The sequence below is a fragment of the Synechococcus sp. PCC 7502 genome, assembly GCF_000317085.1.
Taxonomy (GTDB): Bacteria; Cyanobacteriota; Cyanobacteriia; order Pseudanabaenales; family Pseudanabaenaceae; genus PCC-7502.
Genome location: NC_019702.1, coordinates 2,182,008 through 3,101,404 on the forward strand (window position 1 = coordinate 2,182,008; position 919,397 = coordinate 3,101,404).

957 protein-coding genes, 13 tRNA genes, 1 other RNA gene, 36 pseudogenes and 1 CRISPR repeat array (1 of these 1008 only partly in view) are annotated in these 919,397 nt (G+C 40.4%); of the genes and pseudogenes, 475 read left to right on the plus strand and 532 right to left on the minus strand.

Annotated features, from left to right (window positions below; translation table 11 throughout):
- Positions 1–538, minus strand: the 5' portion of a protein-coding gene (locus tag SYN7502_RS10740; protein WP_015168847.1) for a cob(I)yrinic acid a,c-diamide adenosyltransferase. Its footprint begins 71 nt before the window's first position; only the first 538 of its 609 coding nucleotides appear in the window; its start codon is at positions 536–538; its stop codon lies off the left edge, out of view.
- Between the two features lie 5 nt (positions 539–543).
- Positions 544–1,602: a CobW family GTP-binding protein gene (locus SYN7502_RS10745; RefSeq protein WP_015168848.1), complete on the minus strand. Its 1,059-nt coding sequence runs from the start codon at positions 1,600–1,602 to the stop codon at positions 544–546.
- Between the two features lie 123 nt (positions 1,603–1,725).
- Between SYN7502_RS10745 and SYN7502_RS10750 the strand changes: the two genes are divergently transcribed.
- Together SYN7502_RS10750 and SYN7502_RS10755 are read left to right on the plus strand one after the other, a co-directional pair.
- Complete coding sequence (locus SYN7502_RS10750; protein WP_015168849.1) at positions 1,726–2,676, plus strand: AAA family ATPase; 951 nt, start codon at positions 1,726–1,728, stop codon at positions 2,674–2,676.
- A gap of 16 nt (positions 2,677–2,692) precedes the next feature.
- Positions 2,693–3,577, plus strand: a complete 885-nt coding sequence (locus SYN7502_RS10755; protein ID WP_015168850.1) for a DUF6671 family protein — start codon at positions 2,693–2,695, stop codon at positions 3,575–3,577.
- A gap of 99 nt (positions 3,578–3,676) precedes the next feature.
- On the opposite strand, the gene SYN7502_RS10760 is transcribed toward SYN7502_RS10755, so the two are convergent.
- Positions 3,677–3,979: a hypothetical protein gene (locus SYN7502_RS10760; protein ID WP_144050202.1), complete on the minus strand. Its 303-nt coding sequence runs from the start codon at positions 3,977–3,979 to the stop codon at positions 3,677–3,679.
- A gap of 170 nt (positions 3,980–4,149) precedes the next feature.
- On the opposite strand from SYN7502_RS10760, the gene SYN7502_RS10765 reads away from it, so the two are divergent.
- Both SYN7502_RS10765 and SYN7502_RS10770 read left to right on the plus strand, forming a co-directional pair.
- Positions 4,150–5,721, plus strand: a complete 1,572-nt coding sequence (locus SYN7502_RS10765) for a response regulator (RefSeq protein ID WP_015168852.1) — start codon at positions 4,150–4,152, stop codon at positions 5,719–5,721.
- A gap of 137 nt (positions 5,722–5,858) precedes the next feature.
- The gene (locus SYN7502_RS10770) at positions 5,859–8,030 is read left to right on the plus strand and encodes a glutamine synthetase III family protein (RefSeq protein WP_015168853.1); all 2,172 of its coding nucleotides are present in this window, start codon (positions 5,859–5,861) and stop codon (positions 8,028–8,030) included.
- A gap of 197 nt (positions 8,031–8,227) precedes the next feature.
- Here the strand turns inward: SYN7502_RS10770 and psaC are convergent, their stop codons facing one another.
- Positions 8,228–8,473, minus strand: coding sequence for a photosystem I iron-sulfur center protein PsaC (gene psaC, locus SYN7502_RS10775; protein WP_015168854.1), 246 nt, complete (start codon positions 8,471–8,473; stop codon positions 8,228–8,230).
- 443 nt (positions 8,474–8,916) lie between these two features.
- Between psaC and SYN7502_RS10780 the strand changes: the two genes are divergently transcribed.
- The gene (locus SYN7502_RS10780) at positions 8,917–10,653 is read left to right on the plus strand and encodes an ABC transporter permease (RefSeq protein WP_015168855.1); all 1,737 of its coding nucleotides are present in this window, start codon (positions 8,917–8,919) and stop codon (positions 10,651–10,653) included.
- A 93-nt stretch (positions 10,654–10,746) separates the two neighbouring features.
- Here SYN7502_RS10780 and SYN7502_RS10785 read toward each other — a convergent pair whose 3' ends face one another.
- Positions 10,747–11,598 (minus strand): GNAT family N-acetyltransferase, encoded by an 852-nt coding sequence (locus SYN7502_RS10785; protein WP_015168856.1) that lies wholly within the window; start codon positions 11,596–11,598, stop codon positions 10,747–10,749.
- Between the two features lie 343 nt (positions 11,599–11,941).
- On the opposite strand from SYN7502_RS10785, the gene SYN7502_RS10790 reads away from it, so the two are divergent.
- From SYN7502_RS10790 to petE, 3 genes are read left to right on the plus strand one after another with little or no spacing between them, the layout of a single operon-like run.
- On the plus strand, positions 11,942–12,118 hold the full coding sequence (locus SYN7502_RS10790; RefSeq protein ID WP_015168857.1) for a hypothetical protein: 177 nt from the start codon (positions 11,942–11,944) through the stop codon (positions 12,116–12,118).
- Between the two features lie 46 nt (positions 12,119–12,164).
- Positions 12,165–12,659, plus strand: coding sequence for a photosystem II cytochrome c-550 (psbV, locus tag SYN7502_RS10795; protein WP_015168858.1), 495 nt, complete (start codon positions 12,165–12,167; stop codon positions 12,657–12,659).
- Positions 12,660–12,696: 37 nt separating this feature from the next.
- Positions 12,697–13,068: a plastocyanin gene (petE, locus tag SYN7502_RS10800; protein ID WP_015168859.1), complete on the plus strand. Its 372-nt coding sequence runs from the start codon at positions 12,697–12,699 to the stop codon at positions 13,066–13,068.
- 416 nt (positions 13,069–13,484) lie between these two features.
- Here petE and SYN7502_RS10805 read toward each other — a convergent pair whose 3' ends face one another.
- From SYN7502_RS10805 to SYN7502_RS10820, 4 genes are all read right to left on the minus strand, one after another.
- Complete coding sequence (locus SYN7502_RS10805; protein ID WP_015168860.1) at positions 13,485–14,219, minus strand: amino acid ABC transporter ATP-binding protein; 735 nt, start codon at positions 14,217–14,219, stop codon at positions 13,485–13,487.
- Between the two features lie 31 nt (positions 14,220–14,250).
- The gene (locus SYN7502_RS10810) at positions 14,251–14,910 is read right to left on the minus strand and encodes an amino acid ABC transporter permease (protein WP_015168861.1); all 660 of its coding nucleotides are present in this window, start codon (positions 14,908–14,910) and stop codon (positions 14,251–14,253) included.
- Positions 14,907–15,710 carry a transporter substrate-binding domain-containing protein gene (locus tag SYN7502_RS10815; protein ID WP_015168862.1) on the minus strand — a complete coding sequence of 268 codons (804 nt, stop codon included), beginning with the start codon at positions 15,708–15,710 and terminating at the stop codon, positions 14,907–14,909. Before SYN7502_RS10815 ends, SYN7502_RS10810 begins: the two co-directional genes overlap by 4 nt.
- Before the next feature lie 112 nt (positions 15,711–15,822).
- Entirely contained in the window at positions 15,823–17,376 is a 1,554-nt protein-coding gene (locus SYN7502_RS10820) for an iron uptake porin (RefSeq protein ID WP_015168863.1), read from the minus strand.
- A 266-nt stretch (positions 17,377–17,642) separates the two neighbouring features.
- Between SYN7502_RS10820 and SYN7502_RS10825 the strand changes: the two genes are divergently transcribed.
- The 4 genes from SYN7502_RS10825 (at position 17,643) to lipA (ending at position 19,970) form a co-directional block, all read left to right on the plus strand.
- The gene (locus SYN7502_RS10825; RefSeq protein WP_015168864.1) at positions 17,643–18,275 is read left to right on the plus strand and encodes a Uma2 family endonuclease; all 633 of its coding nucleotides are present in this window, start codon (positions 17,643–17,645) and stop codon (positions 18,273–18,275) included.
- A 52-nt stretch (positions 18,276–18,327) separates the two neighbouring features.
- Complete coding sequence (locus tag SYN7502_RS10830; RefSeq protein WP_015168865.1) at positions 18,328–18,879, plus strand: LeuD/DmdB family oxidoreductase small subunit; 552 nt, start codon at positions 18,328–18,330, stop codon at positions 18,877–18,879.
- Positions 18,876–19,028: a DUF2256 domain-containing protein gene (locus SYN7502_RS18925; RefSeq protein ID WP_015168866.1), complete on the plus strand. Its 153-nt coding sequence runs from the start codon at positions 18,876–18,878 to the stop codon at positions 19,026–19,028. Before SYN7502_RS10830 ends, SYN7502_RS18925 begins: the two co-directional genes overlap by 4 nt.
- Positions 19,029–19,094: 66 nt before the next feature.
- Complete coding sequence (lipA, locus tag SYN7502_RS10835; protein WP_015168867.1) at positions 19,095–19,970, plus strand: lipoyl synthase; 876 nt, start codon at positions 19,095–19,097, stop codon at positions 19,968–19,970.
- Between the two features lie 48 nt (positions 19,971–20,018).
- Here the strand turns inward: lipA and SYN7502_RS10840 are convergent, their stop codons facing one another.
- From SYN7502_RS10840 to SYN7502_RS10855, 4 genes are all read right to left on the minus strand, one after another.
- Entirely contained in the window at positions 20,019–20,627 is a 609-nt protein-coding gene (locus tag SYN7502_RS10840) for a hypothetical protein (RefSeq protein ID WP_015168868.1), read from the minus strand.
- 119 nt (positions 20,628–20,746) lie between these two features.
- Complete coding sequence (gene gmk / locus SYN7502_RS10845) at positions 20,747–21,316, minus strand: guanylate kinase (protein WP_015168869.1); 570 nt, start codon at positions 21,314–21,316, stop codon at positions 20,747–20,749.
- Positions 21,300–21,569, minus strand: coding sequence for an extracellular matrix/biofilm regulator RemA (remA, locus tag SYN7502_RS10850; RefSeq protein ID WP_015168870.1), 270 nt, complete (start codon positions 21,567–21,569; stop codon positions 21,300–21,302). The genes gmk and remA overlap by 17 nt, the downstream gene beginning before the upstream one ends.
- Positions 21,570–21,847: 278 nt before the next feature.
- Entirely contained in the window at positions 21,848–22,747 is a 900-nt protein-coding gene (locus SYN7502_RS10855) for a DUF4253 domain-containing protein (RefSeq protein WP_015168871.1), read from the minus strand.
- 108 nt (positions 22,748–22,855) lie between these two features.
- Here SYN7502_RS10855 and SYN7502_RS10860 point away from each other — a divergent pair.
- A tRNA-Ser gene (locus SYN7502_RS10860) sits at positions 22,856–22,947 on the plus strand.
- Positions 22,948–22,984: 37 nt separating this feature from the next.
- A complete protein-coding gene (isiD, locus tag SYN7502_RS10865; RefSeq protein WP_015168872.1) occupies positions 22,985–23,206 on the plus strand; it encodes a protein IsiD in 222 nt (73 codons plus the stop codon).
- A gap of 9 nt (positions 23,207–23,215) precedes the next feature.
- On the opposite strand, the gene SYN7502_RS10870 is transcribed toward isiD, so the two are convergent.
- Together SYN7502_RS10870 and SYN7502_RS10875 are read right to left on the minus strand one after the other, a co-directional pair.
- Positions 23,216–23,983: an RDD family protein gene (locus SYN7502_RS10870; RefSeq protein ID WP_015168873.1), complete on the minus strand. Its 768-nt coding sequence runs from the start codon at positions 23,981–23,983 to the stop codon at positions 23,216–23,218.
- Positions 23,984–24,016: 33 nt separating this feature from the next.
- Positions 24,017–24,829 (minus strand): hypothetical protein, encoded by an 813-nt coding sequence (locus SYN7502_RS10875; RefSeq protein ID WP_015168874.1) that lies wholly within the window; start codon positions 24,827–24,829, stop codon positions 24,017–24,019.
- A 77-nt stretch (positions 24,830–24,906) separates the two neighbouring features.
- Here SYN7502_RS10875 and SYN7502_RS10880 point away from each other — a divergent pair, with 77 nt between their 5' ends.
- The 3 genes from SYN7502_RS10880 to SYN7502_RS10890 all read left to right on the plus strand — a co-directional run bounded on the left by SYN7502_RS10880 (position 24,907) and on the right by SYN7502_RS10890 (position 27,493).
- The gene (locus SYN7502_RS10880) at positions 24,907–25,866 is read left to right on the plus strand and encodes a stage II sporulation protein M (RefSeq protein ID WP_015168875.1); all 960 of its coding nucleotides are present in this window, start codon (positions 24,907–24,909) and stop codon (positions 25,864–25,866) included.
- Between the two features lie 61 nt (positions 25,867–25,927).
- Complete coding sequence (locus tag SYN7502_RS10885; protein WP_015168876.1) at positions 25,928–26,908, plus strand: acetyl-CoA carboxylase carboxyltransferase subunit alpha; 981 nt, start codon at positions 25,928–25,930, stop codon at positions 26,906–26,908.
- Between the two features lie 24 nt (positions 26,909–26,932).
- On the plus strand, positions 26,933–27,493 hold the full coding sequence (locus tag SYN7502_RS10890; protein WP_015168877.1) for a YkgJ family cysteine cluster protein: 561 nt from the start codon (positions 26,933–26,935) through the stop codon (positions 27,491–27,493).
- Between the two features lie 120 nt (positions 27,494–27,613).
- Here the strand turns inward: SYN7502_RS10890 and SYN7502_RS10895 are convergent, their stop codons facing one another.
- From SYN7502_RS10895 to SYN7502_RS10905, 3 genes are all read right to left on the minus strand, one after another.
- On the minus strand, positions 27,614–29,089 hold the full coding sequence (locus SYN7502_RS10895; RefSeq protein WP_015168878.1) for a cyclic nucleotide-binding domain-containing protein: 1,476 nt from the start codon (positions 29,087–29,089) through the stop codon (positions 27,614–27,616).
- Between the two features lie 10 nt (positions 29,090–29,099).
- Positions 29,100–30,242, minus strand: a complete 1,143-nt coding sequence (locus tag SYN7502_RS10900; protein WP_015168879.1) for an oxygenase MpaB family protein — start codon at positions 30,240–30,242, stop codon at positions 29,100–29,102.
- Positions 30,243–30,431: 189 nt separating this feature from the next.
- Positions 30,432–31,871, minus strand: coding sequence for a phosphoglucomutase/phosphomannomutase family protein (locus tag SYN7502_RS10905; protein WP_015168881.1), 1,440 nt, complete (start codon positions 31,869–31,871; stop codon positions 30,432–30,434).
- A 109-nt stretch (positions 31,872–31,980) separates the two neighbouring features.
- Here SYN7502_RS10905 and pruA point away from each other — a divergent pair, with 109 nt between their 5' ends.
- The 5 genes from pruA (at position 31,981) to guaA (ending at position 40,498) form a co-directional block, all read left to right on the plus strand.
- Positions 31,981–34,980 (plus strand): L-glutamate gamma-semialdehyde dehydrogenase, encoded by a 3,000-nt coding sequence (pruA, locus tag SYN7502_RS10910; RefSeq protein WP_015168882.1) that lies wholly within the window; start codon positions 31,981–31,983, stop codon positions 34,978–34,980.
- A gap of 29 nt (positions 34,981–35,009) precedes the next feature.
- Positions 35,010–35,399 (plus strand): hypothetical protein, encoded by a 390-nt coding sequence (locus SYN7502_RS10915; RefSeq protein WP_015168883.1) that lies wholly within the window; start codon positions 35,010–35,012, stop codon positions 35,397–35,399.
- Positions 35,400–35,437: 38 nt separating this feature from the next.
- Positions 35,438–38,188 (plus strand): DUF4132 domain-containing protein, encoded by a 2,751-nt coding sequence (locus SYN7502_RS10920; protein WP_015168884.1) that lies wholly within the window; start codon positions 35,438–35,440, stop codon positions 38,186–38,188.
- A gap of 196 nt (positions 38,189–38,384) precedes the next feature.
- Positions 38,385–38,834: a GUN4 domain-containing protein gene (locus tag SYN7502_RS10925; protein WP_015168885.1), complete on the plus strand. Its 450-nt coding sequence runs from the start codon at positions 38,385–38,387 to the stop codon at positions 38,832–38,834.
- Between the two features lie 113 nt (positions 38,835–38,947).
- Entirely contained in the window at positions 38,948–40,498 is a 1,551-nt protein-coding gene (guaA, locus tag SYN7502_RS10930) for a glutamine-hydrolyzing GMP synthase (RefSeq protein WP_051023684.1), read from the plus strand.
- Here guaA and SYN7502_RS10935 read toward each other — a convergent pair.
- Entirely contained in the window at positions 40,482–41,462 is a 981-nt protein-coding gene (locus SYN7502_RS10935; protein WP_246828906.1) for a metal ABC transporter solute-binding protein, Zn/Mn family, read from the minus strand. The genes guaA and SYN7502_RS10935 overlap by 17 nt on opposite strands.
- Before the next feature lie 39 nt (positions 41,463–41,501).
- Between SYN7502_RS10935 and SYN7502_RS10940 the strand changes: the two genes are divergently transcribed.
- Entirely contained in the window at positions 41,502–42,290 is a 789-nt protein-coding gene (locus SYN7502_RS10940) for a metal ABC transporter ATP-binding protein (protein WP_015168888.1), read from the plus strand.
- 280 nt (positions 42,291–42,570) lie between these two features.
- Here the strand turns inward: SYN7502_RS10940 and SYN7502_RS10950 are convergent, their stop codons facing one another.
- Positions 42,571–43,248 (minus strand): pentapeptide repeat-containing protein, encoded by a 678-nt coding sequence (locus SYN7502_RS10950; RefSeq protein ID WP_015168890.1) that lies wholly within the window; start codon positions 43,246–43,248, stop codon positions 42,571–42,573.
- Positions 43,249–43,500: 252 nt separating this feature from the next.
- Between SYN7502_RS10950 and rpsF the strand changes: the two genes are divergently transcribed.
- From rpsF to SYN7502_RS10965, 3 genes are all read left to right on the plus strand, one after another.
- Positions 43,501–43,875: a 30S ribosomal protein S6 gene (rpsF, locus tag SYN7502_RS10955; RefSeq protein ID WP_015168892.1), complete on the plus strand. Its 375-nt coding sequence runs from the start codon at positions 43,501–43,503 to the stop codon at positions 43,873–43,875.
- Positions 43,876–44,052: 177 nt separating this feature from the next.
- Entirely contained in the window at positions 44,053–45,978 is a 1,926-nt protein-coding gene (dxs, locus tag SYN7502_RS10960; RefSeq protein ID WP_015168893.1) for a 1-deoxy-D-xylulose-5-phosphate synthase, read from the plus strand.
- Positions 45,979–45,995: 17 nt separating this feature from the next.
- A complete protein-coding gene (locus SYN7502_RS10965; RefSeq protein ID WP_015168894.1) occupies positions 45,996–47,243 on the plus strand; it encodes a bifunctional cobalt-precorrin-7 (C(5))-methyltransferase/cobalt-precorrin-6B (C(15))-methyltransferase in 1,248 nt (415 codons plus the stop codon).
- On the opposite strand, the gene SYN7502_RS10970 is transcribed toward SYN7502_RS10965, so the two are convergent.
- Complete coding sequence (locus SYN7502_RS10970) at positions 47,226–47,981, minus strand: cobalt-precorrin-6A reductase (RefSeq protein ID WP_015168895.1); 756 nt, start codon at positions 47,979–47,981, stop codon at positions 47,226–47,228. The two genes, SYN7502_RS10965 and SYN7502_RS10970, sit on opposite strands and share 18 nt — an antisense overlap.
- A gap of 119 nt (positions 47,982–48,100) precedes the next feature.
- On the opposite strand from SYN7502_RS10970, the gene SYN7502_RS10975 reads away from it, so the two are divergent.
- Together SYN7502_RS10975 and SYN7502_RS10980 are read left to right on the plus strand one after the other, a co-directional pair.
- On the plus strand, positions 48,101–48,694 hold the full coding sequence (locus SYN7502_RS10975) for an EF-hand domain-containing protein (RefSeq protein WP_015168896.1): 594 nt from the start codon (positions 48,101–48,103) through the stop codon (positions 48,692–48,694).
- A 306-nt stretch (positions 48,695–49,000) separates the two neighbouring features.
- Positions 49,001–49,273: a DUF433 domain-containing protein gene (locus tag SYN7502_RS10980; protein WP_246828907.1), complete on the plus strand. Its 273-nt coding sequence runs from the start codon at positions 49,001–49,003 to the stop codon at positions 49,271–49,273.
- A 47-nt stretch (positions 49,274–49,320) separates the two neighbouring features.
- On the opposite strand, the gene SYN7502_RS10985 is transcribed toward SYN7502_RS10980, so the two are convergent.
- Positions 49,321–50,754: an ApeA N-terminal domain 1-containing protein gene (locus SYN7502_RS10985; RefSeq protein ID WP_015168898.1), complete on the minus strand. Its 1,434-nt coding sequence runs from the start codon at positions 50,752–50,754 to the stop codon at positions 49,321–49,323.
- Between the two features lie 173 nt (positions 50,755–50,927).
- Between SYN7502_RS10985 and argH the strand changes: the two genes are divergently transcribed.
- Positions 50,928–52,313 (plus strand): argininosuccinate lyase, encoded by a 1,386-nt coding sequence (gene argH / locus SYN7502_RS10990; RefSeq protein WP_015168899.1) that lies wholly within the window; start codon positions 50,928–50,930, stop codon positions 52,311–52,313.
- Between the two features lie 3 nt (positions 52,314–52,316).
- On the opposite strand, the gene SYN7502_RS10995 is transcribed toward argH, so the two are convergent.
- From SYN7502_RS10995 to rpmI, 4 genes are all read right to left on the minus strand, one after another.
- The gene (locus SYN7502_RS10995; protein WP_015168900.1) at positions 52,317–53,414 is read right to left on the minus strand and encodes a glycosyltransferase family 4 protein; all 1,098 of its coding nucleotides are present in this window, start codon (positions 53,412–53,414) and stop codon (positions 52,317–52,319) included.
- The gene (locus tag SYN7502_RS11000; protein ID WP_015168901.1) at positions 53,415–54,185 is read right to left on the minus strand and encodes a transporter substrate-binding domain-containing protein; all 771 of its coding nucleotides are present in this window, start codon (positions 54,183–54,185) and stop codon (positions 53,415–53,417) included.
- Positions 54,186–54,227: 42 nt separating this feature from the next.
- The gene (rplT, locus tag SYN7502_RS11005; RefSeq protein ID WP_015168902.1) at positions 54,228–54,581 is read right to left on the minus strand and encodes a 50S ribosomal protein L20; all 354 of its coding nucleotides are present in this window, start codon (positions 54,579–54,581) and stop codon (positions 54,228–54,230) included.
- Positions 54,582–54,649: 68 nt separating this feature from the next.
- Entirely contained in the window at positions 54,650–54,847 is a 198-nt protein-coding gene (gene rpmI / locus SYN7502_RS11010; RefSeq protein ID WP_015168903.1) for a 50S ribosomal protein L35, read from the minus strand.
- 252 nt (positions 54,848–55,099) lie between these two features.
- On the opposite strand from rpmI, the gene SYN7502_RS11015 reads away from it, so the two are divergent.
- Together SYN7502_RS11015 and SYN7502_RS11020 are read left to right on the plus strand one after the other, a co-directional pair.
- On the plus strand, positions 55,100–56,509 hold the full coding sequence (locus tag SYN7502_RS11015; RefSeq protein WP_015168905.1) for a sugar transferase: 1,410 nt from the start codon (positions 55,100–55,102) through the stop codon (positions 56,507–56,509).
- A 136-nt stretch (positions 56,510–56,645) separates the two neighbouring features.
- Positions 56,646–58,094, plus strand: coding sequence for a carotenoid oxygenase family protein (locus SYN7502_RS11020; RefSeq protein WP_015168906.1), 1,449 nt, complete (start codon positions 56,646–56,648; stop codon positions 58,092–58,094).
- A gap of 15 nt (positions 58,095–58,109) precedes the next feature.
- Here the strand turns inward: SYN7502_RS11020 and SYN7502_RS11025 are convergent, their stop codons facing one another.
- The 4 genes from SYN7502_RS11025 to SYN7502_RS11040 all read right to left on the minus strand — a co-directional run bounded on the left by SYN7502_RS11025 (position 58,110) and on the right by SYN7502_RS11040 (position 60,633).
- On the minus strand, positions 58,110–58,640 hold the full coding sequence (locus tag SYN7502_RS11025; RefSeq protein ID WP_015168907.1) for a hypothetical protein: 531 nt from the start codon (positions 58,638–58,640) through the stop codon (positions 58,110–58,112).
- Positions 58,641–58,652: 12 nt separating this feature from the next.
- Positions 58,653–59,243: a hypothetical protein gene (locus tag SYN7502_RS11030; protein WP_015168908.1), complete on the minus strand. Its 591-nt coding sequence runs from the start codon at positions 59,241–59,243 to the stop codon at positions 58,653–58,655.
- A 198-nt stretch (positions 59,244–59,441) separates the two neighbouring features.
- Positions 59,442–60,101: a peptide-methionine (S)-S-oxide reductase MsrA gene (gene msrA, locus SYN7502_RS11035; RefSeq protein ID WP_015168909.1), complete on the minus strand. Its 660-nt coding sequence runs from the start codon at positions 60,099–60,101 to the stop codon at positions 59,442–59,444.
- Between the two features lie 88 nt (positions 60,102–60,189).
- Positions 60,190–60,633, minus strand: a complete 444-nt coding sequence (locus SYN7502_RS11040; protein WP_015168910.1) for a helix-turn-helix domain-containing protein — start codon at positions 60,631–60,633, stop codon at positions 60,190–60,192.
- 471 nt (positions 60,634–61,104) lie between these two features.
- On the opposite strand from SYN7502_RS11040, the gene SYN7502_RS11045 reads away from it, so the two are divergent.
- Positions 61,105–61,353, plus strand: coding sequence for a hypothetical protein (locus tag SYN7502_RS11045; RefSeq protein WP_015168911.1), 249 nt, complete (start codon positions 61,105–61,107; stop codon positions 61,351–61,353).
- Positions 61,354–61,555: 202 nt separating this feature from the next.
- Here SYN7502_RS11045 and SYN7502_RS11050 read toward each other — a convergent pair whose 3' ends face one another.
- Both SYN7502_RS11050 and pds read right to left on the minus strand, forming a co-directional pair.
- Positions 61,556–62,482, minus strand: a complete 927-nt coding sequence (locus tag SYN7502_RS11050) for a phytoene synthase (protein WP_371257763.1) — start codon at positions 62,480–62,482, stop codon at positions 61,556–61,558.
- Complete coding sequence (pds, locus tag SYN7502_RS11055) at positions 62,448–63,872, minus strand: 15-cis-phytoene desaturase (RefSeq protein WP_015168913.1); 1,425 nt, start codon at positions 63,870–63,872, stop codon at positions 62,448–62,450. Before pds ends, SYN7502_RS11050 begins: the two co-directional genes overlap by 35 nt.
- A gap of 294 nt (positions 63,873–64,166) precedes the next feature.
- Between pds and SYN7502_RS11060 the strand changes: the two genes are divergently transcribed.
- The 3 genes from SYN7502_RS11060 (at position 64,167) to purB (ending at position 67,286) form a co-directional block, all read left to right on the plus strand.
- Positions 64,167–65,522 carry a DUF3084 domain-containing protein gene (locus SYN7502_RS11060; RefSeq protein WP_015168914.1) on the plus strand — a complete coding sequence of 452 codons (1,356 nt, stop codon included), beginning with the start codon at positions 64,167–64,169 and terminating at the stop codon, positions 65,520–65,522.
- Positions 65,523–65,571: 49 nt separating this feature from the next.
- Complete coding sequence (locus SYN7502_RS18930; protein WP_015168915.1) at positions 65,572–65,874, plus strand: hypothetical protein; 303 nt, start codon at positions 65,572–65,574, stop codon at positions 65,872–65,874.
- Positions 65,875–65,990: 116 nt separating this feature from the next.
- Entirely contained in the window at positions 65,991–67,286 is a 1,296-nt protein-coding gene (gene purB, locus SYN7502_RS11065; RefSeq protein ID WP_041429403.1) for an adenylosuccinate lyase, read from the plus strand.
- 175 nt (positions 67,287–67,461) lie between these two features.
- Here the strand turns inward: purB and SYN7502_RS20210 are convergent, their stop codons facing one another.
- Positions 67,462–67,599, minus strand: a complete 138-nt coding sequence (locus SYN7502_RS20210) for a hypothetical protein (RefSeq protein WP_168130356.1) — start codon at positions 67,597–67,599, stop codon at positions 67,462–67,464.
- A gap of 180 nt (positions 67,600–67,779) precedes the next feature.
- Here SYN7502_RS20210 and SYN7502_RS11070 point away from each other — a divergent pair, with 180 nt between their 5' ends.
- Complete coding sequence (locus SYN7502_RS11070; protein WP_015168917.1) at positions 67,780–68,250, plus strand: hypothetical protein; 471 nt, start codon at positions 67,780–67,782, stop codon at positions 68,248–68,250.
- 13 nt (positions 68,251–68,263) lie between these two features.
- On the opposite strand, the gene SYN7502_RS11075 is transcribed toward SYN7502_RS11070, so the two are convergent.
- Complete coding sequence (locus SYN7502_RS11075) at positions 68,264–69,661, minus strand: serine/threonine protein kinase (protein ID WP_015168918.1); 1,398 nt, start codon at positions 69,659–69,661, stop codon at positions 68,264–68,266.
- A gap of 28 nt (positions 69,662–69,689) precedes the next feature.
- Positions 69,690–71,063: a dihydroorotase gene (locus SYN7502_RS11080; protein WP_015168919.1), complete on the minus strand. Its 1,374-nt coding sequence runs from the start codon at positions 71,061–71,063 to the stop codon at positions 69,690–69,692.
- Positions 71,064–71,296: 233 nt separating this feature from the next.
- On the opposite strand from SYN7502_RS11080, the gene SYN7502_RS11085 reads away from it, so the two are divergent.
- From SYN7502_RS11085 to SYN7502_RS20215, 4 genes are all read left to right on the plus strand, one after another.
- Positions 71,297–71,383 (plus strand) — tRNA-Ser (locus SYN7502_RS11085).
- A 352-nt stretch (positions 71,384–71,735) separates the two neighbouring features.
- Complete coding sequence (gene psaA, locus SYN7502_RS11090) at positions 71,736–73,988, plus strand: photosystem I core protein PsaA (RefSeq protein ID WP_015168920.1); 2,253 nt, start codon at positions 71,736–71,738, stop codon at positions 73,986–73,988.
- 21 nt (positions 73,989–74,009) lie between these two features.
- Positions 74,010–76,238: a photosystem I core protein PsaB gene (psaB, locus tag SYN7502_RS11095; protein WP_015168921.1), complete on the plus strand. Its 2,229-nt coding sequence runs from the start codon at positions 74,010–74,012 to the stop codon at positions 76,236–76,238.
- 391 nt (positions 76,239–76,629) lie between these two features.
- Positions 76,630–76,791 carry a hypothetical protein gene (locus tag SYN7502_RS20215; protein ID WP_168130358.1) on the plus strand — a complete coding sequence of 54 codons (162 nt, stop codon included), beginning with the start codon at positions 76,630–76,632 and terminating at the stop codon, positions 76,789–76,791.
- A 100-nt stretch (positions 76,792–76,891) separates the two neighbouring features.
- Here the strand turns inward: SYN7502_RS20215 and SYN7502_RS19365 are convergent.
- Together SYN7502_RS19365 and gatA are read right to left on the minus strand one after the other, a co-directional pair.
- Positions 76,892–77,526: pseudogene (locus SYN7502_RS19365) on the minus strand (IS1 family transposase).
- A 134-nt stretch (positions 77,527–77,660) separates the two neighbouring features.
- Entirely contained in the window at positions 77,661–79,124 is a 1,464-nt protein-coding gene (gatA, locus tag SYN7502_RS11105; protein ID WP_015168922.1) for an Asp-tRNA(Asn)/Glu-tRNA(Gln) amidotransferase subunit GatA, read from the minus strand.
- 192 nt (positions 79,125–79,316) lie between these two features.
- On the opposite strand from gatA, the gene SYN7502_RS11110 reads away from it, so the two are divergent.
- The 3 genes from SYN7502_RS11110 to rpsN all read left to right on the plus strand — a co-directional run bounded on the left by SYN7502_RS11110 (position 79,317) and on the right by rpsN (position 81,340).
- Positions 79,317–79,886: a response regulator gene (locus tag SYN7502_RS11110; RefSeq protein ID WP_015168923.1), complete on the plus strand. Its 570-nt coding sequence runs from the start codon at positions 79,317–79,319 to the stop codon at positions 79,884–79,886.
- A 64-nt stretch (positions 79,887–79,950) separates the two neighbouring features.
- Positions 79,951–80,871 carry a glycosyltransferase family 2 protein gene (locus SYN7502_RS11115; protein ID WP_015168924.1) on the plus strand — a complete coding sequence of 307 codons (921 nt, stop codon included), beginning with the start codon at positions 79,951–79,953 and terminating at the stop codon, positions 80,869–80,871.
- Between the two features lie 163 nt (positions 80,872–81,034).
- On the plus strand, positions 81,035–81,340 hold the full coding sequence (rpsN, locus tag SYN7502_RS11120; RefSeq protein ID WP_015168925.1) for a 30S ribosomal protein S14: 306 nt from the start codon (positions 81,035–81,037) through the stop codon (positions 81,338–81,340).
- A gap of 4 nt (positions 81,341–81,344) precedes the next feature.
- Here the strand turns inward: rpsN and SYN7502_RS11125 are convergent, their stop codons facing one another.
- The 3 genes from SYN7502_RS11125 to SYN7502_RS11135 all read right to left on the minus strand — a co-directional run bounded on the left by SYN7502_RS11125 (position 81,345) and on the right by SYN7502_RS11135 (position 86,034).
- Entirely contained in the window at positions 81,345–82,556 is a 1,212-nt protein-coding gene (locus SYN7502_RS11125) for an HD domain-containing protein (RefSeq protein WP_015168926.1), read from the minus strand.
- 4 nt (positions 82,557–82,560) lie between these two features.
- Complete coding sequence (gene hmpF / locus SYN7502_RS11130) at positions 82,561–84,213, minus strand: pilus motility taxis protein HmpF (protein ID WP_015168927.1); 1,653 nt, start codon at positions 84,211–84,213, stop codon at positions 82,561–82,563.
- A gap of 129 nt (positions 84,214–84,342) precedes the next feature.
- The gene (locus tag SYN7502_RS11135) at positions 84,343–86,034 is read right to left on the minus strand and encodes a DUF3352 domain-containing protein (protein ID WP_144050204.1); all 1,692 of its coding nucleotides are present in this window, start codon (positions 86,032–86,034) and stop codon (positions 84,343–84,345) included.
- A 221-nt stretch (positions 86,035–86,255) separates the two neighbouring features.
- Here SYN7502_RS11135 and fbp point away from each other — a divergent pair, with 221 nt between their 5' ends.
- Positions 86,256–87,293 (plus strand): class 1 fructose-bisphosphatase, encoded by a 1,038-nt coding sequence (fbp, locus tag SYN7502_RS11140; RefSeq protein WP_015168929.1) that lies wholly within the window; start codon positions 86,256–86,258, stop codon positions 87,291–87,293.
- Between the two features lie 27 nt (positions 87,294–87,320).
- On the opposite strand, the gene SYN7502_RS11145 is transcribed toward fbp, so the two are convergent.
- From SYN7502_RS11145 to SYN7502_RS11155, 3 genes are all read right to left on the minus strand, one after another.
- On the minus strand, positions 87,321–87,614 hold the full coding sequence (locus SYN7502_RS11145; RefSeq protein WP_144050205.1) for a hypothetical protein: 294 nt from the start codon (positions 87,612–87,614) through the stop codon (positions 87,321–87,323).
- A gap of 187 nt (positions 87,615–87,801) precedes the next feature.
- Complete coding sequence (locus SYN7502_RS11150; RefSeq protein WP_015168931.1) at positions 87,802–88,272, minus strand: beta-lactamase inhibitor (BLIP); 471 nt, start codon at positions 88,270–88,272, stop codon at positions 87,802–87,804.
- A 2-nt stretch (positions 88,273–88,274) separates the two neighbouring features.
- A complete protein-coding gene (locus tag SYN7502_RS11155) occupies positions 88,275–89,420 on the minus strand; it encodes a geranylgeranyl reductase family protein (RefSeq protein ID WP_015168932.1) in 1,146 nt (381 codons plus the stop codon).
- A gap of 259 nt (positions 89,421–89,679) precedes the next feature.
- Here SYN7502_RS11155 and SYN7502_RS11160 point away from each other — a divergent pair.
- Positions 89,680–90,492, plus strand: a pseudogene (locus SYN7502_RS11160) (transposase); the annotation flags it as partial.
- 5 nt (positions 90,493–90,497) lie between these two features.
- On the opposite strand, the gene SYN7502_RS20620 reads toward SYN7502_RS11160, so the two are convergent.
- From SYN7502_RS20620 to SYN7502_RS11185, 5 genes are all read right to left on the minus strand, one after another.
- Entirely contained in the window at positions 90,498–91,064 is a 567-nt protein-coding gene (locus SYN7502_RS20620) for an IS630 family transposase (RefSeq protein WP_015167904.1), read from the minus strand.
- A gap of 2 nt (positions 91,065–91,066) precedes the next feature.
- Positions 91,067–91,567 carry a helix-turn-helix domain-containing protein gene (locus tag SYN7502_RS20625; protein WP_015168934.1) on the minus strand — a complete coding sequence of 167 codons (501 nt, stop codon included), beginning with the start codon at positions 91,565–91,567 and terminating at the stop codon, positions 91,067–91,069.
- 485 nt (positions 91,568–92,052) lie between these two features.
- Entirely contained in the window at positions 92,053–92,256 is a 204-nt protein-coding gene (locus SYN7502_RS11175; RefSeq protein ID WP_015168935.1) for a hypothetical protein, read from the minus strand.
- A gap of 106 nt (positions 92,257–92,362) precedes the next feature.
- Positions 92,363–92,800 (minus strand): DUF2335 domain-containing protein, encoded by a 438-nt coding sequence (locus tag SYN7502_RS11180; RefSeq protein ID WP_015168936.1) that lies wholly within the window; start codon positions 92,798–92,800, stop codon positions 92,363–92,365.
- Positions 92,801–92,806: 6 nt separating this feature from the next.
- Positions 92,807–93,142 carry a hypothetical protein gene (locus SYN7502_RS11185; protein WP_015168937.1) on the minus strand — a complete coding sequence of 112 codons (336 nt, stop codon included), beginning with the start codon at positions 93,140–93,142 and terminating at the stop codon, positions 92,807–92,809.
- A 20-nt stretch (positions 93,143–93,162) separates the two neighbouring features.
- On the opposite strand from SYN7502_RS11185, the gene SYN7502_RS11190 reads away from it, so the two are divergent.
- Positions 93,163–93,342, plus strand: coding sequence for a hypothetical protein (locus SYN7502_RS11190; protein WP_015168938.1), 180 nt, complete (start codon positions 93,163–93,165; stop codon positions 93,340–93,342).
- A 332-nt stretch (positions 93,343–93,674) separates the two neighbouring features.
- Here the strand turns inward: SYN7502_RS11190 and SYN7502_RS11195 are convergent, their stop codons facing one another.
- The 5 genes from SYN7502_RS11195 to SYN7502_RS11210 all read right to left on the minus strand — a co-directional run bounded on the left by SYN7502_RS11195 (position 93,675) and on the right by SYN7502_RS11210 (position 95,275).
- On the minus strand, positions 93,675–93,869 hold the full coding sequence (locus SYN7502_RS11195; RefSeq protein ID WP_015168939.1) for a hypothetical protein: 195 nt from the start codon (positions 93,867–93,869) through the stop codon (positions 93,675–93,677).
- A 6-nt stretch (positions 93,870–93,875) separates the two neighbouring features.
- Entirely contained in the window at positions 93,876–94,367 is a 492-nt protein-coding gene (locus SYN7502_RS11200) for a hypothetical protein (protein ID WP_015168940.1), read from the minus strand.
- A gap of 97 nt (positions 94,368–94,464) precedes the next feature.
- The gene (locus SYN7502_RS21180; protein ID WP_256377860.1) at positions 94,465–94,593 is read right to left on the minus strand and encodes a hypothetical protein; all 129 of its coding nucleotides are present in this window, start codon (positions 94,591–94,593) and stop codon (positions 94,465–94,467) included.
- Positions 94,590–94,775, minus strand: a complete 186-nt coding sequence (locus SYN7502_RS11205) for a hypothetical protein (RefSeq protein ID WP_015168205.1) — start codon at positions 94,773–94,775, stop codon at positions 94,590–94,592. Before SYN7502_RS11205 ends, SYN7502_RS21180 begins: the two co-directional genes overlap by 4 nt.
- A 146-nt stretch (positions 94,776–94,921) precedes the next feature.
- Positions 94,922–95,275: a hypothetical protein gene (locus SYN7502_RS11210; RefSeq protein WP_015168941.1), complete on the minus strand. Its 354-nt coding sequence runs from the start codon at positions 95,273–95,275 to the stop codon at positions 94,922–94,924.
- A 189-nt stretch (positions 95,276–95,464) separates the two neighbouring features.
- Between SYN7502_RS11210 and SYN7502_RS11215 the strand changes: the two genes are divergently transcribed.
- Both SYN7502_RS11215 and SYN7502_RS19370 read left to right on the plus strand, forming a co-directional pair.
- Positions 95,465–96,085: a hypothetical protein gene (locus SYN7502_RS11215; RefSeq protein WP_144050206.1), complete on the plus strand. Its 621-nt coding sequence runs from the start codon at positions 95,465–95,467 to the stop codon at positions 96,083–96,085.
- A gap of 16 nt (positions 96,086–96,101) precedes the next feature.
- Positions 96,102–96,623: a hypothetical protein gene (locus SYN7502_RS19370; protein ID WP_015168943.1), complete on the plus strand. Its 522-nt coding sequence runs from the start codon at positions 96,102–96,104 to the stop codon at positions 96,621–96,623.
- Positions 96,624–96,883: 260 nt separating this feature from the next.
- Here SYN7502_RS19370 and SYN7502_RS11225 read toward each other — a convergent pair whose 3' ends face one another.
- The 11 genes from SYN7502_RS11225 to SYN7502_RS11275 all read right to left on the minus strand — a co-directional run bounded on the left by SYN7502_RS11225 (position 96,884) and on the right by SYN7502_RS11275 (position 106,070).
- On the minus strand, positions 96,884–97,405 hold the full coding sequence (locus SYN7502_RS11225; protein WP_015168944.1) for a hypothetical protein: 522 nt from the start codon (positions 97,403–97,405) through the stop codon (positions 96,884–96,886).
- Between the two features lie 2 nt (positions 97,406–97,407).
- The gene (locus SYN7502_RS11230) at positions 97,408–98,571 is read right to left on the minus strand and encodes a ParA family protein (protein ID WP_015168945.1); all 1,164 of its coding nucleotides are present in this window, start codon (positions 98,569–98,571) and stop codon (positions 97,408–97,410) included.
- A gap of 298 nt (positions 98,572–98,869) precedes the next feature.
- A complete protein-coding gene (locus SYN7502_RS11235) occupies positions 98,870–99,298 on the minus strand; it encodes a hypothetical protein (RefSeq protein ID WP_015168946.1) in 429 nt (142 codons plus the stop codon).
- 5 nt (positions 99,299–99,303) lie between these two features.
- Positions 99,304–99,627, minus strand: coding sequence for a hypothetical protein (locus SYN7502_RS11240; RefSeq protein ID WP_144050207.1), 324 nt, complete (start codon positions 99,625–99,627; stop codon positions 99,304–99,306).
- Positions 99,590–101,947 carry a DUF3987 domain-containing protein gene (locus SYN7502_RS21000; protein ID WP_015168948.1) on the minus strand — a complete coding sequence of 786 codons (2,358 nt, stop codon included), beginning with the start codon at positions 101,945–101,947 and terminating at the stop codon, positions 99,590–99,592. Before SYN7502_RS21000 ends, SYN7502_RS11240 begins: the two co-directional genes overlap by 38 nt.
- Positions 101,947–102,279 carry a hypothetical protein gene (locus tag SYN7502_RS11250; RefSeq protein WP_015168949.1) on the minus strand — a complete coding sequence of 111 codons (333 nt, stop codon included), beginning with the start codon at positions 102,277–102,279 and terminating at the stop codon, positions 101,947–101,949. The genes SYN7502_RS21000 and SYN7502_RS11250 overlap by 1 nt, the downstream gene beginning before the upstream one ends.
- Entirely contained in the window at positions 102,280–102,552 is a 273-nt protein-coding gene (locus tag SYN7502_RS11255; protein WP_015168950.1) for a hypothetical protein, read from the minus strand.
- A gap of 212 nt (positions 102,553–102,764) precedes the next feature.
- Positions 102,765–103,631 carry a hypothetical protein gene (locus SYN7502_RS11260; protein ID WP_015168951.1) on the minus strand — a complete coding sequence of 289 codons (867 nt, stop codon included), beginning with the start codon at positions 103,629–103,631 and terminating at the stop codon, positions 102,765–102,767.
- Positions 103,632–103,828: 197 nt separating this feature from the next.
- Positions 103,829–104,740, minus strand: a complete 912-nt coding sequence (locus SYN7502_RS11265) for an Arm DNA-binding domain-containing protein (RefSeq protein WP_246828908.1) — start codon at positions 104,738–104,740, stop codon at positions 103,829–103,831.
- A gap of 138 nt (positions 104,741–104,878) precedes the next feature.
- A tRNA-Ala gene (locus SYN7502_RS11270) sits at positions 104,879–104,951 on the minus strand.
- Between the two features lie 105 nt (positions 104,952–105,056).
- On the minus strand, positions 105,057–106,070 hold the full coding sequence (locus SYN7502_RS11275) for a type I glyceraldehyde-3-phosphate dehydrogenase (protein ID WP_015168952.1): 1,014 nt from the start codon (positions 106,068–106,070) through the stop codon (positions 105,057–105,059).
- Between the two features lie 189 nt (positions 106,071–106,259).
- Here SYN7502_RS11275 and SYN7502_RS11280 point away from each other — a divergent pair, with 189 nt between their 5' ends.
- Both SYN7502_RS11280 and SYN7502_RS11285 read left to right on the plus strand, forming a co-directional pair.
- Positions 106,260–107,345, plus strand: a complete 1,086-nt coding sequence (locus SYN7502_RS11280) for a hypothetical protein (RefSeq protein ID WP_015168953.1) — start codon at positions 106,260–106,262, stop codon at positions 107,343–107,345.
- 68 nt (positions 107,346–107,413) lie between these two features.
- Positions 107,414–108,385 carry an aldo/keto reductase gene (locus SYN7502_RS11285; protein ID WP_015168954.1) on the plus strand — a complete coding sequence of 324 codons (972 nt, stop codon included), beginning with the start codon at positions 107,414–107,416 and terminating at the stop codon, positions 108,383–108,385.
- A 4-nt stretch (positions 108,386–108,389) separates the two neighbouring features.
- Here SYN7502_RS11285 and SYN7502_RS11290 read toward each other — a convergent pair whose 3' ends face one another.
- Together SYN7502_RS11290 and SYN7502_RS11295 are read right to left on the minus strand one after the other, a co-directional pair.
- Positions 108,390–108,764, minus strand: a complete 375-nt coding sequence (locus SYN7502_RS11290; protein ID WP_015168955.1) for a response regulator transcription factor — start codon at positions 108,762–108,764, stop codon at positions 108,390–108,392.
- A gap of 404 nt (positions 108,765–109,168) precedes the next feature.
- A complete protein-coding gene (locus SYN7502_RS11295) occupies positions 109,169–109,888 on the minus strand; it encodes an SDR family oxidoreductase (RefSeq protein WP_015168956.1) in 720 nt (239 codons plus the stop codon).
- A 51-nt stretch (positions 109,889–109,939) separates the two neighbouring features.
- On the opposite strand from SYN7502_RS11295, the gene SYN7502_RS11300 reads away from it, so the two are divergent.
- Positions 109,940–110,341 carry a hypothetical protein gene (locus SYN7502_RS11300; protein ID WP_041429414.1) on the plus strand — a complete coding sequence of 134 codons (402 nt, stop codon included), beginning with the start codon at positions 109,940–109,942 and terminating at the stop codon, positions 110,339–110,341.
- Positions 110,342–110,437: 96 nt separating this feature from the next.
- Here SYN7502_RS11300 and SYN7502_RS11305 read toward each other — a convergent pair whose 3' ends face one another.
- On the minus strand, positions 110,438–111,127 hold the full coding sequence (locus tag SYN7502_RS11305) for an NUDIX hydrolase (RefSeq protein ID WP_015168957.1): 690 nt from the start codon (positions 111,125–111,127) through the stop codon (positions 110,438–110,440).
- 90 nt (positions 111,128–111,217) lie between these two features.
- Here SYN7502_RS11305 and SYN7502_RS11310 point away from each other — a divergent pair, with 90 nt between their 5' ends.
- The 8 genes from SYN7502_RS11310 to SYN7502_RS11350 all read left to right on the plus strand — a co-directional run bounded on the left by SYN7502_RS11310 (position 111,218) and on the right by SYN7502_RS11350 (position 122,290).
- On the plus strand, positions 111,218–112,033 hold the full coding sequence (locus tag SYN7502_RS11310; protein WP_015168958.1) for a protein phosphatase 2C domain-containing protein: 816 nt from the start codon (positions 111,218–111,220) through the stop codon (positions 112,031–112,033).
- Positions 112,034–112,108: 75 nt separating this feature from the next.
- Positions 112,109–113,950, plus strand: a complete 1,842-nt coding sequence (locus tag SYN7502_RS11315) for a hypothetical protein (protein WP_246828909.1) — start codon at positions 112,109–112,111, stop codon at positions 113,948–113,950.
- Between the two features lie 19 nt (positions 113,951–113,969).
- Positions 113,970–115,697 carry an SIR2 family protein gene (locus SYN7502_RS18360; protein WP_015168960.1) on the plus strand — a complete coding sequence of 576 codons (1,728 nt, stop codon included), beginning with the start codon at positions 113,970–113,972 and terminating at the stop codon, positions 115,695–115,697.
- A gap of 76 nt (positions 115,698–115,773) precedes the next feature.
- Positions 115,774–116,817 (plus strand): cysteine hydrolase family protein, encoded by a 1,044-nt coding sequence (locus SYN7502_RS11325; RefSeq protein WP_015168961.1) that lies wholly within the window; start codon positions 115,774–115,776, stop codon positions 116,815–116,817.
- Between the two features lie 58 nt (positions 116,818–116,875).
- The gene (locus SYN7502_RS11330) at positions 116,876–117,646 is read left to right on the plus strand and encodes an ADP-ribosylglycohydrolase family protein (RefSeq protein WP_015168962.1); all 771 of its coding nucleotides are present in this window, start codon (positions 116,876–116,878) and stop codon (positions 117,644–117,646) included.
- A 50-nt stretch (positions 117,647–117,696) separates the two neighbouring features.
- Complete coding sequence (locus SYN7502_RS11335; protein ID WP_015168963.1) at positions 117,697–118,470, plus strand: vWA domain-containing protein; 774 nt, start codon at positions 117,697–117,699, stop codon at positions 118,468–118,470.
- 460 nt (positions 118,471–118,930) lie between these two features.
- The gene (locus tag SYN7502_RS11345; protein WP_015168964.1) at positions 118,931–121,990 is read left to right on the plus strand and encodes a TrlF family AAA-like ATPase; all 3,060 of its coding nucleotides are present in this window, start codon (positions 118,931–118,933) and stop codon (positions 121,988–121,990) included.
- A gap of 36 nt (positions 121,991–122,026) precedes the next feature.
- Positions 122,027–122,290, plus strand: coding sequence for a hypothetical protein (locus SYN7502_RS11350; protein ID WP_015168965.1), 264 nt, complete (start codon positions 122,027–122,029; stop codon positions 122,288–122,290).
- 33 nt (positions 122,291–122,323) lie between these two features.
- On the opposite strand, the pseudogene SYN7502_RS21405 reads toward SYN7502_RS11350, so the two are convergent.
- The 6 genes and pseudogenes from SYN7502_RS21405 to SYN7502_RS20220 all read right to left on the minus strand — a co-directional run.
- Positions 122,324–122,638 (minus strand): annotated as a pseudogene (locus SYN7502_RS21405) (IS1 family transposase); the annotation flags it as partial.
- Between the two features lie 99 nt (positions 122,639–122,737).
- The gene (locus SYN7502_RS11355; protein WP_015168966.1) at positions 122,738–123,028 is read right to left on the minus strand and encodes a hypothetical protein; all 291 of its coding nucleotides are present in this window, start codon (positions 123,026–123,028) and stop codon (positions 122,738–122,740) included.
- Positions 123,018–123,386 carry a transposase gene (locus SYN7502_RS11360; protein WP_246828904.1) on the minus strand — a complete coding sequence of 123 codons (369 nt, stop codon included), beginning with the start codon at positions 123,384–123,386 and terminating at the stop codon, positions 123,018–123,020. Before SYN7502_RS11360 ends, SYN7502_RS11355 begins: the two co-directional genes overlap by 11 nt.
- Positions 123,387–123,424: 38 nt before the next feature.
- Positions 123,425–123,586 (minus strand): hypothetical protein, encoded by a 162-nt coding sequence (locus SYN7502_RS21005; protein ID WP_246828903.1) that lies wholly within the window; start codon positions 123,584–123,586, stop codon positions 123,425–123,427.
- Positions 123,540–123,851, minus strand: a complete 312-nt coding sequence (locus SYN7502_RS11365) for a transposase (protein WP_015168135.1) — start codon at positions 123,849–123,851, stop codon at positions 123,540–123,542. The genes SYN7502_RS21005 and SYN7502_RS11365 overlap by 47 nt, the downstream gene beginning before the upstream one ends.
- Positions 123,852–123,874: 23 nt before the next feature.
- Positions 123,875–124,036, minus strand: a complete 162-nt coding sequence (locus SYN7502_RS20220) for an IS1/IS1595 family N-terminal zinc-binding domain-containing protein (protein WP_168130285.1) — start codon at positions 124,034–124,036, stop codon at positions 123,875–123,877.
- A gap of 56 nt (positions 124,037–124,092) precedes the next feature.
- On the opposite strand from SYN7502_RS20220, the gene SYN7502_RS11370 reads away from it, so the two are divergent.
- Positions 124,093–124,497 (plus strand): type II toxin-antitoxin system VapC family toxin, encoded by a 405-nt coding sequence (locus SYN7502_RS11370; protein ID WP_371257831.1) that lies wholly within the window; start codon positions 124,093–124,095, stop codon positions 124,495–124,497.
- Positions 124,498–124,504: 7 nt separating this feature from the next.
- Positions 124,505–124,750, plus strand: a complete 246-nt coding sequence (locus SYN7502_RS11375) for a hypothetical protein (RefSeq protein WP_041429419.1) — start codon at positions 124,505–124,507, stop codon at positions 124,748–124,750.
- A 116-nt stretch (positions 124,751–124,866) separates the two neighbouring features.
- Here the strand turns inward: SYN7502_RS11375 and bchI are convergent, their stop codons facing one another.
- The 4 genes from bchI to pgsA all read right to left on the minus strand — a co-directional run bounded on the left by bchI (position 124,867) and on the right by pgsA (position 129,529).
- Entirely contained in the window at positions 124,867–125,862 is a 996-nt protein-coding gene (gene bchI, locus SYN7502_RS11380; RefSeq protein WP_144050290.1) for a magnesium chelatase ATPase subunit I, read from the minus strand.
- A gap of 390 nt (positions 125,863–126,252) precedes the next feature.
- Positions 126,253–127,554, minus strand: coding sequence for a voltage-gated chloride channel family protein (locus SYN7502_RS11385; protein WP_015168969.1), 1,302 nt, complete (start codon positions 127,552–127,554; stop codon positions 126,253–126,255).
- Between the two features lie 69 nt (positions 127,555–127,623).
- Positions 127,624–128,874: a glycosyltransferase gene (locus SYN7502_RS11390; protein ID WP_015168970.1), complete on the minus strand. Its 1,251-nt coding sequence runs from the start codon at positions 128,872–128,874 to the stop codon at positions 127,624–127,626.
- A 118-nt stretch (positions 128,875–128,992) separates the two neighbouring features.
- Positions 128,993–129,529: a CDP-diacylglycerol--glycerol-3-phosphate 3-phosphatidyltransferase gene (gene pgsA / locus SYN7502_RS11395; protein WP_015168971.1), complete on the minus strand. Its 537-nt coding sequence runs from the start codon at positions 129,527–129,529 to the stop codon at positions 128,993–128,995.
- A gap of 66 nt (positions 129,530–129,595) precedes the next feature.
- Here pgsA and rpsU point away from each other — a divergent pair, with 66 nt between their 5' ends.
- Positions 129,596–129,781, plus strand: coding sequence for a 30S ribosomal protein S21 (gene rpsU, locus SYN7502_RS11400; protein ID WP_015168972.1), 186 nt, complete (start codon positions 129,596–129,598; stop codon positions 129,779–129,781).
- Here the strand turns inward: rpsU and SYN7502_RS11405 are convergent.
- On the minus strand, positions 129,778–130,917 hold the full coding sequence (locus SYN7502_RS11405; protein WP_015168973.1) for a glycosyltransferase family 4 protein: 1,140 nt from the start codon (positions 130,915–130,917) through the stop codon (positions 129,778–129,780). The two genes, rpsU and SYN7502_RS11405, sit on opposite strands and share 4 nt — an antisense overlap.
- A 210-nt stretch (positions 130,918–131,127) precedes the next feature.
- Between SYN7502_RS11405 and SYN7502_RS11410 the strand changes: the two genes are divergently transcribed.
- From SYN7502_RS11410 to SYN7502_RS11485, 16 genes are all read left to right on the plus strand, one after another.
- Positions 131,128–131,649, plus strand: coding sequence for a KGK domain-containing protein (locus tag SYN7502_RS11410; protein WP_015168974.1), 522 nt, complete (start codon positions 131,128–131,130; stop codon positions 131,647–131,649).
- A 242-nt stretch (positions 131,650–131,891) separates the two neighbouring features.
- Positions 131,892–133,658 carry a R3H domain-containing nucleic acid-binding protein gene (locus SYN7502_RS11415; protein WP_015168975.1) on the plus strand — a complete coding sequence of 589 codons (1,767 nt, stop codon included), beginning with the start codon at positions 131,892–131,894 and terminating at the stop codon, positions 133,656–133,658.
- 153 nt (positions 133,659–133,811) lie between these two features.
- On the plus strand, positions 133,812–136,001 hold the full coding sequence (locus SYN7502_RS11420) for a transglycosylase domain-containing protein (protein WP_015168976.1): 2,190 nt from the start codon (positions 133,812–133,814) through the stop codon (positions 135,999–136,001).
- A 51-nt stretch (positions 136,002–136,052) separates the two neighbouring features.
- The gene (locus SYN7502_RS11425) at positions 136,053–136,172 is read left to right on the plus strand and encodes a photosystem II reaction center X protein (RefSeq protein ID WP_015168977.1); all 120 of its coding nucleotides are present in this window, start codon (positions 136,053–136,055) and stop codon (positions 136,170–136,172) included.
- 239 nt (positions 136,173–136,411) lie between these two features.
- The gene (locus tag SYN7502_RS11430; protein ID WP_015168978.1) at positions 136,412–137,116 is read left to right on the plus strand and encodes a Ycf66 family protein; all 705 of its coding nucleotides are present in this window, start codon (positions 136,412–136,414) and stop codon (positions 137,114–137,116) included.
- A 160-nt stretch (positions 137,117–137,276) separates the two neighbouring features.
- Positions 137,277–138,968 (plus strand): serine/threonine-protein kinase, encoded by a 1,692-nt coding sequence (locus tag SYN7502_RS11435; protein WP_015168979.1) that lies wholly within the window; start codon positions 137,277–137,279, stop codon positions 138,966–138,968.
- Complete coding sequence (locus SYN7502_RS11440) at positions 138,968–139,348, plus strand: YkgJ family cysteine cluster protein (RefSeq protein WP_015168980.1); 381 nt, start codon at positions 138,968–138,970, stop codon at positions 139,346–139,348. The genes SYN7502_RS11435 and SYN7502_RS11440 overlap by 1 nt, the downstream gene beginning before the upstream one ends.
- A 112-nt stretch (positions 139,349–139,460) precedes the next feature.
- Complete coding sequence (gene rimP, locus SYN7502_RS11445) at positions 139,461–139,901, plus strand: ribosome maturation factor RimP (RefSeq protein ID WP_015168981.1); 441 nt, start codon at positions 139,461–139,463, stop codon at positions 139,899–139,901.
- A 52-nt stretch (positions 139,902–139,953) separates the two neighbouring features.
- The gene (gene nusA / locus SYN7502_RS11450; protein WP_015168982.1) at positions 139,954–141,192 is read left to right on the plus strand and encodes a transcription termination factor NusA; all 1,239 of its coding nucleotides are present in this window, start codon (positions 139,954–139,956) and stop codon (positions 141,190–141,192) included.
- Positions 141,182–141,427 (plus strand): YlxR family protein, encoded by a 246-nt coding sequence (locus SYN7502_RS11455; protein WP_015168983.1) that lies wholly within the window; start codon positions 141,182–141,184, stop codon positions 141,425–141,427. The genes nusA and SYN7502_RS11455 overlap by 11 nt, the downstream gene beginning before the upstream one ends.
- A complete protein-coding gene (locus SYN7502_RS11460; protein WP_015168984.1) occupies positions 141,420–143,078 on the plus strand; it encodes a CocE/NonD family hydrolase in 1,659 nt (552 codons plus the stop codon). The genes SYN7502_RS11455 and SYN7502_RS11460 overlap by 8 nt, the downstream gene beginning before the upstream one ends.
- Before the next feature lie 153 nt (positions 143,079–143,231).
- Positions 143,232–146,873, plus strand: a complete 3,642-nt coding sequence (locus tag SYN7502_RS11465) for a type IIG restriction enzyme/methyltransferase (protein WP_015168985.1) — start codon at positions 143,232–143,234, stop codon at positions 146,871–146,873.
- Between the two features lie 62 nt (positions 146,874–146,935).
- Positions 146,936–147,178: a DUF433 domain-containing protein gene (locus SYN7502_RS11470; RefSeq protein ID WP_015168986.1), complete on the plus strand. Its 243-nt coding sequence runs from the start codon at positions 146,936–146,938 to the stop codon at positions 147,176–147,178.
- Positions 147,175–147,540 (plus strand): DUF5615 family PIN-like protein, encoded by a 366-nt coding sequence (locus SYN7502_RS11475; RefSeq protein ID WP_015168987.1) that lies wholly within the window; start codon positions 147,175–147,177, stop codon positions 147,538–147,540. Before SYN7502_RS11470 ends, SYN7502_RS11475 begins: the two co-directional genes overlap by 4 nt.
- Before the next feature lie 123 nt (positions 147,541–147,663).
- Positions 147,664–149,250, plus strand: coding sequence for a peptide chain release factor 3 (prfC, locus tag SYN7502_RS11480; RefSeq protein ID WP_015168988.1), 1,587 nt, complete (start codon positions 147,664–147,666; stop codon positions 149,248–149,250).
- A gap of 43 nt (positions 149,251–149,293) precedes the next feature.
- The gene (locus tag SYN7502_RS11485; RefSeq protein ID WP_015168989.1) at positions 149,294–149,866 is read left to right on the plus strand and encodes a hypothetical protein; all 573 of its coding nucleotides are present in this window, start codon (positions 149,294–149,296) and stop codon (positions 149,864–149,866) included.
- 284 nt (positions 149,867–150,150) lie between these two features.
- Here the strand turns inward: SYN7502_RS11485 and SYN7502_RS19775 are convergent, their stop codons facing one another.
- Positions 150,151–150,303 (minus strand): lmo0937 family membrane protein, encoded by a 153-nt coding sequence (locus SYN7502_RS19775; protein WP_015168990.1) that lies wholly within the window; start codon positions 150,301–150,303, stop codon positions 150,151–150,153.
- 134 nt (positions 150,304–150,437) lie between these two features.
- Here SYN7502_RS19775 and SYN7502_RS19385 point away from each other — a divergent pair.
- A pseudogene (locus tag SYN7502_RS19385) lies at positions 150,438–151,171 on the plus strand (IS1 family transposase).
- Here the strand turns inward: SYN7502_RS19385 and SYN7502_RS19390 are convergent.
- From SYN7502_RS19390 to SYN7502_RS11520, 5 genes are all read right to left on the minus strand, one after another.
- The gene (locus SYN7502_RS19390; RefSeq protein WP_246828911.1) at positions 151,141–151,329 is read right to left on the minus strand and encodes a 4a-hydroxytetrahydrobiopterin dehydratase; all 189 of its coding nucleotides are present in this window, start codon (positions 151,327–151,329) and stop codon (positions 151,141–151,143) included. The pseudogene SYN7502_RS19385 and the gene SYN7502_RS19390 overlap by 31 nt on opposite strands.
- A 219-nt stretch (positions 151,330–151,548) precedes the next feature.
- Complete coding sequence (locus SYN7502_RS11505) at positions 151,549–151,731, minus strand: CsbD family protein (protein WP_015168991.1); 183 nt, start codon at positions 151,729–151,731, stop codon at positions 151,549–151,551.
- Between the two features lie 163 nt (positions 151,732–151,894).
- A complete protein-coding gene (locus tag SYN7502_RS11510; RefSeq protein ID WP_015168992.1) occupies positions 151,895–152,653 on the minus strand; it encodes a sterol desaturase family protein in 759 nt (252 codons plus the stop codon).
- Positions 152,654–152,685: 32 nt separating this feature from the next.
- A complete protein-coding gene (locus tag SYN7502_RS11515; RefSeq protein WP_015168993.1) occupies positions 152,686–153,153 on the minus strand; it encodes a DUF29 domain-containing protein in 468 nt (155 codons plus the stop codon).
- Between the two features lie 140 nt (positions 153,154–153,293).
- On the minus strand, positions 153,294–153,491 hold the full coding sequence (locus tag SYN7502_RS11520; RefSeq protein WP_144050209.1) for a type II toxin-antitoxin system RelE family toxin: 198 nt from the start codon (positions 153,489–153,491) through the stop codon (positions 153,294–153,296).
- Positions 153,492–154,159: 668 nt separating this feature from the next.
- Between SYN7502_RS11520 and dnaK (SYN7502_RS11525) the strand changes: the two genes are divergently transcribed.
- The 3 genes from dnaK (SYN7502_RS11525) (at position 154,160) to rsmH (ending at position 157,528) form a co-directional block, all read left to right on the plus strand.
- Positions 154,160–156,187 (plus strand): molecular chaperone DnaK, encoded by a 2,028-nt coding sequence (dnaK, locus tag SYN7502_RS11525; RefSeq protein ID WP_015168995.1) that lies wholly within the window; start codon positions 154,160–154,162, stop codon positions 156,185–156,187.
- Positions 156,188–156,561: 374 nt separating this feature from the next.
- Positions 156,562–156,633, plus strand: a tRNA-Lys gene (locus SYN7502_RS11530).
- A gap of 31 nt (positions 156,634–156,664) precedes the next feature.
- Entirely contained in the window at positions 156,665–157,528 is an 864-nt protein-coding gene (rsmH, locus tag SYN7502_RS11535; RefSeq protein WP_144050210.1) for a 16S rRNA (cytosine(1402)-N(4))-methyltransferase RsmH, read from the plus strand.
- Here the strand turns inward: rsmH and hslO are convergent.
- From hslO to SYN7502_RS11555, 4 genes are all read right to left on the minus strand, one after another.
- Positions 157,516–158,388 (minus strand): Hsp33 family molecular chaperone HslO, encoded by an 873-nt coding sequence (gene hslO / locus SYN7502_RS11540; protein WP_041430135.1) that lies wholly within the window; start codon positions 158,386–158,388, stop codon positions 157,516–157,518. The genes rsmH and hslO overlap by 13 nt on opposite strands.
- Before the next feature lie 134 nt (positions 158,389–158,522).
- Positions 158,523–159,395: a vitamin K epoxide reductase family protein gene (locus SYN7502_RS11545; RefSeq protein ID WP_015168998.1), complete on the minus strand. Its 873-nt coding sequence runs from the start codon at positions 159,393–159,395 to the stop codon at positions 158,523–158,525.
- Between the two features lie 374 nt (positions 159,396–159,769).
- A complete protein-coding gene (locus tag SYN7502_RS11550; protein ID WP_015168999.1) occupies positions 159,770–161,200 on the minus strand; it encodes a DUF7017 domain-containing protein in 1,431 nt (476 codons plus the stop codon).
- Positions 161,197–161,838: a hypothetical protein gene (locus SYN7502_RS11555; protein ID WP_015169000.1), complete on the minus strand. Its 642-nt coding sequence runs from the start codon at positions 161,836–161,838 to the stop codon at positions 161,197–161,199. Before SYN7502_RS11555 ends, SYN7502_RS11550 begins: the two co-directional genes overlap by 4 nt.
- Positions 161,839–161,907: 69 nt before the next feature.
- Between SYN7502_RS11555 and SYN7502_RS11560 the strand changes: the two genes are divergently transcribed.
- Both SYN7502_RS11560 and SYN7502_RS11565 read left to right on the plus strand, forming a co-directional pair.
- Positions 161,908–162,219 carry a transposase gene (locus SYN7502_RS11560; protein WP_015168729.1) on the plus strand — a complete coding sequence of 104 codons (312 nt, stop codon included), beginning with the start codon at positions 161,908–161,910 and terminating at the stop codon, positions 162,217–162,219.
- On the plus strand, positions 162,173–162,757 hold the full coding sequence (locus SYN7502_RS11565; RefSeq protein ID WP_371257757.1) for a transposase: 585 nt from the start codon (positions 162,173–162,175) through the stop codon (positions 162,755–162,757). The genes SYN7502_RS11560 and SYN7502_RS11565 overlap by 47 nt, the downstream gene beginning before the upstream one ends.
- Here the strand turns inward: SYN7502_RS11565 and SYN7502_RS11570 are convergent.
- Positions 162,728–163,189 carry an ATP-binding domain-containing protein gene (locus SYN7502_RS11570; protein WP_041429423.1) on the minus strand — a complete coding sequence of 154 codons (462 nt, stop codon included), beginning with the start codon at positions 163,187–163,189 and terminating at the stop codon, positions 162,728–162,730. The genes SYN7502_RS11565 and SYN7502_RS11570 overlap by 30 nt on opposite strands.
- Positions 163,190–163,296: 107 nt before the next feature.
- Here SYN7502_RS11570 and SYN7502_RS11575 point away from each other — a divergent pair, with 107 nt between their 5' ends.
- Together SYN7502_RS11575 and SYN7502_RS11580 are read left to right on the plus strand one after the other, a co-directional pair.
- Positions 163,297–163,608, plus strand: a complete 312-nt coding sequence (locus tag SYN7502_RS11575) for a transposase (protein ID WP_041429425.1) — start codon at positions 163,297–163,299, stop codon at positions 163,606–163,608.
- Positions 163,562–164,146, plus strand: coding sequence for a transposase (locus SYN7502_RS11580; RefSeq protein WP_371257757.1), 585 nt, complete (start codon positions 163,562–163,564; stop codon positions 164,144–164,146). Before SYN7502_RS11575 ends, SYN7502_RS11580 begins: the two co-directional genes overlap by 47 nt.
- Here SYN7502_RS11580 and SYN7502_RS11585 read toward each other — a convergent pair.
- Positions 164,130–165,695, minus strand: a complete 1,566-nt coding sequence (locus tag SYN7502_RS11585; RefSeq protein ID WP_015169001.1) for a nuclease-related domain-containing protein — start codon at positions 165,693–165,695, stop codon at positions 164,130–164,132. The two genes, SYN7502_RS11580 and SYN7502_RS11585, sit on opposite strands and share 17 nt — an antisense overlap.
- Before the next feature lie 181 nt (positions 165,696–165,876).
- On the minus strand, positions 165,877–166,140 hold the full coding sequence (locus SYN7502_RS11590; RefSeq protein WP_041429426.1) for a hypothetical protein: 264 nt from the start codon (positions 166,138–166,140) through the stop codon (positions 165,877–165,879).
- 118 nt (positions 166,141–166,258) lie between these two features.
- On the opposite strand from SYN7502_RS11590, the gene SYN7502_RS11595 reads away from it, so the two are divergent.
- From SYN7502_RS11595 to SYN7502_RS21410, 4 genes are all read left to right on the plus strand, one after another.
- Positions 166,259–166,600, plus strand: a complete 342-nt coding sequence (locus SYN7502_RS11595; RefSeq protein WP_015169002.1) for a hypothetical protein — start codon at positions 166,259–166,261, stop codon at positions 166,598–166,600.
- Positions 166,600–166,791: a hypothetical protein gene (locus tag SYN7502_RS11600; RefSeq protein ID WP_015169003.1), complete on the plus strand. Its 192-nt coding sequence runs from the start codon at positions 166,600–166,602 to the stop codon at positions 166,789–166,791. The genes SYN7502_RS11595 and SYN7502_RS11600 overlap by 1 nt, the downstream gene beginning before the upstream one ends.
- A 196-nt stretch (positions 166,792–166,987) precedes the next feature.
- Entirely contained in the window at positions 166,988–168,655 is a 1,668-nt protein-coding gene (locus SYN7502_RS11605; RefSeq protein ID WP_015169004.1) for a nuclease-related domain-containing protein, read from the plus strand.
- Between the two features lie 337 nt (positions 168,656–168,992).
- Positions 168,993–169,166: an SEC-C metal-binding domain-containing protein gene (locus SYN7502_RS21410; protein WP_371257832.1), complete on the plus strand. Its 174-nt coding sequence runs from the start codon at positions 168,993–168,995 to the stop codon at positions 169,164–169,166.
- A 166-nt stretch (positions 169,167–169,332) separates the two neighbouring features.
- On the opposite strand, the gene dnaG is transcribed toward SYN7502_RS21410, so the two are convergent.
- Complete coding sequence (gene dnaG, locus SYN7502_RS11610; protein ID WP_015169005.1) at positions 169,333–171,357, minus strand: DNA primase; 2,025 nt, start codon at positions 171,355–171,357, stop codon at positions 169,333–169,335.
- 96 nt (positions 171,358–171,453) lie between these two features.
- Here dnaG and SYN7502_RS21415 point away from each other — a divergent pair.
- The 3 genes and pseudogenes from SYN7502_RS21415 to SYN7502_RS11620 form a co-directional block, all read left to right on the plus strand.
- Positions 171,454–171,594 (plus strand): annotated as a pseudogene (locus SYN7502_RS21415) (Rpn family recombination-promoting nuclease/putative transposase); the annotation flags it as partial.
- A 142-nt stretch (positions 171,595–171,736) separates the two neighbouring features.
- A complete protein-coding gene (locus SYN7502_RS11615; RefSeq protein WP_015168729.1) occupies positions 171,737–172,048 on the plus strand; it encodes a transposase in 312 nt (103 codons plus the stop codon).
- Positions 172,002–172,586 (plus strand): transposase, encoded by a 585-nt coding sequence (locus tag SYN7502_RS11620; RefSeq protein ID WP_371257764.1) that lies wholly within the window; start codon positions 172,002–172,004, stop codon positions 172,584–172,586. The genes SYN7502_RS11615 and SYN7502_RS11620 overlap by 47 nt, the downstream gene beginning before the upstream one ends.
- A gap of 287 nt (positions 172,587–172,873) precedes the next feature.
- On the opposite strand, the gene trpC is transcribed toward SYN7502_RS11620, so the two are convergent.
- From trpC to SYN7502_RS19785, 4 genes are read right to left on the minus strand one after another with little or no spacing between them, the layout of a single operon-like run.
- Positions 172,874–173,764: an indole-3-glycerol phosphate synthase TrpC gene (gene trpC, locus SYN7502_RS11625; protein ID WP_015169006.1), complete on the minus strand. Its 891-nt coding sequence runs from the start codon at positions 173,762–173,764 to the stop codon at positions 172,874–172,876.
- A 20-nt stretch (positions 173,765–173,784) separates the two neighbouring features.
- Positions 173,785–174,075, minus strand: coding sequence for a YggT family protein (locus SYN7502_RS11630; RefSeq protein WP_015169007.1), 291 nt, complete (start codon positions 174,073–174,075; stop codon positions 173,785–173,787).
- Positions 174,076–174,131: 56 nt separating this feature from the next.
- On the minus strand, positions 174,132–175,655 hold the full coding sequence (gene lnt, locus SYN7502_RS19780) for an apolipoprotein N-acyltransferase (RefSeq protein ID WP_015169008.1): 1,524 nt from the start codon (positions 175,653–175,655) through the stop codon (positions 174,132–174,134).
- A gap of 6 nt (positions 175,656–175,661) precedes the next feature.
- Positions 175,662–176,681 carry a DUF1517 domain-containing protein gene (locus SYN7502_RS19785; RefSeq protein ID WP_015169009.1) on the minus strand — a complete coding sequence of 340 codons (1,020 nt, stop codon included), beginning with the start codon at positions 176,679–176,681 and terminating at the stop codon, positions 175,662–175,664.
- A 60-nt stretch (positions 176,682–176,741) separates the two neighbouring features.
- Here SYN7502_RS19785 and petG point away from each other — a divergent pair, with 60 nt between their 5' ends.
- Together petG and SYN7502_RS11645 are read left to right on the plus strand one after the other, a co-directional pair.
- Positions 176,742–176,846 (plus strand): cytochrome b6-f complex subunit V, encoded by a 105-nt coding sequence (gene petG / locus SYN7502_RS18960; protein WP_015169010.1) that lies wholly within the window; start codon positions 176,742–176,744, stop codon positions 176,844–176,846.
- Between the two features lie 73 nt (positions 176,847–176,919).
- A tRNA-Ser gene (locus tag SYN7502_RS11645) sits at positions 176,920–177,004 on the plus strand.
- A 187-nt stretch (positions 177,005–177,191) separates the two neighbouring features.
- On the opposite strand, the gene SYN7502_RS11650 is transcribed toward SYN7502_RS11645, so the two are convergent.
- The gene (locus SYN7502_RS11650; protein ID WP_015169011.1) at positions 177,192–177,551 is read right to left on the minus strand and encodes a ferredoxin-thioredoxin reductase catalytic domain-containing protein; all 360 of its coding nucleotides are present in this window, start codon (positions 177,549–177,551) and stop codon (positions 177,192–177,194) included.
- Between the two features lie 221 nt (positions 177,552–177,772).
- On the opposite strand from SYN7502_RS11650, the gene recO reads away from it, so the two are divergent.
- From recO to SYN7502_RS11670, 4 genes are all read left to right on the plus strand, one after another.
- Positions 177,773–178,591, plus strand: coding sequence for a DNA repair protein RecO (gene recO / locus SYN7502_RS11655; RefSeq protein WP_015169012.1), 819 nt, complete (start codon positions 177,773–177,775; stop codon positions 178,589–178,591).
- A complete protein-coding gene (locus SYN7502_RS11660) occupies positions 178,588–179,895 on the plus strand; it encodes an MFS transporter (protein ID WP_015169013.1) in 1,308 nt (435 codons plus the stop codon). The genes recO and SYN7502_RS11660 overlap by 4 nt, the downstream gene beginning before the upstream one ends.
- Positions 179,896–180,174: 279 nt before the next feature.
- A complete protein-coding gene (locus tag SYN7502_RS11665) occupies positions 180,175–181,245 on the plus strand; it encodes a glycosyltransferase family 4 protein (protein ID WP_015169014.1) in 1,071 nt (356 codons plus the stop codon).
- Positions 181,246–181,333: 88 nt separating this feature from the next.
- Positions 181,334–182,629: a glycosyltransferase family 4 protein gene (locus SYN7502_RS11670; RefSeq protein ID WP_015169015.1), complete on the plus strand. Its 1,296-nt coding sequence runs from the start codon at positions 181,334–181,336 to the stop codon at positions 182,627–182,629.
- 283 nt (positions 182,630–182,912) lie between these two features.
- Here SYN7502_RS11670 and SYN7502_RS20225 read toward each other — a convergent pair whose 3' ends face one another.
- Both SYN7502_RS20225 and SYN7502_RS19405 read right to left on the minus strand, forming a co-directional pair.
- Positions 182,913–183,050: a hypothetical protein gene (locus SYN7502_RS20225; protein WP_168130360.1), complete on the minus strand. Its 138-nt coding sequence runs from the start codon at positions 183,048–183,050 to the stop codon at positions 182,913–182,915.
- Between the two features lie 5 nt (positions 183,051–183,055).
- The gene (locus tag SYN7502_RS19405; protein WP_210391280.1) at positions 183,056–183,376 is read right to left on the minus strand and encodes a hypothetical protein; all 321 of its coding nucleotides are present in this window, start codon (positions 183,374–183,376) and stop codon (positions 183,056–183,058) included.
- Positions 183,377–184,053: 677 nt separating this feature from the next.
- Here SYN7502_RS19405 and clpP (SYN7502_RS11685) point away from each other — a divergent pair.
- Genes clpP (SYN7502_RS11685) through SYN7502_RS11695 form a run of 3 tightly spaced genes read left to right on the plus strand, consistent with a single transcriptional unit; the run spans position 184,054 to position 187,116 of the window.
- Positions 184,054–184,650: an ATP-dependent Clp endopeptidase proteolytic subunit ClpP gene (gene clpP, locus SYN7502_RS11685; protein ID WP_015169017.1), complete on the plus strand. Its 597-nt coding sequence runs from the start codon at positions 184,054–184,056 to the stop codon at positions 184,648–184,650.
- Between the two features lie 24 nt (positions 184,651–184,674).
- Entirely contained in the window at positions 184,675–185,874 is a 1,200-nt protein-coding gene (locus tag SYN7502_RS11690; RefSeq protein ID WP_015169018.1) for a M20 metallopeptidase family protein, read from the plus strand.
- A gap of 3 nt (positions 185,875–185,877) precedes the next feature.
- On the plus strand, positions 185,878–187,116 hold the full coding sequence (locus SYN7502_RS11695; protein ID WP_015169019.1) for a CCA tRNA nucleotidyltransferase: 1,239 nt from the start codon (positions 185,878–185,880) through the stop codon (positions 187,114–187,116).
- A 7-nt stretch (positions 187,117–187,123) separates the two neighbouring features.
- On the opposite strand, the gene lpxB is transcribed toward SYN7502_RS11695, so the two are convergent.
- Positions 187,124–188,284, minus strand: coding sequence for a lipid-A-disaccharide synthase (lpxB, locus tag SYN7502_RS11700; protein WP_015169020.1), 1,161 nt, complete (start codon positions 188,282–188,284; stop codon positions 187,124–187,126).
- Positions 188,285–188,583: 299 nt separating this feature from the next.
- Here lpxB and bchL point away from each other — a divergent pair, with 299 nt between their 5' ends.
- The 5 genes from bchL (at position 188,584) to ribH (ending at position 192,333) form a co-directional block, all read left to right on the plus strand.
- Positions 188,584–189,426 carry a ferredoxin:protochlorophyllide reductase (ATP-dependent) iron-sulfur ATP-binding protein gene (gene bchL, locus SYN7502_RS11705; protein ID WP_015169021.1) on the plus strand — a complete coding sequence of 281 codons (843 nt, stop codon included), beginning with the start codon at positions 188,584–188,586 and terminating at the stop codon, positions 189,424–189,426.
- A 95-nt stretch (positions 189,427–189,521) separates the two neighbouring features.
- Positions 189,522–190,931, plus strand: coding sequence for a ferredoxin:protochlorophyllide reductase (ATP-dependent) subunit N (locus SYN7502_RS11710; RefSeq protein ID WP_015169022.1), 1,410 nt, complete (start codon positions 189,522–189,524; stop codon positions 190,929–190,931).
- Between the two features lie 4 nt (positions 190,932–190,935).
- Positions 190,936–191,352 carry an EVE domain-containing protein gene (locus SYN7502_RS11715; protein ID WP_015169023.1) on the plus strand — a complete coding sequence of 139 codons (417 nt, stop codon included), beginning with the start codon at positions 190,936–190,938 and terminating at the stop codon, positions 191,350–191,352.
- A 224-nt stretch (positions 191,353–191,576) separates the two neighbouring features.
- On the plus strand, positions 191,577–191,765 hold the full coding sequence (psbZ, locus tag SYN7502_RS11720; protein ID WP_015169025.1) for a photosystem II reaction center protein PsbZ: 189 nt from the start codon (positions 191,577–191,579) through the stop codon (positions 191,763–191,765).
- 7 nt (positions 191,766–191,772) lie between these two features.
- Complete coding sequence (gene ribH, locus SYN7502_RS11725; RefSeq protein WP_015169026.1) at positions 191,773–192,333, plus strand: 6,7-dimethyl-8-ribityllumazine synthase; 561 nt, start codon at positions 191,773–191,775, stop codon at positions 192,331–192,333.
- 15 nt (positions 192,334–192,348) lie between these two features.
- Here the strand turns inward: ribH and SYN7502_RS18370 are convergent, their stop codons facing one another.
- Positions 192,349–193,062, minus strand: coding sequence for a Spy/CpxP family protein refolding chaperone (locus SYN7502_RS18370; protein ID WP_015169027.1), 714 nt, complete (start codon positions 193,060–193,062; stop codon positions 192,349–192,351).
- A gap of 242 nt (positions 193,063–193,304) precedes the next feature.
- On the opposite strand from SYN7502_RS18370, the gene ppk1 reads away from it, so the two are divergent.
- From ppk1 to SYN7502_RS18375, 4 genes are all read left to right on the plus strand, one after another.
- Positions 193,305–195,377 carry a polyphosphate kinase 1 gene (ppk1, locus tag SYN7502_RS11735; RefSeq protein ID WP_015169028.1) on the plus strand — a complete coding sequence of 691 codons (2,073 nt, stop codon included), beginning with the start codon at positions 193,305–193,307 and terminating at the stop codon, positions 195,375–195,377.
- Positions 195,378–195,574: 197 nt separating this feature from the next.
- Positions 195,575–196,204: a ferritin-like domain-containing protein gene (locus SYN7502_RS11740; protein WP_015169029.1), complete on the plus strand. Its 630-nt coding sequence runs from the start codon at positions 195,575–195,577 to the stop codon at positions 196,202–196,204.
- Between the two features lie 87 nt (positions 196,205–196,291).
- The gene (gene tatC / locus SYN7502_RS11745) at positions 196,292–197,035 is read left to right on the plus strand and encodes a twin-arginine translocase subunit TatC (RefSeq protein ID WP_015169030.1); all 744 of its coding nucleotides are present in this window, start codon (positions 196,292–196,294) and stop codon (positions 197,033–197,035) included.
- Between the two features lie 90 nt (positions 197,036–197,125).
- Positions 197,126–201,088, plus strand: coding sequence for a hybrid sensor histidine kinase/response regulator (locus tag SYN7502_RS18375; RefSeq protein ID WP_015169031.1), 3,963 nt, complete (start codon positions 197,126–197,128; stop codon positions 201,086–201,088).
- On the opposite strand, the gene SYN7502_RS11755 is transcribed toward SYN7502_RS18375, so the two are convergent.
- Positions 201,089–201,325, minus strand: a complete 237-nt coding sequence (locus tag SYN7502_RS11755; protein ID WP_015169032.1) for a hypothetical protein — start codon at positions 201,323–201,325, stop codon at positions 201,089–201,091.
- Positions 201,326–201,377: 52 nt separating this feature from the next.
- On the opposite strand from SYN7502_RS11755, the gene SYN7502_RS11760 reads away from it, so the two are divergent.
- Positions 201,378–201,785, plus strand: coding sequence for a PH domain-containing protein (locus SYN7502_RS11760; protein ID WP_015169033.1), 408 nt, complete (start codon positions 201,378–201,380; stop codon positions 201,783–201,785).
- A gap of 76 nt (positions 201,786–201,861) precedes the next feature.
- Here the strand turns inward: SYN7502_RS11760 and SYN7502_RS11765 are convergent, their stop codons facing one another.
- The 7 genes from SYN7502_RS11765 to rpmH form a co-directional block, all read right to left on the minus strand.
- A complete protein-coding gene (locus SYN7502_RS11765) occupies positions 201,862–203,052 on the minus strand; it encodes a WD40 repeat domain-containing protein (RefSeq protein WP_015169034.1) in 1,191 nt (396 codons plus the stop codon).
- 42 nt (positions 203,053–203,094) lie between these two features.
- Positions 203,095–203,595 carry a YceD family protein gene (locus SYN7502_RS11770; protein WP_015169035.1) on the minus strand — a complete coding sequence of 167 codons (501 nt, stop codon included), beginning with the start codon at positions 203,593–203,595 and terminating at the stop codon, positions 203,095–203,097.
- Between the two features lie 133 nt (positions 203,596–203,728).
- Positions 203,729–204,250: a Jag family protein gene (locus SYN7502_RS11775; RefSeq protein WP_015169036.1), complete on the minus strand. Its 522-nt coding sequence runs from the start codon at positions 204,248–204,250 to the stop codon at positions 203,729–203,731.
- Positions 204,251–204,278: 28 nt separating this feature from the next.
- Positions 204,279–205,505, minus strand: a complete 1,227-nt coding sequence (gene yidC, locus SYN7502_RS11780; RefSeq protein WP_015169037.1) for a membrane protein insertase YidC — start codon at positions 205,503–205,505, stop codon at positions 204,279–204,281.
- A 23-nt stretch (positions 205,506–205,528) separates the two neighbouring features.
- The gene (locus SYN7502_RS11785; protein WP_015169038.1) at positions 205,529–205,924 is read right to left on the minus strand and encodes a PH domain-containing protein; all 396 of its coding nucleotides are present in this window, start codon (positions 205,922–205,924) and stop codon (positions 205,529–205,531) included.
- Positions 205,925–205,966: 42 nt separating this feature from the next.
- A complete protein-coding gene (gene rnpA / locus SYN7502_RS11790) occupies positions 205,967–206,323 on the minus strand; it encodes a ribonuclease P protein component (RefSeq protein WP_015169039.1) in 357 nt (118 codons plus the stop codon).
- 34 nt (positions 206,324–206,357) lie between these two features.
- Positions 206,358–206,498 carry a 50S ribosomal protein L34 gene (rpmH, locus tag SYN7502_RS18965; RefSeq protein ID WP_015169040.1) on the minus strand — a complete coding sequence of 47 codons (141 nt, stop codon included), beginning with the start codon at positions 206,496–206,498 and terminating at the stop codon, positions 206,358–206,360.
- A gap of 184 nt (positions 206,499–206,682) precedes the next feature.
- Between rpmH and SYN7502_RS11795 the strand changes: the two genes are divergently transcribed.
- Genes SYN7502_RS11795 through SYN7502_RS11810 form a run of 4 tightly spaced genes read left to right on the plus strand, consistent with a single transcriptional unit; the run spans position 206,683 to position 210,376 of the window.
- Positions 206,683–209,319, plus strand: a complete 2,637-nt coding sequence (locus SYN7502_RS11795; RefSeq protein WP_015169041.1) for an efflux RND transporter permease subunit — start codon at positions 206,683–206,685, stop codon at positions 209,317–209,319.
- Between the two features lie 18 nt (positions 209,320–209,337).
- Positions 209,338–209,730, plus strand: coding sequence for a heterocyst frequency control protein PatD (gene patD, locus SYN7502_RS18380; RefSeq protein WP_015169042.1), 393 nt, complete (start codon positions 209,338–209,340; stop codon positions 209,728–209,730).
- A 59-nt stretch (positions 209,731–209,789) separates the two neighbouring features.
- The gene (locus SYN7502_RS11805) at positions 209,790–210,044 is read left to right on the plus strand and encodes an AbrB/MazE/SpoVT family DNA-binding domain-containing protein (RefSeq protein ID WP_015169043.1); all 255 of its coding nucleotides are present in this window, start codon (positions 209,790–209,792) and stop codon (positions 210,042–210,044) included.
- Positions 210,041–210,376 carry a type II toxin-antitoxin system PemK/MazF family toxin gene (locus SYN7502_RS11810; protein WP_015169044.1) on the plus strand — a complete coding sequence of 112 codons (336 nt, stop codon included), beginning with the start codon at positions 210,041–210,043 and terminating at the stop codon, positions 210,374–210,376. The genes SYN7502_RS11805 and SYN7502_RS11810 overlap by 4 nt, the downstream gene beginning before the upstream one ends.
- Here the strand turns inward: SYN7502_RS11810 and hisF are convergent, their stop codons facing one another.
- Positions 210,377–211,144, minus strand: a complete 768-nt coding sequence (hisF, locus tag SYN7502_RS11815; RefSeq protein ID WP_015169045.1) for an imidazole glycerol phosphate synthase subunit HisF — start codon at positions 211,142–211,144, stop codon at positions 210,377–210,379. It lies immediately after the preceding gene.
- Here hisF and SYN7502_RS11820 point away from each other — a divergent pair.
- Positions 211,128–211,808, plus strand: a complete 681-nt coding sequence (locus SYN7502_RS11820; protein WP_015169046.1) for a hypothetical protein — start codon at positions 211,128–211,130, stop codon at positions 211,806–211,808. The genes hisF and SYN7502_RS11820 overlap by 17 nt on opposite strands.
- Before the next feature lie 20 nt (positions 211,809–211,828).
- Here SYN7502_RS11820 and SYN7502_RS11825 read toward each other — a convergent pair whose 3' ends face one another.
- The gene (locus SYN7502_RS11825) at positions 211,829–212,470 is read right to left on the minus strand and encodes a Uma2 family endonuclease (RefSeq protein WP_015169047.1); all 642 of its coding nucleotides are present in this window, start codon (positions 212,468–212,470) and stop codon (positions 211,829–211,831) included.
- A 73-nt stretch (positions 212,471–212,543) separates the two neighbouring features.
- Here SYN7502_RS11825 and SYN7502_RS11830 point away from each other — a divergent pair, with 73 nt between their 5' ends.
- Positions 212,544–213,986, plus strand: a complete 1,443-nt coding sequence (locus SYN7502_RS11830) for a cyclic nucleotide-binding domain-containing protein (RefSeq protein ID WP_015169048.1) — start codon at positions 212,544–212,546, stop codon at positions 213,984–213,986.
- A 225-nt stretch (positions 213,987–214,211) separates the two neighbouring features.
- On the opposite strand, the gene moaC is transcribed toward SYN7502_RS11830, so the two are convergent.
- Positions 214,212–214,715 (minus strand): cyclic pyranopterin monophosphate synthase MoaC, encoded by a 504-nt coding sequence (gene moaC / locus SYN7502_RS11835; RefSeq protein WP_015169049.1) that lies wholly within the window; start codon positions 214,713–214,715, stop codon positions 214,212–214,214.
- A 209-nt stretch (positions 214,716–214,924) separates the two neighbouring features.
- Between moaC and SYN7502_RS11840 the strand changes: the two genes are divergently transcribed.
- From SYN7502_RS11840 to SYN7502_RS11850, 3 genes are read left to right on the plus strand one after another with little or no spacing between them, the layout of a single operon-like run.
- Positions 214,925–216,139, plus strand: a complete 1,215-nt coding sequence (locus SYN7502_RS11840; RefSeq protein ID WP_144050214.1) for an efflux RND transporter periplasmic adaptor subunit — start codon at positions 214,925–214,927, stop codon at positions 216,137–216,139.
- Between the two features lie 15 nt (positions 216,140–216,154).
- On the plus strand, positions 216,155–218,632 hold the full coding sequence (locus SYN7502_RS11845) for a chloride channel protein (RefSeq protein WP_015169051.1): 2,478 nt from the start codon (positions 216,155–216,157) through the stop codon (positions 218,630–218,632).
- 39 nt (positions 218,633–218,671) lie between these two features.
- Positions 218,672–219,289, plus strand: a complete 618-nt coding sequence (locus tag SYN7502_RS11850; protein ID WP_015169052.1) for a DUF305 domain-containing protein — start codon at positions 218,672–218,674, stop codon at positions 219,287–219,289.
- Positions 219,290–219,313: 24 nt separating this feature from the next.
- Here the strand turns inward: SYN7502_RS11850 and ispE are convergent, their stop codons facing one another.
- Genes ispE through msrP form a run of 5 tightly spaced genes read right to left on the minus strand, consistent with a single transcriptional unit; the run spans position 219,314 to position 223,293 of the window.
- The gene (ispE, locus tag SYN7502_RS11855; RefSeq protein WP_041430144.1) at positions 219,314–220,234 is read right to left on the minus strand and encodes a 4-(cytidine 5'-diphospho)-2-C-methyl-D-erythritol kinase; all 921 of its coding nucleotides are present in this window, start codon (positions 220,232–220,234) and stop codon (positions 219,314–219,316) included.
- A 52-nt stretch (positions 220,235–220,286) separates the two neighbouring features.
- Entirely contained in the window at positions 220,287–220,631 is a 345-nt protein-coding gene (locus tag SYN7502_RS11860) for a hypothetical protein (RefSeq protein ID WP_015169054.1), read from the minus strand.
- Position 220,632: 1 nt separating this feature from the next.
- The gene (locus tag SYN7502_RS11865) at positions 220,633–221,919 is read right to left on the minus strand and encodes a cytosine deaminase (RefSeq protein ID WP_015169055.1); all 1,287 of its coding nucleotides are present in this window, start codon (positions 221,917–221,919) and stop codon (positions 220,633–220,635) included.
- Positions 221,910–222,284, minus strand: a complete 375-nt coding sequence (locus SYN7502_RS11870; protein ID WP_015169056.1) for a DUF1257 domain-containing protein — start codon at positions 222,282–222,284, stop codon at positions 221,910–221,912. The genes SYN7502_RS11865 and SYN7502_RS11870 overlap by 10 nt, the downstream gene beginning before the upstream one ends.
- A gap of 40 nt (positions 222,285–222,324) precedes the next feature.
- A complete protein-coding gene (msrP, locus tag SYN7502_RS11875) occupies positions 222,325–223,293 on the minus strand; it encodes a protein-methionine-sulfoxide reductase catalytic subunit MsrP (RefSeq protein WP_015169057.1) in 969 nt (322 codons plus the stop codon).
- A gap of 17 nt (positions 223,294–223,310) precedes the next feature.
- On the opposite strand from msrP, the gene SYN7502_RS11880 reads away from it, so the two are divergent.
- From SYN7502_RS11880 to SYN7502_RS11895, 4 genes are all read left to right on the plus strand, one after another.
- A complete protein-coding gene (locus SYN7502_RS11880; protein ID WP_015169058.1) occupies positions 223,311–223,979 on the plus strand; it encodes a GNAT family N-acetyltransferase in 669 nt (222 codons plus the stop codon).
- Positions 223,969–224,772 carry a creatininase family protein gene (locus SYN7502_RS11885; protein ID WP_015169059.1) on the plus strand — a complete coding sequence of 268 codons (804 nt, stop codon included), beginning with the start codon at positions 223,969–223,971 and terminating at the stop codon, positions 224,770–224,772. The genes SYN7502_RS11880 and SYN7502_RS11885 overlap by 11 nt, the downstream gene beginning before the upstream one ends.
- Before the next feature lie 56 nt (positions 224,773–224,828).
- Entirely contained in the window at positions 224,829–226,079 is a 1,251-nt protein-coding gene (locus SYN7502_RS11890; protein ID WP_015169060.1) for a tetratricopeptide repeat-containing S1 family peptidase, read from the plus strand.
- Between the two features lie 68 nt (positions 226,080–226,147).
- Positions 226,148–226,621 (plus strand): glutathione peroxidase, encoded by a 474-nt coding sequence (locus SYN7502_RS11895; RefSeq protein WP_015169061.1) that lies wholly within the window; start codon positions 226,148–226,150, stop codon positions 226,619–226,621.
- On the opposite strand, the gene SYN7502_RS11900 is transcribed toward SYN7502_RS11895, so the two are convergent.
- The 7 genes from SYN7502_RS11900 to SYN7502_RS11930 form a co-directional block, all read right to left on the minus strand.
- Positions 226,618–227,235 (minus strand): DNA-3-methyladenine glycosylase, encoded by a 618-nt coding sequence (locus tag SYN7502_RS11900; RefSeq protein WP_015169062.1) that lies wholly within the window; start codon positions 227,233–227,235, stop codon positions 226,618–226,620. The genes SYN7502_RS11895 and SYN7502_RS11900 overlap by 4 nt on opposite strands.
- Before the next feature lie 49 nt (positions 227,236–227,284).
- Positions 227,285–229,591: an amylo-alpha-1,6-glucosidase gene (locus tag SYN7502_RS11905; protein WP_015169063.1), complete on the minus strand. Its 2,307-nt coding sequence runs from the start codon at positions 229,589–229,591 to the stop codon at positions 227,285–227,287.
- 51 nt (positions 229,592–229,642) lie between these two features.
- Positions 229,643–230,527 carry a DUF6920 family protein gene (locus tag SYN7502_RS11910; RefSeq protein WP_015169064.1) on the minus strand — a complete coding sequence of 295 codons (885 nt, stop codon included), beginning with the start codon at positions 230,525–230,527 and terminating at the stop codon, positions 229,643–229,645.
- A 216-nt stretch (positions 230,528–230,743) separates the two neighbouring features.
- Entirely contained in the window at positions 230,744–231,175 is a 432-nt protein-coding gene (locus SYN7502_RS11915) for a hypothetical protein (RefSeq protein ID WP_246828912.1), read from the minus strand.
- 96 nt (positions 231,176–231,271) lie between these two features.
- On the minus strand, positions 231,272–232,081 hold the full coding sequence (locus SYN7502_RS11920) for a CPBP family intramembrane glutamic endopeptidase (RefSeq protein WP_015169066.1): 810 nt from the start codon (positions 232,079–232,081) through the stop codon (positions 231,272–231,274).
- The gene (locus SYN7502_RS11925) at positions 232,078–232,758 is read right to left on the minus strand and encodes a GIN domain-containing protein (protein WP_015169067.1); all 681 of its coding nucleotides are present in this window, start codon (positions 232,756–232,758) and stop codon (positions 232,078–232,080) included. The genes SYN7502_RS11920 and SYN7502_RS11925 overlap by 4 nt, the downstream gene beginning before the upstream one ends.
- 58 nt (positions 232,759–232,816) lie before the next feature.
- The gene (locus SYN7502_RS11930) at positions 232,817–233,155 is read right to left on the minus strand and encodes a hypothetical protein (protein WP_015169068.1); all 339 of its coding nucleotides are present in this window, start codon (positions 233,153–233,155) and stop codon (positions 232,817–232,819) included.
- Positions 233,156–233,321: 166 nt separating this feature from the next.
- On the opposite strand from SYN7502_RS11930, the gene SYN7502_RS11935 reads away from it, so the two are divergent.
- Complete coding sequence (locus SYN7502_RS11935) at positions 233,322–234,707, plus strand: MFS transporter (protein WP_015169069.1); 1,386 nt, start codon at positions 233,322–233,324, stop codon at positions 234,705–234,707.
- Between the two features lie 38 nt (positions 234,708–234,745).
- On the opposite strand, the gene SYN7502_RS11940 is transcribed toward SYN7502_RS11935, so the two are convergent.
- The 3 genes from SYN7502_RS11940 to SYN7502_RS11950 all read right to left on the minus strand — a co-directional run bounded on the left by SYN7502_RS11940 (position 234,746) and on the right by SYN7502_RS11950 (position 237,621).
- Entirely contained in the window at positions 234,746–235,378 is a 633-nt protein-coding gene (locus SYN7502_RS11940) for a carbonic anhydrase (protein WP_015169070.1), read from the minus strand.
- Between the two features lie 137 nt (positions 235,379–235,515).
- The gene (locus SYN7502_RS11945; RefSeq protein WP_041429435.1) at positions 235,516–236,463 is read right to left on the minus strand and encodes an NAD-dependent epimerase/dehydratase family protein; all 948 of its coding nucleotides are present in this window, start codon (positions 236,461–236,463) and stop codon (positions 235,516–235,518) included.
- Positions 236,464–236,613: 150 nt separating this feature from the next.
- Positions 236,614–237,621, minus strand: coding sequence for a 2-hydroxyacid dehydrogenase (locus SYN7502_RS11950; protein ID WP_015169072.1), 1,008 nt, complete (start codon positions 237,619–237,621; stop codon positions 236,614–236,616).
- A 277-nt stretch (positions 237,622–237,898) separates the two neighbouring features.
- Between SYN7502_RS11950 and SYN7502_RS11955 the strand changes: the two genes are divergently transcribed.
- On the plus strand, positions 237,899–238,210 hold the full coding sequence (locus SYN7502_RS11955; RefSeq protein ID WP_041429164.1) for a transposase: 312 nt from the start codon (positions 237,899–237,901) through the stop codon (positions 238,208–238,210).
- Positions 238,164–238,748: a transposase gene (locus tag SYN7502_RS11960; RefSeq protein ID WP_371257757.1), complete on the plus strand. Its 585-nt coding sequence runs from the start codon at positions 238,164–238,166 to the stop codon at positions 238,746–238,748. The genes SYN7502_RS11955 and SYN7502_RS11960 overlap by 47 nt, the downstream gene beginning before the upstream one ends.
- A gap of 304 nt (positions 238,749–239,052) precedes the next feature.
- Here SYN7502_RS11960 and SYN7502_RS11965 read toward each other — a convergent pair whose 3' ends face one another.
- Positions 239,053–240,315, minus strand: a complete 1,263-nt coding sequence (locus SYN7502_RS11965; RefSeq protein ID WP_015169073.1) for a hypothetical protein — start codon at positions 240,313–240,315, stop codon at positions 239,053–239,055.
- Positions 240,316–240,754: 439 nt separating this feature from the next.
- Here SYN7502_RS11965 and SYN7502_RS11970 point away from each other — a divergent pair, with 439 nt between their 5' ends.
- The 9 genes from SYN7502_RS11970 (at position 240,755) to SYN7502_RS12010 (ending at position 249,265) form a co-directional block, all read left to right on the plus strand.
- Positions 240,755–241,492, plus strand: a complete 738-nt coding sequence (locus SYN7502_RS11970; RefSeq protein ID WP_015169074.1) for a DUF554 domain-containing protein — start codon at positions 240,755–240,757, stop codon at positions 241,490–241,492.
- Positions 241,493–241,522: 30 nt separating this feature from the next.
- Positions 241,523–241,596: transfer RNA gene (locus SYN7502_RS11975), tRNA-Arg, on the plus strand.
- Positions 241,597–241,854: 258 nt separating this feature from the next.
- Positions 241,855–242,676, plus strand: coding sequence for a sigma-70 family RNA polymerase sigma factor (locus SYN7502_RS11980; RefSeq protein ID WP_015169075.1), 822 nt, complete (start codon positions 241,855–241,857; stop codon positions 242,674–242,676).
- Between the two features lie 72 nt (positions 242,677–242,748).
- A complete protein-coding gene (gene larC, locus SYN7502_RS21420) occupies positions 242,749–243,525 on the plus strand; it encodes a nickel pincer cofactor biosynthesis protein LarC (protein ID WP_041430150.1) in 777 nt (258 codons plus the stop codon).
- Between the two features lie 41 nt (positions 243,526–243,566).
- Positions 243,567–243,959, plus strand: coding sequence for a nickel pincer cofactor biosynthesis protein LarC2 (gene larC2 / locus SYN7502_RS21425; RefSeq protein WP_371257765.1), 393 nt, complete (start codon positions 243,567–243,569; stop codon positions 243,957–243,959).
- A 159-nt stretch (positions 243,960–244,118) separates the two neighbouring features.
- Complete coding sequence (locus tag SYN7502_RS11995; protein WP_015169076.1) at positions 244,119–244,532, plus strand: phosphomannose isomerase type II C-terminal cupin domain; 414 nt, start codon at positions 244,119–244,121, stop codon at positions 244,530–244,532.
- Between the two features lie 262 nt (positions 244,533–244,794).
- The gene (locus SYN7502_RS12000; protein ID WP_015169077.1) at positions 244,795–246,618 is read left to right on the plus strand and encodes an NAD(P)H-quinone oxidoreductase subunit F; all 1,824 of its coding nucleotides are present in this window, start codon (positions 244,795–244,797) and stop codon (positions 246,616–246,618) included.
- Between the two features lie 68 nt (positions 246,619–246,686).
- On the plus strand, positions 246,687–248,198 hold the full coding sequence (locus SYN7502_RS12005) for an NADH-quinone oxidoreductase subunit M (RefSeq protein ID WP_015169078.1): 1,512 nt from the start codon (positions 246,687–246,689) through the stop codon (positions 248,196–248,198).
- A gap of 32 nt (positions 248,199–248,230) precedes the next feature.
- Positions 248,231–249,265, plus strand: a complete 1,035-nt coding sequence (locus SYN7502_RS12010) for a 5'-nucleotidase (RefSeq protein ID WP_015169079.1) — start codon at positions 248,231–248,233, stop codon at positions 249,263–249,265.
- Between the two features lie 49 nt (positions 249,266–249,314).
- Here SYN7502_RS12010 and SYN7502_RS12015 read toward each other — a convergent pair whose 3' ends face one another.
- Both SYN7502_RS12015 and SYN7502_RS12020 read right to left on the minus strand, forming a co-directional pair.
- Entirely contained in the window at positions 249,315–249,659 is a 345-nt protein-coding gene (locus SYN7502_RS12015; RefSeq protein ID WP_015169080.1) for a hypothetical protein, read from the minus strand.
- A gap of 76 nt (positions 249,660–249,735) precedes the next feature.
- A complete protein-coding gene (locus tag SYN7502_RS12020) occupies positions 249,736–250,005 on the minus strand; it encodes a hypothetical protein (protein ID WP_051023623.1) in 270 nt (89 codons plus the stop codon).
- A 322-nt stretch (positions 250,006–250,327) separates the two neighbouring features.
- On the opposite strand from SYN7502_RS12020, the gene SYN7502_RS12025 reads away from it, so the two are divergent.
- Both SYN7502_RS12025 and SYN7502_RS12030 read left to right on the plus strand, forming a co-directional pair.
- Positions 250,328–251,632: a CO2 hydration protein gene (locus tag SYN7502_RS12025; RefSeq protein WP_015169081.1), complete on the plus strand. Its 1,305-nt coding sequence runs from the start codon at positions 250,328–250,330 to the stop codon at positions 251,630–251,632.
- Positions 251,633–251,660: 28 nt separating this feature from the next.
- Positions 251,661–252,128 (plus strand): GNAT family N-acetyltransferase, encoded by a 468-nt coding sequence (locus SYN7502_RS12030; protein WP_015169082.1) that lies wholly within the window; start codon positions 251,661–251,663, stop codon positions 252,126–252,128.
- A gap of 92 nt (positions 252,129–252,220) precedes the next feature.
- On the opposite strand, the gene SYN7502_RS12035 is transcribed toward SYN7502_RS12030, so the two are convergent.
- The 3 genes from SYN7502_RS12035 to pyrF all read right to left on the minus strand — a co-directional run bounded on the left by SYN7502_RS12035 (position 252,221) and on the right by pyrF (position 254,933).
- Positions 252,221–253,108 carry a carbohydrate ABC transporter permease gene (locus SYN7502_RS12035; protein WP_015169083.1) on the minus strand — a complete coding sequence of 296 codons (888 nt, stop codon included), beginning with the start codon at positions 253,106–253,108 and terminating at the stop codon, positions 252,221–252,223.
- Positions 253,109–253,128: 20 nt separating this feature from the next.
- Positions 253,129–254,172 carry a late competence development ComFB family protein gene (locus SYN7502_RS12040; protein ID WP_015169084.1) on the minus strand — a complete coding sequence of 348 codons (1,044 nt, stop codon included), beginning with the start codon at positions 254,170–254,172 and terminating at the stop codon, positions 253,129–253,131.
- 71 nt (positions 254,173–254,243) lie between these two features.
- Complete coding sequence (pyrF, locus tag SYN7502_RS12045; RefSeq protein WP_015169085.1) at positions 254,244–254,933, minus strand: orotidine-5'-phosphate decarboxylase; 690 nt, start codon at positions 254,931–254,933, stop codon at positions 254,244–254,246.
- A gap of 84 nt (positions 254,934–255,017) precedes the next feature.
- Between pyrF and SYN7502_RS12050 the strand changes: the two genes are divergently transcribed.
- Positions 255,018–255,974, plus strand: coding sequence for a GntR family transcriptional regulator (locus SYN7502_RS12050; protein ID WP_015169086.1), 957 nt, complete (start codon positions 255,018–255,020; stop codon positions 255,972–255,974).
- A gap of 201 nt (positions 255,975–256,175) precedes the next feature.
- On the plus strand, positions 256,176–256,442 hold the full coding sequence (locus tag SYN7502_RS12055) for a hypothetical protein (RefSeq protein WP_015169087.1): 267 nt from the start codon (positions 256,176–256,178) through the stop codon (positions 256,440–256,442).
- A 58-nt stretch (positions 256,443–256,500) separates the two neighbouring features.
- Here SYN7502_RS12055 and SYN7502_RS12060 read toward each other — a convergent pair whose 3' ends face one another.
- From SYN7502_RS12060 to SYN7502_RS12080, 5 genes are all read right to left on the minus strand, one after another.
- Entirely contained in the window at positions 256,501–257,823 is a 1,323-nt protein-coding gene (locus SYN7502_RS12060; RefSeq protein WP_015169088.1) for an FAD-dependent oxidoreductase, read from the minus strand.
- Positions 257,824–257,846: 23 nt separating this feature from the next.
- The gene (locus tag SYN7502_RS12065) at positions 257,847–258,983 is read right to left on the minus strand and encodes a hypothetical protein (RefSeq protein WP_015169089.1); all 1,137 of its coding nucleotides are present in this window, start codon (positions 258,981–258,983) and stop codon (positions 257,847–257,849) included.
- 81 nt (positions 258,984–259,064) lie between these two features.
- The gene (locus SYN7502_RS12070) at positions 259,065–260,057 is read right to left on the minus strand and encodes a tocopherol cyclase family protein (protein ID WP_015169090.1); all 993 of its coding nucleotides are present in this window, start codon (positions 260,055–260,057) and stop codon (positions 259,065–259,067) included.
- Entirely contained in the window at positions 260,054–260,338 is a 285-nt protein-coding gene (locus SYN7502_RS12075; protein WP_015169091.1) for a hypothetical protein, read from the minus strand. The genes SYN7502_RS12070 and SYN7502_RS12075 overlap by 4 nt, the downstream gene beginning before the upstream one ends.
- A 9-nt stretch (positions 260,339–260,347) precedes the next feature.
- Positions 260,348–260,992, minus strand: a complete 645-nt coding sequence (locus SYN7502_RS12080) for a class I SAM-dependent methyltransferase (protein WP_015169092.1) — start codon at positions 260,990–260,992, stop codon at positions 260,348–260,350.
- A 68-nt stretch (positions 260,993–261,060) separates the two neighbouring features.
- On the opposite strand from SYN7502_RS12080, the gene SYN7502_RS12085 reads away from it, so the two are divergent.
- The 8 genes from SYN7502_RS12085 to SYN7502_RS12120 all read left to right on the plus strand — a co-directional run bounded on the left by SYN7502_RS12085 (position 261,061) and on the right by SYN7502_RS12120 (position 268,645).
- Positions 261,061–261,681, plus strand: coding sequence for an HAS barrel domain-containing protein (locus SYN7502_RS12085; protein ID WP_015169093.1), 621 nt, complete (start codon positions 261,061–261,063; stop codon positions 261,679–261,681).
- A 117-nt stretch (positions 261,682–261,798) separates the two neighbouring features.
- Complete coding sequence (rpsL, locus tag SYN7502_RS12090; protein WP_015169094.1) at positions 261,799–262,212, plus strand: 30S ribosomal protein S12; 414 nt, start codon at positions 261,799–261,801, stop codon at positions 262,210–262,212.
- Positions 262,213–262,296: 84 nt separating this feature from the next.
- Positions 262,297–262,767, plus strand: coding sequence for a 30S ribosomal protein S7 (gene rpsG, locus SYN7502_RS12095; protein WP_015169095.1), 471 nt, complete (start codon positions 262,297–262,299; stop codon positions 262,765–262,767).
- A 99-nt stretch (positions 262,768–262,866) separates the two neighbouring features.
- Positions 262,867–264,942: an elongation factor G gene (gene fusA / locus SYN7502_RS12100; protein ID WP_015169096.1), complete on the plus strand. Its 2,076-nt coding sequence runs from the start codon at positions 262,867–262,869 to the stop codon at positions 264,940–264,942.
- A 31-nt stretch (positions 264,943–264,973) separates the two neighbouring features.
- Positions 264,974–266,206, plus strand: a complete 1,233-nt coding sequence (gene tuf / locus SYN7502_RS12105) for an elongation factor Tu (RefSeq protein ID WP_015169097.1) — start codon at positions 264,974–264,976, stop codon at positions 266,204–266,206.
- Positions 266,207–266,329: 123 nt separating this feature from the next.
- Positions 266,330–266,812, plus strand: a complete 483-nt coding sequence (gene tsaE / locus SYN7502_RS12110; protein ID WP_015169098.1) for a tRNA (adenosine(37)-N6)-threonylcarbamoyltransferase complex ATPase subunit type 1 TsaE — start codon at positions 266,330–266,332, stop codon at positions 266,810–266,812.
- 7 nt (positions 266,813–266,819) lie between these two features.
- Positions 266,820–267,665: a ribosome biogenesis GTPase YlqF gene (ylqF, locus tag SYN7502_RS12115; protein ID WP_041430155.1), complete on the plus strand. Its 846-nt coding sequence runs from the start codon at positions 266,820–266,822 to the stop codon at positions 267,663–267,665.
- A 203-nt stretch (positions 267,666–267,868) separates the two neighbouring features.
- Positions 267,869–268,645 (plus strand): response regulator transcription factor, encoded by a 777-nt coding sequence (locus tag SYN7502_RS12120; RefSeq protein ID WP_015169100.1) that lies wholly within the window; start codon positions 267,869–267,871, stop codon positions 268,643–268,645.
- Here the strand turns inward: SYN7502_RS12120 and SYN7502_RS12125 are convergent.
- The 3 genes from SYN7502_RS12125 to SYN7502_RS12135 form a co-directional block, all read right to left on the minus strand.
- Positions 268,581–269,687, minus strand: coding sequence for a hybrid sensor histidine kinase/response regulator (locus tag SYN7502_RS12125; protein ID WP_015169101.1), 1,107 nt, complete (start codon positions 269,685–269,687; stop codon positions 268,581–268,583). The genes SYN7502_RS12120 and SYN7502_RS12125 overlap by 65 nt on opposite strands.
- A 98-nt stretch (positions 269,688–269,785) precedes the next feature.
- A complete protein-coding gene (aroQ, locus tag SYN7502_RS12130; protein ID WP_015169102.1) occupies positions 269,786–270,220 on the minus strand; it encodes a type II 3-dehydroquinate dehydratase in 435 nt (144 codons plus the stop codon).
- Between the two features lie 71 nt (positions 270,221–270,291).
- A complete protein-coding gene (locus SYN7502_RS12135; RefSeq protein ID WP_015169103.1) occupies positions 270,292–270,990 on the minus strand; it encodes a tetratricopeptide repeat protein in 699 nt (232 codons plus the stop codon).
- 138 nt (positions 270,991–271,128) lie between these two features.
- Between SYN7502_RS12135 and SYN7502_RS12140 the strand changes: the two genes are divergently transcribed.
- A complete protein-coding gene (locus SYN7502_RS12140) occupies positions 271,129–271,467 on the plus strand; it encodes a DUF6883 domain-containing protein (RefSeq protein ID WP_015169104.1) in 339 nt (112 codons plus the stop codon).
- On the plus strand, positions 271,467–271,727 hold the full coding sequence (locus tag SYN7502_RS12145; protein ID WP_015169105.1) for a DUF4926 domain-containing protein: 261 nt from the start codon (positions 271,467–271,469) through the stop codon (positions 271,725–271,727). The genes SYN7502_RS12140 and SYN7502_RS12145 overlap by 1 nt, the downstream gene beginning before the upstream one ends.
- Positions 271,728–271,784: 57 nt before the next feature.
- Here SYN7502_RS12145 and SYN7502_RS12150 read toward each other — a convergent pair whose 3' ends face one another.
- A complete protein-coding gene (locus SYN7502_RS12150; RefSeq protein ID WP_015169106.1) occupies positions 271,785–272,186 on the minus strand; it encodes a hypothetical protein in 402 nt (133 codons plus the stop codon).
- Positions 272,179–272,379 carry a hypothetical protein gene (locus SYN7502_RS12155; protein ID WP_041429442.1) on the minus strand — a complete coding sequence of 67 codons (201 nt, stop codon included), beginning with the start codon at positions 272,377–272,379 and terminating at the stop codon, positions 272,179–272,181. The genes SYN7502_RS12150 and SYN7502_RS12155 overlap by 8 nt, the downstream gene beginning before the upstream one ends.
- 42 nt (positions 272,380–272,421) lie before the next feature.
- On the opposite strand from SYN7502_RS12155, the pseudogene SYN7502_RS19410 reads away from it, so the two are divergent.
- A pseudogene (locus SYN7502_RS19410) lies at positions 272,422–273,240 on the plus strand (IS1 family transposase).
- Between the two features lie 4 nt (positions 273,241–273,244).
- Here SYN7502_RS19410 and SYN7502_RS12165 read toward each other — a convergent pair.
- Entirely contained in the window at positions 273,245–273,634 is a 390-nt protein-coding gene (locus tag SYN7502_RS12165; protein WP_015169107.1) for a ParA family protein, read from the minus strand.
- 244 nt (positions 273,635–273,878) lie between these two features.
- Positions 273,879–274,874: a hypothetical protein gene (locus tag SYN7502_RS12170; RefSeq protein ID WP_015169108.1), complete on the minus strand. Its 996-nt coding sequence runs from the start codon at positions 274,872–274,874 to the stop codon at positions 273,879–273,881.
- 113 nt (positions 274,875–274,987) lie between these two features.
- Here SYN7502_RS12170 and SYN7502_RS12175 point away from each other — a divergent pair, with 113 nt between their 5' ends.
- The 6 genes and pseudogenes from SYN7502_RS12175 (at position 274,988) to SYN7502_RS12195 (ending at position 280,224) form a co-directional block, all read left to right on the plus strand.
- Complete coding sequence (locus tag SYN7502_RS12175) at positions 274,988–276,466, plus strand: AAA family ATPase (RefSeq protein WP_015169109.1); 1,479 nt, start codon at positions 274,988–274,990, stop codon at positions 276,464–276,466.
- Between the two features lie 142 nt (positions 276,467–276,608).
- Positions 276,609–277,415: a hypothetical protein gene (locus SYN7502_RS12180; RefSeq protein ID WP_015169110.1), complete on the plus strand. Its 807-nt coding sequence runs from the start codon at positions 276,609–276,611 to the stop codon at positions 277,413–277,415.
- Between the two features lie 326 nt (positions 277,416–277,741).
- On the plus strand, positions 277,742–278,578 hold the full coding sequence (gene dapB, locus SYN7502_RS12185) for a 4-hydroxy-tetrahydrodipicolinate reductase (protein ID WP_015169111.1): 837 nt from the start codon (positions 277,742–277,744) through the stop codon (positions 278,576–278,578).
- An 80-nt stretch (positions 278,579–278,658) separates the two neighbouring features.
- Positions 278,659–278,829 carry a hypothetical protein gene (locus SYN7502_RS20230; protein WP_015169112.1) on the plus strand — a complete coding sequence of 57 codons (171 nt, stop codon included), beginning with the start codon at positions 278,659–278,661 and terminating at the stop codon, positions 278,827–278,829.
- A gap of 34 nt (positions 278,830–278,863) precedes the next feature.
- A pseudogene (locus SYN7502_RS19415) lies at positions 278,864–279,682 on the plus strand (IS1 family transposase).
- Positions 279,683–279,861: 179 nt separating this feature from the next.
- Positions 279,862–280,224 carry a PFE-CTERM domain-containing protein gene (locus SYN7502_RS12195; protein ID WP_144050215.1) on the plus strand — a complete coding sequence of 121 codons (363 nt, stop codon included), beginning with the start codon at positions 279,862–279,864 and terminating at the stop codon, positions 280,222–280,224.
- Positions 280,225–280,262: 38 nt separating this feature from the next.
- On the opposite strand, the gene holA is transcribed toward SYN7502_RS12195, so the two are convergent.
- Positions 280,263–281,258, minus strand: coding sequence for a DNA polymerase III subunit delta (gene holA / locus SYN7502_RS12200; RefSeq protein ID WP_015169114.1), 996 nt, complete (start codon positions 281,256–281,258; stop codon positions 280,263–280,265).
- 40 nt (positions 281,259–281,298) lie between these two features.
- Between holA and SYN7502_RS12205 the strand changes: the two genes are divergently transcribed.
- Entirely contained in the window at positions 281,299–281,970 is a 672-nt protein-coding gene (locus SYN7502_RS12205; RefSeq protein WP_015169115.1) for an undecaprenyl-phosphate galactose phosphotransferase family protein, read from the plus strand.
- 9 nt (positions 281,971–281,979) lie between these two features.
- Here the strand turns inward: SYN7502_RS12205 and SYN7502_RS12210 are convergent, their stop codons facing one another.
- The 6 genes from SYN7502_RS12210 to SYN7502_RS12235 all read right to left on the minus strand — a co-directional run bounded on the left by SYN7502_RS12210 (position 281,980) and on the right by SYN7502_RS12235 (position 288,515).
- Positions 281,980–283,164 (minus strand): glycosyltransferase family 4 protein, encoded by a 1,185-nt coding sequence (locus SYN7502_RS12210; protein WP_015169116.1) that lies wholly within the window; start codon positions 283,162–283,164, stop codon positions 281,980–281,982.
- Positions 283,165–283,243: 79 nt separating this feature from the next.
- Complete coding sequence (locus SYN7502_RS12215; RefSeq protein ID WP_246828913.1) at positions 283,244–284,056, minus strand: glycosyltransferase family 4 protein; 813 nt, start codon at positions 284,054–284,056, stop codon at positions 283,244–283,246.
- 310 nt (positions 284,057–284,366) lie between these two features.
- The gene (locus SYN7502_RS12220) at positions 284,367–285,611 is read right to left on the minus strand and encodes a glycosyltransferase family 4 protein (RefSeq protein ID WP_015169118.1); all 1,245 of its coding nucleotides are present in this window, start codon (positions 285,609–285,611) and stop codon (positions 284,367–284,369) included.
- Positions 285,608–286,471, minus strand: a complete 864-nt coding sequence (locus tag SYN7502_RS12225; RefSeq protein WP_015169119.1) for a glycosyltransferase family 2 protein — start codon at positions 286,469–286,471, stop codon at positions 285,608–285,610. Before SYN7502_RS12225 ends, SYN7502_RS12220 begins: the two co-directional genes overlap by 4 nt.
- A 249-nt stretch (positions 286,472–286,720) precedes the next feature.
- Entirely contained in the window at positions 286,721–287,665 is a 945-nt protein-coding gene (locus SYN7502_RS12230) for a glycosyltransferase family 2 protein (RefSeq protein ID WP_015169120.1), read from the minus strand.
- Entirely contained in the window at positions 287,658–288,515 is an 858-nt protein-coding gene (locus SYN7502_RS12235; RefSeq protein WP_015169121.1) for a polysaccharide pyruvyl transferase family protein, read from the minus strand. The genes SYN7502_RS12230 and SYN7502_RS12235 overlap by 8 nt, the downstream gene beginning before the upstream one ends.
- A gap of 209 nt (positions 288,516–288,724) precedes the next feature.
- Here SYN7502_RS12235 and SYN7502_RS12240 point away from each other — a divergent pair, with 209 nt between their 5' ends.
- Both SYN7502_RS12240 and SYN7502_RS12245 read left to right on the plus strand, forming a co-directional pair.
- Positions 288,725–289,036, plus strand: a complete 312-nt coding sequence (locus tag SYN7502_RS12240) for a transposase (protein WP_015168135.1) — start codon at positions 288,725–288,727, stop codon at positions 289,034–289,036.
- Positions 288,990–289,460 (plus strand): transposase, encoded by a 471-nt coding sequence (locus SYN7502_RS12245; protein ID WP_371257766.1) that lies wholly within the window; start codon positions 288,990–288,992, stop codon positions 289,458–289,460. The genes SYN7502_RS12240 and SYN7502_RS12245 overlap by 47 nt, the downstream gene beginning before the upstream one ends.
- A gap of 182 nt (positions 289,461–289,642) precedes the next feature.
- Here SYN7502_RS12245 and SYN7502_RS12250 read toward each other — a convergent pair whose 3' ends face one another.
- From SYN7502_RS12250 to SYN7502_RS12270, 5 genes are all read right to left on the minus strand, one after another.
- Complete coding sequence (locus tag SYN7502_RS12250; RefSeq protein ID WP_015169123.1) at positions 289,643–290,470, minus strand: glycosyltransferase family 2 protein; 828 nt, start codon at positions 290,468–290,470, stop codon at positions 289,643–289,645.
- A gap of 112 nt (positions 290,471–290,582) precedes the next feature.
- On the minus strand, positions 290,583–291,545 hold the full coding sequence (locus tag SYN7502_RS12255) for a glycosyltransferase (RefSeq protein WP_015169124.1): 963 nt from the start codon (positions 291,543–291,545) through the stop codon (positions 290,583–290,585).
- Between the two features lie 164 nt (positions 291,546–291,709).
- A complete protein-coding gene (locus SYN7502_RS12260; RefSeq protein WP_015169125.1) occupies positions 291,710–292,354 on the minus strand; it encodes a riboflavin synthase in 645 nt (214 codons plus the stop codon).
- A gap of 52 nt (positions 292,355–292,406) precedes the next feature.
- A complete protein-coding gene (gene sbcD / locus SYN7502_RS12265) occupies positions 292,407–293,744 on the minus strand; it encodes an exonuclease subunit SbcD (RefSeq protein ID WP_015169126.1) in 1,338 nt (445 codons plus the stop codon).
- A gap of 2 nt (positions 293,745–293,746) precedes the next feature.
- Positions 293,747–294,310, minus strand: a complete 564-nt coding sequence (locus SYN7502_RS12270) for a hypothetical protein (RefSeq protein WP_015169127.1) — start codon at positions 294,308–294,310, stop codon at positions 293,747–293,749.
- Positions 294,311–294,914: 604 nt separating this feature from the next.
- Between SYN7502_RS12270 and SYN7502_RS12275 the strand changes: the two genes are divergently transcribed.
- The 3 genes from SYN7502_RS12275 to SYN7502_RS12285 are packed head-to-tail and all read left to right on the plus strand — an operon-like array spanning position 294,915 to position 296,129.
- On the plus strand, positions 294,915–295,370 hold the full coding sequence (locus SYN7502_RS12275; RefSeq protein WP_015169128.1) for an AAA family ATPase: 456 nt from the start codon (positions 294,915–294,917) through the stop codon (positions 295,368–295,370).
- Positions 295,371–295,393: 23 nt separating this feature from the next.
- The gene (locus SYN7502_RS12280; protein WP_015168135.1) at positions 295,394–295,705 is read left to right on the plus strand and encodes a transposase; all 312 of its coding nucleotides are present in this window, start codon (positions 295,394–295,396) and stop codon (positions 295,703–295,705) included.
- Positions 295,659–296,129, plus strand: coding sequence for a transposase (locus SYN7502_RS12285; protein ID WP_371257767.1), 471 nt, complete (start codon positions 295,659–295,661; stop codon positions 296,127–296,129). The genes SYN7502_RS12280 and SYN7502_RS12285 overlap by 47 nt, the downstream gene beginning before the upstream one ends.
- A 119-nt stretch (positions 296,130–296,248) precedes the next feature.
- On the opposite strand, the gene SYN7502_RS21550 is transcribed toward SYN7502_RS12285, so the two are convergent.
- Positions 296,249–296,332 carry an IS1/IS1595 family N-terminal zinc-binding domain-containing protein gene (locus SYN7502_RS21550; protein ID WP_465245764.1) on the minus strand — a complete coding sequence of 28 codons (84 nt, stop codon included), beginning with the start codon at positions 296,330–296,332 and terminating at the stop codon, positions 296,249–296,251.
- A 61-nt stretch (positions 296,333–296,393) separates the two neighbouring features.
- On the opposite strand from SYN7502_RS21550, the gene SYN7502_RS12290 reads away from it, so the two are divergent.
- The 4 genes from SYN7502_RS12290 (at position 296,394) to SYN7502_RS12305 (ending at position 300,202) form a co-directional block, all read left to right on the plus strand.
- The gene (locus tag SYN7502_RS12290) at positions 296,394–297,401 is read left to right on the plus strand and encodes an IS701 family transposase (protein ID WP_015169129.1); all 1,008 of its coding nucleotides are present in this window, start codon (positions 296,394–296,396) and stop codon (positions 297,399–297,401) included.
- A gap of 181 nt (positions 297,402–297,582) precedes the next feature.
- Positions 297,583–297,804 carry a DUF4327 family protein gene (locus SYN7502_RS12295; RefSeq protein ID WP_015169130.1) on the plus strand — a complete coding sequence of 74 codons (222 nt, stop codon included), beginning with the start codon at positions 297,583–297,585 and terminating at the stop codon, positions 297,802–297,804.
- A 322-nt stretch (positions 297,805–298,126) separates the two neighbouring features.
- Entirely contained in the window at positions 298,127–298,942 is an 816-nt protein-coding gene (locus SYN7502_RS12300) for a cyanophycinase (protein WP_371257833.1), read from the plus strand.
- A 33-nt stretch (positions 298,943–298,975) separates the two neighbouring features.
- On the plus strand, positions 298,976–300,202 hold the full coding sequence (locus SYN7502_RS12305; RefSeq protein ID WP_015169132.1) for an ABC transporter permease: 1,227 nt from the start codon (positions 298,976–298,978) through the stop codon (positions 300,200–300,202).
- Positions 300,203–300,214: 12 nt separating this feature from the next.
- Here SYN7502_RS12305 and SYN7502_RS12310 read toward each other — a convergent pair.
- Positions 300,215–301,159, minus strand: a pseudogene (locus tag SYN7502_RS12310) (DNA-methyltransferase).
- Positions 301,160–301,414: 255 nt separating this feature from the next.
- Between SYN7502_RS12310 and modA (SYN7502_RS12315) the strand changes: the two are divergent.
- Positions 301,415–302,191, plus strand: coding sequence for a molybdate ABC transporter substrate-binding protein (gene modA / locus SYN7502_RS12315; RefSeq protein ID WP_015169133.1), 777 nt, complete (start codon positions 301,415–301,417; stop codon positions 302,189–302,191).
- 152 nt (positions 302,192–302,343) lie between these two features.
- Here the strand turns inward: modA (SYN7502_RS12315) and SYN7502_RS12320 are convergent, their stop codons facing one another.
- From SYN7502_RS12320 to bcp, 3 genes are all read right to left on the minus strand, one after another.
- Entirely contained in the window at positions 302,344–302,598 is a 255-nt protein-coding gene (locus tag SYN7502_RS12320) for a SemiSWEET transporter (RefSeq protein WP_015169134.1), read from the minus strand.
- 307 nt (positions 302,599–302,905) lie between these two features.
- Positions 302,906–303,820, minus strand: a complete 915-nt coding sequence (locus SYN7502_RS12325) for an alpha/beta hydrolase (protein WP_015169135.1) — start codon at positions 303,818–303,820, stop codon at positions 302,906–302,908.
- 77 nt (positions 303,821–303,897) lie between these two features.
- The gene (bcp, locus tag SYN7502_RS12330; RefSeq protein ID WP_015169136.1) at positions 303,898–304,362 is read right to left on the minus strand and encodes a thioredoxin-dependent thiol peroxidase; all 465 of its coding nucleotides are present in this window, start codon (positions 304,360–304,362) and stop codon (positions 303,898–303,900) included.
- A gap of 369 nt (positions 304,363–304,731) precedes the next feature.
- Here bcp and SYN7502_RS12335 point away from each other — a divergent pair, with 369 nt between their 5' ends.
- Positions 304,732–305,130 carry a hypothetical protein gene (locus tag SYN7502_RS12335; protein ID WP_015169137.1) on the plus strand — a complete coding sequence of 133 codons (399 nt, stop codon included), beginning with the start codon at positions 304,732–304,734 and terminating at the stop codon, positions 305,128–305,130.
- Between the two features lie 149 nt (positions 305,131–305,279).
- Here SYN7502_RS12335 and SYN7502_RS12340 read toward each other — a convergent pair whose 3' ends face one another.
- Positions 305,280–305,735, minus strand: a complete 456-nt coding sequence (locus SYN7502_RS12340) for a DUF29 domain-containing protein (protein WP_015169138.1) — start codon at positions 305,733–305,735, stop codon at positions 305,280–305,282.
- 257 nt (positions 305,736–305,992) lie between these two features.
- Between SYN7502_RS12340 and SYN7502_RS12345 the strand changes: the two genes are divergently transcribed.
- The 3 genes from SYN7502_RS12345 to SYN7502_RS12355 are packed head-to-tail and all read left to right on the plus strand — an operon-like array spanning position 305,993 to position 308,538.
- Positions 305,993–306,931 carry a metal ABC transporter substrate-binding protein gene (locus SYN7502_RS12345; RefSeq protein ID WP_015169139.1) on the plus strand — a complete coding sequence of 313 codons (939 nt, stop codon included), beginning with the start codon at positions 305,993–305,995 and terminating at the stop codon, positions 306,929–306,931.
- A 21-nt stretch (positions 306,932–306,952) separates the two neighbouring features.
- Entirely contained in the window at positions 306,953–307,699 is a 747-nt protein-coding gene (locus tag SYN7502_RS12350) for a metal ABC transporter ATP-binding protein (protein WP_015169140.1), read from the plus strand.
- A gap of 2 nt (positions 307,700–307,701) precedes the next feature.
- Positions 307,702–308,538 (plus strand): metal ABC transporter permease, encoded by an 837-nt coding sequence (locus tag SYN7502_RS12355; protein WP_015169141.1) that lies wholly within the window; start codon positions 307,702–307,704, stop codon positions 308,536–308,538.
- A gap of 157 nt (positions 308,539–308,695) precedes the next feature.
- On the opposite strand, the gene SYN7502_RS12360 is transcribed toward SYN7502_RS12355, so the two are convergent.
- The 6 genes from SYN7502_RS12360 to SYN7502_RS12385 form a co-directional block, all read right to left on the minus strand.
- Positions 308,696–309,553: a M23 family metallopeptidase gene (locus tag SYN7502_RS12360; protein WP_015169142.1), complete on the minus strand. Its 858-nt coding sequence runs from the start codon at positions 309,551–309,553 to the stop codon at positions 308,696–308,698.
- Positions 309,554–309,700: 147 nt separating this feature from the next.
- Positions 309,701–310,939 (minus strand): molybdopterin molybdotransferase MoeA, encoded by a 1,239-nt coding sequence (locus SYN7502_RS12365; protein ID WP_015169143.1) that lies wholly within the window; start codon positions 310,937–310,939, stop codon positions 309,701–309,703.
- 27 nt (positions 310,940–310,966) lie between these two features.
- Positions 310,967–311,980 carry an oxygen-dependent coproporphyrinogen oxidase gene (gene hemF, locus SYN7502_RS12370; protein ID WP_015169144.1) on the minus strand — a complete coding sequence of 338 codons (1,014 nt, stop codon included), beginning with the start codon at positions 311,978–311,980 and terminating at the stop codon, positions 310,967–310,969.
- A 200-nt stretch (positions 311,981–312,180) separates the two neighbouring features.
- The gene (locus tag SYN7502_RS12375; RefSeq protein ID WP_015169145.1) at positions 312,181–312,774 is read right to left on the minus strand and encodes a chromophore lyase CpcT/CpeT; all 594 of its coding nucleotides are present in this window, start codon (positions 312,772–312,774) and stop codon (positions 312,181–312,183) included.
- Positions 312,775–312,850: 76 nt separating this feature from the next.
- Entirely contained in the window at positions 312,851–313,441 is a 591-nt protein-coding gene (locus SYN7502_RS12380; protein WP_015169146.1) for a DUF3177 family protein, read from the minus strand.
- 55 nt (positions 313,442–313,496) lie between these two features.
- Positions 313,497–313,569 (minus strand) — tRNA-His (locus SYN7502_RS12385).
- A 77-nt stretch (positions 313,570–313,646) separates the two neighbouring features.
- On the opposite strand from SYN7502_RS12385, the gene SYN7502_RS18385 reads away from it, so the two are divergent.
- From SYN7502_RS18385 to SYN7502_RS18390, 4 genes are all read left to right on the plus strand, one after another.
- Positions 313,647–314,192 carry a tol-pal system YbgF family protein gene (locus tag SYN7502_RS18385; RefSeq protein ID WP_015169147.1) on the plus strand — a complete coding sequence of 182 codons (546 nt, stop codon included), beginning with the start codon at positions 313,647–313,649 and terminating at the stop codon, positions 314,190–314,192.
- Between the two features lie 13 nt (positions 314,193–314,205).
- A complete protein-coding gene (locus SYN7502_RS12395) occupies positions 314,206–314,811 on the plus strand; it encodes a hypothetical protein (RefSeq protein WP_246828914.1) in 606 nt (201 codons plus the stop codon).
- Positions 314,812–314,937: 126 nt separating this feature from the next.
- Positions 314,938–315,447 carry a DUF1993 domain-containing protein gene (locus SYN7502_RS12400; protein WP_041429452.1) on the plus strand — a complete coding sequence of 170 codons (510 nt, stop codon included), beginning with the start codon at positions 314,938–314,940 and terminating at the stop codon, positions 315,445–315,447.
- Positions 315,448–315,703: 256 nt separating this feature from the next.
- On the plus strand, positions 315,704–316,147 hold the full coding sequence (locus SYN7502_RS18390; protein ID WP_015169150.1) for a hypothetical protein: 444 nt from the start codon (positions 315,704–315,706) through the stop codon (positions 316,145–316,147).
- A 20-nt stretch (positions 316,148–316,167) separates the two neighbouring features.
- On the opposite strand, the gene recJ is transcribed toward SYN7502_RS18390, so the two are convergent.
- The 3 genes from recJ to SYN7502_RS12420 all read right to left on the minus strand — a co-directional run bounded on the left by recJ (position 316,168) and on the right by SYN7502_RS12420 (position 319,437).
- Complete coding sequence (gene recJ, locus SYN7502_RS12410) at positions 316,168–318,285, minus strand: single-stranded-DNA-specific exonuclease RecJ (RefSeq protein WP_015169151.1); 2,118 nt, start codon at positions 318,283–318,285, stop codon at positions 316,168–316,170.
- A 144-nt stretch (positions 318,286–318,429) separates the two neighbouring features.
- A complete protein-coding gene (idi, locus tag SYN7502_RS12415) occupies positions 318,430–319,005 on the minus strand; it encodes an isopentenyl-diphosphate Delta-isomerase (protein WP_015169152.1) in 576 nt (191 codons plus the stop codon).
- Between the two features lie 36 nt (positions 319,006–319,041).
- Entirely contained in the window at positions 319,042–319,437 is a 396-nt protein-coding gene (locus SYN7502_RS12420; RefSeq protein ID WP_015169153.1) for a hypothetical protein, read from the minus strand.
- A 206-nt stretch (positions 319,438–319,643) separates the two neighbouring features.
- Here SYN7502_RS12420 and SYN7502_RS12425 point away from each other — a divergent pair, with 206 nt between their 5' ends.
- Positions 319,644–319,946, plus strand: a complete 303-nt coding sequence (locus SYN7502_RS12425) for a hypothetical protein (RefSeq protein WP_015169154.1) — start codon at positions 319,644–319,646, stop codon at positions 319,944–319,946.
- 100 nt (positions 319,947–320,046) lie between these two features.
- Here SYN7502_RS12425 and SYN7502_RS20235 read toward each other — a convergent pair whose 3' ends face one another.
- The gene (locus SYN7502_RS20235) at positions 320,047–320,199 is read right to left on the minus strand and encodes a hypothetical protein (protein ID WP_168130364.1); all 153 of its coding nucleotides are present in this window, start codon (positions 320,197–320,199) and stop codon (positions 320,047–320,049) included.
- A gap of 75 nt (positions 320,200–320,274) precedes the next feature.
- Positions 320,275–320,835 carry a protoporphyrinogen oxidase HemJ gene (gene hemJ, locus SYN7502_RS12430; protein ID WP_015169155.1) on the minus strand — a complete coding sequence of 187 codons (561 nt, stop codon included), beginning with the start codon at positions 320,833–320,835 and terminating at the stop codon, positions 320,275–320,277.
- A 133-nt stretch (positions 320,836–320,968) separates the two neighbouring features.
- Here hemJ and SYN7502_RS12435 point away from each other — a divergent pair, with 133 nt between their 5' ends.
- Entirely contained in the window at positions 320,969–321,658 is a 690-nt protein-coding gene (locus tag SYN7502_RS12435; RefSeq protein ID WP_015169156.1) for a HEAT repeat domain-containing protein, read from the plus strand.
- 51 nt (positions 321,659–321,709) lie between these two features.
- On the opposite strand, the gene SYN7502_RS12440 is transcribed toward SYN7502_RS12435, so the two are convergent.
- The 3 genes from SYN7502_RS12440 to ureC all read right to left on the minus strand — a co-directional run bounded on the left by SYN7502_RS12440 (position 321,710) and on the right by ureC (position 325,217).
- Entirely contained in the window at positions 321,710–323,068 is a 1,359-nt protein-coding gene (locus SYN7502_RS12440) for an FtsX-like permease family protein (RefSeq protein WP_015169157.1), read from the minus strand.
- 248 nt (positions 323,069–323,316) lie between these two features.
- Positions 323,317–323,469, minus strand: a complete 153-nt coding sequence (locus SYN7502_RS18985; RefSeq protein ID WP_246828915.1) for a TRIC cation channel family protein — start codon at positions 323,467–323,469, stop codon at positions 323,317–323,319.
- A gap of 38 nt (positions 323,470–323,507) precedes the next feature.
- Positions 323,508–325,217, minus strand: coding sequence for an urease subunit alpha (gene ureC, locus SYN7502_RS12450; protein WP_015169158.1), 1,710 nt, complete (start codon positions 325,215–325,217; stop codon positions 323,508–323,510).
- A gap of 164 nt (positions 325,218–325,381) precedes the next feature.
- Here ureC and SYN7502_RS12455 point away from each other — a divergent pair, with 164 nt between their 5' ends.
- On the plus strand, positions 325,382–325,618 hold the full coding sequence (locus tag SYN7502_RS12455; RefSeq protein ID WP_015169159.1) for an Hfq-related RNA-binding protein: 237 nt from the start codon (positions 325,382–325,384) through the stop codon (positions 325,616–325,618).
- On the opposite strand, the gene cimA is transcribed toward SYN7502_RS12455, so the two are convergent.
- The 3 genes from cimA to SYN7502_RS12470 form a co-directional block, all read right to left on the minus strand.
- Positions 325,608–327,233, minus strand: a complete 1,626-nt coding sequence (gene cimA, locus SYN7502_RS12460; RefSeq protein WP_015169160.1) for a citramalate synthase — start codon at positions 327,231–327,233, stop codon at positions 325,608–325,610. The two genes, SYN7502_RS12455 and cimA, sit on opposite strands and share 11 nt — an antisense overlap.
- Positions 327,234–327,367: 134 nt before the next feature.
- A complete protein-coding gene (locus SYN7502_RS12465) occupies positions 327,368–329,104 on the minus strand; it encodes a potassium channel family protein (RefSeq protein WP_015169161.1) in 1,737 nt (578 codons plus the stop codon).
- 109 nt (positions 329,105–329,213) lie between these two features.
- Positions 329,214–330,236: a pentapeptide repeat-containing protein gene (locus SYN7502_RS12470; RefSeq protein WP_015169162.1), complete on the minus strand. Its 1,023-nt coding sequence runs from the start codon at positions 330,234–330,236 to the stop codon at positions 329,214–329,216.
- Between the two features lie 442 nt (positions 330,237–330,678).
- Between SYN7502_RS12470 and SYN7502_RS12475 the strand changes: the two genes are divergently transcribed.
- A complete protein-coding gene (locus tag SYN7502_RS12475) occupies positions 330,679–331,548 on the plus strand; it encodes a ferritin-like domain-containing protein (protein ID WP_015169163.1) in 870 nt (289 codons plus the stop codon).
- A gap of 177 nt (positions 331,549–331,725) precedes the next feature.
- On the opposite strand, the gene SYN7502_RS12480 is transcribed toward SYN7502_RS12475, so the two are convergent.
- The gene (locus tag SYN7502_RS12480; protein WP_015169164.1) at positions 331,726–333,294 is read right to left on the minus strand and encodes an MDR family MFS transporter; all 1,569 of its coding nucleotides are present in this window, start codon (positions 333,292–333,294) and stop codon (positions 331,726–331,728) included.
- A gap of 4 nt (positions 333,295–333,298) precedes the next feature.
- A complete protein-coding gene (locus SYN7502_RS12485) occupies positions 333,299–334,618 on the minus strand; it encodes an HlyD family secretion protein (RefSeq protein ID WP_015169165.1) in 1,320 nt (439 codons plus the stop codon).
- A 109-nt stretch (positions 334,619–334,727) separates the two neighbouring features.
- On the opposite strand from SYN7502_RS12485, the gene SYN7502_RS12490 reads away from it, so the two are divergent.
- Entirely contained in the window at positions 334,728–335,225 is a 498-nt protein-coding gene (locus SYN7502_RS12490; RefSeq protein WP_015169166.1) for a MarR family winged helix-turn-helix transcriptional regulator, read from the plus strand.
- 49 nt (positions 335,226–335,274) lie between these two features.
- On the opposite strand, the gene SYN7502_RS12495 is transcribed toward SYN7502_RS12490, so the two are convergent.
- Positions 335,275–335,853 carry a chromophore lyase CpcT/CpeT gene (locus SYN7502_RS12495; protein ID WP_015169167.1) on the minus strand — a complete coding sequence of 193 codons (579 nt, stop codon included), beginning with the start codon at positions 335,851–335,853 and terminating at the stop codon, positions 335,275–335,277.
- Between the two features lie 196 nt (positions 335,854–336,049).
- Between SYN7502_RS12495 and SYN7502_RS12500 the strand changes: the two genes are divergently transcribed.
- From SYN7502_RS12500 to SYN7502_RS12525, 6 genes are all read left to right on the plus strand, one after another.
- Entirely contained in the window at positions 336,050–336,607 is a 558-nt protein-coding gene (locus SYN7502_RS12500) for a YtxH domain-containing protein (RefSeq protein ID WP_015169168.1), read from the plus strand.
- A gap of 57 nt (positions 336,608–336,664) precedes the next feature.
- Positions 336,665–336,913 (plus strand): GlsB/YeaQ/YmgE family stress response membrane protein, encoded by a 249-nt coding sequence (locus tag SYN7502_RS12505; protein ID WP_015169169.1) that lies wholly within the window; start codon positions 336,665–336,667, stop codon positions 336,911–336,913.
- Positions 336,914–337,211: 298 nt separating this feature from the next.
- Positions 337,212–337,712, plus strand: a complete 501-nt coding sequence (locus SYN7502_RS12510; protein ID WP_015169170.1) for a hypothetical protein — start codon at positions 337,212–337,214, stop codon at positions 337,710–337,712.
- A gap of 351 nt (positions 337,713–338,063) precedes the next feature.
- Complete coding sequence (locus SYN7502_RS12515; RefSeq protein WP_015169171.1) at positions 338,064–338,645, plus strand: general stress protein; 582 nt, start codon at positions 338,064–338,066, stop codon at positions 338,643–338,645.
- A gap of 208 nt (positions 338,646–338,853) precedes the next feature.
- Positions 338,854–339,252, plus strand: coding sequence for a hypothetical protein (locus tag SYN7502_RS12520; protein WP_015169172.1), 399 nt, complete (start codon positions 338,854–338,856; stop codon positions 339,250–339,252).
- Positions 339,253–339,346: 94 nt separating this feature from the next.
- Positions 339,347–340,675, plus strand: a complete 1,329-nt coding sequence (locus tag SYN7502_RS12525) for a DUF58 domain-containing protein (RefSeq protein WP_015169173.1) — start codon at positions 339,347–339,349, stop codon at positions 340,673–340,675.
- A gap of 127 nt (positions 340,676–340,802) precedes the next feature.
- On the opposite strand, the gene ald is transcribed toward SYN7502_RS12525, so the two are convergent.
- Positions 340,803–341,888 (minus strand): alanine dehydrogenase, encoded by a 1,086-nt coding sequence (gene ald / locus SYN7502_RS12530; RefSeq protein WP_015169174.1) that lies wholly within the window; start codon positions 341,886–341,888, stop codon positions 340,803–340,805.
- 220 nt (positions 341,889–342,108) lie between these two features.
- Between ald and SYN7502_RS12535 the strand changes: the two genes are divergently transcribed.
- Positions 342,109–342,801: a PFE-CTERM domain-containing protein gene (locus tag SYN7502_RS12535; protein ID WP_015169175.1), complete on the plus strand. Its 693-nt coding sequence runs from the start codon at positions 342,109–342,111 to the stop codon at positions 342,799–342,801.
- A 20-nt stretch (positions 342,802–342,821) separates the two neighbouring features.
- On the opposite strand, the gene era is transcribed toward SYN7502_RS12535, so the two are convergent.
- From era to lgt, 3 genes are read right to left on the minus strand one after another with little or no spacing between them, the layout of a single operon-like run.
- Positions 342,822–343,730 (minus strand): GTPase Era, encoded by a 909-nt coding sequence (era, locus tag SYN7502_RS12540; protein WP_015169176.1) that lies wholly within the window; start codon positions 343,728–343,730, stop codon positions 342,822–342,824.
- Positions 343,731–343,771: 41 nt separating this feature from the next.
- Positions 343,772–344,395, minus strand: a complete 624-nt coding sequence (locus SYN7502_RS12545) for a DUF2232 domain-containing protein (protein ID WP_015169177.1) — start codon at positions 344,393–344,395, stop codon at positions 343,772–343,774.
- A gap of 4 nt (positions 344,396–344,399) precedes the next feature.
- Positions 344,400–345,254, minus strand: coding sequence for a prolipoprotein diacylglyceryl transferase (gene lgt / locus SYN7502_RS12550; RefSeq protein ID WP_015169178.1), 855 nt, complete (start codon positions 345,252–345,254; stop codon positions 344,400–344,402).
- A 72-nt stretch (positions 345,255–345,326) separates the two neighbouring features.
- Between lgt and SYN7502_RS20640 the strand changes: the two genes are divergently transcribed.
- Complete coding sequence (locus SYN7502_RS20640) at positions 345,327–345,650, plus strand: hypothetical protein (RefSeq protein WP_041429455.1); 324 nt, start codon at positions 345,327–345,329, stop codon at positions 345,648–345,650.
- A gap of 37 nt (positions 345,651–345,687) precedes the next feature.
- Here the strand turns inward: SYN7502_RS20640 and SYN7502_RS12560 are convergent, their stop codons facing one another.
- The gene (locus SYN7502_RS12560; RefSeq protein WP_144050216.1) at positions 345,688–346,116 is read right to left on the minus strand and encodes a hypothetical protein; all 429 of its coding nucleotides are present in this window, start codon (positions 346,114–346,116) and stop codon (positions 345,688–345,690) included.
- Positions 346,117–346,221: 105 nt separating this feature from the next.
- On the opposite strand from SYN7502_RS12560, the gene SYN7502_RS19420 reads away from it, so the two are divergent.
- Positions 346,222–346,955, plus strand: a protein-coding gene (locus SYN7502_RS19420; protein WP_246828916.1) for an IS1 family transposase whose coding sequence is annotated in 2 segments (ribosomal slippage) — positions 346,222–346,516 and positions 346,516–346,955 — 735 coding nt in all. Because the reading frame shifts where the segments join, the coding sequence is not laid out codon by codon here.
- A 113-nt stretch (positions 346,956–347,068) separates the two neighbouring features.
- Here SYN7502_RS19420 and SYN7502_RS12575 read toward each other — a convergent pair.
- Positions 347,069–347,800, minus strand: a complete 732-nt coding sequence (locus SYN7502_RS12575; protein WP_210391283.1) for an AAA family ATPase — start codon at positions 347,798–347,800, stop codon at positions 347,069–347,071.
- Between the two features lie 138 nt (positions 347,801–347,938).
- On the opposite strand from SYN7502_RS12575, the gene SYN7502_RS12580 reads away from it, so the two are divergent.
- Together SYN7502_RS12580 and SYN7502_RS12585 are read left to right on the plus strand one after the other, a co-directional pair.
- Complete coding sequence (locus SYN7502_RS12580) at positions 347,939–348,250, plus strand: transposase (protein ID WP_015168729.1); 312 nt, start codon at positions 347,939–347,941, stop codon at positions 348,248–348,250.
- Complete coding sequence (locus SYN7502_RS12585; RefSeq protein ID WP_371257768.1) at positions 348,204–348,788, plus strand: transposase; 585 nt, start codon at positions 348,204–348,206, stop codon at positions 348,786–348,788. Before SYN7502_RS12580 ends, SYN7502_RS12585 begins: the two co-directional genes overlap by 47 nt.
- On the opposite strand, the pseudogene SYN7502_RS21010 reads toward SYN7502_RS12585, so the two are convergent.
- Both SYN7502_RS21010 and SYN7502_RS12595 read right to left on the minus strand, forming a co-directional pair.
- Positions 348,781–349,306, minus strand: a pseudogene (locus SYN7502_RS21010) (IS1 family transposase); the annotation flags it as partial. The gene SYN7502_RS12585 and the pseudogene SYN7502_RS21010 overlap by 8 nt on opposite strands.
- 289 nt (positions 349,307–349,595) lie before the next feature.
- Positions 349,596–349,943 carry a hypothetical protein gene (locus SYN7502_RS12595; RefSeq protein ID WP_051023629.1) on the minus strand — a complete coding sequence of 116 codons (348 nt, stop codon included), beginning with the start codon at positions 349,941–349,943 and terminating at the stop codon, positions 349,596–349,598.
- 361 nt (positions 349,944–350,304) lie between these two features.
- On the opposite strand from SYN7502_RS12595, the gene SYN7502_RS12600 reads away from it, so the two are divergent.
- Positions 350,305–350,694 (plus strand): rhodanese-like domain-containing protein, encoded by a 390-nt coding sequence (locus tag SYN7502_RS12600; protein WP_015169180.1) that lies wholly within the window; start codon positions 350,305–350,307, stop codon positions 350,692–350,694.
- Positions 350,684–351,871: an acyl-CoA dehydrogenase family protein gene (locus SYN7502_RS12605; protein ID WP_015169181.1), complete on the plus strand. Its 1,188-nt coding sequence runs from the start codon at positions 350,684–350,686 to the stop codon at positions 351,869–351,871. The genes SYN7502_RS12600 and SYN7502_RS12605 overlap by 11 nt, the downstream gene beginning before the upstream one ends.
- A gap of 221 nt (positions 351,872–352,092) precedes the next feature.
- Here SYN7502_RS12605 and SYN7502_RS12610 read toward each other — a convergent pair whose 3' ends face one another.
- A complete protein-coding gene (locus SYN7502_RS12610; RefSeq protein WP_015169182.1) occupies positions 352,093–353,310 on the minus strand; it encodes a PP2C family protein-serine/threonine phosphatase in 1,218 nt (405 codons plus the stop codon).
- A gap of 168 nt (positions 353,311–353,478) precedes the next feature.
- Here SYN7502_RS12610 and petJ point away from each other — a divergent pair, with 168 nt between their 5' ends.
- Both petJ and SYN7502_RS12620 read left to right on the plus strand, forming a co-directional pair.
- Positions 353,479–353,814 carry a cytochrome c6 PetJ gene (gene petJ / locus SYN7502_RS12615; protein WP_041429460.1) on the plus strand — a complete coding sequence of 112 codons (336 nt, stop codon included), beginning with the start codon at positions 353,479–353,481 and terminating at the stop codon, positions 353,812–353,814.
- Between the two features lie 15 nt (positions 353,815–353,829).
- Positions 353,830–354,735: a tetratricopeptide repeat protein gene (locus tag SYN7502_RS12620; RefSeq protein WP_015169184.1), complete on the plus strand. Its 906-nt coding sequence runs from the start codon at positions 353,830–353,832 to the stop codon at positions 354,733–354,735.
- Between the two features lie 7 nt (positions 354,736–354,742).
- Here SYN7502_RS12620 and SYN7502_RS12625 read toward each other — a convergent pair whose 3' ends face one another.
- The 3 genes from SYN7502_RS12625 to SYN7502_RS12635 all read right to left on the minus strand — a co-directional run bounded on the left by SYN7502_RS12625 (position 354,743) and on the right by SYN7502_RS12635 (position 358,056).
- Positions 354,743–355,471 (minus strand): hypothetical protein, encoded by a 729-nt coding sequence (locus tag SYN7502_RS12625; protein WP_015169185.1) that lies wholly within the window; start codon positions 355,469–355,471, stop codon positions 354,743–354,745.
- 90 nt (positions 355,472–355,561) lie between these two features.
- Positions 355,562–357,340: a CHASE2 domain-containing protein gene (locus SYN7502_RS12630; RefSeq protein WP_015169186.1), complete on the minus strand. Its 1,779-nt coding sequence runs from the start codon at positions 357,338–357,340 to the stop codon at positions 355,562–355,564.
- A gap of 11 nt (positions 357,341–357,351) precedes the next feature.
- Positions 357,352–358,056 carry a DUF928 domain-containing protein gene (locus SYN7502_RS12635; RefSeq protein WP_210391284.1) on the minus strand — a complete coding sequence of 235 codons (705 nt, stop codon included), beginning with the start codon at positions 358,054–358,056 and terminating at the stop codon, positions 357,352–357,354.
- A 180-nt stretch (positions 358,057–358,236) separates the two neighbouring features.
- On the opposite strand from SYN7502_RS12635, the gene SYN7502_RS12640 reads away from it, so the two are divergent.
- Positions 358,237–358,309 (plus strand) — tRNA-Val (locus SYN7502_RS12640).
- A gap of 35 nt (positions 358,310–358,344) precedes the next feature.
- Here SYN7502_RS12640 and kdpC read toward each other — a convergent pair.
- The 4 genes from kdpC to kdpA form a co-directional block, all read right to left on the minus strand.
- On the minus strand, positions 358,345–358,986 hold the full coding sequence (kdpC, locus tag SYN7502_RS12645) for a K(+)-transporting ATPase subunit C (RefSeq protein WP_015169188.1): 642 nt from the start codon (positions 358,984–358,986) through the stop codon (positions 358,345–358,347).
- A gap of 15 nt (positions 358,987–359,001) precedes the next feature.
- The gene (locus SYN7502_RS12650) at positions 359,002–359,292 is read right to left on the minus strand and encodes a potassium-transporting ATPase subunit F (protein WP_015169189.1); all 291 of its coding nucleotides are present in this window, start codon (positions 359,290–359,292) and stop codon (positions 359,002–359,004) included.
- Between the two features lie 14 nt (positions 359,293–359,306).
- The gene (kdpB, locus tag SYN7502_RS12655; RefSeq protein ID WP_015169190.1) at positions 359,307–361,403 is read right to left on the minus strand and encodes a potassium-transporting ATPase subunit KdpB; all 2,097 of its coding nucleotides are present in this window, start codon (positions 361,401–361,403) and stop codon (positions 359,307–359,309) included.
- Positions 361,404–361,579: 176 nt separating this feature from the next.
- Positions 361,580–363,283: a potassium-transporting ATPase subunit KdpA gene (kdpA, locus tag SYN7502_RS12660; protein WP_015169191.1), complete on the minus strand. Its 1,704-nt coding sequence runs from the start codon at positions 363,281–363,283 to the stop codon at positions 361,580–361,582.
- A 336-nt stretch (positions 363,284–363,619) separates the two neighbouring features.
- On the opposite strand from kdpA, the gene SYN7502_RS21185 reads away from it, so the two are divergent.
- A complete protein-coding gene (locus SYN7502_RS21185; RefSeq protein WP_015169192.1) occupies positions 363,620–363,742 on the plus strand; it encodes a hypothetical protein in 123 nt (40 codons plus the stop codon).
- A 17-nt stretch (positions 363,743–363,759) separates the two neighbouring features.
- Here the strand turns inward: SYN7502_RS21185 and SYN7502_RS12665 are convergent, their stop codons facing one another.
- Positions 363,760–365,526, minus strand: coding sequence for a putative bifunctional diguanylate cyclase/phosphodiesterase (locus SYN7502_RS12665; protein ID WP_015169193.1), 1,767 nt, complete (start codon positions 365,524–365,526; stop codon positions 363,760–363,762).
- A 137-nt stretch (positions 365,527–365,663) separates the two neighbouring features.
- Here SYN7502_RS12665 and SYN7502_RS12670 point away from each other — a divergent pair.
- A tRNA-Leu gene (locus tag SYN7502_RS12670) sits at positions 365,664–365,743 on the plus strand.
- Between the two features lies 1 nt (position 365,744).
- On the opposite strand, the gene mltG is transcribed toward SYN7502_RS12670, so the two are convergent.
- Together mltG and SYN7502_RS12680 are read right to left on the minus strand one after the other, a co-directional pair.
- Complete coding sequence (gene mltG / locus SYN7502_RS12675) at positions 365,745–366,803, minus strand: endolytic transglycosylase MltG (protein WP_015169194.1); 1,059 nt, start codon at positions 366,801–366,803, stop codon at positions 365,745–365,747.
- The gene (locus tag SYN7502_RS12680) at positions 366,787–367,314 is read right to left on the minus strand and encodes a DUF3727 domain-containing protein (protein ID WP_015169195.1); all 528 of its coding nucleotides are present in this window, start codon (positions 367,312–367,314) and stop codon (positions 366,787–366,789) included. Before SYN7502_RS12680 ends, mltG begins: the two co-directional genes overlap by 17 nt.
- Positions 367,315–367,517: 203 nt before the next feature.
- Between SYN7502_RS12680 and SYN7502_RS12685 the strand changes: the two genes are divergently transcribed.
- Entirely contained in the window at positions 367,518–368,354 is an 837-nt protein-coding gene (locus SYN7502_RS12685; RefSeq protein ID WP_015169196.1) for a Cof-type HAD-IIB family hydrolase, read from the plus strand.
- 28 nt (positions 368,355–368,382) lie between these two features.
- Here SYN7502_RS12685 and prmC read toward each other — a convergent pair whose 3' ends face one another.
- The 3 genes from prmC to thrC are packed head-to-tail and all read right to left on the minus strand — an operon-like array spanning position 368,383 to position 371,221.
- Positions 368,383–369,231 (minus strand): peptide chain release factor N(5)-glutamine methyltransferase, encoded by an 849-nt coding sequence (gene prmC / locus SYN7502_RS12690; protein WP_015169197.1) that lies wholly within the window; start codon positions 369,229–369,231, stop codon positions 368,383–368,385.
- Complete coding sequence (locus SYN7502_RS12695; protein ID WP_015169198.1) at positions 369,231–369,887, minus strand: Uma2 family endonuclease; 657 nt, start codon at positions 369,885–369,887, stop codon at positions 369,231–369,233. Before SYN7502_RS12695 ends, prmC begins: the two co-directional genes overlap by 1 nt.
- A 32-nt stretch (positions 369,888–369,919) precedes the next feature.
- Positions 369,920–371,221, minus strand: coding sequence for a threonine synthase (thrC, locus tag SYN7502_RS12700; RefSeq protein ID WP_015169199.1), 1,302 nt, complete (start codon positions 371,219–371,221; stop codon positions 369,920–369,922).
- Between the two features lie 186 nt (positions 371,222–371,407).
- Between thrC and SYN7502_RS12705 the strand changes: the two genes are divergently transcribed.
- The 3 genes from SYN7502_RS12705 (at position 371,408) to pdhA (ending at position 373,211) form a co-directional block, all read left to right on the plus strand.
- Positions 371,408–371,599, plus strand: a complete 192-nt coding sequence (locus SYN7502_RS12705) for a hypothetical protein (protein WP_015169200.1) — start codon at positions 371,408–371,410, stop codon at positions 371,597–371,599.
- A gap of 52 nt (positions 371,600–371,651) precedes the next feature.
- Positions 371,652–372,080: a tRNA (adenosine(37)-N6)-threonylcarbamoyltransferase complex dimerization subunit type 1 TsaB gene (gene tsaB / locus SYN7502_RS12710; protein ID WP_015169201.1), complete on the plus strand. Its 429-nt coding sequence runs from the start codon at positions 371,652–371,654 to the stop codon at positions 372,078–372,080.
- A 117-nt stretch (positions 372,081–372,197) separates the two neighbouring features.
- Positions 372,198–373,211 (plus strand): pyruvate dehydrogenase (acetyl-transferring) E1 component subunit alpha, encoded by a 1,014-nt coding sequence (gene pdhA / locus SYN7502_RS12715; protein WP_015169202.1) that lies wholly within the window; start codon positions 372,198–372,200, stop codon positions 373,209–373,211.
- A 33-nt stretch (positions 373,212–373,244) separates the two neighbouring features.
- On the opposite strand, the gene SYN7502_RS12720 is transcribed toward pdhA, so the two are convergent.
- From SYN7502_RS12720 to SYN7502_RS12730, 3 genes are all read right to left on the minus strand, one after another.
- The gene (locus SYN7502_RS12720) at positions 373,245–375,098 is read right to left on the minus strand and encodes an ABC transporter ATP-binding protein (protein WP_015169203.1); all 1,854 of its coding nucleotides are present in this window, start codon (positions 375,096–375,098) and stop codon (positions 373,245–373,247) included.
- Between the two features lie 33 nt (positions 375,099–375,131).
- A complete protein-coding gene (locus tag SYN7502_RS12725; RefSeq protein ID WP_015169204.1) occupies positions 375,132–376,055 on the minus strand; it encodes a TIGR01777 family oxidoreductase in 924 nt (307 codons plus the stop codon).
- A 131-nt stretch (positions 376,056–376,186) separates the two neighbouring features.
- Positions 376,187–376,648 carry a globin family protein gene (locus SYN7502_RS12730; protein ID WP_015169205.1) on the minus strand — a complete coding sequence of 154 codons (462 nt, stop codon included), beginning with the start codon at positions 376,646–376,648 and terminating at the stop codon, positions 376,187–376,189.
- A gap of 140 nt (positions 376,649–376,788) precedes the next feature.
- On the opposite strand from SYN7502_RS12730, the gene SYN7502_RS12735 reads away from it, so the two are divergent.
- Both SYN7502_RS12735 and SYN7502_RS12740 read left to right on the plus strand, forming a co-directional pair.
- Complete coding sequence (locus SYN7502_RS12735) at positions 376,789–377,658, plus strand: TIGR04168 family protein (RefSeq protein ID WP_015169206.1); 870 nt, start codon at positions 376,789–376,791, stop codon at positions 377,656–377,658.
- A gap of 54 nt (positions 377,659–377,712) precedes the next feature.
- Complete coding sequence (locus SYN7502_RS12740) at positions 377,713–378,153, plus strand: molybdenum cofactor biosynthesis protein MoaE (protein WP_015169207.1); 441 nt, start codon at positions 377,713–377,715, stop codon at positions 378,151–378,153.
- A 15-nt stretch (positions 378,154–378,168) separates the two neighbouring features.
- Here the strand turns inward: SYN7502_RS12740 and SYN7502_RS12745 are convergent, their stop codons facing one another.
- The 5 genes from SYN7502_RS12745 to SYN7502_RS12765 form a co-directional block, all read right to left on the minus strand.
- Positions 378,169–378,915: a metallophosphoesterase family protein gene (locus tag SYN7502_RS12745; RefSeq protein ID WP_015169208.1), complete on the minus strand. Its 747-nt coding sequence runs from the start codon at positions 378,913–378,915 to the stop codon at positions 378,169–378,171.
- A 90-nt stretch (positions 378,916–379,005) separates the two neighbouring features.
- Positions 379,006–379,926, minus strand: a complete 921-nt coding sequence (locus SYN7502_RS12750; RefSeq protein ID WP_015169209.1) for a branched-chain amino acid transaminase — start codon at positions 379,924–379,926, stop codon at positions 379,006–379,008.
- Between the two features lie 167 nt (positions 379,927–380,093).
- Positions 380,094–381,167 carry a Gfo/Idh/MocA family protein gene (locus SYN7502_RS12755; RefSeq protein WP_015169210.1) on the minus strand — a complete coding sequence of 358 codons (1,074 nt, stop codon included), beginning with the start codon at positions 381,165–381,167 and terminating at the stop codon, positions 380,094–380,096.
- Entirely contained in the window at positions 381,164–382,000 is an 837-nt protein-coding gene (locus SYN7502_RS12760) for a helix-turn-helix domain-containing protein (protein WP_015169211.1), read from the minus strand. Before SYN7502_RS12760 ends, SYN7502_RS12755 begins: the two co-directional genes overlap by 4 nt.
- An 87-nt stretch (positions 382,001–382,087) precedes the next feature.
- Entirely contained in the window at positions 382,088–382,798 is a 711-nt protein-coding gene (locus SYN7502_RS12765; RefSeq protein ID WP_015169212.1) for a pseudouridine synthase, read from the minus strand.
- Positions 382,799–382,874: 76 nt separating this feature from the next.
- On the opposite strand from SYN7502_RS12765, the gene SYN7502_RS18395 reads away from it, so the two are divergent.
- Complete coding sequence (locus tag SYN7502_RS18395) at positions 382,875–385,811, plus strand: EAL domain-containing protein (RefSeq protein ID WP_015169213.1); 2,937 nt, start codon at positions 382,875–382,877, stop codon at positions 385,809–385,811.
- Between the two features lie 4 nt (positions 385,812–385,815).
- Here the strand turns inward: SYN7502_RS18395 and SYN7502_RS12775 are convergent, their stop codons facing one another.
- From SYN7502_RS12775 to recN, 5 genes are all read right to left on the minus strand, one after another.
- A complete protein-coding gene (locus SYN7502_RS12775) occupies positions 385,816–386,280 on the minus strand; it encodes a YlqD family protein (RefSeq protein ID WP_015169214.1) in 465 nt (154 codons plus the stop codon).
- An 18-nt stretch (positions 386,281–386,298) separates the two neighbouring features.
- On the minus strand, positions 386,299–388,173 hold the full coding sequence (locus SYN7502_RS12780) for an AMP-dependent synthetase/ligase (protein WP_015169215.1): 1,875 nt from the start codon (positions 388,171–388,173) through the stop codon (positions 386,299–386,301).
- Positions 388,174–388,448: 275 nt separating this feature from the next.
- Positions 388,449–388,658, minus strand: coding sequence for a DUF5615 family PIN-like protein (locus tag SYN7502_RS20645; protein ID WP_210391285.1), 210 nt, complete (start codon positions 388,656–388,658; stop codon positions 388,449–388,451).
- Positions 388,659–388,892 carry a DUF433 domain-containing protein gene (locus tag SYN7502_RS12790; RefSeq protein ID WP_015169216.1) on the minus strand — a complete coding sequence of 78 codons (234 nt, stop codon included), beginning with the start codon at positions 388,890–388,892 and terminating at the stop codon, positions 388,659–388,661. It abuts the gene before it with no gap.
- Positions 388,893–388,960: 68 nt separating this feature from the next.
- Positions 388,961–390,736, minus strand: a complete 1,776-nt coding sequence (gene recN / locus SYN7502_RS12795; RefSeq protein ID WP_015169217.1) for a DNA repair protein RecN — start codon at positions 390,734–390,736, stop codon at positions 388,961–388,963.
- Positions 390,737–391,027: 291 nt separating this feature from the next.
- Here recN and SYN7502_RS12800 point away from each other — a divergent pair, with 291 nt between their 5' ends.
- Positions 391,028–391,438, plus strand: a complete 411-nt coding sequence (locus SYN7502_RS12800) for a hypothetical protein (protein ID WP_015169218.1) — start codon at positions 391,028–391,030, stop codon at positions 391,436–391,438.
- A gap of 154 nt (positions 391,439–391,592) precedes the next feature.
- On the opposite strand, the gene puuE is transcribed toward SYN7502_RS12800, so the two are convergent.
- The 3 genes from puuE to uraH are packed head-to-tail and all read right to left on the minus strand — an operon-like array spanning position 391,593 to position 393,381.
- Positions 391,593–392,516: an allantoinase PuuE gene (gene puuE / locus SYN7502_RS12805; RefSeq protein WP_015169219.1), complete on the minus strand. Its 924-nt coding sequence runs from the start codon at positions 392,514–392,516 to the stop codon at positions 391,593–391,595.
- Between the two features lie 4 nt (positions 392,517–392,520).
- Complete coding sequence (uraD, locus tag SYN7502_RS12810) at positions 392,521–393,018, minus strand: 2-oxo-4-hydroxy-4-carboxy-5-ureidoimidazoline decarboxylase (RefSeq protein ID WP_015169220.1); 498 nt, start codon at positions 393,016–393,018, stop codon at positions 392,521–392,523.
- Between the two features lie 9 nt (positions 393,019–393,027).
- Entirely contained in the window at positions 393,028–393,381 is a 354-nt protein-coding gene (uraH, locus tag SYN7502_RS12815) for a hydroxyisourate hydrolase (protein ID WP_015169221.1), read from the minus strand.
- A 122-nt stretch (positions 393,382–393,503) separates the two neighbouring features.
- Between uraH and hpxO the strand changes: the two genes are divergently transcribed.
- Both hpxO and SYN7502_RS12825 read left to right on the plus strand, forming a co-directional pair.
- On the plus strand, positions 393,504–394,667 hold the full coding sequence (hpxO, locus tag SYN7502_RS12820) for an FAD-dependent urate hydroxylase HpxO (protein WP_015169222.1): 1,164 nt from the start codon (positions 393,504–393,506) through the stop codon (positions 394,665–394,667).
- 24 nt (positions 394,668–394,691) lie between these two features.
- Positions 394,692–395,729, plus strand: a complete 1,038-nt coding sequence (locus SYN7502_RS12825) for an aromatic ring-hydroxylating dioxygenase subunit alpha (protein ID WP_015169223.1) — start codon at positions 394,692–394,694, stop codon at positions 395,727–395,729.
- A gap of 114 nt (positions 395,730–395,843) precedes the next feature.
- On the opposite strand, the gene SYN7502_RS12830 is transcribed toward SYN7502_RS12825, so the two are convergent.
- The 5 genes from SYN7502_RS12830 to ahr form a co-directional block, all read right to left on the minus strand.
- Entirely contained in the window at positions 395,844–399,773 is a 3,930-nt protein-coding gene (locus SYN7502_RS12830) for a DNA-directed RNA polymerase subunit beta' (RefSeq protein WP_015169224.1), read from the minus strand.
- A 61-nt stretch (positions 399,774–399,834) separates the two neighbouring features.
- Complete coding sequence (locus tag SYN7502_RS12835; RefSeq protein WP_015169225.1) at positions 399,835–401,709, minus strand: DNA-directed RNA polymerase subunit gamma; 1,875 nt, start codon at positions 401,707–401,709, stop codon at positions 399,835–399,837.
- A 114-nt stretch (positions 401,710–401,823) separates the two neighbouring features.
- On the minus strand, positions 401,824–405,111 hold the full coding sequence (rpoB, locus tag SYN7502_RS12840) for a DNA-directed RNA polymerase subunit beta (RefSeq protein ID WP_015169226.1): 3,288 nt from the start codon (positions 405,109–405,111) through the stop codon (positions 401,824–401,826).
- 148 nt (positions 405,112–405,259) lie between these two features.
- Positions 405,260–406,396, minus strand: coding sequence for a cob(I)yrinic acid a,c-diamide adenosyltransferase (locus SYN7502_RS12845; protein WP_015169227.1), 1,137 nt, complete (start codon positions 406,394–406,396; stop codon positions 405,260–405,262).
- A 38-nt stretch (positions 406,397–406,434) separates the two neighbouring features.
- Positions 406,435–407,436 (minus strand): NADPH-dependent aldehyde reductase Ahr, encoded by a 1,002-nt coding sequence (ahr, locus tag SYN7502_RS12850; protein ID WP_015169228.1) that lies wholly within the window; start codon positions 407,434–407,436, stop codon positions 406,435–406,437.
- A gap of 204 nt (positions 407,437–407,640) precedes the next feature.
- Here ahr and SYN7502_RS12855 point away from each other — a divergent pair, with 204 nt between their 5' ends.
- Both SYN7502_RS12855 and SYN7502_RS12860 read left to right on the plus strand, forming a co-directional pair.
- The gene (locus tag SYN7502_RS12855) at positions 407,641–408,819 is read left to right on the plus strand and encodes a DNA double-strand break repair nuclease NurA (protein ID WP_015169229.1); all 1,179 of its coding nucleotides are present in this window, start codon (positions 407,641–407,643) and stop codon (positions 408,817–408,819) included.
- A gap of 311 nt (positions 408,820–409,130) precedes the next feature.
- Positions 409,131–409,520, plus strand: coding sequence for a DoxX family protein (locus SYN7502_RS12860; protein ID WP_015169230.1), 390 nt, complete (start codon positions 409,131–409,133; stop codon positions 409,518–409,520).
- A gap of 55 nt (positions 409,521–409,575) precedes the next feature.
- On the opposite strand, the gene rppA is transcribed toward SYN7502_RS12860, so the two are convergent.
- Positions 409,576–410,271 (minus strand): two-component system response regulator RppA, encoded by a 696-nt coding sequence (gene rppA / locus SYN7502_RS12865; protein ID WP_015169231.1) that lies wholly within the window; start codon positions 410,269–410,271, stop codon positions 409,576–409,578.
- A gap of 71 nt (positions 410,272–410,342) precedes the next feature.
- Entirely contained in the window at positions 410,343–411,083 is a 741-nt protein-coding gene (sfsA, locus tag SYN7502_RS12870) for a DNA/RNA nuclease SfsA (protein WP_015169232.1), read from the minus strand.
- Between the two features lie 218 nt (positions 411,084–411,301).
- Here sfsA and SYN7502_RS12875 point away from each other — a divergent pair, with 218 nt between their 5' ends.
- The gene (locus SYN7502_RS12875; RefSeq protein WP_015169233.1) at positions 411,302–414,121 is read left to right on the plus strand and encodes a CHAT domain-containing protein; all 2,820 of its coding nucleotides are present in this window, start codon (positions 411,302–411,304) and stop codon (positions 414,119–414,121) included.
- A 280-nt stretch (positions 414,122–414,401) separates the two neighbouring features.
- On the opposite strand, the gene SYN7502_RS18400 is transcribed toward SYN7502_RS12875, so the two are convergent.
- Both SYN7502_RS18400 and SYN7502_RS12885 read right to left on the minus strand, forming a co-directional pair.
- Positions 414,402–417,431 carry a GAF domain-containing hybrid sensor histidine kinase/response regulator gene (locus SYN7502_RS18400; RefSeq protein ID WP_051023631.1) on the minus strand — a complete coding sequence of 1,010 codons (3,030 nt, stop codon included), beginning with the start codon at positions 417,429–417,431 and terminating at the stop codon, positions 414,402–414,404.
- Positions 417,428–418,735, minus strand: coding sequence for an aminopeptidase P N-terminal domain-containing protein (locus SYN7502_RS12885; protein ID WP_015169234.1), 1,308 nt, complete (start codon positions 418,733–418,735; stop codon positions 417,428–417,430). The genes SYN7502_RS18400 and SYN7502_RS12885 overlap by 4 nt, the downstream gene beginning before the upstream one ends.
- A gap of 221 nt (positions 418,736–418,956) precedes the next feature.
- On the opposite strand from SYN7502_RS12885, the gene SYN7502_RS12890 reads away from it, so the two are divergent.
- The 3 genes from SYN7502_RS12890 to SYN7502_RS12900 all read left to right on the plus strand — a co-directional run bounded on the left by SYN7502_RS12890 (position 418,957) and on the right by SYN7502_RS12900 (position 421,685).
- A complete protein-coding gene (locus SYN7502_RS12890) occupies positions 418,957–419,964 on the plus strand; it encodes a DNA-methyltransferase (protein ID WP_015169235.1) in 1,008 nt (335 codons plus the stop codon).
- A 17-nt stretch (positions 419,965–419,981) separates the two neighbouring features.
- Positions 419,982–420,644, plus strand: coding sequence for a hypothetical protein (locus SYN7502_RS12895; RefSeq protein ID WP_015169236.1), 663 nt, complete (start codon positions 419,982–419,984; stop codon positions 420,642–420,644).
- Positions 420,645–420,719: 75 nt separating this feature from the next.
- Positions 420,720–421,685: a DNA polymerase III subunit delta' gene (locus tag SYN7502_RS12900; protein WP_015169237.1), complete on the plus strand. Its 966-nt coding sequence runs from the start codon at positions 420,720–420,722 to the stop codon at positions 421,683–421,685.
- A gap of 19 nt (positions 421,686–421,704) precedes the next feature.
- Here SYN7502_RS12900 and SYN7502_RS21555 read toward each other — a convergent pair.
- Positions 421,705–421,776: pseudogene (locus SYN7502_RS21555) on the minus strand (hypothetical protein); the annotation flags it as partial.
- A gap of 129 nt (positions 421,777–421,905) precedes the next feature.
- Here SYN7502_RS21555 and SYN7502_RS12910 point away from each other — a divergent pair.
- Positions 421,906–422,238 (plus strand): STAS domain-containing protein, encoded by a 333-nt coding sequence (locus SYN7502_RS12910; RefSeq protein WP_015169239.1) that lies wholly within the window; start codon positions 421,906–421,908, stop codon positions 422,236–422,238.
- Positions 422,239–422,242: 4 nt separating this feature from the next.
- On the opposite strand, the gene SYN7502_RS12915 is transcribed toward SYN7502_RS12910, so the two are convergent.
- Positions 422,243–423,412: a SpoIIE family protein phosphatase gene (locus tag SYN7502_RS12915; RefSeq protein WP_015169240.1), complete on the minus strand. Its 1,170-nt coding sequence runs from the start codon at positions 423,410–423,412 to the stop codon at positions 422,243–422,245.
- Positions 423,413–423,449: 37 nt separating this feature from the next.
- Entirely contained in the window at positions 423,450–423,992 is a 543-nt protein-coding gene (psbP, locus tag SYN7502_RS12920) for a photosystem II reaction center PsbP (RefSeq protein ID WP_015169241.1), read from the minus strand.
- Positions 423,993–424,257: 265 nt separating this feature from the next.
- On the opposite strand from psbP, the gene SYN7502_RS12925 reads away from it, so the two are divergent.
- The 4 genes from SYN7502_RS12925 (at position 424,258) to ftsE (ending at position 426,948) form a co-directional block, all read left to right on the plus strand.
- Positions 424,258–424,476, plus strand: coding sequence for a hypothetical protein (locus tag SYN7502_RS12925; protein WP_246828917.1), 219 nt, complete (start codon positions 424,258–424,260; stop codon positions 424,474–424,476).
- 126 nt (positions 424,477–424,602) lie between these two features.
- The gene (locus SYN7502_RS12930) at positions 424,603–425,403 is read left to right on the plus strand and encodes an ABC transporter permease (protein ID WP_041429466.1); all 801 of its coding nucleotides are present in this window, start codon (positions 424,603–424,605) and stop codon (positions 425,401–425,403) included.
- Between the two features lie 38 nt (positions 425,404–425,441).
- Positions 425,442–426,206, plus strand: coding sequence for a WecB/TagA/CpsF family glycosyltransferase (locus SYN7502_RS12935; protein ID WP_015169244.1), 765 nt, complete (start codon positions 425,442–425,444; stop codon positions 426,204–426,206).
- On the plus strand, positions 426,187–426,948 hold the full coding sequence (gene ftsE, locus SYN7502_RS12940) for a cell division ATP-binding protein FtsE (RefSeq protein ID WP_015169245.1): 762 nt from the start codon (positions 426,187–426,189) through the stop codon (positions 426,946–426,948). Before SYN7502_RS12935 ends, ftsE begins: the two co-directional genes overlap by 20 nt.
- 16 nt (positions 426,949–426,964) lie before the next feature.
- Here ftsE and SYN7502_RS12945 read toward each other — a convergent pair whose 3' ends face one another.
- From SYN7502_RS12945 to SYN7502_RS12960, 4 genes are all read right to left on the minus strand, one after another.
- Entirely contained in the window at positions 426,965–427,303 is a 339-nt protein-coding gene (locus tag SYN7502_RS12945) for an Hpt domain-containing protein (RefSeq protein ID WP_015169246.1), read from the minus strand.
- Between the two features lie 86 nt (positions 427,304–427,389).
- Entirely contained in the window at positions 427,390–428,475 is a 1,086-nt protein-coding gene (leuB, locus tag SYN7502_RS12950) for a 3-isopropylmalate dehydrogenase (protein ID WP_015169247.1), read from the minus strand.
- A 36-nt stretch (positions 428,476–428,511) separates the two neighbouring features.
- The gene (purS, locus tag SYN7502_RS12955; protein WP_015169248.1) at positions 428,512–428,769 is read right to left on the minus strand and encodes a phosphoribosylformylglycinamidine synthase subunit PurS; all 258 of its coding nucleotides are present in this window, start codon (positions 428,767–428,769) and stop codon (positions 428,512–428,514) included.
- Between the two features lie 53 nt (positions 428,770–428,822).
- Positions 428,823–429,119, minus strand: a complete 297-nt coding sequence (locus SYN7502_RS12960) for a hypothetical protein (RefSeq protein ID WP_015169249.1) — start codon at positions 429,117–429,119, stop codon at positions 428,823–428,825.
- Between the two features lie 165 nt (positions 429,120–429,284).
- Between SYN7502_RS12960 and SYN7502_RS12965 the strand changes: the two genes are divergently transcribed.
- From SYN7502_RS12965 to rsgA, 4 genes are all read left to right on the plus strand, one after another.
- Positions 429,285–429,355: transfer RNA gene (locus SYN7502_RS12965), tRNA-Gly, on the plus strand.
- 224 nt (positions 429,356–429,579) lie between these two features.
- Complete coding sequence (gene dnaJ, locus SYN7502_RS12970) at positions 429,580–430,695, plus strand: molecular chaperone DnaJ (protein ID WP_015169250.1); 1,116 nt, start codon at positions 429,580–429,582, stop codon at positions 430,693–430,695.
- Complete coding sequence (locus tag SYN7502_RS12975; RefSeq protein WP_015169251.1) at positions 430,692–430,928, plus strand: sulfurtransferase TusA family protein; 237 nt, start codon at positions 430,692–430,694, stop codon at positions 430,926–430,928. Before dnaJ ends, SYN7502_RS12975 begins: the two co-directional genes overlap by 4 nt.
- Complete coding sequence (gene rsgA / locus SYN7502_RS12980; RefSeq protein ID WP_015169252.1) at positions 430,925–431,962, plus strand: ribosome small subunit-dependent GTPase A; 1,038 nt, start codon at positions 430,925–430,927, stop codon at positions 431,960–431,962. The genes SYN7502_RS12975 and rsgA overlap by 4 nt, the downstream gene beginning before the upstream one ends.
- Positions 431,963–432,033: 71 nt before the next feature.
- Here the strand turns inward: rsgA and SYN7502_RS19810 are convergent.
- From SYN7502_RS19810 to trpD, 3 genes and pseudogenes are all read right to left on the minus strand, one after another.
- A pseudogene (locus tag SYN7502_RS19810) lies at positions 432,034–432,162 on the minus strand (IS1 family transposase); the annotation flags it as partial.
- A gap of 98 nt (positions 432,163–432,260) precedes the next feature.
- Positions 432,261–432,815, minus strand: a complete 555-nt coding sequence (locus tag SYN7502_RS12985; protein ID WP_015169253.1) for a DoxX family protein — start codon at positions 432,813–432,815, stop codon at positions 432,261–432,263.
- 181 nt (positions 432,816–432,996) lie between these two features.
- Positions 432,997–434,037 carry an anthranilate phosphoribosyltransferase gene (trpD, locus tag SYN7502_RS12990; protein ID WP_015169254.1) on the minus strand — a complete coding sequence of 347 codons (1,041 nt, stop codon included), beginning with the start codon at positions 434,035–434,037 and terminating at the stop codon, positions 432,997–432,999.
- Positions 434,038–434,230: 193 nt separating this feature from the next.
- On the opposite strand from trpD, the gene SYN7502_RS12995 reads away from it, so the two are divergent.
- On the plus strand, positions 434,231–435,070 hold the full coding sequence (locus tag SYN7502_RS12995; RefSeq protein ID WP_015169255.1) for a class I SAM-dependent methyltransferase: 840 nt from the start codon (positions 434,231–434,233) through the stop codon (positions 435,068–435,070).
- On the opposite strand, the gene SYN7502_RS13000 is transcribed toward SYN7502_RS12995, so the two are convergent.
- Positions 435,040–436,095 (minus strand): D-alanine--D-alanine ligase family protein, encoded by a 1,056-nt coding sequence (locus SYN7502_RS13000; protein WP_015169256.1) that lies wholly within the window; start codon positions 436,093–436,095, stop codon positions 435,040–435,042. The two genes, SYN7502_RS12995 and SYN7502_RS13000, sit on opposite strands and share 31 nt — an antisense overlap.
- Before the next feature lie 269 nt (positions 436,096–436,364).
- Here SYN7502_RS13000 and SYN7502_RS13005 point away from each other — a divergent pair, with 269 nt between their 5' ends.
- Positions 436,365–437,324 (plus strand): LysM peptidoglycan-binding domain-containing M23 family metallopeptidase, encoded by a 960-nt coding sequence (locus tag SYN7502_RS13005; RefSeq protein ID WP_015169257.1) that lies wholly within the window; start codon positions 436,365–436,367, stop codon positions 437,322–437,324.
- 105 nt (positions 437,325–437,429) lie between these two features.
- A complete protein-coding gene (locus SYN7502_RS13010) occupies positions 437,430–437,666 on the plus strand; it encodes a hypothetical protein (protein WP_015169258.1) in 237 nt (78 codons plus the stop codon).
- A gap of 115 nt (positions 437,667–437,781) precedes the next feature.
- On the opposite strand, the gene SYN7502_RS13015 is transcribed toward SYN7502_RS13010, so the two are convergent.
- Positions 437,782–438,831 (minus strand): Gfo/Idh/MocA family protein, encoded by a 1,050-nt coding sequence (locus SYN7502_RS13015; protein WP_041429470.1) that lies wholly within the window; start codon positions 438,829–438,831, stop codon positions 437,782–437,784.
- Between the two features lie 202 nt (positions 438,832–439,033).
- On the opposite strand from SYN7502_RS13015, the gene glmU reads away from it, so the two are divergent.
- The 3 genes from glmU (at position 439,034) to SYN7502_RS13030 (ending at position 442,317) form a co-directional block, all read left to right on the plus strand.
- Positions 439,034–440,404: a bifunctional UDP-N-acetylglucosamine diphosphorylase/glucosamine-1-phosphate N-acetyltransferase GlmU gene (gene glmU / locus SYN7502_RS13020; protein ID WP_015169260.1), complete on the plus strand. Its 1,371-nt coding sequence runs from the start codon at positions 439,034–439,036 to the stop codon at positions 440,402–440,404.
- A gap of 144 nt (positions 440,405–440,548) precedes the next feature.
- Positions 440,549–441,031, plus strand: coding sequence for a hypothetical protein (locus tag SYN7502_RS13025; RefSeq protein WP_015169261.1), 483 nt, complete (start codon positions 440,549–440,551; stop codon positions 441,029–441,031).
- 29 nt (positions 441,032–441,060) lie between these two features.
- Positions 441,061–442,317 carry an ABC transporter substrate-binding protein gene (locus tag SYN7502_RS13030; RefSeq protein ID WP_015169262.1) on the plus strand — a complete coding sequence of 419 codons (1,257 nt, stop codon included), beginning with the start codon at positions 441,061–441,063 and terminating at the stop codon, positions 442,315–442,317.
- Positions 442,318–442,340: 23 nt separating this feature from the next.
- On the opposite strand, the gene SYN7502_RS13035 is transcribed toward SYN7502_RS13030, so the two are convergent.
- The 4 genes from SYN7502_RS13035 to SYN7502_RS13050 form a co-directional block, all read right to left on the minus strand.
- Positions 442,341–442,577: a NifU family protein gene (locus tag SYN7502_RS13035; RefSeq protein ID WP_015169263.1), complete on the minus strand. Its 237-nt coding sequence runs from the start codon at positions 442,575–442,577 to the stop codon at positions 442,341–442,343.
- A gap of 134 nt (positions 442,578–442,711) precedes the next feature.
- Positions 442,712–443,488, minus strand: coding sequence for a PspA/IM30 family protein (locus tag SYN7502_RS13040; protein WP_015169264.1), 777 nt, complete (start codon positions 443,486–443,488; stop codon positions 442,712–442,714).
- 129 nt (positions 443,489–443,617) lie between these two features.
- Positions 443,618–444,679 carry a glucokinase gene (locus SYN7502_RS13045; RefSeq protein ID WP_015169265.1) on the minus strand — a complete coding sequence of 354 codons (1,062 nt, stop codon included), beginning with the start codon at positions 444,677–444,679 and terminating at the stop codon, positions 443,618–443,620.
- A 62-nt stretch (positions 444,680–444,741) separates the two neighbouring features.
- The gene (locus tag SYN7502_RS13050) at positions 444,742–445,149 is read right to left on the minus strand and encodes a DUF29 domain-containing protein (RefSeq protein WP_015169266.1); all 408 of its coding nucleotides are present in this window, start codon (positions 445,147–445,149) and stop codon (positions 444,742–444,744) included.
- Positions 445,150–445,460: 311 nt separating this feature from the next.
- Here SYN7502_RS13050 and glpX point away from each other — a divergent pair, with 311 nt between their 5' ends.
- The 4 genes from glpX to gloA all read left to right on the plus strand — a co-directional run bounded on the left by glpX (position 445,461) and on the right by gloA (position 448,736).
- A complete protein-coding gene (glpX, locus tag SYN7502_RS13055; RefSeq protein ID WP_015169267.1) occupies positions 445,461–446,498 on the plus strand; it encodes a class II fructose-bisphosphatase in 1,038 nt (345 codons plus the stop codon).
- 179 nt (positions 446,499–446,677) lie between these two features.
- Positions 446,678–447,082: a DUF2396 family protein gene (locus tag SYN7502_RS13060; protein ID WP_015169268.1), complete on the plus strand. Its 405-nt coding sequence runs from the start codon at positions 446,678–446,680 to the stop codon at positions 447,080–447,082.
- Between the two features lie 8 nt (positions 447,083–447,090).
- Positions 447,091–448,350 (plus strand): aldehyde dehydrogenase family protein, encoded by a 1,260-nt coding sequence (locus SYN7502_RS13065; RefSeq protein WP_015169269.1) that lies wholly within the window; start codon positions 447,091–447,093, stop codon positions 448,348–448,350.
- Positions 448,347–448,736 carry a lactoylglutathione lyase gene (gloA, locus tag SYN7502_RS13070; RefSeq protein WP_015169270.1) on the plus strand — a complete coding sequence of 130 codons (390 nt, stop codon included), beginning with the start codon at positions 448,347–448,349 and terminating at the stop codon, positions 448,734–448,736. The genes SYN7502_RS13065 and gloA overlap by 4 nt, the downstream gene beginning before the upstream one ends.
- On the opposite strand, the gene SYN7502_RS13075 is transcribed toward gloA, so the two are convergent.
- From SYN7502_RS13075 to folD, 4 genes are read right to left on the minus strand one after another with little or no spacing between them, the layout of a single operon-like run.
- Entirely contained in the window at positions 448,718–449,620 is a 903-nt protein-coding gene (locus tag SYN7502_RS13075) for a bestrophin family protein (protein ID WP_015169271.1), read from the minus strand. The two genes, gloA and SYN7502_RS13075, sit on opposite strands and share 19 nt — an antisense overlap.
- Entirely contained in the window at positions 449,605–450,051 is a 447-nt protein-coding gene (locus SYN7502_RS13080; protein WP_015169272.1) for a divergent PAP2 family protein, read from the minus strand. The genes SYN7502_RS13075 and SYN7502_RS13080 overlap by 16 nt, the downstream gene beginning before the upstream one ends.
- A gap of 16 nt (positions 450,052–450,067) precedes the next feature.
- Entirely contained in the window at positions 450,068–451,009 is a 942-nt protein-coding gene (crtE, locus tag SYN7502_RS13085) for a geranylgeranyl diphosphate synthase CrtE (RefSeq protein ID WP_015169273.1), read from the minus strand.
- Positions 450,990–451,865: a bifunctional methylenetetrahydrofolate dehydrogenase/methenyltetrahydrofolate cyclohydrolase FolD gene (gene folD / locus SYN7502_RS13090; protein ID WP_015169274.1), complete on the minus strand. Its 876-nt coding sequence runs from the start codon at positions 451,863–451,865 to the stop codon at positions 450,990–450,992. Before folD ends, crtE begins: the two co-directional genes overlap by 20 nt.
- Before the next feature lie 311 nt (positions 451,866–452,176).
- Between folD and SYN7502_RS13095 the strand changes: the two genes are divergently transcribed.
- The 3 genes and pseudogenes from SYN7502_RS13095 to SYN7502_RS21430 all read left to right on the plus strand — a co-directional run.
- Positions 452,177–452,587: a hypothetical protein gene (locus tag SYN7502_RS13095; protein ID WP_168130366.1), complete on the plus strand. Its 411-nt coding sequence runs from the start codon at positions 452,177–452,179 to the stop codon at positions 452,585–452,587.
- Between the two features lie 60 nt (positions 452,588–452,647).
- Positions 452,648–454,282, plus strand: a complete 1,635-nt coding sequence (locus SYN7502_RS21020) for a cation-translocating P-type ATPase (RefSeq protein WP_246828918.1) — start codon at positions 452,648–452,650, stop codon at positions 454,280–454,282.
- Positions 454,283–454,294: 12 nt separating this feature from the next.
- Positions 454,295–455,359: pseudogene (locus SYN7502_RS21430) on the plus strand (cation-translocating P-type ATPase); the annotation flags it as partial.
- Positions 455,360–455,711: 352 nt separating this feature from the next.
- Here SYN7502_RS21430 and SYN7502_RS13105 read toward each other — a convergent pair.
- Together SYN7502_RS13105 and sds are read right to left on the minus strand one after the other, a co-directional pair.
- The gene (locus SYN7502_RS13105; RefSeq protein WP_015169276.1) at positions 455,712–456,905 is read right to left on the minus strand and encodes a glycosyltransferase family 2 protein; all 1,194 of its coding nucleotides are present in this window, start codon (positions 456,903–456,905) and stop codon (positions 455,712–455,714) included.
- 56 nt (positions 456,906–456,961) lie between these two features.
- Positions 456,962–457,933, minus strand: coding sequence for a solanesyl diphosphate synthase (gene sds, locus SYN7502_RS13110; protein ID WP_015169277.1), 972 nt, complete (start codon positions 457,931–457,933; stop codon positions 456,962–456,964).
- A 299-nt stretch (positions 457,934–458,232) separates the two neighbouring features.
- Between sds and SYN7502_RS13115 the strand changes: the two genes are divergently transcribed.
- From SYN7502_RS13115 to ilvB, 3 genes are all read left to right on the plus strand, one after another.
- Positions 458,233–458,751 carry a phycobiliprotein lyase gene (locus SYN7502_RS13115; protein ID WP_015169278.1) on the plus strand — a complete coding sequence of 173 codons (519 nt, stop codon included), beginning with the start codon at positions 458,233–458,235 and terminating at the stop codon, positions 458,749–458,751.
- 376 nt (positions 458,752–459,127) lie between these two features.
- On the plus strand, positions 459,128–461,401 hold the full coding sequence (gene glgB, locus SYN7502_RS13120) for a 1,4-alpha-glucan branching protein GlgB (protein WP_015169279.1): 2,274 nt from the start codon (positions 459,128–459,130) through the stop codon (positions 461,399–461,401).
- A gap of 323 nt (positions 461,402–461,724) precedes the next feature.
- On the plus strand, positions 461,725–463,476 hold the full coding sequence (gene ilvB, locus SYN7502_RS13125; RefSeq protein ID WP_015169280.1) for a biosynthetic-type acetolactate synthase large subunit: 1,752 nt from the start codon (positions 461,725–461,727) through the stop codon (positions 463,474–463,476).
- Between the two features lie 12 nt (positions 463,477–463,488).
- On the opposite strand, the gene SYN7502_RS13130 is transcribed toward ilvB, so the two are convergent.
- The 3 genes from SYN7502_RS13130 to SYN7502_RS13140 form a co-directional block, all read right to left on the minus strand.
- Positions 463,489–464,481: a daunorubicin resistance protein DrrA family ABC transporter ATP-binding protein gene (locus tag SYN7502_RS13130; protein WP_015169281.1), complete on the minus strand. Its 993-nt coding sequence runs from the start codon at positions 464,479–464,481 to the stop codon at positions 463,489–463,491.
- Between the two features lie 158 nt (positions 464,482–464,639).
- A complete protein-coding gene (locus SYN7502_RS13135) occupies positions 464,640–464,987 on the minus strand; it encodes a hypothetical protein (RefSeq protein WP_015169282.1) in 348 nt (115 codons plus the stop codon).
- Positions 464,988–465,260: 273 nt separating this feature from the next.
- A complete protein-coding gene (locus SYN7502_RS13140; RefSeq protein WP_041430177.1) occupies positions 465,261–465,632 on the minus strand; it encodes a lysozyme in 372 nt (123 codons plus the stop codon).
- Between SYN7502_RS13140 and SYN7502_RS20240 the strand changes: the two genes are divergently transcribed.
- Complete coding sequence (locus SYN7502_RS20240) at positions 465,624–465,770, plus strand: hypothetical protein (protein WP_168130368.1); 147 nt, start codon at positions 465,624–465,626, stop codon at positions 465,768–465,770. The genes SYN7502_RS13140 and SYN7502_RS20240 overlap by 9 nt on opposite strands.
- Positions 465,771–465,837: 67 nt before the next feature.
- Positions 465,838–466,053, plus strand: a pseudogene (gene tnpA, locus SYN7502_RS13145) (IS200/IS605 family transposase); the annotation flags it as partial.
- 108 nt (positions 466,054–466,161) lie between these two features.
- Here the strand turns inward: tnpA (SYN7502_RS13145) and SYN7502_RS13150 are convergent.
- Both SYN7502_RS13150 and SYN7502_RS13155 read right to left on the minus strand, forming a co-directional pair.
- Entirely contained in the window at positions 466,162–466,632 is a 471-nt protein-coding gene (locus tag SYN7502_RS13150) for a transposase (RefSeq protein WP_371257770.1), read from the minus strand.
- A complete protein-coding gene (locus SYN7502_RS13155) occupies positions 466,586–466,897 on the minus strand; it encodes a transposase (protein ID WP_015168135.1) in 312 nt (103 codons plus the stop codon). Before SYN7502_RS13155 ends, SYN7502_RS13150 begins: the two co-directional genes overlap by 47 nt.
- Before the next feature lie 47 nt (positions 466,898–466,944).
- Here SYN7502_RS13155 and SYN7502_RS13160 point away from each other — a divergent pair.
- Positions 466,945–467,175 (plus strand): annotated as a pseudogene (locus SYN7502_RS13160) (transposase); the annotation flags it as partial.
- Positions 467,176–467,211: 36 nt separating this feature from the next.
- Here SYN7502_RS13160 and SYN7502_RS13165 read toward each other — a convergent pair.
- The 7 genes from SYN7502_RS13165 to SYN7502_RS13185 form a co-directional block, all read right to left on the minus strand.
- Positions 467,212–467,712, minus strand: coding sequence for a hypothetical protein (locus SYN7502_RS13165; RefSeq protein WP_041429476.1), 501 nt, complete (start codon positions 467,710–467,712; stop codon positions 467,212–467,214).
- Positions 467,713–467,715: 3 nt separating this feature from the next.
- Positions 467,716–467,928 carry a hypothetical protein gene (locus tag SYN7502_RS20650; protein WP_210391287.1) on the minus strand — a complete coding sequence of 71 codons (213 nt, stop codon included), beginning with the start codon at positions 467,926–467,928 and terminating at the stop codon, positions 467,716–467,718.
- Entirely contained in the window at positions 467,900–468,283 is a 384-nt protein-coding gene (locus SYN7502_RS20655) for a hypothetical protein (protein WP_210391288.1), read from the minus strand. Before SYN7502_RS20655 ends, SYN7502_RS20650 begins: the two co-directional genes overlap by 29 nt.
- 2 nt (positions 468,284–468,285) lie before the next feature.
- Positions 468,286–468,501, minus strand: coding sequence for a winged helix-turn-helix domain-containing protein (locus SYN7502_RS20660; RefSeq protein ID WP_210391275.1), 216 nt, complete (start codon positions 468,499–468,501; stop codon positions 468,286–468,288).
- Positions 468,498–468,776: a helix-turn-helix domain-containing protein gene (locus SYN7502_RS20665; RefSeq protein ID WP_210391289.1), complete on the minus strand. Its 279-nt coding sequence runs from the start codon at positions 468,774–468,776 to the stop codon at positions 468,498–468,500. Before SYN7502_RS20665 ends, SYN7502_RS20660 begins: the two co-directional genes overlap by 4 nt.
- Positions 468,777–468,858: 82 nt before the next feature.
- A complete protein-coding gene (locus SYN7502_RS13180) occupies positions 468,859–469,836 on the minus strand; it encodes a Gfo/Idh/MocA family protein (RefSeq protein ID WP_015169284.1) in 978 nt (325 codons plus the stop codon).
- A gap of 58 nt (positions 469,837–469,894) precedes the next feature.
- Positions 469,895–471,001 carry a quinone-dependent dihydroorotate dehydrogenase gene (locus tag SYN7502_RS13185; protein WP_015169285.1) on the minus strand — a complete coding sequence of 369 codons (1,107 nt, stop codon included), beginning with the start codon at positions 470,999–471,001 and terminating at the stop codon, positions 469,895–469,897.
- Positions 471,002–471,134: 133 nt separating this feature from the next.
- On the opposite strand from SYN7502_RS13185, the gene SYN7502_RS13190 reads away from it, so the two are divergent.
- Positions 471,135–471,599: a DUF29 domain-containing protein gene (locus SYN7502_RS13190; protein WP_015169286.1), complete on the plus strand. Its 465-nt coding sequence runs from the start codon at positions 471,135–471,137 to the stop codon at positions 471,597–471,599.
- Position 471,600: 1 nt separating this feature from the next.
- Here SYN7502_RS13190 and SYN7502_RS13195 read toward each other — a convergent pair whose 3' ends face one another.
- The gene (locus SYN7502_RS13195) at positions 471,601–472,371 is read right to left on the minus strand and encodes a DUF3598 family protein (RefSeq protein ID WP_015169287.1); all 771 of its coding nucleotides are present in this window, start codon (positions 472,369–472,371) and stop codon (positions 471,601–471,603) included.
- A 3-nt stretch (positions 472,372–472,374) separates the two neighbouring features.
- Positions 472,375–473,160, minus strand: a complete 786-nt coding sequence (locus SYN7502_RS13200; RefSeq protein ID WP_015169288.1) for a WecB/TagA/CpsF family glycosyltransferase — start codon at positions 473,158–473,160, stop codon at positions 472,375–472,377.
- An 81-nt stretch (positions 473,161–473,241) separates the two neighbouring features.
- Between SYN7502_RS13200 and SYN7502_RS13205 the strand changes: the two genes are divergently transcribed.
- The 7 genes from SYN7502_RS13205 to SYN7502_RS13235 all read left to right on the plus strand — a co-directional run bounded on the left by SYN7502_RS13205 (position 473,242) and on the right by SYN7502_RS13235 (position 479,879).
- The gene (locus SYN7502_RS13205; protein WP_015169289.1) at positions 473,242–473,724 is read left to right on the plus strand and encodes a 2Fe-2S iron-sulfur cluster-binding protein; all 483 of its coding nucleotides are present in this window, start codon (positions 473,242–473,244) and stop codon (positions 473,722–473,724) included.
- Between the two features lie 199 nt (positions 473,725–473,923).
- Positions 473,924–474,607 carry a V4R domain-containing protein gene (locus SYN7502_RS13210; protein WP_015169290.1) on the plus strand — a complete coding sequence of 228 codons (684 nt, stop codon included), beginning with the start codon at positions 473,924–473,926 and terminating at the stop codon, positions 474,605–474,607.
- Entirely contained in the window at positions 474,607–474,858 is a 252-nt protein-coding gene (locus SYN7502_RS13215; RefSeq protein ID WP_015169291.1) for a hypothetical protein, read from the plus strand. The genes SYN7502_RS13210 and SYN7502_RS13215 overlap by 1 nt, the downstream gene beginning before the upstream one ends.
- A 121-nt stretch (positions 474,859–474,979) precedes the next feature.
- Positions 474,980–475,873, plus strand: a complete 894-nt coding sequence (gene murI / locus SYN7502_RS13220; RefSeq protein WP_015169292.1) for a glutamate racemase — start codon at positions 474,980–474,982, stop codon at positions 475,871–475,873.
- 40 nt (positions 475,874–475,913) lie between these two features.
- Positions 475,914–477,476: an N-acetylmuramoyl-L-alanine amidase gene (locus SYN7502_RS13225; protein WP_015169293.1), complete on the plus strand. Its 1,563-nt coding sequence runs from the start codon at positions 475,914–475,916 to the stop codon at positions 477,474–477,476.
- A 144-nt stretch (positions 477,477–477,620) separates the two neighbouring features.
- Entirely contained in the window at positions 477,621–478,226 is a 606-nt protein-coding gene (locus SYN7502_RS13230) for a TetR/AcrR family transcriptional regulator (protein ID WP_015169294.1), read from the plus strand.
- Positions 478,227–478,277: 51 nt separating this feature from the next.
- On the plus strand, positions 478,278–479,879 hold the full coding sequence (locus SYN7502_RS13235; protein WP_015169295.1) for a DHA2 family efflux MFS transporter permease subunit: 1,602 nt from the start codon (positions 478,278–478,280) through the stop codon (positions 479,877–479,879).
- Positions 479,880–479,916: 37 nt separating this feature from the next.
- Here the strand turns inward: SYN7502_RS13235 and SYN7502_RS13240 are convergent, their stop codons facing one another.
- Positions 479,917–481,422, minus strand: coding sequence for a GTP-binding protein (locus SYN7502_RS13240; RefSeq protein ID WP_015169296.1), 1,506 nt, complete (start codon positions 481,420–481,422; stop codon positions 479,917–479,919).
- A 255-nt stretch (positions 481,423–481,677) separates the two neighbouring features.
- Here SYN7502_RS13240 and SYN7502_RS21560 point away from each other — a divergent pair, with 255 nt between their 5' ends.
- The 3 genes from SYN7502_RS21560 (at position 481,678) to SYN7502_RS13250 (ending at position 483,476) form a co-directional block, all read left to right on the plus strand.
- Complete coding sequence (locus SYN7502_RS21560) at positions 481,678–481,866, plus strand: Uma2 family endonuclease (RefSeq protein WP_465245761.1); 189 nt, start codon at positions 481,678–481,680, stop codon at positions 481,864–481,866.
- Positions 481,867–481,994: 128 nt separating this feature from the next.
- Complete coding sequence (locus SYN7502_RS21565; protein ID WP_465245765.1) at positions 481,995–482,228, plus strand: Uma2 family endonuclease; 234 nt, start codon at positions 481,995–481,997, stop codon at positions 482,226–482,228.
- Positions 482,229–482,390: 162 nt separating this feature from the next.
- Positions 482,391–483,476 (plus strand): ATP-dependent 6-phosphofructokinase, encoded by a 1,086-nt coding sequence (locus SYN7502_RS13250; RefSeq protein ID WP_015169297.1) that lies wholly within the window; start codon positions 482,391–482,393, stop codon positions 483,474–483,476.
- Here the strand turns inward: SYN7502_RS13250 and SYN7502_RS13255 are convergent.
- Both SYN7502_RS13255 and SYN7502_RS13260 read right to left on the minus strand, forming a co-directional pair.
- Positions 483,447–484,337, minus strand: coding sequence for an alpha/beta fold hydrolase (locus tag SYN7502_RS13255; RefSeq protein WP_015169298.1), 891 nt, complete (start codon positions 484,335–484,337; stop codon positions 483,447–483,449). The two genes, SYN7502_RS13250 and SYN7502_RS13255, sit on opposite strands and share 30 nt — an antisense overlap.
- Positions 484,338–484,418: 81 nt before the next feature.
- Entirely contained in the window at positions 484,419–484,718 is a 300-nt protein-coding gene (locus tag SYN7502_RS13260; RefSeq protein WP_015169299.1) for a (2Fe-2S) ferredoxin domain-containing protein, read from the minus strand.
- 371 nt (positions 484,719–485,089) lie between these two features.
- On the opposite strand from SYN7502_RS13260, the gene SYN7502_RS13265 reads away from it, so the two are divergent.
- A complete protein-coding gene (locus tag SYN7502_RS13265; RefSeq protein WP_015169300.1) occupies positions 485,090–486,097 on the plus strand; it encodes a 30S ribosomal protein S1 in 1,008 nt (335 codons plus the stop codon).
- Positions 486,098–486,303: 206 nt separating this feature from the next.
- Here the strand turns inward: SYN7502_RS13265 and SYN7502_RS13270 are convergent, their stop codons facing one another.
- The 3 genes from SYN7502_RS13270 to SYN7502_RS13280 all read right to left on the minus strand — a co-directional run bounded on the left by SYN7502_RS13270 (position 486,304) and on the right by SYN7502_RS13280 (position 488,952).
- Positions 486,304–486,711, minus strand: a complete 408-nt coding sequence (locus tag SYN7502_RS13270; protein WP_015169301.1) for a hypothetical protein — start codon at positions 486,709–486,711, stop codon at positions 486,304–486,306.
- Between the two features lie 18 nt (positions 486,712–486,729).
- Positions 486,730–487,242, minus strand: coding sequence for a hypothetical protein (locus SYN7502_RS13275; protein WP_015169302.1), 513 nt, complete (start codon positions 487,240–487,242; stop codon positions 486,730–486,732).
- A gap of 120 nt (positions 487,243–487,362) precedes the next feature.
- On the minus strand, positions 487,363–488,952 hold the full coding sequence (locus SYN7502_RS13280) for a glucose-6-phosphate isomerase (protein WP_015169303.1): 1,590 nt from the start codon (positions 488,950–488,952) through the stop codon (positions 487,363–487,365).
- 331 nt (positions 488,953–489,283) lie between these two features.
- On the opposite strand from SYN7502_RS13280, the gene SYN7502_RS13285 reads away from it, so the two are divergent.
- From SYN7502_RS13285 to SYN7502_RS13305, 5 genes are all read left to right on the plus strand, one after another.
- Positions 489,284–490,738, plus strand: coding sequence for a hypothetical protein (locus SYN7502_RS13285; RefSeq protein ID WP_015169304.1), 1,455 nt, complete (start codon positions 489,284–489,286; stop codon positions 490,736–490,738).
- Positions 490,739–490,809: 71 nt separating this feature from the next.
- Positions 490,810–492,144 carry an SGNH/GDSL hydrolase family protein gene (locus tag SYN7502_RS13290; RefSeq protein WP_015169305.1) on the plus strand — a complete coding sequence of 445 codons (1,335 nt, stop codon included), beginning with the start codon at positions 490,810–490,812 and terminating at the stop codon, positions 492,142–492,144.
- 68 nt (positions 492,145–492,212) lie between these two features.
- Positions 492,213–492,674, plus strand: a complete 462-nt coding sequence (locus SYN7502_RS13295) for a BLUF domain-containing protein (RefSeq protein WP_015169306.1) — start codon at positions 492,213–492,215, stop codon at positions 492,672–492,674.
- 104 nt (positions 492,675–492,778) lie between these two features.
- Positions 492,779–493,594 (plus strand): signal peptide peptidase SppA, encoded by an 816-nt coding sequence (gene sppA, locus SYN7502_RS13300; protein WP_015169307.1) that lies wholly within the window; start codon positions 492,779–492,781, stop codon positions 493,592–493,594.
- 69 nt (positions 493,595–493,663) lie between these two features.
- Entirely contained in the window at positions 493,664–495,091 is a 1,428-nt protein-coding gene (locus SYN7502_RS13305) for an LCP family protein (RefSeq protein ID WP_015169308.1), read from the plus strand.
- A 28-nt stretch (positions 495,092–495,119) separates the two neighbouring features.
- On the opposite strand, the gene SYN7502_RS13310 is transcribed toward SYN7502_RS13305, so the two are convergent.
- The 4 genes from SYN7502_RS13310 to SYN7502_RS13325 all read right to left on the minus strand — a co-directional run bounded on the left by SYN7502_RS13310 (position 495,120) and on the right by SYN7502_RS13325 (position 497,168).
- Positions 495,120–495,368, minus strand: coding sequence for a hypothetical protein (locus SYN7502_RS13310; RefSeq protein ID WP_015169309.1), 249 nt, complete (start codon positions 495,366–495,368; stop codon positions 495,120–495,122).
- Between the two features lie 13 nt (positions 495,369–495,381).
- On the minus strand, positions 495,382–496,242 hold the full coding sequence (locus tag SYN7502_RS13315) for a fructosamine kinase family protein (RefSeq protein ID WP_015169310.1): 861 nt from the start codon (positions 496,240–496,242) through the stop codon (positions 495,382–495,384).
- 120 nt (positions 496,243–496,362) lie between these two features.
- Positions 496,363–496,758 carry a hypothetical protein gene (locus tag SYN7502_RS13320; protein ID WP_041429481.1) on the minus strand — a complete coding sequence of 132 codons (396 nt, stop codon included), beginning with the start codon at positions 496,756–496,758 and terminating at the stop codon, positions 496,363–496,365.
- 110 nt (positions 496,759–496,868) lie between these two features.
- Positions 496,869–497,168, minus strand: a complete 300-nt coding sequence (locus SYN7502_RS13325; protein WP_015169311.1) for a 30S ribosomal protein PSRP-3 — start codon at positions 497,166–497,168, stop codon at positions 496,869–496,871.
- Positions 497,169–497,221: 53 nt separating this feature from the next.
- Between SYN7502_RS13325 and SYN7502_RS13330 the strand changes: the two genes are divergently transcribed.
- The 3 genes from SYN7502_RS13330 to groL all read left to right on the plus strand — a co-directional run bounded on the left by SYN7502_RS13330 (position 497,222) and on the right by groL (position 500,169).
- Positions 497,222–497,983, plus strand: a complete 762-nt coding sequence (locus tag SYN7502_RS13330) for a TIGR01548 family HAD-type hydrolase (RefSeq protein WP_015169312.1) — start codon at positions 497,222–497,224, stop codon at positions 497,981–497,983.
- 153 nt (positions 497,984–498,136) lie between these two features.
- Positions 498,137–498,448 carry a co-chaperone GroES gene (gene groES, locus SYN7502_RS13335; protein WP_015169313.1) on the plus strand — a complete coding sequence of 104 codons (312 nt, stop codon included), beginning with the start codon at positions 498,137–498,139 and terminating at the stop codon, positions 498,446–498,448.
- A 71-nt stretch (positions 498,449–498,519) separates the two neighbouring features.
- Positions 498,520–500,169 (plus strand): chaperonin GroEL, encoded by a 1,650-nt coding sequence (gene groL, locus SYN7502_RS13340; RefSeq protein ID WP_015169314.1) that lies wholly within the window; start codon positions 498,520–498,522, stop codon positions 500,167–500,169.
- An 85-nt stretch (positions 500,170–500,254) separates the two neighbouring features.
- Here the strand turns inward: groL and queC are convergent, their stop codons facing one another.
- The 5 genes from queC to SYN7502_RS13365 all read right to left on the minus strand — a co-directional run bounded on the left by queC (position 500,255) and on the right by SYN7502_RS13365 (position 503,022).
- Positions 500,255–500,941, minus strand: a complete 687-nt coding sequence (gene queC / locus SYN7502_RS13345) for a 7-cyano-7-deazaguanine synthase QueC (protein ID WP_015169315.1) — start codon at positions 500,939–500,941, stop codon at positions 500,255–500,257.
- Positions 500,941–501,558 carry a 7-carboxy-7-deazaguanine synthase QueE gene (locus SYN7502_RS13350; RefSeq protein ID WP_015169316.1) on the minus strand — a complete coding sequence of 206 codons (618 nt, stop codon included), beginning with the start codon at positions 501,556–501,558 and terminating at the stop codon, positions 500,941–500,943. Before SYN7502_RS13350 ends, queC begins: the two co-directional genes overlap by 1 nt.
- Positions 501,559–501,592: 34 nt before the next feature.
- Positions 501,593–501,799, minus strand: coding sequence for a hypothetical protein (locus SYN7502_RS13355; RefSeq protein ID WP_015169317.1), 207 nt, complete (start codon positions 501,797–501,799; stop codon positions 501,593–501,595).
- Positions 501,796–502,137, minus strand: coding sequence for a hypothetical protein (locus tag SYN7502_RS18405; RefSeq protein ID WP_015169318.1), 342 nt, complete (start codon positions 502,135–502,137; stop codon positions 501,796–501,798). Before SYN7502_RS18405 ends, SYN7502_RS13355 begins: the two co-directional genes overlap by 4 nt.
- Before the next feature lie 153 nt (positions 502,138–502,290).
- Complete coding sequence (locus SYN7502_RS13365) at positions 502,291–503,022, minus strand: uracil-DNA glycosylase (protein WP_015169319.1); 732 nt, start codon at positions 503,020–503,022, stop codon at positions 502,291–502,293.
- Positions 503,023–503,111: 89 nt separating this feature from the next.
- Here SYN7502_RS13365 and SYN7502_RS13370 point away from each other — a divergent pair, with 89 nt between their 5' ends.
- Positions 503,112–503,879 (plus strand): ATP-binding cassette domain-containing protein, encoded by a 768-nt coding sequence (locus SYN7502_RS13370; RefSeq protein ID WP_015169320.1) that lies wholly within the window; start codon positions 503,112–503,114, stop codon positions 503,877–503,879.
- Here SYN7502_RS13370 and SYN7502_RS13375 read toward each other — a convergent pair.
- Positions 503,837–505,105 carry an FAD-dependent monooxygenase gene (locus SYN7502_RS13375; RefSeq protein ID WP_015169321.1) on the minus strand — a complete coding sequence of 423 codons (1,269 nt, stop codon included), beginning with the start codon at positions 505,103–505,105 and terminating at the stop codon, positions 503,837–503,839. The genes SYN7502_RS13370 and SYN7502_RS13375 overlap by 43 nt on opposite strands.
- A 415-nt stretch (positions 505,106–505,520) precedes the next feature.
- Here SYN7502_RS13375 and SYN7502_RS13380 point away from each other — a divergent pair, with 415 nt between their 5' ends.
- Positions 505,521–506,333: an ABC transporter permease gene (locus tag SYN7502_RS13380; RefSeq protein ID WP_015169323.1), complete on the plus strand. Its 813-nt coding sequence runs from the start codon at positions 505,521–505,523 to the stop codon at positions 506,331–506,333.
- A 72-nt stretch (positions 506,334–506,405) separates the two neighbouring features.
- On the opposite strand, the gene SYN7502_RS13385 is transcribed toward SYN7502_RS13380, so the two are convergent.
- From SYN7502_RS13385 to SYN7502_RS13395, 3 genes are all read right to left on the minus strand, one after another.
- Positions 506,406–506,756, minus strand: coding sequence for a DUF1257 domain-containing protein (locus SYN7502_RS13385; RefSeq protein WP_015169324.1), 351 nt, complete (start codon positions 506,754–506,756; stop codon positions 506,406–506,408).
- Positions 506,757–506,857: 101 nt separating this feature from the next.
- Positions 506,858–508,381 carry a stress-responsive protein Ycf46 gene (gene ycf46 / locus SYN7502_RS13390; RefSeq protein WP_015169325.1) on the minus strand — a complete coding sequence of 508 codons (1,524 nt, stop codon included), beginning with the start codon at positions 508,379–508,381 and terminating at the stop codon, positions 506,858–506,860.
- 65 nt (positions 508,382–508,446) lie between these two features.
- A complete protein-coding gene (locus SYN7502_RS13395; protein WP_015169326.1) occupies positions 508,447–508,764 on the minus strand; it encodes a slr0373 family blue light stress response protein in 318 nt (105 codons plus the stop codon).
- Between the two features lie 217 nt (positions 508,765–508,981).
- Here SYN7502_RS13395 and SYN7502_RS13400 point away from each other — a divergent pair, with 217 nt between their 5' ends.
- The 5 genes and pseudogenes from SYN7502_RS13400 to SYN7502_RS21030 all read left to right on the plus strand — a co-directional run.
- On the plus strand, positions 508,982–509,449 hold the full coding sequence (locus SYN7502_RS13400; protein WP_015169327.1) for a hypothetical protein: 468 nt from the start codon (positions 508,982–508,984) through the stop codon (positions 509,447–509,449).
- A gap of 21 nt (positions 509,450–509,470) precedes the next feature.
- Positions 509,471–510,322: an urease accessory protein UreD gene (locus SYN7502_RS13405; protein WP_015169328.1), complete on the plus strand. Its 852-nt coding sequence runs from the start codon at positions 509,471–509,473 to the stop codon at positions 510,320–510,322.
- Between the two features lie 56 nt (positions 510,323–510,378).
- Complete coding sequence (ureA, locus tag SYN7502_RS13410; protein WP_015169329.1) at positions 510,379–510,681, plus strand: urease subunit gamma; 303 nt, start codon at positions 510,379–510,381, stop codon at positions 510,679–510,681.
- A gap of 159 nt (positions 510,682–510,840) precedes the next feature.
- On the plus strand, positions 510,841–512,790 hold the full coding sequence (locus SYN7502_RS13415) for a glycoside hydrolase family 10-like protein (protein WP_015169330.1): 1,950 nt from the start codon (positions 510,841–510,843) through the stop codon (positions 512,788–512,790).
- A 120-nt stretch (positions 512,791–512,910) separates the two neighbouring features.
- A pseudogene (locus SYN7502_RS21030) lies at positions 512,911–513,154 on the plus strand (IS1/IS1595 family N-terminal zinc-binding domain-containing protein); the annotation flags it as partial.
- A gap of 11 nt (positions 513,155–513,165) precedes the next feature.
- Here the strand turns inward: SYN7502_RS21030 and SYN7502_RS20670 are convergent.
- Genes SYN7502_RS20670 through SYN7502_RS20680 form a run of 3 tightly spaced genes read right to left on the minus strand, consistent with a single transcriptional unit; the run spans position 513,166 to position 514,225 of the window.
- Positions 513,166–513,732: an IS630 family transposase gene (locus tag SYN7502_RS20670; protein ID WP_015168490.1), complete on the minus strand. Its 567-nt coding sequence runs from the start codon at positions 513,730–513,732 to the stop codon at positions 513,166–513,168.
- Positions 513,733–513,734: 2 nt separating this feature from the next.
- The gene (locus tag SYN7502_RS20675; RefSeq protein WP_210391275.1) at positions 513,735–513,950 is read right to left on the minus strand and encodes a winged helix-turn-helix domain-containing protein; all 216 of its coding nucleotides are present in this window, start codon (positions 513,948–513,950) and stop codon (positions 513,735–513,737) included.
- Positions 513,947–514,225, minus strand: a complete 279-nt coding sequence (locus SYN7502_RS20680; protein WP_210391290.1) for a helix-turn-helix domain-containing protein — start codon at positions 514,223–514,225, stop codon at positions 513,947–513,949. Before SYN7502_RS20680 ends, SYN7502_RS20675 begins: the two co-directional genes overlap by 4 nt.
- A gap of 63 nt (positions 514,226–514,288) precedes the next feature.
- Between SYN7502_RS20680 and SYN7502_RS18995 the strand changes: the two are divergent.
- Positions 514,289–514,728: pseudogene (locus SYN7502_RS18995) on the plus strand (IS1 family transposase); the annotation flags it as partial.
- Here the strand turns inward: SYN7502_RS18995 and SYN7502_RS13430 are convergent.
- Both SYN7502_RS13430 and SYN7502_RS19000 read right to left on the minus strand, forming a co-directional pair.
- On the minus strand, positions 514,698–514,922 hold the full coding sequence (locus tag SYN7502_RS13430) for a FoF1 ATP synthase subunit a (protein WP_051023632.1): 225 nt from the start codon (positions 514,920–514,922) through the stop codon (positions 514,698–514,700). The pseudogene SYN7502_RS18995 and the gene SYN7502_RS13430 sit on opposite strands and share 31 nt — an antisense overlap.
- Positions 514,923–515,204: 282 nt before the next feature.
- Positions 515,205–515,537: an IS1 family transposase gene (locus SYN7502_RS19000; protein WP_305808202.1), complete on the minus strand. Its 333-nt coding sequence runs from the start codon at positions 515,535–515,537 to the stop codon at positions 515,205–515,207.
- A gap of 38 nt (positions 515,538–515,575) precedes the next feature.
- Between SYN7502_RS19000 and SYN7502_RS13435 the strand changes: the two genes are divergently transcribed.
- Positions 515,576–516,406 carry an IS982 family transposase gene (locus SYN7502_RS13435; RefSeq protein ID WP_041430184.1) on the plus strand — a complete coding sequence of 277 codons (831 nt, stop codon included), beginning with the start codon at positions 515,576–515,578 and terminating at the stop codon, positions 516,404–516,406.
- 418 nt (positions 516,407–516,824) lie between these two features.
- Here the strand turns inward: SYN7502_RS13435 and modA (SYN7502_RS13440) are convergent, their stop codons facing one another.
- The 3 genes from modA (SYN7502_RS13440) to SYN7502_RS13450 form a co-directional block, all read right to left on the minus strand.
- On the minus strand, positions 516,825–517,595 hold the full coding sequence (gene modA / locus SYN7502_RS13440; protein ID WP_015169333.1) for a molybdate ABC transporter substrate-binding protein: 771 nt from the start codon (positions 517,593–517,595) through the stop codon (positions 516,825–516,827).
- Between the two features lie 209 nt (positions 517,596–517,804).
- The gene (locus tag SYN7502_RS13445; RefSeq protein WP_015169334.1) at positions 517,805–518,851 is read right to left on the minus strand and encodes an ABC transporter permease; all 1,047 of its coding nucleotides are present in this window, start codon (positions 518,849–518,851) and stop codon (positions 517,805–517,807) included.
- A 1-nt stretch (position 518,852) separates the two neighbouring features.
- Entirely contained in the window at positions 518,853–519,035 is a 183-nt protein-coding gene (locus SYN7502_RS13450) for a hypothetical protein (RefSeq protein WP_015169335.1), read from the minus strand.
- Between the two features lie 145 nt (positions 519,036–519,180).
- Here SYN7502_RS13450 and atzF point away from each other — a divergent pair, with 145 nt between their 5' ends.
- The 3 genes from atzF (at position 519,181) to SYN7502_RS13465 (ending at position 521,444) form a co-directional block, all read left to right on the plus strand.
- Entirely contained in the window at positions 519,181–520,563 is a 1,383-nt protein-coding gene (gene atzF, locus SYN7502_RS13455; RefSeq protein ID WP_041429485.1) for an allophanate hydrolase, read from the plus strand.
- Positions 520,564–520,592: 29 nt separating this feature from the next.
- A complete protein-coding gene (locus tag SYN7502_RS13460) occupies positions 520,593–520,994 on the plus strand; it encodes an allophanate hydrolase-related protein (protein ID WP_041429487.1) in 402 nt (133 codons plus the stop codon).
- Positions 520,995–521,090: 96 nt separating this feature from the next.
- Complete coding sequence (locus tag SYN7502_RS13465; RefSeq protein ID WP_015169336.1) at positions 521,091–521,444, plus strand: hypothetical protein; 354 nt, start codon at positions 521,091–521,093, stop codon at positions 521,442–521,444.
- Here SYN7502_RS13465 and SYN7502_RS13470 read toward each other — a convergent pair.
- Together SYN7502_RS13470 and SYN7502_RS13475 are read right to left on the minus strand one after the other, a co-directional pair.
- Positions 521,399–523,327 carry a DUF2779 domain-containing protein gene (locus SYN7502_RS13470; protein WP_015169337.1) on the minus strand — a complete coding sequence of 643 codons (1,929 nt, stop codon included), beginning with the start codon at positions 523,325–523,327 and terminating at the stop codon, positions 521,399–521,401. The two genes, SYN7502_RS13465 and SYN7502_RS13470, sit on opposite strands and share 46 nt — an antisense overlap.
- Positions 523,328–523,346: 19 nt before the next feature.
- Positions 523,347–524,273: a homogentisate phytyltransferase gene (locus SYN7502_RS13475; RefSeq protein ID WP_015169338.1), complete on the minus strand. Its 927-nt coding sequence runs from the start codon at positions 524,271–524,273 to the stop codon at positions 523,347–523,349.
- A 58-nt stretch (positions 524,274–524,331) separates the two neighbouring features.
- Between SYN7502_RS13475 and SYN7502_RS13480 the strand changes: the two genes are divergently transcribed.
- Entirely contained in the window at positions 524,332–524,787 is a 456-nt protein-coding gene (locus tag SYN7502_RS13480) for an MAPEG family protein (RefSeq protein WP_246828920.1), read from the plus strand.
- Between the two features lie 49 nt (positions 524,788–524,836).
- Entirely contained in the window at positions 524,837–526,015 is a 1,179-nt protein-coding gene (locus tag SYN7502_RS13485) for an Era-like GTP-binding protein (RefSeq protein ID WP_015169340.1), read from the plus strand.
- Here SYN7502_RS13485 and SYN7502_RS19425 read toward each other — a convergent pair.
- Positions 526,012–527,847 carry a pentapeptide repeat-containing protein gene (locus tag SYN7502_RS19425; RefSeq protein ID WP_015169341.1) on the minus strand — a complete coding sequence of 612 codons (1,836 nt, stop codon included), beginning with the start codon at positions 527,845–527,847 and terminating at the stop codon, positions 526,012–526,014. The two genes, SYN7502_RS13485 and SYN7502_RS19425, sit on opposite strands and share 4 nt — an antisense overlap.
- 412 nt (positions 527,848–528,259) lie before the next feature.
- Here SYN7502_RS19425 and SYN7502_RS21435 point away from each other — a divergent pair, with 412 nt between their 5' ends.
- The 3 genes from SYN7502_RS21435 to SYN7502_RS19010 all read left to right on the plus strand — a co-directional run bounded on the left by SYN7502_RS21435 (position 528,260) and on the right by SYN7502_RS19010 (position 529,556).
- Positions 528,260–528,967, plus strand: coding sequence for an IS982 family transposase (locus tag SYN7502_RS21435; RefSeq protein WP_371257772.1), 708 nt, complete (start codon positions 528,260–528,262; stop codon positions 528,965–528,967).
- A gap of 1 nt (position 528,968) precedes the next feature.
- The gene (locus tag SYN7502_RS21440) at positions 528,969–529,286 is read left to right on the plus strand and encodes an ATP-binding cassette domain-containing protein (RefSeq protein ID WP_041429488.1); all 318 of its coding nucleotides are present in this window, start codon (positions 528,969–528,971) and stop codon (positions 529,284–529,286) included.
- Between the two features lie 90 nt (positions 529,287–529,376).
- Entirely contained in the window at positions 529,377–529,556 is a 180-nt protein-coding gene (locus SYN7502_RS19010) for an IS5 family transposase (RefSeq protein ID WP_071880371.1), read from the plus strand.
- Here the strand turns inward: SYN7502_RS19010 and SYN7502_RS20685 are convergent.
- The 3 genes from SYN7502_RS20685 to SYN7502_RS20695 are packed head-to-tail and all read right to left on the minus strand — an operon-like array spanning position 529,536 to position 530,603.
- Positions 529,536–530,102, minus strand: coding sequence for an IS630 family transposase (locus tag SYN7502_RS20685; protein WP_015167904.1), 567 nt, complete (start codon positions 530,100–530,102; stop codon positions 529,536–529,538). The genes SYN7502_RS19010 and SYN7502_RS20685 overlap by 21 nt on opposite strands.
- Positions 530,080–530,319, minus strand: a complete 240-nt coding sequence (locus SYN7502_RS20690; RefSeq protein WP_210391291.1) for a winged helix-turn-helix domain-containing protein — start codon at positions 530,317–530,319, stop codon at positions 530,080–530,082. The genes SYN7502_RS20685 and SYN7502_RS20690 overlap by 23 nt, the downstream gene beginning before the upstream one ends.
- Positions 530,316–530,603, minus strand: a complete 288-nt coding sequence (locus tag SYN7502_RS20695; protein WP_210391292.1) for a helix-turn-helix domain-containing protein — start codon at positions 530,601–530,603, stop codon at positions 530,316–530,318. The genes SYN7502_RS20690 and SYN7502_RS20695 overlap by 4 nt, the downstream gene beginning before the upstream one ends.
- Between SYN7502_RS20695 and SYN7502_RS19835 the strand changes: the two genes are divergently transcribed.
- The 4 genes and pseudogenes from SYN7502_RS19835 to SYN7502_RS21445 form a co-directional block, all read left to right on the plus strand.
- Positions 530,587–530,832, plus strand: coding sequence for a transposase (locus SYN7502_RS19835; RefSeq protein ID WP_144050221.1), 246 nt, complete (start codon positions 530,587–530,589; stop codon positions 530,830–530,832). The two genes, SYN7502_RS20695 and SYN7502_RS19835, sit on opposite strands and share 17 nt — an antisense overlap.
- Positions 530,786–531,370 (plus strand): transposase, encoded by a 585-nt coding sequence (locus tag SYN7502_RS13515; RefSeq protein ID WP_371257773.1) that lies wholly within the window; start codon positions 530,786–530,788, stop codon positions 531,368–531,370. Before SYN7502_RS19835 ends, SYN7502_RS13515 begins: the two co-directional genes overlap by 47 nt.
- 305 nt (positions 531,371–531,675) lie before the next feature.
- Positions 531,676–531,948, plus strand: coding sequence for a hypothetical protein (locus SYN7502_RS13520; protein WP_041429490.1), 273 nt, complete (start codon positions 531,676–531,678; stop codon positions 531,946–531,948).
- Between the two features lie 51 nt (positions 531,949–531,999).
- A pseudogene (locus SYN7502_RS21445) lies at positions 532,000–532,140 on the plus strand (hypothetical protein); the annotation flags it as partial.
- Positions 532,141–532,191: 51 nt separating this feature from the next.
- Here the strand turns inward: SYN7502_RS21445 and SYN7502_RS13525 are convergent.
- The 4 genes from SYN7502_RS13525 to SYN7502_RS19025 all read right to left on the minus strand — a co-directional run bounded on the left by SYN7502_RS13525 (position 532,192) and on the right by SYN7502_RS19025 (position 533,733).
- Entirely contained in the window at positions 532,192–532,425 is a 234-nt protein-coding gene (locus SYN7502_RS13525; protein ID WP_015169342.1) for an RNA-binding S4 domain-containing protein, read from the minus strand.
- The gene (locus tag SYN7502_RS13530) at positions 532,418–532,780 is read right to left on the minus strand and encodes a cupin domain-containing protein (protein WP_015169343.1); all 363 of its coding nucleotides are present in this window, start codon (positions 532,778–532,780) and stop codon (positions 532,418–532,420) included. The genes SYN7502_RS13525 and SYN7502_RS13530 overlap by 8 nt, the downstream gene beginning before the upstream one ends.
- Before the next feature lie 217 nt (positions 532,781–532,997).
- Positions 532,998–533,468 carry a transposase gene (locus SYN7502_RS13535; RefSeq protein ID WP_371257774.1) on the minus strand — a complete coding sequence of 157 codons (471 nt, stop codon included), beginning with the start codon at positions 533,466–533,468 and terminating at the stop codon, positions 532,998–533,000.
- Complete coding sequence (locus SYN7502_RS19025) at positions 533,422–533,733, minus strand: transposase (protein WP_071880372.1); 312 nt, start codon at positions 533,731–533,733, stop codon at positions 533,422–533,424. Before SYN7502_RS19025 ends, SYN7502_RS13535 begins: the two co-directional genes overlap by 47 nt.
- 101 nt (positions 533,734–533,834) lie before the next feature.
- Here SYN7502_RS19025 and SYN7502_RS18415 point away from each other — a divergent pair, with 101 nt between their 5' ends.
- Both SYN7502_RS18415 and SYN7502_RS20700 read left to right on the plus strand, forming a co-directional pair.
- Positions 533,835–534,167 carry a hypothetical protein gene (locus SYN7502_RS18415; protein ID WP_051023633.1) on the plus strand — a complete coding sequence of 111 codons (333 nt, stop codon included), beginning with the start codon at positions 533,835–533,837 and terminating at the stop codon, positions 534,165–534,167.
- Positions 534,168–534,172: 5 nt separating this feature from the next.
- A complete protein-coding gene (locus SYN7502_RS20700) occupies positions 534,173–534,391 on the plus strand; it encodes a hypothetical protein (RefSeq protein ID WP_051023634.1) in 219 nt (72 codons plus the stop codon).
- 224 nt (positions 534,392–534,615) lie between these two features.
- Here the strand turns inward: SYN7502_RS20700 and SYN7502_RS13545 are convergent.
- Positions 534,616–535,619: pseudogene (locus SYN7502_RS13545) on the minus strand (IS701 family transposase).
- Positions 535,620–535,712: 93 nt separating this feature from the next.
- On the opposite strand from SYN7502_RS13545, the gene SYN7502_RS20245 reads away from it, so the two are divergent.
- Entirely contained in the window at positions 535,713–535,856 is a 144-nt protein-coding gene (locus SYN7502_RS20245) for a hypothetical protein (protein WP_015169344.1), read from the plus strand.
- Positions 535,857–535,867: 11 nt separating this feature from the next.
- Here SYN7502_RS20245 and SYN7502_RS13550 read toward each other — a convergent pair whose 3' ends face one another.
- The 6 genes from SYN7502_RS13550 to recF all read right to left on the minus strand — a co-directional run bounded on the left by SYN7502_RS13550 (position 535,868) and on the right by recF (position 540,494).
- A complete protein-coding gene (locus tag SYN7502_RS13550) occupies positions 535,868–536,332 on the minus strand; it encodes a VOC family protein (RefSeq protein WP_015169345.1) in 465 nt (154 codons plus the stop codon).
- Positions 536,333–536,339: 7 nt separating this feature from the next.
- Positions 536,340–537,791, minus strand: coding sequence for an amidophosphoribosyltransferase (gene purF, locus SYN7502_RS13555; RefSeq protein WP_015169346.1), 1,452 nt, complete (start codon positions 537,789–537,791; stop codon positions 536,340–536,342).
- 119 nt (positions 537,792–537,910) lie between these two features.
- On the minus strand, positions 537,911–538,408 hold the full coding sequence (locus SYN7502_RS13560; protein WP_015169347.1) for a diacylglycerol kinase: 498 nt from the start codon (positions 538,406–538,408) through the stop codon (positions 537,911–537,913).
- Between the two features lie 79 nt (positions 538,409–538,487).
- Positions 538,488–538,964: an rRNA maturation RNase YbeY gene (gene ybeY, locus SYN7502_RS13565; protein ID WP_246829000.1), complete on the minus strand. Its 477-nt coding sequence runs from the start codon at positions 538,962–538,964 to the stop codon at positions 538,488–538,490.
- Between the two features lie 226 nt (positions 538,965–539,190).
- Positions 539,191–539,358 (minus strand): DUF3285 domain-containing protein, encoded by a 168-nt coding sequence (locus tag SYN7502_RS19030; protein ID WP_015169349.1) that lies wholly within the window; start codon positions 539,356–539,358, stop codon positions 539,191–539,193.
- Between the two features lie 14 nt (positions 539,359–539,372).
- A complete protein-coding gene (recF, locus tag SYN7502_RS13570) occupies positions 539,373–540,494 on the minus strand; it encodes a DNA replication/repair protein RecF (RefSeq protein WP_015169350.1) in 1,122 nt (373 codons plus the stop codon).
- Between the two features lie 138 nt (positions 540,495–540,632).
- Between recF and SYN7502_RS13575 the strand changes: the two genes are divergently transcribed.
- Positions 540,633–541,349, plus strand: coding sequence for a hypothetical protein (locus SYN7502_RS13575; RefSeq protein ID WP_015169351.1), 717 nt, complete (start codon positions 540,633–540,635; stop codon positions 541,347–541,349).
- 17 nt (positions 541,350–541,366) lie between these two features.
- Here the strand turns inward: SYN7502_RS13575 and SYN7502_RS13580 are convergent, their stop codons facing one another.
- Entirely contained in the window at positions 541,367–543,511 is a 2,145-nt protein-coding gene (locus tag SYN7502_RS13580; RefSeq protein ID WP_015169352.1) for a lytic transglycosylase domain-containing protein, read from the minus strand.
- 264 nt (positions 543,512–543,775) lie between these two features.
- Between SYN7502_RS13580 and SYN7502_RS13585 the strand changes: the two genes are divergently transcribed.
- The 3 genes from SYN7502_RS13585 to SYN7502_RS13595 all read left to right on the plus strand — a co-directional run bounded on the left by SYN7502_RS13585 (position 543,776) and on the right by SYN7502_RS13595 (position 546,742).
- A complete protein-coding gene (locus tag SYN7502_RS13585; protein WP_015169353.1) occupies positions 543,776–545,017 on the plus strand; it encodes an aspartate aminotransferase family protein in 1,242 nt (413 codons plus the stop codon).
- Positions 545,018–545,085: 68 nt separating this feature from the next.
- Positions 545,086–545,736, plus strand: coding sequence for a Uma2 family endonuclease (locus tag SYN7502_RS13590; protein WP_015169354.1), 651 nt, complete (start codon positions 545,086–545,088; stop codon positions 545,734–545,736).
- A 220-nt stretch (positions 545,737–545,956) separates the two neighbouring features.
- Positions 545,957–546,742 (plus strand): hypothetical protein, encoded by a 786-nt coding sequence (locus SYN7502_RS13595; protein ID WP_015169355.1) that lies wholly within the window; start codon positions 545,957–545,959, stop codon positions 546,740–546,742.
- 10 nt (positions 546,743–546,752) lie between these two features.
- Here the strand turns inward: SYN7502_RS13595 and SYN7502_RS13600 are convergent, their stop codons facing one another.
- From SYN7502_RS13600 to SYN7502_RS13615, 4 genes are all read right to left on the minus strand, one after another.
- Positions 546,753–547,133, minus strand: coding sequence for an STAS domain-containing protein (locus SYN7502_RS13600; RefSeq protein ID WP_015169356.1), 381 nt, complete (start codon positions 547,131–547,133; stop codon positions 546,753–546,755).
- A gap of 25 nt (positions 547,134–547,158) precedes the next feature.
- The gene (locus SYN7502_RS13605) at positions 547,159–549,402 is read right to left on the minus strand and encodes an ATP-binding SpoIIE family protein phosphatase (RefSeq protein WP_015169357.1); all 2,244 of its coding nucleotides are present in this window, start codon (positions 549,400–549,402) and stop codon (positions 547,159–547,161) included.
- A 161-nt stretch (positions 549,403–549,563) separates the two neighbouring features.
- A complete protein-coding gene (locus SYN7502_RS18425) occupies positions 549,564–552,149 on the minus strand; it encodes an EAL domain-containing protein (RefSeq protein ID WP_015169358.1) in 2,586 nt (861 codons plus the stop codon).
- A gap of 102 nt (positions 552,150–552,251) precedes the next feature.
- On the minus strand, positions 552,252–552,518 hold the full coding sequence (locus SYN7502_RS13615; RefSeq protein ID WP_015169359.1) for a glutaredoxin family protein: 267 nt from the start codon (positions 552,516–552,518) through the stop codon (positions 552,252–552,254).
- A gap of 51 nt (positions 552,519–552,569) precedes the next feature.
- Between SYN7502_RS13615 and SYN7502_RS13620 the strand changes: the two genes are divergently transcribed.
- Both SYN7502_RS13620 and SYN7502_RS13625 read left to right on the plus strand, forming a co-directional pair.
- Positions 552,570–553,184 (plus strand): DUF1361 domain-containing protein, encoded by a 615-nt coding sequence (locus SYN7502_RS13620; protein WP_015169360.1) that lies wholly within the window; start codon positions 552,570–552,572, stop codon positions 553,182–553,184.
- A 45-nt stretch (positions 553,185–553,229) separates the two neighbouring features.
- Positions 553,230–554,027, plus strand: a complete 798-nt coding sequence (locus SYN7502_RS13625; protein ID WP_015169361.1) for an undecaprenyl-diphosphate phosphatase — start codon at positions 553,230–553,232, stop codon at positions 554,025–554,027.
- Between the two features lie 26 nt (positions 554,028–554,053).
- Here SYN7502_RS13625 and SYN7502_RS13630 read toward each other — a convergent pair whose 3' ends face one another.
- Positions 554,054–555,178 carry an FAD-dependent oxidoreductase gene (locus SYN7502_RS13630; protein WP_015169362.1) on the minus strand — a complete coding sequence of 375 codons (1,125 nt, stop codon included), beginning with the start codon at positions 555,176–555,178 and terminating at the stop codon, positions 554,054–554,056.
- Positions 555,179–555,235: 57 nt separating this feature from the next.
- Between SYN7502_RS13630 and SYN7502_RS21040 the strand changes: the two genes are divergently transcribed.
- Positions 555,236–556,579 carry a TIGR04283 family arsenosugar biosynthesis glycosyltransferase gene (locus tag SYN7502_RS21040; RefSeq protein WP_015169363.1) on the plus strand — a complete coding sequence of 448 codons (1,344 nt, stop codon included), beginning with the start codon at positions 555,236–555,238 and terminating at the stop codon, positions 556,577–556,579.
- A gap of 47 nt (positions 556,580–556,626) precedes the next feature.
- On the opposite strand, the gene SYN7502_RS13640 is transcribed toward SYN7502_RS21040, so the two are convergent.
- The 3 genes from SYN7502_RS13640 to SYN7502_RS13650 all read right to left on the minus strand — a co-directional run bounded on the left by SYN7502_RS13640 (position 556,627) and on the right by SYN7502_RS13650 (position 559,736).
- Complete coding sequence (locus SYN7502_RS13640; protein ID WP_015169364.1) at positions 556,627–557,655, minus strand: S66 peptidase family protein; 1,029 nt, start codon at positions 557,653–557,655, stop codon at positions 556,627–556,629.
- A 38-nt stretch (positions 557,656–557,693) separates the two neighbouring features.
- Entirely contained in the window at positions 557,694–558,857 is a 1,164-nt protein-coding gene (gene dxr / locus SYN7502_RS13645) for a 1-deoxy-D-xylulose-5-phosphate reductoisomerase (RefSeq protein ID WP_015169365.1), read from the minus strand.
- A gap of 129 nt (positions 558,858–558,986) precedes the next feature.
- Entirely contained in the window at positions 558,987–559,736 is a 750-nt protein-coding gene (locus SYN7502_RS13650) for an ABC transporter ATP-binding protein (RefSeq protein ID WP_015169366.1), read from the minus strand.
- A 360-nt stretch (positions 559,737–560,096) separates the two neighbouring features.
- Between SYN7502_RS13650 and SYN7502_RS13655 the strand changes: the two genes are divergently transcribed.
- On the plus strand, positions 560,097–560,750 hold the full coding sequence (locus SYN7502_RS13655) for a hypothetical protein (protein WP_015169367.1): 654 nt from the start codon (positions 560,097–560,099) through the stop codon (positions 560,748–560,750).
- A 12-nt stretch (positions 560,751–560,762) separates the two neighbouring features.
- The gene (locus tag SYN7502_RS13660; protein ID WP_015169368.1) at positions 560,763–561,629 is read left to right on the plus strand and encodes an NAD(P)-dependent oxidoreductase; all 867 of its coding nucleotides are present in this window, start codon (positions 560,763–560,765) and stop codon (positions 561,627–561,629) included.
- 171 nt (positions 561,630–561,800) lie between these two features.
- Here the strand turns inward: SYN7502_RS13660 and SYN7502_RS13665 are convergent, their stop codons facing one another.
- On the minus strand, positions 561,801–562,757 hold the full coding sequence (locus SYN7502_RS13665; RefSeq protein WP_015169369.1) for a DUF4145 domain-containing protein: 957 nt from the start codon (positions 562,755–562,757) through the stop codon (positions 561,801–561,803).
- 209 nt (positions 562,758–562,966) lie between these two features.
- The gene (locus tag SYN7502_RS13670) at positions 562,967–564,130 is read right to left on the minus strand and encodes a metallophosphoesterase family protein (RefSeq protein ID WP_015169370.1); all 1,164 of its coding nucleotides are present in this window, start codon (positions 564,128–564,130) and stop codon (positions 562,967–562,969) included.
- 74 nt (positions 564,131–564,204) lie between these two features.
- Here SYN7502_RS13670 and SYN7502_RS13675 point away from each other — a divergent pair, with 74 nt between their 5' ends.
- From SYN7502_RS13675 to SYN7502_RS13685, 3 genes are all read left to right on the plus strand, one after another.
- Entirely contained in the window at positions 564,205–565,719 is a 1,515-nt protein-coding gene (locus tag SYN7502_RS13675) for an acyl-CoA synthetase (protein WP_015169371.1), read from the plus strand.
- A 106-nt stretch (positions 565,720–565,825) separates the two neighbouring features.
- Positions 565,826–567,469 (plus strand): ABC transporter substrate-binding protein, encoded by a 1,644-nt coding sequence (locus tag SYN7502_RS13680; protein WP_015169372.1) that lies wholly within the window; start codon positions 565,826–565,828, stop codon positions 567,467–567,469.
- 329 nt (positions 567,470–567,798) lie between these two features.
- Positions 567,799–568,470: an ABC transporter ATP-binding protein gene (locus SYN7502_RS13685; protein WP_015169373.1), complete on the plus strand. Its 672-nt coding sequence runs from the start codon at positions 567,799–567,801 to the stop codon at positions 568,468–568,470.
- Here the strand turns inward: SYN7502_RS13685 and SYN7502_RS13690 are convergent.
- Entirely contained in the window at positions 568,467–569,165 is a 699-nt protein-coding gene (locus tag SYN7502_RS13690; RefSeq protein WP_015169374.1) for a M15 family metallopeptidase, read from the minus strand. The genes SYN7502_RS13685 and SYN7502_RS13690 overlap by 4 nt on opposite strands.
- Before the next feature lie 184 nt (positions 569,166–569,349).
- Here SYN7502_RS13690 and SYN7502_RS13695 point away from each other — a divergent pair, with 184 nt between their 5' ends.
- Positions 569,350–571,638 carry a GumC family protein gene (locus SYN7502_RS13695; RefSeq protein ID WP_015169375.1) on the plus strand — a complete coding sequence of 763 codons (2,289 nt, stop codon included), beginning with the start codon at positions 569,350–569,352 and terminating at the stop codon, positions 571,636–571,638.
- Positions 571,639–571,684: 46 nt separating this feature from the next.
- On the opposite strand, the gene SYN7502_RS13700 is transcribed toward SYN7502_RS13695, so the two are convergent.
- Positions 571,685–573,442, minus strand: a complete 1,758-nt coding sequence (locus tag SYN7502_RS13700; RefSeq protein WP_015169376.1) for an ABC transporter ATP-binding protein — start codon at positions 573,440–573,442, stop codon at positions 571,685–571,687.
- 23 nt (positions 573,443–573,465) lie between these two features.
- On the minus strand, positions 573,466–573,582 hold the full coding sequence (locus SYN7502_RS19040; RefSeq protein WP_015169377.1) for a photosystem II reaction center protein I: 117 nt from the start codon (positions 573,580–573,582) through the stop codon (positions 573,466–573,468).
- Between the two features lie 107 nt (positions 573,583–573,689).
- Here SYN7502_RS19040 and SYN7502_RS13705 point away from each other — a divergent pair, with 107 nt between their 5' ends.
- The gene (locus tag SYN7502_RS13705; protein ID WP_015169378.1) at positions 573,690–574,349 is read left to right on the plus strand and encodes a phosphoribosylanthranilate isomerase; all 660 of its coding nucleotides are present in this window, start codon (positions 573,690–573,692) and stop codon (positions 574,347–574,349) included.
- A gap of 90 nt (positions 574,350–574,439) precedes the next feature.
- On the opposite strand, the gene SYN7502_RS20250 is transcribed toward SYN7502_RS13705, so the two are convergent.
- From SYN7502_RS20250 to SYN7502_RS13745, 9 genes are all read right to left on the minus strand, one after another.
- Entirely contained in the window at positions 574,440–574,613 is a 174-nt protein-coding gene (locus SYN7502_RS20250) for a hypothetical protein (RefSeq protein ID WP_015169379.1), read from the minus strand.
- A gap of 26 nt (positions 574,614–574,639) precedes the next feature.
- Positions 574,640–576,517 (minus strand): transglycosylase domain-containing protein, encoded by a 1,878-nt coding sequence (locus SYN7502_RS13710; protein ID WP_015169380.1) that lies wholly within the window; start codon positions 576,515–576,517, stop codon positions 574,640–574,642.
- Between the two features lie 164 nt (positions 576,518–576,681).
- Positions 576,682–578,196: a F0F1 ATP synthase subunit alpha gene (gene atpA, locus SYN7502_RS13715; protein ID WP_015169381.1), complete on the minus strand. Its 1,515-nt coding sequence runs from the start codon at positions 578,194–578,196 to the stop codon at positions 576,682–576,684.
- Positions 578,197–578,225: 29 nt separating this feature from the next.
- A complete protein-coding gene (atpH, locus tag SYN7502_RS13720; protein ID WP_015169382.1) occupies positions 578,226–578,783 on the minus strand; it encodes an ATP synthase F1 subunit delta in 558 nt (185 codons plus the stop codon).
- Positions 578,780–579,322, minus strand: a complete 543-nt coding sequence (locus SYN7502_RS13725; protein ID WP_015169383.1) for a F0F1 ATP synthase subunit B — start codon at positions 579,320–579,322, stop codon at positions 578,780–578,782. Before SYN7502_RS13725 ends, atpH begins: the two co-directional genes overlap by 4 nt.
- Before the next feature lie 8 nt (positions 579,323–579,330).
- Complete coding sequence (locus tag SYN7502_RS13730; RefSeq protein WP_015169384.1) at positions 579,331–579,831, minus strand: F0F1 ATP synthase subunit B'; 501 nt, start codon at positions 579,829–579,831, stop codon at positions 579,331–579,333.
- An 86-nt stretch (positions 579,832–579,917) separates the two neighbouring features.
- Positions 579,918–580,166, minus strand: a complete 249-nt coding sequence (atpE, locus tag SYN7502_RS13735) for an ATP synthase F0 subunit C (protein ID WP_015169385.1) — start codon at positions 580,164–580,166, stop codon at positions 579,918–579,920.
- Positions 580,167–580,251: 85 nt separating this feature from the next.
- Positions 580,252–581,010, minus strand: a complete 759-nt coding sequence (atpB, locus tag SYN7502_RS13740; RefSeq protein WP_015169386.1) for a F0F1 ATP synthase subunit A — start codon at positions 581,008–581,010, stop codon at positions 580,252–580,254.
- A gap of 63 nt (positions 581,011–581,073) precedes the next feature.
- Positions 581,074–581,523, minus strand: coding sequence for an ATP synthase I subunit (locus SYN7502_RS13745; protein WP_041430195.1), 450 nt, complete (start codon positions 581,521–581,523; stop codon positions 581,074–581,076).
- A 293-nt stretch (positions 581,524–581,816) separates the two neighbouring features.
- Between SYN7502_RS13745 and SYN7502_RS13750 the strand changes: the two genes are divergently transcribed.
- Positions 581,817–582,383, plus strand: coding sequence for a hypothetical protein (locus SYN7502_RS13750; protein ID WP_015169388.1), 567 nt, complete (start codon positions 581,817–581,819; stop codon positions 582,381–582,383).
- Between the two features lie 106 nt (positions 582,384–582,489).
- Here SYN7502_RS13750 and SYN7502_RS13755 read toward each other — a convergent pair whose 3' ends face one another.
- Entirely contained in the window at positions 582,490–582,720 is a 231-nt protein-coding gene (locus SYN7502_RS13755) for a hypothetical protein (protein WP_015169389.1), read from the minus strand.
- A gap of 278 nt (positions 582,721–582,998) precedes the next feature.
- On the opposite strand from SYN7502_RS13755, the gene rbfA reads away from it, so the two are divergent.
- From rbfA to xisF, 6 genes are all read left to right on the plus strand, one after another.
- Positions 582,999–583,406: a 30S ribosome-binding factor RbfA gene (rbfA, locus tag SYN7502_RS13760; RefSeq protein ID WP_015169390.1), complete on the plus strand. Its 408-nt coding sequence runs from the start codon at positions 582,999–583,001 to the stop codon at positions 583,404–583,406.
- Positions 583,390–585,342 carry a CHASE2 domain-containing protein gene (locus tag SYN7502_RS13765; protein WP_015169391.1) on the plus strand — a complete coding sequence of 651 codons (1,953 nt, stop codon included), beginning with the start codon at positions 583,390–583,392 and terminating at the stop codon, positions 585,340–585,342. Before rbfA ends, SYN7502_RS13765 begins: the two co-directional genes overlap by 17 nt.
- A 37-nt stretch (positions 585,343–585,379) precedes the next feature.
- Positions 585,380–586,999: a B12-binding domain-containing radical SAM protein gene (locus tag SYN7502_RS13770; RefSeq protein ID WP_015169392.1), complete on the plus strand. Its 1,620-nt coding sequence runs from the start codon at positions 585,380–585,382 to the stop codon at positions 586,997–586,999.
- A 64-nt stretch (positions 587,000–587,063) separates the two neighbouring features.
- The gene (locus SYN7502_RS13775; protein ID WP_015169393.1) at positions 587,064–587,429 is read left to right on the plus strand and encodes a hypothetical protein; all 366 of its coding nucleotides are present in this window, start codon (positions 587,064–587,066) and stop codon (positions 587,427–587,429) included.
- 9 nt (positions 587,430–587,438) lie between these two features.
- Entirely contained in the window at positions 587,439–588,371 is a 933-nt protein-coding gene (locus SYN7502_RS13780) for a RecQ family ATP-dependent DNA helicase (protein ID WP_015169394.1), read from the plus strand.
- A gap of 26 nt (positions 588,372–588,397) precedes the next feature.
- Positions 588,398–590,374: a fdxN element excision recombinase XisF gene (gene xisF, locus SYN7502_RS18430; protein ID WP_015169395.1), complete on the plus strand. Its 1,977-nt coding sequence runs from the start codon at positions 588,398–588,400 to the stop codon at positions 590,372–590,374.
- Between the two features lie 129 nt (positions 590,375–590,503).
- Here xisF and SYN7502_RS18435 read toward each other — a convergent pair whose 3' ends face one another.
- The 13 genes from SYN7502_RS18435 to SYN7502_RS20270 form a co-directional block, all read right to left on the minus strand.
- A complete protein-coding gene (locus tag SYN7502_RS18435) occupies positions 590,504–591,142 on the minus strand; it encodes a prepilin-type N-terminal cleavage/methylation domain-containing protein (protein ID WP_015169397.1) in 639 nt (212 codons plus the stop codon).
- 10 nt (positions 591,143–591,152) lie between these two features.
- Positions 591,153–591,380, minus strand: coding sequence for a hypothetical protein (locus SYN7502_RS13790; protein ID WP_015169398.1), 228 nt, complete (start codon positions 591,378–591,380; stop codon positions 591,153–591,155).
- A 7-nt stretch (positions 591,381–591,387) separates the two neighbouring features.
- Entirely contained in the window at positions 591,388–591,573 is a 186-nt protein-coding gene (locus tag SYN7502_RS13795) for a hypothetical protein (RefSeq protein WP_015169399.1), read from the minus strand.
- A gap of 505 nt (positions 591,574–592,078) precedes the next feature.
- Positions 592,079–592,231 (minus strand): hypothetical protein, encoded by a 153-nt coding sequence (locus SYN7502_RS20265; RefSeq protein WP_015169402.1) that lies wholly within the window; start codon positions 592,229–592,231, stop codon positions 592,079–592,081.
- Positions 592,232–592,350: 119 nt separating this feature from the next.
- A complete protein-coding gene (locus tag SYN7502_RS13805; protein WP_015169403.1) occupies positions 592,351–592,620 on the minus strand; it encodes a hypothetical protein in 270 nt (89 codons plus the stop codon).
- Positions 592,611–593,048, minus strand: coding sequence for a hypothetical protein (locus SYN7502_RS19045; RefSeq protein WP_071880373.1), 438 nt, complete (start codon positions 593,046–593,048; stop codon positions 592,611–592,613). The genes SYN7502_RS13805 and SYN7502_RS19045 overlap by 10 nt, the downstream gene beginning before the upstream one ends.
- On the minus strand, positions 592,990–593,766 hold the full coding sequence (locus tag SYN7502_RS19050) for a DNA cytosine methyltransferase (RefSeq protein WP_015169404.1): 777 nt from the start codon (positions 593,764–593,766) through the stop codon (positions 592,990–592,992). The genes SYN7502_RS19045 and SYN7502_RS19050 overlap by 59 nt, the downstream gene beginning before the upstream one ends.
- Positions 593,767–593,839: 73 nt before the next feature.
- The gene (locus SYN7502_RS13815) at positions 593,840–594,196 is read right to left on the minus strand and encodes an HNH endonuclease (protein WP_246828921.1); all 357 of its coding nucleotides are present in this window, start codon (positions 594,194–594,196) and stop codon (positions 593,840–593,842) included.
- Entirely contained in the window at positions 594,193–595,053 is an 861-nt protein-coding gene (locus tag SYN7502_RS13820) for a MarR family transcriptional regulator (protein WP_015169406.1), read from the minus strand. The genes SYN7502_RS13815 and SYN7502_RS13820 overlap by 4 nt, the downstream gene beginning before the upstream one ends.
- Positions 595,046–595,282, minus strand: coding sequence for a hypothetical protein (locus SYN7502_RS13825; protein WP_015169407.1), 237 nt, complete (start codon positions 595,280–595,282; stop codon positions 595,046–595,048). The genes SYN7502_RS13820 and SYN7502_RS13825 overlap by 8 nt, the downstream gene beginning before the upstream one ends.
- Positions 595,279–595,521, minus strand: a complete 243-nt coding sequence (locus tag SYN7502_RS13830) for a hypothetical protein (RefSeq protein ID WP_015169408.1) — start codon at positions 595,519–595,521, stop codon at positions 595,279–595,281. The genes SYN7502_RS13825 and SYN7502_RS13830 overlap by 4 nt, the downstream gene beginning before the upstream one ends.
- Positions 595,522–595,583: 62 nt before the next feature.
- A complete protein-coding gene (locus SYN7502_RS13835) occupies positions 595,584–595,769 on the minus strand; it encodes a hypothetical protein (protein WP_041429502.1) in 186 nt (61 codons plus the stop codon).
- Positions 595,759–595,926: a hypothetical protein gene (locus SYN7502_RS20270; RefSeq protein WP_015169409.1), complete on the minus strand. Its 168-nt coding sequence runs from the start codon at positions 595,924–595,926 to the stop codon at positions 595,759–595,761. The genes SYN7502_RS13835 and SYN7502_RS20270 overlap by 11 nt, the downstream gene beginning before the upstream one ends.
- A 40-nt stretch (positions 595,927–595,966) precedes the next feature.
- On the opposite strand from SYN7502_RS20270, the gene SYN7502_RS13840 reads away from it, so the two are divergent.
- Positions 595,967–596,407: a helix-turn-helix transcriptional regulator gene (locus SYN7502_RS13840; RefSeq protein WP_015169410.1), complete on the plus strand. Its 441-nt coding sequence runs from the start codon at positions 595,967–595,969 to the stop codon at positions 596,405–596,407.
- Positions 596,408–596,437: 30 nt separating this feature from the next.
- Here the strand turns inward: SYN7502_RS13840 and SYN7502_RS13845 are convergent, their stop codons facing one another.
- From SYN7502_RS13845 to SYN7502_RS13885, 10 genes are all read right to left on the minus strand, one after another.
- Positions 596,438–596,749: a hypothetical protein gene (locus SYN7502_RS13845; protein WP_015169411.1), complete on the minus strand. Its 312-nt coding sequence runs from the start codon at positions 596,747–596,749 to the stop codon at positions 596,438–596,440.
- 10 nt (positions 596,750–596,759) lie between these two features.
- On the minus strand, positions 596,760–597,200 hold the full coding sequence (locus SYN7502_RS13850) for a Rad52/Rad22 family DNA repair protein (protein ID WP_015169412.1): 441 nt from the start codon (positions 597,198–597,200) through the stop codon (positions 596,760–596,762).
- Between the two features lie 195 nt (positions 597,201–597,395).
- The gene (locus SYN7502_RS13855) at positions 597,396–597,644 is read right to left on the minus strand and encodes a hypothetical protein (RefSeq protein WP_015169413.1); all 249 of its coding nucleotides are present in this window, start codon (positions 597,642–597,644) and stop codon (positions 597,396–597,398) included.
- A gap of 47 nt (positions 597,645–597,691) precedes the next feature.
- On the minus strand, positions 597,692–598,012 hold the full coding sequence (locus tag SYN7502_RS13860) for a DUF3768 domain-containing protein (RefSeq protein ID WP_015169414.1): 321 nt from the start codon (positions 598,010–598,012) through the stop codon (positions 597,692–597,694).
- Positions 598,013–598,528: a siphovirus Gp157 family protein gene (locus SYN7502_RS13865; protein ID WP_041429505.1), complete on the minus strand. Its 516-nt coding sequence runs from the start codon at positions 598,526–598,528 to the stop codon at positions 598,013–598,015. It abuts the gene before it with no gap.
- A gap of 1 nt (position 598,529) precedes the next feature.
- Positions 598,530–598,667, minus strand: a complete 138-nt coding sequence (locus tag SYN7502_RS20275) for a hypothetical protein (protein ID WP_015169416.1) — start codon at positions 598,665–598,667, stop codon at positions 598,530–598,532.
- 69 nt (positions 598,668–598,736) lie between these two features.
- Positions 598,737–599,321: a hypothetical protein gene (locus SYN7502_RS13870; RefSeq protein ID WP_015169417.1), complete on the minus strand. Its 585-nt coding sequence runs from the start codon at positions 599,319–599,321 to the stop codon at positions 598,737–598,739.
- Positions 599,322–599,392: 71 nt separating this feature from the next.
- The gene (locus tag SYN7502_RS13875) at positions 599,393–599,698 is read right to left on the minus strand and encodes a hypothetical protein (protein WP_015169418.1); all 306 of its coding nucleotides are present in this window, start codon (positions 599,696–599,698) and stop codon (positions 599,393–599,395) included.
- Positions 599,699–599,709: 11 nt separating this feature from the next.
- Positions 599,710–600,006 (minus strand): hypothetical protein, encoded by a 297-nt coding sequence (locus tag SYN7502_RS13880; protein WP_015169419.1) that lies wholly within the window; start codon positions 600,004–600,006, stop codon positions 599,710–599,712.
- A gap of 112 nt (positions 600,007–600,118) precedes the next feature.
- Positions 600,119–600,547 (minus strand): hypothetical protein, encoded by a 429-nt coding sequence (locus SYN7502_RS13885; RefSeq protein WP_015169420.1) that lies wholly within the window; start codon positions 600,545–600,547, stop codon positions 600,119–600,121.
- Positions 600,548–600,642: 95 nt separating this feature from the next.
- Here SYN7502_RS13885 and SYN7502_RS13890 point away from each other — a divergent pair, with 95 nt between their 5' ends.
- Positions 600,643–600,924: a hypothetical protein gene (locus SYN7502_RS13890; RefSeq protein WP_015169421.1), complete on the plus strand. Its 282-nt coding sequence runs from the start codon at positions 600,643–600,645 to the stop codon at positions 600,922–600,924.
- Here SYN7502_RS13890 and SYN7502_RS19840 read toward each other — a convergent pair.
- Both SYN7502_RS19840 and SYN7502_RS20280 read right to left on the minus strand, forming a co-directional pair.
- On the minus strand, positions 600,921–601,130 hold the full coding sequence (locus tag SYN7502_RS19840; RefSeq protein ID WP_144050222.1) for a hypothetical protein: 210 nt from the start codon (positions 601,128–601,130) through the stop codon (positions 600,921–600,923). The two genes, SYN7502_RS13890 and SYN7502_RS19840, sit on opposite strands and share 4 nt — an antisense overlap.
- Positions 601,131–601,400: 270 nt before the next feature.
- Positions 601,401–601,541, minus strand: a complete 141-nt coding sequence (locus tag SYN7502_RS20280; RefSeq protein WP_168130370.1) for a hypothetical protein — start codon at positions 601,539–601,541, stop codon at positions 601,401–601,403.
- Positions 601,542–601,567: 26 nt separating this feature from the next.
- Between SYN7502_RS20280 and SYN7502_RS13895 the strand changes: the two genes are divergently transcribed.
- The 3 genes from SYN7502_RS13895 to xseB all read left to right on the plus strand — a co-directional run bounded on the left by SYN7502_RS13895 (position 601,568) and on the right by xseB (position 603,525).
- Positions 601,568–601,879 (plus strand): hypothetical protein, encoded by a 312-nt coding sequence (locus SYN7502_RS13895; RefSeq protein WP_015169422.1) that lies wholly within the window; start codon positions 601,568–601,570, stop codon positions 601,877–601,879.
- Positions 601,880–602,126: 247 nt separating this feature from the next.
- Positions 602,127–603,347, plus strand: a complete 1,221-nt coding sequence (xseA, locus tag SYN7502_RS13900) for an exodeoxyribonuclease VII large subunit (RefSeq protein WP_015169423.1) — start codon at positions 602,127–602,129, stop codon at positions 603,345–603,347.
- Positions 603,340–603,525, plus strand: coding sequence for an exodeoxyribonuclease VII small subunit (gene xseB / locus SYN7502_RS13905; protein WP_041429507.1), 186 nt, complete (start codon positions 603,340–603,342; stop codon positions 603,523–603,525). Before xseA ends, xseB begins: the two co-directional genes overlap by 8 nt.
- A gap of 79 nt (positions 603,526–603,604) precedes the next feature.
- On the opposite strand, the gene SYN7502_RS13910 is transcribed toward xseB, so the two are convergent.
- Positions 603,605–603,862 (minus strand): AbrB/MazE/SpoVT family DNA-binding domain-containing protein, encoded by a 258-nt coding sequence (locus SYN7502_RS13910; RefSeq protein ID WP_246828922.1) that lies wholly within the window; start codon positions 603,860–603,862, stop codon positions 603,605–603,607.
- Between the two features lie 227 nt (positions 603,863–604,089).
- On the opposite strand from SYN7502_RS13910, the gene SYN7502_RS13915 reads away from it, so the two are divergent.
- A complete protein-coding gene (locus SYN7502_RS13915) occupies positions 604,090–604,320 on the plus strand; it encodes a helix-turn-helix domain-containing protein (RefSeq protein WP_015169426.1) in 231 nt (76 codons plus the stop codon).
- Positions 604,321–604,513: 193 nt separating this feature from the next.
- Positions 604,514–608,976: direct repeats of the CRISPR family, unit length 36 nt; unit sequence GTTTCCAATCAATTAGGTTCCCTAGCGAGTAGGGAG.
- Positions 608,977–609,109: 133 nt separating this feature from the next.
- Here the strand turns inward: SYN7502_RS13915 and cas2 (SYN7502_RS13920) are convergent.
- The 12 genes from cas2 (SYN7502_RS13920) to cas10 all read right to left on the minus strand — a co-directional run bounded on the left by cas2 (SYN7502_RS13920) (position 609,110) and on the right by cas10 (position 621,863).
- The gene (gene cas2, locus SYN7502_RS13920) at positions 609,110–609,388 is read right to left on the minus strand and encodes a CRISPR-associated endonuclease Cas2 (RefSeq protein WP_015169427.1); all 279 of its coding nucleotides are present in this window, start codon (positions 609,386–609,388) and stop codon (positions 609,110–609,112) included.
- 7 nt (positions 609,389–609,395) lie between these two features.
- Positions 609,396–610,385 carry a CRISPR-associated endonuclease Cas1 gene (gene cas1, locus SYN7502_RS13925; protein WP_015169428.1) on the minus strand — a complete coding sequence of 330 codons (990 nt, stop codon included), beginning with the start codon at positions 610,383–610,385 and terminating at the stop codon, positions 609,396–609,398.
- Between the two features lie 11 nt (positions 610,386–610,396).
- Positions 610,397–610,672 carry a CRISPR-associated protein Csx18 gene (gene csx18 / locus SYN7502_RS13930; protein WP_015169429.1) on the minus strand — a complete coding sequence of 92 codons (276 nt, stop codon included), beginning with the start codon at positions 610,670–610,672 and terminating at the stop codon, positions 610,397–610,399.
- 28 nt (positions 610,673–610,700) lie between these two features.
- Positions 610,701–611,039 (minus strand): XisI protein, encoded by a 339-nt coding sequence (locus tag SYN7502_RS13935; RefSeq protein ID WP_015169430.1) that lies wholly within the window; start codon positions 611,037–611,039, stop codon positions 610,701–610,703.
- A 48-nt stretch (positions 611,040–611,087) separates the two neighbouring features.
- Entirely contained in the window at positions 611,088–612,338 is a 1,251-nt protein-coding gene (locus SYN7502_RS13940) for a hypothetical protein (RefSeq protein WP_015169431.1), read from the minus strand.
- A gap of 2 nt (positions 612,339–612,340) precedes the next feature.
- Complete coding sequence (locus SYN7502_RS18440; RefSeq protein WP_015169432.1) at positions 612,341–613,840, minus strand: hypothetical protein; 1,500 nt, start codon at positions 613,838–613,840, stop codon at positions 612,341–612,343.
- Positions 613,841–613,901: 61 nt separating this feature from the next.
- Positions 613,902–615,830 (minus strand): RAMP superfamily CRISPR-associated protein, encoded by a 1,929-nt coding sequence (locus SYN7502_RS13950; protein ID WP_015169433.1) that lies wholly within the window; start codon positions 615,828–615,830, stop codon positions 613,902–613,904.
- Between the two features lie 36 nt (positions 615,831–615,866).
- The gene (locus SYN7502_RS13955; protein WP_015169434.1) at positions 615,867–616,511 is read right to left on the minus strand and encodes a Uma2 family endonuclease; all 645 of its coding nucleotides are present in this window, start codon (positions 616,509–616,511) and stop codon (positions 615,867–615,869) included.
- A gap of 2 nt (positions 616,512–616,513) precedes the next feature.
- On the minus strand, positions 616,514–616,906 hold the full coding sequence (locus SYN7502_RS13960; RefSeq protein ID WP_015169435.1) for a hypothetical protein: 393 nt from the start codon (positions 616,904–616,906) through the stop codon (positions 616,514–616,516).
- Between the two features lie 12 nt (positions 616,907–616,918).
- Positions 616,919–617,701, minus strand: a complete 783-nt coding sequence (cmr4, locus tag SYN7502_RS13965) for a type III-B CRISPR module RAMP protein Cmr4 (protein WP_041430200.1) — start codon at positions 617,699–617,701, stop codon at positions 616,919–616,921.
- Positions 617,702–617,706: 5 nt separating this feature from the next.
- Positions 617,707–618,837 (minus strand): type III-B CRISPR module-associated Cmr3 family protein, encoded by a 1,131-nt coding sequence (locus SYN7502_RS13970; protein ID WP_015169437.1) that lies wholly within the window; start codon positions 618,835–618,837, stop codon positions 617,707–617,709.
- A complete protein-coding gene (cas10, locus tag SYN7502_RS13975; protein ID WP_015169438.1) occupies positions 618,834–621,863 on the minus strand; it encodes a type III-B CRISPR-associated protein Cas10/Cmr2 in 3,030 nt (1,009 codons plus the stop codon). Before cas10 ends, SYN7502_RS13970 begins: the two co-directional genes overlap by 4 nt.
- 180 nt (positions 621,864–622,043) lie before the next feature.
- Between cas10 and SYN7502_RS13980 the strand changes: the two genes are divergently transcribed.
- The 4 genes from SYN7502_RS13980 (at position 622,044) to SYN7502_RS13995 (ending at position 626,174) form a co-directional block, all read left to right on the plus strand.
- Positions 622,044–623,216, plus strand: coding sequence for a helix-turn-helix transcriptional regulator (locus SYN7502_RS13980; protein ID WP_015169439.1), 1,173 nt, complete (start codon positions 622,044–622,046; stop codon positions 623,214–623,216).
- An 8-nt stretch (positions 623,217–623,224) separates the two neighbouring features.
- Positions 623,225–625,084 (plus strand): DEAD/DEAH box helicase, encoded by a 1,860-nt coding sequence (locus SYN7502_RS13985; RefSeq protein ID WP_015169440.1) that lies wholly within the window; start codon positions 623,225–623,227, stop codon positions 625,082–625,084.
- A gap of 185 nt (positions 625,085–625,269) precedes the next feature.
- Complete coding sequence (locus SYN7502_RS18445; protein WP_051023635.1) at positions 625,270–625,962, plus strand: CE1 family esterase; 693 nt, start codon at positions 625,270–625,272, stop codon at positions 625,960–625,962.
- The gene (locus SYN7502_RS13995; RefSeq protein WP_144050223.1) at positions 625,932–626,174 is read left to right on the plus strand and encodes an alpha/beta hydrolase family protein; all 243 of its coding nucleotides are present in this window, start codon (positions 625,932–625,934) and stop codon (positions 626,172–626,174) included. Before SYN7502_RS18445 ends, SYN7502_RS13995 begins: the two co-directional genes overlap by 31 nt.
- 244 nt (positions 626,175–626,418) lie before the next feature.
- Here SYN7502_RS13995 and SYN7502_RS14000 read toward each other — a convergent pair whose 3' ends face one another.
- Positions 626,419–626,784, minus strand: coding sequence for a DUF6464 family protein (locus SYN7502_RS14000; RefSeq protein WP_015169441.1), 366 nt, complete (start codon positions 626,782–626,784; stop codon positions 626,419–626,421).
- 244 nt (positions 626,785–627,028) lie between these two features.
- Here SYN7502_RS14000 and SYN7502_RS14005 point away from each other — a divergent pair, with 244 nt between their 5' ends.
- Positions 627,029–627,811: a class I SAM-dependent methyltransferase gene (locus SYN7502_RS14005; protein WP_246828923.1), complete on the plus strand. Its 783-nt coding sequence runs from the start codon at positions 627,029–627,031 to the stop codon at positions 627,809–627,811.
- A gap of 163 nt (positions 627,812–627,974) precedes the next feature.
- Here SYN7502_RS14005 and SYN7502_RS14010 read toward each other — a convergent pair whose 3' ends face one another.
- The 7 genes from SYN7502_RS14010 to SYN7502_RS14040 all read right to left on the minus strand — a co-directional run bounded on the left by SYN7502_RS14010 (position 627,975) and on the right by SYN7502_RS14040 (position 631,889).
- Positions 627,975–628,463, minus strand: coding sequence for a hypothetical protein (locus SYN7502_RS14010; protein ID WP_015169443.1), 489 nt, complete (start codon positions 628,461–628,463; stop codon positions 627,975–627,977).
- Between the two features lie 95 nt (positions 628,464–628,558).
- Positions 628,559–628,990 (minus strand): HNH endonuclease, encoded by a 432-nt coding sequence (locus SYN7502_RS14015; RefSeq protein ID WP_015169444.1) that lies wholly within the window; start codon positions 628,988–628,990, stop codon positions 628,559–628,561.
- Positions 628,987–629,358: a hypothetical protein gene (locus tag SYN7502_RS14020; protein ID WP_015169445.1), complete on the minus strand. Its 372-nt coding sequence runs from the start codon at positions 629,356–629,358 to the stop codon at positions 628,987–628,989. The genes SYN7502_RS14015 and SYN7502_RS14020 overlap by 4 nt, the downstream gene beginning before the upstream one ends.
- A 54-nt stretch (positions 629,359–629,412) precedes the next feature.
- Positions 629,413–629,922 carry a thermonuclease family protein gene (locus SYN7502_RS14025; protein ID WP_015169446.1) on the minus strand — a complete coding sequence of 170 codons (510 nt, stop codon included), beginning with the start codon at positions 629,920–629,922 and terminating at the stop codon, positions 629,413–629,415.
- Between the two features lie 48 nt (positions 629,923–629,970).
- Positions 629,971–630,573 carry a hypothetical protein gene (locus tag SYN7502_RS14030; protein WP_015169447.1) on the minus strand — a complete coding sequence of 201 codons (603 nt, stop codon included), beginning with the start codon at positions 630,571–630,573 and terminating at the stop codon, positions 629,971–629,973.
- A 40-nt stretch (positions 630,574–630,613) separates the two neighbouring features.
- Positions 630,614–631,234 carry a hypothetical protein gene (locus SYN7502_RS14035; protein WP_015169448.1) on the minus strand — a complete coding sequence of 207 codons (621 nt, stop codon included), beginning with the start codon at positions 631,232–631,234 and terminating at the stop codon, positions 630,614–630,616.
- A gap of 22 nt (positions 631,235–631,256) precedes the next feature.
- Positions 631,257–631,889 (minus strand): hypothetical protein, encoded by a 633-nt coding sequence (locus tag SYN7502_RS14040; protein WP_015169449.1) that lies wholly within the window; start codon positions 631,887–631,889, stop codon positions 631,257–631,259.
- A 63-nt stretch (positions 631,890–631,952) separates the two neighbouring features.
- Here SYN7502_RS14040 and SYN7502_RS14045 point away from each other — a divergent pair, with 63 nt between their 5' ends.
- On the plus strand, positions 631,953–632,174 hold the full coding sequence (locus tag SYN7502_RS14045) for a hypothetical protein (RefSeq protein WP_015169450.1): 222 nt from the start codon (positions 631,953–631,955) through the stop codon (positions 632,172–632,174).
- On the opposite strand, the gene SYN7502_RS14050 is transcribed toward SYN7502_RS14045, so the two are convergent.
- From SYN7502_RS14050 to SYN7502_RS14065, 4 genes are read right to left on the minus strand one after another with little or no spacing between them, the layout of a single operon-like run.
- A complete protein-coding gene (locus SYN7502_RS14050; protein WP_144050224.1) occupies positions 632,171–633,157 on the minus strand; it encodes a TolC family protein in 987 nt (328 codons plus the stop codon). The genes SYN7502_RS14045 and SYN7502_RS14050 overlap by 4 nt on opposite strands.
- A complete protein-coding gene (locus SYN7502_RS14055) occupies positions 633,093–634,127 on the minus strand; it encodes an HlyD family secretion protein (protein ID WP_015169452.1) in 1,035 nt (344 codons plus the stop codon). The genes SYN7502_RS14050 and SYN7502_RS14055 overlap by 65 nt, the downstream gene beginning before the upstream one ends.
- The gene (locus tag SYN7502_RS14060) at positions 634,120–635,151 is read right to left on the minus strand and encodes a metal-dependent hydrolase (protein ID WP_015169453.1); all 1,032 of its coding nucleotides are present in this window, start codon (positions 635,149–635,151) and stop codon (positions 634,120–634,122) included. The genes SYN7502_RS14055 and SYN7502_RS14060 overlap by 8 nt, the downstream gene beginning before the upstream one ends.
- Positions 635,152–635,156: 5 nt before the next feature.
- Positions 635,157–636,008 (minus strand): AAA family ATPase, encoded by an 852-nt coding sequence (locus tag SYN7502_RS14065; protein WP_015169454.1) that lies wholly within the window; start codon positions 636,006–636,008, stop codon positions 635,157–635,159.
- On the opposite strand from SYN7502_RS14065, the gene SYN7502_RS14070 reads away from it, so the two are divergent.
- The 4 genes from SYN7502_RS14070 to gatC all read left to right on the plus strand — a co-directional run bounded on the left by SYN7502_RS14070 (position 635,971) and on the right by gatC (position 638,974).
- The gene (locus tag SYN7502_RS14070) at positions 635,971–636,546 is read left to right on the plus strand and encodes a RecQ family zinc-binding domain-containing protein (RefSeq protein ID WP_256377862.1); all 576 of its coding nucleotides are present in this window, start codon (positions 635,971–635,973) and stop codon (positions 636,544–636,546) included. The two genes, SYN7502_RS14065 and SYN7502_RS14070, sit on opposite strands and share 38 nt — an antisense overlap.
- An 85-nt stretch (positions 636,547–636,631) precedes the next feature.
- Positions 636,632–637,135 carry a phosphohistidine phosphatase SixA gene (gene sixA, locus SYN7502_RS14075; protein WP_015169455.1) on the plus strand — a complete coding sequence of 168 codons (504 nt, stop codon included), beginning with the start codon at positions 636,632–636,634 and terminating at the stop codon, positions 637,133–637,135.
- Between the two features lie 126 nt (positions 637,136–637,261).
- On the plus strand, positions 637,262–638,599 hold the full coding sequence (locus SYN7502_RS14080; protein ID WP_015169456.1) for an NAD(P)/FAD-dependent oxidoreductase: 1,338 nt from the start codon (positions 637,262–637,264) through the stop codon (positions 638,597–638,599).
- Positions 638,600–638,683: 84 nt separating this feature from the next.
- A complete protein-coding gene (gene gatC / locus SYN7502_RS14085) occupies positions 638,684–638,974 on the plus strand; it encodes an Asp-tRNA(Asn)/Glu-tRNA(Gln) amidotransferase subunit GatC (protein WP_015169457.1) in 291 nt (96 codons plus the stop codon).
- 39 nt (positions 638,975–639,013) lie between these two features.
- Here the strand turns inward: gatC and SYN7502_RS14090 are convergent, their stop codons facing one another.
- The 3 genes and pseudogenes from SYN7502_RS14090 to map all read right to left on the minus strand — a co-directional run bounded on the left by SYN7502_RS14090 (position 639,014) and on the right by map (position 641,733).
- Positions 639,014–640,732, minus strand: a complete 1,719-nt coding sequence (locus SYN7502_RS14090) for a bifunctional serine/threonine-protein kinase/formylglycine-generating enzyme family protein (protein ID WP_051023637.1) — start codon at positions 640,730–640,732, stop codon at positions 639,014–639,016.
- A gap of 6 nt (positions 640,733–640,738) precedes the next feature.
- Positions 640,739–640,825: pseudogene (locus SYN7502_RS21450) on the minus strand (4-Cys prefix domain-containing protein); the annotation flags it as partial.
- Between the two features lie 56 nt (positions 640,826–640,881).
- Positions 640,882–641,733, minus strand: coding sequence for a type I methionyl aminopeptidase (map, locus tag SYN7502_RS14095; RefSeq protein WP_015169459.1), 852 nt, complete (start codon positions 641,731–641,733; stop codon positions 640,882–640,884).
- Between the two features lie 90 nt (positions 641,734–641,823).
- Here map and SYN7502_RS14100 point away from each other — a divergent pair, with 90 nt between their 5' ends.
- The 3 genes from SYN7502_RS14100 to SYN7502_RS14110 all read left to right on the plus strand — a co-directional run bounded on the left by SYN7502_RS14100 (position 641,824) and on the right by SYN7502_RS14110 (position 646,253).
- Entirely contained in the window at positions 641,824–643,077 is a 1,254-nt protein-coding gene (locus SYN7502_RS14100; protein WP_015169460.1) for a type IV pilus twitching motility protein PilT, read from the plus strand.
- Between the two features lie 14 nt (positions 643,078–643,091).
- Positions 643,092–644,009: an AEC family transporter gene (locus SYN7502_RS14105; protein ID WP_015169461.1), complete on the plus strand. Its 918-nt coding sequence runs from the start codon at positions 643,092–643,094 to the stop codon at positions 644,007–644,009.
- 99 nt (positions 644,010–644,108) lie between these two features.
- Positions 644,109–646,253 carry a polyribonucleotide nucleotidyltransferase gene (locus SYN7502_RS14110; protein ID WP_015169462.1) on the plus strand — a complete coding sequence of 715 codons (2,145 nt, stop codon included), beginning with the start codon at positions 644,109–644,111 and terminating at the stop codon, positions 646,251–646,253.
- A gap of 89 nt (positions 646,254–646,342) precedes the next feature.
- On the opposite strand, the gene SYN7502_RS14115 is transcribed toward SYN7502_RS14110, so the two are convergent.
- Positions 646,343–646,717, minus strand: coding sequence for a hypothetical protein (locus tag SYN7502_RS14115; protein WP_015169463.1), 375 nt, complete (start codon positions 646,715–646,717; stop codon positions 646,343–646,345).
- 261 nt (positions 646,718–646,978) lie between these two features.
- Here SYN7502_RS14115 and SYN7502_RS20710 point away from each other — a divergent pair, with 261 nt between their 5' ends.
- The 4 genes from SYN7502_RS20710 (at position 646,979) to SYN7502_RS18450 (ending at position 648,793) form a co-directional block, all read left to right on the plus strand.
- Positions 646,979–647,257: a helix-turn-helix domain-containing protein gene (locus SYN7502_RS20710; RefSeq protein ID WP_210391274.1), complete on the plus strand. Its 279-nt coding sequence runs from the start codon at positions 646,979–646,981 to the stop codon at positions 647,255–647,257.
- On the plus strand, positions 647,254–647,469 hold the full coding sequence (locus SYN7502_RS20715; protein ID WP_210391275.1) for a winged helix-turn-helix domain-containing protein: 216 nt from the start codon (positions 647,254–647,256) through the stop codon (positions 647,467–647,469). Before SYN7502_RS20710 ends, SYN7502_RS20715 begins: the two co-directional genes overlap by 4 nt.
- Positions 647,470–647,471: 2 nt before the next feature.
- Positions 647,472–648,038: an IS630 family transposase gene (locus SYN7502_RS20720; RefSeq protein WP_015167904.1), complete on the plus strand. Its 567-nt coding sequence runs from the start codon at positions 647,472–647,474 to the stop codon at positions 648,036–648,038.
- Positions 648,039–648,598: 560 nt separating this feature from the next.
- Positions 648,599–648,793 carry a hypothetical protein gene (locus tag SYN7502_RS18450; protein WP_051023638.1) on the plus strand — a complete coding sequence of 65 codons (195 nt, stop codon included), beginning with the start codon at positions 648,599–648,601 and terminating at the stop codon, positions 648,791–648,793.
- Between the two features lie 262 nt (positions 648,794–649,055).
- On the opposite strand, the gene SYN7502_RS14135 is transcribed toward SYN7502_RS18450, so the two are convergent.
- The 3 genes from SYN7502_RS14135 to ureE all read right to left on the minus strand — a co-directional run bounded on the left by SYN7502_RS14135 (position 649,056) and on the right by ureE (position 652,088).
- Positions 649,056–650,741 (minus strand): NAD(P)H-quinone oxidoreductase subunit 4, encoded by a 1,686-nt coding sequence (locus SYN7502_RS14135; protein ID WP_015169465.1) that lies wholly within the window; start codon positions 650,739–650,741, stop codon positions 649,056–649,058.
- Between the two features lie 203 nt (positions 650,742–650,944).
- Entirely contained in the window at positions 650,945–651,697 is a 753-nt protein-coding gene (locus SYN7502_RS14140) for an urease accessory protein UreF (protein WP_015169466.1), read from the minus strand.
- A complete protein-coding gene (gene ureE, locus SYN7502_RS14145) occupies positions 651,639–652,088 on the minus strand; it encodes an urease accessory protein UreE (RefSeq protein WP_015169467.1) in 450 nt (149 codons plus the stop codon). Before ureE ends, SYN7502_RS14140 begins: the two co-directional genes overlap by 59 nt.
- A 248-nt stretch (positions 652,089–652,336) precedes the next feature.
- Here ureE and SYN7502_RS14150 point away from each other — a divergent pair, with 248 nt between their 5' ends.
- The 3 genes and pseudogenes from SYN7502_RS14150 to tnpA (SYN7502_RS19060) form a co-directional block, all read left to right on the plus strand.
- Entirely contained in the window at positions 652,337–652,558 is a 222-nt protein-coding gene (locus SYN7502_RS14150) for a transposase (RefSeq protein WP_015167663.1), read from the plus strand.
- Between the two features lie 21 nt (positions 652,559–652,579).
- A complete protein-coding gene (locus tag SYN7502_RS14155; protein ID WP_246828924.1) occupies positions 652,580–653,143 on the plus strand; it encodes a transposase in 564 nt (187 codons plus the stop codon).
- Positions 653,136–653,351, plus strand: a pseudogene (gene tnpA, locus SYN7502_RS19060) (IS200/IS605 family transposase); the annotation flags it as partial. The gene SYN7502_RS14155 and the pseudogene tnpA (SYN7502_RS19060), both read left to right, overlap by 8 nt.
- 10 nt (positions 653,352–653,361) lie before the next feature.
- On the opposite strand, the gene SYN7502_RS14160 reads toward tnpA (SYN7502_RS19060), so the two are convergent.
- Positions 653,362–653,946, minus strand: coding sequence for a transposase (locus SYN7502_RS14160; protein ID WP_371257776.1), 585 nt, complete (start codon positions 653,944–653,946; stop codon positions 653,362–653,364).
- Complete coding sequence (locus SYN7502_RS14165) at positions 653,900–654,211, minus strand: transposase (RefSeq protein WP_015168729.1); 312 nt, start codon at positions 654,209–654,211, stop codon at positions 653,900–653,902. Before SYN7502_RS14165 ends, SYN7502_RS14160 begins: the two co-directional genes overlap by 47 nt.
- A gap of 47 nt (positions 654,212–654,258) precedes the next feature.
- Between SYN7502_RS14165 and SYN7502_RS14170 the strand changes: the two are divergent.
- Positions 654,259–654,489: pseudogene (locus SYN7502_RS14170) on the plus strand (transposase); the annotation flags it as partial.
- Between the two features lie 191 nt (positions 654,490–654,680).
- Here SYN7502_RS14170 and SYN7502_RS14175 read toward each other — a convergent pair.
- Both SYN7502_RS14175 and SYN7502_RS14180 read right to left on the minus strand, forming a co-directional pair.
- Positions 654,681–655,679: an NAD(P)/FAD-dependent oxidoreductase gene (locus tag SYN7502_RS14175; protein WP_015169468.1), complete on the minus strand. Its 999-nt coding sequence runs from the start codon at positions 655,677–655,679 to the stop codon at positions 654,681–654,683.
- 105 nt (positions 655,680–655,784) lie between these two features.
- Positions 655,785–656,357 carry a peroxiredoxin gene (locus SYN7502_RS14180; RefSeq protein WP_015169469.1) on the minus strand — a complete coding sequence of 191 codons (573 nt, stop codon included), beginning with the start codon at positions 656,355–656,357 and terminating at the stop codon, positions 655,785–655,787.
- A 161-nt stretch (positions 656,358–656,518) separates the two neighbouring features.
- On the opposite strand from SYN7502_RS14180, the gene SYN7502_RS14185 reads away from it, so the two are divergent.
- Positions 656,519–656,941, plus strand: a complete 423-nt coding sequence (locus tag SYN7502_RS14185) for a Fur family transcriptional regulator (protein ID WP_015169470.1) — start codon at positions 656,519–656,521, stop codon at positions 656,939–656,941.
- Here the strand turns inward: SYN7502_RS14185 and SYN7502_RS14190 are convergent.
- On the minus strand, positions 656,938–657,702 hold the full coding sequence (locus tag SYN7502_RS14190) for a carbohydrate ABC transporter permease (RefSeq protein WP_144050225.1): 765 nt from the start codon (positions 657,700–657,702) through the stop codon (positions 656,938–656,940). The two genes, SYN7502_RS14185 and SYN7502_RS14190, sit on opposite strands and share 4 nt — an antisense overlap.
- 149 nt (positions 657,703–657,851) lie before the next feature.
- Positions 657,852–658,604: an HAD-IA family hydrolase gene (locus tag SYN7502_RS14195; protein ID WP_015169472.1), complete on the minus strand. Its 753-nt coding sequence runs from the start codon at positions 658,602–658,604 to the stop codon at positions 657,852–657,854.
- Between the two features lie 157 nt (positions 658,605–658,761).
- Here SYN7502_RS14195 and SYN7502_RS14200 point away from each other — a divergent pair, with 157 nt between their 5' ends.
- From SYN7502_RS14200 to SYN7502_RS14210, 3 genes are read left to right on the plus strand one after another with little or no spacing between them, the layout of a single operon-like run.
- Positions 658,762–660,228, plus strand: coding sequence for an SLBB domain-containing protein (locus tag SYN7502_RS14200; protein WP_015169473.1), 1,467 nt, complete (start codon positions 658,762–658,764; stop codon positions 660,226–660,228).
- Positions 660,229–660,248: 20 nt separating this feature from the next.
- Positions 660,249–661,190: a UDP-glucuronic acid decarboxylase family protein gene (locus tag SYN7502_RS14205; RefSeq protein ID WP_015169474.1), complete on the plus strand. Its 942-nt coding sequence runs from the start codon at positions 660,249–660,251 to the stop codon at positions 661,188–661,190.
- A 39-nt stretch (positions 661,191–661,229) separates the two neighbouring features.
- Positions 661,230–662,576 carry a UDP-glucose dehydrogenase family protein gene (locus SYN7502_RS14210; protein ID WP_015169475.1) on the plus strand — a complete coding sequence of 449 codons (1,347 nt, stop codon included), beginning with the start codon at positions 661,230–661,232 and terminating at the stop codon, positions 662,574–662,576.
- A 17-nt stretch (positions 662,577–662,593) separates the two neighbouring features.
- Here SYN7502_RS14210 and rlmD read toward each other — a convergent pair whose 3' ends face one another.
- Together rlmD and SYN7502_RS14220 are read right to left on the minus strand one after the other, a co-directional pair.
- Positions 662,594–663,964 (minus strand): 23S rRNA (uracil(1939)-C(5))-methyltransferase RlmD, encoded by a 1,371-nt coding sequence (gene rlmD, locus SYN7502_RS14215; RefSeq protein WP_015169476.1) that lies wholly within the window; start codon positions 663,962–663,964, stop codon positions 662,594–662,596.
- 67 nt (positions 663,965–664,031) lie between these two features.
- The gene (locus tag SYN7502_RS14220) at positions 664,032–664,451 is read right to left on the minus strand and encodes an EamA family transporter (RefSeq protein WP_144050226.1); all 420 of its coding nucleotides are present in this window, start codon (positions 664,449–664,451) and stop codon (positions 664,032–664,034) included.
- A 182-nt stretch (positions 664,452–664,633) separates the two neighbouring features.
- On the opposite strand from SYN7502_RS14220, the gene SYN7502_RS14225 reads away from it, so the two are divergent.
- Both SYN7502_RS14225 and mnmA read left to right on the plus strand, forming a co-directional pair.
- The gene (locus SYN7502_RS14225) at positions 664,634–666,610 is read left to right on the plus strand and encodes a DUF5777 family beta-barrel protein (RefSeq protein WP_015169478.1); all 1,977 of its coding nucleotides are present in this window, start codon (positions 664,634–664,636) and stop codon (positions 666,608–666,610) included.
- Between the two features lie 146 nt (positions 666,611–666,756).
- A complete protein-coding gene (gene mnmA, locus SYN7502_RS14230; RefSeq protein WP_015169479.1) occupies positions 666,757–667,878 on the plus strand; it encodes a tRNA 2-thiouridine(34) synthase MnmA in 1,122 nt (373 codons plus the stop codon).
- Positions 667,879–667,882: 4 nt separating this feature from the next.
- On the opposite strand, the gene SYN7502_RS14235 is transcribed toward mnmA, so the two are convergent.
- Positions 667,883–668,272: an alr0857 family protein gene (locus SYN7502_RS14235; RefSeq protein ID WP_015169480.1), complete on the minus strand. Its 390-nt coding sequence runs from the start codon at positions 668,270–668,272 to the stop codon at positions 667,883–667,885.
- A gap of 345 nt (positions 668,273–668,617) precedes the next feature.
- Here SYN7502_RS14235 and SYN7502_RS14240 point away from each other — a divergent pair, with 345 nt between their 5' ends.
- The 3 genes and pseudogenes from SYN7502_RS14240 to SYN7502_RS21455 all read left to right on the plus strand — a co-directional run.
- Positions 668,618–668,959 (plus strand): ribbon-helix-helix domain-containing protein, encoded by a 342-nt coding sequence (locus SYN7502_RS14240; protein ID WP_015169482.1) that lies wholly within the window; start codon positions 668,618–668,620, stop codon positions 668,957–668,959.
- Between the two features lie 47 nt (positions 668,960–669,006).
- A pseudogene (locus SYN7502_RS19065) lies at positions 669,007–669,264 on the plus strand (GMC family oxidoreductase); the annotation flags it as partial.
- A 210-nt stretch (positions 669,265–669,474) separates the two neighbouring features.
- Positions 669,475–669,627, plus strand: a pseudogene (locus tag SYN7502_RS21455) (IS1 family transposase); the annotation flags it as partial.
- 282 nt (positions 669,628–669,909) lie between these two features.
- Here the strand turns inward: SYN7502_RS21455 and SYN7502_RS14245 are convergent.
- Complete coding sequence (locus tag SYN7502_RS14245) at positions 669,910–671,082, minus strand: TRC40/GET3/ArsA family transport-energizing ATPase (protein ID WP_015169484.1); 1,173 nt, start codon at positions 671,080–671,082, stop codon at positions 669,910–669,912.
- A gap of 173 nt (positions 671,083–671,255) precedes the next feature.
- Positions 671,256–671,498: pseudogene (locus SYN7502_RS21050) on the minus strand (IS701 family transposase); the annotation flags it as partial.
- A gap of 56 nt (positions 671,499–671,554) precedes the next feature.
- Between SYN7502_RS21050 and sufR the strand changes: the two are divergent.
- Positions 671,555–672,238 (plus strand): iron-sulfur cluster biosynthesis transcriptional regulator SufR, encoded by a 684-nt coding sequence (gene sufR / locus SYN7502_RS14250; protein WP_015169485.1) that lies wholly within the window; start codon positions 671,555–671,557, stop codon positions 672,236–672,238.
- Between the two features lie 265 nt (positions 672,239–672,503).
- Here the strand turns inward: sufR and cobU are convergent, their stop codons facing one another.
- From cobU to acs, 6 genes are read right to left on the minus strand one after another with little or no spacing between them, the layout of a single operon-like run.
- A complete protein-coding gene (gene cobU, locus SYN7502_RS14255; protein ID WP_015169486.1) occupies positions 672,504–673,049 on the minus strand; it encodes a bifunctional adenosylcobinamide kinase/adenosylcobinamide-phosphate guanylyltransferase in 546 nt (181 codons plus the stop codon).
- Entirely contained in the window at positions 673,046–674,170 is a 1,125-nt protein-coding gene (gene cobT, locus SYN7502_RS14260; RefSeq protein WP_015169487.1) for a nicotinate mononucleotide-dependent phosphoribosyltransferase CobT, read from the minus strand. Before cobT ends, cobU begins: the two co-directional genes overlap by 4 nt.
- A gap of 21 nt (positions 674,171–674,191) precedes the next feature.
- A complete protein-coding gene (locus SYN7502_RS14265; protein WP_015169488.1) occupies positions 674,192–674,902 on the minus strand; it encodes a class I SAM-dependent methyltransferase in 711 nt (236 codons plus the stop codon).
- 15 nt (positions 674,903–674,917) lie between these two features.
- Positions 674,918–675,505 carry a Uma2 family endonuclease gene (locus SYN7502_RS14270; protein ID WP_015169489.1) on the minus strand — a complete coding sequence of 196 codons (588 nt, stop codon included), beginning with the start codon at positions 675,503–675,505 and terminating at the stop codon, positions 674,918–674,920.
- A gap of 58 nt (positions 675,506–675,563) precedes the next feature.
- On the minus strand, positions 675,564–676,208 hold the full coding sequence (locus tag SYN7502_RS14275) for a Uma2 family endonuclease (protein ID WP_015169490.1): 645 nt from the start codon (positions 676,206–676,208) through the stop codon (positions 675,564–675,566).
- Positions 676,209–676,218: 10 nt separating this feature from the next.
- A complete protein-coding gene (acs, locus tag SYN7502_RS14280; RefSeq protein WP_015169491.1) occupies positions 676,219–678,189 on the minus strand; it encodes an acetate--CoA ligase in 1,971 nt (656 codons plus the stop codon).
- A 132-nt stretch (positions 678,190–678,321) separates the two neighbouring features.
- Here acs and SYN7502_RS14285 point away from each other — a divergent pair, with 132 nt between their 5' ends.
- Positions 678,322–678,681: a uroporphyrinogen decarboxylase/cobalamine-independent methonine synthase family protein gene (locus SYN7502_RS14285; RefSeq protein ID WP_015169492.1), complete on the plus strand. Its 360-nt coding sequence runs from the start codon at positions 678,322–678,324 to the stop codon at positions 678,679–678,681.
- A gap of 26 nt (positions 678,682–678,707) precedes the next feature.
- Positions 678,708–679,199: a low molecular weight protein-tyrosine-phosphatase gene (locus tag SYN7502_RS14290; RefSeq protein ID WP_015169493.1), complete on the plus strand. Its 492-nt coding sequence runs from the start codon at positions 678,708–678,710 to the stop codon at positions 679,197–679,199.
- A 19-nt stretch (positions 679,200–679,218) separates the two neighbouring features.
- Here the strand turns inward: SYN7502_RS14290 and SYN7502_RS14295 are convergent, their stop codons facing one another.
- The 4 genes from SYN7502_RS14295 to SYN7502_RS14310 all read right to left on the minus strand — a co-directional run bounded on the left by SYN7502_RS14295 (position 679,219) and on the right by SYN7502_RS14310 (position 683,485).
- Positions 679,219–680,511, minus strand: a complete 1,293-nt coding sequence (locus SYN7502_RS14295) for a TldD/PmbA family protein (RefSeq protein ID WP_015169494.1) — start codon at positions 680,509–680,511, stop codon at positions 679,219–679,221.
- A gap of 32 nt (positions 680,512–680,543) precedes the next feature.
- Positions 680,544–681,482, minus strand: a complete 939-nt coding sequence (locus SYN7502_RS14300) for a methylenetetrahydrofolate reductase (RefSeq protein ID WP_015169495.1) — start codon at positions 681,480–681,482, stop codon at positions 680,544–680,546.
- Positions 681,479–682,744 carry a late competence development ComFB family protein gene (locus SYN7502_RS14305; protein ID WP_015169496.1) on the minus strand — a complete coding sequence of 422 codons (1,266 nt, stop codon included), beginning with the start codon at positions 682,742–682,744 and terminating at the stop codon, positions 681,479–681,481. The genes SYN7502_RS14300 and SYN7502_RS14305 overlap by 4 nt, the downstream gene beginning before the upstream one ends.
- Before the next feature lie 93 nt (positions 682,745–682,837).
- Positions 682,838–683,485, minus strand: a complete 648-nt coding sequence (locus tag SYN7502_RS14310; RefSeq protein WP_015169497.1) for a phycobiliprotein lyase — start codon at positions 683,483–683,485, stop codon at positions 682,838–682,840.
- Between the two features lie 206 nt (positions 683,486–683,691).
- Between SYN7502_RS14310 and SYN7502_RS14315 the strand changes: the two genes are divergently transcribed.
- Together SYN7502_RS14315 and SYN7502_RS14320 are read left to right on the plus strand one after the other, a co-directional pair.
- Positions 683,692–684,180, plus strand: a complete 489-nt coding sequence (locus SYN7502_RS14315; protein WP_015169498.1) for a 2TM domain-containing protein — start codon at positions 683,692–683,694, stop codon at positions 684,178–684,180.
- Positions 684,168–684,815: a lysophospholipid acyltransferase family protein gene (locus SYN7502_RS14320; protein ID WP_015169499.1), complete on the plus strand. Its 648-nt coding sequence runs from the start codon at positions 684,168–684,170 to the stop codon at positions 684,813–684,815. The genes SYN7502_RS14315 and SYN7502_RS14320 overlap by 13 nt, the downstream gene beginning before the upstream one ends.
- A gap of 90 nt (positions 684,816–684,905) precedes the next feature.
- Here SYN7502_RS14320 and SYN7502_RS14325 read toward each other — a convergent pair whose 3' ends face one another.
- The 6 genes from SYN7502_RS14325 to SYN7502_RS14350 form a co-directional block, all read right to left on the minus strand.
- Entirely contained in the window at positions 684,906–685,760 is an 855-nt protein-coding gene (locus SYN7502_RS14325) for an ABC transporter permease (protein WP_015169500.1), read from the minus strand.
- Positions 685,761–685,831: 71 nt separating this feature from the next.
- Complete coding sequence (gene glnT, locus SYN7502_RS14330) at positions 685,832–687,193, minus strand: type III glutamate--ammonia ligase (RefSeq protein ID WP_015169501.1); 1,362 nt, start codon at positions 687,191–687,193, stop codon at positions 685,832–685,834.
- Positions 687,194–687,255: 62 nt separating this feature from the next.
- Positions 687,256–688,041: an MBL fold metallo-hydrolase gene (locus SYN7502_RS14335; RefSeq protein WP_015169502.1), complete on the minus strand. Its 786-nt coding sequence runs from the start codon at positions 688,039–688,041 to the stop codon at positions 687,256–687,258.
- A 22-nt stretch (positions 688,042–688,063) separates the two neighbouring features.
- On the minus strand, positions 688,064–689,080 hold the full coding sequence (locus SYN7502_RS14340) for an ABC transporter substrate-binding protein (RefSeq protein WP_015169503.1): 1,017 nt from the start codon (positions 689,078–689,080) through the stop codon (positions 688,064–688,066).
- 85 nt (positions 689,081–689,165) lie between these two features.
- The gene (locus tag SYN7502_RS14345; protein WP_015169504.1) at positions 689,166–690,008 is read right to left on the minus strand and encodes an ABC transporter ATP-binding protein; all 843 of its coding nucleotides are present in this window, start codon (positions 690,006–690,008) and stop codon (positions 689,166–689,168) included.
- Between the two features lie 290 nt (positions 690,009–690,298).
- The gene (locus SYN7502_RS14350; RefSeq protein WP_015169505.1) at positions 690,299–691,801 is read right to left on the minus strand and encodes a hypothetical protein; all 1,503 of its coding nucleotides are present in this window, start codon (positions 691,799–691,801) and stop codon (positions 690,299–690,301) included.
- A 63-nt stretch (positions 691,802–691,864) separates the two neighbouring features.
- Here SYN7502_RS14350 and SYN7502_RS14355 point away from each other — a divergent pair, with 63 nt between their 5' ends.
- Both SYN7502_RS14355 and rsmG read left to right on the plus strand, forming a co-directional pair.
- Positions 691,865–693,283 carry an aminotransferase class I/II-fold pyridoxal phosphate-dependent enzyme gene (locus tag SYN7502_RS14355; protein ID WP_015169506.1) on the plus strand — a complete coding sequence of 473 codons (1,419 nt, stop codon included), beginning with the start codon at positions 691,865–691,867 and terminating at the stop codon, positions 693,281–693,283.
- A gap of 15 nt (positions 693,284–693,298) precedes the next feature.
- Positions 693,299–693,955: a 16S rRNA (guanine(527)-N(7))-methyltransferase RsmG gene (gene rsmG / locus SYN7502_RS14360; protein WP_015169507.1), complete on the plus strand. Its 657-nt coding sequence runs from the start codon at positions 693,299–693,301 to the stop codon at positions 693,953–693,955.
- An 18-nt stretch (positions 693,956–693,973) separates the two neighbouring features.
- Here rsmG and SYN7502_RS14365 read toward each other — a convergent pair whose 3' ends face one another.
- The 3 genes from SYN7502_RS14365 to proB all read right to left on the minus strand — a co-directional run bounded on the left by SYN7502_RS14365 (position 693,974) and on the right by proB (position 695,974).
- Positions 693,974–694,228 (minus strand): DUF6761 family protein, encoded by a 255-nt coding sequence (locus SYN7502_RS14365; RefSeq protein ID WP_015169508.1) that lies wholly within the window; start codon positions 694,226–694,228, stop codon positions 693,974–693,976.
- Positions 694,229–694,307: 79 nt separating this feature from the next.
- A complete protein-coding gene (locus SYN7502_RS14370; protein WP_015169509.1) occupies positions 694,308–694,685 on the minus strand; it encodes a LapA family protein in 378 nt (125 codons plus the stop codon).
- Between the two features lie 131 nt (positions 694,686–694,816).
- Positions 694,817–695,974, minus strand: a complete 1,158-nt coding sequence (proB, locus tag SYN7502_RS14375; RefSeq protein ID WP_015169510.1) for a glutamate 5-kinase — start codon at positions 695,972–695,974, stop codon at positions 694,817–694,819.
- A gap of 99 nt (positions 695,975–696,073) precedes the next feature.
- Here proB and SYN7502_RS14380 point away from each other — a divergent pair, with 99 nt between their 5' ends.
- From SYN7502_RS14380 to rsmD, 5 genes are all read left to right on the plus strand, one after another.
- Positions 696,074–696,631: a peroxiredoxin gene (locus SYN7502_RS14380; RefSeq protein WP_015169511.1), complete on the plus strand. Its 558-nt coding sequence runs from the start codon at positions 696,074–696,076 to the stop codon at positions 696,629–696,631.
- A 48-nt stretch (positions 696,632–696,679) separates the two neighbouring features.
- The gene (locus tag SYN7502_RS14385) at positions 696,680–697,096 is read left to right on the plus strand and encodes a hypothetical protein (RefSeq protein ID WP_015169512.1); all 417 of its coding nucleotides are present in this window, start codon (positions 696,680–696,682) and stop codon (positions 697,094–697,096) included.
- 333 nt (positions 697,097–697,429) lie between these two features.
- Positions 697,430–698,128, plus strand: a complete 699-nt coding sequence (gene grpE, locus SYN7502_RS14390; RefSeq protein WP_015169513.1) for a nucleotide exchange factor GrpE — start codon at positions 697,430–697,432, stop codon at positions 698,126–698,128.
- Positions 698,129–698,232: 104 nt separating this feature from the next.
- On the plus strand, positions 698,233–700,083 hold the full coding sequence (dnaK, locus tag SYN7502_RS14395) for a molecular chaperone DnaK (protein WP_015169514.1): 1,851 nt from the start codon (positions 698,233–698,235) through the stop codon (positions 700,081–700,083).
- A gap of 22 nt (positions 700,084–700,105) precedes the next feature.
- The gene (gene rsmD / locus SYN7502_RS14400) at positions 700,106–700,651 is read left to right on the plus strand and encodes a 16S rRNA (guanine(966)-N(2))-methyltransferase RsmD (protein ID WP_015169515.1); all 546 of its coding nucleotides are present in this window, start codon (positions 700,106–700,108) and stop codon (positions 700,649–700,651) included.
- On the opposite strand, the gene SYN7502_RS14405 is transcribed toward rsmD, so the two are convergent.
- Positions 700,648–701,892: a zinc ribbon domain-containing protein gene (locus tag SYN7502_RS14405; RefSeq protein WP_015169516.1), complete on the minus strand. Its 1,245-nt coding sequence runs from the start codon at positions 701,890–701,892 to the stop codon at positions 700,648–700,650. The two genes, rsmD and SYN7502_RS14405, sit on opposite strands and share 4 nt — an antisense overlap.
- Before the next feature lie 484 nt (positions 701,893–702,376).
- Between SYN7502_RS14405 and SYN7502_RS14410 the strand changes: the two genes are divergently transcribed.
- Entirely contained in the window at positions 702,377–702,820 is a 444-nt protein-coding gene (locus SYN7502_RS14410; RefSeq protein ID WP_015169517.1) for a hypothetical protein, read from the plus strand.
- Between the two features lie 236 nt (positions 702,821–703,056).
- Here SYN7502_RS14410 and secA read toward each other — a convergent pair whose 3' ends face one another.
- From secA to SYN7502_RS14425, 3 genes are all read right to left on the minus strand, one after another.
- On the minus strand, positions 703,057–705,843 hold the full coding sequence (secA, locus tag SYN7502_RS14415) for a preprotein translocase subunit SecA (RefSeq protein ID WP_015169518.1): 2,787 nt from the start codon (positions 705,841–705,843) through the stop codon (positions 703,057–703,059).
- Positions 705,844–706,148: 305 nt separating this feature from the next.
- Positions 706,149–707,261, minus strand: a complete 1,113-nt coding sequence (locus tag SYN7502_RS14420; protein WP_041430212.1) for a fatty acid desaturase family protein — start codon at positions 707,259–707,261, stop codon at positions 706,149–706,151.
- 7 nt (positions 707,262–707,268) lie between these two features.
- Entirely contained in the window at positions 707,269–708,165 is an 897-nt protein-coding gene (locus SYN7502_RS14425) for an acyl-CoA desaturase (protein WP_015169520.1), read from the minus strand.
- A 136-nt stretch (positions 708,166–708,301) separates the two neighbouring features.
- Here SYN7502_RS14425 and SYN7502_RS14430 point away from each other — a divergent pair, with 136 nt between their 5' ends.
- Positions 708,302–709,480: a TetR family transcriptional regulator gene (locus tag SYN7502_RS14430; RefSeq protein WP_015169521.1), complete on the plus strand. Its 1,179-nt coding sequence runs from the start codon at positions 708,302–708,304 to the stop codon at positions 709,478–709,480.
- 57 nt (positions 709,481–709,537) lie between these two features.
- On the opposite strand, the gene SYN7502_RS14435 is transcribed toward SYN7502_RS14430, so the two are convergent.
- From SYN7502_RS14435 to SYN7502_RS14445, 3 genes are all read right to left on the minus strand, one after another.
- Positions 709,538–709,618: transfer RNA gene (locus SYN7502_RS14435), tRNA-Leu, on the minus strand.
- Positions 709,619–709,688: 70 nt separating this feature from the next.
- A complete protein-coding gene (locus tag SYN7502_RS14440; protein ID WP_015169522.1) occupies positions 709,689–711,053 on the minus strand; it encodes a TldD/PmbA family protein in 1,365 nt (454 codons plus the stop codon).
- 177 nt (positions 711,054–711,230) lie between these two features.
- Entirely contained in the window at positions 711,231–712,847 is a 1,617-nt protein-coding gene (locus tag SYN7502_RS14445; protein ID WP_015169523.1) for a DUF1565 domain-containing protein, read from the minus strand.
- A gap of 116 nt (positions 712,848–712,963) precedes the next feature.
- Between SYN7502_RS14445 and SYN7502_RS14450 the strand changes: the two genes are divergently transcribed.
- From SYN7502_RS14450 to SYN7502_RS14465, 4 genes are all read left to right on the plus strand, one after another.
- Positions 712,964–713,665 carry a glutathione binding-like protein gene (locus SYN7502_RS14450; RefSeq protein ID WP_015169524.1) on the plus strand — a complete coding sequence of 234 codons (702 nt, stop codon included), beginning with the start codon at positions 712,964–712,966 and terminating at the stop codon, positions 713,663–713,665.
- A gap of 153 nt (positions 713,666–713,818) precedes the next feature.
- Entirely contained in the window at positions 713,819–715,345 is a 1,527-nt protein-coding gene (gene cysS, locus SYN7502_RS14455; protein ID WP_015169525.1) for a cysteine--tRNA ligase, read from the plus strand.
- 9 nt (positions 715,346–715,354) lie between these two features.
- Positions 715,355–716,386: a succinate dehydrogenase/fumarate reductase iron-sulfur subunit gene (locus SYN7502_RS14460; RefSeq protein WP_015169526.1), complete on the plus strand. Its 1,032-nt coding sequence runs from the start codon at positions 715,355–715,357 to the stop codon at positions 716,384–716,386.
- A 4-nt stretch (positions 716,387–716,390) separates the two neighbouring features.
- A complete protein-coding gene (locus SYN7502_RS14465) occupies positions 716,391–717,362 on the plus strand; it encodes a Light dependent period protein LdpA domain-containing protein (RefSeq protein WP_015169527.1) in 972 nt (323 codons plus the stop codon).
- Positions 717,363–717,404: 42 nt separating this feature from the next.
- On the opposite strand, the gene SYN7502_RS14470 is transcribed toward SYN7502_RS14465, so the two are convergent.
- The 5 genes from SYN7502_RS14470 to SYN7502_RS14490 all read right to left on the minus strand — a co-directional run bounded on the left by SYN7502_RS14470 (position 717,405) and on the right by SYN7502_RS14490 (position 720,944).
- The gene (locus tag SYN7502_RS14470) at positions 717,405–718,106 is read right to left on the minus strand and encodes a cysteine hydrolase family protein (protein ID WP_015169528.1); all 702 of its coding nucleotides are present in this window, start codon (positions 718,104–718,106) and stop codon (positions 717,405–717,407) included.
- Between the two features lie 51 nt (positions 718,107–718,157).
- Positions 718,158–719,141, minus strand: coding sequence for a DMT family transporter (locus SYN7502_RS14475; RefSeq protein ID WP_015169529.1), 984 nt, complete (start codon positions 719,139–719,141; stop codon positions 718,158–718,160).
- Positions 719,142–719,268: 127 nt separating this feature from the next.
- Positions 719,269–719,877 (minus strand): glutathione S-transferase, encoded by a 609-nt coding sequence (locus SYN7502_RS14480; RefSeq protein ID WP_015169530.1) that lies wholly within the window; start codon positions 719,875–719,877, stop codon positions 719,269–719,271.
- A 26-nt stretch (positions 719,878–719,903) separates the two neighbouring features.
- Positions 719,904–720,146: a hypothetical protein gene (locus SYN7502_RS14485; protein ID WP_015169531.1), complete on the minus strand. Its 243-nt coding sequence runs from the start codon at positions 720,144–720,146 to the stop codon at positions 719,904–719,906.
- A gap of 15 nt (positions 720,147–720,161) precedes the next feature.
- A complete protein-coding gene (locus tag SYN7502_RS14490; RefSeq protein ID WP_015169532.1) occupies positions 720,162–720,944 on the minus strand; it encodes a TrmH family RNA methyltransferase in 783 nt (260 codons plus the stop codon).
- A gap of 84 nt (positions 720,945–721,028) precedes the next feature.
- Between SYN7502_RS14490 and SYN7502_RS14495 the strand changes: the two genes are divergently transcribed.
- Complete coding sequence (locus SYN7502_RS14495; RefSeq protein WP_015169533.1) at positions 721,029–721,754, plus strand: carbon dioxide-concentrating mechanism protein CcmK; 726 nt, start codon at positions 721,029–721,031, stop codon at positions 721,752–721,754.
- A 148-nt stretch (positions 721,755–721,902) separates the two neighbouring features.
- The gene (locus SYN7502_RS18455; protein ID WP_051023639.1) at positions 721,903–722,259 is read left to right on the plus strand and encodes a J domain-containing protein; all 357 of its coding nucleotides are present in this window, start codon (positions 721,903–721,905) and stop codon (positions 722,257–722,259) included.
- 129 nt (positions 722,260–722,388) lie between these two features.
- Here the strand turns inward: SYN7502_RS18455 and psbQ are convergent, their stop codons facing one another.
- From psbQ to secD, 4 genes are all read right to left on the minus strand, one after another.
- On the minus strand, positions 722,389–722,844 hold the full coding sequence (gene psbQ, locus SYN7502_RS18460) for a photosystem II protein PsbQ (RefSeq protein WP_015169535.1): 456 nt from the start codon (positions 722,842–722,844) through the stop codon (positions 722,389–722,391).
- A 95-nt stretch (positions 722,845–722,939) separates the two neighbouring features.
- Positions 722,940–723,311, minus strand: coding sequence for a hypothetical protein (locus SYN7502_RS14510; RefSeq protein WP_015169536.1), 372 nt, complete (start codon positions 723,309–723,311; stop codon positions 722,940–722,942).
- 3 nt (positions 723,312–723,314) lie between these two features.
- The gene (gene secF, locus SYN7502_RS14515; RefSeq protein WP_015169537.1) at positions 723,315–724,256 is read right to left on the minus strand and encodes a protein translocase subunit SecF; all 942 of its coding nucleotides are present in this window, start codon (positions 724,254–724,256) and stop codon (positions 723,315–723,317) included.
- Positions 724,253–725,719: a protein translocase subunit SecD gene (gene secD, locus SYN7502_RS14520; RefSeq protein WP_015169538.1), complete on the minus strand. Its 1,467-nt coding sequence runs from the start codon at positions 725,717–725,719 to the stop codon at positions 724,253–724,255. The genes secF and secD overlap by 4 nt, the downstream gene beginning before the upstream one ends.
- 524 nt (positions 725,720–726,243) lie before the next feature.
- On the opposite strand from secD, the gene SYN7502_RS14525 reads away from it, so the two are divergent.
- From SYN7502_RS14525 to SYN7502_RS14555, 8 genes are all read left to right on the plus strand, one after another.
- Positions 726,244–726,819, plus strand: coding sequence for a photosystem I reaction centre subunit III (locus tag SYN7502_RS14525; RefSeq protein WP_015169539.1), 576 nt, complete (start codon positions 726,244–726,246; stop codon positions 726,817–726,819).
- Between the two features lie 12 nt (positions 726,820–726,831).
- A complete protein-coding gene (psaJ, locus tag SYN7502_RS14530; RefSeq protein WP_015169540.1) occupies positions 726,832–726,957 on the plus strand; it encodes a photosystem I reaction center subunit IX in 126 nt (41 codons plus the stop codon).
- 18 nt (positions 726,958–726,975) lie between these two features.
- On the plus strand, positions 726,976–727,422 hold the full coding sequence (locus SYN7502_RS14535; protein WP_015169541.1) for a photosystem I reaction center subunit XI: 447 nt from the start codon (positions 726,976–726,978) through the stop codon (positions 727,420–727,422).
- 241 nt (positions 727,423–727,663) lie between these two features.
- On the plus strand, positions 727,664–727,975 hold the full coding sequence (locus SYN7502_RS14540; protein WP_015168135.1) for a transposase: 312 nt from the start codon (positions 727,664–727,666) through the stop codon (positions 727,973–727,975).
- Positions 727,929–728,090, plus strand: a complete 162-nt coding sequence (locus SYN7502_RS21460; RefSeq protein WP_246828903.1) for a hypothetical protein — start codon at positions 727,929–727,931, stop codon at positions 728,088–728,090. The genes SYN7502_RS14540 and SYN7502_RS21460 overlap by 47 nt, the downstream gene beginning before the upstream one ends.
- Positions 728,091–728,128: 38 nt before the next feature.
- Positions 728,129–728,383 (plus strand): hypothetical protein, encoded by a 255-nt coding sequence (locus SYN7502_RS21465; protein ID WP_371257777.1) that lies wholly within the window; start codon positions 728,129–728,131, stop codon positions 728,381–728,383.
- A 113-nt stretch (positions 728,384–728,496) separates the two neighbouring features.
- A complete protein-coding gene (locus SYN7502_RS14550) occupies positions 728,497–728,949 on the plus strand; it encodes a sigma-70 family RNA polymerase sigma factor (RefSeq protein WP_081581073.1) in 453 nt (150 codons plus the stop codon).
- 50 nt (positions 728,950–728,999) lie between these two features.
- Positions 729,000–729,599, plus strand: a complete 600-nt coding sequence (locus SYN7502_RS14555; RefSeq protein WP_015169542.1) for a cupin domain-containing protein — start codon at positions 729,000–729,002, stop codon at positions 729,597–729,599.
- 319 nt (positions 729,600–729,918) lie between these two features.
- Here the strand turns inward: SYN7502_RS14555 and folP are convergent, their stop codons facing one another.
- The 7 genes and pseudogenes from folP to SYN7502_RS21570 all read right to left on the minus strand — a co-directional run.
- The gene (folP, locus tag SYN7502_RS14560) at positions 729,919–730,752 is read right to left on the minus strand and encodes a dihydropteroate synthase (protein ID WP_015169543.1); all 834 of its coding nucleotides are present in this window, start codon (positions 730,750–730,752) and stop codon (positions 729,919–729,921) included.
- A 92-nt stretch (positions 730,753–730,844) separates the two neighbouring features.
- Positions 730,845–731,396, minus strand: coding sequence for a Uma2 family endonuclease (locus SYN7502_RS14565; RefSeq protein WP_246828927.1), 552 nt, complete (start codon positions 731,394–731,396; stop codon positions 730,845–730,847).
- Between the two features lie 59 nt (positions 731,397–731,455).
- Positions 731,456–731,635, minus strand: a complete 180-nt coding sequence (locus SYN7502_RS14570; RefSeq protein WP_015169545.1) for a PCP reductase family protein — start codon at positions 731,633–731,635, stop codon at positions 731,456–731,458.
- 131 nt (positions 731,636–731,766) lie between these two features.
- Positions 731,767–732,198, minus strand: coding sequence for a DUF4168 domain-containing protein (locus SYN7502_RS14575; protein WP_015169546.1), 432 nt, complete (start codon positions 732,196–732,198; stop codon positions 731,767–731,769).
- A gap of 43 nt (positions 732,199–732,241) precedes the next feature.
- Positions 732,242–733,349, minus strand: a protein-coding gene (prfB, locus tag SYN7502_RS14580; protein WP_144050227.1) for a peptide chain release factor 2 whose coding sequence is annotated in 2 segments (ribosomal slippage) — positions 732,242–733,276 and positions 733,278–733,349 — 1,107 coding nt in all. Because the reading frame shifts where the segments join, the coding sequence is not laid out codon by codon here.
- Between the two features lie 329 nt (positions 733,350–733,678).
- A complete protein-coding gene (locus SYN7502_RS14585) occupies positions 733,679–733,972 on the minus strand; it encodes a PIN domain-containing protein (RefSeq protein ID WP_246828928.1) in 294 nt (97 codons plus the stop codon).
- 74 nt (positions 733,973–734,046) lie between these two features.
- Positions 734,047–734,263 (minus strand): annotated as a pseudogene (locus tag SYN7502_RS21570) (IS701 family transposase); the annotation flags it as partial.
- A gap of 662 nt (positions 734,264–734,925) precedes the next feature.
- Between SYN7502_RS21570 and SYN7502_RS14590 the strand changes: the two are divergent.
- The 5 genes and pseudogenes from SYN7502_RS14590 to SYN7502_RS21055 form a co-directional block, all read left to right on the plus strand.
- Positions 734,926–734,999, plus strand: a tRNA-Val gene (locus tag SYN7502_RS14590).
- A 202-nt stretch (positions 735,000–735,201) separates the two neighbouring features.
- A complete protein-coding gene (locus tag SYN7502_RS14595; protein WP_051023642.1) occupies positions 735,202–735,756 on the plus strand; it encodes a hypothetical protein in 555 nt (184 codons plus the stop codon).
- 202 nt (positions 735,757–735,958) lie between these two features.
- Entirely contained in the window at positions 735,959–736,261 is a 303-nt protein-coding gene (locus SYN7502_RS14600; protein ID WP_041429525.1) for a transposase, read from the plus strand.
- Positions 736,262–736,424: 163 nt separating this feature from the next.
- Complete coding sequence (locus SYN7502_RS21470) at positions 736,425–736,679, plus strand: hypothetical protein (RefSeq protein WP_371257777.1); 255 nt, start codon at positions 736,425–736,427, stop codon at positions 736,677–736,679.
- A gap of 107 nt (positions 736,680–736,786) precedes the next feature.
- Positions 736,787–736,942: pseudogene (locus SYN7502_RS21055) on the plus strand (IS630-like element ISMae24 family transposase); the annotation flags it as partial.
- Positions 736,943–737,075: 133 nt separating this feature from the next.
- On the opposite strand, the gene SYN7502_RS14610 reads toward SYN7502_RS21055, so the two are convergent.
- Entirely contained in the window at positions 737,076–738,425 is a 1,350-nt protein-coding gene (locus tag SYN7502_RS14610; RefSeq protein WP_015169548.1) for a cytochrome P450, read from the minus strand.
- A gap of 123 nt (positions 738,426–738,548) precedes the next feature.
- On the minus strand, positions 738,549–739,163 hold the full coding sequence (locus tag SYN7502_RS14615) for a class I SAM-dependent methyltransferase (protein WP_015169549.1): 615 nt from the start codon (positions 739,161–739,163) through the stop codon (positions 738,549–738,551).
- A 63-nt stretch (positions 739,164–739,226) separates the two neighbouring features.
- Here SYN7502_RS14615 and SYN7502_RS14620 point away from each other — a divergent pair, with 63 nt between their 5' ends.
- Genes SYN7502_RS14620 through SYN7502_RS14630 form a run of 3 tightly spaced genes read left to right on the plus strand, consistent with a single transcriptional unit; the run spans position 739,227 to position 741,076 of the window.
- Positions 739,227–740,021 carry a peroxiredoxin-like family protein gene (locus tag SYN7502_RS14620; protein WP_015169550.1) on the plus strand — a complete coding sequence of 265 codons (795 nt, stop codon included), beginning with the start codon at positions 739,227–739,229 and terminating at the stop codon, positions 740,019–740,021.
- On the plus strand, positions 740,005–740,619 hold the full coding sequence (locus tag SYN7502_RS14625) for a methyltransferase domain-containing protein (RefSeq protein ID WP_015169551.1): 615 nt from the start codon (positions 740,005–740,007) through the stop codon (positions 740,617–740,619). The genes SYN7502_RS14620 and SYN7502_RS14625 overlap by 17 nt, the downstream gene beginning before the upstream one ends.
- Complete coding sequence (locus SYN7502_RS14630) at positions 740,606–741,076, plus strand: exodeoxyribonuclease VII large subunit (RefSeq protein ID WP_015169552.1); 471 nt, start codon at positions 740,606–740,608, stop codon at positions 741,074–741,076. Before SYN7502_RS14625 ends, SYN7502_RS14630 begins: the two co-directional genes overlap by 14 nt.
- 53 nt (positions 741,077–741,129) lie before the next feature.
- Here the strand turns inward: SYN7502_RS14630 and SYN7502_RS14635 are convergent, their stop codons facing one another.
- Complete coding sequence (locus SYN7502_RS14635; protein ID WP_015169553.1) at positions 741,130–742,116, minus strand: aldo/keto reductase; 987 nt, start codon at positions 742,114–742,116, stop codon at positions 741,130–741,132.
- Positions 742,117–742,593: 477 nt separating this feature from the next.
- Here SYN7502_RS14635 and katG point away from each other — a divergent pair, with 477 nt between their 5' ends.
- The 3 genes from katG (at position 742,594) to SYN7502_RS14650 (ending at position 746,550) form a co-directional block, all read left to right on the plus strand.
- Entirely contained in the window at positions 742,594–744,768 is a 2,175-nt protein-coding gene (gene katG, locus SYN7502_RS14640; protein WP_015169554.1) for a catalase/peroxidase HPI, read from the plus strand.
- A gap of 438 nt (positions 744,769–745,206) precedes the next feature.
- Positions 745,207–745,365: a hypothetical protein gene (locus SYN7502_RS21475; RefSeq protein ID WP_168130376.1), complete on the plus strand. Its 159-nt coding sequence runs from the start codon at positions 745,207–745,209 to the stop codon at positions 745,363–745,365.
- A gap of 678 nt (positions 745,366–746,043) precedes the next feature.
- Positions 746,044–746,550 (plus strand): type I restriction enzyme HsdR N-terminal domain-containing protein, encoded by a 507-nt coding sequence (locus SYN7502_RS14650; protein WP_041429527.1) that lies wholly within the window; start codon positions 746,044–746,046, stop codon positions 746,548–746,550.
- Here the strand turns inward: SYN7502_RS14650 and SYN7502_RS21190 are convergent.
- Entirely contained in the window at positions 746,547–746,678 is a 132-nt protein-coding gene (locus SYN7502_RS21190; RefSeq protein ID WP_015169556.1) for a hypothetical protein, read from the minus strand. The genes SYN7502_RS14650 and SYN7502_RS21190 overlap by 4 nt on opposite strands.
- Positions 746,679–746,771: 93 nt before the next feature.
- Here SYN7502_RS21190 and SYN7502_RS14655 point away from each other — a divergent pair, with 93 nt between their 5' ends.
- The 10 genes and pseudogenes from SYN7502_RS14655 to SYN7502_RS21480 all read left to right on the plus strand — a co-directional run bounded on the left by SYN7502_RS14655 (position 746,772) and on the right by SYN7502_RS21480 (position 753,302).
- Positions 746,772–748,277 (plus strand): DASH family cryptochrome, encoded by a 1,506-nt coding sequence (locus SYN7502_RS14655; RefSeq protein WP_015169557.1) that lies wholly within the window; start codon positions 746,772–746,774, stop codon positions 748,275–748,277.
- Positions 748,278–748,282: 5 nt separating this feature from the next.
- A complete protein-coding gene (locus SYN7502_RS14660; RefSeq protein ID WP_015169558.1) occupies positions 748,283–748,861 on the plus strand; it encodes a Uma2 family endonuclease in 579 nt (192 codons plus the stop codon).
- A gap of 16 nt (positions 748,862–748,877) precedes the next feature.
- Positions 748,878–750,695, plus strand: coding sequence for an ABC transporter ATP-binding protein (locus SYN7502_RS14665; protein ID WP_015169559.1), 1,818 nt, complete (start codon positions 748,878–748,880; stop codon positions 750,693–750,695).
- Positions 750,696–750,771: 76 nt separating this feature from the next.
- Positions 750,772–750,948 carry a transposase gene (locus SYN7502_RS19440; RefSeq protein WP_081581074.1) on the plus strand — a complete coding sequence of 59 codons (177 nt, stop codon included), beginning with the start codon at positions 750,772–750,774 and terminating at the stop codon, positions 750,946–750,948.
- A 176-nt stretch (positions 750,949–751,124) separates the two neighbouring features.
- Positions 751,125–751,412, plus strand: a pseudogene (locus SYN7502_RS14675) (transposase); the annotation flags it as partial.
- 23 nt (positions 751,413–751,435) lie between these two features.
- On the plus strand, positions 751,436–751,747 hold the full coding sequence (locus SYN7502_RS14680; RefSeq protein WP_015168135.1) for a transposase: 312 nt from the start codon (positions 751,436–751,438) through the stop codon (positions 751,745–751,747).
- On the plus strand, positions 751,701–752,285 hold the full coding sequence (locus SYN7502_RS14685) for a transposase (protein WP_371257780.1): 585 nt from the start codon (positions 751,701–751,703) through the stop codon (positions 752,283–752,285). The genes SYN7502_RS14680 and SYN7502_RS14685 overlap by 47 nt, the downstream gene beginning before the upstream one ends.
- Before the next feature lie 16 nt (positions 752,286–752,301).
- Positions 752,302–752,868 (plus strand): IS630 family transposase, encoded by a 567-nt coding sequence (locus SYN7502_RS14690; RefSeq protein WP_051023689.1) that lies wholly within the window; start codon positions 752,302–752,304, stop codon positions 752,866–752,868.
- Positions 752,826–753,179, plus strand: a complete 354-nt coding sequence (locus SYN7502_RS14695; RefSeq protein ID WP_144050228.1) for a Rho termination factor N-terminal domain-containing protein — start codon at positions 752,826–752,828, stop codon at positions 753,177–753,179. The genes SYN7502_RS14690 and SYN7502_RS14695 overlap by 43 nt, the downstream gene beginning before the upstream one ends.
- 21 nt (positions 753,180–753,200) lie before the next feature.
- The gene (locus tag SYN7502_RS21480; protein ID WP_371257781.1) at positions 753,201–753,302 is read left to right on the plus strand and encodes a DUF6876 family protein; all 102 of its coding nucleotides are present in this window, start codon (positions 753,201–753,203) and stop codon (positions 753,300–753,302) included.
- A gap of 17 nt (positions 753,303–753,319) precedes the next feature.
- Here the strand turns inward: SYN7502_RS21480 and SYN7502_RS14700 are convergent, their stop codons facing one another.
- Genes SYN7502_RS14700 through SYN7502_RS14715 form a run of 4 tightly spaced genes read right to left on the minus strand, consistent with a single transcriptional unit; the run spans position 753,320 to position 764,317 of the window.
- On the minus strand, positions 753,320–760,597 hold the full coding sequence (locus SYN7502_RS14700) for a non-ribosomal peptide synthetase (RefSeq protein ID WP_015169561.1): 7,278 nt from the start codon (positions 760,595–760,597) through the stop codon (positions 753,320–753,322).
- Positions 760,598–760,620: 23 nt separating this feature from the next.
- Positions 760,621–762,483: a non-ribosomal peptide synthetase gene (locus tag SYN7502_RS14705; RefSeq protein ID WP_015169562.1), complete on the minus strand. Its 1,863-nt coding sequence runs from the start codon at positions 762,481–762,483 to the stop codon at positions 760,621–760,623.
- A gap of 13 nt (positions 762,484–762,496) precedes the next feature.
- Positions 762,497–763,270: a class I SAM-dependent methyltransferase gene (locus tag SYN7502_RS14710; RefSeq protein ID WP_015169563.1), complete on the minus strand. Its 774-nt coding sequence runs from the start codon at positions 763,268–763,270 to the stop codon at positions 762,497–762,499.
- Between the two features lie 3 nt (positions 763,271–763,273).
- Positions 763,274–764,317: an ABC transporter substrate-binding protein gene (locus SYN7502_RS14715; protein ID WP_015169564.1), complete on the minus strand. Its 1,044-nt coding sequence runs from the start codon at positions 764,315–764,317 to the stop codon at positions 763,274–763,276.
- A 271-nt stretch (positions 764,318–764,588) separates the two neighbouring features.
- Here SYN7502_RS14715 and SYN7502_RS14720 point away from each other — a divergent pair, with 271 nt between their 5' ends.
- Positions 764,589–766,109 (plus strand): iron uptake porin, encoded by a 1,521-nt coding sequence (locus SYN7502_RS14720; protein ID WP_168130378.1) that lies wholly within the window; start codon positions 764,589–764,591, stop codon positions 766,107–766,109.
- A 2-nt stretch (positions 766,110–766,111) separates the two neighbouring features.
- Here SYN7502_RS14720 and SYN7502_RS14725 read toward each other — a convergent pair whose 3' ends face one another.
- From SYN7502_RS14725 to SYN7502_RS14735, 4 genes and pseudogenes are all read right to left on the minus strand, one after another.
- Positions 766,112–766,915: an ABC transporter permease gene (locus tag SYN7502_RS14725; RefSeq protein WP_015169566.1), complete on the minus strand. Its 804-nt coding sequence runs from the start codon at positions 766,913–766,915 to the stop codon at positions 766,112–766,114.
- A 36-nt stretch (positions 766,916–766,951) separates the two neighbouring features.
- A complete protein-coding gene (locus SYN7502_RS14730) occupies positions 766,952–767,716 on the minus strand; it encodes an ABC transporter ATP-binding protein (protein WP_015169567.1) in 765 nt (254 codons plus the stop codon).
- A gap of 89 nt (positions 767,717–767,805) precedes the next feature.
- On the minus strand, positions 767,806–767,991 hold the full coding sequence (locus SYN7502_RS21195; protein WP_256377879.1) for a phosphopantetheine-binding protein: 186 nt from the start codon (positions 767,989–767,991) through the stop codon (positions 767,806–767,808).
- A 93-nt stretch (positions 767,992–768,084) separates the two neighbouring features.
- A pseudogene (locus SYN7502_RS14735) lies at positions 768,085–768,813 on the minus strand (AMP-binding protein); the annotation flags it as partial.
- Between the two features lie 257 nt (positions 768,814–769,070).
- On the opposite strand from SYN7502_RS14735, the pseudogene SYN7502_RS19445 reads away from it, so the two are divergent.
- Positions 769,071–769,889: pseudogene (locus SYN7502_RS19445) on the plus strand (IS1 family transposase).
- A 251-nt stretch (positions 769,890–770,140) separates the two neighbouring features.
- On the opposite strand, the gene SYN7502_RS14745 reads toward SYN7502_RS19445, so the two are convergent.
- Positions 770,141–770,212 (minus strand) — tRNA-Thr (locus SYN7502_RS14745).
- Between the two features lie 223 nt (positions 770,213–770,435).
- Here SYN7502_RS14745 and ispF point away from each other — a divergent pair.
- The 7 genes from ispF (at position 770,436) to SYN7502_RS14780 (ending at position 776,352) form a co-directional block, all read left to right on the plus strand.
- Positions 770,436–770,921 (plus strand): 2-C-methyl-D-erythritol 2,4-cyclodiphosphate synthase, encoded by a 486-nt coding sequence (gene ispF, locus SYN7502_RS14750; RefSeq protein ID WP_015169568.1) that lies wholly within the window; start codon positions 770,436–770,438, stop codon positions 770,919–770,921.
- Positions 770,922–771,034: 113 nt separating this feature from the next.
- Complete coding sequence (locus SYN7502_RS14755) at positions 771,035–772,324, plus strand: glucose-1-phosphate adenylyltransferase (protein WP_015169569.1); 1,290 nt, start codon at positions 771,035–771,037, stop codon at positions 772,322–772,324.
- A gap of 175 nt (positions 772,325–772,499) precedes the next feature.
- Positions 772,500–773,504 (plus strand): c-type cytochrome biogenesis protein CcsB, encoded by a 1,005-nt coding sequence (gene ccsB / locus SYN7502_RS14760; protein ID WP_015169570.1) that lies wholly within the window; start codon positions 772,500–772,502, stop codon positions 773,502–773,504.
- A 61-nt stretch (positions 773,505–773,565) separates the two neighbouring features.
- The gene (locus SYN7502_RS14765) at positions 773,566–774,015 is read left to right on the plus strand and encodes an NAD(P)H-quinone oxidoreductase subunit N (RefSeq protein ID WP_015169571.1); all 450 of its coding nucleotides are present in this window, start codon (positions 773,566–773,568) and stop codon (positions 774,013–774,015) included.
- A complete protein-coding gene (locus tag SYN7502_RS14770) occupies positions 773,982–774,593 on the plus strand; it encodes an adenylate kinase family protein (RefSeq protein ID WP_246828929.1) in 612 nt (203 codons plus the stop codon). Before SYN7502_RS14765 ends, SYN7502_RS14770 begins: the two co-directional genes overlap by 34 nt.
- Positions 774,594–774,596: 3 nt before the next feature.
- The gene (gene dprA / locus SYN7502_RS14775) at positions 774,597–775,766 is read left to right on the plus strand and encodes a DNA-processing protein DprA (RefSeq protein WP_015169573.1); all 1,170 of its coding nucleotides are present in this window, start codon (positions 774,597–774,599) and stop codon (positions 775,764–775,766) included.
- 52 nt (positions 775,767–775,818) lie between these two features.
- A complete protein-coding gene (locus tag SYN7502_RS14780) occupies positions 775,819–776,352 on the plus strand; it encodes a Uma2 family endonuclease (protein WP_015169574.1) in 534 nt (177 codons plus the stop codon).
- 92 nt (positions 776,353–776,444) lie between these two features.
- Here the strand turns inward: SYN7502_RS14780 and SYN7502_RS14785 are convergent, their stop codons facing one another.
- Positions 776,445–777,248 carry a DUF928 domain-containing protein gene (locus SYN7502_RS14785; protein WP_015169575.1) on the minus strand — a complete coding sequence of 268 codons (804 nt, stop codon included), beginning with the start codon at positions 777,246–777,248 and terminating at the stop codon, positions 776,445–776,447.
- Positions 777,249–777,457: 209 nt separating this feature from the next.
- On the opposite strand from SYN7502_RS14785, the gene SYN7502_RS14790 reads away from it, so the two are divergent.
- The 5 genes from SYN7502_RS14790 to SYN7502_RS14810 all read left to right on the plus strand — a co-directional run bounded on the left by SYN7502_RS14790 (position 777,458) and on the right by SYN7502_RS14810 (position 782,483).
- Entirely contained in the window at positions 777,458–778,354 is an 897-nt protein-coding gene (locus SYN7502_RS14790; protein ID WP_015169576.1) for a branched-chain amino acid ABC transporter permease, read from the plus strand.
- A gap of 91 nt (positions 778,355–778,445) precedes the next feature.
- Positions 778,446–779,876 carry a trigger factor gene (gene tig, locus SYN7502_RS14795; RefSeq protein ID WP_015169577.1) on the plus strand — a complete coding sequence of 477 codons (1,431 nt, stop codon included), beginning with the start codon at positions 778,446–778,448 and terminating at the stop codon, positions 779,874–779,876.
- A 73-nt stretch (positions 779,877–779,949) separates the two neighbouring features.
- Positions 779,950–780,594 carry an ATP-dependent Clp endopeptidase proteolytic subunit ClpP gene (gene clpP / locus SYN7502_RS14800; protein WP_015169578.1) on the plus strand — a complete coding sequence of 215 codons (645 nt, stop codon included), beginning with the start codon at positions 779,950–779,952 and terminating at the stop codon, positions 780,592–780,594.
- 13 nt (positions 780,595–780,607) lie between these two features.
- On the plus strand, positions 780,608–781,933 hold the full coding sequence (gene clpX, locus SYN7502_RS14805; protein ID WP_015169579.1) for an ATP-dependent protease ATP-binding subunit ClpX: 1,326 nt from the start codon (positions 780,608–780,610) through the stop codon (positions 781,931–781,933).
- 10 nt (positions 781,934–781,943) lie between these two features.
- Positions 781,944–782,483: an NYN domain-containing protein gene (locus tag SYN7502_RS14810; protein WP_015169580.1), complete on the plus strand. Its 540-nt coding sequence runs from the start codon at positions 781,944–781,946 to the stop codon at positions 782,481–782,483.
- Between the two features lie 38 nt (positions 782,484–782,521).
- Here the strand turns inward: SYN7502_RS14810 and SYN7502_RS14815 are convergent, their stop codons facing one another.
- The 4 genes from SYN7502_RS14815 to SYN7502_RS14830 all read right to left on the minus strand — a co-directional run bounded on the left by SYN7502_RS14815 (position 782,522) and on the right by SYN7502_RS14830 (position 786,410).
- Complete coding sequence (locus SYN7502_RS14815) at positions 782,522–782,878, minus strand: ankyrin repeat domain-containing protein (protein WP_015169581.1); 357 nt, start codon at positions 782,876–782,878, stop codon at positions 782,522–782,524.
- A 29-nt stretch (positions 782,879–782,907) separates the two neighbouring features.
- Complete coding sequence (locus SYN7502_RS14820) at positions 782,908–783,630, minus strand: PD-(D/E)XK nuclease family protein (protein ID WP_015169582.1); 723 nt, start codon at positions 783,628–783,630, stop codon at positions 782,908–782,910.
- Between the two features lie 2 nt (positions 783,631–783,632).
- Positions 783,633–784,832 carry an oxygen-dependent tRNA uridine(34) hydroxylase TrhO gene (trhO, locus tag SYN7502_RS18475; RefSeq protein ID WP_015169583.1) on the minus strand — a complete coding sequence of 400 codons (1,200 nt, stop codon included), beginning with the start codon at positions 784,830–784,832 and terminating at the stop codon, positions 783,633–783,635.
- Positions 784,833–784,949: 117 nt separating this feature from the next.
- The gene (locus tag SYN7502_RS14830; protein WP_015169584.1) at positions 784,950–786,410 is read right to left on the minus strand and encodes an RNA-directed DNA polymerase; all 1,461 of its coding nucleotides are present in this window, start codon (positions 786,408–786,410) and stop codon (positions 784,950–784,952) included.
- A gap of 62 nt (positions 786,411–786,472) precedes the next feature.
- Here SYN7502_RS14830 and SYN7502_RS14835 point away from each other — a divergent pair, with 62 nt between their 5' ends.
- The 4 genes and pseudogenes from SYN7502_RS14835 (at position 786,473) to SYN7502_RS14845 (ending at position 790,231) form a co-directional block, all read left to right on the plus strand.
- Positions 786,473–786,784, plus strand: coding sequence for a transposase (locus SYN7502_RS14835; RefSeq protein WP_015168729.1), 312 nt, complete (start codon positions 786,473–786,475; stop codon positions 786,782–786,784).
- A complete protein-coding gene (locus SYN7502_RS14840) occupies positions 786,738–787,322 on the plus strand; it encodes a transposase (RefSeq protein WP_371257757.1) in 585 nt (194 codons plus the stop codon). The genes SYN7502_RS14835 and SYN7502_RS14840 overlap by 47 nt, the downstream gene beginning before the upstream one ends.
- Positions 787,318–787,501 (plus strand): annotated as a pseudogene (locus SYN7502_RS19885) (IS1 family transposase); the annotation flags it as partial. The gene SYN7502_RS14840 and the pseudogene SYN7502_RS19885, both read left to right, overlap by 5 nt.
- A 168-nt stretch (positions 787,502–787,669) precedes the next feature.
- A complete protein-coding gene (locus SYN7502_RS14845) occupies positions 787,670–790,231 on the plus strand; it encodes a M1 family metallopeptidase (RefSeq protein ID WP_015169585.1) in 2,562 nt (853 codons plus the stop codon).
- 447 nt (positions 790,232–790,678) lie between these two features.
- On the opposite strand, the gene SYN7502_RS14850 is transcribed toward SYN7502_RS14845, so the two are convergent.
- From SYN7502_RS14850 to SYN7502_RS14860, 3 genes are all read right to left on the minus strand, one after another.
- Positions 790,679–791,149 carry a transposase gene (locus SYN7502_RS14850; protein WP_371257767.1) on the minus strand — a complete coding sequence of 157 codons (471 nt, stop codon included), beginning with the start codon at positions 791,147–791,149 and terminating at the stop codon, positions 790,679–790,681.
- Positions 791,103–791,414 (minus strand): transposase, encoded by a 312-nt coding sequence (locus SYN7502_RS14855; RefSeq protein WP_015168135.1) that lies wholly within the window; start codon positions 791,412–791,414, stop codon positions 791,103–791,105. Before SYN7502_RS14855 ends, SYN7502_RS14850 begins: the two co-directional genes overlap by 47 nt.
- A gap of 156 nt (positions 791,415–791,570) precedes the next feature.
- Positions 791,571–791,948, minus strand: coding sequence for a hypothetical protein (locus SYN7502_RS14860; protein WP_081581039.1), 378 nt, complete (start codon positions 791,946–791,948; stop codon positions 791,571–791,573).
- Between the two features lie 672 nt (positions 791,949–792,620).
- On the opposite strand from SYN7502_RS14860, the gene ssrA reads away from it, so the two are divergent.
- Positions 792,621–793,013: a transfer-messenger RNA gene (gene ssrA / locus SYN7502_RS18650) on the plus strand.
- Between the two features lie 43 nt (positions 793,014–793,056).
- Entirely contained in the window at positions 793,057–793,368 is a 312-nt protein-coding gene (locus SYN7502_RS14865) for a DUF2499 domain-containing protein (RefSeq protein ID WP_015169586.1), read from the plus strand.
- A 24-nt stretch (positions 793,369–793,392) separates the two neighbouring features.
- Here SYN7502_RS14865 and SYN7502_RS14870 read toward each other — a convergent pair whose 3' ends face one another.
- Complete coding sequence (locus tag SYN7502_RS14870; protein ID WP_015169587.1) at positions 793,393–794,181, minus strand: hypothetical protein; 789 nt, start codon at positions 794,179–794,181, stop codon at positions 793,393–793,395.
- A 32-nt stretch (positions 794,182–794,213) separates the two neighbouring features.
- Positions 794,214–794,963, minus strand: coding sequence for a triose-phosphate isomerase (tpiA, locus tag SYN7502_RS14875; RefSeq protein ID WP_015169588.1), 750 nt, complete (start codon positions 794,961–794,963; stop codon positions 794,214–794,216).
- A 464-nt stretch (positions 794,964–795,427) separates the two neighbouring features.
- Between tpiA and SYN7502_RS14880 the strand changes: the two genes are divergently transcribed.
- From SYN7502_RS14880 to SYN7502_RS14900, 5 genes are all read left to right on the plus strand, one after another.
- On the plus strand, positions 795,428–796,963 hold the full coding sequence (locus tag SYN7502_RS14880) for a DEAD/DEAH box helicase (protein WP_015169589.1): 1,536 nt from the start codon (positions 795,428–795,430) through the stop codon (positions 796,961–796,963).
- A gap of 55 nt (positions 796,964–797,018) precedes the next feature.
- Positions 797,019–798,272, plus strand: a complete 1,254-nt coding sequence (locus tag SYN7502_RS14885; protein WP_015169590.1) for an MFS transporter — start codon at positions 797,019–797,021, stop codon at positions 798,270–798,272.
- 182 nt (positions 798,273–798,454) lie between these two features.
- Positions 798,455–798,856, plus strand: a complete 402-nt coding sequence (locus SYN7502_RS14890) for a fasciclin domain-containing protein (protein WP_015169591.1) — start codon at positions 798,455–798,457, stop codon at positions 798,854–798,856.
- Positions 798,857–799,025: 169 nt separating this feature from the next.
- Positions 799,026–799,166, plus strand: a complete 141-nt coding sequence (locus tag SYN7502_RS14895; protein WP_015169592.1) for a photosystem II protein Y — start codon at positions 799,026–799,028, stop codon at positions 799,164–799,166.
- 165 nt (positions 799,167–799,331) lie between these two features.
- Complete coding sequence (locus tag SYN7502_RS14900) at positions 799,332–800,468, plus strand: citrate synthase (protein WP_015169593.1); 1,137 nt, start codon at positions 799,332–799,334, stop codon at positions 800,466–800,468.
- Here the strand turns inward: SYN7502_RS14900 and SYN7502_RS14905 are convergent.
- Positions 800,455–801,402, minus strand: a complete 948-nt coding sequence (locus SYN7502_RS14905) for a branched-chain amino acid ABC transporter permease (protein ID WP_015169594.1) — start codon at positions 801,400–801,402, stop codon at positions 800,455–800,457. The two genes, SYN7502_RS14900 and SYN7502_RS14905, sit on opposite strands and share 14 nt — an antisense overlap.
- Positions 801,403–801,625: 223 nt before the next feature.
- Between SYN7502_RS14905 and SYN7502_RS14910 the strand changes: the two genes are divergently transcribed.
- A complete protein-coding gene (locus SYN7502_RS14910) occupies positions 801,626–802,222 on the plus strand; it encodes a Uma2 family endonuclease (protein WP_015169595.1) in 597 nt (198 codons plus the stop codon).
- Here SYN7502_RS14910 and SYN7502_RS14915 read toward each other — a convergent pair.
- Positions 802,219–803,997, minus strand: coding sequence for an ABC transporter ATP-binding protein (locus SYN7502_RS14915; RefSeq protein ID WP_015169596.1), 1,779 nt, complete (start codon positions 803,995–803,997; stop codon positions 802,219–802,221). The two genes, SYN7502_RS14910 and SYN7502_RS14915, sit on opposite strands and share 4 nt — an antisense overlap.
- A gap of 174 nt (positions 803,998–804,171) precedes the next feature.
- On the opposite strand from SYN7502_RS14915, the gene sir reads away from it, so the two are divergent.
- Together sir and SYN7502_RS14925 are read left to right on the plus strand one after the other, a co-directional pair.
- Entirely contained in the window at positions 804,172–806,103 is a 1,932-nt protein-coding gene (gene sir / locus SYN7502_RS14920) for a sulfite reductase, ferredoxin dependent (RefSeq protein WP_015169597.1), read from the plus strand.
- Between the two features lie 48 nt (positions 806,104–806,151).
- Positions 806,152–806,940, plus strand: a complete 789-nt coding sequence (locus SYN7502_RS14925) for a DUF1350 family protein (protein ID WP_015169598.1) — start codon at positions 806,152–806,154, stop codon at positions 806,938–806,940.
- 5 nt (positions 806,941–806,945) lie between these two features.
- On the opposite strand, the gene SYN7502_RS14930 is transcribed toward SYN7502_RS14925, so the two are convergent.
- The 4 genes and pseudogenes from SYN7502_RS14930 to SYN7502_RS19115 all read right to left on the minus strand — a co-directional run.
- The gene (locus SYN7502_RS14930; RefSeq protein WP_015169599.1) at positions 806,946–807,614 is read right to left on the minus strand and encodes a PFE-CTERM domain-containing protein; all 669 of its coding nucleotides are present in this window, start codon (positions 807,612–807,614) and stop codon (positions 806,946–806,948) included.
- 267 nt (positions 807,615–807,881) lie between these two features.
- Positions 807,882–809,630, minus strand: coding sequence for an arginine--tRNA ligase (gene argS / locus SYN7502_RS14935; RefSeq protein ID WP_015169601.1), 1,749 nt, complete (start codon positions 809,628–809,630; stop codon positions 807,882–807,884).
- Between the two features lie 106 nt (positions 809,631–809,736).
- Entirely contained in the window at positions 809,737–810,240 is a 504-nt protein-coding gene (locus tag SYN7502_RS14940) for a hypothetical protein (RefSeq protein ID WP_015169602.1), read from the minus strand.
- A gap of 424 nt (positions 810,241–810,664) precedes the next feature.
- Positions 810,665–810,790 (minus strand): annotated as a pseudogene (locus SYN7502_RS19115) (IS1 family transposase); the annotation flags it as partial.
- Between the two features lie 52 nt (positions 810,791–810,842).
- Between SYN7502_RS19115 and SYN7502_RS19895 the strand changes: the two are divergent.
- Both SYN7502_RS19895 and SYN7502_RS21485 read left to right on the plus strand, forming a co-directional pair.
- Positions 810,843–811,190 (plus strand): transposase, encoded by a 348-nt coding sequence (locus SYN7502_RS19895; protein WP_051023647.1) that lies wholly within the window; start codon positions 810,843–810,845, stop codon positions 811,188–811,190.
- 65 nt (positions 811,191–811,255) lie between these two features.
- Entirely contained in the window at positions 811,256–811,576 is a 321-nt protein-coding gene (locus tag SYN7502_RS21485) for an IS5/IS1182 family transposase (RefSeq protein ID WP_371257834.1), read from the plus strand.
- A 253-nt stretch (positions 811,577–811,829) separates the two neighbouring features.
- On the opposite strand, the gene SYN7502_RS14955 is transcribed toward SYN7502_RS21485, so the two are convergent.
- Positions 811,830–812,864: an LOG family protein gene (locus SYN7502_RS14955; protein ID WP_015169603.1), complete on the minus strand. Its 1,035-nt coding sequence runs from the start codon at positions 812,862–812,864 to the stop codon at positions 811,830–811,832.
- Between the two features lie 133 nt (positions 812,865–812,997).
- Between SYN7502_RS14955 and SYN7502_RS14960 the strand changes: the two genes are divergently transcribed.
- From SYN7502_RS14960 to SYN7502_RS14970, 3 genes are all read left to right on the plus strand, one after another.
- Positions 812,998–814,734: an ABC transporter ATP-binding protein gene (locus tag SYN7502_RS14960; protein WP_015169604.1), complete on the plus strand. Its 1,737-nt coding sequence runs from the start codon at positions 812,998–813,000 to the stop codon at positions 814,732–814,734.
- Positions 814,735–814,969: 235 nt separating this feature from the next.
- Positions 814,970–815,521 (plus strand): hypothetical protein, encoded by a 552-nt coding sequence (locus SYN7502_RS14965; protein WP_015169605.1) that lies wholly within the window; start codon positions 814,970–814,972, stop codon positions 815,519–815,521.
- A gap of 65 nt (positions 815,522–815,586) precedes the next feature.
- Entirely contained in the window at positions 815,587–816,459 is an 873-nt protein-coding gene (locus tag SYN7502_RS14970) for an S-methyl-5'-thioadenosine phosphorylase (protein ID WP_015169606.1), read from the plus strand.
- A gap of 64 nt (positions 816,460–816,523) precedes the next feature.
- On the opposite strand, the gene SYN7502_RS14975 is transcribed toward SYN7502_RS14970, so the two are convergent.
- The 4 genes from SYN7502_RS14975 to SYN7502_RS14990 are packed head-to-tail and all read right to left on the minus strand — an operon-like array spanning position 816,524 to position 819,493.
- Positions 816,524–817,237 (minus strand): ComF family protein, encoded by a 714-nt coding sequence (locus SYN7502_RS14975; protein ID WP_015169607.1) that lies wholly within the window; start codon positions 817,235–817,237, stop codon positions 816,524–816,526.
- Positions 817,238–818,152, minus strand: coding sequence for a serine hydrolase (locus SYN7502_RS14980; protein ID WP_015169608.1), 915 nt, complete (start codon positions 818,150–818,152; stop codon positions 817,238–817,240).
- 1 nt (position 818,153) lies between these two features.
- Positions 818,154–818,393: a ssr2422 family thylakoid membrane protein gene (locus SYN7502_RS14985; protein WP_015169609.1), complete on the minus strand. Its 240-nt coding sequence runs from the start codon at positions 818,391–818,393 to the stop codon at positions 818,154–818,156.
- Positions 818,394–818,425: 32 nt separating this feature from the next.
- Complete coding sequence (locus tag SYN7502_RS14990; RefSeq protein WP_015169610.1) at positions 818,426–819,493, minus strand: type I restriction endonuclease; 1,068 nt, start codon at positions 819,491–819,493, stop codon at positions 818,426–818,428.
- A gap of 387 nt (positions 819,494–819,880) precedes the next feature.
- On the opposite strand from SYN7502_RS14990, the gene SYN7502_RS14995 reads away from it, so the two are divergent.
- Together SYN7502_RS14995 and SYN7502_RS15000 are read left to right on the plus strand one after the other, a co-directional pair.
- Positions 819,881–821,194 (plus strand): 3-isopropylmalate dehydratase large subunit, encoded by a 1,314-nt coding sequence (locus tag SYN7502_RS14995; protein WP_246828930.1) that lies wholly within the window; start codon positions 819,881–819,883, stop codon positions 821,192–821,194.
- Positions 821,195–821,239: 45 nt separating this feature from the next.
- The gene (locus tag SYN7502_RS15000; RefSeq protein WP_015169612.1) at positions 821,240–823,693 is read left to right on the plus strand and encodes an O-antigen ligase family protein; all 2,454 of its coding nucleotides are present in this window, start codon (positions 821,240–821,242) and stop codon (positions 823,691–823,693) included.
- Positions 823,694–823,706: 13 nt separating this feature from the next.
- Here the strand turns inward: SYN7502_RS15000 and SYN7502_RS15005 are convergent, their stop codons facing one another.
- From SYN7502_RS15005 to SYN7502_RS15015, 3 genes are all read right to left on the minus strand, one after another.
- A complete protein-coding gene (locus SYN7502_RS15005) occupies positions 823,707–824,762 on the minus strand; it encodes an agmatine deiminase family protein (RefSeq protein WP_015169613.1) in 1,056 nt (351 codons plus the stop codon).
- 15 nt (positions 824,763–824,777) lie between these two features.
- The gene (surE, locus tag SYN7502_RS15010; protein WP_015169614.1) at positions 824,778–825,557 is read right to left on the minus strand and encodes a 5'/3'-nucleotidase SurE; all 780 of its coding nucleotides are present in this window, start codon (positions 825,555–825,557) and stop codon (positions 824,778–824,780) included.
- A 295-nt stretch (positions 825,558–825,852) separates the two neighbouring features.
- Positions 825,853–827,571 carry an Hsp70 family protein gene (locus tag SYN7502_RS15015; protein WP_015169615.1) on the minus strand — a complete coding sequence of 573 codons (1,719 nt, stop codon included), beginning with the start codon at positions 827,569–827,571 and terminating at the stop codon, positions 825,853–825,855.
- 94 nt (positions 827,572–827,665) lie between these two features.
- Between SYN7502_RS15015 and SYN7502_RS15020 the strand changes: the two genes are divergently transcribed.
- Complete coding sequence (locus SYN7502_RS15020) at positions 827,666–828,067, plus strand: Fur family transcriptional regulator (protein WP_015169616.1); 402 nt, start codon at positions 827,666–827,668, stop codon at positions 828,065–828,067.
- A 9-nt stretch (positions 828,068–828,076) separates the two neighbouring features.
- Positions 828,077–828,313, plus strand: coding sequence for a gas vesicle protein GvpG (locus SYN7502_RS15025; RefSeq protein WP_015169617.1), 237 nt, complete (start codon positions 828,077–828,079; stop codon positions 828,311–828,313).
- 24 nt (positions 828,314–828,337) lie between these two features.
- Here SYN7502_RS15025 and sufB read toward each other — a convergent pair whose 3' ends face one another.
- Complete coding sequence (gene sufB / locus SYN7502_RS15030) at positions 828,338–829,774, minus strand: Fe-S cluster assembly protein SufB (RefSeq protein WP_015169618.1); 1,437 nt, start codon at positions 829,772–829,774, stop codon at positions 828,338–828,340.
- A gap of 194 nt (positions 829,775–829,968) precedes the next feature.
- On the opposite strand from sufB, the gene SYN7502_RS15035 reads away from it, so the two are divergent.
- The 12 genes and pseudogenes from SYN7502_RS15035 (at position 829,969) to SYN7502_RS15090 (ending at position 843,133) form a co-directional block, all read left to right on the plus strand.
- Positions 829,969–830,517: a DUF4330 domain-containing protein gene (locus tag SYN7502_RS15035; protein WP_246828931.1), complete on the plus strand. Its 549-nt coding sequence runs from the start codon at positions 829,969–829,971 to the stop codon at positions 830,515–830,517.
- Between the two features lie 107 nt (positions 830,518–830,624).
- A complete protein-coding gene (ahcY, locus tag SYN7502_RS15040) occupies positions 830,625–831,938 on the plus strand; it encodes an adenosylhomocysteinase (protein WP_015169620.1) in 1,314 nt (437 codons plus the stop codon).
- An 89-nt stretch (positions 831,939–832,027) separates the two neighbouring features.
- On the plus strand, positions 832,028–832,894 hold the full coding sequence (locus tag SYN7502_RS15045; protein WP_015169621.1) for an ABC transporter permease: 867 nt from the start codon (positions 832,028–832,030) through the stop codon (positions 832,892–832,894).
- Between the two features lie 82 nt (positions 832,895–832,976).
- Entirely contained in the window at positions 832,977–834,269 is a 1,293-nt protein-coding gene (locus SYN7502_RS15050) for an ABC transporter ATP-binding protein (RefSeq protein WP_015169622.1), read from the plus strand.
- Between the two features lie 89 nt (positions 834,270–834,358).
- Positions 834,359–835,186: pseudogene (locus SYN7502_RS15055) on the plus strand (IS5 family transposase).
- A gap of 604 nt (positions 835,187–835,790) precedes the next feature.
- Entirely contained in the window at positions 835,791–836,705 is a 915-nt protein-coding gene (locus tag SYN7502_RS15060; RefSeq protein ID WP_015169623.1) for a glycosyltransferase, read from the plus strand.
- 80 nt (positions 836,706–836,785) lie between these two features.
- Positions 836,786–837,718, plus strand: a complete 933-nt coding sequence (locus tag SYN7502_RS15065) for a glycosyltransferase family 2 protein (RefSeq protein WP_015169624.1) — start codon at positions 836,786–836,788, stop codon at positions 837,716–837,718.
- A 21-nt stretch (positions 837,719–837,739) separates the two neighbouring features.
- Positions 837,740–838,837, plus strand: a complete 1,098-nt coding sequence (locus SYN7502_RS15070) for an acyltransferase family protein (RefSeq protein ID WP_015169625.1) — start codon at positions 837,740–837,742, stop codon at positions 838,835–838,837.
- 11 nt (positions 838,838–838,848) lie between these two features.
- On the plus strand, positions 838,849–839,751 hold the full coding sequence (locus SYN7502_RS15075; RefSeq protein ID WP_015169626.1) for a hypothetical protein: 903 nt from the start codon (positions 838,849–838,851) through the stop codon (positions 839,749–839,751).
- A gap of 41 nt (positions 839,752–839,792) precedes the next feature.
- Positions 839,793–840,854, plus strand: coding sequence for a glycosyltransferase (locus SYN7502_RS15080; protein WP_210391294.1), 1,062 nt, complete (start codon positions 839,793–839,795; stop codon positions 840,852–840,854).
- A gap of 1 nt (position 840,855) precedes the next feature.
- Positions 840,856–842,043 (plus strand): Gfo/Idh/MocA family protein, encoded by a 1,188-nt coding sequence (locus tag SYN7502_RS15085; RefSeq protein ID WP_015169628.1) that lies wholly within the window; start codon positions 840,856–840,858, stop codon positions 842,041–842,043.
- Between the two features lie 52 nt (positions 842,044–842,095).
- Positions 842,096–843,133: a Gfo/Idh/MocA family protein gene (locus SYN7502_RS15090; RefSeq protein ID WP_015169629.1), complete on the plus strand. Its 1,038-nt coding sequence runs from the start codon at positions 842,096–842,098 to the stop codon at positions 843,131–843,133.
- Positions 843,134–843,225: 92 nt separating this feature from the next.
- Here SYN7502_RS15090 and SYN7502_RS21060 read toward each other — a convergent pair whose 3' ends face one another.
- Together SYN7502_RS21060 and SYN7502_RS21065 are read right to left on the minus strand one after the other, a co-directional pair.
- On the minus strand, positions 843,226–843,462 hold the full coding sequence (locus SYN7502_RS21060) for a response regulator (protein ID WP_041429539.1): 237 nt from the start codon (positions 843,460–843,462) through the stop codon (positions 843,226–843,228).
- A 44-nt stretch (positions 843,463–843,506) separates the two neighbouring features.
- Complete coding sequence (locus SYN7502_RS21065) at positions 843,507–843,740, minus strand: response regulator (RefSeq protein ID WP_041429541.1); 234 nt, start codon at positions 843,738–843,740, stop codon at positions 843,507–843,509.
- 86 nt (positions 843,741–843,826) lie between these two features.
- Here SYN7502_RS21065 and galT point away from each other — a divergent pair, with 86 nt between their 5' ends.
- Positions 843,827–844,858: a galactose-1-phosphate uridylyltransferase gene (gene galT / locus SYN7502_RS15105; RefSeq protein WP_015169630.1), complete on the plus strand. Its 1,032-nt coding sequence runs from the start codon at positions 843,827–843,829 to the stop codon at positions 844,856–844,858.
- Positions 844,859–845,111: 253 nt separating this feature from the next.
- Here the strand turns inward: galT and SYN7502_RS15110 are convergent, their stop codons facing one another.
- From SYN7502_RS15110 to SYN7502_RS15125, 4 genes are all read right to left on the minus strand, one after another.
- Positions 845,112–846,059 carry a branched-chain amino acid ABC transporter permease gene (locus tag SYN7502_RS15110; protein WP_015169631.1) on the minus strand — a complete coding sequence of 316 codons (948 nt, stop codon included), beginning with the start codon at positions 846,057–846,059 and terminating at the stop codon, positions 845,112–845,114.
- 44 nt (positions 846,060–846,103) lie between these two features.
- Positions 846,104–846,847 (minus strand): SIMPL domain-containing protein, encoded by a 744-nt coding sequence (locus SYN7502_RS15115; RefSeq protein WP_015169632.1) that lies wholly within the window; start codon positions 846,845–846,847, stop codon positions 846,104–846,106.
- 99 nt (positions 846,848–846,946) lie between these two features.
- Positions 846,947–847,903: a tRNA lysidine(34) synthetase TilS gene (gene tilS / locus SYN7502_RS15120; protein ID WP_015169633.1), complete on the minus strand. Its 957-nt coding sequence runs from the start codon at positions 847,901–847,903 to the stop codon at positions 846,947–846,949.
- A 61-nt stretch (positions 847,904–847,964) separates the two neighbouring features.
- Positions 847,965–848,501, minus strand: coding sequence for an ATP--corrinoid adenosyltransferase (locus SYN7502_RS15125; protein ID WP_015169634.1), 537 nt, complete (start codon positions 848,499–848,501; stop codon positions 847,965–847,967).
- A gap of 270 nt (positions 848,502–848,771) precedes the next feature.
- On the opposite strand from SYN7502_RS15125, the gene SYN7502_RS15130 reads away from it, so the two are divergent.
- From SYN7502_RS15130 to tsf, 4 genes are all read left to right on the plus strand, one after another.
- Entirely contained in the window at positions 848,772–849,404 is a 633-nt protein-coding gene (locus tag SYN7502_RS15130; protein WP_015169635.1) for a DUF3318 domain-containing protein, read from the plus strand.
- A gap of 96 nt (positions 849,405–849,500) precedes the next feature.
- Positions 849,501–850,442, plus strand: coding sequence for a DUF1517 domain-containing protein (locus SYN7502_RS15135; RefSeq protein ID WP_015169636.1), 942 nt, complete (start codon positions 849,501–849,503; stop codon positions 850,440–850,442).
- Positions 850,443–850,621: 179 nt separating this feature from the next.
- Positions 850,622–851,407: a 30S ribosomal protein S2 gene (rpsB, locus tag SYN7502_RS15140; RefSeq protein WP_015169637.1), complete on the plus strand. Its 786-nt coding sequence runs from the start codon at positions 850,622–850,624 to the stop codon at positions 851,405–851,407.
- An 87-nt stretch (positions 851,408–851,494) separates the two neighbouring features.
- Positions 851,495–852,109: a translation elongation factor Ts gene (gene tsf / locus SYN7502_RS15145; protein WP_015169638.1), complete on the plus strand. Its 615-nt coding sequence runs from the start codon at positions 851,495–851,497 to the stop codon at positions 852,107–852,109.
- Between the two features lie 105 nt (positions 852,110–852,214).
- Here the strand turns inward: tsf and SYN7502_RS15150 are convergent, their stop codons facing one another.
- The gene (locus SYN7502_RS15150; RefSeq protein ID WP_015169639.1) at positions 852,215–852,541 is read right to left on the minus strand and encodes a translation initiation factor; all 327 of its coding nucleotides are present in this window, start codon (positions 852,539–852,541) and stop codon (positions 852,215–852,217) included.
- 268 nt (positions 852,542–852,809) lie between these two features.
- On the opposite strand from SYN7502_RS15150, the gene SYN7502_RS15155 reads away from it, so the two are divergent.
- On the plus strand, positions 852,810–854,261 hold the full coding sequence (locus tag SYN7502_RS15155; RefSeq protein WP_015169640.1) for an ammonium transporter: 1,452 nt from the start codon (positions 852,810–852,812) through the stop codon (positions 854,259–854,261).
- 104 nt (positions 854,262–854,365) lie between these two features.
- Here SYN7502_RS15155 and csaB read toward each other — a convergent pair whose 3' ends face one another.
- The 4 genes from csaB to dnaB form a co-directional block, all read right to left on the minus strand.
- Positions 854,366–855,406, minus strand: a complete 1,041-nt coding sequence (csaB, locus tag SYN7502_RS15160; RefSeq protein ID WP_015169641.1) for a polysaccharide pyruvyl transferase CsaB — start codon at positions 855,404–855,406, stop codon at positions 854,366–854,368.
- A gap of 469 nt (positions 855,407–855,875) precedes the next feature.
- Entirely contained in the window at positions 855,876–856,613 is a 738-nt protein-coding gene (locus SYN7502_RS15170) for a cytochrome c biogenesis protein CcdA (protein ID WP_015169643.1), read from the minus strand.
- Positions 856,610–857,047: a PH domain-containing protein gene (locus SYN7502_RS15175; protein ID WP_015169644.1), complete on the minus strand. Its 438-nt coding sequence runs from the start codon at positions 857,045–857,047 to the stop codon at positions 856,610–856,612. The genes SYN7502_RS15170 and SYN7502_RS15175 overlap by 4 nt, the downstream gene beginning before the upstream one ends.
- Before the next feature lie 230 nt (positions 857,048–857,277).
- Positions 857,278–858,648: a replicative DNA helicase gene (gene dnaB, locus SYN7502_RS15180; protein ID WP_015169645.1), complete on the minus strand. Its 1,371-nt coding sequence runs from the start codon at positions 858,646–858,648 to the stop codon at positions 857,278–857,280.
- A 245-nt stretch (positions 858,649–858,893) separates the two neighbouring features.
- On the opposite strand from dnaB, the gene SYN7502_RS15185 reads away from it, so the two are divergent.
- The 5 genes from SYN7502_RS15185 to SYN7502_RS15200 all read left to right on the plus strand — a co-directional run bounded on the left by SYN7502_RS15185 (position 858,894) and on the right by SYN7502_RS15200 (position 861,851).
- The gene (locus tag SYN7502_RS15185) at positions 858,894–859,508 is read left to right on the plus strand and encodes a hypothetical protein (RefSeq protein ID WP_210391295.1); all 615 of its coding nucleotides are present in this window, start codon (positions 858,894–858,896) and stop codon (positions 859,506–859,508) included.
- A gap of 22 nt (positions 859,509–859,530) precedes the next feature.
- Complete coding sequence (locus SYN7502_RS15190; RefSeq protein ID WP_015169647.1) at positions 859,531–859,917, plus strand: hypothetical protein; 387 nt, start codon at positions 859,531–859,533, stop codon at positions 859,915–859,917.
- Entirely contained in the window at positions 859,914–861,119 is a 1,206-nt protein-coding gene (locus SYN7502_RS15195) for an anion transporter (protein ID WP_015169648.1), read from the plus strand. The genes SYN7502_RS15190 and SYN7502_RS15195 overlap by 4 nt, the downstream gene beginning before the upstream one ends.
- Positions 861,120–861,263: 144 nt before the next feature.
- Positions 861,264–861,416 (plus strand): hypothetical protein, encoded by a 153-nt coding sequence (locus SYN7502_RS20295; protein WP_015169649.1) that lies wholly within the window; start codon positions 861,264–861,266, stop codon positions 861,414–861,416.
- 96 nt (positions 861,417–861,512) lie between these two features.
- Entirely contained in the window at positions 861,513–861,851 is a 339-nt protein-coding gene (locus tag SYN7502_RS15200) for a hypothetical protein (RefSeq protein ID WP_015169650.1), read from the plus strand.
- Positions 861,852–861,858: 7 nt separating this feature from the next.
- Here the strand turns inward: SYN7502_RS15200 and SYN7502_RS15205 are convergent, their stop codons facing one another.
- Positions 861,859–862,830, minus strand: coding sequence for an ABC transporter ATP-binding protein (locus tag SYN7502_RS15205; protein WP_015169651.1), 972 nt, complete (start codon positions 862,828–862,830; stop codon positions 861,859–861,861).
- A gap of 120 nt (positions 862,831–862,950) precedes the next feature.
- Here SYN7502_RS15205 and psb30 point away from each other — a divergent pair, with 120 nt between their 5' ends.
- Positions 862,951–863,091, plus strand: coding sequence for a photosystem II reaction center protein Ycf12/Psb30 (gene psb30, locus SYN7502_RS15210; protein ID WP_015169652.1), 141 nt, complete (start codon positions 862,951–862,953; stop codon positions 863,089–863,091).
- Between the two features lie 104 nt (positions 863,092–863,195).
- Here the strand turns inward: psb30 and SYN7502_RS15215 are convergent, their stop codons facing one another.
- The 5 genes from SYN7502_RS15215 to SYN7502_RS15235 form a co-directional block, all read right to left on the minus strand.
- Entirely contained in the window at positions 863,196–864,167 is a 972-nt protein-coding gene (locus tag SYN7502_RS15215; RefSeq protein ID WP_015169653.1) for an adenylate/guanylate cyclase domain-containing protein, read from the minus strand.
- Positions 864,168–864,185: 18 nt separating this feature from the next.
- On the minus strand, positions 864,186–865,196 hold the full coding sequence (locus SYN7502_RS15220) for an adenylate/guanylate cyclase domain-containing protein (RefSeq protein WP_015169654.1): 1,011 nt from the start codon (positions 865,194–865,196) through the stop codon (positions 864,186–864,188).
- Positions 865,197–865,278: 82 nt separating this feature from the next.
- Complete coding sequence (locus SYN7502_RS15225) at positions 865,279–866,007, minus strand: DUF3120 domain-containing protein (protein WP_246828932.1); 729 nt, start codon at positions 866,005–866,007, stop codon at positions 865,279–865,281.
- Positions 866,008–866,178: 171 nt separating this feature from the next.
- Complete coding sequence (locus SYN7502_RS15230) at positions 866,179–866,544, minus strand: response regulator (RefSeq protein WP_015169656.1); 366 nt, start codon at positions 866,542–866,544, stop codon at positions 866,179–866,181.
- Positions 866,545–866,624: 80 nt separating this feature from the next.
- Positions 866,625–869,558: a response regulator gene (locus tag SYN7502_RS15235; RefSeq protein WP_015169657.1), complete on the minus strand. Its 2,934-nt coding sequence runs from the start codon at positions 869,556–869,558 to the stop codon at positions 866,625–866,627.
- Between the two features lie 204 nt (positions 869,559–869,762).
- Here SYN7502_RS15235 and SYN7502_RS15240 point away from each other — a divergent pair, with 204 nt between their 5' ends.
- Entirely contained in the window at positions 869,763–870,692 is a 930-nt protein-coding gene (locus SYN7502_RS15240) for a hypothetical protein (RefSeq protein WP_041429545.1), read from the plus strand.
- Here the strand turns inward: SYN7502_RS15240 and SYN7502_RS15245 are convergent.
- The 6 genes from SYN7502_RS15245 to SYN7502_RS21075 all read right to left on the minus strand — a co-directional run bounded on the left by SYN7502_RS15245 (position 870,686) and on the right by SYN7502_RS21075 (position 878,517).
- On the minus strand, positions 870,686–873,694 hold the full coding sequence (locus SYN7502_RS15245; RefSeq protein WP_015169660.1) for an amino acid adenylation domain-containing protein: 3,009 nt from the start codon (positions 873,692–873,694) through the stop codon (positions 870,686–870,688). The two genes, SYN7502_RS15240 and SYN7502_RS15245, sit on opposite strands and share 7 nt — an antisense overlap.
- A 91-nt stretch (positions 873,695–873,785) precedes the next feature.
- A complete protein-coding gene (locus tag SYN7502_RS15250; RefSeq protein ID WP_015169661.1) occupies positions 873,786–874,106 on the minus strand; it encodes an anti-sigma factor antagonist in 321 nt (106 codons plus the stop codon).
- 51 nt (positions 874,107–874,157) lie between these two features.
- Complete coding sequence (gene glgX, locus SYN7502_RS15255) at positions 874,158–876,275, minus strand: glycogen debranching protein GlgX (RefSeq protein ID WP_015169662.1); 2,118 nt, start codon at positions 876,273–876,275, stop codon at positions 874,158–874,160.
- 16 nt (positions 876,276–876,291) lie between these two features.
- On the minus strand, positions 876,292–876,624 hold the full coding sequence (locus SYN7502_RS15260; RefSeq protein WP_015169663.1) for an STAS domain-containing protein: 333 nt from the start codon (positions 876,622–876,624) through the stop codon (positions 876,292–876,294).
- Positions 876,625–876,673: 49 nt separating this feature from the next.
- Positions 876,674–877,714, minus strand: coding sequence for an AGE family epimerase/isomerase (locus SYN7502_RS21070; protein WP_246828933.1), 1,041 nt, complete (start codon positions 877,712–877,714; stop codon positions 876,674–876,676).
- Between the two features lie 11 nt (positions 877,715–877,725).
- Positions 877,726–878,517 (minus strand): AGE family epimerase/isomerase, encoded by a 792-nt coding sequence (locus tag SYN7502_RS21075; RefSeq protein ID WP_246828934.1) that lies wholly within the window; start codon positions 878,515–878,517, stop codon positions 877,726–877,728.
- A gap of 391 nt (positions 878,518–878,908) precedes the next feature.
- On the opposite strand from SYN7502_RS21075, the gene folE reads away from it, so the two are divergent.
- A complete protein-coding gene (gene folE / locus SYN7502_RS15270) occupies positions 878,909–879,676 on the plus strand; it encodes a GTP cyclohydrolase I (protein ID WP_015169664.1) in 768 nt (255 codons plus the stop codon).
- Position 879,677: 1 nt separating this feature from the next.
- Positions 879,678–880,220: a thylakoid membrane photosystem I accumulation factor gene (locus tag SYN7502_RS15275; protein WP_015169665.1), complete on the plus strand. Its 543-nt coding sequence runs from the start codon at positions 879,678–879,680 to the stop codon at positions 880,218–880,220.
- Positions 880,221–880,334: 114 nt separating this feature from the next.
- Here SYN7502_RS15275 and SYN7502_RS15280 read toward each other — a convergent pair whose 3' ends face one another.
- The 5 genes from SYN7502_RS15280 to rne form a co-directional block, all read right to left on the minus strand.
- The gene (locus SYN7502_RS15280; protein WP_015169666.1) at positions 880,335–880,583 is read right to left on the minus strand and encodes a hypothetical protein; all 249 of its coding nucleotides are present in this window, start codon (positions 880,581–880,583) and stop codon (positions 880,335–880,337) included.
- A 12-nt stretch (positions 880,584–880,595) separates the two neighbouring features.
- Complete coding sequence (locus tag SYN7502_RS15285; protein ID WP_015169667.1) at positions 880,596–881,186, minus strand: hypothetical protein; 591 nt, start codon at positions 881,184–881,186, stop codon at positions 880,596–880,598.
- Between the two features lie 16 nt (positions 881,187–881,202).
- On the minus strand, positions 881,203–882,330 hold the full coding sequence (locus tag SYN7502_RS15290) for an NAD(P)/FAD-dependent oxidoreductase (RefSeq protein ID WP_015169668.1): 1,128 nt from the start codon (positions 882,328–882,330) through the stop codon (positions 881,203–881,205).
- 133 nt (positions 882,331–882,463) lie between these two features.
- Entirely contained in the window at positions 882,464–882,745 is a 282-nt protein-coding gene (locus SYN7502_RS15295) for a hypothetical protein (protein WP_015169669.1), read from the minus strand.
- Between the two features lie 2 nt (positions 882,746–882,747).
- Positions 882,748–884,904, minus strand: a complete 2,157-nt coding sequence (gene rne / locus SYN7502_RS15300; RefSeq protein ID WP_015169670.1) for a ribonuclease E — start codon at positions 884,902–884,904, stop codon at positions 882,748–882,750.
- Between the two features lie 502 nt (positions 884,905–885,406).
- Between rne and SYN7502_RS15305 the strand changes: the two genes are divergently transcribed.
- Positions 885,407–886,768, plus strand: a complete 1,362-nt coding sequence (locus SYN7502_RS15305) for a histidine phosphatase family protein (protein WP_015169671.1) — start codon at positions 885,407–885,409, stop codon at positions 886,766–886,768.
- Positions 886,769–886,905: 137 nt separating this feature from the next.
- Here the strand turns inward: SYN7502_RS15305 and SYN7502_RS15310 are convergent, their stop codons facing one another.
- From SYN7502_RS15310 to SYN7502_RS21200, 6 genes are all read right to left on the minus strand, one after another.
- Complete coding sequence (locus tag SYN7502_RS15310) at positions 886,906–888,405, minus strand: UDP-N-acetylmuramoyl-L-alanyl-D-glutamate--2,6-diaminopimelate ligase (protein ID WP_015169672.1); 1,500 nt, start codon at positions 888,403–888,405, stop codon at positions 886,906–886,908.
- A gap of 22 nt (positions 888,406–888,427) precedes the next feature.
- A complete protein-coding gene (locus SYN7502_RS15315; RefSeq protein ID WP_015169673.1) occupies positions 888,428–889,375 on the minus strand; it encodes a beta-ketoacyl-ACP synthase III in 948 nt (315 codons plus the stop codon).
- Between the two features lie 4 nt (positions 889,376–889,379).
- Positions 889,380–890,408 carry a phosphate acyltransferase PlsX gene (plsX, locus tag SYN7502_RS15320; protein ID WP_015169674.1) on the minus strand — a complete coding sequence of 343 codons (1,029 nt, stop codon included), beginning with the start codon at positions 890,406–890,408 and terminating at the stop codon, positions 889,380–889,382.
- A 104-nt stretch (positions 890,409–890,512) separates the two neighbouring features.
- On the minus strand, positions 890,513–892,498 hold the full coding sequence (locus SYN7502_RS15325) for a DUF3769 domain-containing protein (protein ID WP_015169675.1): 1,986 nt from the start codon (positions 892,496–892,498) through the stop codon (positions 890,513–890,515).
- Positions 892,499–892,507: 9 nt separating this feature from the next.
- The gene (locus tag SYN7502_RS15330) at positions 892,508–892,987 is read right to left on the minus strand and encodes a flavin reductase family protein (protein ID WP_015169676.1); all 480 of its coding nucleotides are present in this window, start codon (positions 892,985–892,987) and stop codon (positions 892,508–892,510) included.
- Positions 892,988–893,025: 38 nt separating this feature from the next.
- Positions 893,026–893,160: a hypothetical protein gene (locus SYN7502_RS21200; RefSeq protein ID WP_015169677.1), complete on the minus strand. Its 135-nt coding sequence runs from the start codon at positions 893,158–893,160 to the stop codon at positions 893,026–893,028.
- A 531-nt stretch (positions 893,161–893,691) separates the two neighbouring features.
- Here SYN7502_RS21200 and SYN7502_RS15340 point away from each other — a divergent pair.
- The 5 genes from SYN7502_RS15340 to SYN7502_RS15360 all read left to right on the plus strand — a co-directional run bounded on the left by SYN7502_RS15340 (position 893,692) and on the right by SYN7502_RS15360 (position 896,837).
- Positions 893,692–894,327: a GIY-YIG nuclease family protein gene (locus tag SYN7502_RS15340; RefSeq protein ID WP_015169678.1), complete on the plus strand. Its 636-nt coding sequence runs from the start codon at positions 893,692–893,694 to the stop codon at positions 894,325–894,327.
- Positions 894,328–895,052: 725 nt separating this feature from the next.
- The gene (locus SYN7502_RS15350; RefSeq protein WP_041429164.1) at positions 895,053–895,364 is read left to right on the plus strand and encodes a transposase; all 312 of its coding nucleotides are present in this window, start codon (positions 895,053–895,055) and stop codon (positions 895,362–895,364) included.
- Positions 895,318–895,902 carry a transposase gene (locus SYN7502_RS15355; protein ID WP_371257757.1) on the plus strand — a complete coding sequence of 195 codons (585 nt, stop codon included), beginning with the start codon at positions 895,318–895,320 and terminating at the stop codon, positions 895,900–895,902. The genes SYN7502_RS15350 and SYN7502_RS15355 overlap by 47 nt, the downstream gene beginning before the upstream one ends.
- 199 nt (positions 895,903–896,101) lie before the next feature.
- A complete protein-coding gene (locus SYN7502_RS19910) occupies positions 896,102–896,254 on the plus strand; it encodes a transposase (RefSeq protein WP_210391296.1) in 153 nt (50 codons plus the stop codon).
- On the plus strand, positions 896,226–896,837 hold the full coding sequence (locus SYN7502_RS15360) for a transposase (protein ID WP_041429550.1): 612 nt from the start codon (positions 896,226–896,228) through the stop codon (positions 896,835–896,837). Before SYN7502_RS19910 ends, SYN7502_RS15360 begins: the two co-directional genes overlap by 29 nt.
- 261 nt (positions 896,838–897,098) lie before the next feature.
- Here the strand turns inward: SYN7502_RS15360 and cas2 (SYN7502_RS15365) are convergent, their stop codons facing one another.
- The 6 genes from cas2 (SYN7502_RS15365) to mntA all read right to left on the minus strand — a co-directional run bounded on the left by cas2 (SYN7502_RS15365) (position 897,099) and on the right by mntA (position 900,797).
- Positions 897,099–897,371, minus strand: coding sequence for a CRISPR-associated endonuclease Cas2 (gene cas2 / locus SYN7502_RS15365; protein WP_015169679.1), 273 nt, complete (start codon positions 897,369–897,371; stop codon positions 897,099–897,101).
- A 3-nt stretch (positions 897,372–897,374) separates the two neighbouring features.
- Complete coding sequence (locus SYN7502_RS15370) at positions 897,375–899,171, minus strand: hypothetical protein (RefSeq protein ID WP_015169680.1); 1,797 nt, start codon at positions 899,169–899,171, stop codon at positions 897,375–897,377.
- Positions 899,168–899,551 (minus strand): DUF5615 family PIN-like protein, encoded by a 384-nt coding sequence (locus SYN7502_RS15375; RefSeq protein WP_015169681.1) that lies wholly within the window; start codon positions 899,549–899,551, stop codon positions 899,168–899,170. The genes SYN7502_RS15370 and SYN7502_RS15375 overlap by 4 nt, the downstream gene beginning before the upstream one ends.
- Positions 899,548–899,805, minus strand: a complete 258-nt coding sequence (locus SYN7502_RS15380; RefSeq protein WP_015169682.1) for a DUF433 domain-containing protein — start codon at positions 899,803–899,805, stop codon at positions 899,548–899,550. Before SYN7502_RS15380 ends, SYN7502_RS15375 begins: the two co-directional genes overlap by 4 nt.
- A 102-nt stretch (positions 899,806–899,907) precedes the next feature.
- A complete protein-coding gene (gene hepT, locus SYN7502_RS15385) occupies positions 899,908–900,351 on the minus strand; it encodes a type VII toxin-antitoxin system HepT family RNase toxin (RefSeq protein ID WP_015169683.1) in 444 nt (147 codons plus the stop codon).
- Positions 900,348–900,797 (minus strand): type VII toxin-antitoxin system MntA family adenylyltransferase antitoxin, encoded by a 450-nt coding sequence (gene mntA, locus SYN7502_RS15390; protein ID WP_015169684.1) that lies wholly within the window; start codon positions 900,795–900,797, stop codon positions 900,348–900,350. The genes hepT and mntA overlap by 4 nt, the downstream gene beginning before the upstream one ends.
- A gap of 205 nt (positions 900,798–901,002) precedes the next feature.
- On the opposite strand from mntA, the gene SYN7502_RS15395 reads away from it, so the two are divergent.
- The 4 genes and pseudogenes from SYN7502_RS15395 to SYN7502_RS20725 all read left to right on the plus strand — a co-directional run bounded on the left by SYN7502_RS15395 (position 901,003) and on the right by SYN7502_RS20725 (position 903,957).
- The gene (locus tag SYN7502_RS15395) at positions 901,003–901,878 is read left to right on the plus strand and encodes a WYL domain-containing protein (RefSeq protein ID WP_246828935.1); all 876 of its coding nucleotides are present in this window, start codon (positions 901,003–901,005) and stop codon (positions 901,876–901,878) included.
- A gap of 391 nt (positions 901,879–902,269) precedes the next feature.
- Entirely contained in the window at positions 902,270–902,878 is a 609-nt protein-coding gene (locus SYN7502_RS18480) for a class I SAM-dependent methyltransferase (protein WP_015169686.1), read from the plus strand.
- A 98-nt stretch (positions 902,879–902,976) separates the two neighbouring features.
- Positions 902,977–903,249 (plus strand): annotated as a pseudogene (locus SYN7502_RS21205) (SOS response-associated peptidase family protein); the annotation flags it as partial.
- Positions 903,250–903,264: 15 nt separating this feature from the next.
- Positions 903,265–903,957 (plus strand): annotated as a pseudogene (locus SYN7502_RS20725) (IS1 family transposase).
- A gap of 224 nt (positions 903,958–904,181) precedes the next feature.
- Here SYN7502_RS20725 and SYN7502_RS15415 read toward each other — a convergent pair.
- From SYN7502_RS15415 to SYN7502_RS15425, 3 genes are read right to left on the minus strand one after another with little or no spacing between them, the layout of a single operon-like run.
- Positions 904,182–905,024, minus strand: a complete 843-nt coding sequence (locus tag SYN7502_RS15415) for an ABC transporter substrate-binding protein (RefSeq protein WP_015169688.1) — start codon at positions 905,022–905,024, stop codon at positions 904,182–904,184.
- Between the two features lie 59 nt (positions 905,025–905,083).
- Positions 905,084–906,145, minus strand: coding sequence for a Vgb family protein (locus SYN7502_RS15420; protein WP_015169689.1), 1,062 nt, complete (start codon positions 906,143–906,145; stop codon positions 905,084–905,086).
- Between the two features lie 58 nt (positions 906,146–906,203).
- Positions 906,204–906,677: a hypothetical protein gene (locus SYN7502_RS15425; protein WP_015169690.1), complete on the minus strand. Its 474-nt coding sequence runs from the start codon at positions 906,675–906,677 to the stop codon at positions 906,204–906,206.
- Between the two features lie 521 nt (positions 906,678–907,198).
- Here SYN7502_RS15425 and SYN7502_RS15430 point away from each other — a divergent pair.
- A complete protein-coding gene (locus SYN7502_RS15430; protein WP_256377882.1) occupies positions 907,199–907,675 on the plus strand; it encodes an SOS response-associated peptidase in 477 nt (158 codons plus the stop codon).
- A 20-nt stretch (positions 907,676–907,695) separates the two neighbouring features.
- On the opposite strand, the gene SYN7502_RS15435 is transcribed toward SYN7502_RS15430, so the two are convergent.
- From SYN7502_RS15435 to SYN7502_RS15445, 3 genes are all read right to left on the minus strand, one after another.
- The gene (locus SYN7502_RS15435) at positions 907,696–908,457 is read right to left on the minus strand and encodes an AIM24 family protein (RefSeq protein ID WP_015169691.1); all 762 of its coding nucleotides are present in this window, start codon (positions 908,455–908,457) and stop codon (positions 907,696–907,698) included.
- A 408-nt stretch (positions 908,458–908,865) separates the two neighbouring features.
- Complete coding sequence (locus SYN7502_RS15440) at positions 908,866–909,372, minus strand: PIN domain-containing protein (protein ID WP_015169692.1); 507 nt, start codon at positions 909,370–909,372, stop codon at positions 908,866–908,868.
- Positions 909,356–910,459, minus strand: coding sequence for a helix-turn-helix domain-containing protein (locus SYN7502_RS15445; protein WP_015169693.1), 1,104 nt, complete (start codon positions 910,457–910,459; stop codon positions 909,356–909,358). The genes SYN7502_RS15440 and SYN7502_RS15445 overlap by 17 nt, the downstream gene beginning before the upstream one ends.
- Positions 910,460–910,597: 138 nt before the next feature.
- Here SYN7502_RS15445 and SYN7502_RS19465 point away from each other — a divergent pair.
- Positions 910,598–911,329, plus strand: a pseudogene (locus SYN7502_RS19465) (IS1 family transposase).
- Between the two features lie 128 nt (positions 911,330–911,457).
- Here the strand turns inward: SYN7502_RS19465 and SYN7502_RS15460 are convergent.
- Entirely contained in the window at positions 911,458–911,928 is a 471-nt protein-coding gene (locus tag SYN7502_RS15460) for a transposase (protein WP_371257783.1), read from the minus strand.
- Positions 911,882–912,193: a transposase gene (locus SYN7502_RS15465; protein WP_015168135.1), complete on the minus strand. Its 312-nt coding sequence runs from the start codon at positions 912,191–912,193 to the stop codon at positions 911,882–911,884. Before SYN7502_RS15465 ends, SYN7502_RS15460 begins: the two co-directional genes overlap by 47 nt.
- Positions 912,194–912,334: 141 nt before the next feature.
- Between SYN7502_RS15465 and SYN7502_RS15470 the strand changes: the two genes are divergently transcribed.
- From SYN7502_RS15470 to SYN7502_RS21085, 5 genes and pseudogenes are all read left to right on the plus strand, one after another.
- Complete coding sequence (locus SYN7502_RS15470) at positions 912,335–913,063, plus strand: oxygen-binding di-iron domain-containing protein (protein WP_015169694.1); 729 nt, start codon at positions 912,335–912,337, stop codon at positions 913,061–913,063.
- A 69-nt stretch (positions 913,064–913,132) separates the two neighbouring features.
- A complete protein-coding gene (locus tag SYN7502_RS15475; protein ID WP_015169695.1) occupies positions 913,133–913,423 on the plus strand; it encodes a hypothetical protein in 291 nt (96 codons plus the stop codon).
- A gap of 364 nt (positions 913,424–913,787) precedes the next feature.
- Positions 913,788–914,105 carry a hypothetical protein gene (locus SYN7502_RS15480; protein ID WP_015169696.1) on the plus strand — a complete coding sequence of 106 codons (318 nt, stop codon included), beginning with the start codon at positions 913,788–913,790 and terminating at the stop codon, positions 914,103–914,105.
- A gap of 194 nt (positions 914,106–914,299) precedes the next feature.
- Positions 914,300–914,464: a hypothetical protein gene (locus SYN7502_RS20315; protein WP_015169697.1), complete on the plus strand. Its 165-nt coding sequence runs from the start codon at positions 914,300–914,302 to the stop codon at positions 914,462–914,464.
- A 618-nt stretch (positions 914,465–915,082) separates the two neighbouring features.
- A pseudogene (locus SYN7502_RS21085) lies at positions 915,083–916,048 on the plus strand (potassium channel beta subunit family protein).
- 199 nt (positions 916,049–916,247) lie between these two features.
- Here SYN7502_RS21085 and SYN7502_RS15490 read toward each other — a convergent pair.
- Both SYN7502_RS15490 and SYN7502_RS15495 read right to left on the minus strand, forming a co-directional pair.
- Positions 916,248–917,951, minus strand: coding sequence for a SulP family inorganic anion transporter (locus tag SYN7502_RS15490; RefSeq protein ID WP_015169698.1), 1,704 nt, complete (start codon positions 917,949–917,951; stop codon positions 916,248–916,250).
- A 28-nt stretch (positions 917,952–917,979) separates the two neighbouring features.
- Complete coding sequence (locus tag SYN7502_RS15495) at positions 917,980–919,341, minus strand: DUF2252 domain-containing protein (protein ID WP_015169699.1); 1,362 nt, start codon at positions 919,339–919,341, stop codon at positions 917,980–917,982.
- Positions 919,342–919,397: the final 56 nt, after the last annotated feature.

Here is a 919,397-nt window from a genome sequence, read left to right on the forward strand (position 1 = left end):
CCAGATCAGCAGCTTCGATTAGAGCGAGTGGAGCATAACGACCTGTACTAACCACATGGCAGTGACTAGGACGACTTTGAATGCCTGCTAATACGGTTTCTAGCTCTAATTGTTGATACTTTAGGGCGATGTGCAGTTCATCTAAAACCACTAAAGAAATTTCAGGATCAATAATGGCACTGAGGGCAGTTTGCCACGCCGCTTCAGACATCTCACGATCTTGGTTGGGATTTTGCGTCTCCCAAGTAAAGCCGCCGCCAAGGGTATAGATTTGCACAGGAAAGCCCAAGGTTTGTAATTTAGTTAGCATCAGGCGATCGCCATCGGGATATGCTTGGGAGTTTTTGACAAATTGAACCACTACTACTTTGAGATCATGGGATAAATGTCGATACACCATATTCATGGCACCACTAGTTTTTCCTTTACCTAAACCAGTAAAGACCATATACAAGCCTTTTTCGTTACCTTGTCTAGTTGCGATCGCTTTGGCTTTTGCCTGTTTAATCTTTTGTAGTTGCTCGGCGGCTCTATCCATATAACTTAACTTACAGAATCCGTGGCTAAGCAATCGGCAATTTGACTTAGGAGTAGCTCTTGATCGAGATTCCGTCCAATTAGCACCAGTTGGGTGGGGGCAGGGTTTCCTGCTTCGGTTTTCAGTTCGTAGCGTTTACCACTGAGTTGAAAAATATAACGATTGGGAATACCAGCAAAATTAAGAATCCCCTTGGCACGAAATACATCTACGGGTAACTGGTGATCAAGAAAGCTTTGGAATTTTTCGATTTGTAATGGGCGATCGCTTTGAAAAGATACAGAAATAAAGCCGTCATTTTCTAAGTGGTGACTGTGATCGTGGTGATGATGCTCGTGATCGTGATGGTCGTGTTTGTGATCTATGTGATCATGGTGATCGCTATGTTTGCTTGATTGACTATCTGACTTTTGACTAGCTTGTAAATCCGATGGATCGATTTTGATATCTAAAATCAACGGTAAAGGTACTACTCCCTGTTGCGATCGCAGAATTCTGGCACCTTTTTTTTGCTTATTAATAAATGCTTCTAGCTCCGTAACTTTTTCGGGAGTGACTAGATCGGTTTTGTTGATGATCATGATGTCCCCATACATAAGCTGACTAAAAGCGGCATCGCTATCGTAGTGCTTGGGCGTAAAGGTCTCCGCATCAATTACCGTAAGAATAGAGTCAAGACGGGTAAGATGTTGTAATTCTGTACCTAAAAATGTGAGGGCAATGGGCAGTGGGTCAGCAACTCCCGTAGTTTCGACAATCATATAATCTATGCGATCGCTGCGTTCGAGGACACTATAAACCGCATCTACTAAGCCATCATTAATCGTGCAGCAAATACAGCCATTACTCAGTTCCATCATATTTTCATCCACAGCCACAAGCAACTGACTATCGATGTTAATATCGCCAAATTCATTAACTAAAACTGCTACTTTTAAGTCCGTTTGGTTTTGGAGAATGTGATTAAGTAAGGTAGTCTTACCACTTCCTAAAAAACCTGTAATTATGGTTACTGGCATTCCCCGCTTAGGAATATTAATCGCTTCAATTTGGTTGGCAGTCATGCAAAATAGAATTTAAGTGCTGAATTTATGATTTCAAAGTATCATAACCTCAAACTATTATAGCAATGGCGATCGCAGCGATAGAATACTACCATCCCCATAATCCCGTCAATATCTAAGCACATGGCTGAAATTCGCTCTATATTTACCCAACTTGATCAGGCTCTTAGTACTGTAGTTTTGGGACAAAAGTTGTTAGTTAAGCAATTACTAGTAGCACTGCTATCCAGTGGTCATGTGATTTTAGAAGGAGTTCCTGGTACGGGTAAAACCCTGACGGTCAAAGTTTTAGCAAAGTTAATTAAAGCCGATTTTCGCCGAGTGCAACTGACTCCCGATATTCTACCCTCGGACATTTTGGGAACTAATATTTTTGATTTGAATAGCCGTGAATTTGTACTGAAAAAGGGTCCGATTTTCACGGAAGTGTTGCTGGCAGATGAAATTAACCGTACTCCACCTAAAACCCAATCAGCACTCCTAGAAGCAATGGAAGAACGACAAGTGACCTTAGATGGGGTTAGCTTAAAGTTGTCAGATGTATTCTGGGTAATTGCCACCCAAAACTCTCTGGAATTTGAAGGTACCTATCCCTTACCAGAGGCACAACTAGATCGATTTTTATTTAAGTTAATTGTGGAATATCCCGATCAAACTGCGGAAAAGCAAATGTTACTAAATAGCCAAGATGGGCAAGTCGGTGGGAAGATCGATTTAGAAATTTTAGAGGCGATCGCTTCCGTACCGCAAATCCTTGCTGCCAGACTAGAGGTTAAAGCCGTAGAGGTCAAGGATAATATTTTGGATTATATTTTGGAATTAGTAAAACGCTCCCGTCAACATCCCGATCTTTCCCTTGGGGCATCCCCTAGATCGGCAGTAGCTTGGTTACAGGCAACGAAGGCACATGCTTGGTTAGAAGGTCGAGATTTTGTAACGCCCGATGATGTTAAGGCGATCGCCCCACCATTACTAAGACATCGGTTAATTTTACGTCCAGAATCTCAACTGGATGGGCTGAGTATAGATACGGTAATTAACTCTTTACTCAGTCAAGTTCCTGTACCAAGATAGTCATAATAGATTTAAAGTGGTTTCTAGTAATTCCCCCTTAAATTCGATCGAGTTTCAGGATCGTCTTGCCGTAATTGCGACTATGCATCGGAAGGAGATCGTGATCGCGCCAATTTTAGAAACATCATTGGGATTGCGAATCATAGTTCCCCAAGATTTTAGTCAAGATTTTAATAGCGACCTATTTGGTACATTTACCCGTGATATTGATCGCACTAATAGTCAAGTCCAAACAGCCAAACTTAAGGCAGAAAAAGCTATGGAGTTGTTGGATGTGGATTTGGCGATCGCCAGTGAAGGTAGTTTCTTTCCCCATCCCTTCTTAGGTATTCCCTTTAATCGTGAAATCGTCTTAATCAGAGATCGTAATTATGACTTCACAGTATATGGAGAATTCCTATCTACAGATACCAATTTCAATCATCAAGAGGTCTCTAGCTATCAGGAAGCCTATGAGTTCGCCCTACGGGCAGGATTTCCGAATCATGGAATTGTGATCATGCCTGATGCTCATACCTCTGCCAAGGAAGCAATTTATAAGGGCATAATCTCTGAAGAAATGCTCAAGAAATCCGTCAATGAACTATTAAAGCGATCGCCCCAAATCCATATTGAAACTGATATGCGCGCACTCTACAATCCCACAAGGATGAATAATATTGCAAAAGCCACCCAAGTCCTAGTTCGCAAACTTCAACAACTTTGTCCTAATTGTAATTTTGTGAATTTCGACGTAGCTGAGAGTATTCCAGGTTTACCCTGTGAACTATGTGGACTTCCCACTCAAGTTACTCGTTCTCATATATATGGCTGTGATCGCTGCAATTTTAAACAGGAAATACTATTCCCCGATGGAAATCAAACTAGTGATCCTATGTACTGCTCTTACTGTAATCCTTAAAGGAATTGTTAAAGGGTGGTTCAAGCCATTGGTTTCACTTATATTTTGTGCCAATGGGGGTATCTGCAAATAATAAGGGGGCGATCGCTGCGGCAGTGCCTAATCGAGAATCAAGGTTTCTTCAATACTGAAATATTGATCGATGCGATCGCATAAACCAGATGCCGTTAAACTCTGTACATTGGAACTAATAATATAACTTTGGGATGGGGAAGCCCGAAAAGCCGCAAATGCCTCATTACAATAGGCAAGTTTAGAATCGGGTAATGCCTTAAGCCAATCGTCGCCCTTAATAATTCCTGATAGTACGGGTGCGCCATTTTGAGGCTGAACAACCCGTCGAGATGTTGCCGCATTCACAGGGCTAGGTAAAGCTAAGGGCAAAATTACTAAAAAAAGCACCAGATACTTAAATAAATAATTAACTAAGCAATTAGTAAGACTTTTAAGCGAATTTCGTATGATAAAAAATGGTTTTTGCATAATATTGAGATTCAAATGTTTACTCTACCTAAGGGACTCGGGTAAGATTATGTAATGTATGTCATCCTAGAACATTTACTAGAGCATTTATGAGTGCAGAATTGAGTCCTAAAAATATTGTAGTTATCACTCATGATGCCTCTGAGCATGATGTTTTTGCCCTGCTATGGCAACAAGGTTACTCAGTTCAAGCCAGTGGCTTAAATAATGAAGCGATGCTGGCATTTGCCGATTTAGTAATCATAGCTGATCAACTTTTAGGGCATTATAATTACCAAGATATTCAAAATTTTTACGAAATCCTTAATAGTAAATATGCAGATACTCCCGTAATTTCCTTAGAAGGTTATGGACAGTTATCAGGAACCCAAATATCTTTATTTCTCGGGGATGTTAGCGATCGCCTGCAATATAGCACCAAGATTAAGCAGCTTAAACAACAAAACTTAGACCTGATCAATCAACTGCAAAAAAATAAAGATACATCCGAGTTGGCATTAACAACCCAAAGTGAATTTTTAACACGCATTAGCCATGAATTTCGCACTCCCTTAAATGCCATTTTGGGATTTTCTCAACTCATGAGTTGGGATCAACTTTTAACTACTGAGCAACGCGGCTATACCGAAATCATTTATCAAAGCGGTAAACAACTTTTATCCTTAATTAATGACATCCTCGAAATGTCTAAAATCCATTCCCATCGCCTTGAAATAGATAAAAAAGTATTTGTGGTGCGGGAAATGATTAACGATCTAAAGCATATTTTTAATCCCAAAACCGAGAAAAAAAACCTAGAACTCATCCTTAATATTGCCGAAGAAGTACCAGTCTGCATCCAGTCCGATGAAACCAAGCTTAGACAAATACTCGTAAATATCCTGAATACTGCGGTGCAATCTACCCAAGCAGGAAGCATTACCGTAAATATATTTATAGCTGGGAATCCCTTGAGTAAAGTCTTAACCCTAGTCTTTGAAATTAAAGATACTGGGTTAGGCATTCATCATCTTGAAGTTGAGAGGATTTTTGAGCCTTTTGTCCAAAGTGGGATTAAGTTTGAAGATGGAACTGGCTTAGGACTTTCTATTAGTAAGCACTTTGCTTCATTGTTAGGTGGAGAGCTACAAGTTAAAAGCGAACTAGGGGAGGGAACCACATTTACCCTAAGTATTCCAGTGGAATTTCCCATTAGCTTAAATACATTTAGTAGCGATCGCCCATTGCAATTAGGGAATCAATTAGGTGATCAAACCACCGTATCCAGTTTAAAAATCCTGTTAGCTGAGGATAGTCTTGTTGATCAAAAAGTTTTAGTCAGAATCCTGAATAAAATGGGTTACGCCGTAGATGTGGCTAGGGATGGACTAGAGGTATTAGCAGCCCTAGAGCATAAGTGCTATGACATTATTTTTATGGATGTACAAATGCCCAACATGGACGGTATTGAGGCAACTAAGGAAATTTTACAAAGATTTAATAACGCTCCTGTTATTATTGCCCTGACGGCTGGAGCATTACCCGAAAATCGCAATCGCTGTATTGAAGCTGGGATGAATGAGTTTATGACTAAGCCCATCCGACCCAAGCAGCTAAAAATCGTCTTAGATCACTGGGAACACCAACTTTCCAGCGGCAATTTCTATGGATTAGTTAATTAGTTTAATTTAGTCAACTAGTAAATGATCAAAAATTTGTCTATGAGTAACTTTTCGTGGGTAGATTACTTGTTACGATGATCCACTATTCCAAATTCATCTAAGTCAAACGCACCCAAGTCAGTAACTGAGGAAACACAATGAGTAGCAACGCGTCACGCCTGCAATCCATACAAAAAATTACGAATCGTGAAACACTAAGCCTTAATCCGCCCGGTCGTCTGGAAGATTTATGGGCAACAGATGTATTTAGCCTAAGCAAAATGCAGGCAAGTCTTCCTAAAAATGTCTTCAAATCCTTAAAGAAAACTATTCAAACTGGTGAGACCATTGATCCTTCCATTGCTGATGTGGTAGCGATCGCCATGAAAGATTGGGCAATTTCTAAAGGCGCACTGTACTATGCCCACGTTTTTTACCCGCTTACCAATGCCACCGCAGAAAAGCATGATGGTTTTATCTCTGTCCAAAGTGATGGTTCTGTAATCTCAGAGTTCTCAGGTAAATTACTAGTTCAAGGTGAGCCTGATGGGTCTTCCTTCCCTAATGGTGGTATTCGTTCTACCTTTGAGGCACGGGGCTATACTGCTTGGGATGTGACCAGTCCTGCCTACATTATGGAAACCGATAACGGTGCTACCCTTTGCATTCCGACCGTATTCGTATCTTGGACGGGAGAAGCATTAGATAAAAAGACTCCTCTACTACGTTCCAATGCCGCCATGAATAAGGCTGCCACTAAAGTTCTTAAACTATTAGGAAATACCGAAGTTGCTCCTGTTAATTCTAGCTGTGGAGCTGAGCAAGAATACTTTTTAGTCGATGCCAACTTTGCCAACAGCCGTCCCGATTTACTCTTGGCGGGAAGAACTCTATTTGGTAAACCTGCTGCGAAGGGACAACAATTTGATGATCACTACTTTGGTGCCATTCCAGAGCGAGTGCAGTTATTTATGCAGGAAGTAGAAGAAAGAGCATACAGACTTGGTATTCCTGCTAAAACTAGACATAACGAAGTTGCCCCTGGACAATTTGAAATCGCCCCATTTTTTGAGGCTGCCAACGTAGCCACGGATCACCAACAGCTACTGATGACCCTTTTACGAATTACCGCTAAGAAGCATGGTTTTGTCTGTTTACTCCATGAAAAGCCTTTCAAAGGTATTAATGGCTCTGGTAAGCACGTTAACTGGTCTGTTGGTAATGCCACTCAGGGTAATTTGCTTGATCCCGGTGATACCCCCCATAGCAATGCTCAGTTCTTGGTATTCTGTGGAGCCGTAATTAGAGGGGTGCATTTATACGGTTCTCTATTGCGGGCTGTAATTGCGACTGCTAGTAATGATCATAGACTGGGTGCCAACGAGGCTCCTCCTGCGATTATGTCTGTGTACTTGGGTTCCCAACTAGAGGATGTATTCGAGCAGATTAAACAGGGCGACGTTAAAGGCTCTAAGTCTAAAGGCTTGATGAATATTGGGGTTGATACCTTACCTATTTTCCCTAAAGACCCCGGCGATCGCAATCGTACATCTCCATTTGCATTTACAGGAAATCGCTTTGAATTCCGCGCTGTAGGTTCTGGTCAATCGGTGGCAGGTCCATTGGTTGCTATGAATACAATTTTGGCGGATTCCTTAACTTGGATCGCTGGTGCGCTAGAGGCTGAATTAGCAAAGGGAACAGAGTTAAATACTGCGATTCATTTAATTCTAAAACAAGTTATAGACGAGCATGGTGCTGTAGTCTTTAACGGAAATGGTTATTCTGAAGAATGGCATAAACTGGCTGCGGAAAGAGGTTTACCAAATCTCCGTACGGCGGCTGATGCTCTGCCAGTATTAAAACAACCTCACATTGTCGAACTCTTTGAAAGATTGGGTGTTCTCAGTCCCGTTGAGCTAGCAAGCCGATTTGATACCTATGCTGAACAGTACATTCTTTCCATTGAAGTCGAAGCAAAATTGGTAATTAGTATCGCCAAAACTATTATTTATCCTGCTGCTGTTACCTATTTAACTAGATTGTCTGGGGCGATCGCTTCTTTGAAAGAAGTTGGCGTAGAGTTATCAACAGAGACTGCAGAAAAAGTTGCTGGTTTAGTGAAGTCATTAACCGATACTGTAAGTAAGTTAGAAACAGCTTTACATAACCATGATTTTGAGTCCACTGAAGACCACCTGCAATATTCAGCTAAAACTATTCGTCCATTAATGGATAGCGTTAGAGAATTTGCAGATGCCCTAGAAGGTGAAGTTGCCGATGAGCTTTGGACTCTGCCCACCTATCAAGAAATGCTATTTATTAAGTAAGAATCTTCATCTATTTAATTTATCTATCTAAATTTAGAATGAATTAACTGAATAGATTAACTAATGGGGGCTATGCCCCTTTTTTATTTTTGAAGCTTAGTTGAGCCTACAGGTATTGTAGCCACATAAAATTACAAAAAAAGAGTGCCTAAAGACACCCTGCCAAATATTTGAGAATATGTTAAAAATAATAACAACTAATATGTCAAAGCTAAGCTACGACTGGTTTCCGCACCTAAATAAACACGGATACTTAAGAAATCAGTGGGGCAAGCAGTTTCGCAACGCTTACAACCAATGCAGTCCTCGGTACGGGGAGAAGAGGCAATTTGACCTGCCTTACATCCATCCCAAGGAACCATCTCTAAAACATCAGTAGGACACGCTCTTACACATTGAGTGCAGCCAATACAGGTATCGTATATTTTTACTGAATGGGACATTTTGTACTACTCCAGTGATGTTGCAGCTAAATTTAGCCACAGGTTAATCAAGATTAAGTTTATCGTAGAGGTTTGATCTAACTACTTACTAGAGGTCATAACTTAAGACAAATTAACATTTCAACGAACTAGTTAATAGAACATGACTTAAGCAATATAAATGAAAAAAAATTTAAAAAGGGTTTGGCGCAAAGCCCAAACTGAGGGTGTAGACCTCAAACTTACTTCTGCCAGTACATTGTAAATTTAAGTGCGTAAGTCCTGTGTACTTGCTCAAATAGTTACAAATAGCTAAAAACCTGAGCATGTGGGAAAATACAATTCCCCTAAGCACTGTTTGATCCCAATTGTTAACCTAGACTTAGTCTTAGCTTTTTAAGTTCCTAATGTTAATGGGGCATATTGAGCTATAACCGTAGTTTTAATTTTTAAGTTTAGAGAATATGTATCCTGTAGATCGCGATCGCAAAGTTAAGTCTCGTTCTCAGCTAGATTTACGAGATTTAGTCCTGTTTGCTGCCTTAATTGCTCTGATCTTTGCCATTATTCGCATTGGCTCAGAGTTTGGCGGTGTTTATAAATCCGATCTAAAAATTGAAACCGATATTAGTCTATTGCCTGCCTATACGGGGCAAACTCTTTTACGCATGACTTTTGCATATTTATTATCCTTGGGATTTACCTTGGTTTATGCCTATATTGCCTATCGCTCTAGGGTAGCGGCGATGGTTTTGTTGCCATTACTAGATATTTTGCAGTCGATTCCAGTGTTGTCATTTTTGCCAGGTGTAGTTTTAGCATTAGTGGCATTGTTTCCCGGTCAAAGGATTGGCGTAGAAATTGCTTCCGTGGTTTTAATTTTTACAGGGATGACATGGAACATGACTTTTAGTTTTTATCAGTCCCTTTCTAGTATTCCCCGTGAGCTAATTGAGGCAGCTAATACCTATCGGTTGAATGCTTGGCAAAGATTTTGGACTTTGGAATTACCCTCTGGCATTATTGGCTTGGTTTGGAATAGTGTAATGTCAGTGGCAGGGGGTTGGTTTTTCTTAATTGCGATCGAGTCTTTTACCTTGGGGAAGAAAGATTTTCGGCTACCCGGATTAGGTTCTTTTTTGGGGGCGGCAGCAGCTAAGGGAGATTTTGGGGCGATCGCTTGGGGGTTGATAGTTTTAATTAGCGTAATTATTGCCATAGATTTTTTAATTTGGCAGCCTGCGATCGCTTGGGCAGAGAAATTTAAGTATGAAACCAGTGGTGAAAAGAACCCGCCTGAGTCGGTAGTTTTAGATTGGATTAGGCGATCGCCAACCTTAAGAGCATTTGATCAACAGCTATTTCAACCTCTGCGGACAGCTTTGGATCAAGGTATGGTTTGGGCATTTCCTCCACAAATTGTCACTAAGTCTCATAAACGTTCTTCGGTGGCAATGCAGTGGGCTAACTGGCTATTTTTAAGTGGTTTTGGCTTAATTGTGCTGTGGGGAACATGGGAAGCTTTAATGCTGTTGAAAGTAATTAGTCTTGAAGATTGGGGCAGAGTGCTAACAGGAGCCTTACTCACTGCCTTAAGGGTAATCACAGCATTAATATTATCTTTACTATGGACTGTCCCTGTGGGGGTAGCGATCGGGCGTAATCCTCGACTGGCAAAGCTATTACAACCTATTGTCCAAATTGCAGCTTCTGTTCCTGCGACGGCACTATTTCCAGTATTATTACTTGCCCTTGCTCAAATTGGCGGTGGATTGCAAATTGGCTCGATTATGCTAATGCTATTGGGAACTATGTGGTATGTGCTATTTAATGTAATTGCAGGGGCGCAGTCAATTCCTGCGGATTTATTTGAAGTAGCAAAGGTTTATAAGCTAAATCGGATTCAACGTTGGCGGACTGTGATCTTACCTGGTATTTTTCCCTATTTGGTCACAGGTATAATTACGGCGGTGGGTGGTGCATGGAATGCAAGTATTGTTAGTGAATATATTGAATTTCAGGGTAAAACCATCTCAACACCGGGTTTGGGGGCTACGATCTCGCAAGCTACGGCTACTGGTAACTTTCCGTTGTTATTAGCGGCAACAGCAGTTATGTCTTTGTTAGTGGTTATGACGAATCGGCTGGTGTGGAGACCTTTATATCGCATTGCCCATGAAAAGTACCAACTTTTAGGATAAAAACAGGTTAGAAAGTCTATTAGAGTAAGCGACTTTGAGAATTTTATACTCTCGCAAGAATTTACTATTTCACCTGCTGTCCAAAGAGTGAATTTAACCTAGCTCTAAAGTCGTTACTCCATAAATTTTATGCACAGGCATGATGGGGGGGGATTGGGTGTACATTCTGGTGGTTTCAAATACCAATGACATACCATAACTTTTTGCGAGTACCATAGCTGCTTGATTAATTTCAGGCATATCAATAAACACAAGACTACCAGCAGGGGCATAAGCCAAGAGCGACTCTAATAGGCGGGCTGCGAGTTCAGGAGAATCGGCACATAAAGAACCAATGCGAAATCCACCATGACAAGCCCGAATTACCCCATGAGCTACCAGTTCTTGATTTTGGATAATTCCTAAGGCTGTACCATATTTTTGTTTAATCCATGATTGCCAGAATTTAGGGCGGGGAACAGGAAAAATATCACAGGCTAAAACTTGGGAAAGAGGTAGTTCTGATAGAGACACTAGGTTAGGATTCTTACTTATACCTCCTGTACCTAAAGTTTGAAAACGTAAATGTCGATAGGCAATTTTAAAACCTGATTTTTGATAGTTGCTTTGTTGGGCAATAACTCCATCTAAACCAATATTACGTTCTTGATGTTTCCCTTGTAAATATTCCATAGCTCGATGCCATAGGGCAATGCCAAAGCCTTGATGACGAAATTCTGGTTGAACAATATAAAACCCAATAAATCCGTAACTATGATCATAGGCTACACCTGAAATACAGCCGACAGGTTCACCATCCCAAAACCCCATAAAAAAGCCCTGTGGGTCAACGGGATAGTAATGATTGGCATCATCTATTCCTGGTTTCCAACCCTCTTGTTCTGCCCATTGCAGAGGAATTACTAATTCTTGGTGAGTAATAGAACGAATATGGAAGTCTTGCATGGATTTAACTTGCTTAGATTTAAAGTGAAAGCTTCTTAAATAAACCTGACTAAATCAATCTGTTGGTAGTGATCAAGAGGGCATGGAAAACCCAGAAATAAACTATTCTCCATGTTAAGAAAGAAGAATCAGACTATTTGAATAGGCGATCGCATTCCTAAACTGACCGATAAAATAACGTATTTTTAAAGTTTAGTATTTTAGTGAATCATTATTTTGGTGAGAATTAGGATTTAGATTAGTTTTGATCGCACCAAGATTTGGTAGATTAAAGTACTTGGATCAAAGCTTTCTTGGTTTTTATACCTGATTTTTATAAAGTTTTATAAAGTGTGACTAATTTATGGGTTTTGCTGATTTATCCATTGAAGAAATTGCTGAAGACTATAATCTTACGGTAGCGTTGGTTTGTGAGATTTGCGATCGCCTCAATATTTCTTATCAAGACCCCAAAACCAAATTAGGACTAGAAGATGCAAAAGCCATAATACTTGTGGCACAAAGTCAAATAAAATCGTAGTAGATTTATATCTAACTTTAATTATTTAGCAAGACTACATACCTGCATGAAAAATATCTATAAGTATCTAGTGTTGGCGATCGCCGTGGTTACTCTGGCATGGCAGTTATCGACACCTAATGTTTGGGCTGCTGCTGACTCTGCCGAATTACGCACCCTACAGTTAAATGCTGACAAAACTATTACATTCTCTGCTAAAGAACTAGCAAAGGGCAAGAAATTATTCTCCAGTGCCTGTGCCAACTGTCATGTGGGCGGAGCAACATTTACCAACCCCAACGTTGGACTTGACCCTCAAACCCTAGCTTTAGCAACTCCCCGCCGAGATACAGTCGAAGGCTTAGTAGATTACTTGAAAAATCCTACTACCTATGACGGTGTAGATGAAATCTATGAACTCCATCCTAGTTTGAGAAGTACAGATATTTTCCCAACTATGCGTGGCTTAACTGACAAAGATTTAAAACTAATTGCTGGCTATATGCTTTACCAACCTAAGGTAAGAGGTATTGGCTGGGGTGGCGGTAAGATCTACTATTAAGATAATATTAAAAATACAACCCTAACATTACAATTCCATGAAAACCGTAACTTCTTATTTCAAACAGGTAGCCCTTGTAGTTTTAGGCTTATTAGTTGCCTTTAATTTCTTTACTGCAAACGTTGCTGCTGAAACCTATACTGTCAAAATGGGTTCTGATAAAGGTGCATTAGTATTTGAGCCTAAGGATATTATTATTAAGCCCGGTGACACCATTAAATGGATCAACAACAAGGCATATCCCCATAATATTATCGTTCAAGGTGAAGCTGAGTTATCTCATAAAAAACTACTAGTAAAACCTGCCGCCGAAGTTGAAAGCACTTTTACCGCCCCCGGTGAATATAGTTACTACTGTACTCCCCATCGTGGTGCTGGCATGGTTGGCAAGGTAACTGTTCAAGGCTAATTAATTATCTATTTGATACCTTTGGGGGAGCTTTATCGCTTCCCTTTTTTATGCTTATTTTCAATATGGGAATTCAAAAGAAATAGTCTTCCCATTTTAGAACTGCACCCTAATATTAGAATCATTAATAATCTGCAAATCCCTAAAGAATAAGACTTACGCACTCAAATTAGTAAAGTTCTGACAAAACGGAGTTTCAGGGCGTAGCTCTCAATTGGGGCTTTGCCCCAAACCTATTATAAAATCTGGGTTTTTCTTTTATCCTGCGTAAGTCCTAAAGAATTAATGGCGTTGCATAATGAAGTATGAGCCAAAGATTTCTTAAAGGCTATGAATAGTATCCAGCATAAACTCTAATTTCTAGAGTTTGTTCATTTCATACCTAAATCTGCAACGCCGAATTAATGAATGAAGAATTAAAGCATTTTTTCCAAAAACTGTTTTGCCCGATCGCACTGGGGTTGAGAAAAGAAATCACTGGGAGCCGCATCTTCAGCTAGTTTTCCTCCATCTAAAAAGAAAATTCGATCAGCTACTTCCCGCGCAAAATTCATTTCATGGGTGACGATCGCCATAGTAATACCCGTAGAAGTTAACGATTTCATTACATCTAATACTTCCTTTACCATCTCTGGATCGAGAGCAGAGGTAGGCTCATCAAATAAAATCACCTCTGGTTCCATTGCCAAAGAGCGAGCGATCGCTACCCGTTGTTTTTGTCCTCCCGATAATCTGGACGGGAAAACCTCCGCTTTTTCTTGGAGTCCAACTTTTGCTAATAAGGCTTTACCTTTTTCATTTGCCTCTTCTTTGTCAATTTTTTTAATCTTGATCGGAGCGTAGGTAATATTTTCTAAAACGGTTTTGTGAGGAAAAAGATGAAAATGCTGAAATACCATGCCGATATTTTGACGAATTTTAGCGACATCCTTAATCGCACTCAGATCAGTACCATTGAAATAAATCCTACCGCCCGTCGGTTTTTCCAAGAGATTCAAACATCTTAAGAATGTGGATTTCCCACAACCTGAAGGACCTATGATGGCAACAACTTCACCCTTATGAATATTTGTAGTTATCCCCTTAAGAACATGGAGCTTACCAAAGGATTTATTTAGTTCTTCTACTTGAATTATGCGATCGCCTGCCATATTTCTCTCCCAAAACTTACTCTTACCTAGCCTAGTCAATCCGCCGCATCCATTTCTCCAGAGACGATGCCCCAAAGGTTAAGGTAATTACCAATACATAGTAAATAACCCCTGCAATCATTAATGGTTCAAAATAGATATACTTCTCAGCCCCTACAATCTGAGCACTTCTAAGAATATCAACCGCCCCAATCGTTGAGACTAAAGCCGAATCCTTTAATAAAGCTATACTTTCATTTACCAGTGCGGGCAGAATATTTTTTAATGCTTGGGGCAGAATAATATCCCACATATACAGCAAGTACGGCACGCCCAAAGACATAGCGGCTTCCCTTTGTCCTTTATCAACCGCTAATATTCCACCTCTGATAGTTTCAGATACATAGGCACCAGAGTTAAGGGAGAAAGTAATTACCCCTGCTTGCAGCGCCGAAATGTTATAGCCCGTAAGCTGTGGTGTGGCAAAATAAACCAAAGTCAGCATTAAAATCAAAGGTACGCCCCTAAATATAGAGGTGTATGCTTGGGCAAAGTAATCAAGGGGCTTAATCCCAGAAATTTTAAATAGGGATAAAACTACACCCCAAATAAACCCAAATAATGCTGATAGTAGGGTAAATTGAAAAGTTGTAGGAATTCCGTTAAGGATAAAAGGGATAGAACCCCAAACTTTAGAAAACTCTAAGTTCATTTGTTAGCTTGCCCAAACCATTTTGTTGCTAATTTATCAATTTCGCCCGATTCCTTCATCTTTTTCAGCACTTTATTAAAGTCTTCAACATTAGCTGAACCTTTCGGGAAGGCAACGGCTGCCCCTGATGCTCCTTCGGAAGGTAAAACATTAAATTCCACATCGGGGTTACTAGCTTTAAAACCCGTAGCTACGGTATCTTCAATAATTGCCGCATCCAGACGCTTAGACTTCACTTCTTGAATAATTTCAGGAATTTTATTGAGGCTAACGATCTGAATATTCTTAACTTTTTTTAAAATTTCCTTGAGGTTTCCTTCTTGAATCGAACCTAGTTGTACCCCAACTTTTAAACCAGATAACTGTTCAGCTTTAGTTAAGTTTTTACCTTTTAAAGACAAAATCGTATCCTTGGCATCGTAGTACAAAATCGAGAAATCTACGCTCTTAGTACGTTCAGGGGTTGGAGTCATCCCTGCCATGACAAAATCCGCTTTTTTCGCCTGAATTGCGGGAATTAGCCCATCGAAATTAGTTTCATTAATCTTGAGCTCAAATCCGAGTTCTTTAGCAATGTATTTAGCAATATCCACATCAAATCCCACGATTTCTTTGCTCCCACTTGAAGTGTCATAAAACTCATAGGGTGGATAGTCGGGAGAAGTAACCATAGTCAGTACTTTGGTTGTACTAGGAGTTGTGGTTGCTGTTGGAGGTGTAGCTTGTTCGCATCCAGATAGTGTCCCAACAGTTATAGATGTTAAGCAGGCGATCGCCCAAAATGCCGTTCTACGTTTCATAGGTATTAACTAGGTATTAACAATGCAAAAGATAGCTGGATAAAAAGTAGAAAAAGCAGCAGAGGTTAATTAAATCCATCTACTGCTTACGATTTAGATAAAACGTAACTGATTAGAATACAAAGGATGTTCTGAGAACACCAACAACTACACCGCTATTAGCAGGGTCTTGATTTGGTCTGGTTAGATAGATAATGCCAGGAGTAATAGAGATATTCTTGCCAAGTTGGAACCTGTAGGAACCTTCAATGTGGAAACCAGTAGCACCATCAGCAGAAACGCCTGCACCACTTGAGACTACAGTAGGTTGTTGACCAAAGGTAATAGCAGCAAGATTACCCTCTTTGAATAAGTCAGGGAAGACAAACTGTACAGCATAGTTAATAATTTGGGCATTACCTGTGAACGCACTAGATGAAGCATTAGTGTAACCGAACCAGCCTGCCAACTGGAACTTATCAGAGAAGTCATAGCGTGCTTGAATAGCACCAGTGTTTCCAGTTACATTTGGGGATGGAACCTTAGACTTCAAACTGCCCGCAAGAGTATCAACGCCAAAAGCAGGGGAGAAAGTATTAGCGTAGAACAGACCTAAGTTCAATTTACCAAAGTAGGCATTCAGGTTTGCAAAGATCATACGACCTCCACCAGTTACGCCAACTGATGGGCTAGCAGAAGCTCCAGCCTCAGCGATGTATCCAGCAGTACCAACAAAGTTATCACTGAACTTATAACTTAAGCTACCACCTGCTGCACCTGAGCCAGTGGTGAACGGATAAAGAGAAGGATTACTGTTGGCAAAATTGGAAATAGCCCCCGTAGCATAGCTACCTAGAGGAGTTACGGAGTCAACGCCAATGTAAGTAACATCAGTAATGCTAGTACCAACATATACTGTGAGCTTATCAGTTAGAGGGAAATTGTAGATTAGGTTATCAAGGATAAAAGTATTCCCTGTGGAACTACTTGGTAGAAGTCTGATTTCATCAGGACTGGGAGCGCTATTAAGTGCGACATTTTGAGCTGCCAAGCGAACGTTTAGGTTGTCTTTACCAGTGAAGCTGGTGTCAAAGTTTAGGCGAACCCTAGTACTAAGGGTAACATTATTAGAAAAGCCGTTGGCATTATTCGCAGCAGTCAAAAAGGTAATGACTTCAGCATTTAACTTAGTTACTGTAGAAAACTGTTGCGCTTCAAGGGTTTCTACTTTAGATTCTAAAGCATCGACACGTCCCTTAAGAGCAGTTAACTCAGCCGCAAATTCAGTTTGCAGTTTTTGCAAAGTAGCTAGGTCTGCTTTTCCAACTTTGTCAGCAAGTCCAGTGGAGATTAGCTCGTTAATTTTGTCTAAGCAAGCATTTAAACCAGCAGCAAATTCATAGCGGCTTAAGGCACGGCTGCCACGATAGGTACCATTGGGATAGCCAGCAATACAACCATAGCGTTCTACAAGGGATTGCAATGCTGTAAATGCCCAATCAGTGGGTTGTACGTCGGAAAGTTGGGAAACAGAAGTTACTTGGGATAGGGTGCCGCCAGTTTCCTTAGATAGTTTTTGTAATGTGCTAGCGGAGGGTTCTACGGATTGAGTATCAGCAAAGGCTGTTGGAGCCAATCCACCTAGGGCAGCGATTACTCCTAGGGTTGCAATAGTAAATTTTTTCATTTTATGGTCTCACACCTATAAGGTTAGTTGGTACTTATGCTGTCTAAATCTACAGAATATTTAGACTTTAGTTCTGTATATTTTAATACAAACTCATGTGCTTAAGGATACCAAGTTTAACGTATTGGGTACCTAAATGCCTAGCGATCGCTAGAATAGTTAACATAATTTCGTAAAAACTTGAGATTCATAATCTCCCCCCTACTCGAATCTCTTACTCAAATTCAAGACTGCTAAAATCATTAAAAGTGCAGGCTCTAAAAGCTATGGTTATTTCCAACTCTCCATCACCACTAACCATCCTTGAAAATGGCGATCGCCTCAATCGAGAAGAATTTGAGCGGCGTTATACAGCATCAAAAATTAAAAAAGCAGAACTCATCGAAAGCATCGTACACGTGGCATCTCCCCTACTCTATACCCCCGATGGTAAACCTCACAGCAATATCATCACTTGGCTTGGTACATATCAAGCAGTGATCGCAGGACTAGAAGTTGGGATCGAGCCTACAGTCCGCCTTGATGATGATAACGAACCTCAGCCTGATGCTGTACTGTTCCGTGTCAATGGCAATGCTAAAATTGATGCCGATGGATATATCTCAGGTGCACCCGAACTCATCGCCGAAATTGCCGCTAGTACCGTCTCCTACGATCTGCACAGCAAAAAACGTACTTATGAACGTAATGGGGTAAAGGAATACATAGTTTGGCGGACATTAGATCGTCAAGTTGATTGGTTCATCCTTGAAAATGGTAAATATAATAAATTAGAACCTGATGAATTAGGAACTATCCGTAGCCAAGAGTTTGCAGGTTTGTGGCTAAATGTAACAGCAATCTTAAGCAATGATATGTCAGCAGTTCTTAAAACATTGCAGGATGGACTATATAATTAATCAAATTCTATAGATACGGGATTTGTAATTAACTAAAAAATTAACTAAAGCTATGAGTAAGATCGTTAAAGGAATAGTATTTGTTGTGGATGACAATATTGACACCGATCAAATCATTCCTGCAGAATACTTAACTTTGGTTCCTTCCAAGCCTGATGAGTACGAAAAACTAGGTAGTTATGCCATGATTGGGCTACCCGATCGCTTTGGTAAATTCATCCCTGAAGGAGCAGCTAAAACCCCATACCCAATTATTATTGCGGGGGAAAATTTTGGTTGTGGCTCCTCCCGTGAACATGCCCCGATCGCCCTAGGAGCATCTGGGGTAGAAGTAGTAGTGGCACAGTCATACGCCCGAATTTTCTTTAGAAATAGCACTGCCACAGGGGAATTATATCCTTGGGAATCTATCGATAGGCTTTGCGATCGCTTTAGCACTGGACAGGTAGCAATCCTAGACTTTGACCACAACCAAATTACCAACGAAACTACGGGTGAAGTGTTTGCCCTCAAGCCCCTCGGCGATGTTGCCCCAGTCATTGACGCAGGAGGACTGTTTGCCTACGCCCGTCAGACAGGTATGATTCCTACACTGGCTAAATGAGCTACAAGGGCAATAAATTCCATCTACCTACTAAAATTTGTGTCACCTGTGGCAAACCTTTTACTTGGCGCAAAAAATGGGAAAGATGTTGGGATGAGGTTAAGTATTGTAGCGATCGCTGTCGCAGGCAAAAATCTACTAATACCTAGTAAAAGCTTCACTAAAGTTCGAGATATTTACAACAAAGTTGAGGTTACTAATTCCCCATAGAAATTATGAATAAAGCCGCACTGCCACGATTACCGCAATGGCTAAGACCTAAAATTGGTAGGGCAAGTGAGATTTCGACTGTGCAGCAGATTATTAAATCTCGAAATATTCACACCATTTGCGAGGAAGGTAGATGTCCTAATCGGGCGGAATGCTATGCCAATAAGACAGCAACTTTTTTGTTAATGGGAGCAACCTGTACCCGTAATTGTGGCTTTTGCCAAGTGGATAAAGGTCATGCCCCGATCGCTTTAGATCAAGATGAACCGCGTAAAATAGCAGAGGCGATCGCTTTACTAGGACTGGAGTATGTAGTTTTAACTTCCGTTGCCCGTGATGATTTATCCGATCAGGGTGCTAAGCATTTTGTGGATGTGATGCAGGCAATTCGCCAGATTAACTCCAAACACAAACCAGAGATTAAAATAGAGGTTTTGACCCCAGACTTTAGAGGCGATCGTACCTGCATCGAAACCGTAGTTAAAGCATTACCCGTATGTTACAACCATAATATTGAAACAGTACAGCGATTACAGGGTGTGGTGCGGCGAGGTGCTAAATACGATCGCTCCCTTGGGGTACTACAAACCGTGAAAGAACTAAATCCTCAGATCAAAACCAAGTCTGGATTAATGGTGGGTCATGGTGAAACTGCTCAAGAAATTAGAGAAACCATGATTGATCTGCGTACTGTTGGCGTTGATCACCTTACCATTGGGCAGTATCTGCAACCTAGCCTAGAGCATTTACCCGTTCGTAAATATTGGACACCTGCGGAATTTATAGAATTAAAAGTGATCGCCCTTGAAATTGGCTTTACCCATGTGGAATCAGGGGCATTGGTACGCAGTTCCTATCACGCTGGACACTATTTTGATTAATTTCTGATAAATTCTAGAATTAAATTCTTCTCTAGCTTTCTTATCAATTCAATTTGGAGATTTTAAGCGAATGAGCCATGATAATTTCTTTTGCTTTAAATCTGGACAATCAACAATAAAGTTATTAATTTCCAAGGGCAATTGTTTCTTACTTTTAGCTCTTCTTAGCTTTTCCTCGGAGCAGCCTAAAATATTTGCAGCTTCGGCGGTACTCCAAAAGCGCATAGTCAAGTTTGGCGGTGGATTCTGAAGTTTTGTCGCAATCTGATCCCAAGTATGAACATAGGCATCTGTAGCTTCTTCGTGGGCAATTACGACAACTTGCTCTGGGGAAACTTCGGGATCGGAGATCGCTTCACTGGATTCATTGGGACTATAAATCTCCGTATCCACATAAACTGTAAAATTAAGGAGGTCTTCCCAACTTTTAACATCAGCAGCATCACTACCAATTTCTGCGTTATTAATTAAGTTAGAGTTTGAAAAACTAGAGGCTAAATTGGGCTTAGAGTCAGTCTGTTTAAGACGGGATATTAGCTCTTCTAAAACCTCGGCGATCGCTCCATGATTTTCGGGACTATAAAGACTGCTTAGTTCTTCAATTAAAGTTCTAAGTTCTATGGGTATAAAAAACTCTGGCTGTGAATCTTTTACCACAGTAATACCTTAATACCTTCTTAATTTAATGCCTGTGGATAAATGTCGATATTTTACTATAGAGTTTCTCAGTTGGTAAGAGTTAAATTTTGTACCCCACTTTAAAAATAAAATAAAAACTAAAAATTAAAAATGGCTTGTTCGAGTTCAGCTAAAGCCGTTGCTAAATCATTATTAATAATTACTTGATCAAATTCCCCACTCGCTGCTATTTCCACCTGAGCATGATCTAAACGACGGGCGATCGCAGATTCATCATCTTGGGAACGTTGGCGCAATCGTTGTTCTAATACCTGCATTGACGGTGGGGCAATAAATATTTTTTGAGCATCGGGATAGCTTTGGGAAATTTGCCTAGCTCCTTTTAGTTCTATTTCAAGAATCACAATTTTGGCTTGGGCGATCGCAGCTTCTACGGGTTCCCTCGGTGTGCCGTACAAGTTACCAGCATATTCTGCCCATTCCAGAAACATACATGCTGCTTGCTTTTGCTCAAATTCTGTCCGACTATAAAAAAAATAATTTACCCCATCTGTTTCTCCGTCTCGGGGGGGACGAGTTGTACCTGATACAGAAAATACAAACTGTTCAGGATACTTAGTGGCTAGGGCATTAAGCAATGTTCCTTTGCCCACCCCACTAGGACCTGTAACTACCAGCAACTTCCCTTTTTTATTCTGGTATGACATCCTTGACATCTTTGGCAGCAATAAATCGATTGGCAACGGTTTCAGGTTGAATAGCGGATAAAACCACATGCTCAGAGTCGGTTATGATTACAGCACGAGTGCGGCGACCATAGGTAGCATCGATTAAATGTCCCCGTTCCCGTGCATCGGTAATAATGCGTTTGATTGGCGCAGATTCGGGGCTAACGATCGCCACCACTCTACCAGCAGCAACGATATTTCCGAAGCCAATATTGATTAGCTTGATGTCCATATTAATAAAAGATTTATGAGAGATTAATGGAATAAATAAGTAAATTTTTGATTAAAGCCTGATCATTATAGGATTAAACGAAACTAATCTTGAGCTTTAGTCGTGTTTTTTAACTTTAAGCAAGTACCATTAATCATCTTCAAATTAAGCATTCAAAATATCCTTAAAAAATAGTCATATCGTTCATCAGTTAGTCACTTGAAGCAAAAATAATATCCTCAAATATTTCTGTAACTTTGGCAAAACTGATCCCATATTTTTAGATATTTTATTGGGTTTTATGGTCGTTCATGGATAAACCAGCGATCGAGTTTCAGTAAAGCCCTTGCATGATTGCGGATTGATACTCCAGGTAAAAATGTAGTACATGGGGCTAAAGCTACCTGTTGCCATGCCAGTTCAAATGCCTTATTGAAATCTGTAGGTGGACGTTCCACAAAAAATTGCAACATGGTGCCATAATGACAAACTAATTCCGCTCCGAAGTCTCGATGCCATTGTCTGATTAGAGGTATTGCATGTTTAGAACCACCAAACCATGATAAATAGGCTAGGGCATTCCAACTATGGGGATTTGGTAATAAAACTAATACTAAAGCTTGATCTCTAGGCTCAAACCAATCTTGATAGCCTAAGTCTATAGTTGGAGTCAAGTTATGCTGCTGTTCCCATTTAAGTAAATAACGCTCGACATCAACAATTGTCTGAATTTCTTTTGAGCCCCAAATTTCTGATTCTGAAGGAATTATGCCAAACTTAGACTCAGTATTTTCTAGTTCAAATTGAAGCTGTTTTCTTAAATTGTGAGTAAAAGTTTGCGATTCAGATCTTAAACACTCAGCCAAGTAATCGTCATTATATAAATCTACCCTAGCAATCATTGCCTCTGGGGATAACTGTTCGGGGTATTCTTCATCAAAATAAAATCGACTAAATAAATCAGCATCAAGCATAGACTGTTCCCAAGTGCTAAGGTTTCTCCCCCACGAGGTAGTTATAACTGGGTATCTTTGGGTTTGAGCTAGATGACTTTTAAGCAATTTCCAGGCTGCAATCTTATTTTCTGGGGTAATAGCAATAGCGATCGCCACATCTTTAGTTCTAGGAATTTCCAGTTCCATCATCTGGGCATGTGCCAAAAATGATCCTTGTAGCAGTGCCTGTATATCTTTAAGCATTTTTTGGGGTTTCTAAAGTTTAATTAAGTTTAGTATCAGGAATGAAGAGACAGTAAAAATATTTGCACTCAAGAATTGAAATCTGATAAAGTATTAGTCCTACAATTAGGAGAGGTGGCAGAGTGGTCGAATGCGGCAGATTGCTAATCTGTTGTACGGCAGGTAACTCCGTACCGAGGGTTCAAATCCCTCCCTCTCCGTTCTTTATCCTAATTAATACTAAATTAATGCTAACTAATGGTGGATGTCATGACTACTTTACAGCCAGAAATTGATATCGCCAAGCTTACCCCAGCCGATGTTGCGAATTTAGCGGCTCGGTTAGAAAAAGATGATTATGATAATGCCTTTGATGGTTTAAGAGATTGGCATTTATTGCGATCGCTACTATTTCACCGTGCGGATTTGATTGAACCTTACTATCACCTCTTGGATATAGAAACCTACGACGAGTGTTAATTGTGCTGATTAATTTTGTTGTTGATATGCTAAATATACTGCTTCTAAAAATAGCTCGGAGCTAACTTGCGGTGGTACTGTTTCTAAACTAATTAACTCCTTGAGTTGCTTACCAAGTTTACGACTTAATTCTAGTCTGGCACTAGGCTCCATGTCTTTGCGCCGTTTTAGGTATTCCTTAATTACCGCAAAGTCATCGGGTAATAGTGCAGTAACATCAGCTTCTTCTAGTAATTGATTTGCTATAGCTTGAGCTTGATCGGAGATTACAAATTTATCAGGGTTATTACTGCGCCGTTCCTCTTGAACCACAATGGTGCCAGCCACCCAATCCCCAAGGCGTTTTTCCTTGGCGTTAAACACAATAAATATTGCCCCTAGGGAAAAAGTATCATCAATGGGTCTGAGCAAAGCCCGTAAAGTTGCCTGTTGAATGCCAATGGGTTTACCATTATCTTGAATAACCCGAATTTTAACGAAGCGTTTCCCTGGTGTTTGCCCTTGCCACAGGGTTTCAAAAAATACAAAATAGCCGACATAGATAAAGAATGTTAAGAGCAAGGTAATAGCAAAAGCCCAAGCACCAAACTGGGATGCAATATTTGCAGGAATTTGGGTAGAGAGTATCCCCCAAGTGAACAGCACCACAATTAAAATACTGCCCCAGACTAGGTAATCAATCATTAGAGCCAATGCCCGATTACCGATCCCTGCTAGGGTGAATTCCAGTTCAACGCTTTCTGGGGTGGAGAGGGTGACTTGATTAAAAAATCGCATATTGTTTTTAATTCTAGGTGTTTAGCTTAGATATTAGGTTTCAGAATCTCGCAGTTGCAAATCTAATCCCTCGCGGCGATTACGCAGATCAAAGAAGATTACGGCTTTAATTGCCTGCCAAAAGGGCATGACTAAGGCACCACCACCTAAGCTAAAGATCAACGAGATGGCATACACAACCCAATAGGCTGAAGAACTGGGATCAAAGGAGATGAGGGCAATCTGGGGAACCACTCCCGTCACACTTTGAATGGGAATTGTGACTAAAAAAGCTACAAGTATAATTCCTTGAATTCTCCCAATTGAAGCTTTTGTTAATTGCCAACTTCTTTGCATACTGGTGCCGACCTTAAAACCAGTTTCTACTGCTAAGGGTAATTCCGCCACAAACCAACGGGAAATTAACCCCACCACCACAATGATCGTTAAAATAAACATACCAAGGGTGAATAAGCCAATGAGAATAGCAGCAATCACTCCCGATTTGGATAGAAGGCTTAAGGCTGTGAAGGCAATTGCAAAAAACAGGAAATAGAAACCTAAATACACCAAAAATATACGAATCCCTATGGCGATCGCTAATATAATAAATGACCAAAACTTCTTATTAACTTGGTTTCGAGCTTCACTATTAGACTCTGGCTGTCCCGTTAATTCCCCAAAGCAAAGGCGACAAACTAGGGCAGATTCAGCAAAACACCTTGCCCAGCCGTAAATAGGGATTAGCAGCCATAGATGGGCAAATATGGAGAGGCGTAAATATCGCCAAAAATTGGAACTATAAAGTCGAATTGAAGCATTAACTACGTTGCCAATTGTTAGAAGCCCAAGGGGTTTGCTGGTCATTTATTTAGAGCGGTATTAAAGTGGTAGTAGTTAGAATTAATATAAGGGATTTAGGGTGAGGCAGGAATTAAAAATTCATGAATATACAACGGTGGATTGCTAGGCGAGAGACAAACTGGAGGCAACTGGAGCAGCTATTAACCCAAGTAGAAAAGCGTGGTTTGAAATCCTTAAATGCGGGTGAAATTGGGATTTTGGCAAGTTTATATCGTTCGGTTTCCGCAGATTTGGCAAGGGCAAGAACTCACAATGTTGGTAATACTTTAATTCAAGACCTGCAAACTCTAACAGCAAGGAGCTATAACCAGATTTATCAAGGCGATCGCCAAAAGGATACAAATGCCATTAAAGATTTCTATATATGGGGACTACCCTCTGTAATTCAGCAAACATGGGGCTACATTGCGGTGGCGTTTGGTATATTCCTATTAGGAGCTTTAGTGGCTTGGTGGTTTTCATGGCAGGACCCGATGTTTATGGCTTTGGTTGTACCTGAAGGATTAATTAGAATGGTGCGCGATCGCCATGAGCTATGGATGGGTTCGATCCTAGGCAATGAACCTTTAGCATCTAGTAACATCATGATTAATAACATGGCGGTGTCTTTTAATGCGATTGCTGGGGGGATTACAGGGGGAGTATTTAGTGCTTACTTACTATTTTTTAATGGTTTATTAATTGGAGCGATCGCAGTTTTAGTGGGGCAGAATGGTCTGGCATTTCCCTTTTGGGCGTTTGTATTTCCACATGGCTCCTTGGAATTACCCGCAATTTTTATCGCAGGGGGGGCAGGCTTATTAATTGCGAGGGCGTTACTCTTACCAGGGCAGTATCGGCGGGTAGATGCCTTTAGGGTGTATGGTTCCCAAGCGGCACAACTGGTCTATGGCATTATTCCCATGTTATTGATTGCAGGAGCAATCGAAGGCTTTATTTCGCCTAATCCTGCCATTCCCGATTTACTAAAATATGCCATTGGCATGCTGCTGTTTGTGTTGTTAATCCTTTACTGTCAACGGCAACAACAACCAGATTAGGCTAAAATTTAGGTCAAGGTTTATTTTTTGCACCAAGCCTAATCAAGCTTTAGATACAAACATGTCCGATCGCCCCATCCTCCTTGACTTTGAAAAGCCCATCGTTGAGCTAGAAAATCGTATTGATCAAATTCGCAATCTCGCTAAAGAAAATGGAGTTGATGTGAGCGATCAAATTCAACAACTAGAAAAGCGTGCCGATCAACTGCGCCGAGAAATATTTACAACCCTATCGCCCATCCAAAGAATTCAAATTGCTCGTCATCCCCGCCGTCCCAGCACCTTGGATTATATTCAAGCAATTACCGATGAATGGATAGAACTCCACGGCGATCGCCACGGTAATGATGATCCTGCCCTTGTGGGTGGTATTGCCAAGCTGAATGGTCAGGGCTGTTTAATTTTGGGACACCAAAAGGGTAGAGATACTAAAGATAATGTGGCGCGTAACTTTGGAATGGCATCACCCGGTGGCTATCGCAAGGCATTAAGGCTGATGGAACATGCCAATCGGTTTGGGATGCCAATTATTACTTTTATTGATACCCCCGGGGCATATCCGGGTATTGCAGCAGAGGAACAGGGACAGGGTGAGGCGATCGCTGTGAATTTACGCGAGATGTTTAATTTTGAAGTCCCAATTATCTGCACTGTGATTGGTGAAGGTGGATCGGGTGGAGCATTGGGCATTGGCGTAGGGGATCACATTATGATGTTTGAAAATTCCGTATATTCAGTGATTTCTCCCGAAGGTTGTGCGGCAATTTTATGGAAGGATGCCACGAAAGCGAATAAAGCAGCAGAGGCATTGCGGATTACAGCTTTTGACTTAAAGCAACTGGGCATTGTGGATGAAGTCCTATCAGAACCCGATGGAGGAGCGCATCGATCGCCACTGCAAACAGCCCAAACCCTAAAAGCGGCAATTATTAATAATTTGGCAAAACTCAACCTCATGACTAAAAGCGATCGCCAAGAGCGCAGGTATCAAAAATTTCGCAAAATGGGAGTATTTCTGGAACTAGAGCGTGAGCTAAATTAGGCTTGACTGTATTCCCAAAACTATATGCTGGAACTCATCGATCAAATTAACAAAATCTATAGAGCGATCGATCAACAGATAGAAGTCTTACAACAGGCATCGGGTTTGCAATGTCCTAGCGGCTGCGGTAAATGCTGCGAAAATCCTCAAGTGGAAACTACAGTTCTTGAAGTTCTACCTCTAGCATTAGAGTTAGTGCAAAGAGATGAGGCTGAATATTGGTTAGAACAGGCTGCCCATGCTAACCACTCAGGAGTCTGTATTTTTTATCAGCCCGATCACCTAGTTGCAGGTAATGGACGTTGTGGCGTATATGCTTGGCGACCCTCCCTGTGTCGATTGTTTGGTTTTGCCAGTATTACCAATAAGCATGGGCAGTCAGAATTAGCAGCTTGTAAAATTCATAAACAAACTATGCCCGAAGTGCTGGCAACATTACCCATAGAACTAGCTCCCAATTTTAGTGACTACTCCATGCAGTTGCGAAACCTGAACCCCGATCAAAGTGATTTACTGCCAATTAATACCGCTATGGCGATCGCTATCAATAAAGTTGGGTTGCTGCGAGATTATCAAGATTATTAAGACTGGGATTAAATTCCCATAAAATTCACTAAAAAAGGAGGTTATGAGCCTCCCTTGAAACTGTTAGATATTTTTTATTTCTAGACTACTAGTGGATCGTAAATAAAGTACTTGCGAGGCTTATTTACTTTCTTTACGTCCCATCACCCAAGAGATCCCTATTGTCTTAACATCTGGGGGGGTAATTGGTTCAAGCCCTGCTAATAGCAAAAACTCTGCTAGCTCGGACGAGGTACGATAGTATGGCGACCACTCTAAGATGTGCTTGATCAATAATCGGTCAGGATGCTCAGGACTAATATTTGTTAGGAGTACGGTTCCTTGGTCTGCTAATTGTGTAGAGATCCATTGCAAAACCAAAATCAATTGCTCATCAGTTAAATAATCAAGCAATCCGAAACTATAGATAAACTGTTGCGGTGGTAAGGTCAATTTTTCTTGCCCTTTTGCTAACAGCAATAAGTCATTTTGGATCAGAGTCATACGCTTTGCACAACCTAACTTTTCTGCTGCTTGCCTAGTTTTGTGTAGGGCGATCAAGTCCTGACAAATCAGGGTTACATGGAGCGAAGGTATCTTCGGCAATACATCGAGCAACTCAAGCGCAGCACCACTGGTTAGACTAAGAATGGATGTAGAAGGTTGTTGACCATAGTGCTGTAGAAGTTGGACGAGTTCTTGCCGCCCCTGCCGTCGGTTTTGGCAAAACTGTGTTGCGAGAAACCAACTGTCAATGAACTCACCAATCCAGCCATCTCCTTCCGCTTCATTAGCATAGATGAGTTGGTTGGTTTCGTAGCCATCGACTAAGCCACGTGGACGGGTATAGCAATGGGCAATGGTTGTGCTCTGCATCATCAAAGGAAACAATTCTCTAAATACATAGTCGCCGATGCCTGACTCCACTTGGTCTAAGTCCCGAAAGGCTAACAAATTACTCCAAGCTGAATCAATTAAAGATTCTCCTTGGCTATGCTTGCTAAGGGAGTCCATAAGTTGGGTACAGGCATTATACGTCTGGGTTTGCGCCTGAATGCTCGTGATCTGCCGAGATCGCACTTGTTGCTCAATCTGAGTCATGGTTTTCTTAAATTTTTCTACATCATCCACAAGGATGGGGGGAATCTGGCGTTCACTAATATTTCCAGTCCGCGTTGGGCGATGGCTTTGGTCATTTCTTTGGGAGAGTTGCTCTGAGACAGCGCGTAATCGCTGAGACAGCGTCACGGCTAAGGATTGATAAAAACGGGACGAAAAGCCAGGTAAAGAATTAAGTAAAGAACGTAGGGATAGCTCTTCGATTACGTCCACTTCGACTTCAGAGGCGGCGATGACTGAGGCACTGGCTCCATCTTGTTGCTCCAACAAGGACATTTCACCAAAAACAGCACCTACACCCAATTGGCTGAGGGCAATTCCCTTTCCTTGGTATTCACGTTCTACTTGAACATAACCCCGACGCAGGATAAAAATACTGCGAAGAGAATATCCTTCGGCGATAATAATTTCTCCAGTGGCAAAGAATTTTCGGATCGCAATCTCACCAAGGGCTTGCCAATCGCTGCTAGTGAGGTAAACTAAGGTTTCATTTTTCATATTTCATTTTTCACGAAGTATGACTAGAGGGTTTAACTGGCTCGGGGCGAGCGGTAAGGGCACTTTCCATTGTCTCCCAAGTCATTGTTCCCACAGATGTCGCCAAATCAGCCATGCCTGGTACATGACGTTGGGCTTCTGAAAAAACTGATAGGAGTGGACGTATGAAGGGAACAACCCATGTCCATTCAGATGTAGGGATTTTGAGGGAATCTGCAAAATGATCTCCCAACAGTGAACGGGACAGGGTTAGAGCAACATCGTCAAACCAAGGAACGCCTGATAACTGTTTCGGCAGAGGCATCGTCCGAAGTGCTTGCACAAGCAATCGCGAATCCTCATTGGGAAAACCTTCTTGGGCAAATAACAGTTGTAAGAGACTCTCAGCTTGGGTTTCTGAGGCACACAAAAATTCTGAATCCACCCCAGAGATGTACCCAGAATAAGCCCAAAGGTGTAAAATGCCTTCTACTTCTGCTTGGGTAAAAATTACGCCTAACTCCCGTAATCCCTTAACTACCCCCAAGGAGAGTAAGATGAGTGTGACTGCCATATGACATTGATTAACAGGTATTCCCATCTCTTCACGACGCCACTGTCCCGAACTCTGCAACAGACGTCGCACCTGAGCATGCATTAAACGAACCTTCACATTCAGCTTAAAGCCCTCACTAAACCTACGCAATCCCCCTGACTGACAGGTTAGCCGCACAAAGCGACTGGTCTCTGCCAAGCGTCGAGGAGCGCGTTCCACAAAATTGCCTGTAAATACTAAGGGTTTTGTACCTGCTGGAGAAGCATACATAAGTGGGAGGCAATATAAGCTCAGCACAGGAGCAATTAGCAAGGAAAGTCGCTGAATAGTTTGACTACCCATCTCGATGCGCTCCCAGTCAACCCATAGTGGTATGGTCTCCAATTGCTCAAAGAGCGCTTTTAGTGCATCTGGGGCATCTGGAATGGCAGCACTGCCCTCGTTCAAAAAGCTATTGAGAGTTCTAACCGCTTTACCAGAAGAAAGCTTTGCTAAAGCCAAAACTGCTTCATCGGCTAAGGGATCTCCTTTAAAAAGAAATTCCTTACACCGTGTTGCCTGCAACCCATATTCCTGAAATGCCTCATCAAAGCGGTAGTAAGAATGTTTGAATGTCATGGAAAATCATGAAAAATTAGTCTAATAATATCAGAACCTTTAATATCAGAACCTTTGCGTGTCATTACAATTCTGGCAAACCTCACTTTGTATCGTTTTGCTGGCATAGCTTTCCCTTGTTTCTTATCTACGCCTTTATTTTGCTCGTCAATTTATTTATCTTTGACTATCTACTATGGTTCTAAGGTTTTACTCTAAAGTTTTAATGATGGCTTGCATTTCCTGAGCGATCGCTACTTGTTGAGCTTCGGAATTAGTTTCCATATAAACCCGCATTAATGGTTCAGTTCCCGAGGGACGTAAAAGTACCCATGATCCGCCTTCTAAATAGAGTTTAACTCCATCCTTTAAGCCAATTTCTTTAACTGGAATGCCAGCGATCGCCCGTGGGGGATTAGTCTTGAAGTGGGAAATTACCGCCGCTTTATGGGGATTACTTAAATGTAAATCCAACCGATGGTTAAATAAAGCTCCCCCTGCTTCCTCAACTACTTCTGCCACAATTTGACTAAGGGGTTTACCTTCGTAGGCAATCACTTCAGCCACGAGCATATCGGCAAGAATGCCATCTTTTTCGGGAATATGTCCAATAATACTCAGTCCCCCCGATTCTTCACCACCGATCAGCACTTCAGTTTGACGCATTAGTTCGCCAATGTACTTGAAACCCACAGCAGTTTCATAGATTTTCAAGCCATATCTAGCTGCTAAGTTATCTAACAAGTGCGTAGTGGCAACGGTTCTAACGATCGCTCCTTTTTTCCCTTTATTGACAACCAAATGCCGAGCCAATAATAGCAATACTATGTTTGGAGTAAGGACAGTTCCCTGCTCATCAACAATACCAAAGCGATCGCTGTCTCCATCAGTTGCTAAGCCAATATCCGCTTGATCGGATTTCACGGCAGCGACTAATTCAATTAGCTGATCCCCTTTCGGTTCTGGCATCCCCCCGCCAAATAAAACATCACGGTAGGTATGAAAAGATTCGGCTTCACAACCACAATACTCAAGTACAGTATCTAAATAGCCCCTAGAAGTGGAGTACAAGGCATCATACTTAACTTTGAGTTTGGCACTGCGAATGCGATCGCAATCTAAAATTGTATAAATAAACTTGAGATAATCAGGCTTTGGATCAAACCGAGAAATTAAATTACTGGGAACTCCCGTTGGCACCTCATCGGTTGATCTATCAATATTGGCGACAATCGTATCGGTAATCGCTGGAGTAGCAGGACCAGCATAGTCGGGAATATATTTGATCCCACAGTAGGGCGCAGGGTTATGGCTGGCAGTAAACATTAATGCACCCGCCGAATTCAGGTATTTAGCAGCATAGGCAATTACTGGGGTAGGGCAATCACGCTCAACAATTTTCACCGTCCAACCTAAACTAGCTAAGACATGGGCAGCAGCGATCGCAAATTCTTCAGCTAAAAATCTGGTGTCATAGGCAACCAGTACTGGACGACTTTGATCGTAGGCAGTGCTTAAATATTTGGCGATCGCCCTCGTAACTTTTCTGACATTAGGAAATGTAAAATCATCGGCAATAATGCCCCGCCAACCATCCGTACCAAACACAATTTTGCCTGTACCTTCACCAATTACTTGTGTTGCGCTCATATGTTGTTCCTTGTTTTCTCTGAATACTAGGATAAGCTAGTCTGGCACCTAGGTTTTAATTAAAAAATCAGGATAATATGGGGTATAGAAGTTATTTAAGTATGTAAACGTGGTTACTCAAGCTGTAAAACCTACCGAGATCATTAATTCCGACCGTTACGAGGCTAAGACCCAAGAAATTGCCCGCAAAATTCTCGCTGCTAGTAAAGGTGGTTTTTGGGACAAACTCAAAGGGGAAATGCGCCTAGACGATAAATTAATGGCGTGGGGTATGGGAAATGAAGGTTTGCGCGTCCAGTTATTTCGGTTGATCGATTGCCTACCTGCCTTGAAAAGTAAAGCCGAAATCGCCCGACACATGCAGGAATATTTAGCTAGTGATGCCGTTGAAGTTCCCGCTCTGCGATCGCTTCTGAATTTTAGTACGGATAATCCCAACTCCTTAACCGCCACCGCCGCCGCTACAGCATTAGGAGCAGCCGTAGAATCCTTAGCGAGAAGATATGTCAGTGGAGAAAACCTACCTGAAGCAATTAAAAATATTGAACGGCTCCGAAAGGAACGCTACGCTTTTACGATGGATCTACTGGGCGAGGCAGTAATTAGTGAAGTTGAAGCACAGTCATACTTTGATCGCTATGTGCAGATGATGATCGATCTCACGAACAAAGCAAAATCGTGGACAGTAATTGATCAGATTGATAAAGCAGATGGCATTGAACTGCCTAGGGTGCAGGTGTCAGTAAAGCTTAGTGCTTTCTATTCCCAATTCGATCCCCTCGATCCATTGGTGACCACAGCAAAGGTGAGCAAACCAGTCCGAACTCTATTACGAAAAGCAAAGGAACTGGGATGTGCTGTGCATTTCGACATGGAACAGTATGCTTATAAGACTTTAACCTTGCAGATTCTGAAGCAGGTATTAACGGAGCCAGAATTTTGCGATCGCACCGATGTGGGAATTACACTTCAAGGGTATTTACGGAATTCGCAACAGGATTTATTAGATTTAGTCGGATGGGCAAAGACTAGAGGCAAACCCATCACTGTGCGTTTAGTGAAGGGAGCTTACTGGGATCAAGAAACCATCAAGGCATATCAGCAGGGCTGGGATCAACCTGTTTTTAATGAAAAAAGTTCTACGGATTATAACTATGAACGCTTAGTAGAGATTCTCTTAGAAAATCATCAATATCTCTATGCCGCCGTTGGCAGTCATAATGTGCGGTCTTTAGCAAAGGCGATCGCTATTGCTCAAACTCTAAATATTCCCCAACGCAACTTTGAAGTGCAAGCTCTCTATGGCATGGGTGATAAATTTACCAAGGCGATCGCAGATATGGGATACAGAGTCAGGATTTACTGTCCCTTTGGGGATTTAATTCCGGGTATGTCCTACCTAATTCGGCGATTACTAGAGAATACTGCCAATAGTTCGTTTTTGCGCCTGAGTACCAATGATGAACGACCAGTGGATGAATTACTGGTAAAGCCGACCTTAGAAACTGATTCTGGGAAAAATCGTCACATTGAATTTGATCGTTTTTCTAATGCTGGTGATACCGATTATGCCCAAGCTGACAAGCGATCGCAGTCCCAACAGGCATTTAACTTGGTTAAAGCAAGTTTAGGTAAAACCTATCTTCCTATTGTGAATGGAGAGGAACTACAAACGGAGGCATTCGCTGAGTCTCTTAATCCTTCTAACTGCTCTCAAGTTGTGGGTAAAATCGGACTAGCAAGCATCGACCAAGCGGAACTGGCAATGACTGCTGCTAAAACCGCATTTCCCAGTTGGAAGAAATTAACAGCAACGGAACGGGGTAATATTCTGCGTAAAGCTGCGGATATTATGGAAGATCGACGGGCTGAACTCAGTGCTTGGATTGTTTTGGAAGTTGGCAAACCAGTTAGGGAGGCAGATGCGGAAGTTTCTGAAGCGATAGATTTCTGTCGCTACTATGCTAAGGAAATCGAAAGAATATCCCAACCTGTGAAACGGAATGTACCGGGAGAAGATAATACCTATATCTATCAACCTAGGGGAGTGGTTTTAGTGATTTCGCCTTGGAATTTCCCCTTGGCGATCGCTTTGGGTATGAGTGCAGGGGCATTAGCCGCAGGGAATACGGTAATCCTTAAACCTGCCGAGCAAGCTTCTGTGATTGGTGCCAAGATTATGGAAGTCTTCCAAGCCGCAGGAATGCCCAAGGGCGTATTTAATTATCTATCAGGAAAAGGTTCCCAAGTTGGTTCCTATTTAGTTAAACATCCAGATGTCCAAGTGATTGCCTTTACGGGTTCGCAGCAGGTGGGATGCCAGATTTATACCGATGCCTCAATTCTTCAGCCTAAGCAAAAGCACATGAAGCGAGTAATCGCCGAAATGGGAGGGAAGAATACTATCATCATTGATGAAAGTGCCGATTTAGATCAGGCAGTAGTTGCCGTGATGAATTCAGCTTTTGGTTATGCTGGACAAAAATGCTCGGCTTGCTCAAGGGTTGTGGTTTTATCACCCGTTTATGAAAATTTTCTAGCTAGATTAGTAGAAGCGACCCGTTCTTTAACCGTCGGTGAAGCTAATTTACCTGCGACTAAGGTGGGGGCAGTAATTGACGGCAAGGCTCAAGAGAAAATTCTGAGTTATATCCAAACAGCAAGGGAAGTAAATAAAATTGCCTTAGAAATACCAGTTCCTCATCATGGCTACTATGTCTCGCCCACGATCGTTACTGATGTTAAACCTGATGATCTGATCTCCCAGGAGGAAATCTTTGGTCCAGTTTTAGCAGTTCTGAAGGCAGATAGTTTTGATGAGGCTCTAGCGATCGCTAATAATACCAATTACGCTCTCACAGGGGGAATCTTCTCCCGTACCCCTTCCCATATTGAAAAAGCATACGCTGAATTTGAGGTGGGAAATCTCTATATCAATCGTGGTATCACAGGGGCATTAGTCGATCGCCATCCCTTTGGGGGATTTAAGCTTAGTGGCGTAGGTTCTAAAGCGGGCGGGCAGGATTATCTCTTGCAATTCCTAGAGCCTCGTTCGATTACGGAAAATACCCAACGTCAGGGCTTTGCCCCTTTGGATATGCTGGAATAAAAGTTAAAGAATAAATCCCTCAGAAAATTATGCTTTTAACCGTTTGTGATGAATCAATTTCAGGCGAGAAGACTAATCGCAAGACTATTACTTTAGCGATCGCTCTGTGTACAGCCGCAGATATACTACGGGAAAGAGTGCGGCAAGAGGTTGAGTTATTTAATAACCAGCAAGAATCTGAGTTTCAAGGACTAGTGCAACCTGAAGATTCTCTGCGATCGCCTAGGGGCTATAAACTAAAAACCAAACGTATTATTAACTGGGAAGAACAGTACGAAAAAGCGATCGCTGCTTTTAATAAAAATGCCTTTCTGATGTTGGTGAATAATAAGCAAATTGTTAGCTTGGATGAAGAACTTGAAATTTCCGAAGATATGGAGATAAGCTTTATGCGTTTAACTCCCTTGGTTGGTGGATAGCAATACAATAGGACATAGATTAAGAGGAGGGTAAATTTGTGATATTCGATTCTTTTGATTGGATGAAAGGTGAACCTAAACTGGTTGGAGTCGATGGTTATCCTATTTACGAAAGTGATCCTTATTACACACAACACCTATCTCTTGACGAAATTTTAACAGAGGCATTACTTCCAGAGTTTTGGTGGCAGAATGCTAATATTGGACTTGAGAGTTCGGTTACAACCATTTACTGTATATTTGATATTTCTGCTTGGCAAAGACTATCTCAAAGCAGGATTAAGATTATTAGTGAAAAAGATACTTTTATTCTTAAAACTATTTTTGCCTGCTACTTAAGAGTTTGCTGGCTTAATAGGAATATATCTGGGATAGCGAATGAAGAAGATAAACTGGATCGATACTTACAAGAATTAAAAGGCTTAAATTCATTATCAGAGCCAATTGACATAATAATCCCTACACTTGTTGATATGAGTCAAATTTTTTTGAATGAAGGGATTAAAGCCAACCCAAGAAATAAATATCTTCAGGTATTGTATGGAATTTCAGAGAATCTAGTCCTTGAAATTACAAGTTTATCCAATTCAGAAGTTATTGATTTAATTGACGTTTATACAAAAGGAATATTTCTGCATAGCTCTCATAGCTTGAGTAAGTCCGTAAGCTCAAAAATCATGAATTTAATTAATAAGCTAAAACCCTTTTCAGTGGAATTAGAAATTGCCTTACATAAAATTAAATCAGCAGCCATAATTCAAAATGATCATGATAATTACAAAAAGTGGACAACGTTTTTAGAAAAGGCATTAGAGGAATATACACTTTTGCCTGGTGATGTATGGAGCGATCGCCTATTACAAGACCTTGAACCTTTAGATAATGATACTAAAAAAGCTTGGCAGGAACTAATTCTCCATGCTGGCACAGCCGATAAATCTAAACCTACGGCAAAATGGAATAAAAAAGCGAAAGAGTTAATTACTGAAATTGGAGAAGAATCATTTGTCAATTATTGCTTAAAGTGGTTTCCATTAGTGGCTGAACCGAGAGAAGATAATGGCAAAGGCTTTTCTGATACTTCTCTATATATCGATCTTGATCCAAAGGATGCTGTTCTTCTCTTGCATGATAAAAACTGTCTGCTTCTCAAAGGCTTAGTTTGGAGTTGTAGCAACTTGGAAGATAATCGTCTGATTCCTGCATTTGGGGCATTAGCTGAAACCTGTTATCGAAAAATTCCGCAAATTGGGGCGCGATCGCAATTAGTGGGTAATGCTTGCATATATGCCCTAAGCGTTATGTCTGGCAGGGAGGCTATAACTCAGTTAGAGAAATTACAGGCAAAAATCAAATATAGTCAAGCAAAGAGCTTAATTCAAAAAGCATTCGAGACGGCGGCGAAAAGACAAGGTATCACTAAAGAAGATTTATTAGAGCTTGCAGTTCCTAACTATGGACTCAATGAGAATGGTCTATTACGTCAAAGTTTTGGCTCTTTTACGGCGGAAGTGAAAATCCTCAGTTCCACCCGTGTGGATTTACAATGGTATAAACCCGATGGTAAGTTACAAAAATCCCTTCCTGCCGAAGTAAAAAATAATTACAGTAGCGAACTAAAAGCATTAAAACGTCATATCAGTGAAATTGAATCTCTGCTTAAAGTTCATCGCGATCGCCTTGAAAATACCTATCTACAACCTCGCACTTGGAAATATACGGATTGGCAGGAACGTTTTAGCCATCATCCTCTCCTTGGATATTTAACAAATCGCCTAGTGTGGGAGTTTAGGAATGAAACCCACCAAGAAACTGGAATTTGGCATCAAAATCAAGTGGTAAATGCTCAAGGGCAAGCTTTAACTTGGCTAGAAACCACCGAAGAAGTAAATGTAGTTTTATGGCATCCGATCTTTGCCGACTCGACCTTGATTTCCAGTTGGCGAGATTGGCTAGAACAACATCAAATTTGCCAACCTTTCAAACAGGCATATCGAGAAATTTATCCCCTGACTGAAGCGGAAAGAACCACAAGGACTTACTCTAATCGCTTTGCTGCCCATATTCTGCGCCAACATCAAATGTATCAACTCATGAAGCAAAAGGGTTGGCAATATAGCCTCCAAGGTGGGTTTGATGGAGCTAATAATGCGATCTTCCATTTACCACAGAGCAATTTACAAGCAGAATTTTATGTTGACCCCGCAGGTGAAGAGGTATCCGATGTCTATATTTATCTCTATGTGGCGAGCGATCGCGTCTGTTTTTACGATCAGCGATATACACCAATTCCCTTGGAAGATGTGCCAGCTTTGACATTCTCGGAAGTGATGCGAAATGTGGATTTATTTGTGGGCGTAGCAAGTATTGGTAACGATCCGAACTGGAGCGATCGCGGCGAAAATCTTCACAACTATGATAACTATTGGGAGCAATACTCCTTTGGCGAACTAGCTATGACCGCCCAACTAAGGCGTGAGGTAATTACTCGATTATTACCAAAACTGAAAATCAGCGATCGCTGTAAGATTGATGATCGATTCCTGATTGTTGAAGGCAAAAGACGCACCTATAAAATCCATTTTGGTAGTGGCAATATCCTAATGGAGCCTAATAATTCCTATCTTTGTATTGTGGCAGGCTGGGATAAATCCTCAAATACAGATAGTCTATTTCTACCCTTTGAAGGTGACAATACCCTATCCCTTATTCTCAGCAAAGCTTTCCTCTTGGCTGATGATGACAAAATTAAGGATAGTTCCATTTTGAGTCAGATCGGTCGCCACTGATAATCATAACTTGGTAGTGATTAAAAGGGCATGATAGGTGATCAAAAGGCGTAAAGTCAAACTGAAGTAACCATAGAACTAAAATGTCCTTTGATCTATTCAATTTTACTCTTGGATATATTACAAGACCTGATTTCTGTTAAAGTTATGAGATATTTTATAAATTTATAGAAACATCTGGCTAAATAGTTACAACATGACTCAATTACAATCAGAGGTAAATATAGATTACAGTCCTCTGGCACAACTTTTGATACAGCAAGACTTTGAAGCTGCTGATCGCTTTACCTCTTTGATGTTGCGAGAAATTGTCGGAGAGAGTGCTGTCAAAAGGGGTTGGCTATACTTTACTGAAGTGGCACAAATTAATAATACTGATCTCAAAACTATTAACGATCTGTGGCTGGCACATTCTGATGGAAAGTTTGGTTTTTCTGTGCAACGTAAAATTTGGCTAGGCTTAGATAAAAATTGGGAAAAATTTTGGTTACAAATTGGTTGGAAAAAAGATAAAAGATTTACCAGATACCCCACCGAGTTTATTTGGAATACCACTGCTCCTAAAGGACATTTACCGCTATCAAATCAGATTAGAGGGAACAAAACCATTGCTGCTATATTTGCCCATCCCCTATGGTCATTATAAATTCCATTGGAAACAAGTAAAATAATAACTAGAATAACGAGGATTAAACTTTGATTGCCGCAACAGCACCCACCACCGATTCTGATACATCTGTAAGCCTACCCCACCGCCAGATGATTGCCATCCTCGATTTTGGTTCCCAGTACTCTGAACTAATTGCTAGGCGCATCCGTGAAACTCAAGTCTATTCAGAGGTTTTACCCTACTACACCACTGCTGCCGAATTAGCAAAATTTAGCCCTAAGGGTATTATTCTTTCGGGTGGTCCCAGTTCCGTTTATGATCAGGGCGCTCCCACCTCCGATCCAGAAATTTGGAATCTTGGTATTCCCATCTTAGGGGTGTGTTACGGTATGCAACTGATGGTGCAGCAACTGGGTGGTAATGTAGCAAGGGCGGAACGGGGAGAGTATGGTAAAGCCAATCTGTTGATTAATGATCCCACTAACCTGCTTACTAATGTTGAGAATGAAGCAATAATGTGGATGAGTCATGGCGACTCGGTGATTGCTATGCCCGAAGGCTTTGAACTTTTGGCTCACACTGCTAATACCCCTGTGGCAGCGATCGCTAACCTAGAGCAAAATTTTTATGGCGTGCAGTTTCATCCTGAAGTAGTGCATTCATTGGGTGGGATGGCATTAATTCGTAACTTTGTCTATGGTATTTGTGAGTGTGAACCGACTTGGACTACCGATGCGTTTATTGAAGAGGCAATTCGAGAAGTGCGATCGCAGGTCGGAAATCAGCGTGTGCTTTTAGCTCTATCTGGTGGTGTGGATTCTAGCACCTTGGCATTTCTATTACATAAGGCGATCGGGGATCAATTAACTTGTATGTTTATCGATCAGGGCTTTATGCGTAAACAAGAGCCAGAAAGATTAGTAAAACTATTCAAAGAACAATTTGCGATCCCTGTGGAATATATTGATGCTAGCGATCGCTTTTTAGCAAAAGTTAAAGGCATTACCGATCCAGAACAAAAGCGTAAAATTATTGGTCGTGAGTTTATCAATGTATTTGAAGCGGAATCAAAACGCTTAGGACCCTTTGATTATCTGGCACAGGGAACGCTCTATCCCGATGTCATTGAATCGGCAGATACTAATATCGATCCAGCCACGGGTAAACGGGTTGCGGTCAAAATTAAGAGCCATCACAACGTGGGTGGACTGCCTGATGACTTAAGATTTACCCTAATTGAACCCCTACGCAAACTATTTAAAGATGAAGTGCGTAAAGTTGGCACTGCATTGGGTTTACCTGAGGAAATTGTCAAACGTCAGCCCTTCCCTGGTCCTGGGTTAGCTATACGGATCATCGGTGAAATTACCCCCGAGCGCCTAGAAATGCTCCGAGATGCCGATATGATCGTTCGTCAAGAAATTAATCGCTCAGGTAGTTACAACAATTACTGGCAGGCTTTTGCGGTATTATTGCCCACGATCAGAAGTGTCGGTGTCATGGGAGATCAACGTACCTATGCCTATCCGGTGGTTTTACGCTTTGTTACCAGCGAAGATGGCATGACCGCAGACTGGGCAAAGGTACCCTACGAACTCCTAGAAACTATTTCTAACCGCATTGTCAATGAAGTTAAGGGCATAAACCGTGTGGTTTTAGATATTACCTCCAAGCCCCCCGGCACTATTGAATGGGAGTGAATTTACCGCCTAGTCCTTCGACGATCGCCTTGGTATTAGCAATTAGCATTGTTTGATAGGTATTAGCATTACTGCCTTCGGCTCCCAATCCATCAGTAAACAGAGGTTGATTTGAAATATTGACTTGAGATTCCTTGGATAGGGTTTGAATTAATTTAGGATTAATACTAGATTCAGCAAAAATAGTGGGTACCCTGCTAGATTTAATTGTATTCACTAAGTCTTTAATTCTTGTAGGCGTGGCTTTTTCCTCGGTGCTGATTCCCTGTAATGCACCTTCAAGGGGAATGTTGTATGCTTGTACATAGTAACCAAGGGCATCGTGGGTGGTCACAAGCCTACGTTGATTAGCGGGAATAGTGGCAATTTGGGTTTTAATCCATCTATCTATGGCTAAGATTTCCGTAACTGTCTTTTTACTGTTTTTTTCGTAAAGCTGCACTTGTTCTGGGGCAATTGTTTTTAACTCAAAGGCGATCTCTTCTACCATTTTTATCCCATTTTGAGCGTTATGCCAGACATGGGGATCGGGTTCTAATTTTCCTGTGGCTTTATCATCCACTTCTTCACTTTTTGCCAAAATTGGCTTGGGTACAGCAACTTCTGCCACAGCTACCTTTCCAGCAGTTCCAGTATCAGCCTTGATCGCTCGGATTAATGTCGGTTCAAAATTATAGCCACTGTATAAAACTAATTTCGAGTTGGCGATCGCCTTAATATCATCGGGTGTGGTTTTATAGGTATGGGGATCGGTACCAGCTTCAATCAAGCATTTTAGATTAATGGTCTCCGCAGCTATTTGTTTGGTTAAATCACAAATCACACTAGAAGTTGCCACAACTAAAGGTAAAGGTTTATTAGGGGCTTGATTTGAAACATTATTAATATTTGACTCTTGATTACAACCACTCAGAATAGCGATCACTCCAGAAATTACAGCTAATATCCTAATTTTTCGCTTCAATATTTTCTTCCCCATTTACTTCACCATCCAAGTAGGTTTGTGCTATATTTTGAGAATGGTTATCATTTTAATTTTGTCATGTTAGAAGTTCAAGAGCTTTCTGTCAACTACCGAGGGTTAAAAGCACTAGAAGCAATAAACTTTCAGATTCATAGGGGGCAGGTTGTGGGGATAATTGGTCCTAATGGCGCAGGCAAAAGTACCCTATTCAAGGCTTTACTGGGTTTAATTCCTCTACTATCGGGTCAGGTCACCTATAATGGCAAACTACTGTCACGCCAAAAACAACGGGTGGCTTATGTTCCCCAGCGATCGCAAATAGATTGGGACTATCCCGTTACCGTTTGGAATGTAGTGATGATGGCACGTACTACCTATTCAGGTTGGTTTCACAATCACAGCCGCCGTTCCCAAGAAATTGTCCGAGAAGCATTACAAAAAGTAGAAATGTTGCACCTAAGCGATCGCCGCATTAGTGATTTGTCTGGTGGTCAACAGCAACGGGTATTTCTAGCAAGGGCATTGGCACAGGAAGTAGATTTATTTCTACTAGACGAACCCTTAGCTGGTGTGGATAAAAAAACTGAAGAACTAATCCTAGAGATTTATCGCGATCTAAAAGCTCAAGGAAAAACCCTGTTAGTAAGTTGTCATGAATGGGGGCAGACACTAGATAATTACGATCAACTGCTGCTCTTAAATCAGTCTTTAATTGCCTATGGTTCACCCCAAGAAGTCATGACCCTTGAAAACATTCAATCTGCCTATGGTTCATCGCAGCAAGTTCGCCGACTTGTCAGTCCTTTAGAGGCGGTAATGGCTTGTTAGCAATTAAGCCAAACTTTTAAAGTGCTATAGTGAAGCCATCTCACAATAATTAAACAGGTGAAAGTCATGAGCAAAGAGCAAGGCGGCAAAAAAGAATCCAAAAAACCTAAACAAGATGCTAAAGCTAAGAAAGAAGCTAAGGATCAAAAAGCTAAAAAGAATGAAAATCGTTACGAATAACCTAATTTGAGGTAAATAATCTTTACCTTACTTCTAATATCTCTTTATCTTTTGCTTTATTAACTTGGGGTAGTCAGCTTAGCAAGTATGATGTGATAGCTTATCCCCTCTTTGTACCATCCGGCATAGTTGCTCCCGACAGATTTGCCTCAACTATATTGGTAGCATAGATATTTACATCCCTCAGATCGGCATTACTAAGGTCAGTTTGAGCAAAATTAGCCTTAGTGATGTTGGCTCCGCCCAAAATTGCGCCACTCAAATTCGCCATACTTAGGTTAGCTCCACTTAAATTAACCCCCTTAAGATTTATTCCACTGAGATCAGCTCCAGTTAGATTAGTGTTGCTAAAAATCGCACCTTGTAAATCCGCACCAACCAAATTAACCTTACTCAGATTGGAATTACTGAAGTCTGCACTGCTTAGTATCGCCCCAGCTAAATTTGCCATAGTTAGGTTTGACTCAACACCACTAACATTGCTTAAATTGGCATTTGTTAAATTCGCCTCACTCAGATTGACTTCCATCATTTTAGCTCCAGTCAAATCTGCATTTTCCAGATTGGCATTTTTCATCACGGCTCGATTCAGATGAGTACTATGTAAGTTTGCCCCACTCATATTTGCTCGGTTCAGTTCAGCGCCACTCATTCTGGCTTTACTTAGATTAGCTCCACTCAGATCGGCATCATTGAGTTCTGCCCCAAATAGCCTATGCCCACTTAGGTCTTGACCTTTATAATTTTTTCCTATTGGCTTTGTCGAACTTTCAGACATTTTTACGCTCAGTGTATGCTTGGATACGATTTCAAGAATTATAGTTAGGGATATTAGGCAATTAATACACTATTTAAGTTTTCAATTTGCTTTTTGTAAAAACATCTTAAATTCCTCATCGTAAACTAATAATACTTTAATCCCTTGCTGATTATTGGCAGAAAAATATAAAAAAGCGTAAATATTTGGTAGAGTTATAAATCCTTGCTTTTGTTTAACCATTAGCCCTATTGTCCATAAGGAAATTAATTTATGAGCCGTCTTTACGAAACCATGTATATTCTGCGTCCTGATCTTAATGAGCAAGACCTAGAAACTGCGATCGCTAAATATAAAACCCTACTCGAAGAGAAAGGGGCAGAAGAAATTTCAATTCAAAATCGAGGCAAACGCCGCCTTGCATATGAAGTCAAGAAAAATCGTGAAGGTATTTACGTTCAGCTTAATTATACTGCTCCCCCTGTAGCGGTAGAAACCTTGGAAAGAACCATGAAATTAAGTGATGAAGTAATTCGGTTTATGACCATAAAAGTTACTCCCGAGCAACTGGCAGCAGCAGATCAGCCAGTGGAAATTGTAGCCGAACCCATTGCAATGCAGCGTGGACCTGGAGCTATGGATATTTAAGAGTAATTTTTTCTATCAACTAGGCTATTAACTAACACCAACTCAGGGAGAGATCATTCATTTAGACCTGAGTTTTTTATTTTTTGTGCTATTTGCTTGTTAAAAGTATTTACCATGTCAATCTATTAATTTATTTATAGACTAGACTAGGAGATCAAATTTAATAAAAAATTATCTATGCGCCTGAGTGAAATTACTCATCCTAACCAGTTGCATCGTCTCTCGATCGCTCAACTCGAATCCATTGCCCAAGAAATTCGCAATAAGCACTTAGAAACCATTGCGGCAACAGGGGGGCATTTAGGACCAGGATTAGGTGTAGTAGAGTTAACCCTAGCTCTCTATCAAACCCTTGACTTGGATCACGATAAGGTGGTTTGGGATGTAGGACATCAGGCATATCCCCATAAATTAATTACTGGACGCTATGATCGCTTTCATACCCTTCGCCAAAAAGATGGGGTTGCTGGCTACTTAAAACGCAGTGAGAGTAAATTTGACCACTTTGGGGCAGGGCATGCTTCTACCAGTATTTCCGCAGCTTTAGGCATGGCGATCGCTCGTGATGCTAAGGGTGAAAATTTTAAAACCGTGGCTATTATCGGGGATGGGGCATTAACTGGTGGCATGGCATTGGAAGCTATAAATCATGCTGGGCACCTACCTAAAACTAATTTAATGGTGGTGCTGAATGATAATGAAATGTCCATCTCTGCCAATGTCGGCGCAATTCCCCGCTATCTCAATCGCTTAAGACTAACTCAGCCCGTAAAATTCCTGAGTGGCACCATTGAAGAACAGGTCAGAAATCTACCATTTGTGGGCGGTTCCCTCGGTGATGAACTGGATCGGATTAAGGATAATATTAAAATCCTGACTATGGTTCAAAACAAGGTGGGAGCTGTGTTTGAAGAACTGGGCTTTACCTATATTGGCCCCATTGATGGACATAACCTCAAGGAACTAATTGACACCTTCCAGATGGCTCATAAGTTGCAGGGGCCAGTCATGGTTCATGTTGCCACTACTAAGGGTAAGGGTTACAGCTACGCCGAAGCTGATCGAGTTGGTTACCATGCCCAAGGTTCCTTTAATTTAGACACAGGTAAATCGGCACCATCTAGTAAACCTAAGCCCCCCAGCTATTCCAAGGTTTTTGTTGATACCTTAATTAAGCTAGCAGAAAAAGACAAACGCATAATTGGGATCACAGCGGCAATGGCAACGGGTACAGGCTTAGATAAGTTGCAAGCCAAACTGCCCGAACAATATATTGATGTGGGAATTGCTGAGCAGCATGCTGTCACCTTAGCGGCGGGATTAGCCTGTGAGGGAATGCGCCCTGTGGCGGCTATTTATTCCACCTTCTTGCAACGTGCCTTCGATCAGATTATTCATGATGTGTGCATTCAAAAGCTTCATGTATTTTTCTGTTTAGATCGAGCAGGCATCGTCGGTGCCGATGGTCCAACTCACCAAGGTATGTATGATATTGCCTATCTGCGTTGTATTCCCAATATTGTGCTAATGGCTCCCAAGGATGAGGCAGAACTGCAACAAATGGTAGTGACGGGACTTGAATATGATGGGGCGATCGCCATGCGTTATCCCAGAGGCAATGGTTATGGGGTACCGTTAAAATCAGAAAACTGGGAGCCAATTCCCATTGGTAAAGCGGAAGTTCTTAGAGAAGGGAAGGATGTGTTGCTAGTGGCATTTGGGTCTATGGTTTACCCTGCGTTACAGGCAGCGGAAATCCTTATGGAACATGGAGTCCAAGCAACTGTAGTTAATGCCAGATTTGCTAAGCCTTTGGATATGGATTTAATTGCACCTTTGGCTCAAACTATTAGTAGGGTGGTTACGCTGGAAGAAGGTTGCTTAATGGGTGGCTTTGGGTCTGCGGTTTTAGAAGCATTAATGGATTTACAGATTTTGGTGCCTGTTCATCGGATTGGTGTGCCTGATGTGCTTGTGGATCACGCTTCCCCTGAACAATCCTTCGCCGAATTAGGATTAACCAGTGGTCAAATTAGCGATCGCATTTTGGCAGAAATCCAACCTGAAGGGGCAAAGCAAAAAGCTGATTTAATTCAAAAATAAATTTGGATGCTCCATAAATGCCTAGCAAATGGCTATCGATTGTTGGCATTGGTGAAGATGGACTAGAGGGGTTAACTCCTGTGGCACGATCGCTTATTGATCAAGCTGAGGTGATAGTAGGCGGCGATCGCCATCTTAGGATGCTTGATCCAAGGTTAGATCACGACTTAAATCACAGATCAAATCAGCAAGAAAGACTGGTTTGGTCAACACCAATTTCAGACAGTATTAAGCAAATTCTGAGTTATCGGCTAGAGCGATCAGTATGTGTAATAGCTAGTGGTGATCCGATGTGGTATGGCATTGGCGTAACCTTAACTAAGCAAATTCCCATAGAAGAGATCACAATTATCCCTGCCATCTCTACCTTTAGTCTTGTTTGTGCGCGGTTAGGATGGTCAATGGCAGAAGCTAAAACCTTGAGTCTATGTGGTCGCCCCGTTTCTTTACTTCAAGCTTATATTTATGCCAATGCTAAACTTTTAGTCCTGAGTAGCGATCGCCATACCCCAAAACTTGTGGCAAAGATTTTAACTGAGCGGGGCTTTGGTCATAGTAAATTTACAGTTTTAGAGCATTTAGCTGGAACTAAAGAACGGATAATTTTTGAAGTTGCTCAAGATTGGATTAGTTTGGATTATGAGGTAGCAGATTTGAATGCGATCGCCATTGAATGTATTTCTAATTCACCGTATCCAACAAAAAATTTCTCCCGTACCGTAGGCTTACCCGATCACGCCTATCACCACGATGGACAGTTAACTAAACGAGAAGTCAGAGCTATAACTCTATCGGCACTTGCTCCTTTTGCAGGGGAATTACTTTGGGATGTGGGGGCAGGCTGTGGTTCCATTGGCATTGAATGGATGCGAACTCATCGCAACTGTCGAGCGATCGCCATTGAAAAATCCCGTACTGCCTACATTGCTGATAATGCCATGAGCTTAGGCGTACCAAATTTAGAAATTATTGAAGGTTCTGCTCCAGACGTATTAGCAGGCTTACCCACGCCCGATGCCATTTTTATTGGTGGGGGAATTACAACATTAGGAATGATAGAAACTTGCTGGAATGCTTTGCGATCACAGGGACGTTTAGTCGCCAATGTCGTTACCCTTGAGGGTGAACAGAAACTATACCAATGGCAGCAACAATTAGGCGGTACCTTAACCAAAATTTCCATCGAACGAGCTGAACCCGTAGGTAATTTTTTGGGTTGGAAGCCGATGATGCCCGTTACCCAGTGGTTAGTTTATAAGCCGTAAATGTTTAAGAATCCATGCGATCGCTTCATCAATTTCACTTACTTTCTCACCATCGGGCATAGGAGGACGTTGAATCATCACCACGGGTATATTTAGCTCTCTTGCCGCAGTTAACTTAGCCGCCGTAGCCTCGCCCCCACTATTTTTAGTCACGATCGCCTCAATTTGATAATTCTTTAACAACTGCCGTTCTGACTCCAAACTAAACGGACCTCGATCTAGCAACACTTCACTATTGGGGATTACCAGATCAGGTGGGTCAATGGAGCGCAATAAAAACCATACTTGGGGATGGGATTTGGCTAACTTTAAAAATGGTTCCAGTTGTTGTCTTCCCGAAGTAATAAAAAATCTCGTGCCGAGTTCAGGAAGTATGACCGCAGCAGCTTCTACACTTGCAACCTCAATCCAGCGATCGCCCTTGACTTTTTGCCATTGTGGACGCACCAAAATTAAATGGGGAATTTTAGTAACTTGACAAGCGATCGCCCCATTTCCAGAAATTTGTCCCGCACAGGGATGGGTAGCATCAATAACCACATCAATTTTTTGCGCCTGTAAATACTCTATTAGTCCAGCCACCCCACCAAACCCACCTATTCTCACATCTCCTACCAAAGCAGCAGGTTTACGAGTTCGACCCGCCAAGGAAGAGATGATTTCCAGTTCGGGAATATGTGCCAACTTCGCCGCCAGTTTTACTGCATCACCAGTACCACCTAAAACTAAAACCTTCATGCCCCAATCCTTTAACCAACATTTAACCTGAAGTGTCCAAGTCTGTCTGATACATTAAACCCTAGACTTAAATCAAAAAAATTTAAAAATTACTAAAAAATAACTAATTGGGAGTTTATATGCTGACAGAGTTGCAAAAACGTAAATTAATGAAGTTATTTTCTATGTATGATGCCTGCAACTTAGGTGTATTAAAAATTTCTGATTTTGAATGCTTAGCAGAACGTCTTGGCAATATACGCGGCTGGGCAACTGATTCCATTCCCTACGAAAACATTACTAGTAAGTTTATATATCTGTGGAACCGTATCCGCTCAGAAATTAAGAAAGTTTATAATTCTCAGCCTGAAATTCTCAATAATCCTGACGCATGGAGTACTCAAATTCGGACGCAGATTACTTTAGAAGAATGGCTAACATACTTTGATGTGGTTTTAGCAAATCATGAATATCATCAAGAAATTTTAGACTTAAGTGATGCCATATTTACGGTTGTAGATAGCGATCAAAGTGGACATTTAGATAAATCAGAATGGGCAGATTTATTTCGAGTTTATAATATTCCCGTTATTTATGTGGATGAAACCTTTAGCAAAATTGATCTGAATGGGGATGGTACTTTAAGCAATGCCGAAGTTATGTCCATGATTGAAGAATTTTACTTTAGTAGCGATCCCAATAAAGCTGGCAATTATATGTTTGGTCCTATTTAAGATGCTAGTTTCCGCTTTATAACAGTGTTAAAATTTCTTTAAAATCCGCCTGAAACATAGCTATGACATTGCTAAAGATCAATGAATTATTGATTTATAAAAACTGTACCGATCAATCTTTTCAGCGTGGTCAAGAATATATGCGATCGCTAATTTAATCTCTACTAGGGTGTTCATAAGAGAATTAAGTGAGTACAGGTATATTTACTTCGTTAAATATTAACATGATGTAAAGAGAGCCCCCCTCCACAAAAATCTAACAGCGATCGCATTCCTCAAAATCTAAATTCTTATAAGGGTGCTGGTATGATACAAGTGGGTTACAGGCAAATCTTGTTTATGAAAAACTATCGCGATCGCATACGCATCAATCCGAATATTCGCAGTGGTAAACCATGTATAGCTAACACACGCATTACTGTATCAGACGTGTTTGATTATCTCGGTGGTGGAATGAGTGTTGAAGAAGTATTAGATGATTTTCCAGATTTAACATTTGCAGATATACAGGCTTGTTTTGCGTTTGCTGCCGATCTCGATCGCCGTTTAACAGTTGTTCCCTATGAAGTTACTGTTTGATCAGAATTTATCGCCAATAAAACCAGTATCAGCTAGTGGATAGGGCTTCAAAGCTTGCCTTCAAGTTTTAAAAGTTCTTCAGCAGAAAATTCTTCGGTATTTATAGATGCGGTTGGAGATAGTGCAAACATTCCTACCAATGGGTCAGATTCATCTTCAGGAGTATGATTTACCCGAACTTGCTTATCCTTTTTGAAGTAATGCTCTTGGATATATCGCTCAGCATACATATATTCTTGATTTCTGCGGAAAAGGCTACCAGTTTCTTCATTAGAAAAACCGATTTCTCTCAAAAGGCAAGCTTGAAGCATATATCCTAAAATTCTTGTTGCCCAAAATAAATCTCTACCTCGAAAAAATTGGTCTTCGGGCTTGTTATTAAAATGTGTATTGTGATTTCTTGTGTTAACAACCGTTTTGATAAATTCATTTCTATCTTCTACCAATGGATTAACTACTTCTGTGACAAAATCAAAAATATCATGTAGTCTTTCTTTAAGTACAAACTTTTTTTTATGGTTAAACTTTTCCGAACGCCTGTGATAAGACTCTAGTGCTTGAACAATCGGTAAAAATTGATCTTCAACATATAAGCTAGACGTATATTTTGTACTAAAAAATAGGTTGCATACACTATCAAATTGAGAACTAATAGATAACCAATTTTTTAAGAAGTCACAAAATTTGTCCTTAACATCTCGCATTGTGAAAAACATATCGAAAAATTTAATATTTTTTGAGGTGTCCCCTTTAGTTTTAGCGAAGAAAACATCAATTATTTCATTTTCTTTTAAAATCCCTAAAGTTTGAAGATGACACAGTTCCCCAGTTGCTAAAGTCATAAAGTTTTGCCAAGGATATATAAATTTATGATTCCATTCACGCAGAGTCATACCCTCATGACTATGTAGAGAAATTGTTCCATATTGCTTAAGCTCAATATTCCTTGGGAAGGTTCTCATCATATTATGCCCGTAAAAAATTGAGATATTGAATTCCTCAAAATCCACATTTATAGGTTTAGGAGTTCTGTAGCTAAAGTCATAACCCAAAAGCTCTCCTGATTCATCATCTACAACATGTTCGGTTTTAATAGAGGGAATACATAACCACTCGTCAAAATAATCAAATTTAAGAATAATCTTACTAAGCTTTGCTTCTTCAGGATTTAAAATATGTTCCCCAATAAAAGCAATATGAACAGATAAAATCTCAGTTTTAAATCCTGGGAAACTAACCCTAGAACCTATAACATAGCAGCTTCCTAGACTAACTAGCTTCCCGTGTACTATTCCTAAAATAGTTGGGTAAGTAACAGATTTTATGCCGAAATCTATTGATGTTTCTTGAAGCTTGCCAAGCAGAGATAGCTTTAAGTCTCCAGTTTTTATGCCTGTTAAAGTTCCAGCTACCTTATGATCTGGGAATTGTGGAAGCCACCAGTAGCCTTGATATTCAGTCCCTTCTTCTTGTGTACTCATATATTTCTATTGGCTTTACATCCTAATTTGTATCCTAACATTAAGTATTTGGGGCTAAAGTATCGATCAAACCTAAGTACATTGGTATTCTAAGCTTCCTCAAAATGTTTATGCTTAACACCCAGACTGTGATGAATCATGAGATAATCGAGCCTAAATCTAATCTTCTAGCCATGACAAACACCCCCCAGCCTTGGAGTCAACGTTTTGAGACTGCACTCCATCCTGCGATCGCCCGCTTTAATGCCAGTATTAGTTTTGATATAGCTTTAATTGAATACGACATTACTGGATCACAGGCTCATGCCAAGATGTTGGGGCAAGTTGGAATCATTAGTGAATCTGAAGCCGAAGCGATCGTAACAGGGCTGGAGCAAATTCGCCAAGCATATCGTTCAGGGGAGTTTATACCGGGGGTAGAAGCAGAAGATGTTCACTTTGCGGTGGAAAAACGCTTAACCGAACTAATTGGAGATACGGGCAAAAAGCTACATACAGCGAGGTCTCGCAATGATCAAGTTGCTACGGATGTTAGGCTATACCTAAGAGAACAAATTAATTTAATTAAATCTGATTTGCGGAATTGGCAGGCAGCAATTGTTACCCAAGCCGAACAAAATATTGATACCCTTATTCCCGGTTATACCCATTTACAAAGAGCGCAGCCCGTAAGTTTGGCACATCATCTGTTAGCATATTTTGAGATGGCACAAAGAGACTATCAACGGCTGGGAGAAATTTATAACCGTGTTAATGTCTGCCCGTTGGGTTCTGGAGCTTTGGCGGGAACTCCTCACCCCATTAATCGAGCTTTGAGTGCGGAATATCTGAACTTTGGTGCCGTTGGTAATAATAGTTTAGATGGGGTTTCTGATCGAGATTTTGCGGTGGAATTTCTCAATGCTGCCAGTTTGATTATGGTGCATTTAAGTCGCTTTTCCGAAGAGATTATTTTGTGGTCATCTCAAGAGTTCAGTTTTATCGGTTTGAGCGATCGCATTAGTACAGGTTCAAGTATCATGCCGCAAAAGAAGAATCCCGATGTTCCAGAATTAGTACGAGGCAAAACTGGCAGAGTATTTGGACATTTACAAGGAATGTTGACCCTACTTAAAGGTTTACCCTTGGCATATAACAAAGACATGCAAGAGGATAAAGAAGCAATTTTTGATACTGTTACCACCGTAAGAGTCTGCCTAGAAGCGATGACAATTTTACTAACGGAAGGAATTACCTTTAAAAAGGATAGATTAGCTCAAGCCGTAACCGAAGACTTCTCTAATGCAACGGATGTGGCGGATTACTTAGCAACTAAAGGTGTTCCTTTTCGGGAGGCATATAATCTTGTGGGTAAACTGGTTAAAACTTGCACCAGCGAAGGCATTCTGTTAAAAGATTTATCCCTAGCACAATGGCAAGAATTTCATCCCAAGTTTGAGTCAGATATTGTGGAGGCGATCGCCCCAACTCAAGTAGTAAATGTGCGAAATAGCTATGGTGGTACAGGGTTTGAACAGGTTAAGCTCCAAGTAGCAACAGCTAAGACTGTAATATCTTGAAAATCATAAAGATTCATAAACCTGAGCCGTTTTTTGTAACATCTTTTCTAAATTAAAATTTTCTTCATACCTTAAATATCCAGCTTCAGCAAACTGATTTCTGAGTTCAGGATTTTCAATTAAAATTTGCAGATTTCTGGCAAGATTATCAATATCTTTGGGTTCAACTATAAACCCCGTTTTTCCATCAATTACCTGTTCAGAAATACCTCCGACATTACTACCGATAATTGCTTTTTTCTGCGTCATGGCTTCAGCACAAGCAAGACTACAAGCCTCTTGTAATGATGGAAGTACAAAAATATCAAATAGTTCTAATAAATTTGGTAGATCATTAATATAGCCTGCGAAAATCACCTGATTAGCAATGCTTAAATCTTGGGTTTGTTGCTTTAATTCTTTTTCTAGTTCCCCAGTCCCAGCAATTATTAACACTAAATTCACATAATGTTTAGTTAAGTCAGCAAATGCTTGAATCAGATAGGTTAAACCCTTAGCTGGATTTAGTCTAGCAGCAGTACCAATAATAATCTGAGATTTGCGCTCGATCTGGTATTTATGGGCATATTCCTGAGATTTCTCTAAATCAACTTGGGGTTGAGGAACACCGTTATAAATTAAGCTCAATTTTGCAGAATTCAACCCCATATCTTGTAGAATTTTAGCCTCGGCTGCACAAACGGCAATTACCTGATTTGCAACCCAGTTAGAAAATAATACCGCTAGTCGATAGCTAACCATTGCGCCTTCGCCATGATAACCATGTACCGTAAACACAATTGGAATATTTCTTGGTAAAAACAATTTCACCAAAAGCATCAACTCATGCCCAGCGTGAACATGCACTAAGTCTATGGGACGCTCTCGATGAATTGCTATAATTCCCGCTCGAAACTCGGTTAATCCTTGCCAAATATTTTTTTCTAAATTAAGAAACGCGTGGTAATTAATCTTCTCCAATTTGAATGGTTCTGCCCCATTCCCTTCTGGAGCTAAAAGTGAGATATGGTATTGCTGCTGAAAATGCCTAATTAAACTAAGAGCATGCTTCTCAGTACCGCCTAAATTGAGATATGGCAGGATATAGAGAAGGTGTTTCATTTATGGCAATCCCCAAAAAGTTGCTCTTTCCTGAAGCCAGCCACTTTGTCGCCATCCTTCTACAATTTTATATACCCTAAGCCGTAAAGAGTTATATTGTTCTCCCCGAGGTAGAGCGATCGCTAAACTATGAAATGCTAATTTATTCCCCACCTGTGTAAATTCAGGATTTTGCTTTAACCAATCAGCAAGGGCAATTCCATCTCCAGCAAAACCTTTAATTTTGCCTTGTTTGAGTGCCTCTAATCCCGACTGATATGAATCTGCTCCAATTAGTTTTACTTTGGGAAAAGAACCTTGGAGAATAGATATAGTTTCTGAACCTTTAACTACACCAATTAAATCATCCTCGCGGCTAAAATCACTGGGTTTACTACCTTGGCGGGCGATTAAAACTGTGGCATCAGTGTAGTAAGGCAGGCTAAATTCCATCAGCCGTGATCTGTTCTTAGTTAAAGTTACTTGAGCAATTAATAAATCCACCCGATCAGACCACAGGGCAGGAAAGCGTTCTGAATTTTTTACGGGTAGTAATTCTAGATGAGTGGCACTCCCTAGCAGTTCCTTTGCCAATTGCTGACTAATATCAATTTCAAAACCCTTAAGATTACCTGACTGATCAAGGAATCCCAAGGGTGGAAGATTATTTTTAATCCCAACAATTAAACGACCACGAGTTTCAATAGTTTCCAGACTTGAGGCTAAAGTTTGAGAAATAAAAATCCCAGATGCCACCAAAGCCACTGCTGTTATTGAAACAAGCGATCGCATAATCATTATTCTTGTTTACTAAATTAAACTACCTAAATAACCCTACTGGGCAGATTGGGCAGCTTCTACGATTTGAGTAAATGCTGATGGGTCTAGCACAGCAATCTGAGAAAGCATTTTACGGTTGATAACAATATTTGCCTTTTTTAGCTGACCAGCCAGCTGACTATAATTGGTACCACGCATTCTCGCAGCAGCATTAATCCGTGCAATCCATAGACGGCGAAAGTCACGCTTTTTCTTGCGTCTATCTCTATAGGAGTTACGTAATGCCTTCATTACCTGCTGGTTAGCAGTACGGAATAGCTTAGAATGTGAGCCTCGGAAGCCCTTTGCTAGCTTTAAGATTTTATTGCGGCGTTTTCTGGCAACGTTACCGCGCTTTACCCTAGTCATACGATTTAGTAGTTATTTATGTTGAAATCAGAATTATTGCGTTTAAATTTAAGTAAATAAATTTAGGATTAGGCGTAAGGTAACATCCCACGCACTCTATCCACATCGGTAACATCCACAGTAGCTATTTGCGATAGCTTATTTTTGCGAGCAGTGGATTTATGCTCTAAAAGATGGTTTTTGCTAGCATGACGACGCATAAACTTACCAGTACCTGATACTCGGAAGCGTTTTGCGGCAGCTTTGCGTGTTTTTAGCTTAGGCACGATTACAACTTTATAAATTGAAAAATGAGCTTTACAAAGATAACATGATTTCAAATCTACTTACAAATTAAATTTTTAGAAGTTAATTGACTGATAATTCACTGATAAAGATATGGGCATAAATTACTTGCTCGTCTAAACCAATACTGGCAATCATAAAGCCATTAATTTTTACCATACAAGCCATTACCGAGTCATGATTAGGGCAAGATTAGACAAGAATGACAAATTCAGATATATCATCTAATGCTCATGCGCGACCTTAGAGCCTCCGCCCATACCCAACTTGTTCCCACTCCTGAAATTGGCTGGTTTAGAGCCGTTACTTTGCTATTTGGAGATTTACTAGGATTAGCACTAGCTTGGCATTTAGCTGCTAAGTTAAATGAATCTTTTCAGCCTTTACCTGCGGAATATACCCTATGGGAATTTCTGGGAACCTCCAGTTTGTTCTATTTTCTTACCTTGGTTACCATACTTGTCTTAGCATCTCAAGGATTTTATAGTTCCACATCTCAATGTCAAAACTATGTCAAGCAGGCACAGTTGATTAGTTTTATTTACTTAGCTTCCTTAGTGGTCAATTATTTTTATGATCCTAAGCTAGATGCACCCAGATCGCTTTTTTTTGCAGCTTGGTTTGCTAGTGTTGGTTGCGTATTTGTTATAAGACTATTAATGATTTTGGGTATTCATCAGTTAGCGATCGCCCGTTCCCAAATCTTAGTTTTTATTATTGCTCCAGCTTCAAGAATTGAGAATTTAACTAAATCAATCCAAAGGCGACCTGGTTATCAAGTTATAGGTAGTACGACATCAGATCAAGCCTATTCATCTGAAACCATTGCGAAAATTATTCAACTTCAAGCCCATGAGGTTCTGGCTGAAGGACTACCTGAGACCTATTTAGCCTCGGAATTATATTGGCAATTGCGTAATGCCCAGATTAATCTCAGACTTGCACCTTCTAGTTTGGCAATGCTGCACCGACGGGGAACGCCAGAAATATTTGCAGGAATGCCGACAATTAAAATTAGTTCGCAGTTTTTAGGAATTTGGGAATACAGATGTAAACGCCTATTAGATTTTCTTGGAGCTTTATTGGGAATTATTTTGCTTGCTCCAGTATTTATCGTGGTGGCGATCGCTATTAAAGTTAGTTCTCCGGGTGGCGTATTTTTCTCCCAAGAGCGCATTGGGCTAAATGGCAAAGTGTTTAGGATGTGGAAGTTTCGCAGTATGTGTATTAATGCTAGCGATCGCCAAGCCGAATTAGAGAAACTAAACGAAAGTCAAGATGGGGTAATGTTCAAAATCAAGCGTGATCCCAGAATTATTCCCATCGGGCATTTGATCAGACGCTTAAGCATCGATGAGTTGCCGCAATTGTTTAATGTGTTGATGGGACAAATGAGCTTAGTTGGACCTAGACCTCTACCAATTCGGGATGTGGCTTTATTTGCCGATTGGCATCACATTAGACATGGGGTTTTACCAGGAATTACTGGACTATGGCAGATTTCTGGACGTTCAGACCTCGACACCATTGATGATGCGGTACGACTGGATTTGCACTACATCGATCACTGGTCACTGAACCTAGACTTAGCAATTTTGGTAGATACTGTGTCTATAGTTCTGTTTGGTAAAGGGGCTTACTGATATTTCTAATTTTTCAGGCAATTTTTTAGGCGGTTTGAAATACTTTAGGAGTTGGCATTAAAGAATTGAATTATGATGATTGTTAATAAGTATTACGATTAATTACTAATAATTTAATTAAACCCAAAATAATTTCATGGTACAAACTTCATCTTTCAGTAAAAGCGACTGGCAAAAGGGGTATAAATCACTCAAAACCGAATATTCCTACTGGGTTGATGATATTGAAGGTGAACTACCAAAGGCTCTCCAAGGCACTTTATTTCGCAATGGACCTGGGTTATTAGATGTAAATGGCGATCGCTACGGACATCCCTTTGATGGCGATGGCATGGTTTCTAGTATTACCTTTACAGATGGGAAAGTTCATTTTGCTAATAGCTTTGTGAAAACCCCTGAATTTTTAGCAGAGCAAGAGGCAGGAAAAATTCTGTATCGGGGCGTATTTGGAACCCAAAGATCGGGAGGATTCCTCCAAAATATATTCAACCTAAAGCTTAAGAATCTAGCTAACACCAATGTAATTTATCACGGGCAGAAGCTGTTGGCACTCTGGGAAGCTAGTCGCCCCTATCGCCTTAATCCTGAAACCCTAGAAACAATTGGTATTGAAAACTTTGATGGCAATTTAAATCCAGGGGAAGTCTTTACAGCCCATCCCAAATTTGACCCAATCACAGGCGATATGTATGGCTTTGGCGTAGATGCGGGACCAAAATCCACAATTAATCTTTATAAGGTTGATTTGCAGGGAACTTTAACCAAGTTTGCTAACCAAAAGGTTGATGGTTTCTGTTTCCTCCATGACTTTGTGATTACACCCAATTATGCCATCTTTGCCCAAAACCCAGTTAAATTTAATCCTTTACCTTTTATTCTTGGATTTAAGCCCGCCGCAACTTGCATAGACCTCCAACCGCAAACTCCCACTAAGCTTTTAATATTCGATCGCACAGGTAAACTAATAACCCTAGAAACCGATCCCTGCTTTATTTTTCATCATGCTAATGCCTATGAAACCCACACCGATGGGAATACACAAATTATTCTTGATTCCATTTGCTATAGCGATTATCCCAAGCTAGAGGCGGGCATAGACTTTTTAGATGTGAATTTTGATCAAGTAATTCCGGGGCAGTTCTGTCGATTTGAAATTGATGTCGCTTCAGGTAAGGTTAATAAATCGATCTTACAAGAACGTTCCTGCGAGTTTCCTGTAATTCATTCCGCCTATGTCGGACAAAATTATCGCTATTGCTACATGGGGGCGATCGCTAAAGATTCAGGTAATGCCCCACTCCAAGCAATTCTTAAACTAGATGTCCAAACTGGAGAAAAGCAAATTCATAGCTTTGCCCCTAGAGGTTTTGTCGGTGAACCAACTTTTATTCCCCATCCTGAAGGTACACAAGAAGATCAAGGCTGGCTAGTAGTCTTAGTCTTTGATGCCGAATGCGATCGCACCGATATTGTTGTCCTAGATGCCGAAAATATTACTAACTCACCTGTGGCAACTATTCATCTTAAGCACCATATCCCCTTTGGATTGCACGGTAGCTTCACCCATGAGACTTGGCGTAGTTAATATTTTGTGAATAATTTAGGGTTTAACTTTTTCTATGCCGTTATCAAAAATATCGTAATACATAGTTAAATAACCCGATTTAAGATTACTATCTTTACGAGCCTGTTCTAACTTACCCTTAATGCTGCGATTGGAATGGACACTAAAAATTTCGTAGCGATCGCCATTAAATAAATACTCAGCTACATCGGTATATTCTTCCCCCTTAACTAGTTGCCATCGGTGATTAATAAAATTCAGGGTGTAATCCGCCGTATCCAAAACCGTAGAAGGACGATCTATAGTTGCTGATATGGTGGCACTGTAGGGAACCAAAGCATTACTAGGAGGCTTAATAGTACTGGTAATATTACGGTAGAAGCAGTTTTCGTTATAGCAAAACCTAATCTTTGCCATTGTTGCCTTAATTTTTTCCAGTCTTTGTACCAGTTCTTGACTTGGCTCCTGATTAGTTGCAAAACCAGAATTTATGGCAGCGATCGCTTGATCATGAATTGGAAAAGCTAAATAAATTAAAGCTAACAAGACTAAAAAAAAATGCTTCATATTAGCAATAAATTACTCAGTACCTAGGCGATCGACAATGATCAAATCTGTGGCTTCTTCTAGTTCTGGTACAAACTCTGTACCTTTAAGGCGCATACCTAACTCAAACAGAATTTCCGCCATATCATCACGGGACACTTTAATATTTCCGATCGCTGACAATCTGCGCTCTAACTCTTCCTGCACATAGGTTCTAAGGTTACGAATATCATCTTGTAATTTAGACTTGGTTTCCGATAGATTATCTCGCAGAGAGCTAGTACTTAACTCTAGGTCTTCACTGAGTTTTTCAAAGTTACTCGAAGATTTACGATGGGTGCGATCAATAATTTGGCGCAAATCATTCCTTTCCTCTTCACCCGTGATTTGAAGGGCTTTAATCCGTTTATCCACAATATCTATAGCTGAGCGCAAATCACTAGCATTAGTAGTTTTAACCTCTTGAATCCGATCAAGCAACTCTTGGCGAAAATTTGCTAACTCTGACTCCAATTTATCAAAACGGGTATTATAATCTCGGAGTTGTGCGCCAAAGATGATGTCCCGAATTTGGTCAATATTCCCCAGCTTATCGTAAATTTCTTCTTTCTTGAGTTGGTTCATTGGTTTACTTATTTTGCTGATCGATTGTAACAAAAAAGCTTAAGCATAGTCGCTTATAACTTTACCCAGAATCATACCCTACAAACTTTATATGTACATAGGGAAGCACCAAAAATCCCCAAGCAAATTAGTAACTTTAGGCTAACTTACTTGAGGATAAATATAAATTTTGGTAAAAAAACTTTATTAAAACCAAAATTAGACTTTTTCTAAGCTAACTTCAGGGAGTTGCACATTACAGCCGCCCAGCCCACAATAGCCATTGGGATTTTTTGCCAAGTATTGTTGATGATAACCTTCAGCAAAATAAAATTCTGGGGCAGATAAAACCTCAGTGGTAATTGCTCCATAACCCGCAGCTTTGAGCGCAGATTGATACACCTTTAAGCTGGCATTGGCAGACTCTTGCTGAGCCTTTGAGTAGTAATAAATGCCTGAACGATATTGAGTACCAACATCATTACCTTGACGCATTCCTTGGGTGGGGTTATGGCTTTCCCAGAAAACTTTTAGTAACTGCTCGTAGCTGATAATTTTAGGGTCAAACACCACTAAAACCACTTCGTTATGTCCAGTCAATCCACTGCAAACCTCTTCATAGGTAGGATTAGGAGTAATTCCCGCCGCATAACCCACAGCCGTAATATAAACTCCAGGTAGTTGCCAAAACTTGCGCTCTGCTCCCCAAAAGCAACCTAAGCCAAAAATCGCCTGCTCCGTACCCTCTGGATAGGGTGGTTTGAGAGGATTACCATTGACAAAATGAGTTGTTGCCGTAGGAATTGCTACGCTTCTACCGGGAAGGGCATCATTAATATTGGGAAGGGTTAACTTTTTGCCAAAGCCAAATAAAGCCATAATTGTTTTTCCTGTTCTTACTTTACTATTGTACGCACAGCCAAAGATTTAGGATGACAACTTTAAAGTAAGAATTGGGGATGGGGGATTAGGAATTGGGTTTAGGTTTATATTTCGTTGGAGTTTCTGCTGCCTTTTTAGATAGGTCTTTTGATGAATTGGCAGATAAACCAGTTGATGTATTAGGAAAGAGTTGAGCATAGTCAGAGGTGGCAATTTTGTCTAATTCTTGCCAGTCATCACCATAGGTTTGATCGGAGTAAATTTCGATTTTGTCTTGATCAATGGAAGTAACTTTATAAATGTAGGGGGCGAGTGCTTTTAAGATTTCAGCCTGTGGCTCGTGGATATTAGTTCTGACGTATTTATTGACAGTAACGTGGGAGATTCCAGCTTGGGCTGCTAGCTTACGCTCTGACCAACCTCGTAGTTTCATCGTTGCTTTAATGGTAAAAGCCAGCCTTGCAATGCCCTCTACGGTGTATTTGTTCCCATCTATGTCGGACTTATGGAAAGATACTTTTGTCATCATTCTATTTAGGTGATATTTAGGTGCAAGTTGTGAGTTAAGTGAAAGTTTAGGTTTTTTAGATCGTCGATTTAGCCACTTAGGTACATATCTACAGAAATTTATTAAGAAATCTATAAATAGGAACCATAAATTACTAAGATGCAAGTAGAGTCTATCTTTCATTGTTCAATTTTATCCGCTCTCTGAAGTTGTGATTCTGAAGCTTTGATAAAGTTAGCCGATGAAAGCTTACTGGAATTCATAGAAAAGAACTAGGAAAGTGGTTTGTCTGAACTACTAACATTGTTTAATGATATTCAGGTGTTAATGGTACCACTTGGGAGCCTAGTTTGCTTATATTACCTTACTTTGCCTCTAAGTTCTAAAATTCCGAACCAATAGCCTTAAATCAGCCTTAAATCAATAGAATTAAGTTACGCTTATGTGTTATTTTGATGAAACTAACATAGGCTAACGATGTATTAGAATATCATGTCAGATAGTGTCAGACCAAGGATCAGTAAGGCAATATACGAACTAGTTAAAAAGGCTGCTGCTGCAAGTTGTGTACCTGACGGTCATTGGCTCGTAGAAGCAATTAAGGAAAAAGCATTAAGTGAAGGATTTGAAATTATCGATGGCAAGGTAATTAAAAAGGATGTCCAAGCTGAACCAGATATAATAAGTATGCTAGAAGAGACATATTCTATGGAAGCAGTAGATGATTCTGAGAATGCCTAACTTCAAGTAACATTAAGTGAATATCTAACTAGATTTTTCTGTAGATCTCTCTCAGGTTATAAGGTTAATCTGTCAATCATAGGCTTTGGAGAGTATTAAGTTCTTAGATGTAAGTGGGTAAATTTATTATGATACTAACACTTCATATCGAGTAAAGATTATGAAGATATACTTAAGATTTTATGGTTAGCTCAACAGTAACTCAAGCAGTTTGCGCTTTTAGCCATGCCCAAGGAATTACTACTAGTTTGTTAGAGGTGGGGACAAAAGCTCGTTGCTCAAAAACATCATAGTTGTTGCGTTCGATCGCTCCTAAAATATCCCGATACAAAATTAAGGACGACCATACGGGCCAGCGTGCATCACGACAGAGGGCAGATATACCTTTTTCAGCTTGATAGTAAAAATTTCTTGCCCTTTGAATTTGAAATTTCATCAGATTAATCCAGCGATCGTCAATTACCCCATTGATTAAATCTTTTTCCGTATAATCAAAATATTTTAGGTCTTCTAGGGGTAGGTAAATTCTGCCTCGGCGCACATCCTCGCCAATGTCTCGCAAAATATTTGTTAACTGCATGGCAATTCCGAGGGCGATCGCTGCTTCGGTAGCAGAGGCAATTACATGGGGATCATTAGTTTCAAAGCCCATAACGGCAGCAGACATTAAACCCACGGTGCCAGCTACTCGGTAACAATATAAATGGAGGTCTTCAAAGGTATCGTAGCGATCGTAGTTTAAGTCCATCCGCATCCCCGCAATCATATCCTTGAAGGGCTGAATCGGGATTGGGTAGTTGCGAGCAGTATCGGCAAGGGCAACATCAGGTAAACTTTTGGGCTGTCCACTAAAGGTCAGTTCTAGTTGATACTCCCAATCTTTAAGGGTTTCAGGAGTAGTAGTTGCTGATTGCAGTCCATCCACAAGCTCATCGGTACGCCGACACCAAGCATAGAGCGCCCAAATTGCACAACGCTTTGCTTCCGACATCAACATGGTGCCAAGGTAAAAGGTTTTGGCATACTTGGCGGTAATGTCACGACAGGTTTTATACGCCTCTGGTAAAGAAGCGGGATAAAGCATTCCCACGAGATTAAGCAAGGGCTTTGGCGGCAGTTGTTTGACCAAGGGTTTGACTAGAGATGAGGTGAGATTCGGAAGCGTTGTTGATCGCTTGTGCTGTCAGCTTACCAGAAAGAACGGCTCCTTCCATACTGCCCAAATATTCTTGCATAGTATAGCTACCAGACAGGAAAAAGTTGGGGATGGGAGTAGCTTGACTAGGACGATATGCCTGTCTGCCCGGAATAGCTTTGTAAACAGAGCGGGGAGTTTTTACCACTCTGGCTTTCAAAACTTTAGCATGGTGAGGGATTTGTGCGGGGAATAGTTTTGCTAATTCTGACATTGTGGCATCGATAATTTCTTGGTCGGGTTTACCAATCCAGTCCGCAGCAGGAGCCAATACTAGTTCAAGCATAGATTTATCAGGGTCAGCATATTCCTTGCAAGCTACGCTCATATCGGCATAGACACTGAGTAAGGGCGATCGCGAGAATAGGAGTTGATCCACATCGGTAAGTTTGCGATCGAACCAAATTTGGACATTAATTACAGGTACGCCTTCTAGTCCCTCTAATTTTTGGAAAAATTCTAGCTCCTGCCAAGGCTTCGGTAACAGCAATTTGATAATATCGACGGACATGGCGGAAACGTAGGCATCGGCAATAAGTTCATGGCTTTCCTCACCTAATCCACCAATCAGAAAATGTTTGACCGACCCATCGGCATTTAAGGCAATCTCCCGCAGGGCAGTTTGTGTCCAGACTACACCACCTCTCGCTGTAATATGATCGACAATTGGTTGACATAGACGTTCGGGGGGCGCACCATCAAGGAAGGCAATTTTAGAGCCGTAGCGTTGTTGGAGAAATTTATTGAGGGCGGTGAGGATAATCATGGCGGATACTTCCTCAGGATTGATAAAAGTCAGTGCCTTAGAAGCAGCAATAAAAATATCGGTATTTACTTTTTCATCAACACCTTGCAGTCTTAGCCATTCAATCAGGCTATATTTATCCGTGGATTCCACATACTTTTGTCCCCGCACGATCGCTGGAATTAAGCCAATGGCAAAGCGAATTTTTTGATTCCAGGTGAGCATATCGTTGTTTCTGAGGATCGACATGATCACATTAAAAGGAGCAGGAATATCTGGGACATCGAAGCGGGAGAGAATTCCGGGCTTTTCAGGTTGATTAAAAATGAGGGTATGTTGTTTCCATTGCAGGCGATCGCTGATTCCCAGTTCTGCCATTAATTGCAACATGTTAGGATATGCCCCAAAAAAGGCGTGTAATCCAGTTTCTACCCAATCGCCATCCTCATCTTGCCAAGCTGCGACTAAACCACCTAGGGTTGCCGACCTCTCTAGTAAAATCGGGGTATGTCCCAAGTCCGTTAAATATTTAGCGCAAGATAAACCTGCTAAACCTCCTCCAGCGATCGCAACCCGCATAATTCCCCTAATTGTTGGTGTTAGTTAAATTTATTTAAATAATTTATCTAAATAAACGTATGAAATCAAAATGAAATTAAATCTAAAATTAATTTTTCCTATTCTACTGCTTTGCAAAGCTTAACAATATTTAAAAAATGAAAAAATAGTCAAAAAAACTAAAAAAAGTTAAAAATTAGCACTTACAGTTATCTACTAGCTTATCTACTGTTGAAGTAACCTCACGTTCTAGATCGTGCTAAAACTCATGGCGGATTCGGATAAGATTAAGAACTATGAGGTGTGGGATTTAACATGGCAGGCTATGTTCTAGTACTGGCGATTTTGATTTTGGGGGGACTTATTGCAACCCTGGGCGATCGCATTGGGACAAAAGTTGGTAAAGCTCGACTCAGCATATTTAATCTTAGACCTCGCAACACAGCAACTCTAATCACAATTGCCACAGGCGGAATGATTGCAGCCTCAACCTTGGGCGTTTTATTAGCGAGCAGTAGTCAACTTCAGGACGGTTTATTTAGACTGGATAGTATTCGATCTGAGTTAAAAACTGCTCAAGCCGAAAAGGAAAAAATGGAAGCAGCGTTGGCTATTACTAGGCGACAAAGGGATCAAGAGAAACGGAATCTAGAACAAATTAATAATTCTCTAGCTGAGGCTCTATTTCGTCAATCTCGAACCCAAGCTCAATTGCAATCTGTGCAGCAAAAGTTTCAAAGTGCTAAGCAAGAACTAGAGAAAGTACAGGCACAAGAGCAAGAACTGTTAAGTAAAATTCAGGACTTAAACGATCGCCAAAAAAGCCTATTAGCCGATAGTCAAAAACTCTTAAATGAGCGCAACCAACTTAATACTGATCTAGCAAAAATTAGCAGCGATCGGCAGGTTTTGCGTAATCGAGTGGCTGAGTCCCAAACCAAACTCAGCGATCTAGAAAAACAACGTACAGCCCTAAGCTCTGAGCTTAAAACCCTTGAGAAAAATCGAGAGCTATTAAATGCCAGTATTCAGGCTCTGCGCCGAGGTAATGTGGCAATCCAATCGGAGCAAGTCCTGACTGCGGCTGTAATTAATGGCGGTTTATCCTCCCAAGACCTACGTCTGGCGGTATTTCAAGTTTTACAGCAAGCTGATCAAAATGCCCGTACTCTCCTAGATTTCCCTGCGGAGAGCCGTCCAGTAATTCAAGTTTCGGAAACACAAATAGATAATCTTTTACAAAAACTCGCAGATGGGAAAAGCTATATTCTACGAGTTTTGTCGGCGGGCAACTATCTGCGCAAGGAAAGTAGTGTGTCAATTTTGGCGGATATTACCCCCAATAAAGAAGTATTTAAACCTGGGGAATTAATTGCATCCTTAACATTTAAGGCAAATATGTCAGAATCAGAATTGGAAGGACAGTTAGATAAGTTATTTTTACTAGTCAGCTTTCGCGCTCGCCAACAGGGGGTTTTACCCAATCCATTTACGGGTAAAGTCGGTAATTTTCCTCAAAGTGCTTTATTTGATCTAAGTCGCGAATTTAAGCAATATAAGTCTGCCATTGAAATTCAAGCGATCGCCAAGGAGACAATTTTTACAGGTAGCCCCCTAACTCTGACTTTAGTAGTGCTAGAAAATGGGGTTGAGATTCGCCGCTTTGGATAATTTCTCTATTGTTCTATGAGTTTTTTAAAAATTCCTCGAAATTGCTAAAATGCCTAAAATTTCCCTATGCGATCGCTGTAACTATTATGCCCATAGTAAATTTCTAGTCTGTGCGGTGCATCCCAGTGGTCTTGATAGTAACTACTGCCCAGATTTTGACAGTTCAGAACTATGGTCATTGGAAAACCCAGATCACTATAAGGATCAGCAATTAGAAAATATGTTCTGGCACCCCATATTTACAGGTCGTTGTCCAGTCTGCGATTACGAGTTTTCACGCCTGCAACCGCCGCCAATTAATTGGTACTGCGAAGAATGTGAGTGTGAAGAACGCGATTGGGACATGGACTAATTATTAGGCTTTAGATCAATTTCTGGGATCATCAATATAGATCGATTTTTAAATATTAATGAACAATTGCTTTGAATTTGCTAATCTACAGTATGCACATTGAAAAAATCTAAACCTTGATAGAGCGATATACCTTACCTGAGATGGGTAGCCTGTGGTCTGAGCAGCATAAGTACCAAACTTGGCTAGAAGTGGAAATTGCTGTAGTGGAAGCCCAAGCCGAACTAGGCTATATTCCCTCGGAGGCAGTAGCAGAAATTAAAGCCAAAGCCAACTTTGATCCTAAACGGGTGGATGAGTTAGAGGCAGAAGTTCGCCATGACATGATTGCCTTTTTAACGAATGTCAATGAATATGTGGGCGAAGCGGGCAGATTTATCCATTTGGGGTTAACTAGCTCCGATGTTTTGGATACGGCACTGGCATTACAGCTAACTAGTAGCATGAATTTAATTTTGGCACAGGTGGAAACCCTATCCCAAGCAATTCGCTATCAGGCACAACAGCACCGCTATACGGTAATGGCAGGTCGCACCCATGGTATTCATGCTGAACCAATTACCTTTGGCTTTAAGTTAGCAGGTTGGCTGGCAGAAACTCTCCGTCATCGCGATCGCCTGGTGAATACTGCTAAAAATATTGCCGTTGGTAAAATCTCTGGGGCAGTGGGAACCTACGCTAATGTTGATCCTAAAATTGAAGCGATCGCCTGTCAAAAATTAGGACTAAAACCAGATTGTGCTTCTACTCAAGTGATTTCCCGCGATCGACATGGTGAATTTGTGCAGGCTCTAGCACTACTGGGATCATCCATTGAACGCTTTGCAGTAGAAATTCGTAATCTACAACGCACCGATGTGTTAGAGGTTGAAGAATTTTTTGCTAAAGGACAAAAAGGCTCCTCAGCGATGCCCCACAAACGTAATCCCATTCGTTCGGAACGACTAACAGGGATGGCAAGACTGCTTAGAGGGTATGCAGGAACTGCCCTAGAAAATATTGCCCTCTGGCATGAGCGAGATATTTCCCATAGTGCCGCAGAACGAGTGATTTTACCCGATGCCTGTATTATTACCCACTTTATGCTTTCGGAAATTACGGATTTAATCAAGAATCTGTTGGTCTATCCCCATAATATGCAGCGTAATCTCAACTGCTATGGCGGCGTAGTATTTAGTCAAAAAGTTTTACTCGCACTAATTGATAAAGGGTTAAGTCGAGAAGCTAGCTATGCGATCGTCCAAACTTCTGCCCATCAGGCATGGAATCGATCCGATGGAGATTTTCGCAGCTTAATTCAAAATAACCCTCAAGTTAAAGACTTACTTACCCCAGCCGAGTTAGATGCTTGTTTTGACTGTGAAAATCACATTAAAAATCTTGATCTGATTTTCCAAAGGCTAGGTATTTAAATTTATACTCACCCTAAAATGTAGTGATAGAAAGTTACTCCCTTCCTACTATAAAAATACAGCTAATTAATGGGGTGAAGAGGTGAAACCTTTTTGTGGGTGTGCAGAATACCCTAATCTTTCACTGGGAAAGGAGTAATATCACAGAAAAATAACTTTAATATAGCTATGAAAATTATCCTTCCCACCTTGGAACCACATAGAATATTGTTAATACCAGCTTAGTATCAGCAGATTGATTTTCTTTGGCAACCTCTCTGGCAAATAGATATAAAACTATGCCTTGATGTATGCCATACAAGACAATAGCCAAATTCTATTGCAAGCCTAGAAAAGACTTCTGTATCTAATCTACTGGTAGCATTTAGTTAAAGAGTTCACAATATAAACCAAATGTAGGTAATTTTATGAACATAGGGGAATCAGAATCTAGCCGATACGCAACCCGTGCCGAGGTTGAGGAATTGCGGGGAAAGTATCTAGCCTGACCAAGTTGATAGAAGAACTAAGTCAGGCTGTAAGTAGGTTACAAGCTCAACCTTTACCTCAAACCCTTGGAACTATTCCTGAGAGAGTAAGAAGTAATGCTAGTGACTATGCTGTGATTCCTGTGCCGCCACATATATATGTTGAGAATTCTCAAAGCCTAGAACCTAATATCGATATTGATGTCAGTTTAGAACTATTAGCTAAAACTATTAATACCCTTGAGGCGGAAATTGAGGATAAGTTATTTGCAATTTGGCAGGGTATAGCAATTAGGCAGGTCGAGGATAATTTTTGGGGGCATCCAGTTCCCCTAGACTTAATCCATGAAATGGGATTTTCCTCAATGCCAATGACAGAATTTTTAGAATTTGTTGGGAATCTTAATGATCCAACTTTAGAATTTTTACCCTCAACTAAGCATATTAATTACACAATCGGTGGGGTTTCTGCTTGGTATATTACCTTTCAGGCATAGAAAGCCTTAGCTTTTAATCTGATCTAACCTGATCTAAAAAATAGACTATTTCACCCTTTAACCATTCCTTCTCAATATTCGTTAGGTTAAAGCCAAATTTATGAGTTTTTACACCATGTCTAAACATGATTTCTTGAACGGGGTTATCATTTACGGTCATGTTGCTTCCCAACTCAACTTTTTGCAGATCAGCAACTTTACCCGTAGTTAAAAACTTAAAACCCAGTACAGACAGTTTGATCGTAAAGGTAGTATTTGTGATAATTAATTGGGAATTTCCTGCAAGCCCAGTAATTACAGGAATAAGCATACCAATACCCACAACCCAAAAGGGAATCGAAAACAGAGCAAATAATCCCCCCGCCATAGCTGCTCCGAGCGTCCACACTACCAAAAAGCTATTCCAAAATAGGGCAAACCCCAATAGGGGAATAAATTCAAAGCTCCAGCCCGCAGGCGGAATAAAAATTTCTAACCGATCGCTAGTAACATTCAACTTAACTCGGCTACCAAAGGGTTTAGTAGTTCTTGAACCAATATTTGTATTTAAAGAAGCGATCGCCTCTATTTTTCCTATGTTTTGAGTGGTTTTAATAGCAATATCACAATTCTCTAGAGCCTCCAAAGCTTGACGAGCAGAGCTAAAACGATCCTCAGAGGCAGGTTCTAGCATTGTTTCTAACCAGTCGGCAAACCCTGCGGAAATATGCACATAACTGCGGAAATCTATTTTCATCCTCACTTCTGGTAATTCGGCGGGCGATCGTCCCGTGAGTAAAAATAAAATTGTTGCCCCTAACCCAAATAAGTCACTAGCAGGCAAAGCTTTACCCCGATACTGTTCTGGAGGCATATAGCCATAGGTTCCAACTACAGTACTTCCGCCAATTTGGGTATGACGATAGGTATCTTGAACTGCCCCAAAATCAACCAGAGTTACCATACCATCAGTGCGACGGATTAAGTTTTGCGGCTTAATATCTCTGTGGATTATGGGTGGTTGCAACTCATGGAGATAGATTAAAATTTCCAGAATCTGCGTGGCAATTTGTTTGATATCGCCTTCACTCCCCCGCCAACCACTATCAATCAGGACTGCCAGCGATTCCCCATCTGCCAGTTGTTGAGCAATATAAAAACGTCGATCGCTTTCTGTATCAACTTGAAAATAATCTAAGTAGCGAGGAATAGCGGGATGATTAATATGCTTTAGAACCTTAGCCTCTCGTTCAAATAGCTCTAGGGTTTTCCACTCTCCCATGCGTTGAAAGGATAATGCTTTTAAGGCAACTTGCTGTTGGGTTTCCATATCTTCAGCCCTGTAAGTAATGCCAATACCACCTTGTCCTAGGACTCCAGCTATACGGTAGCGATCGCCCACTACATCACCAACTTGATGCATATTTTCCATAGATATTTAATTGGTTGAGAATTTATGGCTAAGTAAATTTTAAGGCTGATCCTCGTACTTCCTCATTCACCTTGCCATTGGCATAAACCACATTACCGCCAACAATCGTTGTGTTTGCCCATCCCGTTAAATTCCAGCCTTCAAAGGGACTCCAACCACATTTAGTTAATAGGTTTTGGCGAATCACAGGTTGATATTCCTTTAGATCAACTAATACCAAGTCAGCATCCCATCCCACCCGAATTTCGCCTTTATTAGGGATACCGTATGCCTTTGCTACATTACTACTCATCCATCGACTAACCTGAGCCACAGTACATCTACCTGCCATCGCCTGTGTAAGCATGAGTGCCAGTGAAGTTTCAACCCCCGGCATGCCTGAAGGGATAGTTGCAGGTTCTAGGAAAATGGTATTGGCACTGGATTTTTCTGATGCTGTGGGGACTTGGGTATTTTCTGCTTGTCCTTTTTCTGCTAATGTATGCGGGGCATGATCGGTGGCAATAAAATCAATTACTCCATCTCGTAAGGCTTGCCAAAGGACTTCTTGATCGTGGGGCGATCGCAAGGGGGGATTCATTTGAGCCAAAGACCCAATTTTAGAATAGGCATCTATATTCATCAGCAAGTGCTGGGGGGTAACCTCTGCCGTTACCCATTGCGGCTTGTCTTGTCTTAATAGTTCTGCTTCCTCGGCTGTGGACATGTGCAAGATATGCAAACGCCTTTGGTATTTTTTAGATAGCTTTAACGCTAATTGCGTAGCATTTAACGCTGCCTGATTGTCTTGAATAATAGAATGAATCGCTGGGTCAGTGCTACCTGCAAACTCTTGGCGACGTTGAGCGATACGCGCTTGATCTTCAGCATGGACGGCAATTAATCGCCTTCCTTGGGCAAAAATCCTATCTAAAATTTCTTCTTGATCAATTAGTAAAGCACCGTGCATTGATCCCATAAATACCTTGATCCCACAGGTAGGATTTGCTGTAAGTAGATCGGGCAGAACTTCACCAGTGGCTCCAATAAAAAAACCATAGTTAACAACACATTTACTAGCAGCACGTCTGAGTTTGTCATCTAATGCTGCTTGGGTGGTGGTTAAGGGGCGGGTATTTGGCATTTCTAAAAAGCTGGTAACACCTCCCTTGGCACAGGCACAACTGGCTGTATGCAGGTCTTCTTTATATTCTAAACCTGGTTCCCGAAAATGCACCTGTGGATCAATAACGCCGGGCAGGAGTACTAAGCCTACACCGTTGATAATTTCGGTATTACTGGTATCGACGGGATCAATCTGTTCACTAATAGCCGCGATTTTCCCCTGTTGCAACAAGATGTCCCCTAATAGGAAACTACCATCGGGGAGTAAGATCTGGCTTTGTTTAATTAGTAGATTCACGGTAGCTTATTAGTAGAACTTAGTTAGTATGACTGCCTTTAGCTTATCCTGTGTTAACTAATCTTGTATTAGATATTTTAAAGATGTGCTTTTATTTCCAGTAATAGAGTTTTGAAAATCTGGAAGTTAGTTATCTATTCCTAAATTTAGTTTGCCGCTTAATATTGGGTTTCAATCTCACCAATCATCTGATATTATGGATTGCCCAGATAGATTACTTAAATTTATCTGTTGGAGAGGTGGCCGAGTGGTTGAAGGCGCAGCACTGGAAATGCTGTTTAGGGGTGACTTTAACGAGGGTTCGAATCCCTCCCTCTCCGTAGAGTTTTGTACGTATTTTACCTTTTTGGCTTTCCATTTTTGTAAGGGGCTATTTCTGATTAATTGGGGAGTTTATCGTCCTAGGTTTAGGCGGCGATCGCATTCATAATTCTGGTAAATATTTATAATCCGTAATATAAATCTCTGTAACCCTTAATCCATAGTTATTTGAATAATTGTTAAGGACTTCTAAGTAAGCTCACACACTGTACCTATAATCTTATTTAATCTTTAGGCTATGTGGCTTCTTACAATTAGCTCTTATAACATTCAATATTCAGCCTTGTCAGAAACCCCACAGAGTCTAAAAAATTTCCACTTGTCTTCACATTCTTGAGAGAGAAAAATTAAATGACAACTACTCCTCAAAAACCTGAAGCAAAGGTAAAAGTTACGGTTGATCGTGATGTGGTGCCTACCTCCTTTGAAAAATGGGGTCAGCCTGGTCACTTTAGCCGTGAACTGAAAAAAGGACCAAAAACCACAACTTGGATTTGGAACCTTCATGCCGATGCTCATGACTTTGATAGTTTTACGACTGAAGAAGATACTGCTCGCAAGATTTTTTCCGCTCACTTTGGGCATTTGGGCATTATCTTTATTTGGCTAAGTGGTATGTATTATCACGGTGCTAAATTCTCCAATTACGAAGCTTGGCTAACTAACCCCGTTGGTATTAAGCCCAGTGCTCAAGTAGTTTGGAACATTGTTGGTCAAGATATTCTGAACGCAGATGTTGGTGGTGGCTTCCAAGGTATTCAAATTACCTCGGGGCTTTTCCATCTTTGGCGTGCTTCTGGCATCACTAGTGAGTTTCAATTACTTTGTACCGCAATTGGCGGATTAGTAATGGCTGGCTTGATGTTTTTTGCTGGTTGGTTCCACTATCACAAGGCTGCTCCAAAGCTAGAGTGGTTCCAAAATGTTGAATCTATGCTCAATCACCACTTAGCTGGTCTTTTGGGTCTGGGTTCTCTGGCTTGGGCAGGTCACCAAATCCATGTATCTATCCCCATTAACTACTACTTGGATAAGGGCATTGCACCTAGTCAAATTCCTTTACCCCATGAGTTTATTCTTAACTCTAAGTTAATGTCAGATATTTTCCCTAGCTTTGCTCAGGGTGTAACCCCTTTCTTCACTGGAAATTGGGGAGTGTATGCTGACTTTTTAACCTTTAAGGGTGGTTTAAATCCTCAAACAGGTGCTTTGTGGCTAACAGATCAAGCTCACCATCACTTGGCGATCGCTACTTTGTTTATTATTGCTGGTCACATGTACCGTACTAACTTTGGTATTGGTCATAGCATCAAGCAAATTTTAGAAGCTCACAAGGGTCCTCTAACTGGCGAAGGTCATAAGGGCTTATATGAAATCCTTACCACTTCTTGGCATGCTCAATTAGCAATCAACTTAGCTTTGCTAGGTTCTTTAAGCATTATCGTGGCACAGCACATGTACGCCATGCCTGCTTATCCCTACATTGCGATCGACTATGCTACCCAAGTTTCCCTCTTCACTCATCACATGTGGATTGGTGGTTTCTTGATTTGTGGTGCTGCCGCTCACGCAGGTATATTTTTTATCCGTGATTACGATCCAGCCAAGAATGTAAATAACCTGATTGATCGAGTTTTGCGTCATCGTGATGCAATTATTTCCCATCTCAACTGGGTATGTATTTTCCTTGGCTTCCATAGCTTTGGTCTTTACATTCACAATGACACCATGCGTGCTTTGGGTCGCCCTCAAGACATGTTCTCTGATACCGCAATTCAGTTAAAGCCTATATTTGCTAATTGGATTCAAGGTATTCATGCAGCGGCGGCGGGAACAACTGCCCCCTATGCCAGTGCAAGCGTTAGTCCAATCTTTGGTGGTGACACCTTAGTTATTGGTGGCAAGGTTGCTGCTGGACATTTGGCTCTCGGTACGGCTGACTTCTTGGTACACCATATTCATGCTTTTACCATTCACGTTACCGTTTTAATTCTCTTGAAGGGTGTTTTATATGCCCGTAGTTCTCGGTTAATTCCTGATAAGGCAGAACTAGGATTCCGCTTCCCTTGCGATGGTCCTGGTCGTGGTGGTACTTGTCAAGTCTCAGCATGGGATCATGTATTCCTTGGCTTATTCTGGATGTACAACTCTATTTCTGTAGTAATTTTCCACTTTAGCTGGAAGATGCAATCTGACCTATTTGGAAGTGTTGACCCCAATGGCAATATCACAACTTTAGCGGGTGGTAACTTTGCTCAAAGTGCTATTACTATTAACGGTTGGTTGCGTGACTTCCTATGGGCACAAGCTTCTCAGGTAATTCAATCCTATGGTTCTGCATTGTCTGCCTATGGACTATTGTTCTTGGGTGCTCACTTTATCTGGGCATTCAGCTTAATGTTCCTATTCAGTGGACGTGGCTATTGGCAAGAATTGATTGAATCTATTGTTTGGGCACACAGTAAATTAAATGTCGCTCCAGCAATTCAACCTCGAGCCTTGAGTATTGTGCAAGGACGGGCAGTGGGCTTGGCTCACTATCTTCTGGGCGGAATTGTCACCACATGGGCATTCTTCCTAGCTCGTTATGCGGCATTAGGATAATAGCGAGGAAAACTAAAAACTATGGCAACTAAATTCCCTAAATATAGCCAAGACATCGCTAACGATCCTTCTACTCGTAGAATTTGGTATGCGATCGCTACGGCTAATGACTTTGAAAGTCACGATGGCGTAACTGAAGAAAGTCTTTACCAAAAGATTTTTGCTTCTCACTTTGGTCATCTGGCAATTATCTTTCTTTGGACTTCAGGTAATCTTTTCCATGTCGCTTGGCAAGGCAACTTCGAGCAATGGATCAAAGACCCTCTAAACATCAGCCCGATCGCCCATGCGATTTGGGATCCTCACTTCGGTCAAAGTGCTGTAGAGGCATTTACCCAAGGCGGGGCATCTGGTCCAGTTAATATCTCTTTCTCTGGTGTCTATCACTGGTGGTACACCATCGGTATTCGGACAAATGCTGAGCTTTATGCTGGAGCGATCGCTCTATTAATCTTCTCAAGCATTTTGCTATTTGCTGGCTGGCTCCACCTCCAACCTAGTTTTCGTCCTAGCTTGTCTTGGTTCAAGAATGCTGAATCTCGACTAAATCACCACTTAGCTGGTTTGTTCGGAGTAAGTTCCTTAGCTTGGACTGGTCACTTAGTTCATGTGGCAATTCCCGAATCCCGTGGTATCCATGTCGGTTGGGACAACTTCTTGAGTGTTCCCCCTCACCCAGCAGGGCTTGCACCTTTCTTTACTGGTAATTGGGGCGTGTATGCTCAAAATCCTGATACGGCAGGTCATATTTTTAACTCTGCCCAAGGTGCTGGCACCGCAATTCTGACCTTCCTTGGTGGATTCCATCCCCAAACTGAGTCTCTGTGGTTAACTGACATTGCCCATCACCACTTAGCGATCGCTGTCATCTTCATTATTGCTGGTCATCAATATCGTACTAACTTTGGTATTGGTAGCAGCATTAAGGAAATTTTGAATGCTCACCGTCCACCTGAAGGTACTCCCTTTGGTGGTGCTTTAGGTGCAGGTCATAAAGGTCTCTATGACACGATCAATAACTCTTTACACTTCCAATTGGGTCTAGCTCTTGCTTCTTTAGGTGTAGTTACATCTCTGGTGGCACAGCACATGTACTCTTTACCTTCCTATGCTTTTATTGCTAAGGATTACACCACTCAGGCTGCTCTTTATACCCATCACCAGTATATTGCTGGATTCTTGATGGTTGGGGCATTTGCCCATGGTGCGATCTTCTTCATTCGTGATTATGATCCTGAAGCAAATAAAGATAACGTTCTAGCTCGTATTCTTGATCACAAAGAAGCGATTATCTCTCACCTAAGCTGGGTATCTTTATTCTTGGGCTTCCATACCTTAGGTATTTATGTTCATAACGACGTAATGCAAGCCTTTGGTACCCCTGAAAAGCAAATCTTGATCGAACCTGTATTTGCTCAATGGATTCAAGCTGCCCACGGTAAGGCTCTGTATGGTTTTGATACTTTGCTGTCTAACTCTTCTAGTATTGCCACCACCGCTTGGCCCAATGCTGGTAATGTGTGGCTACCTGGATGGTTACAAGCTATCAACGCTGGTGACAACTCCTTATTCTTAACAATTGGACCTGGTGACTTATTGGTTCATCATGCGATCGCCCTTGGTTTGCACACCACTACCTTAATCTTGGTTAAAGGTGCCTTAGACGCTCGTGGTTCTAAACTGATGCCAGATAAAAAAGACTTTGGCTACAGCTTCCCTTGTGATGGACCCGGTCGTGGCGGTACTTGCGATATCTCGGCTTGGGATTCCTTTTACCTGGCTATGTTCTGGATGCTGAATACGATCGGTTGGGTAACCTTCTACTGGCACTGGAAACATTTGGCAGTATGGCAGGGTAACACTGCTCAGTTTGATAGCTCTTCAGTAACAATCATGGGTTGGTTGCGTGATTACCTATGGTTGAATTCTTCTCAGTTAATCAATGGTTATAACCCCTATGGGATGAATAACATCGCTGTTTGGTCTTGGATATTCCTATTCGGTCACCTCGTATGGGCAACTGGATTCATGTTCTTGATCTCTTGGCGTGGTTACTGGCAAGAATTGATCGAAACCTTGGTATGGGCGCACCAACGTACTCCTTTAGCTCAATTAGTTAGCTGGAAGGATAAGCCTGTGGCTCTTTCAATCGTACAAGCTCGTTTGGTTGGGTTAGCTCACTTCACTGTGGGATATATCTTTACCTATGCTGCCTTCTTAATAGCCTCAACTTCAACGGCCTTTGGCTAAGTTAGTTAGTTTAAGTTAAAAACTAAAGCCTCTCTTTTGAAATAGATTGAGGGGCTTTTTGTTGTGAGTATTTTTACAACTTTTAGAACTTGAAACTTCTTAATACCAATTACTTAAGATGTACCTACAGATACTTCATAGAGTATAGAACTATCAAATCTTGCAGTAAATCATCCGTAGATTCGTTTTCTGAACTTAGCGGTCTGGTTGGATAGTTTGGGTCTAGGGCTGACACTGAAGGTTAAACCTAATTAGCTAAATTTTTTGTAAGATCTTTGTAGTATATTTTTCAGGTGATTCACATGGAAGCTATTGCTGAAAATCTCTATACTCCTATACTGTCCAAAAAATTGAGTCGATTTTACCAAGACTTTCGCTTGAGAGACTGCGGGTGTCGGCTAATTTTGGGGCTTATCTGGATGACAGAGAAGGCAATGATTCAACTGAGGAGTTGTTGAGTATTCCTAATTTTAAGGAAGATTTTCAAAAAGCTTTGCAAGATTTTGAAAAGGGCAATGTAGTTTCTTTCAAGAGCATTCGTCGCCATGTATAGGATATTCATGACTCATAATGCTCAAAAAGTTTTACGAAAAAGCTAGTGATGAGTTAGCTGTTCAAATAGATGATTGTATTTATTACTTGAATCAGAATCCTTATAAGGGGGCTGATATTAAAAAGCTAAGGCATTGCACAAATAAAAGATGAATCAAGCAAAAGTGATAGTGAATTAATAAGCGAATTGAATACCTCAGTATTTCTTCCGATTTTGAATAACAGAAAGTTTTGCTGTGTAATCTGGCTAAATAATGTTTAAGTCTTGTATTTTCACCCTCAACTCTGGTCATATAGGTTTTGCTGATAATTTAGTTTTCCGAGTTGATAAACATTTTGTAGATGCAGTAGCCATAGGTAACTGAGAAATAGCATTTCCAAACTTTTATCATTGTCCATAGGGTCTTAATCTCCTAATACCCATGCCAATATACCTTGACGAAAATAATTCACCACATTCCATAGCCAAATTACGTTTTTTTGACCCAACAGAGGTCTGGAGTTCATCTAGTCCACCAACATCAGGAATAGTCTCTATGGGGGAATGTTATAGTAATTGCTGTGCTATGTCCTGATGACTAAGTTGTGACTAACATCAGTACATCTCTCAATTTGTCTAAATCCCATGCCGTTGCAGTATATTTTTAGATCTTGGGAATATCCAAGCGCTGAATATGCATCAATGAACTGATGACCGCAATCAGCGCAATTCTCCTCGTTTCCCGTTCCTACGAATATGTGTTGATCCACACTTGGGTCATTTCATTGCTTAAACTCGTTATCTTTATATTTACTCATTCATTTTTTATTTGTGCAATGCCAAATTTCTAGCAAGTGTTACAGATTTATCCATAGTTTTTAAACCACTACCTACGAAATCATAGGCGATCGCTTGTGCCATTTCGTGGATTGCTCATAGGCATAGGCAACTTGTAATAATAGTCCTTCCCGCAAAACATTACTAACCATCTGTAAACCAATGGGCAGACCTTGGGCATCAAAACCACAGGGCAAACTTAATCCCGGCAAGCCTGCTAAATTCACAGGGATCGTCATCAAGTCTAAAAGATACATGCTTAGAGGGTCTTCTGAGTTTGTTCCAGACTTAAAAGCAGTAGTTGGGGCGGTGGGAGAAACCAAAATATCCACCGATGCAAATGCTTGATCAAAGTCCCGCTTAATCAAAGTTCTTACCTTTTGTGCCTTTAGATAATAAGCATCGTAATATCCCGCCGATAGAACATAGGTGCCGATCATAATTCGGCGTTTGACTTCTGCCCCAAATCCTTGTTCACGGGTTTGGCAATACATATTCAATAAATTGTCCGCCGACTCATCCCTTAGCCCATACTTCACCCCATCGTACCGTGCCAAATTTGCCGAAGCCTCTGAAGGAGCAATAATGTAGTAAGTTGGCAAACCATAGCGAAACCTGGGACAGGAAATTTCTTGAATCTCGGCACCCATACTTTCTAAATGGGCGATCGCTGTTCTCACTGCTGCATCTACTTCGGAATTTAAGCCTTCACCAAAGGTTTCTGTAATTACTCCAACCTTTTTACCTTTGAGGGACTGGGTGAGATCGGGAGTTAGCAATTCTGAATATTTCGGAATATCAACGTTAATACTGGTAGAGTCTTTGGGATCATAGCCAGCGATCGCCTCTAATAAAATTGCTGTATCCTCCACAGAACGACCAAAGGAGCCAACTTGATCCAAGGAAGATGCAAAGGCTACTAACCCAAACCGTGAAACTAGACCATAGGTGGGCTTAATCCCAACTACGCCACAAAAGGACGCAGGCTGACGAATTGAACCACCTGTATCTGAGCCAACCGCAACTATACATTCCCCTGCTGATACTGCTGCCGCCGAACCGCCTGAAGACCCGCCAGGGACTCTAGAGACATCCCAAGGATTAGCAGTTCCACCCATAGCTGAGGTTTCTGTAGAACCGCCCATGGCAAATTCATCCAGATTGGTCTTACCCACCATCACTGCCCCTAAATTCCCTAATTTCTGGGTTACGGTAGATTCGTAGGGAGGAATAAAGTTTTGCAGCATTTTAGAACCACAGGTTGTAGCAACCCCTTGCGTACATAAGTTATCTTTAATGCCTATGGGTACTCCTGCCAGTAAAGGTATAGCCTCGCCCGCAGCAATTTTGTTATCTATTTTTTGTGCCTGAGCGATCGCCAATTCATCTGTAACTGTAACAAAACTATGTAACTGCGGCTCTAATTTATGGATTTGCGCTAAATGCTCTTGGGTAATTTCTACGGCTGTGCGATCGCCATTGGTCAGCAACTTATGGATTTCTTTAATGGATAACATTATAAATTTGCAGCTTACGTTAATTAATTTAGTTATAGACCTAATCATAGAGTCTTTAGTGGTTATGATCCTAACCCAGAAATCACTTAAATCTTAAAACCACCCGCCCAAGGACAAGTTGATGACAAGAGCTCATTTCTACGCTAAAGTAAAGGCATGATCGCTTAATTATTTACTTTACCTACTTACACAGTGGCAGCAAACAAAATACTGGTGATTGATGATAGCCGAGTAATTCGGAACATGGTACGTGACATGTTACCGCAAGAAAGCTTTGAAATAATAGAAGCAGCAGATGGAATCAAGGGACTAGAAGCAGCCAAACAGAATAAACCTTGGCTAATTATTTTGGACTTCATTCTGCCCCGCATGAGTGGATTTGAGGTGTATGAACAGCTTCAGCAAGACCCTGTCCTCAGTCGAACCCCACTGGTGATTATGTCGGGACGCAAAGAAGAGGTAACCAGCAAAATCCCTGAGCCGTTTGATGATAAGTATCTAGTATTTGTAGAAAAACCGATTGACCAAAAAGAACTAATGGCTGCAATTAAAAAAGCAGTTGTACTTTCCCGTAAGCGTCCACCCATAGGACTGGTTCACGATCAGACCCAAACCCAAATTACCGCATCTGGAGCCGATCCAGTTCTATTAAGCCGTGTAACTGCCCTAGAAACAAAGGTCAAAACTCTAGAGCAACAATTATTAAGTCAGCATAAGCAACTGCAACAACTTGTTAACTTTATTAAACAAAAACTCTCATAAAAATTTCCTCTATCTTAAATTGAACAATTAACTTAGACAAATCCCCAATAATTGCACCAAAATAATGGATCAGCCCAAATGGTCAGTAGTCATCCCTACTTACAATCGTTTGAGTATTCTAAAAAAGTGTTTAACTGCCCTAGAACATCAAGACTTTGATCAAAGCTATGAAATCCTAGTAGTTGATGATGGTTCCACCGATGATACTGTATCTTTTTTGCGATCACATCCTGAGCAGTTTCCCCATGTCAAAGTCTTACAACAAAATCATGCTGCTGCTGCCGCCGCTCGTAACCTAGGTATAGATTCAGCCCAAGGCGAATACATTGTTTTTGTTGATAGCGATATTATTGTAACTCCAGACTTTTTAGCAGGTCATGCTGAGTCTCTTGCCAATGAAGATCGGGCTTTCACCTATGGCAGATTAATCAATACCGCTAACTTTGATGATCCGACTGCGGAAAGGTCAGATTTTGTATTTTTTCCCGGAGCCTATTTTGACACTTGCAATGCGGCGATCACCAAAAAATGGTTAATAGAAGCAGGTAAATTTGATCCTGAATTCAATGAATACGGTTGGGAAGATTTAGAGTTAGGAGTACGCCTGAGAAAGCTAAACCTCAAGCTAATTAAGTGTGCCAAGGCATTGGGTTATCACTATCATGCCCCATTTAATTTAAGTCAAATCCCCCGCCTACTAAATGCGGAAGAGCAAAGAGGCAGAATGGCAGTAAAGTTTTATCAAAAGCATCCTACCCTCAATGTGGCATTAATGATTCAAAGAACACCTTTACATTTAGCACTGTGGGGTCTATTAACTCTAGGTGGTTTAATCAACGATCGCTCCCTTAGACCACTATTACAATGGTTAATCGCTAGTAATAAATCTGAAGTGGCAATGGAAATTTTCCGTATCTATATGAATTGGTACAATGTCTGCTGGATGTATGCCAACTGGGATCAAGAGCTAAAACGAGCAAATTAACTTATCCAATATATTTTTGAGCGGATAAAGTCAAAAAAGTGACCAAAAGGAATTTTGCATAATCAGAACTCTTAGAATTACTGGAATTGCAGAAATAAATTTGCTCTAATTCTAAAAATTAGTTACTATAGTAAGCCGTCATAATTAAAGCTTTAAATTAAACATGGCTAAGAAAAGCATGATCGAGCGCGAGAAAAAGCGCCAAAAATTAGTAGATAAATATGCCACTAAGCGGGCAACTCTTAAGGATCAACTAGAAGATTTAAGTTTGTCCCAGCAACAAAGAATAACATTGCATCGTGAACTGCAACAACTACCACGCAACAGTGCGCCGACTAGATTAAGAAATCGTTGCTGGCTAACTGGCAGGTCTCGTGGTTATTATAGAGATTTTGGCTTATCTCGCCATGTGCTGCGGGAAATGGCACACCAAGGGCTTTTACCCGGTGTCACCAAATCTAGTTGGTAAGCATCTAGTTAGCAAGTTTAGGGTGAATTAGCCACTTTTTTCGCATGGGTTGAACTAAGGTTTTAACTAAAGATGATATTTGGCTAATTTCTTGCAATCCTTCATTTGTCTTAACCGCAATTCCCTGTTGATATAGGGTATATCCTTTAGTTAAAGCTTCACGAATTCCACAGTAATATTGAGGATCAAAGCCAATAGTTTCTAGCTTCTGCTGCCATTGCTGAATGTATTCTTCGATATCTTCAAGATTAGTGATTTCACTGCCTTTAAACAAGTCTCGGTCTTGAATCCGCCGACATAGATCAGCTAATATTTGATCCTCGTGATTTTTCCACAGGTGAATGTGATACATAAAAACTATGTCATCTGCAGCTAAGTAATCTTTAATATCTAAGGTTTGCAGGTCTTGGGTCAGCCATGCAGTTACAGTTTTATCGGCGGGAAGACTTTTAGTAGCTAGTACAACCCTCGCCCGTTCAAAGATTTTGCCTAAGCCAAACCTTGCCGCTAAATTTTTAGGATGGTTATACACCTGTACATACATAAAGTAACGCACAGTCAAATAATGTTCGATCGCTACTAGTCCCTTTTTTGTAATTACTAAACTTTGGGAATCTGGATCATAATTTAATGCTAGGAGAATGCGATCCAAGTCTAAATGCCCGTACTGCGCTCCCGTAAAATAGCCATCCCGTTGTAAATAATCTAGGCGATCGCAATCAAGCTGACTGGAAACCAACTGGGAAATTACGGTTACAGGATATTTTTTAGTAAAAACCAGTTCAAGGTTTGCTGGTAATTCGGGATCAAATGTATACAAAATATCGTAGATACTCGACTCTTGGATCAGTTTTATAGTCCAAAATTCATGCTGACTACCAAATATTTCTTCCCCAGCGTGGCTAAATGCTCCATGTCCAAGATCATGTAATAAAGCTGCCACTAGGACGATACATCGATGCGGTTTTAAACTGGGATACTGATCGACTAGGTGATCAAATGCCCGTCTAGTCAAAGCCATCACCCCAAGGGAATGGGTAAACCTTGAGCCTTCGCCGCTATGAAAAGTGAGGTTAGCAGTATCTAGTTGCCGAATCCGCCTTAATCGCTGAAATTCTGGGGTATCAATTAATTTAATTAGCAGAGATTCAACCTGATCACTCCCGTTGAGGGTAATCGCCCCATGTAAAGGATCATGATAGGTTCGAGATTTCATAGAGCTAACTAGGTACTAGGCTATTAATCATTTGCTGAAGGTTTTCAATTAACTGCTGTGGAGCTTGTTCTGTTTGTGCTTGGTTGGCATCATGGACAATTGCCTCCATTTGCTGACGTAGGGTATCGACAATATCCTGAACAGGTTGAAGAATTCGGTCATTTGTACCAACTTCGGTATTGATCCGCACTTTATCTCTCAGGGCTACTTCCGCTACTTCCAATTCTTGCTTTTGTTTTTCGTACTCAAGGGATAAACGACTAAATGCTTCTTGTTTTTGCCTAAATATAGACCTCGCATTGTCCAGTTCGTAGGTAACTTCTCGAAGTTTGGATTCTTGGTTGGATTTTTCCGCTTCGACCGTAGCTAAAATTGGCTTGAGCTTTTGGGCAGGGTCATCACTGGTATCTATCCCCTGACGACGATCAAGGATTGCCCTTTGTTGGTTTAAGATTGCCTGACGCTCTAGCATATTAGACCTCATCCCTGAGACACTAGCTTCCAAGAACTGATAATTTTCTTCAGCCAATTCCTTGGAACCCTCTAGTTCAAACTTTTCAGCACCAGTAGCATTGTCAATTTGAATTTGGAGTTCGGCAATTTCGCCTTCTAGGGCAGCCAACTCATCTTCTTGTTCCCCAACAGCCCTAGCTGCCTTGTCAAATTCCTGCTGCAATAGATTAATTTCCATTTCCAAGTCATCGGTGGACATTTGCTCTAGTCGTCTTACTTCAGCAGGATCAAGTACATCATCAACGGTACCTCCATAGCTGGCGATGAGTTGGTTTAATTGATCGGCAAGTCGTTGTTGTCCAATAATTTGCGATCGCAGGATCGATGCGGTTGATTCCCTAGCTTTTACTAATTCTTCATCAGCTTTTAATTCAGCTTGAAAATCTACTACCCGATTTTGGGTTTGGATCACTTGCTGTTTGCGATAGTTAAGTTCTTGAATTTCGCTGTCTAAATCAGTTTGAAAGTTACGAATGGAATCTAGGTAATGCCAAAAATCATTGAGGATGGATTGGCGATCATAGAGCAAGTCCAAACAGGAGCCGATTTGATGGTACAGAAAATCAGTACCAATGAAAAAATTTGATATTCGAGTAGTTACATCCCTGAGATAATCTGCTTGCTCTTGGGTGATCACCGCCGACTCAATGTCAAATTCTCGTCGTTCTTTTTCTAGTTGCTGGCGCATTCTCTCGATTTCAGCCCTTTCTCCCTTAGCGATCGCCTGCGCTTCTTCTGCTTCTTTGCGACGGATTTCAATTTGCTCTAGCTCCTGCTCTCGATCTGCTAGTTCAACTTCTCGACGATGGAGTTCTTGGCTTTGATAGTTAAGGGATTGTTTCCATTGCTCAATTTCTTCTTCACCCTGTTTAAATTTATCTTGCAGTCGGGAAAAATTTTGTAAGAGTAGGACTAAACGCTTAGAAGCGTCTTGGACATTTTGAATGTTTTTACCTGCAACATCTACTAATACCATTTGTCCATCTTTGAGGTCTCTCACCTGATTACTATCAGGGATAGGAAGAGTTTCATCATTGCTGATGCCTTGCCAGTTATTGTCAGAAGTGTTACGTGCTAGAAGTTTAACCTCTGTTTTAACACCAACAAATGCCTTTTCTTTTTTGAGTTCCGCCAAGTACTGCACGCTGCCTAATTCTCCTGTCTTTGCTATCTGGGGAGTACCTACATACTAACCAATGTACGTCAGTTTACACCACTCATTCCAAAATTTTGTTTGGTATTGACTACTTTAAAGGAAAATTTTGAAGGAAAGTCACAGCTTCTGCCCTGATATATCTTTAGGTTTTGCCCAGTTTAGAATCATTTGTCCATTTAAAAAAGTTGTATCTGCCTCTGACACAATTTTAGTATTAGCAATCGCTAGACTTTGAATACGATTTTGTAAAAGACTCAAGGGCAAGATAGGTGGCTCTAGGGTTAAAAGACTGCGTAAATGTTGAGCGCTCAGATAAGCTAACCCGTTTTGAGTACCAATAACATTAGCGATCGCCTTAAAGACGGGATCGGTTTCAAGGATCGAGGGCTGGGTTAGTGCCGCTTGAATAGTTGCGATCGAGTTGGAAATCAATACATACTTTTGAATAGCGGATTTATTAATAGATTCAGTAGCAGAATTAAGTTCTGTGTGTGCTAAGGCTACCTTACCAGTGACAATTCGATCCGTGGCACTAGGGGCAAGCTTAGTCCAAAGGGTGAGTGGTTGATTATTGATTTGAATTTCACCAACGGTAAATTTAGATTTAGTGCGGGCATTATTATCAAGTTCTGCCAAGGCAGATGAAGCTTGCTGAAAATTTTTAGCTTCAATAACTAGGAGCCAGCTATTGGAGTTAGATTCCTTGGGAATGGCGATCGCATATTGATCCTGAATCCAACTTAAATTTTCGGGAGCAAGGATAAAGTCTAGGCTTTGAGTGACCTTATCAATTCCTGTTTGAAGTCCTGCTGGAATCAGGGGCGGGCGATCAGAAATACTGGCTAAGGTTTGGGCTAAATTATGACCCACTAATAAAGAACTACCACCGGAAATATATTTCAATATATCCATGTTGTCGTGGGAACCAGATGCAGAGATGGCAGTTTTTCCACCAAGGGCTAGAATTGTCTCGGCTTTTATCCCTAGATCATTACTTTGTAGTCCAATTGTCAGAGTTATGGGTAATTTTTCGGTTAAACCTTCTAATTTTTCTGATCCTAATAAACCTTGAATTTCACTGGGATTGAGGTAAGCGATCGCAAATCCTTGATTGGTTAGTTGTTGGAGGCTATTTTGATATTCGGGACTGCTAGCTAGAGCAAGGCTAGGTGATTGGAGGTTATTAATAGCATTACGGATCACACTGACATCATTGGCAAATAATATAAACTTTCCTACTTTGGCATTAGCGATCGCTCGGCTATCGGTAGTAGAAATTGTCGTAGAAATCAAAGAAACACCTTGATACTGCTCAAAGGCTAGGTCTGCTCCAGATTTTGCTTGTTTTTGCCAAAACCGATCTAAATACTTTTGTGCCAATTCTGGTTTCTGAGTAGCAAGGGCAATTAAGTATCCTGCCTGTAAGCCATTTTTGGGGTCTCGATCCAAATCTGGGGTGGTTACAGCAAGGGTAACTTCGGCACCGAGCCAAGGCTTAATATCTTGTTCGTAGTTTAGGTACCAAGTTTGTTGCAATTGTTTCTTTAATTGACTAATCTCTTGATCAAAATTACGCCGATCATTCACCTTGGTTGCTAGTTTTGCTGCTAGATTTAGCTGTTCAGGATTAAATAAAAATGAAGCAACTAGAGGCGATCGCTTGGGTAAAAATTGGGCAGCTTGGGGTTGCAGATTCGTAAATAAATTTTGAGGATTAGCACTAAATACTTTGGAGACACTGAATATACTCAGTACCGATAATATTATTGCGGCGATCGTCAGACCAACAAAAAATGATTTTTGCTTCATTGTTTGATTTTCCAGTTTTATTTCCCAGTTTGCCCGAGTGTAACCAATAATACTAATTACTTTGCAAGATTTATCTAACAACAGTTTAGGTCGATTTGGCACTTTTAATACCCTCAACTTTTGAGATGAATGAAGGCTAAGGATTTCCTGAGGAAAACACAAGCTTTAAAGCCCACTGGTATAGTTAAGGAGAAAGTTAAGCAAATTAAGAGTTATTGATTATGAGTAATATAGAACTTAACCAAGCTCAAGAAACAACCCTCAGTCGAGACTTCACCACCCTAACCCGTCACGTTTTATCCCAATCGGGAGACTTTTCTGCTGATGCTTACGATCTAAGCCTGTTAATGGGAAGAATTGCCCTAGCAGGTAAAATGATTGCCCGTGAACTCAGCCAAGCTGGACTGGCAGCAGATGCCCTCGGAGTCACTGGAGAGATCAATGTTCAAGGTGAGGCTGTAAAAAAAATGGATCAGTACGCCAACCGTGTATTTATCCGTGCCTTTGAACAAAGTGGGTTAGTATGTCGCCTTGCTTCCGAGGAAATGGAAAAACCTTACTATATCCCCGAAAACTGCCCTATTGGACGCTATACCCTACTTTTTGATCCCATTGATGGCTCTGGTAATATTGACACTAACTTGGCTGTAGGTACAATTTTTTCAATTCGGCAGCAACAGGGCATAGATGAGACAGGGGAGGCACTAGATTTACTCCAGTCAGGACATCAGCAAGTAGGAGCAGGTTATGTTCTCTATGGCTCTAGTACTATGTTTGTATATAGTATTGGCAAAGGAGTCCATGCGTTTACGCTCGATCCCAGCTTAGGTGAATTTATTTTATCTTCAGAAAATATTCGTATTCCCGATCATGGCTCTACCTACAGTATTAACGAGGGCAACTTTTGGCAATGGGATGAGGGTATGCGTGAATATATCCGCCATGTACATAAACAACCGGGTTACTCAGCAAGGTACTCAGGTGCATTAGTTGCTGATATTCACCGTATTTTATTTCAAGGTGGGGTATTTCTCTATCCAGGTTCCCAAGGACATCCCGATGGCAAGCTGCGCCTACTCTATGAATCTGCCCCCTTAGCTTATTTAATCACCCAAGCGGGAGGTAAAGCCACTACTGGAACCGAAGCAATTTTGGACGTAATTCCAGATAGACTCCATGCCCGTACGCCCTTAATTATTGGTAGCACGAAGGATGTGGATTTAGTGTTGTCCTTTCTCCAAACCCGGGCTAATGGCTAAATTCAAGACCTAGATTAAATACCCAGATTAATATTTATCTAAAAGTCCACAGGTAATGGAGCCGTCCAATGAACCTTCCCCATCTATTAAACAGGCTACTCCAGATTTTGGATTTAGATTAAATAGGCGATCGCCCAAATCTTGGCGAAAGAAAATGTGTGATTTAATATTGTTTCCCACATTAATAAATATGGGAGCCATTTCCTCAACAAACTTAAATGATTGACATAGTTTTTGAGAGCAACCAATTTTAGCCATAGTCTGAGCGTTTGAGGTTGCCGCCGCCATTCCCACTTCGGCTTTAGCAGGGGATATAGTCATTAAGTTCAAAATTAAAGCAAGCGTAGCTAATATAACCAGTCTGAGTCTCATTGCTTTTGTGTAATTGACTAACATCAGCCAATTAAATCCTTGTATATATAGTCTATCAATTGCCCAAATTGTAGTGTGATTTTGCAATATAAGATCATGAGATTCTAAGCTGCGATTTGTGTGATTTAAATCATGGTCACTTCAAGCCTGCTTGAGATTTAGAAATCACTTGATCTCGCTTAAATTCAACTATGGCGTTGCTACCCTGAGGATTTTGCCATTGATACAGTTTATCGTCATTGCTAGTGGTTACTAATTTTCCTGAGTTACCGATTAACTCTTGCACTTGCTGAATGGTCATGCCATTTTGGATTTGATTAAACTTAGCCAAGGAGATGACATCAACTACATCAGAGGCAGATCGATCAGAGTTAGTATCAGAGTTTATTTTAACTAGTGATCCAACTTCAGAAGTGGAAGCTTTAGAATTTATCTCAGAGTTTAATGGTTGAGAAACCGTAAAAACTAATTTGATCACGGTACCTACCATCAATCCAAAAGTCACAATTACTAAACCCACCAGAAAGAATGGATAGCTGCGGTTGTAATTAGGAGTAATTTTAATTGGCTTTGGCTTGTTCTCAATTGGCTCGTAGGTTGGTTTCATGCTTACCCCATACCCGGAATTAATCCCTTAGTTAAGCGTTTAATGGCAGCATCGGCAATATCTCGGTAGCGTTCTTCCCCCGATAGAAGTTTTCCCATGCGTTTAGTGGCAGCAGGTCGTTTAATCCCCACTTTATAGGCAAACTTGGGAACTCGATAAAATAACCCTGCTAGTCTTTGCGCCCATGCCATATCTGCTCCCCATTCTTCTTGCACTCTTTTTGTATAGTTTTTTAGGGCTTCCCTATCACCATTTAAGCTGTGGGCGATCGCCTGTGCCGCTAACATCCCCGTAAATAAAGCAGGGCGGATACCTTCAGCTGTGAATGGATCGACAATACAGGCAGCTTCTCCGGTTAATAGGGCATTTTGAGTATGGAGTGGCATATCTCCATCCCAGAGACATAATGGATGACCATATTGTTTAATCGCCGATAGGTCAACACCAAAAGTCTGAGCATATTCTTGAGCAATTTCTTTTAGGTTCTGTTTCTCTTCTCCACCCCTAAATGTGCCGATGCCAATGGAGTAGCCATCAGCTTTAGGAAAGTTCCAAATATAACCATTATTCACTGCACCAAAGTCAAAGTGGAGAGTGGCATCATTATTTGTATCTACTTTTGCCTCTACTTCTAGGGCAGCACCCATGCGTTTCTTGCGTTCTTTGAAACCTAGCCATTTTGCCATTGAACCCCTAGCCCCATCCGCAGCAATTAAATATTTTGCTTCTAAGACTTCAGTTTGATCAGCATTTTTAACTGTGACTAGCCAGCGATCGCTCTGCCATTTAATTCCTGTAACTTCGGTATTGTCTCTAACTTCTGCCCCTAGTTTCTGTGCCTCTTTAATTAGATGATGGTCAAATATATCCCGTCGTACCATCCACATTGGTTCAGCTAAACCTAACTCTACTAACTGTGGATCACCCATTTGCCATGTATAGCGCACTTGATTGACAGTTAAAGAAACTGCGGGCTTAAAATCAAAATCAAACCAACGCTGGACAGAAGGCGGAACCCCACCACCACAGGGTTTATAGCGAGGTAGCAACTCTTTTTCTAGCACTAATACGGAATGCTTGTGCTTTGCCAGATGGTAAGCGGCTGAACCACCGGATGGACCTGCTCCAACAACGATACAATCGTACATACTTAAAAACTGCGTGAGGTCAATTTACTGGAGTTAACTAGGCTTAATAATTTATCAGTATAATCGATCAATAGAGTATAGCTATATCTGGCAATTCAGCCAATAATGTTTTGGATTTATGTTCATTTTAAAGCTAAGGCCTAAAGCTTAGTGGTGCAGAAAAGTCTTAAAAGGGTTGACAGACACTGGTTTTCATAATGAGACAGGGAAAGGGGTAAAACATGAGATACTCAAGTTCTCCAACAAAAGTTCTAATGCAATGCCCCACCTCTATCTTCAGCTACAAACACAACTGCGTCAATGGATTAAGCCAAAAGATCAAAGACATCTCCAAGGATTTTCCGAGGCAGTAGCAGCCATACTCCAATCAAAAAGTGCCTGCTTGAGCCATTGGCTACCGTACTTAAGCCATCGGAACTGCAAAGCAAGAAGTCAAATGGAAAGACTAAACTACCTTGTCCATAACCCACACATTATCGCTGAAACATTTTATAACTCACTGCTGAAGAACTTTCTGCAAGCATTTGTAGGAGCATCGTTAGAACTAGTTCTAGACACAAGTGTACTGTGGGATAAATTTTGTTTGATAGAAGTATGCTTAATTTGGGGAGGAAGATCGATAAGCCTAGCGCAAGTAGTTCTAGAACATGGTAGTGCCACAGTTGGGTTTGAGCATTATCGTCCAGTGCTAGAACAAGTCCTCACCGTATTACCAGCCCAGAGTAATGTCACTTTGCTAGCCGACCGAGGGTTTGAACACGGAGAATTAATACGTTGGCTTCAGCACAATCAATGGTCATGGGCAATTCGGGCAAAGACTAATCTACAAGTGACTTTATCGAGAGGTAAGACTAAAAGTGTAGAACAACTGATCCCACCTACAGAGCAAGCTTATTTGATTCCCAATGTCACAGTATTGAGTCATATTAATTGCCACCTAGTCACAGCAAATCTATCAATGGCTAATGGTTCGTGGGTTGTCCTTAGCAATATTCCCCCCTCGTTGCTGACCTTTGCTCTCTATGGCAGACGCTTTGGGGGGATTGAACCTCATTTTAAGGATTATAATACCAAACTTTAAATACGAGCTACAGATAAAGCCTCTAAAATATAATCCCACCCAACAATCGAAGCAATTACCTCCTGAGTCATAACTTCTAACCTTTCCCGCATTAATGCACGCAACTGGTCAAGATCTTTTGGCAGTTTCCACCTCAACCCTAATTTGAAATGCTGCCACACTCTTTCAATGGGATTAGTCTCAGGTGCATGGGCAGGCTGAAATAGCAAAATAATATTTTTAGGAATCTTTAACCGTTTTGCTCTGTGTGCTCCTGCTTGATCCACTTGCATAACGATGATGTCACCTTGAAAATATGCGCTTACTAAGTTCAGAAATACTTGGAAGCATTCACTATTAAGGTGAGTAAATTCATAGAAAAAGCTTTCCCCTGTTGATGGTTCTACAATTCGATAGAGGTAAGTTGCCTTAAACTGCCACTGAACTTTACCTTTGGGTTTGACTCCTCTTGCTGTGATCTTCCTTCCACTAATTGTCTTTAACCCAATTCGTGTTTCATCTTGACAAAAGAATCTCACTTTGCCATTTAGTCCGATTATATTAATGCCGAACCAGGCAATCATGCTTATAATACTGGCAAGGTTTTTTTATATGCTTCTACTTGCTCTTCTGACTTTCCTGCGCTGACTGGACGTGTCACTTTCGGTCTGGCTTTCAGCCGATATCGGACTAGATAATGCACAGTTTTATAGTTTGATTTGATTCCTAATTGGTTCTCTAACCATTGGCAGATCTGCCCATAACTTTCAAAGCCTTCTGCTTCTTCCAGCTTTTTTATCAATGCTTTCTGCGCCCATTGTGGAATACTCTGTTTTCGCCCTGTTCTAGGTTTATGTCCTAATAGTCCTACTATTCCCCCTTTGCGATAATTCCCTAACCAATCTTGCAATGTAACTCGATGCCGTCCCAGTATTGTCGATGCTGTCTGGATTGTGCTTGCTTGTTTTGTTTTTAACAGATACAGCATCTGAATTCTTTCTTTATCTGATGCGGTCTTTTGCACTCTCAGCATATGTTTTAGCTCTTCTTCACTTTCTTTGATCTCTAATTTGTATACTCCTGCCATTTTTTTCTTTGAACTCGGTTTATATATTTATACCATCTGTAGCCTATACTCTTCGATTTGGTATAATACCTAAAACTCATTCTAGTAATAAGAGATAAACCAAAATTTAGAGCTTAATTTGAATGTATTGTTTAAACTAGTTCTTAGCCTACCATCGTGATACTCTATGGTAATTTTCATCGGGTCAAATATTGGGGTGATTTTACAACCCAAATCACCCTTAAAAGATCGTATTCATATGTCTTGTTGAAGAATGATCTTTTAGAAGTTACTTGGAACTCCCAAAAGCCTTACCAGTTATGGCTCCCCAGCCAATGGAGCTAAGCGGATTCGAACCGCTGACCCCCTCAATGCCATTGATGAGACATTATTGGCTAGGGGTATTAATAGGTATAGCTTTTGGGCATTGTCAATAAATGAACGGGGTAGATTTCGGGGTAGTTATGATTGATGTAAAAGTTAGGTTTTATTAGGTTTTGACTGGTTTAATTCTCGACATTCATTAACTCTTTCTTTGCCGCTTCAGTGATTACCCGCCGTAGCCATGCCGATCTATTAGGTAGTGATCGCACTAAAGCATCAATTTCTAATGGCAATCTAGCCCCTAAAGTTAAAGGGGATAGTTTATCGGTTGTGTCGTCTTGCCTAGTGACGTATTGAAGATTATTTTTAGGATGTGGATTGCCCATAAGCGTTATTTGTTTGTGAACAAAGATAATATATCTTACAAGATTAAGTACAGTCAAATAAAAGCCCCGTATTTGTACAGGGCTAGTAAGTTTAATTAGTAAAGTGTTAATTGTCTGTCTTTTTCTCGGCTTCTCTACCTTTGACAAAGATTGTAACACCGCCAATAAAAGCGGTGACTATACTCCCTATCGCCACGCCCTCACTACCAATCTTCAAAGAATATCCCGCAAAGCTAATCACAGCCAAGAAAAGGATGAATCCTAAAGTTTGTCCTCGCATTTCAAATGTACGAATTGTCTTTGTATCGCCTATTTGCGCTTGAGTCTCCATGATTTCTATGGTGTGACGATGAGCTTGTTCTTTTTCGGTCAAAGTAACTATACGGTCAACCATCCCAGGAACAATATTTTCGTATTCTACTAAAATCGAAGGGTGAGGGAATTGTCCTGTATAAAATTCTAAAGTTTGTTCTTCATACTCTTGACTGTGAACTACATTAGATTCTTTTGGGTCAAGAGGTTGAATGTTCGTATCTTCAGACATGCTTTTTTATGGATCGATAGATTTTGCAATAGCTACACGAAAACATGAACTCACTTTTGACACGTCAGACTTTAACGCTTCAATATCCTTGAAGTTTACTGTCTTGACAAATGATTTTCTAAGTGGATGCCCTAGGAAAATTTTACTTTTTCTTGGAGTTGGCATGATATTCAATACCGAACCCATTCCAAGCACAAACGCGGCAGTTCTAGAAGGGAGAGGGCGAATTCTGGAAGGCAGAGCGTGAATTCCGGGGGGCAAGGCGGGAATTCCAGAAGGAACGGGTACCTTTTGGATTGCTAGTACTTTTTGTAAAACAGAATTTGGTGTGTTGATTTCCATAAATTTAACCTGGTCCACACATGTACAAATATGTTTGGAAGTCGATCTATATTATCTCATTTCGCAAACAAGCGATCGCTAAGGTTAATTCAGCGATCGCTAGTCCCCACTTATTAAAGTTAGTGGGGACTAGCGATCGCAATCAAATCAACGATCGCATAATGCAATTCCTGAACTTGGTCGATCTAATCTTCGATTAAAAAGCGATCGCCACCAAGCTAAAATTCACGGGCGATAAAGAGGGACAAATCTGTGGACATTCCCGTAGACACCTTGGGGACAATGTAAACCCTAAAAGCATTAATAGATAGGTATTTAAGCCTTTAGAATGTCCGATCAATGTCCGTAAACCTGTCCGTTAAAATGTCTGTTATTTTAGTCGGACAACCTGATAAAACCTGACATTTTACAGGCACCCAAAACCTAGCAAAACTTAGTATTTTGCCGACATTTCTACCGACACAAAACCGACACCTTACCGACATCTAAAACTATAAAACCCTCTAACAATGAGGGTTAGATGATATAGACTTTATTTGATTAGCTCTGGTAGTAATTCCTTATACGATCGCTCTATAACCGCTACTTGTTCGAGGGTATGAAGGTGTAGCAGTTTTAGCTCTTTAGCTACTGCTTGAGCTTGTTTAAGGCTCATTTTATCCACTTCCTTACTAAATTTGATGTAATCCATCTCGACATCAAACGGCAGTTTTTTAGGATTTAACATTAGGATTTATTTTTTAATTGATTGGCAGTATAGGCGATCCGCCTCATCGTGCAGTTGTTCGATTTGGCTAAATAATAGTTCTAAACTTCCTGCGATCGCCTGACTTTCTGGCTCCCAGAGGTAAGCAAATAAATGTGATTTATCAAGTAGCATTGCCAGTGAGTGAGCTTTTAAGGCTACGTCATAATGTTCTTTAACCAGATTAGATTCAGTCTCTAGGCTTTTTAATTCAATACTGGTTACGTTTTTAACTTTGCTGTTATCTACTATCTCTAACCCTGATAATGCCTTGTGCAGACTAGCCACATCATTAATGAGAGTTTCAACTATATAGCTATCCCCGCCGTCTCCCAGATTTGATGTAAATAAGCTTTCATCATTGCCAGTGTCATCGATGGAGAGCGATCGCCAAAGTGTTTTTAATTTACCCGCAATAGCAACAGTCTGACTCTTGATTTTAGCTAGTTCTAAGTCTTTGTTTAGTTGTTCGATATTCATTGCTAATTCTCCTATTGGTTAATGTTTTGGTTAATTTGGTTGTTGCGATCGCATAAATAAGACTTTCTTAAAAACTGCGATCGCTATGGGGTAAAGGCTATAACTGACAGTCCCATTTAGTGCGGACAACTTGATCAAGTAATTTGCAGACTAGGCGATCGCCACCGAGCAATCGTGCATTGGGGCAGTTGCCACAAGTTTTGATTTTGGGTTCAGTGGTAATCATGATTCACCACCATCAAGGCGATCAAAGTATTGACTTCTTAACTGGGTGCGCTGATTGCTGGTTAAAGATTGCCAATATTGCTTAGTGAATCCCATACGGGCATAGAGGGGAGATTCTTGATTGCTTGGACTCCAAGAGCCACAATCTTTGTAATGGTGTTTTAGGACTGTTCTTGATAGCATTGGATTAATTCCTTAATTGGGATTGTTTTGATAAGGTGATCGCTGTTTTCTTGGTCGGAAGTGCGATCGCCTTAACTTTTTATATAGTACTTTATTTATCAAATACTTGTCAAGTAGTTTATAAAGTATTTTATTTGCAAATTACTTTAAGCAATTGCAAGCTTTTTGGGTCTGCCCCGTTTCTTATGGACTGTGATTGTATTTTGAGTCATTGGTACTATGACAACCCCAGAACTAGGCAAAACAGGTGGGGTTATTAGGGTTCTAGGCTGCGTACCTGAAAGTAACCCAATCACATTAAATGCACTTAGAGCAAGGTTTTTGGGGTGCGTACTTGATTGATCGTCACACCAATCATTAAGTAACTTTATCCTGATAGTGATCGCCTTAATAGTGGCTGAAAGTATTTGGATTACGCTAGAGATTAGAACTATTACAAGCAGTGCAAAACCAGTAAGAATAAGCTTTATAGCGGTTAAAGTTAATTTAGTATTGTTCATTGTTAGTTCCTGTGTAGAGGTTAGGAGTGGCTATCAGAGTGTAGAGATTGCTGAACTTTTTATATGGTACTTTATTTATAAACTACTTGTCAAGTACTAAATAAGTACAATACTTTAGATATACTTTATATTGTGCTTTTATTTAAGGTACTTGGTATATACTTTATAAGTACCTTAGAAATAATTGATATGGCAAAACCTCTAAATATCAAGCCAGTGCAGATTTACCCAAGCCCTGAGCTTTATGATGCCATTAAAGAAACTGTCGATAATGGTACTTATAGAAGCATGAATGCTGCTGTGATTGCATTGGTGGAAAATGCTCTATTGGGGAGTAACAAAGCTGAAAATAATCAATCCTCTGTAGATATTGGTACTGTAAAGCAGTTAATTAAAAACGAAATCGCAGGGCTGAAACAGCAATTATTAGATGAGTTATCAATTCTGATCGCTAATTTTGGCAGTGGTCAGGCTGATACTGCGATCGCCAACAGTGAGACTAAACATAACCAAGTTGATTTAACGGATATTCCTGCTACTCAGGCGATCGCAGTTAGTCCAGAAATTACCCCAGATAATCCAAAACCCTCTCAAGATGGTTCAGAGCATCCTTACCCTATTGGGGCAGAAATAAGGCTTAAGGACTTGGCAGAATATCTAGGCTTTGATCGGGTTAACTACTCTACAAAGGCTAAAAAACAGGGGATAAGCCAAGAGGATTACATTAACAATATTGCTAGGGATAGAGGTGAAGTTTGGAAACGTGTAGAGCATTCTCAAAATAATGTAACGGTTATTAGAGTTAAATAATGGAGCGATCGCCACTATGGACAAAGAGCAAAAATTTAAGGAATTTTCAGAACGTAAACGACCACAAATCACCTATGGGGATGTAAAGGGGACTGGCAAGATTGAAGCCGTTAGCATCTCTGGAGTTTTAGGGACTGGAGACGGTTCTATATCCCCATTCTCAAAAGAATTGAGTAAACCACTGAGCAATCATGAAATAGAAATGATGCTGTCAAATCAGGCGATCGTACTTAATGCCATTGGGAACAGACATCTTCAAATGAGTATTGATTTAGCAGAACTAACAAGCGGGTCTCAGGGTAGAGAACAATGTGAAATTTACCTTAAAAACAGTTTCAAAGCTTTTGAGCTATCCCGTAAATGTCTGACGGCTCTCAATGAAGTTCGTAATCCCAAGCGATCAACATTTATCAAACAGCAAAATAATCAGCTTAATTTAGGTGATAAAGATGGGCAGAAAGTGGACAGACTCCCAGAAAGCAAGGCAATCCCAGTTAATTCGACAGTGGAAACCGTGGACAAAATCTACAGGGGCTAAGACTAAAGAAGGTAAGGCAATAGTTAGTAAAAATGCCTTAAGAAAATGTGAGTATATAAAACCTAAATCTGGGGGAGATATAGAGGCTTTTAGGGAGTTTTTAAGGCAAACCAGAGAGCTTTTAGCAAGGTACGGTAAATAGTTTGTTTTGTAATTTAGTGCAAGAAATATTTTGAGTTTTTAGCTAATCCTAGATGCGATCGCAACCATGAACCAAACTACTTAAATCGTTTCTAAATACTAGGTTTTCCGAGGTTTTATTAATTGATAACAAAATACTTTTCAAAAGTAGGAATTTTTGCCTCTCCTATTCCACTGCTAAGTTTAGTAAAAACTTTCAGATCATTTGATTTAGACCAATTGCTTCGCTTTTCCACAATTAACTTTGCTGCTTTTTTTGCATCTATTCTTTTGAAATCATGTAGTTTAATAATGTACTGGATCATTTCAAAGATTAAATCTTCTGAAGCGGTTAAAAGATCAATTTCAAATTTTTGTTTTGATTCAATATCGATCTGTTTTTTTCGTTCTTCATCAGCCAAAATACACCATACATAATCTAACTTAGCCTCGATTGCCCCAGCTAAAATATCCCCATTTAGTAAGACCTTATAGCTATCATCGGTTTCTTGTTCAACAATTACAGGTAGAATATTACGCCCTGATTGGCTAAGTTTATCTGCGATCGCACTAATTATTACCTTGTCAGTATTAGTCCCTTCATATCTAATTTCATGACGTGGGATGCGAAGATATTTACCGAGGTCGCTAAAGTTTTCCATAGTTATTCGTAGATAAAGTTAGGGTTAATAAAAATTTCTTTAGTAAGTTCTTCGTAATCTCTGGATATTTTTGAGGTACTAATTGAGATAACGGGGTGCCGTTTGAAAGTAGCTTGTCTAACAGCAGCAAATACTCCAAGCTTAGTTTTATAGACTTTCAAAGATGCTTTAGCCAGAAATTCTTCAACCGCTTTCTCTAACTTAGACCCCATATCAGTATGATTGCTGAATACAACCCCTAAAACCCTTGGATTTATATCAGCAATAGGTGTTTTGTTAATATCAGTTGTTCTAAGCGATCGTATTTTCTGAACTAATCCTTGGTTAATATCTTTGGCATGATGTAATGCCCTTTGATCGAAGTCAGCAGGAATCAACATAGCATCACAGGCAAATAATGAAGATACCGTAGCTATATCTGGGTCTGGGGAAGTATCAATAAAAATGTAGTCGTATTTTGGAGCGATCGCAGCTAGTAGCCTTTTTAGTAGGGTCTGCTTGTTTTTTATTTCATATTCATCACTACGAAATTTTTCAATGGTGTCTCGGTCAGTTGGTAAAACACTAATACTGTACTTGTCTTGACTACTAGGAAGGGGGAAATTACGTTCGACTATCAATTTCTCTAATAAATCTATAGCTTCTTGAGTTTTGCCTAAACCAATCTGGTCGAAACATTCAAGTATTTGGTATTTATAATCGCTTGGCTCAAGCCCTAACCCACGGGTTAAATCGCTTTGTCCATCAAAATCAACTACCAAAACCCGTTTACCCATTTTGGCTAAAACAGCAGAAATATTAATGACATTAGTTGTTTTGCCTACGCCGCCTTTACGATTCCAAAGGCTGATAATCAAGGCTCTTTGTGGATGTTCAAGATAATATTGAAGCTGTGCAATCAGTTTAGGCAAGTTATCCTTGTTAACTCTATAAATATCCGTAAGTGGTAATACTAACCCGTCTACACGTCTAAACAATTGCCAAAATTCTCCACTAAATACCCACCCAAGGGGAGCAGAAGTAGGAAGAGTTAGATATTGTTGTATTCCTGCGCTAGTAATACCAAAAACAGCATCTCTGTATAACGGGCAGTTAACAAAATTTTCAGTAGGCTGCTTCTTTTTAGTTTCGACATACAGCAAAGGCTTAGAGTTTTTACCATACAAGACAAAATCAGGTTATAAACCTGATCCGACATTCGGTTGAGTGAGATATCTATACCCCAAAAATTCTAATAGATGGTTAGTGAACAAAGAGTTTAAGTTAGGTTCGCTTATTTTTGTACCTAAATCCTTCCATTTTTCGACTAATTGTGATACTTCCATTTGCGTTTTTTAGAAGAAATTCTGCCTTACCAAAAAGAATACCAAATTGGCTATATTCAGCATAACAGTCGGCTGCTATATCCTGATCGCCAGTCCATCTAATTAATTTTTACCAGTAGTTTGATTTTTAGCCCTACGATTAAGTAAATCTTTGGTTGCTTGAGTTGTTATCGAAGATCGCCGTCAAAGGGTTATAACCTCTACGCTTTAACTCTTCAAACTCTTCCTTAGCCTTGGTTATTTTGGCTTCTAATTCGGCAATGGTTAAATGTTCCCCACTAATAGATTTTGTTTCTAGTGGCGGGTATAAAGCTTTAACCTTAGCTAAAGCTCTCTCTAATTCTTGCTCACTTGCGATCGCTAACCTTTCTAACTGGACTAGATCGCAGTCGATTAACCCCGCTTCACATAGGACTTTTGAGACTTCATACTCCAATCTCTCCGCCCTTAAATTTGGGCTAGGTTCAAGATTAATCCCTAACTGTTTTAGATAGGCTTTGACAAGGGGATTAGTTTTATCCTGTTTCCACACTAATAGGAGTGATTTTAAGATTCTTTGGTTATTCATGTTTTTTATAGTTGCTTAAAGTTAGGATTCCAAGTGGTTTTACAGGGTTCACAGAAGGAAAACCCGCCTATGCCTTGCTGTCTAGGTACATAATCATTAGCGTTTTGATGGCATAACGGGCATTTTCCAAACCAATCGGATAGGCGATCGCATTTTGGTAACTTGCAGTCATCGAGTGGGTAAGGTTCACCCTTTGAAAATAGGTAAACTTTTCCCTCTGGATTTTTAGCCCTACGTTCAACTCGATTAAATCCGTTGGGGAAAATTACACCCGCCCCAACTTCAGGAATTTTAGAAATCGGTAAAGTCATCATGATTTTTAATTCCATTCTTAGAGTAGGCAGTCAATTCAGTCAACGATGTCTGTAAGTCTTTCTCTATCTCGATTTGACTATTGACTGGCACACAGTCAACTTGGCAGTCACCACAGTCAACTGGTTCAGTATCAAAACTAAAATCATTGACTGTCTTGACTGGGTTATTGACTGCTACACAGTCAACGGTTAACGCTATATCTAGCAAGGGTTCTATCTGTTGGTGACTGGATTGACTGCCTCTAGTAACAATAACTATGTAGTTAGATTGGGTTGGATCACCTTTGGCGATCGCATATCCAAGATTTACAACCTTGCTCATAAAGTCTCGAATTTCCTGTAACTTTGGTTTTTTAGTAGACCACCATGCCCTAACCTGAACAGCCTTAATTTCTCCACAGTTCTGGAATCTGTTAACAAATTTGAGTATTCTTGACATTTCTGGGTTATCCCCAATACCAAACTCTGCATAAAGCTCTTTACTTTGGGCAATTAACCACCTAGTAAAGCTAATAGCCTTTTCCAATGTCTCTACTGATACCCCTACTAAGAGCCCATCCCGATGGCTAATACAATGGGCTATTAGAGCTATCCGCCCCGCCCTTTCTTTCATCTTGGGATAAATTGCCCTAAGTATGGGTGAAGCCTCGACTAGCTTGATAGACTCCATTTCATCATGCCAATCTGCCCAAAGCTGCTGTGCTTGTTTGCTAAGGGTGTAAGTAGCTGCTGGCAAATTGCTTAAGTCACAGTAAAGCCCTTTTAGTAAGTCACCCACTAGATACTTACCGCCGCTAGGAGCAGGGGTTTTAGTTAATGGCAACCGTATCCATGAAAATCTAGCCCATAAGCCGTCTTCAGAGCTTAAATCATCGGTCATTATGTTTTGTAGAATAGAAGGCTGTATGCCTCCAATGATGCTTATCCCTGTCCGCTTGGCAAAAACTCTGGTGTCGTCACTCTTGCGGTTACTTTTCCAAGCCCCACCGTCGTATGCACTTAAGAATTTGGGGCGATCATTACCTTTGCCACTACGGTATTGGTTGAAACCTTGAAAGAAAGTTGCAAGCTCATCCATATAGAGGGTAAACCCTTGTAACGGCTGCTTAGATATGGTTTGAGAAATATACTCTAGGGTAAAATCACTCAAATAATAATCCCGTCCTATTGGTTTTCTACCTGTGGATTCCCCTGCTTTTTCCTGCGCTTGCCATATCTCTAGTTCAGCTTTGTATATCTCCTCTGCATTGTATTGAAGTTCGATTAGGGGTGAAAGTATTGCCCGTGACTTGGGTGATTTCATTGCCCCTGTCTCTGCTACGGTGCCAACCCAAAAGATAGGCGGACAATGGTAGTCGGTTCCAGAATCGATTAACAATGTGGTACCAATTGGGATTAGGCTCCCTGCTGCTGCCAATAAATCGGCATAGTAAAGCTCTGGGGAAAGTCCCATTTTCTGAGCTAGTCCAGTTATTGCTCTTTCAAATATTTCTGGTAATAGTCCTCTCTGGGGCTTTGGATAGCTGGTTAGTGTGGCTAGATATTCAGCGTCTAGGGTTGAATTGTCATCATTGCCTTGATCTGCGAACTGAGCTAAATCAAAGGGTGCTATCGCAGATTCAATATCTTCTTTAGTGCATCCGTCAACTATCCAATCATAAACATCACGCCCATCTTTAGCAGGGATATAGTCCCATTTACTAGGCTCTGCAAGCATCATTTTGATACTGGCTGCTACTGGTTTGAATGCCTCATAGTGGGCTAGTGCTTTTTTAATGCCTGTCTCATCACGATCGGGACAGATTATCAGATTGACACTTTTGAATAATTCCAAAGTTTCCAGAGTTGGCTTAGTCCTTAGATTTGTGGCAACTAAACCAAACCTGTTTACTAATTCATCTGCACCTAGTTCACCTTCTATTAGATAGATAGGTTTCTGATTGGCGATCGCCTCTTTGACTTCAGCCCATCGGTAAGGCAATAGTTCAGATTCTTTAATACCCAGTGGTTTAGCCCAAGTAGTAACTTTCTTACCGTCTGGTTTGTACTCACGATTAAATCGGTATTGGTTACCTTGCCTATCGCTGTAAATATGCTTAAAGTTTATTCCTACTGGTCTAGGAGACTTTTCACTGGGAATTACATAGATACCACACCGATCGTCAGAATTAGCCCCTATGTACTTCCAACCGTCCTTAGTTAAGTCTCCATTGATGCTTGAATGGCATAGAACCATAGAGCCGTTTTCACTGATTCTGCAATCTTTATCTTTTGTGCGATCGCATATCGGACAGGGGTTATTAATACCTGAATTTCTGAATTTTGAATTATTCATTAGTTCGATCCTCCCGTAACTGGGCGATCGCATCTACAGCAAAGTAATTTACCTTTGAATAAATAACCACGTTTACAGCCACAGTGCTTACAAGATGGATTAATACCGACTGAGCGTATTTGAGGTTTGAATGATTGAACTGGGAATAAATCTAATTGATCGTGATCAGCAAGGAAAGCATCAATTAATAATGAGCTTGGTTTAGTCCAAGTGTCTGAGGTAAGGCGATCTATGCTTGGGTGAAATATCAAGTTTGAGGTAGTATTAGTTCTAACAGTTGTTAAATTTTGTCCTACCCCTTTCCTGTCCAGAGAGGGATTTTTTTTACTCATTTAACTAGCTCCTAATTTTTGGCTAGTAGGTAAGCTAGATAAATATTGCTCTATTAATCTTTGGTGGTCTGGGCGATCGCCATTGAGCAGATAATCTTTGACTAGATGCAAATTCCACAGCACTTTACGCTCTGGTTTTATCCAATACAAAGGACTAGGTAATTTCTTTCTTAACTCTGATTCCCCAAACTTGCCGATCTCGAAATGTTGCGATCGCAAGGTAACACTACTGACATAGGGGAAAGTTTGAGGCATGATAGGTTTAATCGCCATAGGTTAAAAACTCCTAAGTTATTTAGTTTGTGGTCTGGTTACGTCGGTAGCTTTCAGCTTCTAATTGATGAGCTACCGACTTCTTTTTTGGGTTGTTCTAATTGGTTTTAACGGCTTTAGGACGTTACAAGCCTAGAATTACATGAATAAAAAATGCCCGCTTGCTCAGGACAGCATAGGGAGTAGTACTTTATAAAACTTTATAATTACCGCTATTTACTTCCTAAAGGTGGTCTGCCTCCAGCCCTTTTAGTTTCGGGTTTAGGGGTATAAGTTTTTTTGTCTTTGCCCGTCCAGTGCAGATCATCACCCCTAATTGTGGGAATTTGGTAATATTTCAGTTCTTTAGTGAGCCTTTCGTAATCACGTTTATGGGATAACCAATTTTCTAAAAAGTCTTGTAAGGTTCGATCTCTTGTATCTATGGCTTGGTGTATCGCAAGAGTCCAAAGAACATCTGTGAATGCCTCTCCAAAGTAGTCATTTGAAGGTATTGGACGGCGCAAATCTTGTGGTAAGCAACCATAATTCTTAAGAGAATTAAGCAATTTAGTTAGTTCAGATGACTTAATCTTATAAATCTCACGTTTACCAAAAGTCTTACCTTTAGAATTAACAAGGGGCTCACCCCAAAAGCCATTAGCCTTAAGAGCATGAATACATTCACTCATCTCACAAGTAAGCCATAAAATATTAGGATCATTAGCGACGCTTTGAGCGAATGGAAGAAATAACCAAAGTTGCCTACATAACTCATATCTATGTAAAGATAATTTTGCGAATGGTCTGTATCCAATATCCAAATCAGTTAAGAGTTCAATCTTTTGAGACCTATACCATCTGAGCCACTTAGCGGAACCCTGATATAGTTCTTCACAAACATATACCATCTGCCTTTGCCCATAGTTTTTAGGCTCATTTTCTCGAAGGAATATCTTAGGAAATCTACTATATTCCTCAAAAATATTTAATACTCTAGGTTCCTTATTGGCTTTATGACATCCTAATGCTTCAAGTCCCCTGATCATTGCATCAAGTGCTTGTTGCTCTGGTAGTTGTTTTAAGTTCTTCTTTTTCATCTGCTTCAAAACTCCATAAATACAGATTGTTGATTAATCGAACTCGCATAATTTTGAAACATCACTTTTGGATTGTGACCAGATGCCTCTGCTACATCGATATAGTTCGCTCCATTAGCTAAGGCATGAGATATAGCTGAATGTCTTGTAGCGTAGGGTTTACGGTATTCAATTCCTATCTTGGAGATTATCGTTTTCTATGCCCTGCGATTGAAGTTATGGTCATCTAACGGGTTCCCTTGAGGTGATGAGAACACTAAATCATCTGGTTTATGGGGTTTTTCAGAATGCAGTTTAAGCATTGCCGAAATATTAGGACTAATAACCACTGTCCTAAATTTTCCCGTCTTGGTTGTATTCCGATGGGTTCCCCTGCTAATCGTTTCACAGAAAATAATGTGACTAAAATCATCAGCGACATTTCTCCATCTCAACCCCGCAGCTTCACCAAATCGACACGCTACCCCAAATAAAAACTTAACTAATGGGTAATAGTGGGAATAGTAGCGATCGCCCTTAAAAGCATTCAGGATTAATTGAATTTCATTAGCTGTGAATGGTTTAATCCGTTTAGACTCACTGGGCTTTATACGTTTTAGATGATTCTCCCAAGGGTTAGATTCTGAGATGTGATACTTTCCTTTTGCCCAATTCCAAGCCCCTTGTAGTAGCCATAGGCGATCTTTTGCTGTTCGACTTGATGCCCTCTCTAAGAGCAAAGCCAAGAAATTACCCGCAGCAAATTCCGTAACCTTAAATGCAGGAATATTCAGAGACTTTTCTAATTGCCTAAACAGTGGGTTATACCTACCACTAATTGAGCGAGTGGTTAAACCCTTTTCTTTAATTAGGTGCTGTATATATTTCTGGAATAACTCTGGGGCAGTAATTTCAGTGGCAGTTTTACCCCTTGTGCGAGGTTTGTACTTTAGTAAGGTTGGGTCAAAATATCCTGCTTGAATATCTAGCTCAATCTGGGCTGCTTTCTGTTTTGCTACGGCTCTACCAGTTGGATCGTCATTAACACCACAAGACATTTGCAGACGTTTGCCTTGGTATATCCAACGTAGTCTTAACCTACCGTCATGATTTTCTATGGTAATTTTCATCGGGGTAAATATCGGGGTAGTTTTACAACCCAAATAACCCTTAAAAGCCCATATTTACATCTCTTGTTGAGAATGAATGATCTTTTAGAAGTTACTTGGAACTCCCAAAAGCCTTACCAGTTATGGCTCCCCAGCCAATGGAGCTAAGCGGATTCGAACCGCTGACCCCCTCAATGCCATTGAGGTGCGCTACCAACTGCGCTATAACCCCTTAATACTTACATAGACATTTTAGCAGTAAAGCGATCGCTTGCCAATTTTTTAATGCAAGTTAGACCGCTTTAGCTTAATTTTAAGTTATTTTTTTAGAGAGTTTTTATCTAACCCACTTCTGAGCTACCAATTCGGCAAGATCAACAACCCGTTGGCTATAACCCCATTCATTGTCATACCAAGCAATTACCTTAACCAAGTTGCCACCGATTACCATAGTCAGGGGTGCATCTACGATTGATGAAGCATCAGTTCCTCTATAATCTATTGAGACTAGTGGTAGTTCGTTGTATTCCAAAATGCCCTTTAGATTACCTTCAGCCGCAGTTTTTAAGGCTTGATTCACTTCTTCGGCGATCGTGGATTTTTCGGTTTCAATTACAAAGTCAACAACAGAAACGTTAGGAGTCGGTACCCGTAAAGCAATCCCATTCAGCTTACCTTTGAGTTGAGGTAATACTAAAGCGACAGCCTTTGCTGCCCCAGTGGAAGTAGGAACAATGCTCAAAGCTGCTGCTCTAGCACGACGTAGATCGCGGTGACTAGCATCTAGTAATCTTTGATCACCAGTGTAGCTGTGGGTAGTAGTCATTACGCCTTTGACAATGCCAAAGTTTTCATCAAGGACTTTAGCTACTGGAGCCAAGCAATTTGTGGTGCAACTGGCATTACTAATAATGTGATGTTTCTCATGATCGTAGATTGCATGGTTGACACCCATGACAAAGGTACCATCTTCATTTTTACCAGGGGCAGTAATTAGGACTTTTTTAGCTCCTGCTTTTAAGTGTTTACTGGCGCCATCACGATCTACAAATACTCCAGTGGCTTCGATAATTAAATCAACACCGAGAAGACCCCAAGGTAGATTTTCAGGATTGCGATCGGATGTAGTTTTAATACGATGTCCATTTACTGTAATTGAATCGGCATCATGACTAATATCTGCTTTAAAAATGCCAAGCATAGAGTCATAACGCAGTAGGTGTGCGTTGGTGGCAGGGTCTGAGGTATCATTGATGGCAACGACCTCAATCTGGCTGTCCTTTCGATCTGCCCAACATCTAAGGAAATTACGTCCAATTCGCCCGAATCCATTAATTGCTACCTTAATCACAGCCTATGCCCTTTATAGAATTATTTAATGAGTATGGAGCCTATGATACCGAAAAAAGGTAACTTTTAATTATCGATCTTAACAATTTAAAAATAGTCTAAATTTATACTAGTTCCGCAGGTTCTAGTAGAGTATAAAAACAAACAGGGTTGTCTATAGAATTTTGTGGAAGTATAGATTTAGATACCAATGCCTACAATTTATGTTGCGATTACTGATCATGGGTTTGGTCATGCCACCCGTACTGCTGCGGTAGTTGCCGAGATTGAACAACAATGCCCAGATATTTCTATAATTGTAGCCACCACTTCACCACGCTGGCTATTAGAATCTTACCTATCTAAAGATTTTATGCTGCGACATCGGGCATTTGATGTGGGCGTAGTCCAAGCTGACAGTATTCAAGTAGATAAGACTGCTACCCTTGCCAAGGTTAACCAAATTCGCGATCGCTCTAAAGAAATTATTAGCGCAGAAGTCGAGTTTCTGAAGTCCCATCAAGTGGATTTAATTTTTGCTGATACGCCACCCCTTGTTGCTGGAATTGCCACTGCTGCTCAGATTCCCTGTTGGATGGCTGGTAACTTTGGTTGGGATTTTATCTATCGGGATTGGGGTCAAGATTATGCAGAAATTACTGATTGGTCGGCGGAACTGTATGGTCAATGCGATCGCCTATTCCGTTTACCTTTTTATGAGCCGATGACGAGTTTTACTAAGGCACATGAGCATAATCAAGTATTTGATGTGGGTTTAACTGGAGGATTTCCCCGTTATACACCTGAAGCATTGCGATCGCTTTTAGGATTTAAAGAGCAGAAATTTACGGTACTGCTGACATTTGGAGGACTTAGTTTAAATGAAATCCCCTATCAGAATCTTGCTCTATTTCCCGATTGGCAATTTATTACCTTCGATCGCCATGCCCCAGACTTACCAAATTTAACAAAAATTCAAAGCCAAACCCTCCGTCCTGTGGATATTATGCCGATTTGCGATCGGGTATTTTCTAAACCTGGATATAGTACCTTAGCGGAGGCGTATCGTACTGGGGTGCCTTTTATTTGCATTACCCGTGAGGGCTTTTTAGAAGCACAGACTTTAATTGCTGGAGTTCAAGACTATTTTGAGCATCTAGTAATTTCACCCGACGATTTTTATCAGACTAATTGGGAATTCTTGCGTGATCCTTTGATTCCTCCCTTAAAAGCCCCTAACTTGGATATTCATGGTGAAGTAGCGATCGCCCAAGCAGTTAAAGCTTTTTTTAGCTGAGTTGCAGTAGAAGTAATCGATATAATGGCATTAGCTAGTATCGAGGATCTAAAATTTGGGGATAGGTTATGGAAAAACGCACTCTTGGTAGCACCGACATCGAAATTTCTCCGATCATTATGGGGACATGGCAGGCGGGCAAAAGAATGTGGGTAGGCATAGAAGATAGCGAAACCATTAAAGCGATTAGAGCGGGATTTGAAGCGGGAATTACGACTGTTGATACTGCTGAAGTTTATGGTACGGGACATTCGGAGCAAATTGTGGCACAGGCATTATCCGATGTGCGATCGCAGGTAGTCTATGCCACTAAGGTTTTTGCCAATCACCTGAAATATGATCAAGTAATTGAAGCTTGCGATCGCTCCTTAGAAAACCTCAAGACGGATTACATTGATCTCTACCAAATTCATTGGCCCTCAGGCACTTGGAATAGTGAAATCGTCCCCATTGCGGAAACCATGAGTGCCTTAAATAATCTTAAACAAGCGGGCAAAATTCGAGCGATCGGGGTATCTAACTTTTCTAAAGCACAACTAGAGGAGGCATCACAGTACGGCAGAATTGATAGTCTTCAGCCCCCCTATTCTCTATTTTGGCGGAAGATTGAACCAAGTTTAACTAACTATTGTCTTGAACATAAAATCTCGATCTTGGCATATTCTCCCCTTGCCCAAGGATTACTTACGGGTAAATTCAAGCGGGGGCATCAATTTGTCGAAGGAGATCACCGTGTGGCTAATAAATTATTCAATGGTGAAAATTATGAACGCGCTCAACGGGCATTGGAAAAGCTGCAACCAATCGCCGATCACTATCAAACTACCCTGGGAAACTTAGCCTTAGCATGGTTAATTTTTACTTCTGAAACTAGACCTCAAGTTCATGCGATCGCTGGTGCTAGAAATGCCGATCAGTCAGTCCAAAATGCCAAAGCCGCGGAGTTAAAGTTATCTGAATCAGACTGGTCAAAAATTGACGAGATCGGACGTTCAGTCACAGATTTCCTAGATGATGCTCCGATCATGTGGGATTTTTAGCTAGTTAATTAGCCATCATTCTAATTAAACGCTTGACAATGTCTATCAGTTCGGGTGGATTATAGGGCTTAGTAATGTAGGCATCTGCCCCCTGCTTCATCCCCCAGTACTTGTCAAATTCTTCACTCTTAGTTGTACACATAACTACAGGAACATTTTTGTTCTTAACGTTATTTTTAATCCAACGACATAGCTCATAGCCATTCATCCGAGGCATAACTACATCCGTAATTACTAAGTCAGGGACGCTAATCTTAATTTTTTCAGTGGCATCTAGTCCATCGAAAGCCTCAACTACGGCAATATTTTGCTGCCTCAGATGTTCTGAAACAAGCTCCCGTACTGTTGGACTATCATCAACGACTAAAACTGTGGTCATACTATAAGCTGTGTTTTTAAGTGTTTTTAAATGCGTTTAGTTTGTAATCTTATTAGTTGGGGTATGCTTACAACTTTTTTACTGCTGTTGAAACTATCATGTTTATAGTAACTAGATAAATTTCAATATAGGAAAAGTTTGTATATCGTAAACCGATAACTAAAACCTTAGTTAATTAAAATCTATAAGTTAAGATTTATTGATTAAAGTTTTGTTAAGTCACTCATCCTAGATAGAAAGTATAGCAGAGTCTGTCTATGAATATTAGAAAAAGTAGTTAGCAGCATGAATTAACTGTTAGGCTTTGCCCACTGATATACACCTGATATACAACAGATATACATAAGCCGCAGAATTTAAGTGAGTTTTTGGCACTACGCCGCATTTGTTAGAGTAGAAGGGCACTAGAAAAACAGATGACTTTCGGGCTGAATATTAATTTCCATTGGTACGGTGAGTGGATCACTTTCTAGGGCATAGATAATTGCTTGGGCAGCTGTATTTGTGCTGAGCATTTTAGATCGATCCACTTTTAAGCCCGCATGATCCCAAAAGGGTGAATCTATACCGCCTAAATAAAAAAGCGTGAATTTAATCCCGTACCGCTTGACTTCATCTGCCATGCATTTACTAAAACCAACTACGCCATACTTTGAAGCACAGTAAGCTGATGCCATTGCCATTGAGTGTTTTCCCAATATGCCGATCACATTACAAATATGCCCGAATTTTTTATCTTTCATGACATTAATCGCAGCTTGGCAGGTATAGAAACTCCCCTTAAGATTAAGGTCTAGCATTTTATCCAAGTCCGATGGCTCAATTTTGTTAAATTGCTTGAGTATGCCCGCACCCGCAGCATTGACCAAGGCATCTATTTTCCCATACTTGGCGATCGCTTTTTCCATCAGTACTAATACTTGATCTGGATCGGTAATATCGGTGGGAATGGTTAGATGGTCACATTCAGGTATTTGCGATCCAAGTTCAGAGGATAAATGATCAAGGCGATCGCTATTTTGGGCAGCTAAAACTAATCTTGCGCCCTTGGCAGCTAATTTTTTAGTCAAGGTACTCCCAATTCCCCCAGTTGCCCCCACAATCATTACAACCTTGTTTTCCATGCTTTACACTTCTTAACTATTTTTCTATCATACTTCCTTCCCACTATAAAATTGGAAAAACAGATTGAAAGAGAAATCTTTGATACTAAAAAACATCTTGGACAATATCTAAATGTTCTTATGCGTAAACGATTCAACCCAAATTCGACAAAACTTCATTGGCAAACTTCTAGTTATCTCAAGCCACTTCCTTTTATAAAATCACAAAATATATCACTTATAATTGGGTTGGCGGTATTGGGAATTTTGTTGGTTGCAATATTTTTATCAAGTCACTCTGCTGTGATGGCATGTGGAGGATATGGAGGAGGTACTTGCAACCAAATGATTGCTAGTGGGATCGAAGATTTTTTCCATTGGATATTCGATATATTAATTAAAGGATTGATTTTGTTGGGAATATTGTTTGCAGGCATTCTTGGGTTGGTTAAGTTCCTTACTCGCAAATACTAGAGAGGAGTGACATACTTCGCTATCCTAACCTAGCAGTTAGTCATTCCTCGATCGCCGCCAAAGCCTTCATTTTTAAAATGATCTCAGCCAAAATACCTAAATTTCAAAATTAAATCCCTTTTGCCTCAAGTCCAAATACTTTTGTTCATCAAATTGATAGAGTCGAGCCGCACGGTGTTTTACATCCTTTTCCATTTCATCTAAGGGAATAAGTAAATCCATACTCAGAATTTTTTTACGAAAATTACGTTTATCCAGATTTTGTCCCAAGATTGTTTCATAAAGCTTTTGCAATTGTGTGAGCGTAAATTTAGTTGGTAAAAGCTCAAACCCAATTGGCTCATATCGAACTTTACCCTTAAGTCTATTCAAAGCTACCGACAGAATTTGCTCGTGATCAAAGGCTAAAGGTGGAGGATTAGCTACGGAAAACCATGCTGCAGCTTTGGCATCTGTAGTTGCTTGAATTTGATGTTCACTTAAATTAATTAAGGCATAGTAAGCAACTGTAATCACGCGATCGCGCGGGTCTCGCCCCACCGCCCCAAAGGTATAAAGCTGCTCTAAAAATACTTGAGTAATTCCCGTTTCTTCTTGTAATTCCCTTAAGGCTGCTGCTTCCAAGCATTCATCTAAAGCTACAAATCCTCCCGGTAAAGCCCATTGCCCCTCAAAGGGTGGAACTCCTCGCTGGATCAGCATCACTTTTAGGTCTTGGTCATCTAAGCCGAAGACGACACAATCAACTGTGAGTGAAGGTTTTGGGAATTTGTAGGTATAGATCATGGATTGGAATAAAAAAATAGTTGACTTAGTGTAGTAATCACACTATATTAATAAGTGTAATAAATACACTATACAGTGAGAGCTAAGGCAATGTTAGAAAAGTTGGAAATAGCAGGAGGATCAATTACAGGTAGAAACCATACCGTGGTTGGTAAAAATAACCAAGATGCTTATTTCAGCATTAGTAATGACCAGTTTGCGATCGCTGTAGTGTGTGATGGCTGCGGGAGTGGAAAAGATAGCGAAGTTGGCGCAAAAATTGGCGTGCGTTTGGTCGTAGAGGAGGTCGCTGACCAATTACAAATTCAGCCTCAGCTTAATCAAGAATTCTGGGAACAGGTAAAGCTCAATGTATTAGAGCAACTGCAAGGAATTGCTAAATTACTCAGTGGGAATTGTTCTGAATTCATATCCCAAATTATTAATGACTATCTCTTATTTACGATTGTGGGCGTGGTAATTACCCCGATAGAAACTGTAACTTTCTCCATTGGGGATGGCATAGTTTTCGTAAACGGGGAAGTTAGTTATGCTGGAAAATTTCCAGATAATGCTCCGCCCTATCTCGCCTATGGTTTATACCATGCCGATTTGATCGATTTTCACATTCACGATCGCTTACCCACAGGTGAAGTTAAATCCATTCTGATCGGAACTGATGGAGTAGCAGATTTAATAGCAGCGGAATTCAGTCATCTTCCGAAAAAAGCAGAATGTGTGGGATCAATTTCTCAATTTTGGCAAGATGATCGATACTTCTCCAATCCTGATCAGATTCGGCGCAGGTTATCTCAAGTTAACTATGAGTTCATTAAACCTAACTGGAGTAATCGCACACTCACAAAGGAAACAGGGCTTTTACCAGATGATACGACTCTGATTGTAATTCGGAAGAAATCTTCTTAGTGGTTTTGGAATTAATTTGTAATTAATGGATGGTGGGTAATTGTGGATGTTTATATAAAGGGAAAAAAGGCAAATTTGAAGCCAAGTCAAGCAATTGGGAAAGGAGGAGAAGCGGATGTATTTGAGATTGCAGGCAATAAGGCTGTAAAAGTATTTAAACAGAGTAACCATCCTGATTATCAAGGCTTACCTGAGGAACAACAAATGGCGATTGCCCGCTTAGCAGTGCATCAAACTAAGTTACAAGCATTCCCGCAGAATTTACCCAATCGGATTATCAAACCCGAACAATTGGCAACGGATCGCTGGGGAAAAAAGATATTAGGCTACACCATGCCTTTATTAAAAGGAGTTGATTCTTTACTGAAATATAGCGATCGCAATTTCCGTAATGTTAATGGAATTAGTAATCAGGTCGTAATAAACATATTCCAAAACTTACATGAAACTGTGAAGCAAATCCATGCTCAGAATGTGGTGATTGGGGATTTTAATGACTTGAATATTCTGGTTCTTAAAGATGAAGCCTATCTAATTGATGCCGATTCCTTTCAATATGGACAATATTCTTGTCAAGTTTTTACCCAACGCTTTGTCGATCCATTGCTTTGCGATCCTTTGCTCAGTAAGCCTGAATTAGTGCGATCGCATAATCCGAACTCCGATTGGTATGCCTTTGCAGTGATGTTGATGCAGAGTTTATTATTTGTTGATCCCTACGGTGGTGTTTACAAGCCTAAAGCTTCTCAGGTTAATAGTTCTGGTAAAGTTTTGCCAAAGATTCTCCATGAAGGGCGATCGCTGCATCGGATTACGGTCTTCCATCCTGATGTCAAATATCCTAAACCTGCGATTCCCTATGGCGTGTTACCTGATGATTTATTGAATTATTTCCATCGTTGCTTCATCCAAGATCAGCGTGGTGAATTTCCTAATCACTTGCTTGCAAATTTACATTGGTCAAAATGTTCAGGTTGTGGGATTGAGTATGCTCGAAATACTTGTCCAATCTGTCGAAATCCGCTGCTATCCATGCCGATAATTCCTATCCAAGGAATAAATATTACGGTAACGCAAATATTCCAAACTGAGGGAGTAATTTTACAAGCATCATTACAGGGTGATCGGCTTCATTGGTTATCCTACGAACAAGGAGAATTTAAGAGGGAAGATGGAAATGTAATTCTTAAGGGGGATTTAGGCTCAATGCGGGTTTGGTTGCATGGTAAATCCACATTAGTCGGAAAGCAGGGACAGGTAATTACTCTAGGAGAACCTAATTCTCGTCTGGCGGTGGATAGTTATCGAGATTTACCTATGTGCGATCGCAATAGCTATGGGCGTTACTGGCTCCACAATGGACAATTGATGCGGGATGGACTTCTAGGTTCAGAATACATTGGTGATGTCCTCATAAATCAAACTCAATTTTGGGTCGGTGAGCATTTTGGATTTGGATTCTATCGAGCGGGGAATCTTCAAGTTGCCTTTGTATTTGATGCTAAAGGTCAGAGCCTTAACGATAATGTCAAACTTCCATCATGGAATGGAGAACTGATTGCCGCCAATTGTGTTTTTAGTGAGAAATATTGCTGGCTCTCTCTGGCAATACAAGCTAACGGAACCAGACAGGATCTTATCTATATGATTTCAGCCACTGGGGAAGTTATAGCGGAGAGTTCATCCCATGATTTTCAGTTATCTAATATTCATGGAAGTTATGCCGTAGGAAATTTTCTACTTATAGCAACCGATGAAGGAATTATCAAACTGGAACCACAGGGAAGAAAAGTTATCAAAGTGAAAGATTTCCTCAATACCGAACCATATATTGATGCTAACTGCCAGATATTTGCTAGTAAACAAGGGTTATATGCTGTAAGTGACCATGAAATTCTCAAGATTGTAATTCTCTAAAAATAATGAGGTTAAAAATATGATTGATCCTATGATTTCTCTCGCTTTTTCGATACACAGTAATAAAGGAGTCTATGCCCTTTTATTAGGTTCAGGGGTTTCTCGATCTGCGGGAATACCAACTGGTTGGGAGGTAGTTTTAGATCTCATTAAAAAGCTGGCAGTTCTTGATAATCAAATCTGTGATGATCCTGCGGCTTGGTACAGAGAAAAATTTGACAAGGAGCCTGATTATTCTGAATTGCTGGAGAATCTTGCTAAAACCCCATCTGAGAGGAGCAAACTTCTTAGAGGATATTTTGAGCCTACTGAGGAAGAGCGAGAAGAAGGAAAGAAATTACCGACACTTGCACATAAATCAATAGCCGAGCTGGTTTCTAGTGGTCATATTAAAGTAATTCTAACTACCAACTTCGATCATCTTATGGAAGATGCTTTGAGGGCTATTGGTATTGAACCCACTGTAATCAGTACCATTGATGCAATTGATGGAGCATTTCCCCTTATTCATACACCATGTACAGTGATTAAGGTGAATGGCGATTACTTAGATAGTCGAATTAGAAATACTCCAGATGAATTAGCACAGTATGATGATCGCCTAAATAGGCTACTAGATAGAGTATTTGATGATTTTGGACTAATCGTCTGTGGATGGTCGGCTGATTATGATATTGCTTTAAGAGCAGCGATCGAAAGATGCCCAAATCGAAGGTTTACAAACTATTGGTCGGTTAGGAGTGAATTGCGAGAAGATGCCAAGCGATTAATTAATTTCAGAAAAGCTGAAGTAATTAACAATTATGATGCAGATTCTTTCTTTCAAGAACTTGCAGAAAAGGTTTCCGCTTTAAGTGAATTTGATAAACCGCACCCTCTATCAGCTAAAGTTGCTGTTGCTACCTTAAAAAAATATATTCCTGAAGATCGTTATATAATTCGCCTTCATGACTTAGTTCAAGAAGAAACGGAGAAACTTCATAGTTCTCTATCTCCTGACAATTTTCCTTTAGGGATTGAATTCGGTAAAGATGAATTTATTAAAAGAGTTAAACATTATGAATCTCTAGTTGAAATTCCTTTAGCATTGATGGCAATAGGATGCTACTGGGGTAACGAAAAGCATGAATCAATTTGGGCAAAATGTCTCGAAAGAATTGCTAATCCACTATCATATATCTCCTATAGTTCGTATTGTCTAGAATGGAAGAATTTGAGCTACTACCCCTCACTTTTACTGTTTTATGCTGGAGGTATAGCTGCGATCGCTGCTGGAAGATTTAGAAACTTGAACATTCTTATGACTCAACAGACTAATAGAAGTGTAAAACCCTTGGCATTATATCTAAATACCTATTCAGTTATAAATAGGGATACTTGGAACCAGATTTATGGAACAAATTTTTATACACCTATAAGTGATCACCTCTATGATCTACTTCGAGCCACTTTTCAAGAATTACTTCCCGAAGATAGCTACTATCAAAAATACTTTGATTGTTTTGAGTATCTATTAGCACTGACCTATGCTGATCTCTCGATAAAGGCAAATAACTCTTGCGATTGGGTTCCAATGGGAAGTTTTATGTGGCGAGGCGGTATAGATAAAGAGATTGAAATGGAAGTTAAAGAGTCTAACTCAAATTGGGCACCCCTTAAAGCTGGAATGTTTGAAGGTTCAATGCAACGTTTTCAGTCTGCAAAAGCTATTTGTGATCGGATTATACCTAAATCGCCGTTCATATAACTACTTAAGACAATTTCATAATTCGAGACTTGAAATAAATCACACATCAATTAGCAATTAAATACGCATCAAAACTATGAATACCAAAACTATTACTCAATTTCCCATTCCTAACTTCTTCGATCGCGCTAAAGTCGGTGAGGTCTGGCGAGTTCCCTATCAAGATCGAGCAGTACAGGCAGAAACATGGGCAAAACAGCAACGGATTCTCCCTGCGGCAAAGGATAAAACTCGGATTTGCTTGATGGCGATCGATGTTCAGAATACTTTCTGCATTCCCAACTATGAATTATTTGTGGGCGGGCGATCGGGGATGGGGGCAGTTGATGACAATATCCGTCTTTGTGAATTTATCTATCGCAACTTGGGCGTAATTACCGAAATTGCCCCAACAATGGATACCCATACCGCCATGCAGATTTTTCACCCTACCTTTTGGATCAACGATAATGGCGAACATCCCATTCCGATCGCTACGATAATTACTCTAGATGATGTTAAACAAGGCAAATGGAAAGTCAATCCTGCTGTGTCTTATAGTTTAGCTAGAGGCAACTACATGGCAATCCAAAGACACGCCCTCCACTATGTCCAAAAGCTTAGCGATAATGGCAAATATCCCTTAATTATCTGGTGCTATCACTCCATGCTGGGTGGAATCGGTCACGCTTTGGTTTCGGCAGTGGAAGAAGCAATGTTCTTTCATAACCTGGTGCGGCATAGTCAGACTAATTTTGAGATTAAAGGCGGGAATCCCCTGACTGAGAACTATTCGGTATTACGTCCTGAAGTAATGGATGGTTCCGATGGCAGACCGATCGCTCAAAAAAATGCACGGTTTATTCAAAAACTTCTGGAATTTGATGCTGTAATTATTGCTGGTCAAGCTAAAAGTCACTGTGTGGCATGGACGATTGATGATTTACTTTCCGAGATTATGGCTCAAGACCCCAAACTGGCAAAAAAAGTCTATCTATTAGAGGATTGCACTTCACCTGTGGTTGTACCTGGGGTTGTGGATTTTACTCCCCAAGCTGATGCTGCGTTCCAACGCTTTGCTGATGCAGGAATGCACCTAATTAAGTCCACCGATCCTATTCAAAATTGGATATCTATATGAACTATAAACCTTCAGGGCGTGAGATTAAAATTAGGAAATTATTAAATCAGGAGGAAGTATGTTAGGAGCGATCGCAGGTGACATTATCGGTTCGGTATATGAATTATGGAATATCAAAACTAAAGATTTTCCACTCTTTAAATTCGGCTCCCACTTTAGTGATGATTCTGCTCTGACTGTGGCGATCGCTGATAGTATCTTGCATGGACAAAGCTATCAACAAAACCTAAGAAGATATTTTCGCCGCTATCCACTCGCAGGATTTGGTAAAAACTTTACCCTATGGGCTTTATCACCCATGCCAAAACCCTATAATAGTTGGGGTAATGGTTCCGCTATGAGAGTTAGTCCTGTGGGATTTGCTTTTAATGACTTAGATACGGTTTTACAAGAAGCAAAGCGAACTGCTGAAGTTACCCACAATCATCCTGAAGGCATTAAGGGGGCGCAAGCAACAGCCTCAGCAATATTTCTAGGCAGAACTGGAAAAACCAAAGCTGAAATCAAATCATATATCGAGAATACCTTTGGATATAATTTATCGCGATCGCTAGCTCAAATTCGTCCAAATTATAAGTTTGATGTTTCTTGTCAAGGCACAGTTCCGCAGGCAATTATCGCCTTTTTAGAATCCACTGATTTTGAAGATGCCATTCGTAATGCGGTTTCCCTCGGTGGAGATAGTGACACACTTACTTGTATTACAGGTGGAATCGCTGAAGCTTTTTATGGAGGGGTTCCCGAAGCGATCGCTAAGCAAACCCTTAATCATCTTGATCAAAACCTGCGATCGGTAACAGAAAGGTTTAGAGCTAAGTTCCCACTTTGATTTTTTCTCTCATTAATTACTTATTCCCAAGTCAACTTAAGGATAAAAATATGAACACTCCCAATATTAACGATCTATTCCAATCTGCCCACGATGACGGACTGCTCTCCAATGCCTCCATGCAGGCTCTGAATGTATTTGATATTGGGGCTCAGATTCAAGCAGGACTGGGTATTTATGTCGATGATGTCATAGCAAGTGAAGTTGTGTTAGTCACAATTATGCCCGATGATTCTGGGTCTATTTCCTCTGGAGGTAATACCCAAGCGGTGCGTGGTGGTCACAATTCTGTTTTAGATGCTCTCGCTGCTTCTAATCAAAAAGATAATATTCTTGTCCATAATCGTTATCTCAATGGCAATGTCTTATACCCTTACTGCCCTCTGGATCAATCTATACGCATGGATACTAAAAACTATCATCCGAATCAGGGTACGCCCCTCTATGATCAGGTTGTCGTGCTTTTAGGAACCGTGCTGGCAAAATCTCAAGAATTTTCTGATAATGGTGTACCCGTGAGAACTGTAACCCTTTTAATTACCGATGGGGCGGACTGTCATTCTACTCGTGCTTCTGCTAAAACAGTGGCGGCGATCGCTAAAGATATGCAAATGGCAGAAAACCATATTATTGCGGCTATGGGTATTAATGATGGCTATACGGATTTTCGGCAGATATTTAAAGACATGGGGATTAGCGATCGCTGGATTCTCACCCCTGGGAATAGTGACACTGAAATCCGTCAAGCTTTTCAAGTATTTTCGCAGTCAGCCGTAAGGGTTAGCCAAGGCGCAACTGGTCTAGGCGGCTTTGGGAATCCGTAGATGATCTAGGTTCCAAATTCCCATCCCAGCACATAGTCACCAGATAGAGCAGTTTGAGAAATCACTTCTAAAAGTTGAGCAACATCTTGGCGTTCTAAGTCTGAATTTTTAGTGTCTGCAATCAATCGGTTTTGATGCTTATGATTTGCAGATCGCTTTGGCAAATAATTTAATTTTGGTGACACAAAATACAAGAGAGTTTAAGCGTGTGGATGGGTTACAACTTGAGGATTGGGAAGTATAAATCCCAGAGATATTAATTTTTATAATCTATCGTAAGAACCGAAATAAGGATTTCCTGATAATTCTGCGAAATATTTACTTAATAAATTCACACCTAAAGATATTTTTAGGTAGTAAAGTAATACTCAAAGGGGCAATTTTGTTGTGACGCTCGCGCGACTCACAAACCTGATGCTTTCTTTAAGAGTCCAGAAATTGCATTTACTTAAATTACTATATGTCAGGCAATCCACGCGGTTCACTCTGGAATAAATGGGATCTTCATGTTCATACTCCTTTATCCATTGTTCAAAACTATGGCGGAGATGATGACGCAACTTGGGAACAATTCTTTACTGATATAGAGCGGTTGCCTGAAGAGTTTAAGGTTATTGGGGTAAACGATTATATATTTATTGATGGACACAAAAGGGTTTTACGGGCTCATGAAAATGGAAGAATGGCAAATATTAAATTGTTTTTGCCTGTTATTGAGCTTCGATTAGATAAATTTGGTCAAAGTGGAGGAAAGTTAAGCTGTGTAAATTACCATATTATTTTCTCTAACGAGGTGAAATTAGAGGATATTCAAGAAAATTTTCTGAATAGACTCTCTAAAAGGTATGCCCCATCTATATCTTCTGAATGTGAAGTCTTTGCTAAAAGGGAAAGTCTTATAGATTTTGGCAAGAAAATGTATGAGGCTACTCCAGATAGGAAAAAAGCCAATGAAGACGAGAAGGGTCAATCTCCTGAAAAGAGCGACAAAGAACTATTAGAGATTGGCTTCAATAACTTTCATCTTAGTATAGAAACAATTTCAAATGGCTTAAAATCATTATGTTTTGAGTCTAAGTTTTTAACCGCAGTGGGGAAAGCTGAATGGGAAGACATTCGATGGGGTGAATACGGACAAGGTGCTGCAGAGAAAAAAACTATCATAAATAATGTTCATTTTGTGTTTACATCTGCAAAAACAATAGATGCTGCAATTAGATCAAAAAAATCATTGTTTGAAGAAAAGGTTAATGATTTATTGTTTGATTGCAGTGACGCTCACTATTTTTCTGATCACCCCACAGACCCCATAAAAAAAGTACACAATCGAATTGGCAAATGCTTTACGTGGATTAAAGCTGATTTGACTTTTGCAGGTTTAAAGATGGCTTTAAAGGAAGCAGAAGAAAGGTGCTATCTAGGGGAAAAACCAGACATCATTAGTCGAGTAAAGTCCAATAAAACAAAGTATATAAAATCAATATCTATTCAGAAAATTGATAAATCAAGTATAGGAGAGTCTTGGTTTGACAATGTTTCTATTCCATTTAATCACGGACTTATTACAATTATAGGCAATAAGGGCAATGGCAAAAGTGCTTTAACAGATATAATTGCATTACTCTCTAATCACTCTAGTGGATTTAGTTTTCTTACTAAAGATAAATTTCGCAATCCTAAAGACAATAAAGCAAAACATTTTGAAGCTAGTTTAACTTGGGAAGATGGAAATACAACACTTTTACTAAACCTGAATGACTCATTTCCAAATAATTCTGCCACTAAAGTAAAATATATTCCGCAAGATTTTTTTGAGACAGTTTGTAACGAAACAAATGTCTCCATCCAAAGTCAATTTGGAAAAGAGCTAAAGGATGTAATTTTTTCTCATGTTCCCTATGACGAGAGAAATAATTGTGATTCTTTGGATGACTTGATTAGTTATCGTACAAATGAAATTAGTAAAAACCTTGATGATTTACGAGCAGAATTAAAAGCAATTAACAGAGATATTGTAAATTTAGAGAAGTTCATTTCAGATGAATATAGACAAAATATCAATAATAAACTAAGTGAAAAACAAAGTGAATTAGAATCTCGTCGACAAAATCAGCCATCAGAAAAATCTAAGCCACAAACAAATAATGATCTTCAGTCTGAGATTGAGAAATTGCAGAAAGAGATTGATTTTTTGGCGGCAAGTATTAAGCAATCAGAAATTCAGTTAACAAAACAGAAAAATCTCAAGGTTCAAATTGATAAAGCCTTTTTAAAATTAGATAAATTTGAGAGAGATTACAAAAATCTTGAAGATGAGTGGGAAAAGGACTGTATTTTGATTGAATTAAAAATTCATGACATTATAAAGCTAGAAATAGACAAGAAGAAACTGGAAACAAAAAAAGAACTATGTCTAAAAACGATTGAAGACATCACTCAAGAATTGAAAGTTAAGCAAAGACAAAAGCTTGATTACGAAGAAAATATCAAATTAAAAAAAGAAACATTAAATGAGCCAGAAAAAAATTATCAGGCTTCCTTAGCACAGTTTCAAGAATGGCAAAACAAAGAAAAAGTTCTCATTGGTTCTTGCGATGAATCTGAGTCAGTTGAATATTATCAGGGATTATTGGATAAAGCCCAAAATATTTTCCCTAGTCAACTGCAAGATGAGAAAAATAAAAGATTAGAGAAATCTAAAGAAATATTCTGTTTTATAGAGAAGTTGGTTAATCTTTATAAAGAATTGTATAAGCCAGTTCAGGATTTTATTGATAGTAATGATTTATTAAAGCAAGAATACAGATTGACTTTTGAAGTCTCGATAATTATCAATAAATTTCATGATAAGTTCTTTGAGTATATCAATCAGAGTGTTAAAGGTACTTTCAGAGGTTCTTCTGAAGGACATACCAAACTTTCTAGCATTATCGAGTCGTCTAAATTCGATCAAGAAGACGATGTTAAAACATTTTTGACAGAAATCATCCATAGGCTTGAGTTTGAGGACAGACACACTGATAAACCTGTAAAGATAGAAAAGCAACTGAAAACTACTAAAAATTTAGAAGATCTCTACAATTTTTTGTTTGCTCTTGAATATCTTGAACCAACATACTCACTTAAGCTTAGTGGGAAGGAAATCAAACAACTTTCCCCTGGTGAGCGAGGTGCTTTACTATTAATTTTCTATCTATTGGTAGACAAGTCTAATATTCCTATCATCATTGATCAACCAGAGCATAACTTAGATGGTGAGTCAGTTTATAGGCTTTTACTCCCATGTGTCAGGGAAGCAAAAACAAGACGGCAAGTTTTTATGGTTACGCACAATCCTAATCTTGCTGTCGTTTGTGATGCTGAACAGGTTATTCATTCGGATATTGACAAGAAAAATGGAAACTTAGTAACTTATACTTCTGGATCGCTTGAAAACCCTGATATCAATCAGAAGGTTATTAACGTCTTAGAAGGTACTCTTCCAGCATTCAAGAACCGTGAGTCAAAATATCGGATTTGATATACTTCTAGCAAATAAAATTATCAATCAAAAAAAATGCTATCAATCAACCTAGATCGAGAAACAGAAAGCTACTTAGCAGAGATTATTGCTCAAGAAAATAGCACATCCGAAGAGCTTCTCAAAAAGCTAATCTATCAACATTGGCAGACCCTAAAACCTCGCCAAACCCTCGCCCAAAGAAGAGGTGGACATCCTAAAAATTTGTTGGAAGATGCCGCCCCTGATGCCTCACTACGCGAAAATCGCAAACAAATTATCCTAGAACACATCCAAAATCATCATCAAAAATCCAATTAATGAAGGAATATCCGCCCATTATTCGGTAGTGCGTCAAAGTAAAGTAGAGTAGGTGCAAATATTATCCCAAGTCCACTTTCTATTGGTTAAATTAGCTCTCTGGGCAGCAGTTGTCTTTTTTCGAGAGTGAATCCATATCCAATTAAAAAATGTGACTAATAATCTGACTGCTATTTCAGTCCACTCCCATAACTTGCTGAATTTATGCTGTCGTCGATGAAATCTACCTGTCTGTTGCCTTAAAATACCATTCGTCCTCTCTATTCTTTGAGTGCGATCTTTGCCGATATAGTGTTCTACATATTCTGCCAACACTCTCTCATATCCTCCCCACCCATCAGTATTCCAATGCTGGCAATCGGTCTTTCCTAACTATCTCCTCAATTAATTCATCCGTATGTTTTCCTACTCTTGCCGCTAAAATCAATCCACTATCATTACCTATGCTTACCCCAATCCAACAGTCTCCTGACTCAAGTTCTGTTGGTAAGCAGTTTTTCTGTTTTTTCCTACGAATGACCACATTTCATCACTACTGATTTCTTCTGTCTCTACTGCTTTAACTTCTTGGTTATGAACTATTTGGGCTTTCTGTGAGGCTTGTCTAATTATGCTAACCACTGTGTTATATGCTAATCCACTCAATCTTGCTATACCTCGTAAGCTTACTCCTTCACTTTGGCTTTGCAGGACTAAATGAATCTTTTCTGCATCTATAGAGCCTGTTTCATATCTCATGAGTAGCAATTCTTTTTAGCATCAAACGAATAAAGCAAAGATTGAGTTTAGCTGTAGCATTAACGAGAGTTCTCTCAAAGTTCTTAACTAAGATTTTGCATCTTTCAACCCAAGCATTTGACCTTTCAATTACCCACCTTGTCGGCACAACTACAAACCCAGACAGACCTTTTTCTGCCTTCTGTTGCTTTGATACCTTAGGAGAAATTTCAAACCTAATCTTAGTCATAATCTCAGGATAAACCTTCTGTAAATCAGTCGTCAATTTTTCGATATGATAACCACTATCCAGCAATATCGTAGTTAGGGTAATGTCATCTGGCTTCGATTTGAAGTAATCAATGTTAAACGTTAACATCTCAATCAGTCCTTGGTCATCTGATACATTTGCTCTTGTTAAATACCCAGAGTGTCAACGGCTAAATGTCTTTTGATCCCGTTAGTTGCTTTGTAGGAGCAGAAGCCCTTGGATTCTATACTTGCATTACAAGTATTTTTCACTGCTTGTGAGTCAATGATGATTAAAGTTGTCCATTTTGATTTTTTTTGACTGTTCACGGGCTGTTGAATGCAAAGCTTCCATAATCGCAGTAAATGTACCTGTATCTTTCCACTCCTTGTAGTATCGATACACTGTAGAGAATGGTGGTAAGTCTCGGGGCATATCTCGCCAATTACAACCGTTTTTGAGTTGGTAGAGTATGCCGTCTAAAATTTGTCTTTTTGTCCATGTTGGCGGTCTAGTTTGCTTTTTCTTTGGGAGCAATGGTTCTATAATTTCCCATTCTTTATCTGTTAGGCTACTTGAGTATGGATTTAGCATTTTCTAAGTATCATACATCTTGCTCATAATAGATATGAAACAGGCTCTATATGCCGATGATAGTAAATCGTATCCAAGGTCTCCACAAATGTCTTCTTACATTTAGGACATTCATACCTGACGTTGCCTTTGCTGGTTGTACCATGTCCATAAACTTTATGATGTCCACACAATAGGCATTCCATGTCTTTATCTACTATCTCTTTTCTCTATACTACCTCATCTTGATGCACTACCCATTATTCTTACGGATAGCAGCATTTTGTTCGCATACTACAGTGCTAGAGATGACTACCACGGATCAGTTTGTAACTTCTTTGAAGAATGCTCAAGCGAACTGATTACCACCACAGCTTGCGTAACTGAAGTGATGTATCTATTGAGCAAAAACTATCGCACTCAAAATGAATTCCTCAATGACTTAGCCCAACAACTTTATCGATGTATTCCACTTATACCCGAAGACTTTAGCCGCATTAGAGAACTCAATGAACAATATGCAGACCTACCAGCAGACTTTGCGGATCTATCTCTAATTTCAATCTCTGAAAGACTCAATATTTCCGCAATCATCACATTAGACAGTGATTTTGACATTTACCGTCGTTATCGTAAACAGCCATTTGAACGCATTTTTTTATCATAAATTCTTAATGACACTTACGAACAAGCTACATGAGAATATCCATAGATCAGCATTTAATCTCCAATACTCTACTAATGATGGCTATACGGATTTTCAGCAGATATTTAAAGAAATGGGGATTAGCGATCGCTGGATTCTCACCCCTGGAAATAGTGACAGTGAAATCCGTCAAGCGTTTCAAGTATTTTCGCAGTCTGCAGTGCGGGTTAGTCAAGGGGCAACTGGTCTTGGTGGGTTTGGTAATCCGAAGTAGTCGATGCCGATTAAGAATTCTGCTCTCAATTGTTTTACCATTGAGTTTGAAGTTCGGCATTAAGATTAACTTTCAGACTTTACACAATTCCCTTGCCCCCCTTTTTCCAGACATTACTAGGACTCTTCAGTTACACCAAAGACTTGACTGAATATTTTCTGTACTTTGTAACCAGAATCAATCGACTCTAGGGGGTCTTTGCGTAAGCGATGGCGTAGGCACAAAGTAATTACCCGTTTAATATCATTCACTGTAACTTCAGTTCTTCCCTCTAATGCAGCGATCGCCTTAGCAGCCCGATTAGTGACAATATCACCCCTAAGTCCATCCACATCTAGCTCCGAGCAAACCTGAGAAATATTGAGGCGCAGTTCCAAATCAATGGTTACAGATTTCAATAGTTCCATTGCCCGCACCAGCTTAGATTGAATTTCTGACTGTTGAGGATTATAGGTTTCTAAAAATTTACGGGGTGCTTGATCAAACTCTGTGCGTTGTTCCACAATTTTTACCCGTAGGGCTGGCTCTTTGACTGTGCGAATTTCGGCGTGCATCCCAAACCGATCTAATAGTTGCGGACGTAATTCTCCTTCTTCGGGGTTACCTGACCCAACTAACACAAATTTAGCAGGGTGACGAATGGAAATGCCCTCTCTTTCTACGGTATTCCAGCCCGATGCTGCGGAGTCTAGCAGGACATCAACTAAGTGATCGTCTAGGAGGTTAACTTCATCTATATATAAAATGCCTCGGTTTGCCTTTGCTAGTAACCCAGGTTCAAATGCCTTTACCCCCTCAGAGAGTGCCTTTTCAATATCAATAGTGCCGCATACACGATCTTCAGTAGCACCAAGGGGCAGATCAATCATGGTGACTTGCTTTTTAACTATGGGCAGGGATTCATTATGGCGGACTCTTTCCCTTACCTCATCACTCTGTAAATCTGCATCGAAGGGATGACTATTAAAGGGATCGTCAGCGACAACTTCAATTTCTGGAAGTAAATCTGTTAAGGCGCGGATAGTTGTGGATTTGCCTGTACCGCGATCGCCCATGATCATAACCCCGCCAATTTTAGGATCGATCACATTTAACATAAGTGCTAATTTCATTTCCTCTTGCCCAACGATCGCACTAAAAGGAAATACGGGGCGTTTGGTGGGTGTAGGTAAAAGATTTGTAGTCAAAATGAGATATTTATAGATTTGTGTACTTCTAGCAATATAGCCTAAATCGAGAGCAAGGTCATTAACAACTACTCAGTAATAATAAATTTAAGTTGCTCTAGATATATTGGTTGTGCCGCATATTTTTAGCTACGGTTATAATCCTTGCTATTTACTCAAATACACCTAAACCAATCAGCGATCAGGATTGTATGGTTAGCGGCAACCTGTATCGTCATATTCTTGGGTTGGTGGTGGGCTTGATCCTATTGCGGTTTTCAAATGAGAGCGGCACGAGCATCGACTTCAATAAAGTAGTCACGTTTAGGATAATGATTAGGGAACTAATTCCTCATTTTTGGGAGTTGACGGAGAATGAGAATCTAAATTTAATTCCTCTTCCTTGGACATGAAATGATACTTGCCAGAGCCAATTTTCTGAGCACTATAAATACCCGCACGACCTGAAGAAAGATAGCTCATTGTACAGGCGATCGCAATAAATACCCCAGATTCTATGCCAAACAGCTCGATTCCCATTAACGTTGCTGAGATCGGCGTATTAGCTGCGCCACCAAAGACTGCGACAAATCCCATTCCTGCTAATAAAGGTGCAGATAACGGCAGGATTAATGACAAAGCATTTCCTAAAGTTGCACCGATAAAGAATAAAGGAGTCACTTCGCCTCCCTTAAAACCTGCTCCCAGAGTTAAAGCCGTTAAACCGATTTTGGCGGCAAAATCCCAAGGTGGTAACTGCTGATTAAAGGCTTCAACAATTGTAGGAATCCCCAAACCGATATATTTTGTACCGATCTCCCAAACAATCAAAGCGATAATTAAACCCCCGATCGCAGGACGTAAAGGAGCATAGGATATTTTCGATTTAAAAAAGTGGCTAAATCTATGTGTGAGTTTTGCAAAAAGCATCGCCGTAATCCCAAAAGCTAATCCAGCTAAAATTGCGGAAATTAGCTCCATTAAGTTTATTGCTGGAATCAAGGTCGCATGACGATATGCCGTATGGTGCAGCCCTAAACTTAGAGTCATGCGATCACCCACAACTGCGGCAATTAGGCAGGGGAAAAGCGCATTATGGTTAATCGTACCGATTGCTAAAACTTCTAGACCAAAGATCGTTCCTGCTAAGGGAGTCCCAAAAACTGAAGCAAATCCACCACTGAGACCAGCCATTAATAAAATTCGGCGATCGCTCGATGTGAAGTTAAATATTTTTGTTAACTGATCGGCAAGGGAAGCGGCAATCTGAAGTGCAGTTCCTTCCCGACCTGCCGAACCTCCAAATAAGTGGGTTAAGATGGTTCCCAATAAAACCATTGGAGCCATCCGCAAAGGAATAATCTTTTTAGAGTTGTGAATCTCTTCTAATAAAAGATTATTTCCTGCTTCTACGGTTTTACCATAACGATAATAAAGCCAACCACTGAGGAATCCTCCCAAAGGAAGTAAGGCAATTATCCAAACATGCGATTCTCTCCAATCAGTTGCCCATTCTAGAGAAGCTAACAGAACGGCAGAACCTAGCCCCGAAAGAATACCAACAATGCAAGAAATAATAAACCACTTGCTGAGTTGGGAAAAAACAATAAACTGCCTAAGTTGATAAAGCCGTTTCATAACTTTTATATCTCTCTTGTAGCCGTTTTCCAACAAGTACGCGCTGATTTGAAAACAAAACTTTTGCTCTTAGCAAGCATTGCTTAAATAATTTTGCAATTGTTGGGCAATTTCTTGCCGATCTTGTTGACGATGATATTTGATCGCTTCAGTAAACGCCATTTTGCTTGCTTCGATCTTTCCTGTTTGTTGTAAAGCCACAGCTAAGTTTTGATATGCTTCGGCATACTGAGGATTAATTTTTAGAGCTTCAATATAGGCGGCGATCGCTCCCGTAAAATCATGGACAGACTTCCGAGCAATCCCAAGATTAAAGTAACCCGTAGCAAAATCTGGAGCAATGTCTAGGATTTTTTCATAGCAGGCGATCGCTTCGGCAAACTTAGATTCAGACTGCCAGAGGTTCCCTAGATTATTATAGGCAGGCAATTTGATCACATCCGCTACATCTAGTGCGATCGCATTTTGATAATGAGTTTTTGCTAATTCCCAGTTTTGTATATGACTGTAAGCAATGCCAAGATGATAGTTAAGCTCAAACTGCGTAGGTAAATTTTGGGGATCGGATTTCAGTATCGATAAACCTGTTTGTAATAGTGATAATCCTTGCTCGGCTGCACCAATTTCCACATACAATGCACCTAATTTACTATGGGTATAGGCATCATTGGGATCGGCGGCTAATTGCTTTTCCATTAAGCGTTGGGCAAATTCCTGCTTTTTACTCAATAATTCGGGCTTGTAACCATAGTGATGAATGGCAACTTGGGGAATAGTGATCACTTGCTGGGAATCCTGGGGATGACTTTGCATCAGAGCTTCTACAGAATTATCAATAGATTCATGATAAAAACCCGTGAAATAAATATCAAGACGGCGGCGAAATAATCTAGTAATTAAAGAATAAGGCGATCGCCCTGCCCCAATTTCCTCCCGATTAAGATTAATGGCTAGATATTCAGGATTATTTATCGCATTTTGTAAAATCGGAATAATTGCCTGTACCAAGACTTCATCGGCATCTAAAACTAAAATCCATTCTCCCCTTGCCTGCTCTAAGGAATAGTTACGGGCAGCAGCAAAATCATCACACCACTCAAACTTAAATATTTTGGCACCATATTTTTTAGCAATATTGACAGTGCGATCTCTAGAACCAGTATCAACCAAAATAATCTCATCAACAAAACCTTTGACACTTTTGAGGCAATTTGCCAGTCTTTCTGCTTCATTTTTGACAATCATGCAGAGACTCACTTTAATATGCACAGAACTTAAAGCTGTGGGTTTTGATAAATTATTAAATCCTTTACTGGTCATTGATTTTTGTTTTCAATTTCTAAAATAATATCTAAAGCCATAAAAGTAGATTAAAACAATATCACTTCGAGGCTTGTGAGCAACTGAGGTCGACTAAGGATTAAACTTCCAGACTAGCTTATCCTGAACTGACATCCTGAGTTGACAAAGGTAACACATAGATTAAACCTGAAACTATGGTTAATATCACAGCTAACCAAAATAGAGCTAAGGCATAAGGTATTTCTAGCAATAAAGCAGCGATCGCCAGAATTTGACTTACGGTTTTAACCTTACCCCATATATTTGCTCCAATAATAGTTGGTGTACTGGCATCAGGTGCGCCCCGCCATGCCGTGATCAAAATTTCCCTAGCAATGATCACAAATACAGCCCAAGCAGGAATTTGTTCTAGCTCTAGCAAAATTAGCAAAGCTGCAATTACCAGTAACTTATCGACAAGGGGATCAAGAAATTTACCAAATTCACTGACCTGATTGAGTGTGCGAGCTAAATAACCATCTAGCCAATCGGTTAAAGCCGCAATTAAAAATGCAATTGTCGCTATTTGCCGAGTCATAGTGCTGTCGTTATTGCTTAGAACCATAAAAATAATCGGGATCGATAGCAGCCGAGACAAAGTTACCCAATTGGGAATAGTGTTTAGATTAGGCATTTTCTTAAATCAAATATTTTGCTAGACTAAAAAAATCTGAAAATCTGAATACTCAAATTACGGTTGATGACTCAAATAATTGTTGGTGAAAATGAAGGGATCGAGTCTGCACTTCGCAGGTTCAAAAAGAAAATCCAAAGAGCTGGATTAATGGCAGATGTCCGTCGCTGTCAATATCACGAAACTACTATTGAAAAGCGTAAGCGCAAAGCTGAAAACGCCAGAAGAAAAGTTAGGTTTCATCGCTCTTAGGTTTCATCGCTGTTTGGAGAAGCGGGATCGGGGGATGAAGACTCCGAAGAAGCATTAATATCTCTTTTATTAGGGGAACTTCTTTGGGTGACATTCCTCACCTTCCAGCAAGCATAAATTAGTACTAAGGTACTTACGGCGGCATAGGTTCCCCCTGCTGGCATTCCTGAAATTGCTAAGGCGAGGCAACCTGCCCAAATTGTTAAGGTATATATAAATAACACTGTATCTCGCTTAGAAATTCCTGCTCTAACTAGGCGATGATGCAGGTGATTTTTATCAGGAGACATTAAGGATTCTCGTTTTAGGAGCCTGCCAAGAATGACTACTACCCCATCCACAATTGGAACAGCCAAAATCAAGTAGGGCAAAATTACTGCTGCCACTGCTGCTGTTTTCACTAAGCCAATGACACTAACTCCAGCGAGGGTAAATCCTAGATAATATGCTCCGCCATCACCCATAAAAATTTCCGCAGAGCTAAAGGGCTTAAAGTTATAACGCAAGAAACCTAAACAGCCCCCCGATAAAGCCGCTGCAATTAATGCTGCCGCAGGCTGATCCATAAATAGACTTGTGATCAGAAGTACGGCTGAGGCGATCGTAGTTACCCCTGCTGCTAACCCGTCTAAGCCATCGATCCAGTTTATGGCATTCACCATGCCCGACAACCATACCATCGTGATCGGTAAGCTCAACCAGCCAAATTTAATAATGCCAAAGAAGGGAATAGAAATAAATTCGATGCGTACTCCTACCCACCAAGCGATACCTGAAATTAGTAACTGCATAAACAGTCGAAATACGGCAGGCAGCTGAAATATATCGTCTGCTAAACCTAGAAGAAAAAATGCAACTCCGCCAATGGTTACGCCCCAGACTTCATATTCCTTGCTGGGCGGTAGGACTCCAAACCAGCCACCCCACCATACTAGTAATAAAGCACAGAGGGTACCTAAAAAGATCGAAACTCCCCCCAGCCTTACCACTGGAGTTGTGTGCATCTTGCGTTCATTAGGCTTATCGGTTAATCCTGCGATGAGTCCCAGTTTCCGCACTATGGGTGTACTAAACCAAACTACTAGGGCAGAAATGGTGAAAGCGGTAATAAAAGGGATGGCATCTTGATGGAACATCTGCTTTTGCGGTTGGATCGCTCCAAGAATGACTTTCAAAATTAATTAGTGTCAGCATATCAGAGTTTTTAGTGAAAAATAGTGATCTCAATTCTTGATCAAAGTGCCACTAACAGGCAGAGATTAGGTTATATGAGGGGCTGATCGAGATCAAAAATTATGGTTAAGATTATTGACTAAGTTTAGTAAATCGCTGCACCAATCTACTCTATGCAATCATCAAATCCTATCTTTCTTGACGCTCAAGATTTAATCCTTGCTTTATCTGAAGTGTCTATTTCTAGTCAAAAAGCGATCGCAGTGTCAGATTTAATTACCACTATTTCTGATCTTTTAACATCTAAGCAACTGGAATTACTAAGTACCACTGGCATTGACTGTGAAATTAAGCAACTAGGGAAAGAATCACAAAAGGGTAAAATCAAAATCAATATCCAGTTTATTCCAGAACCAAGAGTTGCTGAAATTAGTAATTTTTTACAAATTCCCAAAGCCAAGAAAGACAAAGTTGCTGGTTGGGCTGAAACAGTTAGACTGGCAAGCAGAACCTATGATAGTGGTAAGCGTGATCTGGCTTTCAAATTTCTCAAAACTGTATCGGCTCAAATTCAGAGTGATGAAGACAGAAAAAGACTTGATGATTTAGTAGGTAGCGAAATTAGAGATAAAAAGATTTGGGTACATTATCACTCATTAGTTTTTCAAGGGGGGAGTACAGCAATTAAACTCTAAAAAATCTAAGCACGTAAAGCTTCAAACATTTATCCCTTCAGGCTCAGACTTGGGTTTAGGACTTTTTTACAGAAAAAGTTGAAAAATCTAGGTGCTAAGGGCAAGATTTCAATCTGGTTAATACCAATCTAATAATTAAGCTCGTGATAACAACAAAATACAGTGGATTTTCTATACTATCTATACTGAATTCATGTAAGATCCCAGTGGTTAGCTGTACCACATAAAACTATATAAAAACTATGTCAGATATGATCCGCAGGCAAGTTACAGATAACCTAGAGCAACTTTTGGAAATCCTGCCAATCAGTATTAAAACCAGTATTGAGGAATATGGGCAACTTGATCAATTAGTCGAAGTGGTTATGGACTTGGGGCGATCGCCAGAAGCAAGATACTTTAATGAAACCAGATATTTATCAGAAATCCCCATTAGTCAGGCTGATTTAAATAGTTGTATCGAAAAGGTGGGTGAATTTAGTGGTGATAATCGCGCAGGTATTGAGCGCACTCTGCATCGGATTAGTGCCATGCGTAACCGTAAAGGTGTAATTGTGGGCTTAACTTGTCGGATTGGACGGGCAATTTATGGTACCAGTGCCATGATTCGCGATTTTGTGGAAACGGGTAAATCGATCTTGCTCCTAGGTCGTCCGGGCATGGGTAAAACTACAGCATTACGGGAAATTGCCAGAGTTCTTGCCGATGAAATTAATAAACGGGTTGTGATCATTGATACCTCCAATGAAATTGCTGGGGATGGTGATATTCCTCATCCTGCCATTGGGCGATCGCGGCGGATGCAAGTGGCTACACCAGAATTACAACACCAAGTCATGATTGAAGCTGTAGAAAATCACATGCCTGAAGTCATTGTCATTGATGAGATTGGCACAGAACTAGAAGCACTAGCAGCGAGAACGATCGCCGAACGAGGAGTACAGTTAATCGGCACAGCCCACGGCAACCAGTTAGCAAATTTAATTAAAAACCCAACTCTTTCGGATTTAGTCGGTGGCATTCAGTCTGTAACCCTTGGCGATGAAGAGGCACGCAGAAGAGGTACGCAAAAAAGTATTTTAGAACGTAAGGCTCCTCCCACCTTTGACATTGCGATCGAGATGACCGAGCGTTACAAGTGGATTGTCCATAAAGATGTAGCTGAAACCATTGACGGGCTTTTACGGGGAAGAGAGCCAGCTTTCCAAGTGCGAGCCGTTGACTTAGAAGGTAAGGTTAACGTTACGGAAGAAACACCAAAAATTCCTGAATTGGTGAAAAATCCGATCAGCCGAGGCTGGCGATCCACTGGACGGATGGAACCTTTGCCCCTAGATTATCCAGCACCGAGAAAAGCTGTATCTATTAAGCACAGAGAATGGACTGACGATGAACCAGAAGAAGTAAATGGAAGCTTTAATAGTTCTCCCTTTAGTAGCTCAATTACCTCAATTAATGGGTCACTGGAGTTACTGAATGTCCATAAAGAAGAAAAAGAAGGCGAATTTGCCTATATTTATCTCTATGCTGTGAGTCGCCACCAAGCAGAAGAAGTTATAGATGCTCTGCATTTACCTGTAATCTTAACCAAAGATATGGATAATGCCGATATGATCTTAACTTTGCGATCGCATATCAGACAGCATTCCAAACTTCGGCAAGTGGCGCAAACACGCTCCCTACCCATTCATGTGATTAAAAGTAGTACTATTCCCCAGATTACTAGAGCTTTTCGGCGGATGCTCCAAATTGATGAACCTAATAGTATTTCCCCAGTCAATGATCTAACTTTATTTGCCTATGGAGACTCAGAAGATGAAATGGAGGCATTAGAAGAAGCAAGATTAGCTGTGGAGCAGATTGTGATTCCTAAAGGGCAACCCGTGGAGCTTTTACCTCGTTCCGCCGAAATCCGCAAAATGCAGCACGAATTAGTTGAACATTATCATTTGAAGTCATCTAGTTTTGGTACAGAGCCGAACCGTCGTTTACGCATTTATCCTAGTTAGTTCCAATAAGCGAGCTAAAAATAATCAAGCTCATCAAATTTAGTAGAATTAGTCAAATGTAAAATTAGCGAAATATTTAATACAGCTTTTTTTATTAGGTATTCTTTTATATAAATTCAAGCTAGAAATTCAAGCTAGAAATTCAAGCAAATTATGCAGCCTCTTAACTCACGGGTTCTAACTTTGCAGGCACAGGTGGCGGGTAGACTCAAAGCCAAGGCAAAGGTTCCTCGCCTCGAAATTTTCAAATCGGGACAAAAACGCCCAGAAGTCTATGATCTGGTTGGCGATCGCTATGTCTTAGGACGAAGTAGTGGTAAGTGTCAAATTGTGATTCAAACTCCTGTGGTCAGTCAAGTCCATGCCGAAATCACCCGTAGAAATGCTAATAATTTTGTGATTTCCGATCAAGACTCTACCAATGGCATCTACCGCGGACACCAACGCTTAAAGTCCATAACCCTGAAGCACAAAATGGTGATCACCCTTGGACCACCTGAACTAGAGGCAGCCGTAACCGTGCGTTATATTGATCCACCGCCTTGGTATATCAGGACATTGCAATATACAGGGTTCGGTATTCTTGGCTTAAGTACTCTCTTGATATTGGCGATCGCCATTGAATGGCAAAAATTTTCAGTTAAACCTCTACCCATTGCCCAACAGGGACAAATTGAAGTTTTGGCAGGGGATAAAACCACTTCCATCGCACCTCCAGATCGGGAAAAACACACCGAGATAGGAAATCTATCGGAATTTGGCACCTATCTTCCCAATGCTGTCATTGCCTCCGAAGATAATGCCTATTACTACCACCTTGGGGTAAATCCGGGGGGGATTCTGCGTGCCTTAGTCACAAATGTTAGTAGTGGTGAACTGCGCCAAGGGGGAAGTACAATTACCCAACAATTGGCAAGGTTACTATTAGGACAGACCTATGTTGGTACCAGTGACTCGGCTGGACGTAAATGGCGTGAGGCGGTAGCTGCAATCAAGCTTACCTTTACCTATAGCAAAAATGATCTGTTAACCATCTACCTAAATCGAGTCTATTTGGGCAATGGAGTCTATGGCTTTCAAGATGCGGCTCGACTTTACTTTAATAAGTCTTTACCTGAACTAGACCTTTCCGAAGCGGCAACCTTGGCGGGAATTTTACCTGCCCCTAATCTGATTAATCCATTTAAAAATAAAAAACTGGCATTGGAATATCGCGATCGCATTCTCAATCGCATGGCAGAACTAGGCATGGTTAAACCCGAAGTCGCTGAACGAGCAAGACGATCTATTTTAAAGCTCAATCTTGATGCCCAAGGTAAAGTGCAAGGTACCGTTGCTCCCTACTACTACGGCTATGTCTATGATGAGTTAGAAAATATTGCACCGAATTTAGCACGGGAGGGTAATTTTGTCATTGAAACCAGCCTAGATATTGCGATGCAAAAAGCTGCGGATCAGTCTCTACGTCAAGCAGTAGCTACCCAAGGTGCCGCCTACAATTTTTCCCAAGGGGCGATCGTGACGATGGATGCTAGTAATGGCTCCATTTTGACCATGACTGGGGGCGTAGATTTTCAGAAAAGTCAATTTAATCGAGCCACAAATGCCTATCGTCAACCTGGCTCAACTTTTAAGCTTTTTACTTACCTAGCCGCGATCGCCCAAGGCATACCCCCAACCACCACTTTTTCCTGTAGTCCCCGCAGCGGAGTTGCTGGCTGTCACAACGGCGGAAGCGGTTTTATTGATATGTATCATGGCTTTGCCCTTTCCGAAAATGTCATTGCCATTCAAGTAGCAGATGCGGCGGGTCTAGGAAATGTCTTGCAAACTGCCCGCAAGTTGGGAATTACCTCAAAATTGGAGGAAAACTATAACCTAGTCCTCGGTGGCTATGAAGTCAAAATGTTAGAAATGGTTGGGGCATACGGTACGATTGCCAATCTCGGAATTTATAACACTCCCCATGCCATTCAGCGTATTTACGATACCAATTCCTGTAGCGATCGCAAAAATTACACCAGTTGTGAATTAATCTTTGATGCCAATACCTATTATCAGCCCAGTCCCAGAATTGATCCAAACATCGCAGACACCATGATTGATCTAATGGCAGGAGTAGTAAACTACGGCACTGCTAGAGGCGCATCCTTGGCACAAGCTACCACCGTCGGTAAAACTGGTACCACCGATCAAGGGCGAGACCTCTGGTTCATTGGCTTTGCTCCATCTTCCAAGCTTTTAGCCGCAGTGTGGTTAGGTAATGATGAAGGCATAACCGACAGTAGTAGTGTTTTGGCTGTGCAAGTTTGGAGTAATTATATGGCTAAGGTGATACGGTAGAAATGTTAATAATGATAAAATAACCATAAAGTTTTATAAGGACGATAAAATATGACACCTTCTTTAATTAATTTCTTTTGGGGCTTAGGCTATGGAGCCACTTTCGTGATCATTGCCGTAACCGCATTAGTACTAGTTAGTCAAAAAGATAAAGTTAAGCGCCAAGGCTAAAAATTATAATTACCAAATTTAGGGGTTAAGTCTGGCTTGACCTCTTTTTTAGTCCTAGCTTTAATCACTAAAATCTCGAATAAAAACTTGATTGGGGCAAAGCTGTCATTTTGTTAGAAATTTGTTAGAAATATTTAATACTTATTTTCATCCATGCCTATGATTAACTAGATTAGGGTTAGAATGAGCTAAATCACACCCCTGCATGGTACTTGCTGAAACGTTAGGAGAGATAAATCATGATTAATATTGGCGGCAATCCGCTAATGATACTTTTGGCAATTATTGCAGCCCTTGGTGGTATCGGTTTGTATTTTGTCCGTAGCTTTCGTCCTGAACTAGCAAGGGATCACGATATTTTCTTTTCGGCGATCGCCTTAGTTTACGGAATTATTCTCCTAGCTTTTAACTTTCGCATGGAAATTACTACCCAACTAGCACAGGTACTGGTAGTCGGGTTTGCGGGATGGTTTGCGGTGGAGTCATTAATTTTACGACAGGCTCTCTCTGCTCAAGCACGGCGATCGCCAATGAACCCCATTGAAGACGACCCTATTGACCCAGACTACCGAGGCTATCGGGCAGAAATTGATCCCAATCGCGAATTTGCCCCACGGCGCACCAAAAGCACTCGCCAAATGCGTGGCACCTCCCCCCAACAAACTGAACTGAGAGGTGATGTGGAGCAACGCAAACCCCGCCGCCCCCGCCGTTCCTCTGATGCGGTAATAGATATTGACGAAGATGACATCCGCCCCATCGCCCCTAAGTCTCGTCGTCCTAAAACTGATCGCCCTGATCGCGACTCAGATCGTCCTACTTCTCCTTCTAATGAATCTCCCATTGATTCTGAGTGGAACCGAGATGTACCGCCCCGCCGACCCAAAAGACCGAGAAATTCTGAGCCATCTTCTAACTTTGAAACCGATGAACAAGATTGGTAGTTTTAAGTATCAATGATTCCAAACCATACCTTCAGTTCCTTTCTATAATTTTCTATATTTCTAAAGATATTTGTATTTAAGCAAGTAATTTAGACTATTGTTGGATTACCCAACTCAATTTACTCAACTTAATTGATCAACCCTACTAGCAATACTAACTGTGAGCTATTGCGTTAACCCCAATTGTACTAGACCAGATAATCCAGATAAGGCAACGGTATGTCTTGCGTGTGGTGCTGCATTAAAGCTCAAAGGTAGTTTTTCCGCAATTAGACCTCTAGGACGTGGCGGTTTTGGGGCAACTTATTTGGCAGTGGATGAAAGTTTACCCGGACATCCTCCGTGTGTTATTAAACAATTACGTCCTAATACCCAATCTGCCAGTGTGCTGAAAATGGCAAGGGAGTTATTTGAACGGGAAGCTACAACCCTTGGTAGAATTGGCAACCATCCACAAATCCCCCGACTATTAGCATATTTTGAAGAGGCAGCAAATTTTTATCTGGTGCAAGAATATGTGGAAGGGGAAACCCTAAAGCAGGAATTTGAACGCAAAGGCAACTTCAAAGAGATTGATATTATTAAAGTCCTTTCCGAAATTCTGCCAGCTTTGGGGTTCATGCATCAAAATGGCGTAATTCACCGAGATATTAAGCCTGCTAATATTATTCGCCGTAAACAAGATGCTCAATTAGTTCTAATTGATTTTGGTGCAGTTTCAACTCAAACTAATAGGGCTACCGCTGAAGAAGAAGAGGGTGGGCTACTGACCAGCTTTGCCATTGGTACCCCCGGTTTTGCTCCACCTGAACAGATGGCAATGCGCCCAGTTTACTCTAGTGACATCTATGCCACAGCTATGACCTGCCTATATTTAATGACAGGTCGTTCTCCTAAGGATTTCCCCCATGATCCATATACGGGCGAGATTAATTGGCGATCAGAGGTAAATCTTAGTGAAAATATGGCTGCGATTTTCAATAAAATGCTGCAAATTTCAGTTTCCCAGCGGTTTCGTACAGCTGAGGAAGTAATTGCTGCCATGGGAGCCAAGTCAGCCCCAACAATCACCGCATCCAGACCACCTGCCTCCAATCCCGTTACTCCTAAACGATCTACAACTAGTTTACGCACTTCTACCACTAGAGGCGGTTCCACCCAAGGAGCAGGTAAGTTTAGTACCCAAGATTTATCGGGTGGTTCTACTACTGGTAAAGCCATCACTCCTCGTACCCAATCAACTAGAGGCTGGACAAAGTCCCCAACTGGTGAAGACGATAGCTTTACGCGCACAAGGGATCAAACCTACATTGGTAAAGAACTAGGTAAAGAACTTAAAGGTGGTAGAAAAGTCATTGTTGAGTATGGTCATGGAAAGCGCAACTTTGCCAACCTTGATCTATCTAAGGCATCCTTGGCAGGGACAAACCTGTCAGGAATCGTGATGAGTCGCTCTAAGCTGGTCGAAACAGATTTTTGTCAGTCAGATTTAACCCACGCCAGCTTTACTGGAGCAATTATGACTCAAGTTAAATTAAATGGAGCTAATTTGGCTCAAGCGAAGATGCAACGTGCCATTTTAACTAAAGCCGATTTAGGTGGTGCCTGCTTAAATCAGGCTGACTTGAGGGAAGCAAACCTCCAATCCGCCTATATGAGCAAAGCAGATTTATCAGGGGCAGATTTAACCGGTGCCAATCTTAAGGGCGCATACTTGAGTCAAGCTAATCTACGGGGCACTAATTTATCTGGGGCTGATTTAAAGGGAGCTAGGATTACGGATGAGCAAATAGCAACAGCCAAAACTAATTGGGCAACGGTTCGTCCCGATGGTAGTAAGAAAATATTTTAATGGCTACTTGGCAATGTATTCAAAATTGTGGTGCCTGTTGCCACCTTGACCCCAGCGATCGCCCCGATCTGGCAGAATATTTAACCCCAATCCAGTTAGAGCAGTATCTGAGTATGGTGGGGATTGACGGTTGGTGCATTAATTTTGATCAAGTCACTAGAGCCTGTAAAATTTACGCTGATCGCCCCCGATTTTGTCGTGTTGAATCAGAAATATTTTCAGAAATGTTTGGCATAACGGCAGAAGAATTAAATGACTTTGCGATAGACTGCTGCCGAGAACAAATTATGGATCGCTATGGGGACTATTCCTTAGAAAGCATTAGATTTGAGCAGGCAATAGGCAGTTCTAGTATAATTAGTACTAATAACCCATACTAACTAGCAAATAGCGTACAATGGGTCTGACTATATAGAGGCATCATGTGGTGGGAGCAGCCCACTTTTTTTGTTTCTTGATTTTATTTCTGTTTATATCCTAGAGCGATTTTATATGAGTCATCCCTTAATTCCCCCCGTCACGGAAATTGCTGAGGCGATCGCTATACCCCTGAATTTAGAGGTCGTAGAGGTTGCTATATATACCCATAAAAATCCAGCAATCCTGCGGATTGATATCCGTAATCTTAACGAACATACAGGACTTGAAGACTGTGAACGGATGAGTAAGGCATTAGAAGTCGCCCTAGACCAAACAGATATAATTCCCCATGCCTATGTCCTAGAAGTATCAAGTCCCGGTACGGATCGGGAAATTAAAACTGATCGAGAATTCATCGCCTTTAAGGGATTTAGCATCAAAGCGATCGCTGGCAATGATACTTGGGTGGGACAGCTAGTTAGTCGTGATTCTGAACACATTACTATTAGTCAAAAAGGTCGTATAGTCACAATTCCCCGACAGGGTATTACCAAAGTAGAACTGGCAAACTAGCCAATCTAGCCAATTAAATTATCTATAAATAAAATCAGGAGATATTAGCAGTATGTCAATCGTAGATTTACCCGGTCTTGGCGGTATGGTGGATGTGATTAGTAAGGAACGCAACCTACCCAAGCACGCTGTTGAAAATGCTTTGCGTGAGGCTTTACTCAAAGGCTATGAAAAATATCGCAAAACCTATCGTACTGATGGTGGTAGCTTTGAAGAAGAATATTTTGAGAACTTTGATGTTGAGCTAGATGCGGAAAATGAGGGCTTTCGTGTCCTAGCTACTAAAACCATTGTCGATAATGTGGAAAATTCCGATCACCAAATTTCCTTAGCAGAGGTACAGGAAGTCGCTCCCGAAGCACAGGCGGGAGGAACCGTAGTTGTGGATGTAACTCCTAAACAGGGTGACTTTGGACGGATGGCAGCTATGCAAACTAAGCAAGTATTAGCGCAAAAATTACTTGATCAGCAACGGCGACTCATTCGCGAAGAGTTCCAAGACCTTGAAGGTACAGTTTTACAGGCAAGGGTATTACGGTTTGAAAATGATTCAGTCATTATGTCGATTAGCAGTGGCATCGGACAGCCAGAAGTAGAAGCGGAATTACCTCGGCGGGAGCAGTTACCGGGGGAAAGACCCTATCGCCCTAACTCTACCCTGAAGGTATACTTGAAAAAAATCCATGAGGAACCCCGTCGCAAACCCCAATTATTGGTTTCCCGTGCCGATGCGGGACTGGTTGTGGATTTATTTGCCAATGAAGTTCCTGAAATAGAAGATGAAATTGTGCGAATTGTGGCAGTTGCCCGTGAAGCTAATCCTCCTTCTCCATCAATGGGGGCAAGAACCAAAATCGCCGTAGATACCCTAGAACGAGATGTTGATCCTGTAGGTGCCTGTATTGGAGCTAAGGGTTCTCGGATTCAGGCTGTGGTGTCAGAGTTAAGGGGCGAGAAAATTGATGTAATTGCTTGGTCTCCCGATCCCGCTACCTATATTGCCCATGCTTTAAGTCCAGCCAAAATTCAAGAAGTCAGACTGGTGAATGCCGAAGGTCGTCAGGCACATGTATTAGTTCCTGTGGATCAATTAAGTTTAGCGATCGGGCGAGAAGGTCAAAACGTGCGCTTAGCAGCGAAGTTGACAGGCTGGAAGATTGATATTAAGGATGCTTCAAAGTACGATTACGAAGCAGAGGATAAAAAGATTCAAGAGGAACTTACCTCCCGACAACTACGCTTCCAAGATTCCCAAGATTTTCAAGATGTAGAAGAAGAGGATGAAGCCTAACCTGCGACGGTGCCTGAGTTGCCAGAAAGTTGATCTTAAGCAGGAATTTTGGCGAGTAGTAAGAGTTGATAGTGCAGTTAAATTAGATGTGGGTATGGGTCGCTCTGCCTATATTTGCCCTAATTTAAATTGCCTCCAACTGGCACAAAAAAAGAATCGCTTAGGGCGATCGCTCCGCACGCAAATTAATCCGGAAATCTATGAAATTCTGAAGCAGAGATTAAGTAATGCCTAGCAAAATTAAAGTAGATCGCCAAGTTAAGATTCCCATGCGGGATGGCATTAATCTCACCGCCGATATATACCGTCCGAGGGGTGTGGATATGCCCTTGCCCGTATTACTCATGCGACTTCCCTATGGTAGAGCGATCGCCTCCACGGTTACCTATGCTCATCCCAGTTGGTATGCAGCCCAAGGGTATATAGTTGTGATCCAAGATGTCAGGGGTTGCGGCACCTCAGAGGGTGAGTTTTATCCTTTTCGTCATGAATATGAAGATGGATACGATACTGTGACTTGGTGTGCAGAGAACCTAGAAGGTAGCAATGGCAAAGTGGGGATGTATGGATTTTCCTACCAAGGTGTTACCCAGTTGCAAGCGGCAGTGATGCAGCCTAGGGGATTAGTGACAATTTGTCCCGCCATGGCAGGTGCAGATTTATATGATGGTTGGTTTTATTTTGGTGGAGCGATCGCCTTAGAGTTTACCCTCTCATGGGCATTACAGCTTACGCAAAATCAGGCATATTATCGGAAGTTAGAACCCCAATCAACTAATTTATGGCAAGCACAACAGGAAGTTTCTCGATCGCTATCCAGCGTGCCATTAGATCAAGTTCCCATTCTTAAGTCCGACCCCCTAGGGCAGTTTTTCTTTGATTGGCTAAGAAATGATCAAGCCGATGCTCCCTACTGGCAGGAGTTAAATCCCCTTAGTCGATTTGCCCAGTTTGATCTACCCGCTTTACACATTGCAGGGTGGGCAGACATTTTTATTGAAACTACAATCGCCACCTATGAAGCCGCTAAACAAGTTACAAATCAGCCTCAATTTTTAATTGGCAGTCCTTGGCAGCATTTACCTTGGCGCTCACAGGTGGGGGAACTAAATTTTGGTGATGCCGCAATTCCACAAATTGATCAATTGCAAGTGGATTGGTTTGATTATTGGCTCAAAGGTATAGATAATGGCATGATGGGGCGATCGCCTGTACAGTTATTTCTCATGGGGGAAAATCGGTGGCTTAATCTTAAAACATGGGAACAGGAACCCGAATATCAGAATTTTTACCTAGATTCTAATAGCAAGATTACTACAAATACTTCTGATTTATTACCTTCATCTCTTCCTGATATTTATATATACGATCCGCGCATTCCTACCCCTAGTACTAGCTACGGAGCATACGATCAATCTGCAATTAATCAGCGATCAGATGTCCTAACCTATAGCAGTCCGCCTTTAACCGCAAACTTAAGAATCACTGGAATAGCAGAATTTATTCTGTATGCAGAAACCTCTGCCCCTGATACTGATTGGGTTGTGAGGTTGTTGGATATTTATCCCGATGGTCGTCAGATGCTGGTAACAATGGGAGTAATCAGGGCAAAATTCCGGAATGCCTTTAAGCAAACAGAGATACTGGAGCCAGAGATAGTTTTAGAATACAAAATTAAACTTCGTCCCACCTGTCATAGCTTTGAATTAGGGCATCGTCTTGGTATAGCGATCGCCTCGGCGGCTTTTCCATTAATTGAGAGACATACCAATACGGCAAAATCCCCATCTACTTGTACAGTTAGCGAGTTTTTTGAGGCAACCCAACAGATTTATCACGATCAACAATTTCCCTCCCACCTTAAGCTGCCATTATTAAAACTCTGAGCTAGGAACTATTAGGGTTTTTGATCGTGTTCAGAAAAAAAGGGTCGTAGCGATCGCCTTTTGCTTGGTGACAGGTTTATGAGTATGGCGATCACTGGCTGTGAAATTAGGCATAATGGGGTTAGCCGACAATTTCACTAGACGTAAAGTTTCATGATCGTCAATAAGCTCGAACTAAAGCAAGTATTAAATAAGACGTATTCAAAAATGAAGCCTGATGCTGAGAATATTCAGGGATTTAAGGCTAATTTGGATCGGATGCTTGCTTTGTGTGACAGCAAAAAGGATGAAGAGTTTAATAAAAATTTACTGAGTGATTTTCTAAAAAAGAGCTTTTATGGCGATCGCTATTTTATTAATACGAAGGAAAATAGCGATCTAGTGATTCACAATGGCAAGGGGGTAGATAGTGCGGTTGGGGTGATCTTTGAGACAAAGAAGCCAACTAAAACTAATAGTGTGGAGATGCCGAGGGTAGATAATCTCAATCGCAAGGCTTTTCAGCAGTTGGTTTTATATTTTTTGCGAGAGAGGGTGGCGCATGGCAATGTTGCGGTGAAGCATTTGGTGGTGACGAATATTTATGAGTGGTTTATTTTTGATGCGAAGATTTTTGAGGAGTTGTTTTTTGGTGATAAGGAGTTAGTTAAGAATTTTCAGGATTTTGGAGAGGGGCGGCTGAGTGGGACAAAGACGGACTTTTTTTATAAGCAGATTTCGGAACCTGCGATCGCTAAGGTAATTGATCGCATTAAGTTCACGCATTTTGATTTGCGCGATCTTGAGAATCTAGATTTGACTGATCTTTACAAGACTCTTTCTCCTGAGCATTTGTTGAAATTGCCCTTTGCTAATGACAGTAATAGTTTAAATAAGCCTTTTTATAATGAGTTGCTTTATATCATTGGTTTGACGGAAACAAAGTCAGGGGGCAAGAAGTTAATTGGGCGGATGACGGAAAGCGATCGCCATGATGGTTCTTTGATTGAGAATGCGATTAGTCGTTTGGATAGTTTGGATAAGATTTCGCAGTTAAAGAAGCCTGAAGAATTCGGGGATAGTTACGAAGAGAGGCTTTTTAATGTGGCGCTACGGCTGTCGATTAATCCAATTAATCGGATTTTGTTCTTGAAGTTATTGGAGGCGCAGTTAATTAAGTATCATCAAGGCGATCGCGATTTTGCCTTTCTGAATCTAGCCAAGGTGCAGAACTATGATGATCTGGATAGTTTGTTTTTTGATGTGTTGGCAAGGGAGCAGGACAAGCGCGAGGCAAAGGTTAAGGCAGCTTTTGCGAATGTGCCTTATTTGAATAGTTCGCTGTTTGAGCCGACGGAGACGGAGCAGCAAACGATTGTAATTAGCAATCTCAAGGATCGGGATTTACCAATTTTTAGCGGGACGGTGCTGAAGGATGGTAATGGGAATAGGCGATCGGGTGAGTTGAATGCTTTGGCTTATTTGTTTGAGTTTTTGGATGCTTATAAGTTCGATCGCGATGAGTTGGAGGATACGCAGGAAGATAGTGAGAAGTTGATTAATGCTTCGGTGTTGGGGTTGATTTTTGAGAAGATTAATGGCTATAAGGATGGTTCTTTTTATACGCCGAGTTTCATTACGATGTATATGTGTCGGGAGACGATACGGCGGGCGGTGGTGCAGAAGTTTAGTGAGGTGAAGGGCTGGAATTGTCAGAGTCTTGATGATTTGCATGAACGGATTGAGGATAAAAAAGAGGCGAATGCAATTATCAACAGTCTCAAGATTTGCGATCCTGCGGTGGGTTCGGGGCATTTCTTGGTTTCGGCTTTGAATGAGGTGATTGCGATTAAGAGTGAGTTACGAGTTTTATTGGATAGGTCTGGTAAGTCGTTAAAAGATTATCGGGTGGAAGTGCGGAATGATAAGTTATTGGTTTACGATGATGAAGGGAAGTTGTTTGCTTATCATCCGAATAATGCTGAGAAGCAGCGCGTGCAGGAGGCTCTATTTCATGCGAAGCAGACAATTATTGAGAGTTGTTTGTTTGGGGTGGATATTAATCCTAATTCGGTGACGATTTGCCGTTTGCGGTTGTGGATTGAGCTTTTGAAAAATGCTTACTACAGGGCAGATGGAAATCTCGAAACTTTGCCGAATATCGACATTAATATCAAGTGTGGGAATTCTTTGATTAGTCGATTTGGGTTGGATGTGGATGTGAAGCAGGTTTTGAAGAAGCAGAAGTTTAGTATTGAGCAGTATCGTGGTGCGGTGCAGACTTATCGCAGTGCGGAAAGTAAGGCGCAAAAGCGAGAAATGGAAAGTCTGATTGCAAAGATTAAGGCTGGTTTTAGTTCGAGTTTGTTGGCTGGCGATCCTAAGAAGGTGAAGTTACGGCAGTTGCAAGCGGAGCTTTATAGTGTCGAAAATCAGATGTTGTTATTGGAGGAGACTAAGGCGGAAGCTAAGGCAAGAGAGAAGAAGGTTAATAAGTTAAATAATGAGATTGATAAGTTAACTGCGGAGATTGAGGATATTGAAAGCGGTCGGTTGTATGAGAATGCTTTGGAATGGCGGTTTGAGTTTCCTGAAGTTTTAAATGATCAGGGTGATTTTGTTGGGTTTGATGTTGTGATTGGTAATCCTCCTTACGGAGTCAACTTTAATAGAAAAACAGGAAAGCCATACGAGAGTAATTATCAAACTTTTAATTGGCGTGGTGAAAGTTATACTCTTTTTACAGAACAAGCAGTTAATCTACTAAACAAGCATGGTTATCTTAGCTTTATCATTCCAGATACTCTATTAAATTTAGAGTTTACAGAATCTCTTAGAAATTATTTATTAAATAACACCTTTATAAATGAAGTTGATTTGTTGCCTTCAAATGTTTTTGCAGACGCTACCGTAGATACAATACTTTTATTTTGTCAAAGCAAAAAATTGCAAAATAAAGAGAAGACAAGTGAAGTGTTGGTAAAAGTTTTTAACAAAAAGAATTTAATTGACAATCTAGATAATCCTGAAAGACGATTTAATATTTCAACTAATATTTGGATTGAACAAAATTCTTTCAATGTACAAAGTGATCAAAAGGAACTTGCCATAATTCAAAGAATAGATGCTCAGTTTTCTCAACTAGAAAGTTATTCTGAGATATTTTATGGAATTAAAGTTTATCAAGTTGGCAAAGGAAAACCGCCACAGTCAGAAGAAATAAGAAATACAAAGCCATTTACATCGAATGTAAAAAAAAGTGAAAATTGGCTACCCTTTTTTGACGGTAAACATATAGGTTACTATCAACTGCTATGGAATCAAGACAATTGGCTGCATTATGGAAATTGGTTAGCAGAGCCTAGAAGTCCTGAAAAATTTGAAGATGAAAAAATTCTTATCCGTAAGATAACTGGCAAGACACTAATTTGTCATTACATTCCATATACTTCTTACTGCAATACATTACTTTTTGTCTTAAAACTAAAACCTAAACAAGCCAAAATTTCTTATAAAGCGTTATTAGGTGTAATCAATTCAGGATTTATCGGCTGGTACTTTAGGAAGAAATTTCAAATCAGTGATGAAGACACATTTCCTCAAATTATGATTCGAGATATTCTTCAGTTTTCTATTCCAAATGAAAATAATACCATCACTAGAAAAATCGAAGAAATTGTTGACAAAATTCTCACTGCTAAAAAAGGCGATCCTTATGCTGATGCGAGCGAATTAGAAAAGGAGTGCGACAATTTAGTTTATCAACTTTATGGGTTGACAGAAGAAGAGATTAAAATAGTAGAAGGAGAGAGGTGAAAATGAAAAAGGTAAGGTATAGATTTTTGTAAAAATGTTTAGCTTGTATAAGGAAATAGATTATGAAAAAAAGTATTCTAAATGATGTAATTACCATCGACAACGAAATCCAACATGGTAAACCCGTATTAAAAGGAACTCGCCTTCCGATCTCCGTGATTATCGGCTCCCTTGCTGGTGGCATGACCTATGAAGAAGTCATCCAAGAATACGCAGTTACCCGTGAACAGATTCTTGCATCACTTGCTTACTTCTCCGAGCTTCTAAACTATGAGACAGTCTATTCAATGGAGAAAGTAGGTTGAAATTACGCTTTCTAATTGACGAAGACTGCCCATTAAGTTTAGAAACTTTGCTCAAAGACAAAGGACATGATGTCATTCACGTCAAAACATCTGGACATAGTGGCACAAAAGATCCTGAGATATTTATATTTGCCCAAAAAGAACAAAGAATAATCATCAGCCGAGATCTAGGATGGTCAAATATCAAAAACTATCCACCAAATACTCATTGTGGCTTAATTATTTTAAGATTTCCCTTTGAAGCGATCTCCATAGAAATTCGACAAGCATTAGAACGATTTATTGATCAAGTTAATTTGTCCGAAATAATTGGCGCAACTGTAATTGTCGATCAAAATAAATTCAGAATTAGAAAAAGGTAAACATTAATCCTAATGCTGATATAAGCTAATTAGAAAAGGCGATCGCTATCTAATTGAGAGGGAAACAACAAATAGCCATTCACCCCATCACCTATAATCAAAAGCAGAATACAAATAAAATAAATGTCAGAATTAGCCCAAGAAGTCGATCGCCGTCGCACCTTTGCCATTATTTCTCACCCTGATGCTGGGAAAACTACTTTAACAGAAAAGTTATTACTGTACGGGGGAGCCATTCACCTTGCTGGGGCGGTTAAAGCCCGTGCTTCCCAACGTCACGTAACCTCTGACTGGATGGAATTAGAGCAACAACGGGGAATTTCGATCACATCTACGGTACTGCAATTTTCCTATATGGATTGTTGTGTCAATTTATTAGATACCCCCGGACACAAGGACTTTAGTGAGGATACCTATAGAACCTTGGCGGCGGCGGATAATGCCGTGATGTTGGTGGATGCAGCGAAGGGCTTAGAAACTCAGACTCGGAAATTATTTGAAGTTTGCAAATTGCGATCGCTCCCCATTTTTACGTTTATTAATAAGCTGGATCGACCTACCCGTGAGCCATTAGAACTGCTAGACGAGATTGAGAAAGAATTAGGCTTAATTCCCTATGCGATGAACTGGCCCATTGGTACTGGCGATCGCTTTCGGGGTGTGTTTGATCGGTCTAGTCGGACGGTGCATTTATTTAAACGCAGTGGGCATGGACAACGGGAAGCGGATGTGGAAATTATGTTGCTTGACGATCCCCGCCTACCTCAAATTATCGATCCCGATCTATATGCTCAGTTTTTAGAGGATTTAGAAGTCCTAGAGACTATGGGTGCAGAGTGGAATGAAGCGGCAATGCACGGCGGTAGTATGACTCCGATCTTTTTTGGGAGTGCCATGACTAATTTTGGCGTGGAGCTATTTCTTAAGGCATTTTTACAGCACGCTCTGAAACCTACGCCCCACGATAGTACTGTGGGTGAAATTGCGCCAACAGATGAAGAATTCTCCGCATTTGTCTTTAAGCTCCAAGCGAATATGGATCCGAAACATCGCGATCGCATTGCCTTTGTGCGGGTATGTTCAGGTAAGTTTGAAAAAGATATGACCGTTAACCATGTGCGCAGTGGTAAAACTATCCGTCTATCCCATGCTCAAAAGCTGTTTGGACAGGATCGAGAAATTATTGCCGAGGCGTATGCTGGCGATGTAATTGGTTTAAATAATCCGGGGACTTTTGCGATCGGCGATACGATTTGTGGTACCAAAAAATTCAAATTTGCAGGGATTCCTAGTTTCTCCCCTGAACTATTTGCCTATTTGCGATCGCCTGAACCATCAAAGTTTAAGCAATTTCGTAAGGGAGTTTCGGAATTAAAAGAAGAAGGTGCGATTCAGATTATGTATTCCGTCGATGATGCTAAGCGTGATCCAATTCTGGGTGCCGTTGGACAATTGCAGTTTGAGGTGGTGCAGTTCCGTTTACAAAGTGAGTATGGAGTAGAAACACTGCTTGATCCCCTACCTTATTCTGTGGCGCGTTGGGTCGAAGATGGTTGGGAGGCATTAGAAGAAACGGGCAGATTATTTAATACTTTAGTAGTTAAAGATAGCTTGGATCGTCCAGTTTTATTATTTAAGAATATTTGGAATCTGAATCAAGTGGAATCCGACCATCCTGAATTGAAATTAAAGGCGATCGCTCCAATTTAAGTCAATATCCATTAATACCTACCTAGTGATCAAGTCCCTAAAAATGAGTAAGCCAAAAAGAAACTCTACAACATTATCTAAACCATCTGGGTTTGGTGCGTTAAAATCCACTGCAATTATTAAGGCAGATACAACCGAGCCGAAAATTGTTAAGCAAGAGATTAAATTACCCCAAGATATTACTTTTGGTCATGCCATGCAGGGCATTCAGATGTCTATTGCTAATGAACTCATCAATGAATCTACGGAAAAATTTGTCAAGTACACCCTAGAGCTTCAGGAACTGGCAATTAAAATTTCAGAAAAGAATCATACTACATCTAGTTCACATCAAATTGTTGAATATATCGAAGCATTAATCATAATCAAATCTAAAGTAATGGCAATTCTATCTTGGGGTGGAACTATCGCTAATCTTGCTAACCATTTAGTAAGTAGTCTTGATGTTCAAGCGCCAAATGAACTACTAAATTCAGTTGCTCAAGCTTTAGAAGGTTTGATCACAATGTTTGATAGTGTGGTTAGTAGTATTCCTAATATTTCTATTTTAGGGATAACTTTATTTCCAGATCAAAGACGGCGTTGCAGATATAGGTATGAAATATACAAACCTTAGAAATTAAAGCTTATGCTGGATATTATTCCTAGCCTTTAAAAAATATTTGGTTCATACTAAACTCTGCAACGCCGGATTACTTAAAATCTCAACTCATAAATCCTTCTATTCCTATGAATCTTGCCTAAGTCCTAACTTAATCATTTTGCACTTAAGGCTAAACTTTACTTTAATGCGATTAGAGCTAGTTTCTCTCAACTTCAAAAATTCTCTCTTCCTTCTGCGTAACATCAGCTAATAATATTTTTTCTTTACTAAGTATAAATGCTTTATTAAATGGGTTCTTAGACCTGTCGCCCTATTAAAAGATTGTATGCAATGCCAACTACTGCCAAAACCAACAATAGATGGATTAAGCCCCCACCAAGATGAATTGAAAATCTCAAAATCCAGAGGATTAATAGTACGCCAACACCAGTCCAGATCAGATTTAACATATTTTTTCCTCTATTTAGAGTTACAAAGAATTCCAAAGAACCACAGTGATGGCAGTTTCGCTATCTACAAATCATGGTAGTGATCAAGAGGGCATGATAGATAAAAAAAGGGGTAAAACAAAATAGAAGTAACTATGGAAGTAAAATGTCCTTACTGTGAAAGTGACCAGATAGTTAAGAATGGCATAACCCGTCACAAAAAACAAAACTACAAATGTAAAAAGTGTAATCGTCAATTTGTGATTAATCCCAAAAACCAGCCAATAGCTGAATCCACAATTAAATTAGTCGATAATCTGCTGCTAGAACGTATATCCATGCGAGGGATTAAGCGTGTTGCCAAGGTGTCATTACAGTGGTTACAGAGTTATGTAAATGGTAAGTCTGTCAGTGTAGAGCCGCAAGTTAAGGTAATCCCTAAAAAAAAGCACGCCTGACCATTGAGTGCGATGAACTATGGTCATTTGTAGGGGATAAAAAATGTAAGGTATGGATTTGGTTAGCAATTGACCGAAATACTAGAGAAATTGTTGGAGTGTTTGTTGGTAGTCGAGACCAAGAAGCAGCCTTGGGTTTATGGCAATCTTTACCAACCGTTTATCGACAATGGGCTGTTTGTTATACTGACTTCTGGCAAGCTTATAGCTGTATTTTACCTAAAAAACGCCATAAGGCTGTGGGCAAAGAGTCTGGATAGACTAATCATATTGAAAGGTTCAATTGTACTTTAAGGCAAAGAATTTCTCGCCTTGTTAGAAAAACTCTTTCTTTTTCTAAGAAATTAGAAAATCATATCGGTGCTATTTGGATATTTATCCATCACTACAATTCTGAAATTCACTCTAAGTTCTGCATCATGCCCTCTTGATCACTACCATAATCATTAATTTTTTGTGCCAACTCAATATCTAGACTGCTAATTCCATTGACATCGTGGGTAGCAAGATCAATCGTGACGAGGTTATAGGCATTAAAAAATTCGGGATGGTGATCCATTTTATCGGCAACAAAAGCGACTTTCATCATAAAGGCAAGACATCCACAAAGCCCTTAAACTTGAAAGCTCTATTTAACTTCCCATTAACTAGTTTCCAATCAGGTAATTGGACGGATCGCTGCGGTCACTTCTTGATCTGTTAATCTGGCTTTAGGCATAAGAAGCAAAAATAATAGGATGATATTAAATTAGGGGTAATTTATAAATTACCCCTATAGTCAATCGCTAGAAATAAAAGAGATCAATCTTTAGTTAATAACTTTTTTGACTTCATCTTTCACGTCTTCAGCAGCATGGCGAACCTTTGCTTCAGCCTGTTTTGCCTTACCTTCTATTTGATCTTTAGTATCGCCAGTCAAATCACCCACTGCCTCTTGCACTTTGCCTTCAACATTTTTAGCAGTTGCCTTAACTCTATCTTCTAGACTCATGATGAACCCCTTATATATTTTGAATGTATTTTGAGAACTGCCCATAGAGTCAAATTAATAACTCTACCGTTCTAAAATTACTATGACAGGCGATCGTTTGAGTTTTTGAATGAATTGATTGAGATTGATTGATTAAGATACAAAATGTAATCTTATACAATAACTATTTCATCAGTCTTTCACCAAATCCCTTTTCATAATTAGCATCTTGAGTATGGAATAATTTGTCCCAAAATGTGAAATAAAGTCCGTAATGAAAGGTGTACTTCAGATGATGAATAGAATGATGGGCGGGTCCAATAAACCACTTTCCGAACCAATGGTGGGGAAATGTAAGGGGAAGTCGATCCAGTCCCAAATGATTTAACACTGCCCAGATTGTCATGGTAACTAGAATTGCGATTAAAGTTATGAAATGAAGTGGAATAATATAGACAATAACAACTAAAAAGAGAGAACTAACGATCGCCTCTAACGGATCAAAGGCAAAGGAAGTCCAAGGCGTAGGATAGCGAGATCGGTGATGTCCTTGGTGTAACCACAGAAAAACGGACGGATGATGAAATAAACGGTGGGTAAAGTAAAAATAAGCATCTTGGAGAATTAACACTAGGAGATAACTCACCCCTAAATACCACAGTCCATAGTCTTGGGGATTGCTATAGATGCAAGTAAGATTATGACTGTAAGCTGAGATGATTAATGCCGAAGCGATCGCAAACACTGCTGCTGAAGTTATTGAAAGTCTTATATCTCTTTGAATTGAATCCCAAGATGGAACCTGTGGAGAATTCTCCCCGCTTAAAGCCTGACGGAATGGTGAGTAAAAACATAAATACAGCCCTCCCGCCACGAGAAAATATCTGCCAAGGATAATCCCGAATAAGGCGATCCCATAAAATCCAAATGAGTGATTTAGCAATTTAGACTCCCTCTCTTGATCCTTGTTTTTGATTAATTATCTGTCGGCAGAAAGTTTGTATCCATAGTCTGTTCAGGGGAAAAAGGGGAAAACTCTGGAAAAGCTGAAATTCCTAATCCAGTTTCATCCGCAGCTAAAGCCCTAGCATTTTCATAGGATTCAGCAAACACTTCTAAAAAATAGCCTTTCAAACTGGGACTATCATGAAAAACATCTGTTAAGCGAGTTCGATGTTCCCGAATTATATAAAGCCAACTATTAGAACGTTTTTGGCTCTGGTACTTATATTTTAATAAATGCACTAACAGAATTCTCAGGTTACTTGTTAAAGCCCGTTTTTCACTTCTGCCCATACTTTCAATTTCTGCAATTAAATGCCCTAAATCAATTTCCGAAAAATTCTGCGATCGCAATAAATCTAGGGTGGTTTCGAGCCACTGGTGAAAATCCTGCTCATACAGCTCTGTATTTTTTAGGGGAATAGGTTGAGTTATCGTCATATAGCTGACTCTCAAAATTTTAGTGATACCTAATTTATAACAAATTCAAGTTTTGCTATTTAAGTCTTATTGTATTTTCGGTTAATTTCAACTCAGGATGATTCAGACTCACATTGATTTAGCCAAGCTTAAACGATTGTTTAAATTCTCCTTTGGGCTGAATTATATGCCTCATCATGCAAAGCAATTGATAAAATTTCCACATGATTTTCTGCTTCAATAATTCTAAAAACCAAACGCCAAGCATTTCCTTTAACTTTAAACCCAATTGCACGGCAGGATTTTCGCTTTCCTTTTTTCTTGCCAAATGAGTAAGGCTTTTCAGCTAGGTCTTGCAAGATTTGTTTAATTTGTATACTAATTTCGGCGTTGCAGAGTTTAGTATGAACCAAATATTGTTTAAAGGCTAGGAATAATATCCAGCATAAGCTTTAATTTCTAAGGTTTGTATATTTCATACCTATATCTGCAACGCCCGATATGGAATTAAAGCTTTAAGTTGTTAAAATTTACGACTTCTGCGATCCTAATTTACAGTCTCGTCATATCAAAAAATCAACCTTTTAACCTGAACTCAATCGTAAAAGTTACGCTTTAGGTACGCCTAACTATTAAAATTAAGTGAGACTATTAGCTAATATTGCGTTTAGCATCTTCGATAGATACCATTGCAACGCAGAGGTCAGGGGTTTGAGTCTCCTATTTTCCATTCTTTGAACTCTAAATTTAGCTAGGCTTTCAAGCTCCGCAGTCTAAATTCTAAGAAAAGCTTATTGATAACAGTTGTACCCAATTGTCCCCTTGTTCGCTGCTTTTAGATTTCACTATAATATTATCAATATTCTTGCTTCTTTTTATCTCCCCGAAGCAACTATTGACCCTTAATCTTTATGTGCCTGCCACTAACTATTTCCCAGACTTGCCCGAACTAAAGCTAGGATAATAGGCATATAGAAGCTAGGATAATAGGGATATAAAATAGGTATATATTAGGGATTATTCGTCAATGGGTAAGATCGTAGGCATCGACCTTGGTACAACTAACTCGGTTGTCGCTGTCATTGAAGCAGGTAAACCAGTTGTAATTGCTAATTCTGAGGGAGGAAGAACCACACCTTCGGTTATTAGTTTTAGCAAAGATGGCGATCGCCTTGTGGGGCAAATGGCAAGACGACAAGCAGTCATGAACCCTGAAAATACTTTTTACTCAGTCAAGCGGTTTATTGGTCGCAAACACAGCGAACTCACCAATGAGGCAAAGCGGGTTTCTTACAGTGTACGGCGGGATGAAACTGGCAATATTAAAGTTAAATGCCCCCGTCTCGAAAAAGACTTTGCTCCCGAGGAACTATCGGCAATGGTAATCCGCAAACTTGTAGATGAGGCAACCCGTTATTTAGGCTGCCCTGTAACTGGCGCAGTAATTACTGTTCCCGCCTATTTTAATGATTCCCAACGCCAAGCCACTAAGGATGCAGGCAAAATTGCGGGGATTGAAGTTAAGCGCATTATTAATGAGCCCACGGCAGCTTCTTTGGCGTATGGCTTAGACCGCAAGGATAACCAAAAAATTTTAGTATTTGATTTGGGTGGTGGCACCTTTGATGTATCAATCCTTGAGGTAGGAGATGGACTGTTTGAAGTCAAAGCTACGACGGGTGATACCCAATTAGGCGGTGATGATTTTGATAAGGTCATTGTTGATTGGTTAGCTGATCAGTTTTTAGAAGATCAAGGGGTAGATTTACGCAAAGAACGTCAAGCATTACAAAGATTAACTGAAGCTGCGGAAAAGGCAAAAATAGAGCTTTCCACTGTGGGTAGTACGGAAATTAATTTACCCTTTATTACTGCTACTGCCGATGGACCATTGCATTTAGACACTACTTTAAAGCGATCGCAATTTGAAAGACTGAGCCAAGATTTACTAGAACGCTTGAATGTTCCCCTTGAGAAAGTATTTAAAGATGCCAAACTTAGCCCCCGTCAAATCGATGAAGTTGTCCTAGTGGGCGGTGGTACCCGTATCCCTGCCGTTCAAGAATTAGTGCAACGATTAATTAATAAAACCCCAAACCAAAGTGTTAATCCCGACGAAGTTGTAGCAGTAGGTGCAGCAATCCAAGCGGGTATTTTATCGGGTGAGGTTAAAGATATTTTACTCCTAGATGTAACTCCCTTATCTATCGGGGTAGAAACCTCTGGCGGCTTAGTTAATCGCTTGATTCCTCGCAATACCACAATTCCCACCCGTAAAGCTGATTTATTTACCACAGCCGAAGATAATCAAACCTCTGTGGAAATTCACATTGTCCAAGGGGAAAGAGAATTAGCCGAAAATAATAAATCTTTGGGGCGGTTTAAGCTTAGTGGACTGGCTCCTCAACCACGGGGTATGGCACAAGTTGATGTCATGTTTGACTTAAATGCCGATGGAATTTTATCAGTTACCGCTACCGATCGCCGTACAGGAGTAGAACGCCGCATTACGATTAAAGGTGCATCTACTCTTGATCCCAGTGAAGTGGAAAGAGCGATCGCCGATGCTGAACAATTTGCTGAACGGGATCGCGCTAAAAAAGACCGCATTGAAAAGCTAAATCGTGCCGATAGTCTAGTTGCGGCTGCAGAACGCCAACTTAAGGATATTGCCCTCAACTATACCTATCAAATTAGTTTTGAACGGCGTAAAGAAATGGAAAAGTTAATTCAGAGTTTGCAAAAAGCGATCGCCGCCGAAGATGATTATGCTATAGATCGAGCGCAGTCAGAATTACAAGAAGCTGTTTATGAGCTTTCCCGTGAACTCTATGAACAAAAAGCATTAGAGGACGAGGAAGATGATCTGTTCGGTGGCATCCGTGAAAGTATATCTAGTTTTGCAAGTCGGGTTACAGATGATCGAGATTCTAGAGATCGTGATCCAAGGGATTATAGAGAGTCTCGTGAAACCAGAGAACCAAGGGAATCTCGCAGTCGCCGCCGTCCTAACATTGCCGTGAACTACGATGATGACGATGATGAATGGGTATAAAAATCATTACTTTGTTGTATGAAGCAAACAAATTCATCAGAAAAAGATAATTATAGGACTTACGCATTAATTGAGAGAATAGCAAAGATATAAAGATATGATGATTGTAAATTAAGCGTTCGTTTATCTGGTGGTCTTGGAGTGAGAGAACATATCCTGTTCATCTGTATTCTGATTACTTCAGTCCTTCCTAGAGTAACTATCACGGTCAAAATCGTACTACAGAAGTATTTCACTATCCCGTTTTTATGGGCATTGTTTCCATAGGGCTGTCTTCTATAAATACCTGCCTTTATTTTCTAGCTTATAATCTCAACTTGGAATTGCTGCTTTGAAATATTATGTACTTGTGATATGCTAGCAAAGGCAGTAAAGGGTTACTAACTCAACGGTAGAGTACTCGGCTTTTAACCGATTTGTTCCGGGTTCAAATCCCGGGTAACCCATATTTTCTTCGTTTTTCAACTCTTAAAAAAATTGCAATATCAACATACTCCCGTTTTACCTGAGCAGTTAATTTCAGGAATGCAAATAAAAAGTGGGGGTATATATCTTGACTGTACCGTTGGTGGTGGTGGGCATAGTGCCTTAATTTTGCAAAAGTTCGCTGATATTAAGCTAGTGGCAATTGATCATGATGCTATGGCGATCGCTGCGGCTCAGGCTAACCTATCTATCTTTGGCGATCGCATTAAATTTTGGCATGGTAACTTTAGCCAGTATCAACCCGAACAAAAATTTGATGGGATCATTGCCGACCTAGGCGTAAGCTCAGCCCAACTAGATATTCCCGAACGGGGGTTTAGCTTTCGAGATTGTGGTGATCTAGATATGCGGATGGATCAATCCCAATCTTTAACGGCGGCAGATATTATTAATAATTTTGGTGAAACTGAACTAGCAAAGATATTTTTTGAACTGGGTGAAGAACGATATTCCTACCGCATTGCCAGAGCGATCGCCAATGCCCGCCCCCTGCACACCACAACTCAACTTGCCGATGTTATTTTTCATGCAGTTCCACGCAATTACCGCTACGGCAGAATTCATCCTGCTACTCGCGTATTTCAGGCACTTAGGATTACGGTTAATCAAGAGCTAAAATCCCTAGAAACATTATTAGAAAAATCCCCCGATTGGTTAGAGGCAGGCGGAAAGATTGGCATAATTAGCTTTCATAGCCTTGAAGATCGAATTGTCAAACATAGACTCAAGGAAGACGATCGCCTGAGGGTGGAAACCAAAAAACCAATAATGGCTAGCGAATCAGAGACTTTAACAAACCCCCGTTCTCGCTCTGCCAAACTCCGTATTGCCACTAAAACTAGTTATGAAGACTGAGATGAGGCTTGGAGGTTGAGAATTATTTTCTCTAAGTCAAAGCGATCGGCTCGATAAACTTCCGAACAAAACTGGCAAATTGCCTCAGCCCCATGATCTTCATTAATCATATCCCTAAGCTCTTCCACACCAAACATTCGCAACGCTCCCAACACTCGATCAAAAGTGCAGCGACACTTGAATTTAACTGGTTGGACTTCAGGTAAAATATTTAACTCTATATCCCCTAGCAAATCTTCCAGAATTTGGCGCAAGGACATACCCTGTTTCAAAAGAGAGGTAAATTCACTTAAGCTTCTAACGCGACTGTCTAAAACTTCAAGGAGATTATGATCTCTGCGGGCTTGAGGCATAATTTGTAAAAGTAATCCCCCTGCAACATCTACGCCACGATCATCAGTTAATACCCCAGTTAGCAAAGCAGAAGGTATTTGCTCTGAGGAAACTAGGTAATAGGTAATATTTTCACTCACTTCACTAGAAACAATTTCCACATTTCCTGAGTAGGGATTGCCATAGCCCACGTCCCTAATCACCTGGAGGGAGCCATTCTGACCAAGAACGGCAGATTCAAGTTGAGGCTGATCCACATATCCACGCACAGTGCCATCAAAACCCGCATCAGCGAACACTAAACCTAAATCCCCATCACTATTTATACGGATACTAACTCGGGCTTGGGGTTGCTTCATTCCTGATGCCAGTAATAGGGCAGCAGTCATGGTTTGTCCTAGAGCTTTTGTTGTAATTTTAGACATTTTATGGCGACGACGAGCCTCTGCGGTCAAGTTCGTAGTAGTAACTGCTACAGCTTTGATGCCTCCATTTGCAGCAGTTGCACGGATTAAGTGATCGCCAATACCCAAATTTTCTATCATGTATGTTTGCCAGAAGTCTTAAACTAGATTGCCCTAATTAATATGATCACAAAGCTCTTATATATTAACCTTTACTATTTAAGTTGAGGTATCACCGTCTTGGGTAGGAGTAAGTTTTAATTAGCGGACTGATAGTTAGATAATTTTGCTAACTCATCAAGTTGTTTCACCCCCGGATATAACTTACCGCCAATTTCCCAAGTGGGATAGCTCTCAATTTGCTTACTGCGGCATTCTGCTGATTGCACCCTAGGATTGGCTTGATTCGTGGCACATTCCACATAGGGAACTGCTTTTACAGCTTCACCAAACAATTCTTTTTGTTCTCGACAATGAGGACACCAAAATGCGCCATACATCTTTGATCCCGCCGTGGTTAGATGTTGTGCTAGTCTACCTGCGTATGTCTGGGGAATAAATGCCTGTTTGTTTTGACTAGAATATATTCCTAGGGTTCCGACTAAGACGATCGCCCCGACAATTAAACCCGTAAATATCAACTGCCCGCTATCTTCCCACTCACGGCTGAATAAATTAAGTAACCAAATTGAAGTTACCGTCAAAGCGGAGGTAATACAGTAAATACAGGCAGTCTTGATTTCAAAAGCTAAAAGATACATTAAATAGCCACTAAAAACCACCGTAGCGGTAGAGACTATAAATAGTAGTAAAGATGTCTGTTGCTTAAGCTTCTGCTTTTCTTTTAAGTTTTCAGGTTTAATCACTAAAGGTATGGCGGCAAGCCCTGCTATGGTTAAATAGCCTAAGGCACCAAAAATAGTTAAAGGAATACCAAAAATCTTGGCATATTCACTATTCAGAACTAAATCACACCCTTCTCCAGCATTGGCAGTACATAGTGCAGGAGCAGCACCAAAGAAATGGGTAACGGTCAAATAGCTAGTTAGAGATGCCCCAAATAGAGCTAGAATCAGGATAATTAGTCCCGCCCATCGCTGTATCCAAGGTTCAGTTCGTGATTGCCGCATAGTAGTTTACGAGTAAGTTTAACTATCCATAGTATAGAATTTTGAGGTTAAAGTCGGTAGGTTTAGACCGATCCACAAAAAGCTCAAAGAACTGTACTTGAGTTCCAAGAAGTTTGTTGCCAATTTGATGCACTGAATTTTACGCTTGATGAACTGATCACACAAGTCGATGAAGAGATACGAAATAGCCCTTTAACTATTTATCGCGTCAACAAAAGTTACGAAACCCAAAGTCTATAACGGTTGAACTCACCCGCCGTAAATAACTTTGGATACTAATGAAAATTTACCATACGGTCGGGTACAGTGATTTGTTATACGGCTCGGCAATAGTCATCACTCAGCCTACAAATAAAAGTTTTGATCTTTTGGTATCAACCTAATTCATCAAGTATAGCGATCGCATTTAAACTCCACTTATTTTTCTTTTTATCAAATCTTTTCGCAGTAACAAGATTGACTATTTGATTATCTTTCAGTTGGCTAGCTAGTTCATGAGGAACATAAACATTATCTACAAAACCAAATCCTGCTGGCTTAAGCTTAAACTGACCAGATCGGCAAGGCATAATATCAAAAGGTTGACCTGATTCACGTTTTTTAACAGCAACAACCGTTGGGCGATCACCACTTTCATCAATAGTCACTATCACAGGATCGCCAAAGGTAAGAGTTAAATTGTTCACCATACCTCGTTCAGGACTAACAATCTCTTTAGCTTCTCCATAAGACTTTAGAGCAAATTTGAGCATTCTTGTTCCTTTTTGGGTTGTGAAAGTTTCAAGATAGTTAGCATCATATTTAGGACATTGTGACCAGATAATTGTTTCGGCATCAACAGATAAACGAAATAATATCTCTTTTGCATCAGGTATACTCTCACTATGAGCATACCAAGGACTATTTAGCAAATTACGAAGTGCCTGAGGAATTTTCCATCCATTTCTATTACGAACATCGAAGGCTTGTTTAGTAGCCCATTTAGCAATTTGTATCTCATTCTGATGCGATGCTAAACGGCTCAAATCCTCAAAAACATTAACTCCAAAGTTTTCATCTTTACAGGTTAAACAAGCTTTTGCACATAATGCTAGAGCAAGTTTAGAGTCGGAAATTTCAACAACTTTAGCTAGAGCGTGCCAAGTCCAGTAATCACTTCTTTTTTGTTGTACGAAAGAAGTCAAGAGTTTCTGAGAATCTTCTGACCTTCCTGATTGATTAAGTAGCAAAGCTTTATGATAATGGAGCCATTCTGGTTTTTGAACATTTGCATTTTTAAGACTAAAATCTATCAATGTAATAGCGAAATCTTGCACTTCTCCAAGATCAGGATAATCTCGCAAGGTTAAATCACGAGAAATCTTACCAGTCGTTCTAGCTACTTTTTCAACCAATGATTCAAACACTTTGCCGTCATTACCAGTATGCGTCTGAAAGTCCTCTGCTCTAAAGCTATTAACCCCAGCCCACATCATAAATTTAGGCAGAAATTTAAGCTCACTTGGAAATTGAAGAACTTGAGATAATAGAAGGCTAAAAAGAAGATCTGGTCGAGTAACCTCAAGTTTCACATATTCTAAAAGTATATTCCTGAGATTGTTTGACGATCCCTCATCTGGGGACTGGGATTTTTTAGTCGTGGTAACTAAGTTTTTAATTTTTTCATAAAGTACCCATCCAATAGCACTTGCAAGGTATTTATCTTCAGGGTTTGATTTGAGTAGCTCATATCCTTTAGCATAAGCCTCTTCTAATTGTCCTTCTTTTCTTAAGGCTGTTATTTCCTGCGCTGGGGACACTTTCATAACTCCAATGCTAAACGAACTGCTTCAACAATCTTAATGTTTGTGTATCCTAAAGGGTTAATACTTGTAATAAATCCATCTCCATCATAATAGATTCGCAACTTCAAGTTTTCATCTTCTAGCTTCAGATAATAAATCTCATGAAAGTTGTTATGCTCAATACTTTGAATCAGTATCTCGCTTATAGAGAGCTTTTCCTTGAGCAAACTGTAGACTTGCTTCTCAAAATCATTCTCTAAGCGAATGCTTGATGTAATTAGTTCTTGAACTGTAGATGCAAATTCAACTGGTTCTGATCTAATTGGTTCAATTCGTGTAATTTGATATTTACCATTGTAATGCAACCGAAGAGAACAAGAAGCCTGCTTTACTCTATCCTCAAAACCATAAATCTCTTGGTAATTATGGTGCTTATATGAAGATACTTTAATCCCCTCAGCTTTTATATTTTCTACAATGTGCAGATAAAGATTTTTAAGGGGTTGCTCAGAAATAGAAAACTCTAAATTAGTTTGAATCCCTACTTCACGATTAGGGTCAAAGGCTACCAAATTATTAGGGCGAACAGAGTCAAGTTTGCCTTGCGAACTGTCCCAAATGACCTTATAAAAAGGTGTAATTTTGGGAATGTTTGACAAGATGATTTGTTCTTGAGGTATAGAGCCTGTTTCATATCTATTATGAGCAAGATGTATGATACTTAGAAAATGCTAAATCCATACTCAAGTAGCCTAACAGATAAAGAATGGGAAATTATAGAACCATTGCTCCCAAAGAAAAAGCAAACTAGACCGCCAACATGGACAAAAAGACAAATTTTAGACGGCATACTCTACCAACTCAAAAACGGTTGTAATTGGCGAGATATGCCCCGAGACTTACCACCATTCTCTACAGTGTATCGATACTACAAGGAGTGGAAAGATACAGGTACATTTACTGCGATTATGGAAGCTTTGCATGCAACAGCCCGTGAACAGTCAAAAAAAATCAAAATGGACAACTTTAATCATCATTGACTCACAAGCAGTGAAAAATACTTGTAATGCAAGTATAGAATCCAAGGGCTTCTGCTCCTACAAAGCAACTAACGGGATCAAAAGACATTTAGCCGTTGACACTCTGGGATTTCCTTTCTTTACCTATTTAACAAGAGCAAATGTATCAGATGACCAAGGACTGATTGAGATGTTAACGATTAACATTGATTACTTCAAATCGAAACCAGATGACATTACGCTAACTACGATATTGCTGGATAGTGGTTATCATATCGAGAAACTGATCCAAGAACTAGAGAAGATATATCCTGAGATTATGACTAAGATTAGGTTTGAAATTTCTCCTAAGGTATCAAAGCAACAGAAGGCAGAAAAAGGTCTGTCTGGGTTTGTAGTTGTGCCGACAAGGTGGGTAATTGAAAGGTCAAATGCTTGGGTTGAAAGATGCAAAATCTTAGTTAAGAACTTTGAGAGAACTCTCGTTAATGCTACAGCTAAACTCAATCTTTGCTTTATTCGTTTGATGCTAAAAAGAATTGCTACTCATGAGATATGAAACAGGCTCTATAGAAAGTAAAGTGTAAACCCAACGAAAATAAAACTCACTTATCTTACCTTGCTCGATATCCATATTTGCAAAGACAGTTTTGAATTGTTGTCCTTGAGCGCGATGTAAAGTTAGTGCATATCCAAATCTTAATCTAGCAGCATTAAAATAGGGATCATTACGCAGAAAATTGGATAATTCAAAACTATAGTTGGATTCATCTACATTACCTAAATTATTATTCTTCCGATATCTATCAAACTTTGTTTTTGTAGAAACAAATAGTGCTATAAGAGTATCCTTATCAAGTTCAGGCTTATCAGCATACAGATAGTTCTTGAGGCAGAAAAACTCAATCTCTTTTGGACTTTGAAGCAATTTTACTTTAAGTCGCAAAAAAGGAATTGTAATAGAATTTTCGCGTCCTTTAAGACGTTGCACTAATGGCTCAACATTTTCATTGACTTCTATTACCTCAGCAAAAGAATCATTTGATATATAGAGCCTGTTTCATATCTATTATGAGCAAGATGTATGATGCTTAGAAAATGCTAAATCCATACTCAAGTAGCCTAACAGATAAAGAATGGGAAATTATAGAACCATTGCTCCCAAAGAAAAAGCAAACTAGACCGCCAACTTGGACAAAAAGACAAATTTTAGACGGCATACTCTACCAACTCAAAAACGGTTGTAATTGGCGAGATATGCCCCGAGACTTACCAGCATTCTCTACAGTCTATCGATACTACAAGGAGTGGAAAGATACAGGTACATTTACTGCGATTATGGAAACCTTGCATTCAACAGCCCGTGAACAGTCAAAAAAAATCAAAATGGACAACTTTAATCATCATTGACTCACAAGCAGTGAAAAATACTTGTAATGCAAGTATAGAATCCAAGGGCTTCTGCTCCTACAAAGCAACTAACGGGATCAAAAGACATTTAGCCGTTGACACTCTGGGATTTCCTTTCTTTACCTATTTAACAAGAGCAAATGTATCAGATGACCAAGGACTGATTGAGATGTTAACGATTAACATTGATTACTTCAAATCGAAACCAGATGACATTACGCTAACTACGATATTGCTGGATAGTGGTTATCATATCGAGAAACTGATCCAAGAACTAGAGAAGATATATCCTGAGATTATGACTAAGATTAGGTTTGAAATTTCTCCTAAGGTATCAAAGCAACAGAAGGCAGAAAAAGGTCTGTCTGGGTTTGTAGTTGTGCCGACAAGGTGGGTAATTGAAAGGTCAAATGCTTGGGTTGAAAGATGCAAAATCTTAGTTAAGAACTTTGAGAGAACTCTCGTTAATGCTACAGCTAAACTCAATCTTTGCTTTATTCGTTTGATGCTAAAAAGAATTGCTACTCATGAGATATGAAACAGGCTCTATAAATAGGACGTTCAAAATCATCTTTATTTTCTAAAGAAAAACAGTTGTGGATATGTACAATATCACCTGAACTGATACTATTGCCACGTTTAAAAATATTTTGTCTTAACCAATTATTGAACTGATTAACTTCTGAATTGGAAAAGGCAATAAACTTTGTAGATATTGAATCTTTAAAGAATAAGTCTTGGATTAATTGATGCTTAGAGATTTGTTTGGATGGAGATTCAATAAGTTTTATCCCATCAGTAGCAATATCCATTTGATTGAATATCTTTTCATTTATGCGCTTTGCTAACTTTAAACAGTTAAGAACAAACAAATCATTCTCTTTCTCAGGGAAAATAGAATCAAGCATAACCTCATTTACTTGAAAACCAGTAACAGAGTGCAGTCGTTCGTTACATAGGGCTGACTCATCTGCTTTACCTCTTGTTATTTGAAATGGATCTCCAAGAAAAATAACTTGTCGTTCCGACTCTTTGAGGTTGATAAAACTAAGAAGATCTGTCAGGATCTGACCACTGCCGTAGCGCGAATCATCCGTCTCAAACTTTGAATCTGAAATCAAATGGGCATCACCAATAATGTAAAGCTGCTTTTCAGTATCCTTGTTATCAGTTAGTGCATAGATAAATTTTTCGTTGTCAAGCTTTGGATTTCGCGAATAGATATGAGTATAAATACTGTCTGCTTCGACTAAATAATGTGTGGCTAGACGACGATTAGGTGCAAGGACAGAATAGTTTCGACTTTTTTCTAATGCTTTAGAAGCAATAACATCAATTAATTTCTCTAAACCAGTTCCAATCATTCCAGAAATGGTTAAAATTCGTTCTGATGATTCTAGAAAATTTTCAATTTGAGAAATTACACCTTGAAAATAGATAGGTAATTCTTTTACATCTGTATCAACTACTTTTGTCGAATTACTAACTGCTTTAACTCTTGATCCTACTGGTTTATACTCTTGGATAGATAATGTCTTTGCAATGTACTCTAAATCTTGATTTGACAAACTAATTCCACGGCTAGTAATTTGTGATAACCGCTCTATTACATGGTCAAAATCAACTACGTGAAACCACCTTTCAATGTTGGGAGGTAGTTGGCTATCTTCAAACGCAATAGATTTGTGAAAAAGCACTAGCCCAGATATATGCCCCAGATTTGGCTGGTTACCAGAAGGGAAAGTAATTCTCTCTAAGCTTTCAAGTAGTGCAAATTTGTTGTGTTTAATTTGAATATATGGATTTGGCTTGCTACCACCTCTAATTTCAACAGTATCTGCGAACCACTTACCATTTTCTGAAAATTTAATAATCCCCCCATAGTCTTTGAAGTCAATAACAGTAATGCTGTCTTTCTTCAAAATTGCTGCATCAATCTCAGAGCCTTGACAATGAAAATTGCCCAGAAGAAGAACAATATCTTCTGAGTTACCCCAAACTTCTTCTAGCTTGCCTAATAACGCATCGAATATACGATTTTCATGCGTTGTTGTGTAAGGTTGTGTTCGATATGTTTGGATAGTCATTGATTATAGTAACGGGATGCGATATCTCAGTATAGACATACTGGGTTCAGCATCTTACTAATAACCAATGAAACCTCTAGCTACACTCCAACCCAAAAACTAGATCTGTATTACATAGCATTGAATTATTTAGCAGCACTATGTTTCTCTATTTTTTTAGAGTGGAAAGGGACTAAGGCTATTAAAAGTCTAATCCAGATGTTTCCAGTTGATAACTGCGCTCTTGATCATCATCGGTAATTTCGGCTAGATCGGTAAATGTAATTTCCACTTGTTTTTGCAGGGTTTGAATTTGTGCCTGTTCCGCTTGAATTTTGGTTTGATAATAGTAACCAAGGTCAGGATTAGTTTTAAGGTCAATTTTTTCCCAGAGGTCACGCCAGTAACGATATTTTTTCTCGGTCATAATTAGTTGAATGCGGGCGATCGCAGCTTTAATTACCACAGTTGGACGCAGTAAGGCTACCCAGCCGAAACAAAGTTAAGCTATCTACATTCGCAATGGGTAGTGTTATACACAGTCAAAATGCTAGTCTGTAAAGCTAAAATATATTTACAATCCAGTGGCTGAAATCTCTAAAGAGACTATTCAAAAAATTTTGGAACTGATGGGTAGGCTTTCGATCTTAATTGATACAGCTTCATCCTCAGAGTTATTTCTATACAATACCTATGGTGAAACTCAAGAGATGGTCTATGTGTTAGAGCAGTTACAGAATACTAAAGAGAGAGGGGTTTCCTCTTACTCAAGACTTTCTACTCTCCTGTTAAAGGTATCTGAAGTTCAACCCTATGCACCTGTTGCCTTGGTGAAGATGTTAGTCCAAGCCATAGAACAAGCCCAAGCTACTGTTGACGCTGGAGAAGCAACTGTTAAAGAAGCAAGAAATGATTGGAGCATCTAATGAATAAACCTGTCCAGCCCGATCCTCAAAAAGCCCAAAGGACTGTACTTAAGTTGCAGGAAGTTTGTCGCCAATTTGATGCACTGAATTTTACACTTGATGAACTGATCGCACAAATCGATGAAGAAATACGAAATAGCCCTTTAACTATCTATCGCCTTAAAAAGAATCACGAAACCCAAAGTGTATAACATTACGTTGCAACGCTGCATTTAGCTAAATAAAAAGCTATTCACGTATATTGCCCTGCAAAATTTTTTTTTACTCTTATTAGTTGCTTTATCTGACAATTTATGTAGTGTCTTTCTTGTATATATGTTTATTATGTAGTCTGCAAGATAATACATAGTTAAATACTCAAGAATCCTAGTATTGGAGTAAGTATTTGTGAGAGAGGCAGTTAGAAAAGAATCCGAGATTTTTTCAGAGTTAGTTGAAATATGTACCTCTCCAGGATACGTTCATGCAATTTCATATCTTTGCTATCAGAACGACACTATTGGATATGCTGATACACTAACTCCAGAGGAAATGCTTCACCAGATTTCGAGGGATTTTTTGGTAAGAACTGAAATATCAACTCTCGTAGGACTTGCTTGCAAAAAACAACTAAATATAGATTTACCATCGCCTGAAGTAATCCAAAGATACATTGACAAGACGAATTCTTTGCTAAAAGAACTTCATCAATCTATGATGCCACCTGAAGAAAGCATATTTGATCCAAGTAAAGTTAATGATAAAAGTTTTAATCCATTAAAAAATGGCTTAGTCTTGAGGGAGGCTATTTTTTACAGTGGAGAAAGTGCTTATCATTTTCAATACAGAGACCTCTCAAAAATAAAATATGAAAAAGATAATGATTGGTTTTTGAGAAATAAGAGATTTTCCATTCAGCAAGTTATTGATGTCGTTATATCAATACAATCGATACAAAACGATAAAGTTAATGACTTTTTGAAAAGCCTTTCTGACAGAGATCCTAGCGAATGGACTGTTTTTCCAGCATATAAGTTTACGGCTAGAGAAGTTAGTGAAATCTCAAACATTGAAATTGATACTGTAAAACTTGTCATCGAATCATTTGTATCTCCCATTGGCAAGGATGAATTTAACGCTTTAGATGACTTTAATCCTCAAAATGCCTACCCAATTATTCAGCTTCCAGATGGTGAATATTTACTGTTTCAAATTTATAGTTTGGTGCAGGCATTATATGAAACACCGTTTTTCTGGTTTAACGATGATGCAGCCTATCGTTCTATAGCGATGGATCATAGAGGTGGATTTACTGAAAACTTTTCTGCTGAGAGATTGAAGCTCGTATTTGGTAAGGATCGCGTATTTACAAATATTGATATCTACAATTCTAAAGACAAGGCTGGTGAAATTGATGTATTGGTCGTTTTTGCCGACAGAGCAATAATTCTACAGGCGAAGTCAAAGAAGCTGACTATTGCTTCACGTAAAGGTAACGATAACAGCTTACAGTCTGATTTTAAGAAAGCTATTCAGGATGCTTATGATCAAGCTTATTCGTGTGCCAAGCTATTAAACGAAAAAAATTATAAGCTTATTGATAAGAGTGGAAATGAGCTAAATATTAATCGAGCGTATAAGGAAATTTATCCTTTTTGTGTGATTTCTGAGCATTACCCAGCTCTCTCATTTCAAGCAAGACTGTTTTTAAAATTCGAGGAAACTGAAAATATAAAAGCTCCTTTTGTAATGGATGTTTTTTTGCTTGATGTAATGACGGAAATGTTACAGTCACCCTTGTATTTTTTAAGTTATGTAAATAGGCGAACATTTTACGGTGAAAAAATTTTCTCTACTCATGAGTTAACCATTCTTTCTTATCATCTGAAACAGAGTTTGTGGGTAGATGATGAGTATACATGGCTGATGCTTCAGGATGATATATGCGTTGATCTTTATCTTGCTATGCTAACAAGACGAGAGGGCGCTCCAGGTTCAGATACTCCAGAGGGAATTTTAACAAAATACAAAGGGACGATATTTGATCAAATAATAAGGGATTATAGATACGCTTGAACACTCTGCAATAATTAATCTTGGATTTACCTTACTCTCGCTGAACGAAGATACCATTGAGATAATAAATAATGGTATCAATGAGTTAAATAAGCGAGGCAAAAAGGATGGTCAGAGCCATGATCTAACTCTTGCAATAAGCGAGGCGGGATCAGGTTTGACTATTCATTGTAATGATGATCATGAATCCATATCGTTTCCTCGTTTAGAAAGTCACTGTAAACAAAGAAAGTACAGACAAAAAGCAAGCTTATGGTTTGGAATTTGTATTGGGACAAAGATTCCGAGATTAAGATTTGTTGTAAATGAAGAATACGAATGGGTTCAGTCTAAAGAAATGGATGAATTAGTGAAAGATTTGCCCATACCCCAGAAAATTAAAGGAAAAAATAAGATTAATTTTACCCCTGCAACTAGACAATCAAAGAAAGTAGGGCGCAATGAAAAATGTCCATGTGGGAGCGGCAAGAAATACAAGAAGTGCTGTCGGAAACAAGAGTGGAGAATGTGAGTTTGCATAACACGTCACGGCATCGAACGGACGAAAGCCATCGGTTCTGAATTCGAGGCTATGTCTCGCTATTTCGTTTTGTCGTTAGTGTTCCAAGTGCTAATCGCACATTCCAGATTGAAATACTTAACAGCACTATTTTTAGAGTGGAAAGGGAATAAAACCATTAAAAGTCTAATCCCGACGCTTCCAGTTGATAGCTGCGCTCTTGATCATCATCGGTAATTTCGGCTAAATCGGTAAATGTAATTTCTACTTGTTTTTGGAGAGTTTGAATTTGTGCCTGTTCCGCTTGAATTTTGGTTTGATAATAGTAACCAAGGTCTGGATTAGTTTTAAGGTCAATTTTTTCCCAAAGATCACGCCAGTAACGATATTTTTTCTCGGTCATAATTAGTTGAATGCGGGCGATCGCAGCTTTAATTACCACAGTTGGACGCAGTAAAGCCACTTGAGCATTTTGATCCAGCCAGAGCACATGGGACAGTTGACTAGATAGTTCGGGCAATTCAGCACAGGCAATTTGCAAGTAAGTGATTAAGTTTTCCGCAGTTTGACTTAATGGATAATCCATAATGATTTGCCATAGTTGGCGGTGATGGGAAAGGCTAAAACAAATATCAGTTTCCTCTAGCATTTCCGTAATTAGGGAACGGTGTTGGGGAAAATGCAGGTAAATCTGTAAAAGTTGAGTTTCGGCAATTTGTAAGGTTGAAGTTGGGGTATTGGCACGATGTTTATGACTATACCACCGTTGTTGGCGTAATTGGCGGCGCAGGTCTTGTTCGAGGCGAGGAATTAAATAGGAGTTATGTTGTGCCAGTCGTTGGGCGCAGCCATGAATATAATGTGTGCGGAGAGAACCATCGGGAATTTCATTGAGAATTTTGACAAATGCCTGGGTACATTCTTGAAATTGATCGGCTTGGTTTAAGTCTTTACCAATTAACGTTTGCTCAATTTGCCAATCTAAAAATAAAGGAGCAGCATGAACCAATTCTTTTACAGTTGCTGGATCGCTATAGATCGAATCTTCAAGTTTTAAAAATCCGCCTTCGCTGCGATCGATAGTTTGTAATAGTCTTTGATATGCCTGCGGTGACTTGTCTTTGAGAAATTCATCGGCATCCTTACCAGAGGGAATCGTTAAAATGCGTAGTTGTACCGCCCCACCATAGACTAAATCTTTAAAACCGGCGATCGCCCGTTCTGCTGCATTAATTCCTGCCTTATCTCCATCAAAATTAAGGATGATCTTTTTAGAATCTGTATAACGTAACAATTGCCGAATTTGAGTCTGCCCCAAAGCTACACCCATACTTGCCACCACTTGATTAATCCCTGCTTGGTGCAAAGCGATCGCATCAAAATAGCCTTCGACCACAATTGCTTGATCGTTTTTACTGATAGCATCCCGTGCTTTATCCATGGCAAACAGGATCGAGCTTTTGCTGAATAAAGGTGTTTCAGGGGAATTTAAGTATTTGGGTTCCGAGTTATCTAAACATCTACCCCCAAAGGCGATCGCTCGGCTACGGGTATCATGGATCGGAATCATGAGGCGATCGCGAAATCGATCATAGTAACCATCCCCAGTTTTGCGAGGCATAATCAAACCCGCTTGCTCAACTAAAGATACAGGTATGCGTTTTTGCTTAACTAAATAGCTATAGAGGGTATCCCAACCCGCAGGCGCATAACCCAATTGGAAAGTTTGGATGGTTTCGATACTGAGTTGCCGCTTATGGGTCAGATATTCTAGGGCATTTTGTCCTTGGGGTGAAAATAAGGCGTGTTGAAAGAAACTAGCAGCTAAACCCACCACCTCAAATAACTGCTCTTGAATCGATAGTTGTTGTTGTAATTCTTGGGACTTGGCAGGTTCTAAGGTGCGGACAGGAATACTATATTTCTGAGCTAAATCGATAACCACATCATTAAAGCTGCGATCGCCAATTTCCATTAAAAACTTAAAGACATTACCACTGGCACCGCAGGAAAAACAATGGTAGACCTGCTTACTAGGAGTTACGGTTAGGGCAGATTGGTTAGTACCCTTATGAAATGGGCAGGCTCCCCGATAGTTAGCACCGCTTTTGCGTAAAACCACATGCTCAGACACCACTTCTACCAAGTCAACCCTTTGGCTAACTTGATCGATAGTTTCTTGGTGGAGTTTGGGGTTTGACATTTAAATCAAGATAACTTGGAAACTTACCTATAATATATCTGCTCTAACTGACCACCGTTAGATTTACAAAAACTGCTGCGGTGATAGAAACCAGAAATGTATGACAACACTTGTAAATTTCTAGCTGAAAATTTCCCTAGGGATTTTGCTGCTTGGCTGCTCCGAGAAGCAATCACGTTAACAAAGCTTGAACCTTCACAACTTTCAAGTGAACCAATTCGTGCTGATTCTATTATATTTAGGACTTACGCACTTAAATTTATAAAGTACTTTTAGGCGGGAGTTTGAGGGCAATGACCCAAACCTCTTTTAATTAAGGTATTTCTTTTATAGAGCCTGTTTCATATCTATTATGAGCAAGATGTATGATACTTAGAAAATGCTAAATCCATACTCAAGTAGCCTAACAGATAAAGAATGGGAAATTATAGAACCATTGCTCCCAAAGAAAAAGCAAACTAGACCGCCAACATGGACAAAAAGACAAATTTTAGACGGCATACTCTACCAACTCAAAAACGGTTGTAATTGGCGAGATATGCCCCGAGACTTACCACCATTCTCTACAGTGTATCGATACTACAAGGAGTGGAAAGATACAGGTACATTTACTGCGATTATGGAAGCTTTGCATGCAACAGCCCGTGAACAGTCAAAAAAAATCAAAATGGACAACTTTAATCATCATTGACTCACAAGCAGTGAAAAATACCTGTAATGCAAGTATAGAATCCAAGGGCTTCTGCTCCTACAAAGCAACTAACGGGATCAAAAAACATTTAGCCGTTGACATACTGGGATTTCCTTTTTTCACGTATTTAACAAGAGCAAATGTATCAGATGACCAAGGACTGATTGAGATGTTAACGTTTAACATTGATTACTTCAAATCGAAGCCAGATGACATTACGCTAACTACGATATTGCTGGATAGTGGTTATCATATCGAAAAATTGACGACTGATTTACAGAAGGTTTATCCTGAGATTATGACTAAGATTAGGTTTGAAATTTCTCCTAAGGTATCAAAGCAACAGAAGGCAGAAAAAGGTCTGTCTGGGTTTGTAGTTGTGCCGACAAGGTGGGTAATTGAAAGGTCAAATGCTTGGGTTGAAAGATGCAAAATCTTAGTTAAGAACTTTGAGAGAACTCTCGTTAATGCTACAGCTAAACTCAATCTTTGCTTTATTCGTTTGATGCTAAAAAGAATTGCTACTCATGAGATATGAAACAGGCTCTATACTAGACTTAATCGGGAATAAACAAATCCAAGGTATAAAATAGATCAAGTTCAAAAAATGTGAATCAAGAAATGCCTTCATAATTGGAAGAGATGCTGCGGTATTTAATTCGCTATTTTAAGTACAAATCATTTCCTGCTTTTAATTAATTCATCTTTCATTTGTGCAATGCCTGCTTCACCAAGTCCAACACCGCCTTCACCTCGCAAGGATTGGTAAATACCTCACCGTGATCAGTTACTCTTTGCTTTGAGATCACCTGTTTTTCCGAAGTTTCAGCATTCGTTTTTCAAAAGTAATTTTGTTGCTGCTTCTACATCCTCTTGCTTGACTAAGGATTCTCCTACTAAAACTGCATTAGCACCGTAGGCTTTGACTAATTGCAAATCCTGATTGGTATAAAGTCCAGACTCACTTACCCATAGAATGTTAGATTTTTGATCGGACTTTTTCTTTATGGCGATCGCTTCCAACAGGTTTTTAGTATTAGTAATATCTACGGTAAAAGTTTCTAAATTACGATTATTAATGCCGACTAAATCCACATTCGGAAGTTCAAGCACTCGTTCTAGTTCGGAATGAGTATGTACCTCTATTAATACAGACATTCCCAAATTTTGGGCGATCGCACTGAAATTTTCTAAATCCTGATCGCTCAAAATTGCTGTAATTAATAAAATGGCATCGGCACCATGTAAGCGAGCAATATAAATTTGATAGGGATCGATAATAAATTCTTTACACAATAACGGCAGATCAACAGAGTGGCGAATTAGGTGCAAATTATTAAAACCACCTTGGAAAAATTCTTGATCCGTTAATACCGATAAACAACTGGCTCCTCCTCGTTCGTATGCTTGGGCGATCGCTACTGGATCAAAATCACTTCTTATAATGCCCTTACTGGGGGAAGCTTTTTTAACCTCAGCAATGAGAGCAAGTTGATTTTTCTGATGCTTAAGTTTTAGTGTCTCTCTGAAGTTTCTAATACGTGGGGCAAACTTGAGATAACTAATCGCTGCATCTATGGCAAAACTTGACTTGGCTAAAATTACCTCATGCTCTTTATGCCAAACGATCTTTTCCAGAATGTTCTGAGGCGAAGAATTGGAAGGGGCGATCGCATAATCGGCAGAGGTAGTGAAATTTAAGCGGCGAATTTGCATTTTAGAAACTTACTAGGTATTTAATTAAACTGCATCATCGTTAAAATTCCCTGCTGACCAAGCAAAAGCTCACGGATCAGACTAAAAATTGCCACACCAATTACTGGACTAATATCAACTCCACCAATCGGCGGAATTAATCGACGCAGAATAAATAATAGGGGTTCGGTTGGTAGATAAACCAGATTAAAAGGGAATTTAGTAAGCGTAACTTGAGGGTACCAACTCAAAATTATGCGAAAAATATTGAGGAAAATCATTAAGCCTAAAATTAGACTCAGGATGAGGGTACCAATTTCAAAGTTAGTCACAGTAGTTATTTAGTTAATCGTATTTATTCTTTTTAACATAACCCATAGCATCTATCTCACAGTTTCAAGAATTTAACAATTACAGCCCCAAGGCAGAATAAACTGGTTAACCAATCGCCAAATTTAACATAGGGAGTTTCTGTATTCCTGAAATAAACCGTATCAGCATGGGTTTCATAGGTATTAATGCCCGAAATCCAAATTGTGCGTCCATTGGGATCGACTATCCCTGAATAACCTGTATTTGTTGCCCTTACTGCCCAGCGATCGCTTTCCACCGCCCTAGCCACATCCTGAGCATGGTGTTGAGCAGGCATGGTTTCCGCATAGTGAGCGTTATTAGAAGCAGTTAAAATTAGCTGTCCCCCCGCCGCCGCTTGATAGCGAAAATGAGAGGGATAGGCAGACTCATAGCAAATTGCCACAACTAACCTTCCCCAATGTGTATCGATTATTTGATCGCTCTTACCTGCCTCAACTTCACCCCTAAGCGGAGATAGTCTTTTAATTAATCCACCCAAGATTTGCTTAAAGGGAATAAACTCTCCGATGGGAACTAAACGAACTTTATTATACTGAGCTAAATTCAAATGGGTACGATCGCGCAAAAACAAGCTATTACTGTAACCATAGGGGTTATTAGGACTGTTGGCATAGCCAAAACTACCCATCCACACGGGGATATTATATTTTTCCACCATCTGATCAAAGGCACTGCGGCGAGGATCGGAGTTGGGGTAAAGAATCGGAATTGCGGTTTCGGGAGTCAGGATCATATCCACTTTTGACTGAGCCAATTTTTCATAGCCCTGGGCATACCTTTCCACTGCCAACTTAATGCCATCAAACTTCAGCTTGACTGGATTAGGGATATTCCCTTGAATAATGCCGACCTTAAGAGCCTTTTCATTAGCATCAGCCGTGCTTGCCATTGACCAAGAGCCATACACACAAATTGCTAAAACTAGGGCGAGCGCTACGATTAAATAACGCCACTTGGCTCTTACCCCATAGGCATAGGAATCTATAAACTCTGCTAATAGCCCATTTATCCCGACAATCGCTGCGGTCATAGTCTGCTGCCCAGAAAGCTTGGTAATCTGCAACATGATTAAATTATGGGGACTTTGGGTATAGCCTAATGCCGTCCAATTCAATGCCCCCCAACTCCAAATCGTTTCTAAGGTACAAAATAAAGCGATCGCTACGATAATCCTTCCCCATCCCGATAATTTTGGGGTTAACCATGCCATGCCTCCTGCCCACACAGCCGCAAGCACTAAGCCCCAAATCGTAATAAATAACCATACGCCAATGGCGATCGCTAAACTAGCTACCCAAGGTACTCCCAACCAAGTCATCGGATGGATACCTGTAATCCAAAATAAAGCCATGCCGTGATAGCAAAAGCCCCATACAGCCCCCATTAACATTGCTGATCGCACAGATAGTTGCTGGGTCATTAACCATAGGGGAACTAAAGCAATCCAAGCCAATATCCACAGACTAAAGGGATCGGGGGTCAAGCCCATTAAAATCCCACCTGTTGCCGCAATTACAATTTTTTGCCAATTCTGCATGAATAACTAAATCGCCACCATGTCAGTATATTCGCTTAACATTTCATCATAGGTCAGGGCATCGGTTTCAGTTTGGGGAGTCCACAGCAGTTCAAATACAGATAAAGCCTCACCAGAAATCCCTGCTATTTTTTCTAATGCATTTTGTAAAGCCTCTCGTGAATTAATCTGACCAAATAAAGGTTGATCGTATTCAGTCCCAATTAACAGGGTGACGACAATGTAAGCAGCAGGAGCTTGATCGGGGTCATTTTTATAGTTGTTGCTAGTTCTGACACGACCGTTCATATTTACTAAGGTTTCGGTACTAAACTTGGTGCGTTCGGCGATCGACAGGCTATTAAATAAATCTTCGGCTTTATCTCTAGTTGTAGCTTGGGAACTGGAGGATACATACACCCAATTTTCTGGAGTTCTGAGTAAAGCGATCGCTGACTCCTGTAAAAGCATTAATAAGCCTTCAGGAGTTTCCGTATCAGCATCAAGGCTGAGCTCGGTTAGTTGGCTTTGAATTACCCTTGCTTCTGCTAATAACCCAACTTGGAGTTTGCTAATCGTGACTTTGTTATTGTCTAGCTCTGAAACCCCAACATTCGTGGCTCTCAGGACTCGATAGATTAGGTATCCAGTTCCTGCTAGTGCCAAGATTACGATCAGGAAAACAAGCCAACTGCCATCGGAGGATGAACTAGAACTACGATAACCGTTGTTATAGCCACCACTGCCGGGAATAAAAATAGGAGCAATGATTGTATTATTTCCCCCTGTCCGATTGGGTTGAATTGGGGCAGGATTAGAGCGAATTGGACTGCTATTGGAAGGTGATGATCGCCGAAAGGAACCACCACCTGTCCTAGCTCCAGTACTTCTTGCCTCAGCCCTATCATTAAATATTGTTGCTAAATTATTCTTGCGATCTATTGCCGAGCTATTGGGAGAATGTTTAAACAGGTTCGATCCAATGGTATTGATAAACACCAAAAGCATTAGGCTTGTAGTTAACTTACGAAACTTTATGTTTTGCATTTTGCCTTGGGAGTAATTAATGGTTAAACTAGACTTTGTAGAGTTCAATAAATATATTCTGTGGTAGAACCAATTCTTTCTGGCATTTGTTTAGGATTAATTTTTATTACTTTGGGCGGTCTTTTCTTTGCTGCCTATAAGCAATATAACCGTGAGTCCGTTTAGATAGTTTGTAAATTAAAAGTAAACAAAATCAGTTACTTTGCAATCTTGCCCAAATACTCTAATATTAGCAATTGGAGAGATGGCAGAGTGGTCGATCGCGTTCGACTTGAAATCGAATGACTGTCAAAGGTCCGGGGGTTCGAATCCCCCTCTCTCCGTTGATTAGTTATTTTTGTTAAAACTTTTGCGATCGCTACTGAGCAAGACCATAACTCAAGATATTTCTACAACCTTGGCTTAGACACAGATATTCTGATGTAGCCTAAATAGCCCCTAATGGCTAGGATAAACTCTAATTAAGGGTCTAGGTGGCTGCAATGATCGGGTATATAGGCTTATTAAAATCTACTCATAGCTAATTTCAACCACTTCTAATTCTTGTTTATCGCCCACAAAGGGATTATCTGGAGTTAGGAATAGCATACAGTGACATTCTTTACGCTCCCTCATTGGAACGCAAGGACAATTCCAGTAGGTATTTTTAACTTCAGCTTCTTTGTCTTCGTAGTAGCGGCAGGGACAAAGGGGTGCGCCTAATTCGTCTTTATGCTTTGCTAAGCCTTCAATAACGACGGTGGTAATCGATGGATCAGCACAAAAAAATGTGTCTGTGCGCTTGGCATAGGTTTCTGCAAACTTACGCATCGCCTCAAAGCTTTTGTTTGAAGACTTATTTAAACCTCGGGATTCTGGCGCACTTGACATGGTTAGCAATCTTAAAATCTTAATTAAAATATCTATACCATGAAATTAACCCTCGCAGTTATAGCAATCCCAAATGGATTGAGTCGGTGGGGAGATGGGGGGGGTTCACCCCTCTCACAAATCACCTATGATTTCTACATAACAACTTGGAAAACTAATTAACTAATTAATGAACTTCTTGATGTTGACTTGATATTTACTTGGCATAAAATGACTCAAATATGGGACAAACTTATCGAGCAACGGGTATAAATCTTAAAAGTATGGCGTTAGGTGAAAGTGATCGCCTGCTTACAATTTTGACTAAGGAATATGGATTAATTAAAGCTGTAGCCACAGGAGCAAGAAAACATCGTTCAGGGATGGCGGGGCGATCGGGACTATTTGTCATGAATGATTTGCAAATTAGCTCGGGACGAAATCTTGATCGTATTACCCAAGCGGAAACTATATATGCCTTTACGGGACTGGGACAAAATCTAGGTAAACTCACTGCTGCCCAGTATTTAGCCGAATTGGTTCTGGTTCAAGCTTTATCAGCACAGCCCCAAGAGCAGCTATTTGGATTACTAACTCAACAGTTAAAAAACTTAGAGGGAGGTGAGCATAACCCACTATTGTCCTTAAATCATGGTATTTATCATCTCTTGGCGATCGCAGGCTTTGCTCCTGAACTCCATGCCTGTTGTCTAACCAGACAGCCCCTAACTCCAAACTTAAGTAGCTCTCAATGGCAAGTTGGATTTAGTATTGCAGGGGGAGGGGTCGTAAAATTAGCAGAATCACTAGAATTTAAGCAATCTGCCCCTAAAATTAATTATCATCTTAACGGTAGGGAATTAAATGCTTTGCAAACCCTCACTGCTTACGATCCCCCATTTGATCGCTCACCTGATCAATTCCTTGATCGCTCTATAGAAGATGCCCTCTCTTATTCCACTTGGATTACGGTTGAACGCATCCTCCGTGCCTATGCCCAGTACCACTTTGATCGACCGATTCTTTCGGGAACTTTGATAGATACTTGTTTTAATTTATGATTTTTGACTCGGTTAGTGTTGAAACTACACCAGATTTACCTCCCCAACAGCCTGACTCTAGTTCAGTGCTTAGCAATCGTAATTTTTTGTTGTTATGGCTGGGACAGATATTTTCTCAGATTGCCGATAAGGTTTACCTCGTTTTAATTATTGCTATTATTTCTAGCCAGTTTCAGCAGGAAGGTGAAAGAATTAGCGGCTGGGTTTCGGCGGTGATGGTGGCTTTTACGATCCCTGCGGTTTTGTTCGGCTCGATCGCTGGGGTGTATGTGGATCGGTGGTCAAAAAAGTGGGTGTTAGTTGGCTCTAATCTGTTTCGGGGTGGATTGGTTTTAAGCATTCCCCTATTGCTCTGGGCAACGGCTAACTGGCAACCCCCTGGGACTTCACCGTCGGGGTTTGTAGCAATTTTGGTGGTTACATTTCTGGTGTCAACGTTTACGCAATTTTTCACTCCCGCCGAACAATCAGCCATTACTCTAATTGTGGAAAAGCCTAAACTGCTTGCTGCCAACTCTATCTGCACCACTACGATTATGGCTGCCATGATTTTAGGATTTGCGATTGGGGAACCACTACTTGCCTTTGCCGATCGCCTAATTCAAGAAGCGGGGAAAGAAATTGTCGTGGGTGTGAGCTATTTGTTAGCTGGTTTAGTGCTAATGCTGATGAAAACGGGAGAAACTCGTAATAAAGATCAAGAAGAGCCTCATGTGTGGGTAGATATTAAAGATGGATTACAGTACCTACGTCAAAATCGGGCAGTACAGTCAGCTTTATTGCAGTTAGTTAGCACATTTTCCGTAATTGCAGCGATGACCGTATTAGCGGTACGTTTAGCTGAGGTTATGCCAGAGATTAAGTCAGAACAGTTTGGCTTTTTATTGGCGGATGCTAGTCTGGGGATTGCTATTGGCGCAGCGATCGTGGGGCAGTTTGGACAAAAATTATCCCGCCACCTTCTGGCACTGATCGGATCAATTGGCATGGCAATATTTTTAGCTGGACTTTCAGTCGTCTGCGATCGCTTTTGGTTAGGCTTAGCAATGATTGGGGGCATAGGCATTTTTGCTGGCATCTCTGTAATTCCCATGCAAACCCTTATTCAAGAGCAAACACCTGAAGAAATGCGGGGAAAAGTCTTTGGTTTACAAAATAATGCCATTAACATTGCCCTGAGTTTACCCCTAGCTCTGGCGGGAATTGCGGAATCCTATGTAGGCTTGGAAGTTGTAATTTTGAGCTTGGGAGCGATCGCCCTACTGACTGGAATTTTAACTTGGTATCTTGCCTCTGATACCTAGTAGGTTCCTTGGAGATATTACTTGGAGATAATTACTATATCTCACTCCCATCGGGAAACTGATGTCTCTCAATATCAGCAGTAGACTCCTGCGAAGAATCAATTTTTCATCAAGTTTTAGTGCATTCTTATACATCCTATACAACTCACAGAATTCTTAAATTTAGATATACATAATCTGATACATCACCCAGTTATAGTCTCTTCTATAGATAACAACCTTTCCAGACTCAGCCATTATCATTGCCTCTGCGAAAAATTATAGAACAGGAGATTCATAATGAGAATTGCCCAAGTTGCGCCACTATGGGAACAGGTTCCTCCCCCTGCCTATGGCGGTACTGAACTCGTAGTTAGTTTACTCACGGAAGAATTAGTCAAAAGGGGGCATGATGTCACACTATTTGCATCTGGCGATTCTATCACTTCAGCTAAGTTAGAATCTGTTCATCCTAGAGCCTTGCGTTTGGATACCAGTGTTAAAGACCCAAATATTTACGATATGCTCAATATGAGTCGAGTCTATGAGCATGCTGATCAATTTGACATTATTCATTCCCATGTCGGTTGTGTCGCATTACCCTATTCCAATCTGGTTAAAACACCGACAGTACATACATTGCATGGCATATTTACGGCTGATAATCAAAAGTTGTTTAGTCATGTGCGAAAGCAACCATTTATCAGTATTTCCAATTCCCAAAGGGATACGAGCTTAGGCTTAAACTATGTATCCACCGTTTATAACGGCATTGCCCCTCATACCTATAGCTTTTATCCTCAACCAGAACATCAGCCGTATCTGGCTTTTTTGGGGCGGATGTCACCTGAAAAGGGCGCACACTTGGCGATCGAGATTGCGAAACGTTCAGGATGGAATTTAAAGATGGCAGGAAAAGTTGATGCTGTGGATTTAGCATACTTTGAGAATCAAATTCGTCCTCATATCGATGGAGCGCAAATTCAATTTCTCGGTGAGGCTAATCATCAACAAAAAAGTACTCTCATGGGTGGAGCCGTTGCCACACTTTTTCCGATTACTTGGAAGGAACCCTTTGGATTGGTGATGATTGAATCTATGGTTACGGGAACGCCTGTAATTGCTATTAACTTAGGCTCTGCATCTGAAGTGATTGCCCACGGCATCAGTGGATTTCTGTGTCAGACTGTGACCGAGTGTATAGATGCGATCGCTCTTGCCGCCCAGTTAAATCGGTATGCCTGTCGAGAACATGTCTTACTTAATTTCACTGCCAAACGTATGGCGGATGGCTATGAGGCTGTATATCAGAAAATTTTAGGAACACAATATTCCCGCAACGGACAACATCGGAACTTAGTAATGCAGTGACTCTGAACCGTATCCTCTCATGGAGACAATACGATCGCTATGGGGGTTAAAAGAACATCATCACAAGGAGATCAAGGAGATAAATACTATGCTCAGCTTAAATAGACAGGCGATCGCTCTCATTTCTGACCATGCCGATCCTGCCGCAGATGTGGGACTAGAAGAGGCAGGTGGACAGAATGTATATGTGCGTCATGTGGGAGAAACACTGGCTTTACTGGGTTGGCATGTAGATATGTTTACGCGCAAAGTCCATAGGGATGATCCTATAATTGTTCAACATTCCCCCCACTGCCGAACTATTCGTCTCAAAGCTGGAGCAGAAACATACATTCCTAGAGATCGATTGTTTGAATATATGCCCGAGTTTGTGGATTCATTTCAAGTATTCCAACAGCAGCAGGGCTTGAATTATCCATTAATTCATACTAATTATTGGCTGTCCGCTTGGGTGGGGATGGAGTTACAAAAAACTAGTGGTATCCAATTAGTGCATACCTATCACTCCCTAGGAGCAGTAAAATATCAATCTCAAGTGGAAATTTCTCCAATCGCTAATACCCGCCTCAGGATCGAGCGAGAGATTTTAGAATGTGCCAATTGTGTTGTGGCAACTAGTCCTCAAGAACAAGAAAGTTTGCGATCGCTGGTTTCAACTCGTGGACAAATTGAAGTCATTCCCTGTGGTACCGACACCAATAACTTTCGGCTCACATCCAAAGCTCAAGCCAGAGCTAAATTGCGATTTGGGAACCACGAGAAAATCATTCTGTATGTGGGCAGATTTGATGAACGAAAAGGGATTGAGACCTTGGTAAGAGCATTTGCTCTCCTAAAGGTGCAGAGTTCTCAAAATCTTAAATTAGTAATTATCGGTGGCAGTTCTGATCATATGCCCGATGGCGAAGAGCGCAAAAGAATTGAAAATATCGTAAATGAATTAGGAATGAGAGATTTTACAGTATTTACGGGAAGAATTGGGCATGATATTTTACCCTTCTATTATACAGCTGCTGATGTTTGTGTAATCCCTAGTCATTATGAACCCTTTGGGTTAGTGGCGATCGAGGCAATGGCTTGTGGTGTTCCTGTTGTTGCTTCTAATGTCGGAGGATTGAAGTTCACAATTATTCCCGAAGAAACAGGACTATTAGTTGAACCTAAAGATATAAAAGCTTTTGCTAATGGAATCCATCGCATTCTCTTTGATGAGCTATGGGCAAAAAAAATGAGCAAGCAAGCAGCATTAAATGTCAATCAGCGATTTAGTTGGTCAGGAGTAACTATTCAATTGAGTGAACTCTATCGTCATGTGTTAGCGCGATCGATTATGCATGATCAAGATTGGAGTTATAAGATGCCAAGTATAAACAGATCAGCGTAGAACAATTAATTCAGGTATCTCCTAAGTAAAAATAAAATATTTAGGTAACCTAAGTTGCTACCCATAAATTAACACTTAGAGCAAAGTACATAACCTTAAGCTCAAAACCCTTAGCCGTGAGAGCATGAATTGATTTAGTTAGCATCTGAGAAATTAAACTACCAGTAGTTTCAATAACTTTACGCTTAGCATTTAACAGAAGCAGGTACAGGTCTGATAGAGTTTGTTTTCATATCGCAGACAGGTGAATTTTGCCATCCTCAAGTAGTGCATCTTTAAACTCCTAGTGTTTATAAGCCTTATCTGCATGGACAATAATGCCTGCGGGCAAATCAAAATTAAATACTTGAAGAGCCTTAACATCGGCAAATCCCCTAGGAGAGATAAAGAACTCAACAGGTTCAACTTTTTCTATGACCATTAAATTTACTTTGACTCCGTAGAAATTTTGGCTTGAAAACCTCTGTAGCTCTCATCTTTGTATATCCTTGACCTAGAAATCTGAATATTGTCACATACTGAAATTGGAAAACTATCAATACTGTAGATTGACTCGGCATTTAAGCATGACCAATATTTACCTAAAGTTTCTAAAAATACTATCAGTATAGGCTCTAGCTTATGTAATCGGAGATTAAACTGACTACGGCTTAGCATTTTAGGTATTAAATTCGGAGTATCTGATAATTCTCTGGCTTTCTCTATATTTCCGCCAAAATATATTCCTGCGATGTTTGCTGTAGTCATTTCTTCTGCATCGCTCATTTTTTGTTGGGGATTACTGTAATCACCTTAGTAAATCATCACACAGGCAATATATAGCTATAATTTTGTCATTCATTTATTTACTGCTGCAAATCTACTTTTTAATTTTGTAGCAGTATTTCTTTATCTTTGAAACTAGCAACTTGGGTCATATAGTAAGCATAGTGAACCTTAATGACGCTAGGTTTATTGGTTTGAGCAGATACGAAAGTTGTTAAGTAGCTAACTGCCACTAAACTTATAGCTGTTACAAATGCCAGTGTTAAGGCTGCAAATCGATTCCACTTTAAAAATCGATTAGTTTTTTTTCTTTTTTGGTTCAACATTAATGAAAATACTCCTCAGTAAAAGCTCAAAATATACCCAAAATCAGATTGTTAGTTGGGATAAAATCAATCTAAAGGCTGGGTAAGATAACAATTTCTTAGTCATCTACATTAAATCACTGTATATAGTCAAGATTTTGAGGTTGGCAATATCGAAGAGCTTAAAAAACTAAATGCTTAAAAAATAAGTGGGTAGAACATCAAAAAAGAATTGAGGTATTAATTAGCTAATCGGTTTTCCGTACATAATTTCTAGCTTTTATAAATTTTTTACCCCAGTTAGGTAGATTAGAATAGTCCCTATACGAATTTTGTTTCACATTCTTTCAAACTATGATTCCAACCGTTATTGAACAGTCTGGTCGTGGCGATCGCGCCTTTGACATATTCTCACGCTTACTACGGGAACGAATCGTGTTCTTAGGTACGGCGATCGATGATAACGTCTCTAATTTGGTGGTGGCTCAATTACTATTCCTTGAAGCTGAAGACCCCGAAAAAGATATTTTCATTTACATCAACTCTCCCGGTGGCTCAGTGACCGCAGGCATGGCAATTTATGACACGATGCAGCATATTCGCCCTGATGTCTCTACAATTTGTGTAGGCTTAGCTGCCAGCATGGGTGCATTTTTATTGGCGGGTGGTACCAAAGGCAAAAGACTATCTTTACCCCATACTCGTATCATGATTCACCAACCCCTCGGCGGTGCCCAAGGACAGGCAACAGATATTGAAATTCAAGCTAAGGAAATTCTCTACCATAAAAATCGGTTGAATGAGTTACTGGCATTCCATACAGGTCGATCCCTAGAGGAAATTGGTAATGACACAGATCGTGACTTTTTTATGTCTGCGGTTGAGGCTCAGGCATACGGACTAATTGATCAAGTTGTGGTTAAGCGTCCGACCCTAGCTGTTGCTGCCTAAGGAAGCCTAAGCAATAAGATTAATATGATTATTTCACCCACTGTTTCTAGCAAACTCAATATTCGACCAGAAATCCTCAGGTTGCAGTCAGACCTTGTGCATTGGCGGCGATCGCTGCACAGATTTCCCGAACTAGGATTTAAGGAAACTCGCACGGCTAATTTAATTATTGACAAGCTAGCAGCATGGGGAATTCCCTACGAGTCCGAGATTGCCCATACCGGGGTTGTGGCTATGATCAAGGGAGAATTGGGAGCTAGTCCAGTGTTAGCAATTCGTGCCGATATGGATGCCCTGCCCATTCAAGAAGAAAATATAATCTCCTATCGCTCCCAAATTGATGGTTTAATGCACGCCTGTGGTCATGATGGTCATGTGGCGATCGCTTTGGGTACAGCCTATTATTTATGGCAACATCGCTCTAAACTTAAAGGGACAGTCAAAATTATTTTTCAGCCTGCGGAAGAAGGTCCGGGTGGTGCTATGCCCATGATCGAAGCGGGGGTTTTAGAGCAAGTTGATGCCATCATTGGTTTACACGTTTGGAATAATCTACCCTTGGGTTCAGTGGGTGTGCGCGGTGGGGCATTAATGGCGGCCGTAGAGTTTTTTCATTGCCAAATTTTAGGAAGAGGTGGTCACGGGGCAATGCCTCATCAAACTGTAGATGCTTTACTAGTGGGAGCGCAGGTGGTGAATGCTCTCCAAACCATTGTAGCTCGAAATGTTGATCCCCTTGATGCTGCCGTAGTTACCGTTGGTGAATTTCATGCTGGTACTGCCACAAATATAATTGCCGACACTGCTCGCATAAGTGGCACCGTCAGATACTTTAATCCATCTCTAGGCAAAATGTTACCCCAGAGAATTGAGCAGGTAATTGCTGGAGTTTGTCAAAGTTTGGGAGCGAAGTATGAACTCTGTTATCACAAACTCTATCCACCTGTAATTAATGATCAGGCGATCGCTAATTTAGTCCGATCTGTGGCTGAGTCTGTAATTGAAACCCCGGCAGGAATTGTGCCTGAATGCCAAACCATGGGCGGCGAAGATATGTCCTTCTTTTTACAGGAAGTCCCTGGTTGTTATTTCTTTTTAGGATCAGCGAATCCCGATTTGGATTTGGCATATCCCCACCATCATCCCCGCTTTGACTTTGATGAAACTGTCCTTAGTGCAGGAGTAGAGATATTTGTCAGGTGCGTGGAAAAGTTCACTAACTAGCTCATGAATTTAGACCTATGGCAATTTTTTGATGCAGAGCGATCGCACATTTTAACTACAGCCCTACGGATCACTCAAGATCGAGGTTGGAAAATTTATGCCGTGGGGGGAATTGTCAGAGATGGGTTGATGGCAGGGATAAATGGGACAGGATTTGATCCTACAGATGTGGATTTAGTTGTTGATGGCGGAGAACGATCGGGAATTGAAGTGGCGATCGCCTTACATCGGATTTTTCCACAAGCTAAATTACAGACCTACGATAAATTTCAAACTGCATTGCTTGAATGGACAGCCTTGAAATCACAATCTAGCCCCAAGTTTAGCCTAGATATTGCCACTGCCAGAAGCGAAATTTATGCCTATCCAGGCGCAAATCCCCAAGTTCAAGCTAGTTCCATAGATCAAGACCTCTATCGCCGTGACTTTACAATTAATGCCTTTGCCCTTGAAGTTGGGAAGACGGAAATAATTAATTTATTTGATGGCTATTCTGATTTAATTAATCATCAAATTCGGGCAATTCGAGTTGGTAGCTTTGCCGAAGACCCCAGGCGGATATTTCGAGCAGTACGCTTTGCCACTAGGTTTGGCTTTACCCTGCATCCACAAACAGCAGCAGAAATCCGAGCAGTTACCGCCAGTGGACTACACGATCGCATTGGTGGAAGTAGATTAAAAGCAGAAATTCACTATATATTTGCCCATCCTTTAGCGGTAAAAATGCTGCGATCGCTTGATCAATTAGGAGGACTGCGCTGTATTGATCCAGAATTAAAATTACCAAAAGATTTCAGCCTACACTTAAGCCGATTACGGAAATGGTTACGCTGGTTCAAGCCCGATCTGAATTTTCCTGAAATTGCCGAAAAGTTACTTTTATCCTACCTAGAACCACAAAAATTAGAATTGCTATCTCAAAAATTAAAGTCCTGTGATCTCCCAAGTGCGATCGTTAAAGTATTACGCACCTATCAAGAAGTTGAATTAATTATCTTTGCAGTTACATCTCTAAAGAGTGATCGCCGCATAATTTGGCAGTATTTTACCCAATGGCAACGGATTAAACCTATTTTAACTGGATCGGACTTAAAAGCACTGGGCTATACCGAGGGTAAAATCATAGGTAATCTATTAACTCAAATTCGTAATGCCACCCTTGACGGCAAAATCACTACTAAAGACAAGGCTCTAATTTTAATTAAAGAGCTAGAAATATCTGATGATAATCCTCGTAACTAGCAAATTATCAACCCAGCATATTAAAAACCTCTTTAACCACCTGTCCCATCGTATCTTTTACAGTTAAGCGATCGCGCATTTGGGCATAGTCTTTAAAGGTTTGTGCGCGTCGAGATTCATTTAAAAGTAAATCTAAACAAGCTTCCGCAATGCGATCGCCAGTGGCATGATGTTGTAAAAATTCTGGCACAATGGGACGCATTTCCACTAAGTTGGGTGGTGCCATAAATGGAATCGAAAATTTTAGAACATTTACCGCTAACCAAGCAGTTAGTTTACTGACCTTATACACCACGACCTGAGGCACATTTAATAAAGCCGCTTCTAAATTTACAGTTCCCGACTTAGATAGCACCAAATCCGCAGCCCGCATTAGTAATTGGGATTGTCCTGAAATAATTTTGACTGGTACGCCATACTCTTGGAATAGTTGTTCAAACTTAGCCCGATAACGCTCCATGGATAAAGGTAGCCAAAACTTAACCTGTGGCAGTTGTGCTTGAATTTTTTGTGCTGCTTCTAAAATTACGGGTAATAAATACTTAAGTTCCTGTGATCGCGAAGCTGGTAATAATCCCACCACTAAATCCGATTCAGGTATTCCCAGTTGCTTACGGGCTGTAACTTTATCAGGGAATTTTGCCATCACATCGACCATCGGATGTCCCACCCAAACTACATTACCGCCATATTCTTGATAATATTTTGCTTCTTGGGGAAAGATTGCCAGAATTTTGCTAGTAAAGCCCACAATTTCTTTAACTTCACGATCTCCTAATGTCCACACCCATCCCGGAGCTTGAGGCGCAATATAGTAGATCACTGGCACTTTTAATTCCTGCTGAGCAAATCGCCCCAATGCCAAATTAGGGGTGACATAATCAATCAAAATTACTAAATCGGGAGGCGATCGCCTAAGTTGTTGTTTTGCTTGCCACTGTACCCAAATTGTCGGAATTACATAGGGGAGAGCTTCTAATAATCCTATGGAGCCAATACCCACGGTATTACCCAGCATAGTTGCCCCTGCCTCTGCCATGCGATCGCCACCTAATGCCACAATTTCTAAATCTATACCTGAAGACCTAGCATATTCAAGCAAAGCCTTAACCAGCAATGCCCCCTGCCAGTCACCTGAAACCTCTCCTGTACTAATAAAAATCTTCAATGTTTTACTTCTTAAATCTAACTTTCTAGCTTACTAGGCAAAGTCCATTTAAGTTATGTGAATTTACCCGGGATTCTATTGAGATTAAATTAAGATTCCTATGGATTCATTTCGATCATTTTTACATTTCGCATATATTCCTATAGTTTAGTAACGAAATCTCTTGATCGTCTCTAGGATCGCCAATAATTCAAATAATGTCAATTTAATTAATCAGTATTAATCAGTTGAATTAATCTTAAGCATTTTGAAACATTAAACTCAACAATCAAGTTTTAATAATAAGCGGAGAGACAAGCGTGAAATTAGCAGTATATGGCAAAGGTGGTATTGGCAAGTCCACTACAAGTTGTAATATCTCAGTAGCATTAGCAAAACGTGGTAAAAAAGTTCTACAGATCGGTTGCGATCCAAAACACGACAGCACTTTCACCCTTACAGGTTACTTAATCCCTACAATTATTGATACCCTTGCCGAAAAAGACTACCACTATGAAGATGTGTGGTCAGAGGACGTAATTTACAAAGGTTATGGTGGCGTTGATTGCGTAGAAGCAGGTGGTCCGCCCGCAGGTGCTGGTTGTGGCGGTTATGTGGTTGGTGAAACCGTCAAACTTCTTAAGGAATTAAATGCCTTTGATGAATATGATGTTATTTTATTTGATGTTTTGGGCGACGTAGTCTGTGGAGGATTTGCGGCTCCACTTAATTATGCTGATTATTGCATTATTGTTACAGATAATGGATTTGACGCTCTATTTGCTGCTAATCGCATTGCTGCCTCGGTCAGAGAAAAAGCCCGTACCCATTCACTTCGTCTTGCAGGTCTAATTGGGAATCGTACCAGTAAAAGAGATTTAATTGATAAGTATATCGATCATGTTCCTATGCCAGTATTGGAAATTCTACCTTTGATTGAAGATATTCGTGTATCTAGGGTAAAAGGCAAAACTCTATTCGAGATGGCAGAAACCGATCCTTCCTTAGAATATGTCTGTGATTATTATTTAAATATTGCCGATCAACTTCTAGCACTACCTGAAGGCGTGATTCCTAAGGATTCTCCCGATCGCGACTTATTTACTTTACTGTCTGACTTTTATCTTAATCCCCCTACTACGAAGGAATTAGTATTGGCATAGAAACTAAGAATGCAAGATTTAAACCAGACTATCTAGCCTAGAAATTAAATCTTACTTTCACATTTTTGATTAAATTCTCATTAAATTTTTAACCTATGACTTTAACTGCTGAACCTCAAGCTCTCAATTTTGAGTGTGAAACTGGTAACTATCATACCTTCTGTCCAATTAGCTGTGTAGCATGGCTCTATCAAAAAATCGAAGATAGTTTTTTCTTAGTAATTGGCACCAAAACCTGTGGCTATTTTCTTCAAAATGCCATGGGAGTAATGATCTTTGCTGAACCTCGCTATGCCATGGCAGAACTGGAAGAAGGAGATATTTCGGCTCAACTCAATGACTATGCCGAACTTAAGCGTCTCTGTGAACAAATTAAGCGCGATCGCAATCCCAGTGTAATTGTTTGGATTGGTACTTGCACCACGGAAATCATTAAGATGGATTTGGAAGGACTAGCTCCGAAACTAGAGGCGGAAATTGGAATTCCTATTGTGGTTGCCCGTGCTAATGGCTTAGATTATGCTTTTACTCAGGGTGAAGATACTGTTCTGGCATCGATGGCAGCCCGTTGCCCTGATAAGGCTCCTGTAATTGAATCGGATAAAAAAGAACGAAATGCGATCGCTTCTCTTCTCAATTTTGGCAAGAAAAAAGAAGATATTGATATTGAAAACTCGGAATATGCTAAACACCCGCCTTTAGTTTTATTTGGCTCACTTCCCGATCCCGTGGTGACAAATTTGACCTTGGAACTAAAAAAACAGGGCATTCAAGTTTCAGGCTGGCTTCCTGCTAAGCGTTATACAGAATTACCTGTGATCGAAGAAGGCTACTATGTCTGTGGTGTTAATCCTTTTCTTAGTCGCACCGCCACAACCCTAATGCGCCGACGTAAAGCTAAATTAATTAATGCGCCTTTCCCCATTGGACCCGACGGAACTAAAGCATGGATTGAAAGTATATGTGCTGCTATGGGTATTACTCCTAAAGGCTTAGTAGAAAGAGAAGCGCAGATTTGGGCAAGTATGGAAGACTATTTGCAACTAATCCGTGGTAAGTCTGTATTCTTTATGGGCGATAACCTTTTAGAGGTTTCCCTAGCTCGATTCTTAATTAGGGCAGGTATGCATGTCCAGGAAATCGGCATTCCTTATATGGATAAACGCTATCAGGATTCAGAGTTAGAATTGCTGAAAAAGACCTGCTTTGAGATGAATTCCCCAATGCCAACCATTGTGGAAAAGCCCGACAACTATAATCAAATTGAACGGATTCATCAACTTAAGCCTGACCTTGTGATTACAGGTATGGCTCATGCTAATCCTCTAGAGGCAAGGGGCATCAGTACCAAGTGGTCTGTGGAGTTTACCTTTGCTCAAATTCATGGCTTTACCAATGCCCGTGATATTTTAGAATTGGTAACTCGTCCCCTCCGCCGTAATCATAATTTAAAAGATTTGGGATGGGATAAGCTTGTTAGAGAAGGTGTTAGAGCCAATATTTAGTGCGATGTCCTACTGGTTGTTAAAAAGTGAACCCCATGTCTATTCCTATGCTGATCTAGAGCGAGATGTGCAAACGATTTGGGATGGGGTAAATAATAACCTTGCCCTTAAGCATATTCGGACAATGGCAGTGGGTGATTTGGCATTAATTTATCATACAGGCGATGAAAGGAGAGCAATGGGGATTGCTGAAGTGATTAGTCCACCATATATTGATCCTCAGCTTAATGATCCTAAACGGGCGGTTGTAGATATTAAAGCAGTGAGATCGCTCCAACAGCCAGTAACATTAGCACAAATTAAGCAAGACCCCTATTTTGCAGGTTTTGATCTATTAAGAATTTCGCGACTGTCGGTGGTTCCAGTTTCCTCCGAGCATTGGCAAAGGATTTTAGCTTTATCCGATTCTGTAGGTAAATAAAACGAAGGGACAGAATAGCTGGCACATAGCGAAGGAACATCAACCACGATGAAGTAATCAATAAAAGTTCTGGTAAGTGTTACAAATTTACTTTTACTCACGCTTAATTCGTCAATGATCATGTAAATCTTTATCTAAGAGCCGCATTTTCTGCTAAGTTTATAAAATTATTGGTCTTTATATCTTTGATAAATAAACATAAAAACGAGATTTAGGAGAAATTTATGACAATTGTGTTCCAACTCTTATTAGCGATTCTGGTGTTATTTTCCTTTGTGATGGTAGTTGGAGTGCCTGTGGCATACGCTTCACCTAGTAACTGGAATCAATCCAAACCTCTTTTACTAATAGGTTCGATTATTTGGGGCTTATTGGTAGTAGTTGTAGGTGTACTTAATGCCTTTGTAGCATAGGCAAATTATGACTGTTTTTGAGGGAAGCTTTACCCACACCGCCGATCTAAAATTTGCAATTGTTGCTGGTCGTTTCAATGATTTGATTATGACTAGGTTACTGCAAGGCTGTCAAGATGCTCTGCAACGTCATGGTATTAATATCGTAAGTGGCGATCGCCGTGGACAGGTGGACTATGCTTGGGTGCCAGGGAGCTTTGAAATCCCTCTAGTTGCCAGAGAATTAGCAGCTACAGGTCGGTATAATGCTGTAATTTGTTTGGGGGCAATCATTCGTGGTGACACCCCCCATTTTGATTATGTCGCAGCCGAGGTTTCTAAAGGTATAGCTAATGCTTCGATCCAAACTGGTGTCCCTGTGATTTTTGGGATTATTACCGCCGACACCATGCAGCAAGCACTAGAAAGAGCAGGCATTAAAAGTAATAAAGGTTGGGACTATGCGATGAATGCGATCGAAATGGCAAGCCTCATGTCCCAAATTCGTCAAAATCATCCTTCTTTACTGGGTGAAGCTGATGCAGAAACTGGGACTATTTCGACTTCAGTGATCGAGGCGAGTACTTAGTCTTTACTTATTTCCCTACTTATTTTTAATTCCCCATTTTTGTCCACCTTTTTCCTTAAGCTCTTGAAGTTGAGCAGGAGTGAGAATGGATGCTATTTCTTGCTTGGCTTCCGCTCTAATAGCTCTAATTTTTGACTTTTGGTCTTCTTGTAGGCTGTTCATTAGCTCACGGCGATCGCTAGGCTTTTTATTTTGTTCAAATTGAATTTTTTGTTCAGGGGTTAGCACTTCAGCAATTTTCTCACGAGTGTTAGTCCTGATTGCTTGCATTTTTTGCTTTTGTTCAGCCGTAAGGTTTAACTGGGGGCGACTGGCTCTTAACTTTTCTAGCTTCTGTTTTTGCTCAGATGTGAGCAGGGCATCCCTTTTAGCTTTTTCAGATTCTTTAATTGCCTTAATTCTTGTTTTTTGGGCATCACTAAGATTCAGCGATCGCATTGCCTGACGAGGATTAGTACCAGATTTAATAGCAGCTTCTAGTTGAGATTTTTGCTCAGTTGTTAAAACAGCATTAATTTGAGTGCGGGTATTGTCCCGTAGAGCTTTCATCTGTTGCTTTTGAGTTTCGGTCAGATTCAATTCCCGATCTAGTCGCTGCCAATCAAGTTGCTTAAATTCGGGGCGATTTTGCTCTGGTGGTCGATCGCTGGGCTGACTAAAGGCGATCGCTGGAGTTAAAAAGATCAAAGCTAGAGTATTAACAGCAATAAAGGAGGAGGAGAGTTTCATAGTTTAATTTCTGTGATTTTAATTTCTGTGATGCAAATTTGAGATAGAACTAATATCTAGGTAGATTTAGAAGTCCTATCAAAGCTTTGTTTCAATGTCTTCAACCGATTAGACTAAGAGAGATCAAAGATAGTTCAGTAAACCTTGAACATTCCTTAACCAACTTTACTAAGACTCTGCTATAAACTTTTTTAACAGATATAAACTGTTTAGCGATCTTGCAAATTAACAAAGCCTTCTCTATGACTAATCATCATCAAATCTCTGCCAACTCAGAATATTACTTTAACCGTGAATTAAGTTGGATTGCATTTAATCAAAGAGTTTTGCACGAAGGTTTAGACTCCCGCACACCACTATTAGAAAGAGTTAAGTTTTTTTCGATTTTTAGTACTAACCTTGATGAATTTTTTATGGTCAGGGTGGCAGGCACAAAAAAGAAAATATCTGAGGAAGGAGAAATTCTTACCGATGATGGTATTACCCCCACAGTGCAGCTTCAAGCAGTTTATAGGGCACTATTACCTTTAGTGCAGAAACAACACCAAAGCTTTGAATACCATCTCCGCCTCGAACTGAAACAAGCAAATATTCACATCCTGAACTATACAGACTTAGATTCAAAACATCACGAGTATCTAAGGCAATATTTTTATGACAAGGTTTTTCCGGTTTTAACTCCCCTTGCGGTTGATCCTGCTCATCCCTTTCCCTACATCTCTAATCTCAGTTTAAGCTTGGCGGTGGTAGTTCAAGATCGAGAGACCCAAGAAAAATTCTTTGCCCGAGTTAAGGTTCCCCATCTTCTCCCCCGTTTTATCTCAATTCCCACAGAATCTCATACGTTTGTACCACTAGAACAGGTAATCTCCCATAACCTAGAGGCTTTATTCCCGGGGATGTCGATTTTGGAATATTATCCTTTCCGCATTACCCGTGATGCTGACTTAGACATTGAAGAAGATGAGGCTGATGATTTGATCTCAGCTTTGCAGGCAGAACTGAGAAAACAAAAATTTGGGGCAGTGGTCAGACTAGAAATAGCAGCCCAAACTCCCGCCAATATTCGGGATAACTTGATTAAGCAATTGGGCATTTGTGAAGAAGATGTCTATGATATTGAAGGATTGGTGGGGCTAGGAGACCTGATGGCGATCGCTTCTCTACCATTACCTGATTATAAAGACCGTCCTTGGCGATCGGTTACTCACCCAATGCTCAAAGAAAATGAGTCTTCTAGTATTTTTGAGATATTACGTCACCATGATTTGTTGGTACATCATCCCTATCAGTCATTTACATCAAGTGTGCAGAGATTTATTGAAGAAGCTGCCGTTGATCCTCAGGTTTTAGCAATTAAGCAAACCCTCTATCGTACTTCTGGAGATTCGCCCATCGTGCATGCTTTAATTAGTGCCGCCGAAAATGGTAAGCAAGTGGCGGTGTTGGTAGAACTAAAGGCGAGATTTGATGAGGCAAATAATATTCTGTGGGCAAAGAAGTTAGAAAATGCTGGCGTTCATGTTGTCTATGGCATTAAAAACCTCAAAACCCATACAAAAACCGCTTTGGTAGTTAGACAGGAGGGCGATCGCCTTGTTAGATATATGCACATTGGCACAGGCAACTACAACCCCAAAACTGCCAGATTTTATAGTGATCTAGGGCTTTTGACCAGCCGTGAAGATATTGGAGCTGACCTGACTGATTTATTTAACTACCTTACGGGCTACTCTCGGCAACAAAACTATCGCAAATTACTCGTAGCACCCGTGATCATGCGTAAACGTTTTATAGAACTAATTGAGCGAGAAATTCACCACCAGCAGTCGGGGCATCCTTCCTCCATGATTATCAAGATGAACTCTTTGGTTGATCCGCAGATTATAGCCTTGCTCTACAAAGCTTCTCAAGTTGGGGTGAAGATTAATTTAATTGTTAGAGGTATTTGCTGTCTGCGTCCTCAAGTGCAAGGTCTAAGCGAAAATATTAGGGTTATGAGTGTAATTGGCAGATTTTTAGAGCATTCTCGTATTTTTTACTTTAGTAACGGCGGACAGGAACAAATTTTTATTGGCAGTGCAGACTGGATGCCTCGTAACTTAGATACCCGTGTGGAGGTAATTACTCCCATTGAAGATCATCACCTGATTCAAGAGTTAAAACAAATTTTAGAGATCACTCTAGCAGATAATCGTCAAGCATGGGACTTGCAGCCAGATGGTACATATATACAAAGACATCCCCAAAACGGTGAGCCTGAACTTACTTCCCAAAATCGGTTTATGAGCCAAGCTCGCCTTGATTTTACCTAGCTATTTTTTATTTCGGTGAGGGAACATTTCTGCTCTATCCAATTCATTTATCCAAATTTATGATTACCACGATCAATTTATTTACAACTAGGGTAAAGAATCCATTTTTTACAACTAAGCGTAAATATTCCCATGACTAATCAGGATAAAAATGACTAGTCGGAAAAAATCAACTTAAACAAACTTAGGAGAAATTTATGAATCGGCAAACTAACTCACGCCGTGAACTGATCAAGACGGGAATGTTTGGAGCAGCAGGACTAACAGCTTTTGCTGTAGTTCCCAATGTTCTCTCGGCTCAGAATACTAATACTGCAAATGATCTTAAAATCTTGAATGGTGCGCTTTTTTATGAACACCAAGCTATTTGGGCATATAGTTTTGCGGCGGGAAAACTTAGTCAAAGTGCTGTTGGTAAAGCGGTTTTAGAAATTGCCTTAGCTAATCAAGCCGATCACAAAGCTCACCGTGATGTCTTATCTAAAGTGATTAAAGATTTAGGCGGGACTCCAGTTACTGCCCAAGCCGACTATTTGGCAACTGTAACGCCCTACATTAAAAATGGCGATGGTAATTTAGATACTGATGTCAATATTGCGAAGTTGGCTTTAGCACTAGAAGTTGATGCAGCGATCGCATACGGGCAAGAGGCAGCAAAACTTAAAACTCCAGCTATTATTACAGCAGCAGCAAGCATTGGTTCGACTGAAGCCAGTCATGCTACAGTAATTCGCTCAGCGTTTAAGTCCTTAGGTGTAGATATTAAAGTAATTCCCGCCGCTTTTGTTAGTGCTGATACGCGCAAAAATTGGATTATTAAAGTCTAAGCACAGCTTAAGATCATTCAGTAGGTTCAAAAATTAGTATAGGATTGAAAGATACTCCTTCGCCTCGCCACTTTGATTGAGCCTACTATGATTGAGCCTTTAATAGATATAGATTCAGAAGAAGAAATAGCCGATGATATAGAAATGCCCCTACTTGATCATTTAGCCGAACTTCGCACTCGAATTTTCTATGCGATCGCTACTATCATCGTGGGTATTATCGGCTGTTTTATCTTTGTAAATAAAATTGTCTATTTTCTAGAAATTCCCGCCCAGGGTGCAAAATTTTTACAACTCTCTCCGGGGGAGTATTTTTTCGTATCGATTAAAGTTGCTGGTTACAGTGGCTTATTGGTAGCAGCCCCAATGATTTTGTATCAAATAGTTAGGTTTGTGTTGCCGGGTTTGACTAAAAAAGAAAAAAAATTAGTTGCGCCAATTATTTTTGGTTCTAGTATTTTATTTATTGCTGGTATTGCCTTTGCTTACGCAGCCCTAATTCCCGCCGCTTTAAATTTCTTTATCAGTTACGGTGGAGATGTGGTGGAGCAACTATGGTCAATCGATCGCTACTTTGAGTTTGTTTTGCTACTTTTATTTAGTACAGGTTTAGCTTTTCAAATTCCGATTGTTCAGGCTTTACTAGGGTTAGTTGGGATTGTGTCATCGCAGCAAATGTTGTCTGGATGGCGATATGTAATTTTAGGAGCTTTAGTCGTCGGTGGAATTTTAACTCCATCTACCGATCCTTTAACCCAAAGTCTTTTAGCAGGAGCAGTGGGTGGCTTGTACTTTGGCGGTATTGGTTTGGTTAAACTATTAGGACGGTAATTAATCAACTTAATAATCATTTGTCGAGATCATGGGGCAAGCGATCGAAAATTTTGAAATAGGATACTTGTACCAATTAGAGTAATTACTATGGTTGATGAAGAAGAGCTAGAAGTTCGCCAAATGTTCCTTGAGGAGGCTCAAGAGTATGTTGATACTATGGATGATGGACTTGTGGGCATAGACCCGCAAACATCTGACTTCAAGCAGCAAATAGATATGGTTTTACGTGCTGCCCATTCTCTTAAAGGAGCAGCAGGAATCATGCAGTATCATGCCCTTAGCTCCACTGCCCATCGTCTAGAAGATTCGCTCAAAATTATTAAATCCCAGCAACCTAATATTGACATCAGCACGGAACGACTGCTAATTAATGCCGTAGGACTACTGCGATCAATTATTTTAATTAATCGGCAAGGACAAAATGTTGATCAGGAATGGTTAGCAAGTCATAATCAAACAATTTTTGAACCGCTTGAAACCTATTTGAGTAATGCTGAGAGTCGATCTGTAGAAGATATTCCAGAGCCAGAAGTTGATGTGGCAGCTTTAATGTTTGAGCAAGAAATCAATGAGATGCTCACAGAGCTAGAAACCAAACTAGACAGTCCCACTTTAGCCGAAGACCTCCAAAACCTCGCTACAGAATTGGCTGACCTAGGGGAAATGTTGGATTTGCCAAATTTTGTGCAGTTAAATAGAGCGATCGCAGATCAAATTCAAATCTTTAGTTCTAATCAGGACTCTAATCAAATTCTGGAATTAGCAGTTGCAGCCTTAACGGTATGGCGGCGATCGCAAGCTTTAGTAATTGAAGGCAAAAAAGCAGATATAACTTCTGACTTCCACTTTGACCAAACAGATAGCTCTACCCTTAACTTGGATAATTATTCTGACGAGTCTCCATTAGATTTAGAATCACCTTCAGAACCTGAAGAATACTCAACATCTGAGCATCTGAACCTAGAAGATGAGCTAGATAATCTCTCTTTAGAGGATTTAGAGGACTTAAAAGACAGCGAAGAATTTATAGTTTCATCCTCTCAAAAGGAAAAATTAGACTTAGATAATCATCTGTTCCCAAATAGTCAAAATTCGGACTTTATTGAAGATAATGTTGAATCCGATCAAGCTTCTGATAAATTCTTAGGATTAGATATAGATGAGGTATTAGAGTATCAGTATTATCAGGGAAAAGATGATGATCTAAATTTGGAATATATTTCAGAAGGGGATCAAGAGCAATCATTTAATCCTGATGAATTATCTTTCTCTCCGTCAAGTCTCTTTCAGTCTTCCCCTGTAGAGGTAATAGATACAGAAGATATAGACAATCCGTTTACCCAATTGAATGAGATAGAAGCCGTCTTTCAAGAATTTAATCCCTTCGATCAATTATCCGATAAATTACCTAATGAGTCTGAGTATCAGGTATTCCAGCAAGAAGAGGAAATCGAAGACATATTTGCAACTGATTCTGAAGAGCAATTACACACAGAATTCTTTACCAGTGATATAAGTAATAATGAAATAACTCGTATTGAGAGCATCCCGTCTAGGATAGAAATATCAGATAGATACGAAGAAGAATGGATAACTATAGATAATATTTTTAGTGACTTGGTTGATAATTTAGAGCCAAAATCACCCACTTTAATAAATCAATCTGATGATTTGTTCGATCAGTTTTATGATCACTCCTCCCAGCCGCAGCTAGAAGTTAATCAACCTAACCAACTTTTAGAAGCATTACCTCAAAACACAACTCAAGATACGATTAGCGACCTCTTTGATAATTTTTTTAATAATGTATCGAATATTTCTCCAAACGCAGAATCAGAAATTGCGATTACAACCTTAAGTACAAATACTACTAATGATTTATTTGATAGCTTTCTGGAAAATGCTAGCTTTGCCCAAGAATTGGCACAAGACTTTCCTAATTTTGATGATTTTGATAGCTCCGATCAGACCCCCAATTTAGAAGCTGAGCCAACATCTGAAACAGATATATTTGGTGATTTTAGTAATAACAACTTATCTCGTTACATCAAAGCCTCTCCAGAGCAGCATTTTATCCAATCTCTACCTGATACTTTAGAAGACTTACAGGAAGACCTAGAGTTTAGCGGGGATGTACCTGAATCTATTCCCAATAAAGCCTCGGATTTGGTAACTACCTACGTTAAAGATACCAGTATCCGCCTACCCATCAGTCGCCTTGAGCAATTGCATGAACTTTCAGGGGAAATGACTGCGGGACATAATAGCCTTGATAACCAACTTAAGCAATTACGGCAGTTACTCAAATCTCTTTATGGTCGTATTCGTACCCTTGAGGATGCTAACTCCCAACTCTCGATCATCTACGATCGCCTGAATACCGAGGCTGTGACCAAATCTGAACCTATCTCTGAATCTATAAATTTGGAACAACTTCCCAACTTTGATGTTTTGGAATTTGATCGATATAGTGAGTTACATTCATTATCACAATCAGTAATTGAAGCGATCGTGCAAATCCAAGAAGTAGTTGAAGATGTGGACTTGGGTTTAAATGAAACCGAACAAAATGCCCTTAACCTTACTAGTCACTTCAAACAACTGCAAACAGCAATTAAAGAAACTAAAATGCGTCCCCTGCGGGATATTGTTGGCAGATTTCCTCGAGCAATCAGAGCCTTAAAACTTCAGCATGGCAAAGATGTGGATTTAATTCTGAATGGGGTTGATCTGCTAATTGAGCAAACAATTATAGATGTGATTAACGATCCCCTAAATCATCTTTTGCGTAATGCCTTTGACCACGGGATTGAAGACCCAAGTACTCGAATTAAACAAGGGAAAAATCCTAAAGCCAAAATTGAGATCACTGCAACTCAAAAAGACCGTAAAATCCTGATCACAGTTGCTGATGATGGTAGAGGTATCGATCCTGCTCTAATTAAATCTAAAGTCGAACGATCGCCCCATTTGTTTGGATTAACTGCTGACCAAGTGGCATCTCTAGATCATGAACAATTAATTCAGTTGATTTTTGAACCGGGCTTTACTACAACCGATGAAGTTACTAGCCTCTCCGGTCGTGGGGTAGGGATGGATGTGGTTAGGACAAATCTTAGACAAATTGGTGCCGAGATTCATACCCAAACTCAGCTTGGAGTTGGCACCACCTTTACGATCGCTATTCCATTTACCCTATCAGCCCTACGCATTACCTTAGTCGAAGTTAATCAAATGATTTTGGCAATTCCCACGGATTCGATTCAAGCTGTTATTCCCGATCTCAGTTCTACCCAAGATCAGTTTTATCAATGGCAAGATACCCACGTTCCCATTTTCCCCTTAGATACCCACCTGCAATTAAATTGTTCCCACAGCAATTACTACCTTGAAGATAAGCCTCTGTTCGCCAGTAAATCTATTGTAATCATTAATCAAGAGTCTAATCTCTGGGCAGTTTATACCAATGGTTGTTGGGGAGAACAGGAAGTAACTTTGCGTCAACCCTTAGGAGAAATACCTTTACCCCAAATATTCTCTGGATGTGCGATCGCTGCTAAAGGGCAAACTATTCCCATTTTAGATATGCAAATCTTCGGACAAAATTCTATTCCCTCAAAGCCTACTAATAAACAAGAAACTAGTTCTCCTACCCCCGAAAATTCTATCCTAGTCGTAGATGATTCCATTAATGTCCGCCGTTACCTAGCATTGCTCCTAAAAAAAGCTGGATTTAAAGTAGAACAGGCAAAGGATGGAGAAGAAGCGATCGCTAAATTATTAACTGGATTATCAGTCAAGGTAGTTCTATCAGATGTAGAAATGCCTCGACTAGATGGCTATGGATTACTTACACAGATCAAAAATGATCCTTACCTTCAGAACTTACCTGTAGTCATGCTCACTTCTCGTAGTGGAGATAAACATCGTGAATTAGGTTTAAGCCTAGGCGCAGCAGCATACTTTAGTAAACCCTTTATCGAAGAAGAATTAACTCAATGCCTCAAGCAACTGGCATCTTCAGCATTTACTAGTAATCTTTCAATATGATTAATACGTTGATAAAATTTCTAAAATAGTTGTAGATAAAGCATCCTTATCTGTTGCAAAGAACTTTGCCTTAAAAGCTTCTAATGCAGATATATAGCTCTCCAATAAATCACTTGAATTTATTAGTTTTTCTAAATTGTATTTTGCACTATCAATATCTTGAACATCAGGGAAAAATCTTGGCATAGAAGTAAGGTTTACAATAATTGGTAAAACCCCTGCTGCAATACTTTCCAAAATAGTTGAGAAGTTTTTCAAAATTAATACTATGTCAAGGATTATAAATAAAATGAGTGTTTATCCTTCCAAAGTAGATGGGTGGTTAGCGGCGATTTTGATCATCAGCCCCTTACTAATTATGGCAACGGGTGTTTTTACGCTTTCTGTAAATAAGTCAGCAGCATTATTGGCGATCGCTTCGGGCATATTTAGTGCGCTCTTAACGGCTGTGCTGGTAATTCCCTGTAGATATACAATCACTGATTCCGAATTACTGATCAGGTCTGGCATCCTCAACTACAGGCTGCGATTAGAGGATATTAAAAGTGTGGAGCGATCGTCTAATCCCCTAAGTGCACCAGCTTTATCTTTAACCAGAGTCAAAATCAACTTAAAGCAAGGGGGGGGTCGCTTAATTTCGCCCCTAGATCGCGATCGGTTTATCCAAGAGATCAACTCTAGGATCAAGAATAACTAGCAATGAGGAGGTAAGCTTCCCACAGAGCCAACCCTAACTCAGATTTTTAGAGAATTTATTTAGGGAATTTAATCACCTATGGAACCGCCCAAATATTAATCAGAGCATCTTCCCCACCACTAATAAGTGTTAATCCATCCTCACTTAAGGCGATCGCATTAATCAATCCCAAATGTCCCTTTAAAGTCCGAATTAACTGACGGCTTGCTAAATTCCAAATCTTGATTTCCTTAAAACTGGCACTAAATAGGGTTTGCCCATCTTTACTAATTGCTAAAGCTCTAACTTCACCCTTATGTCCTTCTAGGGTAGCAATTTCTCTGCCTGTGACTAAATCCCATAGCTTGATAGTTTTATCCTTACTGCCGCTCACTAAAATTTGATTATCTGGAGTAATGGCAAATGACCAGACTTTGGCGGAATGTCCGATTAGTTCCCAAATTTGGCTACCTGTATGCGGGTTCCAGACCCGAATCATTGTGTTCCAACTACAACTTGCCATGATCTGCCCATCGGGACTTAAAACCACAGCATTGACTAGGTTGGTATGCCCTTTAATGGTACGGAGATTTTTGCCTTTAGAAATATCCCAAAACTTAATCGTAGTATCTTGGCTGCCACTAACTAAGGTATTTTGATCGGGAAGCAAAGCTACGGAATTCACATAGCCATGATGCCCCTTTAGGGTTAAAACCTCAGGATTTCTGAGTTTAGTTAAATCCCAGACTTTGATTGTGCGATCGCAGCTACCACTGATTAAAAGCTTCCGATTACGACTAATTACGACCGAAGTGACAATATCCGTATGTCCGGTCAAAGTAAAAATCTGCTTACCTAAAACTAGGCTCCAAACCCGAATACTATGATCCCTATGGCAACTAATCAGAAATTGTCCATCAATGGTGATCGCATTAACTGGTCGGCTATGGAAATTAAACGGCTGTTCCAAACTGGTGATATAGCTAAAGTCTTGGTACTGAGACCATTGCTCAAACTGATTTTCAATGACTGCGGGCGATCGCTGACTTATTAAAATCCTCGCCCCATACCGTACCACCACGGAGCTATCTTCTAGGCTCTTAACCAATAGGTCTAAACCTGCCTCACCATACTTTAATGCCTCAATTAGGGCTGTTCGGCGCTGGGGTGCGATCGCACTATTAATCCGAGTTTTAACCCCGAAAATTCCACCTAGTACCAATCCACCGATGGGCGGAGGAGTCTTGCCTCCAAGTACAGCATCGTAGGGTCTGAGGTCATTGGGCATGATCTGGTATGATCATTCTAGTAAATAACTCTAGTTAATAATTTAAGAGTCAATTTGCAATTTACCTAGGACTAACCAACGTTTATCCACAATCTGATCTTTAGCACGAGCCTGTTCCAAAATCTGACTTAATTCTGGGGCATCTGGAGCAATTTTCTGAAATGGAATCGCCAAGGAAAGTTGTTCATATAGCCAAACTCCCACATCAAAATAGCCCTTTGGTGGTAAGGTTTCCACTAAGTCATCTAGCTCTATTTCCTGTTCACTGGCATATTTATTGCCACTGCTAGGCTCCTCTAGCCAAATTAATTCAGAAGTATTAATAGCAAGTCGATGATTAAATTGATTCAAGGTGCGATCGCAGGTCAAAGTCATAATTGCCGATGCCTCAGCTTTAACCTCTAGGAATGAGCCTTGGTGCTTGACTTTAACTACGCCTTGGACTGGAGTAAGGGTATCTAAATCCTTAATAAACTCATTAACTGAAATAACTTCAGTAGCATCTACAGCTTTCGCCACCTGGGGAATATAAATTTTTTCCATCACTTGCCTCCATAACTAGGGATTAGAAAAACTGGGAATTAGAGAATTGTTAGAATTGCAGCCTGTTTCACAAGTAAGAAATACGTTAGGGTGTGCTGTACACCGACAAACCCATAAATAAAAGACTGTATTTTTATTTGGCTGACTTTAGGCGCACGACAAGATACCGATGGGGTTCCTTGCCTTCACTAAAAGTTTCAATATGCGGATAGTCCTCAAAAAACATATGTACCTGCCGCCGTTCTGCTGCTGAAAGATTTTTGATGGGGTAGTCATTTTGATTTTCAGTAACGTAGGCGATCGCCTCTTCGGCAATTTTGGTTAAAACCGCTTGACGTTCTTTGCGATAACCATTTAACTCAACCACATAAAAAAAGCCATTAGCATCTGGGGTTAGATGAGCATTTAAAGCAGTATTTGCTAAATGTTGGATGGCATCTAAGGTAACGCCAGTTTTTATCCCACTCACAGCATCTATACCAATTAGAGCCTGAACCTGATCGGGAAGAAGATGCTTATGATCAATCACAAGGGTGCAGCCACGGCGTGGATCATTAACTTCATCGGTTATATCAACATCACAGACATAACCTAATATTTCTAGTAGCTGTATTAACCACTTTTTACCTAGCTCCGATTGTTCTCTTAGCCCCATGAATTTAAATTGACTTAAATTTATTAAATTAGCCCTTTTTCTTTTTAGGTGAACCGGGTTCAAAGGGTAAAGAAACTTCATCCTTAGGCTCATTTTTTTTAGACTCGGCTTTTAAGGGTAATTTAGCCGCCTTAGAGGTACTAGGAGCGATCGCCTCTGGACTTGCACCAACCCCTGCTTCTGCCAACTTTTGGAGATTTTCTGGTAACGGCTCCTTAGAAACAATAAAAGCTTGGGCAGTTTGGAACACATTGGCAACAAGCATATACAGCAGTACTCCTGCAGGTAGAGGAAAGAACAAAAACATCCCCGAGAAAATCACAGGTGTAATTTTATTCATCGTATCCTGCTGTTGATTCTCAGAGGGATTAGCAGGCTTACTACCAGAAATGTTTTGGTTAATGTAAAGACTAATGCCAAACGCCAAGATCATTGCCAAAATATCTAACTTTAAGCTACCGTCTGGATTAGATACCCCAACTTCACCCAATGCCTTGATAAATAGAAAACCTTTATTAGCAGCTAAACCGGGAATGGTTGCTTGAACTGTAGCTTCACCTTCTTTTAATGCCTTAACCGTACCATCGGGTAAAACCTCAACTACGCCTTCACCTTTGGTAATCTGCCATTTAGGAGCTAGATCAATATCTGGAAATCTAGTGCTTACTTTAGTAAAATCTTCGACCTTACTTGCTTCTACTGCTTGGAGTAATACTTTAGTTTCGCTGCCTACAGCCAAGTTTGTGCCAGTACTGACGGTTGCTTGAACGGGATAGTGGACTCGATCAGCAAAATAAATGTTTTGAGGAGGAGTAGTAAATGCCTCAGACTGAACCTGTGTGGGCGATACTTGAAAATTAACGGCGTAGTTGATATCTGAAAAGGGTGAACCCCTTAGAGTGGCAAATAGGGCAAATAAAATAGGCATTTGTAGTAGAGCAGGCAAACATCCAGCCAGAGGATTACCAAACTCTTTAAAGTTTTCAGAATTTACCTTAGCCATTTCCTGTTGCTGTTTAGCTGGATCGCCCTTGTATCGTTCTTGGACTTCCTTGATCCGCTTTTGCATGATTGGGTTAGCAATTTTCATATTTCGCATATTGCGAAGCTGATTAGCATTAACTGGAAATAGAGCAATGCGAATTACTAAAGTAAGTGCCACGATCGCCAATCCATAGCTGGGAAACTTGCCATAGAAGAAATCCAAGATCGGCAACATGACGTTATTCGAGAGAAAACCTATACCAAAATCCATATAGTTAGTTTGACTTGTATATCCTAAATTGCACCAAGAGCACCGCTAGAAGTTTGAGCTTTGAGAGTTAATTTAGACTCCACAAATTCATAGACTTTACGAAAATTAGGCACTGCCCTCATTTCTAGGCGAGACCCGTCCTTAAGAGTTAACACCATATCTCCCCAACTGCCAATGCCCCGTGGCACAATTACCACTTTGACAATCTCAGCATAAACCACATCGACCCTTTGTCGTCCTAGCCAACCACCAGTGACGGTAATACGTCGATTAGTGATACTGTAACGCAACCACAAAGCTCTGACGATCGCTCCAATCGTAATTGGTAGGGTGATAATAAAAAATCCGACTAAAATGCTGATCAGCAAGTCCCCAATGTGGGGTCCACCTTCGTAAAATATTTCTTCTTTAATTGCCATATACTTTTCTAATTTGAAACTATTAATTTGAAGTTACTAATTTCAACAATTACTTTGTAAAATCTGAGCTTTAGTAAGTAGGTTTGTTAAATCTTCTTTCAATTCTAAGTACTTGGGAAGGGCGGAAACCGTAACAACAGTGATTACAATTTGTAAGCCTTGCCTTAATTGTGGCAGAAAAGCACGAAAAATTGCACGAATTTGTCTTCTGATGAGATTGCGGATTACAGCTTTTTTACTGAATTTTTTACTAACTACGATGCCGATTTGAGTCTCAGCCTCTGGATTATTGGTGTTGTAAACCCTAAGCCTTAAGTATTTTCCATAATGGCGATCGCCTTTGCTATAGACAGTGGTAAAGTCTTCTCGCCGTCTTAGGCGATTGGGAGCAGGCAACACAATAATTTACAATTGCTTAAAATATGCAAATAGCCTAAACGGTAGTTAGACGGAGACGACCTCTACTGCGACGAGCTTTAATTACAGCCCGACCAGTGTGGGATTTCATCCGAGCACGAAAGCCTGAAGTACGTCTTTTTTTGCGGGCGGTGCCGCCGAGAGTACGTTGTGTCATGGGATTATTACATGTAAATATTTTTAGGCTCTTTAATATAGCATTGTCGATATTGCTATGTCGAATCTCCAGTAAATTACTTTTGCTTTTGCGATGGTATTTGGTTAGATAATCTATAATGTGTCGTCGGTCGGTGCCGTTTTTAACGATTCTAGTAAACCATCTAGTAAACCAAACATAGTGAATGCGTAACCGTTTCAATATTTCCAAGTATGCAATTAAGTATTCATGGCTAACTTTAATTGTGTGGTTAATTATTAGTATTGCTGGTGTTTTTGCCTTCTCTTCCCTGAAATATGCACTATTCCCCGATGTAACTTTTCCAGTAGTTGTGGTCAATGCTTCGGCTAGAACAACATCCCAAACTGATACTGAAGCTCGTATTACTAATGCCTTAGAGCAAAAATTACAGGGGATAGAAGGAGTAAGTTCAATGCGTTCTTCCACCTATAGCGATCGCTCAGTAATTAGCTTAGGCTTTGATGTCGGTACAAATTTAGAGGCTTCTACGCAAAAGGTAGAGGAGATTGTCAAACAGGTAAAGCTTCCAGATAATGCCACATTTCAAGTAATTCCTATAAATCTGAATGAAACGGCAGCAGTAAGCTATACCTTTACCTATAAAGCTTCTCCCAGTCTTGATTACGCTAAATTACAGGATTTAACCACACTGGCAAAGACCAGAATCTTACCCAAACTTCAGGCTCTTGAAGGAGTATTAAAAGTATCTCTCCTTGGTGCGCCCACCCCTCTACCCACCCAAATTAGTCCCCAAGCTTTTGGCGAGTTTATTAAAAATACGTTTACGAGTACCAAAATCAGAATTAATGGCAAAGATGCTTTGGCTATGGAGATCATTAAGCGTAGCAGTGCCAACACTTTGGAAGTAGTTGATTTAGCAGAAACCGCCGTTGAAAAATTGCGATCGCAGTTCCCAGATTTAGAAATTTCCCTTGCCTCTACCCAAGCTGAATACATTAAAGAAGCTACCCATGCCACCATTGATTCTTTGGTTTTGGCGGTGATTTTATCGGTAGTTGTGATCTATCCTTTCTTAAAGGACTGGAAAGCTACGGTAATTTCGGCGTTGGCAATTCCCATGTCTTTGCTTGGCACCTTTGTGGTCATGGCTATTATGGGCTTTAATCTGGAGACTATTACTTTACTGGCATTGGCTTTGGTAATTGGGATTGTAGTTGATGATGCGATCGTCGATGTGGAAAATATTAGTCGCCACTTAGATCAAGGGGAATCTCCTTTTAGAGCCGCTATTACCGCCACTAGAGAAATTGGTTTAACCGTAACCGCAGCGACTTTGACCATTGCCGCCGTGTTTCTGCCCGTAGGTTTAATGCAGGGTACCTTGGGACAGTTTTTTAAGCCCTTTGGTATTACCGTATCCGCAGCAGTTTTAATTTCCTTAGCAGTTGCCCGCACTCTTTCCCCTTTATTAGCAGCCTATTGGCTTAAGGGCAAACCTTGGGAACCACAGGATCATAATCACCGTGATGGCATGAATGCAGCCTATGCCAAAATTTTAATTTGGTCACTGAATCATCGTTGGCTTGTGGTTGGGTTGGCGATTTTAACATTCATTATCGGTTTAGCCTTACTGCCCTATGTGCCGAAAGCCTTTATTCCCAAACTAGATCGGGGTGAATTTAATATTACCTATACTGGCTCTATTCCCAAGGTTGCAGCCCCGCCCGTGGAATTATTTCGCCCTAGCCCCAATGTGAATCCTGCTAGTTTACTTTTAGCTGCTAGTCCTTTAGTTCAATCAGGTGATGTTGCTAAACAATTAGAGGCATCTATCCTAAAGTCTCCTGAAGTTGAAACCGTATTTACCACCATTGGTAACGGACAAGGACAACCAAACAGGGGAAATTTATATGTGAAATTAAGAAGCGATCGCACTCTGACAACCTCGGCAATGCAGGATCAATTGCGGGCAACTTTGCCAAGAATTCAAGATGTAACTACCAGTATTGAGGATATTCAGTTTGTGGATACAGGTGGAGAAAAACCTTTGCAAATTTCCTTGGTGGGAGAAAACTTAGAGAATTTACGCCGAACTGCGATCGCCATCAAAGCTAAAATCCAAAATCAAATAGGGCTGGAGGATATTAAAATCACTGGTGATAGTGAAGTTGATCATCTTAACGGTAAACGAGTTACTTACATTACCGCTAATCTAGGTAAAAATATTGCCCTTGGCACCGCAACCGATCAGGTCGTAGCGATCGCTAAACCACTTTTACCAGCAGGAGTAATCATCGATCTAGGTGGAGATTCAGGGCGATTAAATGCTATCCTCAACAGCTTTGCAGGTACTTTAAGCTTATCTGTAACCTGTATTGCTTTTGTTTTACTTTGCCTATTTAGAAATTTAGTTGATCCTCTATTGGTAGTTTTTTCTTTACCTTTAGCATTGGTGGGGGCAATTCTATCTTTGCTGATCACAAATAGTGGTTTTGGTATGATTGCAGTGATTGGCATTATTCTGTTAATTGGAATTGCTAATAAAAATGCGATTTTAATCGTAGATTACATTAATCAAAGTCGAGAGCAGGGATTAACCCTAAAGGCAGCGATCCTTGCCGCTTGTCCAGTCCGATTACGTCCAATATTAATGACCACTGCTTCAACGGTTTTGGGAATGTTACCCATTGCCCTAGGAATTGGTGCGGGTTCAGAATTACGGGCTCCCATGGCGATCGCTGTGATTGGTGGATTAATTACTTCTACTGTTCTTAGCCTAATTTTTGTACCTGTGGTTTATAGTCTGTTGGATGTATTTAGAAAAAAAGTGGAAAAATAACCCAGATTAATTCTGAGCATGACAAGTCCTTCTCTTAAAACTCAAGCTGAAATTCAAACTCTACGGCAACAAGTCGAAACTATGCAAGTGTTACTAAAGCAAATGCGAGGCGTAACTGATGACTTAATTTCTGGGCAAGATCAAGTTAAAAATGAGCTTAAAAATTTAGAGCGATCGCATGAAGCTACCCAACAACTATTTCAAACCCAATTACTTGATCAAATTCTGCCAGAGCAAGACGAACTTGTGCCGCACTATGTGGAAATAAATAAGCAGTTACGGTTAGTTGGTGCTGATATTAATCTTTTGAAAACTACCCGTCAACCTGAAACCCTAAACCAGCGTATTGATAAAGCTGGTGATCGCCTAACTCTACTTTTAACCTACTGTGATGCTTTGTTAGCTTCTTAAAATCTGTTATATTTTTATATAATAAATTGTTATCTTTTTATATAACAAAACAGAATGCTATGTACAAAACAAATTTACGCAAAGTAGGTGGATCAATTATGTTAGCGGTGCCGCCATCACTGCTTGATATGTTGCAGCTTCAGGCTGGATCAACTGTGGGAATTACCGTTGATGATGGGAAAGTTATTGTGACCCCACAACTAAAACCTGCTTATTCCCTAGATGAATTGTTAGAACAATGTGACCCAAATGCTCCGATTACAAATGAAGATCAAGAGTGGTTTGATTTGAGACCCATAGGGCTTGAACTATGAAGAGAGGTGATATTTATCTGGTTTCGCTTGATCCCTCAGCAGGACATGAGCAACAGGGAACTAGACCAGTTCTTATAGTTTCACCCGATAAATTTAACGCTGTAACCAAAGTGCCGATTGTGGTGCCAATTACCTCAGGTGGAAATTTTGCCCGTTCCGCAGGTTTTGCAGTTCCCTTGGCAGGGATAGACATTCGTACTAAAGGTGTTGTGAGGTGTGATCAGCCTAGGTCGCTAGATTTAGGAGCTAGATCAGCTCGGAAACTAGAAAGTGTTCCCGAAGTTATCATAGAAGAGGTTTTAGCTAAAATTTGCACTTTGTTTAATAACTAATTACTTCCTAATTTTGATCTGCCGATCGCTCAAGTAATCTTTAATTTCGGCGATCGATAATTCCCCATAGTGCAGAAGTGAAGCCAATAGAGCCGCCTCAGCCTTACCCTTACTCACGGCATCATAGATATGTTCACAATTTCCTGCACCACCCGAGGCAATAATAGGCACTTCAACTAGATCGGCAACTTGGTGAGTTAGCTCCAAATCATAGCCAGCCTTGGTACCATCGGCATCCATACTTGTTAACAAAATTTCCCCTGCGCCACGTTTCACTACTTCCTGCACCCAAGCTAAAACATCCAATCCTGTATTTTCCCTGCCCCCTCGCACATAGACATCCCAGCCTATATTTAAAGGGTCTGTTCGTCTGCGGGCATCGATCGCCACCACAATACACTGATTACCAAAGCGATCGCTAGCTCGATTAATTAAACTAGGGTCTTTTACCGCCGAGGAGTTAATACTAATTTTGTCTGCTCCCGCCCTTAATAGCTCTCGAATTGACTCCACATCTTTAATACCTCCACCCACAGTCAGTGGAATGAATACTTGTTCTGCGGTACGATAAACTACGTCTAAAATAATACTGCGGTCTTCGTGGGTGGCAGTTATGTCCAAAAAAACTAACTCATCTGCCCCAGCTTGATTATAAACCTCTGCTAACTCTACGGGATCGCCTGCATCTTTAAGATCAATAAAGTTTATGCCTTTGACCACTCGCCCTGATTTCACATCTAAACAAGGAATAATGCGTTTTGCTAACATTGGATTTTCGTTTTTAATTCTTCTATTCAGCAGTGAGATTTGTGGGTATAGCCCTGCGTGGGGAGTACCGTGGCAGATATACAGACGAGAGGCGTTAAATTTAGAATTACCTGATGATCAAGCTACCCTTCGTATTAATAAGTTTAACCAAAAATTGACAGGAATCGTCCCTAGACTTAACCCAGATCAAAATTGGCGGATAGATATTCGTTATACCAATTACCGCCGATCGACAAGGGTTAAACAAGCTTTATTGCGACTAGAAGGATATAACCTCATTTTTATTACTGAAGCAGATGCCAAGGCTCAAGGCTTTAGTTCTGTACCTGCCCTTGCCAATACCTGGGCGCAATCCCTGTCTAATTTGTTCAAAGACCCTATTCTCCGTAAGTTATTGATTGTAGGGATGGGAATGCCCCCGCAAATTAACTATCGGGGAGTTACCTATTATCTTAAACCCGTCATTGCTGGCGATCGCGGTTTATTTCGTACAAGCGGTAGTCGGTTTATGGGTCGAGTAATCTACTGGGAAGTGCCTGCGGATGATAAAACCTACCAAATTATCAGCACCAATAAATCCTTGGAGCCAAGTTCGCCGCCCCTATCAGTTTTTCTGCTAAATCGCAAGTTGCAATTTTTAACCTATACGCTAGAGCCAAGCTAATTTTTGATCTGAATTATTATCTAGTTAGTAATCATTGCCCTAATCCATTTTCTGAGATTAACTTCAGCATTGATTTCATCCTGTCTTGCTTCTGCCAAAAACTGATACAGTCTTGTCTTTGGAACTTGGGGAAATGTGGGGCTGGTTTCTACTTCTATGTATTCTTGCTGTAGTCGATCAAGTTGATAAATTCTTAATATTTCACCGTTGTATCGCCAAAACTCTGGCACACCTAAAGCCGCATACAAAGATAATTTCTGAATATTTGTATGGGTAATATCGATCTCGATTACTAGATCGGGTGGTGGGTCTTGGCTAATACTTACATTGCGTCCAGAGACAAGGGGTTGATTCTGGAAATAGTAAGCATTATCAGGTTCTACAGCTCTGAGTAAGTCTTCTCGGTCTAGGGTAGTTGAACCCATAGTTTTAACCTTTAGTCCTAATTCTGTGACCAAAATTCGGATAAAAAACTCAAACATCATCCGTGAAAATTCGTGCAGTTCTAAAGGCATAAGAATCTCTAAAGTCCCATTGTCGTAAGCCAATCTAGCGTGGCTGCTGGCACTGAGGGCATTAGCAATTTGTTTATAGGCTTGCCAGCTTAGACCGTGAAAGGTCATTCTCTTTTCAGCGATCGCCATTTCTAATTTCTCTGCCATGGATTTTCAGGATGATTATGAATCTATCTTAGCGAATCCTTGTTAAACTATTGGCATCTTCACCTTCAGAATTGTGGCTTTTAGTAATCTGTTCACCACGCCGATATTTTATATTGGGAACACGGCATTTTCTCTTTTATCCATTTTAATCCTGATTTTATTGAGCTTTGGGGTGTTTATCAGCTCCCATGTAATCAGTCAGATATTAAAGCGATCGCTCCTACGCCAGTTAGATCGGGGGGTCAAAGAAACAGTAACCTCAATTACTAATTACACCCTTTCAGTAATTGGCATGATTATTGTCCTACAGTCAGCGGGAATTAATCTCAACTCCTTAGCTGTAGTAGCAGGTGTACTAGGACTGGGAATTGGCTTTGGATTACAAAACTTAGCAGGTAATTTTATCAGTGGCTTAGCAATTCTATTTGAGCAGCCGATTAAAGTTGGGGACTATGTTGAACTGGATAAATTACTCGGCACTGTGGAAAAAATTTCGATTCGCTCTACGGTAATTCGGACAAATGACGATGTGTTTGTCATAGTTCCTAATAGCAAACTGATAGATAGCAATATCATCAACTGGAGCTACCAAAGACCAAGGTGCCGACTGCATTTACCAATTTCCATCGCCTACGGTACAGACCCAATTATAGTGACAGAGATATTAGTTGCTTGCGCTCGCATTGAACCCAATGTTCTGTCCTATCCACCTCCCAAGGTATGGTTGAAGAAATTTGGAGACAATGGGCTTGAATTTGAAGTATTAGTTTGGATCGATCAACCCCACGAGGCTGAACCAATTAAAAGCTCCTTAAATTTCCTGATCGAAGGAGAATTACGCCATCATGGTATTGAAATTCCTTTTCCCCACCGTGAAATTAGAGTGAGGGGTTGGGATGGTCAAGCTTTAGGGGCTACTAATTTTAGTTCTAAGTCCAGCGATACCGAACTTAAAATCAAAACCGATGGTAATTTAACCTCGGAACCCAAAAAAGTAATTACCAAGTTACCCAATAAGCGTGCCTTACGAGACCTGTTACGGCGAATTACCTATTTTGAGCAATGTAGTGATTTGGAGTTGCGATCGCTAATTGAACAGGGTTATCGTCAATTTGTTAAGACTGGAGAAATTATTTGTCGAGAGGGAGATCCGGGGGATTCTTTATATATCGTGCTTGCAGGTTCCGTTGAAGTGGTTTCACTACGCACAGATCAGTATATTTATAGCTTTCAAGAGGGAGATTTTTTTGGTGAAATCGCCGTTCTCACAGGTACTCCACGCACTGCCACTGTTAGAGCTTTGCAGGATACTACTTTATTCGTGGTTGATCATGCCCACCTCCAAAAACTCTTAAAAAGTCATCCCAATTTAGCTGAACAGATTGCTGAAAAATTATCGGAACGCCAACAGGTTTTAATTGATATGGGACTGATTAACCCTGAAGATTTAAAGCAAAATGGTGAAACTCCATTTATTTGGATGAGAAGACATCTGCAAACCCTATTTGGTCTATAACTTCCTAGAATTGAAATACTCCTCAGTGCCAAGTAAGTCACAGTCGATTTTTTTATCTCTGGTAACAGAACATTAATTCAATAGATCGCTAATTTTGAATGTCTCATTGCCATAAACTTTGTAAAAACATATCTACAAGTTTGATGTTAAAAGTATAAATAAATTTACAGAATTCTAATTTTTAGTTCAACTTTACTAAGGCGATCGCCACTCTTCAAATTATTTTTATCCTAAAAGATTGTCCAGTTCTCCAAATCCCACAGCACAAAAATCTCCCGATTTACCACCCATTTTACCGACTAATCGCACATTAGAAATTATCATAGTTTTTTCCAACGCCTTTGCCATGTCATAGAGGGTTAGTGCAGCGATCGAGCAGGCTGTTAAAGCTTCCATTTCCACCCCAGTTTCAGCCTTGGTTTTGACCGTAGCACGAATTTGATAGCCGGGGATATTTTCATCCATAGTGATCTTTACATCCACAGCACTAATTGGAATGGGATGACAGAGAGGAATCAGGTTAGCAGTTTGCTTGGCTGCCATAATCCCTGCAAGACGTGCAGTTCCTAACACATCACCTTTAGGGACATTACCATCTTGGATTGCATCAAGGGTGCTAGTTTGCATTGAGATTTCACAGATAGCGATCGCTGTTCTAAGGGTAGGAGCTTTTTCTGATATATCCACCATTTGAGCAGCACCAGTTTTGTCTATGTGGCTGAGAGTCATTATGAGTTTGGGTTACACTTTATTCTTAGTCTATGCCTAACTTGTTCAACTCCATAAGTTTTTTATCTATTGCGGTTTTCAGATAAGTACGGCACAGGTATCAACCACGAAGGGGTTCCATCTCTATCACCCCATACAATTTAGTAGTAGATTTTAAAATATATTAAAATTCACTGTAAAGTAGTCAGCGTATGCAAATTTGGAAACCAATGAAAACTCAAATTCAGCAACGATACTTGATCGCATTAATTGGACTTTTTCTGGCATCTTGTTCTGCCAATCCCCCCCAAGCAGGAGTAAGAGCAGTTCCAGTTCCAATTGCTAACGTAGAATCTGGCACAATTACAGATAGTTCTGACTATGTGGCTAACATGGAATCCCGTCAGTCAGTTACTCTGCAACCAAGAGTTAGTGGCTATGTGCAGCAGATTTTTGTCAAAGCTGGGGATGCGGTTAAAGCTGGCAGTCCGATTTTACTGATTGACTCTAGCCAACAACAGGCACTAGTGCAGCAAGTTAATGCCGCCGCCGCTACCACCGAGGCTGAATTGCAAAGTGCTAAAGCTACTCTAAATCAATTACTTGCCCAGCAGGAATCCATCATATCAAGTGTGGAATTTAATAAAGCTGAATTTAAGCGATATACCCAGCTAACATTGGAAGGGGCAACCTCAAAGCAAAAACTCGATGAGGTCTCTAACGAGCTTAGGGCTGCCAATTCTCAACTGGGACAAATTAAAGCTCAAATCAAATCCCAACAGGCAAATATTAATAGTGCGGAAAAGCGCATTGATGAGGCGAAAGCAAATGTGGGTCAGCAAAGTGTACAGCTAAATTACTACACAATCGAAGCTCCATTCACAGGTACAGTTGGAGATATTCCAGTCAAAATCGGTGACTTTGTAAATAACAGCACCCCCTTAACTACCATTACCCAGAATCAAGTTTTAGAGGTGCAGGTAGCTGTCCCCGTGGAGAATGCCCCCCGCCTCAGGCAAGGGATGATCATGGAAATTCTTAATGCCCAAAATCAACCTGTAGCCAGTGGTAGAGTATTTTTTATTGCCCCCAGCATTAACCAACAAACCCAATCAGTTTTAGTGAAGGCTAATTTTAATAACGAAGGTAATAAATTACGAGCTAATCAGTTTGTGAGAGCTAGATTAATTTGGGATACCCGAACAGGTGTTTTAGTACCAACTTCAGCTATTTCCCGTCTTGGTGGACAGGATTTTATTTTTGTGGCTGAGAGTAAAGGTGAAAAAGGACAATTGGTGGCTGTACAAAAGCCAATTAAACTAGGGAAAATTACTAGTAATAAACAAGAAGTGCTGTCAGGGCTTGAAGCAAAGGACAAAATCGTGATTTCAGGAATTTTGCAATTGCGTGATGGCGTGCCGATCGCCCCTGCTGAAACTAAGTGATGAAATCAACAGATAATGCTAAGTCCTGACCTGAAACGACTGCACAAATGGCTTACACCTGGGCGATTAGTATTACTGGAAGCTTGTTTTATTGGGTTATTATCTGCACTCGCTGCTGTTGCGCTGAAAAAGTCAATAGGTGTATTTGGGGGATTGCGCGTCCAAATTTCCCACGACTTATCAGCAATTTTGGTACTGCCTCTGATTGGATTATGTGGTGGCTATTTATCGGGTTTTATAGTTGAAAAGTTTGCTCCTGAGGCTTCAGGTAGCGGCATTCCTCAAGTTAAAGCTGCTTTAGATTATGTCCCCGTAGTTCTAAACCTAAGAGTAGCAACAGTAAAATTAATTAGTACGATTTTAGCCTTGGGCTCAGGTTTAGCATTGGGAAGGGAGGGTCCATCTGTCCAAATCGGCGCATCTCTTGCCGCTCACCTCAGTCGCTGGGTACCCACTTCCCCAGATTATCGCAGACAGTTGATTGCCGCCGGAGCCGCCGCAGGTTTAGCCACAGCTTTTAATGCTCCCATTGCGGGAGTTATATTTGTGATTGAAGAGCTACTCCAAGATGTTTCCAGTCTGACTATAAGTACGGCGATTTTGGCATCATTTGTGGGTGGTGTAGTCTCTCACATTTTAGGGGGGAGCATTCTACCCGAAGGTACTTCTAAATTACAATTTTCCGCCCTTGATATTCCCTTCTTGATTCTGCTAGGAGCATTAGTTGGCTGCTTTGCCGTTCTATTTAATCGGGGAGTGATTGCTGGCATAATCTGGAATCGGCGCATATTTAAACTAGGATTACGTTGGCGGATTGCGATCGCTGGCTGCACCTGTGGTTTAATCGTAGGTTTATTACCTGAAACTTTTCGAGATTCTACAGCTTTACAAGAGTTTTTAGCCTCAGGAGGAAGCAACTGGCAGGCAACGGCAGTGGCATTTTTAGCAAGGTTTGTATTAACTTTAATTGCTTGCAGTGCCGAAACACCGGGAGGATTTTTTGCTCCAGCTTTAATTTTAGGGGCAGCCCTGGGTTCTATAGTGGGCAATTGGGAAAACGAGATCACTCATTCGGGTAGTTCTGCTATGTATGCCTTAGCTGGCATGGGGGGATTTTTTGGAGCAGTGGCAAAGGTACCAATTACCGCATTTGTGATTGTGTTTGAAATCACTATGGATTTTAATATTGTCCTACCATTGATGATTGTCACAGCAGTGGCTTATTTAGTGGCAGAAAAGTTTATAGATGGCTCCCTCTATACTCAAATCCTCGAAATTAACGGAATTTTCTTAAATGCCCAAGCGCCTGCGGATGGACTGTGGTTAGACCTAAAAGCCGCAGATATTATGCACCAAAAAGTAGAAACCCTAACTGTGGACATGACCCTAGATGAAGCTAAATTAATTTTCGGGCGATCGCATCATCGGGGGTTCCCAGTTTTAGAAGCAGGCAGTGTCGTGGGGATTATTACCCAAACAGATTTAGTCAAAATTAATGAGCGCAAACTCCAAGGCAATCAATCCCTGCGGGAAATTATGACCCCTAATCCTGTCACTATTTCCCCCGAAGATAGTTTATCTCAGGTTTTATATTTACTTTCCTATTACAAACTGTCTCGTTTACCCGTCCTAGATGCCAATAGATTAGTGGGAATTATCACTCGCAGCGATATTTTACGCGTGGAAGTTGATAAGCTCAAGGGCGCAGACCATCAATATCTAGATCGTTCCTATGTGGTATATCAAACCCGTGGTACCAGTACGGGCAGAGGTCGGCTTTTAGTTCCCCTGCAAGAGCAATGGGAGCAAAATATATATGTAATGGAGGTGGCAAAGGCGATCGCTAAATCTTTAGATTATGAAATCGAGTGCTTAAGTACAATTACTATTTCCCCCCATTTACCTACTGCTAAAACCTCCGTTCCCATTACCAGTAGATTACATCTTTTACGCCAGGCAGTAAGCTTAGCGGAAGATAATCATATTCCGATTCATACGCAAATTCGGCTTTCCCATGATCCAATTGTCACGATTCAAGAAGTGATCGAGGAGCGATATACAGATTTACTTCTGCTTGATTGGGATCAAGGCTATATGTCGGTTCCCTGTGATTTAGTTATAGCCAGAGAAGCTCAAGAAATATTTCCTAATCTTAGCCATAGGTGGTTGATTGTAGTGGCAGATTGTAGTTCTCCTGATCGCGCCTTTAATCTACTTCCCCATTTAATTGCATCCGATGCCCAAGTACATCTTTGTCATATTTTTCATAAACCTAATTTCGAGGAAGGTTTAATTAATCCGCAAAATTTAGCACGCAAACTGAAAAATCCTATTGAATCTACTGCCGTTTGTGCCAAGTCCATTGCCGACGCTGTAGTAGATATAGCTAAACAGGAAAACAGTGACGTGATTGTCCTAATTACTAAGCCCCATGAGATTAAGCAAATTGCTGATGCCGTTGACTGTAGGCTGATTTTTATCGGCTGTGGTTAGGTTGTTATAATTTTTATATACACCATTTATTTGAAACTGATGAAATTAACCCCTTACCTATTTCTAACGATCACGGTTACAGCAATCATCGGTACTAGCGTATGGCAGTCCTCAGCCCAAATGAATAAAATGATGAATCATAATATGGATGAGATGTCCATGGAATTGGGGGCGGCTGATGCTAACCTTGATTTGCGGTTTATTGATGCCATGATTCCCCACCACCAAGGTGCAGTCCAAATGGCAAAGGAAGCTTTAAAGAAATCTAAACGTCCAGAAATTCAGAAACTAGCGACAGCAATTATTAAGGCTCAACAGGAAGAAATAGCGCAACTACAAAAATGGCGGAAGCTCTGGTATCCCAACATGAGTAGTACACCAATGGCATGGCATGGCGAAATGGGACATATGATGACCATGTCTGCATCTCAACAAAAAGCAATGATGATGAGTATGGACTTAGGTGCAGGTGATGCTAAGTTTGATTTGCGGTTTATTGATGCCATGATTCCCCACCACGAGGGTGCTCTGACTATGGCACAGGAAGCTCTAAGTAAATCTAAGCGTCCAGAAATTCAAAAACTAGCAAAAGCAATTATCACTTCCCAAAAAGCGGAAATTATAGAAATGCAGAAGTGGCGAAAAGCTTGGTATTAATATAATTTGGTAGTTATAGTATTCCTAATTCCAGTCTTGAATGCCGTTGATGGCACTGCTTGTTACCCATACATCTATTTGATCGGGTTTATCTTGCTGATCTTGATTAATACTATCGGCAATGCGCTGGGCTGATTCTAAGTTGCGGGCGATCGCAAATACCGTTGATCCCGAACCAGACATTAAAACCCCCAGAGATTCTTGGGCTTGAAGTTGTTTTTTAAGTTCAGCAATTTGGGGATAGGTAGGTAAAACTACCCGTTCTAAATCGTTATACAAAAGTCGGGCAATTTGATGGTGACTAGATTCATCCCTAGAGGCTATAGCTGCTAATATCTGGCTAGAATGGCTATGAGGAGTTTTTGTGGCTAAAAGTCCCTGGGCTCTAAAGGTGTTGTATGCCCATGCCGTAGAGATTCCTAAATTTCGGGGTTTACAAATTACTAAAGCCAAATTTTCCAATGGCGGTAATGGTGATAATACCTCACCTCTACCCACAGCTAAAACCGTACCACCTCCAATGCAAAAAGGCACATCTGAACCTAATTGAGCCGCTAGTTCTTGCAATTCACCTTGAGTTAACCCCAAATTCCACAGTCGATCTATACCTACTAGTACCGCCGCCGCATCACTAGACCCCCCTGCTAACCCAGCACCTACGGGAATATTTTTAGTAATAAAGATTTCGACACCACCAAAGTCGGGATAGAGATTTTGCAGTAATTTTGCCGCTTTATGAACCAGATTTGTATGATCCGTGGGTACTTCAGGGTGATCACAGTGAACATGGATCTGATCGGTGCCAGTGATCCGAATATCAATGCGATCGCTCAGGTTAATACTTTGCAGCACCATGACTAGATCATGATAACCATCGGGACGATTACCTGTAATCTCTAAATATAAATTGACTTTGGCAGGAGCCTTGAGCGAAAGACTAGACAACATGAATTATAGGTAGTGTTAATTGATCGTACTTTTTGTGGATATGTGATAATTAGGAAATAGCCCCTAGTAGAAGCAGTCCAGCTATGAAAAACGCTAAAGATATGGATAGTTGAATTATGGAATAAATAGTGCGCTTTTGCCAAAGTCCTAGGGAAAAGAAAATAACTAAAACTAGACTAATTCCCAGTGCCAGATAGTAACTCAGAAATAATCTATTCAGATCGCTACTATCCATACTAAAGGCAATAGAGAGCAAGGCTAAGCCCGCTACGACTTCAAAGACTAATGATCCAACATCCTTACTAGCTTTAGTTGATGTATAAGATGCTTGATATTTCCAGATGCTATTGCCAATGAGTGCTAGGGCATAGATGATAGTGATAAGTTTAGGCATATTAATCTAGGTCTGCATAGTCGGGCAAAGCTGTATCAATGGCAATTCCCTTTCTCAGAACATGGCGATCACTTTGAGGTCGAGATAGTAATTCACTAAAGTAGCGGGCTTTAAAGATAACTAAATCCGCTGATGCCCCTACGGAAATATAGTTAGATTCTAAACCCATTAGTGCCGCAGGGGTGGTTGTAATTGCCTTAATCCAATCACCGTAGGGAGTATCTAGGTGGGCAATCTTCACTGCCATAGAAAATACTTCTAAGCCGTCATGATTACCAAACCCAAAGAAAGGATCACGCACATTATCAGAAGCGATCGCAATGGGAATTTCAGCTTGTTTTAATTCATGGATTAAGGTTATCCCCCGCCACCGTGGAGTTTTTAGGGCATGACGATCTTGCAAATAGAGATTACACATAGGCAGAGACACAATGCCGATTTTTGCTGCCTTAAGCAGTTCCAGAGTTATGTTGACATCTTCATCCCTTTGTACCGCTAAACTACAACAGTGATCGCAAACTATACTGCCCTTAAATTGATGGCGTAATGCTGCTTCTGCTGTAGCTTTTAGGGTTTGGGAAGTTGGATCATCATTTTCATCGGTATGTAAATCTAAATCTAGGTTTCTGTCCTTTGCTAAGCTAAATAATCGATCTAACTGATGCTCTAAATTCGGATCAGTAAATGGTACTCCACCTACGACTCCTCCCAGTTCAGCAATCCGATCAGCAATCACCTCTCCTCGTTTGCCTGCATATTCACCTAAAGTAATTAAAGAGACGGGCTGTAGAATTAGGCGATCGCTCCACTTAGTTTGCAGGTCTTTAAATACTTGCAAGGTTAAGTCAAAGTAATCCCACGGGCAGTCCAGATGGGTGCGAATTGCCTTTGTGCCTTGGGCATAGCTAGACTTTAAGCCAAACTCCATGCGCCGATAGAGATCATCATAACTATTCGAGCGATCGCCTGCCACTGCCCTTAAAGCACTCTCAAAAGTTCCATCAGGATTAGGAGTTCTCTCCCAAATATGTCCTTTATCCAAATGGGTGTGCATATCCACAAAGCAGGGTAAAACTATCCCTTTTTTTAAATCCCAACTCAAAACTGAATTATCGATAACGGGAGTAAGTTCCGATGGATAAATGGCGATAATCTTACCCGCCCTAATTTCTAGATCACAACAGACTAGACCTTCTTTAGTAATATGTTGTTGTGTGGATGGAATAGGACGGAGAAGACATTGGGGAATATGGGCATTAATCAGCCAGTAATGTGAACTTATAACCATCTGCCGACTACCACTCGCACTGTGCCATCTGCTAAGGTTTCTTGCTGCTCTAGGGTAAAGCCCTGATTTTTTACCGTTGCCAATAGGGAATTATAGGCATATTTCTGAGTAACTAGCCGCACAAAATCCTGAGGATCAATCATTGCTCCCCAAAAATCAGCTATTAACTCGTAGGTTTCTCCTTGGCGACGAAAGCCCAAGTCATAACCATGCTCCTGCTCAATCACATAGTCAGCCTCAACTTTACTGCCCATATAGCCTCGGACTGGGGCTTGGCATTTAACCTTAAAGCCCAATTCTTGCAGAGTTTTTTGCAGAATCTCACCGTTTTTAATTTCAACTTTAATGGTTGTAAAGTGGGACATGAATTTTTACAAGTGATTTAAGTGATTTACTAGAGATTTATTAGGCTTTGTAAAGACCGCCAACGTAGTTAGCATAGCCATTGTAAATAGTAGTTTTACGTCTTTCCCCTGTACCCAACATTCTTTCCGTAGCCTGTGACCAGCGTGGATGGGGCTGATGGGGATTCACGTTTGCCTCAAAGTCATACTCATTTGCTACCAAAGTATTCCAAAAGGTGGCTGGTTGACGATCAATAAACTCAATTTTATCAATGGATTTAATACTCTTAAACCCGTACTTCCACGGCACAACTAAGCGAATCGGCGCACCATGCTGTTTTGGTAACTCATGCCCATAGATACCAACTGCTAAAAAAGCCAGATCATTCATTGCCTCTGCCATAGTTAAACCCTCCGTATAGGGATAGGGATAATTTTGCAGGTCTTGGCGACTTACTTGCTTTGGTCTAAAAAAGGTAGTAAATTTCACAAATTTGGCAGTAGATTTAGGTTCAACCCTTTGAATCAAGGACTTTAGGGAAAAGCCAACCCAAGGTACAGCCATTGCCCAAGTCTCCACACAACGATGACGATATAGGCGTTCTTCCATCGGCATTTTTGTAATTAAGTCTTCGATCGCTAAGGTTTGGGGTTTATTGACCAAGCCGTTAATTTCCACTGTCCAAGGATGGGCTTCAAAGTTACCAACATACCGCCAGACATCTTTACCAGAACTGAACTCATAAAAATTATTGTAGGTTGCTGCCACTGCCTCATCCGTAAGCGGGCGATCAAGAACAAAATTGGGATTTTTAGTAAAGTTCAAAGCCTGCAAATTAGCAGATTTAAGATTTTCCTTTACTGCCTCTTGATTTGTGCTGTTACAACCTAAAACTGTAGTAGATATACCTGTGCCGATTGCTCCCAAGCCCAGACCCTTTAAAAAGCGACGGCGATTGAGAAAAACTGATTCTGGTGTAGCATGATTTTCAGGCAGAAACCAATCGGGAAGTATTTTAATTAGGGTCATATTTTAATTTTGTTTCTATGATTAATGCTACCTCACTACCCCAGGGATGTGTATTACGTCGAGCGCAGGCGCAGGATAAATGGTATCTCCAAAAATTAGTTTGGCAGTTTGAAATCGAAGAAGTTTTAGAACTTGATGCCAGAGTACTGTTCTATAGATTCTTAACTTTATTAGCAGCTATTTTATTATTAATCTTACAAATTTCTCTACTAGAATTTGCCTCTGTTTTGCTGAAATTATTATTAACCGTAGGAATTATTTATAATAGTTTTTTAATTATTGCGGTGATTAATTCCTTAGTTATTATCATTTTGAATATATTTTTAGGCGCAGCAATAAACTGGTCAAGATTCTGGGTAATTGAATACGAGCAGGAGCTAATTGGTTGTGCTTCGGTTAATTTTTATTATAAAAACTCTAGTCTCGGTTATTTATATATTTCTCCTCGTTGGCGTAATCAAGGCTTAGGTTCCTATTTATTAACCTATTTAATTCGCAAATCTTCCCATCCTATTTCCTTAATTTGCAAACCTAAATTAGTGGAATTTTATGCCACCTATGGTTTTATGCCTGTTGCATGGGAAAATATATCTCCCAGTTTAAAAAATATGTACAACATTTTTCGTCCCCATCCTAAATTAATTGGTTGCCCTTTAGTGCTAATGGAATATCGTCATGCTCCATAGTTATATTCCCCCGGAGCGTTACTTTGCATATCTCAGTTGGCAACAGGTGGCAGCGATGCCGAACAAAGAAAATGTAATTATTTTTCAACCGATGGGAGCGATCGAGCAGCATGGTGGGCATTTACCCTTAGCTGTGGATGCAATAGTTGCTGTGGGCGTATTAGGTAAAGCCTTGACACAACTAGATCATGCTATTCCTGCTTATAGCTTACCGCCCCTATACTATGGGAAATCTAATGAGCATATTGCCTTTGCGGGGACAATTAGTCTATCGGCTGAGACCCTGGGGCAGATATTAATGGAAATAGCTGAAAGTATTTACAGTGCTGGGTTTCGCAAATTAGTATTTGTCAATGCCCACGGCGGACAGCCCCAAATTTTACAAATCCTTGCTAGGGATATCCATGTGAAGTATCCAGATTTTATGGTTTTTCCCTTATTTGTCTGGAATGTGCCAAATGCTGCCCATGAGCTACTCAGTCCCAAGGAATTAGAAATTGGGATTCATGCGGGGGATGCGGAAACTAGTTTAATGTTGGCGTTAATGCCCGAACGGGTAAATATGACTCAAGCGGTAATGGAGTATCCTCAAGGATTTCCCACCAATAATCTGCTATCTCTGGAAGGGAAACTACCCTTTGCGTGGACAGTGCAAGAGCTAAGTAAAAGTGGGGTAATTGGTGATCCTACGGTTGCTACTAAGGCTAAGGGCGATCGCCTGCTTCAATCTTTAGCCACAGGATGGATACAGGTAATTAAGGATATTTACTTTTTTACCCAGCCACGAACTTGATGGAATCTTGAGCTAAAATTTTGATAATTTAGTCGGCATTAATAATTGGGTAAACAATGCTTAAAACTTTTTATGTCGTTCCTGCAGTTGTGCTTAGTGTGATTTGGTCTCAGCCTGCGATCGCCGCTTTGAGTGCTGTTGAAATTGGCAAAATTGCTAAACAGGTGACAGTATTAATCAAAACCGATCAAGTTGGCTCAGGGGTAATTGTCTGCCGTGAGAAAAATACTTACTATGTGCTGACCGCTAAACATGTGATCGATCAAAAAGATAAATACACCATTGTGACTGCCGATGAGCAAGAATATCCCTTAGATTACAACACTGTAGAAAAACTACCAGATGTGGACTTAGCGATCGCTACATTTACCAGTGACCGTAACTACAATGTCGCTAAAATCGGCAACTCAAATAATGCCCCTGAAGGTACTTCTGTCTATGTAGCGGGATTTCCCAAGGTAGGTAATGCCATCGATCGGTCTATTTATCAATTTACGCCCGGACAAGTGACAGCCAATGCTTCTAAACCTCTGGCATTTGGTTATGGGCTGGTTTATACCAATAAAACCCTACCTGGGATGAGTGGCGGTGCAGTTTTAGATGATAATGCCCAACTTGTGGCAATTCATGGCAGGGCTGAGGGAGGTTCCCTTGAACGTCAAACCGACACTATCTACGTCAAAACTGGTTTTAATTTAGGTATTCCCATCAACACCTTTATCCAAAAATCTCCAAAGCTTGCCTCTGGTTTTAGCAGCAGTTCTTTTGGTAGTATTCCTCCTGTGATTAAATCGATTGAGTCGGGAGCAGATAACTTTTTCCTACAAGCTGGGGACAAATACCAAAAAGGAGATGTTAATGGTGCGATCAAAGATTTAAATCAAGCTCTAAGGCTAAATCCTAGATATGCTGCGGCTTATAGCAAAAGGGGAATTTTAAACTATGTACTGCGGGATCAAGATGCGGCAATTAGTGACTTTAATAAAGCTCTGCGCTTAAACCCCAGTGATGCCATGACCTATGTGGGACGAGGACTAGCTCTTTCGGCAATTGGCAGTAAACGGGAGGCGATCGCAGACTATACCGAGGCAATTAACTATAACTCTTTACAAGGTTCTGCCTATTACAATCGGGGAGTTTTGTTTTATAACATGGGAGATACCCTTGCAGCTATGACTGATTTGCGTAAGGCGGCGGAAATATTTAATAGCCAAGGTGATGATGATGAGTATAAACGGGCAATGGAAACCATAGCGATCGCTTTAAAAACCTGTCGTCAGGCAATTAAAACCATGTGTGATTGGTAGAATCAATTTGGAACTAAGTTTAATTTAAGCAATCAAAACTACAAAATCAATTCTATAAAATCAAAACCATGACTACACTCTACGATTTTTCAGTTAAAAATATTGATGGCAAAGACACCAAACTTTCCGATTATCAAGGAAAAGTTGCCCTAATTGTCAATGTTGCTTCTAAATGTGGCTATACCCCTCAATACAAGGGCTTAGAAAATCTCTATAAGGCATATAAAGATCAAGGTTTTGTGATCCTAGGATTTCCCAGTAACGATTTTGGCGCACAGGAACCTGGAACTGAAGAACAAATTAAGCAGTTCTGCTCCCTGACCTACGATGTCAGCTTTGATCTATTTAGTAAAGTCAAAGTTAAGGGTAAAGAAAAAGTTGATGTGTATAAGTATTTAACCGAAGCAACTAAGGCTGAAGTGCAGTGGAATTTTAATAAGTTTTTGGTGGATAAATCGGGGAATGTAGTTAAATACTATGCCTCAGGTGTATCCCCTGATAGTCCAGAGCTTAAAAAAGATATTGAAGCTTTGCTTAGTTAAGCTTTGCTTTTATTTGCAATATTTGCGTCTTTAGCCTGAACCGAAACTTCAGGATGGTCACCAATATACCACCGCCACGGAATCTCTGTACCCTTAGTTAAGCCAATTCTAGTAGTTTGAACGATCTGGAATTGGTTTGTTTGTAGCTCTAGCCATAGTCCCGATCGCAGTGATAAGGGCATATTATTTAGCGATCGATCAATTTTTAAGGCACGGCAGAGTTTCCCTGGTCCCGATGCTAAACGCTGGATTTTATGATTCTTTTTCCCCTGTTTTCCCTGTATCCACGGTGGGACTTGATCTAGGGCTAAAGCTCGAATTAATACCGCACTGGCGACATCTTCTTGATCGGTCACGATGTTAATACAGTGATAAATTCCATAAATTAAATAAACATAGATAAACCCAGCTTTGCCAAACATTGCCGCATTGCGATCGCTTTTTTTCCCATAGGCGTGACAAGCAGGATCACCGGGCGCATAAGCCTCGGTTTCTACGATCATGCCCCGATATTTCACCCCGTCTATTTCTCTAACTAAATAACAACCTAGAAGTTCGGGAGCTACTTCTGGAGCAGGGCGGTTTAGGAATAAAGAGACTACAGGATCGAGCATTTTTAGCTAGGCAATTTTAGAAATAAATCAGGAAATAAATCCAGTATAGCTATGCTTCAATAATCACCCGAATACTGCCCCGCTTTTTATTCACACGACAGGCAGTGGTATCCCCAGAACGTTCAAATTCAAGGTCTAAAAGTGTCTGTCCGATGCGTAAATTTTGAATCGATAGGCGATTAATGGAGTTTAGTAAAGTTGGATCAATGATGCGGAGTTGATTACCCGGAGCATTAGGTACTAGATTTACCATGATCGAAATTAATTGGAAGATCGTCCCAGTTGCCCAAGCTTGAGGAGAACAGGCGACAGGATACTGCACGGGTGAACTAAAACCATCATGTTCATAGCCACAAAATAACTCTGGTGGTCGCTGATAGGGCTGTCCTATGGTCATATCGATCAGTCCCTGAGCTATGCGTAATGACTGCTTCACTAAGCTATGCGATCGCATTCCTAGGGCAATTAAACTATTATCGTGGGGCCAAACGGAGCCAATATGGTATCCCATCGGGTTATAGGCGGGCGAAAGACTACTTAGGGTGCGAATCCCCCAACCATTGAACATATCGGGAGCGTTTAAGCGGGCTGCTACCTTCAGTGCCTTTTCATGCTCAAATATGCCTAAATTCAAGCAATGACCGGGATTAGAAGTAATGCTATCTACAGGTTTGCCTTCACCGTCTAATGCTAAAGCACAATAGTCTTGATCGGTCACCCAAAAATCCTGATTGAAGCGTAATTTTAAATCCTTTGCCTGAGATCGCCATAGTTCTGCTAACTCAAATAACTGCTTTCTTTCTGCTAACTCACTCATCCTAATCTTGGCAGCATACACATATCCTTGGACTTCACACAGAGCGATCGCTCCCTCAGCTATTTCCCCCTTGCGATTGATAATACAATTCTCAGAGTCTTTCCAACCTTGGTTAAGTAATCCCCTCTTGGAATGACGATAGTAACTAAGATAACCAGTTTCTTGGCAGTTGCGATCGATCCATGCCATAGCCGAGATTGCATTTGCCCATAGGCTATCTAAGATTGTATCGTCAGCCGTCCACGCATAATACTCAGCATAGAGCATCAACCAGAGTGGAGTGGCATCAACTGTGCCGTAATAAGGGGTATGGGGAACTTCATGACAGCGTGCCATTTCACCCAGCCGAATTTCATGGAGAATTTTACCCCGTTGTTCATCTCGCCATTCATTATCTTCTTTGCCCTGAAAGTGAGCCAGAATAGAAAGAGTTTCGCGGGCGATCGCTGGGTCTAAAACCAAGGTTTGGGAAGCAGCAATGATCGAATCTCTGCCAAATAAAGTCGAAAACCACGGCACTCCCGCCGAGAGAAAATTATGCTTTTCTGAGGTTTGTCTTAATAAATAAATATCCAGTACTGCCCGATCAATTACTTGATTCAGGGATTTGTTATCTGTTTGAATTTTAGTAATTTGCTCTGTCCAGATTTTCTCTTCCAATAACTCTTCTGCTTTTGCCTGTAGGAAGGTTTGTGGAACGCTGACCACAGAGGTGGGATGGTTATTGGTAAATAAGTGAATGCGGTATCCTAACGTTATGGATTCCCGCGCCCCTAGGTTTAATCGCCAAACTGCTGTATATCCATGAATTTCATCAGGCTGGTGGGAGTTAAATTGAATGCGAGATTCCATTAGTACCCCATCTAATCCTTCGTAGGCAAGGACAATTTCCTTAGATAATACTTGCGTTAGTAATTGCTCTTGATTGGGGAGATAGTTGAGTAATATTCCTCTTTTTTCCCGCTTCGCTCCTTTAACTTCAAATAAATCCAGAAAATCAGCATCAAAACTCAAACTAAAGGCAAAAACAACGGGATTGGTATTGTAGTTAGTTACTTGAATCTCCTCAAATAAGCCACCTTTAATCACAATTTCTCTGTGGATGCCAATGGTTTCTGCTTTAATCTGACCGAGATTTTCATCGGAACCCAGATTGATATTGGGATTGTTAATCTCTGGATTTGAACATAAAACTGACATCGAAAACCCTTTGTGAGCAGAACTACTAAAGGAAATTGGCGATCGCCCATCAATTTGCAACTCCAACCGACTGAGAAATCTGGTGTCTCGACAGAATAATCCCATGCTGTCTTCAATACCGCCAATGCGACAGCTTAGGTCAGAGATATTGCCTAACGTATCTGTAATCAAGAATAAATCGTCATCTTTCAAAGTCAGAGTGGAAATCGGATGTTCCCCAATTAGACAGTTCCAAGGGGTAACCAGCGTTTTATCAACAGGAATGAATGTTCTGCCATTAATTTCAATTGTGTTGGATTCATTGGATTGAGCTATGACTGGTTGAGTTAGGTCGGGCATATTATTTGATTGTGATTATTTAATAAGATTCACTAAAATTTATTTCTGTGATTACGATGCAAATTCATAGCTAATCTTGGAGATTTTTCCTTTAAAGTAGAGTTGAACACCTTCGGGATGCTCCCAACCCACTTCACCTGCTAAGGGAATCCGCATGCCATTGTGAACTGCATATTCTCTAAAATTACCGACCCAAGGCATAAACACCGATTTTCCACTAACTACCCGATAACAACGAGCATCGGCACGCATACTGGTAATTAATCCCTCAGCATCAAACTGAAATACAACCGAGGCAGTGGTTTCCCCATCGGTCAAAGTGGCACGGCTAGAATGCTGATCGATCGCTTCCCAGATCACCCCCTGACTGGGTAGCAATGATGTTGGATACCAAACCGTTTCGGCAAGGAAGCGTAATAATTCGCCTTGATTTAATTCGGTCGTATTGTGCATTTTGGCAACCGTGAAAAGACCAACTATTGAGGCTTGTAAATTTCCTTCTCCTAACAGATAGGTATCATGAACAAATACATTTACGAATGGAATCATCTCAATTTTTGCATCCCAATCAAAACCTAGCCTTTGGGTAGCCACAAGTTGCGTAGCAGTGAACTTATGCCATTTATCTTCTGTTTCATTCATGTGGAACTGTCCATGCTGAGAGAACTCAACCTCGGTAACAATCGCTTGTCCATCTTGAAGGACATTCTTAAAATATCGCTGCACAGGCTCTGGCAAGTCTAGAATTTCCTGAGAATCATAGGTTATAGGCTGAATTGATATTTGTCTATTTGTTTGTCCATTGGTTAATTTGACTCGTAATTTATCAGTCTCAGACTGCCAGCGATCGCTACCATACATAATTGCAATCACCAATAAAGCTAGAATCAGAAGGCTAATAATGATAATTAGTGGTAACTTCAGTAAATAGTGCATAGATAAACCTAAACTAAATACAGCCAGTATCAGTAATATAAATCGCCATGTTTGGATGAATATCATTTTTTTATGTAAAACTGCAACTATGACAGACGATCGCTTGATTTAGAGAATAAGTTGATTGAATTGATTGCGTACGATACAAAATTCAACTAAATTCAAATTTTATGGGAGAGAATACCTATTATGTTTTTGAGTTCATAGCAACTCTTATTATTGTTCAGAATGAATCGCTCTCTTTTTCGGCGTTTCTCCAAGTACAGAGATCACCAGCAAACTTAGTCCAATAATTTTGATCAAGGCGTTAATTGCGTGTGCATACTCCCATTGATCGCGATACTGTCTCCAATTTACTGGAATGGGATTCGTCAACCATTTAGCGAATTCAGTATTCATTGGCGCAACAAACATTATCCAACTCACAAATGCCAGCACCAAGAAAATTGCTCCGCCTAATGTCCAGTAGAAGTTTAAAGCACATTTGCGAAGAAGAAATAACAACACAATTGCCGTTAGAATTGCCGTAATTTCAAAAACTGCGCCAACTGAGCCAAACAACTTATAAACATTTTCAAAAACTGTGACTCTAACCCAAAGTTCCTGATCAAACTGCATTCGTTGCGGCAGTTCTAGCAAATGGGTCATAGACAAACTAAGACTAAAGGAATCTAACATAAGTGTTAGGAATCTACATGTTCGGATGAGTATCATTTTTTAATTAATAGTAACGTTGTGGTGCAATCAGATATATCTATATCGGGTTAATGTCTTTGATCCCCATAGAAAGACAATAATTCCTGCAGTAATGGCAATTATTGAGTAGTGAATATCAGGATAATTAACCAATGGATTATGTATTCCATCCTTTGGAAATAGAATTCTTCCTACATTCATCAAGGTATGAAATAGAATACAAGCAAATAAACTTTTACCTGTGTTGTTGTAAATCCAAACAATCAAAACTCTGACAGCGACTGTACCGAAAGTTGCCCAAGCTATCCAAGTTAGATTGTGTCCCTGTTGAATTATTGACGGGTAATGCCATACTGCCCAAGGTATACCCATAAGGATACTTGCTGATAAAGCACCAAACCGTTCTTGCATAGGATCGATCGCATAACCCATGTAGCCAGTTTCTTCCGCCACGGCTCCGATAAAAAATAGACAAAAAAGAAAAGGGATAGAAAGAAAAGGAATACAAAAATTGATTGCAAGTGGTAATCTGATGAGGTGAATTACTATGTATATCAATAAATACATGAAAAATGGTAGCAAAGTAATCGGCAGATACCATATTTTTTTTGTGATTCTTGAAAAATCTAAAATCCTCTTAAATAGTTTGTTAATACCAACATATCCTTCTTCTTTGCAAGTGAGAATACTAGCTGCAATCAATGGTGTAAACGCAGCTAATATATCTGTTATGGGAATATCTAATGGTAGTCCTTTAACGTCAATTCTTGTCTCAATTATCCATAAAGGGATAGAAAACCCATAAACAAATAGAAGGAATTTTAAGGGTGAGTGGTTTTCTAATTTGCTTTTATTCATATTTTTTTCTTAATTCCTCCTAGCCCTTTCACAGATTCTTTAACTTGAGGAGAGCCGATATACTCGATCGCTCCTATTCCTGATACAGATGCCTCTAATTGCTCACTCACATTGACCACAGCATTCCCTACACCTTTATTGCGAACTTTAGCTTGCTTTGCTTTTAACTCTTCACCATTAAAGCTACCAACTCCTGAAAGATCGAGGTCTAATACATCCACATTTCCTGCGATCGCTACACTACCCACCCCATCAAGCGACACCGATAAACGTTTACCTTGAATACTACTAACTTTAATACTACCGACTCCATTGACCTCTAATTTCTCTAAACTCTTGACCTCAACTACGAATTCAATGGGCTTGGTAGGATTTATGCTTGACTTGTCCTCGTTGCTAATATACAAGGTTTGATCAGACACATGGCTCTCTAAAATTGGCAGAATATTATCTTCAGCCATGATCGTAAGAGATTCTTTCCCATCCTGGATTACATTGAGCTTTCCTACGGATTTAAAAGAGATAGATGAGAATGTAGTTATTTCCCTAGATTCAGTTTTAAAGACTCCAGACCCTCTAGTTCCAAATAAGCTAAAAGAGCAGCCTGTCAGTATAATTAAAGAGATAATTAAAGAAGCTAAAAACAAAGTCGAACGGTATATCAACTTGTTTCTCATTATATTGCTCCTTTCGCAATCATAATAAATTGATATTTTTCCATAAGTGTGATGTTTCTCAATTTAGAATTTGATAGATGGTGATGAGCGCAATGATGCCGGAAATAGTTGTATAGATTAACTTTGTGTACTTGGCTAGCCAACTTGGCAAATAAATATCGAAGTTAGCATTTGTGGAGCTAGTGTACTTTCGAGCCATCAGATTTAAGGGACAATGAAGATTGAAAGTTAATAGGGTTAACCCTTCTAGAAATACAAAGCCATAACCAATCCAGAGCCAGATATTGAGCTTATTAGCGATCGCCGCATAAAGCATATAAAAAATCACAAAGTTAAAAAATATCCAGATCGCAGTGTGAATAATTTTAATTAGAGTTAATTTCGTTATCCCTTTCATTAGACTTATCCATATCTACTAACGATTTACCATTTTTCGATCTAAAGTTCTAACTATGACAGGCGATTGCTTAATTTAAAGAATGAATTGAATAAATTGATTGAATACGATATACAACGTAACGGTCTAACACCAAAATTGTTCATTTTGCGGATTATTTAAGATAATGGCTAATCTTTCTCTATTTCAAAGCCTAAGAAAACCTACCTTTGCCCGACTCTATTTTGCTCAAACCATCAGCTTATTTGGTGATGCTCTAACTTGGTTAGGTTTAGCTTTACTAGCTTTTGAGCTAGCAGGGAAAGATAGTGCTGTAGTTCTGTCTGTGGCTTTGACCTTGCGGGTAACAGCTTTTGTAATTCTTTCCCCAATTGCAGGTGCGATCGCCGATCGCTTAGATCGCAAACTAATTCTCGTGATAACTCACATTGCTCGAATGCTAATTGTCGGGACGCTTCCATTTGTGAACGCAGTTTGGCAGATTTATGTTCTGGTCTTTGCCCTGAATGTTTTTAATGCTTTTTTTACCCCAACCTATCAAGCCACGATTCCCCTCGTTACAAGCAAAGCTGAATATGCAAGTGCGATCGCTCTCTCTGCCGCAACCTATCAACTATTAGGCGTTTTAGGACCTGGTATTGCTGGCAGCGTATCGACATGGATTGGAGCAAGACAGATATTTTTTCTGGATGCAATTTCTTTCTTAATTGCCGCAGTTCTGATTTTCACTCTTCCCAATCAACTTAGAGTAAAGCAAAGTGAGCCTTTAGAAGAATCGAGAGTTGTCAGTAAAATTATTGGTGATGTCAAAGAAGGAACGATAAGGTTATTTGCTAATGCTTTTATTCGGTATGCTTTATTCCTACAACTGGTCGCATCGATCGCAGGAGCGCAAATTTTAGTAAATACCGTAGGCTACATCAAAGGAACTCTCCAACTGAGCAGTTTAGAATACGGCTGGGTAATGGCTGCGTTTGGCATTGGGGCAACTGTAGCGGCGGTTACTGTAGTAGCAATCGGCAAGAAATGGGAACACACTGCGATCGTTCCATTTGGGGCGATTTTGATTACTTCCGCAATTTTACCTGCCAATTATGTCGGGTTAGTGTCATTAATGTTGCTCTGGGCGATCGCAGGCATGGGACAAGTTTTCGTAAATCTTCCAACCCAGACTCTCATCGCCGATCAGATTCCTTCTAACTTTCAAGGACGAGTTTATGGCGCACATTTTGCTTGGAGTCATCTATGGTGGGCAGTTTCCTATCCCATTGCAGGGTGTCTGGGAAGTCAAGGTAATATGTCTTTCCTTTATGGCAGCTTAATCGGATTTACTGTTTTGACAGGAGTCCAGATATTGCTATCTCCCAAAACTCACGAACATCAACACGAATATCTCTCCCACGATCATGAACATATCCATGATGAACATCATCAACATGATCATCATGAAGGGGTATTACTAACCGAGCCACATACCCATATCCACGAGCATTTACAAATTCGCCATCGCCACGCCCACTACACCGACATTCACCATTTACATAGTCATTAAAATTATGTCAATTATTTTCATTCTCTTACTGTGATCGCCTAATGATCTAAAAAATCCACAATCCCCGTTGCCAAATTGTAATAGGCGGGTAGAACTTTGAGATTACCTGTCCTATATTCATGGGCAAGGACGGGTTCAGACTTAGCAATCAGATTTACCATACGTTTAACATGAACCTTAATGGCATTTGTAAGTAGATTTCCCGACTGAGATTGCGCCACACCGATCGCTGGTTCGATATAGCTCAAGAGTGAATTGATCTTGCTACTGCCGACTTCATGGGCGATTGCTGCCGTCACAGCCCCACACTTTTCATGTCCTAAAACCACTACTAATCGCACCCCTAGATGCTGAATTGCAAACTCAATACTTGCTATCACTGCATCATCAGCAATATTACCCGCTATTCTTAAGACAAATAAATCTCCCACGCCTTGATCAAATATCATCTCAGGGATCACGCGTGAATCCCCACACCCTAGCACTACGGCAAATGGATGCTGGGCGATCGAAACATCAACTCTTCGTTGGGCTCCTTCATGGGGATGTTCTACATGGTCAAAAATATAGCGATCATTCCCTTCTTTTAATTGCTGGAGTGCCATCTCTGCATCCATGTTATCTACGGTGAAATAGGTAGCAGGAAGCGTGCAGGTATTATTGAGGTTCATTGATGCTCCATTTAGCTCACAGGTTCTGTAATAGCATTCTGAAGCAATCACTAAATAAAAATCATCATTTAAAGCACATTTAAGGCACAAATTATCGAAAATCCAGCAATTATTTAGCTTTGATCACTCAAACGGATTTACCCCAAACTAGCTAAAATCTGATCATCCACGGAAAAGTCTATATCGGCATTTTGGCGATCGCTTGGTAAATAATCCTGCTGAAAGGAGGTTACTAACCCATCAACCAAATCAAATTCTGGCTCCCAATCTAAATCCGTCATTGCCTTATCAACGGCTGCAAAGAAATGTTGACTACGCAGAGGAAATGCCTTCTTTTTGCCAAAATCAAAATCCTTGGGATTGTAATAGACGATTTTAATTTGATCGGGAGATTTCCCCGCCGCGATCGCCGTTGCCTGAGCCAAACCCGTAAACGTTACATAGCGAATATCGGAAATATTATAAATTTCTCCCAAGGTAATTGATTTATCTAAAACTGCTGCCATTGCTGCTACAAGGTCTTCCACATGCCCTAATTGAGTGATAAATTTGCCATTGCCGGGAATTGGAATCGGGCGATCGCGCACAATCCGATCAAAAAACCAAGCTTCTAAATCGTTATAGTTACCCGGTCCATAGATATAAGTGGGGCGAATGGAAGTAAAAGGAAAACCAATTTCATCATAAGCCTGCTTTAAGTACGACTCAGTGTGTAACTTTCCCTTATGACGGCTTTTGGGATCAACGGCATCACCTTCAAAATAGGGTAGAATCTCCGAATCTAAATATACCCCTGCCGAACTCATATAGACAAAATGGCGAATGCGATCGCGAAATAAATCTACTAGAGGCTTAGTATCAGTTAGTTCACGCCCGTTATTATCAAAAATGGCATCAAACTGTTCATATAATAATTTTTCTTTAATCTGGATCGGATCAGTGCGATCGCCAATAATCACCCGTACGCCTTCAGGGGCAGGCTTGTTACCCCGATTAAATAGCACCACTTCATGTCCCTGTGCCAAGAGTGTTTTAGTTAAAGCTACTCCTAGGAATCGGGTTCCGCCCATGATTAATATCTTCATACGTTGGTTATTAGCTTGTTTTGATTAATTAGTTTTGAATAATTAGCTTAAGAAAATATTACAGCCATTTCATAAGTCACAACATATTCTGTCCTGCTACAAGAAACATTGAGCCAGAATAGTTTCACCTTTTTGTCTTTGGGGAATTTATTAATTTTGATCAGTTTTGGGCAGATTAACAATATTAGGGCAGGGTTTCCCCAGTTCAAAATCGGTAATATTAGCTAAGGTGGTTTGGGCTATATTTCGCAACGCATCCTCAGTAAAGAAAGCCTGATGTCCAGTAATCACCACATTAGGAAAAGTTAACAGCCGTTCAAATACATCATCTTGGATTACGGTATTGGAGAGGTCTTCAAAGAATAAATCCGCTTCCTGCTCATAGACATCTAAACCTAAGTAGCCAACTTTCCCAGACTTTAAACCCTTAGTTACTGCCTTCGTATCAATCAATGCCCTTCGACTGGTATTAATTAACATTACTCCTGGTTTCATCTGGGCGATCGCTTCTTTATTGATTAAATGATGGGTTTCAGGGGTCAGGGGACAATGCAAAGAAATAATATCTGATTTATTTAGGAGTTCAGAAAGGCTTACATAGTTAGCGATCGCCTCACAGGTAGGATTAGGAAATTTATCGTATGCCAAAATATGACAACCAAACCCATTAAGAATCTGTGCTGTGATTGCCCCAATTTTACCTGTACCAATAATGCCGACAGTGCGATCGTGTAAATCAAATCCCAATAATCCGTCTAGGGAAAAATTACCTTCACGGACTCTGGCATAGGCACGATGAAACTTACGATTCAAGGTCAAAATTAAACCAACGGTATGTTCAGCCACCGCATAGGGCGAATAGGCGGGAACCCTCACTACGGTTAATCCTAGTTGTTTTGCTGCTCCTAAATCCACATTATTAAACCCAGCACAACGTAGTGCAATCAGCTTAGTTCCACCCTCGGCGATCGCTTGTAAAGTCTTGGCATCTAGGCAGTCATTGACAAATACACAAATTCCTAAAAATCCGTCAGCTAATTTTGCCGTCTCAGGCTCAAGATTAGGGGCAAAAAAAGTTAGTTCATGTCCATAGTCACGATTTACAGTTTCTAAAGATGTGCGATCATAGGTCTTGGCACTAAAAACAGCAACTTTCATGGATTAAACCTCAAATTATTAGACTTTATGGTTAATATTTGCAATACATTACAGATAGTGTTTTAATTGTAAGATTTTTATTATTTCTACACTACTTATAGCGCAGTTATTTTATTTCTAATTAAGTCTATTGCGTATTAATTTCTGAATATTTTGAATTATCCGCAGCTTATACTAAATCGAGAAAGCAAAACTACAGATGATCTACTGCAAGATTTGATAGTCATATAGAGCCTGTTTCATATCTATTATGAGCAAGATGTATGATACTTAGAAAATGCTAAATCCATACTCAAGTAGCCTAACAGATAAAGAATGGGAAATTATAGAACCATTGCTCCCAAAGAAAAAGCAAACTAGACCGCCAACTTGGACAAAAAGACAAATTTTAGACGGCATACTCTACCAACTCAAAAACGGTTGTAATTGGCGAGATATGCCCCGAGACTTACCACCATTCTCTACAGTCTATCGATACTACAAGGAGTGGAAAGATACAGGTACATTTACTGCGATTATGGAAACCTTGCATTCAACAGCCCGTGAACAGTCAAAAAAAATCAAAATGGACAACTTTAATCATCATTGACTCACAAGCAGTGAAAAATACTTGTAATGCAAGTATAGAATCCAAGGGCTTCTGCTCCTACAAAGCAACTAACGGGATCAAAAGACATTTAGCCGTTGACACTCTGGGATTTCCTTTCTTTACCTATTTAACAAGAGCAAATGTATCAGATGACCAAGGACTGATTGAGATGTTAACGATTAACATTGATTACTTCAAATCGAAACCAGATGACATTACGCTAACTACGATATTGCTGGATAGTGGTTATCATATCGAGAAACTGATCCAAGAACTAGAGAAGATATATCCTGAGATTATGACTAAGATTAGGTTTGAAATTTCTCCTAAGGTATCAAAGCAACAGAAGGCAGAAAAAGGTCTGTCTGGGTTTGTAGTTGTGCCGACAAGGTGGGTAATTGAAAGGTCAAATGCTTGGGTTGAAAGATGCAAAATCTTAGTTAAGAACTTTGAGAGAACTCTCGTTAATGCTACAGCTAAACTCAATCTTTGCTTTATTCGTTTGATGCTAAAAAGAATTGCTACTCATGAGATATGAAACAGGCTCTATACTCTATGAAGTACCTGTAGCCAAATCTTAAAAAATTGGTATGGCATTTAAAACGAATTGAAATAACGGCAAAACGCAGCGGCGGCAGATATAGTGAGGGACAGAATAGTTAAGACATCTATAAAATTGGGTAGTAATAAACTTACATGATTTATTTGTCCTAATTTCTATGGCAGCTACTATAACTTTGACTATGTACCAGCGGATTAAGAGTCCGTTGCCGTGAAATGTTAGCTCTTGCTTACAGAGAGTATGAAGCTACTTTGACACCCCAAAAAGCCCCTTTACTTGATTAACCATCCGTCTCTTCCCATGACCAAGATGGATTTGCATACTTTCGGTAAAATAGAAACTCTCGGTCTACTAATTGTATCTTCTGTGTATTGGGATTATAAGAAAGAATAAGTGGCGAAATACTCCTGACTGCTTGAAGTTTGTCAATTTTATTCAATGCAGCGGATAAATCTGAAAGTCTAACTCGTGGCTCATAAGCTTGAACTCGTGTTAGAAGATCTGCACGGCTAATTCCATCACGTAAATCCTGACTGCTTGCTTCTACACATACTCGGACGATTCTTTGATAAACTTTGAGTTCACTCTCTCCTGAGTCTCGAAGTCCTCGGCTCACAACATCATCAAATAGCTGATAACGAACTGCTTCTTCACTACAAATGCTGGTTCTGGCTTTTGTTAATGGGTCTCGATTGTTAAGGAATTGTTTTTTCAAACTACTCTCATATATCTTTGATTCGTAACAGTATTTTTCTGCAACGCGTTGCAGGAGACCAACATTTTGATTGGCATCATCTATGATTTCCGCCTGAATATCTGGATTAAAACTAATGTTCAAGACCCTCGAACCTTTTTGAAGAACTTGATCTAGCTCCTCAAGGCTCCAGCGAATATCAATTTCTTCTACTCTTCCGCTTAAATCGCCGTTGTAGTAAGTTAATAAGTTTTGATCAGCCCAGATACCAATAATTATAAAAAAAACTTGGCTATCCCAAAATGCTTTTAGATCAAAAGCTAGGTTTATTTTTTCCTGTTCTGATAAGTAATGAAAATCTTCAATTACAACAATTTTATTAGATTGTTTTATCTCTTGAGCTATAAACCCAATACTTTCTGGAGCGATGCCAATGGGTGATAGTAATGTCCCTAATTCTCTTTCAACACTTCCGCTTCCATTCGTTTCTACTTCCGCAGAGCCAACAAAGGGTATATTTAATTGACTAGAGGCTTTGCCTTGAAGTTCAGCCCCTAATGTTAATTTTTTAGAGACTTCAGTAGGTATTTGTGAACCAAGCTTACGAAGTATTTCTAGATATATGAGATCACGACCTGAATTTGCACCACATTGAACAACAATACTTTGGTTCTCTGGTAAGTTTTTCTTCCGTAAAATCGTTTTACCTTGCTTGGATGCACCATGAATAACTATATGCCTATCTTGTTTTACTAGATATGTAAATCGTCCGTCCAAACCAGCACGATCTACATATGTGTGTTTTGGAACGGAAGCAGCGATTCCGAAAACTTCACCAAGTTGAGTCATTGCTTGAGTCCTAAATATAACTTCATAGGGTTCATTTTCACTTAGAGCTTAGAAGTTTGAATGCTAACTATGTATTAGACGGAAAATTTCTTTCTAATCTGACTATAGGGGATATAGGCTGAAAATTTTTGTATGGTTATCCTATATAAATTAACATCCATAGATTTAATTAATCAATAATTAAGACTTAATTAAAACCTCAACAATTTAATTATGTCAAAATAGTATGCTCAACTTTTCCTTATTTCTAATCTAAAACTATAACAAGGGTAATCACGCTCCTGAAATACTTAAATTTGTTAGTGGTATAAAGGAAAGGATAGGTTATATCAATATCTATAGCTTAATCTTTTCGATTTGGTATTAGCTCAGATTATCCATCTAATCGTTAACCCCCAAATCATAACTAACCCCAATTTAAAACTTCCAGACCTTGCCCATGGATTTTTGGTTTGCCACAAGCGGTACATGGATTAACGTTTCCACAATTCTAATCGGTACCATCTGCGGGCTGTTATTACAAGATCGCTTAGCAACCAGAATTCAAAGAGTCATGACTCAAGCGATCGCCCTAGTTTGTATCTTTGTCAGCTTAAATATGGCAGGTAGCCTCAGTCGAGTTAAAGCGGGATCATTAGACGGCACAATTTTGGCATTACTGGCAATGATTCTAGGTGGAATATTGGGCGAGTGGTGGCAACTGGAAAAAAGATTGGAAGACATCGGCGATTGGTTAAAACAAAAATTTAAAGGGACAGGTAAATTCACCGACGGCTTTGTGGCAGCTAGTCTGCTATTTTGCATTGGACCGATCGCAATTATTGGCAGCTTAAATAATGGGTTAACTGGGGATAATACTTTGCTAGTCCTTAAGGCTGTGATGGATGGCATGATTTCGATTCCATTTACGACCAGTTTTGGTGTAGGTGTGGGATTTTCTGCCCTATCAATTTTGGCTTATCAAGGTGGTATTTCTTTACTGGCAGGAGCGATCGCCCAAGTATTACCCGATCCTACCAATGCACCACAGGTTCTACTCATTTCTGGGATTGGTGGACTGTTACTATTGGGGCTAGGACTAAATCTATTGGAGGTCACTAAGATCAATTTAGCGGCTTTTTTACCTGCGCTTTTTCTTTCTCCGATTTTTTATGCGATCGCCATTTGGTTTAGCTAACTTTTATGTTATGCTTAATTTCTCACTTAAGGGCTTGTAGCTCAGTGGACTAGAGCACGTGGCTACGGACCACGGTGTCGGGGGTTCGAATCCCTCCTAGCCCGTCCTTAACTGAAACAAAGTTTTTTATAACTGCCCTGAACATATTAATGGCTCAAATGGCAAGCATTGCAATGCTTGCTATGAGGTAAGCTCAGCATCTTTAATCTGAATAAAACCTAAATGAAATTAAGTGTGAATTTATAATTTCAAAGTCCTAACGCTGTGATAGGTGACTCCTGTATCTTTCCTCGCTATCTTTAATCTAGTCGCATTTCAAGACTAAAAGAAAAGATTAGTGATAGCCATCGGGAGTAGCAGCAATGGAAAGTTATTCAGCCCTCAAAACAGAACAATTAAATGCTGCCAAGGTGCGAGAATTTTCTGCCGAAGATAAGCAGCAAACCCTAGAAATCCTAAAGGCATATCGTTTAGCTCCCTGCGCTCGACTCCGTAATCAGCTAGTGCAGTTAAATATTGGCTTAGTGAAAAAAGAAGTTGGTTACTGGTTGCGTCAAAGTTCTGAAGGCTATGAAGACCTATTGCAAGTTGGTTGTATGGGTTTAATTGGGGCGATCGAACGATTTGAAATCAGTAAGGGCTACGCCTTTAGCTCTTTTGCTACTAGGTATGTGCGGGGCGAAATTCAACATTATTTAAGGGATAAATGCTCTACTCTGAGAGTGCCAAGACGATGCCTAGAGCTATATCATCAAGCTACGCGTAAAGCTTCAGAACTGCGGTTTCAATTAGATCGAGAACCCAGTGAGGCTGAAGTTGCTAATGCTTTGGGTGTAACTGCGATAGAATGGCAAGAAATTAAGTTAGCCAATCGCAACCGCTCGCTTTTGAGTCTTGATGCACCAATGCTATCCCTAGAAGAAGGGTCGGTAACCCTTTCAGACCTTGTGCCAGACCCTAAACAAAACTCAACAGTACAAGCAGAAGATATTACCCCTCTATATCAGGCATTAAACATTCTGGAACAGCGTACCCGTAAAATTTTAGAATATGTATTTTTAGAAGATATTACCCAACGGGAAGTCGCAAAGCTGTTAGGTATCAGTACCGTCACTGTGTCCAGACAGGTAAAGAAAGGTTTATCTACTCTACGGAGTAACTTGGCATTGCAACAGGCAGCTTAAGTAAGACATAGGCATAGATGTCATTACGGATTATTAGTTGGTAGGATGAGAACAGTATTATCTGCCAAATTTATGTCTCCATCTGCATCTATATCTAAAAAAATCGCATACTTTGATTGTGCCGTAGGAATTGCTGGTGATATGTGTCTTGGGGCATTAGTCAGTGCGGGGGTACCTTTAGAGTATTTTACAGAAATAATTGATCGGTTGGGAATTGGCGATGAAGTTAAATTAAGGTCGGAGCTTGTGAATCGGGGCGGACAGGAAGCAGTTAAAGTTCATGTAGATATTCGCCACCACGGACATCACCATCGCCATTTACCTGAAATTGAAACCATTATTAAATCAGCCCAACTAGAGCCATTAATCGAAAAAAATAGTTTGGAGATATTCCAAAATTTAGCGATCGCCGAGGGTAAAGTTCACGGGATTCCACCCGAAAAAGTCCATTTTCATGAGGTTGGGGCATTAGATGCGATCGCTGATATTGTCTGTACCTGTGCAGGATTAGCATGGTTAGGAGTAGAACAAGTATTCTGTTCAGCACTGCCTACGGGAGGAGGGTTTGTTACCTGTGAGCATGGGCAGTTACCAGTTCCAGTTCCAGCAGTTTTAAAACTATGGGAAATGTTCAAAGTGCCTGTATTTAGTAATGGCATTGATCGGGAATTAGTTACACCCACTGGGGCAGCGATCGCTGTAAGTTTGAGTGCTCAGTTTGGAACGATTCCAGCTATGAGTATTAGCAAAATTGGTTTAGGTGCTGGTACCAGAGAGTTGGCTATACCCAATATTTTTAGACTGTGGATTGGCGAATCTACAGATCAAGATAAAAAAAAACAGAACTGATTGGGGTTTTAGAAACTCAGGTTGATGACTTAAGCAGTCAGGTGATTGGCTACGTGATGGATTTATTACTGAGTCATGGTGCTTTGGATGTGTTTACCCAAGCGATCGGGATGAAAAAATCTCGTCCTGCGGTTTTAATTACAGTAATTTGTCCCTGCGATCGCCTAGAAATTTGTGAGGATATTTTATTTCGAGAAACCACAACCTTAGGAATCAGAAGAAGATTACAAGAACGTAGGATTATCCCTAGAGAGATATTTAGCATCGAGACCAAGCTAGGAACAGCGAGGGTTAAAATTGCAGATCGGAATAAATTTAAAACTATCCAACCTGAATACGAAGATTGTGTACAGTTAGCAAAGATACACCAATTACCTTTATCTGAAGTGCAGGCAATTGTTCTCCAAATAGCCCAATCTATATTACAAGACTAAATTTGTGGTTTATGGATTCGCTCTGAGGATATGCACTGAGACTTTAGGAGCTATAATCTTTGAAGCTACAAGTTTTAAGAAGCTCAAGCTTTAGCAAACAAATTAATGGGCTGTTATGTTAAAACTATTCTACTCAATTAATCAATTAGGGGATGATTTATGGCACAAGCAACCAGTTTAGTATCTGTGAAAGAAACATTGCCCAATGGACTTAGTACAAATGCTAGTGATACCAGACCTTGGGGGTCTTTTACTATACTTGAAGAAGGGCGAGGCTATAAAATTAAGCGAATTGAGGTCAAGCCCGGACATCGCCTAAGTTTACAGATGCACCATCACCGTAGTGAGCATTGGATCGTAGTTTCAGGTACGGCAAGGGTAACCTGTGGGGATCAAGAAATTATTATTGGACATAATCAATCTACCTATGTGCCTCAATGCACTTTACATCGGTTAGAAAATCCTGGGGTGATTCCTTTAGTAATTATTGAAGTTCAAAATGGGGAATATCTAGGCGAAGATGACATTATTAGATTCCATGATGACTATTCTAGGGTTGAGCCTAGATCTTAATTCTAGCAACAAAATTTAGCTGGTTTTCTATCAACCACATCACTACCTCTGTGACTCCTAGCAACTAGGCATGGCGGTTTTTTAGTGGTTTATTTCCTCAAGCTTGGCTAATTAAAAAAGAGTTTGGTATTGAGGTTTGCAGAATAATTGTTTCATAGATAAAACACTATTGTCTCCATTAAAAAGATTGATTTTAATCTATAAGTTTTATGGATATGATTAATTTCAATCAATAAAAAATTTAGTAAACAACTTTAAAATTATGAGCCAAATTCTCTTTGAGAGTGCTTGGTTAATTCCTTGCTACCCATTAATTGGGGCGATCGCTTCCGTAATTTGGTTTCCATCACTGACTAGATTAACTGGTCCTCGTCCTGCGGGATATGTAAATTTAATTACGACGCTGTTTGCCTTTCTGCATGGAGCGATCGCTCTTTTCCAAAGCTTGGAGCAACCTGCTTTAAAATTTTCTTGGCAGTGGCTACAAGTTGCTGATTTGAATCTTAGTTGTCCCATTGAAATTTCTGCTTTAACTATTGGTGCCATGGTTTTGGTTACGGGCTTAAATCTTTTGGCTCAGGTTTATGCGATCGGTTATATGGAAATGGATTGGGGCTGGGCAAGATTTTTTGCGCTTTTGGCATTCTTTGAGGCAGGAATGTGTGCTTTGGTATTGTGCAACTCTCTATTTTTTGCATACATTATTTTAGAAATTCTGACCTTAGGTACCTATTTGTTAGTTGGGTTCTGGTTTAATCAGTCCCTAGTGGTAAGCGGAGCCAGAGATGCTTTCTTAACAAAACGGGTGGGTGATTTAGTATTGCTGATGGGGGTAGTGGCATTACTACCTTTGGCAGGAACTTGGGATTTTGATCAGTTAGTAATTTGGGCAGAGAATACCAATATTGATCCTAATCTCATTACTCTGGTTAGTTTGGCTTTGATAGCAGGTCCAATGGGTAAGTGCGCTCAATTTCCCCTGCACCTGTGGCTAGATGAAGCGATGGAAGCTCCGATTCCCAGTACGATTTTACGAGCTTCAGTAGTAGTACCAACGGGAGCATGGATATTGATTAAATTAGCACCTGTGCTTGCACTTTCCCCTACGGCGATGTCAGCATTGATCGCTATTGGAGCTATTACCAGTCTAGGAGGAGCTTTAATTGCGATCGCCCAAATCGATGTCAAACGCACTCTTTCCTACGCGGTTAGTAGTTACATGGGTTTAGTATTTATTGCGGTGGGGACTGGTCAAACTGATGCAGCTTTATTACTCGTTCTGGTCTATGCTGTAGCGATCGCTTTGTTATATATGGCAGTGGGAGCAGTTATTCTGAATAGTACAACTCAAAATGTTACCCAGTTAGGAGGTTTATGGTCTCGTCGCCCCATTTCAGGATTGGGACTACTAATTGGAGCCGCAGGCTTAGTTGCTTTTCCACCCCTAGGAGGCTTTTGGGCATTTTTAAAACTGGGAAATGGTCTATGGACAGATTATCCGTGGTTGGTGGGATTTATTTTGGTTGTGAATGGACTTACTGCCTTTAGCCTAAGTAGGGTGTTTTGTTTGATATTTGGGGGTAGTGCGAAGGAAATGGCACAGCGATCGCCTGAAGTTAATCAGTTTGTGATCCTGCCTTTAGTAACTTTAAGTGGCTTTGTATTGCACTTACCCCTAGTTTTACAGTCCTTGAATTTCTTACCTCTTTGGGTAAATTTGAATAAAGATGTGGCACTGCTTCTGATCTGGTCAACCATTTTTGGCTTTAGCATCGGGGCAGTAACTTATCTCAGTAACTCTATTCCCAAACCGATTCGCTTTCCATGGAAAGGTTTACAAGACTTACTGGCAAATGACTTCTACACTCCTAAAATTTATCGCCAAACTATCGTATTCACCGTTGCTGTCATTTCCCAAATTGCCTTTTGGGTTGATCGATATATCTTTGATGCCCTTGGTAATTTATTCGGTTTGATTGCAATTTTTAGCGGTGAGGTGCTGAAATATAGTACCTTTGGCAAAGCCCAAGCCTATTTATTAACGACAGTGATTGGGATTGGCATAATTCTGTTGATGAATTTCTAAATAACTTCTTAAGTAATTCCTGCAATAACTTCTAAATACAAATTCTATAGACAACTTGTAAATAAATTATGCTAAGTATTCTAATTTTACTTCCCTTACTTGGGGCTATTTTCATTGGGCTCTATCCTAAACTAACTGCTGCTCGTACCTATGCCTTGGTGATCGCTTCTATCAATTTAATAGTGACTTTATCTCTCTTTTTTCAGTTTGATCCAACGGTTTCAGGTTTGCAAATGGAGGAATATCTACCTTGGGTTCAAGAAATCGGCTTGAGTTATCGCCTAGGTGTAGACGGAGTTTCCTTACCTTTATTAGCTTTGAATAGTTTTTTAAGTTGGATTGTGATCTATGGTAGTAAGGCTAAAATTGAGCGATCGCAGTTATACTATGCCTTGATTCTAGTAGTATCGAGCGTTGTTGCTGGTGCCTTCGTAGCTCAAAATCTTTTATTATTTATACTTTTCTATGAATTGGAGCTAATTCCTCTGTATTTAATGATTGCCATTTGGGGAGGCGAAAAGCGAACCTATGCTGCTATGAAGTTTCTGATTTTTACGGCAATTTCGGGATTTCTAATTTTGCTAGGATTCTTTGCCATGCGATGGTTAAGTAGTTCAGCTAGCTTTGATTATGATGCGAATTTACAGGCGATCGCTTCTATCCCTTTACCAACTCAAATTATTATTCTTACAGTTCTCTTAATCGGATTTGGGATTAAGACTCCCCTAGTACCTCTGCATACTTGGCTCCCCGATGTTTATGTGGAATCTTCACCAACAGTAGCTATTCTTTTAGGAGGAGTATTAGCAAAGTTAGGAACCTACGGTCTAGTTCGCTTTTGCTTGCAGTTACTTCCTGATGCTTGGGCAGTGCTTTCTCCAACTCTCGGCATCATTGGGACAGTCAGTGTTTTGTATGGGGCTTTAACAGCGATCGCCCAAAAGGATATAAAAAGAATGGTGGCATACAGTTCCATCGGACACATGGGTTATGTGCTTGTTGCTCTTGCGGCGGGAACCAAGTTGAGCCTAGTTGGAGCAGTGGGACAAATGGTAAGTCATGGTTTAATCTTGGCAGTTTTGTTTTACCTAGTAGGCTTAATTGAAGATAAAGTCGGCACCAGAGATTTGGATGCTTTGAATGGATTACTAAACCCGATCCGTGGTCTTCCTTTAACCAGTACTTTACTAATTGTGGGTGGCATGGCAAGTGCAGGGATACCCGGACTAGTTGGCTTTGTTGCTGAATTTTTAGTTTTCCAAGGTAGCTTTAGTGTTTTTCCGATTCTGACCCTACTTTGTATTATTGCCAGTGGACTAACGGCAGTATATTTCGTGATTCTGCTGAATCGTACCTGCTTTGGAAAACTTGATAATGCTACTGCCTATTATCCCAAAGTAACTTGGACAGAACATACTCCTGCTTTGATTTTAGTAGCTTTGATCTTCTTTCTGGGCATTCAACCATCGTGGCTTCTGAAATGGAGCGAACCGACTACTAATTCTTTAGTTGCGAGTTTAGTTGAGACTGGATTAGGAAGCGATCAGCTCATTGCTATTAGTAAAGTTAATAATTTATGATTTATGATGTTCATAAGTGATTCATTTAGCAGATGCCATATCCAATAGAGAAAAAGTTAGTGGTAGGAGTTGCATCAAGTGCACTCTTTGCTCTTAGCGAGTCCGATCTTATATTCTCAACCAAGGGAGAAGAAGAGTATAAAGCATATCAAGAAAGAAACATTGATAATGTTTTAGAGAGAGGTGTGGCATTTCCTTTTATTAAGAGGCTGTTAAATATTAATGATGTTTTCCCTGAGATAATGCCTGTAGAAGTTGTTCTTTTTTCTAAGAATTCTCTAGAAACAGGTCTAAGAATTTTCCGTTCCATTAGGCATTATAAACTCGATATAACTCGAGCTGCTTTTACATCAGGAAAATCACCCTATCAGTATATTCCTGCATTCAATATCTCTCTATTTTTAAGCGCAAATAAAAATGATATTGATCAAGCTATCAATGCAGGTTACGCAGGTGGTCTCGTGATTGCATCAGAGATTAGTGATAATCTAAATGACAAACAGCTAAGAGTTGCTTTCGATTTTGATGGGGTTATTGCAGATGATGAATCTGAAGCAGTATTCACAAAAACAGACCTTAAAGGATTTCAAGACTACGAAATAGAAAATTCTCACATACCCCATAAACTTGGACCACTTGGCGACCTTTTTAAGAAGCTTTCCTTAATGCAAAAAATGGAAGATCACAAGTTAAAAAATGATTCTAGTTATGAACAAATACTTAGAATTATCATTGTTACATCAAGAAATGCTCCTGCTCATGAACGAGTTGTGACTACCTTGAAGAACATGGGTGTTAGTCCAGATGAAGCTTTTTTCTTAGGAGGCATGGAAAAAAGCAGGGTGCTAAATATCCTAAAGCCTCACATTTTCTTTGACGATCAACTTAGTCATCTAAACTCTTCTGTGGAAAATATACCTATGGTTCATATACCCTTTGGAATAGCTAATAAAGAGAAACCTGTAACTCCTCGACCAACTGGTTTATGCGATGGCGAATTTGTAGTACCTGATGACTTTGATGAGCCATTACCCGAAGATATTTTGAGTACTTTTGAGGGCAGATGAAGGTTCCACTAGATACGCGTATCTTTCTGTGGTTCATAAGTAATGCTGATTATTTATTACGATTACTTCCAAAATAGAAACCTAAAACTGCTCCAATTAAACCTGTTTGAGTTGTGATTAGGAGTGAAAGAATATCTTTTGTGTAAGTGTACCTTTCTTTCCTATCCTCTGTTTTGTCTAATGGTAGAAATATTACCAATCCCATAATTACAAATGCTCCGATGTAACTTGCAGCAAGTAACCCATACAACCACCAAGCTAAATTTGATCTAGTATCTTCCCTTTTTATATCCAGTGTGTCAGCTAAAGAGCGTTCCTCTTTCTCTGTAATAGGAGATTCAAATTCCTTTAATAAGTCATTATCTTCAGGAATTTGCTTATTATCTTCTGGCATTTTACTAACTCGAATATTGTTAAAGAAGGTTTAGCTTATTCAAAAGGTTTTGGAAGGAGAAGTTGTTAGCCTATCTTTAATTAATTTCTTCTAGAAAAGCAACCCGTTTCAAACCCTCATTAGGTCTTTTAACATAAATTTTACTTTCAGAACTTTCAGCATCTAGGAGATAGTCTATTAATTTATTCCCCTCTTGAGAGTGAATTTGTGAGGGATCAAACTTAATAGACATAATAGGCTTACCACGTCGATGAATGTAAAACTCGGAATCTAAATTAGTAGCCTTTTCTAGATATAAACGAATTCGACCACGCTCTACAGGAGAAAGTGACTTTCTACGTCTCATATAGGTTAAAACTCAATTATTTCTATACTATCGAACTCTAACACAAGTTATTATTGGTTTGCCGTATTAAGTGCCATATAAAACCTTATTTCATTTTTCAAGCTTAGTTATCTGGATGAATTTTATGTCAGCATTTCTGAAACAGCTAAGAAACAAATAATAACCTTATTACTGATTACTTGATTGTTAGCTGAAAAATATATTAAATAGACTAAAGACTATGAACTGTATTGAAAAGATTGATTCTAGTCTATGTTAATTACTAATATTATTGATCTCAAATATTAAAAATAACTTTTTATAAGCGATCGCCATAGTTTTTATGACAATTACCATAACCGACCCCATAACTGAAAAAACAACTCTTCCCCCCTCAACCCATGAACTTGCTGATGTGGTTCACCGCTTAGAAGCAGGTGGGGCAATGCTCCCCGATACTCCAGAGAATCTGATGCAGATAATTGGTTTATATAAGGCATATGCTGTGCCTATGGACTTTTACTGGCGGGATTTGCTTTATATTGCCGAACAAGTATTTCTCGATCCTCTGCCTTTCTTTAAATATTTCCTCCCGCAAGAATACCTAGAACTGCACAATCACTATGCTGGGGATGATGCCGATTTACGGATTTGGCGAGGTGAAGCAACTGCCCATCCAGAGTTATTAGCATTTATGGAAAAGGGCGAAACCATGAAGATGCCTAAAATTTTTCATCATCTGTGGCACGATCGCATCAATATGGAATTTGCGGAAGAATGTATGCGGGCTATGCTGTGGCATCGGGGTATGGGCGGACAATTCGATCCGTATTTAGATAGTGATGAATATAAGGCAAATGCAGATAAGGCAATTCGGGCATATTTCAAGTTCAATCCTGTGATGATGGGGTTATATCAACTTTTCCCTGATATGTTTTTAGAACAAGTACGTCAAATGTCCTATTACTCTAATCTAGGGTTATTTTGGGAAGTGATGGCTCCAGTATTTTTTGAAATGAGTGACCTTTACGATGAAGGTAAGATTACTAGCGTTCCCGAAGCGATGAATTTTCTTGTTAATGGGATTTTTGCGATCGCTGGTCGTCCTATTTATCACCATGTTCATATTCGAGGTGAAGTCTATGAGATCATTCCTAAATCAAAGGGCTTTATGTGGCTATACGAAGCAGCTTTACCCTATGTAGAAGCAGTTTTTTATCGTACTTCTCCATTTCGAGGTACTAAGTCCTATAATGCCCAAGCAGGACAAGTTCCAGATGAGCAGAAGGATTTTCATTTTGGTATTCTCTATGCCGATGTTTTTCCCGTTGGCACTGCTGGAATTCCACCCACGTTGTTAATGCAAGATATGCTGCATTTTCTGCCCCCCTATTTAGTTGAATATTACTCTAAATATTGCCGTGGTCAGGATGATATGCTAATTCAGTTGGGGATTAGTTTTCAGCGATCGATGTATTGTGTCACTTCTGCTGTAATTCAGGCTTTGCGAACTGCTCTACTCTATCCCCTAGACGATCCTAACCCTAGACATTTAGCAGCAAATCGGGCATTTTTTGAGGCTCAATTAGATCGATTTAAACGCCCAGAGGCAAGAATAAGGAATATCCAGAGTCAAGATTATCGTTAATTTGGTAGTCCTAATCAAGTAAGGATGAATGGAAATTAATTGGTATTGGCAACAATTTAGCGACATCTCTGGAGAGGAAATGCACGAAATCCTCTCCTTGCGACAGAAAGTTTTTGTTGTGGAGCAAAGGTGTGCATATTTAGATGCCGATGAGTTGGATAAACAGTCGTGGCATCTGTTGGGTCGGAGAAATGATAGACAACTAATAGCGTACGCACGATTAAATTTCCCCAATACTAGATACTCAGAACCTTCTTTTGGGCGCGTTATTACCACTAAAGAAATAAGAGGAATTGGGGCGGGGCGAAGGGTAGTAAAAGCTTGCATCGAGAAGAGTACGCAAGAATATCCAGATTTGAATATTCAAATTTCAGCCCAGACTTATCTCGTCAGGTTTTATCAAGAATTCGGCTTTACAAGTGTCGGGGTTCCCTATGATGATGCAGGAATAGAACATGTAAATATGATTTTAGAAACACGACGATATCTAGCCTAAATTTGCACATCTAATTTTTCTTTTAGACAAAATAGGGGGTAGAAACATTATTTTAGTTATTGGGACTTAGTTTGGAAGTTTTTGAGAATTTTTTAGATATCACTGGCGGTAGGGATATTCAAGGATTGAGAATTAATAAACTTAAAAGTAGTAATAGATACTAAGAAGATAGCCATGAAAACCACAATACCAATGGCAGAAGCATAACCCATTTCTAAGCTACCAAATCCCTTTTCATACAGATAATAAACAATGGTCTTAGTACTATTAGCGGGTCCACCACGGGACATAATAAATACTTCTTCAAATATCTTCATCGCTGAAATTGATGACATTACAGCCACTAGGATAATATAGGGCTTGAGTAAAGGAATAGTGATGTCAAAATGCTTTAGCCAACCATCGGAACCATCGATCGCTGCGGCTTCATATAAATCTGGAGGGATGGATTGCAAACCTGCCAAATAAATCACCATGTAATAGCCCAGACCCCTCCATACGGTTACAGCAATAATGGCAAAAATTGCGGTTTTAGAATCAGTTAGCCAATTAATTTTAATTGATTGCCAGCTAATAGCGGAAATAATAAAGTTAAGTAGTCCATTTTCGGCGTATATCCACTTCCAAGCTAATCCCGCTACCACTACAGAAATCACTACAGGAAAGTAATAAATTGCTCTAAATAATTGCATACCTCTTAGTTTTTGATTAACTAAAATTGCCAAAAATAGGGGAATTACTATTAATAAAGGTACTGCACATACCAGATAGATAATTGTATTAAGTAAAACCTGCCAAAATAGGCGATCGCTACCCAAATTAATATAGTTTTGCCAACCGATGAAATTAGGTTTATTAATAAGGTCGTAATTAGTAAAGCTCAAATACAACGCCTGAATAATCGGCAAAAAAGCAGTAATTCCAAAGGCTAAAAGTGCAGGTAGTAAAAATAGATATGGAATTAATTTATTGATCTTCATCGATTGCTTAGTTATAGTTACTAACTCGATCTTTGTAGTTTTCTGTACCAAATGGTATCCCCTTCCTCACTCTGAGTAATAATATCTTGGACTACTTCCACAACATTTTGCCATGTTAAATCTGGAAGTTCTAAACAAGTTCTCAGTTCCGATAAGGCTAAGTCTCGCTCTTTTGTGAATTTCTGGATGGTTAAAGGCGGTAAAAGTCTTTGGGGATATTCCCGAACTCTAACTACTGCTTCTCTAACTAGAGCGACGATTTGGTGTGCCATTTCCGTTTTTGCGCGGATGCGTAATTGTTGTAACCCTTTATTGCTGGTAGCATACATGGGTGGTAAGCGATTTAAGGTGTAAGCAGCAACCTCATTAAGGGTAATCCTCTCTTTGGCAGCAGGTTCCATCCGCTTTAATTGTAATTCTGCCACTGCCATAACTAAGTTTTCTAAAATGTTGGTGTAATTCCAGTAGGCTCGCAGCATATAGGAAGCAAATTCTTTTTCATCTTGAGATGACTGAATAGCATGTTCTGAAAGGGCAACCGTAATTTGGCGACTTTTCCAGCCTGGATCATGGGACTTAGAACGCTTGAGATAACTTTTAATGGTCAAAGCATTTTTCCTTGCCATGCTGACATGACCAGTGGATAGTGCACCTCGATCATGAATGTTAATCAGTGTGTCTTGGAGAGCTTCGTGCAATTCTCGCCAGCGCAAATCTGGTTTACCGAGGATTTTTTGGAGTTTTGCTAAAGACCGAGCTTCAGTTTCTAGCTCTTCTTCAGGCAAGGGTTGCGATTCACGCAGGACATCTTTTCTGATCCCCAGCATTCCTTGACGAACAGCACCTTTAATTTGATCCCCAAATTCTTCCCTTGCCCTGCGGCGTTGCTGTGACCATCCTCTTTGGGTTGTAGCATACATAGTTGGAAGACGATTAAGCGAGTAGGCAACAATTCCGCGTACATCAACTTGATTTTGGAGAGCAGGGCTTAAGGATTTAACTTGAGCTTTTACTTCTTCAATGACTGGTTCTTCGATCGCATTTCTACAGCTAGCTAATTCCATAGTAATTCCATAGTTATGATGTGATGAGGCTTGCTGCTGAAATTATACTAAATAGCTTATATTTACAAAGTCTATGTAGATATTTGCTGACATATTTCTTGCCAAACAGCCAAGGGATTTGGGGCTTGGGTAATGGGACGACCAATCACTAAGTAATCTGCACCAAGAGCGATCGCCTGCTTCGGAGTCATGACTCGATTTTGATCTTGATTTATCCCACCTCCCAACCGAATACCAGGGGTAACCAAATAAAAATTAGACTGGATATGCGATCGCAAAACTTTTAATTCATGGGCAGAACAAACACAACCAGCAATACCGCTAGCTTGAGCCATTAATGCCAATGTTAAAACGTAGTCGGAAAGCTCTAGGGGAATTTTTAGATCAGCACCTAATTCTTGGGCAGAAATACTGGTGAGGATGGTTACGGCTAAAAGTTGGGTGGAACTTCCTTTAATTTCAGATTGAGCAGCTTCTAGCATGGCTCTGCCGCCGATCGCATGCACAGTTAAAAAGTCCACTTCATATTTGGCTAAGACCCGACAGGTGGCGGCTACGGTATTGGGAATATCATGTAGCTTGAGGTCTAAAAATACTTTTTTATTTCGAGATTTTAAATAGCGAATTATTTCAATGCCACAGCTAGTAAATAACTCTAGTCCAACTTTCCAAAATGTAACTGTGGGTAACTGCTCGACAAGGGCGATCGCCTGATCCAAGCTAGGCACATCAAGAGCAATTATGATTTGATCTGTATTCAAGGATTTCCTATTAAACTAAATTTCTAAGCCATTAAATTTTTAAGTCTTTATTTTAAGTCTTTTTGAATCATACAGTAATCTCAGATGGTACAGTTCTTCATTCAGCCAGATAGCGAGATTTCCCCTGCGGTACAGTTATTTGATCAGATTAGTTTTGCCATTACGTCCTGTGCCTATGCTAGTGGTGAACAACTCCCCAGCACTCGCCAATTAGCTCAACAGACTGGGTTACACCGCAACACTATCAATAAAGTCTATCAACAGCTTAAGAAGGCAGGCTTAGTCACGGCAAAGGGTGGTTCAGGAATGTATGCGGCTCCTCCCAAGCAGGAACTAGTCTCAGAAGAGGCATCTGTACAAATTATTCGTCAGACCTTAAATCAGCTTTTAAGCTTAGGATATTCCCTCGCTCAGGCACAAACATTATTTAATCATGAAGTTAATTGGCGACTAAGTTGTAGTGCTAAGCTCATTGTTACCTCTGGGAAAGAAGATGCAGGCGTGGCTCAAATTATTGCCGCAGAGTTAGAAGAAGCTCTTGATATTCCCTTACAAATTATTGCGATCGAAGAACTTGGCAAAACTCTAGATCAGCTTGAGCAAAATATTAGGGCTAGTACAATTGTCACCAATCGCTACTTTGCGGAAACCGTGCATAGACTGGTAGGCGATCGCCCCATCCGCATATTTACCATTGATATTTATAACTACAGCCCCGAAATTGCCCGCATTAGAAAACTGCCCTTAAATAGTTCTGTTGGTTTAGTGTCAATCAGTACAGGAGTGCTAAGACTAGCAGAAAGCTTAATCCAAAGTATTCGCAAAGATGTTTTGGTAATTGCAGTTTTACCCCAAGATACCTATAGGCTGCAATCAATGCTAAAAACCGTAGATTTAGTTATAGCTGGACATTCTTTGGCTGCTGTTAAACAGGCGATCGCCGATGTGGATAGAATTCGCCCCTTAGAGGTGATCTATTCGGGTAAGTATGTGGCGGCGGAGTCGATTAAGGCTCTTAAGTTAGAACTGGGGATTGATTAAACTCAAGCTAGGACTGGATTTGGTTTGGTTAAATTAATTTACTTGGAAAGATTTGCGCTGATTTTAAACTTTTTATTTTGAACCATTATGGATTAATTACAGTCTGATATACCAAATTAAGTTTGCTAAATACTTAGAAATTTAGAATCGAACTTTAGAATTGAAATTTAAAACTAAATGAACTAAATAGAAGGTAATAGTATGAAAAATCTTACATTTTTGGCATTATCCGCCGCAGCTATGGCACTTTTTCCTATGGCAGTATCTGCTCATCCCCAGCGCGATCGGGTAGTTATTATTAGAGAATCGGATCGCTTCCGTGATCGCAACTGGAACAACTATCGCAGAGAATACGTTGCCGATCGCTATTACCGTGATTACGATCGCCGCCGTTACTATGAATATGAAAATCGTCGCATTTATCAGAATCGTCCATCAGTTAACATCGACCTAAGTTTTGGTTTGTAGGATTGTACTTAGGGTCGTGCCATGAAGTGTGAAATAAGTATGGCGGAATTATCGAACTTTAGCTACGGAGCCTAAACCACAATGATTTCCAGTTTCTAGCCCAGATTTCTGTGGAAATTTCTTGACATAGCTCAGCGATCGCGCCATTGGGTAAATTAGCCACATCCGTAACCTTAATTTTTTTGTGGATCATAATTGCTACAGATGCCAATAGCTCTTGGGCATAGGCTTCCATAAAGTGCGCTCCCACAATTTCCCCATTATCTCGATACAGAACTTTATAAAACTCCCCGCCATCGCTTTGACTGTATCTCTGCCATACATATACATTCTTCCCGTACTGCAATCTTGCTGCGAGTTCGCTTAAGCCAATACTTGCTAGTTGTGGTTGAGTGTAAGAAATTTGGGCAGGAATAGATGGTTTAAGCGCAAAAATCTTCCAAAATAAGGCATTTTTTAAAATGATGTCTATATCGTTCAACTGATGACACAAATAAATATTAGGGTTTGTGGTTTGTAGTTTAGAAGTAATCAGAATTTCCCCTTGATTAGCCCCTTGATAAGTCTGAATCCCTGCGGCAGTCAGGTTGAGATCGGGAATATGGGCAGAACTTGGCAATAATATATCTCCATCCCGGTCTAAAGCATGAGTTCCTAATGATGTCGTAATCCAAATTTTCTGATCGGAAATCGCCGTGACAATGGTACCAGTGTAAATTTCGATACCTTGAATTTCTAAATGTGCTTGGAGTATGCGCGCAATATCCAGATCGAACTCAGGTAAAATCGAACCCGCCGTGATAATTCGGACTTTAATTCCTAATTTATGCAAAATCTGGGCGATCGCACAACCTAGAGCATCTTCTGCCAAGATCGCAATGGAACTTAATCTACCTGTGGGTAATAGCTTAAATAGGGAGTCATAGGTTAAATAGCTAATTTGATCTAAGCCTAAAATTCTGTGTCGTTGGAGAATGGAATCTTGGACAATTACAAATCGTCGAGATGTTAACTTCCTATTGATTGGATTATGGTTTTGATCAACTTGCGTTAAGGACTGGATGATTATGGTGCGGCGATCGCTAAATTGGACTTTACCTAAAATTACATCTACACCACAGGTTTGTAAAAACTCGATCTGTTCTTTCTGGGCAAAAAGTAGGGATTCTAAAATTTGATCTATTTGTTCTAATTGATCTAAAGATTTTAAAGAATGCGTACATAACTGAAATCTTCTCACAACTTGCTCAAGCTGATCCAAATCCCATCTTAGAGAAGTTGCCAGAGCCACCCTAGCTCCAATTTTTGCTGCCTTAAGAGCGATCGCTCCTGCCTTTTTGCCATCACCTATTACCACCAAATCATAATCACCAAGGGGCATAATTTATTTCCTAGATTTCCTAGTTACTTGTTATTCCACAGATAACTGCACATCTCTACTGCCAAGGCTGAAAGCTCCACCTGCTGTTTTTTCACCAGACTAGGGTCTAAATTAAAACTCACAAACGGTGTACACGCATTCATAAACTCAATTTTACCAACCTTACTGTTTTTCAAGTCCCGCATCTCTGACTGAATAGCCATGCCCGTATCAGTTTTGAGAACAAAGGAGATCGCCTCAGTAATTAACTGTTTTTTTAGCTGTAACTTCACAGCCGCATATCTCATACTGTAATCCTTAATCTTTTCCTGTGCCTGAATGCCCGCAAATGTTGAGTTAGGAATAGTTTTGAGAATTGCTACAGACTCCAACCACTTAGTTTGAGCTAATCGCCACTTTTGAGCTGTTTGGGGAGAATTTTGGATGATCGCCTCGGCATTTACAGCGATTTTGGTAGCAATATCAAGGGTATTAGCAGCACTACGTTCGATTTGTAATTTTTGATTAATTTGGTTGATCCGTATATCTAGGGGAGAAATTAAAGATTGAGCCTCAGCATAGGCAAATACAGGAAAGTTGGGAATTGTTTTGAGCCTTAGTAACTTACCATTAACATTTTGGCGATCGCCCTCAAGGGTATCTGGGTTATAGGGACGATTCAAATCAAAAGGTTGCTTTTTAATACTTTGCGCCTGATCAATTAGCTCCTGTTGCTGCGATCGCTCCCAGACTAACCAAATTGCCAAGATCATACTAGAAACCGCAAATGCCAGTAGAAAACCCTGCTTGGGATGAAGTCGAATATTTTTAATGTATTGAATCTTCTTAATATTTTGAGGCTGGAATTTAACAGCTTGAGAAGTTCGATTACTTGTCTTTTTCGTTTGGGAAGATTTAGGTAAATTAATAGTCCCGATGCGCTTCCACTCAGGCTCCTGACTACCGCTAACTTTGCCATACACTGTAAATACGGCGATCGGTACTTGTAATTGTTCTAAGCGGGTCTGAATTCGAGCAAATAAAAGGTCATAGTTAATAGCCTGCCCCTGATTCCTACTTGCTAAAATATATAACTGACTCTCAACCCACTTAACTTGAATTCTAACCTTGGACAAGTTCAAGTCCGTTTGTAAAGCTTCTGTGACCGCAACCTCGTCCATCTCGTTAATACATACAAAACCTAAAGCAGCAAAATAGCCCAAACCTAGTTGGATAATATCACAATGGGGATTTAACCTAGGTTAAATACTCGCTGACTTAAACTGCCAAGGTGTGTACCAAGTCTTACCGCCAACTTCCAAGGCAGCTTGATTACTACTGGCTTGGATCGTCTTACCATCATGCACCAAAGTTAACTTAATTTTTCCGATCGCCGTATCCCGACAGCTAAATTTCAAGCCCCTGGCTGTAGGTACCATAATCCATGTGCCTAAGCTATCAGTTTTACCCCTAAGCTCTACTCGCTGCCTACGGTTGTTATATGCCTGAATTTTCCAACTTCCCCAAGGCTCAATATCACAATAAATCTCACTTTGATCGGGCATAAAGTTATATACCTTACCATTATGGTAAACAGCAACCATGGCAACATCACTTGAAATCCCCAAGGTCTTACGTTTGCCACCTGCACATACTACGCTGAGATTACTATTCCCATCAAAGGCATTGCACTGTACCCAAAACCATTGCTCTGGAAATGCTCCACCCCAGTTTTTTTCCATATATACTGGTGCATCTTCAAAGTCATAGAAGTGATCGCCCCAAGCCACACACCCTGAGCCCAAGCCATGCAGCTTTAAAATCTGCCAACCAGGAGCAAATACAGAAAAGTAAGATAACCAGCCCATGGTTGCTGATCTGTCATTACTAATTGCCTGCATCCGATAATCCCAAGTACAGGTAAGGTCTTTTACGGGGTCATAAATTCTGCCTTGATTATGGCGATCGCTAGCAGAATAACCCTCCCCAGAGTGCCAATGGCTAAGATTAAGTCGTTCCCAACTAGCATAAAAACCTTGAACACTAGGCAAAGTTCGCCAAATATGCTGATCATTCACTCCTAATACTTGCACTGATCCGCCACTATAGGCTGTCCCACCTTGGGGATCATCAATGGCATACATAAAGGCAAAGGATTGTTGAAACTGGGGTAAAGTTAAGCGGTAGTACCACCCCTCAAAGAATCTCCCTAAGCCACGGTTCCAGTGATAACCTTGATGGGCAACTTTCATCATTGATTAGGATGCTCGATATTATCAATAGTACTAGCAATAAAAGTCACAGCACAAGTATTAGTCTCTGCTCCCTTTCCCAAGTGATAAAAAGTAAATTTATAATTTGGAAACTTGCCCGACTTCTGTAATAAATCCGTTGCTACCCACAGGGCATTGCGATCGCTACTAGGTAAGTGAAATAAGCCATTTTTAATACCCTCCGCCAGACTTTCCTCGACTGCCTTGGTTAACTGTGCCAAGACTCGATCCAAACTTGCCCTATCTATAGATACCTTAGCCATACTCTCCCCTTAACTTAAAACCTTAGTCGCAATTACAGCATAGAAAGGGTCGCCACTACTGGGGTTTAGCCACTGCCACAATAGGTTATGGGAATTAGCAGTTACCACCTCAGGTTCACTAAATCCCTTCACCGCCTTAAAATACGCCTTAACTAACTCTACCCGTTGTTGCTCTGAACTATCCCGCCAAGCTTGAATTGCCTTTTGATAAAACATCCGATTAGAGAAACTAATAATTGCGATGCCATTGGGCTTTAATATTCGATAAATCTCCGTAAAAATCGCATCGGGATACTGTAAATACTGCACAGATACCGTATTGAGAATTGCATCAAACTCACAATCAGTAAATGGTAGATTTAAATTTTGATTTAGATTCTGGACAAAAAAATGATCCAAACGGGGATTACGCTGGAGTTCTTCAGCATTTAAGCCATGTCCCTCCACATGATTAAACTTCATAGTCTCTGGCAAATGGGAAACCCAGCTACTCATTAAATCTAAAATTCGAGTGTGAGGTTTTAGGCGATCGCTATATAAATTAGTTAATTGTCGAATAAAGCCATCATCGACGTGGGTGACAAATCGAGGATACTCATAAAAAAGGGCATCGTCACTGGGATCTAACTTTGTCCGCTCATGGGCTAAAAGCATTGTTCTGTATCTCTAAAACCTGTGTAACTAGTGTTACATATTGTCAAAACTTATGAATGGCAAATACTATGACTACATCTTCATTAAAACTAGAATCAACTCAGATCGCTGAAATAGTCGAAACCGCCTCAACGGAATACATTGCCCAATGTCTAGAACCAAAACATTTAAGCTTTCCTGTCGTACCTGCCTTTGGTAGTTGGGTTAAAGCGATCGCTGAGGATCAGATAATTATCTATGGAGTGGTTTACCATGCCACAACTATGCCCATTGACTCAGTTCATCGAGCCGTTGCCCTTGGTTTATCTTTAACTGAACTCCAAGAACAACAACCGCAAATCTTTGCCATGCTCAAAACAGAAATTAAGGTAGCAATTCTTGGTTTTCAGGCAGAAAATAATATCTATCAACATTTGCCATCCCAACCACCACAAATTCATCAAGCCGTCTATGCCTGTAGCAGCAATGAAATCAACAAATTTACGGATGAGCTACATTTCTTACGCACCCTCATCCAGATTACCAATGCTCCCACCGATGAACTCATAGCTGCCATACTCCGTAATACGTATCAATCTCGTCAAGGCGATCGCCAGTGGCTTGTAGCATCTGGACGCAAACTCAGTATCCTCTTAAAAGATGACTATGATCGCCTAGGTGCAATTCTTAACCAAGTTCATCTAATCTAAAAACTTTTCTAAAAATTTTACTCTACAGTTTATACAGATAAAATTAATAGTTGACTTCCACAATACAATATTGCTAAGCTAGATAGCCGTTGATTTAATCTAAAACTCTTAGAGTATATGCCCACAATCCAGCAGCTCATTCGCACTGAGCGTCAAAATGCTAACCAAAAAACAAAGTCACCAGCCCTCAAAAGCTGTCCACAAAGGCGTGGAGTTTGCACACGTGTATATACAACCACCCCGAAAAAGCCCAACTCCGCCTTGCGTAAAGTAGCACGGGTACGTTTAACCTCTGGCTTTGAAGTGACAGCATACATTCCCGGAATTGGGCATAATCTTCAAGAACACTCAGTAGTTATGATTAGAGGCGGAAGAGTTAAAGACCTTCCTGGAGTTCGCTATCACATTATCCGAGGCACCCTTGATACTGCTGGAGTTAAAGGAAGGATGCAAGGACGCTCAAAATATGGTGCCAAAAGACCGAAACCAGGACAAGCTGCCGCAGTTCCTACCAAGGGCAAAAAGAAATAGCTACAAATTGCTATTAAATCATTTGACAAGTTTTGACAGATCCAAGTTTTGACAAATTTAAATTAATCTCTATCCCTATATCAAATGTCTCGCCGCACAAAAATCACCAAACGTATTACCCCGCCCGATGCTGTCTATAGCAGCCGCCTAGTTAATATGCTTATTCGTCGCCTCATGGTATCAGGAAAATTTTCCTTGGCATCAGGCATTGTTTATGATGCTTTTAATGTCGTAGCTGAGCGCACAGGTAATCCAGCCATTGAAATCTTTGACCGAGCAGTTCGTAATGCTACTCCCTTAGTGGAAGTTAAAGCTCGTAGAGTTGGTGGAGCAACCTATCAAGTTCCCATGGAAGTTAGAACTGATCGCGGCGTTGCCTTAGCTTTAAGATGGCTAGTGCAGTACTCTCGCTCTCGCCCTGGACGTAGTATGTCTAGCAAATTAGCAAATGAACTTATGGATGCTGCTAATGAAACTGGAAGTGCTGTGCGTAAGCGTGAAGAAACCCACCGTATGGCTGAAGCGAATAAGGCATTTGCCCATTACAAGTACTAAGCCTAGGTACTTTCAAAAAGTTACGGATCAGAATCTGTGACTATAACTATGCTATGCTGAAGATAATTTTTGTATTCCTGTAGACCCGAGGAAAAATCCGTGACGAGAACCATTCCCTTAGATAAAGTACGCAATATCGGTATAGCCGCACATATAGATGCTGGTAAAACAACCACCACCGAGCGTATCTTGTTTTACTCTGGCATGGTACATAAAATTGGTGAAGTGCATGAAGGTACGGCTGTAACCGACTGGATGGTGCAAGAACGGGAGCGAGGAATCACTATTACTGCTGCCGCAATTACTACCAGTTGGCAAGATCACAAAATCAATATTATAGATACACCTGGTCACGTTGACTTTACAATCGAAGTTGAGCGTTCTATGCGTGTACTCGATGGTGTTATTGCTGTTTTTTGTTCTGTAGGTGGTGTTCAACCCCAATCAGAAACTGTATGGAGGCAAGCTGATAGATATAAAGTTCCTCGTATTGTCTTTGTTAATAAGATGGATCGAACTGGAGCTAACTTTTATAAGGTTTATGGTCAAATCCGTGATCGCTTACGCTCCAACGCAGTTCCTATCCAACTACCTATTGGCAGCGAAGACAAATTCAAGGGTATTGTCGATTTAGTAAAAATGCGAGCTTTTATCTACAATGATGAAATTGGCAAAGATATCACTGAATCCGACATTCCCTCAGACCTAGTAGAAGTAGCCAACGAATATAGATTAAAACTTATAGAATCAGTAGCTGAAACTGATGATGTATTGACTGAAAAATATTTAGAAGGCGAAGAATTAACTGAAGAAGAAATCAGAATTGGGTTACGTCGTGGCACTATCAATGGCACAATCGTTCCCATGGTTTGTGGTTCTGCTTTCAAAAATAAAGGAGTACAGTTACTCCTAGATGCAGTTATTGACTATCTACCATCTCCTCTTGAGGTTCAAGCAATTCAAGGACAACTTTTGGATGGTACAGAGGTAATTAGACCCTCTGATGATAATGCCCCGATGTCAGCGCTAGCATTTAAAATAATGGCTGACCCCTATGGTAGGCTAACTTTTATTCGAGTCTATTCAGGGATTATTTCTAAAGGTTCATACGTTCTTAACTCATCTAAAAATAAGAAGGAACGTATATCACGGTTAATTGTCCTAAAAGCAGATGATCGGATTGAAGTTGACGAGCTAAGAGCAGGTGACTTAGGGGCTGTACTAGGACTAAAGGATACCTTTACGGGTGATACCCTCTGTGATGATAAATCCCCTGTCATACTTGAGTCACTATTCATTCCAGAACCTGTAATTTCAGTTGCCGTCGAACCCAAAACTAAGCAAGACATGGAAAAGCTTTCCAAAGCACTGCAATCCTTGTCTGAGGAAGATCCAACCTTTAGGGTTATGGTTGATCCAGAAACAAACCAAACGGTAATTTCAGGTATGGGTGAGCTTCATCTAGAAATTCTTGTGGATCGTATGCTTCGAGAGTTTAAAGTGGAGGCTAACGTTGGAGCGCCACAAGTAGCATATAGAGAAACCATTCGTAAATCCGTTAGGGCTGAAGGCAAGTTTATTCGGCAAAGTGGTGGTAAAGGTCAATATGGTCACGTTGTGATTGAACTTGAACCTACCGAGCCTGGAACTGGATTTGAATTTGTTTCTAAAATTGTGGGTGGCTCTGTACCGAAAGAGTATGTTGGACCTTCGGAGCAAGGGATGAAAGAGGCTTGTGAATCTGGTATTCTGGCAGGCTATCCCGTGATTGACCTAAAAGCTACACTTGTTGATGGTTCATTTCATGATGTTGACTCGTCAGAAATGGCTTTCAAGATAGCTGGCTCTATGGCAATCAAGGAAGCTGTTTTGAAGGCATCTCCAGTTTTACTCGAACCGATGATGAAAGTGGAAGTGGAAGTTCCAGAGGATTTCATTGGTACAATTATTGGTGATCTCAATTCCCGTCGAGGGCAAATTGAGGGTCAAGCCTCTGAACAAGGTATTGCCAAAGTATCATCAAAGGTTCCTTTAGCTCAAATGTTCGGATATGCTACTGATATTCGTTCTAAGACTCAAGGAAGGGGAGTTTTCACAATGGAATTTAGCCATTATGAAGAAGTCCCTCGCAACGTAGCTGAAGCTATCATTGCAAAAAGTAAAAGTAAAGATTGAAGGAATTAACAGGACAAGGAATATAAGTTAAATGGCACGCGCAAAGTTTGAAAGAAATAAACCCCACGTTAACATCGGTACCATTGGTCACGTTGATCATGGTAAAACAACCCTAACTGCTGCAATTACGATGACTTTGGCAGCAATCGGTCAGGCAGATGCTAAAAAGTATGCCGATATTGATGCTGCTCCTGAAGAAAAAGCTCGTGGTATTACGATCAATACTGCTCACGTTGAATATCAAACTGAGGAGCGTCATTATGCTCACGTTGACTGTCCAGGGCATGCTGACTATGTTAAAAATATGATTACTGGTGCGGCTCAAATGGATGGTGCTATCCTTTTAGTCTCAGCAGCAGACGGTCCTGAACCTCAAACTCGCGAACACATTCTTCTAGCTCGCCAAGTTGGAGTACCTAACTTAGTTGTCTTTTTGAATAAAGAAGATCAAATGGAAGGTGAAGAAGAACTAGTCGAACTAGTTGAACTTGAAGTTCGGGAATTGCTATCTTCCTATGATTTTGATGGAGATAATATTCCAATTATCAAAGGTTCCGCACTCAAGGCTGTTGAGGCTTTGACTGCTAACCCCAAGATTCAAAAAGGTCAAGACCCTTGGGTTGATAAGATTCACGCCCTAATGGCTGCTGTTGATGCTTATATTCCTACCCCTGAACGGGCTGTCGATAAACCCTTCTTGATGGCGGTGGAAGATGTATTTACAATTACTGGTCGTGGTACTGTTGCTACTGGCAGAATTGAAAGAGGAAAAGTCAAGATTAACGAAACCGTTGAATTAATTGGTCTTCGTGAAACTCGAACTACTGCAGTAACTGGGATCGAAATGTTCAAGAAAAGTCTTGAAGAAGGTTTGGCTGGTGATAATGCTGGCTTACTATTGCGCGGTATGAAAAAAGAGGATATTGAAAGAGGCATGGTAATTGCTAAGCCTGGCTCAATTACTCCTCATACTGAATTTGAAGCTCAAGTTTATATTCTTCAGGAAAAAGAAGGTGGGCGTAAAACTCCTTTCTTCCCTGGTTATCGTCCTCAATTTTATGTACGTACTACTGACGTAACTGGTACTATCAAAGCATTTACAGCCGATGATGGAGCAGATGCAGAAATGGTAATGCCCGGAGACCGCATTAAAATGACAGTTGAGCTTATCAACCCTATTGCGATCGAAAATGAAATGCGTTTTGCAATTAGAGAAGGTGGAAGAACTGTTGGTTCAGGTGTAGTTACCAAGATCATTAAGTAGTCAAATTATCTGAGTTAATCCTATTAATTTATTGGTGCTGTGGGGACTTTACCTTACGGCACTATTTATTTTTTAGTTTATTTTTTGACAGATGTATTTTGACAAGCTTATTTTGAGAAATATATGCTTAGCCTTATTGCTAATAATCTATCTGATACTCAGACGATCGCTAGAATCATTGCAAATTTATTAGAAGCAGGTTCTGTTTTATTATTACAGGGTAATCTGGGTAGCGGCAAAACTACATTTATCAAGGAACTAGCTGCATCTTTAGGGGTAAAAGCATTGGTCACAAGTCCAACTTTTACAATTATTGATGAGTACGATTGTGGTAGATTGCCTCTGTATCACATGGATTTATATAGACTCAGTAACCAAGAGGTGAATGAACTACATTTACAAGAGTATTGGCGGGGAATTGATTTTCCTTTGGGGATCGTAGCGATCGAGTGGGCGGAAAGATTAGAACTATTACCTGAAACATATTTAAGTTTAAACTTCTCTCTTCTTGAGGGTAGCGATCGCCGTAGGATCGTTATTTCCGCTAAAGGTGAGCAGTACCTCAAGATCATTTCATGTCAACGCTTATTGGATTTTAATGTTTGAAATTATCATGTCACAACCACTGATTCAATGGTATCCGGGGCATATTGCAAAAGCAGAAAAAGCCTTATCTGAGCAATTAAAACGTGTAGACGTGGTAATCGAGGTGAGAGATGCACGGATTCCCATTGCCAGCACTCACCCCAAAATTGCTACTTGGACTGAAGGGCGTAGTCATCTTTTAGTCATGAATCGCCTTGATATGATTTCTGGATTACATCAAAAGCAGTTGCAAAGATGGTTTAACCAACAAGAGCAGGAGGTATTTTTTACCAATGCCAAGGATGGAGACGGCATTAAGCAATTATTGAAGGCGGCACAGGTGGCGGGGATTAGGGTTAATGAGCGCAGGCACAGTCGAGGGATGTTACCCCGACCTGTAAGAGCGGCGGTAATTGGATTTCCCAATGTTGGTAAGTCGGCATTGATTAATCGGCTGCTAAATCGGAGGGTAGCAGAAAGTTCTAACCGCCCCGGAGTTACTCGGCAATTACGCTGGATCAGGATTTCCGATGCCATTGAACTTTTAGATACGCCGGGTAATTTACCATCTCTATTGGGAGATCAAGATGCGGCAGTGAAATTGGCAATTTGTGATGATATTGGACAGGCTGCCTATGACAATGTTTTGATTGCGGCGGCGGCGGTGGATAAATTTAAGGAAATTGGCGTGCCTTTACATATCAAGTATGGAATCTCGGCAAAGGAACTTAGCGGGATGGAATATATTGAAGCTGTAGCTAAGAGCGATCGCTATAATGGTGATTTTAAAAGAGTTGCCGATTTAATTTTGCATGATTTTAGAAAAGGTAGGCTTGGTGCAATTGCCCTTGAGTATCCATTTACAGAAATATAAATATCAGACTAGAAGTCATACTCTACATAAGTGCATAAATTTAGTTGTTTGAGGGATTAGTTGAAAAATTACTTGATAAATTACCTAAGGTGTTGACAGCTACAAAATAAACTTAAAAGTTTTGCTAACTTCAAGGTAGGTAAATCATAGTAACTTTTATTAACAGTAATTAACCCAAATTTTATAAGCAGGAGCCGACCAGTTTGATCCCTCTTAGCCTTCTCATTATTGCTAATAATACTAATCTTAGTTCCTTACTAAGTTGGCACTTACAACAGGTTGGTTATTCTGTATATCAAAGTTTAAATTTAGGGCAGGCAAGGTCACTTTTACCTCAGTATCAGCCCAGCATCACGATCCTAGATTTAGATATATCTGATGAAAGCCTAGAGTTCTGTTATTGGTTGGCTAAACAAAAACGTACCATCATATTTCTAATCTCGAGCCGTAGTTCCGAAATGCAAATAGTTGCCGGGTTAAAAGCGGGAGCAGATGACTTTTTAGCTAAACCCTTTGGGATTCAAGAGTTTCTAGCACGGGTGGAAGTTCTTTCTCGCCGCATTAAAGTTGCAAGTTCATCTACATATTTAGACTACGGACATTTGAAAATTGATCTAGTGCAGCGTAGAGTACGCCTTAAGGGGAGCATAATTGACTTAACACCCCAAGAGTTTGTATTGCTGTATGTGCTGGCTCAGGCAGAGGGTGAACCTATTAGTCGTAGTGAACTTTTACAAAAAGCATGGCCCGATGAAGTTAATAATCCTCGGACTGTTGATACCCATATTCTATCTTTGCGTAAGAAGGTGGAACTTGATCCCCAACAACCACGCTTAATTCAAACCGTGCGGAATGTGGGCTATCGATTTAATTTAGAGGCAATTTTAGGACGGTCACCTTCCCAGCGTGCAGCAGCTAATAATGCTTCTCCGCTATCACCTGACTTGTCTCGGCTAGGGGCAAAGTTACAGTTACGGTAGTTTTTACTCCAAGGTCACTATAAATTTGCATATCACCACCATAGAGTTTGACTAAAATTTTTGCGATCGCTAAACCTAAGCCTGTACCCTGCTGCTCATAAACTTTGCGATTAAATTGAATATAGGCAGCGATGTTATTAATCTGTGTTGGAGTCATACCTCTACCATAATCTGTAAAGGTAATAAACATAGAGTCGCGATCACAGGTGGAAATTACTTCAATGGCAGTCTCAGGATTAGAAAATTTAAGGCAATTGTCCATAATTTCTTCAATAATTTTACTGAGTCGGATTTTAGAAATTCGCACTTTAGCATCAGTAAGATGGAGATGGAGATCGGCTAATCTGCCTGCGGTTTGAGCCTTAAGCCGAGATGAATTGGCAATTACCTCTTGGGCATATGTGCTTTGATCGGTAATGATAGTTTTCTTATTGGCAAGAATTTCGAGTTCAGCATATAGTAAAAAATTTTGAATTACCCGATATAAGATTTGGGCAGACTCATAAATACCATCAGCCATTTCCTTAAGGTCTGGTTGATCCTGCAATTCCTCGGCTAAAAGCTCAGAAAATCCCATGATGCCATTTAAAGGAGTTCTGAGTTCGTGGGGTAAGGCACGGCTGATATTGGTACGAATAGTGTCAACTTCTGATTTGAGTTTTTGATCAATATATGACTTTTTCTTCAGTCTGGCTGTGACTATAGCAATTAGATCGTGAACTGCAAAGGGTTTTGTTAGGTAATCATCTGCCCCAAGATTCATGCCTTTTCTAACTTGGGTTGGATCATTGTAGGCGGTGAGAAAAATAAAGGGAATAGTAGCAGTACTATCATGTTCTTGCATGGCAGCTAAGGTAGAGTAACCATCCATAACTGGCATGGAAACATCACAAATAACTAGATCTGGCAATTCGGCTGTGGCAATTTCTATGCCCTGCTTACCATCGGCGGCACCTATGACTTCAAAGCCTTCTAAACTTAAGACTTCTATAATTTCTTCCCTTAGGCTTGATATATCTTCAATTACTAAAATCTTTGGCATGGAGCATAGAAACTTAAGTCTGGATTGGCAAATCTATCAGTAAATATTAAAACATGGTACCAAGAAGGCGTAGGAATTATATTAATTTTGGAGCTATATTATTTTTTTAGATGCCAAGCGATCGCCTGTAAACCCAACCGATAGCTATGAACCCCAAATCCGCTAATTTGTCCAATTGCCACAGGAGCAATAAAAGAATGATGGCGGAACTCTTCCCTTTGATAGACGTTACTTAAATGTACTTCTACGGTGGGAATACTTACCGCAGCGATCGCATCTCGTAATGCCACACTAGTATGGGTAAAGGCTCCAGGGTTGAACACAATTCCATCCTTACATTGCCATGCCCTATGAATTGCATCAATTAATACACCTTCGTGATTGGATTGGATAATTTCCAGATTTATTCCTAGCTCTTTTGCATCTTCGGTCAGAACTTGATTAATGGCTTCTAAGCTTAACTTACCGTAGATTTCTGGCTCTCGCCGACCGAGCATATTGAGGTTAGCACCATGTAGGAGGAGAATTTCCATGAAAGAAATAAAAGATGTTAATACTTGAGTTTATATCCTTGGTTTTAGATTTAAGAATTTGGATTTAAAATTTAAAGTAGTCTTAAAATCTTTTTAGATAAAGCAATTTGACCAGTACTAAATCCCGCTTCCTCTAAATAATTCAGAAACTCGGTATCCGCATATCTGCTATCTAAGTTAATTGCTTGTTTAAATATTTGCTTTGCCCAAGTGCGATCGCCCTGATCCCAAGCAGCCAATGCCTTCGCAACTAAAGGATGGGGATTAGATGGTTCTAACTTGATAGCAATATCTGCATTTGCGATCGCCCAATTAAAAAAGCCCAACCGATGATATGCCAGACTAAGGTTATAGTAGGCAATTTCATTATCAGGTTTCAGAATCGCCGCCCAATTATGCACTCCGACGGCTGGAATTAAATCACCTTGCACAAGATAAACTATGCCTAAAGCATTACAAGCCTGCACCGAAAAAGGATTGATATATAAAGCTTGAAAAAGCGATCGCTCCGCTTGTTTGTGGTTTCCCGCTAAGTGTAATGTCCAGCCTAAAATAATTCTGCCATTAATATCCTGTGGTGCTAGTTTTACGGATTTTTCTAAGGCAGCGATCGCCTGCGGATAGAGTTTTTGATAACGATATGCCAATCCCTGCTGGCGGTAATAACTGACTGAGTTTTCTGCCCAACTAGTTTGAGTGACAAAGTGAGTTAAAAATATGCCCGTACAAGCAATCCTAATAAAAATTAGCTTTAGATATATTCTTAGCAAAGTATGAGAAATTGTAATTTACTCTAATGTATTCCAATATTTTTTGATCGCCTCTAGCAAAACCAACAACATCAAAACAGGGATCTCTTGAGATCAAGATTAGTTATACTGACCCTAGTTGAATGTTTAATCTTTTCAATGAAATTACCAAATGGCGATAGTTCAGAAATTTCTATGGAAAAAATTTTAGGGTATTGCTTAAACTTCAACCATGATAAGGGTAAAGATAAGGCAAGAGTAATTCAATCTAGGCTGGGTATCACTACTCAAAATGCCGATCGCTTATTTAACCTGATTCAGATTGCAGCAATTGAGGGCGAAGTAGGACAGGAAAGTAGCACGAAATTTGGGAAGGAATATAAAGTAGATTGGAAAATTCCTAATACAGAAAGTACTGAACTTCGGACTATTTGGGAAATAAGCTCAGAATCCATATATCCTCGTTTAATTAGTGCTTTTTTGAAGAGAGAAAAATAATGAAAACTCCACAGTTGCTTGATACGATCGCTATTGTAAAACCAATTTCTATCGATAGACTTTCATTGATGGAATCAGAATATGAATTTAATGGAACTTTACCCGTGGGATTAGTAGGTACGATTGTAAATATTCATGAGCATAATCGAGAGATTGATTATCTAGTGGAATTTGCGGATTCTGATGGATGTGAGTTTGCGATCGCCTATTTGCAAGCTAGTGAGTTTATTACTTTGCAATATGAGCTTACCGCAGCTTAAGGTTTTAAGGGTTATCTAATCACAATGCGATCTCCTATTTAAATAAATTAACCAATCCTAACTGTCTGAATTCCTTATGGCTTGGGATCTTAGCTTAAAACCAATTGTTGACTCAATTATTTTTTCCTTGATTTTATTAATATTGTCGCGACTTTGAATAGGAATATCTAAAACTTTTGCAAGTTTTTGTAAATCTGTTTTCTTAGAGTTTTTTAAAAGCTCTTCCGCTTCACTCCTTGAATGCGTTTTTTGCAATAGCTCTTCTAGCTTTATTAAATTAGTAGAAGCAACCTTGTCAATGTTTATCTCTTTTTTAGCTAAAGCTTTATCTTTTTCGACTACACTTCCAATTGTGAAATATTTCTTGCCATTTATAATATCTTGAATATCATTCTCAGAAAGAAGATCAAGAAGTTTAGTAAACTGTTGTAAAAGATTAGTAAAAATATTTTTATTCATTTTTCAAAATTCCAGATTTAGTAATAAACTGATCTGCAAAATCTTTGAGTTCTTGTACAATCTCTTTATGGGTGGGACTTGAAGGTTTAGTCAGTACTACTGGAATACCACGTTCAGGGGCATCAGCATAAATATTTTTATTGTCTCGTAATTTATCTTTAAAAATAGGTAGACCTAATTTTTGGTAGTGCATCAAGATGAGGTAGTATAGAGAAAAGAGATAGTAGATAAAGACATGGAATGCCTATTGTGTGGACATCATAAAGTTTATGGACATGGTACAACCAGCAAAGGCAACGTCAGGTATGAATGTCCTAAATGTAAGAAGACATTTGTGGAGACCTTGGATACGATTTACTATCATCGGCATATAGATGCAGAAAAGATTCATTTAGTCCTGCAAAGCCAAAGTGAAGGAGTAAGCTTACGAGGTATAGCAAGATTGAGTGGATTAGCATATAACACAGTGGTTAGCATAATTAGACAAGCCTCACAGAAAGCCCAAATGGTTCATAACCAAGAAGTTAAAGCAGTAGAGACAGAAGAAATCAGTAGTGATGAAATGTGGTCATTCGTAGGAAAAAACAGAAAAACTGCTTACCAACAGAACTTGAGTCAGGAGACTGTTGGATTGGGGTAAGCATAGGTAATGATAGTGGATTGATTTTAGCGGCAAGAGTAGGAAAACATACGGATGAATTAATTGAGGAGATAGTTAGGAAAGACCGATTGCCAGCATTGGAATACTGATGGGTGGGGAGGATATGAGAGAGTGTTGGCAGAATATGTAGAACACTATATCGGCAAAGATCGCACTCAAAGAATAGAGAGAACGAATGGTATTTTAAGGCAACAGACAGGTAGATTTCATCGACGACAGCATAAATTCAGCAAGTTATGGGAGTGGACTGAAATAGCAGTCAGATTATTAGTCACATTTTTTAATTGGATATGGATTCACTCTCGAAAAAAGACAACTGCTGCCCAGAGAGCTAATTTAACCAATAGAAAGTGGACTTGGGATAATATTTGCACCTACTCTACTTTACTTTGACGCACTACCGTCTTATATTTGCACCACCAAGTTGAGTCGCCAGTTCGAGATCAACATTAATAAGTCCAAGATTAGATGGAATAAGATCTAATCTACCGCCATTACCACTCTTCTTAATTTCTGTATTTACAGTTTCAGGAGTAGTTACTAAAGATTCAAGCGAAAAAGCCCCTTGCTGAGTGATTGCGTCAAACCACTTCTTAATGGTTTTTGAGCTAGCATACTCCTGTTGCCAGACTTCGGGCTTTATAAATGAAAAGGTAAGGCTTGCCTGAGCATCCATATCAAGTAACAAAACTCGGTAGCCAAGCCAAGCTAACTCAGACGCAAGGTTTGCTGTGATAGATGTTTTACCAACACCACCTTTATAATTTATAACTGAGGTAACTTGCATGAGCGGATTATGTAGTATCAACTTAATAATATCCCTATAAGTTCTTTTTAAGCAGCAATCTATTGACAAGCAATCTCTGGAATACCTACCCTTTCTTTAGCGTGTTCAATTGTCATACCGCAAGGCTAACCATCTTCACCTAGCGGATGCAGCCTTGTTTGAACCCCAAAAAATCTTGTGGGGCGGATTCAGTTGTCTTGAGGATATTTCAGATCATTAAGCCAGCGCAAAAGTATCAAACCAGTTAGGACAAATTACGGTATGCCTTTGCCACTAAATAGTCTTCCCTAAAGGTAACATTCATAGCCTCGTCACCCTTTTGCCAGCTTACAATTACCGCATTGTCCCCAAACTTAGGAGCAAAACCTAGAGGTACTCCTTCTCCCCCCAGAATATTGACAACTTGGCGATAGGACATCCCTCGTGATAGACACACATAGTTTTGTTTACTAACTCCTGACCAACTACACCGAGAAGCTGGGGTATCTAGAGCCTGATCGTAGTGCTGCTTAGGTAAATTGGCAACGTTGAATGATGGGGCTGATAGCATATCCACAGAAGTAATCACTAAAAATGATAGCAGGGCGAAGATGATCACATCTTCAATTACAGCCTTAAATAGGTTGCGTTTATGACGGCGTTTTTGTTCTGCTACTCGATTTTGTACCCATTCCTCCCAAGGAAAAGTATCTACCCAATTGATGGCGGTAATAAACTGATCTTTGGCAAAATTAGCAGTAAGAGCTAAAGCGGTTTTAGGGTTACGGATCGCTAGTTTTGTTCCTGTTTGGACATTTTGCTGCACCTCAGGGCTGGTAATCCAAGTTCTAAGCCCTCGGACTAAATTACCAAAGGTACGACGGAGAACTAAGCCTGCCCCAGATTTCCGATGGGAATAGGGAGCGATCGCCGAGGCAGAAGTATAGGGTAAATCAAACCCTGCACTGAGAATAGTTTCATCATGATTTAAGTCAACTAGTTCCAGCTCTACTCTCCGAACTTCTACTAAAGGCAAGCGCAGGAGAAATGCTTCCAAATTTTGGGTGAAAATATTAGCTCTTGTGCGATCGCTATTGCTATTAATTAGGGCAAAGGAAATCAGTAATGTTTTTTGCTCAAGCTTGCACAGAGTTTGTTCAGGTGCAACTAGATCGATATAATCTGAGGCAAAACTAGTAAGAACGTGCTGAAACTTTTGCCAAGACACCCTATCTTCTAAATTTAGCTTTACTGTTTTCATATCTCCGAGCCTATAACTTGCATATACTTGATTTATTAACTATCGGCGGTACTCTTAATTCCTTGATTAAACGCTGACTAGTCAATAATACCCAAACTCTTTCAGTTCATATCATGACCTTTATCTCAGAACTAAATCTGATCCTCCGCGCCCGTTACCCCATTTTATATATACCATCGCCTGAAGAGGAGCGAGTAGAAAGCGCAGTGCAGGATGTTGCTAAGCAATTAGGGCGTAAGGTTTATATTTGGGATTTTGTGGATGGCTATCAAGGCGAAACGGCGGTAGGAAAACGTAATCCTTTGCAGGCTTTAGAATTTATTGAAAAAATTACGGTTGGGGCTGTGTTTATTCTCCGTGACTTTGATCGTTTTTTGGATGATATTGCGATCGCCCGTAAGCTTAGAAATTTACAAAGACATTTAAAAGGGCAGTCCCAAAATATTACAATCCTGTCGCCACAGGTCACAATTCCCGAACAACTTACCGAAGTAATTACGGTTTTAGAGTTTCCACTACCCCAAGCTGCTGAAATTCGCCAAGAAATCAGCCAAATCTTGAAGAATCTTAATCAAGAGTCCAATCCTAAGGTTATTGATGACTTAGTAAGAGCCAGTCAAGGTTTATCCTTAGAACGCATTCGACGGGTTTTAGCAAAGGCGATCGCCGAACATGGAGAATTAACACCCGAAGATGTGGAATTAATCTTGGCAGAAAAACGGCAGACCATTCGCCAGACCCAAATTTTAGAGTTTTATCCTTCCACTGCCGAAATTAGTGATATTGGCGGTTTGGATAATCTCAAGGAATGGTTACTAAGGCGAGGTAATGCTTTTTCAGAACGGGCAAGGCAGTATGGTTTACCCCATCCCAAGGGTTTACTATTAGCAGGAATTCAAGGAACGGGCAAATCTTTAACAGCCAAAGCCATCGCCCACCATTGGCATTTACCCTTACTACGTTTAGATGTGGGCAGATTATTTGCAGGCTTAGTGGGCGAAAGTGAATCCCGAACTAGACAAATGATTCAACTGGCAGAGGCATTGTCCCCTTGCGTATTATGGATTGATGAAATTGATAAAGCTTTTTCTAGTAACTCCGATGGGCGCGGCGATTCTGGTACCACTGGACGGGTATTTGGAACGCTTTTAACTTGGATGGCAGAAAAAAACTCTCCTGTCTTTATCGTGGCAACTGCTAATAATATCCGTCAACTCCCCCCTGAGCTTTTGCGTAAAGGTCGGTTTGATGAGGTGTTTTTTGTCGGGCTTCCTACTCAGTCTGAACGAGAACAGATTTTTACAGTCCACCTAACTAAATTTCGCCCCTTAAATTTACGTAACTATGACTGCGATCGCCTCGCATACGAAACCCCTAACTTTTCGGGTGCGGAAATCGAACAGGCAATTATTGAAGCAATGCACCTAGGATTTAGCCAAAATCGTGACTTTACCACCGAAGATATTTTAGAAGCAGTCAGCCAAATTGTTCCCCTTGCCCAAACTGCCCAAAAGGAAATTCAACTCCTCCAAGAATGGGCAGCCTCTGGTAAAGCTCGGCTTGCTTCAAGACAGAATCTGCTTAATTCATAGAGAAAAACCTAATTCCCTGTAATAACTTAGTTATCTACTTATATTTATAAAAATGCCATTCCATCAGCATTTCTAAGTTATAAAGAATACCCAATTCAAACAAATTCTGAGTTAATATTTCTTTAGGAAAAAGAAGTAAACTATGTCGAAAATAATTGATGGAGAAGGCTTAGAGGAACAAAGAAGTGGGATTACTTGGTATGAAGATTCGAGTGATCCAGTAATTCGTGATCCAGCTCTATCACAAGCTAGTTCAGTTTGGCGCGGTGCTAATGAGATTTCATTCAAGTTACTTCGATGTGTTGAAGCGATGCGGGATCTCTCAAAAAGTATGGAAAGCCTATCCAAACTTGATGATCCTAATACCGATAAGAGATTAGTAAAGCAACTTTCATCACCACTTTATTCATTAGCTACTGGTATTAAAGATATGTTTAATGAACTAGAAAGTAATGTTAAAAACTATATTGAAATAGACCCTCAACAGCTTAAATTTCTTATCAATAAAAAAGAGCGATTTTTAGCAAATGTCCCATTAGACAATAAAAGTGATTTACGAATTGTTAGAGACAAGATTGATTCTCACATAGACAAAGTTGCAGTAAATGAGCCAGAAGAATATTGGAAAAAAGTAGATCTACGATCCTTCTTAGAGTGGATAGGAATTTGTTTAGTAGAAGTTTTTGAACTACTTTATCTAGATGTTTATAGTTGGGAAAGGGAAAGTGGACATCCTGAGATATGGAGTTTAATGATGGTTGATGAAAAGCTAGTTGACTTCTATATGCAGAATGGCGAGCCAGAATCAATAGTAAATGTAACCTTAGTAAAATCGCCAAAGTATGGAGTAATGAGGGAAATCGAAACTTTTGCAAGTCTGTTTAATAAGGTGGCTAGTAAATGTGAGGGTATGAGCTTAATAGAGATTATTGAAAACAAAACATTATAAGTTCTAAAGGGATACATGAGGCATCAGTCGATCGCTTGGCACCATTAGGCAAAGTAAACCGTGTACTAGAGTTAGAGTCAAATCCGATTCCCATACCGTCAATATCTGTCCAATTTGCTAATTGCTGGTTTAACTTACAAATTACGATTACCAGTCTCTGCGCCCGTGGGTGGCATATTTATTTATTCTTGTGCTTCTTGGGTTACTTATAGTGCGATTATAGCTACTGTATTTTATCCAAGTCTTTACAAATTGCTTGCTTAGACTTTAATCCAATTCTAAAATAGCTCCTAGAAGCTTTCTTGCAAATTTAACATAGCAAATTAATGACCGTACCTCCATCTACCGCATCCTTACCTATTCCTGTAATCGTGGCGGGAGCAACAGGTAAAATGGGACGAGAAACCATCAAGGCGATCGCTAAATCCCCAGACTTAACCCTAATTGGCGCAACAGGTCGTACCCATATTGGCGAAGATATTGGAGAAGTAGTAGGCTGTGGCGAGTTGGAAATTCCTGTGACCAATGATTTAGAGATTTTATTAGCACAGGGAGCGCAAGAAAAACAGTTGGCGGTAATGGTCGATTTTACCCATCCTAGCCTTGTCTATGACCATATTCGCTCTAGTATTGCCTATGGCGTGCGCCCAGTAGTAGGGACAACGGGATTAAGTGAGTCGGAATTACAAGAATTAGCTGCCTTTGCCGATAAAGCTAGTACGGGTTGCCTCATTGTGCCAAATTTTTCTATTGGTATGGTTCTACTCCAACAGGCGGCGATCGCTGCGGCTAAATATTTCGATCATGTGGAAATTATTGAACTGCACCACAACCAAAAAGCTGATGCGCCCAGTGGTACATCTTTACAAACAGCCCAAATGTTAGCGGAACTGGGACAAACCTTTAATACTTCCAATGCCTCCGAAACCGAACATATCGCTGGAGCCAGAGGAGCTTTATTTGCTGAAAATATTCGTATTCATAGCATACGTTTACCAGGACTAATTGCCCATCAAGAGGTGATTTTTGGAGCCTTGGGAGAAACCTACAGACTGAAACACGATACAAGCGATCGCAGTTGTTATATGGCGGGAGTATTACTGGGAATCCGTAGGATTATTCACCTTAAGCAGTTAGTCTATGGCATCGAGAAGCTACTTTAGGTAAATAACTGGAGATAATCTATTTATTCTCTAATAAATCTGTGATATAAATACTTGAATTTTTTAAATACCCCCCCCTAATGCTAAACCTTAAATCAGTTGTTCTAAGTATTCTTGCTGTAGGCACTTCTAGTGCAGTACTCCCTCTTTCTAGCTATGCCGTCACTCTTACCTTTAGTGACCAAGCTACCTTTTTAACTAATATTGCACCGGGCTTTTACCTAGAAAATTTTGGTAGTGCATCAAGATGAGGTAGTATAGAGAAAAGAGATAGTAGATAAAGACATGGAATGCCTATTGTGTGGACATCATAAAGTTTATGGACATGGTACAACCAGCAAAGGCAACGTCAGGTATGAATGTCCTAAATGTAAGAAGACATTTGTGGAGACCTTGGATACGATTTACTATCATCGGCATATAGATGCAGAAAAGATTCATTTAGTCCTGCAAAGCCAAAGTGAAGGAGTAAGCTTACGAGGTATAGCAAGATTGAGTGGATTAGCATATAACACAGTGGTTAGCATAATTAGACAAGCCTCACAGAAAGCCCAAATGGTTCATAACCAAGAAGTTAAAGCAGTAGAGACAGAAGAAATCAGTAGTGATGAAATGTGGTCATTCGTAGGAAAAAACAGAAAAACTGCTTACCAACAGAACTTGAGTCAGGAGACTGTTGGATTGGGGTAAGCATAGGTAATGATAGTGGATTGATTTTAGCGGCAAGAGTAGGAAAACATACGGATGAATTAATTGAGGAGATAGTTAGGAAAGACCGATTGCCAGCATTGGAATACTGATGGGTGGGGAGGATATGAGAGAGTGTTGGCAGAATATGTAGAACACTATATCGGCAAAGATCGCACTCAAAGAATAGAGAGGACGAATGGTATTTTAAGGCAACAGACAGGTAGATTTCATCGACGACAGCATAAATTCAGCAAGTTATGGGAGTGGACTGAAATAGCAGTCAGATTATTAGTCACATTTTTTAATTGGATATGGATTCACTCTCGAAAAAAGACAACTGCTGCCCAGAGAGCTAATTTAACCAATAGAAAGTGGACTTGGGATAATATTTGCACCTACTCTACTTTACTTTGACGCACTACCAAAATTTTGATACTCAACAAACAACTAGTGCTTTTAATGGGCCTATATTCTTCAGTAATAATGGATTTTCCTACAATATCTCTGTCACTGGTCCAGGCAGTAACCAGTTTTTTAACTCATTTGCCTTTGGTAGCCCCGCTATAAGCCTTAATAATGATACAGACACTATTTTGGTCAGTTTTACTAGTGGTAACATCACTGCCGTAGGTGGAGACATCTTTACCTCTAACGTTAGTGGGTTTCAAGCCCTAGGGAATGTAACGGTAAATCTCAATGATGGTACATCTGTCATTGTTCCTACAACTTCTTTAGTTGCTCCTGCCCCTTTTAGAGGCTTTATTAGCGATAAGCCCATCACATCCTTAAGTCTTACTGCAAACCCTGTTGCTAATTCTAGGTGGCCCACCCTTGATAACTTTTATGTTGGGGCTACAGCCGCAGCCGTACCTTTTGAGTTCAATCCCGCCTTGGGGCTAGTGGCATTGGGTGGCTTATGGGGCGTCAAGAAACTGCGTCAAAAAAACAAGTCATAAAACAGTCTAATTTCAGATGCTTGAAATAAATTAGGTAATTAAGTCTTTGTCAAGGTACATAATTCAATTACTGCCGTTTGCAGGACTGCGGTTTCATTAGCACCTCTTTTTAACCCTTGTTCTAGTTGCAGTAAAACTGAAAGTGCCTTGATTAAATTCTGACTTTTTAAGTGCTGCACTTCTTGTTTAAAGTAATAAACTCGTTTAGGGTTACTAATTTCCGCCGCAGTAGCGATCGCCTTATCATCCCTTTCCCCTGCATCTTGCAAAACTTTTACCCATAACCAAGTCCGAAATTGGGTAGTTAAGGTGGCAGCAATTCTTAACCCTGCTTCATTGTTATTTAGTAACTCTGTTAGTAATGTCAGGGATTGACTAACTTGTCCCAAGCGAATAGCAGTTGCTAATTGAAAACTATTATGGGCAGTTTGATTAACTAATTGGGCGATCGCCTTTGCATTTAATGGTTTGCTCGCATCTGGTTTACTCGAATCATTTAGTAACTTTAGTTTTTGTAACTCCATGACTAAACGCCGTGAGTCCGCCCCGACTGCTTCGACTAAAAAATCTATGCCATCCTTAGTCAGGTTAACTCCTTCGGAAGTTGCTATATCTTTAACTAATTGAGCGATCGCCTCGGTGTTCCAACCGGGAATAAGCGAAAACTCTTGAACCTTGGCATATTTCTGTAATAGCTTAGTGGATTTAATCCTACCGTCGGGTTTAGTTGAGCTAGTAAAAACTAAATGGGATTGTTCGGGCAAATAATTAAGAGTTCTTTCTAATTCAGCCAAAAGACTATCCGAGCATTTCTGGGCAATAGTTGTATCTGCTAACCAAGTCAGGCGATCGCCATTACCAAAGGGAGCAGTACAGGCGTGATTAAAAGCCGCAATCATATCTAAATCACTACCCGCATTGACTTTAAGCTCGTTAAAATCTGCCCATAACGGGTCTATTAATTCTAATTTCAGTTTCTTGACAGTTTGGGTAATTTTATACTCATCATCTCCCCAAAAAAAATACATTGTCATTGTATGATTAAAGGCATAATTTGGTGTGTGGATAGTAATAATGGTAACTAGAGGTCAAACTGGTAGGTTTTTACCTAGAAGCAAGTCAAGAATAACGGCAATTCCTTGGAAACGGGCATTTGATATTGGGTTTTCGCTCAGTGTTTTAGTTTTATTATTTCCCCTCTATCTGGCGATCGCTGCCCTGATCTATTTTACTTCTTCAGGTTCAATATTTTACAGGCAACAACGAGTGGGGAAAGATGGGCGTATATTTTCCTGCATCAAGTTCAGAACTATGATGATTGGTGCCGATCAGATATTGCAGGATTTACTAGAGCAGTGTCCTCACCAAAAAGCTGAATTTGAAAGTAGTTTCAAGCTGAAGAACGATCCTCGCATTACCCCCATTGGTAAATGGTTAAGACTTACCAGCCTAGATGAATTACCACAGTTTTGGCATGTACTCACTGGGGAAATGAGTGTGGTTGGACCCCGTCCTTTGGTAGTGGAAGAGCTATCCAGATACGGTAATGCCATAGATCAAGTACTTTCAGTTCGACCCGGAATTACTGGACTATGGCAGGTATCAGGGCGTAACGACTTACCCTATCCACGCCGAGTACAACTAGACCTTTACTACGCTCGCCATCATAACTTCGGCTTAGACCTATGGATTGTGTTAAAAACTGTTGCTATAGTTATCTTTCCTAAGGGCAACGGAGCATATTAAAGTGTAGTTTTAGACTGGGAAGGGATTAGATAATAAGTCTTGATACAATGCAACGTAATTATCCACCATTTTTTCCAAGGAAAATAGCTGATTGATAAGTTTATAACCTGCGATCGCCACTATATTCCGTTTTTGAGTATCGATAAAGTTATCTAATTCCTCAAAGTTATTTTTTTCAGAAGTAACAAAATAAACTCCTTGGGGAAACTTAAGTTCTTCTGCCAAAGTTGAGGTAATCACACAGGGTAAACACCAAGCCATTGCTTCCAATAGGGCAAATGGTAGTCCTTCAAAGGCGGCGGGATGAAAAAATCCGTCTGCAGCAGCTAGATATGGGGTTACGTCATTTTGCCAACCTAAACGCTGAATGTAATTTTGAGCATTATTTTCTATAACCCATTGATCCCATTCAGGGGTTAAACGTCCATCACCCACCCATAAAAATTGAGCAGATGGCAGATTAAGCTTGAGATGGGCTGCCCACTTTAGAAATAGGAGGGGCTGTTTTTGTGATTCCATTCTTGCCACCGCTACTATTAATAACTTATGGGGATTTAATTTAAGTTGTAAACGAGCTGCTTGACGTTGAGTTAATCGCTCTTTTTCCGTAGGAACATTAACTCCGTTATTAATAGCTAATATTTTTCTTAAATTTTTTCTTGGATTTTTAGTGGTGGGGGAAAGGAAAAATGCTAATTCCTTACTCCGATTTTCCGAAATCGCTAATAGTGTACCTCTATATTTTATCAATGCTTGTTTAGCTATTACATCTCGCCAATTTCCTAAAACAGCCCCTAAACTTGCCTGAGTCTGAGTTATATGAACTGTAGTTACAGAAGGAATAGATAAATAATTACTCCATGCTAATAAATCTAATCCATCTTCCAAATTCTGCTTATTAATATGAAGAATATCAGGCTTAAATAACTGCCATTGAGAGATGATTTCTTGATTTATTTTGGGGAATATATGGGTAAAAGATCGAAATTTACGCTTGTAGGTATTAGTGTAAGGCGATCGCAAGACTTTTCCAAATTTACTAAAAGAGATTGCTAACTCATCCATTTCAGTATCTTGTGAACACCATAGCCCCACTGTATGTCCCCGATTGGCTAGTTCCTGCCCTAAGTATATTAAATATAGTTCACCACCTCCCCTTGATCCAGAGCTACTACTAACAAATAGAATTTTCATGTAATTTGTAATGAGAAAATTTGACGCACTAGAATTTAGGCAAAAATAAAACCAGATTAGGAGGTATGGTAATTCATGATTAGATTATTTGATGTAACACATTTACCCAATTTTGACTACCTGCTTTAGTTGACCAAATAATAGATTTTCTCAGAGATTCATCACTAGCTATCCTAATACCCTCGGGGTTTTGCAGATAATTGGCTAAAATTGTGGTCAAGGTGGCAACATCCCCATTAGGAAAAGTATATCCATTTATGCCTTGCTCGATTAAGTCATTGGCTGCGCCTACAGCATCAGAGCAAATTACAGGTAGACCCGCACCAATTGCTTGATTTATCACTACCCCCCAACCATCGTGACGACTGGGAAGAACAAATATATCGGCTTGACGAAAAAAATGGGGCAAATCTTCTGGAGCTTGAAAGCCTGCATATTCAATATAATGCTGGTTTTTTTCTGAAACCTTGGTGAGCATTTGAGGTAAGTCTGCTTCACGCCCTACTAATAATAGTCGAGATGTTAAACCCATTGATATAAGCTGCTCAAAGGCTTGGAGTAATAGATCAAGTCCTTTACGGGCAATCATTTGTCCACAGAATAAAATGGTGGGTGGGGTACGAGGTCGTTGGGGAATTTCTTGACTAAAAGCTTCTAAGTCACAATAGTAGGGAATATTAAAGATAGGTTTATTGGGAAATCGTTGTTGATAATCTTGGACGGCGTGAGAACCAATGGCAGCGATCGCTTGACAATTATTTAAGGCACTAGCCAAAGTCTTTTGCAGGCTTCCTTTTATCCCAGAGGCAGAACCAATCATCTGTTCGCCCCAAAATATACAGGGTATGCGTTTAGCTTGGAATCGTAGTAGTAGTTGAGATGTTAAACTCATATAGCCATTGAGGACAATAACATCTGATTTAGCTATATTTGGCAAATGCCAGTTGAAATGAAATCGTGATAGCCCCCAAGCCAAATGAAAACCAGGAAGGATGTTCTCGTAACTTTGTAGTGGTTTTTCGGGCCAAGGAGAGTCTGAACAAGCGGGTTCTAGGTAGAATACTTTTAAATCTACTTCGGGATGTTGTGATAAAGCGAAGAATATATCTCTTTGATACGGGGATGGCACTATAGCGTAAAAAGTAACCTTAATTTTTGGCTGATTTTTGATACCCATTTAAAGCACTCTAAAATAATCTTGTTCAATTGTATGAATTTACCATCGATTCTAAAAGTGATGACAGGTCAGATGGTTTGTAATTTGGCACATCTTGAACTAGAGTCCTTGGCACTAATTTATTTGAAAATTCATTTAAACATTGAGGAGATTGCAAAATTGATTTTAGTTGATCGGCGATCGCTTCAGCACTAACTTCATTCAAAAGCCAACCGTTAACCCCATCTAAAACTACATCTCCACAATAACGAGAAGCAACAATAGGCAGTTTCCATGCTTGTGCCTCTAGTTGGGTTAACCCAAAGCCGTCCGAAAGTGTTGGAAACAAAAATATATCTGCTAATTGATAGTATTGGGCTGTTTCACTTCTATTAATATGTCCTACCCAACGAATTTGGAGATGAGTTTTAAAGTATGGAGGAATTTCAATTTGCTGAGACCCGATGATCCAAAACTCTATAGGTAAACCTGTAAGTAACTTGATCGAACTTAATACCGACGCAATGCCTTTACGTAAAATTACTTGTCCTAAAAATAAAACCCTTAACGGTCGTTCTTGAGTAAAACTTTCAGGGTAAGTGCGACTAAAATTGTTAACTTCTTCTGGTGGCGTATATATTAATGGCACGATCTGAATTTTCTGAGACTCTATGCCTGCTTTTTCTAAAAGTTGACGTGACCAATGTGAATTAACAATAATGACATTAGCTAAACTACATTCTTCTTGCCAATCTTGCCAATACTTTGCAGGGGCGGGTTGCCAATTACCACGATATTGAGGATGGCTTTCATACTCTTGGGTCACAATTCTTTCTTCTTCAATTCCTGGATCGATTTGCCCTAGAACTGTAGTCCATCCCTGTTGTCTCGCAAACTTAAATAGCTCTAAAGCAGCGTAGCTATAGGAAAATAAAATTGGAGGGGTGGTAAATTGTTTTGCCAGTTGAGTAAGTTTTTTAATAGCTTCTTTTTGAAACCAATGATTACGGGCAATAGTTTGCTCCCACCCAATACACTTTCGGAGTTTTTGGGCGATCTCAAAGCTAATAAGTGAGTTGTTAAAAGCATAAACTGGTACCTGTGCTAGGTCTTTATGAAAACGCTCCTTAAGTCCCGATGGAGCCAAGATGTTAAGAGGTGAGCTAGGAGTAACCCAAGCATCTGTGATTAAACATGCTAATTTTCCGTCTTGTTGCAATGCTCTGGGGATTGAGTAATGTTCCCTTGCTCCAATTTGACAGCAAATCCAAGTTTTAGAACCTCTAATCATGTTTTTACTGCTAATTTTCTACTTAATGCTAACGCACGAGTACTTACTGGCTGACGTTGTTTGTGATATTGTCGCAACAGTTTGGGAATTTGCCATAGTCCCTGACTAATACCATTCCACCTACCTACACTTGCTGCATATCTTACTCTATTCAAAACTTGGAGTATCCCTAATGGGAAATAGCTGGTGGGATAGCGCAAATAAGCTAGAAGGGCTGTATTAGAGATATGCGCAGCATTAATTGCGGGACTACTGTGATGGGAAAGCTGCGTGTCATGAAATACACGAATATTATGAGATTCTAATATCTGCCACCCAAAATCTAAAAGTTGAAGTGCAATATCAGTTTCTTCCATCCCATAGGCATGCCTAAGAGGTAAGTAGCCCTGAGTCTGAAGAAAAGCATTCTTTCTCATTACACAGGCACAATTTTGAAAGGAATTAACTGCTTTAATAGAGTTTTCGCGCGGTTTTAGAGGTAAGTCCGGGCGAAGTTCCTGAGCAGCAATTACAGACGCTTGAGGATACAGTGTAAATAACTCTATAATTACGGCAAAATAATCTTTATCCAAAGGGAAAGAATCATCATCAAAATTGGCAACTATAGGATACCTTGCCTCTTTCATTAACTTATTTCTACCTCCCCCTGGTCCTTGGGTTGTATTACTACTAATCCAGCGAACAAGTGGATAGTTTTGTGATATTAAAAAATCTTCCGTTTCGCAATCACCTGCGTCAATATGGATGATTATTTCAGACGGTAAAGGAGAACAGGTAAGTATTTCATTAATACACTTTTGTAGTTGGTTAACTCGCTTATAAGTTGGAATTAAAACTGAGACTTCAAGAGTATTTAGCATTAATATTTACCACAAATTATAAATTGAAGTAATTTTATATTTATTCTCGATACTTAATTACTTTAGCTGTGTTCCCAACTGCGATCACTCTTCTTTGAATCTTTTTAACTAAGCATAACATTAGTGGTTTAAAGATTCATAATTTTATAAAAGTTAAATAACGAATAACTTTAAAAAACTACTCTATTTGAAAAGATTTCATTCTTTTAATCTGTATTAAAAAACTTAACGTAAATATTCTTTGATATATCATTTAGTCCTGTTATATAGTTTAATTAATGATAATAAGGTTAAACATAAAAAAACAATCAGATAACGAAATCGACTTAAACTAAGATGCCATCGGAATGTTGCTGTGTATAATTGCCAAGCATTTTTAATTTCACCTTCCTGCAGACACCTTAAGCTAACAGGTCTAATATGTCTTGTCAATATTTGTAGTCTTTCTTTCTCTCTTATTTTTCCGCCAGGGTATTGGTCTTGTTTTTCCTGTTTTACAAGGTAACAAGTTCCATCATAAGTTTTTTCGGTGAGTGCGATCGCACTCTGAGGATGTTGGCGATATGCTAATACAGCAGGAGAATTAATGTAAACAAATCCCTTTGCTATTCCTAATCTTAACCACAAATCATTGTCTTCAGAGTTAATCCATTGATCTGTAAAGCCACCTACTTCTTCTAAAATATCGCGCCGAATAGTAACGGAACTAGTGAGAAAGGGATTAGCATTTTTATTTGATGCATAGAAATCTTTGTAAGCAGTGAAATTTAGTTGTGAAACTTGATCGTAATCTATCTCCTTTTCGTTATTAAAAAAGATAGAATTGCCTGCTAAAAAAGCAGGCTTATTTGTTTCTCTAATAACTTTTTCGTACACTTTTAAAGTCCACGGAAACCATATATCATCACTGTCAAGAAAAGCAATATACTCTCCTTGAGAATTTTTAATACCAAGATTTCTAGCTTTCCCTGGACCTTGATTTTGCTGGGTGAATACTTTTATTCGACTACCATATTTTATTAAAATATCAATAGTATTATCTGTAGAACCATCATCAACAATAATAATTTCGTAATTATCATTAGATTGATTCAAGATCGAGTCAATTGTTTTTTGAATTAAGCTGTCTCTATTAAAGACAGGAATAACAACAGAGAATAATACCATATAATATTTTTTTAACAGGTTAATCAAACATACCTGAATTAAAGTCTTGTTTAAACAAATTTATTTTTTCCTCCAACTGGTCTAACTTATGATTGATCACAAAATCTTTACTTAACCTAAATTGAGACTGACGCATAAGTTTTTGAAGATAAGACACCATTCTTTTAACTTCAATATATTTGAAAATCGGATTTACCTTGGTAAACCTATTAAATCTATAAAACCGATTAATTTGGTATTCGATACCTAATGATTGGCAAAAATCTGTCCATTTAAAATCAGGTATGCCTGCATTAGATTTTAGGGAAATCCAAGGTACTCGCAGTGCGTCAGCTACTATTGCACCATGCATTGCGGCGCTAATTACAAGTTCAGATTTACTAATTTCTTGAAGAACTTTTTCCACTTCCCAACGTGGATCAATACAAATATAGTTTAGTTCTCGACAAACTTCTAAAAATATTTCTGGGCTATCTTCCATCTCAAACGCAAAAGGAATAAAAGCCAATTTGTACTTTTTACTTGTATCAGTAGGACGATAAACTTTGTTTACTAAAATAGCAGTATCAGCTATTCCTAATTCTGCTGGAATGTTGAGCGCAGCAGCAGTAAGAGGACCCCTGACACAATATATTTTCCATGTATCATCTATTTGGGGAGGTCTGCCAAAACCATGACCAGTACCAAAAATAACAGTGCGTTTGAATTTTGGTAAATTTTCATTCAGCAGTGTTCCAAATCCTACAAATGCGGTGTCAGAATCATCTTCACTAAAAACTCCAGGTAAAAGTTTTGGCCAAAGCCAACTATTGAGATCGTCTCCAAAGTTTCCAAAGGGAACGTAAGCTCTATTTTTATTTGAATAGTATAATTTCATTATTATTTATTTAGTTACAACAGTAGTCAGCATAGGGTAGTGCGTCAAATATGTCTAGTATGTCCATTTACCAAGGATTTTGGGCTTTATCCTTTACGGTGTAGAAATTATTGCCTGTAAAAGCTTCAGCAAGTGTTACAGATTTGCCCACACTTTTGTATAGAGCCTGTTTCATATCTATTATGAGCAAGATGTATGATGCTTAGAAAATGCTAAATCCATACTCAAGTAGCCTAACAGATAAAGAATGGGAAATTATAGAACCATTGCTCCCAAAGAAAAAGCAAACTAGACCGCCAACTTGGACAAAAAGACAAATTTTAGACGGCATACTCTACCAACTCAAAAACGGCTGTAATTGGCGAGATATGCCCCGAGACTTACCACCATTCTCTACAGTGTATCGATACTACAAGGAGTGGAAAGATACAGGTACATTTACTGCGATTATGGAAGCTTTGCATTCAACAGCCCGTGAACAGTCAAAAAAAATCAAAATGGACAACTTTAATCATCATTGACTCACAAGCAGTGAAAAATACTTGTAATGCAAGTATAGAATCCAAGGGCTTCTGCTCCTACAAAGCAACTAACGGGATCAAAAGACATTTAGCCGTTGACACTCTGGGATTTCCTTTCTTTACCTATTTAACAAGAGCAAATGTATCAGATGACCAAGGACTGATTGAGATGTTAACGTTTAACATTGATTACTTCAAATCGAAGCCAGATGACATTACCCTAACTACGATATTGCTGGATAGTGGTTATCATATCGAAAAATTGACGACTGATTTACAGAAGGTTTATCCTGAGATTATGACTAAGATTAGGTTTGAAATTTCTCCTAAGGTATCAAAGCAACAGAAGGCAGAAAAAGGTCTGTCTGGGTTTGTAGTTGTGCCGACAAGGTGGGTACTTGGGTTGAAAGATGCAAAATCTTAGTTAAGAACTTTGAGAGAACTCTTTTTAATGCTACGGCTAAACTCAATCTTTGCTTTATTCGTTTGATGCTAAAAACAATTGCTACTCATGAGATATGAAACAGGCTCTATAGCACTACCAGAATTAGATAGTAAAATCATCTACATATTTGGATTTTACACGCTGTATTTTCCAAATGATCACTAAGGCCAAAGACCAACACTATGCGCTAATGTTTTCAGCATTCTTTTGGGCAAAGATTCCAAATGATTAGGTAATTTGGCTGTGTCTATAATAAAGTTTCCATCTTGGTTGTCATAATTTAGCTGTTCAGAATTGGCAATTTTTTTTCTCCAATCTTTTTCTAGAGCATGATCCCAACCAGGAAAGCCCCTCTCTCTAGCAAGACGGCGAGTATCCAATCTTTTTTGAATTTGTTCAGGAGTTCTATATTTATAGTGCTTATAAAAAATACGTTCTTTATTAACTACCCCTAAATGTTTTGGCCATTGCCACTGATCACTATCCCAAATTAATCCATCACGATACTTGAAAAACCTTATCTCAGAGTTTTCAATTTTATAAAATCTGAGTGATAATAAAAGGCTAGGTATTGGTTGATTAAAATCTAGTAAATCTATATCTTTTATTGTGAGATAATACTCTACTGCAATACCCCAAATCACATGGTTAAGAGGATTGACTTTAGCAAGAAATGTGTGCGGAGACTCAATATAGAATTCGTCTGCATCAAGCCGACACCACCAATCACCTGCTTTGGATCTATGTCTAAAAGCGTTAAATACCTCTCCTCTTAGGGATTCTTGAAAAGCCTTATCATCTTGTTTCCAAGGAATAATTTGTTCGTTCTGAATTGAAAGAACTTTTTCCCACGTCCCATCAGTACTTCCATTATCATAAACGTAGATATAATCAGACCACTGACAAGCCTGTTCTAAGCAATAATCAATAATATCAACTTCATTTTTGACTAGGCAAATTGAGTGAATTTTAAAATCATTATTTGACATAAATTCTTCTTATAAAAACGGTGATTTTTTATTTACCTCGTATCTTGCGACTAGGTAGAAACTACAGGTAGTTATGCTTCTAATCGCCTAGCGAGAAGTTTAAGGCATTATACTATGAGGTACTAAATCTATTGGTGTGAACTTTTCTTTTCCAAAGAGCAATTTCTTCAGCTAGAGAAAAACCAAGGATTTGGTATGCCAAACGATACAATTTTGGGGCTGATTGTTCTGATGGCATAAATTTTTTATCTGTGTTATGGATAGTGGCAATTACTTGACTAGCCCAAGTTGCATTTGACAACCAAATTATTCTGGCATTTTCAAATCTAGTTTGGTTTATGGCATTTTGTCGAGATTGAGTTAGTTGATTGATATCTTTGAGATGTTGCTCGATTTTATCTTGAATGGCTAAAAGTTGACGATGGGTTTCAGACTTATCTCTCTTACAGACTGTTGACTCACTCCATTGCCTATAAACTGAGTCAGCTTCGCTAAAGTACTCAAACTTCTTTCCGGCAATGAGCAACCGCAAATAAAGTTCATGTTCTTGGCAGCAGGGCTGATTAACCTTCCAGCCACCGACATCAGTAATAGCTTGCTTACGCCATAGTGGACTGCCCGTTTGAGGAAGATACCATCTAGCAAGTAATATCCAAGGATCATGAGGTTCTGGGATAGGTAGAATTTCTTGCTTTACAATTTCTGATTCCCAGTACTCAAGAAGACTAGGACTAAAAATTATATCTACGCTTGGAACTGTTTTCAGAAAATTAATTTGTTGTGCGACTTTATCTGGAAGTAGGTAATCATCGGCATCTAAATATTGCAACCATTCTCCTGTACTGAGTTCCAATAGACGATTACGAGTAACATTTCCGCCCTTATTTGCCCCTGTTTCCCAACGAATTTTGTCACCAAAGCTTTTAATGATTTCTAGGCTGTGATCAGTTGACCCATCATCGACAACAATTACTTCTTTGTTTAAGTAAGTCTGATTTAACGCACTTTCTATAGCTTGGGCAATCCAGCGATCGGCGTTGTAGCAAGGAATCAGAATGCTGACTTTGGGGTTCATAGGCAATTTATGAGATTAAAAACGGAAAGTTATTTCAAGGGATCGATTTTATTGGCGTAAGAGTAATAATTATAAAAAATTATTTTAATATATAGGCAACTAAAGCGCAGTCAAGATTTCAAAGATAAAAGATAAAAAGGATAAGGTTTAGTAGATGTTAATAACTAGTTCCAGCCATGTTCCGCTAAAAAGTCTGAGGTAATTGCTGATTGTTGTCTCTGATTTTGGCGATCGCTTTTCATGAATTTTTCCACATATTTTCCTAGCATATCTGCTTCTAAATTAACGCTACTACCGATTTGCAGGTATTTTAAATTAGTGGAATCATAGGTATGGGGAATTACGGCAGTACTAAACCATGTACCCAAACCATTACACTGAGCCACAGTTAAACTAATACCATTAATGGCGATACTGCCCTTAGAAATAATATAGCGACCTAATTCTTCGGGTGCAGAAAAGCTAATTTCCCAAGCGCCGCCCGTCATTTTACTTTCACATAATGCTCCCACCCCATCAATATGTCCAGTCACAAAATGTCCACCAAGGCGATCTCCGACAGCCAAAGCCATTTCCAAATTAACAGGTGGTAGATTTCCTGCCCCCAAATTTGAACGGCTTAGGGTTTCAGGGGAGACATCGGCAATAAAACCCCTAGCTAAAATCTCAGCCACGGTTAAGCAAACACCATTTACTGCCACACTATCTCCGATCGCCAGATTTGATCGAATTTCGGGACAGCTAATTGTGAGTTGTCCATTGCTATAGCGTTCAATTTTGCCTATGGTTTGGATTAGTCCTGTAAACATAATTTTGTGGACATTTCTTAAGGAAATTACTTTGGGATTTAATTGGATTTAATTACAGCTGTATGGTCAGTTGTCTTTGGGACTGATCTTCTTGTCCTGACTTGGAATTAATTTCTAGTTTATCCCCTTCTTGGTTGTCATTTTTAGGATCGATCTTCATGCTATTGATAAAACTTTCAGTATTTCCCTCTAGGAGAGAGTGAGTTGCGGAAATTAGATCAGCTTCATAATTTTTTAAATCATTACGACTAGACAGATAAGCTTTAAGGGCAGAAATTGGGTCAAGGATTTCACCTTTATTTAATTCTGGAAGACGGGCTCGATTAACTAGGCTGACAACTTCAGGAATAATTGTGTAGTTATGTGCCTTTGCCAGTGATTGATGTAAAACTTGGTGATCAATTTGGGCAATTTGTTCAGGCTTGACAATATAAATTAAACGGGCGATCGCTTCGCTTAGATCAACTTCTGCTAATTTAGCTAAAATTAGAGCTTGGGGATGATCTGTAGAAGTTACATCAACTTTGACTGTGCGAAAAGGTCTAGTCTGTAATGGACAAAACTCAAATTTAGTATTACCTTTCTTAACTTCAATCCAGCAATAGCCTTTTTCTTCCTTTTCTTCGCCAAAATCTACCCTTTCAATACTACCTGGATAAACTACCAAGGGATTTTCAAATAAAACCTGATGCTTATGCACATGCCCCAGTGCCACGTAATCAAATTCCTCTCGACAAAGTAAATTCAAAGGAATGGTAAAACCTTTACCTGCTGCTAAAAACCTCTCTGCTCCATAGGTGGCTCGATCTACCATCACATGTGCCAAAAGAATTGTGGGAATATTAGGGTCTAGTTGCCGAATTTCACCTTCTAATACTACTTTCAAGCGATCTATTAATAAATTACCCACCTCTGTCATTGATAAACCATCGGTATCGTTGCGGGTTAGTAAAGCGGAACGGGTGAGCCAAGGCAAAGTAACTACTTGAATATTGCCAACTTTAGTACTAATTCGATGGGTTTCAAGGCGATCGCCCACCACAAAACCGGGTACTGCCAAACTACGATAAATTGCTAAACTCGCCCCACCTTGTCCTTGGGAATGTTGATCATGATTGCCCACTAATAACACCGTCGGAATTTGGGCATCGGCAAGGCGACGAAATTGGGTGGCAAATAATTGTTGGACTAGTGGCGCAGGCGTAGCATCAGGAAAGGCATCGCCCCCAAATAGTACCAGATCGGCTGGCTCCAAAATTGCCCGATCTATACAGGTAGTTAGTGCTTTAGTGAAATCTTCAAGCCTCGTATTTAAGCCAGTTTGGGGATTAATCCGCCCGTGGGTAGTGCTGCCGAGGTGAATATCTGATAAATGTAGAACTTTGATCATGGCTATCCCAAGTTAATAGTATCCATGCTAATAGCTGTAAAAATTGTCCAACCATCTACCAACAACAGAAAAAATGTAAATACTAAGAGGATCAAATACATCCAAGGTTGCGCCAAGGGTCTAACATCAGTGGTGTCAATCCCAGTTTTTGCCTGTACTGCAGCGACTAAACGACTAAACCCAGCCACCCGCATTGGTAATAAATAGCCTTTATCATCATTGCTCAAGAAGTAATAAACTAAGCCACCCTGTCCAGTTGTACGAGGTTTTAATGCCTTTACCTCTGACCATGTGATGCTCCATCCTTGCCACCATCCTATCACCCAACTAGGATAAATGACTTTAATACCCTGATCATCTAAAATTACCTGTTCGCTCAGCACTGCATATAAGGCAATTAAGCCAATAACCGCTCCTACAATTAAGAAAATTGGGGAAACAGGGGTAGATGTAACCTGAGCTAAAAATGGTAAAGGGATAGTCAGGGAGATATATAAACTGATTAAAGTAATCCTTACCAATGGGGAAATGCGGAATATTAAAGGATCAGAGGGGTTTGTGTGCATGTGAGGGAACCCGTTAGATAGGTTAAAAGCCTGAAGTTTCTAATTTTAATTTAGAGCTTTTTAACGAAAAGTGGAATAAGCATTATCCCTCCATTAGCAAGTCTTAGCGATCGCGTTAGCAACATATTATCCACCTGAGATTCGTAAGGTAATCTACACCATCAATGGCATTGAATCCATGAATAGCAGTTTACCTAAGGTGCTTAAATCTCACCAAATTTTTCTACCGATGAAGCAGATGATCAATTTAGTTTATTTGGCGATCTGAAATATCTCTAACAAGTGGACGATGTCAATTAAGAAGATGATCATTTACAGCCTATTTTACAATCAAGGGAAGGGTCATACCTAAGTCACTGCAGAAAGCAGCAGGGATAATTAAACTTAAGTTGAGGTATTAGTTCGGAAGGTCAAGCCTATAGTTCAAATCATCAAGCTCAGATGTTAAGTAATCGCTCTGTTGATCTCTAAATGGCAATCTTGATCAAATGATTGAGGGCAAAGTTTAAGCGATCGCACTTCGATCTCCACAAGTTCACTAATCGTAATTGCTCAACTCAGGTAAATTAACTCTTGCAAGGGTCAAAAAAGCTAACATAGGGACATGATTAAACGTATCCGAATCCAAAACTTTAAAAGTTTTCAAGATGCTGAATTAAACCTTAGTGAAATTTCGGTTTTGGTGGGGACAAATGCCTCTGGGAAAAGTAATATTCGGGATGCCTTTCGGTTTTTGCATGGGATCTCACGGGGTTATCAAATTGCTGAGATCATTGGTGAAAAATATGCGGATGGAGTCTTGCAATGGCGGGGGATTCGAGGTGGATTGCGAGAAATTATGTTTTATGGCTCTCAAAGCTTTGCGATCGAAGTTGAAATAGTTGCTCCTAATCCTGATCCCGATCTATCCGCTAATTGGAGTGAAGGTGAACTGTTAAATTTCACATATCGAATTGAGATCATTACCACTCCTGAAAATCCAACTCCACTTATCAAATCAGAATCACTTACTTGCGTTCATATAGAAAATCCTATAGAGCCTGTTTCATATCTATTATGAGCAAGATTTATGATGCTTAGAAAATGCTAAATCCATACTCAAGTAGCCTAACAGATAAAGAATGGGAAATTATAGAACCATTGCTCCCAAAGAAAAAGCAAACTAGACCGCCAACTTGGACAAAAAGACAAATTTTAGACGGCATACTCTACCAACTTAAAAACGGTTGTAATTGGCGAGATATGCCCCGAGACTTACCACCATTCTCTACAGTGTATCGATACTACAAGGAGTGGAAAGATACAGGTACATTTACTGCGATTATGGAAGCCTTGCATTCAACAGCCCGTGAACAGTCAAAAAAAATCAAAATGGACAACTTTAATCATCATTGACTCACAAGCAGTGAAAAATACCTGTAATGCAAGTATAGAATCCAAGGGCTTCTGCTCCTACAAAGCAACTAACGGGATCAAAAGACATTTAGCCGTTGACATACTGGGATTTCCTTTCTTTACCTATTTAACAAGAGCAAATGTATCAGATGACCAAGGACTGATTGAGATGTTAACGTTTAACATTGATTACTTCAAATCGAAGCCAGATGACATTACGCTAACTACGATATTGCTGGATAGTGGTTATCATATCGAAAAATTGACGACTGATTTACAGAAGGTTTATCCTGAGATTATGACTAAGATTAGGTTTGAAATTTCTCCTAAGGTATCAAAGCAACAGAAGGCAGAAAAAGGTCTGTCTGGGTTTGTAGTTGTGCCGACAAGGTGGGTAATTGGGTTGAAAGATGCAAAATCTTAGTTAAGAACTTTGAGAGAACTCTCGTTAATGCTACAGCTAAACTCAATCTTTGCTTTATTCGCTTGATGCTAAAAACAATTGCTACTCATGAGATATGAAACAGGCTCTATAGGATGCCATTAAGGATTTTTTACAAACTGGCAACTGCAATCTCGGCATTTATAATTTTGTTTCCCATGTCTGGTTCTACCATTTTTTATCACTTATAGGACTTACGCAAAAGAGGAAATGAGTTAAAAAGGAAGAATGATTTGAGGGAGAGCAATGTCAAAAAAGTTTACTACCCTAGATTATTGTCAGTATTTGCTAAGTAGTCAGATAAACTACACAATCACGAATTTAGCAGAACATATAGAAGGACATAGCCATGACAAGATCAACCGATATTTGGCATCCCAGAGATTAACACTGAGATTGCTATGGCAGAATGTGAAATCAACAATTGTGTCAGATGAAGCCGAGTATATGTACGTGCTGTTTGACGACACAGTATTAGATAAACGCCATGCCAAAAGACAATACAGTGGCAACGAACATGGAATTGTGCAAGGTATAGGGGTGGTCAACTGTGTGTATGTAAATGTCAAACGGCAAGAATTTTGGGTAGTAGACTATCGGGTTTATGACCCAAATGGTGATGGCAAGAGTAAATTAGATCATGTGTCCGATATGCTTAAAGGGTTGATCAATATCAAACAATTACCATTTCAGACGGTGCTGATGGATAGTTGGTATGCCACACAACGGTTGATGGCAGAAATTGATAATATCGGTAAAATTTATTACTGTCCACTAAAATCGAACCGTCTGGTCGATGATTCTGGTGGAGTGGAAAAATATAAACGGATTGACCAATTGGATTGGTCTGAACAGGAACTGTTGCAGGGAAAATTGGTCAAAATCAATAAATTCCCCAAAGATAAGAAGGGGAACCTATTCTGGGTCACTGTTTCTCCAAGCAGGACAGAATTTGTCGTGACCAACGACTTAACTCAAGACTACACCCCTGAAGTACTAGCTATTTGCTCCATAAGGTGGAATATTGAGGAATTTCATCATGAATTCAAACAATTGACTGGTGTTGAGGCTTGCCAATGCCGTAAGTCCAGAATTCAACGTAATCATATTGCTTGTGCCATGCTGGTGTGGAATCACCTCAAGCGTTTGGCTTTTCAAGCAGGTAAGACTATCTACCAAATCAAGTTTGGACTTTTATCTGATTACTTAAAATCTCAACTCATAAATCCTTCTATTCCTATAACTCTTGCGTAAGTCCTAAATTTGTATTAGCCAATTTTTTGATCAAAGTTTAAGGTGAAGTTATTAAATTATTAATTAATGATTAATATTGTTTTCGCTACCACCAAACTTAAGATTCAGCCGAAAAGTTTGAGTTATAATACATTGTGTATATTTAACTACAAAATACTCATTCGCCTGCGAGGCTGACGTTATGGTCGAATCTCTATATATGTCAATAGGTGCTATTTGTGAGGAAGCTAGGCATCTTGTCGAAAGTGGTTCTATTACCCGACAACAACCTATTCACTGTCTATGTAAGTATTTCCCAGATCGGGAATGGTGCATGGTAGAGCATGAATTAGAACTAAATCAATTTCTCCTGCGCGATCGCATTTCTGATTTGATGAGTAAAGAAGATTGGTCTAACGACTAATTAATTTTTTATTTATCTTGTTTTGAATTAGCAATCCATAAGAAGATGATTAGTCATGTCCCTTTACAAACTAGCCTTTAATAAACTTGGGTCTAACTGGGGACGAAACTAAAGCAGATTGCTATTTATTCTTTGTCTGAGCTTATTTGTCTGTTTATTATTTAATACTTGTTTAAGCGTATTTATCTAAATTTTTTGGAGGAACTGTGCGGCTGTGGGAGCAAAATCACAAAAATCTAGCTTGAGTCTGATCGAGAGACTGAAACAGTTTGCCAGCCAATCTGCTAATATGCTGAATTTAGATGTAGAAATGGCAGTAAGCATGTCTCAACCAATCAAATCCGCAGTCATGATTATTGGCGGTGGTGAGGATAAAGTTCAAGACCGTAAGATTTTGCGGGCATTTGTCGAGAATTCTGGCGGTGCTTCAGCTAGGATCGCAATTATTCCCTCAGCCTCCCGTGAACCCGATATTATTGGGCGGATTTATCATCAAATCTTTACAGAACTTAGGGCTGAATTTGTCGAAGTCTTCGATATTCGAGAACGATTAGAGCAAACTCCCCAAGAAGTTGAGGCACAACTTGATGGTATTACGGGTATTTTTATGACTGGTGGCGACCAGCTTCGGCTCTGTGCCTTAATTGCAGAAACTCCTTTGGCGATCGCCATTCGGGAAAGAACTCAAAAAGGTAAGCTAGTGTTGGCGGGGACTAGTGCTGGGGCAGCGGTTATGGGCTATCACATGATTGCTGGTGGTGGCAGTGGTGACTCACCTAATAAAGAAATGGTAAGCATGAGTATTGGCTTAGGGATTATTCCTAGCATTATTGTTGACCAGCATTTCCATAATCGTAATCGTATGGCAAGGTTAATGACGGCGATCGCTGCCCATCCAGATCGTTTAGGTGTTGGTATTGATGAAGATACGGTGGCAATTTTTGAGCAGGACAATATTATGCGAGTTATGGGTCGAGGTACGGTGACAATTGTTGACCCCGCCGAAGTTTCCTATAGTAATCAACTTTGGGTCAGTGATACGGCACCGCTAACCATTCATAATTTGCGGGTACATATTCTCAGTGCAGGTAGTAAGTATAATTTGGCTAAGCGATCGCCTCTTAGTCCCACGATCTAGCCCGATGCTCTAAATAATCTATACAATCTATGTATGGACATTTTAGAAAGTTTAAAGATGGCGGGTAAAACCCTCGTAGCTAATAAGTTACGCAGTGGGTTAACGATGCTGGGAATTATCATTGGTAACGCCTCGGTAATTGCGATGGTTGGGGTGGGGCAGGGAGCGCAAAAATATGCTGCCGATCAATTTCAATCCCTAGGTACGGATATTATTTTTATTCTGCCCGGTACGGATAATGCCCGACGGAATACCATCACCCCTCCTAATCGTTTGGTTTTAGCTGATGCTGAGGCGATCGCCACCCAAGTGCCTTCTATAAAGGATGTTGCTCCCCAAGTTAACGGCTCCGAGTTGGCAACCTATAAAAATCAAACTCAACGGGCAACCTTAATTGGTACGACACCTGAGTATAGTTCTGTCCGTAGTGCTGATGTGAGTAGAGGTAGATTTTTAACCAGTGATGATCTAAAGCGAAATGGGCGGGTTATTACCTTGGGGGCGGCGATCGCTAGAAATTTATTTGGGCAGACTGACCCAATCGGACAACAGATCAGAATTAAGGGTATCAGCTTTGAAGTAATTGGCATTATGGCGGAAAAAGGCGCATTTCTAGGCACAAATCAGGATGACAGTGTTTTCATTCCTATTACGACCATGACTAGCCGCTTAGTGGGTAAAACCTCACCCTATGGCATTGGGATTAGCTTTATTAATGTTGCTGCTAAAAATAGTGATAGTGTTTCTACTGCCCAATTTCAGATTTCCAACCTGTTACGTTTGCGCCATCAAACCACGGATATAAACGCCGAGGATACCTTTACGATTCGTACCCAAAAAGATGCCCTAGAGATTGTGGATAAAATTTCAGGAGCATTGACGATTTTATTAGCAGCGACGGCAGGAATTTCTCTCTTAGTCGGTGGCATTGGCATTATGAATATTATGCTGGTATCTGTTACCGAAAGAACCTCAGAGATTGGATTACGCAAGGCGATCGGTGCTTCTCAGTCAAGCATTTTAACCCAGTTTATGATTGAGGCTGTAATTTTATCCCTTGCAGGTGGTTTTATTGGTACGGGACTGGGAATTTCTGGGGTGTTATTGGTGGGGGCGGTGACTCCGTTAAAGGCGGGAGTTTCTGGAGTAGCTATTGTAATTGCAGTTAGTGTGTCGGGAGCGATCGGTTTGTTTTTTGGGGTATTTCCCGCCCGCCAAGCAGCAAAGCTAGACCCCATTGTGGCATTACGCAGCACTTAAAGTTGGGAGATTTTACTTACCTTTCCGTTGACTAAAAGTTGTATTGCGCTCCCAAAATACACCGTCAGAGAAACCTTGAACTTCAGGTTCAGTTACAGCAATTTCTAATCTTTTAGCCGCAAGTAAGCTATATTCTTCATCTAATTCAATTCCTAAACACTTTCTCCCCAATTTTTTCGCAACTACTAAAGTTGTACCACTACCGAGGAAAGGGTCTAAAACAAAATCACCAGAATTAGTGCTGGCTAATAAAAGTTTAGCGATCAGTTTTTCGCTTTTTTGGGTGGGGTGATCGGTATTTTCTGGCATTGACCAAAACGGAATCGTAATATCAGTCCAGATATTAGAAGGATGGGTATCTCTAAAGTTTCCTACTTTTGTGGTTGTCCAATCTTTGGGGGTTCCGTCTCCATTGCGATAGGGAGCAAGAACTTTTCGCCGTAGCTTTACATCTTCTACATTAAAGGTGTAATTCTCTGACATCGTACAAAACCAAATATCTTCACTAGAATTTTTCCAATTAGATTTCGCTCCTCACCCTTTTTCCCGTTCCCAGGTAATGCGATTTTGGACAATAAAATGTGATGCAGCAACGGTAAATATTGATGCTGAAGACAGCCAATCCCCACAAATATAGATAGAAGCAGTTGCCTTTAGTAAGGGCTTAAGTTTGCAGATGACTTGATCTAGCCAAGATGTATATTCATCAACGGAACGTTTTGAGAATTTATAGCCATTGAACTTTTTACTAAGGTTATAGGGCGGATCAAGTATGAGCAGATCAACAAAATTTTGAGGCAAAAATGCAGCTACTTGTAAACAATTACCTTGAATTATTCCCATAGGTGGAACTGTAAAAGGCTCTGAAGGTAAATCTCTAAGGATTTGATCACCTAGCCTGCCTCTATCTTTTTCATCCAAGGTAAGCGTACGATTCATGCTGGCACGTTGCTTCATTGAGCTTGCATTGCTTTGTACTATTCGGAACAGTGGGCTGATGGATTTTAACCTTTTGGATGATGATTATAGCGGTTTGTTATAGTTGTGTGTTGTATTGCATGCTTGAACGTAACGCTTGAAACAAGGGCAGATTTACCAATAAAAATAAGTCCTGATGTAGCTAATAACTTAACTTATATGTATGATCTTAACTTTTATGCTTGGATACAGAAGCAGTTAAAGTTAACCTAATAATCTTGAAAAAATTTAATCGTGAAAAATTTACCTAAATTCTTAGCTTTAATCTTAGGAATTTCTTTCGGCATAGTTTTAAGCTTAATTAGTTCAGTTACTTGGGCACAGACTTCTGGAAAGCTTTTAGTTTCGGCAGCAGCAAGTTTACAGCCCGTTTTGCAGGAAATCCGCAGCATAGATTCCACAAAAATAACCTATAACTTTGGTAGTTCAGGCGCATTACAGCAACAAATTGAGCAAGGCGCACCTATAGATGTGTTTATTTCTGCAGGGGTTAAGCAAATGGATACCCTAGAATCAAAAGGTTTATTGTCATTTAAGGCAAATTTACTCACAAACCAATTAGTGTTAATTACTCCTAAAAGTAGTCCTATAAAGTTAACTAATTTCTTGCAATTACTAAATGCAAATATTAAAAGAATTGCCATAGGTGAGACTAGAAGTGTACCTGCAGGTCAGTATGCCAAAGAAGCTTTAGAGAATTTGGGGATTTTTGAGCAATTACAATCAAAATTTGTCCTTGGAAATAATGTAAGGTTTGTGCTTACGGCGGTGGAATCGGGAGAAGTTGACGCTGGGATTATCTATATTACTGATGCTAAAAGTTCTGATAAGGTATTGATCTCAGCGATCGCCGATCAAAAATTATACTCACCAATTATTTACCCTGTTGGCATTATTAAATCTAGTAAAAATCCTAGGGCAGCCAAGGGTTATGTGGAGTTTTTACAAACTAAAGCAGCAAGTTCTGTATTTGAAAAATATGGATTCGGAGTTATATCTGTTAAATCATAGAGTCTAAACCCTAGAGCATAAATCTGAAAACCCTAATTTATCCCTGATGAGCTTTCTGTTAGACATTTCGCCACTATGGATTTCCATTAAGGTATCTGTTCTTGCATTTGAACCCAAAGTCAAATTAAATCCATGAAGCTATTTAATAATTTTTATCCGTATCTAAGTTTAAATCCCAAGATGATCAAGTTCAAAATTAGCGTAATGAAGTTGGCAATTATAATAGGACTAGCATTTAGTAATAGTCCATAAATCAGCCAAAGACTAATACCAAGTACAAATGTTACTAACATTGGCAAAGAAAGGTCTTTAGTTGAGTGTGAGTGCCAAATCTTTAGAACCTGTGGTAGGAATGCTGAAGTGGTCAAAATGGCAGCAAGAAACCCGATAATATTTTCGGCATTCATATTTGTGGAGATTAAGATATCAGACTAGGTATGTCAAACTTGTATTTGTAGGAAAATAATTATTTTGAGTTTAATTGTATCTCTAGCCTGTATTTTGGCGATCGCTACACCACATAAGTTGGTACAGCCCGTTTAACCCCGTTCATCGAACCTTCGAGCATCTTAGTACAGACAATACCATCCATAGACATTGCCCCAATAATTGTGTATTTTCTCCCTTTGCAAGAATCGGCACATACTGCCTGTGGTCAACGATTCCCCTATTTGCTCCTCTACTTCTTCATAATAATGCCACCTCTATTTGGTATTACTTGAGGCTGCGATTAAAAAAATTCGTAACTTGGTTCACATAAGCCTGTGGGTCAGCATTGTAGTTACGAGCGTGGAGTTTAGCCGTAGTTTGCCAAAATTCGGCATTAGGGTCGGCAGCTTTGAGCGCGTAGGCATTACTAACTGGAATATAAGTTTCGATCGCACTATGAATAATTAAAACTGGACGAGCAGAAATCCGCTTGATCTGTTCCACAGGCTTAGAGCTAGTGAGGTCATAGCCCGTAAATAAGTGGGCAAAGATCATAGTCGAAGGTAGAAATAGATCGGGAAGTCCTGAAGCCGACTGCCATTCCCGTTGGATCAGGGGATAGACTTCTGCAAAGGTACAATCAACCACTAAAGCCCCGATCTCTGATTCATCAACAACAGCAGCGATAGCGCTAGCTCCACCCATGGACACACCTAAGATGCCAATTTGTTTAGACTTAAATCCTTGATTTTTTAGCCAATTTACAGCACCTAAGACATCATTTTTTTCTGCCAACCCAAAGGTAAATCTGGCATCTGCACTTTTACCATGCCCCCGCAAATCGATCAATAAAACATTAAACCCCCGCTTAACCATTGCCGCCGCAAATTCAGGAAACTTACCACCAAACTCCTTAGTCCGACTGCTATTCATACCATGCACTAAAATTAAGGCTTTGGAATTATTGGCATTATTAGAAATGGGCGATCGCTCAAACCAACCAGAAATCTTGACTCCATCACTAGTTGTAAATTCCACATCGATTGGAGGACGGGAGAAAGCCGACACCGCCGCAGGATTGAAAGCCCGTTTTGGAATTGATAGGGTATGGGCAGCAAATGCCGAAATTCCCAAATATACAGTAGCTAATGTCGAGGAAATTCCTAAAGCGAGTTTGGTAAAAATTGGCTTCTTAATCATTCATTTTTTAACTAACAGCCTTTCTATGTATTTAGATCATATTTTAGATAGTGTTATAAAAAAGTCTGGATAAATACCTATGATGACAATAAGTCCTTAAGTACCTGTTCAGGATGGGGTTCAGGCTTAACACTAAGATAAATTTTTTGAATTTTACCTTCAGGATTAATTACAAAGGTATTACGGAGAATCCCCATATATTCTTTGCCCATAAATTTTTTCATGCCATAGCTTTCATAGGCGATCGCCACCTGATGATCGATATCGCTCAGTAAGGGAAACGGTAAATCAAACTTTTTAATAAACTTGCCGTGGGCTTTAGCATCATCACCACTAATCCCTAAAATTACAATATTCTCAGTTTGAAATGCGGCATAGCGATCGCGGAATCCACAGGCTTCTTTAGTACATCCGGGAGTGTTATCACGGGGATAAAAGTACAGAACTACGGTTTTACCCTTGAGGTCGGCGAGGTGAACTAGATTATTATCCTGATCAGGCAGACTAAAATCTGGGGCAATGTCATTAATTTGCAGAGTCATAGGGAGTTAATAAAATTTAAGTTTACCGATTATAAGTTTAAGGATGATTTTAAGAACTTTTGCACCAAAGCAATTTTGATCATGATTAATACCAATGGATGTTAGGTAAGCTGCCAACTTCTCTTTCCCCAGACGTTCCTGAAGGGCGATCGCTGTTACCGTAAGTCTTGATTTCTATGCGATAGCCTTTTACCATCAGCAAGATGATCGCTTATAGTAAGTAATACAATTGCTAAATTAGTACAGTAATATTAATCAAATGGATAATCTCTATATTCAGTAATTGATTGGCTGTAGGTCTACTTGACAAAAACTAATACCTAATACTTGATTACCCCTTAATTAGTCACCGATAGAGAGGTTTTATAAATGCATCCTAAAGTTCAAATAATTTTCCCCGTAGTATTAATGCTTGCATTAATACTTTTATTGTTCAACAATCCGATAGTCGCTCAAACAAAGCAAAGGTTCATCTATCCAAAGATGAATGATTTACTAATTAATATATGCGCTCCAGGCTACAAAGTAAATGATGCTTATCAACCTTGTGGCAAAAGAGCAACTGTATTAGTTGCGACTGAGTTTTGTAAAGCTCAGGGATTTAAAGGAGCAAACGACTTCGTACTATACACAATGCCTGCTCGAGAAATGCAATACATCAATTGGAATGCCTCTAATTCACGTTGGCAGGTTACTAATGGTCTTCCAGGTTCTGTTTTTCAGCAAATATCATGTAGTTCTGAGGTGGTTAATTGGAGATGGGAATAGATTCCAGATCGCCTATCGCCGTAGGTTGGGTTGAAGAATGCAACCCAATACTAATATCGCTTATGAGAAGCTCAATCACGATTGTTTAGCTGTTGGGTTGAGCGTTAGTAGGCGATCAATTTTTGATGGATTATGGTTTATGCGATCGCCTATTCCCAAAAATCAATATTTAAAATTGAGTTAATATCGTGGTCAAACTGCCATTCGTTAGGAAAAGTAAAACCCTTTGAATGGTATTCCTTGCGAGTATATTTTAAAGCAAATCGCCAAGCATCACTGAAATGTTCATCCCAATAGCTTTTAAGGCTGGGGTAGTTGTTAAGTAATACCTCAATCTGTAAACGCTGCTCTCGGATAGTATTTTCCCAACCATTGAAGCAGTTAGGCATATTGACATGCATCCGTTTGAGTACATGTGCAAGTAAAGTTGCAAGACGGCTTTCTAATTCCTTTCTTTGCGATCGACCCAAGTCCTCAATCTCCTCTATCAAATTCTCAATATCTAGACGCTCAAAGTCACCAGACTTTAACTGATTTATAGTCTCTTGAATCCAAAGCAGGTAATCAGATTCATATAAGGATTTTTTTTCAATTATCTGAGTCATCGATTTGTAACTCCTTTGATAAATCGAACTGATAAATCCAACAATATCATTATCGTGCCTAAAACATTGTGCCTAAAGCAAGTATAGCGATCTTTTCTGATGGAATGAATTGAATGGACTAGGGTTTAGGCGATCGCTATTACTGTGAGTCGTGATTTTTAGGCGATCGCTCAGCGAAAAATTGCCAATTTAAAATTCCCGATAACTAAATATTTAGGTATGATAAACTCATAAAAATGAAAAGATTATGAAAAGCTGTGACAACCAATGCTTATCCTCTTAAATGGCTTCCTGCTCTAGTTATAGGGTTAACTATAGGGCTGATTTTGAGTGGATGTGCTTCGAGTAAGGGCGAATTATCCAGCAACCCTAAAAATCCTAAGGTTATTCTCACTACTTTTACGGTTCTAGCTGATATGGGGCAGAATGTAGCGGGTGATAAGGCGATCGTGGAGTCATTAACGAAAATTGGCTCAGAAATTCATGGTTACGAACCCACCCCCAGTGATTTAGTTAGGGCAGCAAAAGCTAATTTAATTTTAGACAATGGTTTCGGGTTGGAACGCTGGGCAGATAAGTTTTATAGCAATCTCAAAAATATCCCCCATGTCACCCTCAGTGAGGGCATAACTCCCGTTTTAATTAGTGGTGATACCTATAAAGGCAAACCTAATCCCCATGCTTGGATGTCGCCCCAGAATGCCTTGATTTATGTGGAAAATATCCGTAAGGCATTAGTCAATCTTGATCCAGTCAATGCTGCCACCTATGATGCCAATGCTAAATCCTACAGCCAAGAGATCAACAACATTGATCAACAACTGCGCCAAACCATCTCTACACTACCACCAAATCACCGCTATATAGTCAGCTGTGAGGGAGCTTTTTCCTATTTAGCTAAGGATTATGGACTCAAAGAATTGTATCTATGGTCAGTAAATGCTGATGCTCAGGGTACACCGCAGCAAATTCGTCAAGTAATAGATACGGTCAAAGCTGAAAAAATCCCAGTCATATTTTGTGAAAGTACGGTGCGGGCTGATGCTCAAAAAGAAGTTGCTAATCAAACAGGAGCGAAGTTTGGTGGGATATTTTATGTGGATTCACTATCACCGCCCGATGGAGTGGCATCGACCTATCTTAAATTGCTGGAATACAACGTTAATACATTAGTCAAAGGTTGGAAAGGAAACTAAATCTAGAATAGGAAATAATTTATGAGCATTCAAGTTGAAAATCTGACGGTTACCTATAACGGAAAAGTTGCTTTGCATGGTGCCAACCTGAATTTGAAATCGGGGGCGATCGCTGGACTGGTCGGCATGAATGGTAGTGGTAAATCAACTTTATTCAAGGCAATTATGGGGTTTGTGGCTCCCAGTTCGGGGCGAGTTTTGATTAATAATTTACCGATGCGGTTGGCACAGAAACAAGGATTGGTGGCATATATTCCCCAAGCAGAAGAAGTGGATTGGAATTTTCCTGTAAGTGTAGCTGATGTCGTGATGATGGGACGCTATGGCTACATGAATTTTTTACGGATTCCGAGCAAGCGCGATCGCCAAGTAGTTAAGGATAGCCTTGCTAAAGTTCAAATGTGGGATTTCCGCGATCGGCAAATTGGCGAACTATCAGGAGGACAGAAAAAACGGGCATTTTTGGCAAGGGCATTGGCACAACAAGGAAAGGTGATGCTCCTCGATGAACCATTCACGGGCGTAGATGTAAAAACCGAAAAGGCAATTATTGAGTTATTACTGGAACTAAAAGCGCAGGGACATACGATTTTAATTTCTACCCACGATCTAAATTCCATTTCCACCTTTTGCGATCAAGTGGTATTCATTAATCAAACAATTTTGGCCTATGGAGCAACTCAAGATATTTTTACCCAAGAAAATCTTGCTCGTACCTTCGGTGAAATTATCCCTAATATTCACACAAATCCACAGGATCGAGAGTAGTTATGGCAGTTGTGGAATGGTTTACAGCACCCCTTACCTATGATTTTATGGTGCGGGCAATTTTAATTAGTGGTTTTATCGGGATCGTGTGTGCGGTACTTTCTTGTTTTATGACCCTCAAAGGTTGGGCATTAATGGGTGATGCGGTTTCTCACTCCGTAACCCCTGGGGTAGTGTTAGCGCATATTTTAGGATTACCCTTTGCCGTTGGTGCCTTTGTGTTTGGGGTTGGCTCCGTGCTGGCGATCGGTTTTATTAAATCTCACACCCGCATTAAAGAAGATACGGTGATTGGCTTGGTATTCACTGGCTTTTTTGCCTTGGGATTAGTCCTAATTTCTAAAAATCCTAGCAATATTGATCTCAATCACATTTTATTTGGCAATGTTTTAGGCATTTCTACCCCAGACCTCATTCAAACCTTAATAATTGGCACTTTTACGCTGATCATAGTCTTACTCCTAAGAAAGGATTTACTGTTATTTTGCTTTGATCCGATTCATGCCCGTTCCATTGGCTTAAATGTGGAATTTCTCTACTATGTGTTGCTCACCTTACTATCCCTAACCATTGTGGTAGCATTACAGGCTGTAGGGATTATTTTAGTGGTGGCGATGTTGGTTACGCCGGGGGCGATCGCCTATTTATTAACAGATCGATTTGATCACATGCTTGGCTATGCAGTTTTGTCTGGGGTTTTTTCTAATATTATGGGTACCTATATTAGCTTTCACTTTGATGCTTCTACGGGTGGATGTATTGTGGTTCTACAAACGCTTTTATTCCTAATAGCGATGATTTTTGCGCCAAAGTATGGACTCTTAAGGCGTAAACTTTGACATTGCCTAGTTGTACTGCCTAATTGTAAGGATAAAGTAAAAGTTGAATCGCTTTATTTAAGAGAAATGAAACCCTTTCATCAAACATTGACCAGCACTGCATAAATCACAAGAAAGGGAAACACCTCGTCCTCTTGATATAAATAGATTAGCCAAATTAACGACTAGCTAAATTAACAATCACAAAGTCGGAACGGAGATAGGGATTTGGATCAACAGCAATTTTATTGACCTGTACCTCAAAGTGTAAATGTGGACCTGTGCTTCTTCCTGTACTTCCCACTTCGCCAATAATTTGTCCCTGTTTTACCTCTTGTCCTTTAGTCACTAAAATACGATTGGCATGACCATATAAAGTTAAAGTGCCGTCGGGATGTCTGAGTTCCACAAAGTTGCCATAGCCACCATCATCCCAGCCCACATCATTGACAACACCATCCGCAGCAGCGAGGATCGGAGCTCCCATAGGTGCGCCAATATCTATGCCTTTGTGCAAAGTTTTAAGACCAGTAATCGGGTGAATCCGCCAGCCGAACGGAGAGGTAATTTCACCCGCAGTGGGCATAATAAAGAAAGAATTGACAGTATTCTGAATTGCTGTAGCGATCGCCGTGGGGAATTGAATTGACCATCGACTCGGTGATTTAGCCTCCATTTTTAGAGGCTGTTGATCGAGTAAGTCAGCATTAAAATCGGGGGCAAATTCTATTACTAACCTTGTAGTTAAAGGATCAAGTCGTCCAACTCGCAAAGACTGCACTACACTACCCACATCACGGCGCACGGTTGGTCCTGTATATGTAGCTCCGGGTAAATCTATAACCACACGGGTAGGGTTTGTAATAATCTGTCCCCTAGGCTCTACTTCATTTTCGGTTGTAAATTCAATGCGATTACGAGATTTATCCAGTAAAAAAGTTTCTAATCTATTTGCCTGAACTGCAGGGACAGAGACAATTCCTGCCAAAAAAATTACGGCATATCCTATAGTTTTTTTCTGAGCAGAATCTAACATTATCCTTAAGACTTCATATGAGCAACGGCTGCGTCAAATTCTACAGCAAAATGTCATTTAAACAAATCTATTTATTTAGATAATTAAAACTTTAAGGGCAAATTTTTAGATGTACTTAGAATTGTGAAATTAATCAAGTTTTGCTATCTATAGCTCCAGCATCATTACCAATACCGGTTCGCCTTTAGGAACGTAGGTTTGATTAACTTTAAGGATTGCTAGAGCATTTACTCCAGCCCAATTCATTAGGTTTCCCGAACTATAATTATCGACGGGTTTAAATTCCCATACCTGTGGCTGCCATTGTAAATATCCCCAGAGATAGGTTTCCCTGCGTCCTTGGGCATGGAGATCGCTGAGGCATATAGCTTGAGTATATTTGGGATACCAGTATTTAGAATTAGCCCCACCCAGTTTAGCGATCGCTCCTTTAATAAATCGCCAAAATCCAACCATAGCCGAAGCGGGATTACCAGGTACACCAAAATAGAGTTTCTGATTACATCCATTAAAACTAGCTACAGTTAAGGGTTTACCTGGCTTGATCCCACAGGAACGAATATGAATATCGGCTCCCATTTCTAATAACACTCGATCCACATAGTCATAATCACCCACAGAAACCCCGCCCGAAGAGATCACCATATCCGAACTGGCAAGAGCTTTTGCAATTATGATTTCTAAATCCTTGGGGTGATCGCCAACTATGCCTAGAGGAATTGGTACTGCTCCCGATTGAGTAATCAAACTAGATAAAGCATACTGATTAGAGTCAACAATCTGCCCCATGTCCAAAGATGCAGATATATTTTGTAGTTCTGTGCCTGTGGAAATAACACTTACCCGTGGTTGAGAACATACTGGGACAGTTAAAGTTTGGGTCGCCGCTAAAATCCCGATTTCGGGAGGATTAATTTTTATGCCTGCACTTAACAATCGGGTTCCTGCTTGATAAAATTCTCCCTTGTGCCTTACATATTCAGCAATTTGGGGTATATTTCTGAGCTTTATGCACTTTGGGCGATCGCCAATTACTTCCACATCTTCCTGCATAACCACCGTATCTGCCCCTTGGGGTAACATCCCCCCTGTAAAAATGCGTACACATTCTCCCGCATGAATAGAGCTAACCTGGGTACTACCTGCGGGCATTTCCAGAGAGGCGATCGCCAAGGTTTCAAACCGTTCTAAGTCAGCATAACGAAAAGCATAGCCATCCATTGCCGCATTATGCCAACGGGGAAAATCCGAGTCACTATATATATCTTTAGCGAGAAACCGACCTAAAGCATGATTTAAGTCAACTTGCTCATAGGTATTTCCATAGATATTTAGAGGCTGAACTAAATCTAAAATTAAGGACTCGGCAGCCTTAACTGGAATCATATTAATTCCTGTTTAACTGTGAAAATTCTAGCCACTCCAATTAATCCAATCCTGCGGCTTAAGGAACACATCGTATAGTTGTGACTCTGGGGTATTTGGTTCGGGATGATAATCGTACTCCCATCGGACTAATGGTGGTAAAGACATAAGGATCGACTCAGTGCGCCCATTAGTTTGCAGCCCAAAAATTGTACCACGGTCATAGACTAGGTTAAATTCCACATACCGCCCCCGCCGATAGAGTTGAAAGTCTCGCTCTCTGTCTCCGTAGGGTGTATCTTGTCGGCGCTCGGCAATGGGGACGTATGCTTTGAGGAAAGAACCAGCACAATCTTGGACAAAATCAAAAATCTCCTGCCAAGAACGCTCAGGAAAACTGGTAAGCTCATTACTCATTTGCTCAGCTTTGGGTGAGTCATTACTATTTTTGTAAAGTTTAGGCTCACTATTTTGATAATCAAAGAAAATGCCGCCTACGCCTCTAGTTTCGCCTCGGTGTTTCAAGAAGAAATAATCATCACACCAAGCCTTGAATATTGGATAGTAATTGGGGTTGTGACGATCGCAAGCTGCTTTTAAGGTTGTATGTAAATGTTGAGCATCTGCCCCGAATCCGTAGTAAGGAGTTAAGTCTAAACCACCCCCAAACCACCAAATATTTCCCACTTGAAAATAGCGATAATTTAAATGAACTGTAGGTACATAGGGGTTGCGAGGGTGAAGTACCATTGATGTCCCTGTCGCATAAAAAACCTGACCTGCCGCTTCAGGATATTGCTTCAGAATACTAGGGGGTAAGTGAGAACCATAAACCTCGGAAAAATTGACTCCACCTTTTTCAAAAACTCTGCCTTCGGTAATTACACGCGATCGCCCACCACCACCCTCTTCTCTTGTCCATTGATCTTGGTGAAATTTAGCTTTGCCATCCAATGCTTCTAAGCCTGCACAAATTTGATCTTGAAAGCTTTGCATGAATTGGCTAACCTGAGCCTTAGCGTCAACGGGAGGAATGGTTTTATTAGTTAGTGTAGCGATCATATTCTTCTTAATTCTTCTGCCAAAATTATGACATTAAGCCTCAAACACTTAGACTAAATTGCTTCAAAACTTAAATACTCTAAACATTCCAAAGTATTGGGGGTGTTCCCATCACGGAAGAGTTTAGCTCTATTTTTCTCTATGTTAGGACTTACCCACTCAAATTTACAAAGTAGTGATAGGAGAAATTTTCAACGGGACTAAAGGGGAAATTGCACTTTTTTAGTAAACTCAAAGGCACCAGCTATGGAACCCCAAACCCGTTCATTGCTAATAGGATCATAGCCTCGATCTAAGCTACTAAAATGAGATGCACTAATTTCAAATTCACTGGATAGGTAAGTTTCCTGCCCATTACGGACAACTTTACAGCCTTTTCCCTGCTCCACTTCGCCCTTAAAAGCATTGTCTGGAGTGATTTGCACTAACATTTTGCAGCCAATTTGGAGTTCAATATCTTCAAATGTCAGCGATCGCAGCCTTTCTGGTTCTCGACTGGCACCATAGTAGGTAGAAGCATTATTAATTTTATAGTTATTGATGGCGATCGGGTATTCAGAAATATCAGTTAATAGCAATTGCAAAATGGCAGTACGGTAGGGGCGATTGATTTCGTAATCGTATGCTTGCTCTGAATATAACCAAATTCCCTGATCGCTCAAAGGCACGGGTAAAGGACGAATACCGACTCTAATATGGGCAAAAAAAGGTGGATTTTCGATCGCTTGCTCCCAGTTGCTAAAATCTCCCGCCATCCAAGTTGCAAGGTTTATTAAATCCGTTTGACTAGCCATATTGGTAATTTTAGAATTGATAATTTTAGATAAGTTTGAAATAGTTTTTTGAAATAGTTCTAAATCATCTCTAAGCTTAATCTCTAAAAGCAATCCGCCCCTGTTTCGGTAAACCAAAAATCACAAAGCTGGCAAAGCAAATGGCATAGACAATTAAAGCCACGATCGCCCCGAATGCCAAAGTATCCGAAGACAGTCCACTATGCAAAATTGATTTGTATTGTAAAGGTGCTTCTAATAGAATTTGGCAGCGATCGCTCAACTGTCCTAGGGGAGTAAACCCACAGCTTAAAAAAGTTGCTCCAAATAAAGTCCCGATCGCACAGTAAGCTACCATTGCCCATCGCCAACTGGTATAGAGCAAAGAGAGTAAAGTCTGATTACGGTTAATATCTTCATTTAAGTCTTCCCAAAACCATAGGGATAAAGGCATTAAAATCCGCGCAATCCAGCCTGTTAAGAACCCAATGGGTAAAGAAGCAATTAGTAAATAAACTGTAATTGCCAATAGACAGGCAACCCGCCAATAAATTGTTAGAGATCGGATAATTACCTGATTTTTGACTTTGAATGCCCAAAATAGTAGCAGTAACGGCGCAAATACTGTAAATACTAATGCCAGTCGAAAATCTAACCAAACTAGCGATCGCACTAAAGTATTTTCCATAGCTGGACTATAAACCTAACAAGTTCCGTAATTAATTATTAATCCTTGGATAAAGGGCGAACGATGGGGATCGAACCCACGAATGGAGGTACCACAAACCTCTGCCTTAACCACTTGGCTACGCTCGCCGTAGATTTATTAGGATAACATTTGATCGATGAAATTTGCTAGAACTTAGCTAAAAAAATCCATAAAAAATATTTCTATGTCCTCAGAACCTGATCTCACTGACCCTAATCCTAATGCTAGCGATCTTTTAGCTAAGGGTAAAACCCTATTTGAACTAGAACGGTATAAAGATGCGATCTCCCAGTTTAAGCAAGCAGAATTAATTACATCTCCATCATCTGTCCTTGGCGGGGAAGTGCGAATTTGGTTGGCAAATGCCTATGATGTTTTAGGGGAGACTAATGTAGCGATCGCCATCTGTCAAAACCTAACCGATCATACCGATCCCACCATTGTTAATCAGGCACATTATCTAATTAGTATCTTTTCGGCATTACCCCTACGTCCAGTTTCATCTAGTTTTACTCTACCTAATTTAGAGCAGGCATCCACCCCAAAACTCAGTGGTAGCAGCATTAATAGCTTAAATAGCTCAACTAATAGTCACTCACCTACTAATTCCTCCTTACCCCCAGAATTCCGTAATTTAGAACCCAAATATTATCTAATTGCCCTAGCAGTTGGCATAGGCATATTAATTGTTGTTGCCTTCCTTGCCATCGGGTTGCCGAGGTTTAGGTAAATTCAGTAAGCTGATGTCGGAAATTTCATACAAAGCCATGGCGATTAACATCAGTGAGTCAACCCTAACTAAAATCCTAGAATATCTGACCGATCAGACTAGTAAGGGCGATCGCCAAGCACAGCAACTGCTGCATCTTTTACCCAATCCATCTAGTGGAAATCTTAGTAGCAATATTAGTGATTTCCCTAAACGTCTATTTGCGGCATGGCAGGAATTAGCCGATCTGCAAGTGGGAGAAAACTGTTGGAGCTATCCCGTCCCCTTTGCTGACCTTGCTGAAAATTTAGGTATATCCATACAAACCCTGATCCAATATTTAGAAACTACACCGATTGATAACCTGCAACTTTTAGCGGGACGTGGCGAAAACTATTTAATTAAGTCCCAACAAGTAGGAGATTTGGCATTTCACTCTGCTCCTAAGCTATCTAAGCCAGAAAAAAAAGCAGCAGAAATTATATTCAAAGTGGGCGATCGCATTCGAGTTAATGCCAACCGTCCCCAATACACCAATCAAACTGGCATCGTTGACCAAGTAATTAGTGTTAGCTGTCGGATCAAACTAGATAATGGCTGGGTGGCATTTTTACCTAACCACTGCTTAGAAAAAATATGATTAAAATCTTATAAAAAAGTACGCTCAAAAATTTTAGTAAGTATAAGCACTTATTATTAGACTTCCCTCCTAATCCCTAGACAAATAGTTTACAGTGAACATATCCATCAACCTTGGTATAAATTCATGGCTATTTCAATGTACGAAGCATCTATTCCCCCAATTGTTCGATCGCTACGGAATTTAATTCATATCCTTGATCGAGGGGCTGCCCATGCCGAAACAAAAAAAATTGATCCCACTGTACTAATCAATAGTCGCCTCTATCCCGATATGTTACCCCTGAGTAAGCAAGTCCAAATTGCTTCAGATATTACTCGACGAGGTATTGCCCGCTTGGCAGATTCAGAGTCACCAACTTTTGAAGATCACGAAACCACATTTCCTGAACTAATCGATCGCCTCAAACAGACAATTTCATACCTAGAAACCATAACTCCAGAGCAAATTGATCATACTGAAACCAAAAAGATTACCCTACCTATTGGTAAAGAATCCATGATCTTTGAGGGGCTACCCTACTTGCTTTACTTTATTTTGCCTAATCTGTATTTTCACGTTACCACTACCTACAATATTCTCAGACACTCAGGGGTGGAAATTGGCAAAATGGATTTTTTAGGAAAACCTGAATAGTCAAAATTAGTTGATCTATCAAATTCATAATCATTTAAATAATGTATTAAAGACTACAACATAGTTAAAATCACTCTAAAAATATTAAATCTGGGGCATGAAAATTCAATTCATACAATTATTTGAATCCATTTGCACTCAAAATCTCATCTAAAATCTCAAACATCAAATCAAAATTAAATAATAGTTAGAATTTTTATTTATATTTTCAAGAAAAGATGTTAAAACTATTAGCGTTAATGGATTTGGAGCGATTATGACTGCTAGAAATACCTTTGTGAATAACATCCCAGAATTTAATTTTAAGCCAAACCCCGCCACAGTTACGATTCTGCGTCACCCCACCACAAAAGTTTCGCAGCTATTATTGTCATGTCAAAAAATTTCGATCGCTATGACTGCCATATCCTTTACCTGTGTGGGAGCAGTGTATGGATGGAATGTTCATGTGCAGAAAAAGTTTGATCAGCAATACAACAAACTCCAAACTCTCAAACAAAATGAAAGACAATTAATAGTAGCTAACGAATCTTTAGATCATGATCTAATTACTAATATTGATCGTTTGCCTGTAAAGTTGGTACCTGAAAAACCTCAGCAATCTATTTTTATAGTTCCCGCTGAACCTAGCCCCACAAAGGAGATGAAAGCAGTTAGTAATGATCTATCTCCTAAATTATTTGATCCCCAAGGCTATTAAAAGTAAGTTTGATCGCTCTTTTAAACTTGAGATGGGGCAAAGGATTGACGAAATGCAGCTTCGTTCACAAATTTGACAAAATACTCAACCTCTGGTGGAACTTGATTGTAGTCAGGGTAGGTTTGTCTTTGGGGAAAATTAATCCGTAAATCTTCGGAATTTTCTTGAATCTGCCAACCATATACCTCTAAAGCTTTTAGTCCTAACTGCAAGATCGGCATGTTAATACCAAGCTTATTTTGGAGTTGAGTATAGGTGACGGTTTGTCCCGTGCGGCTGAGATATTTAGCAACCCCGACTAGACGTTGCCACAGGTCTTCCCCCTGAAGATTGGGGCTTAATTTTAATCCTGCTTTGGTTACAAACGGTTCCAGTTTAATAATTTGATTATAGGTTTCAGTCTCTGGTAAAGAATCTGCTAAGGGAGCAACATCAATAATGCGGACTTCGTAGGTGCGGGTACGGGGATTATCTACTAGTTCTAAAACCACATCACAGGGGTGATCGGGCACTTGATCAATGGACTGCTCCCACCAATGCCCATTTATGGAGCCAGTTGCATCCACCAACTTAAATTCGGATTTCAGATACTGGAGTTTCTGCCCACGGCGATTTTTAATATTGGCATTAAATTTATTGGTGAAGCGGCAATTTTTTATTAGTAATTTAGGGGCAGGATTACCCATACCGTGAGGTTCAAGCTGTTTAAGTTCTCGAAATAATTCCTGTCCAAGCTCAGCAATAGTAACTACTAAATCAATGGCGATCGCCTTAGGAGAAATAGTCCCGTACTGCTGCCAAAATTTTTGAATTAAAGACTCTTTAAATAACTCTAAGTTCTGGATCGATAAGCTCAACCCCGCCGCATAGGGATGTCCACCAAAGCTAGTTAAAATATGTTCCTGTCCTTTAATCAGACTATATAAATCTATCCCTTGAGGCGATCGTGCACTGCCTCTAAGTGTATCGCCATCAATATTTAAGAGAATCACTGGACGATTATATTCCTGAGCGATTTGTCCCGCTACTACGCCCAAAATACCTCCATGCCAATTTGCATCTGCTAAAACTAAAATCGGTGAGGTGGAAAGATCAATGTTGATAATTCTCTCTAGCACTTGGTTATATATTTTCTTTTGCAATGCCTTTCTTTGGTTATTAGCTTCTTCTGCTAGGTCAACTAGGGCTTGACATTGAATAGGATCGGAACTAGTCAGCATTTCCACGCATTTATGCACATCTCCCCAAATTCGACTGATGGAATTAATCCGAGGGGCAATACCAAAACTAATATCTGTGGGGCGATCGCCTTCTTTTTTACAAGCTTCTAATAAAAATTTAACTCCTAAACGATTTTTCTTCTTTAGTTCCTCAATACCCTTTTGAGCCAAATACCGACAATCACCACTTAACTGCACGAGGTCTGCAACTAAACCGATTGCTACTAAATCTAATAAACTTTCTACGGGTTGGGTGGGAATATGGGGCATAGTTTCGTACAGTGCCTCGATCAGTTTATAGGCAACTGCCACGCCCGAAAGATGGAAGAGGGGATGATCGGAACTTAAGTAGCGAGGATTGATAATGGCGGTCACAGGCGGACGGTGTTCGGGTAGGGTGTGGTGATCGGTAATAATTACGTCTATTTCAAGCGATCGCAGGTAATCAATTTCTTTGAGGTTAGTGCTGCCCGTGTCACAGGTGATAATTAACTGACAATCTCGGAGCGTATCTATGCCCGAAACAGATAAACCGTGGGATGCAGTTAAGCGATTAGGAATAAAATAAATTAATTGTTCACCTTGGGGAAAAAACTGTCCTAAACCGTCCCATAAAACTGATGTGGCAGTAATTCCATCCGCATCAAAATCTCCCCAAATAGCAACTTTATGTCGTTGTTCCCTTGCTGCTTTAATTCTCTCAATCGCCCATATCATTTCTTCTCCAAAAGCAAAGGCACCGGTGGGCGTATAAGCACTAGGATTGAGAAATGCTTGGATTTCAGATTCCGTTTGTAATCCCCTTTGCCATAAAAGTTGCGCTGCATAATTTCCAACTCTTTCTATGAGCCAAGGTTTAGGCTCCACTAACGGAAAAATTTGCCAAGAGTTTGAGTTCAGTATAGGGAGTTCTTTCATAAATTAAAAAGGGGTTATTCCTCCCAATTTTAACCATACCCTCAGTTAATCAGCATATAGAAGGTAGTGATCAAGACAATGCTCTTCAGGCATGGGTGAAAACTTGGAGATCGCATAGCCCCCAAACCACTTATGCACTAATCTTTATACTAAAAATGGAGTAGTAAAATCTACTGGAGAAAGATTAGAGTTCAGGGTATAGTCTAAAAATTTATCAAAACAAGCTTTTAACCAAAAAGTATAAAGTTCGGGATTAATACTTAGTGCCAGTTTTAATGTGTCCATATCGATCCACTGCCAAGCCTCTGCCTCCAGGGGATTTAGGATCGGTTCACCGTCAAATTTGCCAAGCAATACATGGTCGTATTCATGCTCAATTAATCCATAATCGAGGGGAGATTCATAGATGAAGCTAAAAATTTCTGTCAGTTCGCAGGTAAATCCCATTTCTTCTTGCAGACGGCGGTTCGCAGCAGTAAGTATGGATTCATCTGGGCGAGGATGGCTACAGCAGGTATTTGTCCATAGCCCACCAGAGTGATATTTACTAATTGCCCGTTTTTGTAGAAGTATTTGCCCTTGGGAATTCAGCACAAATATAGAAAATGCCCTGTGTAAGAGTCCCTGCTGATGTACCCACATCTTTTCTCCAATGCCAATGGGGCGATCGCTTTGATCTACTAAGATTAAATGCTCAACTAATGGTTCAGGTTTATCCATGATTTGGGGCTAGTTAGTTCTGACTTGCTCTTCTGACTACTGATTAGATAAAGCTTCAATTTCGGCAAATGTTTCTAAAAGTAAAAGCTTGGCTTGGAGTTCCCATCCCCATTTTTGCAGAGCGATCGCCCCCAAAGCTCCTCCACCTGCTGCCAATAATCCGAGGGGTTCATTGAAGGAAATAGATAGTAATAAGCCTAACCCTGCGATGCCCCAAAATGGTAAAGCCACCGTTTGTCTTTGCTCTGCCACTAATTTATTAATACTATTGGGCTGCATTTCTGTTAATAGTTCCGCTTGGATGGCTTGGCGTTGATCTTTAGTTACAGTTAAACCAATTTTACGGCGTAGTTTTTCAATTTTGCGAGCTTTGGTACTGTACTCCACCAATTCATCTTCCGCTAGTTTCAGCAGCTTTTCTAGTTGGGTCATGTATTTAATAACAGTTAATGGACATGATAGCTAATATTTTAATAGTTTTTAGGTATTAGTTGAAATTGGAATACCATGGAACTTGTGGTAACTAACGCAAATTTATGTAATATATGTAAGCAACCGAAAGACATACGCAGCAACCATTTGGCGGATTTTAGCTAGGGTGATAGATTATTAAAATCTCTTGTATAAATAATGTTGTGATGAAAATATTTAAAATATTTGTCGCTGCCAATTTACTTATCTTTTGTGTAATTATCGCAAATCTCAAACCCATTTCCATCTACAAAACTGTTGAGTCTGATAACCCTGTTTCTGGAAGTAGAGCAAATATAAACAGGAATTCTATCGGTAAAACAACAGGGATTCCTTCTTCTAGCTCACATTTAGATAACAATAATAAATATTCTAAGAATGATCCTGATTTTGTAAATAATATTGCCTCTGATATTGCCAATCTATCAAAAATAGAAGACACCCCTTCCAAAGTTACTTCCTCTAATTAATCCCGTTTTAAGGCTGAGGATTTTAGTTTGGTTAAAGTGAAAAAGTACAGCCGTAGATTTTAAAAAAGTATTTTAGCTGATTTTTTTAGGATGTTAGGGCTTAAGCTGGGTCTTTTTTTGTGTCAGATGCTGTTATGTCAGCAATTTGTTCTATGGTTAGTCCTGTAATTTGAGCAATAAGGTTAATTTCTAAACTAGAATGCCCCATATTTATTGCCACCTGCAGAATAGCAGGAGTTTTACCTTCGACCACACCCTCATCTAAAAAGGCTTGATAGGTTACTCACTCTTTCATAGATATAGATATTGTCATACATGATCAATTAGATTAGGTTTGAGACTCCAAAGCTTCTTGGGCAAGGCGGCGTTTTCTGGCATAGAGTTGAATAGCGATCGCAAATCCCAATACCATTGCCACGGTTAAAAATGTAGCTCCATCGGTGGGTAAACTGCCCTTAAAGATCACTAACAACACAATCAAGACAAAAAGAACGGTTGGTACTTCATTAAACCAGCGAAATTGCTGCCCTGTCCATTTACACTCATCCTTAGCTAACTTCTTCATGAGACGGGCGCAAAGGTGATGATATCCCAGTAAAATTAGGACAAATCCCAACTTAATATGTAACCAAGTTTCTTTGAGAATTTCTGGCTCTGTATAAATTAAGCCGATCGCCATTAAAACAGTTAAGAGCATAGCGGGGGTCATGATAATTCGATACAGCCGCTTTTCCATAATTTCGTACTGACTTTTGAGAATGCTGCGCGCTGGTTCAGGTTGCTCGTATGCTTCAGCATGATATACAAATAAACGAGGCAGATAGAACATCCCTGCAAACCATGCCACTATGCCGACAATGTGAAACGACTTAAACCACAAATATGCCATTGCTAATCCCTATTGCAATTTTTTAATTTGAACTAACTTTTATACTGGACTTCTATGCTACCAATCAAAGTCAATAGATTTAAGATGCAGTTAGCTATAATTAATAAAAGTATTAAGAAATATTAAGAAAATTATGTCCAATCTCAACCTTGAAACCGTATCTGAGCAATTACAAAGTCCTAATTCGCGCGATCGCCTTTTAGCATTGGTGTCTTTACGTCATGCGGAGCCAGAACTGGCAGTGCCTTTAATTTTAAAAGTAATCAATGATGAGAACTTACAAATTCGGTCGATGGCAGTATTTGCCCTTGGGCTTAAGCAAACCGATGCTTGCCTACCAGCTTTACTGGAGATTCTAGAAACTGAAACCGACTATGGTATTCGGGCAGATGCGGCAGGAGCTTTGGGCTATCTCAAGGATATTAGAGCCTTTGAGCCTTTACAACGGGTATTTTATGAAGATACGGAATGGTTAGTCCGCTTTAGTGCTGCCGTCTCCCTAGGGAATTTAGGTGATCCCCGCGCCCATGATGTCTTAATCCAAGCCCTAGACGCACAAGAAACCGTTGTTAACCAAGGAGCGATCGCTGCCCTGGGAGAAATTGGTGATCCCAGATGTGTAGAACATATCCTTAAATTTGTTGAAAATGAAGACTGGCTAACCCGTCAACGTCTAGCAGAGGCGCTGGGAAATCTTCCCCATCCCAAAAGCTTACCTGCCCTTAACTACCTTTCCAAAGATAGCAATTCCAATGTGGCATCATCGGCAATTTTTTCCCGCGATCGCCTTTTAGGTAATAGCAATTGGACGGATTTACTCTAAGACTTTAATCACTGGTTTTAGTTACTTGTAATTACTGGTTTTAAGCAAGCTTTAGCCAAATATTTCCGCAGGGTCGGCAGATTGCACTTTACGCAGAGAAATTGCTCCAGAGATTACACACATTAAAACCGTGAGGATCATTACCTGTATGCCTCGCTCTATGGTCATATCTAGGGGTAATCTTGTGGCGTTTTTAGTCAGAGAATACAGCCCAAGGCAGGCAAAAAATCCGGGAATATAGCCCAAAATTGAAAGGACAAAAGCTTCTTGAATTACCACAAATGCCAAGTACCAGTTGCTATAGCCCATTGCCTTTAGGGTTGCATATTCTGCCATGTGATCAGATACATCGGTATAGAGAATTTGATACACAATCACAATGCCCACAATAAACCCCATGACCGTACCGAGGGAAAAAATAAAACCGATGGATGTACTCTTTTGCCAATAGGAACGCTCAAAATCAATAAAGCCTGCCCTCGTCAAAATTTTAATGTCATCGATCGCCACGGACTTGGACTTTTCAATATCTTCTAAGGTAAGGCGATATTTATCAATGATCAGGCGATCCTTTTTATCTGGATCAGCATACCTAACCCGATCACCATCCACAGTAATTCCTGGTACAGTTGGTAAAATCACCTCTTTATTGGGAAAACTCTGTACATAGTCCAAGATCATTTCATAGGGAGAAGCATCAGGCTTGAGGTTAATTAAGCCTACATTGATTAGTCCTGCTTGGCGGTTATCAAAAATCCTTAAAAAATTGGTTTGACTAGTAATAATAGTGCCATCGGCGGCAAAGGAAGACCCTAACTCAAATAATCCGCCTACGGTTATCGTGCGATTAGCTACCTCTCTGGTAACAAAATTATTACAGGCAAATCCAGCAGGGATATATTTTGTAGCTAATTCCTTACTAACTCCACATTCTTGGACAATTGGACCAAACTCACTACGGGAAGAGCGATCGAATAAAATTACATCTTCGACCTTAGTTTTTGCTAAGTTTTCATTAGCCCCGGGCATTTTAAATATTTTGGAATCGGGGTCAGCCCCTAAAACTAAAATATTGCGGGTTTGTCCAGCAGGATCATTTTTAACTTTCCACGCTGCTAAACCGATATAAAGCTCATGAATTGACTCTACACCCTTATATCCGAAAGCTTGGTACAATCTGCGCTGGGAGAAATTTCGCATTCCCACTAAATTAGTGGATTGGGGACTAATGATCGCCACATCGGTTCGGAGGTTTGTATGTAACCGCACCGCACTGGTAAATAGAGCATCTTGGAAGCCGAGTTGCATAAATATCAAAATTACAGCAAACATGATTCCAGCGATCGCCACCAATAGACGACCTTTTTCGTAGGTTAACTGAAACCAAGCCAAAGGGACAGCAAAGATCATGATGATTAGATGCTTAATTACGAATTAATATATTTCAATATTTCATCATCTTAACCTTCCTCTGCTTTTTTCTCTAAATCCTGCTCTAAATCTTGTAAAACTCTTAAAGCCACTATGTATGGACAGAGAGGATCAATCTTTTCTTCCTACACTTAGTGTAAAGTACCTGCCTAGGGCTGTTAATAATGCCACAGAGCAGGTAAAAAGCAAATAGATGGGATTGCGAATCCAGAAGATTGGTTATCGCCCTAGAAATAAATCTCAAAAGGTACCGCCCTGATCGCTGTGATTGAAGCAATTATCATTACGCCAAATAGATCAAGTTCTGTCTTACCTGCTGCCAATGCACCACTAATTGCAAATACTGCAGCCCCGACTAGATCAAGAATATACAATAACAATTTAGTTACGCCTCTAAATCATCAAAATAACCAGATCATCAAAATAAAAAGTACCTTTGTGCCATTGGTAATATCGTAGCTGGTTCGCAGGTTAGGAGTTCGCCATCGGCTCTGACCTCATAGGTTTCAGGGTTAACCTCAATTACGGGCAGAGCATCATTTAGTTTGAGATCACGCTTAGAAAGTTGGCGATTACCTAGGGTTGGTACCACGATTTTTTTCAAGTTCAGTTGTTCGGGAATACCCTTAGCGATCGCCGCTTGGGATACAAAAGTTAAAGAGGTTGCGGACATTGCCCCGCCAAAACTCCCAAACATCGGACGCATGTGTACGGGCTGGGGTGTGGGAATACTGGCATTAGCATCACCCATTTGCGCCCAAGCTATAAGTCCACCTTTAATTACCATTTCAGGCTTTACGCCAAACATGGCAGGTTTCCACAGACATAGGTCGGCAATTTTTCCTGCTTCAATGGAGCCGACATAGTTAGCAATGCCGTGGGTAATGGCGGGATTAATCGTGTATTTGGCAACGTAGCGTTTGGCTCTGAAGTTATCATTACGACTGGAATCTTCAGGTAAAGCTCCCCGTTGGGTTTTCATTTTATGGGCGGTTTGCCAAGTTCTAATAATCACTTCACCAATTCTTCCCATTGCCTGAGAGTCGGAGGAAATCATACTAAATGCCCCAAGATCATGCAAAATATCTTCGGCAGCGATGGTTTCACGGCGGATGCGAGACTCGGCAAAGGCGACATCTTCAGGAATACTGGGATCAAGGTGATGACACACCATCAACATATCGAGGTGTTCTTCAAGGGTATTGACGGTATAGGGACGGGTGGGATTGGTAGAAGAAGGGAGGACATTTGCTTCACCACAGATTTTAATAATATCGGGAGCATGACCACCGCCTGCGCCTTCGGTGTGATAGGTATGAATAACTCGACCTTTAAAAGCAGCGATCGTATTTTCGACAAATCCAGCTTCGTTGAGGGTATCGGTGTGAATTGCCACTTGGACATCGTAGCGATCGACAACACTTAGGCAATTATCTATGGCTGAGGGAGTAGTTCCCCAGTCTTCATGGAGTTTTAAGCCCATTGCTCCTGCTTCAATCTGTTCATTTAATGCTTCGGGTTTGGCACTATTACCCTTACCCAAAAAGCCTAAATTCATGGGAAAAGCTTCTGCTGCTTGGAGCATTTTGTAGATATTCCAAGGACCTGGGGTACAGGTAGTGGCGGAAGTGCCTGCGGCGGGTCCAGTGCCTCCCCCAATCATGGTGGTAATCCCAGAGGCGATCGCTACTTCTATTTGTTGAGGACAGATAAAATGAATGTGAGAATCTATGCCGCCTGCGGTCAGAATTAAACCTTCCCCAGCGATCGCTTCGGTACCAGGTCCGATAATAATATCCACATTGTCTTGAATGTAGGGATTTCCCGCTTTGCCAATCTTAAAAATTTTGCCGTCCTTGATGCCCACATCAGCTTTGACAATACCCCACCAATCTAAAATTAAGGCATTGGTAATTACCGCATCCACAGCCCCGTCCGCATTGGTAATCGGTGATTGTCCCATGCCATCCCGAATTACTTTGCCACCACCAAATTTTACTTCTTCGCCGTAGGTGGTGTAGTCTTTTTCCACTTCAATGATTAATTCTGTATCTGCTAGACGCAGGCGATCGCCCACCGTAATGCCATAGGTTTCCGCGTATGCCGAGCGATTCATTCTATAACTCATGCTTCATTTTCCCAAGTTTGTATTTACTATACGGCAGGTATTTTCAGAGAATGTGACTCAAAATGCTTTTTTCAAGAAAGATAACTGACCATGCACAAAATTATAAAATTTATGGTGAACACCGCTAAAATTAAACTTGCTTAATCCAGTTAAAAACTAAACCTATGCCCGAACTTGACATTACCCTGCCCAGTATTCGCCATGTTCATCAAATTATTCGCAGTCAGCAGAAAAGTCCCGATGGTTCTCAAACGGTAGAGGTCAAACTACTAACTGGTGATGTAATTGTCGGCACCCTGAAATGGATAGATCAGCAATGTATTTGTGTAGATGGGGCGCAGGCGGGCAGAAGTCATAATATGTTGATTTGGCAGCATGCGATCGCCTATATCAAGTCCTAAACCCTGGGCTTAAAGCTCTAGCAAGATTTGTCTCTAATATTAATCCATACTCTAAACCCTCTGCCAATGCCTGATAGGAAGCATCAATAATATTGCTTGAAACTCCTAGGGTTGTCCAGCGCCGATCGCCATTGGTAGATTCAATTAAAACTCTAGTTGTTGCCTTGGTACCACAATTACTATTGAGAATTCTCACCTTGTAGTCGGTTAGGGAAAACTGGGCGATCGCAGGATAAAATTCAACTAGTGCTTTTCTGAGGGCTGAATCTAAAGCAGCAACAGGTCCATTACCTTCGGCGGCAGTAAGTTTTTCTTGATCTTTCACGATGACCTTAACGGTGGCTAGGGCGGGAGCCTTTTGTTCCATATTTAAATCACAATGAACTTGATCGCAATTGACCTGATCACAATGGACTTGAAAGCCACTGAGGGTGAAAAATTTCGGGCGTTGGGCGATCGCTTCCAGCATTAATAATTCAAAACTTGCTTCAGCGGCTTCAAACTGATAACCCACCTGTTCTAATTCTTTGATTTTTTGTAAAATCTGACGACAGGCTTGATCATCTTTTTGCAGCTTAATGCCAAAACTGGCTGCCTTAGATAACACATTACTCAACCCCGCCTGTTCAGAAATTACGATCCTGCGGGTATTACCCACACCTTCTGGGGCAGTATGTTCGTAGGTGATCGGGTTACGCTGTACGGCACTGACGTGCATCCCTCCCTTATGGGCAAAGGCAGATATGCCCACATAGGCAGCATGATCATCGGGAGCAAGATTCACAATTTCGCTTACCTGTCGAGAGATTTCCGTGATTTTAGTTAACTGGTCAGAACTAACGCATTGTTTGCCCATTTTTAATTGCAAATTGGGAATTACCGTACAAAGATTGGCATTTCCACAGCGTTCTCCATAGCCATTTATCGTTCCCTGTACCATAGTTGCACCTGCTTCTACGGCAGCGATCGCATTGGCAACGGCAACTCCCGCATCATCATGGGGATGAATTCCTAACTTGACATCTCCCAATTCCAATTTCACGGCTGCCACAATTTTGCTCACGTCTTGGGGTAAAGTTCCCCCATTGGTATCACACAAAACTAACCACTCCGCCCCTGCCGCTAATGCTGTTTTCAGGGTGGCGATCGCATATTCAGAATTGTATTTATAGCCATCAAACCAATGTTCGGCATCATAGATAATTCGGCGATCGCGGCTGCGTAGATAGGAGATCGTATCTGTAATCATGCTTAGATTTTCATCTAAACTTACTCGCAAACTTTCCCGAACGTGCAAATCCCATGATTTCCCAACAATTGTGATCCATTTTGTCCCCGCCCCTAAAATTGGTACCAACATTGGATCAGCATTTGCCTTAATTCCTGTGCGTCTAGTCATGCAGAAGGGTACGAGTTCCGCATTAGTTAGGGGTGGCAGTTGTTGAAAAAATTCTACATCCTTAGGATTTGCACCGGGCCATCCACCTTCAATAAACCCAACTCCAAGGCGATCAAGTCTTTGGGCAATTTGAATTTTATCTTCGACGGATAGGGATAATCCTTCCCTTTGCGCCCCATCTCTGAGGGTTGTGTCATAGATATAGATTTGATTCATGGAGTTAGCTTGAAGATTGTGATTCTTTAATTATGCTTGAATTATGGTTTTTAACTAAGTTTGCTAATTGGAGGCAGTCCCCAAAATATAGATGAAAAATATAGATGAAAATAATTTCTAGTAAAAAATTGACATTAATTAGCGATCGCCTGCGAGGACTTAGAAACTTTAGATTTCCATAAATACTCCAATTTATTTGCAGGAATCGTCAGGTATAAAACATCATGATTACTCAGGCAAAATTCCAATAAATCCCAGCCATGAATAGTTTGTGAACCAGTTTTAATATTTTTGGTTTCAATATTGGTTTCAATATAAAGAGGCACAAAATCGGCGATCATTGCAGCATCTTTCACAAGTTTTCCACAAAAAGGATGATGGGGGGTAATTAAAGTGGCTAAAGCTATCCATAAAGTATCGCCAAGAATGCCATTGCCCAGAATCTTTCCTCCTAGGGCGGCGGCGGCAAAGGAAGGTGCCACAATTTCGCTGGGACTAAGAACAAACTCAAAATCAAAGACTTGGCGTACCATTGCTGCAAACTTGGGGTCTTCATAGCGTACGATCGCTGGAACTTTAGGAGCCATCCCTTTAGCATTGAGGGCAATTTCTAAGTTAGCAGTATCATTACTGGTTACGGCAATTATGGCTTCAGCTTTTTCAAGGTAGGCTGCCTTTAAGGTGGCGGGAATACTGGCATCGCCCTGAACTACTGGAATTCCAAGGGAGTTAGCCATATTTAAAAACCGACTACTAGGATCACGCTCAATTACCACGACATCATGTCCATAGCCCATCAGTAGTAATGCGGTTTGAGTACCGACCCCGCCTAGTCCACAGATAATGTAGTGATTTTGTTGGGGAACCCGTGAAGCATTAATAAATTGCTTAAACCTAGTACCCAAGACAAAGTCATTTAATAGGGCATACCAAATGCCAATTACTGCCGTACCTACGAGCATCATGATCACCGTAAAAACTTTGATCCCATCAGGCGCTTGTTCAGCAATTTGGCTATTCCCCCCTGCCCCAGTAATCATACCCACGGAAAAATAGAGAGAATCAATCAGAGAAATGTTATACCTAAAACTGGTGTAGGTTAAGGTTGCCCCTAAAATTGTCAAAACAAGGGCAAAGGCGACTAAAAGCACCGCCCGACTATGTTGCTGAAAGTGCCGGAAATTACTGAATAATTTTGCTAATCTTTGCTTGATTGATTTTTGTCCCGATCGCATTGTGGGTTGAGTGCCAATCAGTAAGCGATCTCCCACATTTAGCTCCTTTCCCATCGTTACAGCCGAAACTAGATCGGTATGGCGATTTTCACAATCTGCTGGTAAATAGTAAACTAACATTCTGGTGCGGTCTTCCCACAGACGGGAAAGTTTAGTACCTAACCAAGCATGATTTTCGTCAATATACTCTTCATGGATAGACCAAGTTTGATTAAATAGCCGCAATTGTCCGATCGCCTCATGTCCCAACGCTGTGAAGGCAAATACGGGAGCAGACAAAGCGGAAACACTCATACTGACATGATCTACTAAGGTTCGATCTAGACGATCACCTAAATTACTATTAAATAAGCGATTAACCACCCGAATCTGCGGATTTAAAACCCTTGCCTGCATTAAAATTGTCAGGTTCTGAGCTTCATCGGAGTTAGATAAAACCAAGGTGTGGGCAGATTGTATCCCCGCCTCTATAAGAGTAGAAGCTGCGTGCAGTTCGCCAATAATAATATTAGAACCTTGATCGTCAGCAATTGGGCGATCGCTAATTCCTACAACTAGAGCTTCCTGTTGCCGTAGTAACCTCAGAATCTTATATCCGACTCGATTTAAGCCACAGACAATAATTAGAGGTTTCATAGGTTACCAAAGGCAGAGACTAAGTTCCTTAGAAATTGTGATCTCTTTCAGGGGCGTTAAATGTAGCTTAAGGTACTTTTACCATTAACCTTAATCTAAACCTTAATTTCTACTTGGGAACAAAGGGTTTACCGTTGGGCATGATCGCACTCGTAAAATCAGCTCCATCCAGCTTAGCACCGCTAAAGTTAGCTTTAGTTAGGTTAGCACCAATTAAAATAGCCCCTGTTAAATCTGCTCCCTTCAAAACCGCTCCCACTAAATTGGCATTACTAATATAGGCAGAGCTGAGGTTAGCACCCTCTAAAATTGTTCCCGTAAGATTAGCATTACTAAGGTATGCCTCACTTAAGTTGGCATTTTGAGCATTAGCCCGATCCAAATTCGCTTCCCGTAAATTGGCTTGATAAAAGTTTGCACCTACAAGGGTGGATGTAGCCAAATCCGCTCCAGTTAGGTTAGCCGTATTTAAGTATGCTCCAGTTAGGTTTGCTTGTCTTAAATCAACATCTGTAAGGATAGCTCCAATTAAGTTGGCACTGCTCAAATTCGCCATACTCAAGTCCGCTAGGTGCATATTTGCACTACTCAAATCGGCTTCACTCAGGTCAGTCATACTCAGGTTGGCAGAGGTAAAATTCGCCTTACTCAAATAGGAACCAGTAAGATTAGTTTTTACCAAAATTGCCTCAGTTAGATTAGCACTGCTCAAGTTAGCTCTACTAAAGTCAGATTCACTAAAGTATGTCCCCGATAGATTCGCCATAATGAAATTCGCTGCGATCGCCACCGCATTACCCAAATTTGCTCGGCTTAGGTTGGACTCACTCAAATAAGCACCACTCAAATCAGCCATAATAAAATTAGCCATGCTTAAGTTGGCATTGATTAGACTTGCTTCGGTCAGGTTCGCCTTACCTAAAATCGCCCCACTGAGATTCGCTTTACTTAAATTCGCTCTGCTTAAATTAATCGATCGCAGATTCGCCAAACTCAAATTAATTGAACTTAAAGTAGCAGCACTCAAATCAGCATAGGATAAGTCAATTTTGCTGCGAAAAACCTCTGACCGCCAGTTATTCCAGATATGAATACCCTGTTTAATAAGGTCTAGTTGTTCTTCATTTGCCATGACAGGAGTTATTTTACTTAGAACAAATCGGTGATGATATTATGCGTTATTCATAAGCTGACTAGACTGTGCTTTAATCACCATATTAATTTACAGTTTTTTTACACTTCTTTTACAGTATTTTTAATAATACTTTTACATAACATATCTAAAAATCTTACCCAGTAGTTTTTTAAAATAATCACTAAAAAAATGATCAGGTAGATTTTAGTCAATTAATCTCAGATTGCAAAGCAAAATTAAAATGGGTTTGGGGTAAAGACCCAATTGAAGGCGCAGCCATCAAGCTCCCACCTATAAGTACTTGATAAATTTCAGTGTGTAAGTCCTATTAGTTGATCTACGCGAATCGCTTGGATAAAATCAATTAGATAATTTAAGCAAATCTAGTCAGAGAATTGATTACAATGTAAAAGTTTACAAAACTATAAAGTCTAATCCTATGACCGTTGCTCATCCCCGCAGATTTAGAAATCAACTCACGGCTCAGGCAGTTCTTGATCAGGTTGTGAGAACCCGTGAAATTCATATGATTACTCTTAATCGTTACCGCTATAGCGAACAGCGCAGCTGTAAAGACCTAACTGAGTTAATTGAAAGCTTAAATGGTCAGCCCCGTGACCTAATTAAAGAGCTTTCCCACCATGTATCTGACGAAGCTCGCCATGCTTGTTGGCTGACAGATTTGTTGTACGACTTGGGGGAAGAAATAGGTACTCCGCCCGGCTCATCCTATATTAATGAGTTTGAGCGGTTGATTAAAAATAATGCGGTGCTTGATCCAGAGGATGCCGTAATTGAGGCATTGGCAGCAATTAATGTCACTGAAAAGCGAGGCTGTGAGTATTTTTCTGCCCATATTAAGGCACTCAAAAATGCTGATCAAACCGATGAAAATATTAAAATTCGTGAAACAATTGCCAAGATTATGCCTGAAGAAGTGGGGCATGTACGGTGGGGGAATCGTAAATTAGCTGAAATTGCCCATAAAAGCCCAGAGCATAAGGTTAAAGTTGATGCAGCTAAACGTAAATATATGGCGATCGAACAGGCAGCTTTTGAATCAGGAATGGATGTCATGGCGGGAGCAGAGTTACGCCGACTAGAAAATCTGATTAAGGTTGTGGATACATTACCAGTGTGGCAACGTCCTCAATACCTAATGGAGCATTTACCCGAAACATTACTAGCACCGAGCTTGCAAAAAACTAGAATTGACATGATCCAGAAAGCATGGCAACGTGATCCAATTAACTTTGTCCAAAAGTTTATTCCTATGTTTTTTAATGCTGACTTAAATTTAAAAAAATAAGTAGAGAAGCATAGATAGGCTAAAGCTAGCAAGCCTAAAATTCTCTAAATCAAGGGTTAGAGCCTATTGAAAAGTAGGCTACTGTCCTTTTCAGTTTTAGGGGTCACGAAAAAAAATATAACGGGGAACCTAACCCTGCAACCCCGCTTTGTCCCTTGTTCTCGGAAACTGCAATAACTAATGAACTGCCCCAGTGGCAGGTTTGACTTTTCTCAAAAACAACACCAGAACCGCACTAAATAGAAGTGAGTAACCAATAAATAGAAAGCAATCATTGTATGCCATTACATTTGCTTCTCGGCGTACCAGTCGATCTAACTGGGCGATCGCTTGATCATGGGCAGTTATTGCTTCAGTACCCTTGGAGATAAATAGATTAGTAAGGTCATTAATTCGCTCCTGAGTCGGAAGATTAGCAAGGGAAACCGATTCCACCAAATGATTGGAATGGAACTTTTCGCGAACCGATTGCAAGGTAGCCAAAACCGCAATCCCGATCGAACCACCCAGATTACGAGCAGCATTAAAAATAGCTGAAGCTGAGCCAATATTTTGAGGTTCAATGCCCACGGTAGCTATGCTCGCAAGGGGAATAATAGTTAAAGGCTGTCCTAACGCCCGCACTAAGAGGGGAAAAACGAATTGTTCTGCGCCAGTATCGTGGGTAAGGCTGGAATTCATCAAACAACTGGTACCAAATAGGGTTAGCCCAACACAAATGATATGCCTAATATCAAATCGCTTCATTAATTTAGGGAGAAATGGCACGATCGCCAATTGGGGAAAACCAATCCAGACCAGTGTTTGACCAATTTGCAGAGCATTGTAACCTTGAATCTGGGCGAGGTACAGTGGGAGTATATAAATTGAGCCGTATAAACCCAAACCAAGGGCGATCGCAATAATGGAAGATAACCCGAAATTCCGTCTCCCTAGTAATCGTAAATTGAGTAAAGGTTGTTTCCGCATAAACTGAGTAATTACAAATAAGGGTAGAGCGATCGCTGCCACCATTCCCGCCACTTGAATTTCCTGAGAACTGAACCAGTCCTTACGATTTCCCTCTTCCAAAAAAAATTCTAGGGAACCTAATCCGAAAGCCATCAAAGCTATCCCTAACCAGTCTCCCTGCTTTAATAACTCCAAGCGTAAGGGCTTTTGTGCCAATCCATACCAAACTCCCGCCAACAAGATTATGGCTGGAAACACATTCAGATAGAAAATATATTGCCAGCTAAAGGTATCCGTAAGCCAACCACCTAAGGTGGGTCCTAAGGAAGGTGCGAGTACTGCCGACATGCCAAATAAAGCTTGACCAACGGGCTGTTTAACTGGGGGTAGGGTGGTCAAAATTACCGTAAAACTAATGGGAATCAATACTCCTACCGTAAATCCCTGCATGGTACGATAGAGAATCATTTGGGGTAAGTTGGTGGCAAAGGCACATAACACGGAAAAAATCAGAAATAAACTTGCATTAACTAATAAGTAGCGGCGCACCGAAAACACCTGAGATAACCAGCCAGTTAGGGGGATCACGACAATTTCTGCCACTAAATAGCTCGTAGAAATCCAAGAGGCTTCATCGAGAGTGGCACTTAAGGAACCTGCAATCTCATTCAACGAAGCATTGGTAATTTGAATATCTAAAATTGCCATAAAGCCCCCGATCAACGTGGCAATTACGCCGATCCAAGTTTTGATCGAAACCGCATCAGGATTTTTGGGTGTAGAGGGATTAGCCATAGACCTACTCCGTAATCACAGATACCGATGCCGACATGCCGGGAGTAATACGCTGATCATAGTCCTTGATACTCTCTGGCTCAAAAGTGATCTTGACGGGAACACGTTGCACAATTTTTGTAAAGTTGCCCGTGGCATTATCAGGCGGTAATAGGGAAAATCTGGCACCAGAGGCGGGAGCAAAACTATCAACCTTACCCTTAAATACATGGCTCGGAAAAGCATCAATTTTAATTTCTACTTCCTGCCCCGATCTCATTTTTTCTAACTGAGTTTCCTTAAAATTCGCTACGATCCAAGGCTTTTCTTCGACAATTGCCAACAAAGGCTGACTAACACTAACTCTCTGTCCTACTTCTACGGTTTTATTGCCAATCCTGCCCCGATTCGGTGAAATAATTTGCGTATAGGAAAGTTGCAGTTGGGCATTTTTAACATCTATTTCTGCCTTGGCGATCGCTGCTAAAGCTGCCTGATATTGTTGACGACTTGTTTCTATTTGCTGGTTATTTGACTCTGCCTCCTGTTGAATGCCTTGACTAGATTGGAACTTGGCTTGGGCATTATCTAAATTTGTCCTAGCTTCGAGTACTTTGGCTTGAGCCTCTTGGATTTGTGCTTCGGCGGATTGCCTTTGGGCAACGAGGGAATTATAACTAGCTTGGGCAGCATCTAACTGTTGCTGAGCGATCGCTCCACTTTGTCTAAGTTGGGAATAACGTTGATAGTCCAGTTTTGCCTTAATTAAATTTGCCTGTACCTGTGCCAAGTTTGCCTGCCCAGCAGTTAGAAATGCTTTTGCTTCGGTCAAAGTAGCTGTGGCTGTGGCAATCTCTGCTTTTGCTGATTGAATCGTGCCTGTTGCTTCTGTATTTTTACCAAGGGCATTAGTAGCCGCAACTTGAATATTGGACTTAGCCACATCAGCCTGACGTTGAACATTTTTCAGCGTAGCTTGTGCCTGTTGCAGGGCAATTTCATAATCTTGACGATCCAATTGCACCAGAGGTATGCCTGCGGGAACTTCCTGATTATCTTCGACTAGGACTTTGACAACTGTCCCAGCAATACGCGAACTGACTGGCTGAATGTGCCCAATCACATAGGCATTATCGGTTTCTTGGTGACTAGAGGCATAGCTCCACCAGTGATAGCCTAAACCACTCAAGATCAATCCTCCTAGTCCTAAGGCTCCCCATAGAAGTAATGGACGATGGGATTTATGCACAGCCTCTTTACTAGGTTTACTAGGTGCTTCTGTTAAGGCTAAACTTGGCGACTCAGAACTAACTAATCCGTGATTATTGTGATTTATATTTGACATATATTTTTGTTAAATGCCTACCTATAAATATAGTAAACTAAGCTGACTAATTTAGTAAGGTTGCCTGACAATTTTTTAAGCCCATATTTTTAACCAAAATTTTTCAACAATGACGGAAACAATCTCTAATATTGATCTTCTTCATCTTCTCCAAGAACTCAGGCAACTGAATACAGCTAAGCTTTTGCTCAATGCCTACCGTCGCATTAATGAGTTTGGTACTTTGGAATTAAGACATTATGGACATAATGAAATTGCGATCGCCCATGCAATTGTCCTACCCCATATTGATCTTGAGGGGACTAGGTTATGTGTTTTAGCGGAACGGGCTGGTGTAACGAAACAATCAATGACCCAACTAATCCAAGAACTGCATCAGCATAATTACATTTCTCGGCAATGTGACCCCACAGATAAAAGAGCGCAAATGATTACAATTACATCAAAGGGATGGCAGTTATTACAAGACCTCGACCAAATCAAGCAAAAGATGGAAGGAGAGGTAAATAGAGTGTTGGGAACTGAAGATGCTAAGACTTTAAGAACCTATTTATTAAGCCTTATTGATAAAAATACTGGATTTGGGCGATCTCTTGATCGTGGTTGATTATAGCTTCAGTTCCCTTGGGGATAATTATGCTGCTTCATATTGCGCTTTATAATTCACTGCTCAAATCCCTTAACTTCGTAAACCTATAGGCACCAGTGATCGCTCCCCAAATTCCTGCTCCCGTATTCATATCTATGCCCTTGTCATAACTGAGAAATTCTGACTTGGAAGCAGCAAAACCCAAGCTAACCTGTCTAGTCTCGCCTTGATAAGTAAAACAACATTTAGCATTGATGGGTAATTCAGCTTTAAAGGTTTCCTGCTCATATTTAACCTTGAGGGTGCAATCGGGCAAAGGTATCAAGTCATTAATACTTAACTGCTGAAGTTGCTCTGGTCTAGTAGCGGCACCTCTCCAGGCACTTGGTTCGATCAAAGCATAATAATCAGCCTGAATATTCCCATCTGTCTCTCGTAAATTAATAATTCTTTGGCGGTAGGGCTGATCGAGATTAATGATATTAGCCTGTTCGGCAAAAAAGGCAATTCCATCTAAGAGTGATTGGGGTAACGGTATTTGCCATAGCCTTAAATTTACATACCACACAGGTTCTGCGATCGCCTGCTCACGGTTACTAAATTCCCCCGCCATATATTGTGCCAAGGTTAAAAGCTGATTTCCCATTGATTTTGTAATTACTAACTAGGCTACTTTATGAGAATTATCTACCGAATTTTAGATAGTTAGAAATTTGATTGTAAAGATTTTTTCTATTTTTGAGCAAATCACTCAATTCATATATTGCTTAAACATGATTTCAAGCATTCAGATGTAATTCTGATCCTAGTGAACGAAATTAGATAATCTTGAGGTGAATTACATGATCAATATCGTAACTGGTAGTAGTTTTTTAAGTACTTTAATTCCTAAATTTAAGAGTAATCTGACGGATTTAAAAACTAGCTCCTTTACTATCATTCTCAGTGGAGCTTTAGTTTTAGTATTACAATTCACGTCTCTAAATTCTGAAGCGATCGCTGCTCCTTTTTCTAAACAAATTGACGGCGTCAAAGTAGATATGGCAATTGATAAAGCTGCTGGAACTATTAAGGAAATTAGTCGTGATGTTCGAGATGGTAGAACAGATAAGGTAATTGATAAAGTTGCAGATACAACCAAAGGAATTTCTAAAGAAATAGGAGATCGTACTAAAAAATTAGCCAAGAATGTTCAAGATGGCACCAAAGAAAATATTAGCAAAGTCGAGAATACAATTAAAAATACCAAAAATGATATTGGAGATGGGGTAAATAAAGCTAAAGAAATAGCTAGCGATCGTACGGATGAAGTTGCAGATAATACTAAAGATTTATCCGAAAAATCTGGTAACAAAATTGAAGAAATAGCTGATTCTGTCAAAGGTTTTCTAGGGCAGTAAGAACGGGAGCAAGGTGTTTATATCTTTGGTTTATATCTTTGTAAATAGAGGAATTGTATGTCATTTATTTGGTTTATTTTGATTGGATTAGTTGCAGGTGCTCTCGCTGGTCGTGTAGTACAAGGTAGCGGGTTCGGAATATTTGGCGATATCGTTGTCGGTATTATTGGTGCCTTACTTGGCGGCTGGTTATTCAGTCTTTTCGGCATCGCTACTGGTAGTGGCTTGATTGGCAGTTTGATTGTTGCCACTATTGGTGCAATTATCCTACTGTATGGAGTTCGTTTAGTTAAAGGAACTTCGTAATTCCTCTTTTGGCATTAACGCTCCAAAATCTTTCTAGCACGACTTGTGCAGTATTAACGGAAAAACCCAAGTTTGGAAGGAGGTTGGGGCAAAGTCACTACTCTGTAAATTTGAGTGCGTAAGTTCTAACCTAAAAACCTGTTGATAAGGCGAAACTCTAAATCCTATGCTGTTTAACTATTGGGAAATACCTGTTCCTACAGTTCCATAGCATTGAGATCTTCTCCCTTCTGTAGAGGGATTAATCACTTCAATTATTAATTTCAATTCAAATTATTTGTAGTAAAGGAAAATACCCATGAATACTCAAAATACACATCCTGTCGATCAAACCGATGCTAACCTCGATCCCCTCTCTGGGGAAACAGGTGCACATCCTTTAGGAACAGGTGTTGGAGCCGCAGGTGCTGGTGCAGCAGCCACAGTAATTGGTGGCGTAGTTGGAGGACCTGTTGGAGCCGTAATTGGTGCAGTAGTTGGTTCTGTAGTTGGAGGTTTAGCTGGTAAGGGTACAGCCGAACAAATAAATCCCACCTTTGAGGAGAATCGTTGGGATGAAGTCTATAATTCTCGCTCGTATGTTGAAGCGGGAACAACTTACGATGACTATGAACCTGCCTATCGCATCGGTTATGACGGATATGAGCGTTACGGTAGAAGTGGGCAAAGTTACAACGAAGTTGAGTCCAGTTTACAACGTGATTATGAAGCAAATCATAACGGAAACCTGTCTTGGGAAAAAGCTAAACATGGAGTAAGAGATGCTTGGGATAAAGCTGCTACATCTTTAAGGAGATAGTAGTCAATTAACTGAATCAATTTACTCCCTACGCAGTGAAAGATTAGCGTATTGGTAGAAGGGAGTATGTAGTGAGCTAAATAGTCCTTTGATACTCTCGCTGTTTAGAGCAATCAGAGGGCTAAGGTTTTCTCAATTCAATCCGACTAAACTCCCATGAAGTATAAGGTTGCCTCTAACTCATCAAAAAACTGGAAAATTTTTCTAACTTTTATAGATGGTAATGGATTTAAGCCCAACTCTAAATAGATCTCTGACACGCTAAATCAGAGATTCATATCAGTTACTAACTGATTCTAATCAAGCTAAATATTTATTCATAACTTATTCATAACTAAGGAGCAAAAGACTATGGTTGGTCAACACAAACGTGCTGTAGGTACATTTCCCACTTTTCAACAAACTGAAGCAGCACTACTACAATTAAAGAATAGTGGGTTTCCAATGGATCATGTTTCTGTTATTGGCAATGATGTTAACCAGAATTCCAATTTAGCGGGAGCCAAACAGGGTAATAATCTTAAAGATGTGGATAACAGAGCGGATGAAGGTGCTACTAAAGGGGCACTCTCTGGAGCTACGGCTGGTGGGTTGGCTGGATTACTGGTGGGTTTAGGACTTATCGCTATTCCTGGTGTAGGTCCAGTGATAATGGCAGGTGCTGCCGCTACGGCACTTGCTACTACTTTAACTGGTGGAGCTATTGGTACAGTTGCAGGAGGTCTTTTAGGAGGATTAGTTGGTTTAGGTATTCCTAAAGATCGTGCCAAAATATTTAGCGATCGCGTGGATCAAGGTGATTATTTGGTCATGATTGATGAAGGTACAGATGAAGGAATTACGCAAGTTGAGTCGATCTTTAGACAACACGGCATCCATGAATGGAGTATTTATAATTCCACTGGTAAAACAGATTCTTCAATAGGTAACTAATTTGCTGTCAGGTTATACCAAATCCAGAAAACGAAACTACAGTTGATCCATAGTAAGACTATACAATCTATTTCACGACTGAGGGATACGCTTGCGACTGAATCTAAGGCTGAGTTTAATTTAGAGCTTTTTATCCTAAAGTGGGATAAATTAGCAATTCTTGGCGATCGCATTGCAAATTAATTAAGAACCTTGGAACTCAATCCTGATGAAGTTTATTTATAGTCCTCTGCCAGAATTTAGCGATCGCCCTACGGTTAATGAGTTGGTTGAAAAGTTATTAGAGCCTGAATTCAGTGAAGTAACTGAGGAACTTTTAGTTTTACCCTTAGCCGTAGGAGAGAACTTTCCCGATTGGAAATATGCCCAAGATATTTGCTTACGTTTAGCTGAACACAATAACAATCAAATACGTGCCAATGCTTGTTTAGGGCTTGCCTATATTGCCCGTACAAAAGGAAAGTTAGAAAAACATCTAGTCAAACCGATTTTGCTAAGGGAACTGCGTAGTCAAACTGAGTGGCGGTGGCGAGTTGAAGATGCAATCCAAGATATAAATATTTATTTGCAATGGCATTTAGCCTTTAAACATCTTGAGACATCTTGAGAAATTAGATTAGAGAATTAATTGGCATAATCTTTATAAAGATCAGAGAATTGATGGTATTCAATCTGATATTTAATCTACAGGGCTAAGCAAGATGATTCCCACCCAAAGGCTGTATTTATTACTAATTGCAGGCATAGCGATCGCCGCAGGGGTGGCAGGTATTTTTGATCCAGAGGTTAGGTTAATAGAATCCCTTAAAATTGTCTTGGGCTTTGACTTTACGGTTTTAGCGATCGCATTTTTAGATGCCCGCCATGTTAAATCCCATCGTGTAGAAGTCAGTAGGCAGCATCTCTCCCGACTATCGATCAATAGAGATAATCCTGTGCAAATTTTGGTAACAGCCGCAGCGAAGCCCCAAAGAAATGCCATTGTTACTATTTGTGATGACTACCCTCAAAGCTTTAAGGTTTCCGATCGCCTCCTTACCGCATCTATTAGCCCTAACACCACCCAAACGATTACTTATACAGTTCGCCCCTTCAGTCGCGGAGAATTTAGCTGGGGAGATATGCAAATTCGCCAATTGGGAGCATGGGGATTAGCTTGGCATCAGTGGAAGGTAATTTCTCCCCAAAAAGTGTCTGTTTATCCCGACTTACTGGCATTGCGATCGCTCACAATTAAACTAACTTTGCAATCCACGGGTGCAATGCGGAATAAAAAGCGATTTGGACTAGGTACAGAATTTTCGGAATTACGAGAATATGCCATAGGTGATGATCCGAGATTAATTGACTGGAAAGCCACTGCGCGCCGTCAACGTCCTTTGATTCGAGTCCTTGAACCTGAGCAAGAGCAAACTCTGATCATTCTTTTAGATCGGGGACGCTTAATGACCCAAAAAGTGCAGAACTTAAATCGGTTTGACTATGGCTTAAATGCAACTTTGTGCTTAGCTTTAGCGGGTTTACATCGAGGTGATCGCGTGGGAATTGGCGTATTTGATCGACAAATGCACACTTGGATTCCCCCCGAACGAGGACAAAATCAACTATCTAAACTGATCGAAAGGCTTACTCCCATTCAGCCAGAAATTATTGAATCAGATTATGTCAATGCTGTTACTACCGTGGTTAATCAACAGAGTCGTCGAGCATTAGTGGTGGTGATTACGGATATTATTGATGGCACAGCCTCTAGTGAGCTTTTATCTGCCTTAGGAAAACTGCGATCACGATATTTACCCTTTTGTATTGCCCTGCGTGATCCTCAGGTTGATGTCATTGCTAATGCTCCTAGTTCTGATCTCCAATCCGCCTATACGCGCTCGGTTGCCCTGGATTTAATTGGTCAACGTCAGGTTGCCTTTGCATCACTACAACAAAAAGGAGTTTTGGTTTTAGATGCCCCTGCCAATCAAATTAGCGATCTTTTGGTTGATCGGTACCTCACCTTAAAGGCTCGCAATCAAATATAAATTAGTTACTCCCTTCCCACTATAAAAAACAGACTTAATTAAATGGGGTGAAGGGGTGAAACCCTCTTGTGGGGAGCAGCTCCCACACCCCTGACAGTATAATCCTTCACTGGACAAGGAGTAGTAATTAACCTAAATCAGGAAATGTGGCACTAACCGCAGGATGAATAATTTTGCCATTTTTAACATTCAAACCCCCAGCTAAAACTGGATCGAGTGCTAATGCTTGTAATCCGTGATCGGCGATCGCTAAAACGTAAGGCAGAGTTACATTAGCCAAAGCTTGAGTCGATGTCCACGGCACTGCTCCCGGAATATTAGGAACACCATAATGAAGCACCCCTTCAGACTCATAGACAGGATTAGTATGCGAAGTAGTGTGCATAGTTTCAATACAGCCGCCCTGATCCACCGCCACATCCACAATGACGGAGTGCGATCGCATTTCTGCAACTAAGGATTTAGATACCAAAGTGGGAGCCTTTCTCCCCGCAATTAAAACTGCTCCAATTACTAAGTCTGCATCTCTAACGGTTTCGGTAATATTACTAGAATTGCTAATTAATAATTCCGCCCGTGAGCCAAAAATTAGCTCTAATTCACTTAAGCGATTAACATTAATATCTAAAATTTGCACCCTTGCGCCCATCCCCACCGCAATTCGGGCTGCCTCTGTGCCGACAATGCCACCACCTAAAATTACAACTCGTCCCGATCTCACTCCCGGAATCCCACCGAGAAGAACTCCCCGTCCGCCCTGTTGCCGAGTCAAAAAATGCGCGCCAAATTGCACAGCTAACCTGCCCGCAATAATGCTCATGGGCGTAAGCAAAGGTAGTTGACCATTGTCGGTCTGCACAGTTTCGTAGGCAATACAAGTAGCCCCAGATTTGATTAAAGCTGCGGTTAAAAGGCGATCGGCAGCCAGATGTAAGTAGGTAAATAAAATTAAATTAGGATGAAGAAGATCATACTCAACCGCTAAAGGCTCCTTAACTTTGACTACCATGTCTTGGGCATAAATTTCAGCAGCAGTACTTACTAATTCTGCTCCCGCCGCTACATAGTCAGCATCACTAAAGCCTGAGCCAATGCCTGCCCCAATTTGGATTTTAACTTGATGCGATCGCCCCACTAAACTAGATACCGCCGCAGGAGTTAAACCCACTCTATACTCTTGATCTTTAATTTCCTTGGGAACACCAATTCTCATTTTTACTACTTATTAAAATTATTAGGACTTATTGGAGATTATTCTTAGCTCTGAGAACGGAACAAAGCCATAGGGATTCTAGCAAGATCACAAATCTATTTTAAACAGTAGGAAATTCTTACTCATTAGTTTTTAACATTTAGAGCTAACTAATTAACTAAAACCCATACACAGTCAATATTTGACAATCTAAAATAGGCAGAGTAAAGTTGATCATCCCATGGAAACCTTAGATTTTATGGTTAAGTTACCCCTGACTGCTTCTTTAATTGCAATTGGAACTGCAATTGGTGTGGCGATCGCTACAAGTCCTGTGTTTGCTATTTCTATTGCTGCCATAGATTTTACAGGTGATCCTAACTCTTCACCAAGTCTTGATTATCTTGATGGATTTCAGTTTACAGTAGGCACAAGTAATATCATCGTAGATCAACTGGGATACTATGATGCTCGACAGGATGGTCTGCTAGTTGCCCATGATGTTGGTATTTTTTTAGAATCTAATCAACAATTAGTTGTTAGCACTACCGTCCCCAGTGGTACGGAGACAAATCTAAGCGGGTTTTTTCGATATGTAGGAATTAAGCCTACGATCTTATTTGCAAATACAACTTACAGAGTTGCTGGTGTAAGCATTGCTAATCAAGACCCTTTTACCTACGATCCAACTGGGTTTTCCGTGAATCCTGCAATTATCTATAAATCTGCTGCCTATACTCCGAATACCACAGTATTAGCGTTTCCTTCCAGTCTTGATGGCGGATTTATTGGCTATTTTGGCGCAAATTTCACTATTTCTGCCACTACTCCCGTTCCCTTTGAGTTTAATCCTGTCCTTGGATTGGGAATTTTGGGTGGCTTGTTTATTGCTAAAAAGATCAGTGGTAAGTTATTGAAAAAAGGGAAAAATTAGTGTAATTGAAACTTGAGCAATTATTTCTCTTTGCGATAACCTAAATCCTGCAATTGACTGGGCTGCGATCGCCACTTAGGTTGAACTTTAACAAACATCTCTAAATGAACAGAACCAAGGATCAGCTTTTGCATTTGCAGTCGGGCTTGGCTGCCAATTTCTTTGATCATTGCTCCTTTTTTGCCGATTAAAATGCCCTTTTGGGAATCTCTCTCCACATGAATAGTTGCCATCACTGTTGTAATTTTGACTTGCTCATCAACCTTATCAATGGTTACAGCTACGGAATGGGGAATTTCTTCTCGGGTTAATAATAAAATCTGTTCCCTAATTAGCTCTGCCATAATAAAACGTTCAGGCTGATCCGTAACTAGCTCTGGTGGATAATAGTAAGGACCAAGGGGTAAGCGATCGCTCAATGCGGTTTTTAGCTGTTCCAAGCCAATATCATTGAGGGCGGAAAAACTTAATGGTTCCCATGGCTGCCCTTGAGCAAAATCTCTATAGGTTTGTAAAATTGCCTCGGAGGGTGCGCCATCAATTTTATTTAAACCCACTATGGCTGGTACCTTTGCCTTAGCAATAATCTCCGCCACAAACCGATCTCCCGATCCCAATGCCACCGTACTATCTACTACCCATACCACTAAATCCACCGCCGAAATTGCCCCGATCGCATTATGGACAATGGTTTCTCCCAAAAGGTGATGGGGTTTATGAATACCCGGAGTATCCACTAAAATGATCTGCGCTTGATCTAGGGTTAAAATTCCCTGTAACCGATTGCGGGTAGTTTGGGGTGTGGGTGAAGTAATGGCAATCTTCTGTCCGACTAGGGCATTAAGTAAGGTGGATTTTCCCACATTTGGTCTGCCAACTAAAGCCACAAAACCCGATTTAAAACCCTCAGGTGCATTTGGGATAAGCATTATTTTTTACTATTGATTTATTCTAAAAGCTTTTTTATAAGTTACTCTACAAGTGCCTGTAACCATTCGGGGGGAGGGCTGATCGGATTTCCCAAGCGATCGCATAGTAACCAAGCAGCAACATGAACCAAGATCATATAGGCAAAATTAGCAATGACAATGCCAGCGATCGCCATCGTTTGAATTAACCATAGTTCGGGCTGTTCTAAAGAACCTACCAGCTGAAAACCCCACCGAATTAATTCCGTAACTTGGATCGTACTGTAAGCCCAGAGATTTTCACCCAATAGTGCCGATAGTAACCAAAATTGAAATCCGACGCCTGCTGCACCTGCTAGGGTACCAAAGGTTAAAGTTACCACCCAAGGCGATCGCCGTTTCCACAAAAAACCTAACATCACTGCCATTAATCCGTGGGGAATTAAAAACTGAATGCTGCGGGTTGGACCCATCAAAATAGTTAGCAGTAATACCGTCACTGTCATCGTCATCCATGCACACCGTTGTCCCCAGCGTAAATAACCAAGGGCAATGGGAATCGGATAGAGCATTCTTAAAAATGGACCTAGGGGGAAATAGTAATTGATTAAAAAAATAATACCCGTAGTGCTGGCAAGGAAGGCGGTCTCTACCATTGCTAAAGTAGAATTACGAGATTTAGACATTACTCTATGACTTCCCTGAACTCATCATATTTTCTGTATCCCAAAATCTGCCATTGCGTCCGTACAACCACCATAAACCAATGACTCCTAGTGCGATCGCCGACAAACTAATTATTTGAGCAATCCGCAAAGAACCGAACATCAAACTATCCGTCCGCAAGCCTTCAATCCACACCCGCCCTAAACTATAGCTTATTAGGTAAACCATCACCATCGTACCTCGCTTTGCTTGGGGAAATTTGTTAAATACGGTGATTAAGATGCCAAATACCATCAGGTTCCACAGAGATTCATATAAAAAAGTAGGATGAAAATAAGGCTCAGCATAAAATTGGGATGGACGTTTATCGGGAGGAATAAATAATTTCCAAGGTAAATCCGTAGGCACCCCAAAAGCTTCGGAATTAAAAAAGTTACCCCACCGCCCGATCGCCTGTCCCAAAATTAAGGACGGCATACATAAATCCGCCAACTGCCATACTGATAATTTATTGAGCTTGGCAAAAATAGTCGCCGCAATTACGCCACCGATAATAGCTCCATGAATGGCAATCCCGCCTTCCCAGATCGCAAACATTCGGGGCACAGAGGCACCGCCAATAATTGGCACCCAAGGTTGATCCTGAAACCGATCCCAAGTAAAAGCCACATAGTAAGCCCTAGCCATGGGAATTGCTCCCACTACCAACCAAATTACCAAGTCGCCGATTAAATCGGGATTCACACCTCGACGGCTTGCTAGTCTTTGTGCTAGAACCGTACCAATAATTACAGCGATCGCTATTAATAAACCATACCATCGCACTGAAAAACTTCCTAATTGGACAGCAACAGCACCGGGAGAGGTAAAAACTAGCATAGGCTTGAACTTAAAGTTGAGCTTAAAGAAGGTTATTCTATCATTGCTAGTTCCGAGCTTGATCATCAGAGCTTGCACCTGCAAACTTTGACCTTTGACTATGAATACTTGAGCTTTAGAGTTGAGGAAGAGCTATTAGAAATAATCGCCAAGGCTGTAAGAGAAAATGCCACATTTCTGGATTTGTCAGGGGAAAAAATCAAAACTATTACACCAGCGATCGCCCAAACTCAACACACATGGCGGATCGAAATGTTAAGGCGGGGTATAGATCATGAAAGTTTCCAAATTATTAGTGGTTTAAATCGGGCAGAAATCTTAGCCTATGACCTCAAAGTTAAGGAATATCTAGCTCTTCAACAAGCAATCGCCTTGGATAAATCAACAAAATTTTAATTCTTGGCAGTCAATTTTTTTAAGTCAATAGCAGCTACTATAACTTTTGTAGCCAATTTTTTATTCTATTTTCTAGAAATCGCACTTCATCACAAAATTGGCAAATACTCTTATAGTCAGCTTGTTCAGCTAATATTTTTCGTCCTTGACTTTGTTGATTAACAACCCCTTTTTGAGTGGCAAAGGGAATAAAATACAACTCTTTTGGATCTCTTTCGTTTCGCACATCCTGCCATTTCCATTCTTTAGGTAAACTATGTCCAGCGAGTACCCATACTTCTAGTTCTTGCCATGCATTTTCTGCTAAAAATAGGCGATCGCTTGCCAATATTTCCTTTGCCTTTGTCTCAATTTCATCAAGTCGTGATTTTCTATTCTGGTTGTCATCACGATCTACACAGAGTAAAAATAAATCTGTCATACCTTTACGCATATCGATAATTTCCTCAAGACACTCCCATTTCAAAGCTTCCCCAATTCCTCCTAAAAGCGGATCTTTTAGTACGATAACTGGTAGTGATCAAGAGGGCATGATAGATAAAAAAAGGGGTAAAACAAAATAGAAGTAACTATGGAAGTAAAATGTCCTTACTGTGAAAGTGACCAGATAGTTAAGAATGGCATAACCCGTCACAAAAAACAAAACTACAAATGTAAAAAGTGTAATCGTCAATTTGTGATTAATCCCAAAAACCAGCCAATAGCTGAATCCACAATTAAATTAGTCGATAATCTGCTGCTAGAACGTATATCCATGCGAGGGATTAAGCGTGTTGCCAAGGTGTCATTACAGTGGTTACAGAGTTATGTAAATGGTAAGTCTGTCAGTGTAGAGCCGCAAGTTAAGGTAATCCCTAAAAAAAAGCACGCCTGACCATTGAGTGCGATGAACTATGGTCATTTGTAGGGGATAAAAAATGTAAGGTATGGATTTGGTTAGCAATTGACCGAAATACTAGAGAAATTGTTGGAGTGTTTGTTGGTAGTCGAGACCAAGAAACAGCCTTGGGGTTATGGCAATCTTTACCAACCGTTTATCGACAATGGGCTGTTTGTTATACTGACTTCTGGCAAGCTTATAGCTGTATTTTGCCTAAAAAACGCCATAAGGCTGTGGGCAAAGAGTCTGGACAGACTAATCATATTGAAAGGTTCAATTGTACTTTAAGGCAAAGAATTTCTCGCCTTGTTAGAAAAACTCTTTCTTTTTCTAAGAAATTAGAAAATCATATCGGTGCTATTTGGATATTTATCCATCACTACAATTCTGAAATTCACTCTAAGTTCTGCATCATGCCCTCTTGATCACTACCCGATAACTTTTGTATTCGACTTACCTAAAGCTTTAAATATCTTCTGGATAATAGGCTTAAGTACATATTGATCTTTACGAAAATCCTCAGGAATAATCAACACATTCATTGACTCTCTTCCTCATCCGCCAGAAAATAAGTAGTATCTTCTAGCCAACCCGATTCTAGTAAACGACCAAGGGTTTTATCTTTGGTAATGCGCTCTGCATCTGGAAGATTAAGAATGGGAGTAATGCGGGATTCGGTATGTTTAGGTAGTCGGTAAATGAGCGAGGCAGAGTCCCAGTTATCAGGGCTGAGATAATGTAAAAGTAAGGGCGAATGGGTAGTGAGCAAAACCTGCTTGGGGCTATCCGTTTTTTGGCTTCGAGCGACTTCCTGTTCTAATAATTGCATTAATAAAGATAGTCGGGTGGGATGGATACCATTTTCTGGTTCCTCAAAAAAGTAGAAGTTGGAAGAGTTCTCACTCAAAAGTGCAGCAAGTATTCCCAAAAATCGTAATGTGCCATCAGAAGCACTAAACGCAGAGGTTTTATGTCCATTCTCTTCAACAAGATGTAATAAGATTTTGCCTGTAAAGTCTGAAGGAAAATCAAAATCTTTAGCATCCATTGGGGTGAGTTCTTGTAGCCAGCTTAGTAAAATTGCTTTGCGTTCTGGATCTCTGCAAATATCTTGCATAACTGATGAGAGATTTTCTCCGCGATCTCCCAACATCGTCTGTCCAGAAATGGAAGGTTGTCTCATCGCATCGGGACTAAATTCAAAGAAACGCACATCACTCAAAGCATTGAGAGCTATTTGAGAAAGGTATCGAGCGAGTGGTTCATGCACAAAAGGATTAGTTTTAGTATTTTGCCACAAAGCGGGAACACGTCTTAGTACCGCTAACGGATATTCATGTCGGTGAAACTTAATATATATAGAGCCTGTTTCATATCTATTATGAGCAAGATTTATGATGCTTAGAAAATGCTAAATCCATACTCAAGTAGCCTAACAGATAAAGAATGGGAAATTATAGAACCATTGCTCCCAAAGAAAAAGCAAACTAGACCGCCAACTTGGACAAAAAGACAAATTTTAGACGGCATACTCTACCAACTCAAAAACGGTTGTAATTGGCGAGATATGCCCCGAGACTTACCACCATTCTCTACAGTGTATCGATACTACAAGGAGTGGAAAGATACAGGTACATTTACTGCGATTATGGAAGCTTTGCATGCAACAGCCCGTGAACAGTCAAAAAAAATCAAAATGGACAACTTTAATCATCATTGACTCACAAGCAGTGAAAAATACTTGTAATGCAAGTATAGAATCCAAGGGCTTCTGCTCCTACAAAGCAACTAACGGGATCAAAAGACATTTAGCCGTTGACACTCTGGGATTTCCTTTCTTTACCTATTTAACAAGAGCAAGTGTATCAGATGACCAAGGACTGATTGAGATGTTAACGTTTAACATTGATTACTTCAAATCGAAGCCAGATGACATTACCCTAACTACGATATTGCTGGATAGTGGTTATCATATCGAAAAATTGACGACTGATTTACAGAAGGTTTATCCTGAGATTATGACTAAGATTAGGTTTGAAATTTCTCCTAAGATATCAAAGCAACAGAAGGCAGAAAAAGGTCTGTCTGGGTTTGTAGTTGTGCCGACAAGGTGGGTAATTGAAAGGTCAAATGCTTGGGTTGAAAGATGCAAAATCTTAGTTAAGAACTTTGAGAGAACTCTCGTTAATGCTACAGCTAAACTCAATCTTTGCTTTATTCGCTTGATGCTAAAAAGAATTGCTACTCATGAGATATGAAACAGGCTCTATAAGCTTGCCAGAAGTCAGTATAACAAACAGCCCATTGTCGATAAACGGTTGGTAAAGATTGCCATAACCCCAAGGCTGTTTCTTGGTCTCGACTACCAACAAACACTCCAACAATTTCTCTAGTATTTCGGTCAATTGCTAACCAAATCCATACCTTACATTTTTTATCCCCTACAAATGACCATGTTCATCGCACTCAATGGTTAGGCGTGCTTTTTTTTAGGGATTACCTTAACTTGCGGCTCTACACTGACAGACTTACCATTTACATAACTCTGTAACCACTGTAATGACACCTTGGCAACACGCTTAATCCCTCGCATGGATATACGTTCTAGCAGCAGATTATCGACTAATTTAATTGTGGATTCAGCTATTGGCTGGTTTTTGGGATTAATCACAAATTGACGATTACACTTTTTACATTTGTAGTTTTGTTTTTTGTGACGGGTTATGCCATTCTTAACTATCTGGTCACTTTCACAGTAAGGACATTTTACTTCCATAGTTACTTCTATTTTGTTTTACCCCTTTTTTTATCTATCATGCCCTCTTGATCACTACCGTAAAATCTTAGTTAAGAACTATGAGAGGACTCTTTTTAATGCTAAAACGAAATTGAACCTCTGTTTCCTAAGGCTAATGCTCATAAGGCTTGCACAAAATTAGATCTCAAATAGGCTCTATATCATCTAATACTTTTAAAGTTTCAAGAATTTCTGGATGTTTCTCTCTAAGTACTTTGCCGAACTGTTTGATATTTAGCATATGATCTGGAAGCTTAAGTTCTAGAATTTACTCACACCGCAGAGCGGTGGGGTATTTACCCTCTTTGTTCAATAAAACTAAATCCACAATAGATTTTAACCAATCGTATCTATTGATATCTTGCACCGATGATTTCAAAGTAATGCTTTCAACACTAAGCATATGAGGTATTACTCTTAGATCTACAAACTGCTGTTCTAACGCATTAAATCTAAGATAGGTTAATTGAGCATAAGCCATGTGTGGATCAGCTTCTGAAAATTCATCCCAGTTTTTGTACGGATGGTCATGAAGAAAATACACATTGATTGAATCATAAAGAACACCTATAAATATTGATTCTTCTAAATTCCAACAATAGTACTTGCTATTCATGATATTTCCTGAAAGTGACCGAGATAGATAATTAGTATTATGCTGAAGCTTTGAGTATATCTACCTTAACTGGGGTGATTATACCTGAGCTGTTTGCTTAATACAACTAACAGGAATTTTAAGTAGAGACATTCCACATAAAGACTTAAAGCAGTATTTTATCAATTCGTGATCGCAACCTCACCACTAAAACAACGCCATTGTATTTATAAATTTAAGACTTTTTAATTTTTGTTCGCTTTATAGCTTTGTCTTTCCAGATTAAAAATACTACGGTATTATCATGTAAATACAATAGATTTTTATCTAAAGTTAAAATGCCAACCTCAGTATTTGGCAAGTTAAGTAAAGGAGTAAATTTATGGCACATACGGAAAAATTTCAAAAGTTAGCTGATGAGGCAAAAGCGAAGATTCAAGAAATCTCCATTGAAGAGTTCACATCTCTGGATAAAAAAGAAGAAACACCACCAATTTTAATTGATGTGAGAGAAGAAAGTGAATGGCAAAAAGCCCATATTGAAGGGGCAATTCACCTTAGTCGAGGCGTAATTGAACTCAAAATTGAAGAAGCTGTTCCTGATTTGGATGCTCCCATTGTTTGCTATTGCGGCGGCGGCAATCGCTCGGCTCTAGTGGCAGAAAGCTTGCAAAAATTAGGCTATACCAATGTTCAGTCCTTAATTGGGGGATTTAAGGCTTGGGAAAAGGCTGAACTACCGATCGCTACTCCAGAAAAAAATGCTAACTAAAATTAAATCTATTAACTCTCAATCAAGCCTTTCCCTGGCTCAATCTTTAGCACAAGAATTTGCAACTACAGCGATCGCCAGAGATAAAAGCGGTGGCACTCCTAAATATGAGCGTGATCTCATCCGTGCAAGTGGGTTACTAAAAATTGCGATTCCTAAAATTTATGGTGGATGGGAATTACCTTGGCATGAGGTATTTAAAATTAGCCGAGAATTTGCCAAAGTTGATAGTGCGATCGCCCATGTCTATTCCTATCATCACCTCGGTGTAACTATCCCCCATATTTTCGGTTCGGAGGAGCAGAAGGCAAAATTCTACACAGAAACAATCAATAATAATTGGTTTTGGTGTAATGCGCTCAATCCTCTGGATCGCCGAGCAACGCTCACTAGAGATGGTAAAATCTGGCGGTTAAATGGCATTAAAAGCTTTTGTTCGGGTTCCAAAGATTCTGATATTTTGCCAATTACGGCTGTTAATGTCGAAACCTCAGAACTAACAGTATTAGCAATTCCAACTAACCGTGAAGGCGTAACTATTCATGACGATTGGGATAATATTGGACAGCGTCAAACCGATAGCGGTAGCATTAGCTTTGCCCAAGTGGAAGTATTCCCCCAAGAAATATTTGGTAATCGTAGTCAAAGCGATCGCCCTTTTAAAACGATAAGAGCCTGCTTGACACAATTAAATCTTGCCAATATTTATCTAGGCATTGCGATCGGAGCCTTTGAGTCGGCAAGGGAATATACCCAAACCCAAACTCAACCTTCGCTGAATTCGGGTGTAGATAGTGCGACGCAAGACCCCTATATTCTGGAAAAGTATGGAGATATGTGGGTGAATCTGCAAGCTACAGAGGCACTTGTCGATCGCGCAGGATTAGCATTACAAGCATCATGGGAGCAAGAATGGGAACTCACTGCTCAACAAAGAGGTGAAACGGCGATCGCAATCGTTACAGCTAAAGTTGCAGCTCACAAAGTTGGGTTAGACGTTACCAGTCGTATTTTTGAAGTGATGGGGGCGCATTCTAGTTCAAGTAAGTATGGATTTGATCGCTATTGGCGTAATTTACGCACTTTTACACTCCATGATCCTGTGGAATATAAGATTAAAGCGATCGGCGATTTTGCCCTTAATGCTCAACTCCCTAAGCCCGATTTCTATATCTAAATTATTTGTACAGCCTGATTAGGTCTCAGTAGCCTCATAAAGACTTTCAGCACAGACCACAACAGACCACAACATCTCAATTAGATTAAAATTCGTTCTTTAGGTGGTTCAGACAATCTTCATAATTGAGCTTTGGCTTGTCAAAATTGATATCGTGCTTATCATAATTCATAGATTAACTAAATTAGCTCCTATTCAATCTCCCAGAGGCTAGGACAAAATTACTTTTTTTTGAGAATCACCAGAGTAATGTCATCGTAAATGCGGTGCTTACCAATATGCGATCGCACATCAGCGATGATAAGATTTTGGATTTCGTTAGCGGATAAATGACGATGTTGCTGTAAAAGGTGACAGAGCCGTTCTAAGCCATAGAGTTCACGATTGGAGTTTTCTGCTTCAGTAATGCCATCGGTATAAACTGCAAGTAGATCGCCCGCCTCCATATACATAGAACTTTCGCTTAAAAAGGGACGAATATCCTCTTCCATACCAATGGGGAAACCTAGATCGATAGTATCAAAGAGTTCAATCTTGCCGTTTTGACGTACCAGCAACAGCATTTCATGTTGCCCACTTACCGTAACCTTACCGTGATCATAGTCAATGAGAGATAGGGTCATAGACTTACTAGTAGCCATGCGCTGAATATTGCCGTATAAGGTTTGATTGAGAGCATGTAAAAAGACAGCAGGATCGTTGATATTAGCATTGAGTAAGGCTCGCACTGTCGTTTGTACCATGAGCATAATCGTGCCACTTTCTAAACCATGTCCCGTAACATCACCTATGCCGATCTTGACCCTTCCTCCTTGGTGTAGTACGTCATAATAGTCGCCACCAACCTTTTCTGCAGGTTCCATAAAACCGACAATTTCTAGTTCTGGATTTTGGCATAGCTCATCGGTTTTCGGTAAAATCATTTGCTGGAGTTGCCTAGAAATATTTAATTCCGTACTAAATCGTAGATTCTCGGCTTTAATTTGCTCGTATAGAGCTTGAATTTCTTCACTTTCTTTTTGATACTGTGCCACAACTGCTTCTAAGGCATTGAGTAATTTCGTTCCTGCGGCTGTAACGATTGTCCGTAAATAGGGATTATTGGCTTGTAACTCACTGGCGGGACAAGAGATCAGCGATCGCACCGCACTAATAAAATCACAAACTTGGCGATCGACAAACAGTGGTTCCCCAAAGTATATCTTCTGTAAAGATTGAGAAGGATTTCCCTGTAAACCCATGCTGGCATCTCCGTAAATAAGTCCCCGATGTGCTTTTCCCATAAGGTCAGCTAGGTTACTTAATTGTTCACGCACAGCCTGCTGCTCCGTAATGTATTCTGGGCTAGCCAACCGTAGGGCAAACATGGCAATCCGTTGGGATAGCATGCGTTGGCGACCACTAATATTCACACTGACAGCATTCATGTTTACATCCATATTTCTCTCAAACTGACTTAATAGTACTCATTTTTGCTGTGATCACCTAATTTAGTATGGGTTTGACATGGAGTCTAATAACCGTGATTTGACAGCCCGTCTTTTGACTTTTAGATCAACGTAGTTTCACAATAGATGTAATTTTGATTATCTGGAGAAAATGCTGAAGTGAAAAAAGTTATATCTGTAGTGCTGCTATGTATGTTTCTGCTGGGATTTAGCCAGCCCGCCTTTGCCGTGGATTTAGAATCTGGAGCAAAAATCTTTAAAGCTAACTGTGCTGCTTGTCATGCTTTAGGACGCAACAATGTGGTGGCAGCTAAAACCTTAAAAAAAGATGCCCTAGAACAATATGGAATGTATTCTGTTGATGCCATTATCACCCAAGTAACCAAGGGTAAAAATGCCATGCCAGCGTTTGGTAAGAAACTGAAAGCTGATGAAATTGAAAACGTTGCTAATTATGTTTTAGCTCAGGCTGACGCTGGTTGGAAGAAAAAGTAGGTAGATAAAAAGCTAGTGATCCAAAAAGTTAGGGTTGTATTCAGAGTTCTAGTTGCAGTATTTGTGATCGGGACTCTTTTATTTTTTTCTGCTGCTTTCGCCTATTCAGCCAATTCTTCTAGTAGTTCCCAATCCAGTGATTTTGACAGGGGAATTCAGCAAATTCTAACTAATGATTTTTCTGCTGCGATCGCCAGTTTTAGTAAGTCCATTGATAGCAAGACTAGTGTAACTTCTGCATATGCTAATCGGTGTTTAGCATACCTGCACCTGCAAAAGTATAAACTGGCAATATCAGACTGCACGATCGCCATTAATACCCAAAGTAATCCCGAATCCTCCTTAAATCGAGGCTTGGCATATTACAATTTGGGAAAATACCGAGAGGCAATCGGTGATTTCGATCAAGTTTTAACGATTAACCCGGATTTTCGCGCCTACTATAATCGAGGACTGGCAAGGTTTGCCTTAAATCAATTACCACAGGCGATCGCTGACTATGATTTAGCTATAAACGTAATCAACCATAATGATCCGCAATTATCGGAAATATATAATGAGCGGGGCTTAACTTACTTTTTCCTCAAAGATATGGGTGCCGCCTTACAAAACTATACCCAGGCAATCTTAGCCAATCATCAAAGCGATCGGGCATACTTTAATCGGGGCTGTGCCTACCAAAAACAAAGAAACTATGTTGCTGCTGCCCAAGATTTTAGTCAAGCTCTTAGGATCAATGCCCATAATCCTGAAGCTTTAATCAGTCGGGCGATCGCCTTTCAGAATCTAGGAAAAAAATCTGAGGCAATTGCCGATCTTAATGCTGCTGCCCAAGAGTTTTTAGCAAAAGGACTAATGGATGACTATGCCTACGCCCTTGATCTAGCAAAACAGTTAAGTGATCGCACTACTACAGCCTAAAAATAGCTTAAAAAGTATCAGATTGTGATTGTAGATACTCTAAAAAATCGAATACCTCTGATGCACTTAACTGATCACGGGAACTCTTTTTATACTTGCGTTGGAGATAATCTTTTCCCTGTTGTTTTGTCCAGCCAATTCTTTCCATTTCTACCATAATTTGTGACAACTGACTGGATAGATCAATGGGTTCTGATTTATGTTGCTCTGGTTTTGCGGACTTTACAGCCGTAGGGCTTTCATATTTATCCGCATAACTATCAAGGGCTTGTTGTTGAAACTGCTGGGATTTATTTGCCTTACCAGATACTTCAGGTTCATATTTTTCTGTGTATTTAGGCTGAATATAACTAGAAGGCTGCTCCTTAGATTCGTTAGCAGATTGATTAGATGCAAAGGATGATTCAAAAGTTGTACTGGTGGCAACAGATTCTAAAAGATGTGCTGCTGACTTTGTTGGTGCTTTAAGGGCGGGTTGGTTGATTTGCGGCATCAACGTGGCTTGGATACCATAACTACTCTCAAAGGTAATGCCAAGGGTAGTTAAAGCTCGTTTTATCGCTCGATCCTCTGCAGTTTCCAGATCGGAGTCTACCGCCGTAGCTGTACTCAAAACCAGATCGTGATCTTTAATAATCGCTCGAAAGGTATGCAGCCCATCAACTTTAGCCAGCATTTCGGTTACGATACTACCTTGGGGATATTGGGAACGGAACTGAGAAAATACCATTTCCATGATTTATCAACAATTCAATACGGTTCTATAGTAAATCTGTTACTGAATCTATAGCGAACCACCTAGACCTAATAGTAGCATTTACAGGGTTTAAAGCTCAAAATCATCGTCATCATCGCTAAAAGTTGCCAGTTCAGCCTGAATATCTCGAAAGAAGTCGGATTCTGTAATTTGTGATACTTGTTTTTGGCGCTTCACCTCATCGATTTCAATTTTTAAGTCTTCTAACTGTTGTTTTAAGGATGTTTCTGCCAGTTTTGCTTTGGTATAGTCATCGGCAATACCTTCGTAATAAAGAATATTTTGATCGGCATCACGGACAATTCTGACGCTTTCTCTGATCCATATAATCGAGCGATCGCGTCGGTAAGCTTGGTATTCAAAACCTGAAACCTCATCAGAGTTGGTCTCAGAAAAAAGTAAATTCAGTTCAGTTAAGCAATTGGGACTAACATATAAACTTTCCCCCGTTTGCTCTAAATGGGTAATCAAATCCTGCGGTGATTCATAACCAAACATCTCTGCAAAAGACGGATTCACACTTAAAAATTTCCCCTTAGGAGTCATTTGAAAAATTCCTTCTACCGCATTTTCAAAAATACTGCGATAGTTTGCCTCGGCAATCCTCAATTCGTCGGCAATGAGACGGTACCTTTGTTCGCTGGCTTTAAGTCTGTCCACATAAATAAACGCAGTCATCCCCAGTCCTGTACTAACTACACCTATAATCGGCGGTATAAGGGGAATCCACCAACTAAGTACAATAAATGCGCCATAATCACTCAGGGCGATCGCTCCCACAGTTAAAATTACACCACTGAGGTTAGCTAGCCAAAATTGTTGAGCCGTGCGAAAATTTCGTAGTTGCCATGTAAAAATACCGATTCCAACAGTCCAAACAATAATCCATAGGTATTCCCAAGGTTTCTCCCAAGTCGTAATACCTTCTCTCCCATCGATCGCAGCAGCTAAAACTTGACTAGCAACTTGAGCATGAATTTCCACACCCGCCGTTTGGCTAAAGCTAGTGCCAAAGTTACGATCTAAAGGAGTAGAGAAAAAGTCCTTTAAACTCACTGCCGTCACCCCAATTAGCACTAGGCGATCGCTAAATAAATCTTGGGGAATCTTATTTTGCAGCACATCTCGTAAACTAACCGTGCGAAATCTTGGCTCAGAACGGCGGTAATTTAATAAAACTTGATCACCTAAATCCTCAGCCCCCACATAACCACCATCATTACTCTTAAAATAATGGGGAGATTGCACAGCTTGGGGATAGCGCACATTAGGTTCGGCATTCAGAAACTCTAATGCTGTATATAATCCTAAGCCTAAAATTGACTGCCCTTTTTCTAGCTCTGCCCCCCAAAAGCCCCGTCGAACTACACCATCATTATCAATAATTAGCTCAGCTGCACTTACCTGTCCTTGATCTTGGAGGGTTGGAGGAGGAGCGATCGCCCCAGTCCCAGATTTAATTGTTCTGACTCCCACAAGATTAGGAGTAGTCTTAAACACTTTAACTAATTCATCATGTCCAGGTTCAACGGGTAGATCTCGCACAATATCCAACCCAATTGCCCTAGGTTTTTGTTGACGGATTTTTGTAATTAACTCAGCAAGAATGCGATCGCTTATGGGATATTTTTCTAAGGTTTGAAGGTCAATTTCATCAATGCCAACAATAATTACCCGTTGATCTTGAGGTTCACTAGGACGTAACTGTAACAACTGATCATAGGCAAACAGTTCAGAAAGTTGCAAAAACCCCAATGCCCTTAAAGCAATAACCAATAATACGGTAATTGGCGTTACTACCAGAACCCCTCGCCACGCCCAAATTTGGTTACGGATTTTTGCACGCATTAGCAACTCAGTTAGTTAATCGGTTTGCAGCATTTTAGCAGGGGCTGGTTAGCGATCGCTTCAAATTTCACGGATTTCAATAATTCTCGCATCTGCACTGTGGCTTCTGGGGCTTTATCATCAACAAGAGTTTTAAGCATATCTAGCCAAATACCCTCTTGAGCATAGGTTTCTGCCGTTTGAGGCTGGCTATTAACCTTTGCACTTAAGCTGACTCGCCGCACAAATCCCTTAAGCTCGTTTGTCCCCTCAGTATTTCTAATTACCACCCGCCACTGATAATTTTTGCCAGTCTCTAAATTAGGAGCATCATTGGGCAGATTAAATTGGACAATACCACCAGTTGCTGTTAAATCAAAAGTAGTTTGAAAAACCTTATCATCCTGTTGATCAAATAGCTGAAATAGGGCTTTACCTTCTTTCATACTGGGAACATAAAATAAAAAACTAGGCTTTGCCGACGCGGTTAAGGGAATAGTATCAGCAGGAACCAGAACAATAGGGCAGTTACTTTTACATGAATCCGATCTAGTGGTTCCCCCCAAGGAGTTTTGGGGAATACCCATGCCTGTGCGAGGTTTGTAAAAAAATCTCTGAAACTGACTAGGGTTGGCACTGCTCTCCAGACTTGGGGCAAGAAGAACAGCTAATAATAAAGAGCTAACTAGTAAAGGCTTGGCGATCATGGTTTTACTCCTAGGGAGAAAATTAAGCATAAACATCGATTGGAACTATAACCTACAATATCGATTAAGGCAGATTAAAGCTGTGAGTTATATCACGAGACTTAATACTATTAATCACCCAATAAAATAACTAGTATCTAAATTTCAGAAAAATCTTAATCTTTACTCTTGTCATTTTTGGTAACTCTGCTAATATGTATAAACCCCAAAGGGCGATTAACTCAGTTGGTAGAGTGGCTCGTTTACACCGAGTTTGTCGGGGGTTCGAGTCCCTCATCGCCCATAGCTATTCGTATCTTAATCTTTTGAGTAAATTCCCTAAGATTTAAGCAGGGTATCCAGTGCTAGATTTAACTTCAGCACATTTACTCCTTCTTCGCCAAAAATGCCAAGGAAACGTCCATCGGTATTCTGCTGAATCAAAACCTCCAACTGATTAGGGGATATTTTTCGACTTTGGGCAATTCGAGTAATTTGTGCTTTGGCAGCGAGCGGGGTAATGTGAGGATCAAGGCTAGAGCCGGAGGTATAAACTAAATCTGCGGTGGGCGTAATGCCAGCTTTTTGGAGTCGGGGAATCTCGCCTGCGATCGCTTTTTGGGGGTTTGGATCAGGTTTACCTTTGATGCGATCAATCAAATCAGGATTACTCGGAGCTAAATTACTTGCCCCAGATACCCCCGTTTTCAGGATTCCAGCTTGATCATCTTTGGGATTGGCAGTGCTGTAGTTGGTAGTGCTAGGGCGGCTGTTAAAATAGCGATCGCTAGTAAAAGGCTGTCCAATTAAACCAGAGCCAATAACTTCACCTTGGGCATTACGAATTAAACTACCATTTGCCTGATTGGGGAATAATCCCTGTCCGATAGCTAACATAGAAAAGGGATAAATTACTGCTACCAAGAGCCAAATGATGATGGTAAAGCGGAGAGCTTTAGTAAGTTCACGAATGGGGTTCATAGGTTTTCTTTGATTCTAAAATTTCTCTGGTTGAAACATGACAAAAAAGAGGTAGATGGAAAAACTCACAGTTACAATTCCCAAAATTCCAATGGCATAAGCCTGCGATCGCCCTAAAATTTCAGAGTTAACAGCATAGATTGCTGGAGCAATAATCAGGTTTAAGCACACCAACAGAAATAATTTGAGCGATCGGGAATGCTTAGGACGAGTTAAAGAAAGTAAATGCTGCTTTAATTCATTTTTAAGTTCATTTTTAAATTGATTAGCAAATTGATTAGTAGAATTAGGCTTAATCTGAGTCATGTGTACATTCTCCATTAGGTAATTGGCAGTAGAATATCGATAAATTTAATTGCCACAAACGGAGCGATAACTCCACCCAGTCCATAGATCAAAATATTCCGTTGTAGAAGTTGATCCGCAGTCAAAGGACGAAATTTTACTCCAGTTAGGGCGATGGGAATTAGGGCAGGAATAATTAAAGCATTGTAAATAAGTGCAGAGAGAATTGCTGATTGCGGACTTTTTAGACCCATGATATTTAATGCTCCAATTCCAGCACTGGCAAAGATCGTGGGAATAATCGCAAAGTATTTAGCAATATCATTGGCAATGGAAAAAGTGGTTAATGCTCCCCGCGTGATTAGTAATTGCTTCCCGATCGCTACAAGATCAATCAGTTTAGTTGGGTCAGAATCTAAATCCACCATGTTGGCAGCTTCCTTTGCGGCTTGGGTGCCAGAATTCATGGCTACGCCTACATTTGCTTGAGCCAGAGCAGGAGCGTCATTGGTGCCATCCCCTGTCATCGCTACTAGCTTTCCTTGAGCTTGTTCATTGCGAATAACTTCAATTTTATCTTCGGGAGTAGCTTCGGCAATGAAATCATCGACCCCCGCTTCGGCGGCAATTACTGAAGCTGTAATGCCATTATCCCCAGTCAGCATGATGGTTCTCACTCCCATACGCCGCAGTTGATCAAATCTTTCGCGCAAGCCCGGTTTAACAATATCCTTGAGATAAATTACCCCATACAACTCATTCCCTTGACATAAACCTAAAGGCGTTCCACCGAGCCTGGATACTTGTTCATAGGCATCATCAAATTCCTTTGGTACATTGCCACCGCGCGATCGCACAAAACCTCTAATTGCTTCGGTTGCGCCTTTACGCACTTCAGTTTGATCTGGCAAGTTAGTTCCACTCATGCGAGTTCTAGCGGAGAAATCAATTCCTTCAGCTTTACTAGGGTCAAAGTGTAAAGTTGCTCCCAATCTGTCTGCTAATTGCACAATGGATTTACCTTCAGGGGTTTGATCGAAAAGGCTGGCTGCTAAAGCTACGGATGCCACTTGATCAATAGAATGTCCATTCACAGGGATGAATTGATCTGCTAGGCGGTTACCTAAGGTGATAGTTCCAGTTTTATCCAACACCAATGTATTAATATCTCCACAAGCCTCCACTGCTCGACCAGATGTGGCAATTACATTAAACTGAGCTACCCGATCCATGCCTGCAATGCCGATCGCACTTAAAAGTCCACCAATAGTTGTAGGAATTAGAGCTACTAATAAAGAAACTAGAATAGCGATCGTCGTGGGAGTTTTTACATAGTTGGCAATGGGAGGAATCGTGGCTACTACGATTAGAAAGACCTGTGTTAGCACAGCCAAAAGAACCGTCAAGGCAATTTCGTTAGGAGTTTTCGTGCGTTCTGCGCCTTCAACTAAGGCAATCATCCGATCAATAAAACCTTTACCTGGGTCGGTAGTAATCCGAATAGTTAATTCATCGGAAACTATGCGCGTTCCACCCGTCACCGAACTTGCAATATCCGTCCCCGGTTGTTTGAGTACTGGTGCTGACTCCCCTGTAATTGCAGACTCATCCACTGATGCCACTCCATCAATCACTTCCCCATCGGCGGGAATCATTTCACCTATTATTACTTTGACTAAGTCCCCCCGTCGCAGTTCCGTAGAGCTAATATTTTGGATGGAGCCATCGGGTAGAACCTTACGGGCAAGGGTATCAGTGCGGGTAGTTCTTAAGGAGTCAGCCTGTGCTTTTCCTCTACCTTCAGCGATCGCTTCGGCAAAGTTAGCAAAAATTACTGTAAAAAACAGAATGATTGTAATTAATCCATTGAGAATACGTTCTTGATTCACATCCCTTGCAACGGTGCCAAATAAATTGGGATCAATAGTGACAAGAAAGGTGACAATCGTGCCAATCCAGACTAAGAACATCACTGGGTTTCTAGCAGCAATTCTGGGATTGAGCTTCACAAAAGCTGATTTAATCGCCCTAGGATATAGCCCTACCATTGAGGCTTTGGGGGTATGTCTGCGAGAGTCACGAGTACCACTGGGAACCTTACTAGGAATTTTAGGAGAAGATGGAGTATTCATTTTTTCTCTAAACTATTAAGAAGTATGGAAGAATATTGGAAAGAATGAAAGAGAATTGAGTATTCTGTGTAGAGATACCTTATTAGGAAGTTGAAATGAAGTTGAGATCGAAAAAAGTATTATTTTCAACTAGAATTCACACTTAAATTTTTCACTTTAAACTTAGTTAAATTTAGTTAGTAACTAAGTTGAAAAGCTTCAGCAATTGGTCCTAAAGCTAATACAGGAAAGAAAGTCAAGGCAGCCATAATCAAAATCACTCCCGCAGTCACAGATGTGAATAGAATCGTATCAGTGCGAAGTGTACCTGCAGTCATGGCAACGGTTTGTTTACGGGACATGCCATCTGCCAATAAAAGTAGGGCAACTATGGGAATATATCGACCTCCCAATAAACTGACGGAAGTACTAAGGTTCCACCATAATCCTGTGGCGGCAGGTTGACTATCCACTAATCCTTCAAACCCAGAACCATTATTTGCTGCGGCTGAAGCATATTCATAAATTACTTGGGAGAGTCCATGAAAACCGGGGTTGCTGATTCCTGCTAGTTGATCGGGAAATGCTAGGGCGATCGCTCCGGGGATGAGGATAAAAATTGGATGCACTAGCAAAATCAAAAAACTAGTTAGGACTACTTCCTGCTTTTCAATCTTCCGTCCCAAAAATTCGGGAGTTCTACCTACCATTAACCCAGTGACAAATACCGCCAAAATTGAATAGGCATATAGGTATGCGGTTCCCGTCCCCTGTCCACCCCAAAGAATTTGCAAAAACAAATTAGATAAAAATACAAACCCACCATTTGACATAAAAGAATCAAGCATAGAATTAACAGCACCAGTCATAGTTCCACTGGTCGTCACCGCAAATAAAGCCGACTGTGCCCAACCAAATCGTACTTCTTTACCTTCTAAATTTGGACTTTGCCCACCAAGTAGGGTATTGACCAGAGGGTTCCCTTGATACTCACCAACTCCCGTAACGATAATGAAAGCGACATAGATAATGAACACCAAACCAAACAATAACCACGATTGTTTACGATTATTAGTGATCTCACCATAGGTGAAAATCAGTGCTGTAGGAATCGAAATCATCGCCAAAATCTGAATTAGATTCGTGAAGTTATTAGGATTCTCAAAGGGATGGGCGGAGTTAATGGCAAAGAACCCTCCACCATTTTCACCAAGTTGCTTGATGATCTCAAAATGTGCCACTGGTCCGATGGCTATTGCCTGACTCAGATTAGGATTTTCTAAGGTGGGGACAATAATAGGTACAGATAGGGTCTCAGGCACGCCAGCCGCCATAAATACGATCGCCCCGACAATACTAATCGGTAATAAAATCCGCGTAATCGCTAGGGTTAAATCACTATAAAAATTACCCAAGGGTCTGCCCGTTAAACCTCGGATAAAAGCGATCGCCACCGCAATCCCCGTTCCCGCAGAGGTAAAAAACATAAACCCTAGTCCCAGAGTTTGAGTGAAGTAACTGAGAGTAGTTTCCCCTGAATAATGCTGCTGATTGGTATTAGTCATAAAGGAAATAGTTGTATGCAGAGCCGTATCCCAAGTGGGAGCAGGTAAACCCGTAGGATTTAAGGGTAGTAATCCTTGCAACATCAGCATTAAAAATAAAAACACTGACATAATCAAGTTGCTGTATAAAACTCCCCCAGCATATTGCCAGCCATTCTTAGGGTTTTCGGGATTAATTCCACTCAACCGAAAAATTAATGCTTCAATTGGTCTCAAAACTGGATCAAGTAAGGTCTTTTGTCCTAAATAAACCTTGGCGATATAACTACCAAAAATCGGGGCGATCGCCACAATCAATATCAGTGTTAGCCCTATTTGTAGCCATCCTTGTAGCATAGATTAATTCCACTAATTCGATCTAATCATTAACTTAGTCCTTCCATCATTGACGATTTTCTCAAGTTTGCACAGGTATAAAAAGATATAACTTGAGTTTAGGGAAATGTTTAGATGTTGTTTAGGTCAAGACTTACGCAATACAATATAAGAAAAAAACCAGATTTGGAAGGGATTTGGGGCTTTGCTCTATATGTATCGGCATGGGCGATAGTGGTATGACTAACCTATCAGAACGGGTTGACGGGCTACTTTATGCAGAGCATCCAGCCCCATCTCCCGTTAAAAATCGAGTCGGTATATTAAACTAGCCTTGAATTAATTGAGTATCTGGTCATGAATATAGAACTTGTATCCCTTCAGCTACCCGCCAGCCTCTACGAAAAATTGCAAACAATAGCGATCACCGAGAATACTGATATTGTTGGTGCGATCGCCTCTCAACGAGGATTACTTTGACATCCCAGCACTAGAATTTAAATAATTAAACGCCGATCTTGTATTAATAAACTTTCTAATTCCAAAGCAGGTAGAGCTTTACTAAAGAGATGTCCTTGAATTAAATCGCAGTTGTTTTCTACTAAGATATCTAGCTCATCTTTGGTTTCGACACCTTCTGCTAAAACTCTTAAGTGCATACTATGTCCCAGTTGAATCATGGCAATGACGATCGCTTTATTCTTAGAATTAATTGCCATATTGCGGACAAAACCTTGATCAATCTTCAGCGTGTTTAATGGAAATTGTTGCAAATAGCTTAAAGACGAATAGCCAGTACCAAAATCATCGAGGGAAATTTCTACGCCCAAGGATTTAAAGTAATTAAGCCGAGCAATGCTACCTTCAATATCTTGGACAATCGTGCTTTCAGTTAGTTCCAAGTCTAGATAATTGGGGTTAAGGTCTGTTTTGGTTAAAATATCATCTAACATCTGTCCCAAGCTTGCCTGTTGAAATTGCCGAGGCGATAGATTAACTGACACTTTAATTAGCTCAGAACCCTGCCGATTAAGTAGATGATGCCAAGCTTTCATTTGCTGACAGGCTGACAGGATCACCCATTCACCAATCACCATAATTGCGCCATTGCGTTCAGCCAAGGGAATAAATTTATGCCAAGGCACAGAGCCATACTTAGGATGCTCCCATCGCAGTAAAGCTTCTACTCCTTTGATTTTGCCAGTTTTTAAGCAAACTTGGGGTTGGTAATAAAGCTCAAGCTGGTTACGTTCTATGGCTTTATATAAATCTATTTCCAGCTCTAGGGAATCTTCAGGCTCTTGGATATTAGCATTATAGACTCCAAAGGTATTACCACCGGAAATTTTTGCCTGTTGCAGGGCTGTGGTTGCACTTTGCATCAGCGTATCTAAATTTTGACCATGTTCAGGAAAGAAGGCAGACCCAATACTGGCATTAATACGGATTTCTTGGCGATCAATGACAAAGGACTGAGATAGTGAATCGAGAATAGATTGGGAAAGACTTTCAACTTTAGATTCAAGAGATGATTCAAGAGGCGATTTAAGAGATGGTTGAGGATTTTGATCCTTAATCAGAATGGCAAACTCATCAGCATTGAGTCGAGCTAGGCTGTAATCATTGTTAACTAAAGCTTTTCCTAGTCTTTGCGCTACTAGTTGCAACAGAGCATCGGCAAATAAATAGCCTTTGGTTCTATTAATCCGTTTAAAGCGATCTAGATCAATTATTAAAATAGCTAAGGGAACTCTAGTAGCGATCGCTCGGTTAAAATTTTCTTTGAAGGCATAGCGATTGAGTAATCCCGTCAGACTATCCCGTTGGCTTAGGTAGTTTAGCTTCTCTTCGGCGGTTTGCAGACTACGGATTAGGTCTTGGGTTGTGGTTTGATAGAGGTTTTTTTGCAGACGGGTAGCGATCGCCTCTAGGAGATCATTTTGTCCAATGGGTTTAGTTATATAGTCATCGGCACCAAGATTCATTCCTAATCTGTGACTGGCTCGATCGGCTTTAGCTGTCATAAACATAAATGGAGTAGAGGCAAGCCCATCAGAACTTCGCAATTCCTGTAATACACCATAGCCATCAAGATTGGGCATGATAATGTCGCAGATGATTAAATCGGGTTGATAGTTCCGTGCCAACTGCATACCTATTAATCCATCTTCTGCCCCTAGGGATTCAAAGCCATGATTTTCTAAAATTTCTAAAATATCTTCTCGGACTGATTGTTCATCTTCGATTACTAGAATTTTAGGCATTTGGCTCTAGTGTAATGAATGGCAAGTGAATTGCAGCTAACTTAATATTGCTGACATTATATTAACGCTGCCCACGGGATTAGGCAAAAGTTTGATTATGACTCACCTATTGCTGTAATATATTAATCCTATGATCTGCGGTCATGGCGGAATTGGTATACGCGCTACTTTGAGGTGGTAGTGGGCAACCGTGGGAGTTCGAGTCTCCCTGACCGCACTTAGTTTTTACTACTATTTTTATCAGAATTTTTAGCTTTTTGTTCCAATTCTTGCGCAACAGCTTGGATTGCCACCTGATGTTCGGCAAAGGTACGACTAAAAATATGACTGCCATCATAGCGAGCCACAAAAAATAAGTAGCCATGAACTTGGGGATTTAAAGCAGCTTCAAGACTTTTTAGTCCTGGTGCAGCGATCGCTCCCGGTGGCAAGCCCTTATTCAGATAGGTATTATAGGGAGATGGAGTCCGAACTTGCTTGAAGGTAAGAGGCTGATCGGGGGTTTGCTTAATATTTAAGCCATACTCAACGGTGGGGTCTGACTCTAGGCGCATTCCTAGCTTTAATCTTGATTGAAAAACCCCAGCGATAATGCTCCGCTCTTGATCTAAAACTGCTTCTTTTTCAACAATACTGGCAAAGGTCACCCAATCCTTAAGATTTATACTGCCTGATTTAGTATGAATTAAAGGTAACGCCACCTCTTCAAACCGTGAAAGCATCATGGCAATAATTTGATCGGGGGTAGCTTGTCCATGAATTTGATAGGTATCAGGAAACAAAAAACCCTCAAGACTACTAATTTTAGAGGGCAGCCAAGGTCTTTGCTTTAGGTTAGTTTTTGTAGCTTTAATAAAATCTCTGGCGGGAAAAAATCCCTTCTGCTCAAAATAAGTTGCCATCTGGGCGATCGTCCAACCTTCGGGAATGGTAAAAACTACTTCTTCAGGGATTTGGGTCTGGATTTGATCTAAAACTTCAAACAGGGAATGACTAGGGGAAAATTTATAAATTCCTGCCCTTAAAGCGGTGCGATCGCCCTTAATTTCTAAATATTTTAACCATATCCGCAGTGCCAAGCCAGAACGAATTACCCCCGCAGTTTCCAGCTTAGAGGCAATTTCTTGGGTAGGTTCGCCCTTATTGATGATCAGTTTAATTTTGTTTACTTCTAGGTTTAATTCTGGATTCGGAGATGCGATCGCCCACAACCACCACAACCCAGAGCTAGTTATTACCAAAGCGATAACCAATAGGAGGTTAGTCTTCTTCGTCATCAATCATATGCTCTTCAACATAGGGCTGAATCATTTCTAATTCGTCTTCAGTTAGCAATTCGTATTGACCATTACTGCCCAATTTAGCAAAAAACATCACTGGACTGAGGGGGGTAAATATGGAATAGGGCTGCTCTTCGTGAAGAAATTTAGCTAGTTCTTGGTATTCTTCAAAGCTATCATCATCCAAATCTACGGTAAAAATTTCCTCTTCGTCAAAATCTGGTAGCTCACCCTCAACGGTTAAAGTAAAAGCTGTGCGCTTTAGTTTTAAGTTCTGCTCTGATAGAACAGCCTGGGCTGTAGAAAATACTGCTGCTAGCTCATCCGCTTCCAAGTCAACTAAAATTTCATCATCTTCATCTTCGCCCTGTTCCCACGCAAAAATCTGTACAGAGTTATCAATGGGTTGCAGCAAAAAATACTCTACGTCATCAACAGCAATGGTATCTTCTATGTTGCATACTAGGGTTCCGCCCGTCTCATCAGTCAGTATTATTGTCGAGTCCATAGGTATTAAAAAATTTTGTGATCAACGTTCAAAGCTCTGTTGGCTTCAAAATTATGACAGTTTTTGGCACACTATTTCTATTTTTAGCTTCTATCTTCAGAAAAAAGTCTAATTTGAAATCTCTTTGGGGTATCAATTTAGATTTATTTTGGATTTGCTATACACTGTGATTGCGTCTTTAGGTATCTTCTTTAACTATAAAAATGGGCAGTAAAATCAAATTGTTGGTATTAGACATAGACGGCACGATCAATGGTAGTTCTAACCAAGTTAATGCTCCAGTCAAAGCCGCAGTCAAGGCAGCCCAAGCACAGGGGGTAAAGGTGGCGATCGCTACGGGGCGAATGTATAGATCGGCATTGCGATTTCATCGAGAAATTGGCGCAGACTGTCCCTTGATTTCTTACCAAGGCGCATTTATTAAAGACCCAGAGGCAGATAAATTAGTAGGACATTGGCCCGTAGAAGTACCTCTTGCTTTAGCTTTAATCGATCACTTTAGCCAGTTTGATTTTAGCGATCGCCTGTCGGTGCATTTATATCTGGATGATTGTTTATACGTTAAGGAAATTACCCCAGATTCTGCCATCTATGCCGAGCGATCAGGAGTAGAACCTATAGCAGTTGGTAACCTTCAGGAATTTCTTAAAACTAATGCCCATAATCCTCCTACGAAAATACTGGCATTGACTGATCATCCTGAACCGATTAACTATATGTTTGATACCCTGATTCAGCAATTTTCGCCCCAACAATTGTATTTAACCAAGTCCCAAGCAACATTTTTTGAAGCGACCAATCCCATTGCCAATAAAGGTACCGCCGTTAAGTATTTAGCGGAAAAGATTTTAGGCTTAGATGCAAGTGCTGTTATGACTGTGGGCGATAACTTTAATGATGTGGAAATGATTCAGTATGCAGGAGTTGGTGTAGCGATGGGAAATGCACCCTTGGGTTTGCAAAAGTTAGCGGATTGGGTGGCACCAGATGTAGAGCAGGATGGGGTAGTTGCTGCCATTGAGCAGTTTATTTTAGTTTAGTTTTAACTAAATTGGGCTAAATTTTTTGCTAAATTTTCAGAGCAGAGACAAATCTTTCGATGCCATTGTGATCAAGATGGATTTGAATATTTTGATAGTTGCCGTTAATTTCTAGGAGCGATCGCACGGTTTGTGCCTGTCCTGCCATCACTTCAATTAGCCAATGCCCACCCCTAATTAAATACTCGGGTGCGGTTTGAATTAAGTAACGAATGCAATCTAGTCCATCTGTACCGCCATCTAATGCCAAGTGGGGTTCATGGTTACAAACTTCTGGCTCAAGTTGCTTAACCTCTACCGTAGGAATATAGGGTGGATTAGAGATCATGCCTGTAATTTGAGATTTAAGATGATCTAAAGGCTCAAACCAAAACCCTTGATAAAACTGGATCGGAATTTCTAGGGGATACTTGTCGGCATTACGTTGAGCGATCGCTAAGGCACCATGGCTATAATCCACCGCATAAACTTGAGAATTTTTTAGTTCTAATGCTAAACCAATGGCGATCGCCCCACTACCAGTACCTAAATCCACCCAAATAGCTGCTGAGTTAGGATCACTTTGGTCTAAAACCAGATCAATTAAAATTTCTGTCTCTGGACGGGGGATCAAAACATCAGCATTAACCACCAATTCTAAATTCCGCCAGTGAGTTTTACCAATTAGGTACTGAATGGGAGTTTTGGCAATTATTCGTTGCTGCCACATCTGATCAAGTTTTACAACTTGAGACTGATCTAACTCAAGGGTTCCCAACTTTAAGTGCAGCCGCTCCGCCCCAGTCATCCCCAAGACTAACCAATCTAATTCAGCCCCAGAGATATTATGGGATTTTGCTTCAACCTCCGATCGCCTGTACCATTGCCCAAAATTCATTAAGAGCTAAGGGATTGAGACTTAATCCACTGGCGAAAATCATAGATCACGCTATTTTCACTCCTGTTTTGCCGATCCGCTAGGACTTGATTTACCTTAGCTGCTGTGAGCATTGGAAAAGCTAAACTAAATGCAAATATTTTATAATCATCCCCAATTTGAAGCTGAAAAAACTGTAATCCCTCATTAGGGTTATAACGCCACACTTCAGGAATACCTAGTTGTTGATAAATTTCCATGCGCTGAGTAGAGGGACTAGTAATATCTACTTCGATAACTAAATCTGGTGGTAGATTGGGGGGAAGTTGGGGATTGAGTCCTTTTAGGTAGTGAGCATTGTGAATATAAAAGCAGGTATCAGGTTCCACTCCACGAGCTAAATCTTCTCGCTCCAAAGTGGTTGATCCCATATCTACAATCTCTAAACCCAGTTCCTCGGTTAGTACGATAACGATCCTAGTAAGTAATCGGTTAATGATTTCATGGATTTTAGATGGCATTTTAATGCTTAGAAGTCCTTGATTATAGGTCAGGCGAATTCCACGGTGATCGCCCATATCCCTTTTCAGGTTTTGGTAAGTCTGCCAACTAACATGGGGGAGAGAAACTAACTGAGTAAAAGTAGATTGGGACTGATTAACCAAACTATTAATCACGATTGAAATTTACTCCAGCAATAGCTAATACTCTAAACAGACACTTCCTGCCACTCTAACCTTTCTAGGGTAATGGAGCGTTCCAAAGCCCGTTCAAAGCTATCTAGTTTAGGTTCAATTTGTAAAGGCTCGCCGACGTAACCTTGAATTGCTTCTTGGGTTTTTAAGCCATTGCCCGTAATATAGACAACTGTAACTTCATCGGGATCGATTTTACCTGCTTCCACAAGTTTCTTAAGTACAGCGATCGTCGTACCCCCAGCAGTTTCAGTGAATATGCCTTCGGTTTCGGCTAGTAATTTCATTGCTTCAATAATTTCGGCATCAGTGACCGACTCAATATTACCGTTAGTTTTGCGGGCAATATCTAGGGCATAAACTCCATCCGCAGGATTGCCGATCGCAATGCTCTTGGCAATGGTCTTAGGCTTCACAGGGGTAACAAAATCCCGTCCTTCACGGAAAGCTGTAGCAATGGGAGAACAACCATCAGCTTGGGCACCACTGAATCTAACGGGTTTATCATCTACTAAGCCAACTTTAACAAACTCTTGGAAACCCTTATAGATTTTGGTAAACAATGAACCAGATGCCAAAGGCGCAACAATGTGATCGGGTAACTGCCATCCCAACTGCTCCGCTACTTCATAGCCCAAGGTTTTAGAACCCTCTGAGTAGTAAGGACGCAGATTAATATTTACAAATCCCCAACCGTGGGTGTTAGCAACTTCGGAACAGAGGCGATTAACTTGGTCATAGTTACCTTGCACGGCAAAAACCTTGGGGGCATAAACTACAGTACCCAATACTTTGCCTGCTTCTAAATCTGCAGGAATAAATACACAACAATCTAAACCAGCATGGGCAGCGATCGCCGCCGTTGAGTTAGCCAAATTTCCTGTACTAGCACAGGCAACTGTACTAAACCCTAGCTCACGGGCACGGCTTAAAGCCACAGATACTACCCGATCTTTAAAGCTTAGAGTAGGCATATTGACGGCATCATTTTTGATGTAGAGATTTTTGATACCTAGTCTTCGTGCCAAGCGATTAGCCTTTAATAAAGGGGTCATACCCGTTCCGACATCTATATAGTTGTCAGTTTGGACAGGTAAAAAATGACGATAACGCCAGATCGAATTTGGTCCAGCCGCAATGGTTTCTCGACTTACCTTAGAAGCGATCGCTGCATAGTCATAATCAACTTCTAGGGGACCAAAACACATTTCACATACATGCATGGCTTTAGGTTCATACTTAGACCCACATTCTTTACACTTGAGATGACTGAACGTCTGCGTAACACTAGCAGGGGAATTGATGATGGATGTCATAGTAGATGTCCCTAAATATACCTAGCTAATAGACTAACACAAGTTAAAGAAGTAAGTATCGCCAAACACAAAATTTTCCACTAAATCTTTATTAGTTTTATTAGCTAGCTATGGATCGGTACTCAGGATTTATGGTATCTTGACTTGATGCAAACAATAATTCTAAAAAAGGTTAAGTAGTTCACAATGGCTAAACGCCGCAATCAAAAAAAGGAAAAGGCTCTTCGCAACCAAGCCTATGCTCGTAAATTTCGTAAACGTACACCGATTGGACGCTTTGGACGTAAACGCTTTGGCGGCGGTCGCTTTGGCGAAGGTGAAGACAGTGAAAATGAGACTGAAAACGTTGAAGAAGGTGCAGAAAGCGGTACTAGATAATCTGGGCACAAATTCTGGATCATACTTACTAGTCGCAGCAATATAAAATTCAATGCCCCAAACTGCTCTAGCGATAGATAGCACCACTGAAGTTTTAGAACTAGCGATCGCCCAAGTTAGTCCAGAAGTTAATCCTCTAATATGCCTTAATTATCAAAAATGGACGTTAGGACGTGATCTGTCAGTACAGATTCATACCTGTCTAGCGGAGGTGATGAGTGCTTATCAGTGGAGTGATTTGGCTTTCTTGGCGATCGCCTCTGGCGTAGGAAGTTTCACTAGTACTCGCATTGGCATAGTTGTAGCTAGAACTCTAGGTGAACAACTTGGGATTCCTGTTTATGCCATTAGTTGCAATGACATTAATTCTCAAGCCAAAGAAAATAACCTACCAATTATGAGCCTGATTAAAATTGGACACAATCACTGGGTTACTGGGGAATATCGCCATTGGTCAGAGGCTTTACCACTGTATTCCTAGTATTTTTCTCGTATTTTTAATATGTGGGTAATATGTCAATCCAATCTATTAAAAGTTAGTTCCAAATTAACCAAATAGCCCTAAACTAGTCAACAGCCCAAATTTGTATTTGATCAAATGCTTCAAGAACTTACAAATCTTCCCGTCACCGCCCAAGAAGGCTTAATGCTATACGAAGACATGGTATTAGGACGTACATTTGAAGATAAATGTGCCGAGATGTATTACCGTGGCAGAATGTTTGGGTTTGTCCACCTTTACAATGGGCAGGAAGCGGTGGCAACTGGTGTAATTAGAGCGATGCGTCGGGATCATGACTATGTATGTAGCACCTACCGAGATCACGTCCATGCTTTAAGTGCAGGAGTTACCGCCAACGAAGTCATGGCAGAGTTATTTGGTAAATCCACGGGGTGTAGCAAAGGGCGGGGCGGCTCTATGCACATATTCTCAGGGAAGCATAATTTTTTAGGTGGCTTTGCATTTGTGGCAGAGGGGATTCCTGTAGCAGCAGGGGCAGCATTTCAAAGTAAGTACCGTCGTGAGGTGATGAATGATCCTACTGCCGATCACGTGACTGCTTGCTTCTTTGGCGATGGGGCAACTAACAATGGACAGTTTTTTGAAACTTTAAATATGGCTGCACTCTGGAGTTTGCCAATTATTTTTGTCGTGGAAAATAACAAGTGGGCGATCGGGATGGAGCATGTCCGTGCCACCTCTGACATTGCCATTTATAAAAAGGCGGCTGTATTTGGAATGCCCGGTTTTGAAGTTGATGGCATGGATGTGTTAGCAGTGCGTCAAGTCACACAGGAAGCAATACGTCGAGCCAGAGCAGGAGAAGGTCCAACCCTCTTGGAATGTATGACTTATAGATTTAGAGGTCACTCACTTGCTGATCCCGATGAGTTAAGACCTAAAACTGAGAAAGATGAGTGGTTTGGCCGAGACCCAATTAAAATTTTAGCTGCCAAATTATTATCCGCAGGTCTAACTTCTGAACAGGAATTAAAAGCCATAGATAAAAAGATTCAAACTTTGGTAGAAGATTCCGTTAAGTTTGCAGAGTCTTCACCTGAGCCAAGCCCCGATGAGTTATATCGCTTCCAGTTTGCTGAAGATGAATAGCTAATTGAATTTTTAGCTTTGGGTTTTCGTTAATTACGAACTCTGATAACTGGCTGCTTGTAAGACAAACATCTGATGATACAAACCTTTTAATCTCATTAGTTCCTGATGCGTACCAACTTCCATAATTTTGCCCTGATCTAAAACCACAATTCGATCTGCCATTTGCACTGTGGAAAAGCGATGACTGACCAGAAAAGTAATTCTGCCCTTAGTTAGCTCTCGAAATCTTTGGAATAAATCATGTTCGGCGATCGCATCCACTGCAGCCGTGGGTTCATCTAATATTAAAATCTGTGCTGAGGTCATAAATGCTCGTGCAAGCCCAATTTTTTGCCACTGTCCCCCTGAAAGTTCTACACCTCCAGTAAAAATCTTGCCTAAAATCGTTTGGTAGCCTTGATCTAGTTCCGAAATTACCTCCGTTGCTCCTGCGGCGATCGCTGACTGTTGAATTTTTGCCTGATTTTGATATTCCTTTAAGTCTCCAAACCCAATATTGTTCTCCACACTTAAGGCATAGTGGGCAAAGTCTTGAAATAAAACGCCAATTTGCGATCGCAACTCCTGTAAATCAAATTCTGCTAAGGGAATGCCATCAATGGTAATTTCCCCTGCATCTAGGTCATAAAACCTTGCCAGCAGCTTTAATAAAGTTGTTTTACCTGAGCCATTTACGCCCACAAGAGCTATACATTCATGGGGCTGGATTGTTAAGTTAATATTTTCTAGGGCAGGATGACTAGAGCCTTCATACTTAAAGGTCAGATTTTTAATCTCTAACCCCGACCGAATTGGCATGGGAAAAGGGCGATCACCTTGACTAATAATTTGCGGTTTTAAGCTTAAAAATTCAAAATACTGAGAAACATAGAGGTTATATTCATAGATAGTAGCGATATTCTGTAAAATCCCTTGAATTGCATTTTGAGCCTGCTGGAAGGCACCGCCATACATGGTCAAATCTCCCACCGTAATTAAGCGTTGCACCGCCTGCCAAATCACTAACCCATAGGCTCCGTAAAATCCTAAACTTGCCACGATCGCAATGCCAAATCTGGCTAAAGCCTGCTGTAATGCTAGTATTCTGGATTCTTGATTAAAACTATCCCGAATTTCTTGGTACTGGTTTAAAAAATACTGCCCTAAATTAAATAACCGAATTTCCTTGGCAAAGTTGGGATCAGTTAAAATTTCACCAAAATAATCCCCTAACCTTTTACTTTGGGTTTGTCGTCGCATCATCCAAAATCTCCGACTGGAATAATTTACCCCCACCCAAAAAGTTGGTAAAGAGGTAATTATTAATAGCAAGACAACTAGGGGGCTAAACCTGATCAATATACTCACCAGTCCGATTAAACCGATGATCTGCCCTACTAATTGGGTTAGATTACCAACAACTCTTAAAGGATAAAAGCTCCCACTTTGCTGCGCTCGACTTAGGGTGTCATAAAACTCGGCAGATTCAAAATGGGTAAGGTCTAAACGGGTGGCTTGATCTAATAACTTACCATTGGCATAGAGGGTAAAGCGATCACTCAAAACCTGAGATACATAACTATTGCCCTGTTGCAAAGCTTCCTGAAGCAAAGATAGCCCTAAGCCTAAACCAGCCAACATTAATAAGGGCAGAATCTCTAAACTAGAGTTACCTTGGGTGTGATTAAGAGTAAAAATAATGCGATCAACAACCAACTTAGTGACATAAAGCTGTCCCACAGGAATTAATGCCCCTGCCAAAGTTAGGATTAAATTAATAATTAACCACCCAGAGGCTGCTTGCCAAACCAGATGGAGTAACTTGGGGACATTTTTCAACAATACCTGTAATGATATTAAAGCTCTCATAGCACGCTTAGGTTGATCGGATTTAGAACGTGCCATGATCAGGTTTTAGCTTAGTTTTTAGTTAAGATTCTAGCTGTTAATAATTTGGGTTAATGCCCCAGTAATCTCTGGATATTGAAACTTAAACCCATTCTTTTCCGATTTAACAGGTAAAACTTTCTGCCCATCTAAAATTAGGGTTGCTGATTCTCCATACAAAAACTGCAAACTAGCAGCAGGGGCGGGAATAAAGGCAGGGCGATCAAGTACCTGAGCCAGAGCTTTAGTAAATTCTAAATTAGTCACTGGTTTAGGTGCAGTTCCATTCAGGGCATTTTCAATTTGGGGATTAGCGATCGCAAATAAAATTAAACTAATCAAATCCTCAATGTGAATCCATGAAAACCACTGCTTGCCCGAACCTAATTTTCCACCTAACCCTAATTTGAATATTGGCAAAATCCGATCTAAAACTCCACCTTTACCTAAAACAATTCCCGTACGCAGTTTTACCACTCGCACCTTGGCTTGAATGACTAGCTCGGTTTCTGCTTCCCATAGTTTGCAAACTTCTGCTAAAAAGTCATTGCCACCTAGGCTATATTCATCGAAGCTTTTAGATAAATCAGTGCCATAAAACCCGATCGCTGAACCATTAATTAAAACTTTAGGCTTATTACTAAGAGAATTAATTGCGGTAACAATTACACGGGTGCTAAGCTGCCGAGTCTGGATAATTTCTTGCTTACGCTTAGGTGTCCAAGGTTCACCAAAAATGGGAGTGCCAGCTAGATTAATTACAGCATCTGCTCCAGCAAGTACCTTTATCCAATTCCCTGCCTGTAAAGGGGTATAACCAACTACTGCTACCTTTGGGAAATAAATGCTCGGAAACTGACGGCTTGCTCTTTTGGAATCCCGTGCTAAAAGTATGATTTCATGCCCAAGGGTGTGTAGTTTCTCAATTAATTTCACCCCAATAAACCCAGTGCCACCTGCTACAACAACTTTCATGCCTATTTCTCTAATTTTTTCCTAATTCCAAGTCGTTGTCATTTTACTGGACAATCACTTGAGCGTATAGCCATGTCGTCAGTACATTTCTGGACACAATAGCATCTCAAAATAACCTTGCCAGTTTCTGGCTATGCCACAGCTAAGGTAGATTGAGCCGAATTGATTAAGGGTTGCAGGAGTGCCAATTGTTCAGGAGTTAATTCTTTTTTTAAGGTTTGGTTTAATAATTTAAATGAAGCTATGTACACTGCTTGTAGATCATAAGCGGGAGAAATTTGCTCTAACCAATCTAGTAATCGAGTTTTGAGAAAAGCAGAATCATCGGTCAAGATCGCCATAGCCGCATAACGTACTACTAAGATTAGATTTTTGATCGCAATTTCCAAAATCTTTGGAGCAACCTCTGGTAATTGGGCTTCAAGCTGATCGGCTATAGTCTGCATAATCTTGATTTCGCGATCGCGCAGGAGCTTGTATAAACTTAGGCGGCGAGGCATAGATTTAACGGCAGCCTCAAATGCACCGATTTCTTCGGGAGTAAGATAACGGTTTTCAGCTTGGTAAACTAGATTCTTAGTTTCAGTATTCACAAAAATTTATACTCAGGGTGGTTATACGCAGGGATGTCCTTGGTTATCAATATATCATTTTGGCGATTACCGCACATATACAAACTCTAGTTACAAGCGGGTAAGTTCTATGATCTTCCATAATCCTCCCCATAATTTTCATGGCTAAACCGAAAATCAAAATTGCGATCGTTGGTGATATTCACGATCAATGGACACAGGCAGATCATCAAGCTTTAAGTCAGTTAAATGTAGATTTAGTTTTATTTGTGGGCGATATTGGTAATGAATCAATTGCCTTAGTAAAAGCGATCGCTGAGCTTGAACTCCCTAAGGCAGTAATTTTAGGTAATCATGATGCTTGGTATGCGATCCGTAAAAAGAAAAAAGTTCCGCTAATTCATAGAGAAGATGGGGTTAAAAAACAATTAGAACTATTAGGAAATGTCCATGTGGGCTTTAGCTATTTAGATTTTGCGGAACTTGGTTTAAGTGTAGTTGGGGCGCGTCCATTTAGTTGGGGTGGTCAAAAATGGAAAAATACAGACTTTTATAGCGATCGCTTCGGTGTTAAAAATTTTAATGAATCTGTGGCTTTGATCATGACATCGGTACAGAAATGCGCCCACAATCACATTATTTTTCTAGGACACAATGGTGCATCTGGTTTAGGCGATCGCCCCTGGGATATTTGTGGCATTGATTGGCAAACTGGGGGCGGGGATTACGGTGATCCAGACTTAGCAGATGTAATCTCTAAAACCCAAAATTTAGGTAAAAATATTGCTTTTGTGGCATTTGGACACATGCACCACCAAATCAAAAGCCATCGGGATCGGTCAAGAACTGCTGTAGTTAAAGATCAAAGGTCAGTGGTGCATATTAATGCAGCCTCTGTGCCTAGAATTATAGATGATTTCCATAATTTCACGCTCGTCACCCTAGAGAACCTAAAAGTAACTGAAGTAGCATTAGTATGGATTAATCCAAATTTGGGTACAACTTCAGCGCAAATTAGTTACCAAATCTGAATTTTGGTTAGGATGTTTTGATGAAGGCTATTGGTTTTTAAGGACTAGAGGTTTATGACAGCTATACCTAAAACATTGCACACGGATTTTAAGCTCACTGGGGAACCATTGGATATTTCACTGGCATACACAGCCGCAGATGATCCTCAAAATGGGGCAGTGGTACTAATGAGTGGAATGGTGCGAAATCAAACTGCAGGAAGGGCAGTTACGTACTTAGACTATCAGGCATACGAATCCATGTCGCTGCAAATATTCAGGCAAATTGCCCAAGATTGCCAAATCCAGTATCCAGAAATTAGCCGTGTCGTCATTCATCATCGACTGGGACAGCTTAAGGTGGGAGAAATTAGTGTGTTAATAGCAGTGGGATCACCCCATCGAGCCGCAGCCTTTAATGCCTGTAGTTATGCCATTAATGCCCTGAAACAAAATGCTCCCATCTGGAAAAAAGAATATTGGTTAGATGGCACAAGTAGCTGGGTCAATATTTAATTGACTAATAATTGCTTAATAGCTGTTGACTAACCTGCGTTTAGATTTATTACCAGACTTATCCAAAACCGAAACACTAACTTCAGACAAAGGTAGCGATCGCACGGCATTGGTAAAAGTATTGATCTGATATACCGTTGAAGTATCTATATTAAGCGCAGTTAACCAGCCACTTTTAGGATGATAGGCACCCGTATCTATACCCAGCCAGCCAGCACCTTGAGCAATATCGCCCGCATTTAGTCCAGGAAAGACAAAGGTAATAGTATGCCCCGTAATAATAGTTTTGTTGGCAAAGTAAGGTTCTTTACTCCGATGAAACGGCTCCCGAATCCAGCAAAATTCCGTAGAACTTTGAGCGTTAATCTCCAATTTAGGATTTAAACCTGCATGGACTAGCCAGAAATCTCCCAAATCTAAGTATAGAGGTAAATTTTGCATCCATTCTAAATGTGCCTCTAACATCTCAGAACTACTATAGCTTTCCAAAGTGCGTGATCCACCATTGATCAGCCAGCCCTGCCACACTGCCGATGAATTAGGATAGGAAAAAGCCTCAATACACATCTGCTCATGGTTTCCGAGAATACAGCTATGCTGATTTTTGATCACCCAATCGACAACGTCAGCACTTTGAGCACCGCGATCGATTAAGTCACCCAGAAAAAATAGCTGATCGTCGGCGGTCAAGTTAATTTGATTTAACAGCAACATCAAGCCGTCAAATTGTCCATGCACATCTCCGATTACATATCGACTCAAAGCAGGCTCCCAAAAACTCTAGCTATACTGTTTATCTTATAAGTTTATTTTAACAAGTCTATACTTATAAGCCTTGATCGGCTCTTAATATTAAACGGGTGTAATCCAATGGCGGTACTGAGGTAATAGCCCATGAATTGCTTTACTAAATAGGTCTTGCAGTTGTTGAGTAATTTTACCAACCTTGCCATCCCCCAAGTAGCGATGATCAAATTGGGTAATTGCGGCAATTTCTGTAGCAGTACCCGCAAAAAATGCTTCATCAGCAACATAAAGTTCGGTGCGATCTATAGGACGAGAAATTACTTTTAAGCCTAATTCCTTGGTTGCTAGTTCAACTATGGTGTCACGGGTGATGCCTTCTAAAATATTTTCGGTGATGGCACTGGTAATTAACTGATTACCTCGCACTAGAAATAAATTCATGGCACTGCCTTCGGCGACATGTCCTTCATTAGTTAATACCACCACATCGTCATAGCCGCAGAGATGTCCATCGGTTTTGGCAAGGGCAGTATTGACATAAGCTCCATTGACTTTGGCACGGGCGGGTATGGCATTATCATCTAATCTGCGCCATGCCGATACACCCACATGTAAACCCTTAGTTGTGTCTATGTAGCCATCCATTGGTACTGTAAATAGACAAAAATCATCTTGGGTATCTTTCACGGTCAAGATTGGTCCAATGCGTAGATCGGATTTATAGACAATCGGGCGAATATAGGTGGCAGAGCTACATTGATTGCGTTTGAGAAGGTCTAAGGTTAAAGCACACATTTCTTCGTGGTTAAGTGGTGATCGCAGGCGTAAAATCCGACAGCTATTCATCAATCTGGCATAATGTTCAGGCATTCTAAATACACCCATCTGCTGAGACTCAGGTAACCAGTAGGCTTTTAATCCCTCAAATACAGCGGTTCCATAGAGAAAAGCATGGGTACGCACACTGATAGTTGCCTGATCTAGTGGTACAAATTGTCCACGCAGATACGCATATTGTTCCGACATATTTAACCTCAAATATTATTAATAGTATTTCATGATATAGCAATCACAAGTGATCTGTGAGAGGGGTTAAGAGATGAACCTCCACCTGCTCAATCCGTTTATATGAGGATCCTGTATGAATTGTGGATTAATACCTCATTGAAGTTTTTGTGAACTTTTACAGACTTTTACACATATATCCATCTTCGGATTTGATCAGATTGGTGTGCTAAGTCCATTAATAACTGGGATTGGATCCCTTCCCCTAAACTAGGAGTAAAGCTAGTACCCTCATTAATTGCCTTAACAAAGCGATCGCCCAGAGCTATAAAAGGTGCCAGTCTCCCATCCTTATATACTTCAGGTAATTCATATTCTGATGGAATTGGGATAATTTCTAACTCTTGATGGGGGGGAGCATAGTACAAATTAAAGCCGTGAACATAATCCTTGAGGTTTTTACTCCCTAAAACTAGAGTACCGCGATCGCCATAGATGGTTAACCAATGCCCACTACCTGCGTATGCTACTGTACTGATAGCAATATTAACGGGTACGCCATCGCTTAATTCCAAGAGAATATTACAGGTATCATCGGCATCGACTAGCTGCATAGTGCCATTACGATCTGGACGTTCAGGAATTGTCGTTTTTAGCTGGGCAGTTAAACCTTTCACTTCGCCAAAGAGCCAACGCACATAGTCAAAGGTATGGGAACCAAGTGCGCCTAAAGCTCCGCCACCTTGGGATTTTTGGCTATACCAATTCCATTGACGATTAGCGTCTGCTCTACCTGATACCTGCCATTCCACATAAATAGAACGGATTTTACCAATATGTTCTTGTTCTAGTAGATATTTCAAATAACGCCAGCTTGGGACAAACCGAAACTCAAAATCTACACCCACGGTTAATCCTCGTGATTCGACTAACTGCTGGAGGGCGATCGCTTCGGACACATTCAAGGTTACAGGCTTTTCCAATAAAATATGCTTACCTGCTTCTAAGGCAAGTTTAGCGGCTTCATAATGCAAGAATGGCGGAGTAGAAATTGAAATAATATGAATGTCTGGGTTGGCGTATAAATCTTCTAGGCGATCGCAGGCAAAGGGAATATTAAATTTTTGAGCAATCTGTTGTGCTTTTTTTAAATCATAGTGATATAAACCTAAAACTTTGGTGCCCGTGCAGGCTTGCCAACCGGGAATATGAATAAGCTGTCCAAATCCAGTACCGACAATGCCTACGCCCAGACTGTTCATTGTTGCCCCTCAGGTAATAGGGAAAGTTTAGTTGTAATATTAGTGGGCTTAAAATTAGAATCAAAGGTTTTCTGCACCACTTCACCCGCCTGTCCTAAAGCCTGGGGAGGATAATTATTAAATACTAATAAAACCGCCGCCGCATTGCCCGCCCTCAAAGTGATATTTTTGTTGGCTGTCCAAGTTTTACTTGACCCCTCCGAGAGGATACCCTCAAATTTAACTTCTCCATCAACTTCAACCCGCATCCAAGATTCTCCTTTCATTGCTACTCCCACATTTACAGGCTTCTGCTGAGGTAGTAAAGGTTGGGATTTATTTAATAGCGGTTGAATCAGAGTAGAGTTAGATTTGGGAATTAACTGATTAAAAATAGAACCACTCGGAGGATTAGAATTTAGCTTTGCGGCATTACTTAATTGAACTTCGCTATCGCTGATTGTATTGTAATTAGCGTTGGGATTAAGCACATTGGACAATGCCCCAATTGAGGCGGAAATTACGACTATATAAATTAGGTAAAGATGCAGAGGGCGTAATTCCGAAGACTTGAACCAACTGGACTTAGGCACAGAATTTACTAGGGGAAACTGCTCGGCGATTTGGGAAACTCCCAGTACATTTCCATACTTGCGAATAAATCCTTGAATATATACTGGTTCTGGTAAACGGCTAATATTTCCTTCCTCGATCGCCTGCAAATGTCGTTGGGAAATTAGGGTGATTTGGTTAATTTTTTGCAAAGATATTTTTTTTTGTTCACGGATACGCTTAAGTTGAGAGCCAATCTCCGCCAATTTTAACGCTTGCTGTTCTTTACTACTGACTTTCATGATCTCTGTCAATTATTGGTCTTAGGAGGCTGATGTAATATTAATATATTTTAATACTGTTAATTTTAATGCTGTTACGGAATACTACTAAAGACCTAAAGCTGCTAATTCTTGTTGATCCAAAAGACGATAGGCTCCTGGTGCTAAATTATTTAGATTGACCGTGGCGATCGCTACTCGGTGCAGTTCTAGGACTGGATTACCTAAAATTTCAGCTACACGGCGAATTTGGCGGTTGCGTCCTTCTTTTAAGGTAATTTGAAGTTTAGTACTGTGGGCTTGACTTGCTAAGACTTGGACTTGGGCAGGTAGGGTTAATTTTCCATCTAATTCTATGCCCTGCCGCCACTGATCTAGGATCCGATCGCTGGGATGTCCTTGGACAATTACTTCATAGACTTTAGGGACATGGTGACGGGGATGGGTGAGACGATTGGCAAAATCCCCATCATTAGTTAGAAGTAATGCCCCACTACTATCATAATCAAGGCGACCTACGGAATAGAGATGCTGATAGTTCGGTGGTAACAGTTCCTGAATAGTTCTACGTCCTTGGGGATCATGGCGACTACAAATATAACCCTTGAGCTTGTGCAGAAGCAGGTACTCTAGTTGAGGTTTAATATTAATTAGTTTGCCATCTACGGTAATGCGATCGCTATTGGGATCGGCTTTTGTTCCCAAGGTTGTAATTAGTTGGTTATTAATTCTTACCCGTCCACTGGCAATTAAATCCTCAGACTTGCGGCGGGAGGCAATGCCATAACTTGCTAAAATTTTTTGTAAACGTTCTGCCATAGCAATGTGTATCAATCAATACTAAAACCTAAAATTCAGGAAATGTATTATAAATAGTTATATGTTATAGGAATTCATGAAATTAAAGGCTGCAAACAAGTTATTAAGTGAGCCAGAAATTGAGAACTTGGGAGAACTCAAGCCATTTTATTTTGAATTACTAAAACAGCAGAAATTACGATCAAAGCTAGAAAAGTTTCGCAAAAGTGAAGATAATGGCATCGGTGTTTTTATTCTATCAAAGGAAGGATACTTTATTGATGCCAGCTATGGATTTTCTGAGCTGTTAGGTTATTCCACAGAAGAATTGAGAAATATCCAAATCGAGAGCTTAATTCTTCCCGAAGAGAGACCAAAGCTACAGACAACTATATTCAAGTTAGTTTCAGGGCAATCCCATCAAGAGGACTCACGCCATTGTTGCATTACTAAGGATGGGCAGTTAGTGAGTTTGGCATTGAATCTGTTTTTATTAGATCAAAGATTAAGTCCGGGAACTGAAATACATCTGATTGTCAAATTTGAAGACCATACCATTGGCGATCGCCTCGAAAAATCTCTACAAGCTTCAGTACAAACCTGTCAATACCTGTTTGATGGTTCTACGGTTCCGCAAATAATTTATAATCTCCAAACCTTAGCTGTGATCGCAGTTAACGATGCGGCAATATATCACTATGGTTATGATCGCTCTGAGTTCCTCACCCAAGATATGAGTGTGCTTGCTCCATTAGGACATAGCTTTGATCAATTCTGTGAGCAGCATCTTAAGAAAAGCGGACAGCTTATAGATGTGGAAGTTAAAAGTCTGGAACTAATCTATAATGACTTGCCTGCCCAAATTCTATCCATCCGAGATATCACGGAGCAGAGGCGCACCAAACAGGCTTTAGATGCCCTAAGGCAGGCAGAAGAGGACTATCGAGGTATTTTTGAAAATGCGGTGGAAGGAATATTCCAAACTTCGGAATCAGGAAAGTACTTAAAAGTAAATCCGATGTTGGCATCCATCTATGGCTACGATTCTCCGGAGGATTTGATGAATGGCATTACCGATATTGCTAACCAATTATATGTTAATCCCCAAAGGCGACTGGAGTTTGTAGAGTTGCTGAAACAACAGGATGCAGTATTGGGGTTTGATTCGGAAGTCTATCGTAAGGATGGCAGTAAGGTCTGGATTTCTGAAAATGTGCGGTCAATTCGAGATACCTCTGGCAAGCTTTTAAGATATGAAGGCACAGTTGTTGACATCACAGAAGTGAAACTGTCGGAAGAAGCTCTACGTCTAAGTGAAGAACGATTTCGACTCACCTTTAACTATGCTCCCATTGGCATGATGATTAAGGCTCTGAATGGGCAATCTGTGCAGGTAAATCAGGCGATCGCTCAAATTTTAGGCTATACCCCCAGTGAACTCTTAGAACTCACCTGCGTGGATATTACCCATCCTGAAGATTTGCCCACTAGCTTAGAAATGCGCCAAAGATTATTGGCAGGTGAATTTCCCAGTTATCAAATTCCTAAAAGATATATTCGCAAGGATGGCACATTTGTAGATACTTTACTGCATGTTTCTCTCACTAGGGATGGAAATGGAGAGCCAATTCACTTTATTGATCAAATTGAAGATGTCAGCGATCGCAAGCGTGCAGAGGAAAAAATCTCCTATCTGGCGTTCCATGATCCTTTGACGGGATTACCCAATCGGGCTTTATTTAACGATCGCCTCAATCAAGCTTTGGCACTAGCCAGCAGATTACATCAGGAGCAATCCAATTTCAAAACTCTATTAGCAGTAATGTTTATTGATTTGGATCGGTTTAAGGTTGTCAATGATTCCCTTGGTCATGCTATGGGCGATCGCCTACTGCAATTAGTGGCAGAGAGATTTACTAGAAATATGCGTAAAAGTGACACCATTGCCCGCATGGGTGGGGATGAGTTTATGCTTCTATTACCTGAAGTGAAGCAAGTGGAAGATGTAGTCAAAGTTGCGGAAAAGATTCTAAAATCATTATCCCAGCCATTCCATTTGGATCACCATGAAATGTATATCACTGCCAGTATTGGTATTTGCCTATATCCCCATGATGGTGATGATGGTGACACGTTACTGAAAAATGCTGATGTAGCAATGTATCGGGCAAAAGAACAAGGGCGTAATCATTATCAGATTTTTACCCAATCTATGCATGAACGGGCATTTGAATGGATGTTTATGGAAAGTTCCATCCGTCGAGCGATCGCCCAAGATGAGTTTCTGGTTTACTATCAGCCACAGTTAGATTTACAAACGGGGAAAGTGATTTCCATGGAAGCTCTAATTCGCTGGCAAACTGAATCTGGATTTATTCCTCCCAATCAGTTTATTCCCATTGCCGAAGAGTATGGCTTAATTATTCCCATTGGCGAATGGGTATTACGCACTGCCTGCACCCAAAATAAGCTATGGCAAAACATGGGATTACCACCTATTCAGATTGCTGTTAATTTTTCTGCTAAGCAATTCCAAGACCCACAGCTATTACAAAAAGTAAGTCGGATCATTGCTGAAACCAGACTTGCGCCCCGATACCTAGAAATTGAAATTACTGAAAGTGCGGTGATGAAAGATGAGTATGCCGCCGCCGAAACCTTGCAAAGTTTAAAAAATATGGGCGTTCGCATCTCCATTGATGATTTTGGTAAAGGCTATTCTTCGCTCAGTCATTTAAAGAAATTTCCCGTGCAGAAGCTGAAAATAGATGCTGCTTTTATTCGAGAAATTCCCCGCAATAAAGATGATGCCGCCATTACTACGGCAATTATAGCGATCGCCCACACGTTAAATTTGAAAGCGATCGCCGAAGGTGTAGAGACCCCAGAACAATTAGAATTTTTGCGCGCTCTTGGTTGTGATGGGATTCAAGGCTATATATTTAGTCCTGCAGTCACGACCGAGGTGGCAACAAAAATTTTGCATGATCAAAGACATTTTCTCGCTTCAGATTTGATCAAAGGTAAGATTTAAGGTTTTAAATCGCAGGGAAACCAGAGCGAATATCCTCAACGATGCCATCACGGAGTACAACTTCCACTTGCATCAAGCCAATTAGGTTATCACCCTTACTTACAGGGAAAAAGCTATCTAATTGTCCTTGGTTGACTTCCTGTTCTAGCTCTAAAATCTGAACTTGACTTAACTGTTGGAGAGCTTGGTTTTTTTGTTCCAGAAATTCTGACTTGCGCTCATTGATCTGGGAACGAATGGACTCAATTTCCCCCAATACCGCAGGTCCAGGTGGCTTAATGCTTTGGCGTTCAATTTCCGCAATCATTCTCTGTCCTTGGGACTCAACCTGTTGAATTTGGCTATCAAGTTGTTGGATTTGGACTTGCAGTTGTTGTTGCATTTCATCCTTCCAACGGGGCGTGACGATTACTTTGATATTAACTACACGCTTGAGCAGAAGTTGATTAGCAAAATCTATGGAATTCATATAGTTGGAATTACTAGGTTAGACAAACATCTTGTTAATAATATCTTGGTAATGCTCATTTACAACATTGCGCTTAATTTTGAAGGTTTGAGTCATCATGCCATTGGCGATCGCAAAGGGTTCTGGAATAAAACTAAAGACATTAATGCGATCATTAACGCTGTAGCCCGAACGATTTTTGATTTCCCGATTTAATTCTTCCCGAAAAATAGATCTAATTTCTACAGTTTCCAAATTCACAGTAGCAAGGTCAGAATTTGGCGAAATTAAGTTCGCTGCTTCCAATGCCGCTAGATTTGGCACAATTAAAGCCCCCAGTTGTTTTTGATCCTGCCCCACTACAATGATTTGATCAATAAATGGACTACGCAAACAGGCATCCTCGATCGCTTGGGGTTCAATATTTTCGCCATTAGATAGCACAATCGTATCCTTTGCCCGTCCTGTAATTACCAAGTCATCCCAAGGGGTAACATAACCCAAGTCACCACTATCAAACCAACCTTCGGGATCGATCGCCTTAGCTGTAGCGGTGGGATTTTTATAGTAACCTTGCATAATTTGTGGTCCCCGCAGGGTGACAATACCTTGACAATAGGCTGGGACAGATTGACGGGTAATTTGATCGATAATTTTGGTTTCAGTTTTTGGTAAAGGTTGTCCATCGCCATTGCGAATATTACGGTGGGGACGGCGAGTATGGGTAATCGGTGAAGTTTCGGTCAAACCATAGCCACTGAGAATGGGAATATTAACAATTTCATAGAAGTCTTCCAGATGTAAAGCGATCGATCCACCTCCACTTACCACTAACTCTAAACATCCACCTGTTGCTTCCCGTACTTTTTTATAAACTAGGCGATCGCCCAGTAAATGCACTGGAGTTAATGCCAACATTGTTAAGCCAGCTATTAACTTTTCACCTAAAGTAGGAGCGAGATTCTCTAAATCTAGTCCCTGCCAAATTCTGCGGGCTTTAATATATGCCAAACTCACCTTAAAAAAGAAATTAATTAATTTTTGCTTGCTTGCTGGTTGCTCTCGAAATTGCTTCTGCACGCCTTCATAGATTGATTCCCATAGCCTTGGTACTGCCACCATGTAATTTGCTTGAAAATCCTTAAGGTCTTTTTTAATAGAGCGCAGATTAGTATAAATTTGCGTGCAGCCTTGGGAAAAAATGTAATATTCAAATGATCGCTCGTAGGAATGCCAAGTTGGTAAAATACTCATCACTTTTTTGCTGGGTTCTACCACAAACACGTCCAAGGCTCCATTAATTTGATATAAAAGATTACCGTGGCTAAGCATTACGCCCTTGGGATTGCCGCCCGTACCAGAGGTATAGATTAAAGTCGCAAGATGTTTAGGTGTAATTTCAGGATTGCCTAAATCTTTGCTAGCTCCCAGTTCGATGACTTCAGAAAAGTTATAAGCTCCTTCTGGGGGATTTTCATCGGATAGCAAAATAATTTGTTTAATCGGTAAATCTTGTAGTTCGGGCTGAAGTTTATTTAGGGTTGCCAGATTCTCTATAACTAAAGCAGTGCTATCGCTATGTTCCAGAATGTATAACAGTTCTCGCCGTTCCGCTTGGGAGCTACGGGTGGCATTGATCGCCCCGATCGCTAAAATTCCTTGATCGGCAATTAACCAACGCGCAGAGTTATCGGCAATTAAAGCCACATGATCTTCTGATTTAATTCCAAGCGATCGCAATCCCGCCCCAAACCTTGTCATTTGCTCCACCAAATCTCTATAGGTAAGCTTGAGGGCATTATGGGCATGGGGATCATAAACTGCCAAAATATCAGGATATGCCAAAGCCGTCTTTTGCCAAACATCCCAAAGATTCTGCGCTTGAGAGTGATCTAGGGGTTTTGTATTAGTCATGGGGATTTATTAAATAGATTTACTATGAATCATTAAAAAGGAAATTCAGTCCCTCGGTTTTGGTAATTGTGTCACTTTTTAATCTGGCTAAATTCCGACTAAATTCTGACTAAATTCGGAAGTGTATAGTTGGCAAAACTATAATCTTGCAAATCTAATTTGGTTCTCAGTGATGACCACATAATTATCTGGTAGCCGATCTAAATGTTTGGCTAAAAGCTTCGATAAAACTACAATTTTATTCGAGTATCTTTCATCTGTGAGCCGCATTAATACTACGCCTCTATGCGATCGCTGATCCCGATAACTCTTCTCGCCAAAGTCTTTATCATTAGTAGTATCCAGTTCTCTGAAAAAGCTTTTTGTAACACCGCATCATCAGAAATCCCCCGTGCCTGATCATAAATAGAAAATACCTCATATCCTTGACCTTGAAGCCATTTAGCAACTTTCGAGCCAGTACATTCATCTACCAGAAATTGCATCTAGGCTGACTCCAGCAACGGAATAAACGTAGTTTCACGCAGAAATTGTGCCGCAAATAACAAGCAAGCCATAATATCTTCTTGAGTCAACCCGTCATATTCATCCAGAATATCGGCAATAGTTGAGCCATTACCCAATAGGTTCAAGATGTATTCTACGGTCAGTCTTGTTCCGCGAATTACGGACTTACCAACCATAATTTTGGGATTAGTAATAATGCGATCTAGACTCATGTTCGACTCCAATAGTTATGTTATGTACTTATGTTTTATTAAGATAATTTTATGGTTTAGCGTTTCAGTTAATTATTTAGCTGTTCTAGTTCCTGTTTAAGGTTTTGTGCCTGAGTTAATAAAGATTCGGCAAAAATAATCGCACTGTCAGTGGTTTTATCTTTCTCTTTAGTATTTTTCTCACTCATCACCCCACCCGCCAGATTTGCCAGTTCTTGCTTACGTTGGCTTGGATTCAGTAACTCAACTTCTACTATCGTTCTTTCGCTTTTGCTGCTATTACTATTAACCTCTACAAATTTTTTACTGACTTGGAAATGATGATCGGCGATCGCAGCCACAATTGGTTGGTGAGTTACACATAGTACCTGATGCCCTTGTCCTAGTTGAAATAATCGTTGAGCGATCGCTTGGGACACTCGACCTGAAACTCCCACATCAATTTCATCAAACACTAATAATGGCGTTAAACCTTGGGTAGATTTGGCAAAACAGGTTTTCAGAGCTAATAAAAATCGACTAATTTCTCCACCTGAAGCAGTTTCCGCCAAAGGTTGTAAAGGTTCACCCAAGTTAGGACTAAATTCAAAACTGACCTGATCGGCACCACTACTATTAGGAACCTGCTCCGTAATTTTTACCTGAAATTGGACTTTTTCCATTGCCAAGGATTTAAGAGCATTAATTAGCTGTTGTTCTAGTTCTTTTGCGGCAGTGTGACGGAGTTTGGTTAATTTGGCACAGGCTTTGGTTAATTTACTTAGGCTTTCACTGGCAATTTTTTCTAGCACTTCTAAGGGTTGATTATTGGCATTAATTTCCGCCAACTGCTTTTCTAGCTTATGTTTATGGGCGATCGCTTCTCTTAATCCAGTCGGTGAATTGGAACCATACTTACGGCAAATTTGTTTGAGTTGTCTTATGCGATCTTCGATCCTTTCTAGGCGATCGGGGTCACTATCAATGTTGGCACCATAGTTATTAATTTGGCGGGATGCCTCTTGTACCTGCGCTAAAGCACTGGAAACTAGTTCTAAAATTCCTTCTAAGTTGGGATCGACTGCCACCATATCAATTAATACTGCTTCTGCATCTGCCAATAGCTCCGCGCAATCCCCCCTAGTTTCACCCGCATACAATGCTTCATATACCTGATAACTTTGCTGCTGTAAATCAACACTGTGGGATAATCTCAGGCGTTCGCTCTCTAGGTGATTTAATTCTTCAGGGTCTTCTAAGTCTGCTGCTTCTAGTTCTTGGAGTTGATACTGGAGCATATCAAGTTGTTGTAATCTATGGCGATCGCTTTCTTGTCTTTCTATAACTGCGTTTTTAGCCTTTTGATAATTTTCAAACAGTTTAGTAATTATTTGTCTTTGACTAATTAATTCCACCCCACCAAAACTATCTAGCCATTCCCGTTGCATGGAGGCTCTTCCTAAAAGCACTGTCTGTCCCTGTGCCGTAATTTCTACTAATTTCTCCCGTAATTCCTGAATTTGTTGCTTATTTACGACTACGCCATTAATTCGGGTACGATTACTTTTTGCCGTAATTTCTCGACTACAGATAATTTGATTTTCCTCAATTAAATCAATTTCTTGACTGGCTAACCACTCCGTCACTACGGAATTAGGCTTAAAAACTGCCTCGATCGCCGCCCGTTCTGTCCCTGTTCGCATAAACTTTGCCGTAATTTTCCCACCCAAAGCCGCATCTAGGGCATCTAAAATAATGGACTTACCTGCCCCTGTTTCACCTGTGAGGATATTTAAGCCTGGGTGGAGTTCTAATTCCAGATAATCAATTAGAGCAAAGTTTTGAATTTTTAAACTCAAGAGCATGGGGCTTGTTGTTGTTGGCTACTCCAAAGTTTAACAGAGCTTTAGCTATGAGAAAGTTTACTAAAAAATCTCACGCATTGATAGACCTAAATGCCTGCTACGGTCGTAAAACGGGAACCTCGTTAGAAATTCTGACATCATTTGTTTGATATACTTAAAACAGGTTACGGAAACTCCATAAATTCCAATTCCTGTCGAAGTCCAGACTATGCCCACTGCTACACCACAAAAAGCGATCGCTAGTTAATTAAGTTTATTACTTGTTGGGTTTTGTAGCCCTAGGGGGTAAGAGTGAATAGAAACTTAAACTTGGTTAAAAATGGACTTATTGCCGCAGCATTGATGAATATCGGCGGTGTTCTCGTGTTTTCACGGGGATTTACTAATGTGGCTATTAACAATGCCGATCCCATTGTAATGTCGAATTTTGGACTCCTCATGATTATTGTGTGGGGGCTAACTTACCTTAGTGCTGCATTCATTCACTCAAACATCAAATGGCTGGTTGGAGCCTTTGCTATAGAGAAACTGGTCTATGTTGTAGCTTGGATTCAGTGGATTTTGGGAAATAGTCTTGCACCACTTTATTCCAAGGACGTTTTTGCTGGGATTTTTTATAGTATTTACGGGCTAAATGATTTAGTATTTATGCTGTTTTTTGCTTGGGTATTTTTATCTATGCACGCTGAAAACCATACCTAACAGATCGCTCATCTATGGCTGCCAGTGGCACAATTATCCGTAAGTTGACTCAAACACAATTTTTGATGGGTGGTGTTAAAGAGGGCAGGATCGTATTTTGCTTTAATTTGATTAGGGCTTGTTTTTGATCGCTACTCAAAAGTTAGCAGAGTCTTTAAGTGGCTTGAGGTTGATGGTGTTTATGCCAGTGATCGGCAATATCGATGCGCCGACAGAGCCAAACCTGTTCATGATTCTGCACATAATCAAGGAATCTTGCTAAAGCTGCTGCCCGCCCTGGTCTCCCTGCAAGGCGACAATGTAAACCAATACTCATCATTTTAGGTGCCGTTTCCCCCTCAGCATACAAAACATCAAATGCATCACGCAAATAGGCAAAAAACTGATCTCCACTATTAAACCCTTGGGCTGTAGCAAAGCGCATATCGTTATTATCAAGGGTATAGGGAATTACTAGATGGGGTTTATGGGTATTCTGCGAGTTGGGATAAATCCAATAGGGTAGATCATCGGCATAGCTATCGGAATCATAGAGAAAACCGCCTTCTTCGATTACGAGCTTTTGAGAATTGGCACTAGTTCTACCCGTGTACCAGCCCAGGGGACGACTACCAGTGACTTCGGTATGAATGGCGATCGCTTTGTGTAAATGCTCCCGTTCCACCACCTCGGGTAAATATTTATAGTCAATCCAGCGATAACCATGACTGGCAATTTCCCAGTCTGCCTCTTGCATAGCTGCCACAGCCTCAGGGTTACGAGCTAAAGCCATAGCCACCCCATAGACAGTAATTGGAATCTGCCGTTGGCTAAATAACCGATGCAATCGCCAAAAACCCGCCCGACTGCCATATTCATACATCGATTCCATGTTCATGTGCCGCATTCCCGCAAATGGTTCTGCCCCAATAATTTCTGAGAGGAAGGTTTCTGAAGCACTATCACCATGTAAAATACAGGTCTCTCCACCTTCTTCATAGTTGATCACGAACTGTACAGCTATGCGGGCTTGGCTATGCCATTGGGGATGGGGTGGATACTGACCGTAGCCAATTAAATCTCGAGGATATGGATTCATAGTTTTAGGAAATCACTAAATCGTAGAGGCGAAATCGAGCAATTTCTTTGATTTCAGCGATCGCCCGATTTAATTCAAGATCAAGGGAATTTTGCAAACGGGTTTTAAATGCTTCTAAAATACTAGTCTTAGTATGATTTCTAACGGCAATAATAAACGGAAATCCAAATCGCTGGCGGTAGGCATGATTTAAGGATTGAAACAGATTGTATTCCTCCGAACTTAAACTATCTAAACCAATACTAGATTGCTCTCTTACGGATGCTTCTGCCATTTTGATGCGATCGCCAAGACTAGGATGGGCACAAATTAGTTTATGTTTACGATCAAAGCTCATGGCATCAACGGTATCTAACAAGTTTTTATATAATTGTTCAACAGTTAGAACTGGTAGTTTGTCCCAAGTTTGATTCACAATTTCAGGAGTATCCTCAAAAACTGTACCTAAAGCAAGGGTAAATGCCAAGCGATCCATTTGGTTAAGCTGTTGAATTATGTACATAGTTAAAAACTAGCTGCCACGATAGGTACTGTAAGACCAAGGAGAAACTAGGAGGGGAACATGATAATGCTGATCTGGATTGTCAACGCCAAAGCGAATGGGAATGCGCTCAAAAAACGGGAGGCTATTGGGTGGATAAAACTCGGAGAAATAGGTGCCAATCACAAAAACCAGTTCATACACCCCTGATTTTAAGTCTCCATCAGCTAATAAAATCGCTCTACCATCGGAGTTTGTCGTTTCAAACTTCACGGTGCTACCCAGACCACTAACCGGATCGATAGACCATAATTCGATCACAATCGATGGAGCAGGACGACCCCGCACAGTGTCTAAAATATGAGTTGTAAGCTTTCCCGACATATTAATTTAAAATGTATACTGTATACATTAACTAAAGCAATTGATTTAAATTGTAATCGTCCATACAGAATTGCCATTGAGGTTTTGATAAATTTAGTTTGTATACTGTATACAATGCTTTCATGTACAACCTTAAAGTCGCAATTATCGGTGCTGGTATTGGTGGCTTAACGGCGGGAATTGCCCTACGGCGCATGGGATACTCGGTCGAAATCTATGATAAAGCTTCTGCCCTCAAACCCGCAGGTGCAGGAATATCTCTGTGGTCAAATGGGGTTAAGGTCTTAAATTGGCTGGGGCTAGGTGAGGCGATCGCTGCCATTGGTGGACGCATGGATCGGATGGAATATCGCACCCATACCAATGAACTCCTAAGTGATATTGATCTAAATCCTCTGTTTGCCCGAGTCGGACAACGCCCCTATCCAGTTTCCCGTAGTGATTTACAACGCATATTACTAGATGCTTTTGGTGAAGAGAATGTCCAACTCCAGTCAAAATGTATTGGCATTACCGAAGAAGCGGACGGGGTAACTGCGATTTTCGAGCATGGGCACTCAACCAAAGTTGATTTATTAATCGGTGCCGATGGTATTCATTCTCTTGCTCGCACCTATGTTGCTGGCAGTGAGGTAGAACCACGCTATGCGGACTATGTTAACTGGAATGGCTTAGTTGCAGCTAATCCTAATATTTCTCCTAGTGATGTGTGGGGAATTTATGTGGGTGAAGGTAAGCGTGCCTCGATGATGCCGATTGGGGGCGATCGCTTCTATTTCTTTTTTGGTGCGCCTATGCCTAAAGGAACTGTAGTTGAACCCTGTGATCGGCAGTTGGAACTCAAGAATTTATTTTACAACTGGGCTACCCCTGTGCAGAATCTGATTATGCAGATTAATCCCTTAGAAACTAATCGCCTAGAAATTAGCGATCTTGATCCCCTAGAACATATTGTGCGAGGACGGGTGGCACTGCTCGGTGATTCTGCCCATGCTTCAACCCCTACCCTTGGACAAGGTGGCTGTCAGGCAATGGAAGATGCAGAAATTCTCTGTCGTTATTTAATTACCACAAATTTAAGCGTGGAGGATGCACTGATACGATATGAAAGCGATCGCAAGGAACGGACAAATTCTTTAGTATTAAAGGCACGCAAACGGGCTGATATTATCTATGGGAAAGACCCAGAAGCTACCCAGCAATGGTATGCCAGCCTCAAACAAGAGGATGAAAAGGATGTAATTAATGCTCTTGCTAAGGTGATTTTGGCAGGACCATTTCATTAAAAATTAAAAATTGGAGAACTCCCCATGCTAGTTACAAAACAACCCGTACTTCGTAAATTTTGGTATCCTGTCATTCCGATCGCCAATTTAAGTGATGGACCAAAATCCTTTACCTTACTTGAGCAAAAAATTGTGTTATGGCTGGATGAATTAGGGAAACCTGCCGCCGCTAAAGATCAGTGTTGTCATCGCTCTGCTCAATTATCTTTAGGAACCGTAGAAAATGGAGCGATCGTCTGTCCCTATCATGGCTGGCAATTTGACCGCGCTGGTAATTGTGTGCATATTCCCCAATCCCAAAATATCTCCGTTCCCTCAGCTTCCAGAATCAACGCCTATAAGTGTACAGAACGCTATGGCTATGTTTGGGTGTGTTTGGATGAACCGATCGCCGAAGTTCCCACCATTACCGAGGCATTTGAGCCAAACTTTCGCTTGATCCGTGAATTTTATGAACCTTGGAAGTGTGCAGGGTTAAGGGTAATGGAAAATGAATTTGACTTTGCCCATCCCACTTTTGTCCATACAGGTACCTTTGGTAGTAAAGATCACCCCACGCCCGAACTATTAGAGATCGTGGAAACGCCTGAAGGGTTAAAAGGACAAGCCAAGCAGATTGTGGTCAATACTAAACTCCAACAGCAAAATCTGAAAATGGATACAGTTGAGACCTATCGCATCCTCGATATGGAATGGTTTATGCCCTTTACAATCAAACTACGGATTAATTATGCCAATGGACTAGCTCATATTATCGTTAATACCATGACTCCCATTGATGATGCAAATTCCCAAATGGTACAGTTTTGCCTCCGCAACGACACAGAGGCAGACACCCCAACCAAGGATGTGGTGGCGTTTGACCGGGCAGTAACCCTTGAAGATAAGAGGATTCTGGAAACCACTAACTATGATGTGCCGCTTGTCCCTACTTCTGAACAGAATATGTTCACTGATAAACCTGGACTACTCATGCGTAAAAAACTCATGGCATTACTTAAAGCCCATGGCGAAACCGAGCAAACAGCGACTTGGTATATGCCTCGTCCAGTTACCCCTTAAAACTTTAGGCGTAGACTAATTTAACTTTTTTAACAGGGGAATCGGTTTGGTAAAACGGTTTAGTTGAGTGGCAGAAGACGCTCCTGCCCTCTTTAACACTACCAAAAGTTCTAACTACTCAATCATTTCATCATCATCAATATCATCCTCGTCTTCGTATTCAACTCCGTCATCAACTAGTTCATCTTCAATATCACTACTAAAGTTCATAGGTTGATAAGTTCTGGCAATGCGATCGTCAATAATCATATCGTCAGATTTATCGTCAAAGGTAAGAGGAGAGTCATAAATTATCTCTTCCAAAGTGTCTGATTCTAAATCTATAGTTGGATTTTCATAGGCATTAAATCCCGTACCCGCAGGAATTAAGCGCCCGATAATTACGTTTTCCTTAAGTCCGCGTAGCCAGTCAGATTTACCCTCAATCGCTGCTTCGGTTAAAACTCTAGTAGTTTCTTGGAAACTAGCCGCCGAGATGAAACTATCAGTATTAAGACTGGCTTTAGTAATACCCATTAAGACTGGAGTATATTCAGCAGGAACACCGCCCGTAATTGCCATTGCCTCATTGATTTGTTCAACTTGATGTAAATCCACTAACTCTCCAGGTAGTCGAGTCGTATCACCGCCATCATCAATCCGCACTTTTGAAGTCATTTGCTTTACAACAACCTCAATGTGCTTGTCGGAAATATCTACGCCTTGAGATTGGTAGACAGATTGAACCTGATTGACTAAAAATTCCTGTACTTTTTGCAAGCTCTTTAGTGCCGCATCCTTAATCGAATCAGTTTCTCGATAGAACTTAAAGTAGATCTCCAAGATATCATGGGGATTAGCAGGTCCATCGGTAATTGGTTCCGCAGCATGCAAAATTTGTCCGTCGGAGACAATTAAACTTTGTCCTGGTCCAATTAAATAGTCAGTTACAGTTCCATCATCTTCCAAAATTTTGACTTCAACATTTTCATCGGCATCATATACAACCTGAACTTTGCCCCCTCTTTGTGCCAATATACACATCTCTTTAGGCTTGCGTCCTTCCAGTAGTTCTTCAATCCGAGGTAGCCCTTGAATGATATCTCCCGTTTTGGCACGTTCAAATACTAGCAATGCCAAGCTATCTCCTCTTTGCACCAAATCAGTATCTGAAATTTGTAAGACGGCACCTTGGGAAACTAAATAGGGACGACCTTTACGAATGATGGCAAAATTGTCACCAACCTCAATAACTTGACCAGATTCAGGTAAAACCGCATTGCTACCAAGCACATCGCCAGACTTTACTAGGTCTCCAACCTTGATTTTGGCAGTATTACAGTTAATTCTCAAAAGGTCTTCATCAGTTACCAATAAAATTCGGCGTACTAGTTCATCCCCTTCACGAATACCCCTAACTATGCCAGACTGTTTACATAAAATTTGTGTTAAAGCTACAACAGCACCTGGAGCGATCGCTTCCCCATCGGATACTAAAATTTGCGTAGATGTACTACCTTGAGTGGGATCAGCCGCAATATCTTGACGTACAATTAATGACTCTAAGATTACAAGCTGAAGCTTGAAGGTATCTGGATCACTTTCATCAGCCACAAACTCAATATCAGCAGCTAATTGGGGTGAATCCGTATCAATTTCTAGGACAAGCTGAGTATGCAGCAAATCCAGCCCATCAATAGATTTAACTCTTTCTCCATCTTTATAGGGAAGACGTTGAACAGCTCTTAATTTAATGGAACGTCCAGTCTGATTAACTGACTCTTGACTGGGAACTGGAGGCTGATCTGGAACTTCAAATTCTTCTACAGGTCGTAACAGTAATGCTGAACCTTCGGGAGTTTCTACATATTCAACATACCTGAGTTCCTGAGATATAAGTCCAGGCATCACTTCATCGCTAGGGTTGGCTAGGTTACCATGCTTACGCATAGCTGTTTGGGGATCATCTGTTAAATATAGATCACCAGGTTTGATTACAATTTCTCTCAAAATGTCATTCTTTTGAGTGACTTCGACCACCCCTGAACTTTGAGCAAAAATATCTTTAACGACCTCGGTGCCAACTTCAATATATTGTCCATCCTCAACTAATAATAGAGAAATATCTTTATTAACTTCATGACATTCTTCTGGAATCCAGAGTAGGGTACCACCTTTAACTACTTCGTGTCCTTGCTTACCCTTACTACGTTTAGCAACTTCAACTCCAGAATATTTGATAATTCCTCCGCTATTGGTGCGATAAGTATCATCTATTAATTCAGCAATAACCTGATTAGTAATAACCTTGGTACCCGGAGTAGCCTTTAAGGAAAACCTTTGCCCGCTCTGTGCCTCTAGGATATAGTGCTCTCCTCCTTGGTGGATTTCCTTTTCCACTTTTGCTTCATCTAAAACTACAGAAGCAGTAATAATCTCCACTTCACGGCTATTGCGGCTATCAACCTGATTTAATCGAACTACACCACCATGCTCTGTAATCAGACGAGTTTCTGCCAACACACCCTCAATATTAATGCGATCGCCATTTTTAACCACAGGCTCAGCGCCAGGGGGTAAGTTATATACCTCGCCACCCAGAACCCAAATTAAACCTCCTCTAGGAGCTATGTAGCTAGTATTACCTTGGCGATCTCTTTTCTGCTCAGGGATTAAGTCTGGGAGCAGAACCTCACCAGATAAATCTGAAACAACATCTTTAGTTGCTTTTTCCGTAGTTTTACGAGCAGTTCTACCTGCGGCAGGAACCTCGGCAATTAATCTACCTACTTTGACTTTTTCGCCATCCTTAACTAGTAAAGTTGAACCTTGGGAAACTGATAGAACTTCTTTTTTGCCGCCACCCTCTAGGCTAATATCTCCGTCCGCTTCAACAATCAGGGCATCTTCCCCGTGACGAGTCCGCAGAGGACGTACCCGTAACTTCTTAGTAAACTTAACTGTACTATCAAATCCAGCCCGATATTGCTGAGCCACTTCACCAGTGAATACCCCGCCAGTGTGGAACGTTCTCATCGTTAACTGAGTTCCAGGTTCACCAATGGACTGAGCGGCAATAATTCCCACAGCTTCACCAATATCAACAAACTTAGCATGGGCAAGACTCCAGCCATAACAAGCTTGGCAAACTGATCTAGTTGAAGCACAAGTTAATGCCGATCTAATTAAAACCTTCTCAACTCCAGCTTTTACAACTTCCTTTGATAACTCATCGGAAATAGCTTCATTTCTAGCAACAATTACCTCTCCAGTTTGAGGATTAACTATGTCTTCAGCCGCAACACGACCAAACAGCCGATCTTCAAGCTTAATAAGCGTGCGATCGCCATCCTTCATTGCTCCAACTGTAATACCACGATCAGTTCCACAATCAATTTCTCGAATAATTACATCTTGAGAAACATCCACCAATCGTCGAGTAAGATAACCTGAGTCTGCGGTACGTAAGGCAGTATCAACCAATCCCTTTCTTGCTCCATAGGATGAAATTATATACTCAGTTACAGTTAATCCTTCACGGAAATTAGTTTTAATAGGCAAGTCGATAATTTCGCCTTGAGGATTTGCCATTAACCCTCTCATTCCCACTAACTGACGTACTTGAGAAATATTTCCCCTTGCCCCTGAAAATGCCATCATATAAACAGAATTCAAAGGGTTGTTACTTTTGAAATTCTTTACAACCTCATCTTTCAACGACTCATTAGTCTGATTCCAAGTATCAATTACTTTTTGAAATCTTTCAACCTCAGTAATTTCACCACGGGTGTATCGATTCTCCGTTGATTCTATTTCAGCCTCTGCTTCTCTTAATAACTCTTTTTTCTTAGGAGGGATTTGCAAATCATCCACGCTAATAGATACCCCAGCTTGGGTCGCATAGCGAAATCCTAATGATTTTAGCTCATCAGCCATACTTGCAGCAGCGAAGGTTCCATGGTTAGTGAAAGCTCTGGCAATTAACTTCTTGAGTTGCCCTTTATCAACTGTGCGATTAATAAAAATTCTAGGTGAGTTTTGGTCAGATGTGTTTAAATCTGTCATGACTGTGATCTCTATATAAAAGGTTCAATATGGGAATGATCAGAGGCTATGAGAAAATATCTCAAACTGCCAAAGAGCTATAAATTGACTGATTAAAAATGATTCTTCCCGGGGTAGTGAGAATATACTGTGAGACAACCTTACCTGATTGATCCTCTCGAACACGACGGAATGGATAGGTTTTCAGCTTATAACCGCTTTCATCAATTATTTCTGATAAAGGCGTGTCATCGGCTCCATCTCCCTCAACAGTTCCTTCAAATCTTACCCAGATTTTAGAATGTAATGTAACTTGCTTATGTTCATAGGACATCACAACTTCTTGGAAATTAGCAAAATACCGACCTTCTCCAACTTGGGTATCTGGATTACTTGCTGTTAAGTAATAGCAGCCTAAAACCATATCTTGACTGGGGGCAACAATAGGTCTGCCCGTAGCTGGTGAGAGGATATTATTAGAAGCAAGCATTAGTAACCTTGCCTCAGCCTGAGCTTCAATAGATAAAGGCACATGAACCGCCATTTGATCTCCATCAAAGTCAGCATTAAATGCAGGACAGACCAATGGATGAAGCTGAATTGCTCGACCCTCGACTAAAATTGGCTCGAAGGCTTGGATTCCCAAACGGTGAAGTGTTGGAGCCCGATTCAACATAACTGGGTGATCTCGGATTACATCTTCTAAAACATCCCAAATGGCTGGGTCATTACGCTGAATCATTTTTTTCGCTGCTTTGATGTTATTCACCAAGTTCATCCTGATTAAACGATGAATAACAAAAGGTTGAAATAACTCAATTGCCATTTCCTTGGGTAATCCGCACTGATGAATTTTTAAGCTGGGACCAACCACAATTACGGAACGACCAGAATAATCAACCCGCTTTCCTAAAAGATTTTGACGAAACCGCCCCTGTTTACCTTCGATAATGTCAGATAACGATTTTAGAGGACGATTGTTTGCTCCAACTACTGTTCTTCCTCTACGTCCATTATCGATTAAGGCATCTACAGCCTCCTGAAGCATTCGCTTTTCATTACGCACAATAATTTCTGGTGCTAGAATTTCCTGCAGACGAGCCAGACGATTATTTCTATTAATAACACGGCGATAAAGATCGTTAAGATCACTAGTAGCAAAACGACCACCATCTAGTTGCACCATGGGTCTCAAGTCTGGAGGAATAACAGGAATATACTCTAGTACCATCCACTCAGGACGAGAACCTGTTGCCACAAAGTTATCAACAACTCGTAAACGTTTAATTAGCTTTGCGCGTTTTTGTCCCTTAGAACTAGAAATTTCTTCACGGAGCTTTTCTGCTTCTTGTTCAAGGTTAATATTATTCAGAAGCTGTTGTACCGCCTCTGCACCAATTCCTACCTCAATTCCATCTAACTGAGAACCCTCGGCGTAAATTTCATCCTCCAGCTGTATCCACTGATCTTCACTAAGCAGTTGTTTATAGGATAAATTGGGAGCATTGCCTACATCAAGAACCACATAGGCATTGAAGTAAACAATTTGTTCAACATCTCGCAATGGCATATCCAGAAGAGTTGCCATATAGCTGGGAATACCCTTGAGATACCAAACATGAGTTACTGGAGCCGCTAAGGCAATAAATCCCATACGGTGACGGCGGACTCTTGATTCCGTAACTTCAACACCACAACGTTCACAAACTATTCCACGATGGCGGACTCGCTTATACTTACCGCAGTGACATTCCCAATCTTTAGCAGGACCAAAAATACGCTCACAGAACAATCCATCCATTTCTGGCTTGAGAGTACGATAGTTGATAGTCTCAGGTTTTGTAACTTCCCCCACAACTTGACCATTGGGAAGTGTACGTTCTCCCCACTGCCTAATTCTTTCAGGGGAAGCCAAACCAATTTTGACATAATCAAAGCGTTGTTCCACTTTTGTCATGAGTAAAGCTTCCTATGATTCTTTTGAGTAATTTGGATAATATTTATCAGATAAAATATTCAGATAAAATCTATGAAATTGAGTTTAGATAGAAGTCAGTATTGATGAGAGCAATTAATCTTCATCATCTTTGTTGTAAGACTCATAGGTAGGGCGGGCAGGCACACGTCTTGTACTAATATCGACCATTAAGTCAACCTCTGTATCCTTATTCTTTCCATCTTCTCTTGATTCCAGTTTATGAACCGATACATCAAGACATAGTGATTGCAACTCTCGTACCAGTACCTTGAATGATTCTGGAGTACCAGGTCGAGGAATTGCTTTGCCTTTGACGATCGCATTTAAGGATTCATTACGTCCAGTCATATCATCAGACTTAACGGTTAAAAGCTCTTGCAAAGTATATGCTGCACCAAATGCCTCTAAAGCCCATACTTCCATCTCTCCAAATCTTTGTCCTCCTTGCTGTGCTTTACCACCTAAAGGTTGCTGAGTAACTAAAGAATAAGGACCAGTGGAACGAGCATGAATCTTATCATCAACAAGGTGAACTAGCTTAAGCATATATGCCTTACCCACCGTTACAGGCTGATCAAAAGGCTCACCCGTTCGTCCGTCATATACGGTAAGCTTCCCAGGATTTTCGGGATTAAAGAGCCATTCATCTCCTGTTTCACGCTGAGCTTGAGCTAATTGTTCATGCACCGAGGCTCTAGACATCTCTTCTCCATGCATTTCATCAAAAGGAGTAATCTTAAATCTGACATCCCTATTTTCTCCTGCCCATGCCAATAAGCACTCAAATACCTGTCCCACATTCATCCGTGAAGGTACCCCTAAAGGATTTAAGACAATATCTAAGGGTGTTCCATCTTCAAGGTATGGCATATCTTCCTTAGATAGGATGCGGGAGATAATCCCTTTATTACCATGCCTACCAGCCATTTTATCGCCAACTTGGATTTTACGCTTTTGAGCAACATAGACTCTAACAACCATATTGGCTCCAGGTGGGAGTTCATCACCTTGTTCACGGGTAAATACCCGCACATCGACTACCCGACCTTTTTCACCGTTGGGAACTCTTAAAGAATTATCCCTAACGTCTCTAGCTTTTTCCCCAAAAATTGCTCTGAGTAGCTTTTCTTCAGGAGGCTGATCAGATTCACCTTTGGGAGTAACTTTACCAACAAGAATATCTCCAGCTTCGACCCATGCCCCAGTCCGAATAATACCCTGTTCATCAAGTTGACGGAGCGTATCTTCCCCAACATTAGGAATTTCTCGAGTAATTTCTTCCGGTCCTAGCTTGGTTTGACGAGCCTCAATTTCAAATTTTTCAATGTGAATGGAGGTGTAAACATCATCATAAACTAGACGTTCGTTGATCAAGATTGCATCTTCATAGTTGTAGCCTTCCCAAGGCATATATGCTACAAGAATATTCTGCCCCAGCGCTAATTCGCCACCTTCGGTAGCCGAACCATCTGCCATTACTTGACCAGTGACTACGCGATCGCCAACAAACACAATAGGACGCTGATTTAGGCAAGTATCTTGGTTAGAGCGTTGATACTTATGAAGGTAATAAGCGGTTTCTCCTCCCGCATCAGAGCGGACTCTAATCTCATCAGCAGAAACATAGCTGACATAACCATCGGTACGAGATACAACCACCATACCTGAGTCCCTAGCAGCTTGTGGCTCTAGACCTGTTCCCACTAATGGACGTTCAGGACGTAATAAAGGTACAGCTTGCCGCTGCATGTTAGACCCCATGAGTGCGCGGTTGGCATCATCATGTTCAAGGAACGGAATTAAGGAAGTTGCCACTGAAATGATTTGCACTGGAGATACTGCTACATAATCAACTTCAGTAGGTGAAGCGGTACCAAATTCTTGGCGATAGCGCACAGGCACTAAATCACTGGTAATCTTGCCAGATTCATCGGTGGGAATATCACCAGGAGCAACTCTTAGTTCATCTTCTTCATCAGCAGTCATATACACAGGTGCTAAGTCACGTCGGACTCTGCCTGCTTCTACGGGGTAGTAAGGAGTTTCAATAAAGCCATACTGATTAACACGAGCATGGGTTGCTAAGGAACCGATTAACCCTGCATTTGGTCCTTCAGGAGTTTCAATTGGGCAAATTCGACCATAGTGACTAGGGTGAATATCCCGCACTGCAAATCCTGCCCGTTCACGGGTTAAACCACCAGGACCTAAAGCACTAATCCGCCGTTTGTGGGTAAGCTCAGCTAAAGGATTAGTTTGATCCATAAACTGAGACAGTTGACTGGAACCAAAGAACTCTTTAATGGCAGCAACTAAGGGTTTAGGGTTAACTAAAGAGGCAGGGGTAAGGGAATCGGAGTCAGAAACAGTCATCCGTTCACGAATAATTCGCTCTAGTCGATTTAGTCCAACTCGAACTTGATTTTGCAAAAGTTCACCGACAGAACGTACACGACGGTTACCGAGGTGATCAATGTCATCGATTTGTCCAACATCAAACTCTAAATTGATCAAGTAATTAATCGATGCCAGAATGTCTTCAGATGTTAAAACTCGTTTATCATCGGGAATATTGAGATGCAGCTTTTTATTGAGCTTATACCGCCCAACTTTACCTAGATCATAGCGTTTAGGATCAAAGAATCGAGATTCAAGCAACTGATGCCCACCACTAACGGTAGGAGGCTCACCGGGACGGAGTTTGCGATAAAGCTCCATTAGTGCTTCTTCTTCACCAAATTGTCCTTCTTTATCAATTGTTTTTTGGAAGTATTCGGGGTGACGCAAAGAGTCAAAAATTTCAGCATCAGTTAAACCCAATGCCTTTAATAAAACTTGAGCGGAAAGCTTTCTGGTCTTGTCAATTCTGACCCAAACCAGATCATTTTTATCGGTCTCAAACTTGAGCCATGCACCCCGGTTAGGAATTAGGCTGGCGTTGTAGGTGCGACGGCTATTTTTGTCTATATCTAATTTAAAATAAACCCCAGGACTACGCACAATTTGATTGACGATTACACGCTCTGCCCCATTAATAATAAAGGTTCCACGATCAGTCATAAGCGGGAGATCGCCTATAAATACTTCTTGTTCCTTGATTTCGCCTGTTTCTTTGTTAATTAGGCGGGTAGGAACATACATTTGAACGGCATAGGTGGCATCACGACGCTTGGCTTCATCAACGCTGTACTTTGGACTCCTGAGCTTAAATTCTTTTCCGACAAAGTGGAGTTCCATTTTCCCTGTATAGTCGGTTATGGGAGAGAAACTATCTAACTCTTCGATTAAACCTTCTTCTAAGAACCATCGGAAACTTTCCCGCTGAATTTCTACTAAATCTGGTAAAGCAAAAGCAGGAGTTATATGTGTTGGCTTATTCATGCACTAATGACTGTAGTTTTAGTGAGAGTGTACATCTCGCCTCATCAAGGCATAAGTTCTTAACTATATTTTGATAATAGGCATTTGTCAACTACCTATGACAGAATTTTTGTTAAGTTTTATTTGGTTGGATTTATTCTGGCAAGTATTAAAAATCAACGCCCGGTTTTAGATCAATACCGCGATCAGAGTAATGTTTGTGGCATACCATCTCGGAATGCACACTGGCTAGGTCAAAATAGGCGGGTTGTTTGTAGCAACGCCCAGTAATAATTACCTCGGTATCACGGGGTTTGCGTAGGAGTGCCTGAAAAATTGGTTCGACAGGTAAAAGTTCTAGGTCAACGGTGGGATTGAGTTCATCTAGGATAATAGTTTTATATAGTCCTGAGGCGATCGCGGCTGAGGCAATTTCCCATCCCCGTTGTGCCTCGATAAAGTCCAGTTCCTGTTGTTTCCCCCGCCACACGATCGCATCTCGTCCACATCTTTGGTGATCGACCACACTGGGATAACTACGGTTGAGGGCGGCGATTGCCGCATCTTCGGTATAGCCTGTACCACCTTTGAGCCACTGCATAATCAAAACTCGGTGGGATTGATCTCGACTAATACCTTTACCGATCGCCTGTAGGGAGCGACCTAGTGCTGAGGTACTTTTACCTTTACCTGCACCAGTATAGATTTCAATACCTGTGATGCCATATTCAGCAAAATTGGGATTGGGTTCATGGAGCCGCATTTCGGAGTGGAGATCGGCAATTTCCAAGAGGGCTGGGGGCGCACCTCTACCTGTGGCAATAATCTCTAGATGTTCAGGTTTGCGTTTTAGGTCTTTGATCACCCGATCTAGGGGTAAAAGCCCCAAATCAAGTACAGGATTGAGCTCATCTAAAACAATCACTGAGTATAAGCCAGAAGCGATCGCACCACGCGCCACATCCCATCCCCGTTCTGCTTCAGCCCGATCTAGGGGGGTAATTTGGTCGGCATTGAAGTATTCGGGTCGTCCAGTGCGAACTTGATCGATTAAATGGGGAAATCCTTGTTTCAGGGCTGCAATCGCTGCATCTTCAGCATATTCTCGACCATAACCTTTCAAAAATCTGAGCAGTAAAATTCTAGTTTCTGAGGGGTCTGTGGCTGCCATACCAAGTCCTAGAGATCGCAAAACCACACCTAATGCCGCTTGGGATTTACCTTTACCCATGCCATCATAAACATGAATCTGCCCGACAGCACGTTCAGGGCGCACCTGCGCTGTCATGATTCCTATATCCGCCATAGAGTAAGTCTAATTAAAAAAATAAATAATTAAAAAAATTAGTGTTTAAGTACCAGACGGTAGCGAGGTCTGCCTGTCCGTAGTTTAGCGATCGCTTCATTAACTTGGTCAAATGGAAATATTTCCACCGTTGGCTCAAAATCATGGCGATTACTAAATTCTAACATTTGGGCGATCGTGGCGGGGCTGCCGAGGGGACTACCAGAAATGGATTTTTGTCCGACAACTAGGGGAAAAACTAAGCTAGAAACTGGATTAGGAGCTATACCTACAAAGTGTAACCGACCCTTGGGACGCAGCATGGCGATATAGGCACTCCAATCTAAGTCAGCAGAAACAGTGGAAAGGATCAAATCAAAGGTATTTGCTGCCTTGGAGATCGCCTCAGGGTCACGGGAGTTAATAAAGTGATTAGCACCTAAAGCTCTAGTTTCGGCTTCTTTATCGGGGGAGGTGGAAAACGCTGTAACGTCACAGCCCCAAGCCTTTAAAAACCCTAATGCCATGTGTCCTAAGCCACCAATACCAATCACGCCCACATGATCCGTTGGCTTGATATTAAATTGGACTATGGGATTAAATACGGTTATGCCGCCGCAGAAAAGTGGTCCCGATGTTGATGGATCAAGTCCTTCAGGTAAAGGAATTACCCAACCTTCATTAGCACGCACCCTATCGGCAAATCCTCCATATCTGCCCACAATGGTTTGCTCGGCAGTTTGGCAGAGATTTTGATCTCCACCTACGCACCATTCACAGGTTAAGCAGGAACGGGAGTACCATCCTAAACCCACTCTTTGCCCTACTTTTAATTTTTTGACCGCATTACCTATCGCAGCGATCGTTCCCACCACTTCATGACCGGGGACTAGGGGATATTGGCTAATGCCCCATTCATTATCGAGCATACTAAGGTCGCTGTGGCAAATTCCACAATATTCCACCGTAATTTCAACTTCCTCTGCGCCTAGTTCACCGGGATCGTACTCAAAAGGCTCTAGTATTCCAGATGGAGAATGGGCTGCGTAAGCATGAATCATAAATCTAATATCCCTGTAGAAATTTTATTTCGATTGTAGTCTAACTATAGTTTAAGTAATGCATTCCGATATAAAAAATTAGCTGAGCTAAACTCTTTGTTTTTATACTATGACCTATGGCGAGAAGTTAATGATTAGGGAAATGTTAATTTTGTGAGAGGAAGTTAAACTAGCTATTAGTCCAATCACGATCTAACCAGAATAATGCTTGACTTACTCAAAATTGCGGGGCAAATGCAGGGAATGTCCGAGCAACTGCAAAAAGAGGCAAAGCAGCTAGCCGTAAAGCTCAATCTGGCAGAGGATTTATTTAATCAGGCGATCGCTAATGAAACTCTATTAAAAACCCAATATCAGCAATGGCAGGAAAAATTAGCTTTTAGTTGTGCCGAACCAGTAGAAGCATTAGAACAAATTTCTAAATATGAAGCGATCTCTGGTTTACATTCCGTAATTGCCACCGATGGCTCCCAAATTTCTCCCAGTCGTCATGAAGTTGCTTACTGCTATTTGATAAATGTGGGTAGGGTAGCTATCCATTACGGTGATGGCGTAGTTCCAGTTTTAGATAATGTCCCGAATGTCTATTACAAATCTGAAGATTTATATAAATCTCGCCAGTGGGGAATTCAAACCGAAGAATGGATGAGTTTAAGAAGAACTGTTGATGAGGCGATCGCTCTTGGGGATTTTGCCTGTAAGCATCAAAAAGAACGACCAATTTTGGCTTTGTCCGATGGTTCTCTAATTCACTGGAATTTGGAGATGTTACCTGCGGGAGCGCGCAAGCAAATTTTGCCAGATATTCTTGCCTCTTGGGATCAACTGCGCCTCTCTAATATTCCAGTAGCAGGATATATCAGTGCGCCACGGGCGGGAGAGTCGATCAACTTCTTACGGTTGCAAGCTTGTCCATTTTCAGAACCTGACTGTAGCGGTTATTGTGGGAATAAACTTTTGGATTCGTTACCCTGTAGCCGCACTCAGCCCCTCAGAGATGGGACGTTATGGCAAAGACTTTTAAAGTATGGGGAATGTAGTCCTATGTGGCGTAGTCATGCCAAGATTTTGCAGGAATATGGTGAGCATTCTATTTATTTTTGTTATCTGCATGTGGGGTCAGAAGTGGCAAGGATAGAGATGCCAGAGTGGACTGCCTTGGATCAAAATTTGCGATCGCAATGCTTAAGCATTATTCTCGCCCAAGTGCAGAAGGGTTATGGTTATCCAGTTGTGTTAGCAGAGGCACATAATCAGGCAGTAGTTACAGGGGGCGATCGATATCGGTTTTTTGCCATGCTGGAACAACAGATGATTCAGGCGGGTTTACGGAATGTGGGGACATCCTTTAAAGAAACTCGGAAACGGGGCAGTATTGCCTAGTAAATAGTCAGTCAAATTTATAAAGTTCTGGCAGAAACGAGTGTGAGGAACGACTCCTACTCCGTTCGCTCTGTAAAGATAGTCCTAATTAAATAGGGTCGATGGGCGAAGCCCCGTTATGGTTTTATCCTTATTCTTACCCCATAACACTGATAAAGCGCATTAACTGCAACAAACTAGAAATAGGGGATAGTTTGATAAATATCTGCCAAATAATTGATGAATATTCGGGAGCTATGGGAACTGAAGTAAGTATTCTAGGTTCAGTATTTCTTATACCGTCTAGATAAACTACAAGTTAAAAACAAGCCATGAACTATAAATTAATCTCTCGGATTTTCTTGGCAATCTTTTTCATTGGGGCTGGGATTCTGCATTTTACAGCAAGTTCGATGTATGTAAAAATTATGCCACCCTATTTACCCGCCCATTTAGAACTGGTTTATATCAGTGGTGTTTTTGAGATTTTAGGAGGCATTGGCATCTTCATTCCTTTTCTGCAAATCCCCGCAGGCTATGGCTTAGTGGCATTAATGGTAGCTGTGTTTCCTGCCAATATTAATATGGTCGTGAACTATGAGCAGATTGGCTTAAACTTCCCTTTAATTTTGCTATGGCTAAGATTACCATTACAGGGATTACTAATTTATTGGATTTGGTGGAGTGCAGAATTAGGAAGTAAAAAACATACTCAGACTTAAAGCACCTCTGGATTTGATTTATGGATTGGAGTATAGTCAGCTTACCCAGTTTGATTTAGCCAAATCGATAACCTTTCCCATACACCGTGTTAATTAGAGAGTTTTCAGAATCTTGATCAATTTTGCGTCTTAACAACCGAATCTGTGCCACTAAGGTATTAGTTGGAATATCCTCATGCCAAATATGATGTTGAATTTGATCGTGGGTTAGCAGTTGATTAGGATGTTGCATAAAATAAGCCAATAGCTGACATTCTTTTTCAGATAAAGGAATTGACTGGCGATCGCGGTACAAAACCTGACTATTAATATCTAACTCCAGATTAGCGAATACTAAGGTTTGAGGCTCTGATTTCTCTGAACTTGCCTCTAAAGATTCCCCAGAAGATAATGATGTCCTGCGTAATAAGGCACGGATGCGGGCTAATAGCTCTTTAAGCTCAAAGGGTTTGACTAGATAATCATCGGCACCACTATCCAAACCTTCTACCCGTTCATCTAAAGTATCCTTAGCACTTAAAAATAGCACTGGCGTATGATCTCCTGTTTGACGAAGCGATCGGCATAGTTCAACTCCTGACATAATCGGCATCACCCAATCTAAAATTAAAAGGTCATAGGTTTGAGTTTGTGCCAGTTGCCAACCAGTTTTACCATCAGTTGCCACGTCCACAGCATAACCTTGATTAATTAATAACCTTTGCAAGGGTTTTGTTAGTTCTTCCTCGTCATCCACTAGTAGTAGTCGCATCGGTATTATCTGTTTTTTGTTATTAAATTTTCAAGTTTCAGATTTTTTTTCCAAATTTTTAAAGTCAAGTTCTAAAATTTTACTATCCCTAAAAATTCCACAGACTGAGGCGTGATATGGAACCGATAGGGCAGAACTTTTACACCTGCAATCATTGCCTCATCTAATAACTGGGCATACTCTGGATCAGCTTGTTTGCCTGCCCTAAAATCATCACAATCACTCCGATTAATAAAATAAACGATCGCAGATTTCGTGTTCTGAGCAATCACTCCCATTAATTCCCGCAGATGCTTTTGCCCCCTCGTTGTTACCGTATCTGGAAATAGAGCGATATTACCATCATGCCAAGTTGTATTTTTTACTTCCAGATAAGTTTTGGTATATGTTGTGGTTAGCTTTTTGGAATCCTGATTAGAATCATTATGAGCATGGGTTAATAGAAAATCAATACGGCTCTTTTCACTACCGTAGGCAACTTCGGGCTTAAAACTATCGTAAGGTTCTAATTCGGGTAAAAGATGGCGATCGAGCATTGAGCCGATAATTTTATTAGGTAATGAGGTGTTTACCCCTACCCAAATCCCATTTACATCTATGATTTCCCATGTGTACTTGAGCTTGCGTTTTGGATCACTAGATTGGGATAAGTAAACAGAACTACCAATCGTACATATACCCGTCATGGGTCCAGTATTAGCACAGTGGGCAGTAACTATTTCTCCATTACTAAGCTCAATATCAGCAAAAAAGCGTTTGTAGCGTTTAACTAAAGTTCCCCCAATTAAGGGAGGATAGGTATGGACAATCATAGATTTGTTATTGCATTTTGCTAATTTTGCGGAAAGTTTAGAAATTTTTTAAATATAGAGATTTAAATTACATGAAACAGGTAGTCGATTTATAGTTCATTCTGGGCATCAGTACAGTCATAATTGGCTGTATTAGGTGATCTTGATCTAGTGTTAGTAATTTGATTTCTAAGGCTTTCAATAACTTTAAATATCCTCTCAATATTCTCAATATAAAAATGTCTAAGAATTTCAGTGTATCAGTGGGAATCCTCTGTGTGGGTTTTGTGGGTTTGGGGTTGTCTATACCTTTACAACTAGAAGTAATAGAGGTGTCGGCACAGGTTCCAACAGATCAATCCTTGGAGGCTAAACGTCTATTGCAAGAAGGATTAGACTATTTGGATATTAATAAATATGCAGAGGCACTACAATCATTTCACCAATCCTTACAAATTTATCAACAGATCGGCGATCGCCAAGGTATAGGAGATGTCTTTAATAATTTGGGAATTACTTATAACAGAGTCGGACAGTATCAAAAGGCGGTTGAATTTCATCAGAAAGCTTTAGCAATCAGAAAGGAAAATAATGATCTTGGTGGTGAAGGAACATCACTGAATAATATAGGCAATGGTTATTTCAGGCTAGGACAGTATCAAAAAGCAATTGATCTCTATCAGCAATCTTTGATTATTAAAAAAAGACTTGGCGATCGCAATGGTGAAGCAACGGCACTTAATGGGCTGGGAATTGGCTATGAAAGACTAGGACAATACCAAAAAGCAATTACATTTCACCAAGAATCTTTGGCAATCAGAAAGGAAACTAGCGATCTTAAAGGCGAAGGCAATTCTCTCAATAATTTAGGTGTTGCTTATAAAAATTTAGGACAATACCAAAAAGCCATAGAAGTTTACGAGCAGTCATTAGTAATTAGGCAGGAAATTAGTGACATCAATGGCATAGGAAGTTCGCTAAATAATCTGGCGGGAGCTTACTATAACCAAGGGCAGTACCAAAAGGCGATCGCCTACTATCAACATGCTTTAGCCATTTTTGAACAACTCGGTGATCCTAACGGTGAGGGAGATGCTCTGAATAATTTGGGTAATAATTATCAAAGTTTAGGACAATACCGAAAAGCCATAGAGTTTTACCAACAATCCTTAGCAATCAAAACCCGAATCGGCGATCGCCAAGGAGAGGCAGTAAGTTTAAGTAATATCGGCAATACCTATCAATCTCTCAAGCAATACAACAAGGCGATTGAGTTTTCCCAAAAATCCCTAGAAATTGAAAAACAATTGGGTAATCTTGATGGGCAATCTTCTTCTCTTAATAATATAGGTAGCTCCTACTTCTATCTTAAGGAATATCAAAAGGCGATCAGCTTCTATCAAAAATCCTTAGAAATTAAAAAACAACTAGGTGCGCGCCAAGGGGAAGCAAATGCCATCAATAATCTGGGACTGATCTACAGGGAGATAGGTCAATATAAGGAGGCTCTTAACCTTTACCAACAATCAATAGGCATTTTTAAGTATATCGGCGATCGCCAAGGGGAAAGAAATACTCTAAATAATTTGGGAGCAACTTTAGCAAAATCTAATCAAAAAGACTTAGCAATCTTGGCATATAAACAATCAGTTAATATTACCGAATCGATTCGCAAAGATATTAATGGCTTGAGTAAAGAAGAACAAAGATCATACCTAGAAACTATCCAAGGAGGTTATCGTCGTCTTGCTGACTTGTTATTACAAAAAGGTAGAATTACAGAGGCTTTACAAATTCTTGATCTGCTCAAAATTCAAGAACTAGAGGATTACTTCAAAGGTGCAAAAAAAGATATAAACCAAAATCTTGCTATTCATCAAAGGATTAAACTCCTAGCACCTGAAAGCATAATTAGCGATCGCCTTTTAACTGCAAATACTACAGAGCTTAACCGTCAACTAGCAAACCAAATTGCCCAACTCCCTCGTTCAGAAATTAATCAAGTTCCCATCTATCTTCAGAAAATTCCTAAAAATACGGCTTTACTTTATCCCTTAATTTTGAGCGATCGCCTTGAATTAATTTTATTTTCCGCTAATAATCCGCCAATTAATCAGTCTGTTGCCATTAAAGGTAAAGATTTTGAAGAACTGGTCAAAGATTTTCGTTCTGATCTGCAAAACCCACTATCCCAAGATGCCAAAATATCGGGCAAAAAAGTCTATGACTTAATGATTAAACCTCTTGCGGCACAACTAAAACAGACAGATACTACCACCATTCTTTATGCCCCCGATGGAATTTTACGCTATATTCCCTTAGCTGCTCTTTATGATGGGAAGCAGTGGTTAGTTGAACAATATCAAATCAATAACTTAATTGCCTACAGTCTGTTTGATAGCGATCGCCAGTCTCAATATAAACCGCAATCTAAAATATCTAACCTCCGAATTTTTGCAGGGGCATTTGGCGGTAAAGATGGAGAAAGCAGATTTGGCAACAAAGGTTTAGCAGGTTCAATTCCAGAGGTGGAGAATATTGCTAAAAATTTCACCAATGTCACAAGTTTACTGGAAAATAATTTCTCCGCTAAAGCGACCAAGGAGCAGGTAATTGGCAATGCAATTGTTCATTTTGCCACCCATGCTGAGTTTAATACTGGTAGCCCCTTAGATTCCTATATTTTATTTGGAGATGGTAGTAAGGTTACTTTGGCGGAGATTAGCACCTGGCAACTACAAGCTGCTGATCTAGTCGTATTAAGTGCCTGTGAAACTGGAATAGGTACCTTCGGCACGGGTGCAGAGGTTTTAGGATTTGGCTATCAAGTGCAACGGGCAGGAGCAAAAGCCTCGATCGCTTCCCTCTGGACAGTTTCTGACAGTGGTACTCAACTACTTATGAGTGGCTTTTATCAAAACTTACAAACCCAAAATATATTGATGGCATTACGACAGTCTCAATTGGCGATGATAAAAAAAAGCATCCAAAAGGGTGAGGTAAGCTTCAATCATCCCTATTTCTGGTCTAGCTTTGTAGTAATTGCAAATAGTCTGTAAATTTTCCCAAATATTCCACAGCTGATAGCTTGTGCTTCAGGGGTGTAGTCTTGAGTTAAGTCTTTAGTGACAACATATTCCGTCCTAGTTGGAGACACCAGAATAGTTTTACATTTTTGTCTTTGGGGAATTTATTGATTTTAATCAATTTTCCCTGCAATAATTCTTCCTCAGACCAAGTTAGCTGATCAATCCGTTTATATTTTTCTACTTCACCACTATCATCGACTAAAGGAGTTGCTTGACATAGTTTTCTCTCAAGTTATTCTTCCTTTTTAACTCATTTCCCTCTTTGTATAGGTTCTATAGTTGCTGCCCAAGTAGTAAGAATTTTACTCAGTTGATCTCTGGTGACAGGCTTACTTAAATAGTCATTCATTCCCGCCACAAGGCACCGATCGCGATCCGAAGACATAGCATTAGCGGTCATAGCAATAATTACTACAGGGCGGCGATCGCCATAGCTGCGGTTTGATTCCCGCTCCCGAATACTTTGACTAGCTAAATAACCATCTAAAACGGGCATTTGACAATCCATAAACACAATATCGTAGGGAATTTGATCTAATTTATCTAAAACTTCCTGTCCATTGTTGGCTATATCGGCTGTATATCCTAGGTTTTGGAGTTGTCTAATCGCCACTTTTTGGTTAACCATATTATCTTCCGCCACTAAAATTTTAATATTAATACTAGGAATGGCGGTAATTTGTGTAGGGACAGTTGCGGCAGGTAACAAGGGACAACTGACCAAATTAGTTACAACCTCTAAAAATCTTGATTGCTTAACTGGTTTGATCAAGCATTCGACAAATTCAGCTTCGAGGGCGATGGAACGGAGGTCAGATTGATTTACACTTGTCATCATCACTAGGGGAATATGACTGGTTTGAGGATTAGCTTTAATCAATTTTCCCAAAGTTCTTCCATCCATCTCTGGCATTTCCATATCCGTAATCACTAGATCATAGGAATTTTGGCTAAGCGAGATTAATGCTTCCTGTCCACTGGCAACCGCCTCACAACCTATATGCCAACTTTGAGCTAGGCTACACATATTTTTGCGATTACTGCTATTGTCATCCACCACTAATATTCTTAACTGATCCAGCTTCTCTAAATCCTGATGTTGATACTCATTTTGGGTAACATTATGCTGCTTCATAAACTCGGCAGTGAATGAAAAAGTAGTGCCTTTCCCTTCTTCACTATCGAAATCTATTTCCCCTCCCATCATATTTACTAACTGCTTGCAGATTGCCAATCCTAAACCTGTACCTCCATACTTGCGGGTGGTGGAAGCATCCACTTGGGAAAAGGGTTGAAACAACTTGGCACGGGCATTGAGGGGAATGCCAATCCCAGTATCAATGACCGCAAATAGGATTTTGACAGAATTAATACTTTCCGAATCAAGGGAGGCTGTAATGATTACCTCACCTTCGGAAGTGAACTTGATCGCATTACAAACTAGATTAATTAAAATGCGCTGTAATCGATTCTGATCGCCTCGTAATTTAGTTGGTACTTCTTTATAAATAATGGTGATTAGCTCAATATTTTTAGCCTGTGCCTGAATTGCCAGTAGCTCTCCTACCCCCTCTATACAGGTCTTTAAGTCAAAATCTAAGGTTTCTAGTTCTACTTCTCCCGCTTCTAGTTTCGAGAAGTCCAAAATTTCATTAATTAAGGTTAAGAGGTTCTGTCCGCAGGTTTGAATGGTTTTGACAAATTCCTCTTGCTCCAAATTTAGGCTGGTGGAAAGCAGTAGTTCGGTCATGCCAATTACGCCGTTCATGGGAGTACGAATTTCATGGCTAATGGTGGCGAGGAATTCACTTTTAGCGACGGTTGCTTGTTCAGCTTGCTGTTTTGCCTGTGATAATTGCAGATTGGAATGGAGGAGGGTAGATTCAATTTGCTTGCGATCGCTAATGTCAAATAAAACCCCATCGAGCCAAATTTGTTGATCTTGATTATCTTGCTGATTGAAAATCCCCCGATCCGATACCCACACTAAGTTACCTTGGGCATTAATGAGCCGATATTCGATAAAATAGGGCTGTTTGGTGATTAGTGCTTGCTGAATCGCCGTTGATACTAATTCCTGATCTTCGATGTAGATTAATTCATGGAATTTACGTCTTTGGCTATGGATTTCGTTGGCAAAAGGATAGCCCGTAATTTCTGTAATATTATCGCTAATAAAATCAATGGTAAGGTTGTGATCATATTGGCAACGGTAAATAATACCGGGGATATTGGCTACCAACGATCTGAATTTCTGCTCACTTAGCCGCAATTCCTGCTCTGAAACTTGACGAGCGATCGCCGCACTAATAATTTTGGCAGAGGCTTTAACCGCATCAATTTCAGCATTTGTCCATTCTCGATCATTTGTACAGTCCTCAAAACCAATCACACCCCAACATTGATCACCATTGATAATCGGCACTAGGAGAGTAGATTTGGCATCGGCACTGATCAGGTCTGAGCCATAATCTAAACTGGAAGTTGCACCATGAATTACTTGGGATAGCTGACATAACTGTTGCCAAGTTTGATCGGTATAGACCTCTTGCCATTGGGGCAGTCTCAAACGGGGTTTAGTATTTAGATCATGCCATTCGTAACGCAGGGATAGGCTTTTCTGTTCGGGCAGATTCTGAAAAATATAGGCACGGTTGGCACCCGCAGCGATCGCTAGTTTTTCTAAGGCAGTATTTACGGTTGTTTCCCAGTGGGCAGTTTGTAAAAATAGTTCCGCCGTGTAATTTACCGCTTCTAGGATCACATCCCGCCGTTTTAGTTCTAGGAGTTTTAAGCGCAACTCAAACTGGGTAATGACCTGATTACTTAAAATCTGTAAAGCTTCAATCTGCTCAGGAGTAAGTTTCCTAGGCACACGATCAATGACACATAATGTCCCCAGAGGAAGATGATCGGGCGTAACTAAAGCAATACCTGCATAAAAACGGATGTGGGGTGGATCACCTATGACTAGGGGATTATCGGCAAATCTTAGATCGTTAGTAGCATCTTCCACAACTAGGGGCGTATTGGGCTGCAAAATTGCATGTCCACAAAATGCAAAATCCCGAGGAGTTTCCGAATCACCCATCCCCGTTCGAGACTTAAACCACTGGCGATCGCTATCGAGGAGGCTAATTAACGAAATTGGGGTACCACAAATGCTAGAGGCAAGACGGGTGATTTGATCGTATGCCTCTTCTGCCTCGGTATCGAGGATCTTGTAGCGTTTTAATGCCTCTAAGCGGAGAGACTCATTTTCGGGTAAGGGAGCTTTCATTTTTCCATGGCTTCTAGGGATTTGGGTACACCTTTGGTCAGGACTTCATTACCTGTATCTGTAACTAAAACATCATCTTCAATGCGAATACCAATGCCTTTCCAGCGATCGTGAATTTCAGGCTGTCCTTCTTCAGCTTTGGCATCAGGAGCAATGTAAATACCCGGCTCCATGGTGATAATCATGTCTTTTTCCATATTTAGCCAAGTTTCACCCAGCTTATACATACCTACATCATGCACATCCATCCCCAACCAGTGACCAATACCATGCATAAAGAACGGTTTATATTTCTTTTCTTCTATTAGTTTATCTAAATCCCCTGCTAAAATCCCTAAATCTAAGAGTCCTTGGGTAATAATTTTCACCGCCACATCGTAGGTATGGTTATAAGGATGATTGGGTTTGACCTCGGCGATCGCTGCTAATTGTGCCTCTAAAACCAACTCATAGATAATTTTCTGCTCAGGGGTAAACTTTCCACCCACGGGAAAAGTACGGGTTATATCAGCATTGTAGTAGTCATAGCAACAACCTGCGTCGATTAATAATAGGTCGCCGTCTTGCATTTGGGCATTGTTATCGACATAGTGCAGAATACAGGAATTTGCTCCTGATGCGACAATCGAGGGATAGGCAACACCCATTGCTCCAGATTTACGGAAATGATATTCCATTTGTGCTTGAATTTCGTATTCAAATCCCCCCGGACGCGCACTTAGAAAAGCTTGATTATGTGCCTCCACGGAAATGGCGATCGCTTTACGCATTTTTTCGAGTTCATACTCACTTTTGCGTTGGCGTAACGGAGCTAGTAATAAATTGGCATTGGCGATCGCCGTAGGACCAGTTCCCCGTTTACCATAGCTAAATAATAACTTTTGATAATGGTTAATAATTCTGAGATTTAAGCTTCCATCCCGCCCAAAGGAATAGTAAAGCGGATCGGATTTTTCTAGATATTGGGGCAGTTTTTGATCTAGTTCACTAATATCGTAGGCAATATCCGCCCCGTAGAGTTCTTTAGCTCCTTCTAGTCCTGCTCTATAGCCTGTCCACACCTCAGCCGCAGGGTTACGGGGACGCACAAATAAAATATACCTATGCTCTTCGTGATTAGGGACAAATACAGCTACGGCATCGGGTTCGGTAAAGCCCGTCAGGTAATAAAAGTCACTGTCTTGACGATAGTTATACTCAACATCCGCATGATTAACCGCCGGAGGCGCACTGGAAAATATAGCCACCCCAGAGCCGATTTTTGCCATTAAGCGTTGGCGACGTTGAGCATATTCAATGTGCATAGTTTAGTAAGATTTTGAGGTTAGATAAAACTTGGGATAAAACAACTTTAGCTCATACCAATTATATGAATGTTATATGGTAATCAAGAGCGAAGAACTTACAAGGTCATGAAATAATGCTAGTAAAATCTGGTAATCTAGCCGCTCTATGGAAGAAAGTACAAGAATAATATTTGTATGGTTATGGCATTACTGTTTCTACTACTAACTTCTGGTTAACTATGCAGCAAAATAAGAAACGTGCTCCCCGAAATAGAACAATTACTTTAACTGAGCAAGAACAAGCTGTTTACAAACAAAGGTTATTAAAACTAGATAGTCCGATAGATTTAAAAAATATAATCAATCGCACCATTAACCAAGACTTATTCCAAGTAATAGATTTCTTACCAAGCCAATCTGTCGATCTACTATTTATCGATCCACCTTATAACTTAACTAAAACATTTAACTCTAGTAGTTTTAAGAAGAAAGATTTAGACACTTATACTGATTGGCTAGATAAGTGTTTTGCCAGACTTGAGAAAATATTAAAGCCTACTTCTTCAATTTATGTATGTTGTGATTGGCAATCTTCTCCTGCTGTGTTCGAGGTAGTTAAAGATCGGTTTCAAGTTCGTAACCGTATTACATGGGAGAGAGAAAAAGGACGTGGAGCAAGTAAAAACTGGAAAAACTCATCAGAAGATATTTGGTTTTGTACTGTTTCTGATACATATATTTTCAACGTAGATGCAGTCAAGCTGAAACGAAAAGTAATAGCTCCTTATACCGTGAATGGTACTCCAAAGGATTGGGATAGAACCGAGCAAGGAAACTATCGCCTTACTCATCCCTCTAACCTGTGGACAGATTTAACAATTCCTTTTTGGTCAATGCCAGAGAACACAGATCATCCAACTCAAAAGCCAGAAAAATTGGTTGCTAAAGCTATTCTTGCAAGCTCTAATCCAGGAGATGTTATTTTTGATCCTTTTCTTGGTTCAGGAACAACATCTGTCGTTGCCAAGAAATTAGGCAGGCAATATTTTGGGGTAGAGCTTGACGAAATGTACGCTTGCTTGGTGGAGAAGCGTCTTGAAATTGTTGAAATTGAACCTTCGATCCAAGGTTATTCTGAAGGAGTATTTTGGGAAAGAAATTCATTGAATGAGCAGGCACGCTCTATTGACAAGAAGCGCAATGTTCATCATGATTCAATACCTCAACAGCAAGATATAAATTTTTAGTAAAGTAATAACTCTCCATGGAAAAAAGCCAGATTTTTTACAGCAATAGGTTTGGTGAAGTTCAAGAAGCTATTAAAGTGTTTTTGAACTCTCAAGAAGGTTACTTATCCTCATCGACTGCAAACAGTCCAAGGGCGGTTGGTGACGCTATTCAAGATGTTCTTAGCAGTAATTTACAACAAGTGCTTGGTGAAGAAATTTGTAAAAACTACTCAAGCAACTTTGCACGGAGAGCAATGGCTGATTTGGCTTTCGAGGATGATAACGGTTTTTACTACGTCATTGATGTAAAAACGCACAGGCTGAGTACAAAATTCAATATGCCAAACCTAACTTCGGTAGAGCGCCTCAGTCTCTACGAGTCAGATAAGAATGTTTTTGCAGTTCTAATGGTTGCGTATGATGTTGAGGGAACCCGAGTACAAGTTGAAAGAGTTACGTTCGCACCAATTGAGTTTCTGGGGTGGGACTGCTTAACAATTGGAGCTTTAGGTTGGGGTCAAATTCAAGTCGCTAACTCAAATGTGATAACTGTTAATTCTGGTTATTCTCGTAAACAGTGGATGCTGGAATTATGCGATACGTTGTCAGAGTTTTACCCACGAGAAATTACCAAAATTGAGGAGAGGTTAAGCCATTTTGCTAAAGTTAAAGAATTTTGGCTCAACCATAGTGATTAGCTTAGGTATCAGCCAGTTAATAAATCTCTATACAAAAAGTCTCAACTGGCTGGTTAATTTGTAAACGTTACTTATATGGATGCTTTTAATCGGATTATTGGTCAAAATACAGCGATCGCTCTGTTAAGGTCAGCTATAAACCAAGATCGAATTGCCCCAGCCTATCTATTCACGGGAATTGCGGGAATTGGTCGTAAACTCACAGCCCTAGCCTTTGCTGAAGCACTAATTAATGATCCCAGAGCATCCCAACGGGTCAGAACGAAAAATCATCCCGATTTAATGTGGGTGGAACCAACATACTTAGATAAAGGTAAACTCCTAACCGCTGCGGAGGCATTAACATCTGGAATTAAAAAACGCTCTGCTCCCCAAATTCGCCTAGAACAAATTAGAGCCATTGGTCAGTTTCTCTGTCATCCCCCGATGGAAAGTAAGCGATCGCTAGTAATAATTGAAGATGCTCAAACTATGCCTGAAGCCGCTGCCAATGGACTTCTCAAAACCTTAGAAGAGCCGGGTAAAGCCACGATTATCTTAATTGCTCCCAGCATTGAATCAATATTGCCAACTTTAGTATCTCGGTGCCAGCGTATTCCTTTTTATGCCCTTAGTAATGCCGACTTATTACAGGTTTTAGCTAACCAGAATTTTATTCCCAATCCCCAAAATGCAAGTGATACAGTTAATTCCAATGATTTATCACAAATACCAGAAATAATTGATATGGCGCAAGGTTCTCCCGGAGAAGCGATCGCTAATTTCGCCCAATTACAAACCATTCCAACAAATCTGCTAACCGAAATTCAAAACCTGCCAACCACTCCGATTCAAGCATTAACTTTGGCAAAAAATATCTGTAAGGAACTGGAACTGGAAACCCAGATTTGGCTCCTAAATTATGTGCAGAACTATCTGTGGCGACAGCAAAATCAAGAGCAAACAATTAAAATTATCTATTCCTTAGAAATTGCCAAACAACAATTAAATAGTTACATCCAGCCCCGACTGGTGTGGGAAGTGCTTTTATTAAGCTTTTAATATTTGTAAATAATCGGTGTTATTCAGGACAAATATGATTTTGATTTTCTTGCTTAATTCCATTTTTGCGTATATGTTCAGACCTACACTTTGGACATTCCCTCTCTCTTGATTGAACTCATAATCTATGATGTAACGCCCAAAAACTTTGTTGTGTGATAAGGTCATGGGAATATATAGAATGAATATAGAAAGTTAGTAACTTATTTGGAGCTTAAGCATGAATCCTGAAGTTAGGGTAATGCAACCATCGGGACGTTTAGATGTCACTAATGTTAATCAATTTCGCCGTGAGGTAGCTGATATAGCCGCTTTCAGTCCCAAGTTTTTGTTGATTGATCTTAAGGATATTACGTTTATGGATAGCTCTGGACTAGGAGCTTTGGTGGCAGCATTAAAAACAGTTCGTAGTTCTGGAGGAGACCTTGCCCTCTGTTCACCTACCGATCAAGTACAAATGTTGTTCGATTTAACCAGTATGGGTACAATTTTTAAGGTCTATGCCAATGTTAAAGAGTTTACTGCTCGCACTGGGGTTAACGTCAAAATCTAGTTTTTTAGTTAAATATTACTTCTAACAGGGAAAAGTCATCTTCAAATTCATCGCCAAATTTAGCGATCGCTATAATCTGAGCAATAATTTCCCTTAAGCCAGATGTTTCATCCAATGTTTTATTTATTGTTTTATTTAAGGCAGTAAGAAACTCTAAAAAATCTACAAAGGTTCCGACTCTGTTATCTTTGTCAGTAATTTCATACACGCCATCACTAAAAATATAGAGTTTACTATTTGACTCGATTTGACAAGTGGCATTTTGATAACTGGTACCTGGGATAATTCCAATGGGGAGACCTGATGTTTTTAGGGATTTAGATTGATCTGGGTTTGGTGGTGAAAGTAGAACGGCAGGGGGATGTCCAGCACTAGAGTAGGTTAATTCTTGGGAATTTTTGTTATAGACTCCATACCAGATCGTAAAGTACAGGTCATTATATTTAGACATTTGAAAGTATTCATTGAGAGTCTTTAATACTTGACTAGGGTTAGTTAAGTCCACTGCTTCCGCAACCGTAACACTCTGTAGTCCCTTAGTTCTGAGTAAATTTAGTACAGATACTGATAATAGAGCAGCCCCTACTCCATGCCCAGATACATCCAGTAAATAAACTATTAAATGATCGGCATCAAGCCAGTAAAAATCAAAGCTATCGCCACCGAGTTTAGTCGAAGGTTTAAAATAAGAATCAATGCTAACTATCCCTTCTAATTTTTTCGGTAAAAGCGATCGCACATATTCTGCTGCCTGTGCCTGTTCTGCTTCTAGTCGAGATTTTTGAAATTCCAAATCCTTATTTGCTTTATGCAGTCTTAGTCCTGCTCTAACCCTAGCTTTGATTTCATCTTTTCTGATTGGCTTGGGTAAAAAGTCATCGGCACCATTCTCTAAGCCTTTAACTATATCCTCAACTCCATCACGGGAAGTAAGCAGTATAAAGTAAGTATTTGCAAGACTTTTAATACTTTTGACATGACGACATACCTCCAAGCCATCCATTAAGGGCATGACCCAGTCACAAATAATTAATGAAGGTTTAAGTTGTTGTGCTTTTTCTAATCCCAATTCCCCATTATCGGCGACATCGACTTTATAGCCCTCAGTTTTAAGTGCTTTTGATAAAATTAGCCGAGTTGTAGGGTCGTCATCGATTATGAGAATCTGAGACATGGAAAATAAATATTTAACTTTAATAATTAATCAATAATTAATCGACATTAACCGTGAATGAATTGGCAACTCGATAAAACAAATCTTTGAGCTTCAGCCACCGACTTTCAAGGGTGGAAATGCTTAAGGTATAAAAGTTCCCGTCATTAGCAGTGACACTGACCAGATCATGTCTGGATTCATTAGGCTTGTTGCTGGAACTAATTTTATACTCAAGTAAGTAATAAGGCTTACCGTTATTTTGGTATGTCTCAGCACTAATTAAACTGGCGTTAGGAGAGCCAATTACTTTTTCTTGAATGCGAAGCCCAATATCCTGTGGAGTACCAATATCTTCTAGGGTTTTAACGCTTTTGAGCTTGCCAATTACCACCGATACATTTTCCGATGGTTCAACAATGTCGTGAAAAACCACATCGGGACCATTGACTACAGATTTTTGTAACCAGCCATTAGGATGAAGAAAACTATACCCATCTCTGCTATCAACAAATGGTGCTAGTCCGCTAGTTTGAGTTACACAGCCACTCAGGGAAAGACTAAACACCATCAGGAGAATGGCAAAAGCATGTTTGAGCATAAGTTTAATTAAGAATTATTTAATGCTTTTAGCATATCTCATAGTGCGATCGTTATCATTACACTTGATTACAAAGGCGGCGGTGACTACTCTAGTTATGATAGATTTTTGTAGTAGCAATGCTGGATTTTCACCTAACTAGCGATCGCTATACTTTAGAAGAATCTGGCTAAGGTTAAGGCTAACTTTGGGTAGCTATATACATAATTTCTACGACTCGGTAAATTTTGATGCTCAGTAAATTTTTATAGTGAGGCAGAATATTTTGACTAACTCTATTACAACTAACTTCTTAAACTCCAGTTTCAGCCATAATGATAGTTCTAATCGAGAGTTAAGTGAGTATGTGGCTCATTTACAGGTGCATATGGCTCTACAGTCGCGTAATCTTGTTCCCCATTTGTCGGGCGATCGCCATGATAGTCGTAGTCAGCTATTACAGGAAACCCAAGCAGATTTTGAGAAAATAGTCTCTCGTCAATAAGATACTCAAAATATCATTATCTATAGGCTTATAGTGACCTAGACTGTAAATAGTAATGAAATATAAATTCAAAAAAGTTTATATAATTCAAGTCACATACAAGTTTCCCATAGAAGTTATAGATAAGTGATAAATACTAATAATCAGTCTTCCCTTGCTGGAATGTTTGTATCAATTTGGCAAGACAGTTTAACTATTTTGTGGGGAGATTGGTTAGATTTGCGGGTACGAGTCTCCCAAGTAGTCGCAAGTGGTTTGATTTCCCCATTAATTTATATCTTGGCATTTGGCTTAGGCTTAGGTAGCTCCATGCGGGGGAATTCTGCCTTTGGTGGTAATTATCTGGCTTTTATTTTGCCAGGGATGGTGGCTTTGTCGGGGATGACTATTAGTTTTGGTGGTACAACCTTTTCAATTTGTGGCGATCGCCTCTATAGCAAGACCTTTGAAGAAATGTTGATGATGCCAATTCATCCTTTGGCTATGCACATAGGTAAAATGTTGGCGGGGGTAATTCGGGGACTGCTGACTTCAGGGTCAGTAATTGGAGTGGCAATTTTAGTTACGGGCAATTGGCGATTTTTACATCCGGAATTTTTATTGCTTTTAATCCTTAACTGCATGGTATTTGCAGGTTTAGGTGTAATTGTTGGTTTAAGTGTGCAGTCCCTCGAAGCTGTGGGCTTGTATAATAACTTTATAATTGTGCCAATGTCTTTTTTGGGAGCCACATTTTTTGATCCCAGCCAGTTACCAACCTTTGCTCAAGTTATGATCTATGCACTGCCCCTAACTCAAGCAACCGTGGGGATGAGAGCCGTAGTCAGTGGAAATGCTTCTAGTTGGTATAGTTGGGTGATATTAATAATCTTAGCGATCGCCCTATCGGGGATTGGGGCATATAGGTTTTCCCATCAGCAAGATTGAGTGGTAAAGTAATTTGGTATTAGACTGGGATGAAATTAATGCCTGAGTTTGTTGTTTTAGGCTTGCCTGTTCACATATCTAATAATTATCTTAAATGTGTGCAAGAGCAACTCAGGAAACGGGAAGGTGCTCATGTAGTTACAATTAACTCGGAAATGGCAATGCAGGCGCAAAGTAATTCTGAGTTAGCATCGGTGATCCGTAAAGCTGAATTGGTAATTCCTGATGGATCGGGGGTGGTTTTGTTTTTGCGATCGCAAGGAATTCAGATAAATCGCTGTCCGGGCATTGAATTGTCTGAGGCTGTAGTCAAATTTGCCAGTGAGCAGAAATTACCAGTATTTTTAATTGGTGGCGCAGCAGAGGTGGCAAAAACCGTAGTTTATAATTGGGAGCAGAAATTTCCAGACTTAGCGATCGCCGGGATATGGGATGGGTACTTCAGCACTGAACAAGAGGCAGATTTATGTGAACAATTACAAGCTAGTCAGCCCAGAATTATCCTTGTGGGATTAGGTGTGCCAAGGCAGGAGTTTTGGATTCGCGATCATCGCTATCTATGCCCCAATGCAGTATGGATCGGCGTGGGTGGTAGTTTTGATATCTGGTCTGGGCGCAAAATTCGAGCTCCTCAATGGCTCCGTGATCATCACCTTGAGTGGCTGTATAGGTTGTATAAGGAACCGTGGCGAGCAAGAAGAATGTTAGCTTTACCCCATTTTGTCCTAGCCGTAACATCGCAGGTAATTAAACAGGCAATTAGTAAACTATTGGGGAGAAGTAATGCTAAAAATCCCGTTTAATTTTTTACCTCAAGACTATAAAGCTCAAGCATCAGAGTCTTCAGACCAAATCTTAGAGCAAATTGATAGTTCCATCATAGTTAAACTAAATAATGTTAAAAAAGTTTATGCCAATGGAGTAACAGGACTAAATGGAATTAATTTTGAACTAACTAAGGGTGATTTTTTATTTATTATTGGGCGATCTGGTTCGGGAAAATCCACTCTATTAAAACTACTCTATGGAGCTGAGCAGCCTAGTCATGGGGACGTGATAGTTAATGGTATCAAAGTTAATACCCTAAAAGGCAACTCCCTATCTCACCTACGTCGCCAAATTGGGGTGGTATTCCAAGACTATAAACTAATCCCACGGCGAACCGTTGCCGAAAATGTGGGGTTTGTCCTAATGGCTCAAGGTTTATCAAAACGAGAAATTGATCGCCGACTTTTACCCGCCCTTAAAACCGTGGATTTATTAGAAAAAGCCGATTGCTTTCCTGAAGAATTATCAGGGGGAGAACAACAAAGAGCTAGTATTGCACGGGCGATCGTGAATATGCCTACCTTGCTTCTTGCTGATGAACCCACTGGCAATCTGGATCGAGAAAATGCCTGGCAGGTAATTAAAATTTTCAAAAAACTGAATGCCGCAGGAGTAACAATTCTAGTGACAACCCACGATGAACAATTAGTAAAATCCGCTAATCATGGTGTCGCTCAACTAAAAAATGGCTATTTTTGCAGACTTAAACATACTTAAACTGCTACACCAATTACTAACGGTTAGCCACAAAAACTTCTATTTCCTGTAAATATGATTTTAAGCTCTCAATTTTTTCTGGGACTTCCTCCAATGATTGCTTAAGTGACTGCTGTTCAAGAGCATAGGCTACGGTCTGCATTGTTTGCGCTCCAACATTGCCGCTAGAACCTTTAATGTGATGAGCTTCTCGTTCTAAGGTTTTAAAATCTTGGGTTTTAATTGCAGCTTCAGCAACTGCTAAATGCTGTTTAGCATCTTCGATAAATAGGTTAAGTAATTCTAATTCAAACTCCTCGTCACCGTCAGAAATTTGGTTCAGGTACTCTAAGTTAATGGGGATATTACTGCTCACAATCTTTGCTAAATCATTTGACCAATGTATTTATTTTTGATAGATACCTAACAACTACCTAAATTACTATAAGTATAAGCCAAAGCCTAATCTAATGTTGACAATAAAGCTTCACCCATAGCCTTACATCCCAAAAGTTGACAGCCTTCGGACATAATATCTCCCGTACGCTTACCTGAGTCTAATAAGCTCATCACCCCAGATTCAATATAGTCGGCGGCAGCTAATTCGTTTAATCCATAGCGTAACATCATCGCTGCACTTAAAACCTGAGCTAAGGGGTTAGCTAAATCCTTGCCTGCAATATCGGGAGCAGAACCATGCACGGGTTCAAATATACCCGGAGAATTAGGTACACCAAGACTGGCAGAAGGTAACATCCCAATACTACCTGTGAGCATAGCGGCGGCATCGGAGAGAATATCGCCAAATAAATTACCAGTAACAATCACATCAAACTGTTTTGGGTATTTTAATAATTGCATGGCGGCATTATCTACATACATGTGGGAAAGCTTGACGCTGGGATAATCTGCACTTAAGTTAGTTATGCAATCGCGCCATAATTGGGATACTTCCAGAACATTAGCTTTATCAACAGAGCAGACATTTTTACCCCGTTTCAAGGCTGCCTCAAACGCAACTTTACCAATGCGGTCTATTTCAGGCTCAGTGTATGCCATCGTATTTACACCTCTACGCACACCATTCTCATCGATAAAGATACCCTTAGGCTTGCCAAAGTAAATACCCCCAGTTAGTTCCCGCACTACTAAAATATCGACACCTTCAACTACTTCTTTTTTAAGGGACGAAGCATCAATAAGTTGAGGTAGAACCTTAGCAGGGCGTAAATTGGCAAATAATCCTAAGCCTTCCCGCAGTCCTAATAAAGCTTGTTCAGGACGTAAATGAGAGGGTAGTTTATCCCATTTTTCTCCACCCACCGCCGCTAATAAGACAGCATCACTGGCACGACAGGCAGCCAATGTTTCCGCAGGAAGGGGATGTCCAGTGGTATCGATCGCCGACCCACCAACTAAAGCCGCTTCAAAGCTAAAACTGAGATCAAATTTAGGAGCGATCGCCTCTAAAACAGCAACGGCAACCTGCATAATTTCACTGCCAATGCCATCTCCAGGAAGCAGAGTAATTTTATAATTTTTAGACATTAGATTAATTTATTGAACAAGTTTAATTGGGTAAGTTTAATTGGACTCGTTGGAAATTAGTTCAAAGGTATAGGTTTCGATTACGGGATTTGCCAATAGGCGATCGCAGGCTAGATTAACTTGCTGTATAGCGATCTCTTGGTCGGTGGCATTAATAATCATTTCAATGTATTTGCCAATTCTGACCGATTCCACCTCTTGGTGCATTTGTTCAAGGGCAGATTTAACGGCGGTACCAGCAGGATCAAGCACTGAATGGCGTAGGGTAACAAATATCTTAGCTGTAAATTTCATTAGGGGCTAAATCTTATTAACTAAATCTTCTAAATCTTATTGATACCTAAATTTTATTGACTTATACTGCCTGCTTTACTTTGTACCTGATTATCTCGAAAGATTACCGAGGCTTCGCCTTTTTCGGTTTTATAGACATATCGTGTCACAGTTCCCAGTACGGGCAGACTAACAGTTTCAACTGAAGTTGGCTCACCCAGAAGTTTTTTTACCTCTTCAACCCCCATGCCATTATTAACTTTCTCAAAATTGGCACGACTAAGGCTACCAGTGCAAGCAATTAAAAAGACCAAGATCAAAGTCGAGACTGAACTAAGCTTAATTCCTTGGGCTATTTGACTAATTTTCATAGATTATAGATGAGGATATATCTAGGATTCAGTCTAAAGTATTTTAGGTTGCATTTATGGAAAATTATCTTAGATAGAAAATCATTAGTAAATTTTTCAGAGTTTAAACAAAAAATGCTAGAAAAATTTAATGTTATGATGCTATCCTAGATTACCAAGTTTCCTGCGGGTGTAGTTTAGTGGTAAAACTCCAGCCTTCCAAGCTGATCTTGAGGGTTCGATTCCCTCCACCCGCTTATAAATACCTACCTAACGAGACTAGGTTGAAATTAGTTTGATTAAGCTTTTGGTGATTTACTGTACGATATATTTGTTCTAATTTATTTAAGGATTAAATTTGACGAAGTTGCAAAAGTTATAGTCAAATGTACGGATAGCCACACATTCTTAACGGTGCATTAGGCTAAATTTAGAACACTACTTCTTATACTAATCTTACTAAGCGACTGAGCAATTCCCTATGGCGCGTGACTATTATGAAATCCTCGGAGTCTCTCGTGATGCAGATCAGGAGGAAATCAAGCAAGCTTATCGACGTTTGGCAAGGAAATATCATCCCGATGTAAATAAAGAAGAGGGAGCGGCTGAACGGTTTAAGGAAATTAACCAAGCTAACGAAGTCCTATCGGAACCAGAAAAACGGGCACGCTATGATCGCTTTGGAGAGGCGGGGACAACGGCGGGCTATCAGGATATGGGCGACATGGGTGGTTTTGCCGATATTTTTGAAAGCTTTTTTGGTGGCTTTAGCGGTGGTGGAACGCAACAAACTCGAAAGCGATCGGGTCCAGCGCGGGGTGATGATCTACGCTTTGATCAAAAACTAGAATTTCGTGAAGCAATTTTTGGCGGAGAAAAACAAATTCGCATATCCCACCTAGAAACCTGTAATACCTGTGCTGGATCGGGAGCTAAACCGGGGACAAAACCACGGACTTGTACCACCTGTTCTGGCTCTGGACAGGTGCGGAGGGCAACCCGAACTCCCTTTGGTAGTTTTACTCAAGTTGGTTCCTGTCCTACCTGTAATGGTACTGGGCAGATGATTGAGGATAAGTGTGATACCTGTGGCGGGAATGGACTTAATCAAGTTACCAAGAAACTAAAAATTACAGTTCCGCCGGGTGTTGATAGTGGTACCCGTTTGCGTGTGACAGGGGAAGGTGATGCAGGACAAAAAGGCGGACCCTCTGGAGATTTGTATGTTTATTTGTTTGTGCAGCCTGATCAAGAATTTGAGCGTGAAGGCATAAATATTATTTCTGAGGTAAAGATTAGCTATCTTCAGGCGATCCTAGGAGATAAAATCAATGTTAATACCGTAGATGGTAAGAAGCCATTAACTATTCCTGCGGGAACCCAAGCTGATACTGTGCTGACTTTAGAGGGTTTAGGTGTACCTAAGCTTGGCAATCCTGTGGCTAGGGGCGATCATTTAATTACGATTAAAATTGATATACCCACTCGTATTAGCGGAGAAGATCGGGAAGTTCTAGAGAAAATGCTGGATCGGCTTAAGGGTAATGCGGCTAAGGGTGGATTGGAAGGATTTTTAGGGGGAATTTTTAACCGATGATGTCATCTAATTCTCAATCCTTAGATTTACGGGGTGTTCCCTGTCCTTTAAGCTTTGTGAAAGCTAAACTACGTCTAGAAAGATTGCAATCGGGACAGTTATTGGAACTATGGCTAGATCAAGGTGAACCCGTTGAGCAGGTTCCTAATAGCCTCAAAATTGATGGGCATAAAATCTTGAGCTTAACAGAGCATGATCAGAAATTTTTTACTCTAGTGGTAGAGAAGGTGTGATTACTGGCACTGTATTGGCAATACAGGCAAATTATTATCGTGTCGGGTTAGATTTAATTCCTGAAGTTGTATATCCCTGTGCCGAATTATTATGTATTCGCCGCGCTCGACTTAAAAAAACGGGTCAAGCTGTGTATGTGGGCGATCGCATTGAAGTTGAAGAACCAGACTGGCAAGGAGCAAGGGGGGCAATTTCAGGGGTTTTTCCCAGACGTAATTTACTAGAGCGTCCGATGGTGGCAAATGTGGATCGGGTGGTGTTAGCCTTTGCCTTAGCGGAACCAGAGATTGATCCCTATCAACTAAGTCGATTTTTGGTGAACTTGGCATCCCAAGACCTAGAGGTTTTACTGTGCTTTACCAAGCGAGATTTGGTTACTGTGGAATTTTGGCAGGCATGGTGCGATCGCCTAGTAGGTTGGGGCTATAAACCTTTAGCAGTCAGTGTAAATACGGGGGAGGGTTTAGAAGAATTACGCCAATACCTAAGTGAAGGTGTAACTGTGGTCACAGGTCAATCGGGTGTGGGCAAATCTAGCTTGATTAACTTTTTAATTCCCAATCTCAATATTCGAGTGCATGGGGTTTCGCTGAAGTTAGGGACTGGGCGACATACTACCCGTCATGTGGAGTTATTTCCCATTGGCGATCGCGGACTTTTGGCAGATACCCCCGGATTTACCCAACCGACACTGCATTGCGATCCTCTAGGTTTAATCGACTGTTTTCCCGAAGTTCAGAACCTTAAGCATAGTTGTCAGTTTCGAGATTGCTTGCATTTAAATGAGCCAGAATGTGGAATTCGAGGAGATTGGGAACGCTATGAGCATTATTGTTTATTTATAGAAGAAGCATTTGACTATAAAACTGCCCAGGAGGCGATCGCTACGGCAGATAAATCCTTAAAATCTAAGTCTGGTCAAGGTGGCACCACCAAAGAAGAACCTCGGTTAGTAACTAAATCCCATCGCAGGCGATCAAGACGATCAAATCATCAACAATTAGATACTTCTTTTCAAGAGGATTTAGATTAGCACTTGAGGAACATTTATAAAACTAAAGCGGCGTTGCAGAGTAAAGTATGAATTAGATAGAAAAAAGGACATCAGAGGCATAAGGATAATCGCACAGAGTAGCGTAACATATCCAAAGATTTAGAATAACAGAAAGTTCTACGGTGCAATCTTGCAAAATAGTGACGTAACCGCGATTTTTCACCCTCAACTCTTACTAATAATTTGACCGCCTGATCGAAATCTAAAAAAGGGCTAGTTTTGCAACTTAACCCCATCTCATGATTAAAAGTATTAATTATCTGAATTTACAGAAATATTAACGGTAGGAATTAGAGTCATCAGATTTGACATACTTTGGCTCAAGGCTAGTTACTATTGCTGGAGTATTTGGAAGATTAATTGATGGTTGAGGAAAAAAGCGATCGCTAATAAGCTGATCTACAGAAAACTTACCTGCACCATTCACCACAAAAAAGGCAAAACACACACTGTACAAAGTTGAAAGCTCAACGGAAGGAATCGAAAATCCGCCCACATGGACATGATGATAGATTGCCACTAGCATTGTTGACATTAGCCCTAGGGCGGCGGGACGAGTGAGTAAACCTAATACCAATAAAGGCGCACCAATTAATTCGGTTAAGGCAGCAACATAGCTAAAGAAAACTGGAAAAGGTAAGCCAATTTCCGCAACATAAGCTTCAGCAAAACCTTCAATATCGCTAATTTTATCCAGCCCATTATGAATCATGACAATTCCTGCCACAACTCGAAGCATGGTTAAAGCGACTTGAACTAAAACTTGGGGAGCATTTTCAGAACGAAATAACGATGTGGCAAGAGTCCCAGTGATCCTGATGGCATTATTCATAGGAATTATTTTTTTAAGTTAATAAAATTAATGTAGTAATGTGGATTTAGTGTTACTTATTGCAATGATTCGTTGCTTTTATATAAAAATCTTAACATAATTTGAAAAAATGACTAAAAAATGGGGCATTTAACCCCAAATTCCTAGAAATTCTTAGTTATTTTGGCAGTTGTTTCAGCACTTATTTTAAAAATGAAGCTAGACTTTCTAATTTTTGCCAAGCCTCTCCACTATCAATTATTGATCGGGCAATATTAATACCATCTTCCCAGCGATCGCATATCCCCGCCACATGTAAAGCTATTCCAGCATTTAGAGCTAAACAATCCCTTTGGGCGATCGTCCCTTGTCCTTGGAGGAGTTTTTTTAAGATTTCGGTATTTTCACCCACGGTGCCACCTTTTAAATCATCAAGGGTTGCATAAGCTAATCCCAGTTCATGAGGATTAATGGTTTCAATCGTAACTGTGCCATCATTGCGTAAAAAAGCGATGTCGGTAATGTCTGCCAAGCCCGCCTCATCCATACCCTCTCGACTATGTAAGACCACAGCAGTTGATCGCCCTAAAATTTTTAATGCTTCAGCCACGGTTTTAATTAGGCTGCGGTCATAAACTCCTAAAATCTGAGTAGTCGGTAAAAGTGGATTTACTAGGGGTCCAATGAGGTTAAAAATAGTACGGATGCCGAGACTCTTACGAATTGGAGCTACAGCTTTCATTGCAGGATGCCAATGGGGAGCAAATAAAAACGTAATGCCTACGGCGGCGATCGCTTCATGGATTTTTGCCGTGGGAGCGCTCAAGTTAATACCTAAAGCTTCAAGTACATCTGCGGAACCAGATCGACTGGATACAGCCCGGTTTCCATGTTTTGCCACTTTAACTCCTGCGGAGGCAGCCACAAACGCCACCCCTGTAGAAATATTAAAAGTATTTGCCCCATCTCCACCCGTACCGCAGGTATCTAGTAACGGTATTGCTCCAGAACTATCTATAGGAAAATTCTGCCCTAAGGATGAGTCTTGTAATACGCCAGCGATCGCTGCTAATTCTATGGCATCAACTCCTTTACATTGCCATGCTGCTAAGATTGCTCCCGATAGCTCTGGGGAAATTGCTTCGGCTAACCATCCCGACATTAAACTTTGAGCCTGTTCTGCGGTGAGCGATCGCCCATTAATTAACTGTTGGAGTAAAGCCGACCATGTGTATGTAGTCATTAATTCAAATTTAATTCAAACTTAATTAAATATAGGACTTACGCAGTCAAATTTACAAAGTACTAATAGAAGGGAGTAAGGTTAAATATATGAAGCAATTGTTATGCTGATGAGGTATTTGTGGGGACAATATTGGAAGTGCATCTGTTAGCATTCAGTATCAAACACCCTGAGAATTCAGAGGAAGAGCTCAGTGAATAATAACTTGGATCTGGACGACTATAAGCAGCAGGTTGCAGATATGTACAGCCATCGGAGTGCCAACTATGACACTGGCGACTGGCATCCTCGTATTGCTCATCACTTAGTTGAATATGCACATCTTCGTCCTGGTCAACAGGTCTTGGATATTGCAACTGGAACTGGGATGGTTGCGCTCGAAGCGGCTCAAATTGTTGGCATTGAAGGTCGGGTCATGGGGATCGATATTTCAACAGGCATGATCGAGCAGGCTAAACGAAAAGCTAAAACTCTCGGTTTGGGTAGTATTGAGTTTCTGCTTGCAGATGCCGAAGCCCTGAATTTTCCAGAGAACTCCTTTGACTACATCTTCTGTTCATCTGCCTTGATTTGGATGTCTGACCTTTTGGATGCGCTACGACATTGGCATCAACTTCTTAAACCTGGAGGATTACTTGGCTTCCATGCCTTTGCAGATAATGCGTTTGTCGGTGGGGTTGTGGCGCAAAGGGTACTTGAGAAGTATGGTGTTTCATTATTATTCAACAAACCAACTGGAACCATTGAGAAGTGCCATAATTTGCTGAAGCAAGCGGGTTTTGTAGAAATTGATATTAAGACAGAACAAGATGGTGGCTACATCAGTTTAGAGAGAGCTAAAGGGATGTGGACGGGAAACAGTTTAGCCCCAGCACCAGGACAGCATCCTAATCCCTTGTTGCAACTTTCATCTGATCAACATACTCAGGCTAGAGTTGAATTTGAGGCTGAACTAGAAACCATCCAGACAGAGCAAGGAATTTGGAATGATATTACCATTTTTTATACGTTCGGGCGAAAGGCGGCAGAATGATGTGCTTTTTCCAGTGCCAAGCTAATCAGGCGATCGCATAACTGATTAAACTCTATACCTGAAGCTTCCCACAATTTTGGATACATACTCAGGGCTGTAAATCCGGGCAAGGTATTAATTTCATTCACTAAAACCGTACCACTGGATTCGACATAAAAGAAATCAACACGAGCTAAACCCGATCCTGCGATCGCTTGAAATGCTTTAATTGCCATAGCTTGAACTGCTGCCACCACTGAACTAGGAATTTGGGCAGGAATAATTAACTGAGCTTTGCCGGGAGTGTATTTAGTTTCATAGTCATAGAAATCACTGTTAAAGGTAATTTCTCCCACAATTGAAGCTTGGGGCTGAGCGTTACCTAACACGGCACATTCAATTTCTCGGGCAGTTACTCCCTGTTCGATTAAAATACGGGCATCATAACTAAAGGCGGAGGCGATCGCTGCTTCTAATTCCTGTCTAGTTCTGACCTTAGAAATTCCCACCGATGAACCTAAATTAGAGGGCTTTACGAAGCAAGGATAACCTAGTTCAATTTCAATATGCTCACACCAAGAAGTTGGTTCCTGCTGCCACGTCCATCGACTAAGGGCAATATACTTCACCTGTGCTAATCCCGCTTGAGCAAATAGTGACTTCATGACGATCTTATCCATACCTGCGGCAGACGCTAATACGCCATTACCCACATAGGGCTTTTGCATCAGTTGCAGCAAACCTTGGACGGTACCATCTTCACCGTTGGGACCATGTAAAACAGGAAACCACAGATCAATGCTGTGAGCCTCGATTGGTAGCTGAAAAACTCCCCCATCAGCAACTTGAGTGGGATGTCCAGAGGCTAAGACTAGTGCAGATTGATCAGGATTGCACCATAAGCCATCCTTTTGGATATAAAACAGTTGCAGTTCATATTTAGGATTTTGTTTGATTGCCTTGGCGATCGCTCCTGCCGAAATAATTGAAACCTCATGCTCACCTGACTGCCCACCAAATAATAAGCCAACCCTGAGTTTATCCATTGCTGCTGTTACGTTAGTACATTTGATTTTTAAGGTCAGATCATTATAGCGATCGCTGGGAACATTACATACATAATTGCCATTTTTGAACCACTGCCAAATTTATCTAGTCCTATTTCAAGAACCGTTTTTGGTGATCGCAGACTTATATCTTGGAAACATTGACAAAATTTTTAGTATCCTGAGACTAGGCTTTAACCAGACTTGCAAGATTAACCATTAGACTATCTATCCAAAATTATCCCTTCCCCAAAATATTACTTGATCCCATGCCCAAAACTATTACCAACCTAACTCTCTTGACACTGCTGGGTTTGACTAGTTTAGCTATGCCAGCGATCGCTACTTCTAATCCTCCAATTAATAGCTCTAATCCTAATACTTCTGAGAATAGTTCTGGTACTGATAATGATGTCGCTATTTGCGGTAATCCTATTCTTGCCTCCCTTAAAGACCACAAAGTTAAAGCGGGTGAAACCTTAGATAGCATTGCCAAGCAATATAACCTCACTACGGCAACGCTCATGGGGCTAAATCCTCAAAACCGCGATCGCACTGTCAAAGTGGGGCAGGTACTTAAAATTCCACCTATGGATGGTTTTGCCTATGAACTTAAAAATCAAGACACCTATAAGATCATCGCCGACAAATATCGAGTCCGTCCCGATGTGATCTTTGAATTCAATGGCTGTCAAAATCGCCCTAAAACCGTCTTTATCCCCGGCGCAATGTGGAAGCCTGATCCCATAATTGCTAAAATCATTCCCCCCAATATCAAAGAAACCGTAATTCTCCAAACAGGTGGCTATCCACTACCCTATCCCGTACCCGTAACTTCTGGCTATGGATGGCGTAATAATCCTGTGACGGGGCAATGGTCATTCCATAGTGGCATTGATCTTGGGGCTTCCATGGGTACTCCAGTCCTAGCTGCAAAAAATGGCATAGTTGAATTTGCTGGCTGGGAAGGCGGCTATGGCAACTTTATTGAAATAATTCATAATTCCTTCGGTACCAGGTACGCCCATCTTTCCCAAATTTATGTGACTCCAGGTCAAAGGGTGGTGAGAGGACAGGAAATTGGTAGAGTTGGTTCCACAGGTCGTTCTACGGGACCACATTTGCATTTTGAAGTTATGGTACCCTCATCCCAAGGTTGGGCAACCCTTGATCCTGCCTCGTATCTAATTCGTCTAGCTGTGGTCTTAGGGGAAATCGTGGCTGCTTAAAAAATCTAAAAAAATTGTATGGGGGACAACCGAACAACTTAAATTATTGCAAGATTGTAAAGCTATGTTAAGATTATTTACATAAGTTTACAAAATCTAAATCCTATGAAAACCACCTTCAATTACTCTGGCTCTAATCTTTTTACTCCAACTGCGTTTCTGCCCGAATTTAATAATTTTGCCACCATCAGTGCTACCCAAGCTTGGTCATTATTTTTCACAGCTAGCCGTGAAGATACAGCCCTTGGCTCAGATTTTGGCGCAGGACAATTCTGGACAAATTTATTAATTGCCACCGTTGTTTCTAGCATTCTCAGTATTGTCATATTTCAGTCACTGTAGTTCTTTCACTACCAAAAATACTAAGGACTGCATCAACCCAGATGTTTATTAACTGCTAATGCGTAAATGCCAACTTCTCAAACCAGAGGTTGGTTTTTATTTATCTTATAAACCGCTAGTTTTTCCAACTAGAAGCTGTTACTACTTCGCGTAAATTCACGTCACAACTTTGCCACACTCGATCATCCAAGGCAGTTTGTTCGATCAGACTGGCAAGGCGCAGGGTTTTTAAAGCTTGTTCACCACCCACCGATGGTTGTTGACCACCACGCACACAGCCAACGAAATGTTCTAGTTCGGCATTTAATGGTTCAATATTGCTGGTGTAAACCTTCTCAATTAGACCATCCTGCCGATATAAAATCTGTCCATACTCGGTTTTATAGTCTGCAGTAGTCTGACGATGGATCAAAATTTCGTTGTTAAGAAAGTCGGACTCTGTGAGTGAGTTCTTACAATGGGCAACTATACGACGTTGTTTACGATGGGTAACTTTACTAGCAGTTAAAGTAGCAATTACGCCATTTTCAAACTCTATTGTCGAAGTAACGTAATCGAGGTAGCCAGAATTTGAGACTTGGTTACCATTGGCATTAACCCGAATAATGGGACTAGAAACTAGTTCTAAAAGTAAATCTATGTCATGGATCATTAAGTCAAACACCACAGAGACATCATTAGCTCTTTGGGAATAGGGACTCATGCGGTGTGCCTCGATCGCCAACAGAGTTTCGTGCTTTAAAACCTTACTTAATTCTTGGAAGGCGGGATTAAACCTTTCAATGTGACCAACTTGCAAAATGCGATTACATTCTGTGGCAGTTCTGACCAGAGATTCAGCTTCGGCAATTGTGGCAGCGATCGGCTTTTCAATTAAAACATTAACGCCAGCTTTTAAACAAGTAATACCGACTTCGTAGTGCAGGCGGGTAGGGACAGCGATACATACTGCTTCAACTAAGGGCAGCATTTCCCGATAGTCAGCAAAAAACTTAACTCGATGTTTATTAGCTGTATCTTGACCACGGTCAGCATTAACATCAGAAACTCCAACTAGTTCAACATCTTTAATTAAGTTGAGAACTCGGGCGTGATGCTGCCCCATGTTGCCAACTCCAATAACACCTACGCGAATGGGGTGTTGCTGACTATGATAGGGATTCATATTCCTCGCACATGCTTTGATCTCCAAGAATCCTAGCATAATTATCAAGCATTAGATTTTTGATTCATGTTTAGAGTCATTGGCGGGAGTTCTTTGGACTGAATTACTTAAATAAATTCGCTAATAAATTCAGCTAATAAATTTATAAGATCACAAATATCAACAAATTTCTGAGAGGATATTCAAAAATGGGAGACATCGCATGTTAGCAGTGGCAATTTTGGCAGCAGGTAAAGGCACTAGAATGAAAACCGATCTACCTAAAGTTTTACAGCAGTTATGTGGGCGATCGCTAGTGGAGAGAGTATTAGAATCCGCCGCTACCATTGCCCCAAATCGACAATTAGTTATAGTGGGGCATAAAAAGGAAATTGTAGAATCTGCCCTTGCTCATATACCTAGCCTAGAATTTGTCACTCAGAGTCCCCAACTGGGAACAGGTCATGCAATTCAGCAATTATTAGAACCTCTAAAGGATTTTACGGGAGATTTAGTAGTTTTAACTGGAGATACTCCCCTATTACGACCAGAAACTATCCAAAACTTGGTATCTGTGCATCAGCAACGGCAGGCAAGTGCTACGGTGTTAACGGCTCAGTTACCCGATCCCACAGGCTATGGGCGGGTATTTTGTAATCAAGATTTTGTAATTGAAAGAATTATTGAGCATAAAGACTGCACCGAACCCCAACGATTGAATCAAAGGGTAAGCTCTGGAGTCTATTGTTTTAATTGGCAAGAATTAGCGATCGCCTTGCCCAAACTCACAAGTAACAATGCCCAAAAGGAATATTACCTCACAGAAGTATTTGATTACTTAGAGACAGTAATAGCATTAGATGCAGTTGATTTTGAGGAAAGCTTTGGCATTAACGATCGCCTGCAATTAGCCCATGCCCATCAGGTTATCCAATCTCGTACCAAAGAACGGTGGATGCGCGCAGGTGTAACCATGATTTTGCCTGAGACGATTACCATTGATGACACAGTGGAACTGGATGTGGATGTGATTATTGAACCCCAGACCCATCTAAGAGGTAAGACCAAAATTTTAGCGGGTGCCACCATTGGACCCAATAGTTTTATCACTAACAGCACCATTGGTCATAATTGCCAAGTTTCCTATTCGGTAATTGAAGATAGTGAAATTGGCGCAGATTCTAAAATCGGACCTTTTAGTAGAATTCGTGGAGCCTCTGTGGTGGGTGATCGCTGTCGCATTGGCAACTTTGTAGAATTAAAACAAGCCAAGGTGGGATCAAAAACTAATGCTGCCCATTTGAGTTATTTAGGAGATGTTACCCTTGGCAGTCAAGTGAATGTGGGGGCAGGGACAATTACGGCAAATTATGACGGCTTTGCCAAACATCAAACGGTAATTGGCGATCGCACAAAAATTGGTTCAAATTCCGTGTTAGTGGCACCGATTCAAATTGGTGATAACGTCAATATTGGGGCTGGCTCTGTGGTTACCAAGGATGTTGAAGCTAATTCTTTGGTAATTGCCCGCGCCCCTCAGGTGGTTAAACCAGACTATTATGATGCCCAAGGTAAAAAGAAAAACCCTTCCTAAAACTTCCCCAAAAGTCAAAAAAAAGTAGCCAGAAAAGTTAGCAAAAAATAGTTCAGCCAATATCCAAACCATTTGCTAAAATCCCCCCATAGAATATATCTAGATTCCCAATTTAATCCCCATTCATACCCATTAGTTCCCAAAATGCAATTCATTAACTCCAAGCAAGCTTACCCAATTGTGTTGGGATTAGCCTTGTCTGTATTGGCAATAGGAGTATGGCAAAAATTTAGTTCTCCAACTGAACGTTACCTACCTCAAACCACCCCAATCGTAATCACCGAACCCCCATCCACCCCAGAGATAGTGCCTAATGTATCACCAGCGATTGGGCAGGGGGCTTTACGAGTTGGAAATTTAACTGAGCATCCTGTTCGGGTTGTATTACTAAGTAGATTAAGCCAGCCCGATGCTGAGCCTTTGAATTGGGATTTTGTGCCGGGTGAGGGGGGCAGTAAAGGCTTAGAATTGTCTCTGCCGCAGGATCGGGTAAAAATCAAAAAAGGGGATATTTTGTTTGCCTTTGCCACAGATGGTTCCCGTAATTATTGGGGTCCCATTGTTGTGGGCGAGTCTAACGCTGTAAATTGGCAAGGCGATCGCTGGAATTTTATTCTCAAACCATAAGCCAACTGTGAAATAACCAGACAATAACTATGAAATTTTTGATAGCTGTACTGCTGTGTTTATGTATATGGATTTCAGGGTGCAGCTTTCAGCCGAGTAATAATAAAATTCACCTTACCCTATGGCAGGGGGTAAATCCTCCTACCAATCGACAGGTTTTACAAAAATTAGTTGATAAGTTTAATCAAAGTCAGAATCAAATATTTGTGGAATCTTTGTATGTGGGGCAAGCCGATCAACAAATTCCCAAGATTTTGGCAGCAGTTGTAGGCAAAGCCGTGCCAGATTTACTCTGGTATAACCCGACTCTTACGGGCAGATTGGTGGAACTAGATGCCATTCGGAGCTTAGATGATTTACTGGCGGTTTCCCCGATTAAAGATCAGCTTGATCCAGCTATGCTATCAACCATGCAGCTTAATGGACATATTTGGTCAATGCCCTTTAGTGCCAATAATGTCGCTATTTTTTATCGTCCCAGCTTATTTACGGCGGCGGGAGTTAAAAATTTACCGCAAACCTGGGATGAGTTTGAGGTTGTAGCCCAAAAGCTTACCCGTGATACCAATGGTGATGGGGTAATTGATCAACACGGTATCTTTTTACCTCTGGGCAAGGGTGAGTTCACCGTATTTGTATGGTTACCATTTCTATGGAGTGCCGATGGGGATATGTTAGCTGACCAGAAACCGCAACTTAATAGTCCCCAAGCAGTAGCAGCGCTACAACTATGGCTAGACTTAATTCAATCTCAGGCTGCACTTCTGTCTCAACCAGAACGAGGTTATGAAGAGGACAATTTTGTGGCGGGCAAAGTGGCAATGCAGATCAGTGGGTCTTGGGCGTTACGTTATATGGGGCAGAAAGGGATAGATTTTGGAGTAATGCCGATTCCACGCGATCGCAATAGTGCTACAGCCATTGGTGGAGAAAATTTATTTTTATTTAAAAGTAATCCTGAACGGGAACAAGCGGCTTGGAAATTTGCGGAATATGTGGCCAGTGAGGAATTTCAAACAACCTTTGCAACAGAAACAGGCTATTTACCAATTAATTTAAGGGCACAAAAAAATGATGCCTATGCCAAGTATATAAATGATCAACCCGAAATTGATATTTTTATTAAACAGATGTCATCAGGTCATACTCGCCCCCTAGTCGCTGACTATCCTCGGATTTCCGAAAGTATAGGTAGAGCGATCGAAGCTACGTTATTACAAAAAAGTACGCCCGCCGAAGCATTAGCAAGCGCACAATCTAATTTAGAACTAGCTCTGAAGCAATAATTAACGTAATTACTTTGATAACCTTAATAAACCTGCTCCACTTCACCAATATCAGGGATAGATTCTCTGAGTTTACGTTCAATTCCCATTCTTAAGGTCATTGCTGAACTAGGACAGCTACCACAGGCACCTTGAAGCCTGAGTTTAACTACAGGTCCTTCAATTTCTACAAGTTCAACATTACCACCATCGGATAAAAGGTAGGGGCGAAGCTCATCCAAGACAGTTTCTACGTTTTCGCTAGTTAAATCTAATGCCATATTTTTACCAAGTGTTTATCTATTAACTATTTTACTTGCAAAAGATTTAATTACTAAATAATTGCTAAATATAGGTTGTCACAAATTGTTATGCCTTGGTGTAGGCAATTAGAATCACTACGGAATTATATAGATTATTTGCCTAATTGCTGCCGTAGAGCATCTAACTCAGAATCAATTAGAGTCCCCACCGATGGCTTATTAGCGTCCGCAGGAGGCAATGCTCCACTGGATTTAGCAGGAGCCAAGCCCATTTGTGCCTTTAGTGCTTCTAATTCAAGATCAACTGCACCACCGCCAGATTCTAGTTCTAGCTTAGCAAACTGAGATTCAAGATTATCCATGCCCAGCTCAGAACTAGCATTAGCTTTTGCTTCAGCTAATAGCACCCTTTCTTCCATGCGCTCAAACACAGCCGCAGCCGAGGTAGTACTAACCTTACCCAGCATATTGTTAATATTTTCTTGAGCTTTTGCCGATTGAATTCTTGCCTTAAGCATTTCTTTCTTAGTTTTAGCTTCAGAAATTTTGCTTTCAATTGAGATCAAATTACGCTTGAGGAGTTCAACCTGAGCCGATTGCTGATCTAGTCCAGTTTTCAGGGTGGCGGCGGTGTCAGCATGACTTTTTTTACGAGTTAAAGCTTCTCTAGCTAAGCCTTCATCACCTTTTTGCAAAGCTAACATTGCCCGTCTTTCCCATTCTGTGGCTTGGGTTTGTGCTTGGGTGTATTGTTGTTCCTGTCTTTTTAGGGCTGCCATAGACTGTGCTACTGCCTGACGCAACTGCACGAGGTCTTCCTGCATGTCAATAATTGTTTGTTCTAAAATCTTTTCGGGATCTTCTGCTGCTGTGACTAGAGCATTCAGGTTTGACTTAGCCACCATACCGATACGATCTAATAGTCCCATAACTTCCGCACCATTAATTGATTTAATTTTAATACTATCATGGCTGAATATGTCACAGGGGGACGATCGCTAGATTGTTTTTGGAAATTACCCCCTTCACAGGTAAGAAATAGACATTTTCGGTAACATCTATTTGCCTTTATTTCTAGCTTGTTGCAGGTAAGAGCCGTGCAGAATAGTGCCAATTAGTCCGACGTTTTGATTAAGGACAATATGGATAGGAATGGTGTCAAGCATGGGGCTGACTCGTCCTTTATGCTTAAGAATGTGCAGAAATCTGTTATTTTCCCCTGACCCTTCACAGGAAGAAATTAAAGATAAAAGCTTGGGCGTGATCCCTCCTGCAATGTATAGACCACCGTAGGGCAGAAGCTTAAGGGCAAGGTTTCCAATTTCCGCAGCATAGGCATCAAGAAAAATTTGAATGGTTTCCATTGCTGCTTCATCAGTTTTATTCAAAGTCGCCTTAGCGATCGCTGCTCCCATATCAATAGTGTGATCTCCGCCTTCCCAAGCCTGCAATAGTTGATACAGCTCCGTAGGCTCTGGAGAATTGTGTTTTAAAAACTGATAAATCGAAACAATGCCCTTGCCTGAAACTACTCGTTCTGTGGATACCCGTTCATGGCGAGTTAATAAAAAATTTAATAGTGCCATTTCCCTTGGCGATCGTGGTGCAAAATCCGTATGACCACCCTCAGAAGCATAGACTTGGTAGTGATCATAATTCCATGTCAAGAAACCCTGCCCTAAGCCTGTACCTGCCCCAATTACAGCAATGGGAGCCTGAGGTTGACGTTCACCCACCTGTAAAGTATATAAATCTGCGCTGTCTAAGCCTAAAACCCCATAGCCAACCGCCGCAAAGTCATTAATTAACTCAACTTGCTCAATTCCTAATTCCGTTTGCAGTTGATTACCATTTAGTTGCCAACCGAGATTAGTGAGGTAAGAAGTATTGTTAGCAACTGGACCTGCTATGCCAAAACAAGCTGTATCAACTTCGGGAGTATATCCCAGCTTAACGGCTGCTTCTTGGAAGAATTGCTGAATAATATCTTTGAGTGAACTGTAGTTTTGACTGTTGAAGCGATCGCTATGGAGAGTTTCGGACTGATGATTTGGGACTGATTTAATTAGACTTAGCAGGGTTTTAGTGCCACCAACATCCCCAGTTAGTAAGAGCTTCATACTTAAGAGTTTTCCTGTTTTGGTTTCTGTTTATTTATACTGTGAGGCAAGCTGTATCTAATTCATTGATTTAATTCCCAAAAATTTATATTTAAAATTGAGTCAATATCTTTTCTAAACTGCCATGTATCAGGAAAATCAACAGACTTATAACCTGATTCGGCTCTGACTATGCGTAAGGCATTTTTTAAAGCATCATCAAACAACTCTGGACTATTAATGTAGTTTTTTAGGCTTGGTGATTGTTCGAGGATATTTTCAATTTCAACTCTGGTTCGGGCGATCGTTCCTTGCCATCCTGCATAGGCATACTCACTTTTTACATGGCACCGCTCTAAGAGATGTTCGAGCAGTGTAGTCAATCTATTTTTTAGTTCCCGTCGATCTCTGCCTGCCAAGCCTTCTAACTCCTCGATTAAGTTTTCAATATCTAAATTCTCTAAGTCTCTGGCTTTTAATTGGGCGATCACTGTTTCTAACTACAGATTAAGGTCGGATTCATACAGTGATTTTTTTAATGTAATTGTTTGAGTCATGTATTTACCTCCTACTTAATTCCGTTATTGCATCGCCATCTGACTTACTTTTAATTATGAACCTGATATGTTATTTCCCAATCAGTAAAATCTAAGTTCTTGAATGCCGTATATCTATATACAAATTACTCGGACATCACATATTCAGACTTAAATTGTAAAAACTTAACATTTCTAGACATTTGAACCCGTGACCTCAAGACTTGTAAACTTAGATAATTCACCTGTCAAAATTATTTAAGATCATGGATAACACAATCAGCCTAGAAATTATTGAGGTTGTAGAACAAGCAGCGATCGCCTCCGCCCGTTGGATGGGTAAAGGTGACAAAAATACCGCAGACGAAGTAGCAGTAGAGGCAATGCGGGAACGTATGAACAAAATTCATATGCGGGGCAGAATTGTAATTGGTGAAGGTGAGCGTGATGATGCCCCGATGCTATACATTGGCGAAGAAGTAGGGATTTGTACTCAGCCTAATGCTGCTGATTTCTGTACTATTGATGAACTTCAAGAAATTGATATTGCTGTTGATCCCTGCGAAGGTACAAACCTTGTGGCATACGGACAAAATGGTTCTATGGCGGTACTGGCAATTTCGGAAAAAGGTGGATTATTTGCAGCTCCCGACTTTTATATGAACAAACTAGCGGCTCCTGCGGCGGCGGCGGGTCATGTTGATATTCGTAAGTCAGCAACAGAAAACCTGAAAATTTTATCCGATTGTTTAGATCGGGCTGTAGAAGAGTTGGTAGTTGTGGTTATGGATCGCCCTCGTCACAAAGACCTAATTGCGGAAATTCGTCAAGCTGGCGCCAGAGTTAGATTAATCAGTGATGGTGATGTTTCTGCGGCAATTTCCTGTGCTTTCCAAGGTACAAATATTCATGCGCTGATGGGTATTGGTGCTGCCCCTGAAGGTGTAATTTCAGCTGCGGCTTTGCGTTGTTTGGGTGGACATTTCCAAGGACAGTTAATTTATGATCCTGCGATCGCTCAAACAGGCTTAATTGGTGAAAGCAAAGAAAGTAATATTGCCCGCTTGAAATCTATGGGCATTGAAGATCCCGATAAAATTTATAATGCTAACGAATTGGCATCTGGGAAAGACGTACTATTTGCTGCCTGTGGCATTACCACTGGAACTTTAATGGAAGGTGTCCGTTATTTTGGTGGTGGCGCCCGCACTGAGTCTTTGATTATTTCTAGCCAATCTAAAACCGTGCGCTTTGTGGATACAATTCACATTGGTGAAAGTCCCCGCACTTTGAGTCTGCATTAGATTTTGCGCTAAATATATTTAGATAAATCTCAGAAATTATATTCTTAAATCCCTTAGCTCATTTGCATAATAAGCTGGGGGATTTGTGGCGATCACAGGTAAACGATTAAGTTCTCTATTGGGAGAAAACCTTACTATTTATTTAGGAGTTTAACTAATCAATTTGTGATAATTATCCAATGCCAGCCAATTTCCCAAAACCTAATTCCCAAAAAATAGATGTGTATCAATCCTATCCATGTCCCCTCTGTCATGGGAGTTTACATCTGATTACCTTAACGGAAGCTTTGGGGTGCGATCGCTGTCATCTTATCTTTGTTACCCAAGAAGATGATTATGCTTTGACGCAAGTTGGCTCTAGTGAAAGAACTTGGTATTGGTGGGGAGAAACATGGCAACCGAGAAGTAAGATCGTTAAACAAAGTCGATATTTTACTGAGGTTACTCTTGCTAAGTTTATAGTACTAGTAGGCACCGTAGTTATATTGTGCTTACTTGCTAAAACTCCAGAGTTCCTTTTGGGTTTAATTTTTGTAATCATATTACTGTGGATCTGTTGGCGGCTTCGGCCCCATAATTTGTAGAATACTCCATGAATAAGTTGCCCGACGATTTAACTAACTTTGCCTATCAATCCTATACAGCAGGTCTGCGCCTTGCCTCTTTAGATGTAGATACACGCAATCATTTACTTTTCAAAATTGCCGATGCGATTAAACAGGAACGTAACTTAATTCTGGAGGCAAATACCTATGATTTGGAGGCTAGTCGAGAAATGGCAATTCCCGATCTACTTTTAGAGTGGATGCGGCTAACTCCAGATCGCTTACATCGCTCCATAGATTATTTAAAGCATTTAGTGGATTTGCCCGATCCTTTATCTCGTAGTCCGATTATTTTTGATCATCACTATCGATCTGTACCTCTAGGATCGGTGGCATTTGTATATGAAGCTTTGCCCCACTTGGTCGTATTGATGGCGGGGTTGTGTCTAAAGTCTGCTAACAGCTTAATTTTAAGGGGTGGTAGTGAGATCAGCCTTTCCCAAACGGCGATTACAGAGATTATTAAGGTAGTAATTAAAAATAGTGGGCTACAGTTATCAGACTTTACAGTAGCGATCGCTCCTGCGGGCAGTGGGATTAAGGATTTGGTAACCCAAGAGAAGTATATACGTTTGGTGATTCCCTACGGTCGTCCTAGTTTTGTCCAGCAAATTGGCAAGCAGTCAACTTTATCGATCATACCTGCGGCGATGGGCAACTGCTATATGTATCTCTCACCTACGGCTGATGCAGACAAAGCTGTAGAAATTATTAAAGCTAGTCGTCAAGGTGATCCCGATGCCGTTAATGCAATTGAAAAAGTAGTGGTTCATAGTGCGTGGCTAGTAGGTGATGCGGCTCAGCACTGGGTAGGGTGGGTGCATAAATTACAATCCTATGGACTGAAACTGAAGGGTTGCGATCGCTTTGTTGGTTTTAGCCGTAATTATCCAGAAATTTTAGGTGATAGTGTTGACACCGAAATTCAATGGGGACAGTCTTACTTGGATAATATTTTGGCGATCAAGATTGTTGATGCTCCTGAAGAGGCGATCGCTTGGATTAATCAGTATAGTAGTGGTCATGCTGATGTGATTATGTCTGATTCAGTGATCGAGAATCAAAGCTTTGTTAGTCAAGTTAAAAGCAGTAATATATTTATCAATGCCCATTCCAAATTTCATCGTATCGACGGTAATCGGGTAGCACTGGGAATCGCCAGCTTAAAAACCAGAGGTATATCTCGGTATGGAGGCATTATCGATCTACAATCACTTACAACGACAAAAAGAATTATTAGCCTATGAAAATCTTACACACCATGATTCGTGTTGGTAATCTTGATCAGTCTATAAAATTTTATTGTGATGTGCTAGGTATGCACCTAATTCGGCAAAAAGATTATCCGGGAGGTAAGTTTACCTTGGCATTTGTCGGTTATGGCGACGAAAGTAAGGAGGCGGTAATTGAGCTAACTCACAACTGGGATACAGATAAATATGATTTAGGTAATGGCTTTGGGCATGTTGCCCTGGGCGTAGATGATATTTATGGTACGTGCGAGAAAATTAAAACCCTTGGCGGTAAAGTCACTCGCGAACCAGGCGCAATGAAGCATGGCAGTACCGTAATTGCCTTTGTGGAAGACCCTGACGGTTACAAGATTGAGCTAATTCAAACTGCTGTAACATAAACATCTATCAAATCTCTAAGATTACGCAAAATATTCTTGCAAATTGCATCTAAAGGGAGGTCATGGCTATCTCGCCCAAAGGGGTCTTCAATTTGAATCCCGATTTCCTCAATTCCTAATAGGGTAAAGCTAATTAAAGCTACGACGATTGGGGTTAGCCATTCTATTTGATCTACCATTTGGAAAGGTAAAGACAGGCAATAAATTAATAGTAACTGCTTCAAGTGAATGGCATAGGCAAGGGGAATGGGAGTGTTTTTAATGCGTTCACAGGAACCAAGCGCATCCACCAAATTGTTAACTAGACTATGGAGAGAGTTAAGTTGATAAATCTGGATTTGCCCTCGCTTATAGGATGTTTGTAGGTATTCGCTCAACCAAAACATGATCTCTAGGGGTGGGTGATTCATGGATTGCAGTTTTTGGTACTGATATGGACTCATTAATGGCTCTAGCTCAGGGTTAATTGGTTCACCACGGAGATGTAATTTACAGGCGATCGCAAAGGCAGCTAAAAGATGCAAAGCGGCAATTTTTTCAGTCTCGGTATCATGGCTTTGAATTGTCACTAAAATCTGACGAGCCAAATTACGAATATGATTAATTATGCTACCCCATGCCTTACGTCCTTCCCAGTAGCGTTCATAGGCTGTATTAGTGCGGAATACGAGCAGTAAACCCAGAACTAAGTTCGGTATTAAAGTGCCCAAAACAGGAAAAGATACCCGCACCTTTAAGTAGTGCAGCACATAAATAAATAGCCCAAAAATACCGCAACCTATGACTCGAGGCAGAATTTCGGGAATTACCGATCCGCGATAGCGAAAAGCTACACCAAACCAACTAGGCTTCCCAGATAAATTAGAACCTACAACAGTACCCACATGATGCTAATGCCCAAAATGGCACCAACTAAAACCTGTATTGGCGTGTGACCTAGTAATTCCTTGAGGGGGTCTTCAATTAAATGGTGATCTTCTTCAAACACTTCGCCAATAATTTGATTAAGCACCTTGGCATGGGTTCCAGCCGCCCGCCTAACTCCAGAGGCATCATACATAACTATGACTGCAAACACCGAGGCGATTGCAAACAGTCCCGAATTCCATCCTTGGGTTTTACCAATGCCCGTAGCTAGGGCTGTTACTACTGCTGAATGAGAGCTAGGCATACCTCCGGTTTCAAATAGCACATGGAGTTTTATTTGTCCCGATTGGATATATAACAATAATAGTTTTAGGCACTGCGCTCCAAAACTGGCGGCGATCGCTATTAAAAGAACCCGATTGTCTAAGACTTCTGCCAAAGGATGCATAGTTTTGAGTGATCTCTTAGTAGGTACGGGCAATTATGTAGTCGGCAATTCGCATTAAAGGGATCGCAGGGCTACCATAGCATTGTACTTGTGACTTCGCTAAATCTATCAAATTTTGGGCTTGAATTTGTGATTCAGGTATGCCTAGTAAGCTAGGGTAAGTAACTTTTTGGGCAATAATGTCCTTACCTGCGGTTTTACCTAGTTCTTCAGATGTGCTAGTTATGTCAAGAATATCATCGATGATTTGAAATGCTAAACCAATATTTTGAGCATAGATCGTCAAGCGTTTAATATCTTCGGTATCTGCCCCAGCTAAAATCCCTCCCGACACCACCGAGGCTTCTAGTAATGCGGCGGTCTTATGTCTATGGATAAAGTTTAAAGTTTCTAAAGTCGTATCAGGTTTACCCTCGGATTCTAGATCAACCACTTGTCCACCCACTAAACCTTCGGCGGCTACTGCCCGACCCAAACGACTAACCACCCGCAGGATGCGATCACTAGGTACATTTTGGGTATTATCGGCAATAAACTCAAAGGCATAGGCAAGAAGAGCATCACCTGCTAGAACCGCAATATCTTCACCATAGACCTTATGATTAGTCAACTTTCCCCGCCGATAGTCGTCATTGTCCATAGCAGGTAAATCATCATGGATTAATGACATTGTATGCACCATTTCCATAGCACAGGCGGTGGGCATAGACATCGAATCATCGCCACCAAATAACTCACAGGTAGCCAAACATAAAATTGGTCTAAGTCGTTTTCCCGATGCCATCAACGAGTAACGCATGGACTCATAGATTGTTTCGGGATATTTAACTTTGATAGAGGCTTCCAGTGCCTTTTCCACCCTAGCTTTGGCAGTTGCTAAATACCTACATAGGTCAAAGCTTTCGAGGTTAAAGATTTGAGGATTTTTTAAAGAAGGATTAATTATATTTTGTACCATATTGCTGACAGTAGCTCCAAATAGTATTGTGCAACAACATGGTCACAGTCATAGGACCAACTCCACCAGGAACAGGAGTAATATGTGAGGCGATCGCTTTAACACTATCAAAATTCACATCACCTACTAAGGAAGATTGTCCTTCATAATCGGTAATGCGATTGATACCCACATCTATAACTACTGCTCTCGGCTTTACCATGTCGGCGGTGATTAATTGTGGTCTGCCCACAGCTACTACTAGAATATCAGCATTCAGGGTGATCGCCTTAAGGTCAGGGGTGCGAGAATGCGCCATAATTACCGTAGCATTTGCCTCTAAAAGCATCATAGCAATGGGTTTGCCAACTAAAATACTACGTCCAATTACCACAGCCGTTTTGCCTGCAATAGGAATATCGGCATGTTTGAGAAGTTGCATTACTCCCGCAGGTGTGCAGCTTTGTAAGCCCTCCTCGCCCCGTAGAAGTTTACCCAAGTTATAGGGATGTAAGCCATCGGCATCTTTATGGGGGGCAATTTGATTAATTAAGGCGATCGCATCTAAATGATCGGGTAAAGGTAACTGCACCAAAATTCCATCGACATTAGAATCAGCGTTTAAGTCCTTAATTACTTGTTCTAATTCAGCTTGGGTCGCAGTCGCAGGAAAATGTTTGCCAAAGGAACGAATTCCCACTCTGGTACAAGCTAATTCTTTATTACGCACATAGGCAGCACTAGCGGGATTATCACCTACCATTAATACCGCTAATCCGGGCGATCGCCCCACCTGAGCTTGTAAAGCTTTAACTGTTTCTGTCATTTCGGCTTGCATCTGTTTTGCTAATGCCTTACCGTCAATAATTTCCGCCATCTAATGTTTAATATAGTGCTGAATAATTTTATGGTGCTTTCTAGCCAAATCCTAGCATTTTCAGATTGTTTAATTTTGGGGCTAACTGGGCAGAGCGATCGCTAATATAACAGCCCACAAGTCTCAACATCAATAGCAAGCCATGCCCACTGTTTGATCAAGTTGGTAATATTAAAACTGTAGAGGAATTGGGTGGTAGAAGGGAAGTATATACCGACGATCCGCTCTACAGGTTAACTCAAGAATCAATCATCGATCCTCTATCTGGAAACCGCACCACAGATTATAGTTTTGACTCAGTAGGTAATCACTTGACTAAAACTGATTCACTGACTGGATTAACTGCCTATTCTTACGATGCAGGGGATAGGTTAACTACTGAGACAAATGGTAGCAACATCACGAGTTATGGCCATGATAAAAATGGTAATACGCTTTCCCAGTTGAAGAATGCTAATGACCAGATAACTTATAATTGGGATTATGAGAATAGGTTAAACGCCACAAATATTGTGACTCCAACTGGAACGAAGCAGATAACCTATCGCTATGATGCCAATGAGATTCGAGTGGGGCAGACTGTGGATGGTGTGAAAACTCGCTATTTAATTGATGCTAATCGTCCGTATGCTCAAGTATTGGAAGAGTATAACGGTTCAGATATTCAAGCTTCCTATGTTTATGGTAATAGTTTAATCTCTCAAATGAAGTCCAATGGCTAAGTGGTAAGTACCAAGAAAAACTCTTTTCGCTGTGGGTTGTATTTTTACTAGGGTTGCTCTATGGAACCATTACTAGGTATGAGTGACTGGTATCGCCAAGATGTTACATCAGTTTTACGCAACCTGAAGACTGATCTCAATGGCTTGACAACAACGGAAGCTGATCGGCGTTTGTCGCAGCACGGCAAAAACGAATTAATTGAGCAAGCATCTAAATCTTCTGGGCGCATGCTATGGGAACAATTTACTGCCACACCAGTTTTATTACTGATTGCAGCAGCAGTGGTTTCGGCTTATTTGGGTGACTACAAAGATATGATCGCGATTTTAGCGATCGTTTTGTTTAATGCCTTTTTGGGATTCAATCAAGAATATCGTGCTAGCCAAGCTTTTGCTGCCCTAGAGAAACTGGCAATCCCCAAGGTGCGAGTTTGTCGGGACAACCAATGGCGGGTTATTCTCAGCCCCTATTTAGTAACAGGTGATGTGATTATGCTGGAGGCAGGTGGCTTAGTACCAGCCGACAGTCGTCTCATTGAAAGCATTAACCTCCAGATTCAAGAAGCTACTTTTACAGGTGAGTCCTTACCCGTAGAGAAAACGGTAGCAGCGATCGCTACCGAAAATCTGTCCTTGGGCGATCGCCGCAACATGGCTTATATGGGTACTCTTGTCACCTATGGACGGGGGTTAGCAGTAGTCACCGAAACGGGTATGGAGACGGAACTGGGAAAGATAGCCCAATCTGTACAGACAGTCGAACAACTGCAGACACCTTTGCAACGTCGCCTTGATGATTTTGGGCGGAAGTTAGCCATTGCCATCCTGCTTTTAGTGGGAGTAATTTTTGTGATCGGGCTATCGCGAGGCGAAAATCTCCAACTCATGATCCTGACTACCGTGAGTATGGCGGTGGCAGCAATCCCTGAAGGACTACCTGCCGTGGTTACGATCGCACTAGGGATCGGCTCCTATCGTATGCTCAAACACCAAGCTTTGATTCGTAAGTTGCCTGCCGTAGAAACTCTAGGTTCCGTGACCACGATCTGTTCCGATAAAACAGGAACGCTGACCGAAAACCGTATGCAGGTAACGGTGGTGGACTTAGTTGGACATCGCATCGATTTGACTACCAAGCCCAATGGATACGATAATTTCTCGGTTTTAGGACTAGCCTTAATGGGAGCTACACTTTGCAATAATGCCCTTTTTTCAGAAGCAGAACCCAATCACGAACAGGCTTTAGTTTTAGGCGATCCCACAGAAGTCGCCTTATTGGCGATCGCCTATAGTTTAGGTTTACAGAAGTCAGAATTAGAATGCCAACTGCCGCGCATTTTGGAATTACCGTTTGATTCCGATCGCAAACGTATGACTACCGTCCATAAAACCCATAGTTTCGACCAGCTCTCACGTCATCTGCATCAGCCTGCCCCCGATTATGTTTCGTTCACAAAAGGAGCGGTAGGTAGTTTGTTAGAGGTTTGTAGTCAGGTTTGGTATCAGAATCGGGCTGAACCGCTTAGCCCAGACTGGCGGGAGCGCATCGAAACCGCTAATAACCAGCTAGCCGCCGCAGGCATGAGGGTATTAGGAATTGCCTTTCTCCCCCTAGAGAGATCGGTTAATCCTCCCGTAGAACAGGATTTAATTTTTATTGGGATGTTGGGGATGCTCGACCCTGCCCGACCCTAGGTCAAACAAGCGGTTGAAATCTGCAAACAAGCAGGAATTCGTCCAATTATGATTACAGGCGATCATCCTCTGATGGCATCACGGATCGCCCAGGAATTGGGTATTGCGGATAACGATCGCGTTTTAACTGGTCAAGAATTGAGCCAGCTATCGCCCGAAGAACTCCAGGATCGACTGGATTGGGTGTCGGTTTATGCTCGCGTTGCGCCCCAGCAAAAGCTGGTTATTGTCGAAGCTCTGCAAAAACAGGGACAAATAGTTGCCATGACAGGCGATGGCGTTAATGATGCTCCGGCTCTACGCAAAGCTGATATTGGCATTGCCATGGGTATAACGGGTACGGATGTGTCTAAGGAAGCCGCTGATATGGTGCTATTGGATGACAACTTCGCCACAATAGTTGCTGCCATCGAAGAAGGTCGCGTGATCTACAATAACATCCGCAAGTTCTTGAAATATAGTATGACTGGTAATGCCAGTGGAATCTGGATTGTTCTCCTAGCTCCATTCTGGCACATTCCCCTACCGCTGTTACCACTGCAAATCCTCTGGATTAATCTCCTTGCCGATGGCATTCTGGCTCTGGCGCTGAGTGTTGAACCAGCAGAACGTAATATCATGCAACGTCCTCCCTATCACCCTGAGGAGAATATTTTTAAGCGCGGTGTTGGGCGCGATATCCTTTGGGTAGGGCTTTTGATGGGAATAGCATTTCTAGGGTTGGGCTATTATTTCTGGTCGCACTCTCATCCCCATTGGCAAACTATGGTGTTTACAACTTTGACATTTTCCAGAGCCAGTCTTGCGTTGGCAATGCGATCGGAATGGGATTCGATTTGGATAATTGGGCTGCGCTCCAATCAGCCGATGCTTATTGCTGTTACTGCTACTTTTGGACTACAAATAGCGACTATCTATCTTCCTTGGTTGCAACATGTATTCCAAACCTATTCTTTGACATTATCAGAATTAGGGGTCAGCTTGTTGGTTAGTACAGTGGGTTTCTGGGCGATCGAAATCGAAAAGTGGTGGATGCGTCACTCCCAAAATTCTCGGAATGTTATATCAAGAAAGTAAAGTTGGAAAGAAGCGATCTCATTCTCTCAAAACACAGCTTATCTGAATCAATTGAATATCTTAGAAATGGGTTAAGTGAATCTCTATCGTTATATGAGAAATCAGGTAAAGTTGATATTTAAGACTCTTTAGCTATCCTTTGTGAAATTGCATCTAGCAATTTAGAGATTGCCTCTTTATCAAGCTTGTCAAATACTTCCTTCATTTAACGTATCTTTATCTAAAGCATTAATTTAAAAAAAGATAGATCCTCTAGCATTGTAGTTATTATTGTTTCCAATGATTACAGTGGGGAATTTACCCAAGAGATTAAAGTCGGTGATACTTCTACTCAAATACTGCTCCTGATTAGTTATTTCCTAGGTAGAGCTAGCGATCGCCCCCGCCAAGTCCAGCCCCATCCAGTTTCAGTTTTAATAATAGAAGTAATCGCAATACCTGCCACAATTGAGCCACCAAGCCATCCCAGCCACCAATAGCGCAAAGGTTGTTGAAATTGATCAGCGCTAGTTTTTCTTAGGCTAAATTGGAGAGCGATCGCTACTAAAGATAATAATAAAATTGCCATTTCCCATCCAGTTTTAAGGGGAACAGCAACCATTTCATAGGCACCAATGATCATGCCCAGCCACGGTACCAGAAAAATCAGGAGGAATACAAATGCTGAAAAAAGCGTACCCGCCAGATTGGACTGTGAACCCATATAGTAATTTTTTGTCCAGCCTTCCCACAAAGTTGCAAAGGATTGGTACATTCTGACCTTGACCAGAGTGATCGCCAGCATGAATCGTAAATTTAGTCCCCGCCCCTTCACTAACCTTGCCAACTCCACGTCTTCCACAGGTTGATCGGCAACAGCAGTATGTCCACCAATTTTTGTATAGGTATCATGGCGGAATAGCATAAACATTCCCGCCGCAAACGCAGTTTTATCACTGGGATCATTGACTGCATTAAAATCAAAACCAATGGCGATCGCACTCATAATTAACGGCTGTACTAACCACTCGGCAAAGCAACCACAGACAATTTGAGGGGCGCAACTGAGTAGATCACTTTTAGTTTTAATTGCTTCGGATATGGCAGCAGCGATCGCCTGGGGTTCTAGCCTGACATCAGCATCTATAAATAGTAAATATTCACCTGTAGCCAGATTTGCTCCTTGTTCGCAAGCCCAATTTTTACCCCGCCAAGTTATATTTGTGGGTCGATTGGGTACATTTATTAGTTGAACTTGAGGATTATTTTTAAATAGGGATTGACCGATCGCCTGAGTTTGATCCGTAGATTGATCATTTGCGATTACAACTTGTAATGGTTGGGGATAATCACTGGCTAATATTGCTTCAACGCAATCCCTAATATTAATCTCTTCGTTATAGGCAGGAATAATTACAGATACAGAAGGGTAAATTACGGGTAAATCTTCGGGATCAAACTCTAAAATTGGAGCCGACTTAATGGAATTTTCTAGTCTTTGGGTAAATATAGCGATCGCCACACAAGCAGCAAAAAGTATAAACAGAATAGCGATCGCCAGCAGCATTATTTTTGTATTAAATTAGAAATTGAATTAAAGGCTTGAATTTTTATAGATAGAGACTAATGCAATCTATTAAGAATATACGGAACCAATTCTAAAAGAGCCTGTTTATGTTTGGAGGTGGGGAGCCACTCAATCGCAGTTATTGCCTGTTTAGCGTAGGACTTTGCTAAATCCCGTGACCGTTGAATGCCATCACTAGAATTAACTAAGGCGATCGCCTGAGCCAAATCCCCAACCTCCGCAAACTCTCGTTCAATTAAAATTTTGAGTTGAGGTTTTTCTTCTAAAGCAAATAAAACTGGAGCAGTCAAATTTCCCTGTTGCAAATCAGAACCAGCAGGTTTTCCCAAAGCTTCCGTAGAGCCAGTAAAGTCTAAAATATCATCAACAATTTGAAAAGCAATCCCAAAAAACCTACCAAAGTTGTACAACTGTTCTGCCTGCAGGCTGCCAACTCCACTTAATACCCCAGCCGCCTTAGCACTGCCCGCAATTAAGGAAGCGGTTTTATAAAAACTTTTCTGGATGTAATCTTCCAGACATAAATCCGTATCAAAACAAGTTAAACTTTGCAAAATTTCACCTTCAGCAAAATCAGCAATTACCTTAGAAAGCAATTTCACCACTTCTAGGCTATCTAAATTGGCCAGGTACCAAGAAGACTGGGCAAACAAAAAGTCTCCCGCTAAAACAGCTACCCGATTGCCAAATCTACTGTTTACCGTTGGATTCCCCCGCCGCAAATCTGCCATATCAATGACATCATCATGGACAAGACTAGCAGTATGAATCATCTCTGTTATTTCCGCCAACCGCCGATGTCGCTGGGTAATATCACAATCCGTCATTGTCGCCCGTGACATCAACAACACGATCGCTGGACGCAAGCCCTTACCTTTAGCATCAAATAAATGTTCGGCGGCGGCATATAAAATCGGATGCTTTGCCCCTACTAACTCTTTAAGGTTGGCAGTAAGAGTGCTTAGATCATCTTTTACCGGTGCGAAAAGTTCGGTGGTTGAGGTCATAGGGTAGGGGTGCATTTATGAAAAGTTGATTTTATAGTTTTTTACATATCTTCATATATTCTAAGACAAGCTCATCTTAGTTTAGGAAAAACCCATAATTAAAGCTCGGGATTTAATAAATAAATGTGATTATTCTAAATTGATTAAACCAATACACTTGACATTACTCCTATGTCATTAATCAATCAATTTTATTGATTGATTAATTGATCAGTGAACCCACTTTGACATCTTGATCAATTGGCTATAAATCAAGTCCTGAACTGGTAATATGAACAAGCATCATCTAAAAATTTATTATGACTATTTCAGATTTTTTTCAGCATAGGGCAGGAACATGGGCTTCGCAACGAACAAGTCATCACCTGATCATTAAAAAGTCTGAAAGTGGCAAATCAGAAATCAAAGTCGAATTTTTAGAAGCTAATACCCCTGATGTTACAGCTTTATGTCAAGAATATAATTTTGATCCAACTCAAGCTATCTGTGGTGCCAAGGTAACTTGGGATGGTTCGATGGAATGGGATAAGGGTGAGGATAAACATCAAGGTTCGACAATTATCGTGGCGATCGCTGAAGGTGAAAATATCCAATCAGGGAAATTACTGCGTCAACAGGGCTATGCCGAAAAAGCCCCCGTAGTTGGCAGGTATGTCATGGGTGAAGATGGGGTTTTAAGTTTAATTACTGAGTATGGCACCTTGTACTCTGAAGAAAAACTGTGGTTTCCCCGTCCTAATGTCTGTATGCGTGCAGGTATTACCATTGGGATGTCTAATGTTGCCTCCTACTGCACCGAAATTCGGAAAGCTACTTAGTTAGTTTAAAGGGTAAAGAGAACCTAAATCATGCGGTTTTAATATGGAGATAAGTTCAATTTTTGGTAATTTTGGGGTTAGAGATTGAGGTGAGTAAAATAACTAATCCTCCTATCGCCTATTCTTCTGAATCTAAAGGAGAGAACTTTGATTGCCATATTTAGATTTTTGTATATTACCACGGTCTCATATTGAGACTGAATAAAGTTTTCTGCATCATCAAGACTCTATACCTGGGGTTCACAGATTTTTGCTCGTTTGTGAATGCGTAAGTGGCAACATAGTCAAATCAGATTAAACTAGAACTCAATACTTAAGATTTACTTAATAATTTTCCTAATTTTAAAACTCCCTACTTATAAAAAATACTTAACCAATGATAGCAACCATCTCAACTGAGCAAATTGATCTGATCGTCAAAAATCTGCATCAAGACCCCTTTGCCATACTTGGCTCTCACCAAATTGAGCAAGAAGGACAATTGGTTTGGGTAATTCGTGCTTATTTACCAGAGGCAGAGGCTGTAACAGTTGTAGACCCCGAAAATCATCGGCAATACCCAATGACTGCCGTACATCACCCTCACTTTTTTGAATGTCTGATCCCCGAGGCTCCCAGTTTATTTAGCTACAAATTAAAAGTAACGGAGTGGGTAGATGGGAAAAAATGCGATCGCCTAATTTATGATCCCTACGCCTTTAAGTCACCCTTAATTAGTGATTTTGACCGCCATCTCTTTGCCCAAGGCACCCATTACCAAGTCTATGAAAAGTTAGGCGCACATCCTACCCAAATCGACGGAGTTGAGGGAGTATATTTTGCGGTGTGGGCACCCAATGCCCGTAACGTCTCAGTATTAGGGGATTTTAACTACTGGGATGGACGCAAGCACCAAATGCGTAAAAGTGAATCAGGGGTGTGGGATTTATTTATTCCCGATATTGGCGTGGGCTATTCTTACAAATTTGAAATTAAAAACCAAGCGGGACATATCTATGAAAAATCCGATCCCTTTGGCTTTCAACAGGAAATTCGTCCCAAAACTGCCTCTGTGGTTAATGACCTTAAATATGAATGGCAGGATCAGGCATGGATGGAACAACGGCGCAATTCTAATCCTCTGAATCGACCAATTTCAGTGTATGAAGTTCATCTGGGTTCATGGATGCATGGTTCCTTTGAAACTCCGCCTACGGATGCCTATCCTATGGTTAGTGCCGCTGACCTTAAGCCCGGTGCCAGATTTCTTACCTACCGTGAATTAGCAGACAAATTAATTTCTTATGTTAAAGATTTAGGATTTACCCATATTGAGCTTTTACCCGTGGCAGAACATCCCTTTGATGGTTCTTGGGGCTATCAGGTAATTGGGCATTACGCTGCCACATCTCGCTATGGTACGCCACAGGATTTGATGTATTTTATTGATCGCTGCCATGAGGCAAATATTGGGGTGCTTTTAGATTGGGTACCCGGACATTTCCCCAAGGATGGTCATGGCTTGGCATTATTCGATGGCACACACCTCTATGAGCATGCCGATCCGCGCATTGGTGAACATAAAGGCTGGGGAACATTAATTTTTAACTACACTCGCAATGAGGTACGGAATTATTTAATTGCCAATGCCCTATTTTGGTTTGACAAGTACCATATCGATGGAATTCGAGTAGATGCTGTTGCTTCAATGCTTTACCTAGACTACTGCCGTGAAGAAGGAGAGTGGTTACGCAATGAGTATGGCGGCAGAGAAAATTTAGGAGCGATCGAGTTTTTCCGTCATCTCCACAGTATTTTATTTAGCTATTTCCCCGGAGTTCTGTCCATTGCCGAAGAATCTACGGCTTTTCCCTTAGTTTCCCATCCTGCCTATCTAGGAGGCTTAGGGTTTAATCTAAAGTGGAATATGGGTTGGATGCACGACATGCTCGACTATTTCAGTATGGACCCGTGGTTTAGGCAGTTTCATCAAAATAGTGTGACTTTTAGTATTATGTACGCCTTTAGTGAAAACTTTGTCCTAGCCTTATCCCATGACGAGGTGGTGCATCTGAAGAAATCTTTACTAGCGAAAATGCCCGGTGATGACTGGCAGAAATTTGCTAACCAGCGTTGTCTATTTGGCTATATGTTTACCCATCCCGGTAAGAAAACGCTATTTATGGGTATGGAGTTTGGCGTATGGAAAGAATGGAATGTATGGGGCGATTTAGAGTGGGACTTACTCAACTATCCTCTGCACCAGAATCTGCAAAAATTTGTTAAAGATATTAACCATCTCGTCCAAACTGAGTCTGCTCTCCATGCCCAAGATTTCTCGGAACAGGGCTTTCAATGGATTGACTGTAGCGATCGCTCAAATTCTATAGTCGCTTTTATCCGCAAAGATCAAAAGGGAGAGTTTGTGGTGGTGGTTTGTAATTTTACGCCCGTAGCTCATAGCAAGTATCGGGTGGGAGTTCCTCTGCATGGGTTCTATCAGGAAATCTTAAATAGTGATGCCACCATCTACGGCGGTAGTGGTTTGGGTAACTTGGGCGGGAAATGGTCTGATCAGTCCTACTACTGGCATAATCAACCCCATAGTTTAGAAGTGTGTGTCCCACCCTTGGCAACTGTGGTATTTAAGTTTATTCATGCTAAAGCATAAAAATTGGGGATTTACTCAAGAATTTAATTCAAGGCGATCGCTATACCAAGAAATTCATAAATCAAGGGGTAATTTGGCACGAAAATCATGTGATTAATGATACAATTACTCAAATAAAGTATTATTACTAGCTTAGATTTATTATTGATTTGCAGATACTTTGCAAGTATATAGACCTAAGTGAAAGTTTATTACAGTTCTTTACCAATGAGAGCTTGCAACTTAGGATCGCATTTAAGATTTATCTAAAATTTTAGGTTGATTTCTAGTTTAGTCAAGTTCTAAATTATTCCTAATAGCTATAAAAATCTGGGGAGGCTGCCTTGCTACAATCTGGTGCTTTTGCTCTTATAGACAGTATTAAACGACAAGGTGTTCAGCACCTATTTGGTTATCCCGGTGGGGCGATTTTACCAGTCTATGACGAAATTTATAAAGCAGAGGGACGAGGTGACCTTAAGCATATTTTGGTTCGCCACGAGCAAGCTGCGGTTCATGCTGCCGATGGGTATGCCCGTGCTACTGGCAAAGTCGGAGTCTGTATTGCCACCTCTGGACCTGGTGCCACGAACCTAGTTACAGGAATTGCCACAGCCCAAATGGATTCCATTCCCTTAGTTATAATTACGGGGCAGGTGCCTTCCTATGCGATCGGAACCGATGCCTTCCAAGAAACTGATATATTTGGCATTACTTTACCCATAGTTAAGCATTCCTACGTTGTGCGCCGCCCTGAGGATATTGCCCGAATTGTGGCGGAAGCATTTCATATTGCTGGGACTGGTCGCCCCGGTCCAGTCTTGATTGATATACCCAAAGATATTGCCCAAACTCAATTTGAGTATGTACCTAAGTTAGAAGTTCACCTCCGTGGTTATAAAGAGCAAACTTTACCCTCGGATATTGCGATCGCTGTGGAGAAATCCATTGAGTTAATTCGTAAGGCACATCGTCCATTACTGTATGTGGGTGGGGGAGCAATCATTGCCAATGCCTTTGCTGAAATTAAACAGTTAGCAGAAAGGTTTCAAATTCCAGTTACCACTACGTTAATGGGTAAGGGCATATTTGATGAAAATCACCCCTTGGCATTAGGGATGTTGGGTATGCATGGTTCTGCCTATGCTAATTATGCGGTTCAGGGCTGCGATCTTTTAATAGCCGTTGGCGCAAGATTTGATGATCGGGTTACTGGTAGGTTAGATAAATTTGCCCCCGAAGCGAAGGTGATTCATATTGATATCGATCCTGCTGAAGTCGGTAAAAATCGCTTACCTGAAGTACCAATTGTGGGTGATGTGCGTCAAGTGGTTACAGAACTACTCAATGCCACAGCCTATAAAGAAGAGATCATGACTAAAACATGGCTTGATCAAATTAGCCTATGGAAGGAAGATTATCCCCTAATTGCTCCACACTATCCTGATATTTTTTCCCCCCAAGAAGTCATATATGAATTTGGTAGGCAAGCCCCAGAAGCTTTCTTTACTACGGATGTAGGACAGCACCAAATGTGGTCTGCTCAGTTTTTGAAGAATACTCCACGCCATTGGATTTCTAGTGCAGGGCTAGGAACTATGGGCTATGGGATGCCCGCAGCGATGGGAGTAAAGATTGCTTTTCCTAATGATCAAGTAATTTGCATTAGTGGTGATGCCAGTTTTCAGATGAATCTCCAGGAATTGGCTACCCTTGCTCAGTACGATATAAAAGTTAAGGTGATCATTATCAATAATAGCTGGCAGGGAATGGTACGTCAGTGGCAGGAAGCTTTTTACTCTGAACGGTATGCTTCTTCTAATATGGAAGTGGGAATGCCTGACTTTGTTAAATTAGCCGATGCTTTTGGTGTGCAGGGGATGCTAGTTCAGCACGGTGATGACTTACAAGCAGTTGTGGCAGAGATATTGGCAAGCGATCGCCCAGTTCTAGCCGACTTTAGAGTTAAACGAAATGAAAACTGCTATCCTATGGTCTCTCCAGGTAAGAGCAATTCGGAAATGGAAGGCTTACCTGAACCTAAACGCATCCGCTCTGCTTTAGAACGGGAACTGGGATTGGGAACTAGAGCCTAAATATTAGTATGCTTAACGCCGCTTTTTAGTGGGGGTAATCTCAGCTTGGGCAATTTCTGCATCTAGGATAGTCTGTCCTGTGGCGGAGAGAAATACATCATCAAGACTAGGCTTAGACTGGGAGAAACTAAAGATCGGAATATTAGCAGTATCGAGACAGGACTGAATTTCTGCCACAGCCTTAGGATCGGGAGCAATTACTAAGTTAATGGCATTACCTTGGGCATTATTGATTAAACCACTGGTCACAAACGGTAAATTTTTTAATTGCTTCAAAGCCTGCTCTGCTTCTGGATATTCCGCAAATTCTTTAATTTTAATTGTCAGGCGATCACCTCCAAGCTGAGACTTAAGATCGCTAGGTGTACCTTCGGCTATAACTTTACCCTTATCAATTATTGCCACCCGTTCTGCTAAAGCGTCGATCTCTTCGAGGTAGTGACTGGTAATTAGGACAGTGATGCCTTCGGATTTGAGTTGACGTAAGAAATTCCAGATCGTGATCCGAGTTTGAATATCCAGCCCGACGGTGGGTTCATCAAGAATTAAGATTTTGGGCTGATGTAACAGTCCCGCAGCAAGGTCTAAGCGTTTTTTAAGACCTCCGGAATAGGTACCAGTTAATTTATCCGCATACTCCTGTAATTGGAGAAGTTCTAAAACCTCATTAATTCTGGTTTTAATAGTTTTGCTGGGCATGTGATACAAAGCTGCCTGTAGTTCTAATAACTCTCGCCCCGTTAGGACTTTATCAAGAGCTACTTCTTGGGCGATGTAACCCAAATTTTGACGGATCGCTCTGGCATCGGTGGCTCCATAGACTTGAATTGTCCCTGCATCTGGTTTTGTCAAAGTGGCAATGCACCTGAGGGTAGTGGTTTTGCCTGCACCATTGGGTCCTAACAATCCATAGATTTGCCCCGCTGCGACATTAAGTGAGACATCATCTACCGCCGTAGTAGTGCCATAGGATTTTCTGAGATTTTCAACTATGAGAACAGCCATGAGGTTTAATTTTGGGCAAAGATTGCTATAGCTTAATTTTACGACATAATCCAAACCACCTTTGGTTCAAGCAATGTCATATCTTCTTCCAATCCTGGAACAACTTGTAACTTTTCGGACTTTTCTCCCGAAGCGGTAAACCACAGATCACCTAAATCTCACTTGATTTGATCGATACCGTAATTTACTGCCTCTTTGTAATCGTCTGCATCAAAAATAAATACTCGGTGTGGCTGGGGTTGATGAATTATCCATTCGATAGTTTTCGCATGATGCACCACTCGAATACCCTGATAGATTCCAGCACATTCAAATACGCCGCAGGAACACGTCAGTATGAAGTAAGTTCCAGCACTTGTAACACTTTGTTTAAGTTGAGCCAAACAGGTTGCATAAGAATCAAAATCTGCGATCGCCTCTTCGTCAACAAAAATTGCAATGACAAAATAAAGATTATCATCGGATTCTGAAGTGTATATGTGACTTTTTATTTTGAGTGTGTTCATACAACACCTTAGACTTTAGTAAAATTGCATACAAGCAAATAAGGTAATTATAATGAATCCCCAGTGAGTTATTTAGAGGTTTGGTTATTATTAGGCAACCAATAACCCAAGATAAACATCACACATGACCAGTATGGATCACGGTATCCATTAACCAGAATCACCGACAGGCAAAAGCCGATCACAATCAGGCTTAAAAGTGCGGGCATTTTCCTATCCATAGAGAGTAGAGTTCAACAAATTTCTTTCATATTTATGCCTATTTACAAGCCCTTATAACCTTTGACCATCGGCATAAACCCATTGATGTAACTGGTTTGCCGCCCCTTCATAGTCTGAATTATTTAATAATTTAAGCAAAGTTGAGTTTGTAAAATCCTCCAAACTAACATTAAAAGTAAAGCAAACCAAGGCAGAGAATTGATTACTATTTAGAGGTGCTTTCACCGCCTGACACACCCCAAGCTCAAATACTGATAGATCACTATCAAGCAAGTTGATCGCCTGTTGCTGGGTGATTATCTGGTTAGGGTACACATTTTGGGTATGCCCATAGCCAATAGTCCAGACTCCGAAACTATCTTGATATGCTTGGAGCCTGCAACCCTCAAACCGTTTAAGCAGTTCTAGCCCATCTTGGTTAATTTTTGGTCACGGCGACGGCGATCGCCAAGTTTTAACCCATGCCTGATCATCTTGAAACAATGGGTTATTAACAATCAAACCGTCAATCATCTTAAGAGCATTGTCTTGATGTGGCAGTCCTTTGTAATGTTTAACTAAATCGGAAATTTTAATCTCTTGGGTAAATTCCCCGCCCCTTGGGGCGGCTTTCGATTAACATTCAGGAATGAGTGAATATATACACAAAAAACATAACGTAAGTGTATTGATATATCATCTTGTATTTCCAGCAAAATATCGAAGGGCGGTATTTGATCAAGAAGTAGATCAGGTACTAAAAGAAGTTTGTTTAGAGATAGAGAAACGATATGAGGTTAAATTTTTAGAAATAGGAGTAGATAAAGATCATGTTCATTATCTTGTTCAATCAGTACCGACATATAGAGCCTGTTTCATATCTCATGAGTAGCAATTGTTTTTAGCATCAAACGAATAAAGCAAAGATTGAGTTTAGCCGTAGCATTAAAAAGAGTTCTCTCAAAGTTCTTAACTAAGATTTTGCATCTTTCAACCCAATTACCCACCTTGTCGGCACAACTACAAACCCAGACAGACCTTTTTCTGCCTTCTGTTGCTTTGATACCTTAGGAGAAATTTCAAACCTAATCTTAGTCATAATCTCAGGATAAACCTTCTGTAAATCAGTCGTCAATTTTTCGATATGATAACCACTATCCAGCAATATCGTAGTTAGGGTAATGTCATCTGGCTTCGATTTGAAGTAATCAATGTTAATCGTTAACATCTCAATCAGTCCTTGGTCATCTGATACATTTGCTCTTGTTAAATAGGTAAAGAAAGGAAATCCCAGAGTGTCAACGGCTAAATGTCTTTTGATCCCGTTAGTTGCTTTGTAGGAGCAGAAGCCCTTGGATTCTATACTTGCATTACAAGTATTTTTCACTGCTTGTGAGTCAATGATGATTAAAGTTGTCCATTTTGATTTTTTTTGACTGTTCACGGGCTGTTGAATGCAAAGCTTCCATAATCGCAGTAAATGTACCTGTATCTTTCCACTCCTTGTAGTATCGATACACTGTAGAGAATGGTGGTAAGTCTCGGGGCATATCTCGCCAATTACAGCCGTTTTTGAGTTGGTAGAGTATGCCGTCTAAAATTTGTCTTTTTGTCCAAGTTGGCGGTCTAGTTTGCTTTTTCTTTGGGAGCAATGGTTCTATAATTTCCCATTCTTTATCTGTTAGGCTACTTGAGTATGGATTTAGCATTTTCTAAGCATCATACATCTTGCTCATAATAGATATGAAACAGGCTCTATAGCGTTACAAAATTGGTAAGACTGATCAAAAGTCTAACAGCAAGAGAAATATTTAAGAAATGCCCATGGGTCAAGAAAAAATTGTGGGGAGGTGAATTTTGGAGTGACGGGTATTACGCAAGTATAGTTGGAAAGCATGGAAACGAAGGAATGGTTAAAAAGTATGTAGAAGCTCAAGGAAAAGATTACACAGGCTTACACATAAATAATCAGCTAGAACTCTTTTAAGTTGGATACCCTGCTGCTTGCGGCGGGGTTATTCATTCATGATTGTTTCACCTTAAATCCAGTTACGGCAAAGGATGTGTTGGGGTAGTTAGTATAAATGTGAATTTTATTAGGGTTATTTTCCTGTTCAGGATAGAAATAAGAATCAATCCACTCCCAGTTAATCTCAGGAGCAAGTCCTAGATCAGACTCAAAAGCGATAAAGCCAAATGGATAATTATTAGGCTGTCCCTCTACTCTCCCAAATCGCTTAGATATGCCGTCAGGGAAAGCAGTCACAGAGATTTTTATAAACCTTGTCGATGCCTCTAGCGTTAAGGTTGTGGGATTAGTAAAGCTACCTAGTGAATAACTTTCTAACTCCGCTTTATCACAGATAAAATCTTCAATAGCTGTCAATTTATCTTCAATCGCATTTAGGAAAGATGGCAAATCAGAAGTACTCCTAATCTGGGATTCATCGCAGGATGAAGGAATCTCAACCGATGAGCTAAAAATTAGCCTTTGCCTGAGTTCTAGGATTTTAGATAATACCAAACTTTAAATACGAGCTACAGATAAAGCCTCTAAAATATAATCCCACCCAACAATCGAAGCAATTACCTCCTGAGTCATAACTTCTAACCTTTCCCGCATTAATGCACGCAACTGGTCAAGATCTTTTGGCAGTTTCCACCTCAACCCTAATTTGAAATGCTGCCACACTCTTTCAATGGGATTAGTCTCAGGTGCATGGGCAGGCTGAAATAGCAAAAATAATATTTTTAGGAATCTTTAACCGTTTTGCTCTGTGTGCTCCTGCTTGATCCACTTGCATAACGATGATGTCACCTTGAAAATATGCGCTTACTAAGTTCAGAAATACTTGGAAGCATTCACTATTAAGGTGAGTAAATTCATAGAAAAAGCTTTCCCCTGTTGATGGTTCTACAATTCGATAGAGGTAAGTTGCCTTAAACTGCCACTGAACTTTACCTTTGGGTTTGACTCCTCTTGCTGTGATCTTCCTTCCACTAATTGTCTTTAACCCAATTCGTGTTTCATCTTGACAAAAGAATCTCACTTTGCCATTTAGTCCGATTATATTAATGCCGAACCAGGCAATCATGCTTATAATACTGGCAAGGTTTTTTTATATGCTTCTACTTGCTCTTCTGACTTTCCTGCACTGACTGGACGTGTCACTTTCGGTCTGGCTTTCAGCCGATATCGGACTAGATGATGCACAGTTTTATAGTTTGATTTGATTCCTAATTGGTTCTCTAACCATTGGCAGATCTGCCCATAACTTTCAAAGCCTTCTGCTTCTTCCAGCTTTTTTATCAATGCTTTCTGCGCCCATTGTGGAATACTCTGTTTTCGCCCTGTTCTAGGTTTAGTCCTACTATTCCCCCTTTGCGACAATTCCCTAACCAATCTTGCAATGTAACTCGATGCCGTCCCAGTATTGTCGATGCTGTCTGGATTGTGCTTGCTTGTTTTGTTTTTAACAGATACAGCATCTGAATTCTTTCTTTATCTGATGCGGTCTTTTGCACTCTCAGCATATGTTTTAGCTCTTCTTCACTTTCTTTGATCTCTAATTTGTATACTCCTGCCATTTTTTTCTTTGAACTCGGTTTATATATTTATACCATCTGTAGCCTATACTCTTCGATTTGGTATTAGCAGTATTTTAGCTCTTTAAACGATTACAGTTTGACCAAGAGCCGCAGATTTTTCCGCCGCACAGGCAACTGCTAGGGCATAGACTGCGCTGTCAGCATTGGTATAAAGAGGCTTACCATCTAAAAGATGATCGATGACATTTTGGGTATCTTGCTTAAATAAACCTTTGGGAGCTTCGGCAATTAAGGGTACTTCTCCATCAACTGTGATTAATTTACCTGAGTCGGCAGCAAAAACGATTGCTCCTTTTGTACCTTGAATTTCGAGGCTGCGTTCCGATGTCCAGAAACTTTCCCCTTTTTTATAACTGACATCGGCGATCGCTCCATTGGTAAATTTTAACTGAGCATTACAAATACAAGAACTAAACCTGCGGGGTAAATCATCGCCCAGATAACTAAGCTGACAAGTGACCGAACTAACTTTACCAAACATGGCTGTCAGTCGGTGAATCCTTGAGGTGGCAGCTACTAGAGGAAATCCAAATAGCTCTGGCATATATGTCCATTTATCTGGGGCAGGACACTGGGGCGTAGTGGTGGCGTAGCGAATATAATAGGGTTCGCCAATTGTGGGAAGTGCCTGAGCTGCTAAGAGATGAACTTTGCCTAAAAGCTCAATATGCTCGATGTGCAGCATTAAATCTTTGTGGTTTGCCAACTCTACCAGGCTTTTTGCCTCAGCAAGTCCTAAACAGAGCGGATATTCCACCACCACATGCTTACCTGTATTTAATGCCTGCCTCACTATAGCTCCATGCTCTCGATTCACAGTGGATACGACGATTACATCTAAATCAGGTTGGATTACCAGTTCTGACCAAAATTCATAAGCCTTAGTATTAAATTCTTGGGCGATCGCCTGCACCCGATCCCAATTACCAGCTATGCCTTTTACCTGTACCCGTTGATCTTGGCTAAAGAGTTCTGTTCTGGTTTTAGCCGCAAAGCCAGTGCCGACAATGCCAACTCGTAATGGTGAAGTTAAATTCATTTAGTTTTTCTAGATCAACTTCAACATTATTGCTAACTTTTGATTATTATGATGACCATTATGCAAATGTTTTACCTACAGCTTCGGAAATATGAGACAACCCAAACTGGTCTAACTTTTGAACTAAGCCTGCGGAAATTTGCTTAACAATGGGTAAGCCCTCATAAACCAGTCCCGTATATAATTGCACCAAAGATGCTCCCGCCGTGATTTTATCCCAAGCATTCTGTGCTGAGGCAATCCCGCCCACGCCAATGATGGTAATACTACCTTGAGAGATTTGATTAATGAGCTTTATTACTTCTAGCGATCGCTTTTTTACAGGTTGCCCGCTTAATCCGCCAATTTCCTTAGTAAGGGATTCGGGACTTTGAAGATTTTGACGAGCGATCGTGGTGTTGGTGGCAATTATTCCCGCTACTTGATTTTGCATACTCATCTGCACAACTGCTTGGATATCTTCATCATTCAGATCGGGGGCAATTTTGACCAGTAAGGGCTTATGTTCAAAGTTTTCAGCTTGCAAAGTTTGGATAATTTCTTGCAGAGTATCGACCGCCTGTAAATCTCGTAAGCCTACGGTATTGGGAGAGCTAACATTAACAACAAAGTAATCTCCAAAATCCTTGAGTAACTTAAAGCTGGCAACATAATCATTTTTTGCTTCAGATAAAGGCGTAATTTTGGATTTACCGAGATTAATACCTATGGGAATACTGGGTTTGTACTGCTGATAATAGGTTTTTAAAAACTCAGCCACCGCTTCTGCCCCAATATTATTAAATCCCATACGATTGATAATTGCCTCATCCTTGGGTAAGCGAAATAGTCGGGGTTGAGGATTTCCACTTTGCCCATGCCAAGTAATACTGCCCACTTCAGCAAAACCAAAGCCAAAACTAGACCACCCACCAATAGCGATCGCATTTTTATCAAAACCTGCGGCTAAACCAATGGGATTTGCAAAGTTAATACCCATAATATTTTGGCTTAATCGAGGATTTTCATATTTTAGAAACCGACTCACTACAGATTGCAAGGGGCTAGAATTACCAACGGTCTGCACCGTGGCGATCGCTAAACTATGAGCTAGTTCGGGGTCTAAGGCAAACAGTAAAGGACGTAATACCGCCCGATAGGTGGTTTGAGAAATTTGGGATAACATAGCTCTGATCCTAGCAGCTTAACAGAGACTGGGTTAAGGAAATTACCCTAAAATTCAGCTATGGCAAGATACGAGAAACGATCTCTAATACCTATGCTAGGATCGAAGCTTAGTAGATATTCTTCCGATAACTATGGTAATCGCATCTCATCAGTCTAAAGTAAATTCCCATCATGATCTATATGAGCAAGACTTTTGCCTGTGGGTAGAAAAGGCATCAAGTTTATTACGAGCAGGTAGATTTGATGATTTAGACATGAAGAATCTCTTAGAAGAAATTGAGGATATGAGTAATAGTCAGAGGCGATCGCTAAAAAGCAATCTCAAAATTCTCCTGATGCATTTATTGAAGTATAAATATCAACCTGCAAAGCGTTCCAATAGTTGGCTTTATACTGTAGTTGAACATCGTCAGAGATTATCTGATGCCTTAACGAGCAGTCCTAGTTTGAAAGGATATTTCCTGGAAGTGTTTACGGAAGCCTATGAAGCTGCTAAAGAATTAGCCAGTGCTGAAACTGGTTTAGAGATCGATGTTTTTCCAATAGATTCTCCGTTCACGCCTGAGCAAGTCTTAGATAAAAAATATTTACCATAAACTACGGCAGAATACGAGAAGCGATCGCCAAGGTTAAACTGACCCATCCTCCGCGTTCATCATAATGGCGAATCATTTGGTGATAGATATTAGGCTTAACTAGCCACAAAACTTCTAAGGTCACAGGCCTTCTTAATTTAGTTTGAGTGGGACAAACCGAAGCTACACCGTCAGGCAAAAATAGAACTTTAATATTGCCCTCCAATTTATTACCAATAGTAGAAATGCGAGTTTGATTTTCCCATCTAGTTTCTGTGGTGAATTGATCGGGCGATCGCCAATCGGGATATAAAGTTAGTACCTCACATTGCCATTTTCCCTGTAATTTTTCCCAGCTAATATCTTGGGATAAGGTCGGCTCTTTAGCTTCTAAGTTTTCACGAATATAGGTCAGGCGATCGAGTTCTCCCTTTTGGTTAAATAACTGCACCAAACGGCGGCGGGAATTGCCATAAATTAGTCCTAGTTCTGCTCCAAATTCACTATTAAACCCTAACTGGATTGAACCTTGGGAAAAAGCTCCATTGCTAAAGAAGAGGACGCTACGGGCTAAGGAACTATATTCTAAATTTCGTTCTTGAGTGCCACTAGGGTAGAACTGGCGAATAGTTTGACGAATTGCCTTATTCTCATTTCCTCCTGCTAGGATAGTTTCGCTGGGAATATCTTCAATAAATTCACCATTGGGAGAGATACGGGTAAAGGAACCCTGCCAACAACCTAAATTTTTAAGTAAGCAGTCCCATTGAGATAACGTTGTGGATAAAGTCATGTCTTAAATCTCGGCTATATTCTTTGTTTTAATTCTTTGTTTTATAAATTGGATCAGAAATAAAATTATAAAAATAGGGTTATTAATCAAATATCTACGCCAGAGTCTCTGTGGTTCTTGACGCAAACGGTATAACCACTCTAACCCCGAACCCATCATCCACCGTGGTGCCTGAGTTACCTGTCCCCCATGAAAATCAAACGCTGCCCCCACACCAATCATCACCGCATTAATTTTACCTTGGGCTTCAGCCATCCAGTATTCCTGCTTGGGACAACCTAAACCCACAAATATAACTTTGGCACCAGAAGCTTTAATCAAGTTACAGTCCTGCTCCAGTTGATCTCTGAGATTAGATTCCGAAGTAAAAGGGGGTGAATAGGAGCCAGCGATCGCCAAGGTGGGAAATTTTTGTTTGAGATTTTGCTTTAAGTTTTCTAGGGTTTGCTCTGTACTGCCATAGAGATAGATGGAATAGCCCAAATTACAACTGCGATCGCACCATGCCAACATTAAATCAGGACCATATACTCGGGGTTGCTGGGTTGCTCCAAGTAATCTTAATGCCCAGACTAGTGGCATCCCATCGGGGGTAACTAGATCGGCATGATCCAAGACCCTTTGATACTTTCGATCCCAATAACCAGTCATGACCACATGGACATTAGCAGCCACTATATAACAGGATTTTTCAGCATTTACCCATCCTTCAATGCGATCGCAGGCATCGTTGTAGCTGGTAGCTTGAATATTTGTTTTTAAAACTTGATAGGATTGAGCGGATTTCAAAGGATTTAGGGAGTGAGATTTGCTAAAACTACCATAAAATCTAGGCTAAACTTAGTAAGTGAGCTATGGGGCAGAATATCAATGTCAAAACGAGTCAGAATTGAACCAATCGCTCAAGAAGCGGATATAGAGACCAACGGCAACCTGCTTTCGGTGTTAATGCAGGAAGATTTAAATATTCTCAAGGAGTGTGGCGGACGGGGAATGTGTGCGACCTGTCATGTCTATATCCAAGAGGGTATGAATTCTCTAAGTCCCATTGGGAAGCGAGAGCAGCGTACCCTAGAGGTAATCACCACCTGTACACCTAATTCTCGTCTTGCTTGTCAAGCTAAGGTAATGGCAGAGGGAGTAGTTGTAGAGCTACCTGTGGGGATGTATATTCAGTCAATTCAGGATATTGAGGCTTTAATTGGCAGACGCTGTGAAAAGCCAATGCTCCACCCTGTAACGGGACAAACTTTAGTGGAAGTGGGGCAGCTAATCACCCGTTCAATGGTGCGCCAGTTGGAAAGTACAGATTTTCGGATTGGGGAACAGTTGTCTCAAACTAAAAGAGCCTGAAATAGCTTTAATCCTTAATAAAGAATATAAGGTCATTCCAAATTAAAGATCACCTTACGCGGTATATCCACCCAGTACTAAAATCAAGTTTAGCTGGAGTTAAGTTTTTGCCTCTGCCCTTCAACTCCCCTAGCTCAAGTCCTATAAAATATATTGCGTAACATCAGCCTATAATTTAACTATACATAGGAAATCTAAAATGACTATCAGCACAGCAGGTTTAGGTAATGCGATCGCTAAAAGCCGCACGATCCAAAGTCACTATAGCTTGCAAGACTTTTTTACCCTTAATTCTGAACAGGGTGTAATCTTGGACTGGAACGGTATGCGTAATGTATTAACTAGTGAAGATTTTATTATTGGTTTGCAAGAGGGTTTAGAAGAAGAGGTCGGGGAAGCCTCTGCCTCGGTGATGTACTCCATTGGCTGTGAATGGGGGCGACAAGACTCAGAGTTTTTTGCCCAGTGGTTTGAGAAAGATTTTAACCGTAGTATTCGCCAAACCAATTTACCATTTTTACTAGAAACTTGGTGGTGGCCCTTTGCAGCTCAGGGTTGGGGGCGTTGGAATATGGATATGAGCGATCGCAAGCAGGGATTTATGTTTATTAGTATCTATGATTCGGCGGTGGCGCGTACCCTTGGGGATGTGGGCAAACCAGTTTGTCATCTGTATGCGGGTTTATTTTCAGGGTTTTTTACCAATTTAGTAAATAAAAAGCTAGACTGTATCGAGATTCAGTGCTATTCCATGGGCGAAAATTTCTGTAAGTTTTTGTTGGGTGGTGGTGATCGCATTGATGCAGCATCTTTTTGGTTAAATGAAGGAGCAACTAGTCGGGATATTGAGCGTCGCCTGCGCGATGGAGGGCTAACTAGGTAATGACTAATCAAAAGTTTCTGGGGCAGACGGTTAAGGCTTTTTGGCAGGGTGTAAATTGGGAAAATCGTCCCATCCTCACAAATCAGTCTTCATCTTCCGCCATGACTTTGACGGTTCAGGATTACTTTGCCATGATTCCTTGGTCAGGGGGAGCGATTGCCGTTGCCACCTCTAAGCCACAAATTCCTCAAGACTTAGGTTCATCTGAAACCTTAGAAGATTTCCTAGATGATATATCCAAATTTTTTTAAGCCACCTGCATATTCAGACTGAAGCAAATTAGTCGATCAAATTAATAGTCAAATTAATAATAGTCATGCCAAATTTTAAAAATTGTGGTTTACTGTGTGCAATGAGAATGTGAGGAAAAGAATGGTTTCAAATTGGCAACGTGTGAGGAGTTACACTAACCAGCAACCTATCGGCATTTTTGATAGCGGTGTGGGTGGTTTAACTGTATTACAAGAGCTAAAACGTCAACTGCCCAACGAAAAAATAGTTTACTTTGCTGATACTGCTAGGGTACCGTGGGGTTCTCGTCCGCAGTCAGAAATTATTGAGTTCGTCCAGCAAATCTTAAGTTGGATGCAAACTCAACAGGTAAAAATGGTAGTTATGGCTTGCAATACTAGTTCTGCCCTGGCGATTGAAACTGTGCGATCGCAGTTTGACTTACCCATGATTGGTTTAATTTTACCTGCTGCTAAGGCGGCAATTAAGTATGGTCAACGCATCGGTGTAATTGCGACTACAGCCACGGTTAATAGTATGGCTTATGTCAATGCGATTACCGAAACCCACAAGCAATCTCAGGTATGGCAAGTTGCCTGTCCTGAATTTGTCCCATTGATTGAGGCAGATCGGATACACGATCCCTATACCTATGAAATTGCGAAAAACTATCTAACTCCATTAATTGAGGCGGAAATTGATACTTTAGTGATGGGCTGTACTCATTATCCCCACTTGCTTGAAGTATTCAAACAAATTCTCCCGCCCTATGTTAAATTTATTGACCCCGCCAAGTATGTCGTTAAGGCTGTCAATCAGGAGTTAGACATTTTAGGTTTGCGCGATCGCAGTTCTCGTAAGAATGCTGTTACCAAGTTTTATGTCAGTGGTGATGCTGAACAATTTGCGGAGGTTTCCAGTCGTTGGTTAGGGAATAAACCCCTAGTGCAGAATGTAGAATTATTACCAACGCCATTTACAGTTGAGGAATCATCTTTAATCGAGACCGCAGAGCCCGTTGAACTACTTTCCTGATTTTTCTAGTGTCAATTCTAGCCGTCAATTCTAATCGTCAATGTTGAGGTATCGTCATTCATCCCTATCAATATCCCTAAGTCTATGTATCCTTCTGACTGGGTATGGGGAAAAAGCGGTAGCTCAAAGCCAAGATGATCGGGTTTTATATGCCCAAGCTACGGGTCTACAACTGCGGGGAGTTCAAAATACCCCTGAAGGGATAGTGTTACTAATCAATGGTAATCCCAAAATTCTGAGCCAAAGAGCTATTAACCCTGATCGCCTAGTTATAGATTTGGTTGGTACCGTAGTTCCGCCTAATTTACACAAAGCCGTAATTCCCATTAATCGTTACGGAGTTAGGCAGGTGAGAATTGGACAAAATCAACAAAATCCTCCCACTGCCCGCATTGTTTTAGATTTTGAATCCCAAAGCGAAACTAGTACGGTAGACTGGGAAGCAATTTTTACTCCTAATCGTGGGGCTGTAATTATTCGACCCACCAATGCGATCGCAAATAATCCGCCACCTCGACCATCTCTTTTCAATCCACCGCCATCAAATTCTGGACTTAATGCCAATAACAATAGTGATAACCTCACCCTAATTCAAAAGCTAAACCTTACTCAGTCTGGGCAGCTTTTAATCCAAACCAATCAACCTTTTACCTATCTTGGTACCGAAGATGTCCCCAGTGGTACCTATAACATCACCATTAATAATGCCAAGATTTCTCCGCAATTAGTTCGTCCTAGCCTTGATGGTACTGCTTTAGATGCGATCAGAATGACTCAAGTAGGAAGTTCTGTGGTAATTGGCTTACGTCCTAGTGTGGGCTGGCGGATTCGTGAAGATGCTCGCTCCGATCCCCAACAGATTTATGTGCAGTTGTATCAGCCTCAGAATAGTAATGCAAATGCCAGTATCAATAGAGCAAATCCAAATATTTCACAAAATCCCCCTATTCCCAGTTACCTCGACCCAAATCTCCCGATTACTGATCCCCCTGCAAATCCTCCTAGAACTTCTCCACCCACACCAAGGGTAATTCCAGCCCCTAATGTGGCTAATCGTGGTAAGGGCGTAATTGTCCTTGATCCCGGTCATGGTGGTAATGACGTTGGCGCAGTGGGTAATGGTATCTATGAAGCTAATGTGGTTTTGGCGATCGCCTTAAAATTAGGGCGGATTTTGCAGGAAATGGGCTACACCGTTATCTATACCCGTACGGACAATACTGAAGTGGAACTACAGCCTAGGGTTGATATTGCGGAAAGAGTTAATGCCGATACCTTTGTGAGTATTCATGCTAATTCGCTAGAGGCAAGGCAAAGCCAAATTAGTGGTATTGAAACCTACTATGCCCCCGGAGCTACCCTGAGTGGACGGTTAGCAAATTTTGTCCATAACCAAATTATTAATACAACTGGTGCCAGTGATCGCGGGGTTCGTACGGCTCGGTTTCATGTGATTCGTCGTACTTCTATGCCTTCTATTTTGGTGGAAACTGGGTTTGTGACTAATCCCCAAGAAAGTGCTAATTTGAATAATCCTAGCTATCAAGAACGCATGGCGGGAGCGATCGCCCGAGGTGTAGATCAGTTCTTAAAATCACGCTAACTACTTTTAATCACTTTTTTGAAATTAATTATCCAGCCCTAGTTCAGCACCAATTTGCCTAAAGTTGCTAGAGATTGACAAACTAAACTTGGCTAGCTAGTATAATAAAATGCAAGTAAGTACTTGCATAAATTTATAAAATCAGTGAGTCAACTAAATCGCAACACAACTAAAACTAAGGATCGGTTAATTCAAGCAGCAATCGAGGTGTTTTCTAGCGCAGGGGTTGTGGGGGCAACTACCCGTGAAATTGCGCGAGTGGCAGGGGTAAATGAAGTTACACTATTTCGCCATTTTCAAAGTAAGGAACAACTATTAGGTGCAGTTGCCGCACATATCACAGCCCTCAACTTAGAGACCTTGCTTCAGCAGGATCAATGGGCAGAGGATTTACACCAAAATCTGCTTGACTATGCCCGCTTACATGACCAGATGCTCGAAGAGTACGAGGCTTTGGTACGCATGTTTATTGGTGAGGCAAAGCGGCATCCCCACGAATCCCTGCAAGTGTTGCAACAGTATTTTCTCCCCCTGCGTGAGCAACTTATTGCCTATTTGCGTACCTGTGTAAATCAAGGCATAGTCCGTGCGGATGTTGACTTACCTCTAGCGGTGGATCAGTTTACAGGGATGTTACTGGCAGGGATGCTCCGCCGTCATGTGCTTGCAGTTGACCGAGGGTATAGTCGCGATCGCTATGTGGAGGCTTCTGTGAATTTATTGATTTCTGGCATCACTACATCTATCTGAATCCTAATAATCAGCTAGAAGCAATATTCTTTAGTTTCTTCAGGAAATTTTATGGCTACGAATCGTATCTCCTACTCTAATCTAACTAAAAATGTATCTAATGCGGGCTATGTGCAAGGACCCTTAAAATGGGCGATCGCTCTAACAGCTTCATTGGGGGCGATTTTAGAGGTAATAGATACTAGTATTGTCAATGTTGCTCTTACTGATATTCAAGCAACCCTAGGTGCCACTGTGAGTGAAGTGGGCTGGGTCGTAACGGGATATGCGATCGCCAATGTGGTTCTAATTCCCCTTTCCGCTTGGCTAGGTGATGTATTTGGTAAAAAGGCATATTTTGTATTTTCCATGGTGGGGTTCACAATTGCTTCAGTTTTATGTGGCTTTGCCGTGAATTTACCAATGTTGATACTCGCGCGCATCTTACAGGGTTTATGTGGTGGTGGATTACTAGCCAAAGCCCAAACAATCTTATTTGAAACTTTTCCTCCATCGGAACAGGGTATGGCTCAGGCTGTATTTGGGATTGGGGTAATTTCTGGTCCTGCTATCGGTCCAACCTTGGGGGGATATTTAACCGATACCTTGGGATGGCGGTGGATTTTCTTTATTAACTTACCCATTGGCATAATTGCTGTGGTGATGGCAATCGTGTTTTTGCGTCCCGACTCTAAAAGGCGATCGCTACAACAGGCGGTGGATTGGTGGGGTATTGGTTTATTAATTGTTGCTGTGGGCAGTTTACAAACTTTACTGGAAGAGGGAGAAAAAAATGATTGGTTTGAATCAACTTGGATTTGCCTTCTAGCGATCGCCTCAGGGGTGGGCTTGGCATTATTTATCTGGCGTGAACTTAAGGTTAAATCTCCGTCAGTGGATTTACGGGTGTTGCGACATCATTCCTTAGCGGCGGGAAGTATTTACTCTGGCATTTTGGGCATGGGGCTGTATGGCACCTTATTTGCCGTCCCCTTATTTACCCAAGGCATATTAGGATTTTCGGCAACTCAGACAGGATGGCTACTAGCTCCGGGTGCCTTAGCATCGGCGATTACAATGGTGCTGTTGGGAAAAATATCAACCAAAGTTGATCCCCGTCTTTTAATTGCTCTAGGGGCAGTGGGTTCAGCTTTAGTGATGTTTAACCTTGCAGGAATTACCCCCCAAACTGGAACAAGTGATTTATTCTTACCATTGGTGTGGCGGGGCGCAGTCACAGTTCTGATGTTTCTGCCCTTAAGTCTAGCAACCTTGGGAAATTTACCCAAACAAGATATTTCTGCAGGTTCAGGTTTCTATAACTTAACTCGCCAACTGGGTGGAAGTATTGGCATTGCGATATTGACAACTTTATTGGCACAACGGGAAGCATTTCACCGAGATGTGCTGTGGACAAAGTTAACACCCTACGATTTGCAAACTACAGAACGGATTGATTTACTGATGGGGGCATTTCAAAGTTCAGGTTCTGACGCTCATACTGCCTATCAGCAGGCTTTAATGTCTTTAGAGCAAATTATTAACACCCAAGCCGCCGTCCTGTCCTATGCGGATGTTTTTCGCTTTGTGGGTATTATCTTCCTTTGTTCTCTACCACTTTTGTTGTTTCTGGGGAAGGGAGGAAATAATCTTAAACCCGCTACGGTGCATTAGTTTGTGGGGATGATGCTTTGTCTATGACTATCTGCAACTATGCGTCAGAAACTGACAAATTGGCAAGGGTTTGCTCAACAAACTCCCGAATAAAGCTCATGTCTTTCATCTTGGCAAAATTTACCCGACAGATATTGATCATGCTTTCCACCGTAAAATCTGATTCTGGGGCTTGATCGAGGTAATCTAAATAACTAACCCCACCGATATATGTAAAATAAGCGGCACTAACTGCCTGTACCGTTCCTCCTAAGGCAAAGGTTAGAGCATTGGTTTTCATAAAGTAGGAAACTTGAGAAGCGATTGCTACCGTTGCTACTTCTACACAGCCGATCTTAATTAAAATTTCTACCATTGCCATGGCGATTTTTTGTGCCTGTTTTAATCCCAATTGGCGATCGTAAAGTTGGCTTAGTTCTATTAGTAACTTGGCATTAATCGCTACACTGGCAACTATATCTATGGCAGGTATGGGACTAGCAAATATCACGCCCGCATTAATCCACTGATAACGGGTGATAATAGCCTGCCCTTGCTGATGACGAATTTTTTGTAAACTGGCTTGGGCAGTCTTGTGTAGTTGCTGAAGTTTAGAGTTTACATTTGATAACATTAGCTCTTCCCATTCGGAGGAAAGAATAGATTCAATCCGAGTTTTAAGGGCAGCAACATTAGGAGGAACTGGTTCTAGCCATTCTTTGATTAATTGGGGTTGATCTTGATGGGTGGTTTCGTACTGTCTAACTGTAATTGGGACTGGGTTGGCAGCGATCGCGACAATATCATCGGGCAGGAGAAATTGAGAGGTTTTATGCTTTAATTCGGCAATTATGGCATCTTGATCTGGGGGCAGATACTGATCGACTTTATTAAAAACTAAAATAATCCGCTTACCGATTTTTCTTAAACCGATAAGAGCCTGATACTCGATCGCCCCTAAATCTCCATCAGTGACAAATAAAAGTAAATCCGTAGATTCCGCAACCGTTTGTGCTTCTGTTTCTTGACTTACACCTAAAGAGCCACGATTTTGAATACCAGGAGTGTCAATTAAAAGTATCTTACGCCGTAGGGATGAGCGATCTATAAATGGATCAATATAGGTATAAATTTGCTGGGAAACGGTTGTGCCAAGAGTGGGTGCGATTTTGCCTAGATTTTGTTCTCCTCGGTCTTGCCGAAGCAGCGCATTAATTACCGCAGTTTTACCCACAGAACTCATGCCAAATACGGCGATCCGAAATTGATTCTGTTCCAGATCGGCTTGAATTTGATCGGCAATGGATTTCAGGTTAGCTTGAATGAGGCGATCGCTAATTTTACTAATAACTTGATTAACTTCCTCTAGGTATTTAATCAGACTTTGGCGGGTCAGGGGAGGCTCAGTTTCTACGGACTGCGGAGTTAGTTTTTGCCATAAACCGATTGCGATGATAACGCCAATTACCCAGCTTACAAATTCCCAGTGTTGCCAGTAAAAGGCGATCATGACCGTGCCTAGTCCTGCTAATCCTATATATTTCCAAGTTTGCAAATTTGTCATTGCTAAAGTTATTAACTAACCACAAGCATATTTTATGATGGCAAGGCTATAGTCAACCAAAACTACACAATGTGTATAATGCGAGACCAATAAATGACCAGTGAGGATTTTTTTAAAAATGTTAACTAATCTATAATTAAAATCAAACGTTTTAACAGCAATAGTTCAAACTCCCGTTAAACCTTTAACCCTGACCGAGTTTCTGCAATTACCAGAGACAAAACCTGCCTGTGAATTTAAGTTATCCAAAAACCGATGCCACAGGGTAACCACAGTACTATTCAACTCGATCTTGGCTCTAATATTAACCTTGCTCTTAAGCCTCAACATTACGCCCGTGCCTATGCTGAATTGCGTTGTAATTTTGGTGAACGGTCAATTATTCCCGATATTTCAGTTTTCACTTGGGAACGCATTCCCCGAGATCGCAATGGTAAAGTATAGTAGCTGCCATAGAAATTAGGACAAATAAATCATGTAAGTGTATTACTACCCAATTTATAGATGTCTTAACTATTCTGTCCCTCAGTATATCTAATCTTTTTGAAATTGCTCCTGATTGGACAATAGAAATTCTCTCGCCAGAGCAAAACCAAACTAAGGCTATCCGCAATATTCTGCATTGTCTAAATCATGGCACCCAGATGGGTTGGTTAATTGATCCTGAAGAGGAGTTAGTATTTGTCTATGGATTTGATCGCACGATTAATATATTTGAAGATGGTAGTGATCGCTTACCTATACCAGCTTTTGCAGAGGCTTTTCAAATTACAGTCAGACAAATTTTTAGTTGGCTTGAATCCTAAGCAATTAATTACTATCTAGGCACTATCAGCTTGCTTAATATATGGCTCAACTTCTTGACTCTAGAGATCATAAAGTTTTTAAGTTATTGCCCAAGCCATTAAGTTGGTAGGTGATAAATTGGGCAATTAGTCTAGCAATATGACAAATAAGCAAAATTAATTATGACAAAACCCAAACGTGTCGGCATATTGACCAGTGGTGGAGATTGTGGCGGTCTAAATGCGGTAATTCGTGCAGTTGTGCGCCGTGCCCGTGATTATGACATGGAAATTTATGGGATCAAAGAAGCAACTCAAGGATTAATGAGCCGTCCTGTGGAGGCAGAGCTACTAGATATTAAGAAAGTATCAGGAATTTTAAGGTACGGTGGCACAATTCTAGGAACAGTCAATAAAGGTAACCCCTTTGCTTACCCTATGCCCGATGGTTCTGTGATCGATCGCTCCCAAGAAATGATTGAAGGCTATCACATCCTCGGATTAGACGCATTAATTGTAATTGGTGGGGATGGCAGCTTAGCAATTTTACGCAAGTTAGCACAGCAAGGAAATATGAATATTGTGGCAGTACCTAAGACTATTGATAATGACCTAGGTGCAACCGAAAACTCCATTGGTTTTAATACCGCAGTCACCGTCGCCGTAGAGGCACTAGATCGCCTGACCTATACAGCAATTAGCCACAGTCGAGTCATGATTTTAGAGGTAATGGGGCGGGATGCAGGACATATTGCCGTTAGTGCGGGTATCGCTGGGGGCTGTCATATTATCTTAATTCCAGAAATTCCCTATAGCTTAGATGAAGTATGCGATCGCCTCATGAATAGAGCCTTAAAAGGATTTAACTTTAGTACCATGATCGTGGCTGAAGCTGTCAAAACCCCCTCAGGTGAACCAGTAAAATATACCAATAGCTTAGGGCAGAGTCTCTACGGTGGCATTGGGCAGTATTTGGGTGATGAGATCAGCAGACGGACAGGCATGGAAACTCGGATTACTACCCTTGGTCATGTGCAACGTGGCAGTACACCCTCAGCCCTTGATCGGATTCTTGGGGCTGCCTTTGGTGTGGCGGCTGTGGATTTAATCTCGCAGTATAAGTACGATCGGATGGTGGCATGGGTAAATCGAGAAATTATAGATGTGCCAATTAGCGAAGCGATCGCCCAGTACCGAGCCGTGGATGTAAACGGTAGCTTAATTCATACTGCTGTGGGCTTAGGTACCTATGTGGGCGAAATTCCCTAACCAGTTTAGAACCAGAGGATTAACCGCATTGGGGTTTTCATCATGGGGACAATGACCTGTATTGGCGATCGGAATCACTTGAATATCTTTCTGACTTGCCATTGCTTGGAAAATCTTTGCCCCTTTGATCGGAGTCCAAGGATCAGCTTCCCCCCACAGCACCAGTACTGGACAGTTAACCCTAGGTAGTAATTCTTCAGGTTTAGGACCCGCAGGTGCAGTCAAAATTGAGGCAAATACCGCTTGGGCTCCCTGATCACAGGAAGGTAAGTATAGTAAATCTACAAGCTCTTCGGTAATGGCAGTGCGATCGCAATACACTTGGGTCAAAGTATTCCGAATTCGATGTTTTTGGCGAACTTGATTAAAAATAAATTTACCTGTAATCGGCGAACCAACTAACTTTGTAAAGCCAGCCATAATTAACCCCAAAACTGGATTTAGTTCATGGGGACGATGATTTAATCCACCCGCCACATTTAATAAAACTGCACCCTTAACCATCTCCGAATGATTAGCTGCCATCATTAAACTCAGTAATGCCCCAATGGAATTGCCAATAAATACCCCAGGAGTTTGAATATGGGCTAGCCAAAAATCCCTGAGTAGTTCTTGCCATAGTTCTAAAGAATAGGCGATCGCAGGCTTATCTGACTCCCCAAAGCCCAATAAATCTATGGCATATACCCTGTATCCAGCCTCTGCCCACACAGGAATATTTTTACGCCAATGCCCAATGGATGCCCCAAAGCCATGCACTAAAACCAAAGGGATACCTTTACCAGAAACACTGTAAGTTATTTGATGATCACGCCAAGTCCAATGCAGTTTGGAGGCGATCGCCAATTGTTCAGAAATCATTGAGTTTTATTAATTTTTGTATAGAACTATTCACTATTCTATAACTAACTTATATTAAATCGATTTTCCATTAAGTACACTTTAATCAAATTCCTTTGGGTCAGAATGTAGCCGTTTGTGCAGCATAGACTTAATCACTTTCCCGCCGCGGAGATGCTGTTTAACAATGACTGGGACATCCTGAGGCTTAACGTGCCAATAGTAAACCTGCTGATCGGCTACAAGCACGATCGGACCTGAGCCGCATAAGCCTAAGCACCCACAGCCAATTACCATCACTCCATCAACTGGCTCTAATTTAAACCTTTGGAGAACCTTAGCTGCCCCATCCTTAAAGCAGGTACGATGCTGACAAACCAAAACCTCACGTTTCAGATTCACGGTAATTTAGCGAGATTCGTGACATTTTGCATAGGTTGAAAGCAAGAAGGAAGCAAGAAATATGAAAGTTACAAGTTAATTTTTTTTGATTCTGTAGGATTCTTAGTCTTGGATTTTGAGTTGCATTTATAAGTCATTAACTATTCATCACCAAAACATAGTTGCAAAACTAAATTTGACTAAAAATTTAACTAATAGTTTAAGTTGTTGAGCTTTAATATTGACTTAATTTAGTATATAATTGAGAACCCAGTTTGTACTTATATCTTGTTTCTTTCATTATTTTCTTTTATTTTAAATATGAACTACGAAATATTGAGATACAAAGTCTAAACTCCTAAACCTTAGTAAGTATATTTGAAAACTTTAGCATGGTCAATCAGACAAAAACCCCTCCCAATGTTGGCTTTACCCACGCAGACTTCGCCGCATTACTAGATAAGTATGACTATCACTTCAGCCCCGGCGACATTGTGGCAGGTACTGTTTTTAGCCTAGAACCAAGAGGTGCTTTGATTGATATTGGGGCTAAAACTGCCGCCTATATTCCCATTCAGGAAATGTCCATCAATCGTATTGATCAGCCTGAAGAAGTTCTACAGGATAATGACACCCGTGAATTTTTTATTCTTGCCGATGAAAATGAGGAAGGGCAACTAACCCTATCAATTCGTCGCATTGAGTATATGCGTGCATGGGAGCGGGTTCGTCAACTGCAAAAAGAAGATGCTACCGTGCGTGCTTTGATTTTTGCTACAAACCGAGGTGGTGCCTTGGTCAGAATTGAGGGTTTACGAGGATTTATTCCTGGCTCTCACATCAGCACTCGCAAAGTTAAAGAAGAGCTAGTAAATGAAGAGTTGCCCCTAAAGTTTTTAGAGGTAGATGAAGACCGCAATCGACTAGTACTCAGCCATCGTCGGGCATTAGTTGAACGGAAGATGAACAAGCTTGAAGTGGGTGAAGTTGTCATCGGTGTTGTGCGTGGAATCAAGCCCTATGGTGCCTTTATCGATATTGGTGGGGTCAGTGGCTTGCTACACATCTCTGAAATTTCCCACGATCACATTGATACTCCCCATAATGTCTTCAATGTCAATGATGAAGTTAAGGTCATGATCATCGATCTCGATGCCGAAAGAGGAAGGATTTCACTTTCTACCAAGCAACTAGAAGCAGAACCCGGTGATATGGTTAAGAATCCTCAGGTTGTCTATGATGGGGCGGAGGAAATGGCGGCAAAATTCCGTGAACAGATGAATCAGCCTGTGGCAAGTCTAGCTATTACTGAAGATGGAGTTGAGGCGATCGCCATTGATGATATTGAAATTCCTTCGGCTGAAGAAGAACCAATTATTGAAGATGAAACTGATGCTTAGTTATTAACAAATTTTCTAGGCTCATAGTTCAGTGAGTTACTTAGAGGTGGAGAGCATATATCAATGATTAGGGTGATCAAGATAGAACTTTCTACCTCTTTTTTCTTTCTTTATTTAGTAAAGAATTGAGTAAAAATGAATTTTGAAGTATGAATAGCGAAATACAATGACAGCAGACTTATTGCTGATTTTGTCGGCTTTGGTGTCTAAATTTTTGGCTTGATCAGTGACCTACCGATGTTAGGAATCAGACTGGCATCAGCAAACCAGCCAATGGACATACCGATTGCTGCAATAATTCCTAATACGAAAAAAGCTTGCCACCTGTTACCACTAATTGCCTGTACTTCGAGGCGAGCTATATACATCAGTAATGCCCACACCAAACAAATACCAACGGATAAAACTAGAACTTCTGCCCGAGCAAAGACAAAGTATATAGCAGCGATCGCCCAACCCACGGCAAAAATCCAATTAATTCCAAAAGCGATCGCTCCACTGGTAAGCCAGATTTTCCAAGCGGCACCATGAATAGATAAAAGCCACCCGAGCACTGCATAACCAGAAATTAGTAGGGCAAGGGAAAGTCCGGGAATCTTCCTAATAATTTGCATAGTTTATTCCAGATAAATTTAGTCCAGATAAAATAAGGTCACAACTTTGCGCTGTTCCTCGGCATCTTGACAAGTAGTTAGTAAAGTATAGCTATCATGGTAAGCAAAGCAGATGAGGTGCTGACATTTAGAGATAATTTCCTGATTACAAAGGCTACTGGCATCAGCTAGGGATAGGTCATCATTTTCACTATGCTCAATCAAGTGCATTACGTTTTCTAGTTGTTCCCTCGATTCGGCAGGTTGCCTATCTAGGCTTTGGGGCAGAATCACTGTTAACAAGTCGGGATTAGCACGCATTGCCCCACGAATAATAGCAAGATTTGTGCCGATCGCCCCCGATGTAATTACACTATTACCACCCAGTACTAGGGCATAGCTTAACAGTTCAATTAAATGTTGATGGGTAAGCGGCACATGACGAGAACCTAAAAGAGCATAGCGTTTAGAGCTTTTTTGCTGAATTGTTGCAAGTTCTTGAAGGAAATCGTCAATTTTAGGTAAATTAGGGATATTAACTGACTGAGTCAAAAAGCCTCCTGCTCGGCAATTGCATTAAATACATAGAAAAAATATAGACTAGTTGCTACTTATTTTAGATAGCAAAACAATATCATTGATCAAATTATTCTCCTATAGATTACACAGAGATTACTTTAAACTAGCTTCTAGGCTTGAGGGCATACTAAAGTTACCCTTAAGATGAATACGCTGATTGGCATAGAGATGGCGTAAAATCCGATAAATTACCTCAGTTTGCTCGACAGCATTAATTTGAGTGGCAATTTCGGTAAGGGTAACTGGGGTTTTACTATTGGCGATCACTGCTACCACTTGCTTTTGCAATGCTAAAACTGCTGCTGCTGCTTTTTTCCCGGCTTCCACGCCCGGTTGGTGATAGGCATTAATATTAACTAAAGAAGCATAGAAACTTACAGCCCTTTCGTAGAGAGCAATTAACGCCCCAATGGTAAATGCTGAAACACTGGGAATTGTGACCGTAATTGAATCTCGTCCATTTTCATATAGTGCTTGACGAGTCCCCTGCAATAATCCCGATAGGTAATCACCACTGGTAATACCCGGTTCCAGTTCGAGTTGCACCCCTGTGCCACTGGTATCATTGAGAACTTCAATAAAAGTAGCAAAAAAGTTGGGTACCCCTTCTCTAAGTTGCTGCACATAGGCGTGCTGATCCGTTGAGCCTTTGTTGCCATAGACAGCAATGCCTTGATAGACCGTATTACCCTCAAGGTCTTTTTCTTTGCCCAAGGATTCCATCACCAGTTGTTGCAGATAGCGACTAAATAATAACAGTCGATCTTTGTAGGGCAGGATGACCATATCTTTTAAGCCCTTACCATCTCCCGAAAAATACCACGCCAATGCTAGTAACGCCGCAGGATTTTGCTTAACATATTCAACTCTAGTAGCACTATCCATAGTTTTTGCCCCGCGCAGCAGCGATCGAATATCTATGCCTTGGAGGGCAGCAGGTAATAAGCCTACGGCAGAAAGTTCCGAGGTGCGTCCACCGATCCAGTCATACATGGGAAATACTTCGATCCAGCCTTCCTTTTTAGCCAGTTGATCCAAATTACTACCTATACCTGTAACCGCAACTGCATATTTGGCAAAGTCTAACCCTGCTTGAGCATAGACAGCCTTCACCTCCTGCATGGCATTATTGGGTTCGGGAGTTCCACCAGATTTAGAAATGGTAATTACTAGGGTTGTAGCTAGGCGATCGCCCAGTTGGGAAAGCACCAGATCAATACCATTGGGATCGGTGTTATCAATAAAACTAATATTTAAAGGAGGATTAGGAACTGCCAAAGCTTGAGCCACAAACTGCGGTCCTAATGCCGATCCGCCAATACCAATGGAAACAATATCGGTAAATTTAGTAGCTGTGGGGGGATGAATTGCCCCTGAGTGAATTGCTTGAGCAAAGGTTTCAATTTGATCGATGGTGGAGTTGATGGCATCACGGAGTTCTGGACTAGGAGCTATTTCTGGTGATCTAAGCCAATAATGTCCTACCATTCTCTGTTCATCGGGATTAGCGATCGCTCCAGCTTCCAATGCTTTCATATCAGCAAATGCCTTAGCAAATTTAGGCTCAATGCTCGTGAGAAAATCCTGAGAAAATTTCATACGGCTAATATCAACATAAAGTCCTAAATCTTGGTTATAGTACAACCAGTCCTGATAACGTTGCCATAACTCTGCTGGATTCATCAAATTAGACCTCTAAATATTTAGCTTTTATATTTGTTTTTTGTTTGTTTTTTGTTTGGATGCTCTGAACTTTGCCAAACCGATCAAGTCTCTAACTATCTTGAGTTGTATCTTGAGTTTAAGATACTGGCTAATTTTACTATGGTGATCCTACAGACTTATGAGTAGTTGCTGATATTAATCCGTTAATTCTTAAGAATTTACTTTTGCAAAGCTGGGTTATATTTGCCCTAACTTTTACACTGATTTAAGGGCAGTGATCTCTTATTAGGATGTTTTTGCCACAAACATAACTTTCCTCTGACTGGGATTACGCTAAGATCATAAAATTATGCAGACTACCGCTAAAACCTTTGATCCTAGTGATACCCGTGCCATAACCTTAATTGGTGTTTATGCCTTTTATACGGGCTGTTTAATGTTGCTGGTAATTGCTACACCGGTGTTACGCCTGAGGTCTTATTACCAAGGATATGAATTGGCAATAGTAACGGTGGCGATCGCTATGATCGGATGGTTACTATCGGGCAACTGGAGTAAAGCTGTAACCAAAAGTTGCTATTACAATCTGCCTATGAGCTATCCTCCTCAACTATTGGTGGTGATTGCTCTATTTTGGCTAGGTTTATTACTTATATATAGTCTTAATTTGAACCAAGTAATAACCGATGGTTTTGTAGCGGGAATGTGGGCGATCGCTGCCACAACTTTGATCTCCGCCTCTGTGCGCCTAGGTAGTAATAAGCAGGTGGGCAACTCTAAATATATTGGGCAAAATATCCAAGGTATACAAAATATTAGTATCACAAGTATTAGTCCCCAATCTAATCAAGAGCAGATTATACTTACCCCTAATGTAATTACCCAGCAAACGGGGCAGTTCAAAGGATTAATGTGTTTAATCTTAAGTCTATTTACTTGTACTACCCTAGAGCTACCCGATGGAGTTACGGAGTTATTAGCGATCGCCCTAGCTGGGGCGGGGTTAACTGGTTTAAGTACATGGCAATTGCTAGTATATCCATCTAAACGCTTAATCTCTATGCAGTTCAGCGGTATTTGGGGCATGGAATCCAGTTTTACAATTAATGCCGTGCAGTTTTCCCGCTTAGAAACAATCAAACTCAAAGAAGTTGATATGCAATGGCTGCAATTAGCAGGAAGCGACAGTATAGTTACTCTGCCTAGTCCCTTAACTGATGCGATCACTGATGGAAAGCAAGGTAATTCCAAGCAGCAGAATGATCACCTAGCTAATAGCTTAACTTCAACTTTAATTGATAGTCTTAATTTTTCTGCCCATCAAATCAGCCGAGATACTCTAGGTGTAATGAATATCCTTTTGCCACAAAGTGTGGGAATTTTTGCAGGGTTGGTAATTTTATGTCTAGGAGTTGCCTTATTAATGCTGCTACCTTTACCATCGGGAGTATCCTTGGCAACCTATATGTTATTTTTAGGAATTTGTTTGGTTAGCCCTAGTCTTGCCCGCTTGGTAGTTGGCTTAGTTGCCCCAAGTATTATGACTCCCGATCGCTCCAACCTAATTTTACCCGCTTGGCAGGTGGGTGCAGGACTAATCTTGATCGCCCTATTTTCTGGGTCTCAGTTTTACAGTGAAGTTTATACCGCAGTTGATAGTCAAATTGGAAGTCAAGCTGTAAGGCAAATGGTAATTCATGTGGAAAATTTTTGCAGCTTGGCACTGGTTTGGTTATGTGGTGGTGTAGGTACCTGTATTTTGGCTTTATCTCGGCGATCACCCCTAATTACCAAGCGATTTTAGTACGGTTTATGGTAGGTTAAATTCTGCTATCCGATCAGGCTTCCGATACTTGATGCCCTAATAACACCCTAATGCGTAAATATAGATACGGTTCTTCCTATTCATCTAAGTCCAACCAGTGGCTGCGAAATACTTTAATCATGCTATTTATTGGCATTCCTTTGCTCCTAATTTCCTTGGAACTAGGGTTAAAAAATTTTGCGCCTGCTTCTTGGCTAGGTAATCAATCTAGTAATACGACTCAAACCTATGAGTTAAAGCTAGTGGGAACCGATGGTAAACCGTTAACAAACTTGCCCTTCAATCCACCTAACGGAGACCTAGAAGTTAAAACCAGTGCGGTGAGTGGCTATGACCTTGTTCCCAATCAAAATTATAAATTTTGGCAGATCAATGCTCAGGGCTTTAGGGTAAATCAGCCCCTTCCGATCAATAAGGATCAAAATCAAGTTCGGATTTTTATAATTGGGAATTCTACAGCTTTTGGCACTTTGGCTGCTAATAATCAAGCTACCATAGCTGCCAAATTAGAGCAGTTGCTGAGTAAGCGTTTACAGGATCAAATCGATCAACCCAAGAAGTTTCAACCACCCGTTTTTCCCTACTACGCCGATCAAGTGGAAAAGGTGCAATTATTACCGCCTCGAATTCGGATTGCTAATTATCAAGTGATTACGGCGGCAGTACCTGGTTATACCTTTACCAATCAGTTATCACTGTGGGCGCATAAAATCTCTGAATTTAAGCCTGATTGTTTAATATTTTTGAATGGTTACGAAGACCTGCGATCGCCCAGTTCTAAGCCTACCCGTGAACTAATTAAACTTGAAGACATTCTGCAAAAGCAAGAACAACAGGAGCAAAGCAAAAACCAACAACAATGGGAAAACTGGCTGAATAGTTTTTATATCGTCAAGGCATTTCGTCATCTATTTACTCCCACTGCCCTACCCCAAGCATCTGGCTATTATCAGGTTTTTAATGCCAATCAACTAACAGCCGATCCCCAAGAACTTAAGCTTAGAATTGCCAATTATGAGGCTAATTTGCGTAAAGTTGCCAATCTAAATGCCCAAATTCCCATTATTGTTGCCCTCCAGCCTGAAATTACGGGGAAAACTACCCCCACGGCGGCGGAAGCGGAAATTATTAAATCCCTAGGTAAAGACTACAGCGATCGCATTAGCTCCTCCTACCAAAATTTAGAATCTAATATCCTAGACCGTAAGTTTAATAAAATTAGATTAATTAGTCTTTATAAAGCTCTTAATGAAACCAAGGAGCAGGCATTTATTGACCCCATTCATCTCACTGATGTCGGTAATACTCTAATCGCCAAGAAATTATTAAGCGTGATTGAAGATACATTTAAACTAGAACCGCAACCCGCCTCTGGTCCTTCCTAAAGCTAAACTAAAATTTAGGAGAGTGAATATGAAAATTTCCCAGAACTAACCATGTATTTATCAAGTTTATGACCTTATCTCGGCTGATTTATTTAAGTTATGCTGCGCCCAATCTCGGCTATTCCGATCTGTTAGACATAATGGAAAAGTCAGAAAGAAATAACTCCGCAGCAGCAGTCACAGGAATGTTGTGCTATGGGGACTTTATGTTTCTGCAAATTTTAGAAGGCGATCGCAAAGTAGTTAGTCAAACCTATAGTCGGATTTTGGTTGATAAGCGTCACTTTGATAGTGAATTAATTGAATTTACCGCAATTGATGCTCGACTATTTGGGGGCTGGTCAATGCAGGTTGTGCAGTTAGATTCGTTTATGCCCGATCAGGCTCGCCAGATTTTAATCAAATATTCCAGTTCAGCTAAATATGCCCTTGGTTCCATGAATGCGCGCCAGTCTCTTAACTTTATGGTGGAATTATCGGCAATTTACAGTCAAATTAATTCAGAGATCGCTCAAAAAAACGGAGATTAAATCACTGGCTTTAGTACTGCAACTCTCCGATCTCAACGTGATCATGGCATATACTGCGTAATATCAATCAATCAGTAATAAGTTCAAAATAAATACAAAAATTAATGAGATTCTTCCAAGGTAAATTTAAAAAATCCATTGCCCGCATTGAAGTCCTAGGAGCGATCGCTGGAGCAACCCGAACTAGAGTCCTAGAAGCTTTAGAATTTGTGCAACAAAAACGCTTTCCCGCGCTAGTCCTACGCATCGACAGCCCCGGTGGTACCGTTGGCGACTCCCAAGAAATTTATGATGCCATTAAACGTACCCGTGAAAAAACTAAAGTAATTGCTAGCTTCGGCAATATTTCCGCTTCAGGTGGAGTGTATATTGGCGTTGGTGCTGACCACATTATGGCAAACCCCGGTACGATCACGGGCAGCATCGGTGTAATTTTGCGAGGTAATAACATTGAGAGACTACTGGAAAAAGTTGGGGTTTCCTTTAAGGTAATTAAATCTGGCACATATAAAGATATTTTGGCATTTGATCGAGATATTACCGATGACGAACGCATTATTCTTCAAAGCCTGATCGATAGTAGTTACAATCAATTTGTTAATACCGTAGCAGAAGGCAGAAAACTCAGTCCCGCTACCGTGCGCTCGTTTGCCGATGGTAGAGTATTCACGGGAGAACAGGCTGTGGAATTAGGTTTGGTTGATCGCCTTGGCAATGAAGATGATGCCCGTCGATGGGCTGCGGAACTGGTGGGCTTGAATCCAACTACAACTAAATTTTTTACCATTAAGCCACCTAAGCCATTTCTAAATAGATTTTTACCAGCATCTGCGCTATCAACATCTTCACTAGCAGTGGGATTTAACCGCTTGCAATTTGAACTAGAGACCAATGGCGTACCTTTATGGATGTGGCAGTAGTCTATTTGCTTTAACTTATTGCCTTAACATAGCTTAAAATAAATTAATCTTGTGGAGTGATGATTATCTGTGGCAACCATAAAAGCTCGTAAATCTCAGAATTCGGGTAACCAAAATTCGGATAAAAGGAGAACAAAGGGTTCTCCTAAATTCAAAGTATTTGTGTTCTTTCTGATCCTTGCTCTTATTTCTGGAGGTATTGGGGCAGCATTAGCTTTTTTTATGTCTAGTAAGCCATTTCAACAACGGGCTTTAAACTCTGCCGAAGCAGGAACCTTTAATTCAGATATAGCTTCTGCTACCTTGGGGTTACCAGCTCTAACTCGCCCTGTTAATGTTTTAGTCTTAGGTACCATAGTCCTCAGTTCGGATTTACCTGGGGCTGCTGACCTACCTAAGCCAGAATACCTAGCACAAACCAGCTCCAGTCTGGATGGACAGAGTGATGCCATGATTTTGGTGCATCTAGACCCCGTTACCCAAAAAGTAACTGCTTTATCTATTCCCCGTGATAGCAGAGTTGAGATTCCCGGCTATGGCGTGCAGAAAATTAATGCAGCTAACTATGTGGGCGGGGCGGTACTTTCTGCAAAAACCGTAAGTAAATTAGCAGGTGATGTCACCATAGATCGCTATGTGCGCGTAAATGTAGAAGGGTTTGGGCAGTTAATAGATGCCCTAGGTGGGATCGAAATCTATGTGCCTAAGCGCATGAAATACCAAGATGACAGTCAACATCTTTATATTAATTTGAATCAGGGACAGCAGTTACTGGATGGGACTAAAGCGATTCAATATATGCGCTATCGCCATGATGAGTTGGGAGATATTGGGCGAGTTCAGAGGCAGCAGGCTTTTTTTCGTGCGCTTATTGCCCAAAAACTTAAACTTGAAACCATTACGCGCATTCCCGATATTCTGACTGTAATTAAACAGAATTTGGATACGAATATGTCAGTACAGGAGTTATTGGCGATCGCTGCTTTTGTTTCTAAGGTAGATCGCAAAGATACCAAACTCATGATGGTACCCGGCAGGTTTAGTACTCCTTCAGAATATCCCCTCAGTTATTGGATTGTGGATGATCACAAGCTGGCACGGTTAATGCAAGAGCATTTTAATGTGACTTACAGTAACCCAGAGTTAGCAAAAGACGATCAACAAGAGTTTAGCCCTCCCAATCTTAGGGTTGCAGTTCAAGATACAACCTATTACCCCGATCGCATTAAAGTCGCAACTAAAGCCTTGATTCGGGCGGGTTATGCTCAAACCTTTGCCGATAGTGAAAGACCGCCAGTAATTTTAGAAAAGACCCAGATTATTGCCCAAGATGGAAATCTCAATAGTGCCGAACAGGTGCGTAATGCCCTAGGCGTTGGGGAAGTGGTTCTGGAATCCACAGGAGTTTTAGATTCTGATGTTACAGTGCGATTGGGTAAAGATTGGCTAGATGTCTCTAAGCGGATTTTGAAAGCAGAGGAAGTAAAACCAAAGTAACACCTTTGGATTACCTAGCTTTACGGCATTACCATTTTAAAAAGGCAGCTTCACTTCCTTGCTCGTGCCTAATTTTGGCATCACGCTCGAACCACTTAATCACTTGATCTGCTTTTAACTCCTCTACGGTCACTTGGTAATCTTGGGCAATGTGAATGAGTAAACGCATGGAGGAAATCGTCAGGCGGGTTAAAAATTTTTCGTGCTGGGATAGTAATGCGCCATCCACAGCTATGGATTCATCGGTCGATAGAAATTGGATAGAGTCTTGATTCATTGGAAATCCTTAATTAGCCCTTAATTTCTTTGATCATCCCTTGGGCAGTGGAGCCGTAACTACCGCCGAACAAATTGAAGTGATTAAGAATATGGTACAAGTTGTAGAGGGTTTTGCGGGACTGATAGCCTGAATCTAGGGGAAAAACTTGGTTGTAACCTTGATAAAACTGCGAGGGAAATCCTCCAAATAACTCGGTCATGGCTAGATCAACTTCGCGATCGCCAAAGTAAAGCGCAGGATCAAAAATTACAGGTGTCCCCAACTGATCAAACCCCATATTCCCAGACCAGAGGTCTCCATGTACTAATGAGGGTTGAGGATTATAACCTTGAAACAGAGGAGGAACTAGTTGCCATAATTCCTGATCAGAAGCGATCACCTGTAATCCTTTTTGCCTAGCCAGTTTGATCTGGTATAACAATCGATGTTCTATGAAAAAATCAACCCAATTAGATGTCCAATGATTAATTTGTGGAGTGGCACCAATGGTATTTTGCTGATCCCAGCCAAAGCCTGAGCTAGTTGTAACCCTGTGTAATGCCGCTAAATTCTGCCCTAGTTGTGACCAATTGCCATTACGTCCAAATTCTATCCACTCGGTGACAATATAGGAGAAACCATCGGTGATACCCCAACAGATGGGCTTTGGTACTTGAATGGTATGGGTATTATAAATTTGATTGAGGGCGATCGCCTCTGCCTCAAACATCCCTAGTCTAGGTGCCGTATTAGTTTTTACAAAAAATTTATTGGAGCGATCGCTCAAACAGAAAGCCTGATTAATACTCCCTCCACTCACAGGTTGCTGATGGGGATTAATTAATCTTTGCCCTGTTGCCTGAAATATATGGGTAACAATTTCATTGAGCATGATTAAGTTTTACTAGTTTGAATATTTTATAGATTTACCTGTAGAAATTTATATTGAGACAACTTTAAGAATTTTAGATTGATTAATTAGTAAAGAATTATCGTTATTTATATACTCTCTTTAGCGTGAATATAATCCTTCAAAATTGCAACTAACACCATGATGAGCATCACAATTTGTTTCCCTTACTATTAACTGATTACTAGAAAAAATAAATGTTAATCTACAGGAATCAGATTCCGTATTGAAGCCAACATTATATTCAGCAATATTTGCAGTAATCCACTGAGCATAACCATCTAACTTGCCAATGCACAAGTATGGTGGAGGATTACCCACTGAAAGGTTAAAATCTATTGCTCTTTGCTTACTTTTTTTTCCCTCTCTAATTACTACTTTGCCGTTAGCCTTATTACGATAGTAAGTACCTGACCAGTTTTGGGCTTGCACATTCAAACTACTAGCAGTGATTACATTTAAAAGAAATAGTGTCCAGAATGAAGTAATTTTTATCATTAGTTATTCCTCTTTTCAATTACTTACAACGCTAAAATAAAAGCCACGGCAAAAGGCTATGGCTTCTATTAGTAATACATTTAGTCTCAATCAATTAATTAACGCAATAATTAAGCACTACCCGTAAAAATTACATCTAAGAATTTTGCCTGTGCCTCGCTCATGGGGCGACGTTTGCCTTCTTCTTGCCAGTAGTTGATAACTTCCGTAGCCTTATTAAGCAATTCAATCCGTTCTTGATCTGTAATCCATGATTTAGATTCCATCTCAGTTTGAAGCTGCTCCCAAGCATTATCCCTAGGCCAAAAGTAGTATTTCGTTAAAGGACTATTGCCCTTGCCCACTACTTGATCTACTGCCAATGCCACATCTTTTTCTAGCCAAAGAACCTTTAGAATAAACTGAGTCAAACTTTATTACCTCTCTGCAAATTTAATCTTTCATAGCGATCTTTTATATTACCATGCTTAGCCTTTCTGATGTTGCTTTAATTTTAGATATTGATGGGGTGATTAGAGATGTATTTGGATCCTATCATCGAGCTTTAGCAGATACGGTTGAGCATTTTACTGGCTACCGCCCAACTTCAGAGGATATAGATTTACTCAAAACTGAAGGTATTTGGAACAACGACTGGGAAGCTTCGTACGAATTGATTAGACGTTATGCTACCAAAACCAGAAAAACTATAGATGTTGAATATGAGGCGATCGTAGAGTTTTTTCAAAGTCGCTATCGTGGGCATGATCCAAACAATTGGACAGGATATATCACTACGGAAACTTTGATTGCTACTCCAGAATATTTTAAGCAGCTAACTGCAAGCGGGATCAAATGGGGATTTTTTAGTGGTGCTACCTATGCTTCAGCTTCATACGTCTTAAATCGCTTGGATATTAGCGATCCCATTTTGGTGGCAATGGAAGATGCTCCGGGCAAACCCGATCCCACTGGTTTATACCAATCTGCCCAAAAACTAGATTATCCATCCTTGGTAATTTATGCTGGCGATACTGCTGCGGATATGTTGACCGTAAAGAATGCTCGCCAAAATTATCCAGAGTTAAAGTATATTGCCGTGGGTATTTTGCCTCCCCATGTCCATCACCGTGATCCTGAAGCTTATACGCAAATGCTTATTACCAATGGGGCTGATTTAGTTGTACACAGTATTTTGGAATTAAATCCTGAAACTATTGTTAAGTTAATTCAGATTTTCAAATAAATTCACGCTTTTACCTCGAACTTATGGCAGTAGGTACGGAAAGCCGATCTAGGGCGTTAAAGATTTTGGAGTATATTGGCACTCAATGAGGTAGAGTGCTAAATCACAGACTACCCAAAAATTGAAAGTTTAAAGCATGGAGGATTAGTCATAGTGGCTTCATTGACGGTACAGGCAAGTGCGCTCAAACCATTGGGCGATCGCATTTTAATTAAAATCGTTGCCAAAGAAGAAAAAACAGCTGGCGGTATCTTTTTACCTGATACAGCTAAGGAAAAGTCCCAAATTGGCGAAGTTACTGCTGTCGGTGCAGGTGCTCGTAATGACAAAGGCGAGCGTGTAGCCTTAGAAGTCAAAGTTGGCGATCGGGTCTTGTATTCCAAGTATTCAGGGAATGAAATCAAAGTTGACGGCGTAGATTACCTGCTAGTGGCTGAGAAAGATATTTTGGCGATCGTTGAATAATTAATTTCTAGGCAAATTATTCAAACTAATTACCCAAATAAAACCAAACAAATTATATAAAGAGAAAAGTTATGGCTAAGAAAGTTGTATTTGACGAAGAATCAAGACGGGCGCTGGAACGTGGTGTAAATGCCCTTGCCGATGCCGTTAGAGTTACCCTTGGACCAAAGGGACGCAACGTAGTGTTAGAGAAAAAATATGGTGCGCCGCAAATCGTGAATGATGGTGTTACCATTGCTAAGGAAATTGAACTAGAAGACCCCTTAGAAAATGCTGGGGCTCAGCTAATTCGTGAAGTTGCTTCTAAAACCAATGATGTTGCTGGTGATGGCACAACTAGTGCTACGGTTTTAGCTCAAGCAATGATCCGTGAAGGTTTAAAGAATGTGGCTGCGGGTGCAAATCCCGTGAGTTTGCGCCGTGGCATTGAAAAAGCTGTGGCTAAATTAGTAGATGTAATTGCTGCTAATGCTAAGCCTGTAACTGGAGATGCGATCGCCCAAGTTGCAACTGTTTCGGCTGGTAACGATACCGAAGTGGGTGAAATGATTGCTAATGCCATGAGTAAAGTTGGCAAAGATGGCGTAATCACCGTAGAAGAATCCAAATCCTTAACTACCGAATTAGAGGTAGTAGAAGGGATGCAGTTTGATCGGGGTTACACATCTCCTTACTTTGTAACTGATTCTGAGCGCATGATCGCCGAGTTTGAAAATGCTAAGCTGTTGATTACTGACAAAAAAATCAACGTTATTCAAGACTTAGTACCTGTATTGGAAAAGGTAGCTCGTTCTGGCTCTCCCTTGGTCATTATTGCCGAAGATGTAGAAGGTGAAGCTTTGGCAACTTTAGTAGTTAACAAACTCAGAGGTGCTTTGAATGTAGCCGCGATTAAGGCTCCCGGTTTTGGCGATCGCCGTAAAGCCATGTTACAGGATATTGCTGTTTTAACCGATGGACAAGTAATTGCCGAAGAAATGGGCTTAAGCCTAGATACTGCTACCTTGGATATGCTTGGTACAGCCCGCAAGATTACCATTACGAAAGAAAAAACCACAATCGTGGCGGGTAGCGAAAATAAGGTAAATGTTGATAAGCGCATTGCTCAAATTCGTAAAGAACTAGAACTAACTGATTCTGAGTACGATAAGGAAAAACTCCAAGAACGTCTTGCCAAACTCGCTGGTGGGGTGGCTGTGATTAAAGTTGGGGCTGCTACGGAAACCGAACTCAAAGATCGGAAGCTCCGCATTGAAGATGCTTTGAATGCAACCCGTGCGGCAGTAGAAGAAGGTATTGTTCCCGGCGGTGGTGCCACTTTAGTACATTTAATTAAGTTTCTAGATGAAATCAAAGCTGGACTAGAACCTGAAGAAGCGATCGGTGTCAGCATCATTGCTAAAGCATTAGAAGCTCCGTTGCGTCAAATTGCTGATAATGCTGGACTTGAAGGTACTGTAATTGTGGAGAAAGTTAAAGAACTAGAATTTAACTTCGGTTTTGATGCTCTCAATTCTGTATTTGTCGATATGATTGCCACAGGAATTATTGATCCTGCGAAGGTAGTTCGTTCGGCAATTCAAAATGCTGCTTCTGTTGCTGGCATGGTCTTAACCACCGAAGTTTTAGTAGTTGATAAGCCTGAGAAGAAAGGTGCCGCACCAGATATGGGTGGCATGGGCGGAATGGGTGGTATGGGCGGAATGGGTGGCATGATGTAATAGCTTGCGCCATAAGTTACCGCAATATAATTAAATTCTCGGCATTAACCTGTCGGGAATTTTTTTAGGTAATTTAGTAAATAACCTAGGGCTGATAAATACTTCTCCCCACAGCCGTTGCTAATTCTGGTAATCCTGCTTCGATCAAAGCCCGATCGCGAATCCGACAAGAATCACACACCCCGCAAGGTTCAGCATCGCCTTGGTAGCACGACCATGTGAGGGCGATCGGCACATTAAGCTTAATAGCACGTTTGATAATATCTAGCTTGGAATCCATCACCAGAGGTGCCAGAAGCTTTGGAGCTTTACCCTCTAGGGCAGCCTTAGAAGATAGATTAGCAAGATTTTGAAATGCCTCTAAATATTCAGGACGACAGTCAGGATAGCCAGAATAATCCACAGCATTAATCCCCAGATAAATTGCCTCTGCGGACTTTGCCTCTGCCAAGGACATGGCGATCGCAATAAATACAGTATTTCGACCGGGGACATAGGTTGTAGGAATAGTATCCGTTTGCAACCCATCCACTGGAATAGCGATATTTTCATCAGTTAAGGCAGAGCCGCCCCATTGGTGTAATCTTACATCTAAAATGTAATGCTCTTTAATTCCCAATTCCTTGGCAATATTGCGAGCCGCCCGTAATTCCCGTTCGTGCCGTTGTCCATACCGAAAAGATAACCCAATGGGTTCATAACCATCGGCGATCGCCTGAGCCGCAGCAGTTGCTGAATCAATTCCACCTGAAAGTAAAACCACTGCTCTCACTAACGTACTCCCAAATATTTATGGGTTTGTAAGCTTAACCGCCATTGGGGATGTGCCAGTACATAATTTAAGGTTAGTTCCTGTGCTTCAGGGTTGCCCCATTGTGGTTGCAAGTATTTGAGGGTACTAAGATCGACAAGGCTAGACTGTAACTCTGCCCATTGGAGATCGCTTTCACTAGATACAACTATTTTCAATTCTTGCACTTGAGCATAGACACTGGGATGGGGAGGTTTAAATGTTTTTGGTGATAGGGTCACCCAATCAAAGTTACCACTTTTAGGATAAGCTCCTGAAGTTTCTAGGTGAATAGAAATATGCGTTTTTCCCAAAGCCAGCCTAATTGAATCAGTTAGGGGATCAAGATTATGCATTAATGGTTCACCTCCAGTGATAACAGCGATTGCTGGTTTGATCTTACCCACAGTATCGGCAATATCATGCACAGGTTGCAGAGGATGTGAATTGACATTCCATGACTCTTTTGTATCACAAAATCTACAGTGGACATCGCAGCCACCAAGCCGAATAAAAACGGCATTAGTCCCTGCCCATGCTCCCTCACCTTGGACAGAATGAAAAGTTTCCACAACTGGATAGGAAATCACCGTGGGCATTAATTTCTTATATTTTTTTAGTACTAATTTTTCACTAAACCTTAGAACTGAGATGACGATCTATAGCTCTCCCAATCAAGGCATCATGGTTTTTGATCAGCTTTTGCATCAAGATTACTGGTTCGGCTAGGGAATTAAAATATTGAGAAAAAGGGTTTGTTTGAGGCTTGGAGATTGCTGTTTCTAAGTCATTGATAAGTTGATCAAGAAGCTGATCAAATAATTGCTCGGCTCGATTCATGATTTCGTCTCAAAGAATAACTTATATAGTACATAGGCGATCGCCACCATAAATACTAAAGAAACTGCCGCCGCCACTAGATTGACGAGAAACTTAACTATGGCAAACGTCAATATACCAACCACAGCGATCGCTGCGATTTTAGTTACACCTGTTAAGCTATTAATCCAATTCACAAGTCCCGAAAGACTAGTTTTAGCGGTTTCCACAGTATTATCTGATACTTGATTAAATTCTGTTTTAAAGGGATCGGCACTCTTGAGGGGTGGCTCAAATTTGTTACTGACTTCTCGCTCTAATTGGCGAAATCTTTCTTCTAAATCATCTGAGTTACTCATAGGACTTCAATTTACATAAAATTCGGGCTAACGATATCAGCCTAGTACTTAATTATTGCCGATCAATCCCGTAAATGTAGATAAAATTATCTTATCTAAGGTGAGCAAATTAGCATCATAAATTCATTTAGTAATTTTAGAGAGTATTTAAACTTAGAAATCTTCAGCATTTTCAATTTCATGCTTAATTTCCAAATACTTTTCCCTTACAGCTTTAATATCTTGCCACATAAACCATTTAGGGCTTCCTTCTTCACGACTGGCATTGCGTAATAGGTAAGCAGGATGGAAAATTGGCATTACCCAACGTCCTTGCCATTGACTCCACTCTCCTCGAATTTTAGTAATTCCCCGTTTATCTCCCGTAATTGCTTTAACCGCAGTTGCCCCTGTCAGGAGAATAATTTTAGGATCAACTAAACGAATTTGCTCTAATAGGTAGGGTTTACAGGCTGTTACTTCTGCTTCAGTGGGTACTCGATTGTCTGGTGGACGGCACTTATTGATATTGCAAATATATACATCTTGGGTGGGGTCAAATTGTACAGAAGCAAGAATTTTATCTAATAGCTGTCCCGATCGCCCCACAAATGGTAGTCCAGTTTCATCTTCACTTTCTCCGGGTGCTTCACCAATAATCATAATCAGAGCTTGGCGGTTTCCTCTTTCGATTACTACGTTTTTGCGGGTATAGGCTAAATTGCATTTCTGGCAGGCGATCGCCTCAGTTTTAAGATCATCTAGGTTAGCATAAACTGTAGTTGTGGCTGGTGAGTTTGAGATATTAATGGATTGTGCAGTTTGCCCTAAGGAGTGCCCCAACGCCTGATTTCCCTGCTCTAAAGACTGTTCAAAATTAAATAAGCTAATTTGTTCGCCCGCCATGTGTTTATAACCAAGCCAAGTAGGATTTAGAAACTGTAGAATTAATTTGTATTGTAAACTCTCAAATAACCCTTCAGATCAGATATTTCATGCTGGAATCATTAGTACCAATTGCTCAGGAGCATACTCAGAATAAAATTTTAAACCCTTCGGTCAAAATATCTGGACTTAATTACTACTTTGGTGAAGGTGATTTAAAAAAACAAGTACTTTACGACATTAATCTGGAACTATATCCGGGGGAAATTGTGATTATGACGGGACCCTCAGGCTCTGGCAAAACTACACTGTTAACCTTAATTGGGGCATTACGCACCGCCCATGAAGGGAGTTTACAAGTGCTTGACCATCAAATTAGTGGCATGAACAAGTCAGAGTTAGTAGAGGTTAGAAAAAATATTGGCTTTATCTTTCAATCCCATAACCTGTTTCATTCGTTAACTGCTCGGCAAAATGTACAAATGGCTGTGGATTTAATGCCTCGGAATACTAAAGGAATTCCTGCCCAAAAAGCTGCGGATATTCTAGGTAAATTAGGATTAGCAGAGAGAGTCGATTATCGTCCATCTGCGCTATCGGGAGGACAAAAACAAAGGGTAGCGATCGCCCGTGCCTTAGTTCATAGTCCTCAATTAATCCTTGCCGATGAACCAACCGCAGCCCTAGATAAACAATCGGGTCGAGATGTGGTGACACTTATGCAAAAAATGGCAAAGGAAGAAGGCATCACAATTTTAATGGTGACCCACGATAATCGAATTTTAGATATTGCCGATCGCATGATCAAAATGGTGGACGGTTATTTAAGCTCTGATCAGGCACTTAATGTTTCCTCTAATGATGTAGGGATGTTGTAAGTAAGATTTGGTTGCCTGCCTATTAGTCCCATCATGAAATACATAAGGATTTTCTTAAATGGTGCTAAAACAGCGATCGCCAAACCAATTCTTCTAATTACTTGCCAGAGCCAAAACTGATTAGAAAATAAGCGATTAGTAATATCCGTAACCGTAATCACTGCCCAATTATCCCAGCGTCGCCAGTTTTGATAACGTTTCAGCACCGCCATTGTTCCCAAGTCTTCACCTTTATTAAAGGCAGTTAAAATAATTTCAGCGATCGCCCCCGCATCTCTAATGCCCAAATTCATACCCTGTCCCGCTACTGGATGGGTAGTATGTGCCGCATCACCAATTAACGCTAATCGAGGTTGAATGTAAGTCTGGCTGTGCATCCAACGGGGATTATAACTGGCACGAGTTTTTGATTCTAGGGTTAAATTTCCTAGTTTTTCTAATAATTCTGTCCCAAATCGCTTAGTTAATTCCTGCATAAAGGCTTGATCATCTAATGCCAAAAGTTCCGTAACTTCAGAGTTTTTCGCTGTCCACACAATGCAAAAGCGATCGCCTGCTAAAGGCAACAAAGCAAAGGGACCACTGGACTGAAATCTTTCATAGGCTATATTCTGATGGGGAAATTCGGTTTTAATCGTCACCACAATACAGGTTTGATCGTAAAGCTTTTCTGATATGGGAATGTCTGCTAAATTGCGGACTAGCGATCGCCCCCCATCGGCACCAATCAATAACTTAGTTTCCAGCTTCGTAATTTTACTGCCTGAGTCAACTTTAACCGTCAAATATTCGCTAGATTCATGAAAAATATCCACGATTTTAGCGGGACAGATTAAATCAATATTGGGGCATTGTTTAATAAATTCCCATAAAGCCTCTTGGGTAACTTGATTCTCGATCACATAGCCTAAAGCTGATTTGTTGATGTCCTCACGATTTAGGCAAACTTTTTGGGGGTAATTGCCATCGGAAACTTGAATGCTGTGCATAGGCGTTACACTTCGTTTGACCATACCGCCCCACACGCCGATTTTTTGCCAAATTAGACTAGACCCAAGGGCAACCGCACTGGCACGTCCATCAGCACTAAACTCATTGTGTAATAGCTCAGCTTTTGCCTCAATAATGCCAACTTTTAACTGTGGATTTGAGTCTAAATTTGCACCTAAAGCACTGGCAACAGTAGCTCCTATTATCCCACCACCGACTATCAAGACATCAAACATAAACGCTTCGCACTTATATTAAAAAGTATTAACTATCCACTCTCTATGATAACTGCTACTTTTCGATTCCTTTTCCCTAAAGGGTTATTTAGCCTATTTTTAAAGAATTAATTGATCGACTATGGCTGTCTCGACCAAAAGGTCAAATTGTTTTGAATGTTTAATCAGGAAATTAGTGTTTTTAACTCCTTCGTTTATGATTCTAGGGCTTATTCAGATTTTGAATTACAATCAAAGCTACTATGCAGCAGTTACAGCCTATTTCACAACTAAAGGATACGTTGGGGAGCTGCGTCCTAGGAGTTCTAACCCTATACCCCGCACTACATAAACCCGTAAAAGACTGTGGAGATCGAATTTCCTAATATTTACTAAATTCCAGTAATACTATTTTATCCATTTCAACGCGTAGCTGATGAATAGACGACTTCGTAGATTGGGGCTAATCCTCACAATTATTTTTCTATTAATGCCTTTATTGGCTCCAGTTTTGCAACATCTAGGTATATTGTCAGACCCCAATGAGTTTTTAAGTAATCCGATTCATGCAGCTCCATCTTGGCAGTATATTTTTGGTACCGATCAACAGGGGCACGATATTTTAGCAAGGTCGATCGCTGGAGCGGGGGTAGCATGGCAAGTGGTAATTGCTTCTACTTTTTTGAGTTTGGTGATCGGGGTACCTTTGGGCATGATCAGTGGCTATCAAGGCGGCTGGTTAGATCGGGTTTTAGTATTTTTCATGGATGCCCTTTATACGATCCCCGGTTTATTACTATCAATTACGATCGCTTTTGTGGTGGGGCAAGGTGTATGGAATGCAGCGATCGCCCTTAGTGTTAGTTATATTCCCCAGTATTTTCGGGTAATTCGTAACCAAACCGTCAGCGTCAAAACCGAATTATTTATTGAAGCTGCTCAAGCTCTGGGTGCCAATACTTGGACAGTTTTAACTAAATACTTAGCGCAAAATGTGATTCAAACTATTCCCGTGTTTTTTACCCTTAATGCTGCCGATGCCATTTTAACTTTGGCGGGGTTAGGCTTTTTAGGACTAGGCGTACCCGAAGATATACCTGAATGGGGACATGATTTAAAACAAGCTTTAGATGCCCTATCCACAGGTGAGAATGTGTGGTGGACAACTCTATTTCCCGGATTGGCAATTACCCTAATGGTGGTGGGACTATCTTTGCTCGGTGAAGGACTAACCCAAAAGCCAGAGTAAATATCGTAGCTATAAAAAAATAGGCTGACTACAATAGCCAGCCGTAAGTTTGTATAACAAGTGTTTATCCGCTTACTGTACTACCAGTTTGACATTAGCATTGGCAAGGGCGGGACGCTTTGCTTCAACAAGGGTTTTGTTAACAGCATATTTTTGGTTGATAGAGTTAATCAACTCAGTTTGGTTGTGCTTTTTAGCAACTCCCCAAAGGTCAGCGATCAAGTCAAAGGAACCATCAGCATTGCGAGACCAACCTAAATCATAGTCGCCTTCAAGAACTGCAACGATTTCAGAGCGAATGCGTTGACCGTTGTAACCACGAACATCTGCTTCAGTTTTAACCGTAATACCCAAATCACGAAGAGAAGACTTCAAAATTTCGGCTTCAGTAATTTTTGTGCGAAGTGTGCTGAAATGAGACATAATAGTTTAGCTCCTGTAAATGTGTTTGAACCGTTTAGGACTGCTAGCTTAGTGTTTGCCGACATTTGGCTAGCCTTTACCCAGCAAAACTGGGAAAGCTTTTAGAACTCCATACGCTGATATTCAGCGAAGGTAGTTGCTGCGGGACGCGCTCGCAACTTTGCCCAATCACGCAACGCTGTTACCTGTTCTGTCATGGTGCGTGAAAGTGGGGTTGTCGATTTGACCGCAGAAATAATATCTAGTTGGGTAAACTCCCGATCTTGGGCAAAAGCTTCGTACATAGCTGCGATAATTGCCTGCTCGATCTCTGCTCCAGAAAATCCTTCTGAGACATTAGAGAGTTGATCTAGATCAAACCTTGTTACATCTGAGCGTCTTCTGCCCAAATGAATTTCAAATACTTGACGACGTTCATCAAAGTCAGGGAGATCGACAAAAAATATCTCATCAAATCTACCTTTACGGAGAAACTCTGCTGGGAGGCGATCGGCGCGGTTAGCAGTAGCCATTACAAATACGGGGGATTTTTTCTCCTGCATCCATGTGAGGAATGTGCCGAAAATTCGAGATGAAGTACCACCATCTGAGTCCGCCGAGCCTGCGCTGCCAGCAAATGCCTTATCCAATTCATCAATAAATAAAATAACTGGGGATATGGATTCTGCCGCTTTGAGTGCATTCCGCAGATTTGCTTCAGAACGACCGACAGTGGAGCCATCATAGACCCTACCCATGTCCAGTTTGACTAAAGGTAACGACCATAGCCGAGAAGTGGTTTTAGCAATTAATGACTTACCACAACCAGGAATACCTAAAATCATCATGCCTTTGGGTTGAGGCAATCCGTATTCCCTTGCCCGTTGACTAAACGCATTAGAACGCTGCTTAAGCCATCGCTTTAGCTCTTCCAGTCCGCCAACTGCATTTATCCCTTCCTCTTGTTCAATGTATTCCAAAATACCGTTGCGACGAATTAGCTGCTGCTTTTCAGAAAGAACTATCTCTACTTCAGCTTCGGTGAGGCGACCAGTTGTGACTTGGGCTTTACGATAAACCTTTTCAGCTTCGTCTCGGGTTAAACCTAAAGCGGCTCTCAGTAGCTTTTCCTTAGCCTCTGAACTGAGTTTGTGCGATCGCTGTCCTAGCTGGGTATTTAATACTTCCGTAAGCTCTGCCATATTGGGTAGGGCAAAATCCAGAACTACAATCTCCTTTTCTAACTCTATGGGAATAACCTGAATTGGAGACATTAGAATTATGGACTTTTCTACTCCCTTAAAGCTGGCGATCGCATCCCTCAGCCACCGAATTACCCCAGGAGTGTTATCAAGAAAGGGATGTAAGTCCTTGAAAATGAATATAGCTGGTTCCTTATGCTTGATTGTCCAGTCTATGGCTGCTTCGGGGGAAATTGTATTGTGTTGGGTGACGGTACTGGGCTGACCATATTCTACTAAACCGTGGGTTACAGTCCATATAAATACTTGTCTAGGGGGCTTATTGGCAACTGATGTAATTTGAGCAACATGGGCGATCGCCTTTTCAGCTCTCTCTTCCTCTGAAGTTGTAAGGTAGATCAGGGGATACTGTGCCTGTATAAGTATGTTTAATTCTTCTTGCATAGCGCAATACCGCTGATCTAAGTTTTTTAATTTTTTAGTAAATTCAAGAAATTGATGAAAGCTAGCTACAAAATTGCCATCTCTCCATCCGATTTAATTACCTGTCCATTAGCATTTGTAGCACTTGATAGAGAGACGTTACCAGTAAGTGATATAAGTTCTCCACTCTTAAATACTAATGACTGCGTACATTCCGGACAGCTATATACCTGATGGGTATGCCCAACCCCAGCACTTTCAACCACATCTGGATAGGAAAGATAAAACGATATAGCTTTTTCAGCCAAATCAGACATAGGGTCTTGATCAATCGCTGCCCTGATCTTTAACTGGTGACGTAAGTCTGAAGATAGGTATAAAGTTACTTTTTGCTTGTCCTGCATATTATGTTGATGGATTGAATAACCTGTCTTTGCGTAATCTTACAAACTAATATACTTGCTGTAGCGTTATAACGCTAAATAATTAATATATCTTTACAATGCAACTGTTTCCTGCTTTTTACCGTCACGCTTAATATATATCAAATGCCAGCGTCACCACAGGTTTTAGCTAAAAGTATCTAGCTAAAAGTATCTAAAACTATGAGGAAATAACTCCATGAAAACATCTCAATTTACAGGCTTGGTAGTGACATTAATTGGCTTTGGTTTAGCTTGGAATGTGCGATCGCAGCCGAATAATATGACTCTTTCTCGCAACTTTCGCCCCGATCCCATTGTGATTGAAGGTAGTGCTGGCGGTAATGTCAGTTTGGTAAAACTAGCAGGGGTGGATGCCAAATGTCGGGGTTTTGCCAGTTCTCAGCCCAATCATGTAATTGAATTGAGTAGTAATTTCCCAATGTTAGATATTTTGGCTTATACCAATAATATTAATGATGATCTGACTATGCTAATCAAAGATAATAATGGCTTAGTGATTTGTGCTGATGACGAATACCAAAAACGCTACCCCCAATTTACTCGTCGGCTACGCCAAGGTACTTATCAAATTTGGGTAGGTAACAATGAGCAGGATAAATTGATTCGGTATAAGTTGTCTGTAAGTGAATCTCCACAAAAATAAGAGAAATAAATAAAAGGAATAATGGGATCAAGCTCTTGGCAGGGAAACCTGCGGCTCAACTACGGCTACCACGATGGCATAACCCAGGTTATTAAAAATATTAGTCAGGCTCCTTTGCGAGTGCAGAAGTCTTTTTATCCCGAACAGAAAGATATTTGCCATACGGCGATCTTGCATACAGCAGGTGGGATTGTGGGTGGCGATCGCCTAGATGTAATGATTAATTTAGGGGAAAAATCTCAATCGCTAATTACTACTGCCACCGCCAGCAAAATTTATGGAGCCAAAACCGATCCAAATATAAAACAAAAATCGATAAACGCCCAGCAAACTATACATAGCCATTTACAGTCGGATAGTTATTTAGAGTGGCTACCGCAGGAAACCATCGTTTTTGATGGCGCAATTTATCATCAGAAACATCATATCGAGCTTGAACAAAATGCCCTATGGTTGGGATGGGAAATTGTGAGATTTGGGCGTAGTGCCAGAGGTGAAAGATTTTTATCAGGTAGTTGGCGATCGCACACAGAAGTATGGCGAGCAGGAATTCCCCTTTGGATTGATCGACAGTGGTTACAGGGTGGCGAAGCCATGATTAATAGTCTTCACGGGTTAGATCGATGTTCGGTGGTTGGCACCTTGGCTTTAGTGGGAAAAACAGTAAATCAGGACTTGCTCCAAAATATTCATATCCTCAGTTCCAGCTATAGTGGACAATTGGCAGTCACAGGACTGGTTGAAGGTTTAATCTGTCGGTATCGAGGGCATTCAACCTCAGAAGTCAGAACTTGGTTTATAGCGGTTTGGGAACTTTTACGTTTATTCTATATACATCGACCTACTTGTATCCCGAGAATTTGGTTAGTCTAATTTAAATTAGTTTTTGGTTTAATTAGTATCAACATTTAGTCTAAAGGAACCTCTAAATGCAGCTATCCCCCCAAGAGAAAGATAAACTCCTGATTTTTACCGCCGCTTTAGTTGCTGAACGTCGCCAAGCAAGGGGTATAAAACTCAACTATCCTGAGTCTGTAGCATTGATCACTGCCGCTATTTTGGAAGGTGCAAGAGATGGTAGAACTGTGGCTGAATTAATGAGTTACGGTACCACGATTTTAACTAGAGACGATGTGATGGAGGGAATTGCAGAGATGATCCATGAGGTGCAGGTGGAAGCAACTTTTCCCGATGGGACAAAACTAGTAACTGTACATAACCCCATTCAGTGAACTTTTGATCTGATTAGCGATCTGGCTCTCTGCCGTAGTTGAGGTCTTTAGTGCTGTAAGATTAGAAATACCTCTGCTGTATGTAAATATTTTGTGATTATTCCTGTGGCTATTTTGGTAGCTATTTTGCAAATATAAAGTTAACTATAAAGTGATTTGATGCGATATTTATTTACTATTCTTATGCCTTTGGCGATCGCCAGCCTTAGCATTGATTCTTTAGCGATACAGGCACAGACTAATGCAAGAGCAGAAACTAAGTTAAGTCGCAATGTGCAGATAGACCCCGATGCCGCTAGAACAGAGTCGAATATTCCCGTATCTAACTTAACTATTAATACCCTTGAGGTAATTGGGATGCGTCAAGATTTACAGGAACTAATCGGTAGAATTGAAAACTCTATTAATACAGCTACAGCAAGCCGCACCTATCAAGAATCCGCTCTTCAGAAGCAAGCGATCGCCAATGCCAAGCAGTTTTTGGAAAATTTTAATCAAATGGTGCAAAGTGGTAATTCTCAAGCAGTCAGAAGACAATGGCAAATGGTACGTCAAGAACTTTTGCGAGAATATCCCACTAATACGTTGTCAAACCTACCTGAGGTTAGAGCAATTTGGGTAGATCGAGGCACTATTGTTGCCGCAGGCTCTGAACGTAAACTGGCAGTAATATTTGATCGCATGGAAGCGGCGGGCGTAAACACGGTTTTCTTAGAAACTATAAATGCGGGCTATCCTATCTATCCCAGTGCGATCGCTCCCCAACAAAATCCTTTGGTTAAGGGTTGGGATCCCCTGGCTTCGGCGGTGAAGTTGGCACATGAGCGCCAAATGGAGCTTCATGCTTGGGTCTGGGTATTTGGGGTAGGTAATCAACGGCACAATCTGCTAGTGAATAAACCCGCTAGTTATCCAGGTCCAGTATTAGAACGTAATCCTAGTTGGGCAAACCTAGAACGTAACGGCAGAGTATTTGCGCCTGAAGGTAAAACTTTTCTCGATCCCGCTAATCCCGCTGTCCAGAATTATTTGCTTTCTCTGTATAAAGAAATAATTACCCGTTACGATGTGGACGGCTTACAACTAGACTATATTCGTTACCCTCGTCAAGAGGTAGGTAGAGATCTTGGATTTGGGATTGCAGGCAGAAAAGAGTTTGAAGCTTTGACTGGGATTGATCCGATCTCTATTTCCCCCAATAACCCTTCTCTATGGTGGCTGTGGACTAGCTTTAAAGTGCAGCAGATTGATAATTTTGTTGCCAAGGTTTCTAAAGAACTTAAGCAAATTAAGCCTCGTACTATTATTTCCGCCGCCGTATTTCCTTGGAAGTCACTGGATCGGCTCAACAAAATTCAGCAAAATTGGGAGGCTTGGGCTAGTCGTGGTGAGGTGGACTTAATGGTACCAATGACCTATGCTCCAGATACAAGTGCCTTTCTACAACAAGGGGTGCAACCTGCCCTAGCTGGGATATCCCAAGCTCCAGCCTTACTCTTGCCCGGTGTTTTAATTAAAAATTTAGGTAATACAGAACTACTAGATAAGCTTCAGGCATTACGGGATTTACCTGCGGGAGGTTATTCTCTATTTGCGGCAGAGCATTTACGCCCTGGTTTTACAGACGTTTTACGATATTTGCAAACCAGTCAAGGTGAAAATATAATTCCCTATCGAGAGCCATTTCGGGCTGCCCTAAGTCGATATGCTGCCCTGAAGGAGGAGTGGACTCTTTTGGTGCAGAGCGATCGCCTCTGGATTAGTAAAGATGACTTGATCGACTGGCAAAAACAAGTACAGGTTTTGGATCGAGCCTTAATTGAACTCAACCTTCGTCCCAGTCGAGATCGCCTTAATCAAGCCCAAACAGCCCTTGAAAATATGTCCACAAATTTAGGGAAGTGGATGAATTTAGAAAACTTAGAGAGGCGTTATCGGGTCACAACATGGTCAAATCGCCTAGATGCGATCGGGGCAATATTACGGTTTGGCGATCGTACAGCTTTTTCTCAAGGATTACCAACAGCAATCAAGGTAGTACCAGATTCAGCCAAAACTTCACCTAAAAGTAATGTTGAGGTAGGAACGTTAGTAAATCAGAATAAATAACCTAAGTTGCCATCCATAAATTAACACTAAGAGCAGGAACAAAGAGCATAACCTTAATCCGCGAGAGAATGAATTGATTTAGGGGCGTTGCATAATGAAGAATGAGTTCAAGAAAGAGAGATGCAATGTCCAAAGTGTGGGTCTGAACAAATACACAAAAATGGAATTAAGCAAGGAAAACAAAATCACATTTGTGCTGAATGTGGTCGTCAATTTATAAGTCAAGGGTGAACAAACAAAAGCATATCCAGAAACTACCAAACAAACATGCCTGAAGATGTATCTCAATGGTATGGAATTCAGGTCTATTGAAAGAGTTATGGGAGTACATCACACCACAGTAATTAATTGGGTTAGACAAGTTATACCAAATCGTTAAATACGAGCTACAGATAAAGCCTCTAAAATATAATCCCACCCAACAATCGAAGCAATTACCTCTTGAGTCATAACTTCTAACCTTTCCCGCATTAATGCACGCAACTGGTCAAGATCTTTTGGCAGTTTCCACCTCAACCCTAATTTGAAATGCTGCCACACTCTTTCAATGGGATTAGTCTCAGGTGCATGGGCAGGCTGAAATAGCAAAATAATATTTTTAGGAATCTTTAACCGTTTTGCTCTGTGTGCTCCTGCTTGATCCACTTGCATAACGATGATGTCACCTTGAAAATATGCGCTTACTAAGTTCAGAAATACTTGGAAGCATTCACTATTAAGGTGAGTAAATTCATAGAAAAAGCTTTCCCCTGTTGATGGTTCTACAATTCCATAGAGGTAAGTTGCCTTAAACTGCCACTGAACTTTACCTTTGGGTTTGACTCCTCTTGCTGTGATCTTCCTTCCACTAATTGTCTTTAACCCAATTCGTGTTTCATCTTGACAAAAGAATCTCACTTTGCCATTTAGTCCGATTATATTAATGCCGAACCAGGCAATCATGCTTATAATACTGGCAAGGTTTTTTTATATGCTTCTACTTGCTCTTCTGACTTTCCTGCACTGACTGGACGTGTCACTTTCGGTCTGGCTTTCAGCCGATATCGGACTAGATGATGCACAGTTTTATAGTTTGATTTGATTCCTAATTGGTTCTCTAACCATTGGCAGATCTGCCCATAACTTTCAAAGCCTTCTGCTTCTTCCAGCTTTTTTATCAATGCTTTCTGCGCCCATTGTGGAATACTCTGTTTTCGCCCTGTTCTAGGTTTAGTCCTACTATTCCCCCTTTGCGATAATTCCCTAACCAATCTTGCAATGTAACTCGATGCCGTCCCAGTATTGTCGATGCTATCTGGATTGTGCTTGCTTGTTTTGTTTTTAACAGATACAGCATCTGAATTCTTTCTTTATCTGATGCGGTCTTTTGCACTCTCAGCATATGTTTTAGCTCTTCTTCACTTTCTTTGATCTCTAATTTGTATACTCCTGCCATTTTTTTCTTTGAACTCGGTTTATATATTTATACCATCCGTAGCCTATACTCTTCGATTTGGTATTACCCGATTCTATCGCTCCTGAAAACGTGCCAGATGTCGGTGAATTAGATGAACTTGAAACTTTTGTTGGTTCAAAAAAAACAAGATCTGGCTATGGACAGCAGTAGACCATTTTTGCAAAGGTATCCTTGCATGGACTTTAGGCGATCACAGTGCTGAGACTTTTGAACCATTATGGGCAATTGTGGCAGTATGGCAATGCTATTTCTATGTCACTGACGGTTGGACTGTATATCCAAGTTTTATCCCTGATGGTGATCTGATTATTAGCAAGACTTACATGACCAGAGTTGAGGGTGAAAACTCTCGGTTACGTCACTATCTTGCGCGATTACACAGTAAAACTTTCTGCTATTCCAAATCTTTGGATATGTTGCGATACTCTATACGATTGCTAGTTCACTATCTTCATGACCCTTCTATCCTTTCTTCTATCTGATTCATACTTCTATCTGCAACGCCCAGCATGCCGATAAAGGGCAAATAGCGATCGGGATTTTGTCCACTGGTTTGCTGAATTTGATCGCGTAAATTGACAACTAAGACTTCCAGCAGATTTTGCCAGTGGGATAACTGGGGGGCACTGGAGAGTTTGCGCGTCACCAACCAAGCACCAACGCCCAGTGGTAGCATGATCGCCCATGTAAACACCAAGGTGGCATTAATCTATACAAAGCCCCACTGCCAAAACACGATCTCATCTGGGGTCAGACTAATGTGCATGAAGTCTCCTTGACGATTTCTGCTGCAACTTTTCAATGGTGCGATTGCGTACCCAAATAAATGTCCTAAGCAAACGATCAGATGCCAGATTGCGTTTTCTTGGGTGATTGCTAGCACTAAAGCAAATCCTGGGTCGCGATCGCTAGTCGTCCAAAAAATCGGTAGTGTTACAAAGTTGTTGAACAGATTAAATTAGAGAAGAATAGGAAACTCATACCGATTAATAAATAGACCGATTACAATATCGTGCATCAGAATCGACTTAGAGAAACAAATAGTCTTTCTCGCCAATCGTTTAATTCGAGTTCTCAAAGTTAAATGTTTACGCTCAATTTTCTGAGTATATACTTTGCTAATTACATGAGTAGTCGGGTCGAGGATGCGTTCATAGCCACCCCAAGTATCTGTGAAGAATCGAGTGATACCGAAAGGAGCCAATAGATTGATCAACGAAACCAAAGCATGATCTTGGTGAGGTGCTAATACATAACCCAAGTTGCTACCTAATAGCTGAGGGAAAGAAATCTGCTACAAAGGAAAAGATGCAAGTAGCAGCAAGAAAAATGAATGATGAAATTATAGCGATTTATTGCTTATGCGATGACATTCTAAGAGCAATGAATCATCGTGGTGATCGACAACAAGAAATGAGTGATGGCGAAGTAATGACCACCGCTATAGTTGCCACTATGTATTTTTGTAGAAATTACGAGAGGGCAAGAAAATATTTATCAGAACTACAATACATCCCCAAAATGCTTAGCCGAAGTCGCTTCAACCGCAGACTATATCGAGTTGAGCAAATGCTGTTGATATTGTTTGAAGCGTTGGGGCAAACATGGAAACAACTAAACACGGAATGGGTTTACAGCATTGATAGTTTTCCCATACCTGTCTGTGCCAATATCCGCATTCCAAGGTCAAAAATCTATGATGGCAAACAAGAGTATCGAGGCTATCAAGCCAGCAAGAGAAGATACTTTTATGGTATTAAAATTCATCTGATGGTGACGGAGTCAGGAGAGCCTGTGGAATTTTTTCTAACTAATGGTTCATTTGCTGATGTTAAGGGCTTGAGAGTATTTCCATTTGATTTACCTGAAGGCTCTGTGGTCTATGCAGATAGAGCTTACAACGATTATGAGGTTGAGGATTTGTTGCTTGAAGCCGAAAATATCCAGCTCTCAGCTATGCGAAAAAGCAGCTCAACTCGACCTCTTGCTGGTTATGTTCAGTTTCTTCAACACCATAAGCGCAAAGTTATTGAAACCACTGGCAGTTTAATATCCCAACTTTTACCTAAATCTATTCATGCTGTCACGGCTAAGGGATTTGAGCTTAAAGCTATGCTCTTTGTCCTTGCTCTTAGCGTTAATCTATGGGTAGCAACTTAGGTTAATTTTACTTTAGGCTTAATACCTTCACGCAATTGAGTAGTCATATCTTGCAGCGCATCTTTGCCTAGGTCTAGTTTTGGGGCAATTTATCGGTTTGAGAGGTTTAATTCCATCAAATACAGACACAATATCCACATCCGTGGTGGTTGACGGTGTCATGCGAATATTCTGCCAGTCAGCTTGTCAAAGTTAGGTTTGCAAGTTTTGCACTGGTAGCATTGGTGAGCAGTTTGTAGTTCATCTTTACATCGCTTTATCACCTCTGAACTTTTACATTTGGGACAGCACACTCATGTTGCCCATCCAATCTGGCACAGTGTTCTCTAACGTTTTCCTCATCGATTAGATGGGGTAAGTTCACAATTATCAAATTCTTCCTTTCTTTTACTTCTCCGAAACATCTATTGAGCCAAATTTATTTAGTTAGAACTCTAAATCCGTAGGCTTGAAATATAGATTGAGCTTTAGGACTTTGCAAAAGTTTCACATATTCTTTAGCTACCTGCGGATTTTTACTAGATTTAATAATGCCAATGGGGTAAATAATTGGTGAATGTAACTTTTGATCAGCGATCGCCGAAATCACAACTTTATCCGAACCCTTAGCATCGGTGGCATAGACAATGCCTGCATCTACTTCACCTGATTCCACTGCCGCCAGTACAAACCTAACATTATTCCCTAGGACAAATTTCGGTTGTAATTGCTCAAAAATTCCTAGGCTTTCTAAAGCTTCCTTGGCATACTGCCCCGCAGGAACACTTCTGGTTTCACCTATGGCAATTCTTTTAATGTTTTCATTTACCAATTGCTTGAAATTAGTAAGTTTAATCGGACTACTTTTAGGGGTAATTAAAACTAGTTGATTTGTTAATAAATTTGCCTTAAATGATAATAAATCCTTTGCTTCTAGGGCATTCATTTGCTTTATCCCCGCCGAAATAAATACATCTACGGGCGCACCCTGCTCAATTTGCTGTTGTAGTGATCCAGAGCTACCAAAGTTATAGGTTACTTTTACTGGATTGATCATATCGATTTTCTGTAATGCAGGTTGTAAACTCGCCGCCGCCGCAACTAATAGGTTAGTTGAAGTTTGCGCTTCCGTAATTTGAGTTGCCAAGCCAATTTGGAGAGTTAGGCTAAGAATTATGCCAAAGAAAGTTCCTATGATTAATTTAAACATTCTTTTGTAATTTTACTCAGTTCCTACATATCCTAGAGCATTATTAAAGAAACAAATTCAAAAATAAATGTCTTATCTAAGGAGTTATCTCAAACCCCAAAATGGCAAGATCGAACATGAGATGTGATTAAGTGGGTTGGGAGAATATCAGCAACTTTAGCAATTAGTGCAGCGATCGCCTTGGTTGGTTTACCAATCAGACTTGCTAGTTAGCCTTTTAAGTTTTTGGGGTCTAAGGCATCTCTTAATCCATCCCCAAGCAGATTAAAGGAAAGTACCGTAAGAATAATTAACACTGCGGGTGACCAAATTAACCAAGGCTGTAAAATGATTACTGACGCATTAGTAGCCAAGGACAGCATATTGCCCCAAGATGGATCGGGAGGCTGAATTCCCAATCCAATCAAGCTTAAAACCGATTCAGAAACGATAAAACTAGGAATAGCTAAGGTTGCGGAAATTACAATAAAGCTGGAAGTTTGGGGCAGAATATGGCGAGTAATAATTCTCAATGAGTCAGCACCCGTAGCGATCGCCGCCGTTACAAATTGCTCTTCTTTAATAGATAGTACCTGATTGCGGATAATCCTTGCTAAGCCTGCCCATTGGACAAAGGAAATAATGACCGTAATTAAAATAAATCGTTCAGCATTCGTAAAGGGCAACTGGGTGAATGGATTCTTATCCAAGATAGCTGCCAGTGCCACTAATAGATAGATGGAAGGTACAGACATAATTACTTCCACTAAGCGCATCAGGAAAGAATCAAGGAGACCGCCAAAATATCCCGAAATCCCACCAACTAAGCATCCGACCGCAAAGGAAATACTCGTACCAATAATGCCAATAAATAAACTGACTCTGCCACCATAAAGCAAGCGGGTGAACTGATCTCGCCCCTGATCGTCGGTTCCTAATAAATTTAAGCGTCCTTCCCCTGTGGTGCTAAAGAGGTGTCCATAGTGAAATATGAGAATGCGTGAAGGTTTAGAAAAATCTACTATGAGTTTGCGATCCCCCGTCTCAAAATCAACTGCACCTTGGGTTGTGGGATAAACATGGGCACCAATATATTCCCCTTGCTGATTATGCCAATAGATTTGAGTGGGTGGTAGCAACGCACTATTTTTGGGAGCATCGTACATACTGTAGGGGGTAATAAACCCTGCAAAAATGGTTAATCCATACAAAATGCCGATGAAGATCGCCCCAATGCGCGCAAGGGGATTTATACTCAGTCGCTTCCACCAGTTCATATTAATTACCCTTGAGAGCCTTAGTAAAGTTACGGCGGTAGTTTTCATTAATTGCCAGTAACAGGGGCCACAATAGTGCTAAAGGAATTTGATTTTGCGTAAAACTAGTATTGCTGAAGCCTTGGAGAAATTTCACAGCCCCCACGATATAGATCACCAGAACAATTACCCCGATAATTTCCATATATTTACCCTTTCAGTCTATTCAAAGTCTATTTAATACTACCTATTATGCCTATTTTAATGGTTCGGCTCAGTAAGATAAAATTATGCAGTAATCTTGATCAAAAACTATCAATCACTTAATTAATTACCAAAATTACTGGGGTATGTTCAAACTTTTAGATTTAGATAATTTCTGCCTTGATTTACAATCCCTCAGAGCTAAATACCTCACTAATGAAGTTTCTCCAGTTCAAGTGATTGAATTAATCTACGATCGCCTTGATGCTTTGTCTAATAACTCCATCTGGATTACCTTGCGATCGCGGGAATCAGTAATTGCCTCGGCCCAAGCTCTTAGCGGAGAAGATATAAACAATCTCCCCCTATTTGGAATTCCCTTTGCAGTCAAAGATAATATTGATGTACTGGATTTGCCTACTACTGCTGCTTGTCCTGCTTTTAGTTATAATCCCAGTCATAATGCCACTGTAGTCGAGCGATTAATACAGGCTGGAGCTATTGTCATTGGTAAAACTAACCTAGACCAATTTGCCACAGGATTGGTGGGAACCCGATCGCCTTACGGAGCTTGTCAGAATGCCTTTAATCCCGATTTTATTAGTGGTGGTTCCAGTTCAGGTTCAGCGATCACCGTTGCCAAAGGTTTAGTGAGTTTTGCCCTTGGTACAGATACGGCTGGTTCGGGGCGAGTTCCTGCGGCTTTTAATAATCTTGTGGGACTAAAACCAAGCAGAGGATTAATTAGTACAACTGGGGTCTTTCCAGCTTGCCGTACCTTGGATTGTGTGTCAATTTTTGCTTTAAATACTAGTGATGCTGAAGAGGTCATGGCGATCGCTGCTGCATTCGATCCCACGGATAGCTACTCTCGCTCGATACCCATAGAAATGACTACCAAAGCTGCAAATTTATCTTCAAGTTTTCGATTTGGGGTACCCAGTGAACTAAACTTTTTTGGTGATACTCAGTATGAACAGCTATATGCCCAAAGCCTAGTCCAATTGGAAAAAATTGGGGGAATTCCAGTAAAAATTGACTTTACTCCATTTCAAAAGACGGCACAGCTTGTATATGCAGGAGCTTGGGTGGTGGAGCGATATACAGCCCTCAAATTATTTCTCGCTAACCATGAGCAGGAAATTTTACCTGTACTGCAAACTATTCTAAAAACTGCCTTAAACTACTCCGCCAGTGATGTATTTACGGACTTTTACCGATTAGCCGAACTCCGTCAACAGACAAGTCTAGAATGGCGTAGGCATAGCCTTGATATATTAGCTCTCCCCACCACAGGGACAATCTACCGCATTGCCGAAATAGAGGCAAATCCCATAGAGTTAAATACCAATCTGGGCTACTACACTAATTTTGTTAATTTGCTTGATTTCGCAGCGATCGCCTTACCCGCAGGATTTCGAGATGATGGTTTACCCTTTGGTATTACTTTAATTGCCCCTGCTTTTTCCGATCCATACCTTTGTGCGTTAGGAAAACGGTACGAGCAGATTTATTCACCTCATCTTTAAGCTGTTTTATTTAATCTATCTTAAAATCTATGTCTAATTCTGTAACTAAAATCGCTGTAGTCGGCGCACATCTCAGCGGTCAACCCCTCAACCATCAGCTAACCAGTCGGGGAGCAACTCTTGCCCTTGCTACATACACTGCACCCATCTATCGGTTATATGCCCTTAGTGGAACTATACCCCCTAAGCCTGGCTTAGTAAGACTTAGCGATCAAGAACAAGGTTTCAAGATTGAAGTGGAAGTATGGTCAATAGATATTGCTAAATTTGGCGAATTTGTAGATGAAGTTCCTCCCCCTTTAGGCATTGGTACAACGGTTTTAGAAAATGGGGAAACGGTCAAAGGCTTTATCTGTGAAAACTGGGCGATCGCTAACGCTACAGATATTTCTAGCTTTGGTGGTTGGCGAGCATACTTAAAATCTCTATAAAATCAGCATAAATATGGAAATACTTTTGTAGTTTATGCTACAGTAAATTATACAAAGTTATTAACAAATATAGTTTCAAGTTCGAGGTCTAAGGATATGGCAAGCGCAATTTTTTCCAACTTTTCTAATCAAAGCAGTAATTATCTTGACCTAGCAGCGAAACATCAAGCCAGTATTTCTGCATCTTTGCATCATCGTCAAGAAATTGCCCGAGCTAACCAAAACTTTGATCTTCTATCTCTTCTGGAACAAGAACGTCAACAACTAAATCCCCAAACCCAGAAATCATCACGGAGTATATGGAATTGGTTATTTGAGCCGATGGAAATATCCATTGAAAAATTGCCCAGTGGTAATGGTGAAGTCATTTGGCGTGGTTACAATCCCCAAACTGGCGAAACTCGCTATGGAGAATCTGAAGCCGATATGATTGCTTGGTTAGAGCAGTAATCCTGAGCAATTAAGTATTGCCAATGCGTCCAAATAATCACCATTGCTAAAGTATCAAGGCAACAGTATTGTTTAAGCAATATTTCCCACTTAGCACGAATAGCTGGATCATGCTTGAAGGGGCTGTAAAGAATTTGCTGGTAGGCAAGCATAGCTCCACTACCATCTTTGATCACTTGATACTTTTGATCAATTTCAAGTTCGGGTAAAGTTTCGTAGGGATTAAGAATTTTACCCGATTGATCTCGTTGCAAGTAATGAGATAACCAAGGCATTTGGTGTAAATAACTATTAGTTTTCCAGATTGCTGGTAAGACAGATTTAAGTGAAGTTCTTCCCTTCATCAACGGATGGAAATAATACTTTAAAGTCAAATTATTCATATCAATTAACTTTAGATTTAAGGCTGGGTCTAATGGCAACTCAGAATCAAAAATCAAACTTTCTAGCCATAGGGATAGGCGTTGATTGTCATATTGATAGTGGGAAACTTGAGCGTAAATATCTTTAAGCACACTTTTTTCATGGGTTCCCCAAATTAAAACCGTGCCACAGTTACCGATATGCTCCATTAGTGCTTCGGCAAACTTAAAGTTAGGAAATTCACCACTAATATCAATAAAGCTTGTGTTTATACATTCAGAAGTGGGGGTACTAATTGTATGACAACTCCATTGAAACGCCAGTTGCTCGTTAGGGCGAATTGTTTGATCATAGGCAATATCTAAGCGACAGGTTTCAAAATCAATAAAATGTAAAGGATAATTCCAAGTATTAATAGTTTCCGCTAACTGCTCAGAAATCCATTCTTGATTTTTTTTGGTGTGTTTAATTTGAATGATTTGTCTGGTTTTAAAGCTGTGATGATCTAAAGTTTCAATAGGAATATCATAGAGACTAGATTTACCTTCAGCAATTAAAGTATTAATTAAAGGATTATTATATTCACCGATTTTAGCAACTTGATATAGATCGAGAATATGATCATTTTGAGGATGGCTATGATTCCAACACTCATTAAATCCATTTCTGGTATCTGCATTTGAGCTATTAGTTAACTGATCGAGTCTAAATTCACAATTCTTGCAATTCTTATTAATAGGTGTGGGGATTTTATGAAAACCATTAACTATACTTTCTAGGTAGTTGTTTGTATTTCTGATAACTTTTTCTTTTAATTCTTCGATCTCCCGATTTACATTGATAAATTGTAAAATATGATCTTTTTTTAATTCTTCAATATTACCTAAATATTCAATTTTATAATCAGATTTGTTCTTAGATTCATAATCAGAGAAAATAGAGAAATTTGAACCTAAACAACTTAAACATAGTTTATCCTTGATCGGCAGACATAAATAAGTATTAATCTCAAATTGATTATTTTGATCATTCAAACTAGCTAATAACTCAGATAAAATATAGACTTGGAATGTAATATCTTCTAAGTATCCTTTCCAAATTGAATTGATTTTGCCATCTTTTTTATTTCGTAACAGAGGTTTATATTTTATATCAATTGCTCTAGGCTTAATATATATTAAATCAAATTTATGATCTCTTTTAGCTAGAATATCCAATCTAGCCAGCTTATTTTGATGATAAATTAAGGGTTTAAATAGAGTAATATTTTTCTCTTGTAGCTTAATATTAGTTTCATTAATACCAGAAATAACTCCATCTTCATCTTCAGTATTTACCGAAATTTCTATCCCATTCTTGTAGAGTAGTTGAGCTATTTTAGTAATAATTAAAGCACTAAAGGAAAAACCATAATTTTCTTCTTGATTTTGAGGGTATCCCAGTTTCTTGTAATATAGTTTGGTGGGGCAGCTTTTAGCAATTCTGAAGTCTGACTTAGAAAGATAAATAAGTTTAGACATTCGATAGTTAATTATTAGATTAATTAATAAACTGGATAATATTGGCGAGGGGGAAAATAATATATTCTAAATAAAATAGCTTCCAAATAAACTGATAAAATTGCGTGATTTCTTGGCGATCGCTTAAATTAACAATTATACTTCTTTGCCAAAAAACAACTACTAAAATCCCATGAGTTACAATCAAAACTAGGTTATTGATATTAATTGAAAAATCAGTAAGCCAGCTAGTTATACTAATTATGGTTATTATAGTATATAGGCTTAAGAGTATCTGACGAGATAGATTAAATACGGACAATTGCCCCCACTGAATAGAAAGTGTAGCTATATTAAATTGGCGATCGCCCTCAATGTCTGGCATATCCTTAAATATAGCAATCACATAGGTAAATATCAGGATAAATATAGTTAGTAGCCAAAGTTTTAGGGGAATGTCTAAGCTGTTATTTAAGCTGTAATTGAAATGGAGAAATAAACCGATATTCACAACTAGTCCACGCACTGAGAATATACACATGGATGCCCAAAATGGAAACCTTTTTAATCTAATTGGTGGTTGAGAATATATGGTGCCAATGATTAAGCTCAGGGTCACAGTTAATAATAAAAATTTTCCTCCTGCTAATGCCAAAGCGATCGCCCATAGTAGGCAAGTAATAACGATGAGCCATCCCTGTTTAACTGTAAAATCTCCAGCGGCAAGGGGTAATTGGGGCTTATTAATTTTGTCGATCGCTACATCTGTGATTTGATTTAACCCCACAATGTAAATATTGGCGCAGATACAGGCGATCGCTGCTGACAACCATATTAAAGCTGAGTTAGCAATGGATGCTCCCGAACTGGCTGCCATTAGGTACAGAGCCGTAACACTCAGGCTAGTACCAATTATGGTGTGGGGGCGACTAAACTGCCAAAGTGCCGATAACTTATTTTTAAGCATAGTTCGAGATTGTAGGCTATCTCATTTTAATTTCTGTGAATTGTTATGAAATGTTAAAATGTTTCAGATTTATGTCAGGTTTTTTACATTTGCGGCGATTTTATCTATGAATTTATCAATTTCTACCTCTCAGTTTCTGCTCTATGGATTGGCGATCTCTGCTGGTTTAGTATATTTTCCCTATATATTTGTTGCCTATGCTCGCCTAACTAACGATTTTGACATGAGCGCACCGAGGGCAATGTTTGATCGCCTGCCTGATTATGCCAAACGGGCAACTTGGGCGCACCAAAATTCCTTTGAGTCATTTATGCTATTTACTGCTGCCACCCTTATGGTTTATACCACTGAACATAGCTCAGAGTACACCAGCCTGTTAGTAATTGGCTTTTTGGGTTCACGATTTCTGTATAGTGTGGGCTATATTGCCGATGTGCCGATTCTGCGATCGCTCATGTGGTTGGTGAGTATGATTGCCATTGCTAGTTTAATGACTCGCAGTTTTGGCTTTTAGACGTTTTATATTTACCCTATAGTTATGTAGTCGTGATCAATATTTAACTTTGAACGCTGGTATATACAATGAAGATGATCCTGTAACTTGGGCAAACGATCGCCTTGATCATTACCTTCATAAATATGCTAAGCGTATGAATGAAAGTGATCTTGGTAAAATTCATAGCCTTCAAGCCAAGCTCAAACATCATATATTTGTTATTGCCGCCGTGGGTTTAGCATCTTCTGGTAAGACGGCTGTACTTAACGCTATACACGGGCGAAAAAATTGGCGCACCAGTCCGCTCAAAGGCACCACTGTTAGCTTAAATTATGCTGATACGGATTTAGACTCACCCAAAGTGCAAATTAAGCTGATCGACACGCCTGGACTACATGAAGTTGAAGGGGAATCAAGGGCACAAATTGCGATCAATGCTGCTTATGAGGCTGATTTAATTTTATTCATTACTAGTAAAGACCTAACTCGCTATGAACTAGAAATGATCGCCCAATTACACCATGCACATAAACCGATTCTCCTAATTTTCAATAAAGCTGATTTGTATCCCCCCAGCGATCGCAAACTAATTCATGAAGCATTGCAAAATCCAGAATTACAAGTACTAATTTCACCTGATGAGATCATTTTTACGAGTGCCGAACCCCTTCCCCGCCGTGTTCGTGTTGAATATAACAATGCTAATGCTATTCAAGAAAGTTGGGAATATCCCCCCCATGATGTCCAAGCTTTAAAACAGAAACTTCTGGACTTACTCAATCAAGATGGGAAAGCTCTCTTAGCAATTAATACCATGCGATCGCTCCTAGAGATTCATCGCAATTTTGTCCAAGCCCAACTAGATCAATTAGATCAGTTTTTACCCGATCGCACCTTTGCCAGTGGCATATTTGTGATCAAAGCGATCTCTGTCCTGTTATTACCTTTCCCGATCCTAGATTTTTTGGGCAGTACCCTAGTTGATAGTATTTTAATCAGTGCTGCTAACATATTTTTAGACTATGGACACATCCTGCCAAGCCTAAGTTTAAGTGTAATTAACAGCATAGTTTTGGCAAATATTGATAACAGCTACGCCCAAATTGCTTGGATTGCCATTTCCACTTCTATGTCCATCCATTGGCTACGGGAGGATTTACCAAAAGCTTATCCACTGAAACAAATAATTAAAAAAGTAAAAGCTAATAGTACTGCCAATTCAATTCTGCACAGACTTAAAACTTAATTAAATTTACATGGACCTTTCTTGCCATTAGGACAAATTGTATTAGCGTCTGTACGAGGTTCATGGGTTTTCCAAGTTATTCCGTATAGGTTTGCTCCCGCTAGTTTTGCCCCCAGGAAATTTACCCCAGTTAAATCGGCACCACTAAGTTGGGCATTGGATAGGTCAGCATTACTTAAATTAACCCAAACTAGCCTTGTTTCGGTTAGATTTGCCCCTTTTAACATCGCCCCACTCAAATAAAAACCATCTAAGTTTTGCTTACTCAGATTTCTACCTGCTCTAGGTTGGTTGACAATTTGCCACATTAATAAATCTTTTTTCTCAAGTTTTGTAGCCAGTTCACCTTCGAGTTCAATCTTACTATCTCTGAGGTCAGCAGCCCTGAGGTTAGCGCCACTAAGGTTAGCTCCCTTGAGGTTAGCGCCATTAAAAATTGCCCCGTTAAGGTTAGCTTTCTTGAAATTGGTATTTTTAAGGGTAGCACCAGAAAAATTAACCCGATCTAATCTAGCATCCTGAAAATTAATTCCCGATAGGTCTTTTTGACTGGCATCTTTGAGCATTCCTGATTTTAATCCTGCTTCTGTTACTGCTCTCTGCACAAAGGGAATAGAATAAATTGCAAATAATCCTCCAAGAGTGGCGATCGCTAGGATTGGAATTTTAAATTTTTGCCATACTTGATCTTGCAGAGTTTGTAGGAAGCTAATCGTAGTAGATAAATCAAACTTGGGCTTAGGTTCAGGAATCTCATCAAAAGATTCAGTAAATGTTTCAGGGGGATTATAATTCCATACTGCCGTTGCCTCTGGAAGGTCGTCTTCTAAATCTACAGTGATCTTTTCCCCAGGAGTCCAAACAGTAGCAGGCTTTGGTTGAGGCTGGCTTTGCACTTTTTGGTTTAAGCTTGTCCAACTAAACTGATCGTTATCACAAATCTCTTCAGCTAATTGATCAAAATGATAATTAGGTTTCGGTTCCATAGACTGAGGTGGGGATTGAGAGGGAACACCTGTGTCTTGGGATTGATCGTGATATTTATCAAACCAATCTGGCTCAGATGAGTTAGCACGATTAGTTTTTTTAGGGTGGGCTTTTTTTGGACGTAATACTGGTAAAGGAGGCAGTGGTCCAGATTCATCACTACCAGGGATATATTGATTTTTCTCAGTCCTCTTTTCGATTTCAGGGGCAATTTTAGATTCAGGCTTAGGCTCAACCTTTGGTGTACCAGAACTTAAGTCATTTCCCTCCGTCTTGATATCTTCCGATATATCTATACCAGTCAGTTCTGAAATGCGTGCGGCGCTCTCCTCCCATTCTTTCATAAATGCCGTATTCACATCATCACTGGCGGTTTCCCAAGTATTACCAATAGCAACATCATCATCACTGGGAATAGAACTTATAGCGCCTAAAGCTTCCCAATCTGGGGGAATGTCATCAATGATGTCAGATACATGGGCGTTAACCTCGGGAATAACTTCTTGCTCCCAATCTTGAGTCATAGTTGCCTCTGTCGATTCTGAAAAGTCAAAGGTTAATGTTCCTACCTCTGAGCTTACTACTTGATTCCAGATTGGTTCAGCATCAGCTAAGTTTGCATCATTAACTTTACCTTGATCTGATGTTGGCACAATTTCGGCTCCATCTAACTTGTCATTGGATTCGCCTAATTCGTTAATAGATGCAGATAGGGCAAAATCTTGATTATCCTGAAGTCCGTGAGTTTGAGGATGATTGCTTTGCTCTGCTATGGCGACTTTAAGCTCTTCATCACTGAGAGCAACTAGCTTTTCCCAATCGGAATTGTCTTCAAAATCATTCATTTGCTTACTAACTGACTTAATAGGTTTGTACTAATCGACAAAGATATTATAAGCATTGCTACTGTTAATATAACAGGTGTATATATCTACTGTGAATCCTTAGTGAGTTAATTAGACTCTTGGTTATTATTAGGCAATCAATACCCCAAGATAAACATCACACATGATCAATAGGATTCACGGTACCCATTAGCAGCAATCACCGATAAGCAAAAACGATCACAATAATAAATTTCTTTCAGCATCTATACTCCATACAAGCCCTTCTAACCTTTGAGCATAGGTATAAACCCTTTACCTGAACTGGTTGGCTTCCAATTGATAGTCTGAATTAAATAACCCAAGTTGCTACCTAATAGCTGAGGGAAAGAAATCTGCTACAAAGGAAAAGATGCAAGTAGCAGCAAGAAAAATGAATGATGAAATTATAGCGATTTATTGCTTATGCGATGACATTCTAAGAGCAATGAATCATCGTGGTGATCGACAACAAGAAATGAGTGATGGCGAAGTAATGACCACCGCTATAGTTGCCACTATGTATTTTTGTAGAAATTACGAGAGGGCAAGAAAATATTTATCAGAACTACAATACATCCCCAAAATGCTTAGCCGAAGTCGCTTCAACCGCAGACTATATCGAGTTGAGCAAATGCTGTTGATATTGTTTGAAGCGTTGGGGCAAACATGGAAACAACTAAACACGGAATGGGTTTACAGCATTGATAGTTTTCCCATACCTGTCTGTGCCAATATCCGCATTCCAAGGTCAAAAATCTATGATGGCAAACAAGAGTATCGAGGCTATCAAGCCAGCAAGAGAAGATACTTTTATGGTATTAAAATTCATCTGATGGTGACGGAGTCAGGAGAGCCTGTGGAATTTTTTCTAACTAATGGTTCATTTGCTGATGTTAAGGGCTTGAGAGTATTTCCATTTGATTTACCTGAAGGCTCTGTGGTCTATGCAGATAGAGCTTACAACGATTATGAGATTGAGGATTTGTTGCTTGAAGCCGAAAATATCCAGCTCTCAGCTATGCGAAAAAGCAACTCAACTCGACCTCTTGCTGGTTATGTTCAGTTTCTTCAACACCATAGTTGGCGAGAGAGGAGTTAGAATGTCGGGAGGACAAAGACAAAGACTAGGAATTGCTAGGGCTTTATTAGTGGAGCCAGATGTTTTGATCTTTGATGAGGCAACGTCAAGTTTAGATTATGAATCCGAACGAGCAATTCAGCTAGCAATGAGCCAATTACAAGGGACAAGAACCATGATTATTATTGCCCATCGCCTGAGTACAGTGCGGGAGGCTGATAAAATTGTGGTACTAGATCAGGGCAAAATTGCAGAAGTGGGAAGCCATCAGGCACTTCTAGCCCAAAATGGTATTTATCACCGCCTGCACTCTCTTCAGGAATCCCCAAGTTTTATCTAAATCTTTTAGAGCCTACTTAAGAACCCATTTAATAAAGCATATAGAGCCTGTTTCATATCTATTATGAGCAAGATTTATGATGCTTAGAAAATGCTAAATCCATACTCAAGTAGCCTAACAGATAAAGAATGGGAAATTATAGAACCATTGCTCCCAAAGAAAAAGCAAACTAGACCGCCAACTTGGACAAAAAGACAAATTTTAGACGGCATACTCTACCAACTCAAAAACGGTTGTAATACCAAATCGTTAAATACGAGCTACAGATAAAGCCTCTAAAATATAATCCCACCCAACAATCGAAGCAATTACCTCTTGAGTCATAACTTCTAACCTTTCCCGCATTAATGCACGCAACTGGTCAAGATCTTTTGGCAGTTTCCACCTCAACCCTAATTTGAAATGCTGCCACACTCTTTCAATGGGATTAGTCTCAGGTGCATGGGCAGGCTGAAATAGCAAAATAATATTTTTAGGAATCTTTAACCGTTTTGCTCTGTGTGCTCCTGCTTGATCCACTTGCATAACGATGATGTCACCTTGAAAATATGCGCTTACTAAGTTCAGAAATACTTGGAAGCATTCACTATTAAGGTGAGTAAATTCATAGAAAAAGCTTTCCCCTGTTGATGGTTCTACAATTCGATAGAGGTAAGTTGCCTTAAACTGCCACTGAACTTTACCTTTGGGTTTGACTCCTCTTGCTGTGATCTTCCTTCCACTAATTGTCTTTAACCCAATTCGTGTTTCATCTTGACAAAAGAATCTCACTTTGCCATTTAGTCCGATTATATTAATGCCGAACCAGGCAATCATGCTTATAATACTGGCAAGGTTTTTTATATGCTTCTACTTGCTCTTCTGACTTTCCTGCACTGACTGGACGTGTCACTTTCGGTCTGGCTTTCAGCCGATATCGGACTAGATGATGCACAGTTTTATAGTTTGATTTGATTCCTAATTGGTTCTCTAACCATTGGCAGATCTGCCCATAACTTTCAAAGCCTTCTGCTTCTTCCAGCTTTTTTATCAATGCTTTCTGCGCCCATTGTGGAATACTCTGTTTTCGCCCTGTTCTAGGTTTAGTCCTAATAGTCCTACTATTCCCCCTTTGCGATAATTCCCTAACCAATCTTGCAATGTAACTCGATGCCGTCCCAGTATTGTCGATGCTGTCTGGATTGTGCTTGCTTGTTTTGTTTTTAACAGATACAGCATCTGAATTCTTTCTTTATCTGATGCGGTCTTTTGCACTCTCAGCATATGTTTTAGCTCTTCTTCACTTTCTTTGATCTCTAATTTGTATACTCCTGCCATTTTTTTCTTTGAACTCGGTTTATATATTTATACCATCTGTAGCCTATACTCTTCGATTTGGTATAATTGGCGAGATATGCCCCGAGACTTACCACCATTCTCTACAGTCTATCGATACTACAAGGAGTGGAAAGATACAGATACATTTACTGCGATTATGGAAGCTTTGCATGCAACAGCCCGTGAACAGTCAAAAAAAATCAAAATGGACAACTTTAATCATCATTGACTCACAAGCAGTGAAAAATACCTGTAATGCAAGTATAGAATCCAAGGGCTTCTGCTCCTACAAAGCAACTAACGGGATCAAAAGACATTTAGCCGTTGACACTCTGGGATTTCCTTTCTTTACCTATTTAACAAGAGCAAATGTATCAGATGACCAAGGACTGATTGAGATGTTAACGATTAACATTGATTACTTCAAATCGAAACCAGATGACATTCCGCTAACTACGATATTGCTGGATAGTGGTTATCATATCGAAAAACTGACGACTGATTTACAGAAGGTTTATCCTGAGATTATGACTAAGATTAGGTTTGAAATTTCTCCTAAGGTATCAAAGCAGCAGAAGGCAGAAAAAGGTCTGTCTGGGTTTGTAGTTGTGCCGACAAGGTGGGTAATTGAAAGGTCAAATGCTTGGGTTGAAAGATGCAAAATCTTAGTTAAGAACTTTGAGAGAACTCTCGTTAATGCTACAGCTAAACTCAATCTTTGCTTTATTCGTTTGATGCTAAAAAGAATTGCTACTCATGAGATATGAAACAGGCTCTATACTTGTCTTTAATCCGCATAATGCTCAGAAATTTGTCCCCCATGAATTCTTAAATGGGTTCTTAAGCTGCTTGTCTACTGCATTTTAGCTTTATACTACCATTTGTAGATGTCAAATGGACTCTATATCGCTTGTGCCATGCTGATGTGCAATCACCTCAAACGTTTAGCTTTTCATGTTGGTAAAGCTATCCATCAACTTATGTTTGTAATTGGCGTTGCAGAGTTTAGTATGAACCAAATATTGTTTAAAGGCTAGGAATAATATCCAGCATAAGCTTTAATTTCTAAGGTTTGTATATTTCATACCTATATCTGCAACGCCTTTTTTATCATATTGATACTCAGATTGGAAATGAAATTTTTACAAGAGTAGATACAGAAATTATCAAACTCCTCATTGATTCAGGCTCTGACATTTTATTTGATTCGGAAATTAACGGACTAAAACAAAAAACAATTTTTTCAGGACTTACGTATGCTTTATATTCTAAAAATCTCTCTCCAGAAGAGGTAATCAGTCTTTTACTAGATTCCATCCCAAATATTGAAGATCGTAACTACTAGGGTGGTCGTTTATTATCGTTTCTTTGTTCTTATTATACCTATGACTGTTTAAAGATGCTTTTGTTTCTTATCTCTAAGGGTGTAGAAGTTAATGCTAGAAATGAATATGGAAAAACTGCTTTAACTTATACCATAGGTAATAGAAATCAAGTGGCTATCAAAATTCTTCTTGATATAGGTGCTACTGAATAGATTCTCATTGATAATAAAAAGCCTTTCTAGCTAACTACAAGTAGAAGCAAGTCAAGCCGAAGCAGTAATTACATTAATCTCAAAGTCCCAACCTGTAACTTTAAATCCAGCATAAATCTTACAGGTTTTGCGCAGTTCGGTGATCCCATTTACCTCAATATGTCCTTGGGCAATCAGATGCTTCGCCGCACCTCCACTATGGGTAATCCCGCAAACTTTAAGGAGATCGCACAGGGCAATATGTTCGCTACTTAAGGTAAATACTTGGTTAAATATTTCAGACATATACGGTTTCATCTTCTTTACGCCATGCGGGATCAACTATACAGATAAAGACTAGAGGTTCAGTCCCAATATTTGTAATAAATTGCTTGGCATAGGGTGGAATATAAATGGCATCACCCGCTTCTACTGTTTTATTCTCATTATCAATGTGCATTTCTCCCACACCACTTAAGATATAGTACACCTCAGAAGTAGTTAAAGCATGGGCTTGGGAAGTTTGACTTACAGGCAGAATGGCATGGGCAAGGCTATAACGTAATCTTACTGCTTGTTTGTCAGGGTGCAATAATTCTCTCAAAATCGTGCGATCTCCCCCCAGAAATTCAGTACAGTCAAAAAGTTTACGGATTAGCATTCTATTATTTAAGCAAAGTTGCTAGTTTCAAAGATAAAGAAATACTGCTACAAAATTAAAAAGTAGATTTGCAGCAGTAAATAAATGAATGACAAGATTATAGCTATATAGAGCCTGTTTCATATCTCATGAGTAGCAATTCTTTTTAGCATCAAGCGAATAAAGCAAAGATTGAGTTTAGCTGTAGCATTAACGAGAGTTCTCTCAAAGTTCTTAACTAAGATTTTGCATCTTTCAACCCAAGTACCCACCTTGTCGGCACAACTACAAACCCAGACAGACCTTTTTCTGCCTTCTGTTGCTTTGATACCTTAGGAGAAATTTCAAACCTAATCTTAGTCATAATCTCAGGATAAACCTTCTGTAAATCAGTCGTCAATTTTTCGATATGATAACCACTATCCAGCAATATCGTAGTTAGGGTAATGTCATCTGGCTTCGATTTGAAGTAATCAATGTTAATCGTTAACATCTCAATCAGTCCTTGGTCATCTGATACATTTGCTCTTGTTAAATAGGTAAAGAAAGGAAATCCCAGAGTGTCAACGGCTAAATGTCTTTTGATCCCGTTAGTTGCTTTGTAGGAGCAGAAGCCCTTGGATTCTATACTTGCATTACAGGTATTTTTCACTGCTTGTGAGTCAATGATGATTAAAGTTGTCCATTTTGATTTTTTTTGACTGTTCACGGGCTGTTGCATGTAAAGCTTCCATAATCGCAGTAAATGTATCTGTATCTTTCCACTCCTTGTAGTATCGATACACTGTAGAGAATGGTGGTAAGTCTCGGGGCATATCTCGCCAATTACAACCGTTTTTAAGTTGGTAGAGTATGCCGTCTAAAATTTGTCTTTTTGTCCAAGTTGGCGGTCTAGTTTGCTTTTTCTTTGGGAGCAATGGTTCTATAATTTCCCATTCTTTATCTGTTAGGCTACTTGAGTATGGATTTAGCATTTTCTAAGCATCATAAATCTTGCTCATAATAAATATGAAACAGGCTCTATATTGCCTGTGTGATGATTTACTAAGGTCACTACAGTAATCCCCAACAAAAAATGAGCGATGCAAAAGAAATGACTACAGCAAACATTGCAGGAATATCTTTTGGCGGAAATATAGAGAAAGCCAGAGAATTATTAGATACCCCGAATTTAATACCTAAAATGCTAAGCCGTAGTCGGTTTAATCGGAGATTACATAAGCTAGAACTGATAGTATTTTTAGAAACTTTAGTTAAATATTGGTCATGCTTAAATGCCGAGTCAATCTACAGTATTGATAGTTTTCCAATTCCAGTATGTGACAATATTCAGATTTCTAGGTCAAGGATGTACAAAGATGAAAGCTACAGAGGTTTTCAAGCCAATATTTCTACGGAGTCAAAGTAAATTTAATGGTCACAGAAAAAGTTGAACCTATTGAGTTCTTTATCTCTCCTGGGGGATTTGCCGATGATAAGGCTCTTCAAGTATTTAATTTTGATTTACCCGCAGGCAGTGTCGTCTATGCAGACTACTATGAGTTTGAAGATGCACACTACTTGAGGATGGCAAAATTCACCTGTCTGCGATGTGAAAATAAACTCTATCAGACCTGTACCTGCTTGTGTTAGGTATATTCAGAATGCTAACTAAATCAATTCATGCTCTCACGGCTAAGGGATTTGAGCTTAAAGCTATGCTCTTTGTCCTTGCTCTTAGCGTTAATCTATGGGTAGCAACTTAGGTTATTTATCATTTTGGATTCCCCAATTCTATTTACCTTCTCCTGCATTCCAAGATTACACAACTTTTGATAGGCGTGTTTTTCCACTATGCACTGTTTTAAAGTTAAGACTTAGGCAAGATTCATAGGAATAGAAGGATTTATGAGTTGAGATTTTAAATAATTACAAACATAAGTTGATGGATAGCTTTACCAACATGAAAAGCTAAACGCTTGAGCTGATTCCATACCAGCATGGCACAAGCAATATGATTACGCTGAATTCTAGACTTACGGCATTGGCAAGCCTCAACACCAGTCAATTGTTTGAATTCATGATGAAATTCCTCAATCTTCCACCTGAGGTCGCAAATAGCTAGTACTTCAGGGGTGTAGTCTTGAGTTAAGTCGTTGGTCACGACAAATTCTGTCCTGCTTGGAGAAACAGTGACCCAGAATAGGTTCCCCTTCTTATCTTTGGGGAATTTATTGATTTTGACCAATTTTCCCTGCAACAGTTCCTGTTCAGACCAATCCAATTGGTCAATCCGTTTATATTTTTCCACTCCACCAGAATCATCGACCAGACGGTTCGATTTTAGTGGACAGTAATAAATTTTACCGATATTATCAATTTCTGCCATCAACCGTTGTGTAGCATACCAACTATCCATCAGCACCGTCTGAAATGGTAATTGTTTGATATTGATCAACCCTTTAAGCATATCGGACACATGATCTAATTTACTCTTGCCATCACCATTTGGGTCATAAACCCGATAGTCTACTACCCAAAATTCTTGCCGTTTGACATTTACATACACACAGTTTACCAGTCTGATTCCATGTGCGTTGCCACTGTATTCTCTTTGTGCCATCTCAATCTGCTTGGCATGACGTTTATCTAATACTGTGTCGTCAAACAGTATGTACATATACTCGGCTTCGTCTGACACAATTGTTAATTTCACATTCTGCCATAGCAATCTCGGTGTTAATCTCTGGGATGCCAAATATCGGTTGATCTTGTCATGGCTATGTCCTTCTATATGTTCTGCTAAATTCGTGATTGTGTAGTTTATCTGACTACTTAGCAAGTACTGACAATAATCTAGGGTAGTAAACTTTTTTGACATTGCTCTCCCTCAAATCATTCTTCCTTTTTAACTCATTTCCTCTTTTGCGTAAGTCCTATCAATGTCGAAATAAAAATATCAAAGGTAAAAACTATGGCTCAGCAACTAAAAAGATGGGAGTCTCCTCGCAACGAAGGTAGAAACTCCAAAGGAAAAGGTGGCTCCGCCCGTCAGCGTCAGCTAAGGAAAAAATTTCAAACCCTGCGTCAAAAGCTTAAGGAAGGGAATAGTTCTTAGGAACTAATAAATTAATAAATGTGCTGCACGGTTGGCACTTGAGTTACTGCTAGATCACCTACTTGATGAAAAGCAGTTTCACCAAAGATTGCTGACTCAAATTTATAGTGTTTGAACTCCAAAATATTGCCAGAAAGATCGGTCAAGAAAAAAGTACGATGTTCAAGTGGTGTATCCGCAAATCTAATCTTGGGCTGTTGATAGAACTTGAGTCTTTTATCATGGACTTTTTCCAGTAATGCCAGCCAACTACTTTCCGATTGAAACACCAAACCAAAGTGACGCGGATAGATGCACGTTTGGTTATTTGGTAATTCATTCACGACATGTGCCACCAGTTGATGTCCATACAAGCTTAAAATTAGCGAAGAATTTGATTCCCTACCTGCTAAACAGCCTAAACCATCCACATAAAAAGCCTTGGTACTGGGAATATCAATTACAGGAAAGGCAAGGTGAAATAGAACTTTACTCATAGGTAACTTATAGTTGGGGTTCAAGGATAAGTTTGGTGCGTTTCAAGCGATCAGGAATTGGGATTGGGTAATCACCACTAAAACAGGCAGAGCAAAAATTACCTGTATTGACATTGGTCTCTTTAAGCATACTCTCTCGTGTTAGGTATGCCAAAGAATCTACATTGATAATTTTAGCGATCGCTGCCACAGATTTGGTAGCTGCAATTAATTGATCTTGGGAGTCGGTATCAATACCATAAAAACAAGGATGGGTTACAGGCGGTGAGGAAATTCGCATATGTACCTCCGTTGCCCCTGCATCTCGAAGAGCTTGAACTAACTTACGGCTAGTTGTACCCCGCACAATCGAATCGTCAATGACAATGACCCGTTTACCTGATAGCACATCTTTCAATGGATTGAGTTTCATCCGAATTCCAGATTCTCGCATTGCCTGAGTTGGCTGAATAAAAGTGCGACCAACATAGCGATTTTTAATTAACCCTTCGGCATAGGGAATTCCAGAAACTTGAGAGTAGCCGATCGCTGCAGGAATCCCTGAATCTGGTACACCAATTACTAAGTCCGCATCTACTGCCGATTCTATAGCTAGTGCCTTACCTAAACGCATACGGTAGCTATACAAACTTTCCCCATTCATAACGCTATCGGGACGGGCAAAGTAAATCATTTCAAATACGCAGAGCTTAGGTAGTGCTTCAATTAGCCACTGATGGGAAGTTAGCCCTGATTTGTCAATCCATACTAATTCTCCAGCATTTACGTCCCGAACATATTGAGCTCCAATAATATCTAAGCCACAGGTTTCAGAGGACAATACATAACTACCATCCTCAGTCTGTCCAATTACTAGAGGACGAATCCCATAACCATCCCTAGCCCCAATAATTCCCTCAGATGTAGCCATGACAAGACTGAATGCCCCTTGACATCGGCGGAGGGCAGTTGTGATCCCACCAATCCAGTTTTCCCCATTATTTACAGCTTCGGCGATCGCAAAGGCAATACCCTCAGAATCTGAACTAGAACTTAACTCATGTCCCTGTGCTAGCAGTTCGTCACGGAGGTTTGCAGTATTTACTAGATTACCGTTATGGGCAAGAGCTAAACTACCTAGACGGGTAGGGACAACCACCGGCTGAGCATTGGCAATTTTACTAGAGCCAGTTGTAGAATAACGATTATGCCCGATCGCTATATTCCCAGGTAGAGTATTAAGATTTTTTTCGTTAAATATTTGTGAAACCAAGCCCATATCCTTATGGGTGTAAGAAGTTCCATCGCTATCAAAGCTAGTGATCCCCGCCGATTCTTGTCCTCGGTGTTGAAGGGCGTAAAGACCAAAGTAGGTAAGTTTAGCAACATTTTCAGCTTGGAGTGAAAAGACACCAAACACACCACAGGCTTCTTCTGGAGAATCGGGTGGTTCATCGAAGGTAAGACAGGATTCAGTCATGTAGCTTCCGAAATATTAGGCTTATTATACTATCCTATTGTGATCGTAAATTAACCGCAAATTAACTGGAGATTAAATGTAAACCAAGGGCAGGTCTAGTTTAATTCTGGGTAGAAACTTCAAACAAAATCTAAGGAATTGCCTAAACCTATAATCAATCCTACTAGCGGTGGTACTAATAAAACCAGGGCTACCCCCAGAGCAACTATAGACGCAACTAGAACGGCACCAGCAGCACAGTCTTTAGCTATTTTTGCCAAGGGATCATATTTTTGTCCTAGGGTTAAATCCACCACCGACTCGAGGGCTGTATTAATCAACTCCATTCCTAGCACCGCACCGATAGTTAGGCTAATTACGGCTAAATTAATCGCAGGTAATTGCAAACACAGGCTTAGCAGCAAGGCAATAGAACCAATGATGGTATGAATCCGAAAATTTCTTTGGCTTTTAAAGGCATAGGACAATCCCTGCCAAGCAAAATTAAAGCTCGCCCATAGACTCGTAGATACCTGTAGGGAGTGATTGCGCTCAGGCTGCTCTAAAACATTCTTAAGTTCAGTACTTATAGTGCCGATATTCAAGGAAGTGCGCTCGTGATATTGAGATTTGTTCATATTTTTCTCCTACTCCTGTCAATAAACCCATAGACTAAAAAAAGATGTAGATGTTCATTTAGGTTTGCTAATGTTTTTATTAGTGATTTTTAGCAATGGCGATCGCCTCCAGTAATAAATCTTGTTCCGCCAGCATACTAGCAAGGCTTTCAGCATCTGGATGATCCCAACCTAAAAGATGTAAAAAGCCGTGGGCGGCTAGCCACACTAATTCCCAATTAGTTGAATGTCCCCGCTCTAATGCTTGATTGATAGCAGTAGGGACAGAGATAACAATATCCCCCAAATACACTGGTTCCAAGTTCATGGCTAAGGCTGGTACGTCAGTCTCTAGGGCAGCAAATGCTAAAACATCTGTGGGACGATCTTGGAAACGATATTGGCGGTTTAAAGCCTGAATTGACCGATCATCGGTAAGTAATAACGAAGCTTCGTAGTCTGTTGAGGTAATTTCCACCTTGGGGGTAAGCAGATTTAGCCATACCTGAAACCAATATTGCCAAGGCTGAATGTCTATGGAGTCTAGTGCATCTAGTTGGGCGATCTCTGGGTTCAGTTCTACGTTAAGTTCGATATTTAATTTAGTATTTACAGAGTTAGTCAAAGCTGTGAGTCCAAGCTAGAGAGCTTCAAATTAATTGATTATTGATTATTCAGGGATACTAACTGATTTCCTTACTTAGCTGAATTGCCAAGTCTTAGATTATCAAGTTTAAATAAGTATTAAGGATATTAGGTCTAATAACTGTGATGGTTGGTACAGACGCAGGTGATTGTGATCACTAGCGAAATACTACGGCTAAAGCAACTAGGACAGCAATTAATCCCACACTAGTTAAGAGAAAGTGAAATATAGAAGTGCCACGCTTTTTGACCATATTCCGCATTGCCAATTTGACGTAACTGGGTGCCGGAGTAACTGGAGTGGGGGAGTCTGGTTCAATATTCATAGAATTTGCGGTTTTTAATCAAGCTTGACACTACCATTTTCTACCTGCAAAATTTGGGCTGAATTTAGCCAACCGCCATCAAAGACACTGAGGTGAGTACTAGTAATAATGGTTTGGACTCGATCTCCGATCGCATTCAGTAAACAATTTTGCCTTTGCAGGTCTAATTCAGCCAAAACATCATCTAGAAGCAGTAAAGGAGGTTCACCAATCACGGATTCTATAAGTTCTAGCTCCGCTAATTTTAACGCAAGTACCAATGTCCTTTGTTGTCCTTGGGAGCCATATTCCTTGGCGGGAGTGTGATTAATCCTCAAACTCACCTCGTCTCGATGCGGTCCAACTAGACTTGTACCCTGCTGCTGCTCGGAGATCGCTTTGCCCTGAAGTTGCTCTAAAAATGCTGCTTGGATTGACTCTACAGGATCGGCATCATTAAATTCAAATTTAGGCGTATAAACAATATCCACCCATTCCTGTCCACCGCTAATACTATTGTGCCAAGTTCGAGCCAGTGGTGTCAGCCTTTGGATTAACCGCGAGCGCCGCCGCATCAATCTTGTCCCCGTGGTCACTAGTTGGGTATTCCATGCTGTCAATTGTTCGGGATCATTAGCTAATTTGCCTTGGCGTATGCCTTTGAGTAGGGCATTGCGTTGGCGTAAAATTTGGTTGTATTGCTGCAAAAAGCTTAAATACACTGGCTCTAGCTGAATTAACACATTATCGAGCCAATCTCGACGGCATTCGGGGCTGCCCCGTACTAATTCTAGATCAAGGCTGGAAAAATATACAGCGTTAACATGCCCTAAAAATTCCAGATGACGGCTGAGGTTCACCCCATTGAGAATTAAACTCCGTCTGCCTTCTTGACGTAAGCGCATTACCATTTCTACTTCAAAGAGCGATCGCTGGCAAATAGCTTTAATTTCCGCACTAACTTCACCATCTTTAACTAAATCTCGATCTCGGCTCACCCTTGGCGATCGCAGAGTTGAAAGCAGTTGGATCGCTTCTAAAAGGTTAGATTTTCCCTGAGCATTATTGCCCAAAATAATCGTTTTAGGTGCAGTAAACCTCACAACTTGGTCAACATAGTTACGAAATTGCTTGAGATAGAGTGTATTTATATGCACGGTAAATTTTTTTGAACTTTTGGTTATTTAAGTCACATACTTGGAATACTAAAGACTTTAGAGTAATAGACCAAGCTTTGAAAAATAAGGCTAAAAATCGAACTAAAAATTGAATACTATAAAGTCCTAATTAAGTCCATGCCCCCAACTCCCAAGACAGTCTTAATGTTGCAGCTAGATGAACAGCAAGGAAGAATCTGGGATGCTGCACTTCAATCTCAAGGTATCCAAGTTGACTGGCGACCTGCAAATGTTGATGTGGTTGAAATGTTGAAGACAATTGATGCTAAAGCTCTGCCAGACCTATTGATTATGGATATTGGGGTTAAGAGTCCTACTTCCAATAGTTTGCAGGTGGTACCAGTATGTCAATGGTGTCGAAGTTTAAGTACCCCACTTAAGGTCTTATTATTAAACTCTAACTCCAATCAAATTAAGGCATATGAAGAAAAATGGGCAACAGGAAAATGTGGAGCGATTGGAATTGTCCCTAAGCTAACTCAGGCTACCCTTGGCAGTACGATAGGTTTAGTGAGCAGCATCCTTTCTAGAACCCTAAAACAAGAATCCCTAGATGAAGTGGCTCTGTTAATTGCTGATATTTACACCGAAAACCTAGAGTTTGAAATTACCAAAATTAAAAACGAGATCGCCGCATCTGCTCCACCTGAGATCACTCCCAAAGCCACACCTGTAGTAACCTATCGAGGGGCTGCCATTGATACTCCTAAACCAGAAGAATCTCTATCCGATACCAGAATTCAACCCCCCTCTGAAACTACCCCTGTTCCTGAGGCACCTAAACCCAAGGTCACTACTTACCGAGGCGTAAAGGTAAAAAAAATACAGTGGTAAAAAGCATTTATAAAAAGCTAAGAGGCGCTAGTTTGGGTAATCTGTTGTTGGATCTGCGGCGAATATAAACGTAAATAATTCCAGTAATTTCCCAACACGCGCTCAACATAGCCTTTGGTTTCATCGTAGGGAATCCGTTGCACAAATTCATCGGGATCGATCGCTCCCCAAGCATTAACCCATTGTTGCACCCTACCTGGACCAGCATTATAACTGGCTACAGCAAGCATAGTGTTATCACCAAATTTACGATGGGTGTAGTCTAAATACCATGTGCCGAATTCCACATTTTGGGCGGGATTATTTAAAGAATAATTAGGTGATTTCTTTTTACTACTGATCCATGCGCCTGTATCAGGCATGATTTGCATTAACCCAATTGCTCCCGAACTTGAGACAATTTGAGATTCAAATCTAGATTCTTGACGGATTAAACCAACGACCAAAGCGACTGGCAGATTATTAGAACTTGACCACTGCGTAATTTGCTCCCAGTAGGGTAAGGGATAGAGGCTTTGCCTAAACGTTGGTTGTTGCAGAATTTGCTTGATTTCCGCTTTTTCTTGGGCAGTAACATCTAGCCAATACATACTTTCAATTTGCCGCAGTCCCCGTAAATTATCATTTACCCCCACACGTAATACGCCATCTGTAAAAATGGCTTTGGCGGTCTTCAGTGATTTCCCCCTAGTTTCAAATTGCCAGCGATCGCTAGCGTCTTGATCCTGCCCTAATATGTATAGCTCTTGTAAAACTGCTGATCCTGCTGGAAGTGTCTGACGAAATTGGGGCTGATTAAGGGGCAAGCTCACATTGCGGAGAGTGGTAAAGTCGCCCACCTGCCAACCTAACTGTACTGCCGATCGCCAAGCAAAATAAGAATCGGGCTGCTTACTAATGACTGCCTGAAATAAGCGATTTGCCTTACTTTGATCCCCTAGGGACTTTGCCCATTTGCCTCCCCAATAACCAGCTTCTGCAGCAATTTCCGACTGCGGATTATTCGTAATAATCTTTTGACTTAGAGCGATCGCCCCTTGGTAATTTCGATTTTTAGCCAGTTGTTGAGCAGATCGCCAAGCTAGGATACCAGCCTCATTACTCTGGGGATAACGAGCCAGAATTAGGTTACGGGTAGTTGTGGCTTGATTGTTCCCTAGTTTTTCTAAAAGGTTAACTTTTTTGAGTAATCCCTCTGCCGCCGTATCGGGGTAAATGGTAACAAGGCGATCGCTCAGTCTATTCACTTCAGGTAATTCATTTTTAGCACTGGCAATGTCAATCATCCGTAATACTGCCCTAGGCGCAAGGGGATGGGTGGGAAATTGCTGAACTAACCGACTATAAATAGACTTGGCATCATTGGGGCGATTGGCACGTTGTAAACTCCGACCCCACAGGTATAAATTATCGGGATCAACCTCTGCCCCCGCATAGGCTAAATTGGCTTTACCATATTCCCTGCGTTCAAAATAGCCCTTAGCGATCGCCGACCACTGACTAGGATTAAGCCTACTTTTGTAAGTAGTAATTAACCGATTAAAGATGGGGACAATAGCTGGATCATCATTGAAATAGACCGCCATTTGGGTCAGCAGTTCAAAGCGATTGGGATTTTTAGCTAATTCTGTTTTTAAGATCGATCGCGATCGGGGATGGGAGGGAAATTTTGCCAATACCTCCGATGAACGCCCTAAAGCATTTAAAGCTTCAGCCGCAGCAAACCCTTGGGGATAGGTACTTAAAATTTGGTTCCAGCTATCCTTTGCCTGACTAGGGTTAATCATTGCCAAAGCTTGCGATCGCTTCCAACTAATATACTCAGCTAAAATTGGGTATTCCTGATCCAACCCGTTAAGTAAAGCCAAAGCTACTTGTGGGCGGCGATTAGCTAAGTAAATATTTGCTAAGACATAGCGACTCCGACTACGATCAAGGCTTAACTCCGAGGCCTGTGATCGCCGTTCCAATTCTAAAAGCCGTTGAGATACAGGCAAACCCGAAGCTAGATTAAAAGTTGGAGATTCTGGGGTAATGGTGGCAGCCTCAGAAATGTTAGTTTTAGTTACCTCAGGGGAATTGAAGGAATTATAAATTGACCAACCCCCAACTACTAAGGCTGCACTTGTAGCTAGAACTGACCATCGGATGATTTGCTTCATTGACCTGCTGCCTAAAGTGAATATTGATTAATTAGATTCTTGGGTGAATACAGATAGCCTAAGATTTTAGATTAAGCTTAACGCCTTAGACAAGAATATCCGAAATATTAAAATATAAGACTTTGGTTCTCAGGATACCCTTTCATATATTTATTAGCCCCAAAGTAACCAATCAAAATAGCTAAACCATATCTGAAGCAAAATATACACAAGGTTTATCAGTTTTAGTCATAATAGATAGAAACTACTAATTCTTGTGAGCCCATGACTGCCACCTTGTTACAATCTCTTGAAACCCCGATCGTAGATTCCGCTTCCGATTTTGATCGCTATGTTATGGATACCTACGCTCGTTTTCCGATCGCCCTGGAGCGTGGAGAGGGTTGTAAGGTTTGGGATACTAACGGCAAAGAATATCTAGACTTTGTAGCGGGAATTGCCACCTGTACCCTAGGGCATGCCCATCCAGCCATGATCAAAGCCGTAACCGAGCAGATGCAAAAATTGCATCACGTTTCTAATCTTTACTACCTAGCACCTCAAGGTGATTTAGCTAAATGGTTAGTCCAAAATTCCTGTGCGGATAAAGCCTTTTTCTGTAATTCTGGTGCAGAGGCAAACGAAGGCGCAATTAAACTTGCCCGTAAATATGCCCATACCAAGTTGGGTATTGAAGACCCTGTAATTTTAACCGCTAATGCTAGTTTCCACGGACGTACCCTTGCTACAATTACCGCTACTGGACAACCTAAGTACCAAAAGAATTTTGCGCCCTTAGTTCCAGGGTTTGATTATATTGACTATAACGATATTGCCGCCCTTGAAGCAGCAGTCACCAAGTATAAAGGCAGACTATGTGCAATTATGCTGGAGGCATTACAAGGAGAAGGTGGAGTTCGTCCGGGCGATCGCGCCTATTTCCAAAGAATTAGAGAAATCTGCGATGAACATAAAATCCTACTAATCCTCGATGAAGTCCAAGTGGGCATGGGACGCAGTGGCAAGCTCTGGGGCTACGAAAATTTAGGCATTCAACCCGATGTATTTACAACAGCTAAGGGTTTAGGTGGTGGGATTCCCATTGGGGCGATGCTTTGCAAGTCTAGTTGTGACGTGTTTGTTCCTGGCGATCACGCTAGTACCTTTGGTGGTAATCCCTTTGCCTGTCATGTGGCTTTAACTGTATGTCAAACCATTGTGGATGATAATTTGATTGCCAATGCCCGTGAGCGTGGTCAACAGCTAAAATCTGGCTTAGAAGCGATCGCTCAAAAATATCCCGATAAAATTGAAACCGTAAGAGGTTGGGGCTTAATTGTTGGTTTGGTAATTAAAGAATCTGCCAGCTTAACTTCCCGCGATATTGTCCAAGGTGCCATTGAGCGTGGCTTACTACTAGTGCCTGCTGGGTTAAAAGTCGCAAGATTCGTTCCGCCATTAATTGTTAGTGCTGAGGAAATTGATCAGGCGATCGCTGTGATCGATCAGGTTCTAGATTCTTTTTAATTCCCACTAAAGTTTTGTATTCTCGGCAGTGAGATAATAGAAATCAGCAAGTAATTCATTATTTAGTTATGACGATTGCGATCGCTCCTCCCGAACTAAATTTAAATATTCTCCACCAAGTCTGGACTCCTGCGTCGTGGGATAGTTTTTTAGCGATTTCAGAAAACCCTGATTACGACAAAGCTAAGTTTTATTACTATCACGGAAGTTACTTTTTAGAAATGGGAGTTGGATCAGATCACGCTTTTGATAACGATTTCGTTGGCTTTTTAATTAATCTCTATTGCATGATCCAAAAGATTCCTGTTAAAGGATTTACCAACTGTAGTTATCGCAAACAAGGAATCCAAGAATGCCAGCCTGATAGTTCCTATTATCTTGGAGATCATTACCCTAAAGGAAGTTCGGTCGTGAATCTCGATCTCGTACCGCCGCCAGATTTGGTAATTGAAATCGCTGACACCTCCATTAATTCAGACTTGGGCATTAAGCGTTTACTCTACGAAGAGATGGGAGTGAAAGAATATTGGGTTGTAGATGTCCAGAGTTTGAAAATCACGGCATTTCGGATTTTGGGTAATTTAGGCAGCGATCGCCTCAGCACATCCCAAGTTATAACTGGATTGCCTTTAGTTCTATTAGAAGAGGCACTGCAACGCAGTCGAGACAGTAATAACGCCCAAGTCGGGGCATGGTTTATGGAGCAGATAAAAACTTGATTATCTGTATTTAAGCCTAAACGTTACAAATATCACTAAAATACCGCTCTCGCAAGTAATTCTAAGGGTTATGGTTTTGCGATCGCCTCTTAAGTTATTTTAGAGAAGAAGTCAGGAAATTAAGGCGGTAAATGTATTAGCTGTTACTTTGAGATTTGTTAAGCAAAACTAGGATTAGTACAGCTATGTTTTAGCCCTAGTCGGGAAGTAACGAGGTTATATGAAAAAAATTATATATTTAATGTACAGCGACAATGAGCAGTTAAAGCTGTGGATGCAGTATTTATCCTCACCTGATCTAGAACTAGTTGTTGTTGAACCTGTTAATGATCTCGTTCAATTGCTAGAACAATTACCAATAGATAACTTGCCCAGTTTGATTTTACTGGATATGAGTATCCAATGTCCTAATAGCAATCTGTTACAAGCTAGTAAAGTTGGGCGATGGGTTAAGGAAAATCAATTATCGATCAAAATCATTTTGCAAACGGTACGTTCAGAAGCAGAAGTCACAACGGTTGAGCAACGGTGGGCAGAGAAGCAAGGAGCTTATTGTCTTTTACCAATGCTTAGCCCTAAAACCGCTAACTCTCAAGTTAGTCAGATTTATGAACACTTAAATCTAGTCATACCTGAAAGTATATCTGGGAAAATAGTTGACTCAATTCCTGATATGGGTACTGAAGAAGATTTAGATCATGAGAAGCTGTTGATTAGAGTCAAAGAGTTTTACGCTACTATCAATAAGTTTCAAGGGCTTTTACAAGTTAATAAGCAAACTATGGACACTTATGCTGCTTCTAAGCAAATTCGTACCCATCTTTCGGGTTTAGATAATGCTATTCAAGATTGTATTAGCGCCATCAGCTTAGATATCCAAAGGGAAAAACGGCGCAAGTTAGGAGAAAAATTTGCCCGACTCAACCGCAACTCCACTGGTATTAGGTCAGTACCGACAGGAATAAATAGCGGTAGATCGGCACTAATTGACTTTATGGTTGAATGATCAAATCTCCCTATACCTCTTCATCTTCGGCTTGAGATTGCATAACCGCAAGATAGGCATCTAACTCTTGGGTATTTACGAATACTTCGGACAGTGGTACAGCTTTGACAATATCAAATACCTTTTTAACCTGAGGGGAAAGATTTGTGAAAAATAACTTGCCACCCCTTGACTTCACAGCCTTACGAGTTTTAGCAAATATGCGTAACCCTGCACTAGAGACGTAGCTCAGTTTTTGTAAATCCAAAATTAGGATTTTAACTTCTGGACATGCTAGGTGACTTTGCACTGCTTTATCTAAGTCTGGGGAGGTAATAGTATCCAGTTCTCCATTCAAAGTTAGACAAACAGTCTGGGGATCAGCACTAGCAGTGTGAATTTGTAATGCCATAGTCTGTTAGATTGGGGTTGCTTGTCTAGGGTATTTTAGCAATAAGTTGGCAAACTGTGAGAATGTTCTTCCCATTTTCATGGATATAGTTCACTTTTTCCGATAGTTGCTGAACTAAGAAAAATCCTAATCCACCTTGCGATCGCCTATCGTCATCTCCATTTAAATCTGGGGCAGCTATTTCGGTAATCGGGTTAAAGGGTTTGCCGCCATCAATAAAAGTCATAGTTAAACGTTCGGCATCAAGCTCTAGTTGCAGATCAATATGTCCGCCTTGGGAGTTGGCATATCCATACTGAATAATATTGACAACTACTTCCTCCGCAATTAATTGAGCATCTTCAATGGATTCCATAGTTAATGCTGCGGCTGCTAAAATTTGACTCAAGTTTTGTCTTAATTTCTCTATGTCTGTTAACTCGCTATTAATACTAAGACTCCATTCCATAATATTTTCCTGCAAAAGAGGATGTAAGGGCAGATATTGCAAAACTAACAGGGTCATATCATCGGATTGGGGTGCTTCTCCCACAAAGCGATCGCAGAAATGCTGAACTGTACGAATGGTGCGGGTGGGATTAGAGGGAAGATGAAACTTAATAGTCTCGATCAAACGCTCATCGGTAAAAATTTCACCCTTAGAATTCATTGCTTCGGTAATGCCATCGGTATATAACAAAATTAAATCATTAGACTCTAATAAACATTCACTTTGTGTAAATATTGCATCTTCATATAGCCCAAGGGGAGAACCTGTGTCCAAATCTAGGCATGTAACCTGTTGATTTTTGATTAATAACGGCGCATCATGCCCTGCACTAGCATAAATAAACCTACCGCTATGCAGATCGAGAACACCACAAAATAGGGTGACAAATTGGCATTCATTATTATCCACACATAGCTCTCGATTGACGTTATGCAAAATTTCCGCAGGTGTACTAGAGGTTTTGGTTAATGCCCTAATCAAAGTGACTGTACATGCCATCATTAGAGCGGCGGGAAACCCTTTGCCAGCAACATCACCAATAATTAAACATAGGCGATCACTTCCCAATAAAAAGAAATCATAGAGATCACCTCCAACGATGCGGGCGGGTTTGAGTAAAGCGGAAATTTCGTAGGGAGCATTGGGAATACCCAGGATACTAGGTCGGGGTAGCATGGTGCGCTGAATCTCTGCCGCGAGGGTAATTTCACTTTCTAGTTTTTGTTTGGCAGCCGTGGTTTCTTGTAAATCTTGGATATGAGTAAGTAAAGAACTCTGCATGCGCCCAAAGGCTTGGGTTAGTCGGCCGACTTCATCAACGGATGTAACTGGGGGCAGTTTTGTGTCAAGATCGCCATGTGCCATCGCTTCCGTACTATCAATCAAAGCCCGCAAGGAACGGGTGGTAAGTCGGGAAATCATAGCAATAACCACCCACATTAATACCATATCCCTAGACATGGAGGCGATCGCCAACCAGAGATAATGCTGAAGGAAACGTTCTAATTCACTATTACTAAAAGCTACACCCACTTTCCAGTTTACAGATGGAACCTGCTGGGATATTTGCTTAAACAAATCATTCTGAGTCTTATTCTGAATCTGTGTGGTCGGCTTAACGATCCATTGGTTGGAGGGTGAGATCACAAAAGTTTCACCGAGTTTGAGAAAATTCACCTCATCAGGTTGGGTTAAGTACTTTTGCATTAAGGGGGTAATCCAATCTAGATTTACCTCCATAGCCAAAATGCCTGAAGTTATGGGAACGCAATAGGTAACACCTGATAACTGACTATTTAGTAAAGGATGGGGGGCTGTCCAATGGGGCTGTAGTTTATGCTCTTCTTTTTTATTAAAAAGACATTGGTTTTGCCACAATAACTGCTCTTGCTCGTTTAATTTGGTATATCCTTTTTGGCGTTGGTATTGCCATCCTAAGTTGTTAATATTATTAGTATTAATCAGAGCGATCGCCTGTACTTTAGGTTGATTATCTGCCAATACTTTTAGAGATTGACGAAGGTCATTATTTGATTTGATCTGGCTTAGGATTAAGGTACTGTGTTCAATTGCTTTTAGTTCGCCTTCAATTTCTTTGGTAATGGTATCAATCCGTGACTGGGCAATATCTAGCATCCACTTTTCCACAACACTTTGAATGATTAAGCGGGCGCTGGTGTAAGACAATCCATAAATAGCAATCGCCGCCACGACACAACCAAAGATTAAACGATAGGTAATACTTTTAAATTGGAATGAGGGAAAGGTAAATTTAGTCATCCTAATTTTAGTGTGAGCTTCTTAATAATCTTGTTTACTCAAAAGTTAGCGCAATATTTAGGCTCAAGTATTTTATTACGGTCAAGTCTAAATGGAATTAAAGTTGGGCAAGATCACTACGCAAGATCATTTGTAAAATTCTAAAAGTAAAACTCAAAAAGCTAGAAAAGTCTAATAATTTCCTCGGCAGGAACTGGGGGAGAGAAAAAGTATCCTTGGGCGCGATCGCAGCCTAACTTGCGTAAAATCTCTAACTGTCCTACGGTTTCTACACCTTCAGCAACGGTCTGCATATTAAGGTTTTGCGCCAACAGAATTACCGCTTTAACAATTTCCAGATTCTCTTTTTCTAAACTGATAATAAAGGAACGATCAATTTTAATCGTATCTAAGGGAAATCGACAGAGATAACTTAATGAAGAATAACCTGTACCAAAATCATCAATATCTAAACTAATCCCAGCACTTCGCAGTTTTTCGAGCCCTACCCGTGTGGCATCGGTGCTATCCATCAGCGTACTTTCCACTAGTTCCAATTTCAAATGCTTTGGTTCTAAACCAGTTTCTTCTAAAATTTGATAGATGTATTGCATCCAGTTAGGTTGAAGGAATAGCAAGCTAGATAGATTCACGCTTACTTGTTTTAGCGAAATATGTCGATGGGATTTAAGCCATGTTTGCATTTGGACACAAGCCTGTCTAAGTACCCATAAATCTATAGTGGCGATCGCTCCCATATCCTCAGCCACTGATAAAAATAATCCGGGATTTAGTAATCCACGGGTGGGGTGATTCCAGCGAATTAAAGCCTCGCAGCCAACTACTTCTAGGTTAGAAATTTTGACAATTGGTTGATAGTAAACTACAAATTCTTCGATATTAATGGGTAATGCGATCGCCCGCCGCAGATCAGTTTCCAACTCTAGGAGGGCATTAGCTCGATCGTGCATGGCAGCATCAAAAATTTTGGAACAAGCTTTACCATCTTGCTTAGCTTGATATAGAGCAATATCGGCATCACGGAGTAAATCTTGGGGCGAACCAGTGGAGTTCAATGGTGAAACTATACCAATACTAGTGCTGGTATAAATTTGATGTCCTTCGATCTCAAAGGGTTGATTCAGACTCTTTTGAATTCTTTCAGCAAAATGATTAGCAAACTCAATGTTGGGAATTTCATTGAGGAGAATAATAAATTCATCACCCCCAAATCGGGAAATCATATCGGTTTTACGCAGACAGGACTGTAGTCTTTTGGTCACAGCTATTAAGAGCAAATCCCCAATTAGATGCCCGAGAGAATCATTAACCAACTTAAACCGATCTAAATCCAAAAACAGTAAAGCAAATAGATAATCTGGTTCGACTTGACGGCGCGCAATGCGATTTTCAAGGCTATATATAAATGCCGAACGATTGGGTAAATTAGTTAACGGATCATGATAGGCGGAATGGTGGAGGTCAATAAACGTTGATTCCAAACGATTAGCCATTGTGTTAAAAGACCTAGCCAAAACCTGTAATTCTTCTATGCCTTCTTCGGGAATGATCACGGCATCTTCGTGATTCGCTAAATTAGAAACAGCCGTAGATAGATTGAGAATGGGCTTAGCAATTTTACGGGCAACAAGGGTACCAATTATCGCCGAGGTAGCAAGGGCGATCGCACAAAGGGCAACTGTAGATTGGGTATTTTGCTGAATTTTATCCATGAAATCAGACTCTGGAACCACCACTACGATTAACCAGTCAATACCCATCGAATCTGTTAAGGGGGAAACTTGGGCAAAGTATTTAGCTCCAGCAATATTTAACTCAAACTCTTTGGGATTTTTGGGATTTAGATCGTCCTTTTGTTGTAATAGTTTTTGTGCTGACTGCCGCATGATCTCATTTTTACTGGCTTGGGCAAATAGGCGATCGGTGGTACTACCTTGAATGGTGAAAATTGGATCATCCGTGGATGTGCTAATTAATGCCCCAGATTTTTCCATAATAAAAGTCTGTCCCGACTTGCCAATTTTGAGACTACGCAGAAATTCGTTAATTCTTAGAAACACAAAATCCGTGGATACAACCCCTACTAAATTTCCTGATTGTCCGTAAACGGGTTGCGCTGCAGAAATAGTGAGTCCCTTAGTAACAAAGTGACGATAAATTTTTGTCCAAGTCGGCTTACCTGTGGCTATGGCAGTTTTATACCAAGGTCGACTTCTAGGATCAAAGCGGTTTGGTACGGTTTCTAAAAGTTGAAGGCGATCGCCATTTTGATCGGTACTAAAATAATCTATCTGTTGATTAGTACTGGAATTCGCCACTCCCGTCGCCACCTGCCCCGAAGGAAATCGCCGTGCTGTATAAAACTCGCCGTTAGTTTTGCCAATATAGTGAAAGGTGGTAGTCGGAAAAGTGACAATCTGTTTCCATAAATGTCGGCTCAGTATCTCTTCATTATTAAGATCAATCTGTCCCGTGGCGATCGCATTAGCAGTAATCTGATTAATCAAAGGTGGCAGGGCAATATAGCTCTCCATTTGATCTTTAATATGTTCACTAATGCCATTGCGTAATTCTGAAGCAACTTCATTGACTGCGGTCTGCCCATTGCGAAAGGATAGCCAACCAATTACCCCCACGATCGCAAAAATTTGCAATAAAAAAGGAATTACCAAAAATGCGGATAAGGAGACCTTAAATTTAGGCTGAGCTTTGCCTTGAAATTTACTTTGACTAGTTTGACTTTTCAAGACTCCCAATCCAATATATTGACTAGATAATTATGCCCAGTATATATAAATTAAAATTCCCGCACAGTAGGTTTAGTTACTCCAGCTAATTAATCACATAATTTACACATACTTTAAAAGTAACTGCTGAAGCTTAGAAACTGGCGATCGCGGCGAAATTCTTGGTAGTTCCTGTTCCATATTATCCTTAAGCACGCACAGCACTGGGATTTCGTACTGATATTTTTCAAACCAGTTTAAGTTAGTAGTAATATCCCTTACTTCGATTAATACAGGTGGTAATACATCTAGCTCTTGAATTTGCTCCAACTTTTCCATTAATCCAAGGCATAGACAGCAATCAGGCTTGCTATAGAGTATTAAATTCATAGGAAATTTATTGATCCAGTAGAATAAGTCTAAACCAGATTTCAGATCACTATGTCCACAGCTTGGGAATTGTTTACTACGAATTTGGGTTGGATGGGGTGGAACCTATTTCTTGCCTTTTTACCCTTGGCATTAAGTCTAGTTTTATTTAAACATAACTCTAAAAATTGGAGTAACCATCGGCATAACTTAATCTGGTGGCTGGGAGTTGGGGCATTTTTAGCTTTCCTGCCTAATGCTGCCTATATTTTGACAGACATTATTCATTTAGTTGATAACTTAGAAGAGCCGATTTCCCGTAGTGGTTTGCTGTTACTAATTCTGCCGCAGTACAGTTGCTTTTTTGTGGCTGGATTTTTGTGTTATGTGTTCTCTTTACAGCGCTTGAGTGACTATCTTAAATCCTTAAATTTAATTTCTACAGGAATTTGGTTTGAGTTGGGTATTCATCTTCTATCAGCGGTGGGTGTATATTTAGGTCGGTTTAATCGACTTAATAGCTGGAATATTGTGACTAAGCCGATCGCCTTGGTTAGGATCGTTTTAGATAATTTGGATAGTCAGCATTTTGTTGGATTTACCCTGTTATTTTTTGTTGTCATTACCTGTTTGTATTATCTTTGCAAGCGGTTGAGTATTTTGTTTTTGGGTTCGAGTAGGGTATAGTTCAAAACGGACTTTCGCTACCATTAATTTCCTGCTTAATTTTCTATGGAATACTTTCAAGCTTTCGTTTTAGGTATTATCCAAGGTATTACCGAATTCTTACCGATCAGTAGCACGGCTCATCTGATTGTGTTTACCCACTTTTTGGGCTGGGAAAATCTTGGGCAGAAAGCCTTTGTGGATGCGATCCAACTTGGCAGTGTTTTCGCAGTGGTTTGGTATTTCTGGGCGGATTTGCGTAATATTTTCGGAGGGGCAACTGAGGCATTTCAAAATAAGGATTGGCAACGGGAGGAATGGAAGTTATTAGTGGGAGTCGGAGTTGGTACCATCCCTGCTTTAGCCGTGGGTTATATATTTAAGGATGTATTACCTAAAAGTATTCTCGTAATTGCGATCGCCTCCATAGTCATGGCTATACTTTTGGGATTGGCGGAAGAATTTGGCAGTAGAAAACGGGGCTTTGAAACCTTAGAAATTAAAGATGGTATTCTCGTTGGCATTGGTCAAACCTTAGCATTGATTCCGGGCGTATCTAGGTCTGGTTCAACTTTAACTACGGGCTTATTTTTGGGATTAGAAAGATCAACGGCGGCGAGGTTTTCTTTTTTGTTGGGGCTACCGACTTTGACGATCGCTACGCTGTATGAATCAATTAAGGTTATTAAAAATGTTGATAGTTTTGCCATTCTAGCAGTGGGTATTATTTCCGCCTTTATTTTTTCCTACTTGGCGATCGCTTTTTTAATTGAATTCTTAAAAACTAAATCCACTTGGATATTTATTTGGTACCGTCTGGCATTTGGGGGAATATTACTAGTTATTTCAATCTTGGGCAAATAGTGATTGATGAATACTTAAAATGAATCTTAAAGTCGAACGAACTGCGCCATAAATTTGCGATCAATCCTGTCTTTCCAAATCCATAGTAGTTTAGATGCACCGATCATAATTCTGCCTCTTACGGCGATCGCCCGACCATCACCAGTACCAATGAGAGCTAAATGTTGTTTCTGCGGATAAAAGGGAATAGGAGTTTTTCCTAAAGTTACCCGTCGCAGATTTTGATATAAAGGTTTACCCTGACGCACCGCAAATACCCCCGCCTTGGGTCTTGGATCATCTTTAATGGTGGCAATATCACCTGTGGCAAATATATTCGGATGGGAAAGCGATCGCAAAGAATGATCAATGGCAATAAAACCCTGAATATCCGTGGCTATTCCAGAATTTTTAATCCAGTCGGGGGCGGTGGCATTTGTGACCCAAAAGATGCGATCGCAGTTAATAGTAAGCCCAGAATTACAGTGCAGAGCTTTATTAGATATATCTTCAGTAATAGCATTCACAGTTTGATTTAGGTGCAGCTTTATGCCCCGTTGCTGTAAAAGTTGAGCAAATTTATGACCAATATCAGGAACATAGCCCGACATTAATGTAGAAGAACGATGACATAAATGAATTTTACAGTCCGTGCGTGCCTGCATAGTTAGTGCCAACTCCACCCCACCTGCACCACCGCCCACTATACCAATTTTGGGTAAAGATAGGCGATCACTCTGTTTAATTACCTTAATCTCCTCTAAAAAATTCTCCCAATCTTCTAAAAACTGAGGCACAGGTTTAACAGGAATGGCATATTCAGCCCCAGAAATTAAATTTGTAGCTGGCGTACTTCCAATATCTATGGATAAATAATCAAAGGGAACAGGGACGTGATTTTGACAGATCACTAATTGATGCTCTAAGTCCAAGCTGACCGCGCGATCTAAAATTAAATCCGCCTGGGCAAAATTTGCGAGTTTCAATAAATTAATATGACATTCTTGATGACTATACAATCCTGCAATATGTCCTGGTAACATTCCTGAATAGGGTGCTTCCATCACATCAGAAATTAAAATTAAACGTACTTGAGGTAATGGATTTAAACCTAACAACCGTAGAGCGATCGCATGGCTATGACCACCACCAAGTAAAACTAAATTTTGCATTTGATCTACAATTCTCCTACATTGCGTAGTCTAGGTATTGGGAGGACAGAATAGTTGATGGTATCTCCAGATCGTCAAGAACATCTAATCATTTTTGCTCGCTATCCTACAATTGGAAAGGTTAAAACCCGTTTAATTCCAGACTTAGGTGCAGAGGCTACCACAGCAATTTATACCCAAATGGCAGAGCTAACTCTTAAGCAAGCCAGAACCCTAAGATTAATCCGAAATATAACTATAGAAGTATGGTTTACGGGCGGTACAAAAGCAGAAATGCAGGCATGGTTAGGAGATGATCTGGACTATCAAGAACAAATTGGAGAAACTCTGGGCGATCGCCTGATCTATGCCTTGAAAACCGCAATTAATAATGGTAGTAAATCTGTAATCATCATTGGTACCGACTGCCCCGAACTAGATGCCAAGATTTTAGGTCAAGGATTTTCGCAATTACAAGATCATGACTTAGTTTTAGGAGCCGCTAATGATGGTGGATATTACCTAATTGGCTTGCAAAAATTTGTGCCAGAACTATTCATAAATATACCCTGGAGTACATCAGAGGTATTCCTAAAAACTGTAAATATGGCAGAAATCTTGAGAATGAGTCAGTTTGTTTTACCCACCTTGACTGATGTGGATACGGCAAAAGATTTAAGCATTTGGGAACAGGTAAGAAGGCAAAATGAGCAGGTTGATTGCAATCCCAAAATTTCCATTATTATTCCCACCCTCAACGAAGCTGAAAATTTAGCAAAGGTGCTGCAAAGTATTGCTAATGCTGAAAATGTGGAAATAATTATTGTTGATGCTGGTAGTTCCGATCAAACCGTAGCGATCGCTCAAAGCCAAAGTATAAAAGTAGTTTCTGGAGTCACAGGGCGAGCAAAACAGATGAATTTAGGAGCTAGTATTGCCACTGGGGAGATTTTATTATTTTTACATGGGGATACGGTTTTACCTTTCGGATTTGAGCAGTCTGTTAGAGAAATTTTAGCTCAACCAACTAAAAGAACTATAGCTGGGGCATTCAAACTTAAAATTAATGGCAAAGGTTGGGGATTGCGGCTAGTAGAATGGGGAGTTAGTATGAGATCGCAGCTATGTCAAATGCCGTACGGTGATCAAGCAATTTTTATGAACACCTCAAAGTTCCTGAGACTAGGTGGATTTAGGGATTTACCCATTATGGAAGATTTTGAGATCATTCTGCAACTAAGAACACAGGGCAGAATCAGAATTTCCCCTTTAGCGGTAACCACTTCGGCACGCCGTTGGCAAAAGTTAGGGATTTTTTCAACTACCCTAATTAACCAAATTATGATTATTGGCTATCTGTGGGGAGTTCAGCCAACCAAACTAGCGCAGTGGTACAAAAAATATAAAAACAAGAATTCATAATTCCTCAACTGCCAATCTGCTTTGACTTTGCCTAGGATAAAGACACCTTAGATCACCGCCCCTTCATTGATTGTTAAGGTTTTAGCAGTGGCATCAAGGGTAGCGATCACCCCAATGGGCAGTACCGCATTATCGGTAACATGACCAAACATCAAGTTATATAAAGCGGGAATTTTTAAGGAACCGAAGCGATCGCGAAGAATATTTTCTAGGCTCAGGGTTTGATAAAAACTAGCTTGATACTCCTTGGGAACACAATCAACAAAATGTCCGAGGGCAATACCTGCGGCTTGGTCAAACTTCCCTGCTAACCATAGCTGGGTCAACATTCGATCTATACGATAGGGTTCTTCGCCAATGTCCTCTAAGAACAGGATTTTACCCCTTGTGTCTGGCTCGTAGGGTGTGCCTAATAGGTTAGTAACTAAGGTCAGATTCCCGCCAATTAACTGCCCTGTAGCTTTGCCTGATCTAATGGTAATTAGGCGATTATTGCGATTATTGTTAGGCGGTTTTGCCACCTGACCAATGTTTTTTGTGGACATAACTGTATTTTTAAAACTGGCGATCGCATACTGCTCCACACCTGTTAAACCTGAAGAGCCATGAAACGTAATTAATCCCGTTTGACTATGAATGCCTAAAATTAAAGCCGTAATATCGCTATGTCCAATGATCACCTTGGGATTTTTCCGAATCGCTGCATAATCTAAAAACGGTAAAATACGACTACAGCCATATCCACCAGAGAAAGTCACAAGCCCTTTAATATCCTTCCGCCGAAACATGGTATTAATATCTTCTGCCCGTTCTGCATCCGTACCCGCAAGGTAGCCATTTTGGGCATTGATATATTTTCCTAATTCCACCTCTAAGCCATATTGTTCCATGTTCTCTTTGGCGATCGCAATTTCCTCAGGTTCGTAAGCATTACTAGCGGGGGCAACCATCCCCACCTTATCGCCTTTTTTGAGAACGGGAGGCTTGATAATCTTGTTGGTTTTATCATTAGCCTGAGCATTGGCACTACCAAATAACCCTAAAATACTTCCTAAGACTTCTCTTCTGTTAGTCATGTCATGTCACCAAATTTGTCTCAGAATTGATGGACTAATTAATTTGATTTGGCTACTATTTCTCGAACTGTTGTTCTTGCCCAAGTATCGACTTCAATAATATCTTCTAGATTGGGATTAGTGATATGGTCGTGGCGATCGCAGGTTTGTTCGATTAATTGTGGAATCTGTAAAAATGTAATTTTCTCATTTAAAAATAAATCCACTGCCTGTTCATTGGCGGCGTTGAGTACTGCTGGCATCGACCCACCTGCCCGTCCTGCTGAATATGCAAGTTGCATACAAGGATATTTGAAATGATCGGGCGATCTAAATGTTAAGTCTCCTGATTTGACTAAATCCAATCTTGTCCAGTCTGTGGAAATGCGATCGGGGTAAGACAAGGCATAGAGTAAAGGCAATCGCATATCTGGGAGTCCTAATTGCGCTAAAACCGAGGTGTCTTCCAGTTCAATTAAAGAATGGATGATGCTTTGGGGATGAATCACGATTTCGATATGGTCATAATCTACACCAAATAGATAATGTGCCTCGATTACTTCTAAGCCTTTATTCATTAGCGTGGCAGAATCAATCGTAATTTTTTTACCCATTGACCAATTAGGGTGTTTGAGGGCATCAGCGATCGTGACTGCAGCTAGTTTTTCCGTTGGCAGATCACGAAAGGCACCGCCAGAAGCGGTTAAGATAATGCGCCGTAATCCCCCCTCAGGAACCCCTTGTAAACATTGAAAAATGGCTGAATGTTCAGAATCGGCAGGTAAAATTTTAATACCATACTCCTGCACTAGGGGCATGACTACCGATCCTGCAGCAATGAGTGTTTCTTTATTGGCAAGGGCAATGTCTTTTTTGGCTTTAATGGCGGCGATCGTGGGTAATAAACCAGCACAACCAACAATACCTGTAACTACGGTTTGAGTATCACCATAGGCAGCAACGGTTTCCACCCCTTCAGTACCTGCAAGGATAATCGGTTGGGACTTAAGGCTACTAATTGCCTCTTTAAGAGCTAAGTATTTATCAGGATTAGCGATCGCTATAATTTCGGGCTTAAACTGTAAAACCTGCTGGGCAAAAAGCTCAATATTTCCACCTGCGGTCATCCCCACAACTCGAAACTGATCTGGATACTGGCTGACAATATCAAGGGTTTGTGTACCAATTGATCCAGTAGAACCAAGGAGGGTGATTGGTTTCATAGAATGTACTGTGCTTTTATTTTTAGACTATTATGAACTGCTATTTTATAAACAAGATATAGACAAGTTGCATAATAACCTACCCCAGTGGCATTTTAGCGATGTCTTTAAGTAGTCGTTATATTGGTTCTAGTGAGAGCTAGTATTAACTGTCTTGAGATAATAATCAACTGCTTCGGTTGTAGTGCCAGTAAACTTAATTTGTCCTTTGTCTATCCAGATTGCCCGATCGCAAGCTTGTTTCATAAATTCCAAGTCATGGGACACGACTAAAACTGTGGCTTGATCATCCCAAAGACTATCCATACGGCGTTTACACTTTTGCCTAAAGCTTTCATCTCCTACGGATAAGACTTCATCAAGGATTAAAATTTCTGGCTGGACATCGGTGGCGATCGCAAAGCCCAATCGAGCAACCATCCCTGAAGATAAAGCCTTTACAGGGACTAGGGCATAGTCATAGAGTTCAGCAAAATCCAAGATTGAAGCTATTTTTTCCTTCATCTGCTCCCGCGTAAAGCCCAACATAATCCCGTAGAGAATAATATTATCTGTGACGGATATCTCTGGATCAAAACCTGCCCCCAGTTCAATTAATGGGGCTATTTGTCCTCGCACCCGCACAGTACCAGTCGTCGGCTCCAATATGCCAGAGATCAATTTCAGAAGAGTTGATTTTCCTGAACCATTGGCACCAATAATGCCTAGTTTTTCTCCAACTTTGACATCTAAATTAATATTGTCAAGTACGAGTTTCTTGGCGGGTTGGCGATACTTGCCTTCAAGGAGGGATAGAATTGTTTTTTTGAGATCATAGGAAAATTCTTCCTGAGTGCGCCGCCAGAGGGATACCCCATCCAATCGAATCAATTCCGTCATTTACTACTGATCTCAATCATTTTTGTATGTATGTAGCCTCAGTCCCAACAGAAATTCTAGAAAAAGTAAAGTTGAGGAACTTTGTTGGCAATTTTAAGATTTTAGGGGATTTTAGGATTGCATTATATTCAATCCATAGTATAAGTCAACGGCAGGAGTTCTATGCAAATTTATCCATTAACTTACTCCTATTCAAAGCATAGGTAATTGGTAAAACTCTATCAAATTAAAGGTTTGTGTTTTTAAATACATAGAGTGAGTCAGTTATTTTGATCACTTATTTAGTGATAATTAAAATCTTGAGGTTTTAAATTCTAAAGGCTATATTGAGTTTAAAATTTTCTTGGAGGAAGCATTACTATGGAAGGCAAGATTTTAGATTACAACTCAAACTCAAAAGAAGGATTGATCAAGAGTAGTAATGGAGATCGCTACGAATTTACAGCCGATGATTATCGTAGTCAAGCTGAAATTAAAATAGGTCAAAATGTAGATTTTCAGCCCGTAGATGGGAATAAAGCCACCGCCATATACTTACTGAAGGGAGAACTTTCTGGTATTGCTACGGCTGCTGTTGAATCTATTGGTAAAGTTGTTAACAAGGAAAATGCGGATAAGCTAGCTCAGTCAGCAAAAGCGTTAGTAGAGAGTGAACAAGTTAGTAAAGGTACTGAGACAGTTAAAAACTTTTTATTCAAGCCTTTAGTTTTACCCATTATTGGGGTTGTTATTTTTATAGTTGTAGTCTTTGGTTTCTTGCGTGGTGATGGCTTAGCGGGCAGTACTTTTTCGGGAATGGAATCAAGAGGAATTTTTGGAGAAACAAATATATCAGTTAAATTTAAATCTGATAATAAAGCCGAGTTAACAGTTGGGACAGCAGTTGGTGACGGTACCTATGAAATAGATGGTAATTTTGTAAGGCTTAGGGTGGGAGGAAACGTGTATAGATATAGTCGTAATGGTAATGAACTCCAACTTGAAGGTGGATCAACTATCTTGAGAAAAGAGTAAAAAGAGTAATTAATGACGATTAAAATTGCCTTTCTGGGTCTAGGCGTAATGGGTAGTGCCATGGCTGCAAATCTTGCCCGTTTCGGCTGTGCGGTGGTGGGTTGGAATCGGACGAGCGATCGCTCAAGTATTAAAGTTGCCAGTGATGCGGGAGTAACAATTGCCGCTAATTTGCAGGATGCCGTTAAAGATGCGGATGTCATTTTTTCCTGTTTAGGCGATATTCCTGATGTGACCGAAATTTTAGTAAATCAGGTGGCAAACCTTGAACATAAATCGGCATTAGTGATAGACACCAGCACCATTGGTAGTGATGCCGCCCAAAATATTAGCAAGCTTTTAGAAGCAAGGGGACTCAGGTTTTTAGATGCCCCTGTGTCTGGTGGTGATATTGGTGCCAGAAATGGTACCTTAACGATCATGGTGGGAGGCGATCGCTTAGATTTTGATCAAGCAAAACCCTACCTAGATATGATCGGCAAAAATATTTATTACTGTGGGAGTTTAGGCAGTGGTCAAGCGGTTAAGCTCTGTAATCAGGTATTAGTATCAACCTATATGATGGGCATTTGTGAGGCAGTTTTATTAGCGCAAAAAACAGGCATCGATCCAAATTTAATGATTGAAGTTTGTGGCAGTGGAGCCGCAGGTTCTTGGGCATTATCAAATCTAGGGATAAAAGTAGCCAATCAAGATTTTGCCCCCGGATTTATGGTTAAGCATATTCTGAAGGATTTACGCATTGTCAAAGCTGTAGGTGATTCTGAAAATTTATTAGGGGTAGATTTAAGCGATCGCCTATTTCAGATCGTGAATGAACTAGAAGGCGGCAGTGAGCAAGGAACCCAGGCAATGATTAGGGCATATTTAGGAAGTTAGTCAAGTTTAGATATACCTTGAAAGGCTCAGGAGGGTTTGAGTCGATGATTAATCTAGATTAAAGATTTCGGGTGTTCAGTGGAGCCATCATAATGTTCCGCAAGTATTGAAACATCGTTGTGATTATCTCAATGGCTAGTTATATTCTTCTAAATATATTTACTCAGCACCTTATTGAGATGCTTTTCTATCATCGGCATTTTCAGATTCGTGCAGTTCTTGTTGAGATGTCAAAATAAAATTTTCTGTAGACAGAGTTTTACAAAAAAAAGCTTCACATTCATTCAATTTTTGACGAAAGTCTAATAAAATATCTTCTTTATACTTGGTAAACTCTTCGATTGTAGTTTGTCTAAAATATGCACAGTTTTTTTGAATAAAATGCTCAATAATGTCTTCTTTTACAGTTGAATTCACTGCCTGTTTAAAATTTTCCAGAAATTCTATGTATTTATTATGGATTATGCGCTTACCCATACTTGAATGAGATTTAGCTATTGATATTTGCCTTTTATAAAATGACTCTTCAAGAGCTTTTTTAATAGTCAAAGATAATAGTTCTTTTTCTTTATTAGAGTAATTTAATTTACCCATCGATTGACCTATTGTATTTCTTGTTAGACTTCCAATTCCCTTATTATCAAAAGATGGTGGCTTTACAGAACGTGATATTTTTAATTCAGATAATAGTTTTGAAATATAGCCCCTAGTATATTTAGTAGACTTATATTGAGAATTTGGATAGGTACTAGCTAACCAAAGACAAACCTCGTAAAGTCTTATGACTATATTTTTTGCCTCCACTGATTCTATTGAATCTAACTCATGTATTGCTCTATTGCCAAATTGTGTAATTACTTGACATTTTATCAAGATCATCGGGTCTACAAAAGATTGAAATTTTTCTAGGGTAATTAGTCCATAGAGAGTGCTATCTTTAGAATAATTGCTAGAAGATAATTCAGGATCATTTTTATACATCCATTTGACAGCTATTTCTAATGCACGTCTTGCATACATACATGCTACTAAAGGATCACTTTCTGTATAAATAACTGCTGCCATTGCCGATTCGTAGATATGTATCCATTCTGTCCAACTCTCCTCTAAAAATTCAAAATTTAACATTCTCTTATAATTTTGTTATTTATACGGTGATCTCATTTTACCCAATCATTGAAGTTAGCAAAGACTTCTGCTTGAGGTTTGATATGTTTTAGCTTGAAATACTCAAGCAACTACCGTCAAGCGATCGCCTATTTCAGATCGTGAATGAATTAGAAGGGGGCAGTGAGCAAGGAACCCAAGCGATGATTAGGGCATATACAGAAAGTTAGCTAAAGATTAAGCAGCGATCGCTCTTCAGAGGTCAAATCCTCAGCTTTAAGATCACGGCGCAGCACAGTTCCAGCCACACTAGTAATCATCCGAGGCAAAGTTTGGTGATCGACAACCTCTAGGGTTTGCATATTGTAGGTAGTGTAGTCTGTGGTTTGGGAGTTTAAATTAATATCAATAATCGTTAGGGGATTAATCGGGCGGAGTTTGCTATTTAACCAAGGTCGAGGTCCACTTCCCAAAGCACCAGCATGAAGAAGCTCCAGTTTACCTTTGCGGGCGGGATAATAGGCGTGATCATGACCACTGATATAGGTATGGACTTTATATTTTTCCAGTAGCGATCGCAATTTTTCATTATCAGCCAGAATCTCCCCAGCTTCATTCCGACCTACTGCCACGGCATAGAGGGGTAAATGTCCGATCGCTATCCGCATTTTAGCGGTTTGGGCGGCTGTACTAGCTAAGGCTTTCTCTACCCATACCAACTGGGTTTTAGGAATTTGCCCTGTGGAAGCATCCCATACTAGGTAAAAAATATTATTCTGCTCAAAGGTGTAATAAAAAGGGAAACCTGCCCGATCCACAAATTTTAACCCAGGATCATTTTGGGGATTATTCCAATAGGCGGATGCTAGGTCTCGTTCGTTACCAAATAAAAACTTGCCAGTAACGGATAATGCCCCTGAAGCATCATGGTTACCAATGGTAAATCCGTAGGGAATTTTAGTCTGGCGAATGGGTTTGGCAATATATCGATCAAATCCTGCCCACATCGCCTCAATTTCAGCTTTAGTTAGGGAAGGATACTGTCCCGCCACCATATCCCCGCCACAAAGAATTAAATCTGGCTGCCAATCAGGAATCATTTGGATGGATTGAGTAACTTGGGGTTCGTAATCGGTAGAACCATAGGCACTATTTAGATCGCTAATTACTAAAATTCGCACATCTCCACGCACAGGCGCAAACAAACCCTTGGGCGCAATCGGAACTTTAGCGATCGCATTAGATGATGGGATAGATTCAGATTTTACCTGCGGAACATTGGAAATACTAGATACATTACTAGAGCTAGATAAAACTCTCTGGGCAGCACCAGTGATAATTCCTCCACCAACTACACCGCCCAAAAATAACAACTGACGACGACTAATTTTCATTACTGCGTAAGCTTACAATAGGATGCCAACACAGATTAATATATGCTGAGAGTGATCAAATCGGGTAAAAAACCGTGAATCTGCCATTTCTTCCATTAATTAGTAGAGCGCAAGAATTTAGTCAAAATATCGCGATTGCCGTTAGCAAAAAAGAAACTGAACAGAAATTTACTTACCAAGATTTACTTACTGTTTCCCAACAAATAGCTAGGGTTTTACTAGAAAATAATCAGGATTTACAAAATCAACGAATAGCCTTTTTAATTCCCTCTGGCTTTGATTATGTAGCAACTTTATGGGGAATTTGGCGAGCGGGGGGTATTGCCGTGCCTTTGTGTGTGGTTCATCCTTTACCTGAATTAGAGTATGTGATTAGGAATACTGGAGCCTCAGTAGTTATTGCCCATCCCGATTTTGCTGCTACTTTACAGGCGATCGCCCACACTCATAATTTACGATTTATCTTGACTTGTAATTTTTTTGAACCAGTTTTTGAATCTGTGGCAGAATCAGCCTTTAATCATCTTCCCAAAATTGAAACTACCCGACCTGCCTTAATTCTTTATACCAGTGGTACTACTGGAAAACCTAAAGGAGTAGTTCTCACCCACGCTAACCTTGAGGCACAGATTACTAGTCTAGTGACGGCTTGGGCATGGCAGTCAAGTGATCGCATTCTCCACGTTTTACCCCTCCATCATATTCATGGCATTGTTAATGTTTTACTCTGTGCATTGTGGGTGGGGGCGGAATGTGTGATCATCCCTAAATTTGATCCTGAACTGGTTTGGCATCGGATTTGCGCAGGGGATTTAACCCTATTTATGGCAGTGCCGACCATTTATGTAAAGCTAATTTCCGCTTGGCAAAAGGCATCTAAACAAAAACAACAGGAACTATCCGCCAGTGCTAACCAATTGCGCCTAATGGTATCTGGATCGGCAGCTTTACCCAAATCAGTTTTAGAAACTTGGCAAAGGATCACAGGGCATTTTTTATTAGAACGCTACGGGATGACGGAAATTGGGATGGCTTTATCTAATCCTGTGCAGGGCGATCGCTTGGCAGGCTATGTGGGTCAACCGTTACCAAATGTGGAAGTGCGATTAATTCAAGAACAAGGGGAAAGCGCAGGAGAAATTCAAGTTAAGGGAGCAGGAGTATTTTTAGAATATTGGCAAAATCCAGAGGCAACAGCTAAAGCCTTTATCGATGGCTGGTTTCGCACAGGTGACTTAGCTGTATGTGAAGATGGTAACTACCGCATTTTAGGCAGAATCAGCGTTGATATTATAAAAACGGGCGGTTATAAAGTTTCGGCATTGGAAATCGAAGAAGTAATCAGAACCCATCCCCATATTCAAGAATGCGCTGTTGTTGGAGTTAATGATCCTGAATGGGGTGAACGAGTCTGTGCCGCAATGGTTTTAAAATCACCAGCACCTGAGTTGCCATTATCCGATTTTCGCAGTTGGGCAAAGCAGCATTTAGCAGTTTATAAAGTGCCAAGTCAGATTTTAATTTTACCTGAGCTACCCCGCAATCCCATGGGCAAAGTTACAAAGCCAGCGATCGCAAAGTTGTTTTAAAGTTTTTTGTTCTTAATTTTTATCCATAATTTTGTAGAAAGTATCTAAAAATAGTATGCAAATAGTCCTGATATGATTAAACTTTGATTGAGCTACTGGAGATTTGATGTCAAGGTTCATAAATTTGCGATCAAGCATTAAGTATTTTTATGGTGGGCTGATTAGCATTTTGTTAGTCGGCTTTTTTTCTGCTCTACTATTTGGCTGTAATAATTCCCAAGTCGCCAATAACCCAACAGGTCGAATTACAATCGGCACCACCAGTACTATTCGCACCCTTGATCCTGCCGATGCCTATGATTTACTGTCGGGGAATATTTTATTTAATGTCTGCGATCGCCTTTATACCTATAAACCTGGAACTACGGATTTAATTCCCGAACTCGCTGCTGATTTTCCTGCAATTAGTGATGATGGCTTAACCTATCGTATTCCCCTTAAGTCTGGGATCAAGTTTCATGATGGGACAGATTTTAATGCTTCGGCAATGGCTTTTTCTTTGAATCGCTTTATTAAACTTGGTGGTGCGCCCGCTTTTTTGTTGGCAGATATTGTTAAATCAGTTACAGCGATTAATCCCACCGAGCTAGAAATTGCCTTAAAGGAGCGATCGCAATTTTTCCCAAAACTCCTGGCATTTACTGGAGCTGCCGCCATTTCACCTAAAGCCTATGGGAATAGTTCAGGATTTTTACCTAATCAGGCAATTTGTACAGGCGTATATCAGGTCGCAGAATACATTGAAGGTAATATTTTAAGACTAAATCCCTTCTCTGACTATTGGGGCGAAAAACCTAAAAATGCTGGCATAGACCTGCAATTCATATCTTCTAATGCCAATTTACTCAACTCTTTTAAGACTGGCGGTGTGGATGTAGCGTGGCAAACCCTTAGTCCCGCCCAGATTCATAACTTGGAAGTAAATGCCAATAAATACGGATGGAATATTGCCTCTAATCAGGGTTCGGTAATTTTATATATGGTACTAAATGTTAAGCAGTCCCCCTTAGATCATATTAAAGTCCGCCAAGCGATCGCTGCTGCCATTAACCGCCCCCTATTAGCAGAACGAGTTTTTCAAAATCAACGTATTCCCCTTTATAGTCTTGTCCCTAAAACTTTGAGTGACTATAAACCCACTTTTCAAAATCTCTACGGTGATGGTAACGGCAAATTAGCAAGAAAACTTTTAACCGAAGCAGGATACAGCGACACTAATCCCGCCCAAGTTAGCTTTTGGTATGCTCCGAAATATGCAGGCAATGGCGATTTAGTTTTAAGTACGCTCAAGGCAGCGATCACCCGTGATGTCGGTAAAATTTTAGAAATTAAATTAGAAAAAGTTGATACTACCACTGCCTATGGATACTTAGATCAGGGCGTATATCCCACATTCTTCTTAGATTGGGTTCCCGATATATTTGATCCAGATAATTTCCTCCAGCCTTTTCTCACCTGCGATCAAGGTAATCTCCAAAACGGATGTATTAAGGGGCGATCGCAATATCAAGGAGCTTTTTACTACAACCCTGAAATTAATGATCTCATCTCCACGCAACGCATTGAATTAAATCCCCAAAAACGTTCCGCTCTACTTATAGAAATTCAAGAAATTCTTGCCCGTGATGTGCCGTTTATCCCCCTGTGGCAAAACAAAGAATATGCCTTTGGGCGATCGCAAATTAAAGGCTTAAAGGTGGAACCTACCCAACAGCTAAACTATGCCAATATTTATAAGTCCACCAAATAAGGTAATTATTGCAGTCTAGGGTACGACCTTAATATGATAAATATGATACTTTCTAAGATTTGCAAAAGCCTTGCTTGTTAAGCCTTTCATCGAGTCTAAATTACCTAAAGTCAGAATCCTTATGCAGTAATGGTTCATCAAGTGGAGGTCGCACCCTCAAGAAAAAACGGATAAAGCAAGATCGCAGGGAAAAGACCCGTTCTGGTTTGATATTTCTTTCGTGCCGCATAAAGCTAAAAAGCACAATAATTTTTAATTGAACTTTATTGCTAATAAATCAGACTATATATTTACCAAAATATTTGCCAAAGCATATTTAATCTCAAATTATGGCAGCAATGATTGAAATGCAAGGGATTACTAAGTCCTATCGCCTTGAAACCATGAATGTGCCTGTCCTCAAGCATATTAATCTATCAATTAATGAGGGTGAGTTTTTAGCAATCATGGGAGCCTCTGGTTCAGGCAAGTCCACGCTCATGAACATTATTGGATGCCTTGATCGCCCCACCTCTGGCAAATATTTCCTCGAAGGTAAAAATCTCACTACCCTCAATGACGATCGCCTTGCCTATATTCGGAATCAGAGAATTGGTTTTGTATTTCAACAATTTAATCTCTTAGCTCGATCCACAGCCCTACAAAATGTAATGTTGCCGATGATCTATGCTAATGTCCCACCGCAAAAACGCCGAGAACGAGCCATCCAGGCACTAACCAGAGTTGGTCTAGCCAGTCGTTTATCTAATCGTCCTAGTCAACTTTCAGGGGGACAACAACAAAGAGTAGCGATCGCCCGTGCCTTAATTAATCGACCTGCCTTAGTATTAGCAGATGAACCAACTGGGGCATTGGATACCAAAACATCCCAAGAAGTAATGGAACTTTTAACTGAGCTTAATGAACAGGGTATTACTATCATCATAGTTACCCATGAACCAGATATTGCGGCGCAAACTAAGCGGATCATTCACATTCAAGATGGGGAAATTATATCCTAGGCTCTACCATACCGTGCCGTCTGAGGTTGAAGGTCTGGATTAGCAGCATTTTCTAGCCAACACCACATTTGATCGCCATAGGAAAAGTGCCACCATTCGTTGGGATGCCGTTGAAATCCAGCATACCTCATACAATCCCACAATAACTGTCGATGCTGATTAAATTGTCTATGCTCAGAAGTAGTAGCTAATTTATAGTATTGAGGTTTTGAGCGATCGCTAATTTCATCAATTTCTCCCCCCATATCTACGTCTTTGCCATTTTCATCGACTAAAGTTAAATCAACCGCAGCCCCAGTACTGTGAGGAGGTGGAGTAGTTGGATCAAGGCTAGGCACTGCCCAAAACTGATAAACCTTAGTCATAACTGCTTGGACTTGGATCGGATCGTTTATATCTATATTTAGCTCCTGAATCAGTTGCTGTTTTGTATGGTTGACCATAAATTCTTGCACTGCCACAGGACGATAGGCATCAAATATTTTAATCCGCCACGTTGGATGCTGTTTATGTAGATTAGTAAGGGCAATTTCCAATCTTTTGACAACTCCTAACCTTAAATAAAAAGGCGATCGCAAACCGTAGGGAGCACCCAATTTTTCGTAGGCATGGGGCTCCATAAAAAGAAACGTATCAGGGATTTTAATTAACTCTTCTTTGCAGTCGATGATCTCGATCGCACTGTAAAAACTCATTTTGCTGTAAACTATTGGAACTTTTTGGGCTGAACCGTATATACAATATTCTACTTAGCTAACTGAGTATAAATAAAAACACCGCCATATATGTAACTTTTATCAAATCATACTTCTATGTTTATACTTGTTAAGTCCACCAAGTGTAATATAGGCTGTTAAATTCTAATCTTGTACTTGACTTATGAACCAATCCCCAGCAGAAGATAAAAATCCCCTGTTTGAACTTCTATCCATAGTACGTCGCTACTGGTTTTTAGAAATTAGTATATTCAGTCTAGTATTTGGAGTTTCAGCATTCCTTACCTTTCAAGAAAAACCAATTTATCAAGCCACAGGATCATTACTCTTCAAATCTCAAAGGCAATCTAATACCCTAACTGGAGTAAATTCCGTAGCTCAAATCTCTGACACGGTGGCAGGTGACCCTCGTTATACTCAATTGCAGGTGATTCGTTCCACCCCTGTGGTTGCCCAAACAATCAAGGCTTTGGCTCTTCCACTTGATAACGATGTTTTTTTAAAGCCACTCTCTCTTGATGTTATTAAATACACCGATGTAATTCAAGTTTCCTATCTAAGTTCAAGCCCTCAAGATGCGGCAAAAATAGTCAATGGTCTAATGAAGAGTTATATTGATAATGATCTACTAACTAATCGAGAGGATACTGCTAGTGCGCGTAAATTTATTGACGAGCAGTTACCTAAACTACAAATTTCCTTAAGACAAGCAGAAGCAGCTCTGCGTAGATTCAAAGAAGTTAACAAAGCATATCTCCCCGAAGCAGAGGCACAGTCAGCAGTTGCAGCAGTAACGAGCCTTGATACACAGATTACAGCCAGCAAATCTGATCTTGCCAAAGTTAATAGTGAAATTAATGACATACGCACCCGTCTCGGATTTACAAGTGAGCAAGCTATAATTTTAACAAAACTATCTGCGTCTAAACCAGTACAAGAGACCCTTTCCGATCTTCAAAAGATAGATTCCCAACTAGTTACTCTAAGAGCTACCTACACAGATAACTATCCCACGATTACAGTGCTCATGGAGCAAAGGGCACCTATTCAAAAACTATTACAACAGCGAATAAAAGAAACTTTAGGAACCAATGAGCTTATATCTGATCAGGATTTGCAAATAGGCGGTGCCCAATTAGAACTAATTACCCAATTAGTAACAAAAGAAATTGAGCGCGTCGGGCTAGAGAAGCAAATTGCCACTATTAATGACTCATTTATTGAGTACCAGAAAAGATTAGTAAATATTCCCAAGTTAGAGCAACAACTGCTTGTACTACAGAGAGCGGTTGAGATTAGCCGCACTGCCTACGAAGGTCTGTTAGTAAAACAACAGGACATTCAACTAACAGAGGAGCAGAATATTGGAAATGCACGTATCCTTTCGCCCGCAGTCCCATCAGGTGTGCCAATTTCGCCCAAAATTAGTAACAACTTAACAACTGGTGCAGTCCTAGGTATAGTTGCCGCTATCTCTGTCGCTCTGCTCCTTAATAGTCGAGATAACTTACTCAGAAGTGGTGAGGATATAAAACGGCTCTTTGGCTATCCATTACTGGGTATACTGCCTAACTTTGCAACTAGAAAACTAGAAAATTTACCAGCTTTTGTGCTTAGAAATCCTGAATCTGTGCTTAGTAAGCTCTACCTTAAAATTCGTAAGTCCAAAGCCTATCGTAGTTTTGCATCTAGTTTAGAAAGTTTTAAGATTTCCATTTTAAATGCGGTGAGCGAACCAGAAAATACTACTGCCTTAACTGTGTTTGTCCGTGATAATCCCCGCGCCCCTGCCAGTGAAGCATATCGGATGTTACAAACAAGTTTAAGATTTTTAAATTCTGATCGCCAAATTAAAGCCATTGTTATTACAAGTTCAGTTCCAGGTGAAGGAAAATCTACAGTATCAGCTAATTTAGCCGTAGCGATCGCCCAGTTAGGGAAAAGGGTTTTATTAGTGGATGTGGATATGCGCCGACCATCTCAGCATAAAATATGGGGACTAGGAAATGCCTCTGGCTTGAGTAATATTTTAGTTGGAGAAACTCAACTAGAAACGGTTTTAGAATCAGTAGTTCCTAATTTAGATATTCTTTCAAGTGGAGTTCTACCTCCAGACCCATTGACTTTAATTGACTCACAGCACATGACTAACTTAATCGGTGATTGGTCTCGCGCATATGACTATGTAATCTTAGATACGCCACCAGTACTGGCTGTTGCTGATGCCATTGTCTTAGGGCGGATAGCTGATGGAGTATTAATTGTAGCTAGACCTGAGGTACTTGATTCTGGCGCTGCCATCAGAACGAGAGCAATTTTAGATCAATCAGAGCTTAATATTTTAGGACTGGTGATCAATGATGTTAATTCTCAAGATTCTGCATATTACTACCAGTATCATTACTATAATACCGATAAACTGCTATCAGCTTCATCAGAGATATCAGTGTAGTTAGTGAACTTATTATTTTGGAGTTATCTAAATCTAAGCTTTGGGGTTAGGAAAGTGCCAACATTTCTAGGCTATATAAATTAGCATATAGCCCCTCGGCACTGATTAATTGCTCATGACTACCAGATTCAACTATTTCTCCTTGTTTAAGCACTAAAATGCGATCAACATGGCGAATTGTCGATAGACGGTGGGCGATGATAATAGTAGTACGTCCGATCAATAAATTTTGCAGGGACTTTTGGATTAAGTATTCTGTATTTACATCTAGGCTAGCAGTTGCCTCATCCAGAATTAAAACCCTTGGATCGCGTACTGCTGCTCGGGCAAACGCCAATAGTTGTTTCTGTCCACCCGACAAATTTGTCCCCCGTTCTCGCACTTGAGATTCATAGCCTTGGGGCAGTGCTTGGATAAACTCATCGACATTCATGACTTTAGCGGCAGCGATCGTCTCCTCTAAACTGTAATCATCTCCAAGGGTAATATTATCTTTGACATTACCCGAAAACAGAAATACATCCTGTAAAATCACTCCTAAATAACGTCTTAATTCTAGCTGTGTAATGTCTTTAATATCGATCCCGTCAATTAAAATTCTGCCCTTAACTGGTTCGTAAAGCCTAGATAATAAGCGAATAATCGAACTTTTTCCTGCTCCAGTAGGACCAACTAATGCTACTTTTTCGCCAGGAGCGATCGCAAAACTCAAATTCTTTAATACATATTCATCGGGTTTATAGCCAAACCAAACATTCTCAAATCGAATCTCACCTTTCCCATCTACTGGTAAAGATTTAGGGTTAACGGGATCACGAATTTCAATGGGTTCATTCATGACTGCGGTTATGCGCTCGATCGCCGTGAATCCAGATTGAATTGTCGTAAATTTTTCTGCCAGTTGGCGTAATGGTTCAAACAATCTTTGGGAAAACAACACAAACGCTGACAGTTCACCGAAGGTTAATTGTTTTTGAATTACTTGTCCACCGCCCAGCCATAACACTCCAGCGATCGCAATTAAAGAAATCCATTCTAAGGTTGCCGATACTGCGGAATCATGGAAGATTGTATTATTGACCTCAGTAACATACTGCTGATTTACGGCATAGTGCTGACTGGAATTAAGCTGCGCTCGTCTAAAAAGTTGAACAATCCCTACCCCAATTATATTTTCTTGAAGAATTGCATTGAGGTCAGAAAGTTTATCTCTTGCTTTAAAGTTGGCTTTACGATACTCATGCTGAAAGTAAATAATCAATCCTGTGATTGGGAAAATCATCAGAGTCAGCATTAACCCTAAATCCCAACGCAACCAAAACATAAATATGGCGGTAACACCTAAAGAGGCAAGATCGCTAAAAATCCCAACTGCCCCAGTAGCAAACACATCACCTAAGGCTTCCACATCACTGGTTAAGCGGGTAATTAATCTGCCCACTGGCGTACGATCAAAAAAACTTGTGGACAGCAAAGTAACATGGGCAAACAGATCTTTGCGAATATCCGCAGTAATATTCTGTCCTACTTTCTGCACTAAGTAGCCCTGCCATGATTGCAACCCTAGACGAACCAGAACTGTAAAACCAACCAATAGACATAACCACCACAAACCAATTAAGTCACCTTTGGCAATCGGTCCATCAATGCCCTGCTGTACTAATATCGGTTGTATGGCATTAGCGATCGCTAAAGGTACTAATAGGATTAACGAAATTACTAAATCTTTGGTACTACGTTGAGCATAGGGTCTAAGCTTGAGTAGTAGCCGCCAATCGCTATTAAATAGTCGGTTAGCAACCATGGGGGTATTTAATTTTAACAAGCTTAGTCTAAGTCTCTACCACTAGGATTACGAGATGGATCACTATTTAAAAATCCAAATATAAATAATCCAACAAAGAAAATTACGGTAATGTAAACAACAATTTTGAGAGTGAGCATGAATAGTAAGTTCTCCCGCGATAAAAATTAAATTAATAATTAAAACTAATTGTACCTTTGATAGGTAATTAACCGCACTCCGCAAGAATACTTAAAATAGATGAATTATGGATGTTAAGATTTGTGGAATTACTATACCTGAACAAGCTGTGGCGATCGCCCATTTAGGAGCAGACTATCTAGGATATATTTGCGTTGAATCCTCTCCCCGTTTTGTTACCTCCCAGCAGGTTGAAATAATTACTAGTGCTACCCAGAACTACGATATTAATCATGTTGGCGTGTTTCTAGATGCCGAAATTGAATATATTTCAACATATAGTGGTAAGTTAAATGCTGTTCAGCTTCACGGACATGAATCCATAGAATTCTGTCAAAAAATCAGGTCAGAATTTGCCGAAATCAAGCTAATTAAGGCATTTAGGGTAAAAAATTCCCAAAGCATTGATCAAGCTATCTTATATTCTCAGTATGTAGATGTACTATTACTGGATGCCTATGATCCTAAAATTGCTGGCGGTACGGGAAAAACTATAGATTGGGAAATTTTAAAGAATTTTAGACCTAGTTGCCAATGGTGGCTGGCGGGTGGTTTATCTGAGCAAAATGTGAAAGTAGCGATCGCTCAACTGCAGCCCGATGGGATTGATGTTTCTAGCGGCGTGGAAAAAGCACCAGGGGATAAGGACATTAACCAAGTTAGAAATTTATTGGCTTTAGCTAAGTCAGTTATTAATTTTGATAAATCTACAGTAAATTATGAATAGTTGTGCCAGAGCTAAAAATGCAAAAACCAAGACGGGGCTTCGCCCTGCGACCCTTTTCTTGAGATAGATTTGATCGAAAACTCCCTTAACTTAACCTCTCCACAGTAATATCAAGGCATAAATTACCACAGGGATACTGATCGCCGTAATTGCCATGGTATTTAGATCGATCTGACTAAAACTCGGCAAATATATAGCTCCTTGCTTAATTAAATAGGCGATCGCCCCACTAATAACCAATAATCGAATTACAAATTTCCCCATATTTCAGATAAAGTTATTTTTCAGCACTATTTTTTTGCAGTTACATCAGATGGAGAAACAAAGTTTTCAATGGCAACTCCCGCCAATGCCTTTTCCATAAAATTTCGCCAAATTGGAGCCACATAAACTCCACCAGTTACGCCATGGGACATTTGGGAGTAGTCATCATTACCAATCCAAATCGCTGTTGCTAGCTGTGGCACATAGCCCACAAACCAAGCGTCACGAAAATCAGAAGTAGTTCCAGTTTTTCCTGCGACGGGACGACCACCACTTAAAATAGCCTGAGTCCCGGTTCCACTTGTAATCACGCCCCTTAAAACATCTGTAACTTCAGCAACCGCATAGGGATCAAGTACTAAAGTCGGCTTAGGACTATTGTCTAAAACCACCTTACCCGTACTATCCGTAACTCTTGCTATCAGAGTGATTTTATTTTTATAACCCCCATTGGCAAAAGTAGCATAGGCACCTGCTGTTTCTAATAAAGTTAAGTCTGCTGAGCCTAGGGGCAAAGATACCACTGGATCAAGGGGACTGACAATTCCCAGCTTCCGACAATCTGCAATCACCTTTTTTAAGCCCACAAATTGTCCTAACTTAATTGCTGGAATATTTCTAGACATTGCCACAGCCTGACGAATACTGATGCCGCCCATAAAAGTATTATCATAGTTGCGCGGAGAATATAATTCATTCCCATCGGGATAATTTACGGGTGAGTCATCGATCACCGAGTCTGGAGTATAGTTACCCGTACTAAAAGCTGAGTAATAAACAAAAGGTTTAAAAGTAGAGCCAATTTGTCGTCTTGATTGCACTGCCCGATTAAATTGATTCTGCTCGTAGGAGCCAACCCCTCCCACTAGTGCTTTCACAAATCCAGTCTTTGGATCAACCGCCACAAGTGCAATTTGCTTGGCGTTAGCACCATAGTTTTGTAAATCCCTATGCCCTTGGTTTATAACTTGCTCAGCAATGCGTTGCAATTTTAAATCAATGGTCGTCTGCACTCGTAAACCACCCTTTAACAGCAAGTCCTGTCCAAATTTTTCTACTAACTCTGATGAAACGGCTTGGCTAACGTAGGGAACCTGACTGGCTTGATACGAGGTACCTTTTCCTAGTTTAATCTCCGCAGCCTTGGCAGCTTTAACTTCTGCAGGCGTTGCCCATCCTAATTCTTCTAATCTGTCCAAGACCAGACCTTGTCGAAATTTTGCCGTTTTATAGTTATCCAAAGGATTAAATACGGAAGGTGCTTGCACCACTCCTGCCATCATCGCCGCTTCTGCTAAGGTTAAATCTGCCGCACTCTTGTTAAAGTAATTTTGGGCAGCAGTTTCCGCTCCATTGGTATTTCTGCCCCAATACACTTGGTTTAGATACATCTCTAAAATTTGATCTTTAGTAAAAACCTGCTCGATTCGCATTGCTAAGACTGCTTCAGCAACCTTGCGATTAATACTGCGCTCTGAAGAGAGAAATAGGTTTTTTACCAGTTGTTGGGTAAGAGTAGAACCACCCTCTAGGGTTTCTCTTGATCTCAAATTAACTAGGGTAGCTCTGATAATCCCCGCTGGATTAATTCCATTATGGGAATAGAAGTAAGCATCCTCGATCGCCAAGATTGAACGCTTTAGATTAGGTGATATTCGACTTAGGGGAACTACTTCCCGATTCACATCTCCGTGCAGACGAGCTATGAGCTCACCATTAATATCATAAAAATAAGAGGTCTCAGCGGGAGTGTAGCCTTTCAGTATGCGAACATCGGGCAAGTCATTAAAGCTAACTGCTAAACCAACTAAGGCACCTGCTAGGGCTGAACCACCTATTAACATCCCCCCTAGGCAGAGATTACCAAGGTTTCTCGTGACTTGTTTAAATACTGCTGTTGCCATATCTGCTGGGCTAAATTAACGCAAACATTACCCGTTCTGAGATTAAAGTTTAGCAAAGATTCTAAAAATCAAGTTCTAAAAATTAAAGAGGTAGAGTATTAAGCCCCAACCTCTTATGAAAAATAAAACCAAAAATAAATCAGAAATAAACTAGTTAGACAGAATTAAGCAGCTAGAAAGGTCTTTTTAAATTCGGCGATCGCTGTTTTTAATATACCTTCTGCTTCTTCACCGATCTTTTTCTCAGCTTTAACTAATTCTGCATATCTAGGCTTGCTGGTAGCCAAGTAATTGCGGAAACCCTTATTAAAAGCTGTTACTTTCTCCACGGGGATATCATCCAGGTAGCCATTGATCGCAGTGTAAATAATGGCAACTTGATCGCTGACAACAAGGGGAGAATACTGAGGCTGTTTCAGGAGTTCACGCAGTCTTTGTCCACGGGCTAGCTGGTTTTGGGTGGTTTTATCCAAATCAGAGGCGAATTGAGCAAATGCTACTAGGTCATCGTATTGAGCTAACTCCAGCTTAATTTTACCTGCCACCTGTTTCATGGCTTTAATTTGGGCGGCAGAACCAACCCGTGAAACCGAGATACCAGGATTAATGGCAGGACGAATCCCAGAGTTAAACAGATCAGATGACAAGAAAATTTGTCCGTCAGTAATGGAAATTACATTGGTAGGAATATATGCAGATACGTCTCCTGCTTGAGTTTCAATAATTGGCAATGCTGTCATTGACCCACCACCTAGATTATCACTTAGCTTAGCTGCACGTTCTAGCAAACGGGAGTGGAGATAAAAAACATCACCAGGATATGCTTCACGACCGGGCGGACGGCGGAGCAGTAAAGACATTTGTCTATAGGCTTGGGCATGCTTAGATAGATCGTCATAAACAACTAAGGTGGCTTTGCCTTGATACATAAAGTATTCAGCTAAAGATGCGCCTGTATAGGGGGCTAAGTACTGTAAGGTGGCAGGATCATTGGCATTTGCAGCAACAACGATCGTGTAATCTAAGGCACCATTTTCTCTAAGGATGTTAACAACATTAGCCACCGTAGAGCCTTTTTGCCCGATCGCTACATAAACGCAAATACAATCTTCACCTTTTTGGTTAAGAATCGTATCCACGGCAACGGCAGTCTTCCCAGTCTGGCGATCGCCAATAATCAATTCTCTTTGTCCACGACCAACGGGAATCATGGCATCAATTGCTGTAATCCCAGTCTGTAGGGGTTCAAATACGGATTTACGGGCAACGATACCTGGGGCAGGAGATTCAATCAGTCGGAAGTCAGAATTCTTAATTTCACCTTTACCATCAATGGGACGGGCAAGCGCATCAACAACTCTACCAATAAAGGCATCACCAACGGGAATTTGAGCAATTTTACCAGTGGACTTAACTGAGCTTCCTTCGGCAATTTCTCGCCCTGCTCCCATTAATACTGCTCCGACATTATCTTCTTCAAGGTTAAGGGCAATACCAACAGTGCCATCCTCAAATTCTAATAATTCCCCGGACATCGCCTTTTCTAAGCCATATACCCGAGCAATTCCGTCTCCAACTTGCAGAACGGTTCCAACATTAGAAACCTGCAACTGTTCATTATATTGCTCGATTTGTTGCTTGATAATATTACTGATTTCGTCTGGTCTAATAGCTACCATAGTTTTTTACTCAATACTTTTATATTCAACTAAATATTTGCCAATAAGCCAGTGGTTAAACGCCGAAGCTGTCCCCGAAGACTGGCATCAATTACCTGCGAACCAACTTTAATAATTACCCCACCGATCAAATCTGGATTAAGCTTAATTGCCAGTTCAACACTCGCCGCTCCAGTTAATTCCAGAACTTTTTTGGTCAAAGCTTCCTTCTGAGGATCACTAAGTCCAACTGCCGTAGAAATCTCAGCTAATGCTATTCGGTTTTTTTTGCGTAATAGTTCCTGAAATTTCAAGCAAATTGGCTCTAGGAATAAAATGCGACGGCGTTCAACCAGTAGATTAAGAAAACTGGCTATAAAGGGATTAACCTGATTTGCAAATAGAGAATTTAGCAAATCCTTCTTCACACTTTCAGGGATTAGAGGTGCAAGCAGCAGTTTCTTAAAATCTTCTGATGCTTCTAGAGTATTTAGGATGACTTGAATATCATTACCAAATGCCTCAACTAAGTTGTGTTCTTGTGCAACTGCCATTAAAGCATCGGCATAGGGTTCAACAATTGCCTGACTAAAAGAACCACTTTTCATCTCGCCCCTCCATTTACTAGAAGACTAATACTCCGATCCACAAGTTGTTGTTGAGTACTATCAGATAAGCCTTGATCAAAATAAGCTTTAACCTGTGCTAATGCTTTTTGTGCTACTTGCTGTCTCAGTTGAATAATTATGCGTTCCTGTTCTGAAGCTAATTCTTGAGATGCGGAAACTTTTAGTCGCTCAATATCACTGGCAATTGTTGCTAATATAGCTTCACTAGCTGCCTTGGCATCAATTTCTGCTTGTAATTTTAGGCGATCGCATTCCAATTTAACTTCTGCAAGTTTTTGCTGTTGTTCTTTTAATTGTTCTTCAGCTTTAAGCTTTCGTGTCTCTGCATCTTTGATTGCAGTTTCAATACTTTCGAGACGCTGGGACAAAATTTTACCCAAAAAGCCTCTACCGCTATAAACTAAAAGCCCCAAAATAATCACAATATTAATCAAATTAGTTTGAAAAATATCAGTGTTAATACCAAAACCAGAATGTTCTGCGATCTCAGTTGCAAATAAAAATAAGTTGTTAGTCATAATTTTCCTCAGCTATTCACCAGATTCCCAAGCAGTTTTTCCAAAATTTGGCGACTGAGAACATCTACTTGGACATCTAAAGCAGCTATAGCTTCTGATCTCTGTTGTTCAATTTCAGCTTTTGCTGCGGCAACTTGGGCTTGAGACTCCGCTAAGGTAGCAGCGATCTGTTCGGCTCGAATTTTATTAGCATCACTTTGAGCAGCTAAAAGCAAGGCTTGAGATGATTTACGAGTTTCAGCTAATTCAGATTCATACTGTGCAGCTACTAATTTAGCCTTTTCTAATCGCTCCTTAGCTCCAGCAATATTCGTGCGCACATAATCATTTCGATCATCAATTGCTTTAGTTAAAGGCTTAAAGAAAATTTTATTTAAGACTGCCACTAGTATTAAAATTTGCGCAGCCATTATTGGCAAAGTCGCATCGAAGTCAAACAAGCCACCACTGGATTCTGCGGACTCAACCGCTAATAAAACCGTTAATAAAGGTGTTGAGTAAAGTGTCATGGGAGTTAGGTAGCAATTTAAGTATTTTCAGTAGGTAGCAACCCAGAGAAGTTTCCCCAGATTGCCATACCGATTAGACCGAAAAACTAAGCAGCAAAAGGGTTAGCAAATAATAAGATTAGAGCTATAACCAGCCCGTAAATAGTCAGAGCTTCCATAAAAGCCAAACTCAATAGAAGGGTTCCGCGAATTTTACCTTCAGCTTCAGGCTGACGAGCAATACCTTCCAGAGCTTGCCCAGCAGCGGTACCTTGACCGATACCAGGTCCAACAGCAGCTAAACCAATAGCAATACTAGCAGCAAGAACAGAAGCGGCGGCAATTAATGGATCCATGATGTTTTTCCTTTTAATTTAAGTGTAATTATGTGTTTCGATTGGCAATATATTGTTAGACTTCTTGTCTAACTAGTCAACTGAGCTAAGCATGCTCATGCTCTTCTTCACCATGTCCTTCCATGGCTTCACCAATGTAAGAAGCTGCCAGAGTTGAAAAAATCAGAGCTTGAATCCCACTGGTAAACAGCCCTAAAATCATCACAGGCAACGGCACAAATAGTGGTACCAAAAGGACTAGAACCCCAACCACTAGTTCGTCTGCTAATATATTTCCAAAAAGACGGAAACTTAGGGAGAGAGGTTTTGTGAAATCTTCTAAAACCCACAGAGGAAGGAGTAAGGGAGATGATTGGACATATCTGGAGAAATATTCTAGTCCTCTGCGACTAAGTCCAGCATAAAAATAAGAAGCAGATACAAGTAAAGCTAGGGCGACTGTAGTATTGATATCACTAGTAGGGGCAGCTAGCTCTCCACCAGGAAGTTCTATTAGCTTCCATGGTACCAGCGCTCCCAACCAATTGGATACAAAAATGAATAGAAATAAACTACCCACAAAAGGCACCCAAGCTCGATACTCTTTTTCTCCAATCTGATCTTTTGCAATACCCTGTACAAATTCAAGTGCATATTCCATAAAGTTTTGAAACCCTACAGGAATAAGTTGGATATTGCTGGTAGCGATCGCCGAGGCTAAAACTAGTACACCAATTACGATCCAACTAACGATTAGAACCTGTCCATGGACTTCTAAACTGCCAATCTGCCAGTAAAAGTGCTTTCCTACTTCTAGGGCAGCAAAATTAGTGAAGTGAGAGTATGACAATAGTTGATTTATCATATTTAAATTTACTTACTTATACACGAGTAAGTCTACGCGAGTATTGATTATCTTTTAGGAGTGCTATTTTTGATTGGTATCAGATTTTGGCATAGGTAGTAAATCCTGAGTCAAAATTACTAATACTGCAGCTTTATAAGTTATAAATCCCAAAAAAATTGGCAAAATTTGTAACTGATGGAGCCGAGCAGCTAAGATAAACACGGCGATAAATACTCCAAAACGGGAATACCCCAGACGTTTTCTTGTCTTACCCAGCTCATCTACACTTTTCGCCAACATTTTTAAGTAAACCACACCAGTGCACGCGCCTAACAAATAATTTAGAGCGACACCTAAACCATAGAAGCCAACTACCGCCAAAAAGATGAAGCCTGCTAGGGCAAGAGTAATGATAAATAGCTTTAGCTTTAAGCTTTCATAATCATCTACGGAACTTGAAGACAAATTACTAGCAGCGATCGCCTTACTAGACTTTTTAAACTCTTTACTTTTGGCAGGAAGAACTTTCAAGGAATCAAAACGGTGAGAATTTCTTATTAGCAAGCATACCATGCAGGGTGTAACACAATCTTTGAATTCAGTTATGAATCTTTATACAAACTTACTCCTTTCCTAGTGAAAGATTGTGGTCTGCGCTCCTATTCCCCCGTTAAGTTAGCTGTATCTTTACAGTAGCAAGGGAGTAGTTTAGTAACTTAAAGCCCGAAATTAAGATCACAAATATAAGACTCAGTATAAATTAAATACTTAAATACTAAAAATGCTAATATGACCTAGAATTTTGCTGTAAATACCTTGCAACTATGGTTAGACACCTCGGTACCAATTTAATTTTTGCGCTTATCATTTCTCTGGGAACAGTGGTTTCTAGTAAAGCTGTAGCTCAGCCTAAACCGAGCGATCCTAAACCTACTACTGGTATCAATACTTTAGATAGTAGTGTTTTTAGCTTTAATGGAGCTGATCGCCTTGTATCTGATGCTTTGGATGCTGTGAGTAAGCAGAACTATGATTTGGCAGCCTCTAAGTTACAGGATGCTCGCCAAATTTATAACCAACTGTCTAATTTCTATCAAGACCTTACAGGAATTTTCACTGGTTTAGATAATCGCATTGCGGATAGTCATCGCCAGAAGGCTTTACAAGCAGCACAACTTCGAGATAAATCCACCTATCAATTAGCACTGGTTTATCGAGCTAAAAATCAACCAGAGTTAGCAATACCATTACTAATTCAACTGGTGCGTAGTCAGCAACCAACCCGAGACCTTGGCAAGCAAGCATATCAACAATTGTTTGAGCTAGGATTTGTGGATGAGGTTTTTCCTAAAGCTTCAGCATCCACAACTGCTCCAGCTAAGCCTAATTAAGTTGGTTAATTAATTGGGCTAGTTTAGTTTTTGGGTATTTTTTGTAAGTTTGCTGTAGATAGTAAGGTGTGAGGGGAGAAATCTACAGCAAAGTTTTAATCTCCAACTATAAAGCTCTACCTAAACACTCACCAGGTTGGCAATAGCCGCAGGTGGGAGAGGAAATTCTTTGACCGTCTTGATAGCCCATTAAATAGATAGTGTCCACCATTTTTGTGGTAAGATTCGTCAGGGCAAGGGCAATATAGGGGTCTAAAGGTTCAGTCATATCCATGTAGAGTTTTTCGATTGATCTTAGTAGTGCCTCAGGAGTTTTTATCGTAGTTTGATTGATCATTGGACTCTCCTCATTATTAGAATGGTTGACAAGTTGCGGACGTAGGAAAAACTAAAGCTAAATTGGTTTCCCTACATGATTACGGCAATCCTAATATACTAGAGTGATGACTAGTGGGGACTATGGCATCGTTAGACTAATGGATGACTGCTAGATGTAATCAGTATAGCCCTACTATAGCCGTGAATTCTTAACAAATTGTGACTAGGGATACGATCGTTACCCAATTGTGCTAAGTGTGAGTTCACGATTACTGTTTAGATAGATAACAATTTTTTATGGCTACAAGTCGTAGAGTTGCCCGAGTGGCAGAGCTAATTAAGCGGGAGGTAAGCGTGATGCTACTCCAAGAAATTAAAGATGATCGCGTTGGCGCAGGCATGGTCAGCGTTACCGAAGTAAATGTATCGGGTGATTTGCAGCATACTAAAATTTTTGTCAGTATTTATGGTAGTGAAGAGGCAAAAGCTGAAACCATGGCAGGATTAACCGCTGCTACGGGATTTATTCGCCGAGAAATTGGACAAAGGTTGGCTTTACGTCGAACCCCTGAAGTGATTTTTCAAGAAGATCGCTCCTTTGAACGGGGTAGTAAAGTGCTATCACTTTTAAATCAACTCAGTCGAGAACGGGAACAAAAATCCATTAGCGAGATAGAAGAAGACGATCATGATGCCACTGAATAGCAAATTTGTCCCAGATCAGGTAAAACAAATATTGCTAGGCTTAGGTAATTTTTCGGGTCGTTATCGTAAGCAGGTGATTGCGACTGTGATTACTATTGCTACTGCCATTGGCGTTGTGGGAATGCGGGAATTCGGTGCCTGGCAGGCAGTTGAGCTTAAGGGGCTAGATTATTTATTTCTGCTCCGTCCACCTGAGCTTAAAGACGATCGCTTTGTGATTGTGGAAATTAGTGAGGATGATATTCAGCGGCAGAGTAAATGGCCCTGGTCTGATCAATTATTTGCAGATTTAATTAACAGGATCAGTAATGCTAAAGCATCAGTCATTGTGATTGATAAATACCTAGATATTCCCATTAGTTCGGGACGTAAAAATCTAGTTCAGTCAATGAAAACAGCTAAAAACGTAGTCAACGTTACCTTCATTGAGCAGGCAAATAGAAGGGGGATAGAACTGGCTCAGGATTTAGCAGATGTTAGCTACGCAGGATTTGCCAATTTTGTCACTGATGCGGGTTTGGTAGCACGCAGAGCTTTATTAGCGGTGGACTATGATTCTTTGGCTTTACAGGCAGTTAAGTTATATTTACAAACCAAGTCTTTAGCAACCATTGATTTTGACCCCAAAAACCAGACTTTTGTGATTAAGAATAAGTCTCGGACGATCCCAATTCCCCGCTTACAAAAACACTATGGTGGCTATCATAATATTGATGCTAGTGGTTATCAAATTCTGTTGAATTATCGTGGTAAGGAAAGGTCTTTTACGCATATTTCGGCTGTTGATCTGTTGCAGGGTAAAATTGATCCCAAAATTCTGCGCGATCGCATTGTTTTAATTGGCGTAACTGCGGTGAGTGTCAAGGATAGTTATTCTACGCCCTATAGCACAGGGGAAGATACGGGGATCATGTATGGGGTAGAAGTTCATGCCAATATTATGAGCCAGCTATTATCTGCAGCTCTTGATGATCGCCCATTTATTCAAGTCTGGAACCAAGGGTGGGAATCTCTATGGATTGCGGTATGGACATTGGCAGGTGGAGCTTTGGCAATTTATTCCCCTAAGGTGTTAAGGAATTTAGGAATTTTAGTGGTATTGGCGGGCAGTTTAGGCATATTAGTGTATCTTGCTTTCATAAATGCTTTATGGATTCCTTTTTTCCCAGCGATCGCAGGCATGATTTTAGCTAATACCTTAGTTGTTAGTTATGAATTTTCCTCAGAACAAGCGGATCGACAATTATTAATGGGAATTTTTTCCCGCCATGTGTCCAAGGAATTGGTGGAAATTATCTGGGATAAACGGGATTTATTTATCCATGAGGGTAGAATATCGGGACAGGAAGTATTTGTAACGGTTCTGTTTACGGATATGCGGAACTTTAGTACTGGGGCAGAGGCGCAAAAACCCGGAGAAACCTTAGATTGGCTCAATGAATATCTAGGAGCGATCGCTTCCGTAGTTTTAGAACACGGTGGGATGGTGGATAAATATATTGGCGATGCGGTTATGGCGGTATTTGGGGTACCTGTACCTCATATTTCTGAGGCAGAAAGGCTTAAGGACGCTCAAAATGCTGTGAGTGCGGCGATCGGGATTGCCAAAAAACTCACAGAATTAAATCAAACATGGATGCAAAGGGGTTTACCACCCACAGTTACGGGAATCGGCATCAACACTGGCGTAGTCATTGCTGGCAGTTTAGGAAGTAAGGAACGTCTAGAATATTCTGTAATTGGCGATGTGGTTAACGTGGCTGCCCGTTTAGAAAGCTTAAATAAAGAAGTGGATGGTGGGGAGTACCATATTTTAATTAGTGAGGAGACATTGGCATGTTTAGAGGATAAATTTGTCACAGAGTTTGCGGGAAATATTGCCCTAAAAGGACGCACCTCAGAAACAGCAATTCATCGAGTTTTAGATCATGCTTAGGGCTTTAGATTAATATTTTTACAAAAATCCCAAAACTTTGTCCAATCATAACTTCGACTCCGAGAAGCTTCTATTTGAACCCTGTAGCCCTGATCCCAATGCGATCGGGATTATCTATGCTTTTCCCAATACCTATACCGTTGGTATTACTAGCCTTGGTTATCAGTTTGTGTGGGCAGACTTGGCAACTAGACCCACCGTGGAAGTTAGTCGATGGTTTACGGATACCCATGAGCCTTTACCCCGATCGCCTGAACTTTTGGGATTTTCATTTTCGTGGGAGCTTGACTATGCCAATATTTTAGGGGCTTTAGAAAGTTTAAGTATTCCTATTAACCAAAGCGATCGCAGTTCAAAACATCCCCTAGTATTTGCAGGTGGTGCAGTCCCTACAGCTAATCCCGAACCCTTTGCTGAGTGGTTTGATTTTTTACTGCTTGGCGATGGTGAAGAACTGGTAGGAAATATGATTGCCCATTATCAACAGGTTCGATCTGCTCCCCGTCACGAAAAATTGCGATTGCTCAGTCAAGTTGCAGGAATTTATGTACCAAGTTTATATGAAGTTAAATATGCAGGAATTGATGGGGCGATCACTTCTATTCAACCCATAGCCCCAGACATCACCGCTACAATTACCAAACAAACCCATAAAGGTAATACCCTTTCCGCTTCCACCGTAGTTACGGAAAAAGCCGCTTGGTCAAATATTTACATGGTGGAGGTTGCCCGTAGTTGTCCCGAAATGTGTAGATTTTGTCTTGCCAGCTATTTGACTTTGCCGTTTAGGACTCCCAGTGCTGAAGGTAGCTTAATTCCTGCCATTGAGCGCGGCTTAAAAGTGACGAATAGATTAGGATTACTCGGTGCCTCTATTACCCAACATCCCGAATTTGAGACCTTACTCGACTATATTGCTCAGCCCCAGTTTGACTCAGTGCGCCTTAGTTTAGCATCGGTACGGACTAATACTTTATCCTTAAAACTCTGTCAAATCTTGAGTAGTCGAGATAGTCGTTCCGTGACGATCGCTGTGGAAAGTGGTTCCGAAAGATTGCGCCAAATTATTAACAAAAAACTCCATAACGAGGAAATTCAACAGGCTGCTGCCAATGCCCAAGCAGGAGGACTAAGTGCCTTAAAACTCTACGGTATGGTGGGAGTACCCCAAGAAGAAGATGCAGACATCGATCAAACCATTGAGATGCTTTTAGCTGTGAAAAAAACTGCTCCTAAGCTTAAAATTAGCTTTGGATGTAGTACCTTTGTCCCTAAATCCCATACACCGTGGCAATGGTTAGGAGTTGATGCTCACGGGGATAAAAAACTCAAGTACTTACAAAAACATCTTGCGCCTAAAGGCATAGATTTTCGCCCTGAAAGTTATAAGGATTCAATTATTCAGGCTTTAATTTCCCGAGGCGATCGCCGTATTCAATCTGTACTCAAACTAGCATACGAATATGCAGAACATAAAATCCCCAGTGACGGGATGTATAAACGTGCATTTAAGGAACTAAAAGGACAAATTCCGCCCTTAGAGTATTATGTCTATGCTAATTGGACAACGGATACAATTTTACCTTGGCAGCATTTGCTCGGTGCTTTACCCGCAGGTACGTTAATTAAACATTTAGAATCTTCCTTGAATTTGTAAGTGATACCTGAAATATTTAGGGCGATCGCTTATCTTAGAAATAGATAAAACCATAATTAATCCTATGACTAACTCTCCCACCACCCTAACCTATTCGCTGGAAGAAGTTTTACAACGCTTTGAACAAAGAGTCGAGCGTCAATTTGCGGAAATTAATCAAAAGATGGACAGGCAATTTGCGGAAATTAATCAAAAACTTGAGGAGGTCAACCAAAGACTTAATAAGTTAGAAATTGGACAAGCAGAACTTACAGGTGAAATTAAAGCTTTAGAGGAAAGAGTGTCTGGAGAAATTAAAACCCTAGATCAAAAAATTTCAGGCATAGATAACCAAGAATTTATTAATCGTGGGGTTTTGGTAGCTTTAATTGTGACTTTGATTGGTGGTGCCGCAAAATTATTTGGATGGATGCCGAATACTTCTGTATAAAAAAAACTCATGGACTGGGATACAGTTCGCACTAAGTTTAAGCAGGTCTGGGGATATGATGATTTTCGTCCACCCCAAGGAGAAGTAATTGCTAATTTACTTGCTCGCCAAGACAGTATGGTGATTTTAGCAACTGGTAGTGGTAAATCTATTTGCTTTCAATTACCTGCTCTACTCCAAAATGGACTAACTTTAGTAGTCTCGCCATTATTATCGCTGATTGAAGACCAAGTTAAAGATTTACAAAGTCGTAACCTTGCTGCTGCTGCCCTCCATAGCAGTTTATCCAGCCTGGAGCGCAAACAAGTATTTAAAAGAATCTCTAGCCTCAGACTTTTATATCTTTCCCCTGAAACCCTCTTAAGTAAACCAGTTTGGGAAAGACTTAGCGATCCAGATTTAGTAATTGTAGGCATGATGATTGATGAAGCTCACTGTTTGGGGCAGTGGGGAGATTCCTTTCGCCCAGACTATCGTCGCTTAGGAGTTGTACGTTCAGCTTTAATGACCCATAAACCTGCTAGTCATGGCAATATGGCGATCGCTGCATTTACCGCTACAGCCGATCCTAAAACGCAATCTGACCTTAAGTCTTGCCTAAAACTACATACACCTCAACTAATCCGCACCAGTCCCTATCGTTCTAATTTAAGCTTAAATGTGGCGATTGCATGGACAATGGCAGGCAGAAAGAGCCAAACCTTAAAATTTATTCAAGCTCACAAAGGACAATCTGGCTTAATTTATGTTCGCAGTCGCCGTGATACTGAAGAGTTAGCAGAATGGCTCAAGGGGCAATCTTTTCTGACTTCGGCATATCATGCAGGCTTACCCAGTTCGGAAAAACGAGAAATTGAACGTAAATGGTTAGTTGGCGGCTACCCCTTTGTGATCGCAAGCTCCGCATTTGGGCTGGGAACTATCATACAATTGGAAGTGTAAAATGGTTAATAAATTATCAACAATTAATGAGAATTTACGGCTGTACCAATCAAAGAGATTTAGTAGAACTACCTAATACACATCTTGAGAAAATTTACAACATTGTTTTACCTAATTCTAGTTCTAATAAAAGAATAATTGGATATGCAAGATTAAGCAGTAGAGAACAGCATTTAGAGGGTTATTCACTAGAAGCTCAGATGATGAGATTGATCAATGCTGGTTGCAACGAAATCATATTTGATATTCAGAGTGGTCGCCAATATAAAGAGCGCGATCGCAAGGGCTTCCAAGAATTACTTAGATTAATAGAACTTGGTCAAGTTGATGAGTTGGTTGTTGATCGGATTGATAGGTTAGGTCGATCTGTCCTGTCAATTAGGAAGGCGATCGATTTTCTTTCTGCAAAGGGGCAAAAGCTGCGATCGCTAAGAGAACAAATAGATACTGATACTGCCAGTGGTAAGTTAATGCTCAATATGCACGCTAGTCTTGCTGAATATTATTCTGATGCTTTGAGCGAAGCAGTGAAAAATGGACACCGTGGGATGAGAGAGCGCAATTCTGCATACTTTCCAATATTTGGGTACAAAGTTGAAAATCAAAAATATGTACCCGACTATACGGAGGTTCTATGTCTAATAGATGGTCGGCAAACCTTAACTAAAGTAGATATTGCCAAGGACTTAATCAAAACTTATCTGGAATTTAGAAGTTTTCGAGCTGCCCGTATAGCGATCGCAAAAAAGTACGGAATTAATCACATTCCAGATACAGCTTGTGGCAGAGGTAGTAACCAGCAAGGGCGCGTAAAAATGCCGATTACATCTGCTGGCTTTAGTAGTTGGCTAAATAATCCAATACTTCGGGGTCATACCTGCTATGGACGATCTGGTAAGCAACGAACTAGACACAGTTCTAAATGGGATATTCGAGTGAATACACATGAAGGCATTATGAGTGAATCAGAATATCAAGAAGTAAGCCAATTGCTCCAATGGAACGTCGATCATCATGTTAGGCACAATGGGAAGACAAAGCCAATACACCCGCTATCTGGGTTAATTAAATGTGCAGAATGTGGTGGTACTCATCGGGTCTATTACACAATGGGACGAGAGAAAGTCTATATGTATGGCTGTAGTAACTATGCTAACTATCGGTCATGTACTCAAAAGCAAGTAATTCAGTACAGACTAGTTGAGCCATTGGTACTAAAAATATTATCTGAACGAGCAGTTAATCTCGCCCAACTTGCTAATACTGTTAACCCAGTACCAGAGATACCAAAGCTTCGGGAATTGCGATCGCAGTTATTAGGATTAGAAAATCTTGGCAATAACCCTGCCCTTGAAGCTGCTAAGAGAGATTTACAACGCCAGATAGAGCTAATTCAATTTGAGCAAAAGTCCAATGAATTAAATGCTAAGTCTGTTCACTCTCTGACTGCTGAAGTATTTGCTAATCCACTTTACTGGTCAACTTTGGATCAACAGAATAAGCAGGATATTTTTAGAGCATTGATCAAAGAAATTTTAGTTAGAGGTCAATATGTTCTAGGGGTAACTTTAAGAGATGGTCATGCTGTCCAATTTCCAGATTTGAAAGTACCAAAAGAATTGAAAGGTCACAAGATAGTAGTTGGCACTAAAGTTATAGTCTGCTCCCGTTGGGGCGATCGCAAAGAAGGCGAGGTAACTCAAATAACTTATCGCAGCAATACTGAAAGTACAAAGCGTTTAACCGTTAATTGCGAAAAAGAGACAATTTACTTTGATAGACGAACTGGTAGAGAAGTCCCACCATCTGGAAAGGTTGATAGGTATGTTGTAACAAGATGGATCGAAATTGAAACTAAAGATAAGCCAAGTATTCATTGTCCAGTTTGTAATAGCGATCGCCTCCGTAAGAATGGTCATAATCATGCTACTGGTAGGCAACAATTTGTTTGTAAGGATTGTTCTAAGCACTTCCTACTCAAACCTATTGATGAGAATGATTAACCCTCTCTAAAATTTCCTGCATCTGTTCAAGATTGCTGATCGACTCGTCAAAACTACACATAGACTCGACATTATCCAGAGTCTCTTCAACTAAGATTTTTAGATCAAGGTAATCGGACTCAGTAAGCTTTATGGACATTCTGTACCCTCCCCTTGCCTGACTGCTCCCAGCAAAGTGACTATGCTTGTACACCGCTTGAGATTGCCCTTGGTGATAGTTACTTGGCTCGGTACATTATTAGGATTTATAGTTCCTTGATAATTAATTGGGATAGCGATCGCACTGACGGTAACATCATCACTCAATGTCTGCCAAATTGGAGTATCACCACTGGTATAGACTGCATACTCAGCATTAATACCGTTCTGCCTAAATTCAACGATCTTCGTTACCTTATTCAGCTTTGCCTCTGACTTGGCTTGAGCTATAGCACTATAAACTTTGCCATTAGCTGACCTGACACTTTGATTATTTAGAAAGCCAATCCAACCGGGCGCAGCGATCGCACTCAAAATACCAATCATTGTCATGACTACCAATATTTCTAGCAAAGTATAACCACGGTCGCCCACATACTTAATGGCATCACCACAAGCCAAGTCGATTTGACCGATTAGAAAACTCTCCGCCGCCTCGATGTTTCCAAAGGTCTGCTCGGATCGATTGATCATTTTTGGCACAGCTTCAATGTAGCCAAAGAACTTACCCTCAGTGCCAGCAATCCAGTAAGTGTAACCACGATATTTAATTGGTTCTGTTGTGTTCATAGTTCTGACGTTATTTCACATTCTCTATTTCAATATTTATGAATTCGTTAATGTATTCATCAACTTTAATAGCAAATTCTTCAGCATCTTCTCGGTTTTCAAACCTTGTACCCAGTGAAACTCCATGTCGAAAAAAATCTGTTTCCAAAGGACAAAAACGTATGTAATAAGGTTTATCTCCATCGCAATCCATATAAACTTCGCAATATTTTCTTACTATCTTTTCTGCTTCTTTCATATAATTTTTAAAATGGAATTTCATCATCAATAATTTGTGGCTTAGCTGGCTCCAACCAAACGAGCTTCGGACGGTGGTAGAAAGTAGTTAAATAACCTCCATACATATCGTCATAGCCGTGAGTTATTCCTAAGACGAGTTCAAATTTGTAACCAAGCCTAACTAAATCAACCCACTCAAAAATCTGAGTCATATTCAATCCCCCAGTAAATATTGATCATTGGCGATCGCAACAGGATCGCACGGTACCCAGCAAATCCAAATCTCCAATTACTTTCAACTCTGATCAATGCAATTGGTGATTGAAATATTATGTGTAGCCATTTTCCATTTCTTTTAATTGGTAATTTCATCGTCTCCTTCTCCTTTGGTTTACATATCTCTCAATATCTGTATTTACAAACCATGAGATCGCTACGATCATTAACATTGCCAGTATGTGAATCATGATTATTATCAAAATCATTTGCTTATTGCCATCTTGATATGTCTATATCCCCTGTCATTAGTCGTTGGGTGGCATCGATGCCTGAAGGTATGAACATAATCCGATCCTTCAATCTTGCTACCCATGTACTGCCAAACTTCGCCATTGTTTAAACATTCACTTTCACCCTCCAAATCAACTAAACGGCTCCAAATTATTTCCCACAGATTTGGCATTTCGATTTGATCTACCCAAAAACATTTAAGGTCTGTCATTTCCACTCCTCCTCTAGATCATGTCGGACTAAATTAATACAGAAAATTTCAATCAAATCCATAATTTTGATAGCCATATCTACATTTTTGGCATTAATCCTGATTAATATTTTGTTGCCATCTTGCTCTGCTTCAAGTCTATTTTTCATATCAATTTTTCCTCAATTAACTTAATTTCCCTAGCAATCCTCTCTAATTCATTCCTACGGGCGATCGCACCCATAACCATCACAAAGCCAATCCGCCTTAGCCTTACAGTAAAAGCATTTCATAGTGGGTCGATTCCTATATCAATTGCTTTATCTAGCCATTGGTGAATATCTTCAACTGTGGCGATCGCCTCAACAGATTGCCTCAGATTTTCAAGTTCTTTGCTTTGCATCCAAACCGTGGCATTAACCCAAATAGCAAAGTAACTTTTGAGTAAGCCTATATCTTTGCTACTTAGTTCTAGTCTGTTCACATAAGCGATGACTGCTGCTTCCAGATGACCGCTAGTTTCATTTTTCCAATACAAAGGCTGGGTAATTATTTGCATAAGCTCTTCTCAATTAATTTAATTTCCTTACCAATTCGCTCTAACTCATTCCTGCGGGCGATCGCCTCTCCTGCTCTCTTGACCTCCTTGCTGTTTTCTTCCCCTATGTACTGACGCTTTACCAGTCCACTCTCAGACTGAGCTAAACTACTTTGCCTTTTAGCTGGGAATATTGCCTTATTGCTCCGATAGTAAGCCTGACGGAATTTACGCTTAGAAACTTTGCCATACTCAATCCAAACTCCGCTTTGAGCAACAGGACCAGTCGCACGAATAAAATCAGCTTTACTTTGAAGGTCTGCTAAGCGATCGTATAGCTCAATCCAGTTAGAATCCTCCTGACTAATTTCACGTTCTAGGGGTAACTTTTCAACTGCGCTCGATGCAGGAATTGAGATACTTAACTCTTCTAAGGGCGATCGCTGCACAGGCAGGCACAACAGTTCTTCCGAATAGGTATCGACTTCTAATTCTTCCAGGCGATCCTCTTTCGACTCCCACAGGCACCTCGTCCAGTCCATCGGGAAACCTAACAACTGCGCCATCGTCTGTGGACTCAAACATTGGGAATCTGCTAATAGCCCGTTGTTCTTGAACCATGTCTCGCACTTGGTCTGCCCAGCAGGTCGGCTTCTGCCCGTGGATTTCGAGGCATTCGGGGTAGGCAATGATAAAAACCCTTTCTCTACGGTGGGGGGCTTTAAGTGCGGCTGCGGAAATAGTCTGCCATTCTGCATCGTACCCGCTTTCGGAAAGTCCCCAAAGGACTCTATCCATTCCTCTATTGAGTAACCGATGACTGAGTAATCCTGTGGGGTTTTCGATGATGATAAACCTTGGTCGGCACTCGTTGATGACTCTGAGTGCTTCAAACCAAAGTCCACTATGTTCGTGGTCAAGTCCTGTCCTTGTACCTGCGATACTTGTACCCGTGCATGGAAATCCAACGGTCGTAAGGTCGAAGTTTCCCCTAGAACATTGGTAAGTTCTGATGTCTTCGTGGATTGGTATATCTCGCCAGTGCGATCGCAGGACGGCTTGGGCATCGGGATCGATTTCGACAAACTGCGTGGTTTTAATTCCACCAACTTGCTCGGCTGCGAGGGTAAAGCCTCCGATTCCTGAAAATAAGTCAAGGTGTCGCATTGTTCTAGGGGTAAAGATTTTTGGATCGCCCGGGGATTTTTGCCATGACCAGCTAATTGTTCTAGGGGATAGTTCATCGATCTACCTCCAGTCTTAGCTGACCTTCACGTTCTTTCTTAAGTCGCTTTTTCATTGCCATTTGCCCAACGTCATACCTGAGATGGCATGGTTTACATAATGCTCTTAAGTTCGAGCGATCGCAATTTTCAGGATGATGATCTAAATGAGCAACCGTTAAAGTAAATCGCTGGGGATGATCTATCGCCTCGGCAAACTCGGAACTCTGCATATCCCAGTCTGAGAAAAACTCTGCCCATGATTCACCATTCCTACGGCATTGTTTACCGCATTCCTCGCATTTCCAGGCAACTGCTTGCTTAATCTCAGTTGCGATCGCCTTCCAGTCATCTGGGTATAGTTTTCGATTCATCGGCATAGCAAGCTCCTCCACTCTGGGTGTTTTTCAAAAATCTGCTCTGCAAATTCATCAGGTAGTCTTGCCCTAGCAAATTCGTAATCTCGCATTTTTATTGCTGCTGAAATACTCTGCTCTAATCTCCAAATATCTTCAGCAATTAAATCTCTCGGCTTCGGCTTTGTTTTTTTGCTCTCCTCATAGAGCGATCGCCAATGATTTCGGTCTTTTTCTAGGCATTTAGCAGCGTAAGCATCGGCATTGGATATTTCTATCCCTTTTTGCTTTTCAACGGTCTTAATGATGAATTTCTTGAGTTCTTTATCTGGATCGTCCTTGGTTTCTTGGGCGATCTCTTGATCGTTTTTGACTTCAACCTCATGATTTTTTAATTCAAAATTTTCATTTTTCGATCTGATCTGATCAGTCTTATTAGTCTTAATAGTCTTAGAGTCTTCCGAATCCTCTCCTAGAGTGGCTTTAGAGGGTATCACTGTGCTTTTTTGATCAATCTCTGTGATCTTTTGATCCTTTTGCGTGATCTTTTGATCAATCGTGTGCTTTTTTGATCCAGAGTGTGACTTTTTGATCACACCTGTGCTTTTTTGATCACACTCTTTTTTTACCGTAACTACTACCGTGTCTAGTTGAAGGGTAATATAGCCTTCATTGCAAAGTGTCTTTAAAGCTCTACTGCACGTTGATCTATTTATTTTTAATTCAGTTGCTAACTCGGTTACATTGATCCGCATCGTGCGATCGCCAAATGGATCGAGAGTTCTTAAGTGGTAAAGAACGACAATCTCAACAGGTTTAAGGTTTTGTCTCACTTCTGTCCACTCTTTATGTTCTAGGGGATAAAACTTACTCATGCTCCTCCCCCTCCTCTTCTAGCTTGGAACTTTTACCCCAACACTCATTACAAAGCTCGTCGCCATAATGATCATCGCCACCAAAGCACCACGGCACTGAGCGATCGCATAGATCACAGATAAATTGCTTACCTTCACGGCAATATTCACAATCCTCGCTATATTGGCAATCAACCTTATTCGGTAAATTAGTAAAATAGCCTTGCTTGGCTAGGTAATCTTTTATCATGACAACCTCCAGCCCGACAGAGTTGAATAAATCTGTCCTACTTCGAGCATCGTCACATGACGGCTTGGATCGGTAACTTCGATTTTTATAGAATCGCCTTTAATTTCCCGAACAATTCCACTAATAAATGTCGAGCCGTTCTCGTTGTAAAATCCACCTATAATCTCACCACAGCCAACCTCGGTACCAACTAAATCACCGATATTTGGCTTAAAATAGTCTTGTACTTCAAGTATCATTTCTAAGTTCATTCCTACAATTAATGGACAACACGCCCTCTACTGGTAATAGAGGGTTTTCTTTATGCAGCAATCTTTTCAGATGCTTTCAAGCTTTGTAATTCACCTTTAATCAACTGCTCAAAATCACTTTTTTTTACTGGACAACAATTACCCCTAGAACGTTGATAATTTGACCAGTACGCGATCGCCTTCTTCTCAGCTTCAATAAACTGCAAAGCACTATCTCTAAGCAACTTACTGATCACTTGCCTTACCTATTGGGTAAATAGATTTGTCGTTCAGACCACGACGTATCGCATCATTCAGCACTTCGCAAAATTCCCGTCCTTCAATTGCTGCACGAATTAGCACTGATCTTTTTAATTCTGGCTCTAAGGCTGTAGTAGTCTTTTCTCTCTTCATAATAAACCTATTAATTCATAATAAACTTATTATAAAAGAAATGACGTTACAACGTAAAGAAGTTATGCAACAATTTGTTTTATTTAAGCCAATGGATCGAGATTTCTGCGATCGCTTTTCATCAAAGGTTAGACAGCTTAGAGGCGATCAGTCTCAGTTACAGTTTGCTAGATTGCTTGGCGTGACTCAACCGACTATTGCTGCGTGGGAAAATGGGAGTATTCCAAATCTTGAAAATATAGAAAAGTTAGCTGAACTTTATGCTGTTAAGCCAGAGGAATTTATTGCCGAAATGTATGGTCGAGCGATTGTTACTGAAACTAAAGAGCCTATTGAAGATCAGATTAAGAAATTACCAGTTAAAAAACTCGCTAGTCTGCTAATGATGATTGCGGTTTTAATTGGGGGAATCGTGTCAATTGATAACAAAGATAGTGATTCTAATGAAAAAATAATTGAGAAGCAAGAAAATAGACGGTAGTGACATACCTACCACTCTTTTAGAAAAGCATTAAAGATCAAGCGTTTTGACAGTAAAACATTCCATCTTAAACTTGCAATCCAAAGCTATCAACATGGCATTCATGCTATCTAAATTAGGAACAGAATCGCCTTTAAAATATCTCTGTAGTTGGGTAAATTTACTTCTTTGTTTTGCCCCAGTTACACGCTCGTATCCCCTTGCTAATTCGGCTAACCAGTTATCTCCCCATAGCTCGATCGCACGGCTTTTAATGCCATCTAGTTGCTTTTGAGTTAATTGTTGGTAATCAAGTTGATCTAGCATTTCTATACAGTCTGATTTCTTTTCAGCTAACAGCATAATCTATCTCCTACATTTTTTGTTTTAATTTGTGCCAACGCATATCGCCTTCTTTGCATAGATGCCTAATGACAAATTCTTGATCGTCCAGATAAGCACCTACGCCGAACGACTCAGCAGCATTTTTAAAAGCATCGGCGATCGCTCTCTCGATTGGAGTGCCACGGCTCATGTCATTACCCTTACTAGATAATTGTTGAATCTTGGCATTGCCCACAGCTTCCCTACTTATCCCAGCGATCGTTAATTTACATCGGACATAGCAATATTCATCTAGGTAATTTGGATCACTGTAACTCACTTGCCAATCTGGACAAGCTTGATGAAGGCGTGATCTGATTTTTTGCCAACGGATATAAACCCATTGCTTCCCACCTGGTAACTCTCTAATTTCATGATCTGCTGCTGGGAATGGCTGTTTTAATTTTTCGGTAATTTCCGTGATTGTCATAATGTTCTAGGGGTAACTTATTCAGGTAAGGGCGGCTCTGCCGACCAATGCGAGCAAAGCGAGCCAGTAAATAAAGGCGGATTACGCCCCAAGAAAATAAAAGCGCATCAACTCATAAAAAATCAAACTGCGCTCCAAGATGCTTAGATGTCAAGGATTTACAGCTACCTTCGCTACACTGAAATCCTTGATGCTTTATTCACAATAATTGCCAATCAACTCACCATCAATTAAAGTCTCGGGGTTTATTTTGATCGCCTTTACTGCGACTGTCCCATAGACTTTGTGTCCAAATTGGTCGGTGTGCTTTTTAATAAATCTATCTCTAAAATCAATTGCCCTTTTCTCGGTATTGAATATGGCGATCGCCTTTACATCAATCCCATAATTAAAAAATCGCTCTGCATAGACTAAATAACCTTTACTCGTAAAATGATTCAACATAATTTATCCTCAATATTTAATAGGGTTAGTAACCTCCCCTAGAACGTTTAATATTCGCTGCTGTGCATGATGGTCATTACTCTACGGGTAAGACTCTCATTAGTTGGGTCTGGACTGGCATATATAAGATCGAGATCGTAATAGTCAATCTTCCAGTCGTATTTATCCCCGTTAATTTCAATAATTCCGAAATCATGCTCACCGTATGGATCGTTATCCTCATTAAAATCATCAAAAGTAGCTACCTTTGTTAGAAGTTCATGTACATCTGTTGCCCTAGCTCCTGCGGTCAATAACCAATACTCGTTAGGTTCGGATTTACGGAAAGCATCATTTAACTGGGCAATTGTTTTAGTTTTAGTTTCCATTTATTTAATCCTCAAAGATTGTCCGCGATCGCCTAATCTGGCAAAGTCTAAAACCTCACCTTTATCTAAAGCCTGTCTAACTGCCACCCGATCAATCTCTCTATAAGTAAACTGCTCTGGCAATTCGGACGCTGGCACATCATCTAAAATCATTGGAGCTTTCCCGCCATTCTTAGCAAGGGTCAACCGATACCGATCTGTCTCGACGGTCTTGAGTTTGTGTGCCTCAAAAAACTTTTTCAGATTTGATTTGAGAGCTTTAACCTTATTTTCATCAATCTGCGATCGGTTACTAAGTCTGTCAGATTCGGCTTTTCTAACATCTGCCCTAGCCTGTAACTCTTGGATCAATCCTGCATAGTTATCTAGTTTTTGGTCACGGTCTGCAATTGTGCTGTTAAAACTCTCTAGGTATCGGGCGATCGCTTCATCCTGAGCTTCGGGATTATCAATTAAATCCTCTAGCTGTTGCTCTAGGTCGATCAAATCTCTCGAAATTTCGATAAGTGTATTCATTTTATTGGTTCCCATATCGTAAATAGTCATCCATAAACTCGTTTTCCTCTTCTTTTAGAAATGCTTCTTTCTCTTCATCATTTAGCTTTAAGCTTTCTAAATCTTCGATTTCGATCTCAAACTCATCAATTATCTGCATAATAGTTAAATCCTTAATTGGGTACTGCCCTAGCCGTGCTACTAAACTTGACTAGGGCTTTAATTTTTACTAGGCTGCGACTGGCTCAATTGGTACTAAAGCCTTCCTATCTGCTTCAGACTCTCTACGCACTGGCAACATCTCACGGGTTCCGTTTGCATCTCCCAAGATTGGGTTATTTTGCATAAAACCGATGATCTCCTCTAGTTGCTTTTTCTCCTCTGCGGTCTTTCTAGGTCTCCAGTCAAACTTAACTGATTTGTATGGATCGCCTTTACCGTTTTGGTGACTCTGGAAAGAGATAATAAATATGCCCTCGGCTGGTTCACCAGATTCCATTAACTGGGTAATCTTTTGGTTAAATTGGCTTAAGCTTCTGGTCTTAATGTAAGACACACAAACTGTATTGCTTGGTAAGATTTTGCAGCTAGGGGCAGGAATAAAAAATATCTGTAACCAGTCTGTGTCTCTGGTTTTGCCCAAGCTACCGAACATTTGCTTTACACCAATGATCGAGATTTCCATTGAGTTACCTAGATATTCATCATCACTGATCGCTATCTGTCCAGCTTGGCAATTTAACCGTACTGAATAGGGTTGTTGTGGTAGAAAGATAGAGTCTTTGGGTTTGGTTCCGAATACTTGTAATGACATAGTTTTAGATTTTCTTTATTGGGTTTACTACCTGAGCTTTTAGAGACATCACAGGCTTTGGTCATTCAGAATTAGAGATTATTAGCGATCTCTTCGATTACTCCGTCCATCTTGATAGCCTGACCTGTGGTACATCTGCCCCACCAAGTACCGTAATCATTTTCTAAGATTGGCTCTTTATGTTCTCTCAGCTTTTCCGCTAACCAGTTAGAGATCGACCACCATTCAAAGATTTCTCTATAATGGTCTGTTTCATCATCGTTAAGATTTTCGATGTCTTCGATAGAGAATAAAGAACTTTCAAAACACTTTTCGATTAGTGAACTTTGGCAGAGATAAATATCTTCTCTAACAATCCTTTCAGTCATTTCACACATGGTTATTACCTCTAGGCTGCTAGGATTTGATCGAATATGTATTGATCCGCTTCATCCTCTGCGGTGTAATTTGGTTTGAGTTTGGCGATCGCATTATCGAAACTATGACCATTAAAAACGTGTGGATTACTACCGCTAACTACTGGCATACATTCTTCAATCAGAGCATCTACAGCACCGTCAAACCAATTTCTGTATGTGCCTTTTAATTTCTCTAAGTCGTGCATTTCGCCGTACTCTTCCCACATTTGCTGTCTGGCTTTGAATGCTGCCGATGTGATCGCTTGTTCTATTTTCTGTGTGTTCATGGTATTTATTGATTAAGTAAATTGGGTTTACTGCCTCTCTGACTCTGACCAGTCTTTGAGGCTCTTTTTTTTGCTCATTTCTGAACTGATTTAAGTATAGCAAATTGTACTATTAAAAGCAAACACTTTTAAGATAATCTTTAAGACTGCTATATCCAATCTGCGCTAAAACTGCGTAGCCGTGCTTACAGACTCCATGCCCAAAAAACTCGGTTTGATTTCGATAATCGTCACACTCACAGGCGATCGCATTCACCCCTAGAACAACCTTATAAACACTGTCCTTTGACTCATTTCTAACTGAATAACTGCAAGACTGATAAGCATTACGAGTTACTACAAGCCCTCTGGCTGCGGCTCTACGTTTATCTACAAAGTGCTGTTTAAATGCCTTTTTACTGATAAATGTCGGGCGTTTGCCACTGACCCAAACCCAGATAACCCAGCCAAATTCCTGTATCTTGACCGCTATGCGATCGCCTAAGCCTAATAACCGTCTGACTGCTGAAACTGAGTAAAGAATAGAAAACTTAGTAACCATTTATTTAACCTCTAAACTAAGAATAGTATAACATTTTGTACTATTAAAAGCAAACAAACAATGATATAATAGAGAAAAGAAACGGAGACAAAAAGATGAAAAGTTTACTACTGCCAACTGACCTGCAAGCTGCGATCGTGTGGACACAGAGAGAGAAAACCCGAACACTAATAGCCCTAGACCCGATGAAAGTAGCAGGAACAGAAACTGTAAAATGGCTGAAACAAAACGGAACCGCTAGGCGGCAAGGAACCCTAAAAAACTACTATGTGGTGGACTGGCAACCAAACGCTGACTGGATGACAAACGAACTAAAAAACTGGCAACTACCAAGCCAAGGCAGCCGCACCCCAAGCAACTATGTAAAATGGGACTAGACCGCCCCGCCCCCCACAGGAGAGCCACAAGGACAGCCCAACTGAGAACCCCCTAGGGCTTGCCCCCCACAACACACACTCATACTCCGCACCACCGCACTACACATTAAACAAATTGAGCGCAGCGAATCAATATAGACGGGCGAAGCGGAACACACCCCAACGTAGAGATGCACACCACAAAGCGGAATACAAAAAATCTTCAAAAAAGCACAACAATAAACCGCGCGGAACGACTGTGGAGCCAATAAAAAAACTGCCCCAAAAATAACCAGTGGAGCGAAGCGGAACCAAAATAAAACGGGGCATCAAAAGACATAAATTAAACAAAAGTGCTTTCTGCTCATGTAGCGACTGGTGTGCTATACTCTCCAATCCCGTGGAGCGTAGCCCAAAAATAAAAGCGCAGCAACAATAAAAAGCCTTCCCCGTGCCTAGTGGCGTTCGAGCGTAGAGACTTTTATATTTAGATCAAGTTAAGCCAAATTTCTTTCAGAGCGATCGCAGTAACTCACCCCTAGAACATCAAATTCACTGGCAAATTTACGACTATTAATACTGGACAGATAGCCATTTACTTTATTCCCATAGCGATCCCTTCGATACAGGATAGTCAAAATGCGCTCAATGTTTTCCCGTAGGGATGGTGCGCCAAATTAATAAAAGTAAGTCGGGCGAAGCTGGTCGCAGTCAATTGGTGGTTTTGATCGGATCAAATTGGCGGTTAAGTAAACAGAGAGATTTATTAGGCGATCGCAAACTGATTATCTATCCCAAAATTTCAATGATGATAAAGTTCCACCGTGGATATTTTTTCCTGATGGCTGCTTCAACCTCTGACTCTGTGGGATTACTTTTAGTTACTTGTACGGACGTAGTTGTTGTTGAGCTTGGGGTGCCACCTGTTGATGAGTATTTGATTCTTACACTTACTGATACCATTGACTTTTCCTAGATTGATTAGGCGATCGCATACTTATTAATATCCTATATCCTGATGCTTTTGAAATGATCGGCAGGTTTCCCCGTAGGGCTGCGGAACCAATAAATAAATTGAAGCGGAAGCAGTCGGCTGAATCAATGTTTTGAGAGAGACACTTTCTAGGGGTAACTTTTTCTAAGCGATACCTAATTCACACTAGAAATGTTTACAGTAGCGATCGCCTATAGAATGACTTTGAGACACTACCGTTAAATCAAAAATGTCTAGGAATAATACTCAAATAAGTGTCACTGCCTTAACCCAAAAGATTACAAAGCTGCTCAGAGAAAGTATTGGTGAAGTTAGAGTATTAGGCGAGATTTCGGGGTATAAAGCTGCGTCCTCTGGGCATCGGTATTTCACACTCAAAGATGATGAGTCGCAAATAGACTGTGTACTCTGGGGTAGCAAGCAAATCTCCTTTATGCCTAGCGATGGGATGCGGGTAATTGTTACGGGTAAGCTGACGGTCTATGCCACGAGGGGTAAATATCAGATTGATTGCCAATCTCTAATACCTGCTGGTCAAGGTGAGTTATATCTGGCTTTTGAGAGATTGAAACAGGATTTAGCTGATGGTGGATTTTTTGATCGCAAGCGTCCTATCCCAGCATTACCTTTGCATATCGGCATAGTCACTTCTCCCACAGGAGCAGCCATACAGGATATGTTATCTACTCTTAATAGGCGATCGCCACACTGTCAGATTTATCTATGTCCAGCTAGTGTGCAAGGGGAATATGCAGCCCAAGAAATTGCCAATGCTATCACCAGACTAAATCAAGTTTTAGCGGGCTTTAATAATGCGGTGCTGATTGTGGGTCGGGGTGGTGGTTCTTTAGAAGATTTATGGGCGTTTAATACTTTACCCGTTGCCGAAGCTATTTATAATTCAGAAATTCCTATAATCTCCGCAGTTGGGCATGAGACAGATTTTACGATCGCTGATTTTGTTGCCGATGTCCGTGTCGCTACGCCAACCGCCGCCGCCGAATTAGTAACTCAGAGCGATCGCAATACTTTACTCGGTTATATTCAAGCGGTTGAGCAAGAGTTAACTGAGAATATTCAAGCAGTCTTAGAGTCTAAGAAGCAAAAAATTGATCGCTTAATTAATAGCTATGGATTTCAGAAATTGGGCGATCGCTTGAAGAACTACAGTCAAAGGGTAGATGAAGCTGAGAATGCCTTAACCAAGCTGATAAATCGCAACTTAAAAACTGCCAGAACTAAATTAGATGCTCTTGAAGCTCATGGTAAATCTCTATATCCATTGTCTCCTCTGGGTAGGGGTTTTGCCTTATTACAAGATGGCAATCATATTATTTCTGCCAGTGAATCTTTGAGTGAGTTTGACCAGATAGCGATCGTCCGTAATAGCGAAGTTGCCCATGCTACGATCCAGACCGTAAAGCCCAAACTAACCTATGACCATGACTAGCTTTGAACAGCAGATTCAGCGATTAGAAATTATTGTAAAAACCTTAGATCGTGGTGATGAACCCATTGCAGTTTTACTGGAACTTTATGAAGAGGGTATGGGTTTAGCATGTAAATGCCGAGAGTATCTTGAGACTGCCGAGCAAAGGGTAACACTGATCAATCAAGAAAATGGCTGAAGAAGGTGAAACTATAAGGACTGGTCTAGTACCCTGTTGATTATGCGATCAAGCGAAACTAGGTAAATATCACCTCTTTTCATAGTTCAAGCCCTATGGGTTTCAAATCAAACCACTCTTGATCTTCATCGGTAATTGGAGCATCTGGGTCACATTGTTCTAACAATTCATCTAGGGAATAGCCAGATTTTAGTTGTGGTGTAACAATAATTTTTCCATCATCAACGGTAATTCCCACAATTGAACCAGCCTGAAGTTGCAACATATCAAGGAAAGATGGCGGCACAGCCAACATAATTGATCCACCGACTTTGCGTAAACTTGTTCTGTACATCATTTTTCCTTGTATAAAGCTATTTTTTATCAGAACCTTCTTATCGTAAGCAATCGCACTTTCTCTCTAGTTTCCGTAATAGCGGGTATTAAGAGATCGATATATATCAGCGTCCGTAACGATTGTAAGGAGTATTTAACCAAGCCTTATATTCTGGTAGCAACTGTCACTACAACCTACATATTTAGCTGATATAGTTTTTATAACACTTGATATGCCGACTCTTTACCATGCAGTTAAAGACTAGAAACTACGCAGACTTAATATCTGAGCTTCAGCAAAGGCTAGATTTAAATCAAGCTGAAATTGCTCAAAGAATTGGTACCACTTGCCTATCTATTAGCCGTTGGAAAAATGGACATCATCATCCGTCTCCTATGGCGATCGCTTTGCTCAGACAAACTGTTTTAGATTTGGGCGATCGGGGGAAGGATTTACTAAAAGAGTATTTTTGTGGCTAAGGCTCAGTAAAGGGCTTTTTATTTTGGCGATCGTATATCCGATGATATTGATTCTAAGTAGGTGGGTCAAAGAAAAGTAAACACATTTTGATAGCAGCAAAACTAAAACCCATTGCGAGGCTTCGCCCTACGACCCTTTCCATTTTGGGAGTGTGCTAACGTCTAATGCTCTAGGAGCGTGAGCAAACAGTGAGTTTCCAATCAATTAGGTTCCCTAGCGAGTAGGGAGACCGATGTTCTCACCGAAGTTGCGGAACACCTTTGAGTTTCCAATCAATTAGGTTCCCTAGCGAGTAGGGAGTCTAAGTAGTCAGCCATAGAGCCGCTTACACCACTAAGGTTTCCAATCAATTAGGTTCCCTAGCGAGTAGGGAGACAGCAGTAGGTTTATTATATAATCTTGTTCTACTTCGTTTCCAATCAATTAGGTTCCCTAGCGAGTAGGGAGGCTATTGGAACTGGCTGTCTTATAGAAGTAAGAAGTTGTTTCCAATCAATTAGGTTCCCTAGCGAGTAGGGAGAGTAGTTTTAATACTGTCCTTGCCGAGAATGAGTATGTGTTTCCAATCAATTAGGTTCCCTAGCGAGTAGGGAGCGTCTGAAGAGGCACAAGGAAAAGTCTTTTATCAGAATGTTTCCAATCAATTAGGTTCCCTAGCGAGTAGGGAGCGAAACAATGAAGAATGTTAAACTTCTAGCGGCACAAGCCGGTTTCCAATCAATTAGGTTCCCTAGCGAGTAGGGAGCTGTAAGTCCCCATTCCTCTGCCTTTCATAAGGGCAGTTAGTTTCCAATCAATTAGGTTCCCTAGCGAGTAGGGAGCTTGTTTACACCCATGGAGTTAATGTTATGTCTAAATCTTTTATGGGTTTCCAATCAATTAGGTTCCCTAGCGAGTAGGGAGCTATTGGAGTTAAGTAGAGATGTGTAATAGATAATAATTTAGTTTCCAATCAATTAGGTTCCCTAGCGAGTAGGGAGCGGTGATGATGAGCCACCTTCGGGTGAGGAGGGTGATCAAAGTTTCCAATCAATTAGGTTCCCTAGCGAGTAGGGAGAGAGTGCCTTTGCCTGTACCCATCTGGGCATGTACCGGGTTTCCAATCAATTAGGTTCCCTAGCGAGTAGGGAGCCGCCCACTTGATTGTTTATGATGACTTGATTAAATCCCGTTTCCAATCAATTAGGTTCCCTAGCGAGTAGGGAGCGTGGTAGCTGAGCCTATTGCTGCTCCTAAACCAGCTAACGTTTCCAATCAATTAGGTTCCCTAGCGAGTAGGGAGGCGTCTCTGAACAACTCCCCAATAGAGGAATATTTCATGTTTCCAATCAATTAGGTTCCCTAGCGAGTAGGGAGTGAATTCACGCATCCGAGTCAACCATGTCTGGGTAAGGGTTTGTTTCCAATCAATTAGGTTCCCTAGCGAGTAGGGAGCTCCTATCTTTCTTCTCCTTTGCAATCTAGGTTGGTCGTTTCCAATCAATTAGGTTCCCTAGCGAGTAGGGAGATGTTTATGCTTGGTTCAAGTATATAACAGAAGAGTTTAAGTTTCCAATCAATTAGGTTCCCTAGCGAGTAGGGAGTATAGGAACTTATCTTAGAAGTGTATTGTTATTAACAGTTTCCAATCAATTAGGTTCCCTAGCGAGTAGGGAGATTGGCTTGGATACATATTAGCTGATGGATGTATACAAAGTTTCCAATCAATTAGGTTCCCTAGCGAGTAGGGAGAAAGCGAAAGCGGTTTGGTCAGCCCCGACAAGCAAAAGGGAGTTTCCAATCAATTAGGTTCCCTAGCGAGTAGGGAGCGCCGGGGTCGTTCAGCACCTCGAACAGCAGGTTGTGGGTTTCCAATCAATTAGGTTCCCTAGCGAGTAGGGAGGAAAAAACTTGATGTTCAATTTCGTTCACAACTCGACAGTTTCCAATCAATTAGGTTCCCTAGCGAGTAGGGAGTTGCCAATCGTGTTCAACCACACGGTAGAGCTAACTCAGTTTCCAATCAATTAGGTTCCCTAGCGAGTAGGGAGACTTGTCTGCACTTCATTAGGATTGCTAGGATTGAGTGTTTCCAATCAATTAGGTTCCCTAGCGAGTAGGGAGTAGTTCAGGTGGGCAAACCATAATTAACGCAATCACAATGTTTCCAATCAATTAGGTTCCCTAGCGAGTAGGGAGGCAACATTGGGAACAACTGATCCAGTAACCTATCCTAGTTTCCAATCAATTAGGTTCCCTAGCGAGTAGGGAGCGAATCCGATATATGGGAATCCCTCAATATTAATTAGAGTTTCCAATCAATTAGGTTCCCTAGCGAGTAGGGAGAACTTGGAATGTCAGTTTAGTAAATTGATTGAGAGATTGTTTCCAATCAATTAGGTTCCCTAGCGAGTAGGGAGTAAAAGTAGAAACAAAAGAAGGCGAAGGCTCAATATTGTTTCCAATCAATTAGGTTCCCTAGCGAGTAGGGAGTACGGCTTATTCCACTACGCCTTCATCGAGTTTAACTGTAAGCGGGTTTCCAATCAATTAGGTTCCCTAGCGAGTAGGGAGTTCGGCGGAGCATCCGACTTCACCTTCACCCCTGACGGGAAGTTTCCAATCAATTAGGTTCCCTAGCGAGTAGGGAGCATGAACTATCCGATGATGACCATTGATGCATGCCTTTTCGAGGTTTCCAATCAATTAGGTTCCCTAGCGAGTAGGGAGATTTGCGAGAAAGTGAGCGCATAACTTTGCACGAAGAAGGTTTCCAATCAATTAGGTTCCCTAGCGAGTAGGGAGAGCATAAGCGGGTTAACTGCCTTCTGCACTCAATACAGGTTTCCAATCAATTAGGTTCCCTAGCGAGTAGGGAGACCAACTACACAAAGGATTATTTCAGTAGTTCTTCTATTGTTTCCAATCAATTAGGTTCCCTAGCGAGTAGGGAGATGAACCGTGCTACCAAGCATGCAGATAAGCCTAATAAGTTTCCAATCAATTAGGTTCCCTAGCGAGTAGGGAGCATCATCTGTCATGTAATAGAACAGACGAGCCAAGTCAAGTTTCCAATCAATTAGGTTCCCTAGCGAGTAGGGAGCCTTAATGCCAAGTTAATTGGCTTAGCTACTCTTGTTGGTTTCCAATCAATTAGGTTCCCTAGCGAGTAGGGAGGCGGAGTTACCTAAGTTTGGTATATGGTCTGGTAATGTTTCCAATCAATTAGGTTCCCTAGCGAGTAGGGAGGTATTGAGTCACCCTACCAGCCCTGCTTCTGGGCGGTTAAGGTTTCCAATCAATTAGGTTCCCTAGCGAGTAGGGAGGTGATAATTAATGAGTGATGAACCAATTGAGCTTCTGTTTCCAATCAATTAGGTTCCCTAGCGAGTAGGGAGTTAAAGCCAATGCAGTTAAGTCTGATTTAGGTAATTGGTTTCCAATCAATTAGGTTCCCTAGCGAGTAGGGAGCGTAACCGAAGCCAAGACCGCACCTAAAAATCAATATGTTTCCAATCAATTAGGTTCCCTAGCGAGTAGGGAGCCCTAAACCATCGCTTATAGCAAGTTTTACACTTTTTAAGTTTCCAATCAATTAGGTTCCCTAGCGAGTAGGGAGCTGCCGAAGGGGGCGATCTTGATGCTTGCCGTAATTGGATGTGGGGAAGTTTCCAATCAATTAGGTTCCCTAGCGAGTAGGGAGTGTGGAAATCTGAAAGGGTGCCATTTAGCAGATCACAGTTTCCAATCAATTAGGTTCCCTAGCGAGTAGGGAGATGATCGCGCCAGAGATCAGGGAGATTTCACAGTATCTTATGTTTCCAATCAATTAGGTTCCCTAGCGAGTAGGGAGAGAGCCTAGCCAAGTAATGTCGCCAGTTATCGGTAAGTTTCCAATCAATTAGGTTCCCTAGCGAGTAGGGAGAATACATTGGCATGCTGGTTGTTAGAGGTAAAGCTCCGTTTCCAATCAATTAGGTTCCCTAGCGAGTAGGGAGCTGTGGTGGTTCATGCAATGAGTTGACATATCTCACAGTTTCCAATCAATTAGGTTCCCTAGCGAGTAGGGAGATAAAGGCGCTAATCTTCTTGCTATCCTCGTCTTCCACAGTTTCCAATCAATTAGGTTCCCTAGCGAGTAGGGAGATAGCTCTAAGGTGATTGGTAAGACCTTTGAAACATTGGTTGGTTTCCAATCAATTAGGTTCCCTAGCGAGTAGGGAGTTCGAGAAATTTGATACCTTCTTCCATAATTCTCCAAACTAAGTTTCCAATCAATTAGGTTCCCTAGCGAGTAGGGAGTTTAATAGCTTTGAGTATCTTACGGATAGTCTTTCCGTTAGTTTCCAATCAATTAGGTTCCCTAGCGAGTAGGGAGATATAAGACTCAACTTAGTTTCTCTTTTCGCATTGGTGTTTCCAATCAATTAGGTTCCCTAGCGAGTAGGGAGTTATATACCCATCGCCCCTGTATTAAGTTATCAGCTACAGTTTCCAATCAATTAGGTTCCCTAGCGAGTAGGGAGTATGTCAATTCCTTACATGAACCACCACAGTTGCTATCCGTTTCCAATCAATTAGGTTCCCTAGCGAGTAGGGAGCAAGGATGTGAACCAGCGGTTCAAAGTCCGCTTCATCATGTTTCCAATCAATTAGGTTCCCTAGCGAGTAGGGAGCCCTTCCCATTAAACCCCTCATCATGCCTAATGTCCAGAGGTGGTTTGCGAGTGATCTCATAAATCAAGAAAATTTAGATGGAAATCAAATTAATAAAATGACTGTAGGGATTGCCATCACTTGTTTCGAGGATTAAATAACTGTAGATTGTGGTAACTCAGTTAACGGTGGCTCACCCCAAATTATAACTTGTCCAACGGTATGCTTAGAAATTGGGTAAAGTCTCATACTATCTTCAGCAATTTTTATTTTTTTAGGAAGACGTTTACATAATTCCTCAAATTTGGCATTGGATAAAACACATTCAAATACGCTGTATTGAACCCGTTTGCCATATCCTTCTAGTAAATCTGAAACTTTCTTGCGACGCTTATCACAAGGAATATCATAGGTAATTACATAAAATAGCATAAATAAATTATCGAATTAAATACGGTTTATAAGTCATAGTTGGCTCATATACACAGTTTTTATAAGCTCTAATTTGCTGAGTGAGGGTATCCCAACGGGGTTGTTCTCCTGAATCAGTTTGTAAAGATTGCTCCATCCTTTGAATAAAAGCCTTCAAATACTTTTTGCGTCCAGAATCATTAAGATAACATCCACCATCACGATACTCAAAGTCGCTACCCAGATTAATTACACCACGATTTACCAAATAAAGAACTAGAGAATCCACAATAGGAGCACGAAATTCTTCGATTAAATCAGAAGCTAATGCTGCGTGTTTTTCTGAACTTTGATGTAAGCAAGCATGATAGGGATCAAGACCTTGTAACTCCACAAGAGCGAGTATGTGATTCCAAAGAACTTGGTACCCAAAACTGAGCATAGCATTAACTGGATTCCCTGGTGGTCGGCGAGTTCTAGCACTAAATACAAACTCAGGATTATCTATACACTCACTAAAAGCTGAAAAATAAGCGGCGGCGGCGGCTCCTTCAATTCCCAGTAACTGGTCTGTAGTTTCGACTTGGAATGTGCGATCGCACAGGTAGTCTAAACTTTGAATAGTTGAGCATAAATGCTCCGAGGCTTTACGTCTATTTTGGCGTTGCAGGATCACACGACTATTTTTGATTTTTGCATTAACAATTTGTCTAGCAATTAATAGTCTTTCTAAAATTGATAGCTGTTGCTGGTAACGGGATAACTGTCGATAGCCTCTTTCAATGGCAATAACACGACCATAGCAATATCCCATCCGAGAAAGATAGGCAATCGGAATATCTCTTTGTAAGCAAGTGGTAATAACTTGAGTTGTAACCTGTGACTTGCCAAAGATCAGAATTTGCTCAAGTAGAGGAATCTGTACCTTGTCTAAGATATTTTCCCCTTGCTTAATAATTATTTGCTCTTGTTTAAGAGAAATATAGCAACCCTGCTGTGAAATATATAGCGATCGCATAAGCCAAGAAACTAACGATCAATATCTGAACGATCTCGACTTTTAGTAATATCCGTACTCTTACTACGAGGTAATAATTCTACCTGTTGATCTCGTTGTAGGTACATAATAAGGCGATCGCTTCCTACTAATAAACCATAGGTTGAAGCCATTACTAACGCAGTGTTAACAATAACAGCTAGTAAACCTAGAGGAGCGATCAGCAGAATTACAAGACTAATGATGCCATTTGCAACGGATACAGAGATATTACGGACTTGTGCTGTTTTAGAATTAAGGTAATACATAATACATATCGCTAGGTAGAGTTAATAACTAGGCTACGGCATATCCCGTATATTGTCTGAAGCTTGGCTCCTGAAATCCTAATACGATATCTGATTTAGGAATACCTGCCTCAACTAATTCATTCGTAACGATAGATTCGGTTCCATCTCTTTGAACCCACACTAAACCATCAATAATTTCTATATGAATAAGGCAGCCATGAACGCACCGATGATTTTTATCCCAGCCTACTGAAATAACTATGTACTCATCAGTTTTAGGGTCAAAAGCAGCTTTGTTTTTAGCGTTGACGTTAGCATAATTAACATCAATGTATCGATTCAAAACGTTGCAAATAATTTGACGGTAAGTTGCTAGTTTATCCATTGCACAATTATCTCCTGATCAGAGTTAAAAATAATAAGATTGATAAATTTACCCAATCAACTCCAAAACTGTTTTATTAAGTAAATCAAAAGAGGATTCATTTGGAAGAGTCAATAGCTTAACTAACTTTTTCATAATAGCAATTACCCCCACCCCGTTATCAATCACAGAAACACCCTCAAACCGATGAACTCGACGATTGCGCTGTTCGCAGTATTCATTAAGCTTCTTGATATGTATAAGCACATTTTTAAGTTCGGCATAATAATCTAAGATCCCGATTAAGTGAAATCTGTTAGGATACCCTTCTGGTGTTAAATCCCATCCTTTTACACGATAATCCTTTAATAACTCCTGATAAGGTTTCCCCCCATCAACCATCTTCACCTTATGCCAAAAATCAACAGCTTCTTGCAAATTATTAGGTACGGAAATCCGTAGCTTTTTTACTAATAATAATGCTAAAAAACACTCCTGAAACTGTGAGATTAAAACTAAAAACTCTGAAAATTCTAGATTTTTATAACGAACTAAAGCATTAAAATATAATTCTTTACAAATCGCATCTAACTTTCTCTGCCGAAGAGCAGCAATCTCTTGTAATAACTGCGGATTTATATCAATTTTTACTAGTTTAATATTAGAAAATGCTCTATTAAAATCAAAAGCCATCCGACATCGCCCATACTCTAATAGGAGAATTGCATCATCACAATTTAAACAAGAAATTTTAAGAGATCTTAAGGCACCTCCATAGTTGTAATCTTCCAGTTGTTTAACAATCACTCGCCGATCAAACTCTCTCCGCAAAACGGTCACATTAGTCTCAAAAATCCTCTCTTGTCCTTCCTTCATCTCATAGGGATTTCGCACTTGCAGAACCCGACCATTTTGAACATAACCCGATGCTTGTAACAAACTAAAAGCCGATTTCATAGCAGGCGTTCCAGATGAGGCATTAAATTCAATGCGATCGCCTAATTCCAAGCTTTTTTGAATAAATTCTAGCCCCTTTTTTGCCTCTTCTGCTGCCAATAACAAGTCAATTGGATCATCAGACAAATCTTGACTTACTTTAATAAGCGATACACTTGTACTTAAAAGCCCTATTTCGGACTCAATCCAATCTTTGGTATCAATGGCACCTTGCTGGGTAGATTCGGTATAAAGTAGTACGACTTCTTTAATTTCACATCCATCTGCGACTAAGTAACGTAACAACGAAATAATAGACCCTTCGTTATTTCCCTTGGCAAAGGGGTCTTGCAAACCTACAAACGATAAAACAATACTAGCCATGATTATATGGATGCTGGTTGATATTTAGCGATCGCTTTTTCTATATCTTGATGAATATTAGCCATTAAACTTGCCTGACCCAGAGAATCAAAAGTTTGCTCGGTAATAAAATTTAAGAAGCTGAGAATTTGATTTTCCCACTCAATTTGTCCTTGCACCTCCCAAAATTCCCAAAGCTGGGTTTCAGTCATACCCAGTAGTTGATGAAAAACTATATTTCTTCTATCAGTAATCTTCAATCCCTCTTTCCAAAACATTTTTAATTCTTTACAGTCAGTTTCGTAATTTTTACGGATGTTTCGGAAAAGTTTGCATAAAGAACTCAAATCCAATAATATTCCACTTTCTTTTTCGATTTTACATTTTAGTTTTGCTAAATCGTCCTTAGGGTCACCATTAGACTTAAACTTAGCAGTCTGAAAATAGTTTTTTTCATCCGTCAGTATTGAAGGCTGAAGCATAGGCTTGCCTTTTTCTTTGTGGATATGCCCCCTAAACTCTTGATCGCCCCATTTCGAGAAAATGCCTTCAAAAGTACGAAAGCTATGAAAGAAAGCTTCAACAATATTTTCCTGAGTAAGCCTGACTACCCCTAAATAGGCTGCTTCATATCCAGTCCACCACCATTGTTGCGATCGTTCTTGAGCCTTATCACCTAAAACATCTGCAAACTCTTGAAATTTAGAGTTATTCCAATACATTGCAGCTTCTAATAGTTTTTCAATATGTAGATTTTGAGAAAAATAAGGTTTAAGAATTGAATCTACAGCTTCATAGTCGAAACGCTTCAGAAGAGCTAAAGCCTCTTTTTGTCTTCGATCCCAAAGATAGTTAGCTCCTAGAGAAGGATTTCCATAAAGTGATGCTTTGCCAGAGAGATTACGTTCCTTATCGATAGAGAAATCATAAAATATAGCATTTTCCGCAAATTGACTTAGAGCAGTAATTCTAGAAGCTTCAGAAGACTGTCCAACTCCCCCCTTAAGACAAAGGATAACGGGTAAATCTTCACTCAGTTTCGATGTGATGTAATTCCATATGCCCTTCCACCATTGAAACATCTCCTCAAAGTTTGAAGGGTTGTATCCTTCATGCCCTTGTAAGATTACTTCTACAGGCACCTCAAAATACTTTTTAATCCACAGTTGGATAATTTTGGCAGAATAAAGTGTATCTTCTCCTCTAAAACTTACAGATTCCAATTGATCTGTACCGATCAAATAAATTTTTTCTAATTCTTTAGACTTATCTTGAAGTAGCTGCCCTATGATTATTGGCTGAAGGCGATCGCTATATTCATCCCAAGATTCCAGAAAGAAGTTGGTTATTTCCCGCAAGGATGTATTTACTTTCCCAACATCCTCTTGGACTAACATCCTATCAGTTTTGCTATTGCCTTCAGCTTGTTTGTCTCCAATATTTCGCCATTCTCCAGTAGATACCTGAAATGCCAAATCTCGTGTGCCAATTGTTGCCACCAAAATTGATCTTTTGTTAGACATGATTTCTAAATTCTTATTTGTTTGAAATATTTTTTATGTCTTGGCTGGGCGATCGCACTTTTTAAGTGAATGGAAAAATTTGAATTGCTCCTTTTAATTTACTAATAAATGCTTTGCGTGGGTCTTCGGTTGCTCCAAATACAGTAACAACTTGATATTCACCTATACTAGCTATCCAGACTGGAGAAGGTTTTACTTCTTTACCTACAATGCCGCAGAGATTACCATCATAGGTTTCCTCACCACGCCGATCTTTAACCTTTAACTGCTTACTATGCAAAACTGACAGCGCATAGGGCTTACCATAATCCTCATCACCCCCACACAGCACAATCTTACAATTTTTATCCACTGCCTCACGCCAGTGATCGCCACTAATCGCAGTTGGTGCAGCTAGATTTCCTTTAGAATTGCTCAACTCTCTTAGTGCTTCGGAAAAATGCTTGATCTTGGATTGATATAGCTTTTGTATATCTTTTAACTCATCAGGAAGATCCCAGAAAGCATCATCACTATCGATAAAGAATGTAGAACCACGATACCAGGGGGCACGTTCTCGAGTTTTTCGGGAGTAACAAGGTCTTCTTGCTCCTTGTCCGATTCCACCGAGGTTAAACATCAACCAAGTAAGACTCCTAAACAACTTTTCGACATTTTCGGGCTTTTGAGCGTTTGGTTCTGTCGAATGAGACAAGGTTAAAATACCAGCCTGTTCTCCACATTTATCATCCCTACCTTGAGTATTTGGACGTGGTTCTTTCTGTACCACAGCACCTTCTAAAATTCGTACTTGTACCCATCCACTACCCTGAATATCCAGAGATCCAAAAAGATTTCCTTCCCATTCATTAACTAGTTTTGCAGGAATAATCCCTAATGCAAAGGCACGAAACCAATAACGTAGCATTGACTTAAAAGCAATAGGGCGAACCTCAGCTTCAGCCTGACCACGCATTTGATATTCATTACGGCGATCGTTCCATTGCCACTGTGTAAACTTCTGGCGACCATGAATAAGTTGACCTTCTAAGCCAAACTCAACTCTAAAAAACTCACGACTAGAGCGATCGCTTTCACCAGCCTTAAGCAAAGCCCCATATCCTGAATTAACCTGAGAACCGGCACCATTTATTAAGCCAGCCGTCAACCAGCCCATCACCTTATCAATTAGTGCTTTTTTAGCATTATCACTCACTGTACTCGCTGCCCTAATGCCAATTAAAAAAATCGGCTCCTGCAAAGATAAAAATGGATTGGGATTAGGTTCATACTCTAGACAACCATCTTTCCACTTCCAAATATTATTTGCCATATCTACAGTCAAACCGCCCGACATATCATCACGACTAGGGACAGGATAGGCATCCAGAAAAACTATCTTGCCCATACGATCGCTATCTTTGGCATCCAGAGAACCAAAATATTTCTCGACTTCCTTCTCATTATTTAACTGACGAAATGCCTCAGCCCTTGCCACACCCCGCAAGGTACTTGAAGGAATATATGGCATCCCTAAAGCATCAAAAGCTGGTAACAAAATACTCTCGGGTCCGCGATGTCCGCCTACTCGAATTCGCCAAGGGCATTTCACTTGAAAATAGTTACCCTCTCCTGCAATCTTCTTAGTCCGTTCGGTCAATTTTGTTAAGCGTTTAGAATAGTCAGCTTTGTCTTCGGACAACTGTAAAATCTGGAGCTTTGTTCCGTCTTTGTTTCCTTGATCTAGCGATCGCATCCAGCGCAAATATTCAACAAAACTCGCCGAAGGATCAATTTTCTCAGGAGATCGTCCCATTAACCAAGGCGAAGGCTCTTGATTATTACCACCATTACCTCCACCGCCATGATTTCCACCACCTTGATTGCCTCCTCCACCTCTAGCAGGTGCTGGAATTACTTTCTTTTGTGTCTTTGGTGTTTGAATAGCAGGATTAGGCTTTGTTGGGGCTGTAGTAGGTCTTTGAGGCGCGTTTGGTCTTGTAAATGCCATAGCTAGATTCTCCTGAAAAATTAAAATTAACTCTCTTTAAAAAATATCCTTGAGAGATTGACGGAACTCTCTTAGCATCGAACTTGCCCCGATTGCAATCGCCCGACTCACAAGTTGCGGAATCAGAGTCTTAATTGCTAAATCTGGAAACAACAAACTATCCTTAGACTCAACATACTGCCCTTCTCTTAGCAAAAAGATCTTTAAAGTATCATCGCTATAAACCCACACTTCAGGCACTGCGATCTCTTGATAGGCAGAAAGCAAAGTCTTAGAGGTTACATCAGACTCGATCGCCAAATCAGGGGGTGGAAAAATATCCACATCAATTCGTCCCTGACAATTTCGCACTGCCGCCGAATTAGCAATATAAAAACAAGTATCAGGCTCCAAGCCTGCCCTACACTGCCTTTGAAAAGTGGTTGAGCCAAAGTCTTCCCAATCTCTACCCTGAGCATCCAAAATTGCCTTGACAATATCTCCAGCGATCCGATGGGGGCGTTCATGTCTTGATAATGGCGACATAATTTCTAAAGTACCTTGGTAGTATGCAATGCGGGTATGGCGATCTTCCCCTAACTCATTGAGAATATTTTCACAATCTCCCCAACTTAGAGAATGGATAGCGATCGTACTTCCATGTCGTAGGTCTATCGATTTAATCGGAATAGTAACACTCATAATTAGTCATCTCCAGATACATCATAGTAAATTGCTGTTGTCCAAAAGCTAAATTCTTGAGCGATCGCTAACCCCAGACCTGTTATGCCAAGATACTCATCTACTGTCAAGGCTTTCAATGTTGATAATCCTTGATTATTTGCCAAATTTTGCTTACCAGAGATATCTTCAAGACATCTAAAGAAAGCCTTAACAGACTGCTCTCGCCCGTCAGTTCCTAATGCTATTTCCTCAGCTTTTAAACGCATTAGTCCCCAAGTAGAAAGATAAGTGTAAAGTTCCTGTGCCTGACTTTTTTGCTTTTTAACAATCGGATCATTTTTATCTCTACCTCCTCTTAGGTTGACTAGGGAATCATAGACGGATGTCCCTAATTTACGTGGATCGAATGTCATAATTACTCCTTTTTAGATAAATAGTTGAACAAAACCACGACCTAAGCTTTCTTGCCCACCAATCTGTAAAATGGAATCTTTTTTTAATAGTGTTTTGAAATCAGTTAAAGCTTTTTGACTACTGCCATTGGCTTGCGAGGTCACACCCCAAGGGAAGTACATCAGGGTGTCAGGGGGAATTGCTTCTTCATAACGAAACCCACCATCAACAGTTTTGTCTTGATCAAGCTTGATTTTGACCTGTCGCCATAAGCTCATCTGAATTAGCGTGGCACAATGCTGATCGGGCAAAACCAAAACATTTTTCATTCCTTCAGACTCAGGATGATTGGTTGTGAACTTATCCCAATCCGTCCATTTTCGCAAGTCAGCAGCAGGTAAGATCGCATCCTTTAGATACACAGGAGCATTAGTGGACAAACTCGTGGAATAGGGATCGGGTACTTCTAATTTATCAGGATTGCCAGCAAATCTCAGCCAACGCCGTAAGAGAAGAGGTGAACTTACCCAGACTACCCCATGACTTAATGAAGGTACAGGCAACCAAAGAATAGAACCATCACCAATCCAAATCGAACCTTGCTCAAGTTGGACTCCATCAGCTATTTCATTACCAAATAAAGCAAATTTTTTCTGTTGATCACTCTCACTCGATCTCAACCTACCCCGAATCGTACTAGAGGGTATGTAAGGTAAATTTGTATGAGACTCACGAGCGATTCCCAGCAGATTACCCTCTTGAGTTGTGCCTCCTGTATGAAGTGGGGCAATTAAGTATAAGTAAGTCAATTCCATAGTCATTATTTCTCCTTATTGAATGGTATCCACAGTAGTTCTGAGTATCCTAGTTGTCTCCAGACATGAACTTTGGTTGTTTCATCATCTTGGAATAATTTATCTGGACGTTGTAAATAGTAAACACTGCCTGCGGGGGCAGCAAATACTTGAGGTGCAGGGACACTTTCATTATTATCATTACGAAAACGACAACTAATTGGAACTGGTTTATCGGTGGCTACACTGACTAAATTCCCACTATTTTGATTTTTATTTACTGTGTGTTCAAGTTTCCATTCCCACGGATAGGGACGGCAGGTTGATTTTTGATCGTGCTTACGCTCAAATACTCCATTTGTCACCATATAAGCAAGGGATCTGTCTCCTTTCTCAAAATTACTCTTTGAGACTTCTTGCAAATCATTCCATTGTTTATCAAAGTCTTCATATCTTTCTACTAATACTCGATGACTTTCTCCTCCTAGTCGCATAACTAAAGATTTTCCTTTGTGAGATAGCTTTTTATGGGTTAATTCATCAACTGCGATCGCCAAACCCCAAGCCTCCACCATCCGCACTGCATTTTCCACAAAATAGCCATCGCTTTCTTTAACTTGGCGCGTACCATCTTGTAATGTGTTATGAGATCGCGTCTCCACAATCCAAGGCTTATCTTGTTTCTCTATCTCTTTATTAACTAACCAATCTTCTTCAGTTAATGGCTTATTTTCGAGAAGTTTTAAAACCACATTACAAGGTAAAAACTCGCGGTAGTCACCCTTTTTATGTTTGTCTTCGTCAGGTTCATGATTGCTGCGATCGCCTATCACTAAAGGCGCTGGCTTATTCTGATCCCAGAGCATTTGCTTAGAGGGATGATTATCGTCTAGCCAAGTGATCGGTGTTAAACGATTTTGATTGACATAGTTAAATGGACGAGGGAAGTAAAGATTGTCATTACAACATAAGAAAACCCCCTTCATTTGGATATTGCCATTAATGTTAAAACTAGAACGGATTGCGCCAGCGATCGCATGATTATTTGGTGGAAATACGCTGCCAGCCCAAGCTCGTTCCTGCGGTGAAAATGGCTTTGCATCACGAAACATCAATATATCTAAAGGCGTTAATCTATACCAAAAGAATTCACTCATGATTTGCCTCCAACATGAATCTCACGCTTGCGAAGTATAAAAGCAGCAAGTTTTAGCCAATTTTGTATTTCGCGATCGCGATGTTTTTCATCAGTTTTTTTCCATAGTTCATTCAAGAAATCAGTTAAAGTTCTTTGAAAACTTTCTTTGGTTGTAGGCTCGTTTAACTTATCGCGGCGATCGCAAAATGCAGTAGCCCAAGCATTGATTGCCCCCTCAGGAGCAGGATGTTGTTCCCAAACAGTCGCTGCTTGCTCAAATAGTGCAGGGCGATCGCTATTTTCAATATCAATGTCAAGGTTAACCATTTGTTTCCATTTATCAAAAACATTAAACTTGCAAGTTGCCTTTAAGATATTGCCATTGCCATAGATGACCCGCACTTGCACCGCATCTTTAGCTTCTTCCTTACCTACAGCATTAATATATTCATGTTCCTTGGCTTCTTCTTCAGCTTGCCACATATTTTCCAGTGCGATCGCTAAAGGCACAGAATGATGTGCGACAACAATCCCAAAACTAATTGTGGCAACACTTCCCATCGTAAACAATGGACGTTTTGCTACAGGTGACTTTTCGCCAGCCCAGCGCCAATAATCCCCCGAATGATTAAATTCACCCCGAGGATCGGCACTTCCTCTAAAACACTGACGAATATCCCACAACCATTTATCCCATTCCCACAGATTAGTGTAAGCAAGTACATCGTCCCCACCGCCATAAATTAAACGCCCCGCATAGCGTTCTTCCGTAAGGTATGGCACAAGCTGATTAGAGAAGTCAAGTAATGCACGGGATAGTGCGCTATGGGTTGAAGCTCCCATTCTTTTTTTCTGTGTAAGAAAATCTTCAAAACCCTTCTGAACTTTCTGCTCTAGTTCTCTTAATTCTCCTTTAGCATTTTGGGCTGTTTCGCGAAGTTTATCCCGTAATTTTTGCGGTACATATTTAGCATAGAGTCCTAAATGCTCACCCTTGAGCCAACTGCTCATACTATCGCCATCACCTGCCCCTAAAACATACCAGTCCGCAGGATTATTTCTAGGGTAAAGCTGATTGATTTTCTGCTCAACATCTAATTTAAGGATTTTCCTTTCTTCATCTTCAATTTGCAAATCTTCAACTACCCACCCCGCATTCAGTAATCGAGAATGATACTTCTGCAAGCGTAAATGTTCATCCGCATAGGGAATACCCCATTTCCCCTTCATTTGATGTATTGCATCTTCGACTTCAGGAAATTGATTAATAATTTGCTGGCAAGACTGAACATATTGATTCCTGATTTCTGGACTAGAGGTCTTTAGATAACCTGCCACTCCTGCCGTTAGGTCTGGATAAGCGGCATCAATTCGCTCTTGATTGTCCGTTAAAGCATCAGGAAATAGTTGCGGCAAAACCTTATGCAAAGCTCGCTTGGTTACCTCTGTAGCATTGAGCATTTCACTACCATCAAACAAACCTGCTCTGATTTTCCAATGATCTTTAATGCTTTGCTCACTCATTTTGCGTGTGGGATGCAGTACCGAACCTATACCAGAAATTGTTGATCGCACCCCAAAAGCTGTCGGTATTTGCCAATCACGGGCAGATTTGACAGCTTGTAAATTACCTCGCAAGCGATCAAAAGCATAACACCACCATGAACCCACATTGGCTTTAAAAGGATAACGGTCTTGCTTTTTGAGTCGCAGTTCTCCCGCTTGCGTTAAAAATTCTCGCTCTTGCTCAAGAAACATCGCATTCTTTTGATTTAACAAGCAAAATCGATTTTGAGATTCTGTCCACTCGTCTTTGATCCCATCTGTGACTTTATATAAATCTGAACTTCTCAAATCTTTAGTAGGATCTCCTACAGCCACCGCAGACCAATAGGTTTGCCATTGAGCATTTAGCCATCCTTGCCAAGTGTCACTATCTTTTGTTAATTCAGGCATCCATTGCTTCGACAGTTTACGTACCTCATCAAAGGATAAACTGCCTAATCTAATCCATTCGTCCTTGAGGGTTTGCTCAGCGCATTGCATCGCCGCCTTAACCTTTTCTTGAGGTAAGACCATCACAATCACATTAGGAAATCCTGCTGTGAGCAGTTGCCTTGCAGTTGGGTCATTTATTAACGTTTCTTTGTCAAGATTTAGTTTGTTAAAGCCTTTGAAATCATTTTCTTTTTCACCAATGCCATGCAATAGCCAGTAATCAATTAGGGGCTGAGCATACAAGCTAGGATAAACTAAAGAATCAGGACCATATTTCCATGCTAAAGCCCAACAAACTTTTGCAGATAGATAATGCAAAATCCAAGAGCCAGCCCAAAAGTCGCGCATTTTCCGACTAGCTTTAATCAACTCTTGAATTGGTGAAAATGTGAAAGCTGCTAGGTATGGACGAGATAAACCAGAATCACCTTTTGTCCAACTTTTTATGTCCGCCTCCGTGAGATCGTATCCAGCCAAAGCTCCTGCCATTGCTGCGGTGAGGCTTACATGACTCCAAATTGACCCATCAGGAATTCTGGTTTCTGCAGGCATCAGCAATAGAGAATCATCATTAAAATGCTGACAAGTCTTTTGTGGTAAATACCGCCATAGCCACCAAAATACAAGGCGTGGATCTTCACATTGCTTAATCGCTTGAGGAAATAAGCTTTTTTCCATTTCTAAAAAATATTCTGTCCGCTCTTTAGGACGCAGTTGCATTGCTCTTCGGTGGTGATCATCATTTAATACCCAATTTTGCTTAGCACTTGAAAGTAAATGCGAAATTTCTAAACCTGATTGTTCATAGTCAATGCTGGTGCTCAAGCTACCAACAGCCGCACGATCGCTTGCAGATGTTATGTAATCGGCATTAAGAACGTGCTTCTGTAATGTGCCACCTGAACTGGCAGGATCTTTCCAACCTTCCATTACTTTTAATTCTTGCCAAAAGCTCTGCTCACCTCGTCCATAATTGGTATGCAATGCCTTTAATGCAGGATCATGAAGGAGTCCCCAAATTTTTGCTTGCCAGAACTGTTTAGACACAATTTTTATTCCTTACTGCAACCAAACACACTCTAACAGTAAAACATAATGATTTCTACTATTTCCTAATATTTTTATGTAGTTATTAATATTCTGTAAAAACTATATTTAGTAATATTTTAGGACTATAAAATATTTGTTCTTAAAATAATAACTTTTGTTTTTTGGTTATAATAAAATATGCCAAAATTCTCTAAACCTCATTCTTATAGCGATCGCCAAGCATTTGAAAGATTAATGCTTTTGATTGCTACACTGATTAAGTATCCTGGTATTGGCAGTGCTGATTCGGTAGATAAATGTATGGAGGAAAGAGGAGAACATGATTCTATTGCAATCGTAAAACGGAAGCTAGGTGAAATATCACAGAAATTTGGCATAGAGCTTGATTGTTCCATTCCTACAATTCGTAAGGATATGCTAACTCTGCGAAACTATGGGATTCTAGAAAAACGAATGTACCGATGGGGTTACTATCTGGGAACTGGAGTGATGACAAAAGAAGAGTTAAGCGTTGCCCTTAATGCCTTTGCTTCATTGGCAGAATATCAGCGATCGCCCAAGGTAATGAAAATATATGCGTCGTTAACAAAAAGATTACAAGGATTTAATTCTGAAGGTAATAGTAAGTTTTTATATCCTGTTAGATCACAAATTAATAGAGCGATCGTGCATACAGACATTGAGGAAATGGTAAGTGATAGGCAATATAAAAATACTTTATTTCATTCACTTGATACTGTAGAAATAGCTATTACAGAAGGGCAAGCAGTAGAAATAGATTGTTGCTCCGATCCTTATGAAGGGGAGCTAGGATTGATTACAATTTATCCTTTGCAACTGATTTATCATGATATTGCTTGGTATTTACTATATGAAAAATGTGAGAATAATCACCTTGTAATAGCCCGTATTGATAGATTTACCGATCATTGCAGAATAATTAACTTTCAAACTCGCAGCATAGAAGTTCAAATACAAAACTTAGAGATAGCTCATAAGTTAATAAATAATGGATGGGGACTATATCTAGGAAATCCCGTGGAACAAAAATTAGAGCGTGAACGCAAACTTAATTTTGAAGTTGTAAAAGTTCGCTTTTTTGCTCCAGTTATAAAATTTATTGAAGAAGGACAAAAGCGGCATATTTCTCAGAAAATTAATTGTAAGGGTAAGCCCCAGTTTATTGATTATCAAGTTGATCTACCCTCTAGATCTTTTAGTGAGTTTAGCCGATGGGTAGGACGATTTATGGAGAATGCTGTTGTCCTATCACCTAATAATCTTGTGGAAAAACATAGAGAATCAGCTAAGAAGTTAAATGAAATTTATAGCCTTTCTAGTACTCAGTAATAATTTTAATGCCCTCTCTAATCCCATCTCTCAATAGTTGCGTAGCTCGAATGACATCAGGCGAAAAGCGGCTTGCGGTGAGACTAGAACAAAAACTAGATGACGATTATCTAATCTGGTATGACGTACCTATTGGCAAAAAGCAACTGCACCCCGATTTCATCATTCTGCACCGATTGAGAGGCTTATTGGTACTAGAAGTTAAAGACTGGAAAATCGACACGATCAAAAATGTCACTAGAGCTAAATGGACGATCGCCGATCGCAATACCAACGAACTTAAGCAAGTAGATAATCCCCTAGAACAAGCAAGAAAGTATGCCCTTCATGCTGTGAAATTACTTGAACGTGATGCCGAGCTAGTCCATCCTCTTAAAAATGCCTACGCTGGCAAGTGTATAGTTCCATATGGCTATGGTGTTGTGTTTACCAATATCTCAAGAGCAGTTTTTGATAAGCAAGGCTTAGGTGAAGTTATTGAGTCAAATTTGGTAATCTGCAAAGATGAAATGCTTGAAAGTGTTGATGAAGTGGAGTTTCAACAAAGACTATGGAATATGTTCCCGTACCATTTCGATCGCACCCTAAGCCCGCATCAAGTTAATCGCATCCGTTGGCATATATTTCCAGATATTGCAATTCAGCCGTCGCTATTACCAGAGCCTGAAGAGGATGAAGAAGTCTTACCTGTAACAATTGCACCTGACCTGATTAAAATCATGGACTTGCAACAGGAGCAACTAGCACGAAGTTTGGGTACTGGACATCGGGTAATTCATGGAGTAGCTGGGTCTGGTAAAACATTGATTTTGCTCCATCGTTCTCAGTATTTAGCAGAGACGAGTAACAAACACATTTTGGTACTGTGCTATAACATTTCCTTAGCCACAAAACTAAGACAGATACTCAGAGCCAAGGGTATCAATCAAAATATAGTTACAGTTCAGCATTTTCATCGCTGGTGTGCGGAAATGTTGCGACTGTACCAAGTACCTTTACCCGAGACCAAGCATCAAGGTAATGAATTTGTAAAGCAGTTGGTTAACCAAGTTGTTCTAGGGGTGGAGCAAAAGAAAATACCCAAAGGCAAATATGGTGCAGTGTTGCTAGATGAAGGGCATGATTTTCAACCGACTTGGTTCAATCTGATTGTGCAGATGGTTGATCCAGAAACTAATTCATTATTAGTGCTGTATGACGATGCTCAAAGTATTTATGAAAAGCGAGAACGGGGTAAATTTAGTTTTGCCAGTGTAGGCATACAAGCTAGGGGTAGGACAACCATCCTCAAGCTTAATTACCGCAATACTGAAGAGATTTTGAGCTTTGCCTATGAATTTGCTAAAAATATCATGCAGCCGACTGAAGACAGTGAAGAAGATGCACCCGTTCTTATCAAGCCCGAATCTGTAGGCAGACATGGGGCAAAGCCGACATTTACCCGTTTGTCTAGTTTTTCAGCAGAGACAAGACATATATGCGATCGCATTAAGGACTATAGAAACAGAGGTATAGCATGGAATGATATTGGCATAATCTACCGTACTGACTTCATGGGGCGATCGCTTAGCCGTGCTTTGAAAAATGCTGATATACCTGTGGAATGGTTCAACGCAGATAGCCATAGTAAAAACTACCACCCCGAAGCACAAAGCGTGAAATTATTGACGATGCACAGTAGCAAAGGTTTGGAGTTTCCAGTGGTGTTTATAGCAGGTATTGGATTTATGCCGATGCAGTCCCAGGCGATCGCTGACGAGACAAGATTGCTCTATGTTGCCATGACTAGAGCTACTGAATATTTGGAATTGACTTGCGATCGGGATTCGGTATTTGTAAATAAATTGGAGAAGGTGCTTCAGGGTTAGATGGTCATGGAACATCGTGACTTTATGGTTTAGGCTTATCTGGAGAATGTAAAGGAGCGATCGCAAGCTACTAATTCAGTATTCCAAAAAACTCAAACTCCTTAAAGATGCGTCATTATGTTTTCACCTTAAACCGATTTGATAGAGATACTGTCTATATCTTTTTCTAACGCTTCAAAAGAAATATGCAAAGACAAATCTGTGGATTACTTTTGGGATGGCTCCTAACCGCTTCTGGGGCTAATGCCCAAACTGTTGAAAGGATGACATTCTTAGACGGAAGACAACGAACGTATCTAGTCCATGTACCACCGCAAGCAGCATTTGGGAAACGATTGCCTTTAGTGTTGGTATTCCACGGTGGGGGTGGAGACGCTAAAGGTATGGAACACCTCACTCATTTCAGCGATCTTGCCGATCGTAAAGGTTTTTATGTGGTTTATCCAAATGGTGTTAATCGGCACTGGCAGGATGGTCGTGATTTTTATAAAAACGGGGTAAATGATATTGCCTTTGTCAATCAGATATTGGCAGAAGTAAGCAAATCTTACAGCTTGGACGATCGCTACATTTTTGCCACGGGAATTTCTAATGGTGGTATTTTTTCCCATTATGTTGGTGCCATGCTTTCTGATCGAATTGCAGCGATCGCTCCTGTAGTCGGAGGTATTAGCGAGCCTCTTGCAAAGCAATTTGCGCCATCTTCGCCTATATCCGTTTTCATTTTACAAGGAACGGAAGATCCTCTGGTTCTCTATGAAGGGGAAATGTTGCAAAAACCAGAGGTAGAATTATCAGCACTGAGGCAACAATTAAGCTTTGGGTGCATCATAACAAGACCGATCGATTGCCAAAAACCACTCTATTGCCTGATGTAGCAAATGATGGTTGTCGCATCTGGGAATCGGTTTGGAATAATGGCAGTAACGGAACCTCTATAAAGCTATACCGTGTGGTAGGTGGAGGACATGCTTGGTTTGGTGGTCGTCAGTATCTCCCCGTTAGATTGATTGGCAGAACTTGTCATGATTTTGATGCCACCTCTGTGATTTGGGATTTTTTTCAAACCCACCCTAAGTCCAAGAAATAGCTAACGTGAGTTCGGGTTAAAGATCGCTCTCTAATGCAAGTCTGTTATTAATCAATAGTTTTTAACCCCTAGTCCCCAACTTTGGGGGAACAAAATTAGTAGAACTCTTTTCAAAGTCCCCATTTATTGGGGGATTTAGGGGGCTAATTGATTACTGTTTGCTAGGATTAGCCTCACGTATGAGTTTCAAATTTTTCTTATCCCGAACTCACGTTAGCTAGATAGTTTCACATCCCAAATGTTTTTAGCCCAAGCTATCATCCATCCAACCGCATGACTGACAATCATAATGAATGATCTTTACGTTCTGGGGGTAACTTCCGCCACAATTCGGGCAAACACCTGTAAAAAATGGATGGGTATTCAAAATTTCCCACTGTTGCGATCGCTCTAAAGTCGGCTCAAAATCTACTGGATAAATAATTGGCATTCTGTATAGCTGCTCATCAATGAATGTAAAACCTATTGGACTCAACAATTCTTGAACCTCTGGGTCTAATAAAAAGTCTGGACAGCGATTACCTTCTACTCCTGATGGATGAATAGCACAAACTAGATAGTTACTATGGGCATTGAATTTACAGCGATCGCACTGGGGAATTTTCTTCATTGATTTGAAATCTTTCTTAGATTCAATAGTCCAACCCTTATCAGCATAACTGTTACATTCTTTTCAGAAGGGGTTTTTAATGGGTCAGTTAAATTAAAGTCATCGACATAAACGTAATATGGAATTTTAATGAGATCGGATAGCCTAGGAGTTCCTTATGAAATTAAAAAAGTTTTTGCCATCATTATTTCGACCTACGTTTTTGAAAATCTTAACAATAGTTTTCCTAATATCACTTAGTTTAATGACCTCTTGGAGCTTTGCTAATGTTATCCAGAACGATACATCCTTCAACACCCCTACCCTGCAAAAAGTAATTGCCAGTTCCCATCGTTCCATAGAAAATCGTGCCCGTGATCATGATCGTCATCCCCTTGAAACGCTAGAATTTTTTGGCGTAAGCTCTAATCAAACAGTAGTTGAGCTATGGAGCGGAGGAGGATGGTATACGGAAATTCTCGCTCCTTTTTTGCGCGATCGCGGAAAGCTTATAGTCACTAATTTTGATCCAACTAAAAGCAAGCCCGCCAAAGCGTTTCAAGACAAATTGGCGGCTAGTCCTGACATTTTTGGCAAAGTGAAAGTTGTCACCATCGATCCACCCCAAAGACTCAATCTTGCCCCAGATAATTCCGTTGACGTGGTTCTCACATTTCGTAATATCCACAACTGGATTATTAGTGGTTATGCCGACAAAGTTTATACCGCAGCATTTCAGGCTCTGAAACCCAATGGTATTTTGGGAGTAGAAGAACATCGGGCAAAGCCAGGAACCAACTTACAAGAAAGTGCGAAGACGGGATATATCGACGAGAATGCCGTTATTGCCGAGATTGAGAAAGTAGGTTTTAAGTTCATTAGCAAGTCAGAAATTAATGCTAACCCCAAAGATACGAAAGACTATCCTGACGGAGTTTGGACTCTTCCACCTACATTAAGACTAGGAGAAAAAGATAAAGATCGCTATTTAGCCATTGGTGAAAGCGATCGCATGACCTTGAAATTTATTAAACCCTCCTACAATTAACTTGGATACTTTATCAATTGAGAGACGCTAAAAAATTTGTGATTTTCCGAACCATTTTGAGTGGAAAAGCAACACTACTGGATCGATAGACTTTTTAGATTTTCACGATCACTTCACAATAATACCTACAGCCAGTAAGTTGAATTTCTCAGTTTCTTAGGCTTTAACCAGCGATCGCATCCAATAAAGCAAAAGCCTTTTCCACAGACATTTCTAGCTCTGGCTGATGGTTAAGCATTCTCTGGGTAATTTTATTAACTACCAACTGATTAGTCCGCTCCAGAATACCTTGGTCAACTAATCTATTAGCGATCGCTTCCCCTAGAACATTAGGTAAATCTTCATAGCGATCAAGTGTATTAGCTGCTGGCTCTGACTTAACTTGAGTCTCGTGCAGTTTGATTTTAGCCTCGCTTTGAGTTGGTAAATTTGTCCTGAGTGCGATCGCCTTCTCAGTTTTTACCCACTCTACTAACTTTTTTAGTCCAGCTTCAGTCCAGCGAGTAGCATTTCCGTCCTTTTTCCAATCAACACCTTCAATTAGTTGACTAGCATTTTCAGACTTTATCCGCCTGATATTGCCTTCATCACAGCCTAGAAGCTCTGCTAGTTCAGCATTTGAATATTCTATAGGTAGTTGGATCGTTTCCATGCTAACGCTCACTGTTATCAATTTATGCTGATTATGTTAGCAGAACTGTTAGAAATGCCAAGGTATCGCAGATTAGACTAACACTCTCTGTTAGCTTAGTTTTCTGGGGGATGCCAACCAGCTTGTACCCAATAACTCCGAACCTCTAAAGCATCGAGATCATTGTCAAGCCTCAATGCTTTTACCGTAGCTCTTCCCGTTGCCGTCTTACCAACAATACGAATACCGTCCTCTGACCAAGCAAAATGCTCAGACCAATCTTGGGTACGAGGGTTAAATAGTGCTACCACTTCATCTGTCACTGGATCGATCGCCTCAATCTTTCCCGCTTTATGACTATTGCAAATTGGGCAAGCTAACCATAAATTCGATTCTTCATTACTACCACCTTTAGAAATTGGGATGATATGTTCAATTTCCAGACGTGCCATAACCAGTTTCTGAGGGCTAAGGCAATACCCACAGCGATGCTTAGCGATATTACGAATGTTTCGATCAAGCTCAACAGAGATATACGGACGACTCATGAAGCAACATTCAATGGAGGCATTAAGCCCCGTTTTACCGCAATATGGATAGCTTTTGCCTTTTGTACCGAGCCACGACGATAAACCTGCATTAATTCATTTAGTTTGCTAATTTCCTGTGGGTTAAGTTGACCTTCATTATGCCGAGACTGTAGATCGCTAAATATTATTTGCTGCTCCTCATTCATTTGTAGATCACAAAGAGCAAGTACTTGGTCATCGGGTAAAGAGTCAACTGGAATTTCATTAATAGTGCGATCAATCCATTCAATCAGCATTTCTTCAATACCTTTGTGATTGAGCATAGCGATTTCCTTAACCTTTTTTACCAAGGGTTCGGGTAACTCTAGGGTAATGGATTCAGACATATCGCCTCCAGCATCGCAAAATATACTTACAGTATAAAAGTATCTAATCCCATACTATCTGTTACTCTTTCTAAAATCCCAAGGAAACTGATAATTTCCACCATCCCAGACCCCGACTTTATTAGCTTTAGCTCTATCTTCAGCTTGCCTAATTTGTTCACGATGCGGGCAACCTTGGGAGTATTGCTTGTACTCATAGGCGTAACCTTGCCTGACTACCTCGGCATTAATGAAAGTATTACCTAGAAATAATTCTGCTACTGTTCGCCCATAGCGATCGCTACCCGTTCGACTTACCTCTACCTTGCCACCCTTGAGAAGCTGCTTCACTAAATCGGTTGCCTCCTTGCCGTATGGCTGCGCTGGTTTATTTCCATGCTTAATTTCGGGGGCATCAACACCGCAGAATCTCACTCTCTCGATAGTTCCACTGCAACTTACTTTGATCGTGTCTCCATCATTTACCTTGATGACATCACACGTTCTAGGGGTAGCTTGCACAGGAATAGCCAAGATTACCAATGCGATACTCAATGACAATGGGATAAATGCCAAATATTTCATAAAAAAACCCTAGTATAGACTAGGGCATAAATTGCTAACTAATTGAGATTACAGACCAAATTGCTGGGATGCTTCGTATGCCACGCCATTTGAGCAAAGAGGTGGGAATGAATCAGTAGTAGGCACAAAGTACAAGACATCATTTACTCTAAATCCAGCAGCAGGAGAGACTGGGAAAGTACTTGATGGTCTTAACGTCAAGGTTCCGCAAGCATCAGTGGTAATCTGTCTGGTTCTTGGGGTAATTACACCAACTTCAGCAGCATAGTTAGGTGTTTGTCCTACCAATACAACTTGACCTCTAGGGGTCTTGAAATTGGCTGTAGCAGGAATGTCTAATAAACCATTTACACAACGAGGTATGGCACGAGTTTCTAGGGTATTAGGGTCAATAGTCGATCCACCAAGAACCACATAGCTAACTGTTTGATTACTAGAAGCAGGAGCAACGGTAATTAAGCCACATTGGTTAGCTAGTATGCGTCTGGTGACAGTTCCATCATTTAGCTGGACATTGTACTGAGTGCTTGGACTTAGACCAGAAACGTATGCCCTATTGGATGAGTCTTTAGTTACGGTAATTTCAGCATTAGCAGCAAGCGGGGCGATCGCTGAGAGTAGAGCCAAACTTAGAATTAGTTGATTTTTCATGGTTTTAGATAAGTAGATAAGTATGTCAGTAACTAGTTAATTAACCACCAGCACCTTGGGGAATAAACTTGGGCAAGTAGAGAACATTTTGCTCACCAACCCTACGGCAGATAGGAGCAGCTTCGATATTTAGACCGATCACAGGTTGACCAACACCATTAACCCTGACTTGGTTGCCAATAGTAAAACTAGATGAGTTTGCGACTCTAACTACACCACAGGCATTAGTAGTAAATTGTCTGGTTCTTTTCCCAGTTACTACTACGTCAATGGCTAAGTTTGGAGTTTGAGCAACTAAAACTACAGTGTTGGTTGTAGTTCGGAAGTTTCCCGTTGGGTTAATATCCAAAACTCCATTAGTACAAGTAGGAATAGTCCCAACTTCCAATGAACTTGGATCAACTGTCGCCCCACCTTGAGGGGTAATGGAGGTTGGTAATTCAGTTGCAGCCAAGGGGCGCACAACCAGCAAGCCACACTCATTAGCCAATACTCTGCGAGTGACAGGAGTATCTCCAAACTCAATCGTTAGTGGAGCTTTTGGAATACCAGTGCGGACATAGACCCTACCATCAGTATCTCTAGTCACCGTTTCAGCTATTGCAGACTGGCAAGTGATTCCTGACAGTACAACCAAACTTAGAATTATTTGATTTTTCATCTTTTTACTTAGTTAGTTGAGATTAGGTAACACCTTGCTGACCCGAATTGGTTTTAGGCAAGTACAAAATATTTTGTTCACCAACCCTGCGGCAGATAGGTGGAGCTTCGGTACTCAGTCCATTAACTAGCGTATCTGAACCACCTTGAACCTTCAAAACACCGCCTATATTGAAACTAGCTGAATTTACAACTCTGGCAACTCCACAGGCATTAGTAGTAAATTCTCTAGTTCTTTTACCAGTGATCGATACATCAATCGCTAAGTTAGGCTGTGCACCAACAATAACCACACTATTATTTGTAGTTCGGAAGCTTCCCGTTGGAGTGATACTAAGGACTCCATTAGTACAAGTTGGGATAGCAGAAACTGGCAGTGAGTCAGGTAAAATCGATGGACTACCAGATGGCACAATAAGCTGTGGTAATTCAGTTGCAGTCAGTGGACGCACAATCAACAAACCACATTCATTAGCCAATACTCGCCGAGTTACTGGACTGCTATTAAAATCTATGCTTACTGGAGTTCTTGGAGTTCCAGTCCTTACATAGACTCTGCCATCTGGGTCTTTAGTTATCGTTTCAGCTATTGCAGATAGTGGAGCGATCGCCCCGAATATAGCTAGAGAAGAGAGAATTAAATTGAAAGCTTTCATTTTTCCTTTCCTAGAATTAATATTAGTTCTAAGAAAGATCACCAATCTTAATATAAAGCCTCTATGACTAAATCACAGAGGTTTTTTTATCTATCCTTTCCCCTAGAACGTGCGATACCTATGCAATTACCAAATTGTCCTAAATGTGGGATTAATGAATTAAAAGTAGAGACACCAGATAATCACGGGGTAATTGCTGACTTTTCCTACTGGCAATGTCAGGCTTGCGGATGGTTTTCACCGATTTATTATTATCCACATGAACAGCCAGAACTTGAAGATTAACCTTCATCCCCTAGAACAATTCTTTTAATCTTGGCAGCTTGCGATCTCATGGCAGACTTTTGGCGAGTTACATCTAGTCTGGTCCGATCGAGTCCATTCTGAAGGGCAATAAAACTATTAGTATCACCCTCGCCCAAGCGGTAAGCTACTTCTATTAACTTAAAACGACTAGCTTCACGGTTAGCGATCGCCTCGGCAATATCAGCAGCTACTTTAACTTGATCGAACTGGATCAGACTTTGAATAACAGAATCCTCTATCCTTGCTTTGACATCTAGCTTAGCCTTTTCGATTTCAGCTATCCGTAATTGCAAAGTGGCATTATTCTGAGCAGCAGTCTGGTCTTGTCTGGCATTACCTCCAAGATTAGTAATTACGCTACTAAGAGTGGTACCAAGTCCTAATACTGTATTTGGCACTGCTAGGAATGGGACGAAAGGCTGTAACTGCGTAAAGATGTTACCTTGGGCTGCTTGGGCAATGGACTTAACATTAGCTTCATTCTGTTGGATTTGTTGATCTAGTGCTTTTAGTGTTGGGCTATTAGCGATCGCTCTCTCGGTCAAAAGTTTTATACAAGCGGCTGATGAGTCAAGGCATGGTAAATCAGCTTTCAGCAATTCAAACTCACCTTGCTTATCCATTTTATCTGCTAATTCTCGTGGGGTAGATATATCTGGATCACTCTCTGTATCTGGATTCGCACCATCATTTACCTTGATACCTTGCGGGATTTTACCAGTGGGCTGCAGTTTGCCAGGCGTAATTAATTTACCCGTTCTAGGGGTAGTAATTACTGGCTTAACTGAATTAGGTCTACTTACATTAGGAGCAGTTGGTGTACCGGGGGCTTTCCCCGTGGGGGTAGTAGCAGCTTCATCAACATCCTTACCATCGTCATAGCCTTGGTCTGTGTCGTCACTTTTTGGGGCTGGTTTTTGTTGGGCGATCGCTGCCTGAGTTAATTGCAAGCACGAGATCATACTGAAGCTTATTGTCAGACTGACCAGCAAGTTTAATCCTTTTAACGACTGCATTATATGGACTCCTAACTGTAGTAAGTGTTTTTAACTGGGTTTCAACCTCTGCCATCTTGCCGTTGAGGGTAGCAATTTGGAATGTACGCTCTTGCTCTTGTTTTTGGTATTCGGCAAGCGATCGCTGATATTGAGCCGCTATCTGATTTTGGTCTTGCTCAAACTTGGCAATAGTTTCAGAATAACGATATTCATCGTATGCCCTGCGGTCTTTAGCAGCTTGGTACTTACCCTCGGCAAGCTCTTGATCGGACTTAGCCTTATCTAAATCTGCTTGATATTCAATTAGTTTTTGCTGCTCATGGATTAGTACCGCTTGGGGTAAATCTCGCTCGTCAAAAGTTCCCAGTACATCGATCTTGCGCTGCTGAAGCTTTACTTTTTCCTCGGCTGCTTTGACCTTGAGGATTTGATTATTAATCGTAGCGATCTCTTCGGCATAGGTGATGCTAGGTAGTTTGATTGGTACTTTTACTGGCTTTGGTGCGAGTGGGGGAATAGAGGCAATATTCAGACGAGCGATTGAGTTAGTTAGTGCAACTTTCTGAACGGTCAATCTATCTCTTTCCTTGTCACGATCCGCTACTACCTGCTCCTTCTTCACCTCATCCCCTTGCTTTACCTTGAGGTCTTCGGGACTAGAAACATTTACAGTCAATTTTAATAATCTTGGGTCTGACGTTCTAGGGGTAACTATTTCTGGTTCGACTTCAACCACTGGCGGCGTAGATTCTTGGGCGATCGCTTTCTGCATATTGGCAACCGTGCTACCAATGCCGAAACCACTGGCAACAATCGGCAATATTACCCATGCTGTCGCCAACCATTTACCAATACGGCTTGGCTGATACCGTTTAGCTATCTCCTGTTGTTCAGGCAATTCAAACCCCAGAGCTAATAACTGTTGATTATTCATCACTACGCACCTTTACGATTACACGACCTTGAGAAATAAACTGATCACCTAGTACTGGCAATAAATCCGACTTACGAGCATTAACCAGTTTGATTTGACCACCGAAAATTGAGATTGGGGCATACCGTTCTACTAATAGCGGTGCCTTTGCCTCATTTAAGTCATCGACAATTAAAGAACCAGTGACATAGGCATTATTTTGCAGTTGGTTTAGCCAATCGACACCCAATATATTTTCTAGCTCTACCTCTTTAGAAGCGATCGCCACAGGATCACCAAGTCGAGTCTCAACGCTAACTGGTTTAATTTGACTGGAAGGATCATTACCGATCTGATACAGCCTACGCTTACTATCTTCGGCAATTACTGAGTTCAAACCTCCTGAGCTAATCACCTTAAACTCTTCATCTACAGCTTGATTCGTGATGACATGATTACCTTTAACCTTAATGAAAACTTGCTGAGTTGAGCCATACCGCTTAAACATCTCACTTGCTGTACCAGCATCTCTAAAGAAGCTTCTAGCAAAATTCTCCGTAACTCCGCCATTGCTGATTAGATTGCAACTGATTATTAGAATTGTGGTAGCGATCGCTAAAATCCAAAATTCAGCCGAGCTTCCTGCTCTGATCCGATTATTGGGATTCCCCGGTATTACCAATCTTTTCGTACTTGGATAAAAAGCACCCACACCAGCTTTAGTAAAAGTGTCGGCAAACCAGCCCATAAAAAAGCCTAAGTTAATAGCTGCCCACCATTGCCAATTTAGAAATACCAACATCGGAGCCGTGGCGATCGCTATGATTCCCGAAGCCATAAAACTATGACTAACTGACCTATGGGCATATTTAGTTTCGAGCCATGCTGCTAATGGATAAAATGCTCTGCCCGTAAATGATTTTGTCGTGTCAATGTCTGGAAGTTGTGAAGCTATAGCAGCTACCCCTAGAACAAGGGGATTAGCCGTACCGATTGCTAAAGAAGTTGTACAAGCAGCGATCGCCGCATGGGTGACACTCATCATAGTTTTTAGCCTTTACTACCTAACTTTGTGGATTTTTTATTAATCTGCATGAAGAAGACTCTGAGCGTAATTGCAAGCACCGTAAAGATTCCACCGATGATATACAAGCTCTTATCGCCCAGCCCCAGCCCAATAAAGCGCAGGATTGCCACCAGTGACACAGCAGCTATCAAGAATGGAGTGCCATCGACATATTCCGTATGATCACCCGCTTCCCCATCACCTAAGCCCAGAACCTCTTCCCGTACTGCCCTCTTAGCTAAGTAAGGATTACCCCCAGAACGTTCTTGAAGCTCTGCAAGTTTCGAGTTATCAACATTTACCCCAAGCTCCTGAGCTTCAGCAATCATCAGGCTTCTGAGTCTATCTGTTTGAATTGATTTCAACTCTGTGCGGGGCATCTTTAAAAAAATATCTCTCCTTGGGGGACGGGTAGCAAGCAGAAAAATTACACCGCCATCGGCGCAGATTTCTTCTAGCCAATATCTAAGGCTACTGGGGTATCGGTGGGCATTATCACAAATTAGGATCGGTCGTGGCTCAGTTAGTAAAACCTTTGCGATCGCATCCCGAAGTTGATCCGCAGTGAGTGGTATATCTTTCCCAACACTATTAACTCTGACAGTATCTACTCCAAGTTCCTCGGCAATAACTGTAAAAGTTTTCTTGGCACTGCCTCCGTAGTCAGCGATCGCTACGGTATATCCCCTAGAACGCAACTGATTCGCCACATTTTCGGCAAGGGTAGTCTTCCCCCCGCCATCATCCCCTAGAACAAGAATTGACTGCCCTTCTACTAGGGCTGATACTGCTCTTTGGGTGTCTTCGTGTCTCAGGTCTATATCCAGTTTGTGCATCTATACGTTTGCTAGACAGGGAATTAATAAGTCGGACGTGCGCTGGCTCATCCACTATCAGTCACCTTTAACCCTCTCTGAGTATATCCAAGAAGTTGGTAGAGCAGGCAGAGATCAGAAACCCGCCCAAGCTTTAATGCTGGTAAGTGAACCATCGGGTATTTTAGATTCAAGCGATCGCAATCGCCACGAATTTTTTTTACAAGAACAGCAGAAACTCCGCCGTAAAGCACAGATTATTATTCCCAAACTACCAACAAAGGGTAATTATGAAGAGGTAAGCAGAAAATTTGCTGATGCGGCGATCGCCCTTGGACTTCTTCACAGCCACGGCAAATTAATTTGGCATAATCCCTTTGAATATCAAATCCTCAACGCTAAATCGGAACTTCCTGATTATGACCGTACTGCCATCGATCAGATGCAGGCATATATTTCCACTAAAAGTTGTCGATGGTCTTTTCTAATGTCAGCATTTGGATTTAACCAAGAGGCAAAAGGATTAAGATGTGGAATCTGCGATCGCTGCCGATCATAACCTCACCAGAATCGTAGTAGTTTTTGCTACTCTGAGTTTTTATCTTTATACTTAAACCAGAAGTCGATCATCAAAATTTCTAATCATGCCTCCACTCAACATTTATCTAATTCGTCATGGAATTGCTGTTGATCGCCATGAAAATATTGATGATTTTGAGCGATCGCTTACGCCCGAAGGTACTAAGAAAGTCCATGATATTGCCCATAAATTACATAAGTTAGGGCTTAAATTTGATCTACTCCAAACTAGCCCCCTAATTCGAGCCAGACAAACCGCCGAAATTTTTGCCCAGACCTTTAATACCTCTTTAGAAATATCGGAACTTTTAGCTCCGGGTGACAACTTTAAAAATTGGCTACGTTGGCTACTTACTTGGCAAGAACAAGGACATACTTCCTTGGGCATAGTCGGACATGAACCAGACTTAAGTACATGGGCAGAGCTATTAGTATTTGGAGATGTACAAGGCTCGATAGTACTTAAAAAAGCTGGAATTATTGGCATCACTATTCCAGAGGCAGGTTTACCCATCGGTAATAGTCTTTTATTTTTATTACTACCACCTAAATTATTAAGCAATCATTAAGCTAGTTTGATTCTTTAATGTGATTCTAAAGAAAAATCCCAAACCTAGGACTAGGGCGAAAGATTGATCTATGGTTAAAGGTTAATTAAGACTATTTTTTTAACTTTTTTTAATCAAACCTATCCCATGACAAAAAATTACTACATAATCGGGGCTGGAGTTGCTGGAATTACCGCTGCCGAATATCTAAGACAAAATGATTCCTCCTGTCAAATTACCGTAATCAATGGTGAATCCTATCCTTTCTATCGCCGTTTATCCCTTTCTAGTTATTTGCAAAGACAGACTACCTTAGAAAGTTTGATCGTCAAAAAGCCCGAAGATTATCAAGACTTGAAAATCTTCGTCTTACAAGATCGAGTCACAGAATTAAAACCCACAGAAAAACTATTAATCATGGCAAGTGGAGCTACCTATGCTTACGATGGACTTATTATTGCCACGGGGGGTAGTGCTATTCGTCCGCCGATCGCTGGCATTGATCTAAAGGGAGTACGTCTTGGCTATTGGGACATTAAAGATACCCTTTGGTATGAGCAGCAAGCTAAAACTGTTAAAAATGCTGTGGTGATTGGGGGTGGGGTTTTAGGCTTAGAATTAGCGGATAGCTTTAATAAGTTAGGATTAAATGTCACGATTGTCCAATTAGGCAACTACTTAGGAGAACCCTTAACCGATCTAAAGGCGGGAAAAATTGTGGGCGATCGCGTCCGTGCCAGTGGGGCTAGTTATCGTCTAGGAGTATCAGCACAGGCTATTGTTGGCAATGATAACGGTGCCGTCAGGGCTGTAGTTACTAGTAAAGGAGAAGAAATTCCTGCGGATGTGGTGGGAGTCTGCATTGGTATCCGCCCAAATACACTTTGGTTAAAGGATTCTGGCATAGCCATAGAGCAAGGCTGTATTATTGTGGATGAATTTCTCAAAACAAATTTTGATCATACCTATGCGGCTGGAGATTGCACTCTGGTCAAATCAGCTAATTGGGTCGGCGATCGCCCTAATCGGACTTGGCAAGTTGCTACTAATCAAGGTATGGTTGCTGCTAATAATCTTGCTAATAGTCTATTAGAGGCAGAAAATTTAGAGGCAAAAAAAACCTATCAAGAAGGCTTATTCTACAATGCTGGGGTGATTTATGACCTGCCCTACACCATGCTGGGTAAATTTAATCCCGATCCTGATGATTCTAAGTATCAAACCTATACCTATGACACAGAGGGCGATCGCTTTGCTTACTTTAAGCTCACGGTATCCGATGGCAGATTGGTGGGAGCCATGTTAATAGGCAAACAAAGACGCACTAATATTCTGCGTAAAATTATTGAGGGTAATTATATTATTACTGGACATGAACTAGAACTTATGGATACTAAGTTTAAGCCCACAGGTTTACCTATAGCCGATATTGCGAGGGCTGGAGATGCGGATGTAGGGGCAAAACTTGCTGCCTATGCCAACTAAGCTTGTTGACTTTAATATTTAGCTGATCCCTAGCTGGTATATTGGGAAGTAACTTAGGAATAATCAACTTTTTAAAATCTAACCATGATCGATCGCTCTCAAGTTCAGCACATTGCCCGTTTAAGCAGATTACAATTAACTGAGACTGAAGAAATTGCTTTTACCACTCAGCTTGGGAATATTTTGACCTACTTTGAGCAGTTAAATGAACTAGATGATCTACTTGTTGGAGTAGAACCAACCACAAGAGCGATCGCCACAGTAAATATCACTCGTCCCGATGACTCTAAACCCTATCCCGATAAAGAGGCTTTGTTAAACTGTGCGCCCGATCGCGATGATGAATTTTTTAAAGTTCCCCAAATTATGGGTTAGTGACAATTAGCAAACCTTTACGTACGGGTAAAACCTTTATTAAATCGAAAAGGCGATCCTAAATCCACAGCGATCAAAGCGACTATCGGGAAAATAGCCATTCCGAAAAGCAGATCGACAATTACTAGGATTGGAGTTCCATGCTCCCCCCCGTAGCACACGACTGCGATTACCCGTACCACTACTATTAACTCCCTCCCAAGCACTGCCATCGATGGGGGCATTACGATAGTGATCATGAGCCTCATCTTGGCACCACTCCCACACATTACCGTGCATATCAAACAGTCCAAAGGCATTGGGAGGAAACACATTCACCTCAGTGGTTTGCATACGGTACTTACTTTTGGGTGAGTTAGCATAGCTGACCTGTCCATTAAAGTTAGCAAAATCAGCCGTAATCACTTCGCCAAAGTAAAAAGGTGTGATTGTCCCCGCTCTACAGGCATATTCCCATTCCGCCTCACTGGGCAGACGATAGGGTTTACCCGTTACTTCCGCTAGCTTATGACAAAAGTCCTGAGCATCATGCCAAGATACATTTTCTACGGGTAAGTTTGCTCCCTTAAAGCGAGATGGGTTATTGTCCATGACCATTTGCCACTGTGCCTGAGTCACTGGATACTTACCCAGAAAAAAGGTAGGGACATTCACTAGGTGCTGGGGAGTTTCATCCTTTGATTGTTCTTCCTCTGTAAGGGACGAACCCATGAGAAAGTTACCTTCGGGGATTTTAATCATCTCAATCAAGAGATCATCAACTGGGGCATCAATAAAATACTCAACTTGACAGGTACGCTTCTCAATCGTGATATTGCTATCAGTAAGAATTTTACGAGAGAGTAAATTTACTTGCTTATTGCTAGGGACTTTAAGTCTAACCGTTTCAAATTTGAATTTTTTAAGCTTGATCAAAAGGGACTTAGAACTTGGGATAGAGATCGCTTTAGAGCTATTTTTTTTGATAGTTTGTTGTCCACTATTTAAGTCTTTAATTACCTCTGTGGCGGAAGTATAGCGTTGTTTAACCGAAGCATGGATCATTTTATCTAAAACTTGGGCAAGGCGATCGCTAACTCCATCGGTGCGATGTCTCCAAACAAATCCTTCCGAAACATCAAATAAGTTATAGGGTTCCACCCCAGTCAAGAGGTAAATACAGGTTACACCTAGACTATAAATGTCACTGCTGAAGATAGCTTTACCCAAACTCTGCTCAGGGGAGGCATAACCAACGGTACCAATAGTAGTACCCACCTTAGCCAAACTGGTAGCCGTGGCAAACTTAGCCGCACCAAAATCAACTAATACAGGTTTACCATCAGACCTACGCCGAATAATATTATCGGGTTTAATATCACGGTGAATTACCTGAGCATCGTGCATAAACTGCAAAACTGGTAGCAGATCATTTAATAGTTTACGAATTTTGACTTCATCAAATACGCCTTCCTTGCTCAGTTCTTTCCCCAGATTATTGCCATTAACAAACTGTTGTACTAGATAAAGACGATTTTCCTGTTCTGTATAGGCATATAATTCGGGAATTTGCGAATGCTTACCCAAGTCATCCAGTCTGACCGCTTCTTGCTTAAATAACCGTCTTGCTTCATGGACAAACTCATTTTCGACGGGGAGAAATTGCTTAATTACACAGGGAGGACGAGAGGGCTTAGCTTCATCGATCGCTAAAAAGGTTCGACCAAATCCACCCCGCCCCAGTACTTTTAACGCCCGATAGCGATCATTAACAAGCAACTGCGAACCACAATTTTCACAAATCTTCAGTGTTTCTGGGTTCTGATGATTGCAGATGGGATTCAGGCAGTAGCTTATATTTCGCAAAGACAAGAGACTTATATTCCTTTTAATTCCTTAAACTTTCTTGGATTTCTTGAGATTTTTCCTTAGACTTTAGTGCGATCGGTAAAGATTTCATAGCCATCTTTAGTGACTAAAACCGTATGCTCAAACTGTGCCGAAAGTTTATGATCCACTGTGACTGCCGTCCACTTATCCGATAAAATTCTCACACGATTGGAGCCTTCATTAATAATTGGTTCGATCGCCAAGGTCATGCCCGCTCTCAATCTGACATTAGGTAAAGGATTTTTGCCCGTGATGGCACTGCGATTATTAAATACCGAGGGTTCCTCATGGAGATTTCTGCCCACCCCATGCCCTGTAAAGTCTTCAACTACGGTATAGCCATTGTTCCTTACATAATCATCCACAGCCCCCGCAATATCCAATAGATAATTACCTTCTTTAACCTGTTCAATGCCCTTATATAAAGCTGTTTCTGCCACTTGGACTAATCGGGCAATGCGATCGCTGACGGGGGGAACCATTAACGTAATGCAGGAATCTCCATGAAAGCCATTTTGAAAAGCACCCACATCTACCTTGACTAAATCTCCCGCCTTAATCACTTTTTTAGCATTGGGAATCCCGTGGACAACTTCATTGTTAACACTGACACACAAAGTGGCGGGAAATTTGTGATAGCCCTTAAAACTAGGAATAGCTCCCATTTCTCGCACCCGCTTTTCAGCATAGGTATCCAGATCAAGGGTAGTCATGCCGGGAGCAATAATTTGCGAAATTTCCTTCAACACCGTAGCCACGATGCGAGAGGACTCACGCATGATTTCAAGTTCACGTTTCGATTTGATTTCAATGCCTTTTGTTGCTTTTGTAACAACTTCAGCTTGGGGTTGAGATTTAGACTGCGATCGCAAGGTAGTAAGAATATTCATGAATTGACTTTACATTAATGAAAGCATAAAAGTTAATATAGTCTCTAGTCTAGCAATATAATCCACAGAGTAATTCCATAGAGGTCGTGTATGTCTGGTATTCCACCCCTTCCCCAATCTAGAGTGCCTTCCCCGTTAACTGGTCCCTTAACTGGTTCATTAACAGGAGCCGTACCACCACCTCTAAGTAGAGCATCGGATACCCAAATTCGCACTCCTGTAAGACCAGGTCCACCACCTCTGGTTGCCAATGCTCCTAATCGTAATACCCGTGGTGCGGGACAGCCTACCCTAGAACACTTAGTTAAGGATGCCTACGAGCAGGGATGTTCGGATTTACACCTAGGTGTTAATGAAAAAATTAGGTTTAGGTCTAGGGGGTTAATGGTAGTGCAAGAGAATTACCCTATACCAGACGAAGCCACTTTTTATTCATGGCTAGGGGAAGTGATGGATGAAAAGCAAATTCAAGGCTTTAAAGATACCTTTGAGTTTGATGGTGCGACCCAGTACGAGTTTGCCCGTTGTCGGATTAATGTGTTTGACACCTTAAAAGGTCCAGCCATGGTCATGCGGTTAATTCCATTGAAGATTTTGACCATAGACCAGTTAAATTTACCCGAAGTCTTCCGTGAACTTTGCTATACCCATAAGGGCTTAATCTTAGTTACAGGACCCACTGGTTCTGGTAAGTCCACAACCCTAGCGGCAATGGTGGATTTTATCAACTCGGAAATGCCTAAGCATTTAATCTCCATCGAAGATCCCATAGAATTTGTTCATCCCAGTAAAAAGGCTTTAATTAAGCAACGGGAAGTGGGAATCCATACCCATAAATTTGATAACGCCCTGAAGGCATCTTTACGGGAAGACCCAGATATTATCCTAATTGGGGAAATGCGCGATCGCGAAACTGTAAATACTGCCCTCAAAGCGGGACAAACGGGACACCTTGTATTTGGAACCTTGCACACCAATAGTGCAGTTAAAACAATCGAGCGGATTTTAAACCTCTACGAACCTGATCAACAGGCACCGATGCGGGATCAAATTGCCGAAACCCTAGTGGCTGTAATTGCCCAAACCTTAGTGCGGACTACTGATGGTAAGCGTGCCGCCGCCCATGAAATCATGATTAATACCGATGCCATTCGTGACTATATCAAACGGGGAGAAGTTGACGAAATTGAATCAATTATTCCTAAATCCAGCTTTGATGGTATGTGTTCGATGAACCAATCATTATTAAAACTGTATGAAGATGGTCGGATTACGGAAGAAACTGCCGTAGAAAATTCACCCAAACCGAACGAAATGGCGCAGTACCTTCGTGGTCGTGTCTAGGTAGCTTATAACCTGTGATTGCTCAACTTGCTGAAATCTATCTGCCCTTGGTGCTTTGGGTCTGTGTAGGGCTGGTATTTTTGCGCTCTGTTCCAGATTTCATTCCTAAGCTCATCGGGCGATCGCTTTACTGGATTGGGGTACCCCTTCAGGTGCTGGCGTTCATGCAAAAGTCAGAGATTAATATCAATCTGTGGGTTGTTCCCTTAATCGTAATTTTAAGCTTGGCAGGTGGTGCCACGGTAGCATGGTTTCTCAGCCGAGATTTTACCCAATCCGCAGAACGGGGAGATTTCTTATTAGCAGCTATTTTAGGAAATACGGGCTTTGTGGGTTTGGCAATTACTCCCAATCTCATTGCTAATAGTGCCTTAAGTTGGGTAGTACTATTTAGCCTTGCCCATAATATTATTGGTAGTTATGGAATCGGGGTGGCGATCGCTTCTTATTATGGCGAACATAGTATTAAAGTTAATTGGACTACTCACCTTAAATCCGTAATTACTACTCCCTCTCTATGGGCTTTTGGTTTAGGCTTATATTTGCAAATTAATCATATTGAACTTAATCAAACCCTTGGAATTTATTTGCAAGAGTCCATTACAGTAGTTGTGCCTTTAGCCCTTTTACTAGTGGGAATTAGACTTAAATCAATTAACAGTTGGGAGAGTCTGAGACATGCTATTCCAGCTACTGCAATTAAGCTCATATTACTGCCCCTAAGCGTAGGTGTGATCATGGGTATGATGGGAATTAGTGGCTCCGAACGTTTATCTATGGTTCTACAGGCGGGTATGCCCACTGCCTTAGCGGGAGTAATTCTGGCGGAAGAATATAACCTGCGCCGAGACACAATTATTTTAAGTATTGCCCTTAGCAGTATTGGCGTACTTTTGACTATTCCCCTGTGGTTGTGGCTATTTCAGCCTTAATAAATCAATATAAAAAATTAATAAACTACTCACTTTGTATTAATAGCTATATGATTGCCACATATATAAAGTAAGAAAACTAAAGTAAGAAGAAGCATAATGACGGCAACAGAAAAAACAATCTCATTCTATGGCAGAGAGATTAAGTTAAGAATTGGCTTGTTGGCACCACAGGCAGGTGGATCGGTATTAATACAATGCGGCGAGACTGCAGTTTTGGTTACAGCCACACGGGGAGAAGCAAGGGAAGGCATAGATTTTTTACCTCTAATGGTTGACTATGAGGAGAGACTATATGCAGCAGGCAGAATACCCGGTGGATTTCTAAGACGAGAAGGTCGTCCACCCGAAAAGGCAATCTTAATTTGTCGGTTGATTGATCGCCCCATGCGTCCTCTATTTCCTAACTGGATTCGGGATGATATTCAGATTGTAGCAACAACAATGGCATTAGATGAAAAGTCTCCACCTGATGTTTTGGCAGTAACTGCGGCTTCGATCGCTGCTTTAGTAGCTGGATTACCCTTTAATGGTCCGATGGCGGGCGTGAGAGTTGGTCTAGTGGGTGATGAATTTATTATCAATCCCACCTATGCAGAAGTGGAAGCAGGAGACCTCGACCTAGTGGTTGCAGGCACCCCTGAAGGCATCATTATGGTAGAAGCGGGAGCCAATCAACTGCCAGAACAGGACATGATCGAGGCGATCGAATTTGGGTATGAGGCGGTGCAAGAGCTAATCAAAGCACAGCAGATAATTATGGCAGAACTGGGTATTGCTCCAGTCGATTTAGTACCACCACCCGTAGATTTAACCCTACAAAGCTTTATTAATGAGCAAGTTGGCACCAAAATTCAACAGGTAGTCGCTAGTCTTGAAAAAAATCGCACCGTTAGAGATGCCGCCCTCGATCAAATTAAAAAAGAACTCAAAGCGGCGATCGCTAACCTCGAAGAAACTGATCCGATTAAGCTTGTAGCTACCGATAAAGTCGTGAGCAGCACTTTTAAAGAAATCACTAAAATTTATATGCGCCGACAGGTGATTGAAGACAGCATCAGAATTGATGGACGTAAACTAGATGAAGTTCGTCCCGTTTCTGCGGATACAGGTATTCTTCCCCGTGTGCATGGCAGTGGTTTATTTAATCGTGGTCTAACTCAGGTCTTATCCATTGCTACCTTGGGTTCTCCTTCCGATGCTCAAGAAATGGATGATCTGCATCCCGATGAGAAGAAAAGATACTTGCACCACTACAATATGCCTCCCTATTCTGTTGGTGAAGTTAAACCCATGAGATCCCCCGGCAGAAGAGAAATTGGGCATGGGGCTTTAGCTGAACGGGCAATTGTGCCTGTACTGCCACCCGCCCAAAAGTTCCCCTATGTGCTTAGAGTCGTATCCGAAGTTCTATCATCCAATGGTTCCACATCTATGGGTTCCGTTTGTGCTTCGACATTAGCTCTGATGGATGCAGGGGTGCCAATCACCAAACCCGTAAGTGGTGTTGCTATGGGATTAATTCAAGAGGGAGATCAGACTCGCATCTTAACGGATATACAGGGAATTGAGGATTTCTTGGGAGACATGGATTTTAAAGTCGCAGGCACCGATACTGGAATTACAGCCTTACAAATGGATATGAAAATCACTGGTATTGCCATGAGTACTATTCGGGATGCGATTATTCAAGCTAAAGCAGGAAGAATGCACATACTAGACAAAATGATGGAAGCGATTCCTACCTCAAGGCTAGAACTATCACCCTATGCGCCAAGGCTATTAACTTTGCAGATTAACCCCGATCAAATTGGACTAGTGATTGGACCTGGTGGTCGTAACATCAAAGGCATTACCGAAGAAACAGGGGCAAAGGTTGACATCCAAGATGATGGTACTGTAACCATTTCATCCACTAATGGTGATGGAGCTAAACGTGCCAAAATACTAATCGAGAGTATGACTCGTCGGGTCAGTGCAGGCGATGTCTATGTCGGCAAAGTCATGCGGATAATTCCCATTGGTGCCTTTGTCGAATTCTTGCCCGGCAAAGAAGGAATGGTACATATCTCGCAACTGGCAGAGGGACGAGTCGGGAAAGTTGAAGATGAAGTTGCGGTCGGCGATGAGGTCATTATCAAAATTCGTGAAGTTGACCAAAGGGGACGCTACAATCTAACTCGCTTAGGAATTCATCCTGATGAAGCTGCTGCTGCTAAAGCCGCTTTTGAGTCTGCTAATTAGTTACTTTTAACTTGACTTTAACTTGAGTTTATAGTAAAGGGGACAAAATTATCCCCTTACGTTTAAAATCGGCAGTTTTCGATGTACAGCTAACTAAATCGAATTATAGGTAATTGTAAACCCCATGCGATCGCCAATATTCGTAAAGAGGCAATTGTGATCAAACTACAACCAAATGCCCATGATCGCTGCATTACTAACGCCTGTAAAAGTTGATATAAAATGATAGCGATAAACACAAATGGATAATTATTAGGCTGTCCCTCTGCTCTCCCAAAACGCCCAGATATGGCGTCAGAAAAACTGGTAACAGAGATTTTAATAAGCCTTGTCGATGGCTCTAGCGTTAAGGTTGTCGGATTAGTAAAACTACCTAGTGAATAACTTTCTAACTCCGCTTTTTCACAGATAAAATCTTCAATAGCTGTTAATTTATCCTCTATCGCATTAAGGAAAGATGGCAAATCGGAAGTACTCCTAATCTGGGATTCATAGGTAGTGCATCAAAGTAAAGTAGAGTAGGTGGAAACATTATCCCAAGTCCACTTTCTATTGGTTAAATTAGCTCTCTGGGCAGCAGTTGTCTTTTTTCGAGAGTGAATCCATATCCAATTAAAAAATGTGACTAATAATCTGACTGCTATTTCATTCCACTCCCATAATACCAAATCGAAGAGTATAGGCTACAGATGGTATAAATATATAAACCGAGTTCAAAGAAAAAAATGGCAGGAGTATACAAATTAGAGATCAGCGAAAGTGAAGAAGAGCTAAAACATATGCTGAGAGTGCAAAAGACCGCATCAGATAAAGAAAGAATTCAGATGCTGTATCTGTTAAAAACAAAACAAGCAAGCACAATCCAGACAGCATCGACAATACTGGGACGGCATCGAGTTACATTGCAAGATTGGTTAGGGAATTATCGCAAAGGGGGAATAGTAGGACTAAACCTAGAACAGGGCGAAAACAGAGTATTCCACAATGGGCGCAGAAAGCATTGATAAAAAAGCTGGAAGAAGCAGAAGGCTTTGAAAGTTATGGGCAGATCTGCCAATGGTTAGAGAACCAATTAGGAATCAAATCAAACTATAAAACTGTGCATCATCTAGTCCGATATCGGCTGAAAGCCAGACCGAAAGTGACACGTCCAGTCAGCGCAGGAAAGTCAGAAGAGCAAGTAGAAGCATATAAAAAAACCTTGCCAGTATTATAAGCATGATTGCCTGGTTCGGCATTAATATAATCGGACTAAATGGCAAAGTGAGATTCTTTTGTCAAGATGAAACACGAATTGGGTTAAAGACAATTAGTGGAAGGAAGATCACAGCAAGAGGAGTCAAACCCAAAGGTAAAGTTCAGTGGCAGTTTAAGGCAACTTACCTCTATCGAATTGTAGAACCATCAACAGGGGAAAGCTTTTTCTATGAATTTACTCACCTTAATAGTGAATGCTTCCAAGTATTTCTGAACTTAGTAAGCGCATATTTTCAAGGTGACATCATCGTTATGCAAGTGGATCAAGCAGGAGCACACAGAGCAAAACGGTTAAAGATTCCTAAAAATATTATTTTGCTATTTCAGCCTGCCCATGCACCTGAGACTAATCCCATTGAAAGAGTGTGGCAGCATTTCAAATTAGGGTTGAGGTGGAAACTGCCAAAAGATCTTGACCAGTTGCGTGCATTAATGCGGGAAAGGTTAGAAGTTATGACTCAAGAGGTAATTGCTTCGATTGTTGGGTGGGATTATATTTTAGAGGCTTTATCTGTAGCTCGTATTTAAAGTTTGGTATAACAGGCTTCTCTTGGCGGACTCTTCGTAACTGGAGACTACAGGGTAATTTAAACGAAGGTATCCATTACAAGCGAATTAACAAGCGTAATGATGTTTACTATAACCATGAATTGTTGAATGACTACATTGCAAATATAGGCGACTCAAACGCACATCAAGTTGCTATCGATAACTATCTGCGATCGCTACCAAGCAATCAAAAACGTAAACGTAAAGTGTCTTAAGAATTAGTATAAAATTGGTATACCTAATTATTGACAATAGCAAGAGCTTTTAATATCAATCGTTTTAGATAGGTGATTCCTACCATCGCACCGCAGAGGTCAGGGGTTCGAGTCTCCTATTCTCCATATATTCAAAATTTCAATTTGTCTAGCCATTTAGGAACTTTAGCTACTTTGTTGTAGTGATCTAGCTCATAGGAGAGAGTTAGATTGTTTGTAGCGATTGTAGCGATGGATTGGATTTTGGATCCAAAAATATTGATTTTTAGGTTGTTGCTCTACAAACGTAAAACGTAAAAACACCACTGCCAGAACTTAAAGTGATTGTTAATCGAACAGGGTAAAGAAGTTCAGGGACAAACATTGGAGACTCCTGATAGTGGTTTGGTGGTCTATCTCACAGAATTTGGCTGGGTTAAGGTATTTTGTCAGGACTTCAAAAATAAAGCCCGATATTACATCCTCCACCTCAAAGATTTAGAATTACTCAAACAAGTCACTCGGCTAAAGTTCAAATAAATCAATGATAGACATTGGCAAATTGAATATTTCCACAAAGCTATCAAGCAGGTTTGTAATCATTTCTTTTGCTCCCACTATGCTTTACCAAGTTACAAAAAATGCGAATTGATGGCTTAATCACTAATTTGTATCAGATATCGAGGGACTTATTTATACCTGTCATTCGTCAATTTATCTTGGAAAATCTCACGCAATCTGTTTCAGTTTGACTTCATATCTCGCTATTTCTGTCAATGCGTAAGTCCTATAAACTTAAAACCTACTTAATTACCGCAAAGCTCGGAGCCACGTCAGATTTAGAGATGGTTGGTGCCCAAAATCCCTTAGCGTAGATATTACCTTTCGCTTGAGCAATTTGGGTATAGGCTTCCTTAATTTGAGTGTTAATTGCCATAGTCTTAACATCATAGAACTGGGTTGCTAACTTAGGATAAAAGCCTATGCCTAATACTGGTAAAAGAAAAACGAAAGCGATCGCTAATTCCCGTGGTTTAGCATCACTAAAAATTACTTCCGCAGGCAAGGAGCAATTGGTACCAAAACATACTGCTTCCTGTTCACCCATTCCCCTTTCTTTGTAGGCATCAATCACGCAAGCAGGAAATACGCCCGTATTGTAAAACAATTGTCTGAGCATCGATAGCAAATAAACTGGAGTTAATATCAAGCCCACTGAGGCTAAAATGACAGTACCAAACCTGAAGGGAGAGCTATAAACCTCGCTAGTTGCCAAACCAATAAAAATCGATAATTCACTGGCAAATCCGCTCATACCAGGTAAAGCCAAGGAAGCCATCACCCCTGCGGTAAATAAAGCAAATACTTTGGGCATAAGTTTACCAATTTCACCCATTTCTTCCAAAATTAGAGTGTGGGTGCGATCATAGGTAATACCTGCCAAGAAAAATAAAAGAGCGGCAATTAAACCGTGGGACAGCATTTGTAATAATGCCCCATTAATACCTAGGTCGGTAAATGCTGCTATTCCAATTAATACAAATCCCATGTGCGAAACTGAAGAATAAGCTAAGCGTCGCTTCATATTGGGCTGGGCAAAGGAATTTAATCCACCATAAATAATATTAACAACCCCAAGAATGGCAAGAATCGGCGCAAAGTAAACATGGGCATTGGGTAACATTTCCAAATTAAAGCGAATTAAGCCATATCCACCCATTTTTAACAGCACACCAGCCAAGATCATAGATATAGGAGCAGAAGCCTCGCCGTGGGCATCGGGTAGCCAAGTGTGCATTGGAAAGATCGCTAGTTTAACCCCAAAGGCAATTAGTAAGCCTGCATAGAGTAGGAGTTCGATGCCAAGAGGATAGTCCTTCATTCCCAGTTCCACCATATCGAAGGTGACGTTATTTCCATAAAAGGCCATACCCAAGGCTGCTAATAGGATAAATATTGAAGCTCCCGCCGTATATAGTAAAAACTTCGTAGCGGCATAACGACGATTTTGTCCACCCCAAATTGATATCAACAAATAAACTGGAACTAGCTCTAATTCCCACATAATGAAAAGTAGAAGAGCGTCTTGAGCCACAAATACGCCAACTTGGGCAGCATACAGCAGCAGAATTAAAAAGAAAAATAGTTTGGGCTTGCGATCTACTTGCCACGCCGATAGTATTGCCAAAGTTGTTACTAATCCAGCTAATAGGACTAAAGGCACAGAAAGACCATCTACAGAAAGCGACCAGTTTAAGCCAAGTTGTGGAACCCAAGCATACTTTTCAGCAAGTTGAAAGGTCGAATCATTTGGATTATAATTCTGCCAAAAGGCATAAACCATTAGTAAAAAGTCTGCGAGTCCAACCCCTACGGCATACCATCTCACAAACTTACTATACTTATCGGGAATTAAAGGGATGACCAACGCAGCAATAAGTGGTAAGAGGATGATTGTGGTCAGCCACGGAAATTGATTTGTAATCACAGCTATTTGCGCTCCATATTCAGCAACTTCTATTTTATTAAACTTTGTAAAGTATTTATAAAAAACTTTAACTAATCTTTAACATTTGCTGCTAATTTAAGATTTTCATGTAACAGGTTAGTTAATAAAGTATAAATACTTACTGTTCTTCTTAATTTTAGTTAATTCCTGCATCTTAAAATCTTTATTTTTCTTTATTTAAATTAACTACGAAAGAGCCGACTGTACAGATATTCATGTTGCATTGAGGCGAGCGCCAAGCCCCAATTACAACTTTCTAACTGATCATCCCTAAGATTTAGGACTTCTAAAGCAGTTTGAGCAATTTGAGTGCCGAGGTTAAAGATTATAGTCTGTCCCGCAGTTTGACCAAGGGGGATTAATTTTACTCCCGCACTAACTAGGTTGCCAACCCAAGTTTGCAGATAGGCAGAAACTATAATATTTTTGTCAATCTTCCAAGTAGCAGCAGCAATACCAAAGGCGATCGCTAAGTTGCAAACACCCACGGGATAACTGGCATCGTAAATATTTTTAAATGTTTGAGTAAAGTCTGAAGGAGAAATATCCGCTAAGAGTTTACCTAGGGAAGTTCCCATCTGCCAACTAGATGCTCGGAGTTCAGCCGTTTCGCGAGATGCGGAAAACCAGTTGTTCCAATATTTCAAGGTTTCTAAATTTGGTGCAAAGCTTACAGGATTAATCGCATCGTAGGCACGAACTAGCACGGCTGTTTCAACGCGAATAGAACCATACTTTAATTCCTGCTCTAGCCAATGGATTAAGGTGATTGGATCAGATATTACTTGGCGATCGCACAAAGTTTCCAGCCCTTCAGAATAACTATAAGCTCCTATGGGTAGGGTAGGACTGCATAACTGCAATAAACGTAAAAGATTAGTGACTATGCCCGTATGCTCCTGATTCTGGTTGAAAGGGGGCAGTTTCTTGAACAAGCTCTAATCCTAGATGCTTCAGCATATCTTCTAGGACTGAATCTGGGGCAAGGCGCAGATAGGTTGGTTTAACTTCTAACGGCACATGACGATTACCTAAATGATAGGCGGCTCGCAATAAATCCAAGGGAGAATTAGCTTTAACTGTAATGATGGGTTCAGGCTTGGCAATTACTTTGACACATTTATCCTTAGAAGCTGTTACTAATAAATCCCCATTATGTAAAACCGTACCTCTGGGTAGTTGTAATTGCAGCATTTCTCCTTCGATCGCTTCATAGCGTAATCGACTACGGGTACGTTCGTCAGCAGTCAGGGCAAGGGTATATGCCGATGTGTAACTATGGAAATTGGGTGAATGGTGGTCAATAACTTCAGTTAAAACAATCATGCTTGAGTATTTCGGCGGCGGTAATCTTGAGTTCAGGAAGGAGCTTAGAAATTATGGTTTCATTTCTTTGTTCAGGTAGTCAATTCAAATATACAGTTAGATTGATTCCTGAGCTCCATGTTTTCTTAATATTTCAACCATTTCATAGTTCTCTCGCTCCATTGCTATTAAAAGTGGTGTTTTTCGATCAAAGCTTTTTGCATTTATAGAGCCTATTTGACATCTATAAATGTTAGTATAGAGCTAAAATGCAGTACACAAGCAGCTTAACAGGTAAAGAATGGGAAATCATAGAGCCACTGTTACCAGAGAGAAAGAAGACCCGACCTTCAAATTGGACAAAAAGGGAAATTGTTAACGGTGTTTTATATCAACTCAAGAATGGATGTAATTGGATTGACCTATCCAAAGATCTACCACCAACTCAACCGTATTCTGGCACTACAAGCAATGGCGAAATGAAGGCGTAATTAAACTTCATAGCATGGTGCGTGTACAGACTAAAAGAAAGAATATGGACAACATTAATCATGGTTGATTCTCAGGCAACAAAGAATACTTGTAATGCTGAAGGATTTTGTGTTTACAAATGTATTAATGGGATTAAAAGACACTTAGCCGTTGATAGCCTAGGATTTCCATTTTTTACCCATTGCACCAAAGCTAGTGTTACTGATGACCAAGGATTAATCGAAATGTTTACTGAAAACATAGATTACTTCAAAGCTAAGCCTATGAATATTCCCAAGATTACAATACTTGTAGATGATGGTTATCATCCTAAGAAGACTATGGAGGAACTAGAGAAAATCTACCCAAAGATCATGAGTAAGATTAAGTCTGAGCAATCTCCTAAACTAACAAAGGCAGAAAAAACAGCAGCAGGTAAGTCAGGCTTTGTACCCCTAAAGATGCGATGGATAGTAGAAAGGTCAAATGCTTGGGTTGAGAGATGTAAAATCTTAGTTAAGAACTATGAGAGGACTCTTTTTAATCTCTTGGGTAAATTCCCCGCCCGTTGGGGCGGCTTTCGATTAACATTCAGGAATGAGTGAATATATACACAAAAAACATAACGTAAGTGTATTGATATATCATCTTGTATTTCCAGCAAAATATTGAAGGGCGGTATTTGATCAAGAAGTAGATCAGGTACTAAAAGAAGTTTGTTTAGAGATAGAGAAACGATATGAGGTTAAATTTTTAGAAATAGGAGTAGATAAAGATCATGTTCATTATCTTGTTCAATCAGTACCGACATATAGAGCCTGTTTCATATCTCATGAGTAGCAATTGTTTTTAGCATCAAACGAATAAAGCAAAGATTGAGTTTAGCTGTAGCATTAACGAGAGTTCTCTCAAAGTTCTTAACTAAGATTTTGCATCTTTCAACCCAAGCATTTGACCTTTCAATTACCCACCTTGTCGGCACAACTACAAACCCAGACAGACCTTTTTCTGCCTTCTGTTGCTTTGATACCTTAGGAGAAATTTCAAACCTAATCTTAGTCATAATCTCAGGATAAACCTTCTGTAAATCAGTCGTCAATTTTTCGATATGATAACCACTATCCAGCAATATCGTAGTTAGGGTAATGTCATCTGGCTTCGATTTGAAGTAATCAATGTTAAACGTTAACATCTCAATCAGTCCTTGGTCATCTGATACATTTGCTCTTGTTAAATAGGTGAAAAAAGGAAATCCCAGTATGTCAACGGCTAAATGTCTTTTGATCCCGTTAGTTGCTTTGTAGGAGCAGAAGCCCTTGGATTCTATACTTGCATTACAGGTATTTTTCACTGCTTGTGAGTCAATGATGATTAAAGTTGTCCATTTTGATTTTTTTTGACTGTTCACGGGCTGTTGCATGCAAAGCTTCCATAATCGCAGTAAATGTACCTGTATCTTTCCACTCCTTGTAGTATCGATACACTGTAGAGAATGGTGGTAAGTCTCGGGGCATATCTCGCCAATTACAACCGTTTTTAAGTTGGTAGAGTATGCCGTCTAAAATTTGTCTTTTTGTCCAAGTTGGTGGTCTAGTTTGCTTTTTCTTTGGGAGCAATGGTTCTATAATTTCCCATTCTTTATCTGTTAGGCTACTTGAGTATGGATTTAGCATTTTCTAAGCATCATACATCTTGCTCATAATAGATATGAAACAGGCTCTATAGCGTTACAAAATTGGTAAGACTGATCAAAAGTCTAACAGCAAGAGAAATATTTAAGAAATGCCCATGGGTCAAGAAAAAATTGTGGGGAGGTGAATTTTGGAGTGACGGGTATTACGCAAGTATAGTTGGAAAGCATGGAAACGAAGGAATAGTTAAAAAGTATGTAGAAGCTCAAGGAAAAGATTACACAGGCTTACACATAAATAATCAGCTAGAACTCTTTTAAGTTGGATACCCCGCCGCTTGCGGCGGGGTTATTCATTGCTAAAACGAAATTGAACCTCTGTTTCCTAAGGCTAATGCTCATACATCTTGCTCATAATAGATCTCAAATAGGCTCTATAAAAGAAGGCACAGAGTAACCATTCTCAAACAGCTAAACAGAGTGATAGTGATATAGCTAAGGTATATCATTAATTAATTTGCTTTCATTAAATTTTCTTCCCATTTTCTGGGTGGGCTGGCTCTACGAATATTACGCCATATTTGGGTAGCTGCTAAGGTACCATCGGCAACTGCAATCGAAACTTGATTTAAGCCTTTTTTCAGATCACCCACGGCAAAAATTCGTTCATGGCTAGTTTGACACATATCATTGGTAACGAGGTTTTCTCCATCCCAGGTTAAGCCTTCAATGCCTTTAAGGTAATGGTTATGGTAATGAGAACCCATATTTACCAGACCAGTAGTTGCTTCTACCACCGTGCCATCGACTAGTTCTACACCACTAAGATGATGATCTTCTCCAAGGAATTTAGCGATCGCCGACTCATACAAAGGATAACCATGATCAGCTAGTTTTTGTTTCATGGCATCACTCACAGAAAATAACCCGTTGGTCAGTACAGAAATATAGGGAGTAAACCAGTTCATGACAAAAGCAGCATTGATCTGAGATTCGGAGGCAGCAATTAGAATCGCTTTTTGATCCCACATATCAAAACCATCACAGATCATACAAACGTGTAAAGTATAGCCTGCATAATCATAAACATTCTGCATATCGTCCAATTGGGGCAGATAATCCATAATTCCTGTAGCAGCTATTAAATATTTGCTATGAAATATGGGATAGGTACTGTTAGTTTTGCCAACTTTAACCTTGACAGCAAAGCGATCGCCCAGATCAGTTACATCTTCCACATAGGCTCGTAGGTAATCAGCACCCCAATTGAGAGATTGTTCCATGCCGTGCTTTTGAATATCTCGACCGGGAGTATCTGGATCAAGCCCCACATAGTTCCGCAAATCCTGCATCCAGAATGAACGCCCTTTTCCTTTTTCGATCACTAGGGTTTTCAGCCCATAGCGAGCCAGATAAATTGCCGCAGACAAGCCACCGGCTCCACCGCCAGCAATGATCACATCATAGAGAGTGTCAATGCGCTCATTTAAGTTTTTACTAGTGAGTTTCATAATATTGACTCCATATTGACTCTTAAACTTAGAGACAAAAATTTGAGGCGGAACTTATCACCGCCCCTGTATTTATTTAAACTTTGATCTTAATTAAGCTAACCTTTAACCAACAAATGCTAGGCGAGGAGTTGATACGCCAGCAGGCTCTGCACCCTTGAGATAGGCTAAAACAGTATCAGCATCAGAGACTTCAAAAGGATCACTATCAGCATTGTCACTGAAACCAGGTTCTATAAAGAGTTTTTCGATTTTGCGATCGGTGATTACAGCAGCATAACGCCAAGAGCGATAGCCAAATCCAAGATTGGACTTATCAACTAAGAAACCAAGCTTACGGGTAAATTCGCCATTACCATCGGGTAGTAAGAATACGTTTTTAGCTCCGATTTCTTTACCCCACTTAAACATAACGAAAGCATCATTTACGGAAACACAGATGACTTCATCAACCCCAAGGGCTTTAAATTCATCATAAAGCTCTTCATAGCGAGGGAGGTGATTAGAAGAACAGGTGGGGGTAAATGCACCGGGTAGCGAAAACAAAACAACCTTTTTACCGCCAAAAATTTCTTCAGTGGTGCGATCTTGCCAACGGAATGGGTTAGTACCTTCTACGGATTCGTCACGGACACGGGTCTTAAATGTTACGTCTGGTAAGGTATCTATAACTGCCATAGTAATTTATTAGTTAGTAAACGATTTGAATATAACTAAGAATAATTCTAAGTTAAGAATTTGTCAATAATAATATTTAATATAAAAAAAGAACTAATATTACTTATATATGTTATTGTAGTAAGCTATTTAGATGATCTAGTTAAAATACCGTTAAAGCCATGGATACAAGCACTATTACTGAAATCATGAAATCTAAGGGCTTAAGAATTACACCCCAGAGGTTTTCTGTATATGCGAATTTGCTTGCACGTTGTGATCACCCCACCGTAGAGCAGATTTGGGGGGATTTAAACCAAGATTTTTCTATGTCTTCTAAGGCTACGGTTTACAGCACTTTAACTGCGTTAAAAGATGTAGGTTTGGTACGAGAAGTTTTGCTCCAAGATGGGGTATCTCGGTTTGATGCCAATGTTAGAGAACATCATCACTTTTTTTGCTTGAATTGTAAGGCGATCGAGGATTTGGATTGGGAAGTATTTCATCCCCCATTAGTTAAACTTTTGCGATCAGGGCTTAAGGTCACAGGTTATGAATCTACTATTTACGGGCTTTGCGATCGCTGTAATACAGAGACAAATTAACCCTTTACACCCGCAGCCACATTATTCGGCACAAAGTAACGTTGTAGAAATATAAAAAATATAAAAATTGGTAAAATCGAAATTACTGAACCTGCGGCAATAAGTCGCCAGTCTTCGGAAAATGCACTGGCTAAGTTAGCTACTCCCAAAGGTAAAGTATAAAATTGGGGCTGATCTAAGATAATCAGGGGCCATAGGAAATCCCCCCACATCCCTACAAAGGTAAATACCGCAAGGGTAGTTAAAGCGGGTTGAATAGCTGGAATCATCACGAACCACCAAATCCCCAAGGGAGAACATCCATCCATCCGACCTGCTTCCTCTAGTTCTTTGGGAACTCCCTGAAATGCCTGACGCAGAAGAAACACGCCAAAGGCTGAAACTATATAGGGAAAAATCAAGCCGAAATAGGTATTTTTAAGATTTAACTGCACTGCCAAAATATATAGGGGAATCATCGTAATTTGAAACGGAATCATCGTAGTACCAACGATCACCCAAAAGAATACCGTTTTACCCCGAAAGTTCAGCCGAGCCAATGGAAAAGCTGCCAACGAACAAAACACCAAATTCAAAACTACTGTTACCCCAGATACAAGGATGCTATTGAATAGATATAAATAAAATGGATTATTTTGCCAAACCTTAATAAAGTTATCTAGGGTAGGATGGGCAGGAATAAATTGGGGCGGAAAGCTAAAAATATTTTCGTCACTACCTTTTAGTGATGTACTAACTAGCCACAGTAAGGGGGCAATCATTAGTATGGCAATCAAGCTAGGCAAAAAGTATCGGGATAGGTTTTTAATCAATGTAAATTTTATTAGGCTAATTTTATTTGTATATTTTGCTTCGGATTGGCGAATATTTGCGATTTCAGTATAGATAGTTTCACGGGAGCCTAAAAATCTTAATTCAAAGCTAGCAGAGAATTTACCTTAGAGATCAAATCTTGCATACTACTAATTGTGAAATTTAAAGAATTAATAGAGCGATCGCTGACTTCAGAACTAGAATAGCGATTGAGCCAGATTCCAACTAAATTGGCTTTAATAGCTCCCTCATAGTCTTCTTTGTAGCTGTCTCCAATATGCCAATGGCTTTGATCAGGATTAACTTCTTGATGTTTAGCGATCGCTGCTTGGAAAATCTGAGAATCGGGTTTTGCGGCTCCGACTTGGGTGGAAATCGTTATTGATGCAAAAAAATTATGAAGCTCTAAGCTTTCTAAAACAGCATAAATACGGTGATCAAAGTTAGAAATTATACCTAGAGTTACGCCTTGATTTTGCAAATATGTTAGAGTAGGAACAACATCTTCATATATATACCAAGCTTCAGGTGTAGCAAAAAAGTCATACATTTCCTGAAAATAGGCATCAAAATCTTTAAAGTCCTGTAATGCTCCGACTTGGTTAAATGTCGATTTAGCAATATTTCGCCACCATTGATATTCATATTCAGGAATTTGCGATCGATCCACATCAGGAAATGCCATCTTTGGGGCAGTCTTAAAATCGTGAAAAAATGCTTGATCTAAATCTTCAAACTTAGCATTAACACCATATTTGTGAGCGATCGTGCTATAAATTGTTCCTACACTACCTTGCACTCCAAACAAAGTACCGACAGCATCAAAAAAAATCACTTTCGGAAAAAGCATTAGTTGGTAATATACATAAAGTGAAAATCGACTTTAAGCATATACTGCAACATAAACAAATTAGAACAGTATCCTTATAATTAGCTTGTGGTTAGCTTGAACCTAATTAACATCCTGAATTAATATCTTGATTAATATAAAGTGGTGATGAGAAATTATGAATAAATACACTTACCTGACTAGCTTGGTGTTGGCAACATTACCAATATTTCCATCCTCCACTACTGCTCAGCCTGTAGTTCCCCTCGGTACCCCTACAACTCCCGCCGCCCTCAACTCTAACTTTAATCCTCTTGTCAATGTCACCCTACCAGAAGACATAGGTAAATACACGCTAGGTGCAGGAGATGGAATTCAAATTGCAGTTTTTAATGTACCTGAACTTAGCGGAACTCAAACAATTGCACCCGATGGCACCATCACCCTTGCGCTTATTGGTGGTATTAAAATTTCAGGTTTAACCATTGAAGAAACTGCACGACTACTAGAGAAAAAATTAGCACCATACCTAGTTCGTAAAATCGTTAATGTTGTTTTGGTTCAACCTCGTCCTTTGAATATCGCCATAGTTGGAGAAGTGAATAGACCCGGTACCAGAATTATCCAAGCATCATCTACAGGTAGTAGTAATACTCAAGCTACGACCTTGACATCAGCAATCAATTTGGCGGGTGGGGTCACCCAGCAAGCGGATGTCAGTAATATTCAAGTTTCCCGCTTGGCTCCTGGAGGACAGAGACGCATTATCAAAGCCGATCTCCTAAACTTACTACGTCAAGGAGATATTAATCAAGACCTGAAGTTACTGGATGGGGATTCAATTTTTGTCCCCGGATTAAGTGATCCGACCGCCACACAGCCAAGACAAGTGGGCGCTGCATCCTTTGCCCCTGATACCTTTTCCATTCAGATTGCGGTATCTGGAGAAGTTAATCGCACTGGGCCACAAACCTTAACCTATTCTCGTAATGGAGGTGCTTTAGTTTCTGCAGTCGGACAAACTGCCGTTAGTAATCTTCTCCCTACCTTAACCAGAGCCTTACAGCAAGCGGGGGGAATTACCCAAAGAGCAGACGTGCGGAACATTAAGATTATTCGCAGTGGTGTAGGGGGCGAACGAATTGTCATTAATGCTAATCTATGGGAACTAATAGATAAAGGCGATTTAGCACAGGATATTCGACTAATTGACGGAGATTCCGTGGTTGTTTCCATCGCACAAGCTCCAAATACGGCGGAATTTGGTCAGATTGCCAAAGCTGTATTTTCTCCATCGGTAATTAATGTCAGGGTTGTGGGCGAAGCTAAGTCCCCTGGCACTATTACCCTAACCCCTAATGCTCCCTTTACCGAGGCTATCGCTGCCGTCGGGGGGTTAACAAGTGATGCCGATTGGCGTAGTGTCGAGTTATATAGAATTAATCCCGATGGTTCCCTAACTCAACGCAAGTTGGTTGCCAATTTATCCTCACCTGCCAACGAGGATACTAATCCTAGCCTTAGAGATCGTGATGTGATCGTGATCCGCACGTCTTTTGGTGCTAGTTTATTAAATTCTGCCCAAAAAGCAGTGAACCTAATTGCGCCATTTATTACCCTTTCCAACTTATTTAACAAAAATTAATTTAATAAATAGTAAAGCGTATGCGGATTTTAGTTACTGGTGGTGCTGGCTTTATTGGTTCTCATCTTTGCGATCGCCTGATTGAAGCAGGAAATGAAGTTATTTGTTTAGATAATTTCTACACAGGACATAAGCGCAATATTCAACATCTACTTGAGCATCCTCGATTTGAGTTGATTCGCCATGATATTACTGAACCAATCACCTTAGAAGTCGATCAAATTTACCACCTTGCCTGTCCAGCCTCTCCTGTGCATTACCAATCCAATGCGATCAAAACCATTAAAACCAATGTCATCGGTACTATGAATATGCTAGGGCTGGCAAAACGACTAAAGGCAAGATTTTTATTGGCATCTACCTCTGAAGTTTACGGTGATCCTGAAATTCATCCTCAATCGGAAGACTATTGGGGGAATGTTAATCCCATCGGTATTCGTAGCTGCTACGACGAAGGTAAGCGTATATCTGAAACCCTAGCCTTTGATTATCATCGCCAAAATGCAGTTGATATTCGAGTTGCCCGTATATTCAATACCCACGGTGCCAGAATGCTAGAAAATGATGGGCGGGTTGTCAGTAATTTTGTGGTGCAGGCATTAAAGGGTATTCCCCTAACGGTGTATGGTGATGGTTCTCAAACTCGCAGTTTTTGCTATGTTTCCGATTTGGTTGAAGGTTTGATCCGCCTGATGAATGGCACTTACATTGGACCTGTAAATTTGGGGAATCCGGGAGAGTATACAATTTTACAATTGGCATCGACAATTCAGCGTATGGTTAACCCCGATGTCGATATTGTATTTAAGCCTTTGCCCCAAGATGATCCCCGTCGCCGTCAACCTGATATTTCTAAAGCTAAGCATTGGTTAGATTGGGAGCCTAAGGTGCAGTTAGAAGAGGGACTAGCGATGACGATCGCTTACTTTAGGGAATTTTTAAGAAATACTCAAGCTCAATAGTTACATCTCTACTCAAGAAAAATAGGAACATAGGATAATATGAAAGTTTGTGTAATTGGCACAGGATATGTGGGGTTAGTTACTGGTGCGTGCTTGGCATATATCGGTCATGATGTCATCTGTGTTGATAACAATGAAACTAAGGTTAAATTAATGGCATCAGGGCAGTCCCCCATCCACGAGCCGGGGCTACCAGAAATTATGCAAGCGGCGATCGCTCAACAGAAAATTAACTTTACCACTGACATTGCCGCAGGAGTGGATCACGGTGATGTTTTATTTATTGCTGTAGGTACTCCATCTTTACCAGACGGGCAGAGTGATACCAGGTATGTAGAGGCTGTAGCTCGTAGTATTGGTTCCCATCTAAAACAGGGCTATAAAGTCATTGTCAATAAATCAACGGTTCCCATTGGTTCTGGGGATTGGGTACGGATGATTGTTTTAGAGGGCATGGCAGAGACTCAAGCTCAGGCTGAATTTGATATTGTCAGTAATCCCGAATTTCTACGCGAAGGTGTGGCAGTTGACGACACGTTTAATCCCGATCGCATCGTTTTAGGCAGTACTAGTTCTCAAGCGATTGAGTTAATGGAACAGCTATATGCCGATATTATTAACCGTAAATTTGCTAACCCTGCTAACCAAGGACTACCACCTGTACCTGTTGTCAAAACCGATATTAGTTCGGCGGAAATGATTAAGTATGCTGCTAATGCGTTCTTGGCAGTGAAAATTAGCTTTATTAATGAAGTGGCAAATATTTGCGATCGCGTTGGTGCTGATGTCAAAGAAATTAGCCGTGGGATTGGCTTAGATTCTCGCATTGGACAGAAGTTTCTCCAAGCTGGGATTGGTTGGGGTGGCTCCTGTTTTGGTAAAGATGTCTCCGCTCTGATTCACACCGCCTCTGACTATGGCTATAGTACGGAAATTCTTAAGTCCTGCGTTAAAGTTAACCAACAGCAACGTTTGGTGGTCTTGGAAAAGTTGCAACAGGTTTTGAAAATCCTGAAGGGTAAAACCATTGGGCTGTTAGGAATTACTTTTAAGCCCGATACCGATGATCTGCGGGATGCTCCAGCTTTAACTTTAATTGACCAACTTAATCGGCTGGGAACTCGGGTTAAGGCTTACGACCCAATTGTTTCCCAGTCTGGACTGCGAGATGGGCTATCCAACGTGATTGTCGAAACCGATCCCGAACGCTTGGCTGATGGTTGTGATGCCTTGGTGTTAGTTACTGACTGGAAGCAATTTCAAGACCTAGACTATGGCAAGATGCTAACTCTGATGAATAATCCTGTAATTGTTGATGCGCGTAATTTCCTAGATCGCACAAAATTGGAAGCTCTAGGCTTTAAGTATGTGGGGATTGGGCGGTAGCCTCAATAATTAAAATATTAAACCTTAGTTAAAAATGCCACCGTTTCCACATGGGCAGTCTGGGGAAAAAAGTCTAGGGGCTGTAGCTTAGTAATTTTATAACTGCCCTCCCTCACTAAACTGCGTAAATCCCTAGCTAGGGTCGCAGGGTTACAACTGACATAAACTAAACGGGGAATTTCTGATTGACATAGATAGGCGATCGCTTCAGGGTGACAGCCTTTGCGTGGTGGGTCTAAGAGAATCACATCGGGCTTTAAGTCCAATTGCGGTAGTAACTCTTCTACGGTGCCTGTATGAAATCTAACATTACGAATTCCATTCAGTTTGGCATTTTGTTCAGCTTGGATTGTTGCCTGTGGTTGAATTTCAAGGGCGATCGCCTGTTTAACTTTTTTAGATAGGGGTAGGGTTAAAGTTCCCACACCTGAGTAAGCGTCAACAATCACATCGGTTTTTTGGAGTTGTAATTCCCTTTGGATTAAATTAACCAGAGCCTCTGCCTGTTCCGTATAAACTTGAAAAAACGTATCTGCCCGTAATTGAAATCTTAAACCTGCAAATATTTCCTCAATATAATCCCGTCCGGCAATACAACGGGTTTCTTCTCCTAAGATTGTATTTGTGCGATCGCCATTACGATTTAACATCACACCCACAAGATTAGGATATGCCTCAAGCCATAGAGGAGCCTGTAGTTCTAGCTTAGGAACTTCCCAGTCCTTGGCAACTAAAGTTAAAAGAATTTCCCCCGTATTTCTGCCAATGCGAAGGCTAATGTGCCGTAAAAGACCTCGGTGGGTATTCTCATCATAGATTTGCCACTCTCGCTTACGAATATCTCGTTTTAGTCCCGCTAGAAATGGGTCTAGGCGTTGATCTTGCACAGGACATTGATTGATATTGACAATTTTGTGACTGCGCTTTTGATAATAGCCAATTTTTAATCTATGTTCATTTTTACTATTGTCCATTGCTAGGGGATAGGACACCTTATTGCGATATTGCAAAGGATCGGGAGCAGGAATAATCTCAGAAATTACAGAACTAATTTCCGTAGGTGAAAATCCACCAATTCTTTGTAATGCCTGTACTACTTGATTTTGCTTTGCTTCTAGTTGATATTCATAACTAACTACCTGCCACTGACAACCGCCACATTTATCGGCAACAATACAGCTAGAACGCACACGATGGGGGGATGGGGATAAAATTTTTTCCAGACGAGCATGTGCCAAATTAGGTTTAACAAAGGTCAGTTTTGCTTCAATGCGATCACCTGGTACAGTATCAGCGACAAAAATAGCTAGATCTTGGTAACGACCAACTCCATCTCCACTATCGGATAGGTCAGTGATTTCAAGGGAGATGATTTGATCCTGTTGCATTGCTTAAAATTTACTTAACACTAAATAGTACAACGATTAGTCCTTAAATTTTGAACACAAATCGCAATTAACTTTTAAGGCTTTGAGCTTTTGAACTCGGCTTAGTATTAGCTCTATGATCCATAAATCCCACCAGCATTACCCCACAGGTAATTAAAATTGTCCCGATCCATCTAGTCACAGACACCCGATCGCCTAAAACCAACCAAGCTGCAAAAGTAGTTAATACATAATTTGAGGCAATTAGTGGCAGTACATAACTTAATTCCAGCCGTGACAAAGCCACTAGATAAAAAGTTAAAGAAGAAAGTAACAAAAGTAGTGCCAGCCAAATCCAAGGGCTATGAATAATCTGCCACCCAAACTGTAATAACACTAGCGGATTTATAGTGTTAATTTCCCCTAGCTCCTTAATCCCTTTACCCAGACAGAGATTACCTGCGACTTGAGGGATAACTACCATTGCTAAAATGATAAAGTTGATCAAAACAAATACCTAACGATTTTCTGCTATATTAACTCTGCGTGAGACTACTGGAAAAGGTCAAATATTTGCGTAAATTAAATTTGGAATTTTCGACTTGAGATTTTCAATTTATGATCTTCGTTTATAATCTTTTAAGAAAATCTCCGTAGGTTTGTGAGAGATACTTGTGAAAGGAGTGAGAAATGAAAAGTGCTATAGCAGCCATAGGGAGTTTAGGTATCGTTTTGCTATCAAGTCAGGCAGCGATCGCTCAACCAATCAGGTCAGTCATCGAAATCCCCAAATCTAATTTCTTTCCTAACTCCACGCCCAGTCGTTCATCAGCCCCATCGGCACCCGCTTCTAATTCTGCCTCCGATCTACAAAAAACTCCAGACACTAAGCTGCCCGAACCAGTAGCCAATAAACCCAAAGAAACGAAACTTTCACCTCTCCAACGCCCCCTATTCAGATTATTTGGATTTGAAACTGCCTATACTCTCAAGCAGCAGGAACTAGTCTTTTATATAGCAGGCATATCTTTTAACAACCCTAAAGACTTTCGAGGAGATTCTAACCGTAGTAATGACACTAATATTGGACTTGCCTACGGCATTTCGGACAACTTACAGGTGAGTATAGGAGCGGCGGGTAAAAATGACACGATTTTTAGGAACCTAGTTCGACCCTCCAGTGATATTCAGCTATTGTATTCAAATTTCCCACTTAACGTTAAGTGGCAATATCTTGATCAAGATCGACTAGCGGCAGCAGTAGTGTTGGGGGTAGAGTTTTCTTCCCCTGTTCCAATCATACAACAGCCTGGGCGCAGTGTTTTCTTTAGTATTCTTAATAATAATGGTACTAGAACTAATCAATTTGAGGCTAAGGATAATACCCCATACTTGAGCTTAGCTTTTCCCCTTGCCTATAAAGTAACAGATCAGTTAAGCCTCCACCTTAATCCCCAAGTTAGCTTTTTCCCAAGCAGTATTCCCGCTACAACCACCATTGGCAGTACTGGGGCATTAATTGATCAAAATGTTGGCTTTAATGGCGATCGCCTTGATTATTATGGCACCGTTGCCGGGATTGGCATTGGGGTTAATTACACGGTTACGCCCAAATTACAGATTGCAGCGGATATTACCCCAGTATTTTCAGGTAGGAACTCAGTTGGTGTCAGTGATGATTCTTTATTTGTGAGAAGAGCCGTCTGGAATATCGGCTTACAATTTGCCCCTAATAGTCGAACAGCTGCCAGTATCTATGCTACAAACCGCTTTGGTCCCAGTTCTTCCGCTGCATCTAACCTATTAGTGCAGCCCAATGGCGAGTATGCGATCGGCGCCCAGTTCACATTCTTACCCGATATTACTGGTAACTACCAAATTGAAAATAGGGAATCCTATCCCAAGGCTGCTGCCTTTTTTACTAATTTGAATGGCTTACCCAGTGCTGTGCTACCCAACAATAGTATTTTGTATCAACTATCCTTTGGTACCAATGGCAGAGTTAACCCCACAGTCAGACTAGGTATTCTGGATGACTTAGAACTGGCTATTAATTACAGCAATAATAATGTGGAAGTTCTTCCTACTGAAAATTCGATTACCGCACGATATGCCCTAGTTCAAGATGAAGGTAAAAATTACTCCTATTCCTCAGCTTTAGGTATTGGCTTAATCTTAAATGTAGTCTCTAAAGAAAGAGACCAAGGGAATAATCTAGCCCTTTACGCCGATCTTCCCACAAGTTATCGTGTTGATGATTGGGGCATTGACTTCAAGGTAACCCCGAAACTAATTATTCCCGCCCAGTTTCAAGGTGTTCAAAATATATTAGCTGTGACTGTGGGGGCAAATGTCAAACTTGCGGAAAATACCCAGATTATTGGCGAATACACGCCGATTATTTCTGGAAATAACCAACTCCAAACTTCATTCACTAGTAGCGGCTTTCAGACGATTCCGCTTTCAGGTAAAACAGGAATTTATAATATCGGCTTACGGCAGTTATTTCCCAATGGTAATTCTGTATATGCTCTTGATCTATATTTCACAAATTCCAGTGGTGACTATGGATTACAGGGGGTTTCGGCTCTATCCAATGGTGGTAGTCAAGTGGGACTACGGTTCAACATCTTGAATGGGGTACCAGAATCTCGTAAACCTGATTAACACTGATTAGTCATAACTGATTAGTTATAGTTGATGCCGAGCGATCGCATTTTTGCTTCTAATTCTTGTAACCCAGCCTGAGCTTGATTGGGATACAGGGAATTTAGCAAAAGATCAACCTCCTGCTTTAGGGGTGGACTTCTTAAATGTTCTTAGTGTTTGATTTGATAGACTGTAGTAAGAAAGTAGTCTTAAATGAAGTCATGGCGGAAAAAATCGTAGTAGGTCTATCAGGTGGTGTAGATAGCTCTGTGGCAGCAGCATTGTTGCATAGTCAGGGCTACGATGTGACAGGACTAACCCTATGGCTGATGAAAGGTAAAGGACAGTGCTGTTCAGAAGGAATGGTGGATGCTGCTCGGATTTGTGAACAATTGGGAATTCACCATGAAATTGTTGATAGTCGCGATCGCTTTACCGAAAGTGTAATTAACTATTTGGTGGCTGGCTACGCCGATGGTTATACTCCTCTACCCTGCTCTCGCTGTAACAAGGCGGTGAAGTTTATGCCGATGCTTGATTATGCTCAAGAGCTTTTTGGCATTGATCGCATTGCCACTGGACATTATGCAAGGGTAAATTTTGATCCAACCACAGGCAGGTATCAGTTACACCGCGCCGTTGATCGCACTAAAGATCAATCCTATTTTTTGTATGAAGTCGGGCAGGTAGAATTTAGTAGATGTGTATTTCCCTTGGGCGATCGCACTAAAACTGAAACCCGTCAAATTGCCCAAGAGTTGGGATTAGTTACGGCAGAAAAGCCTGAAAGTCAAGACCTATGCTTAATTGAAGCACATGGCTCCATGCAGGGATTTTTAGATCAGTATATCCATGCTCGTACAGGTAATATTATTGATCGCCAAGGTAACATCTTGGGAACCCATGAAGGTAGTCACCATTACACCATTGGTCAACGCAAAGGATTAGGTATAGCGGCTGCAAACCCCCTGTATGTTTTGGCAATTAATGCGGGTAAAAATGAAGTGGTGGTAGGCGATCGATCCGAGGCTCAAGATCAAGAATGTTTAATTGATCAAATTAATTGGGTATCTTTAGCTCCAACTACTACTCCCTTTAAGTGTGAAGTCCAAATTCGCTATCGTTCACCTGCGGCATTAGCCACAATTGTGCCGCTAGAGGGCAATCGGGCAAGGATTATTTTTGATGAACCCCAGTTTAGTATTACCCCCGGACAGGCAGCGGTATGGTATGACGGTGATTTGGTATTAGGTGGTGGATTAATTACCGAAGTTGTGAGGTACTGATTAGTTAGCTAAATATTAACTGATTCTGACTTTGTAGCCATAGGTTATAAAGACTTTGCTCAAGGCGATCGCCTAGATTAGTTGCGAAAATCCCTGATACCACTTCACTATTGGGATTACTGCTAATCCATGTACCGCAAAAGCTAACTTCTAAATAGTCGCAGTCAGCATTGCCCAGAGATACATTTGGAGAATTGAAGTAGGCGATCGCTAATTGTAAAGATGCCAACTGCACAGGATCGACCGCAAGCAATATTGAAGCATACCCCAGCTCAATATGAATACTTTGGGCAATTCTCGTAGCAAAAATCTTGCGCTCAGCTATAAACTCAGCCACGGAAATAGGTAGCCACTCCATATGCAGACTAGATTCAAGATAAGTAAGTTTTAACATTTCTGTTACGGTTACCTTTTAGTAAAAATAAATTAATAAAAAAATCCCCACTTTGGATGAAGCGGGGACAGAAAATCATGGGATTTATGCTTGTCGTTATGTAGTTATTACCGCTTTACTGCAATTATTAATAATTCTGCTGCCATCATTTGGGCGTAAATCTCCAAAGCAAATTACCATTTCTCCGACTTCAAAAAGTTGGGTTAGGGAGAAGTTAATAAAATGCTGTGGATACCAATAGGCTTTCATCGTGAGCAGATTTGAATTTTTGAGGTTTAGATAATACACTTGTAGCATATACCTTTTGGTTTTGTAAATATCAAAAAAGAATAAACAGGAGTAATCATGCAAACACTACATCAGCCCCTTTCCACTACAGAGATGGAAGTTACGAGTATTCGGTTAGAACGAGAGCTAAAGGAAAAACTAAAAGCCCTATCTGGGAATCAGGGTTATCAGGCTCTGATCCGAGATGTGTTGTGGAATTTTATCGAAACTCAGAGTGCAAATGCTAAATCGCAAATCGATCGCAGTGAAATTCGTGCCACCGTCCCAGCTACCGCCGCCCAAGAACAATACTGCATGCTTACGGGTAAGCTAATTCAAGCACAGGAATCGATGCTATTAGGTTTAACTGCAAAGGGAGTTTTGGTGCCCCTCAGTATAGGAAGTATAGGCAGTTTCTAATTCCTCCAAACTGTCATGCGCAAATAATCGCTTAATCCTGAAGAAATGCGATCACTAATCAATACGGAACCTGTCGCTTTGGTAATGCTCCTTCAACTTCCGTTTTAGACCACGATTGCCGCGCCCACGATCTCCATAATCTTTATGTAGTAGATGGCAGTTTCTTTCCTTCTAATGCGGCGGTGAGTCCTGCTTTGACGATTATTGCTAATGCTCTAAGAGTAGGCGATCAGTTAATCGAGAGGTTAAAGTCACTACATATATGGCTTAATTGCATAGTACAGGGTGTTTGGTATTATTCTTAATACCCTTACTTAGACTAACCTCAAAGCAAAATGCAAACAATACATAATCAAGATTACCAAAAACTTATATGAATCTCGATAAAGCACTTGTTGAGTTAGTACGCAAAATATTTGCACTTGGCGTTCCTGCCATTGTTTTGGTCATTTTTATGGCTACTACTGGTTTACTACCAAATCGAAGAGTATAGGCTACAGATGGTATAAGGCTGTGGGCAAAGAAATCATATTGAAAGGCTCAACTGTACTTTAAGGCAAAGGGTTGCTCGTCTGGGCAGAAAAACTCTTTCTTTTTCTAGGAAATTAAAGAATTATATTGGAGCTATTTGGTTATTTATCCATCACTACAATTCTGAAATTCAATCTAAGCTCTGCATCATGCCCTCTTGCATCACTACCTGTTTTTGGATTATGCTTCTCAATATTGGTAACAGTTGCAGACTTACAAAATCCCTTATGATCGCAGTAACTACCACATGACTTCTTCCACTCATGATAAGTATCCACTTAATCTCCTCCTCTGTAAATACTCAACTACTGTGATTAAGAATATAGAAAAGTGCTGAAGCATCAATAAATAACACCTCACCTTTGCGATCGCCATAGTTATCAACTAACCCTTAGTCCTAGCATTAGTTCTAAGAAACTCTAGGCAAACTTGATTTTAAGATAGTCATCCTCTATTTTTGCCCCACTGGGATTGAGTAGGGATAAAGCCTGAGGTAGAACCAGATTACGGCGATGGTTGCCAATCCGAATATTTAACTCATCTCCCGTTTTAGTAAGTTCAACATTCTCTTTGGGAACTCCAGGTAGATATAAATCTAGTCGATATAATCCATTCTCTTCAACTACTCTGAGCGTGGTTTCCTTATAGTAAATTTGGGTTGGGTCTTCATTCCCGCATAAATTATCTTTTAAGCGTTCCAATGCTTCTAAGCCACACATCTCTTCAGAATACAAAGGAATCTCTTTGACTGGTAAAGGATGAAAATCATTATGGATCATCTCACGATATTGCTTTTGAGATTTTTTCCACGACTGAAAAAATGGGTCTTGCACAGAATCTGGAATAATCCGATTAGCGATGACTAAATCTGTAGCAACATTGTATAAACTTAGATAGGAATGCGCTCTTAAGGATTCTTTAATTACCATCTTTTCGGGATTTGTCACCAACCGAACTGTTGTGATGGCGTTGTTAGTTAGAACTTTTTCTAGTGCCTCTAGTTCTTCATAAAATTCGTAGGGAGCATCCATGACATCCTGATTTGGTAGTGAGAACCCAGTAACTCGCTTAAAAATTGGTTCAAATACTGGACTTAATACCTGTGCCATTCCCTGTAACGGCTTATAAAATTTGCGCATATACCAACCTGCCACTTCGGGTAAGGAGAGTAGTCTAAGGGCAGTTCCGGTGGGAGCAGAGTCAATAATTAAAATATCAAAATCCTTGGCATCATAGTGACGCTTAACTCTAACTAAGCCAAAAATCTCATCCATCCCAGGAAGAATTGCCAGCTCTTCAGCTTGCACACCTTCTAAACCTCTTGCCTGTAATACTTCACTAATATAACGTTTGACTGCACCCCAGTTACCTTCAAGTTCGCGTAGAGCATCGAGTTCAGCACCGTAAAGATTAGGACGAATTAATTCTGGTTCATGTCCAAGGGGGCGATCGAAGCTATCGGCAAGGGAGTGAGCAGGATCGGTACTTAAAACTAGGGTTTTATAGCCTAATTCAGCGCAGCGTAACCCAGTAGCTGCAGCTACAGATGTTTTTCCAACTCCACCTTTCCCAGTCATTAAAATAATTCGCATTGCAGTTTTGTTGGTTAATTAAGTTTAAATGAATTGTTAAGAAGTTTATATTTTTACTAGCTTAACATTAAACCAAAAGTAACTATTTAATCGCAAATGATCTAGGACTTACGCATTGACAGAATAGCAAAGAAATGTAGTGCAACAGCATGGGATTTAGACAAATTTAGGACTTAGGCAAGATTCATAGGAATAGAAGGATTTATGAGTTGAGATTTTAAGTAATCCGACAAAAGCCCAAGCTTGAGTTGGTAAAACTATTTACCAACTTGAAAAGCTAAACGCTTGAGCTGATTCCATACCAGCATGGCACAAGCAATATGATTACGTTGAATTCTGGACTTGGGGCATTGGCAAGCCTCAACACCAGTCAATTGTTTGAATTCACGATGAAATTCCTCAATATTCCACCTGATGTTTTGCGTAAGTCCTAAATAGAATATTTAAAGCTAGTTCTAGAGATTAAGCTCTTATGAAAACTACAGAGCAGAATTCAACCAAAGAAGATATCTTACGTTACCTACTTAAACAAGGACAAGCCACTGCTCAAGAATTAGCTGAATGTTTTACGATCAGCCCCCAAGCGGTGCGTCGCCACCTTAAGGACTTGGAGTCTGAGAACTTAATTCAGCACCAAGTAGAGCCGATCATTATAGGTCGTCCTCAGCATATTTATCAACTTAGTATAGAAGGCAGAAAGTGGCTAAGACATAGCTACAATGAGCAATCTGAGAGTCATGATAAGTTTGCCGTTACTCTACTAGATAATTTGATTGAAACCCTAGGCGTGGAGCAGGTAACTCAAGTTTTACACAAACAATGGCAGCGCAAAGCGGTTAACCTTTATGAAAATATGGGCAATGGTACTTTGGAAGAACGCATCGCTAATCTGGCAAAAATTCGACGAGCTGAGGGCTATGTTGCCGAGTGGCACAAAGAAGGTGATGGTTATATATTTACTGAATATAACTGTGCTATTTCCGAGGTAGCCGAATCTTTCCCTAGTGTCTGTAGCCATGAATTAGAGATGTTTGGTGAAGCTCTCCCCGATTGTGATGTGGTACGTACCCATTGGTTAGCAGATGGTCAACATCGTTGTGGCTATTTAATTAAAACTAAAACAGGGAAAAAACTCGCAACCCAAAATGTTAAATAGAACTAGTTCCTTTCTGCCCATTGCCTTGTCAATTCAATTGATCAAACTTTTTCTAGCACAAATAAGTTTTGCTATCACTTCTTAAAAGCTACTACCGCATTCTGTCCCCCAAACCCAAAGCTCAAGTTGAGGGCAGTTTTAATTGAACTAGTGTTAGCTGATCTAACAAAATTCAAATCAAACGCGGGCGATGAGAGGGTACAAATTTTGTTAAAAGGCACAAGAACTGTAATTTTACAGGAAGAACCCTAATCTGGGTTACAAGCTAGTTTACACTCTCTAAAGGTAATCGTGTTCCTAAAATACTCAAATTTAAGATATGTCCACCGGTAACCAGATATACGGGATTAGCAAAGCTGCCAACTTTTCTAACCAATAAACCCAAGCGATCGCGAAATAACCTTCCCATGGGATAGGCAGGAACTACACCCCATCCGACTTCTTCGGCAACAAGAATTACACTAGACTTGGTGATCTGGAGACTAGTTAAAAACCCAGATAAAATTTTCTCCCACACAGAATCTTCCACATCTAAAAGATTTGCAACCCATGTGCCAAGGGAATCCACCAATAGGCAAGTATGAGCATGACTTGATTCTAAAGTTTGGGCTAACTCTCTTTCCACCTCTAAAGTTTGCCAAGTTTCAGGACGGCGATCGCTATGTTGTTTTATCCTTTGCAGCCATTCCGTATCACTTGGATCAATACGAGCAGTAGCGATATAAATTACAGGTTGCCCTGACTGAGATGCTAAAGTCTCTGCCCATTCACTTTTACCAGATCGTGAAGCTCCCGTTATCAAAGTAATCATGGCTGTAATCCCATTTGCTTAAGAATTTCCTCAATAGTACTTAAAAGTTGATTTTGATCCCAGTTGCGATAAAGACTGGCAGCGATCGCACAGCCCCCAGCCCCCACTCCTTCTTTGACAAATCCCTCCTCATATCGACGAAGTTGTGAATATTTAGATTGGGTAAAACTTAACTTTGTGGCTAATAAAATTGGTTCTGGGCTAATTGCCTGTGCTAGTCCAACGGTGTCACCTGTGAGGTCTTCAGCTACCCATTTAGTTGTTCCCACTGCAATATTCTCTGGTTGCCAAGTTAGATGTTCAAACTCAGCGATCGCCTTAATCAGGGCATAAACCGCTAACATTTGCGTTCCTCCTGCTAATAAAACTCCAATCTTGTGGCTAGCAGTGATCGCCATTCCTGCCACTACAGGTTGCATGGGATCACCTACGGCAGCAATTAAATCTAAGGGATTCTGATTACCTAAATTTATTAAATTTAAATCATCAAATTTTGCTAATCCTAATTTCACCAATTCCGCTTTTTGGGCATGATTGCACTGAGCGTGACTGCTATTAATTTTACCTGTGGCATTAATTCCTAAACCTGTAAATATGCCTAGGGCTGTAGTTGTGCCGCCGACCACACATTCCCCAATCACGATATAGCTATTTTCCTCTTCAGCAAATTTTTGTCCCCAAGTCAAACCTTGATTAAATAAATATCTAACCACCTGAATGGGTAAAGCTTTACCAGTTTCAATTGAGTTGGCAGGTATTCCCCCTAAGTCTATACAGGGAACATTTGGAGCTTTAGGTAAACCCGCATTAAATATTTGTAAAGGCAATTGCAGATTTTCAATCACTGCCCGCCCAATGACTACGGGTGACACTCCCGCCGTTAAAGGTGGTAACGGATAGGAACAAATATATTCCCCTCCATGCCATAGGAACTCTGCATCAGCCAAAGCTGTATATTGCCGATCGCTAGGAGTTGCCCCCGCTGCCGAAATATTCGGAATTAAACCTGTAGCTGTAAAGCCCAGCACACAAGCAATACTGGGACGTAATCCTTTATATTTTTGGAGCCAGCGATCGCCCATTTGAGAATTTGTATAGCATTTAATTAATCCATACTCCATTTTTCTTACTTGATTAACTTATTAAGATTTCAGGTTGGGAGATTTAGTAAATATCAGCAAATGTTGTTGGGAAATATCTCCTCTGGTTTCCTGTAAATCTAGCCCAACTGCCTGCATTTCTCTAATTACCTGTCGAGTTGTCATTTTATGCAGGGGTTTAATGGCAATAAATGGATTCTCAGCTTTGTACTCTACTAATGCAACTCTACCATTTGGCTTCAAGGCTTTGACTATGCCCTTCATCATTTCTTGAGGATAATCAAATTCATGGTAAGCATCCACCATCAAAGCTAAGTCTATACCGACGGTTGGTAAATTCGGTGAGGTGTTGGTGCTAAGGATCGGCTCCACATTAAGATTATTTTTTTCAGCTTTGAGAAGAGTCAAAATCTCAATCATTTCTGGCTGAATATCTACGGCATAGACTTTATTAACCGATGGAGCAATGCGAAAACTAAAATATCCTGTTCCTGCGCCAATATCAGCTACGGCATCTGAAGATTTAAGTTTCAAGCTATCTATAACCTTTTGTGGTTGTTCTTCTTTTTCCCTTGGCGATCGCTCTAACCAACTTGCCCCTTGATGTCCCATAACTTGAGCAATTTCTCGACCCATATAAAACTTGCCAATGCCATCTGGATTGTGGTTAGCTCTGAATTGATAGGAATCGGCATAGGCTGGAGAAATCAGGCTAAGAGCAATTACTAAACTAAAAATTATTTTTTTGAGCATTGTATCTAGTAGTTGCTAAGCCTCAAAAACAATACCGTCAAAGAGTTGCTCAATGGGAAAAGTTAAATTAATACTTTGAAGTTCCACTAAATTTGTAGTCTCACTCCCAGCCACATAGTTAATAATTTCCCATCTACCCTGATGATTTTTGCGATACAGATCGATTTCCATTTTGTCTGAGCTTACCAAAACATAATCCTGCAAACTATCAGACCGCCGATATAGATTAAATTTTCCACCACGATCATAACCTTCGGTGCTTGGGGATAAGACCTCCACGATTAAGGATGGATAAGTAATGAATTTTGTGGCAGTCTTGTCTCGATCATCACAGGTAACACTAACGTCTGGATATACAAATTCTCGAGATTTATGAATTTCTACTTTGACATCAGAAGTAAGCACTCTGCAACTTTTACCTCTCAAGTGATTACCAAGAAGGGTAATAAAATTTGCAGCAATCTGTCCATGATTCACTGAGCCCCCAGTCATGGCAAAAACTTGACCATTAAGGTACTCATGCTTAATTGGTTGGGTTTCTTCCCACACTAAATATTCTTCGGGAGTGAATTTCTGCGGTGGATTTTCGTAGGCAGCAACCATAATTTATGTCCTCATTAAAAAGTAATCTGAAAACTATGATCTGGCTCCAATTTATTGCTTAATGGCATGATCTGATGGATGCTTGTAAATTTTTTAGGGCTTGGGATTCACCTAGATTTTTACAATCGCCGAGAAGTTGATATAAATTTTCCTTAGAGAATTTTGGTAATGCTGAACTGGATTCAACCTCAGTATAGCCAGTTTCACCCAAGTGATAAATGCCTAGGAATTTGCCGTTGTAACGCCATAGTTCAGGGATGCCCATACTGCCATAGAGATTAAATTTATTGATGTCAGAGTGGGTAATATCTACCTCCACTACTAAATCAGGTTGCGGGTCTTGATTTAAATCAACGGTTTTCCCCCTCACCAACGGCTCATTTTGAATGTAATGGCACTTATCAGGTTCTGCACCTTTTTGCAAATTGGGGAAGTTAAGAGTGGTCGATCCCATACTTTTAAGGTTATATCCCGACTCTAGGGCGAAAATAGCAATATATCTAGTAATTAATTCATTACTACGCTCATGTTCTTCAGTGGGCATGGTGATTTCTAGTAAACCTGCATCATAAATTAAGCGGGAGGAGCGATGATCTCCCAATATTTGCAAAATTTGCTCATAGCCAGACCATGAAATATTCTGTAAAACTACTCTTTGCTCTGCCTGTGTAGTCTCTGTTTGGGAGTGAGTGAGTATAGGCATAGGATTTTGCTTAAATATCTTCACGCAATTTATCTAAAATTGTTCTGTCCTCTAGAGTAGAAGTATCACTGGTAATTTCTTGACCAGCAGCGATCGCTCGCAGTAATCGCCGCATAATTTTTCCCGAACGGGTTTTAGGCAGAGCATCAGTAAATCTAATTTCCCCGGGACGGGCGATCGCCCCAATTTCTTGGACAACGTGCTGTTTGAGTTCCTTCGTTAATTCAGGACTGGAGGTAAATTCTCGTTCTAGGGTGACAAAGGCAAAAATATCTTCCCCTTTAACCTCATCGGGCTTACCGACTACCGCCGCTTCAGCTACCGCGGGGTGAGAAACAAGGGCAGACTCAATTTCCATAGTGCCAAGGCGATGACCTGCCACGTTAATTACATCATCAACCCGACCCATGACCCAAAAATAGCCATCCTCATCCCTTCTGGCTCCATCCCCCGCAAAGTAAACGTATTTACCATCCTGGGGCGGAATATGTTCCCAGTAGCTCTTACGGAAGCGATCGCTATCTCCATAGACAGTTCGCATCATACCGGGGTGAGGATACTTAATTACTAAATAACCGCCTTCATTATCCGCCGCAGGATTACCGTCTAAATCAACCACATCGGGAATAATACCGGGGAAAGGTAAAGTCGCAGAACCGGGTTTAGTGGGTATGGCACCGGGCAGTGGGGTGATCATAATGCCTCCAGTTTCAGTTTGCCACCAGGTATCGACAATGGGACAGCGATCGCCTCCAATTACATCTTTGTACCACATCCAAGACTCAGGATTTATTGGTTCCCCCACGGTGCCAATTAAACGCAAAGACGATAAATCACGGGCATTGGGCAGTTGCTCCCCCATTTTAATAAACGTGCGAATGGCAGTGGGTGCCGTATAAAAAATTGTCACCCCATGTTTTTCAATGATGTCCCATGTACAACCAAAATTGGAAGGTCGGGGCGCACCTTCATACATCAAAGTTGTAGCACCATTGGAGAGGGGACCATAGACTATATAAGAATGTCCAGTGATCCAGCCCACATCAGCAGTACACCAAAATATATCCGTATCTTTTAGATCAAAAATCCATTTACTCGTAATGTGACTATAAAGGTTATAGCCGCCTGTGGTATGAACGATTCCCTTAGGTTTGCCCGTACTACCACTGGTGTAGAGGATAAATAGCATATCTTCACTATCCATTGGCTCTGGATCGGATTTGGCGGATACTCCAATCTTTAAATCATCTAACCAGCGATCGCGACCTTCAAGCATTTGAATATCCTGTTCCGTACGCTTAACCACAATTACATTAGTTACAGAAGGAACTACGTCATTTGCTAAAGCTTTATCCACCTGTTCTTTTAATGGCACGATCGCATCTTTGCGCCAACCACCGTCGGCGGTAATTACCAACTTAGCTTGAACATCTATTAAGCGATCGCGTACAGCTTCGGCACTAAATCCACCAAAAATGACAGTATGAGGCGCACCAATTCTGGCACAGGCAAGCATGGCAATCATAGCTTCAGGAATCATCGGTAAATAAATGCCAATGCGATCGCCTTTTTGAATACCAAGGGATTTTAAGACATTAGCAAATATACAAACTTCTCGATGCAGTTGAGCATAGGTCAAGGTGCGACTATCACCTGGTTCACCTTCCCAAATTAGGGCAGCTTTATTTTTACGATCAGTTAATAAATGGCGATCGAGGCAGTTATAGGTAATATTAATTTTGCCACCATCAAACCACTTTGCCACAGGCGGTTGCCAATCTAGGACTGTATGCCATTTTTGAAACCAGTCTAATTCCTGCTCAGCTAACTCCGCCCAAAATGCTTCAGGATTTGCCTTGGCTTGGTTGTAAATTTGTTGATATTGGGCAAAACTTTTAATATGTGCAGATGCGGAAAACGCTTCAGAAGGGCTAAATAGGCGATTTTCGGCAAGAATAGACTCGATCGCAGGCTGGGACATAGAATAAAAAATTTAGATAAAAATTTTGGATATTAACGTATTTCTCAGTATAAATTGATTTACCTTAGATATGAGGTTGATCTGACTTAGGCAGTGACAACTTTTAGAAATCATAGAAATTAGTGAATTAGCATGAATCTATACTCTAGTTCTCCCGCCAGTTTTGAAGAAAAACTAGACAAATTATGCACAGCGATCGCCTTGATTGCCACCAGCATTGACGAGTTAAAAACTGTGACTATTGAACAGGGTAAAATCGTTGAAAAGGCATTACAACTAGCTGCTAATCAGCAAACGGGTATGGATAAATTTGTTGATGCTTTTTACGAGCAAGCCAAATCGGTAACGGAATTACTTCTAGCTTTAAAAGAATCCACCGAAGCTGCCAGACAATTAGCCAAAGCGGGTGAATCTTCCCAAGCGATCGCTAAATCCCACCAAGAAGCAATCCGAGACTTACTGCAAGAGCTTCGCCAAAGCCGCAATAATTAAATTTTAGTTTTTATTTAGTTTTTAGAATGTCCGACAATATACCCCAAGTACCCCAAAAACTTTTATTTGTCTGTTTAGGAAATATCTGTCGCTCTCCTTCGGCGGAAAATATTATGAATCACTTAGTTGCAGTCCAAGGAAAAAGCGATCGCATTATGTGTGATTCTGCAGGTACTGCCAGTTATCATACGGGGGCAGCCCCAGATCGACGCATGGCAATTGCTGCAAAAAAACGAGGTATTACCCTACATGGCAGAGCCAGACAATTTTCTCAGCAAGATTTTCAGCAATTCGATCTAATTTTGGCAATGGATCGCTCCAATTATCAAAATATATTGGCACTAGACCCCGAACAGAAATATCGAGATAAAGTAAAAATGATGTGTGATTTTTGTACGTCTTATCCAGACAAAGAAGTTCCCGATCCCTACTATGGCGGTGTAGATGGCTTTGATTATGTAATTGATTTGTTGTTTGATGCCTGTAACGGTTTATTAGCATCTGAATATTTAACCTAAGCTTTGATTAAATTTACGGCTAGTTTTTACTAGTTACAGATAGTCCATCTACAATTAACGACGGTGTATAGAGTGATCCCTGCCAAGAGCGATCGCTTCCCAGTTGGATAACATGATTTAAGGCGGTGAAAGCATTGCCAGAAACCATAGTATCCTTAACCCTGCCGAAAATTTTCCCCTGTTTAATCCGATAACCGAGGTCAACATTAATAGCAAAATCTCCTGACAGATCGGGACTATCGCCCAAAATTTGATCAATGAGAATACCATCACTAATGCTTGAGATCAGGTCAGTTAAATTTCCAGAACCACTATCAATAATTAAATTAAACAAACTAGGGCTGGGATAGCTACCTAAACCACTGCGAAATCCATTGCCTGTAAGTTCAAGATTTAGTTCCGCAGCCGTGCGCCGATCGCCATAAAAAGCTTTGAGCATACCCTGATCAATCCAAGTCACAGTTTGAGTAGGAGTTCCTTCATCATCAAAAGGTAAACTGTGCATCCCAAGGGTAGGATTTTGACTGATGGTAATGGCGGGACTAATTACCTGTTGATTTAACTGATCTAACCAGGGTGTGGTTTTTTGGCGCACATGACGACCACTGCAAGCTTCAGCCACTATACCCCACAAAGTATCCGCAGCTTTGGCTGTAAACAAAATTGGTACTTTACCATTACCTGATGTGGCATTGCGATCTGACCATTCTAGGTGTTGTAGTATGGGTGCCGTTAACAGATGTGGGGGAAAACTTGATCGGTCAGAATGACTTTGCCAAATATTCAAAAAGTCCTCATCTTTGATTAACTCAGCACTGATCGAACCATCAAGACTGCGATCGCTATAGCTACAGTCTAGTCCCAATGAATTAATCAGCCGCATACTTTGAGTACCATAATCCCACTGGCTTGAGCAGATTACGTCAGGATAAATATCCGTAATTTGGGTGATCGCTGCTTCCCCATAGCTAATTAGCTGTGCCTGAGATATGGGAAGACATTCTGCATTGCTGGCATAATTAGTAGAACTAGAACTGGAATTAAGATAAATTTCTTCAGGTGCATTCAAATCACTAAGAGCCAATGCCTTTTCTACTAGGGTCTCAGGAGCTATATCTCCATAGGCAATTGCCAAGCCCGGTTGATGATTTTTCCAAAGTCTGAGGGCAGTGCCTTCAGAACTAATATTTTCTATTTGCTTCAGCCGATTTGCCTCAAAATATACGGGCTGAGATTGGGATTGGGAAATATAAACTTCAGCCGCAGTAGCTCCATGCTTAAGGGCAAGTTCAAGCAGATATTCAGGATTCATAGGATTTTAAACTTTATATTAAACTAGCAAACTTAAACTAAAGGAGGAATACCAGCAAGGTCGAGAATTTGCGGAATTAAATGTTCAGTTTTGACTGCCATCAGATGTACCCCTTGACAGATTTCCCTAGCAGCTTTAACTTGTTCTGCTGCGATCGCTATCCCTTCTTGGAGGGGAATTGGGGCTTGAGCTAAGCGGTTAATAATGTGATCGGGAATATGCACACCAGGGACATATTTATTGATAAATTGGGCATTTTTAGCAGATTTCAGCAGAAAAACTCCCGCCAGAATTGGCTTTTGACTGGGATTTCCTAGTTTTTGCATAAACTTATCTAACAGATCAAAATCTGTAATTAATTGACTTTGAAAAAACTCTGCACCTGCTGCCAATTTCCGTTCAAACCGTCTCTGTAAGCCCGACCAACTGGAGGACTGAGGATCAACGGCTGCGCCTGCAAATAAATCCGTAGGTTGATCAAGTGGACGACCATTAATATCTTGCCCTTGATTCAGTTTAGCGATCGCCTGCAGTAAACGTACCGATTCTAAATCAAACACCGCCCTAGCCTGGGGATGATCTCCTGCTTTAACTGGATCACCCGTAAGTGCTAACACATTCTGTAAGCCTAACGCTGATGCCCCTAGTAAATCTCCTTGGAGGGCAATAACATTGCGATCGCGACAGGCAAGTTGATAAATAGTCGTAATGCCCACTTGATATTGCAAAATTACCGAAGCTGCTAGAGGACTCATTGCCAAAACCGCACGACTAGAGTCAGTAATATTCACAGCATGAACCCGACCTTTGAGTAATTGGGCTTGGGAAATCATGGGCTGAGGATCACAACCCCGTGGCGGTGCTACTTCGGCGGTAATTAAAAAGTTTTTGTTGAGAGCGTTAGCTTTAAAGCTGTTGTATAAATTACTTAAATTTGAAAAGTTAGGATAAAAACCAGCAGCAAAACTCACGAAATTCTTTCTTCCTCCATTTCCTGTCTTGTATATATTAGCGGATGGGCAAAGACAGGAGATACTAACTTAATTGAGGCGATCGCTGGGAAAATTTGGAGGGCATCATTAGCCACAACTTGGGGATTTTCAACCAACAGCCAAAACGCATACTTAGTCAAAGCCTTAATAATCAGAATATTTTCTAAGTCGTCATAGACCAAGGAGAGGTCAGTGCCATCTAAATGGATTTGAAATACTCGATTAATTTGATCTAGCATTTTGGTGAGGCGATTGGCATCTCCCTTAGCCAGTTCAAAAGCCTCTTCCAGCAAAGGTACAACATTGCGCCAAGTAATTTCATCACGCTGGAGAATGGGCTTTAATTCCAATAGTGCCTGTTCTTCTTCGAGATCAAATTTATTAATAGGCAAAGGTCCAACCATCCTTGTCGGTGCCTTACCAAGGGTAAGCAAAGCCTGAATTACAGTTGAGGAAATCTCATCCGCTAGATCGGTTTTAGCCTTTTGTTGTTGATATTGCAAACCTCCCGCCGAAGTTGCATACATCGTGGGCAGACGGTTGAGGGCATAGGCAGCAGCATCTTCAATTTTAACTGCTCTTGCTAAGACAGAACCTAACTGCGTCATCTGTTGTTCAACGTTGGTTACTACTAACTTTTCTAGGGCATTGGTAAAGGCGTAGGAAGTCGAAAGCATATAGGATTGAAATTCGGACTCCACTCCTAGCTCAGTATTCCCCGGAGTTTTGTGCGTCTTATTAGATGAACTATTAGCGGGATTATACTTGGAACGCTTTAAATAGTCTTGCAGTTCTGTTACCTCTCGCTTTGATTTAGGTTGATAGGTATAGCCTGCATTTACATCTCGTCTAATTTTTTCTAGGGTTTCTTGAACCACCGCAGGTACATTTTGCCAAGTGAGGTCGGGCTTACCTAATAGTTTTTGCAGTTTGGCAAGGGAATGGGCAGGAGTCTCGATTTCTTGTTCAGGTAATGGCTCTACCTGCCGCAGTGGATCAAATTTGGCACCAAGGATCGCCTGACGCACTGTGGATTGAATTTTACTAATCAGTTCACTATGGGCGCGTTTACGTTGTTGTAACCAGCCTCGATCAGTACTCGCATACAATGGTGGTAATCGATTTAAGGCATAGGCTACGATTTCACTCAAATTTGAATGATCGGATTTGTCAATGGCTTTTAGTTGAGCGATCGCTTCTGATAAAACAATGTCCTCAAGTACGTTTTTAAGGCTTGCCATCGTTGGGGTATAAAAATTAGTAGTCTTTTAAGTATAAGGTCTTTAAATTTTTAAAAAGGTTAAATTTTAACAAAAACTCTATATTCATTAATCCTAGTTAAGTGGATAACGCTGTTCTAAGCCAAAGCCCACCAAAGTAACTTCTACAGGAACAGTATCTCCTTCACGTTTGTAGGTAAGTATTGTCCGTAAGCGCAAATTGGGAGTGATAAACCGCATTTGATCTACGGCGACAGATCGTTTGTAATAGGTGGTCATTTCTAAGGTTTGACGAGTTGGTTGATAGGTAAAACGTCCAGCGATCGCCCCTGTTTCTGAGTAACCTTCATTGCGTAAATAAAATCCTTTAATCACTTCGGCATCATCTAAGACTTCAGCAGCAGTGGGTAATGCTGGCAGAGGTTGGGTTGCACTAGCAGAAGTAACATAGATGTCTGGTACAAATAATGCTTTTAAGCTCATAGAGACTTTTTCTCCTTTTTCCGAAGTTGTATCAAAGGTGATCGCAAAACCGGGCAGTGTAATCTCTTGGTTATTTTGACTATTAAATTGCTGTAAGTCAACTTGAATAGATAAGCGATCGCTTGGGATCAGCAGTTTTTGCTTATCTTCATTGGTTAGGGGTGTGACTTGAAACTCGGTGTAGGATCGTTCTACTTCATTTTCCGCAGGTGTGTGATAGGTCCTTTCGGTTTTCCATAGCCCTGAACAATTAGAAAAGAACTCTTCTATTCCTAGCATTTTTAGCTACCTTGATCGCATCTACCTCAATTTTTTACGATAGCATATGACAAATTTGATCCAGTTTAATGTGATCTGATTTGTTACTTGATTAGCCAGATTATTGTGATTTTGAAATAATTACGATCAGGGCAAGTGCAAGTATTTTAGTAAATAATTTAGTATTGAGGTTAAGCATATTAATTTCATAATTTCGAGTGAAAGTCATGGCTGATTTTTATGATGAAGAACAAGTAAGCCAAATATTGCGCCATGCTCTAAGCAGTCGTAGCAGTAACCCGCAAAAGCTAAGCCGAGAGCAGGTTGAAGAAATTGCCACAGAATTAGGTGTAAGTCGAGAAGAGTTTTTAGCTGCAGAACAAAAATGGCGATCGCAGGAATTGCAAAATACCGAATTCACAAAATTTGATACCTACAAACAGCGAAAATTTCGGGATGGTTTCTTGAAGTATGCGATCGTAAATTCTTTTTTACTTGGGATTAATTTATTTAGCTCTGGCAGTATTACTTGGGCAGTCTATCCCCTAATGTTTTGGGGCTTAGGTGTAGTGCTGGATGCTTGGGCTACCTATCAAAAAGATAGTAGTGAATATGCTAAACAGTTTGCAAAATGGCAACGTAAACAACAGCGCGATCGCCTTACTGCTAAACTTACGGATAAAGTTACATCTACAGTTTCAGAATGGCTGAATTAGCAGAGCGAGAACCCAAAATTAGTCTAGCTTTATATCAACTTTTTAAGTGGTCAGTGGTTAGCCCCCTCCTGCACACTTGTTTTCGTGCCAAAATCTACGGTGCTGAAAATGTACCAAAACGGGGAGCCTTGATTGTTGTCAGTAATCATGCCAGTGACTTTGATCCACCTATACTTTCCAATTGTGTTGGTCGCCCTGTGGCATTTATGGCAAAGGAGGAATTATTTAAGGTACCAGTCCTAAAAACTTTGATTAAACTCTATGGTGCCTATCCAGTTAAAAGAGGAACAGGCGATCGCTCAGCAATCAGGGCGGCAGTAGAATCCTTAGAAAACGGTTGGGCAACTGGGGTATTTTTACAAGGCACAAGAACCCCCGATGGCAAAATTACCGATCCCAAATTAGGGGCTGCTTTAATTGCTGCTAAGACCCACGCCCCATTACTTCCTGTCAGTCTGTGGGGTACTGATCAAATTTTACCTAAAGGTTCTAAATTGCCTCGTTTAGCTGCGGTTACAGTCAGAATTGGTGAAATTATTCCACCTCCCGATCCCAAAAGCGATCGCACTGAATTACAGGCAATTACTGATCGCTGTGCTAAGGCAATTAATGATCTCCATAGCTTGGGACGCTAACGGTTCCCTACTCTAAACTGATAAATCATCATAGTGAAGTTCTACGACGAGGGATTAGACTTGCTTACTAATAACTTATCAAATAACTAACTAATGACGTACCTCATCTGCCCAAGGCGTAAGGATACTAGACAAATACTTTAGCCCGTAATCGATCGCTAAACCAATTACACCAATTAAAACAATGCAAAATAGTACTTTTTCAGTTTGGAGAAAGCGTTGTGCCTGAATAATCTTAAATCCCAAGCCATTTTGGGCAGCCAGCAACTCCGCAATTACTAAAAAGTTCCATGCCCCTGATATATTTACGCGCAAAGTATCAAGAATGCAGGGAAAAGTGGCGGGAATGATCACCTTTACTAAAACATCCCAACGATTTGCTCCCATCGTATAGGCAACATTAATCATTTCATTGGGAATAAATTTAACCGCATCCGCAACCATAATGGCGTTATACAATACTACCCCTAACATAATGATCAGAATCTTTGAAGGCTCCCCTAATCCTACCCAGATGATAATAAGAGGCACAAATCCAGTCACAGGCATGTATCTCACCGTACCGACAATGGGAGTAAATAGGCTATCCATACTATAAAAAGTTCCCATTGCTAGTCCGATTGGCACACCGATTACTGCTGCCAAGACAAAGCCTGCTAAAACCCTACCGCTACTGGAGACTATATCTGCCAATAGGTTTGCCTCTGTAAACATTTTATATCCCGCCGCCACGACAGCCCACGGGGTAGGGAGAAAAGTGGGTGAGATTATTTGGAGGGAGCTAACTACAGTCCATATCGTTAAAGGAATGATCAGAGATAATCCCACCAGTAATAATGACAGCTTCTGGGGAAATCCTTGACGGATACTCCAAAATACAGAAGGAGATAGGTACCGATATTGGCGAGGCTCTGAGTCTGGCTTGATAAAACTGGATTCCACCATTACGACTAACTCCTATTCAATCTAAATTTAGCGATAATTGAGTAATAATCAGACTAGAAATAATCAGAACATTAGAAAAATTTCAAATATCTCTGAATTTCCCAATCGGAAACATGGGTGTGATATTCTTCCCATTCCTGAGACTTGAAGTTGATATAACTGTTATACATCAATGAACCCATGACCTTCTCACTAAGGCGATCGCTAGCAAATGCCGTGATTGCTTCACTAAGATTTCGAGGTAAAAACTGAATTCCCATATCAGATAGTTCCTCTAGGGATTTTTTATACATATTTTCCGTATGGGGTTCTCCTGGATCAAGATTTTCACGAATCCCTTCTAATCCTGCGGCTAGAATCATTGCTGCCCCTAGGTAAGGATTAGTAGAAATATCCGCAGCCCGACATTCCACTCTGCCACCAGCCAAGGGAATCCTAAGCATATTAGTACGATTATTATTGCCGTAACACACATAAACTGGAGCCCAAGTAAAGCCCGACATACTGCCTCTAGCAATTAAGCGCTTGTAACTATTTACGGTTGGAGCAATTACCGCACAGATAGCTGAGGCATGTCTTAGCACTCCAGCGATGAACTGATAGCCTAGGGTAGAAAGCTTACAACCTCGGCGATCGCTAGGATCATAAAATAAATTCTCTCCCGTTTGGATATCCGCTAGGGACATATTAAAGTGGGCACCACTCCCAGTACGATTGGCAAAGGGCTTAGGCATAAATGTCGCAAAAAAGCCGTGCTTGCGGGCAATTTCCTTTACCATTAAGCGAAAGAAGGTGAACCGATCAGCCATTTTTAGAGCATCACAGTAGGCAAAGTCGGTTTCAAATTGACCATTGCCGTCTTCGTGATCAAAGGAATAAACATCCCATCCCATCTGATTCATTGCTTCGACAATCTCTGTTACCCAAGCGAAGTTATCTAATAATCCGGGCAGATCATAACAGGGCTTGGCTAGGGTATCGCGATCGCTAACTGGAACTGGTTTACCATTTTCGTCTTCTTTGAGGAGAAAAAATTCAGTTTCGATTCCCAGATTAAAGGTAAAACCCATACTGGCAGCTTCAGCTAAAACTCGCTTGAGAATCCCCCGACTACATGCCTCAAAGGGCTTACCCTCCAGATATAAATCACTGGCAAACCAAGCAATTTCAGAATTCCAAGGCAAGATTGTGGCGGAATTAGGATCAGGGTAGGTGGCAACCTCCTCATCACTGACATCTTGGGGAACTCCATCTAGGGCGGCACCTGTAAATAGCTCGGAGCCAGCCATCATTTGGTCAAAATGACTTAGGGGAACTGACTTAGCTTTACACATACCATGAATATCAACAAAGCTAGCAAGGGCATATTTTACGCCTTGGGATGCAAGAGAGGTTTTGAGGGCTTGAAGTTCAGGTGTTAAAATCTCAGACATTTATACTTCCGTAGTAATTAGTAGTAATTAACAGTGATTGAATTTAGTAATTAAATTTATAGCTATGGTGTTTTAGGGAGGAAGCCCACTCGATCAGAGGGACAACAGGGCAGTCGGCGCCGATCTAGGTATTCTTGAATAATTTGCTGGTATCGCTCTTGTCCAAACATACTGTAATGCCCCGGATAAACTCGATCTATGGGTAATTTTTGCAACCGTTCATAGGTGGAAATGTAGGTGGGAATATGACTGCAATGGAGTTCATCTAAAAGTTCGCCATCATAGATCACATCCCCTGAATATAGCTCCTGCGATCGCTTGTCATATAAGCCAATACAACCAGATGAGTGTCCGGGTAAATGTAGGACTTCTAAACTGCGATCGCCTAGGTCTAATACATCACCTTCCTCTAAAATTCGAGTTGGTTCTGCGGCTTTAAGGTTGTACTGCTCTACGGTAAATTCAGCATGGGGTAATAATTCAAAGTGATCAAGATGAACCCAACCTTGAGTGGGATCGCATAGTGCTTCATAGTTATCACCACAAGCTAATGCCTTAGCCTCAGCAGCATGGATGGCACGATGATCAAATTCATACATACCACCCGCATGATCAAAGTGAATATGGGAAGCGATCGCTAATAGTGGTTTATCAATTAAAGAGGCAATATACTGACGCAGACTAGAAACCCCTAATCCAGTATCAATCAGAATATCTTGGGTACGACCTTTAATTAACCAAAGATTGGCACGGTTATACCAATAATAATGAGGCTCAGTGATTAAGTAGAGATTATCGCTAATACGCTCGGTTGAAAACCAACTTTCACAAACCGCTTTACTGCCCATAATTTCAGCTTATAATTTTTAGCTAAGAAGCTTTGGCGATTGAATCATCGTATAGTGATTCTACAGCTAGGGGTTTGGAGACAATTTTAAACTCGTATGCTGCCTTTGCCGTCAGATCAAGGTTACCAATTAAACTATTGGGATTATCCTTATTGAAGCCAACGGTTTTATTCCCATCAAGGTCAAATAGCTTTACCCCTTCAAGTTGAGATTTTACTTCATCCGAGGAAACACCTAACTTGTCTGCAGATATTTTTAATGCTTCGGGGTCTCTAGCATCCAGTAACTTCACTGCTTTATCTACAGCTTTGAAATAAGCTTCTAGATCTGCCTTACGGGTTTGAATTAGTTTTTCTTTTACGGCAATCACATCAGCAATGAGGTTAGTATCCTTAGTTGAGAATATAACCTTACCTCCACCCTGGGCAGCCGCCTTAGTTAAATAGGGTTCATAGGTTACAGCTATATCTACTTGTTTAGAAGCAAAGGCAGTGGCAGCATCCGCAGCAGCAATATCTTTCACGCTTGCATCTTTTTCAGTTAAACCAGCTTTCTTGAGATAAGCCTGTAAAAGCACTCTTTCAAACAAAATATTTTCCCGAGCAATAGTTTTTCCCTTAGCATCGGCTGGGGAATTAATATTACGCCCAAGAATGCCATCAGAGCCATTGGAGTAATCTATTAGATAAATCATTTTAATCGACGGGTCTTTCTCTACCATTTGAATGGCATCTCCAGATGTGACCCAAGCAATGTCAACCTTACCTGCCAAAAAAGCTGTGATTTCTTCGCTAGCACTCTGAAAAAACAAGTCTTGCACTTTTAAACCAGCTTGAGTAAAAAAGTCCTTGGCAACAGCCACATGATGTCCAGAATAACCAACCCAATTATTCGTGGCGGAGACTAAAGGCTCAGATGAAGAGGTCGGCGCAGTAGCATTAGGGGCAGTGGCATTAGGTTGTTGAGTGCAGGCAACAGCTAAAAATAGAGAGACAAATCCTAGGGTAATCCAGCGTATCCAAGCAGAAAATTTGATCATAGAAACTTAGTCCGTGTAATTAATTTAATGGGAAATTTAATCAGACTTGAAACAATCCAACCATAGTTTATATCTCAACTTATGCTTATTCCTCAACTAAAGTACTGAGAGAGTCTCTTCGCAATAGGTTTATGACCCGTCGTTTAATCTCAACGAAATCCGTGGAAAGCTTAATATCAAGTTCACGATTTTCTGGAAGTGGAATATTCACCTCTGCTTTAATTTGTCCGGGAGAAGCACTCATCACATAAATACGTTGGGATAGATAAATTGCTTCTTCGACATCATGGGTAATCATCAGTACAGTTACATGGGTTTGTTTCCACAGTTCGAGTAAAAACTGCTGCATTTGTTCTTTAGTTTGAGCATCCAATGCCCCAAATGGCTCATCCATCAAAAGTACTGCGGGTTCATTTGCTAAAGCCCGAGCGATCGCTACTCTTTGTTTCATCCCTCCCGATAGTTGCTTAGGATAGTTATTAGCAAAATTTAATAGCCCCACCACATTCAAGAAATAAGACACTCGTTCGCGCCTTTCCGCCTTAGACATTTTTTGAAACTGCAACCCGAAAGCGACATTTTGGGCTACGGTCAGCCAAGGGTAAAGGGTATAGCCTTGAAAAACCATGCCACGATCCGACCCCGGTCTGCCAGTCACAATTTGTTGATCGACTATTACTTGCCCAGAAGATGGTGGTAAAAGTCCCGCAATAATATTCAGCAGGGTCGATTTTCCACAGCCTGACGTCCCTAGAAGGCAGATGAATTCATGGGAGAAAATTTGGAAGTTAATGTCTTGAAGAATAACTAACTTTTGTTTATTGTTACCTTGGTAGGACTTAAACAGATTTTTGACCTCTAGCTTAGGACTGGCAATCAATGAAGATTGATTCGTCAATTCTTGAATATTCTGAGGTTGCAGTTGCATACAAAGCTTTAAGGGAACATTAGCAGAAACTTTTAGAAGTTAAATTTAAATAGTTGAAAGTATATGAACTTGTATTAAGACCCATTTATAGCCCTTCAATATCCGACTAATTGTATTTAATAATACTAAACATCTCAGTATTTGCGATCGCCGATGGTTGAATTTTTCTCAATGAAACTCTTACTCAAGTGCAATGGCTAGGACTGAAACATCTATAGTGAATCATCAGCAAGCCCCGATTTTAGAAGCGATCGCCAAGCTAAACTAAAGTAGCTGTAAATTAAGTGAGGTTAAATCTGACTAGCAAGGTCTAAGAAATATAGATCTGAGGATGGGTTTATATTTTCCTCTTCATTTGAAAAGAAAACTTCTATATTTTTATCAGTACCAACAGGAATGTCTAATATTTTAGAAAACCTTAGGGCTAAATCCTCAACTAATTTTCTAGCTGAGTCTTCAGATTTGGCTGGATTTACCCATATGATTAAAGGTATGAATGGTAGTCTTTGCCACTTATATTTACTAAGAGCTTTTTGGGCTTTCCCTAAACTTGACTTAATTTGTAGTGGATAAACAGTACTATTAACTTTGAAAAATAGATCCCATTTTAATTTTATGTCAGCATCGCTATCATGATATGAACTCCAAGCAGTTACCCCACTTAATCTTTCAAGAGCCGCCTTTACATTATTTATCGCAATGCTTCCTAGTTTATGTTCAGGCGTGTCCATCTCATAAGACTTATGAGAACTAAACCTGTGTGAGTAGTAATCTGCTCTCGACTCTGTTATTGGATAAATTTTATTGCCTAGACAACCAAATCTACTGTATTGATCTTCTAACCATTTAAACTCTATCGAATTGCCAGCTTCTTTTAAGCAATAGATATCCTCAGATATCTTAAATTTTTTGACTTCAATAGGTATTTTAAGTTTGGCTAAATTGTTTTTATCCCTACCAATACGCTTTTCAATAGAGTTTGGATGCTCTACTATATAGTTACTCTCTCTAATTTTAGTTTCATCTACAAAGATTGATAAATGATAGTAAGATAATGCGTCATTTTCTTCAGAGCTAAAAAAATCGTCAATTTTCTCTGTTACGCAGTCCCAAAATTCTGGGTTAGCTTCTAAACGATATAATATGTTTGAAGATGAATACTCCTGACCTTGATAGCTTATTGAATCAGGAATACTTAAAGTCTTTCCATTCTTAATTTTGACAAGAGATTTCTTTTGTTGGTTTCTTAGGTAGATTGATGCTGGATAAGGATACCAATAGCTACCATCCTTCGTTCTTTTAATGATATTACCAAATCCTAAGCTATAGGAATATTCGGTTGTTTCACCATCTCTAAGTATTTTTTCTGTCACTCTGTTAAAAGGCAGCCTAATTTCAGTAAGATTACACTTGTCTTCTTCAGAAGGATAATAAAGCCCATCAGCTTCACTAGAAACTACTGGAAGTTTGTTGATTTTTAATTGATTAAGTAATTTACTAGTTATAGGTAGTTGACTACTACTTTTTTGAGCTTGAATCTGATTTTTATTTTCCTTATCTGATAAGTCAATTATCTGTAGTATTTGACTATGCTTAGAAATGTAATCCTTGTAGCATCCTTCCCATTCAAGAATAATGTTTCTGAGAGGCAGTTTTAACTCAGATGATTTTACTTTAGTATCAATACTGAACATTTGTTCTGATGAAATACCAAACCGATACTCATATATGCCTAATTTTTTTGCGAGAGCAGTTAATTCATCTAAGCATGAACTTACAGAAGAACTGGTCATCCTTTTAAAAATTCTTGATTTTTATAATTATTATAGGGTATCTGAATTACTAGTAAATTTATAGTGAATCATCAGCAAGCCCCGATTTTAGAAGCGATCGCCAAGTATTTAGCCATCGATCACGCTCCTTTTTATATGCCTGGTCATAAGCGAGGGGTAGGGATTGATCCAGACTTTATAGCAATGATGGGTACAAATCTCTTTCGCTTAGACTTACCAGAATTACCCGGATTAGATGAACCAATCTATGAAGCTGAAGTCCTTGCCGCCAATGCCTATGGAAGCAACCGCACATGGTTTTTAGTGAATGGTTCTACCTCTGGAATTGCCGCCATGATGTTAGCTGTAGCGGGGATCGGAGACAAAATTTTAATCGGGAGGAATTGCCATAAAGCGGCGATCGCTGGACTGGTTTTATGTGGAGCTACCCCAATTTATGTAGAAACTGATTACAATTCCGATTTTGATTTAGATTGTGGCATTAGTCCGCATAGTTTGCAAACAGCCCTAGAAAATAATCCTGATGCAAAGGCAGTACTTTTAGTTAGTCCCAATTACTTTGGTATCTGTGGTGATCTGGAAAAATTAGTAGAGATCGCTCACTCTTTCAATGTTCCAATTTTAATCGATGGGGCGCATGGTGGACATTTACGCTTTCATCCCGATTTACCAATGGATGCTGTAACCGCAGGGGCAGATGTGGTAGTGCAGTCAATTCACAAAATGGGATCAAGCCTAACTCAAACAGCAATGTTACATATTCAGAGTAAAAGAGTTAATAGCGATCGCCTCGATCAAGCCGTACAAATGCTCCAAACCACAAGTCCCAATATTTTACTCTTAGCTTCTTTGGATGTGGCACGACGACAAATGGTATTACATGGACAGGAATTATTAGATCAAACTATGGCTTTAAGTAATTGGGGGCGATCGCAAATCAATCAAATTCCTCACTTATATTGCTTAGATTACCAAGCTCAAATTCTCCACCTTGATCCCACGAGACTAACGGTAATGGTCAATCAATTGAGAAAAACTGGCTTTGATATGGATGAAATGTTAGTGCGAGATTTCGATGTGGTTGCGGAGATGCCGACCCTCAGCCAATTAGTTTTTGCGGTTTCCATTGGTAATACTGTCGCAGATGTACAGAAGTTAGTTCAAGCCTTTCAGAGTTTGGCAAATCAGGAAAAATGCCATAATATTTCTATGCCAATCATTCCTAAACTGCCTAAACTCCATCAAAAATTAACCCCAAGATCGGCATTTTTTAGTCCTAGTCAGTCAATTCCCCTTGTCAATGCGGCAGGACATATATCCACAGAAACGATCTCACCCTATCCACCGGGAATTCCCATAATTTGCCCTGGGGAAGAAATTACAACCGAAATTATAGATTTTTTGCAATTAATTAAAAATGCTGGTGGGGTAATTAATGGCTGTAGCGATCGCACCCTAGAGACCATTAAAGTCGTAATCTAGCGATATAATCTTGTCATGTTTGCAGAATACTCACCCTACTGGCAAAAAACCCTAAACTGGGAGCTGAACCAAGATCAGGACATAAGTTTCCAAAAAGTCTATGACTTGGTAATAGAAGGAAATAAAACTCAAAACCTAACTCGAATTGTTACACCGCCCGATTTCTGGGAAAAGCATATCTGGGATTCACTGCGCGGAGTTTTACCTATTTGGAGACAGCAAAATCTTAAGGTCATTGATATTGGCACGGGGGCTGGATTTCCGGGTATTCCAGTAGCGATCGCCCATCCCACTTGGCAACTAACTCTCCTTGATAGCACCCTCAAAAAGACAGCCTTTATTGATCATGTCTGCGAGGTGATGTCTTTAAGTAATGTTAAATCTCTAACTGGGCGAGCAGAACAATTGCATCATTTAAGTTCCCATCGACAAAATTATGATGCGGTTTTAGTGAGAGCTGTGGGCAATGCAGATTTGTGCACTCAGTACTCTATACCCTTTCTGAAAAAAGGAGGCGTGATAATTCTCTACCGGGGGCAGTGGTCAGGTGCGGAACAAATAAGCCTTGAACATACTTGTAAATCTCTACGAGCTAAAATTACATACCTAGATCAGTTTTTGACACCATTAAGCCTCAGTATGCGTAACTGCATTCACATTTCTTTAATTTAAAAAATAATTTAAAAAGTCCTAACGTTCCAGTTCCAACTCGTACTCCACTTGATAGGGGGAGCTAAAATTAGAGGCATCGTATAAAAACCTAGCAGCTTCTTCTTCGAGGCGGTGAATTAGGTGCGGCTCTAGGGCATTCATGGTGCGTAATGCTGCCAAATAACCATCAAGAAACAAACGCAACTCATCTGTACGATACCCCCTGTCCCACATATCGACAAGGGAGTCGGTAATCTTTTGATAATTGCGAATAGTAGCTGTGTCGTTAATCATAGTTATTATTTTCTAATTAAACATTGAGTTTTAATGCGTATATTAAGTAATATTAACATTTTGCCATCTATCTTTACTTTTAATCCCAATCATCATCAAAGTCATCATCAAAGTCGGCAATTTTATCTTTTACAGGTGGTTTTGAGGTTTGAGGTTTCCTAGTTTGAGTATTACCTTTATAGTTACTTTGATAGCTAGGCTGATAACTATTGGAATTTTCAGAATTGTTCTTGATAGAATTAGCGACCTGACGATTAGCTTGACGATTATTAAGTTGAAGAATTGTTGTTACTATAGTTCCCAATCCTGCACTAAATATCAACACTAAACCCAAAGGTAAATTAATAGATTCTAGGTTCAGAAATTTTAGAGTAATAATCTGTTGATTTTGGGTAGCAAAAATACTTACTCCTAACAGCAGAATACTTAATAAAAAATATGTGAATGTAAGAATCATTTGATATTACTCAGATATATTCATGATTAACTGGAATCTAGATTGGTAAATCAGTAAAATTGATGGTTTAAGTTTACTCTTTATCATCAGCCAGGAAAAATGGAGTTCTGGGGAGGAAACCCGCCCAGCCTTTAATCCGCATTTCCTTCCATTAACACTAAATTATCCCGATGCACAATTGTATCTGCCCCTTCAAAACCTAAAATTCGGGAAATATCCTCTGATTGCTGTCCTTGGATTTGTTGAATTTCAGCACTAGTATAATTAGTTAACCCACGGGCAATTTCTTTGCCACTGCGATCGCATAAACTCACCGCCTGTTGTGCTTCAAAATTACCTAAAACATCAATAATTCCTGCAGGTAGAAGCGATCGCCCCTTAGTTAAAACTGCCTTAACCGCTCCTTCATCTAAAACTAATTTGCCCATAGGGATCATGGCATAGGCAATCCAACGTTTACGGGCATTTACGGTGCGAGGTTGTGGTTCAAATTGGGTACCTAAATTTTCGCCACCGAGGATTTTGATAATGCTTTGGGGTTCGCTACCTTTACAAATTACGGTTTTTACGCCTGCGATCGCCGCAATTTTCGCCGCAGAGAGTTTTGTTGCCATGCCCCCGGTTCCCCATTGGCTAGAGTTTTGACTGCCATTTTGATTAGAATTTTGATTGGCATTACCTGAACTAGTATCTATATCCAGATTCCATAGTTCTTGATGATTAACTGTCATAATTGGGATGGCATCAGGATCAAGACGTGGATTAGCAGAATATAAACGATCTACATCTGTGAGTAAAAATAACCAATCAGCCTCGATAATACTTGCCACTAAAGCCGAGAGTGTATCATTATCGCCAAACTTTAATTCCTCCACAGCCACCGTATCGTTCTCATTCACAATCGGAACTACGCCTAACTCTAATAACTCTTGAAATGTAGAATAGACATTAATATAGTGTTGCCTTTGGATTAAGTTGGCACGAGTAAGCAAAACCTGAGCCACAGGCTGGTTAAACAAACCAAAAAAGTCATCATAAATGCCCATGAGTCTGCCCTGTCCCACTGCAGCGATCGCCTGTTTGAGGGAAATTTTACTGGGTTTTTCTTTGATCCCCAATCTGGCACAACCAATGCCAACAGCACCCGAAGACACTAAAACCACCCGATACCCATCCCGTTGCAGTTTTACCACTACTTCGACTAGGGCGGCGATCGCACTAATATGAATATCTCCTGAACTAGGCTGTGTAAGGCTAGAAGTGCCAATTTTAATTACTAAAGTCTGCATTAATTTCTAAATAATTTGCCAGAATAGTCATATATCAGAATGGTTTTTAGGATCACTAAATTCTTGCCTTGCAATTTGTAGCTTTCAAAATTTTTTATTATGACTAGTTATAGAAATACCCTAAGTTTGATTTGGATTAGCATAGTGAGTTTCCTATGTTTTAGTTTACTCTTTACTGCTCCTGTCTATGCCATTGGTGGCAAGTTACCCGACCTAAATCAACCTGCTCCTGCGTTTAGCTTACCAACCAGTACAGGCAGCAAGACGATCGCTCTAGCAGACCTAAGGGGTAAATGGGTAGTTGCCTATTTCTATCCCAAGGACTTTACGTCGGGTTGTACCCTAGAGGCAAAAAGATTTCAGCAAGACCTAGACCAATATGAAGCTTTAAATACTCAAATCCTTGGCATTAGTGCTGATTCCGTTGATTCCCATGCCGAGTTTTGCGAGTCGGAGGGTTTAAAGTTTCCGCTTCTTGCCGATGATGATGGAACTGCCAGCCGTGCCTATGGCTCTTGGATCGGTTTTTTATCAATGCGTCATACATTTATTATTGATCCTGATGGTATTTTGCGGGAACGATTTGTCAAAGTCAGTCCTAGCATCCATAGCCAGCAAGTATTAACTAAATTGCGGGAATTACAGCAATCCACTTAATCTATTGCTAGAGTTTAGTGAAATTAAGCTAGGATGGAGCTAAAGACTATGGCAACTAATATCGAAGTTAAAGAATATCTTGCCAAGTGGCTGCAAATAGGCAAAAAAATCTCCATTGATGATGTTCAGATTAGTATGCCCCAAGTTATTAGAGGTGAGGCATATACTCCGGAATTTGAACAACTATGGGATTATGTCCAACAGGCGATCGCCACCCTCAATGGTACGAATGAAACCATCCAAGATTTATTGAAACCAGAATGGGAAATTATCACCTGCGCCGTATGTGAAATGCCCATTTCTTCCTTAAGCTCTGGCTATCGTCAGATCAAATCCTGCCCCTGTAGCGACTTGTCAATGCACCCAAATCTTGAAACCATTGCCCCCCGATCGCCGATTACAACATCAATCTATCTGCAAAATATAAGCGATCGCCTGACTAAATGTGCAAATGGCTACAACTAGATTCTGAGAACCAGTGTTAAGTGTAAAACTAGGCTATATAATCCTATTTCTCAATTAAAATTCTAAATTCAAAAACAGATCAAAAAATAGTTCATCACAAGCATAAAAACTAGAATCTATGAGCGGAGTCTGTTAGTATAGGCAGTAAAAGTTTATTAGCTACTAGGTCTTTGACCCAAACTCTATATTGTTTGTTGCTTAACTTTATGAGTATCGACTGGGTATAAACGCTGTTGACTCTAAATTAGCTCATTAGCTCTAAATCAGCTACAAATAAGCCTTTAGCTATATAAATTATTATTTTGGATAAATCGTAAGTGTAGTGATAATACAATGATTGGTGAAGATAGCAAGCCTCAAGAAAATGAAATTATAGAAGAGCTTCGGGATGATGAAGACCTTGATCTAGAATCTTTTGGAGAACAATTAACAGACGATCTCTTAGAAGCTTCTGATTCAGCCCCAAGCAAAGATAAATCTCAAGATCAGGCAACCACAGATTCCAGCCAAATTTCAGATTTAATCGCCCAAATTCTCGCCCTAAAGCAACAAGCTGAGGAAAAGGAAGGGCAGTATAAGCGTTTGTTTGCTGATTTTGATAACTTCCGCAAACGTACAGAGCGAGAAAAGGAAGAAGAAGAAGCTAAAATCAGTGCTAAAATTCTCAAAAAAATTCTGCCTGTAGTTGATGATTTTGAGCGGGCACAGTTGCAACTTAAGCCTAAAACCGATGGTGAAACCTCAATCCATAATAGCTATCAATCCGTGTATAAGCAGCTAGTAAAGAGCTTAAAAGAAGCTGGTGTCACTAAAATGCGTCCCTTACATGAGCAGTTTGATCCTAATTTCCATGAAGCGATCGCCCAAGAGACAACTAACGAGTATGAAGAAGGCACAGTTATAGACGAATTGCGATCGGGTTACCTATTAGGAGAAAGAATTTTGCGTCATGCTTTAGTTAGGGTATCAACCCCTTTAACCGAAGATTCGATCACAGAGAAAGACTCCGATCATATATCATCTGAAAATTAACCGAAATTTAACTGAAAATTAACAGGCGATTAGTTTAATTGGTATGATTACACTCAAGAACGGGTAACTTTAGTTTAAGAAGGCTTTAACTGGATTTTTAATTTATGTCAAAAGTAATTGGGATTGACCTTGGAACTACGAATAGTTGCGTTGCCGTTCTTGAAGGAGGAAAACCAACGGTAATACCTAGCTCTGAGGGCGGACGTACCACTCCTAGTATTGTTGGGTTTATTAAAGAAGGTACCGAACGTATAGTTGGGGATGTAGCCAAGCGTCAAGCAATTACCAATGCTCAAAATACCGTATTTAGTATTAAACGCTTTATTGGCAGAAGATGGGATGAAACTGAAGTAGAACGGCAACGGGTTTCCTATGCTACGGCTTTAGGCAGAGACGAAACTGTTAATGTAGTGATTGGCAAAAAGGAATATTCGCCCCAGGAAATTTCTGCTTTTATTCTGCAGAAACTCAAACAAGATGCTGAAAACTATTTGGGTGAAAAAGTTATCCAAGCCGTAATTACGGTTCCTGCCTACTTTACCGATGCCCAACGCCAGGCAACTAAAGACGCAGGGAGAATAGCAGGATTAGAAGTTCTGCGCATTGTGAATGAGCCAACGGCAGCTTCTTTGGCATATGGTTTAGATAAGCAGGGGCGGGAGCAAACCGTTTTGGTATTTGACCTTGGCGGCGGTACCTTTGATGTCTCTGTATTGCAGCTAGGGGATGGATTTTTTGAGGTCAGAGCCACTTCTGGTAACAATCACTTAGGTGGTGATGACTTTGATGCTTGTGTTACTGACTGGTTACTCAAAAGCTTTCAGGAGGAGGAAGGCATTGATTTGAGTGAAGACCGCGTAGCTATGCAACGGATTAGAGAAGCGGCAGAAAAGGCAAAAATTGAGCTTTCGAGCGCACCATTTACTGCCATCAGCTTGCCGTTTATTGCTAATACCGAAGCTGGACCTAAGACGATTGATGTGGAACTGACCCGTTCTCAGTTTGACGAACTCACAGCCCATCTGGTTAAACAAACCCTTGACCCCACTGCCCAAGCTTTAAAAGATGCAGGCATCTCTCCCAAGGAAATTAATAAAATTATTCTAGTAGGTGGTTCCACCCGTATTCCTGCTGTGCAAAATGCGATTACCACTTTCTTTGATGGTAAGAAACCCGACCAAAATGTTAACCCCGATGAGGCAGTGGCGATCGGTGCGGCTGTTCAAGCAGGTATCTTAGCGGGTGAGGTTAAAGACCTATTACTATTAGATGTTATTCCTCTATCCATTGGCTTGGAAACTGTGGGCGAGGTTTTCACTAAAATTCTTGATCGCAACACCACAATTCCCAGTAGTAAAGGGCAAATTTTTTCTACTGCTGTAGATAATCAAGAATCAGTACAAATCCATGTACTACAGGGTGAACGGGCAATGGCAAGGGATAATAAAACCCTCGGTAAGTTTGAACTAGAAGGAATTCGTCCAGCGGCTAGGGGAGTTCCCCAGATTGAGGTTTCCTTTGATATAGATGCCAATGGTATTCTTAAGGTTACAGCCCGAGATGTAGATACAGGGATTGAGCAGGGAATTAGTATTACCAATACAGGTGGTCTCAGTCCTAGTGAAATTGAGCGGATGCGGATGGAGGCAGAGGTATATGCTGATGAGGATTTGGCACGTCGAGAACTAGCCAACTTCAAGAACCAAGCAAAAAACCTAATTCGGACAATGGAAGACCTATTACGGGATAATGGTCCAAGTGTGATTACTGAAAGTCTAAGAACTCCAACGCAAAGAAATATTGATAACCTCCTCTCAATTATTAATGAGGCTGACATTACAAGTGAGGAAATTCAAGCTAAAATCAAGCCCCTGCAACAGTCTTTGTATGAAGTGACTCAGGCGATCGAGCGATATTCTCAAGTGGAAAGAGTAAAGGGTAAAGATGAATATTAAATTGATGTTTTTTTAATTAATAATGTCAATTAGAATTTCAGGGGTGACCTCTGTTAAAACCCTATCAGGACTGGCAACTCGTCCCACCCCGAGCAAGGTTAGAGCCGCAGTTTTTAATATTTGGCAGTGGAAAGTTAGGCGATCGCACTGGCTTGATCTATGTTCAGGGTCGGGAGCAATGTCAGCAGAGGCTTTGGTTAAAGGAGCCAGTTTTGTGACAGCAGTTGAGGCTTCTAGGGCAGCTTGTAAAATTATTCAGCAAAATCTCGAAAAAATCTGTAAGCCCGATCAGGGATTTGAAATTCATTGTGGCGATGTGGTCAAGGTTTTAGCTAAGCTTAGGGCTAGTAATTACGATCTAATTTATTTCGACCCCCCCTATCAAAGTCAGCTTTACCAACCAGTTTTACAGGCGATCGCCCCCCTCATGTCTCAAGATGCGGTAATAGCTGTAGAACATGCCCGTGAGCGAAGTTTAGAGGAAATTTCTTATGAATTATTTAATCTCAAGTTAATTGATCAGCGTATGTATGGACAAACCTCTGTGAGCTTTTTTAACAAATTTTAGCTAACTTGTCTATATCCGCAGTGATTACAATAGGGCAGAAATTTATAGGTGGCAGTTTGACAGTTTTCGCAGGTGACATGTTGTTCAAATCCACAGTAGGGGCAATGTAAATCTTGGGAACGAATTTTTTTGGCACAGCGAATACATTGGAATTTTTGCACTCTAGTTATGATTTTACCTTTTTGATTTCCAGTAACTTTCTGAAAGAACTTAATAATTAAAAATCCAACTAAGGGAATTATAAAAATATAAACGTAGCTAATTAAAAATAGTAATTCTCCAAATAAAACTTGAATAACATCAGAAATAAATTTGAATATAATTCCAATTTGCAAGAATTCAAAGATTTTTAGTAGTAAGGGAATTAAAAAGATTACTAATAAATGCCAACTGATTAAAGATACTAGTCCAAATCCTTTACGACTACTATAGTTATTGATTAATACAGCGATCGCAATTAAAGGTAGTAAAAATAATGATTGAAGCCCAATTTGAATACTGGGATACCAAAAATTAGCACGATCATAACCAGACTCAAGGTCCTTAAATTTTGAAGAATCATTTAATAAGTTAATAAATTCGATGACTTCAGGTTTCGCAAGTAATTCGGTTTTCAAAATGGAAATTTGTTGATTAAGCTTAGAGATTTGCTTTTGATTTTGCTCTAGCTGCTGTTTAGCTTTTTCAGCTGTAATTTGATTAATTGACTTGGTTTGAGGTTGTTGAGCAATTTTTTCTAAGAGACTGGAATCATATTGTGATTTGATAGTACGATTAAAGTCTTCTAGCTTATAAATATCTGCATATTTACCATTGATTTCAATAGTAATTTGTTTATTCTCAGAAGAATTTACCTGATCTTTAATATCAGCATAAATTAAACATTCTTCTGCTACTTGTCCTAAGTGATTTTCCTGCACATATAAATAGCTTTGTCGATATTGCTGTTGTTGCGAAGTATTAATAATTATTGCTTGATTAGCAAATTCATAATTTTTATTGCTGGCAGTTGAACCTTGATAATTTGCCCATTCTTGATGGCAGGGATAGGATTCTAAAGGACTTAGGTGCCACCGACTAATATCATATAATCCAGTAAAAACATTAACAAGGATAAAAATATCAACTAGAATTATAACAATTAAACTAACTCTATTAACTGGCTCGTTATTAATGGTGCTGGAACGATTTAAGAATGAACTAAAAAACGAATTTAAAAATCGCAATATATTTCTAATCATTTATCCACAAGTTATAAAGTTATAATTATTTTGGTAGATGCCATAATTATGCAACATAGCAATTAATTAATCTTAAATGCGATAATTTTATAAGAATAGTTATCAAATCTTAAAATACAGAAATTTAAATACAGAAGCGTTTTACTCTCATTGTCCACACAAACAAGTTTCCCATTACTTCTGATGATCATTTGTATAGGGAAATGGTTGCTAGAGGAATGAAACAGGTTTTGAGATAAATTAAAATCAGTACTTTTCGTCAAGGCTATATTAATCTTGGATAGATACTAATGTTTCTCAGTATAAGTACTTATTTAAGATATTCTTAATGTACAAATATTAAAAAGTTAAGATTGAATATTGTTGTGAATTTTACCCTTGTGGGACTCATTCATGGTTATTTGGGATAAAATAATAGTCTAACCATTTAGTTTCTACCTTTAGTAAAAAGTTTAATTGGTTAAAGTCTACTAGGATTAGCAATATGTCACAATCTCACCAATTTCTTGATAATAGAAAAATTGTCGTTTATCATATTAATTCAAAAGTTCCTCTTAGACGTAGTAGTGACCTAGAAGGAACAAACATTAGTGTTATTAATGGGAATGGTGTACTCAACCAAGTTCTAAAAAGAATCAAAGAAGGTGACGTTGAAGTTCTAATTACGATTGACATTCCGCGCGAAACCGTCAAGTTAATTGAAGTAGCGATCGATAAAAGTCATCATTATATCCTTCTCATTCAGCATGAATTAAAAGGACACGAAACTAGGGAAAGTTTTCTAACAGAAATCGAATCGAAGGTATTGGTGGCAGAAGGGGGTACCTCTTATAGGATCAATTATTCTGACGAACCAGTGCTATCTTTAGACCCTGGTGAACTAGAAAGGAGAAAGTTAAAATTAGATCAGACTGATAATAACAACTAATTATACAAACTAACTAGTCGAATTATTTATTGCTCAATTTTTCGTATTTTTTGTTCCGTGAGTTCAATATTCTTATATTGTCAACTCTGAGGTGCAACTATTTTTTGCTACTACTTTGGTGTTCTTTGAGCTATCAAAAATTTAAACTCCTCATTAGTATAGCCTGAAAAATTAGGGCTTTCAGACTTTTAGTTGCACATGGGGTCTAGGAATCTATGTTAGTAAATTAAGGAACTCTAGACAAATTCTGCTTCTAACTTTGTGGGTTGCGGCTGAGGATTAAATTCAAACAAAGAATAAACCACATTGCGACGAATATCGGTCAGCATATCGAGGAATAACTCATAGCCTTCACTTTTATATTCAATTAGGGGGTCTTTTTGTCCATAGCCTCTTAATCCCACAGATTCCCGCAATCCTTCCATTGCTTGTAAATGCTCTCGCCAGAGAGTATCAATTTGCTGCAAAATAAAAAATCTTTCTGCTTGGCGCATTAATCCAGGTTGGAAACTATCAACTTGCTGCTCCTTAATTTCATAAGCACGGCGTACTTCTTCTCGTAAAAAAGCTTGAATTTCGGGGAAAAACATTTGATCTAGATGCTCTACTTCAAGGTCTTGGAGCAAATTAATAAACTCTTTTACCTTTTTAACTACACTGGCTAAATCCCATTCTTCGGAAGGCAAGTCTGGATTAACATACGCCTTAACAATGTCATCCATAGTCATTTCTGCATATTCAATTACCCGATTGCGTAAATCCTGTCCCTCCAGCACTCTAAATCTTTCCGAATAGATGGCGCGGCGTTGATTGTTCAAAACCTCATCATATTCAAATACCTGTTTACGGGTGTCGTAGTAAAAAGTCTCAACCTTCTTTTGCGCTCCTTCTAAGCTGCGAGTTAATAAACCTGAACTAATAGGCATATCCTCTTCAACTCTAAAGGCGTTCATCATCGCTGCCACGCGATCGCCCGCAAAAATTCGCATTAAATTATCTTCTAGGCTTAAAAAGAATCTTGTGGAACCGGGGTCTCCCTGTCTACCGCAACGTCCTCGCAACTGGTTATCAATACGTCGAGATTCATGGCGTTCTGTACCGATAACATGCAATCCGCCCAAGCCCGTAACTTCATTATGCTCAGTGGTTGTAAAGGCTTCATATTCTTGCTTAATGGCAATATAGGCGGCTCTGAGTTTTTGAATGACTAAATCATTTGTGGGTGCTTTCTCCGATGCTACCGCTAACATATCTTCAGCTTGAAGTTCTGGTAAGCTCTGGGCTCCTAGGGTTTCTACGGCATAATCGACAGCAGATTTGAGAATGGCTTTAGTGCTGGGGGAAAGGTCGGCGGGAAAAATACTAGGAGTAGCTTTCCATGTTTTTAACTTTTTAGGGGTACCAAAGCCTTGGGCGGGACTAGGACTATTGGGAAATAACAGTTGCCCCATTAAGTCATCATTATCAGTCCGTACAATTTTGGGCATAAAGAATTCCCGTACTTTCAGCCTTGCCATGTAGTCCACATTACCGCCGAGGATAATATCGGTACCTCTACCTGCCATGTTAGTAGCGATTGTAACGGCACCTTTTCGTCCCGCTTGGGCAATAATTTCTGACTCTCTTTCTACATTTTCAGGTTTAGCATTCAGTAAATTATGGGGAATATTTTGTTCTGATAATAGCCGAGAGATAACTTCAGACTTCTCTACGCTAGTGGTACCAACTAGGACAGGACGACCTAATTCGTGCATTTCTTGGCACTCGATCGCCACAGCCCGCCATTTTGCTGCTTCAGTTTTGTAAACCACATCAGACAAGTCCTTTCTGCCACTAATGCGATTAGTCGGGATTGTTGTAACTTCAAGATTATAAATTTTACCGAACTCTGCCTCTTCGGTTTTTGCGGTACCCGTCATTCCTGCCAGTTTGGGATAGAGTAGGAAAAAGTTTTGATAGGTAATAGAAGCTAGAGTTTGGGTTTCATTTTCAATGGTGACTTGTTCTTTAGCTTCGATCGCCTGATGCAAACCATCACTCCAACGCCGACCGGGCATGACTCGACCTGTAAATTCATCCACAATAATTACTTGATCATCGCGAACAATGTAGTTAACATCCTTGAGGAACAATTCCTTTGCCTTAATGGCATTAAATACATAGTGAGCCCAAGGGTCTTGCTGATCAAATAGATCGGTTACGCCTAAAAGGTTTTCTGCTTCTTCAAATCCTTCATCAGTTAGGATGACTGTGCGTTGTTTCTCGTCAACTTCGTAATGTTTCTCTTTTTCTAATTTCCAAGCGATCGCCGAAGCTCCCATGTATTTTTCCGTAGGTCGCTCCAGTTGCCCTGAAATAATTAACGGTGTTCTAGCTTCATCAATTAAGACTGAGTCCACTTCATCAATTACACAATAGTTAAAAGGGCGCTGCACCACGTCCTGCATGGAGGTTGCCATGTTGTCCCGCAAATAATCAAAACCTAGTTCACTGTTAGTAGTGTAGGTAATATCACAGGCATAGTTGCGTTGCCGTTCCAATGGCTCCATCCCCTGCTGCACAATGCCCACGGTTAAGCCTAAAAATCGATGTACCTGCCCCATCCATTCAGCATCACGACGGGCAAGGTAGTCATTAACAGTGACAATATGGACACCTTTACCAGTCAGAGCATTTAAATAGCTGGGCAGAGTTGAAACAAGGGTTTTACCTTCACCTGTCTTCATTTCGGCGATTTGTCCTTTATGTAAAACCATCCCCCCTAATAACTGTACATCGTAGTGGCGTAGTCCTAAAACCCTAATCGCTGCTTCTCGAACTACAGCAAAAGCTTCAGGCAGAATATCATCTAAATCTTCGTCTTTTTCTAGTCGTTGTTTAAACTCTACGGTTTTACCTCGTAATTCATCATCACTTAGAGCTTTAATCTCGTCTTCCAGGGAGTTAATTAAGGCGACATCGGGACGAAACTTGTCCAGTTTGCGCTTATTTGGATCACCAATTAAAGATTGCAGATTAAACATGATTAGCTAGAAATACGGGAGTTTATATAAGTTATATTAGCTGAGAAATAGTGCCTAAATATTAGAGTTAACCCTAATTGTTTAAATTGATTGATTACTATTTTAGAAAATTTTAGGAAATTATCATCTTTGTATAGCAGGATAAGAGGGAGAAAAAACTAAGTTAGGATGATTGAATCTAAATTATTCATGGAATTTTGGCAAATTTTGATCTTTCTTAGGCTTTTTAAACAAAAATTCCCATTATCCTTAAAGTGCGTACAACAAAAATAAGGATTTTGGGATTAGAGAATATAAATAATAATTTATTTAGCTGGTGCCATCGCCATTTGTTTTAGCCATTGGTAATTAGCAGCGATCGCTGATCCGAAAGTGGGGTAGACATTATATTTAATCCCAAATTCTTCACAAACTTCAGCGACAATGCCAGCGATTTGCGGATAGTGGATATGGCAAACATGGGGAAAAAGGTGATGGATGGTTTGGTAGTTAAGTCCGCCAATGTACCAGTTCAAAAAGGCATTTTTAGGAGCAAAATCCACTGTGGTTTTCACCTGTAAGACTGCCCATTCATCATCAATATGATTAGAGGTAGCATTCACTTCCACAAATTCCGCAGGGACTAGGACATGAGCTAACATAAATACTACACAGGTGACTAAGCCATAGGTCATGTAGGCAATGGAAAACCCAGCGATTGCCATTAACGGTGAATATCCCAAAGCGATCGGTAGTCCAATGAAAAATCCTAATCCTAAAGCCTTTAAGCCAAATAGAAAAGTTAAATCTAAAGGTTTGGGCATCGGCACCTTGTGATCAAAGTATTTGCGATCACCCAAAATAATGGCAATATCGCTGTAAGACCAATAGAAAGGAATTACCAAATATACAAACCAAATAAATAGATGCTGATAGCGATGAAACCACTTATGTTCCATGTCTGGAGCCATTCTGACTAAGCCATCACCGTGAATTTCCACATCATGATTAGTAATGTTGGTATAGGTGTGGTGCAGAAAATTATGCCGATACCGCCACAGGTAGCTAGATAAGCCAATAAAGTCGTAGCACAGCCCGATCGTATAATTAATTTTAGGATTTTTAGAATAACCACCGTGATTAGCATCATGTCCCACACTCATCCCACAGGCAGCGATCGCCATCCCCAGAGAAATACAGCCTAAAACTTTAAAGCCAATGATTACAGGGGCAAAAACCACAAAAGCCCAAGAGCCAAACATCCAAGCGGTAATCGTGACAGTTTTGACATACATTGCCAAGTTATCCCGAGGCTTAATATTATTGGAGCTAAAGTAGGCATCAACTCTTTTATTTAATTCCTTCTTAAAACCAATACTTTTACCGAAGGTGACTCGGTCAGCTTTCAGGGATTTCTGATCCACAGTGTTTGCAGTCATTGTCATCTTATTTAAGCCCCGCAGGTAGCCAAGGTGCAGGGATATAAACTTTTTTCGCTAATCCCACGGCTCGTAATAACCAGATCGCACCCCAAGTTGGATCAATTTCCCACCAATTTAAGCCAGCCCTTGCGGATTTCGGATAGGCATGGTGATTATTATGCCAGCCTTCACCGTAGGTTACTAATGCTGCCCACCAAAGATTGGTGGAATGATCGTCACTATCACCAAAGTTACGGTAGCCCCATTTATGACAGGCGGAGTTAATAAACCAAGTGCTGTGAGAAACTAATACAGCCCTGACAAAAATGCCATAAATTACAAAGCCAATACCCTGTCCTTGGGTAGCTCCAATAAAATAGAGCAGGATGCCTAGGGGAATTTGTAAACTTAAAAAATATTTATCTAAAAAGCGATAGTAGGTGTCAGAACCTAGGTCTGGGGCAAAGCTATAGTAATTCTTAAAATCAAAATGTTCTTTTTTAGAATATAAAATCCAAGCTAAGTGACTCCACCAAAATCCTTTGCTGGCAGAATAGGGGTCTTTGTCATTATCTTCAGTAAACCCGTGATGCTGCCGATGTCCCCCCACCCAAAATACAGGACCACCTTGCAAAGCCAAAGCTCCAAGGGTGGCAAAAATATACTCTAGCCATTTGGGTACCTGAAAACTCCGATGACTCAAGAGCCGATGATAACCAAGACAAATACCGATGCTGCCCGTAAGCCAATGCAAAAATATTGTTAAACCTAGTGCTTGCCAAGAAAAATAGCCAAACCCTAAAAGAGCGATCGCATGCATGACAACATAGAAAATTGTAGTTGTCCAATTAAGTTGTAAAGACTCTTGATTATCTGGTTGGTTAGTCGGCTTTTGATTTGAATTTAAAGAGGTTGTGGTCATGAGGTACCCAAAAAGAAAGTAGGTAAAATTAGATTAATATAAGCCTCATATAAGTTAACATTGTTCAATTGAATTATGCAAGCAGCACTTGCAATTTTCAGAATTATTTAAGACTTGCATCCTACCCCCCAAAATCATGGCTCTTGAGCGTATTCCCACTCGCCAAAAAATTGTTAATACTGCCTTAGAGTTATTTGCCCGCCAAGGGATTACGGAAACTACTACCCGTCAAATTGCCGATCGCGCTGAAGTCAATGAAGTCACTTTATTTCGCCACTTTGGTAATAAACATGGATTACTACTAGCAGTACTTCAGGAGTTTCTACAGGAATATTTACTGGTTACCCAATTGGGAGAATCTTTAATTCCATCAGAATTTAAGAGTACGGTCGATTTGTCACAATTTTTGTACCACTATATGCAGAGTTCGTTGCACGCTTTAGAAAGTGTCCCTGAATTAATGCGATCGCTAGTGGGAGAAGCAGGACAATATCCCCAAGAAAGCCGTCATGCCCTAGCTCAGGGAATTACTGAAATTAATCGAGCGATCGCCAATGCTCTTCAAGAAGCTAAACCTCATCTAAATTCGACTTCAGAAACACTGAGTTTAGCCAAGATAATGAATGCTTGTATTTTGGGTTATACAATTATGGTTTTAACCAGTGATGTGGAATTAATCTGGAGCAGCAAAGACGAGTTTATAGATAGTCTAGTTAAACTGCTGATACCAAAATCCTCTTCTCGCCTAGAAAATAATCCAGAAATTCAAGATATTCCAGAGGTTGAAGTTAGAAATATTCTGCTACAGGCAAAACGCCAAGGACTGAGAGACTATGCGATCGCCTATGTATTATTCGGAGCAGGGTTAAGTGCAGATGAGCTTGTTAATCTTAATCAAACTGATTATTCAATAGACTATTCCATTAATAAAGCGGGAATTCTCAAAATTCAAGAACGTTTAGTCCCTCTAAATCAAAAGATTTTTGGACATCGCTACGGCACCGCTAACAATAACCCGCTTACCAATTACTTAAAAAGTCGTAAAGATAAGCATCCTCGCATGTTTTTATCCAATACAGCCCAACCTTTAAGCACATCAGAACTAGAACAACTATGGCGGAGTTGGCATAATTTAAGTTTTGAGATCGCCCAAACTCAACACACATGGCGGATTGAAATGTTAAGGCGGGGTATAGACCATGAAAATTTTCAAATTATTAGTGGTTTGCCTCAGTCAGAAATCTTAGCCTATGACCTCAAGGTCAAGGAATATCTAGCTCTTCAGCAGGCGATCGCTTTGGATAAATCAACATAGCTTAACTCTTGGCAGTCAATTTTTCCTTGAGTTTAATTCTACCTAACCTATGAGTTATGCGGATGACTGGAATCGAACCAGCACGTCAAAGACACTAGAACCTAAATCTAGCGCGTCTACCAATTCCGCCACATCCGCTCAGGTTGACAATTATAGCCTAAGCCCACGGAAATATGTCAATTAATTTAGGCTAATTTGCACGGTAATACTATCTTCCACCTAAAACCACATTGCGAATCCGAATGTGAGGTCCACCCACACTTACGGGCAAGCCAGATTGTCCACCTTTGCCACAACCACCATTACGATATACAGAATCCGAGGCGATCGCATCAATATCTTTAAGGGTTTGAAACACATTTCCACTCAAACTAATATCACTAACTGGCTCAGCTATTTGACCATCCCGAATCATGTAGCCCTCAGCCGCAGCAAAGGTAAACATTTCGCCGTTGGTCTGTCCCCCTAGCATACGCACCGCATAAACTCCTTCATCAATGCCACTAAGCATTTCCTCAAAACTATGGGAACCAGCTTCGATCGCCGTATTTGTCATCCGCACTAAGGGAGGATATTGTGCTGTCAAAGCCCTAGCATTACCCGTGGGAGTTTCATGGAGTTTACCTGCGGTTTCTAAGTTGTGCATACGCTGAGTCAGGATGCCATTTTTGATCAGATATTTTTTCTGGGCGGGTACGCCTTCATCGTCATAGACCATGCTACCTGGGAGGTTAGGAATGGTGGCATCATCAACCACATTTAATTCTGGAATCGCAATTTCTTTACCGAGGGTGAGTAATTCCTGCATTCTGGGATTTTCATAGACAAAATCTGCTTCGGATAAATGCCCAAATGCTTCATGAATGAATACCCCTGCCAGATAGGGATCAAGAATTACCGTATATTGTCCACCTTTTACGGGTGAAGCTTCAAGTTGGCGCACGGCTCTTTTTGCAGTATCAACCACCAAGTCATCTAGGTTATCCATGATGTTAAAGCTGGTACGAGAGTTAACAGAGTCAAAGCCTTGCCGCACAGTACCCTCTTTACGGGCAATTACGCCAAATCTGCCTGATACATCTAAACGTTCTTGGGAAATACTGGTACCACGGGAGTTGACATAATAGCTAGTGCCGAAGCGATCGCGGTATCCCGTCATGGTGGTTTGGATACGGGGATCGAATTCCAAGAGCATTTTGTTGTAGCGTTCTAAAATATCTCGCTTTTGATTTAAGGAAATACCACGGGGATCGTTTTCAATTTCCACTTTGACGATCGCCTGAATTGCGGGAACCTCAGCTAGTTGGGTAGTCTCGTTGCCGATTAGTTTTGCTTGAGAAATGGCAGTTTCAATGCGATCTTTCAGATTATTTAAATCATTAAATGTGACAAAACTCCAACCCCCTTTATGACAAGCACGAATGCCACCAGATAGACCAAAATTGCGATCAACTGAATTGAGTTGCGCTCCTTGAAAGGAAATACCTGTGGACTCACTTTGCTCTAAGCGGACTTCTAAAAAATCAACGGCTTGCAAATATGGGGCGATCGCTGACTGGAGTTGATCTTGCATGGATATTCTAAATATTCTGAGATAGGTCTGTGGGTTCTATTCTAGCTAAATTCTCTCTTAAGCCATAATTAAATCAACTGGGTAAGCTCAAAAATGCAAAAAAGGTGCAACTCTACAACTTGATTACACCTCAATTTATTCACTTACTCATTCATTTACTGAATTTAATAATCCAACCTACTGAGTCACTACATAATTAGAGCGAATTGCTACGGCTTGACCACGGTTAACCAATGTTTGATAGACAAAGGCAGCAACCTCAGCCCTAGTCGCATTCCGTTTTGGCTCTAGCATTTTATTGTTGGGATAATTTAATACCAGTTTATTAACAGTGGCAGCAGCAATCGCATTAATGGCATAGTCGGGAATTTGGGATACATCGTCGAAAATTTTATCCAACTTATCTGGACTTCCACCCTTTAGTCCCCAGCCACTGACCAAAGCAACCAGCACTTGCACGCGGGGGATATTTTCTGAGGGTAAAAATACCTCATTTTTAAATCCAGACATAAACCCTTTGGTTTGCACATCTTCGATCGCTTTAAATGCCCAGAAATTCTCAGGTACATCCTTAAAAGTGGTACTAGGTTTAACGGTAGCTTTAGAGGCAAATGCCTTACTTAAAATTGCGGCAAACTGCGCTCTAGTTACGGGATCATCGGGTTTGAAGGTGCCATCATTAAATCCACCAATTACCCCTTGCTTAGCTAAAGCGACAATATAAGCTTCTGCCCAATGTCCTTTAATATCGGTTAAGCCGTCCGCAGCAGGACTGTCTACAGCAATTAATTCTACTAAGCCCGTCACATTTTTGGCATCAACTTTATTCCCCACAGCAATCATATTTGCCCCAGTAGCATTGTTAATATCTTTAAGCTTATTACCCTCGAAAATATTGCCCCCCGGACTATCCACCGTACCTAAATTGGGAGAAGGCTGTCCATTCCGATCTTTGAGAATTACTAAACCATTGCGATTGTTATTAGCAATAAAATTACCTCTAAGAGTAGGAATGGTGGCATTTGTTAAGACAATTCCATCTACATTATTCACAATGCGATTATTGATCACATTCACGCTGGATTTCTGCCCAATAGATAGCCCAAATCCAGTGTCATCAAAGGTATTGTTGCTGATTTCCCCCGAACTTAAACCAACAGCAGAGATACCGCTAGCTCTGTTTTTAGTGAATAAATTATTAGTAATTGTGGCATTGGCATCCCCAGTTAAAAATATGCCATCGTGGGTACTGCCTGTAAAAGTATTGTTGGTAATAGTGACATTTTTGGCGGATTCTAACCATAGCCCATAGCCTCTAGGATTACTGTTAGTAAGGGTGATCCCAGAAATTTGGGTGTTACTCTCAGCTACCATTGCTACGTTCTGCCCTGTAAACGTAGCACTAAAAAACGAGCCGCCCCCAGCAATAATCACGCCGTCAGTTCCTTGCAGTCTAACTCCAGATGGTATTTTAAGTGGAAAGGTTTCCCCTGAATCTTTGGTGTAGCTACCCGCCGCAATCTGCACCATAACTCCTGGTTGAGCTTGTGCCAAAGCAGCAGTAATCGAGCGAAAAGGAGCTAACTGGGTACCATTATTAGCACTGTCACTACCCGTAGGAGCAACATAGAGAATAGTTTGGGCGGCTGCGACTTTGGCTGATAAATTAGTTGGTGAATTACTGGATGAATTATTCGAGAACCGATCAGAGGCAGCGTAGGCTGAGGTTAGGAAAAATAGAGATGGACTAGCTAAGGTTAATACAGCTATGAGGTTGAGCGATCGCTTATACATACATTTTGGCTGGGTAATGCTTGAATTGAATAATAGAATAATGAGGTTAGATTCAAACGGGCAGACGTAAATAGATTGAACTTGTTTCCTCGATCAACTAAAGCAAGGATAGAACCATGATTGAACTGTACTACTGGACTACACCAAACGGGCATAAGGTTACGATTTTCTTAGAAGAAGCTAAATTAGAATATAAAATTTTTCCCGTAGATATTAGAACAGGAGAACAATTTAAGGCGGAGTTTCTGGAAATTTCTCCTAATAATCGGATTCCTGCCATTATTGACCGATCACCTAACCAGGGGGCGGAGCCAATATCCATATTTGAATCTGGGGCAATATTACTATACTTAGCCGAAAAGACAAGAAAATTTTTACCAACGACTCTGGGCGATCGCACTAAGGTTTTAGAGTGGCTATTTTGGCAAATGGGCGGATTGGGACCAATGGCGGGACAAAATCATCATTTTAGTCAGTACGCCCCAGAAAAAATTCCCTATGCAATTACCCGTTATGTCAACGAAACTAATCGTTTATATGGGGTTTTAAATCGGCAGTTAGAAAATCGGGAATATATAGCAGGTTCCTACTCTATTGCTGATATGGCTTGCTATCCGTGGATTGTCCCCTATGAACGTCAACAACAAAACCTGGATGACTTTCCCAACTTAAAGCGGTGGTTTGAAACTATGGCAGGGCGATCGGCTGTAATTAAGGCTTATCAGGTGGCAGAAAAATATAAAACCACAACCGTAACTGAAGACAGCAAAAACATTTTATTTGGGCAAACGGCTGAATCAATTAAACCTAGAAAATAAACCTACAAAATATAATTACCTGCCATTTGATCTTTTGGTGCAATGAACTAGTAGTGGTAACGGAAACTATGGATAGAGCCAAGTTTTGACCTATTAGCTTTGCTATAACTGGGTCAATCATAGATAATGAATAACACCCAGATATTTTGATCCATGCTTCGTATCTACAACTCCCTCACGCGATCTAAACAAGAATTCACGCCCCTAGAACCTGATGCAGTAAAGATGTATGTGTGTGGAGTAACTGTTTATGATTATTGTCATTTAGGTCATGCCCGTGCGTATGTGGTCTGGGATATGGTGCGGCGGTATTTACAGTATGCAGGTTACAACGTTAGGTATGTACAGAATATTACGGATATAGACGACAAAATCCTCAACAGGGCGAAAACAGAAGGTGTGACGATGGCTGAAATTAGCGATCGCTTTATCAAGGCGTACCAAGAAGATATGGCAAGGTTAAATATTCTCCCTGCGGACAAATACCCTAGAGCTACAACTTCAATTCCTGTAATTATTAATTTAATTCAAGCTCTAATCGATCAAGGCTATGCCTATGCTGCGGGGGGTGATGTCTATTATGCCGTGCAGAAATTTCCTAGCTATGGCAAACTCTCTGGTCGTAAGTTCGAGGATATGCAGGCAGGGGCAAGCGGTCGAGTTGATCCAAAAATTGACCAAACTGAGCCTCTAAAGCATTATCCCTTTGATTTTGCCCTATGGAAATCAGCTAAACCTAATGAAACTTTTTGGGAATCACCGTGGGGTCATGGTCGCCCCGGTTGGCACATTGAATGTTCGGCTATGGTTAAGTCTGAATTTGGCGATCGCCTAGATATTCATGCAGGAGGTGCAGATTTACAGTTTCCCCACCATGAAAACGAAATTGCCCAGTCTGAAGCAGTAACAAAAACTCCCTTGGCAAATTACTGGATGCACAATGGCTTTGTGAATATTGACGGGGAGAAGATGTCTAAATCCCTTGGTAATTTTAAAACAATCCGAGGGTTACTGGAAACCTATAATCCGATGGCAGTGAGGCTATTTATTCTGCAATCCCACTATCGTACGCCCATAGATTTTACGGAAGAGGCAATTAATGCTGCAACTAAAGGATGGATTAGTATTCAAGAGGCTTTGAGATTTGAGCCAGATTTTGGGACTCAATTAAATTGGCAAAAGTTCGCTTCTACCCGTGAGTTTTCAGGTGCCATAGACGTATTTCCGTTTGACGTGAATTGGGGTATTAATTTAACTTTTAATCGCGATGAATTACTAGATGAAGTGATTACTAGATTTAATGAGGCAATGGATGATGACTTTAATACGGCGATCGCCATTTCCATAATTTATGAATTAGCAAAAACTCTAACCACGGAACGTAATAATTTAATCCATGCGGGCAAGATCCAAGGCTCATCTTTAACCCTATGGAAAACTGGGCAGACTCTTAAATACTTAACTGCCATATTAGGATTTGTAATTGACTTTAATCTTGATGCCCCAGAAGACCCCTCTGCTATTTCTGATCAAGCGATCAAGGCTATGATTGAACAAAGAAAACTAGCAAAGAAACATAAAAATTGGGCAGAAGGCGATCGCATTCGAGATGAATTGAAAGCTTTAGGTATAACCCTAATCGATCAAGTGGGTGGCGAAGTTAGGTGGCATCGTAATTAGGAGTAAATCATGGAAATTTCCGTAAAAGTACGGCGGCAAGCATCAAGAGGTAGTTCACCCAACTATCACACCTATAAAGTCGCAATTAATCCTGATACCAGTACTGTCTTGGATGTATTGCAAAAAATTCAATGGGAGCAGGATGGTTCTCTAGTATTTCGGCGGAATTGTCGCAATGTGATCTGTGGTTCCTGTGGCATGAGAATTAATGGCAAAGCAGGACTTGCCTGTCAAAAGCTCCTAAGTGAAGTTTTAGATTTAGTTTCAGATGCAAAAGCAGAACTAACTATTGAACCGATGGGTAATCTACCTGTAATTAAAGATTTAGTGGTCGATATGACTAAGTTTTGGCAAAATTTGGCAAAGGTTGATCCCTATGTTTTTACTGCTTCTAGGCAAATTAGTAAATCTGAAGAATTTTTACAAACTCCTGCCCAACGCCATAAGCTCCAAGCTGCTGCCAACTGTATTCTCTGTGGTTCTTGCTATTCCGAATGTAATGCTGCCACCGTGAATGAAAACTTTGTGGGTCCCCATGCTTTAGCCAAGGCATATAGAGTTTTGGCAGATAACCGAGACGATCGCACCGATGATCGAATTAATAAATATAATGATACGGATTTTGTCTGGGGCTGTACCCGTTGCTATAACTGTAATGAAGTTTGTCCCGTGGAAGTGGAACCCTTAGATCGCATTTCCCAAATTAAACATGAGATTTTAGAAGATTCCAATTTACCTGAATCCACTGCCCAAAGACATCGCCATGTGATGGTGGAATTAGTAAAGGCTGATGGCTGGATTGATGAAAGTAAGTTTGGCGTTAAGGTAGTTGGGAATAATTTCAAGGATATAAAAGGATTACTGAGTATTGTTCCCTTAGGATTACGCATGATTGCCTCTGGGAAAATGCCCTACCCTTGGTTCTTTCAGGCTTCGGAAGGAATAAAAGAGATTACAGCTTTGATTACAGCCCTTCAAAATCGAGATAAGGATCAAGATCAAACGGAAGTAATTGAGGAGACCATAAGCCGAGGTGGTTAGTTAAATGAATTATGTTGCTTCTCCCTTGGATTCGTTACGATCGCATCAATGGTTCAAGTTAATATGTGGTGCTAGTTTTCAGCATTTACCTGCAATTCGGAATTTGGCATTAGTTTATACCCTAGCGGGGAATGACTGTATTGATATGGCTCCCGATCCCGCCGTAATTAGAGCTGCAAAAGAAGGGATTAAGGTGGCACAGAAATTAGATAAAAGAGCCAGTTCTCCTTTAATTATGGTGAGTTTTAATGCGGGAGAAGACCCTCACTTTCGTAAAGCTAAATTTAGTTCTGATTTTTGTCCTTCTGGTTGCGATCGCCCCTGTATTAATATTTGTCCTACTAATGCCATTAATCTAAATGGAGTGATTGAGAATCTGTGCTATGGCTGTGGAAGATGCCTGCCCGTATGTCCACCCCAGATTATTTATACCCAAGAACAGGTTTACGCACCTGAATTAATTAAATATGAAGAGATTAATGCGATCGAAATTCATACTCATATTGGATGCACTTCTGAATTTAAAGATCTATGGGAGAAACTAAGAGACTTAATTCCCCAACTTCAAGTAGTAGCAGTGAGCTTTCCTGATGGCGAAAATTTAAAAGAATATCTTTTAGAACTTCTGGAAATTATGCAGCCCGCACCTGCTCATTTAATTTGGCAAACCGATGGCAGACCGATGAGTGGGGATATTGGCGATGGAACAACTCGTGCGGCTCTGCTTTTAGCGCAAAAAGTTCTGAATTTTAATTTACCTAGAGGTTTTGTGCAGTTAGCGGGGGGAACAAATGCCAGCACAGTTAGTAAAGTTAAATTCTTAAACATTCCGATTTCTGGTATTGCCTATGGGAGTTATGCGCGAAAGTTAATAGCTGATTTATTAGAGTTGGGTGGCGATCGCCTTGAAGAATACCCAGAACTTCTTAAACTTGCTCTAGAAAGAGCTAAAAGCCTAGTTTCTGAAATTAAATAAAAACTCAGGTAATTATCCAAAAATTTTCTACCTCCACATCAGTTACCTACCAAGAAATTCTCGTAAATTATCGAATGAAGTTACCCAGCCGATCGCCCCATTTTCAGTCAGAATTACATCTATGGCAGCTTGATGCTCCACAGGACTCATAGCTCCACAACAATCTTCTAGGAGAAGAGTATAAAATCCCAAATCGCTGGCTTGACGATAGCTTGCCAATACGCAACATGCAGTTGTAACTCCAGTAAATAGGAGGTGGGTGATATTTCTCTGCGCTAAAATCTTATCTAGTTCGGTGCCTATAAATATGGATTGCGCAGGTTTATCTATTTGCAACTCTGAATCAAGGGGCTGGATTTCCGCAATTAAATTAGTACCCAATTCCCCTTGGATTAAAAAGCGTCCCATTTTTCCTAAACTGCCGATGGGGTAGCCCGCATTAATATAGCGTTGGGCTTTACTAGGTGTAACATCAGATAGATCAGGAAGATGACTTTCCCTTGTATAAATAATTAATAGCCCTTGTTCCCTTGCCCAAGCGATCGCTGCTTGAATATTAGGAATAATCTGACGCACTGCCGAGAGATCAGCACCTAATTCATGACCACAGAAACCCTCTGGATGGCAAAAGCCGTTCTGCATATCAATTACCAAAAGCGCAGTTTTCCCTAAAACAAGGGGAAAATCATGTTGACGAGTTGGAACTAAAATTAATTCTTGGGCAGGTCGGGAAGATTTGAGCATGTCTGTAGGCTATTGAATAGCCAAAATTAAGTTTAGATTTGGAGGATAAGCTCACTGAGAAATAGTTTCAGAAGGCACAGATTGAGAGCTAAGTTGAGTTGAATCATCGGCTTTTTCCACGGCATTACTATTCCTAATACTGACCAGATAAATGCTAGTTAGGGTTAAGACAACTCCTAGCCATTGCACTTGAGTAAGAGTTTCACTGAGAAAAATTCGACCAAAGATGATCGCAAATACTGGAGTGGAAAAAGTTAAAGCACTTAGTTTAGTGAGATTACCCGATGATGCTAAATAGAAAAATAAACCATAGGCGATCGCTCCCCCCATTAAACTAATGTAGCCCATGCCCAACCACCCCCACGCATCTAATTCTTGCCATGCAGATGTTTCAAGCTGCCGTGATAAAAAAAGTAGGGGTAAGCCTCCAATGATCATGTGCCAACCAGTTGCTGCCACTGGATCAGCATTTTTAACAACTGGACGGATGAGAATTGTACCTATAGCCATAGATAGGGATGCACCTAACATCAGCCACTCACCCAGATTAAAAATTCCTGCCTCCCAGATTTTAGAAAGATCGCCACTGAACACAAACTGCCACAGTTCATGGGGTAGCCCAATTAAACCAATGCCAATAAAGCCAATGCCTAAACCAAAAATTGCCAGTTTACCAATATATTCCTGATAAAACAAAGCTGCCATAACTGCCACTGCTAGGGGTTGAGAATCAATTAACAAGGAACCTAATCCTGCATTGGTACGCACTAGCCCAAAGGCTAAAAATCCCTGAAATAAGGCACCGTCAACTAATCCAAATAAGATAATCCACAACCAAGCTTTCCACCCATTTGGTTGCGATCGCCCTAAAAAACTAGCTAAGCCCACTAATAGTACGCCCGATGGAATTAATCTAAATGCGGCTAGAAATAAAGGCTCGGTTTGCGGCATGATTGCTTTCATCACTACCATAGCGGTTCCCCATAGCAAAAATGGCAGGATCACAAATATTGACTGACGGGAAATCTGGATCATGGTTGTTAAAAGTTCTCAATTAACAGTTCTTAATATTTAGGAGATTGTACTAGAAATTTCAGAAAGGTTAGCAGATTGCTAGATTTAGTGATGTTACATACAAGACTTGACGGCAGAATTACCTCAATCAATGGGATTTTTCTATGACCCGCAAAAATAATTGACTGGATTTATAAAAGTTTAGCCACCTCACCAATGCCTGATAAGCAGAATGCTCAAACCATGCTAAATCCACATGTGCTAACTGCCGAATAAATGGAAATATGGCGATATCAGCCAGAGAGGTGCGATCGCCCAACAGAAAATTATGATTTTGTAGTAATTGCTCTAGGGTTTGCAAAAAGGTTTCTGCTTGTTGCCTATAGACAATCTGTGGCTCCGTAAACCTTACATAATATTTGTAGCGATCGAGGTTTTGCTTAAATTCGTGATCATTTATCCTGATTAAATTCTGTCCCAGTTCTAATAAGTCTGAGGGGAATCGCTGCCAACCTTCGGGATCATTTTGTGTCAATGCCCAGTGCATAATATCTAAACTTTCTTCCAAAACTCTACCATCTGGCAATTGCAAAACTGGAGTTGTCCCCTTTGGCGAAATTGCCAACATCTCAGCGGGTTTATTTTTTAAGGAGACTTCTATTAAGGCATAGGCAACCCCTGCATACTTTAATGCCATGCGTGCCCGAATTGCATAGGGACAACGGATAAAGGAATAAAGAATTGGCAATCTATCCATTATTAAGGATTCTTAGGTACGAAGAGCTAGATTTTATAGGTGAGTATTGTAGCTATATCTGGCGATCGCATAAATGCCTCAACTTGAATGACAGTACTTGGTTCTAAGTCTTGATACTCAGATTGCAAGAAATCAATTACTTCTCTCGTTGACCATGCTCCAAGCGAAGTTTTGTAATTTACATATTCAGCTTGAATCTCATGCCACGAAGCATAATATTTCTTGGATATAATTACGTCTGTATCGGTAAATATGATGTGTATATCCATATTAATTTTGAAGCATTAGGATAGCGATCTCCTCTGGCGTTTTGCCTCATATATTAGTAGGGCAGCAGTCACAGCCAAGTTCAAAGATTCTACGCCATTACTTAATGGCACCTGCACCGCTTCATCAGCCAGATTAATCAGTTCAGAGGATAACCCATTCCCTTCATTGCCTAGCAAAATTAGACTTGGTTGGCTAAAATCTAAATCCCAGTAGGTGAGTTTGGCATTGGGTAAGGTGGCGATCGCCTGAATGCCTTGAGTTTGTAGTTGCTTAATTTCTGATTCTAAATTTCCCACAGATTGCATAGGACAGCGAAACCATTGTCCAGCCGTGGCTCTAAGAATTTTAGGATGGGTTAAGTCCACACTATCACTACTTACCAGTAATCCATCTATACCTGCGGCGACGGCAGAACGGATAATGGCACCGAGGTTCCCGGGGTCTTGAACTGACTCGATCGCTAAGCCTAAATTATGGATAGTCACAGGTTGATCAGAACAGATCGGAGCCACAGCCACCACGCCATCGGGATGCACGGTCGTAGTGATCGCCCCCAACACTTCGGGACTAACTAACTGCAATTCGCCTACGGATAAACATTGATCATATAAGTCGGCATGGGTATCTCGCCAAGCCTCTGTACAGCAAATCAGATTTAACGGATGATCCGTAGCGATCGCCTCGATCAGAGCATGGGTACCTTCAATTAAAAATAACTGTTGTTGCCTACGAGCTTTTGTACTTAATCCAAGTTGCCGTAGATTTTTGATCAAGGGATTACGGGTACTGGTAAGCATAGATTATTGTGGTAAATGTTTGGGAATACCTGTAATAACAACAATTAGAAGTATGCTATCAGTAAGTTCTCACTATACAAAATTATGGCAGATCGGCAGTTAAATGATTATCGGGACATGGCGTTGGGCTTAGTATCGACTCGGAGTTTTCCCGCGATCGTTGGCACGGCGGATATGATGCTCAAATCTGCTAATGTTAGCCTTGTGGGTTATGAAAAAATTGGCAGTGGCTATTGTACGGCGATTGTACGGGGAGGGATTTCCGATGTGCGCCTTGCCGTTGATGCTGGGACTGAAAGTGCAGAACAATTTGGGCAACTGATCTGCAGTCTTGTGATTCCTCGACCTTTAGCAAACCTAGAGGCAGTTTTACCCATAAATAGTCGGTTAATGCAAATTGCGCGCGGGGATGGAATTAGTCGTCTTAGTAATATGGCGATCGGGCTTTTAGAAACTCGGGGCTTTCCAGCGATGGTGGGGGCGGCGGATACCATGCTGAAAACGGCTGAAGTTCAAGTATCTGCTTACGAGAAAATTGGGAATGGACTTTGTACGGTAATTATTCGTGGCTCCGTGGCTGATGTGGCAATGGCAGTGGAGGCAGGTATGCAGGAAGCGGAACGGATTGGTGAACTAAATGCTGTGATGGTAATTCCTCGACCTCTAGATGACTTGGAACAAACTCTTCCCCTTGCCAGTTGTTGGATTGAGCAGCCCCTCAGATTACCGCTTACTGCCCTAAAAGTGCCAGAGAAAGAACTAGTGGAGCTACCTGACCTCAGAAGATTACAAATTTCGGGAGATGAATAGAGTACTCACATTACTTATATAAATAAACATTTCGTACTTGATCGGTAATGTAGTTTTTCGTTACTTATAATTGCTTTAGGTTTACAACTGCTCCAGTCCTAAATTTGAGTGAGTTAGGATAGCTCTCACTCTATTGTGGGTAATGTGTATGGGTATTACAGATGACTATAGAACTCTTGACCTAGAACCCGAAGAATCCCTTGACAATATTAAACAGGCATACAGAGACCTTGCGTTTGTTTGGCACCCAGATCGCCTAGTTAATAATGATCGGCTCAAGTCAAAGGCGGAAGTAAAAATCAAAGCCATTAATGAAGCATACCAACGCCTCAGATTTTATCAAGCTTTACAGAAAACTCCACCGGTGCCGCCCCGTTCTGAGCCAGTAAATGATTATTATTCTGAACCTGTGGTGGTCATGAAATCCCATGTTACCTATAAATCCACCAGCTATAGAACTGCAACAATGGAGCGATCACAAGATGCCTGTGTATGGTTAGACTAGGAGTGACTACTTTGGAGTTCCTGATACTGAGGATGTAGGCAGATTAATCGAGCTTAATCATAATCAAACTGCCTTAATTTTTAAACAGCCCCAAAATTCATCTACCCAAGTATGGATTGAAGGCAAATATTAGAACTTCTTTAGTACCGCTACTAACTGATCAAAATCTTTACGGGCTTGCTCATAGGCATCAAAGGCTTGATCAAAATCACGGCGATCGGCTGCCACATCAATACTAATCAAATCATTGAAAAATTTGGTGCTTAGGGATTTAGCTTTAGTTGGGTCTTTCAGTAGCCTAGTTGCTGCTGCTATATCTTGACGCACCTGTCCAAGGGGGCCATGGATATAGGTTTTAACTGTAATCCAATTATTAGCGTCAATATAGGTTTGGAGTTGATCAATGCGATCGCTAATAACCTCTAATTTAGACTTGTTGGCAGCGATCGCTGGCAAATTAGACACAAATACACTAGAACTAAATAAAACTATAACCAAGCACAGTCCGATCATTACTTGTTTCAAGGTTTGATTAAATATTTGCCAATTAGACTGATCGAATACAAATTTAATTACAGATTTCATCACAAATTTTATCCTTTTATATTCCATATTTTTAGAACTTTTATAACTGGCTTAAATTCTCTCATTAACTTGGTATGCTCGATCAAGTAATCACACTACGCAATTACCCATTTCCACAGGATATGTTTGGCACCTTTTCTTTCAATTTCTTTAACCTGATGCCCCAAACTGTGGTATTCCCTAGGACTGATTCCATACAAAATATCCCAACTTTGACGCATTAATGTAGATAGAGTCATGGCAACACACACACCTAAGCCCATAAATGGTAATGGTTCATCCCTAATTGCGACTCTGACCGCTAGCCAAGTAAAGTATTCTAGCCATAGAACTATATCTGCTCGTAATGCCCATACAGACGTTATACCCACGGTCAACCATAGAAATATCACCAAAGCCCACCTGAGCCTAATTTGGACTAGGCGTAGTCTTTGAATTTTAATATCTAAAAGCTCTTGATCGTCCATTCTCTATGCCGATTTACGGTTCCGCCACCACGCCAATAATATACTGGCATTAAAGATACTAGAATAAGCTCCTGAGCTAAAGCCAATAATTAAAGCCAAGGCAAAAAACTTTAGAGTAACGCCACCAAATAGAAATATTGCCACCAGAGAGAGAAGGGCAGTCAGTGTAGTATTAATTGAGCGGGCAAGGGTTTGGTTTACAGAAAGATTGACCAAATCACCAAAACTGTAGTCTTCACCCCAAATCTTCATGTTTTCACGAATGCGATCATAAATAATCACTGTGTCATTAACGGAAAATCCAATAATAGTCAGCATTGCCACAATAAATAAGCTATCTACTTCCAGTCCGATGGTTAAGCCCAAGATCGCAAATACCCCAGACGTGACCAATACATCGTGGAGTAAAGCTACGATCGCAAAAACGGCATAGTCCAGTTGAAACCTAAATCCCAAATATACAGCGATGCCCACAAAAGATAAAACTAAAGCTAACAGCCCTGAAGTTAAAAGTTGATTCCCAATAGTTGGACCTACCCGTTGGATTTGAGACTTAGACGGATCAATTTTGCCAAACCTATCTAAAATACTTTCTAAATCACCCTGTAGCTGCGATCGCTCGTTTACCTCTAAATCTCCAGTTTGCAGAGATAGCCCTCGACCATCCTCCCCTAATAGCTGAATCGTTGCCTTAGCATAACCCTTCTCGGCGATCGCTGACCGCACCAGTCCAATATCTATGGGTTGTCCACAACTTTTAATCTGGGTATTAGAATCACAAACCAGTTCCATACTAAGTCGAGTACCACCCGTAAAATCAATGGCAGGACGTAGAGGAAATCCCAAAGTCTGCCAAGAAATTAGCATTGCCACAATTCCTATCAAAATTGCCGACACAGAAGCCGCAACATAAACTTTTCCGTACTTAATTACATCTAGCTTCATAAAATAGTACCTGTAGGTTGATCAGTAGATTTGTCGTTATTGGAGCCATTGGTACCAGAGTTACTTACCTTACCAAAGGTTTTGACTCCATATAAGGATGGCTGGCGCAGATTCGGATAGCTGATCAAAGCCAATAACAAAGCATGACTACAGGTAATTGCCGTAAACATACTCACTACAACCCCAACTCCCAAGGTCAGAGCAAAACCCTTAACCAACCCAGAACCCAACCAAAATAATGCCCCACAGCTAATCAAAGTTGTGACATTACTATCTAAAATACTTGTCCAAGCACGATTAAATCCTGCATCCACAGACTTATACAAAGTTTTACCTGCAAGTAGTTCCTCCTTTGTACGTTCAAAGATTAAAACGTTTGCATCCACGGCAATACCAATACTCAGAATAAACCCAGCAATTCCAGGTAAGGTCAAAGTTACACCCAATAAGCTAAACAAGGCAAAAGTAATAACTGCATAAACCAAAAGGGCAATATCCGCCACCAGTCCTAATAGGCGATAGTAGAAAATCATAAATGCCAGCACTAGGATCAAACCACTGACTCCAGCAATAATGCTACTTTGCACACTATCAGCACCTAGGGTTGCTCCTACAGTTCGATTTTCAACAATTTTAATTGGTACTGGTAAAGCTCCCGCCCGCAGTTGTAAAGATAAATCCGTCGCTTGCTGGAGGGTAAAATTGCCAGTGATCACTGCCCTTCCTCCCGTAATACCCCTGCCTTGAAATTCGGGACCAACACTAGGAGAGCTAAATAGTTGATTGTCTAAAAATATACCAATGCTTCTGCCTGTACCGCCCAATTCACCTGTAATTTTGGCAAATAAATCACCGCCCTTATCATTAAAGGTTAAAGCTACCTGCCAGTTAGATTGTCCTGCATCCAAGGGTTGAGCCACCGCATCTTTTAGTAAATCTCCTGTTAAACCAGTCGTTTCAAATAGGTCAGCGATCGCCTCTTGGCTTTTGAGAATATCCTCTTTATTTTTACTAATTTCTTCACTATTGCCCCCTAATTCCAGTTGGCGTTGTTTAACTTCCTTTTCCAATAAAACTTGACGCTCTACACCTAATCTCGCTTCACTGCCTACTTTTTGCTTACGAAACTCTAATTGGGCAGTATTACCTAAAACCCTTTCCGCTTGAGCAGGATCGCTTACTCCTGGTAGCTGCACAATTAATTGATTTTCACCACTAATTTGCACTGCCGCTTCTCCCACCCCCAAACCATTGATCCGTTGTTCCACCACAAATTTGGCAGTCTCCATAATCCTAGGCGTAATTTTATCAATGCCCTGTCTGGGATTGGTTTGAGCTTGTAAAGTCAGTTGTGCACCACCACGGAGGTCTAAACCAAGACGAGGCGGAGATTTATAAATCCAAAAAATCGCACTCAAAACAACTATAAAAATTACAACTAGTAAACGACTCTGTTTGGGCATTGTTTTTAAAATATTCCTAAAGCCAAAAATCTTGACAGCTTTACGATCATAACTTGTTTCAGGATTAACGCCTTTATCATCTCAATTCTAGTAACTCTAACTTTGGAATTAACCTCCCAGATTATAGTGATTAACTGATTTATTAAGAAATATCAAAGTTTATTTACCCAAGACTTTAAGAACTACTGATTTTTTAACTGATTTGGACAAACAAGATTAGGAGTTAAGAATTATTACTATTAAATCAATTCGATATGCCAAGAAGGTAGTTCAAAGATGAATCTTAATTGAAATCTATTGCAAATCTACTGTGAACAAAATTTACATCTTATGTACTTTGCTTTACCTCTGGGTATCAACAGATATATGATCTGCAGCCATATTCAATAATTTGGATTATTCCAACTCACTTTAATTAGAGGTTGCTGTATTAAAGAAAAACACAGAGTTAAATCGGTGTTAATCCTAGGGTAATTCACTAATTAAAACCTTGAAATCTTTAGCCTATAAACAAAGGTAAATCTATGCAAAGATTGTTTGCTCTCATTTTAGTATTAAGTCTGTGGTTTGGGGTCAACCTCACCACTGCTCAGCCTGCCTATGCAGAATTCTCCTTTGATACTTTAACTCCCTGTGGCAGTTCCCAAGCCTTTAAGGATGTTATCGACAAAGAAATCGATGGATACACATCTCGTCTTGCTAGCTTTGCTCCCAACAGCGCACCTGCTCAGTACCTAAAAGGTAAAATTACTGCGGCTCAAGAGCGTTATAGCAAATATTCCAGTTCTACTCTATTGTGTGGCTCCGATGGACTACCTCACATTATCTCTGATGGTCGTTTTGATCACGCTGGCGAGTTCCTAATTCCCGGTTTACTCTTCCTTTACATCACTGGGTGGATTGGTTGGGTCGGTCGAGATTACCTGCGAGCTGTGCGTAAAGACCCCTCTACTGCAACTCAAAAAGAAATTATCATTGATGTTCCCCTAGCTTTACGCTATGCGCTTACTGGCTTTACATGGCCCCTAGCCGCATTAAAAGAACTTGGCGATGGTTCATTAATTGCCTCCGAAAAAGAAGTTACTGTATCACCTCGTTAAGGAAAATTATCTATGCAAGACCTAACTAAATATCTATCCTCTGCACCTGTAATCGCAACGGCTTGGTTACTGTTTACCGCAGGAATTTTAATTGAATTTAATCGCTTTTTCCCTGACTTGTTGTTATTCCCTTTTTAAATACTTTGGAGATGTATCATGACTGATTTTGTTTCGGCTCCAGCCGCAGGACCGGAAGAGGGTAATCTTCTTACTCCTGTAAATAGTTCTAGTTTCAGCAAGTTTCTGATCGAAAATTTACCTGCTTACCGTAAAGGCTTAGAACCTCAAACTAGAGGACTAGAAATTGGTATGGCTCATGGGTATTTATTGTTTGGACCTTTCGCAAAGCTTGGTCCTTTGAGAGATTCCACCACGATCGCCCCTGAACTAGCAGGATTAGTTGGTGCTGTGGGATTAGTATTGATTTTAACAATCACTCTTTCCCTATATGCGTACAGCCAGCCTCGTAAAGATGATTGGCTTGGCGGCGAAAATGGTTGGGCTCAGTTTGCCTCTGGCTTTATAGTCGGCGGTGGTGGTGGTGCTGCAACTGCCTACTTCTTGACCACAAACCTGAGCTTATTAATGGCTGCTCATATATAAGCCGATTTAACTCGCTTAATTTAAGCTCAATTTAAGTAGTAAACTTTAGGGGTGGGTAATTCCACCCTTTTATTTTGCAAATTTTGTGCGTATTCAGCCTGATATTGACGAGATAACTCTGGTGAACCAAATTGTAGAGCGAAATCAGACGGCACTGTCGCTCCTATACGATCGCTACGCTCGTATCATTTATAGAGCCTGTTTCATATTTATTATGAGCAAGATGTATGATGCTTAGAAAATGCTAAATCCATACTCAAGTAGCCTAACAGATAAAGAATGGGAAATTATAGAACCATTGCTCCCAAAGAAAAAGCAAACTAGACCGCCAACTTGGACAAAAAGACAAATTTTAGACGGCATACTCTACCAACTCAAAAACGGCTGTAATTGGCGAGATATGCCCCGAGACTTACCACCATTCTCTACAGTGTATCGATACTACAAGGAGTGGAAAGATACAGGTACATTTACTGCGATTATGGAAGCTTTGCATTCAACAGCCCGTGAACAGTCAAAAAAAATCAAAATGGACAACTTTAATCATCATTGACTCACAAGCAGTGAAAAATACTTGTAATGCAAGTATAGAATCCAAGGGCTTCTGCTCCTACAAAGCAACTAACGGGATCAAAAGACATTTAGCCGTTGACACTCTGGGTATTTAACAAGAGCAAATGTATCAGATGACCAAGGACTGATTGAGATGTTAACGTTTAACATTGATTACTTCAAATCGAAGCCAGATGACATTACGCTAACTACGATATTGCTGGATAGTGGTTATCATATCGAAAAATTGACGACTGATTTACAGAAGGTTTATCCTGAGATTATGACTAAGATTAGGTTTGAAATTTCTCCTAAGGTATCAAAGCAACAGAAGGCAGAAAAAGGTCTGTCTGGGTTTGTAGTTGTGCCGACAAGGTGGGTAATTGGGTTGAAAGATGCAAAATCTTAGTTAAGAACTTTGAGAGAACTCTCGTTAATGCTACAGCTAAACTCAATCTTTGCTTTATTCGCTTGATGCTAAAAAGAATTGCTACTCATGAGATATGAAACAGGCTCTATACCATTGCCTATAAAGTTTTAGGTTCTCCAGAAGAATCCGAAGAGGTGGTGATTGACGTATTTAATCAAGTGTGGAAGTCAGCAGCATCCTACAATCCCAGTAAGGCAAGAGTTGACACATGGATGTTTATGATCACCCGTAGTCGAGCCTTAGATCGCTTGCGTAGTTTAGGTAGAAAAAACAAAGTGAATTTAGCCTGTACCGATAACGTAGTTATATCACCTCCACCTGTTACGCCTGAGGAGAATTTATTAAATCAAGAACTCGGCGATCGGCTAAAATTTGCTCTTGACCAGTTGCCTAATGCCCAAAGAGAGGTACTACAACTTGCTTATTATAAAGGGCTAACCCATGCCGAAATTGCCGTAGCCACTGATACATCCCTCGGTACGACTAAAACTCGGATTCGCTTAGGATTGGCAAAGCTTAGGTCTATTTTAGAGCCTGAACTATAGAAATTTTGATGATTAAAATATTTGATAAAAACTAAGAGCAACAAATAACCATGACCCATGAAGATTTTATAGAGCTTGCCTCCCTGTATGTAATCGGAGCCTTAGATGAAAGAGATCGCTCCCTAGTGGAAAATTGTGCAGAGGACTCACGGGTATGGAAAACTGAATTAGATAAATTGCAAATGGCAGCTTTGGCTATTCCCTATGCTTCGGAGCCATACCCCCTACCAAGTGGGCTAAAGGAACGAGTATTGCAAAAAATTAATTCTGAACATCCGACGGAAAAGCCAATTGGTACTTCAGATATTGCCGCAGAGCAGTTATCTTTTCAAGTTAAAGCTAGCGATCTAAAATGGTATCCCCATCCAGATCAAGTCCCCGGCGTTAGTATTGCCTCTTTGCATGTAGATCAAACTCGCAGTCGGTTTTCAGGGCTAGTGCGATGTCAACCTGGAACTATATATCCTGCTCATAGACATGCAGAAGCAGAAGAAATATACATCTTAGAAGGAGATTTAATTATTGATGGTGATTGTTTTGCTGCAGGTGACTATATTTACTGTGCGCCCAACTCAATTCATACTCCTATCACCAATCGTAATGGCTGTCTATTTTGGGTAACAACTTCTTTAGATGACCAATTTTTATAGAGTCTATTTGAGGTCTAATTTTCTGCAAGCCTTATGAGCATTAGCCTTAGAAAAAGGATAAACTAAACTCAGAGATACACTTGGTAGATAGTTCTCCTGATAACATAAATCGAATTCATATATTAGTTGGGAAACACCCTTGCCTGTATAAGTATCATGATTTCGCCTTCATTTCCCCATTGCTTGTAGTGCCAGAATACGGTTGGTTGGTTGGTCAATTCTTTAGTTGATATAAAACACCGTTAAGGATTTCTCTTTTTGTCCAATTTGAAGGTCGGGTCTTCTTTTTCTGTGGCAACAGAGGCTCTATAAAAGAAAGCTAAAACCGATAAATCGTATCTGTTACGGCACAGACATCCTTAATTTCCTTAGCATCATGCACTCGTAAAATATCTGCCCCATTAGCGATCGCTACACTACAAGCTGCTGCCGTACCAAATAAGCGATCACTGGGATTGTCTTGATTACACAACTTACCAATAAAGCTTTTACGGGATGCGCCAACTAAAATTGGACATTTTAAGGTTTTGAGTTTTTTCAGTTCCCTTAGCAGTTGGAGATTATGTTCTAGGGTTTTCCCAAAGCCAAGCCCTGGATCAATGGCAATTAAATTTTGGGGGAGTCCGCAGGCGATCGCCATCGTAATGCCATTTTGTAAAAACTGTGTAACTTCTGCCACTACATTTTTATAACTAGGATACTTTTGCATTGTGCGTGGTTGTCCCTGCATGTGCATTAAGACGATTGGTACTTGATATTTGCCTACAAACGGGAGCATTTCTAGGTCAAATCTACCTGCGGACACATCATTAACAATATCTGAGCCTGCGGCGATCGCTGCCTCTGCTACGGCAACTTTAGTAGTATCAATAGAAATCGGTAGGTCTGGATAATTGGCACGAATTGCTTTAATTACTGGTACAACTCGATTAATTTCTTCAGCCCCATCTACAGGTTCTGCTCCAGGTCGGGTTGATTCACCGCCAATGTCTAAAATATCAACGTAGGGAGCCAGTTGTTCTGCTTGGGCTAAAGCCGATGTCACTGATGTATATAAACCGCCATCGCTAAAGCTATCAGGAGTAACGTTAATTACACCCATAATATAGGTGCGCTCTCCCCAAGCCAAAGTCCGATCGCGAATTTGCCACATAGTTATTATTGAATTATTGAGGTCCTACGAAATATTTCTTAGCTTTGAATCTCCAAATAAGCATTTCAGGATTATCTGCAATTTTACTAGGTTTATATGATCTGATTAACCTCAATATCAATCCTAGGGAAAGACTTTAAATAAATGGTTTGCCCAGCTTTAAACTGCTTTATGTATCTATAGTGATCGCCTATGGGTTCGGCATAAACTTCTATGATTTGGTAATTAAGATCTACTAACCATAACTCAATAACGCCGCTACTTGCATAGAGTGGAACTTTAATTGTGCGATCAGTAGAGATCGTAGTATCTGCAACTTCTATCAGTAAAAAAATATCCTGTGGCTGAGGATGAGCAGTTGCATAAAAGTGATCATGTTTGCGAAGTAAGGCTATATCAGGCTGTGGTTCTGAAGAGTTATTTAACTTAACGGGGTTCTGGGCATCAATGATCGCTAAATCCCCTAATTTTGCTGCTAATAGATTGATTATTCTTCTAACGCAACTTGCATGAAGCATCCCAATCGGTGATATTTCAATAATTTCTCCATTAATTAGCTCTAGGCGATCGCTTTGGGAAAGTATCCCATTTGCCGCCATTTGATGGTATTGCTCTACCGTAAATTTGTGTCTGACTAATTGCATCACCATATCTAATTACTAAGATATACGGTTAATATCAACAATGCTGAGTTTAGTTTTACCTACTGCCCAAATTCTATTCTTGCTTGCTCCACAATTTCGGCGGTGACAATATTGCTATCACTGGCATAGGTAAGTTCTTCAATACGCTGGCGGGCTTGCGATCGCACAAAGTAGGGAATATTTCGTAACTTGGCTTGAGCTTCAGGTGTCCAAATGAGAGTTTCAGGATCGTCTGACATAGAAGGCTGAGTATTTGATTAGAGCTTTTTATAGAGTAATTTAATTAGAAGTTTATTCACCCTAGATTAAATAACTTGCAACATTTCAGCAGTTAAATACTGTTTGTCTGACCTATTGCTGGGAGTGAAGCTTATTTGAGCTTATTTTGTTCAATGATTTCCACTTGAATTCTTCTTTGCAACTGATTATTTTGCTGTTGAGCTTGGGTAATTTGATTAAAATCACGATTGGTAGAAAATCCATTACGGCGAATTTCCTGCTCGGAAAACTCAAATAGTTCACCACACAAACTTTGAATCACGGGTGGTTGTTCCGATTTTTTGAGTCCACACACAGTTACACCTTGGGTATCAGCTTTACTTTTTAAGCTAGTCCAACCCTCATAGCTTCTAGCCCGTCGCCACACTTCTTCGCGCTTTTTTTCGATCGCCGAAGCCGCACCTGCATAACGCCGAATTTGATCATCACTGAATTGAACTGCCTGAGCATGAACTGGCAAACTCGGTAATAAAGTCAAAATAAAGTAGCCTAACAACGTAAGCTGGGAAAAATACTTAGTCATGATTTATTAAAGTTTTTTTCAGTATCTATCACTATTATTGACCTTAACTCAGTTGATTTTGTTGCCTTAAATACCCTTGAATAAAGAAATCAATTTCCCCATTCATCACATCTTGAATATTAGTCGTTTCCAGCCCTGTGCGTAAATCTTTAACCATTTGGTAAGGATGAAATACATAATTACGAATTTGATTCCCCCAAGCTGCCTCGACTATATCGCCACGAATATCGGAAATTTCCTTTGCCCGTTGCTCTTTAGCAATAATTAGTAGCTTTGCCTTTAACAGTTGTAAGCCTATGGTTTTATTTTGTAATTGCGATCGCTCCTGACTACAACGCACGGAAATACCCGTGGGAATATGGGTAATCCTTACCGCCGTTTCTACTTTATTTACGTTTTGTCCACCTTTACCACCCGCCCGCGTGGTAGTAATTTCTAGGTCTTTTGGATCAATTTCTAGATTCACCTCTTGATTCAGGAGGGGCATAACCTCGACTCCTGCAAAACTGGTTTGGCGTTTATCGTTGGCATTAAAAGGCGAAATTCGTACCAGTCGATGGGTACCCTTCTCGGCAATTAAGTAACCATAGGCATAGCGACCATGCACCACAATCGTTACGGACTTTATCCCCGCTTCTTCACCTTCAGATAGATCGGATAATTCGACTTTATAACCCTTAAATTCACAAAATCTGGTGTACATCCGCAATAGCATTTCTACCCAGTCCTGAGCATCGGTGCCGCCTGCACCCGCATTAATGGTTAATACAGCATCGTTATGATCGTATTCACCCGACAAAAGCTGCTCTAGTTCCCAGCGATCAAGGTCTTGCTCTAGTTGATGAATATTAGTTTCGGCTTCGGTAATTAAACCTTGATCGGGTTCTAGTTCTAAAAGCTCAGCGATCGCCTGTAAATTTTCAATACCCTTTTCCCAGTTCTTAAATTGCTCAATATATGCCTTAGTCTCGGCAAGTTCTTGCATCGTTTTTTGGGCGGTGCCAGCATCATTCCAGAATTCTGGTTGGGACGAGAGTTGCTCTAGGTCTTGAATTTTGGCATCTAAAGCAGCAAAGTCAAAGATACTCCTGAGTTTTACCCAGGCGCTGAGATAGGCTTTCAGTATTAATCTTGATTTCGCTTAAATCCATGTTTTTTGTATTTCTTTATTAATCTCCAGTATTAATTTTAGTCTTTATTATTGATTTAGTTATTAACCAGCCCAAAACTTGATCAATTATCTTTAACGACTAAGTTCAGGGGCGGCTAGTATTCGGTGCATTCTCACCTAGATATCTATTCCGTCCGCTCCAACGTGAAGTTAAACTAGGCTTTCGAGATAAGCTCACAACTTGTCTGCCGCTTTCAGCTTGCTGCTTTTGCAAATCAGTAAAGATAGCTTTTAAGTCATGATTGAATGAACGTGAATACTCTTCACGAATTCTGTGGATCTCCTCGACAATCTCATCCTGAAACATAATCAACCTCCAAGAAGTTCATAGGGTGTACAAAGAATCGGCAACTCGTATCCAAAATCAAGACTGATTTGTGCTAATTTACTCTGAATTTGAGCATTTGCAATGTGCTTGCAGTTCCATGTGAGCAAGTAATCCATGCCATGAACGGTAGCAGCAGCAATGTGAACAGCATCAACATCAGCTTTTGCAGGAAGGTTACTGCGTTCCAAAAACTGCACTGCTAAACCAAACACGGATTGGTTCAAGTCTAGTAGCAAAAAATTACGAAGGATTTCTAGTCTTTGAGATGCGATCATAGTATCACCTTGGGAAGTTTCTCTTACGACTGCCTGAGATGAGTATAGTTGGAAGTCACTGCGGCGTGTATCCCAGTGTCGTCAAACAGTATGTACATATACTCGGCTTCGTCTGACACAATTATTAATTTCCCATTCTGCCATAGCAATCTCGGTGTTAATCTCTGGAATGCCAAATATCGGTTGATCTTGTCATGGCTATGTCCTTCTTGCTAAATTCGTGATTGTGTAGTTTATCTGACTACTTAGCAAGTACTGACAATAATCTAGCGTATTAAACTTTTTTGACATTGCTCTCCCTCAAATCATTCTTCCTTTTTAACTCATTTCCTCTTTTGCGTAAGTCCTAGTTTTGTAGATGCAGTAGCCATAGGTAACCCAGAAATAGCATTGCTAAACTTTTATCATTATCCATAGGGTCTTAATCTCCTAATGCCCATGCCAATATACCTTGACGAAAATAATTCACCGCAGTTCATAGCCAAATCACGTTTTTTAACCCAACAAAGGTCTCGAGTTGATCTAGTCCACCAACATCAGGAATAGTCTCTAGGGGGAATGTTATGGTAATTGGTGTGCTATGTTCTGATGACTAAGTTGTGACTAACATCAGTACATCTCTCAATTTGTCTAAATCCCATGCCGTTGCAGTATATTTTTAGGCATATTTTTTTAGATCTTGGGAATATCCAAGCGCTGAATATGTATCAATGAACTGATGACCGCAATCAGCGCAATTCTCCTCGTTTCGCATTCTTACGAATATGTGTTGATCCACACTTGGGGCATTTCATTGTTTAAACTTGTTATCTTTATATTTACTCACCCATCTTTATATTTGTGCAATGCCAAAAATTTAGTTTATAACCTACCTCTTGACACTCAGTTCTTAAAAATTTTTACAAGCCCTATAAGTACGACCTAGCTTAACTTATGTTATATTTTAAACCTAAGAACGCATAGCTCAGTTGGTTAGAGCATCACGTTGACATCGTGGGGGTCGGTGGTTCGAGTCCACTTGTGTTCATTGGCTGGGGAGCCATAACTGGTAAGGCTTTTGGGATTTCCAAGTAAATTCTAAAAGTGCATTCATTCTCAACATGAGATATAAATATGGTCTTTTAAGGGTTATTTGGGTTGTAAAATTACCCCGATGAAAATTACCATAGAAAATCACGATGGCAGATTAAGGCTACGTTGGATATACCAGGGCAAGCGTCTTTAGATGTATGTCTTGCGGTGTTAACGATGACCCAACTGGTAGGGCAGTCGCAAAGCAAAAAGCAGCCCAGATTGAGCTAGATATTCAAGCAGGATACTTTGATCCGACCTTACTAAAGTACAAGCCCTTAACAAGGGGTAAAAATGCCACGGAAATAAGTACGGTTGAGTTATTCCAGAAATTTACTCAATATCAAAGTAAGCAGAAATGTTTATCACCCCGATCGCTTGAAGCAAGATATAAACCACTCGAAAGACATTTAGAAAAGTCACTAAATATTACTACCAGTAAGGTTACGGAAAACCTAGCGGGTAATTTTGTGGCATTGCAATTAGAACGGGTATCTAGTCGTACTGCTAAAGAACGTGTGTGGTTACTACAAAGCTGTTGGGAGTTTGCAAGGGGTAAATATCAGATTGCCGATGCTAACCCTTGGACTGTCCATATACCCAAGATTAAAACTACTGAGACAAAGCGGGTTAAACCTTTCTCTACTACTGAGATTCAATTAATTTTGGGCGTTGCAGAGTTTAGTATGAACCAAATATTGTTTAAAGGCTAGGAATAATATCCAGCATAAGCTTTAATTTCTAAGGTTTGTATATTTCATACCTATATCTGCAACGCCAGCCTCTATCCATACAAGTCAAATGATTCAAGAGAAGTTGGAGGAGTGGAAGAACCAGCAAATCGAGATTTTCCAGTTACCCTCTTATAGAGCCTGTTTCATATCTATTATGAGCAAGATGTATGATGCTTAGAAAATGCTAAATCCATACTCAAGTAGCCTAACAGATAAAGAATGGGAAATTATAGAACCATTGCTCCCAAAGAAAAAGCAAACTAGACCGCCAACTTGGACAAAAAGACAAATTTTAGACGGCATACTCTACCAACTCAAAAACGGCTGTAATTGGCGAGATATGCCCCGAGACTTACCACCATTCTCTACAGTGTATCGATACTACAAGGAGTGGAAAGATACAGGTACATTTACTGCGATTATGGAAGCTTTGCATTCAACAGCCCGTGAACAGTCAAAAAAAATACAAAATGGACAACTTTAATCATCATTGACTCACAAGCAGTGAAAAATACTTGTAATGCAAGTATAGAATCCAAGGGCTTCTGCTCCTACAAAGCAACTAACGGGATCAAAAGACATTTAGCCGTTGACACTCTGGGTATTTAACAAGAGCAAATGTATCAGATGACCAAGGACTGATTGAGATGTTAACGTTTAACATTGATTACTTCAAATCGAAGCCAGATGACATTACGCTAACTACGATATTGCTGGATAGTGGTTATCATATCGAAAAATTGACGACTGATTTACAGAAGGTTTATCCTGAGATTATGACTAAGATTAGGTTTGAAATTTCTCCTAAGGTATCAAAGCAACAGAAGGCAGAAAAAGGTCTGTCTGGGTTTGTAGTTGTGCCGACAAGGTGGGTAATTGGGTTGAAAGATGCAAAATCTTAGTTAAGAACTTTGAGAGAACTCTCGTTAATGCTACAGCTAAACTCAATCTTTGCTTTATTCGCTTGATGCTAAAAAGAATTGCTACTCATGAGATATGAAACAGGCTCTATAGCCCTCAGTTAAACTTGATTGAAATTTTATGGCGTTTTATGAAGTATGAATGGATTGAACTTAAAGTATATGAAAGTTGGGAAAACTTAGTCTCTTATGTTGAAAAAATCCTTCGAGAATTTGGAAAGGAATATGTAATTAATTTTGCGTAGCTACTTAAGATATTCAACTGATTGTTTTGAGAGATAGGTTCTAGGGGTAACTTTTTCTAAGCGATACCTAATTCTCACTAGAAATGTTTACAGTAGCGATCGCAAAATTTGCTAAATAAGAATGTCGATCGCTTTACACGTATTTACTTTTTACCCGCGCGCTTACACCTCCATTTGGTGCTAATGTTACCCCACGACGAACGGGCATAATTGGGAGTTTTCCAATTAGCTGTAATTGACAGTGAGATAGAATTTCAACTATGACTAATTTGAGTTCTAATTGCGCCAATGCCATGCCCACACAGCGCCGACTACCGCCACCAAAAGGCAAGTATTCATAGGGTGAAAACTGACGCTCTAAAAACCGTTCGGGCTTGAATAGATGTGGGTCGGGATAGGTATCTTCGCGGTGATGAGTGAGATAAATACAACCCATTACTACGGTATTTGGTTTGATTTCATAACCACGGATTGATATTGATTCATTAGTAATTCTTGGAAACGTTAGCATTCCCACGGGATAAATTCTTAAAGTTTCGGCACATACTGCATTTAGGTATGGAAGTTTACTTAGGGATATGGCATCTGGTTCTGTCCCTAAAGTCGCAATTTCTGTCAGTAATTTTTGTTTAACTTCAGGCAGATAATTAATCCAATATATTGCCCAAGCTAGAGCGGTTGCAGTAGTTTCATGCCCTGCAAATAAAAGAGTCATCAATTCATCGTGTAATTCTAGGTCGCTCATCCTATTGCCATCGGAATCTTGGGAGCTAATCAACATACTTAAAATGTCAGATCGCTCTTCGTTACTATTTTGACGGTGATCGCTAATTTCATCATAGATTAGCCGATCTAGCTCAGCGCGATCGCGGACGAAACGCCTCCAGGGACTCCAAGCACCTAAATCTTTTTGCATAAACGGAAGAAATAGAAAAGCAGCATTAATTGGAGATTCAATTAGTGAGAGCATTTTGGATAATTTTTCCCGAATTTGATCGTATCTTTTATCTCGATCTAACCCAAAGACGGTTTGTAAAATGACTGAGAGTGTAATTTTTTCCATCTCTTTTCTGACATTAAGTTTCTCTCCTACTTGCCATCCTGCAATTAAGTTTCTAGTGATTTGTTGGATCGCATTGGTATAATTCCGTACTTTATCACCATGAAATTGGGGCATCAGTAATTGTCGGCGTTGTCGATGCTCACGTCCATCTAAGAGGATAACCCCGCGATCGCCTAGAAAAGGCTTTAAGATTTGATTGATCGATCCAGGGGCTGAAAATTGTTTAGTATCGCTTGTTAATACTTGTTGAATTGCTTGAGGATGGCTGACAAATACAGCGCCGTTAAAGACGCTAGACATATTCACTGTAAAAATATCTCCACACTCGCGATCAAACTTATGCAAATAATCGAGTGGTTCAACAATCCATTTCCATAATTGCAGGACTTTAGGCGAATTAATGGTAGGCGGTATGGTCATAAATATTTAGATAAGTGAATTCGGACATTAGCATCGACTTATGGATATTATCGAACTATTACAAGGCGGCTGAAGTTTAGATACTCGTTTTAGGATATGAGTCTTAGTTATCTTCACATTTCATCAACTTATCTTTCGAGCCACAATTACTAACCAAGGGCATTCTGCAATTGGCACTCCTTGGGGGCGAAAGTAATGATGGAGTATTTGAAATTTTGCTGCTTTTAGCTTTGGTTTTAGGGTTTCATATTCCCAACCTGTGACGTAGCGATAACCTGTGGGACGCTCAGAAAAGCCCTCCTGATCGCCGCGAACCATTGACATTAATAAAACACCGTAATCGCTTAATGCCTGATTTAGATGTTTAAGAACTCCTAGCATTTCTGCACTCGGTACATGGATTAGAGAAGCATTGGCAAAGATGCCATCAAAGCTATTATTGGGCAAATTGAGACTCAAAAAACTTTGCTGCCAGACTTCGCAACCTGCTGTTTGCTTTGCCATTTCCACAAAGGCTGGTGTTGCATCTAGTCCAGTGACTTCATAACCCATTTCTTGAAATGCAATTAAGTCTCTACCCGGACCACAGCCAAGGTCGAGGATTTTACCTTTCTCTTTGGACATGGCGGCAATTAGGGCTTCACGATTTTGAGATACATCGTGGTTCCAAGTGCCGTTGCGGTAATCTTCGGCGGTGAGTTGGTATTCAGCGATCGTTATTTGTTCCTGCTGTTCCATGACTTATTTTCTATGACTGTAAATAAAAGTATGCTTGATAAAGCGATCAATAAGAACCTGCTCATGGATACTGTGGAAATCTTAAGACATACCCAACGTCAGAGGGTCAGTGATGGTGAAATTATGCCAATTCTGAGTGGCTGTGATGCTTATAAGCAAATACTGATGATAGTTTTACCTCAGTTGGGAGACTTTGACAGCATGGAGTATGCTTGGTGGCTTCAGCGTGAGACTCTACCTTCCACTATGGCTGTTCGGGTGGTTGGCATTGGCGATCGCTCTTCTGGCAAGAGATTTTGTGAATTTACGGGTTTTAATCCTGAGTGGTTATTTGTCGATCCAAATGCTGAACTACATAAGGAATTGGGTTTGTATGCAGGTTTATCTTTGAAGTTGCCTTTGTTTTCTAATGCTCAAAATGCATGGCTGAATCTAATGCTGATGTGCGCGGGTATTGGTAGCCCAGGAACTTTGGCTGAAGTGTTTCGTGGTTATACTGGCGATCGCTCTGCACCCCAATTAATTGGCAGTGATGAAGAGATAAAAGCTTTTCCCCTACCTATGCTTAAAGGCTCATTTTTTAATTTGGTCGGGGGTAGTGGTTTTCAGCGTCCGATTGAGTTGGCGACTTTACGATTACGGAATATGTCTGAGGTTCTAAGTCACTGGGGAACTTATGTGCCAAATGCTGATTTTCTTACCCAAAGGGGCGGCACGTTTCTAATTGATAGTCAAGGACAAATTCTTTATGAACATCGCGATCGGGGTATTTTAGGATTTGCTGAGAATATGAGTCGTCCGCTTTCGTTTCTGGCGAATTATTCAAATATGGAACCAACAAATGTCACAAATAACTGATTCTAATTATTGGGAACAACGCTATCAGGAGAAGTCTGATAAATGGGATATTGGACAAGCAGGCCCACCATTTATCAATTTACTGGAATCATCTGTACTAACCTTGGGCAAAGTTGCGGTGATTGGCTGTGGGCGGGGACATGATGCTTTGTTATTTGCTAAGTATGGATTTGATGTAACTGGTTTTGACTTTTCCCCTAGTGCGATCGCTGATGCTAAAAGCCTTACAGATTCTATGGGTTTAACTGCTAAATTTCTGCGACGGGATATTTTTGACTTAGATCGGGAATTCCTGGGTGCATTTGATTATGTGGTAGAGCATACTTGCTTTTGTGCGATCGCTCCTTCTCAGAGAGAAGATTATGTAAAACTGGTACATTCAATCTTAAAACCACAAGGAGAGCTTATTGCTCTGTTCTGGGCACATAATCGAATAGGTGGTCCACCGTTTGGCAGCAATTTAGAAGAGATTGATAAACTATTTTCTCCCAGATTTAATACTTCGGTAATTAGTCCTGCAATAAATTCTATAGAGTCTCGGCAAGGAGAGGAATATTTGGCACGTTTTCAAAGATTAATTAGAAATGATAAAAAGTAACTCAGAAATTAGTGTTTTTGCCTTAACCCAAAAGATTATAAAGCTGCTCAGAGATGGGATTTGTGAAGTTAGAGTACTGGGTGAAATTTCGGGCTATAAAGCTAAAGCTGCGTCCTCTGGGCATACGTATTTCACACTCAAAGATGATGAGTCGCAAATAGATTGCGTCCTTTGGGGTAGCAAGCAAATCTCGTTTATGCCTAATGATGGAATGCGAGTAATTGCTATGGGTAAGCTGACGGTCTATGCCACGAGGGGTAAATATCAGATCGATTGCCAAAGTTTAATACCTGCTGGTCAACGTGAGCTATATCTGGCTTTTGAACGACTAAAACAGGATTTAGAATCTAGAGGATATTTTGACCAGAAGCGATCACATACCCTGTCTCTTCAGAATGAAAGGTCAGTCGTTCAATTACACCTTGGAGATAGTCGGTTTTGTCGGGCATTTGCCTAAATTTAGGGTTCTAGGATAAGCCTTAATTACAATTTGGATTTTTGTTATATTTACTAGCGATTAAGAGCAATCATGTTTTGGGCAGGATAGCGATCGCCGGCGGCAACTCCTTTTGGTGCTGATTCTTCAATACGACGGAGATCTTCAGCAGTTAATACTACTGCCGTTGCTGCCACATTCTCTTCTAGGTAAGATCGTCGTTTTGTACCTGGAATCGGAACAATATCCTCTCCTTGAGCTAAAAGCCATGCTAGAGCTAGTTGCCCTGTGGTAATTCCTTTCTCAGATGCGATCGCCTTTACCCGTTCCACTAGTTCTAAATTCTTATAAAAATTATCTCCTTGAAATCGGGGAGAATTACGGCGATAGTCATCAACAGCAAGGTCTTCAGGATTAGTAATGGCACCAGAAAGGAATCCTCTTCCCAAGGGACTGTAAGGCACAAAACCAATACCTAGTTCTCTAATCGTAGGTATAATCTCATCTTCGGGATCACGACTCCATAGAGAATATTCAGTTTGCAATGCTGAGATGGGATGGACGGCTTGAGCGCGGCGAATTGTTGCAGGGGCGGCTTCAGACAGACCCAAATAACGCACCTTACCTTGTTTTACCAGTTCTGCCATTGCCCCAACTGTCTCTTCAATAGGCACGGTGATATCAACCCGATGTTGATAATAAAGATCGATCACATCTACGCCTAATCTTTGTAAAGAGGCATCACAAGCCTGAAACACATATTCTGGTTTGCCACTAATTCCTAGCCATCCTCCTTCGGCGGTGCGGACATTACCAAATTTAGTTGCTAATACCACCTGATCGCGGCGATCTTTAATTGCTTGTCCCACCAGTTTCTCATTAGTAAAAGGGCCATACATATCGGCAGTATCCAGAAAATTAACCCCTAAATCAAGTGCAAGGTGAATTGTAGCGATCGCTTCTTGATCATCTCGACCAGCATAAAAATCAGACATGCCCATGCAGCCCAAACCTAGTTCTGAAACTGTTAATCCTTGATTACCAAGCTTGCGTAATTTCATGATCTTCACCTCTTATTTACAATAAAGATAATAACACTGCATAAATTTCAGTCATTCTCACTATGCAACGAATCAAATGGGTTTCAGCGATTGTGTGATTTGTTAGCAAATATCAAGTCCTTCCTTGGGGGGGGTTGGAAAGATCCAAGTTTTATATTCTGGCAGTGACTCAACTTTTATATTTAGAACAGTTATTTGATGATAGTCTCAGGGGCAGTATTAACGAGTCTCAAAAAACTTCCTATAAGCTGTTTGATTTTTTCTAACTATGAATATTTTGATCGAGAGTTTTAATATGATGAGGTGCTGTCTATAAAATACCCCAATTTGTTATGGTAGCTAGAAAGATTTCGTATAATTTTATAGATATGTGTTTTGAACAAACTGGTTGTAATCCAAAGTGGTCGCTTTGAGTAAACATATTGTGCTGTTCATATAGAAGATATATCTATACCAACTCACGAGAGAAAATAGAAGATGAATGACAATACGGCAGCCATCAGTGGCAAATGCCCAGTGATGCATGGTGGTGTTACAACGACTAGCACATCGAACATGGAATGGTGGCCTAAAGCGCTCAATTTCGATATTTTGCATCAGCACGATAGCAAGGTTAATCCGATGGGAGCAAACTTCAACTATCGAGAAGAAGTTAAGAAACTTGATGTAGCCGCGCTCAAACAAGATTTGTACGCCCTGATGACGGACAGCCAAGAGTGGTGGCCAGCGGACTGGGGTCACTATGGTGGGCTGATGATCCGCCTGACTTGGCACGCAGCAGGTACCTATCGGATAGCGGATGGTCGTGGCGGAGCAGGGACTGGCAATCAACGGTTTGCACCCCTCAACTCTTGGCCAGACAATACAAACCTAGACAAGGCTCGTCGTTTGCTCTGGTCTACCAAGAAGAAATATGGCAACCAGATCAGTTGGGCGGATTTAATTGCCTACGCAGGTACGATTGCCTATGAATCTATGGGACTAAAGACCTTCGGCTTTGCCTTTGGCAGGGAAGATATCTGGCATCCCGAAAAAGATATCTACTGGGGATCTGAAAAGGAATGGCTAGCCCCCAGCAACAATCCCCACAGTCGCTATTCTGGTGAACGAGATCTGGCAAATCCATTAGCCGCAGTGATGATGGGGCTGATTTACGTCAACCCCGAAGGCGTAGACGGCAATCCCGATCCCCTCAAGACTGCCCATGATATACGGGTGACTTTTGCCCGAATGGCGATGAATGACGAGGAAACTGTTGCCCTTACTGCTGGTGGTCACACGGTGGGCAAATGCCACGGTAATGGCGATGCTGCGTTGCTCAGTACAGAACCTGAAGCCGCAGAACTCGAAGAACAGGGATTAGGTTGGAACAACAAGACCCATCGTGGCATTGGTCGCGACACCGTAACCAGTGGTATTGAAGGTGCATGGACGACGCATCCCACCCAATGGGACAACGGCTATTTCCATATGTTGCTCAATTATGACTGGGAGTTGAAAAAAAGTCCTGCTGGTGCGTGGCAATGGGAACCCATCAACCCCAAGGAAGAAGACAAACCCCTTGATGTCGAAGATCCCACGATCCGCCGCAACTTGGTCATGACCGATGCCGACATGGCTATGAAGATGGATTCCGAATATCGCAAGATTTCCGAGCGGTTCTACCATGACCCTGACTACTTCGCGGATGTTTTTGCGCGAGCTTGGTTCAAACTGACCCATCGAGATTTGGGACCAAAGACTCGTTACATTGGTCCTGATGTGCCTCAAGAAGACCTAATCTGGCAAGATCCGATTCCTGCTGGAAACACCAACTATGATGTACAGTCTGTGAAGGATAGGATTGCAGCTAGCGGTTTGAGCATTAGCGAAATGGTGTGTACTGCTTGGGACAGCGCCAGAACGTTTCGAGGCTCGGACAAGCGTGGAGGAGCAAACGGGGCACGTATCCGCCTTGCTCCGCAGAAAGATTGGGAAGGCAACGAGCCTATTCGTCTCTCCAAGGTTTTAGCTATCCTAGAAGGCATCGTGGCGGATACTAATGCTAGCGTTGCAGATGTTATTGTGCTGGCGGGTAATATAGGTATCGAGCAGGCTGCCAAGGCTGCTGGTTTTGATATTACCGTTCCCTTCTTCCCTGGTCGTGGTGACACAACTAATGAGTTGACCGATGCCGAATCGTTTGAACCTCTTGAACCTATCCACGATGGCTATCGTAACTGGCTAAAGCAGGACTATGCCGTCAAACCTGAAGAGCTGATGCTCGATCGCACGCAACTGATGGGGTTAACTGCGCCTGAGATGACGGTGCTGGTTGGTGGTCTGCGCGTTTTGAATACCAATTATGGTGCCACTAAGCATGGTGTGTTCACCGATCGCGAAGGTCTCTTAACTAACGATTTCTTTGTGAACCTGACGGACATGAACTACCTATGGAAGCCAGTCGGTAAGAACCTATATGAAATCCGCGATCGCAAGACGGATCAGGTCAAATGGACGGCGACAAGGGTAGATCTCGTCTTCGGCTCCAATTCAATCCTGCGTGCCTATGCCGAAGTCTATGCACAGGATGATAACCAAGAAAAGTTTGTGCAGGACTTCGTGGCAGCTTGGACAAAGGTAATGAATGCCGATCGCTTCGATCTAGACTAACCGATAATATTTGTCCCTGCACTGTTCATCATCGAAGTGTGGGGATATACATTTATGTATGTCAAGACGTAACCCCCTATGCGTTCCGTCGCATTTTTACTGGAACTCTATGAAGAGGGTATGGGTTTAACTGGTAAATGCCGAGAATATCTTGAGGAACAAAGGGTAATATTAACCAATCAAGAATATGAGTAACTTAAATGGGAATTAGTTATCATTTTCAAGCATTTAACTTTTTGAAAAATAATCCGTCTCTATGGGGCTATATCACCATTCCAATTTTGATTAATGTTTTTGTCGGTATAGCTCTGTACTTTGGTTTACTAATTCCTGGGTTGCAGTGGATAGATACAGCGATCATAAATTTGCCCTGTTCTATCTGGTATCCTCCATTTTATCTTTGGCTTAAGCATATTGATATTAGTTGGACTATTGATCGTGCAAATAGGTGTAATCATAGGCTCACATTGGTACGGTCAGCTAGCCGAACAAGTTGAAAAGCTGAAAGTTAATAATTTACCCACAGAAGAGACTTTTAGTTTTGGCAGGACAATCTCCGATGTTTTTAGAGCCTTATTGTTTGAGGTAAAAAATTAGCTTTGATAGGGATATGTAGCTTATTAGCATTCTTATTTAGTATAGCGATCACTCCTATAGCGCCTGTAATAGCAGGAATAGTCGGCATAATTTTATCGACAATTTTAATGTGTTTAGATTTCCTCGATCCACCTTTGGAAAGAAGAAGACTTAGCTTTAGAGACAAATTAGGTTGGATAATTCGCTCTGCATTCTTTTGCGATCGCATTTGGGAAAGAATTGAACCTATTTCGTAAATATCAATGGCTTAAAAGTATCAGATTAACAAAAAAGGGCGTTGCAGATATAGGTATGAAATATACAAACCCTAGAAATTAAAGCTTATGCTGGATATTATTCCTAGCCTTTAAACAATATTTGGTTCATACTAAACTCTGCAACGCCCAAAAAAGAATCTGAGTCTATAGTTTGTTGGAGTGTTGTGATCGCAAAAAGCTATAAAGCACTCTAAGCATAAGCAGGCTTTACTTTCGATAGTAGCGATCGCTATGTTGTTAGGTTTTAGCTAATATAGTGCCAATAACACTTCATATGTAATTTTAGGTCGATGCCCTTAGAGACGAGAAATTTTGCAAACTTAATATTTGTACTTCAGCAAAGAGTATTTCTGATGCTAAAGCTCGAATTATGGGGCTTGTTATCGTACTACTTGCATATCAACTGATACTGAGAATCTAAATGGGAAATAATGAAGCTACAGCCAGAATCAAAATCAACAAATTGTTTGAAATGGCAGGCTGGCGTTTTTTTGCGGAAGGGGGTAATTCAACGAATATATGCCTTGAGGCTGGTGTAAAGCGTACGTCATCGGATTTGGATGAGTTTGGGGAGAACTTTGAAAGGACGAGTAAGGACTTTATTAATTTTCTGCTCTTGAATGAAAAGGGATTTCCATTTATTGTTTTAGAAGCAAAGGCTGGAGACATTCATCCTCTTGTGGGGAAGGAACACGCGCGTCAATATGCCCAGTCTCAGAAATGCCGTTTTGTAATTCTTTCTAATGGTAATTTGCATTATTTTTGGGACTTGGAACGTGGTAATTCAGAAATCATTACACATTTTCCAACACCTAAATCTGTGATCGGTTATCAAAAAACCATGCCTGATCGCCAGAAACTTATTGATGAAATTATTAATGATGATTATGTGGCGTTAACCCAGCTTCGCCAATATCATCATCACTAATCATTTAGTCCAGACCTCACCTCAATAATTTCTCCATTTACTAACTCATAGCGACCTTCATCAGAACATTGTTTAATAAATTTATCAAAATTCAGTTTTTGGGTGATGGGATCAGTAACAGTCAGCATAGACCACCTGATTAGGAATAATTGTTATTCTGATATTACTCCTATTTGGATTTCTGTAGTTTGTCTCAAATTTCTTTGAATTGCAAAAAACAAATGTCAAAAAAAATAATTGTGTGGTTTCGGAATGACTTGCGATCCCATGACCACGAAGCATTATATAGAGCGATTCAAACTAAGGCACAAATTATTCCGATTTATTGTATTGATCCAAGACACTTTGCCCAAACAAGCTTTGGATTTCCTAAAACAGGATCATTTAGAGCCAAATTTTTACTAGAAAGTTTAACGGATTTAAGAAATAAATTTATATCTCTAGGCAGTAATCTCATTATTCGTCAAGGTTTACCAGAGTTAGTAATCCCAGAATTAGCAGCCCAAATTCAAGCTACGGATGTTTATTTCCATGCAGAGGTAACTTCTGAAGAAATTAAGGTTGAGGCAAAGTTAATTGATAATCTCAAAAAAATCAGTATAAAGTCGGAATCCTTTTGGGGAAATACGCTTTATCACCCAGATGCTCTACCTTTTGCCATTGACCGTTTGCCAGAACTATTTACCAGTTTTCGTAAAGAAGTTGAAAAATTTTGCACAGTTAACCCCTGCGTCCCGATTCCAACGTATTTACCATCACTGCAAGATTTAGAAATAGGCGAGATGCCAACTTTAGAGGAATTAGGTTTAGAGCCTGCGATCGCTGATCCAAGGGCGGTAATTAAATTTATAGGTGGGGAAACCCAAGCATTAGAGAGATTGGATTATTATTTTTGGCAAAGTGACCTTATCGCTACCTACAAAGAAACCCGCAATGCCATGCTAGGGGGTAATTATTCTTCTAAGTTTTCACCTTGGCTAGCTTTAGGCTGCATTAGTCCTCGTTATATCTATGCCCAAATCCAGAAGTATGAACAGGAGCGTATCAAGAATGATTCTACCTATTGGCTAGTTTTTGAACTGTTGTGGCGAGATTACTTTCGGTTTATAGCAACCAAGCATGGGAACAGAATATTCAAAGTTTCAGGTTTACAGGGTATAAATCTACCTTGGTCAGAGGATTTAGATAAATTTAAATTATGGCAGATGGGAAAAACTGGATTTCCGTTAATTGATGCCAATATGCAAGAGTTAGCAGCCACAGGGTTTATGTCCAACCGAGGACGACAAAATGTGGCGAGTTTTTTAACTAAAAATATGGGAATTAATTGGCAACTTGGCGCAGAATGGTTTGAGTCGATGCTGATTGATTATGATGTGTGTAGTAACTGGGGCAACTGGAACTATACGGCTGGGGTGGGAAATGATGCGAGGGGATTTCGCTATTTCAATATTCTGAAGCAGTCCCAGGATTATGATCCCGAGGGTAAATATGTAAAGCATTGGCTGCCCGCATTGCAATCAGTGCCAACCGTTAAAGTTCATACACCGTGGAAATTATTAGAAATTGAACAAGAGCGATCGCAAATTCGGATTGGCAAAGATTATCCTGCCCCGATTCTAGATTTAGATCATTCCGTAAAAGTTAACCAAAAAGCTTACAACTCTGCCTGTGCGATCGGTCAGAATAGTAAGAGTAGTAACAAGAGATCAAATTTTAGGCGGTAATTGTCATGATTCAAACTATCTCTACCCCAAAATATTTAACCCTAGAAGAATTCTATGCCTACGATGATGGAACCGATACTCGTTATGAATTAGTGGATGGAGAATTAGTAGCAATGCCGCCTGAATCCTATGAAAATTGCAGTTTTGCCATAAAAATTCTGATCCAATTAGCAAGATTTGTACCAGCAATCCAATTGGCCCATAAAGATATTATGCTGGAAGTCTCGGGATGGAGAGCAACAGTGAGAATACCCGATCTTATGATCCTAGGAGATGAATGCGTAAAAGCTTTAAGAGGTAAAAGTCAAGGCACCATAAGGCACGATATGCCCGCCCCCTTAGTTGCCATTGAAGTAGTATCACCAGGGAAAGAAAATAGCGATCGAGATTATCGGTATAAGCGATCAGAATATGCGGCTAGGGGAATTTTAGAGTATTGGATTGTCGATCCCGAACTAAAAAAAGTAACTCTTTTAACACTAGTAGATGGATTTTACGAAGAACTAATTTTAACAGGTGAGGATAGGATCACTTCGGCAGTGGTGCCAGATTTAGAAATTAAACTCACCGATATTTTTGAATAGGATCAAGACTAAGCCAATGGCAAAAATGTTGGATATTTTAAATTATTTTCGCGCCTATCGAGGGGCGGCGATTTTTAGCATTACCGCCTCCAGTTTATTTGAAGTTATTGATCTTATCGTTCCCTATACGATTGGACAAATCCTGAATGTCTTATCTGAGCAACCCCCAGATCAGTTAATCCAAAATATGGTGGTGACGGCATCTACAGTGACAGGATTAATTGAGGATAAACCTCTAGCGTTAGGTGTTTTATTAGGCATCATTTTTGTGGTATCCGTACTACGGGCACCGATTCAGCCTTGGATTGGAGCATGGTTTCACTGGGGAATTGCCCTAAGAGCGAGACGAGATGGAAGTCAAAAGGCTTTAGCAAAAGTTCTAACTTTACCCTTGGAATTTTATGATGAAAATAACCCAGGGCGAATTGCGGGTAGAGTGGCTCGGGGCATATCTAATCTGACTTGGACATATCCAGAAATTGCAGGGCAAATGATTCCTAAGCTGTGCCGAGTTTTGGGGATCTTTGTGATGATTTTGTTGATTGATTGGCAGATTGCCATCTTCTTTTTGATTTCCTTTTTGTTTATTCTTAATTTCAGTTTTCGCAATCTCAAACGCTTAACCGATAAAGAAAAAATTTTAGACAAACATCAAGAGAATACGGAAAGTCGAACTTCAGAAATTATTACTAATATTAAAACCGTTAAAGCTTTTGCCAGTGAAGCCTCGGAAATGAAACGTCAAAGCGATCGCCTAGACCGAGAATTAAAGGTGGTTTTGTATGATATTCACCTTGGCTATGTTAGATTAGGCACACAACAGCGCACTTTTGTTCAGAGTTGCGTATTTTTAGTGTTGGCACTTAGTCTCATTGCTACGGTACAAGGACAAATATCTATCGGGCATTTCATTACCACCCTTACAGTTTCGAGCATGGCTTATTCGGAATTGGAACCGATTAGTAACTTAGGCGAAGTTTTTGCCCGCCGCTATGCTTCTATGTTGAGATTCCATGAGTTTATGCATTTACCTGTGGGCAGAGAATCCGACAGTATTGGCATTGCGGGAATTGATCGTGCTAAAACCTATAACTTTACTGGCAAGGTGGAGTTTTCTAATATCAGCTTTAGTTATGATCCCAAAAATCCCGTTTTACAGAATATTCAACTATTAATTGAGCCTTATCAAACGGTGGCATTGGTGGGGCGATCGGGTTCAGGGAAATCGACTTTAGTTAAACTTCTCTTCCGTTATTTTGAACCAAGTCATGGTCGGATTTTGATGGATGGCGAAGATATTCGGAACTTAAATATTTCAGGTTATCGTAAACGCTTGGCGATCGTGCATCAAGAAGTAGATGTTTTTAATGGTAGCCTCTATGAAAATCTTATCTATGGCAATCGTAACGCCAATTCCGAACAGATAGAAGCAGCCTGCCGTATTGCTAAAGTAGATGAATTTATCCGTCTTCTGCCCCAAGGATATAACACCATAGTTGGCGAGAGAGGAGTTAGAATGTCGGGAGGACAAAGACAAAGACTAGGAATTGCTAGGGCTTTATTAGTGGAGCCAGATGTTTTGATCTTTGATGAGGCAACGTCAAGTTTAGATTATGAATCCGAACGAGCAATTCAGCTAGCAATGAGCCAATTACAAGGGACAAGAACCATGATTATTATTGCCCATCGCCTGAGTACAGTGCGGGAGGCTGATAAAATTGTGGTACTAGATCAGGGCAAAATTGCAGAAGTGGGAAGCCATCAGGCACTTCTAGCCCAAAATGGTATTTATCACCGCCTGCACTCTCTTCAGGAATCCCCAAGTTTTATCTAAATCTTTTAGAGCCTACTTAAGAACCCATTTAATAAAGCATATATACTTAGTAAAGAAAAAATATTAGTAATAAAAAATGCGCCAAAGCTACGACAGTGATTTAACAGATCAGGAATGGGAAATAATTGGAGGAATGCTACTAACCCCATCAAAGCTAGATAGACCAGTAATTGTAGATAAGCGAGAAGTCGTGAATGGTATTTTCTACATATTCAAAAATGGCTGTACATGGAAAAACTTACCGCATGATTAACCGTATATTTCTACTTCCGAAGATGGACATTCATCCGGTTAATGGTAGAGATAAATCAGAAATTAAGTGAACGAGTAAGGATAGAGGATGGAAGAGAAGCAACAGCAAGTTTGGCAAGTCTACATAGTCAAACGATGAAGACAACGGAAAGTGCAGGGAGCTGAGGTTTTGATGGAGGCAAAAAAATCAAGGGTAGAAAACGGCATATTATCGTAGATACTCTGGGATTATTAGTAGGAGTGGTTGTACACACTGCTGACATTGGAGAACGAGCCAGTGCAAAGTTACTATTAGAAAGCTTAAAATATCCATTGACAAGACTAAAAAAGATATTAGTAGATAAAGGATATTCTGGAGCAGAGATGACAGATTGGGTTAAAGAAAACTTTAATTGGGTCTGGGAAGTAAGTAAAAGTCCAGATAATCAGAAGGGATTTATAGAGCCTGTTTCATATCTATTATGAGCAAGATGTATGATACTTAGAAAATGCTAAATCCATACTCAAGTAGCCTAACAGATAAAGAATGGGAAATTATAGAACCATTGCTCCCAAAGAAAAAGCAAACTAGACCGCCAACTTGGACAAAAAGACAAATTTTAGACGGCATACTCTACCAACTCAAAAACGGTTGTAATTGGCGAGATATGCCCCGAGACTTACCACCATTCTCTACAGTGTATCGATACTACAAGGAGTGGAAAGATACAGGTACATTTACTGCGATTATGGAAGCTTTGCATTCAACAGCCCGTGAACAGTCAAAAAAAATCAAAATGGACAACTTTAATCATCATTGACTCACAAGCAGTGAAAAATACTTGTAATGCAAGTATAGAATCCAAGGGCTTCTGCTCCTACAAAGCAACTAACGGGATCAAAAGACATTTAGCCGTTGACATACTGGGATTTCCTTTTTTCACCTATTTAACAAGAGCAAATGTATCAGATGACCAAGGACTGATTGAGATGTTAACGTTTAACATTGATTACTTCAAATCGAAGCCAGATGACATTACCCTAACTACGATATTGCTGGATAGTGGTTATCATATCGAAAAATTGACGACTGATTTACAGAAGGTTTATCCTGAGATTATGACTAAGATTAGGTTTGAAATTTCTCCTAAGGTATCAAAGCAACAGAAGGCAGAAAAAGGTCTGTCTGGGTTTGTAGTTGTGCCGACAAGGTGGGTAATTGAAAGGTCAAATGCTTGGGTTGAAAGATGCAAAATCTTAGTTAAGAACTTTGAGAGAACTCTCGTTAATGCTACAGCTAAACTCAATCTTTGCTTTATTCGTTTGATGCTAAAAAGAATTGCTACTCATGAGATATGAAACAGGCTCTATAAGCATGATTGTTTGGTTCGGCATTAATATAATCGGACTAAATGGCAAAGTGAGATTCTTTTGTCAAGATGAAACACGAATTGGGTTAAAGACAATTAGTGGAAGGAAGATCACAGCAAGAGGAGTCAAACCCAAAGGTAAAGTTCAGTGGCAGTTTAAGGCAACTTACCTCTATCGAATTGTAGAACCATCAACAGGGGAAAGCTTTTTCTATGAATTTACTCACCTTAATAGTGAATGCTTCCAAGTATTTCTGAACTTAGTAAGCGCATATTTTCAAGGTGACATCATCGTTATGCAAGTGGATCAAGCAGGAGCACACAGAGCAAAACGGTTAAAGATTCCTAAAAATATTATTTTGCTATTTCAGCCTGCCCATGCACCTGAGACTAATCCCATTGAAAGAGTGTGGCAGCATTTCAAATTAGGGTTGAGGTGGAAACTGCCAAAAGATCTTGACCAGTTGCGTGCATTAATGCGGGAAAGGTTAGAAGTTATGACTCAGGAGGTAATTGCTTCGATTGTTGGGTGGGATTATATTTTAGAGGCTTTATCTGTAGCTCGTATTTAAAGTTTGGTATTACTGCATTGTTAGCGATCGCCCTAGCAACCATAATTCTAATTGACGGACTACAACTAATAGCCAATCTATTCCAATCTTTAACTGAAGAGAGGAAAGTTATTTTGAAAGATCAACTATTACTTAACCCAGTTATACCAATTAAATTCCCAAACTATAAACCCAAATGGATGATCGACCTATTACCACGAAAATACCTTACCATCAAATACCTGAAAGCATGGGCAAAGCAACTCAAGATTAAAAACTATTCCAAACTCAGAAAATCCAACCTAGTCCTTGCCATCAGTCCTGCGGGTTAAGCAAAGATAAGGAGTAGCTAAATGATTACCCAATCGGATTTGCAACAATTCTACGGCACAGAACAACATTACCGATACCTCAACATCTTAATCACCGATGGAGTCAAATATCTGGCTGACTAAGGAAAATGCCATTGGATCTATGTAGATTCATTGCATATTTCCATAATTTTTTGATCGAGAATAGGACTTAAATATTCAATATTGGGTTGAGAAATAATATCATGTCCACAGGGAATCTTAATAACTGTAACATCTCCTTTTAATAATCTTTCCCATCCGTAGTATGGAAATAGCCATGAAAAATCGGAACAGAATAGCGGATTCTCTTTTACAATAAATCGAATTTTTCTTGTTCCCATAAATAATAGTACTCTGTCATTATAAGGTCTACGATTATAGATTTTTGAACCCATATCAGCTATTGATGGATTTGCTATAGTTGGTTTAGATTGAACTTTAGGATTTAGGTATTTATTAATCCTATCAATGAGATAGTGCCATTTATCATCAATGGATAGAAGTAAAAGAAGTTTGATAATTGATATAAATTGATCAAGCCGCTCGCATAATTTATACAAAATTGAGGGTTTCGGATATGTTTCAAGAAGGACTAGGAGAGTTATTTCTTTTCTACGTTTTTTTAGTTGATTTGCCATTTCTATTGCGATTAATCCCTCAAAACAATAGCCCCCCAACATAAATGAATCAGAGGTATGTACTGTCAGTAATTCATCTACTAAAAGTGAAGCAATTGCCTCAATCTCAATATATTCTTCTTGAGAATCTACAAGGGTTTGGTGACTAAAGGTTGGCATAACGTATATTGGTTGCTGAAGCCGCAAATTCTTGGCAACTTTTATATCCCCAATCCAAACAAAAGGTTGAGAGTTAGTCCCATAGGCATTATCAATATTGGGCATTACTTCTACAATTAACCCTCTTCTACCTATATGATTTCCTTGGCGACCAGCACTGTGGGCAAGTAAATCTCGATAATATTTTAAAGTCAGTCCTGATGGAATTTCCATTGTCTCTTGTTCATGTCGACGGAGCCATAAAGCAAGTTCTTCTATGGTACTGAGTTTGAAAAATGACATTAATGGTAGAGTGCAGTTAAAAGCTTTTTCTATGTCTAATACCAAACGGATAGAAAGTAAAGAATGTCCACCTAAATCAAAGAAGTTATCGTTAATACTAATGGGATGGTGATTTAAATGTTTCTCCCAGATTGTTGCTAATTGCTGTTCTGTGCGATCGCGAGGAGGAATAAAGTTATTGGTTGTCATAGATGACTGTGGATTGGGTAGCGCACTACGATCGACCTTGCCATTGGCATTTAGGGGGAATTGATCTAAGAACACAAAGGCAGATGGCGTCATGTATTCTGGTAGCTGACCTTTCAAAAAATTGCGTAATTTATTATTAGTTAACGTCACTTGCGACACAATATAAGCAACGATTCGTTTGTCTCCTGGAATATCTTCACGGGCGATCGCCACAGCATTGATAATATCTGGATGTTTACTAAGAACTGCTTCAATCTCTCCTAGCTCAATTCTAAAACCTCGAATCTTTACTTGATTGTCTATACGTCCAATAAACTCAATATTACCATCGGGCAGGTAACGAGCTACATCTCCCGATTTATATAATTTCCCATTACCAAAAGGATTAGCAATAAACTTCTCAGCCGTTAATTCAGGTTGGTTAAGATAACTTCTAGCCAATCCATCACCGCCAATGTAGAGTTCACCTGACACTCCGATAGGAACTAGTTGCATATAGCGGTCAAGAATGTAAACTTGGGTGTTTGAAATTGGTCTTCCTATAGGTACAGAGCTTCTAAAATGGGTGGTTTCTGAAATTAGATGGGTACAGGTGAAAGTCGTGCCTTCTGTTGGACCATAACCATTAATTAGATGACAGTTTTTTAAAGTTGATAAAGCTTTTTGAACATGGGGAATAGATAGAACATCACCGCCAGCTAAGAGTTGACGTATAGGCTTTAAATCCTCAATATGATTATCTACCATTAAATTAAATAGTCCAGATGTGAGCCAGAGGGTTGAAATTTGATGCTGCTGGATAACCTGTCCTAATTTCTGGAGGCTGGGAGCATGGGGTGGAAAAATAACTAACCGAGATCCATTAAGCAAGCTGCCCCAAATCTCAAATGTGGAGGCATCGAAAGCAAGTGGGGCAAGTTGCAGGAAGGTTTGTAATGAATTTAAATTTACATAATCAATACCCTTGACTAACCGAACAACGCTGCGATGGATTGTGCAGACTCCTTTGGGCTTGCCTGTGGAACCAGATGTGTAAATAATATAGGCTAGATCCGTAGGAATCGTGCCGCAATTAGGATTGTCTTGGTCTTCACCGTTGATTTCTTCTAGATCTGTATCAAGATAAATAACCTGAAACTTATCTAAGGATAGATTCCCTAATAATGAATGTTGAGTGAGTAAAAATGGTGTTTGAATATCATCTAGAATAAATTGTAACCGCTCCTTTGGATAATTTGGATCTAAGGGAACATAAGCACCACCAGCTTTTAATATGCCTAATAAACCTACGATCATTTCTATAGAGCGCTCCACACAAATTCCCACCAATATTTCTGGTTTTACTCCTAAAGTTTGGAAATAGTGACCAAGCTGATTTACCCGATTATTTAGTTCTCTATAGGTAATTTGCTGATCTTCAAAAACTACGGCGATATTTTCAGGTGTTCTTTCTACCTGTTCCTCAAATAGCTGATGAATACATTTATCATGGGGATATTCCTTACTTGTATCATTCCATTCAATTAATAATTGATGTTTTTCCTGTTCTGTGAGGATTGGCAACTTTTTAACTTGCAAATCTGGCTCAGCTATAATTCCAGCTAACAATACCTGAAAATGACTGCTCATCCCTTCGATAGTAGTATCATCAAATAGATCTGTATTGTATTCCCACGTTCCCATTATTCCAGCACGAGATTCCGTTAAAGATAGAGATATATCAAATTTGGAAGTTTGACTCTTTAACTCGATTGATTGCAATGTTAGGTCAGGTAATGTGAGAGTTTCTTGGGGAGTATTTTGTAAAATAAACATTACTTGAAAAACAGGCGCATGACTTAGGCTTCTCTCTGGCTTTAGTTCCTCAACTAACTTCTCATAGGGTAAGTCTTGATGACTGTAAGCATCCAAACAAACTTCCTTTACGGATTTTAATAGTTCTTTAAAACTCGGATTATTTTTGATACTAATTTTCAATGCTAAAGTATTAGCAAAAAATCCTATTAACTTCTCAGTTTCCTGTCGATTACGATTGGCGATCGGCGAGCCGATTACTATATTTTCTTGATGACTGTAACGAGATAATAAGATTCCAAAAGCCGATAGTAATGTCATAAATAAGGTCACGCCTGATTCTTGACTTAAGTCTCTTAGTCGTTGACTTACTTCTGCTGATAATTTGATTTTCTGGCTTTTTCCTCTATAGGTCTGGACATTCGGACGAGGTCTATCTGTAGGCAATTCTAAGATAGCAGGAATATTTGCTAATTGCTGTTTCCAATAGGATAGTTGCTGAGTTAAAACTTCCCCTTGCAACCAATTTTTTTGCCAATAGGAAAAGTCTGCGTATTGTATAGGTAAAGGAGCTAATGAGACAGATTCTCCATCAATAAAGTTTTGATAAAGAATTGATAACTCACTTCTTAATATTCCCATTGACCAGCCATCGATAATGATGTGATGAAAGTTCATTAATAAAATATGGCTGTTTTCCTTGAGCTTTAATATTTTGGCTCTGAACAAAGGACTAACGGTTAACTTAAATGTATGATTTGATTCGGCGTGGGCTAACTCTTCCACTTGTTTTTGGACTGAGAGTTCAGCTAATTCTGTTAAATCAATTACTGATAGAGTAACTTGTAAAGAAGGAGCAATAATTTGTACGGGTGAACCATCTATTGTGTTAAAACTTGTGCGAAAAATCTCGTGCCTGTCTACAATGGTCTGAAAAGCTTTTTCAAGAGATTTTATATTTAGGTTACCTTCTAACTTTAAGACTAATGGTACGTTGTATGTTGCACTTTCTCCTTCTAATTGATAGAGAAACCACATCCGAAATTGAGCAAAAGACAAGGGTAGGTTCTCTCGGTTTTTGAGAGGTTCAATGATAGTTAAAGTGGTTTCTAGATGATATTTCTGCTCGATCGCTTCAGCTAATTGGACTGGGGTAGGATGTTCAAACAAACTACGAATGCTAATTTCTTGTTTGAGAGCTATTTGTAATCGGGAAATCACCTGTGTCGCTAAAAGGGAATGTCCCCCAATTTCAAAGAAGTTATCTCTGCGATCTACTTCGGGGATTCCAAGTACTTCACTCCAAATTGAGGTGATGATTTCTTCTGTGCGGTTAGAGGGTGGACTAAATTCTGTTTCTCTCGATATTTCTGGTTTTGGTAAGGCTCGGCGATCAATCTTGCCACTGGGAGTCAAGGGCAACTGCTCTAGGATGACAAATGTGGAGGGAATCATGTATTCGGGTAGCTTTTGTTTTAGAAATTCGCGTAATTCCCTTTGACTTAATGTCACTTGTGACACTACATAAGCAACGATTCGTTTGTCTCCTGGAATATCTTCACGGGCGATCGCCACAGCATTGATAATATCTGGATGTTTACTAAGAACTGCTTCAATCTCTCCTAGTTCAATTCTAAAACCCCGAATCTTTACTTGATTGTCTATACGTCCAATAAACTCAATATTACCATCGGGCATATAACGAGCTAAGTCACCTGTTTTATATACTTTCCCTTCTCCAAACGGATTAGCAATAAACTTCTGATTGGTTAATTCAGGGCGATTCAAATAACCTCTTGCTAGTCCATGTCCACCAATATGTAACTCTCCAAGCACACCGATGGGAACTGGCTGCAAGTAAGCATCGAGAATATAGGCTGTTACATTAGGAAGCGGACGACCTATTGGTGGACTTTTTGTACTTGATTTTACAAGGTAGAAAGATGACCAAATCGTAGTTTCGGTCGGTCCATATAGATTCCATAGTTCCTTGGTTTTGGGAAGGAGACGACTAGCCAATTCTTGGGATAAAGCTTCTCCCGTGACAATAACCTTAAGTTGATTGCTGCCTTGCCATCCGACAGTCAAAAGCATTTGCCAAGTAGCTGGGGTAGAAATCATAAAAGTTATCGGTGATCGCCGAATTACCTCAGCCAGTTGATAACCATCCTTAGCGACTTCCGAGCTAACTATACGAAGCCTAGCACCAATCATAAGAGTTAAAAATATTTCTGATACAGCAACATCAAAAGCAATGGTTGTTAATGTGCATACTGTGTCTTCGCAGGTCAAATTAAGTTTTGGGCAGATATTTGATAGAAGATTGACTACATTACTATGTCGGATTTGTACCCCTTTAGGATTTCCAGTCGAACCTGAAGTATAGATAACATAGGCTAAATTTTCAGAGGTTATATCACTCTTTAAATTTTGGGTGCTTTGTTGAGCGATCATCTTTTGATCTCGTTCAAGATCAACAATGTTAGTACATGATGCAAACTTAAAAGTGAGATTGGTTTGACTAACGATTGGATTATCTAGCTGTGCATCTTTAACTAAATAGTCTAATCGTTCCTGAGGATAAGCTGGATCTAATGGAACATAAGCGCCCCCAGCTTTTAATATGCCTAATAAACCTACGATCATTTCTATAGAGCGCTCCACACAAATTCCCACTAATACCTCTGGTTTTACGCCTAAAGTTTGGAGGTGGCAAGCAAGTTGATTTGCCCGATTATTTAGTTCTCTATAGGTGATTTCTTGATCTTCAAAAACTACAGCGATGTTTTTAGGTGTTCTTTCTACTTGTTCCTCAAATAGTTGATGAATGCATTTATCGTGGGGATATTCCGCAAATGTATCATTCCATTGTTTGAGAATTTTGACTTGCTCAGAAAATGTCAGAAAGGGAATAGTGGAGATCGAGCGATCCGGATTATCAACTATAGATTGCAGAAGGTTCTCATAATGATTCTTCATGCCAGCAATAGTTATATCCTTAAATAAATCAGTGCTATATATAAATGTTCCTACTAGCTCCGATTCAATTTCTCTTAAGGTTATGGCAAGATCAAATTCAGTAGTTCTAGAATCAAAAGTGCTGATGTTAAACCAAGATTGGGAAGCTTTCTGCTCTACTTTAGGTAAATTATGAAAATTAAAGAGAACTTGAAATAGGGGAGAATAACTCAAATCCCTTTCAATTTTCAACTCTTCTATGACTTTCTCAAAAGGAATTTCTTGGTGAGATTGCGCTTCTAAAACAGTAGCTCGAACTTGTGACAATAATTCTTTAAATGATAGCGTTTCTAATATTTTTGTGCGTAAAGGCAAAGTATTGAGAAAGCAACCAATTAAGTGTTCAGTTTCTAAATTATTTCTTCCAGAAATAGGAGTGCCAACAGTAATATCGGTTTGATGACTATAGCGATACAGGAGAATCTTAAAAGCGGTCAGTAAGGTAATGAATAGGGTTACACCTGAACTTTGACTTAGAATTTTAAGGGCATTGGTTAGAGGTTTGGAGATAGTGATCGATATACTCTGCCCTTGATTACTACTAATATGGGGACGAGGATAATCCGTAGGTAGATTAATAGTTGATACTTGATCTTTAAGTTTTGCTTTCCAGTAATCTAGTTGTTTTTGAAATTTATTTTGACTAAATTGGGTTCTTTGCCATATTGAAAAATCAGCATATTGGATGCTTAAAGCGGGTAGAATAGAGGGTTGATCGGTCAGGAAAGTTTCATAGAAGTAATTTAGTTCCGTTAGGAAAATTTGCGAAGACCAGCGATCGCTAGCAATATGATGTATAACAATCAGAAGAGTATATTCTTCGCCATTTAACTTAAAGAGAATGTTACGAAGAGGGAAATCAAAAGATAGATTGAAGGGTTGATTAGTGTGTTTTCTTACTTCTGCTTCTAGATATTCATGGCGATCGCTTAGGTCAATTATGGGTATGGGTATATTAATTGCGTCTACGCTATGAATAATTTGATAAAGTTTGCCATCGTCTTCCATCTTATAGGTAGTTCGCAATACTTCATGGCGATCAATTATTGCGTACAATGCCTTATTAATAGCCTTAATATTAGCTGGTTGAGTAAATTTTAGAGTTCTAGAATTATTGTAAACAGAACTCTGTGGGAAGAGTTGTTGAACAAACCAGAACCTTTGTTGAGCGAAAGATGCGAGGCAAGGAAAATCTATAGGTCTGGGTGCAATTAACCGTTTAGAAGTATTTGCTAATTTACTCAAGCGATCGCTTAAAATCTGTCTCTTCTTAGGTGATAGGTTAGCAAGTCGTTGATTAATTGAATCTAGATGCATAATAAAGTAATTTCTCGAACTCTTTAAGGTAATTGCTCAATTTCATCTAACATTTTTTCTATATCTATCTCAGATGTTAATTGAATTTGATATTGAATAATTTTATCTGCCATTGCTGCGACTGTTGCTGACTCTAGTAGAAGATTAGGTGAAAGATTGATATAAAATTTCTCTAGGACTCTAGACACAATTTGCATTGCTTGGATGGAGCTACCTCCTAGCTCAATAAAATTATCATTTATGCTAATTCGAGAGAGTTGTAAAACAGACTCCCAAATTTCTAATATCTCTGTTTCCAGAGAATTACGCGGCGGCATAAAAGAGTTATCGACATCTGGAAGACTCCAGTCAATGGGAGGCAATTTACTCCGATCTATTTTACTATTTGTAGTAGTAGGAAGAGTCTCTAAAATCACAAACTTAGAGGGAATCATATAACTTGGCAATTTCTCTACTAGAGCTGCACGAATTAATTTAATTTCAGGGGTAAATCCTTGCTTAGGAACGATATAAGCAGCAAGACGAATTTCGCCTGATAAATCACTAACCCCTACTACCACAGCTTGCCTAATTCCCTCAATATCTAGCAATGCACCTTCAATTTCTGAAGGCTCTACACGATAACCTCGAATTTTGAGCATGAAGTCTTTGCGTTGTATCCATTCTAAGCATCCATCGGGCTGCATTCGCCCTAAATCACCTGTTAAATAAATGCGTTCATCACTACCATCGGTCGTGGGCAAAAATTTTTTATTGGTTAACTCTGGGTTCCGCCAATAACCTTGAGAAATATAGCGACTTTTGACGGTAATCTCACCGATTTGATTAAAGCCAAGTCTTTTTCCTGAATCATCTACTAAAAAGACATCCTTTCCTTCCTTCGCATAACCCACAGGCACGTTATTGCCCTTAATTTCAGTAGGACTACTAATAACTAATCTAGTTATCAAACTTGTTTCAGAACTTGCTAATTTTTGAACTACATAACATCTATCAGATATGTGCCTTTTAATCTTTTCTATATCTTTTTTATAAAATTTCCCTCCTGGTGAAATATAGCGTAAATCGGGAAATTGATCCTTTGCCGTCAATGTCTCAATCCATTGCTGAAATAGGCTTACGGGAAGACGTAAAATAGTAATTTTCTCATCAATTAGCCATTGAGTTAACCAATTCAAACCTCGTTCGAGAATACTGCCAACGCATAGGGTACCACCAGTGAGTAGAGCGTTAAAAATATCAGAGGTGGATGATGTAAAAGCACTGGACGTGAGCATAGTAAAGCGATCGCTAGCCTTAATCTGCAAATCATTTGTGTCAGTATACACCCGATGAAGAATCATTCGAGAGTCACGCATTACACCCTTAGGCTGACCAGTGGAACCAGAGGTATAAACAATATTACATAAACTATTAGGAGCGATCACTATATTCAAGTTCTCTTGAGGATAGCTTTGATCCATCTCATCCACATTCATAATACTTACTGAATGTTGAGCTAACTGTTTTACTAGAGTTAGATTCTGTTTATCAGTAATAATTAATTTGGCTTCTAGGTCTTTTAAAATATAATTTAGTCTTGTTAGTGGAGTATCAGGATTGAGAGAAACATATGCCTTGCCTGTCTTTAAAATTCCCATTATTCCAATAATTACGGCAACATCATGATCGCAGATTAAAATAATCGGCTCCTCTCCCCGTCCTCGCTTATCCAAAATTGCATGAGCTAGTTGATTTACTGATTGATTTAACTCTCGATAAGTAAGGATACTATTCTTCCCTTTTACAGCTTGGCGATCGCTATAATGGTTAACAATCTTTTCAAATCTCTCAGGAATAGATGCTTCAACTTCAACTTTGGAAAATCCTATAAAAGTATCTATCATAATTTGTAAATATTTAATTACTCATTTGTCCTAAATAAACACATGTGGCAGCAGAAATTATTATGCGATCGCCATCCACACTAAATCGATTAAAAACCTCTTTAGCTGCTTTCTCAAAATTTTTATACAAAGGATGATCTGGCTCAGGAGAAGGAGACTGAGAGCAAAGCCTACCAAAAAAATATTCCCACGTTTCTGATTGGATAGTTGGAATATCAAACTTAAAAAATTTGTGACTATCATAATAAAAATCCAATGCCTCTTTAAGCTTATCTGGATAATTGTCATTAGATTTATCACCTGCAATATCCCAACCATTCTCAGGGATTTTGATTGATTGGCTCGCTGTCAAAATTTCTCGATCTAGATGAGGAGTATTGATAATTGCCAACCAGCCATGAGGTTTTAGGATTCTTTGAAATTCCGCTTTGGTACTATATTTGGGGAACCAGTGAATTGCTCTAGCCACGGTAATTAAATCAACTGAATTATCTATTAATCCAGTAGCATCTGATAGAGCATCAATACTAACAAAAGATGGATAGATTTTTAGGTTTTCCTCGGCTACGGCTCTCATCTGAGAGTTAGGCTCAATGGCAAAAATCTGCTTGACTCGCTCCACAAAGGCTTGAGCTAACATCCCAGAACCAGAACCGATATCAGCAACGATCGCATCTGAGGTTAATTGCGTTATATCAAAAATTCGATTGATTGCCTCAGGTGCAAAATTCCAACGATATTTTATGTAGTTTTCTACTTTAGGTAAAAATCTAATAACTGAGTCCATATTTTATTTAGGTTTGTATAAATTATTTATAAAACCACTTTTTTCTAAATTCCGCAAAATCGAAATATCGACTGTATCTTCAGCTTTAAATTTAGATGCTTGGGGATTAGTAACTTTAACATCACCTAACATCTTTGTAATCCCCTTGAGAGTCGGATAAGGAACTTTGGCAATTTTCTTTTGGATCGTAGTATCGTACCATTCTTCCAAGATGGCAGCATCAGCTTTTGGATCGTATTTGTTAGCCCGCACAAGTGTAGCAATTGCCCCTTTTCTATCTTTCTTAATGGTGGCGATCGCTTCCACAATAGCTTTCATAAAATTAACTGTAACTTGAGGATTTGCTTTGATATAGCTTCTGGTTGTGGCAATGACAGTATGTTGATAGGGTATGTCTAAAGTAGTCATATCCAGTAATGTATGATACCCTTTGTTCTTTGCTTTAAGGCTTAGGGGAAAAGATAATACGGTGGCTGAAATTCGTCCAGCTTCCATAGCTTGTAGTCTTTCTCCTTCTCCCCCGACTGCCGCAATTTCCACATCTTTATCAGGATTTAATTTTAGATATTTCAAAGCGGCGCGTATGGCTGCATCTGTGGATGAACCAGATTTTGAAATAGCAACTGCTTTCCCTTTTAATCCCTGTGGTGTTTTAATACTAGGTACAGATATAAAAGCATAGGGATATTGATTGAATATCCCAGCAATCATGACTAAATCTTCACCAGCGATCACGGCATTTATGACTGAACTACCAGCAATTTGGCAAAAATTCACACTCTTAGCGATCATTGCAACGGCTGCTTCTGTGCCACTTTCAATAGAAATAACCTCAACATTTAGCCCATACTTTTGAAAAATGCCCTTATTCTTGGCATATTGAACTAATAATTGATTACCAGAATTAGAACTTGTACAAACCTTAACTGAGGTTAGGGCTTGAAATGTTGCAGCTACATTCTGAGCTTGATAAGAGGCTGTACAGAATACCCCTAAAATACATAGAAAAAAAGTCAAAAGGCTCAGGGATAGATGCTTTAGCTTCATATTTTTACATTTATAGCAATTTATATAGTAATGTTTTAGATCAATTCACACGATCGCTAGTCTTAGAAATGATGCCCGATATGCGAGAAAAACGCAAAAGATTTATTAATTAAATTCAACTGGGATCGATAATTCGCTACATTGAAAAGCTTAAATAACTGTGGTACTTAAGGTAGAGGAGTATAAAGGAGTAAAGTCGATGTTAAATTTGGGGCAAGTGATACGGAGAGTGCTGGTAACAGGGTTGGGAGGGCTAGTGTTCTCAGGAGGGGTGTCTGCTCAAGAAAATGCTGGACTTGAGTTAATGTTGATAGATTCTTCTCAAACTCAGGTTACTTCTGTTTCTCAGCTATTGGATGTGCAGCCCACAGACTGGGTATTTGTAGCAGTACAATCCCTTGTCGAACGCTATAGTTGTCTTGAAGGTTATCCTAGCCATAAATATTTTGGTACCCGTGTTCTTAGTCGTTATGAATTTGCGTCTGGGCTCAATGCTTGTATTAATCATATTAATCAATTATTGACATCAGGTTTCGCAGATAAAGTTAGTCAAGAAGATCTAGCAGCATTACAAAAATTGCAAGGAGAATTTGCGATCGAGTTAGCTGGACTTAAAGACAGGATTGATACTTTAGAAGCTAAAACCACTACCCTAGAATCACAACAATTTTCACCTATAACTAAATTAAATGGGGAAGCTATTTTAGCGATCGCTGGGGTGATTACTGGAGACAACGCCAAAGGAGAAACTATTACTGATCGCAATCTAACTTTTTCTAATCGCATCCGCCTTAGTTTTGACACTAGCTTTACAGGAAAAGATTTGCTAAGGGTTCGTCTGCAAGCGCGAAATGTTGTGCCATTGGGTGGGAGGAACTCAGGTGCAACGCTCACAAATGAGGGACGTTTAGTATTTGATGGTAGTAGTAATAATCAGTTTGAGTTAGATACTTTACGCTATCGCTTTCCCCTTGGAGATAGCACCACTATTTATGCCTATACAGACGCTGAAGGATTTTTTGGTATCAACTTTACATCCCAATTTAATCCATTCCTTGATAGTTCTGGAGAAGGAGCAATTTCACGTTTTGCACGCCGCAATGCGATCTTTTCATACGCAGGTGGTGGCGGTGGCTTGGCAATTAGTCAGAAATTAGGGACAAATCTAACCTTGGAGTTAGGTTATTTTGCTTCTAATCCCAGTAACCCTAGTCAAAGTAATGGCTTATTTGGTGGTAAGTATCAAGCTCTGGGACAACTTGTATTTAAACCGACTCGGGATCTCACCCTTGGCTTAACCTATAGTAATGCCTTTAGCCCATCTGGAAATTCCTTTGGTCCTTCCGTAGGTAGTAATCTTGCCAATAGTAATGCTGGAGCAGCGATCGCTAATACCTATGGGTTTCAAGGCTTTTGGCGAATTACAAAAGGTTTAGGACTAAGTGGTTGGGTTGGCTATGCTAATCATCGATATTTAGGAAAAGGGGATGCTTCAGTTTGGAACTGGGCGATCGCTTTATCTTTTCCCGATCTTGGCAAAGAAGGGAACTTAGCAGGGCTTGTTGTGGGGATGGAACCTAAGGTTACAAGTGTAAGTGCAGAGCTGGATTTGGGGAGAGGTAAAGGCATTGGCGATAGAGATACATCCTTTCATATTGAGGCTTTCTATCGTTACGCAGTTAGCAAAAATATTTCTATAACTCCCGGATTGATTTGGCTGACAGCACCCAACCACGACGAGCGTAATAGTGACATTCTCATTGCAGCAATCCGAACTACTTTTAGTTTTTAGAATTATGAGTTAGTCCGCCACCGTTCAAATCTTGATTCCAACTTTTTTAATAGCTCCGTCAAAATATAACCTGTCCCAGATAATATAACTAAACCGACAAAAACCTTATCAGTTTGAAAACTCCCACTAGCCACTCTCATCATGTAACCAATTCCAGCATTAGAAGCAACAAATTCACCCACAACTACTCCCACTAATGCTCTACCTACTGCTAACCGCATACCCGCAATGATGAAAGGGATAGAAGTAGGAATTGCTATAGTTGTAAGAATTTGATAATCATTAGCGCCAAAGGTGCGCGCACACTTTAATAAATTTTGATCGATCGTTTTGATGCTAACGACTACGTTAATCAAAATCGGAAATACTGCTCCTAAGAAAATCACAGCTATCTTAGATTCAATCCCAATTCCCAACCATAAAATTAGGATCGGAAAGATAGCAATCCGAGGTGTTGCATTTAAAACTGAAATAAAGGGATCAAAAATCCCATTTAACTTTTTATACCAACCTAAACAAATACCCAAGGGAATGGCTGTAAACACTGCCAACAAGTAGCCAATACTAAATGCGGTTCCACTAACTTGAATATCATGCCATAACCCATTCTGCCAGAGCCATTGTGCTGCGATCCAAATCCGACTGGGTGAACTCGTAAATAAAGGTTTAACTAGTCCTAAATTTGGAATTAACTCCCATAAAATTAGAAACCCAGTAACTGATAGTAAAGGCAGAAAGATATTTTCATGGCTTTCAAAAAAACGAAAGCATTTACATAATGTGGTTTTAAATTTGTGTATGAGCATGATTACTTGTTTCCTTACTAATTCTTAAATTAGGGGTTAATGTTCAGACTTTAGTAAAGTCCAAATATGATGCTCAAGTTGATTAAATACTGATTGATGTTTGATTTCTGGCGATCGCATTCGAGGTAGGTTGATAGAAATAATAGACTTGATTTGTCCTGGTTGAGTACTCATTACGATTACCCGATCTGCTAAATAGATAGCTTCATCGATCTGATGTGTGATATAAATAATTGTACTATCAGTTTTATGCCAAATTTGTTGCAGTTCTTCTTGCATAGATTCACGAGTTTGGGCATCTAAGGCGGAAAAAGGTTCATCTAGCAGTAAAAGGCTGGGTTCCACGGCTAAAGCCCGAGCTAAATTTACTCTTTGCTGCATACCGCCAGATAGCTCGTGGGGAAATCGATCCTCCAAGCCCTTCAATCCCACTAAGTCAATAAAATATTGAGAGTGATCGCTAGCCCACTTATGGTTGTATTTTTGTAATTCCAACCCATACATCACATTTCCCATAACTGATCGCCAAGGTAGGAGAGATGGACTTTGAAATACCATAGCGCGATCGCTACCTGTCCCGATGATTTCTTTTCCATCTACTACAATATATCCTGAAGTTAATGGGATTAGACCAGCGATCGCATTTAAAAGAGTGGTCTTTCCGCAACCACTAGATCCAACAACTGCAATAAACTCCCCTCTGTCTACTTTAAAGCTAAGATTAGAGATTGCCAAAAAACGCTGTTGTTTGCGCTTAATTAAATATTCAACGGAAATATTGTTAACTTCAAGTTTTAGCATTTTATACTTCGTCTAATAGTTCCTGAATTTCTTCCTCAGAAAGATGCTCGAACGCCACAATCATTTCTACTTCAGCGATTTCCTTTAATCTAGGCTAATTCTACTACTGTGGGCTTCCGAAAAAGTAGTGTATTTGATAACTGAATGTTTAAGTATACACTGATACGAACTACAACCCTCGTAACGCCTAAGGAATCAGCACCAAGGGCAAAAAAATTATCGTTTGCACTGACCGTTTCTATTCCTAGAACTTCAGAAAAAATGAGGGCGATCACCTTTTCTAAGTCATTAATAGGAGCAGTAAAATCATGCTTTAGATATGCCTCTAGTTTGTGTGCTAACCCAATGCGTTGAAGTTTACCTATCGCTCCTTGAGGAATACTATCAATAATTAATACCTGACTGGGAATTTTAAAATCAGCTAAACGCTCAAACAGGAACTGACGACTAGCTGTTGAAGTAAGCTGAGAACCCTTCCTCAGATCAACCGCAGCAGCTATGTCCTCACCCAATGTGAAGTCGGGAACAGCGAAAGTTACAGCTTGAATTATGTCAGAAATCTCCATTAAAACTTGATCGATTTCCAGAGGAGAAATTTTCTCCGCACCTCGACTAATGATTTCCTTAAGACGACCTTTGAGAAATAGGTAGCCATCTTTATCTATATAACCTTGATCGCCAGTTCTAAACCAGCCATGTGTAAAAGCCTTGGCATTGGCTTCAGGATTGGATTCATAGCCTTGAGTAATACTTGCCCCTTGAATGACAACTTCTCCGATTTCGCCTGAAGTGAGTAAATTTCCTGCTTCATCCATAATGGCAATAGTTGTTCCGACTGCCAAGCCTACTGAACTGGGTTTGCGAATTTGGGACGGTAGAGGATTACTGGTGATTTGATGTGCAGTTTCGGTCATGCCATAGGCTTCAATAACTGGAGCGTTAAATGCTGCTTCTAGCGCAGTCATTACTTGGAGGGCAAGGGAAGCTGAAGAAGAGCGAATCAAGCGAAGAGAAGATGATGGCAGAATTTGTTGATTGGTATCGATACTGCTCAGAAGCACTTGGTGCATGGTAGGGAAGGCACTATACCAAGTTGGTTGAAATTCAGCTAACTATGACCAAAATTGCGAAGTCTCCAATCCTGGCGAACAAACAACACTAATCCCCCCAGCACTTAAAGTAGATAACAGGCATCCAATCAGTCCATGAATATGGAACAAGGGCATGATATTTAAGCAGCGATCGCTCTCTACAAGATTCAAAGCCAAGCTAATGTTACGAGCAGAAAGACAAAGATTTTTTGGTAGTGCATCAAGATGAGGTAGTATAGAGAAAAGAGATAGTAGATAAAGACATGGAATGCCTATTGTGTGGACATCATAAAGTTTATGGACATGGTACAACCAGCAAAGGCAACGTCAGGTATGAATGTCCTAAATGTAAGAAGACATTTGTGGAGACCTTGGATACGATTTACTATCATCGGCATATAGATGCAGAAAAGATTCATTTAGTCCTGCAAAGCCAAAGTGAAGGAGTAAGCTTACGAGGTATAGCAAGATTGAGTGGATTAGCATATAACACAGTGGTTAGCATAATTAGACAAGCCTCACAGAAAGCCCAAATGGTTCATAACCAAGAAGTTAAAGCAGTAGAGACAGAAGAAATCAGTAGTGATGAAATGTGGTCATTCGTAGGAAAAAACAGAAAAACTGCTTACCAACAGAACTTGAGTCAGGAGACTGTTGGATTGGGGTAAGCATAGGTAATGATAGTGGATTGATTTTAGCGGCAAGAGTAGGAAAACATACGGATGAATTAATTGAGGAGATAGTTAGGAAAGACCGATTGCCAGCATTGGAATACTGATGGGTGGGGAGGATATGAGAGAGTGTTGGCAGAATATGTAGAACACTATATCGGCAAAGATCGCACTCAAAGAATAGAGAGGACGAATGGTATTTTAAGGCAACAGACAGGTAGATTTCATCGACGACAGCATAAATTCAGCAAGTTATGGGAGTGGACTGAAATAGCAGTCAGATTATTAGTCACATTTTTTAATTGGATATGGATTCACTCTCGAAAAAAGACAACTGCTGCCCAGAGAGCTAATTTAACCAATAGAAAGTGGACTTGGGATAATATTTGCACCTACTCTACTTTACTTTGACGCACTACCTTAAAGATTTGTCTGCGGGTAATGTTATATACGTCACCTTAAAGGGGCAGCAGTCTGGTTTTATTGATGGATTGAGTGATTAAAATGCCGAAATCTCAATATTGATTTTTGGATCCAAAAATCAACACAATCTAAAAATCAATATTTTTGGATCCAAAATCCAACGCATCGCTACATAGAGCAAACCGTTAAAACGCTTGCTAGATAAGGGGTAAAGGGCTGAAACTCTTGATATGACTGAAAGCTGGTGACGAGATTTGAACTTGCGACCGACGGTTTACAAAACCGTTGCTCTACCACTGAGCTACACCAGCAAGGAATTAAATACTACCAAATTTATAGATCGTTTTCAATATTAATTTAAGGCAGCTAATTACCTTCTAACCTTTACCGCAGCAATGCGCATAACTGATCAGCAACTTTGGGTAATTTCCACCTCAACCCTCATCACCACGTTACTTTAATGCCGTCAAAAAATATGTCATACTGAACCCAAATTAATTCAAATGTATTTTAATATTTTTGGTTCATTAAGTAATGAATATTCGCATTGGTAATGGCTATGATATTCATCGTTTGGTTAAAGACCGCCCTTTAATTTTAGGTGGTATCCATATTGCTTACGAAAAAGGCTTACTTGGACACAGTGATGCAGATGTGTTAACTCATACAATTATGGATGCGATGTTGGGTGCCTTGGCATTGGGAGATATTGGGCATTATTTTCCCCCGACCGATCCCAAGTGGACAGGGGCAGATAGTATTAAGTTATTGCAGGCTGTAAATGAATTAATCAAAGCTAAAGGTTGGCAGATTAGTAATCTTGATTCTGTAGTTATCGCCGAAGCACCAAAGTTAAAACCTCATATTAAATCTATGTGCGATCGCCTAGCACAGGCATTAGAACTAGAAACTAGCCAAGTCAGTGTAAAAGCCACAACCAATGAAGGTTTAGACTCTATGGGACAAGGAGAAAGTATTGCCGCCCATGCCGTAGTTTTGCTGACGAGAATTAAGGAATAGAAGGTTAAATTCCGTAACTTGCCAATCATCCCCAATCGACAGACAATTGATCTTTAGATACCAATTTCTTGCAGTGGTATTTCCCATTGGTATAAAACTCTTAATAAAAACCTATGAAAAAAGTTCTAGCGATTATTTTAGGCGGGGGTCAAGGTTCCAGACTCTACCCATTGACAAAGCGACGTGCCAAACCTGCTGTGCCTTTGGCTGGAAAGTACCGACTAATCGACATCCCCGTTAGTAACTGTATTAACTCTGATATCGAAAAAATTTACGTTCTGACGCAATTTAACTCTACGTCTCTGAATAGACATATTAACCAAACCTATCGCACCTCTTCATTTTCCGATGGGTTTGTCGATATTTTAGCGGCTCAACAAACTCCTGATAACCCTGAATGGTTCCAAGGTACTGCTGATGCCGTGCGTCAATATTTATGGCTACTAGAGGTTGCCGATGTAACTGAGTACCTAATATTATCGGGTGATCAACTGTATCGCATGGACTACCGAGAGTTTGTGGAACGGCACCGTAGCACTGGGGCAGACATTACCCTATCGGTGTTACCCGTGGATCAAAAGAAAGCCTCCGCCTTTGGCATTCTCAAAATTGATGATTCGGGCAAAGTTATAGATTTTCGTGAAAAACCCAAGGGGGAACTGCTAGAGCAAATGCAAGTTGACACTACTACCCTAGGACTTGATCCCGACTCCGCACGGGCTAATCCTTACATTGCTTCCATGGGAATTTATGTATTCAAAAAAGAAGCACTGATCGCTTTACTGAGCGAAAACAAAGATAATACTGACTTTGGTAAAGAAATTATTCCCCAGGCGATCGGGCGTTATAACGTGCAGGCGTTTTTATTCTCAGACTATTGGGAAGATATAGGGACAATTGAGTCTTTTTACAATGCTAATCTTGACCTAACCCGTCATCCTAAGCCACCTTTCAGCCTCTACAAAGCTGATGCTCCCATCTATACCCGTCCTCGATACTTACCACCCAGTAAAGTAATAGATTCTCAGATTACCGACTCAATTATCAGTGATGGTTGCATTTTGGAGCGATGCACTGTTAGGCATTCAGTACTAGGAATACGGATTAATATTGGTGCTGGTTCAGTAATTGAAGACACTCTGGTTATGGGTTCTGACTTTTATCAAACTCCCTCAGAGTACGAAGCGGATATTCGAGATGGTAATGTTCCCATTGGTATTGGTGAAAATACAATTATTCGGCGGGCAATTGTGGATAAAAACGCTCGTATTGGTAAGAATGTCAAAATTATCAATAAAGATGGGGTTGATAACGCTAACCACGAAAACTTAGGTTACACGATCTGTGGTGGCATTGTCGTAATCCTAAAGGGAGCAGTAATTCCAGATAACACAGTAATTTAGCTGTTATTAAATTGAACATAATTAAACATATTAGGGCATGGGGAAATCTTCTTCTCCATTTATAAAGCTGTCTTGATGTTTTGAATACGTCCATAGGAACTACTATAAAGATTAGACTTAGGTATAACTTAATTCCAATTAGTATATAGAGATATTTTAGGGAGAGTCGAGATTTATGAAACTTGTGGCACTGCAAAGCCTTTTAGATAATGCAACATTTGCCATTTTGTTTGTCACTATGCTGCTGTATTGGGTTAGTGCGGCTTTTCCTCAAATTCCTTATTTGGCTCAAAGTGGAACTGCGGGAATGGCGATCGCTAATTTAAGTATTTTTGTCTTGTTAGCAGCCCGATGGCTAGACGCTGGCTATTTCCCTTTGAGTAACTTATACGAGTCTCTGTTCTTTTTAGCATGGGGAATCACGGCAATGCACCTGATCGCAGAAAGTATGGGGAGTAAAAATCTGCATACTAAAACTTTGATTGGTGTATTTACCGCAACCATTGCTATGGGAATTACCGCCTTTGCCGCTTTGAGTTTACCTGAAAATATGCAGGGAGCGGAGCCTTTAGTCCCAGCTTTGAAATCTAATTGGCTGATGATGCACGTTTCGGTAATGCTTTTAAGCTATTCGGCGTTGATGGTGGGTAGTTTATTGGCGATCGCCTTTTTGGTTATTAGCCGCGATCAAAAGATTATGCTTAAGGGTAATTCCCTTGGTAACGGTAGTAATTTACGCCAGCAGACCCAAGGTATTAGTAGTTTTAATTCTGAGCTAAATATAGAATCCTCAAAAAATCAAAACAATGGGGCAGTGACTACTTTAACTTTACCTACGGGTGTCTTAGCGATCGAGCGACTGACCCTTAGCGAAACCTTGGATAATCTTAGTTATCGCATGATTGGTTTAGGATTTCCGCTATTAACCATTGGTATTATTGCGGGTGGAGTCTGGGCAAATGAGGCTTGGGGTTCCTATTGGAGTTGGGATCCTAAGGAAACATGGTCGTTAATTACTTGGTTAGTATTTGCTGCCTATTTACATATGCGGATTACCAAAGGTTGGCAGGGTAAAAGACCAGCTATGTTGGCAAGTGGTGGTTTATTGGTAATTTGGACTTGCTATTTGGGGGTTAACTTGATGGGCAAGGGATTACATAGTTATGGCTGGTTTTTATAGATGGTTTACAGTATATTTTTAGAATATTTTTAGAAAGCTTCACACTAACCTTATTAAATTTATGGCATTAATCGCTGGAAATAAAATTGTCAATGACCTTGAAGCCGCAGGTGCCTTAGCTATGTATGTGCCACCAGAAGGTGGGTATGAAGGTCGGTATCAAAGACGGGTTCGCAACGCAGGCTATGACATCCTATCAATTACCGCAAGGGGTCTGGGGGATGTATCTAGCTTCTTAACGGGAGTACATGGGGTGAGACCATCCCATTTGGGAAAAAAAGCTATAGTTACTTATTTCTTGCCCCCTAAAATTCAGTATCGCCTTGCCAGTTTACCCCCTAATTCTAAAGGTTTAGTGGTGTGGTTGGGGGAAGGTAAGTTTTTAACTCGCCAAGAACTTGAAGTAATTAGCCAGATTCCTGCCAAGTTCAAAAATGTTAAGGTTGTAATTGAGTTGGGTAGTGCCAGAGAGGTAATTTGGTCACCTTTAGTCCAAGCGATCGCTGCTTAGAAACTAGAAATATAAAGCAGGAAAATATGGCAAGGCTGATTATACTGGGCGCATCTGGCTCTGGGCGTACTACGCAGGCTCAAATATTAAAAAACCTGTTAGATTCTGATCATATATCTACAGGGCAACTTTTAAAACAGGCGATCGCCTCAAGTTCTGATCTAGGAGAATCTGTGCGGCAGTATGTGGAGTTGGGGGAATATGCACCTGACGATACAATGATAAACCTGATTAAATCACTATTTTCCCAGACCAATTATCCACCAGCATGGATTTTAGAAGGCTATCCTCGTACTGCCTTTCAAGCGGAGGAGCTAGATTTCTTTCTAGCAGAACTAGATCAACCTATAGATTTAGTCTTTTATTTAGATGCTCCTGTATCAGTACTTACAGAAAGATTGGTTAAGGATCAGGATCAAGATTTAAGTCCTGAAGTGATCAGTCGCCAAATTGAATTATTTCATACCCGTACTACGCCGCTTTTAGAGTATTACGACTATAAGAAAAAGCTTCTTACCATTGATGCTTCAGGAGATATAGATACAGTTAGCCAATTAATTCAGCAGCATTTAAGCTAAGCGATGGAAAGGGCATACTGGCTGGCATGGTCAACTATTCCCAGAATTGGCTCTGTGCTTTTAAAGCGAATTTATCAAAGATTTGGTTCCCTAGCAACAGCATGGCAAGCATCGGGGCAGGAATTAGCAGAAGTTGAAGGCTTAGGCTCTCAAACTATAGAGGGTATAATTTCATCTCGATCTAAAATTGATCCCCGTGAACTTATTGATCTGCATACAGTTAAAAATCCTCATTTCTGGACTCCTGCCGACTCGAAATATCCCCAACTACTATGGGAAATACCCGATCCGCCCCCAGTTTTGTATTATCAGGGAAATATACAGACTTGGGCAGAAGAGTCAGCGATCGCTATCATTGGCACTAGAAATCCTAGTAGCTATGGACGCAAGTGGGCAAAAAAAATTGCGAGGGCTTTAGCAGAGAGTGGTTTTGTCGTGGTGTCTGGTTTAGCGGAGGGCATTGATGCTGAATCTCATCACAGTTGTTTAGAAGTGGGGGGAACTACATTAGCAGTGGTTGGTACGGGTGTAGATCGAATTTATCCCCCTAAGCATCTTCAGCTATATCAAGAGGTTCAGCGATCAGGCTTAGTGATTAGCGAATATCCGCAAGGCACAGGTCCCGAAAAATCCCATTTTCCCCAACGTAATCGCATTATTGCAGGTTTATGCAGAGCAAGTATTGTGATTGAAGCTCCCAGCCGATCAGGGGCTTTGATTACTGCTCACCAAGCCAACGAATATGGGCGAGATGTCTATGCTCTACCCGGCTCCTTAGATATAGAGCAAGCTCATGGCTGCCTACAGTTAATTAACCGAGGCGCACAGGTTATTTTAGGTATAGATGAATTACTAGAAAGTCTGGGGGCAATGCCACAACTCGATATAGGTATAGATTTAAATCTACATTCCGAATCCAATGCTCAGAAGTTAACTAAAAAAGGAAGTTCTAAAAAAACAGCGATCGCCACCCCAGAATTAGATTTATCTACCCTAGACCCTTTTCAACAAAAAATTATGCAGGTTTTAAGCTTTGATGAATTAAAAAGTTTAGATCGCCTAGTCCTAGAATCGGGTTTAACTTCGAGTGAGGTGTCCTTGGCTTTATTACAACTGGAAATGAACGGAGCGATCGCCCAATCTGCAGGGATGAGATATTCACGATTACTGTAGGTTGATTTTGATGAGCTTATAATAGTTGCAATCGAAATTAAGTTAACTAGATATGTCCTTAATTACTCTTTCACCTCAACCAAACGCTCAGAAAGTTTGGACAGATGCTGAATTAATGGCTTTACCAGAAGGTAACTGCTATGAGCTTGTGAATGGAGAATTAATTGATATGGGTAACTCAGGAGCTTTACATGGTTATACTTGCAGCATTTTAGTAATGGCTTTAATGAATTACATTTTACCCAGAGGTCTGGGAATTATTTTGGATTCCAGCACAGCCTTTACTATGAAAAATGGCAACAGGCGATCGCCCGACATTTCCTTTGTCTCTAAAACTCAACTGCAAGGACTTACGGAATTACCCGAAGGCTTTTTGGATGGTGCACCTGATTTAGCGATCAAAGTTCTTTCTTCCAGTAGCACTATTGCTGAAATCGATCAAAAAATTATGGAATACTTTGATAATGGCTCTCGTTTAGTTTGGGTGATTAATCTTAAGCTTCATGCGGATGTCTTAGATGGAGAAGAGGTTATTTCTGGTTTTACTATGCCATTGTCAGATTTATTCCAAAAGTTATCATTTTGATTAGGAAGCTTTCTTCTTTTTAGTCAATCGCTTAACGATAATTTGCTGGCTAAACTGGTGTAATCCAAAGCTTTATTACAAATTAATTGAGGTTACTTAAATTCCTGAATTGGTGAGGCATTAACTTGGGCAATGAAAGTTTTAGAATCTAAGCCCTTACGATCTTTAAATGCTTCATTAATCACATTCCCTCGTTCTTGAATCGCCACAGTATCTTGGGGATTAGCAGTAATCCAGCTAGTATAAGCATCTAAAGCATCATACCAGTAGCCATTGCTGGCATAGATTCTGGCACGTTCTAGGTTGTTTTTAGCAGCATCTAGGGCAATTTTAATTTGAGGAGGTAGGACTGTATAAGCGAGGATGCCGTTAGCTGTGACTTCTTGTCCAGAAAGCCATTTACACTTAACGCCCCAACGGTGATTACTATTGCCACTAAGAGACTGGGGAACTTGGAATTTAAACAGTCCACCTTTAGTTATAGTGATTTCCTGTTCGAGAATGATCTTAGAATCGGCTGCGGCGGTTTCCTGTAAAAAGAAGGTGAGTTTATAGTCTTGGGACTCAGGTAAAATCATATTCCAATAGACCGTAGGACGATCGGAGGCAGTTCTAGCTCCATCTTCGGGAACCATGAGAGCTAAAATTGGCAAAAATTTCCCTCCCGAACTTTCAAAGCCTGCGGGATCATCTTTAAGCCTGACACTACCTCCAGTTCCAGCCGTTTTGGGTAAACCTAGCCCATACATAGCTTGATTAAGTTTCTGGGCAATAATCTGCACTTGGGATGTCCACGGATTAGCGATCGCCCCACTAATAATCACACCTATGCCAATTCCAGAAATACTAACAATACTAAGAACTCCTAACCCAACTTTGATCCAAATCATATTCATAACTTTAATAATTCTGATACTGAAGAAGCTCTTAACTCTTTAAATGCTATGTGCCAATTGATTTTTTGATTATGTCAGCAAAGTATAAGGTCAATAATTGTTCTGAGTCACAAAGATTAACTGTATTTAATCACAGCAAGGCGAAAGGTAGATAAACTTGATACACTATCCTCTCAGTGGCGATCGCTCGATTTGAGGAAAATTTTAGAATGTTTGCTTACATTACTTCATTAGTGATTTTTGCGGGAATATTAGCTCTGTTTAGCCTAGGGCTAAATTTACAATGGGGCTTTGCAGGGTTGGTTAACTTTGGACATGTGGCATTTATGACTGTGGGTGCCTATAGTACGGTACTTTTAACCTTAAATGGAGTGCCTTTGCTCTTAGCAGTAGCGATCGCCTCTGGATTATCGGCATTACTAGGTTTAATTATTGCTGCCATTACCCTACGCCTGCGGGATGATTACCTAGCGATCGTCACCATTGGCATCTCAGAAATTATCCGCTTGATTTCTAAAAATGAAGAGTGGTTAACCCGAGGTACAAGGGGGATTCAAAGCTATCCGATTCCTTGGTCAAAGACTCTAGTCATTGACTACCAAAAACCTGTATTGGCTCTGCTTTTGATCATGGTAATTGGTGTAATTTATTGGCGACTAGAGTGGTTAGTGCGATCACCTTGGGGTCGAGTATTGAAAGCAATTCGTGAAGATGAAGAGGTAGCAAAGGCTTTAGGTAAAAATGTGTTTTGGTATAAGGTACAGGCATTTGTGATTGGTGGCGCGATCGCTGGCATTTCTGGAGCGTTTTACGCATGGCAACTAACTACTATTTATCCCGAATCCTTTCAGCAGGAAATCACGTTTCGAGCATGGACAATCGTAACCATTGGCGGCGCAGGTAGTAATTTGGGCGTACTAATTGGCTCAGTAATATTTCAAATTTATAATGTGATTTTCCGCTTTTTACCCGATGCCATTCGTTTAGATGGGGGTAAATTCGAGGCAATTCAACTCATGCTCATTGGCTTAACTTTAATTTTGCTTATGGTCTGGAGACCTCAGGGAATTTTAGGTAATAAAGATGAATTGACATTAACTCGATAAGCTAGTATGCCAATACGCTAAGATAAAATACTCAACAGCCAGTTGTATCCAAATTAGTATTTAGGTTTATCCGAGATAGAAGAAATATAAAATGAAAGTCACCGTAGAGAAACTCCCTGCCAGTCAAGTTAGTTTTGACATTGAAATTGAGGGAGAGAAGTCCCAAGCCGTATACGATCGCTCCGTTAAGCAATTAAGTCAGTCTGTTAACGTTCCTGGGTTTCGCAAAGGCAAAGCCCCCCGTGAATTAGTCCTACGTCAAATTGGTAAGGATAAACTTAAGGCAAATATCCTAGAAGAAGTACTACAAAATGCCTTAAATGAAGTAATCAAAGAACATTCAGATATTCAGGCGATCGGTAGCTTTGATCTTGGTACTTCCTTTGAAGACCTATTTAGTACCTTTGTAATTGGCGCACCTCTCCAATTTAAAGCCTCTATTGATGTGCATCCCGAAGTCGAGCTTAAGCAATACAAAGACCTAAGTGTTAAAGCCGAACAAGTTGATCCCGACTTAACCCAAGCTGATAAGACCCTCCACGAATATCAAATTAGAAAATCTACGGTAGTTCCCGTCGAAGATCGGGCGATCGCCATTGATGATCTTGTAACCATTGACTTTAAGGTTTTAGATGCTGCAGGTAACGAAATCGAAAATGCCACAGAAAATGGCTTTGTACTTAGTATTGAAACAGAAACAGACGAGTTCATAGACGGAGTGGCTGAAAACCTAATCGGGGTAAACCTTGGTGAAACCAAAGAAATTGTGATCAATCTACCCGAAGGCTACTTTAATCCCGGACAGCCAGAGCAACCTGCAACTTTTATTGCCACTGTCACCGACATTAAAGCCCGAGAACTGCCCGAACTAGATGATGAATTTGCTAAGTCCATTAGTGCCAAAGAAACGATCGCAGAACTACGAGCATATTTAGAACAAAGAGCTATTGATGAGGCTAAGGCTGAAGCTGAGGCTAATATCAACAAGGCTTTAATTAATGCTGTAGTCGAGAATATGGCAGAGGTAGAGTTGCCCAGCACCATGATTAACCGTGAGTCCGAGCGCATAGTCCAACAACAACTGGAATGGCTAACTCAAACCCCCGAAGGTGAAAAATTAGCTAAGCAACTGGTGACGAAGGAATTTGTCCAGAATTTAATCAGCAGTAACCAACCCGAAGCAATCATCCGCATTAAAAAAAGCTTGGCGATCGCCGAAATTGCCCGCCTAGAAAATATTACTGTGCCTAGGGCTGATGTTATAGATGGTGCCACTAAGCTTAGTCAAGAAGTTAATGATAAATCCATTGATTTTGAACTACTCAAGCAAGTAACCGAAGATGAAATCCTTACTACTAAGGTAGTGGAATGGTTAAAAGCAAACTCCACGATTGAAATTGTCCCTGCTGGTTCCTTACAACTGCCCGAGCCTGAAGCAGATGCTGAGGTCGATACAAATGTAGATATAGAAGTTGAAAGCCAAACTGTTGAAGTCGAGGTGCTTGCACCAGATCAAGCCTAAGATAACTATGTCCTTTCAAATTAGGGCATAATGTGTTGTAGATACCAAGAAGCGTGAATAAATGTAAGTAACAATGATTGCAAATAACCTAATAAATAGCCAATATCATTCCTATGGGAATATTCAAAATAGCGAAATAGTACCAATGGTTGTGGAGCAGTCGGGGAAAGGTGAGCGCGCCTTTGACATCTTTTCACGCCTCTTGCGGGAACGCATTATTTTTTTGGGTACAGAAGTAAATGACAGTGTTGCCAGTGTCATGATGTCGCAGCTCCTATTTTTAGAGGCTGAAGACCCCCAAAAGGACATTTATGTCTATATAAACTCTCCCGGTGGTTCAGTTACATCGGGGATGGCAATCTATGACACCATGCAGCATGTCCGCCCTGATGTTTCGACCATATGTATGGGCTTAGCTGCTAGTATGGGAGCGTTTTTATTGAGTGCTGGTGCTAAGGGTAAAAGGTTATCTCTGCCCAATTCTCGGATTATGATTCATCAACCCCTAGGAGGCGCAAGGGGGCAAGCCGTAGATATTGAAATTCAGGCAAAGGAAATTCTGTATCATAAGCGTACATTAAATAAACTGTTAGCCGAACATACAGGGCAACCCCTTGATAAAATTGAGCAAGATACTGAAAGAGATTTCTTTATGTCTCCTGCAGAAGCGAAAAACTATGGTTTAATTGACCAAGTTTTGACGAAGCAACCCCATTGAGTGAGATCAAACTATGCCAAGTAAATATGATTCGCACCTCAAATGTTCATTTTGTGGTAAGTCCCAAGAGCAAGTTCGTAAACTAATTGCTGGACCGGGCGTTTACATTTGTGATGAATGTGTTGATCTGTGCAATGAAATTTTGGATGAAGAGTTATTTAATGCTCCTGCACTGCAGAACCGCAAGGACGCTGCTCCCGAAAAGCGCAAAAAAACCGCAAGTATTAGTCTCAATCAAATTCCTAAACCACGGGAAATCAAAAAATATTTAGATGAAAATGTCATTGGGCAGGATGAGGCGAAAAAAGTTCTTTCTGTTGCTGTCTATAACCATTACAAGCGTCTCAGTTTTTTAGAACCCGATGGACATGGTAAAAATCCTGATGATACCGTGGAACTGCAAAAGTCCAATATTCTCCTAATTGGTCCAACGGGCTGTGGTAAGACTTTACTAGCTCAAACCTTGGCAGAAATGTTGGAAGTCCCCTTTGCCGTTGCTGATGCCACTACTCTGACTGAGGCGGGCTATGTGGGTGAGGATGTTGAAAATATTCTGTTACGCCTGCTGCAAGTAGCTGATTTGGACGTAGAGGAGGCACAACGAGGGATTATTTATATTGATGAAATTGATAAGATTTCTCGTAAAAGTGAAAATACCTCCATTACCCGTGATGTCTCGGGAGAGGGTGTACAGCAGGCACTATTAAAAATGCTAGAAGGGACGATCGCTAATGTGCCACCCCAAGGCGGTCGTAAGCATCCCTACCAGGATTGTATTCAGATTGACACCAAAAATATTTTATTTATATGTGGTGGTGCCTTTGTAGGCTTGGATAAGGCGATCGAGCAGCGTATTGGCAAAAAATCCATGGGTTTTATCCAGCAGGGAGAGATTATCCCCAAGGAAAAACGCACGGCTGATATTTTGCGACAGACTCAGCCTGAAGACTTGGTTAAGTTTGGGATGATTCCAGAGTTTATTGGCAGAATTCCCGTAACGGCTGTGGTTAATCCCCTAGACGAAGATGCGCTGGCAGAGATTTTAACTGAGCCTCGTAGTGCTTTAGTTAAGCAATACCAAAAGTTGTTAAAAATGGACAATGTGCAGCTAGAGTTCCAACCGGATGCCATCAGAGCGATTGCCCAAGAAGCATATAGAAGAAAAACTGGAGCAAGGGCGTTACGGGGTATTGTCGAGCAGCTAATGCTAGATGTGATGTATGAGCTACCTTCTCGTAATGATGTTAAACGCTGTGTAGTTACCCGTGAGATGGTGGAGAAACTATCTACGGCTGAGATTATTTTTATCTCTTCCAATATCAAATCGGAATCTGCCTAGAGTAAATCCTATGGCTCACCCTCCAGTTATGTTAGTGGATGCCTATAACATTATTGGAGCATGGGCAAGTCTAAAAAGGTGGAGAGACTTAGGTGATTTTGATGCGGCACGAACAGAACTCACAGAAATTATGGCTGGTTATAGTTCTTATCATGGCTATCAGTCCACTCTCGTATTTGATGCCTATAATGTCCCCACGCCTGCGGTGACGGAGAAAGTTACTAAAAATTTGAAGCTACATTTTACCAATCATAGGCAAACGGCTGATTCTTATATTGAGAAATGCTGTGCTGAGGTACATCGTCATCCCCTTCGCCATCTTAAACGGGTAATTGTTGTCACCTCTGATCGCGCCCAACACCTAACTACTACAGGCTTTGGAGCAGAATGGATGTCAGCACTAGCATTAGAGCAGGAAGTTGAATTAACATTTAAATCGGTACGGCACCGCCAGAAGCCCCAAACTCAATCGGTAAAACGTTTACTTAGTAGTACCCTTGATGACCAAACGCGAGAACGCTTAAACAAATTACGACAGGATTTAACTTAAAGGTCTCTCTTATAATTCTTCTTATACTTTTCTCTAAATTATGCCGCTTCTTCTAATGTAGGAGTTGGCTTTACCCCATAACCTACCTTGAAGCTTTTGTGATTGGGATTAGCTCCAGATTCTAATAGTAATTTAAACTCTTCATAGTGATAGCCTATAATTGCGTTCAATAAAGCCGTACCCCCCTCCATACTCGTAACTTCAATATTTGCTTTGTGCTTTATAAGATAATCAACAAGTTCAATATACCCATGTCTTGCCGCCCATAAAATTAATGTGTAATCAATTTTGTCATCAACAGCATTAATATCTTCCCCTTCTTGGAGGTATTGATATATCTCGCCAATAATGTGATCCTTAATTGCCAGCCTCATTCTTAGACTCATTTTAAACATATTTACCTCTAGTAACTGTTTTGATTGAGTTAAATTGCAACTTCAGGAAAAGTAGAAATTGCCCCTAAATTAATCCTTGACGATCGCTCGCATCGATACTTAAATTCACACTTGGTACAAGCGAGGCTATCTTTAGGTAATTGGGCATATTCAGAGGACTTTTCTGCGGCTACCATCTCATCTAAAATTTGGCTTAGTTCCTGTTCGGTTTCTTGGTAATCTTGACGGGTGTAAGCGATCGCTACCGTAGTTCCTGTATTCGCAAACCAGTAGGAAAAGGATAATTGCTCAGGCAGGTAATTAGTAGTGGCAGCTAAAATATATAGGTAAAGGCGAGTTTGCCAGTGCGATCGCAATATATCTGGGGCAATAGGTTTCTGATGGGCTTTCCAATCTAAAATCTGAGCCTGATGATTTCCTAAAATCAGTAAATCGTAAATTGCAGTGAGGATATAGCTCTCGGAAAAGGATGGTTTATGGGTACGCAAATGTTCGGGATAGCGATCGCCTGAAATTATCAATGGGGGATTATGCTCAAAGTTCCGAAGCCATGTATGCAGTTCGAGATCGCTAGCTGCTAAATCGGTAATATCTAAGCCTAGTTCCCGTTGCTGCATAAGTAAATGAAACCTACTACCTAATTCCATTTGATGATTGGGATTAGAAGGTAAATGTAATCCATCTAAAAGTTGATGCTGAAACTTGCGGGGACATGATTGCCACAGGCTCAGGCTAGATTGGGATATATTCATGGCTAAGAATTAGGATTTAGCGAATTGGGGTCGAGGGTAATGCGATCGTCAAAAATAAAACATTGTCCTTGCCACAGACTTTTATCTTCTGGCACTTCTTCTAAATATTTTAAAATTCCACCCTTGAGATGATACACCTCAGAAAACCCTTGGGCGAGCATATAGGCACTTGCCTTCTCACAACGGATTCCCCCAGTACAAAACATGGCTATTTTTTGGTTAGGGTCGGGTAAATTTTCTTGGACGTAGCTAGGAAATTCACTAAAAAAATCTAAATTGGGGTTTACTGCGCCAGCAAAAGTGCCGAACTCCACTTCATAAATATTTCTGGTATCAATTACTAAAATATCTGGATTAGTAATTAACTTATTCCAATCTTTGGGTTCCACATAGGTGCCAACTTTTTGACTGGGATCGATACCCGATACGCCAAACTTGACCAGTTCCTTTTTCAGTCGCACCCGCAGTTTATTAAAAGGCATGACCTGAGAGGAGGATTCTTTATGTTCGAGATTCTCTAAATTGGGGAGCGATCGCAAATAACCAAGTAAAGCATCAATACCTTCTCGACTCCCAGCAATTGTAGAATTTATCCCTTCGGGTGCCAGTAAGATTGTGCCTTTCAGTTGATAGCGATCGCCCAAGGATTTTAATAAGGGTCGCAGTTCTCGATAATTTATTAGATCGTTTTCTAGATCGGTGAAGTGATAAAAACTAGCTACAACAATGTGTTCGGGAGCATTTAAAAACTTTTCCATCACAAAGTTAGTAAGCTTTTGTCCACGCACACTTACTTGCTGTTCCTTGACAACCCTAAAGCCTCGACTTTTAAAGAAAGCTCTCGCCGTAATACTCGCCTCCACATACAGCCGATTTAGTCCTAACTCGATCGCTTTGGTTTCAATAGTTTGGTAAAGTCTAGTACCTACTCCTCGCCGTTGATAGTCCTTGTGACAAAAGAAGCAATCAATATGTCCATTAGCTTCGAGTTCGCCAAAAGCGAGGACTGTATCAGACTCTTCGGCAACATAGGTAAATTTTGCAGCACAAGATTTTACCCATTCTTCGATATTTAGATTGTCAGGAGCCCAAGCCTGAACTTGTTCCAGTGAGTAGTCACGAATATTAATTTCATGGATCGTATCGTGAAATATATGGGCGATCTGCTCGCTATCTTGGGGCTGAAATAATCGAATTTCCATAAGAACCACATATGGGCATTGCTTATCTATAATAAAACTTTGCTCAAGTAATGATTCAAATTTATTGATAAAGTTAAAATCAACGAAGCAAAATTAATGGAAAAGAATTGAAACATATTAGAAATAATAATTATTTTTTGAATAAAAAAGCTTTACTTCATTCCCTTTAACTACTTTACTCATATTTTCAACAGTCTTCTCGTTCACAATTAGTTGATCATTAATAATTTTTTTTAATTTATTATTTGCTATCCAATCTGAATTCCATAAGGAAATATTTGAATTTTTATTATTTAGTTTCTTACATAATAACTCGCCAAAAGTTATTTCCTTATCGATTTTTAAAGCAATTCTCTGAATCCAAATTTCAAGATAACCTATATTAGGTAACTTTTGAAATCTATAAATTATAGTTTTAAGAATCTCAACCTGCTTATCTATTGGCTTAATCAGAGAAATCAACTTACTTAGTATTCCTGCCCCAATAGGATAAGTTCTTGGATTTTTGAGCATAATATCAACAAGAATACTTATCATAACTATAATATCATCTCTTTCTTTATTGACTTTACTAATTTTGTCAAAGAAGCTATCTAATGCCCTACATAGACTTCCAGAGTTAGGATATTTACAGGATAAATCATGTATAAATAATAAAGAATCTTGTAATTTTTCCATCTTTATCTGATTTGTTATCCAATATAATTTGTCTGGCTTAATAGAGTGAGTAACAACTGTATTGGAAGATAATGTTTTTTGTGAATTAAGTTTTAACCCCAAATTACCAAGTATCTCAGTTAAGGACTTTACAATTAAGTCAGATTCTTGTGGATTATTTGTAAAAACTCTGTAATCATCTCTATATCTTAAGATTTGATAATCTATTAAGTGTGGATAGCTTTCCAACTTTTCTGATAATTCAAGATCGGCAAAGCCCAAAACAATTTCAGCTATTAAGTCCATCAACCCACTACCTTGAGGAATTCCATTTGTTTGAGCAAATGACATATCTTGTATATGTGAGTCAATTATATTTCCAATTAGAGAACGATCTCTTCTTTGTTCTTTAGCAATTTTCTTTGTATGTAATGCCCATACTATTGAATGAGTGTATATTGATCCATAACAATCAGAAATATCCGTATGCATAATATACTCATACTTAAGCGATAGCTCAATCGAATTTTGCTCAACTGAATGCCACCAATTGCTTATATTTTCAGCCTTATCTGATAGTAAATTTTCGCTTTCAATTGGAATAGATAAGCATTTAATCTGATTATTAAAGCTAAAACGCTTAAAAGCAGCAACAATCTCTCTCCAATTATTTTCGGATGTAATTTCATTTACAAGAGATACATAGATAGCTGGATGAATTATTTGAAAAGGTCTCCAAGCAAACTTGCCATCTTTATTATTTAGAAATCTATGGTTAACATTTTCATAGTAACAGGGTCGTGATAGTTTTTGTTTTCCTGCTGAGTCTATAGTACTCCCATAATAGTCAGATAGTTTCTTCCCATTAACTTCTTTGGCAATTTCCTCAAGAAGTTCCTTAAAGCTGAAGTACTTTGGCAATTCAAAGTTAATATAGAGCCTGTTTCATATCTATTATGAGCAAGATGTATGATACTTAGAAAATGCTAAATCCATACTCAAGTAGCCTAACAGATAAAGAATGGGAAATTATAGAACCATTGCTCCCAAAGAAAAAGCAAACTAGACCGCCAACTTGGACAAAAAGACAAATTTTAGACGGCATACTCTACCAACTCAAAAACGGTTGTAATTGGCGAGATATGCCCCGAGACTTACCACCATTCTCTACAGTGTATCGATACTACAAGGAGTGGAAAGATACAGGTACATTTACTGCGATTATGGAAGCTTTACATGCAACAGCCCGTGAACAGTCAAAAAAAATCAAAATGGACAACTTTAATCATCATTGACTCACAAGCAGTGAAAAATACCTGTAATGCAAGTATAGAATCCAAGGGCTTCTGCTCCTACAAAGCAACTAACGGGATCAAAAGACATTTAGCCGTTGACACTCTGGGATTTCCTTTCTTTACCTATTTAACAAGAGCAAATGTATCAGATGACCAAGGACTGATTGAGATGTTAACGATTAACATTGATTACTTCAAATCGAAACCAGATGACATTACGCTAACTACGATATTGCTGGATAGTGGTTATCATATCGAGAAACTGATCCAAGAACTAGAGAAGATATATCCTGAGATTATGACTAAGATTAGGTTTGAAATTTCTCCTAAGGTATCAAAGCAACAGAAGGCAGAAAAAGGTCTGTCTGGGTTTGTAGTTGTGCCGACAAGGTGGGTAATTGAAAGGTCAAATGCTTGGGTTGAAAGATGCAAAATCTTAGTTAAGAACTTTGAGAGAACTCTCGTTAATGCTACAGCTAAACTCAATCTTTGCTTTATTCGTTTGATGCTAAAAAGAATTGCTACTCATGAGATATGAAACAGGCTCTATACGTCATCGTGCTGTGGGTAAGAAGAGTGGTCAAACTAATCCTATTGAAAGATTAAGTAATACTTTTCGTCAACGCATTTCTCGTTTGGCGCGACAAACTGTGTCTTTCTCTAGGAAGTTAGGTTGGGGCTATTTGGTACTTTATTCATGACTATAATGCACGTCTTGCAATGATTTGTCACTTTTCACTACTTCCAGATCACCACCTAGACCTAGGGAATAGATATGCAAGCTTGGTACTTGAGCTTTTTGGTGGGTCTTCGATCAAGACAAGCTATGATAGTGAGGACTTTAGGTTAAGTTAAAAATTAAATTACAAATATTAGGTGCAGTGTATGTCGATTTGGGATGTAGAAAAAAGCAAGCATAAATCCTTTGAAATGCCAGGTGCTAAACCCCACTACAACCCCGATCGCCCTGGACAGGTAGAACATATTTGCCTGAATTTAAGCCTAGATATTCCCAAGCAATCCGTAGAGGGAACCTGCGAAATTACGATTAAGCCAGTCCGCAATGACATTCATGAATTAATTTTCGATGCAGTTAACTTGCAAATTACGGCGGTAACAATTCAAGAAATAGCCCAAAGATTTGAGTACGATGGTGAATTTCTCAAAGTATATTTAGCTGAACCAACCATAAAAGAAGAACGTTTTAAAATTGCGATCGCCTACGGGGTAATTCAGCCGCAACGGGGGATTTACTTTATCCAACCCACGGAATTTTATCCCCAAAAGCCCACGCAAGTCTGGACACAGGGGGAAGATGAGGACTCTAGATTTTGGTTCCCTTGCTTCGATTATCCGGGGCAGTTAGCGACTTCGGAAATTATCGTTAAAGTGCCTGCGGAATTAACAGCAATTTCCAATGGGAAGCTTCTGAACGTCATATCTGATAGTGATCATAAAATCTATCACTGGTATCAACAGGAGATTCATCCCACCTACCTGATGACCCTCGCCGTGGGTGACTTTCTCGAAGTTAAAGATCAATGGCAAGATATAGAAGTGAATTACTATGTGGATAAATCTCGCACTGAACAAGAAGCTCGGCTGAGTATGGGTAAAACTCCCCGCATGATTGAATTCTTTAGTGAAAAATATGGCTATAGATATGCCTATCCTAAGTATGCTCAGGTTTGTGTGGCGGACTTTATCTTTGGCGGGATGGAAAATACTTCCACAACTTTACTTACTGATCGCTGTGTTTTAGATGAACGGGCAGCATTAGATAATCGCACTACGGAAAGCCTTGTAGCTCATGAGTTAGCACACCAGTGGTTTGGGGATTTGGTAGTGATTAAACATTGGTCTCACGCTTGGATCAAGGAAGGGGCTGCCACCTACGCTGAAGTGCTATGGACTGAACATGAATATGGAGCGATCGAAGCTGCCTATTATCGCCTTGGGGAAGCTCGGAATTATTTTGCCGAAGATGCGGAAAGATACCGCCGTCCCATTGTCACCCATGTTTACCGTGAGGCGATTGAGCTATATGATCGCCATCTCTACGAAAAAGGTGGATGTGTTTATCACATGTTGCGAACCGAGTTGGGAGAAGAATTATTCTGGCAATCAATTCATGCCTTTGTTCAACAAAATGCCCATAAAACCGTAGAGACCATTGACTTATTGCGAGCGATCGAGCAGGCATCGGGCAAGAATCTTATGCCTCTATTCGATCAGTATGTATTTAGGGGTGGACATCCTGAGTATAAAATCGGCTATAGCTGGGATAGTGAGAATAACTTAGCGAAGGTCACAGTGTCCCAAACCCAAGATCAATTATTTGATTTACGGATTCCGATCGCCTTCGGATTTGAGGGAGAAGCAGAACTTAAAACCTTCACAATCAGGATTTTTGAGAAGGAGCAGGCACTATATTTCCCTTTATCTCAAAAACCTAGTTATATTAGCTTCGATCATGAAAATAATTATCTGAAGCAGGTTACTTTAGAATATAGTTTAGCAGAATTAAAAGCAGGTTTAGAATTTAATCCCGATCCCCTCGCTAAAATTCAATATGCCGAAGCGATCGCTAAAAAAGGTAGTTTAGAAGCAGTTAAAGCACTAGAAAAAGCTCTATTATCCGAACCCTTCTGGGGAGTACGACTCGAAGTGGCGGAAGTATTGGCTAGTATTAAGCTGGATCAGGCATTTACCGCCTTAGCACAGGGTTTAGGTGACGAAGATGCAAGGGTGAGAAAAACCGTAATTGCTGGTTTAGCAAAGACCAAAACCCAAGCCAGTTTAGATTTAATTAAGCCAATTCTTAAGCATGGTGATCCTAGTTATAATGTCGAGGCAACGGCTGCCAGCTGCATTGGAGATTTAGCACAGGCTTTGAGTAATCAACGTCCCCCCGATGGGGTAATTCAACTTTTACAAACTACCCTCACTGAAAAAGCAGGATGGAATGAAGTAATTAGAAGTGGAGCGATCGCGGGTTTGGCAAAAATCAAAGACTCTGATCAGGCATTGGAAACTATTCTGCTATACACCGCTCCAACCACACCTCAGCCCTTACGATTAGCTGCAATTCGAGCTTTAGGAACCATAGGCAAATCCCAAACTAAGCCCAAAACTGAACAGATTTTAAATCGTTTAGAAGTAATTGCACGAGAATCTTTCTTCCTCACCCAAGTCTCCGTGGTCATTGCCCTCGGACAAATTGATAGCTCTGGTGCCATTAGAATTCTCCAAGCATTATCCAACCAAACCCCCGATGGTCGGGTAAAACGGATGGCAGATGAAGCAGTTACGAAAGTTCAAGCAGCGATCGGTTCTGATGCCAGTATTAAGCAGCTGAGGGAAGAATTAGAAGAATTAAAGAAAAATAATCAGGAGTTAAAAAGTAGATTGGAGGCGATCGAGGCTAAATCTAATTTATTTTCATAATGAGATAAGGTAGTGATCAAGAGGGCATGGTAAGTGGGAAAAAGAGATATATTGAACTGTCCACTATTATGGAATTATAATGTCGCTATTGCCAATCTAAGGAGGTTATTCATTATGACTCTAATATGGATACAGGAATAATTCTGATGTCCATCACAACTTGGTTAATCTTAAGTAACCTAAAGTGGAAGTTTTATCATTGGCAAGAGATTCCCGCCCGTAATCGGTAACAAATAGATAAAATTCAGAGAGGAAATTTAAAATAAAGTTACGATGAAAAGTATTTTAGATTACTCTTACAACGATGCTCGAAAATTCTTTTTGAAGCAAGAGACTTATAGAGCCTGTTTCATATCTCATGAGTAGCAATTCTTTTTAGCATCAAACGAATAAAGCAAAGATTGAGTTTAGCTGTAGCATTAACGAGAGTTCTCTCAAAGTTCTTAACTAAGATTTTGCATCTTTCAACCCAATTACCCACCTTGTCGGCACAACTACAAACCCAGACAGACCTTTTTCTGCCTTCTGTTGCTTTGATACCTTAGGAGAAATTTCAAACCTAATCTTAGTCATAATCTCAGGATAAACCTTCTGTAAATCAGTCGTCAATTTTTCGATATGATAACCACTATCCAGCAATATCGTAGTTAGGGTAATGTCATCTGGCTTCGATTTGAAGTAATCAATGTTAAACGTTAACATCTCAATCAGTCCTTGGTCATCTGATACATTTGCTCTTGTTAAATAGGTGAAAAAAGGAAATCCCAGTATGTCAACTGCTAAATGTCTTTTGATCCCGTTAGTTGCTTTGTAGGAGCAGAAGCCCTTGGATTCTATACTTGCATTACAAGTATTTTTCACTGCTTGTGAGTCAATGATGATTAAAGTTGTCCATTTTGATTTTTTTTGACTGTTCACGGGCTGTTGAATGCAAAGCTTCCATAATCGCAGTAAATGTACCTGTATCTTTCCACTCCTTGTAGTATCGATACACTGTAGAGAATGGTGGTAAGTCTCGGGGCATATCTCGCCAATTACAACCGTTTTTAAGTTGGTAGAGTATGCCGTCTAAAATTTGTCTTTTTGTCCAAGTTGGTGGTCTAGTTTGCTTTTTCTTTGGGAGCAATGGTTCTATAATTTCCCATTCTTTATCTGTTAGGCTACTTGAGTATGGATTTAGCATTTTCTAAGTATCATACATCTTGCTCATAATAGATATGAAACAGGCTCTATAATGCTCTACTTCTTCTGTCAATACTCTCTCATATCCTCCCCATCCATCTGTATTCCAATGCTGGTAATCCGTTTTACCTTCAGTACTTACGACTATTTCCTCGATTTACTCATCAGTATATTTTCCGACTCTTACCGCTAAAATCAATCCACTATTATCCGCTATGCTTACCCCAATCCAACAGTCTTGTGACTCAAGTTCTGTTGGTAAGGAGTTTTTCTGTTTTTTCCACGAACGACCACATTTCATCACTACTGATTTAACCTCCTGATTATGAATCCTTTGAGCTTTCTGCGAGGCTTGCCTAATGATGCTTACTATTGTGTTGTATGCTAATCCACTTAATCGGGCAATTCCACGCAAGCTTACTCCTTCACTTTGGCTTTGCAAGACTAAATGAATCTTTTCTACACCTATATGCCGATGATAGTAAATCGTGTCAAAAGTCTCTACAAATGTTTTTTTTGCATTTAGGACATTCATACCTAAGTATTATGTCCATGAACTTTATGATGACTACACAATAAGCATTTTATATTTTTTGCTATGCTACATTACTTTGATGCACTACCAAAAAAAGTAAGGCCGGAGTAAAGACTAAACGTCTCAAGGCTAGCTGAAATGATAACTATATTAAGTATATTCACTTCTTAGGTTGTATCAATTGTTAAGAAATATGTGCAGTTGCCGTAGGCAGTGTCAGATATAGGTTGAGCAAACATCCAGAAATTTTTACTCTTGCCTGTCTGATACATAAGTTGGATCGGCGGATATGCTTATTCGATCAACACATCTAGTAGTATCGTCATAGGCAAGTGCAACAAAATATTGACAAGTAAATTCTGTATTATTTTCTGCTTCTACTATCTGTTTTTTTGGGTTACAGGTTGTCAAACCTACCGATGTCTAGACATGGAGTTGTTCAACTGCTGTGCTGTTAGATGGAATATCTGTAGATAAATTGATTGCTGTCATTGATAATTTCTAAAGCAAAATATTGGACTAAATCAACTGTACAACAGCTATTTATTCCAGTATTTTCAACTAGTTGAACAGATTCTACAAAATGGCTGTGATTCACGCAATGCAATAGTTCAAACACTCAATGAGAATTGCTGTTATCATCAAAAAAATTCTGCTATAATAAAGCCTCTTGGGGCCGCAACGGTTTCGACGTGTTAGTAGAAACTACCTCATGCAGGTCGAGAGTGAGCCATCTCTCGTAAATCAAGGACTCAAACAAGTACATGCGAACAACATCGTACCCTTCGCTCGTAAAGCCGCTCCTGTAGCTGCCTAAGAACCACCCCTCAAAAGGTCTGTTTCGAGCTCTAACTTGTGACTCAGTTAAACAAATTTAGATAACCCCCAACTGATGCTGTTAACGCCCTTCTCTGATAGAGTGTTAACCTAAGAAACTTTCAGAGCATCCTAGTATCTGGGAAAATAGATATTTCCCTCCGTGCGGATTAAAACGGATAAACCTGTGACTGAATGGGGCGTTATGAGCTAGGACGGACGAGGATTCGACTTCCTCCGGCTCCACTTTTTTATAACTAAATCAAATAAGTTAGATTAACCAAGAGTAACAATGAATGTCCTATCTCTTCCCACTTGGATAATTCATATATCTAGTGTGCTCGAATGGGTGATCGCTATCTGGTTAATTTGGAATCATAGTAAGATGCAGCCACAGGTTGCTAAAGAGTGGAAAGGCTTAGCTCTAGGTATGGTACCAGCCCTAGTCAGTGCTATGTGTGCTTGTACTTGGCATTTTTTTGATAACTCTATTTACTTAGATTGGTTAGTTACGGTACAGGCAGCTACTACTTTAATTGGCAATTGCACCTTAGCGATCGCTGGGTATTTTTTATACAAGACTCGTAATATTGAGACTATCTAAGCATTTATCTAAATTTTTGACATTCTAATTTTTGGCACGTTTAATCGGCTTTACAGGAGAATTTGGTTTTATAACGGCACCTGTCCCCTGTCGGCGTACTGGTTTACTGGGAGTTTTTTTAGGTATCACGGCGATCGCCTTTGCCGATGTAATAACTAAGCTATGTTTTTCCCGTTGAACTTTTACATCCCAAAAATAGCCAAGGGCATTACTAGGCAAGATTCCCTTTAACTTTAACTTAAATTTAGAACGTGCTTGGGGTAGCTTTTTGAGCGCATTACTCCGCTTAATTTTGACAACCACATAATTTTTAGAAATAGATTGTTCTATAGCTTCACCCCGAATCGAGAAATAGCCATCTTCAATATTTGGGTCAAGATCATAGTTGGTTTTACCTGTTTCTTTGGGAGCCCACACTCCAGAAATCTGCACATAGAGTTGATTTGTCTTATTCACAGTGCGAGGGTAAACCACCCAATGGTATGACTTTCCCGAGATTAACTTTTTTTGGATAATAGGCATCACCCTACCAAGAACTACAGCCTCAATTTCTGTACCATCAGTCGCCACAAGCTTACCCTTACAAAAATGGCTAACGGAGGGTAAATATTGTCCAAAAATAATCCCGATCGCCCGATACTGTAAAGTTGCACTAGGAGCAGGAATTGGAGTTAAAGATTCCGCTAAATCCGCATTTTGAAGCTGAGGAGGAGTCAAGCTAATAATCTCTAGTTTAGTTGGTGGTTGATTAGGGGGATTAGCACCAAAACTAGCAGGTTTATCAGCATGATTAGGATGATTAGACTTCTGCATTTAAACCTCTGGAGCTATTACCTTGAAAATAGCTAGTGCGCGATCGCTGTATAGTTAACAATCCTAGCAAAACTAACGGGTTCTAAACTAGCTCCGCCAACTAAAACTCCATCAATTTCTGGTTGTGCCATAATCTCATCAATATTTTCAGGTTTAACGGAGCCTCCATACTGGATCGTAACGTTAGGATTTTGTAATTGCTTCCGAATTAAGCCTATAACTCGATTCGCTTCGTCTGTGTCGCAGGTATCACCAGTCCCGATCGCCCAAATTGGTTCATAGGCAATAATTAGATTATTCTGATCAATATCTTTAAGTCCATGCTCTAGTTGGGCATAAATACAAGCTTCAGTTTGATTTTGATCCCGTTGTTGTTTAGTTTCTCCGACACAGAGAATTGGGGTAATGCCATGTTTTTGAGCAGACTTAAGCCGTTGATTGACCGTGGCATCAGTTTCTCCAAAGAATTGTCGCCGCTCACTATGTCCGATAATTACAAATTTGAGTCCAAGTTCTACCAACATGGGAGCAGAAATTTCTCCAGTAAATGCTCCACTATCCGCCCAGTGCACATTTTGAGCTCCGATCGCTAAATTGGCTGGAGTATGAGCCACAAAACTGACTAAAAAGGGGAGATTGGTATAGGGCGCACAGATCAGCACTTGATCCTCACTGGTTTCAAGTCGATTCTGCACTAGGGGTAAAAAATCAGTGAAAAATTCCTTGGCTTCCCTCTGGGTCTTATACATTTTCCAGTTGCCAGCGATCGCAATTCTACGCAAAGTAATATCCTAAAATTCATTAATTAAGTGTTTACTTAGTTTAATTTCAAAGCAGCTATCTGGAATAACTAAAATTTTAAAGCTAAGCTTCTGGCAATCATTTATTAATCTTTTATCAATAAGTAAATTGAAAGCTGATAAGTATGCTAGTAAGTATCCCTAAGTGAATTTAAAGTGCAGAAATCGCTAACTTGAGTGGCTAAATTCAAATAAATTGCAAAAATCTTGATTAAATTCTTTACGTTTTTTTACATAAGCTTGTATTATGATTAGTGATCGCTTTCGTACATAAGTTTGTAAATTCTACATAAATTACGGAGCTTCGGCTCTGCGTTCTTTTGGTTTTGCTCAAAGCTTTTATAAAAGATAACCTTCACGGGTTTGCTTTTGAATGAGTTGGTGTCAGGAACTAGATGAACAAAAGAAGGCGACCACCACAGCCAATTCACTATTTAGGAGCATTCATGCCCTCTTCTTTTCAATCTCTAGGTATTTCTGAAGCCCGCATTCAAGTTTTAACTGAATTAGGTTTTACAGCCCCTACTCCCATTCAATCTCAATCTATCCCCGCCCTGCTTGAAGGCAAAGATATGCTCGGTCAGGCACAAACTGGAACTGGTAAGACCGCAGCTTTTTCACTACCAATTTTAGAGCGCATTGACCCTTATCAAAATCAACTTCAGGCTCTAATTTTAACGCCCACCCGTGAACTGGCAATTCAAGTCAGCCAAGCTATTCGCAGTTTTAATCTTAAGCCCGGTGCCAAAATTTTAACTGTTTACGGTGGACAGGCGATTGATCGCCAAATTTCCCAACTTGATCGCGGTGTACATATTGTGGTTGGTACTCCTGGTCGAGTGATTGACCTCATGGATCGGGGCAGACTCGATCTTAGTCATCTGTCTTGGTTTGTGCTAGATGAAGCTGATGAAATGTTAAACATGGGCTTTATTCAAGATGTGGAAAAAATCTTGGCAGTCACGCCTCCGCAACGCCAAACTGCATTTTTTTCGGCAACTATGCCCACGGCAGTAAAAAGGTTAGTTAAAAACTATCTGCGATCGCCAGTTTTGGTCAAGGTGGAGTCTGATGATTCTGCGCCTAGTCGGATTGAACAACAAGTTTACATCGTGCCACCCCATCTGAGTAAGGAGGAAGCCTTATTACCAATTTTGGAACTGGAAGCACCTCACTCTGCTCTAATTTTTGTGCGGACAAAAGATGCAGCTAGCAAACTCACCGACATTCTTCAAAATGCAGGACATAGTGTTGATGAATATCACGGTAATTTAACGCAGGTTCAGCGTGAAGGTTTACTCAGACGTTTCCGCAGCGAACAAGTAAGATGGGTAGTTGCCACGGATATTGCCGCTAGAGGATTAGATATTGATAGTTTGACCCATGTGATCAATCTGGATATGCCCGACGACCTAGAGCGATATGTCCACCGCATTGGGCGCACGGGACGAGCAGGACGCACTGGTACCGCAATTACAATTATCTCTGCCAGAGAGCGTTATAAACTGCGCCATTTGGAAAAAATGATTGGGCAAACCTTGGATGCTCTACCTATGCCTACAATTACCCAAATCCAAGAACGACGCATTGCTAGATTTAAAGAGCAAATCCATGAGGTTCTAACTGGAGAAAGATTAGCTTCCTTCCTACCGTTGGTATCTCAACTTTCTGAAGATTATGATCCTCAGGCGATCGCAGCAGCAGCATTACAATTGGCGTATAGTCGGATTCAATCTGAAAAATCTGAACAGGCGGCACTGAATATCTTGTCTAAGCAAGCTGATAAATCTACCTTTAGTGGTAGTAAGCCCGTAAAGCGTAGTACCAGCAGTACAAGTGGCAGACGTAATTATGATAATTATGACCGTGCTGATAAGCCCTCTGATAAATCTGATAGACCAGAAAGATTTGATCGCGATCGCAATAAAGGTGATTACGGTAACAAGTCTGGACGTTTTACCCCAGCCAGAACAAAACATTAGATTAGAACCTAAAGCTAAGATTCAAAGGCTCAGTAGAGAACCTAACATCTAGTAAGTGTTTAAAACCCTGCGCGAAATTCCCATAGATTTAAGACATCAACTCATTTCTGCATTTGTAGTGGGGTTGATGTTTTGGTCTAGTTTGGCTTCTCAACTTCCCACCCTGCCTTTATATATCAAATATCTTGGCGGAACTACTACGCAAATTGGCTTAGTTATGGGTAGTTTTGCGATCGGTTTACTGTTTTGTCGCTCCTATCTGGGGCAGATGGCTGACCGAAAAGGTAGAGTGGTAATGATTTGGCTTGGGTTATCGGTTGCAGCGCTGATACCGCTTTTTTATACCACATTTAGGACAATCCCGATTTTAGTGGTGTTGAGAGCTTTACATGGTATTAGTATTGCCGCTTTTGCCACTGCCTTTAGTGCCTTAGTTGCCGATCTCGCTCCTCCTAGTCATCGGGGCGAAATTATTGGTTATATGAGTTTAGTGCAGCCCTTAGGTATTGGCTTAGGACCAGCTTTGGGGGGATGGATGCAGGAAACTTTCGGTTACACCCCCTTGTTTATAACTGCCTCTGCTTTAGCGGCAATCGGATTGGTTACGGCACTGGGACTGCGTGAAAGCTCCGATTTTATTCGGCCCCAAGGATTACAAGTGAAATTGCGAATCTGGTCAACTTTGGCAAGTCCAAGGGTTAAGGTTCCAGCTATGGTTTTGCTATTAGTGGGTATAGTATTTGGAATTTTAAGCTCATTTCTGCCTTTAACAATCCAAGAATATAAGATTCCTTTGAATGCGGGCATTTTTTACATGACTACGGCTTTATCTGGGTTTATGGTTCGCCTACCGCTTTCTACGATTAGTGATCGCTTTGGGCGGGGAGTATTTATTTCCATAGGTTTATGTTTTTATGCTTTGGCAATGTTAGTAATTGCTACGGTTCATTCTCGGTGGGCTGTTCTAGGTGCAGGTATCTTGGAAGGCATTGGTTCAGGTATTGTGATTCCTTCGATTATGACTTTATTAAGCGATCGCACATTGCCTAAAGAGAGAGGATTTATCTTTGGTTTGGCATGGTTAGGATTTGATCTGGGGATGGCATCCTGTAGCCCAATTATTGGTAGTTTAATTAAGGTGATTGGTTTATCTGGAGCTTTTATGGTTGCCAGTGGGATGGCAGTTTTAGCATTAATAATTTTTATGACTCAATCTAGTTCTAGTCTAAAAACTTCTTTTTTGTTTGCGATCAGTCTGGGGAAAGACCCTTACAGCCTTATGAAAGAGCAACTAGCACATGATTTTTGAATGAAGATTTTTAATAAGTAAGGCAAAATACAGCAGAAATCAATCCTAAATTAGGTTTGCACAAATGAGGCTAATCATAGATTTATTAACTACTAATCAGTGGAATAACTAATGATTTAAGGCTTCAAGATAGATTAAAGTCAATAAATATAAAAATAATATGAGAAATCCATTTAAAACCTATGGCAGATATTGTTGATATTGCAGTGAGTGACGATTCATTTAAAACATTAGTTACGGCGGTAAAAGCTGCTAATTTGGTCGATGTCTTGAAGTCACCTGGACCATTTACGGTTTTTGCTCCCACTGATGATGCTTTTGCTAAACTTCCGCCCGGTACGATTACGACTTTGGTGCAAAATATTCCTCAATTAACAAGAATTCTGAAATTTCATGTGGTGTCAGGTTGTTGGAAAACCGCAGACCTAGAGAATGTCACTGAATTAACCTCTGTGGAAGGCTCACCAATTAAAATTAGCTTAACCCATGGATTTGAAGTCAAAAATGCTACGGTCATTGCCTCGGATATTGAAGCAGATAATGGCATTATTCACGTCATAGATAATGTGATCTTGATGGGATAGCTTTGATAATATTTGGATTAAAGTCAAGACCTTCCCATAATTTATAATTTGATTACGCATTTCAAGAATTAATTTAGGCTTTAATTTAGATTTGATCTAGACTTGTAAAAGCCCTAGGAAATGAGATAATGCAGTTACCTACATAAACTTTTAATAATATTTAATTACTATGGATGCTGATTTAAGACCTCTTCTCGTGCTTGCTCCCATTGGTTTAGTCGTGGTTTGGGCAGCCTACAATATGACTAAAGCTGTGCTTAAGGGTGAAGCGAAACTATTTGGCGATCGTGGTAATAATCCATTTCAATAGATTTGGCTAACATTTAGTTAAATATTTGGTTAATACAATCTGAGTTATCGGTACTGGGAAAGTTCAAGTTTTTTGGCAATCCCAGTTTTTTATGGTCTTTCTTTGCTAGATCAAGGCTGAGAATGGTAAATTCATAATTGCAGTTAAGGTGATAAGGAGTGGATGATGGCTATTGGTGAGTATAAACCAGGTCTGGAAGGAGTTCCTGCCACTCAGTCTAATATCAGTTATGTAGATGGACTAGTTGGACTATTGGAGTATAGAGGTATCCGCATTGAAGACCTGTGCGAGCATAGTAATTTTTTAGAAACCAGCTATCTCCTAATTTTTGGCGAATTACCTAAACACCAAGAACTGGAGAAGTTTGAGCATAATATTAAGCACCGCCGCCGAATTAAATATCGGATTAGGGATATGCTTAAATGTTTTCCCGATGATGCCCATCCTATGGATGTAATCCAAGCTTGTGTATGTGCCTTAGGCATGTTTTATCCCCTCAAAGACTTGCGTGATATTGAGTATATTTACGGGGCTACGATTAGGCTAATCGCCAAAATTCCCACAATCATTGCCGCCTTTCACATGATGCGCCAAGGTAATGATCCTGTACCTCCTAGAGATGATCTGAGCTACGCTGCGAATTTTTTGTATATGCTCAATGAGATCGAACCCGATCCTTTGGCTGCTAAGGTATTTGATGTATGCCTAACCCTTCACGCTGAACATACAGTTAATGCTTCTACCTTTTGTGCTTTAGTGACTGCCTCAACTTTGAATGATCCCTATGTGGTACTAGCTGCTGCGGTTGGGACTTTAGGGGGTCCTTTGCATGGTGGGGCTAATGAAAAAGTGATGCTGATGCTGGAAGAGATTGGCTCTGTTAAGAACGTCAAAGCTTATTTAGAAGAGAAAATTAGCAAAAAACAAAAAGTCCCTGGGTTTGGACATCGGATTTATAAAGTTAAAGACCCTAGGGCAATTATTTTGCAGAAGTTAGTTGACCAATTATTTGAACAGACAGGTCATGATCCTTACTATGACATCGCCCTAGAATTGGAAAAACAGGCTGCGGATGTATTTTCCGAAAAAGGAATTTTCCCTAACGTGGATTTCTATTCAGGGCTAGTTTATAAAAAATTAAATATTCCTGTGGATTTATTTACTCCTGTGTTTGCGATCGCCCGTGTTCCCGGCTGGTTGGCACATTGGAAGGAACAAATGGCAGATAATCGCTTGTTTAGACCAACACAGGTTTATACAGGACTGCATGATGTTAAATACACTCCCATTAGTGATCGCTAGAAATTCTGCAAACTCTAGTTCTGATTATCGTTAAAAGTTTAGATAAAAGTTCTGGAGTAATTAAGCCTTTTGGGAAAAATATCGTTGCTAACACGATCAAGGTACCGAAGATAATTAACCTGCCATCTTGTAAAAACTGAGATAGTAACTTTGGTAAGCCATTAATATTAGCGATCGCCCTGAGTACTTCGGGTAATGCGGTTAGAGCTATACCTCCAACCACAGGACCAATGAAGGTGCGAGAACCTCCTGCTAAAACAAAAGCTAGGTAGGTAATGCTGGCATCAAAGGTTCCTTGGCGGGCATTCCATGTATTTAGGAAATGAGCACTAATGACCCCAACTATACCTGCTAAAACTGCACCGATGGTAAATGCCAAAACTTTATGGTTAGTGGAGTTAATCCCGATCGCCCCTGCTGCTAGTTCATCTTCTCTGATCCCACGCCACACCCTGCCCAGTTTGGTAACTTCAATGCGATAAAGCAAAATCATCGATACTACCAATAGCGGTACCACAATCCATAAATAACCAATTTGGGAACCAAAGGGCTGGGGAATACCAAAAATACCAACTGCTCCGCCCGTAATCTCTAAGTTTAAAGATAGGACTCGCAGAATTTCCACAAAAGCAATGGTGGCGATCGCTAAATATATGCCCCGTAAGCGTAAAACTGGGAATCCTAATAAAATTGCTAATAGTCCGCAGGCGATCGTAGTTATACTAATTTCCGCAAATAAAAGCCAAATTGAAAACTTATCGGCAGGAATAACCTTAGTTGACATAATCGCCGCAACATAACCACCTAGGGCATAAAATCCCGGTGAGGCTAAAGATAACTGCCCCGTCATTAGAGGTAAATATACGGACATTCCCAGTAATGCTCCCAACAGCATTGAGACCAATAGGAATCCATAGCTATTAAAAAAAAACATGGTTACTCCTCTTCAAAATGTCCTAGCTTCAACATTAGATTATCAGTAATCTTCTTTTTCTTCCTACCCTATCGGGATCATTACATTTGGAATAATTACAAGGTTTGGTGATTTTGTATTTAAAGGCATCTTTTCTGATGTTTTCAGGTCTCTATCCTTTGAGATTTCTTGAGCTATACTACAGCTATAAAATACACCTAAAACATATACCTCAACTAGAAGTATGGTAGCGATCGCTGACAGGAATCTAAGCCCCATTGCTATTACTACAGAACCAATTTGGCGACTGAGTGTAACCCAGTATCACTCGATGATTACTAGCGGAATTCTGACGGAAGAAGATCAGATCGAGTTATTAGAAGGGGTACTAATTGCCAAAATGCCTAAAAATCCTCAACATCGTTTTTCTACAGGACTACTTCAAGACGCTCTATTAGCAATCCTTCCTGCTAACTATCACCTTAACTTGCAAGAGCCAATTACCCTAAAAGATAGTGAACCTGAGCCAGATTTAACCATAGTGCGGGGACAAAGATTAGATTATCGTGATCGCCATCCCACTGCTAGTGATTTGGAACTAGTTGTTGAAGTATCTAGTAGTACGCTAGAAAGAGATCGTACCCTAAAGCACAGAATTTATGCAGGTGCAGGAATTGCCACTTATTGGATTTTGAATTTAGAAGATAGGCAATTGGAAGTATATACAAACCCATCAGAATCGGAATATTTGCATTGCCAAGTTTTTAATGAAGCTGAATCGGTAAGCCTGAATTTAAGGGGGCAGGCGATCGCTCTTATTTCTCTAGGTGGGTTGCTTTAAATTTTGACCCCTGTTTGCACCCGCCATAGTCCTGCATAAATACCTTCATGATGTTCTAGTAATTCTTCATGGGTACCTTTTTCCACAATCTGTCCGTAATCCATGACATAGATACAATGAGCATTGCGAACTGTAGATAAGCGGTGGGCGATTGCAATGGTGGTACGGTTAACAGTTATGCGTTCTAAGGATTTTTGAATGGCAGCTTCAGTTTCATTATCCACAGCACTGGTGGCTTCATCTAGGATTAAGATTGGGGGATTTCTGAGGACGGCACGGGCGATCGCAATTCTTTGTCGTTGTCCACCAGAAAGCTTTTGTCCTCGTTCCCCTACAATCGTGTCATAGCCTTGGGGGAGTTGATTAATAAATTCATCCGCTTCGGCAATTTGAGCAGCATTAATAATCTGATCTGTCGTCGCATCAAAGCTCCCGTAGGAAATATTTTCAGCCACAGTGCCATGAAAGAGAAATACATCTTGACTCACCCAGCCAATGCAAGAGCGCAAATCTTTTAATTCCAAGTCCCGAATGTCAATCCCATCTAGGGTAATTGTGCCAGCATTGATTTCGTATAGACGTAAGAGTAATTTAACGAGAGTGCTTTTACCCGATCCTGTTGCCCCCACGATCGCAATGGTTTTTCCCGCAGGTACTATTAATGATAAGTTCCTCACCGCAGGCTGCCGATCTTTATAGCTAAAGGTGACATCGTTAAGAATAATTTCACCTTTTACCTGCCCTTTATCCGTGAGCTTAATTTCTCCAGAGGCGATCGCTAGAGGCGTATCTAGTAAATCCATTACCCGATTTGTGGAAGCCATTGCCCGTTGGTATTGATCGAGGGTATCGCCCAGTCGAGTTAGGGGCCATAGCAAACGTTGGGTTAAAAACACCATCAAACTATAATTACCAAGAGAGAGCCTACCTGCATCTGCTTCAATGCCGCCCAAGAGTAGTATGGCAATAAATCCGATAAATATTAAAATCCGAATTAATGGGACGTATGCCGCCGATAGGGCGATCGCATGACGATTACTTTGACGATATTTTTCGCTTTCTGCCCCAATTCTACCTAGTTCGTAAGCTTCCGTTGCAAAGCTTTTAATTGTGGTTATACCGCTAAGATTATTGGATAACTGTCCATTCAGCAATCCGACTTTTTCCCGCACTGCCGCATACCGAGGAGCTAGACGTTTTTGAAAGGCGATCGAACCCCATAAAATAAAGGGCATAGGTAACATTGCTAGCCACGCCACTCCGGGTGTTAGGTAGAAAAATATGCCACCAATAATAATTACCGTAGTCAAAACTTGCAAAACTTCATTAGCACCTACGTCTAAGAATCTTTCTAATTGATTAATGTCATCACTGAGAATAGACATCAAGCCCCCAGTGCTACGTTCCTCAAAATAGGCAAGTTCTAATTCCTGTAGGTGTCCATAGGCATCAAGCCTGAGATTATGTTCGATATTCTGCGCCAAATTCCGCCATATACGGGCATAGGCATACTCAAATAGAGACTCTAAAGCCCAAATAATGGCACTGGAGATCGACAGAAATACTAACTGGGCATAAACTGTGGTAAATCCCCAATGGGCAATGAGGGAATCTTGCTTTTGGACGACCACATCAACGGCAGCACCAATTAAAAGTGGTGGGGCTAAATCAAAAATTTTATTGAGAATGGAACAAGCGATCGCCTTTTGAATTAAGCCATTATAGGCATGACTGTAGTTAATGAGGCGTTGGAGGGGATGTGACTGCGATCGCATTTATGAGGTTTCTGCATTAATTTAAGTTAGTTCTATCATTCTACAGTTAGAAAACCCTAGATTTAGAGTAGGAAATAGTGGATAAGATCGGCGTAATTACAATGTATAGGGCGGGACTAAAAGTTTGGGGCAAACCCTCTATAATGGATGGGGCAAATAAAATGTTTCGGAACCATGACTAATACGATTAAGTACTCTAAAGTTGAAGTACTCAAGGAAAAGAGTAACTATCTCAGATTTCCCATAAGCTCTGAGTTAACTGATGGCAATAGCTTTTTTAGTCAAGATGGTATCCAAATTCTCAAATTTCATGGTTCCTATCAGCAAAAAGACCGAGATTTAGAAAAAGCTAAGGCTAAGGGTGAAGAATCAAATTATTCGATGATGTTGCGGACTCGAAGCCCAGGTGGATTTATTCCTTGGCAGTTATATTTGGCATTGGATCAGTTAAGCGATCGCTATGGGAATCATACTTTACGGGCAACGACAAGGCAGGGGTTTCAAATTCACGGCATTCTTAAACAAGACCTGAAAACCGTAATTGCTGACATTACCCAAAATATGGGTTCGACCGTTGGTGCCTGCGGAGATATTAACCGTAACGTTATGGCTCCTGTGGCTCCCTATAAAAATCGACCTGAATATCAAATTGCCCGTGACTATGCAGTAAAAATTGCCGATCTTTTAGCACCCCAAGCTGGCTCCTATTATGACCTATGGCTAGATGGTGAAGTGGCAGTTAGTTCCTTACCCATAGAAGCAGCGGAGGTTACTAAAGCCCGATCACAGCACGGTAAAGGCAAGATTGATACTAATACTACCGATAGTTCCGAGCCGATCTATGGGACTCAGTTTATGCCACGCAAATTTAAGATAGCGATCGCTGTACCCGGAGATAATTCCGTAGATTTGTTTACAAATGATTTATCCTTAGTGGTCATTACCGATGGCAATCAAAAGCTCGAGGGGTTTAACGTATATGTGGGTGGGGGACTAGGACGTAGTCACAATAATGATGCCACCATTGTCCGCCTTGCCGATAGTATTGGCTTTGTCCCCGTTAGTGATATTTACGAATTAGTTAAAGCAGTAGTGGCAGTGCAAAGAGATCATGGCGATCGCTACAACCGCCGTCATGCCAGATTTAAATATCTATTACATGAATGGGGTGTAGAAAAGTTTAAGCAAGTATTACTAGATTATTATCCTACCCCTTTACAAGCTCCTAAACCCTTACCTGAATGGAAATATGAAGACTATTTAGGATGGAACGAACAGGGTGATGGCAAATATTTTCTGGGCATATCCATTGAAAACGGCAGAGTGATAGATAAAGAGAGCCTACAGCTAAAAACTGCCCTTAGGGAAATTACCGAAGCCTTTCATTTACCTATCTATCTCACCCCTAACCACAACCTCTTATTTACAGAAATTCCTGCGATCGCCAAGACTGACATCCAAGGGATTTTGGATCGCTGTGGCGTATTATCACCGGATCAAATCGATCCCCTGACTCGTTATTCTATGGCTTGTCCCGCTTTCCCCACCTGTGGCTTAGCGATCACTGAATCAGAAAGAGCTTTACCCAGCATCATCGAACGCCTAAGGGTTTTACTAGATCGCATGGGCTTAGGAGATGAAAAATTGATTACCAGAATGACAGGATGTCCCAATGGTTGCGCCCGTCCTTATATGGCTGAATTGGGCTTTGTGGGCAGTGCTTGGAATGAGTATCAAGTGTGGTTAGGTGGAAATTTTAACTCAACCCGTTTGGCACAGCCATTTATTCAACGACTCCATGTGGATAAGTTAGAGGAATTTTTTGAGCCTTTATTTGCCTACTTTAAGAGAGATCGCCTTGATCAAAATGAAGGATTTGGGGATTTTTGCGATCGCATAGGTTTCGATCAGCTCAGAGAATTTAGTACCAATTATGTTAGACAAGATATTAGTCCAGCGACGGCAAAAGCTAAGGATCAAAGACATCGCATTACCCTATCTACCTCAGTCTATGAGCAACTAAAATCAGTTTCTAGCAGCCATAATAAATCTATGAAGGAATTAGTAGAAGCGGCGATCGCTAATTACTTATCTAGTCTTAATTAAATCTGAATTTAACTTGTCAATTAACTGGTGAAATAGCTAGGAATAACTATGGAATGGCAACAGGTTGAAAATAATTTTGTCTTAGCACCGTCTCAACCCAAAGGAGTGATCCATTTTTTAGGTGGAGCTTTTTTTGCTGCCGCCCCCCACATCAGCTATAGTCGTATTTTAGAAACCCTAGCTAGGGCAGGTTATGTAATTGTGGCGACCCCGATTATTAATAGCACCTTCGATCATCGCCAAATTGCCATTGATGCCTATAAATCCTTTAAGCGTACTCGCAGCAAGCTATTTTTAGACTATTTCCCGCTATTTGGTATGGGGCATAGCATGGGTTGTAAAATTCATCTTTTGATTAATAGTTTTTATCCATCGGAACGGGCAGGAAATATTTTCATTGCCTACAATAACTATGGTGCCAAGCAATCTATTCCATTATTTAAAGAGTTCGCAGGCACGATTCCCGAAATGGAAAATATGGAATTTACGCCCTCGCCTTTGGAAACTATGGAGTTAATTAATCAAAGTTATACCGTTGAGAATAATTTGTTAATTAAGTTTGTCGATGATGATATTGATGAAATTGCGGTTTTAGCATCCCAACTTCAACGCAAATTTAATAATAATCTCCATCAAAAAGTTACGGTTAAAACCCTGCCCGGAACTCACCTAACCTCTATGGGTATGGACTTAAAATGGCAAGCGGGTCAAAGCTTTACGCCAGTGGATGCTGTATTTCAATGGATTAAGCAAGGTATGCACAAGGATAATTCCACCCTAGAGCAAACTATTCTAAGTTGGTTAAAGTCACACCCCGCCTATGCTAAAACGGCTTAATTAATCTACTTTTTACTGAGCTTACCGTAGAGCTTTTTAGTGATAATCAAACCACCTAAAGCCCCAAGTCCAAGAGCAGGGGAAAACTCAAAGGGAACAGGAGTAGAATCAGTAAAGGTAAAGTTCCCCCCAAAGAAGCCATTATTCACTCCAGCAGTATTTGGAATGCTTGGATAAATAAGAGTGCTTCCATTTCCATCGGCATAGACATCAGTATTATAGGTAATTGCGGGGTTAACCGTAAAATCATTATTATTAAGTGAATAAATGTCGAATCCCGTGAGCTGGGTACCACCAATTCTATAGGTTTCACCTGCAATTAAAACTGTGGGACTTACAGATACATATTGAAAAAATCCAGTTAATAGTGAAGTTCCGCTTGGTATCGTGGCACTAACTACTAGGCTTTGATCCGACTCCCGAAAAATACCGACATTATGGCTAGTTAGTAGTCCGTCCTTTTCTGCGTCAAAATAGCCGAGTTTATCTACCGTAATATTCTTGGCATTGACTGTAAAGCTATACCCAAACACATAGGACGCACCATTATCAAATGCAGCTCCAATAGAGGTAAAATCTACCCCTTGAAAAGATACGGCATGGGCGGAGGGAATCGCCGATCCTAGTAAACCAGTAATTGCAACTACAGAAGTTACCAAGAGTTGTTTTGTCATGTTTAAGTACTTAAGATGTTGTACGCAATCGTACTTTTCTCTATTTAGATTTGTCAAGTGCTTTGTACGTATAGATTTCAGGCTTTATTTTAACTTTACAAACATCTAAATATCCTGTTAATAGATGCTCAAGTTCGTTTATTTGGCGATACCAATTAAGGATTGGGAACCTGCTCTTAATCATTTTGATCATTTTGCTATTGAGTTTGAAGGTTTCAGAGTTAACATATTTTACTTAACTCTCTCTTTGTTTGAGGTTGAGTTGATTTACATTTTTTCCAAAACTCGAATCCCTAAAAGACCTAATCCTAATTTAAGGGTTTTAGCAGTGACGTGGCACAGAAGTAAACGGGAAAGGCGATCGCTATCCTCAGCTTGTAAAACAGGACATTGATCGTAAAACTGATTAAACTTTTGACTAAGCTCAAATAAATATAAACATAAACGATTGGGCATGAGGTCTTCCGAGACGGCATCAATAATTTCAGGTAATTGGATTAAATGTTTTGCCAGAGCCAACTCTAATTCATGCTTGAGAGCAATAGCTGCCGAAAAATTCTCACTATCGAAGTCTAAGGCACCTTTACGACTAATACCTCTAATCCGTACATAGGCATAGAGCATATAGGGAGCCGTATTACCTTGGAGGGAAAGCATTTTATCAAAGCTAAAGGCATAGTTACTGGTGCGATTTTGGGAAAGATCAGCATACTTCACTGCACCCAATCCCACTGCCTCTGCTACTTCCTGTTTATAGGTGTCGTTAAACTCTGGATTACGGGTTTCTAAATCGGTTTTAACCCTAGCGATCGCCTCATCTAATAATTCCTGAAGCCGCACCGTATCACCCGAACGAGTTTTTAATTTTTTACCATCTTCACCCAAAACTAAACCAAAGGGAACATGGATAACTTTAGTATTGTCCGTCAGCCAGTTTGCCCGTCTTGCCACCTGAAATACTTGCTCAAAATGGGAAGATTGCCCCATATCCGTAACATAGATAATTCGTTCGGCTTTATCTTCTTGAATGCGATAGCGAATAGCAGCTAAATCGGTCGTAGCATAGTTATAACCGCCATCGGACTTTTGAATAATTAAAGGTAAGCGATCGCCTTCTTTATTCGTAAATCCATCTAAAAATACACATAAAGCTCCTTCACTTTTTTCGAGCAACCCCAGAGCTTGTAAATCCTCCACAACTGAGGCTAGATAAGGACTATAAAAGGATTCGCCCCGTTCTGTAATCTTAATATCCAAAGCATCATAGATTTTTTGAAATTCTCGCCGAGACTGATCACATAATAACTGCCAACAAAATGTTGCCTCTGGTTGTCCCGACTGTAAATCTACTACTGCTAAACGGGAAGCTTCTTTAAATTGTTCATCCTCATCAAATCGCTTTTTCGCTGCCCGATACAGCGCCACTAAATCACCTAAATCTAGGGCATCGGACTCGGTTAAGGCTCTTGGATATACCTCTTTTAAGTAGGTAATTAACATCCCGAACTGTGTACCCCAATCCCCCACATGGTTTAGGCGCAAAACCTCATGTCCTTGAAATTCTAAAATGCGGGCAATACAGTCACCGATAATGGTCGATCGCAGGTGTCCAACGTGCATTTCCTTGGCAATATTAGGACTAGAAAAATCTACTATTATCCTTTGCCTATTTCTTGTTTCCTCAATTCCGAGGCGATCTCCACTATTAACCACCGCTAATCGAGAGGCTAAAAATTCTGGTTTAAGTTTGACATTAATAAACCCAGGTCCATCAATGCTAGGAGCTTCACCTAAGTCAGAAATAGTTAGATGTTGAATAATTTGAGCAGCGATCGCTTGGGGTTTTTGTTTTAATCTTTTACTAAGACTCAGAGCAGCATTACATTGATAGTCGCCAAATCTTAGGTCTTTTGCTACACTCACCGATGGATCAATACCCAAGTACTCTTCCCCAAAGGCTTTAACACAAGCAGTTTGGAACCGAACTTTTAACTCTGCTAAAACTGAACTACTCATTACTTATTTGAGCCATTAAATGCTCTTAAACTACTATTAAATTATTGTGAATGTAAACCTTAATTTTAGCCGAATTTTACCTTTTCATCCCCAGTCAATATGGATTTTATTTAAGTGTTAAACCTGTGAAATTTCCAGCTATTTTCCCACTTGATTTTTCCTCAGCCTTCGCTTTCTTTCCCTTAATTTCATACAAATCCCCTGTAAAAGTTCCTGAAACAGATTTACCTACAACCTTAAAAGTAACCTTTCCTGAAACTTCGTAAACTGGCCCATTAATGATTGCTGTAAAACTTCTTTGGTTAATAGCTACAACACCATTCACCACTTCCGAGACAGCTAAATGAACTTGAGAAGGTTCTTCAGATAATGATAAATGAGAACCTAAAACATATATACCATTCGTACCTTTTACCAGAGAGGCTTTATCCTCGATCAAAGCTCCCTTCCCTTCCCAGTGAATGCTACCAGGTTTAGCTTGAACTTGGTTAAGGAGGGCATCAAACTTGGGATTGCCAGACTGGGAATAACCAAAGTTTGTGACTAAAAATAAATTTGTAGTTAGATTTGTTGTTAGAAATAGGGAGAACAAAAAGATTTTTTTGATCATAAAATGATATTAGAGGGGAAAATACATTATCTAGTTCACTTTACCCTAGGAATAGGTATGGGGGGCAAAACTTCTGAAAATTTACAGACTATTTGCAATTACTACAAAGCTAGATCAGAAATAGGGATAATTGAAGTCTAATTCACCCTTTTAAATAGTTTTTTTTAACTTAATCATCACCAGTGGAGACTCTCTTAATCCCATCAATAGACCTCCTGCGTATTTAAGAAAATGATGGTGATCCAGAAGTAGTGAAAAGTGACAAATCATTGCAAGAAGTGCATTATAGTCATGAATAAAGTACCAAATAGCCCTAATATGACTACTTAACTTCCTAGAGGTTTGTCGCACCAAATGGGAAATGCGTTGACGAAAAGTATTGCATGATTTGGGGTAGTGTTACAAGGTTGTTGAACAGATTAAATCAGCGCAGAATAGGAAACTCATACCGATCGTGCAACAGAATCGACTTAGAGAAACAAATAGTCTTTCTCGCCAACTGTTTAATTCGAGTTTTCAAAGTTAAATGTTTACACTCAATTTTCTGAGTATATAGAGCCTGTTTCATATCTATTATGAGCAAGATGTATGATACTTAGAAAATGCTAAATCCATACTCAAGTAGCCTAACAGATAAAGAATGGGAAATTATAGAACCATTGCTCCCAAAGAAAAAGCAAACTAGACCGCCAACTTGGACAAAAAGACAAATTTTAGACGGCATACTCTACCAACTCAAAAACGGTTGTAATTGGCGAGATATGCCCCGAGACTTACCACCATTCTCTACAGTGTATCGATACTACAAGGAGTGGAAAGATACAGGTACATTTACTGCGATTATGGAAGCTTTGCATGCAACAGCCCGTGAACAGTCAAAAAAATCAAAATGGACAACTTTAATCATCATTGACTCACAAGCAGTGAAAATACTTGTAATGCAAGTATAGAATCCAAGGGCTTCTGCTCCTACAAAGCAACTAACGGGATCAAAAGACATTTAGCCGTTGACATACTGGGATTTCCTTTTTTCACCTATTTAACAAGAGCAAATGTATCAGATGACCAAGGACTGATTGAGATGTTAACGTTTAACATTGATTACTTCAAATCGAAGCCAGATGACATTACCCTAACTACGATATTGCTGGATAGTGGTTATCATATCGAAAAATTGACGACTGATTTACAGAAGGTTTATCCTGAGATTATGACTAAGATTAGGTTTGAAATTTCTCCTAAGGTATCAAAGCAACAGAAAGCAGAAAAAGGTCTGTCTGGGTTTGTAGTTGTGCCGACAAGGTGGATACTTGGGTTGAAAGATGCAAAATCTTAGTTAAGAACTTTGAGAGAACTCTCGTTAATGCTACAGCTAAACTCAATCTTTGCTTTATTCGTTTGATGCTAAAAAGAATTGCTACTCATGAGATATGAAACAGGCTCTATAGAGCCTATTTGAGATCTAATTTTCTGCAAGCTTTATGAGCATTAGCCTTAGAAAATAGAGGTTTAATTTCGCTGTAGCATTAAAGCTACTTTACTTTGATGCACTACCAATCTTCGCTAGTCATTGGAGATTGGATAGGCGATCACTCATCGTTAATTGCCCAAATTAGCTGCTGAAGATAACCATAGTTATGATGATCGGTAAACCTCATGATTAAGCGAGGCAAAGAATCTATATAAATGTCTCCATCTTTTTTCTCAGGTTCAAGGGCTTTACTACGTTTAATTTCTCCATCAATGAGGCGATCGCTAAATAAATCATTGAGTTTTTGCAATTTAGCATCGGAAATATCTTGATTTAAGCGAATCACAAAAATATCTTTGACCCAGCGACTAGAATGGTAAACCTTATAGAAATTAGCGATCTTGGCAACTGCTGCGGTAATGTCACTGGTGATTGTATAAAGGCTATGATCTTCAGGATTAATTAATTTCCGCCCCTGCAAGCAAGTTTGCATATAGCTATCCCATTCTTGCCAGTAGCAGCCATCGGGTTTATCCATTAAAATTATGGGCTTGGGTGTGGATTTCCCAGTTTGCAGTAATGTTAGGGATTCAAATAACTCATCTTGAGTACCAAAGCCACCGGGAAAAATAGCGATCGCACTGGTCTCTCTGAGGAAAAATAACTTACGGGTGAAAAAATACTTAAAGTTGACATTGTGGCTATCTAGGATATTGAGGTTTTGTTCTTGCTCAAAGGGTAAATAAATATTTAAGCCAAAGGAATGATCTTTACCTGCACCTTCATTACCTGCTGCCATAATCCCACCGCCGCCACCAGTTAAAACCATAAATCCAGCCTTAGTAATCTGTTGGGCAAATTCCTGAGCTTGGATATATTCAGGGGTATTACTAGCAATACGGGCAGAGCCAAAAATGCTGACTTTGCGAATATGACGATAGGGATGAAACATCTCTAAAGCTTTATACATATCCTGAAGCGTACCGCTTACTAATTTCCAGTCAAGGCGATCGCTTTCGGTTTGGCTGAGTTGCACGATGAGATTTAATGCTCTATAAATCAACTTACTATGGGGATGATCTGGAAGGTTTCCCAGCAGGCGATCGAGGTCTTGCTTGAGATGATTAAAATCTTGGCTGGGGAGTATGCTCAATTTACTGACCTTTTAAGAGGCTACGCAATAGTTTTTATGATTTCTATAATAGTAAAGCAGACAATTAGAGGTGAAGAGCAGATAATCATGTACGCTTTAAGTACCAAAATCCTCAATCAATAGCATTAAAAGTTTGAAGACTACCTCTAAACCTTCTGCCTATCAGCAACTAAGCTCATATATTTATCCCCATTGGCGATTAATTGGCAAGGCATTAATTTGTACAGTTGGTTATATCCTTGGTATGCCTTTACTGGCGCATATTTTTGGTTTAGTGTCTGAGGCGATCGCCCAGAGTAGTTTAGAAGGGATTACGCGTCTATCAGGTTTGACGTTATTGCTATTTTTGGTGCAGGGAATATTTCAATATGGGCAGGATAGCATTATGTCCCAAGCTGCCTTAAATATTGCTTTAGATTTGCGGGTTAAGGTGTATGCCCATCTGCACAGTTTGGATTTAGATTACTTTGCAGAATCGCGCACGGGGGATTTATCCTATCGCCTCACGGAAGATATTGATCGCATTGCCGAGGTGGTTGGGAAGTTTTTCCATCAGTTTATTCCATCGGTGTTGCAGTTGATCTTAATCCTGTCGTACATGATTTATCTGAACTGGATATTAACTTTGACGGTGTTTATTGTGGCTCCATTGTTGGCGGTTTTAGTAGCTTGGTTTGGCGATCGCATGTTAGCGTTAACTCGCCGTAGTCAAGATCAAATTTCCAATCTATCGTCTTTATTATCAGAGGTATTTAACGGTATCCGCCTAGTTAGGGCATTTGCGGCTGAGGATTATGAAATTAGAAGATTTGAACTAGAGGCAGAACAGAATCGCATTCGTAAGTATGCTACGGATAAAATTAGGGCAATTCAATATCCTGTTATAAGTCTCCTACAAGCGATGGGGATCATTATTTTGATTTGGTTGGGAACATGGCAGATTGCCCAAGGAAAATTACAACCCAGTCAGTTTGTGGCATTTATTGCGGCGGTGGCGTTGGTAATCGATCCGATTCGGAATGTTACCAGTAACTACAATGAAATTAAACAGGCTGAGGCTTCCTGCGATCGCATTTTTGAATTATTTGAAATTAAGCCCGTGGTGGTGGAAAAACCCAATGCTAAGGCTCTGCCCACGGTTACAGGTAAGGTTGAATATCAGCATATTAATTTTCATTATCAAGCCGATCAACCTGTGCTTAGGGATATTAGCTTTCTCACTTTTCCCGGTGAAGTGATTGCCCTAGTTGGGTCTTCGGGGGCGGGTAAATCGACATTGATGAATTTATTAATGCGCTTTCATGATCCAGTTACAGGCAGAATTTTAATTGATGGCATTGATATTAAAGATGTGACCTTAAAAAGTTTGCGTCAACAAATGGCGATCGTGCCTCAAGATTCCATCCTATTTTCTGGTTCCATTGCTGACAATATTGCCTTTGGACAGGAGAATTACGATCTGGAAGAAGTAATCAATGCTGCTAGAATTGCCAATGCCCATGACTTTATTTCCCAGTTTCCTGAAGGCTATCAAACTTGGGTCGGTGAACGGGGGGTGAATTTATCGGGTGGACAAAAACAACGAATTGCGATCGCCCGTGCCGTTTTACATAATCCTAAAATTTTAATCCTCGATGAAGCTACATCAGCCTTGGACGCCGAAGCAGAAGCACTTGTCCAAGAAGCATTGCAAAGAGTGATGAAGGGTCGCACTGTATTTGTCATTGCCCATCGGTTGGCAACTGTCCGCAATAGCGATCGCATTTTTGTATTAGAGCAGGGACAAATTATTGAATCTGGCACCCATGAAGAGTTAATCAATCAAGCAGGTCGGTATGCCATGTTTCATGCTCGGCAGTTTGCTGGCTAAATCTGGCTAAATATGAAAAGTAACTGCGGATAAAGCAATCACAAATAAATTGTTTGAATTCTTTATATATTTTCAATCAGGTTTGGATTAATCGGTCTTGGAGTGAGATCACGCACAGTAAAAAAGTAATTTTTCATTCAGATTTCATCTATTACACCGTAATTTAAAGAAAAAGATATTTACTCTAAGTAGATTTCTCATACTATGATGATTACATCTCAATCAATCTCTAAATATGAATCCAAAGTCATCTCTTGAAACAGTTGCCGAAAAAATTGAACCTAGCCTAAAAGCATTGCAACTGCACTATAAAGATATAGTTGAAAAATACCAACCTATTGTCGATCATGCCCATTTGCAACTTAAAAGTATTGATGGAATATTATCTGGACTTGCTAGTACACCTGTAAAATCACTAGACTCTCCGCAGACAATTATTCAACCAATTAGTAAAGTTACTAACGCAACTCCAGCTAAGCCCACGGGAAAAGTTAGAAAAAGTTCTAATACTTCTAAATCAGTTAACGCCGATAATCCAAAATCTCTCACGTTTGTATCTAAATATAAGAGTGATACTCTAACGTCAGCAGTAGGAAAGATATTGAGCGATCGCCAAGGAAAGGCTGTAGGAATAGAAGAAGTTGTCGCAGTTCTCTATGGCAAAATCGATGCCGAGCAGTTTAAAGTCGCTAAGGATCGAGTCACCAAAAATTTATCCAAAGGCAAAGTTGCAGGTCTGTGGGAGCGAGTTCCCAGTCGGTCTGGTTACTATACTGCTAAATCCTAGCCATATTTAGGATAGAATTTGGTTCTGGAATATATGCAGTATCTGAATCAGAGGAAATCTAAAATATGGAAGCAGCAATTGGCGTAGTTGGCGGTAGTGGCTTATATAGTATGGCTGCTCTTCAGAATGTTCAGGAAATTAAAGTGGATACTCCCTTTGGTGAGCCGTCTGATGTGCTGATCTATGGAACGATAGATCATACTCCTGTAGTCTTTCTTGCCCGTCATGGGCGATCGCACCATTTATTGCCATCGGAAGTCCCCTACCGTGCCAATATTTATGCCATGAAGAGTCTAGGGGTAAAGTATATTATCTCTGCTTCTGCCGTCGGTTCCCTGCGAGAACAAATTAAGCCTCTGGATATGGTGATTCCTCATCAATTTATTGATCGAACGAAAAATCGTATTGCCACTTTTTTTGGACAGGGGATTGTTGCCCATATTACCTTTGCTGATCCCGTGTGTCTGGCTTTAGCTGATGTACTTGCCACTGCTGCGGAGAGTATTGATTTGGGAACAGGTAAAGTGCGCCGTGGAGGAGTTTATTTATGTATGGAAGGTCCAGCATTTTCCACTAAAGCGGAATCTCATCTCTATCGTAGTTGGGGTGCAGATGTAATTGGGATGACAAATTTAACCGAGGCAAAATTGGCGCGTGAAGCTGAAATTGCCTATGCTACCCTTGCCCTTGCCACTGACTATGACTGCTGGCACGAAGAACATGATAGTGTATCGGTTTCTATGGTGATTGATAATCTGCATAAGAATGCCATCAATGCCCAAAAAATCATTCAAGCAACGGTGAATTTAATTACGGCTAACCCACCAGTATCGGAAGCACACACCGCCCTAAAAAGTGCCATATTTACGGATTTAACCAAGGTTTCTGCTGCTACTTTGGATAAATTGGGACTGATCATCAAAAAGTATTTGCAATAGCGATTGCTTGGAAATCTAGCTCTATAGACAATTCAAACCTTCGTTTCGGTGAATGACTCGAAGATCAGGAGAATCTCTTGCTGGGAATTTCCTTAAATCTTGGAGTAGCTAAAACCACTACCGCTATGACTTTAATATTTGCCGATTTGAGCGTAGCGATCGCCTCATTAATCGTAGCTCCAGTGGTGTAAATATCATCGAATAAAATCACAGAAATTGATTGGTTTTTAAATTTACTATCTACTCTAAAAGCCGCATTGAGATTATCTTGACGTTCTTGGATCGATTTCGTATCTATTTGTGCCTTGGTATTTTTAACCCGTTGCAGAATTTGGGGTGCGATCGCTATTTCCGTCATTTGACAAAAACTTTTTGCTAGTAATTCTGCTTGATTAAAACCTCGACTTTTTAGCTTTTCAGGGTGCATGGGAATTGGCACGACTTTTAGATTTGCTCTTTTTATTCCTATTTTTATCTGTACTTCCTTAATTAAATTCTGCGCTATCAAGTCTTGATTCCATAACTCTCCAATTTTGATCCCCAAAGGTATTGATAGTTCTGGATGATTTTCAAATTTACAAGTAGCGATCGCCTGCTTTAAGCTGCCATCATAGACACCCCAAGCAAATAGATTGATTTCAGATTTTTGATTTTGATAAAAGTTACGGGATTTACAGGCAGAAATTTGGCGATCGCAATCAATACAAATCACGTTATGGGCAGAACGTCCGCACAATGGACAGTTAGGCTTGAGAAATAAATTCAGAAAGCTTTGCATTTAGTCCAAATTAGCCACCACTGACGAGGCGATAAAAGGCAGTATGTCCACATTTTGAGCCTGACCTTCGGTAAAAACAACTAGGGTAAATGCCGATTGATTGGGAACTTCAATGTAAGCAGCATCATGACGCACCCTACTCATTAGACCTGCCTTTGACCAGAGTTGAGCAGTTTGGGGCAAGCCTCCACCAAGGAAACCTGTAACTTGATTTTCAGGATCAGCTGCTAGGTCTTCGGGTTTAATACTGCGTTTTAATAATGCCCTCATATTTTGGCAGCGATCGCTATCCACGGCTATCCCAGAAATAATGCTATGTAATAGATGGGCAGTGGCATTAGTGGTTAATAAATTACGATTTGCCATATCTTGTCCATAAAAGGCTCTCTCTCTACCGTAGGGACCATCACACCAAGTTTTTTGACAAATATTTAAATATTTATAATCAGGGACTTCAAGGCTGGCAAAGTAACGATTTACAATCTGCCGTTGATATTTCCAAGTACTAAAAGGAGCATCTGATAGTTCCCCTCCGCTAGTGGTTCCAGTTAAGACATCTACAATTAAGCTCGTAGCGTCATTACTAGAATCCACAATCATATCTCTTTGGGCGCGGATAATTTCTGGAGTCAGAACCAACATTCTCTTATTAGCCCATTCCTGCAATGCCACCATGTAAAATAACTTGACAACACTGGCGGGATAGATTAGCTCTGTACCCCGATGGCTGTAACCAGTTATTTTTTGACTCCAAAATGAAATTGGATCACTGGCAGAATTAATAATTGATGGTTGATTATAGGTTAAAAGTGTTAAGGCAATTTGACTGGGAGCAAGGTTAAATTTTTCTGTGGTTTGGCTAATGAGGCGATCGCCAAGTTCTTGTATCTTCTGATCTATTTCAAAAAATGTCATATTACTTTCTGACTACTGCCGAAACAATGGTTGTAATTGTAGCCGTTGCCAGTAAACCAAATGCCAAGTTAACTACCCATTGCGAAGCTTGCTGATAGGCACTAAATCGAATTCCTAATTCTTTTGACTCTTCACTTTGTTTTTTAATTGCTTCCGCCATGCTCTCTACAGTTTCCTTTGTGGAGTTAACTGATTCTGCTAGCTTATCTAACATTTCATCTGTCCATCTTGTTACTGTCATTTGAATTTCTCCTATAGTTTTAAATTGAATTCCTATTTCTGAGTTTCATAACTTTGAGTAGTAGCTATTAATTGGTCAGAATGTTTGTATATATCTGTTAAGGTATCAATTGCAATCTTAACTTCATTTTTACTACTATCAAAAAGACCTAGATATTTTTGTTTAGAGTTAAACCAAAGCCTACAAATTGGCTTGCGATTATTATCATCAAGTAAGATTCCCATATAAGTTTTAGTATCACGGTAAATAACTCGTTCTGGGGCAACAACTTTAGAAATAACTGCTCTAACGATCCTAAATCCTTCTAATTCCTCCTCAGTTGTCAGAATGTCAGATTTTAATTCTTCTGGCACTAATTTTTCTTCTTCAATAATTGGTTTTACTTCACTTTGTAATGCACTACGCAGTCTGTCAGTGATTTTTTCATTGATAAATTGCTGAAATGCCTTAGCAACAATAGGTGTAAATTGCTCTTTTGCAGTTGCAGTAAATTTGCTACCTAGATTAGTCCGAACAAAAAAGAATCTAACAAACTCTTCGTCAGGTGAATCATACTGACCAGTGAGGATTTTTTTGATTGCTGAATTATATTTAAGTTCACTAGCTGTACTAAGTATTTGTTCGAGGTCGAAATCTTCTTTAGCTAGTTTTTTTACTTCTTCTAGGGCTGGTAATCGTGGATCATTCAAATCTAGTTCAAGAAATGGCTTGGTATCCATTTTATTCGGTGATTCAAGATCAGAGAAGAAGTGATACTGCACCCCATTGGTTAGAATAGCAATTCGTGCTTTGGTGACTGCGAAGTATCTAAAGAGTTGTGACATTTCTGCATGGCTGAGGTCAACTCCTACTTTTTTACATTCAATCAAAAAAATTACTTCTGCATTACGCATAACTGCATAATCTACTTTCTCCCCCTTTTTTACACCTACATCTGCAGTAAATTCAGGTACAACTTCCTGAGGATTAAAAACGTCATACCCAAGTGCTGAAATAAATGGCATAACTAAAGCATTTTTTGTTGCTTCTTCAGTTTGGAGATGCTCAATTAGTTTTGGAATACGTTGAATCAATGCGGCAATCTTTTCATCGAAACTCATTCGTGATTTCTCCCTTACTTCTCAGACTAAATACATTATGTAATAATTGATCTTCGCTGAGATGGCTTATATTTATAATCCAGTTTAAGAGCGTTACAAAAGTTGTTAAGGCAATTCAGTAAAGCATTACAATAGCCGTAAACATCCTCCATGATCTCTCCTCGCTCATTCTCGTAATTTGATTTTACTCACACGCAGCCGCCGATAGTTATAGCAGTTGTCCTCCCGAAAACTGACTTGAAGAATTATTTAAGCGATCGCTATAGCAGAGAAACTGGTTAATTTTGTGATTTAGCGATAAGTAGTAAATATAAGTGAGTTAAAATATAAGCCTAAATTAAAGTTAATCAGAGTTATTTACAGTTATAGAGAATAGCAACTATGGCAATGACACTCACCGAAAAAATCTTAGCTCGGGCATCTAATCGCAGTCGAGTGCTACCGGGGGATAATATTTGGGTGAATGCTGATCTGTTGATGACCCATGATGTCTGTGGACCTGGCACCATCGGGATATTCAAAAAAGAATTTGGTGCAGATGCTAAGGTCTGGGATCGAGAAAAGCTAGTGCTGATTCCCGATCACTATATCTTTACCAAAGATGCCAGAGCCAACCGTAATGTGGATATTTTGCGAGAATTTGCCCACGAGCAGAACATTAAGTATTTCTATGACATCACCGATCTTAGCAACTTTAAAGCCAATCCCGACTACAAGGGTGTTTGTCATGTTGCCCTAGCACAAGAGGGTCATACTCGTCCTGGGGAAGTGCTATTTGGGACAGATTCCCATACCTGTAATGCGGGTGCTTTCGGTGAATTTGCCACTGGTATTGGTAACACGGATGCTGCCTTTGTGTTAGGTACGGGCAAACTATTACTTAAGGTTCCTGCCACCATGCGCTTTACCTTTGATGGTGAAATGCCTCCCTATCTCTTGGCTAAGGATTTAATTTTGCAGGTAATTGGGGATATTGGCGTAGCAGGTGCTAACTATCGTGCCTTAGAAATTGATGGAGAAGCGATCGCGCGGATGACTATGGAAGAACGGATGACTCTTTGTAATATGGCAATTGAGGCTGGGGGTAAAAATGGAGTGATTGCTCCAGACCAAACCACCTTTGATTACGTCAAAGCTCGCACTGATAAGCCGTTTACACCACTCTATGCCGATACCGATGCTGAGTATTACTATCACAAGCGTTATGATGTTTCTAAACTAGAGCCTGTGGTAGCAAAACCCCACTCTCCCGATAATCGTGCCAAAGTGAGGGAAGTCAGTGATGTCAAGATTGATCGGGTCTATATTGGTTCCTGTACGGGTGGCAAAATTACCGACTTTATCAATGCGGCTCAGTTATTAAAGGGGAATCAAGTTAAAGTGCCGACCTATTTGGTACCTGCAACCCAAAAAGTCTATAACGACCTATTTACCGAGACTGTAGATGGTTTGTCTTTGGCTGAGATATTTCTACAGGCGGGTTGTATTGAGCCTGCTGCCCCTTCCTGTGCTGCCTGTTTGGGTGGTCCTCAGGATACCTTTGGGCGGTTAAATGAACCAGAGGTTTGTGTTTCGACGACTAATCGCAATTTCCCCGGACGCATGGGTAATAAACAGGGGCAGATTTATTTGGCTTCTCCGTTTACGGCGGCGGCTTCGGCTCTCACGGGCAGAATTACTGACCCAAGGGATTACATTTAGTTTTTCTAGCGTTTTTCTGAAATCTGGTTTTTATCTGGAATAAATATGGGATCGGGAAAACTACTGGGCTTATTAGGGACTCTGATTTACATAGTATTTACGGTTCTGCCCGACAGTAGCACCCAAATGCTGGCATGGCCTTGGGTATTAATTTGGCAAGCGGGATTGATCTGTATTGTCGGGATTAATATTTTGAACCTATGGCAAAAAGATAAGCCATTTTTTTTATTAGGCAACAAGCTGGACTGGGCGATCGCTTTATTTTCTATAGCTATTTGTCTTTCCACCATATTTGCCCCTTTTCCTGCCCAATCGGTATGGCAAGGTTTAATTGCTTTGGGTATGTTTGGTGCTGTTTATACGGTTTTTAACTACCTTAAGGCAGACAGTAACGGGCATAACTTAGAGCAACTAATCAATTTCCAAGCAATCCTAGGGCTAGTTGTGGTGATTGAAAGTCTGGGATTATGGCTGTTTCAGACCTTATTACCAGAACTAAATCGACTAAGCGAAATTGCTCAACTTGGTGTGAATTTGCGGTTTGACTTTTCTAATATTGAATTGCGAAATTGGGCACCCTTTGGACATCAAAACTATGTGGCGGGATATTTACTGTTAGTGATTCCGTTATTTATTACTAAAGCCATTAATCAAACGGGAATTTGGCGCAAAGTTTGGATCGGCGGTATTGTTTTAGGCTTAATTGATCTCTATACCACTAGCTCTCGGGGTGGATTTTTAGGTTTGGCAGTGGTGTTAATAGCTGGATTGAGTTTACTCCTATGGCAAACTTCGATCCGTAAGTTGTGGATTATTGGTGCTGGTAGTGGGGCGATCGCTCTCTTAATTATTCTGATTAGTTTTAATAATCGTCTGCAAACATTAATTACGGGGGTAATTTCTGGTAATAGTGAGTTGTTTTTTCGGCAGATTACGGCGGCGGCGGGACTAAAAATCGGGTTGGAGCATCTACCCTTTGGGGCAGGATTGGGAGCGGTACCAATGATCTACCAAAAATATCGTCCTCTGTGGGCTGAGCGTGAGGCAGAGATGGTGTTTCAGCTTCATAGTACCCCTGTGCAAATTTGGGCAGAGTTGGGAGTTGTTGGTATTGTTGCAACTTTAATTGGCTTAGGTATTTTAATTTGGCTGTTAATTGGCTTGCATAGTTCCGAGGCATGGCGATCTCATAAATCTGATCGAGTTACTACCTATGGGCTATTTGGCAGTTTATTGGGTTACGCATTTTTGGCATTAACGGATTATCAGCTAGATATTTGGGCAATTAGCGGTAGTTTGGTGATTATTGTTGCTGCGATTGCTTACCTCGCTCAAGCATATGCTCCTGAAACTAGCCTAGACGTATCTGATAAATTCAGTAAATTCAGGGGATGGCTCGCAGGTACTGTTACGGTGGCTACGTTTGCAGCTATTGCCTGGCTTACCCCTGTGGATATTGCTTGGCAGGCTTCGAGTACTGGGTTTCTATTTTTAGATAGATTAAAAGCTAATCCCTCAACTGTGCAGGAAAATCTGAATAAATTTATAGATCGCCTAGAGATTGCTTCTCAATTGGCACCGTGGGAATCCTACTATCCCTATCAGTTAGGCTGGAATCTGGCGGAAATTGGGGTTGAGAATCGTTATATCCCTCTGCAAGTTAAAGGTTTAGAGTGGCTCCAAAAAGGCATAGCTAGTAATCCCGATCAAGAGTTTGGCTATAACAACGCGGCGTGGCTCAGTCTTTCTAATAAATTACCCCAGCAAGCTGAAACCTATTTCCGTAAGGCGCTAGAACTAGTTCCTACTAAGCGATCGCTAAAATTTGGATTAGGCATTAGTCTATTAAAACAAAATAATACAGAAGCAGGTTTAGAGGCGATCGCCAGTGAAATTAAAGCCGACCCCATATTTATTACCAGTGCTTTTTGGCAAGACCCCCATTGGCAAGCTCAACTACCGCAGATCATCTCCCGATGGCAAAACTCTGATCCGAAATTATCCCAACGAAAAACTACAGTGGCGGCGGTTAATTGGTGGATGGGAAATGCGGGGGCGATCGCTCAATTACGGGAATCTGGTGATCCCACTGCTATAACTTTAGCAAATGCCCTAGAAAATAAATCACCTGTAAATGTTTTAAATTCTCCTCAAACTCCAGCAGAAATGGCGATCGCGGCTTGGTTTAGTAAAGATCAGGCACAACGGCAAAAACTCTTGCAAACGGCTTGGATTATCAAAAACCAGAATGGTCCTAATCAACAGGCATTAGGCATTATTAACGCCATGATTGACAGGATGAAAAATGTGTCTAGTTTTGATCAATGGTTACGTCAAGCTATTCCCGCAGGAAGTCCGCTAGTTTTACAATCTCGGCGCGTACGGCAAGGGTTTAATGTCCTCAGCCGTCATACCGATGGCACTACCCCCAGTGATTTTTTTAATATTCAAGAAAATGCCATGATTCAAGTTTTCTTCTCTGACCTTTTTCAGTCTTAAATCTAGCCCAAATCTATATCAAGGGCTGCTGTTGGGTAATGCAGTGGAAAGCTCCACCCCCTGAAAGAATAATTTTGGCAGAGAGTCCTAGGGTTTGACGAGTGGGGAAATGCTGAGCGATCGCTCCTACTGCCAGTTGATCAAACTCTGATCCATAGGTGGGAACAATCACATGACCATTGGCAATATAAAAATTGAGATAACTGGCGGGCATAACTTCACCATCGGGATCAAGCACCAAACCAGTGGAGGGAATTTCAATCACTTCCAGATTTTTGCCAGTGGCATCGGTAAATCCTTTTAACTGAGCAGCGATCTGGTTCAGGACGGTATAATTAGGATCATCTTTACTTTCTGGTTTCATGCATATTACGGTATGGGGAGCTATGAAGCGAGCGATCGTGTCAATATGTCCGTCGGTATGATCGTTAAGTAATCCTGCTTCTAGCCACAGAATTTTACTTACTCCCAATGCCTCACTTAACCCCTGTTCGATTTCGGTTTGAGTTAGATGCGGATTACGATTGGGATTTAATAGGCATTGCTTGGTAGTTAAACAGGTTCCTAAGCCATCTACTTCAACCGCACCACCTTCTAAAACCCAAGGGAAGCGAACTGTGGGAATATTTTGGGTTTTAGCTAAAAATTCCGAAATAGCGATCGCCACTTGATCATCATGTTCTAAAAGATATTTATGTCCCCAACCATTCCAACTAAAGGTTACCGTTCCTAGTTCTTTTTTGGTTTCTTCAATTAAATCTTTCGTTATTTCTTTAGTTGATTTTTTATTTAAGAAAATTGGCGCAATATCTCGCATCCAAATGTCACCGTAGGGAATTGAATGAAATCTCGCAGAAGTTCCCACAAGAAGTTGACGGGCGATCGCTTCAGTTTCTAAATTAGCCACAAGAAGCTCCAACTGTTCTGAATAGCCAATTACTTTTGCTAAATCCACAAATTCCGCTTGTGCCGCTTCTAAATTCTCTAACCACAGGGAGCGATCGCTGGGGAAAGCTAACCAACAAGCACTATGAGGCTGCCATTCCGCAGGCTGAATATAACCTAACATGATTTAATTTCTCCTTTATTGCAGTTGTAGGTGGGTTTTAGACCAGTCAGTAATCAAAGGTAAGGCTGAATCTAAAGTGAGGTCATACTTTAAGGGTGTAATCGTGATGAAATTATTTTTAATCCCCTGTACATCCGTATCAACAGCAGCTTCTTCTTCTATCACTACTCCCGCTAACCAGTAATAAATTTTTCCCCTTGGGTCAACTCTTTTCTCAAACACATCTTTCCATTTTCTAATGCCTAGTTTTGCCACCATCACCCCACAAATATCGATCTCAGGTATAGCTGGAACATTAACATTTAAGAGCATAGATTCAGGTAAGGGATTATAGGCGATCGCCTGCACTAACTTCTGAGCAAAACTCGCCGCCGCACTAAAATCAAGGGAAGCGAAGCTTGTTAAACTAAAGGCAATACTGGGTAAGTCTTCCAAAACCCCTTCCATAGCAGCGGATACCGTACCTGAATACAGCACATCAGTTCCTAAATTAGAACCTCGGTTAATTCCTGACAATACCAAATCTGGACGAGTCGTAACGATCGCATCTAAAGCCAACTTCATCGAATCACTGGGTGTACCTGAACAAGCCCAAGCACTAACATCAGGGTGAAAATAGTCTTTAATTTGATCAACTCGCACGGGTTCTTGCAAAGTTAAAGCGTGACCTGTGGCAGAGCGTTCGCGATCGGGACAAACCACGGTAATTTCATATTCACTACCACTTAAAGCATCAGTTAATGCCTTAACTCCAGGGGCATAGATGCCATCATCATTACTAATTAGAATGTGCATAACTAACTTTAAGGTTTCTTACGAGCTTTCATATTTTAGCTACGGATGTTGCCGAAAATCTGGTCTTATTTCAGGTATCTCCGTCGATGAATTATTGAGCAATATGTTGTTAATTTAAGGCTGGGCAAACTCCAATTTGGCAGACATTGAGTGAAAGATGTAACGGTGAATGTAATCACCATCCCAAGCCAAGTAACTATCACCAAGGATAATCTTAAACGGTGTACCATAGTGACTACTTTACTAGGGGCAATTCAGCAAGCTGACGGTACTGGATGCCCATAATTTAATCCAATTAATGAAGTTCAGCGATCGCTTGATCCGTAAAGAGTTCAATATTTGTTTCTAGGTCAATTACCGTTACTATTAGCTGTCTCCGTTCATTAATTTGAAAGATTAACCGTAGGCGATCGTTACCGATTTGTCCAAGGGGTTGCAAGGGAATTACTAACTGAGGAGTCTCAGCATCGATACCATTTAGAGGTACAAAGTTGGTGATCACTTTATTATTAACTTCTGAAACTAGGAGATCGCCCTGAAATATCACTTCCACCGATGTACTTGTGCGCTTTTCCAACTCGCCAATTACTAAATCAATATGGGACTGATCCGGTTGAGAGGCACGCAAAATTAACTCGAATGGATATTTGGTAGGATATGCCTGTCCCTTGAGAAATAGGGGCTGATATTGCCACTCGGCGTTATTATTATCCTTACAGGAGTTGGGTAAGTAGCGAATTGCATAGTCATGAAACAAATGATCTCTGATGCCTAAACCTTGATTCAGTCGCAAAGCTCCATAGATTACTGCCTCGAAGGGGCGATCGCCATAAACCTTGGCACGGGGAAAAGCATTCCTAATTAAAGTTTGCACCGAGGGAATTAAGCTAGAGCCTCCAACTAAAACTATATGCTTGAGGTCGATTTTTAAGATGCCTTTAGCTACTGCCCGATTGATAACTTCATCGATCGCATTTTGTAGAACTTGATAAAAGCCCTTGCTGTGGAGAATTTTCTCTAGTTGACTGCGGCTGTAGCAAATATCGAACGCCTGAACAGTTTGGGCATCATAGAATACCTCCGTAGCAGTGTCTTGGGTACTGAGGGCAACTTTAATTCGTTCCATCAAGTTGAGTAAGATGGCGGTAGCCTCTGGATTTAGCTGAGTTTTAGGTTGAATAGAATTATGATGACTCATAAAATCTGCCAATAACCACGCATCTATATCGGCACCACCCAAAGACTGACCAGTTTTAGCAATAACCTCGACTTGTTGATCCTTAGATTGATCTTTCCAGCTAGATTCACTGTTTGGATCATCTTCAGATTCATTAATGATTAATTGGTAGCGATCGCCAATGGTTTCTCCCCATGTATTTAAGTTTTTTGCCTTGGGAGTTCTGACTAAACAAATATCGAGGGTACCACCACCAAAATCTATTACCAAAATTAGCGAATTCGGCTCCGTGAGCGCATAACCTAAAGCCGCCGCCGTAGGTTCGTCAATAATGCGAATATCTCCCGCAAAATCTGAGCCACTCGTTAAGTCATCCATTAAGTCTGGACTACAGGATTCTAGCCAGCGTAAATAGCGTTCATACGCCTGCACAGGTGCCGTAAAAATAAGATCGGTAACTTCAATATTTTGCGATCGCAACTGTTTAAATATCTGCCGCAAAAATAATTTCCCCGCCAGTTGAGCATTAACAGGTAGTCCGTTAATTACATATTCTGGAGTGTTATCCACTAATAAGCTACGCTTAATCTGAGCAAAATAGCGGCGATCGCTTGGACTATAACCACCTGCAATTACCTGATTACCAACAGCAAGGCGAAGTATTCCACTATTAGCACTATCAGGAGCAGCATCACGAAAATACAGCACCGAAGGAATTAGAGAAGTATGTGGGGTGGATATTGCATCTAAGGTTAAAATTTCTGGAGATTGAGTTACCTCATTCCACTGTCCGATTAGGGTATTACTACTGCCAAAATCAATGGCGATCGCACTCATAGTCAAGTACTAATTAAATTCATTATCAATTCATACCTAGGCTAACCTAAGATGTAAGTAAAGTAGATGTAGATCAAATCGAAATTTCAGTTCTATGAAGCTTACGCGCAGTCAGCAAAAAGTCTTAGATTTACTCCAACACCTGAGTCAAGCTATTTCCGCCCAAGATATATACACTCAGTTGCGGCAGCGATCAGAAAGTATGGGATTAGCTACAGTCTATCGGTCTTTGGAGGTACTAAAAACCCAAGGTTTAATTAAAGGGATTACCCTACCCAATGGTGAAGCCATCTATAGCCCTATGCCCAGCGATCGCCATCACTTAAATTGCTTAAACTGTGGGGCATTAATTCAAATAGATAGCTGTCCTCTGCATAATCTTAATAGCAGCCTAGAACAAAGCTACAACTTCAAGATTCAGTATCACACCCTAGAATTTTTTGGACTATGTAGCCAGTGTGAGGCAACAATAACCAAAGAAAAAATAGAAAAATAAATAAAACTAATGCTCCTTAAACTTTTGACATTTCCTGTAGATAGTTTTATCTGGATTGCCGAACAGGTGCAGGATCGAGTCCTAACCGAATTGGAAGATCAAGAAAACCTGAGCAAGAAATTAACCAAACTTCAAATTCAGTTCGATCTAGGTGAAATTGAAGAAGAGGAATTTATGATCCTAGAACAGGACTTATTAGAACGGATGGAAGCACAAATCATCGCCCAAGATACCCGAGAAGATTAGGTAATAAATTAAATAATAATCGATCTATCCAACACTACCTTCAAGTTTAAGAGCCAATAACTTATCTGCTTCTACGGCAAATTCCATCGGTAGAGCATTAAATACATCTTTGCAGAAGCCACTAATAATCATGGATACGGCATCCTCAGGCGCAATTCCCCGTTGGGCAAAGTAAAACAGTTGTTCTTCGCCAATTTTCGAGGTAGAAGCTTCATGTTCAACTTTAGCAGTACTATTTTGAACTTCAATATAGGGGAAAGTATTTGCTTGTGAGTCACTACCAATTAACATGGAGTCACACTGAGAGTAATTTCTAGCTCCTACTGCCTTGGGACTAACTTTGACTAAACCACGGTAGCTATTTTGCGACTTGCCTGCCGAAATTCCCTTAGAAATAATTTTACTACGGGTATTTTTACCGATATGCACCATTTTTGTGCCAGTGTCTGCCTGTTGCTTATTATTAGTTAATGCCACAGAGTAAAACTCACCTACAGAGTTGTCACCAACTAAGACACAACTAGGATATTTCCAAGTAATAGATGAGCCAGTTTCCACCTGAGTCCAAGAAATTTTAGAATTTACGCCTTGACATAAACCTCGCTTGGTTACAAAGTTATAAATTCCACCCTTACCTTCCTTGTCCCCTGCATACCAGTTTTGGACTGTAGAATATTTAATTTCGGCATTATCCATAGCTACCAGTTCAACGACGGCGGCATGAAGTTGATTCGTATCAAAGGCGGGGGCTGTACAACCTTCCAAATAGCTAACATAACTACCTTCCTCTGCCACAATTAGGGTACGTTCAAACTGTCCTGAATCACCATTATTAATGCGGAAATAGGTGGACAAATCCATGGGACAGCGCACACCTTTAGGAATATAGCAAAATGATCCATCGGTAAATACGGCGGAATTTAAGGCGGCGTAGTAATTATCGGCAATGGGAACCACACTCCCCATGTACTTTTTAACTAACTCCGGATAATCATGCAGTGCTTCAGAGATCGAGCAGAAAATCACTCCTACCTTTGCTAAATCTTTTCTGAAAGTAGTAGCAATGGAAACACTATCAAAAATTGCATCCACAGCTACATTAGAGAGCCTTTTCTGCTCTGAAATGGGAATACCTAGCTTTTCAAAGGTATCTAGGAGTTCAGGATCAACTTCATCAAGGCTTAATTTTTTCTTGGATTGCTTAGGGGCAGAATAGTAAACAATATCTTGGTAATTAATCTTGGGAAAATCCACATTTGCCCATTTAGGCTCAGTCATTTTTAACCACTGACGGTATGCCCTTAATCGAAACTCCAGCATGAATTCCGGCTCATTTTTTTTAGCGGAAATCATCCTAACTACTTCTTCACTTAATCCCCTAGGAATAGTGTCTGACTCAATGGGGGTAACAAATCCATACTTATAAGGTTGGTTAACTAATGCCTGTACCGTTGCGGTCATGATTTTTATAAGATTTTTTTAGGGGATGTTTAAGCTAGAAAGAAGAAAATTAGACTAAAACAACAAGTTTGTTTCTTAATGTTTAGTTTAAGGTATTTCTTTGTTAGTTAGCAATATTCAAGTATTAATTTTCTGCTTTGAATTTTAGGAAATAATCTCAGGGAATAAATTCAGGAAAATAAGTAGCTATAATCTTGAAGTTTGCATTAGGTAGTTTTTATATGGCAATTTTAGATCAACAAGGGCGATTGTTTGGCAAGCTTAGTATTGTCGATGTGGGAGCGATCGCTGTAATTTCCGTAAGTCTAGTTGGACTATTTCTAGTACCTTCCAATACTGGTACCTCGATCGCTCAAATCGTCACTGCCGAAACCAAGCCCGTAGAAGTAGAAATTATGGTTAGGGGCTTAACGGTAGTTGATGCAGATAATCTGATCAAGGCAGGGGAAAGACCCAATATTATTATTCGGAATCAGCCCCGAGGACAAGTCACTGTTAAGGCAGTAAAAGTGCTAGTTCCTAAAATTCCCGTACCTAAAGCAGATGGCACTGTTAACATCATCACCGATCCTCGACTAGAGGAAACCTATTCCCGTGATTTCGCAGTCACCCTAGGCGCAAATGCCAAAATTACTAGCGATGGTGTGATTTTAGAAAGTGAGAAGGTAAAGGTGGGTACCCCAATTGAAATTGAAAGTGCCAAATATATCATGCGCGGCAGTGTGATGGCTGTACGTTACTAAAACACCAACTACCTGTGATCTCAATACGCTTGCTTTAAATTGGTTTAAAGATAACATCGTGTATGCTTATTAATTGAATTAACTAATCTAAATTAAGATAGATAGCCATGACAGTTTCACCCTTAAGCCCCAGTCAAGTAACCAGTCAAACCACCAAACCTGAAACCAAGTGCGAAATTAAAGATATTGGTCTTGCAAGTCTGGGCAGACAACGGATTGAATGGGCAGGTCGGGAAATGCCAGTACTTAAAAAAATTCGCGATCGCTTTGCTATAGAAAAACCCCTTAACGGTATTAGAATCTCCGCTTGCTGCCACGTTACTACTGAAACTGCTAACTTGGCGATCGCCCTTAAAGCTGCTGGGGCTGATGCCGTCTTAATTGCTAGTAATCCTCTTTCCACCCAAGATGATGTAGCTGCTTGCTTAGTTGCAGATTACGGTATTCCTGTCTATGCCATTAAGGGTGAAGACAATGCCACCTATAGTCGTCACGTTCAAATTGCCCTAGATCACCGCCCCAATATTATTATTGATGATGGTAGTGATGTGACTACAGCTTTGGTAGTCGAGCGTTCTCATCAATTATCTGAAGTCATTGGTACCACTGAAGAAACCACCACTGGTATTGTTCGCCTTAAGGCAATGTTTAGAGATGGTAAGCTTACCTTCCCTGCGATCGCTGTTAATGATGCTGAAACCAAGCATTTCTTTGATAACCGCTACGGTACTGGTCAATCTACCCTCGATGGCATTATCCGTGCTACCAATATTTTGTTGGCAGGTAAGGTAATTGTAGTTGCTGGCTATGGCTGGTGTGGTAAAGGTGTCGCTGATCGGGCTAAGGGTATGGGTGCTAGTGTAATCGTTACGGAAATTAATCCCGTGCGGGCGATCGAAGCAGCGATGGATGGTTTCCGAGTTATGCCTATGACTGAAGCTGCCAAACTTGGAGATATTTTTATTACTGTTACGGGAAATAAGCACGTTATTCGGGGTGAGCATTTCGCAGTAATGAAAGATGGAGCCATCATTGCCAACTCTGGACACTTTGATGTTGAAATTGACCTAGTTGCATTAGAATCACAATCAGTAAGTAGCAGTTTTGTGCGGAACTTTACCCAAGAATATCGCCTCAAAACTGGTAAATCTATTGTCGTTTTGGGAGAAGGTAGACTGGTAAATCTGGCAGCAGCGGAGGGACATCCTGCTAGTGTTATGGATATGAGTTTTGCCAACCAGGCTTTAGCGGCAGAGTATCTTGTCAAGAATCAAGGAAAGTTGGAAGCAGGAATCATTAATCTCCCCCCTGAAATTGATCAAGAAATTGCAAGCCTGAAACTGGCAGCTATGGGTATTGCGATCGATACTTTAACTGAAACCCAAATCAGTTATATCAACTCTTGGACTGAAGGAACATAGTTTGATTATCAATGATGATATGGTTATAAATACTTGCAGCCAATTCAGTAAAACCCCAAAAAAAATTAACGGCATAGTCATAGAATGACATGGTAATAAATAAAAACACTAACAATAGCAATCAACAAAATACTGATTTGCCCGAACTAATCATTGAAGCAGGGCGGAGTGAAAAGCAATATTGGCAGGATTTGTGGCACTATCGTGAGTTATTTTACTTTCTTGCATGGAGAGATATACTAGTCCGCTATAAACAAACAGCTATCGGAATTGCTTGGGCTTTAATTCGACCATTTTTAACAATGGTAGTATTTACAGTGGTCTTTGGAAAGCTAGCTAAATTGCCTTCAGATGGTGTGCCATATCCTATTTTGGTATTTTCAGCGATGTTACCTTGGCAGTTTTTCTCTAATTCCTTGTCGGAGTGTAGCAATAGTCTAATTAGTAACTCCAATTTATTATCTAAGGTCTATTTCCCTCGACTAATTGTGCCAACAAGTGCCATCGTAGTCAGCTTTGTCGATTTTATGATTTCGGGAATGATATTACTAGCGCTAATGGCTTGGTATAACTTCGTTCCTAGTTGGCAGATTTTAACCTTACCATTGTTTATTCTTATCGCTTGCGCCGCATCTATGGGTGCAGGTTTATGGCTAGCGTCATTGAATGTTCAATATAGAGATTTTCGATTTATTGTTCCCTTTATTGTTCAGTTTGGTTTGTATATTTCTCCTGTGGGCTTTAGTAGTAAGATTGTTCCTGAAAACTGGCGATTTATCTATTCATTAAATCCAATGGTAGGTGTAATTGACGGGTTTCGATGGGCGGTTTTAGGTGGAAATTTTCAAATATATTTACCAAGTTTTTTAATATCAATTGTAATAGTGATTTTATTGCTAGTTAGTGGTATTTGGTATTTTCGAAAAATGGAACGGACTTTTGCTGACGTGATTTAGTTTTTGAAAAAAAGCAAATAAAACATTTTTCATACAATTGGCTTCTAATGTTTACATTGTTATTTAAATAAAGATTTGAACTATGACTGATACTGTGATCCGTGTTGAAAACCTATCAAAAAAATACATCCTTGGTCATCAACGGCAGGAACGCCATACAGCTTTACGGGATGTAATTACTGATAAGATGAGATCGCTGGGTCAAATATTTAATCATAATGGCAGCCAAGAGGATACTACCCATGAAGAGTTCTGGGCTCTTAAGGATGTATCCTTTGAAATTAAACAGGGAGATAGAGTTGGGATTATTGGTCGTAACGGGGCTGGCAAATCAACGCTCTTAAAGATACTTAGCAGAATTACAGAACCAACCAAAGGACTTATTAATATTAAAGGTCGAATTGCGAGTTTACTGGAAGTAGGTACAGGATTTCACCCAGAATTAACAGGCAGAGAGAATATTTATCTGAACGGGGCAATCCTAGGCATGGGTAAATTAGAGATTCAACGAAAGTTTGATGAAATTGTGGCATTTTCTGAGGTCGAAAAATTTTTAGATACCCCAGTCAAGCGATATTCTTCAGGGATGTATGTGAGACTGGCATTTTCAGTAGCAGCACATTTAGAACCAGAGATTTTAATTGTGGATGAAGTTTTAGCTGTTGGGGATGCTCAGTTTCAGAAGAAGTGTTTGGGGAAAATGGAAGACGTTTCTCAAGAAGAAGGTAAAACAGTTTTATTCGTAAGTCATAACATGGATGCAATCCAAAGATTATGTCCTCAATGTGTAATGCTAGAACGTGGACAACTAAAGTCTCAAGGAAATACAAACAGTATTATCTTAAATTATATGTCTAATAATTTTATCAAAGCACTACCTAATGTATGGATTGATGTATCGCAAGTCAGTCGAAAAGCTGGAACAGGAAAAGCTAAGTTTGTAAACATTAAATATAGTAGTCTTAATGAAACTGTTGCATTTCAACCATACTCAAATGGAACCCTAGAATTTTTATTAGAAATTAAGTCAGATTCAGTTGCAAAAGTTGGGAGCATTGCTGTAACAATTTATGACAAATTTGGTAATAAGTTAGTTAATCCTGACTCTATTTCAATTGGTGAAGTTGCAACTCTTCAAAAGGGAAAAAATGTTGTCAAAATAAGCATTAAAAAACTATATCTAAATCCAGGAGTTTATGTTGTTGGGTTTTGGCTCGCCGATCCTTTAAATAGTGTTGTCTTTGATTTTTCCGATTCAGCATTTGAAATTGAGGTTATAAATATTCAAAATAAAGGATTAGGCATTAGTCCAAGCTCTGATGGTTTGGTGACATGTGACGTAGAGTTTATGCAAATGAACGATTTCATAAGATAAAAAGTAATTGCTCACCCCCCTTAAATCAAAAGACCTCTTGCGCAACTATTAAGATAAAGTAAAAACATAAAATATAGTGAAACTAATTTATGCTTTACATTGAATTAAGTAAAAAGCCATTAGAAGAGTTCAAAAGGTATTGTGGAGTGCAAAAAGATACATTCTTAAAAATGGTACGAATTGTAACCAAAGCTAAGCGGGGCAGTGCAGGAGTACATTCAAAACTATCAATACCTAACCAAATCTTACTAACATTAGAGTATCACAGAGAATACCAAACACTATTTCACATTGCTGGGGACTTTGGCAGCAGTGAATCAGCAGCTTGTCGTACAGTAAAAAGAATTGAAAATATGCTGATAGAATCAGGAGAGTTTTCGTTAGCATCTCACCGAAAATTACAGGAAATAACACAGATATTAAAACAGTTGCAGTAGATATAGTGGAGGTAGAAATCGAACGTCCCAAAAAAACAAAAGAGGTGTTACAGCGGTAAACAAAAGTGCCACACATTAAAAGTACAAGTAGTAATAAATATAGAAACCAAAGAAATAATTTGTACCAAATTCGATAAAGGGAAAAAGCATGACCTTAAATTATTCAAAAAAAGTAGAACGTATATCAGTAGTAACATTGGGTTAATTGCTGATAAAGGATACCAGGGTATAAAGAAGCTTCATAAAAACAGTAAAACCCCAGATAAAAAGCCAAGGGGTAAAGAATTAACAAAGGAACAAAAGCAATCTAATCGAACTTTAGCTAGGGAGAGAATTGCTATTGAACATACTTTTAGGAAACTAAAAATATTTAGAATATTATCGGGAAGATATCGCAATCGAAGACAACGTTTTGGGCTAAGGTTTAACTTGATTGCTGGTATCTATAACTATGAGTTGGAATTAAAACAATCCTCTTAAATACGCAAGAGGTCTAATGGTATGAACCCTGGGGCAAGCCTTGACTGTTATTCCGCCCCAAGGGGCGGGGCATTTACACTCTTTCTCGAATAAATACAGCCTTTTGAGGGATTGTGTAGTACGGGTTTAGGGGTGAAACCCCTGCGTGGGGCGCAGCCCCACACCCCACTGTATCCCTTGATTGTTCAACAAGCTGTAAATATAATTATTTAGAGTTAAAGATGAAAGACCTGCCAAACCTATGTCACTTTAACATGGGGGACTAAGATGCCATAGTCATGGAACTATTGACAAGGAATCAAAGGTTACTAAGTAGGTAAACATAAGTAATCTAAAAATAGAAAGGGTCGCAGGGCGAAGCCCCGTAATAGTTTTTAGTTTTTCTGCTCTCAAAAAGTGTTTACTTTTCTTTGGATTACCTACTGACAGGAAATATCAGAACAAAAACCAGTAAAAATGATAAAATTTGTCCATGCTTCTCTACATTAAGTGCGACCTTTGTTACCTTTGCTGAAAGGAGATTTTCTTGATCTTGCGTAATCGTAAGACTAGTTGAGGAGCAATTTTATTCATTGCAAAATTAATAAATAGGATTTAAGTACTTATGACTTTTTCAACTCATATAAGCGTTATTATTTGTACTCACAACCCTCGACCAAATTATCTAAGCCGTGTGTTACAGGCGCTTGACTCTCAAACCTTATCTAAAGAATCGTGGGAGTTATTATTAATTGATAATGCCAGTGAAAAGATACTTTCAAAAGAAATTGATATAAGTTGGCATCCCAACTCTCGTCATATTCGAGAGGAACAATTAGGTTTAACTCCTGCAAGATTAAAAGGGATAAAAGAATCAGTAGCTGAAGTTCTGGTATTTGTGGACGATGATAATATTTTAGATACAGATTACCTAGAAGCTGCCTTAAAAATAAGTAAAGATTATCCCTTTATTGGGGCATGGGGTGGGAAAATTAGACCTGAATTTGAGGAAGTACCTCCAGATTGGACAAAACCCTACTGGCCACTATTGGCACTTAGAAATTTTGATAAGGATCAGTGGTCAAACCTGATTCACCAAAATAATACAACTCCCTGTGGAGCAGGGTTGTGTGTGCGTAAAATTGTGGCTGAGAAATATGTGGATTTAGTAAGTCAAGATAGTAGAAGAGCTAATCTTGATCGTAGAGGCAATTTATTAACATCTTGTGGTGATACAGATTTAGCTTTTACTGCTTGTGATATTGGTTTGGGTACGGGACAGTTCATATCTTTGGGATTAACTCATTTAATTCCAGCAAATCGCGTTCAAGAGGAGTATTTACTCAAACTCGTTCAAGGAATCGCTTATTCAGGGACTATTTTGGCAGCACTATGGGGAAAATACCCAAATCAAGCATGCAGAAGTCAAAAAATATTTCAAAGTTATACGCGCTTGCGAATGCCATCCCGAAATAGACATTTTTATGATGCATCAGAAGAAGGTAAGAACTTAGCTTTAAAAGAAATTGCCAAGTGGTGAGATGTTTCACGTTGTAAAATTGCCATTAATCAAAAATAAGTACTATCCTTATTAAATTCTTAAAATCATCTGATATATCCATGAAAGTTTCTGATTTACCTAGAATTAGCATAATTACTCCATCTTATAATCAAGGATATTTTATTGAGGAAACTATTTGCTCTGTCTTAAATCAAAACTATCCAAATCTTGAATACATCATTATTGATGGGGGTAGTTCAGATAATACAGTTGAAGTTATTAAAAAGTATGAAAAGTATTTAACTTATTGGGTAAGCGAGTCAGATCGCGGACAGACTCACGCAATTAATAAAGGATTAGCTCTAATTACAGGAGATATTTGGAGTTATCTTAATAGTGACGATTTGCTATGTCCAGGATCATTACAGCGAATCGCAGAGGTTTTCCACGATCCTCAAGTTAATTGGGTTGGTGGTGTTTCCAGTATTATCCAAGATAATCAAGATCGAGTAATAGGCTATATTGAACCTAAAAATCCTTCAAATATAATAGATTATTTATTACCTTGGAGTCGTAATATACAGTATCTTTTTCCCTGTTCTAATGTTTGTTTTATGCGAAAAGAAATATTAGAAAAATGTGGTTTTTTTGATGAAACTTATAACTACGGGATGGATATTGAATATTACATAAGAAGCATTTTCATAGGTAACTTTTTCCCATATTTCATTACTGATATCTTAGGAAAATGGCGATGGCATTCTGAAAGTAAAACAATGAAACTAGGATTAGCTTTTGGATTCAGATCTGATGAAATTAAAATGGCTAATCAATATAAAGAATATCTAGATTTGCCTAACAAACAAAAATTAGAACTGGAAATTCTTGTGCAAGAGAAATGGATAGTCCTTAGAAAAGCAGGTTTTTATAAACAAGAGGGATATAGGAATAAAGCATTCATTTACTTATTTAAAAATCTCAAAACCTATCCTTCACTAATCTGGTTTCGCCCTTGGATAAGTGCAATTGGAAAATTAATTTTGGGGTTGTAATCATTATTTATACTATATCTCATGAAAAGGTATTTAGAACTTGATAGTCTTAGAGGGTTAGCTGCATTTGCAGTATTTGTAACTCACGCATTTGGTTTAATTTGGAATACCTCAATTAAAATTCCCATTCTCAGCTTTATACTGGACTCAATCTCGCCCATTCAAATATTATGGAATGGTTCCGCAGCAGTAGATTTCTTTTTTGTACTTAGTGGATTTGTATTAGCTTTACCTTTTTTATCTCAGAACAAGCAAGTTAACTATCTGGATTTCTTGAAAAGGAGATGTTTTCGTATCTATCCTACATATTGGATTGCAATGTTAATCGCTGTATTTATGAGGTTATTCTATGAGCATGGTAGTTTATTCGGCTTGAGTGATTGGATTAATGATTATTGGCAAGATGTGCTTACTACAAAGGAAATTATTAAACAAACAATCTTACATATCTTCTTAATTACTCCATTTCTAGAACCTGATACAAGGTTAATAAATCCTGTGATTTGGACTCTAAGTGTGGAGCTTAGGATATCCCTAATCTTTCCATTTTGTATTATGTTAATGTCTACAATAGATAAAAAGAGAGTTAGTGTATTGTATAGTTTGATTATGTTTACCCTGTCTAATATATTTTCTCTATTATTTCCTTATTTTACCTATCTACCAATATTTATAATAGGCGGTCTTACATGTCTATATAAAGATCAATTATTAATGTTTTTAGAAAAATACTCAAAAATCAGTTTTATTAAATACTATTTTTTAATATTAGGATTATATTTGTATGGCTCAAGATATTTTTTAAGCTATGTCAATGACTATGGACAACATATCATATCAGCTATTGGTAGCTGCTTGTTAATACTGATCTCTATCTCAACTTATAAAGTATCAAGATTTTTATTGTTATCTCCTTTACAATTTATGGGAAAAATATCATATAGCTTTTATCTGATACATTTACCAGTTATGATTTTTGTATCATCTTTTGTATATCCCTTGACAAAATCAGTATTATTATGTTGGATGGTTTCCCTTATAATATCTATCATCACTGCTTATTTGCTAGGAATCATGGTTGAAATCCCCTCTCAAAAACTAGCTAAGAAGCTATCATAAATAAAAAAATTATGGGTGTATTAGGTAAATTTGCATTAAAGATAAAACAAAAATATGAACATGGTCTAAGAGCAGCTTACTATCGAGATAACGTAAGATACAAAATTCTTAATACTAAGCCCATTACTAATACAACAGATCAAACTACAGAAATTCATGTCCTTACTTATACTAACGACTGGCTGAATTTAATTTGGGCATTAAAATCTTTTTATTATTTTTCCAAACGGCAGTATGCTTTATGTATTCATGAAGATGGTAGTTTGACTAGCGAAAATATTGCTACCTTGCAATTTCATTTTCCTAATGCAAGAATTATTACTAGAAATGATGCTAATAAAGAAGTTCTGGAACAACTAAAATCTTATCCCCGTTGCCTGGGACTAAGGAAGACTAATAATTTGTCACTTAAAGTATTTGACTTTCTTTTATATTTACAAAGCGATCGCTTACTGCTTCTGGATAGTGATATTTTATTTTTTCAAGAGCCTATTGACTTACTTCATCGGATTGAAAATTCAGACTATATTCTTAATACCCTCAATGCTGATGTAGATAGTGCATATACAGTTAAACCAGAAGTAGTAAAAAGTCATCTTGGTTTTGATTTAGCTCCAAGGGTAAACTCGGGGCTAGGATTAATTCATAAAAGTTCATTAAACCTGCAATGGATAGAAGAATTTCTAGCTTTACCAGATATCATTGGACATTTTTGGCGGATTGAACAAACTATTTATGCTTTGTGTAGTTCTCGTTTTGGGGTAGAGCTTTTACCACCAGCATACGACGTACATTTAGAAGGAAGTATTAATGGGTCTCCTTCTCGCCACTATGTAGGAAAAATTCGACATTTGATGTACAGCGAGGGAATTCGCCATTTAGTACAAAATGGATTTCTTAAGGAGTTACAGTGATGAGTTCTGTCCACTCTCCCGCAGAACCTATTAAAGTTTTAATGATGCCAGATTACAGGGTCATTAATCCCTATCAAGAACTTTTGGCTAAGGCATTAGAAAATCATGGAGTGAATGTATCAATTCCACTTGGTTATCTTAGGGTATTCCCTATTTTTAGGGCTATCAAGTCTAGCGGAGAGAATATTAGCATTCTCCATCTACATTGGTTAAGCCCTTATCTGAAGGGACAGAATACGCTAACAAAGATAACTTATGCTGTTAAGTTTGTAATTGATATTCTAATTACTAAATTAGCAGGGGTAAGACTAGTCTGGACAATTCATAATTATTTATCCCATGATTCTAAGTTTCCAAATATTGAGAGATTTACTCAACAAGTTTTAATCAAGTTGGTGGATAAAGCTATTTTCCATAGTTCTTCAGCCCTTCAGGATTTTACAAAAATTTATAAGTTTGATATTTCAAAAGCTGAAGTTATACCTCATGGACACTACAGAGGGGTTTATAGTAGCAAAATTGACCAAACAGAAGCCAGAAAATTTTTAGAACTCCCACTATCTGGGCGGATTTTCCTAAACTTGGGAGTGTTGCGACCCTATAAAGGTATTGAAAGCCTTTTACAAGTCTGGCAAGAAAACGGTGAATTTTCAAAAGAAAATACCCTTTTGATTGCGGGGAAAGCATTAGATCAAGAATATTTACAAAAATTGACCAAATTGGCTGCTTCTATGAATGGAGTTATTATTCGCCCCAGTTTTGTAGAAGATAGTAGAATACATCTTTTTTATAGTGCTGCTGATGTGGCGGTATTGCCATTTGAGAAGATTTTAACATCTGGCAGTCTGATTTTAGCGATGTCTTATGATAAATCGATCATAGCTCCTCGTAGTGGTAGCATAGTTGAAACTTTAGGTGCAGCAAATTGGCTACTTTATGAATGCCAAGATAATCAAGGATTAGTTAAATCATTAAAAGCAAGTAATGAAATTGATTTGAATCAATTAAGCGATTTGGTGAGAAATGAATGCGATAAATTATCATGGGATGATATTGGTATCAAAACTAAGCAGCTTTATAACAAATTATTGATAGTTTCTTAATATGATAAATATTGGAATAGTTGGTTGTGGCTATGTATCTGATTTATATGCAAAAAACTCAAGATCATATTCAAATCTGAGGATTAAAGGGGCATTTGACTTAAATCCACTGAACCGAGAACGCTTCTGTCAATACCATGGAGTTACCCCTCACCAAACGATGGAATCATTATTAGAGGATCAATCGATTCAATTAATATTAAATTTAACTAACCCTCGTAGTCACTATGCAGTGTCTAAATCCTGCCTAGATGCTGGTAAGCATGTATATACAGAAAAACCTGTTGATATAGATATTTCCCAAGCAAAAAACCTAGTGAACTACGCAAACACGAAGGGTTTACGGATTGGTTGCGCTCCTTGTAACCTGCTTGGGAATACTGTTCAGACCGTATGGAAAGCTGTGAACGAAGGACAGATCGGTAAAGTACGCCTGATATATGCTAACTATGATGACGGCATGATTGCCCCTCAGATGCGTCCGTGGGAGTGGCACAATAGCTTCGGAGTACCATGGCCTGCTAAAGATGAGTTTGAAGTAGGCTGTACCTATGAGCATGCAGCTTATTTCTTATCTTGTCTTAATGCCATATTTGGTCCAGCTCGCTGTGTAACTTCTTTTTCCTCTTGCCAAATTCCTGATAAGGGCATAGTTGTTGAGTCAATGGCACCAGATTTTAGTGTTGGCTGTATTGAATATGATGATGGCGTTGTGGCAAGGGTAACCTGTGGTCTAGTTGCTCCGCAAGATAAGTCATTATTGATTGTGGGTGATGACGGTTATCTTTTTGTTCGTTACCTTCGCAATGATACAGAACCAGTTTTTTTACGTAGAAATACTATTCCTGTAAATGTGAAGCGTGTTGAGAATATGGTTAATCGGATTCGCTCTAAACTAAAAAATTTTGAGCAATTTATCCCTTGGCCCATTGATGAGTTTCAGATATATGAAAGACTGCCTTTTGCATTACCGCAGTCAATCGTTCAAGCATCTGTAGATAAACGTGTAGACTTTATGCTTGGACCCAATGAGATGGCTAATGCAATTCTAGAAGGAAGAAATCATAGGTTGTCAGGAGATTTTGGCATTCATTTACTAGAGCAAATTGAGGCTTTGCAGCATCCAGAACGCTTCAACTACAAGCGCAAAATTGAGACAACTTTTTTACCCATAGAACCCTTACCATAGATTTGAAGACTATTGCTAAATTCTTATTAACTTAAGTTAGGAAATATCATCAGTGCAAAAAATTGAGAGAAATCAAATAATTAAATGGGGAATTCTAGGCACAGGAAAGATTGCCGAGCAGTTTGCTGAACAATTAGTTAAAATTAAAGCCGCTAAGTTGATAGGAGTAGCATCTAGGCAGTTTGAGAATGCTCAAAAGTTCTGTCAGAAGTTTGAGGGTGTAAAAGCACATAATAGTTATGAATCTCTGTGCCAAGATATAGAGATTGACGTTGTTTACGTCTCTACTCCAACTCATATGCACTCTTATCATTGTCATCTTGTATTAGACGCAAATAAAGCTCTTCTGTGTGAGAAACCCTTTACCTGTAGTTACGACGAAGCTCTAGCTGTTATTCGCAAGGCTCAGCAGAAACAACTTTTTTGTATGGAAGCAATGTGGATGCGTTTTAACCCTTGTATTCAGATGGCTAAACAAGCAATTGATGAAAATAAGATTGGGAATATCCGCACGTTACATGCTGAACTTGGGTATCAAAAAGACCCGAATCTTTTAGATACTCGATTGAAAGGTCGTGGAGCTTCTCTTGCGTTTGGTTGTTATACAGTTTCCTTAGTCATATATTTTTTTGGCAAACCAGATACCGTATCTTCACATATCATTCCCAATTCTCAAGGAGGTGATGAAACTGGGGCATTGCTGCTTAACTATCCAGATAAAGTTGCCAGTGTGTTTTACAGTGAAGGTGCTACTTTATCCAATAAGGTTTCTATCTATGCTCAAGAAGGTAGCCTGCATATTGATGACTCATTTATAAATGCCCCTTCTCTTGATATTGTTAGCCTGAAGGATATTCAATCACGATCTATTACTGAGCGGTTACAAATTAGACTTAATAGAATATTTAATAAAATAAATTCGATTATTAATCACGGTAATTCTGTTAATAAATATAATAATATTGGCTTTCGATCTGAAGCGGAAGAAGTGATTAAATGCTTATATTTAGGATTACTAGAAAGTAAAACTATGCCTTTAAATGAGACGTTGTCTACCCACCATATTTTAGATCGAATCTTAATTTATTAGAGCATTCACTAATTTGAGTTATCGAGGTAAATAATCTTAATTAGTTATGGATTTGTATTCTTAAATGTACCTTTTGGGTCTCAACAGAATTGTTACTGAAAAAATGCTGAAGATGCTAGTTGTTTGAGGCATTGAGTTAATTCTTCTTCGACAAAGGGTTTACTAAAGTATGCTGCTGCGCCTAGGCTTAAAACTAATTCACGATGTTTATCTCCACTAAGAGAAGTAAGTATAGCTACAGGTAAGTTCTGGAGGCAGGGATCATTCTTGATCTGTGTAAGCAATCCATAGCCATCCAGTCGGGGCATTTCTACATCTGATAAAACCACATTTACTGAAATAGTTTAGCGATCGCTTCTTCTCCATCCTTTGCCTAATCTACTTTAAATCCAGCTTTTTTTAGGAGCAATGCTAGGTAACGACGGACATTAATGGAATCATCTACGACTAGGATAGAATTTTCGGAGGTAGGAGAACTAATTTCTTGTTTATTAGTAGGCTTTGAGGGACTAGAATTTTGTCCGAAGATTTGCATATTTAAAATGGGAACAGTTTGCCCGTTAGCAGCGATCGCAACCCTAATTTCAAAGCTTACTGATAAATTCAAAGATTCTGAATCTAATTGCTAAGGCGTAGTAGTTGTTTGTTAACCTTAGGTATATTGGAACTTAATCTTACAGATTGGAGAACTTAATGAGTGGTAGCCATATCAGATTAAATCGAGCTACCCGTGAATGGGTTATCTATTCACCAGTTCGCCGTAAACGTCCCCAAGAATTTCAGAATAATCACTCGGAATTAGTTGAAGCAGTTCATAACGAACACCAGCACCCTGATAATACATCTAGTGATCATTGTCCATTTTGTCAGCCCGATATGGATGAATCAATCTTACTGGAAATTCCTGACTCTACAGGTACTACAGGAAGTAATTGGCTAACTCGCATTGTGCAAAATAAATATCCTGCGCTATCCCCAGATGTTGACCCCAAGCGATCGCACTCAGGAATTTACATGGAACTGCCCGGTTATGGGCATCACGAAATGGTGATCGAAAGTCCAGACCATAATCAAACCCTAGCTACCATGTCTCTAGAAGCAGTGACGGCTGTGATTGAGAGTTATCATCAACGCTACCTAAAACTAATTCAATTTCGCAAAAACCTCTTTATTATGATTTTTCGGAATCATGGCAAAGCAGCAGGGGCTTCTCTCCATCATCCCCATTCCCAGATTATTGCCACCCCTATTGTGCCTCGAAGACAGCGTTGGTTAGAGGATGAGGCTCAGCGTTATTTTGACGAATGGGGAACCTGTGCTTACTGCGATATGTTGGAATTTGAAATGAGCGATCGCCATCGGGTTATTGCTACTAATGATGAGTTTTTAGCATTTATTCCCTATGCGGCTGAAGTCCCCTTTGAAATCCTGATTTTACCCCGATTACATAGTGCTGATTTTGGTAATATCTCTCCATCCCAAACTCTTGCTTTTGCCCAAATTCTGAAAGAGGTGCTATCCCGACTCTATATCAAGCTGAATAATCCTGCCTATAACTATGCGATCGTTACTGCTGCCCGATTTAAGGTCAATGAGCCGCATTTGCATTGGTACTGTCAAATTCGCCCTTACCTAACCACGCCTGCGGGTTTTGAAATGGGGTCTGGGATCAGAATTAATCCCTCCTTACCTGAAGCCGATGCGATTTTTTTGAATGCAATTTGAATACATTTGCAGAAGGATATTTAGAGGTTTGCAAAGCTAAAATAAAGCCTGAAACTTATAATCCAAACGGGATACGATACGATTGCGTATAACATCTTAGGTACTTAGCATGACAAAGTAGCTCTTGGTTACTTCTAGACCTTATTGGAAATAGCGGGGAGTCAAGAGCAAACATATTTCCCTATTGTTACTGTCAAGTTAAGCAACCCTCACATAATCTAGGGAAGGATTAGTCTACATTCTAAGTTCATATTTAAACTTTTTGAACAAATATCTTTCCCAACAACCCTTGAGGACGCACCAACAGCACTATAAATAAAAAACCAAAGGCGATCGCTTCTTTATATCCCGAATATTCTGAAGGTACAAATGCCTCAGCTAAACCAATCACTAAGCCCCCAAGTACAGCACCGGGAACATTACCTAAACCTCCTAAAACAATCACCCCTAATCCTTTTAAGCCCATGGAAATTCCCAAATACGGAGTAATTCCAGCACTAGAGCCAACTAAGGTTCCAGCTACTCCCGCCAGAAACCCACTAAGGAAAAAAGTAAAAATGATAATCCCTTCTGTATTGATCCCTAATAGTTGAGCCGTAGTTGCATCTTCAGCCACAGCTTGTAGTGCTTTACCCAACTTTGTCAACTTAATAACGTAGGTCAGGACAGAAACAATTATGGCTGAAATTACAAAAATAATGATCTGGACAGTGCGAATACTAATGGGGCGATCGCTAGTCCCAAAGTTAACAGCCGCAGGCAAGTTCCCATAAATATAACTAGGAAAGGTATAAATCTCGGAGCCTACTAGATTTTGAATGAGATTGACGATAACTACGGCTATGCCTAAACTCGATACCAAAGTTAGTAATGGATCACTATTTTGGAGTCGCAATGGTCTAAAAGCTAAGAACTCTACTACTACTGCCGCAAATCCTGCCAATAGGCTACCCAAAACCAAGGCGATCGCAAAAGGAAAACTAAAAGGTAAAGCCAAATTTGCCAATAAGCCATTAAACCCAAATTTCCCACCCGCAAGCACATAGGTAAAGTATGCTCCTAGGGTAAAAACTGCACCATGGGCAAAGTTAATCATTCCTAAAACTGAAAATACTAAGGTATAGCCAAGGGCAAAAATTGCATAGACACTGCCAATCGATATGCCATTCAGAAATTGTTGAAAAAATGCTGTAGTATCCATTCTCGGTTTGATTATTAATGATAGAGATTCAGGCAAAGCTTATTCTAATAAGTAATTTGCAAAGTCACCGAGGCATCGACCTTTTGTTCCCCGCCCAAAATAGGTATAGAATTAGCAACCTTAGCCAATGTTTCTGCTTGGATAACGGGAAAAGCGATCGCTGAATTACTGATCGTAATAGTTTTGATAGATTTAGGCGTAAAACCTAGAGTCTTTAAAACAGTATTAGACTGAGTTTGGGCATCTTTGACCGCATCTTGGAGGGCAAGTTGTTTGGCATCATTTAATTCTTGATCTGTGGCAATGAAGCTAAGTTGGTCAATTTGGTTTGCCCCAGAGGCAACTGCGGCATCAAGGGTTACACCTGCTTTTTCGATCGCTACTAAAAAACTGACACTAGTTTGTCCCGTAAATCCATCCTGACGTTGACGATTGTTTTCATAGACATATTTGGGACTAAGTTGAATGCTGGTGGTTTGTAGTTTTTCAACGCCCAGTTGTTGTAATCGGGAAATAATACTATTGGCTTGACGTGCTACTTCTGTTTGAGCGGCGATCGCTGTTTTTGCCTCAATATTTACCCCAATCTGAATGCGGGCTTTAGTGGTTTTAACTGCCCTTTCGCCTCGACCCGAAACCGTTAGAATCCGCTCATTTTTACTGTCTGCATTTACTTGTAACCTATCCTGTGCATAAATTTGTGAATTATCTTGAGCCTTTACGGATGTGGCGATCGGTAAGCTGATCCAAACAGCCAAACTCAGAATAATTGGAGTTAAGTAGCGCATATAATCAAATTCCTAAAAAAATTTTCTTTGTCTTAAAATATCAACTATATCAAGCCTACCTTGGCGCAGTTTCACTTTCAGAAACAAAGGCTAAAACCCTTAATTAACTTGGCGTAAATAAATAAATGGATGCTCTACCTCCGCCTGCCAACCTCCTGCCAAAGGAGAACTATGGGAACGATTTGGGGCAGATAGCAATAGTATTAATCTCTCCACATGACTAAAATCTGGACTGCGCAGTAGAAAGTAGCTTAAAAACTGATGAATGGCACGGCGTTGAATCGCTTTTGCTTGCTGTTGTAATTCAACCCGATTGATTTTAGGTTCCCGCTCTTGCCAAAATTTATGAGCTTGAGCCTCAAGGTACTCAACATCAGCACTTAAAAGTTCTGCCGTTTGGGACAAAGCTTTTTCTACAGCAGGATTAAAATACTGGCATAGGTAGGGAATAAGTTCTTCACGAATCCGATTCCGTTTATAGCAAAGACTATGATTGGTACTGTCTTCCCATATTGCCAGCTTAAGCTCTTGACAGAAATCTGCTGTCTCTTGGCGACTAATATTTAATAAAGGTCTAACCAATTGCATATCAGAACTTAAAGGACGTTGCCATCCCAAAGACTGTAAGCCATCGGTACCACTGCCACGCACGAGATTATATAAAAGTGTTTCCGCCCGATCGCTAGCCGTATGCCCAGTCACCACAACCTGACAATTTGCCTCTCTAGCCATCTCCGCCAACATTTGGTATCTCCACTCTCGGGCTTTTGCTTCGCTTTCAATCTGGATTTTTGCGGTGCGTAAATAAAAAGGTACCCCCCAATCCGTTGCCAATTTCTGCACATGTAGGGCGTTATCCCTCGAATCAAGTCTCCACCGATGATCACAATGGGCGATCGCTAACTGCCATTGCCATTTAATCTGAGCAAAGATTAGGAGTTGGGCTAGACATAAAGAATCCTGCCCCCCAGAAACGGCAATTAAAATATGTGATGACTTGGGTAGAAGTTGGGGTATTACCCGATTTAGTTTAACCCTGAGAATTTTTCTAAGCACATTTTTACCGATCCCTCATACTGACTGAATCTACCAATACACTAATCAACTTAGTGGCAGTTTAGCGGCGGCGTTGGGTTACCTGATCAGCAATACTAATTAAGCTTATGGGCATATTTGCTCCTGTCAAAATAACATCAACTTGACGTGGACGATTAGTTAAGGTCTCTATAATTTCGGACTGGGAAACCAGCGATCGCTCCACAGCTAAATTTAGCTCATCTAAAATAATCAACTCATAGTCTCCAGTAGCAATATGCTCTTTAACATGAGTCCATAAATCTAAAATAGCAGTGCTTTCAAGCTCTGTTAACTGCATATCAGCTTCAATACTCCGACTGAGATTGCCCCGAAACCATGTCAAGTTTTGACCTAATTTACGTGGTGAGTCAACTCCTTGATTTATGCCACCTTTAAAAAATTGGGCAATTAACACCGATCTTCCCTGTCCTCCCAGTCGCAAAGCCTGAGCAAATACATCCACATAAAATGTACGTTCAGGAGCAGTAAAGATTTGCACTAATCCTTGACTAGCAGACATAGATAATTTCTTCGCAGTTGGTTTAAGATCGGGGGTAGTTTGGATTTGGGCAACCATAGGATTACATAAATATAGTGTGTCGCTGGCTATTGAGCTAACATCAAACACTAGATATGCTAATAAGTCAATATGTGTCTATGCTCAGATTTGTAAGAATATTGCCTAGGATTCTTTATTAATTCTTTAAGAAAACCGCCCCAAAATCTTTTATATTATGATTTATCTCTATAAAATATCGTGATAGACTCTCATCACCAATTTCTAAGCTTTAGCGTCAAGCTCTTTAACACTAAGCTAAAATCCGTTTTTAATATTCATTAAAAGTCCATGCCATCTCCTAGCTCGTCTCTCAGAAATACCTTTGCTCGGACTGAGTCCAGAAGACTCCAAGATTTGTTGCCTCCAGAATTACAAGCATGGGTCAAAATCATTCCAGCAGATGGTGTTCGCCCTCCTTTAATTACCTGTGAAGAGGCTGGCGGAGACGAAGTTGTAATCCTGATAGATATGTTGAGATGGGAGCGTATTGCTCAAGATCAAGCAAATTTATTGTTTTGGCATGAGGTCGCCCGCATTCAAAATGACAGTGTGCCTAGAGATGGCTGGGAAATTGCTGCCCTTGCCGTAGGCTTAGGCGGTGCTGTAGGTGAACTATGGGTGCAAAATGGCGTTCTATTCATGGCAGCTTTGGCAATTTGTGGGGTGGCGGGTTTTCAACTTTGGCGCAAAGGAACAAGCAAAAAAGACTTAAAAACCTTAGTAGAGGCAGATCAAGGCGCAATTAAATTAGCAGTACGCAATGGTTACTCTCTACCCAATGCCTATAAAAGTCTAGGCAGTGCACTCAAAATATTACTCAGTGACTCTAAAAAAGGTAGAAGTAGAAAACAAATAGAAACAAGACTAGAGTCTCTAAAAAACGAAGCTGCTCGCGCAAGACGGAATTATGAAACTAGATGATTGGTAGTAGGGGAATCACCCCACAGTATTAACCCTATGTATTCTGTCTAGAGATTAAAATAGTTAAAAATTACTAATCTGATCGATTTGATAGATATGAATAAGTTTAAAAAAACAATTAAAAAGTATGCTCCGTGGTTGCGATCGCTAATCGTATTCATTTTAGTTGCCATGATCGTGTTTACCCATCCTACAGAAGCACAAGCAAAAAGAGCAGGCGGTAGAATTGGTGGGACTTCGTTCAGAGCAGCCCCCAGACGCTCCGTACCTAGCCCTGTAACCAGAAGCTACCCAACTAATTCCTATGGTTTTGGCGGTGGTGGTTTATTTTTTCTCCCCTTCTTTATCGGTGGCGGTGGGGGTAGTTTAATTGGTCTTTTGGCTCTAGCAGCGATCGCAGGTCTAGTAATTCAAACTGTTCGCAACTCTGGGATTGAAAATTTACTTGGTAATAAAGGTACTGCTAATAACATCACCGTATCCAAAATTCAAATTGGACTTTTAGCCTCGGCACGCCAGTTACAAAAAGACTTAAACCGACTAGCAATGGAGGCTGACACCAATACATCCGATGGATTAGCACTATTACTGCGTGAAACAACCGTCTCTTTACTACGTCACCCCGAATATTGGGTCTATGCAAATAGCAGCAGCGAAAATAGCAATCTAGAGCTAGCCGAACAGAAGTTTAATGCTTTGGCGATGGCAGAGCGGAGTAAGTTAAGTGCTGAGGTCGTCTCTAATTTTAATAATCGTCGCTTGCAGGCAGTTAATAAAGTTAGCGATCCAGTTAGTGATTTAATTTTAGAAGCTCCTAGTGAATATATAGTCATAACTCTAATTACGGCAACCGCAGGAAGTTCCAAACTCCCCCCAGTTAGATCAGCAGAAGAATTAAATCTTGCTCTTTCCACTATTGGATCAACCTCGGAACAGCAACTTTTAGCCGTAGAAATCCTGTGGGAGCCTCAGTCAGATAGTTATACCCTAACTAATGATGAAGTTTTGACTGTTTACCCTAGTCTAACTAGAATTTGAAAATGAATTTGAGATCAAAATAATTCACTTTGAAGTGTTTTATGAGTGATATACTTATAAAGCTGTAAAAAATTCACACACTTGAGGTTCGGGTGTTTTGGGTAACTAAGTTAGTTAGCTAATCTAGTACTAGAAATGCTCTCAGGTGTAAGGATAAACCCGAACATAAGGAGTTAATAATGTCAGTAGTATCACTTGCTCAATTACTTGAGTCTGGTGTCCATTTTGGTCATCAAACTCGTCGATGGAACCCCAAGATGGAACCCTATATTTTTACCGAGCGTAATGGGGTTCATATTATCGATTTAGTCCAGACCGCTCAGTATATGGAAGAAGCTTATGCTTATATGCGTAATGCTTCAGAACAGGGGCGCAAGGTTTTATTTGTTGGTACTAAACGCCAAGCTGCAGGCATAGTAGCCCAAGAGGCTTTGCGCTGTGGAAGTCATTTTGTTAACCAACGCTGGTTAGGTGGAATGCTCACCAACTGGACTACTATCAAAACTCGTATTGATCGCCTTAAAGACCTTGAACGACGGGATGAAAGTGGAGCCTTAGATCGCCTTCCTAAAAAAGAAGCATCTATGCTACGGCGGGAAATGGAAAAACTCCAGAAATATCTGGGTGGGCTAAAGGCAATGAGAAAGATCCCCGATGTGGTGGTGATTGTTGATCAAAAGCGAGAATATAACGCTGTTCAAGAATGTCAAAAGCTCGGAATTCCCATTGTTTCAATCCTTGATACTAATTGTGATCCTGATACTGTTGATGTTCCTATTCCAGGGAATGATGATGCGATTCGCTCCGTTAAACTGATCATTAGTAAGTTGGCAGATGCGATCTATGAAGGTCGTCATGGGCAGGTGGATGAGTATGATGCTGTTGCTGCTGATAGTGACTATGATCCCGATGCTTACGTTGATGATATTGCCGATGAAGTGACTGAAGAAGACGTTAGTGTCTAGTGACAAAATGTCGAAAAATGATATGTTTGTTGGCAGTTTTTGGTAGTCAGCAACATATCAAATTGATAAATTTTTACGGATAAAACCATGGCAGAAATAACTACCCAACAAGTTCAAGAACTCCGTGCTAAGACGGGGGCAGGCATTAAAGATTGTAAGAAAGCACTACAAGAGTCTGATGGCGATCAAGTTAAGGCGGGTGAATACCTTCGTCAAAAAGGTTTGGCATCTGCTGTTAAAAAAGCAAGTCGTGCTGCTACTGAAGGCGTGATCGATAGCTATATCCACATTGGTAATCGCGTGGGTGTTTTAGTTGAAGTTAACTGTGAAACTGATTTTGTGGCGCGGCGGGAAGAACTGAAGGAATTGGCGCAAAATATTGCTAAGCAAATCGCTGCTTGTGGCAATGTTGAGTATGTCAGTACGGCGGATATTCCAGCAGATATTGTTGCTAAAGAAACAGAGATCGAATCGGGTAAAGATGATTTGGGTAAAAAGCCCGCAGCAATTAAAGAAAAAATTGTCCAAGGACGGGTGGAAAAACGGCTTAAGGAACTAAGCTTACTTGACCAGCCTTATATTAAAGATCAATCTATTACCGTTGATGAGCTAGTTAAGCAGACAGCATCTAAGCTTAATGAAAATGTAAAGGTTAGTCGATTTGTGCGTTTTGTTTTGGGTGGCGATAATCAATCTGAGTAGAGTTTTTAATTTTGAACCAAGGCTAATTCAATTACTCATTTAATTACAGATGGGGATAGGAGAGGTCTTGGTTTTTTGGTAACTTATTTTTGATCTTAATTCGGATTAACCACCACTAATTTTAGCCTTGTAGCCAAGTTTGGTTAAAATTTGCAGGATTTTTGGGGCATGATCGCCTTGGATTTCAATCTCTCCATCTTTGATTGTTCCCCCTGCACCACATTGATTTTTCAGTTGCTTTAAAAGTAACTCTAGGGTGGTGTTATCTGCTTCTAAGCCTGTAATTACAGTTACGGTTTTGCCTTTACGCCCTTTTCGGGATGCTTGGATTCTAGGACTTTGTGCTTCGGGCGATCGCAGGATATTATCAGGCTCTGGGATATTTTGAGCATTACCAAACTCTTGATAGACTAAACGATGTTGTGAAGACATAGATAATTTTAGGATTTGTATGTCATTAATTAATCACTACTTTTTTAAGGTGGTGTTTTTAACGTGACTATAAAGTGGTGCTTTATTATTGTCCACTTAAATTATGTAGTTAATAATATGCGGAATAAAGTCCACTGATGACTGAATTTGTGACAAGTTTTAAGTAAAAACTAAAAATGAAGTTTTCGGTAATTTTGACTACAAAAAATAAACAGTACATAGATACAGACTATTCAATCCATAGATTAACAAAAGGGTAAAGATAATTATGCGTGGGAAGTTATGGCGACGTTTATTGGTTTTAGCGATCGCTTCTATGCTTTTGGCTATATTTGGTTCATCTGTAGTTTCTGCACCAGTAATTGCAGCCGATCCCCCCACTATGAATTCGCTGGCAAGTGGTGAACAGAATTTGCAAATTTCTATAGATACAGTGTGGGTCTTGGTTACAGGATTTTTAGTGTTTTTTATGCAGTGTGGATTTGCACTTTTAGAAGCGGGATTAGTTAGGCAAATTTCGGTAGTAAATACCCTACTAGAAAACTTTATTGATGCTGGAGTTACAGCTCTTGGATGGTGGGCTAGTGGATTTGCAATCGCCTTTGGTACAAGTGCATGGGGTTTATTTGGAACAGATAACTTCTTTTTAAGCGGTGCTACAAGTATTAGTAATGGCAATATTGTCTATACTCTGGGTGCAGCAGGTTCCAGCGCAGGCATTAGTACCTTTGCTTTATTTTTCTTCCAATTTGCCTTCGCAGCTACTGCTAGTACGATTACCACTGGAGCAATGGGAGAACGTACGGATTTTATTGGAGATTTGATCTACACTACGATTATGGGAGCGTTAAGTTATCCAATCATTGTGCATTGGGCATGGAATAGTGGGGGCTGGTTAAATAAGCTTGGCTACATGGATTTTGCTGGTAGTTCAGTTGTTCATACAGTCGGTGGTTGGACAGCCATAGTTGGTGCTTTTTTACTGGGACCAAGACCAAATCGAACTTGGGGAGAAATTCCAGCTCCACATAACCTCTCTTTAGCAACCCTTGGCACCTTAATTCTGTGGTTTGGTTGGTACGGGTTTAATCCAGGTTCAACTTTGGGGGTAGGCAATTACGGCTTAGTAGGATTAATCACAGTAAATACCACTCTTGCTGGCGGAGCTGGCTCAATTTCAGCTTTATTGTATGTATTCTTCCGCACAGGTAAGTGGAACTTATTTTGCTCTCTCAATGGCTCTTTAGCAGGATTAGTTGCGATCACCGCAGGCTGTGCTTTTGTGGCACCTTGGGCATCTGTACTAATTGGCTTGGTGGCAGGAGTTTTAGTGATTGTGGCTGTAGATTTTATTGAGTCTTTGGAAATAGATGATCCTGTTGGAGCCTTTGCTGTGCACGGTACTTGCGGCATGATGGGAACGCTCGCCATAGGTTTTCTGGGAGTACCAGAGTTAACAGTTAATCAAAAAGCAGGATTATTTTTAGGTGGCGGGTTTGATTTGTTGATGGTGCAGGGACTTGGAGTTTTAGCAATTGTGACTTTTACAGCCACTTTTGCATTTGTCATGTTTTCCATCCTAAATCTATTTGGAAGACTTCGAGTTCATCCTGCTGCGGACAAAGTAGGAATTGACGTTTATGAGCATGGTGCTTCTGCTTGGCCCGATGTTTATCCAATCGATCATCTGATCGGAGAAGTTTATGAAGATGACGAATAGAGGCTGCTAGAACTTTTGGTGATTTTGGTAGTTCCATGAATACTTTAGAGTATTACTTTGGGTTAATTCATAAGTGGGACTACCAAATTTTTTTAGGAAAGTCTTTATAAGCTTAGTAATAGCTCTTGATGAATTAAGGCTCGATCTACTAACGAGCTAATTTGATCGTTAGATAGGGGATCACCGTTAGCAAACTGCTCAAGCCATTGGTTAGAAATTTCTTGGGGATCAGTGGGTAGATTTTCAAGTTCCCAGCCAGATATATTTAAGTCTGACATCAACCGTGAGACTTTAGGATCATAGCTAATTGCTGAACATTTACATCCCTCAGATGCTGCCATAATTAGTCCGTGATAACGCATAGCGATTGCCATCTCTACTCCTTTGAATATACCTTTGAGCAAACGGGGATTGGTTTCGGTAATTACGGCACTGAGGTTTGCATTTTCACCTAAACTCCAATGAATTCGCTTGGCAATGTCTCGATCATGACTGGGTTGAAATGGGATTAATAGTATGTAAGCACCCGTGGATTTTTGCAGATTTTTAATAGCTGTAATTAAGCAGGTAATTCGATTAGTAGTGAGTTGAGGATGCGATCGCAGCATAATGGCAATACGGGGAGCGTGTTTTGTCCATAGTCCTAGTAATGATTCGGATTTTAATGCCCACACTGGATCAGGAGCGATTACAGATTTAATTTGCCAATTTGCCAATAACTGAGCAGAGCCGCTATCTCTAACACTGACGCGATCGCATTTCGCAAAGGCTTTCTTAGTAATCCAACGGGTCAAGTTCCGATTAAGTGGACCAATCCCCTGCGCCCAAGCTACAGTTTTTAAGCCCATGCCTTGAGCTAAACCCATTAAGCCCCCGTAGTAAATTGGATTGCGGAAACTCGTAGCATCCTGCATGAGGCTACCACCACCCCAAATGAAAATATCTGATTGTTTTAGGGTTTTAATAATGGAGATTACAGAGCGGCGATCGCTAGCTTGAACTTGATGCAGATTTTCAGTTGCCTTGGGATTAGCAGACAAGACTACAGGCTGAATTTGAGCAGGTAACATTTGCAGTAATGCCGACAAAAGTGCTTCATCACCGCCATTACCCATGCCATAGTAGCCGCATAAAACTGCTCGCATCCGTTAATATCCTTACTAAAAATCCATAAACTTCCAGACTAAAGTACCACAGGAACTAATGTGAAAACATCATTAAGTTTATTTTTTATTTGGGATCGCTAAAAGCATTGTCTGAACTAAGTTTGAATTGATATTCCCCCAAAACTCGATCCCAGATAATTAATCTATTAATAAAGCTTTTTTACTTTTTCATTTTTAATACTTCATTTTTAGTATCCGTAGGTTTACCATGCTAAATTCCCACAATTTAGGTATTTCTGCCTGTCGATTTTGCACACACTATACCCCAGAAGGTAGACGAGGTGGTAATTGTAGTATGCTTGCAGCCTCGGTAAGTGGAGATTGGCAAGCCTGTTCTTTATCAGCACCTTTTTTTACTAATAATGAAAGTGAATCTAAATCGATACAAGTCCACACCCTTGAACATGAATTCATGATTACAACAACAGTGACTAGTATTGTTCACGTTTCAGGCAATTTGATTCAAAATCGAAATAGTCCCAAATCCTATTAAGATAATTCCACTTAACCATGTCAGACCACCTGACCATTGCCGCAGCTTTAATAATTGTTTGATTGCGCCAGTAAAAGTTCCTGCAATTACTACGGGCAGTACCGAACCGATCGCATAGGCAAGTAAGAGCATAGTCCCAAGCAATGGGTTATTGGTGGTAGAAATATAGGCAAGTAAAGTAATTAACACAGGAGTACTACAGGGAGAGGCAACCAAGCCAAAGCTTAAACCAATTAAATATGATCGCAGATTTTTAGGTAGAGTTTGACCGATTTCAATACTGCCCCAATTCGGGAGTTGCAAGGGGATTAACTCCAGTAAATATAGTCCCATGGCGATCGCTATAATACCGAGAATGATAGATAAACCACTACCTACCTGTCCATAGATTTTGCCAAATAAGGCGGCAGCCAGTCCTAAGCCACACAAAGTTGTCGCAAAGCCCAAGGCAAACCACATAGATTGCCAAGCGGAACTGAGAGTATTTTTCGATTCAAATCCACCAATATAGCCAATAGTTAAGGGCAACATTGATAAAGTGCAGGGAGTTAAGCTGGTAATTAATCCTGCTAAAAATACTAAGCCAACGCTAAAAATTGATAAATGTGCTAATTGGGTTTTGACAATGCCATCGGCAAAATTTTCAATTTGATATAGCCATAGTTGTAGAGATTCCCAACTTAAATTAATCATTCATTAACCTCACGATAATAGCCTCGCCGACCATGTTTGGACTGCTGCACAGATTGACGTAACTGCTCATAGAGTTCCCTAACATCTAGGGGTAATCTGACAAGGCGCAGCACAGGATTAGAATGATCTTGTCCAATTAAAGTAATATTACCCGTCCCCATTAATCGCTGTCCAAAGGGCTTATCTAACTCGATATCATTCACCAAATATAGTTCGAGGGTATCTATTCTTCGGGAAAAAATCCCAGACTCCACCACTACCCGTTGCGAAGTGATTAAATATTTAATGTTATTTGACTGAATCCAAAAATATATTGCTCCTAGTCCCAAAGTAGCGATCGCTATGACTAAGCGACTGACACTACCAAATAGGGCGGGATGACCATCAAATAATACTGTCTCAGCAAAATTTACGGGTTCAGATGGCGCATTCATAGCTTTGATGGGATATTTGTATTTCTAATCGATGTTATATCAATGTTTACATACCTGTACATAATTTGATCCATTGCTTCCTAGCACGATCTTCAACTCGCAAAAATAGGGCAAAGAAATAATGCTTCACCCCAATTTACTTACATCTAAAATTGCTCTACTTAACTAAATACCTTTATTGCGGCTGTCATAGGAAATAGCATAGTTTTTAATTCATGACTTTTAACTCTTTACTTGGATGAGGTTAGGTTCTTAAATTTGGTAAATTGCGGTTCAAATAATAGCTTGACCGTACCTGTGGGACCATTACGATGTTTAGCAATAATAATTTCCGCAATGCCGCGATCGGGTGTGTCAGGGTTGTAGTATTCGTCCCGATATAAATTAATTACTAAATCCGCATCTTGTTCAATGCTTCCACTTTCTCTCAAATCAGAAAGCATGGGACGTTTGTTAGTTCTGGCTTCTACGCCTCGGCTCAGTTGGGAAAGGGCAATCACTGGTACTGATAATTCCCTTGCCAACCCTTTGAGCGATCGCGTGATTTTTGATAATTCCTGCACACGGTTATCACTACTGCCTTCCATTAGCTGCAAGTAATCAATTAGGATTAAACCTAAAACACCTCCTTTTTCTGATTGTAAACGGCGAGCTTTGGAACGTAATTCATTAACGGTGGGATTAGCAGTATCGTCTATATACAAAGGAATTTCCGAGAGCCGACTGATGGCATTACCTATACCTGCCCATTCATTTTCACTCACATTCCCTGATCGCAGGCGACTACTTTCAATTCTTGCTTCATTGGCTAACAGACGATAAACTAGCTGCTCCTTAGACATTTCAAGGCTAAATACTGCCACGGGCAAACGATGAAGTTGCGCCATGTTATAGGCAACTCCCAAGCTAAAGGCGGTTTTACCAATGGAAGGACGACCAGCAATAATAATTAAGTCCGATCGCTGAAACCCTTGGGTCATAGCATCCAGATCATAAAAACCTGTGGCCAGTCCGGGTAAATTTGTCTCTCCTGAACCGAGATTATTAAATCGCTTTTCTAATTCAAACCAAGCATTAGTTAAGACATCACCCGCCGAAGTTAAACCCTGCTGAGCACGGGATTGGGTCACGGCAAATATCTTTTGCTCCGCTTGATCTAGTAATTGGGGTAGTTCTAATTCATTATTAAAACTAATATCAACAGTTTCTCGACCTGCTTCGGCTAGCTTGCGGCGCGTGGATTTGTCAGCAACCAGTTGGGCATAGTAATCAACATTCACAGCACTAATGGTGCGATCGCAGAGTTGGACGATTTTACTTTGTCCACCAATTTTCTCTAGTAAATCCCGATCACTTAACCAAGTTGCCACACTCATCATATCCGTGGGGCGAGATTGGTTATGCAGCATTAAACAGGCACGAAATATCTCTTGATGGGCTGCCACATAAAACATCTCTGGGCGTAAAGTATCTATGACTCTGGAGATTGCCTCTGGATCAAGTAAGATTCCGCCTAAAATTGCCTCCTCAGCTTCAATATTTTGGGGTGGTAAACGCATACCATCATCGGATGGGCTGGTATATTTAGACTCATTACTCATGGCGATCGCCCGTTGGAAACGACAGGCTACAATTTATCACATGAATTATCTAATTAATGACTAAGTGTAATTACTAAATAAAGCTTTTAAGTAGTTTATGAACTAATAGTTAGATCAATAGCTCAATCTGGTTTTCAATGTTATCAATCCCAAATTCTAAGCAAAATCATAGACAGAATATTAAACAAGTTCCAGAAGGCTACTTACTGGTTGAAGAAAGTTCTAGCTATCACTCTAAGCTAATAATGAGTCTGGCTGTTAGCTGTGGCAGAGCTTTCTTAACTATTGGTATATTTGCCCAATTTGTATTGATCTTGCAGCGATCGCAAATGCTTAACCTGTTTTTTGCCAGACTGGTGGTTGTATTGATTGCTATGGGAGGCTTAATTTGGTTATATAACTGGGCTAAGTTAGTTTATGCCAGCATTGATAAAATTTTAATTAGTCTTAATTTTCTTCCCTCCGAATTAATTTTTAATAATTACCCGCTTAGTTTGGGAGAAGAGGCTTCAGTTTTGTTTAGGCGGCGACTGCGTTCAGGGAAAATTATCAAAACGGCAGGAACGGTTAATGCGAAAGTTATCTGTGAAGAAGAAGCAATTTCAGGGAAAAATGATAATCCCACAATCACTACCGAAAAAGTCTTAACTATGAGCCTTCCTGAAGTGTTAGTGCCTGCCTATGAGTCGGCGATCGAAGTTATATTTAAGCTTAAAATCCCTCAAACTGCACCACCTAGCTTTGATGCCACACACAATCAAATTAGATGGATATTGGAAGTAAGTCTGGATTTTCAGATGTTAAAAGAAAGTTCTAAGTTCTATTTTCAAGTTCAGCCTCAGATCATTTCAACAAACTAAAGGAATTATAAAGACTAGAGCAATGCTAATTAGTATTGATTTTGAGCTTGAAACCCCAGAAGTAGAACTAGGACAGGTCGTAACTGGAAACTTTATTTGGCAAGGTTCGACCGCAAGAAAATCTATATCTGTTGATATTGCGATTGGTTGGTGTACTCAAGGTAAGGGTTATCAAGATCAAGATACAGTCTGCCATCAGGTATTTAATGAAGTGGAACCAGATGTGATTATGCCGTTTGCGATCGCTTTGCCGCTAAATGCTCCACCTTCCTATAGTGGTAAATTAATCAAAATTATGTGGAAAGTGACAACTACGATCTATATCCAAGGGTTTTTAGGCAAGTTTGGCAATCAAAAAGAAGAGTTCTCTCGACCAATTAAGGTTTTGCCATACCGAGTTGTGCCATGAGTATAATCCGTGCTGTGGTTTTAGGGGCGGGCTATATTTTTCTAGCGATCGGTTTTGTCCCTGGATTACGCATGAATCGAGCCTCGATCGCTTTAGTTTTTACAGCTACATTAATTGGGATCGGGGCAATTAGCCTCAATGAAGCATGGGTAGCCATTGATAGTTCGACCATTGTGTTTTTGCTGAGCATGATGATAATTAATGCCTATCTGAGTTATGCAGGATTTTTTCAGCTAAGCCTTACCTACTTACTCTCCATTAGTCGTAGTCCTTTGGGGATATTAGTGCTATTGACCGTAGGAACTGGAGTACTTTCAGCATTTTTCCTCAATGACACTCTAGCTATTGTTGCTACTCCCATAGCTTTGCAGCTTACCCGATGTCTGTGTCTAAACCCGATTCCTTACCTCTTGGCGATCGCAGGAGCTACGAATATTGGCTCATTGGCTACTTTAAACGGAAATCCCCAAAATATTCTGATTGGGTCTTTTTCAGGAATTAGCTATCTTAGTTTTATCAAGGCACTAACTCCCATTGCTATTGCAGGCTTAATCATCCAAATCGGATTACTGATAATTCTTTATCCCGAAGTGCGATCGTTGGTACCTCGTTCACCAAGTGTGATGCTCCGTCGCCGTATTCATCGTCCTTTGCTCATTAAAAGTGTAGCTGTTACGGTGATTCTGTTAGGAGCTTTTACCTTAGGATTCCCACTAGCCGAGTCAGCCTTTGCCGCAGCAGCAGTACTACTAGTAACTCGGCGGATTAAGTCAAGTCGAGTCCTGTTAAGCGTAGATTGGTCGCTATTAGTAATGTTCTCTGGACTATTTATTTTGACCCGATGTGTACAGTCCTTGGATAATCTACAGTATATTTTGCAGGTACTAAAAATTGGGGTGCAAGACCCCTTAGGGCTATTCAGCATTACCGCCATTCTCTCTAATTTAATTTCTAATGTTCCTACGGTTCTGTTGTTAAAATCCTTAATTGCTCCTAGTTCCGATCAGGCATGGCTATTACTGGCAGCAAGCTCTACTTTAGCAGGAAATTTAACCCTGTTTGGGTCGGTGGCTAACTTGATTGTAGTTGAAGCGGCTTCTAGAGAGAGCGTAAATTTAACATTTATGGAACACATAAGGTTTGGCATCCCGCTAACATTAATTACCTTAGGAATAGCCTATGGCTGGATTATCGGACACTAAATCTAAATTATGAGGGTTGTATTCTCTAATGCTCTCACTTATCAACCGTGATAAATATCACAAGTTAATTGAACTAACTATCACATTGAATATTTTCAGTTTAAGAGATAGTTAATTCATAGAAATTAGCTCTCACATAAAGTTATGAACGACACATTAGGCAAGGTAAAAAAACAATCTTTAAGCGAACAAAAAGAATCGTTATCTAAACTGATCTCTAGTCCTACAAAAACTAAGCTATTTGCTTCATGGGTAAAGATCGACGGTAAGTTGGTTTGTCGGTGGATTTCTGAATAGCTTGCTGCATTTGATAACCCTTACTTCAAGGCATTCAGCAGTTGCCTAAGATAAATCTTTCTGATATATTGACGTGCAAATCTTCATCTTAGCTAAATGATTAAAAACGCCTTACGCAGTCTTGCTCTCAGCACTACAATCCTATTTGCTATTCAGCCTGCTTTTGCTGATCAACGGGACTTTAGGGTATTCAACAAAACTTCTGTAGATATTAAGCATTTGTATGTATCTCCCAGTGGTGCTAAAAGTTGGGAAGAAGATGTTTTAGGGCGAGATACCTTAAGTTCGGGTGATTCCACCAAAATTTATTTTCAGGGTAATGCTGCCACCTGTCGCTACGACATTAGGGCGGAGTTTGATGATGGTGATGTGGTCGAAGATTATAAAATTAATCTCTGTACAACTGGCTCGTACACCTTTCGGGAAGGTAAGTAAAGTTAATTTAATTAGGCTGTGCCTGAATTTGGCTAATAAAAAATTCCTCTAGGGTTTGCCGAGATAGGTTCATGCTCACTAAACTAGCGTTAATTTCAGGCAGGAATTTAAGAAATGCTTGGGGATCAGCACTCAAGGTGCCATGCCAGCTATTGTTCTGCAACTCTAGATGTTTAATCCAAGGTTGCAGTTTCTCTATACTGCCTCCATGCCCAGACACCTGAAAGGTTTGATCTGTACCTAGCAGTTCATTCAGAGTTCCGATCGCAATTAATTCACCTCTATGCAAAATGCCAATGCGATCGCAGATTAGTTCAACGTCGGATAGAATATGGCTATTAAAAAATACCGTTTTTCCCTGTTGTTTAAGGGTGAGAATAATTTCCCGAATTTGATAGCGTCCAACGGGATCGAGTCCAGACATGGGTTCATCTAGGAAGACAAGTTCAGGATCATTAATCAAAGCCTGTGCTAAGCCGATCCTTTGCACCATGCCCTTGGAATATTGGCGAATTTGTTTCTTACGGGCTGTTAATTGGGACAAACCCACTAAGTCTAGTAACTCGGCAATGCGATCGGTTCTGTGACGGGCAGCAATCCCAAACATACTACCCATAAAATCTAGGAGTTCCCACCCAGTTAGGTAGTCATAGTAGTAGGCATTTTCGGGTAAGTAGCCAATTTTTTGTCTTGAGAGGCGATCGCCCAGATCATGCCCTAACAAACTTGCTGTTCCAGAGGTGGGTTGGATAATGCCTAATAATAATTTGAGAAGGGTAGTCTTACCTGCACCATTAGCCCCAAGCAACCCAAAGGTCTCGCCTGTTTGTACTGTTAAAGAACAAGCTTTGAGCGAATTAACCTGTTGATTCAACCAAAAACCAGTGCGATAGGTCTTAGTCAGGTTCTCAACTGTAATAGCAGGAATAGCGGGGGTAGTAGCTGGAGGATTTAATATCTCTGAACTCTCTGTAGTCATACTTATTGTAAAGAATGTTAAATTTCAGCCTGAGGAATAATTATGAATCCTAACTGTAGTGGATTTTAAGACTCTTAGGTTGATAGAATATTTATAAACAATTTTTTACCAAATATCTATATGGAATTTCTTGACGGTCTTACTACGTTTTTGGTAGGTATTAACTTTAAGCTCATCTTTCAGCTTACCTGTTTGGCTCTAGTTGTGGTTTCTGGTCCTGTAGTAATTTTTCTACTGGCGGCAAAGGGTGGAGATTTGTAATTTTCTGACTTAATATCAAGGTTTCTATCAATATTTTTTAGTAATTTATAACTAGGTAGATACCCAAGTGGCGATCGCCTAGTTTTATTTTTTAAGATTTATTTTTAACTAGATGGCACTACAACTTGATCTAAAAATTTCTTAAGGTCAGCAAACTTTCCCGCAAAGGTATTAGTAGGGGTGTCATAGCCTTTTAGCATGACTTGATGCTGCTTAAATTGTAAAAGTTGAGAATCGTGACCGTAATTATAGGTAAGTTCCCCAATGGCAATATCTGCACCAATTGCTTTAGTGGCAGACTCTAGGCGAAAAGCATAATTGACCGTATCTCCTATGGCTGTGTATTCTGGGCGATTTCCTGCCCCTAATTGTCCAACGGTAGCATTACCCGTATTAATACCTGCGCCAACTCGGAGTTGCATGGGCAAAGAAAATTCTCTATTCAGATTATCTGTCATTTGATGCAGGGCATATAAAGCCTGAAATACTTCTAATATCTCGTTAGGATTCACTTTAATATTTTTATCAGTGGTTTTATGAACCCACACTGCCATAACTGCATCACCAATGTATTTATCGACCCAACTGCCGTAACTATTAATAATTTCTGTAGCTTTTCCAAACCAAGTACCAATTACCTGAGATAAAACTTTTTCCTCTAATCTGCGGGCTAAAACGGTGAAATCGCGAATATCTACAACTAAAACTGTAATTAGCTGGCGATGATGAAGCATTACCGTCTTTTTTTGCTTTTGGATGGCTGGGGCTTCGATTGTGACTTGCTCTTCAAAAAAGATATGTGACTCTGTAGTCGCAAAAGTAATTTTATCGCCGTTATTTAAAACAATGGGAATATTAACGCGTTTGCCGTTAACAAATGTACCGTTCAGGCTGCCAAGGTCAATTACATACAACTTAGACTCCATGATCTGCAAAACTGCGTGGTTGCGAGATGCCCAGGTATCATCAAGGATAATTGCACTATCTTCACTTCTCCCAACTGTCCAAGCGGTAGCATTTATTAAAGAAACTGAGCGATCGCCTTGTTCCAAATGCAATATAAGCTGGGGTTTCATAGGCAGACTAACTCCTGACTAGAGGTTCATATTTTTGAGATAATGTTCTAAGTCAATTAAATTACCAGCATAGGTACTAATGCGCTTATCATAACCCTTAAGGTTGACTAAATGCTGTTTAAAGGGTAACAACAAGTGAGCATTGGGCATAGATTCATAGGTTTTCTGTCCTAGAGCAATATCGACATTGATTTCTTTGGTTACCGATTCCAGTCTAAAGGCAGCATTAACAGTATCCCCCAAAGCGGTATAGTCGGTACCACTAGTTCCCATTTGCCCAACCATGGCATAACCAGTATTTATCCCTGCCCCCACTCGCAGCGTGAATGGAAGTTGAAACTTGCGATTAAGGCTATTACTCATGATAAATAATTCCCGCAGAGCCGAAAATATTTGGAGCATTTGTTGGCTAGAAGACTGACTCAAAGACTGGTTTATGCAATTATTATTTAACTCAGGGTTATGAATCCAAATCGACATTACCGCATCACCAATATACTTATTTACGGCACTACCGTAGCTAGAAACAATCTGTCCCGCCTGATTAAACCAAGACCCAATCATTTGTGAAAGTATATTTTCATCCAGTTGTTGAGATAACCGAGTAAAGTTACGGATGTCAATCACTAAAACTGTGATCAATTGCCGTTGATGCAGCATTTCTGTCTTAGCTGTGCTGGTAGTGCTATCCTCAAATTGATTAGGCTGATGTTGAGGGTAGAAGAAATCAATGTAAGTATTACCAATGGAAATGCGATCGCCCGGTTTTAAGGCGGTGGGGACAATTACCCGTTGGGAGTTAACAAATGAACCATTCCGACTGCCCAGATCGATCAGGGTAAAATTATCACCCAAAAGCTGAAGCAGAGCATGATAGCGAGATGTGGATTTATCTGGTAAGGCAATATCATTATCTTTACCCCTACCGATTTTCCAAGAAGATTGCTGATCTAGGGAAACTTTAGCAGTTCCAAAGGGAGTAGTAATCAGAAGATAGGGTGAAGAAGCTAAATTTTGAATCTTTTGCATCTCCTTATCTCTAATTTGCTTACTTATATTGACCTATATCAATCTATTTAGCAAGAGATGAAACCCTAGCAAATACAGGCAATCAGCAAAAACAAGCAACAATTGCAAACAGAGCATCAACAAAAATAGTGCTTAACAAAGCTCCCGCAAAACTCCAACTGTGTAATTCCGATGATGCCATTGCTTTAATCGCTATGACCGTAATTGCGATCGCCAGTACAACTCCTGAACCAATACCTCCTATGGTTTGCAATTGGGCTACAGCATCTTGAAAGATAGGTTGGATTGCCGCAAGATTACCATCCAGTTCCATGATTGCCCGCCAATGGGGAATTAAATTATTGAGATAAAAGTAAAGGTCTGTTACGGCTGTTCCTAGCAGAGAAGCTAAATAAAACCAACCACCAATTTGATGAGTACTTTTGGTTAATGCCCATACCGCCCAGGGTAGGGCGATCGCTTCAATGGGTAAATGCCACAAGGGTTCAAACCGTAACCAACCCCAATAGGCGGTACCACATACCCAACTTAGGCTAAAGCCCCAGATTAAACTACCAAATTGCTGAGATTTGCGATCGCCACTAACATTGCCACTGACTAGGAGTATTTCCGCTATTGCCAACCACCCTACGGTTAAAATTAGGCTTAACCACGGAGCCTGCCTTACCAGTGGAGCTTGAAAAAAAACTGGAATGGATACTAAAAAAGCTGAAGCTAGCCACAGGGTGAAGTGGTCAGACCAAGTCCACCAATTTAAGCCGATCCCATTGATCTGAATTGAGCTAGTGTCCCAATTATCGTAAAACTTCAAGTTTCCTCTAGGTTTATCTGTAAAAAGGTTATTTTTAAATGGAGGTTTTAGGGTATTAAAAAAGAGCAAAGCTATAAAAGTATTAGTTATTAATATTAAATATATTACTAAATCTTACGAAATATTACGGAATAATTTTGCTAAATCTTCCCACTATCGAACACTCAACGATCAAGTTTCTAAAAGATGAGCCATTTTACTCAGTAATCGAGGTAAATCAATGGGCTTTGTATCATAGTCATTACATCCTGCTGCTAGTGCTTTTTCACGATCGCCTGCCATAGCATGGGCTGTAAGTGCAATAATTGGAATATGGGCGGTACTAGGATTTGTTTTTAACTGTTGCGTAGCTGTCCAACCGTCAATAATTGGTAAGCTCATATCCATAAGAATAATATCAGGTTTACTTTCTAGTCCCATAGAAACACCTTCAGCCCCATCAACCGCAATCAAAACCTCATAGCCTTTGCGCTCTAGGCGGCGTGAGAGCATATCTCGATTCATCTCATTGTCTTCAACAAGTAAAACTTTAGTCATACTAACTCTCAATCATTGTCAATATTTTAAGATTTAAGGATTTGTTTGGGAAAATCATTTTTAATGGGCAAAAATTTTAGTTAAATTACCTGCTGCAGAAGTTGTCGCACTTCTTTTAATAAATCTTGGCGGTTATATGCTCCTTTTTGCATTATTCTTTCTGCGTAGCTATTTAAGTATTGGCGATCAGATTCTGTTAAATCTTTAGCCGTAATAACTATGACAGGAATTTCTCGCCAGTGCTGATGTTGGTGCATTTGATTAATTACCTCAAACCCATCAACTTCAGGCATCATTAGGTCAAGTAAAATTAAGGCTGGTGTATTTTTCTCCAGTTGAGCTATAGCATTACGTCCATTATCTGCTTCGATGACAATCCAATCCTCTTTTTCTAATTGTCGCCGCATCAGACTACGATTATTGGCGTCATCATCAACCACAAGAATTAACCGAGAAGATAATTTAGACTTATATCTATCCAAAATTTCCTTAAGTTGTTCCTTTTGGATTGGTTTAGTTAGATAACCTGTGGCACCTAGGGTATAGCCAATATTTTGATCATCCAATACCGTTGCCATAATCACAGGAATGGAAGCAAGTTCTGGATCGGATTTGAGCCGAGTTAGCACCGCCCAGCCATCTATTTTGGGCATAATTACATCTAAAATAATCCCATCAGGATGTTGTTCCTTTGCCCAGCGCAATCCTTCTTCAGGGTTAGTAGTAGCAATAATTTCAAATCCTTCAGGTTCAAGAAAGCTGCGAATCATGTCATGGGTGGTGGGGTCATCATCAATTACTAAGATTTTTTTGCCATGAAAGACTGCGGATACGCCAGCGATCGCTATATTAGAATCGTCCAGATTATTTTTAGTGGGATCAATAACTTGGGCAGGTAACTTAATGGTAAAAGTTGTACCAACGTTGAATTCACTCTCAACAAAAATCGCTCCTCCCATCATTTCCGTAAATTTTTTGGTAATTACTAAGCCAAGTCCTGTACCTCCATATTTGCGCGTGGTGGAAGCATCAGCTTGAGAAAACTCTTGAAATAGCTTACCAACTTGCTCTGGAGTCATGCCAATTCCAGTATCTTGAACTGTAAAGGTAATCCAATCTTGTTGATTTTGGTTTTTTTGATTTTGGACATAGCGATTAATGCTAAGGGTAATTGTGCCATTGTGGGTAAATTTACTAGCATTACTAATCAAGTTAAATAGGCTTTGTCTAACTTTAGTCACATCGGCAAACATGATGCCTAAATCATCACCGCAGCTTAATTTTAGAGTATTGTTATTTTTTTCAGTTAAGGGCTGGATTGTGGAAATAATTTCTTCTAAGACTGGACGAATTTCAAAGCTTTCTAAATATAAATCCATTTTCCCCGCTTCGATTTTGGATAAATCTAAAACGTCATTAATTAACTCAAGTAAATGCTTGCCTGCGCCTTGAATTTTTTTGAGGTCTTTAATAAATCCCGCTTCACCAATTTCTTCAGCCTCCTCTTGCAGCATTTCACTGTAACCAATAATGGCATTCAGGGGAGTGCGGAGTTCATGGCTCATGTTAGCCAAAAATGCACTTTTAAATTTGTTAGCTTCTTCTGCTTGTTCCTTAGCTTCCTTTAATTCACGGGTGCGTTGATCAACTCTTATTTCTAATTCCTCATTAGTTTTAGCGAGGTTATTAAAGGATTCCTGTAACTGCTGAGACATGTGATTAAAAAGGTATGCCAGACGACCTAATTCATCTCTGCGATTAATATCTAATTTAATATCAAGATTTCCTTTGGCGATCGCTTCTGTAGCATCCATTAAATGATCCAGAGGTGCTGAAATTTGACGACGCATAATATAAATTAAAATCAGAATTTCCGTAAATAGTGACAGAAACCCCAATAGAACAATCAATTGGGCTGTATCAATCGCCTTTTTTTGTAAAAATGCTTGAGGAATAACAGTGACTAAATACCAATTAGGTCCATTAATTTTAGTAACTACAAGATATTCATTATTTTTGACATTATTAATAATTTCATTATCATTTTTTTCTGTAGTAACAGCATTAAAAATATTAATTAAATTTTGTTTACCACTTTTTAAAATATTGAAATCACCATTAGTTTTAGTGATCTGTTCCATAAATTGAGGATGGGCAATTAAATCACCATTAGCCTGAAAAATGAGATTATAGGTTCCTTCTAAACTGACATTAATAGTTCTTGATCGTAGTTCATCAATAAAAATATCATGTCCAATAGTGCCAATATGTTTGCCATTTAAATCAAATGGAGTTACACAGGAAACCATCCACTGTTTAGCAACTTGATCATAATAAATACCAGTCCAAACAGTTTCTCTTTGAGGATTATTAATCTTCCTTGTAATTTGAAAAGATTCGTCATCAGTAACCCGAAAAGCTTTTGTTGATGGAGCATTTTGTGCCCAAGCATAGCTAGGCATATAGATAACAATCCCATTTTCTGGAACTTGAATATAAGTATTAACAAAGTTTTTCTGCCAAGCTGGTCCAAAGTTTTTAAGCAGATCAAAATAGATAGAAATACGTTGTTTCATCTCTGCATCAATCTTAACATTTGCTCCTAAAAATACACCCGAAGTCCATTCAAGATTAAATTTTTCGGGACGATTTCGAGTTGTGCCATCGAGCATAGTTATAAACTCTTGATCAAAGCTTCTACTAAAGCTAGTTTGGGAGTTTGTTTGAGAATTCTCTTTAAATGTTTTTAATAGGGCATTTTTAAGAATATTATTATCATCTTTTGCTCCAACAAAAACCACACTTTCTCGCTTTCCTCGTAATTTAATATATTCATCAGTTCTAGCCAATTCTTCATTGGTAATTTTTTGAACTAGATATAAATAACCACAGGCTGTAGAGGCAAGAATTACCGCACCAATCCCTAGCGCAGTTTTAATAAGGGTACTGCGAATTAAGGATTGTGTTTCCTTGGGATAATTTTGCTGATTAGGAGAAGTATTAGAGTTACTCATTTTTGATAATAAGTTTCAAAATAATTTCTGTTATCTTTTGGGGATTTAAATATTTATTTGCCAACTAGAATTTTTTAACATCTGATTAAACATCATGAAAAGATTAAATTTTATTTTACGCTTTTTACAATTTGTCTTAGTACGTTTATTATTCCAAAAGTATAACTTTATTTTTAACAAACTTTTAATCATCACTTAATGTTTATGAATAACAAATTAAATAACAAATTTAAATCCTTTAATTCCTTATTGCTCAAGTTGGGATTTGCTATTTCTCTAAATCTAGTTGTTACTTTGTTAGGGGATCATGGCTTTGCTTTAGCTACCCCTAATGAGGCACAATTGGCAAATACCTTAAATAGACAGCGATCTAATTTTATTTTGTGTCCACAGGACTGCGATCGCTCTGAGTTTTATATTGGTTATAACAGAACTAATACGGTGCGTTTAGGGCAGAAGGTAGTGTCTTCAGTGATCACTAAAACTAAGTTTCTTCTGAATATCGCAAATCTAATGTTGCAAACTAAGCTGCCTAATGTGGATGTGGCGACAGTTGATAATCGTGATGGTAATTTTGTTAGCTCTATTCACAGAATTGAAAGTTTACAGATTGGATTTTCAGAAAAAAGCGAGTTATTGCAAGTTTATACTCGAATAGCTAACACGGCGGCGGAGGCAACTGTTAAGTTATTTTGGGGAGATACGTTTATAATCACTTCGTCACAATTGCCCAAGGGGACACCAGTGAAAGTCATTGTGGAAAGAGCTTTAGGTGGGTTTGGTAATCCTGTTACGGAAAATGCGTACTATCAGGCGATCGCTAAAACCTATGTTAGTCAAAGGCAGATTAGTAATTTAGATTTTTCCGTTACCAAAAAACCAGGAACGGGGGAAACAGACCAAGTTTCAGGCAAAGATACAATTAGCTATATTTTAGATACAAAAGTCGGAGAGAAGTTTACGATCGAGTCTTCTTTGCAGGTATTAGATGGCTTAAAGGGAAGTAATTCTGGCAACCAGATTCTAAATGGGGCTGACTCAGTTATGTATAAAATTAATCTGACTGATGAATTTAGGAAAAATGCCTGCTTAAAATCTGCGAGTAAGACCTTTGTTTCAGGGAGTTGTCAATGAATAGAAATTGGGTTGGGCGATCGCAAATTAGTTGGTAAATTCATGGGCTTAAATATATTTTGGAGTAAATCATGGACTGAAGGACAGCTAATTCCTAGTTCATCTAGGTCAGAGGATGTTTGGTTTTTCGTAAAATGAAATGCCCCGAGAGAACGTTGCACAAAATTAGGATGGGCTAAGGGTAAGATTAGGGGACTCAGGGAAATTCCCACATTTTGGCTAATTAATTGGTCGAGTTGTCGGTACCAAGTTTGATGAGATACCAGTTGCAGAGGATAGCCCCGTTGATTGAGCCACTGGACTAATTCAATCCACGAAATTGGTTGAGTATTTACTAAATGAAAGGCTTTTCCTGTGCTTCCTTTTACCTGAGAGAGTGTGACAATTGCCTGACTTACATAATTAACTGGTACAAGATTAACACAAGCCTCTAGGTTGGGAGCAGTTCCCATTTGGATGCAACTCTCTAACATTTTGGCGATAAAGCCATTGGAAATCAAGCCCGATGCCACGGTACCGATAATATTGCTGGGACGGTAAATGGAAATAGGGAGACTTCGGTTATAAGCTGCCATCACTAATTTTTCGGCGATCGCCTTACTTTCTGCATAGCCACTACATAAATGCACTTGTCTAATCGCATCCTGTTCTGTAATTTTTCTGATGCCAGTGGAGGGAAAAACATCTACAGTTGAAACAAAATGAACTGGTTTGATTCGATCTAAGCAGGCAAGACGGAGAACTTCTAGGGTGCCTTTGACATTAGTTTCCCTTAACAGCGTATAGGGATAGACAATATTTACCCAAGCTCCACAGTGATAAATTTGATCAATTCTCTTAGTTAGGTATTCATATTCTTGGGACGACAACCCTAATCTTGGTTCGGCTAAATCTCCTAAAACGGGAATAATTCGATCTTGCCACTGTTCCTGATATAGACACTGCTGCCGTAAATGAGTTTCAATGCGGGATAAGCCTACCTCTACAGTTTTCGCGCGAACTAAGCAATAGATTTGAGCAGAGGTTTGCTGTAATAGCTCATGGAGTAAATGCACTCCTAATATGCCTGTTACCCCAGTTAAGAGAATTGCTTGTGGTAAATCTTGAAGTGAAATGAGATCAAAAGATGATTGGGGATTAATATCTGAGGGCAGGATGGCATCATCAGGATAATCTAGGGTTGAGTGGGATGACAGGAAATGATTATTTTGATTATTGTTGTGATTAAAAGAAGCGATCGCAGTTGCTAAGTTAGCGATGGTTGGCTGCTCTAGGAAATAGGCAAAGGATACTTCGATCCCAAATACTTTAAGAAGGCGATACAACATCTGGGCAACTAATAGAGAGTCACCACCTAAATCAAAGAAAGAATCTGCAATCCCAATTTTCTCGGTTTTTAAGAAATGCTGCCAAATTTTGACTAATTGACTCTCTAACGATGTATTTGGGGGAATATAAGTATCTAATGCTGTCTTTTGCCAATTCGGTAGAGGTAAAGCATTGCGATCTATCTTCCCAGTCGGGGTTAACGGAAATTGCTCCATCACCATAAAGTAATATGGGATCATGTAATGGGGCAGTTTTTCCTTGAGAAAGTTTTTGATATGCTGTAGAGAAATTTTAGAACTAGGCTCATTGGGAATGATATGGGCAATTAGCTGTTGCTCTTCTATCACAAATTCTTGAGACACGGATTCTTGAGAAAGGGACTGTACGGAGACAATTGCTTGATTAATATCTGAATTTTCCTCTAATACTGCTTCGATTTCCCCCAATTCGATCCGAAATCCTCGTAACTTAACTTGATGATCGATTCTGCCTAAAAATTGATAATTGCCATCGGGCAACAACACTCCTAAATCACCCGTTTTATATAATCTTGTCCCAAATTGATCTGCGAAGGGATTAGGGATAAATTTTGCCTCGGTAAGTTCAGGACGGTGGAGATACTCCCTTGCCAATCCAGCCCCCGCAATATAAATTTCGCCTTCAGTACCTTGGGGTACAGGTTGATAATCGGAATTGAGCAAGTAAATTTCAGTTTCGGCGATCGCTTTGCCAATAGGTGGAATGCCCGTAAAATCCTTAGAAATAAGGGCAACCGTAGAATAGGTCGTATCTTCTGATGGTCCATAGAGATTAAAAACCTGTTGAATATGTTCTAACTGATAAAGACCATGTACAAGCTTTGCCGATAGAGCTTCTCCCGCTAAATTGATAGTAAGAACTGAAGTGGGAATCCCTTTAATCTTTAAAAGAGTAGCGATTGCCGAGGGGACTGTATTAATTAAAGTAACTGCATTAGCAAAGGGAAGATGGGGTAACTGTAAAGCATTATCAGCCAGAATTGCCTTCCCACCACAACTTAAAGTTACAAACAATTCAAAAATGGATAGATCAAAACAGATGGAAGTGGAAGCTAAAACCCCTGCCAATGTTGATTGAGGATAGAAACTTTGTGCCCAGTTAATAAATGCCACCGTACTGCGATGTTCGATCGCTACGCCCTTCGGTTTACCCGTGGAGCCAGAGGTATAGATTATATATGCCAGATTTTCGGATGTGGCGATTGAGGGTAAGTTATCAGTGGGAAACTGGGTGATCGCTTCCTGTTCTTGATCAAGACAAATCAATGGTACGGAAATTTTAGGGAAGAGACCTTGTAAGGACTTTTGAGTAAGTAAGCAAAAAATTCCAGCATCATGGATTGTAAAATTAAGCCTCTCTTGGGGATAACAGGGATCAAAGGGAACGTAACCACCACCTGCTTTAAGAATTGCCAACAAAGCAATCACCATCTCGGCAGACCGTTCTAGGCAGACTCCAATCAGCACTTCCTGTTTAACCCCCAGAGATTTAAGGTAGCTGGCTAGTTGATTAGCTCTTTGATTAAGTTCTTGGTAGGTGAGACTTCGATTTTGATCAATAACAGCGATCGCTTGAGGTTGTTCCGAGACTTGCTGCTCAAACAGGTGATGAATACAAGAACTCCGATTTTCCATGATGCTTTTGCAGAATAATTGAATAGAAATTCTATTTTATCCTCTGCATATTGTGATCTTAATGAGTTCCCTAAATAGACTCCAGTTTAAATTAATCCTCATATTTATCCACAAGAATCACGCTCTGAGCAAAGCCTGTTTTTTCCAGAGTTTCTAAAATAAATTCCTGCGCTCCCACTACATAAATATCCACATCTACTCCCATTTTTTGCTTAGAGAAAAGTAAGACCCGCAAACCTGCACTAGCCATATATTCTAAGTCATGGGCAAATAAAACTAATTTTTTTACCTTATGTTCGGCTGCCTTCTCAACTTCTACTTTTAAAACTGGGGCTGTTGCCGCATCTAATTCTCCTGCTAGGGTAATCTTGGCGACATCATCAATAATTTCTAAAGTTGCGGTAAAAGTCATGATTATAAGTCCTTGTAAATGATTAGGGATTGTCCGAAATTAAGAGAAAGTTTACTTGCCGACTAAAATCACCACAGAGCGATCGCCAACTAATAAACCCGATTGATGATCTAGCACAGGTTCAGTCCCCGGTAAATAGCTTGAAGGGAAAATTGCACCCGTATTAGCAAATATATGCCACTGCAAAGACTGAGGTAAGCTTGGGATCTCAAACCACTGCGTTTGCCAATGCATATTCATCGCCACATAAATATAATTATCCTCGACGGTTCCCCCTTTAGCATGTTTTCCACAGAGCATAAAAGCGATCGCCCGATTCTCCTCTGACCAGTCCGCATTCCAGGCTTTAGTACCATGCCAAGTAATATCAGCATAACCACTACCCACATAATCTTGATTACGGAAATGGTTAGGATTACGCAGAACGGGATGCGATCGCCGAAAAGCTATACAGTGTTTAACAAAATCTAATATGTCAGAATTTTTAGTTTGCAGATGCCAATCCAACCAACTTAGTTCATTATCGTGACAGTAGGTATTGTTATTTCCGTTTTGAGTGCGACCAACTTCATCACCCATGAGCAACATCGGTACACCTTGACTAACCATAAGCATGGCGATCGCATTTTTGATCTGACGACGACGCAGGGCATTAATCGCTACATCATCGGTTGCTCCTTCCCAACCACAGTTCCAACTATCGTTATCATTACTACCATCATTGTTATTTTCACCATTGGCTTCATTATGTTTGTGGTTATAGGAAACCAAATCCATTAAGGTAAAACCATCATGGGCAGTAATAAAATTAATTGAAGTAGCAGGAGCCCTTCCCGCCCAGGCATAGAGGTCTGGAGAACCTTGTAAACACTGAGCAATCTGTCCTACGGTGCCATCTCCCTTAAGAAATTTACGAATGCCATCTCGGTACTTACCATTCCACTCCGCCCAACGACCGTAGGCAGGGAAAGAACCCACTTGATATAATCCACCTGCATCCCAAGCTTCGGCAATCAGTTTACACTTTGCTAAAATTGGATCAAAAGCCAACGACTCTAATAATGGAGGATTTGCCAACGGATAACCCCAAGGGTCTCGTCCCAGAATCGAAGCCAAATCAAACCGAAATCCATCAATATGATACTCAGCTGCCCAATAGCGTAAACAATCTAAAACTATATTCCGCACGATAGGATTATTACAATTAATCGTATTACCACAACCACTAAAGTTAAAGTAATAACCCTCTGGAGTCATCATATAGTAGGTCTTATTATCAATACCTCGAAAAGAAATAGTCGGACCACGCTCATTTCCCTCTGCCGTGTGGTTAAAGACCACATCCAAAATTACTTCAATCCCATTTTTATGCAGTTCCTTGACAAGGTTTTTTAACTCATCAACCTGCATGCCAAATTTACCCGTAGCAGCATAACCCGCCTTCGGGGAGAAAAATCCTACGGTACTATAGCCCCAGTAATTATAGAGAGTTTCTCCTGTTTGGGGATTGGGACGGGAATTTTCAAATTCATCAAACTCGTAAACAGGCATTAACTCAACGGCATTAACACCCAATTCTTTTAGGTAGGGAATTTTATCGCGAATGCCCGCAAAGGTACCTCGATGATTTTTCTTAATTCCTGAAGATTCATGGCGCGTAAAGCTCCGCACGTGCATCTCGTAGATAATTTGATCCTCTGGTGGAATCTCTAAGGCACGGTCATTGCCCCAATCAAAATCATCAAAGGCAATTCTGCCCCGATGGTGATAAATATCCTCCCAATCAGGTGTTACCCCCCACACATCTCGCCCACCAATAATTTTGGCGTAGGGGTCTAGTAAAATTTTACTAGGATCAAACCAATGCCCCTGCTGGAAATTATTAGGACCATCCATGCGATAGCCGTACTCTAGATTTTCATAATCAAGATCAAATACAACCATGCAATAGACATTCCCAATCCGAAACTCATCGGGGAAAGGTATCTCTGCTAAGGGGGCTTTAGCATGTTTTTTAAATAAAACTAAAGTACAGGAAGTAGCATGACTGGAGAAAATGGAAAAATTCACACCCCCAGGAACTATAGTTGCTCCAAAGGGTTGTGGCTTTCCTAAGCGTAATTTAAAGCTCTCATAGGAATGAGTTGGATGAATATCAATACGTTCCATAATAGTCCTAAACTTCCTAAGCTAAAGTGGCTAAGCCCTCTTCTTGGCTTGATGTGGTAATAAAGAAATCCAAAAAACCTGTGACGGACATGGTGTCAACTAATTCTTCACTTAACCCAACTAAGACCACCTTTCCTTCTTTGGTTGTGATTTGTCGATACAGGGAAAGGAGGGTGCGTAAGCCTGCACTAGACATGTAGGGAACCTTAGTCATATCCAATAGTAAGCGAATATGGGGCTTCACCAACTCAGACACAAACTTAGTGACATCGGGGGCAGTACTGGCATCAATATCACCATCTAGCTCGACCACCTGAATTTCTCCTACGGATTTTAGTTTAATATCCATTCAGCATATCCTTTTAGTGTGGTTACTCTTAGAAATTAAGTAGTAGAAATTAAGCAGTGGGAATAATTTGAACCTTAATTTTCACTCGCTCCTGAGTATCAGGAAGTTTAACGGTTAATCCCAACGCATCAAAGTCGGCATAGGGTTGCCCATCAATTTCTACAGAGCTAATTTTAATACTACCAGGGGGCAGAATATCTGGAGAAACTCGTAAAATGCCATCGGGGAAACCTTTAGGAAATGGTTTGAAGTATAAATCTAAAGGCTGTTTGGTAATCAGAAGATTAGTATAAACTGCGGATAAATAGCATAACTCCGTAGAATGATAGGCTGACATGGAGTGAGACCCTTTATATCTCTCTGTTCCCATCAAAAATGGCGTACCATTTGCCAGAACATTAAAATAAACAGCACCGTCATCATGGTCGAGGAAGAAGGCATTATAGAATGCCGCGACCTCACGGGCATGTTTTAGATAATCTTCACTAGGCAGTAGTCCATGGAGGATTAAATAGGCAAGGACAGCCTGTTCCTGTTGCCACCAAGCTTTACGATCATGCCAGACAAAGCTAAAGAAATCTTCACCTGGTTGTTTGGTGCGTTCAACCACGTCGTACCAGCCTCCCCGTTGGCGATCGCTACCTGCTTCTGGCATTAGTTCGGCAATTTTTTGAGCAAGGGACACATAGCTATCCTTGGGTTTGAGACTTTGCATCCGCATTAAATTCCAAGCGATTTTGAGGTTATGTCCAACTACAGCCCGATTTTGCTGCCATCCCCAAGATTGATCTTTATCCCAATTTTCAAAGAATTTTTCTTGGACAAACGGGCTATTTTCATAGTCTTGGAAATACTTTTCAATGGTGTCAAAGGTGTCTTCCAACATATCTGCATATTCTTGACGACCAGTGCCTAAATACAGATTTATTAAATAGGCAGGAGCGTGATCACCGACAGAATTCCAGTTTTTACGCGCCTGATTCCGTCCCATAGATGCCGCCCGTGGGTCGAGAGTCAGAGGATCAATATGGGAAAAATAGCCGCCTTGTTCTTGATCTAAGTAAAACTTATTAAATAGATCGATAGTCATCTCCGCATCTTTTAAAATGCGTGGATCACCTGAAATTCGATAGGTTTGATTCGATAGGTTTGAATAGGTCCAGCCAAGGCATAGATTTGTTCATAGGCGGGGATGCAATCGTAGTCATCATCAAATTCAGAGGTTAACAACTTTTGTTCTCGATTTCCCGTTACCTTAACGCCGTGATACCAGTAAATTAGGTCTTCATCTGGATCATAAAACCGCATGTGGTCGCGTAGATATTCTGTCCCCAGTTCCGCCCCTTCTAAAAATCGATCTTCGCCAGTTAATAGAAATGCCGAGGCAAATCCATATACCAATCGAGAAACTGTATCTGTTTCCTGTAAGTAGTCGTCCTTTTGTTTCTCCCCCGTTAACTTCAGCATTGTGCGATATTCTCGGTAGTCAATGGGCTGATTTGGGTAATTAAATTGCCACTTTAGATATTTGTCGGCGATCGAACGGATTTGCTTAATCCACCAGTCTGGTTCTTCATGGCGGTACTTATCAGGGGCATCTCCGGGAAAAACAAGGGATTTAGCTTCAAATTTATGATCGTCTCCCTTGGGGTAAAAAACACCATAGGCAAAAATGTGTTGACCGGGCTTCAATAACTCGTTTAACTGTCCAGTGGCATCAATGTACCCTTCCTCTAAGTTTTGACTAATGCGACCATAGGTGGTTGAGCCAAGGTAGGCTGTATATTCACGTCCTTCAGAAGTTTTGATACCGAAACTTTTATCACTGCGATTAAAGTGAGTAACATAGCCTGTGATAAGGTCTGAAAAAGAAAAGGGAATCTGACTTGGCATTGTTTTTCCTAAGTAAAACTAAAATCGAGAGAATATAAGGATCGATGACAAATAGAGTTAAAAGAGTTAAGTCTTAAGGTATTTGATATTTGGAGTTAATTTTGACTTAGCTAATATCTGCTTTCCCAAAAATGTAAGTATTTTTTTATAAGTTGGCTCCACTGTTACTCTATTTTTGGGGATTAACTTAACAATACTATGCTCCCAGCTTTTTAAACAATTTTCCATAAGTTAGAATGGCTGTAGAGATTAAGTTCTATGTCAGATTCCTACAAATTGTTTTAGAATTTAATAGTTACCTGACAATTTACCTATAAATTAGGTTTACAGTGAACATTATCCGAAACCTTAGATTTAGAGTTTAGTCAAAAACTCAAAGTACGTAAGCAACATGACAACATCTCCAACTCGATCGCCTGCTGTCAAGAATACTGATAAAGACTCTAAAAATGATAATAATATTCTATCAATCAGTGCCAAAAAACCAATTTCTCACACTATTAGGGAAAGACTAGAGATTGCAGGTGCGCCATACCTTGCCAATGATTCTATTGCTGATCATTTATCAGATGCGGAGCGAGAAGAGTTAAAGCTAGAGATTGAAGGTAAGTTGCAGAGCCTATTTGACTCCATGATCATAGATACAAAAAATGATCACAATACCCGTGAAACTGCCCATCGTGTTGCCAAGATGTATGTGGATGAAGTATTTAAGGGACGTTATCACCCCATGCCCAAGGTTACAGATTTTCCTAATGCCAAAGAATTAGATGAAATTTATACCCTCGGTCCAATTACAGTGAGGTCTGCCTGTTCTCATCATTTTGTGCCGATTGTTGGGCAAGCTTGGGTGGGAATTTTACCTAGCGATCGCGTTATTGGCATTTCTAAGTTTAATCGCATTATTGATTGGGTGCTGAGTCGTCCCCATATCCAAGAAGAAGCTGCAGTTATGGTTGCAGATATTATTGAAGACCTAATTAAGCCCAAGGGTATAGCGTTTGTGATTAAGGCACAACATATGTGTATGAGTTGGCGTGGGGTTAAAGAACCAGAAACTCGGATGGTTAACTCGGTAGTTAGAGGGGCATTTAGGGCTGATCCCTACCTCAAAAAAGAATTCTTTGACCTAATTCGTTCCCAAGGTTTTGGCGAATAGTATGAAACGTATTTGGCTTTGTTTAGTTTTAGTTGTATTAGTTGGAATATTAGGGTTTTCTAGTCCTACCTCTGCTAGTCTCCGAGACGATCGCTACGATGGCAATATTTTTGCTTTGTATGGAGGCAATGGTTCCCTAATTCCGCCCAGAGTTACTCTATCTCAGTCATTAAATGAGTTAAATCGTCCTGCACTATTAGTGTTTTATGTAGATGATAGCTCTGACTGTAAACTCTATACCCCTTTGCTCAATCAAGTTCAGGCTTTCTATGGCAAAACCATCAGTATTATTCCCGTTATTGTGGATAGCCTAAAGTTAGATCAACCCACTACTGATCCAACCCAAGAGGCGTTTTACTATCGAGGATTTGTACCGCAAACTGTGCTTATTAGTAGCGATCGCCAAGTAATGTTTGATCAAGAAGGTAAACCAGATTTTGAAGATTTAGAAATACCCATTCGTAAAGTGCTTAATTTACCGCCCAAGGTTACCACTCAACAACGAGATGCTAAGGTCAGACAAATTAATGAGGTTAATCCTTAGTTATTAAAAAAGTTAGAGCCTATTTAATGATTAAGAAATACGTTGGGGTGTCGGGCTGCTCCCCTATAACCCGTACTATATAAACCCACAAAAGACTGTATTAAAAATAAAAAGCTACTTTGCTTTGTTTTGAAAGTTATTTTGTAACTTGCCAATGATCCCGCTTAAAATTGCTCCCGCCATCATAATCCCCAGTACAGGCTGAATTAAGGGCTGCCATAACGACTGCCACACAGATAAGCCTAAATGTAGATGTAGCTGCTCAGCAATTACTGCTGCCATAAACCATGCAAAAAAGAAAAATACCAGAAATAAATCCAGCATTAGTGCTTTATTCAACCAAAATCCTAATTTATCGATCATAATTTACGTTTTTTATGCCTTATAGTTTACCTTCTGAGTCTGGACTTTTTCTAACTTTTGCTGAAGATCGAAATCCTCAGGGTCTTGCGAAATTTTGAACTTTAAGTAGTCAATAATTAAATCTAGAGTATTACAGGCTCTTTTATCTAAAAAATCTGTCAGTTCTTGATTAAGTTCGGAGTCTTCAGGACCGTTAGTGATTTCTTGTTCTAAGTGGGCAATGATTAAATCAAGGGTTTTACGTTCTGATACTTTAATCTTAAGGAAAGTAGCGATCGCCTGCATAATTTTGTCCATATCTACCAATTCTGCCCAGTCATAGGAAATAGATATAGATTGATTATTAGCCAATAATAGACTAATCCAAACCATCATGTATGTGGAAACTTCAAAATCATTATCGACAACCAGATGTAATTCCTGAATGTCTGATAAAGCGATCTGAGTTTTAGTAAAAAGGTTGTGATTAATAGTTAAAGTATTTTGGGACTTGTCAAACTTGAATGTACGCCCCACTACAGTCAATAATACCGATGACCATAGATTGGTGGGAAGGCGATCGCAAATTACTAACTGAGTCTGATCCTGCTGAAAAATATACATACGACAAAGAACATAATTAAGTTTTTAATTGTTGCTTTTGCCAAGGTAAGTCACTGGTTCCCTCTAAGATTAAGTCTTTAACAATTTGAGCCGTAACTGGTGCCATGAGTACGCCATTGCGAAAATGCCCCGTGGCAACTAAGGTGTTTTTGAGATTGGGAATAAAGCCAATGATCGGTGAACCTTGGAATTTAGGTCGAGGGCGATCACCTGCCCAAGTTGATAATATTTTAGCCTTAGCAAAAGCGGGACAAAAACCTATAGCTTGCTCTAATAGTAAATCTACATTCTCAGCCCTTGGTAAAACCTCATAATCAAATTCGACCGTGGCACCGATCAGATATTGATCATTCCCCGCGGGGACAATATTCACATCTTCACAGTGAAGTACACTTTTTAAATCAGTTTGCCAATTAGTTTTTAGTTCGGCTGGGGGTAAATAAACTTGAATTGCCTGTCCTCCCACGGGAAAAAGTACATCGGGTTTAGTTTTAGATTTAAGAACTTGTTGAATTAATGGACTAGAACCTAATCCTGCAGCAAGAATCACCCAGTCAGGAGCCAATTGATCCAACTCATTCAAGTTATGAACAGGGTGATCGCATTTAAACTCAACGCCATTTAATTTAGCGGCGGTAACTAATGCTTGAAGCAGAATATGAGGATTAACTGATCGATCATCAAAGCTATGTAAGCCTACTTTTGCCTGAAATTGGGGATATTGCGATCGCAAACGACTTCCATCTATCCACTCCATCCGAAATCCTTGAGATGCTCTAAGGGCAATTAAAGCCTTCCACTTATCCTCCAGATCACCTTCCAGATTATTGATCAGCATAAAAATGCCGTGGCGATTATAGGGAATATCAATCCCAGTTTTTGCCTCTAATTCTGGGACTAAGCTTTCATACCTGCGCAAACTAGTTAAACGTAAATTTGTTAAAGCCCCATTGTGATTAGTAGTGATACTACAGGCTGCCATCATGACTCCTAAAGCAGATTTGGTCGAACCCTGACCCACTTCAGATTGAGCTTCCAAAACAGTAATGTTTAAATTAGCAATTCCTAACTTAGAAACTTGACTGAGTTCATAGGCGATCGCTGCACCGATAATACCAGCCCCAACGATAATAATTTTGATCATACTTATAGTACTTACGCAGTATAAAAGAAAAATCTAGGTTTAATAGGGGTTTGGGGCTTTACCCCAATTGAGGGCGTAGCCCTCAAACTCCCTTCCATTAGTACTTTGCAAATTTGAGTGCGTAAGTCCTAACTTAATTAGATTGCCAGATTACATCTCGCCATTGGAGCAAAAACTCAGCAATTTTTAAAGCTTGAGACTGATTAAAAAACGGCAAACCCATCCTTTCAATTACCATCCACTCCATGTATACGAGGATTTCTGATATTTTACCCGCCTTAGTACGGACAAAGAGTTCGGGGATGTATCCTTTGTATTCATCTCGTGCTTCGGGATGCCAAGCAATACCAATTGGATCCCAGAGGTAATGTACGACTTCATCTATGACAATCATTAGCTCTTGATCTTTATCCATAACTAGGATCGAGTACGCTTACGCCGTGATGCAGCAGGGGACTGAATTTTAACTTCCGCAATTTCCTCTTGATCATTTTCTGGCTTATTTTCCAGATTTTCTTCGACAACTTCAATGGGCTTTTGAATTACTGAATCTGTCACATCTATAGGCTCTAAATCCACAGGTTCTAAATCCAGATTTGGAGTGAACTTAGTTTCTGATTCGGATTGGGATTCAGTTAATATCCGTTTTTCGGTTTTTGTCGGTTTTGCAGGTTTATCTGTAGATTTATTAAATGCGATCGCTTCCTCAATTTCAAACTTGGGCGTGTAGCTATCAGATACAATATTAGTCTCAGGCAGATCCGCAGGTGCTTCTACCATAGGCGTATTTCTGACGACAGTACCAGGTAAAGCTACCGACACGATCGCCGATTTTGTATCTTTAATTTCCCGATTGATCAAGACTAAAGGTGAAATTCCCATGAGGGCATAGACTTCCTGTTCCTCGGTTGTCATTTCCACGGTGATCAGTTCTGGTGCCTCTAGCTTTGGACGTGGTACTGCCCGTTTGACTTTTTCAGAGATTACTTCGACCACAGGGTCAACTTCGACTTCACTGACTACAGGAATAGCAGGCAGTTTAAGTTCCTTAGGCTCAGAGCGCTTGGGTTTTTCTCTGCTTTCTCTAACTAGTTCTCGTACTTGATCTCTACCTTGATCTATGGCAGTAGAGTTGCGATCATTACCATTGCGTTCATTATCACGCGATCGCCGCCGCCGTCTAGAGCCATTGCGATCGTTATAGCTAGGATGGCTGATTAAATTAGCTTCCGTACCTCCACTTAAGTCTGAAAAAGTATCATCACTACTCGCATCTAAATCAAGCTTAGTCGAAATCCGTAAGTCCCTAGGTAATGCTTCGGCGGACTGTAAAGCACTTTCACCTGGCAAGTGAACCAAATGTCCTAAACCGTTACAGGTGGGACAAGGGCGACCAAATAGCTCATAGATACTTTGTCCTTGGCGTTTGCGGGTTAACTCCACTAAGCCTAATTCAGTAAGTTGGGCAATTTGGGGACGAGATTTATCTGACTGTAATGCCTTGGTAAATTCCTGCAGTAGTTGCATTTGATCACGGCGATTATCCATGTCGATAAAATCAACCACAATTACACCCGCAATATTGCGTAACCGCAGTTGTCGAGCTACTTCTACCGCAGCCTCACAATTTGTCCATAGTACGGTTTCACGGGAAGTTTGAGATTGCGTAAATGAACCAGAGTTAACATCAATGACAGTTAAAGCCTCAGTCGGCGCAATGATAATATATCCACCCGAAGGTAAATCTACCCTTGGGCGTAGGGATTCACGGATAGCGGCATTAACCCGAAAGTACTCCAAAATAGAAGTTCGTTCCTTATGTAGGTCGATCGCAATACTGGCAGGAATATTGCCATCTGCCCAACTAAGTAAATGCTGCTTAACCCGTTTTAGCCCTTCGTTGGTATCAGTAACAATGCGATTAACATCATCGGAATAGGTATCCCGTAGTACCTTTTGAATAAAATCATTATCCCGATTTAATAAATTAGGATGACGGGTGGTATTTGCTTCCTGTTGAATGGCTTCCCATTGTTTTTGCAAGTTACCCAAGTCTTCAATAATCATTTCTTCAGGCATATCCTCTGCCTCGGTGCGGATTAATAAACCCATACCCGATGGCTTAGTTAAAATTCCCAAGGCTCTTAGTCGATTACGTTCCGCCTCGTTTTTTATGCGCTTAGATAGGCTAACCCCACGACCAAAAGGCATTAACACCACATACCGACCAGGCATGGAGATATTACCCGTTAGCCTTGGACCTTTGTTCCCCGTTGGCTCTTTCATCACCTGAACTAGTACTCTTTGTTTGGGAGTCAGTAGTTCACTAATTGAGCCACCCGATCGCCTAAGTTTTAATGGTCCTAAATCGGTAATATGAATAAATCCGTTGCGATCGCCATCCCCAATATTGACAAATGCAGCATCAATACTGACAAGGATATTTTCGACAACTCCCATGTATATATCACCGACTTGATGGGTACCTGTGGCTACAATAATCTCTTCAATCCGATCTTCACTAAATACAGCAGCCGTTCTGTACTGCTCCGCAATAATAATTTGCTTGGGCATCCAAGTTCCTCAAATGTTTTTAAACAGGTTTTGATTAATCCAAAAAGCCTAAGAATATAGCTAGATACTTTTTAAACTAGATACCCTTTAAAGTAGAAAAATATCCAGAAAAAATATCTAGTTGATTAAAAACTACCCATGCAGGTCTATACATCTGTAACATCTTCAGCTTCTAGGACTAAATACTTAGAAGATAGCTGTGTTAAAGGAGTATGTGGAAAGCTCTGCTGTGTTTGGCAAAACTGATACTCAAGATGCTAGTGACTTATAGTAAGGTGCTTGGGCACAATTTGGGAAATTTCCAATTAGACAAGCGCAATCTAATTCTTAGACCGAATGCTTAATTTATGAACAAACAATTAACATCACTGAGCTTTTGTTTGGTTAGCACTCTTAGGAAATATTATATCCTAATATCCTAGGATTTGACTATCACTGATTTTTTTAGATGTGGTGATGACTAGATTTCCGATAATATAGTTGTGCAAGTTCTAGCTAAATTTTGGAGTTTTATCTGATTACTCGTGTTATTTTAGTCCGTCATGGAGAAAGTACTTCTAATAGTGCTGGAATGGTGCAAGGTCGTGGCAATAGTGATCGGCCCGATTTACAACCACCACTAACTCAGAAGGGACAACAACAGGCAAAACTAGCTGGGCTAGCTTTGGCAAACTTAGCTATAGATACGGCTTATTGTAGCCCCCTTGTCAGGGCTAATCAAACAGCAAACTTGATCTTAGAAAATAGATCAATCAACTTAAATACTCACGAAAATCTACGGGAAATTAATTTACCGCAATGGGAAGGTCTAACCTTTGGTGAGGTGCGATCGCAATATCCCGAACAATACAATAATTGGCACCATGCCCCAGAGCAGCTAGAGATGTCCCGACCAACGGGGGAGAAATTTTATCCTGTTTTAGATTTATTTGAGCAGGCACAATCAGTCTGGGCGGAAATTTTACCTAAACATGATGGGCAGACAGTTTTACTTGTGGCACATAGCGGTATTAATCGAGCTTTAATTGCCTCCGCCTTGGGCATCGCCCCATCCCGTTACCATTATCTGCATCAATCTAACTGTGGTATTAGTATTTTGAATTTTAGGCAATCAGGCGAGACCTATACTGCCCAATTAGAGTCTTTAAATTTAGTTAGTCATTTACAAGCGATCAGTGGCGATGTTTTACCCCCGACCAAAAAAGATCATGCTGGTATTAGATTGTTATTAGTTCGTCATGGTGAAACCAACTGGAATCGAGATCAACGCTTTCAAGGACAAATTGATATTCCCTTAAATACTACAGGCGAGCAACAGGCACAAAAAGCCGCCGACTTTCTAGCACAGGTAAAAATTAATCAAGCCTTTAGTAGTTCGATGTTGCGTCCGAAACAAACTGCCGAGATTATCCTCACTAAACATCCCCACCTTTCCCTACAGTTAACCGATTTACTCAAAGAAATTTCCCACGGCAAATGGGAGGGCAAATTAGAAACAGAAATTGAAGCCGAGTTTCCCGGAGAGTTACAAAGATGGCAAAGTACACCTGAATCTGTGCAAATGCCTGAAGGTGAAAACTTAAATGATGTATGGGCAAGGGTAAAAATAGCTTGGCAACAAATTATTGATGCTGTACCCCAGGGAGAAACGGCAATGGTGGTCGCCCATGATGCGGTCAATAAGGCAATTCTTTGTCAGTTATTTAATCTAAGTCCTGCTAGTTTTTGGGCATTTAAGCAGGGTAATGGGGCAGTATCAGTGATTGATTACCCCCATGGAGATGTGCCAGTCCTGCAATCTATGAATATTACTACCCATTTATCTAATAGTGTCTTGGATAGTACAGCCGCAGGAGCTTTATAGGTTATTGACATGGCAACTCTAGGCTGATAATGCGAGACTACGCACACTCAGAACTTGATTGAGGATATTAAGTATGTTTTCATCGGTAATAATGGCACTACCAAATACCGATAGATTGAATTATAGAGACAGTATATTTATCTGGCTTGTAAAGCAATTTTGGCTTCCTCTCGATCATCAAAATGGATTTTCTCAGTACCAATAATTTGATAATCTTCATGTCCTTTACCTGCTATTAAAACTGTATCTCCAGCCTCTGCTTTGGCGATCGCTTCTTTAATACAAATTCTCCGATCTATTTCTACCTTCGCATTTACCTGTTCAGGAACTCCCTTAAGAATATCTTGAAGAATCAATTCGGCATTTTCAGTGCGAGGATTATCGGAAGTGATATAAACCCGATCCGCTAACCGTGCGGCAATTTCTCCCATAATTGGTCTTTTTGTCCGATCACGATCGCCGCCACAACCGAACACACAAATCAATTCTCTTTTTGTAAATGGACGCATTGCCTTCAGTAAATTCTCTAGGCTATCGGGAGTATGGGCATAGTCCACAACCACCGTAATATCTTGATCTTCACTAATTTGCACTTGCTCGACTCGACCTGGCACACTCTTAAATTTGGGTAATCTCTCCACTATTTCTCTTAAGCTAATACCTAATTCTACAGCCGTAGCGATCGCTGCTAGGACATTAGCTAAATTAAAACTACCCACTAAAGGCGAACTAAACGCTATGGCACCAAGGGGTGTATGTAAAGTCGCAGTTACACCATTAGAACTATAGGTAAGATTATCAGTGAAAAAATCCGCCTCAGAATTAGTTAAGCTGTATGTCCATACGGGTTGTTTACGAGATCGACAATCTGCTATTAACCGCACACCATAGGCATCATCGAGGTTAATAACTGCTTTCCCTTTCAGATAATCGGGAGTGAATAATAAAGCCTTCGCTTGAAAATAATCTTCTAAATTCAGATGATAATCTAAATGATCTTGAGTGAGATTAGTAAAAACCGATACGCCAAAGGGACAAGTCCATACCCGCCGTTGAGCCAAAGCATGGGAACTAACTTCCATTACCATCACTTCTTGATTTTGATCCACAGCCTGCTTAAATTGTGCCTGTAAATCTACAGCAAAGGGCGTAGTGTGAGTAGAAATATGTTCGTAGCCTTGCCAACGGGTATAGAGAGTTCCCATTAAACCAGTGGCATATTTATCTTTTAGTAAAAATTCAATGAGGTGAGTAGTCGTAGTTTTCCCGTTTGTTCCAGTTACACCTACTAATTTCAGTTTTTGGACTGGATGATCATAAAAACTAGCAGCAATCTCAGCACAGGCAGTAATAACATCGGGAACGGCGATAACTTGAGGATGGGGTTCTAAGTTACTAGAGCGATCGATAATGGCAGCGATCGCTCCGTTTGCTAATGCTTGGGATACATATTGACTACCATCTGCCTTACTTCCGATCATGGCAATAAATAAATCCCCTGCTTGAACAATGCGCGAATCAGTAACTATTCTCAGGATCAGGTCGTTATCATAACTGGAATTTTGAACTTGATTTTTATATCCTGCTCCACTTAAAAGTTCTGATAATGGAACTCCATCAATAAACTGTATAGACATTTTTATTTCCCCTGATGTATTCTTAGCCCCACTTAAATACCGCTGCACCCCAACTTAATCCCGCCCCAAATCCTGATATGGCAATGGTATCGGAGGTTTTGATTTTATACGATCGTACCGACTCGTCTAAGGCTAAAGGAATTGAAGCGGCAGAGGTGTTGCCATAGTTACTTAAATTAGTAATTACTTTTTCAGGCGCAAAGCCCATGCGTGATTGGACAGCGTCTAAAATTCGTTGGTTAGCCTGATGCAGAATCAGCCAATCTATATCACCAACAGTTAAATTTGCCCGAAATAAAGCCTTATCTAATACTTCTGGTACAGACTTTACGGCAAACCGATAAACTTCACCGCCATTCATCGTAATATGCTCATAACCTGTAGAACCATGACTCAGATTTAGTAAGGGATTCCCTTTGCCATCGCTGCGGAGTTCAAACCCCAAAAGATATTTTTGTTCCGATGCTTGTAAAACCACTGCCCCTGCTCCATCACCAAATAGGATACAAGTACGGCGATCGCTCCAATCTACCCAACGAGATAAAACATCGGCACCAATTAGTAAAATATTGCGGTACGTACCAGTCTGAATAAATTGTGAAGCAGTAACTAAACCAAATACAAACCCTGAACAAGCGGCACTCAAGTCAAAGGCTACGGCTTTTTCTGCCCCTAAAAGATACTGCACCTGAGCGGCAGAACCGAATAGATCATCTGGACTAGAAGTTGCCAGAATAATTAAATCTAAATCCTCTGCTTCTATACCTGCCATAGCGATCGCTTGTTTTCCCGCCACAGTTGCCAAGCTGGCTAAGGATTCTTGATCAGAAGTTATCACTCGCCGTTGACGGATGCCCGTGCGTGAGGCAATCCACTCATCTGATGTTTCAATGGTTTGACTTAATTCATCATTAGTAATAATGCGCTGGGGTAAAGCCGAACCGCTACCAATTATTCTGACTCCATTCATATAATTATTCTGTAACAGCGTTGAGTTCCTTAATTTGGGTACGAATGCGCTCTAAAACTTGATTTTCTACGGCATCTTTTGCTACTCGAATGGCATTGCAAATACTGGAAGCTTTAGAACTACCGTGGGCGATTATACAAACTCCATCCACACCCAATAGTAACGCTCCGCCATACTCGTTATAGTCCATTCTTTGTTTAACCTGTGAAAGATTAGGACGTAAAAATAATAACCCTAGCTTACCCCACCAACCCCTTGGAAGTTCTTCTTTAAGGATTTGCATTGCTACTTTGCCCACACCTTCAGCAAACTTAAGTAATACATTACCCATAAAACCATCACAGACCACCACATCAAAGTCACCTGACATCACATCTCGACCTTCAGCATTACCTGAAAAGGGAATTTGGGGATTATCTTGCAAATTTTGATGCACTTTAACCGCTAAATCATTACCCTTAGATGGTTCTTCCCCAATATTTAAAAGTCCGAGCTTAGGATTTTCCACACCCAGGGCATAGCGACTGTAAAGCAATCCCATCATGGCAAATTGTTCCAAAAACTTGGGACGACAATCCACATTGGCACCTACATCTAATAATAAAACTGGTTTACGGGGAATTAAAGTTGGTAATAATGCCCCGATCGCAGGTCGATCAATTCCTTTTAATCTGCCTAACCTTAATAATGCTGCTGCCATTGCTGCTCCCGTATGTCCTGCGGCAACTACCCCGTCGGCTTTATGTTTCTTGACCAGTTCCATCGAGATGGCGATCGAAGATTTAGGTTTACGCCGTAACGCTTCTAGGGGTTCTTCGTGCATATCGATCTGCCCTTCGGCGGGGACAATTTCAATGCGATCGCTTAATTTATGATGATGTTGTTTTAAGTAAGCAGAAATCTTGGCTTCATCACCCACTAAGAGAATATCGATATCAAATTTTGCTTGAGCCATCAAAGCTCCCGCAATTATTTCACTTGGGGCATAATCCCCACCCATAGCATCAACTGCAATCCGCACGTTAAGTTCCATTACTAGCTAATCTGCCCAAGATTTTAGCAGTTTAGGTTACACTGCCCCAAACATAATTCCCAAACATAATTCAGTGTTAGCTGGGATTGCACAATACTGGGTATTTATCTCCGTTCTAAGCCACCTGTTACGGGAGTTACATCAGAGCTAGAGTCATTGCTGGAATCATTCCAATTAAAGTCACTGATCCGAAAAACAAGTTCGCCAATTTCACGGGTGGGGTTATAGCGAATCACAATGGCATAGGTGCGGCGATCATACTGCAAGCTATAGTTTGAATCTACAATCCTTCCTGAAACTGGATTCCATGATTGTTCAATGCCCACGCGAAATGGACCATAGACTTGCTGCACAATCCCAAAGGTAAAGACCTGTGGATCAGCGATACGATCAAACAGAAATGGAGACCTGCCACCGACGATACCTTGGGTATAGCTAATATTAATCTTGGTATAGTCGAAATAGGGCTGAGCAAAATTGCCAAATACACCTACAACTCCTACTGTGGCTGAGAGATAACTTTGATAGTCTCCACTGGAGTAAAAGGCGTAGTTACCTGCAACACCTAAAAAGGCATCAAAGCTTGGTGTAACTGGTTCGGGTAGATATTTTAAACCCGTTTCACGCTCTGCAGGTAGGGCTGTACCTCGCCATAGGGGAAATGATCGACTTAGGGCTGTGGCTCCTTGTAGTCTGGCTAAACTGGCGACAACTATGGGTTGGGAATCACTGCGATCGCTATCAGCACCTATATATTGCGCGCCGACTTGGTAACTAAAATTAATGCCACTATCACCTAAGACATAATTGGGTGAAAATAAATTAACACCCAAGGAGTTGCTTACATCTTGAAAACCTAATGAACCATTAAATAGGCGATCGCGATAGGCATATTGAGCTACTAAGATATGATCCCCCAGCACAGGACGACTGTACTGAATATTTGCTCTTAATTGATTTTCAGCATTAGCTAAATTTAATCCCGATAGGGTAGCACGACCCGTGAAAAATTGGGAATCGGGTAAAATCGCATCTAGTTTGGCAACTACTCCGAGGATATTGGCATCTAGTAGATTTCCTTCTAAACCTCTTTGTAAAAAGATTTGTGGTGAGACCTGAAAGCTAATATTAGGTTCAGTATAGGCATTAAAGTTTTGCTGATAAAAAAATCCACCGCCGTCCCGCCGATCAAACCCAATCCGTACGGGAAAAGATCTCTCAAACCGATCTAAAACTATGCTGTTAAAGGGAACTGGTAGGGTTAAGCCCTGATCAAAAACAAGGGTGGGAGACTCGGAATCAAGGCGATCTTGGGTAGGGGTAATCTTAGTTAGGGTGGCTTTGTTAGCACGAATTTCCAGTTCAGGAGGATCATAGGGATCGTTAGTAACCTTAAGATTTTCGGCTGTCCAAGTGTCTCCATCTAGGAATATCTTGTCAGCTTTAAACCGCACCCGACTAATAGCTTTACTTACAGTTGCAGAACTACTATCCCCAAACACATTAATAATCGAAGACCTAGACCCTAAATCTGAAGGGAGGCGATTCACTCTGCTGCTTAAATTATTTAAGTCGAGAAAACCAGAGGCATTACTGAAAGAGCCTTTGCTGCTACCATAGTTATAGGACAGAGTGCTACCTCTAAGGCGTTGATCGCCCCTTTGCAAAAATACATTACCCTCCGCCGTAGCTTCCTTAGTAATTAAATTGAGCTTAACTACATCGGCTTTAAGTTCAGTATTGAGATATTTAACCGTAACGTTACCTGTAGCTGTGAATATTTGCTCTTTGGCATTATATTCTTGGCGATCGGCAATAACGTTAACTATCTCTCCCGTTGGTGTTGATGCAACTGGATTTGTTGATTGTGGAAGCGACTGTGGATCGAGCTTAACTGCTCCCGCTTGGGCGGTCAAGTTATACCTTGAAAATTTTAAGCTGGGAATGTTACCCATGAATGAACGCAGCGCATTCTCTACTTCAGGAATTTTGGAGACATTGGTCTGATTTCTTGGAACCGCAGCAGCAACAAGATGATAGTTGGTAGGGATGGTAACTTGATAAAAATTAGTAGGGGCGGTATAGAGCATGTACTGATGCTAGTACTTGAATCCGTTTTTACGGGTATGGATTGCAGGTTCACTATCGCTTAATCTTTCACCCCCAATAATTTGGGCTAAAACTAAGTTATGGTCGCCAGTATCCACTACCTGAGTAACTTTAGCATCTAAATAAGCAATCGCTTCTTGTAAATAGGGTTGTCCACTGGGGGCGATCGCTGTGGGAACCTCAGCTAAAGGATTGATTTCTGGATCAAAACCCTTAGCAAAATATCCAACTAGTTTCCCCTGACCTTTGCCTAAAATATTAATTACCACTGGACTTCCAACTGTAAGTAGGGCAGATATGGGTCTTTCCTTGGAGACGACAATACTGACAGATGGTGGCGTAAACCCCGCTTGCTGTACCCAAGATGCCAGCATGACATGATTTTTTTGATCTTGACTTGTGGTTACAACAAATAGTCCACTGGAGACAGAGCCAAGTGCTGATCCCACAGTCTCTAAGTTTTCAGACATTATTTAATATTTAATTTATATAAGTTTAGTTAAGTTATTTATCGGTAGGCAGTATTTAAACCCCACCAAATTAAGAAAGCAATACCACTGAGAATAACTATTGCAGAAAGGAACAAAATGATGGGCTTATCCGCTCCATCGAACTTCATAATGCCACGGTTAAAGTCTGACATAACTAAAAATTAACTCCGTAATTACATCTTATTTATATCTAAACATCTCATCGACAATATACTAACCCAATTAAACCAAATCCCTGTGAAATATCCACTAGAAAATTATTTACTTTTATGGCGGGTTTGATCGGAGTTTCACGACTGTGATACTTCATACATGCAGTCAATAGTAAATACGAGTCTCTCTAAATTATAAAAAGACTCGTATTGAGTCTCGAAAATTAATAATTAAGAATAGGCTGGGACATCCAATCTTTCTTATGTGTACAATACGAGTCTCTTTATAAGTCTTATATTGAGTATCGTATTTCTATTCGTAATATTGTAATTGATTAATTCAGGACTTACGCAGTGTAAAAGAAAAACCTAGATTGTTGGTATTACACAAATAAAAGATGAGCGAGTAAATATTAGACCTCTTGCGTAAACCGCAAACTATCTCAAAATTTCAATGTATTGTTTCATAATAATTAGGACTTATATTATAAGCTAAAGAATACTATTTATATTGGACTTAATTCGTATAGTATGTCGAAAACACCTAAATTTAATCAAAGTTTTTGGTATTCTGGCTTCGATGGACAGCTATTTGCAGAACTTTTACCTGCTCAACCTAACTATTGGTTCATTAATATTTTGGGTGGTAAATACTTAGTTGCCTCTGATGTCTCTACTATTGAACTTCAAGTTCTTCCTTTTTTACAAAGTTATAAATTTAAGTTTCAACAAGCTACATGGCTGTATGAAATTACTAGCCCTTTTTCTAAAAATCCATTTTTAACTCTAGCCCCACCTCAGCAGGCGATCGCACTGTGTCAATCTGGAAATCAGCCTTTAGTTCAAAGCTTACAGTCTACATCAATCAAGATTTTTGATCACAAGCCTACACAAAAACTTGAATCCACCAAAGCTTATATCTACTTCATAGTTACCGAGGATTATCAATATCTAAAAATTGGGTTTTCTAAAAATCCTAGTAGTCGTCTAGCCGAATTACAATCTTCTCGTCCTCAGACTTTAATTTACATTGGTAGTCTTACTTCAACCCATGACGCTTTCAGAGCAATATGTCAAAGATTTGAGCATTTGTTGGTTCGTAATGGTTGGTACAACTATCACCACGAACTCCAAAATGCTGTAACAGATTTACTCTCTCATAAATAAACTCTTGATACGCAAAACAAGACTTACCCTAAGACTTATATATTAATAATAAGAGTTATTTTGGATGCCCTTAAATAAATTACTATTAATTTAGTAATTGCTCAGCCTGTCAAATAGTTATTGGAATAGAAGGATTTATGAGTTGAGATTTTAAATAATTAGACAAAAGTCCAAACATAAGTGGATGGATAGTTTTACCAACATGAAAAGCTAAACGTTTGAGGTGATTGCACATCAGCATGGCACAAGCGATATAATTAGGTTACTTACAGCATTGCCAAGCTTCAATACCAGTGAGTTGTTTGAGTTCACGATGAAATTCCAAAATATTCCACAGCCGATAGCTTGTACTTCAGGGATGTAGTCTTGAGTTAAGTCGTTAGTAACGACATATTTCGTCCTAGTTGGAGAAATAGTGATCCAGAATAGTCTCACCTTTTTGTTTTTGGGGAATTTATTGATTTTGATCAATTTTCCCTGCAATAATTCTTCCTCAGACCAAGTTAGCTGGTCAATTGATTTACATTTTTCTACTCCACCATTATCATCGACTAAAAGATTGGATTTGAGTGGAAAGTAATAAATCTTGCCGAGATTATCAAGGCATACCAACTATCCATCAATACTACCTTAGAAGCTATTTAAGAATTCACGGGAGACAAATTTCTGAGCATTATAGAGCCTGTTTCATATCTATTATGAGCAAGATGTATGATACTTAGAAAATGCTAAATCCATACTCAAGTAGCCTAACAGATAAAGAATGGGAAATTATAGAACCATTGCTCCCAAAGAAAAAGCAAACTAGACCGCCAACTTGGACAAAAAGACAAATTTTAGACGGCATACTCTACCAACTCAAAAACGGTTGTAATTGGCGAGATATGCCCCGAGACTTACCACCATTCTCTACAGTCTATCGATACTACAAGGAGTGGAAAGATACAGGTACATTTACTGCGATTATGGAAACCTTGCATTCAACAGCCCGTGAACAGTCAAAAAAAATCAAAATGGACAACTTTAATCATCATTGACTCACAAGCAGTGAAAAATACTTGTAATGCAAGTATAGAATCCAAGGGCTTCTGCTCCTACAAAGCAACTAACGGGATCAAAAGACATTTAGCCGTTGACACTCTGGGATTTCCTTTCTTTACCTATTTAACAAGAGCAAATGTATCAGATGACCAAGGACTGATTGAGATGTTAACGATTAACATTGATTACTTCAAATCGAAACCAGATGACATTACGCTAACTACGATATTGCTGGATAGTGGTTATCATATCGAGAAACTGATCCAAGAACTAGAGAAGATATATCCTGAGATTATGACTAAGATTAGGTTTGAAATTTCTCCTAAGGTATCAAAGCAACAGAAGGCAGAAAAAGGTCTGTCTGGGTTTGTAGTTGTGCCGACAAGGTGGGTAATTGAAAGGTCAAATGCTTGGGTTGAAAGATGCAAAATCTTAGTTAAGAACTTTGAGAGAACTCTCGTTAATGCTACAGCTAAACTCAATCTTTGCTTTATTCGTTTGATGCTAAAAAGAATTGCTACTCATGAGATATGAAACAGGCTCTATACGAATTAAAGACAAGTATATAAAGGACTCAGACATTTTTTCGCGATATTCATAGAAGACTCACTTAACTTGCTGTTGCTTCTCTCCCTTTCTCTATCCTTACTCGTTCACTTAATTTCTGATTGATCTCTACCAGTAACCCGATGATTTCGTAGGTCTCACGGGAACCCATGCGCTCCTGTACTCTTTGAACAGTGGGGGTAAAGGCATCCTTTACCAACTGAAAAACGGTTGTAATTGGCGAGATATGTCCCGAGACTTACCACCATTTTCTACAGTGTATCGATACTACAAAGAATGGAAAGATAATCATGGATGCTCTTCATTCAACGGTACGTGAGCAGTCAAAAAAAAAGCCAAAATGGACAACATTAATCATCATAGACTCTCAGCCAACGAAAACCACTTGTAATGCAGGTGTAGAATCCAGAGGTTTCTGCTCCTACAAAGCCACCAACGGCATCAAAAGACATCTAGCAGTCGACAGTCTAGGATTTCCTTTTTTTACTCACTTAACTAAAGCTAATGTATCAGATGACCAAGGACTGATTGAAATGTTAACGATCAATATTGAATATTTTAAGACTAAACCAAATGACATTCCCATCACGACAATATTGCTAGATAGTGGTTATCACATTGAAAAACTGACAGCAGATTTAGAAAAGGTATATCCTGAGATTATGACAAAGATTAGGGTTGAAATTGCTCCAAAAATGTCAAAACAAGAGAAACAAGAAAAGGGCTTATCTGGATTTGTGACTGTGCCGACCAGATGGGTGATTGAGAGATCAAATGCCTGGGTTGAAAGATGTAAAATCTTAGTCAAAAACTTTGAGAGAACTCTGTTTAATGTCACAGCTAAGTTGAATCTTTGCTTTATTCGCTTAATGCTAAAGAGAATTGCTACTCATGAGATATGAAACAGGCTCTATATTATATTTGATTTTCAAGGTACATTTCCGCGAATGATCGCGATTGTAGCAGATTTGGACAGCTTGGAGCGAATTTAGATCACATAGTAAACATTGAAAACATAGATATATCAATGCATTCAGGCTTTGCGCGAACCAAAAAATTCGCCTGATCGTATCTAAAGCCATACTAGCTAACACCTTTAAAACCACTAATTGGATACCATCCTCAAAAACACCCAACGACTCGCGCAAAAGACGAACTAAAAATTAAGCGAAAAATATTGTATCGTCTCGCACCTGTTCGCCACCAATACGCTCTATTTTAGTCTGACAGCAAGCGCAAAGGAAGTAAAAGCGAATACTATCTTCACTGGGTTTAATTAACTTACTCAAGCGCGATCGCAACTTCGCATATTGAGCATCAGTAAGTTCGCACTCAAACACACTAAACTGCATCCATTGACCGTAAGATTTGAGAATCTTATGGATTTTAGTACGGCGTTTGTCTTCAGGGATATCGTAGGAGATAACTATGAACATAACTTACTTCAAAACCAACGGTGGATACTTATCCGTTTCATCCATTAGATACTTTGACTTATACTCCATTGCATTTTCTAAATACAGTTTAAGTTCATTAACGCTAACCGTTCCACCATCTGCATTAGTATCAGCTTTATCCTTGAGCCAGTCTCGCCACATTCTGAGCAAATCAGGACTTGACCCCTTAGGCAAAGCCAAATGTAAATAGAATGGTGGATCTTTTTTGACCGCAGGAAAGAATGCGCCAACAGTCATTAATTGATAGCCTAGAGAAGTCATCGGATCAGCTTGTCTTCTCGGATCGCCATTCATCCCACCTGGCAAACGATTAGAAAAAACTTGAACCTTAGTACCAATAGGCATAGAAGCCACATCATCAGTTTCACCATAAGTCGAACCTAAAGAACATCTTTGTCGTGGATTAGCATTTACATAAGCGTCTAGTTCTTCATCTCCCTTGAGAACACTTGCGACTTGCCAATTCAGAGTTCGATTGACAGCATCAATAATTTCTTGGGAAACATCAGATCCTTTCTGCTCCTGACGGCTATTTTTTCGCAGTTCTAAAGAATCTCGAAGTGCTGAGATCGCCCCATCTATCCCAGTTGTAACCGCTTTAGCTGCAAATAGCGATCGGGCATATTGAGCATCAAACGGCTCTAACGCAAATCTTTGAGCTTCAGATAAACCTGTATGCTTGGCGATCGCATCCCATACTTGCGATGGAGAAAGTTCTGGTTCAACTTGTCGATAGCTCAAATAAGCAGACTTTAAAGCTTCTGACAATCCAAACTCTTCGGCATTACTTACAGGTAATAAACCAACATTAGCCGCTTCGGTAAGAGCTTCTTCTCCAGCTTTCTCACCACCCCATTTTTTGACATCAGTTTGAACTTTATCTAACTTAAATCCTGCTTTTTTCTTCTCTAGCTGTGCCACTACAACGCCCAAAACCTCATCAAGATTATGTTGCACCGCATGACCAGAAATTTTAATGCCGTCCTTAGTAGCTTTGACTAATTGATCGATATTTCCACCAAAAACGCTATCTATTTTAAATTGCCAACGAGCCGCAATTTCTATCGTTAAATCACCACTTGGAAAAGTTCTACCTTCAAAAATAATATGATCGGGAAATATCGATAAGGTTGTTAACCCTTTCTCTGCAGGCACTTCTTCACAAGCACCTAAAAGCAAAGCCGTAATATAGCCCCTATCTTGAGAAACACTTACCTTAAAAAGTTTGCTAGGTCTACCAAAAGCAACCGTCAATTCATTCTCAATTTTCCGAAAGCGCTCTTTTTCAGCAATACCCAAATCAAACAAATCTGCGGCGATCAGAATAGCGGCGACTCTCCTAATCATGGGATCTTCAGGCAAAAATAGCGCCCCATCACTAGCATTATGTCCAGAGTGACGTTCAATCAACTTTCTAGCTAATTCTAAATCGTAATCATTTTTAATCAGACTAGAAACACCCACCCTGTAAAGTTCTTGCTCCAAAAACTCACGATTTCTATCTAAAGTTTTGACATTGCGCCCTTGATTATCAAGTTTGTTTAAATCATGAACAGCCGTAGCCGCAAGTAAAACAGCCCGTTTATCGTCAGGTATTTCTGCAATGCGACTAACTGTAAGTACAAATTGACAAGCAGAATCAAAATGCTGTGCAAGTGTCGTTCCTTTCCTTACACCATGCTGATGATGGCTTCCATGAATTTTATAAAACTTAGGACGAATCTCGCTAAAGTATCGCTCCTCTAAAGTTTTTGGCGGTCTGCCCAATAATCTTGTCATAAATCCTCCTCTGACTCAATCGACTTGTACTCTTGGACAGATCCATCCTTACCAATCCATAGCTTCCCATTAACCTCCTCCTGCTCCAAAGCAAGAATTAGAGCATCAATCGCCTTAACCCGATCATCGAAAGAAGCATTTGGTGACAACCGAATCAAGACTATACCTGCATAATTTTTCGGTCTGTACTGAATTCGATTTCCAAATCCGCGATCCAAAGTAACGAGACATCTTCCTTCTTGGTGACATACCTCTATCAGTTTTGTATCTGGGGCGGAAGTTAATCCTTGCTGACTCACGGTTGCCACATCATGCCCCGCCAGCTTAAGCCTTGATGAGATCCGAATATCTCCTAGATTTTCGTCAAGTTTGATATTCATACAGCCTCTTGATTTTGAGTCAATGGAATTTCTCTAAAATATCCCCTTGACATTTCAGCGCCATAGGCAATACAAGCCAAAATATCTAATCTTTCAATACCTGAATATTCTTCAAGAATTTCTTCAAAAGTTGCGCCACTAGCAAGTAAATCGAGAATTACCGAAACCCATATCCGATGTCCTCGAATACAAGGATTACCAAAGCAAATAGCGGGATCGATAGAAATTCGTGACAGTAAATTATTGTTAGACATAGCTTTTTCTCATGGTTTACAAATTTAAAGATAATAGTTTTAGTCTATAGTTCAGTCGTCATAACCTCCTCATAAATATCTAAAAGGGCAATCGCGATGTAACTAAGCGTCATTATTTTTCTCCAAAGCATCTAAATAATTGAGGATTTGGCGCTGATATTGGGCATAGTCAGTAATTGTCTTCGAGATCGCCCCATGCACGATCTCAGGATTGAGCTCGTCATACAAATGCACAATCACATTGCGTAACCCAATTGAAGCTGACATCTTCTGAGCAAGACCAATCTCAATAACTCCTAAACTATTAATCACAATCGCAGTCTCAGCATTCTCTCTAGGTTGAACACCGCCCAAACCTTTAATCAAATGTCGATTCACATCAGTCTGCACATCCGCAATTAGTTGTAGCAACCGCTCAACCACATAATGATTGTCCGAGTTAAGATAATCCTCCAAAGAAATATCTTTAAACCTGATGAGATCCAATAGATATTGCTTCATATAGGCAAGCTTTGCCATCACGATCGCAGGATTAACTCGACTCATACACCCTGCTCCTGCAAAAAAGCCTCAACTTGCTGACGCAAACTAGCACTCAACTCAGCGATCGCCTGTTGAGTCATCATGACTTTCTGCTGAAAATCTCTAAACACACCAATTTCAGACTCATACAACACCACACCCTCCTTCGCAATGTAATGAGCAATCAACGTTGAGCATCGCGTCACATCCACCACATCCATACACTCACCACCAATCTCAAAACAATCCTTGATTGCATTATGTACCGCCAAAAATCCATAGGGCTGATCCTCGATCGCCTTTTGTCTCGCCTCTTCATCGCAAAGAATCGCAAAATCCCAATCACTTCTTTCATAGGCATCACCCCTCGCCCTAGAGCCAAATAACACTAAAAACTTCAGATAAGGCAGGCGATCGCCAATCGTCAGCGCCCGTTGTTGTAAATCTGCTAAAGATAGTTCCGTCTTCATAACCTCACATCCTCGTAAATATCTAAAAGCGCGATCGCCAAATCAATAATCAAATAGACTGCAAATCCAAACTTGCCTTCAGGATTACACAAACAAAGCAGCTTCGATAATTTTCATAAAATTGAATCGTTACATTTTTAGTGTACTTAACTTATTGCAATATTTATACTTTCACATCTATAATTTACAAAGTCAAGCGTTTAGATTGCAAAGTGTACGTACAAATAAAATGGGACGAAGAGGGCAATCAATCACACTTTCAATATCAGATCACGACAAAGCGCAGTTGGAAGAACTAGCACTAGAACTTGGCATGATGTGGGGTGATCGCCCAAATATAACTAAATTAGTCGAGGAGATCGCAAGAAAAAAACTCATAGTTGCCCCCAAACAAGAGTGGGGATTAGAACAAACCCAAGCTTTAGAGCGGGGTCGTAGTGCCCTTATAGATATAGGTAAAATAACTGAGGCTTTAGCCATCGCCCAGCTACTCATAGAACATGGCACCCTGACTATTCCTTTAAAAAATGAGCTAGAACGATTCATTATAAAACCTACCCAAACATGGCGGCTCGAAGTGGAAAAGTATATTCGCCGTGGACAGCCATTTAGGTTAACCTACCAAGATGCAGCCGAACAAATTCATCATTTTCATATTCAATTTGCAGAAATCGGTATCCATGAAGACCGCCAGTATCTTGATTGTTGGTGTAAAGAAACAATCGGAAATCTCGATATACCTGAGCTTTGCCACAATTGGAGTCTGAGACTAGATCGCATTGCTGAAGCCTCCACTACACCTATCTCAGAACCGTGGCGATCAGGTTTAGATAATATCAATATAGAAATGCACTTATTTCACCGTCTTGCATTTGCCTATAAAACTAAGATAAATCTTGATATTGAAAATGAATGGTTAGTTGATATCCCTCAAACAAAGCGGATAGTAAGAAAAATTACCAACACCTTTTGGTTTATACGCGAAATCTTACGGTATGGACAAGATTGCAAGGTCTTATCCCCAGATAATGTACAAAATCTTATTAAAATGGAAATCGAAAAGATGAGAACCCTGTATTAGTTTAGCCCCTTCCAACTTTATTTACTCATGTTACGTAGATGTCTGGAGTCCTTACTCAAAGCTAGCCTTATACAAGCTAATTGGCACTAAGTCTAAAGATTAATTGCCAGTAACCCTACTTAAGCCGTTGCTCGAATCAAATTGTTCTGCGTAACATTGGTTATAAAAACTATATCAGCTAAATATGTAGGTTGTAGTGACAGTCGCTGCCAGAACATGAAACTTGGTTAGATACTCCTTGCAATCGCCACGGACGCTGATATGTATCGATCGCTTAATACTCGCTATGACAGAAACTAAAGAGAAAGCACAATTGCTTACGATAAGTCTGATCGGATCGGCGGGATAATTGCTATCAAGGTTCTGATAAAAAATCGCTTTTAAAAGGAAAATGAAAAGATTTTACGAATCGACCTACAAAAATGCCAAAGCTCCTGAAAGCCTACCTTGGCATACAGAAGAAATCCCGCCGATATTGCTGGCAGCCACGGAACGGATTAAAATTGGTAAAGTTCTCGACCTTGGCTGTGGTGCTGGAGTCTATGCAACTTATCTAGCTTCTAAAGGATATGCAGTGACAGCAATTGACTATGTGCCGAAAGCATTGGACATGGCAAGGCAGAGGGCGGAAAGACAGCAGGTTACTGTTAACTTTGTGGAGGCTGATATTTTACAATGGCAGACAGAGGTAAAGTTTGATATAGTTTTTGACCGCGGATGTTTTCACGGCATTGCAGATAACGAACAACGTCTCAAGTTTAAGAACAATCTCCTGGAGTGGCTTTCACCAACTGGGGTTTTTGCTTTAACACATTTTTGCCGCCGTAACTTTTTTGATTGGCGACCTATGGGACCGAGAAGAAAAACTCGGGATGAGATTGATAGCTTCTTACTGCCAGAATTGAGAGAAATAAATTACAGTGATGAAGTCTTTCCAACCCCATTGCCCATCGGTCCGACAGTTAAGCTCGGACACTATTTATTTGAGAGGGTTGCTTAAAGCAAAGTTTAAAGCTGTGCAAAATTTGATAGCAAAAAGTTTTGGAAGATTCCCCCTCTTTCCCCCCTTTTGGCATGAATTGTTATCAGTAAATTAATATGTGCGGACGCTTTACACTATTTAACTCGGCAGAGGCGATCGCTCAAATGTTCAAGGTTGATGTGCCAGAAAATTTAATTCCAAGTTATAACATCGCCCCTTCTCAGACTGTAAATGCCGTCGCCCAAATGCCCGATCTGTCAAAGCGCATACTTCATGGTTTCCAATGGGGACTCATACCCTCGTGGGCAAAAGACCCAGCCATAGGATTTAAGCTCATAAATGCCAGATCGGAAACAGTTTCTGAAAAGCCTTCATTTCGCTATGCGTTCAAGCACAGGCGATGGATGAAGTGTCCAAAATGTGGATCAGAACACATAAAGAAAAATGGAATTAAGCAAGGGAAGCAAAATCATATTTGTGCTGAATGTGGTCGTCAGTTTATAGATCAAGAGCGAACAAACAAAAGCATACCCAGAAACTACAAAACAGACTTGCCTGAAGATGTATCTGAATGGCATGGGATTTAGAGGTATTGAAAGAGTTATGGGGGTACATCACACCACGGTTATTAATTGGGTTAGACAAAAAGGTGAAAAATTACCCGATTCTATTGTTCCTGAGAACGTTCCAGATGTTGGTGAGTTAGATGAACTTGAAACTTTTGTGGGTTCAAAAAAAACAAAATCTGGTTGTGGACAGCAGTAGACCACTTTCGTAAGGGTATCCTCGCATGGACTTTAGGCGATCGCAGTGCTGAGACTTTTGAACCATTATGGGCAATTGTGGCAGTATGGCAATGCTATTTCTATGTCACTGACGGTTGGACTGTATATCCAAGTTTTATCCCTGATGGTGATCTGATTATTAGCAAGACTTACATGACCAGAGTTGAGGGTGAAAACTCTCGGTTACGTCACTATCTTGCGCGATTACACCGTAAAACTTTCTGGTATTCCAAATCTTTGGATATGTTGCGATACTCTATACGATTGCTGGTTCACTATCTTCATGACCCTTCTGTCCTTTCTTCTATCTGATTCATACTTCTATCTGCAACGCCTACGGCAGAATAGAAACAGCCATTTAGTTTATCGGTTGTGGATTCATACCGTCTCACCATTAACTGGAATAACTATATCTTTAACCTGAGCGACTCAGAGTTGATTGACTTATTCATGACCCAGTAGCTATTGCATTACCACTACCCATTGAGGCTTGGATCAAAGCCAATCAGAAACTAATGGACGAACAAGTTTCACGTTTACTTGGCTACAGTTGCACTCTCAACAGCGTACTTTGTGATTAATTCCTGAACACAACCGCTTGTCTTTAGCTCTCTGATAAAAGTCTGGAGGTAATCTAGTCCTTCCGGCCGACCCTGCCCGGTAGCTATGGACTGGTTAATCGTCATAAACGGCTCTGGTAGAATCCGTAATCCCCCCAAGCGTTTACTATCAGCCTCAAGTTGATTTCGGATCCCCGCCCCCACCAGATAGTTATGAGCCAGCATATAACTCGTGACTTCCGGGGAAGTTGGGGCCTGGATCAGACCGGCTTGGCGAATATTCCGCTCCAAGAAAAGGTTATAAACACTATTTTTGCCAACCACAATTTCCACTCCAGGCCGGTCCACATCCGCCAGACTTTTGAAAGGGGAATCTGCCCGGACAATATAGGAACCTTCAATCTGAATGTACGGCTGCGTATAGGACACATGCTTCCCACGCCAAGGATCAACGCCAAAAAAGCCAATATCTGACTGATTTTGACTGACCCGCTCAAAGGATTCAGCAGCAGATTTCACCACCACAAAGTCCGCGGTCACCTTTAGTTGTTTCTCTAAGAAATGGGCAATATCCACGGAGATACCGTAAGGGACAAAGTCCCCCCTTTCGTTTGCCAGCACATAGTTTCCCGTGTTAATCGCCACACGCAGTTTACCGGTGGGAGACAATTCCCGAATAGCGGCGGCGGAGGGGGTGGAAAAACGAGCAGATTGACAAATCATCGGATCAAATGAGGGAATAACGTCAGCAACCGCAGCATTAGCCCAGAGATTGATGGCTAAGAGACTTCCCAGTCCGGGGAACAATATAAAACCCATAGAAAGATTCTCCCAGAATCAGAAAAATTTTTGACAATTTACTAACAACTGACCCAGAATCAGGGAATCCGCTCAAACAGAATCACCTGATCTGCACCTTGCTGCCCACCCCAAATCCGGTTGCCAATCCCATTCATTTGCAGCGTTTGGACATTTTGCTTATTGCCGGGAAACACTGTAAACGACTCACTCACCGGATCAAACAGGTGAATGGAATTAGTGCCAAAATCCGAACTCCAGACCCGATCTTGATTGTCCACATAGGTAGAATAACCCCGCGGCCCCAGTCCTGGGAGTTTGAAGGAATCCCAAATTTTGGTTTGTGGGTTCAGCCGCATTAAAACCCCATTGCCCCAAGTCGTAATCCAAATGCTTCCTTTAGAATCGGACCAAATCCGGCGAGAGCCGTTGGCTCGGTCATCAGGGATCGGGAAGACTTCTGGCAAATAGGTTTTCTGATCAATTCGCGCGATATAGTTACCCGCCAAACTGGTGTACCAAACCTCTCCCGCAGGCGTTGCCGTCATGCCGTAGGGTCCAAAGCCTTGGGGAGCTGAAAAAATTTTCATATCCCCAGTGCGAGGGTCTAAGCGTCCGTAGTAGCCATTTTGGGCGGTAAACCAGAGAATTCCTTTGCCATCAAACACCGGTGTATTCAAATTGCCATAGCCCATGGTGTGGGGAAAGGGAGGCAGTTGAAAGGTTTTGACTTCATAGGTTTTTCGGTCAAAGCGGCGGATGGCATTGGCTTCATCACAGATCCACAAGCCCCCATCCGGCCCCATAACAACCCCATGAGGATGAGAACCACGACCTAAGGGAAACAGCCGCACCTCACCAGTTGCCGGATTGAGATGGCCAATCACCCCGGACCATTGCCCATTAAACCAAACCGTTCCATCGGGATCCGGTACGACATCGCGAGTCCCAATCCCAGCTACGGTGGGGTAAATTGTCACCTTATACTGGCTGGCATCATTACCAATAGCTTTGGGGGCAGGAATGGCGGTAGTGGGGTAACGGAAAGCTGGGGCCGGGGCGGCAAGGGCAGTACTGAGGCTGGTGGGCACAGCCAGCAAAACAGACAGTAGCATGGGGGAGAAAGATAAGGCTCGCATCATGGTGATCTAATTTCAAATGTAACGGTGGCAAATAGGGTTTAAATCCAGACCTGGGGAATCAGCGACAGCCCGTCACTTCAAGATCATAGGTAAAGCCCTGGGATTGGGGATAGAGGCGATAATTTTCCAGAATTTTGACATTGAAGACATCCAACACTTTGCCCGGTTGATTTACTTCCAATGGACCCCAAATAATCGGCTTAGTGGAATCAGGGACAAAAATTGGAGCCCCGGACTCAAAAATGGTGTCATCGGAATAGCGGGCAATCAGTTGGGTCGGATATGCGCCCTTGTCGATGGTGATTGGGGTGAGCTTGACAGTGACAGTTGAGATTGGACGGGGAATCAGAAAATAGGTATTCCCATGGGAGCCAAATCCGAGGGTCGGACCAATGGTTAAGCGTACTGTCTTGCCTTGGGTGGGGGAGACTTGGGGGGATAATGGCTCACAGATTTCTGCGGCGGCAACTCCGGCGCAGAATATAGAAGTGAGGGCAATTCCCAAAGAAAATTTTATTTTGGTGAGGATCATGGATCTATAGGATCTGATGAAATCAAGCTCATCCTATAGCCTGGGGGAAACAGAATGAATTTTTAAGACACAAAACTTAAAATGGTGATAGAACCGTAACATCCCCCCAACAAGAGTTAATTTAATTTTGGGGACAGTATTCGCCCGAACATTGATGGGGCGTACTGTTCTCCTGAGGTGAAAGCGAGCATTTAAGGTTGTGGTGCAGCTAAATTGATCTGTTGCTCCTTGTTTCGTTAAGCTTGAGAGCGGAAGTTCCCCACAACTTGGTTGGAACCGTTCAAAATCTCAGAAAAAGCATTCTATAGTAGGCCTCTTGCGGAATTAGCTAAATAATCGCCCAAACTGCCGATCTGGTATAAATTTCAAAAAGTAATACCTTGTAATCTCTAAAATACAGTGCTGACAAAGGTTAGGGCGATCAATATGCAAGAGGTCTAGTATTTACGGGACACACGATTGTCGGTGCAATTCTCCGGTTGGGGTTGGGGCTAATACCTTCGTGAACAAAAGACCCAGCCATAGGATTTAAGCTCATAAATGCTAGATCGGAAACAGTGTCTGAAAAACCTTCATTTCGCTATGCGTTCAAGCACAGGCGATGTTTGATTCCCACCGATGGGTTCTACGAATGGCAGCGAGTCGAAGGCAGCAAAACTAAAAAACAACCTTACTTTTTTGGACTAAAGGACGCAAATATCTTTGCCTTTGCGGGACTTTGGGAAAGGTGGGAAAGCCCCGAAGGAGACATCATTGAAACCTGTACGATCCTCACCACCGAGGCAAACGATGTCGTCAGACCGATACACGACCGAATGCCAGTTATCCTCGATCCCAAGGATTACGAAATTTGGCTCGATCCAAACTTGACCAGCATAGATCGCTTAACCCCACTCTTGAAACCCTACCCACCAGAGGCAATGACCGCATATCCAGTATCAAGCAACGTCAACAGTCCGAAAAATAACACTCCAGAATGCAAACAACCAGTAGCTTAGACTCAGAAAAATCCTCAAGACTATGAACCACCTACTTGAGTGGCACCTTCTTCTATTGGTGGATGATAGGTCATCGACTGCAATCCCAGACGACCAGGACCAATAAAACGATTTAGAGTAAAGGAAATTCCGCCCAGCATCACCCCGATCGCCCCGAAAAAGCCTCCACTAGATTGCAAAGCTGTTACCGTTTCCATCTTTACCGATGAATCTTTCCACAACCATGCTCCTGGTTCCACATCAAGCATTTCTCCGAGGGCAAGCACTTTTTCAAATACATTGCCATATCCATGAATTAATAGTAAACCTCCTTCTTTCTTGCCTTCAAAGCGATCGATAAATAATCCGCCACTCCGACTAAATAGAATATTTACCAATCCACGCTGAAAAAAGAAACTGTATTCGATATTACTCGTTGCCAGTAAAAACTGATGCTCTCTGACATCGACCGTTTGACCTCGTTCTAATTGCAAAACTACAATCTGTCCTGGGGCTTCTCTAGAAAAGGCAATATTGCCAGGTCCATGAGCTTCAGTGATGAAAATTTCTAGACCTGCAAAGAATCGTTTTGTTGCTCCCTTTAATCCTTTCAATCCCAGTCGCACATTAGGGGTTTTCCATAGTAGGATATGGTGTTCAAAATAGACTGATTGTTGTTGCCCTAACTCTAAATCTACTACTGGAGCAACTTCTCCTTCAATTCTCAAACTCAAATCCCCAGACTGAAATACCCCTTGAGGATTTCTTAACTCAGGTATTGGTTCGTTGTCAAAGTCAGGCATATTAAATATTGTGAAAGGGGATTAAATCATACGTCCACTCATATAGTAAATGATTGAGATCGCTCTAATTCGTAAAAGGTGTCCCCCAGTATTGCCATATCTCTTTATTGAATGGCGATCGCCAATGATAGATTAAATCCAACTCTAGTTTCTGTCTGGGTTTAGTTTCTATGGGCGCATAATTCCAAAATGCAGCATTAATAGCGGTTTTGATGCCATGAGAGTAATGCAGATTTTGATAGTTTTCAATGTATCTTTTACAATCATGTTGCCCTTTCCAGCGTAGGTTTGACCGACAAGTTTCGCCTATGTACAGAACGGTTTGAGATGTGCAGTCAAGAATAAAATAAATACTTGCTTCGCCGCGATCGCAATTCTATAAAACTACAACTGCCAGAAGTTCGATCATCAGGTTATAGCTCTAAAGCGTTCAATAAAATCCTTTAAATCACGTTTGGGTAGCCTTACTCTATTATCCATCTGCCAAAGCAAAAGTACTGATAATACTTGATTTGCAGTAATAATTTTTTCATCATACATCCGATCAACAACCCAAAGAACACCATGAACTTCCACTTTGGAGCCAATAGCTAAATCACGGAGTCCCCCATCACCAGTTAAAAGAATACTATTAGGTATACTCTCAGCCAGTACAAAAGCAAAGCAATCATTAATACTCAATCTGCTATTGGCTCTTTGAATCGATTGAACCTTACGGACTCCTTCTCCTGAGGTAGGTAAAATTTTTAAGCCCTGTTGTAAAAGAGATCGCTCTAAATCGGTAAACTTTATTAGTTCCTCTGCAAATAAAATATCCAGAATGCTAATTTCGTAGGGTAGTAGTAAAAAAGCCTCAATTAACAAAGCTTTTCGCAGATCAATAAGACAAGATGTATCACTAATTATGACCTGCATCTTTTATCTGAGGGATATGAGGTTCTCCTTTTAATTCAGCTTCCACTTTATCTATTGAATAGCGCAGTAATTCCGCAGCTTTAGAGGTTGAAATCAAGTCTTCTGCTAAAGCTCGATAACATAACCTCTCAAATCGACAAGGTTTTTCTTTCTGCCCACGCTCATCTTCATTTTCTAGTGGCTCAGGTTCACTAGACCGCCAAGTTCGAGCAATGCTCTGAAATGAGTAAGTGAGAATAGCATCGATTATTACACCAATATTTCTCAGACGCACAAGTAATGCCGCACCACTAACTCGATAGATTTGTTTCAGATAAATTAACTCTCTATAGCCAAAAGAGTGTCGTAAATGACCAACTTCATTTTCAAGGTGAGATTTGGGTACTAAAAAAGCACCTGCAAAACGGTTACAAGCTTGTTCTTCTTCTTTTTCTGATAGATGTTCAGGATCGATAAGTCTGTGTCCTAACTCGTGAGCAAGTGTTAGTCTTCGCCGTTCTAAGGAAACCTGACTATTTATGACAATTATAGGCAAATTAATAATTCTGGCACCTTGGACAAGGCAAGTAAATCCCGATACACTACCAGGTAACTCACTAACTAAAACTTTTAATCCCTTCTCTTCCAATAATTCGGTCATATTCGGGATTGGATCAGTCCCAAGATTCCACACATCTCTCAATTTGATTGCTACTGCTTCAGCCTCTGCTACAGAATTAATAGCAACTTTGTCGAATGGTTTCTTCCATTCAGCACTTTTCATTTCTAAAATATGTTCAATTTCTAGGTATCGCTCAACCCATTCAATAACCTCAGTTTCTACACGAGCGCGATCTTTTGCAGTTGTATTAGCTTTAGTCCGAAAATCAACATTAGTAAGTTCGACTTGTTGAGAATCAAGCAAATAATGTATGGATACTTCTAAGGTTTTACTAAGTGCAATCAAAACATCTGAACTTGGAGTCATTTCATCACGTTCATACTTGCCAATAGCTTGAGCACTAACTTTGCCATTCAGAGCATCAGCTAATCCTCGTAATGAATAGCCAGCTTTCTTCCGAGCTAGCTTAATACGGGAGCCAACCATAGTTTTAGGTTTACAAAAAGAATAATTATTTTTATAATATAATATGTATTGTAAACCATAAGGCTGGAAAAATCAAATTGGTAGTGATCAAGAGGGCATGATAGATAAAAAAAGGGGTAAAACAAAATAGAAGTAACTATGGAAGTAAAATGTCCTTACTGTGAAAGTGACCAGATAGTTAAGAATGGTATAACCCGTCACAAAAAACAAAACTACAAATGTAAAAAGTGTAATCGTCAATTTGTGATTAATCCCAAAAACCAGCCAATAGCTGAATCCACAATTAAATTAGTCGATAATCTGCTGCTAGAACGTATATCCATGCGAGGGATTAAGCGTGTTGCCAAGGTGTCATTACAGTGGTTACAGTTATGTAAATGGTAAGTCTGTCAGTGTAGAGCCGCAAGTTAAGGTAATCCCTAGAAAAAAGCACGCCTGACCATTGAGTGCGATGAACTATGGTCATTTGTAGGGGATAAAAAATGTAAGGTATGGATTTGGTTAGCAATTGACCAAAATACTAGAGAGATTGTTGGAGTGTTTGTTGGTAGTCGAGACCAAGAAGCAGCCTTGGGTTTATGGCAATCTTTACCAACCGTTTATCGACAATGGGCTGTTTGTTATACTGACTTCTGGCAAGCTTATAGCTGTATTTTGCCTAAAAAACGCCATAAGGCTGTGGGCAAAGAGTCTGGACAGACTAATCATATTGAAAGGTTCAATTGTACTTTAAGGCAAAGAATTTCTCGCCTTGTTAGAAAAACTCTTTCTTTTTCTAAGAAATTAGAAAATCATATCGGTGCTATTTGGATATTTATCCATCACTACAATTCTGAAATTCACTCTAAGTTCTGCATCATGCCCTCTTGATCACTACCCAGAATTGTTATAGAGCCTGTTTCATATCTCATGAGTAGCAATTCTTTTTAGCATCAAGCGAATAAAGCAAAGATTAAGTTTAGCTGTAGCATTAACGAGAGTTCTCTCAAAGTTCTTAACTAAGATTTTGCATCTTTCAACCCAATTACCCACCTTGTCGGCACAACTACAAACCCAGACAGACCTTTTTCTGCCTTCTGTTGCTTTGATACCTTAGGAGAAATTTCAAACCTAATCTTAGTCATAATCTCAGGATAAACCTTCTGTAAATCAGTCGTCAATTTTTCGATATCATAACCACTATCCAGCAATATCGTAGTTAGGGTAATGTCATCTGGCTTCGATTTGAAGTAATCAATGTTAATCGTTAACATTTCAATCAGTCCTTGGTCATCTGATACATTTGCTCTTGTTAAATAGGTAAAGAAAGGAAATCCCAGTATGTCAACGGCTAAATGTCTTTTGATCCCGTTAGTTGCTTTGTAGGAGCAGAAGCCCTTGGATTCTATACTTGCATTACAGGTATTTTTCACTGCTTGTGAGTCAATGATGATTAAAGTTGTCCATTTTGATTTTTTTTGACTGTTCACGGGCTGTTGAATGCAAGGCTTCCATAATCGCAGTAAATGTACCTGTATCTTTCCACTCCTTGTAGTATCGATACACTGTAGAGAATGGTGGTAAGTCTCGGGGCATATCTCGCCAATTACAACCGTTTTTAAGTTGGTAGAGTATGCCGTCTAAAATTTGTCTTTTTGTCCAAGTTGGCGGTCTAGTTTGCTTTTTCTTTGGGAGCAATGGTTCTATAATTTCCCATTCTTTATCTGTTAGGCTACTTGAGTATGGATTTAGCATTTTCTAAGCATCATAAATCTTGCTCATAATAAATATGAAACAGGCTCTATAAGGAAAGTTTCGATATAATCGTTAGATAAAAATACGAGTCTCAACTCGTGATAGTGACGCTACCACGGATGAAAATGAGGAACTAAGGTGATGGAAACTAAAGTTGATGAAATTGCCCCGAATATCTTTCGACTTTCGACGTTCATACCAGACATGCCACCGTATGGGTTCACTTTTAATCAATATCTGATCAATGCGGACGAACCGCTTCTATTTCATTGCGGTGGACGTAATCTTTTTGAATCGGTCTCAAAAGCCGCATCCAATATTCTACCTCTCGATAAGATTCGATGGATTTCGTTTGGGCATGTCGAGTCCGACGAATGTGGCTCTATGAATCAATGGTTAGCTGCTGCTCCAAAAGCACAGGTAGTACATGGGGTAATTGCGTGCATGGTCTCACTGAATGATCTAGCTGATCGTCCACCACGCGTGTTGGAAAATAATGAAGTCCTAGATTTAGGCGGCAAGCGCGTGAGATATATTGATACACCACATGTTCCACATGCGTGGGAATCTGGGCTTGTGTTTGAGGAAACGACAAAAACACTATTCACTGGTGATTTATTTACTCAGTTAGGTAACGGACCCGCAGTTACTACTGAAAGTATCGTATCAAGCGCAATTCTTGCCGAAGAGGGATTTCATGCTACGGCACTTACACCCTGGACAGCATCAACTATACGCTCACTTAAATCACTAAACCCTGAGTGTTTGGCAGTGATGCACGGTTCATGTTTTAAAGGAGACTGCGGGGCAGAATTGGAAGCTCTCGCTACATACTCCGCAGACGCACTGACGAAAGCCCAAACTAGTTGATGGCAGTTCTAACTGTTTGGGCTAGATTGGAGTCACAGCTATTAAACTTTCCATCTAACAAGTCCCTACATGGAATACAAGATTCTTACCCTAGACGAGAGCATTCCCCTCTGGAAGCGGATACAGATGATCTTCCCTGACGAGCCTGACTGGGAATCCTTGGAAGAGGAGGTATTGGTCAAGCTTGTTGAGGATTTCGATAACGAGCAATCCTGCGCTACGACGGCGATCATCTACATGAGTACAAAGAATCCGTCTCAGTGCCAGCGACTTGCCAAGTGGCTCTTGGAACACGAAGACTCGGATCAATGGCTCAAGAGTGCGGCGAAGAGAGCTATCGAATACTGCGAGGAACAATAAACTAAGGCACTGATTTTGAAACTGTTGAAGCGATTCCCTTCGGTATGCGTTCCGCCGCATAAGGTAATACTAACCAGAAATAAACCTGAGAATGTTTAATATTATTTAGAAAGTTTCAGTATAATACCTAGTTATGCTCAATCGCGAAGCCCGTTGAAGTGACTGACTTCTAGCCAAGATTAAGCAAGCAAAAATCTTCGACTTCGATGTTTAGTTCCGAGAAATTATTGGCGATCGCAAAGATAAAAAATTAATATGCGATCATGCTATAAAACATCATTGGAGCGGTCTAGCTTCTAATACTTTGTTAGTAGTAAAAGTTCTTAGCTGCTCAATTTTGCCGTTATCACTCACAGGAATAGAGATGAATTCGCCAAATAAAGAAATGCCACTTGCAGCTAAAATCATTGCCTTATCAATTTCAATTATATTTATTGGTCTTGGTGGACTTCACATAGCTCAAGAATATGTTCCAGCTTCATGGAACCGATATGGGTATATTGCCCCTATTGATGGCAATGATGCAAAAATATTCGGTGTTCTAGAAATTTTAATTGGTTTATTACCACTAATGTTCTTTGCAAAAAATGCACGACAAGCTGGTATATTCGGAACAATTGTCGGCTCTATATTGGTGTCGTCTATTTTTCTTATATGGGCTTTTCATAAGATTGGAAGATAAGCAGGCATTAAAATCAGTCCTAACAAATTACTCAAGATTCGCACCTGAGAATAGTGAATGATTAAAGGTTAATGGTAAATATCGATTTTGAGTGTTAAAGCGATTACCTGCAGTCTGCGTTCCGCCACAAAATAAATCTGAGAATGTTTAATTAAATTTTGCCAAGTCATTAGTGTACAAGTAGGGAAAGCGAAATGTCTATAATTCTGAGTGAAAGAGACTATATCGATCTAAAAAACTTGGTTGAAGAAACTCTGGATAATGTTCAGTCTATGTGTGGCTTTGACGAGTCGATTAGTAATCTTGAGCAGATACAGGAAATTTTAGAAAGGGTTAATAATTTTTATCAAAATCCTTGAGATACTCTAGTTGGTACCAAGTTTAAATCCATTGCTTTGGAAAGTTATAAATGTGAATAAATTACTGATTAGCATCGGGATGTTGGTAGGTTCTACTCTTGGAAGCTATATACCAGCACTCTGGGGTGGGAGCTTGTTGTCACTTTCATCGATTTTCTTCGGAGTTATCGGTGGATTTATTGGAATTTGGTTAGGTTATCATCTATCAAAGTATTTAGGATTTAGTTAAAATTTCGTAATTGCTCAACTGGGTGTGGTATGCTGAAATCTTTACCCAGAAAGGTGTCCAGAAAATCAAAAACTGCTATTTAAAATGAAGTAAACGAAAGAATGAGGCTTTCAGTCATTTTAATAGTTAAAAACTCTGCTTGTAAAGATTTATCAGGCTTTTATACAATCTAGTCAACTTGTACTCTGGTCAACCATGAACTTAAACAGAGACATATCAATCTAACTTGTAATTGCAGCGTAAATATCAATTGTCTATGGCTAAACTGTTTTATACATAGAGATGTTGTAGGTGGATTTCGTCGGTAAGCCAGAACATATATGACAAGCTATTTGCTTTTAAAGTAAAACATCTTGAGATCGATTAAATTTTTTACAGGAGAACCGAGCATGAAATATCGAAGACTGGGACGTTCTGGCTTACAAGTAAGTGAGTTATCCTTGGGGTCTTGGGTGACCTATGGAAATCAAGTGGATGAAAATGCGGCGATGGAAACGCTTTCTGCTGCCAGAGATGTCGGAGTAAATTTCTTTGACAATGCAGAAGTTTATGCTGGCGGTAAATCAGAAATACTTATGGGCAATGCCATCAAGCGACTTTGTTGGGATCGGGAATCCTACGTTATTTCTACCAAGTTCTACTGGGGAATTGCGGAAGGTCCGAACCGAAAGAACACTCTTAATCGTAAATATTTGCACCATGCGATCGATGGTTCTCTACAACGCTTACAACTGGACTATATTGACTTGGTCTTTTGCCATCGTCCCGATCCAAATACGCCAATTGAAGAGACAGTCTGGGCAATGCACGACATGATCCATCAACGTAAAGCCCTATACTGGGGTACTTCGGAATGGTCAGCTGCGGAGATTGTAGAGGCTTAGCAGGTTGCCGATCGCCATCATCTTCATAAGCCAGTGATGGAGCAAGCCCAGTACAACTTGTTTCACCGTCATCGGGTAGAGAATGAGTACGCAAGACTATACGAGGATCTGGGCTTAGGGCTGACTACATGGAGTCCGCTTGCTTCTGGTGTGCTTACAGGCAAATATAGCAATGGGATACCTGCTGGGAGCCGTTCTACCTTGCCCGGCTATGCTTGGTTGCAGGAATCAGTCAGCAACCCCGACTGGATTGCAGCTACTGAGCGGTTACGACCAATTAGCGAAGAACTCGGCTGCACCTTATCACAATTAGCGATCGCTTGGTGTGCCATTAATCCTAGGGTCAGTACAGTGATCACTGGTGCCAGTCGAACGGCTCAAGTAGTTGAGAATATGGGAGCGATCGACCTAATCCCTCGGCTTAACGCAGAACTACTGCAAAGAATTGAGAAGGCTGTGGGTAAAGTCTAACTTCGACTTTACCCATGAAACTAAGCTACAGATAATCTGACACAAGATTTTGCAGTCTATTTATCTTTGAAAGATGTGTAGCCAAATCTTAAAGAATTGGTATTAGTCACAAATAAATTAGGCAATGAAATTACCAATTAAGAGAAATAAAAAATGGGTAGTAACCTAGGAGTAGTGAGATGCAGAATGATTGGATTTCTCAGGTACACTCTGAATAAAAAGCCGCTAACGCATCTTCTAAATGGTAAAAAAAGCGATCGGCACCAATTAAATTCGTTAGTCCATCTTGATCGAACTGTCTTTTTGTCTCTGGAGATAGACCAGAAATGACTAAAGTTACGTTCTGTATGGATAATTCCTTAACCACATCTCGTAATGTTTGAGAAGCAGAGTAGTCGATTTCAGTAATTGCTCTGGCTTCCAAAATGAACCACCGCACTGGTGGATCGGCACTTTTTACTAAGTTTTGCACCTCTTCGGAAAAGAAAGTAGCGTTTGCATAAAAGAGGTCTCTACTAAATCGATAAATAATTAGACCTGGTGCCGAGATACTACCCATTTGTACGGGAATCGGCTGCCAAAATTGATTTTCATTGGGAATAATGATGGCAGTATGGGGTCGGTAACTATGGCGTACATGCAGGATTAGTGACAATATAATTGCTTGGACAATCCCCTCCTTAACGCCAATCAAAACGACCGTAGCCGCAGTGATGATCGCCAAATAGAACTCTTCCCGATGGGTATTAAAGATCGCCTGCATTCCTTTAATGTCGATTAACCTCAGCCCGATTGAGAATACAATTGCTGCTAAAACTGCATTGGGTAGGTAGCTAATCGGCTGAGTGAGGAAGAGGATAACGATTAGTACGACGGCTACTGTAGACAGTTGAGCAACTTGGCTGCGCCCTCCCGCCGTGTCCACAATTTCCGTTTTAGTCGGGCTGCCATTGACCACAAATGTGCCAGTTAATCCCGCCGCGAGATTAGCCGCCGCCAAACCTTCCAAATCGACATTTTCGTTAAAGCTCTCGCTGTAGCGAAAGGCGTAAGCGCGGGAGGTGGCGGCACTTTGGGCGACAATGACAATAATGCAGGACAAGGCAATGCCCAATATTTGGGGAAGTTCGCTCAGATTGATTGCGGGTAACCCAAAGGAGGGTAACCCACTGGGCACAGCCCCGATAACTGTTACGCCAAGGCTGGCAAAGTTAAATATCCAACTGGCAAGAATCGCGCCAACTACAGCCAGCAATGCTCCTGGGAATTTTGGCAAGAATCTCTCGAATAGATGAATGGTAATCAGAACGCTGACAGAAATGCCGATCGCTAAGGGGTTAGCCTGGGGTAGCCCTGCGATCGCTGTCATAATTTGTTGCACGGGCTGATGCCCACCATCCTTGATATCGAGTAATCCTGGTAATTGTCTGATCGCTACCTGAATTCCTACCCCAGTCAAGAAGCCGATTAAGACTGTCCGCGACAAAAAATCGGCGAGGAATCCGAGCCGAAACAGGCGGGCAAATAGCAATAATCCAGCAACAAGGATGGCAACTGATTCCGCTAAGGCTAAATATTGGGCACTGCCTAACGGTGCTAAACCTGATAGCCCAGCCGCCAAAATTGCCGCTGTAGCAGAGTCGGCAGCAACGACCAGATGGCGGGAAGAACCCAAAAATGCAAATGCCACGACGGGCAGAATGAGAGTATACAGACCTGTCGCGATCGGCGTTCCCGCAATCTTGGTGTATCCCATCACTTCAGGAATACCCAGAGCCGCCAGTACAATACCCGCGATGATATCACTCCCGATCGCATCTCGTTGCAAAGGTAAAATCCCTTGAAACAGTCGTGAATGGGACTTTATTGCTGGCTGAGCTTTATTCGCGATCGCTTTTTTCATGTATTTCTTTTCAGGTTTTCTATCCAATTTAGCCCTTGATCGTCTTAATCTTTCCTGCCGCAACTGCCGCAACTAACTGTTGATAATCTCTATCGTTTTGGTCGGCATAGGCAACCGCAAAATTAGCAATAGCGAGATCAAATGTGTCGCTTTGCCCCAGATAACCACTAATCACAAAGCGATCACCTGACCGAGCGTGACTTCGTGCCAAAGCCCAGCCACATAACTGAGAGTAGCCCCTCAAATCCGTATCATTCATGCTTTCAATCTCGACAGAAATTTTCATATCTCTAAGTTGCCGCAGATAAAAATCGTGTCCAAGATCGCCCCTTGCCCATCCGAGGAAAATATCGGTTGAGGCTTGCATCAGCCGTTGACCTGCAACCACCCTTTGACCGTGGTTATCGTAACTACTTTTGCCTGCATAAGGTTCCAGTACAGAACTGCGTGCTTCTTTAATCTGTAGAAATAAAGGGTAATTATCCCCCGTCACCAGTAGAGCAATTCCACAGCGAGTACCAACACTCCCAACTCCTACTACCTTCATCGCTACATCAACAATCCTATAACGGTCTAGTAAAATGCGGATATCTTCTCGTAAAGTTTGTCGATATTTATAAAACACGGATAACATCTCTGCTACTAGTGGGTCTTCAGGTATTGGTTGGGATACTAAGGGTGGATTACTGATGAAACGCCTCTGTCCATCCACTATTTCGGTTAATTTGTGCAGTTCCATTACAGGTGTTAACGCTCTTGCTTTTTCTACTTCACTTTTCAGTTTTTTGAGTTGTTTAGCACGATCGGTATATGCAAGTAGCGATTCAACTCCAATTTGATCGTACCAAACCTCCATTGGGGTCATTTGGGTATATTCGTTCATATGTTCGCGGTAGGATTGAACCGCAGCGATCGCCGCCGTGCGCCCGATTTTGTCGGAGAATTTGAGCGATCGCCCTGCTACCACAATGCTAGTAGCTAACCGCTTTACATCCCATTCCCAAGGAGCTAACAGGCTCTCGTCAAAGTCATTGACATCGAAGACAAGATTTCGTTCTGGTGTGCCATACCCACCAAAGTTAGACAAATGGCAATCCCCACCAGCTTGAACTTTTATACCAGTTTTAGGCGTTTTGCTCAGATCGAATGCCATAATGCAGGCTGCTCCTCGCAGAAAGGCAAAGGGAGATGCCAACATTCGCCCGTATCTCAGAGGTATCAACTCTGGCAATCTGCCTTGGTTAGATGTTTCCAACATTGCCGTAGGTTCGGCTCGATCTGGTGAGGGTTTCCACTCCTCATGACTCGCTCTTGGTACTTGTTCCCGCAGTGCTTTTCCTTTTGCGATACCTTCAGCCCGTGACAGGAGTTGTGGAGTAAAACCATTCATACATTAACCGTCCTATTAATCGCCAAGGGTTGAGTTGCTACTACAAATATCGATCT

Bases quoted from the DNA above. Each gene is read 5' to 3' on its own strand.
- trhO (WP_015169583.1), bottom strand. From the start codon at position 784,832: ATGGAAATTCGATTATTTCAGCCCCAAGATAGCGAGCAGATCGCCCAT.
- SYN7502_RS10895 (WP_015168878.1), bottom strand. From the start codon at position 29,089: ATGAAAAATGAAACCTTAGTTTACCTCACTAGCAGCGATTGGCAAGCC.
- SYN7502_RS13805 (WP_015169403.1), bottom strand. From the start codon at position 592,620: ATGCAAATAATTACCCAGCCTTTGTATTGGAAAAATGAAACTAGCGGT.
- SYN7502_RS19010 (WP_071880371.1), top strand. From the start codon at position 529,377: ATGCTAAATCCATACTCAAGTAGCCTAACAGATAAAGAATGGGAAATT.
- SYN7502_RS14440 (WP_015169522.1), bottom strand. From the start codon at position 711,053: ATGCAAGATCAACTCCAGTCAGCGATCGCCCCATATTTGCAAGCCGTT.
- SYN7502_RS15205 (WP_015169651.1), bottom strand. From the start codon at position 862,830: ATGACTACAGAGAGTTCAGAGATATTAAATCCTCCAGCTACTACCCCC.
- SYN7502_RS15220 (WP_015169654.1), bottom strand. From the start codon at position 865,196: ATGCAAAAGATTCAAAATTTAGCTTCTTCACCCTATCTTCTGATTACT.
- SYN7502_RS12275 (WP_015169128.1), top strand. From the start codon at position 294,915: ATGATTAAACGTATCCGAATCCAAAACTTTAAAAGTTTTCAAGATGCT.
- trpC (WP_015169006.1), bottom strand. From the start codon at position 173,764: ATGCAAATTCGCCGCTTAAATTTCACTACCTCTGCCGATTATGCGATC.
- SYN7502_RS14595 (WP_051023642.1), top strand. From the start codon at position 735,202: ATGTCTTGCGGTGTTAACGATGACCCAACTGGTAGGGCAGTCGCAAAG.
- SYN7502_RS13985 (WP_015169440.1), top strand. From the start codon at position 623,225: ATGCCCTCTCTAATCCCATCTCTCAATAGTTGCGTAGCTCGAATGACA.
- SYN7502_RS12180 (WP_015169110.1), top strand. From the start codon at position 276,609: ATGTCGAAAATAATTGATGGAGAAGGCTTAGAGGAACAAAGAAGTGGG.
- SYN7502_RS10905 (WP_015168881.1), bottom strand. From the start codon at position 31,871: ATGAGCGCAACACAAGTAATTGGTGAAGGTACAGGCAAAATTGTGTTT.
- SYN7502_RS13180 (WP_015169284.1), bottom strand. From the start codon at position 469,836: ATGAATTTAACTTCACCATTACGAGTTGGCATTGTCGGCACTGGCTTT.
- SYN7502_RS14210 (WP_015169475.1), top strand. From the start codon at position 661,230: ATGAAAGTTTGTGTAATTGGCACAGGATATGTGGGGTTAGTTACTGGT.
- SYN7502_RS12050 (WP_015169086.1), top strand. From the start codon at position 255,018: ATGGTACAGTTCTTCATTCAGCCAGATAGCGAGATTTCCCCTGCGGTA.
- map (WP_015169459.1), bottom strand. From the start codon at position 641,733: ATGAATATTCTTACTACCTTGCGATCGCAGTCTAAATCTCAACCCCAA.
- SYN7502_RS13210 (WP_015169290.1), top strand. From the start codon at position 473,924: ATGACTATCAGCACAGCAGGTTTAGGTAATGCGATCGCTAAAAGCCGC.
- SYN7502_RS21560 (WP_465245761.1), top strand. From the start codon at position 481,678: ATGCCACAGGGTAACCACAGTACTATTCAACTCGATCTTGGCTCTAAT.
- SYN7502_RS11365 (WP_015168135.1), bottom strand. From the start codon at position 123,851: ATGCTAAATCCATACTCAAGTAGCCTAACAGATAAAGAATGGGAAATT.
- SYN7502_RS13840 (WP_015169410.1), top strand. From the start codon at position 595,967: ATGACGTTACAACGTAAAGAAGTTATGCAACAATTTGTTTTATTTAAG.
- SYN7502_RS10855 (WP_015168871.1), bottom strand. From the start codon at position 22,747: ATGCTTAAAGATATACAGGCACTGCTACAAGGATCATTTTTGGCACAT.
- SYN7502_RS11390 (WP_015168970.1), bottom strand. From the start codon at position 128,874: ATGACCAGTAAAGGATTTAATAATTTATCAAAACCCACAGCTTTAAGT.
- SYN7502_RS14810 (WP_015169580.1), top strand. From the start codon at position 781,944: ATGGCTCACCCTCCAGTTATGTTAGTGGATGCCTATAACATTATTGGA.
- SYN7502_RS13615 (WP_015169359.1), bottom strand. From the start codon at position 552,518: ATGAATTTAATACTCTATAGCAAGCCTGATTGCTGTCTATGCCTTGGA.
- SYN7502_RS20720 (WP_015167904.1), top strand. From the start codon at position 647,472: ATGATTGCCTGGTTCGGCATTAATATAATCGGACTAAATGGCAAAGTG.
- recN (WP_015169217.1), bottom strand. From the start codon at position 390,736: ATGCTCTTGAGTTTAAAAATTCAAAACTTTGCTCTAATTGATTATCTG.
- SYN7502_RS10830 (WP_015168865.1), top strand. From the start codon at position 18,328: ATGAGTAAGATCGTTAAAGGAATAGTATTTGTTGTGGATGACAATATT.
- SYN7502_RS14900 (WP_015169593.1), top strand. From the start codon at position 799,332: ATGGCTATTGGTGAGTATAAACCAGGTCTGGAAGGAGTTCCTGCCACT.
- kdpB (WP_015169190.1), bottom strand. From the start codon at position 361,403: ATGAATACTCCATCTTCTCCTAAAATTCCTAGTAAGGTTCCCAGTGGT.
- SYN7502_RS12280 (WP_015168135.1), top strand. From the start codon at position 295,394: ATGCTAAATCCATACTCAAGTAGCCTAACAGATAAAGAATGGGAAATT.
- SYN7502_RS13550 (WP_015169345.1), bottom strand. From the start codon at position 536,332: ATGAGTAAAGTTCTATTTCACCTTGCCTTTCCTGTAATTGATATTCCC.
- SYN7502_RS20295 (WP_015169649.1), top strand. From the start codon at position 861,264: ATGAACGACACATTAGGCAAGGTAAAAAAACAATCTTTAAGCGAACAA.
- SYN7502_RS11385 (WP_015168969.1), bottom strand. From the start codon at position 127,554: ATGAAACGGCTTTATCAACTTAGGCAGTTTATTGTTTTTTCCCAACTC.
- SYN7502_RS11115 (WP_015168924.1), top strand. From the start codon at position 79,951: ATGGATCAGCCCAAATGGTCAGTAGTCATCCCTACTTACAATCGTTTG.
- rpsN (WP_015168925.1), top strand. From the start codon at position 81,035: ATGGCTAAGAAAAGCATGATCGAGCGCGAGAAAAAGCGCCAAAAATTA.
- SYN7502_RS20315 (WP_015169697.1), top strand. From the start codon at position 914,300: ATGTCTATAATTCTGAGTGAAAGAGACTATATCGATCTAAAAAACTTG.
- glnT (WP_015169501.1), bottom strand. From the start codon at position 687,193: ATGTCTGAGATTTTAACACCTGAACTTCAAGCCCTCAAAACCTCTCTT.
- SYN7502_RS14910 (WP_015169595.1), top strand. From the start codon at position 801,626: ATGGTAGCGATCGCTGACAGGAATCTAAGCCCCATTGCTATTACTACA.
- SYN7502_RS11775 (WP_015169036.1), bottom strand. From the start codon at position 204,250: ATGGGGCTAAGAGAACAATCGGAGCTAGGTAAAAAGTGGTTAATACAG.
- SYN7502_RS11360 (WP_246828904.1), bottom strand. From the start codon at position 123,386: ATGTTAACGTTTAACATTGATTACTTCAAATCGAAGCCAGATGACATT.
- SYN7502_RS13045 (WP_015169265.1), bottom strand. From the start codon at position 444,679: ATGAAGCTCTTACTAACTGGGGATGTTGGTGGCACTAAAACCCTGCTA.
- SYN7502_RS13775 (WP_015169393.1), top strand. From the start codon at position 587,064: ATGACTAACTCTCCCACCACCCTAACCTATTCGCTGGAAGAAGTTTTA.
- SYN7502_RS19895 (WP_051023647.1), top strand. From the start codon at position 810,843: ATGCTAAATCCATACTCAAGTAGCCTAACAGATAAAGAATGGGAAATT.
- groL (WP_015169314.1), top strand. From the start codon at position 498,520: ATGGCTAAGAAAGTTGTATTTGACGAAGAATCAAGACGGGCGCTGGAA.
- SYN7502_RS13415 (WP_015169330.1), top strand. From the start codon at position 510,841: ATGCGATATTTATTTACTATTCTTATGCCTTTGGCGATCGCCAGCCTT.
- cimA (WP_015169160.1), bottom strand. From the start codon at position 327,233: ATGAATCAAATCTATATCTATGACACAACCCTCAGAGATGGGGCGCAA.
- SYN7502_RS15135 (WP_015169636.1), top strand. From the start codon at position 849,501: ATGAATAAGTTTAAAAAAACAATTAAAAAGTATGCTCCGTGGTTGCGA.
- SYN7502_RS13815 (WP_246828921.1), bottom strand. From the start codon at position 594,196: ATGAATCGAAAACTATACCCAGATGACTGGAAGGCGATCGCAACTGAG.
- SYN7502_RS15000 (WP_015169612.1), top strand. From the start codon at position 821,240: ATGGGATCGGGAAAACTACTGGGCTTATTAGGGACTCTGATTTACATA.
- SYN7502_RS10825 (WP_015168864.1), top strand. From the start codon at position 17,643: ATGGTTATTTCCAACTCTCCATCACCACTAACCATCCTTGAAAATGGC.
- SYN7502_RS13865 (WP_041429505.1), bottom strand. From the start codon at position 598,528: ATGAATACACTTATCGAAATTTCGAGAGATTTGATCGACCTAGAGCAA.
- idi (WP_015169152.1), bottom strand. From the start codon at position 319,005: ATGGATAAACCTGAACCATTAGTTGAGCATTTAATCTTAGTAGATCAA.
- sds (WP_015169277.1), bottom strand. From the start codon at position 457,933: ATGACCTCAACCACCGAACTTTTCGCACCGGTAAAAGATGATCTAAGC.
- SYN7502_RS19390 (WP_246828911.1), bottom strand. From the start codon at position 151,329: ATGATGAAAGTCGCTTTTGTTGCCGATAAAATGGATCACCATCCCGAA.
- dnaG (WP_015169005.1), bottom strand. From the start codon at position 171,357: ATGTCAAACCCCAAACTCCACCAAGAAACTATCGATCAAGTTAGCCAA.
- SYN7502_RS14420 (WP_041430212.1), bottom strand. From the start codon at position 707,261: ATGACTGCAAACACTGTGGATCAGAAATCCCTGAAAGCTGACCGAGTC.
- SYN7502_RS14425 (WP_015169520.1), bottom strand. From the start codon at position 708,165: ATGACCACAACCTCTTTAAATTCAAATCAAAAGCCGACTAACCAACCA.
- SYN7502_RS12505 (WP_015169169.1), top strand. From the start codon at position 336,665: ATGTCATTTATTTGGTTTATTTTGATTGGATTAGTTGCAGGTGCTCTC.
- ureA (WP_015169329.1), top strand. From the start codon at position 510,379: ATGCAGCTATCCCCCCAAGAGAAAGATAAACTCCTGATTTTTACCGCC.
- xseA (WP_015169423.1), top strand. From the start codon at position 602,127: ATGTCTAGGAATAATACTCAAATAAGTGTCACTGCCTTAACCCAAAAG.
- SYN7502_RS12395 (WP_246828914.1), top strand. From the start codon at position 314,206: ATGTCGGAAATTTCATACAAAGCCATGGCGATTAACATCAGTGAGTCA.
- csaB (WP_015169641.1), bottom strand. From the start codon at position 855,406: ATGCGAGCAGTTTTATGCGGCTACTATGGCATGGGTAATGGCGGTGAT.
- SYN7502_RS14780 (WP_015169574.1), top strand. From the start codon at position 775,819: ATGTCCTTAATTACTCTTTCACCTCAACCAAACGCTCAGAAAGTTTGG.
- SYN7502_RS14205 (WP_015169474.1), top strand. From the start codon at position 660,249: ATGCGGATTTTAGTTACTGGTGGTGCTGGCTTTATTGGTTCTCATCTT.
- SYN7502_RS13620 (WP_015169360.1), top strand. From the start codon at position 552,570: ATGTCCACAGCTTGGGAATTGTTTACTACGAATTTGGGTTGGATGGGG.
- SYN7502_RS14200 (WP_015169473.1), top strand. From the start codon at position 658,762: ATGAATAAATACACTTACCTGACTAGCTTGGTGTTGGCAACATTACCA.
- SYN7502_RS15310 (WP_015169672.1), bottom strand. From the start codon at position 888,405: ATGTCTATACAGTTTATTGATGGAGTTCCATTATCAGAACTTTTAAGT.
- SYN7502_RS12515 (WP_015169171.1), top strand. From the start codon at position 338,064: ATGGTTGGTCAACACAAACGTGCTGTAGGTACATTTCCCACTTTTCAA.
- SYN7502_RS11440 (WP_015168980.1), top strand. From the start codon at position 138,968: ATGGCTACTTGGCAATGTATTCAAAATTGTGGTGCCTGTTGCCACCTT.
- SYN7502_RS14445 (WP_015169523.1), bottom strand. From the start codon at position 712,847: ATGTATAAGCGATCGCTCAACCTCATAGCTGTATTAACCTTAGCTAGT.
- SYN7502_RS11805 (WP_015169043.1), top strand. From the start codon at position 209,790: ATGTACAAAACAAATTTACGCAAAGTAGGTGGATCAATTATGTTAGCG.
- SYN7502_RS13795 (WP_015169399.1), bottom strand. From the start codon at position 591,573: ATGACTCAGATTTTTGAGTGGGTTGATTTAGTTAGGCTTGGTTACAAA.
- SYN7502_RS10765 (WP_015168852.1), top strand. From the start codon at position 4,150: ATGAGTGCAGAATTGAGTCCTAAAAATATTGTAGTTATCACTCATGAT.
- SYN7502_RS12845 (WP_015169227.1), bottom strand. From the start codon at position 406,396: ATGGCGGATATAGGAATCATGACAGCGCAGGTGCGCCCTGAACGTGCT.
- SYN7502_RS13690 (WP_015169374.1), bottom strand. From the start codon at position 569,165: ATGAGTTTTTACAGTGCGATCGAGATCATCGACTGCAAAGAAGAGTTA.
- SYN7502_RS13685 (WP_015169373.1), top strand. From the start codon at position 567,799: ATGGCAGCAATGATTGAAATGCAAGGGATTACTAAGTCCTATCGCCTT.
- SYN7502_RS13295 (WP_015169306.1), top strand. From the start codon at position 492,213: ATGACCTTATCTCGGCTGATTTATTTAAGTTATGCTGCGCCCAATCTC.
- SYN7502_RS13605 (WP_015169357.1), bottom strand. From the start codon at position 549,402: ATGACTAAATTTACCTTTCCCTCATTCCAATTTAAAAGTATTACCTAT.
- SYN7502_RS14465 (WP_015169527.1), top strand. From the start codon at position 716,391: ATGAATTATGTTGCTTCTCCCTTGGATTCGTTACGATCGCATCAATGG.
- SYN7502_RS13730 (WP_015169384.1), bottom strand. From the start codon at position 579,831: ATGACACTTTACTCAACACCTTTATTAACGGTTTTATTAGCGGTTGAG.
- SYN7502_RS13650 (WP_015169366.1), bottom strand. From the start codon at position 559,736: ATGACGGAATTGATTCGATTGGATGGGGTATCCCTCTGGCGGCGCACT.
- clpX (WP_015169579.1), top strand. From the start codon at position 780,608: ATGCCAAGTAAATATGATTCGCACCTCAAATGTTCATTTTGTGGTAAG.
- dnaK (WP_015169514.1), top strand. From the start codon at position 698,233: ATGTCAAAAGTAATTGGGATTGACCTTGGAACTACGAATAGTTGCGTT.
- atpA (WP_015169381.1), bottom strand. From the start codon at position 578,196: ATGGTAGCTATTAGACCAGACGAAATCAGTAATATTATCAAGCAACAA.
- folD (WP_015169274.1), bottom strand. From the start codon at position 451,865: ATGGCGGAAATTATTGACGGTAAGGCATTAGCAAAACAGATGCAAGCC.
- SYN7502_RS11255 (WP_015168950.1), bottom strand. From the start codon at position 102,552: ATGGCGATTAAACCTATCATGCCTCAAACTTTCCCCTATGTCAGTAGT.
- SYN7502_RS15240 (WP_041429545.1), top strand. From the start codon at position 869,763: ATGAATAACAAATTAAATAACAAATTTAAATCCTTTAATTCCTTATTG.
- SYN7502_RS13105 (WP_015169276.1), bottom strand. From the start codon at position 456,905: ATGCTGCTGGCGATCGCTATTCTGTTTATACTTTTTGCTGCTTGTGTG.
- SYN7502_RS12175 (WP_015169109.1), top strand. From the start codon at position 274,988: ATGACCTTTATCTCAGAACTAAATCTGATCCTCCGCGCCCGTTACCCC.
- SYN7502_RS14940 (WP_015169602.1), bottom strand. From the start codon at position 810,240: ATGATCAAAAAAATCTTTTTGTTCTCCCTATTTCTAACAACAAATCTA.
- SYN7502_RS13820 (WP_015169406.1), bottom strand. From the start codon at position 595,053: ATGAGTAAGTTTTATCCCCTAGAACATAAAGAGTGGACAGAAGTGAGA.
- SYN7502_RS12595 (WP_051023629.1), bottom strand. From the start codon at position 349,943: ATGAATAGCAAGTACTATTGTTGGAATTTAGAAGAATCAATATTTATA.
- xisF (WP_015169395.1), top strand. From the start codon at position 588,398: ATGAGAATTTACGGCTGTACCAATCAAAGAGATTTAGTAGAACTACCT.
- SYN7502_RS11295 (WP_015168956.1), bottom strand. From the start codon at position 109,888: ATGGAAAACAAGGTTGTAATGATTGTGGGGGCAACTGGGGGAATTGGG.
- SYN7502_RS18435 (WP_015169397.1), bottom strand. From the start codon at position 591,142: ATGAACACAACAGAACCAATTAAATATCGTGGTTACACTTACTGGATT.
- SYN7502_RS13195 (WP_015169287.1), bottom strand. From the start codon at position 472,371: ATGACTTTATCCACAACGTTATCTCAATGGGACTGCTTACTTAAAAAT.
- era (WP_015169176.1), bottom strand. From the start codon at position 343,730: ATGCTTATCCCAAATGCACCTGAGGGTTTTAAATCGGGTTTTGTGGCT.
- SYN7502_RS12705 (WP_015169200.1), top strand. From the start codon at position 371,408: ATGGCTAAACGCCGCAATCAAAAAAAGGAAAAGGCTCTTCGCAACCAA.
- SYN7502_RS11690 (WP_015169018.1), top strand. From the start codon at position 184,675: ATGATTATTTCACCCACTGTTTCTAGCAAACTCAATATTCGACCAGAA.
- SYN7502_RS15495 (WP_015169699.1), bottom strand. From the start codon at position 919,341: ATGAATGGTTTTACTCCACAACTCCTGTCACGGGCTGAAGGTATCGCA.
- SYN7502_RS11905 (WP_015169063.1), bottom strand. From the start codon at position 229,591: ATGCCCGACCTAACTCAACCAGTCATAGCTCAATCCAATGAATCCAAC.
- SYN7502_RS19775 (WP_015168990.1), bottom strand. From the start codon at position 150,303: ATGTTAAATCTGATCTGGACTGGTGTTGGCGTACTATTAATCCTCTGG.
- SYN7502_RS14880 (WP_015169589.1), top strand. From the start codon at position 795,428: ATGCCCTCTTCTTTTCAATCTCTAGGTATTTCTGAAGCCCGCATTCAA.
- SYN7502_RS14035 (WP_015169448.1), bottom strand. From the start codon at position 631,234: ATGAAAAATCAAATAATTCTAAGTTTGGTTGTACTGTCAGGAATCACT.
- atpE (WP_015169385.1), bottom strand. From the start codon at position 580,166: ATGGATCCATTAATTGCCGCCGCTTCTGTTCTTGCTGCTAGTATTGCT.
- SYN7502_RS19370 (WP_015168943.1), top strand. From the start codon at position 96,102: ATGGACAAAGAGCAAAAATTTAAGGAATTTTCAGAACGTAAACGACCA.
- SYN7502_RS12765 (WP_015169212.1), bottom strand. From the start codon at position 382,798: ATGGCAGAACGTTTACAAAAAATTTTAGCAAGTTATGGCATTGCCTCC.
- SYN7502_RS13870 (WP_015169417.1), bottom strand. From the start codon at position 599,321: ATGTCATTACAAGTATTCGGAACCAAACCCAAAGACTCTATCTTTCTA.
- trpD (WP_015169254.1), bottom strand. From the start codon at position 434,037: ATGACTACATACACATGGTCGGCTTTACTCCAACAGTTAATTAATGGG.
- SYN7502_RS15380 (WP_015169682.1), bottom strand. From the start codon at position 899,805: ATGTCTAACAATAATTTACTGTCACGAATTTCTATCGATCCCGCTATT.
- SYN7502_RS12455 (WP_015169159.1), top strand. From the start codon at position 325,382: ATGCCCGAACTTGACATTACCCTGCCCAGTATTCGCCATGTTCATCAA.
- SYN7502_RS12150 (WP_015169106.1), bottom strand. From the start codon at position 272,186: ATGAATAAAAATATTTTTACTAATCTTTTACAACAGTTTACTAAACTT.
- SYN7502_RS12255 (WP_015169124.1), bottom strand. From the start codon at position 291,545: ATGAACCCCAAAGTCAGCATTCTGATTCCTTGCTACAACGCCGATCGC.
- SYN7502_RS14535 (WP_015169541.1), top strand. From the start codon at position 726,976: ATGACTGATTTTGTTTCGGCTCCAGCCGCAGGACCGGAAGAGGGTAAT.
- SYN7502_RS15440 (WP_015169692.1), bottom strand. From the start codon at position 909,372: ATGCAGGTCATAATTAGTGATACATCTTGTCTTATTGATCTGCGAAAA.
- SYN7502_RS13700 (WP_015169376.1), bottom strand. From the start codon at position 573,442: ATGGTTGCTAACCGACTATTTAATAGCGATTGGCGGCTACTACTCAAG.
- SYN7502_RS14990 (WP_015169610.1), bottom strand. From the start codon at position 819,493: ATGAGTTTCGATGAAAAGATTGCCGCATTGATTCAACGTATTCCAAAA.
- SYN7502_RS11190 (WP_015168938.1), top strand. From the start codon at position 93,163: ATGTACAAATATGTTTGGAAGTCGATCTATATTATCTCATTTCGCAAA.
- SYN7502_RS10875 (WP_015168874.1), bottom strand. From the start codon at position 24,829: ATGACCAGCAAACCCCTTGGGCTTCTAACAATTGGCAACGTAGTTAAT.
- hemF (WP_015169144.1), bottom strand. From the start codon at position 311,980: ATGATCGCTACACTAACTAATAAAACCATTCCTCCCGTTGACGCTAAG.
- SYN7502_RS11545 (WP_015168998.1), bottom strand. From the start codon at position 159,395: ATGCGGCAATCACGAACTGAACCTTGGATACAGCGATGGGCGGGACTA.
- SYN7502_RS12890 (WP_015169235.1), top strand. From the start codon at position 418,957: ATGCAGCAAAATAAGAAACGTGCTCCCCGAAATAGAACAATTACTTTA.
- SYN7502_RS14065 (WP_015169454.1), bottom strand. From the start codon at position 636,008: ATGCACAAACTGGATATAGACCTGAGACACGAAGACACCCAAAGAGCA.
- SYN7502_RS15295 (WP_015169669.1), bottom strand. From the start codon at position 882,745: ATGGATAAAGATCAAGAGCTAATGATTGTCATAGATGAAGTCGTACAT.
- SYN7502_RS12685 (WP_015169196.1), top strand. From the start codon at position 367,518: ATGGGCAGTAAAATCAAATTGTTGGTATTAGACATAGACGGCACGATC.
- SYN7502_RS11910 (WP_015169064.1), bottom strand. From the start codon at position 230,527: ATGCACTATTTACTGAAGTTACCACTAATTATCATTATTAGCCTTCTG.
- SYN7502_RS12215 (WP_246828913.1), bottom strand. From the start codon at position 284,056: ATGAGTTTAACATCTCAACTACTACTACGATTCCAAGCTAAACGCATA.
- SYN7502_RS19030 (WP_015169349.1), bottom strand. From the start codon at position 539,358: ATGAATATTGAACCAGACTCCCCCACTCCAGTTACTCCGGCACCCAGT.
- SYN7502_RS15340 (WP_015169678.1), top strand. From the start codon at position 893,692: ATGTCGAAAACACCTAAATTTAATCAAAGTTTTTGGTATTCTGGCTTC.
- SYN7502_RS12210 (WP_015169116.1), bottom strand. From the start codon at position 283,164: ATGAAAATTCTATTTGTTAGTAGTAGCTCTGGATCAAGGGGAGGTGGT.
- SYN7502_RS11930 (WP_015169068.1), bottom strand. From the start codon at position 233,155: ATGAAAGGGATAACGAAATTAACTCTAATTAAAATTATTCACACTGCG.
- SYN7502_RS11515 (WP_015168993.1), bottom strand. From the start codon at position 153,153: ATGACGATAACTCAACCTATTCCCCTAAAAAATACAGAGCTGTATGAG.
- rpsF (WP_015168892.1), top strand. From the start codon at position 43,501: ATGAGCCGTCTTTACGAAACCATGTATATTCTGCGTCCTGATCTTAAT.
- SYN7502_RS14855 (WP_015168135.1), bottom strand. From the start codon at position 791,414: ATGCTAAATCCATACTCAAGTAGCCTAACAGATAAAGAATGGGAAATT.
- SYN7502_RS21480 (WP_371257781.1), top strand. From the start codon at position 753,201: ATGATTACCCAATCGGATTTGCAACAATTCTACGGCACAGAACAACAT.
- SYN7502_RS12900 (WP_015169237.1), top strand. From the start codon at position 420,720: ATGGATGCTTTTAATCGGATTATTGGTCAAAATACAGCGATCGCTCTG.
- ispF (WP_015169568.1), top strand. From the start codon at position 770,436: ATGAATATTCGCATTGGTAATGGCTATGATATTCATCGTTTGGTTAAA.
- SYN7502_RS11000 (WP_015168901.1), bottom strand. From the start codon at position 54,185: ATGCGATCGCTTGTTTCAATAACAGCAGTGGCTTTGGTGGCATCTGGG.
- SYN7502_RS11235 (WP_015168946.1), bottom strand. From the start codon at position 99,298: ATGAATAACCAAAGAATCTTAAAATCACTCCTATTAGTGTGGAAACAG.
- SYN7502_RS12830 (WP_015169224.1), bottom strand. From the start codon at position 399,773: ATGACAGATTTAAACACATCTGACCAAAACTCACCTAGAATTTTTATT.
- SYN7502_RS12400 (WP_041429452.1), top strand. From the start codon at position 314,938: ATGGCTATTTCAATGTACGAAGCATCTATTCCCCCAATTGTTCGATCG.
- SYN7502_RS14495 (WP_015169533.1), top strand. From the start codon at position 721,029: ATGGCAGATCGGCAGTTAAATGATTATCGGGACATGGCGTTGGGCTTA.
- SYN7502_RS19050 (WP_015169404.1), bottom strand. From the start codon at position 593,766: ATGCGACACCTTGACTTATTTTCAGGAATCGGAGGCTTTACCCTCGCA.
- rne (WP_015169670.1), bottom strand. From the start codon at position 884,904: ATGCCCAAGCAAATTATTATTGCGGAGCAGTACAGAACGGCTGCTGTA.
- prmC (WP_015169197.1), bottom strand. From the start codon at position 369,231: ATGAATTTTGGGCAATGGTACAGGCGATCGGAGGTTGAAGCAAAATCC.
- SYN7502_RS12525 (WP_015169173.1), top strand. From the start codon at position 339,347: ATGATTCCCACCCAAAGGCTGTATTTATTACTAATTGCAGGCATAGCG.
- SYN7502_RS15375 (WP_015169681.1), bottom strand. From the start codon at position 899,551: ATGAATATCAAACTTGACGAAAATCTAGGAGATATTCGGATCTCATCA.
- SYN7502_RS13240 (WP_015169296.1), bottom strand. From the start codon at position 481,422: ATGACAAATTTGCAAACTTGGAAATATATAGGATTAGCAGGACTAGGC.
- recJ (WP_015169151.1), bottom strand. From the start codon at position 318,285: ATGAAAGAACTCCCTATACTGAACTCAAACTCTTGGCAAATTTTTCCG.
- clpP (WP_015169578.1), top strand. From the start codon at position 779,950: ATGATTGCAAATAACCTAATAAATAGCCAATATCATTCCTATGGGAAT.
- psaJ (WP_015169540.1), top strand. From the start codon at position 726,832: ATGCAAGACCTAACTAAATATCTATCCTCTGCACCTGTAATCGCAACG.
- SYN7502_RS14345 (WP_015169504.1), bottom strand. From the start codon at position 690,008: ATGCAACTGCAACCTCAGAATATTCAAGAATTGACGAATCAATCTTCA.
- SYN7502_RS11715 (WP_015169023.1), top strand. From the start codon at position 190,936: ATGTCCTACTGGTTGTTAAAAAGTGAACCCCATGTCTATTCCTATGCT.
- SYN7502_RS12010 (WP_015169079.1), top strand. From the start codon at position 248,231: ATGCCATATCCAATAGAGAAAAAGTTAGTGGTAGGAGTTGCATCAAGT.
- SYN7502_RS11470 (WP_015168986.1), top strand. From the start codon at position 146,936: ATGAAAAAAAGTATTCTAAATGATGTAATTACCATCGACAACGAAATC.
- SYN7502_RS12605 (WP_015169181.1), top strand. From the start codon at position 350,684: ATGCTAACTAAAATTAAATCTATTAACTCTCAATCAAGCCTTTCCCTG.
- ureE (WP_015169467.1), bottom strand. From the start codon at position 652,088: ATGATTGTTTTAACTGAAGTTATTGACCACCATTCACCCAATTTCCAT.
- SYN7502_RS11995 (WP_015169076.1), top strand. From the start codon at position 244,119: ATGGCACAAGCAACCAGTTTAGTATCTGTGAAAGAAACATTGCCCAAT.
- SYN7502_RS11410 (WP_015168974.1), top strand. From the start codon at position 131,128: ATGCAATCATCAAATCCTATCTTTCTTGACGCTCAAGATTTAATCCTT.
- SYN7502_RS13450 (WP_015169335.1), bottom strand. From the start codon at position 519,035: ATGGAAATTATCGGGGTAATTGTTCTGGTGATCTATATCGTGGGGGCT.
- SYN7502_RS14510 (WP_015169536.1), bottom strand. From the start codon at position 723,311: ATGGACGATCAAGAGCTTTTAGATATTAAAATTCAAAGACTACGCCTA.
- SYN7502_RS12610 (WP_015169182.1), bottom strand. From the start codon at position 353,310: ATGGATGTAAACATGAATGCTGTCAGTGTGAATATTAGTGGTCGCCAA.
- SYN7502_RS13830 (WP_015169408.1), bottom strand. From the start codon at position 595,521: ATGATACTTGAAGTACAAGACTATTTTAAGCCAAATATCGGTGATTTA.
- SYN7502_RS11175 (WP_015168935.1), bottom strand. From the start codon at position 92,256: ATGGGCAATCCACATCCTAAAAATAATCTTCAATACGTCACTAGGCAA.
- SYN7502_RS11670 (WP_015169015.1), top strand. From the start codon at position 181,334: ATGCTCAGCTTAAATAGACAGGCGATCGCTCTCATTTCTGACCATGCC.
- SYN7502_RS13205 (WP_015169289.1), top strand. From the start codon at position 473,242: ATGTCAAAACGAGTCAGAATTGAACCAATCGCTCAAGAAGCGGATATA.
- SYN7502_RS11285 (WP_015168954.1), top strand. From the start codon at position 107,414: ATGGAAAAACGCACTCTTGGTAGCACCGACATCGAAATTTCTCCGATC.
- SYN7502_RS12060 (WP_015169088.1), bottom strand. From the start codon at position 257,823: ATGCCCCTTGGTGATTATGATTTGGTGGTAATAGGTGATGGCAAAAAG.
- SYN7502_RS13850 (WP_015169412.1), bottom strand. From the start codon at position 597,200: ATGACAATCACGGAAATTACCGAAAAATTAAAACAGCCATTCCCAGCA.
- SYN7502_RS19440 (WP_081581074.1), top strand. From the start codon at position 750,772: ATGCGCCAAAGCTACGACAGTGATTTAACAGATCAGGAATGGGAAATA.
- mltG (WP_015169194.1), bottom strand. From the start codon at position 366,803: ATGACGAAGAAGACTAACCTCCTATTGGTTATCGCTTTGGTAATAACT.
- SYN7502_RS14030 (WP_015169447.1), bottom strand. From the start codon at position 630,573: ATGAAAAATCAACTAATTCTAAGTTTGGCTCTACTCTCAGCGATCGCC.
- SYN7502_RS12960 (WP_015169249.1), bottom strand. From the start codon at position 429,119: ATGAAAATTAGTCAAATAGCCCAAGGAATTAAGCTTAGTTCAGTCTCG.
- SYN7502_RS12720 (WP_015169203.1), bottom strand. From the start codon at position 375,098: ATGGCACGTTCTAAATCCGATCAACCTAAGCGTGCTATGAGAGCTTTA.
- SYN7502_RS21180 (WP_256377860.1), bottom strand. From the start codon at position 94,593: ATGATTACCACTGAACCCAAAATCAAAACTTGTGGCAACTGCCCCAAT.
- SYN7502_RS19405 (WP_210391280.1), bottom strand. From the start codon at position 183,376: ATGACTACAGCAAACATCGCAGGAATATATTTTGGCGGAAATATAGAG.
- SYN7502_RS13320 (WP_041429481.1), bottom strand. From the start codon at position 496,758: ATGATAAAAATTACTTCATTCTGGACACTATTTCTTTTAAATGTAATC.
- SYN7502_RS13585 (WP_015169353.1), top strand. From the start codon at position 543,776: ATGACTGCCACCTTGTTACAATCTCTTGAAACCCCGATCGTAGATTCC.
- SYN7502_RS14010 (WP_015169443.1), bottom strand. From the start codon at position 628,463: ATGGAAACGATCCAACTACCTATAGAATATTCAAATGCTGAACTAGCA.
- SYN7502_RS10890 (WP_015168877.1), top strand. From the start codon at position 26,933: ATGCTGGAACTCATCGATCAAATTAACAAAATCTATAGAGCGATCGAT.
- SYN7502_RS10745 (WP_015168848.1), bottom strand. From the start codon at position 1,602: ATGACTGCCAACCAAATTGAAGCGATTAATATTCCTAAGCGGGGAATG.
- sppA (WP_015169307.1), top strand. From the start codon at position 492,779: ATGAGATTCTTCCAAGGTAAATTTAAAAAATCCATTGCCCGCATTGAA.
- SYN7502_RS14245 (WP_015169484.1), bottom strand. From the start codon at position 671,082: ATGCGAATTATTTTAATGACTGGGAAAGGTGGAGTTGGAAAAACATCT.
- SYN7502_RS11335 (WP_015168963.1), top strand. From the start codon at position 117,697: ATGAACACTCCCAATATTAACGATCTATTCCAATCTGCCCACGATGAC.
- SYN7502_RS14475 (WP_015169529.1), bottom strand. From the start codon at position 719,141: ATGATCCAGATTTCCCGTCAGTCAATATTTGTGATCCTGCCATTTTTG.
- SYN7502_RS12340 (WP_015169138.1), bottom strand. From the start codon at position 305,735: ATGACTCAGATAATTGAAAAAAAATCCTTATATGAATCTGATTACCTG.
- SYN7502_RS13370 (WP_015169320.1), top strand. From the start codon at position 503,112: ATGCTGGAATCATTAGTACCAATTGCTCAGGAGCATACTCAGAATAAA.
- argS (WP_015169601.1), bottom strand. From the start codon at position 809,630: ATGAGTAGTTCAGTTTTAGCAGAGTTAAAAGTTCGGTTCCAAACTGCT.
- SYN7502_RS14725 (WP_015169566.1), bottom strand. From the start codon at position 766,915: ATGCTCATACACAAATTTAAAACCACATTATGTAAATGCTTTCGTTTT.
- SYN7502_RS18480 (WP_015169686.1), top strand. From the start codon at position 902,270: ATGAAAAGATTTTACGAATCGACCTACAAAAATGCCAAAGCTCCTGAA.
- SYN7502_RS13130 (WP_015169281.1), bottom strand. From the start codon at position 464,481: ATGGCTGTTCTCATAGTTGAAAATCTCAGAAAATCCTATGGCACTACT.
- SYN7502_RS11405 (WP_015168973.1), bottom strand. From the start codon at position 130,917: ATGTTCCATCAAGATGCCATCCCTTTTATTACCGCTTTCACCATTTCT.
- SYN7502_RS13525 (WP_015169342.1), bottom strand. From the start codon at position 532,425: ATGTCTGAAATATTTAACCAAGTATTTACCTTAAGTAGCGAACATATT.
- SYN7502_RS15435 (WP_015169691.1), bottom strand. From the start codon at position 908,457: ATGCCTGACTTTGACAACGAACCAATACCTGAGTTAAGAAATCCTCAA.
- SYN7502_RS15490 (WP_015169698.1), bottom strand. From the start codon at position 917,951: ATGAAAAAAGCGATCGCGAATAAAGCTCAGCCAGCAATAAAGTCCCAT.
- SYN7502_RS12725 (WP_015169204.1), bottom strand. From the start codon at position 376,055: ATGAAAGTTGTTGTAGCAGGTGGCACTGGGTTTATTGGGGTGAAATTA.
- SYN7502_RS12165 (WP_015169107.1), bottom strand. From the start codon at position 273,634: ATGCAAGTTACCTCAGTTATAAATTATAAAGGTGGTGTTGGTAAAACA.
- sbcD (WP_015169126.1), bottom strand. From the start codon at position 293,744: ATGATCAAAGTTCTACATTTATCAGATATTCACCTCGGCAGCACTACC.
- SYN7502_RS11810 (WP_015169044.1), top strand. From the start codon at position 210,041: ATGAAGAGAGGTGATATTTATCTGGTTTCGCTTGATCCCTCAGCAGGA.
- secF (WP_015169537.1), bottom strand. From the start codon at position 724,256: ATGAAGCTAGATGTAATTAAGTACGGAAAAGTTTATGTTGCGGCTTCT.
- tig (WP_015169577.1), top strand. From the start codon at position 778,446: ATGAAAGTCACCGTAGAGAAACTCCCTGCCAGTCAAGTTAGTTTTGAC.
- SYN7502_RS12295 (WP_015169130.1), top strand. From the start codon at position 297,583: ATGGTCGAATCTCTATATATGTCAATAGGTGCTATTTGTGAGGAAGCT.
- SYN7502_RS14700 (WP_015169561.1), bottom strand. From the start codon at position 760,597: ATGCATCTAGATTCAATTAATCAACGACTTGCTAACCTATCACCTAAG.
- SYN7502_RS12015 (WP_015169080.1), bottom strand. From the start codon at position 249,659: ATGCCAGAAGATAATAAGCAAATTCCTGAAGATAATGACTTATTAAAG.
- SYN7502_RS13880 (WP_015169419.1), bottom strand. From the start codon at position 600,006: ATGAACACACAGAAAATAGAACAAGCGATCACATCGGCAGCATTCAAA.
- mnmA (WP_015169479.1), top strand. From the start codon at position 666,757: ATGTTCTTAGTGTTTGATTTGATAGACTGTAGTAAGAAAGTAGTCTTA.
- tatC (WP_015169030.1), top strand. From the start codon at position 196,292: ATGATTGAGCCTTTAATAGATATAGATTCAGAAGAAGAAATAGCCGAT.
- purS (WP_015169248.1), bottom strand. From the start codon at position 428,769: ATGAAATTTACAGCTAAGATATTTGTTACCCTACGCCATTCAGTGCTT.
- SYN7502_RS10805 (WP_015168860.1), bottom strand. From the start codon at position 14,219: ATGGCAGGCGATCGCATAATTCAAGTAGAAGAACTAAATAAATCCTTT.
- SYN7502_RS13000 (WP_015169256.1), bottom strand. From the start codon at position 436,095: ATGGATAAACTCAGGGTTGGCTTATTATTTGGTGGGCAGTCAGGTGAG.
- cas1 (WP_015169428.1), bottom strand. From the start codon at position 610,385: ATGCGATCGCTATATATTTCACAGCAGGGTTGCTATATTTCTCTTAAA.
- SYN7502_RS14370 (WP_015169509.1), bottom strand. From the start codon at position 694,685: ATGATTCTTACATTCACATATTTTTTATTAAGTATTCTGCTGTTAGGA.
- SYN7502_RS12665 (WP_015169193.1), bottom strand. From the start codon at position 365,526: ATGCCTAAAATTCTAGTAATCGAAGATGAACAATCAGTCCGAGAAGAT.
- ycf46 (WP_015169325.1), bottom strand. From the start codon at position 508,381: ATGCAAGAAGAATTAAACATACTTATACAGGCACAGTATCCCCTGATC.
- pdhA (WP_015169202.1), top strand. From the start codon at position 372,198: ATGCTTCAAGAACTTACAAATCTTCCCGTCACCGCCCAAGAAGGCTTA.
- SYN7502_RS14285 (WP_015169492.1), top strand. From the start codon at position 678,322: ATGAATCTATACTCTAGTTCTCCCGCCAGTTTTGAAGAAAAACTAGAC.
- SYN7502_RS10900 (WP_015168879.1), bottom strand. From the start codon at position 30,242: ATGACATTCAAACATTCTTACTACCGCTTTGATGAGGCATTTCAGGAA.
- SYN7502_RS11950 (WP_015169072.1), bottom strand. From the start codon at position 237,621: ATGAAAGTTGCTGTTTTTAGTGCCAAGACCTATGATCGCACATCTTTA.
- SYN7502_RS13910 (WP_246828922.1), bottom strand. From the start codon at position 603,862: ATGATGTACAGAACAAGTTTACGCAAAGTCGGTGGATCAATTATGTTG.
- SYN7502_RS11665 (WP_015169014.1), top strand. From the start codon at position 180,175: ATGAGAATTGCCCAAGTTGCGCCACTATGGGAACAGGTTCCTCCCCCT.
- SYN7502_RS14870 (WP_015169587.1), bottom strand. From the start codon at position 794,181: ATGCAGAAGTCTAATCATCCTAATCATGCTGATAAACCTGCTAGTTTT.
- SYN7502_RS20645 (WP_210391285.1), bottom strand. From the start codon at position 388,658: ATGCAATTTCTGGTAGATGAATGTACTGGCTCGAAAGTTGCTAAATGG.
- bcp (WP_015169136.1), bottom strand. From the start codon at position 304,362: ATGACTCTGCAAATTAATGACATTGCCCCAGATTTTAGTCTGCCTGAT.
- SYN7502_RS12470 (WP_015169162.1), bottom strand. From the start codon at position 330,236: ATGGCAAATGAAGAACAACTAGACCTTATTAAACAGGGTATTCATATC.
- SYN7502_RS13315 (WP_015169310.1), bottom strand. From the start codon at position 496,242: ATGCTCAATGAAATTGTTACCCATATATTTCAGGCAACAGGGCAAAGA.
- SYN7502_RS12465 (WP_015169161.1), bottom strand. From the start codon at position 329,104: ATGAAACCTCTAATTATTGTCTGTGGCTTAAATCGAGTCGGATATAAG.
- SYN7502_RS14865 (WP_015169586.1), top strand. From the start codon at position 793,057: ATGAATGTCCTATCTCTTCCCACTTGGATAATTCATATATCTAGTGTG.
- SYN7502_RS13375 (WP_015169321.1), bottom strand. From the start codon at position 505,105: ATGTTTGATGTCTTGATAGTCGGTGGTGGGATAATAGGAGCTACTGTT.
- SYN7502_RS14305 (WP_015169496.1), bottom strand. From the start codon at position 682,744: ATGGCAAGCCTTAAAAACGTACTTGAGGACATTGTTTTATCAGAAGCG.
- SYN7502_RS14925 (WP_015169598.1), top strand. From the start codon at position 806,152: ATGGAATGGCAACAGGTTGAAAATAATTTTGTCTTAGCACCGTCTCAA.
- SYN7502_RS14195 (WP_015169472.1), bottom strand. From the start codon at position 658,604: ATGCTTTTTCCGAAAGTGATTTTTTTTGATGCTGTCGGTACTTTGTTT.
- SYN7502_RS14970 (WP_015169606.1), top strand. From the start codon at position 815,587: ATGGAAGCAGCAATTGGCGTAGTTGGCGGTAGTGGCTTATATAGTATG.
- SYN7502_RS14310 (WP_015169497.1), bottom strand. From the start codon at position 683,485: ATGCTAGGAATAGAAGAGTTCTTTTCTAATTGTTCAGGGCTATGGAAA.
- SYN7502_RS14915 (WP_015169596.1), bottom strand. From the start codon at position 803,997: ATGCGATCGCAGTCACATCCCCTCCAACGCCTCATTAACTACAGTCAT.
- SYN7502_RS21435 (WP_371257772.1), top strand. From the start codon at position 528,260: ATGAATGATGAAATTATAGCGATTTATTGCTTATGCGATGACATTCTA.
- SYN7502_RS10880 (WP_015168875.1), top strand. From the start codon at position 24,907: ATGAATATACAACGGTGGATTGCTAGGCGAGAGACAAACTGGAGGCAA.
- SYN7502_RS19425 (WP_015169341.1), bottom strand. From the start codon at position 527,847: ATGAATGATTTTGAAGACAATTCCGATTGGGAAAAGCTAGTTGCTCTC.
- SYN7502_RS15230 (WP_015169656.1), bottom strand. From the start codon at position 866,544: ATGACTAAAGTTTTACTTGTTGAAGACAATGAGATGAATCGAGATATG.
- SYN7502_RS11030 (WP_015168908.1), bottom strand. From the start codon at position 59,243: ATGAACCAACTCAAGAAAGAAGAAATTTACGATAAGCTGGGGAATATT.
- rpoB (WP_015169226.1), bottom strand. From the start codon at position 405,111: ATGAATAAGCCAACACATATAACTCCTGCTTTTGCTTTACCAGATTTA.
- folE (WP_015169664.1), top strand. From the start codon at position 878,909: ATGACAACATCTCCAACTCGATCGCCTGCTGTCAAGAATACTGATAAA.
- SYN7502_RS12500 (WP_015169168.1), top strand. From the start codon at position 336,050: ATGATCAATATCGTAACTGGTAGTAGTTTTTTAAGTACTTTAATTCCT.
- SYN7502_RS14890 (WP_015169591.1), top strand. From the start codon at position 798,455: ATGGCAGATATTGTTGATATTGCAGTGAGTGACGATTCATTTAAAACA.
- SYN7502_RS18400 (WP_051023631.1), bottom strand. From the start codon at position 417,431: ATGAAAGCTCCCTTACCCGAAAATGAGTCTCTCCGCTTAGAGGCATTA.
- SYN7502_RS15015 (WP_015169615.1), bottom strand. From the start codon at position 827,571: ATGAGTGCGATCGCCATTGATTTTGGCAGTAGTAATACCCTAATCGGA.
- SYN7502_RS20670 (WP_015168490.1), bottom strand. From the start codon at position 513,732: ATGATTGCCTGGTTCGGCATTAATATAATCGGACTAAATGGCAAAGTG.
- SYN7502_RS11895 (WP_015169061.1), top strand. From the start codon at position 226,148: ATGACTACACTCTACGATTTTTCAGTTAAAAATATTGATGGCAAAGAC.
- SYN7502_RS13355 (WP_015169317.1), bottom strand. From the start codon at position 501,799: ATGAATCGAGCCGAGCAATTATTTGATCAGCTTCTTGATCAACTTATC.
- SYN7502_RS12680 (WP_015169195.1), bottom strand. From the start codon at position 367,314: ATGGACTCGACAATAATACTGACTGATGAGACGGGCGGAACCCTAGTA.
- SYN7502_RS14845 (WP_015169585.1), top strand. From the start codon at position 787,670: ATGTCGATTTGGGATGTAGAAAAAAGCAAGCATAAATCCTTTGAAATG.
- SYN7502_RS12740 (WP_015169207.1), top strand. From the start codon at position 377,713: ATGACAGCTATACCTAAAACATTGCACACGGATTTTAAGCTCACTGGG.
- SYN7502_RS14430 (WP_015169521.1), top strand. From the start codon at position 708,302: ATGGCTCTTGAGCGTATTCCCACTCGCCAAAAAATTGTTAATACTGCC.
- SYN7502_RS11345 (WP_015168964.1), top strand. From the start codon at position 118,931: ATGTCAGGCAATCCACGCGGTTCACTCTGGAATAAATGGGATCTTCAT.
- SYN7502_RS11860 (WP_015169054.1), bottom strand. From the start codon at position 220,631: ATGCCTAAACTTATCACTATCATCTATGCCCTAGCACTCATTGGCAAT.
- SYN7502_RS10950 (WP_015168890.1), bottom strand. From the start codon at position 43,248: ATGTCTGAAAGTTCGACAAAGCCAATAGGAAAAAATTATAAAGGTCAA.
- SYN7502_RS14715 (WP_015169564.1), bottom strand. From the start codon at position 764,317: ATGAAGCTAAAGCATCTATCCCTGAGCCTTTTGACTTTTTTTCTATGT.
- ftsE (WP_015169245.1), top strand. From the start codon at position 426,187: ATGCTAAAAATCCCGTTTAATTTTTTACCTCAAGACTATAAAGCTCAA.
- SYN7502_RS18440 (WP_015169432.1), bottom strand. From the start codon at position 613,840: ATGTCTAACAAAAGATCAATTTTGGTGGCAACAATTGGCACACGAGAT.
- psaA (WP_015168920.1), top strand. From the start codon at position 71,736: ATGACAACTACTCCTCAAAAACCTGAAGCAAAGGTAAAAGTTACGGTT.
- SYN7502_RS14240 (WP_015169482.1), top strand. From the start codon at position 668,618: ATGCAAACACTACATCAGCCCCTTTCCACTACAGAGATGGAAGTTACG.
- remA (WP_015168870.1), bottom strand. From the start codon at position 21,569: ATGGACATCAAGCTAATCAATATTGGCTTCGGAAATATCGTTGCTGCT.
- SYN7502_RS12035 (WP_015169083.1), bottom strand. From the start codon at position 253,108: ATGAAGATCAATAAATTAATTCCATATCTATTTTTACTACCTGCACTT.
- SYN7502_RS12070 (WP_015169090.1), bottom strand. From the start codon at position 260,057: ATGATGAAAGTTGCCCATCAAGGTTATCACTGGAACCGTGGCTTAGGG.
- SYN7502_RS12155 (WP_041429442.1), bottom strand. From the start codon at position 272,379: ATGCACTACCAAAAATTAGGTCTACCTATTTTTAAAGATAAATTACGA.
- SYN7502_RS13400 (WP_015169327.1), top strand. From the start codon at position 508,982: ATGAAAACATCTCAATTTACAGGCTTGGTAGTGACATTAATTGGCTTT.
- SYN7502_RS14785 (WP_015169575.1), bottom strand. From the start codon at position 777,248: ATGAATATGATTTGGATCAAAGTTGGGTTAGGAGTTCTTAGTATTGTT.
- SYN7502_RS13475 (WP_015169338.1), bottom strand. From the start codon at position 524,273: ATGCTTAAAAATAAGTTATCGGCACTTTGGCAGTTTAGTCGCCCCCAC.
- SYN7502_RS13290 (WP_015169305.1), top strand. From the start codon at position 490,810: ATGCGTAAATATAGATACGGTTCTTCCTATTCATCTAAGTCCAACCAG.
- SYN7502_RS14165 (WP_015168729.1), bottom strand. From the start codon at position 654,211: ATGCTAAATCCATACTCAAGTAGCCTAACAGATAAAGAATGGGAAATT.
- SYN7502_RS15235 (WP_015169657.1), bottom strand. From the start codon at position 869,558: ATGAGTAACTCTAATACTTCTCCTAATCAGCAAAATTATCCCAAGGAA.
- sufR (WP_015169485.1), top strand. From the start codon at position 671,555: ATGAAAACTACAGAGCAGAATTCAACCAAAGAAGATATCTTACGTTAC.
- SYN7502_RS13660 (WP_015169368.1), top strand. From the start codon at position 560,763: ATGACGATTAAAATTGCCTTTCTGGGTCTAGGCGTAATGGGTAGTGCC.
- SYN7502_RS14005 (WP_246828923.1), top strand. From the start codon at position 627,029: ATGACCTCTTGGAGCTTTGCTAATGTTATCCAGAACGATACATCCTTC.
- SYN7502_RS10965 (WP_015168894.1), top strand. From the start codon at position 45,996: ATGCCTAGCAAATGGCTATCGATTGTTGGCATTGGTGAAGATGGACTA.
- SYN7502_RS21200 (WP_015169677.1), bottom strand. From the start codon at position 893,160: ATGTCAGACTTTAACCGTGGCATTATGAAGTTCGATGGAGCGGATAAG.
- SYN7502_RS11250 (WP_015168949.1), bottom strand. From the start codon at position 102,279: ATGAGTAAAAAAAATCCCTCTCTGGACAGGAAAGGGGTAGGACAAAAT.
- SYN7502_RS12250 (WP_015169123.1), bottom strand. From the start codon at position 290,470: ATGTCAAATAATGATTTTAAAATTCACTCAATTTGCCTAGTCAAAAAT.
- SYN7502_RS13285 (WP_015169304.1), top strand. From the start codon at position 489,284: ATGCAGACTACCGCTAAAACCTTTGATCCTAGTGATACCCGTGCCATA.
- SYN7502_RS11265 (WP_246828908.1), bottom strand. From the start codon at position 104,740: ATGAAAATTACCATAGAAAATCATGACGGTAGGTTAAGACTACGTTGG.
- SYN7502_RS13010 (WP_015169258.1), top strand. From the start codon at position 437,430: ATGAAAACCACCTTCAATTACTCTGGCTCTAATCTTTTTACTCCAACT.
- SYN7502_RS12490 (WP_015169166.1), top strand. From the start codon at position 334,728: ATGACGGAAACAATCTCTAATATTGATCTTCTTCATCTTCTCCAAGAA.
- SYN7502_RS11980 (WP_015169075.1), top strand. From the start codon at position 241,855: ATGGAAAGTTATTCAGCCCTCAAAACAGAACAATTAAATGCTGCCAAG.
- SYN7502_RS13960 (WP_015169435.1), bottom strand. From the start codon at position 616,906: ATGACATTCGATCCACGTAAATTAGGGACATCCGTCTATGATTCCCTA.
- SYN7502_RS10790 (WP_015168857.1), top strand. From the start codon at position 11,942: ATGGGTTTTGCTGATTTATCCATTGAAGAAATTGCTGAAGACTATAAT.
- psaC (WP_015168854.1), bottom strand. From the start codon at position 8,473: ATGTCCCATTCAGTAAAAATATACGATACCTGTATTGGCTGCACTCAA.
- SYN7502_RS12205 (WP_015169115.1), top strand. From the start codon at position 281,299: ATGGTAACTAGAGGTCAAACTGGTAGGTTTTTACCTAGAAGCAAGTCA.
- hemJ (WP_015169155.1), bottom strand. From the start codon at position 320,835: ATGGCATATTTGTGGTTTAAGTCGTTTCACATTGTCGGCATAGTGGCA.
- cysS (WP_015169525.1), top strand. From the start codon at position 713,819: ATGCTTCGTATCTACAACTCCCTCACGCGATCTAAACAAGAATTCACG.
- SYN7502_RS11180 (WP_015168936.1), bottom strand. From the start codon at position 92,800: ATGTCTGAAGATACGAACATTCAACCTCTTGACCCAAAAGAATCTAAT.
- SYN7502_RS18360 (WP_015168960.1), top strand. From the start codon at position 113,970: ATGATTGATCCTATGATTTCTCTCGCTTTTTCGATACACAGTAATAAA.
- xseB (WP_041429507.1), top strand. From the start codon at position 603,340: ATGACTAGCTTTGAACAGCAGATTCAGCGATTAGAAATTATTGTAAAA.
- SYN7502_RS14450 (WP_015169524.1), top strand. From the start codon at position 712,964: ATGATTGAACTGTACTACTGGACTACACCAAACGGGCATAAGGTTACG.
- gatA (WP_015168922.1), bottom strand. From the start codon at position 79,124: ATGTTATCCATTAAAGAAATCCATAAGTTGCTGACCAATGGCGATCGC.
- SYN7502_RS14485 (WP_015169531.1), bottom strand. From the start codon at position 720,146: ATGGATATACACATCATATTTACCGATACAGACGTAATTATATCCAAG.
- SYN7502_RS21020 (WP_246828918.1), top strand. From the start codon at position 452,648: ATGGAACCATTACTAGGTATGAGTGACTGGTATCGCCAAGATGTTACA.
- SYN7502_RS15155 (WP_015169640.1), top strand. From the start codon at position 852,810: ATGCGTGGGAAGTTATGGCGACGTTTATTGGTTTTAGCGATCGCTTCT.
- SYN7502_RS14600 (WP_041429525.1), top strand. From the start codon at position 735,959: ATGCTAAATCCATACTCAAGTAGCCTAACAGATAAAGAATGGGAAATT.
- SYN7502_RS14295 (WP_015169494.1), bottom strand. From the start codon at position 680,511: ATGAATCCTGAATATCTGCTTGAACTTGCCCTTAAGCATGGAGCTACT.
- SYN7502_RS15360 (WP_041429550.1), top strand. From the start codon at position 896,226: ATGGATGCTCTTCATTCAACGGTACGTGAGCAGTCAAAAAAAAAGCCA.
- SYN7502_RS21040 (WP_015169363.1), top strand. From the start codon at position 555,236: ATGGTATCTCCAGATCGTCAAGAACATCTAATCATTTTTGCTCGCTAT.
- SYN7502_RS13385 (WP_015169324.1), bottom strand. From the start codon at position 506,756: ATGTCTCATTTCAGCACACTTCGCACAAAAATTACTGAAGCCGAAATT.
- SYN7502_RS14385 (WP_015169512.1), top strand. From the start codon at position 696,680: ATGGCAACTAATATCGAAGTTAAAGAATATCTTGCCAAGTGGCTGCAA.
- SYN7502_RS14555 (WP_015169542.1), top strand. From the start codon at position 729,000: ATGACCCATGAAGATTTTATAGAGCTTGCCTCCCTGTATGTAATCGGA.
- SYN7502_RS14625 (WP_015169551.1), top strand. From the start codon at position 740,005: ATGTCACAAATAACTGATTCTAATTATTGGGAACAACGCTATCAGGAG.
- ureC (WP_015169158.1), bottom strand. From the start codon at position 325,217: ATGAGTTATAGAATGAATCGCTCGGCATACGCGGAAACCTATGGCATT.
- moaC (WP_015169049.1), bottom strand. From the start codon at position 214,715: ATGACTCTCAGCCACATAGACAAAACTGGTGCTGCTCAAATGGTGGAT.
- murI (WP_015169292.1), top strand. From the start codon at position 474,980: ATGGTTTCAAATTGGCAACGTGTGAGGAGTTACACTAACCAGCAACCT.
- purF (WP_015169346.1), bottom strand. From the start codon at position 537,791: ATGACTGAATCCTGTCTTACCTTCGATGAACCACCCGATTCTCCAGAA.
- SYN7502_RS21075 (WP_246828934.1), bottom strand. From the start codon at position 878,517: ATGCCAAGTCAGATTCCCTTTTCTTTTTCAGACCTTATCACAGGCTAT.
- SYN7502_RS13755 (WP_015169389.1), bottom strand. From the start codon at position 582,720: ATGATCAATCAAACTACGATAAAAACTCCTGAGGCACTACTAAGATCA.
- hpxO (WP_015169222.1), top strand. From the start codon at position 393,504: ATGTACAACCTTAAAGTCGCAATTATCGGTGCTGGTATTGGTGGCTTA.
- puuE (WP_015169219.1), bottom strand. From the start codon at position 392,516: ATGAATCCATATCCTCGAGATTTAATTGGCTACGGTCAGTATCCACCC.
- SYN7502_RS10985 (WP_015168898.1), bottom strand. From the start codon at position 50,754: ATGAGTACACAAGAAGAAGGGACTGAATATCAAGGCTACTGGTGGCTT.
- SYN7502_RS13595 (WP_015169355.1), top strand. From the start codon at position 545,957: ATGAAAAAAATTATATATTTAATGTACAGCGACAATGAGCAGTTAAAG.
- clpP (WP_015169017.1), top strand. From the start codon at position 184,054: ATGATTCCAACCGTTATTGAACAGTCTGGTCGTGGCGATCGCGCCTTT.
- SYN7502_RS14325 (WP_015169500.1), bottom strand. From the start codon at position 685,760: ATGGTGGAATCCAGTTTTATCAAGCCAGACTCAGAGCCTCGCCAATAT.
- SYN7502_RS11865 (WP_015169055.1), bottom strand. From the start codon at position 221,919: ATGGTTATAAGTTCACATTACTGGCTGATTAATGCCCATATTCCCCAA.
- SYN7502_RS18370 (WP_015169027.1), bottom strand. From the start codon at position 193,062: ATGAAACTCTCCTCCTCCTTTATTGCTGTTAATACTCTAGCTTTGATC.
- SYN7502_RS11420 (WP_015168976.1), top strand. From the start codon at position 133,812: ATGCAGCCTCTTAACTCACGGGTTCTAACTTTGCAGGCACAGGTGGCG.
- tsaB (WP_015169201.1), top strand. From the start codon at position 371,652: ATGCCCCAAACTGCTCTAGCGATAGATAGCACCACTGAAGTTTTAGAA.
- SYN7502_RS20655 (WP_210391288.1), bottom strand. From the start codon at position 468,283: ATGATTGCCTGGTTCGGCATTAATATAATCGGACTAAATGGCAAAGTG.
- rimP (WP_015168981.1), top strand. From the start codon at position 139,461: ATGAGTCATCCCTTAATTCCCCCCGTCACGGAAATTGCTGAGGCGATC.
- sir (WP_015169597.1), top strand. From the start codon at position 804,172: ATGACTAATACGATTAAGTACTCTAAAGTTGAAGTACTCAAGGAAAAG.
- SYN7502_RS11150 (WP_015168931.1), bottom strand. From the start codon at position 88,272: ATGAAACCAACCTACGAGCCAATTGAGAACAAGCCAAAGCCAATTAAA.
- nusA (WP_015168982.1), top strand. From the start codon at position 139,954: ATGTCAATCGTAGATTTACCCGGTCTTGGCGGTATGGTGGATGTGATT.
- SYN7502_RS20695 (WP_210391292.1), bottom strand. From the start codon at position 530,603: ATGGCAGGAGTATACAAATTAGAGATCAAAGAAAGTGAAGAAGAGCTA.
- SYN7502_RS12425 (WP_015169154.1), top strand. From the start codon at position 319,644: ATGAAAATATTTAAAATATTTGTCGCTGCCAATTTACTTATCTTTTGT.
- SYN7502_RS20685 (WP_015167904.1), bottom strand. From the start codon at position 530,102: ATGATTGCCTGGTTCGGCATTAATATAATCGGACTAAATGGCAAAGTG.
- SYN7502_RS12075 (WP_015169091.1), bottom strand. From the start codon at position 260,338: ATGGCTAAGGTATCTATAGATAGGGCAAGTTTGGATCGAGTCTTGGCA.
- SYN7502_RS15125 (WP_015169634.1), bottom strand. From the start codon at position 848,501: ATGGTTGCCCAAATCCAAACTACCCCCGATCTTAAACCAACTGCGAAG.
- SYN7502_RS11325 (WP_015168961.1), top strand. From the start codon at position 115,774: ATGAATACCAAAACTATTACTCAATTTCCCATTCCTAACTTCTTCGAT.
- SYN7502_RS12935 (WP_015169244.1), top strand. From the start codon at position 425,442: ATGCCTGAGTTTGTTGTTTTAGGCTTGCCTGTTCACATATCTAATAAT.
- SYN7502_RS14860 (WP_081581039.1), bottom strand. From the start codon at position 791,948: ATGAATGTCCTAAATGCAAAAAAAACATTTGTAGAGACTTTTGACACG.
- SYN7502_RS21410 (WP_371257832.1), top strand. From the start codon at position 168,993: ATGGATGAATTAGTGAAAGATTTGCCCATACCCCAGAAAATTAAAGGA.
- SYN7502_RS15005 (WP_015169613.1), bottom strand. From the start codon at position 824,762: ATGTTAGGTTATATTCAGCCTGCGGAATGGCAGCCTCATAGTGCTTGT.
- SYN7502_RS12975 (WP_015169251.1), top strand. From the start codon at position 430,692: ATGATGTCATCTAATTCTCAATCCTTAGATTTACGGGGTGTTCCCTGT.
- rpsL (WP_015169094.1), top strand. From the start codon at position 261,799: ATGCCCACAATCCAGCAGCTCATTCGCACTGAGCGTCAAAATGCTAAC.
- mntA (WP_015169684.1), bottom strand. From the start codon at position 900,797: ATGAAGACGGAACTATCTTTAGCAGATTTACAACAACGGGCGCTGACG.
- tuf (WP_015169097.1), top strand. From the start codon at position 264,974: ATGGCACGCGCAAAGTTTGAAAGAAATAAACCCCACGTTAACATCGGT.
- SYN7502_RS13155 (WP_015168135.1), bottom strand. From the start codon at position 466,897: ATGCTAAATCCATACTCAAGTAGCCTAACAGATAAAGAATGGGAAATT.
- lnt (WP_015169008.1), bottom strand. From the start codon at position 175,655: ATGCAGAATTGGCAAAAAATTGTAATTGCGGCAACAGGTGGGATTTTA.
- SYN7502_RS12000 (WP_015169077.1), top strand. From the start codon at position 244,795: ATGAGCCAAATTCTCTTTGAGAGTGCTTGGTTAATTCCTTGCTACCCA.
- SYN7502_RS13060 (WP_015169268.1), top strand. From the start codon at position 446,678: ATGCCAGCCAATTTCCCAAAACCTAATTCCCAAAAAATAGATGTGTAT.
- SYN7502_RS13750 (WP_015169388.1), top strand. From the start codon at position 581,817: ATGGTTAGACACCTCGGTACCAATTTAATTTTTGCGCTTATCATTTCT.
- SYN7502_RS12580 (WP_015168729.1), top strand. From the start codon at position 347,939: ATGCTAAATCCATACTCAAGTAGCCTAACAGATAAAGAATGGGAAATT.
- SYN7502_RS11660 (WP_015169013.1), top strand. From the start codon at position 178,588: ATGATTTTTGACTCGGTTAGTGTTGAAACTACACCAGATTTACCTCCC.
- SYN7502_RS10785 (WP_015168856.1), bottom strand. From the start codon at position 11,598: ATGCAAGACTTCCATATTCGTTCTATTACTCACCAAGAATTAGTAATT.
- recO (WP_015169012.1), top strand. From the start codon at position 177,773: ATGGGACAAACTTATCGAGCAACGGGTATAAATCTTAAAAGTATGGCG.
- SYN7502_RS14190 (WP_144050225.1), bottom strand. From the start codon at position 657,702: ATGATTGCCCCCTTACTGTGGCTAGTTAGTACATCACTAAAAGGTAGT.
- SYN7502_RS12420 (WP_015169153.1), bottom strand. From the start codon at position 319,437: ATGACCCAACTAGAAAAGCTGCTGAAACTAGCGGAAGATGAATTGGTG.
- SYN7502_RS20665 (WP_210391289.1), bottom strand. From the start codon at position 468,776: ATGGCAGGAGTATACAAATTAGAGATCAAAGAAAGTGAAGAAGAGCTA.
- SYN7502_RS13890 (WP_015169421.1), top strand. From the start codon at position 600,643: ATGAAAAGTTTACTACTGCCAACTGACCTGCAAGCTGCGATCGTGTGG.
- SYN7502_RS12835 (WP_015169225.1), bottom strand. From the start codon at position 401,709: ATGACAAAAGTGGAACAACGCTTTGATTATGTCAAAATTGGTTTGGCT.
- SYN7502_RS12635 (WP_210391284.1), bottom strand. From the start codon at position 358,056: ATGCTTAATTTTCTCCCTAGGAGTAAAACCATGATCGCCAAGCCTTTA.
- SYN7502_RS12375 (WP_015169145.1), bottom strand. From the start codon at position 312,774: ATGGCTAGTCAAACGGATTTAATAAACCTTGCAACTTGGATGGCGGGA.
- SYN7502_RS13640 (WP_015169364.1), bottom strand. From the start codon at position 557,655: ATGACTAACAGAAGAGAAGTCTTAGGAAGTATTTTAGGGTTATTTGGT.
- SYN7502_RS13190 (WP_015169286.1), top strand. From the start codon at position 471,135: ATGGTAATCGCATCTCATCAGTCTAAAGTAAATTCCCATCATGATCTA.
- SYN7502_RS13790 (WP_015169398.1), bottom strand. From the start codon at position 591,380: ATGAAAGAAGCAGAAAAGATAGTAAGAAAATATTGCGAAGTTTATATG.
- SYN7502_RS11740 (WP_015169029.1), top strand. From the start codon at position 195,575: ATGAATCGGCAAACTAACTCACGCCGTGAACTGATCAAGACGGGAATG.
- SYN7502_RS15260 (WP_015169663.1), bottom strand. From the start codon at position 876,624: ATGGATATTAAACTAAAATCCGTAGGAGAAATTCAGGTGGTCGAGCTA.
- rplT (WP_015168902.1), bottom strand. From the start codon at position 54,581: ATGACTAGGGTAAAGCGCGGTAACGTTGCCAGAAAACGCCGCAATAAA.
- dapB (WP_015169111.1), top strand. From the start codon at position 277,742: ATGACCGTACCTCCATCTACCGCATCCTTACCTATTCCTGTAATCGTG.
- SYN7502_RS15285 (WP_015169667.1), bottom strand. From the start codon at position 881,186: ATGTATATTTTTCAGCAGGATCAGACTCAGTTAGTAATTTGCGATCGC.
- SYN7502_RS11310 (WP_015168958.1), top strand. From the start codon at position 111,218: ATGTTAGAAAAGTTGGAAATAGCAGGAGGATCAATTACAGGTAGAAAC.
- surE (WP_015169614.1), bottom strand. From the start codon at position 825,557: ATGCACATTCTAATTAGTAATGATGATGGCATCTATGCCCCTGGAGTT.
- SYN7502_RS12520 (WP_015169172.1), top strand. From the start codon at position 338,854: ATGAAGTTTATTTATAGTCCTCTGCCAGAATTTAGCGATCGCCCTACG.
- SYN7502_RS12305 (WP_015169132.1), top strand. From the start codon at position 298,976: ATGGACATTTTAGAAAGTTTAAAGATGGCGGGTAAAACCCTCGTAGCT.
- SYN7502_RS15070 (WP_015169625.1), top strand. From the start codon at position 837,740: ATGAAAAGGTATTTAGAACTTGATAGTCTTAGAGGGTTAGCTGCATTT.
- SYN7502_RS20275 (WP_015169416.1), bottom strand. From the start codon at position 598,667: ATGCAGATAATTGATGAGTTTGAGATCGAAATCGAAGATTTAGAAAGC.
- SYN7502_RS10980 (WP_246828907.1), top strand. From the start codon at position 49,001: ATGATACAAGTGGGTTACAGGCAAATCTTGTTTATGAAAAACTATCGC.
- SYN7502_RS12545 (WP_015169177.1), bottom strand. From the start codon at position 344,395: ATGTCTAAATCTCGTAATTCTACTTTAGCAATGGTAGAGACCGCCTTC.
- tsf (WP_015169638.1), top strand. From the start codon at position 851,495: ATGGCAGAAATAACTACCCAACAAGTTCAAGAACTCCGTGCTAAGACG.
- SYN7502_RS14710 (WP_015169563.1), bottom strand. From the start codon at position 763,270: ATGGACTCAGTTATTAGATTTTTACCTAAAGTAGAAAACTACATAAAA.
- SYN7502_RS14705 (WP_015169562.1), bottom strand. From the start codon at position 762,483: ATGATAGATACTTTTATAGGATTTTCCAAAGTTGAAGTTGAAGCATCT.
- SYN7502_RS11225 (WP_015168944.1), bottom strand. From the start codon at position 97,405: ATGGAAAACTTTAGCGACCTCGGTAAATATCTTCGCATCCCACGTCAT.
- SYN7502_RS11795 (WP_015169041.1), top strand. From the start codon at position 206,683: ATGCGTAACCGTTTCAATATTTCCAAGTATGCAATTAAGTATTCATGG.
- SYN7502_RS15350 (WP_041429164.1), top strand. From the start codon at position 895,053: ATGCTAAATCCATACTCAAGTAGCCTAACAGATAAAGAATGGGAAATT.
- SYN7502_RS15200 (WP_015169650.1), top strand. From the start codon at position 861,513: ATGATTAAAAACGCCTTACGCAGTCTTGCTCTCAGCACTACAATCCTA.
- SYN7502_RS12440 (WP_015169157.1), bottom strand. From the start codon at position 323,068: ATGATCTTTGCTGTCCCTTTGGCTTGGTTTCAGTTAACCTACGAAAAA.
- SYN7502_RS18375 (WP_015169031.1), top strand. From the start codon at position 197,126: ATGGTTGATGAAGAAGAGCTAGAAGTTCGCCAAATGTTCCTTGAGGAG.
- SYN7502_RS12170 (WP_015169108.1), bottom strand. From the start codon at position 274,874: ATGAAAACAGTAAAGCTAAATTTAGAAGATAGGGTGTCTTGGCAAAAG.
- SYN7502_RS13015 (WP_041429470.1), bottom strand. From the start codon at position 438,831: ATGAATCCCTATCATAGTCAGCAACACCCCATTCGCGTAGGTGTTATT.
- psbZ (WP_015169025.1), top strand. From the start codon at position 191,577: ATGACAATTGTGTTCCAACTCTTATTAGCGATTCTGGTGTTATTTTCC.
- SYN7502_RS12335 (WP_015169137.1), top strand. From the start codon at position 304,732: ATGCATCCTAAAGTTCAAATAATTTTCCCCGTAGTATTAATGCTTGCA.
- guaA (WP_051023684.1), top strand. From the start codon at position 38,948: ATGATTGCCATCCTCGATTTTGGTTCCCAGTACTCTGAACTAATTGCT.
- SYN7502_RS13655 (WP_015169367.1), top strand. From the start codon at position 560,097: ATGGAAGGCAAGATTTTAGATTACAACTCAAACTCAAAAGAAGGATTG.
- csx18 (WP_015169429.1), bottom strand. From the start codon at position 610,672: ATGTATTACCTTAATTCTAAAACAGCACAAGTCCGTAATATCTCTGTA.
- SYN7502_RS14000 (WP_015169441.1), bottom strand. From the start codon at position 626,784: ATGAAGAAAATTCCCCAGTGCGATCGCTGTAAATTCAATGCCCATAGT.
- SYN7502_RS21465 (WP_371257777.1), top strand. From the start codon at position 728,129: ATGTTAACGTTTAACATTGATTACTTCAAATCGAAGCCAGATGACATT.
- kdpA (WP_015169191.1), bottom strand. From the start codon at position 363,283: ATGCTACAAGGATGGCTACAAATAGGGCTAACACTGATATTGATTGTG.
- SYN7502_RS10750 (WP_015168849.1), top strand. From the start codon at position 1,726: ATGGCTGAAATTCGCTCTATATTTACCCAACTTGATCAGGCTCTTAGT.
- SYN7502_RS18405 (WP_015169318.1), bottom strand. From the start codon at position 502,137: ATGAGTAACTCAGATGATTTAGAAGAAAGATTTCGCCAATTAGAGCGA.
- SYN7502_RS15185 (WP_210391295.1), top strand. From the start codon at position 858,894: ATGAGTCTGGCTGTTAGCTGTGGCAGAGCTTTCTTAACTATTGGTATA.
- SYN7502_RS12085 (WP_015169093.1), top strand. From the start codon at position 261,061: ATGACTACATCTTCATTAAAACTAGAATCAACTCAGATCGCTGAAATA.
- ahr (WP_015169228.1), bottom strand. From the start codon at position 407,436: ATGATTCATGCTTACGCAGCCCATTCTCCATCTGGAATACTAGAGCCT.
- leuB (WP_015169247.1), bottom strand. From the start codon at position 428,475: ATGTCTAAAAATTATAAAATTACTCTGCTTCCTGGAGATGGCATTGGC.
- SYN7502_RS14045 (WP_015169450.1), top strand. From the start codon at position 631,953: ATGACTAAATCACAGAGGTTTTTTTATCTATCCTTTCCCCTAGAACGT.
- SYN7502_RS13470 (WP_015169337.1), bottom strand. From the start codon at position 523,327: ATGTCTAAACTTATTTATCTTTCTAAGTCAGACTTCAGAATTGCTAAA.
- SYN7502_RS18925 (WP_015168866.1), top strand. From the start codon at position 18,876: ATGAGCTACAAGGGCAATAAATTCCATCTACCTACTAAAATTTGTGTC.
- SYN7502_RS13630 (WP_015169362.1), bottom strand. From the start codon at position 555,178: ATGCAAAATTTAGTTTTACTTGGTGGTGGTCATAGCCATGCGATCGCT.
- SYN7502_RS13725 (WP_015169383.1), bottom strand. From the start codon at position 579,322: ATGACTAACAACTTATTTTTATTTGCAACTGAGATCGCAGAACATTCT.
- SYN7502_RS14765 (WP_015169571.1), top strand. From the start codon at position 773,566: ATGGCATTAATCGCTGGAAATAAAATTGTCAATGACCTTGAAGCCGCA.
- SYN7502_RS14315 (WP_015169498.1), top strand. From the start codon at position 683,692: ATGGCTGATTTTTATGATGAAGAACAAGTAAGCCAAATATTGCGCCAT.
- SYN7502_RS20680 (WP_210391290.1), bottom strand. From the start codon at position 514,225: ATGGCAGGAGTATACAAATTAGAGATCAAAGAAAGTGAAGAAGAGCTA.
- SYN7502_RS14015 (WP_015169444.1), bottom strand. From the start codon at position 628,990: ATGAGTCGTCCGTATATCTCTGTTGAGCTTGATCGAAACATTCGTAAT.
- SYN7502_RS12860 (WP_015169230.1), top strand. From the start codon at position 409,131: ATGAACTATAAATTAATCTCTCGGATTTTCTTGGCAATCTTTTTCATT.
- ppk1 (WP_015169028.1), top strand. From the start codon at position 193,305: ATGACTAATCATCATCAAATCTCTGCCAACTCAGAATATTACTTTAAC.
- SYN7502_RS11650 (WP_015169011.1), bottom strand. From the start codon at position 177,551: ATGTCAAGTGCGCCAGAATCCCGAGGTTTAAATAAGTCTTCAAACAAA.
- SYN7502_RS11825 (WP_015169047.1), bottom strand. From the start codon at position 212,470: ATGGCAGAGAAATTAGAAATGGCGATCGCTGAAAAGAGAATGACCTTT.
- SYN7502_RS11430 (WP_015168978.1), top strand. From the start codon at position 136,412: ATGATTAATATTGGCGGCAATCCGCTAATGATACTTTTGGCAATTATT.
- SYN7502_RS13445 (WP_015169334.1), bottom strand. From the start codon at position 518,851: ATGAACTGGTGGAAGCGACTGAGTATAAATCCCCTTGCGCGCATTGGG.
- SYN7502_RS14270 (WP_015169489.1), bottom strand. From the start codon at position 675,505: ATGGTTGCTGCCTACGAAAATCCACCGCAGAAATTCACTCCCGAAGAA.
- SYN7502_RS14040 (WP_015169449.1), bottom strand. From the start codon at position 631,889: ATGAAAGCTTTCAATTTAATTCTCTCTTCTCTAGCTATATTCGGGGCG.
- SYN7502_RS11550 (WP_015168999.1), bottom strand. From the start codon at position 161,200: ATGAAAGTGTCCCCAGCGCAGGAAATAACAGCCTTAAGAAAAGAAGGA.
- SYN7502_RS11900 (WP_015169062.1), bottom strand. From the start codon at position 227,235: ATGCTCGATCCTGTAGTCTCTTTATTCCTAAACCGCCCTGCTCCAGAA.
- dnaJ (WP_015169250.1), top strand. From the start codon at position 429,580: ATGGCGCGTGACTATTATGAAATCCTCGGAGTCTCTCGTGATGCAGAT.
- rppA (WP_015169231.1), bottom strand. From the start codon at position 410,271: ATGCGACTACTACTAGTGGATGACGAGGAAGAACTAACAAAACCCTTG.
- SYN7502_RS14275 (WP_015169490.1), bottom strand. From the start codon at position 676,208: ATGCCTATACTCACTCACTCCCAAACAGAGACTACACAGGCAGAGCAA.
- SYN7502_RS15245 (WP_015169660.1), bottom strand. From the start codon at position 873,694: ATGGAAAATCGGAGTTCTTGTATTCATCACCTGTTTGAGCAGCAAGTC.
- SYN7502_RS11945 (WP_041429435.1), bottom strand. From the start codon at position 236,463: ATGAAGATATTAATCATGGGCGGAACCCGATTCCTAGGAGTAGCTTTA.
- psbV (WP_015168858.1), top strand. From the start codon at position 12,165: ATGAAAAATATCTATAAGTATCTAGTGTTGGCGATCGCCGTGGTTACT.
- SYN7502_RS13885 (WP_015169420.1), bottom strand. From the start codon at position 600,547: ATGGTTACTAAGTTTTCTATTCTTTACTCAGTTTCAGCAGTCAGACGG.
- SYN7502_RS15175 (WP_015169644.1), bottom strand. From the start codon at position 857,047: ATGAATGCGCCATCTGAACCCGTAAATTTTGCTGAGACAGTATTATTT.
- SYN7502_RS14185 (WP_015169470.1), top strand. From the start codon at position 656,519: ATGGATACAAGCACTATTACTGAAATCATGAAATCTAAGGGCTTAAGA.
- SYN7502_RS12485 (WP_015169165.1), bottom strand. From the start codon at position 334,618: ATGTCAAATATAAATCACAATAATCACGGATTAGTTAGTTCTGAGTCG.
- SYN7502_RS14335 (WP_015169502.1), bottom strand. From the start codon at position 688,041: ATGGGCAGTAAAGCGGTTTGTGAAAGTTGGTTTTCAACCGAGCGTATT.
- SYN7502_RS14080 (WP_015169456.1), top strand. From the start codon at position 637,262: ATGACAAAAAATTACTACATAATCGGGGCTGGAGTTGCTGGAATTACC.
- SYN7502_RS15475 (WP_015169695.1), top strand. From the start codon at position 913,133: ATGGAATACAAGATTCTTACCCTAGACGAGAGCATTCCCCTCTGGAAG.
- SYN7502_RS15065 (WP_015169624.1), top strand. From the start codon at position 836,786: ATGAAAGTTTCTGATTTACCTAGAATTAGCATAATTACTCCATCTTAT.
- rpsU (WP_015168972.1), top strand. From the start codon at position 129,596: ATGACTCAAATAATTGTTGGTGAAAATGAAGGGATCGAGTCTGCACTT.
- SYN7502_RS13680 (WP_015169372.1), top strand. From the start codon at position 565,826: ATGTCAAGGTTCATAAATTTGCGATCAAGCATTAAGTATTTTTATGGT.
- prfC (WP_015168988.1), top strand. From the start codon at position 147,664: ATGTCAGAATTAGCCCAAGAAGTCGATCGCCGTCGCACCTTTGCCATT.
- SYN7502_RS11505 (WP_015168991.1), bottom strand. From the start codon at position 151,731: ATGAGTCTAGAAGATAGAGTTAAGGCAACTGCTAAAAATGTTGAAGGC.
- SYN7502_RS14235 (WP_015169480.1), bottom strand. From the start codon at position 668,272: ATGTTAAAACTTACTTATCTTGAATCTAGTCTGCATATGGAGTGGCTA.
- secA (WP_015169518.1), bottom strand. From the start codon at position 705,843: ATGTTTAATCTGCAATCTTTAATTGGTGATCCAAATAAGCGCAAACTG.
- SYN7502_RS11695 (WP_015169019.1), top strand. From the start codon at position 185,878: ATGAATTTAGACCTATGGCAATTTTTTGATGCAGAGCGATCGCACATT.
- SYN7502_RS12630 (WP_015169186.1), bottom strand. From the start codon at position 357,340: ATGCGTGCAAAAATCCGTAACCAAATTTGGGCGTGGCGAGGGGTTCTG.
- pds (WP_015168913.1), bottom strand. From the start codon at position 63,872: ATGCGGGTTGCGATCGCTGGAGGAGGTTTAGCAGGTTTATCTTGCGCT.
- SYN7502_RS11760 (WP_015169033.1), top strand. From the start codon at position 201,378: ATGAGTGTTTATCCTTCCAAAGTAGATGGGTGGTTAGCGGCGATTTTG.
- holA (WP_015169114.1), bottom strand. From the start codon at position 281,258: ATGACAATGTATTTTTTTTGGGGAGATGATGAGTATAAAATTACCCAA.
- SYN7502_RS11880 (WP_015169058.1), top strand. From the start codon at position 223,311: ATGATTAATGCTACCTCACTACCCCAGGGATGTGTATTACGTCGAGCG.
- ccsB (WP_015169570.1), top strand. From the start codon at position 772,500: ATGAAACTTGTGGCACTGCAAAGCCTTTTAGATAATGCAACATTTGCC.
- SYN7502_RS15080 (WP_210391294.1), top strand. From the start codon at position 839,793: ATGATGCCAGATTACAGGGTCATTAATCCCTATCAAGAACTTTTGGCT.
- SYN7502_RS15170 (WP_015169643.1), bottom strand. From the start codon at position 856,613: ATGATTAATTTAAGTTGGGAATCTCTACAACTATGGCTATATCAAATT.
- SYN7502_RS13280 (WP_015169303.1), bottom strand. From the start codon at position 488,952: ATGAATCCAGCAGAGTTATGGCAACGTTATCAGGACTGGTTGTACTAT.
- rlmD (WP_015169476.1), bottom strand. From the start codon at position 663,964: ATGCAACAGGATCAAATCATCTCCCTTGAAATCACTGACCTATCCGAT.
- SYN7502_RS13895 (WP_015169422.1), top strand. From the start codon at position 601,568: ATGGTGCGCCAAATTAATAAAAGTAAGTCGGGCGAAGCTGGTCGCAGT.
- SYN7502_RS14790 (WP_015169576.1), top strand. From the start codon at position 777,458: ATGTTTGCTTACATTACTTCATTAGTGATTTTTGCGGGAATATTAGCT.
- SYN7502_RS12895 (WP_015169236.1), top strand. From the start codon at position 419,982: ATGGAAAAAAGCCAGATTTTTTACAGCAATAGGTTTGGTGAAGTTCAA.
- SYN7502_RS11460 (WP_015168984.1), top strand. From the start codon at position 141,420: ATGCCTAGCAAAATTAAAGTAGATCGCCAAGTTAAGATTCCCATGCGG.
- SYN7502_RS11195 (WP_015168939.1), bottom strand. From the start codon at position 93,869: ATGTTAAATCCTAAAAAACTGCCGTTTGATGTCGAGATGGATTACATC.
- SYN7502_RS14290 (WP_015169493.1), top strand. From the start codon at position 678,708: ATGTCCGACAATATACCCCAAGTACCCCAAAAACTTTTATTTGTCTGT.
- SYN7502_RS11045 (WP_015168911.1), top strand. From the start codon at position 61,105: ATGTCAGATAGTGTCAGACCAAGGATCAGTAAGGCAATATACGAACTA.
- SYN7502_RS12270 (WP_015169127.1), bottom strand. From the start codon at position 294,310: ATGCACACAAACCCCTCTGATCCTTTAATATTCCGCATTTCCCCATTG.
- SYN7502_RS13115 (WP_015169278.1), top strand. From the start codon at position 458,233: ATGACTATTTCAGATTTTTTTCAGCATAGGGCAGGAACATGGGCTTCG.
- atzF (WP_041429485.1), top strand. From the start codon at position 519,181: ATGTTCAAACTTTTAGATTTAGATAATTTCTGCCTTGATTTACAATCC.
- cobT (WP_015169487.1), bottom strand. From the start codon at position 674,170: ATGGAGTATGGATTAATTAAATGCTATACAAATTCTCAAATGGGCGAT.
- SYN7502_RS12600 (WP_015169180.1), top strand. From the start codon at position 350,305: ATGGCACATACGGAAAAATTTCAAAAGTTAGCTGATGAGGCAAAAGCG.
- psbP (WP_015169241.1), bottom strand. From the start codon at position 423,992: ATGCTCAAACATGCTTTTGCCATTCTCCTGATGGTGTTTAGTCTTTCC.
- SYN7502_RS14975 (WP_015169607.1), bottom strand. From the start codon at position 817,237: ATGCAAAGCTTTCTGAATTTATTTCTCAAGCCTAACTGTCCATTGTGC.
- SYN7502_RS11205 (WP_015168205.1), bottom strand. From the start codon at position 94,775: ATGCTATCAAGAACAGTCCTAAAACACCATTACAAAGATTGTGGCTCT.
- SYN7502_RS14525 (WP_015169539.1), top strand. From the start codon at position 726,244: ATGCAAAGATTGTTTGCTCTCATTTTAGTATTAAGTCTGTGGTTTGGG.
- cas2 (WP_015169679.1), bottom strand. From the start codon at position 897,371: ATGTTCATAGTTATCTCCTACGATATCCCTGAAGACAAACGCCGTACT.
- SYN7502_RS13970 (WP_015169437.1), bottom strand. From the start codon at position 618,837: ATGAGTGAATTCTTTTGGTATAGATTAACGCCTTTAGATATATTGATG.
- SYN7502_RS20265 (WP_015169402.1), bottom strand. From the start codon at position 592,231: ATGAAAAATAGACTTGAAGCAGAGCAAGATGGCAACAAAATATTAATC.
- SYN7502_RS13465 (WP_015169336.1), top strand. From the start codon at position 521,091: ATGGCAAGCGCAATTTTTTCCAACTTTTCTAATCAAAGCAGTAATTAT.
- rbfA (WP_015169390.1), top strand. From the start codon at position 582,999: ATGGCTACAAGTCGTAGAGTTGCCCGAGTGGCAGAGCTAATTAAGCGG.
- SYN7502_RS13185 (WP_015169285.1), bottom strand. From the start codon at position 471,001: ATGTTATCCCAAATTTCTCAAACCACCTATCGGGCGGTATTACGTCCT.
- SYN7502_RS14730 (WP_015169567.1), bottom strand. From the start codon at position 767,716: ATGCTAAAACTTGAAGTTAACAATATTTCCGTTGAATATTTAATTAAG.
- SYN7502_RS15085 (WP_015169628.1), top strand. From the start codon at position 840,856: ATGATAAATATTGGAATAGTTGGTTGTGGCTATGTATCTGATTTATAT.
- SYN7502_RS20270 (WP_015169409.1), bottom strand. From the start codon at position 595,926: ATGAAGAGAGAAAAGACTACTACAGCCTTAGAGCCAGAATTAAAAAGA.
- SYN7502_RS10820 (WP_015168863.1), bottom strand. From the start codon at position 17,376: ATGAAAAAATTTACTATTGCAACCCTAGGAGTAATCGCTGCCCTAGGT.
- psbQ (WP_015169535.1), bottom strand. From the start codon at position 722,844: ATGAAATCTGTAATTAAATTTGTATTCGATCAGTCTAATTGGCAAATA.
- SYN7502_RS13530 (WP_015169343.1), bottom strand. From the start codon at position 532,780: ATGCTAATCCGTAAACTTTTTGACTGTACTGAATTTCTGGGGGGAGAT.
- SYN7502_RS14225 (WP_015169478.1), top strand. From the start codon at position 664,634: ATGAAAAGTGCTATAGCAGCCATAGGGAGTTTAGGTATCGTTTTGCTA.
- SYN7502_RS14895 (WP_015169592.1), top strand. From the start codon at position 799,026: ATGGATGCTGATTTAAGACCTCTTCTCGTGCTTGCTCCCATTGGTTTA.
- SYN7502_RS15110 (WP_015169631.1), bottom strand. From the start codon at position 846,059: ATGGATACTACAGCATTTTTTCAACAATTTCTGAATGGCATATCGATT.
- SYN7502_RS11025 (WP_015168907.1), bottom strand. From the start codon at position 58,640: ATGAAGCATTTTTTTTTAGTCTTGTTAGCTTTAATTTATTTAGCTTTT.
- SYN7502_RS14630 (WP_015169552.1), top strand. From the start codon at position 740,606: ATGATAAAAAGTAACTCAGAAATTAGTGTTTTTGCCTTAACCCAAAAG.
- glmU (WP_015169260.1), top strand. From the start codon at position 439,034: ATGTTAGCAGTGGCAATTTTGGCAGCAGGTAAAGGCACTAGAATGAAA.
- SYN7502_RS11075 (WP_015168918.1), bottom strand. From the start codon at position 69,661: ATGGAAAATATGCATCAAGTTGGTGATGTAGTGGGCGATCGCTACCGT.
- SYN7502_RS12125 (WP_015169101.1), bottom strand. From the start codon at position 269,687: ATGCCAAAGATTTTAGTAATTGAAGATATATCAAGCCTAAGGGAAGAA.
- SYN7502_RS14620 (WP_015169550.1), top strand. From the start codon at position 739,227: ATGGATACTGTGGAAATCTTAAGACATACCCAACGTCAGAGGGTCAGT.
- SYN7502_RS12625 (WP_015169185.1), bottom strand. From the start codon at position 355,471: ATGGAAATGGTATTTTCTCAGTTCCGTTCCCAATATCCCCAAGGTAGT.
- SYN7502_RS13435 (WP_041430184.1), top strand. From the start codon at position 515,576: ATGAATGATGAAATTATAGCGATTTATTGCTTATGCGATGACATTCTA.
- SYN7502_RS13460 (WP_041429487.1), top strand. From the start codon at position 520,593: ATGTCTAATTCTGTAACTAAAATCGCTGTAGTCGGCGCACATCTCAGC.
- SYN7502_RS11615 (WP_015168729.1), top strand. From the start codon at position 171,737: ATGCTAAATCCATACTCAAGTAGCCTAACAGATAAAGAATGGGAAATT.
- SYN7502_RS13310 (WP_015169309.1), bottom strand. From the start codon at position 495,368: ATGAATCAAGACTCTATCCAATTTCTATCGACCGATGAATCCATAGCT.
- SYN7502_RS13860 (WP_015169414.1), bottom strand. From the start codon at position 598,012: ATGGAAACTAAAACTAAAACAATTGCCCAGTTAAATGATGCTTTCCGT.
- folP (WP_015169543.1), bottom strand. From the start codon at position 730,752: ATGTGGCAAATTCGCGATCGGACTTTGGCTTGGGGAGAGCGCACCTAT.
- ahcY (WP_015169620.1), top strand. From the start codon at position 830,625: ATGACAGTTTCACCCTTAAGCCCCAGTCAAGTAACCAGTCAAACCACC.
- SYN7502_RS12735 (WP_015169206.1), top strand. From the start codon at position 376,789: ATGGCTAAACCGAAAATCAAAATTGCGATCGTTGGTGATATTCACGAT.
- SYN7502_RS19785 (WP_015169009.1), bottom strand. From the start codon at position 176,681: ATGCAAAACATAAAGTTTCGTAAGTTAACTACAAGCCTAATGCTTTTG.
- SYN7502_RS11585 (WP_015169001.1), bottom strand. From the start codon at position 165,695: ATGACTATCCAAACATATCGAACACAACCTTACACAACAACGCATGAA.
- SYN7502_RS13580 (WP_015169352.1), bottom strand. From the start codon at position 543,511: ATGAAGCAAATCATCCGATGGTCAGTTCTAGCTACAAGTGCAGCCTTA.
- rsmG (WP_015169507.1), top strand. From the start codon at position 693,299: ATGTTTGCAGAATACTCACCCTACTGGCAAAAAACCCTAAACTGGGAG.
- SYN7502_RS11915 (WP_246828912.1), bottom strand. From the start codon at position 231,175: ATGACCCATTTGCTAGAACTGCCGCAACGAATGCAGTTTGATCAGGAA.
- SYN7502_RS12760 (WP_015169211.1), bottom strand. From the start codon at position 382,000: ATGAAAGTCAGTAGTAAAGAACAGCAAGCGTTAAAATTGGCGGAGATT.
- SYN7502_RS20220 (WP_168130285.1), bottom strand. From the start codon at position 124,036: ATGGAATGCCTATTGTGTGGACATCATAAAGTTTATGGACATGGTACA.
- SYN7502_RS11020 (WP_015168906.1), top strand. From the start codon at position 56,646: ATGGTACAAACTTCATCTTTCAGTAAAAGCGACTGGCAAAAGGGGTAT.
- SYN7502_RS14055 (WP_015169452.1), bottom strand. From the start codon at position 634,127: ATGAATAATCAACAGTTATTAGCTCTGGGGTTTGAATTGCCTGAACAA.
- rsmD (WP_015169515.1), top strand. From the start codon at position 700,106: ATGTCAATTAGAATTTCAGGGGTGACCTCTGTTAAAACCCTATCAGGA.
- proB (WP_015169510.1), bottom strand. From the start codon at position 695,974: ATGCAGACTTTAGTAATTAAAATTGGCACTTCTAGCCTTACACAGCCT.
- SYN7502_RS14585 (WP_246828928.1), bottom strand. From the start codon at position 733,972: ATGATCGCATCTCAAAGACTAGAAATCCTTCGTAATTTTTTGCTACTA.
- katG (WP_015169554.1), top strand. From the start codon at position 742,594: ATGAATGACAATACGGCAGCCATCAGTGGCAAATGCCCAGTGATGCAT.
- SYN7502_RS12825 (WP_015169223.1), top strand. From the start codon at position 394,692: ATGCTAGTTACAAAACAACCCGTACTTCGTAAATTTTGGTATCCTGTC.
- SYN7502_RS13380 (WP_015169323.1), top strand. From the start codon at position 505,521: ATGAATAGACGACTTCGTAGATTGGGGCTAATCCTCACAATTATTTTT.
- SYN7502_RS12300 (WP_371257833.1), top strand. From the start codon at position 298,127: ATGTCTCAACCAATCAAATCCGCAGTCATGATTATTGGCGGTGGTGAG.
- SYN7502_RS21190 (WP_015169556.1), bottom strand. From the start codon at position 746,678: ATGCTGACTGTTACTGATCCCATCACCCAAAAACTGAATTTTGATAAA.
- psb30 (WP_015169652.1), top strand. From the start codon at position 862,951: ATGGAATTTCTTGACGGTCTTACTACGTTTTTGGTAGGTATTAACTTT.
- SYN7502_RS21185 (WP_015169192.1), top strand. From the start codon at position 363,620: ATGAATATAGAACTTGTATCCCTTCAGCTACCCGCCAGCCTCTACGAA.
- dxs (WP_015168893.1), top strand. From the start codon at position 44,053: ATGCGCCTGAGTGAAATTACTCATCCTAACCAGTTGCATCGTCTCTCG.
- SYN7502_RS15325 (WP_015169675.1), bottom strand. From the start codon at position 892,498: ATGCTCTATACCGCCCCTACTAATTTTTATCAAGTTACCATCCCTACC.
- rpsB (WP_015169637.1), top strand. From the start codon at position 850,622: ATGTCAGTAGTATCACTTGCTCAATTACTTGAGTCTGGTGTCCATTTT.
- SYN7502_RS20710 (WP_210391274.1), top strand. From the start codon at position 646,979: ATGGCAGGAGTATACAAATTAGAGATCAGCGAAAGTGAAGAAGAGCTA.
- SYN7502_RS11210 (WP_015168941.1), bottom strand. From the start codon at position 95,275: ATGAACAATACTAAATTAACTTTAACCGCTATAAAGCTTATTCTTACT.
- SYN7502_RS15275 (WP_015169665.1), top strand. From the start codon at position 879,678: ATGAAACGTATTTGGCTTTGTTTAGTTTTAGTTGTATTAGTTGGAATA.
- SYN7502_RS14150 (WP_015167663.1), top strand. From the start codon at position 652,337: ATGCAGTACACAAGCAGCTTAACAGGTAAAGAATGGGAAATCATAGAG.
- SYN7502_RS14050 (WP_144050224.1), bottom strand. From the start codon at position 633,157: ATGATCTCGTGCTTGCAATTAACTCAGGCAGCGATCGCCCAACAAAAA.
- SYN7502_RS14265 (WP_015169488.1), bottom strand. From the start codon at position 674,902: ATGCTCAAAAAAATAATTTTTAGTTTAGTAATTGCTCTTAGCCTGATT.
- SYN7502_RS11330 (WP_015168962.1), top strand. From the start codon at position 116,876: ATGTTAGGAGCGATCGCAGGTGACATTATCGGTTCGGTATATGAATTA.
- SYN7502_RS11060 (WP_015168914.1), top strand. From the start codon at position 64,167: ATGGCAGGCTATGTTCTAGTACTGGCGATTTTGATTTTGGGGGGACTT.
- SYN7502_RS15050 (WP_015169622.1), top strand. From the start codon at position 832,977: ATGACTGATACTGTGATCCGTGTTGAAAACCTATCAAAAAAATACATC.
- SYN7502_RS14930 (WP_015169599.1), bottom strand. From the start codon at position 807,614: ATGACAAAACAACTCTTGGTAACTTCTGTAGTTGCAATTACTGGTTTA.
- SYN7502_RS12365 (WP_015169143.1), bottom strand. From the start codon at position 310,939: ATGATTCCAGTTAAGGCTGCCGAGTCCTTAATTTTAGATTTAGTTCAG.
- SYN7502_RS14020 (WP_015169445.1), bottom strand. From the start codon at position 629,358: ATGTCTGAATCCATTACCCTAGAGTTACCCGAACCCTTGGTAAAAAAG.
- gatC (WP_015169457.1), top strand. From the start codon at position 638,684: ATGATCGATCGCTCTCAAGTTCAGCACATTGCCCGTTTAAGCAGATTA.
- aroQ (WP_015169102.1), bottom strand. From the start codon at position 270,220: ATGGAAATTCTCCTCCTACATGGTGCTAACCTCAATATGCTCGGTCGG.
- SYN7502_RS12650 (WP_015169189.1), bottom strand. From the start codon at position 359,292: ATGACTCAGATTAAGCCTAATTCTACTAATCAATTTGCTAATCAATTT.
- atpH (WP_015169382.1), bottom strand. From the start codon at position 578,783: ATGAAAAGTGGTTCTTTTAGTCAGGCAATTGTTGAACCCTATGCCGAT.
- SYN7502_RS13935 (WP_015169430.1), bottom strand. From the start codon at position 611,039: ATGGATAAACTAGCAACTTACCGTCAAATTATTTGCAACGTTTTGAAT.
- SYN7502_RS12855 (WP_015169229.1), top strand. From the start codon at position 407,641: ATGCTTGACTTACTCAAAATTGCGGGGCAAATGCAGGGAATGTCCGAG.
- SYN7502_RS13430 (WP_051023632.1), bottom strand. From the start codon at position 514,922: ATGCTACCACTGGGCGTTGGTGCTTGGTTGGTGACGCGCAAACTCTCC.
- cobU (WP_015169486.1), bottom strand. From the start codon at position 673,049: ATGATTACTTTGATAACGGGAGCTTCACGATCTGGTAAAAGTGAATGG.
- SYN7502_RS14755 (WP_015169569.1), top strand. From the start codon at position 771,035: ATGAAAAAAGTTCTAGCGATTATTTTAGGCGGGGGTCAAGGTTCCAGA.
- SYN7502_RS13625 (WP_015169361.1), top strand. From the start codon at position 553,230: ATGGAATACTTTCAAGCTTTCGTTTTAGGTATTATCCAAGGTATTACC.
- psaB (WP_015168921.1), top strand. From the start codon at position 74,010: ATGGCAACTAAATTCCCTAAATATAGCCAAGACATCGCTAACGATCCT.
- dnaK (WP_015168995.1), top strand. From the start codon at position 154,160: ATGGGTAAGATCGTAGGCATCGACCTTGGTACAACTAACTCGGTTGTC.
- galT (WP_015169630.1), top strand. From the start codon at position 843,827: ATGAGTGGTAGCCATATCAGATTAAATCGAGCTACCCGTGAATGGGTT.
- hepT (WP_015169683.1), bottom strand. From the start codon at position 900,351: ATGAGTCGAGTTAATCCTGCGATCGTGATGGCAAAGCTTGCCTATATG.
- SYN7502_RS12875 (WP_015169233.1), top strand. From the start codon at position 411,302: ATGTCTAAGAATTTCAGTGTATCAGTGGGAATCCTCTGTGTGGGTTTT.
- SYN7502_RS10975 (WP_015168896.1), top strand. From the start codon at position 48,101: ATGCTGACAGAGTTGCAAAAACGTAAATTAATGAAGTTATTTTCTATG.
- SYN7502_RS14460 (WP_015169526.1), top strand. From the start codon at position 715,355: ATGGAAATTTCCGTAAAAGTACGGCGGCAAGCATCAAGAGGTAGTTCA.
- SYN7502_RS12235 (WP_015169121.1), bottom strand. From the start codon at position 288,515: ATGAAATTATACTATTCAAATAAAAATAGAGCTTACGTTCCCTTTGGA.
- SYN7502_RS12480 (WP_015169164.1), bottom strand. From the start codon at position 333,294: ATGGCTAATCCCTCTACACCCAAAAATCCTGATGCGGTTTCGATCAAA.
- SYN7502_RS15075 (WP_015169626.1), top strand. From the start codon at position 838,849: ATGGGTGTATTAGGTAAATTTGCATTAAAGATAAAACAAAAATATGAA.
- atpB (WP_015169386.1), bottom strand. From the start codon at position 581,010: ATGATAAATCAACTATTGTCATACTCTCACTTCACTAATTTTGCTGCC.
- SYN7502_RS12005 (WP_015169078.1), top strand. From the start codon at position 246,687: ATGCTAAGTATTCTAATTTTACTTCCCTTACTTGGGGCTATTTTCATT.
- SYN7502_RS15370 (WP_015169680.1), bottom strand. From the start codon at position 899,171: ATGACAAGATTATTGGGCAGACCGCCAAAAACTTTAGAGGAGCGATAC.
- SYN7502_RS10970 (WP_015168895.1), bottom strand. From the start codon at position 47,981: ATGAAGGTTTTAGTTTTAGGTGGTACTGGTGATGCAGTAAAACTGGCG.
- SYN7502_RS14365 (WP_015169508.1), bottom strand. From the start codon at position 694,228: ATGATTAACGACACAGCTACTATTCGCAATTATCAAAAGATTACCGAC.
- patD (WP_015169042.1), top strand. From the start codon at position 209,338: ATGACAAGTCCTTCTCTTAAAACTCAAGCTGAAATTCAAACTCTACGG.
- SYN7502_RS20250 (WP_015169379.1), bottom strand. From the start codon at position 574,613: ATGGGGAAATTTGTAATTCGATTATTGGTTATTAGTGGGGCGATCGCC.
- SYN7502_RS15425 (WP_015169690.1), bottom strand. From the start codon at position 906,677: ATGATCCTCACCAAAATAAAATTTTCTTTGGGAATTGCCCTCACTTCT.
- SYN7502_RS14540 (WP_015168135.1), top strand. From the start codon at position 727,664: ATGCTAAATCCATACTCAAGTAGCCTAACAGATAAAGAATGGGAAATT.
- sufB (WP_015169618.1), bottom strand. From the start codon at position 829,774: ATGACCGCAACGGTACAGGCATTAGTTAACCAACCTTATAAGTATGGA.
- SYN7502_RS13915 (WP_015169426.1), top strand. From the start codon at position 604,090: ATGCAGTTAAAGACTAGAAACTACGCAGACTTAATATCTGAGCTTCAG.
- SYN7502_RS15330 (WP_015169676.1), bottom strand. From the start codon at position 892,987: ATGTCTGAAAACTTAGAGACTGTGGGATCAGCACTTGGCTCTGTCTCC.
- SYN7502_RS11305 (WP_015168957.1), bottom strand. From the start codon at position 111,127: ATGATCTATACCTACAAATTCCCAAAACCTTCACTCACAGTTGATTGT.
- SYN7502_RS13705 (WP_015169378.1), top strand. From the start codon at position 573,690: ATGGATGTTAAGATTTGTGGAATTACTATACCTGAACAAGCTGTGGCG.
- SYN7502_RS11970 (WP_015169074.1), top strand. From the start codon at position 240,755: ATGGATTTTTGGTTTGCCACAAGCGGTACATGGATTAACGTTTCCACA.
- SYN7502_RS12775 (WP_015169214.1), bottom strand. From the start codon at position 386,280: ATGAATTCCATAGATTTTGCTAATCAACTTCTGCTCAAGCGTGTAGTT.
- SYN7502_RS11920 (WP_015169066.1), bottom strand. From the start codon at position 232,081: ATGAATAAAAGCAAATTAGAAAACCACTCACCCTTAAAATTCCTTCTA.
- SYN7502_RS15280 (WP_015169666.1), bottom strand. From the start codon at position 880,583: ATGATCGATAAATTAGGATTTTGGTTGAATAAAGCACTAATGCTGGAT.
- glgX (WP_015169662.1), bottom strand. From the start codon at position 876,275: ATGGAACGTATTGATATTCATCCAACTCATTCCTATGAGAGCTTTAAA.
- SYN7502_RS12145 (WP_015169105.1), top strand. From the start codon at position 271,467: ATGAAAACTCCACAGTTGCTTGATACGATCGCTATTGTAAAACCAATT.
- SYN7502_RS12380 (WP_015169146.1), bottom strand. From the start codon at position 313,441: ATGGAAAATACTTTAGTGCGATCGCTAGTTTGGTTAGATTTTCGACTG.
- SYN7502_RS13035 (WP_015169263.1), bottom strand. From the start codon at position 442,577: ATGGCATTAGATTTAACTAGCGAAAACGTAGAAACTGTCTTGGATGAG.
- SYN7502_RS11215 (WP_144050206.1), top strand. From the start codon at position 95,465: ATGGCAAAACCTCTAAATATCAAGCCAGTGCAGATTTACCCAAGCCCT.
- SYN7502_RS11845 (WP_015169051.1), top strand. From the start codon at position 216,155: ATGCTAAGTCCTGACCTGAAACGACTGCACAAATGGCTTACACCTGGG.
- SYN7502_RS13695 (WP_015169375.1), top strand. From the start codon at position 569,350: ATGAACCAATCCCCAGCAGAAGATAAAAATCCCCTGTTTGAACTTCTA.
- SYN7502_RS11135 (WP_144050204.1), bottom strand. From the start codon at position 86,034: ATGAAGCAAAAATCATTTTTTGTTGGTCTGACGATCGCCGCAATAATA.
- SYN7502_RS21070 (WP_246828933.1), bottom strand. From the start codon at position 877,714: ATGACTATCGATCTATTTAATAAGTTTTACTTAGATCAAGAACAAGGC.
- SYN7502_RS11925 (WP_015169067.1), bottom strand. From the start codon at position 232,758: ATGAGAAACAAGTTGATATACCGTTCGACTTTGTTTTTAGCTTCTTTA.
- SYN7502_RS11890 (WP_015169060.1), top strand. From the start codon at position 224,829: ATGCTTAAAACTTTTTATGTCGTTCCTGCAGTTGTGCTTAGTGTGATT.
- uraH (WP_015169221.1), bottom strand. From the start codon at position 393,381: ATGTCGGGAAAGCTTACAACTCATATTTTAGACACTGTGCGGGGTCGT.
- SYN7502_RS12025 (WP_015169081.1), top strand. From the start codon at position 250,328: ATGACAATTACCATAACCGACCCCATAACTGAAAAAACAACTCTTCCC.
- SYN7502_RS12030 (WP_015169082.1), top strand. From the start codon at position 251,661: ATGGAAATTAATTGGTATTGGCAACAATTTAGCGACATCTCTGGAGAG.
- SYN7502_RS18930 (WP_015168915.1), top strand. From the start codon at position 65,572: ATGCCTAAAATTTCCCTATGCGATCGCTGTAACTATTATGCCCATAGT.
- SYN7502_RS15470 (WP_015169694.1), top strand. From the start codon at position 912,335: ATGGAAACTAAAGTTGATGAAATTGCCCCGAATATCTTTCGACTTTCG.
- SYN7502_RS11155 (WP_015168932.1), bottom strand. From the start codon at position 89,420: ATGTACGATTGTATCGTTGTTGGAGCAGGTCCATCCGGTGGTTCAGCC.
- SYN7502_RS15115 (WP_015169632.1), bottom strand. From the start codon at position 846,847: ATGCGCTACTTAACTCCAATTATTCTGAGTTTGGCTGTTTGGATCAGC.
- SYN7502_RS11355 (WP_015168966.1), bottom strand. From the start codon at position 123,028: ATGAGATATGAAACAGGCTCTATAGATGCAGAAAAGATTCATTTAGTC.
- SYN7502_RS20700 (WP_051023634.1), top strand. From the start codon at position 534,173: ATGGTCACAGAAAAAGTTGAACCTATTGAGTTCTTTATCTCTCCTGGG.
- SYN7502_RS10925 (WP_015168885.1), top strand. From the start codon at position 38,385: ATGACTCAATTACAATCAGAGGTAAATATAGATTACAGTCCTCTGGCA.
- SYN7502_RS15060 (WP_015169623.1), top strand. From the start codon at position 835,791: ATGACTTTTTCAACTCATATAAGCGTTATTATTTGTACTCACAACCCT.
- SYN7502_RS13265 (WP_015169300.1), top strand. From the start codon at position 485,090: ATGGTCAATCAGACAAAAACCCCTCCCAATGTTGGCTTTACCCACGCA.
- SYN7502_RS11935 (WP_015169069.1), top strand. From the start codon at position 233,322: ATGGCTAATCTTTCTCTATTTCAAAGCCTAAGAAAACCTACCTTTGCC.
- SYN7502_RS12290 (WP_015169129.1), top strand. From the start codon at position 296,394: ATGTCAAAAAAGTTTACTACCCTAGATTATTGTCAGTATTTGCTAAGT.
- SYN7502_RS13025 (WP_015169261.1), top strand. From the start codon at position 440,549: ATGCAATTCATTAACTCCAAGCAAGCTTACCCAATTGTGTTGGGATTA.
- SYN7502_RS14060 (WP_015169453.1), bottom strand. From the start codon at position 635,151: ATGATGAGTGTCACCCATGCGGCGATCGCTGCTTGTACAACTTCTTTA.
- yidC (WP_015169037.1), bottom strand. From the start codon at position 205,505: ATGGATTTTGGTATAGGTTTTCTCTCGAATAACGTCATGTTGCCGATC.
- SYN7502_RS10870 (WP_015168873.1), bottom strand. From the start codon at position 23,983: ATGCGATTTTTTAATCAAGTCACCCTCTCCACCCCAGAAAGCGTTGAA.
- cas2 (WP_015169427.1), bottom strand. From the start codon at position 609,388: ATGCTATTTTATGTAATTACCTATGATATTCCTTGTGATAAGCGTCGC.
- SYN7502_RS12240 (WP_015168135.1), top strand. From the start codon at position 288,725: ATGCTAAATCCATACTCAAGTAGCCTAACAGATAAAGAATGGGAAATT.
- isiD (WP_015168872.1), top strand. From the start codon at position 22,985: ATGGTGGATGTCATGACTACTTTACAGCCAGAAATTGATATCGCCAAG.
- SYN7502_RS11940 (WP_015169070.1), bottom strand. From the start codon at position 235,378: ATGAACCTCAATAATACCTGCACGCTTCCTGCTACCTATTTCACCGTA.
- SYN7502_RS13365 (WP_015169319.1), bottom strand. From the start codon at position 503,022: ATGGCGGGCGAACAAATTAGCTTATTTAATTTTGAACAGTCTTTAGAG.
- SYN7502_RS15315 (WP_015169673.1), bottom strand. From the start codon at position 889,375: ATGAATGGAGTCAGAATAATTGGTAGCGGTTCGGCTTTACCCCAGCGC.
- SYN7502_RS13765 (WP_015169391.1), top strand. From the start codon at position 583,390: ATGATGCCACTGAATAGCAAATTTGTCCCAGATCAGGTAAAACAAATA.
- SYN7502_RS11710 (WP_015169022.1), top strand. From the start codon at position 189,522: ATGACTTTAACTGCTGAACCTCAAGCTCTCAATTTTGAGTGTGAAACT.
- SYN7502_RS12755 (WP_015169210.1), bottom strand. From the start codon at position 381,167: ATGAACAGTCTGGGCGTAGGCATTGTCGGTACTGGATTTGGACAGCTT.
- SYN7502_RS11770 (WP_015169035.1), bottom strand. From the start codon at position 203,595: ATGGAAAAAATTTATATTCCCCAGGTGGCGAAAGCTGTAGATGCTACT.
- SYN7502_RS11415 (WP_015168975.1), top strand. From the start codon at position 131,892: ATGTCAGATATGATCCGCAGGCAAGTTACAGATAACCTAGAGCAACTT.
- SYN7502_RS11600 (WP_015169003.1), top strand. From the start codon at position 166,600: ATGAATAAACCTGTCCAGCCCGATCCTCAAAAAGCCCAAAGGACTGTA.
- sfsA (WP_015169232.1), bottom strand. From the start codon at position 411,083: ATGATTGTCCATACCTATCCTCCCTTAATTGGGGGAACTTTAGTTAAA.
- lipA (WP_015168867.1), top strand. From the start codon at position 19,095: ATGAATAAAGCCGCACTGCCACGATTACCGCAATGGCTAAGACCTAAA.
- SYN7502_RS13350 (WP_015169316.1), bottom strand. From the start codon at position 501,558: ATGCCCACGGTGATTTCCTATCCAGTTGTGGAAACTTTTCATTCTGTC.
- SYN7502_RS14615 (WP_015169549.1), bottom strand. From the start codon at position 739,163: ATGGAACAGCAGGAACAAATAACGATCGCTGAATACCAACTCACCGCC.
- SYN7502_RS14470 (WP_015169528.1), bottom strand. From the start codon at position 718,106: ATGCTCAAATCTTCCCGACCTGCCCAAGAATTAATTTTAGTTCCAACT.
- SYN7502_RS11485 (WP_015168989.1), top strand. From the start codon at position 149,294: ATGAGTAAGCCAAAAAGAAACTCTACAACATTATCTAAACCATCTGGG.
- SYN7502_RS10995 (WP_015168900.1), bottom strand. From the start codon at position 53,414: ATGAAACACCTTCTCTATATCCTGCCATATCTCAATTTAGGCGGTACT.
- SYN7502_RS15420 (WP_015169689.1), bottom strand. From the start codon at position 906,145: ATGATGCGAGCCTTATCTTTCTCCCCCATGCTACTGTCTGTTTTGCTG.
- SYN7502_RS13080 (WP_015169272.1), bottom strand. From the start codon at position 450,051: ATGCATCCTTTGGCAGAAGTCTTAGACAATCGGGTTCTTTTAATAGCG.
- SYN7502_RS12040 (WP_015169084.1), bottom strand. From the start codon at position 254,172: ATGGAATTAGCTAGCTGTAGAAATGCGATCGAAGAACCAGTCATTGAA.
- SYN7502_RS13560 (WP_015169347.1), bottom strand. From the start codon at position 538,408: ATGAACAAATCTCAATATCACGAGCGCACTTCCTTGAATATCGGCACT.
- SYN7502_RS12325 (WP_015169135.1), bottom strand. From the start codon at position 303,820: ATGATTAAGAAGCCAATTTTTACCAAACTCGCTTTAGGAATTTCCTCG.
- SYN7502_RS21470 (WP_371257777.1), top strand. From the start codon at position 736,425: ATGTTAACGTTTAACATTGATTACTTCAAATCGAAGCCAGATGACATT.
- bchI (WP_144050290.1), bottom strand. From the start codon at position 125,862: ATGAAATTAGCACTTATGTTAAATGTGATCGATCCTAAAATTGGCGGG.
- SYN7502_RS10915 (WP_015168883.1), top strand. From the start codon at position 35,010: ATGCTTTTAACCGTTTGTGATGAATCAATTTCAGGCGAGAAGACTAAT.
- SYN7502_RS12915 (WP_015169240.1), bottom strand. From the start codon at position 423,412: ATGTCTCAGATTCTCATAATCGATGACGACCCTACAACTCGGCTAATT.
- ribH (WP_015169026.1), top strand. From the start codon at position 191,773: ATGACTGTTTTTGAGGGAAGCTTTACCCACACCGCCGATCTAAAATTT.
- lgt (WP_015169178.1), bottom strand. From the start codon at position 345,254: ATGCTAGTTTTTACCTCTCCCGGTGCTGTTGCTGTCCAATTAGGAAGT.
- SYN7502_RS14660 (WP_015169558.1), top strand. From the start codon at position 748,283: ATGATTCAAACTATCTCTACCCCAAAATATTTAACCCTAGAAGAATTC.
- SYN7502_RS12495 (WP_015169167.1), bottom strand. From the start codon at position 335,853: ATGGGAAATCAGCTTTTAACCTTGGCACAATATATGGCGGGGGAATTT.
- SYN7502_RS12885 (WP_015169234.1), bottom strand. From the start codon at position 418,735: ATGCACATTGAATATGCTCAACGTCGCCAACGCTTAATGGCAAAAATC.
- SYN7502_RS13215 (WP_015169291.1), top strand. From the start codon at position 474,607: ATGACTAATCAAAAGTTTCTGGGGCAGACGGTTAAGGCTTTTTGGCAG.
- SYN7502_RS12020 (WP_051023623.1), bottom strand. From the start codon at position 250,005: ATGAGACGTAGAAAGTCACTTTCTCCTGTAGAGCGTGGTCGAATTCGT.
- SYN7502_RS11200 (WP_015168940.1), bottom strand. From the start codon at position 94,367: ATGAATATCGAACAACTAAACAAAGACTTAGAACTAGCTAAAATCAAG.
- SYN7502_RS12055 (WP_015169087.1), top strand. From the start codon at position 256,176: ATGAAAAATCTTACATTTTTGGCATTATCCGCCGCAGCTATGGCACTT.
- SYN7502_RS13270 (WP_015169301.1), bottom strand. From the start codon at position 486,711: ATGCAAATTATTAGGAAGATTCCCGGACTTTCCCTTGCCCTACTAATT.
- SYN7502_RS14610 (WP_015169548.1), bottom strand. From the start codon at position 738,425: ATGACCATACCGCCTACCATTAATTCGCCTAAAGTCCTGCAATTATGG.
- SYN7502_RS11040 (WP_015168910.1), bottom strand. From the start codon at position 60,633: ATGATGACAAAAGTATCTTTCCATAAGTCCGACATAGATGGGAACAAA.
- thrC (WP_015169199.1), bottom strand. From the start codon at position 371,221: ATGACATCCATCATCAATTCCCCTGCTAGTGTTACGCAGACGTTCAGT.
- SYN7502_RS11870 (WP_015169056.1), bottom strand. From the start codon at position 222,284: ATGTCCCACTTTACAACCATTAAAGTTGAAATTAAAAACGGTGAGATT.
- ylqF (WP_041430155.1), top strand. From the start codon at position 266,820: ATGTCACAACCACTGATTCAATGGTATCCGGGGCATATTGCAAAAGCA.
- SYN7502_RS11955 (WP_041429164.1), top strand. From the start codon at position 237,899: ATGCTAAATCCATACTCAAGTAGCCTAACAGATAAAGAATGGGAAATT.
- tsaE (WP_015169098.1), top strand. From the start codon at position 266,330: ATGCTTAGCCTTATTGCTAATAATCTATCTGATACTCAGACGATCGCT.
- SYN7502_RS13575 (WP_015169351.1), top strand. From the start codon at position 540,633: ATGCCCCCAACTCCCAAGACAGTCTTAATGTTGCAGCTAGATGAACAG.
- SYN7502_RS11765 (WP_015169034.1), bottom strand. From the start codon at position 203,052: ATGCCCAATGACCTCAGACCCTACGATGCTGTACTTGGAGGCAAGACT.
- SYN7502_RS15195 (WP_015169648.1), top strand. From the start codon at position 859,914: ATGAGTATAATCCGTGCTGTGGTTTTAGGGGCGGGCTATATTTTTCTA.
- SYN7502_RS14690 (WP_051023689.1), top strand. From the start codon at position 752,302: ATGATTGTTTGGTTCGGCATTAATATAATCGGACTAAATGGCAAAGTG.
- SYN7502_RS14410 (WP_015169517.1), top strand. From the start codon at position 702,377: ATGTCACAATCTCACCAATTTCTTGATAATAGAAAAATTGTCGTTTAT.
- SYN7502_RS12225 (WP_015169119.1), bottom strand. From the start codon at position 286,471: ATGCTAAATACTCTTGAAGTCTCAGTTTTAATTCCAACTTATAAGCGA.
- SYN7502_RS14570 (WP_015169545.1), bottom strand. From the start codon at position 731,635: ATGTCAGACGATCCTGAAACTCTCATTTGGACACCTGAAGCTCAAGCC.
- SYN7502_RS12350 (WP_015169140.1), top strand. From the start codon at position 306,953: ATGAGCATTCAAGTTGAAAATCTGACGGTTACCTATAACGGAAAAGTT.
- SYN7502_RS11850 (WP_015169052.1), top strand. From the start codon at position 218,672: ATGAAATTAACCCCTTACCTATTTCTAACGATCACGGTTACAGCAATC.
- SYN7502_RS13600 (WP_015169356.1), bottom strand. From the start codon at position 547,133: ATGGCATTACAAATTCACACTGCTAGTGCTGATCCCCAGACTGTTTGT.
- SYN7502_RS15415 (WP_015169688.1), bottom strand. From the start codon at position 905,024: ATGGGTTTTATATTGTTCCCCGGACTGGGAAGTCTCTTAGCCATCAAT.
- SYN7502_RS14380 (WP_015169511.1), top strand. From the start codon at position 696,074: ATGACTAGTTATAGAAATACCCTAAGTTTGATTTGGATTAGCATAGTG.
- SYN7502_RS14480 (WP_015169530.1), bottom strand. From the start codon at position 719,877: ATGGATAGATTGCCAATTCTTTATTCCTTTATCCGTTGTCCCTATGCA.
- SYN7502_RS14820 (WP_015169582.1), bottom strand. From the start codon at position 783,630: ATGAATATATCCCAATCTAGCCTGAGCCTGTGGCAATCATGTCCCCGC.
- cmr4 (WP_041430200.1), bottom strand. From the start codon at position 617,701: ATGGAATTGACTTACTTATACTTAATTGCCCCACTTCATACAGGAGGC.
- SYN7502_RS18395 (WP_015169213.1), top strand. From the start codon at position 382,875: ATGAAATTAAAGGCTGCAAACAAGTTATTAAGTGAGCCAGAAATTGAG.
- SYN7502_RS13255 (WP_015169298.1), bottom strand. From the start codon at position 484,337: ATGATTTCTGAACAATTGGCGATCGCCTCCAAACTGCATTGGACTTGG.
- SYN7502_RS14815 (WP_015169581.1), bottom strand. From the start codon at position 782,878: ATGTTTAAAATGAGTCTAAGAATGAGGCTGGCAATTAAGGATCACATT.
- SYN7502_RS12475 (WP_015169163.1), top strand. From the start codon at position 330,679: ATGACCGTTGCTCATCCCCGCAGATTTAGAAATCAACTCACGGCTCAG.
- SYN7502_RS13225 (WP_015169293.1), top strand. From the start codon at position 475,914: ATGTTGAGGTATCGTCATTCATCCCTATCAATATCCCTAAGTCTATGT.
- SYN7502_RS15445 (WP_015169693.1), bottom strand. From the start codon at position 910,459: ATGGTTGGCTCCCGTATTAAGCTAGCTCGGAAGAAAGCTGGCTATTCA.
- SYN7502_RS13250 (WP_015169297.1), top strand. From the start codon at position 482,391: ATGACAAAACCCAAACGTGTCGGCATATTGACCAGTGGTGGAGATTGT.
- SYN7502_RS12360 (WP_015169142.1), bottom strand. From the start codon at position 309,553: ATGTTAGATTCTGCTCAGAAAAAAACTATAGGATATGCCGTAATTTTT.
- SYN7502_RS11965 (WP_015169073.1), bottom strand. From the start codon at position 240,315: ATGACTCAACTTGGTGAAGTTTTCGGAATCGCTGCTTCCGTTCCAAAA.
- SYN7502_RS13780 (WP_015169394.1), top strand. From the start codon at position 587,439: ATGGACTGGGATACAGTTCGCACTAAGTTTAAGCAGGTCTGGGGATAT.
- SYN7502_RS13030 (WP_015169262.1), top strand. From the start codon at position 441,061: ATGAAATTTTTGATAGCTGTACTGCTGTGTTTATGTATATGGATTTCA.
- fbp (WP_015168929.1), top strand. From the start codon at position 86,256: ATGAGTAATATAGAACTTAACCAAGCTCAAGAAACAACCCTCAGTCGA.
- petE (WP_015168859.1), top strand. From the start codon at position 12,697: ATGAAAACCGTAACTTCTTATTTCAAACAGGTAGCCCTTGTAGTTTTA.
- SYN7502_RS20625 (WP_015168934.1), bottom strand. From the start codon at position 91,567: ATGGCAGGAGTATACAAATTAGAGATCAAAGAAAGTGAAGAAGAGCTA.
- SYN7502_RS15130 (WP_015169635.1), top strand. From the start codon at position 848,772: ATGCCATCTCCTAGCTCGTCTCTCAGAAATACCTTTGCTCGGACTGAG.
- SYN7502_RS13665 (WP_015169369.1), bottom strand. From the start codon at position 562,757: ATGTTAAATTTTGAATTTTTAGAGGAGAGTTGGACAGAATGGATACAT.
- SYN7502_RS15025 (WP_015169617.1), top strand. From the start codon at position 828,077: ATGCTCCTTAAACTTTTGACATTTCCTGTAGATAGTTTTATCTGGATT.
- SYN7502_RS19025 (WP_071880372.1), bottom strand. From the start codon at position 533,733: ATGCTAAATCCATACTCAAGTAGCCTAACAGATAAAGAATGGGAAATT.
- SYN7502_RS13955 (WP_015169434.1), bottom strand. From the start codon at position 616,511: ATGAGTGTTACTATTCCGATTAAATCGATAGACCTACGACATGGAAGT.
- SYN7502_RS14995 (WP_246828930.1), top strand. From the start codon at position 819,881: ATGACACTCACCGAAAAAATCTTAGCTCGGGCATCTAATCGCAGTCGA.
- SYN7502_RS20245 (WP_015169344.1), top strand. From the start codon at position 535,713: ATGGCTCAGCAACTAAAAAGATGGGAGTCTCCTCGCAACGAAGGTAGA.
- SYN7502_RS18415 (WP_051023633.1), top strand. From the start codon at position 533,835: ATGAGCGATGCAAAAGAAATGACTACAGCAAACATTGCAGGAATATCT.
- SYN7502_RS11125 (WP_015168926.1), bottom strand. From the start codon at position 82,556: ATGAAATCTCGAACCTATCATGATCCTTTACATGGGGCGATTACCCTC.
- SYN7502_RS13005 (WP_015169257.1), top strand. From the start codon at position 436,365: ATGCCCAAAACTATTACCAACCTAACTCTCTTGACACTGCTGGGTTTG.
- SYN7502_RS14680 (WP_015168135.1), top strand. From the start codon at position 751,436: ATGCTAAATCCATACTCAAGTAGCCTAACAGATAAAGAATGGGAAATT.
- SYN7502_RS11260 (WP_015168951.1), bottom strand. From the start codon at position 103,631: ATGAAAAAGAAGAACTTAAAACAACTACCAGAGCAACAAGCACTTGAT.
- SYN7502_RS14405 (WP_015169516.1), bottom strand. From the start codon at position 701,892: ATGATTAGAAATATATTGCGATTTTTAAATTCGTTTTTTAGTTCATTC.
- SYN7502_RS15215 (WP_015169653.1), bottom strand. From the start codon at position 864,167: ATGAAACCCCAGCTTATATTGCATTTGGAACAAGGCGATCGCTCAGTT.
- SYN7502_RS14905 (WP_015169594.1), bottom strand. From the start codon at position 801,402: ATGTTTTTTTTTAATAGCTATGGATTCCTATTGGTCTCAATGCTGTTG.
- SYN7502_RS11840 (WP_144050214.1), top strand. From the start codon at position 214,925: ATGAAAACTCAAATTCAGCAACGATACTTGATCGCATTAATTGGACTT.
- SYN7502_RS13480 (WP_246828920.1), top strand. From the start codon at position 524,332: ATGTTTCAGATTTATGTCAGGTTTTTTACATTTGCGGCGATTTTATCT.
- SYN7502_RS13825 (WP_015169407.1), bottom strand. From the start codon at position 595,282: ATGATAAAAGATTACCTAGCCAAGCAAGGCTATTTTACTAATTTACCG.
- SYN7502_RS12355 (WP_015169141.1), top strand. From the start codon at position 307,702: ATGGCAGTTGTGGAATGGTTTACAGCACCCCTTACCTATGATTTTATG.
- SYN7502_RS13590 (WP_015169354.1), top strand. From the start codon at position 545,086: ATGACGATTGCGATCGCTCCTCCCGAACTAAATTTAAATATTCTCCAC.
- SYN7502_RS18445 (WP_051023635.1), top strand. From the start codon at position 625,270: ATGCAAAGACAAATCTGTGGATTACTTTTGGGATGGCTCCTAACCGCT.
- sixA (WP_015169455.1), top strand. From the start codon at position 636,632: ATGCCTCCACTCAACATTTATCTAATTCGTCATGGAATTGCTGTTGAT.
- SYN7502_RS11425 (WP_015168977.1), top strand. From the start codon at position 136,053: ATGACACCTTCTTTAATTAATTTCTTTTGGGGCTTAGGCTATGGAGCC.
- SYN7502_RS10885 (WP_015168876.1), top strand. From the start codon at position 25,928: ATGTCCGATCGCCCCATCCTCCTTGACTTTGAAAAGCCCATCGTTGAG.
- SYN7502_RS15150 (WP_015169639.1), bottom strand. From the start codon at position 852,541: ATGTCTTCACAACATCGTTTAGTCTATCAAGAGTTTGGTAATGCTCAA.
- SYN7502_RS15480 (WP_015169696.1), top strand. From the start codon at position 913,788: ATGAATTCGCCAAATAAAGAAATGCCACTTGCAGCTAAAATCATTGCC.
- rpmH (WP_015169040.1), bottom strand. From the start codon at position 206,498: ATGACACAACGTACTCTCGGCGGCACCGCCCGCAAAAAAAGACGTACT.
- SYN7502_RS10770 (WP_015168853.1), top strand. From the start codon at position 5,859: ATGAGTAGCAACGCGTCACGCCTGCAATCCATACAAAAAATTACGAAT.
- SYN7502_RS12140 (WP_015169104.1), top strand. From the start codon at position 271,129: ATGAAATTACCAAATGGCGATAGTTCAGAAATTTCTATGGAAAAAATT.
- SYN7502_RS12260 (WP_015169125.1), bottom strand. From the start codon at position 292,354: ATGTTTACAGGACTAATCCAAACCATAGGCAAAATTGAACGCTATAGC.
- SYN7502_RS12510 (WP_015169170.1), top strand. From the start codon at position 337,212: ATGAATACTCAAAATACACATCCTGTCGATCAAACCGATGCTAACCTC.
- crtE (WP_015169273.1), bottom strand. From the start codon at position 451,009: ATGGTACAAAATATAATTAATCCTTCTTTAAAAAATCCTCAAATCTTT.
- rpsG (WP_015169095.1), top strand. From the start codon at position 262,297: ATGTCTCGCCGCACAAAAATCACCAAACGTATTACCCCGCCCGATGCT.
- kdpC (WP_015169188.1), bottom strand. From the start codon at position 358,986: ATGAACCCCATTCGTGAACTTACTAAAGCTCTCCGCTTTACCATCATC.
- ald (WP_015169174.1), bottom strand. From the start codon at position 341,888: ATGAGAATTGGTGTTCCCAAGGAAATTAAAGATCAAGAGTATAGAGTG.
- SYN7502_RS14100 (WP_015169460.1), top strand. From the start codon at position 641,824: ATGTCTGGTATTCCACCCCTTCCCCAATCTAGAGTGCCTTCCCCGTTA.
- SYN7502_RS12220 (WP_015169118.1), bottom strand. From the start codon at position 285,611: ATGATTAGAGGTTCTAAAACTTGGATTTGCTGTCAAATTGGAGCAAGG.
- SYN7502_RS15045 (WP_015169621.1), top strand. From the start codon at position 832,028: ATGGTAATAAATAAAAACACTAACAATAGCAATCAACAAAATACTGAT.
- SYN7502_RS13395 (WP_015169326.1), bottom strand. From the start codon at position 508,764: ATGCAGGACAAGCAAAAAGTAACTTTATACCTATCTTCAGACTTACGT.
- SYN7502_RS14110 (WP_015169462.1), top strand. From the start codon at position 644,109: ATGACGGCAACAGAAAAAACAATCTCATTCTATGGCAGAGAGATTAAG.
- SYN7502_RS12780 (WP_015169215.1), bottom strand. From the start codon at position 388,173: ATGACTAATACAAAACCCCTAGATCACTCTCAAGCGCAGAATCTTTGG.
- hisF (WP_015169045.1), bottom strand. From the start codon at position 211,144: ATGTTAGCAAAACGCATTATTCCTTGTTTAGATGTGAAATCAGGGCGA.
- SYN7502_RS13710 (WP_015169380.1), bottom strand. From the start codon at position 576,517: ATGGCAACAGCAGTATTTAAACAAGTCACGAGAAACCTTGGTAATCTC.
- SYN7502_RS18390 (WP_015169150.1), top strand. From the start codon at position 315,704: ATGACTGCTAGAAATACCTTTGTGAATAACATCCCAGAATTTAATTTT.
- SYN7502_RS18385 (WP_015169147.1), top strand. From the start codon at position 313,647: ATGTCCTCAGAACCTGATCTCACTGACCCTAATCCTAATGCTAGCGAT.
- SYN7502_RS14655 (WP_015169557.1), top strand. From the start codon at position 746,772: ATGTCAAAAAAAATAATTGTGTGGTTTCGGAATGACTTGCGATCCCAT.
- SYN7502_RS11575 (WP_041429425.1), top strand. From the start codon at position 163,297: ATGCTAAATCCATACTCAAGTAGCCTAACAGATAAAGAATGGGAAATT.
- SYN7502_RS15290 (WP_015169668.1), bottom strand. From the start codon at position 882,330: ATGATCAAAATTATTATCGTTGGGGCTGGTATTATCGGTGCAGCGATC.
- SYN7502_RS14025 (WP_015169446.1), bottom strand. From the start codon at position 629,922: ATGAAATATTTGGCATTTATCCCATTGTCATTGAGTATCGCATTGGTA.
- SYN7502_RS13950 (WP_015169433.1), bottom strand. From the start codon at position 615,830: ATGGCATTTACAAGACCAAACGCGCCTCAAAGACCTACTACAGCCCCA.
- SYN7502_RS11240 (WP_144050207.1), bottom strand. From the start codon at position 99,627: ATGGAATTAAAAATCATGATGACTTTACCGATTTCTAAAATTCCTGAA.
- glpX (WP_015169267.1), top strand. From the start codon at position 445,461: ATGGATAACACAATCAGCCTAGAAATTATTGAGGTTGTAGAACAAGCA.
- SYN7502_RS12750 (WP_015169209.1), bottom strand. From the start codon at position 379,926: ATGTCGGAACAATATGCGTATCTGCGTGGACAATTTGTACCACTAGAT.
- SYN7502_RS11015 (WP_015168905.1), top strand. From the start codon at position 55,100: ATGCGCGACCTTAGAGCCTCCGCCCATACCCAACTTGTTCCCACTCCT.
- modA (WP_015169333.1), bottom strand. From the start codon at position 517,595: ATGTTTAAATTAATCATAGGAACTTTCTTTGGCATAATTCTTAGCCTA.
- SYN7502_RS14350 (WP_015169505.1), bottom strand. From the start codon at position 691,801: ATGACCAGTTCTTCTGTAAGTTCATGCTTAGATGAATTAACTGCTCTC.
- SYN7502_RS21000 (WP_015168948.1), bottom strand. From the start codon at position 101,947: ATGAATAATTCAAAATTCAGAAATTCAGGTATTAATAACCCCTGTCCG.
- plsX (WP_015169674.1), bottom strand. From the start codon at position 890,408: ATGGAACTTAACGTGCGGATTGCAGTTGATGCTATGGGTGGGGATTAT.
- SYN7502_RS14340 (WP_015169503.1), bottom strand. From the start codon at position 689,080: ATGATCAAATTTTCTGCTTGGATACGCTGGATTACCCTAGGATTTGTC.
- SYN7502_RS12065 (WP_015169089.1), bottom strand. From the start codon at position 258,983: ATGGACGAGGTTGCGGTCACAGAAGCTTTACAAACGGACTTGAACTTG.
- SYN7502_RS12790 (WP_015169216.1), bottom strand. From the start codon at position 388,892: ATGAGTCTAGATCGCATTATTACTAATCCCAAAATTATGGTTGGTAAG.
- SYN7502_RS14175 (WP_015169468.1), bottom strand. From the start codon at position 655,679: ATGAAACTCACTAGTAAAAACTTAAATGAGCGCATTGACACTCTCTAT.
- SYN7502_RS19040 (WP_015169377.1), bottom strand. From the start codon at position 573,582: ATGCTCACTCTCAAAATTGTTGTTTACATTACCGTAATTTTCTTTGTT.
- gmk (WP_015168869.1), bottom strand. From the start codon at position 21,316: ATGTCATACCAGAATAAAAAAGGGAAGTTGCTGGTAGTTACAGGTCCT.
- SYN7502_RS10815 (WP_015168862.1), bottom strand. From the start codon at position 15,710: ATGAAACGTAGAACGGCATTTTGGGCGATCGCCTGCTTAACATCTATA.
- SYN7502_RS20620 (WP_015167904.1), bottom strand. From the start codon at position 91,064: ATGATTGCCTGGTTCGGCATTAATATAATCGGACTAAATGGCAAAGTG.
- dprA (WP_015169573.1), top strand. From the start codon at position 774,597: ATGGAAAGGGCATACTGGCTGGCATGGTCAACTATTCCCAGAATTGGC.
- msrA (WP_015168909.1), bottom strand. From the start codon at position 60,101: ATGGCTTTATTTGGCTTTGGCAAAAAGTTAACCCTTCCCAATATTAAT.
- SYN7502_RS14835 (WP_015168729.1), top strand. From the start codon at position 786,473: ATGCTAAATCCATACTCAAGTAGCCTAACAGATAAAGAATGGGAAATT.
- gloA (WP_015169270.1), top strand. From the start codon at position 448,347: ATGAAAATCTTACACACCATGATTCGTGTTGGTAATCTTGATCAGTCT.
- SYN7502_RS12320 (WP_015169134.1), bottom strand. From the start codon at position 302,598: ATGAATGCCGAAAATATTATCGGGTTTCTTGCTGCCATTTTGACCACT.
- SYN7502_RS14985 (WP_015169609.1), bottom strand. From the start codon at position 818,393: ATGACAGTAACAAGATGGACAGATGAAATGTTAGATAAGCTAGCAGAA.
- grpE (WP_015169513.1), top strand. From the start codon at position 697,430: ATGATTGGTGAAGATAGCAAGCCTCAAGAAAATGAAATTATAGAAGAG.
- SYN7502_RS13845 (WP_015169411.1), bottom strand. From the start codon at position 596,749: ATGCTGTTAGCTGAAAAGAAATCAGACTGTATAGAAATGCTAGATCAA.
- SYN7502_RS14490 (WP_015169532.1), bottom strand. From the start codon at position 720,944: ATGCTTACCAGTACCCGTAATCCCTTGATCAAAAATCTACGGCAACTT.
- SYN7502_RS11560 (WP_015168729.1), top strand. From the start codon at position 161,908: ATGCTAAATCCATACTCAAGTAGCCTAACAGATAAAGAATGGGAAATT.
- SYN7502_RS11290 (WP_015168955.1), bottom strand. From the start codon at position 108,764: ATGACCACAGTTTTAGTCGTTGATGATAGTCCAACAGTACGGGAGCTT.
- SYN7502_RS14180 (WP_015169469.1), bottom strand. From the start codon at position 656,357: ATGGCAGTTATAGATACCTTACCAGACGTAACATTTAAGACCCGTGTC.
- SYN7502_RS10810 (WP_015168861.1), bottom strand. From the start codon at position 14,910: ATGAACTTAGAGTTTTCTAAAGTTTGGGGTTCTATCCCTTTTATCCTT.
- msrP (WP_015169057.1), bottom strand. From the start codon at position 223,293: ATGACCCTAATTAAAATACTTCCCGATTGGTTTCTGCCTGAAAATCAT.
- glgB (WP_015169279.1), top strand. From the start codon at position 459,128: ATGATAGCAACCATCTCAACTGAGCAAATTGATCTGATCGTCAAAAAT.
- SYN7502_RS15020 (WP_015169616.1), top strand. From the start codon at position 827,666: ATGAAGCTTACGCGCAGTCAGCAAAAAGTCTTAGATTTACTCCAACAC.
- SYN7502_RS14635 (WP_015169553.1), bottom strand. From the start codon at position 742,116: ATGAAATTACGCAAGCTTGGTAATCAAGGATTAACAGTTTCAGAACTA.
- SYN7502_RS14665 (WP_015169559.1), top strand. From the start codon at position 748,878: ATGGCAAAAATGTTGGATATTTTAAATTATTTTCGCGCCTATCGAGGG.
- SYN7502_RS14965 (WP_015169605.1), top strand. From the start codon at position 814,970: ATGAATCCAAAGTCATCTCTTGAAACAGTTGCCGAAAAAATTGAACCT.
- secD (WP_015169538.1), bottom strand. From the start codon at position 725,719: ATGCCCAAACAGAGTCGTTTACTAGTTGTAATTTTTATAGTTGTTTTG.
- SYN7502_RS11465 (WP_015168985.1), top strand. From the start codon at position 143,232: ATGATCGTCAATAAGCTCGAACTAAAGCAAGTATTAAATAAGACGTAT.
- larC (WP_041430150.1), top strand. From the start codon at position 242,749: ATGTCTCCATCTGCATCTATATCTAAAAAAATCGCATACTTTGATTGT.
- dxr (WP_015169365.1), bottom strand. From the start codon at position 558,857: ATGAAACCAATCACCCTCCTTGGTTCTACTGGATCAATTGGTACACAA.
- SYN7502_RS10780 (WP_015168855.1), top strand. From the start codon at position 8,917: ATGTATCCTGTAGATCGCGATCGCAAAGTTAAGTCTCGTTCTCAGCTA.
- SYN7502_RS12910 (WP_015169239.1), top strand. From the start codon at position 421,906: ATGAATCCTGAAGTTAGGGTAATGCAACCATCGGGACGTTTAGATGTC.
- SYN7502_RS11785 (WP_015169038.1), bottom strand. From the start codon at position 205,924: ATGGCAATTAAAGAAGAAATATTTTACGAAGGTGGACCCCACATTGGG.
- SYN7502_RS11885 (WP_015169059.1), top strand. From the start codon at position 223,969: ATGCTCCATAGTTATATTCCCCCGGAGCGTTACTTTGCATATCTCAGT.
- SYN7502_RS11350 (WP_015168965.1), top strand. From the start codon at position 122,027: ATGCTATCAATCAACCTAGATCGAGAAACAGAAAGCTACTTAGCAGAG.
- pgsA (WP_015168971.1), bottom strand. From the start codon at position 129,529: ATGCCTAATCTAAACACTATTCCCAATTGGGTAACTTTGTCTCGGCTG.
- SYN7502_RS18455 (WP_051023639.1), top strand. From the start codon at position 721,903: ATGGGTATTACAGATGACTATAGAACTCTTGACCTAGAACCCGAAGAA.
- uraD (WP_015169220.1), bottom strand. From the start codon at position 393,018: ATGTACATAATTCAACAGCTTAACCAAATGGATCGCTTGGCATTTACC.
- dnaB (WP_015169645.1), bottom strand. From the start codon at position 858,648: ATGAGTAATGAGTCTAAATATACCAGCCCATCCGATGATGGTATGCGT.
- SYN7502_RS15465 (WP_015168135.1), bottom strand. From the start codon at position 912,193: ATGCTAAATCCATACTCAAGTAGCCTAACAGATAAAGAATGGGAAATT.
- SYN7502_RS11820 (WP_015169046.1), top strand. From the start codon at position 211,128: ATGCGTTTTGCTAACATTGGATTTTCGTTTTTAATTCTTCTATTCAGC.
- SYN7502_RS13235 (WP_015169295.1), top strand. From the start codon at position 478,278: ATGGCTACGAATCGTATCTCCTACTCTAATCTAACTAAAAATGTATCT.
- SYN7502_RS11280 (WP_015168953.1), top strand. From the start codon at position 106,260: ATGCCTACAATTTATGTTGCGATTACTGATCATGGGTTTGGTCATGCC.
- SYN7502_RS13330 (WP_015169312.1), top strand. From the start codon at position 497,222: ATGCTTAGCCTTTCTGATGTTGCTTTAATTTTAGATATTGATGGGGTG.
- SYN7502_RS15190 (WP_015169647.1), top strand. From the start codon at position 859,531: ATGCTAATTAGTATTGATTTTGAGCTTGAAACCCCAGAAGTAGAACTA.
- SYN7502_RS13065 (WP_015169269.1), top strand. From the start codon at position 447,091: ATGAATAAGTTGCCCGACGATTTAACTAACTTTGCCTATCAATCCTAT.
- SYN7502_RS13855 (WP_015169413.1), bottom strand. From the start codon at position 597,644: ATGTTGAATCATTTTACGAGTAAAGGTTATTTAGTCTATGCAGAGCGA.
- SYN7502_RS12435 (WP_015169156.1), top strand. From the start codon at position 320,969: ATGTCCAATCTCAACCTTGAAACCGTATCTGAGCAATTACAAAGTCCT.
- SYN7502_RS13405 (WP_015169328.1), top strand. From the start codon at position 509,471: ATGGGATCAAGCTCTTGGCAGGGAAACCTGCGGCTCAACTACGGCTAC.
- SYN7502_RS15250 (WP_015169661.1), bottom strand. From the start codon at position 874,106: ATGACTTTTACCGCAACTTTAGAAATTATTGATGATGTCGCCAAGATT.
- SYN7502_RS14650 (WP_041429527.1), top strand. From the start codon at position 746,044: ATGGGAAATAATGAAGCTACAGCCAGAATCAAAATCAACAAATTGTTT.
- SYN7502_RS14320 (WP_015169499.1), top strand. From the start codon at position 684,168: ATGGCTGAATTAGCAGAGCGAGAACCCAAAATTAGTCTAGCTTTATAT.
- SYN7502_RS13875 (WP_015169418.1), bottom strand. From the start codon at position 599,698: ATGTGTGAAATGACTGAAAGGATTGTTAGAGAAGATATTTATCTCTGC.
- SYN7502_RS13040 (WP_015169264.1), bottom strand. From the start codon at position 443,488: ATGGGACTATTAGATCGTATCGGTATGGTGGCTAAGTCAAACCTGAAT.
- SYN7502_RS14980 (WP_015169608.1), bottom strand. From the start codon at position 818,152: ATGACATTTTTTGAAATAGATCAGAAGATACAAGAACTTGGCGATCGC.
- SYN7502_RS13980 (WP_015169439.1), top strand. From the start codon at position 622,044: ATGCCAAAATTCTCTAAACCTCATTCTTATAGCGATCGCCAAGCATTT.
- SYN7502_RS11375 (WP_041429419.1), top strand. From the start codon at position 124,505: ATGACACTTACGAACAAGCTACATGAGAATATCCATAGATCAGCATTT.
- SYN7502_RS12985 (WP_015169253.1), bottom strand. From the start codon at position 432,815: ATGAATAATGCCATCAGGATCACTGGGACTCTTGCCACATCGTTATTT.
- SYN7502_RS11455 (WP_015168983.1), top strand. From the start codon at position 141,182: ATGAAGCCTAACCTGCGACGGTGCCTGAGTTGCCAGAAAGTTGATCTT.
- SYN7502_RS13670 (WP_015169370.1), bottom strand. From the start codon at position 564,130: ATGAAAATTAGTCGTCGTCAGTTGTTATTTTTGGGCGGTGTAGTTGGT.
- SYN7502_RS11185 (WP_015168937.1), bottom strand. From the start codon at position 93,142: ATGGAAATCAACACACCAAATTCTGTTTTACAAAAAGTACTAGCAATC.
- SYN7502_RS20225 (WP_168130360.1), bottom strand. From the start codon at position 183,050: ATGGTCATAGAAAAAGTTGAACCTGTTGAGTTCTTTATCTCTCCTAGG.
- SYN7502_RS11145 (WP_144050205.1), bottom strand. From the start codon at position 87,614: ATGACTATATCCCCTGCTAAAGCCGAAGTGGGAATGGCGGCGGCAACC.
- SYN7502_RS13135 (WP_015169282.1), bottom strand. From the start codon at position 464,987: ATGAACACACTCAAAATAAAAAGTCACATATACACTTCAGAATCCGAT.
- SYN7502_RS12535 (WP_015169175.1), top strand. From the start codon at position 342,109: ATGGAAACCTTAGATTTTATGGTTAAGTTACCCCTGACTGCTTCTTTA.
- SYN7502_RS14575 (WP_015169546.1), bottom strand. From the start codon at position 732,198: ATGACTAAGTATTTTTCCCAGCTTACGTTGTTAGGCTACTTTATTTTG.
- SYN7502_RS21440 (WP_041429488.1), top strand. From the start codon at position 528,969: ATGTCGGGAGGACAAAGACAAAGACTAGGAATTGCTAGGGCTTTATTA.
- argH (WP_015168899.1), top strand. From the start codon at position 50,928: ATGACAAACACCCCCCAGCCTTGGAGTCAACGTTTTGAGACTGCACTC.
- SYN7502_RS14565 (WP_246828927.1), bottom strand. From the start codon at position 731,396: ATGCAATTAGTCAGACACAAATTTACGGTAGAGCAATACCATCAAATG.
- SYN7502_RS13940 (WP_015169431.1), bottom strand. From the start codon at position 612,338: ATGGCTAGTATTGTTTTATCGTTTGTAGGTTTGCAAGACCCCTTTGCC.
- SYN7502_RS12080 (WP_015169092.1), bottom strand. From the start codon at position 260,992: ATGCTTTTAGCCCATGAGCGGACAAAGTTAGATCCCAGTGACGATGCC.
- SYN7502_RS20230 (WP_015169112.1), top strand. From the start codon at position 278,659: ATGCTAAACCTTAAATCAGTTGTTCTAAGTATTCTTGCTGTAGGCACT.
- acs (WP_015169491.1), bottom strand. From the start codon at position 678,189: ATGTCCCAGCCTGCGATCGAGTCTATTCTTGCCGAAAATCGCCTATTT.